Source organism: Paenibacillus sp. LjRoot153 (assembly GCF_964253085.1).
Taxonomy (GTDB): domain Bacteria; phylum Bacillota; class Bacilli; order Paenibacillales; family NBRC-103111; genus Paenibacillus_E.
The window spans coordinates 4,899,175-5,821,920 of record NZ_CAXUQH020000001.1 but is presented as its reverse complement, the minus strand read 5'-3'; the positions used below and the strand labels follow the sequence as shown (position 1 = coordinate 5,821,920).

General features: G+C 44.7%; 763 protein-coding genes, 2 tRNA genes, 1 other RNA gene, 7 pseudogenes, 1 riboswitch and 1 other annotated feature (2 of these 775 cut by a window edge). Of the genes and pseudogenes, 640 read left to right on the top strand and 133 right to left on the bottom strand.

Annotation, left to right across the window (positions count from 1 at the left end; genetic code table 11):
- Positions 1-696: the end of an MMPL family transporter gene (locus ACSQ8P_RS25080; RefSeq protein WP_436237677.1), read on the top strand. 1,530 nt of this gene lie to the left of the window's left edge; only the last 696 of its 2,226 coding nucleotides appear in the window; the start codon falls outside the window, past its left edge; it ends in the stop codon at positions 694-696.
- Between the two features lie 47 nt (positions 697-743).
- Here the strand turns inward: ACSQ8P_RS25080 and ACSQ8P_RS25075 are convergent, their stop codons facing one another.
- From ACSQ8P_RS25075 to ACSQ8P_RS25065, 3 genes are all read right to left on the bottom strand, one after another.
- Complete coding sequence (locus ACSQ8P_RS25075; RefSeq protein ID WP_436239598.1) at positions 744-1,391, bottom strand: nitroreductase family protein; 648 nt, start codon at positions 1,389-1,391, stop codon at positions 744-746.
- Between the two features lie 154 nt (positions 1,392-1,545).
- Positions 1,546-2,724 carry an MFS transporter gene (locus ACSQ8P_RS25070; RefSeq protein ID WP_436237676.1) on the bottom strand — a complete coding sequence of 393 codons (1,179 nt, stop codon included), beginning with the start codon at positions 2,722-2,724 and terminating at the stop codon, positions 1,546-1,548.
- A gap of 20 nt (positions 2,725-2,744) precedes the next feature.
- Positions 2,745-4,079 (bottom strand): multi antimicrobial extrusion protein MatE, encoded by a 1,335-nt coding sequence (locus ACSQ8P_RS25065; protein ID WP_436237675.1) that lies wholly within the window; start codon positions 4,077-4,079, stop codon positions 2,745-2,747.
- Between the two features lie 170 nt (positions 4,080-4,249).
- Between ACSQ8P_RS25065 and ACSQ8P_RS25060 the strand changes: the two genes are divergently transcribed.
- From ACSQ8P_RS25060 to pfkA, 4 genes are read left to right on the top strand one after another with little or no spacing between them, the layout of a single operon-like run.
- Positions 4,250-4,564, top strand: a complete 315-nt coding sequence (locus tag ACSQ8P_RS25060; RefSeq protein ID WP_173116444.1) for a hypothetical protein — start codon at positions 4,250-4,252, stop codon at positions 4,562-4,564.
- Between the two features lie 28 nt (positions 4,565-4,592).
- A complete protein-coding gene (locus ACSQ8P_RS25055; RefSeq protein WP_436237674.1) occupies positions 4,593-5,225 on the top strand; it encodes a hypothetical protein in 633 nt (210 codons plus the stop codon).
- Positions 5,226-5,268: 43 nt separating this feature from the next.
- On the top strand, positions 5,269-6,294 hold the full coding sequence (locus ACSQ8P_RS25050; protein ID WP_436239597.1) for a tetraprenyl-beta-curcumene synthase family protein: 1,026 nt from the start codon (positions 5,269-5,271) through the stop codon (positions 6,292-6,294).
- Positions 6,295-6,331: 37 nt separating this feature from the next.
- Entirely contained in the window at positions 6,332-7,300 is a 969-nt protein-coding gene (pfkA, locus tag ACSQ8P_RS25045) for a 6-phosphofructokinase (RefSeq protein ID WP_057310643.1), read from the top strand.
- Between the two features lie 78 nt (positions 7,301-7,378).
- Here pfkA and ACSQ8P_RS25040 read toward each other — a convergent pair whose 3' ends face one another.
- Positions 7,379-7,639, bottom strand: coding sequence for a hypothetical protein (locus ACSQ8P_RS25040; protein WP_436237673.1), 261 nt, complete (start codon positions 7,637-7,639; stop codon positions 7,379-7,381).
- Between ACSQ8P_RS25040 and serS the strand changes: the two genes are divergently transcribed.
- Positions 7,601-8,881, top strand: coding sequence for a serine--tRNA ligase (gene serS, locus ACSQ8P_RS25035; protein WP_436237672.1), 1,281 nt, complete (start codon positions 7,601-7,603; stop codon positions 8,879-8,881). The two genes, ACSQ8P_RS25040 and serS, sit on opposite strands and share 39 nt — an antisense overlap.
- 491 nt (positions 8,882-9,372) lie before the next feature.
- Here the strand turns inward: serS and ACSQ8P_RS25030 are convergent, their stop codons facing one another.
- The 7 genes from ACSQ8P_RS25030 to ACSQ8P_RS25000 all read right to left on the bottom strand — a co-directional run bounded on the left by ACSQ8P_RS25030 (position 9,373) and on the right by ACSQ8P_RS25000 (position 14,778).
- Positions 9,373-10,329 carry a D-2-hydroxyacid dehydrogenase gene (locus tag ACSQ8P_RS25030; protein ID WP_436237671.1) on the bottom strand — a complete coding sequence of 319 codons (957 nt, stop codon included), beginning with the start codon at positions 10,327-10,329 and terminating at the stop codon, positions 9,373-9,375.
- Positions 10,330-10,464: 135 nt separating this feature from the next.
- Entirely contained in the window at positions 10,465-11,658 is a 1,194-nt protein-coding gene (locus ACSQ8P_RS25025; RefSeq protein WP_436237670.1) for a putative glycoside hydrolase, read from the bottom strand.
- A gap of 184 nt (positions 11,659-11,842) precedes the next feature.
- Positions 11,843-12,067: a Sec-independent protein translocase subunit TatA/TatB gene (locus ACSQ8P_RS25020; protein ID WP_436237669.1), complete on the bottom strand. Its 225-nt coding sequence runs from the start codon at positions 12,065-12,067 to the stop codon at positions 11,843-11,845.
- A gap of 124 nt (positions 12,068-12,191) precedes the next feature.
- Positions 12,192-12,386: a hypothetical protein gene (locus ACSQ8P_RS25015; RefSeq protein ID WP_056616326.1), complete on the bottom strand. Its 195-nt coding sequence runs from the start codon at positions 12,384-12,386 to the stop codon at positions 12,192-12,194.
- Between the two features lie 130 nt (positions 12,387-12,516).
- Positions 12,517-13,338: a YitT family protein gene (locus ACSQ8P_RS25010; protein WP_436237668.1), complete on the bottom strand. Its 822-nt coding sequence runs from the start codon at positions 13,336-13,338 to the stop codon at positions 12,517-12,519.
- A gap of 149 nt (positions 13,339-13,487) precedes the next feature.
- Positions 13,488-14,165 (bottom strand): DUF4247 domain-containing protein, encoded by a 678-nt coding sequence (locus ACSQ8P_RS25005; RefSeq protein WP_436237667.1) that lies wholly within the window; start codon positions 14,163-14,165, stop codon positions 13,488-13,490.
- A 79-nt stretch (positions 14,166-14,244) separates the two neighbouring features.
- A complete protein-coding gene (locus ACSQ8P_RS25000; RefSeq protein WP_436237666.1) occupies positions 14,245-14,778 on the bottom strand; it encodes a DUF4178 domain-containing protein in 534 nt (177 codons plus the stop codon).
- 286 nt (positions 14,779-15,064) lie between these two features.
- Between ACSQ8P_RS25000 and ACSQ8P_RS24995 the strand changes: the two genes are divergently transcribed.
- Positions 15,065-16,684: a DEAD/DEAH box helicase gene (locus ACSQ8P_RS24995; protein WP_436237665.1), complete on the top strand. Its 1,620-nt coding sequence runs from the start codon at positions 15,065-15,067 to the stop codon at positions 16,682-16,684.
- Between the two features lie 61 nt (positions 16,685-16,745).
- On the opposite strand, the gene ACSQ8P_RS24990 is transcribed toward ACSQ8P_RS24995, so the two are convergent.
- Positions 16,746-16,832, bottom strand: a complete 87-nt coding sequence (locus ACSQ8P_RS24990) for a YjcZ family sporulation protein (protein ID WP_223192586.1) — start codon at positions 16,830-16,832, stop codon at positions 16,746-16,748.
- A gap of 203 nt (positions 16,833-17,035) precedes the next feature.
- Between ACSQ8P_RS24990 and ACSQ8P_RS24985 the strand changes: the two genes are divergently transcribed.
- Together ACSQ8P_RS24985 and ssrS are read left to right on the top strand one after the other, a co-directional pair.
- Complete coding sequence (locus tag ACSQ8P_RS24985; RefSeq protein WP_436237664.1) at positions 17,036-17,872, top strand: YesL family protein; 837 nt, start codon at positions 17,036-17,038, stop codon at positions 17,870-17,872.
- Positions 17,873-17,921: 49 nt separating this feature from the next.
- A non-coding RNA gene (ssrS, locus tag ACSQ8P_RS24980) (6S RNA) lies at positions 17,922-18,103 on the top strand.
- A gap of 503 nt (positions 18,104-18,606) precedes the next feature.
- Here ssrS and xylB read toward each other — a convergent pair.
- A complete protein-coding gene (xylB, locus tag ACSQ8P_RS24975; protein ID WP_436237663.1) occupies positions 18,607-20,142 on the bottom strand; it encodes a xylulokinase in 1,536 nt (511 codons plus the stop codon).
- A 433-nt stretch (positions 20,143-20,575) separates the two neighbouring features.
- Here xylB and ACSQ8P_RS24970 point away from each other — a divergent pair, with 433 nt between their 5' ends.
- Both ACSQ8P_RS24970 and ACSQ8P_RS24965 read left to right on the top strand, forming a co-directional pair.
- The gene (locus ACSQ8P_RS24970) at positions 20,576-21,910 is read left to right on the top strand and encodes an Nramp family divalent metal transporter (RefSeq protein ID WP_436237662.1); all 1,335 of its coding nucleotides are present in this window, start codon (positions 20,576-20,578) and stop codon (positions 21,908-21,910) included.
- Between the two features lie 147 nt (positions 21,911-22,057).
- The gene (locus tag ACSQ8P_RS24965) at positions 22,058-22,447 is read left to right on the top strand and encodes a DUF1499 domain-containing protein (RefSeq protein ID WP_056616306.1); all 390 of its coding nucleotides are present in this window, start codon (positions 22,058-22,060) and stop codon (positions 22,445-22,447) included.
- 48 nt (positions 22,448-22,495) lie between these two features.
- On the opposite strand, the gene tpx is transcribed toward ACSQ8P_RS24965, so the two are convergent.
- Positions 22,496-23,014: a thiol peroxidase gene (gene tpx / locus ACSQ8P_RS24960; RefSeq protein ID WP_056616303.1), complete on the bottom strand. Its 519-nt coding sequence runs from the start codon at positions 23,012-23,014 to the stop codon at positions 22,496-22,498.
- Between the two features lie 158 nt (positions 23,015-23,172).
- Here tpx and ACSQ8P_RS24955 point away from each other — a divergent pair, with 158 nt between their 5' ends.
- Positions 23,173-24,057, top strand: coding sequence for a LysR family transcriptional regulator (locus ACSQ8P_RS24955; protein ID WP_436237661.1), 885 nt, complete (start codon positions 23,173-23,175; stop codon positions 24,055-24,057).
- Between the two features lie 52 nt (positions 24,058-24,109).
- Here ACSQ8P_RS24955 and ACSQ8P_RS24950 read toward each other — a convergent pair whose 3' ends face one another.
- Positions 24,110-24,799: a zinc metallopeptidase gene (locus ACSQ8P_RS24950; protein ID WP_236285814.1), complete on the bottom strand. Its 690-nt coding sequence runs from the start codon at positions 24,797-24,799 to the stop codon at positions 24,110-24,112.
- Positions 24,800-24,821: 22 nt separating this feature from the next.
- Positions 24,822-25,262, bottom strand: coding sequence for a MerR family transcriptional regulator (locus ACSQ8P_RS24945; RefSeq protein WP_436237660.1), 441 nt, complete (start codon positions 25,260-25,262; stop codon positions 24,822-24,824).
- Between the two features lie 304 nt (positions 25,263-25,566).
- Here ACSQ8P_RS24945 and ACSQ8P_RS24940 point away from each other — a divergent pair, with 304 nt between their 5' ends.
- The 3 genes from ACSQ8P_RS24940 to ACSQ8P_RS24930 are packed head-to-tail and all read left to right on the top strand — an operon-like array spanning position 25,567 to position 28,859.
- Positions 25,567-26,952, top strand: coding sequence for an ammonium transporter (locus ACSQ8P_RS24940; protein WP_436237659.1), 1,386 nt, complete (start codon positions 25,567-25,569; stop codon positions 26,950-26,952).
- Positions 26,953-26,991: 39 nt separating this feature from the next.
- Positions 26,992-28,074: a DUF294 nucleotidyltransferase-like domain-containing protein gene (locus tag ACSQ8P_RS24935; protein ID WP_436237658.1), complete on the top strand. Its 1,083-nt coding sequence runs from the start codon at positions 26,992-26,994 to the stop codon at positions 28,072-28,074.
- 50 nt (positions 28,075-28,124) lie between these two features.
- The gene (locus ACSQ8P_RS24930; protein WP_436237657.1) at positions 28,125-28,859 is read left to right on the top strand and encodes an exonuclease domain-containing protein; all 735 of its coding nucleotides are present in this window, start codon (positions 28,125-28,127) and stop codon (positions 28,857-28,859) included.
- On the opposite strand, the gene ACSQ8P_RS24925 is transcribed toward ACSQ8P_RS24930, so the two are convergent.
- Entirely contained in the window at positions 28,853-29,281 is a 429-nt protein-coding gene (locus ACSQ8P_RS24925; protein WP_436237656.1) for a Mov34/MPN/PAD-1 family protein, read from the bottom strand. The two genes, ACSQ8P_RS24930 and ACSQ8P_RS24925, sit on opposite strands and share 7 nt — an antisense overlap.
- A 43-nt stretch (positions 29,282-29,324) precedes the next feature.
- Positions 29,325-30,635, bottom strand: a complete 1,311-nt coding sequence (locus ACSQ8P_RS24920; protein ID WP_436237655.1) for an MFS transporter — start codon at positions 30,633-30,635, stop codon at positions 29,325-29,327.
- Between the two features lie 129 nt (positions 30,636-30,764).
- Here ACSQ8P_RS24920 and ACSQ8P_RS24915 point away from each other — a divergent pair, with 129 nt between their 5' ends.
- Positions 30,765-31,301, top strand: a complete 537-nt coding sequence (locus ACSQ8P_RS24915) for a TlpA family protein disulfide reductase (RefSeq protein WP_436237654.1) — start codon at positions 30,765-30,767, stop codon at positions 31,299-31,301.
- A gap of 61 nt (positions 31,302-31,362) precedes the next feature.
- On the opposite strand, the gene cimA is transcribed toward ACSQ8P_RS24915, so the two are convergent.
- Positions 31,363-32,982, bottom strand: a complete 1,620-nt coding sequence (gene cimA / locus ACSQ8P_RS24910) for a citramalate synthase (protein WP_436237653.1) — start codon at positions 32,980-32,982, stop codon at positions 31,363-31,365.
- A 237-nt stretch (positions 32,983-33,219) separates the two neighbouring features.
- On the opposite strand from cimA, the gene ACSQ8P_RS24905 reads away from it, so the two are divergent.
- The 7 genes from ACSQ8P_RS24905 (at position 33,220) to ACSQ8P_RS24875 (ending at position 42,570) form a co-directional block, all read left to right on the top strand.
- Positions 33,220-34,521, top strand: coding sequence for a DNA polymerase IV (locus ACSQ8P_RS24905; protein ID WP_436237652.1), 1,302 nt, complete (start codon positions 33,220-33,222; stop codon positions 34,519-34,521).
- Positions 34,522-34,526: 5 nt separating this feature from the next.
- Positions 34,527-35,030: a molybdopterin-guanine dinucleotide biosynthesis protein B gene (gene mobB / locus ACSQ8P_RS24900; protein ID WP_436237651.1), complete on the top strand. Its 504-nt coding sequence runs from the start codon at positions 34,527-34,529 to the stop codon at positions 35,028-35,030.
- Between the two features lie 67 nt (positions 35,031-35,097).
- Positions 35,098-35,331 (top strand): ferredoxin, encoded by a 234-nt coding sequence (locus ACSQ8P_RS24895; protein ID WP_028556576.1) that lies wholly within the window; start codon positions 35,098-35,100, stop codon positions 35,329-35,331.
- 169 nt (positions 35,332-35,500) lie between these two features.
- Entirely contained in the window at positions 35,501-37,354 is a 1,854-nt protein-coding gene (locus tag ACSQ8P_RS24890) for a CHASE2 domain-containing protein (RefSeq protein ID WP_436237650.1), read from the top strand.
- A gap of 27 nt (positions 37,355-37,381) precedes the next feature.
- Positions 37,382-39,244 carry a FecR family protein gene (locus ACSQ8P_RS24885; protein WP_436239596.1) on the top strand — a complete coding sequence of 621 codons (1,863 nt, stop codon included), beginning with the start codon at positions 37,382-37,384 and terminating at the stop codon, positions 39,242-39,244.
- 34 nt (positions 39,245-39,278) lie between these two features.
- Complete coding sequence (locus ACSQ8P_RS24880) at positions 39,279-40,901, top strand: stalk domain-containing protein (protein ID WP_436237649.1); 1,623 nt, start codon at positions 39,279-39,281, stop codon at positions 40,899-40,901.
- 130 nt (positions 40,902-41,031) lie between these two features.
- Positions 41,032-42,570: a L,D-transpeptidase family protein gene (locus tag ACSQ8P_RS24875; RefSeq protein WP_436237648.1), complete on the top strand. Its 1,539-nt coding sequence runs from the start codon at positions 41,032-41,034 to the stop codon at positions 42,568-42,570.
- Between the two features lie 150 nt (positions 42,571-42,720).
- On the opposite strand, the gene ACSQ8P_RS24870 is transcribed toward ACSQ8P_RS24875, so the two are convergent.
- Positions 42,721-42,873 (bottom strand): hypothetical protein, encoded by a 153-nt coding sequence (locus ACSQ8P_RS24870; RefSeq protein WP_436237647.1) that lies wholly within the window; start codon positions 42,871-42,873, stop codon positions 42,721-42,723.
- 348 nt (positions 42,874-43,221) lie between these two features.
- Here ACSQ8P_RS24870 and ACSQ8P_RS24865 point away from each other — a divergent pair, with 348 nt between their 5' ends.
- From ACSQ8P_RS24865 to ACSQ8P_RS24830, 8 genes are all read left to right on the top strand, one after another.
- Positions 43,222-44,577 carry an ABC transporter substrate-binding protein gene (locus ACSQ8P_RS24865; RefSeq protein ID WP_436237646.1) on the top strand — a complete coding sequence of 452 codons (1,356 nt, stop codon included), beginning with the start codon at positions 43,222-43,224 and terminating at the stop codon, positions 44,575-44,577.
- Between the two features lie 88 nt (positions 44,578-44,665).
- Positions 44,666-45,571: a carbohydrate ABC transporter permease gene (locus ACSQ8P_RS24860; protein WP_436237645.1), complete on the top strand. Its 906-nt coding sequence runs from the start codon at positions 44,666-44,668 to the stop codon at positions 45,569-45,571.
- A gap of 41 nt (positions 45,572-45,612) precedes the next feature.
- Complete coding sequence (locus ACSQ8P_RS24855; RefSeq protein WP_236285801.1) at positions 45,613-46,452, top strand: carbohydrate ABC transporter permease; 840 nt, start codon at positions 45,613-45,615, stop codon at positions 46,450-46,452.
- A 146-nt stretch (positions 46,453-46,598) separates the two neighbouring features.
- Positions 46,599-48,017 carry a PTS transporter subunit EIIC gene (locus tag ACSQ8P_RS24850; protein ID WP_436239595.1) on the top strand — a complete coding sequence of 473 codons (1,419 nt, stop codon included), beginning with the start codon at positions 46,599-46,601 and terminating at the stop codon, positions 48,015-48,017.
- A gap of 39 nt (positions 48,018-48,056) precedes the next feature.
- Positions 48,057-48,890, top strand: a complete 834-nt coding sequence (locus ACSQ8P_RS24845; RefSeq protein ID WP_436237644.1) for a PRD domain-containing protein — start codon at positions 48,057-48,059, stop codon at positions 48,888-48,890.
- Positions 48,891-49,047: 157 nt separating this feature from the next.
- Positions 49,048-50,145 (top strand): quinone-dependent dihydroorotate dehydrogenase, encoded by a 1,098-nt coding sequence (locus ACSQ8P_RS24840; RefSeq protein ID WP_436237643.1) that lies wholly within the window; start codon positions 49,048-49,050, stop codon positions 50,143-50,145.
- Positions 50,146-50,171: 26 nt separating this feature from the next.
- Entirely contained in the window at positions 50,172-50,969 is a 798-nt protein-coding gene (locus ACSQ8P_RS24835) for a GTP pyrophosphokinase (RefSeq protein ID WP_173116513.1), read from the top strand.
- 3 nt (positions 50,970-50,972) lie between these two features.
- The gene (locus ACSQ8P_RS24830) at positions 50,973-51,392 is read left to right on the top strand and encodes a DUF309 domain-containing protein (RefSeq protein ID WP_436237642.1); all 420 of its coding nucleotides are present in this window, start codon (positions 50,973-50,975) and stop codon (positions 51,390-51,392) included.
- Between the two features lie 66 nt (positions 51,393-51,458).
- Here the strand turns inward: ACSQ8P_RS24830 and ACSQ8P_RS24825 are convergent, their stop codons facing one another.
- Positions 51,459-51,968 carry a thioredoxin family protein gene (locus tag ACSQ8P_RS24825; RefSeq protein ID WP_436237641.1) on the bottom strand — a complete coding sequence of 170 codons (510 nt, stop codon included), beginning with the start codon at positions 51,966-51,968 and terminating at the stop codon, positions 51,459-51,461.
- A 195-nt stretch (positions 51,969-52,163) separates the two neighbouring features.
- Between ACSQ8P_RS24825 and ACSQ8P_RS24820 the strand changes: the two genes are divergently transcribed.
- From ACSQ8P_RS24820 to ACSQ8P_RS24790, 7 genes are all read left to right on the top strand, one after another.
- Positions 52,164-53,675 carry an RsmB/NOP family class I SAM-dependent RNA methyltransferase gene (locus ACSQ8P_RS24820; RefSeq protein WP_436237640.1) on the top strand — a complete coding sequence of 504 codons (1,512 nt, stop codon included), beginning with the start codon at positions 52,164-52,166 and terminating at the stop codon, positions 53,673-53,675.
- Positions 53,676-53,681: 6 nt separating this feature from the next.
- On the top strand, positions 53,682-54,434 hold the full coding sequence (locus ACSQ8P_RS24815) for a pseudouridine synthase (RefSeq protein WP_436237639.1): 753 nt from the start codon (positions 53,682-53,684) through the stop codon (positions 54,432-54,434).
- A gap of 202 nt (positions 54,435-54,636) precedes the next feature.
- Positions 54,637-55,863, top strand: coding sequence for an S-layer homology domain-containing protein (locus ACSQ8P_RS24810; RefSeq protein WP_436237638.1), 1,227 nt, complete (start codon positions 54,637-54,639; stop codon positions 55,861-55,863).
- Between the two features lie 60 nt (positions 55,864-55,923).
- A complete protein-coding gene (locus tag ACSQ8P_RS24805) occupies positions 55,924-62,601 on the top strand; it encodes a PKD domain-containing protein (protein WP_436237637.1) in 6,678 nt (2,225 codons plus the stop codon).
- Positions 62,602-62,707: 106 nt separating this feature from the next.
- Positions 62,708-63,508 (top strand): Cof-type HAD-IIB family hydrolase, encoded by an 801-nt coding sequence (locus ACSQ8P_RS24800; protein ID WP_436237636.1) that lies wholly within the window; start codon positions 62,708-62,710, stop codon positions 63,506-63,508.
- A gap of 120 nt (positions 63,509-63,628) precedes the next feature.
- Positions 63,629-65,467: a hypothetical protein gene (locus tag ACSQ8P_RS24795; RefSeq protein ID WP_436237635.1), complete on the top strand. Its 1,839-nt coding sequence runs from the start codon at positions 63,629-63,631 to the stop codon at positions 65,465-65,467.
- Positions 65,467-66,906: a glycosyltransferase gene (locus tag ACSQ8P_RS24790; protein ID WP_436237634.1), complete on the top strand. Its 1,440-nt coding sequence runs from the start codon at positions 65,467-65,469 to the stop codon at positions 66,904-66,906. Before ACSQ8P_RS24795 ends, ACSQ8P_RS24790 begins: the two co-directional genes overlap by 1 nt.
- Positions 66,907-66,966: 60 nt before the next feature.
- Here the strand turns inward: ACSQ8P_RS24790 and ACSQ8P_RS24785 are convergent, their stop codons facing one another.
- Positions 66,967-67,056, bottom strand: a complete 90-nt coding sequence (locus ACSQ8P_RS24785; RefSeq protein WP_414813255.1) for a YjcZ family sporulation protein — start codon at positions 67,054-67,056, stop codon at positions 66,967-66,969.
- Between the two features lie 148 nt (positions 67,057-67,204).
- Between ACSQ8P_RS24785 and ACSQ8P_RS24780 the strand changes: the two genes are divergently transcribed.
- Positions 67,205-68,290 carry a hypothetical protein gene (locus ACSQ8P_RS24780; RefSeq protein WP_436237633.1) on the top strand — a complete coding sequence of 362 codons (1,086 nt, stop codon included), beginning with the start codon at positions 67,205-67,207 and terminating at the stop codon, positions 68,288-68,290.
- Between the two features lie 78 nt (positions 68,291-68,368).
- Here the strand turns inward: ACSQ8P_RS24780 and ACSQ8P_RS24775 are convergent, their stop codons facing one another.
- Positions 68,369-68,998 carry a nitroreductase family protein gene (locus ACSQ8P_RS24775; protein ID WP_436237632.1) on the bottom strand — a complete coding sequence of 210 codons (630 nt, stop codon included), beginning with the start codon at positions 68,996-68,998 and terminating at the stop codon, positions 68,369-68,371.
- A 212-nt stretch (positions 68,999-69,210) separates the two neighbouring features.
- On the opposite strand from ACSQ8P_RS24775, the gene ACSQ8P_RS24770 reads away from it, so the two are divergent.
- The 9 genes from ACSQ8P_RS24770 (at position 69,211) to ACSQ8P_RS24730 (ending at position 79,855) form a co-directional block, all read left to right on the top strand.
- A complete protein-coding gene (locus ACSQ8P_RS24770) occupies positions 69,211-69,495 on the top strand; it encodes a hypothetical protein (RefSeq protein ID WP_436237631.1) in 285 nt (94 codons plus the stop codon).
- Positions 69,496-69,563: 68 nt separating this feature from the next.
- Positions 69,564-70,037, top strand: coding sequence for a 6-carboxytetrahydropterin synthase QueD (queD, locus tag ACSQ8P_RS24765; protein WP_056616183.1), 474 nt, complete (start codon positions 69,564-69,566; stop codon positions 70,035-70,037).
- On the top strand, positions 70,037-70,717 hold the full coding sequence (locus tag ACSQ8P_RS24760) for a 7-carboxy-7-deazaguanine synthase QueE (protein ID WP_436237630.1): 681 nt from the start codon (positions 70,037-70,039) through the stop codon (positions 70,715-70,717). Before queD ends, ACSQ8P_RS24760 begins: the two co-directional genes overlap by 1 nt.
- Positions 70,718-70,781: 64 nt before the next feature.
- Positions 70,782-71,477: a 7-cyano-7-deazaguanine synthase QueC gene (gene queC, locus ACSQ8P_RS24755; protein ID WP_436237629.1), complete on the top strand. Its 696-nt coding sequence runs from the start codon at positions 70,782-70,784 to the stop codon at positions 71,475-71,477.
- A 34-nt stretch (positions 71,478-71,511) separates the two neighbouring features.
- The gene (locus ACSQ8P_RS24750; protein WP_436237628.1) at positions 71,512-72,189 is read left to right on the top strand and encodes a response regulator transcription factor; all 678 of its coding nucleotides are present in this window, start codon (positions 71,512-71,514) and stop codon (positions 72,187-72,189) included.
- A complete protein-coding gene (locus ACSQ8P_RS24745) occupies positions 72,186-73,577 on the top strand; it encodes a sensor histidine kinase (protein WP_436237627.1) in 1,392 nt (463 codons plus the stop codon). Before ACSQ8P_RS24750 ends, ACSQ8P_RS24745 begins: the two co-directional genes overlap by 4 nt.
- Before the next feature lie 108 nt (positions 73,578-73,685).
- Complete coding sequence (locus tag ACSQ8P_RS24740; RefSeq protein WP_436237626.1) at positions 73,686-76,799, top strand: efflux RND transporter permease subunit; 3,114 nt, start codon at positions 73,686-73,688, stop codon at positions 76,797-76,799.
- Between the two features lie 12 nt (positions 76,800-76,811).
- Positions 76,812-78,110, top strand: coding sequence for an efflux RND transporter periplasmic adaptor subunit (locus tag ACSQ8P_RS24735; protein ID WP_436237625.1), 1,299 nt, complete (start codon positions 76,812-76,814; stop codon positions 78,108-78,110).
- A gap of 35 nt (positions 78,111-78,145) precedes the next feature.
- Positions 78,146-79,855, top strand: a complete 1,710-nt coding sequence (locus tag ACSQ8P_RS24730) for a hypothetical protein (protein ID WP_436237624.1) — start codon at positions 78,146-78,148, stop codon at positions 79,853-79,855.
- Between the two features lie 82 nt (positions 79,856-79,937).
- On the opposite strand, the gene ACSQ8P_RS24725 is transcribed toward ACSQ8P_RS24730, so the two are convergent.
- The gene (locus ACSQ8P_RS24725) at positions 79,938-80,846 is read right to left on the bottom strand and encodes an AraC family transcriptional regulator (protein ID WP_436237623.1); all 909 of its coding nucleotides are present in this window, start codon (positions 80,844-80,846) and stop codon (positions 79,938-79,940) included.
- Between the two features lie 151 nt (positions 80,847-80,997).
- Between ACSQ8P_RS24725 and ACSQ8P_RS24720 the strand changes: the two genes are divergently transcribed.
- From ACSQ8P_RS24720 to ACSQ8P_RS24710, 3 genes are all read left to right on the top strand, one after another.
- Positions 80,998-81,840: a sugar phosphate isomerase/epimerase family protein gene (locus tag ACSQ8P_RS24720; RefSeq protein ID WP_436237622.1), complete on the top strand. Its 843-nt coding sequence runs from the start codon at positions 80,998-81,000 to the stop codon at positions 81,838-81,840.
- A 2-nt stretch (positions 81,841-81,842) separates the two neighbouring features.
- Positions 81,843-82,862, top strand: a complete 1,020-nt coding sequence (locus ACSQ8P_RS24715; protein WP_436237621.1) for a Gfo/Idh/MocA family protein — start codon at positions 81,843-81,845, stop codon at positions 82,860-82,862.
- 165 nt (positions 82,863-83,027) lie between these two features.
- A complete protein-coding gene (locus tag ACSQ8P_RS24710; protein ID WP_436237620.1) occupies positions 83,028-84,410 on the top strand; it encodes an MATE family efflux transporter in 1,383 nt (460 codons plus the stop codon).
- Between the two features lie 164 nt (positions 84,411-84,574).
- Here ACSQ8P_RS24710 and ACSQ8P_RS24705 read toward each other — a convergent pair whose 3' ends face one another.
- From ACSQ8P_RS24705 to ACSQ8P_RS24695, 3 genes are all read right to left on the bottom strand, one after another.
- A complete protein-coding gene (locus ACSQ8P_RS24705) occupies positions 84,575-85,336 on the bottom strand; it encodes a MerR family transcriptional regulator (protein ID WP_436237619.1) in 762 nt (253 codons plus the stop codon).
- 49 nt (positions 85,337-85,385) lie between these two features.
- Positions 85,386-86,729 (bottom strand): amino acid permease, encoded by a 1,344-nt coding sequence (locus tag ACSQ8P_RS24700; RefSeq protein WP_436237618.1) that lies wholly within the window; start codon positions 86,727-86,729, stop codon positions 85,386-85,388.
- A gap of 76 nt (positions 86,730-86,805) precedes the next feature.
- The gene (locus ACSQ8P_RS24695) at positions 86,806-87,105 is read right to left on the bottom strand and encodes a Rieske (2Fe-2S) protein (protein ID WP_436237617.1); all 300 of its coding nucleotides are present in this window, start codon (positions 87,103-87,105) and stop codon (positions 86,806-86,808) included.
- Between the two features lie 104 nt (positions 87,106-87,209).
- On the opposite strand from ACSQ8P_RS24695, the gene ACSQ8P_RS24690 reads away from it, so the two are divergent.
- The 9 genes from ACSQ8P_RS24690 (at position 87,210) to ACSQ8P_RS24650 (ending at position 99,773) form a co-directional block, all read left to right on the top strand.
- Entirely contained in the window at positions 87,210-88,301 is a 1,092-nt protein-coding gene (locus ACSQ8P_RS24690; protein WP_436237616.1) for a threonine aldolase family protein, read from the top strand.
- 382 nt (positions 88,302-88,683) lie between these two features.
- Positions 88,684-90,324 (top strand): family 16 glycoside hydrolase, encoded by a 1,641-nt coding sequence (locus tag ACSQ8P_RS24685; RefSeq protein WP_436237615.1) that lies wholly within the window; start codon positions 88,684-88,686, stop codon positions 90,322-90,324.
- A 609-nt stretch (positions 90,325-90,933) separates the two neighbouring features.
- Complete coding sequence (locus tag ACSQ8P_RS24680; protein ID WP_436237614.1) at positions 90,934-92,250, top strand: ABC transporter substrate-binding protein; 1,317 nt, start codon at positions 90,934-90,936, stop codon at positions 92,248-92,250.
- 85 nt (positions 92,251-92,335) lie between these two features.
- Positions 92,336-93,256: a carbohydrate ABC transporter permease gene (locus ACSQ8P_RS24675; protein WP_436237613.1), complete on the top strand. Its 921-nt coding sequence runs from the start codon at positions 92,336-92,338 to the stop codon at positions 93,254-93,256.
- 12 nt (positions 93,257-93,268) lie between these two features.
- Complete coding sequence (locus ACSQ8P_RS24670) at positions 93,269-94,081, top strand: carbohydrate ABC transporter permease (protein WP_436237612.1); 813 nt, start codon at positions 93,269-93,271, stop codon at positions 94,079-94,081.
- Positions 94,082-94,135: 54 nt separating this feature from the next.
- Positions 94,136-95,977 carry a sensor histidine kinase gene (locus ACSQ8P_RS24665; protein WP_436237611.1) on the top strand — a complete coding sequence of 614 codons (1,842 nt, stop codon included), beginning with the start codon at positions 94,136-94,138 and terminating at the stop codon, positions 95,975-95,977.
- A 26-nt stretch (positions 95,978-96,003) separates the two neighbouring features.
- Positions 96,004-97,572, top strand: a complete 1,569-nt coding sequence (locus ACSQ8P_RS24660) for a response regulator transcription factor (protein WP_436237610.1) — start codon at positions 96,004-96,006, stop codon at positions 97,570-97,572.
- 78 nt (positions 97,573-97,650) lie between these two features.
- On the top strand, positions 97,651-98,961 hold the full coding sequence (locus ACSQ8P_RS24655) for an ABC transporter substrate-binding protein (protein WP_436237609.1): 1,311 nt from the start codon (positions 97,651-97,653) through the stop codon (positions 98,959-98,961).
- Between the two features lie 122 nt (positions 98,962-99,083).
- Positions 99,084-99,773 carry a metal-dependent hydrolase gene (locus ACSQ8P_RS24650; protein WP_436237608.1) on the top strand — a complete coding sequence of 230 codons (690 nt, stop codon included), beginning with the start codon at positions 99,084-99,086 and terminating at the stop codon, positions 99,771-99,773.
- 29 nt (positions 99,774-99,802) lie between these two features.
- Here ACSQ8P_RS24650 and ACSQ8P_RS24645 read toward each other — a convergent pair whose 3' ends face one another.
- Complete coding sequence (locus tag ACSQ8P_RS24645) at positions 99,803-100,165, bottom strand: helix-turn-helix domain-containing protein (protein ID WP_436237607.1); 363 nt, start codon at positions 100,163-100,165, stop codon at positions 99,803-99,805.
- Positions 100,166-100,650: 485 nt separating this feature from the next.
- Between ACSQ8P_RS24645 and ACSQ8P_RS24640 the strand changes: the two genes are divergently transcribed.
- Positions 100,651-108,987, top strand: a complete 8,337-nt coding sequence (locus ACSQ8P_RS24640; protein WP_436237606.1) for a GH36-type glycosyl hydrolase domain-containing protein — start codon at positions 100,651-100,653, stop codon at positions 108,985-108,987.
- A 252-nt stretch (positions 108,988-109,239) separates the two neighbouring features.
- Positions 109,240-109,458, top strand: coding sequence for a helix-turn-helix domain-containing protein (locus ACSQ8P_RS24635; protein WP_436237605.1), 219 nt, complete (start codon positions 109,240-109,242; stop codon positions 109,456-109,458).
- 97 nt (positions 109,459-109,555) lie between these two features.
- Here the strand turns inward: ACSQ8P_RS24635 and ACSQ8P_RS24630 are convergent, their stop codons facing one another.
- Together ACSQ8P_RS24630 and ACSQ8P_RS24625 are read right to left on the bottom strand one after the other, a co-directional pair.
- Positions 109,556-109,786: a cold-shock protein gene (locus ACSQ8P_RS24630; RefSeq protein WP_436237604.1), complete on the bottom strand. Its 231-nt coding sequence runs from the start codon at positions 109,784-109,786 to the stop codon at positions 109,556-109,558.
- Between the two features lie 65 nt (positions 109,787-109,851).
- Positions 109,852-110,052, bottom strand: a complete 201-nt coding sequence (locus ACSQ8P_RS24625) for a cold-shock protein (RefSeq protein ID WP_056625586.1) — start codon at positions 110,050-110,052, stop codon at positions 109,852-109,854.
- A gap of 320 nt (positions 110,053-110,372) precedes the next feature.
- Between ACSQ8P_RS24625 and ACSQ8P_RS24620 the strand changes: the two genes are divergently transcribed.
- The 3 genes from ACSQ8P_RS24620 to ACSQ8P_RS24610 all read left to right on the top strand — a co-directional run bounded on the left by ACSQ8P_RS24620 (position 110,373) and on the right by ACSQ8P_RS24610 (position 113,245).
- Complete coding sequence (locus ACSQ8P_RS24620) at positions 110,373-111,443, top strand: fatty acid desaturase (protein ID WP_436237603.1); 1,071 nt, start codon at positions 110,373-110,375, stop codon at positions 111,441-111,443.
- A gap of 69 nt (positions 111,444-111,512) precedes the next feature.
- On the top strand, positions 111,513-112,649 hold the full coding sequence (locus tag ACSQ8P_RS24615) for a histidine kinase (protein WP_436237602.1): 1,137 nt from the start codon (positions 111,513-111,515) through the stop codon (positions 112,647-112,649).
- Entirely contained in the window at positions 112,646-113,245 is a 600-nt protein-coding gene (locus ACSQ8P_RS24610) for a response regulator (protein ID WP_436237601.1), read from the top strand. The genes ACSQ8P_RS24615 and ACSQ8P_RS24610 overlap by 4 nt, the downstream gene beginning before the upstream one ends.
- A 105-nt stretch (positions 113,246-113,350) precedes the next feature.
- Here ACSQ8P_RS24610 and ACSQ8P_RS24605 read toward each other — a convergent pair whose 3' ends face one another.
- From ACSQ8P_RS24605 to ACSQ8P_RS24595, 3 genes are all read right to left on the bottom strand, one after another.
- Positions 113,351-114,742: an ABC transporter substrate-binding protein gene (locus tag ACSQ8P_RS24605; protein WP_436237600.1), complete on the bottom strand. Its 1,392-nt coding sequence runs from the start codon at positions 114,740-114,742 to the stop codon at positions 113,351-113,353.
- An 88-nt stretch (positions 114,743-114,830) separates the two neighbouring features.
- Entirely contained in the window at positions 114,831-115,652 is an 822-nt protein-coding gene (locus ACSQ8P_RS24600) for a carbohydrate ABC transporter permease (RefSeq protein WP_436237599.1), read from the bottom strand.
- Positions 115,649-116,608 (bottom strand): carbohydrate ABC transporter permease, encoded by a 960-nt coding sequence (locus ACSQ8P_RS24595; RefSeq protein ID WP_436237598.1) that lies wholly within the window; start codon positions 116,606-116,608, stop codon positions 115,649-115,651. The genes ACSQ8P_RS24600 and ACSQ8P_RS24595 overlap by 4 nt, the downstream gene beginning before the upstream one ends.
- A 278-nt stretch (positions 116,609-116,886) precedes the next feature.
- On the opposite strand from ACSQ8P_RS24595, the gene ACSQ8P_RS24590 reads away from it, so the two are divergent.
- From ACSQ8P_RS24590 to ACSQ8P_RS24450, 29 genes are all read left to right on the top strand, one after another.
- Entirely contained in the window at positions 116,887-117,369 is a 483-nt protein-coding gene (locus ACSQ8P_RS24590; protein ID WP_436237597.1) for a DUF2975 domain-containing protein, read from the top strand.
- Positions 117,370-117,378: 9 nt separating this feature from the next.
- The gene (locus tag ACSQ8P_RS24585) at positions 117,379-117,594 is read left to right on the top strand and encodes a helix-turn-helix domain-containing protein (RefSeq protein ID WP_436237596.1); all 216 of its coding nucleotides are present in this window, start codon (positions 117,379-117,381) and stop codon (positions 117,592-117,594) included.
- Between the two features lie 19 nt (positions 117,595-117,613).
- Entirely contained in the window at positions 117,614-118,861 is a 1,248-nt protein-coding gene (locus tag ACSQ8P_RS24580; protein ID WP_436237595.1) for a DUF4153 domain-containing protein, read from the top strand.
- A 452-nt stretch (positions 118,862-119,313) separates the two neighbouring features.
- Positions 119,314-122,421 carry an efflux RND transporter permease subunit gene (locus tag ACSQ8P_RS24575; protein ID WP_436237594.1) on the top strand — a complete coding sequence of 1,036 codons (3,108 nt, stop codon included), beginning with the start codon at positions 119,314-119,316 and terminating at the stop codon, positions 122,419-122,421.
- 32 nt (positions 122,422-122,453) lie between these two features.
- Entirely contained in the window at positions 122,454-123,707 is a 1,254-nt protein-coding gene (locus ACSQ8P_RS24570) for an efflux RND transporter periplasmic adaptor subunit (RefSeq protein ID WP_436237593.1), read from the top strand.
- 27 nt (positions 123,708-123,734) lie between these two features.
- A complete protein-coding gene (locus ACSQ8P_RS24565) occupies positions 123,735-125,486 on the top strand; it encodes a hypothetical protein (RefSeq protein ID WP_436237592.1) in 1,752 nt (583 codons plus the stop codon).
- Positions 125,487-125,754: 268 nt separating this feature from the next.
- Complete coding sequence (locus tag ACSQ8P_RS24560) at positions 125,755-127,551, top strand: cache domain-containing sensor histidine kinase (RefSeq protein WP_436237591.1); 1,797 nt, start codon at positions 125,755-125,757, stop codon at positions 127,549-127,551.
- The gene (locus ACSQ8P_RS24555; protein WP_436237590.1) at positions 127,548-129,104 is read left to right on the top strand and encodes a response regulator transcription factor; all 1,557 of its coding nucleotides are present in this window, start codon (positions 127,548-127,550) and stop codon (positions 129,102-129,104) included. Before ACSQ8P_RS24560 ends, ACSQ8P_RS24555 begins: the two co-directional genes overlap by 4 nt.
- 170 nt (positions 129,105-129,274) lie before the next feature.
- Positions 129,275-131,140: a 3D-(3,5/4)-trihydroxycyclohexane-1,2-dione acylhydrolase (decyclizing) gene (gene iolD, locus ACSQ8P_RS24550; RefSeq protein ID WP_436237589.1), complete on the top strand. Its 1,866-nt coding sequence runs from the start codon at positions 129,275-129,277 to the stop codon at positions 131,138-131,140.
- Positions 131,141-131,161: 21 nt separating this feature from the next.
- Positions 131,162-132,070: a myo-inosose-2 dehydratase gene (gene iolE, locus ACSQ8P_RS24545; protein WP_436237588.1), complete on the top strand. Its 909-nt coding sequence runs from the start codon at positions 131,162-131,164 to the stop codon at positions 132,068-132,070.
- Between the two features lie 7 nt (positions 132,071-132,077).
- Positions 132,078-133,088, top strand: a complete 1,011-nt coding sequence (iolC, locus tag ACSQ8P_RS24540) for a 5-dehydro-2-deoxygluconokinase (RefSeq protein ID WP_436237587.1) — start codon at positions 132,078-132,080, stop codon at positions 133,086-133,088.
- Positions 133,089-133,119: 31 nt separating this feature from the next.
- On the top strand, positions 133,120-134,565 hold the full coding sequence (locus ACSQ8P_RS24535) for a CoA-acylating methylmalonate-semialdehyde dehydrogenase (RefSeq protein ID WP_436237586.1): 1,446 nt from the start codon (positions 133,120-133,122) through the stop codon (positions 134,563-134,565).
- Positions 134,566-134,597: 32 nt separating this feature from the next.
- Positions 134,598-135,476 (top strand): class II fructose-1,6-bisphosphate aldolase, encoded by an 879-nt coding sequence (gene fba, locus ACSQ8P_RS24530; protein ID WP_436237585.1) that lies wholly within the window; start codon positions 134,598-134,600, stop codon positions 135,474-135,476.
- Positions 135,473-136,513 (top strand): inositol 2-dehydrogenase, encoded by a 1,041-nt coding sequence (gene iolG, locus ACSQ8P_RS24525; RefSeq protein WP_436237584.1) that lies wholly within the window; start codon positions 135,473-135,475, stop codon positions 136,511-136,513. Before fba ends, iolG begins: the two co-directional genes overlap by 4 nt.
- Before the next feature lie 21 nt (positions 136,514-136,534).
- Positions 136,535-137,353: a 5-deoxy-glucuronate isomerase gene (gene iolB, locus ACSQ8P_RS24520; RefSeq protein ID WP_436237583.1), complete on the top strand. Its 819-nt coding sequence runs from the start codon at positions 136,535-136,537 to the stop codon at positions 137,351-137,353.
- A 75-nt stretch (positions 137,354-137,428) separates the two neighbouring features.
- Positions 137,429-138,442: a LacI family DNA-binding transcriptional regulator gene (locus ACSQ8P_RS24515; RefSeq protein ID WP_436237582.1), complete on the top strand. Its 1,014-nt coding sequence runs from the start codon at positions 137,429-137,431 to the stop codon at positions 138,440-138,442.
- Positions 138,443-138,720: 278 nt separating this feature from the next.
- Positions 138,721-141,117, top strand: a complete 2,397-nt coding sequence (locus ACSQ8P_RS24510; RefSeq protein ID WP_436237581.1) for a glycoside hydrolase family 95 protein — start codon at positions 138,721-138,723, stop codon at positions 141,115-141,117.
- 278 nt (positions 141,118-141,395) lie between these two features.
- Complete coding sequence (locus tag ACSQ8P_RS24505; RefSeq protein ID WP_436239594.1) at positions 141,396-142,325, top strand: ABC transporter permease; 930 nt, start codon at positions 141,396-141,398, stop codon at positions 142,323-142,325.
- 45 nt (positions 142,326-142,370) lie between these two features.
- Complete coding sequence (locus ACSQ8P_RS24500; protein ID WP_436237580.1) at positions 142,371-143,243, top strand: carbohydrate ABC transporter permease; 873 nt, start codon at positions 142,371-142,373, stop codon at positions 143,241-143,243.
- A gap of 59 nt (positions 143,244-143,302) precedes the next feature.
- Complete coding sequence (locus tag ACSQ8P_RS24495) at positions 143,303-144,982, top strand: extracellular solute-binding protein (protein WP_436237579.1); 1,680 nt, start codon at positions 143,303-143,305, stop codon at positions 144,980-144,982.
- A 120-nt stretch (positions 144,983-145,102) separates the two neighbouring features.
- Complete coding sequence (locus ACSQ8P_RS24490) at positions 145,103-146,182, top strand: Gfo/Idh/MocA family protein (RefSeq protein WP_436237578.1); 1,080 nt, start codon at positions 145,103-145,105, stop codon at positions 146,180-146,182.
- 25 nt (positions 146,183-146,207) lie between these two features.
- The gene (locus ACSQ8P_RS24485; protein WP_436239593.1) at positions 146,208-147,227 is read left to right on the top strand and encodes a Gfo/Idh/MocA family protein; all 1,020 of its coding nucleotides are present in this window, start codon (positions 146,208-146,210) and stop codon (positions 147,225-147,227) included.
- Positions 147,228-147,331: 104 nt separating this feature from the next.
- Positions 147,332-148,279 (top strand): sugar phosphate isomerase/epimerase family protein, encoded by a 948-nt coding sequence (locus ACSQ8P_RS24480; RefSeq protein WP_436237577.1) that lies wholly within the window; start codon positions 147,332-147,334, stop codon positions 148,277-148,279.
- Positions 148,280-148,288: 9 nt separating this feature from the next.
- Positions 148,289-150,028, top strand: a complete 1,740-nt coding sequence (locus ACSQ8P_RS24475; RefSeq protein WP_436237576.1) for a hypothetical protein — start codon at positions 148,289-148,291, stop codon at positions 150,026-150,028.
- 14 nt (positions 150,029-150,042) lie between these two features.
- Positions 150,043-152,283 (top strand): glycoside hydrolase family 88/105 protein, encoded by a 2,241-nt coding sequence (locus tag ACSQ8P_RS24470; protein ID WP_436237575.1) that lies wholly within the window; start codon positions 150,043-150,045, stop codon positions 152,281-152,283.
- A gap of 35 nt (positions 152,284-152,318) precedes the next feature.
- Positions 152,319-153,041 (top strand): MgtC/SapB family protein, encoded by a 723-nt coding sequence (locus tag ACSQ8P_RS24465; RefSeq protein WP_436237574.1) that lies wholly within the window; start codon positions 152,319-152,321, stop codon positions 153,039-153,041.
- A gap of 556 nt (positions 153,042-153,597) precedes the next feature.
- Positions 153,598-154,245: a chromate transporter gene (locus ACSQ8P_RS24460; protein ID WP_436237573.1), complete on the top strand. Its 648-nt coding sequence runs from the start codon at positions 153,598-153,600 to the stop codon at positions 154,243-154,245.
- A 17-nt stretch (positions 154,246-154,262) separates the two neighbouring features.
- The gene (locus tag ACSQ8P_RS24455; protein ID WP_436237572.1) at positions 154,263-154,802 is read left to right on the top strand and encodes a chromate transporter; all 540 of its coding nucleotides are present in this window, start codon (positions 154,263-154,265) and stop codon (positions 154,800-154,802) included.
- 41 nt (positions 154,803-154,843) lie between these two features.
- Complete coding sequence (locus ACSQ8P_RS24450) at positions 154,844-155,818, top strand: formylglycine-generating enzyme family protein (RefSeq protein ID WP_436237571.1); 975 nt, start codon at positions 154,844-154,846, stop codon at positions 155,816-155,818.
- A 182-nt stretch (positions 155,819-156,000) separates the two neighbouring features.
- Here ACSQ8P_RS24450 and modB read toward each other — a convergent pair whose 3' ends face one another.
- On the bottom strand, positions 156,001-156,678 hold the full coding sequence (gene modB, locus ACSQ8P_RS24445; RefSeq protein ID WP_436237570.1) for a molybdate ABC transporter permease subunit: 678 nt from the start codon (positions 156,676-156,678) through the stop codon (positions 156,001-156,003).
- A 2-nt stretch (positions 156,679-156,680) separates the two neighbouring features.
- Positions 156,681-157,469 carry a molybdate ABC transporter substrate-binding protein gene (modA, locus tag ACSQ8P_RS24440; RefSeq protein ID WP_436237569.1) on the bottom strand — a complete coding sequence of 263 codons (789 nt, stop codon included), beginning with the start codon at positions 157,467-157,469 and terminating at the stop codon, positions 156,681-156,683.
- Between the two features lie 165 nt (positions 157,470-157,634).
- Here modA and ACSQ8P_RS24435 point away from each other — a divergent pair, with 165 nt between their 5' ends.
- Positions 157,635-158,591: a substrate-binding domain-containing protein gene (locus ACSQ8P_RS24435; RefSeq protein WP_436237568.1), complete on the top strand. Its 957-nt coding sequence runs from the start codon at positions 157,635-157,637 to the stop codon at positions 158,589-158,591.
- 12 nt (positions 158,592-158,603) lie between these two features.
- Positions 158,604-158,879, top strand: a complete 276-nt coding sequence (locus ACSQ8P_RS24430; protein WP_436237567.1) for a transporter suffix domain-containing protein — start codon at positions 158,604-158,606, stop codon at positions 158,877-158,879.
- Positions 158,880-158,929: 50 nt separating this feature from the next.
- Here the strand turns inward: ACSQ8P_RS24430 and ACSQ8P_RS24425 are convergent, their stop codons facing one another.
- A complete protein-coding gene (locus ACSQ8P_RS24425) occupies positions 158,930-159,829 on the bottom strand; it encodes a LysR family transcriptional regulator (RefSeq protein WP_436237566.1) in 900 nt (299 codons plus the stop codon).
- A gap of 251 nt (positions 159,830-160,080) precedes the next feature.
- Here ACSQ8P_RS24425 and ACSQ8P_RS24420 point away from each other — a divergent pair, with 251 nt between their 5' ends.
- The 12 genes from ACSQ8P_RS24420 to ACSQ8P_RS24365 all read left to right on the top strand — a co-directional run bounded on the left by ACSQ8P_RS24420 (position 160,081) and on the right by ACSQ8P_RS24365 (position 172,699).
- Positions 160,081-161,412, top strand: a complete 1,332-nt coding sequence (locus ACSQ8P_RS24420) for an LLM class flavin-dependent oxidoreductase (protein WP_436237565.1) — start codon at positions 160,081-160,083, stop codon at positions 161,410-161,412.
- A 13-nt stretch (positions 161,413-161,425) separates the two neighbouring features.
- Positions 161,426-162,757 carry an LLM class flavin-dependent oxidoreductase gene (locus ACSQ8P_RS24415; protein ID WP_436237564.1) on the top strand — a complete coding sequence of 444 codons (1,332 nt, stop codon included), beginning with the start codon at positions 161,426-161,428 and terminating at the stop codon, positions 162,755-162,757.
- Between the two features lie 19 nt (positions 162,758-162,776).
- A complete protein-coding gene (locus ACSQ8P_RS24410) occupies positions 162,777-164,420 on the top strand; it encodes an ABC transporter substrate-binding protein (RefSeq protein ID WP_436237563.1) in 1,644 nt (547 codons plus the stop codon).
- 21 nt (positions 164,421-164,441) lie between these two features.
- Positions 164,442-165,365 carry an ABC transporter permease gene (locus ACSQ8P_RS24405; RefSeq protein ID WP_436237562.1) on the top strand — a complete coding sequence of 308 codons (924 nt, stop codon included), beginning with the start codon at positions 164,442-164,444 and terminating at the stop codon, positions 165,363-165,365.
- 21 nt (positions 165,366-165,386) lie between these two features.
- Positions 165,387-166,283, top strand: coding sequence for an ABC transporter permease (locus ACSQ8P_RS24400; RefSeq protein ID WP_436237561.1), 897 nt, complete (start codon positions 165,387-165,389; stop codon positions 166,281-166,283).
- 3 nt (positions 166,284-166,286) lie between these two features.
- Positions 166,287-168,323, top strand: coding sequence for an ABC transporter ATP-binding protein (locus ACSQ8P_RS24395; protein WP_436237560.1), 2,037 nt, complete (start codon positions 166,287-166,289; stop codon positions 168,321-168,323).
- Positions 168,324-168,366: 43 nt separating this feature from the next.
- Positions 168,367-169,176 (top strand): CoA transferase subunit A, encoded by an 810-nt coding sequence (locus ACSQ8P_RS24390; protein ID WP_436237559.1) that lies wholly within the window; start codon positions 168,367-168,369, stop codon positions 169,174-169,176.
- A gap of 16 nt (positions 169,177-169,192) precedes the next feature.
- Entirely contained in the window at positions 169,193-169,978 is a 786-nt protein-coding gene (locus tag ACSQ8P_RS24385) for a CoA-transferase (RefSeq protein WP_436237558.1), read from the top strand.
- Between the two features lie 14 nt (positions 169,979-169,992).
- On the top strand, positions 169,993-170,580 hold the full coding sequence (locus tag ACSQ8P_RS24380) for a hypothetical protein (protein WP_436237557.1): 588 nt from the start codon (positions 169,993-169,995) through the stop codon (positions 170,578-170,580).
- A 48-nt stretch (positions 170,581-170,628) separates the two neighbouring features.
- Positions 170,629-171,798 carry a CaiB/BaiF CoA transferase family protein gene (locus ACSQ8P_RS24375; protein WP_436237556.1) on the top strand — a complete coding sequence of 390 codons (1,170 nt, stop codon included), beginning with the start codon at positions 170,629-170,631 and terminating at the stop codon, positions 171,796-171,798.
- A gap of 3 nt (positions 171,799-171,801) precedes the next feature.
- The gene (locus tag ACSQ8P_RS24370; protein WP_436237555.1) at positions 171,802-172,275 is read left to right on the top strand and encodes a DinB family protein; all 474 of its coding nucleotides are present in this window, start codon (positions 171,802-171,804) and stop codon (positions 172,273-172,275) included.
- Positions 172,276-172,402: 127 nt separating this feature from the next.
- Positions 172,403-172,699, top strand: coding sequence for a DUF6509 family protein (locus tag ACSQ8P_RS24365; RefSeq protein WP_436237554.1), 297 nt, complete (start codon positions 172,403-172,405; stop codon positions 172,697-172,699).
- A gap of 576 nt (positions 172,700-173,275) precedes the next feature.
- Here ACSQ8P_RS24365 and ACSQ8P_RS24360 read toward each other — a convergent pair.
- Positions 173,276-174,217, bottom strand: coding sequence for an aldo/keto reductase family protein (locus ACSQ8P_RS24360; protein WP_436237553.1), 942 nt, complete (start codon positions 174,215-174,217; stop codon positions 173,276-173,278).
- 145 nt (positions 174,218-174,362) lie between these two features.
- On the bottom strand, positions 174,363-175,499 hold the full coding sequence (locus ACSQ8P_RS24355; protein WP_436237552.1) for a GGDEF domain-containing protein: 1,137 nt from the start codon (positions 175,497-175,499) through the stop codon (positions 174,363-174,365).
- Between the two features lie 173 nt (positions 175,500-175,672).
- Here ACSQ8P_RS24355 and ACSQ8P_RS24350 point away from each other — a divergent pair, with 173 nt between their 5' ends.
- From ACSQ8P_RS24350 to ACSQ8P_RS24330, 5 genes are read left to right on the top strand one after another with little or no spacing between them, the layout of a single operon-like run.
- Complete coding sequence (locus ACSQ8P_RS24350) at positions 175,673-176,836, top strand: glycosyltransferase family 4 protein (protein ID WP_436237551.1); 1,164 nt, start codon at positions 175,673-175,675, stop codon at positions 176,834-176,836.
- A gap of 26 nt (positions 176,837-176,862) precedes the next feature.
- Positions 176,863-178,140 (top strand): metallophosphoesterase family protein, encoded by a 1,278-nt coding sequence (locus tag ACSQ8P_RS24345; protein WP_436237550.1) that lies wholly within the window; start codon positions 176,863-176,865, stop codon positions 178,138-178,140.
- On the top strand, positions 178,137-181,358 hold the full coding sequence (locus ACSQ8P_RS24340; protein ID WP_436237549.1) for an AAA family ATPase: 3,222 nt from the start codon (positions 178,137-178,139) through the stop codon (positions 181,356-181,358). The genes ACSQ8P_RS24345 and ACSQ8P_RS24340 overlap by 4 nt, the downstream gene beginning before the upstream one ends.
- 26 nt (positions 181,359-181,384) lie before the next feature.
- Positions 181,385-181,660, top strand: a complete 276-nt coding sequence (locus ACSQ8P_RS24335; protein WP_436237548.1) for a hypothetical protein — start codon at positions 181,385-181,387, stop codon at positions 181,658-181,660.
- 28 nt (positions 181,661-181,688) lie between these two features.
- Positions 181,689-182,126 (top strand): hypothetical protein, encoded by a 438-nt coding sequence (locus ACSQ8P_RS24330; protein ID WP_436237547.1) that lies wholly within the window; start codon positions 181,689-181,691, stop codon positions 182,124-182,126.
- Here the strand turns inward: ACSQ8P_RS24330 and ACSQ8P_RS24325 are convergent.
- Positions 182,058-183,098 (bottom strand): YkvI family membrane protein, encoded by a 1,041-nt coding sequence (locus ACSQ8P_RS24325; protein ID WP_436237546.1) that lies wholly within the window; start codon positions 183,096-183,098, stop codon positions 182,058-182,060. The genes ACSQ8P_RS24330 and ACSQ8P_RS24325 overlap by 69 nt on opposite strands.
- Before the next feature lie 144 nt (positions 183,099-183,242).
- Here ACSQ8P_RS24325 and ACSQ8P_RS24320 point away from each other — a divergent pair, with 144 nt between their 5' ends.
- Positions 183,243-183,878, top strand: a complete 636-nt coding sequence (locus ACSQ8P_RS24320; protein ID WP_436237545.1) for a DedA family protein — start codon at positions 183,243-183,245, stop codon at positions 183,876-183,878.
- A gap of 55 nt (positions 183,879-183,933) precedes the next feature.
- On the opposite strand, the gene ACSQ8P_RS24315 is transcribed toward ACSQ8P_RS24320, so the two are convergent.
- The gene (locus ACSQ8P_RS24315; RefSeq protein WP_436237544.1) at positions 183,934-184,650 is read right to left on the bottom strand and encodes a DUF4309 domain-containing protein; all 717 of its coding nucleotides are present in this window, start codon (positions 184,648-184,650) and stop codon (positions 183,934-183,936) included.
- A gap of 265 nt (positions 184,651-184,915) precedes the next feature.
- Here ACSQ8P_RS24315 and ACSQ8P_RS24310 point away from each other — a divergent pair, with 265 nt between their 5' ends.
- Positions 184,916-185,485 (top strand): xanthine phosphoribosyltransferase, encoded by a 570-nt coding sequence (locus ACSQ8P_RS24310; RefSeq protein ID WP_436237543.1) that lies wholly within the window; start codon positions 184,916-184,918, stop codon positions 185,483-185,485.
- An 80-nt stretch (positions 185,486-185,565) separates the two neighbouring features.
- Positions 185,566-185,892, top strand: a complete 327-nt coding sequence (locus tag ACSQ8P_RS24305; protein ID WP_056615938.1) for a hypothetical protein — start codon at positions 185,566-185,568, stop codon at positions 185,890-185,892.
- Positions 185,893-185,965: 73 nt separating this feature from the next.
- Here ACSQ8P_RS24305 and ACSQ8P_RS24300 read toward each other — a convergent pair whose 3' ends face one another.
- The gene (locus ACSQ8P_RS24300) at positions 185,966-186,283 is read right to left on the bottom strand and encodes a hypothetical protein (protein ID WP_436237542.1); all 318 of its coding nucleotides are present in this window, start codon (positions 186,281-186,283) and stop codon (positions 185,966-185,968) included.
- A 172-nt stretch (positions 186,284-186,455) separates the two neighbouring features.
- On the opposite strand from ACSQ8P_RS24300, the gene ACSQ8P_RS24295 reads away from it, so the two are divergent.
- Entirely contained in the window at positions 186,456-186,719 is a 264-nt protein-coding gene (locus ACSQ8P_RS24295; protein WP_056615932.1) for a hypothetical protein, read from the top strand.
- 37 nt (positions 186,720-186,756) lie between these two features.
- On the top strand, positions 186,757-187,485 hold the full coding sequence (locus ACSQ8P_RS24290) for an adenosylcobinamide amidohydrolase (protein WP_436237541.1): 729 nt from the start codon (positions 186,757-186,759) through the stop codon (positions 187,483-187,485).
- Between the two features lie 316 nt (positions 187,486-187,801).
- On the opposite strand, the gene ACSQ8P_RS24285 is transcribed toward ACSQ8P_RS24290, so the two are convergent.
- Entirely contained in the window at positions 187,802-187,987 is a 186-nt protein-coding gene (locus tag ACSQ8P_RS24285; protein ID WP_436237540.1) for a hypothetical protein, read from the bottom strand.
- Positions 187,988-188,098: 111 nt separating this feature from the next.
- On the opposite strand from ACSQ8P_RS24285, the gene ACSQ8P_RS24280 reads away from it, so the two are divergent.
- Together ACSQ8P_RS24280 and ACSQ8P_RS24275 are read left to right on the top strand one after the other, a co-directional pair.
- Positions 188,099-188,182, top strand: a tRNA-Leu gene (locus tag ACSQ8P_RS24280).
- 139 nt (positions 188,183-188,321) lie between these two features.
- On the top strand, positions 188,322-188,975 hold the full coding sequence (locus tag ACSQ8P_RS24275) for a Bax inhibitor-1/YccA family protein (RefSeq protein ID WP_056615922.1): 654 nt from the start codon (positions 188,322-188,324) through the stop codon (positions 188,973-188,975).
- A gap of 89 nt (positions 188,976-189,064) precedes the next feature.
- Here the strand turns inward: ACSQ8P_RS24275 and ACSQ8P_RS24270 are convergent, their stop codons facing one another.
- The gene (locus ACSQ8P_RS24270; RefSeq protein WP_436237539.1) at positions 189,065-189,289 is read right to left on the bottom strand and encodes a hypothetical protein; all 225 of its coding nucleotides are present in this window, start codon (positions 189,287-189,289) and stop codon (positions 189,065-189,067) included.
- Positions 189,290-189,456: 167 nt separating this feature from the next.
- On the opposite strand from ACSQ8P_RS24270, the gene ACSQ8P_RS24265 reads away from it, so the two are divergent.
- Both ACSQ8P_RS24265 and ACSQ8P_RS24260 read left to right on the top strand, forming a co-directional pair.
- The gene (locus tag ACSQ8P_RS24265; protein ID WP_068669834.1) at positions 189,457-189,738 is read left to right on the top strand and encodes a hypothetical protein; all 282 of its coding nucleotides are present in this window, start codon (positions 189,457-189,459) and stop codon (positions 189,736-189,738) included.
- Between the two features lie 91 nt (positions 189,739-189,829).
- Positions 189,830-190,021 carry a YqzE family protein gene (locus tag ACSQ8P_RS24260; protein ID WP_436237538.1) on the top strand — a complete coding sequence of 64 codons (192 nt, stop codon included), beginning with the start codon at positions 189,830-189,832 and terminating at the stop codon, positions 190,019-190,021.
- Positions 190,022-190,123: 102 nt separating this feature from the next.
- Here ACSQ8P_RS24260 and ACSQ8P_RS24255 read toward each other — a convergent pair whose 3' ends face one another.
- The 3 genes from ACSQ8P_RS24255 to ACSQ8P_RS24245 all read right to left on the bottom strand — a co-directional run bounded on the left by ACSQ8P_RS24255 (position 190,124) and on the right by ACSQ8P_RS24245 (position 193,988).
- Positions 190,124-191,068: a hypothetical protein gene (locus ACSQ8P_RS24255; protein ID WP_436237537.1), complete on the bottom strand. Its 945-nt coding sequence runs from the start codon at positions 191,066-191,068 to the stop codon at positions 190,124-190,126.
- A 116-nt stretch (positions 191,069-191,184) separates the two neighbouring features.
- A complete protein-coding gene (locus ACSQ8P_RS24250) occupies positions 191,185-192,201 on the bottom strand; it encodes a YqhG family protein (RefSeq protein ID WP_436237536.1) in 1,017 nt (338 codons plus the stop codon).
- Positions 192,198-193,988: a DEAD/DEAH box helicase gene (locus ACSQ8P_RS24245; protein WP_236290807.1), complete on the bottom strand. Its 1,791-nt coding sequence runs from the start codon at positions 193,986-193,988 to the stop codon at positions 192,198-192,200. The genes ACSQ8P_RS24250 and ACSQ8P_RS24245 overlap by 4 nt, the downstream gene beginning before the upstream one ends.
- A gap of 215 nt (positions 193,989-194,203) precedes the next feature.
- On the opposite strand from ACSQ8P_RS24245, the gene ACSQ8P_RS24240 reads away from it, so the two are divergent.
- Complete coding sequence (locus ACSQ8P_RS24240; RefSeq protein ID WP_436237535.1) at positions 194,204-195,043, top strand: lipoate--protein ligase family protein; 840 nt, start codon at positions 194,204-194,206, stop codon at positions 195,041-195,043.
- Positions 195,025-195,213 carry a hypothetical protein gene (locus ACSQ8P_RS24235; RefSeq protein ID WP_436237534.1) on the top strand — a complete coding sequence of 63 codons (189 nt, stop codon included), beginning with the start codon at positions 195,025-195,027 and terminating at the stop codon, positions 195,211-195,213. The genes ACSQ8P_RS24240 and ACSQ8P_RS24235 overlap by 19 nt, the downstream gene beginning before the upstream one ends.
- Positions 195,214-195,359: 146 nt before the next feature.
- On the opposite strand, the gene ACSQ8P_RS24230 is transcribed toward ACSQ8P_RS24235, so the two are convergent.
- The 4 genes from ACSQ8P_RS24230 to dat form a co-directional block, all read right to left on the bottom strand.
- On the bottom strand, positions 195,360-196,154 hold the full coding sequence (locus tag ACSQ8P_RS24230) for an ABC transporter ATP-binding protein (RefSeq protein ID WP_436237533.1): 795 nt from the start codon (positions 196,152-196,154) through the stop codon (positions 195,360-195,362).
- Entirely contained in the window at positions 196,154-197,068 is a 915-nt protein-coding gene (locus ACSQ8P_RS24225; protein WP_436237532.1) for an ABC transporter permease, read from the bottom strand. Before ACSQ8P_RS24225 ends, ACSQ8P_RS24230 begins: the two co-directional genes overlap by 1 nt.
- Positions 197,069-197,137: 69 nt before the next feature.
- Entirely contained in the window at positions 197,138-198,190 is a 1,053-nt protein-coding gene (locus ACSQ8P_RS24220; RefSeq protein ID WP_436237531.1) for an ABC transporter substrate-binding protein, read from the bottom strand.
- Between the two features lie 314 nt (positions 198,191-198,504).
- Positions 198,505-199,335, bottom strand: a complete 831-nt coding sequence (gene dat / locus ACSQ8P_RS24215) for a D-amino-acid transaminase (protein WP_436237530.1) — start codon at positions 199,333-199,335, stop codon at positions 198,505-198,507.
- A 279-nt stretch (positions 199,336-199,614) separates the two neighbouring features.
- Between dat and ACSQ8P_RS24210 the strand changes: the two genes are divergently transcribed.
- Positions 199,615-202,254 (top strand): adenosylcobalamin-dependent ribonucleoside-diphosphate reductase, encoded by a 2,640-nt coding sequence (locus ACSQ8P_RS24210; RefSeq protein ID WP_436237529.1) that lies wholly within the window; start codon positions 199,615-199,617, stop codon positions 202,252-202,254.
- A gap of 128 nt (positions 202,255-202,382) precedes the next feature.
- On the opposite strand, the gene ACSQ8P_RS24205 is transcribed toward ACSQ8P_RS24210, so the two are convergent.
- Together ACSQ8P_RS24205 and ACSQ8P_RS24200 are read right to left on the bottom strand one after the other, a co-directional pair.
- Positions 202,383-202,757: a restriction endonuclease gene (locus ACSQ8P_RS24205; RefSeq protein WP_436239592.1), complete on the bottom strand. Its 375-nt coding sequence runs from the start codon at positions 202,755-202,757 to the stop codon at positions 202,383-202,385.
- Positions 202,758-202,824: 67 nt separating this feature from the next.
- The gene (locus ACSQ8P_RS24200; RefSeq protein ID WP_436237528.1) at positions 202,825-203,016 is read right to left on the bottom strand and encodes a hypothetical protein; all 192 of its coding nucleotides are present in this window, start codon (positions 203,014-203,016) and stop codon (positions 202,825-202,827) included.
- A 136-nt stretch (positions 203,017-203,152) separates the two neighbouring features.
- Here ACSQ8P_RS24200 and ACSQ8P_RS24195 point away from each other — a divergent pair, with 136 nt between their 5' ends.
- From ACSQ8P_RS24195 to ACSQ8P_RS24180, 4 genes are all read left to right on the top strand, one after another.
- The gene (locus tag ACSQ8P_RS24195) at positions 203,153-204,232 is read left to right on the top strand and encodes a stalk domain-containing protein (RefSeq protein ID WP_436237527.1); all 1,080 of its coding nucleotides are present in this window, start codon (positions 203,153-203,155) and stop codon (positions 204,230-204,232) included.
- A 49-nt stretch (positions 204,233-204,281) separates the two neighbouring features.
- Entirely contained in the window at positions 204,282-206,180 is a 1,899-nt protein-coding gene (locus ACSQ8P_RS24190) for a leucine-rich repeat domain-containing protein (RefSeq protein WP_436237526.1), read from the top strand.
- A gap of 309 nt (positions 206,181-206,489) precedes the next feature.
- Positions 206,490-207,494 carry a hypothetical protein gene (locus ACSQ8P_RS24185; RefSeq protein ID WP_436237525.1) on the top strand — a complete coding sequence of 335 codons (1,005 nt, stop codon included), beginning with the start codon at positions 206,490-206,492 and terminating at the stop codon, positions 207,492-207,494.
- Between the two features lie 421 nt (positions 207,495-207,915).
- Positions 207,916-208,218: a hypothetical protein gene (locus ACSQ8P_RS24180; protein WP_436237524.1), complete on the top strand. Its 303-nt coding sequence runs from the start codon at positions 207,916-207,918 to the stop codon at positions 208,216-208,218.
- A gap of 73 nt (positions 208,219-208,291) precedes the next feature.
- Here the strand turns inward: ACSQ8P_RS24180 and ACSQ8P_RS24175 are convergent, their stop codons facing one another.
- Together ACSQ8P_RS24175 and ACSQ8P_RS24170 are read right to left on the bottom strand one after the other, a co-directional pair.
- On the bottom strand, positions 208,292-208,555 hold the full coding sequence (locus ACSQ8P_RS24175) for an AraC family ligand binding domain-containing protein (RefSeq protein WP_436237523.1): 264 nt from the start codon (positions 208,553-208,555) through the stop codon (positions 208,292-208,294).
- Between the two features lie 33 nt (positions 208,556-208,588).
- Complete coding sequence (locus tag ACSQ8P_RS24170; protein ID WP_436237522.1) at positions 208,589-208,858, bottom strand: hypothetical protein; 270 nt, start codon at positions 208,856-208,858, stop codon at positions 208,589-208,591.
- Between the two features lie 474 nt (positions 208,859-209,332).
- Here ACSQ8P_RS24170 and ACSQ8P_RS24165 point away from each other — a divergent pair, with 474 nt between their 5' ends.
- Entirely contained in the window at positions 209,333-212,611 is a 3,279-nt protein-coding gene (locus ACSQ8P_RS24165) for an endo-1,4-beta-xylanase (protein WP_436237521.1), read from the top strand.
- 393 nt (positions 212,612-213,004) lie between these two features.
- On the opposite strand, the gene ACSQ8P_RS24160 is transcribed toward ACSQ8P_RS24165, so the two are convergent.
- Complete coding sequence (locus ACSQ8P_RS24160; RefSeq protein ID WP_436237520.1) at positions 213,005-214,264, bottom strand: molybdopterin-dependent oxidoreductase; 1,260 nt, start codon at positions 214,262-214,264, stop codon at positions 213,005-213,007.
- Positions 214,265-214,557: 293 nt separating this feature from the next.
- On the opposite strand from ACSQ8P_RS24160, the gene ACSQ8P_RS24155 reads away from it, so the two are divergent.
- The 25 genes and pseudogenes from ACSQ8P_RS24155 (at position 214,558) to ACSQ8P_RS24035 (ending at position 253,146) form a co-directional block, all read left to right on the top strand.
- Positions 214,558-215,871, top strand: a complete 1,314-nt coding sequence (locus ACSQ8P_RS24155; RefSeq protein ID WP_436237519.1) for an ABC transporter substrate-binding protein — start codon at positions 214,558-214,560, stop codon at positions 215,869-215,871.
- 69 nt (positions 215,872-215,940) lie between these two features.
- A complete protein-coding gene (locus ACSQ8P_RS24150) occupies positions 215,941-217,944 on the top strand; it encodes a hypothetical protein (RefSeq protein ID WP_436237518.1) in 2,004 nt (667 codons plus the stop codon).
- Between the two features lie 40 nt (positions 217,945-217,984).
- On the top strand, positions 217,985-220,051 hold the full coding sequence (locus tag ACSQ8P_RS24145) for an alpha-glucuronidase family glycosyl hydrolase (protein ID WP_436237517.1): 2,067 nt from the start codon (positions 217,985-217,987) through the stop codon (positions 220,049-220,051).
- A 181-nt stretch (positions 220,052-220,232) separates the two neighbouring features.
- Positions 220,233-221,192 (top strand): carbohydrate ABC transporter permease, encoded by a 960-nt coding sequence (locus ACSQ8P_RS24140; protein WP_436237516.1) that lies wholly within the window; start codon positions 220,233-220,235, stop codon positions 221,190-221,192.
- Positions 221,189-222,031, top strand: a complete 843-nt coding sequence (locus ACSQ8P_RS24135; protein ID WP_436237515.1) for a carbohydrate ABC transporter permease — start codon at positions 221,189-221,191, stop codon at positions 222,029-222,031. Before ACSQ8P_RS24140 ends, ACSQ8P_RS24135 begins: the two co-directional genes overlap by 4 nt.
- 100 nt (positions 222,032-222,131) lie before the next feature.
- Entirely contained in the window at positions 222,132-223,868 is a 1,737-nt protein-coding gene (locus ACSQ8P_RS24130; protein WP_436237514.1) for a sensor histidine kinase, read from the top strand.
- Between the two features lie 191 nt (positions 223,869-224,059).
- Positions 224,060-225,679: a response regulator transcription factor gene (locus ACSQ8P_RS24125; RefSeq protein ID WP_436237513.1), complete on the top strand. Its 1,620-nt coding sequence runs from the start codon at positions 224,060-224,062 to the stop codon at positions 225,677-225,679.
- 166 nt (positions 225,680-225,845) lie between these two features.
- Positions 225,846-226,922 carry a Gfo/Idh/MocA family protein gene (locus tag ACSQ8P_RS24120; protein WP_436237512.1) on the top strand — a complete coding sequence of 359 codons (1,077 nt, stop codon included), beginning with the start codon at positions 225,846-225,848 and terminating at the stop codon, positions 226,920-226,922.
- Positions 226,923-227,465: 543 nt separating this feature from the next.
- Positions 227,466-232,589, top strand: a complete 5,124-nt coding sequence (locus ACSQ8P_RS24115; protein WP_436237511.1) for a hypothetical protein — start codon at positions 227,466-227,468, stop codon at positions 232,587-232,589.
- 75 nt (positions 232,590-232,664) lie between these two features.
- Positions 232,665-234,404: an S-layer homology domain-containing protein gene (locus ACSQ8P_RS24110; protein ID WP_436237510.1), complete on the top strand. Its 1,740-nt coding sequence runs from the start codon at positions 232,665-232,667 to the stop codon at positions 234,402-234,404.
- A 102-nt stretch (positions 234,405-234,506) separates the two neighbouring features.
- Positions 234,507-234,842 carry a hypothetical protein gene (locus ACSQ8P_RS24105; protein WP_436237509.1) on the top strand — a complete coding sequence of 112 codons (336 nt, stop codon included), beginning with the start codon at positions 234,507-234,509 and terminating at the stop codon, positions 234,840-234,842.
- 13 nt (positions 234,843-234,855) lie between these two features.
- Positions 234,856-235,692, top strand: a complete 837-nt coding sequence (locus tag ACSQ8P_RS24100; protein WP_436237508.1) for an AraC family transcriptional regulator — start codon at positions 234,856-234,858, stop codon at positions 235,690-235,692.
- A 300-nt stretch (positions 235,693-235,992) separates the two neighbouring features.
- Entirely contained in the window at positions 235,993-236,937 is a 945-nt protein-coding gene (locus ACSQ8P_RS24095; RefSeq protein WP_436237507.1) for an ABC transporter permease, read from the top strand.
- Between the two features lie 13 nt (positions 236,938-236,950).
- The gene (locus tag ACSQ8P_RS24090) at positions 236,951-237,823 is read left to right on the top strand and encodes a carbohydrate ABC transporter permease (protein WP_436237506.1); all 873 of its coding nucleotides are present in this window, start codon (positions 236,951-236,953) and stop codon (positions 237,821-237,823) included.
- Between the two features lie 68 nt (positions 237,824-237,891).
- Entirely contained in the window at positions 237,892-239,496 is a 1,605-nt protein-coding gene (locus ACSQ8P_RS24085; RefSeq protein WP_436237505.1) for an extracellular solute-binding protein, read from the top strand.
- Positions 239,497-239,677: 181 nt separating this feature from the next.
- Positions 239,678-240,067, top strand: a pseudogene (locus tag ACSQ8P_RS24080) (glucuronoxylanase); the annotation flags it as partial.
- A pseudogene (locus tag ACSQ8P_RS24075) lies at positions 240,050-240,403 on the top strand (carbohydrate-binding protein); the annotation flags it as partial. The pseudogenes ACSQ8P_RS24080 and ACSQ8P_RS24075, both read left to right, overlap by 18 nt.
- Before the next feature lie 81 nt (positions 240,404-240,484).
- A pseudogene (locus ACSQ8P_RS24070) lies at positions 240,485-241,345 on the top strand (carbohydrate-binding protein); the annotation flags it as partial.
- 507 nt (positions 241,346-241,852) lie between these two features.
- Complete coding sequence (locus ACSQ8P_RS24065) at positions 241,853-242,194, top strand: dockerin type I domain-containing protein (RefSeq protein WP_436239591.1); 342 nt, start codon at positions 241,853-241,855, stop codon at positions 242,192-242,194.
- 36 nt (positions 242,195-242,230) lie between these two features.
- Positions 242,231-242,377 carry an aspartyl-phosphate phosphatase Spo0E family protein gene (locus tag ACSQ8P_RS24060; RefSeq protein WP_436237504.1) on the top strand — a complete coding sequence of 49 codons (147 nt, stop codon included), beginning with the start codon at positions 242,231-242,233 and terminating at the stop codon, positions 242,375-242,377.
- A gap of 331 nt (positions 242,378-242,708) precedes the next feature.
- The gene (locus ACSQ8P_RS24055; protein WP_436237503.1) at positions 242,709-244,370 is read left to right on the top strand and encodes a response regulator; all 1,662 of its coding nucleotides are present in this window, start codon (positions 242,709-242,711) and stop codon (positions 244,368-244,370) included.
- Between the two features lie 402 nt (positions 244,371-244,772).
- Positions 244,773-248,009, top strand: a complete 3,237-nt coding sequence (locus ACSQ8P_RS24050; protein ID WP_436237502.1) for a family 43 glycosylhydrolase — start codon at positions 244,773-244,775, stop codon at positions 248,007-248,009.
- A gap of 441 nt (positions 248,010-248,450) precedes the next feature.
- The gene (locus ACSQ8P_RS24045) at positions 248,451-251,930 is read left to right on the top strand and encodes a carbohydrate-binding protein (RefSeq protein ID WP_436237501.1); all 3,480 of its coding nucleotides are present in this window, start codon (positions 248,451-248,453) and stop codon (positions 251,928-251,930) included.
- A gap of 89 nt (positions 251,931-252,019) precedes the next feature.
- On the top strand, positions 252,020-252,247 hold the full coding sequence (locus tag ACSQ8P_RS24040) for a hypothetical protein (protein WP_436237500.1): 228 nt from the start codon (positions 252,020-252,022) through the stop codon (positions 252,245-252,247).
- A gap of 5 nt (positions 252,248-252,252) precedes the next feature.
- Positions 252,253-253,146: a LamG-like jellyroll fold domain-containing protein gene (locus ACSQ8P_RS24035; protein ID WP_436237499.1), complete on the top strand. Its 894-nt coding sequence runs from the start codon at positions 252,253-252,255 to the stop codon at positions 253,144-253,146.
- A 108-nt stretch (positions 253,147-253,254) separates the two neighbouring features.
- Here ACSQ8P_RS24035 and ACSQ8P_RS24030 read toward each other — a convergent pair whose 3' ends face one another.
- On the bottom strand, positions 253,255-254,277 hold the full coding sequence (locus ACSQ8P_RS24030) for an S-layer homology domain-containing protein (RefSeq protein ID WP_436237498.1): 1,023 nt from the start codon (positions 254,275-254,277) through the stop codon (positions 253,255-253,257).
- A gap of 768 nt (positions 254,278-255,045) precedes the next feature.
- Between ACSQ8P_RS24030 and ACSQ8P_RS24025 the strand changes: the two genes are divergently transcribed.
- Positions 255,046-255,417, top strand: a complete 372-nt coding sequence (locus ACSQ8P_RS24025; RefSeq protein ID WP_436237497.1) for a copper amine oxidase N-terminal domain-containing protein — start codon at positions 255,046-255,048, stop codon at positions 255,415-255,417.
- A gap of 174 nt (positions 255,418-255,591) precedes the next feature.
- On the opposite strand, the gene ACSQ8P_RS24020 is transcribed toward ACSQ8P_RS24025, so the two are convergent.
- Positions 255,592-256,614 (bottom strand): LacI family DNA-binding transcriptional regulator, encoded by a 1,023-nt coding sequence (locus tag ACSQ8P_RS24020; protein WP_436237496.1) that lies wholly within the window; start codon positions 256,612-256,614, stop codon positions 255,592-255,594.
- Between the two features lie 175 nt (positions 256,615-256,789).
- On the opposite strand from ACSQ8P_RS24020, the gene ACSQ8P_RS24015 reads away from it, so the two are divergent.
- The 8 genes from ACSQ8P_RS24015 (at position 256,790) to ACSQ8P_RS23980 (ending at position 268,023) form a co-directional block, all read left to right on the top strand.
- Complete coding sequence (locus ACSQ8P_RS24015; RefSeq protein ID WP_436237495.1) at positions 256,790-258,130, top strand: sugar ABC transporter substrate-binding protein; 1,341 nt, start codon at positions 256,790-256,792, stop codon at positions 258,128-258,130.
- A gap of 22 nt (positions 258,131-258,152) precedes the next feature.
- The gene (locus tag ACSQ8P_RS24010; RefSeq protein ID WP_436237494.1) at positions 258,153-259,466 is read left to right on the top strand and encodes a carbohydrate ABC transporter permease; all 1,314 of its coding nucleotides are present in this window, start codon (positions 258,153-258,155) and stop codon (positions 259,464-259,466) included.
- Complete coding sequence (locus ACSQ8P_RS24005) at positions 259,463-260,287, top strand: sugar ABC transporter permease (RefSeq protein ID WP_436237493.1); 825 nt, start codon at positions 259,463-259,465, stop codon at positions 260,285-260,287. Before ACSQ8P_RS24010 ends, ACSQ8P_RS24005 begins: the two co-directional genes overlap by 4 nt.
- A 28-nt stretch (positions 260,288-260,315) precedes the next feature.
- Positions 260,316-262,103, top strand: coding sequence for a glycoside hydrolase family 13 protein (locus tag ACSQ8P_RS24000; protein ID WP_436237492.1), 1,788 nt, complete (start codon positions 260,316-260,318; stop codon positions 262,101-262,103).
- Between the two features lie 92 nt (positions 262,104-262,195).
- Positions 262,196-262,999 (top strand): aminoglycoside N(3)-acetyltransferase, encoded by an 804-nt coding sequence (locus ACSQ8P_RS23995; RefSeq protein WP_436237491.1) that lies wholly within the window; start codon positions 262,196-262,198, stop codon positions 262,997-262,999.
- Positions 263,000-263,328: 329 nt separating this feature from the next.
- On the top strand, positions 263,329-264,144 hold the full coding sequence (locus ACSQ8P_RS23990; RefSeq protein ID WP_436237490.1) for a nucleotidyltransferase domain-containing protein: 816 nt from the start codon (positions 263,329-263,331) through the stop codon (positions 264,142-264,144).
- Positions 264,145-264,217: 73 nt separating this feature from the next.
- Entirely contained in the window at positions 264,218-265,564 is a 1,347-nt protein-coding gene (locus ACSQ8P_RS23985; RefSeq protein WP_436237489.1) for an ABC transporter substrate-binding protein, read from the top strand.
- Positions 265,565-265,734: 170 nt separating this feature from the next.
- Positions 265,735-268,023: a glycosyl hydrolase family 95 catalytic domain-containing protein gene (locus ACSQ8P_RS23980; protein ID WP_436237488.1), complete on the top strand. Its 2,289-nt coding sequence runs from the start codon at positions 265,735-265,737 to the stop codon at positions 268,021-268,023.
- Positions 268,024-268,089: 66 nt separating this feature from the next.
- Here the strand turns inward: ACSQ8P_RS23980 and ACSQ8P_RS23975 are convergent, their stop codons facing one another.
- Together ACSQ8P_RS23975 and ACSQ8P_RS23970 are read right to left on the bottom strand one after the other, a co-directional pair.
- Positions 268,090-270,780 carry a family 78 glycoside hydrolase catalytic domain gene (locus tag ACSQ8P_RS23975; RefSeq protein WP_436237487.1) on the bottom strand — a complete coding sequence of 897 codons (2,691 nt, stop codon included), beginning with the start codon at positions 270,778-270,780 and terminating at the stop codon, positions 268,090-268,092.
- The gene (locus ACSQ8P_RS23970) at positions 270,767-271,792 is read right to left on the bottom strand and encodes a family 43 glycosylhydrolase (RefSeq protein ID WP_436237486.1); all 1,026 of its coding nucleotides are present in this window, start codon (positions 271,790-271,792) and stop codon (positions 270,767-270,769) included. Before ACSQ8P_RS23970 ends, ACSQ8P_RS23975 begins: the two co-directional genes overlap by 14 nt.
- A gap of 238 nt (positions 271,793-272,030) precedes the next feature.
- On the opposite strand from ACSQ8P_RS23970, the gene ACSQ8P_RS23965 reads away from it, so the two are divergent.
- The 64 genes from ACSQ8P_RS23965 (at position 272,031) to ACSQ8P_RS23650 (ending at position 381,716) form a co-directional block, all read left to right on the top strand.
- Entirely contained in the window at positions 272,031-273,179 is a 1,149-nt protein-coding gene (locus ACSQ8P_RS23965; RefSeq protein ID WP_436239590.1) for an iron-containing alcohol dehydrogenase, read from the top strand.
- A gap of 77 nt (positions 273,180-273,256) precedes the next feature.
- Positions 273,257-274,561: a four-carbon acid sugar kinase family protein gene (locus ACSQ8P_RS23960; RefSeq protein ID WP_436237485.1), complete on the top strand. Its 1,305-nt coding sequence runs from the start codon at positions 273,257-273,259 to the stop codon at positions 274,559-274,561.
- On the top strand, positions 274,558-275,568 hold the full coding sequence (gene pdxA / locus ACSQ8P_RS23955) for a 4-hydroxythreonine-4-phosphate dehydrogenase PdxA (protein WP_436237484.1): 1,011 nt from the start codon (positions 274,558-274,560) through the stop codon (positions 275,566-275,568). The genes ACSQ8P_RS23960 and pdxA overlap by 4 nt, the downstream gene beginning before the upstream one ends.
- Before the next feature lie 49 nt (positions 275,569-275,617).
- A complete protein-coding gene (gene dapA / locus ACSQ8P_RS23950; RefSeq protein WP_436237483.1) occupies positions 275,618-276,511 on the top strand; it encodes a 4-hydroxy-tetrahydrodipicolinate synthase in 894 nt (297 codons plus the stop codon).
- A gap of 22 nt (positions 276,512-276,533) precedes the next feature.
- Entirely contained in the window at positions 276,534-277,472 is a 939-nt protein-coding gene (locus ACSQ8P_RS23945) for a dihydrodipicolinate synthase family protein (RefSeq protein ID WP_436237482.1), read from the top strand.
- Positions 277,473-277,493: 21 nt separating this feature from the next.
- Positions 277,494-278,132 carry an SGNH/GDSL hydrolase family protein gene (locus tag ACSQ8P_RS23940; protein WP_436237481.1) on the top strand — a complete coding sequence of 213 codons (639 nt, stop codon included), beginning with the start codon at positions 277,494-277,496 and terminating at the stop codon, positions 278,130-278,132.
- Between the two features lie 204 nt (positions 278,133-278,336).
- Complete coding sequence (locus ACSQ8P_RS23935) at positions 278,337-281,018, top strand: family 78 glycoside hydrolase catalytic domain (protein ID WP_436237480.1); 2,682 nt, start codon at positions 278,337-278,339, stop codon at positions 281,016-281,018.
- Entirely contained in the window at positions 281,015-282,319 is a 1,305-nt protein-coding gene (locus ACSQ8P_RS23930; RefSeq protein WP_436237479.1) for an alpha-L-fucosidase, read from the top strand. The genes ACSQ8P_RS23935 and ACSQ8P_RS23930 overlap by 4 nt, the downstream gene beginning before the upstream one ends.
- A gap of 29 nt (positions 282,320-282,348) precedes the next feature.
- Complete coding sequence (locus ACSQ8P_RS23925; protein WP_436237478.1) at positions 282,349-285,060, top strand: hypothetical protein; 2,712 nt, start codon at positions 282,349-282,351, stop codon at positions 285,058-285,060.
- Between the two features lie 26 nt (positions 285,061-285,086).
- Entirely contained in the window at positions 285,087-287,471 is a 2,385-nt protein-coding gene (locus tag ACSQ8P_RS23920) for a glycoside hydrolase family 95 protein (RefSeq protein WP_436237477.1), read from the top strand.
- On the top strand, positions 287,458-288,441 hold the full coding sequence (locus ACSQ8P_RS23915) for a sialidase family protein (RefSeq protein ID WP_436237476.1): 984 nt from the start codon (positions 287,458-287,460) through the stop codon (positions 288,439-288,441). The genes ACSQ8P_RS23920 and ACSQ8P_RS23915 overlap by 14 nt, the downstream gene beginning before the upstream one ends.
- A gap of 110 nt (positions 288,442-288,551) precedes the next feature.
- The gene (locus ACSQ8P_RS23910) at positions 288,552-290,708 is read left to right on the top strand and encodes an MGH1-like glycoside hydrolase domain-containing protein (protein WP_436237475.1); all 2,157 of its coding nucleotides are present in this window, start codon (positions 288,552-288,554) and stop codon (positions 290,706-290,708) included.
- Positions 290,709-290,742: 34 nt separating this feature from the next.
- On the top strand, positions 290,743-291,807 hold the full coding sequence (locus ACSQ8P_RS23905; protein ID WP_436237474.1) for a sialidase family protein: 1,065 nt from the start codon (positions 290,743-290,745) through the stop codon (positions 291,805-291,807).
- A 24-nt stretch (positions 291,808-291,831) separates the two neighbouring features.
- A complete protein-coding gene (locus tag ACSQ8P_RS23900; RefSeq protein ID WP_436237473.1) occupies positions 291,832-292,722 on the top strand; it encodes a helix-turn-helix domain-containing protein in 891 nt (296 codons plus the stop codon).
- A gap of 68 nt (positions 292,723-292,790) precedes the next feature.
- Positions 292,791-293,813 (top strand): dienelactone hydrolase family protein, encoded by a 1,023-nt coding sequence (locus tag ACSQ8P_RS23895; protein WP_436237472.1) that lies wholly within the window; start codon positions 292,791-292,793, stop codon positions 293,811-293,813.
- A 112-nt stretch (positions 293,814-293,925) separates the two neighbouring features.
- Entirely contained in the window at positions 293,926-295,047 is a 1,122-nt protein-coding gene (locus tag ACSQ8P_RS23890; protein WP_436237471.1) for an ABC transporter ATP-binding protein, read from the top strand.
- Positions 295,048-295,062: 15 nt separating this feature from the next.
- A complete protein-coding gene (locus ACSQ8P_RS23885) occupies positions 295,063-298,029 on the top strand; it encodes an extracellular solute-binding protein (RefSeq protein WP_436237470.1) in 2,967 nt (988 codons plus the stop codon).
- Positions 298,016-298,990 carry a carbohydrate ABC transporter permease gene (locus ACSQ8P_RS23880; protein ID WP_436237469.1) on the top strand — a complete coding sequence of 325 codons (975 nt, stop codon included), beginning with the start codon at positions 298,016-298,018 and terminating at the stop codon, positions 298,988-298,990. The genes ACSQ8P_RS23885 and ACSQ8P_RS23880 overlap by 14 nt, the downstream gene beginning before the upstream one ends.
- Positions 298,991-299,890, top strand: coding sequence for a carbohydrate ABC transporter permease (locus ACSQ8P_RS23875; protein WP_436237468.1), 900 nt, complete (start codon positions 298,991-298,993; stop codon positions 299,888-299,890).
- A 32-nt stretch (positions 299,891-299,922) separates the two neighbouring features.
- Positions 299,923-301,356: a DUF5060 domain-containing protein gene (locus tag ACSQ8P_RS23870; protein WP_436237467.1), complete on the top strand. Its 1,434-nt coding sequence runs from the start codon at positions 299,923-299,925 to the stop codon at positions 301,354-301,356.
- A 3-nt stretch (positions 301,357-301,359) separates the two neighbouring features.
- Complete coding sequence (locus ACSQ8P_RS23865) at positions 301,360-302,838, top strand: DUF5605 domain-containing protein (RefSeq protein WP_436237466.1); 1,479 nt, start codon at positions 301,360-301,362, stop codon at positions 302,836-302,838.
- Positions 302,839-302,853: 15 nt separating this feature from the next.
- On the top strand, positions 302,854-305,220 hold the full coding sequence (locus ACSQ8P_RS23860; RefSeq protein WP_436237465.1) for a glycoside hydrolase family 95 protein: 2,367 nt from the start codon (positions 302,854-302,856) through the stop codon (positions 305,218-305,220).
- Positions 305,221-305,468: 248 nt separating this feature from the next.
- Positions 305,469-306,566: a Gfo/Idh/MocA family protein gene (locus ACSQ8P_RS23855; RefSeq protein ID WP_436237464.1), complete on the top strand. Its 1,098-nt coding sequence runs from the start codon at positions 305,469-305,471 to the stop codon at positions 306,564-306,566.
- The gene (locus ACSQ8P_RS23850) at positions 306,563-307,411 is read left to right on the top strand and encodes a sugar phosphate isomerase/epimerase family protein (protein ID WP_436237463.1); all 849 of its coding nucleotides are present in this window, start codon (positions 306,563-306,565) and stop codon (positions 307,409-307,411) included. Before ACSQ8P_RS23855 ends, ACSQ8P_RS23850 begins: the two co-directional genes overlap by 4 nt.
- Before the next feature lie 9 nt (positions 307,412-307,420).
- On the top strand, positions 307,421-309,070 hold the full coding sequence (locus ACSQ8P_RS23845) for a hypothetical protein (RefSeq protein WP_436237462.1): 1,650 nt from the start codon (positions 307,421-307,423) through the stop codon (positions 309,068-309,070).
- Positions 309,033-312,191: a glycosyl hydrolase 2 galactose-binding domain-containing protein gene (locus ACSQ8P_RS23840; protein WP_436237461.1), complete on the top strand. Its 3,159-nt coding sequence runs from the start codon at positions 309,033-309,035 to the stop codon at positions 312,189-312,191. The genes ACSQ8P_RS23845 and ACSQ8P_RS23840 overlap by 38 nt, the downstream gene beginning before the upstream one ends.
- On the top strand, positions 312,146-314,224 hold the full coding sequence (locus ACSQ8P_RS23835; RefSeq protein WP_436237460.1) for a hypothetical protein: 2,079 nt from the start codon (positions 312,146-312,148) through the stop codon (positions 314,222-314,224). Before ACSQ8P_RS23840 ends, ACSQ8P_RS23835 begins: the two co-directional genes overlap by 46 nt.
- Positions 314,225-314,248: 24 nt before the next feature.
- Positions 314,249-317,401 carry a glycoside hydrolase family 2 TIM barrel-domain containing protein gene (locus tag ACSQ8P_RS23830; RefSeq protein WP_436237459.1) on the top strand — a complete coding sequence of 1,051 codons (3,153 nt, stop codon included), beginning with the start codon at positions 314,249-314,251 and terminating at the stop codon, positions 317,399-317,401.
- Positions 317,398-319,437, top strand: a complete 2,040-nt coding sequence (locus tag ACSQ8P_RS23825; protein ID WP_436237458.1) for a beta-galactosidase — start codon at positions 317,398-317,400, stop codon at positions 319,435-319,437. The genes ACSQ8P_RS23830 and ACSQ8P_RS23825 overlap by 4 nt, the downstream gene beginning before the upstream one ends.
- A gap of 57 nt (positions 319,438-319,494) precedes the next feature.
- Positions 319,495-322,584, top strand: a complete 3,090-nt coding sequence (locus ACSQ8P_RS23820) for a glycosyl hydrolase (RefSeq protein ID WP_436237457.1) — start codon at positions 319,495-319,497, stop codon at positions 322,582-322,584.
- A 32-nt stretch (positions 322,585-322,616) separates the two neighbouring features.
- Complete coding sequence (locus ACSQ8P_RS23815) at positions 322,617-324,737, top strand: YIP1 family protein (protein ID WP_436237456.1); 2,121 nt, start codon at positions 322,617-322,619, stop codon at positions 324,735-324,737.
- Positions 324,734-327,013, top strand: a complete 2,280-nt coding sequence (locus ACSQ8P_RS23810) for a DUF5696 domain-containing protein (protein ID WP_436237455.1) — start codon at positions 324,734-324,736, stop codon at positions 327,011-327,013. The genes ACSQ8P_RS23815 and ACSQ8P_RS23810 overlap by 4 nt, the downstream gene beginning before the upstream one ends.
- Positions 327,010-327,876 carry a carbohydrate ABC transporter permease gene (locus ACSQ8P_RS23805; RefSeq protein ID WP_436237454.1) on the top strand — a complete coding sequence of 289 codons (867 nt, stop codon included), beginning with the start codon at positions 327,010-327,012 and terminating at the stop codon, positions 327,874-327,876. The genes ACSQ8P_RS23810 and ACSQ8P_RS23805 overlap by 4 nt, the downstream gene beginning before the upstream one ends.
- Before the next feature lie 35 nt (positions 327,877-327,911).
- The gene (locus tag ACSQ8P_RS23800; RefSeq protein WP_436237453.1) at positions 327,912-328,868 is read left to right on the top strand and encodes a carbohydrate ABC transporter permease; all 957 of its coding nucleotides are present in this window, start codon (positions 327,912-327,914) and stop codon (positions 328,866-328,868) included.
- A gap of 29 nt (positions 328,869-328,897) precedes the next feature.
- Positions 328,898-329,596, top strand: a complete 699-nt coding sequence (locus ACSQ8P_RS23795) for a hypothetical protein (protein ID WP_436237452.1) — start codon at positions 328,898-328,900, stop codon at positions 329,594-329,596.
- Between the two features lie 42 nt (positions 329,597-329,638).
- A complete protein-coding gene (locus ACSQ8P_RS23790) occupies positions 329,639-330,376 on the top strand; it encodes a hypothetical protein (RefSeq protein WP_436237451.1) in 738 nt (245 codons plus the stop codon).
- A gap of 29 nt (positions 330,377-330,405) precedes the next feature.
- On the top strand, positions 330,406-331,137 hold the full coding sequence (locus ACSQ8P_RS23785) for a hypothetical protein (RefSeq protein ID WP_436237450.1): 732 nt from the start codon (positions 330,406-330,408) through the stop codon (positions 331,135-331,137).
- Positions 331,138-331,347: 210 nt separating this feature from the next.
- Entirely contained in the window at positions 331,348-332,364 is a 1,017-nt protein-coding gene (locus ACSQ8P_RS23780; RefSeq protein ID WP_436237449.1) for a hypothetical protein, read from the top strand.
- A 56-nt stretch (positions 332,365-332,420) separates the two neighbouring features.
- The gene (locus ACSQ8P_RS23775; protein ID WP_436237448.1) at positions 332,421-333,764 is read left to right on the top strand and encodes an ABC transporter substrate-binding protein; all 1,344 of its coding nucleotides are present in this window, start codon (positions 332,421-332,423) and stop codon (positions 333,762-333,764) included.
- 185 nt (positions 333,765-333,949) lie between these two features.
- Positions 333,950-335,308, top strand: coding sequence for an S-layer homology domain-containing protein (locus tag ACSQ8P_RS23770; protein WP_436237447.1), 1,359 nt, complete (start codon positions 333,950-333,952; stop codon positions 335,306-335,308).
- A 99-nt stretch (positions 335,309-335,407) separates the two neighbouring features.
- A complete protein-coding gene (locus tag ACSQ8P_RS23765) occupies positions 335,408-336,109 on the top strand; it encodes an ABC transporter ATP-binding protein (RefSeq protein ID WP_436237446.1) in 702 nt (233 codons plus the stop codon).
- On the top strand, positions 336,099-337,133 hold the full coding sequence (locus ACSQ8P_RS23760) for an efflux RND transporter periplasmic adaptor subunit (RefSeq protein ID WP_436237445.1): 1,035 nt from the start codon (positions 336,099-336,101) through the stop codon (positions 337,131-337,133). Before ACSQ8P_RS23765 ends, ACSQ8P_RS23760 begins: the two co-directional genes overlap by 11 nt.
- Before the next feature lie 12 nt (positions 337,134-337,145).
- The gene (locus ACSQ8P_RS23755; RefSeq protein ID WP_436237444.1) at positions 337,146-340,046 is read left to right on the top strand and encodes an ABC transporter permease; all 2,901 of its coding nucleotides are present in this window, start codon (positions 337,146-337,148) and stop codon (positions 340,044-340,046) included.
- A 1-nt stretch (position 340,047) separates the two neighbouring features.
- A complete protein-coding gene (locus tag ACSQ8P_RS23750) occupies positions 340,048-340,932 on the top strand; it encodes an ABC transporter ATP-binding protein (RefSeq protein WP_436237443.1) in 885 nt (294 codons plus the stop codon).
- A 192-nt stretch (positions 340,933-341,124) separates the two neighbouring features.
- Positions 341,125-344,268, top strand: a complete 3,144-nt coding sequence (locus ACSQ8P_RS23745) for an S-layer homology domain-containing protein (RefSeq protein WP_436237442.1) — start codon at positions 341,125-341,127, stop codon at positions 344,266-344,268.
- A gap of 211 nt (positions 344,269-344,479) precedes the next feature.
- The gene (locus tag ACSQ8P_RS23740; RefSeq protein ID WP_436237441.1) at positions 344,480-345,766 is read left to right on the top strand and encodes a Gfo/Idh/MocA family oxidoreductase; all 1,287 of its coding nucleotides are present in this window, start codon (positions 344,480-344,482) and stop codon (positions 345,764-345,766) included.
- Between the two features lie 30 nt (positions 345,767-345,796).
- Positions 345,797-347,788 (top strand): alpha/beta hydrolase family protein, encoded by a 1,992-nt coding sequence (locus ACSQ8P_RS23735; RefSeq protein WP_436237440.1) that lies wholly within the window; start codon positions 345,797-345,799, stop codon positions 347,786-347,788.
- Between the two features lie 153 nt (positions 347,789-347,941).
- Positions 347,942-349,252 carry an ABC transporter substrate-binding protein gene (locus tag ACSQ8P_RS23730; RefSeq protein ID WP_436237439.1) on the top strand — a complete coding sequence of 437 codons (1,311 nt, stop codon included), beginning with the start codon at positions 347,942-347,944 and terminating at the stop codon, positions 349,250-349,252.
- A gap of 71 nt (positions 349,253-349,323) precedes the next feature.
- Complete coding sequence (locus ACSQ8P_RS23725) at positions 349,324-353,187, top strand: hypothetical protein (RefSeq protein ID WP_436237438.1); 3,864 nt, start codon at positions 349,324-349,326, stop codon at positions 353,185-353,187.
- A gap of 341 nt (positions 353,188-353,528) precedes the next feature.
- Positions 353,529-355,919, top strand: a complete 2,391-nt coding sequence (locus tag ACSQ8P_RS23720) for a hypothetical protein (protein ID WP_436237437.1) — start codon at positions 353,529-353,531, stop codon at positions 355,917-355,919.
- Between the two features lie 60 nt (positions 355,920-355,979).
- Positions 355,980-360,875, top strand: a complete 4,896-nt coding sequence (locus ACSQ8P_RS23715; RefSeq protein WP_436237436.1) for a pectinesterase family protein — start codon at positions 355,980-355,982, stop codon at positions 360,873-360,875.
- A gap of 15 nt (positions 360,876-360,890) precedes the next feature.
- A complete protein-coding gene (locus ACSQ8P_RS23710) occupies positions 360,891-362,138 on the top strand; it encodes an OmpL47-type beta-barrel domain-containing protein (protein WP_436237435.1) in 1,248 nt (415 codons plus the stop codon).
- 162 nt (positions 362,139-362,300) lie between these two features.
- Complete coding sequence (locus tag ACSQ8P_RS23705) at positions 362,301-365,360, top strand: glycoside hydrolase family 2 TIM barrel-domain containing protein (protein ID WP_436237434.1); 3,060 nt, start codon at positions 362,301-362,303, stop codon at positions 365,358-365,360.
- Positions 365,361-365,376: 16 nt separating this feature from the next.
- Positions 365,377-367,983, top strand: coding sequence for a family 78 glycoside hydrolase catalytic domain (locus ACSQ8P_RS23700; protein ID WP_436237433.1), 2,607 nt, complete (start codon positions 365,377-365,379; stop codon positions 367,981-367,983).
- A gap of 118 nt (positions 367,984-368,101) precedes the next feature.
- Positions 368,102-369,907 carry a cache domain-containing sensor histidine kinase gene (locus ACSQ8P_RS23695; RefSeq protein WP_436237432.1) on the top strand — a complete coding sequence of 602 codons (1,806 nt, stop codon included), beginning with the start codon at positions 368,102-368,104 and terminating at the stop codon, positions 369,905-369,907.
- A 112-nt stretch (positions 369,908-370,019) separates the two neighbouring features.
- Entirely contained in the window at positions 370,020-371,381 is a 1,362-nt protein-coding gene (locus ACSQ8P_RS23690) for an ABC transporter substrate-binding protein (protein WP_436237431.1), read from the top strand.
- Between the two features lie 78 nt (positions 371,382-371,459).
- Positions 371,460-372,329, top strand: a complete 870-nt coding sequence (locus ACSQ8P_RS23685; protein WP_436237430.1) for a carbohydrate ABC transporter permease — start codon at positions 371,460-371,462, stop codon at positions 372,327-372,329.
- The gene (locus tag ACSQ8P_RS23680) at positions 372,329-373,147 is read left to right on the top strand and encodes a carbohydrate ABC transporter permease (RefSeq protein ID WP_436237429.1); all 819 of its coding nucleotides are present in this window, start codon (positions 372,329-372,331) and stop codon (positions 373,145-373,147) included. The genes ACSQ8P_RS23685 and ACSQ8P_RS23680 overlap by 1 nt, the downstream gene beginning before the upstream one ends.
- Positions 373,148-373,184: 37 nt before the next feature.
- Positions 373,185-374,750: a response regulator transcription factor gene (locus tag ACSQ8P_RS23675; RefSeq protein ID WP_436237428.1), complete on the top strand. Its 1,566-nt coding sequence runs from the start codon at positions 373,185-373,187 to the stop codon at positions 374,748-374,750.
- A gap of 15 nt (positions 374,751-374,765) precedes the next feature.
- Positions 374,766-376,490 (top strand): hypothetical protein, encoded by a 1,725-nt coding sequence (locus tag ACSQ8P_RS23670; RefSeq protein ID WP_436237427.1) that lies wholly within the window; start codon positions 374,766-374,768, stop codon positions 376,488-376,490.
- A 49-nt stretch (positions 376,491-376,539) separates the two neighbouring features.
- Positions 376,540-377,226 (top strand): aspartate/glutamate racemase family protein, encoded by a 687-nt coding sequence (locus ACSQ8P_RS23665; protein WP_436237426.1) that lies wholly within the window; start codon positions 376,540-376,542, stop codon positions 377,224-377,226.
- A 35-nt stretch (positions 377,227-377,261) separates the two neighbouring features.
- Positions 377,262-378,521 carry a ribulose-bisphosphate carboxylase large subunit family protein gene (locus ACSQ8P_RS23660; protein ID WP_436237425.1) on the top strand — a complete coding sequence of 420 codons (1,260 nt, stop codon included), beginning with the start codon at positions 377,262-377,264 and terminating at the stop codon, positions 378,519-378,521.
- A 6-nt stretch (positions 378,522-378,527) separates the two neighbouring features.
- Complete coding sequence (locus tag ACSQ8P_RS23655) at positions 378,528-379,994, top strand: four-carbon acid sugar kinase family protein (RefSeq protein ID WP_436237424.1); 1,467 nt, start codon at positions 378,528-378,530, stop codon at positions 379,992-379,994.
- 558 nt (positions 379,995-380,552) lie between these two features.
- Entirely contained in the window at positions 380,553-381,716 is a 1,164-nt protein-coding gene (locus tag ACSQ8P_RS23650; protein WP_436237423.1) for a DUF4317 domain-containing protein, read from the top strand.
- A 237-nt stretch (positions 381,717-381,953) separates the two neighbouring features.
- Here the strand turns inward: ACSQ8P_RS23650 and ACSQ8P_RS23645 are convergent, their stop codons facing one another.
- Positions 381,954-382,613, bottom strand: coding sequence for a TetR/AcrR family transcriptional regulator (locus ACSQ8P_RS23645; RefSeq protein ID WP_436237422.1), 660 nt, complete (start codon positions 382,611-382,613; stop codon positions 381,954-381,956).
- A gap of 368 nt (positions 382,614-382,981) precedes the next feature.
- Between ACSQ8P_RS23645 and ACSQ8P_RS23640 the strand changes: the two genes are divergently transcribed.
- From ACSQ8P_RS23640 to ACSQ8P_RS23630, 3 genes are all read left to right on the top strand, one after another.
- Positions 382,982-384,139: an SMP-30/gluconolactonase/LRE family protein gene (locus tag ACSQ8P_RS23640; protein WP_436237421.1), complete on the top strand. Its 1,158-nt coding sequence runs from the start codon at positions 382,982-382,984 to the stop codon at positions 384,137-384,139.
- Between the two features lie 305 nt (positions 384,140-384,444).
- Complete coding sequence (locus ACSQ8P_RS23635; RefSeq protein ID WP_436237420.1) at positions 384,445-384,825, top strand: cupin domain-containing protein; 381 nt, start codon at positions 384,445-384,447, stop codon at positions 384,823-384,825.
- Between the two features lie 13 nt (positions 384,826-384,838).
- The gene (locus tag ACSQ8P_RS23630; RefSeq protein ID WP_436237419.1) at positions 384,839-385,891 is read left to right on the top strand and encodes a Gfo/Idh/MocA family protein; all 1,053 of its coding nucleotides are present in this window, start codon (positions 384,839-384,841) and stop codon (positions 385,889-385,891) included.
- A gap of 17 nt (positions 385,892-385,908) precedes the next feature.
- Here ACSQ8P_RS23630 and ACSQ8P_RS23625 read toward each other — a convergent pair whose 3' ends face one another.
- Positions 385,909-386,718, bottom strand: coding sequence for a helix-turn-helix transcriptional regulator (locus tag ACSQ8P_RS23625; RefSeq protein WP_436237418.1), 810 nt, complete (start codon positions 386,716-386,718; stop codon positions 385,909-385,911).
- 168 nt (positions 386,719-386,886) lie between these two features.
- On the opposite strand from ACSQ8P_RS23625, the gene ACSQ8P_RS23620 reads away from it, so the two are divergent.
- From ACSQ8P_RS23620 to ACSQ8P_RS23560, 13 genes are all read left to right on the top strand, one after another.
- Positions 386,887-389,163 carry a helix-turn-helix domain-containing protein gene (locus tag ACSQ8P_RS23620; RefSeq protein ID WP_436237417.1) on the top strand — a complete coding sequence of 759 codons (2,277 nt, stop codon included), beginning with the start codon at positions 386,887-386,889 and terminating at the stop codon, positions 389,161-389,163.
- A 398-nt stretch (positions 389,164-389,561) separates the two neighbouring features.
- Positions 389,562-390,419 carry an ABC transporter permease gene (locus ACSQ8P_RS23615; RefSeq protein ID WP_436239589.1) on the top strand — a complete coding sequence of 286 codons (858 nt, stop codon included), beginning with the start codon at positions 389,562-389,564 and terminating at the stop codon, positions 390,417-390,419.
- Between the two features lie 30 nt (positions 390,420-390,449).
- Entirely contained in the window at positions 390,450-391,322 is an 873-nt protein-coding gene (locus ACSQ8P_RS23610) for a carbohydrate ABC transporter permease (RefSeq protein ID WP_436237416.1), read from the top strand.
- A 56-nt stretch (positions 391,323-391,378) separates the two neighbouring features.
- On the top strand, positions 391,379-392,875 hold the full coding sequence (locus tag ACSQ8P_RS23605) for an extracellular solute-binding protein (protein ID WP_436237415.1): 1,497 nt from the start codon (positions 391,379-391,381) through the stop codon (positions 392,873-392,875).
- Between the two features lie 24 nt (positions 392,876-392,899).
- Positions 392,900-395,431, top strand: coding sequence for a glycosyl hydrolase family 95 catalytic domain-containing protein (locus tag ACSQ8P_RS23600; protein ID WP_436237414.1), 2,532 nt, complete (start codon positions 392,900-392,902; stop codon positions 395,429-395,431).
- Between the two features lie 55 nt (positions 395,432-395,486).
- Entirely contained in the window at positions 395,487-395,870 is a 384-nt protein-coding gene (locus ACSQ8P_RS23595) for a cupin domain-containing protein (RefSeq protein ID WP_436237413.1), read from the top strand.
- An 11-nt stretch (positions 395,871-395,881) separates the two neighbouring features.
- Positions 395,882-396,862, top strand: a complete 981-nt coding sequence (locus ACSQ8P_RS23590; RefSeq protein ID WP_436237412.1) for a Gfo/Idh/MocA family protein — start codon at positions 395,882-395,884, stop codon at positions 396,860-396,862.
- A 242-nt stretch (positions 396,863-397,104) separates the two neighbouring features.
- Positions 397,105-399,483: a helix-turn-helix domain-containing protein gene (locus tag ACSQ8P_RS23585; RefSeq protein WP_436237411.1), complete on the top strand. Its 2,379-nt coding sequence runs from the start codon at positions 397,105-397,107 to the stop codon at positions 399,481-399,483.
- 203 nt (positions 399,484-399,686) lie between these two features.
- Entirely contained in the window at positions 399,687-401,318 is a 1,632-nt protein-coding gene (locus tag ACSQ8P_RS23580; protein WP_436237410.1) for an extracellular solute-binding protein, read from the top strand.
- 129 nt (positions 401,319-401,447) lie between these two features.
- A complete protein-coding gene (locus ACSQ8P_RS23575) occupies positions 401,448-402,362 on the top strand; it encodes an ABC transporter permease (RefSeq protein ID WP_436239588.1) in 915 nt (304 codons plus the stop codon).
- An 11-nt stretch (positions 402,363-402,373) separates the two neighbouring features.
- Positions 402,374-403,255, top strand: coding sequence for a carbohydrate ABC transporter permease (locus ACSQ8P_RS23570; protein WP_436237409.1), 882 nt, complete (start codon positions 402,374-402,376; stop codon positions 403,253-403,255).
- A gap of 16 nt (positions 403,256-403,271) precedes the next feature.
- Positions 403,272-404,288 (top strand): zinc-binding alcohol dehydrogenase family protein, encoded by a 1,017-nt coding sequence (locus tag ACSQ8P_RS23565; RefSeq protein WP_436237408.1) that lies wholly within the window; start codon positions 403,272-403,274, stop codon positions 404,286-404,288.
- Positions 404,289-404,309: 21 nt separating this feature from the next.
- A complete protein-coding gene (locus tag ACSQ8P_RS23560; RefSeq protein WP_436237407.1) occupies positions 404,310-405,461 on the top strand; it encodes a glycoside hydrolase family 88 protein in 1,152 nt (383 codons plus the stop codon).
- Positions 405,462-405,636: 175 nt separating this feature from the next.
- Here the strand turns inward: ACSQ8P_RS23560 and ACSQ8P_RS23555 are convergent, their stop codons facing one another.
- A complete protein-coding gene (locus ACSQ8P_RS23555; protein ID WP_436237406.1) occupies positions 405,637-407,073 on the bottom strand; it encodes a PLP-dependent aminotransferase family protein in 1,437 nt (478 codons plus the stop codon).
- A 240-nt stretch (positions 407,074-407,313) separates the two neighbouring features.
- On the opposite strand from ACSQ8P_RS23555, the gene ACSQ8P_RS23550 reads away from it, so the two are divergent.
- Positions 407,314-407,448, top strand: a complete 135-nt coding sequence (locus ACSQ8P_RS23550; RefSeq protein WP_436237405.1) for a hypothetical protein — start codon at positions 407,314-407,316, stop codon at positions 407,446-407,448.
- A 316-nt stretch (positions 407,449-407,764) separates the two neighbouring features.
- Here the strand turns inward: ACSQ8P_RS23550 and ACSQ8P_RS23545 are convergent, their stop codons facing one another.
- Both ACSQ8P_RS23545 and ACSQ8P_RS23540 read right to left on the bottom strand, forming a co-directional pair.
- Entirely contained in the window at positions 407,765-407,983 is a 219-nt protein-coding gene (locus tag ACSQ8P_RS23545) for a hypothetical protein (protein WP_436237404.1), read from the bottom strand.
- A gap of 131 nt (positions 407,984-408,114) precedes the next feature.
- Positions 408,115-408,894, bottom strand: coding sequence for an AraC family transcriptional regulator (locus tag ACSQ8P_RS23540; protein ID WP_436239587.1), 780 nt, complete (start codon positions 408,892-408,894; stop codon positions 408,115-408,117).
- Between the two features lie 257 nt (positions 408,895-409,151).
- Here ACSQ8P_RS23540 and ACSQ8P_RS23535 point away from each other — a divergent pair, with 257 nt between their 5' ends.
- From ACSQ8P_RS23535 to ACSQ8P_RS23470, 14 genes are all read left to right on the top strand, one after another.
- Positions 409,152-410,258, top strand: a complete 1,107-nt coding sequence (locus tag ACSQ8P_RS23535; protein WP_436237403.1) for a fatty acid desaturase — start codon at positions 409,152-409,154, stop codon at positions 410,256-410,258.
- Positions 410,245-410,568, top strand: coding sequence for a MocE family 2Fe-2S type ferredoxin (locus ACSQ8P_RS23530; protein ID WP_436237402.1), 324 nt, complete (start codon positions 410,245-410,247; stop codon positions 410,566-410,568). The genes ACSQ8P_RS23535 and ACSQ8P_RS23530 overlap by 14 nt, the downstream gene beginning before the upstream one ends.
- Before the next feature lie 276 nt (positions 410,569-410,844).
- Entirely contained in the window at positions 410,845-411,051 is a 207-nt protein-coding gene (locus tag ACSQ8P_RS23525; protein WP_436237401.1) for a hypothetical protein, read from the top strand.
- Between the two features lie 285 nt (positions 411,052-411,336).
- Entirely contained in the window at positions 411,337-413,643 is a 2,307-nt protein-coding gene (locus ACSQ8P_RS23520) for a helix-turn-helix transcriptional regulator (RefSeq protein WP_436237400.1), read from the top strand.
- Between the two features lie 198 nt (positions 413,644-413,841).
- Positions 413,842-414,756: an ABC transporter permease gene (locus tag ACSQ8P_RS23515; RefSeq protein ID WP_436237399.1), complete on the top strand. Its 915-nt coding sequence runs from the start codon at positions 413,842-413,844 to the stop codon at positions 414,754-414,756.
- A 14-nt stretch (positions 414,757-414,770) separates the two neighbouring features.
- Entirely contained in the window at positions 414,771-415,661 is an 891-nt protein-coding gene (locus ACSQ8P_RS23510; RefSeq protein ID WP_436237398.1) for a carbohydrate ABC transporter permease, read from the top strand.
- Positions 415,662-415,752: 91 nt separating this feature from the next.
- Positions 415,753-417,267: an ABC transporter substrate-binding protein gene (locus tag ACSQ8P_RS23505; RefSeq protein ID WP_436237397.1), complete on the top strand. Its 1,515-nt coding sequence runs from the start codon at positions 415,753-415,755 to the stop codon at positions 417,265-417,267.
- A 105-nt stretch (positions 417,268-417,372) separates the two neighbouring features.
- Positions 417,373-419,241, top strand: coding sequence for a heparinase II/III domain-containing protein (locus ACSQ8P_RS23500; protein ID WP_436237396.1), 1,869 nt, complete (start codon positions 417,373-417,375; stop codon positions 419,239-419,241).
- Positions 419,242-419,270: 29 nt separating this feature from the next.
- Positions 419,271-423,977, top strand: a complete 4,707-nt coding sequence (locus ACSQ8P_RS23495; RefSeq protein ID WP_436237395.1) for an FIMAH domain-containing protein — start codon at positions 419,271-419,273, stop codon at positions 423,975-423,977.
- A gap of 219 nt (positions 423,978-424,196) precedes the next feature.
- Positions 424,197-425,174, top strand: coding sequence for a Gfo/Idh/MocA family protein (locus tag ACSQ8P_RS23490; protein ID WP_436237394.1), 978 nt, complete (start codon positions 424,197-424,199; stop codon positions 425,172-425,174).
- Between the two features lie 22 nt (positions 425,175-425,196).
- Positions 425,197-426,111 (top strand): aldo/keto reductase, encoded by a 915-nt coding sequence (locus tag ACSQ8P_RS23485; RefSeq protein WP_436237393.1) that lies wholly within the window; start codon positions 425,197-425,199, stop codon positions 426,109-426,111.
- 24 nt (positions 426,112-426,135) lie between these two features.
- Positions 426,136-427,257 carry a glycoside hydrolase family 88 protein gene (locus ACSQ8P_RS23480; RefSeq protein WP_436237392.1) on the top strand — a complete coding sequence of 374 codons (1,122 nt, stop codon included), beginning with the start codon at positions 426,136-426,138 and terminating at the stop codon, positions 427,255-427,257.
- A gap of 13 nt (positions 427,258-427,270) precedes the next feature.
- A complete protein-coding gene (locus ACSQ8P_RS23475; protein WP_436237391.1) occupies positions 427,271-428,698 on the top strand; it encodes a hypothetical protein in 1,428 nt (475 codons plus the stop codon).
- 118 nt (positions 428,699-428,816) lie between these two features.
- Positions 428,817-430,748 (top strand): hypothetical protein, encoded by a 1,932-nt coding sequence (locus ACSQ8P_RS23470; RefSeq protein ID WP_436237390.1) that lies wholly within the window; start codon positions 428,817-428,819, stop codon positions 430,746-430,748.
- A 207-nt stretch (positions 430,749-430,955) separates the two neighbouring features.
- On the opposite strand, the gene ACSQ8P_RS23465 is transcribed toward ACSQ8P_RS23470, so the two are convergent.
- The 8 genes from ACSQ8P_RS23465 to ACSQ8P_RS23430 all read right to left on the bottom strand — a co-directional run bounded on the left by ACSQ8P_RS23465 (position 430,956) and on the right by ACSQ8P_RS23430 (position 438,278).
- On the bottom strand, positions 430,956-432,143 hold the full coding sequence (locus ACSQ8P_RS23465; protein ID WP_436237389.1) for a helix-turn-helix domain-containing protein: 1,188 nt from the start codon (positions 432,141-432,143) through the stop codon (positions 430,956-430,958).
- Between the two features lie 202 nt (positions 432,144-432,345).
- Entirely contained in the window at positions 432,346-433,560 is a 1,215-nt protein-coding gene (fdhA, locus tag ACSQ8P_RS23460; RefSeq protein WP_436237388.1) for a formaldehyde dehydrogenase, glutathione-independent, read from the bottom strand.
- Between the two features lie 15 nt (positions 433,561-433,575).
- On the bottom strand, positions 433,576-434,427 hold the full coding sequence (locus ACSQ8P_RS23455) for a sugar phosphate isomerase/epimerase family protein (protein ID WP_436237387.1): 852 nt from the start codon (positions 434,425-434,427) through the stop codon (positions 433,576-433,578).
- Between the two features lie 141 nt (positions 434,428-434,568).
- Positions 434,569-435,057, bottom strand: coding sequence for a hypothetical protein (locus ACSQ8P_RS23450; protein ID WP_436237386.1), 489 nt, complete (start codon positions 435,055-435,057; stop codon positions 434,569-434,571).
- Positions 435,057-435,842: a hypothetical protein gene (locus tag ACSQ8P_RS23445; RefSeq protein WP_056625869.1), complete on the bottom strand. Its 786-nt coding sequence runs from the start codon at positions 435,840-435,842 to the stop codon at positions 435,057-435,059. The genes ACSQ8P_RS23450 and ACSQ8P_RS23445 overlap by 1 nt, the downstream gene beginning before the upstream one ends.
- Positions 435,843-436,010: 168 nt before the next feature.
- On the bottom strand, positions 436,011-436,778 hold the full coding sequence (locus ACSQ8P_RS23440; protein ID WP_436237385.1) for an ABC transporter permease: 768 nt from the start codon (positions 436,776-436,778) through the stop codon (positions 436,011-436,013).
- Entirely contained in the window at positions 436,779-437,540 is a 762-nt protein-coding gene (locus tag ACSQ8P_RS23435) for an ABC transporter ATP-binding protein (RefSeq protein ID WP_436237384.1), read from the bottom strand. It abuts the gene before it with no gap.
- Between the two features lie 12 nt (positions 437,541-437,552).
- Positions 437,553-438,278 (bottom strand): pentapeptide repeat-containing protein, encoded by a 726-nt coding sequence (locus ACSQ8P_RS23430; protein ID WP_436237383.1) that lies wholly within the window; start codon positions 438,276-438,278, stop codon positions 437,553-437,555.
- Positions 438,279-438,692: 414 nt separating this feature from the next.
- Between ACSQ8P_RS23430 and ACSQ8P_RS23425 the strand changes: the two genes are divergently transcribed.
- The 41 genes from ACSQ8P_RS23425 (at position 438,693) to ACSQ8P_RS23225 (ending at position 502,067) form a co-directional block, all read left to right on the top strand.
- Complete coding sequence (locus tag ACSQ8P_RS23425) at positions 438,693-438,905, top strand: small, acid-soluble spore protein, alpha/beta type (RefSeq protein WP_436237382.1); 213 nt, start codon at positions 438,693-438,695, stop codon at positions 438,903-438,905.
- 262 nt (positions 438,906-439,167) lie between these two features.
- Positions 439,168-440,370 carry a multidrug effflux MFS transporter gene (locus tag ACSQ8P_RS23420; RefSeq protein WP_436237381.1) on the top strand — a complete coding sequence of 401 codons (1,203 nt, stop codon included), beginning with the start codon at positions 439,168-439,170 and terminating at the stop codon, positions 440,368-440,370.
- Between the two features lie 308 nt (positions 440,371-440,678).
- Positions 440,679-446,357, top strand: a complete 5,679-nt coding sequence (locus ACSQ8P_RS23415; protein ID WP_436237380.1) for a family 43 glycosylhydrolase — start codon at positions 440,679-440,681, stop codon at positions 446,355-446,357.
- A gap of 30 nt (positions 446,358-446,387) precedes the next feature.
- Positions 446,388-447,440 (top strand): S-layer homology domain-containing protein, encoded by a 1,053-nt coding sequence (locus tag ACSQ8P_RS23410; protein WP_436237379.1) that lies wholly within the window; start codon positions 446,388-446,390, stop codon positions 447,438-447,440.
- 615 nt (positions 447,441-448,055) lie between these two features.
- Positions 448,056-450,857, top strand: a complete 2,802-nt coding sequence (locus ACSQ8P_RS23405) for a family 43 glycosylhydrolase (RefSeq protein WP_436237378.1) — start codon at positions 448,056-448,058, stop codon at positions 450,855-450,857.
- 187 nt (positions 450,858-451,044) lie between these two features.
- Positions 451,045-452,076, top strand: coding sequence for an ABC transporter substrate-binding protein (locus tag ACSQ8P_RS23400; RefSeq protein ID WP_436237377.1), 1,032 nt, complete (start codon positions 451,045-451,047; stop codon positions 452,074-452,076).
- 106 nt (positions 452,077-452,182) lie between these two features.
- Positions 452,183-453,703 carry a sugar ABC transporter ATP-binding protein gene (locus tag ACSQ8P_RS23395; RefSeq protein WP_436237376.1) on the top strand — a complete coding sequence of 507 codons (1,521 nt, stop codon included), beginning with the start codon at positions 452,183-452,185 and terminating at the stop codon, positions 453,701-453,703.
- On the top strand, positions 453,690-454,730 hold the full coding sequence (locus ACSQ8P_RS23390; protein WP_436237375.1) for an ABC transporter permease: 1,041 nt from the start codon (positions 453,690-453,692) through the stop codon (positions 454,728-454,730). The genes ACSQ8P_RS23395 and ACSQ8P_RS23390 overlap by 14 nt, the downstream gene beginning before the upstream one ends.
- Positions 454,714-455,742: a galactofuranose ABC transporter, permease protein YjfF gene (yjfF, locus tag ACSQ8P_RS23385; protein ID WP_436237374.1), complete on the top strand. Its 1,029-nt coding sequence runs from the start codon at positions 454,714-454,716 to the stop codon at positions 455,740-455,742. Before ACSQ8P_RS23390 ends, yjfF begins: the two co-directional genes overlap by 17 nt.
- 51 nt (positions 455,743-455,793) lie before the next feature.
- Positions 455,794-457,581, top strand: a complete 1,788-nt coding sequence (locus ACSQ8P_RS23380) for a cache domain-containing sensor histidine kinase (protein WP_436237373.1) — start codon at positions 455,794-455,796, stop codon at positions 457,579-457,581.
- An 11-nt stretch (positions 457,582-457,592) separates the two neighbouring features.
- The gene (locus tag ACSQ8P_RS23375) at positions 457,593-458,795 is read left to right on the top strand and encodes a response regulator transcription factor (protein WP_436237372.1); all 1,203 of its coding nucleotides are present in this window, start codon (positions 457,593-457,595) and stop codon (positions 458,793-458,795) included.
- 4 nt (positions 458,796-458,799) lie between these two features.
- Entirely contained in the window at positions 458,800-460,698 is a 1,899-nt protein-coding gene (locus ACSQ8P_RS23370) for a substrate-binding domain-containing protein (RefSeq protein WP_436237371.1), read from the top strand.
- Between the two features lie 189 nt (positions 460,699-460,887).
- Positions 460,888-461,478 (top strand): TlpA family protein disulfide reductase, encoded by a 591-nt coding sequence (locus ACSQ8P_RS23365; protein ID WP_436237370.1) that lies wholly within the window; start codon positions 460,888-460,890, stop codon positions 461,476-461,478.
- 114 nt (positions 461,479-461,592) lie between these two features.
- A complete protein-coding gene (locus ACSQ8P_RS23360; protein WP_436237369.1) occupies positions 461,593-465,750 on the top strand; it encodes a family 16 glycoside hydrolase in 4,158 nt (1,385 codons plus the stop codon).
- Positions 465,751-466,009: 259 nt separating this feature from the next.
- Positions 466,010-470,239, top strand: a complete 4,230-nt coding sequence (locus ACSQ8P_RS23355; RefSeq protein WP_436237368.1) for a PA14 domain-containing protein — start codon at positions 466,010-466,012, stop codon at positions 470,237-470,239.
- A gap of 281 nt (positions 470,240-470,520) precedes the next feature.
- A complete protein-coding gene (locus ACSQ8P_RS23350) occupies positions 470,521-472,251 on the top strand; it encodes a sensor histidine kinase (protein WP_436237367.1) in 1,731 nt (576 codons plus the stop codon).
- Positions 472,251-473,036 (top strand): response regulator transcription factor, encoded by a 786-nt coding sequence (locus ACSQ8P_RS23345; RefSeq protein ID WP_436237366.1) that lies wholly within the window; start codon positions 472,251-472,253, stop codon positions 473,034-473,036. Before ACSQ8P_RS23350 ends, ACSQ8P_RS23345 begins: the two co-directional genes overlap by 1 nt.
- A 173-nt stretch (positions 473,037-473,209) precedes the next feature.
- Positions 473,210-474,877: an extracellular solute-binding protein gene (locus ACSQ8P_RS23340; RefSeq protein WP_436237365.1), complete on the top strand. Its 1,668-nt coding sequence runs from the start codon at positions 473,210-473,212 to the stop codon at positions 474,875-474,877.
- Positions 474,878-474,962: 85 nt separating this feature from the next.
- Complete coding sequence (locus ACSQ8P_RS23335; RefSeq protein WP_436237364.1) at positions 474,963-475,853, top strand: ABC transporter permease; 891 nt, start codon at positions 474,963-474,965, stop codon at positions 475,851-475,853.
- Positions 475,854-475,871: 18 nt separating this feature from the next.
- Positions 475,872-476,759, top strand: coding sequence for a carbohydrate ABC transporter permease (locus ACSQ8P_RS23330; RefSeq protein ID WP_436237363.1), 888 nt, complete (start codon positions 475,872-475,874; stop codon positions 476,757-476,759).
- A 36-nt stretch (positions 476,760-476,795) separates the two neighbouring features.
- Positions 476,796-477,605 carry an endonuclease/exonuclease/phosphatase family protein gene (locus ACSQ8P_RS23325; protein WP_436237362.1) on the top strand — a complete coding sequence of 270 codons (810 nt, stop codon included), beginning with the start codon at positions 476,796-476,798 and terminating at the stop codon, positions 477,603-477,605.
- On the top strand, positions 477,602-478,885 hold the full coding sequence (locus tag ACSQ8P_RS23320) for a CehA/McbA family metallohydrolase (RefSeq protein WP_436237361.1): 1,284 nt from the start codon (positions 477,602-477,604) through the stop codon (positions 478,883-478,885). The genes ACSQ8P_RS23325 and ACSQ8P_RS23320 overlap by 4 nt, the downstream gene beginning before the upstream one ends.
- Positions 478,886-478,998: 113 nt before the next feature.
- On the top strand, positions 478,999-479,877 hold the full coding sequence (gene iolE, locus ACSQ8P_RS23315) for a myo-inosose-2 dehydratase (protein WP_436237360.1): 879 nt from the start codon (positions 478,999-479,001) through the stop codon (positions 479,875-479,877).
- Between the two features lie 103 nt (positions 479,878-479,980).
- Positions 479,981-480,913 carry an aldo/keto reductase gene (locus ACSQ8P_RS23310; RefSeq protein ID WP_436237359.1) on the top strand — a complete coding sequence of 311 codons (933 nt, stop codon included), beginning with the start codon at positions 479,981-479,983 and terminating at the stop codon, positions 480,911-480,913.
- A gap of 59 nt (positions 480,914-480,972) precedes the next feature.
- Positions 480,973-481,440: a hypothetical protein gene (locus tag ACSQ8P_RS23305; protein ID WP_436237358.1), complete on the top strand. Its 468-nt coding sequence runs from the start codon at positions 480,973-480,975 to the stop codon at positions 481,438-481,440.
- The gene (locus ACSQ8P_RS23300; protein WP_436237357.1) at positions 481,437-482,438 is read left to right on the top strand and encodes a CehA/McbA family metallohydrolase; all 1,002 of its coding nucleotides are present in this window, start codon (positions 481,437-481,439) and stop codon (positions 482,436-482,438) included. The genes ACSQ8P_RS23305 and ACSQ8P_RS23300 overlap by 4 nt, the downstream gene beginning before the upstream one ends.
- An 11-nt stretch (positions 482,439-482,449) precedes the next feature.
- Positions 482,450-483,223, top strand: a complete 774-nt coding sequence (locus ACSQ8P_RS23295; protein ID WP_436237356.1) for an MgtC/SapB family protein — start codon at positions 482,450-482,452, stop codon at positions 483,221-483,223.
- Between the two features lie 298 nt (positions 483,224-483,521).
- A complete protein-coding gene (locus tag ACSQ8P_RS23290; protein WP_436237355.1) occupies positions 483,522-484,382 on the top strand; it encodes a DUF421 domain-containing protein in 861 nt (286 codons plus the stop codon).
- A gap of 274 nt (positions 484,383-484,656) precedes the next feature.
- Positions 484,657-486,219 carry a histidine ammonia-lyase gene (hutH, locus tag ACSQ8P_RS23285; RefSeq protein WP_436239586.1) on the top strand — a complete coding sequence of 521 codons (1,563 nt, stop codon included), beginning with the start codon at positions 484,657-484,659 and terminating at the stop codon, positions 486,217-486,219.
- A gap of 31 nt (positions 486,220-486,250) precedes the next feature.
- A complete protein-coding gene (hutU, locus tag ACSQ8P_RS23280) occupies positions 486,251-487,927 on the top strand; it encodes a urocanate hydratase (protein ID WP_436237354.1) in 1,677 nt (558 codons plus the stop codon).
- A 15-nt stretch (positions 487,928-487,942) separates the two neighbouring features.
- Positions 487,943-489,250 (top strand): imidazolonepropionase, encoded by a 1,308-nt coding sequence (gene hutI / locus ACSQ8P_RS23275; protein ID WP_436237353.1) that lies wholly within the window; start codon positions 487,943-487,945, stop codon positions 489,248-489,250.
- Positions 489,247-490,215 (top strand): formimidoylglutamase, encoded by a 969-nt coding sequence (gene hutG / locus ACSQ8P_RS23270; RefSeq protein WP_436237352.1) that lies wholly within the window; start codon positions 489,247-489,249, stop codon positions 490,213-490,215. The genes hutI and hutG overlap by 4 nt, the downstream gene beginning before the upstream one ends.
- 202 nt (positions 490,216-490,417) lie before the next feature.
- Entirely contained in the window at positions 490,418-491,392 is a 975-nt protein-coding gene (locus ACSQ8P_RS23265) for an ABC transporter permease (RefSeq protein WP_436237351.1), read from the top strand.
- A complete protein-coding gene (locus tag ACSQ8P_RS23260) occupies positions 491,386-492,249 on the top strand; it encodes a carbohydrate ABC transporter permease (protein ID WP_436237350.1) in 864 nt (287 codons plus the stop codon). Before ACSQ8P_RS23265 ends, ACSQ8P_RS23260 begins: the two co-directional genes overlap by 7 nt.
- 113 nt (positions 492,250-492,362) lie before the next feature.
- Positions 492,363-493,901, top strand: a complete 1,539-nt coding sequence (locus ACSQ8P_RS23255; protein WP_436237349.1) for an extracellular solute-binding protein — start codon at positions 492,363-492,365, stop codon at positions 493,899-493,901.
- An 89-nt stretch (positions 493,902-493,990) separates the two neighbouring features.
- Positions 493,991-495,823: an FAD-dependent oxidoreductase gene (locus tag ACSQ8P_RS23250; protein WP_436237348.1), complete on the top strand. Its 1,833-nt coding sequence runs from the start codon at positions 493,991-493,993 to the stop codon at positions 495,821-495,823.
- 39 nt (positions 495,824-495,862) lie between these two features.
- Entirely contained in the window at positions 495,863-497,398 is a 1,536-nt protein-coding gene (locus tag ACSQ8P_RS23245) for a tannase/feruloyl esterase family alpha/beta hydrolase (RefSeq protein ID WP_436237347.1), read from the top strand.
- A gap of 27 nt (positions 497,399-497,425) precedes the next feature.
- Positions 497,426-498,985, top strand: coding sequence for a response regulator transcription factor (locus tag ACSQ8P_RS23240; protein ID WP_436237346.1), 1,560 nt, complete (start codon positions 497,426-497,428; stop codon positions 498,983-498,985).
- Between the two features lie 32 nt (positions 498,986-499,017).
- Positions 499,018-500,760, top strand: coding sequence for a sensor histidine kinase (locus ACSQ8P_RS23235; protein ID WP_436237345.1), 1,743 nt, complete (start codon positions 499,018-499,020; stop codon positions 500,758-500,760).
- Positions 500,761-500,880: 120 nt separating this feature from the next.
- Positions 500,881-501,048 carry a hypothetical protein gene (locus tag ACSQ8P_RS23230; RefSeq protein WP_436237344.1) on the top strand — a complete coding sequence of 56 codons (168 nt, stop codon included), beginning with the start codon at positions 500,881-500,883 and terminating at the stop codon, positions 501,046-501,048.
- A gap of 101 nt (positions 501,049-501,149) precedes the next feature.
- Positions 501,150-502,067, top strand: coding sequence for an aldo/keto reductase (locus ACSQ8P_RS23225; RefSeq protein ID WP_436239585.1), 918 nt, complete (start codon positions 501,150-501,152; stop codon positions 502,065-502,067).
- 243 nt (positions 502,068-502,310) lie between these two features.
- Here the strand turns inward: ACSQ8P_RS23225 and ACSQ8P_RS23220 are convergent, their stop codons facing one another.
- Positions 502,311-503,237: a hypothetical protein gene (locus ACSQ8P_RS23220; protein ID WP_436237343.1), complete on the bottom strand. Its 927-nt coding sequence runs from the start codon at positions 503,235-503,237 to the stop codon at positions 502,311-502,313.
- Positions 503,238-503,384: 147 nt separating this feature from the next.
- Between ACSQ8P_RS23220 and ACSQ8P_RS23215 the strand changes: the two genes are divergently transcribed.
- The 30 genes and pseudogenes from ACSQ8P_RS23215 (at position 503,385) to ACSQ8P_RS23070 (ending at position 546,852) form a co-directional block, all read left to right on the top strand.
- Positions 503,385-504,353, top strand: coding sequence for a hypothetical protein (locus tag ACSQ8P_RS23215; protein WP_436237342.1), 969 nt, complete (start codon positions 503,385-503,387; stop codon positions 504,351-504,353).
- 70 nt (positions 504,354-504,423) lie between these two features.
- Positions 504,424-506,178, top strand: coding sequence for a sensor histidine kinase (locus tag ACSQ8P_RS23210; protein WP_436237341.1), 1,755 nt, complete (start codon positions 504,424-504,426; stop codon positions 506,176-506,178).
- A 71-nt stretch (positions 506,179-506,249) separates the two neighbouring features.
- A complete protein-coding gene (locus ACSQ8P_RS23205; protein WP_056615159.1) occupies positions 506,250-506,459 on the top strand; it encodes an alpha/beta-type small acid-soluble spore protein in 210 nt (69 codons plus the stop codon).
- Positions 506,460-506,601: 142 nt separating this feature from the next.
- A complete protein-coding gene (locus ACSQ8P_RS23200; protein WP_436237340.1) occupies positions 506,602-507,369 on the top strand; it encodes a sugar phosphate isomerase/epimerase family protein in 768 nt (255 codons plus the stop codon).
- A 165-nt stretch (positions 507,370-507,534) separates the two neighbouring features.
- Positions 507,535-507,981 carry a chemotaxis protein CheX gene (locus tag ACSQ8P_RS23195; RefSeq protein ID WP_436237339.1) on the top strand — a complete coding sequence of 149 codons (447 nt, stop codon included), beginning with the start codon at positions 507,535-507,537 and terminating at the stop codon, positions 507,979-507,981.
- 18 nt (positions 507,982-507,999) lie between these two features.
- On the top strand, positions 508,000-508,356 hold the full coding sequence (locus ACSQ8P_RS23190; protein WP_436237338.1) for a response regulator: 357 nt from the start codon (positions 508,000-508,002) through the stop codon (positions 508,354-508,356).
- A gap of 336 nt (positions 508,357-508,692) precedes the next feature.
- The gene (locus ACSQ8P_RS23185; RefSeq protein ID WP_436237337.1) at positions 508,693-509,097 is read left to right on the top strand and encodes a hypothetical protein; all 405 of its coding nucleotides are present in this window, start codon (positions 508,693-508,695) and stop codon (positions 509,095-509,097) included.
- 23 nt (positions 509,098-509,120) lie between these two features.
- On the top strand, positions 509,121-510,692 hold the full coding sequence (locus tag ACSQ8P_RS23180; protein ID WP_436237336.1) for a methyl-accepting chemotaxis protein: 1,572 nt from the start codon (positions 509,121-509,123) through the stop codon (positions 510,690-510,692).
- A 16-nt stretch (positions 510,693-510,708) separates the two neighbouring features.
- Positions 510,709-511,152: a chemotaxis protein CheW gene (locus tag ACSQ8P_RS23175; RefSeq protein WP_436237335.1), complete on the top strand. Its 444-nt coding sequence runs from the start codon at positions 510,709-510,711 to the stop codon at positions 511,150-511,152.
- Entirely contained in the window at positions 511,145-513,637 is a 2,493-nt protein-coding gene (locus ACSQ8P_RS23170; RefSeq protein ID WP_436237334.1) for a chemotaxis protein CheW, read from the top strand. The genes ACSQ8P_RS23175 and ACSQ8P_RS23170 overlap by 8 nt, the downstream gene beginning before the upstream one ends.
- 16 nt (positions 513,638-513,653) lie before the next feature.
- On the top strand, positions 513,654-515,822 hold the full coding sequence (locus ACSQ8P_RS23165; RefSeq protein ID WP_436237333.1) for an EAL domain-containing protein: 2,169 nt from the start codon (positions 513,654-513,656) through the stop codon (positions 515,820-515,822).
- Positions 515,823-516,241: 419 nt separating this feature from the next.
- Positions 516,242-518,497 carry a right-handed parallel beta-helix repeat-containing protein gene (locus ACSQ8P_RS23160; protein WP_436237332.1) on the top strand — a complete coding sequence of 752 codons (2,256 nt, stop codon included), beginning with the start codon at positions 516,242-516,244 and terminating at the stop codon, positions 518,495-518,497.
- Positions 518,498-518,668: 171 nt separating this feature from the next.
- The gene (locus tag ACSQ8P_RS23155) at positions 518,669-524,038 is read left to right on the top strand and encodes a carboxypeptidase regulatory-like domain-containing protein (RefSeq protein WP_436237331.1); all 5,370 of its coding nucleotides are present in this window, start codon (positions 518,669-518,671) and stop codon (positions 524,036-524,038) included.
- 187 nt (positions 524,039-524,225) lie between these two features.
- Positions 524,226-525,185 (top strand): carbohydrate ABC transporter permease, encoded by a 960-nt coding sequence (locus ACSQ8P_RS23150; RefSeq protein WP_436237330.1) that lies wholly within the window; start codon positions 524,226-524,228, stop codon positions 525,183-525,185.
- Positions 525,185-526,021, top strand: a complete 837-nt coding sequence (locus ACSQ8P_RS23145) for a carbohydrate ABC transporter permease (protein ID WP_171629844.1) — start codon at positions 525,185-525,187, stop codon at positions 526,019-526,021. The genes ACSQ8P_RS23150 and ACSQ8P_RS23145 overlap by 1 nt, the downstream gene beginning before the upstream one ends.
- 86 nt (positions 526,022-526,107) lie before the next feature.
- On the top strand, positions 526,108-527,811 hold the full coding sequence (locus ACSQ8P_RS23140; RefSeq protein WP_436237329.1) for a cache domain-containing sensor histidine kinase: 1,704 nt from the start codon (positions 526,108-526,110) through the stop codon (positions 527,809-527,811).
- 31 nt (positions 527,812-527,842) lie between these two features.
- A complete protein-coding gene (locus ACSQ8P_RS23135; protein ID WP_436237328.1) occupies positions 527,843-529,399 on the top strand; it encodes a response regulator transcription factor in 1,557 nt (518 codons plus the stop codon).
- Positions 529,400-529,521: 122 nt separating this feature from the next.
- Positions 529,522-530,841 (top strand): ABC transporter substrate-binding protein, encoded by a 1,320-nt coding sequence (locus tag ACSQ8P_RS23130; protein WP_436237327.1) that lies wholly within the window; start codon positions 529,522-529,524, stop codon positions 530,839-530,841.
- A 74-nt stretch (positions 530,842-530,915) separates the two neighbouring features.
- Positions 530,916-533,006, top strand: coding sequence for a glycosyl hydrolase 115 family protein (locus tag ACSQ8P_RS23125; protein WP_436237326.1), 2,091 nt, complete (start codon positions 530,916-530,918; stop codon positions 533,004-533,006).
- Between the two features lie 68 nt (positions 533,007-533,074).
- Complete coding sequence (locus ACSQ8P_RS23120; RefSeq protein ID WP_436237325.1) at positions 533,075-533,632, top strand: GNAT family N-acetyltransferase; 558 nt, start codon at positions 533,075-533,077, stop codon at positions 533,630-533,632.
- A 159-nt stretch (positions 533,633-533,791) separates the two neighbouring features.
- A complete protein-coding gene (locus ACSQ8P_RS23115; RefSeq protein ID WP_436237324.1) occupies positions 533,792-533,941 on the top strand; it encodes a hypothetical protein in 150 nt (49 codons plus the stop codon).
- A 660-nt stretch (positions 533,942-534,601) separates the two neighbouring features.
- A pseudogene (locus ACSQ8P_RS23110) lies at positions 534,602-535,252 on the top strand (family 16 glycoside hydrolase); the annotation flags it as partial.
- 117 nt (positions 535,253-535,369) lie between these two features.
- A pseudogene (locus ACSQ8P_RS23105) lies at positions 535,370-536,545 on the top strand (right-handed parallel beta-helix repeat-containing protein); the annotation flags it as partial.
- 235 nt (positions 536,546-536,780) lie between these two features.
- Positions 536,781-537,794, top strand: a complete 1,014-nt coding sequence (locus ACSQ8P_RS23100) for a glycoside hydrolase family protein (RefSeq protein WP_436237323.1) — start codon at positions 536,781-536,783, stop codon at positions 537,792-537,794.
- Positions 537,795-537,982: 188 nt separating this feature from the next.
- A complete protein-coding gene (locus ACSQ8P_RS23095) occupies positions 537,983-540,271 on the top strand; it encodes a chondroitinase-B domain-containing protein (protein ID WP_436237322.1) in 2,289 nt (762 codons plus the stop codon).
- 177 nt (positions 540,272-540,448) lie between these two features.
- A complete protein-coding gene (locus ACSQ8P_RS23090) occupies positions 540,449-543,160 on the top strand; it encodes a MerR family transcriptional regulator (protein WP_436237321.1) in 2,712 nt (903 codons plus the stop codon).
- A 245-nt stretch (positions 543,161-543,405) separates the two neighbouring features.
- A complete protein-coding gene (locus ACSQ8P_RS23085; protein WP_436237320.1) occupies positions 543,406-544,137 on the top strand; it encodes an MOSC domain-containing protein in 732 nt (243 codons plus the stop codon).
- A 52-nt stretch (positions 544,138-544,189) separates the two neighbouring features.
- A complete protein-coding gene (locus ACSQ8P_RS23080; RefSeq protein ID WP_436237319.1) occupies positions 544,190-544,945 on the top strand; it encodes an IclR family transcriptional regulator in 756 nt (251 codons plus the stop codon).
- Between the two features lie 175 nt (positions 544,946-545,120).
- Complete coding sequence (locus ACSQ8P_RS23075; RefSeq protein ID WP_436237318.1) at positions 545,121-545,894, top strand: SDR family NAD(P)-dependent oxidoreductase; 774 nt, start codon at positions 545,121-545,123, stop codon at positions 545,892-545,894.
- Positions 545,895-545,940: 46 nt separating this feature from the next.
- Entirely contained in the window at positions 545,941-546,852 is a 912-nt protein-coding gene (locus tag ACSQ8P_RS23070) for a fumarylacetoacetate hydrolase family protein (RefSeq protein WP_436237317.1), read from the top strand.
- Positions 546,853-547,182: 330 nt separating this feature from the next.
- Here ACSQ8P_RS23070 and ACSQ8P_RS23065 read toward each other — a convergent pair whose 3' ends face one another.
- Positions 547,183-547,566 (bottom strand): helix-turn-helix domain-containing protein, encoded by a 384-nt coding sequence (locus ACSQ8P_RS23065; protein WP_436237316.1) that lies wholly within the window; start codon positions 547,564-547,566, stop codon positions 547,183-547,185.
- A 497-nt stretch (positions 547,567-548,063) separates the two neighbouring features.
- Here ACSQ8P_RS23065 and ACSQ8P_RS23060 point away from each other — a divergent pair, with 497 nt between their 5' ends.
- The 7 genes from ACSQ8P_RS23060 to ACSQ8P_RS23030 all read left to right on the top strand — a co-directional run bounded on the left by ACSQ8P_RS23060 (position 548,064) and on the right by ACSQ8P_RS23030 (position 555,765).
- Positions 548,064-549,416: a hypothetical protein gene (locus ACSQ8P_RS23060; protein ID WP_436237315.1), complete on the top strand. Its 1,353-nt coding sequence runs from the start codon at positions 548,064-548,066 to the stop codon at positions 549,414-549,416.
- A 161-nt stretch (positions 549,417-549,577) separates the two neighbouring features.
- Positions 549,578-550,594 (top strand): NAD-dependent epimerase/dehydratase family protein, encoded by a 1,017-nt coding sequence (locus ACSQ8P_RS23055; protein WP_436237314.1) that lies wholly within the window; start codon positions 549,578-549,580, stop codon positions 550,592-550,594.
- 2 nt (positions 550,595-550,596) lie between these two features.
- A complete protein-coding gene (locus tag ACSQ8P_RS23050; protein WP_436237313.1) occupies positions 550,597-551,667 on the top strand; it encodes a dihydrodipicolinate synthase family protein in 1,071 nt (356 codons plus the stop codon).
- Between the two features lie 73 nt (positions 551,668-551,740).
- Positions 551,741-552,538, top strand: a complete 798-nt coding sequence (locus ACSQ8P_RS23045; protein WP_436237312.1) for a polysaccharide deacetylase family protein — start codon at positions 551,741-551,743, stop codon at positions 552,536-552,538.
- A gap of 127 nt (positions 552,539-552,665) precedes the next feature.
- The gene (locus ACSQ8P_RS23040; RefSeq protein WP_436237311.1) at positions 552,666-552,836 is read left to right on the top strand and encodes a Spo0E family sporulation regulatory protein-aspartic acid phosphatase; all 171 of its coding nucleotides are present in this window, start codon (positions 552,666-552,668) and stop codon (positions 552,834-552,836) included.
- 254 nt (positions 552,837-553,090) lie between these two features.
- A complete protein-coding gene (locus tag ACSQ8P_RS23035; protein ID WP_436237310.1) occupies positions 553,091-553,723 on the top strand; it encodes an SGNH/GDSL hydrolase family protein in 633 nt (210 codons plus the stop codon).
- 173 nt (positions 553,724-553,896) lie between these two features.
- Positions 553,897-555,765 carry a heparinase II/III domain-containing protein gene (locus tag ACSQ8P_RS23030; RefSeq protein ID WP_436237309.1) on the top strand — a complete coding sequence of 623 codons (1,869 nt, stop codon included), beginning with the start codon at positions 553,897-553,899 and terminating at the stop codon, positions 555,763-555,765.
- A 337-nt stretch (positions 555,766-556,102) separates the two neighbouring features.
- Here the strand turns inward: ACSQ8P_RS23030 and ACSQ8P_RS23025 are convergent, their stop codons facing one another.
- Positions 556,103-556,933: a helix-turn-helix domain-containing protein gene (locus ACSQ8P_RS23025; RefSeq protein ID WP_436237308.1), complete on the bottom strand. Its 831-nt coding sequence runs from the start codon at positions 556,931-556,933 to the stop codon at positions 556,103-556,105.
- A gap of 82 nt (positions 556,934-557,015) precedes the next feature.
- Positions 557,016-557,780, bottom strand: a complete 765-nt coding sequence (locus ACSQ8P_RS23020; RefSeq protein WP_436237307.1) for a phytanoyl-CoA dioxygenase family protein — start codon at positions 557,778-557,780, stop codon at positions 557,016-557,018.
- Positions 557,781-558,045: 265 nt separating this feature from the next.
- Between ACSQ8P_RS23020 and ACSQ8P_RS23015 the strand changes: the two genes are divergently transcribed.
- The 6 genes from ACSQ8P_RS23015 (at position 558,046) to ACSQ8P_RS22990 (ending at position 564,363) form a co-directional block, all read left to right on the top strand.
- Positions 558,046-559,692, top strand: a complete 1,647-nt coding sequence (locus tag ACSQ8P_RS23015) for a putative bifunctional diguanylate cyclase/phosphodiesterase (RefSeq protein ID WP_436237306.1) — start codon at positions 558,046-558,048, stop codon at positions 559,690-559,692.
- 107 nt (positions 559,693-559,799) lie between these two features.
- Positions 559,800-560,768, top strand: coding sequence for a quinone oxidoreductase family protein (locus ACSQ8P_RS23010; RefSeq protein WP_436237305.1), 969 nt, complete (start codon positions 559,800-559,802; stop codon positions 560,766-560,768).
- A gap of 130 nt (positions 560,769-560,898) precedes the next feature.
- Complete coding sequence (locus tag ACSQ8P_RS23005) at positions 560,899-561,963, top strand: Gfo/Idh/MocA family protein (RefSeq protein WP_436237304.1); 1,065 nt, start codon at positions 560,899-560,901, stop codon at positions 561,961-561,963.
- Between the two features lie 32 nt (positions 561,964-561,995).
- Positions 561,996-562,856 (top strand): sugar phosphate isomerase/epimerase family protein, encoded by an 861-nt coding sequence (locus ACSQ8P_RS23000; RefSeq protein ID WP_436237303.1) that lies wholly within the window; start codon positions 561,996-561,998, stop codon positions 562,854-562,856.
- A 32-nt stretch (positions 562,857-562,888) separates the two neighbouring features.
- A complete protein-coding gene (locus ACSQ8P_RS22995) occupies positions 562,889-563,761 on the top strand; it encodes a sugar phosphate isomerase/epimerase family protein (protein ID WP_436237302.1) in 873 nt (290 codons plus the stop codon).
- 302 nt (positions 563,762-564,063) lie between these two features.
- Positions 564,064-564,363: a hypothetical protein gene (locus tag ACSQ8P_RS22990; RefSeq protein WP_436237301.1), complete on the top strand. Its 300-nt coding sequence runs from the start codon at positions 564,064-564,066 to the stop codon at positions 564,361-564,363.
- A 482-nt stretch (positions 564,364-564,845) separates the two neighbouring features.
- Here the strand turns inward: ACSQ8P_RS22990 and ACSQ8P_RS22985 are convergent, their stop codons facing one another.
- Positions 564,846-565,682 carry an AraC family transcriptional regulator gene (locus tag ACSQ8P_RS22985; protein ID WP_436237300.1) on the bottom strand — a complete coding sequence of 279 codons (837 nt, stop codon included), beginning with the start codon at positions 565,680-565,682 and terminating at the stop codon, positions 564,846-564,848.
- Positions 565,683-565,813: 131 nt separating this feature from the next.
- Between ACSQ8P_RS22985 and ACSQ8P_RS22980 the strand changes: the two genes are divergently transcribed.
- The 25 genes from ACSQ8P_RS22980 (at position 565,814) to ACSQ8P_RS22860 (ending at position 597,598) form a co-directional block, all read left to right on the top strand.
- Positions 565,814-568,960, top strand: a complete 3,147-nt coding sequence (locus tag ACSQ8P_RS22980; protein WP_436237299.1) for a glycoside hydrolase family 2 TIM barrel-domain containing protein — start codon at positions 565,814-565,816, stop codon at positions 568,958-568,960.
- Positions 568,961-569,144: 184 nt separating this feature from the next.
- Entirely contained in the window at positions 569,145-570,026 is an 882-nt protein-coding gene (locus tag ACSQ8P_RS22975) for an NAD(P)-dependent oxidoreductase (protein WP_436237298.1), read from the top strand.
- A gap of 30 nt (positions 570,027-570,056) precedes the next feature.
- A complete protein-coding gene (locus ACSQ8P_RS22970; protein ID WP_436237297.1) occupies positions 570,057-571,202 on the top strand; it encodes a glycerate kinase in 1,146 nt (381 codons plus the stop codon).
- Positions 571,203-571,205: 3 nt separating this feature from the next.
- A complete protein-coding gene (locus ACSQ8P_RS22965; RefSeq protein ID WP_436237296.1) occupies positions 571,206-571,427 on the top strand; it encodes a DNA-binding protein in 222 nt (73 codons plus the stop codon).
- Positions 571,428-571,499: 72 nt separating this feature from the next.
- On the top strand, positions 571,500-573,581 hold the full coding sequence (locus ACSQ8P_RS22960; RefSeq protein ID WP_436237295.1) for a right-handed parallel beta-helix repeat-containing protein: 2,082 nt from the start codon (positions 571,500-571,502) through the stop codon (positions 573,579-573,581).
- Positions 573,582-573,613: 32 nt separating this feature from the next.
- Positions 573,614-575,950 carry a helix-turn-helix domain-containing protein gene (locus ACSQ8P_RS22955; protein WP_436237294.1) on the top strand — a complete coding sequence of 779 codons (2,337 nt, stop codon included), beginning with the start codon at positions 573,614-573,616 and terminating at the stop codon, positions 575,948-575,950.
- Positions 575,951-576,141: 191 nt separating this feature from the next.
- Positions 576,142-577,086, top strand: a complete 945-nt coding sequence (locus ACSQ8P_RS22950; RefSeq protein WP_436237293.1) for an ABC transporter permease — start codon at positions 576,142-576,144, stop codon at positions 577,084-577,086.
- Positions 577,087-577,109: 23 nt separating this feature from the next.
- Positions 577,110-578,009 carry a carbohydrate ABC transporter permease gene (locus ACSQ8P_RS22945; protein ID WP_436237292.1) on the top strand — a complete coding sequence of 300 codons (900 nt, stop codon included), beginning with the start codon at positions 577,110-577,112 and terminating at the stop codon, positions 578,007-578,009.
- 78 nt (positions 578,010-578,087) lie between these two features.
- Positions 578,088-579,638 carry an ABC transporter substrate-binding protein gene (locus tag ACSQ8P_RS22940; protein WP_436237291.1) on the top strand — a complete coding sequence of 517 codons (1,551 nt, stop codon included), beginning with the start codon at positions 578,088-578,090 and terminating at the stop codon, positions 579,636-579,638.
- Between the two features lie 191 nt (positions 579,639-579,829).
- Positions 579,830-580,351 (top strand): hypothetical protein, encoded by a 522-nt coding sequence (locus tag ACSQ8P_RS22935; protein ID WP_436237290.1) that lies wholly within the window; start codon positions 579,830-579,832, stop codon positions 580,349-580,351.
- A gap of 235 nt (positions 580,352-580,586) precedes the next feature.
- Complete coding sequence (locus ACSQ8P_RS22930) at positions 580,587-581,501, top strand: DMT family transporter (protein ID WP_436237289.1); 915 nt, start codon at positions 580,587-580,589, stop codon at positions 581,499-581,501.
- 139 nt (positions 581,502-581,640) lie between these two features.
- Positions 581,641-582,285 (top strand): chromate transporter, encoded by a 645-nt coding sequence (locus ACSQ8P_RS22925; protein ID WP_436237288.1) that lies wholly within the window; start codon positions 581,641-581,643, stop codon positions 582,283-582,285.
- 16 nt (positions 582,286-582,301) lie between these two features.
- Complete coding sequence (locus ACSQ8P_RS22920; protein ID WP_436237287.1) at positions 582,302-582,844, top strand: chromate transporter; 543 nt, start codon at positions 582,302-582,304, stop codon at positions 582,842-582,844.
- 202 nt (positions 582,845-583,046) lie between these two features.
- Positions 583,047-583,682, top strand: coding sequence for a helix-turn-helix transcriptional regulator (locus tag ACSQ8P_RS22915; RefSeq protein ID WP_436239584.1), 636 nt, complete (start codon positions 583,047-583,049; stop codon positions 583,680-583,682).
- Between the two features lie 16 nt (positions 583,683-583,698).
- Positions 583,699-584,502: a pyruvate, water dikinase regulatory protein gene (locus tag ACSQ8P_RS22910; RefSeq protein WP_436237286.1), complete on the top strand. Its 804-nt coding sequence runs from the start codon at positions 583,699-583,701 to the stop codon at positions 584,500-584,502.
- Between the two features lie 46 nt (positions 584,503-584,548).
- Positions 584,549-585,514: a class II fructose-bisphosphatase gene (gene glpX / locus ACSQ8P_RS22905; RefSeq protein WP_436237285.1), complete on the top strand. Its 966-nt coding sequence runs from the start codon at positions 584,549-584,551 to the stop codon at positions 585,512-585,514.
- A gap of 97 nt (positions 585,515-585,611) precedes the next feature.
- The gene (locus tag ACSQ8P_RS22900) at positions 585,612-586,277 is read left to right on the top strand and encodes a hypothetical protein (protein WP_436237284.1); all 666 of its coding nucleotides are present in this window, start codon (positions 585,612-585,614) and stop codon (positions 586,275-586,277) included.
- Between the two features lie 175 nt (positions 586,278-586,452).
- Positions 586,453-587,538, top strand: a complete 1,086-nt coding sequence (locus tag ACSQ8P_RS22895) for a Gfo/Idh/MocA family protein (protein ID WP_436237283.1) — start codon at positions 586,453-586,455, stop codon at positions 587,536-587,538.
- A 151-nt stretch (positions 587,539-587,689) separates the two neighbouring features.
- The gene (locus tag ACSQ8P_RS22890) at positions 587,690-588,472 is read left to right on the top strand and encodes an SDR family NAD(P)-dependent oxidoreductase (protein WP_436237282.1); all 783 of its coding nucleotides are present in this window, start codon (positions 587,690-587,692) and stop codon (positions 588,470-588,472) included.
- Between the two features lie 501 nt (positions 588,473-588,973).
- Positions 588,974-590,095: a glycoside hydrolase family 88 protein gene (locus ACSQ8P_RS22885; RefSeq protein WP_436237281.1), complete on the top strand. Its 1,122-nt coding sequence runs from the start codon at positions 588,974-588,976 to the stop codon at positions 590,093-590,095.
- The gene (locus ACSQ8P_RS22880; protein WP_436237280.1) at positions 590,088-591,248 is read left to right on the top strand and encodes a DUF2264 domain-containing protein; all 1,161 of its coding nucleotides are present in this window, start codon (positions 590,088-590,090) and stop codon (positions 591,246-591,248) included. The genes ACSQ8P_RS22885 and ACSQ8P_RS22880 overlap by 8 nt, the downstream gene beginning before the upstream one ends.
- Positions 591,249-591,455: 207 nt before the next feature.
- Positions 591,456-593,111: a PucR family transcriptional regulator gene (locus ACSQ8P_RS22875; RefSeq protein WP_436237279.1), complete on the top strand. Its 1,656-nt coding sequence runs from the start codon at positions 591,456-591,458 to the stop codon at positions 593,109-593,111.
- Between the two features lie 122 nt (positions 593,112-593,233).
- Positions 593,234-594,349, top strand: a complete 1,116-nt coding sequence (gene ald, locus ACSQ8P_RS22870; RefSeq protein WP_436237278.1) for an alanine dehydrogenase — start codon at positions 593,234-593,236, stop codon at positions 594,347-594,349.
- Between the two features lie 618 nt (positions 594,350-594,967).
- Positions 594,968-596,614, top strand: a complete 1,647-nt coding sequence (locus ACSQ8P_RS22865) for a hypothetical protein (RefSeq protein WP_436237277.1) — start codon at positions 594,968-594,970, stop codon at positions 596,612-596,614.
- A 24-nt stretch (positions 596,615-596,638) separates the two neighbouring features.
- Positions 596,639-597,598 carry an acetylxylan esterase gene (locus tag ACSQ8P_RS22860; RefSeq protein WP_436237276.1) on the top strand — a complete coding sequence of 320 codons (960 nt, stop codon included), beginning with the start codon at positions 596,639-596,641 and terminating at the stop codon, positions 597,596-597,598.
- A 17-nt stretch (positions 597,599-597,615) separates the two neighbouring features.
- Here the strand turns inward: ACSQ8P_RS22860 and ACSQ8P_RS22855 are convergent, their stop codons facing one another.
- Both ACSQ8P_RS22855 and ACSQ8P_RS22850 read right to left on the bottom strand, forming a co-directional pair.
- On the bottom strand, positions 597,616-598,527 hold the full coding sequence (locus ACSQ8P_RS22855) for a helix-turn-helix domain-containing protein (protein WP_436237275.1): 912 nt from the start codon (positions 598,525-598,527) through the stop codon (positions 597,616-597,618).
- 7 nt (positions 598,528-598,534) lie between these two features.
- Positions 598,535-598,741, bottom strand: a complete 207-nt coding sequence (locus ACSQ8P_RS22850) for a YrzA family protein (RefSeq protein WP_436237274.1) — start codon at positions 598,739-598,741, stop codon at positions 598,535-598,537.
- Positions 598,742-598,905: 164 nt separating this feature from the next.
- On the opposite strand from ACSQ8P_RS22850, the gene ACSQ8P_RS22845 reads away from it, so the two are divergent.
- The 5 genes from ACSQ8P_RS22845 (at position 598,906) to ACSQ8P_RS22825 (ending at position 606,432) form a co-directional block, all read left to right on the top strand.
- Entirely contained in the window at positions 598,906-600,678 is a 1,773-nt protein-coding gene (locus ACSQ8P_RS22845; protein ID WP_436237273.1) for an ABC transporter ATP-binding protein, read from the top strand.
- Positions 600,662-602,482: an ABC transporter ATP-binding protein gene (locus ACSQ8P_RS22840; RefSeq protein ID WP_436237272.1), complete on the top strand. Its 1,821-nt coding sequence runs from the start codon at positions 600,662-600,664 to the stop codon at positions 602,480-602,482. Before ACSQ8P_RS22845 ends, ACSQ8P_RS22840 begins: the two co-directional genes overlap by 17 nt.
- Before the next feature lie 86 nt (positions 602,483-602,568).
- A complete protein-coding gene (locus ACSQ8P_RS22835) occupies positions 602,569-604,785 on the top strand; it encodes a GDYXXLXY domain-containing protein (RefSeq protein WP_436237271.1) in 2,217 nt (738 codons plus the stop codon).
- Positions 604,786-604,826: 41 nt separating this feature from the next.
- The gene (locus tag ACSQ8P_RS22830; protein WP_436237270.1) at positions 604,827-605,693 is read left to right on the top strand and encodes an EamA family transporter; all 867 of its coding nucleotides are present in this window, start codon (positions 604,827-604,829) and stop codon (positions 605,691-605,693) included.
- A gap of 109 nt (positions 605,694-605,802) precedes the next feature.
- Positions 605,803-606,432: a hypothetical protein gene (locus ACSQ8P_RS22825; RefSeq protein WP_436237269.1), complete on the top strand. Its 630-nt coding sequence runs from the start codon at positions 605,803-605,805 to the stop codon at positions 606,430-606,432.
- Positions 606,433-606,772: 340 nt separating this feature from the next.
- Here the strand turns inward: ACSQ8P_RS22825 and ACSQ8P_RS22820 are convergent, their stop codons facing one another.
- The 4 genes from ACSQ8P_RS22820 to ACSQ8P_RS22805 all read right to left on the bottom strand — a co-directional run bounded on the left by ACSQ8P_RS22820 (position 606,773) and on the right by ACSQ8P_RS22805 (position 610,162).
- Entirely contained in the window at positions 606,773-608,011 is a 1,239-nt protein-coding gene (locus ACSQ8P_RS22820) for a threonine synthase (protein ID WP_436237268.1), read from the bottom strand.
- A 34-nt stretch (positions 608,012-608,045) separates the two neighbouring features.
- Entirely contained in the window at positions 608,046-608,792 is a 747-nt protein-coding gene (locus ACSQ8P_RS22815; protein WP_436237267.1) for a YheC/YheD family protein, read from the bottom strand.
- Positions 608,785-609,186, bottom strand: a complete 402-nt coding sequence (gene panD / locus ACSQ8P_RS22810; protein ID WP_436237266.1) for an aspartate 1-decarboxylase — start codon at positions 609,184-609,186, stop codon at positions 608,785-608,787. Before panD (ACSQ8P_RS22810) ends, ACSQ8P_RS22815 begins: the two co-directional genes overlap by 8 nt.
- A gap of 211 nt (positions 609,187-609,397) precedes the next feature.
- Complete coding sequence (locus tag ACSQ8P_RS22805) at positions 609,398-610,162, bottom strand: sulfite exporter TauE/SafE family protein (RefSeq protein ID WP_436237265.1); 765 nt, start codon at positions 610,160-610,162, stop codon at positions 609,398-609,400.
- A 186-nt stretch (positions 610,163-610,348) separates the two neighbouring features.
- Between ACSQ8P_RS22805 and ACSQ8P_RS22800 the strand changes: the two genes are divergently transcribed.
- Together ACSQ8P_RS22800 and ACSQ8P_RS22795 are read left to right on the top strand one after the other, a co-directional pair.
- Entirely contained in the window at positions 610,349-611,674 is a 1,326-nt protein-coding gene (locus tag ACSQ8P_RS22800) for an MFS transporter (RefSeq protein WP_436237264.1), read from the top strand.
- 81 nt (positions 611,675-611,755) lie between these two features.
- On the top strand, positions 611,756-612,199 hold the full coding sequence (locus ACSQ8P_RS22795) for a GNAT family N-acetyltransferase (RefSeq protein ID WP_436237263.1): 444 nt from the start codon (positions 611,756-611,758) through the stop codon (positions 612,197-612,199).
- Between the two features lie 79 nt (positions 612,200-612,278).
- Here ACSQ8P_RS22795 and ACSQ8P_RS22790 read toward each other — a convergent pair whose 3' ends face one another.
- Positions 612,279-613,175, bottom strand: a complete 897-nt coding sequence (locus ACSQ8P_RS22790; protein ID WP_436237262.1) for a helix-turn-helix domain-containing protein — start codon at positions 613,173-613,175, stop codon at positions 612,279-612,281.
- 146 nt (positions 613,176-613,321) lie between these two features.
- On the opposite strand from ACSQ8P_RS22790, the gene ACSQ8P_RS22785 reads away from it, so the two are divergent.
- The 18 genes from ACSQ8P_RS22785 (at position 613,322) to ACSQ8P_RS22700 (ending at position 632,979) form a co-directional block, all read left to right on the top strand.
- Positions 613,322-614,455, top strand: a complete 1,134-nt coding sequence (locus ACSQ8P_RS22785) for a Gfo/Idh/MocA family protein (protein ID WP_436237261.1) — start codon at positions 613,322-613,324, stop codon at positions 614,453-614,455.
- A gap of 41 nt (positions 614,456-614,496) precedes the next feature.
- Positions 614,497-616,167 carry a DUF4091 domain-containing protein gene (locus ACSQ8P_RS22780; RefSeq protein ID WP_436237260.1) on the top strand — a complete coding sequence of 557 codons (1,671 nt, stop codon included), beginning with the start codon at positions 614,497-614,499 and terminating at the stop codon, positions 616,165-616,167.
- Positions 616,168-616,332: 165 nt separating this feature from the next.
- Entirely contained in the window at positions 616,333-617,229 is an 897-nt protein-coding gene (locus ACSQ8P_RS22775) for a LysR substrate-binding domain-containing protein (RefSeq protein ID WP_436237259.1), read from the top strand.
- 137 nt (positions 617,230-617,366) lie between these two features.
- Complete coding sequence (locus ACSQ8P_RS22770) at positions 617,367-618,248, top strand: transporter substrate-binding domain-containing protein (protein ID WP_436237258.1); 882 nt, start codon at positions 617,367-617,369, stop codon at positions 618,246-618,248.
- A 40-nt stretch (positions 618,249-618,288) separates the two neighbouring features.
- The gene (locus ACSQ8P_RS22765; RefSeq protein ID WP_436237257.1) at positions 618,289-619,065 is read left to right on the top strand and encodes an amino acid ABC transporter permease; all 777 of its coding nucleotides are present in this window, start codon (positions 618,289-618,291) and stop codon (positions 619,063-619,065) included.
- Positions 619,062-619,772: an amino acid ABC transporter permease gene (locus ACSQ8P_RS22760; protein ID WP_436237256.1), complete on the top strand. Its 711-nt coding sequence runs from the start codon at positions 619,062-619,064 to the stop codon at positions 619,770-619,772. The genes ACSQ8P_RS22765 and ACSQ8P_RS22760 overlap by 4 nt, the downstream gene beginning before the upstream one ends.
- The gene (locus ACSQ8P_RS22755) at positions 619,769-620,521 is read left to right on the top strand and encodes an amino acid ABC transporter ATP-binding protein (protein ID WP_436237255.1); all 753 of its coding nucleotides are present in this window, start codon (positions 619,769-619,771) and stop codon (positions 620,519-620,521) included. The genes ACSQ8P_RS22760 and ACSQ8P_RS22755 overlap by 4 nt, the downstream gene beginning before the upstream one ends.
- Before the next feature lie 34 nt (positions 620,522-620,555).
- Complete coding sequence (locus ACSQ8P_RS22750; protein ID WP_436237254.1) at positions 620,556-621,566, top strand: LLM class flavin-dependent oxidoreductase; 1,011 nt, start codon at positions 620,556-620,558, stop codon at positions 621,564-621,566.
- 20 nt (positions 621,567-621,586) lie between these two features.
- The gene (locus tag ACSQ8P_RS22745; RefSeq protein WP_436237253.1) at positions 621,587-622,774 is read left to right on the top strand and encodes a M20 peptidase aminoacylase family protein; all 1,188 of its coding nucleotides are present in this window, start codon (positions 621,587-621,589) and stop codon (positions 622,772-622,774) included.
- Positions 622,771-623,247, top strand: a complete 477-nt coding sequence (locus tag ACSQ8P_RS22740; RefSeq protein ID WP_436237252.1) for a DinB family protein — start codon at positions 622,771-622,773, stop codon at positions 623,245-623,247. The genes ACSQ8P_RS22745 and ACSQ8P_RS22740 overlap by 4 nt, the downstream gene beginning before the upstream one ends.
- 13 nt (positions 623,248-623,260) lie before the next feature.
- Positions 623,261-623,791 carry a GNAT family N-acetyltransferase gene (locus ACSQ8P_RS22735; RefSeq protein ID WP_436237251.1) on the top strand — a complete coding sequence of 177 codons (531 nt, stop codon included), beginning with the start codon at positions 623,261-623,263 and terminating at the stop codon, positions 623,789-623,791.
- Positions 623,792-623,807: 16 nt separating this feature from the next.
- A complete protein-coding gene (locus ACSQ8P_RS22730; protein WP_436237250.1) occupies positions 623,808-625,130 on the top strand; it encodes an LLM class flavin-dependent oxidoreductase in 1,323 nt (440 codons plus the stop codon).
- A gap of 1,033 nt (positions 625,131-626,163) precedes the next feature.
- Positions 626,164-626,997, top strand: a complete 834-nt coding sequence (locus ACSQ8P_RS22725; protein WP_436237249.1) for an electron transfer flavoprotein subunit beta/FixA family protein — start codon at positions 626,164-626,166, stop codon at positions 626,995-626,997.
- A 28-nt stretch (positions 626,998-627,025) separates the two neighbouring features.
- Positions 627,026-628,165 carry an electron transfer flavoprotein subunit alpha/FixB family protein gene (locus tag ACSQ8P_RS22720; protein WP_436237248.1) on the top strand — a complete coding sequence of 380 codons (1,140 nt, stop codon included), beginning with the start codon at positions 627,026-627,028 and terminating at the stop codon, positions 628,163-628,165.
- The gene (locus ACSQ8P_RS22715) at positions 628,162-629,472 is read left to right on the top strand and encodes an FAD-dependent oxidoreductase (RefSeq protein WP_436237247.1); all 1,311 of its coding nucleotides are present in this window, start codon (positions 628,162-628,164) and stop codon (positions 629,470-629,472) included. The genes ACSQ8P_RS22720 and ACSQ8P_RS22715 overlap by 4 nt, the downstream gene beginning before the upstream one ends.
- Entirely contained in the window at positions 629,469-629,756 is a 288-nt protein-coding gene (locus tag ACSQ8P_RS22710) for a ferredoxin family protein (RefSeq protein ID WP_028554142.1), read from the top strand. Before ACSQ8P_RS22715 ends, ACSQ8P_RS22710 begins: the two co-directional genes overlap by 4 nt.
- A 156-nt stretch (positions 629,757-629,912) precedes the next feature.
- The gene (locus ACSQ8P_RS22705; protein WP_436237246.1) at positions 629,913-632,102 is read left to right on the top strand and encodes an alpha-galactosidase; all 2,190 of its coding nucleotides are present in this window, start codon (positions 629,913-629,915) and stop codon (positions 632,100-632,102) included.
- A 364-nt stretch (positions 632,103-632,466) separates the two neighbouring features.
- Positions 632,467-632,979: a DinB family protein gene (locus ACSQ8P_RS22700; protein WP_436237245.1), complete on the top strand. Its 513-nt coding sequence runs from the start codon at positions 632,467-632,469 to the stop codon at positions 632,977-632,979.
- 44 nt (positions 632,980-633,023) lie between these two features.
- On the opposite strand, the gene ACSQ8P_RS22695 is transcribed toward ACSQ8P_RS22700, so the two are convergent.
- Together ACSQ8P_RS22695 and ACSQ8P_RS22690 are read right to left on the bottom strand one after the other, a co-directional pair.
- Positions 633,024-633,251, bottom strand: coding sequence for a hypothetical protein (locus ACSQ8P_RS22695; RefSeq protein ID WP_028554145.1), 228 nt, complete (start codon positions 633,249-633,251; stop codon positions 633,024-633,026).
- A gap of 204 nt (positions 633,252-633,455) precedes the next feature.
- Complete coding sequence (locus tag ACSQ8P_RS22690; protein WP_436237244.1) at positions 633,456-634,211, bottom strand: AraC family transcriptional regulator; 756 nt, start codon at positions 634,209-634,211, stop codon at positions 633,456-633,458.
- A 171-nt stretch (positions 634,212-634,382) separates the two neighbouring features.
- On the opposite strand from ACSQ8P_RS22690, the gene ACSQ8P_RS22685 reads away from it, so the two are divergent.
- A complete protein-coding gene (locus tag ACSQ8P_RS22685; protein WP_436237243.1) occupies positions 634,383-635,153 on the top strand; it encodes a sugar phosphate isomerase/epimerase family protein in 771 nt (256 codons plus the stop codon).
- Between the two features lie 33 nt (positions 635,154-635,186).
- A complete protein-coding gene (locus tag ACSQ8P_RS22680) occupies positions 635,187-636,206 on the top strand; it encodes a Gfo/Idh/MocA family protein (RefSeq protein WP_436237242.1) in 1,020 nt (339 codons plus the stop codon).
- A 127-nt stretch (positions 636,207-636,333) separates the two neighbouring features.
- On the opposite strand, the gene ACSQ8P_RS22675 is transcribed toward ACSQ8P_RS22680, so the two are convergent.
- On the bottom strand, positions 636,334-638,448 hold the full coding sequence (locus tag ACSQ8P_RS22675) for a sulfatase-like hydrolase/transferase (RefSeq protein ID WP_436237241.1): 2,115 nt from the start codon (positions 638,446-638,448) through the stop codon (positions 636,334-636,336).
- A gap of 208 nt (positions 638,449-638,656) precedes the next feature.
- Here ACSQ8P_RS22675 and ACSQ8P_RS22670 point away from each other — a divergent pair, with 208 nt between their 5' ends.
- Entirely contained in the window at positions 638,657-639,523 is an 867-nt protein-coding gene (locus ACSQ8P_RS22670; protein ID WP_436239583.1) for a YitT family protein, read from the top strand.
- Here the strand turns inward: ACSQ8P_RS22670 and ACSQ8P_RS22665 are convergent.
- The gene (locus tag ACSQ8P_RS22665) at positions 639,520-640,230 is read right to left on the bottom strand and encodes a response regulator transcription factor (RefSeq protein WP_436237240.1); all 711 of its coding nucleotides are present in this window, start codon (positions 640,228-640,230) and stop codon (positions 639,520-639,522) included. The genes ACSQ8P_RS22670 and ACSQ8P_RS22665 overlap by 4 nt on opposite strands.
- 23 nt (positions 640,231-640,253) lie before the next feature.
- A complete protein-coding gene (locus ACSQ8P_RS22660; protein WP_436237239.1) occupies positions 640,254-641,603 on the bottom strand; it encodes a sensor histidine kinase in 1,350 nt (449 codons plus the stop codon).
- Between the two features lie 145 nt (positions 641,604-641,748).
- Between ACSQ8P_RS22660 and ACSQ8P_RS22655 the strand changes: the two genes are divergently transcribed.
- Positions 641,749-642,672: a CPBP family intramembrane glutamic endopeptidase gene (locus ACSQ8P_RS22655; RefSeq protein ID WP_436237238.1), complete on the top strand. Its 924-nt coding sequence runs from the start codon at positions 641,749-641,751 to the stop codon at positions 642,670-642,672.
- Between the two features lie 13 nt (positions 642,673-642,685).
- Complete coding sequence (locus ACSQ8P_RS22650; RefSeq protein WP_436237237.1) at positions 642,686-643,663, top strand: aldose 1-epimerase; 978 nt, start codon at positions 642,686-642,688, stop codon at positions 643,661-643,663.
- A 1-nt stretch (position 643,664) separates the two neighbouring features.
- On the opposite strand, the gene ACSQ8P_RS22645 is transcribed toward ACSQ8P_RS22650, so the two are convergent.
- A complete protein-coding gene (locus tag ACSQ8P_RS22645; RefSeq protein ID WP_436237236.1) occupies positions 643,665-644,045 on the bottom strand; it encodes a YmaF family protein in 381 nt (126 codons plus the stop codon).
- 57 nt (positions 644,046-644,102) lie between these two features.
- Positions 644,103-646,196: an LTA synthase family protein gene (locus tag ACSQ8P_RS22640; protein ID WP_436237235.1), complete on the bottom strand. Its 2,094-nt coding sequence runs from the start codon at positions 646,194-646,196 to the stop codon at positions 644,103-644,105.
- Between the two features lie 797 nt (positions 646,197-646,993).
- Between ACSQ8P_RS22640 and ACSQ8P_RS22635 the strand changes: the two genes are divergently transcribed.
- The 8 genes from ACSQ8P_RS22635 (at position 646,994) to ACSQ8P_RS22600 (ending at position 654,119) form a co-directional block, all read left to right on the top strand.
- On the top strand, positions 646,994-647,407 hold the full coding sequence (locus ACSQ8P_RS22635; protein ID WP_436237234.1) for a hypothetical protein: 414 nt from the start codon (positions 646,994-646,996) through the stop codon (positions 647,405-647,407).
- Positions 647,408-647,515: 108 nt separating this feature from the next.
- Positions 647,516-647,740: a membrane protein insertion efficiency factor YidD gene (gene yidD / locus ACSQ8P_RS22630; protein WP_436237233.1), complete on the top strand. Its 225-nt coding sequence runs from the start codon at positions 647,516-647,518 to the stop codon at positions 647,738-647,740.
- 408 nt (positions 647,741-648,148) lie between these two features.
- The gene (gene metG, locus ACSQ8P_RS22625; protein ID WP_436237232.1) at positions 648,149-650,149 is read left to right on the top strand and encodes a methionine--tRNA ligase; all 2,001 of its coding nucleotides are present in this window, start codon (positions 648,149-648,151) and stop codon (positions 650,147-650,149) included.
- Between the two features lie 54 nt (positions 650,150-650,203).
- The gene (locus tag ACSQ8P_RS22620) at positions 650,204-650,683 is read left to right on the top strand and encodes a hypothetical protein (RefSeq protein ID WP_436237231.1); all 480 of its coding nucleotides are present in this window, start codon (positions 650,204-650,206) and stop codon (positions 650,681-650,683) included.
- 172 nt (positions 650,684-650,855) lie between these two features.
- A complete protein-coding gene (locus ACSQ8P_RS22615) occupies positions 650,856-651,770 on the top strand; it encodes a metal ABC transporter substrate-binding protein (RefSeq protein ID WP_436237230.1) in 915 nt (304 codons plus the stop codon).
- Between the two features lie 39 nt (positions 651,771-651,809).
- The gene (locus ACSQ8P_RS22610; protein ID WP_436237229.1) at positions 651,810-652,589 is read left to right on the top strand and encodes a metal ABC transporter ATP-binding protein; all 780 of its coding nucleotides are present in this window, start codon (positions 651,810-651,812) and stop codon (positions 652,587-652,589) included.
- A 12-nt stretch (positions 652,590-652,601) separates the two neighbouring features.
- A complete protein-coding gene (locus ACSQ8P_RS22605) occupies positions 652,602-653,402 on the top strand; it encodes a metal ABC transporter permease (protein ID WP_056614758.1) in 801 nt (266 codons plus the stop codon).
- A gap of 3 nt (positions 653,403-653,405) precedes the next feature.
- Positions 653,406-654,119, top strand: a complete 714-nt coding sequence (locus ACSQ8P_RS22600; RefSeq protein ID WP_436237228.1) for a cytochrome c biogenesis CcdA family protein — start codon at positions 653,406-653,408, stop codon at positions 654,117-654,119.
- Positions 654,120-654,123: 4 nt separating this feature from the next.
- Here ACSQ8P_RS22600 and splB read toward each other — a convergent pair whose 3' ends face one another.
- A complete protein-coding gene (gene splB, locus ACSQ8P_RS22595) occupies positions 654,124-655,185 on the bottom strand; it encodes a spore photoproduct lyase (protein WP_436237227.1) in 1,062 nt (353 codons plus the stop codon).
- Positions 655,186-655,342: 157 nt separating this feature from the next.
- On the opposite strand from splB, the gene mntR reads away from it, so the two are divergent.
- Positions 655,343-655,768, top strand: coding sequence for a transcriptional regulator MntR (gene mntR, locus ACSQ8P_RS22590; protein WP_436239582.1), 426 nt, complete (start codon positions 655,343-655,345; stop codon positions 655,766-655,768).
- A gap of 117 nt (positions 655,769-655,885) precedes the next feature.
- Positions 655,886-656,863: a patatin-like phospholipase family protein gene (locus ACSQ8P_RS22585; protein ID WP_436237226.1), complete on the top strand. Its 978-nt coding sequence runs from the start codon at positions 655,886-655,888 to the stop codon at positions 656,861-656,863.
- Here the strand turns inward: ACSQ8P_RS22585 and ACSQ8P_RS22580 are convergent.
- Positions 656,860-657,117 carry a hypothetical protein gene (locus ACSQ8P_RS22580; RefSeq protein ID WP_436237225.1) on the bottom strand — a complete coding sequence of 86 codons (258 nt, stop codon included), beginning with the start codon at positions 657,115-657,117 and terminating at the stop codon, positions 656,860-656,862. The genes ACSQ8P_RS22585 and ACSQ8P_RS22580 overlap by 4 nt on opposite strands.
- Positions 657,114-658,004 carry a DUF1385 domain-containing protein gene (locus ACSQ8P_RS22575; protein ID WP_436239581.1) on the bottom strand — a complete coding sequence of 297 codons (891 nt, stop codon included), beginning with the start codon at positions 658,002-658,004 and terminating at the stop codon, positions 657,114-657,116. The genes ACSQ8P_RS22580 and ACSQ8P_RS22575 overlap by 4 nt, the downstream gene beginning before the upstream one ends.
- Before the next feature lie 199 nt (positions 658,005-658,203).
- Between ACSQ8P_RS22575 and ACSQ8P_RS22570 the strand changes: the two genes are divergently transcribed.
- The 5 genes from ACSQ8P_RS22570 to ACSQ8P_RS22550 all read left to right on the top strand — a co-directional run bounded on the left by ACSQ8P_RS22570 (position 658,204) and on the right by ACSQ8P_RS22550 (position 662,375).
- Positions 658,204-658,695, top strand: coding sequence for a YqhR family membrane protein (locus ACSQ8P_RS22570; protein WP_436237224.1), 492 nt, complete (start codon positions 658,204-658,206; stop codon positions 658,693-658,695).
- 79 nt (positions 658,696-658,774) lie between these two features.
- Positions 658,775-659,206 carry a type II 3-dehydroquinate dehydratase gene (gene aroQ / locus ACSQ8P_RS22565; protein ID WP_436237223.1) on the top strand — a complete coding sequence of 144 codons (432 nt, stop codon included), beginning with the start codon at positions 658,775-658,777 and terminating at the stop codon, positions 659,204-659,206.
- Positions 659,207-659,224: 18 nt separating this feature from the next.
- Positions 659,225-660,298, top strand: coding sequence for a M24 family metallopeptidase (locus ACSQ8P_RS22560; protein ID WP_436237222.1), 1,074 nt, complete (start codon positions 659,225-659,227; stop codon positions 660,296-660,298).
- Positions 660,299-660,313: 15 nt separating this feature from the next.
- The gene (gene efp / locus ACSQ8P_RS22555; protein WP_056614735.1) at positions 660,314-660,877 is read left to right on the top strand and encodes an elongation factor P; all 564 of its coding nucleotides are present in this window, start codon (positions 660,314-660,316) and stop codon (positions 660,875-660,877) included.
- A 241-nt stretch (positions 660,878-661,118) separates the two neighbouring features.
- The gene (locus ACSQ8P_RS22550) at positions 661,119-662,375 is read left to right on the top strand and encodes an aspartate kinase (protein ID WP_436237221.1); all 1,257 of its coding nucleotides are present in this window, start codon (positions 661,119-661,121) and stop codon (positions 662,373-662,375) included.
- Between the two features lie 10 nt (positions 662,376-662,385).
- On the opposite strand, the gene ACSQ8P_RS22545 is transcribed toward ACSQ8P_RS22550, so the two are convergent.
- From ACSQ8P_RS22545 to ACSQ8P_RS22535, 3 genes are all read right to left on the bottom strand, one after another.
- Complete coding sequence (locus tag ACSQ8P_RS22545) at positions 662,386-662,850, bottom strand: DUF441 domain-containing protein (RefSeq protein WP_436237220.1); 465 nt, start codon at positions 662,848-662,850, stop codon at positions 662,386-662,388.
- A 77-nt stretch (positions 662,851-662,927) separates the two neighbouring features.
- Positions 662,928-663,647, bottom strand: a complete 720-nt coding sequence (locus ACSQ8P_RS22540) for a 2-phosphosulfolactate phosphatase (RefSeq protein ID WP_436237219.1) — start codon at positions 663,645-663,647, stop codon at positions 662,928-662,930.
- Between the two features lie 101 nt (positions 663,648-663,748).
- Positions 663,749-664,546: a phosphosulfolactate synthase gene (locus ACSQ8P_RS22535; protein ID WP_436237218.1), complete on the bottom strand. Its 798-nt coding sequence runs from the start codon at positions 664,544-664,546 to the stop codon at positions 663,749-663,751.
- Positions 664,547-664,751: 205 nt separating this feature from the next.
- Between ACSQ8P_RS22535 and ACSQ8P_RS22530 the strand changes: the two genes are divergently transcribed.
- From ACSQ8P_RS22530 to spo0A, 26 genes are all read left to right on the top strand, one after another.
- Positions 664,752-665,015 (top strand): YqhV family protein, encoded by a 264-nt coding sequence (locus tag ACSQ8P_RS22530; protein WP_436237217.1) that lies wholly within the window; start codon positions 664,752-664,754, stop codon positions 665,013-665,015.
- 70 nt (positions 665,016-665,085) lie between these two features.
- Entirely contained in the window at positions 665,086-666,054 is a 969-nt protein-coding gene (spoIIIAA, locus tag ACSQ8P_RS22525) for a stage III sporulation protein AA (RefSeq protein ID WP_436237216.1), read from the top strand.
- A 15-nt stretch (positions 666,055-666,069) separates the two neighbouring features.
- Complete coding sequence (gene spoIIIAB, locus ACSQ8P_RS22520) at positions 666,070-666,594, top strand: stage III sporulation protein SpoIIIAB (protein ID WP_436237215.1); 525 nt, start codon at positions 666,070-666,072, stop codon at positions 666,592-666,594.
- Between the two features lie 57 nt (positions 666,595-666,651).
- Positions 666,652-666,855, top strand: a complete 204-nt coding sequence (spoIIIAC, locus tag ACSQ8P_RS22515) for a stage III sporulation protein AC (protein ID WP_056614718.1) — start codon at positions 666,652-666,654, stop codon at positions 666,853-666,855.
- A 9-nt stretch (positions 666,856-666,864) separates the two neighbouring features.
- Positions 666,865-667,254: a stage III sporulation protein AD gene (gene spoIIIAD, locus ACSQ8P_RS22510; protein WP_056614713.1), complete on the top strand. Its 390-nt coding sequence runs from the start codon at positions 666,865-666,867 to the stop codon at positions 667,252-667,254.
- Between the two features lie 25 nt (positions 667,255-667,279).
- Complete coding sequence (gene spoIIIAE / locus ACSQ8P_RS22505; protein ID WP_436237214.1) at positions 667,280-668,479, top strand: stage III sporulation protein AE; 1,200 nt, start codon at positions 667,280-667,282, stop codon at positions 668,477-668,479.
- Between the two features lie 13 nt (positions 668,480-668,492).
- Positions 668,493-669,236, top strand: a complete 744-nt coding sequence (gene spoIIIAF / locus ACSQ8P_RS22500; RefSeq protein ID WP_436237213.1) for a stage III sporulation protein AF — start codon at positions 668,493-668,495, stop codon at positions 669,234-669,236.
- 4 nt (positions 669,237-669,240) lie between these two features.
- Positions 669,241-669,882 carry a stage III sporulation protein AG gene (spoIIIAG, locus tag ACSQ8P_RS22495; protein ID WP_436237212.1) on the top strand — a complete coding sequence of 214 codons (642 nt, stop codon included), beginning with the start codon at positions 669,241-669,243 and terminating at the stop codon, positions 669,880-669,882.
- A 39-nt stretch (positions 669,883-669,921) separates the two neighbouring features.
- The gene (locus ACSQ8P_RS22490) at positions 669,922-670,659 is read left to right on the top strand and encodes a SpoIIIAH-like family protein (RefSeq protein ID WP_436237211.1); all 738 of its coding nucleotides are present in this window, start codon (positions 669,922-669,924) and stop codon (positions 670,657-670,659) included.
- A 156-nt stretch (positions 670,660-670,815) separates the two neighbouring features.
- A complete protein-coding gene (accB, locus tag ACSQ8P_RS22485) occupies positions 670,816-671,313 on the top strand; it encodes an acetyl-CoA carboxylase biotin carboxyl carrier protein (protein ID WP_436237210.1) in 498 nt (165 codons plus the stop codon).
- 66 nt (positions 671,314-671,379) lie between these two features.
- Positions 671,380-672,738, top strand: coding sequence for an acetyl-CoA carboxylase biotin carboxylase subunit (gene accC, locus ACSQ8P_RS22480; protein WP_436237209.1), 1,359 nt, complete (start codon positions 671,380-671,382; stop codon positions 672,736-672,738).
- Positions 672,739-672,898: 160 nt separating this feature from the next.
- Complete coding sequence (locus tag ACSQ8P_RS22475; protein WP_436237208.1) at positions 672,899-673,312, top strand: Asp23/Gls24 family envelope stress response protein; 414 nt, start codon at positions 672,899-672,901, stop codon at positions 673,310-673,312.
- Between the two features lie 85 nt (positions 673,313-673,397).
- Entirely contained in the window at positions 673,398-673,958 is a 561-nt protein-coding gene (amaP, locus tag ACSQ8P_RS22470; RefSeq protein ID WP_436237207.1) for an alkaline shock response membrane anchor protein AmaP, read from the top strand.
- Positions 673,959-673,972: 14 nt separating this feature from the next.
- A complete protein-coding gene (locus ACSQ8P_RS22465) occupies positions 673,973-674,200 on the top strand; it encodes a DUF2273 domain-containing protein (RefSeq protein WP_436237206.1) in 228 nt (75 codons plus the stop codon).
- A gap of 119 nt (positions 674,201-674,319) precedes the next feature.
- On the top strand, positions 674,320-674,781 hold the full coding sequence (gene nusB / locus ACSQ8P_RS22460; protein ID WP_436237205.1) for a transcription antitermination factor NusB: 462 nt from the start codon (positions 674,320-674,322) through the stop codon (positions 674,779-674,781).
- 68 nt (positions 674,782-674,849) lie between these two features.
- A complete protein-coding gene (gene folD, locus ACSQ8P_RS22455) occupies positions 674,850-675,716 on the top strand; it encodes a bifunctional methylenetetrahydrofolate dehydrogenase/methenyltetrahydrofolate cyclohydrolase FolD (RefSeq protein ID WP_436237204.1) in 867 nt (288 codons plus the stop codon).
- Positions 675,717-675,723: 7 nt separating this feature from the next.
- A complete protein-coding gene (gene xseA, locus ACSQ8P_RS22450; RefSeq protein WP_436237203.1) occupies positions 675,724-677,094 on the top strand; it encodes an exodeoxyribonuclease VII large subunit in 1,371 nt (456 codons plus the stop codon).
- Positions 677,081-677,332 carry an exodeoxyribonuclease VII small subunit gene (gene xseB / locus ACSQ8P_RS22445; protein WP_436237202.1) on the top strand — a complete coding sequence of 84 codons (252 nt, stop codon included), beginning with the start codon at positions 677,081-677,083 and terminating at the stop codon, positions 677,330-677,332. The genes xseA and xseB overlap by 14 nt, the downstream gene beginning before the upstream one ends.
- Before the next feature lies 1 nt (position 677,333).
- A complete protein-coding gene (locus ACSQ8P_RS22440) occupies positions 677,334-678,242 on the top strand; it encodes a polyprenyl synthetase family protein (protein WP_436237201.1) in 909 nt (302 codons plus the stop codon).
- A gap of 224 nt (positions 678,243-678,466) precedes the next feature.
- Positions 678,467-680,359: a 1-deoxy-D-xylulose-5-phosphate synthase gene (gene dxs, locus ACSQ8P_RS22435; RefSeq protein ID WP_436237200.1), complete on the top strand. Its 1,893-nt coding sequence runs from the start codon at positions 678,467-678,469 to the stop codon at positions 680,357-680,359.
- A 33-nt stretch (positions 680,360-680,392) separates the two neighbouring features.
- The gene (locus ACSQ8P_RS22430; RefSeq protein ID WP_436237199.1) at positions 680,393-681,223 is read left to right on the top strand and encodes a TlyA family RNA methyltransferase; all 831 of its coding nucleotides are present in this window, start codon (positions 680,393-680,395) and stop codon (positions 681,221-681,223) included.
- 103 nt (positions 681,224-681,326) lie between these two features.
- Positions 681,327-681,779 (top strand): hypothetical protein, encoded by a 453-nt coding sequence (locus ACSQ8P_RS22425; RefSeq protein ID WP_436237198.1) that lies wholly within the window; start codon positions 681,327-681,329, stop codon positions 681,777-681,779.
- A gap of 2 nt (positions 681,780-681,781) precedes the next feature.
- A complete protein-coding gene (gene ahrC, locus ACSQ8P_RS22420; RefSeq protein WP_056614653.1) occupies positions 681,782-682,231 on the top strand; it encodes a transcriptional regulator AhrC/ArgR in 450 nt (149 codons plus the stop codon).
- A 15-nt stretch (positions 682,232-682,246) separates the two neighbouring features.
- Positions 682,247-683,974 (top strand): DNA repair protein RecN, encoded by a 1,728-nt coding sequence (gene recN, locus ACSQ8P_RS22415; protein ID WP_436237197.1) that lies wholly within the window; start codon positions 682,247-682,249, stop codon positions 683,972-683,974.
- Between the two features lie 118 nt (positions 683,975-684,092).
- Positions 684,093-685,433, top strand: coding sequence for a SpoIVB peptidase (gene spoIVB / locus ACSQ8P_RS22410; RefSeq protein WP_056614646.1), 1,341 nt, complete (start codon positions 684,093-684,095; stop codon positions 685,431-685,433).
- Between the two features lie 235 nt (positions 685,434-685,668).
- A complete protein-coding gene (spo0A, locus tag ACSQ8P_RS22405) occupies positions 685,669-686,466 on the top strand; it encodes a sporulation transcription factor Spo0A (RefSeq protein ID WP_436237196.1) in 798 nt (265 codons plus the stop codon).
- 152 nt (positions 686,467-686,618) lie between these two features.
- On the opposite strand, the gene ACSQ8P_RS22400 is transcribed toward spo0A, so the two are convergent.
- Entirely contained in the window at positions 686,619-686,711 is a 93-nt protein-coding gene (locus ACSQ8P_RS22400; protein WP_082595420.1) for a YjcZ family sporulation protein, read from the bottom strand.
- Positions 686,712-686,958: 247 nt separating this feature from the next.
- Between ACSQ8P_RS22400 and ACSQ8P_RS22395 the strand changes: the two genes are divergently transcribed.
- The 3 genes from ACSQ8P_RS22395 to ACSQ8P_RS22385 all read left to right on the top strand — a co-directional run bounded on the left by ACSQ8P_RS22395 (position 686,959) and on the right by ACSQ8P_RS22385 (position 688,883).
- Complete coding sequence (locus tag ACSQ8P_RS22395; protein ID WP_436237195.1) at positions 686,959-688,059, top strand: MBL fold metallo-hydrolase; 1,101 nt, start codon at positions 686,959-686,961, stop codon at positions 688,057-688,059.
- Positions 688,060-688,144: 85 nt separating this feature from the next.
- Positions 688,145-688,570 (top strand): hypothetical protein, encoded by a 426-nt coding sequence (locus tag ACSQ8P_RS22390; RefSeq protein ID WP_436237194.1) that lies wholly within the window; start codon positions 688,145-688,147, stop codon positions 688,568-688,570.
- Between the two features lie 82 nt (positions 688,571-688,652).
- Complete coding sequence (locus ACSQ8P_RS22385) at positions 688,653-688,883, top strand: hypothetical protein (protein WP_436237193.1); 231 nt, start codon at positions 688,653-688,655, stop codon at positions 688,881-688,883.
- A 65-nt stretch (positions 688,884-688,948) separates the two neighbouring features.
- On the opposite strand, the gene ACSQ8P_RS22380 is transcribed toward ACSQ8P_RS22385, so the two are convergent.
- Positions 688,949-689,215, bottom strand: coding sequence for a hypothetical protein (locus ACSQ8P_RS22380; RefSeq protein WP_057312184.1), 267 nt, complete (start codon positions 689,213-689,215; stop codon positions 688,949-688,951).
- A 144-nt stretch (positions 689,216-689,359) separates the two neighbouring features.
- On the opposite strand from ACSQ8P_RS22380, the gene ACSQ8P_RS22375 reads away from it, so the two are divergent.
- A complete protein-coding gene (locus ACSQ8P_RS22375; RefSeq protein ID WP_436237192.1) occupies positions 689,360-689,611 on the top strand; it encodes a hypothetical protein in 252 nt (83 codons plus the stop codon).
- A gap of 309 nt (positions 689,612-689,920) precedes the next feature.
- Entirely contained in the window at positions 689,921-690,100 is a 180-nt protein-coding gene (locus tag ACSQ8P_RS22370; protein WP_436237191.1) for a hypothetical protein, read from the top strand.
- 61 nt (positions 690,101-690,161) lie between these two features.
- Here the strand turns inward: ACSQ8P_RS22370 and ACSQ8P_RS22365 are convergent, their stop codons facing one another.
- On the bottom strand, positions 690,162-690,347 hold the full coding sequence (locus ACSQ8P_RS22365) for a hypothetical protein (RefSeq protein ID WP_145655418.1): 186 nt from the start codon (positions 690,345-690,347) through the stop codon (positions 690,162-690,164).
- A 133-nt stretch (positions 690,348-690,480) separates the two neighbouring features.
- Here ACSQ8P_RS22365 and steA point away from each other — a divergent pair, with 133 nt between their 5' ends.
- Positions 690,481-691,632 (top strand): putative cytokinetic ring protein SteA, encoded by a 1,152-nt coding sequence (steA, locus tag ACSQ8P_RS22360; protein WP_436237190.1) that lies wholly within the window; start codon positions 690,481-690,483, stop codon positions 691,630-691,632.
- 39 nt (positions 691,633-691,671) lie between these two features.
- On the opposite strand, the gene ACSQ8P_RS22355 is transcribed toward steA, so the two are convergent.
- On the bottom strand, positions 691,672-691,935 hold the full coding sequence (locus tag ACSQ8P_RS22355) for a DUF2627 domain-containing protein (RefSeq protein WP_436237189.1): 264 nt from the start codon (positions 691,933-691,935) through the stop codon (positions 691,672-691,674).
- Between the two features lie 287 nt (positions 691,936-692,222).
- Here ACSQ8P_RS22355 and lpdA point away from each other — a divergent pair, with 287 nt between their 5' ends.
- The 4 genes from lpdA (at position 692,223) to ACSQ8P_RS22335 (ending at position 697,226) form a co-directional block, all read left to right on the top strand.
- The gene (gene lpdA / locus ACSQ8P_RS22350; protein ID WP_436237188.1) at positions 692,223-693,647 is read left to right on the top strand and encodes a dihydrolipoyl dehydrogenase; all 1,425 of its coding nucleotides are present in this window, start codon (positions 692,223-692,225) and stop codon (positions 693,645-693,647) included.
- 108 nt (positions 693,648-693,755) lie between these two features.
- Entirely contained in the window at positions 693,756-694,766 is a 1,011-nt protein-coding gene (locus tag ACSQ8P_RS22345; protein WP_436237187.1) for a thiamine pyrophosphate-dependent dehydrogenase E1 component subunit alpha, read from the top strand.
- Positions 694,767-694,768: 2 nt separating this feature from the next.
- Entirely contained in the window at positions 694,769-695,749 is a 981-nt protein-coding gene (locus tag ACSQ8P_RS22340; RefSeq protein WP_436237186.1) for an alpha-ketoacid dehydrogenase subunit beta, read from the top strand.
- A 139-nt stretch (positions 695,750-695,888) separates the two neighbouring features.
- Positions 695,889-697,226 carry a dihydrolipoamide acetyltransferase family protein gene (locus tag ACSQ8P_RS22335; RefSeq protein WP_436237185.1) on the top strand — a complete coding sequence of 446 codons (1,338 nt, stop codon included), beginning with the start codon at positions 695,889-695,891 and terminating at the stop codon, positions 697,224-697,226.
- Positions 697,227-697,230: 4 nt separating this feature from the next.
- Here the strand turns inward: ACSQ8P_RS22335 and prli42 are convergent, their stop codons facing one another.
- Positions 697,231-697,335, bottom strand: a complete 105-nt coding sequence (gene prli42 / locus ACSQ8P_RS22330; RefSeq protein ID WP_436237184.1) for a stressosome-associated protein Prli42 — start codon at positions 697,333-697,335, stop codon at positions 697,231-697,233.
- A 72-nt stretch (positions 697,336-697,407) separates the two neighbouring features.
- On the opposite strand from prli42, the gene ACSQ8P_RS22325 reads away from it, so the two are divergent.
- Positions 697,408-698,538 (top strand): M20/M25/M40 family metallo-hydrolase, encoded by a 1,131-nt coding sequence (locus ACSQ8P_RS22325; protein WP_436237183.1) that lies wholly within the window; start codon positions 697,408-697,410, stop codon positions 698,536-698,538.
- 185 nt (positions 698,539-698,723) lie between these two features.
- On the opposite strand, the pseudogene mciZ reads toward ACSQ8P_RS22325, so the two are convergent.
- A pseudogene (mciZ, locus tag ACSQ8P_RS22320) lies at positions 698,724-698,798 on the bottom strand (Z-ring formation inhibitor MciZ); the annotation flags it as partial.
- Positions 698,799-698,892: 94 nt separating this feature from the next.
- Between mciZ and ACSQ8P_RS22315 the strand changes: the two are divergent.
- From ACSQ8P_RS22315 to sigF, 17 genes are all read left to right on the top strand, one after another.
- The gene (locus ACSQ8P_RS22315; protein ID WP_436237182.1) at positions 698,893-699,447 is read left to right on the top strand and encodes an NUDIX domain-containing protein; all 555 of its coding nucleotides are present in this window, start codon (positions 698,893-698,895) and stop codon (positions 699,445-699,447) included.
- Complete coding sequence (locus tag ACSQ8P_RS22310; protein ID WP_436237181.1) at positions 699,448-700,629, top strand: endonuclease Q family protein; 1,182 nt, start codon at positions 699,448-699,450, stop codon at positions 700,627-700,629.
- 61 nt (positions 700,630-700,690) lie between these two features.
- Positions 700,691-701,332 (top strand): stage II sporulation protein M, encoded by a 642-nt coding sequence (gene spoIIM, locus ACSQ8P_RS22305; RefSeq protein ID WP_436237180.1) that lies wholly within the window; start codon positions 700,691-700,693, stop codon positions 701,330-701,332.
- Positions 701,333-701,437: 105 nt separating this feature from the next.
- Complete coding sequence (gene fur, locus ACSQ8P_RS22300) at positions 701,438-701,908, top strand: ferric iron uptake transcriptional regulator (RefSeq protein ID WP_436237179.1); 471 nt, start codon at positions 701,438-701,440, stop codon at positions 701,906-701,908.
- A gap of 181 nt (positions 701,909-702,089) precedes the next feature.
- Complete coding sequence (gene ald / locus ACSQ8P_RS22295; RefSeq protein ID WP_436237178.1) at positions 702,090-703,220, top strand: alanine dehydrogenase; 1,131 nt, start codon at positions 702,090-702,092, stop codon at positions 703,218-703,220.
- A gap of 59 nt (positions 703,221-703,279) precedes the next feature.
- On the top strand, positions 703,280-703,516 hold the full coding sequence (locus ACSQ8P_RS22290) for a DUF4227 family protein (protein WP_436237177.1): 237 nt from the start codon (positions 703,280-703,282) through the stop codon (positions 703,514-703,516).
- 86 nt (positions 703,517-703,602) lie between these two features.
- The gene (gene xerD, locus ACSQ8P_RS22285; protein WP_436237176.1) at positions 703,603-704,499 is read left to right on the top strand and encodes a site-specific tyrosine recombinase XerD; all 897 of its coding nucleotides are present in this window, start codon (positions 703,603-703,605) and stop codon (positions 704,497-704,499) included.
- Between the two features lie 124 nt (positions 704,500-704,623).
- Positions 704,624-705,799: a phosphopentomutase gene (gene deoB, locus ACSQ8P_RS22280; protein ID WP_436237175.1), complete on the top strand. Its 1,176-nt coding sequence runs from the start codon at positions 704,624-704,626 to the stop codon at positions 705,797-705,799.
- 35 nt (positions 705,800-705,834) lie between these two features.
- On the top strand, positions 705,835-706,662 hold the full coding sequence (locus ACSQ8P_RS22275) for a purine-nucleoside phosphorylase (RefSeq protein WP_436237174.1): 828 nt from the start codon (positions 705,835-705,837) through the stop codon (positions 706,660-706,662).
- An 18-nt stretch (positions 706,663-706,680) separates the two neighbouring features.
- Complete coding sequence (locus ACSQ8P_RS22270; RefSeq protein ID WP_436237173.1) at positions 706,681-707,535, top strand: purine-nucleoside phosphorylase; 855 nt, start codon at positions 706,681-706,683, stop codon at positions 707,533-707,535.
- Positions 707,536-707,790: 255 nt separating this feature from the next.
- A complete protein-coding gene (locus ACSQ8P_RS22265) occupies positions 707,791-708,138 on the top strand; it encodes a hypothetical protein (RefSeq protein ID WP_436237172.1) in 348 nt (115 codons plus the stop codon).
- A gap of 147 nt (positions 708,139-708,285) precedes the next feature.
- Complete coding sequence (locus ACSQ8P_RS22260) at positions 708,286-708,669, top strand: cupredoxin domain-containing protein (RefSeq protein ID WP_056614567.1); 384 nt, start codon at positions 708,286-708,288, stop codon at positions 708,667-708,669.
- A gap of 133 nt (positions 708,670-708,802) precedes the next feature.
- Complete coding sequence (locus ACSQ8P_RS22255; protein ID WP_436237171.1) at positions 708,803-710,104, top strand: pyrimidine-nucleoside phosphorylase; 1,302 nt, start codon at positions 708,803-708,805, stop codon at positions 710,102-710,104.
- 170 nt (positions 710,105-710,274) lie between these two features.
- On the top strand, positions 710,275-711,450 hold the full coding sequence (locus ACSQ8P_RS22250) for a D-alanyl-D-alanine carboxypeptidase family protein (protein WP_436237170.1): 1,176 nt from the start codon (positions 710,275-710,277) through the stop codon (positions 711,448-711,450).
- A gap of 141 nt (positions 711,451-711,591) precedes the next feature.
- Entirely contained in the window at positions 711,592-711,945 is a 354-nt protein-coding gene (gene spoIIAA, locus ACSQ8P_RS22245) for an anti-sigma F factor antagonist (RefSeq protein ID WP_082595419.1), read from the top strand.
- Positions 711,942-712,388 carry an anti-sigma F factor gene (gene spoIIAB / locus ACSQ8P_RS22240; RefSeq protein WP_057312135.1) on the top strand — a complete coding sequence of 149 codons (447 nt, stop codon included), beginning with the start codon at positions 711,942-711,944 and terminating at the stop codon, positions 712,386-712,388. The genes spoIIAA and spoIIAB overlap by 4 nt, the downstream gene beginning before the upstream one ends.
- 11 nt (positions 712,389-712,399) lie before the next feature.
- Positions 712,400-713,155: an RNA polymerase sporulation sigma factor SigF gene (sigF, locus tag ACSQ8P_RS22235; RefSeq protein WP_028554229.1), complete on the top strand. Its 756-nt coding sequence runs from the start codon at positions 712,400-712,402 to the stop codon at positions 713,153-713,155.
- Positions 713,156-713,302: 147 nt separating this feature from the next.
- Here the strand turns inward: sigF and ACSQ8P_RS22230 are convergent, their stop codons facing one another.
- Positions 713,303-713,512, bottom strand: coding sequence for a DUF378 domain-containing protein (locus ACSQ8P_RS22230; RefSeq protein ID WP_082593381.1), 210 nt, complete (start codon positions 713,510-713,512; stop codon positions 713,303-713,305).
- A 191-nt stretch (positions 713,513-713,703) separates the two neighbouring features.
- Between ACSQ8P_RS22230 and ACSQ8P_RS22225 the strand changes: the two genes are divergently transcribed.
- The 15 genes from ACSQ8P_RS22225 to ytfJ all read left to right on the top strand — a co-directional run bounded on the left by ACSQ8P_RS22225 (position 713,704) and on the right by ytfJ (position 727,974).
- On the top strand, positions 713,704-714,336 hold the full coding sequence (locus ACSQ8P_RS22225) for a stage V sporulation protein AA (protein WP_436237169.1): 633 nt from the start codon (positions 713,704-713,706) through the stop codon (positions 714,334-714,336).
- A complete protein-coding gene (locus tag ACSQ8P_RS22220; protein ID WP_436237168.1) occupies positions 714,333-714,755 on the top strand; it encodes a stage V sporulation protein AB in 423 nt (140 codons plus the stop codon). Before ACSQ8P_RS22225 ends, ACSQ8P_RS22220 begins: the two co-directional genes overlap by 4 nt.
- A 24-nt stretch (positions 714,756-714,779) precedes the next feature.
- Positions 714,780-716,423, top strand: a complete 1,644-nt coding sequence (locus ACSQ8P_RS22215) for a spore germination protein (protein ID WP_436237167.1) — start codon at positions 714,780-714,782, stop codon at positions 716,421-716,423.
- Positions 716,424-716,582: 159 nt separating this feature from the next.
- Complete coding sequence (gene lysA, locus ACSQ8P_RS22210) at positions 716,583-717,914, top strand: diaminopimelate decarboxylase (RefSeq protein ID WP_436237166.1); 1,332 nt, start codon at positions 716,583-716,585, stop codon at positions 717,912-717,914.
- A 117-nt stretch (positions 717,915-718,031) separates the two neighbouring features.
- Complete coding sequence (locus ACSQ8P_RS22205) at positions 718,032-718,463, top strand: peptidylprolyl isomerase (RefSeq protein ID WP_056614545.1); 432 nt, start codon at positions 718,032-718,034, stop codon at positions 718,461-718,463.
- Between the two features lie 633 nt (positions 718,464-719,096).
- Positions 719,097-720,281, top strand: a complete 1,185-nt coding sequence (locus ACSQ8P_RS22200; RefSeq protein ID WP_436237165.1) for a hypothetical protein — start codon at positions 719,097-719,099, stop codon at positions 720,279-720,281.
- Between the two features lie 166 nt (positions 720,282-720,447).
- A riboswitch (FMN riboswitch) is annotated at positions 720,448-720,627 on the top strand.
- A 233-nt stretch (positions 720,628-720,860) separates the two neighbouring features.
- Positions 720,861-721,970 (top strand): bifunctional diaminohydroxyphosphoribosylaminopyrimidine deaminase/5-amino-6-(5-phosphoribosylamino)uracil reductase RibD, encoded by a 1,110-nt coding sequence (gene ribD, locus ACSQ8P_RS22195; protein WP_436237164.1) that lies wholly within the window; start codon positions 720,861-720,863, stop codon positions 721,968-721,970.
- A gap of 16 nt (positions 721,971-721,986) precedes the next feature.
- The gene (ribE, locus tag ACSQ8P_RS22190) at positions 721,987-722,658 is read left to right on the top strand and encodes a riboflavin synthase (protein WP_436237163.1); all 672 of its coding nucleotides are present in this window, start codon (positions 721,987-721,989) and stop codon (positions 722,656-722,658) included.
- Positions 722,659-722,674: 16 nt separating this feature from the next.
- Positions 722,675-723,904, top strand: coding sequence for a bifunctional 3,4-dihydroxy-2-butanone-4-phosphate synthase/GTP cyclohydrolase II (locus tag ACSQ8P_RS22185; RefSeq protein WP_436237162.1), 1,230 nt, complete (start codon positions 722,675-722,677; stop codon positions 723,902-723,904).
- Between the two features lie 65 nt (positions 723,905-723,969).
- Entirely contained in the window at positions 723,970-724,440 is a 471-nt protein-coding gene (gene ribH, locus ACSQ8P_RS22180) for a 6,7-dimethyl-8-ribityllumazine synthase (protein ID WP_057312121.1), read from the top strand.
- Entirely contained in the window at positions 724,440-725,081 is a 642-nt protein-coding gene (locus ACSQ8P_RS22175) for a site-2 protease family protein (RefSeq protein WP_436237161.1), read from the top strand. Before ribH ends, ACSQ8P_RS22175 begins: the two co-directional genes overlap by 1 nt.
- A gap of 16 nt (positions 725,082-725,097) precedes the next feature.
- Positions 725,098-725,889 carry a segregation and condensation protein A gene (locus tag ACSQ8P_RS22170; protein ID WP_056614526.1) on the top strand — a complete coding sequence of 264 codons (792 nt, stop codon included), beginning with the start codon at positions 725,098-725,100 and terminating at the stop codon, positions 725,887-725,889.
- On the top strand, positions 725,873-726,478 hold the full coding sequence (gene scpB, locus ACSQ8P_RS22165) for an SMC-Scp complex subunit ScpB (RefSeq protein ID WP_436239580.1): 606 nt from the start codon (positions 725,873-725,875) through the stop codon (positions 726,476-726,478). The genes ACSQ8P_RS22170 and scpB overlap by 17 nt, the downstream gene beginning before the upstream one ends.
- Positions 726,479-726,650: 172 nt before the next feature.
- A complete protein-coding gene (locus ACSQ8P_RS22160) occupies positions 726,651-727,352 on the top strand; it encodes a DUF2953 domain-containing protein (protein WP_436237160.1) in 702 nt (233 codons plus the stop codon).
- A 127-nt stretch (positions 727,353-727,479) separates the two neighbouring features.
- On the top strand, positions 727,480-727,974 hold the full coding sequence (gene ytfJ / locus ACSQ8P_RS22155) for a GerW family sporulation protein (protein WP_436237159.1): 495 nt from the start codon (positions 727,480-727,482) through the stop codon (positions 727,972-727,974).
- 52 nt (positions 727,975-728,026) lie between these two features.
- Here the strand turns inward: ytfJ and ACSQ8P_RS22150 are convergent, their stop codons facing one another.
- The gene (locus ACSQ8P_RS22150; protein WP_436237158.1) at positions 728,027-728,638 is read right to left on the bottom strand and encodes a TetR/AcrR family transcriptional regulator; all 612 of its coding nucleotides are present in this window, start codon (positions 728,636-728,638) and stop codon (positions 728,027-728,029) included.
- 186 nt (positions 728,639-728,824) lie between these two features.
- Here ACSQ8P_RS22150 and ACSQ8P_RS22145 point away from each other — a divergent pair, with 186 nt between their 5' ends.
- The 10 genes from ACSQ8P_RS22145 (at position 728,825) to ACSQ8P_RS22100 (ending at position 739,257) form a co-directional block, all read left to right on the top strand.
- Entirely contained in the window at positions 728,825-729,583 is a 759-nt protein-coding gene (locus ACSQ8P_RS22145; RefSeq protein WP_436237157.1) for an SDR family oxidoreductase, read from the top strand.
- Between the two features lie 213 nt (positions 729,584-729,796).
- Positions 729,797-730,990: a D-alanyl-D-alanine carboxypeptidase family protein gene (locus tag ACSQ8P_RS22140; RefSeq protein ID WP_436237156.1), complete on the top strand. Its 1,194-nt coding sequence runs from the start codon at positions 729,797-729,799 to the stop codon at positions 730,988-730,990.
- 40 nt (positions 730,991-731,030) lie between these two features.
- Positions 731,031-731,630, top strand: coding sequence for a nucleoside recognition domain-containing protein (locus ACSQ8P_RS22135; RefSeq protein WP_436237155.1), 600 nt, complete (start codon positions 731,031-731,033; stop codon positions 731,628-731,630).
- Between the two features lie 6 nt (positions 731,631-731,636).
- Positions 731,637-732,170: a spore maturation protein gene (locus tag ACSQ8P_RS22130; RefSeq protein ID WP_436237154.1), complete on the top strand. Its 534-nt coding sequence runs from the start codon at positions 731,637-731,639 to the stop codon at positions 732,168-732,170.
- 122 nt (positions 732,171-732,292) lie between these two features.
- A complete protein-coding gene (locus tag ACSQ8P_RS22125) occupies positions 732,293-733,039 on the top strand; it encodes a pseudouridine synthase (RefSeq protein ID WP_056614495.1) in 747 nt (248 codons plus the stop codon).
- A gap of 82 nt (positions 733,040-733,121) precedes the next feature.
- Entirely contained in the window at positions 733,122-733,655 is a 534-nt protein-coding gene (locus tag ACSQ8P_RS22120; RefSeq protein ID WP_436237153.1) for a redoxin domain-containing protein, read from the top strand.
- Between the two features lie 42 nt (positions 733,656-733,697).
- Entirely contained in the window at positions 733,698-735,359 is a 1,662-nt protein-coding gene (gene resB, locus ACSQ8P_RS22115; RefSeq protein ID WP_436237152.1) for a cytochrome c biogenesis protein ResB, read from the top strand.
- A complete protein-coding gene (ccsA, locus tag ACSQ8P_RS22110) occupies positions 735,356-736,615 on the top strand; it encodes a cytochrome c biogenesis protein CcsA (protein ID WP_436237151.1) in 1,260 nt (419 codons plus the stop codon). The genes resB and ccsA overlap by 4 nt, the downstream gene beginning before the upstream one ends.
- 38 nt (positions 736,616-736,653) lie before the next feature.
- On the top strand, positions 736,654-737,367 hold the full coding sequence (locus ACSQ8P_RS22105) for a response regulator transcription factor (RefSeq protein WP_057312096.1): 714 nt from the start codon (positions 736,654-736,656) through the stop codon (positions 737,365-737,367).
- Positions 737,368-739,257, top strand: a complete 1,890-nt coding sequence (locus ACSQ8P_RS22100; protein ID WP_436237150.1) for an ATP-binding protein — start codon at positions 737,368-737,370, stop codon at positions 739,255-739,257.
- Between the two features lie 123 nt (positions 739,258-739,380).
- On the opposite strand, the gene serA is transcribed toward ACSQ8P_RS22100, so the two are convergent.
- On the bottom strand, positions 739,381-740,961 hold the full coding sequence (gene serA, locus ACSQ8P_RS22095) for a phosphoglycerate dehydrogenase (protein ID WP_436237149.1): 1,581 nt from the start codon (positions 740,959-740,961) through the stop codon (positions 739,381-739,383).
- 71 nt (positions 740,962-741,032) lie between these two features.
- Positions 741,033-741,265 (bottom strand) — a binding site (T-box leader).
- 238 nt (positions 741,266-741,503) lie between these two features.
- On the opposite strand from serA, the gene ACSQ8P_RS22090 reads away from it, so the two are divergent.
- Positions 741,504-741,827, top strand: coding sequence for a rhodanese-like domain-containing protein (locus ACSQ8P_RS22090; protein ID WP_436237148.1), 324 nt, complete (start codon positions 741,504-741,506; stop codon positions 741,825-741,827).
- Between the two features lie 61 nt (positions 741,828-741,888).
- On the opposite strand, the gene ACSQ8P_RS22085 is transcribed toward ACSQ8P_RS22090, so the two are convergent.
- Positions 741,889-742,812 carry a hypothetical protein gene (locus ACSQ8P_RS22085; protein ID WP_436237147.1) on the bottom strand — a complete coding sequence of 308 codons (924 nt, stop codon included), beginning with the start codon at positions 742,810-742,812 and terminating at the stop codon, positions 741,889-741,891.
- Between the two features lie 91 nt (positions 742,813-742,903).
- Between ACSQ8P_RS22085 and ACSQ8P_RS22080 the strand changes: the two genes are divergently transcribed.
- Both ACSQ8P_RS22080 and ACSQ8P_RS22075 read left to right on the top strand, forming a co-directional pair.
- Positions 742,904-743,512 carry a CPBP family intramembrane glutamic endopeptidase gene (locus tag ACSQ8P_RS22080; protein WP_436237146.1) on the top strand — a complete coding sequence of 203 codons (609 nt, stop codon included), beginning with the start codon at positions 742,904-742,906 and terminating at the stop codon, positions 743,510-743,512.
- Complete coding sequence (locus ACSQ8P_RS22075; RefSeq protein ID WP_436237145.1) at positions 743,509-743,715, top strand: hypothetical protein; 207 nt, start codon at positions 743,509-743,511, stop codon at positions 743,713-743,715. Before ACSQ8P_RS22080 ends, ACSQ8P_RS22075 begins: the two co-directional genes overlap by 4 nt.
- Positions 743,716-743,779: 64 nt before the next feature.
- Here ACSQ8P_RS22075 and ACSQ8P_RS22070 read toward each other — a convergent pair whose 3' ends face one another.
- Positions 743,780-744,631: a polysaccharide deacetylase family protein gene (locus tag ACSQ8P_RS22070; RefSeq protein ID WP_436237144.1), complete on the bottom strand. Its 852-nt coding sequence runs from the start codon at positions 744,629-744,631 to the stop codon at positions 743,780-743,782.
- Between the two features lie 174 nt (positions 744,632-744,805).
- Between ACSQ8P_RS22070 and ACSQ8P_RS22065 the strand changes: the two genes are divergently transcribed.
- The 61 genes from ACSQ8P_RS22065 to ACSQ8P_RS21765 all read left to right on the top strand — a co-directional run bounded on the left by ACSQ8P_RS22065 (position 744,806) and on the right by ACSQ8P_RS21765 (position 793,906).
- Entirely contained in the window at positions 744,806-745,117 is a 312-nt protein-coding gene (locus tag ACSQ8P_RS22065) for a hypothetical protein (RefSeq protein WP_436237143.1), read from the top strand.
- A gap of 248 nt (positions 745,118-745,365) precedes the next feature.
- Positions 745,366-745,971 (top strand): genetic competence negative regulator, encoded by a 606-nt coding sequence (locus ACSQ8P_RS22060; protein WP_057312084.1) that lies wholly within the window; start codon positions 745,366-745,368, stop codon positions 745,969-745,971.
- A 181-nt stretch (positions 745,972-746,152) separates the two neighbouring features.
- Positions 746,153-746,848 carry a glutamic-type intramembrane protease PrsW gene (gene prsW, locus ACSQ8P_RS22055; protein ID WP_436237142.1) on the top strand — a complete coding sequence of 232 codons (696 nt, stop codon included), beginning with the start codon at positions 746,153-746,155 and terminating at the stop codon, positions 746,846-746,848.
- A 70-nt stretch (positions 746,849-746,918) separates the two neighbouring features.
- A complete protein-coding gene (locus ACSQ8P_RS22050) occupies positions 746,919-747,077 on the top strand; it encodes a hypothetical protein (protein WP_436237141.1) in 159 nt (52 codons plus the stop codon).
- A gap of 161 nt (positions 747,078-747,238) precedes the next feature.
- Positions 747,239-748,609 (top strand): germination protein YpeB, encoded by a 1,371-nt coding sequence (gene ypeB, locus ACSQ8P_RS22045; protein ID WP_436237140.1) that lies wholly within the window; start codon positions 747,239-747,241, stop codon positions 748,607-748,609.
- An 88-nt stretch (positions 748,610-748,697) separates the two neighbouring features.
- A complete protein-coding gene (locus ACSQ8P_RS22040) occupies positions 748,698-749,360 on the top strand; it encodes a flagellar brake protein (RefSeq protein ID WP_436237139.1) in 663 nt (220 codons plus the stop codon).
- Positions 749,361-749,426: 66 nt separating this feature from the next.
- Positions 749,427-749,651 (top strand): hypothetical protein, encoded by a 225-nt coding sequence (locus ACSQ8P_RS22035; protein ID WP_436237138.1) that lies wholly within the window; start codon positions 749,427-749,429, stop codon positions 749,649-749,651.
- Between the two features lie 139 nt (positions 749,652-749,790).
- Positions 749,791-750,474, top strand: a complete 684-nt coding sequence (cmk, locus tag ACSQ8P_RS22030) for a (d)CMP kinase (protein ID WP_436237137.1) — start codon at positions 749,791-749,793, stop codon at positions 750,472-750,474.
- Positions 750,475-750,476: 2 nt separating this feature from the next.
- On the top strand, positions 750,477-751,058 hold the full coding sequence (locus ACSQ8P_RS22025; protein WP_436237136.1) for a lysophospholipid acyltransferase family protein: 582 nt from the start codon (positions 750,477-750,479) through the stop codon (positions 751,056-751,058).
- Between the two features lie 150 nt (positions 751,059-751,208).
- Positions 751,209-752,522, top strand: a complete 1,314-nt coding sequence (rpsA, locus tag ACSQ8P_RS22020) for a 30S ribosomal protein S1 (RefSeq protein ID WP_436237135.1) — start codon at positions 751,209-751,211, stop codon at positions 752,520-752,522.
- A 29-nt stretch (positions 752,523-752,551) separates the two neighbouring features.
- Positions 752,552-753,610, top strand: a complete 1,059-nt coding sequence (fni, locus tag ACSQ8P_RS22015; RefSeq protein ID WP_436237134.1) for a type 2 isopentenyl-diphosphate Delta-isomerase — start codon at positions 752,552-752,554, stop codon at positions 753,608-753,610.
- A gap of 131 nt (positions 753,611-753,741) precedes the next feature.
- Entirely contained in the window at positions 753,742-754,362 is a 621-nt protein-coding gene (locus tag ACSQ8P_RS22010) for a YphA family membrane protein (RefSeq protein WP_436237133.1), read from the top strand.
- 11 nt (positions 754,363-754,373) lie between these two features.
- Entirely contained in the window at positions 754,374-755,279 is a 906-nt protein-coding gene (locus ACSQ8P_RS22005; RefSeq protein WP_436239579.1) for a YIEGIA family protein, read from the top strand.
- A gap of 7 nt (positions 755,280-755,286) precedes the next feature.
- Positions 755,287-755,466: a capping complex subunit for YIEGIA gene (locus ACSQ8P_RS22000; protein ID WP_436237132.1), complete on the top strand. Its 180-nt coding sequence runs from the start codon at positions 755,287-755,289 to the stop codon at positions 755,464-755,466.
- A 129-nt stretch (positions 755,467-755,595) separates the two neighbouring features.
- Positions 755,596-756,921, top strand: coding sequence for a ribosome biogenesis GTPase Der (gene der, locus ACSQ8P_RS21995; RefSeq protein ID WP_436237131.1), 1,326 nt, complete (start codon positions 755,596-755,598; stop codon positions 756,919-756,921).
- A gap of 22 nt (positions 756,922-756,943) precedes the next feature.
- Positions 756,944-757,537, top strand: coding sequence for a glycerol-3-phosphate 1-O-acyltransferase PlsY (plsY, locus tag ACSQ8P_RS21990; RefSeq protein ID WP_436237130.1), 594 nt, complete (start codon positions 756,944-756,946; stop codon positions 757,535-757,537).
- A 31-nt stretch (positions 757,538-757,568) separates the two neighbouring features.
- The gene (locus ACSQ8P_RS21985; RefSeq protein ID WP_436237129.1) at positions 757,569-758,594 is read left to right on the top strand and encodes an NAD(P)H-dependent glycerol-3-phosphate dehydrogenase; all 1,026 of its coding nucleotides are present in this window, start codon (positions 757,569-757,571) and stop codon (positions 758,592-758,594) included.
- A gap of 228 nt (positions 758,595-758,822) precedes the next feature.
- Positions 758,823-759,089, top strand: a complete 267-nt coding sequence (locus ACSQ8P_RS21980) for a stage VI sporulation protein F (RefSeq protein WP_436239578.1) — start codon at positions 758,823-758,825, stop codon at positions 759,087-759,089.
- 98 nt (positions 759,090-759,187) lie between these two features.
- Complete coding sequence (locus tag ACSQ8P_RS21975) at positions 759,188-759,367, top strand: DUF2768 family protein (RefSeq protein ID WP_436237128.1); 180 nt, start codon at positions 759,188-759,190, stop codon at positions 759,365-759,367.
- A 21-nt stretch (positions 759,368-759,388) separates the two neighbouring features.
- Entirely contained in the window at positions 759,389-759,682 is a 294-nt protein-coding gene (locus ACSQ8P_RS21970; protein WP_436237127.1) for a 2Fe-2S iron-sulfur cluster-binding protein, read from the top strand.
- A gap of 26 nt (positions 759,683-759,708) precedes the next feature.
- Positions 759,709-760,299 (top strand): nucleotidyltransferase domain-containing protein, encoded by a 591-nt coding sequence (locus ACSQ8P_RS21965; protein ID WP_436237126.1) that lies wholly within the window; start codon positions 759,709-759,711, stop codon positions 760,297-760,299.
- A gap of 5 nt (positions 760,300-760,304) precedes the next feature.
- Entirely contained in the window at positions 760,305-760,652 is a 348-nt protein-coding gene (locus ACSQ8P_RS21960; protein WP_436237125.1) for a 2Fe-2S iron-sulfur cluster-binding protein, read from the top strand.
- A gap of 22 nt (positions 760,653-760,674) precedes the next feature.
- Positions 760,675-761,418, top strand: coding sequence for a hypothetical protein (locus tag ACSQ8P_RS21955; protein WP_436237124.1), 744 nt, complete (start codon positions 760,675-760,677; stop codon positions 761,416-761,418).
- Between the two features lie 249 nt (positions 761,419-761,667).
- On the top strand, positions 761,668-763,146 hold the full coding sequence (gene spoIVA, locus ACSQ8P_RS21950) for a stage IV sporulation protein A (RefSeq protein ID WP_056614411.1): 1,479 nt from the start codon (positions 761,668-761,670) through the stop codon (positions 763,144-763,146).
- Between the two features lie 247 nt (positions 763,147-763,393).
- Positions 763,394-763,666, top strand: a complete 273-nt coding sequence (locus tag ACSQ8P_RS21945) for an HU family DNA-binding protein (RefSeq protein WP_056614405.1) — start codon at positions 763,394-763,396, stop codon at positions 763,664-763,666.
- A gap of 161 nt (positions 763,667-763,827) precedes the next feature.
- Positions 763,828-763,901: transfer RNA gene (locus ACSQ8P_RS21940), tRNA-Pro, on the top strand.
- Between the two features lie 106 nt (positions 763,902-764,007).
- Positions 764,008-764,934 (top strand): phosphatase PAP2 family protein, encoded by a 927-nt coding sequence (locus tag ACSQ8P_RS21935; protein WP_436237123.1) that lies wholly within the window; start codon positions 764,008-764,010, stop codon positions 764,932-764,934.
- A gap of 70 nt (positions 764,935-765,004) precedes the next feature.
- The gene (mtrB, locus tag ACSQ8P_RS21930) at positions 765,005-765,259 is read left to right on the top strand and encodes a trp RNA-binding attenuation protein MtrB (RefSeq protein WP_436237122.1); all 255 of its coding nucleotides are present in this window, start codon (positions 765,005-765,007) and stop codon (positions 765,257-765,259) included.
- A 122-nt stretch (positions 765,260-765,381) separates the two neighbouring features.
- Positions 765,382-765,915, top strand: a complete 534-nt coding sequence (locus ACSQ8P_RS21925; RefSeq protein WP_436237121.1) for a hypothetical protein — start codon at positions 765,382-765,384, stop codon at positions 765,913-765,915.
- Between the two features lie 150 nt (positions 765,916-766,065).
- A complete protein-coding gene (locus ACSQ8P_RS21920; protein ID WP_436237120.1) occupies positions 766,066-766,881 on the top strand; it encodes a heptaprenyl diphosphate synthase component 1 in 816 nt (271 codons plus the stop codon).
- Between the two features lie 13 nt (positions 766,882-766,894).
- Entirely contained in the window at positions 766,895-767,650 is a 756-nt protein-coding gene (locus ACSQ8P_RS21915) for a demethylmenaquinone methyltransferase (RefSeq protein ID WP_436237119.1), read from the top strand.
- A 7-nt stretch (positions 767,651-767,657) separates the two neighbouring features.
- Positions 767,658-768,533, top strand: coding sequence for a UbiA-like polyprenyltransferase (locus ACSQ8P_RS21910; protein ID WP_436237118.1), 876 nt, complete (start codon positions 767,658-767,660; stop codon positions 768,531-768,533).
- Positions 768,530-769,144, top strand: a complete 615-nt coding sequence (locus ACSQ8P_RS21905) for a UbiX family flavin prenyltransferase (RefSeq protein WP_436237117.1) — start codon at positions 768,530-768,532, stop codon at positions 769,142-769,144. Before ACSQ8P_RS21910 ends, ACSQ8P_RS21905 begins: the two co-directional genes overlap by 4 nt.
- The gene (locus ACSQ8P_RS21900) at positions 769,125-769,988 is read left to right on the top strand and encodes a menaquinone biosynthetic enzyme MqnA/MqnD family protein (RefSeq protein WP_436237116.1); all 864 of its coding nucleotides are present in this window, start codon (positions 769,125-769,127) and stop codon (positions 769,986-769,988) included. Before ACSQ8P_RS21905 ends, ACSQ8P_RS21900 begins: the two co-directional genes overlap by 20 nt.
- Positions 769,985-770,962: a polyprenyl synthetase family protein gene (locus tag ACSQ8P_RS21895; protein WP_436237115.1), complete on the top strand. Its 978-nt coding sequence runs from the start codon at positions 769,985-769,987 to the stop codon at positions 770,960-770,962. The genes ACSQ8P_RS21900 and ACSQ8P_RS21895 overlap by 4 nt, the downstream gene beginning before the upstream one ends.
- A gap of 106 nt (positions 770,963-771,068) precedes the next feature.
- Positions 771,069-771,512, top strand: a complete 444-nt coding sequence (ndk, locus tag ACSQ8P_RS21890) for a nucleoside-diphosphate kinase (protein WP_436237114.1) — start codon at positions 771,069-771,071, stop codon at positions 771,510-771,512.
- Between the two features lie 122 nt (positions 771,513-771,634).
- Positions 771,635-772,417, top strand: coding sequence for a CheR family methyltransferase (locus tag ACSQ8P_RS21885; protein WP_436237113.1), 783 nt, complete (start codon positions 771,635-771,637; stop codon positions 772,415-772,417).
- A 92-nt stretch (positions 772,418-772,509) separates the two neighbouring features.
- Entirely contained in the window at positions 772,510-772,674 is a 165-nt protein-coding gene (locus tag ACSQ8P_RS21880; RefSeq protein WP_164483568.1) for a hypothetical protein, read from the top strand.
- Positions 772,675-772,940: 266 nt separating this feature from the next.
- Entirely contained in the window at positions 772,941-774,104 is a 1,164-nt protein-coding gene (gene aroC / locus ACSQ8P_RS21875; RefSeq protein ID WP_436237112.1) for a chorismate synthase, read from the top strand.
- A gap of 1 nt (position 774,105) precedes the next feature.
- The gene (gene aroB, locus ACSQ8P_RS21870) at positions 774,106-775,200 is read left to right on the top strand and encodes a 3-dehydroquinate synthase (RefSeq protein ID WP_436237111.1); all 1,095 of its coding nucleotides are present in this window, start codon (positions 774,106-774,108) and stop codon (positions 775,198-775,200) included.
- A 3-nt stretch (positions 775,201-775,203) separates the two neighbouring features.
- Entirely contained in the window at positions 775,204-775,590 is a 387-nt protein-coding gene (gene aroH / locus ACSQ8P_RS21865; protein WP_436237110.1) for a chorismate mutase, read from the top strand.
- A 292-nt stretch (positions 775,591-775,882) separates the two neighbouring features.
- The gene (trpE, locus tag ACSQ8P_RS21860) at positions 775,883-777,430 is read left to right on the top strand and encodes an anthranilate synthase component I (protein WP_436237109.1); all 1,548 of its coding nucleotides are present in this window, start codon (positions 775,883-775,885) and stop codon (positions 777,428-777,430) included.
- A 21-nt stretch (positions 777,431-777,451) separates the two neighbouring features.
- Positions 777,452-778,492, top strand: a complete 1,041-nt coding sequence (gene trpD, locus ACSQ8P_RS21855; protein ID WP_436237108.1) for an anthranilate phosphoribosyltransferase — start codon at positions 777,452-777,454, stop codon at positions 778,490-778,492.
- Complete coding sequence (gene trpC, locus ACSQ8P_RS21850; protein ID WP_436237107.1) at positions 778,482-779,276, top strand: indole-3-glycerol phosphate synthase TrpC; 795 nt, start codon at positions 778,482-778,484, stop codon at positions 779,274-779,276. The genes trpD and trpC overlap by 11 nt, the downstream gene beginning before the upstream one ends.
- Positions 779,277-779,301: 25 nt before the next feature.
- Entirely contained in the window at positions 779,302-780,000 is a 699-nt protein-coding gene (locus ACSQ8P_RS21845; RefSeq protein ID WP_436237106.1) for a phosphoribosylanthranilate isomerase, read from the top strand.
- Positions 779,997-781,190, top strand: a complete 1,194-nt coding sequence (trpB, locus tag ACSQ8P_RS21840; RefSeq protein WP_436237105.1) for a tryptophan synthase subunit beta — start codon at positions 779,997-779,999, stop codon at positions 781,188-781,190. Before ACSQ8P_RS21845 ends, trpB begins: the two co-directional genes overlap by 4 nt.
- A 3-nt stretch (positions 781,191-781,193) precedes the next feature.
- Positions 781,194-782,009, top strand: coding sequence for a tryptophan synthase subunit alpha (gene trpA / locus ACSQ8P_RS21835; RefSeq protein ID WP_436237104.1), 816 nt, complete (start codon positions 781,194-781,196; stop codon positions 782,007-782,009).
- Positions 782,010-782,025: 16 nt separating this feature from the next.
- Positions 782,026-783,126, top strand: a complete 1,101-nt coding sequence (gene hisC / locus ACSQ8P_RS21830; RefSeq protein ID WP_436237103.1) for a histidinol-phosphate transaminase — start codon at positions 782,026-782,028, stop codon at positions 783,124-783,126.
- Positions 783,127-783,153: 27 nt separating this feature from the next.
- Positions 783,154-784,242 (top strand): prephenate dehydrogenase, encoded by a 1,089-nt coding sequence (locus ACSQ8P_RS21825; protein ID WP_436237102.1) that lies wholly within the window; start codon positions 783,154-783,156, stop codon positions 784,240-784,242.
- A gap of 180 nt (positions 784,243-784,422) precedes the next feature.
- Positions 784,423-785,283: a polysaccharide deacetylase family protein gene (locus ACSQ8P_RS21820; RefSeq protein WP_436237101.1), complete on the top strand. Its 861-nt coding sequence runs from the start codon at positions 784,423-784,425 to the stop codon at positions 785,281-785,283.
- Positions 785,284-785,689: 406 nt separating this feature from the next.
- A complete protein-coding gene (locus tag ACSQ8P_RS21815; RefSeq protein WP_436237100.1) occupies positions 785,690-786,271 on the top strand; it encodes an RNA polymerase sigma factor in 582 nt (193 codons plus the stop codon).
- A gap of 6 nt (positions 786,272-786,277) precedes the next feature.
- On the top strand, positions 786,278-786,907 hold the full coding sequence (locus ACSQ8P_RS21810; protein WP_436237099.1) for an anti-sigma factor family protein: 630 nt from the start codon (positions 786,278-786,280) through the stop codon (positions 786,905-786,907).
- Between the two features lie 46 nt (positions 786,908-786,953).
- Positions 786,954-787,568: a histidine phosphatase family protein gene (locus tag ACSQ8P_RS21805; RefSeq protein ID WP_436237098.1), complete on the top strand. Its 615-nt coding sequence runs from the start codon at positions 786,954-786,956 to the stop codon at positions 787,566-787,568.
- A gap of 103 nt (positions 787,569-787,671) precedes the next feature.
- Positions 787,672-788,793 (top strand): hypothetical protein, encoded by a 1,122-nt coding sequence (locus tag ACSQ8P_RS21800; RefSeq protein ID WP_436237097.1) that lies wholly within the window; start codon positions 787,672-787,674, stop codon positions 788,791-788,793.
- Between the two features lie 178 nt (positions 788,794-788,971).
- Entirely contained in the window at positions 788,972-789,160 is a 189-nt protein-coding gene (locus tag ACSQ8P_RS21795; RefSeq protein ID WP_056616951.1) for an IDEAL domain-containing protein, read from the top strand.
- 204 nt (positions 789,161-789,364) lie between these two features.
- Positions 789,365-789,796 (top strand): DUF2487 family protein, encoded by a 432-nt coding sequence (locus tag ACSQ8P_RS21790; protein WP_436237096.1) that lies wholly within the window; start codon positions 789,365-789,367, stop codon positions 789,794-789,796.
- Positions 789,797-790,077: 281 nt separating this feature from the next.
- Positions 790,078-790,623 carry a ubiquinol-cytochrome c reductase iron-sulfur subunit gene (locus tag ACSQ8P_RS21785; protein ID WP_056614289.1) on the top strand — a complete coding sequence of 182 codons (546 nt, stop codon included), beginning with the start codon at positions 790,078-790,080 and terminating at the stop codon, positions 790,621-790,623.
- Between the two features lie 17 nt (positions 790,624-790,640).
- Positions 790,641-791,312: a menaquinol-cytochrome c reductase cytochrome b subunit gene (gene qcrB / locus ACSQ8P_RS21780; RefSeq protein ID WP_028554311.1), complete on the top strand. Its 672-nt coding sequence runs from the start codon at positions 790,641-790,643 to the stop codon at positions 791,310-791,312.
- A gap of 20 nt (positions 791,313-791,332) precedes the next feature.
- Positions 791,333-792,223 (top strand): c-type cytochrome, encoded by an 891-nt coding sequence (locus ACSQ8P_RS21775; RefSeq protein ID WP_056614286.1) that lies wholly within the window; start codon positions 791,333-791,335, stop codon positions 792,221-792,223.
- A gap of 90 nt (positions 792,224-792,313) precedes the next feature.
- Positions 792,314-792,973, top strand: coding sequence for a DUF1405 domain-containing protein (locus tag ACSQ8P_RS21770; protein ID WP_436237095.1), 660 nt, complete (start codon positions 792,314-792,316; stop codon positions 792,971-792,973).
- Between the two features lie 54 nt (positions 792,974-793,027).
- The gene (locus tag ACSQ8P_RS21765) at positions 793,028-793,906 is read left to right on the top strand and encodes a sporulation protein YpjB (protein WP_436237094.1); all 879 of its coding nucleotides are present in this window, start codon (positions 793,028-793,030) and stop codon (positions 793,904-793,906) included.
- 66 nt (positions 793,907-793,972) lie between these two features.
- On the opposite strand, the gene ACSQ8P_RS21760 is transcribed toward ACSQ8P_RS21765, so the two are convergent.
- Positions 793,973-794,845 carry a YitT family protein gene (locus ACSQ8P_RS21760; protein WP_436237093.1) on the bottom strand — a complete coding sequence of 291 codons (873 nt, stop codon included), beginning with the start codon at positions 794,843-794,845 and terminating at the stop codon, positions 793,973-793,975.
- Between the two features lie 118 nt (positions 794,846-794,963).
- Here ACSQ8P_RS21760 and ACSQ8P_RS21755 point away from each other — a divergent pair, with 118 nt between their 5' ends.
- The 14 genes from ACSQ8P_RS21755 (at position 794,964) to ACSQ8P_RS21690 (ending at position 808,472) form a co-directional block, all read left to right on the top strand.
- Positions 794,964-795,302, top strand: a complete 339-nt coding sequence (locus ACSQ8P_RS21755) for a nucleotide pyrophosphohydrolase (protein WP_056616948.1) — start codon at positions 794,964-794,966, stop codon at positions 795,300-795,302.
- A gap of 64 nt (positions 795,303-795,366) precedes the next feature.
- Positions 795,367-795,891 carry a tetratricopeptide repeat protein gene (locus ACSQ8P_RS21750; RefSeq protein WP_436237092.1) on the top strand — a complete coding sequence of 175 codons (525 nt, stop codon included), beginning with the start codon at positions 795,367-795,369 and terminating at the stop codon, positions 795,889-795,891.
- Positions 795,892-795,907: 16 nt separating this feature from the next.
- Positions 795,908-796,711: a 4-hydroxy-tetrahydrodipicolinate reductase gene (gene dapB / locus ACSQ8P_RS21745; RefSeq protein ID WP_436237091.1), complete on the top strand. Its 804-nt coding sequence runs from the start codon at positions 795,908-795,910 to the stop codon at positions 796,709-796,711.
- Positions 796,712-796,736: 25 nt separating this feature from the next.
- Positions 796,737-797,156 carry a methylglyoxal synthase gene (locus ACSQ8P_RS21740; RefSeq protein WP_436237090.1) on the top strand — a complete coding sequence of 140 codons (420 nt, stop codon included), beginning with the start codon at positions 796,737-796,739 and terminating at the stop codon, positions 797,154-797,156.
- A gap of 1 nt (position 797,157) precedes the next feature.
- Positions 797,158-797,850, top strand: coding sequence for a bacillithiol biosynthesis deacetylase BshB1 (gene bshB1 / locus ACSQ8P_RS21735; protein ID WP_436237089.1), 693 nt, complete (start codon positions 797,158-797,160; stop codon positions 797,848-797,850).
- A 19-nt stretch (positions 797,851-797,869) separates the two neighbouring features.
- On the top strand, positions 797,870-799,042 hold the full coding sequence (gene bshA / locus ACSQ8P_RS21730; RefSeq protein ID WP_056614263.1) for an N-acetyl-alpha-D-glucosaminyl L-malate synthase BshA: 1,173 nt from the start codon (positions 797,870-797,872) through the stop codon (positions 799,040-799,042).
- A gap of 24 nt (positions 799,043-799,066) precedes the next feature.
- A complete protein-coding gene (locus ACSQ8P_RS21725; protein ID WP_436237088.1) occupies positions 799,067-800,356 on the top strand; it encodes a CCA tRNA nucleotidyltransferase in 1,290 nt (429 codons plus the stop codon).
- Between the two features lie 505 nt (positions 800,357-800,861).
- Entirely contained in the window at positions 800,862-801,830 is a 969-nt protein-coding gene (locus ACSQ8P_RS21720) for a biotin--[acetyl-CoA-carboxylase] ligase (protein ID WP_436237087.1), read from the top strand.
- A 246-nt stretch (positions 801,831-802,076) separates the two neighbouring features.
- Complete coding sequence (gene panB / locus ACSQ8P_RS21715; RefSeq protein WP_436237086.1) at positions 802,077-802,931, top strand: 3-methyl-2-oxobutanoate hydroxymethyltransferase; 855 nt, start codon at positions 802,077-802,079, stop codon at positions 802,929-802,931.
- 24 nt (positions 802,932-802,955) lie between these two features.
- Positions 802,956-803,825, top strand: coding sequence for a pantoate--beta-alanine ligase (gene panC, locus ACSQ8P_RS21710; RefSeq protein ID WP_436239577.1), 870 nt, complete (start codon positions 802,956-802,958; stop codon positions 803,823-803,825).
- A 6-nt stretch (positions 803,826-803,831) separates the two neighbouring features.
- Positions 803,832-804,215: an aspartate 1-decarboxylase gene (gene panD / locus ACSQ8P_RS21705; RefSeq protein ID WP_056614256.1), complete on the top strand. Its 384-nt coding sequence runs from the start codon at positions 803,832-803,834 to the stop codon at positions 804,213-804,215.
- An 87-nt stretch (positions 804,216-804,302) separates the two neighbouring features.
- A complete protein-coding gene (locus ACSQ8P_RS21700) occupies positions 804,303-804,899 on the top strand; it encodes a tetratricopeptide repeat protein (protein WP_436237085.1) in 597 nt (198 codons plus the stop codon).
- Positions 804,900-804,989: 90 nt separating this feature from the next.
- Positions 804,990-807,848 (top strand): ATP-dependent DNA helicase DinG, encoded by a 2,859-nt coding sequence (dinG, locus tag ACSQ8P_RS21695; RefSeq protein ID WP_436237084.1) that lies wholly within the window; start codon positions 804,990-804,992, stop codon positions 807,846-807,848.
- A 3-nt stretch (positions 807,849-807,851) separates the two neighbouring features.
- Complete coding sequence (locus ACSQ8P_RS21690) at positions 807,852-808,472, top strand: redox-sensing transcriptional repressor Rex (protein WP_056614246.1); 621 nt, start codon at positions 807,852-807,854, stop codon at positions 808,470-808,472.
- 54 nt (positions 808,473-808,526) lie between these two features.
- On the opposite strand, the gene ACSQ8P_RS21685 is transcribed toward ACSQ8P_RS21690, so the two are convergent.
- Positions 808,527-809,528 carry an anion permease gene (locus ACSQ8P_RS21685; RefSeq protein ID WP_436237083.1) on the bottom strand — a complete coding sequence of 334 codons (1,002 nt, stop codon included), beginning with the start codon at positions 809,526-809,528 and terminating at the stop codon, positions 808,527-808,529.
- 59 nt (positions 809,529-809,587) lie between these two features.
- A complete protein-coding gene (locus tag ACSQ8P_RS21680) occupies positions 809,588-810,214 on the bottom strand; it encodes a DUF47 domain-containing protein (RefSeq protein WP_436237082.1) in 627 nt (208 codons plus the stop codon).
- A 258-nt stretch (positions 810,215-810,472) separates the two neighbouring features.
- Here ACSQ8P_RS21680 and ACSQ8P_RS21675 point away from each other — a divergent pair, with 258 nt between their 5' ends.
- The 8 genes from ACSQ8P_RS21675 to ACSQ8P_RS21640 all read left to right on the top strand — a co-directional run bounded on the left by ACSQ8P_RS21675 (position 810,473) and on the right by ACSQ8P_RS21640 (position 818,827).
- On the top strand, positions 810,473-811,768 hold the full coding sequence (locus ACSQ8P_RS21675) for an amidohydrolase (RefSeq protein WP_436237081.1): 1,296 nt from the start codon (positions 810,473-810,475) through the stop codon (positions 811,766-811,768).
- Between the two features lie 43 nt (positions 811,769-811,811).
- Positions 811,812-812,300 (top strand): cell wall elongation regulator TseB-like domain-containing protein, encoded by a 489-nt coding sequence (locus ACSQ8P_RS21670; RefSeq protein ID WP_436237080.1) that lies wholly within the window; start codon positions 811,812-811,814, stop codon positions 812,298-812,300.
- Positions 812,301-812,443: 143 nt separating this feature from the next.
- Positions 812,444-812,980 (top strand): hypothetical protein, encoded by a 537-nt coding sequence (locus ACSQ8P_RS21665; protein ID WP_436237079.1) that lies wholly within the window; start codon positions 812,444-812,446, stop codon positions 812,978-812,980.
- Positions 812,973-814,478, top strand: a complete 1,506-nt coding sequence (locus ACSQ8P_RS21660) for an AAA family ATPase (RefSeq protein ID WP_436237078.1) — start codon at positions 812,973-812,975, stop codon at positions 814,476-814,478. The genes ACSQ8P_RS21665 and ACSQ8P_RS21660 overlap by 8 nt, the downstream gene beginning before the upstream one ends.
- 182 nt (positions 814,479-814,660) lie before the next feature.
- A complete protein-coding gene (locus ACSQ8P_RS21655) occupies positions 814,661-815,533 on the top strand; it encodes a 3-hydroxyacyl-CoA dehydrogenase family protein (protein WP_436237077.1) in 873 nt (290 codons plus the stop codon).
- The gene (locus tag ACSQ8P_RS21650) at positions 815,530-816,738 is read left to right on the top strand and encodes an acetate kinase (protein WP_436237076.1); all 1,209 of its coding nucleotides are present in this window, start codon (positions 815,530-815,532) and stop codon (positions 816,736-816,738) included. The genes ACSQ8P_RS21655 and ACSQ8P_RS21650 overlap by 4 nt, the downstream gene beginning before the upstream one ends.
- 65 nt (positions 816,739-816,803) lie before the next feature.
- Positions 816,804-818,099, top strand: a complete 1,296-nt coding sequence (gene asnS, locus ACSQ8P_RS21645; RefSeq protein WP_436239576.1) for an asparagine--tRNA ligase — start codon at positions 816,804-816,806, stop codon at positions 818,097-818,099.
- Positions 818,100-818,137: 38 nt separating this feature from the next.
- Positions 818,138-818,827: a DnaD domain protein gene (locus ACSQ8P_RS21640; RefSeq protein WP_436237075.1), complete on the top strand. Its 690-nt coding sequence runs from the start codon at positions 818,138-818,140 to the stop codon at positions 818,825-818,827.
- 150 nt (positions 818,828-818,977) lie between these two features.
- Here ACSQ8P_RS21640 and mtnB read toward each other — a convergent pair whose 3' ends face one another.
- From mtnB to ACSQ8P_RS21600, 8 genes are all read right to left on the bottom strand, one after another.
- Complete coding sequence (gene mtnB / locus ACSQ8P_RS21635) at positions 818,978-819,613, bottom strand: methylthioribulose 1-phosphate dehydratase (protein ID WP_436237074.1); 636 nt, start codon at positions 819,611-819,613, stop codon at positions 818,978-818,980.
- Positions 819,610-820,272, bottom strand: a complete 663-nt coding sequence (locus tag ACSQ8P_RS21630) for a 2-hydroxy-3-keto-5-methylthiopentenyl-1-phosphate phosphatase (RefSeq protein WP_436237073.1) — start codon at positions 820,270-820,272, stop codon at positions 819,610-819,612. The genes mtnB and ACSQ8P_RS21630 overlap by 4 nt, the downstream gene beginning before the upstream one ends.
- Positions 820,269-821,537, bottom strand: a complete 1,269-nt coding sequence (locus ACSQ8P_RS21625) for a 2,3-diketo-5-methylthiopentyl-1-phosphate enolase (protein WP_436237072.1) — start codon at positions 821,535-821,537, stop codon at positions 820,269-820,271. Before ACSQ8P_RS21625 ends, ACSQ8P_RS21630 begins: the two co-directional genes overlap by 4 nt.
- Positions 821,538-821,597: 60 nt before the next feature.
- Positions 821,598-822,467 carry a pyrroline-5-carboxylate reductase gene (gene proC, locus ACSQ8P_RS21620; RefSeq protein WP_436237071.1) on the bottom strand — a complete coding sequence of 290 codons (870 nt, stop codon included), beginning with the start codon at positions 822,465-822,467 and terminating at the stop codon, positions 821,598-821,600.
- A 22-nt stretch (positions 822,468-822,489) separates the two neighbouring features.
- Positions 822,490-823,737, bottom strand: a complete 1,248-nt coding sequence (locus ACSQ8P_RS21615; RefSeq protein ID WP_436237070.1) for a glutamate-5-semialdehyde dehydrogenase — start codon at positions 823,735-823,737, stop codon at positions 822,490-822,492.
- 11 nt (positions 823,738-823,748) lie between these two features.
- Positions 823,749-825,452, bottom strand: a complete 1,704-nt coding sequence (locus ACSQ8P_RS21610) for a proline--tRNA ligase (RefSeq protein ID WP_436237069.1) — start codon at positions 825,450-825,452, stop codon at positions 823,749-823,751.
- 40 nt (positions 825,453-825,492) lie between these two features.
- Entirely contained in the window at positions 825,493-826,593 is a 1,101-nt protein-coding gene (gene proB, locus ACSQ8P_RS21605) for a glutamate 5-kinase (protein WP_436237068.1), read from the bottom strand.
- Between the two features lie 373 nt (positions 826,594-826,966).
- Positions 826,967-828,166: a pyridoxal phosphate-dependent aminotransferase gene (locus ACSQ8P_RS21600; protein ID WP_436237067.1), complete on the bottom strand. Its 1,200-nt coding sequence runs from the start codon at positions 828,164-828,166 to the stop codon at positions 826,967-826,969.
- Between the two features lie 149 nt (positions 828,167-828,315).
- On the opposite strand from ACSQ8P_RS21600, the gene ACSQ8P_RS21595 reads away from it, so the two are divergent.
- The 3 genes from ACSQ8P_RS21595 to ACSQ8P_RS21585 all read left to right on the top strand — a co-directional run bounded on the left by ACSQ8P_RS21595 (position 828,316) and on the right by ACSQ8P_RS21585 (position 831,472).
- A complete protein-coding gene (locus ACSQ8P_RS21595) occupies positions 828,316-828,852 on the top strand; it encodes a DUF1572 family protein (RefSeq protein WP_436237066.1) in 537 nt (178 codons plus the stop codon).
- Between the two features lie 95 nt (positions 828,853-828,947).
- Positions 828,948-829,745 carry a carbon-nitrogen family hydrolase gene (locus ACSQ8P_RS21590; RefSeq protein ID WP_436237065.1) on the top strand — a complete coding sequence of 266 codons (798 nt, stop codon included), beginning with the start codon at positions 828,948-828,950 and terminating at the stop codon, positions 829,743-829,745.
- 344 nt (positions 829,746-830,089) lie between these two features.
- The gene (locus ACSQ8P_RS21585) at positions 830,090-831,472 is read left to right on the top strand and encodes a glycine--tRNA ligase (RefSeq protein WP_173110287.1); all 1,383 of its coding nucleotides are present in this window, start codon (positions 830,090-830,092) and stop codon (positions 831,470-831,472) included.
- Between the two features lie 64 nt (positions 831,473-831,536).
- Here ACSQ8P_RS21585 and ACSQ8P_RS21580 read toward each other — a convergent pair whose 3' ends face one another.
- Positions 831,537-832,028 (bottom strand): cysteine dioxygenase, encoded by a 492-nt coding sequence (locus tag ACSQ8P_RS21580; RefSeq protein WP_436237064.1) that lies wholly within the window; start codon positions 832,026-832,028, stop codon positions 831,537-831,539.
- 502 nt (positions 832,029-832,530) lie between these two features.
- On the opposite strand from ACSQ8P_RS21580, the gene ACSQ8P_RS21575 reads away from it, so the two are divergent.
- The 17 genes and pseudogenes from ACSQ8P_RS21575 to ACSQ8P_RS21495 all read left to right on the top strand — a co-directional run bounded on the left by ACSQ8P_RS21575 (position 832,531) and on the right by ACSQ8P_RS21495 (position 852,678).
- Positions 832,531-833,376 carry a LuxR C-terminal-related transcriptional regulator gene (locus tag ACSQ8P_RS21575; RefSeq protein ID WP_436237063.1) on the top strand — a complete coding sequence of 282 codons (846 nt, stop codon included), beginning with the start codon at positions 832,531-832,533 and terminating at the stop codon, positions 833,374-833,376.
- Positions 833,377-834,063: 687 nt separating this feature from the next.
- On the top strand, positions 834,064-835,053 hold the full coding sequence (locus ACSQ8P_RS21570) for a VanW family protein (protein WP_436237062.1): 990 nt from the start codon (positions 834,064-834,066) through the stop codon (positions 835,051-835,053).
- Positions 835,054-835,110: 57 nt separating this feature from the next.
- The gene (locus ACSQ8P_RS21565; RefSeq protein ID WP_436237061.1) at positions 835,111-836,841 is read left to right on the top strand and encodes a GspE/PulE family protein; all 1,731 of its coding nucleotides are present in this window, start codon (positions 835,111-835,113) and stop codon (positions 836,839-836,841) included.
- 30 nt (positions 836,842-836,871) lie between these two features.
- Positions 836,872-838,095 (top strand): type II secretion system F family protein, encoded by a 1,224-nt coding sequence (locus ACSQ8P_RS21560; RefSeq protein ID WP_436237060.1) that lies wholly within the window; start codon positions 836,872-836,874, stop codon positions 838,093-838,095.
- A 35-nt stretch (positions 838,096-838,130) separates the two neighbouring features.
- Positions 838,131-838,814, top strand: a complete 684-nt coding sequence (locus ACSQ8P_RS21555; RefSeq protein WP_436237059.1) for a prepilin-type N-terminal cleavage/methylation domain-containing protein — start codon at positions 838,131-838,133, stop codon at positions 838,812-838,814.
- A 71-nt stretch (positions 838,815-838,885) separates the two neighbouring features.
- Positions 838,886-839,884, top strand: a complete 999-nt coding sequence (gene pilM, locus ACSQ8P_RS21550) for a type IV pilus biogenesis protein PilM (RefSeq protein WP_436237058.1) — start codon at positions 838,886-838,888, stop codon at positions 839,882-839,884.
- A 5-nt stretch (positions 839,885-839,889) separates the two neighbouring features.
- Positions 839,890-840,501, top strand: a complete 612-nt coding sequence (locus ACSQ8P_RS21545; RefSeq protein WP_436237057.1) for a hypothetical protein — start codon at positions 839,890-839,892, stop codon at positions 840,499-840,501.
- A gap of 14 nt (positions 840,502-840,515) precedes the next feature.
- Positions 840,516-841,214: a hypothetical protein gene (locus tag ACSQ8P_RS21540; RefSeq protein WP_436237056.1), complete on the top strand. Its 699-nt coding sequence runs from the start codon at positions 840,516-840,518 to the stop codon at positions 841,212-841,214.
- 30 nt (positions 841,215-841,244) lie between these two features.
- Entirely contained in the window at positions 841,245-842,315 is a 1,071-nt protein-coding gene (locus ACSQ8P_RS21535) for a type IV pilus twitching motility protein PilT (RefSeq protein ID WP_436237055.1), read from the top strand.
- Positions 842,316-843,515 carry an S-layer homology domain-containing protein gene (locus tag ACSQ8P_RS21530; protein WP_436237054.1) on the top strand — a complete coding sequence of 400 codons (1,200 nt, stop codon included), beginning with the start codon at positions 842,316-842,318 and terminating at the stop codon, positions 843,513-843,515.
- Positions 843,516-843,531: 16 nt separating this feature from the next.
- Positions 843,532-845,910 carry a vWA domain-containing protein gene (locus ACSQ8P_RS21525; RefSeq protein ID WP_436237053.1) on the top strand — a complete coding sequence of 793 codons (2,379 nt, stop codon included), beginning with the start codon at positions 843,532-843,534 and terminating at the stop codon, positions 845,908-845,910.
- Positions 845,911-845,947: 37 nt separating this feature from the next.
- The gene (locus ACSQ8P_RS21520) at positions 845,948-846,478 is read left to right on the top strand and encodes a type IV pilus modification PilV family protein (protein ID WP_436237052.1); all 531 of its coding nucleotides are present in this window, start codon (positions 845,948-845,950) and stop codon (positions 846,476-846,478) included.
- Between the two features lie 6 nt (positions 846,479-846,484).
- Entirely contained in the window at positions 846,485-847,024 is a 540-nt protein-coding gene (locus ACSQ8P_RS21515) for a PulJ/GspJ family protein (protein ID WP_436237051.1), read from the top strand.
- A gap of 26 nt (positions 847,025-847,050) precedes the next feature.
- Positions 847,051-848,940 carry a hypothetical protein gene (locus ACSQ8P_RS21510; protein WP_436237050.1) on the top strand — a complete coding sequence of 630 codons (1,890 nt, stop codon included), beginning with the start codon at positions 847,051-847,053 and terminating at the stop codon, positions 848,938-848,940.
- A 35-nt stretch (positions 848,941-848,975) separates the two neighbouring features.
- Positions 848,976-849,326, top strand: a pseudogene (locus ACSQ8P_RS21505) (response regulator); the annotation flags it as partial.
- A gap of 1,279 nt (positions 849,327-850,605) precedes the next feature.
- On the top strand, positions 850,606-851,385 hold the full coding sequence (locus ACSQ8P_RS21500) for a prepilin peptidase (RefSeq protein WP_436237049.1): 780 nt from the start codon (positions 850,606-850,608) through the stop codon (positions 851,383-851,385).
- 33 nt (positions 851,386-851,418) lie between these two features.
- Entirely contained in the window at positions 851,419-852,678 is a 1,260-nt protein-coding gene (locus tag ACSQ8P_RS21495; RefSeq protein WP_436237048.1) for a methyl-accepting chemotaxis protein, read from the top strand.
- Here ACSQ8P_RS21495 and ACSQ8P_RS21490 read toward each other — a convergent pair.
- The 4 genes from ACSQ8P_RS21490 to ACSQ8P_RS21475 all read right to left on the bottom strand — a co-directional run bounded on the left by ACSQ8P_RS21490 (position 852,660) and on the right by ACSQ8P_RS21475 (position 857,123).
- Positions 852,660-852,971, bottom strand: a complete 312-nt coding sequence (locus tag ACSQ8P_RS21490; RefSeq protein WP_436237047.1) for a DUF5658 family protein — start codon at positions 852,969-852,971, stop codon at positions 852,660-852,662. The genes ACSQ8P_RS21495 and ACSQ8P_RS21490 overlap by 19 nt on opposite strands.
- 33 nt (positions 852,972-853,004) lie before the next feature.
- Positions 853,005-853,898 (bottom strand): LysR family transcriptional regulator, encoded by an 894-nt coding sequence (locus tag ACSQ8P_RS21485; RefSeq protein WP_436237046.1) that lies wholly within the window; start codon positions 853,896-853,898, stop codon positions 853,005-853,007.
- Between the two features lie 148 nt (positions 853,899-854,046).
- Positions 854,047-856,092: a Fe(3+)-hydroxamate ABC transporter permease FhuB gene (gene fhuB / locus ACSQ8P_RS21480; protein WP_436237045.1), complete on the bottom strand. Its 2,046-nt coding sequence runs from the start codon at positions 856,090-856,092 to the stop codon at positions 854,047-854,049.
- 11 nt (positions 856,093-856,103) lie between these two features.
- The gene (locus ACSQ8P_RS21475; protein ID WP_436237044.1) at positions 856,104-857,123 is read right to left on the bottom strand and encodes an ABC transporter substrate-binding protein; all 1,020 of its coding nucleotides are present in this window, start codon (positions 857,121-857,123) and stop codon (positions 856,104-856,106) included.
- A gap of 238 nt (positions 857,124-857,361) precedes the next feature.
- Here ACSQ8P_RS21475 and leuC point away from each other — a divergent pair, with 238 nt between their 5' ends.
- From leuC to gyrA, 17 genes are all read left to right on the top strand, one after another.
- Positions 857,362-858,783, top strand: a complete 1,422-nt coding sequence (leuC, locus tag ACSQ8P_RS21470; protein WP_436237043.1) for a 3-isopropylmalate dehydratase large subunit — start codon at positions 857,362-857,364, stop codon at positions 858,781-858,783.
- 69 nt (positions 858,784-858,852) lie between these two features.
- Positions 858,853-859,458 carry a 3-isopropylmalate dehydratase small subunit gene (leuD, locus tag ACSQ8P_RS21465; protein WP_436237042.1) on the top strand — a complete coding sequence of 202 codons (606 nt, stop codon included), beginning with the start codon at positions 858,853-858,855 and terminating at the stop codon, positions 859,456-859,458.
- A gap of 282 nt (positions 859,459-859,740) precedes the next feature.
- On the top strand, positions 859,741-861,174 hold the full coding sequence (locus ACSQ8P_RS21460) for an N-acetylmuramoyl-L-alanine amidase (protein ID WP_436237041.1): 1,434 nt from the start codon (positions 859,741-859,743) through the stop codon (positions 861,172-861,174).
- Between the two features lie 68 nt (positions 861,175-861,242).
- On the top strand, positions 861,243-861,827 hold the full coding sequence (locus tag ACSQ8P_RS21455) for a GerMN domain-containing protein (protein WP_436237040.1): 585 nt from the start codon (positions 861,243-861,245) through the stop codon (positions 861,825-861,827).
- A gap of 30 nt (positions 861,828-861,857) precedes the next feature.
- Complete coding sequence (locus ACSQ8P_RS21450) at positions 861,858-864,587, top strand: S-layer homology domain-containing protein (RefSeq protein WP_436237039.1); 2,730 nt, start codon at positions 861,858-861,860, stop codon at positions 864,585-864,587.
- Positions 864,588-864,782: 195 nt separating this feature from the next.
- Positions 864,783-865,454 carry an endonuclease III gene (gene nth / locus ACSQ8P_RS21445; RefSeq protein WP_436237038.1) on the top strand — a complete coding sequence of 224 codons (672 nt, stop codon included), beginning with the start codon at positions 864,783-864,785 and terminating at the stop codon, positions 865,452-865,454.
- Between the two features lie 25 nt (positions 865,455-865,479).
- Positions 865,480-865,755: a hypothetical protein gene (locus ACSQ8P_RS21440; protein ID WP_028554377.1), complete on the top strand. Its 276-nt coding sequence runs from the start codon at positions 865,480-865,482 to the stop codon at positions 865,753-865,755.
- An 85-nt stretch (positions 865,756-865,840) separates the two neighbouring features.
- Entirely contained in the window at positions 865,841-869,554 is a 3,714-nt protein-coding gene (locus ACSQ8P_RS21435; RefSeq protein WP_436237037.1) for a dynamin family protein, read from the top strand.
- 263 nt (positions 869,555-869,817) lie between these two features.
- On the top strand, positions 869,818-871,668 hold the full coding sequence (locus ACSQ8P_RS21430; RefSeq protein ID WP_436237036.1) for an ABC transporter ATP-binding protein: 1,851 nt from the start codon (positions 869,818-869,820) through the stop codon (positions 871,666-871,668).
- Positions 871,665-873,512: an ABC transporter ATP-binding protein gene (locus tag ACSQ8P_RS21425; RefSeq protein ID WP_436237035.1), complete on the top strand. Its 1,848-nt coding sequence runs from the start codon at positions 871,665-871,667 to the stop codon at positions 873,510-873,512. The genes ACSQ8P_RS21430 and ACSQ8P_RS21425 overlap by 4 nt, the downstream gene beginning before the upstream one ends.
- A 579-nt stretch (positions 873,513-874,091) precedes the next feature.
- Positions 874,092-874,388, top strand: coding sequence for a transposase (locus tag ACSQ8P_RS21420; RefSeq protein ID WP_436233768.1), 297 nt, complete (start codon positions 874,092-874,094; stop codon positions 874,386-874,388).
- On the top strand, positions 874,385-875,260 hold the full coding sequence (locus ACSQ8P_RS21415) for an IS3 family transposase (protein WP_436239439.1): 876 nt from the start codon (positions 874,385-874,387) through the stop codon (positions 875,258-875,260). The genes ACSQ8P_RS21420 and ACSQ8P_RS21415 overlap by 4 nt, the downstream gene beginning before the upstream one ends.
- Positions 875,261-875,863: 603 nt before the next feature.
- Entirely contained in the window at positions 875,864-876,679 is an 816-nt protein-coding gene (locus ACSQ8P_RS21410; RefSeq protein WP_436237034.1) for a GDSL-type esterase/lipase family protein, read from the top strand.
- A gap of 14 nt (positions 876,680-876,693) precedes the next feature.
- The gene (locus tag ACSQ8P_RS21405) at positions 876,694-877,656 is read left to right on the top strand and encodes an ABC transporter ATP-binding protein (RefSeq protein WP_436237033.1); all 963 of its coding nucleotides are present in this window, start codon (positions 876,694-876,696) and stop codon (positions 877,654-877,656) included.
- 15 nt (positions 877,657-877,671) lie between these two features.
- Positions 877,672-878,664, top strand: a complete 993-nt coding sequence (locus tag ACSQ8P_RS21400; protein WP_436239575.1) for an ABC transporter permease subunit — start codon at positions 877,672-877,674, stop codon at positions 878,662-878,664.
- Positions 878,665-878,691: 27 nt separating this feature from the next.
- Positions 878,692-880,665 (top strand): DNA topoisomerase IV subunit B, encoded by a 1,974-nt coding sequence (gene parE / locus ACSQ8P_RS21395; RefSeq protein WP_436237032.1) that lies wholly within the window; start codon positions 878,692-878,694, stop codon positions 880,663-880,665.
- Between the two features lie 24 nt (positions 880,666-880,689).
- Positions 880,690-883,131 (top strand): DNA gyrase subunit A, encoded by a 2,442-nt coding sequence (gene gyrA, locus ACSQ8P_RS21390; RefSeq protein ID WP_436237031.1) that lies wholly within the window; start codon positions 880,690-880,692, stop codon positions 883,129-883,131.
- Here gyrA and ACSQ8P_RS21385 read toward each other — a convergent pair.
- On the bottom strand, positions 883,122-883,289 hold the full coding sequence (locus tag ACSQ8P_RS21385) for a hypothetical protein (RefSeq protein ID WP_171628731.1): 168 nt from the start codon (positions 883,287-883,289) through the stop codon (positions 883,122-883,124). The two genes, gyrA and ACSQ8P_RS21385, sit on opposite strands and share 10 nt — an antisense overlap.
- A gap of 331 nt (positions 883,290-883,620) precedes the next feature.
- Between ACSQ8P_RS21385 and ACSQ8P_RS21380 the strand changes: the two genes are divergently transcribed.
- Positions 883,621-884,025, top strand: coding sequence for a MarR family winged helix-turn-helix transcriptional regulator (locus ACSQ8P_RS21380; protein ID WP_056621812.1), 405 nt, complete (start codon positions 883,621-883,623; stop codon positions 884,023-884,025).
- A gap of 21 nt (positions 884,026-884,046) precedes the next feature.
- Here the strand turns inward: ACSQ8P_RS21380 and ACSQ8P_RS21375 are convergent, their stop codons facing one another.
- Genes ACSQ8P_RS21375 through ACSQ8P_RS21365 form a run of 3 tightly spaced genes read right to left on the bottom strand, consistent with a single transcriptional unit; the run spans position 884,047 to position 886,803 of the window.
- Positions 884,047-884,757, bottom strand: coding sequence for an RluA family pseudouridine synthase (locus ACSQ8P_RS21375; protein ID WP_436237030.1), 711 nt, complete (start codon positions 884,755-884,757; stop codon positions 884,047-884,049).
- A 3-nt stretch (positions 884,758-884,760) separates the two neighbouring features.
- Positions 884,761-885,627 (bottom strand): class I SAM-dependent methyltransferase, encoded by an 867-nt coding sequence (locus ACSQ8P_RS21370; RefSeq protein WP_056620772.1) that lies wholly within the window; start codon positions 885,625-885,627, stop codon positions 884,761-884,763.
- A gap of 54 nt (positions 885,628-885,681) precedes the next feature.
- On the bottom strand, positions 885,682-886,803 hold the full coding sequence (locus ACSQ8P_RS21365; RefSeq protein ID WP_436237029.1) for a peptidylprolyl isomerase: 1,122 nt from the start codon (positions 886,801-886,803) through the stop codon (positions 885,682-885,684).
- A 182-nt stretch (positions 886,804-886,985) separates the two neighbouring features.
- Between ACSQ8P_RS21365 and glgB the strand changes: the two genes are divergently transcribed.
- The 5 genes from glgB to cls all read left to right on the top strand — a co-directional run bounded on the left by glgB (position 886,986) and on the right by cls (position 894,246).
- Positions 886,986-888,992 (top strand): 1,4-alpha-glucan branching protein GlgB, encoded by a 2,007-nt coding sequence (glgB, locus tag ACSQ8P_RS21360; protein WP_436237028.1) that lies wholly within the window; start codon positions 886,986-886,988, stop codon positions 888,990-888,992.
- Positions 888,935-890,083, top strand: coding sequence for a glucose-1-phosphate adenylyltransferase (locus tag ACSQ8P_RS21355; protein WP_436237027.1), 1,149 nt, complete (start codon positions 888,935-888,937; stop codon positions 890,081-890,083). The genes glgB and ACSQ8P_RS21355 overlap by 58 nt, the downstream gene beginning before the upstream one ends.
- Positions 890,084-890,089: 6 nt before the next feature.
- On the top strand, positions 890,090-891,199 hold the full coding sequence (gene glgD / locus ACSQ8P_RS21350) for a glucose-1-phosphate adenylyltransferase subunit GlgD (RefSeq protein WP_436237026.1): 1,110 nt from the start codon (positions 890,090-890,092) through the stop codon (positions 891,197-891,199).
- 45 nt (positions 891,200-891,244) lie between these two features.
- Positions 891,245-892,675, top strand: coding sequence for a glycogen synthase GlgA (gene glgA, locus ACSQ8P_RS21345; RefSeq protein WP_436237025.1), 1,431 nt, complete (start codon positions 891,245-891,247; stop codon positions 892,673-892,675).
- A 110-nt stretch (positions 892,676-892,785) separates the two neighbouring features.
- Complete coding sequence (gene cls, locus ACSQ8P_RS21340; RefSeq protein ID WP_436237024.1) at positions 892,786-894,246, top strand: cardiolipin synthase; 1,461 nt, start codon at positions 892,786-892,788, stop codon at positions 894,244-894,246.
- An 80-nt stretch (positions 894,247-894,326) separates the two neighbouring features.
- Here the strand turns inward: cls and ACSQ8P_RS21335 are convergent, their stop codons facing one another.
- Positions 894,327-895,727, bottom strand: a complete 1,401-nt coding sequence (locus tag ACSQ8P_RS21335) for a DUF4832 domain-containing protein (protein ID WP_436237023.1) — start codon at positions 895,725-895,727, stop codon at positions 894,327-894,329.
- A 252-nt stretch (positions 895,728-895,979) separates the two neighbouring features.
- Here ACSQ8P_RS21335 and ACSQ8P_RS21330 point away from each other — a divergent pair, with 252 nt between their 5' ends.
- Genes ACSQ8P_RS21330 through ACSQ8P_RS21300 form a run of 7 tightly spaced genes read left to right on the top strand, consistent with a single transcriptional unit; the run spans position 895,980 to position 906,846 of the window.
- Entirely contained in the window at positions 895,980-898,172 is a 2,193-nt protein-coding gene (locus ACSQ8P_RS21330; RefSeq protein WP_436237022.1) for an NAD-dependent epimerase/dehydratase family protein, read from the top strand.
- Positions 898,165-899,076 (top strand): hypothetical protein, encoded by a 912-nt coding sequence (locus tag ACSQ8P_RS21325; RefSeq protein ID WP_436237021.1) that lies wholly within the window; start codon positions 898,165-898,167, stop codon positions 899,074-899,076. The genes ACSQ8P_RS21330 and ACSQ8P_RS21325 overlap by 8 nt, the downstream gene beginning before the upstream one ends.
- Positions 899,069-900,889 (top strand): DUF2194 domain-containing protein, encoded by a 1,821-nt coding sequence (locus ACSQ8P_RS21320; protein WP_436237020.1) that lies wholly within the window; start codon positions 899,069-899,071, stop codon positions 900,887-900,889. The genes ACSQ8P_RS21325 and ACSQ8P_RS21320 overlap by 8 nt, the downstream gene beginning before the upstream one ends.
- Entirely contained in the window at positions 900,886-902,328 is a 1,443-nt protein-coding gene (gene pelF, locus ACSQ8P_RS21315) for a GT4 family glycosyltransferase PelF (RefSeq protein WP_436237019.1), read from the top strand. Before ACSQ8P_RS21320 ends, pelF begins: the two co-directional genes overlap by 4 nt.
- On the top strand, positions 902,316-905,429 hold the full coding sequence (pelG, locus tag ACSQ8P_RS21310) for an exopolysaccharide Pel transporter PelG (RefSeq protein WP_436237018.1): 3,114 nt from the start codon (positions 902,316-902,318) through the stop codon (positions 905,427-905,429). Before pelF ends, pelG begins: the two co-directional genes overlap by 13 nt.
- A gap of 2 nt (positions 905,430-905,431) precedes the next feature.
- Positions 905,432-906,139 carry a polyphosphate polymerase domain-containing protein gene (locus ACSQ8P_RS21305; RefSeq protein WP_436237017.1) on the top strand — a complete coding sequence of 236 codons (708 nt, stop codon included), beginning with the start codon at positions 905,432-905,434 and terminating at the stop codon, positions 906,137-906,139.
- A 26-nt stretch (positions 906,140-906,165) separates the two neighbouring features.
- Positions 906,166-906,846 carry a DUF4956 domain-containing protein gene (locus ACSQ8P_RS21300; protein ID WP_436237016.1) on the top strand — a complete coding sequence of 227 codons (681 nt, stop codon included), beginning with the start codon at positions 906,166-906,168 and terminating at the stop codon, positions 906,844-906,846.
- A 13-nt stretch (positions 906,847-906,859) separates the two neighbouring features.
- On the opposite strand, the gene ACSQ8P_RS21295 is transcribed toward ACSQ8P_RS21300, so the two are convergent.
- The 3 genes from ACSQ8P_RS21295 to ACSQ8P_RS21285 all read right to left on the bottom strand — a co-directional run bounded on the left by ACSQ8P_RS21295 (position 906,860) and on the right by ACSQ8P_RS21285 (position 908,767).
- Positions 906,860-907,846 carry a copper amine oxidase N-terminal domain-containing protein gene (locus tag ACSQ8P_RS21295; RefSeq protein WP_436237015.1) on the bottom strand — a complete coding sequence of 329 codons (987 nt, stop codon included), beginning with the start codon at positions 907,844-907,846 and terminating at the stop codon, positions 906,860-906,862.
- A 161-nt stretch (positions 907,847-908,007) separates the two neighbouring features.
- Positions 908,008-908,433 carry a VOC family protein gene (locus tag ACSQ8P_RS21290; protein WP_436237014.1) on the bottom strand — a complete coding sequence of 142 codons (426 nt, stop codon included), beginning with the start codon at positions 908,431-908,433 and terminating at the stop codon, positions 908,008-908,010.
- Between the two features lie 76 nt (positions 908,434-908,509).
- Positions 908,510-908,767, bottom strand: a complete 258-nt coding sequence (locus ACSQ8P_RS21285) for a MarR family transcriptional regulator (protein ID WP_436237013.1) — start codon at positions 908,765-908,767, stop codon at positions 908,510-908,512.
- A gap of 103 nt (positions 908,768-908,870) precedes the next feature.
- Between ACSQ8P_RS21285 and ACSQ8P_RS21280 the strand changes: the two genes are divergently transcribed.
- The 12 genes from ACSQ8P_RS21280 (at position 908,871) to ACSQ8P_RS21225 (ending at position 921,967) form a co-directional block, all read left to right on the top strand.
- Positions 908,871-909,737 (top strand): NADP-dependent oxidoreductase, encoded by an 867-nt coding sequence (locus tag ACSQ8P_RS21280; RefSeq protein ID WP_436237012.1) that lies wholly within the window; start codon positions 908,871-908,873, stop codon positions 909,735-909,737.
- 174 nt (positions 909,738-909,911) lie between these two features.
- Positions 909,912-910,910, top strand: a complete 999-nt coding sequence (locus tag ACSQ8P_RS21275; RefSeq protein WP_436237011.1) for a sugar ABC transporter substrate-binding protein — start codon at positions 909,912-909,914, stop codon at positions 910,908-910,910.
- Positions 910,891-912,330, top strand: a complete 1,440-nt coding sequence (locus tag ACSQ8P_RS21270) for a sensor histidine kinase (protein WP_436237010.1) — start codon at positions 910,891-910,893, stop codon at positions 912,328-912,330. The genes ACSQ8P_RS21275 and ACSQ8P_RS21270 overlap by 20 nt, the downstream gene beginning before the upstream one ends.
- Positions 912,327-913,901 carry a response regulator gene (locus ACSQ8P_RS21265; protein WP_436237009.1) on the top strand — a complete coding sequence of 525 codons (1,575 nt, stop codon included), beginning with the start codon at positions 912,327-912,329 and terminating at the stop codon, positions 913,899-913,901. The genes ACSQ8P_RS21270 and ACSQ8P_RS21265 overlap by 4 nt, the downstream gene beginning before the upstream one ends.
- Before the next feature lie 94 nt (positions 913,902-913,995).
- Positions 913,996-915,072 (top strand): D-xylose ABC transporter substrate-binding protein, encoded by a 1,077-nt coding sequence (gene xylF, locus ACSQ8P_RS21260; RefSeq protein ID WP_436237008.1) that lies wholly within the window; start codon positions 913,996-913,998, stop codon positions 915,070-915,072.
- Positions 915,073-915,184: 112 nt separating this feature from the next.
- Positions 915,185-916,285 (top strand): sugar ABC transporter substrate-binding protein, encoded by a 1,101-nt coding sequence (locus tag ACSQ8P_RS21255; RefSeq protein ID WP_436237007.1) that lies wholly within the window; start codon positions 915,185-915,187, stop codon positions 916,283-916,285.
- Positions 916,286-916,378: 93 nt separating this feature from the next.
- A complete protein-coding gene (locus tag ACSQ8P_RS21250; RefSeq protein ID WP_436237006.1) occupies positions 916,379-917,899 on the top strand; it encodes an ATP-binding cassette domain-containing protein in 1,521 nt (506 codons plus the stop codon).
- Between the two features lie 11 nt (positions 917,900-917,910).
- A complete protein-coding gene (locus ACSQ8P_RS21245; protein ID WP_436237005.1) occupies positions 917,911-919,086 on the top strand; it encodes a sugar ABC transporter permease in 1,176 nt (391 codons plus the stop codon).
- A 5-nt stretch (positions 919,087-919,091) separates the two neighbouring features.
- Complete coding sequence (locus ACSQ8P_RS21240; protein ID WP_436237004.1) at positions 919,092-919,730, top strand: hypothetical protein; 639 nt, start codon at positions 919,092-919,094, stop codon at positions 919,728-919,730.
- 147 nt (positions 919,731-919,877) lie between these two features.
- Complete coding sequence (locus tag ACSQ8P_RS21235) at positions 919,878-920,561, top strand: DUF7002 family protein (protein ID WP_436237003.1); 684 nt, start codon at positions 919,878-919,880, stop codon at positions 920,559-920,561.
- Between the two features lie 98 nt (positions 920,562-920,659).
- Entirely contained in the window at positions 920,660-921,472 is an 813-nt protein-coding gene (gene speD / locus ACSQ8P_RS21230) for an adenosylmethionine decarboxylase (protein ID WP_436237002.1), read from the top strand.
- A 183-nt stretch (positions 921,473-921,655) separates the two neighbouring features.
- Positions 921,656-921,967 (top strand): hypothetical protein, encoded by a 312-nt coding sequence (locus ACSQ8P_RS21225; RefSeq protein WP_436237001.1) that lies wholly within the window; start codon positions 921,656-921,658, stop codon positions 921,965-921,967.
- Positions 921,968-922,032: 65 nt separating this feature from the next.
- Here the strand turns inward: ACSQ8P_RS21225 and ACSQ8P_RS21220 are convergent, their stop codons facing one another.
- Positions 922,033-922,746, bottom strand: partial view of a serine hydrolase domain-containing protein gene (locus ACSQ8P_RS21220; RefSeq protein ID WP_436237000.1) — the 3' portion only. It continues 237 nt past the right edge of the window; the window shows 714 of its 951 coding nt (coding positions 238-951); its start codon lies beyond the right edge, outside the window; its stop codon occupies positions 922,033-922,035.

Sequence of the window (922,746 nt, the reverse complement as noted above, 5' to 3'; positions counted from 1 at the left end):
CCGTACGACTTGGATATCATCAATCGCATTCCTGAGATTCGAAGTACATTGGAACAGAAGCTAATTGAAGCGGGGATAGCGAACCCGCAGGTGTGGGTTGGAGGAGAGACTGCCACCCAATTTGACACCAAAACCGTTGTAGAGCGGGATACGAAAATTGTTATCCCTGTGGTTATCACCGTTATCGCGATCCTCTTACTCGTGTATTTACGTTCCATTGTTGCAACCGTCTATCTGATTGCAACGGTACTGCTTTCCTATTACTCTGCACTAGGTGCTGGGTGGCTAATATTGCACTATTTCATGGATACAGCAGCAATCCAAGGATTAATTCCGCTGTATGCATTCGTATTCCTTGTAGCGTTAGGTGAGGATTATAATATTTTCATGATTTCGAGTATTTGGCAGGCAAAGGATCGATTGAAACTAAAGGATGCGATTCGTTTAGGTGTAAGCTCAACAAGCAGTGTTATCACATCGGCAGGTTTGATTCTAGCAGGCACTTTTGCAGTATTAGCCTCGCTGCCGATTCAAGTACTTGTGCAATTCGGTGTCATTTGTGCCATCGGTGTTATATTAGATACCTTCATCGTAAGGCCGTTCCTTGTCCCGTCCATCACCATGCTGCTTGGAGATGCGGTGTTCTGGCCAAGTGAAGTGAAGCGGACGCGACTCGCGTCTGGTTCTAAGAATTAAGTATGGAAAAAGGAGCTATCCGCAATCGCGGACAGCTCCTTCTACTTTTAGTCGATGATTTCAAGAATATCGTCAATTTCTTTACGCGCCATTTTACCAGGTTTATCCTTCGGATAGCCAAGGGAAATGACCATGTTAATTTGGTACTCTGCTGGAATCTCCAGGTAAGCTCGAATTTGATCCTGTGCTAACAGCACAGGGCCTGTCATAGGGCAAGTAGCGAGCCCTCTAGCATGCGCAGCAAGCATAAGGTTCTGCGAAGCTAGGCAAGAGCTCTTGATGCCTTCTTCGGCCCAAACATGATCATCGACCAATTGAATCGGGTCAAAGATGCGATCACGGAATTTGGATTCATAAGGTGTCGCCAAGCAAATGATGAGAACAGGGGCGTCCGAGAAGGCCGTTGCATAAGGTCCGAAGGATCTTACCAGCATGCGTGCTTCTCTAGATAGCCCTTTCTCCTCGGCAGCCGCGGCACGTAGATGCAACTGGTCCCAAGTCAATTGCTCGATATGTTTGATCTTCTCTGTATTTCGAATGGCGATAAATTTCCATGTTTGTGAGTTCGTATCACTGGGAGCATAACGAGCACAGTCGATGATTTCGCGAATATCTTCAACTGCGACTGTTTGCTCGGTAAAGTTGCGAATGCTGCGTCGATCAAGAACGATGGTTTTGAAATCTTCATACATCATAATAAATGTGTACCTACCTTTGCTGCTCATAATGTTCATCTTGGTTTATTACTTGGTACTAAGACTATATCCTTATTATAGGGGAGATCTACAAGGAGTACAACTGCCGTTACTCCCAATATGCTCAAACTATAAGGAAATAACGATTCTCTTATCATCGACTAGGAAGAGCTTCCTCATTCTTTTGAAACAAATACGTGCACAGAAAGCCTATGGCAGACGTTGTGGATAAGCACGCTGCAATGAGATAAACGGTACTTCCGCCAGCTTCGTTATAGATCCATCCACCAGCCGTGCCGCTTATCAAACCAGCTATACTAGACCAGGCCACAGCGAATATGGCTTGACCTGAAGAGCGGTACTCATCCGGAATAATTTGACTCAAATAACGATTCGCGGTAAAAAGGAAAACACCGAAAGTTAAGCTATGGAGAAGCTGAATGCCGATGATCCAAATTGGATCTTGGATGAAACTCATCATGACGAAGCGGAAAGCGTAAATCACACCAGCAAAGGCAAGTAAGGGCAATTCCTTGAAGCGATGCCCATGCTTGCTCAGAAAGAAAAAGACAGGAATTTCACTGAGTGCTGATGTCATCCACGCGTAACCGATGAGTGAATCTGAGGCGCCGAGCTGACGCATATACAGGGCTAAGAAGCCATCATTAAACCGATGTGAAACCGACATGATGATCACAAGTATAAGGAACCAGATGAATTTTTTGGAACGGATAATGTTCACCATGCCGCCAAAGGCCATTTTTTTGCCGCCTGAACGTGTATCTTTCAGCAGAAAAAGAATGATTAATGTACAGCCTATCGTTATAAAAAGCAAGAGAGGTGTAAGTCCCGTTCCATATGCTCGTAAGATTAGACCGAAGCCTCCAGCTGAAAGTGCGAAGCCAATGGAGCCATAGACGCGGAAGGAAGCATAGCTTTTCCCACTAGATCGAATATGCAGCATGACTTGACTGTCATTTAAGGAGTTCACTGGCTGTTGGAAGAAGAAAAACGCTGCCAAACAGACGTAGAGCAGGGAAAACCAGCCTGCGGTAGATACTAAGACGGCAGTGACGAGCTGACCGAGGATCAGAATAATCATGATCTTTTTTACCGTTTGAAATCGGTCGCTCAGAAATCCCCACAACAGGTTGGTTGCAATGCCGATCAGTGGTCCAATGGCGTAGAGCAAGCCGATTTGGATCTTAGAATAGCCTTTATAATCGAAATAAAGCGGGAAAAAAGTCACAACAATCCCCATCGTCATAAAAAAAGAAAAAGTAAACATTTTGAGCAATCGATCATTTCTATCAATCGCATTTGAATTTGACAAGCGTAATCATCACCATTTCGTTACATATTTTCTTGAGGTTGATTAGGTTGTTGCACATCATTAGTTCGTTTGAGCACATAGATGACGACAAGCAGTTCTGCCAACATGCCCACTGATTGTGCCAGCGCCCCAATCATCCCATTCCAGTCTGGAACCGTTGCAATGGCAACGAATAAAGTGAATACCGTTATAGTAGCATTCGCAGATTGCGAGAAAACCATGATTTTTGTTTGGCCGCGCAGCATAATAATTCCATTCATATAATCAAGCCATGGGAATACAATCGTCATGATCATGAAAATTCGCATTGCACTCAGACTGGCTTGCCGCAGCTCCGCATTTACACCCATGACATGAGTCATAAACCAAGGACCGATCGGTGTATAAGCCAGTATGGCTATTAGTGTTCCTGGAATGAAGCTGAGCAGGAGAATGAATTTTTTGACTCGCGCAGCATCTTTACGATAGAAATTCAAGACGATTTGATGTATGTATGAGAAGAAACTCATCACTAACTGAGTTAAGGATCCAGCGATCGCAAAGGACGAGATGGCTAGATGGATATGTGTTGTTTTGCCTAACATGGCATTAATAGATGGTCCAATAATGACTGCGATAACTGATGAATATAATAGCGGCTTATAAAAACTGAAAATTTGCTGCTTCGTCTCAATCGGATGATTAGGCGCTTTCTCCGGAATAACATGCTTGAGTAAGCTTGTACCCTCCCAAATTGCAACAGCTGCTTCAATGACCATGCCAACAAGGAAGATTATGGCACCCACTTTACCGCTAGAGACGTTATCCGTTGTAATGAAATATAAAGATAAGAAATACATCGCGATAATCCGTACGCCCATGCCGATGGTGAGCCATTTGGTACGCATATTGAAAATGATAATCCCGTGAAATAAACAACGCAGACCAGAGAAGATGCTTACGTACATGAGGATACGGTAAACACTTAATGTAGCAGCAAGCATTTCACGTTCTACGCCGAAAAAATAAAGAAACACCCATTCTCCAACCGGTGTATAACAGAGAATGAGACCAAGCAGGATGATACAGGCAAAGACATATGAGCTGACAACGCCCATGGCGCGGAACGAAACCCGATCCCTGACGAGTGCAGAGCAGGCTTGTCGTAGCAATACAACGGGTCTTTCAGTCAGTCCTAGTAGACTTAGGGGGATGGCATAGCTGGCGATGACGAGCTCGGGATTATCAGCCCTTGCCAATGTGCTATTAATAATAACATGCGAGAGGGTTACAAGCGTTGCAGAAAGTCCGAGGGGGAGGAAAAAGGAGATGAGCTGTTTCCATGTGATGGTTTCCTTTAGTGACTTAGCATTCATCCAAATCGCACTCCTTCGCGTTTTGCAAAACATTTCTTAAGTATATCAGAAAATGAATTCAGGATAACATACAATTTTAACTGGAAACCGAAGGTTTGAAGTGATACATTTAAAGGTAGAATGTTTCTTGAACATGACTGACAGCTTTGCCTGCAAGGAGGTACATAGGAATGAACAGCTATTTTCAGTATGATGAGAGACTCGGCATTGAGATTCCCGTTTTGGAATTGGAGTGGGATATGTATGATGCTGCAGTTCGCATAAATCTTTTATTACAGTGGGAACAAATTCGAGGCGTTATTCCGGATCGTATCATGAAATTGGAAGCACAAATCATTGAAAAGCAAAATAAACTCGATAAGGAAGACGATTTTGTAACCTCCTGCCGTTTGAATTCCGATATTGCTGACTTGGCTTCAATCATAAATGATCTTCATCTCTGGTTTCGAACTAATCAGGATTTGGAATCAAAAACCCACCATTAATGGTTGTCAATGAAGGGAGAATGACTGCATGCATAGCAATAAGGATGGGAATAACTGGCTAGGAACGATAGCGAAACCACTTCTGGAACATCTCCCTGCGCTTTATCCAATTGAAGAGTGGGACGTTGCGATGGATGCACGGATCGAAGAACTCTCTACGGCGTTGATTACGGAAGGAAGTCCTGAACAGCAGCCCTATGGGTTAGCCATTAAAGCAGGCCTGTTTCTTCTAAATGAAAGCCTGGATAAATCTCATGATATATCGCAGGAAATTACGAATCCAACCGGAAGTTACTGGCATGCCCTTATGCATCGGATGGAAGGCGACTATAGTAATGCGAAATACTGGTTTAACGATGTTGGTCATCATCCTATCTTTTCTAATCTAATCCAATGTGTAAGAGATAATCTATCGCTCAAAGACTTCATGGAATTGGAAAATGAAGCTCTTCGACATAAGCTTGAAGTACTTGTAACATCGCCAGTTTGGAATCCATATGTATTTATTGATGTGATTGAAATTCAGGTATCGCTTGTTCAGAATCCTACAGTTGATAGTTGGTTACGCCAAATACAGCGATCTGAAATGCAATTGTTACTTCAATTCTGCTATGAACAAAGTTGTGGAGGAAGTTTACTTGAAGCAATTGGACAAAAGTAGATTAAGAAGCCATGCGAAGGTACCGCAGGGGCCCATCCGATTAATGATCAGTGTATATCGTTATATTTTACCCGGTGTCAATGAGCAATTGATCTTCTGGAAAAGTAAAGCGGCGAATATTCCCGATGAAGAGCTTCGTACCCAAGCGCTAGCAAGCATTGCAACGAAGCAGTTCCATTGTCAAGGAGGAGCTGTGTATGCAGCTGCTCATTTATCGATGCGCCATGTGCTTATTCCACTTATCGTTGCATTCCAGTCGATCAGTGACTACTTGGATAATTTATGTGATCGAAGTACGTCGCTTGATCCTAAGGATTTTCGGCAATTGCATCAATCCATGCTAGATGCGGTTGATCCTGCGAAGCCTCTGCATGACTACTATGCGTTCAGAGATGAGAAAGAAGACGGCGGCTATTTAAGAGATCTTGTTCAGCAATGCCAGACTTCGATTAGCCAGATGCCATCGTACTTGAAAGTGGCTGATCAGGTAAAAGAGTTTGTTGGCTTATACTGTGATTTACAGGTGTACAAGCATATTCGTAAGGATTTACGCGAGCCACAGCTGCATCAATGGTGGGATTATTACCACCATAAGTATAGCCAGATCGATTGGAATGAGTTTGCGGCTGCAACGGGCTCAACCTTGGGTATGTTTATGTTATTTTTAGCTGCGTGTGATCCGATACTGACGGACAAGCAGGTGGAATCCATTCGGGAAGCTTATTTTCCTTATGTGTGTGGACTTCATATCTTACTCGATTATTTAATTGATCAAGAAGAAGATATTGAAGGTGGAGACCTGAATTTCTGTACCTACTACGATTCGTTAGATACAACCGTAGAGCGTATCGCTTTCATTGTCCAAGAGGCGAGAAGTAAAATTTTGTTCTTGGAACATCCGAGATTTCATCGTATGATAATCGAAGGTTTGCTTGCTCTTTATTTATCTGACCCTAAGGTCAACAGTCAACACCAAGTGAAGAAAATCTCAAAGCGTCTGATGAAAAACAGTCCTTTAACCAGGCTTTTTTTCTGGATAAATAGCATGTACATCCGTACGACATCATGAATGTCATTCACAAGAATTATGAAGGAGGAAATTTAACATGTCAGCAGTAAAATCAATTGCCGTTTTAACCAGTGGAGGAGATTCTCAGGGGATGAATGCAGCAGTTCGAGCGGTTGTTCGAAGTGCATTATACCATGGGCTCGAAGTGTATGCCGTTCAGCGCGGGTATCAAGGTCTTATTAACGATGATATCCGTAAAATGGATTTGCGCAGCGTAGGTGACATCATTCAACGTGGAGGAACGATTCTCCAAACGGCTCGTTGTAAAGAATTTATGACTCCTGAAGGACAACAAATCGGTGCAGACAACTTGCGGAAACGCGGGATTGACGGCTTAGTTGTTATTGGTGGAGATGGTTCCTATCAAGGAGCGAACAAGCTTAGCAAGCTGGGTATCAAAACGATGGGCCTACCGGGCACGATCGACAATGACATCCCATTCACTGATTTTACAATTGGATTCGATACAGCTGTTAGTATCGTCGTAGATGCGATTAATAAGCTGCGGGATACGATGACATCTCATGAACGTTCATCAGTTGTCGAGGTTATGGGACGTCATTGTGGTGAAATTGCCTTGTATGCGGGACTTGCCAGCGGTGCTGAAACCATTATTGTGCCAGAGGTGGATGTGGATGTTACAGAGGTAGCTAATCGGATGAAGGATAACTTCAACCATGGCAAGCGTCACAGTATTATCCTTGTTGCTGAAGGAGCAGGAACTGGTGAAGGAATTGCGAAGCAGATCACAGAAACCAACGGGATTGAACCTCGTGTGACCGTTCTTGGTCATATTCAACGCGGTGGTGCGCCAACGCATAATGACCGTATTTTGGCAAGTCGTCTAGGTGATTTTGCTGTTCGCAAACTGATGGAGGGTGATTCTTCCAAAGCTTGCGGTATTATCAAAGGTGAGCTTGTGGCAACGGATATCGATCTTGTTGTGAACACGAAACGTACCTTTAACATGGAGCTTTATGAATTGGCTAGTCGGTTGTCCCAGTAAGCCTGATTTTGTGAATAGATGTTGATCTTCATTTGCATTTCGGCTATAATAGCGAACAACGTATAAATCGACATCATGTCAATGAAGAGCTTCCAACTCGGAGACGTTCATGATCGGAAGGATGTAAGGTCCTTCTCTAAATAAACCGGCACCGCCCGTTATCGCGGAACCAAGCGGATGATGACCATTCATGTCATCATCAAGTTGGGTGGCACCGCGAGCAGAACGCTCCTCGTCCCAATCGGACTGAGGGCGTTTTTTGTCTTTTTCACATATACGAAGAGGAAGCGGTGACGGAACATGCTGGATATCAAATGGATTCGAAATAACCCAGATCACGTAAAAGCAGCAGCTATTCTAAAAGGTGTAGAATGCCACGTTGAGGAAGTGCTCGTAGTCGATGAGAAGAAAAGGGAATTGCTGGGCCAAGTCGATCTGCTGCGAGCAGATCGCAATCGTGCTTCGGAGCAAATAGCGTCACTAATGACGCAGAGGAAGACCGCTGAGGCAGAAAGCTTGAAGGATCAAGTTCGCGGCTGGAATCAGCGATTGTCGACTCTGGAAGAGGAATTAGCGGTGTGTGAACAAAGGTTCAAGGAGCTCATGCTGAAGATACCGAATATAGCCTCGCCGGATACACCAATAGGTGCGAGCGATCAAGAGAACATTGAGGTGAAGGTCGTTGGCGATAAGCCAACTTTTGAATTCGAGATGAGAGATCACCTTCAGCTTGGTGAAGCACTAAATATGATCGATGTTGCTAGAGGAGTTAAGATTGCAGGCAGCCGCAATTATTATCTCAAAGGAATGGGACTTTATTTGCACAGGGCTGTCCAACAACTAGCCGTAGACCTGTTAACGGATCGTGGCTTCACCGTCATGGATGTGCCGCTCATGGTGCGGGAGGAAACTCTGCTGAATGCGGCTTTCTTTCCAACAGGTAAAGATCAAACGTATGAGCTTCCTGAGGACAACACATGGTTAGTCGGTACTTCGGAAGGCCCATTAGTTTCGTACTATGCGGGAGAGATCGTCGATTTATCGGAGGGACCAATTCAGTTAGCAGCCGTGTCGAATTGCTTCCGGAAAGAAACGGGCTCAGCGGGAAGAGATGTCAGGGGCTTATATCGTGTCCATCAATTCGCGAAGGTTGAGCAAGTGATCCTCTGTGAAAATAATACGGATGAAGCAGATCGCATGCTGCAGTTGATCACACAAAATGCTGAAGATTTACTCGCATGTCTAGAATTACCTTATCGTGTTGTAGCGGTGTGTTCGGGGGACATGGGGGCTAAAAACTACAAACAATTCGACATTGAAACATGGATGCCTAGCCGAGGGGCATACGGCGAAACGCATTCGTCGTCGAGCCTGCTGGATTTCCAAGCTAGACGCAGTAATTTGCGCTATCGGGATCAGGAAGGTGTGTTACGCTATTGCTACACACTGAATAATACAGCTGTTGCATCGCCGCGGATCCTTATTCCATTGCTTGAAAATCACCAACAGGCAGATGGCTCGATTTATATCCCCCCTGCGTTGCGACCGTATATGCGAGGACTGGAAGCCATTAGCGTTTAATAATAGAAAGCCCCTTATCCTAAGTGTTTCAATAGGATAAGGGGCTTTTTGTTGGAAGCGGCGTTTTGGAATTGACTAAGAAGCGAAGGATTAGTGACTTAGGGACGTAGGAGTTTCCGAGGTCACCAACTCCTAAGTTCCCAAGTTCCCAAGTTCCCAAGTTCCCAAGTTCCCAAGTTCCCAAGTTCCCAAGTTCCCAAGTTCCCAAGTTCCTAAGTTCCTAAGTTCCTAAGTTCCTAAGTTCCCAGCTCCCCAACTCCCCAACTCCCCAACTTATAGGTTAACGGACATAGGTGACGCTATTTGGTCTAAATATGACGGTTTAAAACTCTAACGGCCACGGCTGATGCTATTCAGCTAAATATGATCTTTATTTGAGTGAATTGCCACAATACGGTCCATCATGTCCGTTAGATCAACAAAATCCCTAGTTGTGTAGAAATAACGATCATCGTGTCCGTTAGAGTTTGCAGGTGCCACCGCCTTACGACTTAATAACCTTCAGCCAAGTCTACAACATTGATCATATCTCCGCCATCCAGCATCGCGCGCAAATTGTGATAGAAAATGGTGGATACGCGATCCGTATAATGTTCAGATGATCCAGCAATATGAGGGGTTAGGATGACATTCTTCATGACCCAAAGTGGGGAAGTAGCAGGTAGTGGCTCTTGCTCAAAAACATCTAAGGCTGCACCGGCTAGTTTGCCTTCCTGTAAGGCTTGAATCAAAGCAATTTCATCCAGCACATCTCCGCGAGCTAAATTAATGAAAAAAGCGCTCGGCTTCATAAGCGCTAGATGCTCTTTACGTAAGAATCCCCGCGTTTTCACTGTACTTGGAAGCAGAACGACGATGAAATCACTTTGGGACAGCAGCAACTGAAGACCATCCTCACCGTGAACGGTTGTATCGAAAGCGGCTTGTGGTATCCCTGAACGATTCAGGCCGATGACCGACATATCAAACGCTTTGGCCTTGCGAGCAACCGCTTCGCCGATGGCCCCAGCCCCGATAATGCCTATCGTCTTGCCGTGCAGCTCTCCAAAGCGGACTTGATTGTCCCACACATGCTGCTGTTGGTTATCATGAAGTAAATTAGCTTTCCGAACCCATTGCAGCATGAGACTCAGCGCAAATTCACTCATTTGAATGGTGTGAACACCTCTAGCATTCGTGACAATCACTTGACGTTGATCGAGTTCCGCAAGAGGCAGTTTATCAACGCCTGCGGATAAGGTTTGCACCCATTTCAACTTCTGGGCTCGACTGACGATGTCTGGGTGTAATCGACCTGCTGAGATGATCACATCAGCATCAGGGAGCATATCACCTGCATCCTTAGAAGAGGAAAACCAATGAAACTGGATGCGCTCCTTCAAGTCTTTAGGCATTTGCTCTTGCATAGAAGTTAAATTCATGCCTGTTATAGCTACTATTTTCAGCATATCATCACATCCTTTTTGATTATCGAAATGAATACTACAATGATATATGAAATGGAAACCGAAAGTAAACACGGACCGCATGCAAAATACCCCGGGAGCATACTTATGCTCTCAGGGTACTGATAAATTTGACTTTTAATAGCTTACATTAGCCGTATAGTTATTGTTGGCATTCCACAATAAATACTCATTAATTCCGTTGTCTTTCAAGGCTCGAATCTGCTCATCTAACTCATGCTTGCCGTATTTAATATAGCCTGGAACCCAAGAAGCAGTAAAGTCTTGTATCCAAGGGCGGATAACAGGCTTCCAGCCTTTCTGATCAATGGCTTCAAGCTTTTTATTGGTATCCTTGGAAGCACCATTAATTGTGGCATACGGTGCAGCATCAGGTACTTTGGATCCGAACCAACCCGTGCTGTAATGGCTTGGATAAATCATTGGAGCAATGACATCGACATTCTGTGAGATTTTCTCGAAATCTTGACCGATACCTTCGGCAGCCGGAACAGACGCTGCATAACCGAAAATGTCGACAGAGACGCGAACGCCAAGAGGTGATAATTGCTCTCTCGCATATTTTACGAAAGAGGAGACAGCATCAATCCGTGAACGCTCATCTTTGGTATATTTGAGAATGTCTGCTCGTTTCTCGAAGCCTTCTGGGAAGCGGACATAATCGAACTGAATTTCTTTGAAGCCTGCTTTGACAGCTTCTTTGGCAACGGCAATGTTGTAGTCCCACACTTCTTTGTTGTATGGATTAACGAAGCTGTCAGGCGGGTTCTTGCCATTCCCCCACAGTGTGCCATCTGGATTAATGAAGGATAATTCCGGTTTCTTCTTGGCAAGAACCGTGTCTTTGAATACGACGATACGGGCAATGGGATAAATGTTATGTTCTTGTAACGTTGTCATGAGTCCTGGCATATTGCTAATAATTTTCTGAGTTGTTCCCATCGCATCGAGCTCGGCATTCCCAGTTTCCCAAGTAATGTAGCCCCAGTCATCTTTCACATCGATAACCATCGAATTTAAATCGGTATCATCAAGTAATTTTACAAGCGTATTGAGTCGAGAGCCGCCAGCACTGTGAGCAGTGGAGTAGATCCCTTTAACGACAGGGGCATCTTTCTGTGGATCTACTTTGTTGATAGGTGCGAGTGGATCCGTTACTTCCGTAGGTGATGTAGGCGTTACTGGTTGAACGATAGCAACAGCGTTCTTCGCATCTAGCGAAGCCTGCACAAGCTGTTCAAAGCTTGCTTCGGGGTTTGCGGCCGTAACATTACCCCAAATGAGGGCAAGTGAGGCGAGTAATATTTCCATGATGAATAAGTCCACTCCAATCCTTGTTTCTAGCTTTCATTATAAGCCAAGCGGGAAACTACGCACAGAGGAAATTTGTAGGCTTTTGTAGAAGCTTGTATGAGTAATTTGGCACATGAGGTATACAGTCCTTAAGTAGGAATAAACAAAAACACCTAGAAGCTTGGCCTCCAGGTGCTTGGACTTACTTATTTGATTCACTCTTCGATACTTCAGGGTTAATTTCTTTCCGTGCAATCGTAGGTTGATCATCCGTTGATGAGTTGCTGCCGTTTCCATTTGTTGCATCTTTGAACTCGCGGAACATTTTGCCAAAACCTCGACCAAGCTCAGGCAGTTTATTAGGCCCAAATAAAAGCAGGGCAACGATCGCAATTAGAATGATGTGCCAAGGAGATAAAGCTCCCATTCCAGACACCTCCAGTAATATTTATGTTAGCTCTATTATATCATGGACTTATCATAACCCATATAGCCTATTTATTACAATTTTAATAACACGATGCGTAAAATAGCTGCAAAAAAAGACACCCTCAATGGTACAGGGTGTCCTTATGATGTTCCGAAATGCTAAATTGAATAATTTCCATGACATCTTCCGCTGCGAGTGCCTCTATACCGAACCGTAGCACGATCTCGGATTCCAACTCATTGCTGGTTAAAGAGGGATACAACTCGGGCGTTAATTTCATTACAATCCTGGATAATTTGACTGTCTCCACAAGCATCACCCTTCCAATCAGAAGATTAGAATAAGAACTACGCCTGAACCTACCATCGATGAAAACCAGAACTATATGAAATTATATTCATTATAACACAATTCAAAAGGGAATAAAGGGGCAGGTGGCTTATTTCTCACTTGGGCTTTCGGAATTCCCCAACAACACCGACAGTTTCCACAATATTCACGAACGCTTTCGGGTCAATCTCCTTAATAATTCGCTTTAATTCCACGAGTTCATATCGTGTCGTAACCGTCATCAACATATCATGCTGCTGCTTCGTATAGGCACCTTCCGTTTTAATAAGGGTAACACCTCTGGGGATCATAAGCAGCTTATTAATAATGGCATCCTTATGTTTAGTAACAATGAACGCGGTTACTTTAATATGACGGATATGTATCATATCGACAGTTTTTCCGCTAATGAAAATAGCTAACATTGAGAACAATGCAAGGTCCCAATTATCTTTGAAATAGCCGAGTGCGACGATAACAATACCATTCATCGAGGATAAAATGGTGCCAAGAGGGAAGTCATATTTCCGGGTTAAAATCAGGCCGACAATGTCAAACCCGCCGCTGGATCCGCCGATGCGAAGCGTGATTCCGCTACCGATACCAATAAGGACGCCGCCAAAAACAGCACCTAACATGGAATCATTGGCAACGAAGCTGGTCGGAATAATTTGCATCATCCAAGTGGTTAAAACGACAGATGCAACGCTGATCATGATGAAACGTTTACCAATGGATACGAGTCCCCAAATCATGAGTGGCATGTTAAACAATAAGTAAAGAAATCCGATATTATAATCTGTAAAATAACCTATAATCATGGCAATACCCGAAACCCCACCGCTAAGGAGTTGATGGGGGATGAGAAACATATTGAAGCCAACTGCGACAAGCAGTGCGCCAACTAGAATGATTAGAACATCTAGCGCCTTTTTCAAAACAAATCACCTCTAAAATAGTATGCAGCATATTGCAAGTATAATTCATTCTTATAAAACTGCAATCATTATTTAGACAGTGGACAATTAATTCGAAATGCATAAAAAAAGCTGCGTCCAAAAGATGGAGAGCAGCTTGAAATTGGAAATTATCGGCGCTTGAAGGAGCCTGTTTTCTTAGTGGTACTTGGCTTACTTGTTGTTGGCTTTGTTACTTTATTAGGAGTCGAACCATCATTCTTACGTGTTGTTGAGGAGCTTCCAGAGCTAGGATTTGCTGCACCACTTGTGAAACCACCCGTTCGATCGGACGTAGTGGGCTTCGTTTCCTTGGTGGACCCTGTAGTTGGTGTTGTTGCCTTGTAATTCGGCGTCTTTGTGTAGCCGCGGTAGTCATAAGAAGATCCTCTATTGTTATTCCAGCCGCCACCGAATATAGATTGAAGCAGCGAGGCGGTTAAATAGCCTTGTAAGAAGGAGGAATCATAATGGCTCTTGGCATATTCAATACTATCGAGCTGTACTAATGTATTTTTATTATCACTTGGATCTTTCTGGATATTGATAACCTTGTCCTTATACACAAGGAACATCTGATCGTCAGATTCCTTACTCTTCTCTTTAGGCGTTTCTTTGGCAGCCAGTTCATTCGCAACTGTTGGTACATTCTTGCCTTCAACAGCGTAAACTTTGGACATCGTGGTTCCCTTGCCATCTACGCTTACTAACGGGTATTCATCCTTGATATAACGTCCGGCATCTGCACCACATGCGGTAAGAAGAGCGATTATTACTATGAAGGAAAGCCATGAAGTCCATCTCTTCATTTTCTGGTAGTCCTCCTTTCAGGGTGTTTCCGAAACATGCTTCCATGATAACATAGCTTCGTCGTCATCAGTGTCGATTTCAAAAATTTCTCAAAAATTTAATTTGATTGCCAGGTGTGCGCTCGCCTTCTAGGGCAACAAATTTGCCATCCTGCCATTGAAGGAAAAAGAAGCGCTGGTCAGGTCCGAAATATCGCCAGAAGATGATATCATCGCCGCTGCGGAAATCAGTGTTGCCTTCTGTCCGTGAGACGTCATTGCGATGAAATTCCAAATCGAAAGTGACATCTCCATCTAACTCTAATCGAGTAGGCACATCATTGGGGTCATCTAGTGCTCCTTCAATAAAGCTGCATAAGAAGCAATCATAGGTTCTCCCTTTTTCCACAATCAAGCACTGAATATTTTTACCGCTTTGTAGATAATAAGCATAGCGATGTGGAGCAAATCCACGGTCAAAATAAACGACTTTACCGGAGATTACATATTCCTCTAAGTCTACATTTACAATATCGCCAACACGCGCATCTTCAAGTGGATTGCCGACGGCTGCTGTTGTAGGTGGTTGCTTCTGACTGCGAAGAATGTTGCTAACACGCTTAAATAGGGACATAAGAAACTCTCCTCTGTACGATTCCGTTTTATTGTTCTCCCCTTTAATACGAGTTACTTATTCATTCGGTTTCGTTCGAATCGTTAAAAGTAGCCACTGGCAATGTGGGTATCACCTGTGCTATAATATTTTAGATGTTCTTAAGGGCGGCCAGTTGGATCATGGAAGATGACGAATCGAAAGTGTATTCCACCAAGAAACTATAGAGACGGATAGGAAGTCGTACTTAAGGGTAAAAAAGATACAAGGCATTAGCCTGCCCTGTACAAAAGGAGATTGAATTTATTTGAAAACATTTCAGGAGTTTGGTTTAGACGCATCGGTATTACGCGCGATTACAGAGATGGGCTTTGAAGAGTCCACACCAATTCAAGAGAAAACAATACCATTGGCCATGGAAGGCCGTGATTTGATCGGGCAAGCACAAACAGGTACTGGGAAAACGGCAGCGTTTGGTATTCCACTAGTTAATAAAATCAATGTAAAAGAAGAGCGCATTTCGGCTTTAATCATGTGTCCAACACGGGAACTTGCCATTCAGGTTGCGGAAGAGATTGAAAAACTCGGTCGTTTCAAAGGCATTCGTTCTTTGCCAATTTACGGTGGACAGGATATCGTGAAACAAATCCGCGCTTTGAAAAAGAAACCACAAATTATTATCGGAACGCCAGGACGTCTTCTAGACCATATTAACCGCAAAACGATCAAGCTTGATGATGTTCAAACGGTTATTTTGGATGAAGCTGATGAAATGCTTGATATGGGCTTCATGGATGATATTCAATCTATTCTTAAACTAGTTCCAGCAGAACGTCACACGATGTTGTTCTCTGCAACTATGCCGACGAACATTCAGAAATTGGCTCAACAATTCCTTACAAATCCAGAGCACGTTTCGGTAATCCCGAAACAAGTGAGCGCTCCTTTGATCGAGCAAGCTTACATTGAATTGCATGAAAAACAAAAGTTTGAGGCGCTTAGCCGTTTGATCGACATGGAAGCACCAGACCTAGCAATTATCTTCGGACGCACAAAGCGTCGGGTAGATGAGTTGGCAGAAGCTCTTCAAAAAAGAGGTTATGCTGCTGAGGGACTTCATGGTGACTTATCCCAAAATCAACGTGATAACGTAATGAGAAAATTCCGTGATGGTAGTATTGATGTTCTTGTAGCAACTGACGTTGCTGCACGTGGGCTAGATGTATCTGGTGTTACTCATGTTATCAACTTTGACCTTCCGCAAGATCCAGAGAGCTACGTTCACCGTATCGGCCGTACAGGTCGTGCAGGTAAAGAAGGTACTGCTTGGACTTTCGTGACGCCACGAGAAATCGATCACCTTCACTTTATTGAGAAGGTTACACGCCATAAAATCAACAAAAAACCTTTGCCAAGCGTAGCAGAAGCGGTAGAAGGTAAGCAAAAAATGACAGCTGAGCGTATTTTGGATATGCTTCAAAAAGAAGAGCATTCCGAATTTAAAGGCCTAGCTATTCAAATGCTTGAGCAATACGATTCCGTTAACTTGCTTGCAGCAGCGATGAAGCTTCTTACAGGTGACAAGAAAGATCTAAATATCGAATTGACACCAGAAGATCCGATTCGTGCAAGAAAGAAAAAATTCGATGTTCGCAGCTCAGGTAGACGTGTTGGCGGTGGATACGGTTCAGGATCAGGTTCAAGCGATCGTCGTCAAGGTGGCGGCGGTTATGGTGGATCAGGTTCAGGCAATTCCTCAAGTGGTGGCTCACGTTACCCACGTAAGGATAGCAGAGACTACGGTTCAAACAGAGAAGGCGGAAGCAGCTCAACTTCGAGAAATCGTGAATACGGAAGCAATAACTCCGGAAATCGTGATCGTTCCAGAGCGCCGCGCAAAAGTGAAGATACACTTGTAAATAAATAAGTTACAGCACTAAAAAGGCGGAGATCCTAAGGATCTCCGCCTTTTTCAAGTTGTATATGGTTTAAATTACAAATGAGCTAGTGATGATAACTAACAAAATGAAAAGCACCAAAATAGCACCTGCGGATGTTCCAACTGCATGAGACATAGTATCAACCTCCTGAATAATGATTGGTGGTACGATTAGACAATACTATATTATGTAAAAGAACCTATAACGACTAGACAGCTACCTATATCATGAAAAATAGGCTATAATTAAGAACATATACAAAAAAGACATGCTATCGTCATGTCAGCAGTTAACAACGTAGAAAGTTTCCAGATGGAAACGCTAAGGAGGAAGCAGTTTTGGAGTTTAAGGGAGTTATGGGAGGACTGTACAGAATATCGGAGTGGATTATGCGGTTATCCGTTATCAATTTGCTTTGGATGCTTTGTTCGATTCCGGTATTCTTTTTCCTCTTTATGGGGTTAGTGAGTCAAACGCCGGACGCTTTGAAAGCTACGCTGCCGATTCTTGCAATTTTGGCACCGTTTACTTTATTTCCTGCGACAACAGCTATGTTTGCGGTTGCTAGGAAATGGGTGACTGGAGAAGAAGATGTTCCGTTGTTAAAAACATTTTTCCGTGGATACAAAGAAAACTATTTGCAAAGTATGCTTGGCGGTATATTCTTTGTACTAATCTTCGTTATTATTGCTGTGAACTATTTCTTCTATTTGAAGCAAGGCAGCTCGTTGAAAGTACTAGCCGTTCTTTTTATTGCTTTCACCGTGATCATGATTATTGCTTTGTTTAATTTCTTCTCCATTATCGTTCATTTGCACATGAAGATTTTTCAAATTGTTAAAAATTCAATTTTAATTACAATTGGCAATCCCATCAATTCGATTGTTTTGCTCATTTGTAATGGTGTTATTGTTTATATTTGTTTAACGAAGTTCAATTTCTTCTTAGTTGTGTTCTTTATGGGTGCTATTGTAGCTACGTTTTCCTTCTGGCAGTTTAACCGAAGCTTTACGAAGCTTCAGACGAAACAACAGGAGCTGGAAGAGAAGGAACAGCAGCGACTTGCTGAAGCCGCAGCGGCTGAAGAAGGAAATGATGATACGAGTGAACGAGTAGATAATGATTCTACGATTAGCTTGCATAAAAAAGATGAGAATGACAAGACTAGAGATTAATCCTACCAGTTGATTATCAGCGAGGTTGGATCTATAATAAGAAAACAGAAGAAATCTGCGATGCTCGTAACGGTTTTAAGTTGTTTTAAACCAATGACTGTTTCTAGGGAGACCTATATTGAAGTGTGGCTGACATGCCCTCGAAAGGGGACCTCAAATACACGTCTGCGGACACCCACCTGCGAGAGCGGGTTTGAAGCACCAAAACCGGACGGCATAGGCGGGTTTCTTCGAATAAAAAAGAGGTTGAACAGGGATATGCCCTGCTCAACCTTTTTTTTATTGTTTCGGGAGGAGGGGGAAAGCTGGACCAGGGGGCTGAATCCGGAGCCGAACTCGTCGAGCACGACCCCGAACTCCACCCCCGTACCTTGAACTCGAACCCGGACCAGACTCCTACCCCAAACCCCGAACCCGTCTCTCAATCTGTCCAATGGATAAATCCAGGGAAAAGCCCGTTAAACAAGTTAAATTATCGATTTGATTGGATAATTCCATTCAAATTTTCGGTTATTCAATATTTTAGGCCTGAATCAAGCGGCTCTACTGGATTTATCCAATGTAGGGAGCAAAAGTGAGTGGCTTGATAGGAAATGACATGAAAATAGCTCGCTACTCACATAAAAAAAGACCACCCGAGGGTGGTTTATTGGATATAAAGATTGATGCAATCACTTGCTCAGCATCATTTTGATACTCGTTCAAGCTAAACGAGTCCGTCCAAGGAGGGCGGCTTAGTTGATTGTATCTGCTAAATCAGTCAATTGATGGAACGTGCTTTGTAATGTAGGGTAAAGGCTGCGATACACTTTATAGTACGCTTCATATTTAAGTTGGTTAGCTGGATTAGGTTCTACGCGATCTGTGACTTCAATCCAATCTTCGCATAATTTCGTGATATCGACTTGGAGTACACCGGAGGCAGCCATGATTGCTGCGCCATAAGCAGGGCCATCGGTTGAATTGACCGTCACGACTGGAATTCCGAAGATATCTGCGATCATTTGACGCCAGAAAGGACTTCTAGCTCCGCCCCCGTTAACACGAAGCTCCGTAACTTCGATCCCGGATTCACGAATCAATTCCATGGAATCTCGAAGACCAAAGGTGATACCTTCGAGTACAGCACGGGTTAAATGCGCTTTCTCGTGTCTTAGATTAAGTCCGATGAAGGCACCGCGTGCTTTCGGATCAGGATGTGGTGTACGTTCCCCAGATAAATAAGGAAGGAACAATAAACCTTCACTTCCAAGTGGCGCTGTAGCAGCTGCTGCTGTCAGTATTTCGTACACATCTTTGCCTTCTTGTTCAGCGCGAGCAAGCTCTTCACTGGCAAAGTGATTACGCCACCACTGGAATGAGCCGCCAGCCGCGAGCATAACACCCATGCGGTGCCACTTGCCTGGCACGCCGTGACAGAAGGAATGAAGCCGATACGCTTCATCCACTTGGTAGGTGTCGTCGTGAACGAAGACGACACCGGAAGTGCCGAGCGCCACCGAGGCGATGCCTTGGCGGACGACGCCAACCCCAACGGCGCCGCAAGCTTGGTCACCGCCGCCGACAACGATCGGCGTGCCTGGGGCTAAGCCGGTGAGCGCCGCTGCCTCAGGCAGCAGGTGCCCGGCAATGTCGCCGGACTCATAGAGCGGCGGCAGCCACTCGAGCGGGATCTCTAACCGCTCCGCAACGGTTTGAGACCAGCTGCGATTGGCTACATCGAGCAGCAGCGTGCCGCTGGCGTCGGCCATGTCCATGCCGAATGCACCCGTCAGGCGCAGCCTGACGTAGTCCTTCGGCAGCAGCAGATGCCGAACGCGGGCGTAGTGCTCTGGCTCATGCTGCCGGAGCCAAAGGAGCTTGGGCGCGGTGAAGCCGGTCAGCGCCCGATTGCCTGTGAGGCGGCCGAGCTCAGCTTCGCCGACGGTCGCCTCGATGTAAGCGCACTGCTCCGCGGTGCGCTGATCACACCAGAGCAGCGCAGGCCGGATGACCTGCTGCGCCTCGTCGAGAAAGACTGACCCGTGCATTTGGCCGGAGAAGCCAACTCCTGCTACAGCATCACCCGAAACCCCAGTGCTAGCCAAGAGCCCTTGTATGCCTGCAACGGTGGCATTCCACCAATCTTCAGGATGCTGCTCAGCCCAACCTGGATGTGGTTGTTGCAGTGGATATTGGGCAGAATGTGAGCCGATAACCGTACCGGCTTCATCCACTAGAATGCATTTAATGGCAGAAGTACCTAAATCTAAACCCATAAAAAAAGTCATGAGATCACCCTTTATAATAAATTATGGTTATTGCTTCGATATTCTTTGTTTGTTTATTGAATATACAAAGATAACTTATTCAATGTATTCGCCCATGCTTTCGAATATCCTTCTTTTTCACTCGATTATTCCTATGAATTTTTGCTGAGAGGGGCATGCTTATGAGAAACCACTTTACTAAGCCATGCAAGGATGAGTGATCGCTAATTTATTTACGTGGTCGGTCGATTCATCCTCGAAGTACTTTAATAGATGCTTTCTGATAAAGGTGGTAAAACTTGTCTTAAAATTTTCCCTAGGGAAAAATAATTTCAGTGGAACATAATTGTTTACCTGTAGCATAAGATGAGGTTATGTAGTATACTACATATAAAAGTTTCCCTTGAACAACATTATTGGTCTTGTGAAAGAAGGGTTAGTTATGGATTTTGCGATGAAAAAACCGGATCAGGAACAGAGTGGATGGCGTAAAGATTCCTCCGCGCCAAGTCTACCTGAAGTTCATCATAGTATGAAAGTACCTAAGAAAGCTGGCTTTTTCCGAAAGCTACTAGCCTTCGTGGGACCTGGCTATCTTGTAGCTGTCGGCTACATGGATCCAGGAAACTGGGCGACAGATTTGGCTGGCGGTTCCCAATTTGGATATACACTGCTTTCGGTCATTTTAATTTCTAATCTAATGGCTATTCTCTTGCAGGCTTTATCTGGTCGATTAGGTATCGTGACAGGTCGAGATTTGGCGCAAGCGTGCCGTGATCATTATAGTAAACCCGTTTCTTATGTGCTTTGGTTTCTATGTGAGCTTGCGATTGCTGCTTGTGATCTAGCTGAAGTCATTGGTGCCGCGATTGCTTTGCAGTTACTGTTCGGGTTGCCGCTCATATATGGTGTGATTCTGACGGCATTAGATGTTATTCTGGTGCTTATGCTGCAGAAACGAGGCTTTCGCTATATTGAAGCGATGGTAATTAGCTTAATTGCACTTATTATGGTGTGCTTTATTATGGAGCTTATATTCTCCCAACCTGAATTTGCAGCTGTAGCTGCAGGCTTCATTCCAACAACTGAAATTGTAACGAATCCAGCCATGTTATATATTGCCCTAGGAATTCTAGGTGCGACGGTCATGCCACATAATTTATATTTGCACTCATCCATCGTTCAGACGCGTAAAATTGAACCTACGATTGAAGCTAAACGCGAAGCGATCAAATTCTCGACCATTGACACCACGGTTGCCTTAATGCTAGCTCTTTTCGTAAACGCGGCAATTCTCATTCTTTCGGCTGCAGCTTTTCATTCAGCGGGGAAAGAGGTTGCGGAAATTCAAGATGCCTATCATCTCCTTGGACCCATGTTAGGTACAGGTGCAGCAAGTATATTGTTCGCCGTTGCACTCTTAGCATCCGGTCAGAACTCAACGCTTACCGGTACACTTGCCGGACAGATCGTCATGGAAGGTTTTCTGAACATTCGGTTAACACCTTGGCTGCGCCGATTGATCACTCGGTTAATTGCGATCATACCTGCGGTCATCGTGATCGGTATCTATGGGGAAAGCGGAGCAACGGATTTGCTCATTCTCAGTCAGGTTATTTTGTCCTTGCAATTATCCTTTGCTGTGATCCCGCTAGTTACCTTTACTTCAGATCGTAAAAAAATGGGTGAGCTCGTGATCCCGAAATGGATGGCGGTATTGAGTTGGTTTGTAGCCATTTTAATCGCAGGATTAAACGCTTATCTGCTATATAGTACATTTTTGGGATAATGGAATCGATTCTAAGATCAAATCGGGGGAGAAATCTCTCGATTTTTTATTTACCTCTTTTTCTAAAGCCTAATCAATGGTATTATAGAGAATAGTGTTGAAATGGCAAGTGGTCTACATGCACTTCATTGAAGGGGGAAAGGGCTTTTGCTAAAGAGAACTTTAATCGGATTAGTACGTAGTCATGAAACGACAGGGGAAAAAGCTAGAGATCCTTTACTTAAAACTAGATATTTTAAGCTGCCGAAGGAGCAAGTTTGGGAAGAGGTAACGGCTGTACTGAAGAAAACACCAGGTTACAAGCTATTACATGAGGTCCCGAATGTAGGAGAAATCCTTGCTGAGCGCAAAACGGTTACTGGTAGAACACAAGACGTAACATTGACCTTATTTGCCATTAATCCTGTGAAAACGGCTGTTGATATCTATTCAGCTTCACGTGGTTCTATGGGGGATCTTGGATCCAATTATCGTACGATCTTAGATATTTATAAACAATTAGACCGTAAGCTTGCTTCATATAAAATTGATGGATAATAAAAACAGCAGGGAAGCTAGGCCTCCTTGCTGTTTTATTTGTGTGTATTAAACTAATTTTTTAACAGCTTCTACAGCTGCTTCATAGTTCGGGTGAGCTGTCATTTCGCCAAGGTACTCAACGTATTGAACAGTGTCATTAGCGTCGATAACGAAAATAGCGCGCATATCCAATTGAATTTCTTTGATCAATACGCCGTAAGCTTCGCCAAAGGATTTAGTTTTGTAATCGGATAATGTGATCACTTTGTCGATGCCTGCAGCGCCACACCAGCGAGCTTGTGCGAAAGGAAGATCAACGCTGATTGTAAGAACAGCAACATTGTCGCCTAGGCCAGCTGCTTCTTCATTGAAACGACGTGTTTGTGCATCACAAACGCCTGTATCTAAGGAAGGAACTACAGAGATCAATTTCACTTTACCTGCGTAATCAGCAAGTGAGACCTGCGTCATCAAATCTTTGTTAACTTTGAAATCAGGTGCTTTGTCACCTACTTTAATTTCGGGTCCTACCAAAGTGATTGGATTGCTTTTCAGGGTAGCAACACCAGTACGTTCTTGTGCCATTGAATGATTTCCTCCTTTATTATCCATGCTAAATAACAACTCACTTATTATAAGCTTTTTGCAGATAAGTTGTCCAATCGTTGCTATCGAGCTATAATCGGAGTCAAAGAACGAGTTTTGTTTCTTCATCAAGTAGTTAAGTCGGGGGATTTACTCACGTGGAATTAAGACAATTGCAATATTTTGTGAAGGTTGCTAGGAAGCAGCACGTGACACAGGCGGCGGAAGAGCTGCATGTAGCGCAGTCTGCGGTTAGTCGGCAAATTCATTTGCTGGAAGAGGAACTCGGCGTTGATTTATTTGTTCAAAAGGGGCGTAATTTACATTTGACCTCTGTGGGGCATTTATTTCTAAGCCGAGTTGAAGGTATTCTTACGGATTTAGAACGTGCGGTGGGTGAAATCCATGAGTTTCTTGATCCGGAAGCTGGCGAGATTCGTATTGGTTTTCCCCATAGTTTGGTCATCAATTTACTACCTGCTGTTGTTGCAGCATTTAAAAAAAATCATCCGAATGTGAAGTTTAGACTGCGTCAAGGTACATACACATCGTTAATTCGTGATGTTTCGAGGGGGGAGATTGATCTCGCGTTTATTTCACCCTTTCCTGAATCCCACGAGCACGTGACAGGTGAGATTTTATTGACAGAAGAGCTGTATGCTATCATCCCTTCTAATCATATTCTGGCAGACTATACGTCAATTCGGCTTGAGCAGTTGAAGAATGAACCTTTTGTTATGTTTAGTGAGGAATATACGCTTCGTACGATCGTGATGGATGCTTGTCAGAAGGCAGGCTTTGTACCTAAGATTGAGTTCGAAGGTGAAGAGACGGATACGATTCGTGGTCTTGTTGCCGCGGGTATGGGTGTCAGCTTACTTCCAGCGATGGCTTTATTGGAAAGTGGGCAAACACAGCCAGTCAAGATACGAGTTACAGATCCTCATGTTACTAGAACGGTTGGTTTAATTTGTCGCAAGGATGTGAAGCTGCCTTTGGTGGCTGAAGTGTTTCGGCGATTCTTATATGATTATTTTAAATGAGAAAAGCTCTCCGTACAGGTCTAGAAGCACCTGAATGGGAGAGCTTTTGTGTTTAATCGTCGTTGTTGCGACCATTGAAAATCATAATGTACTTCAGAAGCTCAAGCACAGAGATTAATGCGGCTGCCACGTAGGTTAATGCGGCAGCATTCAAAACCTTAGCTACGCCACGTTCTTCTTCATTAGAGATGAAGCCTTGTGCCACCATTTCATTGCGTGCTCGGTTGCTGGCATTAAATTCAACCGGTAACGTAACTAATTGAAAAGCTACGGCTACGGCGAAGAAGATAATGCCGATTTCTAGTAACCAAGGGATACTCTGAAAAAAGAAACCCGCAAGGATGAGTATAGGTGCCACGCCGGAAGCAAAGTTAACAACAGGGAACATCTTGTGTCTAGCGACGAGCATAGGGTAATGTACTTGATGCTGGATAGCGTGACCCACTTCGTGACAAGCAACAGATACAGCTGAGATGGAACTCTGGAAGTAGACGGGCTCCGACAAACGTACGGTTCGAGCCATTGGATCGTAGTGGTCTGTTAATGTTCCAGGCACAGCTTCGACAGGAACATCGTAAAGACCGTTAGCATCTAACATTCGTCTTGCGGCTTCGGCCCCAGTCATGCGTGAGTAGACAGGTACGCCCGACCATTTGTTAAAGGTTCCTCGCACTCGGAATGAAGCCCACATGGAAAGGCCGAATGCAATAATAATTAGAAAATCCATCGGGTGAAAAAACATAGGGCATTCCTCCGTATTTCAATTATGAGAACGGATTTTTACCTAGAAGGACAATAAGTGCTTCGATACAAGCGGCGGTTGGTTGTGTCAGAATATGATACAGCTTTTTCAATTGCTTAGGCTTCAATTGCTGAACAAGTGGGCTAAGCTCTTTGGCTTCCTTCATTAATTGTTCTAGATGCAATTGAAGGGATGTAAGCTTATCTGTCACTGTATCGTCGGAGGTCACTTTACTCCATTGTTTTAAGTTTACTTTGATTTCCTCTAAGGTATATTTCTCGTTCTTCATTGATTCAATACGCCTTAGTCGATGCAAAGTTTCATCACTGTACAGACGGTAGTTCGTATCGGATCTTCTTTCAGGTTCGATTAAGCTCAGCTTGGTGTAGTAATCAATGGTACGAGGGCTGACATCAGCAAGCTTGGCGAGCTCTCCGATTTTATAAAGCTTCTCATTCCCCATGCTAAATTCACCTCTACTCCAATGGTTTGAATTTCTTTCTTCTATATAAACATGATAACTGATAATAAACCGTACAGTCAAACGTGATGCTTCGAAAAGCTGACATTGAATATTGGTGTAAAAAAGATAATTTGTGAACAGCTAAGAGCCGAAACACGAATTATGCCTGTTTGATGTTAGGTTATTTTTCGCTTTTTTCAATATTTTAACGAAAATCCTATTGTCAAACCCAATTAACCTGTATATAATGACATTAAGAGTTTCATTACATGTTACTTAATCTAACATTAAAGGAAGTGGTCGTATGGTTAAGAAGTTGTTGTTAGCTTTCGGCGTTATGTCATTACTGTTCCCTACACTCGCATTTGCAGCGGATGAGGCGACAGCACCACAACTACAGAGCGCAATTGATGCAGTATGGGTAATGTTAGCAGCAATCTTAGTCATTTTCATGCAAGCTGGTTTTGCACTTTTAGAAGCGGGGTCAACTAGAATGAAAAATGCCGGTCACGTAGCCGGTAAAACGATTTTAACTTTCGGAATATGTGCCATTGCATTCTGGGCCGTAGGATTTGGTTTCGCCTTCGGTGATGGAAATGCATTCTTCGGAGAAACGGGCTTCTTCGTAACAGGTTTAGAAGATCAAGCTGCTGCAGCATTCGGATCTCTTTCCTTCTCCGATGTGCCAATCGGTATCAAATTCTTGTTCCAACTAGCATTCGCTGGTGTATCCCTTGCGATCGCATGGGGCGGTTTTGCGGAAAGAGCGAAACTTCCGGTTTACTTCATTTTCGGTATTCTTTACACAGTTATTATCTATCCAATCGTAGCGCACTGGGTATGGGGCGGCGGCTGGTTGAGCAAATTGGGTATGCAAGATTTCGCGGGTTCAACTGTTGTTCATTTACAAGGTGCGACTGCAGCGTTAGTAGCAACCATCTTGCTTAAACCACGTATTGGCAAATATAATAAAGATAAAACCCCTAACTTGATTCCAGGTCATAACCAAGTATTGTCTGTTCTTGGTGTAATCATCCTATGGATCGGTTGGTTCGGTTTCAACCCAGGTAGTACGCTTAGTGCAATGGGTGACGGATTCTTCGGTTATATCGCATTGACAACGAATATGGCTGCTGCAGCGGGTGCTGTTGCTGCATTGATTATCTCTTGGATGTACTTCGGTAAAGCGGATATTCCTAGCATGTTGAATGGTGTTCTGGCTGCGCTTGTTGCGATCACTGCAGCATGTGCGTTCGTAGACGCTTGGGCTGCAATCGTGATTGGTGCAGTAGCGGGTATCGTAACATTCTTCACCGCACAATGGTTCGAAAGAGCTGGAATCGATGATCCAATCTATGCTTTCTCTGTACACGGTATCGCTGGTATCTGGGGTACACTTTCCACTGGTTTGTTCGCAACACCTGAGCTTTCAGCGAAGGTTGGTATCGGTGGTGCAGGTTTATTCTACGGTGGTGGTTTCCACCAATTAGGAATTCAAGCACTTGGTCTTGCTGGGGCACTAGCATTCGTACTTGTTCTTTCCTTCATTATCCTAGGTATTCTTAAAGCTACAATTGGTCTTCGTGTTACTGAAGAAGAAGAAATCATTGGTCTGGATCTTTCCGAGCATGGTTCATACGGATATCCTGAACAAATGAAAAAAGCAGCTCAAAACGGCATGTCCGTTTAATAACACATATACTTTCTACTAGAGCAAAGGGGATGCAACATGAATCATCTCTCAATGGAACGGATCCTGGAACGCATTTATCAGTCGGAGCAATTCGAAGAGATGCGAATAACCAGAGATCAGGTGCATGAGATGTTTCGGGAGCATCTCCTTTTTTCCTATACATCTGAATTGGGACAGCAAATCAATCAAGTGCATGATGCGTTGATTCAAAGAACGACACAGATTGCTGAACATTTACTTGAAGATGAAGGTTACGGAAAGCCACCTGTTGCGTATGCTTTTATCTTATTGGGCAGTGGTGGCAGGAGAGAACAGACGCTGTGGAGTGATCAGGATAACGGACTCATTTATGGAGATAGTGAAACGCATACGCAAGATGAATTAGATTGTTATTTTGATAAGCTTGCCTCGTATATCATTCGCGGTTTGGATGTATTGGGTTATCCCCCTTGTGAAGGGAATGTCATATCCAGCAATCCGCAATGGCGTAAGTCGCTGCAAGGATATACGGAGATGATGGTTGGCTGGTTTATGGAACCGGATTGGGAAAATGTGCGATACCTGCTCATTTTGGCGGATATGCGTTGTATTTATGGTTCAGAGGCATTGGTAGGGAAGTTGAAACAATCGTTTCTTGACTATGTTCAGGAACATCCGGGACTCTTGAAATATTTGTTGTCAAACACATTGCATCACAAAATTTCGTTAGGTATATTTAGTCACTTAATTACAGAACGCTACGGCGAGGATGCTGGTGGATTTGATATCAAATATGGCGCTTATATTCCGATTGTAAATGGGATTCGGCTGCTTGCTATTCAAGCTGGAATTACAGCCACTTCTACGATTGAACGAATTAAGCAGTTAAATGTGAAGGGGATTGTATCCGAGCAGCTAGCCAAGGATTGGGAAATGGCTTTTTCCATCGCATTAAAGCTAAGAGATAGTACACCGTTCCAGTTAGATGGAGAGAAATATACGACTAGAGGTAAACTTACGGCAGATCAACTTAACAAAGAGATTCGCGTGCAATTAAAGCAATGTCTACGTACGGGAATTCAGTTGCAGAAGTATGTTGGTAAATCCATAGGATCACACATAGAGAGAGAAAAAGGTTAAATATATCGGAATCGGAAATCACGTTTCAATGGGTAGGGAGAGTGAATCACGTGAAGGATATGCGTCCGGCAGGTCGTATGTGGCATTTATATAAGATGGGTGGATTAACTCCAGCTTTAACTTCGATGTTTGATGCACAAAGTGCGCAGCAAATGGCCTTTATTCGGTCGATGTTGAAAGAGCAACGGAAGGATTCTTTGTTTGAAATTCCTCTGCACGCGATGGAAATCGTGGTGTTTGATCTTGAAACGACGGGCTTCTCTCCTTATAATGGAGACGAAATTATCTCATTCGGCGCTGTCTCTGTTATTGGTGGTGAAGTGCAGACGCAAGATACCTTTTATAAAATGGTGAACCCAAAACGTAAAATTCCAGATGAAATCGTAAAGTTAACGGGTATTACGAACGAAATGGCTAGCGATGCACCTGATCTAATCGGTGTATTAAGTGATTTTTTAGAATTTGTACAGCAGAAAATTTTAGTCGCTCATGCCATTGGTCATGATAAAAGTTTTTTGAACTCAGCCCTGTGGCGTACGTCAAAAGTAAGCTTATCTCATCGTGTTTTAGATATTATGATGATAGCGAAATGGCTCATGCCCAAGCGGAAAAATCTAGGTTTAGACTCTCTTCTACATGCTTATGACATCCCGATTACAGTGAGACATCATGCTCTTGAGGATGCATTGATGACAGCGCAATTATGGTCCAGATTTATGGAAGAAATAAGAGCAAGAGATGTAGACACACTAGGTGATTTATATGCTTTATTAAGCCATCATTGACCGATGACAAACGAAAGTTTGTGATATGCGGTAGTGGTGGTTTTTTTTAGGGAATAGACCTGGAGGTCGGGATTCTCCTCGTGTTGCAGGGAAAGGATCCAGTAGGTTGGAATGGTGTGCCAGAGTGTTAAGAGGTCCTCGGCAGAGGGTATTGGTGCGGCAGTAGGGTGTGAATGAAAAATCCCGACGATCGTACTACGTATATCCGTTAGGTAGGGAAGCATATCGATGGGATTGATGGTGAATTGCCGTGTTGGATGTGCCGCGTAATTTCGAAGAGGGATAAATGAGTGGATGTGCAGCTCATCTGACGGTGAGAAAGAAGCCTCCCTAATAAGGAGGCCACATGCTTCATTGGGGAGTGAGTGCCTACTATGAGCGACCATTTCGTCATATAATTGTCTAGATAAATGGATGCTCACTTGCACTCCCTCCCTCACACTGCTTGGACATGAGGTTAGTATATCATGTTTGTTCTTTCAATTCTGCTTTGGGTTTAATGAAGAAAAACACCAAAGCTAACATTATAAGTGATAATGAGGCCACCGTGATGAAGAGTGTCTTATGTGAGATGCTCATGAGCCAACCGAATAGTGGAGGACCGAAGGCGACCCCAATAAATCGTAAGCTATTATAGAGGGAAGTAATCATCCCGCGTTGCTCGCGCTCTACCGATCCGGTAATGAGCGTGTTTAGGCATGGGAGCAGCAGTCCAGTCCCGATCCCACTGAGCGATAATAAGCCTATGAAGACATACAGGTTCCCATTTAGGAATGTAGCCAAGGTAAGGGATACAACCATGGTCATAAGCCCGATATTCATGAGCCAGCGCATGAGTTTGCCATTTTGTTTGATTTTCGCCCCTGTGGTATAAGAGGTAATAACGAGGCAGAGCAAAGGGATCGCAAGGATAAGACCTTTCTGTACGCCTTCAATGCTGTAGGGCTTTTCTTCTAAAATCTGTGAGAGGTAGAAAAGTACGCCGAATAAGATGAATAAGGTGATCGAACCAGCTATGAAGGCGGGTATTAGCCAATGGCCTTTACTTTTCATGATGGTTTTGATTTGCTTTAAATAGAGCTTGAGTGGTTCGGCTTCTTTCTCTTTGGCAGGCTCTTTGATCATGAAAATAACAGCGAGCAGAGCGAGTAAACAAAAAAGTGGAAAAGCAAAAAAAGGCGCAAACCAAATAATTAGCGCTAAAAGAGAACCTAGAATGGGACTCACAACCTTGCCGATTCCGTTGGAGGCTTCGATGAGTCCGAGGGCTTTGCTGGCTGTGGGACCCTTGTAAATATCGCCAACAAGAGCCATGGCAATAGAGGCTGTACCCGCGGCTCCAAGGCCTTGTATAGCTCGAGAAGCTATAAGTATAGGATAGGAGTTCCAGACGGCTCCAAGCCCTGCTAGGACCCCGGCAGCTCCGTATACGATAAGCGAGGGGATGATAACACCCTTACGTGTGAAGCGATCAGATAAATAACCGGATATCGGAATGATGAGGCCTGCTGTCAGTGAAAATAAGGTGATGATGAGTGAACTTTGAAAGCGCGAGATATTCATTTTATCTTGCAAATCTGGCAGAATCGGGACAAGCATGGAATTGCCAAGGACAAGCACCAACGGGATGGAGGCAAGTGCGAGGTATTGCCAAACACTTCCTTTCTCGCTCGTGTCCGTCTTTTTAGTATTGGAGGCGTCATCTTCTTCATGCTCGTAAATTCTTATTGTATTGAGCGGGGCTTTGCCTCTCGTTTTCGCTGCAGCTTGTTTCATTTCAGCGGTTCCTTTCATCGCAAAGAGTAGGTTTACTTTTCCCTAATAAGATAAAAGCATACTTAAGGATCATGATGTTGGAATTTTCGCTAATTTGGAGATAATATAGAGGGAGTGGAGGTTGATACTGTGAAGAAGAATCTCATCGTGATCGCTTTCGTCGTTCTATTGGCGGGCTTTGCGATATATCAGAATGTACGGAATGAAGATAAACAAACCCTCATGCCAAGCGAGCAAGCGGCAAAGGTGAATTTCTTAGCGCCTTCGTTTACATTACAAGGGTTGGATGGGAAGGACTATTCCGTTGGCGGGCCTCGTGAAAAGCCGATGTTTGTGAACTTCTGGGCATCCTGGTGTGGGCCTTGTGAGGAAGAAGCGCCTGATCTGGTGAATTTGTATAAAAAATATGAGGGGAAATTTGATCTTTATGCGGTGAATGTAACGCCTGGGGATAAAATGGACAATATTAAAAAATTCGTGGACACCTATCAGTATCCGTTCCCCGTGTTGCTCGATAAACAAGGGACGAATGCTGATACCTATAACGTTATTGCTATTCCTACAAGCTTTCTTATTGATAAAAATGGCGTGATCAGGGAAATCATTCATGTGCTTTCCCCGAAGGAGCTCGACAAGAAGATGGCGAGTCTTCTGAAGGAAGATTGAGTTAATACTAAAAAAGCTGCAAGAGAGCATTTCATGCTCTTGCAGCTTTTTTATATAAGGATCAATGATTCACTAAGCCTAAACGTTCTTGTTGCTCTTTGTTAGCTGGCTCCACGCGTTGTCTGCTGATGAGGGCATAACGTAAGCTGTCAACAAGTGCATACCAACTAGCTTCAATAATATTACTAGATACACCGAGTGTGTTCCATGTGGTGTTAAAATCTGTGGATTCCATGAGCACGCGAACCTTACCGGCTGTTGCATCTTTCTCGTCCAGTACACGTACTTTATAATCTGAAAGATGAACATTCTTTATGTCTGGATAGTATTGAATGAGAGCTTTACGTAAGGCATTATCAAGTGCATTGACAGGACCATTACCTTCAGCCGCGGTGTAGATTGTTTCGCCATGTACTTTCACCTTGACGATAGCTTCTGAGACAACAGAATGATTGGCTGTTTTCTCAACGAGCATCTTAAATGATTCTAAGGTGAAAATTTCTTCAAGACCTTCAAAAGCCTCACGCAACAGGAGTTCAAGCGTAGCATCCGCACCTTCGAATTGATAGCCTTGGTGTTCCATGTCTTTAATTTTCTCGATGATCTCTTTGGTCTTCTGATGCTCTTTATTGAAATCTAAGTTAAGTTCTTGTGCCTTGACCAGTACGTTGCTTTGACCGGCTAGCTCGGAAACAAGCACGCGTTGTTTATTTCCTACATACTCAGGTTTCGTATGCTCGTACGTGCTGGCATCCTTGAGAATGGCGGAAACGTGAATGCCTCCTTTGTGTGCGAAAGCCGCATTGCCAACATAAGGCTGGTTAACAGGCATATGCATGTTGGCGATTTCACTGATATATCTCGAAACGGACGTAAGTGACTTCAATTGATCATAAGAGATAACATCATAATCCAGTTTCAATTGTAAGTTAGGGATAATCGAGCTTAGGTTAGCATTTCCGCAACGCTCCCCATAGCCGTTAATAGTTCCTTGGACTTGTCTAGCGCCAGCTTGTACGGCAGCTAAAGAGTTCGCAACGCCTAGTTCACAATCATTGTGGGCGTGTATGCCTACTGGTGTAGAGACGTGTTGCGTAACTGTTGTTACGATCGCTGTGATTTCATTAGGTAAGGATCCGCCATTCGTATCACAAAGCGTAATCCAATCAGCTCCAGCGTCTTGAGCCTTTTTAATTGTTTGCAGCGCATATTCTGGATTATTCTTGTAGCCATCGAAGAAATGCTCGGCATCATAAATGACTTCCATTCCGCTGCTTTTCAAAAAGAGAACGGAGTCATAAATCATGTTCAAGTTCTCTTCAAGCGTTGTTTGAATAGCTGTCGTTACGTGGAAGTCCCATGACTTACCGAAAATCGTGGCGACTTGTGCGCCGGATTCTACAAGTCTATTTAGGTTAATGTCATCTGAAGCAAGCGAATCTTTCCGTCTTGTGCTTCCGAATGCGGTGATTTTGGCATTCGTGAAAGTCATCGTGCGTGCCCGCTCAAAGAATTCAATGTCTTTGCTGTTGCTGCCCGGCCATCCGCCTTCAATATAATGAACCCCGAGCTCATCGAGCTTACGGGCAATTTTGATTTTATCCTCAACGGATAGGGAGATACCTTCTCCTTGGGTTCCGTCTCGTAGGGTGGTGTCGAAGATTTTGACTGATGTTGGCATGGGTTCCTCCTTCAAAAGCTAGCAAAGTGACTTCGGTGAAATTGATGTGAGTAGTTTCGCTTGCTTTAAAGCGCTAATGTATAATTTACGATTATAACATAAATGTACAGGTAAAGACATCATAACGTAAAATCGCGTCTGCTTGAATGATTATTTTTTTGACATCTCAGGTTGGTTATGTTTCACTCGAGAAGACGGCTCTGAAATCTGATTCAATCATACTGGGAGGTAATGAATATGGTGTCCGTAGAGCATCATTATCCCAAGCAAGGCAGAGTCATTTTACATATTGACATGAATGCATTCTATTGTTCGGTTCATGAAGCCGTAGAGCCTGACTTATATAAGGGGAAGCCTCTTGCTGTTGCTGGGAGTGTGGAGCTGCGTAAGGGGATCGTCGTTACTTCATCATATGCAGCGCGCAAGCTGGGGATCAAGACGGGCATGCAAGTTAGGCAAGCGTTGAAAATATGTCCAGATCTCATTTTAATCAAACCTGACTTCGATCTCTATCGAAATTTCTCGAGGCGATTTATGCAGATAGTCTATGGATATTCACCGATGGTAGAATCTATGTCAATTGATGAATGTTTTGTAGATATTACAGGTTCCAAGCAATTTGGAACGCCACTTGACATCGCAAATAGTATCCAAAGTAGAATTATGCAAGAGTTGAAATTACCATGTTCCATTGGTGTCGCACCGAATAAGCTGCTAGCTAAAATGGGATCTGATATGAAGAAGCCTAATGGGATTACGGTGTTGCGACTTCGTGATGTGCCGACCGTATTCTGGGATAAACCGTGTCAGTATTTATATGGAATTGGGAAAAAAACAGCGGAGAAGCTTACAAGGCTTGGTATCCTAACCTTAGGGCAGTTGGCTATTGCTGATGAAGCGCTGTTAAGTAAGCACTTCGGAGTCATGGGTGCGCACTTGAAGCGCTCAGCCAACGGGATTGATCCCTCAGTTGTGAATCCAGAGCAAGAGCAGAGCAAGTCCATTGGCCACACGACGACTTTGCCGCGTGATTATACGGATCGTATCGAAATCCATCGTGTCCTGCTTAATTTAGCGGATCAAGTAGCGAGGAGGCTTCGTAAGCAGGAGCTCATGACTTCGACGATTCAGATTACGATCCGAGATCCTGAGATGAGGACGATTACGAGATCACTTACCTTGCCAACGCCGACTGAGCATATGGATGATATTTATCGAACCTCCTGTCAGCTATATGATCATCAATGGGAAGACGGAAATCCCGTTCGACTACTCGGAATCACGCTGCAGAATCTGATTGCCAAGGAAGAATCCTATGTACAACTAGATTTATTCGATTACGAGAAACAGCCTCGCAGGGAAAACCTAAATCGAGTCATGGATGGTCTACGTGATAAATTTGGAGAAGGTGTAATTCTTACAGCAGGGATGATGAGTGACGACCCATCTTCCTTAATTCGAAATCACAAAGTAAGAGGGACGTCCTTGCAAATGGATCATTTGCGAAATAATCCTCTTCATAAAGATACAGGAGAGTGATGAATATGGCTCATTGTTTGGGCTTCGCGGGATTTTCCAATAGTGGGAAAACAACGTTGGCAGCTAAGCTTATTGTTGAAATGAAACATCGCGGCCATCGAATTGCGGTAATGAAACATGATGCCCATGGACATTATAAAGAAGCGAAAGGGGCTGACTCCACCGTTTTTGTTGAGACAGGTGCCGATGTTGTGGTTACACTTTCTCCGAATGCCATACACGTCTATGAGAAGAAGGAAACACCGAGTCTGGAAGAACAATTAGTAGCATATGCCCATCTTGATTATATTTTTATTGAAGGGTTCAAGAGGGAAAAGCATCCAAAGATTGGGGTTTATCGTACAATAGAACAAAGAGAATTACTTAAAGGATTGGCGCCAAGCCTAATTGCAGTTGCGACAGATCTATCTAATCTAGAAGATGATTTCGCAATTCCACAGTTCAATTTGAATGATATCCGTGGAATTGCAGACTTTATTGAGCAGTATTTCATGAATTGTCAATTTTAAGGTTTGAACTTTGTCCGTATTTATATTATATTTTACAATGAGGATAATTAGAGGAGGAGTAGAAAACATGGCAAAGTATACATTTGTTGATAAAGATACGTGCATCGCTTGCGGCGCTTGCGGAGCTACAGCTCCAGATATCTATGATTACGATGATGAAGGTTTGGCAGAAGTAATTTTTGATGGTGATGGAAACAAAGGGGTTACTGAAATTCCTGAGGATCTATTTGATGATCTACAAGATGCTCAAGATGGCTGCCCAACAGACTCCATTAAAGTTGCGGATTCACCTTTTAGCTAATCATAATTAAAGAATCATTTTGTGGGAAAATCACGAAATGTCGAAAGAGCTCGTTTCCTGAGAAGGAACGGGCTCTTTTTTTGATGAATTAATGTGAAATTTGTAACAATTTATTGCCAATTTGTAGATAGCATCTTACAATGAAGCTAGTAAACTCGGGGAGGATTATATGGGTAAGAAGAAATGGATTAAGACTTTAGTAGTAGGACTCTTATTAATGGTATTTTCGACATATTTCTACACAGTGAACTCTAGCGGTTTATTTTACTTTGTCGAGGGTCCTCTCCAGGATATTTTGCGTGGCGCAAAGTCGGTGGATGAGCGACAGCCGGATGATCGGATCAAGATTGTTAAAATTGATGAAAAATCACTTTCTGCCATCGGGAAGTTTCCATGGGATCGAAGTACATATGCGCAAGTCATTGAGAAGTTAGAGCAATCAGGTGCAGCTGCTATTGGGATAGACGTTGTGCTTGCTGAGCCATCGAAGAACCCCGCAGACGATAAAGCATTAGCTGATGTACTAGCGAAGTATTCTAATATTATTTTGCCTGTACAAATTAATTATCCCTCCAAACAACAGTCAGCAGGCGAACTAGTTCCTGAGAGAATTGATTATCCCTCCTCAACCCTAACGACCAAAAGAGATCAAATGGCCCATATCAATGTATTTGTTGATAAAGATGGCAAAGCACGTAAACTGCCCGTCGGTTTGCCTGATGAGAAAGGTGCTTACATACCCGCATTCAGTGTCGCTCTAGCGAATTTAGTTCTGGATGAAAATGAAAAAGTAAAGCGTGATGGGGCAATCGGAGAATGGAAGCGCGGGAATGAAGTCATACCAACGAACGATAGAAATCAAGTGACAACTGAATTCTTCACACAGCCTAGACAAAAGGTTGATGCGACAACAGGTTATGAATTGCTCTCCTTTGTTGATGTACTTAATAGTACCAAAGCACTGCCCCTCAAGGGTAGCATTGTGCTTGTGGGTCCATTTGTGACAGCTATGCAGGATGAATACCCTACACCGATCTCCTCGGTCAAGATGTTCGGGATTGAAATCCATGCCAATATGATTCAAACCTTGTTAGAGAGCGTGTTCTTTAAAGATGTATCGAAATCAGCGGGGATCGCAATTATTTTGCTTATATCATTGTTGGCTATCTTTTTATTTGAAAAGTTCAGTGGGAAGACTGCACTGTTCATTTTCATAGGGATCTTCGTAGTTTATGGTCTTGTATGGTTAGGATTCTATAGTATCGGTTCTACGTTCTTACCGTTGGTGTATCCACAATTTGCGCTAGTAACGATCTATGTATGGTCATTAGTCAGCCATTATTTAGAAGAACGAAAAGAACGGAATCGGGTTACTGGTATTTTCGGTCGATTCGTTTCCAAAACCGTTGTGGACGAGCTATTACAGTCGGGTGAAGATGTGAAACTTGGCGGAAGCCGTAAAGACATTTCATTAATTTTTGTTGATATTCGCGGATTTACACCGATGTCGGAACGTCTAGAGCCTGAGCAGGTGATTCAGGTGTTAAATGAATATCTAGATGTCTGTACGAAAGCCATCTTTAAGTTCAATGGTACGTTAGATAAATTCATTGGTGATGGCGTTATGGCGATGTTTGGCGCACCGATTGAATATGAGAATCACCCTGAAATGGCCGTGCGTGCTGCGATCGAGATGAAGTCTCAAGCAGATATTCTCGAGCAGAAATTGATTAAGAACTATGGTATTGGTGTGAAATTCGGATTAGGTATTAATAGTGGTCCTGCGGTTGTTGGTAACATCGGCTCTGAGGATCTGAGGTTGGATTATACAGCCATTGGAGATACCGTTAACTTATCAGCACGACTAGAATCTAATGCCAAACCAGGGCAAATTTTGATCAGTGAACAGACGTATGAGCGTGTCAAAGGACTATTTGAGATCGAGTCGATTGGTGAAATCAAAGTAAAAGGGAAAGAAAAACCGGTTGCTGTGTATGAAGTTATTGGACATTTACATAAATAGAGTTGCTGGGAGGCATGCGGAGTGGGAATGACAAAGAAATCATTTATATCCATGTTATTAAGTTTTAGCTTAGTGTTTAGTTTGGTGTCTGTGCTGTTGGTGAAACCAGTAGATGCGAAAACGGTCCGGGTTGCCATTATTTCAGCATTGTCTGGAGACGTCACGATTAAAAAAGGTGGCGGTTCTAAAACGTATGATGCATATGAGAGTATGAGCTTAAATCAAGGGGATACCGTTTATACAGGGGACAGCTCCTCGGTAACACTTAACTTAGCAAGTGGTGATGCGGATGTCACATTAGGGGACAATGCTGAACTTAACGTATCAGATCTCAACTCTTCGAATGGAAATAAGAAATCCAAGCTGAAAGTTTGGGCGGGTTCCATGTGGGTCAAAGTTAAATCATTGGCCGGTGCAGATGATGAATTTGAGGTTGAAACGCCAACGGCGGTAATGGGTGTACGTGGAACGCAATTCTTTGTTTCCGTCGATCCTGTTTCTGGTAAAACCAAAATGGCTGTAGGTTCAGGCAGAGTTTCCGCTTCGACTGTAACAACGGATTCAGATGACAATCAAAAGACGACGATTACTTATGTGAACCCAACGCAAGAAATTTCCTTGGATTCAAGAGATGAAACCACTGATCTAGACTTGAAGGTGGAATTCTTCGATTTAGAAGATTTTATTAAAAATGCTTCACCAGAAATTATTAAAGAGTTAATTCTAAACAAAGCAGAGATTGATAAAGAAAACGATGAATTTATCGAGAAAAAGCAGAAGGAAATTGCAGCTGGTACGCTTACGAATGATCAAACTTCTTTGAGTATTAAAAGTCAAACTGACCTCGATAAAGTAAAACAAAACTTAGAAAATTTGATCGGTAACATCGCGAAGCAAGCGATTGCGGACAAGAAGTTAGATCAAAAAACGGTAGACGCGATTATTGCTGATGCCAATAAAAAAATTGATTCAGCTGATAAAAAGCTAGATTTAACTAAAGTGAAGCCGCTTGATAAAACTGCGGGTGTTGATCCAGAACTAGAGAAAAAGAAGCAAGAAGAGCTTAAGAAGCTTGAAGAAGCAAAGTTGAAGAGTAAGCTTGAGAAGGAAAAGGCAGAAGATGCTGCAAAACAAAAGCTTGCTGATGCTTTGAAAAAGTTAGAGGATGAAAAGAAAAAGATTGCCGAAGAGAAGTTAGCTGCTGAAGCGAAGGCGAAAGCCGAGGCTGAAGCGAAATTGAAGGCGGGGATGACGGAGCAAGAGAAGCGGGAATATGATGCAGTTGCTGAGCCGAAGAAGGATTCCCCAGCTGATAACTCAGGCACAGGAAGTGGTTCGGATTCGGATACAAATCCAACTCCAGCTCCAACGCCTACTGTTACTTTGAGTAAAGAAACTATTTTGGCACCGCTAACGCTTAGTAATGAAGGTGGGTCAAGTGCAACTCCAATTTCTCCTTATTATTATTTAAATGTAAATTTAGCTAACTTTATCGAAACCTATAATAATGATATCTATGCTGTTGAAATTCATTTACTATACGGTGCTAATACGCGTTATTATGACGATTCTCAACTAATTAACAAAGACATTTTCTTCACAGCAGCAGAAAGCGAAACGAGCGCAGATAATATCAAGGCATATGAGTTGAATCAGAGTAGTGAAGACATAAATGAACTCATTTATGCTGTAACTAAATTTGGCAATGTGAAAAACATTTCTGTCTCTGGGCCTACGAAACTTGTAAGTATCCCGATGGTGACATTTGGAAGTGATACGATTCGTGTAGGTAAAATTGTGATCGTTCGTAAGAACGGCACGACCGTTGAGAAAATAGTTAACATGGCTGATATTGCGCCGTTAAGCGTTGTAGGACCGTCGAATGATTAAGAATAATGTTCACTAGATAAAAAAGGAGATCCCAATGAAACCATTACAACAGATATTTGTTTCAAGTATAATCGTTGCAACATTGCTTGGTGGATCATCGGCTTGGGCCGCTAGCTTAGATGCGGACGGTTTGAAGTCAAGCGCTGGGCAAATTCTATCAGACGTGTCGACCCTTGCCGGGATTGGTGAATTCGAAGATATAGACGGCCCTGCCTTACAGGCAGCCTTCCGTGCACCAGGAAGCGTTGTACAGCTTGCAGACGGTAGTATCCTTATTGCGGATACACGTAATCACGTTATTCGTAAAGTAACCGGTGGTCAAGTGACCACATTTGCAGGACCTGCTCTTACAGTTTTGAAAAATGCACAAGGCTTCCCGACTGGAGGTCTTCTTGATGGGAAAGCTTCAGAAGCTTTCTTTAATGAGCCAACAGGACTAGCGCTTGATGCAAAAGGGAACGTCTATGTTGCGGATGCCGGAAATAATGCAATTCGCAAGATTGATGTGACTGGGATGGTTTCGACAATTGCAGGAAACGGTGTGCCAGGAAATAAAGATGGCAAGGGAGCAGACGCAAGCTTCAATCATCCGAGTGATATTGCGGTTGGTGCTGACGGCACCGTCTATGTGGCTGATTCACTCAATCATGTTATTCGTAAAATCGCTGCAGATGGTAGCGTTACGACGCTCTCTGCGCCTGTTACACGTGTTATTCAGGTTCGTCCAGGTGAAGCTTCATTCGCGGGGGAATATCACGATGGCAGCCTTTCTACGGCGACATTTAATGAGCCTTCTGGACTTGCTTTGGATGGCAAAGGGAATCTCTACGTCAGTGATACTGGGAATCAGCGTATCCGTTATATTGATCTCTCATCAAGGATTGTATCGACAATCGCTGGTTCTACACCAACGGTTGGGACTTCGGCGATCTATGGAAAGAATGAGTTATATGCAGCAGGTGATTTTGCAGATGGAGAAGCTTTGAAAGCGAAGTTTGACTTCCCGAAGGGTCTGTCTGTGACCTCAGAGGGTGGTCTTCTCATCGCGGATAGCTTGAATCATTCAGTTCGATACCTGTTGAATGGCCAAGTTACTACGCTAACAGGTACGCTTCAAACGGGGGAAGCGGACGGCGTTGAACAATCTGCAGCGTTTTATAATCCTTCGGATGTATGGGTAACGACACAAGGTAATCTGGTTGTAGCGGATGCATCCAATAACAAAATCCGAAAAATTACGCCGTATCAATTGCCAGAGACTGTTTCGAATGATGGACAAGTGAAGGTAGTTAACGGTAATAAGCTCATTTCCTTTGATGCTCAACCTGAAATTCAAGATGGGCGTACTATGGTGCCAGTTCGTGCGATTAGTGAAACGTTTGGGTATAAGGTGACTTATGTTGAACGGGCTGGTAAATCAATTGTACAGCTCTCCAAAGGCGATTTGACGGTAGAGTTAACCATTGGTGAAACGGGGATCATTCGTAAGCAAACTGGTCTGCCAGATTTGAAAGTAGATACAGATGTAGCGCCTTATGTGAAGCAAGATCGTACTTATGTGCCTATTCGCTTCTTCGCGGAACAGATTGGATTGGATGTGCAGTGGCAGGCGGCGGTTCAAACTGCAATTTTACGTGTGAAAACTTTTATTAAATAGACTTGTTGTTAGAAAAGGTTTGGAAAGGGGATTCCCTGACCAAGCCTTTTTCTCATTTGGACTTCAGCTTTGTGCCTCGATTGCCGATAAAAACGGAGAATAGTGGAAATCGGACTGGGGGCAAGAAAGCTTGAAGCCGAATAATCGAAACGATCAATTGACGAAATTCTTCCAACATAATCCGATCGAGGATCCTCAGTATCTCAAGAAATATGTCAAAGAGCATCCAGATCATAAAATGGCTTGGTATTTACTAGGCAGAGAGTATACGGCTCAAGGGAAAGCTGGTAAAGCGGCATACTGCTTTGCACAGGCTGGAGAAATATATGAAGCTTTTGAGCAGCAAAAAATAGTGTTGGATGAGCCGCTACCCCCAAGCAAGGAGGAATCGAGGCAAATCAAAGAAGGGGCAGTAGCTGTAGATCGTCAAGCCCAGGCACGTGGAAGACGGAAATGGCTAGCATATTTTGTGATGTTCGTTTTACTGGCGCTACCTGCGGGAATAGATCTAGCTAAATCGAATGGGATGGAGCGTGTGGCGGTTGCGACAGAGCAGCCTGTGGTGGGTAGCAAGGTTGCATCACTTTCAGAAATTCAAGTGGATAATCCCGGATTAAAGCTGTATTTCTCTAATGGGGATTGGGGGAAGAAGCTGCAACAGATTTTACAACCCCCTGTCAGAGGAACGGGAGAATCTTTGATCATGGATGCGCCTCCAAGTAAGGATGGCCAATGGAAAGAATGGCATCGGTCGGTTAGTCCCTTGCTTAGCGTGGAACATTCAGGAGCGGGTGGAAATCAAGCTGTGCTAAAGTATTATCAGGCACAAATTTGCTCCTGTCAGGTGGTAGATAGCTCAAAGCTAGTGCTGGTCATTCGTGCTTGGATGCATGATCGTGAGGAAGCTATTGTTTTGCAAAGTGCAATTCAGGCTTATCAAATAAAGACGGGTGGTTTACCGGATAAGCCACAACAATTGACGATGCCGTATCCAGATAATCTGTTGCCAGGACTGACACCGCAAATGAAAGAGTCTTTTCCTGCTGCCTTGCAAAATGTGGCTGAGCTTTCGAGTGGGAAGGCAGCTCAAGTGCCTAACCAAACAGGAGGTGCTGCTGGAGAGCAACCTCCGAAAACGATTGAAGAGAAGGCTCTAGCAGCGAGTAGTTCGCAGCCTGTTGCCTCGCCAGATCCATTTATAGAGCCGCTAAGGATTATTATTGATACTGAACAGCATCAGCTGGCTGTTGTGAGTGGGGATTTCATCTTGAGGCGTTATCCAGTAGGGCTAGGTGGAATTAAAACGCCGCAAGGTGATTTTATGATCAGTGAGAAAGTACGAAATCCGAATGGCAGATCGAATGGTGAGTTCGGCAGCCGCGGGATGACTTTGTCTAATTCGCTTTATGCCATACATGGGACGAATAAACCAAAGAGCATAGGTAAGGATGAGTCTCATGGATGTATTCGTATGCTGCAGCAGGATGTGGAAGAATTGTATAACATGGTTCCTGGGCAAACGAAGGTGACGATTGGCAAGGGTGTGTTACCTATTTCTGAGGGAGCTGAAGGAATAGGCGCTGGTCGTGGAATTCCTCAGCAAGCGATCAGTTTGCCACTAGAGACGAAGGATAATAATCCAAATAAGGTATATAAATGGCTGGATTGAAAAAGGAGGTGCAAGTTTGAAACTTGCCTCTCCTTTTTGGGTTATCACGCATTGAATTGATGTATGTAGCTATTGCAAGTTTTCTTCTTGACAATCATTGAGAAAGCGATTACAATTCGAAATGTGAAGTTTTCAATCACTTTAACGAATTCATTTGTTTAAAATGAGCAGTAAAGTCATGAGCAATATGACAACTAAGAAAATCGATCCTGTCCAGTAAATCGCTTTCATATTTACTTCGTTTTTCTGTCTGCGCGAAGCGGTTACTGGTTTGCGTTTGGCCATAAGAATCACCTTTTCCATTAGGATTAAACGAGATGATTCTATCATATCATAAGAATGCACATTCAACGAATAAGAAAAATGAGCGTTTTGAAAAAGAGTATTGACGTTCATGTCATTTTATTGTAAGATTTAATCACACGGAATACCTAAAACAATTGAATATGTCAGTTTTAATAACATGTTACCGCGAGGGCATTAGTTATTAGAAGAAATGCAAGTCTTCTTCTATAACTATGCCCTTTTTATTTTGCCAAATTTTGAAGCATGAAAGGGGTTGATCGTGCAAACTAAAACGAAATATTACTATCGGGTACACGCTTCACCAATAAATAATTAGATGAATTAAAAAAGGGAGAAGATGATCACATGAACATGAAAAAATGGTCAACAATTGGTTTGGCAACGTCAATGGCACTCGTAGCTGCAGGTTGCGGTAAATCCACGCCAGTAGAAACAACAAAACCAGCAGCATCTGTAGCTCCAACAGCGGCAGCTTCCGCAGCTCCTACTGCAGCAGCTTCAACTAAACTTACTGGTGATTTTGAAATCCAATACTTTGTTGGCGGATACGGCGACAAATGGTGGAAAAAAGTTATTGCTGATTTCCAAGCGAAAAACCCTGATTTGAAAATTAAAGAAAGTGCGGGACCAAAAATCAACGAGCAAATGAAACCCCGTTGGATCGCTGGTAACCCACCTGATTTCGTATACATCGATGGACCTGAGTTGTTCGACCGCCAAATGGTTACAGACGGACAACTGGAAGATTTGACTGACTGGATCAAAGACGCTAAAAACGTTGATGGCGAGAAAATCATTGATTTGCTTGCTCAAAAGCCTCAACTATTTGATGGTAAAACGTACAACATTCCTTTCGTAATGAGCTCATGGGGAATTTTCTATGATAAAGCTCTTTTCAAAGACAAAGGTTGGGCTGAGCCGAAAGACTTCGAAGAGTTCTTGGCTGTAAGTGAGAAAATTAAAGGTGCTGGCATCAATCCATTCATCCACACTGGTAAATATCCGTACTACATCAACGGTGGCGTATTGTTTCCAGCGATCGTATCTGCGAACAACAATGACTACAAATTGCTGCAAGATATGTCCACAAACAATCTTGAGGCTTGGAAAAATCCTGCAATCATCAAAGGTCTAAACAAAATCGTTCAAATGCGTGATAAAGGCTACATCGACAAAGCATCCGTACAAATCAACCACACGGATTCCCAATCCTTGTTCCTACAACACAAAGACGCATTCATCCCGAACGGTCTATGGTTACCAAACGAAATGGCGAAAGACGTTCCAGGTGGCTTTGACTTCGGTTTCATTCCATCCATTACACAAGATAAAGGTGGAAAAGTTGTTGCTAACACGTCCACAGCTACTTTTGGTATCGCGAAAAAAGCGAAAAATAAAGATGCTGCAAAAGCATTTATGCAATTCGTATTCTCCAAAACACAAGCTTCCCAATGGGCTGAGCTAAGTGGTGCTCCTTCCAACGTTAAAGGTGATATTTCTTCTTCCAAAGCTCCTAACTTCGTTAAGGACGCTGCGAAATTCTTGTCTTCCCCTGACACTGTCGTAGTACCAACTGTTTCCTTTGCTGCTGACGTAGATAAAGCTATGCAAGATGCAACAGTTGCCTTGACAATCGGAACAATTACACCTGAACAATGGGTGACTCGTGTATCCGATGTTGTTGCGAAACAAAAGAAATAGGAACTGAATGAAGCAGTGCGGAGAACAACAAAGGCATAGCTGCCTAAGGCGTTCTCCGCCATTTTAATGATAGGACGGTGACGATAGAATGAAGACCAACGGGAAAAAGCTGAAACGGAATTTATTCATCGCTTCATTCATCATTCCGACTTTTCTATTCTTCTGCGTATTTACGATATATCCCGTTATACAGGCGTTACAGAAGTCTTTCTATGATTGGTCAGGAATGTCTGAAAATAGCGAGTTCATTGGTTTTGATAACTTCGTTGAACTTTTCAAAGATCCGATTGTACTTAGAGCCATTGGAAATGACTACTTTCTCGTAGTCGGTAAAGTGATTGGGATTATGTTTCTGGCGACTTTTTTCGCCGTAGCGTTAACAAGATTTAACCTGAAGGGTTCTGGTTTCTTCCGAGCCATCTTCTTTATCCCGAATGTCATTTCAGTCGTTGTTATCGGCGTACTTTGGAATTTCATTTACAATCCGCAAATCGGTTTCTTGAATGCTTTCTTGTCTCTCTTTACGGAAACGAAAGTTGATATTACTTGGCTAGGATTTCCTCAGCACACGATCTGGATGCTTCTACCCCCTACAATTTGGGCAGGTATCGGCTTCTACATGATCCTAATGATTGCTGCAATCGTGAATATTCCTGCTTCTTATTATGAGGCAGCTAATATAGACGGAGCCGGTCAATGGTCGCAATTCCGCCATATCACCATGCCGCTCATCTGGGAGCAGATTAAGGTTTCCATCGTTAACATCGTTATTACTACACTCAACGGATCCTTCGTTATTGTTCAGCTCATGACCAATGGCGGGCAGCCCGATAATACGACGCAAGTTATGGGTTCTTATCTGTATCGGATGGCTTTTCAACAGTATCATTTCGGTTATGGAGCAGCCATTGGTGTCATGATTCTGATCGTGTCACTTATCACAACACTGATCTTGCAACGTATCATGCGCCAAGAAACCATCGAAATGCACTAAAGTCATCATAGACAAAGATACTGAGGGAGGGAAACCATCGTATGGCTATCAAAAATCCATTAGCGAAAATGTTAGTTTGGATCATTCTAATCATATGGAGTGTAGCCGTGCTTTATCCACTGGTGTGGACATTGCTCGATGCGCTCAAAAATAATGAACAATTTTTCTTAAATGCCCCATGGGCATTGCCTAAATTCCCATTACTTTGGTCGAACTTCTCGTATGTGTGGAGTAAATATAACTTTAGTACATACTTCCTGAACTCCATTGTGGTGACGGTAGGAAGTACGCTACTGGGTATGATCCTTGCAGCGATGACGGCTTATATCCTGGCAAGATACGATTTTAAAGGGAACAAAGTTCTTCTAACGATCTATATCTCTTCGATGATGATTCCGTTTGCGCTTGCTTTGATCCCATTGTTCTTCTTGTTGAATGATTTGCACCTCATCAATACTTGGTTGGGGCTAATCCTCGTCTACGCGGCACTCAATTTACCATTCGGGATCTTCTTGCTTGTTGGGTTTTACAAATCGCTGCCGAAAGAAATTGAAGAAGCTGCGATTATTGATGGAACTTCTCACTATGGCACGTTCTTCCGGGTTATGTTACCATTGTCACAGCCAGGTCTGATTACGGTTATGATTACAAACATGCTGAATAACTGGAATGAGTACTTCCTAGGGGTTGTTCTAACGAATGAGCCTACCAAGTACACGCTTCCGATTGGTTTGGCTGTTATGCAAGCTGAGATGCAATATCGTGTAGAATGGGGTCCATTATTCGCAGGATTGCTGATCACAACATTGCCAACTTTAATCGTATATATGATATATCAACGCCAGATTGCAAGTGGGATTACGGCAGGAGCTGTGAAATAACGGTATATGGCAATGCATAGAAAAAACACCTTAACCTAGAGGAATTTATCCTTTCGGGGGGGTGTTCTTTCTACTATAATGGGGATAGGTAAAAGCAAACAAGGAACGGCCAAACTTGTGGGCTATAGGTGAATCTGATGAGTGTAATGTATGCGTTTCAGAAGATGGGGAGATCACTGATGATCCCTATTGCGGTGCTGCCGGCAGCATCCATTCTTCTTCGAATTGGTAAAATGTCTTTTAATGATCCATTCCTTGTTCATGTGGCTCAAATTTTCGAGCTCGGTGGTAGTGCGATTTTTGATAATTTGCCTCTCATTTTCGCAATAGGAATTGCGATTGGATTAACTTCAGGAGATGGCATTGCTGCCTTAGCGGCTGCCGTTGGATATTTGGTTTTTGATAACGTCCTTAAACATTTTCAAATCGTTTCAGGCAGCTCAGAGCCATTGGATACTGGCGTGCTCGGTGGGATGATGGTGGGGATGCTTTCTGCCACTTTCTTCAATCGATTCAGTCATATTCAGTTACCTAAGTCGCTTGGATTCTTCGGCGGTAAACGGTTTGTTCCACTCTTGACATCCCTAGTTATGGTTTTCCTTGGTGTATTGGTTGGGGTCATCTGGCCTCCTGTGCAGCGAGGGATAAGTGAAATCGGATTATGGATTGTTGATAACGGGAACATTGGGGTTTTCATATACGGCGTAATGAATCGCTTGCTCATTCCTACAGGTCTTCATCATGTCATTAATAATATCGCTTGGTTTCAAATAGGGGATTTCGTTACGCCAGCAGGCAAAATGGTACATGGGGATATTTCACGCTTCTTCGCGGGTGATCCGACAGCAGGCATGTTTATGACAGGTTTCTATCCCGTTATTATGTTTGGCTTGCCAGCAGCCGCTCTTGCTGTCGTGAGAAGCTCATCTTCCTCTACTAGGAAATTTGTAGCTCCAGTCATGTTAACTGCTGCGCTGACAAGTTTTCTTACAGGTATTACAGAGCCAATCGAATTTGCGTTTATGTTCGTAGCTCCTGGTCTTTATGTGATTCATTCAGTACTTACGGGCTTCTCGATGCTCATTATGAATATGCTTCAAGTGAAAATGGGTTTTGGTTTCTCTGCAGGCTTTATTGATTTCGTGCTGAATTGGCACTTGGCTACGAATCCATATTGGATATTACTTATTGGAGTCGTCTACTTCATTTTATATTTTATAACTTTCCGAGCTTATCTACATTTCTTTCCGATGAAAGTATCAAATAAGGATGAGATTGAGCAAAGTGTTGAGATAGAAGCTGCTGATGAAAAACCATCTCTGATAGATCGGCCAACACGTATTCTCAACCAAATTGGCGGAGCTTCTAATATTATTTCCATCGATGCTTGTATTACACGACTTCGGCTTCTCGTTAAAGAAGAGGGACTTGTGAAAGATAGCGAGCTTAAGGAATTAGGTGCTATTGGTGTCATTCGGTTAGGAAAAGGCAATGTTCACGTTGTTTTTGGGACAGAGTCGGAACAAATTCGTGAAAGCATTAAACCTTTGCTAGGTACAAAATGAGAAATAATCAGGACAAGCCTAAGAACGCGGAGGTGTCTTATGATTGATCGGACGATCATACATGTTCTATCCCATAACGTGGTGATGGCGCATTTAAGCTCAGGGAAAAATTCCATCGCATTTGGTAAGGGGATCGGATTCAAGAAAACACCAGGTATGATGATTAATGAAGCAGAAATTACACAAGAGTTCCTGTTGCATACATCAGAAGTACTGAAAAACTATGAACAAATCCTAAATGCAGTCGATGTTAAAATCATCGGGATAACCGAAGAAGTCATTGCCTATGCTCAAAGCATGCTGGAAGGCGATTTCTCAGAAACGATCCATGCTTCACTTGTAGATCATATTAACTTTGCGGTTGAGCGGCAGAAGCGCGGAATCTTCATTACGAATCCATTTGCCTATGAAATTGGATACATGTACCCTGAGGAATATAAGGTTGCTAAGAAATCTGTTGAATTCTTGAATGAACATCTAGATGTGAAATTACCTGAGGATGAGGTTGCATTCTTGACGATGCATTTCAACAGTGCGCGTAAGAAAGAGCAAGCATCTGATTCTCTTGCGGTTGTTAGAGTGGTCTCACAAACGATCGAATCTGCGAAGGAACTTGGCTTTAATTTCGATGATTCGTTCTCAACACTTCGGTTTATCAGTCATTTAAAAGGTGTAATTGAACGGGTTAAGCAAAAGAAAACTCTTCAAAACTCACTCCTTTCCAAAATTAAAGAAGAATACGGCGACACGTACGTGAAGGCAAAGGTTTTATCGTTAATGTTAAGTGATTCACTGCAATTAGAAGTGCCTGACGATGAGACGGGATACTTAACGATGCATTTGGAGCGCTTGCTGCAACGTACAGAAGTATAGGTGAAAATAAATAAGTTAGAGCATTCCCTTGCAACCTTTGTGGAGCAGGGATTTTTTGTCTGAATACGAGGTTTAAGATCTCAAGTGGATTGCATATTTCTACATTGTCAGCTAAACTGACTGTTAGAGTACTTAGAGAGAACGGAGTGCATAGGACATGCTGTATAAGAAATTAGCCAAGCCCGTTTTGTTCCGAATGGATCCGGAAAAGGCGCATCATTTAATCATTGACGGCCTCAGTGCTGTTGGGAATTTACCTGGGAGCAAGCAATTGCTTAAATCCATGTATGGGGTCCCAGAATCCCCGCAATTAACACAGGAGTTATGGGGATTGCACTTCGGTAACCCAGTTGGCCTTGCTGCAGGGCTAGATAAGAACGCGAAAGCGGTCAAAGGATTTTCACAAATGGGGTTTGGATTTATGGAAGTCGGTACGATTACTCCAAAACCACAACCAGGTAATGAGCTCCCTCGTTTGTTCCGTCTTCCTGAAGACAAAGCACTCATTAACCGCATGGGATTCAATAATGTAGGCACAGCTGAGATGGCACACAACCTAGAGAAAACAGGGAAACATGTGATTCCAGTTGCTGTAAACATAGGGAAAAATAAATTAACACCAAACGAGCAGGCCGAAGAGGATTATCGTGCTTGTATTGGAGCGTTATATACATATGGAGATTTCTTTGTTGTTAACATAAGCTCACCAAACACACCTGATTTGCGTAATTTACAACATGGCGATGAATTGAAACGCTTGTTGTCTACGGTTCGGGATGAAATGCAAGTGCAGCATAAGAAGCATGGTGGTGCCGCGAAACCGGTTCTTGTCAAAATTGCACCAGATCTAACGGATGATGAGCTTGTTCTTACTGTACAAATCATTAAGGAAAGCGGAGTATCTGGGATTATCGCAACGAATACCACGCTAAGCAGAGAAGGCTTAAGACATGCTAATCGCGAGCAAGCTGGCGGGTTAAGCGGATTGCCATTAACGAAGCGCTCAACAGATGTTATTCGACGTGTGTATCAATTAACAGATGGCAAGCTGCCGATTATTGGGGCTGGCGGGATTTTCACCGCGCAAGATGCTTATGACAAAATCCGGGCTGGAGCAAGTCTTGTTGAAGTTTATACCGCATTAATTTATGAGGGACCAGGTCTACTTGGGCGTATAAATAAAGGGCTTCAAGAACTGTTAAAGAAAGATGGTTTCACACATATTTCCCAGGCAATAGGCGTAGATTCGCACTAACTTCATTCAGAATGGAGGATACATGGATGGATGGACGAGACTGGAAGAAGTTTCTACTGCCTTATGAACAAGCGGTAGAGGAATTGAAAGTAAAGTTCAAAACATTACGTGGCGAACTTAAAAGTCGTGAAGAGTACGCACCGATTGAATTTGTAACAGGACGTGTCAAAAAAATATCAAGCGTGTTAGAGAAAGCGAAGCGTTTGAGCGTACCGATGGATCAGTTAGAGTCAGGCATTGAAGATATCGCTGGCATTCGCATCATGTGCCAATTCGTAGAAGATACCGAAGTGCTTGCTGAACTTATCCGCAGCAGACAAGATATGAGTGTTGTGTATGAGAAGGATTACATTACAAATAAAAAGCCGAGCGGATACCGAAGTTTTCATATTATTATCGAATATCCCGTTCAAACTGCTCTCGGTATGAAGAAAATATTAGCAGAAGTGCAGATTCGGACCCTGGCAATGAACTTCTGGGCGACGATTGAGCATTCCTTGAATTATAAATATAAAGAGCAGTTACCTGATGTGGTTCGGGCGCGGTTAAGTAAAGCGGCGGAAGCGGCTTATCTACTAGATCAGGAAATGTCGAGTATTCGTGGTGAGATTATGGCTTCTCAACGGATGTTTGAGGATAACTCCAATCTAGTCAACCGTGTGCTTAGCAACATCCAAGAACTATATTTCTACCATCGTGTACGAGAAGCCGCTCAATTTCAATTACGGTTCAATGAGATTTGGGAAACAGAAGAAGGACTTAGTGATTTATCTGCCGATATTGAGGCTGCCATTTCGAGAGCCAAAAAAGGAGAAAATAACTAATCCATGAGCGAATATGACCGATTGTATGTCGCTTTTCTGTATTATTTTAACGATCAGCGGGATTATTTCGAATGTCATGAAGTGATGGAGGAGCTTTGGCTGGAGGAAGGCCGAAATCCGTTATACCAAGGTCTGCTGCAAATTGCAGTAGGCCTTTATCATCATTTAAATGGCAATCCGAGCGGTTCTATTAAACTTTTTAGTGCGGGGTTAGACAAGCTGGCACCTTATCCTGAACATACGTTAGGCATTGATCTAGGTTTATTGGTGAAGGATAGTAAGGTTTATCTGGGGAAGCTGTTGAGGTTGAAAGAGGAGCCGTTTCTTCCCTATGATTTGGATATTATGATTCTGGATGAAGAGCTTGAGGATCTTCTGGAAGATTTGAGATTGGATCCACCGGTCGGCAGTGAGCATGAGTGAAATGAGAAAGGACTTCTCACCATTGGGTGAAGAAGTCCTTTTGTAGGTTTGCATTAATTAATGACATTAACCTTTATACTTATTAAAAAAGGCTTTGAATACTTCTGGGGTATTGCCAGCTGTAGATCCAGCTTCTGGAACTCCGCCAACAATGCGATCTACTTCTACACCATTTTTGTAATAAACTAAGGTAGGTGTGGATTCAATCTTGTACTTGTTCCAACCATCTTTGAACTCTTCCAAATTGAATTGCTTTACATCAAGATTAAGCTCTTTCTGTATGGGAACTAGAACCGGTGTTGTCACTTTGCAATGAGGGCAAGTTGACGCATAATAGTATTGGAAGAATGATTCTTTGTTCTTCAATTTGGTATCTAAATCCGCAGGTAAAATTAAGTTCTGGTAGTTCGGATCGTTTAACTGTTTCACAGTCTCTGGATTGAGCTTGGAAGCGGCAACACCATAGGGATTACCAGCATTGGCTTTGTCCGAAGACTTGGTAGATTGCTGATTTACAAAGTATAAACCACCGAATAGAATAACAACTATGCCTAAATAAATAAGCAACTTCTTCATGTATGCACCTCTTTATAATGTGTACTTTCTACTATCTTCTATAAAAAGTATAGCATATCCTGTCCAAAATCGGAATATTATTGGCTGTTTCGTGACAAGTCAGCTATAATACCGTTACACCGATACATGTAAAGAAGAAACTGCCTGATCATTAGGGATTTTATAGGGATTTTATATAGAAAGCGAAGATGTCGAATGGCGAAGCAGCTACCGCCCCTTTTTAGGGAGAAGATGATTGATTTACTGGGTGAAAAGGAGTTTGAGCAGTTTCTTGCTTCTTATGAGGAGCCGAGAGTGTATGGATTAAGAGTAAACACAGGAAAAGTGGAGCGCTCTGAATTTTTGGAGAAGAGTCCATTTCATCTGACGGCTATACCATGGGTACCTGAGGGGTTTTATTATGAAGAAGGGGAACGTCCAGGTAAACATCCGTATTACCATGCTGGACTTTACTACATCCAAGAGCCGAGTGCGATGGCACCGGTGGAGCTGCTTGGTGTAAAACCAGGGGAGCGGGTTCTGGATTTGTGCGCAGCCCCAGGTGGGAAATCGACGCAAATCGCCGCGAAGCTGCAAGGTGAAGGTGTGTTAGTTGTTAACGATATCCATTCAGATCGGGTCAAAGCTTTGGTTAAAAATTTAGAGCTGCTCGGCGTGCGAAATGCCGTTGTTTTGAATGAAAAACCAGAGCGGATGTTGACTGCTTTCCAAGGGTATTTTGATAAAATTTTGATTGATGCGCCTTGTTCAGGTGAAGGAATGTTTCGCAAGGAAGAAGAAATGATGGGACAATGGGAGCGCCATTCTGTCCAGGAATTTGCTGCGATGCAGCGAGAATTGTTGGCGCAAGCTGCGGTGATGCTGGCTCCTGGAGGCAGGATAGTATACTCGACTTGTACGTTCTCGCCAGAAGAGAATGAGGCGCAGATTGCGGAGTTTTTGGACAAGCATCCTGCGTTTGATGTTGTGCCGATTGAAGGATTTAGTCCTGGGCGGCCGGATTGGCTGAGAGAACCGTGGTGTGAGGCTGAGGTGTATAGTTCCAAAGCAAAAGATGCTGTGGCAGGGACGGCGAGGTTGTGGCCGCATAAGTTGCGGGGTGAGGGGCATTTTTTGGCGGTTTTGGGTAGTGTTGGGGATGGTGGGAGTGCGAGTGCAAGTGCGGGGGCTGCCGACTTTGTGGCGGCAGCGGGGAAGCGTAGCGGCCGTCCCGCGCTACGCGGGAAGGGCCGTGCTGAGGCACCGCCTAGCACGGGGGTGAGCTTGGAGCCGCTGGAGGCGTTCTCCGGTGAGCTGCTGCGCAGCGAGCCTTTCGCCCTTAGGCGGCTTGTCTGTTACGGCGACCACGCGTATGCGTCGCCGGCGGGCTTGCCTGAGCTGCACGGACTAAAAGTCGTGCGGCCGGGCTGGTACATCGGCGCGCTGCACCGCGGCCGATTCGAACCGTCCCATGCGCTAGCCATGGGACTGCGTTTGCGCGAGGCCAAGCGAGCGCTGAGCTTGGCTTCGAGCGACGAGCGAGCCCTTCGGTACCTGAAGGGCGAGACGCTCGAAGTCGCGGAGAGCGAGATACTCCGCGATCCGGAAGAGACCAAGGCAGCCAAAGGCTACTGCCTGGTCTGCATTGACGACCATCCCGTCGGCTGGGGCAAATGGCTCGACGGGATGCTGAAGAACGAATATCCGCCCGGCTGGAGGTGGACCTAAAAGGTCATGAAACAAACTCAACGACTCGATAAAATACTCGCCCATGTGGGCGTTGGTACACGTTCTGAACTTAAGCGCCTTGCCAAAGAAGGCGCAATTTACGTCAACGGTGTGAAGGTCAAGGACAGCGGAATGCAGGTGAACCCCGATAAGGACACCATTACCGTGAATGGAGAAGTCGTCACTTACCGCGAGTTTGTTTATCTTATGATGAACAAACCGCAAGGGGTTGTCTCGGCAACCGAAGATAATCGGGATCGTACGGTTGTGGATCTTTTGGACGAAGAATATGCTCCGTTCGAGGTGTTTCCTGTAGGCCGTTTGGACAAGGATACAGAGGGCTTCCTTTTGCTCACAAATGATGGCAAACTGGCCCATAACCTGCTCTCACCTCGTAAGCACGTTCCGAAAACCTACTACGCCAAAGTTGAGTGGGAGGTTAACGATGCGGATCGAGAAGCTTTTAGTCAAGGTGTAACCTTAGATGATGGCTATGAGACGTTGCCAGGTGATTTGAAAATATTACAGACCGGAAATGAAGCCGCGGGAATCCCTTCTGAAATTGAACTAACGATTATGGAAGGGAAATTCCACCAGGTGAAACGAATGTTCCAAGCCGTTGGTAAGCAAGTAGTTTTTCTGAAAAGAATTTCAATGGGTCCGCTGGTCCTAGATCCTGATTTGGCCTTAGGCCAAGTCAGAGAATTGAGTGTTGAAGAGCTCTCTTCTTTACGAAATGCCAACGAGAATCAAAATTAACTATACAAAAATACTATAATATGGTATTTTCTTGATAGTGAAATTTATTTGTGCGGAAGAACCGCCTAGTTATTGCTGATTTTTAGCAATGCTAGGCGGTTTTGCTGTTTTAGTGGAAATATGTCGAAAATAGGTAGACATTTACAATTGTGAAATGAGATACTACCAATAATTGGGTATATACAAACAGGGGGAGTTCAATTTGAAAAAATCATTAATTCTGCTTTCAGCTTTATTTTTATTTACTGCTTGTCAATCCTCGACCTCAGCCGCAGATTCACCAATACCAACTCCGAGCCCGGTCACTGCGATAAAATTAAAGGACGTTTCTGATCACTGGGCCATGTCTGCTATAGAAGGCGCTGTGAAAAAAGGTTATGTTGACGGATACGAGGACTCCACATTTAAACCTGAAAATAATGTTTCTCGTGCTGAGTTTATCAAAATGGTCATAACAGCGATAAAGGAACGTGTAATAAGTGTTTCAACAGGAGCGGATTGGTCTACACCCTATATTGCTGCTGCCATAAACAAAGGTATTCTTAGAGAATCGGATTTCTCGATAGATAAATTAAATGAACCGATTACTCGGTTAGAAATGTCGCGTATTTCATTGCGGGCTACTGATGTGACTTTACAGAACAAAGCGATTCAAATAGATAATGATTCTATCATGTATAACTCTGCTAAAACGGGATTAATTCAAGGTTTGTCTGGTGGAGAATTGGCACCTGAGGCTAGTACAACGCGTGCTCAGTCTGTGACGATTATCGAACGTATTCTGACCGTTAATAACGGTGGTACTTTACAGACGGATAAATTTGCAATTGGACAAGCAGAGTTATCTTTAAAGAATACGAATATATTTTCAATGATTTCAGCATTTAGTGGTAAACAGAATAGCGATGAACACTTTGGTCTAACTCCTTATAATCCTGGAAAACTTATTATGGAAACACCTGATGGGAAGTATAAAGCGCAAGTAGATCAAATTATTGCAGTAGATATGGATAATCCTAATGATCCTAATAGATCAGTGGTTGGGGATATAAGTCAAATGAAATGGTTAGCCCCCGGAGTTCGTTCAAAATTTATGGTTTCTGATTTAAAAAATTATTACATGATCGTTATTAAATCCCATTTGGAGTTCAATAAGGATACATCTTTATATGCCAAAGACACTACTCCGTTCATAGCATTCTACGGATTTAGAAGCCCTGATAGTACAGCCCTTAAGAGTGGTACGTTGAATACTTTAGGTGAGGTATATATCAACAACATTGGTGATGTAAGTATGTTCGTGATACCTAAGTCCGGGTACACTACAGATGGGGGTATTCAGATAAATATCTCCGCCCCTGCTATTCCACCTCAACAAAACTACGGTAGAACTATCGTGGATATCACTTCACCTACGAAAACAAACTAGGTGGTGATTCCATTGAGACTATCAAAGTATAGGAAGAGCAATAAGATTTTTAGTATTATCATGTTAGGTCTTTTACTATTTGAATTACTACCATCTCAATATTTAGGAGAATGGCGTAGTAAAGCATTCGCCGCACCTCCGGTAAATAGTATGACGGCTCCAATTGATTATAACGGGACGGGTGCGGATGCTAATGGTAAGCATTACTCGAAATATGATTATATGTCTGGAGCTAAGGTTGATATAACAGTACCCTCAGGGAAAACAATTAAAAGGATTTTTCATGATGGTGATGATGTCACACCTCCCTCGGCAATTGGAGTCAATAATTATAAGGGACCTTTAAATGATATTCATGCCATTGGGTCTGCAGTTCCTGTAGTCTCAAGAAATAACGCTTTAGGGACACAGGGGTATTATGCATGGTTTAGGTACATTCCGACCGACCCACACAAATATAATTGGTATGCAGATGTTAAAGATGGAGACGGCGCTACATACCGAATAAATTGTGGACCCTCGTTGGGCACATCTGATGGTATTCATTATCAAACAATCAGTGCCCCTACGGAATCCGTAAACGGTCATTCGTTACCAACCGTTCCATACTGCGCATCTAACGAAAGTGCTTTCGTAGCACAAGGTGTCGACAATCTAGGATTAGACTCAATTATAGAACAATCCTATAAGAGTACTTTAGATAACTCTTCAATTCCTTATGCTGCAGTAGTTCCGGACGTTTCTTCGGGTGCTGCGGTAGTTAATGAGCTTGTTGGCATTCCAGGACCAACTGGTCCAGGTAAGGCGAGGGCGGAGACAATAGATGTCGTTAGGGTAAAATCAGATTCTTCTGACGCCAGTAAGTTTAGGGTTATTTATAACCAGAGGTTTACTGATTTTGTACCACCCTTTGACTCTCAACAAACTCCAGATCCTGGGACCGGAGCAATGGTTAAGGTATGGTTCGCAGCATTTATAGTCGATGTACAAGGATCTACATACGAGTATAAGTCAACAGTCGACGTAGAGTACGAAACCCCCGCAGGAGCAGCTAACCTAGTAGCTGGTTCCATTAGTAGCCCTTCTTGCGTACAAGTTAATACCTCTACAGCCTTCACATTTACTATAAGCAACACAGGTGGCACTAACATAACAACTCCATTTAATGTGAAAGTCTTAAGTGATGGTTCAACTTTCCAGACATTTAATTACTCTGGACTAAATGCTGGTCAACAAAAAACCGAAACATTCAGCAAGTCCTTCACAGGAACTTCCCCATACGGAGTCTCTATCGTCATTGATTCTATAACAGATGAGACGAACACCTCCGACAATAACAAATCAATTACAATCACTCCCCAATCTACCTGCTCCATATCCCCTTCTACAGAAGTAATTACAGCCAATTTTAAAATCGAAAAACCCTCAATTGAGTTCGGGAGTTACAACGGTGTTATAGCCGATGGTATTACCGTTACTGGTGGCAATGGTTGTGGAATTCAACAGGTTGCATATACGGTGTCACAAAATGGAAACTCAAAGGTCTATTCAAATACAGGTGCTTTTTCATTCAATGTTGGTGGCTTACCACCAAACCCTGGTTGGATGACAATCGGATCAGTCAGTGTCTCACTTAAAGTCACGTCCACGTGTGGTGGAGAAGCTATTGCAGGGCCAAAAACTTTCCAAGTTGTTTCGCCAGCATCTTGCTCACCATCTAATAACCCGCCAGTGGTACATGTGGGCTGGTTCCAAGCATACGACGGCGCAAGCTTTTCGCCAGAAAGTATGTTTGCTGTAGATGAACGCGTTTGGCTGAGAGTCATCCAAAAGCCAGCGATTTATCCAGGAGATCATGACGAACCATATGATCCTGATGGAGATCCTTACTTTCTTACATGGGATTTCCGTGGGAGCTCGAGTTCATGGGTACGACAACTCGAAACCGATTACGATTTATGGGATCACGAACCTAACGGATGGACGTACAATTTCAATGCAAACGTTCTTGGTAATCACAGTATCAAGGTAACAGCAACGGATAAATGTGGTAATCAGTCACAAACTTCGGCAAGTATGAGCGTTGTGCCTCCGAACCCAGTCCCTATTATCACATTACCGCCAAAAGTAGTGGAAGGTAGATCCTATACGTCAGATATTAGCTGTACCAATAGTTACAGTCCGTATAAATCTAGGACAATATCAAATTGTGACTGGCACGGGACTAAGCTGCCTATTTATCCAGCTTTCGGTGATTACGACATTCAACTGGACGTAACAGATAGCGCTGGATTGCGGTCCCTTTACACAGCACATTCTAATTTGAGCGTCTTAGAAGACTTTCCACCTGTCGCACGATTAGACTATAACGATATCGGGATTAGAAATGTTCCTATTTCTTTCCATGACAAGTCCTTCAGCCCAGATAATGACCCAATATCGGAACACACGATTTCTTTAGCTTGCGACAAAAATAATAACGGATCTTTAGCAGATGAAACACTAATTACGATCACTCCTGATGGAAGTGGGAACTTTACATACACACCTACCCAAGTAGCGAAGACTTGTAATGTTCACATTCATCTAAAAGAAGGTCTTGGTCTAAAGAAATCAACGGACAAAGATTTTTCATTCGAAGTGGTCAACCAAATACCCGAAGTTGATTTCTCAGCTTTTGGTGTTCAACCTGAACCCGCTAATATAACGTCAGTTACGCCAACAGCTAATACATTGGTTAATTCAGCAACATGGACAGCCTCTTCTCCAACAAGCGTTTCAGCACCAAAACTGTATAATTATAATGCAGGCGATAACTCAATTAGTACGAGGAATGTAACGAATTACGAGCCGTACAAATCAATTACTAGTTCAAATGTGGTAACAAAATGGTTTAGCACATTCAAAAGTTATTGTCGTGATTGTGGTAATACAGGTAATTTGAATGGTTATTATGCTAATTTTAACAAAGAAAACAGAATTGCCAAGCACCTGTGGAAATCAGAACAAAATAGCGAAGCCATCTACTTTTATAATGAAGACAATCCTCAAATTGCCTATGGATCGACGTATAATCCCGCGCCGGAATTTTCCAACAATGGCGGTTGGGGGGAGGAAGTAATACCAAGATTAATTTATTCTCCTTCTAGCATGACGCAATTTAATTCGGATATGATATTTCAAAGACAAGGAGGTTATAACTCATATTGGCAAAATAGTACTTATAATGAGTATGTAACCAGAATCACAGACATTTTGAATTTTACCAAGAACGGGATGAATCAGACGGTAAGTCCCGCATATACGGGTACCAAAACATTAACATGTGGGTCTGCGTGGTCTGATTCTCTAACTTGTCCACCACCAGAACCAACTACATATCCATCCATGTTTACTGGCCCGAATCCTAAAGTTACAGATGGGGTTCTCATGGACTCGCTAAATTGGGGTTATGATTGGGACGGCTATGTTGTTCAGCGTGGAACCACTCAGTTTAGCTCGACTTTCAATAAGGATTCGAGTGGTAACGTCTACAAGAATAAGTGTTACTGGGGCTATTATGATAATTACTCACAATCGTGTACCCTAGTAAAGTATAACAGTAGTGGAGTTGTGATATGGGAATATAGTAATCCCATCGCAAATTTTATGCAAAACATCATTATAGAATACATATCCGATAATGATTCTAAAATTGTTATTAGATATGGTGCCAAAAAATATGTTTTAAATGCAAATACGGGTGCTGTTTTGCTAGATCTAGTAGGTGGTGGGAATGCTGCCGATCCCCATAACAATTTAATTTACTACTTAGGTGTTTTTAATAATCGTATTGCTTATATCAAACAGACGGTAGAGAGCGGTTATTATACCACTGTTGGCAAGAATGGATTATGGGATTTGATGTTCTATGATCTCGGAACGGGTCAAACTACGACGATAGATCGAGTGAAAACATACGGATATTTAATCAATTATTGGCCAGATGATGGCGACATCCAGTATAGAAGTCCTATTCCAAAAGCTACAATATCCGCAGACGGGAAATTAATTATAGGTAGCGGTGAAACGAACATATTGGTTTACGATATGAGTACAGGTTCAAAAGAAGTGGATATTCCAACAGGATTGAGTTTTTCTAATTACTCCGATTCAGGCAATGGAACTTCAACGATGGGTATAAAAAGCATTAATTTGACAGAAGATGGCACAATAAAAGCTGTGTATCAAGGATATTCGGATTTCGGCGGTAGTCAGAGTAGGCGAGAATGGATATTATCTGTAAAAACAGATGTAAACAACACGACTGGAAATAGTAGTTATGGTTTCCTCTCCAACAATGATGCTAGCTTTTATAATGGTGATATCAGCGTTAAAACCAAATTTAATCTTAGTACGTATAGTGATAGCGTCACAGCAGGCATCGGTTTTAGAGTGCAAAATAACAAAAACATGTACAGAGTAGAAATGACGCCGAATCTCATCAAGTTGACCAAAATTGTTAATGGTATTTCATCTACTATTATGAGTAAAAATTATAATTCAAAGCTCGGGGAGTACACAGATATTAGAGCCAAAGTAAGAGCAAATCACATTATTGTCTATGCAGCTGGAATTCCGATCATCGATGTTTATGATAATACATTTGTGACTGCTGGATCTTATGGTCTTTACTCAGAATCCCCGTATGTAGAGTTTCAAGGGTTTAATGCTATGATTTACGAGAGTAGTGATACAGCAGTTGCCAATCAAGCCATTGTTAATATGCCAATTACCTATAGCACAAGTTATCTTGATCCTGAGAACGATCCTGCTATTCCTAATCTAGCAACATGGAAATTTACGAATATGGAGCCAAAAAAATTTCTTAATGCAGGGGATGGTGCTTCCGATCCTATAGGAACTAACAGCTATAATGGCGTCATTATTCAAAACCCAAGTCCTAGTATTTCGAAGGTAGGCGTATTCAAGGTTGAATTCGAAGAACCAGATGATCCTGCGCCAGCTGGATTCAAATATCCATCGCCTGTCTTTGCCATGTTTCAAAAAATGTCCGATCCTGCCACCCATTCAATCCTTGTTCATAGAAGACCAATAGAACAATTCACGATTGCTGAGAATCCAGATCATACGATTCAATGGACGGAGACAGGCTATGACCCTGATCGCTGGCTTAGCGCGGCAAACTATTCAACAGAAGCGACAGGGAAAAACTATCAGAGCACTAGAGGTATTTTTAACAACAGGTACAGCTATACAACGCCAAGTGGCGTTACCCAATTAGGAAAGCTCACGCGTCCTACTGAAACAGGGCTATATACCGTCAGAGCTGCCGTGGCTGATGAATACGGAGCTTGGTCCGACTGGGTTGAACAAACGATCAATATTACGATTCCATTGCCAAATCAACCACCTGCAGCAGTACTCACATTCCCAGATGGGACGCAAGCAAGTCCTAGTTATGTGAATACGTTACAGCCTACGATTACTTGGAATCAGACAGATCCAGATGCAGGCACAACCTTTGCAGCTTTCCAAGTGATAATCAAAGAAGTATCAGGCAATATCGTGATGGACAGTGGTATCAAACCTCAAGGAACTTCTGCAACTATGCAGGAATGGGTGACATCACAAGCGCTAGCTCAGGGACAAAAGTACCAAGTTCAAGTAAGGGTTTTCGATGGAATTGCTTGGTCAGCATGGTCGAATATAGGGTGGCTTATTACAAACCGTCAACCAACAGCAATAATGTTGGATCCTAGCGGCACACAAGCTTCTCCATCACGATTTAGTACATTGCGGCCAACGCTGAAATGGAATCAAACAGATCCCGATCCAGGTACTACGTTTACGTACTTTCAAATTCAAGTCACGAATGATGCCAACGATACAATGATTGCAGACTCAGGCCAGTATTATCAAGGCTCGTCGTCATTAATCGGCAGTTGGACAGTAAACACAGATCTACCGGCTGGGCAAAAATTGAGAGTTCGTGTTAGGGTGTTCGATGGCGTTATCTGGTCAGACTATTCACCACAAACTTGGTTATTTATCAATCTACCTCCTGTTGCTAATTTCGATTGGACTCCTATGCCTGTATGGGAGGGGGATGAGGTGCGGAGCACCAATACTTCGACTGATCCTGATGGCGATGTGCTTACATACTTATGGACCGTTCAGGGGCCAGACGGGGTTACTAAAGCTTTTACAACTACAAATTTTACTCAAAAATTCACTGAGCCTGGTAATTACAAAGTTACACTCACCGCTACGGATGGTTTTCTTACATCGACGGTAGTCAAAACGATTAACGCGATGCCTTTGACCATAAAGTCTGTTGTGACTTATACGGATAATTGGTTGGTTTTGCATAATCAAAAGGGGCACCAAACACTAGTAAATCCTAAGCAATTTTATTCTGGGGAAATATTTATTGTGAAAAGTCGGAGCGCAGCCACCTCGGTTGACGAGGTCATCGCTTGGATCGACACGATTGGTTTGAATGGTCAGACCTTATATGTTTCTGAAAAGCTAACACCACTGATCAGTGACTCTACCATGTTTAGTGGCGAATTATTTAATAGTCAATTCCAATCACTAACGGAGGGACTACCTCGAGGTGCACAGACAATTCATTTTCAGATTAGGTACAGTAATGGTGTTGTCAAAAAGGAAAATATTCCCATCGAAATCATTGGGAATGCTCAGCAATCGGTTGGTGTTCATCGGGTGCAATAACGAATAATAGATCTTGGAAAGTCAGTGTTGTTATTGTAAAATCGGTGAACTGAATTTGCTCCTATGGTACAATTAGTCGATAAGAAAAGAGCGAGGAGAGAATACCTTGAACTATCGATTAATTGCACTAGATGTAGATGGGACACTGCTTAACGATCATCACGAATTAACGGATCGAACGATTGAAACTATACAAGAGGTTCATGATCAAGGCTGTCATATTGTACTTTGTACGGGGAGAGCGCCGGCAAGTACGTTGCCGATCCTAGAGCAATTGGGCTTGGAAGGAACGATGATCACTCATAATGGAGCGGTAACCGTTCATGCCGATGAGCGAGGACAGTCGTTGGTGAATGAGTTTTCTTTTGAAATTAGCGAAATTGAAAGTATGTTGGCTTATGCTCGCCGTGAAGGGATTCACTTCGATGTGTGCACAGCATTCAATATGTATATCGAACGTGTCGGTGAATATGAAAAGATGATGTACCAAAAGTTTCTCATCAATCCTAAACTTGTTACGTCTGTTTCAGAGCTCGGCGTGCCGATCGTTAAGTTCACGCTTTTTGCTCAACCGGAGGTGTTGGACCGTGTTCAACTGGAGTGGGAAGATCAGAAGCTTTATGGTAATTTGAGGATGATTCGCAGTGGTGATTTGTTCATTGATGTGATGAATCCGACTGCCAATAAGGGGAACGCTTTGAAGGCATTGGCAGCTACTTTAGAGATTGAAGCCCAAGAAATAATGGCAATTGGCAACTACTTTAATGATCTGGAAATGATGGATTTTGCTGGTTTGGGGATTGCCGTTGAGAATTCACCGAATGATGTGAAAGAGGCTGCAGATGCCGTGACATCTTCCAATAATAATGAAGGCGTACATGAAGCCATTCGGAAGTATTGTTTTTAAATAGAAATCGGTCAAAAACCTCGTTTTTTGAGGTTTTTTGTCGTTTTAGGGGTTTTTAGTACAAATTTCCTATGATAGAATGAGAGAAAGACTAATAGATGATGGTGGTGTGAGATGGGAATGAAGAAACAAAGTAAACTCTATTCGAAGAAGGAAAAGACTGCCGCGGTTATCCTTAGTACTGCTCTACTATCAGTGCCATTTTTGTTGGATGCTTCACCTGTTACCTATGCTACGAACTCGCCAAAGCCAGATCCAGTACTAATAGATAAACTTGGAGATACTATTGTTCCATTAGTAGGGCAAACAGACCTACTTGATCTGAATTCGATTTATGGAACGGATCCTTATGATTATTATTCACAATTTACTATTTATAGTGATGAGCCTGAAGTTGCTGATACTGAAATAGGGTACGAGTATGAAGGGCTTTTAAAAATTAAACCTATCGCCCCAGGAACTGCTACATTTACAGTGCATTATTTTTCTGACGGCGTAGAATTCGAAGATACATTTCAAGTGACGATAGATTCAACGATTTCATCTGAGAAAAAATTTGATATTGTTGATGCTGTGAAAAAAATATCTTCCTTCCCTGTTGAGTACTCGTCACAGGATGATGTGAAGGCTCTTCTAGATAAGATTGGTAAAGCGATACCTTCAGGGACAAAATGGGGAAATCATGCACCTAGTTTAGTCGAAGAAATAGATGATATAACAATAGGACTAGGACATGAACCATACACACTGGGGGATTTAAATCAATTATTTTCTGATATAGATGGTGATGATATTTCGACAACACTTGTTTGGACGTCTACTGAACAGGAAGGTCCAGTTGTAAGTGCATATAACCAGAGTGAAGGCGGATCAAACTGGAAGCTGTATCCTTATTATTCAGGTACAAGTACATTTCGAGTAGTCGCTCGGGACGGACTTGGTGGTGTGACTGAATCGGAGCCATTTACGGTTACCGTTCCAGTTAATGAAGCACCAGTATTTAATTCGGAGTTAAAACCTAGCAGAATTGCTGAGTTCTTATCCGGAGAGGGACACATTCTCAACCTATCTTCAACGTCAGAATTGGATTTGAATGAACTTTTCTACGATACCACAGATCATGACCTTGAATATGAGGCAGATGTGCAATATTATGTATCGGGCGACAGTACGGCAAGAACGACACATGTCTCTTTACCTGATAGTACTTTGACAATTGGGGATGTTAAACCTTTACTTGGAGCAGGTATGGTAATGAATCCAGTTACCATTACGAATTTAAAGGCTAAAGAAACTGAGGATATTTCCACAGAGCAGGCTGTTAATATTGAGATAAATCTTTATCCTCTGAATGAGTCTATACCTGAAGAAATTAACTTGTTCCCATCGAATGCTGCTGGTCTAAGTAGCCTAACAATAAATCCTGAAACGCAAAATTGGATTGATGATAGTGAGAGCATTATAGATGTATCTACGACTGTGCCTAATCCATCGCCTACTAATTCATCGATAGTTTATTATTCGGAGATTTCCGAAAATATTACATTTGTTGCTGGTACTCAAACAGATGAATCGACGAGAGTGAAAGTTTATTCAGCTTATAATGAGAACAGTGATATCGTTTGGTATCAAAACGATCTTATGTTCAATGTAATTGACCGACCGGCACCAAATGGTACTTCGCAATCCATCGATCTTACTAAATTGCTAGGGTATCAAGGTAATGAAGAATATTGGGCGAATTTCACGACTCATTTCAACGAGTATGTTAGCTTTCCTACGGTTGCTGATGTGACGTATGGGTATGTGATGCATACCGGTTCGTATATTGTGACAGTGGACAACTTCGCTCCTGAAGGAGCTGCGACTAGCCTTTTGTTAACAATTTCGCCCCCAGATGCAGATAGTGAACAGAGCGGCGGCAGCAGTGTCTTCACAATTCCGTTCATTAAACCATAATGTTAGCAATTAACCACATCATCACCCTTATCCAATCCAAAAAACTCCAAGAAGCCGAAGCGGAGCTCTTCCAAGCCATCCGCCAGAAACCCTTGGAAGCGCAGCTCTGGGTAATGCTGGGTGAGACGTTGCTCCTACAAAAGCAAGCTGGCGCCGCGAAGCGGGTCTTTGACCGCGCTTGGTTGCTGGATCCGCAGGCCAAGTGGGTTAATCACATCTACAAAGCGATGCAGAAGGTACCTCAAGGTGAGTCGCGCCCCGATATCAAAGATCTCTTGTATGTTCCCAAGGTCACGGTGACCGCGGCGATTTTATCACATAATGAAGCTGCGAATATTGCGAAGTGTATCATTGCCCTGCAAGGGGCAGTGGATGAAATCCTGCTTGTGGATTCGTCGACGGATGATACTCGCAAGATAGCTGTGCAGTACCCGAAGGTAAGGGTTGTCCCGATCGTGTGGGAAGACAACTTTGGGGCCGCGCGTAATATCGGTCTACAGCATGTCCAAACGGATTGGGTCATATGGATCGATGCCGATGAGGTGTTGATTCCGGAGGATGTCAACGCGATTCGCGAGGCTGCCAGCGTTTTTAACCATCTTGACCTCGTACCTGCCTTGCATGTCTGGCATTTAAACAAGGTGAAGAGTACAGTTCAGCATGATTTCTCTCAAGTACGGATGTTCCCTGCAAAAAGAGGACTTCGCTACTATGGACGTATCCATGAACAAATAGGCACGGATAAAGGGATTTATCAGCTGGATACATATCGGCGAGCCGTTAAGATCAGATTGGATCATCATGGCTATGAACCAGCTGTCCTACAAAGCAAGGGAAAGCTCGAACGTAATTTGCGTTTACTTAAGCTAATGATCGAAGAAGAGCCTGATAATCCAGGTCACTGGTTATTCTACGGTCGTGAATCGCTCGGACTAGGTCTTGAGGAGCAAGCATTCACTGCCTTAACTGAAGCGGAACATTTAGGCATCCAAACGCCACTATTTGGCCGTATGCCTGAGATCTACCGGCTCCTAATACAAATCATGCTGCAGCGCAAAAATTATTCCGAAGCAGAAGCCTACTGCCACAAAGCGTTGGCTCAGACGCCTGATTTCCCTGACGCGCATTATTTGCTCGCGCAAGTACGAATGAGGCAGGCGGATGAGCTGCTGCGATTAGCGGAGGCGAGCATTAAGCAATCGGTGACTAGCTTGCCTAATTACCGCGGCAGTGTTAGCGCTGATTACCACATTGGCGAGTGGAAGGCAGCGACGTCGCTCGGCGAGTTAGCCATGCGTTCGGGGAAACTTGCGAGGGCGAAGCAGATTTTCTCCCAGCACAAGGATAAACCAGGTGCAACGGAGATACTATCAGCTAAACTGAATGCCATTGAAACAGAGCGGAAACGGCTTAATCAGGCCGAGCATCAACCCAAATGAGAAAGACGACCACCAAGCCTCAATGAGCTGGTGATCGTCTTTTTGTTTTTACATCAACTATTAAATAACGAATGCGCTAGTGATGATAACAAGAAGGATAAAAAGAACCAAAACCGCAGCTGATGATGTACCTACTCCTGACATGGACATTCCCTCCTTTCGTGGTGAGTGTTATAAGATAAGATATGTAAGTTGGGGCACAAGTGTATAGACGTTTACCCTGATTACTCATATTTTGGTCGATAATGGGCATGCTACAGAAGAATGACACAAGATCTGTAGAGGAGGCGAGTAAGTCGTGGCCGATATTATGCTAAGACCCGACCTGAAAACAGCAGGCGGCGAAGTCTGCGATATTATGTACAATGGGGAGTTTGTCGGTACGTTAACGCTAGTCTACAGGGAATCGGATCGTCTCAAAGGCGCGATTCATCTGGAGCAGCAATCCATCACGATTGTGAATAAGCAAGCGGTCTATGATTTTGCTCAGTCCTATATTCAGGATGTGATTGATGCGCTTGGAATCACCCAGTGTGAAGTTACGGTTAGCTATAGTGATTATGATTTTGTCATTGTGACGGAGCATGCGGTTCTGCCATCAACGTTTCAGGAGGATTTTATCGGAAGTGTAGATCTCCTGCATGATGATGAACTGGACTATTCGTGGTTAAGAGAAGATATTAGTTTGGATGATCGGGAGTCAGAACTGCCTTTAGAGCAGCAAGACATGTTAGAGGAGCGCATGCAAGAAAAGGGCTACGAACTCGTTATTGTTAACGAAAATAGGAGCAGTGTTGAGTATCATGTGTATGACAAGGAGGCAGACTTGATCGCTGAAGCAGTCTTGCACATTTATGGATCCGAGGTGATCGGGGATATTACCTGGAAATTTGATCCTTTTGATGAAGAGATGGACATTGTCACTGAACTTATGGTGGCAGATTTCAATGAAGAACAAACAGATTCGTTCGTGTTCCATATGATCTTTAATGGGGAGACCGTTGATACGGTGGAACTAACGCATATTGATATGCTCGATTTGGTGGATGACATACAATCTGAAGATGATATGTGGATACCAACAAGTGACGACTATTCCATTGTTCTGGTCAGAGATGATTTGGATACGTTATCTTATGAGATTTACCAACAATCTTATGGTGGCTTACCGATCGGAACCGCGACGGTGGATATTAGCTCTCGGCAACTCACAGGATTTATTGATTTTCGTGAACCAGGGGATTCGAATGATCGAGAATTGATTGCCACCTTATTATTAGACGAGCTAGATAAAGAGAAGGAATACGAAACCTTTAATTTATCAATGCTTTATCGGAATAAGCTGATCGACGAAATTATGTTTGAAACCGAACAATTTCACTAAGTGATGCGTGCAAAAAAAAGGCATGTTCTCTCATCCTAACATGAGAGGCATGCCTTTTCCTACATAATTTATTTGTTATTAGAATGAGTTAGATACTGTGATTTGATCTAATGAAAAGCGACCAGCCGCGCGTGCAGGCGTAGCAGCCAAACCAACGCTGATCAACATAACAGGTACATAACGTGCCGGAACGTTGAAAGCTTCTACGAATTTACCAGCATCATAACCACCCATTGGGCAAGTGTCATAGCCTAGTGCTTTCGCTGCAAGCATCAAGTTCATTGCTGCCAAGGAACCATTACGGATTGCTTCATCGCGAGCAACTTGTGGGTATTGGTACGCACCTTCGATTTGTGCAACTAGCGTATCCATCACAGCTTGTGGAATGAAACCGCCAGCAACCGCTGGACCGAAAACAGCTTGCGCATTTTTGTTCGCTTCAAGATCACCAAGAACGGCGATAACAACGGAGCTTTCAACAATTTGTTTTTGACCGTAAGCGATTGGAAGCAATTTCTCTTTTTGTGCTTGGTCGTCGATAACAAGAAGTTTCCAATGTTGCAGATTCCAAGAAGAGGGTGCCAAGGAAGCGGAAGTTAAAATTTGTTCAAGATCAGCTTTTGGCAACGTGTGCCCAGCTTGGTATTGCTTAACGGAATGGCGGTCTTCGATTACTTTCAAAACTTCATTTTGTACTTGTGTGCTCATTACGGATCCCTCCAAGGATTAGAATTAGTTCTGTATAGTGTTGTTCAGTCACCCAAAAGCATGCGAGTAAATGTCTGGAAATCGATTGATGAACTGTAAACAACTTTGTAACAATTTACTGTAATCATAAATGTTATAGTTGTGATTGTCAAGAGAGTCTTTCCCGTTGTCGTAAAATGTTGGATAATGGAAAAAGAAAGGGGTTGTTCCTCTTGAAATTAACACAAAAAGAGTTGAATCACCTTGTTTTTTTGAGCGAAGTCGTATTGACGGGGAGAAAGAAGAGCCTCATGGATGAAACCCTGCAATGCTTACTGTATATTGTGAAGTCACTTGAAGAAGTAGAACTTCCTGATTCTGTTGCCCGCCAGATTGAGCGGCTGACTGCTTTAATAGAAGCAGACTTGCGTGATGAGAATGAACGCATGCAAGAGATCCGCGGACACTTAGATTGGATGCAAAAGAAGGAGCGAAATTCTTCCATGCCACCCTCGTAAGGTGACAATCTGTCTATTTATGATATAATGTAGAGTACTGTTTTTTTTGAATATATGAGGTGATAATAATGAGCTATGAAATCCCAAGAAATGTGCAAGAGTTGGGGCGTGACATCCAAGAGAACCAATTGAAATATCACCATAAATCCGTTTTGATTTCCAAAGAATTTACGTTTGACAGTGCGCATCATCTGCATTGTTATGAGGGAAAATGTAAAAGTCTACATGGCCATACTTATAAGCTGCAAGTAATTATGCGGGGCAAAGTGGATAGCCGAGGGATCGCAATTGATTTTGGAGATATCAAACGAATTACGAAAGAACGTGTGATTGATCGCTTGGATCATCGTTATCTGAACGACGTATTGCCGCCGATGAACACGACGGCTGAGAATATGGTGGTTTGGATCTATGAAGAAATTCATCAAGCATTGCTTGATGAGAAGCTGTATCCAGCCATTTCTTTGGACGAGATTCGCCTATGGGAAACGCCGACTAGTTATGCAGCCATCACACGCTCGATGATGGAGGAGGATCTGTAATGCGAGATATCCGCATCCCCATGGTCGAGATCTTCGAGACGGTTGAAGGGGAGGGAACCCGTGCCGGGTTCCCGACGATCTTCGTCCGTCTTTTTGGTTGCAACCTGCGCTGCACATGGTGTGACACCACGTACAGCTACCCGCCGGCGGAAGCCGAGAACGTCATGACCATTGCTGAAATTATCAGCAAGGTCCAGACGTTCCGCTCCCGACATATTTGCCTCACGGGCGGTGAGCCGCTTCTATACGGCGACAAGTCACTCGCGCTGATCGAAGCACTTGCCGAGCTGGAGCAGGTCGATGACCTGCACATCGAGACGAACGGTGCGATTGACCTAGCGCCATTTATCTCGCAAGTCACATCACCGAAGGTACGCTATGTGATGGACTTCAAGCTGCCTGATTCCGGTGAAATGGATCAGATGATTTACAGCAATTTCGAGCTGCTGCGCGAGCAGGATGAGCTGAAATTCGTGATCGGAAGCGATCTCGATTTCCAAACAGCAGTCAGCGTACTTCAGAAGTATCCAACCAAGGCACTGCCGATGTTCAGTCCCGTGTGGGAAACGATGCCGCCGCGCAAGCTGGTAGACCTGATGCTGGCCGAGGGGTTATCAAAAGTGAAACTGAACATGCAGTTGCATAAGATAATTTGGGACCCAGCGATGCGAGGCGTCTAGCTAGCAGGCATTGTACACGACGTGTGCAGTGCCATTTTCAAATTCTAATAAAGAGGTGCTAAGCATGAGTGAAAACACAAAAAGAGCCGTTATTATTCTTAGCGGCGGTTTAGATAGTACGACATGTATGGGACTAGCGAAGGAAGCAGGCTATGATTTGTTTCCGATTTCTTTTGACTATGGACAGCGTCATAAGATTGAAATCGAGAATGCCAAGCAAGTTGCTGAGCATTATGGGGTTGCAGCACGTCACAAAATCATCAAATTGGATTTCCTACGAGATTTCGGTGGTAGTGCGCTCACGGATGATTCGATAGATGTTCCGAATGTGATGGAGGGGGCAGAAGTTGAAGAAATCCCTGTAACTTATGTACCTGGACGCAATCTTTTATTTCTTTCCATTGCAACCTCTTACGCAGAAGTAACAGGCTCTCAGGCAATATACATCGGTGTGAATGCGCTAGATTACAGCGGTTACCCGGATTGTCGACCTGAATTCATCCACAAAGTTGAAGAGGTTATAGCACTAGCTACAAAGGTTGGAGTCGAAGGCAAGGGAATTACGATTGAAACACCTCTGATTTCCTGGACGAAAGCGAAGATCGTAGAAGAAGGTTTGAAAATCGGTGTTCCTTATGAGCTGACAACATCATGCTACAATGGTAAAGCAGAAGCTTGTGGCGAATGTGACAGCTGTCGGTTGCGTTTGAAAGGCTTCGAAGAAGCAGGCTCAAAGGATCCGATCGCATATTTAACGTAGGTAGCTGCAGGGGCTCTAGAAAGGCGGTGCATGCATGACTCGTATTATGGTTGTTGATGATGACGCAGATATCAGAGAGTTGATTCGCGTTTATTTGGCAGGGGAAGGCCTAACGGTTGTGCAAGCCAGCGATGGGCGGGAGGCACTTAGCCTCATGGAATCAACGCCAGCTGAATTAGTTGTGCTGGATGTCATGATGCCTTTGATGGATGGCTGGGAGCTGTGCCGCGAATTGCGGAAGAATTACCCGGAACTCCCCTTGCTTATGGTAACCGCGAAAAGCGAATCTGTACATAAAGTGAAAGGCTTCCAGCTCGGTACCGACGATTATTTAGTAAAGCCATTTGATCCGGTAGAATTGGTCATGAGAGTCAAGGCACTTCTCAAGCGATACCGAATTCATTCTTCTCAAGTAATCTTTATCGGGGGGATGACCATTGATCGCACAACGTATGAAGTACGCTATCAAGATCAGCGGATTACGCTGCCATTGAAGGAATTTGAGCTTCTCTATAAATTCGCAAGTCACACCGGGCAAATCTTCACGCGAACGCAGCTTATTGAACAGATCTGGGGGATGGATTATGAAGGCGATGAACGCACGGTTGATGTCCATATCAAACGTTTGCGGGAACGCTTTGAGCCCTACTCCGAAGGCTTTCAAATTACAACCATTCGTGGTTTAGGGTATAGGCTTGAGGTGAAGGTATGATCAAATCGCTTTATTTGCGTGTGGTTTTAACCTTTCTAGCGATCGTAGTGGCGAGTGTGCTTGTGGCTTTTCCTTTGGCCATGTACTTTTTTACCAATATGATTTCGACACAATTTCAATCCGAGATGTTAGCCGTTGGACGTCAAATTGTCACGTTAAGCAATGAAGTGCAGCCGAAGAACCTGTATTCCTTTGTAGCTGGGAGCAATCGACTGAACGAAAATTATTTGTTCACATTATTTGACTCCAATGGTGAACCGTTAGGGCAAATTCCTAATGTAAAAGGGAGGCCGCGCATTCAATCTTCCGAGGTTGCTGACGTTTTGAAGGGGCATATTTATAAAAGTCTGGATTTGAGTGCACCTTTACGTGGAATTAACTCGATTAAAGTCGGCGTGCCGCTGATCGTTGGTGATCAGAGCTACGCGTTATTCATACATACGAATATCACAGATGCTGCACGCAGACAACTCCAGACCTTGATCGTATCTGTTCTTGCCATCGTCCTGATCGTGGGGAGCATACTTATTCTCATCGCTTCGCGATATTTAGTGAATCCTTTGAAGAAGCTGACCCTAGCGACAGAGAAGCTGGCTCGAGGCAATTTTAATGTCAATGTGAATGTGAATAATAAGGACGAATTAGGCAAACTCGCAGAGAGCTTCAACCATATGGCTGGAGAGCTTAAGCAGCTGGAACAGATGCGTCAGGATTTTGTCTCAAATGTTTCACATGAGATTCAATCCCCACTGACCTCGATCCGCGGCTTTTCCAAGGCTCTAAGGGGGGCGGATATCGCTGAAGTTGATCGGGTCAAGTACTTGGAGATCATTGAACGTGAGAGTGAACGTCTGTCTCGTCTAAGTGAAAACTTACTGAAACTGGCTTCGTTGGAATCGGAGCATCACCCGTTTCATCCTACGATCTATGATTTGGACGAGCAGTTGCGTCGTATTGTTGTTTTCTATGAACCTCAATGGTCAATGAAAGAGCTGGATATGGATTTGGCCCTGCCACGTGTGAAAATCTTTGCAGATAGCGATCAATTAAGTCAAGTGTGGATAAATGTGATTGGCAATGCAATCAAATTCACATCAACTGGTGGACATATTTATATCAAGCTTGTTCCACTGCGAGACCGGGTTCAAATATGGATCCAAGATAATGGGATCGGAATTCCCATCGATGAACAAGTTCGTATTTTTGACCGTTTCTATAAGGTGGACCAAGCCAGACAGCGCGATAGCGGGAGTGGTCTTGGGCTTGCAATTGTGAGAAAAATCATTGATATGCACGATGGATCGATTGAGGTTCAAAGTGAGGTAGGCAAAGGCACGTTATTTCTTATTGTATTACCTACGACCCATTCGCCAACTAAAAAGAGTTGAACAAAGAAACTTGGGAGTGTTCACCAAGTTTTTTTGTTTTGTTCATATTGAGTTCATATTGAACCTGTATTCTTTATCTCACAATCATTAGTTGAGGGGAGTACAGGAATGAATCGACTCACACATTTTTCGATGAAAAACGTTTCCGCGTTATTCATCATCATGATCATGCTTTTCGTAGGCGGTTTGTATTCAGCGACACAGCTGAAGGAAGAGAACATGCCGAACGTTTCCTTCCCTGTTGTGGCCGTTACAACGACCTACACAGGTGCACCTAAGGACGTTATGGATGAAATTACGGTACCTATCGAGAAGAAGCTGGCGAATCTAGAAGATTTAGATTCCATGCAGTCTACTTCCAGCGATAATTTCTCCATGATTATTATTATGTTCAAGCAAAATGTCGATATCGACAAAAAGAAGCAAGCTGTACAGGATGCCTTGTCAACCGTTTCGTTACCAGCTACAGCAGCTGCGCCTAAAGCTTCAACCTTCGGTGCGGCATCCTTTCCTTCGAATTATTTAGTCGCATATGCGAATGAAGGAATCAGCCAAACAGAGCTTGATAAATCGTTCAAAGATACGATTAAACCAGGTCTTGAAGGTATTAAAGGGATCGACCATATAGACATTATCGGTGCTAGAGACACCTCACTCGATATTGAGCTAGATGCAGCGGCTCTAGATGTCTATGGTTTGTCACCAGGCATGGTGAGTAATGCCATTAATACCGCCGCGACGAAAACGCCTATCGGTTCTGTTGAAATCGATGGTAATAGTAAAATGACCCGAGTTACCGGCAATTTATCCAGTTTGTTTGATCTCCAAAAGGTAGAGATTACTACACCTCAAGGCGCCATTGTTACCTTGGATCAAGTCTCCAAAATAAAAGCGATTAGTGAATCTGATTTTAATGGTCGATTAGATGGTAAGCCAGCGATTGGGATGATTTTATATAAAGCTGGCAGTGCGAACGCGGTTGAATTCTCCGAAGCCATTGAGAAGAACATCAAGGGATGGGAAAAAACGTTACCGAACATCAAGTTCAAAAGCACTTATGACAGTGCTGATCAAATTAAAGAATCGATCTCAGGGCTTGTCCGTGAAGGAATTGTTGGTGCTGTCTTAGCATCGTTAATGATTCTAGTGTTCTTACGGAATGTTCGTATGACACTCATCGTGCTCGTCTCGATTCCACTCTCCATTTTGATCACATTATTATTAATGTCGACTTTAGATCTCACGCTCAATACGATGACACTAGGCGGTATATTTATCGCGGTTGGACGGGTCGTCGACGACTCGATTGTAGTTATTGAAAACATTTATGCTTCCTTGGAAAAAGCGCAGGAACGTAAAGAATCCGTTATTGCTTTAGCAACGAAACAAGTTTCGATGGCGATTACGTCGTCTACATTGGCTACCGTTGGGGTATTTGCTCCACTTGCTTTGGTAACTGGGGTTGTAGGTGGTTTCTTCCGACCTTTCGCATTAACGATTGCTTGTGCACTTCTTTCATCCTTAATCGTCGCTTTAACGGTTATTCCGATGCTTTCGAAATTACTTGTGTTGCGCAGTAAACCAGGTAAGGTTCAGCATGATGAATCTGCGCCTACGAAACTGACAATGTTTTATGAAAAAGCGCTCACGTGGAGCTTGAAAAATAAAATTAAAACGCTGCTAGTCGCTTTAGTTATGCTCGTTGGGACGATGGCTGGAACGATTCCGTTCTTATCGGTTTCCTTTTTACCTGCCTCAGCTGCATCACATATCATGTATTTCCAATTAAAATTGCCGTATTCTACTTCATTTGATGCGACAGATAGCAAAACGAAAGAAATCGAAACGGTCTTGTTAGACCTGAAGGATTCAAAAGGCGAGCCCGTCTTTAAATTTGTTGAAGCACTTGTTGGTTACGCAGGTAATGATGATGAGCAAACCCCTTATGCGTCCCAAATTTTCCTTGAAGTCAATGAGAATGTGGATCCTGTAAAAGTGCAAGAGCAAACGACCGCTTATATTTTATCGGAGCTGCCGGCTGGTTCTGAAGTAGAGCCTAAATCCATGGAAGGTGATTTCGGGGTATCAAGTACAGACTTTGCCTACACGCTCCAAGGTGATGATCAGCTTCAATTAGAGAAAGCCGCTAGAATGGTGAAAGAGAAATTGAACACATTCCCTGAGCTTGCCGAAGTTGAAGACAATTTGAGTGATGCCAAAACAGAAATTGAAATTGCTGTTGATCAGAAAATGGCTAGAGCCTATGGCTTAAGCGCTGCTTCTGTACGGGATGCGGCACGCACATGGATTCAAAAGCAAAATCTAGGCGATATGAAATTCGATAATATTGTATATACAACAACTGTTTCATTGGATAAAACGGACAAAGATTCCCTTGAGAAGCTGGGCAATATTCCGTTAACGGCTCAGAATGGCTCGACCATTCTCTTGAAGGAAGTTGCCAAAATCAATGAAACGAAAGGCGCTGCCTCTCTTGCAAGGGAGGAACAAGCACAACTCGTGAAGGTTTCGGCTAAAATTAATTCCGATAATAAAACAGCAGTAAGTGCGAAGCTGAGTAAGGCTCTGAAGGAGCTTGAGCTTCCAGAGGGTGTTACACCGAAAATTACAGGCGTATCCGAGGATGTTAACGAAAGCTTTACTCAGTTGTTCGTAGCGATGGCCGCTGCTATTTTCGTAGTCTACTTAATCATGGTATTGGCATTCGGAAATGCAAGTGCACCGTTTGCGATTCTGTTCTCACTTCCTCTAGCTGTCATTGGCGGGCTCTTAGGTCTCGTTATTGCAAGAGAGCCTTTAACGGTAACTTCTATGATTGGGTTCCTCATGTTGATTGGTATCGTCGTTACGAATGCGATTGTATTGATCGACCGTGCACAACAGCTGCGCGAAGAGGGTTATACCGTTCGTCATGCGCTTATTGAAGCAGGGAAAATCAGACTTCGTCCTATTATCATGACAGCCGGGGCAACCATTATGGCGTTAGTGCCATTAGCGCTCGGGATCTCTGCTGAAGGCGGATTGATCGGTAAAGGTCTTGGGGTTGTTGTTATCGGTGGATTGATTACTTCAACACTCTTGACGCTAGTCGTTGTACCTATTATTTATGAGTTGATTGAAAGTATGAAAAACCGCATTAGCAACATGTTTAATCGGAAAAAAGGTAAAGAAAAAATGACAACGAGTTCGTTAGAGGTATAAGGAGGCACATCGATGATTAACGAAGGTTCACGAAGAGGGCATAGCAAATATCGCTGGATGGGGGTCATCACGCTGTTAACTGCAGCGACGGTGTTGGCAACAGCCTGCTCTGCACCAGGAGCTAAGGATGCGGCAACCGTACAGTTAACGCCTAAAGCGGTCAAAACGGAAGCGATCAAGCTTCAAAAGATAAGTAATCCGATTGAACAGGTTGCAGATGTTGTTGCCGGAACAACGCTCGATGTGATGGCGAAAGCGAATGGTGAAGTTACGGAGGTTCTGAAGAAACGAGGCGAATATGTGACGAAAGGCGATGTCCTCTTCGTTATCGATAATAAAGACGCCTTATCTGCTAAACGGAAGAGTGAGCTTCAAGTGAAGAGTGCACAAGATTCCTTGCAGCAAGCTAGAGATAACAAAGTGAATACTCGGAAAGATTTGGCTGATAACTTAGCTCGTACACAAACGGCTTTGAATAACGCACAGCAAGATTACAACAAAATTAGAAATGATTTTGAAGCTGGTGTTGCGGTACAGCGCCAGGTAGATCAAGTTAAACAAGCGTTGGATAATGCTCAAATGGGCTTAGATGCCGCTCAAAATAAGCTATCTGCCTTCGATAATACAGATTCCATCTCAAGCATTGAAACGCAAGCGGAGTCCGCACGTCTATCATTGGAGGACGCTACTCGCTCTTTGGAGAATTTCGAAGTGAAAGCTCCTGGCAGCGGTATTCTAACAGATTTCAACGTCGTGGTTGGTCAAACAGCATCTGCAGCGGCGGGAAAGGTTGGTCAAGTTCAACAGATCGATCCTATCAAAATTAAAACAGAGCTGTCTGAAACGAACTACCAACTTGTGAAAAACAAGAAGGAGCTCGTGTACTACAACCCGAATACGCCTGATAAGAAAGGGACAGCTAAGATTAGCTACTTAGCGCCAATCATTAGTGCTGCATCTAAAACCTATACGCTGGAATTAGAAATTCCGAATCCAGATCGTACGATTCAACCAGGAGGACGTTATCTAGTCCAATTGACAACGGAGACAGAGGAGAAAGTTGCTGTCGTGCCTACACTTAGTGTCATTCGTGAAGAATCTGATACCTTCGTATTCGTTCAACAAGGTGACCAATATATGAAACGGAAAGTGAAGCTTGGACGCATTAACGGCGAGTTCCAAGAAGTATTGGAAGGCGTGAAGGAAGGCGAGCAGCTGGTCGTCACGGGGCAGAACACATTGAAAGACGGTCAAAAGGTGACAAGCCCAGCAGCATCCGCACAACCAACTACATCACCAGCTGCCAAATAACATCATTGAAATTCATACCAAGGGAGACGTTATAGATGAAAAAAAGACCATGGAAATCCAGTCTAACAGCCATTATGCTGGGAGCAATGATTGTTCAAGGAGGTACCGCAGCGTGGGCTGCGGAGCCTTTCACGCCAACTGTTGTCGCACCAACTGTGAATTATGGTTTAACGAAGGATATTCGCGCTGCTATCAAAAGCGTAGCTGAAACACCGACAGCGACTGGCTCACAGCTTGCTGTGACAGTTCGCTTATACAATGGTGGCACAGCGCAAAATCGCGTGCCAGAGCATGAGCTTCGCGTGCAAACATCGAGCGGGATCTCTTACACGCTGAAACCAAGCGCAAGTAATAAAGCTTCCTTGCAACCGAAAGAAATTACGGAGCTTGTTTATTTCGCAGCCATTGATTCCAAGGAAATTGGCAAGATTGAAGGGATTTCCTTCGTGAACGTTGATTTATATTCATATCCAAAGATAGAGACTACGCTGCTTTCAATGCCAACGAATCAAGTATGGTATGGTGGTACAGGCAATGCAGCGCTGGAAAGCATCGCTAGTGTACAATGGGGGCAAGATTTTGTTATTTCAGGTGTGAATTCAGGACTTACGTATAAGACTGTTGAATCTTCCATTCAGAATACAGAAACAGGTCGAGTAGCGGTTGTGACAGTCCTTGTAAACAATCCAGGAGCAGGTCGTGAAACGGTACCCGCTTTCCGTGTGGATGCACAATCAGAGTCGAAGAATTATGAAGGAAAACGAACAGAAGTCGCGCCAGTCGTCTTGGCTGCAGGAGAAAATACTTACATCCATTACGCGATCCCGGTTGAGAGCGGAGTGACGTTAACGAACATCGTCGTGCTATCGACAGATACATTTGTCCCGAAAGATGGCGGTCAGCCATCAGAATTGGCAACAGCTAAACTTGCTATCAACTGGCCGGTAGATGGGGCGAGTGTAGCAGCCGCCGAGTATAAGATTGGTCAACCCATTCCTTTCCATGCACAAGCCAAAGTGATTGATAAGTCTACGGAAGTATCCTTAATGGAACTTCATTTGCATGAGAACCCAGGTGAAGGGTACAAGACGGCAGTTGCGAAATTCAAATTAACGAACACAAGCACAACACCAACCGCAACACCAGCATTCTTGACGGAGCTAACAAGTAAGCTAGGAGCCTCCTACCAAGGTGTTCGTCAAACGAATGTGACTAGCATGATGAATCCTGGACTCAGCTATGTGGTCAGCTATTCCTATATTGTTCCACAATCCGAAGATAGTGAAAGCTTTGCTTTGAAAATATTAGATGCACAGGCTGCAGCTCCTTATACGACGACGATTGCTGCCCTGCAAACGGATCTACAAAAGGAAACTACGGATAATATTATTTCCTTGTATCCGATTGATGTGACGTTTAAAGACATCACCGTTAATATGCAATATGCAATGGGGACATACAGCTATAAGATAAAATTGGATCTAAGTATTACACAGGCTCCAAATGTCGTGGTTGATAACAATTTCTCCAAATTAAGATTTGAGATCGTTGATAGCTTAGGACGTGTCGTAGGTTCTAAAGACGCATCTTTTAATGGGCCTAATAAGTTAATTAGTGGCAGTCAAATCATCGACGCTACAGGTGCCAATTTGGATCAATTTAGCTCCCCATTCACGATTAATGTCTATGAAGCCATTGATACGCCAACGGGAATCGCTAAGCGTTTAATTAAAGTAATGAAATAATTGCACATGCATTGTACAGAAAAAGCAGCCTGCTGGTAGAGTCATCTACTGGCAGGCTACTTTCTTTTGTAAGTTATTTTGTTTAATTCTGTACTCTGGCTTTCACGGATTTCGCATAATCAGAGGGTGACATGCCGACGGTTTTCTTAAAATCCCTAGAAAAATAATGAATGCTTGTATAGCCTAATAAGCTCGCAATTTCTGTTATGTTGTAAGGTCCTTCACGCATATAGGTTTTGGCTTGCTCGATTTTGAGTAGTTTGAAAGCTTCCATAATCCCCATTCCCTTCTGGGATTGAAAGAGCTCCTTCATTCGACTTTTACCAAGGTGGAAGGTTTGGCAAAGGTCATCAAGGGTAAAGGAATCAGCAAGATGATCACTCAAATAGGTCATAATCTGACCGACTAGCCCAACCTCAGCTTTTTCCTTTTGCAACGAGGATTGTTTCCATTTCTGAGCTTCCTGAACGCTTCCACGAGCTGTTAGTTTACGGATGAGGGTGATGAAGAGGATCTCTAAATAAGCTTTGATGAGCTGCTCACTTGCAAACGACGCCTCTTCGTTTCTTTCTAACAAATGAACGGAAGGAGAGTCGAAGGGAGGGAGGAACGCATGAAATCCCTCTTGCGTAATAATCGAAAGTATATTGCGTTCACGATCGCCTAATGATACGACTTTATTAGCTAGCTGGGACATTGCCTCCGAATGGCAGGCGAAGGCGATGACGATGAGGTTCGGCGGTTTATGGTCATGTCTGACGTGAACGGTATGGAACTCTTCGGGCTTGTGGAAGATCATATTCCCCTGATGGAGGGTATGGATGACATCATCGGCGCGAACTTCCACTTCACCCTTGTCCACGTAGAGTATTTCCCAAAAGTCATGCTGTTCACCGTCGAAAACAAAGCCTTTGGCATATTCAAAATAGTGAAAGGAAATGAGTGCTTCGATCGAAAGTGATTCCTGTAAATAAATTCTTGGGAAATCCATGCTGTCCGTCCTCTCTAGGGGATTTTCTTCCCGATTACAGCCTATTCTACCACAATCAATTTAGCTAAAGTGCAAATAATTCGGCTTAATAGATAAATCCAATGTGACATCACTCTTTTATAATAAAGGAAAGAAGCGGAGGGGATTAACAATGAAAAAAGGGATTAATATTTGGTCATTTCCAGGCTCCATGAGCGTGAAAGATTGCATTACAACTGCGAAAAAAGCCGGATTTGACGGCATTGAGTTAGCTTTGAACGAAACAGGTGAGCTAAGTCTGGAAAGCACGGAAAGTGAAGTGCGTGTGTACCGCAAGCATGCTGACGAAACAGGGATTGAGGTAAGCAGCTTAGCAACAGGCTTATTCTGGTCCTATTCCTTGACAAGCAGTGCCCCGCAAACGCGTCAGAAAGCGAAGGACATTGTGAAGAAGCAGCTTGAGCACGCCGCGGCACTTGGTGTTGATACGATTTTGGTCGTACCTGGTGCGGTAGGTGTTGATTTCATCCCTGATTCTGAAGTGGTTCCGTATGACCAAGCCTATGATTACTCCCTTGAAGCCATACAAGAGCTTTCGAAGGTTGCCGAGTCATTGAAGGTTTCGATTGGGATTGAAAATGTGTGGAACAAATTCTTATTATCCCCACTTGAAATGCGGGATTTCATTGATAAAGTCAATTCGCCTTATGTAGGCGCGTATTTCGATGTAGGGAATGTGATTTTCTCTGGGTATCCGGAGCACTGGATTTCTATTTTGAGCCATCGTATCAAAAAAGTGCATTTCAAGGATTATCGCCGCGCAGCTGGCGGTTTACATGGTTTCGTTGACCTGCTTGCAGGCGATGTGAATTATCCAGAAGTGATGAAAGCCCTTCAAACCATCGGCTATGAAGATTATGTGATCGCAGAAATGATCCCTGGCTATACGCATCACGGTGAGCAGATTGTTTACAACACATCAGGCGCTATGGATGCTATTCTGGGGAGGAAGTAATCATGCTAAGAATCGGACTAGTTGGACTAGGCTTCATGGGAAGAACACACTTGGAGAATTATGTACGCTTGGAAGCAGAAGGTGTTGCCATTAAAGTTGTCGCGTTATGTGATATTGACCCGGTGAAACTAGAAGGCAACGCGGTTGCTGGAAATATTGATACAGGTGATTCGGCGATCGATTTCAACCTTTATGCGAAATATACAAGTGTGTCCGAGATGATTGAGAAAGAACAGTTGGATTACGTGGATCTTGCTCTCCCGACATACCTTCACCGTGATATTACGATAGAATGTCTAAATAAAGGTCTACACGTGTTGTGTGAGAAGCCAATGGCTTCGAATCCGCAAGAGTGTGCAGAGATGATTGAAGCTGCTGAAGCGAATGGTAAACAGTTGATGATTGGACAGTGTCTACGCTTTTGGCCAGCCTATGTGTACTTGAAAGAAGCTGTTGAGAATGGGACTTACGGCAAAGTAACAAGCGGATATTTCTACCGCGGCGGCGCTACACCCACTTGGGGACCATGGCTCATCGATAAAGAGAAGAGTGGCGGCGCTTTACTCGATATGCATGTTCATGATATTGATATGGTTAATTGGCTGTTCGGAAAACCTGAATCTGTTTCCTGCTTAGCACGAAATGTAGTTCCAGGCAGCGGCTATGATGTCGTGTCTACGAATTATTTGTACGGGGATGGCAAAGTTATCAATGCGCAAGCCGATTGGACACTGGAAGGTGATTATGGCTTTGACATGCAGTACCGCGTCAATTTCGAGAAAGCGAACATTATTTTTGGCGCGAGCGGCCTAAAAGTGAACCTGAATGATGCGCCTGGGTTCAGCCCGGAGCTGTCACCAGAGATGGGCTATTACTTGGAGCTGAAATATTTCGTGGAGACGCTTCTCGCAGGGGAGTCGGTCACAACGGCAACGCCTGCTAGTACACGGGAAACAATTGAAATTGCTGTGGCTGAGATGGCATCGGCTGACAAGCAAGGGGCTTGGGTCGAAGTGAAGTAAAGGACAGTGAAAAACCTTGGAAATCGTTCCTGATTTCTAAGGTTTTTTGGTTATGCTTGAAGCAACCATTTCCGAGCAAGTCGGTGTGTTAATTATTTTCATTTGACTGCAATCGCTTTCGTATTCTATGCTAATTGCATTTGCAATAACTAGAGGTGAAGACGAATGAAAGACATAGATTCAACAGCATCGTGGCAAAAGCTCCGTCTATTCGCAGTCACTTGGCCGATTTTTATTGACTCTGTTTTACGAATGATGTTAGGTACTGCGGATGTCTTCATGTTAAGCCGAATTTCGGATGAAGTAACGGGAGCCGTGGGTTTAGCGAATGAAATCATCGTGTTCTGTATTCTGATGTTTGGTTTTGTGGGTATCGGGACGAGTGTGGCTGTTGCTCAGCATCTGGGAGCAGGCAAGGTGAAGGAAGCGAGTCGGATTTCTGCATTAGCGATTACGATTAATTTGATTTTCGGCATTATGGTGAGTATCGCGTTAGTTGTGTTTGGTGAGCCGTTAATGCATGTGATGCATTTAGATCCTCAGCAAATTGCGATTGCCAAGAAATACTTAACGATCATCTCCGCATTTATTTGGATTGAAGCGTTGTCGTATGCGATATCTTCGGTATTACGCTCCAATGGTCAGACCCGAGACGTGATGTTCGTTACCTTGGGGGTTAATGTGATTCACATTGTGGGTAACAGTCTCCTGATTTTCGGGAATTTGGGATTCCCTGAATGGGGGGTTACAGGGGCGGCTGTTTCAACGGTTGTAAGTCGACTTCTAGGACTCATTGTTCTTGTGGTCATCTTGTACCGTCGCTTACAGGTTCCTATTCTTCTCAAGCATTATGTGAGCTTCAAGTCTAAGATTGTGAAGCAAATTCTTAGCATTGGGTTACCATCCGCTGGAGAGCATGTTTCATGGCAGTCCCAATATTTGATGATTTTCAGCTTTATTAATATTATCGGGGCCACAGCGCTAAGTGCGCATGTGTACGTGATGAATGTGACCAATTATTTCATGGCCCTGGGGATGGCAATTGGCATGGGGACGGAAATTATTATTGGGCACATGGTGGGTGCCGGAGCTTTCCAGGCGGCTTATCATAAATTGATTCGAAGCTTGAAAATTACTTTTGTTCTGACATTCGTCATCGTGGGCATTACGTCGATTTTCCGTAAAGAACTGCTCGGGCTATTTACTGATAATCCCGATATCATTGCTATGGGATCGACAATTCTACTTCTTTCTATCATTCTGGAACCTGGTAGAACGTTTAACTTGGTTGTTATTAATTCATTACGTGCTGCTGGAGATGCTAGATTCCCGGTCATGATGGGGGTTGTCTCCATGTGGGGAATTGCTGTCCCATTAGCCTACTATCTCGGAATTCATCTAGAGATGGGCCTACTCGGTGTATGGGTTGCTTTTACAGTTGATGAGTGGGTGAGAGGTTTGCTGATGTATCTGCGTTGGCGAAGCCGTGTATGGCAAAGTAAATCACTAGTTAAACCAAGTGGCGAAGCAATGGTCACTTCAGCTTAATCTTAAATGAAGAAGCCTAAAACTCTCGTTAAGAGAGTTCTAGGCTTCTTTCGTATTATGAAAAAGATGACATGAAGGTTGTGGCTGGCTGGCGGCTGGTAATCATACTATATTCAGTTTCTTGTAAAAGAATTGGATGTTTGCAGGGAATCATAGAAAACGTGCTAGTGTCCCCCTGTATAGATGTGGATCGCATCTCTTAGAAACTCTGCCGTACCTGGTTGCTTCACATCATAATAGGCTTTGAATCGTTCATCATCCACATACATTTGAGCAAGCCCTGCATGTGCTTCTTTACTGTACTCACTCCAATAAGACATAAGCCATTGTTTGTGCAAAGCAGCCGCTTTTTGTGCAAGCTCACTAGCGGGATCACCTAACTTGAAAGCCTCCGCTAAAGTTTCGGTTACTTCCTCCGCCAAGCGAGTAACCTCTTCGTGCTGTTCCTGCGTCATATTTTGAAGCTTCTGATTGCTCTTATTCACTTTATCATCGCCGTATTTCTCACGAATCTCTTTCCCATATTTCTTCTCGTTATCATCGATTAGCTTTTGTTTGAAGCCTTCAAATTTCTCTTTATTCGACATGGTAAGTCTCCCTTCTTTGGAAGCAATGGTATTTTCAACATTGGCAATGAGGATATCCAATTGCCTCCGCTTGTCGAGGAGCTGCTCTCGATGGTCCATCAGTGCACGGGTTCCGTCATAAGTAGGGGACGACATGATGTCTTTGATTTGCTCCAGAGGGATGCCCATCTCTCGATAAAATAAAATCTGCTGCAGTCGATCCACCTCATTTTGCCCATAAATGCGATATCCCGATGAGTTGATTCTTGCCGGCTTAAGAAGTTCAATCTCATCATAATAGCGTAGTGTACGGGTGCTGATTCTAGCCAACTTCCCTAAGTGCTGTACCGTGTATTCCATCTGCTCACCTCCTGACAACTTAACTGTAAAGCTTTACGTAGCGTAAATGTCAATACCTTTTTTTGAAATTGTTTGTCCAGGTAAAGTGAACGATGAAGGTGATGATTCCAATCAGCACGATGAATAACAGACTAACGAAGAAGCCAGGACGCGTAGTAGGGTGAAAAGCAGCCCCAGAAATGGCGATAAGAATGAGTAGCATCCCCGCCCATCGTTTGAACATTTTAGCAGGCGTATGAACTAATAATCGTCCTGAAGACAGCAAAATCAATAACCAGATGAAAAGCAAGGTGAGACCCGCTGCCGTTGACATAACCGTGTATAGTTCATCGGGTAGAACCAAGGAAAGAATAACAGCGGCAGCCATTCCACCGGAAGTTAAGGCAAGAGCAGGGTAAGGAATCTGCCTCTTTCCACTTGTGGTACGGGTGAACATCAATGGCGCGTCATGATCCTTCGCAATGGCGACGAGAATGGAGGTAACGGCGAATAAGGAAGCCACCATCGTAGAGAAAGCAGCAATAATGAGGATCGCATTGAACACATGCGGAACATAAGGCAATGGGTAGCTTTCCAAGCTGACCTGGAAGGGGCTTTTTTGGTCATGAAGAGCGTGCAAGGGTAACAGCGTTAAGACTAGGAAGAGCGAGACCATGTAGAGGATAGCTAAAAGGAGGATCATGACGGAGCCTGCTTGATGAGCTTCGCTCGATTTCATTAGACGCATGGCGAAAAGCCCCATCATTTCCGTGCCGCCGAAGGCGTAGAACGCATAGATGAAGGATGACCAAGAGCCCTTGAGTCCTGAGGGCAGAAAGGTGTCTTTTGAAATAGGGAATGAGAGCGGGTGAAGACCTCCTGAGATCCATCCGAGTACCGCGGCACCGGCAAGGAGGAGAAATATCAACAGCGCAGATACTTTGATGAGTGCGAAAATATGCTCCGAACGCTCGAAGGCTTGGGCACCAAGCAAGATGACACCTACGCCAAGACTGGCATAGAGGAAGGCGAACAACCACATGGGTACCGTAGGAAACCAGAATCGCGTAAATAGGGAGAGAGCCGCTAATTGACTCCCCATAATCATCAACTGGGAGCCCCAGTAAGTCCAACCGCTGCTAAAGCCGGCCCAGTGTCCATAAGCTAATTTGGCATAGGAGCGGAAGGAGCCTTGCTGGGGATGCTCTCCCGCCATTTGAAGCAAAGCGTCAAGAACGAAATACGTGCCTAATGCAGCTAAAATGAATAAGACGAGCATGGAAGCGCCGCCCATGGTTAGGCCGATACCGACGCCTAGAAAGTAGCCAGTTCCGAGCGTGCAGGCGACGCCGAGCAGGGATAGCTGCCACCACGCCATCGTGCTGTTCTTCGTTGGGGTTGCTTTTGTGGACATGCCGCCTCCTAAGCTGTATACGAGAAATTGACAACAACAGCCCATAGTATAGCTTGTCCATTGGTAAAATATACAGTTAGGACAGGTCCATCAGCGCGAATAGAAGACCTTCTTTTTCGATGACATCAAAGGGTTGAAGCCTTGCATTAGGGACATTGTGGCAGCGGCCTGTGTGCACTTCAAAGGTCCAGCCATGCAGCGGACATTCCAGTCCGCCATTCTCAAGTTCTACCGCATAACCGGCGTGCGGGCATCGACTGGAGAGCAACGTGTAGACACCATCCGCCTCCGTGAGGAAGAAACGCTTGCCATTCACTTTCACTTCGGTGGGGTTTGCAGTAAACTGATCCTTAGAACCAATCAGGATTTCATTCATGGAGTTGCTCCTTTTCACAAGGGATATCTTCATTAGTTTCATTATAATCCAAACGACAGCAAAGATCTCTAAGCATATGGTAAAAACAAAGGAGCACGATCCACATGAGTACATTATCTTCATTAGCAGCTGCCTTTCGCCAAACCTCTTATCCAGTGGGTGGGCACGGCCGCAGAAATATTCAAATTTTAAAAGATGTCATAGACGGGCTAGATGGCAAGCTTGAGAGTGATATTTATGGAACAGGCGAAAGTATAGAGGGCTTTCAGGCGGAGATGGCAGCATATCTTGGCAAAGAAAAGGCTGTGTTCTTTCCCAGCGGGACGATGGCACAGCAGATTGCCCTGCGAATTTGGTGTGATGAGAAGAGAATCCGCAAGGTCGCGTATCATCCTTTAAGCCATTTGGAAATCCATGAAGAGGATGGCTTGAAAGAGCTGCACCAGATTGAATCGATTTTACTTGGGGAGAAGGATCGCTTGATTCATTTGGATGAGATTCTTGAGCTAAAAGAAGAAATCGCGTGTCTCTTGATTGAGCTGCCACAGAGAGAAATTGGTGGAGTGCTGCCGCCATTCGAGGAGCTTGTTGCGATTTCGGCACATTGTCGTGCCCATGGAATCAAGCTGCATCTAGATGGTGCCAGATTGTATGAGGTGCTGCCATATTATCAGAAGTCTGCGGCAGAGGTGTGTGCGCTTTTCGATAGTGTCTATATCTCGTTCTATAAGGGAATCGGCGGGTTAGCTGGGGCTATTCTGGCAGGTGATGAGGCGTTTACGACGAAATCGAAGGTGTGGAAAAGGCGGCATGGCGGCGATTTGATCTCTCTATATCCGTATTACTTCAGCGCGAGCTATTATTTCAAGCAACGTGAGCCGAAGATGGGTCAGTACTATGAGGAAGCGCTGGAGTTTGCTTCGCTGTATAATAGTTGTCATCTCGTGACTACCTTGCCGCAGGTACCAGTGACGAATATGTTCCACGTCCATATCGCGATGCCGAAAGAGAAGCTCGAGCCAATCCTAGTCGGGTTGTATGCGGAGACAAGCGTAGGGTTGATCCATTATCTGCGAGAATCAAACGAGGGGATTTGTTCGTTCGAAGTAAGTATTGGTGATGCTTTCGCGCAAATTCCGAAGGATCTGCTGAAGTTGACGTTTGAGCGGTTGGACGCGGGCTTGCGAGAAGGATAGCGAGCAGAGCTGCCTAAAGTGAAATTAAATAGCGCATGGATGTTCCGCTCAGTTTGGATGCGGAACATCCATGCGCTATTTGGCGATTTTCAGGGAAATCGTAAGATGTGGAGTGACGTTCCTGCTAAAAAGCTGAAAATAGCAATCGTAACTTTGTACTCCACCAGGGAGGGCCTCAGCCTATGAATAGGTTTAAATCGTAACATTAATCACCTTAGTTCGTCAGATTGTGGGTGTTGATGCTCGTGAAGAATCGGTATACTTCAAAAAGTAAGCCCTTACATTTCGTTGATGGATCACATGGTCAGAAGGAGGGACACCGTGCAAAGACCGCGAGGTAATCAAAAGGTCGTTATTACTTACACTATTGGAGGGAATTGAAATGTTCAAAAAGAGCGTAGCTTTGATACTTAGTCTGGCTTGTATCATGATGATATTTGGCGTACTCCCAGCTTTCGCTGCAAATGGGCCGATTACATGGGGCTCTTCAGTCACCATTACGAATATCAATACGTTTACAGATGCGGGAACGGATGCACGCGGCATTAGTCCAGGTACCTTCGGCTCGGAATACCCGCGTATGATCAAGCTTGCTAATGGTAACTGGCTAGCGGTTGCAGCCATTTATGATAATAACGGCTATACCAAAGTATCCTGGGGTGGTACGCGATTACAGGTATTTCTCAGCACAGATAATTGTCGTACGTGGTCTTTAGCGGCGACACTATGGGAAGATGGGCGTGATCTTGATAACGGACAATTCGCGCAGCTGGCGAATGGCGATATTTTGCTCGCGATGCGCTCGGTGCGTTGGCAGGAGTCTTATCAGTTAAAAGTGTACAAAAGTACGAACGGCGGTTCAAATTGGAGCTATCTAAGCACGATCGATGAGAAAACAGGTGCTCCTGGTACACTGGGCAATCCCGATAAGGGCGTGTATGAGCCACATATGCAAATTTTAAGCGATGGCACGCTGGCTGTCATGTATGCGAACGAAAAGCACGTAACGGAGAGTCCATCGTATAGTCAAATTATTTCGGAGAAGCTTTCGACGAACGGCGGCGCAAGCTGGGGAAGTGAGATTTATGTTGCTTGGGACCCGAGCAATGCAGCAGCACGCCCAGGAATGCCCGTTTGGCAAAAAATGAACAACGGCCAGTATATCGTGACTTTTGAGGTATGTGGTACGCAAAGCTGTAATGTGTTCACAAAGAAAAGCAGTGATGGCAAAACATGGGCAAGCGGTATAGGGACGCAAGTACCAAGTCAGCAAGGGGGACCTTATCTGCTTTCTCTCACAGACGGGAGGATCTTACTGACCTCCAATGCCAATGTACTTTCCATCTCCAATGACTACGGGAATTCGTGGTATACGAATGATACCACAGCATTCGGCAACTCCTTCTGGTCTGCGATGTATCAAACGGCTTCGAACGAAATTGCTTTCGTCGATTCGGTTAACCGAACTGGCGGTGGTCATAATGTGCAGGTGAAGTTTGGCACGTTGATGAGCACGTATTCGAATGATTTTGCAGCCAATGATACGGGTTGGGCTCGATATGGCGGAACTTGGACGATTAGCGGAGGTACCTACAATGTAACTTCAGCGAGTGGAGATAAATCGATACTTACTCCTTATCCGTCTAAACAAAACTATACCCTTGAAGGAGATATCAAGCTCAACAACGCGGGGCAGGGCAGTCTTATTTTTAATGTGACAAATCCAGCAACGGGGACGGACAGTTTGAAAGGGTATGGCGCGGGCATTGATTCGGCTGGGCAAGTGTGGTTAGGTCGATTTAACAATAACTGGACGCAGCTTGGTCTTGTTAATACAACGATTAACACGAACACCTGGTATCACATGAAGGTTGTAGTCAATGAGGGGAATATAAAGGTGTACGTAGGCGATATGGCAACTCCGAAAATTAACTTTACGGATACGACGTTTGTAAACGGCACGATTGGTGTACGTGGTGGCTTTGGAAATAGTGTGAGTTTTGACAACATTTCGGTTAACTAGCTCGCACGTAAATAATCTAAATTGACAAAGAGCCTTCGGGCTCTTTTTTTGTGTAAACAGGATGCGAAGGGAGCTGTGGTGTGTTGTTGTTTTTGTGGATAATTACGCTCCTCTGTTTGCGGATGAATGATTATTGCAGATGTGGGAAAGTGGCCTAGGATGTGATCAATGGTTGAATTGACGTTGCCCTTGAGTAGATAGAGTTTGTTAGAGCTGATGTGGGGGGAGGAGATGATGAGTTGATGGGAGTAGTAGTTGAAGTAGCCAGTTATAACAGTAGCTCCGACGAAATAACTGGATTTCCTGTATCTAATTTGTTTATTTTGGGGCTCACTTGCTGAATAAATGGATTTCCTCCAGTTAATTTCTTCGAAATTCACGTGTTTGAGTAGTTCAGTGGACGATTTACCCCTCCAATCGTAACATCGTCACCTTTTAACCTAAACGCAGTCTGATGATTTCTTACGTTTGTTCCCTAAAGTTGACGGTTTTATCGGTTTAGACGTGGAGCAATTCCATGTAAAGTTAGAACCAAGGAAAGCCCTTACATCCGAGTGAAAGGGCTTTCGCATCTAACATAAACCGAATGAGAGAGGGTTGTTCATCACAATGAAAAAGAAATTCACTAGCTTACTTACCGCAAGTATTGCGCTTGCTATGGTAGCGACAGGCTGCTCGAGCACAAAAGAAAGCGATACCAAAACTGCAGCTGCCACGGCAGCACAGACTGCGAAAGCCGCAGAAACAACCAAATCAGCGAGTCCGGTAGAGATCACCTTCTGGAATATGTTCGGCGGTGGCGAAGGCGATTTCGTGGATCAAATTGTCAAAGGGTATAACGATTCTCAAAAGGAAGTCATCGTGAAACAGCTGCGCCTAGAATCCAATGAATACTATGCGAAGCTAAGCACGGCACTTTCTTCATCCAAAGGACCGGACGTTGCAGTAGCTCACGTGGATCGGATATCTCCTTTCGTCAAAGCGAAGCAAATTTTGCCGATTGACGGTCTTGCTAGTAAAGTGGGCTTTGATATGAAACAAGTTTCAGATTCCAATATCAAAAGCGTAAGCTATGATGGAAAGCCATACGCTGTTCCGTTAGATACACATTTCCATATGTTCTACTACAACAAGGATCTACTCAAGAAAGCCGAGCTGCTGAATGACGATGGAACGCCGAAATTGGGAGATTTGACGCCAGATGGTTTTAAGAAAACATTAGCGCAAATTCAAGCGAAAGTACCTGGTGTGCAGGCGTTAGCCGTGAATACACCTTATTTCCAAGAGCCATTCCTGAATTTGTATTATGAAGCAGGTGGCGATATCTTGAATGGGGATATGACGAAATCCGCGATCAACAATGAGAAAGCGTTAAGTGTCCTTAAGTTTTATATGGATCTATACAAAAACAAATACAGTGATATCAATGATAAAACGCCTTGGGATTCCTTCCACAGTGGGAAAGCTGCACTATGGTTCGGAGGCGTGTGGGAAGCGGGACTCTTGTTAAACGATAAAGCTTTGAATATTGGCGCGATGCCGCTGCCTGCGATCTTCGGCAGTCAAACGCACTGGGGAAGCTCCCACCTGCTCGTCGTTCCATCTTATGTAACAACAGAGAAGCAAGAAGCTTCAGCGAAATTCATGAAGTACTTCTCTGAGGTAGGTGGCAAAACGTGGGGTCAAGCCGGACACGTACCTTCTAACAGCGCAGTAACGACAAGCGATGAGTACAAAAAGCTGCCATACCGTAATTTCTTTGTCGAAGCTCAGAAAACGGTGAAATTTGCTCCGAAAACAGATAAATACACGACGATCATTACAACGGTGTCGGAGTCTCTGCAAAACATTCTATTCGGTAAGCAATCTCCTGAAGATGGCTTGAAAAACATGGATAAGCAAATCAATGATATTTTGACCAATTAATTTTACTAAATCGGGTGAAGCTTCCGTGAAAGCGAGCGGCGGCTCCACCCGCTCTTATACAGAAAAGAAACAAGGAGAAGAGCCAATGGAGACTAAAGTGAGTGAGCGTGATCGGACATGGGTCCTCCGCGAACGTAAACCGTTACGAATAGCTTTGGAAATGAAGGCATTGCTGTATCTGCTGCCGTTTCTGATCCCTTTTGCCATCTTCTATTTGTGGCCGGTGGGGCGAGGCGCCTGGATGAGTTTGCACGTTTGGGGCATTCAGGGGATGCAGAAGTATGTTGGTTTTGCGAATTATAAGAAGATTTTCAGTGATTCGGATTTTTATCTGTATGTGTGGCACTCGATTTACTTTGTTATCATCTGTACACCGACAATTATCGTACTTGGCCTTATCTTAGCACTGCTGATTAATCAGAATCTCCGCTTCCGAACGCTCATCCGTTCCATGTTTTTCCTGCCTTATGTACTGTCCGTCTCGGTCATCAGTTTCATATGGCTCCGACTTTTCGACTCGAAGTATGGCCCGATTAACGCATTCTTGAAACTCATTGGTTTACCTGGTGACATTCACTGGCTGACGGATAAACATTTCGCTTGGTGGGCCATTACCCTAACAACCGATTGGTGGTCAGTAGGCTTCGTCATGGTACTATTCCTGGCTGGCTTGCAAGAAATTCCAACGGATCATTATGAAGCTGCGAAAATAGATGGCGCTGGCGCTTGGAAGCAATTCATTCATATTACGCTCCCAGGTTTGTCGAGAGTCATGCAAATACAAGTTTTCTATCAAATCATCTCGTGTTTAAAGCTGTTTGGTCAAGTTCAGATTATGACAGGCGGAGGTCCAGGGGACTCCACGAATACAATGATTCGCTACATTTATGTCACAGGGTTCAAAAAGGATATGTTCGGGCTTGCTTCGGCTCAGTCCATCGTATTCTGCGTCATCATGCTGCTCCTCGCAGTGGTACAGTTCAAATTAACAGACAGAAAAGATTGACGGAGGTTGAACATGAAAGGTATCGCAATTAACATCATCGCGGTGATGCTGGCCCTCTTATTTATGTTTCCACTGATTTGGATGCTGATTGTATCTCTGAAACCGGATGGCGTAAATGTCTTCTCACTGAGTGACTGGGTGAATATCTCGGATTTACATCTGCATAATTATACGAAGGTGATCAAAGATTCGCAGATTCTGCGATGGACGTGGAACAGCGCAGTTATCGGTGTACTGACGACTATCATTTCGCTCATATTCAGCTCCTTAGCGGCTTTCTCCTTCTCTAAGCTGCCTTTCAAGTCTAGAGGTTTGTTCTATATGGTCATTGTATCTGGGTTGTTAATTCCCACGGAAGCAATTCTGATTCCACTTTACGAAACGACGCTGCATCTGAAGCTGATTGATAATATGTGGGCAATCATTCTGCCAGGACTTACGAATCCAATTGGCATTCTACTTTTAAAACAGTTTATGGACGGTGTCCCGAAGGATTATATCGAGGCAGCACAAATCGACGGTTGTAGAAATTTTGGTTTATGGTATCGGATTTGTTTGCCGCTTACGAGATCTGCCATGTTCTCTGTCGGGATTTTCTACTTTATTTTATCGTGGAACAATTTCTTGTGGCCGTATCTTTCCATTACTTCGCAAGAGAACATGATCTTATCAGCAGGACTACCGACTTTTTTGTCGAATAATACGATGTCCTTAAATCTGATCATGGCAGCAAGTGCAATTGCGGCAATTCCAACGATTCTGGTATTTGCTGTCCTGCAGCGTCAAATTGTGCAAGGGGTGGCAATGTCAGGGATTAAAGGTTAATAGGCTTATATCTCTATCAGTTCGATTCTCTTCCCAGAAAGGGTTGCTACAACGATGACCCAAGCATCAGATGTTGAGACGCGACAACGCCACAAACGAATTCCTTCATGGATGTATACATGGACGAGCAGCATTCGCTATAAGTGGATGCTGTTGCTGTTCCTTTTTTCGCTAACGCCCCTGCTTGCCTTGGGGTTTATTTCGTATTCAATATCGAAGTCAACGATCAACAATAAAGTAACGGAATACTCGGAACAGCTCTTGAAGCAGACCGCGGAGAATATCGATACTAGACTTGGCATCTACAAAGATATGATGATGCAGGTCGTCAACAACAACGAAATTGTCACGATGCTACGGACTTTGGATCGCACAGATCCGGCTCAATATGATCTAGATAGTCTATCCCTGACTACGAAGCTATCGACCATTATTGCGATTAATCAGGATATACAGTCGATTTCGTTCCTTTCACCGGGGCATTTTATCAAAGGGATTTATAGATGGAACGATCGGTCTATCGAGAAGGTATCCCCATTCCTGCAAACCTTGGAGGATGGGAGCAATTTTCGGTGGTTTTCCACGCGGCTGGGGACTTATGTAGATAGTCTAAACACGCAAAATGTTCACGTCTTCTCACTGGCCAAGCAAATATATAAAATGTCGGACGATAGTCCTGTTGGAATCATTGCCGTACTGGACATTCGCGAAGATGTGCTGAAAGAAATTGGTGCTCGAACAACGAAGAGTAATATGGATATTGAAAGCTTTGTTGTTGATGGCACGGGGCACATCATCTCTTACCCGGACAGTCGCGTTTTGGGGAAAAGTGTGAAAGAAGTGCTGGGCGAAGATGGCTTCACAGAAATGTTTCGTGGGGCCGCAGACGAATCCGTTTTTCCATTGAAATATCAAGGCGAAAGATTGATTGTGAATTATAAAAAGCTGCACACAAACGACTGGATCGTTGTCAATGTCATCTCGGAGGCTTCCCTCTACAAAGATTCTAATCGGTTGCTGCAAATTATACTGGTGATCGCTTTCATTTGTATCTTATTCTCTATATTGACGGCAATATTGTTGGCAAATTCGATCTCTAAGCCGATTCTGAAAATGATTCGACTGATGCGGCAAGTCATGTCAGGTGACCTGACCGTACGATTCAAAGCGAAGCGTCGCAACGATGAATTCGATATTTTGGGCGAAAACTTTAATTACATGGTTACTCGGATTGATGGTCTCTTGGAGACTGTGTATGAAGAACAGAATCATAAACGCGTAGCGGAATTGAAGGCTTTGCAAGCGCAAATTAATCCGCATTTCCTGTATAATACACTGGATATTATTAAGTGGACGGCGCTCCTGCAGAAAGCCAACCATGCGGCTGAAATGGTCAGTCTTCTATCCCGATTGTTGCGGATTAGCTTGGGCAAAGGCGAAGAGACGGTTACCATTGAAGAAGAAATCGAGCATGTGCAGTGCTATCTGGGTATTCAAAAATTCCGATTCAACTTTAATATCGAGACGTTTGTTCATCTGGACGAGGAAGTGCGTACGTACCGTACGCCGAAGCTGATCCTACAACCCATTGTGGAGAATGCCATACTTCATGCTTTTACGGATAGAGAAACAGGCGAAATTCATATTCGGTGCGGCGTTCATCCGGAGGGTGGCGTACGCTTCGAGGTAGAGGATAATGGGCGTGGCATGGATGCAAGCCTTGTTCAAAGCCTTAATCGACATGAGGCTCCATCCGTTGATAAAGTAAGCGGGATTGGCTTGGCCAATGTAGATGAACGTATTAAACTCATTTGTGGAAAGGCTTATGGCTTAGACATTCAAAGTGAACCAGGAGCAGGTACACACATTCGTATCAGACTTCCAGAAATGAAGTAGGTGAAGACATGTTTCGAGTTGTGATTGTGGAAGATGAATATATCGTGAGGTTCGGAATTCGCTCGATGATTGATTGGGATAAGCTTGGTTTATCAGTGAATGGTGAAGCAGCGAATGGGCAAGAAGCGTTGGCGCTAATCCGCGAGAATCCACCTGATATTCTCATCACTGATATCAAAATGCCCGTTATGGATGGCATCACGTTAATTACGGAAGTACGTAAAAGTTATCCTCATATGAAAATAGTCATTCTTAGCAATTTGGAGGATTTCCAATATGCGAAGGAGGCGATTCGCAATGGGGTTTCCGAATATATGATCAAATCAGATTTAATGCCTCGTGACCTTGAGGAGACGCTACTGCGAGTGAGGGATTCGATCCTTGTGGCGTCACCAGGTAATGAGCAGAAGCATTCGGTAAGTGAAATTGAGCCTCTTGTCAAAGAAAAACGGATGCTGGAGCTCCTTGAAGAAATGGACCCCGCTCGCAGTAGGCAAATCGTAGATAGCTTGAGGCTCTCTGACGTTAAGCTTCCCTTGTATGTGCTTCACATCGTGAAGAATGAGTGGGCGCAGGGTGTTGAGGAAGGGCAAGCCTTGATACGCAAAGCGATTGCTGAGGTGATGACGACTTCCTCCGAGGATGCTTATGAGGCTTTCCCAGATCGGCAAGGGGAAATGAACGTGCTTCTTTTTGCAAGGAAAATGACTGCCGAGGGCTTGGCTGAGATGAAGACTTGGATACAGTCTGTCATTCACTATCTCAAGGATCATTGTGCAATGTCGTGTACAATAGGTGTTAGTATGAGTACGTTCAATTGGTCAGGGCTGCAACAAGCCTACGAGCAAGCGAAAGCCGCAGCGAAATATAAAATGTTCATTGGCCGCGAGCGAGCCATTCTGTATGGTGTTGATTATGTCCCCTTACCAAGTCAGCTGGCAGATAATATTAAAGTGAGCACAACGCATATCCATTCGATGGTGTATGCTTTTCAAATGAAAGAGCTGCAAGCTTATTTGGAAGATATTTTCGAACAGCTTACAGCACGTAAAGATTATGATCTCGTGGAAATTATTTCCCTGGAACTGCTAATCCTGCTCACGACACTATGGTCGGAGGTGGCCAGTGATCAGCAAAGCATCCTCCAATTAAAGAAGCAGTATTATGAGCAATTATCCAAATTAGAGACGATCCAGATGAGTAAAGCTTGGTTCCTGCAAGCTTTTGAGGAACTTGTTCGGCATATGATCGGTGTGTATAATAGTGATCGCAACGGTATTATTAAGGCAGCGCAATATATTGGGCAGTACTATCAACAAGAGATTTCACTGCAATCCATCAGCAGTCTAGTGCACTTAAGTAAGAACTATTTTGCCAACCTGTTCAAAAAGGAAATGGGTGAAAGTTTTCTGGAGTATTTGACGCGGATTCGTATCGAGAAAGCCATGACCTTATTAACAAGTGAGCTCAAGACAGCGGATATTGGCCATTTGGTAGGAATTCCTGATCCGAAATATTTCTCGAAAGTATTTAAGAAAATAACAGGTCTTTCCCCGTCGGAATATCGTGTTCGAGCAAAAGAAGACAACTCATAAAAGTCTTCTTACACTTGATTGCAAACGCTTACCGAGGAGCTGTTCATTGTTAGGCATGAGGGGGAAGGGGGGATCGGATTGTTAGATAGAAAAAAGATCAATCGAAGTATTGGAATCGGATGTATAGTTACGCTCACTTTCATGCTTACAGGATGCTCAATTCTGTCCAATACGCATAAGCAAGTACCTGAGAACAAGAAAATCGTGGCAGCAGGCGCAGCATCACCCGTTGAAATTTCGTTCTGGAATCCATTCGGCGGTGGTGAAGGGGAGTTCGTGGAGCGTATTGTTCAAAATTTCAATACGTCGCAGAGTGCCGTGTACGTGAAGCAGCTTCGATTGGAATCTAACGAATATTATGTGAAATTGAGCACAGCTCTTTCTTCAGGGAAAGGTCCGGATGTGGCTGTTGCTCATGTTGATCGAATGTCACCATTCGTAAAGGCCAAGCAAATTATGCCATTGGACGAGTTGGCGAGTGAGGTTGGATTTGATTTCAAGAACTTAGAGGAGAGCAATGTACGAAGTGTGAGCTTCACGAACAAGCCATACGCGCTGCCATTAGACACGCATTTTCACATGTTATATTACAATAAGGCTATTTTGAAAAAAGCGGGCTTGTTGAATGAGGATGAAACGCCAAAGCTAGCCATCTCAACGCCGGAGGCATTTATTCAAATGCTGAAACAAATTCAAGCTAAAGTACCGAATGTTGAGCCCTTTGCCGTGAACACGCCTTATTTCCAAGAGCCATTCCTCAATATGTATTATCAAGCGGGCGGTGAATTATTGGATAATAGCAAGGCGAAAGTTAACATCGATAATGACAAATCGCTTCGTGTATTGAAATTTTATCAACAGATCTATGCAAGTAAGCTCTCCGATGTGAATGATAAGACCCCGTGGGATACCTTTCATAATGGCAAAGCTGCGCTTTGGATGGGCGGTGTTTGGGAGGCAGGCTATCATTTAGGTGAATCCTCCCTTCCGGTGGGGATCATGCCTCTTCCAGCCTTATTTGGCAGTTCGAAGCAGTGGGGGAGTTCGCATACACTCGTCATTCCTACTTACGTAACGAAGGACAAACAACTTGCTGCGATGACATTCATGTCCTATTTCTCAAAGGAAGGTTCCATGCTATGGGGCCAAGCCGGACATGTGCCTGCTAATCGAGCCGTACTTCAAAGTCAAGAATATTTGCAATTGCCTTATCGGAAGCTTTTCATTGAGGCGCAGCATCATGTTAAATTTGCGCCACAAACGGATAAATATGCGACGATGTTTACTACTCTGTCAGAAGATCTTCAAAGCATTGTGATGGGAGGATTGGATCCAGAGGAAGGGCTCGCACAACTAGAGAAAAAAATGAACAGTGTGTTGGCCAATTAGGCTGTATAAATGTCCCCTTTCGGAACTATCTGGGAGGGGATATTTGTTTCATTTGGAAGAATTTTAAGTTGCGAAAACGCCTATGATAAAATGAACATATAAACGCAAAGGAGCTGAAATAAGTGAACATTATTTTCCATGGACAAAGCTGTGTCGAAATTCAATTGAAGCAACACACCTTGATTATCGACCCTTTCTTAACCGGTAATCCGCAAGCAACGGTCAAAGCGGACGACATCAAGGCAGATTACATCCTTGTTACCCATGGACATGGGGATCATGTTGGGGACACGTTATCCATTGCAGCTCGCAACGATGCAACCGTTATTGCTCCTAATGATCTGGCCAGATATTTAGGCTTCGAGGGGGCAAAAACTCACGGGATGGGAATCGGTGGGGCTTTCGAGTTTCCTTTTGGCAAGGTGAAATTGACGTTAGCGTTACACGATTCCTCCTATAATCCCCCAGGCACGAAGGAGAACATTTATACAGGCATGGCGAGTGGATTCTTGCTTAGAGTAGAAGGGAAAACGATCTATCACGCAGGGGATACGGGGCTATTTAAAGATATGAAGCTGATCGGCAAAATGAACGATATTGATCTGGCCTTTCTGCCGATTGGGGATAACTACACGATGGGACCGGATGATGCCGTGATTGCTGCGGAATATTTGAAAGCCAAAACCGTTGTCCCAATGCACTATAATACGTTCCCGGTGATTGAACAAGATCCGAACGCATTTGTCGCAAGCCTGAAAGAGGAAGGCATCAAAGGCTTAGTAATGACACCAGGGCAAGAAATAACGCTGTAATCAAGTGAATGGAGCCATCATGATGCGGGTTAACTTTCGGTGCTTTTGTTCGATTGACGCTCTTTCCAGAAGAGGACGGTGAGCATGCGCTCCACCCATTCTTTATCTTCAGGCGTTAAAATAAAACCATCGAACATAAGCTCATTTTCACGAAGGAACCGCCGTAAGTTAACAGGATCGCTTTGGAATTGTTGGTTCGTTTGTGAGGATTCGAGATAACCGGCAATGTCCATCAGCTCCGAGTAAGACGTGTTAAGCCCCTCGGATAATTTCATTAAGACGTCGGGAGAAGGAATTCCGCGGTTTCCATTCTCGAGCTGTGAGATGTAGGCAGCGGACACACCAGAGCGATCAGCTAGCTCGCGGATTGTGAAGCCTTTCATTTTGCGCATATCTCGTAATTTATCGTAAAAGTACATACCTGCTCATCCTCACTCCATAAAGTAAACATTAGTAAATGATTTAATACTAACAGTTTACTAAAGTAATTACAATCGTTATGTTATCAATGTTAATAGAAAATAAAGTGCGTTAGTGGAAATTAGAGTTCTTTAGCAAATGTTCACTTTTGTGAACGTTTGTTTTTTTTTATCACATTCGTTCTAAAGGAAGTATTGCCGGCCTCAAAAAGAGACGAATACATTTGAATTGCTCAGTCCCATGACTTCTTTTTAATCATGTTGTCATGTATTTTAGAGCTTTGTACCTCAACCACAAAGGTGATTTCTGACAACACCGGATCCCTTTGGAGTATGAAAATTCGACTTCACAAATTAAATCATGCAAAACTGGGAATAATTTGATTGTCCCGGAATCCTTCGTTTTACCGGACGACAGTACGATTTGAAATTGTTAATAACTGATCTCCGGAGGTCCCATGGCTTATAATACTGAAAACCTTTGTCAAAGAGCGCGAGAACTTGCATTGCAGTATACGCCAAATGATGTGCGAAACCATCAAAAGAACATACTGAATCGATTCGATGAAGACATAGTGAGATTAAGGGAATTTGTACTCTCATTGCAAAACAGTTCAGCAAATTGTGTATTACCAGCGGAAGAATGGCTGCTCGATAATGCTGAATTTATTGAGGAACAGGCATTAGAGGTGAAAACTAATTTTTCCAAGTGCTCCTTTGATTACTTACCGCGCCTTCAAAAAAACGGCATATTGCGCATCCAATCTCTTTGCGAAGATTATTTGGAGCAGGTTGACGGAGTGTTGGATGAGGAAACCATTGTTTCCTATATGAACGCTTATCAAGAAGTTTCTGCATTGACGCTTGCCGAGACCTGTTCTATCTCGCTCATCCTTCGTGTGAGCTTGATTGGAAGGCTATCCGAAACGATGTCACTTGTACGGGATCGCCGAGAGGTTTGCATGGAAGTTGAAAGGTTACTTTCACGGATAGAGCCTTCCAGGTTAAATACGGAAGCGATCAACGCAGAATTGGAAGCAGCCGGGCAGACTGTTCCGCTATCTGGGCCATGGATCGTCCATCTGATTAGTCACCTGCGCGAGTGGGCAGAGGATTCCGCATCCGTGCGCGAATGGTTGATATGCAAATTGGAGAACGGTTCAGATGACCTCGATCGCATCGTATCTTACGAGCATCGGCTTCAGTCAGCGTTTCAGGTAAGGGCAGGCAATTTGATTAGCAGTTTACGCAAAAATGAGCGTCTGGATTGGAATACCCTGTTCGAGCGGATTAGCTTACTTGATCAGAAGCTTCGTCAAGAAAGTACGGGTGTCTATTCTCTTCTTGATTCTTATAGCAGGAATGAGATTCTTAAACGTGTTGAAGGATTAGCACACCGTATGCGTGTGCCAGAAAACTTGATCGCAAGTACAGCGGTAGCTCTCGCGAAGGAAGAGAAAGAACGAGTGGGCGAGGAACGTGAGAAGGTAGATGACTTACCACGACCGACGTTTGCGGCTTACTTTTTATTTGAACCGACTGGAATCAAGAAGTTAGAGCTTTCATTGCGAACATGCAGCCAGCCCCGTCAAGTACGGGGAACCGGTATTTTACAGCGAGCAACCAGCACTTATTTTGCTTTGCTTATCGGGTTGTTCGCAGTTGCACTTATTGTCTCTGCCGCTTGGATTGGCGGTGGACGTGGCTTTACGCCAGCAGGGTGGGCAATCGTTTTGCTTATGCTTTCCTTTCCTGTAAGTGAATGGGTCATCACATGGCTTCATTTTGGCATTGAGCGCTTTTTCCACCCCCGGCCTTTGCTGCGTTATGATTTTTCCAACGGTGTGCCTTCGGATGCAACCACGATGGTCGTCATTCCTGCCATCTGGTCTACGCCTGAGGAAGTGGAGGAGCTTGCGGATCGTCTGGAAATCCATTATTTGGCCAATCGGGATCCAAACATCCATTACGCCCTTTTAGGGGATTTTACCGATGCTCCAGAGGAAACACTTTCGGAAGACGAAGCGCTCGTTGCCTTCACCAAAGAAAGAATCCGGACACTAAACCAGAGGTATGCTGGCTCAGGTGGAGCGAACTTTCATTTTTTCCAGCGCCGCAGACAGTGGAATCCCGCTGAGGAAGCATACATGGGCTGGGAACGCAAACGTGGAAAATTGGTGGAATTTGTCGAGCTGCTTAAAGGAAGCAAGGAGACGAGTTACGACACTATGATAGGAGATACGGTTGATCTCCCGCTAATTCGCTACATTATAACATTGGATGCGGATACACAGCTTCCGATGGGGAGCGCTCAGAGGATGATCGGTACGTTGCATCTTCCTTATAACAGACCGCGCTTAAATAAAGCGCGAACCCGGGTCGTTGAAGGGTATGGCGTGCTGCAGCCGAGAATTGGAACTAGCCACGAGTCCGCCATGCGGTCACGGCTTGCTTACTTTTGTTCGGAGCCGGGATTGGATCCATATGCGTTTGCTGCCTCAGATCCTTATCAGGACGCAATGGAGCAGGGGATTTTTACGGGAAAAGGTATTTTCGATGTAGATGTATTTGCGGAAGTTTTATGCGAACGTATTCCTGAAAATACGGTGCTTAGCCACGATTTGCTCGAAGGAGGGTTTCTGCGGGCAGCTCTACTATCGGACGTTGAACTGATCGATGACCACCCGTCTAAGTTTCTCGCTTATCAGAAGCGTATGCACAGATGGGTACGAGGAGATTGGCAGCTGCTCTGCTGGCTTTTCCCCCGTGTTTGCGACCGTCGGGGAACGTTAAGACCCGTCGATCTGTCCGCTATTACGCGCTGGCAAATGATCGACAACTTGCGCCGCAGCCTATTACCGATTTCTTATCTGGTGCTCTTGGCACTTGGTTTAACTGTTCTGCCTGGATCCCCGGAGCGTTGGTTTGTTATCATTCTCGCAACCATGCTTTTGCCGATTATCCGACAACTTTTTCTCACTAAGACAGCTGTTCGGCATCCCCGGAGGGTGTTGTCTACGGCTATACATGTCTTAATGAATATCTTGACCTTACCGTTTCAAAGCGCGGTTCTGCTCGATGCGATCGGTAAAACCTTATACAGACTGTCGATCAGCAAACGCCGGATGCTTGAATGGACCAGTTCTTCTCATATTGAACGAATCAATAGGGGAAACCAATACACGTTGCTGCTTGGCGTACGCGGCGGATATGGATTGATTATCCTCATTGCAGTAGCTGCAGCTATGTGGCAGGAGCCGAGACTAAGATGGATGGGCTTCACGCTTAGTTTGATTTGGGCTTTAGCTCCACTCGCTGTCCGCTGGCTGGACCAGCCAGTTGCACGCGAAGAGCTGCTTCTCACTTCTGTGGAAGAGGAAGAATTGCGGGTGTTGGCCAAACAAATATGGGCGTTTTATGAGGATTATGCCGGTCCTAAAGAAAACTTTCTGCCACCAGATAATGTGCAAATTGACCCTCCAAACGGAGTTGCGCATCGTACTTCGCCGACCAATATCGGTTTTTTGCTAACCGCTGCTCTAGCCGCGAGGGATTTCGGGTTTATCGATACTCCGGAGCTAGTGGAGCGTGTAGAGCGTACGGTCGGGACCATCGAACGCTTAGACAAATGGAACGGACATCTTTATAACTGGTATGATACCCTCTCACTAGGTGTACTGCAGCCAGCCTATGTCTCAACCGTGGACTCGGGTAATTTTGTGGCCAGTTTGATGACGGTCAAACAAGGGTTGGCGCATTGGCTAAAGACCGACTTCACCACGAGCAAGCAGCCAAATCAGACAATATTCGGAAGAGATGAGGGCCTGAATGTTGAGTTTGCCGTCGAGCTCGATCAAATGAATCCTGGAGAAATGACTCTAATCGGGATGGGAGAGCAACATTCTGACAAGGTGACGGAAGACAAATACACGTCGACTCAAGCGACTTCTATGGATTGGATGGAGGTCGGCTACAATCTGATCGCCCGTCTCGAGACATTGATTACGGAGACCGATTTCAGGCCGCTTTATGACCATAAAGCCAAATTATTCGTTCTAGGGTACCATGCGGCATCCGGCGAGCGGGATAACATTCTCTATGACCTGTTAGCTTCCGAAGCCAGACAGACAAGCTTTGTTGCGATTGCACTAGGGCAGGTATCTGTGTCCCACTGGCTGGCGCTCGGCCGGACGGTAAAAAGGCAAGGGGACCAGACTACCTTGGTTTCATGGTCCGGGACGATGTTTGAATACTTGATGCCATGGCTGATTATGCGTACTTATCGGAACACCATCTGGGACAGTACCTATCGAGGCGTTGTGAAGCGGCAAATCGAATACGCACGTGAACGAGGTGTTCCCTTCGGTATCTCGGAGTCCGGTTATTACGCGTTTGATTATCAGATGAATTACCAATACCGGGCTTTCGGAGTTCCTGGCCTCGGTTTCAAACGCGGACTTGAGCAAGATTTGGTTCTGGCGCCTTATGCAACGGTCATGGCCCTTCCATTCGCGATGCGTGAAGGTTTGAAGGATTTACTCCGAATGGAGAAACTCGGGGCGCGCGGACAATATGGTTTTTACGAGGCCATTGACTTTACCCCCGGGCGAATGCCTGAAGGTGAGACTTGCAAGATTATCCGCAGTTTTATGGCGCATCACCAAGGAATGAGCTTGTTGACGCTTGCCAATGTACTGCTGCCTAGTAAAATGTATGATCACTTTCATCGCGATAAACGTGTACAGGCGGCGGAACTATTATTACAAGAACGGATTCCTTCACGGGATTCCATTATAAATCGTGAATTATCTGGACAGTCGCGGATCGAAAAACCGAAACCAGCACAGATTGCCCCACTGCGGGAATATGTCTCTGCCGATACTTCGGTTCCAGAAGTGAATGTACATTCGAACGGAGCGTTCACGACGGTGATCTCCAATAGCGGCAGCGGATTCATCCGGTTCGAAGGCATGGATGTAACACGCTGGCGGGAAGATCCAGTGACGGACCAGTGGGGAAGCTATATATATATTCGGGATGTGGCAACTGATAAGGTGTGGTCTCCGTCCTTCCAACCTTGCCGCGTGCGGTCGGACAAGCAGCGGGCGCAGTTCTCGCAAGAGCGATCCACTTTCCTGTGTGAGGAAGACAATATACATGCGACTCTTGAAATCAGCGTTTCGCCCGAAGTGAACGCGGAAGTACGTCGGTTAACGCTTTCCAATACGGGGGGGGAAGCACGGATCATCGAGGTGACGACGTTTCTCGAAATCGCGTTAGCGCCACATGAGGCGGATAAAGCGCATCCGGCATTCACTAAATTATTTGTTGAAACGCAATTTAATGCTGATGCGGAATGCCTGCTTGCCCGCAAACGTCCCCGGGACGGCGGAGAGAAATCCGTGTGGGCGTTCCATACGTTAACAACCGGTGGCCGGCCTCTCGGACCTGTGGAATTTGAAACAGACCGGGCTCGATTTATTGGCAGGGGATACACATTATCCAGACCCGTGGGAATCGAAACCCGACTTGGCAGCACCGTTGGCTCTGTGGCCGATCCTGCATTTATCATGCGACGTCGTTTAACCATCCTGCCTGGTGAGCATGTCCACCTAACTGCTGTTACAGGCGTAGCAGAGTCGAAGGAGCAAGCGATCGACATCGTTCATCAGTTGTCCCAGGAACAACAAATCGAGAGGACATTTCAACTTGCTTGGACGAGGAGTCAAATTGAATTACAGCATTTACATATAACCTCTACCGATTTGGCTGTTTTTCAATTGCTAGCGGGTCGTACGCTGTATACGGCTCCTCTGCGGCCTGAGCGTGAGAGCAGTATTGCTGTTAACCAAAAGGGACAACAGGGACTCTGGGCGTATGGCGTTTCTGGTGATCGACCCATTGTGATTATACGGATCGCAGATACGATGAATCTATCTTTTATTAACAAGCTTCTCATCGGATATGAGTATTTACGCCATAACAGGTTATTTATAGATCTTGTCATTTTGAACGAATCGATAGAGGGGTATCAGCAGGATTTACAGGAAGCTCTTCGGCGTATGTTGGAGAAAATTGTTGGACGACACGGCTCAGAGCAAGGGGGCGTACACATCCTGCCCGCCTCTCATTTATCAGATGGCGATAAGTCTTTGTTATTCGCGGTATCCCGTATTGTACTACGAGCAGATGGCCCCAGTCTGAAGGCGCAGTTAAAAGTATCAGTACCGAGCCGCACATCTGATAAGCCGCTACCGATAACCGCCCCACCGAACCGCTTTGTTCCTGCTATGGCAGTCGAAACGAATGATCTCCTTTTCTTCAACGGTTGGGGAGGCTTCACACCAGATGGCCGGGAGTACCACATCATTCTGAAAAACGGCAACTACCTGCCGGCACCATGGATTAACGTGATGGCCAATTCGAAATTCGGCTGTTTGACATCGGAACTGTACACAGGGTATTCATGGTGGCGCAACAGTCGCGAATGTAAATTAACCCCCTGGTCGAACGATCCCGCAATCGACCAACCAGGGGAAGTATGCTACTTACGGGACGAGGATAGCGGAGAATATTGGACGCTGGCCCCGGCCCGCACGAACGTTACCTCCACATATAAGGTGGTGTATGGTCGTGGGTATACGCGTTATCATCATGAAAGTCATGGTCTTCAACAAGAAATGACCGTTTTTGTGCCGCTGGATGATCCTGTCAAAGTGATTAAATTACGACTGCAAAACACGACGTCCGAGCAGCGGAGATTATCCGTCACTTATTATGCAGAATGGGTGCTTGGCGTGCACCGAGAAGGGAACGCTTCTTACATCGTCACGGAATGGGATCCGGTGAATGCCGTGCTTACGGCACGCAACACGTACCAAGAAAATTTCCGGGATGCGACCGCTTTTCTAACGATTCATCCGCAAATGGGAGAATCGGTAGAATCGACGAAAGGAAGCAATCAGACAGCCACTGTGACTCCGAATATGGAAATGACTTGTACAGGGGATCGCTTGGAATTTATAGGCCGCAACGGGACTTTTGAAAATCCTGCTGCCATGAACCGACTTCACTTGTCAGGCGCAACCGGTCCAACGTACGAAGGGTGTGGAGCGGTGCAAAGCAAATTGGTAATTGAGCCTAACGCTGAACTGACCGTCTACATCCTGCTTGGCTGTGAGGATTCCAGTGAATCCGTCGCTCAGCTTACACACAAGTATCGTCAAACCCATGTTTGCGAGCAGGCATTCGAGGATGTGATAAAGTTTTGGGACGGTGCAATGAGTACGATTACGGTTTCGACACCATGCCCTGAGATGGACGTCATGCTGAACAACTGGCTGCTTTACCAGACGCTTTCCTGCCGGATGTGGGCGCGTTCCGCTTTTTATCAAGCGGGCGGGGCTTACGGTTTCCGCGATCAATTGCAGGATTCACTGGCTTTACTCCATTGTCGTCCCGACCTCACTCGCGAGCAAATTCTTCTACACGCTGCCCATCAGTATGAAGAAGGCGATGTCCAACATTGGTGGCATGAAGAGACGCACCGCGGTATTCGCACCCGCTTTTCCGATGATTTGTTGTGGCTTCCTTATGCCGTGGTCAGATACATTGAACATACCGAAGACGAGAGCCTATTAAACGAGACCGTTCCGTTTCTTCGCAGTGAACCTCTAAGTGAAGAGGAGCATGAACGTTATGAGCCGACCGTATTGTCCGAGCAAAGTGGTACGATCCTAGAACATTGCCTACGTGCGCTTGATCGCGGTTTACGTTTTGGCGAGCATGGGCTGCCGCTGATCGGTATCGGGGATTGGAACGACGGAATGAGCCGTATAGGAGCTGAAGGGCGTGGCGAAAGCGTATGGCTCGGCTGGTTCTTAGGTGAAGTTTTGCGAGGAATGGCTGATTTGTGCGAACATCGCAGTGACCATGAACGTGCAGAAAATTATTTGCGTATAAAGGAGAAGCTTGCGGATTCAATCAATGAAAAGGGATGGGACGGTCAGTGGTACAGACGGGCATTTACCGATAGTGGACAATGGCTCGGTTCCATCCATAATGCGGAGTGTCGCATTGATGCTATCGCTCAGTCATGGTCCGTCATTTCCGGCATGGCGCCGCCAGACAAAGCTTTGCAGGCTATGCGTTCATTCGATCGTGAGCTTGTGGATCGAAACTTGTCGGTAGCACATATTCTGTATCCGCCGTTTGACCAAACGGATCCAAGTCCAGGTTACATTCAGGGTTATCCTCCTGGTATCCGCGAGAACGGAGGCCAATACACACACGGCGTCCTCTGGAGCATCATTGCTTGGTGCGGGCTTGGGGACGGGGACAAAGCGTTTGAGTTGTTCCACATGTTGAACCCGATCATGCATACGAAGACGTCTGCTGAAGTGCGAAAATATGTCGGTGAACCATATGTTATGTCTGCCGACGTGTATACAGAGGAGCCTCATAAAGGCCATGCCGGCTGGACTTGGTATACAGGCGCATCAGGATGGATGTATCAAGCAGGCGTTGAATGGATTATCGGCCTGCGCCGCCGAGGAGAACGATTGTTCATCCGTCCATGTATGCCAAGTGAATGGCCGGAGTTTTCTGCCAACTACCGTTTCGGGAACGCAGAGTACCGAATCACCGTCAAGAATCCGTCACACAAGTCCAGCGGACAAACGATGCTATCGATCGATGGACTGGAAGTCGACTTTGCCGAGTACGCCACGGAGGATGGTCCTTTCGTCCGATTGCGTGACGATAGTCAAATCCACCATGTAGTGCTGACGCTTTAGGTAAATATGTACAGGGGTCCAGTCAACGTGATAACGACATGTTGGCTGGACCTTATTTACTGCTAAACACGGAATAAAGTGATTTGTTCAAGGGAATATAAACTTTATTTTCCTTGATTAACGGACCTATAAAATAATGGATGCTTGTGCATTTGATCACTATTGTAAACTTTTATTGTTGCATTAGTGAACGTGCACAAGGTATACTTCAAATAGGACGAAGTGAGGATGGGGGACTGACATTCAACGCCGATGCATATTCAAATTAAAGCCAAAACAGATGCATTCATTAAGGCAAGGGTCATGAAAGGCTACTCGCAACGAGAGCTAGCGCGGCACTCAGGTGTGAGCCATGCGTACATAAGTTTACTGGAACGGTCGATTAAATCAGTGGGTCCATCAACAGCGAAGCGATTAAGCGAAGTGCTGGAGATGGAGTTGGAAGAGCTTTTTCATATCCACATAGCTTGAAAATAAGAAAACCGATGCCCCTAACTTTGGGAGCATCGGTTTTGCTGTGTATTGAAAAGGGGTGATATTGAAAAGGGGTGATATGAACGTTCTATGACTAGGAGATCAGTCTGCCTTTATGAAGAGACTTCAAATTTTTATTGGAGTTAGAAATGATAGGGAGCATTTTCAAGCTGCTAATCATTGGAGAAAGGCATTGGTGGCAAGTTGGTACGTATTCAAAGGAAAAATTGTCCCGAATCCAACCCTTACAATCTTCATTATTACATGCCCAGACTTTCGTGTCTTCCTGAATGAGATCCTCAATCGATTTTCTTCGAAAATACATGGTCTACACTCCTCCTTCTAATAAAAAACTGCCCTTAACTCGTGTTAAGGACAGTTCATTGTGATTTACAGTTTTACAACATTCTCGGCTTGAGGACCACGGTTGCCTTGAGCAACATTAAATTCTACGCGTTGTCCTTCGTCCAATGATTTGAAGCCATCTCCTTGAATTGCGGAGAAATGAACGAATACGTCATTTCCGCCTTCCATTTCAATAAATCCAAAACCTTTCTCTGCGTTAAACCATTTCACTGTTCCTGTTTCCATAATATAATTACCTCCAAATTGTTATTAACATGCTTTTTTAAACAAAAAAAATCACACATTGAAAAAGGTACCATTACACAAATGATCACTTTTTCAATATGTGAGTTTATGTCAAAGCCGTTTATACAACAATCATAGCACACAAAAGTTTGATAAGCAAATTAATAATGGTTATTCCTTTCCTATATGACATATGTCATACCGTCTACATGATGTTTATGACTGCAACGAATTGAAAGCGATATCTATAATGAAGATAGGAAACGACAACTGATATTCGCTAACATGTCCTGCGCACCATATCGAGGAGGAACTATACGATGACACAATCCACACTAACAAACTTAAAAAAACAGGTTGCCCCTTATGAAATATCAAATACGAGGGCTAGTATCAAACAGCTAATTAACACCTTAGGACCTTTATTCCTTCTATGGTTTGCTGCGTATCTAAGCCTATCTCTATCCTATTGGATCACACTACCGATTACGATCATCGCATCCGGTTTCGTGATACGAACTTTTATCATTTTCCATGATTGTTGTCATCAATCGTTCTTCAAAAGCCGTAGAGCAAACGAAATCATCGGTACGATTACGGGTATCCTTACACTATTTCCCTATCAGCAATGGAAGAATAGTCATTCTATCCATCATGCAACGAGCAGCAACCTCGAGAAACGTGGAGTAGGTGATATGTGGGTACTTACCGTCGACGAATATGCGGCGTCTTCCCTATGGGTTCGAATTGCTTATCGGTTATATCGGAATCCATTTATTATGTTCGGACTGGGTCCTATCTTTTTGTTCCTATTTACGAACCGCTTTAATACGAAAGGTGCAAGACGTAAGGAAAGAATCAGTACGTATATGACAAATGTCTCTATCCTTGCTTTATATGGGGGACTGATCTGGATAATTGGATGGCAGTCGTTTGTTCTGATTCAAGCTCCAATTATGTTCGTAGCTGGCTTGATGGGAATCTGGCTTTTTTATGTGCAACATCAGTTCGAAGACTCCTACTTCGAGAATGAGGATGAGTGGAGTTATGTGAAAGCCGCGGTAGATGGAAGCTCCTATTATAAGCTGCCAAAGCTATTGCAATGGATTACTGGCAACATTGGGTTTCATCATGTCCATCATTTGAGTCCGAAAGTGCCAAATTATAATTTGGAAAAGGCTCATAATGCTACGCCTCCGCTTCAAAAAGCAACGACCATTACAATCGGCACCAGTTTGAAGTCGCTACGTTTCCGTCTATGGGATGAGCGTAACAAAACGTTTGTCGGTTATAAAAATATGAAACAGGTGCACCTTAAGGAAGATGAGCATGATCCTTTGGCTAACAAATTAAAAGTAAAAGTCCGTAAATCGAGCTTACAAGGGCAATAAATACATCGTTTCATGTTTGTGCTAAAATAAAATTAAATCTATGTTGAAGAAAAAGAGGCTAAACGGACTATGCAAAAGTGGTATCAAATTTTTCACAAAAACACCGGTCTTAGTCCGTATGTGTGGGTTGTCTTCTATATCCTCCCTTTTTATTTCATATTTCGTTCTTCTACCACATATCAAATTGTATTAGGCACAATCATGATTATGGTTTTCTTTAGTTGCTATGTGCTGTCCTTCGTATCTAAAGGATGGATTGTGTACTTTTGGACTAGTGTACAAATCATTATATCGATTACCATGGCTATCGTATTCAGTTATGTGTACTTCTCTCTGTTTTTAGCATTTTTTATTGGCACCATGAAAAGTCGGGCAGGATTTATTACGTTGTACTGCATTCATCTAGTAACGACGATTGTCACGATTAACTATGGATTGGTATCCCAAAATCCTGTGTATTTTACGCAATTGCCTTTTATCATCATTAGTGTAATTGCCGTTATTCTCATTCCAGTCACCACGTTTAACCGAAATAGGAGTGAAAAACTCCAGGGGCAGCTAGAGGATGCAAATAAGCGAATTTCCGAGTTGGTAAAGCTAGAAGAGCGTCAAAGAATCGCCCGCGACTTACACGATACACTTGGTCAAAAGCTCTCATTAATTGGTTTGAAGAGTGATTTGGCTGGGAAATTAATTAGCAAAAATCCAACGCAAGCACAAATCGAAATCAATGATGTTCGTCAGACAGCTAGAATAGCGTTAAAGGAAGTTCGGGAAATCGTAACGCAAATGCGCGGAACGAGACTAGTGGAAGAGATGTTTCGAATCAAACAGATTTTGAAGGCTGCAGAGATCGAGCTCGTTCTGGAGGGAGATCCGAAGTTAACCAACACGTCCCTGATCAATGAGAATGTGTTGAGCATGTGTTTGAAGGAATCGATTACGAATATTATCAAACATAGTAGTGCTACTACGTGTTCGATCTCCATTGAGCCATCACCAAGCGATCTCGTTATCAAGGTCGGGGACAATGGGATTGGCATGACGAAAGAATGTCTTGTGTTACTTGGAAATGGATTACGGGGCATGAAAGAGCGACTTGAGTTTGTCAACGGTTGTATGGAAATCGTCTCAGACAATGGAACCATGATTGTTATCAAAGTGCCGAATGCTATCATACCACCAGAAAGGGAGGTGCGGATATGATCCGAATTGTGATTGCCGAGGACCAACGAATGCTGTTGGGCGCACTTGCATCCTTACTTGATTTGGAAGAGGATATGCAGGTCGTTGGTAAAGCTAGCAATGGCGAAGACGCTGTTAAGCTGGTTAAACTGCATAAGCCAGATATTTGTGTCATGGATATCGAGATGCCAATAATGAGCGGTTTAGATGCGGCGGAGGAACTAAAGGGTTTGGGTTGCAAAGTCATTATATTGACCACATTTGCCCGTTACGGGTATTTTGAAAGGGCCGTGAAGGCTGGTGCCAACGGTTATTTGTTGAAAGATAGCCCAAGCGAGGAACTGGCTACCTCGATTCGGAGTGTGATGGCAGGCAGGCGTATCTATGCCTCAGAGCTGGTAGATGAGACTTATAATGAAGAAAATCCTTTGACCGAGAGGGAAAAGGAAGTACTAAATCTGATCGCCGACGGTAAAAATACGAAGGAAATCGCTGATCACATGTTCATAACAAGAGGCACTGTTCGCAACTACATTTCCGTTATTCTCGATAAGCTCAATGTCAGCAACCGAATTGAGGCTATTATGCGTTTCAAAGAGAAGGGATGGTTCAAATGACAGGCCTCAAAAAGGTAAAAGAGATACCCATAGACGGGACACTTTGAAAAAAAGGTGTTCTGCCTATGGGTATCTTGCATTAGCGAACATTATTTCCTGGATTATCTATTTCACTGTTTTGTTATAAGCACCAATTTTCTCTGTAATACTCTTAGCTGCATTATCCAGCGCCTCTTTTGGCGCTTTTTTGCCAGTCAAAGCCTCTTCGATCGCTGTTTCGACGATTTGACGCGCTTCTGGGAAAACGCCCATTACGGCACCTTGGGTTGCGGTGTTCGCTTTCGTTTTGTGTAATTGATCGATGGCCGTTTGGAATTGCGGGTATTTCGCAAGGTTATCTTTGAGAATTTGTTCATCATACGCTTTCTTTGTAATTGGGAAATAGCCTGTGTTCACGTTCCACCATGCTTGCGTTTGCGGTGTAGTTAGAAATTTAATGAATTCCCAAGCCCCCTGTTGCTCGGCTTCTGACTTGTTATTCAAGATGTAAAGACTCGCGCCACCAACGACAACACCGCCGTCTTTGGCATCGGATGGCTTAGGAAGCGGGCCTGTACCTACTTGGAATTTGCCTTCAGCGCCGCTTACAATACCGCGAAGTGAGGCTGTCGAATCTAATGTCATCGCGATTTGGCCAGCTAAGAAAGCTTTTTTCGTGTCATCTGTTTTACGGCCAAGGTTGGCGGACGTTTTGCTGTCGACCATTTCTTTCCACCAGGTTAGTGTTTTGACGCCGGCTTCGTTGTTGACCATGGATTCCGTTGCTGATGCGGTACGACCATTCCCATTATTGAGGTATTCAACACCTTGGTTAGCAAAGAATTGCTCCATAAACCAGCCGTAGATGGCAAAGGAAGAGCCGGATTTCCCATCTTTACTAAGCGCCCCAGCAGCTTTCGTGATTTCTTCGTACGTAGTCGGTGGTTTCTCTGGGTCGAGTCCTGCGGCTTTGAACATATCTTTGTTGTAATATAGGATCGGGTTAGAGGTGTTGAAAGGCATGGAATTCAGTTTGCCATCGACTTTATAATAATTCAGAATGTTCTCTTCGAGCTGGGAAAGATCGAATTTATCGGCATCGACATACTTTTGTACGGGCGTGATGGCTTTGGAATCAATCATGAAGCGGGAGCCGATTTCGTAAACTTGAATGAGGGAAGGGCCGCTTTTGGTATCCATCGATGCTTTCATTTTGTTGATACTTTCATCATAAGTACCTTGGAATACAGCTTCAACTTGTACATTCTTCTGTGAGCTATTAAAATCTGCCACTAATTTATCAACAGCTTTGCCAAGCTCTCCACTCATAGAGTGCCACCAGATCACTTTAACGGGTTCTGTTGGTTTTTTGACATCCGCTGCAGCCGTACTTGCCGCCGGTTTGCTTTCTGCCGTACTCCCTGAAGTCGTTGTTTCAGCCTTGCCGCAAGCACTAGTTAACAGCACCATAATTGCAGTCATAGCAAGGATGGAGCTTTTCGTTTGCAAAGTTTTCATAGTTTTCGTTTCTCTCCCTTATCTCTTTTCTTTAATATATGGAAATCTGATTCAGCGAATTGCTGAACAGAACAACCATCTAGATGGATTAACCTTTCACAGCACCAGCCGTAAGTCCGCGTACGAGCTGCTTTAAACCGAGGACGAGCAATAAGAGGGATGGCAGCAAGACGATGCTTACACCTGCCAGAACCAAATTCCATACGGTCAACTCTTCGAATTGCAGCATCGCGATGCCAATTTGCACGGTTCTCATGGCTTCGCTGTTCGTGATGAGCAGCGGCCATAGATACATGTTCCATGCATTTAAAAAGGCATACACAGCTAGCGTTGCCAAGGCCGGACGTCCTAGTGGAAGCACGATTCGCAGGAACATGCGAAAGTGTCCGCATCCATCGATGCGAGCCGCTTCGAACAGCTCTTTGGGCAGCTGTAAGAAGAATTGCCGCAGGAGGAAGGTTCCAAAGGCCGTCGCCAGGAACGGAACGGTTAGCCCCTGCATGCTATCGAGCCAGTCCCATTTTTTAACCGTCAAATAGTTGGGAATAATGGTGACCTCCCAGGGAATCATCATGGTAGCCATGAAGAGAGCAAAGATGAAGGCTTTGCCTATGAAGCGAATATTGGTAAAGGCATAGGCGGCCATGCTCGATGTAATCAGCTGTCCCAGCGTAATAAGGATAGATACAAGTAGACTATTGGTAACAAATGTAGTGATGGGCACAAGCTTGAACACGGCGATGATACTACCCAGATAAAAGCTGCCAGGCAAGAAGTGAGGCGGATAGGCGGAAGCTTCCTCGGGCGTCATCAAGGCAGATGAGAATGTATAGAAGATGGGATAAAGAACAAGTGCAGCGCAGATAATCAATAGGATGTAGACAAAAGTTTGTTGCAAACGAGTGGTCACTGATAGTGCACCTTCCTTTCAAACACTTTAAACTGAATGACCGTGAAAATAAGGATGATGGTGAAAAGGACAAGTGCTTGCGCGCTGCCTGTTCCGAACCGGAAGTTAATAAAAGCATCCTGATACAAGGAGTAGACAAGTACATCCGTGGAGTTGACTGGTCCCCCTTTGGTCAGAATATGAATTTGTCCAAAAGACTGAAAAGCGCCGATGATGGACACGATCGTGACGAAGAATACCGTTGGTGAAAGTAAGGGCAGGACGATTTGCACAAAGGTACGAATGGGGCCAGATCCATCGATTTTGGCGCTGTCATAGATTTCATCCGGAACTCCTTGTAAACCGCTCAACAGGACAATATAGGTGAAGCCGAGGTTCATCCAGACCGTCATCAGGGAAACAGAAAGCAGTGCCCATCTCGGGTCAGTCAGCCATGCCACAGGCTCTAAACCGACTAACTGCAGTAAGTAATTCAACATGCCGACACTCGGGTGAAACAGCATCATCCAGATCACGGCTGAAGTTCCGACAGATAGAACAACTGGTAGTGAAAAAATGAATTGGAAAATTCGCATACCTTTGAGCTGATTGTGCGTAAATGCGGCGAGCAGGAGTGCAATTACGATAACTGTAGGTACTGTTAGCAGTGTAAATAGGCCTGTAACGCCTAAGCTCTGATAGAATCGTTCAGAAGTGAATATCGCGGTGAAATTATCGAGTCCAACGAAGGACGCAACTCTGCCTCGCGGATCAGTTTCGTGTAAACTGAGATAAAAGGTTTGCATCAGAGGATAAAACAAAAAGATGGCAAATAGCAAAAGAGATGGAAACAAAAAGATATAACCAAGGATCGTCTCCGCCAAGCTCTGGCTGAGCGTTACTTTGCGTGGATGCGCTGCTTTTACAGTAGTTTGTGATTTTCTTACTTGGGGTAAATCTCTTTCTATTGCATTCATTTCAAGCTCCTCCATGAACATTATTAAACAAACACGCTCGTTACTAGACTAACGCTTGTTTATTTGACCAATGTCAAATTCAAGTGAAGGTTTTGTATATTTCTAGAAATCTTTACAAAATCCATAGAATTATTTACTGGTTTTTTTATGTCCGAAGTATTTGAGTGGTGTACATTTAACAACAATAATAAGCTGAAAATCATTATTTATTTATTGCAAAACGATAAATTATGTGATAAATTCAAATCAAAATTAAATGATAAGTGAGGGGCTTTTTTATGGAACGTGGATCAACACTCTTTTTAAAGATAGCTGTTATTCTTATGGGAATCCCCGTGCTTGCTTTGTGTATATTTGCAGTGCCTGAGATCGCGAATTTTGCAGTAGAATTATATCCAGATCATTCGTATTTGAAATATCTCTTTATGATTGATTTGTATGCATCGGCGATACCTTTTTACATTGCTCTGTACCAAACCTTTAAACTTCTAGGCTATATTGACAAGAATAAAGCTTTCTCGGAATTATCTGTAAGTGTCTTAAAGAAAATTAAACTCTGTGCAATCACGATCAGCGGCTTGTATGTGTTAGGGATGCCACTATTTTATCTCCTTGCGGAGAGAGACGATGCCCCAGGTATCATAGTCATTGGCATGGTCATGATTTTTGCTTCTATGGTGATTGCTGTTTTTGCTGCTGTTCTCCAAAAGCTTTTAAAAGAGGCTATTGATATAAAATCTGAAAATGATTTGACGGTCTGAGGTGATAACATGGCGATAATTATTAATATTGATGTGATGTTGGCGAAGAGAAAAATGAGCGTAACAGAGCTTGCAGAGAAGGTTGGAATTACAATGGCTAACCTATCTATATTGAAAAATGGAAAGGCAAAAGCAATTCGATTATCAACGTTAGAGGCGATTTGTAAAGCTTTAGATTGTCAGCCTGGTGATATTTTAGAATACCGAGAGGAAAGTCTGCCTTAATTGGGGGGGAGGAATAACTATGAACAGTACCAATCTGATTATTGACAATATCGCGAACCCCCAAGAGCTGGAGAGAATGTTTAGAGAAGAACCCGAGGCATTTAAAAAGTCATTCACATACGCGTGGGAACAGAACCCTGATTCACAGGTACTTGGCGTGTGGTATCAAAGGTTGTATTTCAAGGAAAAGATACCTACCGAGAAAGCTTCCTTGTTTCAGAAAGATTTCATTTCCATGGGCATTTTAGCCATTTTGGCCGGGACCATTACAAGAATCCTTTTTCATTTTGCCGATGATAATACGATAGCCCCAATTAATATTGTGTTTGCCATACTTCTCTTAATCGCTATGTATTTTGTAACCAATAATGTCCCGAATAAAAAGATTCTTTACACCCTTGCATCGTCTTTCCTCATCTCCGGGGTATTTCTGAATCTGTTGCCAGTAGAGTGGACTGACAGTATTATTCTGGCATATATACACCTTCCCATATTCTTATGGGTAGTCGTTGGGCTTGCATTCACAGGAAATGAGTATGGCAGAGGCAGCGCACGATTAGCCTATCTTAAATTTAATGGAGAACTCGCTATACTCTACGCCTGCATGGCCATTAGCGGAATGCTGTTAACAGGTTTAACTATGCAGCTATTTAAATTTGTAGGCATGGATATATCTGAATTTTACTTTGAAAATGTCGTTATATTTGGTGCTGCCGCGCTCTCACTTGTGGCTGTATACCTCGTATCTAGAAACCTTAAGCTTGCCAAAAATATAGCCCCCTATATTGCCAAAATTTTTAGTCCGCTTGTTCTGGTAACCTTATTGGTTTATCTCATAACGGTTGTTGTGGTCGGAAAAAATCCATTCTTGGATCGAGATTTTCTCCTGTCTTTTAACGGAGTACTTCTTGCTGTATTGGCCGTCACCATATTCTCTATTACCGAAAGCGGCAAAGACGAGAAGAAGAACATTTCGGATTATATTAATTTTGCCCTCATTGTCCTTGCTCTGATCATTGACAGTGTGGCTTTATCCGCTATTGTGTTCAGGCTTTCTTCATACGGGATATCCCCTAACAGACTGGCAGTTCTAGGCGTAAACATCCTAATTTGGGCTAATCTCATTTGGATTATGCTCTCCTATCTGCGATTTCTACAAAACAAAACCGGACCGTTGGCTATCCAAGATACCGTTACGAAGTATTTGCCAGTCTACGGACTGTGGGCAGCATTCGTTTCCTTTACGTTTCCTTTATTTTTTAATTGATGCAACTGAAGAATTGAATATGGCACTGAGATGGCAATGATGATTGCGATAGCGATGGGTCAGTCTATACCAGTGAACATCACAACCGCCTTCGCCACCAGTTGGAGGTGCTTGTTCATATCCATATAGTTTGAAAATCAGAAAACCGATGCCCTCGTATTTTGGGGAACATCGGTTTTGTTTTGTTGGAAAACACCTGTCTAGAGAAGAACATATATGCTTTTTTTCACATGAAGTCACAAGCGTTTTAGCTGTTCGTATTACCAAAATATGACTAGAATATGACTTTACTCACCTGTTTTTATCAAAATGAAAAGCTATAATAAATCCTGATCAAGAAAACATGGAATTGTCAATTTTAGTATATTTATTGTTAATTAATTCCAAGTTATGATGAATGAGTGAGTAGTAAGAATGTAAGGATTAAAGCTGGTGATAGGGGAGAAGTGAGAATGTCCAAGTTAACTGAGTTTTCAATGAAAAATGTGGCAGCGATTTTCATCGTCATGCTGCTGTTGGTCGTAGGAGGAACATATTCTACAACCACACTGAAGGTAGAAAGTATGCCAGATATTACATTTCCGGTTGTCATTATTAGCACTACATATGTAGCGCCTCCGAAGGATGTTCTTGATGAAATCACTAAGCCACTAGAGAAGGCTGTTGCAGGGTTGGATGGACTCAAAACCCTAAGCTCCGGATCACAGGACAATTACTCACAGATTATCCTGGAGTTAGACCAAGATAAGAAGCCTGAAGATGTTAAGAAAGATGTGGAGAGCTTGATTTCTAATGTTAAGCTGCCTCAAGGCTCTGAGAAGCCCAAAGTATTAACTGCAGGCTTTGCTTCTGATCCTGTCTATTATTTGGCGGTTTACGGTGAGGCAGGGATGAACCAAACTGAGCTGGATAAAGCCTACAAAGATACGATTCTTCCCGGCTTCAATGGGCTCAAGGGAATCGATCATGTAGACTCTGTTGGTAATCAGGATGCTGTACTTACCATTAAACTTGATGCGCCTGCGATAAATAATTATGGACTAACACCATCAGAAGTTTCAAGTTTGATCAAAGCCTCATTGGTGTCTAGCCCGGCAGGTACGGTAGATTTCAATGGAAACACGCAGATGGTTCGAGTCAAAGGTGAACTGGATACGATATATAACTTGGATAATTTGAAAATCACAACAAAAACAGGCGATACACTTCTTCTCAAACAAATTGCCAAAGTTGAAGCTATCAGTGAGTCTAAGTTCATTGCAAGATTAGATGAGCTACCAGCCATCGGCGTACTGCTTTACAAAACGAAAGCTGCGAATGCAGTAGAATTTGCTGATAGTGCTGACAAACTCATGACAGACTGGGGCCAAACGCTGCCTGGCGTGAAATTCCACAAAATCTACAATTCTGCCAACGATATTAAAGATTCCATCCACGGAATGGTGCAAGAAGGCGGATTAGGCGCAGTACTTGCTTCATTAATGATCTTGCTTTTCCTTCGCAATGCACGTATGACGATCATCGTACTCGTGTCGATTCCTCTCTCAATTCTTGTTACGTTACTATTTATGGGTCCTCTAGGTATTTCCCTAAACATCATGACATTAGGTGGAATGGCCATTGCAGTCGGGCGAGTCGTGGATGACAGTATCGTCGTTATTGAGAATATCTATAGTCAGCTGCAAAAAGCTCAAGATCGTAATGAATCTGTTATTAAATTAGCAACGAAACAGGTTTCAAGCGCGATTACTTCCTCAACAATTACAACAGTGGGTGTATTTGGACCCATTGGATTCGTAAGTGGGGTAGTTGGTGAAGTATTCCGTCCTTTTGCTATAACACTTGTCGTTGCTTTAATGTCCTCATTAATAGTTGCATTAACCGTAATTCCAATGTTGGCGAAGATTATGGTGCTTAAAAGCAAGAAACTTGCAAGTCACGATGAAAATCACGTGGGGCCAATGGGAGTGAAATATAAGAAAGCGCTCGTATGGTCGTTGAATAATCGTATCAAAACTTTATTGATGGCTGCCGTTGCCCTTGTTATCTCGATCTTCATTACAGTGCCAAATTTAGCGGTGGCTTTTATGCCGAATAGTGAAGCTGTAAAACAAGGTGTTATTGAGATTAAAATGCCGCGAGAAACATCCATTGAGATGATGAATGAGATGTCCAAAGAACTTGAAAAAGATTTAAAATTACACACAGACAAAGCAGGCAAACCTGCATTCAAGTACATTGAATCACTTGTTGGATATAACCAAAGCAGTGATCGATATGCGTATCGAGCAATGATGTTCTTCGAGCTAACAGCTGAAACCGATGCGACTGAAGGTGTCAAAAAGTATAAGGAAGATATGTTGAAACTGATGCCACAAGGATCAGATGTGAATATACAATTGTTTACTGGAGGGCCTCCTACCTCAACTGGAGCTGATTTCTCATACTCTCTTAAAGGGGATGACCAGCTTTATCTGAAGCAAGCATCACAATTGGTTAAAGATAAAATGAAGGAATTCCCTGAGCTGAATGACATTAAAGACAGCTTGAGTGATTCCAAAACCGAAGTCGAGATTATCGTAAATCAGAACAAAGCACGATTGTATGGACTTTCAAGTGCTCAAATTTTGCAATCTGTCAACGCCTGGATAGCAGAAGAGAAGCTGGGAGATTTGAAATTTAATAACATTACTTATGCGACTAAAGTTATGTTGAATCCAGTGTACAAAAACTCTGTGGATAAACTGGGTACTTTTTTAATCAAGACGCCTACTGGTCAAACGATACAGTTAAATGAAGTAGCTCGAGTTGAACAGATTGAAGCACCAAATAGCATTAGTCGTGAAGATCAAGAACAAATCGTTAGTGTAAGAGCAAAAATTGATGCCACGGATAAAGGCGGCGTCAGCAAGAAAGTTACGGAAGAACTGGCCAAGTTAGAACTGCCTTCTGGCGTCACTCGTGAAGTGAAGGGTGTATCCGACGATATTCAAAAAAGCTTCATGCAAATGTTTATGGCTATCATTGCTTCCATCTTCATTGTTTACATCGTCATGGTTATTGCCTTTGGTAACGCTAGGGCGCCGCTTGCCATTCTGTTTTCACTGCCGCTAGCAGCTATTGGGGGTCTCTTAGGACTACTAATTACGGGCGAATCGATCAATGTAACGTCACTCATCGGCTTCCTCATGCTGATCGGTATCGTTGTAACAAATGCGATTGTACTCGTAGACCGCGTGCAGCAGCTAAGAGAGCAAGATTATTCGATTCGTGACGCACTAATTGAAGCCGGAATTACGAGGTTAAGACCTATTATCATGACGGCAGGTGCAACTATACTTGCACTAATGCCCTTAGGACTTGGATTATCCAAAGGAACGATCATTTCCAAAGGTTTAGCAGTTGTCGTTATCGGCGGTCTTACGACTTCAACGCTACTAACGCTCGTAATCGTGCCAATTATGTATGAGATCCTATTTAAGAAAAGAGAAGGCGGCTTCTTCAAGAGAAAACGAAAGCCGAATTCCATTCAATCAGAGCAAGTAGCATCTGCACGTTAATCATCTATATCGGGGAAAAGGGGAAAATGAATATGAAACGTCAGTTGTTTATGATAAAACAGAGTACCAAGATATTCGGTGTCCTCGCGCTTAGCGCGGCGATTGCCGTAGGATGTTCCGCATCACCAGCAGTAAGCCCTGCAGCAACAACAGCTGCCCAGCAAGGGGTTAAAGTAGTGAAAACGGCAAAAATCACGAAACAAAAGATTGGTGAACCAGTAGAACAAGTGGGTGATGTCGTATCATCCATTCAATTAGATATTATCGCCAAGTCTGGTGGTGAAGTCATTGAAATCCTGAAAAAACGTGGAGATATCGTTGAGAAGGGCGAAGTGCTTTTTCGATTGGATCCGACGGATGTGCTGATACAAAAGGATTTGAATGCAGTAAGTATCAAAGGAGCACAGGCTGGACTTACAGCGGCTAAGCAAAATACATCAAATGGTATCGAGGATGCCAAAGACCGTGTTTCTAAGATGGAGACCGCGGTTAGTGACCTAGAGAAAGCTTACAGCAGGGTTCACAATGAATACGATCTAGGAACAGCAACGAAATCCGATTTAGAACAGATAGAAACGAAGGTAAACAATTCTAAAAAAGATTTGGCCAGCGAACGTAGATCGCTGAAAACCATGCAAGAGACGAATTCGCTGGCACAAGCGGAGTCCAGTTTGGAATCTGCGCAAGTAAATGCCAAGAATATCGAGAGGTCCCTTAGCAATCTTGAAGTAAAAGCTCCAGCTTCTGGTGTGCTGACGGATCTCAATGTTACGGTCGGTCAGACCCTAGCGCCAGGTGGTCGCGTAGGGGAAGTTCAACAGACAAACCCAGTTAAAATCAAATCCCAACTTAGCGAAGAGTCGGCTAACCTTGTAAGAGGTAAGAGTGAATTGACTTTCTACATTCCTGGCGTAACGACGAAAGCCGGAGCCAAAGTAACATACTTATCGGATGTCATTAATGGACAATCCAAAGCTTATGATCTGGAATTGGAGGTTCCGAATCCGGATGGCAAGCTGAAACCAGGATCTAAGGCACAAGTGGAACTAACCAAAGATGATGAACAAAACGTACCTGTCATTCCAAGCCTTAGCATCGTTCGTGAAGGCGGAAATAACTTTGTCTATGTCGTAATTGGCGAAACAGTACAAAAGCGTAAACTTGAACTTGGTCGATTGAATGAGACGAATCAGGAAGTTATTTCTGGGGTCAAAGAAGGAGAGATTCTAGTAATCTCCGGGCAACATCAACTGAAAGATCAAGACACGGTCAAAGTGAGTAACTAACCTAATATTTTGGAGGAGGAGAAATAAGTGAAAAAGACGATAAAGAGATCCCTGGCTACTCTTGTACTATCAGCTGCATTTTTAACTATAGCTTCTTTACCTGCATGGGCTGCGGATGGTCAGAACTTGGCAGCAGCAACGGCAGTAAATACGAATGTAAGCTATACACTTTCGGATAAGATTGAAGTTGAAATCAAAAGCATCCTCAATGAGCACGAATCGGATTCAACGAAGCTAGGTGCCGTCATTCGAATGAGAAATACGAGTGATAAAATCACGCGTGTACCTGACTTTGAATTACGGGTTCTGATGGCAGATGGCATCGAATATACACTGCAGCCTAGTGCCAAAAACCCAAAATCTATTCAACCCAAGAGTCAGTTGGAACTCAGCTACTTGTCGATCGTTGAACGGAGTGACGATGTTGCTCTAACGAGCCTCAACTTTATAGATGTGGATATGGAAGTGTATCCGAAGGAAGAAACGACACTGCTTTCGATACCTGTTGACGCTGGTATCGTATGGAACGGCAGTGACAGTATAATAACGAATTCATCGGCTATTCTTAAATGGGGAGAAGCATTTACTTTACCTTCTTTGCGCTCGACCCTTGGATTCATTCCTGTAGACATTCATAAGGAAATTACAGCCAAAGGCGTTTCCACGGTTGTTCAAATTCAAGTTGTAAATCCAACCAAAGAACGTCAGACCGTACCTAACTTTGGGATCGATGGGAAGACAGAAAGTAACGTTTATTCCGGTAGTCGTGCTGAAACTTCGGTTATCCTAGATCCAGGTGAGAAGAAATATATCCATATCGTCATTCCAACAGATCTGGATACGGAATTCACCAGCTTGAATGTAGTGACACCAGAGAGTTTTGCCGTTGCGACGGGAGATGGTAAGTTTCACGATGACACTTATCGGGTTGGACGTGTCAATATTCTTCTCCCAACAGGAGCTGCAACGCAGGGAGTCATCCCTGCCCCAGAATATGTCTTAGGTACACCAGTTAAACTGGATTCTACGAATAAATTCGTTCCGTCTAATGTCGATGTTTCTTTGGTTGAGTTACATGTAACAAGTAATGAAGACGATGGTTTTAATACGGCCGTGGCAAAGTTTAAATTGACGAACAATAGTGACCGTCCGATCCCAATTCCGGCGATCCAAACGGAGCTTGTTAGTAAAGATGGTTATGCCTATGGAGGAAAAAGACAGGTAGCTGCGGCACTAAGTGTTGTTCCTAAAGCCTCCTATGTCGTTAGTTATTCGTATGCACTTCCAGCTTCGGAGACGGGTGAAGGTCTTAAAATGAACCTCTATAGCCAACAAGCGAATGGAGAAACAACATATAAATCACTTCTTGCAACGGCAAAGGTACCTGTTCAAAAGAACGACCCAACGAGCAAAATTCTAAACGTGTACCCCTATGCAATTACCATCAAAGATTGGACAATTTCAGCTATTTACCAAGCTACAATGTCCTATGATTATAAACTGAAGCTGGATCTGGACATTAAACCTGATAAGCAAGTAACAGTGGATAAGTTTAATAGTATGCTCTCATTCGAATTATTTGATAATGTTGGAAATCCAGTGGGAAAATCAGTTGAAGCATTGTCAGGTGAAGGCCGTTTGTACAATGGTACAAACACGATAGATTTAAATGCGAGATCCAACCAACTTGATTTCCCGATTCAGGTCAAAGTATTTGAGACTTTCACGAACGAATATGGTGAATCCGTTAAGCGGTTGTTGACCACTTTCAAGCAATAGTTAGATTAATAAAAGACCGGTGTCCCCTTAACTTGGGAACATCGGTTTTTTCTTTGTTTTGGTTCTGAAATTAAAAAAATAGCGAGAAACCGATTATTGTTGTTATAATATCGTTTAAGACTCGGTCATTTATGAGAAAAACTTCTATCGAAGTACTTCGAGGATGTGCGACCGCGTTTTAAATGTTATTTTTATCGCCAATAAGAATTTGTTCACCCGAGTACTGGAAACTTAGAAATTCTTATGTGGTAAACAAAGGGGTAATGAGATGCTATCCTGGATTCGAAATGTATTGATGATTAATCGCAGCTTCAGGGTGAAACTTACTCTCAGTTTATCCATCATTATTTTATTGGCATTTTGCTTGACCGGATATTTAACGTATCGTTACAACTTAACGTTGTTCGAGGAAGAGATCAGTAAGCAATTTTCCAGCACGAACGAAGAAGCGTTAGCGAAGCTGGACCTTAAGGTGCAGGAAGTTGTTCGTATTTCGCAAACTGTTGTATTTAATCCATCCATTGAAAAAGTGATTTCACGCATTAATCTGAGCGAGGACTCTGATGCTTTTAATCGCTATTATGATAAGAAGCAAATCGAAGATCAGATTTACCAACTCAAATCGGATGCTCCCTATATTACGGGGATGTATCTATATGACTTAAATGGGAATCCTTCGTATTTTAGCTATACGACTTCTGCCATTAATGTACCTGATGAGAACGTATTCAAGGTGATTCGTTCCAAAATTAGCGACACCTCTGGCGACCTTGTCTGGATTAGCCTACCGATGGCCTCCTCTATTGAGCCTAGCGGTTATAGAAATACAATTATTGTGGCAAGGTTTATGAAAAATAGTAGTTTGACGACCTACGGAGTTCTCGTCATGGCTTTTGACGAATCCTTCTTCTCAGGCTCACTTAAGGAGCTGACGAAGGCAGGTCAGGGCCAGGTCTACTTATTTAATAAAAATAGAGAACTGTTATTTACCAACTCGCCTGTTCATTTAGATCAATTAGCTCTCCTTCAAAATATGAATCGAACGCAATTAATGGAGCATCATTTGTATGTGGAGGGAGAATCTGAAGTAACTAACTTTAAGTTAGTTAGTGGGACATCGCTAACAGAGATTCAATCCAGAAGCCGAGATTTATTTAAGATGATTGTTTACTCTGGTTTGGTTAGTATCCTGCTTGCTAGTGTTCTAATTGTACTTTCCACAGGGAATTTACTCCGTCCGCTCAAGGATTTAATGCTAGGACTCCGCAAGGTGAGGTCAGGTGATTTCGATGCACGAATCGAAATACGTACCCATGACGAGTTAGCTTATATGGGAGAAAGCTTTAATGCAATGGCCGAACAAGTCGGACGGCTAATTAAGGAAGTATACCTAACGCAATTAAGTGAGAAAGAGGCTGAGCTTAAAGCTTTACAAGCGCAATTGAATCCTCATTTCCTGCACAACATGTTCAATGAAATATATTGGAAGCTTTATTTGCAAGATGAAACCGAGACGGCCGCCTTGATCGCTGCCATTTCGGAGATGCTCAAATATTCCTTGATGCCTGTTCGAACGCTGACGACGGTAAAGGAAGAATTCCAGCAGATCCGTAACTATTTGAAGATACAGAAGGAACTGTTTGAGACGGATTTGGAAACCATCATTCAAGTGGATGAGGATGTGATGGACGTTCAGGTGATGCGTTCGCTGCTCCAACCGTTAGTTGAAAATGTATTCATGCATGCTTTTCGCAATATGGTTTCACAGAAAGTATTGATCCTCAAGGCAAGCAGCCGCGATGGATTTCTAGAGATTGATGTGACGGATAATGGGTGTGGCATGGATGAAGAGGCTATTTCACAAATCTTGGGAGTTCAGGGTTCTTCCTTGCCTTATCGTACGGATGGACGTGAGAGTCTAGGGGTACGGAGTGTTGTGAGAAGGATTGAGTTGGTGTATGGTCCGCCGTTCCGAATGGAAATAACAAGTCTTGTAGGAAGCGGAACCACCATGCGTCTTATTCTGCCTCTTCTAACGAATGATGAAAGGAGATCACTAGAATGAGAAGCGGAAGAGTTCTGATTGTCGAAGATCAGTTGAATTTTAGAAAAGGGCTAGTTAAGATGCTGCAGGGTGGTGATCTGGGTTGGCAAGTGGTCGGCGAGGCGGGCAATGGCCAGGATGCCTTGATGATGCTTGATGAGCTTCAGCCTGATCTAGTTCTAACGGATATCCGAATGCCCATCATGGATGGAATCGAATTCGTTGGACATCTGCGTAAGAATTATCCCGAAATGATTGTGATCATTCTGACAGGATACAAAAATTTCGAGTATGCCCAAGCTGCTGTGCGGCTAGGAGCCTTAGATATTTTGATTAAGCCGTGCACGGAAGAGGATGTACGTCAGATCATGAACAAAGCGTCCGAACGGTTTTATGAGAAGTATGCGCATCAGCAGAAACAACACTTGCAAATGCAGCTGCAACAAGATCAAGATCTTCGTGCGGTATTGCTGGACCTTCCTTATGAAATGAGCACGTTAGCAGACGTGAATCGTGTTCTGGCGGGTAAAGAATTGTGGCTGTTGCACTTGAATAATGAAGATTTGGCGAATAAATCGAATGGTAAACGGGATGTGAGCTTGCTGCAATTTGCTTTTTCCAATATTGTCGAGGAGCTGGTGAAGGGAGCAGGGCTGGAAGCGCGGCTCGTATTAGTGGAGCATGATACCTTTTTATTAGTAACGGAATTTCATCAGCTAGACGAAAGTCTGCAAAGCAGCATTCCTACGGCCTCCTTTGAATACTTGAAAATTCACACAGGTATGGTTTCTATGGGTCTCGCGCCTTCCGCCATTGATTTGGCTCAATTGTATGTGTTAACGAAAGAGGCCGTCTCAGATCCCATTAAACTCCCTGCCATCACAGGTGGTGAGGCGGGATCCGGTATTCTGCTTTCGCAACATCAAGCACGGGTTAGAGAAATGGAAGTTGGGCTCATGTCAGCCATTCTAGTTGGTCAAGAGGATAGCTTACACGTGTTATTGAATCGGGTTCTAGAGGAGCTGAGTCTCGCATCGCCAGAGGAGATGAGAATTGGCGCGTTGTCGCTTTCTATTGCAATGCACGGAACGATTCAGAAGCAATTTGATCCGGCAGATCTTCCTGCCTTAGCAAGGCTTCCAAACGAGATGCCACAGAACAATTGGACCTCGAAGGAGGTGCTGGATTGGGCAGCTGAGCAAGTGAAGTATTTTCTGCTCCAATTTAATCAATGGCAGGCCTCCAAAAGTGATAATGTGGTCGAGCGAGCCATTAAATATATCGAGGAGCACTACAATGAGGAGTGTCGTTTGACAGATGTTGCGACGCATATTCATTTAAACCCAAGCTATTTCAGTGTCGTTTTCAAAAAGGCTACAGGGGAAAGCTTCACGCGCTTTGTTACCCGTGTCCGTATGGATAAGGCGGCTTTACTTCTTCGAAATACCGATATGAAAATATTCGAAATAGCTTGTGCCATAGGGTTTGACGAACCGAATTATTTTACGAATGTATTCAAGCAGCAATTTCAGATGTCACCTAAGGAGTATAGGAGTAGTAAGTTAACGCCATAAATGGCCGATTTACAGGGGATGTATGTGAGACGTTTCAGATTGAAAAAAAAAGTATTGCTAGTAAAATAAAAATACAGTATGATCAAATTAAGCGCTTAACCCGTACCGAAGGGTTGGCGTTTAAGTTTAAAAGATTAAGCGCTTAACCTCTGAATGGAAGGGAGATTTACATGCGTACAATTCGACTTACAATGGCACAAGCACTACTTCGCTTTCTAGACCAACAGTACATTTCCGTCGATGGACAGGAAACAAAATTCGTTCGAGGTGTCATGGGGATATTTGGACATGGCAATGTAACTGGGATTGGAGAAGCGTTGGAGTACAGCGCAGGTGACCTTACGTATATACAAGGCAAAAATGAGCAGGGGATGGTCCATGCTGCAACCGCTTACGCTAAGCAGAAGAACCGTCAACAAATCTATGCCTGCACAACCTCGATTGGTCCAGGCGCACTAAATATGGTAACAGCTGCGGCCACTGCGACCGTCAACCGCATTCCGGTTCTGCTGCTCCCGGGGGATAATTTTGCTTCGAGACAGCCGGATCCAGTCTTGCAGCAGCTTGAGATTACTAGCGATTACACAATTTCTGCAACGGACCCTTTCAAGTCCGTGAGCAAATACTGGGATCGGATCGTTCGTCCCGAACAGTTAATGATTGCTGCTACCCAAGCGATGCGGGTATTAACGGATCCTGCGGAAACAGGAGCGGTAACCTTAGCGCTCCCCCAAGATGTGCAGGCTGAAGCCTACGACTATCCGGAAGCCTTTTTCGAGAAGAAGATTCATTATATCGATCGTCGTCCAGCGACTAAGGAAGCGATAGATCGAGCTGTTGCATTACTCCTAGGAAAGAAGCGTCCGTTACTAATTGCTGGCGGCGGCGTTCTCTATGCGGAAGCAACGAAGGAGCTAGCGGAGTTCGCAGAAACGTTCGGCATTCCAGTTGCAGAAACGCAAGCAGGCAAAAGCTCGATGCCTTGGAACCATCCGCTGCATGTCGGCGCGATTGGCGTGACAGGAGCACTTGCTGCGAACAAGCTAGCGAAACAAGCGGATTTGATTATCGGTGTGGGCACGCGGTATTCCGACTTTACCACAGCCTCCAAATCGGCGTTTGCAAATGACAATGTGGCATTCATCAACATCAATATCAGCGGGTTCGATTCATCGAAGTTAGGCGGTATTTCGATTACAGCTGATGCGAAGGAAGCACTAAACGTGCTGCGTGAAACGTTGACATCCAGTGAGTATACGAGCAGCTACGAGACAGGTTACATAGCAGCATTGAAAGACGAATGGGATCGTGAAGTGGACCGTTTATATCAGGCAGAGTGTGCTGAAGGTTTTGCGCAGACGAACGCACTCGGTGTTATCAACGAAACAATTGATTCCTCTTCCGTTGTCGTCTGCGCTGCGGGAAGTTTACCTGGTGATTTACACCGTTTATGGCGTTCAACAGAGCCCAAAACGTACCATATGGAATACGGTTTCTCTTGTATGGGATATGAAGTAAGCGGTGCCTTCGGTGCAGCTTTGGCAGAACCGGGGCGTGAGGTTTATGCGATAGTCGGTGATGGCAGTTACTTAATGCTTCACTCGGAATTAGTGACGAGCTTGCAAGAGGGTCAGAAATTCACGATTCTGCTGTTCGATAATCATGGCTTCCAATGCATTCATAATTTGCAGCGCAGTCAAGGAAGCGAAGGCTTCGGGAATGAATTCCGTTACCGGGAAGCGGGTACGCGTAAGCTGACAGGAAGCTATATGCCGATTGACTTCGCGGCACATGCTCGCAGCTTGGGAGCGAAGTCATACAAAGCGACCAATCCAGAAGAGCTTAGGGCAGCGCTGCTGCAAGCGAAAGCAGAGACGGTGACGACCTTGATTGAAATTCCAGTCGTACCTGGAACGAACACGGGCGGCTATGAGTCCTGGTGGCAGGTTGGCGTACCCGAGGTTTCTGAGAGTGCCAAAGTGTTAGCAGCCCATGAAGAGATGAAGAAAAACATACAAGCGGCTAAACCCATTTAACGAAGAAGAGGTGACCTAACGATGGAAGAACTACCGTTTAAGCTAGGCATACATCCGATTAACTGGGTGGGAGAGGACGTCAAGGAACATGGCGCTGACACCACATTTGAACAGATAGTAGATGAGATTCAGAAGCTAGGATTGGCCGGGACGGAGATGGGGCGCAAATATCCAACTGATATCAACGTGCTCAAGAAAGAACTAGCGGACCGAGGCATCAGTCTCGTATCCCAATGGAAATCAGTCTTGTTCTCAGATCCTGCTTATAGAGAAGCTGAACTGGAAGCCTACCGTAAGCATGCGCAATTTCTGAAAGAGATGGGCAGCACGGTTATTTCTACGGCGGAAGTTGGAGGCTCACTCCATTTTGACCCGCGTCGTACGCCGAACGAGAAAGAAGTTATTCGCCTCGATGAAGCAGGCTGGCAGAGCTTAGCGGAAGGACTGAACCGTGCTGGTGCGATTGCGCAGGAATATGGTCTGAAGCTGACCTATCACCATCACGGTGGAACCGTGGTGGAATCACCGGAAGAGATCGATCGACTGATGGAGCTAACCGATCCTTCCTTGGTCTACCTGCTGTTTGATACAGGACACACCTACTACGGTGGTGGAGATCCGTTGACTGTATTGCGCAAACATTACAACCGAATTGCTTATATCCATTTGAAAGATATTCGTCAAGCCGTACTTGATGAAGCACGCGCAGAGCAAGTTGATTTCGTAACGTGTATCCGCAAAGGTGTGTTTACCGTACCAGGGGATGGCTGCCTTGATTTTGCACCGATTTTCAAAGAATTATTGGCTCGTGAATATACAGGATGGGCGATGCTCGAAGGCGAGCAAGACCCTGCAACTCATAATGCTTATGAATATGCGAAAAACGCACTGAACTACATCCATTCGCTAATAATCAAAGAAAGCAGGTAATCCGACCATGACCTATGTGACGTTCCCAGAATCGAAAGAGCTTGATTTTGTAGCCATCGGCAGATTATGTATCGATTTAAACGCGAACGAAATTCATCGTCCAATGGAAGAGACGATGACATTCACGAAATATGTTGGCGGTTCGCCAGCGAATATTACGATCGGCATGTCCCGATTAGGGATGAAGACAGCTTTTGTCGGCAAAATCGCGAATGATCAAATGGGCCGATTCATTGCTACCTATCTAGAGCGTAACGCGATTGATACAAGTAATGTTGTAACAGATCGTACGGGAGCTGTGACAGGGTTGGCTTTTACAGAAATCAAAAGCCCGACAGATTGCAGCATCCTGATGTATCGCGATAATGTAGCTGATTTGAAACTGACCCCGGATGAAGTTCAGGAATCTTTGATCGCAGGAGCGAAAGTATTGCTGATTTCCGGTACGGCTCTTGCTCAAAGTCCATCACGTGAAGCGGTGTTTCAAGCACTGAATTATGCGAAGAAGCATGGGGCAGTCATCGTATTTGATCTGGACTATCGTCCATACACATGGACATCTCCTGAAGAGACGGCTGTGTACTATAATCTAGCTGCTGAGAAATGCGATATCATTCTGGGTACGCGCGAAGAGTTCGATATGATGGAGAAATTTGAGCATAATCCGGAAAAGGATGACCATATCACGGCTGCCAAATGGTTCGACTATTCAGCCAAAATTGTCATTATCAAGCATGGTAAAGAAGGTTCTATCGCGTATACACCTGATGGTGTTGGTCATCGCGCAAAGAGCTTCCCAGCGAAGGTAGTGAAGACATTCGGAGCGGGAGATTCTTATGCAGCTGGCTTTATCTATGGTGTTATGCAAGGTTGGACGCTGGAGAAAAGTATGGAGTACGGAAGCGCTGCTGCTTGTATCGTAATTTCCAGTCATAGCTGTTCGGATGCTATGCCAACTGCTGCTGCAGTGGATGATTATATTGAACGTTGCAATCGCGGAGAAATCACAGCCTCATAATGACTTATCAACCTAAAGGAGCGAAATCGATATGACACATACATTGAAAAACTGGATTGGCGGCGAATGGGTCGCATCATCCGCAACACAAACGGAGCCTGTTTATAATCCTGCAACGGAAGAGATTCTTGCGTATATTCCAATTTCGACAAAAGAAGAAGTAGATCAAGCGGTTCGTAATTCGCAAGAAGCATTTCAATCATGGAGCCGTACACCTGTACCGAAGAGAGCAAGAGTCTTATTCAAATACCAACAGCTTCTCGTTGATCATTGGGAAGAGCTGGCTCGCATCGTGACGAAAGAAAACGGCAAAAGCTACTCCGAAGCTTATGGTGAAGTACTTCGCGGTATCGAATGTGTGGAGTTCGCCGCTGGTGCACCTACACTTATGATGGGTAAACAGCTTCCGGATATTGCTTCCAATCTTGAGTCTGGTATGTACCGTTACCCAATCGGCGTTATTGGTGGCATCACACCATTTAACTTCCCGATGATGGTGCCTTGCTGGATGTTCCCACTTGCGATCGCATGCGGTAATACGTTCGTATTGAAGCCATCGGAGCGTACGCCTCACTTGGCTAATCGCCTTGCCGAATTGTTCCACGAAGCTGGATTACCAGCGGGTGTGCTGAACATCGTTCATGGGGCGCATGATGTGGTGAATGGTCTTCTTGAGCATAAAGACATTAAAGCTATTTCGTTCGTTGGTTCCCAACCAGTTGCAGAGTATGTTTACAAAACAGCTGCAGCAAACGGGAAACGCGTTCAAGCACTTGCCGGCGCGAAAAATCACTCTATCGTCATGCCTGATGCGAACTTATCCATTGCCGTGAAGGAAATCACGAACGCAGCATTCGGTTCTGCGGGCGAGCGTTGTATGGCATGCTCCGTTGTAGTAGCCGTAGGGGATGTTGCGGATACGCTAGTTAGCAAGCTGCTTGAAGCGGCGGATAACATTACGATTGGTAACGGAAATGATGAAGGTGTGTTCTTAGGTCCAGTCATTCGTGGCGGACATAAAGAACGTACATTGAAATATATTGAAATCGGTGAAAATGAAGGGGCCATTATGGTTCGCGATGGTCGTAAAGACGCTGCGGCTGGGCAAGCTGGCTACTTCGTAGGACCGACGATCTTCGATCAAGTACAATGCGAGATGAAAATTTGGGAAGACGAAATTTTTGCTCCTGTGCTTTCCATCGTTCGTGTTGAAACACTGGAAGAAGCGATTGAGCTTTCCAACCGTTCCGAATTTGCGAATGGGGCATGCCTCTTTACCCAAGATGGCAGCAACGTTCGCCAATTCCGTGAAACGATTGATGCTGGGATGCTTGGGGTTAATCTTGGTGTACCTGCGCCGATGGCTTTCTTCCCTTTCTCAGGCTGGAAAAAATCTTTCTACGGCGATTTGCACGCCAACGGTACAGATGGCGTGGAATTCTATACGCGTAAAAAGATGGTAACCGCTCGCTGGTAACAGCGAGTTTCTTCCAGAAAGGAGAGAAGTTCATGGCACTCGTCTCAATGAAAGACATGCTGCAGACGGCATTAGAAGGTAAATATGCTGTTGGGCAATTTAATTTGAATAATCTTGAATTTACACAGGCGATCTTACAAGCGGCCCAACTCGAACAAGCACCTGTGATTCTGGGTGTTAGTGAGGCTTACATCCCCTATATGGGAGGACTTCCCTGCATCGCAGGCATGGTGAAAGCATTGATCGAGCATTATGGCATTACAGTACCAGTTGCCCTTCATTTGGACCATGGCAGCTCATACGAAGTATGTATCAAAGCGATCCACGCTGGATTTACTTCGGTGATGATCGATGCTTCCCATCATTCGCTCCAACATAATATCGAAGTTACGCGTCAAGTGACGCAAGCTGCGCATGTGCTTGGTGTTTCGGTGGAGTCAGAGCTAGGTCGAATCACAGGACGTGAAGATGATTTGGTTGTTGATGATGCAGATGGGATGTATGCGGTGGCTGAGGACTGCATGAAGATGGTTCAGGAAACAGGCATAGATTGCTTAGCGCCTGCGCTTGGATCGGTCCATGGTCCTTATCGTGGACAGCCAAAGCTTGGTTTTGACCGGATGGCTGAAATCAGAGATCTGACAGGATTGCCGCTCGTGCTTCATGGGGGAAGCGGTCTGCCAGATGACGAAATTCGTCAAGCGATTGCGTGCGGTACAGCTAAAATTAACGTGAATACAGATAATCAGATCGCTTGTACAGCGACGATTCGTACCTTTTTGAATGATCATCCGGATGCCTATGATCCTAGGAATTATTTAATTCCTGCTCGGGAAGCCATTATCGCATCGGTGAGATCCAAGATTCAACTATTCGGCAGTTCAGGTAAAGCGGGAGGTAATGTAGGATGAAGAAGATTAGAATCGGAATTATCGGCGCTGGCCGTATTGGTAAAATCCACGCGGACAATTTATTGCGGAACCCGCAAGTTGAGATTGTGGCGGTAAGTGATCTGTTTGCGGGTCCTGAGCTAGAAGCATGGGCAGCAGAACGCAACATCGCTATTGTGACAAAGGATAGTAACGAACTTATTCATCATTCTGACATTGATGCTATTTTCATTTGTTCTTCCACAGATACACACGTTCCGTTGATTGGGCAAGCTGCGCGTGCAGGTAAACATATTTTCTGTGAAAAACCTATCTCGATGGATATCACGAAAACAGAATCAGCGATTGATGAAGTGAAAAAAGCAGGCGTGAAGCTGCAAATTGGCTTTAATCGTCGATTTGACCATAATTTCAAGCGCGTTCAAGAAGTCGTGCAAGGCGGGGGGATCGGTGATCCTCATATCATTAAAATCACTTCCCGTGACCCTAATCCTCCTCATATTGATTATGTCAAAGTTTCAGGCGGCATCTTCATGGATATGATGATTCATGATTTTGATATGGCTCGCTTCGTATCGGGCAGCGAGGTTGAAGAAGTGTATGCGGTTGGGAATGTGCTGATCAACCCGGACTTTGCCCAGCACGGCGATGTGGATACAGCGGTTGTGACGCTGCGATTCGCAAATGGTGCGCTTGGAGTGATTGATAACAGCCGTCAAGCTGTATATGGCTATGACCAGCGTGTTGAAGTGTTTGGCTCCAAGGGCAGTGTCGTCGTTGCGAATGATCATCCGAATACAGCTGTGATTTCTACGGCAGACGCGATTGTGAGTGATAAGCCTCTGCATTTCTTCCTTGAGCGATATCAAGCAGCCTACATTGAAGAGACGCAAATGTTTATTGATGCGATTTTGCATGATAAGTGTGTACCTGTTAGTGGGGATGATGGCGTTCAAGCTGAACGGATTGCGCTAGCTGCGAAATTATCTTCTCGTTTGGGGAGACCTGTGAAAGTAAGCGAAGCTTTGGAATTGCTTAAGCAAACATCAGTCGTTTAAAGGAAAGAGGGAGACGCTACGATGTCCAAATTAATTGTAACACCTGCTTCTTCTCCGAATGAGGAAGGCAGCCTATTACAAGTAACGCCGGAATCGGCAGGTTGGCAGTATGTTGGATTCGAAGTTGTCCAGCTTGCAGAAGGAGAAACCTTAAGACGTGAAACCGCGGATCAAGAGGTTTGCCTTGTACTGTTGAGCGGCAGAGCTGATGTTCAAACGAAGGAAGAACAATGGCAGGGGATTGGTCAGCGCATGAGCGTGTTTGAGCAAATTCCACCGTATTCCGTTTATGTGACTAGCAACGATAGCTATGAAGTGACGGCGTTAACCTCCTTACAGCTCGCTGTTTGCTCAGCTCCTGGCGCTGGGAACCATCGTTCACGCTTGATTGCTCCTACGCAAGTAGGCGTTGAAACGCGAGGGTATGGGAATATCGAGCGTTACATTCATAATATTTTACCAGAGAGCGAGCCAGCGGATAGTTTGCTTGTGGTCGAAGTATTTACACCGAACGGCCATTGGTCCAGTTATCCGCCGCACAAGCATGATCGTGATGCCCTTCCCGATGAATCCTTTTTGGAAGAAACGTATTATTTCCGCGTCCAGCCTGAGCGAGGTTTCGCGATTCAACGGGTATACACGGATGATCGATCACTTGATGAGACGTTAATTGTTAAGAACGGCGAAGCCGTGCTAGTTCCGCGTGGTTATCATCCTGTATCAGCGCCTCCGGGCTATGATGTGTATTATTTGAATGTCATGGCAGGACCTACGCGGACATGGAAATTTCATAATGACCCCGACCATGCCTGGATCATGACGAAGCCGAGCGAGTCGTAAGGCGGTTGCAAGTTCGCAGAAGCCCCGTCATAATGGGGGAATAACTGTATTCTTCGAGAAAAATGGGGTAGTAGAATGAAGGCAACCATTTACGATGTGGCGAGAGAAGCCGGTGTATCCATTGCAGCGGTTTCGCAAGTCATGAACGGTAAAGGGAAAATAAGTGAAGAGCGGCGCACTGAAATTCTGAAAGTGATGGAAAAGCTCAATTATCAGCCGAGTGTCATCGCATCGGCGCTGACGGGGAAGAAGACATATACATTAGGCCTGCTTGTCCCTGATATCTCCAATCCTTTTTTTGCAGAAATTGCAAGAGCAGTTGAGGACCAAGGTCATAATTTGGGATACAGTCTCGTCATCTGCAGCACGGATAATAAAGATGAACGTGTAGAGAGATACTTGTCCTTACTCCAGCAAAAAAGTGTGGATGGTATGATTATCGGGACCGGGATGGATAATAAGGAAATGCTTACACCACTGATGGAGCGTTCGATTCCCGTAGTCATGATCGCACGGGAGATGCCGGATTTGGCTGTACATACCGTTGTTGTTGACGATTTCGTTGGTGGCACGTTATCTGCTAAGCATCTCTTGGAGCTTGGTCATACTAGGATGGCGATCCTTGCCGAACACACCAAGGTTACGAGTAGTCGTGAACGGGTAAAAGGTTTCGTGACCACGCTTGCGGAAGCGGGTATCGGGCTCCCCGAAGCGAGGGTTCGTAATTGTAGTTATACCGTAGAAGACGGCAAACGCGAAGCGATTGAACTACTTGAAAAGCCTGAAGCCGAGAGGCCGACTGCACTTTTCTGCTGTAATGATATGCTCGCGATTGGTGCTTTGCAGGCTGCAAAACAATTAAAACTGCGTGTTCCTGAAGATATTTCCGTGATCGGTTTCGATAATACGATTCTAGCTTCTGTAACGGATCCACCGCTAACAACAATTGCACAGCCGATTGAGCCGATGGGCAAGCAAGTTGTCGATCTGCTTATTCTAGAGTTGAAGAAGAAGTCACAAGCCAAGCAACGCATTGTTATGCGTCCAGAACTCATCATCAGGCAATCCACAGCAGCTCCGGCAAAGTGATCGTATAAGGAAGCGAAGACTGCTTTCCCTTAGGGGGAGGCAGTTTTTAGTGTGCCGGGCATGGCGATTAACTAGGAAATAATTTGAAGGCGATCAAAGTTGTCGCTAATTCCCCATCATGAAAATAGCTTAATATTGTGCTAATACATCGTATTTATATACATATCCATTCACATTTCTTCATTTTACAATTGGTAGGTAAATCATATATTTAATAAGGTGAAAATACCGATGATTCAAACTAGGAACAGTAAATGTAATTGAAGGGTTGAGGAGAAATGAGGCTTTTATTTCAAAGTCCTGCTAAGGAATGGACTGAAGCGCTGCCAATTGGCAACGGTCGAATGGGTGCCATGATTTTCGGTGGAATCGAAGTAGAAAAAATTCAATTAAACGAAGATACGCTCTGGTCGGGTGGGCCTAAAAATTGTAATAACCCTCGTGCCAAGGAAGTGCTGCCGGAGGTGCGCCGTCTCTTGGCGGAAGGTAGATATGCGGATGCTGACCGAATGTGTAAGGAGATGTTAGGGCCGTACACGCAATCCTATTTGCCGTTTGGCGATCTCACACTTGTATTTGAGCATGGGGATATCGCGCATTCGTATAAACGAGAGCTGGATTTGCAGGAAGGGGTATCTCGCGTGGAGTACCAGATTGGTAATGTTTTGTACACGCGAGAGCTGTTTGCTTCTAATCCCAGTCAGGTTATTGCTGTTCGTCTGCAGTCCAGCCAAGCTGGATCGCTACATTTTACCGCACGTCTAGATAGCCTATTGCGTGTTAGTATGGTCCATGAGAACGGTCAATGGATCATTCGTGGGAAGGCACCGGTGCAGGTGGCGCCAAGCTATTATCATGTTGACCAACCGATTGTATACGAAGATCAAGAGGACGGAGAGGCGATGTCTTTCGTAGGTCGACTCGCGATTGTTTTGGAAGACGGTTACATGCATGCAGACCAAGCAGGTTTGCATGTTCGAGGAGCCACAAGTGTGACGCTTTACTTCAGTGCGGCAACAAGCTTTAATGGCTTTAATCGCTCCCCGGGCAGAGAAGGTAAGGATCCACTAGCGATCACAGAAACATACCTGGCAGAGGCGATGCAGTATTCTTATACGGAGCTTCGAGATAGTCATGTCAACGACTATCGCAGCTTGTTTGATAGAGTCAACATTCAACTTGGGAAGACGATCAGCCCTGCAGATATGCCGACAGACCAACGGATTTCTGAGTTTGGGGCTCAGGATCCGGGCTTAGTAGAACTATTATTTCAGTATGGCCGATATTTGATGATCGCCAGCTCACGCGAGGGGACACAGCCCGCTAACCTGCAAGGCATTTGGAATAAGGAGACAAGACCGCCGTGGAGCAGCAATTATACATTGAACATCAATACGGAGATGAACTATTGGCTCGCAGAAACCTGCAACCTACCTGAATGCCATCAACCGCTGCTCGATTTTATTGGGAATTTATCGGTTAACGGGAGGAGTACCGCAGAGATCAATTACGGTGTCCGTGGATGGACAGCGCATCACAACTCAGACATTTGGGCTCAGAGCGCACCCGTAGGCGATTTTGGACATGGCGACCCGGTTTGGGCATACTGGCCAATGGGCGGTGTTTGGCTTTGTCAGCATCTCTGGGAGCATTACGCCTTTGGCAGAGACAAGGCGTATCTAAATGAGAAAGCATATCCAATCATGAAAGAAGCCGCTCTGTTTTGTTTGGATTGGCTCATTGAGGATCAGGAAGGATATCTCGTCACAGCCCCTTCCACGTCGCCGGAACATAAATTTATTAGTAGTGACGGTGAGAAAGCAGCTGTAAGCGTAGCTTCGACGATGGACTTATCATTGATCTGGGATTTGTTTACGAATTGCCTCGAGGCTGCTGAAGTACTGCTTGTCGATGAGGATTTCAGATCCGAGCTCACTATGGCGAGAAGTAAGCTATTCCCGCTGAAAATTGGACAGTACGGCCAACTTCAGGAATGGTATAGCGATTTCGAGGAGGAGGACATGAATCACCGTCACGTCTCACATTTGTTCGGAGTATATCCTGGACGCCAAATTAATGGAGAGGTTACGCCCGATTTGTTTGCGGCGGCACGAACATCATTAAATAGACGCGGAGACGAGGGGACGGGCTGGAGTCTCGGTTGGAAAGTAGGCTTATGGGCCCGTTTCCAAGATGGTAATCGCGCGGAGCGGCTTATCTATAACATGTTGCAGCTCGTGAAGCCGGACAAGTGGAAATCACAGAGGGGCGGCGTTTATGCCAATTTGTTTGGTGCGCACCCGCCATTTCAAATCGATGGCAATTTTGCTGCTACAGCTGGCATATCGGAATTGTTGCTGCAGTCTCATAAAGGGTTTCTCCACTTGCTGCCAGCGCTTCCCGAAACGTGGATTTCCGGTTCTATTAACGGGTTGCGGGCGCGTGGAGGGTTCACGGTCAATTTACGCTGGGACAGCGGCAGTCTTAGCGAAGCGATGATCGATTCTTTGAACGGCGAACCGTGTACGATTTATTCTCGAATACCGGTACTGGTGTTGGATGAGGAGGGCCGACAAGTTACTTTTTATTCATTGGAACACTCAGGTTGCATTTCGTTCACAACATTTGCTGGATCTAGGTACAAGATCGTACCGCAATCGGGTTCCAACGATTGAGAATAATTGCAATTATTGAAGCAGTTTGTCTGAGGTTTACTTGCTTGAGGCAAAGGCGAACTCCCCCTATGAGGTATGGGGGAAGTTCGCCTTTTGTGCGCTTGTCAGCCATCGTAAAAGCTGCTTTATCAGCTAGTAATGACCCAATGAATTTATAGTTTCTTCTATAATATTTTAAGGGTTTTTCCTATAAAAACTTATATCATAGGGTTATAAGATTAAAGTAAAGGAGTGAAGCAAACATGAATGGGAATATTATTAAAACTCCTAACATCCAGATGACTCAAAGTGAGTTAAATGCCTTGCGACTAAAACGACGAAGAAGACTGAAACAGAACATTCCTTTGTTTATCATGCTGGTTCCTGTTGTTGCTTACTATATTTTATTCAAATATTGGCCTATGGGCGGACTTGTTATCGCTTTCAAGAATTATAACTTTGCAGATGGTATTTTAGGAAGTCCTTGGGTGGGACTGAAAAATTTTCATGTGTTATTCTCTAGTTCAAATACGCTACAAATTATTTGGAATACATTTTGGTTAAGTTTTCTGAGCTTGGTATTTGGATTTCCGACGCCGATCTTTCTAGCTATTTTATTAAATGAAGTGAGACGTTCGTGGTTTAAAAGATGGGTACAAACGATCATCTACTTACCGCATTTCTTCTCATGGGTTATTGTTTCCGGAATCGTATTGTCTCTGTTCGCAACGGATTATGGTTCAATTAATAAGGTGCTCGCCCTTTTTGGAATTGAACCGATTACTTTCCTGTATGAGTCCAAATCTTGGCTAGCCATTTTTGTTGGATCAGGAATTTGGAAGGAAATGGGTTTCAGCACCATCATTTATCTAGCAGCGCTTACGACCATTGATCCATCTCTATACGAATCTGCAGCTATGGATGGAGCTACGAAATGGCGGCAAATGTGGCACGTAACAATCCCAGGCATTCGTCACACGATTATCTTATTACTCATCTTAGCAATGGGTAAGATTATGGAAGTAGGCTTTGATCAAGTCTACAACTTACAGAACGCTGGAGTTTCGGAAGTGTCTGAAGTCATAAGTACTTATATTTATAAAATTGGCTTGGGCAATGCACAGTTTAGTTTAACAACAGCGATGGGATTTTTTGAATCCATCATTAGTTGCAGTCTTGTACTTATAGCTAATCGGATCGCTAAGAAATACGATCAAGCACTCTTCTAGCATCCTGTATACATCGAGTTCAACATCCGTGGAAGGAGGATTTGTATGAAAGCGACAAACGGAGAAAAAATATTTTATGCCATCAATTATTTAGTTCTCGGATTAATCGCCTTAACTTGTATTCTGCCATTTATTCATCTCATCGCTCTATCTCTAAGTGAGCGATCTGCTGTTGAATCTGGTCATGTCTTCTTCTGGCCTGTGGGTTTAGAGTTCACAGCCTATAAAGTTTTCTTCATCGCCAGCCCTGCTTGGAGTGCTTTTAAAAATAGTGTGATTATCACGGTGATTGGTGTGGTGTTAAGTTTATTGGGCACCATACTAGCTGCTTATCCGTTGTCTAGATCCTATCTGATTGGAAGACGCTATCTAGTTCTAGGTATGGTGTTCACCATGCTCTTCTCGGGTGGATTGATTCCCACATATCTCGTGATTAAGAACATGCACCTTATTGACTCCTATTGGGCTTTATGGCTTTCTGGATTCATCAGCACCTACAACATGCTTCTTATGAAAAGTTATTTCGAGAACATTCCCTATGAAGTACAGGAAGCTGCGCGAATTGATGGCTGTAATGATACTTCACTTCTTATTCGAATCATCTTACCGCTCTCACTTCCCATGCTCGCTACGCTTGCGTTATTCTATGGGATTGGTTTCTGGAATTCGTTTATGAACGTGCTCATGTACATCAATAAAAGTGAGATGTTGAACTTAACTGTAGTTGTACAAGGGATGCTGCAGAAAAATGATTTATTGAACTCCCCTTCCCTCAATTTGGAGGAACAGCAAACGGTTGCGACAGAGATGGTGAAATCCGTAGGGGTTGTTGTCATGGTTGTACCGATGCTGTTAGTATATCCATTCTTGCAAAAGTATTTTGTCAAGGGAGTTATGTTAGGATCAGTTAAAGGTTAACAACGAAGGTAATCCCGTTTAACAAAACGATAATATAATCTTGTAGGGGGAACGTGCATATGGAAAACAAGAAACTATGGCTTGGAATGACGGTAGGGGTTGTAGCTTTAGGGGCAACATTAGCGGGCTGCAGCAGTGACAAGAAAGAAGAAGCAACAACAAAGTCAGCAGAAGCAACTAAGTCTGCCGCAGTAACGCCAGCAAAACGTGGAGATGTTACAGTTTCCATGTACGATCGCGGTGGCGTTCCGGCATCGGAAGGCACCTATGAAGAAAATCGCTGGACCAAGTTTATTAACCAAAAGGGACCAGCCAATGTAAAATTCGTTCCAATTCTTCGCAGCGACTCTACGAAAAAATTAAACGTCCTGTTTGCTTCCGGTTCCGCTCCGGATATTGTCAACGAGTATAATACACCGTTCAGAGGCAGTTTGTATGACCAAAAACAATTGATGCCGATCGACAACATTTTGCAATATATGCCTGAATATCAAAAGCTATTAGAGAAGTATCCTCAGCTGAAGAAAGCAGGAACAAAACCAGATGGCAAGATTTACGAAATTGGTAAGGTAAAAGAAGCGACTCCAGCGCATATTCTTTATATTCGTACCGATTGGTTGAAAAAGTTGAATTTGCAAATGCCGACAACAACGGATGAACTATATAACGTGGCGAAAGCGTTTGTTGATCAAGACCCGGATGGTAATGGTAAGAAAGATACGTACGGCATGAACATGAGTACGTATTCAGAGCAAGCAATTAATGAAATTTTCGGTGAGAGTTCTTCAAAGACATTGCTGGCATGGGATATTAAGGACGGCAAAGTTGTTCGTGCATGGGACAAAGAATTTGCTTCCCTGACATTCAAGAAGAAACTTTATGATGGCGGAATTATCGACAAAGACTACATTAACGATAAAGATGGCAATAAAGCGAAACAGGATTTCCTTAACGGAAAGATCGGGATTTATGTTCAGTTCTCTGGCAGCGTAGGTGGTCTTGACTTACCTACATTGAAGAAAAATGTACCTGGTGTTGAAATTACACCATTAGGTTATCCGAAATCACCATTGGGAACATTTACTGGCGCGATCGATAACCCAGTTCAAATGACAACTGTTGTAAACGCGAAAGCGAAGGATCCTGAAGCAGTTGGCCGCTATCTTGACTTTATGATGCAGACCGACAATGCTCGGAAAACGATTTACGGGGATGAAGGAGTCCACTGGAAGAAAGCTGCAAACGGCTGTCCTCAAGTTATTGATGCAGATAAGTCCAAAAATGAAGTTGCTTACGCATTAGACTATTCCATGTTCTACTCAGCAGGCATAGACAAATGTAACTATACGTTGAGTGGGCTTAGCAACCCAGATGTGCTGCCTGATCAAAAAATCAACATGGAAATGTATAAAGTGATCCAAGGTATTTACTTCGATCCATCAAGAGAATATCCGGGAATCACACTAGGGGATCATATGCCAGTGTATCCAGCAGATCTTCAAGTTATCAATACAACAATTTTGAAAGAAAAAGATGATCTTTTCGTTAAAGCCATCCTTAGCGGTGCTAAGTACACGCCAGAACAAGCGATTAAAGATGCACAAGCAGCTTGGGATAAAGCAGACGGCAAGAAACTCGAAGAATTCATGAATAAATGGTATGCAGAAAATAAAAACACAGCGTTCTTGGCTAAGGATGCTATGGCCATCATCAAACAACAAATGGAGTTTGTGAAGTAATCGTTTCTTAGAAGAGCTGGATTTCGATGGGGAGTGCCTGCACGCTGAGGTATCTCATCGATGTCCAGCATCTTCTTTAAATACGTAGATATAAGCGTTACATCATGGGAGGAACTAACAGTGAACAAAGTGAAAGTAGCCATCATCGGTTGTGGCGGCATTGCAACGGGGAAGCATTTACCCAGCTTGAGCAAAATTGAGCAAGTCGAAATTATCGGATTCTTTGATATTTTTCCGGCAAGTGCACATAAGGCAGCTGAGAAATTTGGTGCTCCTGGAGCCAGAGTTTATGATGATTACCGCGAATTACTCGCAGATCCAACAATTGATGTCGTTCACATTTGTACACCGAATGATACACATGCGGAAATATCGATTGCTGCACTGGAAGCAGGCAAGCATGTGATGTGTGAGAAACCGATGGCCAAAACATCCTCAGATGCACGCCGTATGGTTGAAGCAGCGAAACGAACAGGTAAGAAATTAACAATTGGTTATAACAATCGCTTCCGCGCTGATAGCCAACATTTGAAACGAGTTATTGAAGATGGGGATTTGGGCGAGATTTATTTTGCAAAAGCACATGCTGTTCGCAGACGTGGTGTTCCCACTTGGGGTGTTTTTTTGGATGAAGAGAAACAAGGCGGCGGGCCGCTGATTGATATTGGTACGCATGCGCTCGATTTAACGCTTTGGTTAATGAATAACTATGAACCTAAGGTGGTGCTGGGCACCGCTTATCATAAACTTTCACGTAAGGAAAATGCAGCAAATTCTTGGGGTCCGTGGGATCCAGAGAAGTTCAAGGTTGAGGATTCAGCTTTTGCTATGATCGTCATGAAGAATGGCGCAACCATTATGGTGGAAGCGAGCTGGGCACTTAATACCCTCGATACCAAAGAAGCGAAAACTACGCTTTGCGGTACGGAAGGCGGAGCCGATATGCAAGATGGTTTGCGTATTAATGGTGAAAAGCATAGCCGCCTCTATGTGAACCAAATGCAGTTCGAAGCGAAAGGCGCGGATTTCTACGAAGGTAAGAAAGAGACGATGCAGGATAAAGAAATCCGCTTATGGATTAATGCCATTATCAACGATACAGAGCCAGTCGTAACACCAGAACAATCCTGTGTCGTGTCTGAGATTCTTGAAGCGATTTATGAATCGAATCGAACAGGGAAAGCAGTCTATTTTGACTAATACATCAGAAAAGAGACAGGGAACTATGATTAAAGTAGCGATGTTGAGCTTCTGGCACGTCCATGCCAAAGATTATGCACGTCTAGCTGCCGAACACACGGATACCGAAATTGTTGCTGTATGGGATGAAATCCAGGAGCGAGGCCAAGAAAAGGCTGAGGAACTAGGTGTTCCCTTTTACGGAAATTTGGAAGAACTTCTGAGAAATTCTGAGATTGACGCTGTCATTGTGGGTACTCCAACAAATCGGCATCATGAGGTCATTATCGCAGCTGCCAGAGCAGGTAAGCACATTTTTACGGAAAAAGTTGTTGCTACGACCACCAAAGAATGCAAAGAAATACTTGCCGTGGTAGAGGAAACCGGGGTCAAGCTAACCGTGTCCTTACCGCGTCTTTATATGGGCTTCGCACAAGCAGCGTTAACTTGTATCCGCGAAGGTCTTCTAGGCGATATAACGACTGTACGCATTCGACTTGCACATAATGGTGCGCTGCGAACAGAGAAACATCCAGACGGTGCACTTCCATCCCATTTCTTCAACTTGGAGCAATGCGGTGGGGGAGCGCTGATGGACCTAGGGTGTCATCCGATGTACTTAGCTCGATTGTTTCTGGGATTACCGGAAAGCGTTAGTGCAAGCTTTGGCTATATCACCAATCGTGAAGTCGAAGATAGTGCCGTAGTCACATTGCGTTATCCAAGTGGTGCGCTGGGCATTGTTGAAGCTGGATTTGTTAACAGCTATTCGCAATTTGATCTGGAGATTCAAGGAACAGAAGGTAATCTTATGTATGCCCGAACGGATGATAAATTACGCATCCGAAGCTCCAAAATGTCAGGTGAAGCCGCAACAGGGTGGCAAGAAGTGACTGAATTACCTAAATTGCCGTCTGCCTTCGAGCAATGGGTATCCCATATTCAGCATGGAACAACAGCAACAGAGAACATTGAGCTTGCCTTTGATTTGACCCGTTTAATGGAAGCATCGACCTTATCAGCACGTTACGGTGCTGTTATGAAGCTGATTGACCTTTCAGAATAAAACAGTTTCCCCAAGGAAAGGCCAGAGCATCCCCTTCATCGAAGTAAGGGAATTCTGACCTTTCTTTCATACTTATACACGAAGAACATTTAGGAGGAAGAGACATGATCGATAAAGGGGATTATTCTTTTTCAACCTGTTGGAACATTAAGCAGCACACAGTAGGACGTGGCATGATTGAGGAAATAAAAGAGCTGGGCTTTCGCAATGTCGAGCTTAACTATAACGTCACAGAAGAAATGATGACAACGATTGAACCCATGATTGAAACGGGCGAAATCGGCGTCTCCAGCGTACACAACGTGTTCCCTTTTATCAATGATAAGGATTATGATACGGATTCCGTCATGCTGGGCTTCGATGATGAAGCGAAGCGTAAGCGATCCGTGGAATTACTAATTCGTTCTATGGAATATGCCAATCGGTATGGGGCCAAAGCTGTGGTCGTACATCCAGGTGAAGTGCCTTTTGACTATAATATTGATGTAGATTTAAAAAAGCTTTATCGAGATCACGGCAAGGAATCACCGGAGTATCAGAAATTATGGAGTGTCATGATCGAAAGACGGGATCGGTTAAGTCCTCTGTATACGCAAAGAATTCAAGAAAGTTTGGAGATTGTAAGCGAGCATGCTGCCAAAAAAGGCTGGAATGTCGCGATCGGTATTGAAACTCGCTCCAGATCGTATCAGATGCCTTCCTTGATGGAAGCTAAGACGATCTGCGAAAACCTGGCAGGCAGCCCTGTGTATTTATGGTACGATATCGGCCATGCGATGATGATGGACCGAATGGGCTTATACGATAATCTCAAAGAACTGCAAGAAGTGAAGAAATATATTTATGGTGTACACATTCATGAAACGCTGGAACTTGCCGATCACTGGTGTCCTTATGTTCACAGCAAGGATTTGCACTATTTCGATCATTTCCTTGAAGCCATTGATTATGCGAAAGTGAAAGTCTACGAGCTGAAAGCTCTGTGTAAACCGAATGAAATTCATGAGAGTCACAACTTTATCACCAGTAAAATTACAGCTATGAAAGGGTAGGTGACCTACGTGGACGCTATTTATAATCGTTTAGTAACCCTGAATGATGAACTGACGGAAGCTACGTTGTTACAGCAGATTCTTGATCCTCAATCCAAATATTACGGAGGCATTCAGGACGAAACGGGCATTGCCCGAGCTAACCACATGAGTACGCCGCGTATGATAGCGGGTTGGGCGTCAGCCTTGGTTAATCCAGATTCTCGCTACTATCAGGATAGCTTTTTATTGAATGCATTGGATAAAGCGGTCGCGTTTATGCTGAACAGACAACATGCGGACGGTACCGTTTCATTGGGCTCAACCAATTATAATTCTCCCCCAGATACGGCGTTCGTAGTCGGTGGCGTAACACAGATGTACCAGCTGCTTAACAAGCACGATTGGGCTGAACTTGAGCCTGTGACAGCTAAGCTGAAGATCTTCCTGGAACGAACGATACCAGCCATGTTGACTGGCGGTTGTCACACACCGAATCATCGTTGGGTCATTACCGCAGCTCTTTCGTTGTTACATGAGATTTTTCCACAGCCTGAGCTTTTGGCACGAGCGGAAGACTGGTTGGCTGAAGGCTTGGATATCACCGAAGATGGAGAATGGACCGAGCGCAGCAACGGGATCTACAACGCTGTAAGCGATATCGCACTTTATCATACCGGTCGTTTGATGAACCGACCTGAACTTATCGAATGTGTACGAAGTAATCTTCGTATGATGATGTACTTGATTCACCCGTCCGGCGAAGTGGTAACGGATTACTCTGGACGTCAGGATTTCGGTCAGATCGCTACGATGGCGAACTACTTTCCGATTTACCGCTTAATGGCGGCGTATGATCAGGATCCGAACTTTGCTGCAATGGCCGATTATGCAGGATCTTTCATAACGGGCTTCCACGAAGGTGTGAATAACCATCCTCTGATGAATATGCTTGTGTACCCAGAGGCAGATATTTCTCAGTTGGAAAGAGCGCCGCTTCTTAATCGCTATGTGAAAGTGTTTAATGCACAGCATCCGATGAAGGAACATTTGCAGCAAATTGATGAGGTTGGTCATCATATGCACATTCAGCATAGCAGCATGCATCTCTCTTTCGGAGCTCCGTTGGTTCGGATCCGTGAATTGGATCAAAGTGTAACGATTATGTCGCAGACGCCTTCCTTCTTCTCGCTGCGCCATGGGAAAGCGAGGCTCCTTGGTGTCAAACTTGCTACATCGTTCTCACCAGGTATTGTGAAGTTCACGAATCTGGCAGCGAGCGAAGGCGGTTATAAGTTGGATACGGTGTTGGAAAAAGGCTACAACGGGCCGATCCCGCGTCATTTGCTGCCTGCTGGGACGGAAGGTTCGACACTCAGCCCGTGGTATTTGCTTCCGCATCAGCATCGGCCGATGACCCATCTACAAACGCTAGGACTGCAAGCAGAAATTACTTCAGGTGATTCGGAATGGACGATCCGAGTGGTGTCAGACGAGCGTGAGGATGTGTTCACGCAAGTGACCTTCATTTTTGGAAATGAAGGTGTGGTGAGTGGCGATGATTTGCTCGCAGGTGAAGAAGGCAAGTCCTTCCTGCGAAGCGGTTCTATGAAGTACGAAGCAGAGGGAGATGTTATTGAAATTTCTTCCGGCGCCTTTGAACATATCCTGCCTAGCGTTCGTGAAGATCAACATCCATCAGGATGCCAATATGTCCATGTCAACTTGGTTACACCTTATGATCGGACATTCAAGATCCGTCTACTGTAGAAAGGAAGTTCGTTATGACGACCTATTTCAATGAACAAGAGAGTATACAAACCCGTTTAGGGAATGACAATAAACAAACATTGAAAGTGCTTGCTGATCGTTATATTGGTGCGAATCCACCTGTACCATTCGCGTTTCGAGCATTCAGTCGAGCAGGCGTTTTGCAAAATGAAAAAGGGATGTTTGATCTCGATTTAGGCCGTAGATTTCCTGAGGCAAAACCTGGTCAGTTCTCCTATGCTTATGCTTTAGTTTGGAGTGATGGCGAACGTAATCTGGATGTATTGCTGGGCTGTTTGGGACCTATTCAGTTTTATTTCAACGATGAGCTGACTTATCGATCAACGGTCATTGACGAGATCAAGCCGGATGCCACTGTGAAGTTAAATCTGGATTTCGTGAAAGGTTGGAATCGTCTTTTTATTAAAGCGAAGCATACAGCTGCCGGTTTCGGCTGCTTATTCGGTTCCGATGAGGCGAAGGTACGCATTCTGAACGTGCTAGCTCCGTTTGCAGAACGCAAAGGACAAGCGGGTTGGGTGTTTTCCGCTCCAATGGACAACGATATTTTCGAGGGGCGCTCATTACCGGATGCCATATCCTCAGAAAAGAACAATGGCTTGAGTTGGCTGCCCATTCGTGAATGGGATGAGAGTGAGCTCTCACTGCCTGCCTGCGAGCGAATATTTGGGAGACAGCCTGGCAAACAGGCTTATGCTTGGACCCAGTTGAACAATGTAAGGCGAGGCCGAGAAACCTGTCTGTTCAAGGGCTATGCGGCTGGAGCGCTGACCGTATGGTTGGATGGCAAGCAAGTACTGGAGCTTACAGAGGAAGGCAACTTTCAGGTCGAAGTGCTGCTTTCTTATGGTCAACATCAACTTCTCGTTCGAAGTGTTTGTGGAAATAATACTTGGGGGTTCACGCTTGAGGCTTTTATCGGTGAAGAGGTTGTCCCACTCTGTTTACCGAAGCAGATTCATGGCGCTGCAGGCCCTTGGATGTATCTTGGCCCTCTGTCTGCCAGCATTTCCTTATCTTACGAGGATTTGGTACAGACGGATCGTGTGTACACGATCGATGTGAATTCCGAGAAGAAAACCTATTGGCGCTTAGATTGTCCTGACACATGGATTCGCCCTTATTATGAGAACGCCATGCTGAGCAATAAATGGACAGTTGGCAATGTGACGAATTATGCACGTTGGGATTATCCGCTCGGCGTTACGATTTATGGGCTCCTGCAAACAGGCCGCTTATTAGAGCGATCGGACATTACCCAGTATGCGCTGGACCATGTTCAAAGCTGTACAGACATGTTCTCGTATTCCCTATGGGATCGTGAGCAGTATGGGTTCCCAGCGATCAATCAACAATTGGTTATGATGAAAATGCTGGATAACTGCGGTTCCTTTGGCTCCGCGATGTTGGAAGCGTATCAGGAAGATGAGGATCAGGGCTTCATGGCCATTGCGAATCGAATCGCAAATTTCATCTTCCACGGGTTGGAACGCAAGGAAGACGGTGCATTTTATCGGATATGTCAGGATGAATATTCGGAAAATACGATGTGGGCAGATGATCTCTACATGAGCACACCGTTTCTGTGCCGTTATGCACGGATCACTGGTGTAACTGAAGCACTCGATGAAGCAGCAAAGCAATTTCTGCTATTCCGCAAGTACTTGTATATGCCGGAAGAACGCATTATGTCGCATGTATTTGATTTTAAATATGGCATGCCGACGGGAATCCCTTGGGGGCGTGGGAATGGTTGGACACTCTTTTCGTTAACAGAGGTGTTGGAAGCATTGCCAGCTTCACATGAAGCACGACCGGCGCTTGTGGATTTCTTTAATGACCTGTGCGGGGGATATGCCGATCTTCAAGCAGATAGCGGTCTATGGCATCAGGTGTTAAACGATACAGATGCGTATGAGGAAGCTTCGTGTACAGCGATGTTCGCCTATTCATTTGCACGTGGTGTTCGCTTTGGTTGGCTCAAAGAGCCGCAACGGTTCATTGAAGCAGCATTGAAAGCGTGGGATGGTCTGACACGTATTGCAATCGATGCGCAAGGGAATGTGCATGGTGTATGCAGTGGCTCGAGATATGCGTTTACGGCTGACTATTATAAAAAAGATCTGCTTACCGTTAAAAATGACAATCATGGCGTTGGCATTATGATGCTTGCTGGTTCGGAAGTCGTGAAGTTGAACCAATGGCTGGCAGATCCGCTTGAGGTTAAGCAATGATAGCTGCCGCCGATAGTGTGTGGCAAATTAGCCATATGGATTTAATTATTCGGATGGTGTTAGCGGTCATTCTTGGCGGTTTGATCGGTCTTGAAAGGGAATGGAACAATCATGCGGCAGGTTTTCGAACGCATATTCTAGTTTGTTTGGGCTCGGCGACCATCATGCTGTTGTCGGAGTATGGCTTCTCTGACTTTGTCAATGAAGCCAATGTCCGCATCGATCCCTCTCGGTTAGCTGCCCAGGTTGTCAGCGGCATTGGCTTTCTAGGCGCTGGCGCCATTTTGCGAAACGGTAATGTTATTAAAGGATTGACGACCGCTGCTTCCGTCTGGCTGGTTGCAGCCATCGGTTTAAGCGTCGGGGCAGGCTTTATTACCGGAGCGCTGGTCTGTACCTTTTTAGTCCTCATCAGTCTGTATGTCTTGAATAAGTTAGAGAAGCATATCATCAGACACCGACGTACTCATGAAGTCGAAATTATGATTAATGAGCATCCTGGATTCCTCAGCTCGCTAACCGCTCGCTTCGGGGAACAGGGCATACAGGTGATTCATCTCAAGATGATGCCAGAGAATTCTCCTTCTCCAATAGTAGCGAAAGGAAATGGCGGGGAAAGCCCGGTCATGCACTTGGTTTTTAGCTTACGATGTCCAAAACATGAGAAACTAATTGCGGCCTATGAGCAAATATGCGCGTTGGATATCGTCGTCAGCATGGAAGCCTCCAACTTCGTCTTTCATAAACAAGTGGCTTAGGGACGTGGAGACCTTGGATGCAAGATCCGTTTCTTATCGAAGGCGCTGCAGGGACCTTCCATCTTCTCTGGACAAATGGCTGTGGCAGGTGAAGGGTGATAAGTGATAAATGATAAGTGACAGGTGAAGCCAAGAGATGGATATCCATCTCTTGGCTATTTGTGCTTTTACAGGGTAAATGTACAGCGACTCAAACTACTAATATTTACTACATCACCGCTGATCATACTAGGACTTCGCGAGAAGCTGCATTAGTCCGATAATTCTGAATTAAAACAAAGATTACTAGTAATAAAAAGCCAATAGTCTGATTCTGCTGAACTATTTAGCCATTTTTCTTACGTGAGTGTTATTTGTCTAGCGCTCTCCCATTATAAAAACTTAAAATCATATTGAATTAAACTAAGTGAAACGATCGGATTAAAGGAATTAATTTCGTGACTATACTAGTGAACATTTTTCAAGTAAGCCCGAATCTCTAAATTGTTTATTCCAATTTGGAGTTAAGTGGGGTATAATTAAGATACCATACAAATGGGCTAGAGGGGGAATCCATATGCGAAATCATCAATTACATCTTTGTTTGGATATATTCTGGACATTTCTCAAGATCGGACCTTCCACGTTTGGCGGGGGATATGCAATGATTCCTGTCATTGAGAGGGAAGTGGTAGAAAAGCGAGAATGGATCAAACAAGACGAGATATCCAATATCGTATCGATAGCAGGCTCTGCGCCTGGCGGGATCGGCGTAAATGCATCGGCATTTATTGGCTATCGTTTGGCGGGTATACCTGGTGCAGCGGCAGCCGTCATCGGCATTGCTTTACCAACATTTCTAATTGCCTTAACACTAAGCATTTTCTTGATTTTCATGCAGGCAGATCCGAAAGTCGTGGCCGCATTCAAAGGCATTCATGGAGCAATCATTGGTCTCATCGTATTAGCGGCATACAATATGGCACGTTCGGCTATTTTTGATAAAACTACGTTAGTTACGGCAATTGGCACTGTAGCGATTCTGTTGCTGCTTCCAATCAATCCGCTTTTCATAATTCTCATCGGTTTGTTTATTGGATTTGTTTTTGTCAAAGTGAAAGAAACGTTTGGCTTCCAAATTAGCTTGGAAAAAGGCAAAGAACCTGTACACACATCCTACAATGGGTACACCTACTACGATTATTATATCGCGGATGGGATATGAGAAAGGTGGGGATGTAGATGTTGTTATGGGAGCTGTTTATTACTTTTTTGAAAATAGGATTCATGTCATTCGGCGGCGGCTATGCGATGATTCCGATCATTCAACATGAGGTAGAGCAGCATGAATGGATGACGACAGAGCATTTTGCTCAGAGTGTGGCTGTGGCAGGGATGGCGCCTGGGCCGATTGCAACGAATACAGCAACAATAATTGGCTATAAAGCAGATGGCATTCTCGGTGCTATTATTTCAACGATTGGCATTGTATTGCCGTCGCTGGTTATTGTCCTTATCATTTCTTCTTTCTTTTATAAAATAGTTCAAAGTAGAGCGGTGCATATCACTTTTTATGGGTTGAGACCGATTGTAACAGGATTAATCGTCTATGCGGCCATCCATTTTGGCTTCTCAGACCGTACACAGCAACTATTTTCGTGGCAGGTTTTATTTACTATTGGAATCGCGGCGGGTGTGTTTATTGTTGTACATAAGTACAAATGGCATCCACTTGCAACCATTGTATTGTCGGCTCTCGTCGGAATTGCTATATTTAGTTAATAGCAGACAACTGATAGTACGAAAATGAGAGGACGACAGTTATGGATACGAATAATAAAACTTGCTGTTCTGCCAGCCGTGCGTCATCCGATCAACCATCGGTACATCCGGAAGTGTTAGTTTCAGTTGAGATACCAATGGCAGCCGGTCCAATTGGCAAAGAAGGTATGGTATTAATCCCTGGAGGGAAATTTCTAATGGGAACGGATGACCGCGAGGGATTCCCGGCGGATGGCGAAGGTCCTGTACGTGAGATTAATTTAAAACCCTTCTACATAGACACTTGTGCGGTAACGAATGCTGATTTCAAGCAATTTGTTGATGCGACGAATTACAAAACAGAGGCCGAATCCTTTGGCTGGTCATTTGTTTTTCACTTGTTTGTGTCCGAAGCAACAGCAGCACGTGTGCAGAATAAAGTACAGCAGACCCCATGGTGGTGGGTGGTTGAGGGGGCAGATTGGTTGCATCCCGAGGGGCCCGATTCCCATGTCGAAGATCGCTGGGATCACCCGGCTATCCATGTTTCATGGAGCGATGCGATGGCCTATTGCAAATGGGCAGGCAAACGTCTACCAACAGAAGCCGAATGGGAATATGCTGCTCGAGGTGGGCTAGCCCAGAAGCGTTATCCTTGGGGAGACGAGCTTAAGCCAGGCGGACGGCATATGTGTAACATTTGGCAAGGAAAGTTTCCTGACAAAAACAATCAAAGTGACGGCTACGCAGGCACTGCGCCCGTCAAAGCGTTCGAGCCCAATGCATACGGCTTGTATAACGTGGCAGGCAACGTGTGGGAGTGGTGCTCTGATTGGTTTAGCCCGAATTACCATGTGAAGGGCAAAAGGGACAACCCTGTCGGCCCTCCATCTGGAGACACACGAGTACTTCGTGGCGGCTCATACCTGTGCCACCGTTCATATTGCAATCGCTATCGTGTTGCGGCACGCAGTAAAAATACACCAGACAGCTCAACCGGCAACATCGGGTTTCGATGCGCGGCGGATGCGAAGTAGTTGAAATGAAAAGCCACCTTTTCCATTAGGGAATAGGTGGCTTTTTGTCGTATGTGTGGTGGCGACAGATGATCTGTGAAAAATAAATCTAATTTCCTGGGAAATCAAGTGAAGTTTGATTCAGATGGATAAAGCCTGTAGTGATGATTTTCATCACTACAGGCTTTGAAATCCGACATGTGTCACGCCTCATTCCGCCCCCTCCGATTCGCCAGCAGCAAGAAGCCGAACGAAATGGCAATGATCGCGCCTGCCCAGCACCAAGCGAGCGTGTGATTACCCGCCTCAACCGCGATGTAGATGGCGGTTGGCAAGGTTTGGGTGCGATGCGGAATATTGCCCGCGATCATCAGAGTGGCACCGAATTCACCGAGTCCTCGCGCAAAGCCGAGGATGTAGGCCGAGCGGACTGAGCGCCACGCAAGTGGCAGGGTGATGTACCACAGCACCTGCCACTCGTTAGCTCCAGCGGATCGCGCGGCGTTCTCTAGATCCGCTTTGACCGAAGCGAAGCCGGTCTTCATCGTTTGATATACGAGGGGGAAAGCGACAACGATCGAAGCGATCACGGCCGCCCCCCAAGTGAAAATAATCGATTGATGGAACAGAGTGTCCATCACAGTGCCGATCCAGCTTTTCTTGCCGAGCATCACGAGCAAGATAAATCCAACTACCGTTGGCGGCAGTACCAGCGGCAGCATAAAGGCCGTCTCGACCAAGGATTTCCCGCGGAAGCTCCGCCGAGTCATTTGCCATGCCGCATATCCGCCAAGCAACAGAACGAAGACACTAGCGACCAATGCGACTTTCAAAGATAGCATAATTGGTGAAGCAAACTCACTCCATGTGATGTTGTCCATAGCTATTGGGGAATCGTGAAGCCGAACTTCACGAATACGTCCTGTGCTTCTTTACTTTTCAAATAGGTGTAAAATTCGGTTGCTTCTTTGCTATGTTTGCTCGCTTTGACAATCCCAGCAGGATATTCGATCGGTTTGTATGATTGGGGATCGACCGTGAGGGCAATTTTCACCTTCGTAGACGTTAACGCGTCTGTTTTATACACGAAGCCTGCCTCAGCATTACCTGACTCTACATAGGTGAGGACTTGACGGACATCTTTGCCTTGCACGATTTTGGCTTGCAGCGGGTCCCAGAGCTTCGCGTTCGTTAAGGCTTCTTTGGCATAGCTGCCAGCAGGAACGGTTTGAGGTTCGCCAACAGCAATATGTGTGACGCTAGCAGAAGAGAGACCTTCAAGCTTTTGCACATTCAATTTGCTATCTACGGGTACGATGACCACCAAGCCATTGAGCAGCAAATTGCTTTGCTGTGAAGCATCGATCAACGATTTATCGACGAGCTCTTTCATGTTTTTGCTAGCTGCAGATAGGAAGACATCAGCTGGAGCGCCTTGTTCGATTTGCTGCTGCAGGGCGCCGGAGGCACCGAAATTATACTGAAGCTTAATGTGCGTATGTTTCTTCTCGAAGCTGGTTTGAATTTCTTTCATGGCATCCGTTAAGCTTGCTGCCGCTGAAATGGTTAGTTCGACATTGGACTGTTCCACTAGCTTGGAGCATCCTGTTACTACGGTACAAACGACAATTAGAAGAAATAATATAGAACGGAACATAACATTTTTTAGCATAGTAACCCCTCCGCAAGTAAATGTCTATCTATTTAAATATAAATAGTATGGTTTAGATATAAATGATTATAGTTGAACAACGTTGATACGTAAATAACTAAAGTTTGAATTACCTAGCTCCTGCGCTTATGATAGAAGGAGACATCGACCCCCTGGAGGAAAATGATGACAAGCGACATATCCTATACGACGGAAGACATCTCCAAACTTTTGAAAATCTCCAAGCTAACGGTTTATGATTTGATCAAAAAAGGGGATCTCCCGGCCTATCGAGTTGGCAAGCAAATGCGTGTAGATGCAGCAGATCTTGAAGCCTATAAAATGCGTGCCAAAAGTGGTCGAGGGCATGAGATTAAGACCGAGCCTATGGAAACCGTTCCAATTCAGCAACATGTCACAATAAAGAACGTATCCCAACCTTCGGTAGTCATTACAGGGCAGGATGTTAGTTTAGATATTTTGGCGAAACATTTGGAGAGAAAAGCCCCGCAGATCAGACCGCTCCGCTCCTACGTAGGCAGCTTGGACAGCTTAATTGCGATGTATAAAGGTGAATCAGACATTGTCAGTACGCATTTATTAGACGGTGACACCGGTGAATATAACATTCCCTATATACGGAAATTACTGATCGGATCTTCTTATGTCGTCATAAATCTTGTCTCTCGGTCTGCAGGCTTATATGTTCAAAAGGGGAACCCCAAGCAACTTCGCGGCTGGGCGGATCTCCAGCAACCCCATCTACTGCTTGCAAATCGTGAGAAGGGCTCTGGGGCACGCGTTCTCTTAGATGAACAGCTCAGGCTTCACGGCATTCCGTGGCAACAGATACAAGGGTACGATCAGGAAGAATCCAACCATATGGGTGTCGCGGGCAAAGTGGCACTTGGTGAAGCCGACTTCGGCGTAGGGATAGAGAAAGCGGCTTATATGGTCGGGGGGGTTGAATTCATCCCACTGATTAGGGAGCGCGTTGATCTTGTCATGCTCAAGAAACCGGATAATCTGGCATGGATTGAAGCTGCTAAACAAGTGTTGCAGTCAGAAGCATTCCATCATGAACTGCGTCCGATTCAGGGCTATGATCTCTCGCAAACAGGACAGGTTTTATTTGAAACATAAGGGGGACATGACGTGGCCAAAAAACTAGGCATCAGCTTGTTAATTCTGTCGACAATCGCTTTTTTAAGTGCTTTTACGATACCATTTTTCATACATACGGGAGGCGGTATGGCCAAGTGGATTGCGGGGCTTCTAATTTTCAGTGAGGTTACCTTCTGGACGGGCGGCATTTTATTAGGCAAAGAGGTTGCCAAGAAATATAGAAGCTACCTCAACCCGAAAAACTGGAAACGAAAGAATGTGCCAGACAATCCAGATCAGGTTTCCATCAAACAAGACGACAAATGAAAAAGCAGTATTCCTAACTCAGGAATACTGCTTTTTTTGTATCTCGATCCTCAAGAGGCTGAAGATATCGGGCTTTTTAGCTCCTTACGGAAAATCTTGACGAGACTCTCTGTCGCTAAGCTGAAGGTGCTGGCATTCATTTTGCGCAGTAAGCCTGTAACTAAACCGGAATCCAAATCATCAATCGCTTTAAGTACAGTGCCTTGAGGAGTAGGCGTTGCTGAAATGACAGGAACAACCGCAATGCCGAAATCGGCTTGTACATAGTATTTGAGCGCAGCCATATTGCCGATCTCCATGCCGGAGTAGGGGCTGCCGCCATTTTCGAGCAAGGCATTTTCTAGCTTTTGACGATAAGGGCATTGCGAGTTTGTGATAAGTAAGTGTTCATGCTGTAAATCCCTTAAACGAATAGATGATTTCGAAGCTAACGAATGGGTTTCTGGGACGAGCAGTGCGAGTCTTTCGATGAAAAGAGGCTCGAAGGAATGGTCTAATCCCGTATTAGGCGTCGAGCAAATAGCCATATCAATGCTTCCCTCATGGAGCATCTGGCCAAGTACTGTCGTGTTGCCAATGTGAATGCTGATCTTCACTTTGGGATGCTGACGCAGGAAGGGACCAAGCAGCTGTGGCAGTCGATAGCTAGCTGTGGGTTCCATGACCCCGAGACGAATGATCCCTGCATCCCCTTTGACGAGTTCATCCATAGAAGCTTGCAGATAATCATAATCCTTCAGCAACAGATCGGCATTCTGATGAAACAATCTGCCAGCCTCCGTTAGCGTCAGCTTTTTCCCACGTTCTAAAAGCTTAACCCCCAGATCACTTTCGAGCTTCTGTATATGCATGGTTACGGTCGATTGGCCGTATTGCAGCTCCTCGGCCGCACGCTGAAAACTACCGAGCCTGATAATGGTTTGAAAGGTTTTGATATTGCGAATATCCATAGGAACACCTGTCCTCTCCTAAGATTTGGTTCATGATTTGTGAAGTATACCATCGGATTTTTCAATTTTACAAAGTCTTACAACTATCATAACATGAATTCTAATTAATCCAAGTGGTTTACTTGTATATTCATAAAAAATGAATCAAGCGTTCATCTTTTTGAATTGTACAACAGAAAGATCCTGTTTTATGATAAATACCATTAAGTGCATCGGAATAATCAAATATAATTTATAGGAGGCTGATTCAAATGGCAAAGACAAAGAAAATTAAACTAGGTGCAATGATTCATGGTGTAGGCGGAGGATGGGAAGATTGGAAACATCCTGATGCAATCACGGATGCAAGCACGAATTTTCAATTTTATAAACATCAAGCCCAAACAGCGGAAGCGGGGAAATTTGATTTTGCGTTCATCGCAGATAGTGTTCATATCACTGAAAAATCAAGTCCCCATTACTTGAATCGTTTCGAACCGCTCACGATTCTATCCGCACTTGCAGCCGTCACGAAACGGATCGGACTTGTTGCGACAGTAACCGTCAGCTATAGCGAGCCTTTCACAGTGGCTAGGCAATTCGCTTCACTGGACTTGATCAGCAAAGGGCGCGCGGGTTGGAACGTAGTCACTTCTTGGTTATCGGGCAGTGCGAACAATTATAGCAAGGATGAGCATCCCCCGCATGAGAAGCGTTATCGTATTGCGCAAGAGCATGTGGATGTGGTGAAAGGCTTATGGGATTCATGGGAAGATGATGCATTCACGCGGAATAAAGAGACTGGTCAGTTTTTTAACCCGGCGAAGCTGCATACCTTGAATCACAAAGGTGAGTTCTTCTCCGTACAGGGTACACTGAACATTGCCCGTTCGAAGCAAGGGCAGCCTGTCATTTTCCAGGCAGGAACTTCCGAGGATGGCCGTAATTTTGCTTCCAAAAATGCAGATGCCATCTTCGTTGGACATGAGAATATCGAGGAAGCCAAGGCGTATTATGCGGATATTAAACGCAGAGTCGTTTCCTTCGGTCGCAACGCTGATGATGTTTCGATCCTTCCTGGCATTCGACCAATCATTGGCCGCACGGAAGAAGAAGCTGAGCGAAAGTACCTCGAAACGGTCAATCTCGTATCCATCGACAAAGCGATTATTGCGTTGGGTCGACCCTTCAATGATTTTGATTTTAGTGTATACCCGTTGGATGAACCTTTCCCAGATCTTGGAGATTTGGGGGCTAACAGCCAACAAGGCGGCTCAGCGAAGATCAAGCGATTAGCGAAAGAACACAATTTGACATTGCGACAAGTGGCTCTACGTTTTGCAACACCAAAAGGGAATTTCGTGGGCACACCGGAGAAGATCGCTGATACGATTCAGCAATGGGTGGAAGAAGGAGCGTCTGACGGATTCATTATTGGTGTGGGGATACCGGGAGCATTGCAGGATTTCGTGGAATTGGTTGTGCCGATTTTACAAGAACGCGGCTTATATCGAACGGAATATGAACATGACACACTGCGTGGTCATTTAGGTTTGGAAGTACCGATTAACCGGAATAGCAAAGCCAAAGTGCTGAACTCATAAGGAGGAGAAACACATGTCCAAACAAAGAAAACTTAAACTAGGTGCCACAATTACAGGTGTAGGTACTTCTAAATATACATGGCGAAATCCAGAAATACCGGGGGATGCCAGTGTTGATTTTGATTATTATGCCGGGCAAGCGTTGCAAGCAGAGGAAGGCAAATTTGATTTTGTTTTTATCGTCGATAGCACCTATATTACGGAGAAATCAGCTCCTCATTATTTAAACAGGCTGGAGCCTCTAACAGTTCTATCAGCACTCGGAGCCGTTACCTCGAAGATTGGTCTGGTGGGGACGCTAACTGCGTCTTTCACGCAACCATTCACTGTGGCAAGACAGTTTGCTTCACTGGATCACATTAGTAGCGGGCGAGCAGGATGGAACGTTGTGACGACGGGGCTTGAAGGTGCAGCTCGTAATTATAGCAGGGATGAGCACTATGCCCATGATGAGCGTTATCGGATCGCAGAGGAGCATTTGGAGGTTGTACGTGGTCTATGGGACTCTTGGGAAGATGACGCATTCACGCGAGATAAATCAACCGGTCAGTTCTTTGATCCCAGCAAGCTGCATGCGTTGAATCATAAAGGCAAGCATTTCTCCGTGCAGGGGCCATTGAACATTGCCCGTTCGCAGCAAGGTCAGCCTGTGATTTTCCAAGCTGGCGGGTCGGACGATGGTCGCAATTTAGCGGCGAAGAGTGCGAATGCGATATTCACAGGACACGAATCAATCAAGGAAGCAAAAGCATTTTATCAAGATATTAAAGCGCGTGCGGCTAGTTATGGCAGGGCGAGCGAGGAAATCCTCGTGTTCCCAGGCATCAGTCCAATCATTGGACGGACGGCAGAAGAAGCAGAGAGCAAATATCAGGCAATTGCAGGGTTAGTGACGTTGGAGGATGCGCTTGATCAGCTGGGTCGTCCATTCACTTACCACGATTTCAAACAGTATCCGTTGGATGAGCCATTCCCGGATCTTGGTGATCTTGGCAGCAACAGCTACCGTAGTTCAACAGATCGGATTAAGCGAATTGCCAAGGAAGAAAATTTGACCCTTCGTCAAACGGCACTGCGATTTGCAACGCCAAGAAGCAGCTTCGTCGGTACGCCTGAGCAGATCGCAGATACTGTTCAACAATGGTTTGAAGAAGGCGCAGCCGACGGTTTTATTATTCATACGGGCATACCTAGTGTGCTTAAGGATTTCGTTGAGCTGGTTGTACCCATCCTTCAGGAGCGCGGCATTTATCGGGAAGAGTACGAAAGTGATACGTTACGAGGCAATTTAGGGCTTGAAATCCCAGTAAACCGCTATACCAAACAGAGAATAGCTCAAGCATAAGCTTAGAGGGAGAAATGATATGAAAAAGAGAATCGGATCCATTATTGGCGGTTTACTTATTAGTACTTTGATCGTAACAGGCTGTGGGGAAGCCTCGAAGAATGGAGGATCCAAGGACGGTGCATCACAAGAAGCAGGTACGGTGACGCCAGGCGGTGAGCTTGTGTGGGCGCTCGCAGGTACGGTGACATCAGACAGCTTAGACGCGCATAAAGCGGGCTTCGCTCCAACGACTAGAGTCATGCGCTCTATTTATGACAGCTTAGTTGTGGAGCTTCCTGATCACACGATTAAGCCGTGGTTAGCGACAGATTGGGAGCTTTCCTCGGATAAGAAGAGCTATACGTTCCACCTGCGCAAGGATGTGAAATTCCATGATGGCACGCCGTTTAATGCGGAGGCTGTGAAATTTAACTTTGATCGGATTATCGATCCAGCGACCAAAGCGTCCATCGCATTGAACGAGCTTGGCTCGTATCAGTCAACGGAAGTCATCGATGAATTCACCGTCAAGGTGAATTTTAAGTCGACCTTCGCGCCGTTCCTGAGCAATGCAGCCAAAGTCGATTTGGGCTTCGTCTCTCCGACAGCTGTGAAGAAGTATGGCGATGCATTCCCGCAAAACCCAGTAGGCACGGGACCTTTTAAGCTGAAGAAAATCACACCTAGCTCACAAGTTGAACTTGAGAAAAATCCGGACTACAACTGGGGCCCTTCCAATGCGAAGCATCAAGGCCCTGCGTACTTAGATAAATTAACAGTGAAATATGTAGAAGAAGAAGCAACGCGCGTCAGCGTTCTGCAAAGTAAGCAGGTACAGGTAGCGGACATTATTCCTCCGCAGAATCTCGTGGCTTTGAAGGCGGATCGTAATTTTAACGTACAGGAAACAGAGCTTTTGCAAGCCAACTATACACTCTATTTAAATATTCAGAGGGCGCCTTGGAATGATCTGAAAATACGACAAGCGTTCCGCTCGGCGCTGGATATCGACTCGGCCGTGAAGACGATTTACTTAGGCACCTCGAAGCAAGGCTGGTCGCCGCTTTCTCCACAGCAGTTTGCCTATTCACCGACTAGGGAGAATGCCTACAAGGTAGATGCAGCCAAGTCCAATCAAACGCTGGAAGAAGCGGGTTGGATCAAGGGTACGGATGGCTACCGTTCCAAGGACGGTAAACGACTCACAGTTGAAGTCATTGATACACAAGGAAATCGCGAGAAGCGGCTTGATTTGATTGCGATATTCACCCAGCAGTTGAAACAAGTAGGGATCGAGCTGAAAGTCATTTCTTTGCCTACTGGTACATACACAGATCGCCGCAATAAAGGTGATTATGACCTGATCGCGGGCAGCCAATTCTCAGGGGATCCAGATGTGCTCAGACAACTTTACTCTACCAAAGGTCCTTCTAAGACAAATAATATTGCGAAAACGAATGATCCTAAATTAGATGAGTTTTTGGAGCAAGGCTACTTGGAAACAGACCCTGAGAAACGGAAAACGATTTATCAAAACGCACAAGAATACATTATTGATAATGTCTACGGGATTCCAGCCTATGTGTTTAACTATTCTGTTGCTTCCACGAAAGAAGTGAAGGGGATTACGTTCGATTCGCCAGCATGGCCTGTGTTCTATGATGCTTGGATTCAAAAATAAGATCACGAGGGGGAGTCACGGATGGTGAAGTATATCTTGAACAGGCTCATCGTCTCCATTCCAGTCATTCTAGGTTCGTTGACGCTTGTTTTCTTAATCATTCACTGGCTTCCCGGTGATCCGGCCCAGATGATTGCAGGTGAGGACGCCTCACCTGAGCGCATCGACTATTTAAGAAAGCAATTTGGCTTAGATCAGCCGCTTTGGCAGCAATATGCCGTGTATTTATGGAAAAGTATTCGGGGAGATTTCGGGCATTCCTTCGCTAACAGTCAACCTGTTATAGATCGGCTACTGGCTCAACTGCCCGCAACGCTTTCTCTAGCCTTATTGAGCACTATTTTTGCCATCATCGTCGGGTTCATTCTAGGCGTGCTATCAGCTGTGTATAAGAATCGGGTGTTGGACTATATCGTGCGTGTCATTAGCTTGTTAGGCGTCTCCATGCCCAAGTTTTGGCTCGGCATTCTGCTTATCCTCGTCTTTTCGGTGCATCTACAGCTCTTGCCCGCGATTGGGAATGGCAGCTTCAAACAGTTGATTCTACCGTCGTTCGCTTTAGGGGTGACAGGCGCTGGGATGCTAACCCGGATGGTGCGAAATAGCGTGCTGGAAGTCATTCATGAACCCTTTGTCCTGACACTGCGAGCGAAGGGGTTGTCCGAAAAAATCGTGCTCTATAAGCACGTGCTGCGGAATGCTTTGCTGCCTGCGGTTACGATTCTTGGTTTGTTAGTTGGGGAGATGCTCTCTGGAGCTGTTGTGACCGAGACTGTCTTTTCTAGGCAAGGCTTAGGAAAATTAGTGGTAGACGCGATCAATCAGAAAGATATTCCGGTGATTCAGGCGGCGATTCTGATTACAGGACTTTTTAATATTTTGGTCAACTTGATGGTGGATGTGTCCTATTCCTATGTGGATCCGCGTGTTCGTAAGTCAGGATAACTATGAAGGGAGTTGACTCTCATGCTGTTCAACACGGTAACAACAGAAAGGCTGCTGCGGAAGAGACAGGAGCTGTTAAGCTTCCGAATTCGGCTAAAAAAGCTTAACTTATCCAAGGCATTGCTAAGTCTGTCTCTATTTATTTTAGCTTTTCTGGTTTTGTGTGCCATCGTTCCTTCTTGGATTGCTCCTTACTCGCCAACGGAGATGCTGACGGATCAACTCTTGAAATCGCCAAGCTTTTCGCATCCGCTTGGTACGGATCAATTCGGTCGTGACGTGTGGACTCTCGTCATCTATGGCAGCAGGCAGTCACTCATTATGGGGGTCGTTTCCGTCGTGATTGGCGGCTGCATTGGAACATTATTCGGACTTATCGCGGGGTATTGGGGCGGAACTGTCGATTCCTTGTTTATGCGTTTCAATGATATTTTGATGACAATACCGGGGATTCTACTGGCGATAGCCATTTCGGTTGCTCTTGGTCCTAGTTTCTTCAACGTGATATTGGCCATTAGTGTGGCTACGATACCTGGAAAAGCAAGAGTTGTGCGCAGCCAAGTGATCTCTATTCGCAATCGGCCATTCATTGATGCTGCGCGTGCGGTGGGGACTTCACATCTCGAGATCATGATCCGTCATATTTTGCCGAATTGCTTCTCTCCGCTGCTCGTCATGATGACGATCGGTGTAGGGAGCTCCATTCTAGTAGGTACAGGTCTAAGTTTCCTTGGACTGGGCGTGGTGAAAGAGATTCCGGATTGGGGCTATATGCTGTCCCAAGGACGCAGCTATATGACGGTAGCTTGGTGGGTAGCTACGTTCCCAGGGCTGGCTATTACCTTGCTGGTCATTGTGGTTAATCTCATTGGTGACGAAATTCGTGATCGCATGGATCCAAAGAAATCGAGGGCTTAGCGAATGAAACCATTACTCGAAATAGATGCATTGTCAGTTGATTTTCAAACAGCCAGCGGTTCACTCAATGCGATCAACAATATTAGTCTAACCATCGGAACTGGCGAAATTGTGTGTTTGGTTGGGGAGTCAGGGAGTGGAAAGACGATTACCTCTTTGTCGATTATGCGTCTTATTAACTATGATGGCGGCTATATTTCACATGGCGATATCAAGCTCGATGGGCAAAGTTTAGTGGGACTGTCACAGAAGGAAATCAGTGATCTGCGTGGGAAGAAAATCGCGATGATTTTCCAAGAGCCGATGACGGCGCTAGATCCCATCTTCACAATTGGAAGCCAAATCATCGAAGTCATTGTTCGTCATGAGCGAATTTCGAAGCTGGGAGCTAAGGAAAAGGCGATATCCTTACTGCGCAGAGTGGGCATACCAGAACCGGAAATTCGGATGGGGCAATATCCGTATGAGCTTTCAGGAGGCATGCGTCAAAGGGCAATGATCGCCATGGCACTAGCTTGCGGACCTGAGCTGCTCATCGCTGATGAACCTACAACCGCGTTGGATGTTACGATTCAAGCGCAAATCTTGAGTTTGCTGCGTGAGCTGAAAGATGAATTCCAGATGTCGATTCTATTGATTACCCATGATCTCGGTATTGCCGCTGAAATGGCGGACCGCGTCGTGGTTATGTATGCGGGTAAGGTTGTTGAGCAATCGCCTGTGCATCAGTTATTCGAAAATCCAGCCCATCCCTATACACAGGGGCTTCTTCATTCCATTGTCACACTGGATAATGTGCGTGGCTTGAAGCTGTATACGATCAAAGGCACGATTCCCAGCTTGTCCAATTTGCCGACAGGCTGCCGTTTCCATCCACGTTGCCCCTATGCAACGGATCGCTGTTTAAGTGAAGATCCACCTCTGCAGGAACTTCACGGCCGTGAGGTCGCGTGTTGGAATGCGGAGCGGATTGATCATTTGGCAGCCGAGTTTTTCGGGGATGCGGTAACGACCGCTCCTACCGAGCTGCATGTCAACGATGGGCTTCGTGATGATGCATGGGCGCTGGGGACTGAGCCGCCTTTGCTCCAAGTGAAGAACGTGAAGAAATATTTCCCGATTCGACAAGGTTGGTTTGGTCGTGGCCGCACCTCCATTAAGGCGGTGGATGATGTTTCCTTTGATATTCGCAAAGGGGAAACTTTCGGCCTTGTTGGAGAATCGGGATGCGGTAAATCCACGCTAGGTCGTGTACTTCTTCAGCTGGAGAAAGCGACAGCGGGCAGTATTCATTTTGAAGGCAGAGATCTCATTCAATCAGGCTCACAAGGGTGGAAGGAAACACGACGGGACATGCAAATCGTGTTTCAGGATCCGTATGGCTCCATTAATCCTCGCTGGAAAGTGGGAGATATTATCGGTGAACCCTTCTGGGTGCACGAGTCTTTACGTGGGTCCGCCAAAAGAGCCAAAGTGGAGTCCGTTATGGAGCTCGTGGGATTGAATCCGTCCTGGTACGATCGGTTGCCGCATGAATTCTCAGGCGGACAGCGCCAACGGATTGGGATTGCTCGTGCCATTGCGCTGAATCCCAAGTTTATCTTAGCTGATGAAGCAGTTTCCGCCTTAGACGTTTCAGTCCAATCACAGATTGTAAATCTGATGCAAGACATACAGCAACGCATGAATTTAACGTATTTGTTCATCGCACATGGCCTTAATATTGTTCGCTATATTTCGGATCGTATAGGCGTCATGTACTTAGGTAAGCTAGTTGAAATTGCACCAACTGATGAGCTGTTTAGGCATCCTGCACATCACTACACGAAGGCGCTTCTGTCTGCCATTCCAGTGCCAGATCCCAAACGTAAGCGAAGCTTCGTGCCATTGGAAGGCGAAATGCCATCGCCAGCAAGACCGCCATCAGGCTGCCGCTTTCATACGCGCTGCCCAGCTGCGACGGCACTATGCCGTGAAGTTGTTCCTGAATTAGCGCCGATTGCACCCGGTCATTATGCGGCTTGTCATTATCCATTGTAAGTGATGGAGGTTGAACAACCTCTTGAAAGAAGGAGTGAAGGATGTGCCATCCAAATTAATATCCATCCAAGAAGCGGTTGCACAAATCCCGGATGGTACGAAGCTTGCTGTAAGCGGCAATATGGAGATGTCTCCGATGTCCCTCATTCGTGAAATCATCCGCGCTAAGAGGCGCGAATTATATCTTGTTTGTACGGGTGCTGCGGCAGTGAATGCTGATCTCCTGATCGGAGCTGGCGTAGTCACAACCGTTGAATTCTCACAGATTTCGATGGGGGAGTACGGGTTTGGACTAAACTTCCGGCGCAAATTCGAGCAAGGTGCAATTGTCGGATTGGAGCATGCTTGTCCAACACTAACTGCAGCAATTGGGGCTGGTGCTTCAGGCATACCCTTCACGCCAGTGCGAGGGCTGCTCGGGACGGATTATATGCAAATTAGACCCGATTTTCAAGAGATCAAGAATCCGTACAATGCGGAGGAGAACATTGCCATCGTGCCGGCGATTCGACCAGACGTAGCGATTTTTCATGGCTACAAGGCAGATACACTCGGTAATGTTATTGCTCACCCAGCGCAGAACAATCGACTGCTCGCGCAAGCTTCCGTGAAGGCATTTGTTTCGGTGGAGGAGATCGTGTCCCCTGAGGAGTTGCTTAGTGAATCTAACCATGGCGTAGCGTTCATCCCATCGCTGTTTCTCAACGGTGTCATTCATGCACCAGGTGGTGCTTTACCTACGGCTTGTCCAGGTTACTATGAGGTAGATGATGAGGCAATTTCCATTTATATGGAAGCTTCTAGAGCAGATGCTTCTTTTGAGATGTATGTGAAGAGCTTCATTAACACGTAGTGAAGGGAGGTACCGTATGAGTCGTATGGAGCAGGATGGGTTGTCTTCCTATTCCATGGAGGAAGCCATGATTTGTTATTTGGCTAGAGAGCTGCGCAATCACGAGGTTATTGGAGTCGGGAATAACTCACCTATCCCTGCTGCGGCTGCATTACTTGCCAAAGCGATGCATGCGAAGCAAGCCTCCGTTTATATTCTCGGGCAGTGTGATTGGCCTTTTCAAGGAACGCGAGAATTCTTTGATCTCATGCAGCGGGGCGGTATGGATGTGTTCTTTCTGAGCGGTGCTCAAATCGACAGCTACGGACGTATCAATCTGCATGCGATCGGCGATTATGGAAAGCCGAAAGTGAGACTTCCTGGAGGAGCGGGCTCAGGGGTTGTGTATTTTACATGCAAACGCATTTTCCTATTTAAAACGGACCATGGACTCAAAGGGTTCCCTGAAACGCTCGATTTCGTCACATCGACACCTTCATCGGGGAAAGGCGTTTATCATCAAAACGGATTAGTTGGTGTGTATACACCCCTAGGCGTAATGAAACCGATCGGACCTGAGCGCAGATTAAGATTAGCTGCAACCGTTCCAGGCGTGAAGCCAGCAGAGGTACAGGGGAGGACTGGTTTTGATCTAGGTTTGAACAACGATGATGATACATCGATTCCAAGCCTCGACCCCCCTTCAACTATCGAGCTAGCAACACTTCGTTATGGGGTAAGTCATGAATTGAGACGCATATATCCATTGTTTGCGAAGCAACACTTCGGTGCTTATATAAAAAGTGCAGTAGTTCAATCATAGAAAGAGGGATGGCCATGAGTGCGAACCAAGCGTTTCATCAGTTGGAAGCGAATATTTCAGGTATCTTAGCTAGTCATCAGGATTATCGGACAATCATTGATCAAGTGCGGCCGCATTTGCAGGAATTGCTGACCAATGAGCAGTTGCTTCCTGCGAGCTTGCATGCGCCGCTGCCGAATAAATATGCGCAGTATTTGCTGTATAGGCCGGAGAATGAGTCATTCGCCGTCATCGCATTCGTCTGGGGAGCGGGACAAGTTGCCCCAGTTCACGACCATTTGGTTTGGGGGCTAGTTGGCGTTTACCGCGGGTCAATTGTGGAGAAACGCTATCGTCGTGAAGATCATGGCGAATCTGCCGAGCCACGCTACACAGTTCGTGAGGTTTCGGAGGTCACAGCTACCCAAGGTGATATCTCTTTTGTGTACCCACCGGATTATGATATCCATGGTGTTGCGAATCCATTTGATGAGGCAGCCATTACAATTCATATTTATGGGACGGATATTGGGAAACAGCCTAGGCATATCCATGACGTGGCCACTGGGAACGCTCGAGATGTGATTACGAAGCATGATAATATAAGTCCAGTTTTTAACTAATGATCTGGAATCATCTCTTACTACCAAACAAAGAGGAGCGAAGCGCATATGAGCAAGAACAATCACGGCCCTCTTGCAGGCATCAAAGTCATTGAATTTGGTCAAATAGCGGCAGGTCCCTTCGCGGGAATGTTGTTCGCTGATCTGGGCGCGGATGTGGTCAAGGTTGAGCGGCCTGATGTGGGGGACAGTATGCGAGAATGGCCGCCATTTATCACGAACGAAGAAGGAGAGAGCTATAGCTCCAATTTCAGTTCGTTGAATCGAAATAAACGCAGCATAGCTATTGATTTTAAAGCGCCTGCGGACTTAGAGCGGTTACGCGAACTATGTGCGCATGCCGATGTCATTGTCGAAAACTATCGTCCAGGTGTACTGGCGAAATTCGGGCTTAACTATGAGCGATTAGTGGAAGTGAATCCGAAGCTCGTGTATTGTTCCATTTCTGGCTACGGGCAAAAGGGTGCTTACGCACAAAAAGGCGCCTTCGATGTGACCATTCAAGCGATTAGCGGATTGATGAGTGTGACGGGTGAAGAGGATGGCGCACCTGTCAAATGCGGGGTTCCTGTGGCTGATTTCGTGGCAGGCCTCTATGGTGCCTATACGGTCGTTGCGGCGATTCATCTAGCTTCGCGAAGCGGGAAAGGCAGCTACATTGATTGCTCCATGTTAGCTAGTGTGCTAGGCATATCCGCTTTGCAGACTAGCGAGTATTACGGCAATGGCGTGGCGCCCAAGCGGTTGGGCAGCGCCCATCCACGCAATGCGCCGTACCAAGGTTATCATGGCAGTGATAAGCCATTCGTTATTGCAGCTGGCAACGAGAAACTGTGGCGAGAGGTAGTGGATGCCGTGGAGCTGCCAGCGCTAGCTGACGATCCGCGTTTTCAGAATCAGACGCTGCGCGCGAAGCATCAGAAGGAACTGGCATTGCTTCTGCAGGAAGCATTTAGCCTGAAAACCGCTGCAGAATGGCTCGACATTTTTGATGGACGAGGTGTCCCGTGTGCGCCGATCAATACGTTTGAGGACATTTTGCATGATCCTGTGGTGAAGGAAAGTGGTTTGATTCACGAGCTAGCGCTCCCGAATCATACGCAAACTACGACCGTAGGCTATCCAGTTAAACTAACAGACTACGAGTTTCAGATTTATCGTAAGCCGCCTCTCAAAGGTGAGCACACGGAAGAAATTTTTCAAGAATGGGGTGTTTAGATCGTGAGTGAGACAACAAGACTTCATATTGATATTTACCTTGCGACTTCGGAATTAATTAAACAACGCGTTAGCCAACTTTCACGTGAACATCTGGAATGGAAGCCTGCACCTGAGAAGTGGAGCATCAAAGAAGTCGTAGCTCATCTCGTGGATGCCAGCTTCGTTCACGCCATCCGCATTCGTAAAATTGTTGCAGAAAATGGCAAAGAGTTTCTCTTATATGATCAGGATGCATGGGTTGCGAGCTCGCGAGCGAACCAGACGGAGCTGAGTGACATTCTACTTGCGTTTGATGCCATACTTGCCTATAATGCGCTGTTCTACGGGCGTTTGACAGATGAGCAGTGGGAACGTAAGGGGAATAACAACGGCAAAGAAATCTCCATCGCTGATTTGTTTCAAGGTTTTATTCGTCATGTGCAAACGCATTTGCTGCAAATTGGGCGTAACTTGGATGCTTTAGGTGTGAAGTAAAGGCAGGCATATAACTTGTGGAATACCGATAGGGGCATTTTCATTTTGGAGCAACATGGAGCTGCCTTTTTTCTTTTGCACGTATTTCGGTTATACTAACAGGTGCAGAAGAGAAAGGGGCGGTACTATGTTTACGATTACAACCTACACAGTGGAATTGGTTAGAGATCCTTTTAAGATTTTGACGGGGCAACGTTATGAATTTATCATCGATATCGAAGTTGAAGAGGATGATGAGCTATATTCCGAGAGCGGCCTATATATCCGAGCGATCTACAATGTGACCGAAGAAACATCAGCACTTATGAAATACGAGTTGTACGAGAAAACGACCGAGCTTTATCTGGATTTCGACTTAGAGGACGATGAAGTCGCCGTCGTGGAAGCGTTCTGTAAGGAGCATTACTCGGAAGGTAATGAATAAGGATGCGGGAAGAGGAGCGTAGTTGCTTCTCTTTTTTTTGTCGACAGACTATCGACCATTACAAAGCATATAGAACGTAACACGTAGCATCTAGCACGCAGCACCCATCGACCACCACTTACCGACAAACCATCACTCATCAACCGCAATCCGCAGACGGCAAACCACAAACCACAGATCGCAAAATCGCAAATCGCAGACCATCTACTAAATGCTACGTGAGTACGGTAAGAGTTAGGTTTTAACTAGTTGAGTGCTCTATAAAAATAGCTGTATTTTCTACAGTTAATTTTGTAGGATTACCCATTTATTCCGGATTAGTTGGAATTTCTACAGTTATTTCCAGGTGTTTTCATGGATTTGAGCAAATTGGGTGGAAATAACTACATATTTTCCATTTAAATCAAATTTCAAAGGTTATTTGATTAGAATAGCTGTATATTTTCCAGTTATTTCATATTTTCGTGTAAAAACCAACCAAACCAACCAAATCAACCAATCCAACAGCACAAAAAAAACCTGCACAACGGCAGGTTTCTCATTACACGCCTATTTCAAAAGTAGCTGTAGCCTCACTTACCCTTGAAGAATAGTTTCAATGCTACTAAGCACATCATCCGTCAAACGAATGCCGCTTGCGTTGCAATTCTCAACGACTTGCTCCGGTCGGCTCGCACCGACAAGGGCGCTGGATACGTTGTTTTGACGCAGAATCCAAGCGATCGCCAGTTGGGATACCTTAATGCCAAGTTCATCCGCAATACTGGACAGTTGGGCTACTTTATGTAAAGAAGCTTCGTTCAGCTGCTTTTCATCCCAGTTTTTGCTGCTAGCCCGGCTATCGGCGGCGATTGGCTGCCCTGCACGGTATTTGCCAGTCAGGAGGCCCTGAGCAAGAGGTGAGAATACCACTTGACCGAAGCCTTTCGTTTCGCCGAGCGGAATGATATCTTTTTCAATGTAACGATTGAACATATTGTACACGGGCTGATTCACGATTAGCTTATCGAGTAATAACTTATCAGCAAGCGCATATGCCTCCACAATTTGAGCCGGCGTCCACTCACTAACACCAATGTAAAGCACTTTTCCTTGTGTTACTAGGTCATCCAGAGCGCGCAACGTTTCTTCCAACGGTGTTTCAGTGTCAAAACGGTGACAATAATAAATGTCAATGTAGTCCGCATTCAAGCGTCTTAGGCTGGCTTCAGCTTGTTCTCTAATATGCTTACGGGAGAGTCCACGATCGTTAGGACCTTCGCCCATTTTACCAAAAACTTTCGTCGCTAGAACGAAGGAATCCCGAGGATATGCGGATAGGACTTTACCCATAACTTGCTCGGCTTCACCGCGTTCATACACATTGGCTGTATCGAAAAAGTTAACTCCCAGATCATAAGCTTGCTCAATGGAACGCACTGCAGGGTCTTCCCCTACATAGCCGCCATAGGTAAGCCAACTGCCTAGACTGATTTCACTTACTTTCAGACCGCTATTACCAAGTTTCCGATATTGCATGCTTTTCATCGTCTCCTACTCTACCATGTAATTTGTACGGAATTGTCTGCACACTTCTATTATAAAGCATGGAGAGCGAAGACATAAGAACTGAAAAGCAAGTGAGTTACTTACCTCCAGGTGCGGTACTTAACATCTTAGCGAATTAGGCGAACTTCACAACCTTGTTCTTTCCTGTTGTTTTGGCGCGATACATGGCTTCATCAGCTTGTTTAATAAGATCTTCCGCACTCAAACCGTTTTTGTATTTGCTGTACCCGATACTCGCGGTTACGATTGTTTCTTTCTCAATGCGGCTGCGGATTCGCTCAGCGAACGCATCCATTTTCACGCGGGGATCGGATACCAAGATAACCATTTCTTCACCGCCGTAACGGCCGGCAATCCCACATTCTTCGGCTTCATCCTTCATGATTTGCGCAACCTGCTTGAGCACATTATCACCCATTTGGTGTCCTTGTGTATCGTTTAATTTTTTGAAATTATCGATATCGCTGAACAAAATGTAGACAGGCAAGTGGCGCTGCACGTGCTGTGTAACGCGGTTGTAGAAAAACTTGCGATTATAGAGTCGAGTCAGACCGTCTGTAATCGATGAATTGTAGATGGCTTGCATGAGCTCAACGACACGTTCAAATAGAATCATAAACAAGAGAAAGTAATAGATGACGGGCAGGAGATTGACAGCTAAGATAAGCACATGCTGTGCATTATCATACACATACGTATTAAGAAGCTGAGACGTCTGAAAGAAGAAGTAAATCGTCAAAGCCAGTTGATATTTCATTTGTTGACCGATGTAGGGTGGAATCATATAGAAGCAGAGAAAGATGAGCACGAATACATACAACTCAAGTCCAATATCCTGCAGTAGACGAACTTGATGCTCTGTCCCGCTGTATATATTTGGAACAATGTAGTGTAGCGTAGAAACGACAAATCCCATGACGATTAAGCCGTAGAAAAATATATATTGCTTGCGGTTCGTGCGATTATATAATTGATAAATTCCCATATTTATAAGTACAAATGAAATAATTTTGAGCATGATCTGTGAGTAAGCAGCGATGCTCGAGTTGATATCGCTAAACATGAAATATATTTGAAGCAAATAATGGATACCGACGAAAATGAGCGATATCGTCATGGACATATACGCTTTTTTGCGTCGGTCTAGAAACAAACGCAGTGAGATCACGAACATGAGCGCAACCATGACAACGATCATGGCATGGGATAGAAACGAAGCTAATTCACCGAAAAGTAGATCCATGATGTCCATGAGTTCCTCCAAGTTGGTCTATTTTTCCACAGAAGTAGACTCTATTATAAAGGAAAAAGCAGATCAGGGATAGAACATTTGTGCTGTTGAGGTCGTGTTCTCTTTTCTATTCGTCCGACACAAGTTACAATAGGAATTGGTAAGCTCAAGGATTTGGGAGAGGGGCTCATGCAATGAACATATTGCAAGCATTGTTTTTCCCCCCGGAACAACCGGGTGGGGTATCATCCATGGTTCCCTATATTTTGGACCGATTTAATAAAAAAGGTTGGGAAATGGAACTGTTTTCGCTGCCTAAGCGTATTCGCGGCAAGGGAACCGAGGACGTGTCATTCGCTACGTTTGATTGGCGGAAGTATGCCGGAAACCCAATTATCGATAAATACATTCAAACCTATAAAGATTATGTATGGTGGACAAAGCTCAGAATTTCTAAGAAATTTGATATTATACATGCCCATCATCCGATTGCTGCACTGGTTATGAAACAAATTTATCCAGATACACCTGTCATTTTGACCATTCACTCCAGTTTTGAGCGAGAGCTTATTTTAAATGGGCGCATTGCTGAGAATGGCGTGGAGCATCAATTTCTAACCCAGATTTATGGGGAGTTAGAAGCGAAGGTAGATCAAATTATTACGGTTTCAAATTCGTTTAAACAGTACATGGCTGAATATGTGCAGGACAGTGAACGCATTGGCGTCATTCCAAATGGTTTTGATGAGAAACGATTCCGTCCGATTTCACATGAAAATCAAGTCACGCAATTTATTACGGTCTGTCGCTTAGTTCCCGCGAAAGGCTTGGATACATTGCTTATTGCTTGCGGCGAGTTGAAGAAACGCGGACATCCTTTTGTTCTGCATATTATTGGCGATGGTCCTAGCCGTGAGGAACTTGAGAAATTAGCCATCGAACATAATATCTATGAAGATACAATTTTTTATGGGTATATGCTCCACCCGGAAGAGTTCATGCCATTCTTCGATGTGTTTGTTCTGCCATCTCGTGCCGAGGCTTTCGGGTCTGTATTCGCAGAAGCAGCGCTGTGCTGGTTAGCTTTGATCGGTACGAATGTTGGTGGGATCGCAGAGCAAATTGAGCATGGTCACAATGGATTGCTTGTACCTGTCGGGGATGCGATGGCATTGAGCCATGCCTTGGAGAAAGTCGTCATAGATCCTAGCTTCCGATATAATTTAGCACGAGCAGCTTGGGAAAAGGCGAAAAAAACCTACTCATTGAATCGTGTGCTCCGTCAATTGAAAAGTGTGTATGAACGCTATCAAGTAACCGAGCAAAAAGGTCATGACGAAGAAGGTCAACAGGAATAAAGTTCATAAAGGAAGGCGTTAGAGCCATGAAACGACTACGGTTTATACATGCTGCCGATTTGCACTTAGATAGCCCATTTAAAGGCATGTCGGCGCTTCCTGAACGGGTTCGAGAGCGAGTTCGAGAATCGACGTTCGACGCGTTGAAGGAGCTTGTGGCGCTTGCGATACAAGAACAAGTGGATTTTGTATTAATTAGCGGGGATGTCTATGACGTATCGGATCGCTCACTGCGGGCACAAATTCGGTTTCAAAAAGCAGTGGAACATTTGGCGACTGAAGGCATTCCTGCTTATATTATACATGGTAATCATGACCCCGAGGATGGACGTGCCGCAAAGTTGGTTTGGCCGGCAGACGTTCATTTTTTTGCGTCTGAGCATGTGGAGACCTTACAGGTTATGAAGGAAGATCGCGGCATAATCGCCGAGATTCATGGGATATCCTATGGGAGCTCAGCGGTAACTGAGAATCTTGCTTTGAGATTTAAAAGAGGACAAGCACAAGTGTGTCAGATTGGACTCTTGCATACGAATGTCGATGGAGATCCCCATCATGATAATTATGCGCCTTGCAGCAAGCAGGATTTAATCGATGCAGGCATGCATTACTGGGCACTCGGACATGTACATACAAGACAGGTAATGAATTTACAGCCAGCGATCGTGTATCCAGGCAACATCCAAGGCAGAAGTATTCGGGAAACCGGGCCTCGCGGCTGTTATCTCGTAGACATGGATGATAATGGACGGGCCGAGCTTATTTTCCATGCCTTAGACACGGTTCGTTGGTATCAAGAAACACTATCTGTGACCTCAATTCCATCGGAGCAAGTACTGAAAGATCGCTTAGGTGAGCTATTGGATCGGCTTCGCCACGACGCTAATGGCAGAGATGGGATTGTCCGCATCGTATTGGAAGGACGCAGTGAATTGCATGAACGGGTGCGCAAAGGGCGTGCCTTACAGGAATTGATGGATGAATTAAGGGAAGACGAAGTGGAGCGGGGCAGCTTTGTGTGGATCGAATCGATCGAGGATCGAACAGCTAGCGAGCTTGATCTGGCAGTCGTTCTGGAAGAGAAGAGCTTCTTAGGCGATCTGTTAAGGTATGCCGCGGCGTTGCAAAGTGATGAGGAATCTCTGGATAACTTTGCAAGCGAGGCACTTGCAGCGCTGCAGGGGATGCCTCAATCCGCTGGGAATCCAGCTGCAGCAACGCCTGAACAGCTGCGCGAATGGCTGCGTTCAGCGGAAGTACTTGTTGCGGATCTACTTACCGCGGATGGAGGGGGACCTGGATGAGAATTATAGCCATCCAAGTCGATGGATTTGGCAGCTTGCGTGATCGTCAGCTGCATACGGATAGTAATTTGGCCGTTTTCTACGGCGCCAACGAAGCGGGCAAGAGCACGCTCATGGGCTTCGTCCGAGCGGTGCTGTTCGGCTTTCCGACGCGAACCAATCGGTCGGAACGTTACGAGCCGCTGGGCGGCGGCGCCCACGGGGGAGCCCTAACCCTGCTCGATGAGCAGGGTCAGCGCATACGCGTCGAGCGCTACGACGCGCCCGCCATAGGCGGCAAACGAGCCTCTGCGGGGCTCGTCAAGGTCACGCTCGCCGATGGCACCACCGGCGGCGAAGAGCTGCTGAACACGCTGCTAGGCGGCCTCTCGGCCGACCTCTATCGCAGCTTGTTCGCTTTTGGTTTAACAGAGCTGCAGGAGCTTCGCACCCTGCAGACAGATGAGCTCAGCGGCTATCTATATAGCGCTGGGCTCGGTGTAAGCGGCTCGGCCATCATGGAGGCCGAGCGCAAGCTGACGGCGCAGGCCGACGGCCTGTACAGACCCCGCGGACGCAATCAGGAGATGAACCGTCTCCTGAAGGAGCTCGAGGGTCTGGAGCAGTCGCTGCGCCGCAGCCGTGATGGAGCAGCCGACTACGATCGGCTGCAAGAAGAGCGCCGCGCCGCGGAGGTGCGCGCTGCTGCCCTCGAGGGGCAGCAGGAGGCACTGCGCGCGGAGCTGCACAAGCTCAGCCTGGCCGGCAAGGCGCGCAGCGGCTGGCTCCGCTTGCGGCAGATCGGCCGCGAGCTGGAGGGCCTGCCAGCGCGGCCGGGCTTCCCGGAGCAGGCCACGGCAAGGCTGGAGGCGCTCGAGGCCGAGCAGGAGCGCCTCCAAGCGGAGCGCGACAAGCTGCTGCTGCGCGTGCAGAGCTTGCGCAGAGATATGGATGCGCTCCTGCTGGAGCCGAAGGTACTCGCGCACCAAATCGAGCTGAACCACTTGCTGGAGCAAGCGGCTAGCTATGAGGAGCATAAGCGCCAGATTGAGCAGCTTCAGGTTGAGGTTGCACACCAACGCACCCAAGTAGATAGGCTGCTATCCAATTTGGATGTGCAATGGGATGAGACCGATGTCGCTTCATTCGCTGTGACGATCTCACTTCGTGAACAAGTACGAACTTATAAAGAGCAATTCCGTCATCGAGCAGAACTTGATCTGCGCATCCAGGCAGAGTTAGAGAGTTTACATACGCAGGTTGTTCGTGGACAAGAGCAGGTTGGTCTTCTTGAAGCGGCATGCAAAGGATTACAAGCAAGCGCGGAGTCGCTTGACTCCGATCCATTTATTTTATTACAGAAATTGTCTTCGGATTATGCGCGTTGGCAGTTAGTAACAAGTCAATTTACACATCTTCAAGAACGACAAGCAGAACAAAATATATACCTCCAGGGTCTTGAAGATGCGACAAAAGCAAGTAGAGATGCTGCGCGTGCATTTCGTCAACGTATGATGATAGCAGCAGGCGTTCTAGCACTTGTTACTCCGTTATTTATCGGGTGGCAGGGAAATTGGCTCGCAGCCGCATGTATTTTCCTTATTTTCGCAGGAGTGACTTGCTATATTTGGCTTACAGGTCGTCAAGTGGAAGGGAGTAGAGCGTCTCGCACCATGCCCTCCTCCATTGTCCAAGATCATCGTTTGGAGCAGGAACTGGGGCAGCTAGAACGCCGCATTCAGGAGCAGCTACGCCATTTTGAACAAGTGCACTTTCAACAATCAAACCTTCAAGAAGCGGCTGCTGCTACTGAATTTAACAAGTATGGATCTTATCGAATTTCTAATGTATCGATTCAAGAGCTTCAGCCGCATCTGGATGCTTGGTTCCGTGAGGTAGATCAAGGTAAGCATGTACATAGTGAGCAGCTCCGTAAGCTCGAGAAATTAAGGGATGCACGAGAAAATTTGCAGCTGCTTCAGCAGCAAGTTGAGCAGCGTATCCGTTATGCAGAAGAAGTCAAAACGGAAAGTCTTCAGATACGCACTGCCTGGGAGGAATGGTTGCACAGTCTAGGGGTAGGCTCTCATCTATCGACAGATGCCTTGCTAGAAACGATTCAGGTCATCGAGTTGGCACAAGATGGGCTGCGTCAACTTCACAAAATGACTTCCAAGCTAGACATGTTAACCGAAAACGTTCATACCTTTGAAGAAACAGTACATAAACTTCTTGAATTGCCTCCTTCCAACCAAGATTATTTGTTTGCATTGAAGCGATGGAAAGAAGATGAGCAGCAGCAGCACGTACGTATCGCGGAACACAGGCAAACTGAACAACTGATCGTAGAGACGGAGCAAGCACTTCTACTAACTCAGCAACATATGGATCGGACACAAGCTCGACTTCATCAACTCTTACAGGAAGCAACTGCGCAAGATGGTGAGCACCTGCGAATTTTGGAACGAGAACAGCTGGAACGCAAGAAGCTTGAAGATGAAAGCCGAGTACTTGAAGCCTCCTTTGAATCGTTAGTAAGCCGTTCATTAATGGCAAGCTTTATGAAGCTGATGGAATCACAAGGAGAAGAAGATCTCGCTCTTCTGGCTACTTCGCTGCAACAGGAGCTGTCGGAGACGATCACGCAAACGAATGAGCATAGAGAGATCATTGGCAAACTTACAGGGCAGATAGAGAAGCTGGAGCAGGGTGCGGAAGCGGCAAATCTGCGACTGCAGGCGGAAGGTATTCGAACGACGTTATCTCAGCAAGTGAATCAATATGCGGTGGCTTCGTTCGCTGCGCTTTTATTGAAGAAGGCACGTGATCTTTACGAAAAAGATCGTCAGCCAGGCGTGCTTCTGCGTGCTTCTACGTATTTCGCAATGATGACGAATGGGGCATTCGAAGCTGTAAAAGCCCCCTTTGGCGAACAACGATTACTAGCAGTAAGAGCCAATGGACAACAAGTTGACACGAATCAACTTAGCCGTGGGACAGCCGAGCAATTGTATTTATCCATGCGTTTTGCGCTTGTTGAAGAGTATGGCGGCAAAGCTATTTTACCGCTGGTTTTGGACGATATTCTCGTGAATTTCGATGAGGAACGGATGGAAAGTTGTTTACGTGTCCTCGCTGATTTGAGTCAGCGTCATCAGGTGCTGTTATTTACATGTCATGGCCATGTGCGCGATGCGGCAGCACGTGTAATTCCTGGTCACCTTTATATTCACTTATAGAAAGCATAGAATAGGAGGCTTGGAACGTGGAAGGAAACGAGAAGAGGAAAGATCATCGCGAAATTTCCTATCAAGTCGGATGGAAAAAAGGGAAGATTCAGTGGAATGAGGGAGCCTCTGACACGCTTCGAGCTCATAAGGGAGAACTAGAGGATGGGGAGACGGAAAGGAAGCGTCTGCAGTTGATTTGGTTTCCTGCGATGAAGCTTCCTCCTGTGATAATCCTTCCCTTGCTTTATGCGCTTCCAGTCATTAGCTTTGTCTGTACGTTAAGTCTCATCTACGGCTTGCGTCAGCACTAGCCTAGGAAGACGAAAGGAGAGCCCGCGAATGAATTTGTTTTTAGCTATTCTAGGTGCGGTGGTCGGTCTGTTTGTGACGGGTGCCGGCATCTATACGGCATGGACGGTGCACCAGCTCTGGCGTCAGCAAGCTGCCTCGCCGAGAGCCATTGGCCAAGCCCAGATTGCAGTTACCTATTTCTCCAGATGGACGATCATCGATTACGCTGTCGTTGGTTTATTTATTATAGGACTTTTATTAATGATTGCAGAGCTTGTGGCAGTTGGTCGAGATCATACTGAAATCGCAAATTTCCATTGGGCTTACTTGCTTACAGGTATTATCCTTTCTACGATGGGTATGCTGCTATTGTTCATACGTTTGATTGTTGTACTCAGCTTCCCGCCAGGGAATACGCTACAACGTACTTCTGCGGTTACGCCAGATCATCAACACGAGCCAAACGACACTAACCACGCCAAATAGCGGGTATAAAGCGGTTAATAGCGTTTTAAAACCGATGTGGCTGACGGCGTAACTAAGAAGTAAAATGGCGATAAGCAGCAATTTGGGAGGTATCTTGATTCGTTGCTGGAGCTGCATGGATAAGCCATAGGCATCACCAATAAAGGTCGTGAAGATTTCGCCGTAAATAACGAGCAAATAAGCGACTTGAGGGAAATAACCGAGTTTCGTCATGATATTTCCCATCGGAATTTCAAATTGAGCGATGCCTGGCATTTGTGCGGAAAGGGCATAATGAGCAGCTAACAGAAGCAGTCCAATGCCTGCTCCGCCAATCAGCCCGCCCCAATAGAGCACAGAGCGATCGCGAATGGAGCCTCCCATTGGTACGAGCACTGCTTGTGCCATGGCCAAATTAAATGCCGTGTATAGAAATGGTGCAAACCAAACGCGTACAAGTGAATCATCGCTAGAGATTCGCAGCCAATTGCCTGACGCGGGTGAATGCCAGGTGTACACGACAATGACGAAGCTGAAGAGCAGCATAATCGGGACAACAATGGAGTTAACGGTCATAATAGCTTTGATTCCACGTGTTAGAATGACATAAGAGAGTACGAGCGTGACCAGAAGCCCTGTCGTGTAGGAGAGATGGAGCTGCTCTTCAAAAACCGTGCCTGCACCTGCTAACATAACGGTTGTAATGCCAAAAAGAACAACCATCATAAACAAGCTGATCCATTTCCCGATTTTTTCTCCAAAAAGAACTTTATTCAAATCCTCATAGGATTCTGCTTTCATTTCATGTGCCATAAGCATAAGTTGTATGCCAATCCATATGAACAACACGGTAGATAAAGCAATCGTTAAAGTTGCCAGCGAGCCATAGCGAGTGAAAAATTGAAGAATTTCTTGCCCGGAAGCAAAGCCAGCCCCAACGACAGTTCCAATGTAGGTGAAGGCGACACGGACAATCTGTGCACGATTTCGCATATATTGCCTCGCTTTCTTTCGTTTGATATAGTACAAGGTATGTTTGTACATAAGCTTGCATGACTGTTACTTAGGGCAAGCCCTGCTTAAGTCTGATTGCGCAGCTACGAGGCAGTTGAAGTTAAACTCAGGAGAGTGTAGGTTGTGAAGGAATTCCTGTTTGATTTTATTAGCCAATATGGCTACGTTGCCTTATATCTATTGTTGTCTGCTGGGATGCTTGGCGTTCCAATTCCTGATGAGACCTTAATGGTCTTCATTGGCTCTTTGACCGCTTGGGGAGGCCCTTTTGACTTCGGCCCAACACTAGCCGTTATTTATGCAGGGACAATGACGGGCATGACAGTTAGTTATTTCATCGGTCATCGTGTAGGTAAACCGTTTCTGAATCGGTATGGCAAATGGGTGAAGCTGACACCGAGCCGAATCGAGAGGGCGGAAGGCTGGTTTAAGAAATACGGTCTGTGGACGGTTTTCTTCGGATATTTCGTACCTGGCGTTCGTCATTTCACTTGTTATTTGTCTGGCGTTAGCGGTGTGAAGTTTTATAAGTATATTTTGTATGCGGGAACCGGGGCGCTGCTCTGGTGTACAACCTTTGTGACGTTGGGCCGATTTATCGGCAATAATTTTGAAAGTTTCTTACATTTGTTTCATACCTATATGGGTATTTCATTATTCATATTGGTCATACTAGCTGCTATTGGGGTATTGATCTACCTTCGTTTTCGCAACCATCACGTTGTTGTACTGAAACGAAAGCCGAAAAAAAGACCATGAAATTCAACCTTTAAGGCTGAATTCATGGTCTTTTGTTTTAATGATTGTGTAGGAATTAAGAGTTTGCAAAAAGCTTAATGGATTGGATCGTATTGTCATGCGGGTCAATATCGATTTTGAGCAAGGTACCTTGCGCTTTATAAGACAGCACATAGGTGGAGTTCGTATCAGGCTTGCCTAGGATGGCGATTGCATCCTGTTGACTTTGTCCTAAGCGTAAGCCGTGCAATCCTGGGTCAATATCAACCGAATGTACATCGACGAATTCAAGCGTTCCTTTGCTATTGAAACCAACCGAAAAGTCCGTGAAATCATAAACCTCAATGTTGTCTTCTTCCATGACAAATTGCTTCTTCACTTTCCCAAAACGTTCCAGTACTGCAGCTTTTGGAGTGCCAAGTTTTAATCCCATCAGGGTCGGCTTTTCTTGCTGATAAGCATCCTCAGCTTTAACCTTCGGCTTAGCGGTCGGCTTCGGACTTGTGAAAACTTGCGATGGGGAAGTATCGCCTTGATCTACTTTGGTAATACCAGCCACTTGAGCTTCATGCTTAATGCTTTCGTCTACCGCAGGTGTTGCCGTCGGGGTTGCGACGATAATCGGAGGCGACGATTCCTGGTGTACCTGTGAAGGTACATACGTTGTTGTTACGTCTATGGTAGCCTTTGGAGCAGGAGCAGATGATTCTTGGCATCCAGTCACCAAGAATGATGCAATTGCAACAGGCATACAGCCTACAAGGATGGGTCTAATTAGGTTGTTCATTGCCATCTTTCCTTTCCTCCGAGGAGTAGTTGAGTGAAAAATATTAGTAAGATTAATGATACTGTTTTATCGAAGGTTTTCAATGCATCTTCGTGCCCAAATGTGAGCAATTCTAGAACGAATTCCATTTGAATGAAATCCTCATATATATATAGACACCGTAGAAGACCAAAAAGTTTCAGTGTTTTTTGTTATTTTCTAAATGGACTTGAAAGAGGCGGGAGCAATATGGTAACTTACTCATAATAGACAGCTATAGGGGGCCGATTTCATGGAGTTATTAAAACAGCGGATCTTAGAGGTCGGCGTCGTTGCTTCTGATCAAGTACTTAAACTTGATGTCATTTTGAATCACCAGGTAGATCCTGTACTCATCATGGAGATGGGGAAAGAATTTGCAAGATTGTTTAGAGAAACAAAGCCAGACAAAGTGTTGACTGTGGAATCTTCCGGTATTCCTATTGCGTACACGACGGCTTTGCAACTTGGAGTGCCAATGGTATTTGCTCGTCGCAAAAAGACGTTGACGATGGATCAAGATACGTATAGTGAACGTGTTCCTTCTTTTACCAAAGGAATTGTTACTGATATTATGGTATCGTCACATTTGCTTCAAAAAGGGGAGCGTATCCTATTGATTGATGATTTTATCGCCAATGGGGATGCAGCACGCGGCTTAATTCGCATTGTGGAAAAAGCAGAAGCAGAGCTTGTCGGTGTCGGTATTGTTGTTGAGAAATCCTTTCAAAATGGCGGTAAATCCATTCGTGAACGTGGTATTCGCGTAGAGTCACTCGCTCGTATTGCTTCACTAGCTAATGGGCAGATCACTTTTGACTGATTTTACATGATGACAATGACTTCCCTGAAACGGATTTATCCTTTATAATGATTACAAGGTAAGAGAGGAGGCTGACATCTATGGGTATCGAAAATGGTTCCATTGACTATTTTATGACAAAGCTAGGGGAAGCAAAGACTCACTTTGAACGTGCGCTTGATTGTAAACATACAGAGTTTGATGACCTGTATCCGTATATGATTGAACACCCTCAATTTTTCTGGTATAAGCGCTATGTAGCCTGGTCCGAGTTGTTAACAATCGTGAAGCTTTGTACGGAGCTAACAATCGAGTGGGAGCAGCAGTTCTCTGTTGCACAATCGGATTATATTAAGAAACGTGTGATGTCAAGCAAAGTCCTTGATTTCTGGTTTGAAACGAATGATTCGAAAGAGCATGTTAGTTAATAAACCATATATGACAAAAGGCCAATGAATTCCGTAGGGATTCTTGGCCTTTTTATGTTTTGCAAGTGGAGAGCTAGATGCCATTTTCTAACACGTTCATGGTTTCGATATGCCTTTTGGTCTGCTCAGAACCAAGTCGGTGCAGCGTACGATACACCTCGGTTAAATAGTAATCATATTCCTGATTCGTTTCATTGGAGTAATAAACTTTCCAGGGGAGCCAGGAAGTCCCGTAGCTGCCTTGAGACGAATTGTCGGTTTCCTCAAAAAGCTCCTGAAGCTTGGCGATATCATCTTCTGTTGCTGATATTTCAAATTCATAATCGAGTGCTGTGCTATCTTCGAGTACTTCTCCCGTGCCTACATTGATGTAGTACGTTCTCTTTTCCATTGAAATGTCCCCCTTACGGTAGGCATGAGTTAGCCATTGCCTTATCTTGTGCCTCGTCCTCGTTAAGTTAACCGAAGATGAATGGATTTATGTAAAGTTTCACCGAATCGCAAATTGGTGTATGCTATCTACGTACATATTTTTTCAATACTTACGATGGAGGGTTAAATAGATGATTACTGAAGAACAATTGGATCAATATCGCGTAGATAGCACACTACTGCGTGTCATTAGAGATGTCAGCCCTGCGAACGATGTTCGCGGCATTGTTGTGGCTTGGGATGATGAGACGGTTCTTATTCGCAAAAAAAACCGAAGAGTCGTCAAGCTTGCCCGCGGTTACGTGTATCAGCCCTATGAGAACGAAAGGCCGCCAGCGTTCATGTTGCCTCAGGAAACGATAGCGCCGGATGATCTGTCCGATGATGCAGAGTGAGGGAGATCTCAAGAGAAGCATAATAACGGGTGTGAGTATGAAGCAGGTGCATTCGCCACACGGACGGTATATGCAGGTTACAAGTGAAAATCCCTTGCGAACATTGAATTCTTCTCCGTGGGGTGGTGGATTTGGTCACCATCGGGTTTTGATGAATCGACAAGTGGATAAGACGTATAACGAGACCGACCCGCTGGTGGAGATGGAGGCTTTCATTACTCGAGAAGGTATGGATCCGAAAGATACGGCTGGTATGCTTACCGCGGCGTGGGTCAAGGATGTTGGATTTAGCGAATTGGCTTGGCCTCCAGAGGAAGAGCGTGGGGTGCAGCCTATAGACGCGGTAAATGAGGACGAATCACTTCGTGTTGCCGCATGGGTGACCGTCGGACTGGGAAATAAAGCACGAGCAGGTGCCATACTGCCAGCTACCTCGCTCTACCCAGGTACGATTAACACAATAGTTGTTATCGAGGGAAGCTTGACCGACGCTGCGATGGTGAATGCGGTTATTACCGCCACCGAAGCCAAAGCAGCCGCTCTTCAGTCTTTGAACATCACCATTAATGGGCAAATCGCAACAGGCACGTCGACAGATGCTGTGTTGATTGCGGCAACGGGCAGAGGAACGACATACCGCTATGCAGGTACTGCGACGACGCTGGGGTACTTGATTGGCAGAACGGTTCATGAAGCTATCCTAGCTTCTGGACAGTTATATGAGCTTGAAATGAGCAGGCGCGCTGCGGCGCATTCGCAGGGGTAACGTGCGTGAAACACGCTTACAGCTGCGGAATAGGCAGAATCGCCTGCGCTTGGCGCTGTAACGGTGAAAAGCACGCTTACAGTAGCGAAAGGAGCAGAATCGCCTGCGCCTCCGCGCGCTAAAGGGCTAAACACGGATGAATGCGTGCAAAAGTGCAACCTTTAGGATCGAGTTGGTGCGAAATTGATGAGTCCTGGAGTGTCGAATAACCATGTCACCGAAGCCCGAAGCACGTTTCGCTTTTAAAAAAATGCAAAGAGGGCCCCAGCCATATTGATGGCTTTAGGAACCCTCCTCGTTTGTGCAATATGCTTATCTACGTTCTGCGGAACACGCCGTAGGCGAGGCCTGCAGCAAGCGCGTCGATTTCAGAGATTTCGCCATCGTCATCCTCGCTTTTGAAGTTTGGATCATGAACGATCGCTTGTGCTTCACCCTCGGTTAAATGACGCTGATTGCCTGTATATTTCGGCTCTAATGCTTTGATTTCTTCTTTATCCATAGATCATACCTCCTTTGGGATTAGGGTTAGGAAGTGGTCACCGAATTATACCTAAGAAGCAAAAGTTCATTGACGAGCTTTTGCATCACATGGTATATTAATTTTGTAAACGCGATCATGGCGGAATTGGCAGACGCGCACGGTTCAGGTCCGTGTGGGCTTACCCCCGTGGAGGTTCGAGTCCTCTTGATCGCATCAATGAAACACCCTTTTCTGGCTCTCAGAAAAGGGTGTTTTGATGTCCAACCGCCCCCCTGTAGCGGTTTTCATGAATTACAGGTATAATACATAGGATAGATTGTACATTTCTTTATTTCTAAAGGAGCTGAATTTGATGGATAGAACCGTTACGATTACACAATCCGGCAGCTTTGCACATGTGCTTCAAACGTTTGCCATTTCCCTATTGGTTTCATTTCTTGGAACATTGATCGGAGCGATGGTTGTACCGCCATCCATGGTTATGCTTTTCGTCATTGCAGAGGTCGCGATGCTGGTAGCAGCTATCGTGATTCGTATTCGCGGCAAAAATATCGGCTACGGCTTTCTCTACGCATTTACAGCCATTTCGGGGGTAACGCTATATCCGGTCATCATGGCGTACGGCGGTCAACTGGGGGCTAGCGTGGTGTCGGGTGCTTTTTTTGCAACGGCAGCGATTTTTGGATCATTGGCCTTCTATGCTCACCGCTCCCAACGTGACTTTAGCTTCTTAGGTGGATTCTTATTTGCAGGAACGATTGGACTTGTACTAATGAGTGTGCTCGGTATGTTCTTACACTTTGGATCCATGATGAATTTGGTATGGTCCATGGTGGGGATTCTGATCTTCAGTGGCTGGGTGCTCTATGATGTAGCTCAGTATCGTAACGGTGTTGCAGCGGAAGCCGTTCCGCTTGCCGCATTGAATATTTATCTTGATTTTATTAACTTGTTCCTTTACATTTTGCGATTCATCGCTTCTATCGCGGGAATCAACAGAAACTAAACATCGGGTCAACATTCGATGGAAAAAAGCACGATGGCTCCGAACCACGGGAAAGTGGGGGAGTGCATCGTGCTTTTTTTGCTGTCTGGCTAGGCTTTGCCTGGCAGCTTTTTCGTATGAAAAAAAGGAATATCTCCTCGAAAACTCCGATTGATTTCCAGCAGGGTATAGATTAACTGGGTTAAATCTGTATGGTTCATTCGAATTACTAATGGTACTAAATCCCGATCTGACTTAATTCGGATCTCGAGTTTAAGATTGACTTCATCCATATAAATGTCAAGCTGCTCGGTAGCAAGCATTAGTTCCCACATTCAAACCAACACCTCTTTCTCTCTCTAGTTACTCTAGCTTATGTTCGTTGGACGAGTTTAGAAGCAAATGTAACGATCAGGCGATAGGCTTTTTAGGGAAATAAGCACGATTTCAGCTCTTGCCTCATACAATTTAATGATCCTAATTGAAAGAGGTGAGAAAACCTATGGCAACTTGTAGCACATGGATGTATAAAGGGATTTCGCCTTCCGTATTCAGAGCACTACAGCAGGTGGGTAGGAGGCAGGGGTTTGCTATTCCGAACACAGCATCAGGCAAATTTACGATTTCAGTCGTCAGCATGAATGTTGGCTTCCAATATGCCTGGGATACGAATGCTCAAACTTTGCTGTTGCAATGTGATAATAAGCCAATGCTGTTAGGCTGCGGTACGATTAAATCCTTTGCTGATAAAATTATTGCGGAGAGCGGCGGAAAACCAGGGTGAATGCCAGTGAGTAAGCGGCCTGCCACCTGTCTTCGTGTAGTTTAAAGCCCTGTTGCTCTGGTTACAATAAGGGTAAAAGGCAGGTGGGCGTATGGCAAAAAGCGATGATCTTGTGAAGTACATAACCCAACAAGTCGTTACCTATATCGACACGCCGAAGGAAGTTCGTCAACAAGCCAAAGCGTCGATGAAGGAACAACGTGAGGGTTGGCAAACGCGTTGGTTTGGGATGCTTCCATTAGCGACGCGGATGCTGTTCGGGCGGTCGAAGTCGAGAAAATGAGTGTGGTAAAATGTGCGAAAAATGGCTGGTCACTTGTAGAATCTTCTACTTGTGATCAGCCACTTTTTATTGTGAACCAGATAACAGCTTGGTTCTCTCTGACTATGGATAAATCTTCCCAAGCTCTAACGAAGCATCCAATTGCACATATCGAGGACCATCGTGCTCGAGTATAAGATAGTTATCCCCATATATCCATTGTTGATAACCTAAAACAGTTAACGGCATCGTCACCTGATCATCATACAGCTTTGTGACGTAGGTCAAATCTCCTTGCTGCTCCAGGGCAATCTGGAGCTCAGGCAAGGATGTCACCGGCAGCGGTGTGCCTGTAATCCATGGCAAACGCTCGTAAGGATCAAAAGGGGGGCGTACCAGGGTTTGAGCTGTACCATGCGATAAATCGGAGGAGACACTCAGATCATACGCCATACGTGGTGTTGGATCCTCTGTCAGCGGAAGCAATTCCCCTGATTTGGCGTCGAGATAATAGGTCTCGTCATCCAGCACGATTTTCCAAACAGAAGTAAGGGTATCCATATATAAGCGGTCTTCAATGATCGTTTCATTTTGCACAAAATCGTCGTAAAGGGTTGTAGAAGGAATGAGTTCTTGTTGTATCAAAGAGCGATACAACGTAGCTAAACTAAATAGCGGAGACTTGCCTGTCCCATATTCGGTCAAACGGAAACCGCCAGAATCGGTGGCATGCACAATCATGTAGCCCACTTCATGACCTTGATCGGTGAGGATGACGACCCAGCCATGGGTGCCAGGTCCAAGTGGATAGCTGTTCCAACGTGCGTGCATCCAGTTTTCAAAACCATCTTCCTTCGCAAGCGTCGATTGCCATTTACTGATCGTTGAATCGAATGATGATGTACTCGTCAAGTCCGATGTTGAGGCTGCTGCTTTATTAGGTTCCTTCACTTGCGCCTGAGTAGGGCTTGTCCCGCCTAAGTTGTCAACAGCTGAAGTGTGTAAGGGCATGAAGCCAATACTGCACAAAATAATACAAGTGGCTGTCCAAGTGGTCCACGACTTCATCTTCGTTCACCTGCCTCTCGCTAACCTCTTAGTGTATGTGACTATTGTAATGCGTATGCCTTAAAAAGAATGTTAGAACCTGTTGCGGGTTATTTGCGAGGTTTTAGCGACTAGCGTCAGTTTCTGGATGCGATTCGACTCGCATTTAAGTGAAATAGTCCGCCATTAATGACGGATACAGCGATCCGTGGCTTATGCTGCCAATCGATCTCTTCCAAACGATTCCGACATTGAATTTCAATTTCATCTCTTTTGTCAGGTTCTGCTGCCAATAAAAGCCCGTTGTAATAGCTCTCCACACGATCGATTTCACTGCGATGCCGGGCATTCGCTTCATCGGCCCAGCGGTGGTCGTAGGTGCTGACTTTGCGCTCGAGTGTCATCTCCAAGGCATTGATTGCTTTGGGGATTGAAATCGTGTCCGGTAAAATGTGACTATTCGCAGGGAGCTTCGGCGACAGACTTTTCGTAAGCATTTGCTTATGAAAATGCTCGCGAATTTCACCGGTGCCCAGCTGAATCGCAAGGGAATGAATTTCTGTCCGCTTACGGTCACAGAGAAGCTCAACCTTGTAGTTCACACAAAGCCACGTATTGTAGACGAGGGAAGCATGATACGTCGCCCCCGTCGGGAAGGGCTCTTCGAATAAATGAATGAAGCGTCCACGCTCGCGAACGATACCGAAGATCTGGTCAAGTCGCCTGCTGCCGAAGGTGACATCATCTTGTGGAACGCGTGTCGTGATGGTCGTTGGAACGAACCCGAAATAACGGCCGAGTATACTGTCCGGCGCACTACCTGCTGCCGCACTACCTGTTGAAGCAACAGCGCCGCCTGTACCTGGTGGCCCGTAGCCAGTGTACGGAGGACTTTGGACAGCGGTCACGGCCGCGGGTTTAGGCTTTGTTTCGAGTTTCATTTGCTCCGGATCGAACACGAATTTATAAGTCATCGTTTCCGCAGCAGCACCAGTTCGCTCAATGAAGCTCCAATAGTAAGGCCGGCCCGTCATTTCCCGATCTGCATCGGGAGAGAGCTTAACCGTCACAGAGGCAGGGGTTTTCTCTAGAATCGTACAGTCGTAGGCTTCTAGAAAACGCATCACGAACGAGTGAATGTTTCGTTTATTCATGGACCCACCTCCACACCTTGGGAACCGCCTACAGCATCAAGGATGTCCTGGAACTTGGCGCCATATTGCGGATTTTGTTCAATCTCTTCTCTTACTTCGCTGATGGAATGTCCGAGTTCATCGATTTTACGACGAATTTCCTCGCCAGAACCAGCTTCCATTACCATGCGGAACAGGGATGTCTCAAGCGAGCCTCGTTTCTCGATTTTCTCCAGAATCGTATCCAGCTGACCAATAACTAATTCGAACATATTGATCTTCTCGTGTAAGAGCGAGAGGATATGTTCTTCAATGGTATTCCTTGTGGATAAGTTGTAAATGTTCACATCATGCGTTTGCCCAAGGCGATGGACCCTGCCGATCCGTTGTTCCACGCGCATAGGGTTCCAAGGCAGATCGAAGTTGATCATGTTGTGGCAAAATTGGAGATTAATGCCCTCGCCACCGGCCTCGGTGGCTATAAGAACTTGTACCCGATTTCGGAACAAATCCATCATCCAGTCTTTTTTGCCGCGATTCATGCCGCCGCGATAAGGGACTGCCGTAATCTTATGTTCCTTGAGATAGTTCAACAAATACTCTTGCGATGCCCGATACTCCGTGAAAATAATGACTTTATCATTGATGTCTTGGATGAGTCGCATCGTGGTTTCCGCTTTGCTATTGGACTTAATGCTCCGAATAAGCTCGACGAGCTCCCATATTTTGGGCCGTACAGGCGAGTCCTCAGCTGTCTTTTTAAATAAATTTACTAGCGTAATAAAAACAGCGTCTCGCGAACTGCACACCTCACGCTGGAGCGTAATCATAGAAAGCATGGAGCTGAGGTCGCCGCCACTTTCGGAATAGCGTGTTCGTACGAAATTCGTAACCCCATCATAGAGGGCTTGCTCATCATCCGAGAGCGTGAGAGGGATATTTCGCACAATCCGCTTCGTATAGTGAACACCTCCGTCTCCCCGACGGTTGCGGATCATCACCTTAGAAAGCTCCTGCTGCAGCTGAATCTCATTCTTCGGCGTACGCTTGCCAACTACGAAGTTGCTCTTGAAACTGTTCTGCCCGCCAAGCTGACCTGGCTTCAGCAGCGTAATCAGGTTGTAGAGCTCTTTGAGATCGTTCTGCACAGGCGTAGCTGTGAGGAGCAGGCAGTATTTTTTACGCAGCTCGTTGACGAAGGTGTAGTTGGTCGTTTTCTTATTTTTCAGCTTGTGCGCTTCATCGACGATGAGCATATCGTATTCAAGGCCCATCACAATCTCGCGATGCGGATCTCTTTTTGCCGTATCCATGGAGGCCACAATAATATCCGCTTGCTGCCACATGTAGGCTTTCTTATGTGCAACGGCAGGGATGCCGAATTTGGTATTCAATTCCCGAACCCATTGAAGGACTAGGGAAGCGGGTACAAGGATAAGCGTTTTGCGGACAAGCCCGCGGATCATGTATTCTTTTAAAATTAAACCAGCTTCAATCGTCTTCCCAAGTCCAACCTCATCGGCCAAAATCGCCCGTCCACGCATCTCGTTGAGCACTCGTTTCGCTGTATCAATCTGATGCGCCATAGGTTCTAGCGTCCCTAGGTGCGCAAGGCATTGCATATCATCAAACGTAGAAATAAGCCCCGATTCTTCCGATTCGTAGGCAAGCTGATATAAGGTCCAGTCATCCCAAGGACCTCCTCCACGTACACGATTGTCCAGCTCGGTAAACCAGTCCCTCTCAAAATGCATATCCAGCTGTTTATGAATGGGGCGAATGTTCTCTTGCTGATCATGTTGACGCATGGCAGTGCCCTCCTAAACGTTCTGATTCTACGCTGATCCTCGTAAATGTCGAATACTTGTTAGTATGTCCAGAGAAGAATCTTTCATAACTTTTCCCATGTAAGAGTTTTACTAGGTGATGCTCTAACAGTTCGAACGCTGAACTTGAATATGTTATGATAGAGGTTAGTTTTGGGAAAAGGTGACGTTGTTACAAGAAAGGAAGATGAATCTAGATGACAGCTTGGCGATTTATACATACAGGAGATCGTTCTCCTGCTGAAAATATGGCATTAGATGAAGCGATACTTACTGCTCACAGTGAAGGGAAGGTTCCGCCAACGGTGCGTTTCTACGGATGGAATCCTGCGACGCTATCTATTGGTTATTTTCAAAAGGCGGCAGAAGTGGACCAGGAAGCGGTAGCGAACGAGGGAATTGGCTTTGTGAGACGCCCCACTGGCGGAAGAGCTGTGCTGCACGATAAAGAGCTGACGTATAGCATCATCGTGGCTGAGGATTATCCAGGCATTCCCCGCAATGTGACGGAAGCTTATCGTGTGTTGAGTGAGGGGTTATTGCAAGGTTTTCGTTCGTTAGGCCTAGCAGCAGAAATGGTGCAGCTGGCGAGCGATGAGGAAAAAGAGAAATACGCCTCCGCTGGTTCTGCGGCATGCTTCGATTCACCTTCGTGGTACGAGCTGGTTGTGGAAGGTCGCAAAGTCGCTGGCAGCGCGCAGGTTCGGCAGAAAAACGTCGTATTGCAGCATGGCTCGATTTTGCTCGACATGGATACAGATCAATTATTTCGGATGCTGCGCTTCTCGAATGAGAAGGTGGCAGATCGCATGAAACAAAGCTTTTTGAAGAAAGCGGTGGCCATTAATGAATTACTGCGTGCGCAAGGCAAAGCGGAAGTTACTCTAGGCAAAGTTGAGGAAGCATTCCGACGTGAAATCGCGCTAGGCCTTGGTGTTGAACTCGTCGAGTCGTCATTGACGGACTATGAGGTTGAACTTACGGAGCGATTAGTGAAAGAGAAATATGGCACGGATGAGTGGAATTTACGGCGTTAATTGTTGAGAAAGGTTGGCCAGGTAGAAATGCCTTGGCACGATGGCAACGCAGAATAAATGGATTTTATGTAGCTAAATTAGATGAAATGGCTGACATTTTAGGAGTAAATGGATTTAGTACAGGTAATATCAGCCAATCTTGGCTACTTGGTCAAAACTCGCTGGATTAGCTGTGCATTTTCCAGTTATTCCAGAAATTTACCGAAAATCATCTAATTTAGCTGGAGTTTTTCCAGTTAGCTGTTTCATCCGTATTCATTCAAATAAAAAGGACAGCCCTCAAGTAGAATCTACTCGAAGGACTGTCCTTCTTTAATTAACCAAGTACTACGCGGTCATCTGCTAGCTTATTGCCGCTGATGTGCTCAAACTCACCAAGCAGCTGCGCTACCGTGAGGTTTTTCTTCCGTTCTTCGTTCACATCTAGAATGATGCGGCCTTTATCCATCATTATCAGGCGATTGCCGAGACGAATCGCTTGCTCCATATTGTGCGTGACCATGAGTGTGGTCAGCTTCATTTCGCGCACGATTTCCTCGGTCAATCGTGTGATGAGTTCAGCCCGCGCGGGATCGAGCGCGGCTGTGTGCTCATCCAGCAGCAGAATCTGCGGCTTGGTGAACGTTGCCATCAGCAAGCTGAGGGCTTGACGCTCTCCGCCGGAGAGAAGACCGACCTTCGCGCGCAGACGTCCTTCCAGGCCGATGCCGAGGCGCTGCAGCTGTTCCAGGAACAGCGCGCGCTTACGCGCGTTGGTGCCGAAGCTGAGCCCGCGCTTCTTGCCGCGGGCATACGCCATGGCGAGATTCTCCTCGATGGTCATTCGAGGAGCCGTCCCCGCCATGGGATCTTGAAAGACGCGGCCGATCCAGCGGCTGCGCTCGTATTCTGGCAGATGGTGGATAACCTCACCATCGATGCGCACTTCTCCGGCATCCGGCGTCATGACGCCGGAGATGATGTTCATCAGCGTCGATTTACCGGCGCCGTTACTGCCGATGACCGTGACGAAGTCACCGGGCTTCAGGGTTAAGTTAATCCCGATGAGCGCAATTTTCTCATCGGCAGAACCAGGATTAAAGAGCTTGGAAACTTGCGAGAGCTGCAGCATTAACGCTCACCTCCTTTGTTCATTTGCAGAGCAAGCTCGAGGAGCTCGGCGGAGCGCTTCTTCGCATTCGCTTTTTGTTTAACCGCTCGTTGCACGGATGGCAGAACGAGCGCGATAATAACGATAATCGCGGTAATTAACTTCAAGTCGGATGCTTTCAGCCACTCGACTCGAAGTGCCAATGCGACAACAATTCTGTATACGATGGAACCGAGTACAGCAGCTAATGTCGCTTGGAAAACCGAACGAGCGCCAAATATCGCTTCCCCAATAATAACGGAAGCTAGTCCGACAACGATCATCCCGATACCCATAGAGATGTCGGCAAAGCCTGATTGTTGAGCGATAAGAGCACCGGATAGCGCCACTAACCCGTTCGATAAGCTCAAACCAAGAATCGTTGTTTGGTCCGTATTTGCACCGAAGCTGCGAATCATGCGTGCGTTGTCCCCCGTTGCTCGGAGCGAAAGACCGAGATCGGTATGCAGGAACGCATCAAGCAGCAATTTGAACACAATCACAATGATGAGAACAACCACAATAGGCGACATAGAAGTAAACAAGGTGTCTACGCCAAGAAGAGAAATGTTCGGCTTGCCCATGATGCGCATATTAATCGAATAGAGGGCAATCATCATGAGAATCCCAGACAGAAGCCCGTTAATCTTACCTTTTGTATGCAGCAATCCTGTACATGCACCAGCCACAAGTCCACCTGCAAAAGCGGCTAAACAAGCAAGAAGTGGTGAGTAGCCATTTGCGATCAGAATCGCAGCAATGGCACCACCAGTTGTAAAACTCCCGTCTACTGTTAGATCGGGGAAATCAAGAATACGAAACGTAATATAAACACCTAGCGCCATCAAGGCATAGAGAAGACCTAGCTCGACGGCACCAGTCATTGAATCCATCATTATTATTCCCCCTTACTTTGAAAAAAGAGGTGAACGAAAGTGACGTTCACCCCTTTAGTTTCTTTCTTGTTACTGAATAATGTTTTTCTCTTTATCTTTTACTGCGGCTTTCATCGCATCCGTTACTTCGATGCCTTGTGCTTTAGCTGCTTTTAGGTTTAGGATAAGATCCATTTTGTCTGGAACCGTTACTTTCATGTCAGCTGGTTTCTTACCATTCTTGAGAATGTCGACAGCCATTTGACCTACTTGGTAGCCATGATCATAGTATTTGAAGCCAACTGTTGCGAAAGCTCCTTTTTCAACGGTATCACGGTCACTGGAGAAGAAAGGAATTTTCTTGTCATTGGCAATTTGAATAATACCATCCACGCCGCTAACCACAGTGTTATCAAGTGTAATCAAGAAAGCATCTACGCGCCCAACAAGGGATTGCGCAGCTTGTTTTACTTCAGAAGTATTTGTAACTGGCGCTTTAACAAGCTTGATGCCGTGCTTCGTTAAAGATTCTTCCGCATTTTTAGCCATAATAACCGCATTTGGTTCACCTTCATTGAGGACAAGGCCAACCGTCTTCACTTTCGGCATGTTAGCTGCAACGAAATCCATTAATTGGGCAACTGCCATTGGATTCGTATCAGATGCGCCAGAGACATTGCCGCCTGGCTTGTCCACATTGGTTACGATTTTAGCTGCAAGAGGGTCTGTAACAGCTGCGAAAAGAATCGGAGCCTTCTTCACTTGCTGTACGACTGCTTGTGCAGATGGCGTAGCAATACCAAGTACAAGATCGTTGTCAGCGGAAGCAATTTTTTGAGCAATGGATAAGTTATTGGGTTGATCGCCTTGTGCGTTATTGAAGTCAACTTTCAAGTTCGTACCTTCTACGATGCCCGCATCTTTAAGTGCTGCTAGGAATCCTTGGCGTGTTGCATCTAAAGATGGATGTTCAACAATTTGTGAAATCGCGATCTTGTAAGTCTTGGATGCGGCTGCTGTAGCTGCCGGAGTAGTTGAGGCTGCGCCACCTGCTGCAGGTGTTGGCTCAGCTTTTTGACCACAACCTGCGACTAACATAATAGCTGCTGATAATACGATGGATGTGAGTGCTTTCTTTTTCAACAAAATTACCCCTCTCTAAGTTCCCAGATGTTGCTTGGACGCATTGCTCTCCCACCACTTTAACGCTTTCGTTCAGCAAAGCGTGAGAGGCGAGGTGTCCAAGTACTTTTATAATTAACCATAGTTTAATTGGCTCATGGGGTTTCCGTCAATTGTTTTATCCGAATTTGTGATTTATTTGTAAAGATTTGTCGGGAGGGGAATGACGAGTTGCGAATGAAGGGAGGAGGCTTGTACGCAATAAGGAGGACAGCCTTAGAAGCCTAATGAGATGACTAAGGCTGCCCTTGTAATGTTGCGGATAGTGGAAGTTTTTAGTTAAGAAAGGTTCGTTCAAATTCAGCTTGAAGTTTCTGTGTTGTTGGACCAGGTGAACCAGAACCGATCGATTGGCCGTCTATTTGAAGGATTGGTGTAATTTCTACCGTCGTGCCTGTGATGAAAGCTTCATCCGCCTGTAGAAGTTGTTCCGTTGTGAAAGATTCTTCCTTGACTGGTAGTTGTAAGGCATGCGCAATTCGGAGTACGACAGCACGTGTAATACCATGCAGAATTAAATGATTGGCAGGATGCGTGTAGAGTACTTGATCTTTCACTATCATCAGATTCGATGCGCTGCATTCGGTGACCGTTCCTTCTCGATGAAGCACGACTTCTTGTACACCATGATCAAGTGCAGCTTGCTTCGCTAGGACATTTGGCAGCAAATTTAGAGTCTTGAGATCGCACCGTAACCAGCGAATATCAGGTTGTGTAACGGCTTTGATGCCATTCTGAATGGTGGCTAAAGGACGCTTGACCTCAGTACAATAGGCTAGTAAAACCGGCTCAGCCTGCGTCGGGAAAGGATGCGCGCGAGGAGCCTCTCCACGAGTGATTTGCAAATAAACCGTGCCTTCGATGAGGTTGTTATGATGAATGAGCTTGTTTAATATAGATAGGATTTCTTCACTCGTATGCGGTAAGGGAAGGCGTACTTCACTAGCTGTTCGTTCGAGTCGCTGCATATGTGCGGGGCCTTCATAAATCTGTCCATTGTAGACGCGAAACACTTCATAAATACCATCACCAAAGTAATAGCCGCGATCATCAGGTGAGATTTGAATGTCTTGTTTATGTACGAATTCATTTTTATAAAAATACATGTGGGTGCACTCCTTAGGAATAAAATAATTATGGAACATATGTTCTAAATAATGCCCTGATGTGGTATCCTACTTATAGGTTAACAAAGGATGAGAGACGCGTCAAAAGCTAGTATATTCGTGACTAGAGTGAATTTGGTTCTTTTGCCAATGGTACATCCATATGTTGTGTAGTATAATAATTTGGCACTACCATATATTGAGAAATAAGGGCTACTAACTCTTGTAGCGACTATCTTAAATGCAGCTGAATATGTAGTCTATTGGGAGGCTTATGGCATGGGGAATGTTTATGAGAGCAAGAAGTTAACGGGATTAAGTGAGAAAATCTTTTTGGATCGCTACGCACTTAAGAACGCAGATACGAGTCATGCTAAGGTGGGGGATACTGTCCTCGTTTTGACCAAGGATGATCCTAAATTCCCAGCTAAAGAGGTTGGCGAAATTATTAGTCGTGAAGGAAATACCGTGAAAGTTCGAACGCGCAGTGGGGAAACCGTGGAATCTGCAGTTGAGAAGCTAACGTTAAATATGGAGAAAACACCGGAAGAAATGTGGGATCGCTTGGCAGGCGCGATGGCTTCGGTTGAGAAGACAGCGGAGAAGCGTCAGGAATGGACGGAGAAGTTCAGATATATTCTGAACGATTGGAAGCTTGTACCTGGGGGCCGTATTGCAGCAGGCGCGGATGCGAGTGATGAATTGACTTTGTTCAATTGCTACGTTATTCCTTCACCGAAGGATAGTCGCGGTGGGATTATGAACACGTTGACCGAAATGACGGAAATTATGTCACGCGGTGGTGGCGTTGGGATCAATCTGTCTTCGCTTCGTCCAAGACGTTCTGTGGTGAAAGGTGTAAATGGATCGTCCAGCGGTGCTGTCTCTTGGGGCGGATTATTTAGTTATACGACAGGATTGATCGAGCAAGGTGGCAGCCGTCGTGGGGCGTTAATGCTGATGATTAATGATTGGCATCCGGATTTGGAGGATTTCATTACAGTAAAGTCCACCATGGGGCAGATTACGAACGCTAACTTATCCGTGTGTGTCAGCAATGGCTTCATGAAAGCAGTGAAGGAAGATTTGGAGTGGGAACTGGTGTTCCCGGATACGACAGATCCAGAGTACAATGAGCTATGGGATGGTAACTTAGATGCGTGGAAGAAATTAGGCAAGGCGGTTAAGCCTTATCGCACGGTTCGCGCGCGTGATGTTTGGCATTCGATTATTGAGTCGGCATGGAAATCCGCTGAGCCTGGCGTAGTTTTCTTGGAATATTACAATCAGATGTCCAATAGCTGGTACTTTAATCCAATCATTTGTACGAATCCATGTGGGGAACAGGGGCTTCCGGCTTGGGGTGTTTGTAATTTATCAGCGATCAATCTATCGAAGTTCTATGATGCAGAGAAGCACGACGTCGATTGGAAAGAGCTTGCTACCGTCGTGCGCTATTCAACGCGTTTTCTGGATAATGTCATTGACAAAACACCGTATCATTTTGAAGAAAATCGGGTGAATCAGCAAAATGAGCGCCGGGTAGGACTAGGTACGATGGGTCTGGCGGAGCTTATGATTCTTTTGAAAATACGGTACGGCAGCCCTGAATCACTCGAGTTCTTGGACAAGATTTATGGGTTCATGGCGAGGGAAGCGTATCTAGCTTCATCTGAGATTGCAGGCGAGAAGGGATCCTTCCAAGCCTTTATCGAGGATAAATTTATGGAAAGCGGCTTTATGCGCAAAATGACAGAGGTATATCCTGAGGTTGGAGCGGCCATTCATCAGAATGGTATGCGTAACGTGACAGTAATTACCCAAGCACCTACGGGAAGTACCGGGACGATGGTTGGCACATCGACAGGGATCGAACCCTACTTCGCATTCGAGTACTATCGTCAAAGTCGCCTAGGCTTCGATAAACAGTATGTGCCGATTGCGCAGAATTGGAAAGACGCGAATCCAGATCAAGATCTGCCGGATTATTTCGTTACCTCAATGAGCTTGTCCGCTGAGGACCATATTCGCGCACAAGCAGCCATTCAGACGTGGGTGGATAGCTCGATTTCGAAGACAGCTAACTGTCCAGCTGATTTCACGGTTGAAGAAACGAAACGACTCTATGAATTGGCCTATGATCTGGGTTGTAAAGGCGTGACGATCTACCGTGATGGCAGCCGTGATGTACAGGTACTGAGTACGAGCTCGGATAAGAAGGAAGAAGTGAAAGTTGAGGCTCAGCCGGATGTAGCTCCAGTGGCTGTCGCAGCAGAGGCTGTTGTGGAGAAGGAAAGTTTTGCTGCCATTTCTGGAAAACTTGCAGTGAACGTGGATGCCAAGACGGAACAAGTCTTCGATAAGCAATACAAACGCCGTCCGCAAATCTTGCGTGGCGCTACCTATAAAGTGAATACCCCATTCGGTATGGCGTATATTACCATCAATGATATGAATGGAACACCAAGTGAGATTTTCCTTAACGTAGGTAAAGCGGGATCAGACGTGTTCGCAATGTCCGAAGCACTCGGCCGTGTGTGCTCCTTGTTCTTGCGTTATGGCGATCACGGTGACAAAGTGAAGCTGCTCGTGAAGCACTTGAAGGGCATTGGCGGCTCCGGTGCCATTGGCTTCGGCAACAATCGCGTCGAGTCGATCGCAGACGCGGTTGCCAAAGCGCTCGAGCAGCACGACGAAGTGATGAGCGAGCCTGACGACGCGCGGAACTACGTGACCGCGACCAGCGAGGTGCTTGAGGCAGCGCCTGCGGCTGGCGCTGCAGGTCTTGGCGGGCACGCAGCTCCGAGCGCGACGAATGTCGCGGCGATGGACCTGTGCACGTCGTGCGGTTCCGCTTCGCTGGTGAACAGCGAAGGGTGTAAGAATTGCGTCAACTGCGGATATAGCAGATGTAATTGATGAAAACTCCAGGGCGGGGGCCCTGGAGTTGTTTTTTTTTTTTTTTATAATTTTCTTTTATTTATTTATATATTTATTTATTTAATTAATTTTTTTTATAAAATAAAACAGGCATGATATTATTTGTTTCACGCTGGTTTCAAATCGCTATCCTTGTTATTATTGCTGAGAGTAGAATGTTCTAGTCCATGGGCTTGCTTTTGCAAATAAATCGACCAGTAATGTACAAGCTGGACTCCGTCTATTAGTTCCACGCCGACTTCTTGCGCATACTTCTGTGCGTTGGAAGTGAATCCGCTTGTTGTGATAACTAGGCCTCCATTTGCATTCTGTTTTACCACTTGAGAATGGATAATTGCAATGGGATCAAACGCAACATCGTCCTTTTTGCATTTCGTTTGAACAAGAAAAAGGCCATCACCTCTTTGATGCTCGACATCTACGCCATAATCACCAGAAGTTCGGGTAACAAATGTTGTCCCTCCGTATACCCCCTCTAGTATTTCAGCTACAAAATACTCAAATTCGTATGGAATATTATTAATAAAATTGCTAGAGTAGCTTTGTTTACTAAGCGTCTTCTTCTTCTTTTTTAAAACGGAAATACAATCCCATGGCTAAAGTTTTGTACATCTGCTGATTGGTTTTTAAATACGCGGTAGAAAGTGAACGAATTGTTGAGAGTTCCTTCTCTTTTAGATAGTACTTGTACAATCCTAACCCTAAGAAGATAATAGTTACAATAGATAGAAAAATTTCCATTAGTCCAACTCCTTGGATTGTTTTCTATCTAGTTATTTCCACATTAAAATCAAATTAGACAATGTAATTAGAAATGGAGAATCAGTTTATTTCTCAAAGGCATTGATTAGTAGATAATATGGAGGTCAGTACAACGATGAAAAATAAGATAATTACATCGCTAATCGTATCGACATGTTTAATGATTCCCACCTTATCAAAGGCTGAGGGAAAATTAATTGAGGACTCAAATCTTGAAGTTGCTATTAAAAATAAGCTAATGGTCACTGAACTATCTAAAGAGAATATACGTGATTTGGAATATCTATTAATCTATAGGAATAATAACATAAAATCCTTAAAGGGACTGGAGAATGCCACCAGTCTAGGTCAATTCTTAGTACAGTACAATCAAATCTCTGATCTTAAGCCTTTGGCAAATTTAAAAAATGTTTGGTTTTTAAGTTTGAATCATAATGAAATTAGTGATATATCACCAATTTCCAATCTTAAGAGGCTCAGCAGTTTAGGCTTGGATTTTAACAACATTGTAGACATTAGCGCTTTAAAGGGATTAAGGCTCGGAAGCTTGTCACTAGAAAGTAATCCTTATTTAAAAGATATTTCCCCATTAACTCAGGTCCAAAATATCCACAAACTTGATTTGGCTAACACTTCTATTACTGATCTTACACCATTAGTAAATCAGCCTATCAATTCATTAAATATTTGTGATACAGAAATAACTGATTTAACCCCATTAGAAAAGATACTGAGTTTAAAAACTTTATACATTAAGAATTTACCTTTAAATAATCGAGCAGATGAAGTAATAAACCACTTAAAAGCAAGAGGTGTAGAAATTGTTGTTCCAGAAGATTTGATGTCAAAAAGTAATATTGAAGTAAATGGTAAAATTCAAACCTTTGAAGTTGAGCCAACGCTGTCTTACGATCGAACTATGGTACCTATGCGAAGTATTTTTGAATTATTAGGTGCAACAGTAGTCTGGGACGACTCAAGCCATAAAGTAACTGCGAATATTGGTAAAAACTTGATTGAATTTTCTATTGGATCAAGAAAAGTTACTGTTAATAAGGAAGACATGTTTTTTGAAGTTAAACCACAATTGTATCAAAACACAACGATGGTGCCGCTTCGATTCATAACAGAAACTTTAGGAGCTACCTTGGATTGGGACGATGCAACTTCTACAATTAATATTAAAACCAATTAAGGTATGGACCTAGAAGATGACTTTTCTAATTAAATAGGAGGTTTACTAAGTGAGAAAGTTATACTTGTTGAGTGTTGTAATCCTAAGTCTTATTTGTACTTCTGTTCTTATTGTTCCTTTTAGTGCGGTTGCAAAAGTGAGTAATGTTGTAACTATTGAAGATCAAGCTCTTGAAAAGGTTATTCGTAAACAACTTAAAAAAGACGATTCTCCATTAACCCAAGATGACATGGATCAGTTGATTACATTAGGGCCTACAACTTGGCAAGGAATTACTAATTTAAGTGGATTGGAGCACGCAACAAATTTAAGGAATTTATTCTTGGCAGTAAATGAAATCAAAGATATTAGTCCATTATTGGACTTGAAAAATCTTAGAGTATTAACGCTAAGATACAACCAATTGAGTAATATGGAATTATTAGGGAGAATGAAGCAACTAGAAGTTTTGGATTTAGCTGCGAGCAATATTACAGATATTAGTTTCCTTAAAGGAGCTTCACAACTAAAAGAATTAAATTTAAGTGATAATCTAATTTCTGATCTTTCACCTCTAAAAGATTTCAAACAATTAGAACGCTTTACTGCCTATGATAATCAAATTAGCGATATTTCCCCATTGTCGGAACTTCATTCTTTAAAATATGTTGTCCTTAAGGATAATCAGATTGAGGATATAACTCCTTTAAGAAATCTACTAAATTTGAGCTACTTGGGTATTCAAGATAATATGATAAAAGATATTAACTCGTTAAATGGGCTTACTCATTTAGGTGGCTTAGAACTGTCGAACAATCCGATTAAAGATTTGGCTGCAATAAAACAACTCACAAATCTTGCGAATCTAAATTTAGGATCACAACATTTAAAAGATATTAGTTTTCTTGAGAATCTGACTAATCTTTATAGGCTCGATCTAACTAATAACCAAATTTCTGATATACATGTTCTACAAAAGCTTAAGAAACTCCGAACTCTGATTTTATCATCAAATGAAATCTCAGACCTTTCACCATTATATGGTTCAGATGTACTAGATACACTTTATCTAGAAAACAACAAAATTTCAGATATTACACCACTCAGTGATTTGAAAAAAATATGGTTTCTAAATCTAAGTCATAACCCAATTATTAATTTAGATCCATTAACTAAAATGCCTAAATTGTATTCGCTTTATTTAAATAATAATGGAATAAACTCAATTGAGTTTTTAGGGAGTCTTCCACAACTATCTTCACTCTCCTTAAATGATAATAGGATCACCAGTCTCAAAGGAATTGAAGGTCAAACTAAACTATCATCGTTGGAACTACGAAATAATCGGATAACTGATTTGTTGCCGTTAGAAAAAGTTAATAAATTACAATCACTATATTTGGATGGAAATGGTATTTCTAATCTGTCAGTGTTGTCCTCACAAACGGACCTGAGAAGGGTATCTCTTATTAATAATAATTTATCGGATATTTCAGTTTTAGATAATCAAAGCAATCTTTGGGAAATATATTTAGCTAATAATCCTGTCAGAGAAGATTCTTTGAATTGGTTAATAGCAAGACAAGCTGGCGGTGTGGTTACTTCGTATGGTGATCACATATTTGTTTCGATAGATGGGTTACTTCAAGATTATTCAACTGAAGAAGATCCTCAAAATATTAAGGGGTCCATATATGTTCCAATGAGGAAAATATTCGAGGCGCTACATGCAAAAGTAACATGGGAAAATGATACTCGTACTATTGTTGCGACTAAATCAGATTTGTCTTTAAAACTTCAGGTTGGTTCTAAAAAGGTGGAAATTAATGGAGCAGTAAAAGAGCTAGATACAGAAGTTCAAATAATCAACGGAAGCACATTTGTCCCAATTAGGCTCGTCAGTGAAGCATTAGGCGCTGAGGTCAAATGGGATGCCTCGAACAAGACAGTCATAATATCAACAAAATAATAACAATAATAAAGGAAATGTTTAGGATCAATGATTGTTTCTAATGATATGCCTATGTAGAATTATTTCTAAATAATTTTTCCTAATGAATACTGCTACAAACCGCTAATTTTGCCGCGGTCCGCTTCTAATTTTAAACATTTCTGAAACAACTATAACGGAGCGCCGCGGGTTTGCGGGCTCCGTTTACTAATTAATTCTGGAATTTCACATTTTATATTTAATATTATTCATTTATATTTTCTCTTATTTTTTATGTATTTTTACTATGAGTTTCCCTGAATTATTATAGAAAGGTAGTGATTTCCTATGGGGCAACGAGCTAACTTAGTTATTGTACAGCAAGATGGTTACGATCTTTATTACAATCATTGGTGTGCAAATACGCTACCTAGTGATCTATTTTGGGGTCCAGAACATGCAATTTCATTTATCCAGGCTCAAAAGAAAGTTGATCAGACAGATTGGTTAGATGATATATGGGCCGAAGGTGGAGCTGTCATTGATGAAGCTAAAAAATTACTGTTATTTTACGGCGGCGAAGATATGCAATCTAATATCCCATATAGAAGGCTATTCTTAGAGTTAATGCAGAGGGTTTGGGGAGATTGGGAAATCCACTGGGCACATGAAGGTATTGTTGATCTTGCAGAATTCGTTGGCGTCTCGAGAGATAAAGTTCTTTCTGGTAAAGATGATGATTTAGCTAATGTAAACTTAAGACCTCCAGGTGCAATGGATTGGATTGATACTATTGGTAGCATAAAATTTGAAGATGAAGAAACACTAATTTTCCCTCTAGACGGGGGTATCGAAGGATATTTGCTTCATGGACCGGAGCTCTTGCAAAACTGTAATAAATCTTTCGGTTATAAACAATTTCATATGGAAGAATGGGCATCAGACTTTCCTTCTTCCGGATTTCATATAGACATAAAAAATAAGCAGATCGAAATATGGTATGCAGATGTTTTTTCAAATATCGTTCAACGACTTCAAGAGAAATGGCAGGATTGGAAGGTAATCGACAACTTTGATCGATATGAAGCACAAATTGAAATTTTAAGAGGTAGACTGCAGTTTCAAACTGAAGAGAGTAGTAAAATATTGTCGGAAATTAAAGCATCGCTTCTACGGTCACCTACAAATCCGTTGGAATCTCTTTCTACGTTAGTTACAAGATTACAGAAAGATGGTAAAGAAGTAAAAGTCAGCCCCTATGCCTATATGCATGAAAATTACAGCATGCCAAAAACTGTCCGTGAAGACATCATTCGATACGCTATTTCTATATTCGAGAACAATGAAAAATGAAGTAAAATATGTAATACTAAAAGTCGTTTGGCATGAATGCATATTTATGCATACGTGGTAAAAAAGTAAAAATATTTTTTCTAACGAATTCTGCAACAAATACTCATCATCGCCGCAGAGTTCTATAAATTCTAAACAATTCTGAAACAACAAAAACGGAGCGCCGCGGGTTTGCGGGCTCCGTTTTCTAATTAATTATGGAATATCACATTTTTTTTTTTTTTTTTTTTTTTTTTTTTTTTTTTTTTTGTGAAATTCCAGAAACAATTAGAATTGTTGTAGAAAAGCTTAGACGTTTTGTTTCAGAATTACTTAGACGGAATATTTATACAATCAAATGAATGAATATACAAAAAGAAGCAGACATCTGATGAATTCTCAGTTGTCTGCTTCTTTTTTTGAAGGGTTGTAGTAGTAATCCATGAAGAATAAACAATTAATAATTAACCCTAGCATTATAGAGGATGAGTCATTAGAAGGATTTATTGTTAGACTGTCTTATCTAAATGGATATCATGATTTCGATAGTCCAAATAAATTTCAGTATCAATTTAAAACTTATATATCTGATGGTTTTCTGGATTCTGCTGTCTATGTTCTGAATGTTAATTTTATAATACAAGCGCTTGAAATAATGATGAAGAATCATCAAGAGCAATGGGCGAGCTTTTATTTCAAACCCTGGACTTTTTTTCAACCACACAAGTGTCAGTTCATTGTATAAAGATAATAATTCTTCCGAGATGCCGATATGGGATATGAATGGAAAGGGAAGCTCAACATCATTCCCTTTAATATTATAGAACTGAAAAATTAATGGCAAAGATTTTCATCGGGTTGTTCGCATCCGTAGTTGCGCTCCGCCGGCTGCTTTTCGGAATACAAATGAGATCGCCCTGATTGACTTCATAATATTCGCCATTCACTTTGTAAAAGGCTTTCCCGCTTGAGAAATAGGATAAATCAATAAAGGTCGTTGTTGCATCTTCGATAATCCAGTTCGGAGTAGAGCGCCTGTTAAGGAAATATTCTATTTGCGGATTGATTTCCTTGTAGTCCATAAAAATCTTCATTTTTGGTTACTACTTGATTATCTAGAATTGGAGACCTCCAAAAAGAGCAGACGTGAGCATTTGGAGGACGGTACGGTTCTGCTTGATCAGCGTGGAAATGATCGAGCGGATACGAGCAAACTGTTGCGCACCAGCCAACGTACGAAAAGCGCCGGATATTTTCGTTTTGACCTCACCATCCGAATATCGCATTCTCCGTGATTCCTTGACATTCCCGAAGGAGTTGGGCGTTGCACAGCGCATGACCAAACGAAATGGGGTCTTGATGAAAGTAAGGCCAACAGAAATCATGAACCAGGCTCTAAGTTGTAACCGCTTTCGAAAAAAATACAAATGATCTATTATCCATCCATGGAGCTAATTGTAAGGTTTGTATATCATATTATCAATAGTCAATACAGAGTGGCAGAGATAAGAAGATAGTCTACACCGTCGGTGACAAACAGCTGAGCTGCATTCAACTGTTAAGGCTGTAGAAGGTCGAGACCTTGTATTCGCTTTCATGAAAACGATTTCAAAATCTGCCAACCAACATTAGAGGGAGGTGTTTATATTGATCGTCAAGCCACGTACGACGTAACCCAAGGGACAAGTGCTCAGTAAGAAACGGAGGCATATTTGATGGTCAATTCATCAAAAAATCCAAAATCTTTAACAAAAACAACATTTTTATCGGTAAAGTTGTAAAAAATTCCGAAATCTAAAAATTGGGCGACTCTAAAACGAGATTTTAGAGGTTGCCTTAAGAAAAGGAGTAAAACGAAGATGAACCGTGAAAAAGCCTTAATCAACGTCTCCCGCATCCTCGTAGTCATCATGCTGTTCTCTTTATTCGCGTTTGCCCCCGTCCCAGCCGCTGCGGCCGGAGGCGAACTGACACATGAACTGAACGACCTCATTGCACAAGCCGAAGCTTTAAAAGCCGGCAACGAGGAATTCCCGCTCCAGATTAGCCAGACCGACGTTGGATCCGATGTGAACAAAGCTTTCCCTTGGGTGTACGCTGACGAACTTAAAGATCTTAATAACGCGCTTGAGTTCGCGCGCAATGCGCTCACTCCCGCCGGCGAAGCCATAGCCAGCCTTGAAAACGCAATAGTGAGTTTCACTGGAAAGATCAAAGCGGACGGTTCAAATCCCTATTTCCGTCTTGATCCGGGTCCTGGTAAAATACCTGTAAAAATTACCGCGCCCACCAATGTCTGGGCCTCAAGAACCCCGCTTGACAACCGTGTCCCCGCCGACTTTGCTGGTGGTACATTCAAAATGATTCCGTATCCTTTTGCAGATTCCCAAGGCAAGGCTGATGTGCTCCAGATCAATTACGTCCATAACGGAAAGACCACCTTCGGAGGAATGACTCTTCAATCTCCGTTGTCGCCGAGTGTAGATGTCCCCGCAGGCTCAACTATTGAGTTTGATGTGTTCTATCCCAAGAGCGCGCAGGGAAAATTCATGAGGTGGAGAATCAGGAATGCCGGCTCTGACATCGATACTTACCTCAGGGAATATGATTACAACAACCTTAACCCCGACTGGATTGGCAGCTACAACGGTGAAACTTGGTTGTTAAAGCATCACAGCATTACCGCCACAACAGGCACTTCCTCGAACTTCATTCTTGAGCTCCATGGCGAGAATGGGCGTCCCGCAGAAACTGGTATGCTTCTTGTCGCCAACATCAAAATAACCGCACCGGACCCTAACGGCGTTGCGCTTCCGAACGTTGTCAACAAGGAAAACCAGAGTGTCGTAACGCCTTTAAAGAATGTTTACAACAAGCAAAATGGCACGTTCATGGTCGGTACGATTGGAACCGGAGCAGTAACCGGAACCAGAGCCAATCACTATGAAATCTTTGTCGACGGCAACAATCTCAAGGCCGATGGAACGCATCCCCGCGGCCCAAGCTGGCTGAAAAGCGTTACTGGTGAGGCGCTGAGCGGCGCAACCACCACCCCTGGTATAGGTGAATACAGTTTCCCGACCAGCTCTTATCAAGCGATCAGGGATTCCGGAACTCCTGGACAGTATAAGTCTCACGCCCATGTTTTGGCATGGTACAACCAGGCCCCTGCATGGATGAGACAGATGATTCCCGCGACCCTTTCATTGGGATATAATGGAACAACCGATTACTACGGATTGGGCAACGGCGTTACAACCACGGTTAAGGTAGACAAAGAAATGGCAAGAAGAGTGCAGTTTAACCACACAATGTATGTGATGCGGCACTTCCTGACCACAGACACGAAGTATGGCTCAAGTGTATCCCGCGGAGTAATCCCCATCAATTCATGGGACGTACTCAACGAAGAGGTCCACGAAAGCCGACACAGCGAAACCATCCCCGCGGATCCGAACAGCTGGAGACAGACACTCAAAAACACCAACTGGCTTTCTGCAATGTCGGATGATCTAATTGGCGGCGACATCTCCGAGCATTACATTTACTTACTCTTCAAAAACGCGCACATCGCGGCCCCTAACGCCAAGATGGCGGCGGCATACAAAGCCAACTACGCTAACCTTCCCGAGTACATGAAGCTCGACGGACACGACAACGTTGGCAGCATTAACGCATATATCGTTAACGATCCTCCGAAACTGACCTATAACGATTACGACATTTCTAATCGCACCAAAGCGAGGACTGTATACAACATGGTTCGCGCACTGAACACCGCATGGCTCTCCGATCCGCTGTATGACGGAAGACCACTTATCGAAGACATCGGTATCCAGGGACACGATTCGATTGGAAAGACCCTTGCAAGCGATAACCAATATGCCATGGCCCTCTATGCTTCTCTCATTGACGAAGGCCTTCTTTCCGGTATTGCCTACTCAGAACTTGACCTTAAGATGCCGACTAACACTCCAGGCGGCGGCGCGGTCGCTCCCGCAGTGCTCAATGTCAGACAGTCTGACGCCCTTGGTTATGAGTACGCACTGATGTACAAACTGTTCAATAGGTTCGCCCCTTACATCGATCACATCATCAGCTGGGGCGTAGCCGGTTCAGGATGGCAGGGAAGCTATGTGCTGTTTGACAGTCAGAGCAATGCCAATGCCGGCTACTATGGCGCCGTGAATCCGGACAGATTCGTTCTTGGACATTCATACCTGGATGATTTCTTTGCAGGCGAATACGAGAAACTTCAGAGCAGCTATGCAATTGACCTTGGCGATCTTGGAATCTATACACCCGGTAATGGAGAAGCCAAATCGCTTACAGCAACAATCGCAGCTAACAACAGTGTGACACCTGGAAGTACTTTCACAGCAGCTGTTAGCCTGGATAGCGTGACACAAAGCGTGTACGCACAGGATATCACGCTAAGCTATGATTCCAGCGTATTCGATTATGTCAGTGCAGCGGGTGCAACCAGTAATATTCAGGTTCTTAGCGAAGATACTGCTACCCCTGGAAAAGTGAGAATCATTTCCGTTAATATCGGAGGGGTAGCCGGAACTAGCACACCTGTTTTGAATATAACCTTTAAGGTAAAGTCCGGTGTTCAGAATACAACTGGAACCATTGCAGTCTCTCAAGCGAAGACTGGCGGTCCTGATGGAACCGTAACAACTGCGGCAATGAGCAGCAAGACTATATCCGTTGGTGCTATTCAACTGGATAGAACTGCTTTGAATGCAGCAATTACGAGTGCACAATCACTGTACAACGCGGCTATTGTAGGTGCTCGACCTGGCCAATATCCGCAAGCAGCTAAAGACACACTCCTTGAAGCAATTAACACCGCAATTGCTGTAAGAGACAATGCAAGCGCAACTCAAGCCCAAGTTGACAGTGCTCTCGCAGCACTCAACACCTCCATTGATACATTTAAAGCAACAGCTAATAAGTCTGCAGACATAAACGGAGATGGCGACACCAACGTAGGTGACCTCGCGATTGTAGCTTATCACTATGGCAAGAACTCCACTAGCGCAGATTGGGCAAAAGCTAAGGTTGCTGATATGAACGTCGATAACAAAATTGATATCTGGGATCTTGCGTATGTCGCAACCACCATCAATTAATTCGTTAGTTATACCCTATCCGTAAAATAGCAAGCCCAATTACAAAAAAACTGCCGTAATGACAGCCTTTAATCCAAATGCATGTGGGGCAAATTATTGAATTCTCAAGGTAAGAAAAGGAATTAGTCTAAGTCATCTGCCTTTCTTCGAATGGGAGGTTAGTTAGTGAGGATAGAAAATGGCTCACTAACTTATGGAGGCCACTGAAGGACTTGTAGTATTGGGACATCGTGAAAGAATTCGGATTGTATTAAGATATAGAAGCATTAAATAAAAAAGTGAGATCCCAGAATATTAGGAGATCTCACTTTTTTGTATGAGTTTGTGAAGAAACATAAAAGTACCTCTGGTATTATTGCGTGTTTGCATAAAATTATCTTGGTTCCTAAAAGCTTACATAGGTGGAACCCATATCCAGGCATCCTTGGCATAGCCGCGCTTCTCCCAGTAACCGATATGATCAGTGTCAATAAGCTCGATTCTGTTCAGCCATTTCACTGACTTGTAAGCGTACATTTGCGGCACCACCAACCGGACTGGGCCTCCCATTTCTCGGGGAATTGGCTTGCCGTCCAGCAGAAGCACGATCATCACGTCCTCCATCCAGGTCTGTTCTATTGTGATGTTGTCTGTATATTCGCCGTCAGCTGAATAAAACTTCACGAGCTTCACTCCATCCTTGACACCAACTTGCTCTAACAGTTGGTTCAGGGGAATGCCTTCCCAAGTGCAGCTGTTGACCGACCAGCCTGTGACACAGTGAAAATCGCTGATCTGCACTTGGCGGGGGAAAGCCAGGACTTCGGTCCAGTTCCATTGAAAAGGCCGATTCACTAAACCGTCGACAGTAAACGTCCAGTTATTTGGATCGAACTTAGGTATGTCAGTCACGGTATAGATTCTGAAGTTGCCCTTCGCCCCACCTCCCTTTGGAGGCAGCGAATCTGGCAAGGGTGTTAGCTTCAGAAAACCCGCAGACATGGACTCCGCTTCCTGAAGTGAGGGGAGGTTTGAGTCACCGACTACGGAGGTCAGCCAACGGGTAAACGGGGGCACGGCGGCAGCCGCCATAATCGCCCCCACCCCCACCTTGATGAAGGATCTCCGGGATATATGGCGGAATACCCTTCCTGTTGATGGTTCGTAGGAGCCGAGATCCATGACCTTCAAAGGTTTGTTCGGGGGGGCAGTCTCATTCCGAGCATCATCCCTGCCCGCCTTTATTAGCCAACGGCTTCGTGTGAATGAGTGGTATAGAGCGTACGGAATACCAAACCACGTCAGCAAATCATGAACTAGTAACGCTGTGTTGTTCCAGGCCGGAGGAAACGACCGGTACCTCCATAAGATAATGCCAGACCCGATCCAGCCTGCCAACAGTACAAGTACTACCACGAGGTTACCTTGCTGGGCTCTGCGGCCAGACAACTGGCGGAGATGTTTTAAGATGGACGGTAGGTAGAGGATGACAACCGCCAAGGATACCAGCCCAACTGCGATGTGCAGTTGCTTCACCCAAACCCGGCCTTCTCCTAACAAAGCCCGCATGGGCGGTATATAAAGCAAAATACCACTTACTGCCAGAAACAGCGAAATCCAAGCATTAGCAGAATGTAGCTTGCGAAGCTTCTTGCCCAATCCACCCTTTTTCACACCAATTCCCCCTTGTTGCATTTAATACCTAATTGAATCCGCTTTCTATTACCATTATAAGTATATTTTATCGAAAGTTGATAGCATTATAATTTGATATAAATTATCACTTATTGATAGCTTCTGACCCTATGTATGCACCAGATCATTGCTTTTTAGGTTATGTTTCTGCTGTATGCATAATCGGTCTTTTTTATAATAAATCGTGGATCATCCATATATCAATCTAATTACTGAGTTGTTAATATTGTAATAGAAATAAAAATTATACATGAAATACAGGAGGGGTAACAATGTTTAAATGGAAACGTTCTCTAGCTGTTTTGGCTACAACAACCGCATTGGTTGGATCGCTGGCTGCTTGTGGTGTTAGCGACAAAGGAGCAACAAGCACTATAGCGCCAACTGCTGCACCGACGACAAAGGCATCCACCGAGCCGGTTAAGCTTCGCATTATGTGGTGGGGTGCTCAGAACCGTCATGACGCAACATTGAAAGCACTTGAATTGTACACCAAAAACAACCCGAACGTAACATTCGAACCTGAATACTCAGGTATGGACGGATATCTGGACAAATTGTCCACTCAAGCGGCTGCCAACAACGCGCCGGATATCGTACAGCTTGATCCGGGCTGGACTCCCGATTGGGCTGCACGCAAGCAATTGGCTGAATTGACTCCAGCTGTGGATGTAAGCAAATTCGATGGGAAGCTGATGGCAGGCGGGCAATCCGGTGGTAAACAATACGCTATTCCCCTTGGCTCTGTTGCTTTTGGTATGATCTACGATAAGGCGGCGATGGATAAGCTAAGCATCAAGAATCCCGCAAATGGCTGGAACTGGGACGATTTCTTTGCTCTAGCCAAGGAATCCAAAGCCAAACTACCTAGTGGAACTTATTTCACCAAGGATTACGGCGGCAATTACTTCGTGTACTCCGCTTATCAGTATGCTAAAGGAAAAGGTGCGGTAGTCTCCCCTGACGGCAAATTTAATGTGGATCAAGCCACTTACCTTGAATGGACTAAAAAATTCGAAGAACTGCGTAAGGAAGGACTTGTTCCTCCGGCTGACGTAAACGCCTCTGACAAAGAAAATGATCCTAAATTGGACCTGATGGTTTCAGGGAAAATTCTGGTGCGTTATGCCTTCTCTAATGGCTATGGTACGTATGATAGCTTGAAAAAAGGCGCTTATGCCTTGGTTACTATGCCTCGCGTCTCCGCTCCAGGCGGCTGGCTGAAGCCATCCATGTACTTGGCTGTTAGTGCAAGCTCCAAGAAGCAGGAAGAAGCCAAGAAGTTTGTAAATTGGTTCGTCAATGATGCTGAAGCAGCTAAAATTTTGGGAACAGTACGTGGATTGCCTGCAAACAAAGACATTTCCGCCCTTCTGCAAGCTAGCTTTAGTGATGCAGACAAAGTCGGTTTAGACCTGCTTCGCGCAACAGAGAAAGACGGCCAAACTTGGGATTCAACAAGCGGCTGGACCAACTTTATTGACAAGGATTGGACGTTGGTTGGCGATCAACTTACCTTTGGCAAAATCACCCCGCAACAAGCTTTTGATCAGTTGAAATCTGCATCGAAGTCTTACGAAAAGTAGTCAATGCTAGATGCCCTGGAACAAAATATGTTCCGGGGTATCTTTTAATTTTTTGAAGTTTATGGGAGAGTGCAACCAAAGAAAATGGAGGGTATCATGGAAAGACTGATACTAACAGCAAGAAGTAAATTAGGGAAAACAACCGATTATTCCGAACTGCAGGATCATGGTTTGATCGCATCGTTAGATATAACAGGCGGATGCGGTAGGCCCAAAGATCCATTTCAGGCAAAGATTTCGGTAAGCAATGAAGGCAGCGTTGCATGGTCGGGGGTCATCCACGTGGAATTGCCTTTTGTGAAAAAAAAACCTCGCTATTTCCTGCCCGCATTCATGTATGGCAGGAACCGTGGGGAAGCTCCCCTGAACGTGCCCAAAGAGTTTCCGAGATTGAGGGACGGAAATCCGCCCCGTCCAGCTTCACCTTGGTGGATGGTAAGAAGTGACCGGCTATCTCATCCTGTTGCATTTGTATATGACAACGGAAAAATATATGGACTTTGTGCCAGCCCTTATTTTATCAATAAACAAGGAATCAAGCAGCAGTGGAAGCCTGACAACGAAGGGGAATTTTATCAGTACGGCGGCTATACTTGTTCCCTTTCCAAAGGAACTGTCGGTTACACACTCGGTTATGAGAATGCGCCGTGGTTATTCATTAAGGCAACACTTGTAAAAAATCGGGCACCTCTTGAAGAGAATTGCTTTGAGCTGGCGGCAGGGGAATCTGTGACGTTTACATTGGAGCTATATGAATATGCGGCAGAATCAGAATTGGGTATCAATACTGCTATTCAAGAGGTCTATTATCGCTATCATCAACGCCCGAGAAAAGCCAGCGATCCGAGAACAACAGTATCAGATTTATCAAAAGCAATTTATCAGTATGCATGGCTTCCGGCAGACAGGAGCTATTCGGGCTTTGTTATTGAAGACAAAGACAACGGTGGATATCGATACAATAAAATATTTTCTCTCACTTGGACAAATGGATTGTCAGTAGCAGTACCAGTCTTGATGGCAGCCCTGCGGCTCGAAGATGAATCCATGCGAAATCAGGCTCTCTCATGTATCACAAATATGGTTGAGCAATCCCTGAACCCTGCTACGGGGCTTCCCTTTGCAACTTATGACAATAACAATTGGTCAAACAACGGATGGTGGTTTGACGGAATGCATACACCAGGGCATACATCTTACCTGATTGGGCAAGCCATGTATTATATTTTGAAGGCTTATGAGTATGAAAAACGTTTTAAGCAATGCCTCCATGACGATTGGCTGGATTTTGTAACGAAGGTTCTAGTAAAAATGGAGGGAACAAAAAATACAGATGACGAATACCCTTACATTCTTTCGGAATTAACAGGCGCTGGCATAGAATATGATGCTTTCTGCGGAACGTGGTGCATGGCGGCAATGGCTTATAGAAGCTGGCTGACTGGCGACAAGACATATCTTGAAAGCTTGCGGAAAAGTGAAAGACATTATTATGAAACCTATGTAAAACGGATGGAATGCTACGGGGCTCCCCTCGATGCAGACAAGGCAATAGACTCGGAGGGGATTCTAGCATATATAAAGGCTCTTCGATACCTGCATGCTCTTACAGGAGATAAGCTATATTTGGAGCATATGAGGGATGCAATAGACTACGAATTCACCTTCAAGTTCTGTTATAATTCGCCAGTAAAAGTAGCGCCTCTGAGCAAAATTGGCTGGTCAAGCTGTGGGGGCAGTGTCACCTCTACTGCGAATCCGCATATCCATCCTATGTCCAGCAACATTGTTGATGAACTGCTGTACTTCGTGGAGAACACTAACGATCATTATGTTCGTGATCGGATGATAGATACTGTCGAATGGGGATGTCAGACCTATAATCGGTACGATATAGAATTTGATTATGGGAAAAAGGGTTGGATGTCAGAGCGATTCTGTCATTCTGAAGGGCTGGTAACGGAGACATATAGCGATGGTTCGCCGGCTAGTACATGGTTTTGCCTAATGCCCTGGGCCAGTGGATGTATTATAGAAAGTCTTTCAGGTGACCTTTGGGATTACAAGCGCTGAGATAATAATGAAGGCAAAAATGAGGAGGATTTATTTATTCATGGGCACATTATCTAACTTTCAAGCCGGCAGCGGCTATCAAGCATGGCTGGGATACCGCCAGTTGGTTTCAGGTGAACGCTACAATCAATATGCGCAATTTAACCGAATTGCAGTCACGGAAAAAAATGAGGTTATCCAAACCGCAGTGTCTGAATTAACCCGGGGTTTGGAGGGCATTTTGGGCGTACAGCCGGAAATTGTGGACTATGGGAGACATGTTATTGCACTTGGAACATTTGGCAACCATCCTCTTGTAGATCGTGTATTAGGAGCAGAGAAAATTGCATTGGTCGGATCGGAAGGCTATGTCATCAAATCTGATAAAGAATACGCTTGTATTGCTGTTGGCGCATCTTCCGCTAAAGGCGTGCTATACGGCACATTTCACCTGCTACGTCTATTAAGCACAGGCTCCTCTGTAGATGAAATAGATATTGTCGAAAATCCTATCAATATGCTAAGGATGATCAACCAGTGGGATAATATGGATGGCAGTGTAGAACGGGGTTATGCTGGCGAATCGATCTTTTTCAAGGACAATCTGATTACCGAAGATTTGGACAGGATTCGGGATTACGCAAGAATGCTTGCATCCACAGGGCTGAATGCAATTGTGATCAATAATGTGAATGTTCATAAAGTAGAAAGCAAGCTTATTACAGAATTTTTGCCTGAAGTGGCTAAATTAGCTGCCATTTTCCGTAAATACGCAATCCAGCTCTTCCTATCCGTCAATTATGCCAGCCCTATCGAAATCGGCGGTCTAAAGACTGCGGATCCCCTTGACTCGGAAGTCCGCCAATGGTGGAAGGAAAAAACTGCCGAAGTATATGCGGCTATCCCAGATTTCGGCGGTTATTTGGTTAAAGCGGATTCGGAAAACCGTCCAGGGCCGTTTACTTATGGCCGTGATCATGCTGACGGCTCCAACATGCTGGCTGAAGCATTGAAGCCTTTTGGCGGTATCGTGATTTGGCGTTGCTTTGTGTATGATTGCAAGCAAGACTGGCGCGACAGAAAGACCGACCGTGCACGAGCAGCCTACGATCACTTCAAACCCTTGGACGGCCGATTTATGGAAAACGTCATTTTGCAGATCAAAAACGGTCCTATGGACTTCCAAGTCAGGGAGCCTATTTCTCCACTACTTGGAGCCATGTCGTCCACAAATCAGGTACTCGAATTCCAAATTGCCCAGGAGTATACAGGACAGCAACGCCACGTATTTTATTTGATCCCACACTGGAAGGAAATCCTGGACTTTGAAACTTACACCAAAGGTGAAGGCTCCACCATCAAGCGGATTGCCAGTGGTACCGTTCATGGTAACCAGTTGGCAGGTATTGCTGCTGTTTCCAATATCGGCAATGACATTAACTGGACAGGCCATTTGCTAGCGCAAGCCAACTTATACGGCTATGGAAGACTGGTTTGGAATCCAGACATGACTTCTGAGGATATTGCTGATGATTGGATCAAACTAACTTTCGGTGATAATGAAAACATCATCAGGGTTATCAAGAACGTACTATTAAATTCGCCAGCCATTTATGAGTCTTATACGGCACCGCTCGGCGTAGGTTTTATGGTTACTCCCCATACTCACTATGGCCCTGATGTTGACGGATACGAATACTCCAAATGGGGGACTTATCATTATGCCGATTGGCAAGGAATCGGAGTTGATCGGACAGTGGCAACGGGGACGGGATATACATCCCAGTACAACACACCTAATTTCGAGCGATATGAATCCCTCGCAGATTGCCCGGATGAACTTCTGTTGTTCTTCCATCATGTTCCCTATACCCATGTCCTTCATTCTGGCAAAACCGTTATTCAACATATTTATGATACCCATTTCGAAGGTGTAGAAAAGGCTCAGCAGCTAGTAACACTTTGGTATAGTCTTGCTGGAACCATGGATGAGGTTCTGCATAAGCAAGTCGCTAAGCGTATTGAAGAGCAAGCGGAGCATGCCAAAGAATGGAGGGACCGGATCAATACGTATTTCTACAGAAAAAGCGGGATTGCCGACCAAGCAGGACGGTTGATTCATGCCTGAAAAAGTTACAATCTTTTAATTTTTACTAACTAAAACGAGGAAGCGGCCTGGCTAGCTTCTTCTTTTTTTCGTTATAATTTATAATAATTCGATGATTTGCCTACTTTAGCCTGAGAAGCGCGACTTATATAATTAAATTATAAAAATACCTACTATAAGGAAAGTACAGAGGTGATCACACTTGAACAATTCTACTATCTTTGCTCCAAGCGGCGCAGAAGTGAAAAAGAAGCGCAGGTTTTTCAGCAGATGGGATGCCCCGTTTGCGGGCTATTTATTTATTTCTCCATGGTTAATCGGATTCTTTGGGCTGACGGCATATCCCATGTTGTTATCACTGTATTATTCGCTTACCGACTATACTTTGCTGGAACCAATCAAATGGATTGGTCTTAGGAACTATTTCCGCATATTTACAGATGATCCGAGATTTACCCAATCTGTTAGCGTAACATTTCAATATGTGTTGGCATCAGTTCCGTTGAAACTGGTCGCAGCTTTACTGGTGGCAACTCTCTTGAATAAAGCAATGAGAGGGATTTCATTTTACCGCACTGCGGTTTATTTTCCCTCCCTCATTGGCGGAAGCATTGCTGTATCTATTTTGTGGCGTAATATATTCGGTGTTGACGGAATATTCAACGAAATTCTTTCCATTTTCGGTATTGTAGGAAAAGGCTGGATCACGAATCCAGGATCTGCGTTATGGACGCTAATTCTCCTGACGGTCTGGCAATTCGGTTCAGCCATGGTTATCTTCCTTGCAGGATTAAAGCAAATTCCGAACGATCTTTATGAAGCGTCTTCTGTAGATGGCGCGAACAAAGTCTTACAGTTTTTCAAGATTACGCTGCCAATGCTTTCACCAATTATTTACTTTAACTTGATAATGGGTGTAATCAACTCATTCCAAATGTTTACATCGGCTTTCGTTATTACCAATGGCGGACCGATGAATTCTACGTATGTATACGCACTATACCTATATGAGAGGGCCTTCAGCCGCTATGAATTAGGATATGCTTCCGCATTGGCCTGGATCATGCTGATCATGATTGTCATAGTTGCGGCTATTATTGCGGGCACCTCTAAGTATTGGGTCTTCTACGAAACGGACACAGGAGGAAAGAAACGGAAATGACTATAAAATGGAATTCTACTATCCGCCATACCCTCATGATCGTGTTCAGTATTGTAATGGTTTATCCCTTGATCTGGTGGGTCGGCGCATCGCTGAAATCGAATGCAGAACTTGGTTCTCCTGGAATTTTCCCTTCCGTACCGAAATGGAGCAACTATACGGATGGATGGCATGCTATTCCCGGACGCACCTTCACCGACTTTTATTTGAACACCTTCAGTCTTGAAGCAATGGTTCTGATTGCAACGCTGTTTTCAACAACCTTGGTCGCATTCGGCTTTGCACGTCTGGATTTCCCGTTAAAGAACCTCTGGTTTTCCATTCTTATGATGACCTTGATGATGCCTGCACAAGTATTGATTATTCCTCAGTATGCTATGTTCCACCAACTGGGCTGGGTAAACACCTATCTCCCTTTTGTTGTTCCCCACTTGGTAGCCAGTGGCGCGGGCGGAAGTTTCTTTGTCTTCCTGCTGATTCAGTTTATCCGGGGTATCCCGAAGGATCTTGATGAGTCTGCCAAGATTGATGGTTGTTCATGGTTCGGAATATTTTGGCGAGTGGTTCTGCCACTGACCCAGCCTGCTATCGTAACGATTATGATCTTCTGCTTCTTGTGGAACTGGGATGACTTCCTTGGTCACCTGCTGTACCTGAACTCAGTTGATAAGTACACCGTAGGTTTGGCGTTGCGTATGATCAACGACGCACAGTCCGCCCAAGAATGGGGACAATTACTGGCAATGTCTCTGGTTTCCATACTCCCTGCCACTATCGTATTTACGTTTCTGCAACGATATTTCGTGGAGGGCATTGCGACATCAGGGATTAAGGGTTAAGATGAATTTGAATAAGCAACTTGAAAACGGTAAAGAGACGGATTTCCTTCGTAGCTTTACCGTTTTCTTTAACATAAAGCCAAGTAAGGAGATGCCCCGAATGACGAATCTTTTTAAGAAATTTCGAATTGAAAGCTTATTTTTCCGCAGCTTTTTTGTTCTCATCGTTGTAGTTCTCGCCTGTATTGTTTGGACGAGCTACAATATTTCCTCCAAAGCACTGGTGAAGAACACCTCCCACTATCAACAGCAATTAATGGATGAACTAAATAATGAAATTTCGACACGACTTACAATGATTGAGCAGATTTCCTTGTCCACCTCTCGTGACAACGAATTGATTAGACTTCTTTGGAATAGTCAGGATGAATTTGACCGGCACCAGAAAGCCGATAATGTTCAGAATGCGATGGCAAACCTGACATATTCCATTCCTCTTATACAAGGTATCGATCTGTATATGGAACGTCCTTTCCTGAAAGAGCAAAATAGCTACATTCAATTCTGGGATATAAAGGATTTAAATAGGCAAGGGTGGGACAAGTATTTGGACAAAAATGATTTCGCTTGGACAGGAGAGTATGAAATCCCCAGCTTACAGGGGGATGTTCCAGTTCTCAGCTTTGGGCGAAAAATTTTATTTAATAATACTTTTTTGGGCGTCGTTGTTATTCATGTGAAAGCTAAAGAAATCCGGTCCCTGTTATCTGGCCGTTCAAGCGATTCCAATCGAATCATGACAGACAGTAATGGACAGGAATTCTTGGAAGTCGGAGAAACGTGGAAGCAGTTGGATGTGAGCCAATGGGTGAATATGAAAACCGAGCAGTCCGGCTATGTTCATATTCACGGAAATTCCAAAATGGAAGATTCACTCTTGGTGTATTCGAAGTTGGCCAATTCCAATTGGACACTAGTTGAAATGACACCCTGGAACCAGATTACAGCCAGCAGCATCCATTTAGCAGAGGTTATTGGTATCATTGGTGTTGCCGCCGTCCTGCTGTTGTTAATACTTACACTCTATTTAAGTAGACAATTTACAAAGCCCATACATATGTTGGTAACTGCCATGAGTTCCTATTCCATCGGGGGTAAAAATTTGGAATTACCAGGAGATTATCAGAACGAGTTTGGCTATTTATTTGCTGGTTACCGCAAGCAAAATGAGCGGATTGAGGAATTATACTTGTCTTTACAACGTCGATATGAGCAGCAGCGCAAAGCTGAAATTGAAGCGCTTCAGGCAAATATTAACCCACACTTTCTCTACAACATGCTGGACCAGTTGAACTGGATGGCTATTGATGCCGGACATGACGAGCTAAGTCAGATTCTGGAACTGATGGGACGAATGTTTCGGATCGGCCTATCAAACGGAGATAGTTTCATTACGATTGAGCGTGAATTGGAGCATATCGAATGCTATCTGGAAATCCAACAACTCCGTTGGGGCGAAGGCCTTAATTATTTCATTGATGTGCCTAGAGATGTCATGGGTCTGTATATCCCCAAGCTGACATTGCAGCCCTTCGTGGAAAATTCTATCGTGCATGGGTTTAACACAAGGCAATTCGGTTATGTCCATATCCAGATGAACCGTAAGGATAATTTGCTTCAAATCATAATCGATGATGACGGCATCGGTCTCCAGCAAGTGGTGGAAAATAAGAAGAAACGCCATACCGGTGGTTACGGCGTACGCAATGTTAGGGAAAGAATTGCTGGTTATTTCCACGAGATCTACGGCGTTGAACTGTCCGAACGAGAAGAAGGTGGAACCCGAGTTGAAATATTTCTTCCATTGTTGACGGAACCGCCTATCAATGAATATTGAGGGATGAAATGCACACAGGGATGGAATCGTGATATTTTATAATAAATTGTGGATGATTCCTATTTAAACTTTGTTTAAAGGTAGTTAATATTAATTTTATAGCAGTCAAGGATTTATTTGTTCCAGGCATACGTATTAGGCTTATCACTCTTGAATGCTGATATTTGTAATAGCTAAAGGAGGACAATTTGGTGTGGAAGATAGCCATTATAGACGATGAACGCCAAGTACTTCAAGGAATGAAGCGTAACATTCCTTGGGAGGAATTAGAAACGAAGTTGGTTGGGGAAGCATCGAACGGCATCGACGGGCTAAATATGATCAGGACTACACAGCCGGATATTGTTATAACAGACATATATATGCCCCTAATGAACGGCCTGGACATGATTGAACAATTAAGAAAAGAAGAATTCCTCGGAAAAATTATCATTTTGAGTGGTTATTCCGATTTTGAGCATGCCAGACAGGCCCTGAGGCATAACGTCAGTGATTATGTGTCCAAGCCTATTAGCGTGCCGACGTTGAAGATGATCCTAAACAAGGTTATCCATGAGTTGATGGATGAGGAAGAAAAGCGGATGAAGCAAGGAGAGCTAGAGCACAAGCTGATGTTGTACGAGCCATTTATTGAGAAGGAATGGGTGCGGTCAGCTGCAGTAGGCACATTGGACAATGCTAACCAAAATGGGGGAATTCTGCCTCAACCTTACCGCTTCTGGTCCTATACTAACCATGCAGTGCTCGGGATCGAGCTAATCCGCGATGAGCGAGTCCGCAAATTTTCAGTATCAGACTGGAACCTATTTCGATTCGCAGTGAGTAATATCGTTTACGAACTGGCGCGCAGGGTATTTCCTACCGTTGAGTATACAGAGCTTCACAGCACGCGAGCCGTATTGATTATCCATCCAGAAGCAGATAACAATGAACACACCCAAAAGGCCCTTGAAGTCTTGGGCATCCAGATCATTGAAAGCGTTGCAAGCTATCTGAAATTGATGAGCCGTGTCGGAAGCGGTAGCATCAAGTCCGACTGGACCAAAATTCCAGATTCAACAGAGGAAGCATTCCGAGCCATCGATTTGAGACAACTACGCCCAGCCCCATCCTTTGAGTTTTTTGTTTATCAGGGAGAAGTGGCGACCGAGAAGGAGCAAGTAGCCCTGTTTCCAGTAAAATTCTCATACGAACTGGCCAATGCCATGAAGGCTGTTCAGGAAACAAAGGCGCAGCAGCTGGTTGCCGATTATATCAGAGAACTGGAGAGCCATGTGGGGATAGACTCTGAATATGTTCAGATGCTGGGAAGTGAATTATGGGGAATTATTTCATACTGTCTTTATGAAGCGGGACATGTGCTGGATGATCTCTTCACGAATGACCAGATTGTCAAGGAGATCAAGGGCTTAATTCAGCCAGATCAGCTGCAGAAGTGGCTATCAGAGAAAATCTCCATTATCTGCGACAGTAGACAATGGAAGGGCAGCAGCAAACACCGTCAGGTCGTTGATTTCATTACGCACTACATTCACGAGCATTATGCGGAGGATTTAACGTTGGCCGTACTGTCGGATAAAGTGTTTATTTCACGGAATCACCTGTCTATCATTTTCAAAAATATGACCGGTGAAACTTTCAACACCTACCTGACCCGTGTCAGGATCGAAAAAGCCCGGGAACTGCTTTTGGAACGGAACATGCTGGTCTATGAGGTTGCAGAGAGCGTCGGATACAAAAACTTCCCTTATTTCAGCCTACTTTTCAAAAAAATGACCGGAATGAACCCGACAGACCTCATTAAAATGTGACTCCTCTGCCGCAGATGCCCTTCTCGAAGTCTATGCCAGTTTTCGGTAACGCTTTCAATTGGTTACCCTGGTAAACAACACTGCCGAGAAGGGCCTGCTTTGTCCATGCACACGTGTTCCGTCTTTTTTTGGGGGGCGAATTAAAATCATTTAGGGGGAAAGTCAAATGGGAGTGAGAATCAGTATTATCGGTGGAGCTGGCTTTCGAGCGCAGTACTTTTTACGGATCGCCCAAGCGTTACCGGAACGGTTTCAAATCAGCAGCATGGTCGTGAGGGATTCAACCAAAGCGAAAGCGATGGAAGAAAAATGGAGGGTTCCAGCCTACAAATCATTGGAAGCACTTTTAAAGCACGACCAACCGGATTTCTTCGTGCTGTGTGTAAGTGGCTCTCAGAGTATGGACTATTTGTTCAAGTTAGCGGAGGTAGGGATACCGGTTTTGCTAGAAACGCCGCCTGCACCAGATATGCAGGGACTAGAACTTCTACACGACAAACTGACATTGACTGGTGCCCGGGTGCAGGTGGCCGAGCAATACCAATTTCATCCAGTTCAGGAAGCTCGGTTGGCCATGATCCGTTCGGGAAAACTCGGAGTTGTTTCGGAAACGACGGTTTCCATTTCCCAACTGTACCATGCCGTCAGCTTGATCCGCCGGATTCTGGGGATCACATTTGAGGAGGTTAAGATCAAAGCCATGCGTTTCGAATCCAAATGGGTCAGCGGTCCGACCCGGAGTGGTCCACCATCAGAAGACAGGATGATTCCCATGCAAAGGGATCTAGCGTGGCTGGATTTCGGAGACAGGCTGGGGATATATGACTTTACCAAAGACCAGCATCGATCATGGATTCGTTCCAACCATCTTTCCATAAGGGGAGAGCGAGGAGAAATTTTCGATAATCGGATTCTGATTCAGCAGGAAAACACGGTTCCATTGCAAATGGATTTGAAGCGAATTAACCGAGGGGAGTATGAAAATGCGGAAGGCTATTTCCTTCAAGGAATTCTTTGCGGGGAACAATGGCTGTACCGGAACCCGTTTGCTCCAGCCAGGCTGTATGACGATGAAATTGCCATCGCCAGCTGTCTGGCGAAGATGGCCGAATATATTAACGGCGGCCCAGAATTTTACAGTTTGGCGGAGGCTTCCCAGGACCACTATTTGGGTATGATGATCGAGAAGGCGATAATGACGGGTGAGACAGTAACCACTTCCAAACCGTATTGGGCGGGCTAAATAATGCGGACTATTCACCTCAGAAAGCAATAAAACAGTTTCATTTAGAAGTCAAAAAATCGCATTTGCTGTCGGAAAAAACGGCGGAATCCGTAGGTTGTATGCATTTTCGGTCTATTTTATAACAATTCGTGGATCATTCATATATATAACTTACTTGCGAGTTGGTACTATAGTAACAGGTAGGACACATTATAAATGAAATACAAGAGGGGGAACATTGGCTACATTAATTGCATTGGTTGGATCGCTGGCTGGTGGTGGCAGAGGCGATAAAGAACCCGCTTCCTGTAAATCGCCTTCTACCGCACCATCAGCATCCAGCGAATCATTGTGAGATGTGAGAACATCCTAACCATGCATGCAGTGATAAGCGTAGACTCGAAGGAGAGGAGAATTATTGCGATAACAACAAGCTCGCGGTATAAAACTCTTCGCAGTACTAGCGCTGTTATTTCGTTACCTGATGGCATCAATGATTTGTACGGAACATATCTCATTGCTATGAAAGCGTATACAATTCGACAAGGAGGAACATGTAAAATGAATATAAATAACTGGCGAAAGACGCTTTCAATTAATTTGGTTAGCGCCCTGATGTTATCCGCCATTGCCCCTATGGTGGTTTCCACCTCGGTTCATGCAGCGGTTAGTGCTGCTCCAGTAACAGCTAACTGGTACACGCAATATCAGACGATGGATGGTTTAGGTGCCGCCTATGCATACACGGATTCCGTCCAGATGATGCAGCTAGCTTCAGCTGGCTATCAGGACACCGTAAGGCATCTGCTGAATCTGACATTCAGCGAAAAAGACGGAACTGGACACGACATTGTACGTGTGATCATCGGCGATAACGGCGGCCTCACCACCGCTAACGCGACAGCAACTAGCCCAGGTTTCAACCCTGTTACAGGCTTACCTGCAGATGTCACAAAACCCGGCTTTGATATCCAGGGAAATCCCATTCCCATGAGGGGGACAGCCGGTCAGTACGGATATAAAATTGAAGCAAGTGACCGTTTCTACGACGGCAATACCGATAGTATTTGGCCTAACGAGCCGTTACATGACCCAGGTACGCTGGTGCCCGTAGAGGGTTTCGTATGGGATTACCCATCTTGGAATCAACCGCTTGCAAATGACGATGGAGGCCCAACCAATCTCTTGAGTGCACCCGGGCAAGATCCTGTAGTGATCAAAAATACGCCACGGACCAGAAAAGAGCTGTTCGACTACGATCAGGTATGGACGATGCTTCAGGCTATGCAGTATGGCGTGAAGCAATTCTATGCCTGCACGTGGACCGTACCTTACTGGATGAGTAATACGTCGAACAATACGCCTAACAAAATCATTCGCGGGGACGTAGCTACAATCGACGGTAAGCCAGTAAAAATTTACTACCAGGCTTATGCCGATTATCTCGTCAATTATATCCGAGGCATGTGGGAGCAGTGGGGTATTCCCATTACCGATATCAATCCCTTTAATGAGGTTGACCTTGCAGGCGGAACCGCTGCATATGTGCAAGAGCTTATTGACAGCTACATCGGTCCTACCCTGAAAAAATCTATGCAGCCAGGCGGTGCGCTCTACGATATTAAGAATCCAACTGGTAAGATTATTGATTTTATACCGGAGCTAGCTGCTGTAGATGGTACCAACCTCAGTGCATCTCTAAGCAGAGGCGGAACGGTATTTTCTGAAACCGACCCAGGTAATGCATCAGATAAAAATCCGTATCTCGACACGTTTACCACTCACTTGTATGGTACAGTCGGTATTGGAACGGATGAAACGAAGCTGTACCATACGGGTGACTTTTCCCAAAGTCCGTTGGATTATACAAAGGATGGATCCAAGTATCCGGAGTATCTGACAAGGTATAAACTCTGGCAGGCTGAGTTCATGAATCAGGATACCGGTGACGGATCAGCTGGTGCTTATACGCAGCGTTACGGCAATCAGAACATTAATGACGCCGTGCGTTGGTCCAACCTGCTAACTAATATGTTCACCAGCAATCCAGGATTCAACGGCTTCGTATGGTGGAGTATGTGGGATAACAACGGTGCAGACGGCTCTGATTTGATTCGCTTTGTAAATAACAATTCACAGCAGAAGGCAGGACATACCAGTACGCTGACTGGCGAATACCGTTTGTTTAAACGCTTTTACGGCTATGGCCATTTCTCCCGCTTTATAAAGCCCGGCGACGTACGTTTTGATGTAACACGTGCACCTGTAACTGATATCAATGTGGTCGGTTTCAAGAACCCAATGAATAATGATTTCGCGATGACAGTCTCCAACGCCAAAAATGATGACAGCATCCAGCCCTTGGAATTCACGCTGAAGGACTTCCCTGCAGGTACCACGAGTGTAACCGTGTTCCGTACCTCAGGCAGCGAGAATCAGAAGAAGCTGGCAACGATACCTGTAAATAATGGCAAGTTCGTTATCGACATCCCATCGGCTAGCATCGTTACCATTGTACCGTCACAAGGCACTTTTGCCACTTATAACGGTCTTGATGGCGAACGCGATATTTTCTCCTCCCTTGAAGCGGAAGCAAATGACAACAGCGTACCTGGTAACGCAGCAGGAGTTGCCGGTCGTGACAACGAGGCTGTCACCTTGGGTGATGGTACATACCTCGCTTACAAAAACCTTAACTTTGCGGATGGTTCCGCTAACGGCGGTGTGGTCCGCAGACACTTGTTAAATCTGACGGCACAGACGAAGTCAGCAAAAGGCGGCAATCTTCAAGCCTATGTCCTGCCGGTAGGAACACCTGTGAGCAGCACAGCTGATATCTTATCCAAAGGTACACAGGTAGCTGATATCTATGTGCCTGCCAATGATAGATACGGTAAATATCAGGACATGGTAGACACGGGCGACTTAAGCGCATATGGCCATAAGGATCTCTACATCGTAACTAACGGTTCAATTACCGTTGACCGCTTCCTATTTGGAGCCAATGACTCCGACTGGAGTACGGCAGCGAACAACTCGACGGTGTCCATTCCGGGCAACATTCTGCTCAATGGCGATTTTGATACGACAACTGCCTCCAATACAAACAATTGGTCTGGGGGTCGTTACAATAAGGGAACATTTGAACAATCCGTCACAGGACCTGCTTTAACAGCGGATAACATTCAGAGCTATTCGGGCCTTTCCCGTTATCTGAAAAACAATTCTACATCAAAGGTGGCTGGTTCTGGTAAGATTGCCAACCGTATCAATGCCCAAGACCAATATGATGGATTGTGGCAGGATGTCACTAGTAAGTTGACCAAGGGTGAAAAGTACAACTTCAAAGGGTACTTTCTTGCCATGAAGAGTCGTCCGGAGAGCTATGACATAGCTGCCGAGAACCCGGGTGACGTGGAAGTCGCACTGGTCTATTACGACAGCACCGGAAATCAGCTGGGCATGACCCGAATCAATGGACGTGACATGCCTGAACCTTATGCAGCTCGTGAAGCCGGAGATCCTGCTTACTGGAACGCCAGTGGCCAACTTGTTGGTCGCATCCTTGAGGGAGGACCAGTCAGTTTAACTTCCTTCCAGCCTGTAGATGTAAAGGTGGCTGACTGGCATGAGACACCTAACCAACCATTCACTTATAATGAACCAGCTGGTACTGCCAAGGTTGTTTTGGCAATGTATGCGAAGGATTCCAACATCCTTTATGCAGATCAGCTTTCGTTAACACCTGAAGTGATACCATCGTATAATATTTTCATCGATGGCGCACAACCAGCAAATTTTGATGCCACTACGACGGATTATGCTTATACAGTAACAAGTAATGCCATCCCAAAAGTAACGGCGTCTACAAATGATAAAGATGTAAAAGTAAGTATTTCGCAGGCTGACAGTAATGTAGGTACAGCTGTTGTACGTTTTATTAAAGGCCAAACTGTTATCAAGACGTACAAAGTAGCATTCAGCACAAGTGAGGTCATTAACTTTGCGAGCGGGCTTCCGGCAGGTTGGGAGGTAGTCAATCCGACAGTGAATGCTGTAACCTATAATGCAGCAGGAAGTGCAACGGTTACCACAACCAAATCGGATACCGATTACCCGAATAGCCATAATATGCTGCAATTCCCGGGTTCGGCAAATGGCAACTGGACACTTACAGCGAAGATTAGCGTGAATAAAGCCCTCAGTGATGCTAGTTTCACTGATAATACACAAGTAGGATTTGGTATCAGCAAACCTTCAAGCGGTGAGTTCTTTAGAATCAATGCAATAAGAGTTGGTACAAGTATAAAAGTTAATAGTTCGGGTAATTCAGGCACGACGCCAAATTCAAATACAACAGGTCAAACGAGCTTGAGTGGCACAGACTATTATCTCCGCATTGTGAAGAGTGGAAACGATGCACAAGGGTATTTTTCCACGAATGGTGGTTCAACTTGGACGATTATGAGTAGTAAACCAGGTGTTACTGTTCCGACAACCTTTACTCCTGATTTCTTCAAGGATGCAAAAGTACAATTATATGCAACAAACTTAAGTGCTACAGCAGATCTGCAAGCGACTTTCACTAATGTGACCTTAGTGAAGACATTGGCGGAAACTGGAGATGCCGACGCAGACCAGCTTGCTGTAGAACAAGCGGCAGATCTAATTGGCAACACGATTACGGTTCCGAATGCAACAGGTGATGACGCAGAATCATTGAAAACCAAAGCAGTAGCATTACTGGCTAACAACGCTACGCTAACTTCACTTGGAGTTACCAGTACTATTTCCTATGAGAATGGTCAATATGTACTGAGTATTATTAAAGGAAACGCAAGTATAAGTGTCAATTCACTTTCCATCATCGGTCAGGCAGGGTTTTCGGCGACATTAACGGGTATAAGTAATGTTATTCCAGGCCAGTCATTTAATGTGAACTACGGTTTGGTAAACGTAACACAAAGCGTATATGCGCAGGATATAACCGTAAACTATAATGCCTCCCAGCTCGAGCTTCAAGGCATTCAATCCTTGAAGACCGGAGTTACCGTCGCTGACAGTCATGTTGTGGCACCGGGTCATGTCCGTGTTTTGACTTACTCTCAAGGTGTGGCAAATGCGGTGTACGGAAGTGAGGAACTTCTTCAGCTTCAGTTTAAGGCACTTCCTTCGTCCAGTACGGTCACTAGTTCCGTATACCTGACAGATGTTAAAGTATCCGATGACAACGGAACGGTCTCGACCGTGAATAGCGGCTCCACGTATAACGTTACCATAGCCGCAAACATAATCGATAAAACTGCTTTAAATAGTACTATTGAAACGGCAGTCGCAAGCCTTAATGATTCCACGGAAGGTAATCTGTGGGGACAATATCCAAACGGCGCCAAAGCGGTCTTGCAGTCGGTAGTAAGCGATGCACAAACGATGGCGTTGAATGCCTCAGCTACGCAAGATCAGGTAAACCAGGCGGTCTCGCAGCTTAGCAGTGCGCTGCAAGCATTTAATAGTTCGATTCATACTCAAGCTACAATCGGTGATTTGGGACTCCTGGCTAAACATTACAATAAAACCTCCGATTCACCGGACTGGAGCATCTCTAAGCGTTACGATAATAATCATAACGGGCGGATTGATATCTCCGACTTTGCGTACATCGCAAGACTTATCCTAAATTACTAAAGCAAGCAATGATTTCCGGAAGAAGGTAACTATTTACCTTCTTTCCGGTATTTTGGCGGAGAGGATGAAGAAGGTATGCTTAGAAGACAAGGTTTGATGGGTAGAGTTCTTGCAATCATGTTCTTATACACAATTTGTATGCTTCCCCTATCACCTGCACATGCTGAAGGTTCACCCCAATTTATATTAACAACAACCTCCGATTCGACTACTGTTGGTAGTGAACTGAAGGTTAGTATCAAAGGATTGCAACTGAATGATTTATATGCCTATGAGCTAAACCTTACTTATGATTCGACAAAGCTTCAATTTATGTCTGCCGTAAGCGATGTATCCGGAGGCTTTACAGTCCCCCCTATCATTAAAGGCAATCAGCTTCAGCTCGCGCGTACAAGCATAGGGGCTAATCGTGGATTAGATGGGGATAGTAGCCTATATACACTTACCTTTACAGGACTAACAGCTGGAACAGCCGACATCATGCTTGACAAAATTATCTTAGTGGATTCCCAATTGAATTCTTTCGAGGCAGTTGGTGGCGCTCAGAAAAGCATTAGCGTTGTGAATAGCGGTAACGGTAACGGTAACGGTAACGGTAACGGTAATGGTAATGGTAATGGTAATGGTAATGGTAATGGTAATGGTAATGGTAATGGTAACGGTAACGGTAACGGTAATGGTAATGGTAATGGTAACTCAAACTCAAGCGGTAATACCGATCCTATCACTGAACCGATAAAGATTACGGACGATGGTCAAGGCAAAAAAACCGTAGAGCTTCCGACTACTGCCAATAAAGTGAATATAGCGGTGAATCGGATTGGTACGGATCCCCAGACCCGTCTAGAGATCAAGAAGGAGAATCTTAGTGTGGAGCTTCCTCCCGAGGTATTGCTTCAGCTAAGAGGAAATTTATCCGAGGAACAATTAAATAAAAGTAAGCTCGTATTCACTATGAATCCGCTGTCTATCAGTGAAGCCGACACTCTGATAGACCTGGGCAAGCAATCCCAGAACGTTGGTTTAAAATCGTCTGGCAACGTATACGAATTCAGTTTGCAATTAATCACAGGTGACAATCAGATCACTTCCTTGACAACTTTCACAAAGCCAATCACTTTGCGATTAAAAGTAGATCCTTCCTTAAATGCCAAGTTGATCTCCATTTATTACATAGCGGATGACGGAACGCTTGAGTTTATAGGGGGGACCTACGCAAACGGTGAAGTTTCAGCTGACATCTATCATTTTAGTAAATATGCAGCCTTAGAATATACGAAAACGTTTGAGGATGTTCCAAATGTTCATTGGGCGAAGAATGTTATTACCGAACTTGCTGCTAAACATATTTTATCTGGAACAAGCAACTCGGATTTTGAGCCAGAGCGGAAGGTTACTCGGGCTGAATTCACGGCCCTACTGGTGAGAGCTCTTCATTTAACTGACAAAGGAAACATCCATTTCTCGGATGTATCGGTATCGGACTGGTTCTATCCTGAGGTTTCCATTGCGGTAAAGTCAGGAATTGTAGAAGGAAAGAGCGAAACAGCCTTCGCGCCTCAGGCATCGATTACACGAGAAGAAATGGTCGCCATGCTCATGCGGGCTTATGGAATGCAGCACAGTGATGCTGCCATGCATTCGGGATCTGCTTTTGATGACGAGAACGCTGTATCACCGTGGGCCGTGACTTATGTTAGAAACGCGAGAGCTTTGCATCTTATCGAGGGTCGAGAGGGTAATTTATTTATACCTCAAGGGGTCGGAACTAGAGCGGAGGCCTCTCAGGTTATTTATAATTTCTTGGGGCTGTAAAGTTGTAACTCTCGAGAGCCATGGCGAGAGCCTTGGCTCTTTATTTCTATCTTAATCCTAGTATCTGCGGCTGTTGTAGATGGAACCAATTATAATGTCGAAATGAAGATACCGTTTAAAAACGATCACCCCGCAAAACGGTACTCAGATTCGGTTTTGGCGACATTAACAGGTACTGGCAGTGTTACTCCAGGCCAGTCCTTTAACGTGAACTATGGTTTGGCAAGCGTCCAGTCATTAAAGACAGGCTTTGCCGTTGTTGATAGACATGAAGTCGCGCCAGGCAAAGTGCGTATTCTAGCCTATTCTCAAGGTCAGGAGAATACGGTGAGCGGAAGCGGCGACCTACTTCAGTTACAGTTTAAGTCACTTCCTTCATCCAGTACGGTTATATACAGTCGGATCCAAGGCTGGGTTACAAGCAGCCATCAACGATGAAAGGATAATTTCTATGGAATATGTCGAAATTAATCCTCAAATTGAATTATTCATTAATAGACACTCCACACCCAATTGGATTATTGAAGATGCGACAACAGATTTTTACGATTTAACATATATTTTCAAAGGAAGGGCTTACTACTGCATTAATGGTATTGTGTATGAAGTAAATCAAGGAGATCTCCTGTGTATCCCTAAGGGCAGTCGCCGAAGTGCAACCACTGACTCTGCAAATCTAATGACCAGTTATGCGCTAAATATTCAACTCTATGATATGGAAGGCAAAGATGTTAATCTGCCGTTTCCATTAATATCTCATATCGGTGAGCCCGAAGAATTACATTCATTGTACAATGAATTAACATTTGAATGGTTAAAGAAAAATAAAGGTCATGAATTGAAAGCACGCGCATTGTTGCTTATGATCCTTCATTACTATTTCAAGGCTTTGTACTTTAAAGACAAAAATGTGAACATAGACAAACGAATACAGAGATCCATTAGATACATTTTAAGCAACTTGCAAAATCAAATAGAAGTTGAGGAGCTAGCATCCCTTGCTGGCTTGACCACTGCGTATTTTGGAACTCTTTTTAAGAAATACATGGGTGCATCCGTTAAGGAATATATTAACAGAATGAAAATCAATAATGCTGAGAATATTCTTCTTAGCGGTGAGTTTACCGTACAGGAAGCAGCTTATAAATGCGGCTTTGAAGATATTTATTATTTCAGCAAGTTATTCAAAAAAATAAAAGGTTTTCCGCCATCCAGAATTTTGATAGAGAATAGTAGGTCTGATCGACAGGAATTTGAAACCCTGAGCAATAGGATAGTAATAGTCTGAACAAAATATAGTGTTGTTCTAACATGACGAGAACCTCTAATTCTCGATTATTCGGAGGTTCTTTTTTTTGTTGTCACAGTTATGAGCGAATTAAAATGTTATCCATAATTTATACAAACGATATATAGTTTGTCCATGGATTTTGAAAACGCTTAAATTTACAATTTAAGTATAAAAAGAAAGAATCATAGTAGCCTACGAGAGCTTAAATTTGGATTGATTTCCTAAGCATTTGAAGCGAGCAACATTATGTTGAAAAATACACATAGGTGAGTACACCAAATGGAGAGGAACGATGTAATGAAAACAGAAGCTAGCACTACAACCTCCATTCTTGCAGTCAAAGGAGGTGGCGTTGCCTATTTGAAAAGACAGTGGTCACTATACGCAATGATAGTCGTACCAATAGCATTTTTCATCATTTTTAGGTATATTCCGATGGCTGGCGTTATGGTTGCTTTCAAAGATTACAACATATTTAAAGGGGTTTGGGCCAGTCCATGGGTAGGGTTAGCAGTCTTTAAGGAAATCTTCGCCATGCCCGAATTTTATAAGGCACTTCGAAACACTTTGATGTTGAACGTACTCGGATTGCTTACCTTTCCGGTTCCCATTATGTTAGCACTTCTTCTAAATGAACTTCGGGTGCAATGGTACAAGAGGGTTAGCCAGACATTGATGTATTTGCCCCATTTTATTTCGTGGGTCATCGTAGGGGGGATGGCCATCGAGTTGCTATCAACCAATAATGGTTCGATTAATCATATGTTGATGGCGATAGGTGCTTCACCCATCCCATTCTTGGAAAAACCGGCGCTATGGATTGCAACTTATGTTGGGGCAGGGGTTTGGCGCAATGCCGGTTGGGGAACGATTCTTTATTTAGCAGCGCTTACAGGAATCAATAAGGAATTGTATGAAGCGGTAGAAGTAGATGGTGCAACCCGAATGCGCAAGATCTGGCATATTACTTTACCAGGCATTAAACCGACCATTGTCGTCTTGTTCATTCTTCAGATCGGAAATATGGCCAATATCAGCTTCGAGCAACCTTATGTTCTGAAGAACTCATATGTGATGGATTACGCTCAAGTAATCAGCACTTATGTATATTCTGTAGGGATTCAATCCGCAAGATTTGCACTTGCAACTGCTGTCGGTTTGTTCCAGTCAGTAGTCGGATTAATTCTTCTTCTGTCGGCAGAGTTCATTTCGAGAAAAATCAATAATCAGGGCATTTTTTAATGGGGGTACATATATGATTCAAAATCCGGCTGAGAAAATAGGCAATACGGTTATTATGCTTCTACTGGGCATCTTTTGTTTGTTCTGTGTGGTGCCCATGATCCATATTTTCTCGTTATCGCTCAGTGGTAATCGGGCAATCATGTCCGGCGAAGTGACATTATGGCCGATAGATTTAAATTTCGAACCGTATAAGAACGTATTTGGTGATCTAAGCATGATCCGCTCGCTATTCTTTACGATCTGGCTTGTTGTCATTTACACAATTGTGAGCTTGATCGCCACAATCCTAGCTGCATATCCACTTAGCCGGCGGAATTTTAAGGGGAAGAACATCCTGTTCGCTCTGATCATCATAACCATGTTCTTTAATCCAGGGATTATACCAAACTACTTGTTGATTAAAGAGCTTCATATGTTGAATAGCGTATGGTCGCTGGTCTTACCTCTGCTCATCAACGCATTCTTGTTAATTATCCTGAAAACATCGTTCACACAGCTCCCAGTTGAACTAGAAGATTCTGCCTGGATGGACGGATGTGGTCATTTCCGCTATTTGATGCGAATAGTGCTACCGTTGTCATTACCAATTCTAGCGACATTGGCTTTGTATTCTGCGGTCGATCGATGGAACATGTTTCAGGATGCGCTGTTCTATATTAACGACGCACACCTATATCCCATTCAACAAAAGCTATATGAGATCGTGATTAACAGCCAGGTGAACGATGCCACAGCCCAGGAAGGATTTGGAGGTTCTTCTCCAGTGCCAGAGAGCTTGCAGGCGGCAAGCATCATGTTCGCAACTGTGCCAATTTTACTCGTATACCCTTGGCTCCAACGTTATTTTATCTCTGGCATGCTTGTAGGTGCAGTTAAAGGCTGATAGCTGTCTCGACCGTTTCAAGCGGTTGAATTCACTATACACTTAATAGATTAAAGGGAGGATTACGCATGCGAGTAAAATTTCGCAAAACCATTAACGTAGCAATGGCAGTTTTAGCGACGTCTGCTATCGCGCTTGCAGGCTGCAGCAACTCACAAAACAGCCCAAGTAACTCAGCTACTCCGGGAAGTTCAACAGGTGCGAGCGAGACCCCGAAAGGTCCACCGATCAATTTGACGGTTGAGCTGTTTGATCGAAGTAATGCACCAGCAGGCGCTCCGCCAATCACTGACAATTTCATGACGCAGTATGTTCAGAAAAACTTTGGAGATCCGAACAATATTACGATCAAGTTTGTCACCATCCCTCGCTCCGAGGAAGTCAAGAAGCTGAATGTATTAATGGCTTCTGGAACTGCGCCCGATCTCGTCTTTACGTACGACAAGCCAACTGTTCAAAGTTATGTGCAAAGCGGTGGAATTGCGGATCTTGGGCCAGCGATTGATAAATACGGACCTCAGTTGAAGAAAGTGCTTGCTCCAACACTGAAGGACGGCGTTTTTAACGGCAAGCAATTTACGATTCCAGCGTTACGGGTCATCCAATCGCAAACGACAAGTATCATCCGTAAAGATTGGTTGGATAAATTAAATCTGCCTTTGCCGACGACGACGGATGAATGGTATCAAACATTGAAAGCGTTTAAGGAGAAGGATCCAGGTAATACAGGCGGAAAAGTCATTCCATTTACGTTGATAGATATGTTCCATATTAAACCGCTGACCAACTCGTTCTGGGATTGGAATAAGATTACCGAAGAGGATTTGTTCGCTGATCCAGACGGGTGGACATTGCCTGGTAACAAGGAAGCTTTCAAGTTTCTAAACAAACTATACAACGAAGGCCTACTCGATAAAGACTTCCCGCTTGCGGCAGACTTCAGTCAGACATTCAACAAGCAAGTCGTAGGCGGTCTTGCAGGGTCTGCCACACCGAACACAAACGATCCTATTTACAGTGGATACTATGCAAACCTGAAGAAAAACAATCCTGAAGCTGTTCTCGCGACGATTGATCCGTTCAAAGCGTCGAACGGCAAGTACCCTAAGCCGATGTATTCTCCTAGCGGTGTTTATCTGATGGTTCCAGCAGCAAGTAAAAACGTTGATTCGGTTATCAAATATTTGAACTGGATGGCGGAACCGAAGAATCTTATCGCGCTGCAATTCGGACAAGAGGGCGTTTCTTACAAAACAGGGGACGACGGCATTCCATTTGCTTTGACAACGCCTGAAGCCAATCAGATTCTCTTTAATAATCAAGATTACGCCATGATTATGAATGGTAAATACGTGAGCACGGACACACCAGAAAAGAACATGGCAGCCAATGCGACCGACCCGCAATTTAAAGACTTCACCATCAGCAGTATTAAGACGGGTGCACGTGACGGGTATACAGGCCCGCGCGTGGACATTCCGATTCAGGCGGAAATTAAGTACTCGCAGATTCTGAATGACAAGGTCAAGCAGATGCTTGCAAAAATTATTACTGCCAAGTCTAACGAAGTCGACAGTATCTATGATCAGCAACTTAAGGAATGGAAGGATGCTGGAGGCGAAGCCGTTATGAAAGAAAGAAGACAGGCGTATCAACAATCCTACAAGAAATAATTCTATATTGTCTAAGAAACTCGGTTCTCTCTCAATGGGGGAACCGAGTTTCATTCTCCTTTTAAGAAAATAGAAGGGAATCCAAAAATTTAAAGGTTTTAAATAAAATAATCCATGTAATTACAATCTTTATTTTATTAAAATCTTATTGAGAGCGATTTCAATTAAGGAGATGAAAACAATGGTCCCACGGATTAAAAAATCAGTTAGCGTACTCTTGGCATGTGTAACTGCGATGCCGTTATTCTTTGTACCTGCTTTGACTGAGGTTTCAGCGGCGTCATCACCAAACGACGTAATCGTTGATTTATCGGCAGAAAAGCAAGTAATTCGCGGTTTTGGAGGCATGAACCACCCTGCATGGATTGGAGATTTAACACCAACTCAAAGAGAAACAGCTTTTGGTAACGAAGAGAATCAGTTGGGCTTTTCTGTTTTGAGAATTTTTATAGACCCAGATAAAAACAACTGGAAAAGAGAATTGGAAACTGCAAAAAAAGCGATAGAACACGGAGCAATCGTGTTTGCCTCACCTTGGAACCCTCCAAGTGAGATGCTCGAAACTTTCAGTCTTGGTAGTAACTCGGGCAGCGGCACCACTTATGAAGCTGAGACGGGGACAACATTGACCAGCTCCGCAGTGGATAGTACAAATTCGGGCTATAGCAGTACCGGATATGTCGACTTTCAAGCTTCATCTAATGCGGCTGTTCAGTGGAATAACATTATGATAGGCAGTACAGGGACTAAAAATATAAGAGTTCGGTATGCGCTGCAGGATGGGCCAAACAATCTGGATGTATATGTTAATGGGACGAAAGTGCTTAGCAATGTGGCCTTTGCAGCAACCGGCAGTTGGACAACTTGGGGGGAAACATCAATCCAGGTATCCATGAAGAACGGAACCAATACTTTAAAACTAGTAACTACTGGTACTGAAGGCCCGAATATTGATAATATCAACGTTTCCCCATATGTAGAGGATTCAACATCAAAACGGCTTAAATACGATATGTACGATGAATATGCGCAGTACCTGAACGAATTCGATTCATATATGAAGAGCAACGGTGTGAATCTGTATGCGATTTCTGTTCAAAATGAGCCTGATTATGCTCATGATTGGACATGGTGGAGCCCAGATGAAATGCTTCGGTTTATGAAAGAAAATGCTGGATCCATAAATAATAGGGTTATAGCACCAGAGTCATTTTCCTATGTAAAACGAATGTCAGACCCAATATTGAACGATTCGAAGGCTCTTGCAAATATGGATATTCTCGGTGCCCACACGTATGGCACTAATTATAAAGATTTCCCTTACCCACTTTTCGAACAAAAGGGAGCGGGAAAAGAATTGTGGATGACAGAAGTATACTATCCGAATAGTGAGAGCGATTCGGCAGATCGCTGGCCCGAGGCATTGGGTGTTGCAGAGCATATGTATAATGCCATGGTAGAAGGGAATTTTCAAACATATGTATGGTGGTACATCCGCAGGCAATATGGTCCCATGAAAGAGGACGGCACGATAAGCAAACGTGGATACATGATGGCACATTACTCGAAATTTATTCGTCCTGGCTACGTAAGGGTTGAAGCTACCAAAAATCCCGAACCGCAGATTTATACATCTGCTTATAAGGGTGACAATAAGGCGGTTATTGTCGCAGTTAATAAAGGTAATACAGCAGTGAGTCAAAAGTTTGTTTTGCAGAACGAGTCAGCATCGAAAGTAGCTTCATGGGTAACGGACAGTAGCAAGAATCTTGCAGTAGGAGCGTCCATCAATGTGTCGAACAGTTCATTTACAGCCGAACTACCTGCCCAAAGCGTTACAACCTTTGTAGCCGATGTTAATACGGGCAACCTAATACCTACAGTTGCACTCACAGCAGACAGCAGTGTGAAGCCTGGGAGCAGCTTTACATTAGCTGTCAGTTTGAACAACGTGGAACAACTTGTTTATGCCGAAGATATTACCTTGACCTATGATACCAATAAATTTGAATATGTAAGTTCGGCGGGGGCAAACAACAACATCGAGATCGTTGGGGAGGACAAGACAACTGCTGGACAAGTTAGACTCATTGTCGCCAATATCGGAGGGATAACGGGAGCGAGCACACTGGCTCTAAATCTGAACTTTAAGGTAAAGGGTGGTGTTCAAAATACGATCGGAGCGATTGAAGCATTCAAGGCAGACCTTGCTGATTCTGATGGAGTCTTAATTCAGGCGGCTCTTGGTAGAAAGAGTATTTCAATCAGCAGTTTGGAAGTGGGTGTAGATAAGACAGCATTGACAACAGCCATTACGAATGCACAAACCCTCTATGACGCAGCAGTAGTCGGCACAATGCCTGGTCAATACCAGCAGGCAGCCAAAGATACATTAAGCGCTGCGATCAATACAGCAAAATCTGTCATAGACAACCCAAGTGCGACACAGTCCCAGGTTGATAGTAGTGTAACAACACTGGGTGGTGCAGTAGATATCTTCAAGGCAGCAGTTATGAAGTCTGCAGATCTCAATAAAGACGGAAGCATCGATGTAGGTGACCTTGCAATTGCAGCATACTATTACGGTAAGGATTCTACCGCCACTGGCTGGGCAACAGCTAGGATTGCAGATATGAACAACGATAGTAAGATCGATATTATTGACATTGCGTATGTTGCAAACAATATACTTGAATAAGATGGAGAAAACTACCGTTCCTTCATTATCAAAGAGGTGGATAAAGTGTTAGAGATCGAAATTGCGATCGAGTCCAAAAGGAATGAGCTCAATTATGCTGGGAAAAGTGAAGATCTTTGTTCAGATGCGATGCTGAGATTGTCACAAGAATTAGATGATCTTATTATCGAATTATTGGTGTGACCAAACAATAACTCATTATTTTCTGAACAAATTGAGGATTTTTCACAAATAGGTTAACCAGAATGATCTGGTTAACCTTTTCATGAGTTATTAGTTCGGACTACGAAAATTCGATATAATTACAAAATATCCATAGTTTGTTCATTAAAATTTGGAGTGTAGACTGATAGAATAGTAAATAAGAGAACTGTTGCAAAACATTGAAAGCGTTTTATATTTAAGGGTCAGTATTCACAAGGGGAAATGATACTACAGTGTTGACATCAGCAACAAGCCGCAATCAAGTAAATTAGTCGCCCTTCTCATTCAAATGGAAAAAAGGTGAGACGAAATGAAAAAGGTCATGCTAGTTGATGATGAAATTCTGATTCGGGAAACGATACGAGATAACACGCAATGGGAACAAGAGGGCTTTATTTATTGCGGAGACGCCCCCGATGGGGAAATGGCACTGACTTTAATCGAGCAATTACGTCCGGACATCGTCATTACTGACATTATGATGCCCTTTATGAACGGTCTGGATTTAAGCGCAATCGTCCGAGAACGGAATCCGGAAGTGAAAATCATCATTTTGACGGGACATGAGGATTTCGGTTATGCAAGAACAGCATTGCGGATGGGGGTCCACGATTACTGTCTGAAGCCAATCTGTCCCTCAGATCTCATCCAGCTACTACGTTCCACAAGCGAATTGATCGATAAGGAGCGCGAAATAAAGGCTAGCATTGACAAGTTGAGGCAAAGTGAAATGGAGAAAACGGAAATTTCGCGAGAGAAATTGCTCAATGATCTGTGCAGCGGTTTTGTTACAACGGTCGAAGCTATTCAACTCGGTACGTCGTTGTCGCTAGATTTGCAAGCGAGGTATTATGTTGTCGTCATCTCAGAAGTTCGTACTTTTGAAGACAAGCCATTATCAGATCTCGATGTAGTGAGTCAAATAGAGAATGATTTGCTTAGTAAATTTCAACAAGTGCTCGATCATAAGGAATTGTTACATTTCAAGCGAAGCCGTACCGAGATCTGCTGGCTGATCAAAGGAGAGACACTGGAACAAATCAAGAATGAGCTGGTAATATTCAAGGAAATACTAAATATGAATACCGAGCAGGTCCCCGCTACCTCGATTTCAATCGCTTTGGGTATCGGCAACGTACAGGAGCGACTTATGAATATTCACCTCTCCTTTCTGGAAGCCGTTGAGGATATGCACTGGCGGCGACTGTCAAGCCAAAACCGGGTCACACTGTGGGAATCGATCTCAGGCCCTATGGAGCAGTACGTCTTCTTGGACCGTACTTTGTTTGTAAATTTCTTGAAAATTGGATCCTCTTCACAATTGTCATCGTTTATTGAGGGGTATGCCTCGGCATTGAGCGGAATTGACTGGTCCACAGCTCCAATCGGCTATTACATTCTTAACGATTTAACTTTGGAGGTTTTCCGTTCGGCTAAGGACATGTACCGGCATTGGGATTCGCCTGAAGAAACGCTCCAGCAGTTACAGCAAATTCTTAAAACGGTCCGTTCCACTGATGAGGCTGTCCAATATTTGACCATCCTTACGAATCAATTCTGGTCATGGCGTTCTCAGACTAACGACAGATATGGTGAAATGCTCAGAAGTGTCAAGGAATATATACATGCTAATTACAATAATGACACCTTTTCACTTCAAGATGCTGCGGAGTATGTCAAGGTGAGTTCCAGCCATCTAAGCAAAGTTTTCAGTCAGGAAACAGGTCGTACATTTATTGAGTATTTGACGCATTATCGCATACGTAAAGCGATGGAGTTATTTAAGACGACATCGTTCAAATCGTTTGAAATTGCATTTCTCGTTGGCTATAACGACTCTCATTATTTCTCAACTCTGTTTAAACGAATAACGGGGATGACTACCACGGAATTTAAGAAAAATGGGAATTTAGACAACGCCCTCTTAGTCATGGAGCGTGGTGATGCTAGTGAACAGATTATCATGCGATAAATATGACTAATCCTGTCTACGCAACCTCATGAACCTAAACGAATGTACTCATTTTGCTTGAAAATAGTAAGGACACTTGCGGAATCAAATTCCACCAGTGTCCTTTAATTTTTGCAATTCAATAACAATTTTAGTTCAACAGAAGCTAAGTGTTCTTTCAGTGTGCCATTTATACGCCTACCTAAAAAAAGTAAACTTTTAAAAAAAGAAATTACATCGTGATTTTAATTTGACACAGTTATAATAAAGGAAATATTAACCAGGGAGGAGAGAGAGGCTTATAGCTAAATTTTAAAGCGCTATCAATTTCTGCTTTCGAAATCATGGGAATTCAAGTCATTCGTCCAAATGGTTAAAAACTAACTTTTAAATTTGAGCCAGAATGGGAGGAAATTCAAATCCATGTATAAAAAAATGTTTGCATTCTTATTAGTTTTTACATTAGTAGTAAGTTGTTTACCAGGTAACAACACGACACACGCAGCAGAGAGTACTGCTAAAAATCCAATTATTTGGGCAGATGTACCGGATGTTGATGTCATTAGGGTAAACGATACTTATTATATGACCAGCACTACGATGCACGTGAATCCTGGAGTACCAATTATGAAGTCTAAGGATCTCGTAAATTGGGAAATCGTCAATTATGTTTACGATATCCTAGCTGCTAATAACAAGCAAACGCTTTCAAATGGACAGAACATATACGGACAGGGCTCATGGGCAAGCAGCATTAGATACAATAACGGCAAGTTTTATGTGGTGTTTGCTTCCAATGATATCGGTAAGACCTATATTTTCCAGACTACGGACATAGAAAAAGGTCAGTGGGAAAAGTATGAACTAGCTGGTGGCGTTTATCATGACATGTCCTTGCTGTTTGATGATGACGGACGTGTATATATGGTTTATGGAAATGGAACGATTAAAATAATTGAGCTTACAGACGATGCCACAGCAATCAAAGCAGGTGGAATGAATAAAACAATCATTCAAAATGCAAGTGCTCCAGGAGGCTCTGGCGGTCTTGGGGCTGAAGGCTCTCATATTTATAAAATTAATGGTAAATATTATATTTTCAACATTTCATGGCCTACAGGGAGTATTCGTACTGAATTAGTACACAGAGCTGATACGATAGATGGCACATACGAAGGGAAAATTGCTTTAAGATCCGGTAGTAATTCTAACAGTGCCGGTGTAGCGCAAGGGGGAGTTGTTCAGTCCCCTGATGGGAATTGGTATGGCGTGTTGTTCCAAGATTATGGCTCAGTCGGTCGTATTCCTTACATTGTACCGATGACTTGGAGTCAGGATGGATGGCCTGTATTCGGTGATGTCAATGATACGGGGATTCCAGCGGCACTTTCGAAGTCCTGGGTTTCATCAGATAATTTCGATCAGAGAACAGAAAAGGTCGCAGCTTATCACACAGCAGTAGCGAGTGGTGAGAATGACGATAATGGATCGAACCTCTCACTAGTATGGCAATGGAACCATAATCCCGATAATAGGTTCTGGTCTTTAACTGATCGCCCCGGGTATCTGAGACTTAAGACAGGACAAACGAGCACTGATATTTTAAATGCAAGAAACTCTCTTACACAGAGAACCTTCGGGCCGGAAAGTTCAGGAACGATTGCTTTGGATGTTAGCAATATGAAAGACGGGGATTATGCTGGAATTGCTGCATTTCAAAAAAACTATGGATATGTTGGCGTCAAAATGTCTGGCAATACGAAATCTGTCATCATGGTGAATGGCAGTTCAGGATCGCCAGTGGAATTAGCAAGTATCCCTCTAAATCAAAATACTGTCTACTTAAGGACTGAACTCGATTTTAAGAATAGGACAGATAAAGCTTATTTCTATTTCAGTCTTGATGGTCAACGTTGGGCTTCTATAGGAAATACACTCCAAATGTCGTATACACTCCCGCATTTTATGGGTTACCGGTTTGCATTATTTAACTTCGCAACAAAAACAACAGGCGGTTATGTTGATTTTGATTATTTTAAATTAGATGACAAGTTGTCGGGATCAAATTTCGATACGAATCTAAAATCGCTTCAAGTGAATGGCGTACAACTTAGTGGATTCAATTCAAGTGTATATACTTACTCCGTAGATCTTCCTGCAGGTTCAGCACCTCCGCAAGTTACAGCTGCTTCAAATGACTCTGACGCAAATGTCACGATTACACAAGCAATGGCTCTACCAGGAAAGGCTACAGTGACTGTAAGCAAGGATGGTCTGCAGGCAGTCTATACCATTAATTTTAATACGCCAACCATCGTGACCATTGAGGCGGAAACGGCCGCAGAAAACTCAGCAAATGCTTATGTACAAGGTATCGCAAATGGCCATACATGGACGCTTATTGACGGACAAACCACGAAAGCAATGTTATTTGGTCCGGATGATGGCACTTCTGTTACACCAGGGACTGATGCTGCAAGCCTTGCTGCAGGTTCCAGACTTAATTACAAAATTAACATTCCAACCACTGGAAGCTACAATGTTTGGTTACTTACGAAGAGTCATAGTTTTCAAACGGACTCTATCCACATCGGATTGGATAATCAGTACAAATTTACTTCCAATGGTATTCAGAATGTGAGTAACAGCCAGTTTAAATGGGTTAATCTCAGTAATGGCGGTACGCTTGTGACAGGCGGCACAACATTAAATATTTCCGCTGGCGAGCACGAACTCAACTTATGGGGAAGGGAGTCAGGTTTAATTATTGACCGAATCTATTTAACCACAAGTAATTCAGCCACAGATCCTGTTTGGCCGACTATTGAGCCGAAAGTACCTACAGCTGCGATTACAGCAGACAGCAGTGTAAAGCCTAGTAGCAGTTTTAATGTGGCACTTAACCTTAACAACCTGATACAAACGGCTTATGCTCAGGACATTACCCTTTCCTATGATTCCAACGTTTTTGATTACGTAAGTGCGGCAGGCTCCAATGAGAACATTGTGATTGCTGGCGAGGATAAAGCAACCAGCGGAACAGTTAGACTCATTTCTGCCAATATCGGAGGGATAACGGGAGGCAGCACGCCAATTTTGAATCTTACTTTTAAGGTGAAATCTGGTGTTCATGATACGACTGGAACGATTGCAGTTACCCAGGCTAAGCTGGCTGATCCGGATGGAATAGTCGTTCAAGCAGCTCTAAGCAGTAAGAGCATTTTAATCAGCAGTATTGAAGTTGTCGTAGATAAAAATACGTTGATAACGGCCATAACGAATGCCCAAAGTTTGTATGATTCAGCAATCGTCGGCACTCAGTCTGGTCAATACCCGCAGTCGGCCAAAGATGCGCTCGGCGCTGCTATAAACGCAGCCAAAGCTGTAAAAGACAGCACAAGTGCGACGCAGTCACAAGTTGACGGTGCTGTAACTGCACTAAGCAACGCTGTAGATATCTTTAAAGCAGCTGTTACGAAGTCCGCAGACATCAACAATGATGGAAGTATCGATGTAGGTGATCTTGCAATGGTTACTTACCATTACGGTAAGGATGCTTCAAGCACAGACTGGGCAGCAGCTAAGAAAGCTGATATGAACAGTGATAATACAATCGATATTACGGATCTTGCGTTTGTTGCATCCAAAATACTTCAATAGGTCATTACGCTAACAAAAACTGAATGCTAGTAAGCTCTATTCCTAAACATGTAATTTCATTATGGGATAGAGCTTTCCCAAAAAAAATAATCAATTAGCTCGCCTTATTCGCCTAAAATTACTCATTTTTTACATTTACTTCATGGAAATTTCCACCTAAAATTTCAACTTTTAAAAAAAGAAATTACATCGTGATTTCCTAATCGCAAAGTTATAATTAAATCAGTTTAAAGGACATACGTAGTCATGAGAGATATTTCGGTACCAAGAAGCAGATAAGGACAGGGAAATTATTCTGTGTCAGTGTCGGTGAAAGCGCTTTACTTTTGTGATGTAGATGGAGTGAAAGGAGGTGTCTAGGTAAAAGCGAGTTGTAGAGTGCAATAAGAAATGTGATGTCTAACGTAACAAAAATCATTTCATGATGGTGGAGGTTGTTCTATGAAAAAGTGGAAGAAAATACTTGGGGTGTCAATGGCTCTAACTGTTGCCCTCACATCAAGCCCAGTAATTACAGAGAGGGTTGAGGCTGCGACGACTACGGTCACGCCAGCAATCGCCAAAACACCTGGCAACGCTAATCCGCTATTTACGCAAAAGTTTGGTGCTGATCCGTATGCCATGGTATATAACGGCAGAGTCTATGTTTACATGACCAATGATGTATTTGAATACAATGCAGACGGGACCATTAAGGATAACGGATATAGTAAGATTAATAAGATTACGGTTGTTTCATCTGACGATATGATCAACTGGACAGACCACGGTGAAATACCTGTAGCTGGTGCGCAAGGTGCGGCCAAATGGGCAAGTAATTCCTGGGCTCCAGCAGCCGCACATAAAACGATAGATGGTAAGGAGAAATTTTTCCTTTACTTTGCAGATAGTGCAAACGGAATAGGCGTGCTCTCAGCGGACAGTCCGATCGGTCCATTTACAGATCCAATTGGCAAAGCGCTAGTGAATAGAAACACTCCAGGAGCTAGTGACGTTACATGGCTGTTTGATCCAGCAGTGCTGGTTGATGATGATGGAAGCGGGTATATTTATTTTGGAGGCGGTGTACCGACTGGTAAGGAGGCTGACCCTGGGACAGCACGTGTGGCAAAGCTAGGAGCCGATATGATTAGTTTGGATCTGACAGCAAGTGGCGGAACACTAGGACGTATCAATCCGCCTTGGTTGTTTGAAGACTCAGGGATCCATAAATACAATGGAAAATACTATTATTCCTATTGTACAAATTTCTCAAGCGGACATCCATCGGATATTCCAACCGGAACGATTGCTTATATGGTGAGTGATAATCCAATGGGTCCATTTACGTATGTTAAAACCATACTGCCTAATCCAGCGAGCTTTTTCGGTGTCGGAGGCAACAATCACCATGCCGTCTTTGAATTCAACAACCAATGGTATATCGTCTACCATGCTCAGACCCTTGCGAAAGCATTAGCTGAAAGTGGGACGGTACCTCAAATGGGGGGGCAACCACACGGATACCGCAACGCACACATCAATAAGGTAAATATGGATGCTAACGGAGTCATTCAAAATATTACTGGAGATTACAAAGGTGTCCCGCAGTTGAAAAACTTCAATCCATATACTAGGGTTGAGGCTGAAACCATCGGTTGGAATGGAGGCATATCCACGGAAACCACCACCGAACCTGGCGGAATGGTAAGTAGTGTAAATCTGGCTGTGAGCAACATTAGTGATGGAGACTGGACAGCCGTTTCCAAAGTCGACTTCGGTGATGTTGGAGCAGGAATCTTTAAGGCTAATGTTGCAAACGGTTCGGCTGGTGGCACGATCGAACTCCGTCTTGACAGTGCCGACGGTGCCTTGATTGGGACACTTCCGATTTCCAACACAGGCGGAGACAGCGTTTGGAAAACAGAAACAACAAATGTTACAGGTGCTGCGGGTATCCATGATGTTTATATGGTATACAGGGGGGCATCAGCAGGTAATCTCTTTAAGGTGGATTCTTGGCAGTTCGAGCAAAAGAGCGCTGCTCATGAACTAGCTGCTATTAATGCATCGATCGATAAACAAAAGATTGATATTGTTTCCGGAACGAACCAGGCAACTATGAAGGTTACAGCCGTATACTCCGATGGAACCAGTGAAGATGTGACTGCTCAAGCAACTACAACATCATCGCCAAGCGGCATTGTTAGTGTCAGCAACGGAGTAGTAACAGGTACTGGGTATGGTACGGCAACCATCAACGTAAGCTATGGCGGTAAAACAGATACACTCAATCTACAAGTAAAAGACTTGAACAGTGAGCTGACGGTGAAGAAGATAACCGTTGATAATGCTTCTTTCGCACTGGATGCTGGCAGAACCGCCACATTTAAAATAACAGCAGAGTATATGGATGGACATACGGAGGATGTAACGAAATCAGTAACTTATACGAATTTGAGTCCTGCCGTTGCAGATGTTGCAAACGGTACAATTTCAGCCAAAACCAGTGGAACAAGCAATGTTACTGTAAGTTATAAAGGAACAATAGGTGACGCAGTAACAACGCAAATTAATGTAAGTGTCAATACGCCTGCAGTAGTTGCCATCGAAGCAGAAACTGCAGCAGTAAACACAGTTAATGCTTACGTATATGGCACCATAAACGGACATACTTGGTCGCTGGTTGACGGACAGTCAACGAAAGCCATGTTATTTGGCCCAGACGATGCTACGGCAATAACGTCAGGCACAGATGCGGCCAGCCTCGCTGCTGGTTCTAGGCTTAATTATAAGATTAACTTTCCAGCTTCGGGAACCTACAATGTTTGGTTACTTGCCAAGAGTCGAAATTTCCAAACCGACTCCATCCACGTAGGATTGGATAATTCATATAAATTCACTTCCAATGGCATTCAGAATGTGAGTAATAGTCAATTTAGATGGGTTAATCTCAGTAATGGCGGTACAGCAGTGACAGGCGGTACGACGATAAATGTTTCCGCTGGCGAGCATGTATTAAATTTGTGGGGAAGGGAATCTGGTTTAATTATAGACCGGATCTTGTTAACCACAAGCAATGCAACCACTGATCCAATCTGGCCTGAACAAAAAGTACCTACTGCTGCAATTTCGGCGGACAGCAGTGTGAAGCCAGGTAGCAGCTTCACAGTTGCCGTTAATCTAGACAACTTGGCCCAAAGTGTTTATGCCCATGACATCACATTGTCTTATGATGCCAACGTATTTGACTATGTTAGTGCGACAGGTGCAAACAACAATATCCAGATCGTTAAAGAGGATAAGTCGACGGCTGGAAAAGTAAGACTTATTGCCGCTAATATTGGAGGGGTTACTGGAGCAAACACTCCGGTCTTAAATGTGAACTTCAAGGTTAAGGCTGGTGTTCATGATACGACGGGAGCGATTGCAACTACCCAGGCTAACTTCGGCGTAGGTCCAGAAGGAACCGTGATTCAGGGAGCTCTAGGCAGTAAGAACATTGCGGTAGGCAGCGTGGAAATTGTTGTAGATAAGTCCGCATTGACAGCTGCGATTACGAATGCACAAAGCCTGTTTGACACTGTTGTTGTTGGAACACAAACGGGTCAATATCCGCAGGCTGCGAAAGATGCGTTTGGCGTTGCCATTAACGCAGCAAAAGCTGTAAATGACAATGCAAGTGCAACACAGTCTCAGGTTGACAGTGCCGTAACAGCACTGGGCGGTGCAGTGGAAATCTTCAAGGCTGCGGTGATGAAGTCTGCAGACATGAATAATGACGGAAGCATCAATGTGGGAGATTTGGCGATGGTTGCTTACCATTATGGCAAGGATTCAACAAGCGCAGATTGGGCAACTGCTAAAGCTGCGGATGTGAATGCTGATAATAAGATCGACATTCTGGATATTGCGTTTGTTGCAACTAAGATACTTGAATAATTGAAGTAATAACTAGTTGAAATGAGAGTTCTGCCCTCTCTCGATAATCGGGATAGGGCAGAACTCGAATAAACAGTTATTTTAAAGGCGTGTCACCTGCCGTGAAAGCCGCAACCGATACAAATCTCAAACTCTGGTACAAGTTTGATGAGGCAAGTGGGACTACAGTGCAGGATGCTTCAGGCAACGGTTTCAATGGTACATACATCAACGCAATTACTAGAGATACCGGTGTGGACGGTAAAAGCTATGTTATGGCAGGAGGGGCCTCCAATTCAACGACAGCGTCTTATGTGAAAATTCCTAATGGTTTTTAAACGGGATGGGCAATATTACAATCGCAGTATGGGTAAAATGGAGTGGCGGCAGTTCCAAGCAATGGCTATACGCCCTTGGAGTCGATTCAACCAAGTATGAGTTTCTAACCCCAAAATTATGGAGCGGGAAACTGCAATCAGCAATTAATAACGAAACGGGCGTTTGGAAGCATGTAGTAACGACAATTGATTCGGCGACTAAAACAAGTGTCCTATATTTGGACGGAGTTGCCGTGGCAACAAATAAAAATGTAACAGCCGGACCTTCAGAATTGTATGATGCAACTAAGGATTATTCAGGATACATAGGGAAGTCCTTCTACGCTGATCCATACTATGCAGGCCAAGTGGACGATTTTAGGATTTATTCCACGGCATTGGCTCCTGATAAAGTATATGAATTGTGTAATGCTTCCATAGATGCCTCGCAACTTGTAACAGAGGCCAAATCGCATTTAAGCATTGGTAAGAACATCGTTTCAAGTGATATAAATCTGCCAAGCAATTACAATGGAACGACAATTACTTGGAATTCCAGCAACACAGCATACCTCGGAAATGATGGTAAGGTAGATGCTTGCGGCGCAGCTATTAATGCAGCAAAAGCTATAAAGGACAACGTAAATGCCACCCAGATTCAAGTTGACAATGCGGTAGAAACGCTGGGCAGTGCTGAAGTTATTTTCAAAGCGGCGGTCATTAAGGTCGTTTCTGCAGATCTGAACAAGAATGGAAGCCTCGATGTAGGTGATCTTGCAATTGGTGCTTACCATTATGGCAAGGACTCAACAAGTGCAGGTTGGGCAACAGCGAAGATAGCCGATATGAATGGAGATAATATAATTGATATTATTGATATTATTGATATTGCATACATTGCCTCCATGATCTTCGAGTAGTTGAACAAATAAGCCGCTCCCTAGGAGTGGCTTTATTTGCAATTTATCCCTTCTTCTTATTTCAAAAAAGCTTCCCTTCCCACAGCAACTAGCTAGAAAGGAAGCTTTTTAATTCAACTCTGTTAAGAGCCTTTTCAGAACGACAACGGATTCAGCTCGACTGGCATGCTCCTTCGGAGCAAATTCACTTTCTGTTCTGCCGTTCATCAAGCCAGATTCGACCGCAAGTGCTACTGCTTTTTTAGCCCAGTCGTTGATTGATGACTCGTCGCTGAATTTGATGGACTCTTTGACGGTCATATCTTCAATATTAGATCCTGTTGCATGTGCTTTAGCTCTCAATAGCATAGCTGTCATTTCCTCGCGAGTGATATTTTGCTCCGGCGCAAACGCGTCATCCGCTATGCCGTTGATAAGTCCGGCAGCATAAGCCTTTTTCACGCTGTTCTCAAACCAGGAGCCAGATGCTACATCGGCAAAAGGATAATTCTCCGTATCATCCTTTAGGTCTAGTGCCTTAGAGAGCAGTGTTGCAAATTGAGCTCTTGTTACATTCATATTAGGCGCAAAATGATTATCGTCCATACCTTCTACGATTTTTTTATCTACCATCTGCATAATATCAGATTTAGCCCAATGGCCTGCAAGGTCGCCAAAAACTTTAATGAAATTTGTAGATGCGTTTGGCGAAAATGTTTTGCTGTCCAAACTCGAATCTACTATTTTAATGTTTGTCCAATTAATAATTGTCGTTCCTGCTTTTTTGGCCTTGAAAGTGATGGTGCCGATGTCTACGTTGCCCATCTCACCAGTCACTTTACCAACTTTCGTATGAGCAAAAGTAATTTCATTGTTTTTCAGTATGGGTGGAACGGAGAATCCAGTAATTGCTGTGGTGGCTTTTACAACTTCGACATTGTTAGCATCGATGCCAAGCTTTACTTCGTATGCAAATAAATCCTGGATATTTTGTCCTCTCAACGTAACTGTAAATTCGCCATTTTCTGCTTCGGTAACGGGTTCAGTCATCTCGAATTTGGCGTTGTCCGCAGCGTTTGCAGGGGCTGCTGCAGCCAAAGTTAAACACATATTGCAAATTAGAGTTGTTAGAATCAGTTTACGTTTAAGCATGTATACCATCCTCTCGAATTTGACGAGGGAGGGATTCTCCCTCCCGTACCACGGATATGTACCACAAACCCTATAAAAACCAAATTATTAGACTACAACAACGTAAGCGTTTTCTTAGTGTGATTCTATTATAATCCTGCGTCATAACTAGAATCGATACAGTTTCTGTTTCAAAAATAATAAATTTTTATTCGTTATTTTGAGTGATGATAAAATAACAATACTTTCAAAGGAAATATTCAACTTAAATTGAAATAGGGGACTTGAGCAGGAAGATTTGAAAATTTCTGTGCTATTTAGCCGGTTACCTTAGTATCGAAATTTGTGACTATGGCGAGAGTAGATCTTGATTCTGTTTAGATACTTTTACCTTGTTTCGTGTTCACAACCTCAAGAGTTTAAAAACGAAGCCACGCGGTTTTGCAGGCTCCGTTTTCTAATTGAATATGAAATATCACAGGTGTGAAATTACAGAATTAATTGGAATTGTTGCAGAAAAGCTTAGTAGTAGACGTTTTGTTTCAGAATTACTTAGATGTGGTTTTATACAATTAAATGAATAAATATACAAAAAAGAAGCAGGTATCTGATGAATTTTCAGTGTCTGCTTTTTTTTTGAAGGGTAGTAGTAATCCATGAAGAAGATCACAAACGGATCTGAGAAGGGTATCACTTATTAATAATGATCTATCGGATATTTCAATTTTAGAAAGTCAAAGCAATCTTTGGGAAATATATCTAGCTAATAATCCTATCAGCAAAGATTCTTTGAATTGGTTAAAAGCAAGACAAGTTGGTGGCGTGGTTACTTCTTATGGTGATCACATATATGTAGCGATAGATGGTAAAATTCAAGAATATTCGACTGAAGAAGATCCTCAAAATATTAAAGGGTCAATATATGTTCCTATGAGGAAAATATTCGAGGCATTACATGCAAAAGTAACATGGGAGAATGATACTCGTTCTGTTATTGCAGCTAAATCAGATTTGTCATTTCGGGTAGGTTCTAATGAAGTGGAAATTAATGGAGAAGTGAAGGAATTAGATACAGAAGTTCAAATAATAAACGGAAGTACATTTGTCCCTATTAGACTTGTCAGTGAAGCATTAGGCGCTGAAGTCAAATATTATTTCTAAATATTTTTTCTAACGAATTCTGCAACAACAAAAACGGAGCACCGCGGGTTTGCGGGCTCCGTTTTCTAATTATTTATGGAATATCACAATTTTTTTTTTTTATTTGTGTTACCGCCCGCTGTAAGTGTCCTTGACATAGGATCCAAGATCAATAGGTATTCAAAGCGTTTTTACTTATGTTAACTGTCTACGGGTCGATTCACGAATAATCAAACTAGGTTCAATTGATCTGGTTTCCACGGGTTTATGAGGATCGGCAATCCGTTGAGTCAGCATGGTCCCCGCGGTGACACCCAGCTCGAAAGTGTCCAGATCGAGGCAAGTGAGTGGTGGAGTTGTATAGGGTGCAAGCGGGTAATTGTCGAACGTAACAATTCCGATCTCATCTGGTACAGACAGCCCATGCTCACGTATGGCCTTTAATACACCGAAGGCGGTGTAATTGTTAATGCAAACAACCGCATCAGGCGGGGAGGCTAGTGCCAGCAGTTCCTGCATCAGGCGGTAGCCGTTCTCTTCGTTAGCGAAACCCGTCTTAAGGTGGTCGTTGTGGATCGTTTTACCGAATCGTTGAAGCGTGCGCTTCACTCCTTCGTATCGGTTTTTGAAGAGGGGACTATGCATCTCACCGCCAATAAAGGCGAAGTTGCTGTATCCCTGTTGTAACAGATGTTCGGTGATCATCCCGGCGCCCTGCATATTATCGATATCTACCCAACTCACCGAATCGACACCTGCTAAACCACCCAGTGATACGAAAGGGAATCGCAAATCATTCAATTGCTGAGCTAGCGACGCGGTTAGAATCGTGTTATCCATAATGAGACCGTCTACTTTTTTATTCAAAACGAGTCGTTCCAGAAAGTTATTTTCGCTCTGGGCATGAGAATTGCAGATGGTTAATTCATAATTTAGTGTGCCAATCACATTTTCTATCCCACCGATAATGGTATAAAAGAAATGGTTCAAGAAATCATGTTTCCGTGACATATCAATCAGCACGCCGATATTGAAGCTGCTTTGTTTAGCCAATTGGGTTGCAATACTGCTCGGGATGTAATTCATTTGTTTCATGATATCCCTAATTTTAATTTTGGTTGCTTCCGGTATCGTTGGAGAGTCGTTCAGTACTTTCGATACGGTAGATTTCGCGACATTGGCAGCTTTGGCAATATCATTAATTGTAATTTTACTCATAGTTCCCCCAACGCTCAAAAAAATAGTTTGATTTACGAAAACGAATATGTTATTTTAAATCTAGGAAACCGGTTTCCTAGAGGTTCGTTGCTTATTTTTCTCTACACTATAGCACATCAATAATCAGAATGGTATTGTCGCTTTTCATCCGATTATAGAAGGGGTTATGCTGCGTATGAAGAAGAAAATGTTAGGTCTGCTAACTGCCACGCTAGTTGCGAGTTCACTCACAGGATGTTCATCAGGAGCGGGTGATAATCCATCAAGTACTGCTTCCATGAAACCTGCCAATGAGGCAGCCAAGCAGCCTGAAGGAACAGATAAGGGTAAAAATGATAACGCTGCCAATACGAATGCTAATATCAAACCTGAACCAGGTGCCTCTCTGCTTGTATGGGAGGATGGTGCTGAAGTTGCTTTTGTTAAAGAATTGGCTGCTGCTTTCAAACAACAATATAATGTCGATGTGAAAGTGGAGTCTGTCGCTGCACCTGATCAAGCAGGAAGGCTTGCGAATGATGGACCGGCAGGACTTGCTGCGGACGTGGTGATGTTCGCTCATGATAAGCTTGGGAATGCAGTAACGGCTGGCCTGTTGCTGCCCAATGATACGTTCCAAAAGGAAACGGAAGCGGTCATGGCCAAAACAACGATCGATGCCTCCTCTTTTAATGGGAAGCTTTACGGGTATCCAAAATCAGTAGAAACGTACGCCCTCTTTTACAATAAAGACCTAGTTAAAGATTTGCCGAAGACATGGGATGATATTATAGCTTTTTCTAAAACGTACAATGATCAAGCCAAGAAAAAATACGGCATCATGTGGGAAACGAAGATTACGTATTACAACTACATTTTCCTGGCATCGTTCGGCGGTTATATGTTCGGCAAAAATGGAACGGATGCAGGCGATATCGGTCTGAATAGCGATGCAGCTGTGGAAGGCGTGAAATATTACCAAAGCTTGCATGATATTCTTCCAGTTAAGGTAGAGGATTTGAGTTATGATGTGAAAACGCAGTTGTTTCAAGACGGCAAACTAGCCTATAACATTGACGGACCATGGTCAATCGGTTCATTTAAAAATAAAGTCAACTTCGGGGTCATGCCGCTGCCTGATTTCCCAGGTGGGAAAAAAGCCATATCGTTTTCAGGCGTACGCTCCTACTATGTGAATTCCTATACGAAATACCCAAAGGCGGCGAAGCTGTTCGCCCAATTCATTACCAACAAGGACAATGCTATAAAGAATTTTAAAGCAACGGGAATTCTACCCGCAAATGCTGAAGCAGCCAAGGATCCCATCATTGCGAATGATCCGCTGTTAGGTGGATTTATCAAGCAGTTCGCGCAATCACAGCCCATGCCAACACTTCCTCAAACGGCCAATGTATGGACACCGATGGAAGGGGCTTTTACGGCCATTTGGAACGATCACGCTGATGTACGCAAGAAGTTGGATGAAGCGGTGAAAACGATAAAAGAACAAATCGCATCAGCTCCGGCCCAAAAATAAAAAGGAAAGAAGCGCAATCGACATGCAGAATAAGTACACCGGCAAAGCCGTATGGCTCTCCATCTTCTTCATGGGTTTCGGACAATGGTACAACAAGCAATTGTTCAAAGGATTTCTATTGTTTATCTTTGGCCTTGCGGGAGTCGTATTCATCGTTTCCCAAGGATTCGGGCGCATTGTTGGGTTAATCACACTTGGAGATACCCCGCGTTCCATCGTTAAATCGGGGGATGTATACACGCCGGTTGCAGGAGATCATTCGGTATTTCTTATGGTGGAGGGACTCATTTCTTTGCTAGGTGTGATGTTCATTCTACTTGTGTATGTCCTGAATGTGCGTGATGCGTATAAGGTGGCTGGATTGCGAGAGAGGGGGACTCAGCCCCACTCTTTCGCTCAGACGCTTCAGCATATCCGGTATCGGCATTTTCCTTATCTCATTCTCGCCATTCCTGCCATTTTCGTTGTTTTCCTGAATGTGATGCCACTTATCTTTAGTATTTTGATTGCCTTTACCAATTACGCCGCCCCGGTACTGCCACCGGCCAACCTTTTGGACTGGGTAGGATTTCGCATATTCCAAAATCTGCTCACACTCAAGACATGGAGTAGAACCTTTTATGGTGTACTGACTTGGACGGTGATATGGGCTGTTTTAGCCACGATAACGACCTACGTAGCAGGCACATTGGTAGCGGTTCTGGTTGCGCAGAAGGATGTCCGTCTAAAGAAAATGTGGCGAACGCTGCTCATTGTTCCTTTCGCGATTCCTAATTTGGTTTCATTGCTTGTTTTTCGCAACTTGCTCAACAGCGAATTCGGTCCAATTAACCAGTACTTAAGATGGTTTGGACTGCAAGGATTACCTTGGTTGACAGACCCTTTTTGGGCTAAGGTAACCGTGCTTAGCGTGAATTTATGGCTGGGTATGCCCTTAATCATGGTACTTGTCTCGGGTATTTTGACGACGATTCCAAGGGATTTATATGAGTCAGCGGAAGTAGATGGCGCCAGAGCTTGGGATAAATTTAGGCAAATCACACTGCCCATGGTCATGTTTTCTGCGGCTCCGGTACTCATTATGCAATTTGCCTCCAACATTAATAATTTCAACGTTATCTTCATGCTCACAGATGGCAATCCGCTTATATCCAACTACCAATATGCAGGAGCGACGGATCTGCTTGTGACATGGCTGTATAAGCTGACGCTAACGAACAACCAATACAACTTCGCTTCGGTGATTGGGCTAATTATTTTCGTTTTGGTCGCTGGAATTTCTATTTATCAGTATCGCAAAACGCAATCCTACAAGGAGGATGACATCATTCAATGAAAATTCGCCTCGTGGTAACCTATTTGATTCTAACCGTTCTTTCATTGGCGAGCGTGTATCCTGCTTTGTGGATTGTGATGTCTTCCTTGAAATCAGGCAACAGCTTATACAGTGAAACCTTCATTCCACATTCGCTCACACTTGATCATTACAGAGACTTGTTTACAAGTCAGATACACCGTTACCCAATATGGTTTATGAACACGCTGAAAGTAGCCTTCTTCTCTACGTTATTTGGAAGCCTGCTGACCATGCTTGGTTCTTACGCCTTGGCCCGTTTCCGGTTTCCCGGCAGGAAGCAGGGGTTAATACTGCTGCTTATCCTGAATATGTTTCCCGGGTTTATGGCGATGATTTCCATCTTCATCCTGTTGTCTCAAATCAAATTGTTGAATAATCACTGGGCGCTCATTTTGGTATACAGCTCGGGTGCGTTCGTCATGAATATGTTCGTGGCAAAAGGGTTTTATGATACGATTCCGCGCAGCTTGGAGGAAGCGGCTTTAATCGATGGGGCAACGCATAGCATCGTATTCTGGAAAATTATTTTTCCCTTATCCAGACCTATGCTGACTTACATTAGCCTTGTTATTTTCTCAGGGGCCTGGGTCGATTTCATTTTTGCTCGGCTTATTCTAAGATCACAAGAAAAAATTACATTAGCTGTAGGGCTCTATGAAATGGTCAGCCAAAAGAACTCAACGGAATTTACGATGTTTGCGGCTGGGGCCGTACTCTTGGCAGTCCCGATTATTATTCTATACTTTTGGCTGCAGCGATACTTAATAGACGGTCTTACGGTCGGTGCATCCAAAGGATAAGTCATGCTAACTAGAAGGAGATTACGGAATGCTCGAGTCTATTTATCATACAAGCGAAGCTCCTTATGCTTTTGCCATAAATCAAACCCACCTGAAGGTCCGTATTCGGATGAAGAAAAATGCGTCACTCTCCTGCAGTATCGTACATGCGGATCGTTACCATTCGCCGGGAACAGAACTGCCGCAGGAGCTGGAGAAAGTTGGTTTTACCCGACATTTTGACTACTATGAAACGATGGTAGAGCTTCCCAAGCGGAGGCTGCGGTATTTGTTTATGGTTCGAACACGAGAAGGAAATGATGTTTGGTACGGAGAACGTGGAGCTTCCATGCACCGAACGGAGGCAGGTTACTTCCAGTTTTCCTATATTTGTGATGCGGATATTCCTCAGGTTCCATCGTGGTTGCCTGAAGCTATTGTCTATCAAATATTTCCAGACCGATTTCACAATGGAGATCCGGCTAACGACCCAATAGGTACTCAGCCCTGGACGCAAGAGGCTAAACCGGAAAGCAACTCTCTATTTGGGGGGGATATCCAGGGTATCATCGAGAAACTGCCTTATTTGGCTGAGCTCGGCGTGAATACGATTTATCTTACACCGATTTTCAAATCGCCTTCGAATCACAAATATGATATATCGGATTATTACAAGATTGATCCATCTTTCGGAGATATAGGACTATTGAAACTGCTGAAATGGACAGCTAAGCAGCAAGGGATGCGTCTGATTCTGGATGCTGTATTTAACCACTCAGGAGACCAATTTTTCGCATTTCGCGATGTGTTGAAAAGGGGTGATGCTTCACCGTACAAGGACTGGTACCATGTTCATAGTTTTCCTATTGTCCAGAAGCCGATACCGAACTATGAAACATTCTCTCATGCTGAATCTACCATGCCGAAGCTGAATACATCCAATCCGGAGCTTGTCGATTACTTGTTGAAGGTGGCACGCTACTGGATAGAAGAGGTCGGGATTGACGGTTGGCGGCTTGATGTGGCGAATGAAGTTGATCAACAATTTTGGCGTCGGCTACGGACAGAAGTGAAGGGCATTAGTAGTGATCTTGCTTTAATTGGCGAAATTATGCACCAAGCTGGACCTTGGCTGCGTGGGGATCAGTTTGATAGTGTGATGAACTATCTGTTTCGTGAAGCTGTACTTGATTTCTTTGCCCGCCAAACGGTAGGTGCGACCTGTTTTCTGGAGGAAATCGTTCAAATTCAGATGAATTACACGGATCAGGCGAATTCAGCTATGCTTCAACTGCTGGGGAGCCATGATACTGAACGGTTTCTCACCGCCTGTATGAAGGGGGGATGGGGTTGGAATAAAACAGAAACGGCAGTTGCTCGGATGAAACTGGCAGTTTGTTTTCAATTCACTTATCTTGGGATGCCGATGATCTATTATGGTGATGAGGTTGGAATGACGGGTGAAACCGATCCGGATTGCCGGAAACCAATGATCTGGGAGAGCTCAGCGCAGAACGGAGAGATGCTGAATTTATATCGCAAACTCATAGCGATTCGCAAGCGTTACGTCGCACTCACACGCGGCAGCTTTCGACTATGGTTCGTTGATGAAGCACGCAACGCGTTTGGCTTTCTGCGCGAGTATGACAGTGAACGCGTCGCGGTCATCATCCATCATTCCCCGAATCCGCAGGAATTGGTGGTTACAGTTCCATGGACAGCCTCAAATAATCAGGTTACGGATGTTCTTAATGAAGTAGATTACGCTGTCAGCGAATCGGATAGACGTTTGACTGTGCAGCTTCCGGCATTTGGTTGTGCAATTTTGACGAACTAGATATTAAAATATATAAGACTCGTACACCTAGTACCCATAAGTCTGGACAATTTATTTTGCAAAATATCACGAACGAGGTGGAGAGAATAAAAATGACTGAAAAAATAGAAACCAGAGTGATATTAACTAAAGACGATTTAATCACACAGTTTAAAAACTGCGGTTTAACAGAAGGGCAGACCATATTTGTTCATACTTCGTTAAATAGTCTGGGATATGTTGTAGGAGGCGCTGAAACGTTAATAACCTTACTCCTAGAAATAGTGGGAGTAGAAGGAACTTTAATGATGCCGTCTCAAACGTGGAAAAATCTTGATCCATCAATTGGAGTTCATGGGGAAATACCACAAGAATGGTGGCCTATAATTCGTGAAAATTGGCCTGCATATGATAAAGAAATTACCCCCGCAATTGGAATGGGTATCGTAGCTGAAATGTTTAGAAAGTGGCCAGGAGTAAAAAGGACAGATCACCCGGCGAGGTCAATAGCAGTAGTAGGAAAACATGCTGAATATATTACAAAAGAACATGATTTAAGCAATATTTTTGGTGAAAACTCTCCAATAGATAAATTATATGAATTAGATGGATATGTATTATTAATTGGAGTCGGATATGATAAAAATACATCGCTACATTTAGCTGAGACTAGAGCAAACTTTCCTACTAAAAGATTTATTGATGAAAGTAGTGCGATAATCAAAGATGGAAAGAGAGAGTGGGTTACTTACACTACTCAAGCAGTAGATGACGTAGATTTTGTAAAGTTAGGAAATGGATATGATAAAGAAAAAAATATCAAGATTCATAAAGTTGGGAATGCTGATGTAAGATTTATGAAGCAAAAACCGTTAGTCGACTGGGCAGTTGAATGGATGGAGAAAAATAGAGTATAGCACGACTCTAAAGCGTTAAGGGGGCGAATATGAGAAGGAAAAGTGTGGGCAGTGCAAACCATCATTTTCGGGTTGTTCGGAGGTATTATACATTAATTCGAGGTATCATCATTTCGATGATACTTTTTTTATTTCCATAAAAGCAAAGCGCGAGTTATTTTCGAAATAGACCTAATGAACTATTCATGATATTCTTTTTGTGGGTATTTTTGGAAACAATTCAGCTTTTGTCATTTTCCACCTATAGATATGTCATGAATACCACCCAATCTAACAACGAAAATGATGTAAGGTAAGAATAACCAATCTTTTTGGGGAGGTGTTTCTCCATGACTGAGCAAGTACAGAAAAGTGAAATCAGAGATCATCACAAGAAAGCAATTACCTATCTAGTGAATCGGATTGGGCAGGATTCCGAGTACTTGGCTGTGATTATTGCTGGCTCTGTGGCTAAAGGAATCGCACGCGAGGATTCAGATATTGATTGTTATTTGGTTGTGAATGATGAGACTTTCCAGGACCGAAAACAGCGGGATCATTTGTTTTATTATGCAGAAGAGGGTTGTGACTACAAGGGTGGTTATTATGACGGGAAAATTATCAATTATGATTTCCTGAAAGCGGCGGCAGAAAAGGGGAGTGAGCCGACTCGTGCCTCATTTGAAGGAGCCTATGTCGCCTTTTCTCGAATACCCAACTTGGATGAGCTTGTTAGTCGTATTTCCGTATATCCGGAAGATAGTCGGGAGAGAAACTTCAAGGACTTTTTTGCTCAAGTGGAGTTGTATGGGGGATATTTTGCCGATCGAGCGTTAGTATTGAACAACACATATTTATTATCGCATGCTGTTAGTCAAGTTGCGTTATTTGCAGGACGATTAATTCTTACTTATAACCGAATACTCTTCCCATGCCATAAATCAATGATGAATACGTTGGAAAGGGTACAGGACAAACCAGTATCTTACTTGGAATTGCAAGATGCGATGCTGACTATGCCGAACAAGGAAACGATAAGCGCATTCATCGAGTGCATTCGTTCCTTCCATGATTGGGGAATAACACCGCATGAATCTGTCAGCCGCTTTATCGTAAACAACGAATGGAATTGGTTAGATGGTGAGCCTCCCATCAGTGATCGTTAATACATAATAGGATACTTGTAAGCGATGTCATTAAATTAGTTTGTAAGTGATTTATAAGAGGATGGTAAAAGCAATGAGAAGAACGAGAACAGTGCTAAGCGTATCAGCGGCATGTCTGATTACTTTATCTGTCGCGGGATGCGGTAATAGTATGAGTAATACAGACAGGTCGCCAACTGCGGCAAGTGGTACACCCGTACTAGTTAAAGCGAAAAGTCCCGTTACACTTACTTTTGTAATCGCCAACACAGTAGATGCAACTCCTTTCAATAAAATCTTTAAATCGTATGAAGCCAAATCGGGCAATAAAGTTGAACTGCAAGCTTTGCCTGGCGGGGATTTTGATAATATGATTAAGACACGATTCTCAACGGGCGATTTTCCTGATCTCTTTCTCATGCAACCGGGCACTAAGCAATACGTGAAGCTAAGAGCGGAAGAAACACTTCGCGAATGGTCCGGCGATGCTGACGTTTGGAAGCGAATCATTCCATCAATGAAAGAGTCACAGACAACGGCATCCGGCAAAATCTTTGGCGTACCTTTCGGCGCAACCGGTATGTACGGTGTGTTCTACAACAAAGATGTGTTTAAAGATGTCGGTGTTGAGCCCCCGAAAAACTATGCAGATTTGTTAACGATCGCTAAGAAGATTAAAGGGGCAGGTGTAACTCCTTTTTATGAAGGTGTAAAAGATGGCTGGCCTGCTCAAATTTTTTATCTCACAGGGTGGGTAACCAATGTTGACCCCGTCGTCAAAGATGAGGGTATTAAGAAATTAGAGACGAATGAATTGAAGCTTACTAACATTCCAGAAATGAAAGATTTATTTGAGAAACATAAAGAATTGAAGGACCTCGGCTTATATCAAGAAAATGTACTTGCCGGTACCTATGAAGACATGCAGAATAAATTAGGCGAAGGGAAAGTCGCCATGTCATTCATGCTCGATGGCTTAATTCCACAGCTAGAGAAGAAATTTGGCAAGTCATTTGTAACAGATCACATCGGCTTCTTTCCTTTCCCCTCGGCAACGGATGTAGGGACAGCGATGATTACGCCTCCGAACCAATTAATGGTTCCGGTGAAAGCAAAGCATGCGGCAGAAGCAGTTGACCTTATTAAATTTATGATCTCACCTGAGATGGTGAACGTGTACTACCAAATACAGCCCAGTATTCCAATCTTTGTTGATGCGAAGAGTGAACTTTATCCCGCGCAGCAGACAGTAAAAAACATGATCGATGCCGGGAAGGCAAAGATCAATGTGCAAAACCGTCTGACGCCAACATTTGCAGATTTCCAAAAATTACTGCAAAATTTCTTCATCAGCGGCGATGTGGATAAGACGATACAAGAACTCTCTGCGAACTATGAGAAAGACGGTAAATCCAAATTGCTCCCAGGATTTGAAAAGTAGGGAATTCATTAGGCCTGAACTTCGTTTCGGTCGCCAACAATTTCATTAGAGAGGAGAATTCTTCATGAAAAAGTTAACAAATGACTCTGTCCCCCTATGCCTCTTTATTACAGATCTTGTGGAGCTGACAGAGATACATGACGAAGTACTGCGGGAGGTGGACCGAATTCATGGATAAAATTTGGTTTCAGCAGCCGGCTTCCGAGTGGAACGAAGCACTGCCAATTGGGAACGGCAGGCTCGGAGGTATGGTTTTTGGCAAGGCTGCCAAGGAAAAGATTCAACTGAACGAGGATTCGGTCTGGTATGGAGGACCGAAGGAACGCAACAATCCGGATGCTCTTGAGCATCTTCCGCAAATTCGCCAATGGATTACGGAAGGGCGAATTCGCGATGCCGAGCAGCTTGCGGTGATGGCACTTTCCGGCGTCCCAGAGGGGCAGCGCCATTATATGCCGCTTGCCGATTTGACGATGGCCTTCGATGGGCACTCCGGAGTGATCGAAGAGTACCACCGTGAACTTGACTTAAGTACGGGGATAGCCTCCGTAACCTACCAGACGGGCGGTATTCGTTATCAACGCGAGATGCTGTCCAGTCACGTCGATCAGGTATTGACGGTTCGGCTAGAAGCAGATACGCCCGGCGCATTATCCTTGACCGCCCGTCTTATGCGGGGCGAGAAAAACAAGTATGCGGAACAAATTGGCAAGCTGTCCGATCACGCTATTGCGATTCGCGGCAATTGCGGCGGCGGCGGCTCCGAATTTTGTGCAGTGCTGCACGCGGAAGCTCATGGAGGTGTCGTCCGTGTGATCGGCGAGCATTTGATTATTGATCAAGCTGACAGTGTGACACTTTACTTGGCGGCAGCGACCTCATTTCGTTACGATGATCCGAAGGCGCAATGCGTAAGACAGGTGGAGGAAGCATCTGGGAAAACGTACGCGCAGTTGAAAGTTGATCATCTAGAAGACTTCGGACGTCTGTATGACCGAGTTTCATTCAAGCTGCAATCCGGAGTGGGAGAGGCAGTTGATTTACCGACGGACAAGAGGTTGGAGCGAATTCGGGAAGGCAGCGAAGATTTCGGGATCATTCCGCTCTATTTTCAATATGGCCGGTATTTGCTCATTTCCAGCAGCCGCCCTGGCTCCTTGCCCGCCAATTTACAGGGGATATGGAATGATAAAATAGAGCCGCCATGGGACAGCAAATATACGATAAATATAAATGCACAGATGAACTATTGGCCAGCAGAAACGTGTAATTTGTCGGAGTGCCACGAGCCGTTGTTCGATCTTATTGAACGAATGCGGGAGCGCGGAAGGAAAACTGCGCAAACCATGTATGGCTGCAGAGGGTTCGTCGCACATCACAATACAGATATTTGGGGAGATACCGCACCGCAGGACATCTATATCCCAGCAACGTACTGGCCGATGGGAGCAGCATGGCTGTGTTTGCACCTGTGGGAGCATTTCGAATTTAGCGGCGACCTCGAATTCTTACAGCGCGCTTATGAAACGATGAAAGAATCGGCGTTATTCTTCCTCGACTACTTAATGGAAACGCCGGACGGCAAGCTGGTGACCTGTCCATCTGCTTCTCCGGAAAATACCTACGTGATGCCGGGTGGGGAAAGAGGCTGTCTCACGATGGGACCGTCAATGGATAATCAAATTCTACATGCTTTATTCTCAGCTTGTATTCGGGCAAGCGAATTGTTGGAAACAGAAGATTCCCTGCGGGAAGAATGGATATATGTCCGCAGCCGGCTTCCAGAACCGAAAATCGGCCGTTACGGTCAACTTCAAGAATGGCTGGAGGACTACGAAGAGAAGAAGGCTGGGCATCGGCATATCTCTCATTTGTTCGCCCTTCATCCTGGCAATCAAGTGACTGTCAGGGGGACACCTGATCTGGCTGAGGCTGCGCGCAAAACACTGGAGCGCCGACTTGCGAACGGAGGCGGGCATACTGGTTGGAGTCGAGCGTGGATCATTAATTTCTGGGCTCGTTTGGAAGACGGCGAAGCAGCCTACGAGAACATCATGGCGTTGTTAAGCAAATCGACGCTGCCGAACCTGCTGGATAACCACCCGCCGTTTCAAATTGACGGCAACTTCGGGGGAACTGCCGGCATCGTGGAAATGCTGCTGCAAAGTCATACGGGTGAGCTTCACTTGCTGCCGGCGCTGCCGGTGGCATGGTCTGACGGAGAAGTGAAGGGATTAAGGGCACGTGGGGGCTTTGAGGTAGATATCAAGTGGAAGAGCGGAAAACTCGAAAGTGCAGCGGTACGTTCGCTGCTTGGAGGTATTTGTCGTCTTAGGACCAGTGACGAAGTTCGTATAGTTGGGGTTGAACCCTTGAAAGATGTATCGATAAACGATCAAGTGGTCGTGTTTAACACAAATTCAGGTATGGCTTATGAGATTGAGTCGATCCATCCATAAATGCGTATAGAAAAAGAGCTGCTCACCATGTAGTAATACATGTGACGACAGCTCTTTTTTGTTGGACTAACTTCGCTCAGAGGGTAGGTCTGCGACTTCGCTTACAAATTGGTAATGTCCTGAAGTAACGCGAAGTACGGCATATCCAGCTTCATAACCGATGATTTCGATGCCTGAGGCTGCTTCAATCCTTGAACCGTTTTCTGTAATCATATCCATGGCAAATGCAGGGACATAGACATCAGCCGTACAGTTTGCAGGAATACTCACGTTTAACGCCAACTGAGTTTGATTATAGCGTTTCCATTCAACACCCATAGATCCGACAGGCAACCGGTGCTCAACCTTGACTTCATCCAAGCCACCAGGTATCGACGGTTTAATCGTCAACTTAAAGCTTTGGAAATCGGGGTCATATCGATAATCGATTCCGGCTAAGCCGGCGTAAAACCATTCTTCCAAATGACCGAGCATAAAATGGTTTTGTGATTTGCCGACAGTTGGACCGTCCCAGGCTTCCGTTAATGTCGTTGCGCCATGTACGATTTGATAGCCGTAGCTTGGATGATCCGTTTGTCGAGTCATTTTGTAAATGATGTCCGAACGGCCATTCTGCGCGAGGGCAAGCAGCACATAACGATGCCCCACATCACCAGCAGTTGTATGATAACCATGTAGACGTATGTCTTCGATTAAATGAGTGAGTACGGTTTCCTTAAAGGGATCATCCACAAGTCCAAATGAAAGCGGCATGGCGTTGGAGGTTTGACTGCCAGTGGCATATCGGGAAGTTTCCCGGTTGTAAAATGCGTTATTAAACGCCGATTTGATCTTATCCCGTAAGTTAATGTAGTTGATGACGTCCTGCTTGTTGTTTAACAAGTTTGCTATTTGCACAAAAACATCAACGATATGATAATACATGGCTGTTTCCGTGTGGGGGACAGGTGTGTTTTGGGCGAAACCAGGTCCATTTTCCCCAACATCATACCAATCTCCAAGCCCTTGATGGACGATTAAATGATCGGAGCTCTCCGTCACATAATCGATGTACACTTTCATACCGTCGTAATGCTCGGTTAAGATCCGAGTATTGCCGTACAGTCGAAACAGGTTCCAGCCTGTCAACACGTACGCACCACCCCAAGAAACAGAATCACGGAAGCAGCGCCATTTATCGGAAAATACAACATATTCAGGTGCCGTCGTCGGCACCATTCCGTTCGGCAGTTGGGTATCTCTGATATCTTCCATTACTTTCGTTAACAAGGCTTCTACCTGATAATTGAATGCCACAGAGGGACCCATCAAATGGATTTGCTCCAACCATCCGAGCTTTTCTCGATGCGGACAATCCGTAAAAAGACTTTTCATATTGCTCAGAATCGCTTGATTAATCATTTCGTGCGTCCGGTTCAACATAACATCCGAGCATTCGAAATGACCTGATAATCCCGTATCTGGATAGATCATTTGTCCCTCCAAGCGGATCAGTGAAGGAATCTCTGAGAGGGGAGTGGACGAATCGACAGGAATAGCGCCTTCGATTTGTACATAACGAAAACCGTAATAGCTGAAACGAGGCGACCAGATTTCCTCTCCCTCTCCATTTAGGATATAGGAAAACCTGTAAGGGGATCCAGTCCACTTTTGATTGGCGGTACCGTCTTCCTTCAACAGTTCTGCCGGAGATAGAGTTACCTTAGAATCCTTCTGACCCCTGATTGATATTTCAACCCATCCTGCAAAGTTTTGCCCGAAATCCGCCACGTATACGCCTGGACTAGGTTGCGTTATGCTCAATGGTTTAAAGGACTGCATTACTTTCATTGGAGAAAGTGCTTCCGATTTAAGCTTCCCAAGAGGAGGAACAACTTCGGCTGCGTATCTCCAATCATCGCTTTCCGTGTAACCGGGCAGATCCCAACCCGATTGATTACGGCGAGCATCATAGTCCTCACCCCCATAGATGCATGAAAAGGTGATAGGTCCTTCTGCGATACGCCAGTCCTGATTACTGGTTATTGCAACCGTTGAACCGTCGGTATAGGTGATTTCAAGCTGTACCAAGCATTTGGGGGTACCGAAGGAACGTTTGAATTTCGTGTAACGGCCACCCGTGACATTGAAAAATCCATTACCGAGCATAACACCAACCGCATTGGTGCCTGTATTCATTAAATCCGTCACATCGTAGACGTTGTATAGGCAGGTATTGTCAAAGTTTGTCCACCCCGGTGTTAGCACATGATCGCTGACTTTGTTTCCGTTTAAGCGAAGCTCGTATTGTCCCAAACCGCAGATGTAAGCTCTTGCTCTTCTCACCCTTTTCACTAGTTTGAATTCATATCGGAACAGCGGAAGCGCCATACGTTTGAGCGACTCTCCAATAGGTTCTCCAATCCAGCGAGCTGCCCAATCAGACTCATGAATAAGTCCCATTTCCCAAAACGAAGCCGGGCTTTCTTCCATCTGATCGTCTTGATTCCAAAATTGAAGCTTCCAATAATAGCGAATGCGAGATTGAAGCGGAGGACCTTCATATAAAATATGCACGTTTTTCCTGCTTGCTATTTTACTGCTGTCCCATACGATGTGCTGCACATTTTCTTCAGCGGTTGACACTGTGATCCGGTAGGCAGTTTGCATTTGCGAGCGAGTAAGACTGGATTTGTAACTCCAGCTGAAAGCAGGGCGTGTCACATCGATCCCGATTGGACATCTTTTTCCTTCCACAAACATTTCATCCAGTTGCATGGGTAGGGTCTCCTTTGAAAACATCATGCGAGGCAGCCACACTGATCGTACGGAACTCTTTTCCCCAGTTTTTTGTCGCATCACCTTCCTTATAAGGTCGGCAGGAGCAATAGAAGTGATAAAGCACGCCATGATGCGTAATGATAGACGGCTTATGCGCAAAAATAGAGTCAATCGTTCCTTCTTCGCCTACGCGAATGATCGGCTCCGGATATTTATCCCAGTGTAAAAGATCTTTCGATAAGGCAATTCCTTCTTGTGCTTGCTTGTAATTATAGCCAAAGAAATACATGATCCATTGATCTTTATCCTGTAAAACACAAGGGTCGCTAACAAAACCGGAGTCCCATCTTTCCGGAGAGACACGTAGAATCGGGTTATGCTCGTATCGCTGCCACGCGATGAGGTCAGTTGAGAAAGCAACTCCCGTTTGTTCGAGCCATTTGCCCTTATTCGTGTTTTTGGCATTATAAAACAAGTAGAACGTACCTTCATGTTCAACAAGGCATTCCTTGTATAAACCGCCTTTTTCCCAATCTGCGCCTTCTTCCGGGGTTAGAATGGGATCAACGTATCTGTGCCACTCCAGTAGTTGTTCATCTTCCGACCATGCGATTCCGATTTTCGCCGAACCTTCTTCGTACCCGAAATTAGGGTAGGCGTGATAGAGCAGCCAGTATTTGTTGTTCCATTTCTTAAGCACGGGAGGAGCATCGATACTATTTTCCTTCAAAATCCATGTACCTGCTATATTTTTCGAGTCCCAGACTGAACCTTCATTTCGCCGTAAAATGACACTAAGGTGCTCCCAGTTTAACAGGTCTTTGCTGGTGGCCAAGGCTGTTTGATAACCCGTACCGTCAAATCCTACGTACATCATGTAAAACTTATCATTATGTTGAAAGACGAAGGGGCAATCAACGGCACGTTCATCAAAGTGCCCGGGGATGCCGGATCCGATAAGCACCGGTTTACCCAATTTATAAGGCGTTACATAGGGCTCAATATTCATGGTTTTCAATCTCCTTATCGGTTTGTAGAACTTGCGACAGATGCCACATATTGTAAGATTACTATCACACCTATTCCTACTGAGGGGGGGATTGAATCCGATATATAGGTCGATTGCATCTTCAAACTACAGCTGCATTGACATCGAATGTAAGCGGGCGTAGGATGAGGGAAAATTGTGGAAATTTTGTTCGGAAGGGGGGACTCCTGTGAAAGACGGTTATGCATCCAATCCGTTCATGTTTCAGACGTCCGGCAGCATTGTCGTCGGTCGTAATGTCATCGACCAGTTGATTCCGCGCATCAAGTTGCTCGGCGAATTTCGGCACGCTGTGATCGTAACACAACCTTCGATCATAAAGATGGGGGTAATTGAACAAATTCTAGGAGAGCTAAAACAAGCCGGTATATCCAGTCGTTGTATAACGGAGGTGAAACCGGAACCGACGGTAGACAATATTCGCTCCGTATTCAGTAGCATTTCTGCCGAACCTGTAGATTTACTGATTGGTATAGGAGGGGGAAGTGTTCTCGACGCTGCAAAAATATTTTCCGTTTTGCTGACGAATCCAGTTGACGTGCAGAGTCTGATTGGGACCGATCTTGTTTCGCAATCTGGCATTCCGATGGTTCTTGTACCGACGACTTCTGGGACAGGTTCGGAAGTAACGCCGAATGCCATTGTAAGCGTTCCGGAAGAAGAGTTAAAAGTTGGCATTATCAGCAGGCACTTGCTGCCCAAGCTGGTCCTCATTGACCCTGTTTTGACGATAAGCTTACCGAAATCGATCACGGCTGCAACGGGAATGGATGCGTTTACGCATGCCTTGGAATCGTATATATCTAACAAGGCTAATCCGATAAGCGATATGTTTGCCTTGGAATCAATCCGCTTGATTGCAGAAAGTCTGGTTCTTGCTTATCATAACGGTTCGGATCTTGAAGCGAGGGGGAAAATGCTGCTCGGGTCCATGTACGGCGGTATGGCGTTGAGCGCAGCCGGCACAGCGGCCGTTCATGCGCTTGCATATCCACTCGGAGGCAAGTTCAATATTTCGCACGGAGTTGCCAATTCGATGCTGCTGCCTCATGTTATGGCCTTTAATCAGGATGCCATAGCAGATCGGCTTAGAAATGTTGCTGGGGCCATGGGTCTGCACGTTGGGAAGATGGGAAGGACGGAGTCCTCCGATATGGTGATCAAGCAGATTTTCGAATGGACTTCAGAGATGTGTATCCCGCAAAACTTGCGCGAATTTGGCATTTCGGAAGGAGATGTGGATGACCTGGCGATCGCTGCATCCAAGGTTACCAGGCTTTTAACTAATAATCCGAAGCCGATGGACTTGGCGTCGATTAAAACAGTGTATCGGAAACTGTTCCCTTGATAAAGAGAGTGTGTCTGCCTGGTTAGGCGTGTTCGAAGCACGTGTTACTAATCAAATCGCTAAGGAGGTTACCGCAATTGAAAGTTGCCGTTATTGCCGATGATCTTACGGGAGCGGGGGATACAGGCGTACAGTTTGCCAAGCACGGGCTGCATGTAACTGTACTTTTACAGTTCAATGCGGGAATGGAAGCGGTGTCAGAGCAGGATGTGCTTGTGCTGGATACCGACAGCCGATCCCTGAATGCCGAAGCCGCTTACCAGAAAGCTGTTGAGGCATCGAGGTGCGCTCAAGCTTTCGAAGCGGATGTTGTGTTCAAAAAAATTGATTCCACCTTGCGTGGAAATCTGGGGTCGGAAATGGATGCCGTTTACGACACCTATCGTCCCGATTTCGTAGTCATCGCTCCTGCTTATCCCGAAGCTGGACGTCTGGTTCGCGAGGGCAGATTGTATGTTCATGGAACGCCGCTGCATGAAACCGAGTTCGCAAGCGATCCGAAAACACCGATTACCGAATCCTTTATCCCAGAATTATTGCGTCATCAGACGAAGCAACCTGTCGAGGTCATCCCTTCCGAGATATTAGCGGAGGGGAGAAGCGCGTTGGAGCTCGTATTGCAAAATTGTCTATCCCGAGGTATTTGTTATTTGCTTGTAGATTCTGACAATGATGATGATTTGAAATGTATCGTTTCCCTGTTCGGGGAGACATCGTATTCGGTTGTTTGGGTTGGTTCAGCAGGTTTGGCACAACAACTGGCAGTTCAATATGAATCCTTAGCGCAGCCATCGCCAAAGAAATTAAATCATCCAAACTGTCCGATACTTGCTGTGATTGGCAGTGTCAGTTCTCGGTCACGCCGTCAATTGGACGTCCTTCTTAGCCAACCGAATGTGCGGGGCATCCGGATGGAGGCTTATCGCCTCGTATCTGGTAAAGTCGAAACAGAGCACGAATTGGTGAGTGTAGTGGAAGAAGCAGCACAGGCCATAAATGCAAACTTTCATACAGTGTTATATTCGTCTGGTGACGTGGAAGCTATACGACTCGCCCAGAATACCGGCGCCCTAAATGGCATGTCTGCACAAGAAGTTAGCGATACGATATCTCGTGCTTTGGGAGAATCCGTGTTCCGTTTGATGAATCGCAGCAGGATTGGAGGCGTCATATTGACCGGTGGCGATACAGCAAGACAAGTATGTTCATTTCTGCAAGTAAACGAATTTCGAGTGCTTGACGAGGTGGAAAGCGGTGTGCCGATTGGATGCCTTGTTTCAGATGAACATCTTCCTGCCGTAACCAAAGCAGGGGGATTCGGATCTGACCAAGTACTGCTGCGAGCGTTGGAATTGTTGAATGGAGGATTGAGTACGAAATGAAACCAATAATAGGAATCACAATGGGCGATGCATCAGGCATCGGGCCTGAAGTCATTGTGAAAGCGCTGCACCATTCTCAAGTATACGAACGCTGCCGTCCGCTAGTGATTGGAGACCCGGTCATGTTAGAACGTGCACTTCAAATCGTGAAAGGTACAGCTTCCATTCATATCATATCGAGTCCTCAGCACGGGCGTTACGAATACGGCAGCATTGATTGTTTGGATTTGCGCATGCTCGGTCCTGACCTTTCATTCGGTAAAGTATCCGCCGAAGCGGGACACGCTGCTTACGTGTTTGTTGAGAAAGCAGTGGAATTGGCTTTAGCTAGGCAAATTGACGCCATATGCACCGCCCCTTTAAATAAAGAGGCTCTGCATAAGGGAGGCCATCTTTATCCGGGTCATACGGAAATATTAGCCGGACTCACACATACCGAAGATTATAGCATGATGCTCACAGCTCCAAAGCTGAAGGTCATACATTTAACCACACATGTCGGACTGATTCAGGCCATTGAGTTGATCAATCCGGAGCGGACGTACAAGGTAATCAAGCTGGCATATGAAACGTTACAGAGGGCTGGAAACGACAAACCTCGTATTGCTGTTTGCGGGATTAATCCGCATGCGGGAGAGAATGGTCTATTCGGTAATGGAGAGGAAGAACAAAAACTGATTCCTGGTATCAGATTAGCAGCTGAAGAAGGTATTAACGTTACCGGTCCTTATCCAGCTGATACGCTGTTTTATCGAGCTGTAAAGGGGGACTTTGACATTGTGGTCGCTTGTTATCATGACCAAGGACATATACCGATCAAAGTGCTTGGTATTGAAGCCGGCGTGAACATCACGATCGGTTTGAATGGAGGAATCATTCGCACCTCTGTCGATCATGGGACAGCCTTCGATATTGCAGGTAGAGGAATAGCGGATGAAAGAAGTATGTTGGCCGCGATCCACGCTGCGGTTGAGCTTGCTCCTAAACCGATAGATAACCTTTCCTGAGGCAGATAATGTAGCAATTTAAAATCCGTTCCATACAAGGAGAGTTACGATGTTAAAGCCAGCAGGCATTATCCCCGCTATGATTACGCCTTTTGATGACAATCAAAACATCAACGAATCGGCATTGCGTCTATTCGTTCGCAGGTTCATCACCGCTAACGTCCATGGTCTGTTTTGCCTCGGTACCAATGGAGAGTTCTTTACGCTGACAATGGAGGAAAAGCTACGAGTTGCCGAAATTGTCATCGAGGAAGCTCAGGGACGCGTTCCAATTTATGTAGGCGCAGGGTGCGTAGGAACGCAGGAAACGGCTCAGTTAGCTGCACGTCTTGAACAAATGGGCGCCGACGCTTTATCCATCATTACACCGTATTTTTTAACATTTACACAGCAAGAGTTGATTGGACATTTCCGAACAGTTGCGGAAGCGACGAAACTGCCTATTCTCCTGTATAACATTCCGGCGCGAACCGGCAATACCCTCTTACCCAAGACGGTCATGGAGTTAAGCAAAGTACCTAACATTGTCGGTATTAAGGACAGCAGCGGAAGCTTTGATAACATCTTGCAAGTTCTGGAGCAGTGTGATCCGGATTTCGCCGTACTGGCAGGGACAGACTCACTCATATTGCCGACATTGATGGCAGGCGGTCATGGGGCTATCGCAGCTACGGCCAACGTATTCCCGGAAGTCGTCAGGTCCATTTACGATTTATGGCTGCAAGGGAAACCAGAAGAAGCCGAATTGTCACAGCGTAAGCTGCGCGCGTTGCGCAGTGCATTCTCGATGGGAACACTGCCTTCCGTGTTGAAGGAGGTTTTGAACATGCTCGGTTTGCCTGCGGGAGACCCTCGACTGCCGGTTCAACCTCTCTCTCCGACTGCTAAAGCGGAGCTGAAAATCGTGATGGATCCATATGTGAGCGCAGGCGTCATTAAATGATCAGGAAGAGGTGTTGTTGATAATGGAAGTTAACATTCCGAACGGCGTATGGCCAACGATGCTAACCCCTTTCACGAATTCCAAAGAAGTGGACTTTGAAGCATTAGGGGAGCTGGTCGAATGGTACATTGAACAAGGTGTTCACGGCCTATTTGCGGTCTGTCAATCGAGTGAAATGTTCTACTTAACTTTAGAGGAGAGAGTGAGGATCGCACAGTTCGTCAAGGAAAAGTCAAATGGCCGTGTACCTGTCATCGCTTCTGGCCATATATCAGACGGATTCGAAGAGCAAGTGATTGAGCTTCAGCGGATGGCTGACACCGGGGTTGATGCTGTCGTGCTGGTTAGCAATCGATTTGCCGGTCCGGAAGAATCGGACGAGGTATGGTTGAACCGTGCAGAACAGCTGCTCAATCGAGTGCCAGATGTGCTGTTTGGTATTTACGAATGCCCTTATCCGTATAAAAGGCTGATGAGCCCGAAACTGCTTAAATGGTGTGCGGATACAGGCAGGTTTGGATTTCTCAAGGACACGAGCTGCGATATTAAACAGATTGCTGAGAAGATCGATGCTGTAAAAGGAAGTCCGTTGAAAATATTCAATGCGAATTCCGCTACCTTACTAGCATCGTTACGTTTAGGGGTGGCCGGCTTTAGCGGCGTGATGGCCAATTTTCACCCTGACTTGTATGTGCGTCTTTCGGAGTGCGGGGACTTTCAGTCTGAAACCGCAGAAATGATTCAGGCATTTATCGGACCTGCGTCATTAATCGAACTTCAGATGTATCCTGTTAATGCGAAATATCATCTGCAAAGATTAGGTTTATCCCTAGCGATGCACTGCCGCACCAGAGATGCAGGTGCTTTCAGAGAAAACCAAAAATCGGAAGTGAAGCAGCTCGATGGGCTGTATCAACTATTTAAGCAGCAGTTACTGACAAAACAAAATGTAACGGTTTGATCAAAAAAAGGAGATGCTACAGTGCCATTTAAAACGAAGGACAAAATCGTATTTATAGGTGACAGCATAACGGACAAAGGCAGAAAAAAAGACCCCTTAAAACTAGGCTCTGGCTATGTTCGGCTGCTGCATGATTATCTCACAGCGTTATACCCTAAGTTGTCGTTAAAGATAATCAATGAAGGCGTATCAGGAAACCGAGTGATTGATTTAGAAAAAAGATGGAGAATGGATGTCTTGGATCATCAGCCACAGTGGATTTCAGTTTCTATCGGGATCAATGATGTTTGGCGGCAGTTGGATTCGCCAGATGCGGAGCAAGTATACCCTGACAAGTTCGAAGCCGTGTATCGCAGCCTATTAGAGCAAACGAAACAATTACCTAATTGTCGTGTGATCCTCATGCAGCCTACAGTCATCAAGGAGTATCCTGATTCTACAGGAACCCGTTTACTTAAGCCTTATGTTGATATTGTCAATCGACTGACAGAAGAGTTCAATGGCGTCCTTGTGCCGACACATGAAGCCTTTCTGAATTTCTTGCAATGTGAAACAGGCCAGGATTTAACGACGGACGGCGTTCATATGAACACGCTTGGGGATATGTTGATGGCTACAACTTGGCTGAAGGCGGTTACTGGTATTCCTAATAGGAATTAGTGCAAACGATTATTCAAATTTCAGACTGCATGCCATTCATCATGGTTGCAGTCTTTTTTATGACATTCTTCAAGAAAACCGCGGTGAGGTGGAGGGCGTCGCCTATAAAATAGGTGAATTCGCCCTATAACCGAAAGTTCAATTTTAGATACACTTGACTCAAGTATCCCGGTGAAGGGAATCTGTCCATAGGAGATGAGGTTTTTGAAAGTTTCTGATCTGAAAACGGAATACTCCGAAAATCCGTTAGGCATAGTAACGACCGTTCCACGTTTAAGTTGGATCCTGAAATCGGAAGAATACTTTCAGTTTCAATCGGCGTTCCAAGTATTGGTTGCATCCAGTATGGAGCTTTTGAATAAAAATAAAGGTGATTTGTGGGACAGCGGTAAGGTTAAGTCGGATCAATCGATCCATGTCGCTTACGGAGGAAAACCTTTAGAAGCAAGACGGGTTTATTATTGGCAGGTCAGGGTGTGGGATAAAAACGATATAGTGTCTGACTGGAGCGGCCCAGCTCACTGGTCGATGGGTCCTTTCAATAAGAACGAATGGCAAGCACGTTGGGTTGGCAGAACAAAACCGCAGCATTCGGAGCTTTTACCCTCTCCCTATCTGAGGAAAACATTTCAAATTGATAAGCCGGTACATCAGGCTTTCATTTATGCAAGCGCATTAGGTCTGTACGAATTGCATATCAATGGTGAAAGGGTAGGCAGAGATTATTTTGCCCCCGGATGGACGGATTACAAGATCAGAGTACAAGTTCAGACCTACGATGTAACATCGTATCTGGGTAACGGAACTATGACTCTAGGTGCAATCCTAGGTACTGGATGGTACGCCGGCAACGTAGGTATGTTTGGCCCAAACAGATATGGCGATAATCCCTATTTACTCCTTGAACTGCATATCGAATATGAAGACGGTTCCTCTCAAATCGTTGTGACCGACGAGTCATGGAAGACAATGGCAGGTCCAATCTTGTATTCGGATTTACTTAAAGGCGAAAGCTTTGATGCTCGTTTGGAGCCAAAGGGATGGAGCTTGCCAGGCTTTGACGATGATGCGTGGGAGTCCCCTAGTATCTTAGAAAGATATGAAGGGGTTCTGACCGCACAAGTAGATCCTCCTGTTCAAGTCATGAAGGAGCTGCTGCCGGTCAGCATGAAGAAAACATCGCGCGGATCTTACCTGTTTGATATGGGACAAAATATGGTCGGCTGGGCGCGTCTTCAGATCGAAGATGGACAAGAGGGTCAACTCGTTACCGTCAGCTGCGCAGAAATGTTGAATGAAGACAATACCTTATACACGATAAACCTTCGTGAAGCCGTTCAGCAGGAGACCTACATCTTGAGAGGCGATAGAGTAGAATGTTTGGAGCCTCATTTTACTTTTCATGGTTTCAGATATGTGGAAGTAACGGGATTGACGAGTTCGCCGACGCTTCAAACAGTCATTGGCAGAGTGGTGCATTCGGCAACACCGCAAACAGGTTGGTTAGAAACTTCAAACGTCATGTTGAATAAGCTTCTAAGCAATATCGAGTGGGGGCAACGCGGTAATTTTCTCAGCGTGCCGACGGACTGCCCGCAGCGTGATGAACGGCTTGGATGGACGGGTGACGCACAAATCTTTGCTCGGACAGCCAGTTACAATATGGATGTCGGACGCTTTTTCAATAAGTATATGATCGATGTTATCGATGCTCAGCGTCCTTCAGGAGCTTTTCCTGATGTCGCGCCGGATTCCGGATGGGAAGAGTTTAAGATCAACCAAACGGAATTGAACTGGCATGCTCCGGATAACGGCGGTTGGGGCGATGCAGGGGTTATTATTCCTTGGACCGTTTACCAGGTTTATGGCGATCTCAGAAATTTGGAAGATTGTTATCCGGCGATGGTCAGATGGGTGAATTATTTACAAGCGAACACGGTGAACTTGATTCGACCGGGTTATTCGAATTATGGCGATTGGCTGTCTATCCATGCGGATACGCCAAAGGACGTGCTTGATACCGCTTACTTTGCATACAGTACCTCAGTGCTTTCCAAATCAGCGAAGGCGCTCGGCCATGAAGAAGATGCCCGTAAATACACGGATTTGTTTGACAGGATCAAACAAGCATTTTCAGAAGCATTTGTGGATCAGTCAGGACGAATCAAAGGTGACACCCAGACCGTTTACGTGCTTGCCCTTAAGATGAACCTGCTGACAGATGAGCAACGCAAACTTGCGGTTCACTATTTGGCGGAAAATATTCAGCTCCACGGCAATCATTTAACAACAGGATTTCTCGGTGTTGGGTATCTGCTTCCCGCATTAACCGAAGGGGGAAGAGAAGATCTTGCTTACACTTTACTCAATCAAGACACGTTCCCTTCCTGGCTTTATTCCATCAAACATGGAGCTACGACAATCTGGGAACGATGGGATGCCTGGACTGAAACGGATGGATTCCAAAATCCGGGTATGAATTCGTTTAATCACTACTCATTGGGTTCAGTCGGTGAGTGGATGTATCAGCATATTTTGGGGATCAACTCCGATGAGGACAGACCGGGATACAAGCATATCGTGATCCATCCCCGTCCTGGCGGCGAGCTCCGTTTTGCTAAAGGTGAATTTCATTCTGTCTATGGCAGGATTGGCGTAGAGTGGACATGGGAACGGTCTTTGTTCGTTATGAAAGTCCAAATTCCTGTGAACACAACTGCCACGATCTATGTGCCGGGTACCGTCCTGAATAAGGAAGGGCACGTAACAAATGGACTGCAAGAAATAGGAACATCAACCAATCAATCCGTTTACAGCGCCGGTTCAGGAAGCTATACATTCATTTCCCGGTGGACGGTTATTCCGAACAAAGGAGAGAGACGATGACATTTGAAGTTGAGAAAACCACAGGAAACAGTGAATGGTTCACCCATGACCGTTTCGGCATGTTTATCCATTGGGGATTATATTCATTAGCAGCTAGACATGAATGGCTGCAATCCCGCGAAAAATTGAGCGGGGAACAGTACAGTAATAAATATTTCAAACGATTTGATCCGGATTTATACGATCCCGAGCTTTGGGCTCAGCTCGCATCCGATGCGGGGATGAAGTACTTCGTGACGACAACAAAGCATCATGAGGGCTTTTGCTTATGGGACAGTAAGCTTACCGATTATAAAGCAACGAATTCTCCCGCAGGGCGTGATGTGCTAAGACCTATGGTAGATGCTTTTCGTAAACGTAATATGAAGGTAGGTTTATATTATTCCTTGCTCGACTGGCATCATCCTCATTATACGGTTGATCCTAAACATCCACTTCGTTTTGATCCCAATCATATCGCTGGGAATAACCAACTAGACTTCACTAACTACCGAAACTATTTGTATGGACAAACGAAGGAATTGCTGACGGATTTCGGTCAAGTAGATCTGTTATTTTATGACTTTTCGTTCCCAGAAGAAAACGGTTTGGCGGGCAAAGGCAAGGACGATTGGGGCAGTGAAGAGCTGGTCAAAATGATCCGCACCTTACAGCCGAACATTTTATTGAACGACCGCTTGCAGGTGGGAGGGGATATCACAACCCCTGAACAATATATGCCGACCAAATGGGTACAGGTAAACGGAAAGCGTGTCGTTTGGGAAACTTGTCACACTTTTAGCGGTTCGTGGGGCTATCACCGGGAAGAAGAGTCATGGAAGAGTGTCGATTTGCTGATCAAAATGATGATTGATACTGTCAGCAAGGGTGGCAATCTATTATTGAATGTCGGCCCAACTGGACGCGGTGAATTCGATGAGCGTGCCATAGATCGGTTGAAGGGAATGGGTGAATGGATGAAGCGGCACAACCGCTCCATCTACGGATGCACACAAGCACCGGAAACATTCGTTTGCCCCGACGATTGTCGGTTAACTTACAATCCGGAATTGAATCGCATGTACGTACATGTATATAGTTGGCCGTTCAAAAATATCCATCTTCACGGCTTCGCTGGAAAAGTAGAGTATGCACAATTCTTAAACGATGCGTCCGAAATCAGATTTAAGCAAGGTTTTGTTCCGAGCGGCATTGAAAACGGAGCTTTCAAAGAAGGTCGAGATGAGCATACCGTGACGCTATCGCTGCCTGTCAAGAAACCGAATGTGACCGTTCCGGTCATCGAACTATTTTTGAAATAAACGAATCGAATGGAGGTTGGATCAAAACGATGAAAACTGTTACCCTTGGATACGCGCCCAATCCTGCCCCGCGGGTTGAAAATGGCATAAGGTTGCTAAAACAAGCGCTGCTGGATTGTGGCTATGAGGTAAATGCGGAAGAAGTGTCCTGGACGTGGGACAGCTACCGGTCCGTACAGGGAAGAAAAATCTTTGTGGGAAACCGCAAAGAATCTGATTTGCTGCAGCAGCTGGAAGAACGAGACGTCCTGCTGTATCACACACAAGCTCCGGAAGGAGAAGGATTTTACATAGCTACTTGCCCTGGAAATCTGGCATCCGTTTCCGGAGGCAGCGATTCTGGCGTACTCTATGGCTGTCTGGAGCTTGCTGGGCGTGTCCGCGCCGAGGGTTTTTTGCCTGAAGATATCGCCTATGGAGACGCTCCACGTTTTTCACTGAGAGGACCGGCGATCGGATTGCAGAAAACAACCGTCGAACCGCCTCGCCAAACGTATGAATATCCGATTACCCCAACACGCTTCCCTTGGTTTTACGACCGGACATTGTGGCAGGAATTTCTAGATATGCTGCTGGAACAGAGGTGCAATATCGTCTATTTGTGGTCTGGGCATCCCTTTTCCTCTTTAGTGAAATTGGCGGATTACCCGGAGGCGCTTGAAGTTACAGAAGAAGAGTTCGCGCTGAACGTTGAAACGTTCAGCTGGGTGGCACAAGAAGCGGATCGTCGAGGCATATGGCTCGTATTGAAGTTTTACAACATTCATATTCCGCTGCCATTTGCAGAGAAGCACGGATTGAAGCTGCATCAACCGAAACCACTTCCGTTAACCAGTGATTACTATAAAAAGTCGATTGCCTCCTTTGTACGTTCATTCCCTAACGTGGGGTTGATGGTCTGCCTTGGGGAAGCGCTGCAAGGACAAATATACGGAGTGGAATGGTTTAACGAAACGATTCTAGCGGGCTTGCTGGAAGGGCTTAAGGATTCAAATGTGAAGGAAAAGCCGCCAATCATTCTGAGATCCCATGCGATTGAACCGCAAAAGGTCATTGAGGCGGCGCTGCCTCTATATCCCAATTTGTATACCGAGGCCAAATATAACGGAGAATCATTGACCACGTATACACCACGAGGCAAATGGCTGGACATTCACAACCGTCTCGGCTCACTAAAGACGATTCATATCGTGAATGTACATATTCTTGCTAACCTAGAGCCTTTTCGTTACGGGGCACCTTCGTTTATCCAAAAATGCATGCAGGCCGCCAAATATCGGCTGAAAGCGAACGGGCTTCATCTGTATCCGTTGTTTTTCTGGGATTGGCCGTTTTCCCCGGATTTGGCTGAGCCAAGACTTAAACAACTGGATCGCGATTGGATATGGTTCGCAGCTTGGTTCCGTTACGCTTGGAATCCGGACCGCGATCCGGCCGCAGAACGGAATCACTGGATCGATGTGCTTGGCCAAAGGTTCGGCAGTCCAGAAGCAGGTGAAGCGATATTGGATGCGTACGAAGCGTCCGGCGAATGTGCGCCCAAATTGCTGCGGCGTTTCGGCATTACCGAAGGCAATCGTCAAACGATGAGCCTGGGAATGACGATGAGTCAATTGACGAATCCGGATCGGCACATGCCGTGGCCTGATTTATGGGAATCCCAATCTCCTCAGGGGGAAAGGCTGGAGGACTATGTGATCCGCGAGTTGAAAGGCGAACCGCACGTCGGAGAAACGCCTCCGGAAATTATCGCAGATGTCAGTCGGCATGCGGCAGACGCGGTGCATGCGATCGAGAAGGCGCGCAAATTGGTGAAACGAAACTGGGATGAATTTGATCGCTTATTCGATGACATGCAGGCCATTCGTCTCATGGTCAATGTGTTTGTGCATAAAGTTCAAGCGGCATTGCTCATTTTGACTTACAAAGGCAGGGCTCAAGGGGAGTATTTCACACAGTTGGCATTGTTGGAAGAGGCCGCTGGGCATCTTGAGAGCTCCTTGAAAAGCTACCGCGCATTGACGTCTTTGACGGAAAAGACCTATTTATTCGCCAACAGTATGCAAACACCGCAGCGGAAAGTACCGATTCGAAACGGTCTTGAATACAAGCATTGGACGGCCTGTTTGCCAGTTTACGAGTTAGAGTTGGAACATTTTCAGTTCCATCTTAATGAGTTAAAGTCAGGTACATTGCCTGAGGCGCTGAAGAATATGAAAGATCCCATTGTTCCATACGGAGAGGTACCGTTCACTTTACTGTCCGGAAACGCGGAAACATACCGAGTTGAGAAGGAAGCGCAAGTGTTTGTGGATGGGGATATTCACATCGTCGGATGTGCGGAGGAACTCGATGGTTTGACCGGTATCCGATTCAGCCAAATGGAAGCGGGTCTAAGCGGAGTAACGATCGATATTGAATTGAATCACCCCTCCAAAGTGTTAATTGGCTATTTCAATTCGAAAGATGAGCAGTGGCTTCAAGTCCCGAGCTTGGAAGAGAATACACATGCAGATGACTTGGGCGGATATGCGCCAGTATTGCAAAAAGGATTACGTCTGTATGCGTATCCATCTGTCAATGTTCATACGTTTCGATATGAAGCAGGGCGGCATTCGCTTGATTTGGGCAAGGGAGCTTACTTGATTTTGGGCGTCATACCTGCTAATCACGAAATTCGACCAAGAAATGTCGAGCACAAAAATGATGGCATCAACACGCTGGATTGGCTGTACGAGTAAGCAAGCGACAGATGGGGAGAGAGTCTATGACTGATAAGAAATCCACGCTCTGGTATGCCCATCCGGCCAAGAATTGGTTTGAAGCGCTTCCCATTGGCAACGGCCGGTTTGGAGGGATGGTGTATGGCGGTACAAACAGAGAGCATATTCAATTAAACGAAGACACACTTTGGTCGGGGGAACCCCGAGAAACAGTCCGCTATGATGCGGAGCGGTATCTCGGACCCGTGCGTGAATTGATATTTTCGAAGAAATATGCGGAAGCCGAGCAGATGATCGAGCAGTACATGGGAGGTCCGGATATTGAATCCTTCCTACCGCTTGGGGATTTGGAGCTTATCTACGATGAAGAGGGCGAAATTTCGGATTATTGCAGGGAATTGGATCTCGAAGCAGGTGTTGTAAGGGTTCGTTACAATCAAAATGGCGCTGTTTACACGCGTGAAGTGTTCGTATCCGCTGTTGATCAAGTGATGGCGATCCGTTTAAATAGCGAGAGGAAATCCAGTTTTACCGCCACTCTTCAAAGTCCACTGCAGTTTTCCGTCCGCAAAACAGGTGTAGACCGGATAACGCTTACTGGCCGCTGCCCGTATCATGTTTTGCCTAACACAGTCAAATCCGTTGAACCTGTTCGCTATGCCGAGGGGAAAGGCATAGGATTTGAAATCCACCTTCAAGCGAAGGCAGAATGCGGTAAAGTGGAAGTCAGCGGTGGGCGCATTCACGTAAGCGGGAAAGGGGCGGTAACCTTACTGCTGACCGCTGCTACAAGCTATAACGGTTTCGAAAAAGATCCGGCTGTTCTAGGCAGAAATCCAACAGACATGTGTGCGGCAGCGCTTTCGAATGCCATTCGGCTGGGTTACGATCATGTGAAAGAGCGGCATATGAGTGATTACGCCGCACTGTTCAACAGAGTTTCAATTGACATTGGCGGTAGAGGTGAAGACAAAAGCATTCTACCTACGGATGTCCGCATCCAGGCAGTCAAAAATGGATCTGATGATCCTGGTCTAGCTGCGTTGTTCTTTCAGTACGGGAGATATTTGCTGATATCAAGCTCTCGTCCCGGTACACAGCCTGCCAATTTGCAGGGCATTTGGAATGACAAAACTCAACCTCCTTGGTGCAGCAGCTGGACGACAAACATTAATATTGAAATGAACTATTGGCCTGCGGAAGTGGGCAATCTTGCGGAATGCCACCGACCGATGTTTGATTTGATTGAAGATTTACGAATTACAGGCCGGAAAGTAGCCAGTGTCCATTACCGAAGCAGGGGGTGGACCGCACATCACAACATCGATTTGTGGCGTACCGCGACGCCTGTCGGCGGCTCGCCAAGTTGGGCCTTTTGGCCGATGGCCGGCGCTTGGTTATGCCAACATATATGGGAGCATTACGCGTTTAGCCAGGATGAACAATTTCTCAAACAAGCGTATCCTGCATTGAAAGAGGCGGCGCTGTTTTGTTTGGATTGGCTTATCGAGGATCCTGACGGATATTTGGTTACTTGCCCATCCACTTCCCCTGAAAATTTTTTCATTACCCCTGAGGGGAAGCCAAGCAGTGTAACCAAAGGAACGACGATGGATTTGGCGTTGATCAAAAGTTTGTTTGCCCACTGTATAGAAGCTAGCCTCATTCTAAACCAAGATGACACATTTAGGGGTCAACTGGAAACGGCATTGAGCCAGTTACCACCGTTCCGTATTGGGAAATACGGTCAGCTGCAGGAATGGGACGAAGACTTCGAGGAGTTAGAACCGGGCCACCGACACATTGGGCATTTAGTTGCTCTTCATCCGTTGGACCTAGTGACACGTCATGGACAGCCCGAACTTTTTGAAGCCTGCAAAAAAACACTCGAACGCCGTCTTGCTCACGGCGGAGCGCACACGGGCTGGAGCTGCGCTTGGACGGTTAACTTTTGGGCACGGCTAGGAAACCCAATAGACGCCAATAGATTTTTAAATGACTTGCTGGCAGGTCTGCACCCCAACATGATGAATGCTCACCGGCATCCGAAGGTGAAGATGAATATTTTTCAAATTGACGGTAATTTTGCCGGCTTGTCAGGCATTGCGGAAATGCTGCTGCAGAGTCACGCTGGAATGATCCAACTTCTGCCAACCTTACCGCCTGAGTGGGAGCGCGGAAGCTTGAAGGGATTGAGAGCTCGTGGCGGATTTGAAATCGATATGGACTGGAACGATGGTAAACTTACACGTGCCTGGATCAGGTCGATTGCCGGAAAGAAGTGCCGGTTATTGAGCGCTCAGCCGGTTCAAGTTCACCTGAATGGACAACTCATTTGTTCAACAGGAGTCGAATCCATATTTGAGACTGACGTGGGATTCTGTTACGAAATTGTTCCTGTATCGGAGGTTGGAGATGAAATACGTTAACACCATGAAGGAATTTATTTTTGAGGATGATAGACCGTTCCTTAGCTGTCACGCATCCACATTGGAATTGCTGCCGAGCGGCGAAGTTATAGCCGCATGGTTTGGCGGAACACGTGAGAAAGCCGGAGATGTTGCTATTTGGCTATCACGGAGGGGAGTCACGGGGTGGACGCCGCCCCTTAAAGTAGCGGATCAAGCGGATATTCCGCATTGGAATCCCGTCCTTTTCCGTACCAATGACGGTAATCTATTTCTTTATTACAAAGTCGGAACCACGATTGCCGAATGGGAAACGATGGTTATTCGCTCAACGGACGATGGACACACATGGACGTCTCCGCTTCCCTTGGTTAAGGGGGATAAGGGAGGAAGGGGTCCTGTCAAAAACAAGCCTATAGTTCTGTATGACGGTACGATAGCAGCTCCTGCCTCATTGGAACCAGCCTGGGATGTATTCGTTGACCTCTCGAGCGACGGAGGCGAGACCTGGACTCGCAGTGAAATCGTTCCATTGGACCGCAGCGTAATGAAAGGCTCAGGCATTATCCAGCCTTCCTTATGGGAATCTACCCCTGGAAATGTGCACATGTTCACTCGAAGCAGCGAAGGGCATATATATCGCAGCGACTCAAAGGACGGGGGGAAATCGTGGTGTACAGCATATCCCACTGATTTACCCAACAATAACAGCGGAATCGATCTGGTGAAGCTGGATAACGGCACAATCGCGCTTATTTATAATCCCACACGTCCGGAAGAAGGGAAGAAAAAGGGGCCGAGAACGCCGCTTGTCATTCGACTTTCGCATGACAACGGAATTACTTGGGAAAATGAATTTCTGTTAGATGAAGGAGAAAAGCAATATTCCTACCCTGCTATTGTTGCAGGTGGACTAAACCTATATGTGACCTATACCTGGAAGCGCGAACGCATTGCCTTCTGGAAAATAACGCTTTCCGATTTAGCATGATTGACCTATAGATTGAGACGATAACCACCATTCAAGTATCAAATGAATTCGGTATAATAATTATGGTAATATTATACACCCATAAGTATATGTGGGATGGGAGGTCATCCATGCCAGCTGGCAGCCGATTGGACGAAACATTGCGCGCGGGAAAAAAAGCACTTCGCACGCTCCCCGGTGTACTCTTGCTCGGTTCGACCGGAGCGCGGTTGTGGGCCGATTATTTGGATCCCGTACCTGGTTTTTCTGGAAGGTTCGATTTTATTCACAAAGTGAATATTCCTTTGTTGTTTAAGATAACGAACAATTTGGCAGAAAGCTTAGAGCCATGTCAGACGGAATGGTTTCCAAGTCACTTGCTCATGGCCTATACAGGTAACCGTCTTTCATTGGAAGAACGCAAATTCATAACTTGGAATGATTGTGCGGTTTCGTGTCAAACTTGGACCAATCTCAGCAATGAGGAGCTAATCCTTCGTATGGAGACCTATGGCGATTCATTCTCAGAGCGCATAGAGAATTATCTGTATGGATCGTTCAATATCGAGCATTACAGCTTTAACGTCTCAGGTGCTATTGCCGTAAGTGATCCCACTATATTCGAAGAGCTACGGTTGAAACCAGGTGAAACCAAAGCAATTATTGTCGCTGCAGCATTCGGAATTTCCGGTCAGGATGAGATCGCCTTGCTGAAGGAACGGGCATCGAGCTATGCGGAAAGCGGTTACACAGTTGATCAACTCGTAGTAAATCAGAGTAATGAGTATCAAATCTGGTTTGAGAAAACACCTACATTCGCCAGCAGTGACCCTGTGTTAAACAAGACTTGGACCTATCGTTGGTTTCTGCTGCGGCACAATTTGGCCGATCCGCAGTACGGTCACTTGTTCTATCCATTGTTTTACGAGGGAAGATCTCATAAAAAAAGTAAAAAGCCTTTTAGTAAGGGCGGATGGGAGTTCAGCAAGCTAATTAATCTGTCCGTTCCTTTACATATTATGGATGCTAGATGGTATCACGATCCAGTATATAGTGAGGGTCCGCTTCGAAACATGAAGAGCGCTCCCGGCGAAGACGGTATGTTTAGCTGCTTGACGGTAGATTCCATCCTGCATTCCTTTGCCAACTTCTCTTGCTGGGCCGCATATAAGCTCTTTCTCGTGCATCGAAATACCGAAATGATAACTGATCTACTGCCTGCCATGAAATCGAATATTTCCGCATGGAAACGTGTGAACGGTAATGATCAGGATCATTTGATGATCGAACACAAACATACACGGACGGGAAAAGAATATCAGCCAAGTTATTGGTATTTTCACCAATTTCCGAAGAATCCGAAGGACAAAGCTACCTATACCCATCTTAAGAGGGTGGATCGCGCTGTTTATCACTACTTGAACACGCTAGGCGTTGCTAAGCTTTGCGAGGCAACGGGCGATCCGGAAGCGAAAGAATTTTTTTGGCAAGCTGAAGAAATCAAGCAGGATATACTTGGGAAAATGTGGAATGAAGATACAAAGTTCTTCTATGATCTACATTATCAAACAGATGAAAAGGCGTTTGTCAAAAATATTGTCGGGATCTATCCCGGGTGGGCAGAAATCCTGGATGATCAATTCAATGGGATGATCGAGCATCTGTTCAATGAACAGGAATTTCGTACGAAATGCCCGTTCCCGTCTGTTTCCGCCGATTGCCCTGCCTATTCGCAAGAAGGCGGTTGGATGGGACACTTTGTCAAAGGTCGGAACGGCTGCGTTTGGGACGGTCCAACCTGGCCATATACCAATTCGATCGCGCTTGATGCGCTTGCCAAGGAAAGCAAGCGGAGAAATCATCAATTTGATCGTCAATTTGCCTACTATCTCCGCGAGTATTCGTTTCTCCATTTTATGCAACGAGATTTAAACCAACCCGGTCTTGTTGAGCATTACAACAGCGCAACGGGTGAACCTTTAAGTGACGAACAGGAATATAATCATTCGTACTATATCGATTTGTTAATTTCACATGTGGCAGGATTATCGATTGAAAAAGAGGGGATTGTTCTGGATCCTCTGAATGTGGAATTAGATTATTTTTGTCTGGATCACGTAAAGGTAGCGGGCATGGATATACGGATCTCCTATCGGAAACCCAATGTGTCAGCGGATTCTGCCAACATTGAACAAGGCTACCGTTTATATGTAAACGACAAACTTATTTTCTCCAATCCAACGCTTTGTCGAACAGAGTTAACTTGGGAAGAAATGACCATATCGTAAATTGTACTACCATAGTGACGAGGAGTGTATTCTATTGAAACGTTTCAACGGAGTTATTGTTCAGTCGGAAACGGATCCGCAATTACGGGAAGCATACCTTCCTATTCCGTATCCGAATGACAACCATGCCGCTAATTTACTGGAACTAGACAATGGTGATCTTCTCTGTGTCTGGTTTTCGGGCAGTGGGGAAGGCAATCCCGATACCAACGTGTTGATGTCAAGATTACCTGCCGGATCCAATGTATGGACTTCTCCTGTACAGCTGTCAGGTGATATCGAACGATCCGAACAAAATCCGATCCTTCATCAGGCACCTGATGGAAAACTTTGGCTGTTCCATACGTCCAACGAGCCCCACAATCAAAAAACATCGAGGATTGTTTACCGCATTTCGGATGACCAAGGCTATACATGGGGTCCAACTGAAGTCTTATTTGATGGTTTGGGCATATTTCTAAGGCATCCTCTGCTCGTGCTCGCAAATGGCGATTGGCTGCTTCCAACGTATTATTGTAAACTTGACGGGCATTACAGCGTTGTGCAAATCAGCTCGGATCAAGGGAAAACATGGAAGGAATACGAAGTGCAGGGCAGCACGCACCGGGTTCAAATGAATGTTGTTGAACGAAATGATGGTACGCTTTATGCCATGTTTAGAAGCCGCCAGGCGGACCGCATTTATACAAGTATCTCTCAAGATAACGGGAGAAATTGGACGGTTCCAGTCAAGAGTGAATTGCCCAACAATAATTCCTCGATGCAGTTCATTAAGCTGCATAACGGGCATCTGGCCTTGATATATAACAATTCCTCCATGGAACGGGACCAATTCAGGTGGGTTCAAAGGAAGGGCGAATTCCGCAAAAAACCGCTTCGTACACCACTTACCTTAGCCATTTCGGAAGACGAAGGAAAAACATGGCCATACTACAGAAATATACAGATGGCGGATTTGGAATACAAAGAAAGTGAGATCGGGTATTCCTATCCCTCGATTATCTCCACGCGTGATGGCAAGATACATATTGCTTTTTCTTATTTACGCAAAGGAATCAAACATGTTTGTCTAACGGAAGAATGGGTGAGTGAGGGTTAATATCATACGTCGGAGGTGATGGTCATGAATGGTAGAATTGGACATTTAAGCGGAGATATGTTTTTTGACGGTAAGATGAATATTTTCATAAATCGCGAATTGGAATCGTTTACAACTACCCAACATACCCATGATTTTGTTGAAATCAGTTATGTAGGGGAAGGAAGCGGTTATCATTACATAGAAGATCAAGTGATTCCCATTAAACAGGGAGATCTGTTTGTGATTCCGATTGGAACATCACATGTGTTTCGGCCGTCCTCTCCGACGCAGGATAAAATGCTCGTCATTTATAACTGTATTTTTAGAGTAGAGTTATTAGAAAACTGGATGCATTTGCTTCAGGAAGAATGCCTGACCTACAATTCCATCACACTCCCCTGCAAGTGCCCCGAGCGCTGGCTGCATTTCCAAGATAAACATGATACGTTTTCAACGATTGTTAACGCGATGTATCGAGAATATTTGAAACGAAGCAATGGCTTTGAGACTATTTTGACAGCATTACTGATTCAAATGTTGGTGATGCTGCAGCGTTTTGAATTGAAAAATGAAACGGAAGCGGTTCCTTTTCGGATGCTAGAGGAAGTTGTTCATTTCATCAAAGCCCATTACACCGACAACCTTACGGTTCAGCATGTGGCGGATTACTTTTTTTTAAGTGCCAGCCATTTTCAACGGTTGTTTAAAAAATCAACGGGCTTATCATTCACGCAATACTTACAGAACGTGCGTATTCAAAAATGCTGTGAACTACTGAAGTCATCAGATATTCCGATCTACCAAATTGCCAATCAGGTCGGTTATCAGGACATGAAATTTTTCCATGCGTTATTTCGTAAAAAAACGGGGGTAACCCCTCGACAATATCGACAAAACTTCCAAGAATTTGAAGATAAAGCATTAACATATTAATAGTTTTAGGGCTGACCATCGCAATGGAGCAGCTTTTTTTTTTATTTATTAAATGGGAGGGATATGGAATGTTAAATCCGGATGATTATTTAGAACAGTTATACAGCGATTTGAATAAAACGTCTAGTCATGCTCGAATACAACCATGGAGAGATCGAAAAGAGGATGTGCGGACAAAACTGCTTGCAAGTTTGGGGGATTTCCCCAGAGGGTCAAGTGAATTGAACCCTGTTGTAGGCGAGAGGATCGATAAAGGGGATCATTATTTAGAGCGTGTCATCTACACAACAGATGTAACCCTTCAGATAGCTGCCTTCGTGCTGATTCCGAAAGGGCTCACGGGCAGGGCTCCAGCCGTAATTGCTTGGCACGGACACGGATATGGGAGCAGGGAAATTGTCGGATTACGGCCAGACGGAACCACGGATGAAGATCCTCCCGGCATTCATCAACATTTTGCACTGAATCTTGTAAGAAGAGGGATGATTGTCATAGCGCCGGAAATCATTGGGTTTGGTGATCGTAGGCTGACGGTTGACAAGGGGAAGGATCCTAAGAGAAACAGTTCCTGTGTAGCGCTAACATCTCGCTTGCTGCTTTATGGTAAAACCTTAGCCGGGCTGAGGATTTATGAAGCAATAAGATCGGTAGATTATGCATTAACCCGTACGGATATTGATCCTCATCGGATCGGATGTATGGGTTTTTCTGGAGGCGGCCTGATAGCTTCGCTTTCTTCCGCTTTGGACGAACGCATTCAGGCTACTGTTATTTGTGCGTTTACAAGCACGTTTAGCGGAAGCTTATTAGCCATGAATCATTGCATTGACAATTACATGCCTTCGATTCTTCCTTTTGCGGAGCTTCCGGAACTTATTGGATTGATCGCACCGAGGGCACTATTTATCGAATCAGGCATGGAGGACCCGCTATTCCCAGTTGCTTCCGTTCAGGAAGCTGTGGTCAAACTTAAGGAGATTTATCATTCCGAAGGATTCGCTCCGAATTTAGAAGTTGATCTTTTTCCTGGGAAACATGAAGTATCTGGGAGACTGTCCTACGATTGGTTAGCCGCGCAGTTGAAAGCATGATTCACCTATAGAGTAAGCCATCATCACCTATAAGTGAAAAAGTTGATGGATGTATAATGAACTGAAACCGTTATCATCGGGATGATTGAAACAGACTATAGGAGGTGCCACAATGGGGCGCATTCTTTTGAATCACGTAGAAAAACGTTATGGCAAAGATGGCGGATATGCAGTTAAAGATTTCCATTTGGAAATACACGACGGAGAATTTCTTGTCATGGTAGGTCCGTCTGGCTGCGGGAAATCAACAACACTCAGGATGATTGCTGGCTTAGAGGATATCACATCAGGAGAACTTTATATCGGAGACCAGCTGGTCAATGATTTGCCGCCGAAGGATCGGGATATTGCAATGGTATTTCAAAATTACGCCTTATACCCGAACATGAGCGTGTACGAAAATATCGCATTCGGTTTACGCTTGCGAAAGATGCCCAAACATGAGATCGACCAAGCGGTCAAAAAATCATCAAGAATACTGGAAATTGAGCCGTTTCTCGATAGGAAGCCTAAGCAGCTCTCTGGCGGTCAGCGTCAACGCGTAGCTTTAGGCAGAGCCATTGTCCGTGATCCCCAGGTTTTTTTAATGGATGAGCCTCTATCAAATTTGGATGCAAAACTGAGAGTTCAAATGAGAACAGAGATCATTAAGCTTCATAAACAGCTCGGCGTAACAATGGTTTACGTGACGCATGATCAAGTAGAAGCAATGACCATGGGACATCGCATCGTTGTCATGAAAGACGGCGTTATTCAGCAGGTAGATACACCTCAACAGATTTACAATAATCCGAGAAATATGTTCGTCGCTGGATTTATCGGTACGCCGCCGATCAATCTAATTGAAGGGAAAATTATAGAAGGTGCGAACGGCAAATTAGAGTTTCATACCAATCGATATTATTTGGAAATCCCCTCACAGCAGTCGAGTATTTTAAAACAGAAAAACAAATTAAATAGATCCGTTTTTTTAGGAATTCGATGTGAGAATATTCATGTAAATCATACATCGACAGATGCTGGCCAGCATGCACAAATTAGCGGGGTACAAAAGATTAATGAATTGATGGGGGCAGATATGTATCTGTATATGGACATTGGTGCGCCTAATCTCCTAATCGTTCGAACTCGTGCCGATCACAATTTCGAAGAAAATGAGAAGCTTGTTCTATCTCTTGATATGCAGAAAGTACTATTTTTCGATAAAGATTCAAAGGAAAATCTGATGTATTAAATAGACAGCGGAGGGATGAAGTTGAAGGTTTTTTTTCGAGCCCGGGTATGGATTTCAACGATGCTGGCGCTCTTCTGTATGCTCAGTCAAACGCTTCCCAGTTTAGCGGATACAAGTCTTTCATTGGGAACAGAATCAAAGACAACGAATATTGAAGAGCAAACGAATTCATCCAAGCAGCTGGACCCTTCTTATTCAGAGAAGTTGGAACAGTGGAAGAAGGAGGGCGCTTCGATCGATCATAATGGGGAATTGACTATCTCCGGGTCGAAACTCGTCAACCAGTCAGCTAACGCTAATATTTCTACAGGGACCTATAATGGAAAAAATGACGTTTTAATCTGGAGCGCCTCAAGGGATGAATGGATTGAATATGAGGTGGATGTGGCGCAAGGCGGATTGTATACCATTGACATGACCTATAATCCTTTCGTTGGTACGAAATATCGAAAGCCGATTGCGCTGAATCTGACCGTTGATGGTTCAAGTCCATATTTGGAATCGAAATCAGTAGAGTTATACAGACATTGGAAGGATAAGTTTCCGATTCGTCAAGACGACAAAGGCGATGAGATTCGTCCATCGGCGGATGACAAATCCGGCTGGTTATCTTGGGAACTTCGCGATTTGTCAGGCGGATATGTGGATCCGCTGACTTGGTATTTGAAACCAGGTAAGCACAGAATCCGGTTGGCAGGCAGCGATCCATTTGCGCTCGAATCCATAACGTTAAAAGCGCCGCATCAAACAGCCGACTATAAAACTGTGAAAGGCGAATGGCCAACAGGTACGCCTCCAGTAAAGTCGGACCCGATCGCGATTGAAGCAGAACAGATGCAATGGAAGAACGATTCATCTATTTCACTGGCATATGATAACGATATTGCGACAACACCCAGTGTACGCGGACATATTACTTACAATGTAATAGACGGTGCACGGTGGTCTTCGAATAATCAAGAGATAAGTTGGAACTTTGACGTTCCGGAATCCGGATACTACAAAATTGCAATGCGCGCTGAACAGTCTTTTGTATCTAACCGCTCGTCATTCCGGCAGATCATGATAAACGGCAAAGTGCCGTTTGCTGAACTGAAAGCATATCGATTTATGTACGCATCCGGCTGGAAAAGCATTACATTGTCCGATGAGCAGAACACGCCATACGAATTTTACTTGGAAAAAGGAAGTAATACGATTTCCATGCGTACCACTTGGGCTCCATTGAGTTCGATTTCATCAAGTTTGGATCATACCATCGGTGAATTGTCTAAGTTATCTGCTGATCTAAGAACATTAACAGGCGGTGTTGACGACAAAAACCGTACATGGGATTTCAAGCAAGACCTTCCCACTTTTATCGAACAACTACAAGGTGTACATGATGATTTGAACGGGGTACGTGAACGGATGGCAGCTATCAATGGTCGTGCGGATGCCATAACGCAAGCACTTGTCACCGTGCAGAAGGATATGGAAGACTTGCTGAAAAATCCGGATGAAATTCCCTATAATGCAAGCATTCTGAACAGGCTGCAAGGCAGGGTGGCTGAACAAATCAAACAGCTTACCTATCAACCCCTTCAGTTGGATCGCATATATGTCGTGCCCGCTGAACAGCCTCTCCCGAAGATGTTACCGACTTTGTATGAAAAATGGGAAGGTGCTATTATCAATTTCATCGATTCCTTTAAATCAAAAAGAAAAACAAATAAGGATGAGATGGTGCTTGACGTCTGGATGCTGCGAGGAAGAGATTACGTTAACATGCTGCAAGGATTGGCAGATGAAATGTTTACCCCCAAAACTGGCATTAAAGTTAGGGTCAATCTGCTAAAAGATGAGAAGCTGCTTGTTATGATGAATGCAGCAGGAATTGCGCCTGACGTTGCGCTAGGCTTGCAGCAGTCAATTCCGTTCGATTACGCGATTCGGGGCGGCGTCTATAATCTGAAGCAATTTCCGGATTTCGATGAGTATGCTAAGCAATTTTCTCCAGGTACGTGGCCAGCTTTTTATTATAATGGCGGTTATTACGCGGTGCCGGAAACTCAAGAGTTCCGGGTCATGTACTATCGGAAAGATATTTTACAAAGACTAGACTTGAAAGTACCTGACACATGGGACGATCTTTACAAGATGCTCCCTGTACTGCAGCAGAACGGAATGAACTTCACGCCGGTTAACGACCACGGTATATTCCTGCAGATGCATGGGTTAGAGTACTATTTGCAAGATGGGTCGAAGACGGGACTAACTTCGGAGAAAAGCTTCAATGCGTTCAAACAATGGACCGAACTACAAAACAAATATGCCATTGACCAACAGATGGATAGCTTTTACCAGCACTTTAGAGAAGGATCGTATCCCCTCGGTATAGCTGATTTAAATACGTATTTGCAACTAAATGTAGCAGCTCCTGAACTGAATGGTTTGTGGGGAGTAGCTCCGGTTCCCGGTGAACGTCAGGAGGATGGAACGGTAGCTCGCTGGATGGGCGGAAACATGTACTCTTCGATGATTATGAAAAACGCTAAACATCCGAACGAAAGCTGGGAGTTTTTGAAATGGTGGACTTCGGCGGACGTACAGAGCAGGTTCGGTACTGATTTGGAAACACTCAACGGTGTTACATTTCGATGGTTTACTTCCAATATGGAAGCGTTCACGCAGCTTCCGTGGAAGGAAGATGATCTGCAATCGATTTTGGAACAGTGGAGATGGTACAGGGAAGTTCCGAACGTGCCAGGCGGCAGCTATTTAATGGAGCGCGAAATGAAAAATGCATGGAACCGAACTGTGATTGACGGGATGAACTACAGGACTTCGCTTGAACTGTCTGCGAAAGAATTGGACCGCGAAGTTCAACGTAAATTACAAGAATTCAATTTTGTTGACCAAAATGGAAAAATGGTACGTTCATTGGACTTGCCAGTTATTACAAAGCCGTGGGAAGGGGTGGATAAGTATGTTAAAAAGTGAGCCGATTACGCTTCCTAAATCGTATGCGTCCACAAAACGAGTGAAGAAAAGAGATCGTACCCTGCTGCAAACAATTTGGTCATACCGTGTATCCTATTTGTTTATAGCGCCATTTATGATCTGTTTCATTCTTTTTATCTTCCTTCCAGTGCTTTCTGCGATCGTACTCAGTTTTACGTATTACAATTCCATTGAACCTCCCCGATTCGTCGGATGGGACAATTTCCGTTACATGGTGTCGCAGGATTTGATTCTGCTTAAATACGCGCTGCCTAATACCATAACATTTGCATTACTTGTAGGACCGGGTGGATATATGGCCGCTTTCTTATTAGCGTGGTTGATTTCGATCTTACCCGGCATCTATCGTAAATGGTTTACGCTCGCCATGTATACGCCTTCCTTGGCGGGCACGATTGCAATTGGTATTATTTGGGTCCCCATGTTATCCAGTGATCGAATAGGGTATTTAAATAGTGTTCTACTGAAATTCGGGATCATCCCCGAACCGATCTTGTGGGCTACAAGTAAAGAACATTTGATGATCTCAATGGTCTTTGTCACGTTGTGGAAAAGTATGGGAATCGGCTTCTTAGCTATGCTGGCCGGTATTCTGAATGTCAATCCGGAGCTTTACGAAGCAGGTAGGATAGATGGCATTCGAAGCAGGCTGGAAGAAATCTGGTACATTACCATCCCTTCCACGAAGCCCCAAATGTTGTTCGGAGCTGTTATGGCAATTGTCGGCGCGATTCAATCCGGAGAAATAGGTCAGACGCTTTCGGGGATGAATCCAACGCCGCAATATTCGGGTCATGTTCTCTTGACACACATGCATGACTATGGATACACCCGTTTTGAGCTCGGTTACTCGACGGCGTTATCCGTACTTCTCCTTATTTTTATTTACTTTGCCAATAAGCTATGTGAGAGGCTGTTTGGCACGAAGGAGGGCGAGTAAATGAACGTCGCTGGAACTCTTCGAAAATTCAATTCATGGCGTCAGCGCAAACGGCTGCGCAGATTCAGTCCCATGGAAAAAATATCGATTTTTATTCTTATATTGATGAGTATTTTTTTACTGCTGCCTCTGATCTATATATTTAATCATGCTTTTAAACCCTATGAGGAATTGTTCATTTATCCGCCGAATATCTTCGTGAGGCATCCTACTATTCAAAGCTTTTTAGAATTAGCATCAATCACGAAGGGGACGGCGGTCCCGATCACGCGGTACTTATTTAACAGTGTAATTGCCACAACACTAGGCGTTGTAGCCATCGTAATTGCAAGTGCAATGTGCGCGTATCCGATATCCAAGCATAAGTTTCCAGGACACAAGTTTATATTCGCGACGATTCTGTTAACCCTGCTGTTCGTTCCTGAAACAGTTTCGATCCCGAGATATTTGATCATCAGCCAATTGGGCATATTTAATACCTATTGGGCGCATGTTCTTCCGCTTGTAGCGGTACCGACAGGTGTCTTTCTAATGAAGCAGTTCATTGATCAACTTCCGGATGAATTACTCGATTCCGCTAGGATGGATGGAGCCAAAGAGTTTACACTTTTTTTAAGAATTGTCATTCCTGTCGTTATGCCTGCGATCATGACGGTTAGTATCATTGCATTTAACTCGACATGGCTTAGCACAGAAGCATCGGAAAATTTTATTCAAGATGAGGAATTGAAAACATTTCAGTTCTATGTACAAACCTTAACTTCCGGCTTGGCGAATAGTGTGTCAAGGCAAGGTGCTGCTGCAGCTGCTGCAATGATTCTGTTTCTGCCGAACTTCATCATGTTTTTAACCTTCCAAAGTAAGGTCATTGCGACAATGGCGCATTCCGGCATCAAGTAAGTAACATAACGGATGAGGGGGATAACGTAACGATGGGCTTTCAACATAATGAGCAAGTCGTAGAGAAATGGGGACGGTTTGAGTTAACGTTACAAGGACCGTCGGATGGAAATCCATTCAAAGAGGTTCAGTTAACCGCCCGATTTCAATACAAAAACTACATTGTTCAACCAGATGGCTTTTACGATGGAAACGGTACGTACCGGATCCGCTTCATGCCTGACAGAGTCGGTGTCTGGACTTATGTTACGCACTGCAATCACAGTGATCTTGATGGTCAACACGGCGAATTCGTGTGTGTGGAGGCTTCACGTGAAAACCATGGACCTGTAAGGGTAAAGGATCAGTATGTGTTCGCTTATGAGGACGGTAAGCCGTATATGCCGTTCGGCACTACTTGCTATCACTGGACCCATCACGGAGATGAGCGGCTTGAGGAGCTTACACTCGAATCCTTGAAAGAATCTCCGTTTAATAAAGTACGGATGTGTCTTTTGCCAACGAGAGATATGAAAGCACCTCTTCGATTGGTTTTCGATGGTTCGTGTCCGGAAGATGTGGATAAAACGCGGTTTAATCCTGATTTTTTCAACCATTTTGAAAAGCGGATCGCCGATTTGATGGATCTCGGCATAGAAGCTGATCTGGTCTTATTTCATCCTTATGATAAAGGGTTTTGGGGCGTCGATAACATGGACGCAGTATCCGATACTTTTTACTTACGCTACGTGATCGCGCGACTCTCCTCTTTTCGAAATGTATGGTGGTCGCTTTGCAATGAGTACGATTTTAACACATTCAAAACGGTTGAGGACTGGGATCGACTGATCCAATTCGTACAGCATCATGACCCCTATCAACATCTACGTTCGATCCATAACGGAACGAAGATGTACAAATCCTCCTGGGTGTACGATTTTTCAAAACCCTGGATCACGCATCAAAGCATACAGCACTGGGATGCAGAGCTTACGACAAGCTGGCGGGAAGCAAACGCAAAACCGGTCGTCATTGACGAAATATCTTATGAAGGAAACAGCTCCAGACGTTGGGGAAATATTTCAGGTGAGGAAATGACCCACCGGTTTTGGGAAGCCATGTCTCGAGGCGGGTTTGTCGGGCATGGGGAATCGTTTATCGACAAGGAGACAAGGGCCTGGATTTCTTCCGGGGGAAAATTGTATGGAGAGAGTACAAAGAGAATCGCTTTTTTGCGTAAATTGATGGAGGAAGGTCCTTCAGATTGGATAAAAGCTTGGCAGCGAGGAGATTATGGGCTTCAATATTTCGGCCATCATCAACATGCTTATACCTACGTTGAGCTTTCGGACAATGCCTCCTACCGTCTAGAGATCATCGATACTTGGGACATGACCATAACGCCGGTTAAAGGCACGTTTTGCGGACGAACCAAGGTTGACCTCCCCGGAAAACCTAATCTTGCATTGCGAATTTGGAAGCTTTGAACCATGAATGGGAAGGAGGAGGTCTCTCTGAAAGTAATCAAAGAAGTGGAGCGTTGGGGTGTGTTTGAATTGACGCTCGAAGGTCCCACCCATGGAAACCCGTTCACAGACATACGTCTCTGCGCCGTTTTTAAGAAAGAACTAACCTATGCGGAAGCTGAAGGATTTTACGACGGTCACGGGAACTATCGGATCCGGTTTATGCCTGAAGAAGAAGGTGTGTGGACGTATTCAACGTCAAGCAATTGTTCGATTCTGGATGGGATAACAGGAGAGTTCGCGTGTACCATGCCAACATCAGGAAAACACGGACCGGTTCGGGTGAATGGTGCTGTTCATTTTCAATACGCGGATGGAAAGCGATTCACTCCGATTGGCACAACTTCTTATGGGTGGCATATGCAAAGCGAGGAGCTTCAGGAGCAAACGCTGCTTACGCTGCAGCATTCGCCATTTAACAAAATCCGCATGAGCGTGTTTCCGAAAAACGATGAGTTTCGTGATGCAGAGCCAAATAACTACCCGTTTGAAGGTACGCCAGAACGAGGATTCGATTATAGCCGTCTTCGTCCGGAATATTTTTCTCATTTGGAGAAAAGGGTGAAGGATTTAGCTGAAATCGGCGTACAAGCGGAGCTCATTTTGTGGCATCCATATGACAATGGCCGTTGGGGCTTCGATGAAATGTCTCCGGATGAGGATGACCGTTATCTGCGATATGTCATCGCACGGCTTGGGGCACAACACAATGTGTGGTGGTCACTCGCTAATGACTATGATTTCATGACACATAAAAATAATGAGAATTGGAAGCACCTATTTCGACTTGTTCAGGAATGCGATTATGGAAGACATTTACGCTCCATTCATAATGGTCGAGTTTGCTACGATTTTGGCGTCCCGTGGGTGACTCATGCAAGTATCAAATCCACGGACGTAAGAGTTGCATCGGAATGCACCAAACAATTCGGAAAGCCGGTTATCATCGATGAATGTGGATTTGAAGGAAATCTGGATACAAGTTGGGGCAGTTTGACGCCTGAAGAGTTAGTTTGCCGAATGTGGGAAGGGAATTGTCGTGGAGGCTATGTGACACACGGAGAAACGTATTTGAATGCGGAGCATGTACTCTGGCTGTCTCATGGAGGGGAACTACAAGGACGAAGTGTTCGAAGAATCGAGTTTATGCGCGAAATACTAGAAAAAGCACCTCCTCATATGACATACAGCAGCGATCGACTTGATGCTGCAACGTTGGAGGTGAGGGGTGAATATTATTTACAGTACTTTGGCCCACATCGATTTGCATATCGCGAATTTTCACTGCCGGATGGTAAATATGAAGTAGATCTGATCGATACATGGAACATGACCATCACACCTCTTAGCGGGACATTTGAAGGTCGATTCCGAATCGATTTGCCTGCAAAGCTTTATTACGCGCTGCGTATTCGCAAGATGACCGAATCGTCTTATAAATAGCTTCATAAGGGAGAGATGTCATTGGAAAAATTTCGGAAATCAACGGGTGCTTCAAAGCTATGGTATGAAAAACCGGCAAAAACATGGAATGATGCATTGCCTATTGGAAATGGGCGTCTGGGTGCGATGGTATTCGGGAAAGTGAATCAAGAACGGCTGCAGCTGAACGAAGACTCCGTTTGGTACGGCGGACCGGTTAACGGAGATAATCCTGACGGTCGAAAATATTTTCCGGAAGTACGCCGTTTGTTATTAAAAGGGAAACAAATAGAAGCAGAAGAACTGGCACAAATGGGACTCATGTCCAATCCCAAGTCCTTGCGTCCGTATCAGCCGTTAGGTGATTTGCACTTCTATCACGACGGGGAGAAAAAGATGATTTCCAATTATTATAGGGATCTGGACATTGAGCAGGGTATCGCCCATGTAAACTATTGTCTAAACGATGTTTTACATGAAAGGGAATTGTTCAGCAGTGCGGTCGATCAGGTGTTGGTGCTCAGGATCACCTGCAATCGACCTGCAACCTTGAATCTCCGAATGCATTTGAGTCGCAGACCTTTTGACGAAGGTACGCATAGAATCGACAACGATACTTTGGTGATGAGTGGTGAAAGCGGGAAAAACGGAGTGACATACTGCACGGCAGTGAAAGCCGTACCGGAAGGCGGAACGGTGGAAGTAATCGGTGATTTCCTCACTGTTCAACAGGCGGAAGCTGTTACCATTTATCTTTCGGCAGCAACAACCTTCCGTCATGAGGACCCACAAGCCGAGTGTATTCAACAGTTGGTTCATGCGGCAAGTAAGGGATACGAACGGGTCAAACAGGATCACATTTCGGATCATACTTCCAAATTTGGTCGTCTAAAGCTGGAGTTAGGACGTCCTAAAGATGCAAGTGAAATCGAAGTACTGCCAACTGATGTCAGACTTCAACGATACAAAGACGGTGGCGAAGATCCGGGGCTTATTTCTCTGTTTTTCCAATATGGCCGTTATTTGCTTATGGCTAGTTCCCGCCCAGGTTCAAATCCTGCGAATTTACAGGGCATATGGAATGAAAGTTTTACACCGCCATGGGAATCAAAATACACAATCAATATTAACACGGAGATGAATTACTGGCCTGCGGAAGTTTGTAATTTGTCCGAATGCCATGAGCCGTTGTTTGATTTGATCGATCGTATGCGGCCACATGGTAGAAAAACAGCGCAGAAGGTATACGGTTGTAATGGATTCGTCGCTCACCATAATACCGATATGTGGGGATCCACGCAAATTGAAGGGAATCATATTCCAGGTTCCATTTGGCCAATGGGTGCCGCTTGGTTATCCCTGCATCTCTGGGAGCATTACCGGTTCGGCTTGGATGAACAATTTCTTCGTGAACGGGCGTATCCGGTGATGAAGGAAGCGGCTGAATTCTTCCTGGACTATTTATTTGAAGACGAAAAGGGGCGTCTCGTTACCGGGCCTTCCACTTCTCCTGAAAATAAATTTATCGGTCCTGACGGAAGCGTAGGATGTCTGAGTATAGGTCCTTCGATGGATACCCAAATCATCTATACATTGCTCAGTTCGTGTGTGGAAGCTGCGGGCATACTTGAAACGGACGAGACGATTCGGCAGAAATGGGAACTTACGCTACGCAAGCTGCCGCAGCCGCAAATCGGCAAGCACGGACAGCTGCAGGAGTGGGTGGAGGATTGGAATGAAGTTCATCCAGGTCATCGCCACATATCTCATTTATTCGCGCTCCATCCAGGAGAAATCATTCATCCAAGGCATACGCCGGAGTGGGCGCAAGCGGCCAAACGGACACTGGAGCGCCGGTTGGAGAATGGGGGCGGACAAACAGGATGGAGCCGAGCTTGGATCATTAATTTTTTTGCTCGTTTGGAGGATGGGGAACAATCCTATGAGCATCTTCGCTTACTGCTTTCACTCTCGACACTGCCGAATTTATTTGACAATCATCCGCCGTTTCAGATTGATGGGAATTTCGGTGCTACAGCGGGAATTGCCGAGATGCTCCTGCAATCGCACCGTGGGGAGATTGCGCTGCTACCGTCATTGCCAAAGGCTTGGCAGCGCGGTAGAATCAGTGGTTTTCGCGCCCGTGGCGGCTTCGAGATTGAGATGGAGTGGGAGGATGGCGAACTAACCCACTGCGTCATTAAAGCGACGAAAAACCAATTATGCACAGTAACGTGCAGACGTCCGCAATCGGCTCTTATTGTGGAAACGGATGGAAAACCGGTTGAAACCATTACCTCGGAGTTTCTAACAAAGTTTAATGCGGTTGCAGGGAAGACATACTTGCTGATTGCGGAGAAGCAAAGCAAAGCGCAAATAGGGAAATTGGTTCGTCATTCATGATTTTAAACGCAGTTGCACAGTTGAGGTTCCATCCAATTATTAAAATGAGTAGACCACCTTACGCATAGCGTTCGGTGGTTTTTTCCTGCCTACACCTGCGCCACTGTGTTATTTATCATGGAATCATAGGATGATATTTGGCGAGCAAACGATCCTATCGATGTGGTTGAATGCTCCCTAAAAAAAGCATGAACAGCCTATAAATGTTTTTTCGTTGTGATGTAATGTAGTAATTAAGAGGTGATACCATGGAATTCATTAGACCAGAGGATTATTTGCCAAGAAAGCAGCATATTCCGGACTTGAAGAAATACGGAATCGGCTTGATCGGCTGCGGTACCATAGCGAATACAGCGCATTTGCCCGCCTATCGTAAATATGGCTTGCATATTGCGGCTGTCTGCGACGTCAATGAGGAAGCGGCTCGCATGACGGCGCAAAAATTTGATATTCCGTATTGGACGACTGATGTTAATGAATTATTGCAAAATGATGAAGTTGGTCTCATAGATTTAGCGATCCATCCAGAACCAAGACTTGAAGTGCTGAAACTGATCGGCAAGGCTCCTCGGCCTGTGCTATGCCAAAAGCCATTAGCCCTGAATTTAGAGCACGCACAAGTGCTTAGTCAAGAAGTAAACCGACTTGGTATCGTACTAGGCGTGAACCAGCAGGCTCGTTGGGCTCCGGCTCACAAAGCGCTGAAAATGGTTCTTGAGCAGGATCTCATCGGTGAAGTATACAGCATTCACCATGAAATGCGTTCGTTTCAAGATCAAGCCGGTAAGTGGTGGACGAAAATGAAAAATTTCAATATTGTCGATCACGGTGTCCACTATGTGGATTTATGCCGATATTTCAACCCTAACCCGGAAGAAGAGTGGTCTCGGGTACACTGCACAACAGCTCAATTGAAGCAGCAAAACGCGATTGACCCGCTGATCTATTCAGCTAATGTCGAGTTTGGTCCAAAAGGGGGACGAAACCCACTCATGGCTTCGCTGCTTTTTAACAATATTGCCAAAGCAAACCGTTCTCATAGCAACACATGGTGGATTGACGGGACGGAAGGGAGCCTTTGGTGTACGCAAGAAACGCTCTATATGGCGCTAAATAAGCACAAAAATGTTGTGCATGAGATTAAGCTGAAAGGAACCTGGTTCCCGGACGCCTTTGCAGGCTCCATGCTTGCATTCATGACTGCCATAGAGGAAGGTAAGCGTCCACCGGTTACTCCGGAAGATAACTTACAAACGGTTGCTATGACAACATCCATGGTTATTTCCAGTCAAGAAGGCTGTGTAGTGGAAAGAAGTGACGTGTTGAAAGGAAGCGATGGATCATGAACAAACTCGGTTTTATGAGTTATATATACCTAGGCTGGAGCGCGGAAGCAATCGCCGAAGACGCTTGCAAACATGGGTTTACTTATGTACAAATCGATCCCAAGCAGGCTATGCAGGTTATGGATGATGAACCATTTTCACTGAGACGTGCTGAAAAAATTCGAGCTATCTTTGAGAAAAAAGGAATTTCCATCGTAGGGTTGTCGGGATATACCAATCTACTGAATCCAAACCTTCAGAAACGGGAAGCTAAGCAAAAACAGCTTGAGAAGATGATCGACCTATGTTCGGCTTATGGAACACGGTATATTGCGACGGAAACGGGAAGTCTTCACCCTACGAATGCTTGGCGTGATTTTGAAGGTAATCGGACACCTGAAGCCTGGGATGAGCTGCTGAAAATTATTGACCTTTTACGGAATAGGGCAGTGAAGAAAGATGCTGTCTTACTCATCGAAGGATTTGCGCTTAATGTGCTGGCGAGTCCTGAGCAGGGTGTCCGATTGATGGAACAGCTCGGGACCGAAGGGTTGGCGCTCATTATGGATCCTTTCAATTATTTGACGCAAGAAGATTTGAGCCGACAGGAAGCGGCTATGTCGAATATTTTTGACTGCATTGCTCCCTATTCTCCGATTGCACATGCCAAAGACACGCTTTACCATGAAGGCGTATTTACGACTCCTCGGGTAGGGACGGGGCAAGCGGACTGGCATGTGTATGCAGCGTTGCTTGCCACTCGATTGCCGGATGTCCCGTTGATTCTGGAGCATGCAAAGCCAGAAGAAGTAGCGGAATGTTTGGATATAATCCGCAAATCCTTTGAGAGCGCAGTTAGGACGTGAAGAATGTCTATGACGCATAAACCGAAATTAGGAATACAGGGTCCTGTTGTTGCATGGCAGGATTCGTGGGCAGGAGATGCTTCTGAGCATATAATGAGGACTGGAACGGGGAGTGTCTGTCCGTCTCAAGATCCAAAGCCTGAGCCTGATCAATTTCTTCAAGCCCTAAAAGAGCTAGATGCGGACTTTTATGTTCATCATGTGATTCCAGAAATGAAAGGGTATTCAGAACTCTTGACGGATATCGCGGAGGCGGGATTAGACATCTGCCTCGGCAATGAATACGGAAATATAAACGGGCCCTGGACGGAAGGAACGAACCGGTACGACCTGCCCGATAAGGAGATTGTGCAGGCTGCAAGTTCGGGACGGTGTATCGGGCTCCTATATGATGAACCTGAGCATTTACAAATAAACGCCGGACAATATCGGCATGACGGCTGGTTTCCACATTGGGGCAGCACGGATGACAGGAATTTGGGAGAGTCGCGCGCCAAGGTTGAGCGGTCGGTTCAGTCACATGTCCAGCATGTACAGAACGTCTTAGAGCAAGGCGGAGCATCCCGCACATCCATGCCGTTGATAGCGGAGCATGTATTTCCAACTATGTTTCATACGTTTGCCAGAGCGGGGATGGACATTTGCCCTAAGATCATGAAGGAATCGTTTCAATCCTTGCAGCTGTCCACCGCGTTGGGAGCGGCTAAACAATATGGCAGAGCGCTATGGATATGTGCTGATTTGTGGGGGCCGGATACGGGAGAGTGGTTCACCCGTTTTCAAGGATTCCCTGGCCATTCTCCGCAGGAATTCGCGTCAGCATTAAGGTTGGGCTACTTGATGGGACCCTCCCATATGTTCGTTGAAAATATCGATGTCTTGATGAGACATAGCCATTTGGGTTTTGAAACAACCGAATTCGGTGATGTATGGAAAGAGTTCGTTCATAAATTCATACCTGTACATACATTGTCTTGGCACCATTCACAAGTAAATCCGGATATCGTAATCATTCATTCAGATGACAGCAATTACGGTCAAAACGAAAGATTGTTCGGCAATCGGACACTCACTGATTTGGGCGGTTCCCAGAGCGTGTTTCACATCTGGCATTTACTAAGCCGAGGAGCAATACCTGCTCACGGCAGCTGCATGCATATCCCAGGCTACGACTTTCCGAGACACGAATTGAAAAGTAAAGTAGCATACGAACAATTTCCATTAGAACAAGGGTATGTTTCCAGCGATGGAAGCAGGGTTCATCCGTTATTTTATCCTGTTCGAAATGTGATTGTCTTTGACGAACAAGTGAGCGCAGAGCAGCTGGGAAGTCCGAAGTTGATTATGGTGGGAGGCTCGTCTCTCTCCATCGAAACATTGCTGGCGGTAGTCAAAAGAGCTGAAAATGGAGGCGTCGTTGTGATCGCCGAATGGCTTTTGCCATCTGATTGTCCGGCAGAACTAAGAAAGAGCGGGAAAATGGGCTTCGGAACATGGAACGTCACGAACAATTTTTTAGATGAACGCATACAAGAGATCGTTGAACCCTTTTTGGGTGAAGAACGCTGCTGGATACAGCGCTTTGGAACGACGGAAGTAAGAATGTATCCTAAGGACAAGAATGGGTACACACTCGATTTTGAAATCGCAGCTGTATGAGTTGAATCTAAGCGGTATGGGTTCCGCAGAAGGGGAGATAAGTTTGGAGCCAATCAAACATCAGGATCCGTTTGCGGAGATTGCGTTCCGCGAACATCCCGGAAATAAAGACGGATTGCGGGAGATTCCTCCCGTGGCTTATGAGAAAAAATATTTCACGCCGGGTACGGAAAAAGCGAAGAACGTTGATGTTCTCTCCTATGAGGAACAAATCGCGAATTTCAATGAGGGTTTGAAGCTGCTGCGTGAGAAGTACAGCCCTTTTATGAGAAATTTGGCTCCATCCTCCACAATGAAACGCAAACGGCAATTATGTAAGGAATTTCAATTTCGGTATCAAGCAACGGAGGATACTAATTTTACGAATGTGCTGGAAGGGACTGGGGATTGGGAAAATGTGATGGTTCCTGATTTCCGCGGGCCGACGGGTGAAAACGGTAAATGGACGGGTTTTTACCGCAGTGAGTTTTCCTATTCAGCCGTTCCTGAAGGGAAGAGAGTCTACCTTGTATTCAAAGGGGTTGACTATAAAGCGACCGTATATCTCAATCATAAGTGTATAGGCAGCCATGAGGGGCTCTTTGCACCTTTTGAATTCGACGTGACGGACTTGTTGCAGGACCTTAACACTCTGGTGGTTGAAGTGGTAAACGACTATCCGATGATGGGGGTAGGCGGCACGAAGCTGGACGGAGATAAAATGTATGCAGCAACTGGGCCCGGATGGGATGATTCATCCAGCGGATGGAGCCATTGTCCGTCAGGTGCCGGTATATATAACTCTGTGTATTTGGAAGAGCGGTCAATGCTATTTATTCAGGACATTTTTGTTCGGCCGAACATCGATGACAGCTTTGTGGAAGTATGGATTGATGTCGTTAATACGACGAATAAGCTTAATGAAAACTTCGAATTGATTCTTGAGATCATACCCAAAAATTTTATCGGTGAAGGATTAGGGCCGATCTCTTTTCAAGCTGCTTACGCAGGTCCGGGTCTTAATTACTACCGCTACAAGGTAGATTTTCCGTCATTCTGGATGTGGGAACCGGAAACACCATTTTTATATATGGCTCGAGTACAAATAAAGAACAGTACAGAATGCTTGGATACCCAAGACCGTACCTTCGGGATGCGCAAATTTCATATGGACGAAACGGACACACCAAAAGGAACGTTGTATCTCAATAACCAACCGATTATTTTGAGAGGCGCCAATGAAATGGGGCACTTACAGCAATGTGTCATGAACAACGATTTCGAACAGCTTATGAATGATATTTTGATCGCAAAGTATGCTCATTTGAACTTTTACCGCATTACACAGCGTCCTGTTCAGGAAGAAATATATGACTATTTCGATATGCTTGGCATGATGCATCAATGTGATCTTCCAACGTTTGGATTTATCCGCCGCAATCAATTTGTGGAGGGGGTCCGACAAGCAGCGGAAATGGAGAGACTGATCCGCAGTCACCCATCGTCGGTCATGGTTTCATTGATTAATGAACCTTCCCGAACGGAGAAAAGGCGTAAAGGCCACCGTCATTTGCACCGGAACGAACTGGAAGCATTTTTCGTTGCCGCTAGACAGGCAATTTTCATTGAAAATCCGGATCGTGTAGTCAAGAACGCGGACGGGGATTACAATCCTCCCACCCATGAAGGACTGCCCGATTTTCATTGTTATAACATGTGGTATACGAATAATACGATATCTGTCGGTAAAATGTATAAAGGTTTCCTTCCTTCGATTCGGACGGGATGGAAAGCCGGATGTGGAGAATATGGCACGGAAGGGTTAGATCATGTCCAATTAATGATGAACCGTTACCCGAGAGAATGGCTTCCCTCCTCAGAGAAGGAGCATTGGCTGCCAAATAAAATCACTGGAGCTCAAACCTATGGTCTGCATGGGGATTGGTTTGCTGAACAGTCTACGATGCAAGAATGGGTGGATGCGAGTCAGAAGCACCAATGTCTGGCAACGAAGCTGATGACAGACGCATGGCGAAGAAGGGCCGATTTGGTGGTTTCAACCGCCATTCATCTGCTCATTGACGCATGGCCTGCAGGCTGGATGAAAGCCCTCGTTGGTGTCGATCGTATTCCAAAACCAGCCTACTTCACCTATAAGGAATGTTTGGAACCGGTACGGATCCATCTAAGGTGCGACCGTTGGAAGGTGTATGAAGGGGAAACGCTGGAAATCGAAGCCTGGTTATTGAATGATACAGCGAAAGATTATGACCGGTGCCGGTTCATTGCTACGCTTCGGGACGATATGCGGGATTACGGCAATTACGAAATGACAGGCTCTGTGCCTATGGCGATTTCCAAGTATGCAGGAACAATAAGTTTTTCAGTACCTTCGGTACCAGATCGGAAGAACTTGTTTTTGGACGTCGTATTGCTGGATGAAAACGGGGAATTAATCAATCAGGAAAGATTTACCTTTGAGGCGTTTGCAAAACCGAAAAATCCGAATTCGCAGCAGATTGCTTATCTAGATGCCGAATCCGAACTGATTTGCTCCCTGCTAAACATAGAAGGCAAATCGTATGTCGGAGATACACAGCAAGAGGGTTCGCTTATTGTTTCTTCCAAAGCAGCATTTCATCGTCACCAGGCATCCATCCTTGAGAAGGTCCGACATGGAGCCACTGCCGTTTTGCTGCTGCGCGGTCCGGACAGTGAACCTTGGGAGATTGAAAACACGCAAGTTCGAACACATAAATTACGCGGATTGTACACGTTAGCCGTTCAAACCGAGAATCCGCATTTGCAGTGGATGAAAGTGGACGATTTCTCTTATTTTTATCATTTGACGAACGACAGGATCGATGGACTAACTAACTGTTATTTGCAAGGAGAAGGTTTCGATCCAATTGCTTTCGCCTATGAGTCTCATGGTGAACCGAACGGCAAACAAAAGCTGCCCGTAATTGGAGTGAAATCGCTTGGTAAAGGGCATATTTACTTTGTTTGTTTGCCGCTTACAGGTAGAGTCGGTTTCAACCCTACACTGGATCGATTCTTGATTTCCATATTAAACGAGAGAGGAGGGGACGACACATGTATACCATTGTTAGCCGAGATAAGCACAAACGGGCAGCCATAAAGGGTACGCCTAAAGGCATTCAGCTTATTTTGCAAAATAAAGGTGAACAGTCCCCTCATTTCTCTGGATATTTGAATGAGATGCTAAGCTTTTCTACTGGAAGACCGTGGCGTTCAGATTTTGTAGGGTTAGTGGGTGTACAAATCACTGCCGGACCCGACTTGATTCGGTTTCGCGGAACATTGAAAGCGTTAACTTTCACGATGGAGTTAGCCTTCGATGAGCATCATTTATTGAAAATGAATGTGACTTGGGAAAATCAGACGCATGTGATCCTGCGTGATGTCGCGATAGGACTTCAATTCACACTGCCAAAGATGAGCAATGAAATGATGACAATTCCTCATATCATTTACAACAACAATCCTTCAGCAGATCCGAGCCGAGTTGTTCCACGACTTGGATTAGGTAAGGATAAAGGTTTGATATGCGAGGAACATCGATTACCGATCCCTTGTGTGAATGTGGCGTGGAATGAAGCTGCAGAAGCTCGCTTTTTCTCTTTATTTTCGGTACCTACGTACAAGGAAACAGGGGATGGAGTTGTGCACTACGGTTCACTTGGAGCGATTCAAGAGGAACAGAGAACGCTTCTGGCTGCCATGAGCGGTGTTCTGATGTTTAATGGTGAGAAAGACATGAATTATGTCGGTAAAAACAAAACGGCACCTTACCACGGCGGTTATTTGGACTTCATTTCCGGGTTTTCATTAACGAAAGAATACGCGCTTGATTGGGGATCTGTCGCTCATCCTGGTCATGGTTTCCGCGAAATTGTTCGCAAAGGCTTGGAGCTGTATGCGCCAAAAGGGGCAAATCCGCACTCGATCGAAGAGATAATCCAGCTGAAGAAGAATGCTATGGACGATAGATGGAGGACAAATACACTTGGTGCCGCGGGTTATGTAAAATTTACGGATTCGAATGAGTTCGGTAACGTCTCCAAACGTCCGCTGCACTATATGTACGGGTGGACAGGACAATGCTTGAAGCTGGCATGGTGCGACGCCAAGATAGGGTTCATGCACAAAGAGGAAGACCGAATCTCACGTTGTGAGCAGGCCACCCATTTTTATTTGCGCGGAAGCCGGACTGAGATTCCCGGAATAAGACACAGTTCATACCGACTAGGAGATGGGCAATGGGATGACTTCAACTGGAATAAGCAGACTGTCGTCTCCAGCCGAGCTCTCGGGGAAAGCATAGCCGATTTGGCGGAAATCATCCTTCTGTTCCGGGAAATGGGCAGGGAAGTGCCGGATTCCTGGGTGGAGGCTCTTGAAGAATCGAGTGATTTCTTCCTTACCGCCGCCCTGCCGTCAGGTATTTATCCGGCAGCCTGGCTGCCCGATGGCCATTCGGCGGAAGACACGGTTACAGCAGCAGGGCTGCCTTGCCTGATTGCTGTCGTGAAGGCTTACCGGGTTACAGGTAAAATCAAGTATTTGAATGCAGCTGAAGAGATGATGCAGCGTTATTACGAGCAGCACGTCATGACATTTGAACGACCATTTGCTCGTTCTACGCTTGATGCGAGCTGCGAGGATAAGGAAGCTGGCATGTACTTCTTTCTGGCCGCTTATGAATTGTATGTCATAACCAATCATGAGCGTTACTGTGAATGGGCCGAAATATCGGCGGATTGGCTGCTTACTTTTGTTTATATGTGGAACCCGGTGTTTGATCGGGGATCACAGTTCAGGAACATGGAATTTACTGCCACAGGCTGGCCTGGAGTAAGTGTACAAAATCATCATCTTGACGTTTTTTTTCCTACCTTCGAATTTTGGCATTTCGGTCAGTTAACCGGGAAAACGAAATATGAGCAATTAGGACGAATGGTGTTCAATGCAATCGGACAGGGAATATGTACGAAGCCAGGAGAATGGAATTTTACCATTGTTGGTGAACAAGGAGAAGGGTTTTTCCAAACCTACTGGCATCATAGGGGACATAGCAACAAATGGAACCCATCCTGGGTGACTGCGCTTGTCCTGCACAATGGCTTGCGGTTCCAAGATGTGGGGCAATGATAAGGAAGAATGGGGGACAATCACGTGATAGATAGAGCTATTCCAGATTGGGAAAATCTAGAGATTCTTGGGCGGAATACAGAGCCTCCGCATGCGGGATTCATTCCGTATGACGATATGGAGTCAGCGCTCGACAATGAACGGGCTGCGTCGCCCTTTTACCAATCATTAAACGGCAATTGGAAATTTTATTACGCAGAGAGCCCTTCTCAGGCTCCTGAACGATTTTACGATTCGTCCTTCTCGGCAAATGACTGGGATACGATTCCTGTGCCGAGCAATTGGCAAATGCAGGGATATGGCCATCCGCATTACTCCAGCAGCTACTATCCTTTTCCGATCGACCCGCCTTATGTGCCGAATGATAATCCCGTTGGGTGCTACCGCAGAAGTTTTATGATTCCGGACTCAGGGGATGACCGGCAAGTATTTCTTGTCTTCGAAGGAGTCGATTCCGCCTTTCATGTTTGGGTGAACGGACAATTCGTGGGGTATGGACAGGGTAGTCACATGCATTCGGAGTTTCGAGTCACCTCACTGATTCAGCCGGGGGAAAACATAGTTGCCGTCCAGGTATACCAATGGAGTGACGGCAGTTATTTGGAGGATCAGGACAAGTGGCGGTTGAGCGGCATCTTTAGAGATGATTATGTCAAAACAACCCCTCATGTCCATATCCGTGATCTAAAGGTGCAAACCCGTTTTTGTGAAAATCTCAAAGATGCCGTGATCGCTCTGCAACTTAACCTTAAAAACTATTCGGACTTAGATTCCGGTAAACATACATTACGTATTTCGATTTTAAACGAAGCCCGACAATCCGTTAACAAAGAAACCGTATGTTCTTCTTTATTGCTGAAAGCGAATGAGGAGAACGTGCTTCATTTAGAAATTGCTGTAACAGCTCCATATAAATGGACGGCAGAGGAACCTAATTTATACACACTTTCTTTGAAGTTGGAGGATGAGCAGGGGAATCTATTGGAGGCAGGGAGTGTGGCTGTAGGATTTCGAGACATCGTTATCCGGGAAGGACAGCTTTACATCAATGGTAAGACGGTGATCTTGAAAGGGGTTAATCGCAACGAATTTCATCCTGAATCCGGATTTGCCATTCCCTATGAATCCATGATCGAAGATATACGTTTGATGAAACAACACAATATGAACGCGGTTCGCTCATCCCATTATCCAAACGATACACGTTGGCTAGATCTTTGCGATCGTTACGGGCTCTATGTGATCGATGAAGCGGATCTGGAAACACACGGCTGCCATTTTATCGATAACGAGAGCCATTTGGCTGAGGACCCTCAGTGGAAAAAGCCGTTTCTCGATCGTGCCATACGGATGGTGGAAAGAGATAAAAATCATCCATCCATTATCATTTGGTCGCTTGGAAACGAATCGGGCTACGGCCCCAATCATGATGCCATGGCCGAATGGGTGCGTCAAGCTGATCCCACACGCCCCATTCATTATGAACGAGCGAAGGATGCTGCGGTTGTCGATATTGTCAGCTGCATGTATCCTTCCTTGGATGCTTTGATCGAAGAAGGCGAAAAAACAGATCCCCGACCTTTTCTGATGTGCGAATTCGCTCATGCTATGGGCAATTCCGTCGGTAATTTGAAGGAGTATTGGGATGCCATATACAAATACCCGCGCTTGATGGGTGGTCTGATCTGGGAGTGGGCAGATCTAGGGATCCGACAAAAGCTTGATACAGGGGAAGAGTGGTACGCTTACGGCGGAGATTTCAATGATCAACCGAACAGCGGGCATTTCTGTATAGACGGATTATTATTTCCTGACAGGAAAATAAAGGCTTCACTCATTGAGTTTAAAAAGGTGATTGAACCGGTGAAAGTAGAGCCAGTAGATGTGGCTGCAGGAGTCGTGAACATTCAAAATCGCTATGACTTTATGTCCCTGGAACATCTTGCCGGCTCATGGACCATCTTGTACGATGGCGAAATCGTGGAACAAGGAGAGCTGCCTGAACTTGATGTTCCGGCGCGAGGAGAGGCTACTGTCTTTATCCCCTGGAAAACAGTGTTCGAACAATTAAATGGCGAGTACTGGCTCCATATCCGGTTTACTTTGCGGGAAGCTTCACATTGGTCGCCGCAAGGGCATGAAATTGCTTGGGCCGATCTGCCGATTCCCGTCACACGGCAAGCCATATCTTCCATTAAGTTGGACGCGATGCCCAGCTTACATGCTACAGAAACAGAGAAAGTCCTTCAACTTAAAGGCAATGATTTTACCATGGAATGGAATAAGGCCCGCGGTGAATTATCCGTTTTTGAATATAACGGTATTCCGCTTATAACTACCGGACCCCACATACATATTTGGCGGGCAATGATTGATAACGATTCCCGTCAGTCGAAAGAGTGGAAGAAAGCGGGATTTGATCAATTACAACACCGCGTAGCCGATATGTCGATTCAGCTCCAAAACCATGCCGCGCAAATCACGGTGAAGTCGACGCTTGGCGCGGCTGGTCTGGGTAACTGTTTCACAACTTGGATGACCTATACGATCTATGGATCTGGAGATGTCATCATCCACACCCGAATTGTACCGCGGGAAGGACTTCCTCCACTTCCGCGATTGGGACTGCAGATGGCTATGCCTGATGGTTTTGATCAATTTAAGTGGTTTGGTCTAGGCCCGCACGAGTGTTACATTGACCGAAAAGAGAGTGGGCGTCTTGGTGTTTACAGCGGAAGCGTAGAGGAACAGTTCGTCCCGTATATTAAGCCGCAGGAAAACGGCAATAAAGTGGATGTACGTTGGGCGGCAGTCACGAACTCGCTGGGAACGGGGTTATTTATTGGCGGATTGCCGAAGCTGGATGTCAGTGTGAGTCATTATTCCACGGACAATTTGAGCAAAGCGAAGCATACTTTTGATTTAGTCCGACTGAACGAAACGATTGTGAACTTGGATTGCAGGCAAGCTCCGATTGGCAATCATAGCTGTGGGGAAGTTCCACCGCTAGATACGTATCTACTTCATCCTGTGGAGACGGAGTTCTCAGTCCGACTTAAGCCTTTTTCAACAAGAGATCGGTCTCCAATGAAAATGAGTAAACAACAACCTGAGCCCTTTCAAGCGGAAGCCACTGAGCAATCTATGCGGATTTCGAAACTGGAGGTAAGCCTATGATCAGCCGCAAGTTCCCTAAAATAGTATTCGGCGGTGATTATAATCCCGAACAGTTTCCGAAGGAAATATGGGAGGAAGATATGCGGCTGTTTCAATTAGCCGGTATCGACATCGCAACGCTCAATGTTTTTTCTTGGTCCTTGAATCAGCCGGATGAAGAGACTTACCGATTCGATTGGTTGGATGAAGTGATGGATATGCTGCATGCAAATGGCGTTCAAGTATGCATGGGAACAAGTACGGCTGCACATCCAGCTTGGATGGCGAGGAAATATCCGGATGTTCTGACCGTGACCTCTGATGGAAAAAAAAGAAGTTACGGCAGACGACATAATTCTTGTCCGAACAGCCCGACCTTCCGTCATTTTGCCGGAATCATGGCACGGAAGCTGGCCGAAAGATACAAAAATCATCCGGCTTTGCTACTCTGGCACGTAAACAATGAAATTGGTAATCGCTGCTACTGCAATAATTGCGAGAAAGCGTTTCGAGATTGGTTGAAAAAACGTTACGGCACCTTGGAGCAGTTAAATCAAGCATGGTATACCCGCTTCTGGGGCCATACATTTTATGATTGGGATGAAATTGTACTCCCCAGCGCGTTAAGTGAAGGTTTGTCAGGAGGAAATTCCGATCAAACGGCTTTTCAAGGCATTACGCTCGATTATTACCGATTTAACTCCGATAGCTGGCTAGATTGTTATCTGATCGAATACCATGCCATCAAAGCTGAAATACCCGATGCGATTGTAACGACTAATTTCCAAGGAAACGGGACTTACAAGCCGCTGGATTATTTCAAATGGGCGCCCCACTTAGACATTGCGGCGCTGGACATCTATACCGAGAACCATACTCCGGAAAGCTATATGGCATTCCGATACGATCTCATGCGCGGCCTGAAAGACGGCGCTCCCTTCATGTTAATGGAGCAAAGTCCTAGTGTGATTAACTGGAAAACCGTGAATCCCGTCAAACGCCCAGATGTCATGCGGCTCAGAAGTTATCAAGCGGTTGCCCGTGGTGCGGAGTCCATTATGTTCTTTCAATTACGGCGCTCTCTTGGCGCGTATGAGAAATTCCATGGAGCTGTCATTGATCACGCGGGTCACGAGAATACGCGAGTCTTCAAGGAGTGTGCGGAGCTCGGAAAGGAATTACAGCAAATAGGCGATCGTCTGCTGGACTCTCGAGTAAAGAGCAGAATTGGCATCCTGTTTGATTGGGAGAATTGGTGGGCTGTTGAACTTGGTGGTGGACCATCCGCTCATATCAAGTACTTAGATCAAATTCAAAAATATTATGATGCGTTTTATGAGAATCATATTCAAGTCGATTTCATCCATGTAGATACGGATTTAAGTCAATACGATTTGGTACTGGCCCCTTTGCTCTATATGGTAAAACCTGGGTACGCACAAAAGCTGAAACATTTTGTTGAGAATGGCGGGACATTTGTGACCTCGTTTTACAGCGGGATTGTGAACGAAATCGATTTGGTTACACCCGGTGGTTATCCAGGGGAGCTCCGTAAGCTTCTGGGCATCTGGGTAGAAGAAATCGATCCTCTTTTTCCGGACCAAAGAAATGGTATGGTCATGAAACAGGAGTTTGGACAGCTTCAAGCATCGTATGAATGCGGTTTAGTATGCGAAATTGTTCATCTGGAAGGAGCGGAATCGTTAGCAGAATTCGACCGTGATTTCTACCGTGGATCACCGTGCGTGACCTTTCATCACTTCGGTAAGGGCGAGGCATGGTATGCAGCTACAGACCCAAGTCGAGAATTTATGCAGCAATGGATCAAGGCTTTATGCGAACGGAAAGGAATTTCCCAATTGTACGACGCACCGCCGGGAGTTGAGGTTACGCAGCGCGAGAAAGACGGAGATCGCTTTACTTTTATAATGAACCACACCGAACAAAATCAAAAAATGAATGTAGGCAGCAGTGTGCAGAAGGAGCTGCTGAGCGATCTAAGGATCAGCGGTGAGATTGAGCTAGAGCCCAAGAGTATCCTGATCCTGCAGGCGTAAAATGACTAGTAGATGACCATGGTACAGAGGTGGTTTCAGAGAAGGAGGCGGATGCCGATGGAAGTAAGCGAACAGTTACGCCAAAAATTCGACCATCCATCGGTCGAATACAGGTCGGTGCCATTCTGGGCTTGGAATGATGAATTGCAAGAAGATGAGCTGGTCCGCCAAGTAAATCAGATGAAGGAACAGGGAATGGGCGGATTTTTCATCCATTCCCGCGATGGATTGGAAACCGTTTACATGGGTCGCGAGTGGATGGCACTCACCCGGAAGACCGTGGAAACAGCCGATGATCTCGGCATGCAGGTGTGGTTGTACGACGAGGACCGCTGGCCATCCGGATTTGCCGGCGGTCTTGTGCAGGACAGAGGCGGGGACGCTTTCCGTGCTAAAGGTCTGACATTGGAGGTATGCGGGCAGATTGGTTCGCACGATTTGACAGACAGTGTGGCGCTGTTTAAGGCCGTCATCGACGAAAGAAACTTGGTTCGCTGCGAAAGACTGCATGATGGCGAATATATCGCGTTGAATGAGGATGAAGTCTTACTGGTCTTTCGCGTAGAAATTTCTGAGCGCAGTGCTTGGTTCAACAACGAAGCGCCGCCTGACAACTTGAATCCGGAGACGGTGCAGGCTTTTATTGACATCACTTATGAAGCCTACAAGAAAGAGGTAGGGGACCATTTTGGCAAAACCATTCGCGGCGTATTCACGGATGAACCTAGCGTGCACGACAGCCACTGCAAGTTCACTGCTGGCCGCGGTTGGCTCCCGTGGAGCCTAACATTTCCTGACTTTTTTCGAGAAAGACGGGGTTATGATCTCTTGGATGTAATCCCCTACATGTACTTCAATGGTGAGTATTCCTCGCAAGCGCGTCATGATTACTGGTGGACGCTTACCGAACGGTTCAGCGAGTCGTACTCCAAGCAGCTAGGTGAATGGTGCGAGAATAACGGTATCGACTTCACCGGCCATTTTCTATGGGAAAATAATATGGGTACTGCCACCCGCGTTTGTGGAGCCATTATGCCTAACTACAGGTATCAGCAGGTTCCGGGAATCGATATGTTAAACGAGCAGACGAACGAATACATCACGGTTAAGCAATGCACAAGCGTAGCGAATCAATACGGCAGAAAATTCGTTCTCTCCGAAACGTATGGATGCACCGGTTGGGCGTTCACCTTCGAGGGACAAAAATGGGTGGGAGATTTTCAATATGTGCTCGGTGTCAATATGAGGTCGCAGCATTTGGCGCTTTATTCGATCAAAGGGTGCAGGAAGAGGGATTATCCCCCCGTGTTTAACTACAATACGAGCTGGTGGAAATACAATCATGTTATGGAGAATTATTTTGCCAGATTGGCTTCAGTTTTGACGGAAGGCAGGCCAATTCGCGATGTGCTTGTCCTGCATCCTTCTTCCACCGCTTGGAGTATGGTTGGGACAGGTCCGTACGGCTTCCCTGCTCGCGGGAAAGATAGAGATGTCTCCGCAACGAATACATTTGGTCATGAATTTAACGCTTTTCTCGGCAAATTACTCTGGGCGCACTATGATTTCGATCTCGGCGATGAGACGATTTTGGCGGAAACAGGGGAAATACACGATGATAACCTAGCTGTGAATCTAGTGAACTATCGTATCGTCGTCATTCCGGTTATACGGACGATGTTAAGCAGCACCTTTCGTCTTCTGTCAGCGTTCCTGGAGGCAGGGGGAAAAGTGATTGCCGTCGGATCACCTCCGACGATGATCGAGGGCAGACAATCAGATCTGCTCTCTCAACTATACGATCATAAGAATATGACCGTCGTAGATGACGTTGAAGATACAATTACGGCGCTAGAGGGCATTCTGCCACGGCGAGTCAGCTTGACGAACAGGCATTCGAAAGAAGCGCCTGAAATGTTATATATGTTAAGGGACATTGGCGAGTGCCGAGCCTTGTTTGTCGTGAATAACGACCGTGCAGACACACATCGAATAACCATTCGCATGGAAGGCGAAGGATGTGTGGAAGAATGGCATCCGCTGACAGGTGAGGTTAAGGATGTAGAAGTCGTCATTCGTAATGGGTACGCTCATTTCGAGGCTGTGTTTGGTCCGGCAGATTCCAAGCTGTTCATCATGAATACAACGAAATCGGAAGTTGTTCTAATAACGGAAGAGTCTCGGTGCAGGGCGGATGAGACTTCCTCGACGGTTCTTGAGCTTGGACCGATTTGCCGTTTTACACGAACGATGCCTAACGTATTGACGCTGGACACCTGCTCATATCGATTAAGGAATGGCGGTTGGTCGGAAGAAACCGGTGTATGGCAAGCTCAAAGGGCAATTCGTGAAGCTTTAGATATGAGACAAATTTATTATAACGGCCTTGAGCAAAGGTACAAATGGATTGATGATCCTCATCCGCAGAACGGGACATCGGCAGCATTCCGATTCACCTTTCAAGTGTCGATCGTGCCAAGTCATGATGTATATCTCGTTGTAGAATCTGCTGCTTATTACGCTATTTCGCTCAATGGTGAAACGGTTTCCAATCTTCCTGCAGGCTGGTTTCTCGATCGAACGTTTGATAAGGTGCTTCTTCCTCGACTGAAGCAAGGTGAGAATGAGCTGATTTTATCCTGTAAGTACCATAACCGTATGGAAGTGGAGGATTTGTACCTGATCGGTCATTTCGGTGTTGATGCCGACAGGACCGTTGTGGCAGAACCTGAAAGGTTGATTTTCGGTGACTGGTGCACGCAAGGATATTCTCATTATTGCGGCAGCATAATCTACCATTTCGATGTCACCTTGGATAAACATTCGATGACACGGACGATGTTGGAGCTTGGTGAGTACTCCGCGGTAACGATTGAAGTTCGGGCAAACGGGCAAACGGCGGGGCACGTGCCTTGGCGGGCTGCCAACCGAATTGATTTGACGGCGTTTCTCAACGAGGGAGACAACCAAATCGATATTGAAGTGATGGGAAGCCCGCGCAACATGCTCGGCCCATTTCATCAAATGTCCGGTGAAACATCGACGACCAATTGGGCCTCTTTCCGCAAAGAAGGCGACGGTTACACACCGGAATACAAGCTGCATTCATACGGTTTGTTTAGCCAGATCAAGCTGTACCGTATCTGATGGAATGAAGAGACAGAAATGGAGGTTTGAGCATGAAAATAAGATGCCACAGGTGGAGGCTATTCCTATCCTTGATCATCTTGTGCACTGCGCTGTTGCCAACAACTACGCACGCCGAAGTGAAATATTCAACCTATACGAAGGATAGTTACAACAATCAAATATGGCTTCAACCGGCCTACTTTCCGCTCGATGTGATCGGAGAGGATTTATATACAACGGATCCTAAGCAACCTACCGTTAAAATCTCCTCACCGCTTCGTAATCCGAAAGACATCTTTATTGATGCGAAGAACGAAGTCTACGTTGTTGATACAGGGAACAACCGGATCGTTCATCTAACGGAAACAGGAAAACTGATTCGGTATTTGACGCTACAGGAAAGTCCGTTCAATAAGCCAGAAGGCATATTTGTCACCAAGGAAGGCGATATCTACATTGCAGACACGGGAAACAAAAGAGTTGTTAAGCTGGACAAAAACGGAAAGCTGCTAACGGAATTCAAACGCCCGGAATCTAAATACATCCCGGCGACATTCGTCTACGATCCAGCCAAAGTGATGGTAGATGAAAGAGGATTCCTGTATATCGTGGTGCATGGCGGTTACGAAGGGATCGTCCTGCTTGATCCGAAGGGCAAGTTTCAGGGCTTTTTCGGAGCAAACAAAACGGCACTTTCTCCGCTAGATGCTCTAAAGCGTATGTTGTACACCAAAAAAATGTATGCCAATGAAATTGCAAAGAGACCAGAGACGATTAACAGTGTTGCTACGGATAAAAATGGCTATATCTATACGGTCACCGGCGGTATGGCCAAAAGCGACCAGTTAAAGAAATTAAATATTAAAGGGAACAATTTACTTCGCAGCGGCAATAAAAATTTCGGGGAAGTCGTTCCCGGCGTTGAGCCGATTGGAACGGTAACCTCAGGTCCGCAGCTGATTGATGTGGCCGTTGACCAAAGCGGCAACATGATCGTAGTGGATCAACAATTCAAATATATCAGTCATTATGATGCTTCGGGCCACTTGTTGTACTTTTGGGGCGGCGCTTCAGCAGTCGGATCGTCTCAAGTAGGCCTCTTGAAAAGTCCTGTTGCGCTTGATGTGAACAGCAGGAATGAATTATACGTATTGGACGATCAGGAGAATATCGTTCAAGTATTTCGCTTATCGGAATTTGGTCAAAAGGTAGATCAAGCGAACCAACAGACGCTTGCAGGTTTATATCAGGATAGTGAAAAATCTTGGCAGGAAGTCCTTCGAATGAATTCGCAATTTACGCCGGCCATCATGGGCTTAGCCCAGGCGGCATTTACAAAGGAACAGTATGCTGATGCATTAAAACTATTTAAAGAGGCAGGAAACCAAGAGGGGTACTCGGACGCCTTTTGGCAAATAAGAATGAAATGGCTGCAACAGAACTTTTCTTGGATTGCGAGCTTACTCTTTTTCAGTGGACTTTTATACGTGTTGCTTAGTAAATGGACCTTTACAACCAGTCTTCGAGATAAATGGCGCAATAGGCAGCGGATTCAAACTAGCTTTCTTATGAATTTTAAGCATGTATTTTACATGATGAAACATCCGATTGATGGTTTTATCGCGATAAGGTATGAAGGTAAAGGAAGCTATTTGAGTGCGATTATCATCTTAGCTTGCGTATATGCGTCTCTAGTGATCAAGCGGCTTGTCACCAGTTTTTCATTTAACGCTTCGACTCATGTTGATATTTACTCGATATTTACACAGTTTTTCACAGTATGGATTGCGTGGGTCATTTCGAATTATCTCGTTAGCTCCATTTATCGAGGAGAGGGAAGATTTAGAGATATTTTTATCGCCAGCGCGTATGCCCTCATACCGTACATCATTATTGGCATACCCATTGCCTTTATTTCGAACGTTATGACCACGTCAGAATCCACTATTTATCATTATGTAGAACAAGGGATGATTGTATGGATCGGGTTTTTGATCTTTTGGAAAATCCAATGGATTCATAATTACAGTGTAGGAGAAACCCTGTTAAATGTCCTGTTTACCCTTTGTACCATGCTGGTTATTGGCGTTCTCCTCTTTCTTACAGCAGGACTGACCAATGATTTGGCATCGTTAATCTTTGAAATGTATCAGGAGGCGATCTTGAGATGATAGGGATAATCAAACGTGGTAAAACCGCAGCAGTCATAAGCATCCTGCTCTTGGTCGCCATTTATTTGGCAGTTACGAATATCAAAGTAACGTTCAAAGCTACGGAAAATCGCGTTATTGTGCCGGCGGAGACGGGAACTAGTGCTTCTGCGGTGAGTAGCGCCGTTTCACAATTGCCTAAAGAGAGTGACTTTAAACAAGTTGCCGAAACCGATCTATTGCGTTTAAAAATGGATGAAAAAACCGGTCATTTTATTGTGGAAGATAAACGGAATGCAAATGTTTACCGATCTTTTCCAAATCCAGAATCGTGGGATAAGGAAAAAATTTCAGAGACCTGGAAAAAGCATTTGGCCTCACCGTTGATGGTACAATACGTCGATTTCTCGAAAAATATCCTGCAAGCGAAGGAAACAAACTTGGCAGCGGATGGGGGACGAGTCAAAGAGGTAAAGATAATTCCCGGCGGGTTCTCATTGGTGTATGAACTGCCTGCAACCGGATTCACGATCCCGATTGAGGTGAAAATTGAAAACGATTATGTGGAGACGAAGATTATACGCGAAGGCGTGAAGGAAGCGATCATGGGTCTCGTGTGGGTCAGGTTGTTTCCATTCTTCGGTGCCGAATATACGGCTGCTGGGCAGGATGGTTATCTATTCATACCAGACGGCGCTGGAGCATTGGTGAGGTTTAAGGATAATCAACTTAACGTCAATAAAATATACGACGAAGCAGTTTACGGTCAAGATAACACATTCGCAGGACTTAGTAATAACCGCAACAAAATTGTGATGCCGGTATTCGGTATGAAGACGGGTTCCAAAGGTTTTGTGGCCATCGTTCACGACGGAGATGAATACGCCAACATCGTTGCAGCCCCAGCAGGTGTTCTAAGCAACTATAACTGGGTGACGAGTCAGATGAATTTCCGATCTAGCTTCCTGCAGTTTACAACGCGAAATACGAATGTCCCCGATTCATGGGGGTTTATTGATTACAACCGAGATGAAGTGTTCGGCAGTGATCGAATTGTGCGATATTACCTGTTAGACAGCCAAAAATCAGATTATGTGGGCATGGCTCAAACCTACCGGCAATATCTGATGAAAGAAAAGGGAGCGAAGCCCGTCGCTGTCAAAAATCCAAATATACCGATGCATGTAAACTTTATCGGAGCGGATCAGGAAGACGGCTTGGTTACGTCGCGATATCTCAATTTGACCACCACGGACGATGCTACGCATATGGTCAATACGTTGCTTGAGAAAGGCATAACCAATATGTCTCTTACCTTTAAGGGGTGGCAAAAGGGGGGCTACAGCGCCTTTGGGAAAACGTTTCCGGTTGATTCCCGTCTCGGCGGGGATAAAGGAATGAAAACATTTATCGACAATGCCCACAGTCACGGTTTACCAGTGTATCTGGAGGCTGAATATGCATTGAACAACACGGGGGCATCGGGTTTCGATGAGAAATATAATGCCATCGTAAATTTGGCTGGGCGCAATCAATCGGTGAGTACGTTGTTTAACAGAGAGCAAACGCCAGCGGTAAGCTATAAATTTGCAGAAGAAATGGTTAAGAAAGACTTGACTAATTATAAAACCATGGGTGTCGACGGAATTACAGTCAATATAATCGGTCAAAGACTGTTCAGTGACTATAATTCGGGATTCGGTTCGACCAGAGATGATGCTCGGGATGTTCAGGAGCAAATTTTAAAAATGATCAAAGATTCATTAGGCGGCGTACAAGGGAAATCTGCCAATTTGTATGCTCTGCCACATATGAATTATATTCAGTCGCTGGTATATGATCATTCTTACGATTTATTTACGGATGAGGCAGTTCCCTTCGTTCAGATTGCTACGCATGGACTAGTCGCTTATTCTTCGGAATATGTGAATAACCGGCAAGAGGATGTACACGACTTTTTGCGTGATATTGAATATGGTGCTGAGCCATCTTTTGTATTCACACAGGCGGAGTCGAAAAAATATGTGAATTCGTTCGGTATACGGTACTACAACACTTATTTTCCCTACTGGGAGACATTCGCTGTGGAGCAGTATAAGCGATACAATGAGGCTCTCGGAAACGTACAGGATCAATTTATTGCTAATCACAAGACCCTAGCTCCAAATGTAAAGGAAACAACCTATGAGAATGGTACTCGGATTATCGTGAACTATAATTTGGAGCCCTACCGCAGCGGGGATCTTGATGTACCTGCACAAAACTTCGTTGTGTTTCGAGGAGGGGAAAAACGTTGAAACGAAAGTTCAGATTAAATTCATCCCTTGTCGAATATTTGGAAGGCGCGATCTTTATTGCTCCTTGGTTTATTGGCTTTCTCATTTTCATGGCGTTCCCAATTGGCTTTTCCTTGTATATGAGCTTTCAAAAAGTGACGATAACGGCAACGAAAACGACTACTGAGTATATTGCTTGGACAAATTACCGGTATATTCTTTTCGAGAACGGACAATTGTTGTACAACGATTTATTGCCGTTTCTCCGGCAAGCCTTGTTTATGATCCCGATCATCGTCCTATTCGCTTTGATGATTGCCATCATTCTGAATCAAAAATTTGCAGGTCGAACGTTTTTCCGCGCGATATTCTTTCTTCCCGTCATCTTGGCAACAGGTCAAGTTGTTGCAGAATTCCTGACGCAAGGCGAGGGTGACTTGGGCTTTATGTCCAAGTACAACGTGTCCGGCCTCATTACTGCTAATTTATCGTCAACATGGTCCGGGCCGCTCATTAAGATTCTCGACTCGTTTGTGTTAATTCTCTGGTATTCAGGGGTACAGATCCTGATCTTCCTCGGAGGCAGGCAGACGATATCTAATTCGGCTTATGAAGCAGCTCGAATAGACGGTGCGGGTCCGTGGGAGACGTTTTGGAAAATTACGCTTCCAGCGATGACACCATTTATTTTTCTAAATCTGATCTACACGGTCGTCGACTTGTTTACGTTCCCGACAAATCCGATATTAGGAAAAGTGAGAGAAAGTGAATATGGGTCGTACAGCGCGTTGATATGGATTTATTTCTTGATCATTAGCTTTTTCCTGGCAATTATTTTCATCATTTTCAACAGAGTAACAAAGTCACAAAGAGAGACGGTTTAACAGATAACCCAAAAAACTTAGGCAGGGGTGAGGCTATGATCGGATTAAAAATCAAGAAAGAACATTCACAATCATTTCTGCTTTGGTTAAATAAAGCCCGCTACACGATCATTGGTAGAGAAGCTGATAAAGGATTGCTGTTTAAATTTTTTATCTATTTGATCTTGCTGGATACGGCTTATATTTATCTAAAGCCTATCCTTCACATGATCACCACGATGGTCAAAGACGCGGATGACCTACTAGATCCTTCTGTTAACTGGTTTCCGCGAACACTTTATCTTGGAAATCTTCAGGAAGCTTGGGATTGGTTGAAATATCCCAAAGCTTTCAGCATCAGCTTGACGCTCTCTCTATCTGTGGCTATCTTGCAAACGTTGTCCTGTGCAGTGACCGGATATGCCTTCGCAAGATTGAAAGTCCCTTTTAAGGGATTGATGTTTTTCCTTTTGCTGCTGACATTTATTGTGCCGATGCAAGTAACTATCCTGCCGAACATCATTTATGCGAGAGAATTGGGGCTTCTAAATACGATTTACCCAATAATTGTTCCCGCATTTTTCGGTCTTGGCTTAAAGGGAGCGCTATTCGTCATCATTTATCGTCAATTTTTCTCAACACAACCGAAGGAATTGGAGGAAGCAGCCAGAATTGACGGCGCCAATGTGTTTAAGATCTTTTACAAGGTTATGATGCCGCTCGCCAAGCCTGCCATTCTGGTTGTATTTTTGTTTTCCTTTGTTTGGACCTGGAATGATTTCTATTTACCGAGCATGTATTTGTCAGATATCGAAACCGCGCCGCTGTCCATGGGTATTTCACGCATAGCCTCAGCACTCCGGCAGCAAGCCGAACAATACGGGCCTTCCGTTAATGATGAAGCGATTAGAATGGCTACCACATTCATGATGATCATTCCGCCGATGCTTCTGTATACGTTTACGCAGCGCTGGTTCGTAGAAGGTGTAGAAAGAACTGGATTAGTGGAATAGGGTCATGTGAGAATTGGAGGAGAACGGAAATGAAACGGTTTCTTGCACTTTGCATCACTACCGGAGTTGTGGTTTCTTTGATGGCATGTTCATCGACGGAAACAGTCACTGCACCTACAAATGCGAATAAATTGCTTTATGTTAAAAAGAACGAAGGCACCAACGATCCTGTTATCATGAGTCATTTGAAGAAACTGGGCTATCAAGTTATGGATACAACGGACAGCGTCTTTAAAGTGGATGCAGCGAAAGGCTATGGCGTGGTATTTATCAGCGATTCTGTCAACTCCTCGAAGTTAGATGCTCAGTTGAAGACTTCCACTGTACCTGTTGTCTATGCCAAAACACAGTCGATTAGCGTTGCCGGTATGACGGGAATTCTGGATTATGGACAACTGAATGATGTGAAAACCGTGCAAATGAAAGACAGTAAACATCCACTTGCAGCCGGATTGAAGGATCAGGTAACGGTTTATAACAACACTGGTAATATGGGGTACGCCATTCCAGGGAAAGAAGCGGTCATTATAGCGACGGCTCAAGGCGACGATAAGAAAGCCGTCATTTTCGGTTATGAAAAGGGAACGAAAAATATAAATAATGAGCTCATTCCGGCTCGTCAGGTGTTTTTCTATTTACCGTCCGGGCAAGAAATGAATCAGACGGATGACGGATGGAAGCTTTTCGACGCCTCGATCCAATGGGCTGCGCAAAATGGGAAAAAGTAATTTTAAGCGTTTACTACTATTTGAGTAAAGGGGATTTGATTCATGAAACGTATACTGAACATGATGACCGTTTTACTGCTGTTTACGGTGCTGATGGCTTGTACAGCTACACCGGTCCAATTGGATGGCGTTACCAATCAACCTACAGCTCAGAGCAAGACACAAAGTAATGGGAAAAAAGTTCTTTTTGTTGGAAGAGACAGCGGCGGGGATGCGATTGTGACCAAACGGCTAAAAGAAATACTTGGGTATGAAGTCACAATAATCACAGACAAAGAAGTAAGTCCCGAGAAAGCAAAGGGGTATACGCTAATTTATGTAAGCGAATCCGTCAATTCCGGTAAAATTCGAGATAATTTCTTAAAAACTGGGGTACCCGTTATTTATGCCGAGCCGCAATCAACTTCGGATACAGGCATGACGGTTAACGAGGGATACGGGAAATTGGATGCAGGAAACGTGGCAAAAACGATTCAAATGAAAGACAGTAAGCATCAACTTGCAGCTGGGTTGCAGAATCTGGTGGATGTCTATAAAGCTGATGGGAAAATGGGCTACGCTACCCCGGGTGCCGAAGCTATCGTTGTGGCTACGGTTCCGAATAACGAGGAAAAAGCAACTATTTTCGCTTATGAGAAGGGCGTGAAAAACGCAAAGGGTGATCCTGTACTCGTACGCGAAGTGTTTTTCTATTTGTTCAATGGTGAAGAGATAAACCAAACCGACGATGGCTGGAAGCTCTTTGATGCTGCAATTAAATGGGCAGCAGGTAATAAATAAGTAGCTTTGACTTATAGGGAGGAGATTTCATGAAGCGATTATTGAGCCTGCTCATCATTATTGCCTTAACTCTGATTTTCGCTACAGCATGCACAGCAACAACTCAGGTAAATCCTGATGCGAGTCAGGGGGGGAATGCTCCTAAGCTGTCCGGAAAAGTCAAGAAGGCACTTTTTGTAGGCAGGGAGAGCGGTGGTGATGGAATTTCAATTAAGCATCTGAAAGCACTTGGATTCGAGGTCTCAGTGATTACAGATAAAGAACTTACAGCCGCCGAAGCATTGAAATATTCTTTGGTATTTGTCAGCTCAACGGTAAACTCCGGCCGAGTTAGCAACAAATTGATAGCTTCTCCGATTCCCGTCATTTATGCTGAATCTCAAAATATAGGTGATGTGGCTTTGTCGGGTAAAGAAACGGATACGGATAACGGTGATTTCACCGGGAAGACGATAACGATCAAAAACTCCGAACATCCGATGGCAGCCGGGCTAAAAGGCAATGTGGATATTTATAATCTGGACGGGAAGATCGGTTTTGTTTTGCCAAGTAAGGAGGCTGTCATTGTTGCGTCAGCTCCTGATGATGACCAAAGAGCCGTTATTTGCGCGTTTGAGAAAGGTATGAAAAACTTGAATAACGAGCCTGTACCGGCACGCCAAGTATACTTTTATTTGGTAAGCGGAGAAGAAATAAACCAAACCGACGATGGCTGGAAGCTCTTCGATGCAGCCGTAAAATGGGCGATCGGCAGCAAGTGATCCTTCATTTATTAAGATAAATTGATTAGGCCTCTCCGCTTCGGATGGCCTTTTTTTGTTTTCAACAAACGGAAAGATGCAACAAACAACCTATAAAATAGAACTCCTCCCCTAATGTAAGCGCATTTAGTTCGTAATAAAGTAATGATATAAAGGAGTGCCAAACGTGTCTGCTGGGAATTAATCAACAATTGAGGGGGAATTAGTTCAATGAAACGTTTTCTCGTACTGCTTATTATCGCTTTGATGACGATAACCATGATCGCCTGCTCTTCATCGGAAACAAAACCGGAGACGAGTGTCTCGCCTAAAGTTACCGAATCCGCAGCAACTGTAATATCGCCAGTTCCTACGTTAACTACAGTGCCTACGGAATCACCTAATGTTTCTTCACCTACTCCAAGTGCTTCTACAGTTGTTTCTGCAACGGTTGCACCTACGGAATCTTCTACAGCTACTGTGACTCCTGCATCTACTGATTCAACCAAAGCTTCTGCAACGACTGTACCTAAGGATTCTCCTAAGGCAATCGTGTCGTCAGAACCGGCTTCTGCTAAGCCCGAGACGAAACCCGAGCCAACTCCTCAACCTGACATTTCACCAAAAGGTAAAAAAGTACTCTTTGTCGGACGGGAACAAGTTCCTGTTCCTGCGGAAGATGTTGTTATGGCTGATCGTTTGAAGGGCATGGGCTTCGTTGTTACGAGGCTTGGTGATAAAGATTTCACTGCCGATGAAACCAAAGGGTATGATTTGCTCTATTTCAGTCAAACAGTAAACTCTAAGTTTCTGAAAGATGGCGTCATGAAAGATATTGCAATTCCAACTGTCTATGTGAAAAGCCACGGCATGTTCTATCTAGGCTTGTCATCGCTCGAGGAAGGAGCCACGGTTAAAAATATTAAATCGATTGAAATCGTAGACAGCAAACATAAGGTAGCTGGCGGATTATCGGGCACCATTGATGTGTATAAAGAAGCTGGAAACGGTTATGGGGTTAGCTATGGTGTCGTTGGCAAGGAAGCGAAAGTGATTGCAAAGATCCCAGGAGATTCGTCGAAGGCTGCGCTCTTTTATTACGATAAAGGCTCGAAAGCTGATAACGGTTACACGGTTAAAGCGCGGGTGTCTTTCTACTATTGGAGCAACGGCATGCAGGATAATTCCACGAATGAAGGGTGGAAGCTTTGGGATAATATCGTCCTATGGACTTTGCAAAATGGCTAATGGATATTGAAGCATTCAGCTTGAGCAATTATTCTTCGAAGGAGTTGCTTATAACCATGAAAAAATATGCAAAGAGCACCTTTGTAATCGTATCCTTGCTCACACTTTTAACTGGCTGTGAAAGCAGTCTAGATTCAGGTGCTGTCGCTACTGCGAATAAACCAGTGAACTCAAATCCAGAGAATGAATTGTTTATTTACACGGTCTGGCCTTCCTTTTATGCAAAAGAAGAAAATTTCGACAAACAGATCGGTCAATTTCTGAAAAAGAAGTTTCCAGATTTGACGATTAAGCATGTGCATTGGGATAATCCGGGCAGACAGTATCAGGACTTGATTGCGGCGGGCACCATACCGGACATTATCCTCGATAATACCCGAATGAACGCGCAAAGATACATTATTGATAATGACCTTCAATACGATATCAGCGATTTGATCAAGAAGTACAACTTCGATACGAACCAATTGAATCCGGCTCATATGGCCCAAATGAGAAATATGACACCCGATGGGAAAATTTATGGTCTACCATTCAACAATAATGATTTTGTACTCTTTTATAATAAGGACATTTTTGACAAATTCGGCGTTGATTATCCGAAGGATGGTATGACTTATGATGAAGCTTACGAAATGGCTAAAAGGCTGACCCGCGTGGAGGGCGAAATCACGTATAAAGGATTTTCTCAAAATCCAGGTCATTACATGAACTACAATCAGCTTTCACTCTCGCCGCTTAGTCTAGCGGAAGACAAGGCGAGCTTGAACACGCCGGAATGGAAAAAGGCCGTGGATAACTTAAGACGTTTCTATGATATTCCGGCCAATCAATTTGACACTGTTGAAACTTTCGCAACGAAAGGGAATATCGCTATGGCTGTGGCGACAGTGGACCATATCGTTTCGTTTCATGAGCAAAACAAAAACTTGAACTTCGACGTTGTTTCGGTCCCTTCTTTTAGCGATGTTCCAGATACGAGGTATCAACCGAACCTTTACGCTATGTATATCTCGAAACAATCCACAAAAAAGGATAAAGCTTTTCAAGTCATGGCTGCTATTCTCTCTGAAGAACATCAAGTCGATTTGGCAAAAGAAGGCGTCATTGTACCGTTGGAAACCAAAGCAGTCCAGGAAGTATTCGGACAAAACTTGCTGCAAATGAAAGGGAAGAACACGAAGGCTATTTTCCACGGCAAAACAGCTATGCCACCTGCAGCGCGTGCAACAGGCCTAACTTATATCGATGTCCCGATGCAGAATGTGTTCGATCCTTTGATTTTTAAAGAGTCCAAAGATTCGGTTACGGCACTGCGCATGATAGAAGAACAATCGACAAAAGCAATTGAAACGAAAAAGGCTGAAAAATCTGCTGTTGATAAAGCTGCTAAGAAATAATCAACCACTTAAAGACCTATAAACATGAGTAAAAGCCCCTATAATAGATTCATAAATTCATATTAAGGTAAGGATAGTGTTTTAATGTCTTTGTAAGGGAGGTGTAACTCTTCTCGGCGATTGTTTTACTTTTTTACTGACACATGCTTGTTTCTTTGAGAATCTAACATTAAAAGGAGATCTCTATGAAAAAACTTATATCATCGTTATTAATCGTTTTTCTATTATCTTTCTCTTTGCTTCCATTGGCTTTTGCAGAAGGTACGGATTCAGCTTCCGCAAAATCAGCAGATGATTTTACAGATTTGAAGGATCTTCCACAAGATGTAAAAGACAAATTTAATTCGCTGATCCAAAGCGGCGTGTTTAATGGATTAACGGACGATACATTCGGTTTGGATGCCCAAATGAATCGTGCGCAGTTCGCCAAAGTCGCTGGCATCATTTTTAAATTGACAATTGATGAAACGCTTACAAGCTCTAGTTTTACAGATGTTCGCTCTGATGATCCAGCAAATTCCTATGCACTTCCCTATATTGAGGCGCTGAAGAAGGCAGGACTAACAAACGGATATGACGCAGAGGGGAAAACGTACAAACCGTCTGGTGCAGTGTCCAGACAAGAACTCGCGGCGTTCCTGATCAGGGGTTTAGGCTTAGAGGAAGATGCTAAAAACGTAACACCAGTCTCAGATAGTTCCGTAGACGCTTGGGCGAAAGGTTATGTCGCGCTTGCGCTCGAAAAGAATCTGATGACAAACCAAGAGGACGGTACGTTTGGCGGTTCGAAATCTGCTACTCGTAAAATGTTAGCGCTCGCAAGCTATGAAGCGAAGAATTTGATTGATGCAGATGGAACTGCTGTTGAGCCGGGGACGCCGGCAACGGATACACCAGCTGCACCTACTGGTGAAATCTCCGCTCAAGGTAAAAGAGTGCTATATGTAGGAAGGGATGCATCCAGTATCCCTGCAGAGGATGTTTTTGTTCAAGATCGTTTGAGGGCGCTTGGTTTTAGAGTTACCAATATTGTCGATAGAAAATTCACAGTTGAAAAAACGGAAGGATATGATTTGCTCTATATCAGCAATACGTTGAATTCCAAGTATCTGAAAGGTGGAATTTTAAAAGATATTGCGATTCCAACCGTTTATGCCAAAAACCACGGCATGTACTATCTCGGCCTTTCATCACAAGAGGAAAATACGAATGAATTTAACCTCAAATCAATCACCATTGCAGACCCTAAATTAAAAGCTGCAGCTGGATTCTCCGGCGATGTACAAGTGTATACAGAATCTAACCCTAAATATGCAATAGGTTACGGTCTTCCGGGCAAGGAAGCAGTTAAGGTTGCCACCATTCCTGGCAAAAGCAATGAAGCAACCATGTACTATTATAATAAGGGTTCCCACTCCGATAGCGGGTATGAAGTAAAAGCACGTCTTTCGTTCTACTTTCAGACGGGTAATTATGAAAAAATGACTGATGACGCATGGAAGCTTCTAGATGCACTCGTTTTATGGACGTTGCAAAACGGATAATCTCATATGTTTAAACTCCAGTTTTCGGGCTGGAGTTTTTTTCTAAACCATATAAACGTTTTATGGCCTAACCTGTACTTATAGGAGTGTGAAAATTCCGTGATCATTGAACAACAACGACAAAATACCGAAGATCTTATAAAAACAGAGGGCATAACCAGGGTATTCGGACGCGGCTCTACCGCCGTTCACGCACTGAAAGGAGCCGATTTGGCGATCGCGCCACATCAATTAGTTGCTCTCAAAGGCCGGTCTGGTTCCGGTAAAACGACGTTAATGAATATGCTGGGTGCGCTTGACAGACCAACAGAAGGCAAAGTGTACTTTCAAAATAACGAAATCAGTGGATTTTCAGAAAAGAAACGCAATGAATTGAGACGTGTACATATGGGATTGATATTCCAATCCTTTGCGCTGATTCCCCTGATGACGGCTTACGAGAATGTGGAGTTCGGATTACGAATTGCGGGCATTCCGTCCGTACATTATAAGGAATATACGGAAAGGGCGCTTGATTTCGTTGGGTTGAAAACGAGAATGAAGCATCGACCTTATGAGTTGTCAGGCGGAGAGCAGCAGCGCGTAGCGATAGCCAGAGCGATTGCTCACAAGCCTTCATTGATTCTGGCAGACGAGCCGACAGCAGAACTGGACAGTAAGATGGGCCTGCAGGTGATGAAAGTATTCAAAGATTTGGTTCAACAGGAGGGGATGACCATCATAATGACGACTCATGATCCCTCAATCATGCGCGTTGCCGATCATGTATACACATTGGAGGATGGTCAAATTGTCAAATAAGATTAGCAAAGTACTTTTTCCGATGTTAGGCGTATGTTGTTTGGCAGGAACCTTGGCAGGATGCTCTTTGCTCCCAATTGAAGAACCAGAATTGAAACCGCCGCTTGTTCAACCTCTCACGGAATCATTAACACTTTTTGAAGCGAAGAAAGCTAATATAGCTAAGCAAATTACGGGAGTTGCGACGTTTGCATCCGATCAAATGGATTACTTATTTTACAAAGAATCCAGCGGTAGATTGACGTCATTCAATGTGAAATTGGGAGACAAAGTCCATGCAGGCGATGTCGTTGCTTCAACAGAGACGGGCGATTTGAAAATGAAAATTCGTCTGCAGGAAATAGCGATCGAAAAGATCAAAATTTCAACGGCACAAGAATTAGCCGGTAAGAGTGGCGATGATCCTGCGGTTCGTTTGAAAATGCTGGATTATGAAAGCGCCCAGATCCAGTTAAAGTCGCTGCAAAGCCAATTGGAGAGAACGACGCTCGTTGCAACGGTCGACGGCATCATAACTTACATTGAACCGATGAAACTGGGCGATCAAGTATCGGCTTACAAACAGCTAGTGACGATCTCAGACCCCAAAAGTATGAAGCTTGTGTATACAGCCTCCAGTCAGAATGATTTGGTCGGCGTAGAAATCAACATGGATGTCAATGTCAAAATAAAAGACAAGTCTTATGTAGGGAAAGTTGTTCAAACGCCAATGACCGCTCCGATTAGCGATAATAAAACGGTTCAAGATAAAAATTCAAAGTCTCTTTTTATTAACGTTCCGGGACTTCCGGCAGAAGTGTCGATCGGTTCCCAAGCAGATATCACCATTGTGACGGAACAGAGAGAGAATGTGCTGGTTATTCCTAGATCGGGGCTTCGAAGCTACATGGGGCGTGACTATGTACAGGTCATGGAAGGTGAAAGCAGGAAAGAAATTGATGTAGAGAAAGGGATTGTCGCAGCAAGAGAAGTGGAAATACGCAAAGGTATAACTGAGGGGCAGAAGATTATTCTAAATAATTAGGAGGTTAAGAAATTGGCATTATTTATCATGATCTTGCGCAAAATGATCAATAATAAATGGCTGGAGCTTAGCCTGCTATTCGGATTGGTGTTATCTGTAGCTCTTGCAAGTACAATGCCGATATACACGAATGCTATCTTGCAAAGATTATTGATTAAAGAGCTGCAGCAATTGCAAACCACCAGCAGTCAGTATCCCGGCATCTACTGGTTGTCAGCAACTGTGGCGCCTGAAGATCAGCAAAAGAACGAAAAGATCTCTGAAACCGATGTATTTCTGAACAAAGCAAGCAATAACTTCGGTATCCCTGTTCAGCAGCTTGTTCGTGAAAGATCAACACAGCGATATGGTCTTACTCCGGCTGAACCAGACAAAGTCGATATTAACAGACAGCGATCGGCGGATCTCTCTGCCATTGATGGCATGGAGGAACACCTGCGGTTGTTAGACGGACGGCTACCGGAGAAAGAAGCGGTGAATGGGGTGTATGAAGCGCTTGTTGTAAAGGAAGCTTTGACAGAGCTCGGCATGGTGCTTAACACCGTGTTTACGATTCAAGATGAGAAACTGAAACAACCCGTTTACATTAAGCCTGTAGGTGTATTTGATCGTAAGGATTACGAGGATTTATTCTGGTATAACATCCCAAGCAGCTATAAGAACAGCTTTCTGATCGATTTTGATTTATTTGAAAAAGAATTCACAGCAGGCAGCAAGCTTAATCTTCAGTCTAGTTATTGGTACTTGGCCCTTGATTACAGCAAAATGTCGTTGGAATCCACGAACACTTTCATTGATGCCCATCGTACAATCACGACCCATATGGATCAACGATATGAAACTCATAATATGAATGCGCCAGCCTTACAAACGCTTGGTGCCTATTATGTGAAAGAAACCAATCTAAGGCTCATGCTCTGGTCGTTGAATGTGCCTGTTATGCTTATGCTCGCCTTTTACTTATATATGGTTGCAAACTTGATTACGGAACGTCAGAAAACGGAGATCGCTGTATTACGCAGTCGTGGTGCCAGTCGATTGCAAATCATTCTCAGTTATGTTGTGGAGGGATTAGTCCTTGGTACGATTGCGTTCTTGATTGGACCGTATTTTGGCGCTCTTTTGACAAAAATATTAGGGGCTTCCAGCGGATTTCTTGAATTCGTACAGAGGGCCAAGCTTGAAGTTGAAGTGAATCGGGATGCTTTCCTATATGGGTTGATTGCTGTCGCAAGCTCACTTGTGATGACGTTGATTCCGGTATTCCTTGCCATGCGAGTTACGATTGTTGGGCAAAAACAGCAGTCGGCTAGACAGGAGAAAAAGTCTTTTTGGCATACTTATTTCATCGATGTCGTGTTGATTGGGGTAGCCCTTTACGGCTTGAATAATTATAAAACACGAATAAAAGAGCTGCTGTCGCTCGGTTTAAAATCCGGCGATTTGAAGGTTGATCCACTGCTATTTCTCATTCCCGCACTGTTTATATTGGGGATGGGTCTGCTCATTCTTCGAATCTATCCATGGTTTATGCGATTGGTATTTCAGGTTGGCAGACGATGGTGGCCTCCTTCTCTATACAGCACATTTATACAAGTCAGCCGTTCAACCATCCAATATCAATTTATTATGGTTTTTCTAATTATCACCATTGCCACAGGCTTATTCAGCGCCAGTGCAACCCGAACTATCAACAAGAATACTGCTGATAAAATCCTTTATTCCGCTGGTGCCGATATTACGATGCAAATCCGTTGGGAAAATGACGCCCCTCCTGCTATTTTAACCGGTTTAATGGAAGAGTCGGAAGAGGAGAAGTCCGATTCCGAGGCGGGATCCGAAGCTCCAGTAAAGACCCAGTATACGGAGCCCTCATTCTTACCATTTACACAGCTAAATGGTGTAGAGCAAGCCGCAAAGGTGTTTAATAAAAAGGATGCGACTTATTTGCGAGGTAAGACAACAGAACAGATTCAGCTTATGGGAATCGAAAGCAAACAATTTGGTGAAACTGCTTGGCTGCGAGATCGATTACTTGACCATCATCTCAATGACTATTTAAACTTGATCGCTCGCAACCCTTCTGCTGTTCTAATATCGAAATCAATGGCTGAAGAATATAGCCTGAAAGCCGGCGACACCATAACTTTAGGCTGGGATGGAGTGGAAGGAGCCCAATTTACTGTGTATGGTGTAATTGATTATTGGCCGTCTTGGAATCCAAATCCAGGGGTTAATGATACGGTAACAACCACGACAAAGACGGGCTCCACCACGAAAATTAAAAAACCAAAGCTTGTGATCGGCCAACTACCGTATATTCAAAACAATCTGGCACTAGAGCCCTATGAGGTTTGGCTGAAGCTAAAGCCAGGGGCAAGCAGCCAAACGGTTTATCAAGCCATCGTTGATCACGGCTATGAGATCGAATCTTTGAGAGATGCCAACCAGGAACAGATCAAGTCGATCAAAGATCCTTTCCAAATGGCCATTAATGGTGTGATGACGCTTGGGTTTCTGATTTCGGTTTTCATTTGTTTTTTTGGGTTCTTGTTATATTGGGTGCTATCCTTATTCGCACGGACGCTGCAGTTTGGCATTTTAAGAGCGATGGGCATTTCCTTATACCAGTTAATATGGATGCTTGCTGGCGAGCAAATCTTGGTTTCGGGTGCTGCAATCTTTATTGGCATTCTGACAGGTAACGTAGCGAGTCATTTGTTCGTTCCTTTATTTGAGTTATCGTTCGATCCGAAAACGCAGGTTCCGCCATTCGAAGTTACCTTTGACCCTCGTGATCAAGTCCGGCTGTACTGGATTGTCACGGTGATGATCTCGATAGGGTTGGGTGTGCTCGGATCTTTCGTATCCCGAATTCGCATTCATCAAGCGGTTAAACTGGGGGAGGACTAATATGATTCATTGTGAAAATTTGGTTAAAATTTATAAAATGGCTGATTTGGAGGTAGTTGCTTTACAAGGTTTAGATTTGCACGTAGAGGCCGGTGAATTAATGGCGATTATCGGCAACAGCGGAAGCGGCAAATCAACCTTGTTGAATATGCTTGGGGGGCTTGATCGCCCCTCCGCAGGCAAATTAAGTGTGAATGGTAAAGATTTATTAAGCATGTCAGAGAAAGACATTGTGAGTTACAAACGAGAGACTGTTGGATTCGTATGGCAGAACAATGCGCGGAATTTAATTCCTTATTTGACCGCACAGGAAAATGTGGAATTGCCCATTTTACTACAGGGCAAGCGCAAGCAAGAACGAGCTAAGGAACTTCTGGAAGCCGTAGGCCTTAGCCACCGGCTAAAAAACAAATTGAATCAGCTTTCGGGCGGTGAACAGCAGCGGGTTGCTATCGCGATAGCATTGGCAAACCATCCGAAGCTTTTGCTTGCAGATGAGCCAACCGGCTCCGTCGATACGAACATGGCCAACCAAATTCTTGATTTGTTCCGGCATTTAACCCGGAGTCTAGGACTGACAATCGTTATTGTCACGCACGATCCGATGATTGCCAAAAAAGTGGATCGTGTAGTTGCCATTCGAGACGGGAAAACGTCTTCGGAAATCTTGAGGCGTAAATCATTCGACCAAGAACTGCTGGATTCGGAAAGCGGGTTCGAAGAGCAGGAAGAAGAGTCCCATGTCGAATATGCCGTGTTAGACCAAGCAGGTCGGCTGCAAATTCCTCCGGGTTACTTAGATTCTATCGGGGTGAAGAACACGAATAAGGTTCAGGTAACGTTGGAAGAGGGAAGAATCGTCCTTCTACCTCCAGCAGCAGGATGAAATAAACAACCTATAAAGATGCATAAACGCCCCTATGGAAAGTTCTCATTTTTGCCATATAGTAAGGTTATGCTAGTAAATTTGAGAGGGGAGAGTGGGTTGATGTGTCCAGAGATAATTCAGTGTTTTACCAAAAATGTAAGCGTTTTAGTTTTGTGAGAGGATTTACTTATCGGGAGGTGCACGTATCAAATGAATAAACAACTTGCACTATTCTTATCGCTTTTACTCTTCTGCTATTGCTTAACGCCATTGGCTTATGCAGAAGAAGCCTCATCGCAAAACGCAAAAACAACAGCGACGCCATCTACAGCGACTACACCTGCGACCTCGACTACAACGACAGCTCCTTCAGCGACAGTTACTTCTGATACGTATCTGGCTGACCAGCTCGCAGACTTGAAAAGCAGCACGAAGGATGACAAGAAAAAGATTACTTCTTTGTTGAAAATCGAAGCGATCGAAACAGCATCGGCAGATTCTTTTGGTGCTAACCAACAGATTACTCGCGCACAAGTAGCGAAAGCGGTTGCTATTATTTTAGGATTGCGTATTGATAATACGCATACTACATCGAGTTTCTCTGACGTTAAATCGGATGATCTTGCACGTGTTTATATCGAGGCTTTGAAGAACTCAGGTCTAACCTACGATGCGGGAGATAAGTTTCTACCAACCGGGCAAATGTCCCGCCAAGAACTTGCCAAGCTGCTGCTCAAAGGACTTGGATTGGATGAAAAGGTGAAGCAAGCGACTCCTACCAAGGATGAAACGGTAGACAATACATACAAGAGCTACGTTGCCTACGCGGTTCAGCAAAAATTGATGACGAACCAGGTTGATGGCAAATTCGGCGGAAACGTTCCTGTTACAAAAAAAGAGTTTGCTCTAATTGCTTATGCGGCCTTGCAACTGCACTTAACAACAGCGAAGCCTGAAAAAGCTTCCATTGCCGAATTAAAAGTGATTGGTAAAAATAAAATGACCGTAAGACTGAATCGAGATGTCGATATTAATAAGGCGGTTCTGACTGTTACGAAAGAAGGAGCTTTAGATTCCGATAATAAGCCCGTGATATTTACTGGAGGCACCGACTGGACTGATGACAATACGACTGCAAAACTCGATATGGACGATCCATTCACATTCGGTACTTATCTAGTTACACTATCTGGTGTTGATGTCTCAGATGGGGAAATAAACTTTTCTCCAGATAATGAACGGGTAACCAAACTGGAGATCGTAACTGCGACTGAAAAACTTTCAAAATCCAAAACGCTTATTGAGTATAAAGCTACGAATCAATATGGCGAGAAGATGCTATTATCAGCAAGCAATGCGAATATCATCGTTTCTGGACAAAAGAAAGTCACGCCGGCCGTATTTTCGAGCAACAGTATTATCGGTCTCGATTTGAGCGATATAGCTTCAGATAGCACAATAACCGTTGTAATACTCGAAAGGAGCGGTTATACATCCGTTAGTAAAACGTTTACTGTTGGAGATCCTCCGTTAGTGAAGAAAATCGATTTGGGTGATACGAAAAACAATTTGAAACTCCCTATTGGACAATTATCTTTTAAAGCTGGAGAGAAAGCTTACCTATCTTTCAAAGCATTTGACCAGTATGGAAATCGTATCATTGATCCCCTTTATTTGAATATGGGAATCGGCAGGTCCTTTACCGGAGCTTTTGGAAATGTGCTTAGAAATGAAGGGATAAATGATTTCATCGATTTTGAGAACGATGGATATCCTGAATTGCAATTGATAGCTTATCCGAATTTGGACAGTGATAAGGAAGTGATCGTCACATTATTCTGTGAAGGTCAGAAGGTCTCCCAGACAATTACTATAAAGACGCCGAAGACGCCTAGTACGATCAAGATCGGTCCATTAACCAATCCCATGACGGAAGGCGACACGAATATCTCAATTAATTTGAAAGTCGTCGATTCAGCTAATTATGAGTTGACTGCGACCGAAAGAGCAGATCTCCTAACGACAGGTAAAATTATGATTTACGCCTCAGGAGGGCTCGTATTAGCTAATCCGGTAATTAATTCTACGGGATCAATTATCGTTCAACAGGCAACGGGGGCAGGTCCAGCGTCTATTAATGTGCGAATTAATGGGCTCGATCAAACGATATCATTTCCAATCAATATCATGGCTGCCCGCAAGCCCGATTCCATTAAGGTTGATCTTAATAGCTCTGCTCCGAACGTTTTGGCGCTTAATGGGATAAACCCTAAGTTTTCAAGTAGTGGAGCAACGACGACGACGGCCAAAGCGCAATTCATTATTTACGATCAGACAGGTACAGAATACAAAACGAACAGAACCGATTATAAGGTACAATTGAAACTCGAGAAAATCAGCGGTGATACGGGGGCGATTATAAATACTACTGGAGCTGTATCGCTTTCAGATGCGAGTCCGACGGCACTAAAAGGGGTTGGGGAGATAAGCACAACAGGCATCACATTCAACCCATCAAAAACCCTGTCGGGGAGTTACAAATTGACAGCTTCGGTTGTTCAAGTAGACTCGGGTGGGCAAGCTCTGGAGACTTTGAGCACCGATTCGGTAACGGTTGACGTCAAGAACATAACAAATGCGAACTTGACCTACTCTGTTGAAATGTCTAGCAGCGGCGATCTCTTCGCGATTCAAAGAACGCTATACGACAACGCAGTAGCCGCCACTGTTACGGATATAACGTACTTAATGACTGACTATTCGATGTTTACCCAAACCGCTGTTATTAAAGTTAAAGATGGATCAAGTGTAGATGCCTTTTCCATTACTCCAAAGGCGGTTACTTCTGATAACCCAAAAGTTATCGGTGCCAGAGGAAATAAAATTATTGGTCTCGATACTGGTAAAACCAACTTGACGGTTTGGTATGATTCTCCGCTTGGAGGAATACAGAAGCTCACAATAGCAAAAGGGGCCAATGCGGATACACTTATTATTACTGAGATAAAGACAAATGGCACGCCAACTACGATTACAGGTGATCCGTTGACTAAGCTGAACGGTAAGTACATCTGGGATTCCAGCCTATTGGGCAAATTACAGTCCACTACGAATTATGGTACTGTTAATCTGCATACAGCTACTTATTTACTTGGTTTTGCAGGGGTTCAGGCTTTCATCAGCGACCAAGTTTATGCTGACGGTACGACGACTGCTCAGCAGGATTCGATCACTGTCAATCCCGATTTTACTTTAACATACACCCAAAAAGGAAGCGCAAGCAACATGAAGCAATTTACCATTTATGTCGTTGCAGGAACGTATTCCAAATCGTTTGTAGTGAATCTGCAATAATCTTAACTTGTTCATAAGGAAGTCCCTGTCGGTTAATTCGGCAGGGACTTCTTTTACATGGGACATAAGAAATAATGGCTTAGTGACGCGTATTATCATACTGCTCCAACACACTCCTTCGACAGGATTGACCTATAATCAAGATCGTATTTACTAATTCTTTGACCAACGCATCTTTGTATACTTAACCTAAGATTGGAGGGCGAAAACTTTGGCAAGAAAAAGATATGTCATCTGCGGCGTTAGTACAAGAGCGAACGGTATGTTCATCAAGCACATGCTGGAAACCTTTCAGTCGCATTGTGAAATTGTTGGATTGCTTGATGCAGACCCCGGACGTTTTACGAATTGTTTCAAGAAGTTCCCGAAGTTGAACGGATTGCCGGTTTACCAGCCCGATCAATTCGAACAAATGATCCTGGAAACGAGCCCGGATGTCGTTATTGTTGCAGGCGCGGACCATACCCACGCGGATTACATTGTAAAAGGATTGGAACACCATCTTGATGTCATTTCGGAAAAACCGATGGTTACTAATGGGGCGGATTGCAAGCGTGTGCTTGATGCGCAGAACAATAGCAGGGGAAAGCTGTTCGTGACATTTAATTACCGCTACGCTCCGATTCATACGAGAATTAAGGAACTGATTCTTGAAGGCAGAGTCGGGAGGGTTACTTCGATCGATTTAAATTGGTATCTCGATACCTATCATGGTGCCAGTTATTTTAAAAGATGGAATCGTAAAAGAGACAATTCCGGCGGATTATCGGTACATAAAAGCACCCACCATATTGATCTTGTCAATTGGTGGATTGATCAAAAGCCCGTGGAGGCTTTTGCCTACGGAGCATTGAATTATTTCGGTCCAGAGGGCGAGCTCAACCCACGCAAAGAAGATGGCAGGTATTGCGGTACATGCCAAGTCAAACAGAATTGCGCTTATTTCATGCGATGGTCTACTCGGAGCAAAGAGGTTGTGCCTGAAGACGATCATTTGACGAATATGGTTTTTGAACCAGGCAGTAACATAGGCTACCGTGCGGATAGCTGTATATTCGATTCGGACATCGATATTGAGGATACTTACGTTGCAGCCATTAAGTATAACAAAGGTGCAATGATGAGTTATTCCGTTAACTTTTCGCTGCCATATGAAGGATATCGACTGGCTATTAACGGGACAAAGGGGAGAATCGAAACGCAAGAAGTCCTCTCCAAGCGGTCAACGAATCAGGTATCTGAACAAACCATTGATTATTTTCCACTGTTTGGCGGGAAAGAAACGATCCATGTGGTACCTCGTCCAGGCGGGCATGGAGGCGGGGATCCTCTCATTTTGGAAGACCTGTTCTTAGGAGCAGATCCGCTCCGTCCCTATGAGATTATGGCAGGAGCGGAAGCAGGAGCTGCTTCTGTGTTGACAGGTGAAGCCATATGGAAGTCCGTACAAACAGGCATGCCTGTACGCATTGCCGACCTGTTAGTTTCATCGAATTAAGTAGTAAGAAATAAGGGGGAACTTAATGCTGTGTATGAGAAATTAGAGAATGTGGGAATCGCCCATTTTGATGTAAAAAGCCAGCTCCCTCGCTGGGTTTACGAATCCGCAATGAGGGCAGCAGAGAAGGGTGTAGAGGCGCGCTCGGCCATCAAGAATAAGACAGAACTTAAGCTGAGGCAGCAAGATATCCGTATTGGTCTTGAACGCTGCATCGGCGGTATGCCTCCCTCGGATACTCCGTTAAATCCGAGAGTTACTGGAACAGTAATAGGGAACGGCTTCCGTGTTGAAAAGATCATTTTCGAACCAAGGCCACATGTCTATGCGACTGCTAATTTATATATACCCGATGGGGTAACAGACCCTCGTGGAGCAGTGCTTCTTCTATGTGGTCATCGCGAACAAGCTAAACATTGTGACGAATATCAAACGGTTTGCCATTATATGGTTCATTCCGGACTAATCGTCATGTCGTTAGATCCGGTCGGTCAGGGAGAGAGGTTCGGATTTTATGATCCTGAAACGAAACTGGCTCCGATGACCAGCGTTACCGAGCATGAAAATGTCGGGCGGCAGTGTATGCCGTTAGGGGATAGCTTAGCCCGTTACATGCTTCATGACGCCGTAAGGGCGATTGATTATTTATGCACCCGGCCAGAGGTTGATCCGAAACGTATAGGTGTGACAGGTCATTCAGGCGGCGGAACGCAGACTTCGCTGGTTATGATGTACGATCATCGTATTGCCGCAGCAGCGCCAGGCGGGTTTATAATGAACCGACATTACTTTCTGCTGACTGGCAAAGCCCAGGATGCTGAACAGAAATGGCCTGGTTTCTCAGCACTCGGATTTGACCATGAAGACATTGTTTTGGCGATGGCACCAAAGCCTGTTCGAATTCTTGCTACGACGTATGACTCCGTCCCTATAGAAGGACCAAGACATACTGTAGCTATAAACCGAAGATTTTGGGAGATGTACGGCAAAAGTGAAGATCTTGACATTTTCGAAGATGAAAATGTTCATCGATTTACGATTCCCTTAGCACGTGCGGCGGCACAGTTTTTCTCCAAGCATTTGCTTGGACGCACTGCTGAAAATGTTACTGAAGAAATTAAGTTGATCCCTGCTCAGCAGCTATGGTGCACACAAAGCGGGCAGGTCATCGGCGAGCTTACGCATGCTCAAAGTACGCATGTTGAGAATAGGGGCCGGTTAGCGATATTTGAGCAATCACGTCAGGCATTGAAGGAGGACGAGCGCAAAAAGCAAGCGATCGAATGGCTTCGAAAACGTGTATTTTCGGGAAGAGAGCAATGTGACCTGAACCCGCGTCCTTCCGGCGGAGGAGAGATAGCGAATATGTGGATAATTCGTAAAATCTGGTGGAGCCAGACAGGATTATTAAACCATGGTTTGCAATTTTTCGATTCAAAGCTTGCGGGTGCTAAACTTCCTGTTACCATCGCCATTTGGGATGGCGGATCAAACCAGCTTCAACAGCATGCCAAGTGGATTGAAGAAACGACCGCTTCCGGCCGGCTGGCGATGGTACTCAATCCAACTGGGATTGGGCCGCTTCTTCCGCATCTGAATTCTCCGACGGATAAACCGTTCAAACGATTCGGGATGATGGACAGATATACCGACGAATTGATGTGGTTGGGCGATAGCATGGCCGCACTGCGAACTTATGATGTGTTGCGAGCTGTGGAGCTTGCTTGTGAATCTGCCAATATCGATCCTTCGGACATTCGATTATATGGAAACGGACGATATGCGATTTACGCCGGATTGGCTGCTTTACTTGATGAACGGGTCCGCCAGGTTAGCATGGAAAACCGAATGCCTAGTATCTCCGATTGGATTAAGGAACCTTTTTACGATGAATCGGATTCCTTAAGCTTTATTTTACCCCAAATGCTTCGATATTTTGATCTTCCTGATATGGATAGATGGCTTGCCGAGGCTGGCAAACTTTGTGATTCTACACTTGTTGGAAGTGATGTTGTGAATTGAGGGGGAGATGAGCAGCTCCTTTGACGCAGAAGTTGAAAGTATGATGAGCCTATATATATGAAATACCACCCAATGAAAGCGTTACAATTTTCTATTAAAGTAAGATTATTGAAAGTTACACGAAAGCACAACTTTAAGGAGGTTCAAAGAAGTATGAAAAAGTATCTTAAAGCATCCTTGTTGATCGTGACAGCAATATCCGTGATTGCTGGCTGTGAATCACAACCTACAGCACAACAAACTCCGAGCGGAGACACTGCAAAAAAAGCACCGGATAACGAAATTTTCATTTATACGGTATACCCAGCTTTCTACGCCAAAGAAGAAAATTACGAGAAGCAAATCGGGCAGTATCTGAAGAAAAAGTTTCCAGATCTCTCCTTTAAACATGTTCACTGGGATAATCCGGGCAGACAGTATAAGGATTTGATTGCAGCTGGTACGATACCAGACATTATCATCGAGAACTCGAGCGGAAATTTTGAAAAGAGCATAATTAAGAATGATCTACAATACGATATGACTGACTTGATCAAAAAATATAATTTTGACACCACCAAATTAAATCCAGCCGCCATGGCGAAAATGAAAAATAAGACGCCGGAAGGAAAAATATACGGGTTGCCATATCAATTAAGCGATTTCGTGCTTTTCTACAACAAGGATATATTTGATAAATTCGGAGTTGATTATCCCAAAGATGGCATGACTTATGATGAAGTTTACGAATTGGCTAAAAAACTGACTCGTGTAGAAGGCGAAAATACGTATAAGGGCTATCAGCAGCATCCCGGTTTGTATATGACGTATAATCAACTCGGGTTATCACCGTTCAGTTTGACGGAGGACAAGGCCGTACTGGCAACAGATGGATGGAAGAAGGAAGTTGACAACCTAAGACGCTTCTACGAAATTCCAGCCAATCAATTTACTTCCGTGGATGATTTCCCTAAAGGGAAAATGGCGATGAGTGTGCACGTTTCCGAAAAAATCGTGCAGTGGTATGAGCAAAATAAAAACCTGAATTTTGATATCGCCGCTATGCCGTCTTTCTCCGATGCTCCTAATACGAAAGCGCAGCCGAATATGTATGCGGCGTTTATTACTCAGCAATCCACGAAGAAGGATCAGGCGTTCCAGGTTATTCAATACATGCTTTCCGAAGAAATGCAGGTTAATTTAGCCAAAGAAGGCATTATCGGCTCGCTGCAGACCCCAGCAGTTCAAGAAGCGTTTGGAAAAAACCTGCCTCAAATGCAGGGTAAACACGTTAAGTCGATCTTCTACGGTCAAAATGCGATGCCTCCAGCAGCACGTGCGAGTGGCTTAACCTATGTTGATGTGCCGCTCCATAATGTATTCTCTCCTTTGATTTTTGGAGAATCCAAAGATTCGATGACCGCGCTGCGGATGATCGAAGAACAAACAACCAAAGGTATTCTAACAGAGAAAGCTAGCAAATAAATGAAGATCGTTGAAACTCCAGTTTGAGGACTGGAGTTTTTTCTCGAAGATACGAGGAGGAAGAAGAACGAATGAATGTATCTCAATTGCAACAAAAATTTGCGCAGGCAGATCCGCGTTTCGGACCGGTCCCCTTCTGGTGGTGGAGTGCGGAAGAAGTAACGCCGGAACGGATTCGCTGGCAGATGAAAAAGTTTTGCGAGGGAGGGCTGCGAAACATCGGCATTATTAATTTGGCACCGACAGGACCGCAGTACGGATCGGTGAGCGATCTTCCGGTGTATGCTAGTGAAGACTGGTGGTGCATGTTCGAGGTAGCTTTGCGTGAAGCGGAGCGATTGGGTATGTTCCTGTGGTTTTACGATCAAATTGGATTCTCCGGATCCAACATGCCGTCGCGTATCGTTACGGAGCAGCCGGATATGGCTGGATATCAATTATGTCGTTTCACCCATGGAGAGGAGATGCCCAAATTATCGGAAGTCCTGTACGAGACCAATGAGTATGTTTATGCTGCAGTACGTCAAGGCTTCAATTGGCTCGACCCTCATGCAACGGGACAATTACTTAACCGAATTCACGGTGAAATGGAGCGACGTTTCCCGAATGATCTCGGCAAGACGATAGCGGGAAGCTTTCAGGATGAACTTCCCCCGCTTCCACTGTGGACACCTGAGTTGACGTCTCGTTACAAGGAAAGATATAAGGAAGATTTAACGCCTCTGTTACCCGCATTGTTCGATCAACTACCTGGACATGAACAAGTGCGTCGCCGAGTATACCGTCTTGCTGCTGAACTTGCCGAACAATCCTTCTTTATTCCACTCGGCGAATGGCACCGAGAGCGTGGAATGCTTATTTGCTGTGATCAGGCAGGTCCAGCGAGAAGAGCCGATCCGCATGGGGCACAGCGGCTTTATTTGGATTATTTCAGGACACATCGATGGTATAACGCTTCGGGAAGCGACATGGATGGTGAGATTAAGCCGCATTCGTCAATGACGCATTTGCATGGCGGTTCACGCGTATTCTTAGAAGCCTTCCATTCCAGTGGTTGGGGAGGAACATTGGAAGAAACCATGCATTGGTTGATTCCCTGGTTTCAAGCGGGAGTAACGGTCTATAGTCCCCACGCTGTATATTATAGTACCCGAGGCGGTTGGTGGGAGTGGGCTCCGCCCGATACCGGATGGCGTCAGCCTTATTTCGAGCATTATCCGGTTTTTGCCGATACAATCAGCCGTGTTTGTTATTTATTGAGCGAGGGTACACATGTCTGCGATGTAGCTGTGCATTATCCGTCTTATGCCATATGCGGACACTTGTCTTTGTCGGATGGGAAACCCAATGAACATCCGATGGGTGTATCGAACCGTGATCCAAACCCTTATGTAGCCCATATCCAAAACGTCTATAAGAAATTAACAGGCAGCTGGAGCCGCAGAGATCATAAGCAGCCAGGTGCGCTAAGAAAAGCACAAATGGATTTCGATATTGCCGATGATAGCGCCTTGCAGAAAGCTTCATCAGAAAATGGCAAACTTAAAATCGCGGATGAGCGGTTTTCTGTTTTACTTTTATGCGGAACAACCGTCATGGACGAGGAAGCACGCATACGAACCGAAGCTTGGTTGGACAAAGGCGGTTTCGTGATTGCTGTAGCTGTACCCGAAGATGAGCAGGATCTGACTGGCGCTATCTATGTTGATTCAGCAGAAGATGCTGTTGCACTCGTGGAAACCCGTATTCCAAAAAGGGTTGTGGGTCCGGGTGAATCCTTGCATCGTAAAATCAACGATGCCGATATCTTCTTACTGCTCCCGGAGAACGGCGCTTTGTTAAGCATGCATCAACCTGCTTGTCCGGATACCGTTCTACCTGAGACTGCCGTTTACCGATTAAAGACGGATCACGAGCCCCAGCTATGGGATCCGGTCAACGGATCTATGGAGTCGATTCCGTATAAACGGGAAGGCGAATGGGTTGAAGTGCACGCACCATACATTTCATGGCCTGCTGCATTGATCATATGCGCAAAGACGACAGCAGCTGTTGCGACTACGATAAGTACGCCTGAAAACTCCCCAGTTCGTCCTTTTCCTGCACGAATTGGTCCACTGAAAACGCGTGGGAGCCGTTTAGAGCTACCATCCAACGATTGGCGTATTCAAGTGGAGCCAACTTTGGACAATCGATATGGAGACTTTGATTTGCATGGCGAAAATAACGGACTTCTGTCAATCGAACGCCGCATGATGAATGTGCGCATAGAGAAGGAAGAGACAGAGGGGGAGCAGGCTGATTGGCATAAACCGGGGTTAGATGAATCCAATTGGCTGCCGAGACTATGGAGCGAATCCGCTTATTGGCAGGTTTGCTATGGAGAAGTGTACGACGAACTTCATTCCGTTCAAAAAGTGTACAGTAATGTGTTTGGCGATCTATCCATGCGTTCTTGGGCAGGTAGGATGGGGCGGGTTCCTCGACGATTTCTGAATCTAGGTGTATTGAAAAAAAGAGAGTATGTTTGGGCAAAGACATGTGTGATCGCGCCATCGAATGGACGCTATTGGATTCGATCGGAAAGTAACTCCAACATCACGGGACGTATGAATGGAACGGAGATTATTTGGAGCGGGGGACCTGAGGAGCAGACAGCATGGATTGAATTGCAGGAAGGGAGTAACGAGCTGCTTCTAAGGGCTCAAGCTATTGGTAACGGTGTCATAAGGGCAAGCATTGAAGTTAACACGATCGCACGTCAGCCGCTTCCGAAATGGCTATTTTCCCAGAATCCTAACTTACAATCCAGTTTGATGAATCACATCGAAAGCAGGCATGATCAACCCTTTAAGCGGGTTCGAATCGTGTTTGCCGCTCGAGGGAGAGCCATGCTTTATGTGAACGGCGTCAATGTGACAGAGCACGGGGATTTCAATCCTTATATCAGGCAAGGCCAGGAAGAAGTCGATGTTACGGCTCTGTGGCAATTTGGCAGGAATGAAATCAGAGTTGCTTTGCCCGAAGGGAAAGGGGAAGTGTTTGTAGATGGCGTCATCGAACTGCAGAATGGTGAATCTGTCTCTTTCTTTACTGGGGAACATTGGTCCGACGAACAAGGAGGTGTTCCGGGTATCCATCATTTCTCTGTTCTCCAATTTGCTGAAACGGAGTCACTATGGATTTCACCGAGGCCTCATCCGCTTCCGATGGTAGGCTGGCTTATGCCTGAATCTGTACCCGAGCAGTTACCGCTTTCTTTCTCTTTGGATTCCTCAAGCCATGGAAGACCCGTTTGGCTGCGTTTTCCACTGCCCGTAGGAGCGAATAGAATGCGGATCGAATGCGTAGGGGAGAAGCGTGTCTGGATTAACGGGACTGAAGTTGAAGCAAACGGAAGCCATATAGCGTTCAAGGCACAGCAAGCTGGAGCCTTGGCAGCAGTTAGAATAAAACCCGACGGACCATTTACAGAAGCTGCTGTTCTTTTAGCGCCAATCCGCTTCGAGACTGAGCCTGTGCAAGGGACTTTAGGTGATTGGCGAACTTCGCTTTGTCTGCCACATCATAGCGGAGCAGTGGAGTATGAAACGGATATTGAGACTTCAGCTCTCGTCGATGCCGAGCTTGATTTGGGACATGTCAGAGGGACCGCAGAAGTTTGGGTGGACGGCGTGCCATTAGGCGTACGGCTATGGAGGCCATATCGGTTCAAACTGCCAATCCAGCCTGCTGGCAAACATCGGCTGAGGATCAGAGTGACTAACACACTCGGTACACACTACGAAATCGGAAAGCCAACAAGTCTGGTAGGTGGAAATCCTGACATAACCTACTGGAACCGAGAGCGGAGCGAGGAAGAAATAGGTTGGCAGGAATGGTTCCCTACCGGGGGATTATATGGGCCTGTAGAGATCAGCTTAGCAGACGAATAAGCCAGATTGATTTGGGAATTTGAAGATGAATGGGTGAAGACGATAAAGCCGGTATTTCGTAAGTTAACGTGTACCGGCTTTTTTGTAAAAGAGTAAACAACCTATAATCATGGAATTAATGCCCTATGAAGATGGATTTATTTTAGTATACATTTTAGACAAAACATCGAGAAAATTGCCATTGGAATCATTCATTTACATGAAAATGCAAGCGCTACCAAAATTGCTGTCGAGAAAGGGGGAATCATTGGAATTCATCATTGGAATTCATAGAGTTATCGTGCAACTCAATTTGAAGGTTTAACAAAAACCTATTTTTTCACATTCGGAGGTGTATAAATTTGCATAATCAGTTACAACGAATCCTTTGCTTCACATTGTTATTGATCGTGTCTGCAGGAGGCGGACTGCCGGGGTACACCGTTCCTACAGTTGCAGCAGACTCAGTAGTTGCTCCAACAACTTTATTGGACAAAGATTTCTCGAACGCGGTAGAAGGACAATCGGCATCACAGCTTGGGTTCGATTATTCCACACTTCCTTCTGGCGCCACGAGCAGCGCAGTCGTTGAGGTTGAGCCCGTAACCAGCCAAAAAGCGATGCATCTTAAGGTAAACGGTGCAGGTACTAGTCAGTTCTTGATTAATAAAACGTTCAGCGAATCCAAAAACGGTACCGTTACAGCAGAGATAACTTTTCTACAGCCAGGCACTTCCAAAGCCAAAGATCAACTTATTTACCTCACGAATGGGGCAGGCACCAAATCGCTGGTCATTGCGGGATTGGATGCTTCGAAAGGTGTGGTTTACTGGCCTGATACAGCGCCAGTCGATCTGAAAACAGCCTATCAATTAAATACCTGGCACACCATTAAAGTTGAACTTAATACATTGACGAAGCGATTTAACATGTGGTTTGACGGGACGCTTATTTCTGCCAGGAAAAATACAAACGATGCCATCGATGTAAAAAAAATATCCATCGGCACCCCGGCAGGCAATGGCGAGCTTTATGTACGAAGCATTAAAGTAACGCATACGGCCCCGAATTATTTACCGGCAAAGCCTAAAATCGCTTATTGGGTTGGGCGGGATAAATCCATTGCGATGTGGATAGAATCGGATGCTTGGGCTTCTAAGTATAGCATTAAAATAAAGGAGAAAGCGGAAGATCCATGGTATACGACAGCCACTTACACGTCAATTCCAACGACAATTCCTCCTTTTGCATCTCCTTCAGCAAGTAAAGTATGGGATCCTGTGACCAATACGGCTGTTGCCTTAACCAATGGTAAGACGTACATCGTAGGTGTAGCCGTTATTACGAGAGATGAAACAGCAAAAATAGATTATGAGGGTGAGATTGCCGAATTTACGGCCACCCCCTATGCGGTTACGCCGATCGAAACGCCTGACAACAACGTGATTGGTACCGTTACGGCATACAACAACTATAACGCGAATCGGTGGTCGATCAATTCCGGACTTCGTGTGGGTGATGAGCCTTTTGCAGATCGAACGGCTGCCCTCAAGATAACCGCTCTTCCCGAAACATACAGCAACATGGACTGGATCAAAACACATGCAGACACCATGAAATATACGGGAGCTGCAACGGGGATGCAGATTGCTACTTTCCCTGTTCGCGATAGAGCTTCGGTTTTCGTGGCCATGGACCAAAGGGAAGCACCGCCAGAATGGCTATCGTCTTCATCAGGATGGATAGATACCGGCGATGCCATACAATTAGCAGACACAGCACTGACGTATTCATTTAAAATTTACGAAAAGAAATTTGCCTCCGGTGAAACGGTTACCATGGGTCTCAATCAGGCAACCGATTATAATGCAGGCAAAAACGCAGGTTACTTCGTAATGGCTGAGCGGGTTCCGACCGGATTGAAAGCGGATCCATTTGTAAATTGGACGAATACTTCCACTTACACATTGCACGGTTCTTTAGAAGAAGCTGGTGTAACTTTGGCAGTCTATAACAATCAAACGCTTGTTCATGAAAGCGTGATTGAGCAAACGGAATTTTCTTTGGATGTTGCGCTGACCACTGGCGTTAATAACATTGAACTAATCGCAAGAAGAGCTGGCAGTTCTTACTCAGATCACATTTCCGGCGTTGTTCATCTGGATTCGGATGCCCCCGATCTTCAAATGAATGTTCCACCTGCAACTGTCAAAGACTTTCTGTTCAATGTGCAAGGAATTGTTGATGAGGAATCGCAAATAACGATCAAGAACAATGGAACATCGGTTGCAGATTTCGTCTACACGCCAAGTAACACACCCTTTTCCTATCCAGTACAGTTGGCAGAAGGATTGAACCAGATTGAGATTTCCGCAATGGATGTTGCCGGTAATGAGAGTAAGAAAAGTTTCGCTATCGAATACACGTTCTGGGCCGGAAAGCCTGAATTTTACAATTTAAACGAAATTCAGATGACAACGTTAGTTTCATCAACAGATATGATTGCGCAGAAGCAAATCACAAATGCAACACAGAATCCGAAGCAAATTACCTTGTTTGTCGTGCTGCTTGACTCGAACAAGAAAATGGTGGATTTTTCGACACTAATTGAAGTATTGGGTTCTGGGGAAACGAAAACGTTGAGCACTGGTTTTTTACTTCCTACAAACGTGAGCGGCTACAGTTTAAAAGCATTTATATGGGACAGCTTGGATGGGATGAAGCCATTATCGGATGAATCGATCATTCAATAACGTACGGAGCATCGCGGTTAAGCAAGCTTTGTAAAAGCAAAACTCTAAGGAGGTTAAAACATGAAGAAAGCCCTAAGCATAGGGATGTGCCTTTTGCTTGGATTAAACGTATTCCCGCTCATCATACATGCTGAAACTTCAACGACAGCTCCATCGGCACAATCAACATCGGTACTCACGAATCCGACCGGGTTAACGGCTGTATCAGGCGATAATCGCGTTGATTTATCTTGGAATTCAGTATCAGGAGCTATTTCGTACAAAGTAAAACGGAGTTTGGTAAACGGTGGACCTTATGAAACAATCTCAAGCAATATTTCAAATATATCCTTTACGGATACTTCAGTAATGAACGGCACGGTATACTATTATGTCGTAACAGCAGTCGGTTCAACTCTAGAGAGTATGATCTCGAATCAGACTAAAGCTCTTCCGTATATTTCGATTCCAGGAGCACCTGCGGTGCCTGCGGATTTTTCAGCCACAGCAAACGACGGAAGTGTAGAATTATCGTGGTCGTCAGTGCCGGGAACGAGCTCTTACACGATAAAAAGAAGTGAGACGAGCGGCGGAGCCTATACGATTGTAAATAGTAATCAAACTTCAACGACATACAGGGATTCATCCGTTACAAACGGAAAGCAATATTATTATGTCGTTTCTGCTGTCAATACGAATGGTGAGAGTCAAAATACGGAGGAAATTATTGTAGCGCCAGCTAGAGTTATTACGGTAGCACAGGATGGAAGCGGTGATTTCACCAACATTACGGATGCGCTGGCAACTATACCTCTTAACAATAATGCTCGTACTGTCATTTATGTGAAAAAGGGGACCTACCGGGAAAGATCAATCGTAACTGCTCCTTTTGTAAGCCTTGTAGGGGCTGGGCAGGATGAGACGAAAATTGTTTACGACCTTTCAAACGCAGATATGCCTAACCAAGCTGTCAATGGCGCAACGGTAGCTGTAAGCGGCGACAATTTTACTGCTGCTAATCTGACGATAGAAAATGATTCCAAGCCGAGCGATGGTCAGGCATTGGCCTTATCCGTTAATGCGGACAAAGCTGTGTTTGAGAACGTTAAGCTTGTCGGTTATCAGGATACATTGTACGCGGGTATCCGGACAGCTAGTCCAAGACTTGGAAGACAGTATTATCACAATAGTGAGATAAGGGGACGTACAGACTTTATTTATGGTCCAGCCAGCGCAGCCGTCTTCGATCATGTCGATGCGGTCAGTATCAATACAGGGGACTCGGGCGGTTATGTAACGGCTGCTGCAACAAAAAATGAAACCGATCCTGGCCTTGTTTTCATTAATTCAAGGCTGTTGAGAGACAGCTCCACAAATGGCCTTCACTATCTAGGCCGTCCGTGGCAGGATAAACCGTCGACGCGTTACATTAACACCTGGATGGATAGTCATATCCATACGGAAGGCTGGACACCTATGCAAGTTCCGCCGTACTTCTACGGCGAGTATAACAGCAGTGGTCCGGGTGCAAGTCCAAAAACTCGGGTCATGGGAACTCAAATGACAGCCGAGGAAGCCAGCGCGCTGACAATTCCACGTATGTTTGACGGATGGGATCCGAGTAAAACAGTGATTATTCCCAAGTTGTTCCCCTCCATTACACCTGCAGTTGCTCCTGCGCTGCCGGACGGACTTAACGGTGCTTATACGAAACCGGTTGTCATTTATATGGAAGAAGACGGTGGACTTCCGGAAGAAAATCGGGTTGAGTATCGCATAAACGGTGGAAATTGGACGGCATATATGGCAGAATTCGAAGTCGGTCAACCCGGTAAGAATCTGATCGAATATCGTTATGTTGACAAAGCAGGTAATGCAAGTGCAGTTAAACATGTAAGCGTTGAAATCGATCCAACAGCTGCAACCAGAGTACCGGCTTTCCCCGGGGCTGAAGGAGCGGCCATGTATGCCAAAGGTGGCCGTGGAGGACAGGTTTATGAAGTAACGAACCTATTGGATTATGACATGACGAAGGGCGAAGCCGCAATACCGGGATCTTTGCGCGACGCCGTGAGCACGGGAAATCGGACGGTTGTGTTTCGAATATCCGGTACAATTAACCTAAAGAGAGGATTGGATATTACGTCCGGGAATCTGACGATTGCAGGACAAACAGCACCGGGAGACGGTATTGCGATTAGCGGATATATGGTCAAGTTTGGAAATAACGATGTAGGAACAGATTTGATTATCCGCTATCTTCGTTTTCGAAATGGCATTAACGTGTTAAGTGACTCGGCTGATATTACGGGCAACAATATTATCGTCGATCACTGCTCCTTCAGCTGGAGCTCAGATGAGACGTTCACTGTGAAAAATCGTAAAAACTTTACAGTCCAGTGGAGCATCATTAGTGATAGCTTGAATCAGTCGATTCACGGTAAGGGAGCACATGGTTACGGAGGAATATGGGGAGGAACGAATGCGACCTATCATCATAATCTGATTGTCAATCATAACAGCAGAAACCCGCGTTTTGACCGGCAAACCGATCCGGACAATTATCCGACGAAAATAGACTATCGGAATAATGTTGTTTATAACTGGGGGGCTAACTCTGCGTACGGCGGCGAGCAGGCAACGGGCATCAACATGATTAACAATTACTACAAACCGGGCCCAAGTACGTTCGATAACGTTAGAAATCGGATTGTCGCTCCATCCGGTGCAAGCTTTAGCGGTACCTGGTATATTGACGGCAACTTCATTGAAGGCGCAGCCGATGTTTCGGCAAATAACTGGGTGACGAACAGTAATGGTTCATGGAAAGCCATCAATCCAGAAGGACCTTTGCTCCGCAAGTATGAGCCAATGGTGATACCTGACGCAGCGGATCCTATCGGTGGTCCCGTTACAACTGACACTGCACAAGTCGCCTATGAGAAGGTACTGCAAGACGCTGGCGCCTCATTGCCTAAACGGGATTCGTTGGATGCTCGTATTCTGAATGATGTCAGAAATGGATCCGGCAGAATTACCAATACGATCCAAAGCGATGGAGGACTGCCTGAATTATATTCGGCATCTGCTCCGCAGGACAACGATCACGACGGGATACCGGATGCTTGGGAAACAGCCAATGCACTAAATCCGAATGATCAATCAGATGGAAAAGGAATCGCAGGCAATGGGTACACCTATTTGGAAAACTATATCAATTCCCTGGTGGTTTCGGTTTCCGATAATCCGGCAATTACGACAACAAGCCCTTTGCACCAAGCATCGTTTGAAGTTGGATCTCCGATTTTGATAACTGCCGATGCAGCGGATAATGAGGGAATTGCTAAAGTAAAGTTTTATTCCGGTGATCAGGAGCTTGGTGAAGACCTTACAGCGCCATTTTCCTTCAACTGGGAAAAAGCCCCGAAAGGCGAGCATTACATTTACTCAAAAGCCATAGACAACGCAGGTTATATGACATTATCCGCAGTAAGCATAATTTATGTAAATGGACCTGACAACGTTGCTCCTTGGACATCACAAGATATTGGCTCTATAGCAATTGAAGGGAGCGCTAGCTTGGATGGAATGACATACACAGTGAAAGGTTCCGGTGAAGTGAGAAACGGTTCGGATTCTTTCCATTATGTGTACCAGCCAGTTCACGGAAACTTTGAGATGCTCGCCTATGTCAACTTTGATTCCGAAATTGATGATGCGGCTAAAGCTGGTTTGATGATACGCGGCAGTTTAGCTGCTAATTCACCCGCTGCAGCTGTTGTCTTAGCACCGGAATCGGATGAAACTATTGATACGAGCGGAAGGAAAGCTCTCTTTATGAATCGTACCAATACGGGTGGGAGCTATCGCACAAATAGTGTGACATCAAGCACGCTCAAAGCACCTTTCTGGTTAAAAATTGTAAGAAATGAAAATGTTGTTTCTGGTTTTGTGTCTACGGACAAAAATAGTTGGGCGCTGGTAGACTCTGCAGATGTCACATTACCGGATGAAGTCTTCGTCGGAATGGCAGTTGACGCAGGGAAAGCAACAAGCAATTCTGATTATTTAACGGCCGCAACATTCTCAGATGTGAGTTTTCATCGATCTGCCGGATTTACCATTAATAACCCGGTTAGTGAAACAGTTAATATACCTGTCTACACCGTAGAAGGAACCATGATTGATGGTGCCAAATTGACGATAACGAATAATGGCTCAACTGTCGTAGACGCTGTAAATACAGATGCCGGAACGGAATTTGAGCACAAGATTCAGCTTATCGATGGTGTAAACATCATTACAATCTCAGCAAGTAGCGACACGCTGGGTGATGTAATAAATACCAAAACAATCACGGTAACTTACAACAAATCCGCTGTAGACATAACAAGTGAAATACCTGCGATGGTTAACGCTTCTAACTTTAACTTATTGGCAAGCGTAAGCAGAAACGCCAGTGTTACGGTCAAAATGAATGGAACTACGGTGCTGGATCAAGCTGCTCAACCGGCAAACGAACCGTTTAACGTTCCGTTAATTTTAAAGGAGGGTCCGAACGAAATTGTCATTTATGCCGTTGATGAGTATGGAATAGATGCGACAAATACGTACGCAATAACCTATGTTCAAGATTGGGGCAGCGGACTGTTTGCTTTCTCCGGATTGGCATTTCATGATTTGAGCGGAAACGCGCTTACTGGTTTAGAAGGTTCGCAGGATACGATGGTGACTGTGAACATCCATAACAATTCCAAAGTAGCCCAAAACGGTGTATTTGTCATCGCGCTTTATGATCCACTAGACCGGAAGGTAAAATACGCTTTCGTCAAACAGCTGGTTCCCGGAGAAGGGGATAAACAGATCAAAGCGATTGTGAATATGCCAAAGGATGTCACTGGTTACAAAGTAAAGGTGTATGCACTTAACAAAATATCCGATAGCACGCCAATTTCCAACACCATCATAAGTCCTTAAAAGGGGGGGAAACGATTGAGAAGATGGTCAAGAATCATACTGTCGCTCCTATTGTGCTTCGGAATGATGGCTCCGCTCGCGATGGCTTCATCTTTGACGGTAAGCGCATCGTTTGACAACATCACCCGAATCGCAACGATTTCAGGCCAATTAGGCTCTGAGGAAGGGCGCATCATAAGTGTTCAAGTAAGAAACCCGTTGAATCAACTCGATTATTTGAATCAAGGCATTAGCGGTCCAGGCGGAACTTATCAGTTTACTTATAAAATCAGTCAAGAAGTTACGGGAACGTATCAAGTAACCGTTGGCGGCCAGAATGCCGACTCGCTCGCTACTGCCACATTTACGGTTGAACCGTCCATCGTGGAGCTTGAGTCAAAAGTGTCGCCTGAGCAGCCTGACGGCCAAGATGGTTGGTACGTGCATCCTGTGACAGTTAGCATCGAAGCTATGAACGGCTTGCCTGAGAACAACGTGATCCAATACCGTATCAATCAAGGGCAGTGGAAAACATACACTTCTGAAATTCTTGTGAACACGGATGGAACCCATACGATTGAGTACAAAAGTGTTGATCCACAAGGAATTCCCGGAAAAGTAAAATCAACGATCATTAAATTGGATTCTAAAGCACCGGTTACCACAGCAAAAGCAAGCCCGATTGATGGAATGAACGGTTGGTATAAGTCGAACCCGACAGTGAACCTCACGGCATCGGATAACATTTCCGTTGCACAAACAGTATATCGTATCGATGGTTCTGAGTGGTCTTCTTACTCTCAGCCGGTTACACTGTCCGTATATGGCGTCCATACGCTTGAGTACAAGAGTACGGATCAAGCAGGAAATGAAGAAGCCGTAAAATCATTGTCGCTGAAATTAGATAATGTTGCTCCACAACTAAGTGTCTCGTTGGATAAAACTACGTTATGGCCTGCGAATAAAAAGTTGGTTTCCGTTACAGCCAATGTTTATGCATGGGATGAGATATCCCAAATCAGCAGCATCGTACTGACCTCAATAACAAGCAATGAGAAGCTACAGAATGACGATATTCAGGATGCGCGTTACGGCATGTTCGATACGTCCTTTAGTCTTCGAGCAGAGAGAAATGGGGGAGGCTCTGGGAGGGTTTATACCATAACGTACACGGCTACAGATCTGGCAGGGAATAAAACAATCGCAACAGCAATAATTAAAGTGCCTCACGACCAAGGACACACTAGCGATGAACCTTTAACGGAAAGCGAGAATGGAAATTAGTCATCATGTACTGGAAGGCTGCCGGATAATGAGGCAGCCTTTCTTCCGTTGATGTCGACTTGTTTATAACGGATTTAATAACATAAGAGGTCGGATTTCTGAATGTTCATGCTCCCTAGTCGTCGACTATGCTAAATAGGATTGATGATGGAGGCGAATAACATGAAGCCTGGAGAACATGTTCCGGATTGGCAAAATCTAAGTGTTTTAGAGCGAAATACAGAGCATCCGCATGCGCATTTGATACCGTTTGGCGATTGGGCTTATGCCCTGGCTAATGAAAGAGAACGTTCACCGTATGTTCAATCGTTGAATGGCGAATGGGATTTTCAATATGAGCAATCACCGTCTGAGGTGTCTGCTGATTTCTTTTCGGATAACTTCGATTCGAGTGGTTGGAATACGATACCAGTTCCATCTAATTGGCAATTGCATGGGTATGGGAGCCCCCATTACAGCAGCTGCCCGTATCCTTTCCCGATCGATCCACCTTATGTGCCTAATCAAAATCCGGTTGGTTGCTATAGGAGCCATTTTCAGATTAAAGAGGAATGGAAGAATCGACGCATCCATATTGTTTTTGAAGGGGTGGATGCTGCGTTCCATCTTTGGATAAATGGACAATTTGTAGGCTACAGCCAAGGGAGCCATTTTCCTTCTGAGTTTCATGTAAGCCCTTACTTACAGCAGGGGCAGAATCTGATTGCCGTTCAAGTGTATCAATGGTGTGATGGTAGCTATCTTGAAAGCCAGGATAAATGGCGCATGAGCGGGATATTTCGCGATGTGTATTTACTTGCTTCTCCCCCTGTGTCTGTGAGAGACGCAAGAGTTCGGACTCATCTGGATGAGCGATATGCGAAAGCTAGCTTAGAGGTTCAAGTTGATTTTGCAGGAGTAAAGGATCTTTCTTTCGTGTCTGGTTCCTTTCTCTTAAGAGTCACTTTGTTGGATGCGGATCATCACATCGTTAGTGATCGCTACCATACGGTGAAGCAGGAGGAATCTGTGGTGGAACTGGTAGACGAGGTGTCATCTCCTCTGCTATGGACGGCGGAATCGCCTTATTTATATACGCTATTATTAACGATGTACGATGGTGAGCATCACATACTGGAGGTTAAAAGGCTTGGAATCGGCTTCAGGGAAATTAGGATCGAAGAAGGACGGCTTCTCGTTAACGGCTCCCCGATCATTATTAAAGGCGTCAATCGTAACGAGTTTCATCCTGATCTTGGTTATGTGACAACGCTGGAAACAATGATACACGACATTACGTTAATGAAGCAGCACAACATTAATTCAGTAAGATTATCGCACTATCCGAATGATTCAAGATGGTTAGAGCTGTGTGATCGCTTTGGACTATATGTCATCGATGAAACAGATCTTGAAACGCATGGATTTCATTTCTATGGGAATGAAGGACAATTGGCCCAACTGTCGCAGTGGGAAGAAGCATTTGTTCAACGAGCGAAGCGAATGGTAGAAAGAGATAAAAATCATCCGTCCATCCTTATATGGTCGCTTGGTAATGAGTCCGGTTACGGTAGGAATCACGATGCGATGGCGGCGTGGATTAGAGAGGCTGATCCGACTCGCCCGATCCATTATGAACGCGCTTACGATGCACCTATTGTTGATATTGTCAGTTCCATGTACCCTTCGGTGGAAACAGTCATTCAAGAAGGAAGTAAAGAAGATGATCGCCCCTATTTAATGTGCGAATTCGGTCATGCGATGGGCAATTCCGTTGGGAACTTGCAAGAGTATTGGGATGCGATCTATACGTATCCTCGTCTGCTTGGCGGTTTGATTTGGGAATGGGCGGATCAAGGAATTAGACAGAGCGCTGGAACGGATGAATCTTGGTATGCCTATGGTGGCGATTTCGGCGAAGAGCCGCATAGCGGGCATTTTTGCCTGGATGGGTTACTTTTTCCAGATCGGTCGATCAAAGCTTCCTTGCTAGAGTATAAGAAGGCGATTGAACCTGTGAAGATTGAGGTCATTGAGGCACTGCTTGGAAAGTTGCGGATACAGAATCGTTATGATGTTCTGTCACTATCCCATTTGAAGGGGGAGTGGAGATTGCTACGGGACGGTATTGTTGTGGATGAGGGAGACCTTAAGCCGCTGCATACGCCTGCTGGACAGTTCCAAGATGTGGTCATCCCCTTGGACGCCAGCAAGTTGAGTCTCACGGGTGAATATTGGTTTCACTTGCGATTTGTACTAAGGGATGCCGTTATATGGGCTGAAAAAGGGCATGAAATTGCCTGGGCGGATATTCCAGTGGCAACTGTTACGGAGGCGCCTGATACAGAGAATGCCCTCCAGAAGGCAAGCCCTTTGACGATCCGAGAAAGTAATAGTGCTATTACAATAATTGGCCAGGATTTCTCAATGCACTTCAACAAAAATCTTGGCGCGCTGACTGCATGGGTATATAAAGGCGTTCCCTTGCTAACGGAAGGTCCCAAGCTCAATCTATGGCGGGCCCCGGTGGATAACGATGTCCATCTCGCCAAAACGTGGATCAAAGCCGGATACAACCGGCTAGTCTCCGATGTGCGAGAGATTATGGTTGAGGGGACAGAAGTGGGAGGCTGTCAGATCACGATAAAGTCCAGCGTCGGCGCACGCGGTGAGAAAATAGCTTTGGATTCGCAAATCATCTATGCAATTGCTGCCGAAGGTGAAGTGACTTTGGACGTGCACATTGTACCCAGAGCGGAATTGCCTTCGCTTCCTAGGTTCGGGGTGAAAATCAGTATGCCAGACAGCTTTAACCAACTTGTCTGGTTTGGCCGAGGTCCTCATGAGTGCTATTCGGACCGCAAGGAGAGCGGTAAACTGGGGATTTACAGAGGAACGGTTCAAGAACAGTTCGTTCCTTATATTAAGCCGCAGGAGAATGGGAACAAGTCGGAGGTACGCTGGTCATCCCTGACGAATCAGCAAGGAATAGGGCTTCTATTCACCGGTCAGCCGATATTTGATACGAGCGTTCATCATTATACGACGGACGATTTGACTGCAGCAAAGCATGTCCATCAACTGACCAAAGTCGATCAAACGATTGTTAATTTGGATGCCCGCCAATCTGGATTAGGTAATCATAGCTGTGGCTATGCGCCTACGCTAGACACGTACTTGATTCATGCTGAGCCGATGCGATTTGTCATACGCTTGAAACCTATCTCAGATTCAACAGCATAAATTGGAGGGATACCTAATGACGATACAAGTTGTAGCCTGTAAAACCGAATATAGGATAAACCCGATTGGCCTTGATGTTTTGAAGCCCCGATTTTTCTGGCAATTGCACTCTGATAACAAGGGGGTCGTGCAGAGCGCTTATCAGATTATGGTTGCTTCTTCTCGTGATAAGCTTGAGCGTGAACAAGCGGATATGTGGGATAGCGGTAAAGTGAGTTCAAATGATTCAACGCAGGTACCATATGACGGTAAACCGCTTCAAACTGAAGGGGAATATTACTGGAAAGTGCGCATCTGGGACGGCGTGGGTGATCAATCTGCCTGGAGTGAAAAGGCATATTGGACGATGGGAATTTTATCGCGAGGCGAGTGGAAAGCGCAGTGGATCGGCCGCAAAGCCGAACCTGAGGTCCATATGCAGCCCTCTCCATTTTTACGTAAACCGTTTGAGATTAAAAAGAAGGTGCGGCGAGCTATTGCTTACGCGACAGCATTAGGTGTTTATGATTTGTATCTGAATGGAGAGCGGATTAGTGATCGATTTGCCCCAGGATGGACGGACTATAATACACGCGTACAAGTGCAGGCTGTAGATATCACAGAAGGCGTAGAGATTGGAGATCATGCGTTTGGCGTGATCTTGGGAGATGGCTGGTATGCGGGAACCGTAGGATTCCTCGGCAATAAGGTTTACGGAGAAAGACCCTTTTTCCTTATGCAGGTTAGTATAGATTATGAGGATGGAACGAAAGAAAACGTCATCACGGATAGCTCGTGGAAAACGAAAAAAGGTCCCATTCAATATTCTGACATGATCAAAGGGGAAACTTACGATGCCCGAGAGGAATTAACAGGATGGCATTTCCACGGTTATGATGATTCGTCCTGGGAAGCACCGGATGTTCGTTCCGGCTATAACGGTCTACTTGTAGCTGAAGTAGAACCGCCGATCCGCATTACACAAACAAGAAGGCCGGTCAGCGTGAAGAAGACAGAAGCTGGTACTTACATTTATGATATGGGTCAAAATATGGTGGGCTGGACAGAAGTAAAGGTTCAGGGTGAGCGTGGGACACGGATTACGTTAAGCCATGCGGAAATGCTGAATCCTGATGGCACATTGTATGTGGATAACTTGCGCGAAGCCTGCCAGCAGGATCACTATATCCTGAAAGGGGAAGGACAAGAGAGCTATGAGCCTCACTTTACGTTTCACGGCTTTCGTTATGTCGAGCTGACGGGTTATCCTAGTGAGCCCGATCTGGAAACGATCGTAGGCAAAGTCGTTCATTCCGATATGCCTGTCACGGGGCAGCTTGAGACTTCCGATGTGATGGTGAATCAACTTTATTCCAACATTACATGGGGGCAGCGCGGCAACTTCTTGTCAGTGCCGACGGACTGCCCGCAGCGGGATGAGCGGCTTGGCTGGACCGGAGATGCGCAAATTTTTGCGCGCACAGCCGCTTATAATATGGATGTATCTCGATTTTTCAGTAAATATGTTTGGGATATGGTGGATTGCCAGCAGCCTTCGGGTGCTTTTACAGATGTTGCCCCGGACGCAGGGTGGATTCGGCACAAAAACTGGAACACGAGGTTGAACTGGTTCGCCCCGGACAACTCCGGTTGGGGAGACGCCGGCGTCATCATTCCATGGACGAACTATGTGATGTATGGGGATGTACGCATCCTCGAAACGCATTACGAAGCTATGGTAAAATGGGTTCGCTATTTAAAAAACACGACGAATGAGCTGGTTCGTCCGGGTTATGCCAATTACGCCGATTGGCTGTCGATTGGAGCTGACACGCCGAACGAAGTGTTGGCGACCGCTTATTTTGCCTACAGTACGAAGTTACTTGCACGCATTGCTGATGTATTGGGGAAACCAGAGGATGCAATTGAGTATGAAGCTTTATTCAGCGATATCGCTGCAGCGTTTCGCAAGGCGTTCGTCGCCATCGATGGGCGGATTCAAGGTGATACTCAAACGGTTTACGTCCTAGCGCTGCAATTTGGACTCCTAACGGAAGAACAGCGGAAACAAGCACAGCATCATCTTGTCGCGGACATTCATGAGCGTGGAGATCGATTGTCGACAGGATTTCTCGGCGTTGGCTACCTATTGCCGGCGCTGACGGACAATGGATGCTTGGATGTTGCCTATAAATTGCTGAAGCAAGAAGCATTCCCTTCTTGGATGTACTCGATCAAGCATGGAGCAACCACAATCTGGGAGCGTTGGGATGGATGGACAGAGGAGCAAGGTTTCCAAACGCCTTCAATGAATTCATTTAATCACTATTCCCTTGGCTCTGTCGGAGAGTGGATGTTCCGGTATATGGCTGGTATTGAAGCAGATCCTAAGGCGCCTGGCTTTCAACATGTGATCATAAGTCCGAAGCCGGGTGGGGGCTTGAGTTGGGTGAAGGCAAGCTATGAATCGCTGTATGGCCGTATTGCGGTAGCATGGAGTCAAACGAAGGAAGGCGATTTCCGTCTCGAAGTGGAGGTTCCTGCCAATACGACGGCAACCATTTATTTACCAGATCTGGCGGCATCCGTACACAAGGTCGGATCAGGAAGTTATGTGTTTGAAAGCGTTTCTATGCTAAACTAAAGGCAGGTTCTTTTGAAACATACCGGAATCGGATAGAGGGTGAAGCGTACATGCTGCCTTCTAACCGGTTTCGGTTGTTTTCGCATAGAAAGAGAGGCGGGTCAACAGGATGCGTTGGATGGAAAGCATTAAGAAAAAGCTAGAGGCTCTATTTCCGAGATTTCGTACGATGCTATTATTGAGTTATTTTATTATCATTCTCATCTGCATCTCATTGATAGGTACCGCTTCATTTTATATTTCCTACAATTCCATGGCAGAACGAGTGGAAACTGCTAGCGCTCAAATTGTCAGGCAGATCGAGTTTAACATGGATAACGATTTTCATAATAAACGAAATCTACTACTCGCTCCTTATTACAACCAGGAATATATTGACAACATTAATGCATACCCGACAATGGACAGCCAGAATAAATTTCTGTTTCGCCAGAAACTTGGTGATTTATTTTCGAAAAGCTTTAACATTACGCCGATTCCGGATTTCATCCGATTTCAAATTTATTATAGCAATGGAGAGCTGCTCAATTCGTCGGACAACACCTCTTTCGGTAACGCAAGTCAGGTGCTGAACGCCGAATGGTTTCGACAAACGATTGCGAAGGATGGGTTAGTTAACTTCTTCAGCTCCCCGCCAGTAAGTGGTCAGGATGAGGGGAAAACCGCTTTCTCCACCTCGATGCTCATTCGCGATTTTTCCAATCCGATCGGGTTTATCGTCGTGCGCGCTGATTACAATTTCGGTCTATTTAAAGGAATGGGACAGCGTGCGGATTTGACGGCAAACAGCCGGTTTCTCATTTTGAATGATAGTAATAATCCAATATTCGACTCTTCGGATGGACTTGCAACCGACATCGATGTACAAACATTAGCCCAGATCAAAGGGGCCAGCGGAAAGTTCTGGACGGGTAACGGTGATAAGACCATGCTTGTTTCGTACACGCGTTCCCAATATTCCAACTGGAAAACCGTCTTAATTATGCCGAAAAAAGAAATTTTTGCTTCTCTTAATCAAATCAAAACAACAGCAATCTGGACGGCTTTGATCGCCTTTTTCGTTTCTGGGATCTTATCGCTGCTGTTCGGACGGAGTATTACCAATCCGATTCTTAATCTCTACAAAACCGTTAACCATATTAAACGTGGCGATTTCTCCGTCAGGGTGGATATGAAGCGCAAAGATGAAATCGGGCGAATTGCCATGAATTTCAACGCCATGCAGGATGAGCTGCAGAAGCAGATAGAAACAAAGTATGTGTATCAAATTAAGCTGCAGCAGATGGAATTGGCGATGCTCTACTCTCAGATTAACCCGCATTTCTTATACAACACGCTGGATAGTATTAAAGCGATGGCCGACTATCATGCTGTGGAGGAAATTGGCCAAATGGCGCAGTCCTTAGCTGATATGTTTCGTTATAATACCAAAAATACAGATGAAATCGTCACACTACAGGAAGAACTCGTACAAATTGATGCTTATCTCATCATCCAGAGCATTCGATTTGATGGCAAAATCGAGTATCGCTTAGAAATTGAAGAAGATCTTTACAATTATCCGATGTTAAAAATGACACTCCAACCATTAGTTGAAAATGCGGTTTTCCACGGGATCGAACGCAAAAGAGGCAAAGGCACGATTCACCTCCGTGCATGGAAGGAAGAGGAATGGGTATATATCCAAGTTAACGATGATGGCGTCGGTATCTCGGAGAAGAGGCTGGATCAAATCCTTACGTCGCTCAGACAACCGCTCTATCAGGAGGAGTACAAGTTGTCTGCCGCAAGCGGTGGCATTGGCGTCCAGAACGTATACGCGAGGTATACGATTCGTTACGGTGAGCAGTTTCAATTCAGTATTGAAAGCAGAAAAGGGGTAGGGACAGCGGTAACCTTGAAGTTAGCCTCCCAATTGAGCTAATAACATGATGTAGGAATATTCAACATAGAAAGTCGTTATCGTGCATGGGCCATAAGTAAGCGTTTGCAATATAATTGATCCTGTAAGCAATATTAAAGGAGGGGTACAGAAAATGAGGAATATGAAAACGGTAACACTATCAGCGTCCATTGCGGCAATTATGGCATTAACGGCTTGCGGGAGCGAGGGCACTAACTCCAGCAGCTCAACGCCTGCTGCAGCGACGCCTGGTGCATCAACGGCTGCAACCACACCGGCTCCAACCAAAAAAGACCCAGTAACACTTACGTTTGCGATCTCCAATACGGTTGACGCCACACCTTTTAATAAAATTTTCAAAGAGTTTGAAGCAAAGACAGGCAATAAGGTCGAATTACAGGCGCTGCCTGGCGGAGATTTTGATAACATGATGAAAACTCGCTTTTCCACAGGCGACTTCCCGGATCTATTCCTCATGCAGCCTGGACCAAAGCAGTACGTCAAGCTGAGAGCCTCCGAGACGCTTCGCGAATGGTCGGGAGATAAAGCGGTATGGGATCGCATTATTCCGACGATGAAAGACTTTCAGGCGGATGCGAATAAGAAAATTTATGGTGTTCCTTTCGGTGCCACAGGCATGATGGGCATTTATTATAACAAGGATGTTTTTGCTAAAGCGGGCGTTCAGCCTCCGAAAAACTATACGGATATGATCGAGAGTGCGAAGAAAATCAAGGCAGCAGGGGTTACACCTTTTTATGAAGGGGTCAAAGATGGTTGGCCACCGCAAGTGTTCTACTTCACAGGTTGGGTCTCGAATGTAGATCCGGCAATCGGGGATGCAGGTGTTCAAAATTTAGAGAAGAATGCGCTCAAACTGGCTGATATTCCGGCATTGAAAGATTTATTCACTAAACAAAAAGAGTTGAAGGATCTGGGACTGCTGCAATCTAATCCGCTCGCGGGTACATTCGATGAGCTGCAGAATCTAATGGGCGAAGGCAAAGTCGGCATGGCGTTTATGCTGGACGGCATTATTCCGCAATTAGAAAAGAAATTCGGGAAAGATTTCGTGACCAATAAAATCGGCTTCTTCCCATTCCCTTCCGCTACTGATGCAGGAACAGCCTTGATTACACCACCCAATCAGTTAATGATTCCAAGCAAAGCGAAAAATGCGGATGTGGCAGCTGAATTGGTGAAATTCATGATTTCACCTGAGATGGTTGACCTCTACTACCAAACAAGCCCAGGAATCCCTATTTTCCAAAGTGCTAAGAGCAGCTTGTACCCCGTACAGCAAACTGTGAAAGATTTGATTGACGCAAATAAAGCAAAAATCAATGTACAGAATCGTCTGACGCCAACTTTCGCTGATTTCCAAAAAACACTGCAAACGTTCTTCATTGACGGAGATGTCGACAAAGCCCTGAAAGAATTCTCTGCGAACTATGAAAAAGACGGAAAAGCCAAGTTGCTTGATGGATTTAAGTAAGCTGTTAGAACCCAAATCTATCCGGTCGGAACACAGCTTCTGGCCGGAACATTTCATAGCCGAAGGAGGGGAGACGAGATGGGAAAAATGAAATATCCGCTGTATTTTTCATTCCCGGCCCTCGCCGTTTTTCTATTGTTTTTCATTACCCCAACTTTGATTGGGTTTTACTACAGCTTTACGGATTGGAATATTAATGCGGACCAGATTCGCTTTAATGGCTTGGAGAACTATATCGAGCTTTTCAAAGAACCTCGTTTGAAAACGGCTTTGATCAATACGCTCATTTTTGCGGCGGTCGTGACCTTGATGCAAAATTTACTAGGCTTAGGATTAGCCTTAATCTTGAATGAAGCACTTAAACTGCGAAATCTGCTGCGCATGATCTTTTTTATGCCTTACGTGATTGCGCCGATTGTTATAGGATATATTTTTCGTGCGATCTATCATCCTGAGCATGGCATAATGAACACAATGCTAGACAAAGTAGGGCTTCATTTCATGGTACATGATTGGTTGAACGATCCTAAGTATGCCTTGATCTCCATTATTGTCACTGATCTTTGGCGGGTTGCAGGCTTCTCGATGGTTGTCTATTTGGCCGGATTGCAATTCATTCCAAAGGATCTGATCGAGAGTTCATCCATGGATGGTGCGCAATATTGGCAGCGATTCCGTTCTATTATATTCCCTCTATTAGCTCCTGCCTTAACTGTGAATGTACTCCTTTCTATGATTGGTTCCATGAAGGTATTTGAAATGGTAATGGTACTGACAGAAGGAGGACCGGGTTACACCACAGAAGTATTTTACACGTATATCCGCGGTATGTTCAGCACGGGGTTATTCGGCTATGCGACGGCGGTTAACGTGGTGTTATTCATCCTTGTCACCATTATTGGCGTTCCTGTACTGATGGCGATGAAGAAGCGAGAGGTCGAGATGTAATGAGAAAAAAGTGGACACTCTGGATACTGGAAATCGTCGCGGTATGCTTGGCCTGCCTGATTCTGATTCCCTTTCTAATGATTGTGATCAACTCCTTTAAAGGAATTCGAGAATCAGCGCTATTCGGGTTATCCCTTCCTTCCGAATGGCAGTTTACCAATTATAAGGAAGTTTTTCATCAGGCTAACATTCTCCGGGGATTCAAAAATAGTATTCTGATTTCAGGTTTAGTTGTCGTCTGTGTGAATGTATTTGCCTCCATGGCTGCTTTTATCATTCAACGAAGAGATAACCGATTTTTACAAGGGGCTTATTACACCTTTATTATGGGACTTATTGTTCCGGTGTCCATCGTGCCTACGATTAAGCTGCTTGGAGATCTTCATATTCGTGGTACTTATTTCAGTCTGATTATGTATTACACGGCCGTGCTGTTGCCATTTGCAGTGTTTCTGCTCGTGGGCTTCATGAAATCGATCCCGAGAGAATTAGATGAAGCGGCTTTGCTGGAAGGCTGTGGGTATTTCCGGTTATACTGGCAAATCATTTTACCGTTGCTGCTAACCGTGCTCGTGACCGTCTCCATTGTCGTGATGGTTTCGGTTTGGAACGATTTTTTCGGTCCGTTCTATCTGATGACAGACAGCACGAAATGGACGATTGTTCTGCAAATTTTTAATTTCGTCACGATGTACAGCACGAATTGGGGCGTTGTGTTTGCCTTCATGGTGATTGTGATCTCACCCATTCTGCTCATTTACTTACTGCTGCAAAGATATATTATTGACGGTCTGACGGCGGGTTCCATGAAAGGCTAATGCAATCCAAATCTGAAGCTTGGAGGAGGTACAGGAAATGCGAAGAGTCATGATTGTTGACGATGAAAAGTGGATACGCAGAGGATTGATTCAGTCCATTTCCTGGAACGAATGGGGCTTAGAGCTTGTAGGCGAAGCAAGTGATGGGGCAGAAGGATATGAAATGGCCCTCATTAAAAAGCCAGATCTACTCTTCCTCGATATGCGTATGCCGGGTCTCGACGGGAAACAGCTGCTTGCCATGCTGAGCCAAGAGGTGCCGGATCTGTTAACGATCGTCATTAGTGGGTATTCGGATTTCGAGTATACAAAGGAAGCCATTCGCCATAAAGCTTTTGACTACCTGCTGAAGCCGGTAAAAAAAGATGAGCTTGCTGCGGTGGTAGAAAAGGCGCTCCTTGAGCTGGATCGACGCGAAGCAGAGAAGCTTAAGACGTCACGTGTCCAAGGAGAGGATTGGTTGAGGCAGCTTTTGCAAGGGGGGGAAAGGAAGGAATCTTTCGTTCCGTCCAGCTGGCAGACTGGTGAATATGCGTTGCTTGTTGGCCGCACGGACACCTTTCATGAATATTGTGATCTAGCATGTCTGCTGCCGGCTATTCATGAGCAATTAAACCGAATGAAGCCATTCCTTTTCGGGGGGCACTGGGAATATGAGCTTATGACGCTTCAGGAAGGCAGCCGTGAAATGATCATTGCCATTAGGGGAGCCGTGCTAGATACCAAAGATTTTAGTAAACTGCACGCGACTTTGCAAAATGCCTTGAAACAGGTAGGGAGCGTGAGCTTCAGCTTTGGTTTGAGCATGGGAAAGCTGGAGATTGCCATGCTGGAGGAGGCTTACAACGAAGCAAGAAAAGCTTTATCAAGCAAACCTTTGGCGATCGTAAGCACCTTGCTTTTTGCAGAGAAGACTGGTATGCACTTATCTGGGAATTATCCGCAGGATAAAGAAAATTCGTTCTTATGGGTGCTCCAATCAGGAAATACGCAGGATGTGGAGCAAGAGTTTGAACGATTGTTCGCGTCATTCGTAAGTGACTCTACGACAGTAGGGCATTTGCAGTGGTGCGCGGATCTGCTTCTTCATGCGATAGAGAAGCAGCTTCAGGCAAAGGATGTACGTGTTGAAGATATCTGTGGTAAAAATACGCTGATGTATTCCGAATTGATTCACCAACGCAATGATTTGAGCACTGTGAAGAAGCTATTTCGCGAGGATCTGCTTCCCGCCGTGCTTAGCTTTTACAGCCATTCCGGTGAAAAACAAGGGGAAAAGGTTGTAGGCGAGTTGAAAAAATGGATGGAAAGTAATTACGACCAATCCTTTTCCTTGCATCAAATTGCCAGCAGCTATTATTTAAATCCTGATTATTTAAGTCGTATTTTCAAAAAGGTGACAGGGAAGAATTTTGTTGACTATTTAACCGATATCCGCATGCATAAAGCCAAAGAACTGATGAATAAATCAAAATATAAAAATTATGAAGTCGCGCAAAAGGTTGGCTATGAGGATTACCGATATTTTAGCCAGATTTTCAAACGAAAAGTCGGCATGACCATCGGTGAATACCGCAAAGTCATCGGACAGGCGGACCACTAAGGAGAGAAACATGTGATGTCAAAACATTTAATTCCCGATACGCTTATGCTCGAAGAACGTGCGGCTCATGCCATCAATGCCATGATTGGCATGGCGGATCGCGACCATAACTATATCCCGTTTTTTGCTGCGGATCTGATGCATAAACCTGCCTTCATGACGCACGGTGATTGGGACTATGGTTCATCTCATGGACGAATGATTGACGGCTTAATTCTTGCCCGCCATATGTCCGGAGAAGAGTTTGGCAAAGAGGTTGAGGAGCGCTACCGGGCAAACCTGCTCTCGTTCTTCAAAGAAGATGGGATGAGCTACAGACAGATCAATCCAACACGTGACTGGGAGCCGAATGCGAACCTGATTGATCAACGGGCGGTTATTTTATCTCTCACGACATGGTACATGGAATCCGGGGATCCGAAGGTTAAAGAAGCGGCAGACCGCCACGTGGCGGCACTTAAGCGAATCGCGATCAAAGAGCGCGATATTTGGTATTATCCAGCATCGGAATACAAAGAAACCGGTTGGCCTTCGAGTAATGCGATACAACTGCGTTTGGCGCCTGATCCCGCAGCTTTCTGCGGTCGCTTGGTCATGCCTCTATTGAAATATCATGAGCTGACAGGCAATCCAGATGCCTTTGAACTTTGCCAATTCTTCACAGCACTTATTACGGAGCGCAGCGGCGTATTCAATCAAGACGGCAGCTTTAATGATGCACTTGCTTATCGGAGTGGGCATTTCCATACGCGAATCGGCACACTTGATGCTATCGCAAGATTCGGTGTTTTCACGGGCGATGCAGCAATGCTAGCTTGGGTCAAAAAAAGCTACGACTGGGCGCTGACCAAATGTACGAACTTTGGCTGGACGCCAGGTGATCTGCACGAACAAGCCTATGAGCATGAAACGTGCTCTTTGGTCGATTTGATTGCAACAGGGATTACTTTGGCAAGCAGCGGATATGTGGAATATTGGGGAACTGTGGAACGTTTTTTGCGCAATCATCTGGCGGAATCGCAGCTGCTGGATTTGGATTGGGTGGAAGAATCTGACGACAAGTCAGATGACATTCCTGCGAACAAAAGCTTCTATAAAGTAGCGGAGCGCACACGGGGCTCTTTTGCCGGTTACTCGGCACCAAACGATTTCGTTTGTGATGTGAATGAGGGGCGCGGTCATACGAACGATTTACAAATTTGCTGCCTGGGCTCGGGAACACGAGGTCTCTTCATGGGCTGGAGTCACACGATCACCGAGAAGAAAGGAACGATCAGCGTTAATTTCCTTTTAAACCGCGGCTCTAAATGGCTGGACGTCAGCTCTTACTTGCCACATGAAGGCAAGGTAGTGCTCGATATTCATACGGATATTTCTCGTCTGCAGATTCGAATTCCAGAGTGGGCAGGCTTTACGAAAATCAAGTATGTACGTGAACGTAATGGTGAAGTGATCGAAGGCAAAGGAAGTGAGGCGAGCAGCTGGGTCAACAAGCATTTTCTCTTACTTGGCTCCGCAGTCGCAGGTGAGAAAATTACGATTACCTTCCCATTAAGTTTCCGTAGAACACTGGAGAATGCGGTGGGGCAAACCTTCGAGACGGAATGGCGCGGTGATGATGTTGTAAACATTACGCCAAAAGGCACGAAGAAGCCTTTGTACAGCGGGCGTCAAGTTTTTGATCAGTCTCCTATGCGTGAAGGGGAGTATCGTCGACTAAATAAGGAATTTGTATGGTAATTCTTAAGATACTTAGCTTCTCATCCGGGAGGCTCTAAGGAGGATTTCGATGTCAATGCAAACCGTTGTTGCGATTTATACAGGTCAGGGTCTTGCCGATCCTTTGAAAAAGGTGTTTCAAGAGCTGCTGCCCCAGGTACGGCTTGTGAATATTATCGATGATAGCCTCATCGGTGATGTCGTGCGTGCAGGGCACATTCCAGAGGTCGTGAGTCGTCATTTAGTTCAGTACTACCGGCATGCAGAAGAGCTTGGGGCGGATGTCATTCTCAATACCTGCTCTTCCGTTGGTGATGTGGCGGATGAAGCTCGTGAGCGAATCGGTGTGCCGATTGTACGAATCGATGAGTGGATGGCTGATAAGGCAGTAGCTAGCTATTCGCGGATTGGGGTATTGGCGACATTACCATCCACATTGGAACCGACATTGCGATTAGTTAGCCGTAAGGCAGATGAAGCAGGAAGACAGGTGCAGCTTGTGAGCGGACTCGCTGAAGGCGCTTTTGACGCTTTGATCAGCGGCAAGCCTGAAGAGCATGACCGTTTATTGCTGGAAACGGCGAAGAGGGTTGCGGAAACTGCCGATGTGTTAGTTTTGGCGCAAGGCTCAATGGCACGTATGGAGGAAAAGCTGGCGGAGGCGACAGGGAAGCCTGTGCTTTCATCGCCGAGATCAGGTGTTGAGCAAGTGAAGGCCATTCTAGAGGCAGCTAGAGATGTGAAAAAAGGATCCTAACACGAATTTAGAACGCAGAAGGAGGAGCGGATAGGATGAAGCAAGATCGTGTAACAGCTGTTTATTTGGTCGAGACGGCATATTCGTTGGAACAGGCTGCCGCTTCTATCGCAGGAGAGCAGTCAACAGGAACGTTCACGGCTGTTCCCGGAGAGACTGATGCGCTAAAAAAACGACATGGCGCTATCCTAGAGAGCATTGAACCTTTAGAAGAGACGGATATGCCGTCCCTTCCAGGGGCAAAGAAACCGCCGAATCATGACGGCAAGTATCGACGTGGGCGAGTGACGGTGTCGTTTCCCTTGCATAATTTTGGACCTTCCATTCCCAATTTAATGTCTGCTGTTGCTGGCAATTTATATGAATTACAGGAATTGTCTGGACTCCGATTGCTGGATTTGCAGCTGCCTGATGCATTTGCAGAGCGCTATCCTGGTCCGAAGTTTGGCGTAGAAGGAACTCGAAAGCTGACAGGGGTATACAATAGGCCAATACTTGGGACGATTGTGAAGCCCAGTGTAGGTTTATCGATGGAGGAATTATCAGCCTTGGTGGAAAAGCTGGCGAGAGCAGGGATGGATTTCATCAAAGATGATGAATTAAATGCGAATCCCCCTTATGCTCCTTTGGCGGGTAAAGTAGAGGCTGTCATGGCGGCGGTTGAACGGGCTGCGGATGCGACCGGCAAGAAGTTGATGTATGCCTTTAACATCACAGGAGATTACGATGAATTGCGCCGAAATCATGATTTGGTTGTTAAAGCGGGCGGCACATGTGTGATGGTCAGTATCCTCAGTATCGGGTTATCGGGTCTTACGCATTTGAACCAATACAGTGAGGTTCCCATCCATGGGCATCGCAATCAATGGGGGATGTTGACGCGTTCGCCACTGCTTGGCGTTGAATTTACGGCTTATCAGAAGCTTTGCCGTTTGGCTGGGGCGGATCATCTGCATGTTAATGGATTAAACAGTAAATTTTACGAGGATAACGAGTCTGTGGTTCGCTCTATTGCAGCTTGTTCGGAGCCGCTGCTCGGCGGTTATAACACGATGCCTGTTGTTTCCTCAGCCCAGTGGGCAGGGACAGCGCCGGCTACTTATACGGCAACGGGGACGGTTGACGTGATGCATTTGGCCGGAGGTGGCATGTTGGCTCATCCCGATGGCCCTGCAGCAGGCTTTGAGAGCATGAAACTTGGCTGGGAGGCAGCGGTTCAGGGAATACCTTTGGACATTTATGCGGCTCAGCATCCTTCTTTGCAAAAGGCAATTGAGAAATACGGGAAGGGTTGAAAACAGATGGACGATATCCCTGCACAAGGTGGGCGCGAACTTGCCGATCGTCAAGTCACTAGGCGACCTCTCTGTTACTATGGTGATGACTTTACAGGCTCAACGGATGTGCTGGAATCATTATTTCAGGCGGGGCTTCAAACCGTCCTATTTCTGGACCCTCCTGAGCCTGAATTGCTGCAGGCGCGTTTTCAAGACGTTGACTGTTTTGGCGTGGCTGGCGTGGGACGCTCTTTAACGCCTGAAGAGATGGAGAGGGAGCTGCGCCCGATCTTTACGATGTTAAAAGCGGCTGGAGCTGCAGTTGTGCACTATAAAATATGCTCAACCTTCGACTCCTCAGCTAGTATGGGTTCTATCGGCAAAGCGGCGGAAATCGGGCGAGAGGTGTTTGGAGGCAGATATATTCCACTGCTTGTGGGAGTCCCTTATCTAGGCCGATATACAGTTTTCGGCAACCATTTTGCAGCTGGCGGAGCGGGACGCGCTGTGCATCGGCTAGATCGTCATCCGACGATGGCCAAGCACCCGGTTACGCCGATGGCGGAAGCTGATCTTCGTCAGCATTTAGAGAAGCAAACCACGCTGAAAACCTCTTTGCTTGATATTTTGGCGCTCGAAGGCTCGGATGCTGAGGTGCGCGAGCGATTAGAGTCGGTTATTCGTCAGGAACACCCCGACCTGCTTCTTTTTGACGTCTTGGATAAAGAACGGTTAGAAACGGCAGGCAGAATGATTTGGGAGGAAGCACAATCGCATGACGGGTTATTTGTCATTGGATCGTCTGGTATTGAATATGCGCTTGGTGAAGTTTGGCGCAAAGAAGCGGGTACAACTGCGGGCGGATTGGCCGAAGTAGAATTGGAGATGATGGCAGTCTCGGAGGTATCGCCATCGCCACTATTAGTCATTTCAGGCAGTTGTTCGCCGGTTACTGAAGGGCAGATTCAACATGCGCTGAGGGCCGGATTTGTAGGCATTCGGGCTCCTGTGGATGAGCTGATACTAGCTGAAACTCAAGAGGTTGCTAGAGCTGCTCTGAAACAAGAGGCACAGCAATGGCTGGCAAGCGGGAAAAGTGTCATTATCTACACGGCAACGGGGCCAAACGATGAAAGCATAGCGTATACTCGTAAGGTGCTGGCAGCTCAGGAAATGAAATCAACAGACAGTAGCCGTCTGTTGGGCATGGCTCTTGGCTCTCTCACGAAAGAACTAGTCCAGCAGCTTGGAATTTCACGTCTTTTAATTGCAGGTGGAGACACTTCGGGGTATGTGACGAGGGAGCTTGGGATCTATGCTTTAGAATGTCTGTCTGTTTTGGATCCAGGCGGACCGCTCTGTCGTGCATATTCTAATGACCCGCAGTTTGACGGTCTGGAGCTTGTACTCAAGGGCGGGCAGGTTGGCGGTGTGAATTTTTTTGAGAAAGTTGCTGGTTATAAAGGAGTAAAGGCCCAAAGGAGAAAATGACCTTTGGGCTTTTTTCAATGAGCATTTTTATTTATTATATTTGAAACTGCGTCTTTTCCCTTTTTAAGATTACGAACTGCCATGATAATTTTTGCACCTTTGCACTTAATATAGTCGATGCTTCAAGTCCAAGCCCACTGTTTGCGCCTGTAATTAATATTATTTTCCCTAGTATATAGAAAGTTTCTAAATGGCTGGATAGCCGAATCCCTGATAGTTGTAGTAAGAATGAGGATAAGTTCGAACTCAAATCCACAAACAAGGAATTTGTCCTAGAGGACCATGAAACTAAGAATGTCAAATGGATCTTCCTGCTTTAAACCGAATATAGATTCTCAAAATTGTTGAGAAATCTATAATTATGAATTAATATACAGGAAGTACTTCATCCAAGTTTAGTTTGACGCGTAATAAAGGGAAGTAATGGTGTAAGCCCTTCTTATGAAGGGCTTTTGTTTTGACGTGAACGCTAAGGAAGGCAGATCATCCGTTACATTTTTTTGTACTAAAGTATTTCTAGTAAGGCTATTTCACTTCGTAGGAGTTGACTGTCGGATCATGATAAAGAAAGAAATCGCGCATATTCGCAAGCACTTTAGATTAGATAACGAAATGCTTAAAATTCACGATATTTTTAACGTGTATATCATGAAGGAAAGCAACGAGATCTACCATTATGAGCGCCAACCGTTCGCCCTAGTGGATAGGGAGAAGCAGGAATTATATATGGCTAATTTCAAAAAACTGCTGACCGGCGAATTAGATCAGAAGATGTACGAGTTAAAGTTTCAGGAGGAGGCGGATCAGCCTTCACAGGTGCTTCTCCATCAAGGTTTGGTGACCGGTAATGCGGAAGAATGGCAAGATCTGATGCTTTTGTTGGTAGAGAAAATGTTGGTGGATACCAAATACGAGCAGGATACAGTGATCACTTTCGTTCGCGGACAATATTCGCGGCCGACCAAGAGTAGGAACGAAGATGCCATGGAGAGCGAAAAGAACGAGATGTTCGCGAATCTATTCATTCTGTGCAGCGTGAATTCTACGGAACAACAGAAGAAAACACTCATGTTTGACTATGTGGAGAGAGAATTTAAGTATAATGTCTTCGTAGATCCCATCATCAAATTGAACACGCCGGAACAAGGTTTTTTCTACCCTAGTGTGACGGACAACTATTCCGACGTGAATCGCATTCTGTATTGCTCGGGGAGAGCGAATGAACCGAACTGGCATTTCATCGAGCAAGTCTTAAATGCCGAGAAGACCGTGACGGCGTTAGAAGAAAGAGCCATTTTTGAAGACATCGTGAAAGAAGTGGTGGGTGATCAACTGGATGCCGCTACGATCGCTCATGTGTACGAGGAAATTCATCGGGTCATCGAGTCCAACGAGGAGGAGGAGCCTCCAAAGCTGGATTATAAAGATGTTGAACGCATGTTGTCGACGAGTGGCGTGGAAAACGTGACGATGGAAAAGGTGGAACGAGCATTCCAAAATGTCATCGACGACAAAAACTATGAAATCAAAGCGAGCAGTGTTCTTCCGAAGTTTACATCGAAATCGATTAAGATTGATACGAAGGTAGCCACGATTACGGTCAGTCCGCAAGATTTAAAGTACGTGAGACAGGTGAGTTATCAAGGAAAACGATGTATTTTGATTGAAGTTGATGAAGACGTCGTGATCGAAGGATTTACGCTCAATACGGAGACGTTGTAGAGTGGGGAACGTTTACGCCTACGGCGCAAAATTCTAATTAATTCTGAAACAACAAAAACGGAGCACCGCGAGTTTGCGGGCTCCGTTTTATAATTATTAATGATGCATCACTCTTATACAGCAGTTCGAGAATCCGTGAGGATGGTAAATAAATAGGAAGACGCTACAAGATCGCTGAATGAGCCCGGACCAATGACCGGCATCCGTTCCCATGCTTTTTCGAGTTGGCTTCCCTTTTTAGGTGTTATGATATGGCAACAACGAACTGACAATTAAAGACAACGTCTGCCTGTATACCGTATGGGCCGACTGTACATCTCCCAAATGTCCACCAAAGTACAGATGAATAACGCCGTGGAGCGAGGCCCAAAAGATACGTATAACGGATTCCGTGTCATACTGGTCGGGAATCAGCCCTTTTTCTTGCGCATTGCTAATTACAGTCAATAATTGCCGCATGGCAGTTACGGTACCATGCATACTTTCCTCGTCCGGCTTGAAATCTGAGAAAGCTCCTCCGAACATCAGCTTATAATAACTGGAGTAACGCTGCCCAAATTGCCAAAAGGATTCTCCAAAGTTCAGCATTTGCTGTGCCGGATCAGCAGCATGTGGCGTCCTCTCGAATTCATTAGCGAGCAGCTTACAACCGTCCAGATACAACTGCTGAGCCAAGCCCTCTTTATTGACAAATAAACTATAAATGATTTTCGTCGAGCAACCCATTTTCTGCGAAACTTTACGCACAGTAACGGCTTCCGGCCCCTCTTCTTGCAAGAGAGTTGCCGCAGCATCAACTACGAGCTTACGGAGATTTTCGGTATTTTGCAAGCGAGCTTCTTGGTAGGTTTTCAATACGCGTGAGTTCGCATTGGAGGAGATATCTTGACCGTTCATAATCATCACCTTCGGTTATCGTTTTTGCATCAGGAAACAAATTTACAGACTCTCTTGCAAGGAATTCTATCGAGTTGTTAAGTAGTTGTCAATGAGACGTAAGATGTTCAAGGATGTACAAAGAGCATATTGACTTTCTAGAAAAGGCGGGATACAATCAAACCATTCGGAAACACTGTTACCATAGTGCGATGATTTTTATCTTTCTGGAGTATTAGGAGATATTCGCGCTCAATTGGTAACGTTGTTACTATATTATAACATAGCATTCAAGAGGGGAGTAGCGCTTTGAAGATTCAAGGTAAATCGGCTTGGTAAAATCGTTGTCCAAATCTAAATCTCGCGAAAATGACAAAGGAGAGACATAAATGCCTAATACACAAGTTCGCTCAGTTAAATCTACTGAAGGCGTGAATCGTCCGAAACGCTCACTACGTGCTGGGACATGGGTCCTATCGCTGCTCGCGGTGCTCGTTCTAGGATTACTCGTTTTCTTGTTCTTGCCTTCACCCATCGAACCGACAAAATGGTCCGCGCCAACGGCTCCTTCTTTTGAGGAAGAGGGTCCATGGAAACAAAACAACAAACTTAGCTCGGCTCAGCTTGTAACTGATGCTCCTCAATTCCCGGAATTCATTTCATTCGATAAAGAAGGCCAACTATACACGGGAGATTCCAATGGGGTAATTTACAAGGTTCCTTTAGATGCAAAGGGGAACCCGCAAAAGGCACAAGTGTTTGCAGATACCAAAGGAACGCCTAATGGACTCATTTTCGATGCCAATGGTAATTTGATCGTTACTGATGTTAAGAAGGGACTGCTATCTATAAACCCTTCCGGGAGCATAGAGGTATTGGCCAATCAAGTGGACGGCAATCCGATCTACTTAGCTAACGAGCTTGATATTGCCAAGGACGGTGTAATTTATTTCTCTGATACCTCGAACTATGGCAGCGTGACCTTCAAAGAAATTGCCGAGAACAAGCCGCATGGACGTTTGCTGAAGTACGATCCAATGACTAAGCAGACTTCTGTCCTGTTAGAAGGACTCTATTTTGCAAACGGGGTAGCCTTGTCTGCGGATGAAGATTTTGTGCTTGTGGCGGAATCGTATCATTATCAGTTGACCAGATACTGGCTCAAGGGTCCAAAGAAAGGGACATCTGATATTTTTGTGGATAATCTCGCGGGCTTTCCAGATAACATTACGCGTGATGAGCAAGGTCATTTCTGGGTCGGTATCTTCACGACGCGCATTCCTTTTGTAGATCAGATGCATAGCAGCCCTTGGTTAGCCAGTACCATGGCCAAATTGCCGGAGTCACTACTTAGTGGCGCAAGTGCACCCGTGAAGCATGGGCTTGCTGTGGAGCTCAGCTCGCAGGGAGAACTTATCGGAAGCTGGCATGATCCGGAAGGCAAACTATATGGCGTAACGACGGCTGCAAGCCATAATGGATATTTATATATAGGAACGGCACCTGGAGGCAGTCTTGGTGTTCATCGTGTACTTTTAACAAAATAAGGTCGGAATCCGGGAGGTAAATGTAATACCGCAAGTGGTTCGAGATGAAGGTATTGATCCGAAGATAACTAAATGCTAATGAATACTGAAAACAACAAAAACGGAGATCCGCGGGTTTGCGGGCTCCGTTTTCTAATTATTTATGGAATATCACAGATTAAATGTTTCAAAAAATCAAGTAATACGTTCATATCGATTTTTGATAAATCAAATCGTCTTTTTACATTTACATTCCAGTTTGTCAAGCCTATGATTAATTTATCAAAATGTTTAACACAACTCATGTTTAAAAGGAGTTTTAATTTATGAAAAAAACAGATTTTATCGAAAACAAGTCACAAGCGTATGAGACTCGACAAAATTGCCATGGTGGGACTGGTCCTTTTCAACTAAAGGATATTATTCAAACGGTTGCAGCGAGCGATAGGCAGTACATTAAATTCATTCATGATGATATAATCCCGCCAGATTCTACCTTCGGCTATCACCAACATAACAGCGATGCTCCCATGGAAGAGTGGTATTATTGCATTTCTGGCCACGGAATCATGGAGCTTGATGGTAACCAATACGAGATGTCGGCCGGCGACATAAGCGTCTGCCGTGCAACCGGCAGTCACGGTCTTATTAATAACGGTCCAGAGGATTTAAGAATTATCGTGATATATGCTTCTGCAATAAAATAACGGGGGGATAAGCTTGAGCAACAGAAAACTTAAAGTAGGTGTTGTCGGATTAACTGTGGGAGCAAGTCATGTTAAAGACTACGCTAGCAGCGACACCGTTAAAGAAATTGTACTGTGCGACGTTGATGAATCAAGACTGAAAGAGATCGGCGATAAATATAACATTTCAAAAAAATATACGGATTTCGATAAGATGCTGAAAGAGGAAAATTTGGATGCGATTAGCATCGCAGTTCCTAATTTTTTGCATATGAGACTTTCCATTCAGGCGATGGAAGCGGGTGTGCATGTGCTGTGTGAAAAACCCATGGCAAGAAATGCGGAAGAGGGGAGGAAAATGCTAGAGGCCTCTCAAAAGTACAACAAGAAGTTAATGATCAACTTCAATCAGCGTTTTCTACACGAATGCCAAACGTTAAAATCCGTGATCGACGAAGGCAAGCTCGGCGATATCTATTATGTGCGGACCTTGTGGCAACGGAGACGAGGGGTGCCATGGTGGTATCCGCTTTCATCTGGAAAAGAAGTATGCGGTGGTGGAGCTCTCATTGATCTTGGCGTCCATGTGCTTGACCGTGCTATGTGGTTTTGCGGGGATCCAGATCCGGAATGGGTACTAGGGAACACGTTTTGCAAGGTCTCCAAGGACGAGGCTGCGCGCAAAGGCATTCAGAATTTCGAACTTGAAGACATGGGTGTAGCTATGTTTCGTATGACTAACGGGGTTATGCTTGAATTGGAAGCATCCTGGGCCAGCAATCGAGAGAACGAGATGATTACAACACGAATTTATGGTTCCAAGGGTGGTGCGGTTCTGCAAAGAGTAGTTGGAGCTGAGAATGCTACAGGCAATAAAGTGTTTTTGGAAATCGGTGGGGAAGTCCATAACATTCCTTTAGAAGATATGAAGATTTCTAAGATGCCGAACGTTCGGCAAGCGTTTCTAGATGCCATTATTAATGATGAAGAGGTACCGTGCACACCTCAACAAGGACTTAAGATTACTCAAATGTTAGATATGGTTTACTTGAGCGCTGAAAATGGCACGCCGGTCAAATTCGAATGATTGATTGATGCAGCAATTCAATTACGAAATCTGCTTGGAGACATTCCTGTTTTTGCTTGAAAAAAACGAGAAAAATTATAGATATCCGAAAAACCGCAACTGCTCGCAATGTCCGTGATACTGAGAGTAGACATGCGTAACAGAGTCTTGGCAGTTTCCAATCTGCAGCGCTGCAGATAGGCGTAGGGCGTAACACCGCGTTCCTGTTTAAAAATGCGAATAAAATGATCTGTCGTAAGAGAAAAGTTCTGGGCAAGTTCGCTCATATCATATTGCTGCTGAGGGTGTTGTTGAAACATACGGCATAGCTCATCAATTTTTATTGTATATGCTCCGGTTGATGTTGGCGTTATATGTTGATATTCCGTAATAAGTGCTTGCAGCCATACTTCCATTTGCGTCAAGTTATTTCTCTCTTCGGCTAAACGAAAGCGATTGAAAAGCTCAAGTACAAAATGATATTGATCAAAATGACGATGCTCAGGCAAGTCACACAAGATATCCGGATTTTGCAATGTAAAATCTATATAACGTACATCGAGACTGGTATGTTCACTTTGATAGGCGTCGACCTCATTCTGATAATTGATAAAAAAAACATCACCGATGCTTAATTTGTAGCAGTTCTTGCCTAGCATGATTTGACCTTCTCCACCCCAAATACTCCACAAAGTAAACCCTGGATGACAACCGACGGGAACATGCCATTTCCATTCTGGAACGCAGTGTTTCCCGTTATGCATTGATAGGATCTCCATATAATCACTCCGGTTAATAGTTGTCGATTTTTCATAAAATATTGTTTCATTTATATCCCAAATAGTCAAGTCAAATGCTGGATTGGATTGATAAGCAGCACTGTCTCATCATCCCATCCTTCTTCGGCACAGCGTTAACCGCGATAAACGCGGTTTTTTTGTTTTATTGCAGGGGAAGACACTAGTTATATAGAAGATTCTTACAATGTGAATGTTATTTCGAAAAGGGGGATGATCATGAGAAGGACAAGTTACTTCGTAAAGCTGCTCTTCTTCAACATCGTACTGGTCATCATTGCTGTTTCGTTTCTCGGTTACATTGCCTATTATAAAACATCCGGCTTAATGAACGAGAAGATCGATAAAATAAATGCACAGCTTCTCCTTCAGACGCAGCTTCAGTTGGAAAATTCGTTGCAATCCGTTGAAAGCGCCATCATCCAATTTACTTTGCTTCCGAGCTTCACAAGTATATTGAACGATAATCTTACGATGAACAGCTATGACAATTATGTAAAAGTTAAAAATATGGTAGGAGAGATTAGCTCTCTATATTCGCATTCCTCGATTATCAACAGTTTGGAAATTATTAATTTGGAAAAAGGGTGGGTTTTACGAAATGGCGGGGTACTCCCGATAACCGAGGTATACAACGATGAAGAAATGAATCAGCTTAGGCAAGTCGCCTCAGGTTCAACATGGAGTAAAACGACTGATTCTGATTTTTTCCAGTACACATTGAGGGTGCCCTTTTCAGCATTTGACCGATTCCAGGGAATCGTAAGAACAAAAATTTCGAGCATCGATTCGTTTCGTGAGTTGATGGCGAACAAAGACTTAGGTCAAATGACGATGATTGACGACAAGGGCAGCGTGATTCGGAACATAACGCAGTATGACCTTCGCGATCAAGATGTGAACCAGATTGCCCAAATGACTCAATCGCAAGTGAAGCAAGTCCCTCAAGGTAATTTCTTAACCAGGATCAATGGATCCAAATATTCGTTCACTTTTCGACATTCAGAGAAATACAAATGGACCTATTTATCGATGGTATCAACCCTAGAGGCCGAGCAAAACTCCCGGTTTATTGGCCTGTTTATTTTTATCACAGGTTTTGTTGTGATTAGTGTATTTTTCGTGTTTTCCTTTTACGGTACTAGAAAACTATACTCTCCTATCAAACGGCTGTACCATATGGTCGCGTTCAACTCTTCAGACAAATTGAATGTCCAGTCGCAAAGCAATGAAATGGATTATATAAATAATCGAATGCATGCTTTTTTTCAGGACAGCCAGAAGCTCAGAGGCCAGTTACATATTCAAAAGAATCAGCTGAACGATTTTTTTGCATATAAATTGTTTCAAGGTGAAGTGAGGCCTCAGGAAATTGAAAGTAACCTCGGTTCTGATGCGGACTGGAATCATTTTTGTGTGCTCACGGTGCAGATCGACACATTAACAGATACCGGTTATATGGATACGGACCGCGATCTTTTATTATTTGCAGTAAAAAATATGCTTGGCGAAACCGCCTCGGAATTGTTAGTCCTGAATCCGGTCATTATGAATCATATGCAAGTCGTTCTGCTCGGCGCTGAGTATCAAAATATTGACACTTTCAAGGAGGAACTTTATTTACTGTCTCGTTCTATCCAACAGGTTGTCAAACAGTATTTGCGTCTTCAAGTAAGCATTGGGATCAGCCGTCCGTTCCACCAGCCGGTAGATGCTTCTACTGCATATGGTGAGGCAACGGATGCGTTAAAATCAAGGTTTACCCAGGGCAGGGAAGCCATCCTGTATGCTTCCGATTTTGATGTGAACGATTCGGGCAACACCGGTAAATACCCCGGATTTATGGTGAAAGAATTAATCGATGCGATCAAATTCGCTGACGTTGAGCAAGCTAAGCGAGCTCTTCATAATATCCTTGCGGAAATGTGTTCGGGTCAATATGGCTATCGGTATTGTTCCATGTATATTTTTCTGTTGCTGATGGATTTAATCAAGATTTCGCATCAATCAGATGAAATGTTCATCTCTTTGTTTAAAGAAAAACCGATTTTTCAGAAACTAGATCAGCTGTTGCAGACTTCCGTCCAAGAATTGGAGACTTGGATATACGGTCATGTCGTAGAACCGACCTTAGAGGAAATGTTGGCTCGCAGCGAATCCCAACAGAAGAATATCATTAAAACATTGATTCAGATCATTCATGATGAATACCATTCCGAGTTGACGTTGGAGGCCTGCGCTTCGCGTCTTCATTATAACCCGAACTATTTGGGGCAAATTTTTCGAAAAGAAATGGGAAGCAGCTTTAGCGATTATTTATCCCATTATAGGTTAAATATGGCGAGAAGACTGTTGGCGGAGACCGATGATCAAATTCAGGAGATCGCTGAAAAACTGAGATTCAGTAATTCACAAAATTTTATTCGTTATTTTAAGAAGATGGAAGGCATTACACCTAAACAGTACCGAGATAATTTGGTGAAGCATAAAGAATAAAGCAGCTTGGACAGCGCAGGCCGACCGCTCTTGAAAGAGCGAGTGGCATGCGCGTTTTTTTTGATATGAGGGGGCTCCCCCAAAAGTAATCGGATTTAACTTCGAAGGCAGTCGTCACTTTTGGGGGGACTTTTTGGGTAATCATTTCGTTACTGTGCTCGAGATTATCCGCGAAAACCGGGGAAACCGAATGATCAGTAGAGTACTGAGGTGCGGATTATTTACAATCTGCCTCCCCTTCTAGTACCTTTAGCCTTATCAAACACGAGATGGGAGGAATCATATTGAAAGCGTTGACAGAAGTAGCAGAGAATAATCACCATCCTAACGTCGCCCTGACGGAAGGGATTTGGGACAAGTTTTTAAAGGAAGTAAAAAGGGACTATTGGTTATATCTCATGCTGCTGCCGGGCGTAATTTATTTTCTGATTTTCCGTTATCTTCCGATGTGGGGACTGGTGATTGCGTTTCAGAACTATATGCCGTTCCTTGGAATCTCCAAAAGCGAGTGGGTGGGCTTCGCTCATTTTCATGCTTTATTCAGTAGCCCCGATTTCTGGATGCTGCTGCGAAATACGGCGATCCTAGCGGCGTACAACATTTTTCTGTTTTTTCCGTTGCCTATCATTATTGCGTTAATGCTCAATGAAGTCCGGCATGAAGTGTTCAAAAAGTTTGTCGTTTTGCTGGTTTACGTTCCGCATTTTCTTTCGTGGGTTATCGTTGTTAGCTTTTTCTATTTTTTCTTTACGATCGAGAACGGTATTGTTAATGAGATCTTGCAGTCGCTCGGATTCCAGAAAGTACATTTTCTGGATAGCACTCGTTGGTTTAGACCGATGGTCACCTTGGAAGTCATATGGAAAGAGACGGGATGGGGAACGATTATCTTTATGGCGGCGCTGGCTGGCGTCAATCCTCAGCTTTATGAGGCGGCCCGTATGGATGGGGCGAACCGCTGGCGGCAGCTTTATCACATTACACTGCCTTCGATTCGAAGCACTATCGTCATCCTGTTGATTCTGCGGCTGGGATCGTTTCTCGATACCGGCTTCGAACAAATCTATTTGATGCTGAATACGCTCAACCGAGAAGTCGGGGAGGTGTTCGACACCTACGTATACACGGTGGGGATCTTAGGCGGCCAATTCGGCTTCAGTGCGGCGGTTGGCATGTTCAAGTCAGTGATCGGACTTGTTTTGGTTTTGCTCACAAACCGGCTTGCCAAAAAATTCGGGGAAGAAGGCATTTACTAAGCTTACAGGAGAGGAGGTGAGGGCATAGTTATGTACAGATCATGGGGCAGTAAGCTGTTTGATAGCGTTAATTATTTTCTTTTATTTTTGATGGCCGTGATTACTGTCGTTCCGTTTCTGCTCAACGTGACCGGCTCGTTCGCAGCTCCCAAGGAAGCTCTCCAGAAAAGCTTTGTGATCATCCCAGAGACGTTTTCACTCGCCGCTTACCGGTACATTTTCAGCACGAATACGATTCCGCACTCGTTATGGGTCACGATTTTCATCACAGTTGCTGGAACGGCCATTAACATTGTGCTTACCGCTTTGATGGCGTTTCCTTTGGCCAATAAACGGCTAAGGATACGCAGGCCGGTCATGCTGATGGTCATTTTCTCCATGCTGTTCAGCGGAGGTATGATTCCGACCTATTTGGTCGTGAAAAATCTAGGATTGCTCGACACTTATGGGGCACTACTGCTTCCCGGGGCCATTAGTGCCTTTTATCTGATCATTTTGAAAAACTTTTTCGCTCAGCTGCCGGATGAACTGGAGGATTCGGCCCGAATCGACGGCGCTAGCGATCCACAGATCTTGTTCATGATCGTGATTCCGCTGTCGATGCCGGCGATTGCGACATTAACACTGTTTTATGCAGTCGGACATTGGAATCAATTTCTAAACGCTCTTCTCTATATTAATGATGCAAGCAAGTTCCCGATCCAGGTATGGCTGCGTCAAATCGTCCTTTTGTCACAAACCGGCATAGGTGATTCCGCCAACAACTTCGAGGGGGTGATTCCGCCGGGGAAAACGATCCAAATGGGTGTAACAGTCGTATCCACAGTTCCCATCCTGCTTGTATATCCTTTCTTGCAACGGCATTTTGCTAAAGGCGTGCTGCTCGGGTCCGTAAAAGAGTAGGAAACACGGCTCGGGAGCGGAAAACCATTTCAATACAAATATGGAGGTTATGCTTTATGAATAAAGGGATTAAGAGAATAGCACCTGCGGTGTCGTTACTGCTTATCGCGGCTTTGACTGGATGTTCCGGAAGCAGTAATCCATCTGCAGCGGGCAGTACGGATTCGTCAGCTCCTTTTCGAATCAAAATGATGAGCCAATTTGAAACGGCAGAGCCCCCGACAGCGGACAACCCCATTGTGAAATACATCGAACAGCAGACGAATACGAAGCTCGATATCACATGGGTGCTGAACTCCAATTATACAGATAAATTGAATGTATCGATGGCATCCGGGGACCTGCCGCAAGCGATGCTTGTCGTCAATCCGCAGGATACGGTCATCGTAAGCGCTGCACAGAGCGGATTCTTCTGGGATGTCGAGCCCTATTTGAAGGACTATCCGAACCTAAGCAAACTAGATAAAGATACACTGAACAATACCCGGATCAACGGAAAAATATATGGTCTTTATCGGGGCCGTTACCCGGAAAGGATCGTCATGTATTACCGGAAAGATTGGCTGGATAAAGCAGGGGTTAAAGAGCTGCCTAAAACCGTGGATGATTATTATAATGTGCTAAAAGCATTTACGTTGAATGACCCGGATGGAAACGGGAAGAAGGACACATGGGGCATCACTGAAAATAAAGATTTGGGCACCTATACGTTTCCGCTCCTGTTCGGCGCGCCGTATGGCTGGGGGTATATCAATAACCAGATGGTTCCCGATTTCATGACCAAAGAATATGTGGACTATTTGAAATTCATGAAAAAGCTATACGACGAGAAGATCCTCAATCAGGACTTTGCCACAGTGCCGGGCGCAAAAGTATCGGAGGATTGGACCAACGGGAAAATCGGCATCCGAGGAAACATCGTCGAAGCTTACCGCGGCGAAACGTTCGTCGGCCTTGGCAAGACGCTGCCGGGCGCAGACGTTCACTTCATTCCGGCGCTAGTATCCACGATCGGTCAAAAGCGGGTTGCCAAGGGCAGCGGGTACCTGGGCATGTATATGTTTCCGAAGTCGAGCGTCAAGACGGAAGTGGATTTGAAGAAGATTTTGAGCTTCTTTGACAAGATGGCCGACGACAAGTTAGTGAAAACGGTCCTGCTCGGTATTGATGGGGTTCATTACAAGGATGAGAACGGCGTACAGAAGATTTTGGACGACACCAAATACAATAAGGAAGTCGTGCCGATCCAACACCTCGCCATGCGTTCGGTCCTGATCAACAACGGAACGCCGCTTGCGAAAGAGGCGATGGATGCACTTGCGGAAATCAAGCAGTACGGCGTTGCGGACGCATCGTATGGACTCATCCTAAGCGATGATAGTAAGAAAAAGCTGTCGACGAATAAGAAAATCATCGACGACGCGAAAATCAAGTTCATCATGGGCGTCATCGACGAAGCGGGCTGGGGCAAAGAGCTTGAGAAATGGAAGCAGTCGGGCGGCGCCGACGTTATCAAGGAATATACCGAGCTGTACAACAAATACAAGAAATAACAGACTTGGAGCGTGAATTCAGGTATGAATTATCGAGAGCTTGTGTCTCGCGGAGATTTGCACTACGAACACACTGTCAAAAGAAGTGAAGGCGGACTTCCGATCGGAAACGGAAAAATGGGAAGCCTTCTTTGGACATCCCCGTCGGCTGTGAAATTGCAGGTGAATCGCGTCGATGTGTATGCCAATGACCGCTCCACGAACAGCTTCAATCAAAGGCATCTGGATTACGGCTACGCCTGCGGTTTCGTCGACATCGATTTTGTGGATTACGGGGAAGACGTGTTTCAGGACGGAACGGTTCGCCAGCATTTAAGTTTATACGATGCGACGGCCTCTATCCACGGTAATGGAGTTGCTCTCGAAGCGATTGCTTATGACCACAGCGATGTGTATGCCTTTAAGGTCGAGGATGGAAGGAAAAGCCCGCAAGGCATCAACATCAGGTTGAAGATGCTCCGGCAAGCGGAAGTCGCGACGAAGAGTCATACGGCGGTTTCCAAACTCATCATGCACAAAGACGTGATGATCTTGAAGCAGGAATTCAGGGAGGGCAGCTATTACTGCTCATCGGCGGTCGCGGTCGGAATCTCCGGCTGCGACGGGATCATCCGGATGAACGATGAACTTGGCGGAAGGGCGCCTGTCACCGATTTTAGAGTGAGTAAAGTACTCGGGCAGCCGAATGAGACGGAAATGCGCCTATGCATCAAACCGGGTACGGGAAGCTTCGAAATCTACATCGCAAGCAGCGCCACCTTTGATGAAACAGTGGACGTCACCGCGTTGGCAGTAAATCAATTGGAAGCAGCAAGAAAAGCGGGCTATGAGCGCTTGCTGATGGAGCATAAGCTTTGGTGGAACGAGTTTTGGCAAAAATCATTCATTCGCTTAAGCAGCAATGACGGCAGCGCCGAATTGGTGGAGAAGCATTATACGTACTATGTGTATCTGATGGCGTCAAATTCCCGAGGCGGAAAATTTGCTCCCAACTTCGGCGGCATGCTGCTGAGCCCGCGCGGGGACTCCAGACACTGGGGAGCCATGCAGTGGTGGAGCAACCTCAGGTTATATTACAATGCGGTTCTGGCAACAGGACACTATGAGTTGATGCAGCCTTATTTCGACATGTATTCGGGTATGTACGATTCGTGCGCCAAAGCGGCGGAGCAGCAGTGGGGCAGCAAGGGGATCTATATTCCCGAAACTGTATGGTTTAACGGTGTGGATGAGCTGCCCGAAGATATTGCCTCCGAGATGAGAGAGCTTTACTTGCTTCATAAGCCTTGGGAGGAACGCTCCGAAAGATTCAAGAAATACGCACATAAAAAGCATCCGCATGAGAGCCGTTGGAACTGGAAGGGACACGAATCATGGGTAGACGGGGATCTGGTCTATTCCGATAAGAGCTGGGGCCCTTACGGATCCACGACCCATATGTTTTGGAACATAGCGGGCATCGCCTATCATTATTGGAATTATTATGAATTCACCAAAGACAGGGCATGGCTGGAGGATCGGGCATACCCGATGATCAAAGGGGCAGCGGAATTCCTGCGCAATTATCCGCACTTGCGAAAAGAGGATGATGGCAAATACCATATGCTGGGCACGATTAGCGGTGAGAAGTATATCGGGGGCAAAGATACGATTCAAGTGATGTCTTCGCTTCACGGGATCATGCCTGTGCTGCTGAAGGCCGCCCATATATTGGGTGTGGATCAAGACATGTGGCCGGTGTGGGATGAGTTTTATCGCAACCTGGCTCCGCTCCCACGAAGCGATCATCCGGAGGCTGTCTTTAGAACAAAAGATGATGAAGAGCCTGTTTGGGTTGGTGCGATCGGGCGGGTGCTTGACGATCGGAGGGAAATCGCTAACGATCCGATGCGGGATTTTATTCTCTGTTCCTTAGAGACCGCGAGCGAAAATCCGGATTTGTTCCAAACAGGCAAATCCACCCTTGCCTTTCAACAGAATATGCTGGGAGGTGACTGGAGCAAGGCTGTGTCCGAAATGTCGTCCGTTGCCGTCATGCTAGCTGGTATGGGAGTGGCCGAAGGCTTTAAACAAGCTGTCGTGGCGCAGCTGGAATGTGTGAATGCCGATCGTGAATATTGCTACTATGCAGATACGGGGAAAATCAAATATTACGATAATCGGCTGACGGTACGGGAGGGCGTCAACGCCATCAGCGCACAGAGGCTCGGAAATGTGGCGTACGCCTTGCAGGTTGCACTCTGTCAAAGTGGGCCCGGCACCCCCGGCAAAGAGCCGGTCATTAACGTGTTCCCCACTGTCCCTGATGGGTGGGATGTGGAATTCTCGCTTTGGAGTCACGGAGGTTTTAAAGTTACGTCTGAGATCCGAAAAGGCGTTATTGTTTCGTTAAGCATTAAATCCACACTTGGCGGTATTTGCAGACTGCGCAACCCTTGGGGGGAACGGCAAGTGTCCGTGGTGCAGGGAGACCGTGAAGTTAAGAGTTTGAGCGGTTCCTTGTTTGAGTTTGCGACCGGTGCAGGCGATTCGTTCGTCTTTGCCGTCACAGAGTGAGCATTTATCGAGAATCCTAAAAGAACGAATCATATTTCATAAGGAGTGGTTTCAAATGAAAACTTATCGATTGCAGCAGCTCGCCGATGTTATGGAAGGACATATTTTGAAAGACATCATGCCGGGGGATTACATTTCTTACGGTGGACTTGCCTTCGAGAAGCCCGGAGCACGCGCTCATACGAACGATGGGCCGGGCGGCATCGACTATCATGTGCATGAAGATTGCGAAGCTTTCCTGATCATGCAGGGCAAGGGCGAGGTTGAAATCAAAGAACAAGCAGGTTCAATCATGCATCCCGTTAAGACGGGAGATGTCGTCATTATTGAGCCGGGAGAGGATCATCATCTCATTTCTAGCGTGGAAGATCCTATCGTCGTCGTCTGGTGTCATGCCGGACCGTCACGAAACAAAAATCAATTTAATGTAGAGAAGTGAGGATGAGCAGCATGAAGGCAGTTCTAGTTGGTTTAGGGAACTTCGGTTTAGGGTGGTACAAGAGATTAAGACGTCATCCGGGTGTGCAGACGGTATGTGTTGTTGAAGCAAACGTTCAACTGCGGGAAACGATTGATCCGGAAACTCCGTTTTATTTATCTTTGGAAGAAGCGATTATCAGCGAGCGCCCCGATTTCGTCATTAATGTTACGCCTCCTCACATTCACACTACGATTAACGAGATCGCGTTCTCGCATGGCCTGCCGGTGCTCTGCGAGAAGCCGATTTCGAACGATATTATGGACGCGCAATATATTGTCGGTCAGGCTGAACTGAAAAACATTCCGTTCATGATTTCCGAGAATTACCGTTTCTTCGCTCCGGTGCTCAAGGCGAAGGAGCTTTTAGACAGCGGTGTCATCGGACATTTGTCATCGGTACACATTGAATTCGACCGCTATCATGTCGTACCCGTTCCTTATTTCGGTCGGCTGGCAAACGGACTGCTGGAAGATGTAACGATTCATCATTTCGATATGATCCGTTATTTTACTGGTCAGGAAGCCGTGAAAGTGTTCGCCATGAACAGCAATCCGCCTGGAAGCTGGACGGAGACGACGACGATTCACCTTAGCGCTTGGATGGAGCTTGACGGCGGGACGGTCGTGGATTATCACGGCAACATGATGGCCAAGGGAAAACTAACCGAATGGTACGGCGATTGGCGTTTCGAAGGTGCGGAAGGTGCGATTGTGGTAACGAGCAACCGAGTGCAGCTTATGAAGGAAGGAAAAGCCGATGAAGTGTACACCTTCGACGGGGTAGGTAACGTACTGTCGGTCGATGAATTTCTAGCCGCTTTGAAGGAGAAGCGGGAGCCTAGACCAAGTGGAAGAGATTATTTGAAATCGCAAAGCTTGGTGCATGCTGCAGCTGTATCTTCGAGAACAGGCAAAATGCTTTCGGTGGAAGAAGCACTGAATGAGGTGTAACCATATCCTGTATTTGTATGATTTGGTGACAGTTTTTATAGTTTAAACAAGCAAGGATGCCCCTAAAGGCATCCTTGCTTGTTTATGTGCGCCTTGATTGGATAGTGAAGAGTTAATAAGGAAGGGGCTATGCTTGCTGTTCATTTAGAAGTATAATTTGTATGTTTATACGAACTATATAATTTAAAACTCTCGCTAACGATGAGAATTTGTGTGCCAACTAGGTGTGGGAGGGAATTTGTTTGTTGTTTCGGAGACTTGGGTTTAATCGGCATAGCATTGTTTTGAGCTGGTTTTTATCGTATGCAGCAGTGTTGCTGCTCCCGATTGTCATGAGTATTTTCGTTTATAATCAATCCAAGCAAACGTTAGAGAATGAAATTCATCAAGCGAATAATGCGCTTCTGAAGCAGGTAGAGGAATCGATGGACTATCAGCTGAAGAACATGCAGCGATTGAATTTCGAGTTGTCTTGGAACCTAAAAATTCAGGAGCTGCTGTACTCCGGTAAGAGGCAGCTTTTTCCGATGGAGAATCCTTATGATGTCTATCAAATTACACAAGATTTAAAATTATATCAGTCCTCGTATCCTTTTGTGGACGAATTCTATATTTATATCGCGTCGGATCATGAGGTTCTTATGCCCAGCGTGAAAAGAGAAGATAAAGTGGCCTTTCAACTACTGCATGAGGATGGCATATTCACTTACGATCAATGGCTTTCTATGTTGAACGAGTACAGCCCTCAACGTTTCATTGCGTTAAATCGCAAAGTAGAAGGGGGACGGACGGAAAAAACGGTAGCTTTGGTAAGCAGTTATCCCAATGTGGCCAAGAAGTCTATTGCGACTAATGTCATTATGATTGACCAGTCCAGGATCCTCGAATCCGTCAAAAATATTCAGCTTTTTAATCAAGGCAATGTACTCATCTTGAACAAAGAAAATCAGGTACTTGTTTCTAATGAATCGATTCCGCTGCCTACAGACTTTCCTTACGATAAAATGACTGGATCCTCAGGTCTATTCTACTTTATGAACGGTGGGGAAAAATATGAAGTCTTCTATCAGCAAACGGATCAATCGGAAATGAAGTTCATTACTGTCGTACCAAGCCGCCTCTATTGGGTAAAAGCAGAGCAAGTACGCATATTGACATACACCAGCATTGCGATCAGTTTCTTTGCCGGACTGGTACTGACCCTAATTCTGTTAATAAAAAATTATAGTCCAATCCGCAGGTTAACGCGCACTTTCGCAGGTAAAAGAGGAGTGCCTGACGGTAAAATGAATAATGAGCTGAAGTTCATTCAACAGGCGATTGATCGGACTTTTGACGAAATGGATAAAATGGCGAACCGAAAGCAGCATGAACATGATATCCTTAGGTCTCACTTCTTATCACGGCTGTTAAAAGGCAGAGTCAATCCGTATATTACGGTAGACGATTCACTAGCTGCCTTTAATTTGAAGTTCGATACGGATCAATTTGCCGTTCTGCTTTTCAGCTTGGAGGAACAGGAAAGCGTGTCGTTCTTCGAATTCATCCAAGGCAAGGATATGGCGGAAAAACGCAAGTTGTTGTATTTCATTATTGCAAATGTCGTTGATGAGATATCGAATCAAATCGATTACGGTTATGTAACAGAAGTGGAAGATATGATGGCCTGTTTAATCAATGTAAAGGAACGAGCATCGGAGGAGCAAATGCAGGAGTTGATGCGAATCGCCTCCGAGGCTCAAAACTTTTTACAGATGAACTACAAAATTCCGTTGACTGTCTCCATTAGCCGTGTACACCATTCGATAGCGGGCATTTCGCAAGCTTATGCGGAAGCGCTGGATACACTGGAATATAAACTCGTTGTAGGAAGCAAGGGTATTATTTCTTACGAGGATATGGCTTTGAATACGCCTAAAGAATCGGGAGCCGGCTATGAATATCCACTTCAAGTTGAGCAGCAACTGATCAATAATGTAAAAGTGGGCGATTTCGATAAGGCCAAGCAAACGTTGGATGAAATTATAAACAATAATGTATATAACCAAGTGATTGCTCTTCCTTTAGCCAAATGTCTCATGTTTGATCTGGTCAGCACGATGATGAAAGCGGTCAAGGAAATTGGCGGCATCCAGAATAGTCTGATGGAGGCAAATCCGAATTGGATGGAGGATCTTACTCAGTGCAGTACTATTCAAACGATGCATCAACAAATTATCGTCATTCTAAAGCAAGTTTGTGATCATGCGGATCAGGTGAGACAAAAGAACATACAGCACACACGGCAGGGAACTCTTCGTTCGTTAATCGAGAACATATGCGAGTTTATTCAATCCCATTATGGAGATAATGATTTAAATATTACGATGATCGGTGATCATTTTGATATGAAGGCAGCTTATTTATCTAAATTGTTTAAAGAACAGACAGGGGAAGGTTTGCTGGATTATATCAATAAGATAAGGATCGACAGGGCGAAACTAGCTCTAAAGCAAGCGGATAGCCAAATTGTTGATGTGGCTGAAGCTGTCGGATACAGCCATGTGAATACTTTTATTCGAACTTTCAAAAAATACGAGGGGATTACCCCAGGTAAATTCAAGGAAATGTGCGAATCATAAGCTGCCTATAGGGTGGCTTTTTCATTTTATATGCGCAATTGGAAGTTTTGTTTATCATTTTGTCGAAATGGTTGATCGGTTTTCGCAATTCTGGTTATTCAAATGCAGAAATGGAAGATATTAAACCGCAGCGGACTATCCTACAATAATTAACGTAGCGTTCTTAGCGCTTCACAAAATGCAAACAACTAGGGGGAAACAATGTGTCGAAAACAAAACGTGTAGCTTCCGTTCTATTAGTAAGCGCTGTGTTAAGCAGCACGATTACGGCTTGCTCCAGCTCAAATCCCAAGGATCCTTTATCTGGACAATCCACTCAGAAGGATGGCGCAACGACAAGTACAACATATCCGATTCAAACCGACAAAAAGCTAAGTTATTGGGCGGAAATACCAAGCACGTTGGTAGGCGTCAAGCCGAACTTCGCTGAAGTTCCATTTGTTCAGGAATGGCAAAAGCAAACCGGCGTTAAGCTGAATTTCAGCTCTCCGGTCGCGAACCAAGCCAAAGAAGGACTCAATGTTATGTTAGCTTCAGGAGATTTGCCGGATTTGATCGAGTATAACTGGATGCAGTTTCCCGGCGGGCCTGAGAAAGCAATTAATGATGGTTACATTCTCAAACTGAACGATCTGATTGATAAGTATGCGCCTAATTTGAAGAAGTATTTAAAGGAACATCCTGAAGTAGATAAAATGGTGAAAACCGATTCGGGCAGCTATTATGGGTTCCCGTTCCTCCGCGGGGATGATTTCCTTCGCGTCTACCAAGGGCCGGTTATCCGCCAGGATTGGTTGGATGAACTTGGGCTTCAAGCTCCGACAACGATTGATGAATGGCATGATGTCTTGAAAGCATTTAAGGAGAAAAAGGGGGCAACAGCTCCGCTTTCCTTCCAAAGTCTCCCTAGGGCGTTCGAGCAAATCTATAACGGCGCTTTTATCGGTGCCTTCGGCATTCACCGTCTCTTCTATTTAGATAACAACCAAGTGAAGTTTGGTCCTGCTCAGCCAGAGTACAAGCAGTTCATGGCTACGTTCCGTCAGTGGTACCAGGAAGGTTTGTTAGATAAGAACATTGCATCGACGGACGGTAAAAATATAGATGCTAATTTAGCTTCGGGTGCGACGGGAGCCACGGTCGGCAACGCAGGCGGTGGGATTGGCAAGTGGATGCCTCTTCTGACAGTAAAGAACCCGAAAGCAAACCTTGTCGGCGTTCAGTATCCGGTTTTGAAAAAAGGCGATACGCCTAAATTTGGCCAAAAAGATTATCCTTATTCATTCCAAGGAATGGTTGCCATCTCAGCAGGCTCCCAAAATGCCGAACTTGCCGTGAGAATGCTTGACTACGGATACTCCGAGCAGGGGCACATGCTGTTCAACTTCGGTACTCCGGGTGTAAGCTACAACTTGGACAACGGGTATCCGAAATATACCGATATCTTGTTTAAAAATCCGGATAAGTTAGCACCGTCGCAAGCGTTCTCGTTGTATACCAAAGCGAACTACTTCGGGCCATTCGTTCAAGATAAGCGATACATCGAGCAGTATTATACAATTCCTCAGCAGAAAGACGCGGTTACTGTCTGGCAGAAAACGGATGCTGACAAATATACGCTTCCGCCAATTACGGCAACCCCGGAAGAAAGCACCGAGTTGGCCAAAATTATGACGGATATAAACACATTAGTCGATGAAATGACGCTCAAAATTATTCTAGGAAGCGATTCTGTGGACAATTTCGACAAGTATATGGAAAAAATGAAGGGGTTGAAGTTGGAACGAGCGCTTCAAATCCAACAAGCGGCATTAGAGCGCTATAACAAACGCTAAAAAACACATTATGTTGGAGGGCCGGAGAAGCAGATTCCGCCGGCCTCCAGCAAGTATCATCAGCGGAACGGGGATGAATAGATGGACAAAGTGCTGCGAACGAGAACGAAAGCGTACCAACAGACAAAGATGACCTTTAGGATGAGAACGGCCAAAGATTTTGCTCAAAACAAATACCTTTACTTCATGATGATTCCGGTCATCGCGTTTTATCTTATCTTTCACTATGGGCCCATGTACGGCGCGATCATTGCTTTTAAAGAATATTCCCCAATGAAAGGGATCGTGGGGAGTCCTTGGGTAGGGTTTGATCATTTCATGTCGTTCTTTAATTCCTATTATTTTTGGAGAATCCTGAAAAACACCGTAGTCATCAGCTGTTATTCTTTACTTTTTGAATTTCCAGCTCCGATTATATTAGCTATTCTCATTAACGAAATTCGTCACAAATCATTTCGCCGCGTTGCCCAATCCGTGACCTACATGCCTTATTTTATTTCCCTCGTTGTCATTTGTGGCATGGTGAAGGATTTTACGAATAGCGGCGGGATTTTGAATTCTTGGTTTACGATGATGTTTGGCGGAGATGGGCAAGCGCTGCTGCAAAAGCCGGAATGGTTTCGACCGCTCTATATTTTATCTGAAATATGGCAAAAAATGGGATGGGAATCGATTATATACATTGCCGCACTCATGGGAATCGACCAAGAGCAGTACGAAGCGGCTCGTATGGACGGGGCCGGACGATGGAGGCAGATCTGGAACATTACGATTCCGGGCATTTTGCCGACGATTATGATCATGTTCATTCTTCGTATGGGGAACATGCTCAACGTAGGCTTTGAGAAAATCATTTTATTATATAATCCAGCAACCTACGATACTGCAGACGTTATTTCCTCCTTTGTATACCGAAAAGGATTACTGGAATTCGGTTGGAGCTATAGCTCTGCGGTCGGTCTGTTCAACTCGCTCATTAATCTTATTCTGCTGCTGTCGGCGAACAAACTCAGTAAAAAATTCAGCCAAAGCAGCCTTTGGTAGGTGACATATTTATGATGCAGCAACGAAGTTTAAGTGAAAAATCCTTTGATGTATTTGTATATATCGGCTTGATTCTACTTATGGCCATTACTCTGTATCCGCTCCTTTATGTTGCATTTGCTTCTGTGAGCGACGCTAATAACTTTTTAACACATAAGGGCCTTCTCTGGAGACCCCTTGGATTTAATCTGGAGTCGTATAAAAGCGTGCTTACTAACCCGGGCATTCTGACCGGCTACAAAAATACGCTGTTTATCCTTGTTGTCGGAGTCAGCATTAATGTGTTGATGACGGCTTTGGGAGCCTATGTGCTCTCTCGCAAAAATGTCATGTGGAATAAGGCATTTCTTATTTTTATTGTCTTTACGATGTTTTTTAACGGTGGCTTAATACCGTTATATCTGATTGTCAAAAATGTAGGTTTGGTTAACTCATTATGGGCTACGATCATTCCGTTTGCGATGAATACGTTTAACCTTATTATCATGCGCACTTCGTTTATGGCGATCCCTGAAACATTGGAAGAATCGGCCAAAATTGATGGAGCTAATCATTTCACTATCTTATTCCGTCTGATTCTTCCTTTGTCCATGCCTGTAATCGCCGTGATGATTCTTTATTATTCGGTTGAAAAGTGGAATGGATGGTTTTACGCTTCAATTTTCTTGAAAGATAGAGATTTATTTCCGCTTCAAGTCATACTTCGGGAAATTCTCATCTCCAATTCTACGGATTCGATGTCTGCCGGTGCTTCGGCAGGGGATAAAATGCAAATCGGAGAAACGATTAAATACGCGACGATCATGGTAGCAACCTTGCCTGTTCTATGTATTTATCCTTTCCTGCAGAAATATTTTGTTAAAGGCGTCATGGTTGGAGCGTTAAAAGGCTGATAAGGAGTGATTGGGAATGAAAACGATCGTATGTGAGGAACCGAACCGGTTAGTGATGACGGAAACGGAAAGACCAGTCCTGCGGGACGGTGAGGCGCTAGTTAAAATCAAGAGAATCGGGATTTGCGGCACGGATCTCCATGCTTATAAAGGAAATCAGCCCTATTTCACTTACCCAAGAATTCTAGGACATGAGTTATCGGGTGAGATCGTTGAGATCCAAGACAAGGATACGGATTTGACATGTGGGGATCTGGTCACCGTTATGCCTTATCGGTATTGTGGAACTTGTGTTGCTTGCCGGCAAGGGAAGACGAATTGCTGCACCAGCCTAAACGTTCTGGGTGTACATGAGGATGGAGGGATGCGCGAATATATGGCCGTTCCAACGAACTTGCTGCTTAAAGCGGACGGTCTAACGCCGGAGCAAGCCGCCATTGTTGAATGCCTTTGTATCGGAGCTCATGCCGTGCGCAGAGTATGCATAGTACCAGGCGAATTCGTGCTCGTCATCGGTGCTGGACCTATCGGGCTCGGTGTTATGAAATTCGCTAAATTAGCGGGAGCGAAAGTGATTGCTCTCGATATCAATGAGGATCGGCTTGACTATTGCAAGCAATGGGTCCCGGCAGATTACGTTGTCAACGCGAAGAACGATCCTGCGGCGAAAATGAAGGAAATTACGCAAGGCGAATTTCCGACGGTAGTTTTGGATGCTACCGGCAATGCAGCATCGATGGAACAAGCTGCCCAATATGTCGCCCATACGGGCCGTCTAATCTATGTGGGGCTTGTCAAATCCAGAATTTCATTCGACGATCCGGATTTCCATAAGCGCGAATTAAGCATTCTCAGCAGCCGCAATGCCACTCGTGAAGATTTCGAATATGTCATGGAAAGTATTCGTAGCGGCAATATCGATACGGATCCCTTTATTACACACCGTGTGGACTTGGATCACATGATCGACACGTACGAGACTTGGTTGAAGCCGGAGTCCGGGGTTATCAAAGCGATGGTTCAATTAGATTAATAACGTGCAGGGGGAGCCTATATGCAGCAAATTTTAAAAGAAAATTTGAGTTTCGACATTGACAAGCTTTGGAGCGATTTGCAAACGAAAGTAGATCGCATGATCGTGCAAATTGGGGATAAAAGCCCGCATGTAGCCCGAGGCGACGGGATTTACGACCATAATCCGACCGATGCATGGACATCGGGCTTCTGGCCCGGCATGTTGTGGATTATGTACGATATGACCGGTAAAGAGCATTACAAGGAAGCGGCATGGCATTGGGACCGGACCATTGAAGAGCATTTCGTGAAACCGTCGAATTTGTACCATGACGTAGGGTTTCAGTTTTTGCCGACCGCCGTCATTAAATATATGCTGACTGGCGATGCCGATGCCAGACGGATCGGTCTTGAGGCGGCTAATTTTTTAGCAGGACGGTTTAATATCGCAGGCAACTTCATTAGAGCTTGGAACACGATTCCAGGCGCATGGCATGAAGGGAATACCGGATGGGCGATTATTGACTGCATGATGAACCTTCCGCTGCTTTTCTGGGCATCCGAAGAGTTGAAGGATCCACGGTTTAAACATATCGCCATGGCTCATGCCGAAACGGCGTTGCAACATTTTATCCGCGAAGACGGTTCTTCCTGCCATATTTGCTGCTTTGATCCGGAAACGGGCGAATTTATCCGTGAAATTGGCGGTCAAGGCTACGCGGCAGGATCGGCTTGGAGTCGGGGAACTGGCTGGGCGTTGTACGGATTTTCCGCCATGTATCGCATTACAGGCCAAATTCGCTTCTTGGAAGCGGCGAAGAGGGTGGCTCACTTCTTTATGGCCAACTTGGAAGAAGACAATATCCCTTTATGGGATTTCCGCGTAGATGACCGGGAGGAGGCACCACGTGACACATCCGCTGCAGCACTTGCGGCTTCCGGGCTAATCGATATTTCTAAACATGTGCCTGCAGCTCAATCCAAACTGTATATAAATAAGGCTAAGGAGATCCTGCGGTCCCTGACACATAATTATTCCACTTGGGATCAGCCAGACCATCAAGCAATTTTGCTTCAAGGCACAGGGCACAAACCGCTAGGGGCCAATATTAACGTATCGTTGATTTATGGAGATTATTATTACATTGAAGCGATAGCTAAATTGAGAGGCTGGAATAAGCACATATTTTAATTGCGAAAGGGAAGAAACATGAGGGTTTCTTTTGACGTTCAACAATCGTTTTTTTATCGTTGACAGTTAAAAAATCTAACACTACGATATTGGTTGGACGGATTACTTTGAACAGGTTTGAAATAAAAAATAACCCTATTCTCATTTGAGGATGGGGCTATTCATTATTATATCTTCATTCAATCAGCCCACGCAGTGCCTCAGCAAATCTGGATATCCCCAATGCAATCTCCTCTGACTTCGCCCTTGCGAATGTAAATCGCACATATCCCGAATCGGAACCATAAACACTCCCAGGTACCATTACGATTCCTTTCTTAATGGATTCTTCTAACAATATACCGTCCGGAATACTCGGAATCAATTTACACCAAAAATGAATGCCTCCTGCCGGCACCACGTACTCGATTAGACCTGAAAGTTCCTTTTCTAAAGATTCGATGAGTAAATCACGTTTAAATTGAAGCTGAATGCGCAAACGCTCCAAATGAGGACCAAAATAATCTGACTGTAAAAATTGTCCCGCAACTTGCTGTGGAATGATGCTTAATCCAAAATCCATCTGTTGCCTAGCATCGGCTAGCCGTTCCACAATGGAACGAGGTGCTACCATCCATCCTATACGTAAGCCTGAAGCTGCTATCTTGGAGAATGAGCCAATATACAGAACAGAACCCGTCGTATCCATGGATTTGAGCGACAAAGGAGGGATTCCATCATAGGAGGTTAAGCTATATGGATCGTCTTCCACAACAGGAAGTCCCAATTCACTAATGATATCAAGAAGACGTTTGCGTCTTTCTTCACTTAGTAGCGCTCCAGTTGGGTTCTGATAATTCGGATTCAAGAACACCATCTTAATACGGTGTTTTTTGTATAAAGTGCGAATATCTTCTGGCTGTACACCATGCTTATCGACGGGTAGGCGGAACAAGCGAAGGCCAGCTGATTGAAACATGGGCAGCGAATAGCAGTAGGAAGGATCTTCTATGGCAACTGCGTCACCTGGAGACAGAAGACATTGTGTAATTAAAAATAACGATTGCTGAGAGCCCGATGTGACAAGAATGGAGGATTCAGTTGTCCGTATTCCGCGGTAATTGTTTAGATAATCGACTAAAGCCTCTCTTAATGGCATTGAACCTTGAGGGTTATCGTAACCCAAATAGGACGTATATGCGTTTTTACTCATTAGTGCAGCGATTTCATCTGTGGGAGCTAGATCAGCCGATAGTTCACCGCTCGCAAAATCGATCAGTGATGGATTTTGCGCTAGCGCTTCGCGGATTCTCCGTAAAAAGGGCAGGTTTGGTAGAAAGCTTCCTCCTTCGGCAAACCGACTCCAGTTTGGAGTATGTTTCGGAGTGGCCCCCCATTTGGATGTACTTACCCGAGTTCCGCTACCAGTACGGCTTTCGATAATCCCCATGGATCGCAGTTCCGCGAATGCTGAAATAACGGTGCTGCGGTTCACATCAAATTGTTCAGCAAGTTTCCGTTCGGAGGGCAGCAAACTGCCCGGAGGAAACTCCCCATAAGAAATTCTTTGCTCGAGATGGTCGGCAATTTGCTCGTATAGAGCTTTTTTATGATTGCGCTCAGGCTTCCACATCTTAAAATCCCCTTGAATATTAAATCAAACCAGACAAATTTTACATTTATAATACCACTTTTCTACGAAAAAAAACCGATGTTTTCGACTTTATCAGTTAGCATTCTGTGAACATGGTTTGCATCATTAGTGGATGGCATAAAAACTGATGAATTGGTTGGTTACATTCGTCCTCTTCAAATTTATGATAGTTATTAATATTACGCTTGTAGTTATAAACTGTGGGAAGGAGATGGACCAATGACAGCTTTGATATCTTTTATTATGCTTTGTATTGCGTTTGTATCAAGTCCTTTGATTCTTGCAATAGGTGGGGCTCGTCTTATCCGTGAAGATGAACGTGAAAATGAACTAAAAAAGGCCAGAATAATATGATAATAAGGAAAAAAAGGAGAGAATAAGAATGAACAATTCACATAGAAACAATTACGAGCAGAGAATGGATGGACTTCTTTCCTTAACAATTATATTCTTTCTTTCAATTTTTTCAGGGGTCTTTTACTTTCTAATAAACGAATTTGTATTGAAGTAAGTTATTTTTGAGAGTCCGTTATGAAAAAATAAGAATTTGAGCAGGGGGGGAACTCTGCTCTATTTATTTTGTTCTTTATTTCTGCCTAAAAAAATAAAGAACCTTAGTACAGTGACTTACTGAACTAAGGTTCCTTGTCCCAAATTTTCATTTGTCCTATCACATAACAAATTTAACAATATAAACGATTAAAGCTAACAATCCTAAAGGGATGATAATAGCGTAATAAAGAGAAAGATTAACGAATATGCTTTTTGTTTGGCGATCATATCCCGGATTACCTTCTTTATTTTTATTAGAGTGTCCGATTGCTATTGTTGCTACTCCACCGGTAATTAAAATAGCGGCAAAAATAATATAGTAAAGATATAAGGACATATATGTTTCACTCCTTTATGTTTTTCAGAACCATAGTACCAGTTCTTCAATGTCATGTAACCATCCAATCAGTAATCGATATATCCATCCAATTAAGATGTTATTTATGGAAGCATTTTATCCGTAATCACCTAATCTAATTTTCGCCATTCGCTCGGCGAACTTCCAATAATTTTCTTGAAAACCCTGGTGAAGTGCTGACTTGTTTTAAATCCAAGCTCCAGAGAAGTTTCTGTTACGGAAATTCCCGACTTTAACAACATGCAAGCTCGTTCCATACGTATACGATCCAAGTAAGAGGAAGGAGATTGACCGTAGATTTCATGAAACAGTTTGAAGTAATGGGACTCGCTTACTCCGACGTCTTTCGCCATGTCTGCAACCGCAAATCGCTGCTCAGGAGATTGAACAATATGTTGAACAGAACGAATAATCACTTCTTTGAATTCGGGCTCCATCATCTTTTTAGATACGGGTTGCAGTATTCTTAGTATGATGTCCAGCAATTGATAACGGGCGAATAACATTGTATCCTGACTATCTGATGTGATCGTTGTTTTAAGGCGAGCCAATTGCTCATGAGTACTGGGATCTGCATGAAATGATCGAGGAAGCTGGCGAAGACGAGAGATGACTATTTCTCGCTCCTCTATGCTCAGACGGAACCAATTGGGGTCGTTCTCAGGATCGTTCAGAATAATCCACCATATTTGGCTCGGCTCCATATAACCGTATCTTGCTTTGTGGAGCTCGCCAGGTCGCGTATAGAACCATTGTCCCGCGCTAATCGGATAGAGCGCTCCATCCACTTCCCAGGTAACGCTGCCGTTCTGTACGTAGACGAATTCGTATTCTTGATCATGTTGGTGCATTTGGATTTGATAGGCTTCTGCATATTTCTGGTGACCGATTTGATGCTATTCTGGAATGAGTCTTGGGAATGTTGAATTTATATTTTCAGGCAAAGGTGCAGATTCTGGAGGATAAACCCATCGAGATAACAACGCGGAGCGTTTACTGGACATGTTCTTAACAACCTCCTGTACAAAATACTCTGATGTATCCAATCCTATTTAATACGATCTGGGAAGTCAAGTATTCTGAGAGCGTTTACAATATAGCTATGAGTATTTGATTCACATCATTAACTTGTCAGGAGTGATTGGGAATGAACGAGACTCTGCAACGAGATTACAGTATTCTAGGACCAGAACGTCAAAAAGCGATAGATAAAGGGCTTGTATCTGCGGAGTGGTATCAGTGTCCAGTACCACGCAAACGGATGAAAGAGCTCATGGCTCGAAGGAACGGTCCAGCTCTTCGGGACATCTTACTTTGGATCGCATTGCTGGCTGTTATGGGGCGGATCGCCTATTGGACCTGGGGAACATGGTGGGCGATTCCCGCATTTGCCATCTATGGCGTCATCTATTCAGTATCTGCTGTATCGAGATGGCACGAATACAGCCACGGGACACCGTTTCGAACAGGATGGGTTAACGAGGCCATTTATCAGTTTTGCGCATTGCTAATCTTAGAACCAGCGACGTATTTTCGTTGGACGCATACCCGACACCATACAGATACGATTATTGTAGGCAGCGATCCCGAAATTATGGAACCACGTCCACCGATGATTCGTCGTCTCTTACGAACCTTTTTCCGTGTGACACATTTTCATCAGCTTGTTACGAGGCTGTTCAGACAGTCGTTCGGCAAATTGAATGCGATGGAGTTGGAATTGATACCGGAAAGTCAGCAGCGTAAGCTATTTTGGGAAGCGCGACTGTTTCTGCTGTTTTACGGTGGCGTGATTGCGTTAAGCTTTTATCTCGGAAATATATTGCCTCTCTTGTTTGTGGGTTTGCCCGCATTTTACGGATTTTATTTCAATACACTGCTTGTATCTACACAACACATGGGACTTTACGAAGACATGACCGATCATCGGTTATGTGCTCGAACATTCTACACGAACCCATTCCTGCGTTTTTTGTATTTAAATATGAATTACCATATGGAGCACCATATGTTTCCTATGGTTCCCTATTATAATTTGCCTAAGCTGCATGCGGAAATCAAGCAAGACTGCCCGGCAGCCGCCTCGAGCTTCCCTTCAGCCGTTCGCGAGACCTTTATCGCTCTCTGGCGCGAGAGGAAGGATTCAACTTATATCGTCCCTAGATACCGCGAGTTTGCTGAAAAGAAGATGCACAACCAAGCTTTTAATCACCCGGAAGTTTCAAAAGGGGGTGCACCTTATGTTTCGCTCTGAACAATGGATCCCGGTATGCGCTGCTGAGGACATTGACGAAGAAGATGTCATTCGATTTGATTACGGTGAGCGAACGTACGCGATTTATCGTTCAGATGACGGTGAATATTTCGCTACTGAAGGTTTTTGCACACATGGGAAGGTTCATTTGTCCGGTGGGCTGGTAATTGGAAAGACGATCGAATGCCCGAAGCATAATGGACGCTTCGATTATACGACAGGTCAAGCAAAACGTGTTCCGGTTTGTGTGAATTTGAAAACCTATTTATTAAAAATGGAGTCTGGGTACGTGTACATCAATATCGAATAAACAAAAGGGAGAAGCAGAGTTATCAAAAATAATTGCTAAAGATTTTGCATATTGCGTGAAGGGGCTATTTCGTGTTCTTTTTTTCAACGAAGTTGTCGTTACGATCGGTCAAGGTTATTTTAAAGTGCGCTAATTATAATTCTATAATCTTAACATTTCATCAATTTTGACAACTAAATGGTGGTATAATTCACGAAAGTAGCTCCTATCAACCAAGTGGGTGAAGTAACTTCGACGTTAAAGTAAAAAACAAGAACATCGAGGACGTGAAGCATCATGAAACTGTATACGATTGAGTTAACTGTCAGGGGTATTGTTCACGGCTTTACCGTGAGAGCTAGAAACAAGATCGAAGCGGTCGCCGCTGGGTTCTCCAAGCTTAGAGGTTGGCGAGAAAAGGACGAGGTCGACGAGATCCGGATCATCGAAGATAACGGAAATCCGAAAGCTACTGCAGAGGATTACAAAAGCAATTACAATTAAACTAAAACAGATCAGCGCAGGCATAAGTCAGAAAGTTAATCAAGATGATAAGTCGCAGGTACAAGTCTTAGAACTTGTATTTTTTTTATTTTTCAGTCATTAATTTGGAAAAAATATAGTGTTTTTCAATATTTACAGTAGCAATTCACTTGAATTAGACTTAATAATAGGATGGGCACGTATGTAAATGCTTAAAATATTTCAAATACATTAATATTCTTATTAAAAATTTTATAATGATTTACGCCTAGTCGATACAGAGCTTCCTAGAAAAGGTGGGCCTAAATGAATATTATTCGTTTATACAAATCAAGAAAATACTTGCTAAAGCTGTTGCTTTCGATCACGGTGCTCATGGTTGTGTTTCTATCTGTCAGCACGACGCTTCTGTTCTACAACTCTGATAAAGCGATGTTGCAAATGCAGCAGCAAGCGGATTTAAAGGTGCTTTCGCAAATCAAATACAATATTGACTATATGCATGATACGGTTAAAAACATTGCGGTTTCCACCTTTTTTGACCCTGATGTCATCTATCTGTCAAATATTAATGTGATGAATATGGGCGAACTTGCACAGAAATTAAACAGGTTGGAGAAAACGGTATCAAACTCATCTTTTTTGCAAAATATAACGATCTATAATGCCAAAACAAGTTGTTATTATTCAACTTTGAGCAGTTTGAATTGCCAGGATGACGGTATGAATGGTGTCATTGATCAGTTTATCCATTCGCATAAGAATATACCCGTTCTTACCTTTGTTCCTTTATATTCGGATAAAATGCCATTTCCATCTTTGGCGATGTTCATGTATGACAATGCCTCTGAGAGTAAGCTGGTCGTTACAATCAAGCCGTCCTGGTTGTTTGATAACTTAGCGAATATGAATAAAACGTCTGAAGGAATTGGCGGTTCTATTTTTATTACAGATAAATCAGGCATCCCACTTATGGCTGGGCAGCAGGATAATATTGCTTCTACAGAGACAATAGAATCCATCATCCGAGAAAAAGTTAGCGCTGGCATAACACAGGACTATCTCGTACACGGCTCGGGAGATGCTAAGGCCATTCTAAGCTTTATGTCATCCAGCAAAAGCGATTGGGTCATTGCGAGTGATCAGCCTTACAAAATTGTATGGGGCAAACTAAGCAAAATGCGAGTGATTTCTTTTGCGATCATCATTGTATTCTTAATTCTATCTATCGCAGGTTCGCTGTTGATCGCTTACCGCTTGTATCGTCCAATTGAAAATTTATTAACTCAAGTGACGGGGATCCGCCGGAAAGAGACGGGCGACAAGTCCGAATTGGATGAGTTGAAAGTCATATCGACTGCTTATCAAGATGCGATGCATCAATTAGTGAAGCATGAATCAGAGGAGCATACGAACAGGGATGCGCAGAAGACTTACGCGTTGCGGAGACTGATTTCCGATGCGAGTCTGCCTACCCAGGAAGAAATGCAACAAGTTAATTGGGATATGGATTTTAATCAAGGGCTGCGTGTTTGTGTACTGCTGATTGATGATTTTGCTGGATTTGAATCGAAAACGAGTGATGGCGAGAAGAGAATGTATAAATTTGCGATCGCAAATATTACCAAGGAGCTTATTTCGAAAAGTGTTAACTGCGAAGTTGTCCCAATGGGCTATGATCACTTTGTCTTACTCATTAGTGATGGAAACATGTTTCATACTGAGGGCACGACAACCGTGACACACACGTTAAAAGAGCTGCAGCAAACTATTCTTCAATACTACAGTCTCTCGATTACGGTTTCAATTGGAGAAGAAGTTGACCGTTATCAGCAAATTTCACAGCAATACGGCCATGTGTTGGATAATGCTAACTACCGAATGATTTTCGGTAAAGGTACTGTCATTACACCGGATCTCGTGAGACACAATAATGATAATATTACGTTCCAATTTCCCATTGATGCAGAGAAGAAAATAACCGAAGCCATAAAGTCTGGACATGAGAAAGATTTTCAGGAACATTTGGATCAATTGTTCCAACATATGAAAGTTATGCATTATAACAATATCATGTATGCCATTCTTCACTTGCTTGCGTTGGTGGAAAATATCGTGCGTGAAATGAACAGTCGAACCGTAAGACAAGTCAGCTTGGACTTTAAACGACATGTTCAGATCACCATGAAGCAAGAAACGTTAGAGCCTATATATCACGTATTCCTTGACATATTCAAAGCCATTCAGAAGCAGCGAACGCAAGATGTCAAAGAACAATCGAATCAAATATTAACGGATACTATTAAAGAAATGATTGAAGAGCAGTATAAGGATTTGAATCTAAGCATGCAAAGCATCGCATCTGCCATGAAACTATCTTCGGCCCATGTAAGCAAGCAATTCAGACTGCATGAATCGGTGTCCATTAGTGAGTATATTAATGATGTTCGCTTGGGCAAAGCACTCCAATTGCTTGAAACCAAAGATTACAGCATCACGCGTATCATGGAAATGGTCGGCTATAACAATGAGAGCTACTTCTTCAAGCTATTCAAAAAGAAATTCGGGATTACGCCGAAAGAATATCGCTTTAAAACAGTTGTTCAAGAGTAGGCTTTATAGGGCTCTCTGGGTACGGAAGTACCTAGAAGCTTTTCTTTTTGCCCTTTTTAGTTGAAAATACAGTGTTTTAGCGATTGTGCGGGACGAAAGTGGAGTGTTTTTTGATTATTACAGTAGTTATTTGTGCGGTTTTCCCCCAATAATAAGGGCATATGACAGAGGTTGAACACATCACAAGGGGGGAGACAAATGCTGAAAAGGGAGTGGAAGCACTTCAGACGAAATCAGGAATTGTTCTTTATGTCATTACCGGCAATCCTGTATAAATTGATTTTCAATTATTTGCCTATGCTCGGTCTCGTTATTGCATTTAAACAATATCGATACGATTTGGGGATATGGGGAAGTGAATGGATCGGGTTAAAAAACTTTGAATTCTTTTTTAAATCCGACAACGCTTTCACAGTCACACGCAACACGATACTTTATAACATGAGTTTTATCTTACTAACTTTAGTGTTTGCCTTAACATTTGCTATTTTGTTAAATGAAATCCCGCGAAAATGGATTAAGCTTCACCAGACGACCTTGTTTCTACCTTATTTCTTATCTTGGGTTGTTGTCGGGTATATCGTCTTCGGGTTTCTGGATCATAAAAACGGGTTCATGAACGTCATACTTCAGTCACTTGGTGATCAACCCATTAAATGGTATGAACAAGCAAAGTACTGGCCGTTTATTATCATTCTGACACAAATATGGAAAGGCGTAGGCTTCTCAACACTGATCTACTATGCTGGTATTCTTTCCATTGACTCCAGTTATTATGAAGCTGCCAAAATTGACGGCGCTTCCAAATGGCAAATGATTCGCAAGATTACAATACCGCTCCTGACACCGCTTATCGTGATTTTACTAATCGTTGCTATCGGTAATATTTTCCGCGCTGACTTCGGATTGTTCTACTTTATTCCGAACGACACAAGCTTCCTTTATAATGCAACCGATGTCATCGATACGTTTGTATACCGGTCGCTGCGAGTTGTAGGAGATGTCGGAATGTCTACCGCAATCGGACTCTATCAGTCTGTTGTTGGATTCATACTTGTGCTGTTGTCCAACTGGATTATCAAAAAAATTAACTCAGACAATGCGCTTTGGTAAGGAGGTAAGTATGCATGCAAACGGAAAGCAACAAAGTGAACTGGACAGGCAATTTTATTAATGTGTTATTCTGCATATTGTCTTTGGCACTTATAGTACCCCTTGTTCTGGTCATATCCATTTCGTTTACGGATGAAAAATCGCTTCTAACAGATGGCTATCATTTATTTCCGAAGGTTTACAGCACGAAAGCTTATGAAATTATCCTGAATGCACCTGATGCGCTGATTCGTGCCTATGGGGTTACTGTATTCGTAACCATTGTAGGGACAATTGTTGGTTTGCTCTTCACAACTTTGACAGCTTATACGATGTCGCGACGCGATTATCGCTACCGCAAAATCATGACGCTTTACGTATTCTTTACAACGTTATTCGGTGGCGGACTAGTCCCGTTCTACATTCTGATATCGCAGTATTTGCACTTAAAGGATACCATTTGGGCGCTGATCGTTCCGTACTTGCTGAGCCCGTTCTTTGTTCTCGTTATGAAAGGTTTCTTGGATAAGCTTCCACTCGAAATTTTCGAGTCGGCGAAAATCGACGGTGCGAATGAGTGGCGCATATTTTTCACGATGGTGCTTCCATTATCCATTCCAGCACTTGTCACGATTGGTCTGTTCATTTCATTCCAATATTGGAACGACTGGTGGCTTGGCTTATTGTTTATCGATAACCAGAAGCTGATTCCTCTTCAATTGCTGCTTTATCGCGTTATGAGCACCATTGAATTTTTATCGAACAACCTCGCAACGGTGAATGTCGACTTTAATCTAGCGGACTTCCCGAGCTTATCGGCAAGAATGGCCATGGCTGTGCTTGCAGCGGGACCGATGATGTTTATTTTCCCGATGTTCCAAAGATTTTTCATAAGCGGCCTCACAGTGGGCTCCATCAAAGGTTAGGTAAGTCATTCGCTATCAAACTGCAGCGCCTCAATAAGCTGCTGCAGTTGATATATAGGCAACATATCAAATTATCGCAGGGGGTAATTGTATGAAAAAGGAAATGTTTAAGGTGTTAACGGGCGTAGTGAGTATTGCTGTTCTATTGTCAGCATGCGGCAGCAAAGGATCCGAAAGCACTTCTACTGCAAGTCCAGCGGCTAGTGCGGCTGCAACTACCAAGGTAGAGCAACTAGCGCCAGTAGAATTGATTTGGAATTACCCATTAAGCGCGATTCCGCAAGATATGGCAAGTGTGCAGGAAGCTGTCAATAAAATCACGAAGGCGAAAATCAATGCAACAGTTAAATTACAACCACAAACATTTGCTGACTATGTTCAAAAAATGAATACAACGACTGCTTCTGGTGAGAACTACGACATCGCTTGGGTATCTAACTGGAACTGGGACTATGTAACCAACCAATCTAAAGGTGCTTTCATTCCACTTGATGATTTGATGGCAAAATATGCGCCAACATTGGGTAAATCCATGCCGCAGTTCGTGTGGGATGCTACAAAAATCGGTGGCAAAGTGTATGGTATTCCAAACTATCAAACCGTAACAAACAAACAAGGCTTTTTAATCCAAAAGAAATATGCGGATAAATACAATCTAGACGTTAACTCCATCAAAAAGATTGAAGATCTTGAGCCGTTCTTGGCAAAAGTAAAAGCAGGCGAGTCCAAAGACGTTGTTCCGTTCTTGATGGATCGTGTAGGTAGATTTGGTAATATGTTCCGCGGTTACGGATTAGAATCAATTGCTAGCGTAATTGGTGTTGATCTGAAAAATCCAGACAAAGTTATTAATCTGTATGATACGCCTCAATACGCACAATATTTAGATTTGGCGAAAAGCTGGCACGATAAAGGCTATATCAACGATAGTGCCGCTACATTGAAAAACAAAGCGGACATTGAGAAAACAGGTAACGCAGTTGTTCAAGTTCACAATGTATTGAAGCCAGGCGTTGAAACTCAGTTTAAGACTGCAAACGGTGGAAATGATGTAATTGCAATTCCGACAACTGAAGTATGGGCAGGAACTGGTTCTATTATTACAACTATGCAAGCGATTAGCAAAACGTCCAAAAACCCAGAGCGCGCAATGATGTTCATTAATTTGCTGAACACGGACAAAGAGCTGTATAACACAATCAGCTTCGGCGTTGAAGGTAAGCACTATACGAAAAATGCAGATAACACGATCAAAATTAACAAAGAAGCGGGTTACGTTCCAAACGCAAGTTGGGTATTCGGTAACACGTTCAACGGTTTGTTAGTTGAAGGTACAGATCCTAACGTTGTAGCTAATACGCAAAAAGAAAACGAAACAGCTAAACCATCACCGCTTATGGGCTTCAAGTTTGCGAATACAGCAGTTACAGCGGAAATTGCTAACATTGCGACTGTACTTGACCAATACAGACCAGGTCTTGAAACAGGTACTATGGCAGCAAGCGACAAACTGAAAGAATTCCAAGACAAGTTGAAAGCAGCTGGTGTTGACAAAGTCATCGCAGAAGCGCAGAAACAACTTGATGAGTGGAAAAAAACGAAGTAATTAAAAGCTTTAAAAAGTGAAAATCATGCTTACAGCGATAGAAGTGAAGAGCTTGCTGCTGTAAGCATGATTTTAGTTTTGGAGATGAGTAAGGGGTGGGAAATAATGTTATCAACGTTAACACTTCGGCAATTGAAGAATGCTTTGGAACAAACGAAGCCTGAAACCACTGCGCTTTTTCCTGAAATCACTTCATCTGAGCGATGGACGCGAATTCGAAGCGATGAACAGTACAAGGAGTTTTGGGAGAAGCTTGAAAACGAAGCGGTTTGCTTAACCGAGCAGCCCCTATGTTCGCCGCCGTTTTCCGATTTTCTTTTATTTGGCGAAACGGGTGATAGAGCAACTTATCAAACGAAACGAACTCAGCTTTTTTCAGGGTTGCACGTTTTCGGTCTTCTGGCGATGACAGATGAGCGTCCTGAATGGAAGAAAGGGCTAGAAAATACAATTTGGGCTATTTGCAATGAATATACGTGGGTACTACCCGCACATGTTGGTTTGTATGTGAATGAATATCCGAACGGCATTTGGGATCAACCGCTCGCACCTCGCGAAACAGTGGATTTGGATGCGGCTGTATCCGGCTTTGCGCTAGCCGAAATCTTGCATAAGGTTGGACCGCGATTGCACCCTTGGGTAGTTGAGCGCGCGAAAGCGGAAATTGAGCGTCGAATTTTCCAAGTCTATTTTAATGATCCGACTCCGCAGAACTGGGAGTTGAAGACGAATAACTGGCCTGCCGTTTGCGCATCCAGCATCGGTGCAGCGGCTATTTATTTGATTGACGACAGCGAGAAGCTTGGCGGCATGCTCTGGCGTGTCATACATGTATTGCGCCAATACTTATCAGGCTTTGATGAGCAAGGAGCGACGCCAGAAGGACCTGTTTACTGGTCATTCGGATTCTCGCACCTCGTTTATTTTGCAGAATTGCTGAAAGAGCGAACAGGCGGACAAATTAGGCTGCTTGATGAGCAAAAAGTCGGGAAGATTGCTCAATTCCCGCAATTCTGCTTACTGACAAGCGGAAAGGTTGTTAATTTCTCGGATGCCCCGGATGAAGCTCGTTTTCATACTGGGTTGATGCAGCGGCTGTGTGAATACTTCCCATCCTTGCAACTTCCACCAGAAGAATATCGGATGAACGTCATTCCGGTTTCATGGCTGGAAGCGACGCGATTGATGCTTTGGTCACCAGATCGGCAGGATAGTGAAGTGTTGCAGTCTTCGGAGCAGCAAGATCGCGTTCTGGAGAGGGTTTTCACTGGAAACCAGTGGGTCATTTCCAAGGTGCTTCAGCCGGATGGACGAATTGCAGCTTTTGCAGCAAAAGGAGGATACAACGAAGAGCCGCATAACCATAACGATTTGGGGCACTTTATCCTGCATGTTGACGGAGTAAACGTGCTTGCAGATGTAGGAATCGGTGTCTATACGAAGCAATATTTTCAGCCAGAGCATCGCTACGAAACGATTCATGCAGGCTCGCATGGGCATTCCCTGCCCATTGTTGACGGCCATCGTCAAGGTTTCGGAAAGCAGTACAAGTCACAGTTACTGCAGCATGAAATAACGGACGATGAGGTACGCTTCGAACTCGATTTGACCGAAGCCTACACTTGTCCGACCTTGCAATCGCTTACGCGTGAGTTTCTGTGGCGTCGCCCAAGCGATGAGGCCTCTCAGCTGATCATTAGGGATAAGGCGGCATTTCGTGAAATGCCATCGGCTTTCCAAGAAGTGTTCATCTGCGGTGTTGAACCGAAGCAGATCGAAATGGGCCGGATCGCGATCGGTACGGTGGAGATGCACTTTAGCCCGACCGATTGGTTAATCGAGGTAGAAGAAGTAACGGCGGTTTCTCATTATTTGGTAGAAAGTAAGTACTATCGAATGATGTTAAATCGCACAAGCGTTAGTACAGTCATGGAGAGTCATTTCCGGTTTGAAGTTACGAATCAACGTGGGTAGCGTTTATACATTTGATGGGAGGTATTAGAATGCTACAAACAAGTGCCAATAAGACATACAAATGGATTGCCCTGGTTTTAGCGTTGCTAGTGATTTGCACACCAGTTTTATCGATTCCTTCCACAACTTTTGCATCGACGGCAGTAAGCTACTACGTTGATGATACGAATGGTAATGATGCTAATAACGGTTTGACTATTGGAGCCGCATTCAAGACCATCCAGGCTGCGGCATCTGTGGCTCAATCAGGAGATACTGTCTATGTACGTGCAGGTGTATACAGAGAAAAGGTTTCTCCAGCTAACTCCGGTGTTACTATTAAAAACTACAATAATGAAAGTGTAACTGTATCAGGTGCTGACTTGCTTACAGGTTGGTCATTGGATACTACATTGGCTACGGGGAAAAAGATCTATGTAGCAGATATGAACTGGGATATGTATAATGGCGCCGGAAATATTATTTTTGCTAATGAAGTCCTGATGAAGGAAGCATCATTTCCGGATATTGCCGTTTCACAGCTATTGGACAGAACAAAATATAATACGGTGAAAACATTCACTTTTGGGTCACCCTCTACGCTTGTTGACTCACCAGGATTAGGTTCTAAATTTCCTGCGGGTACATTGAATAGCGGAGCAATGCTTTGGGTTCGAACTGGAAATGGTTATGCGAGCTATACAGCAGCCATAACAGGAAATACGACAACTCCAAGCCCGGCGCTCACGATTAACTGGCCGATCCTATCTACAGGTTACAATCCTGACAATACTTCCTATTATTTTATTTCAAGAAATAAGGCTGTATTGGATGCTGAAACAGAATGGTACAAGGATGTAGCGAATGGTAAAGTTTATTTCATTGCGCCTGGCAATGTAGATCCTAGCACAATGACGGTTGAAGGTAGAAAAAGAGACTATGCATTTGACTTAACAGGAAAGTCCAATATGACCATCGAAGGAATTAAGATTAGAGCAGCAAATCTTAATTTTACAGACTCCAGTTATAATATGGTGAAAAAAACGGTGGTAGATGCGGTTGACTATAACTTACCTGTTGGAGTGACTGACCTTAATGGGTTAACTCTCGGTTTGAATTTGAGCGGCCATCACAATACGATTCGGGACAGCGAAATTAAAAATATGTACGGTCCCGGTATTCTAGTTGATGGACATGATAATAGTATCATTAACAATTACATTCATAATGTCGATTTCTTACATAGTTATGCTGATGCTGTAAAACTAAATGGATATAACCATCTTGTCAGTCATAATACTCTTACGATGTCAGGCCGTGGGCTTGTAGGCGGCTCTTTTTCCAGATCTGTGGTTCAATATAACGATATAAGCCAAGGTATGAAGCTATCTAAAGATGGTGGCGCATTCTATGTTGTAAATGTGGATATGGAAAACACGGAAGTACACCATAACGTAGTACATGATATCATTGGTGCCGGAGGGTCCCACGGTATTTATCCGGATAACTCGGTACATAACGTTATTTTTTATGACAACATTACTTATAATACAAGTGCTAATGGCATGCTGATCAATGTTCCTAATGAATATCAATTGTTTTATAACAATTCAATCCAAGGTCCTATAGGCCAGTTCTGCAATAACTTTGATGTCTGTGATTCACTAGGGTCGAAATTTACAAATAACATAGTAAGTGGTGCATTTGGGGGCGGAGCAAATAATAATGATATGACGAAAGACAAAAATATCATTAGTGCTGGTACTACACATTGGACGGCTCCTTATAGTGTAACTAATCCAACGCCAACACTTCCATCAGCGTATACCTTGAAGAGTACTTCTACAGGCTTAGATCAAGGTGTAGTAATTCCAGGAATAACGGATGGTTATGTGGGAAATAAACCTGAAATAGGTGCAGTAGAAACTGGAGCAGCTCCATGGAAAGTAGGGCATGACTTTGCCGATCCTCCTAATCCTACTTTTTATCTAAATCCTAATATTCCATATAAAAACCAATTGAAAAATGCGGGCTTTGAAAGAGGCAATTTTGAAGAATGGTCAATTACTGCAGGAACTCCGTCCATTTTTAAAGGAAATGCATGGGATTATAAAGCGTCAAGCATGGTTAGATTTCAGAATCATGCTGTTCGGCTTAAAGCTGGAGACACCATACAACAGACGGTAAATGGTCTTAAACCTAATACGACCTATACAGTAAATGCTTGGGGAATCATACAGGGAACGGTATTTCAAGCAGAAGACTATCATGCTAGCTCAGGAACATTTGGCCAAACCCCTTTCAGAGGAGAAAACTGTCTTTGTGGTAACACGGCAGGCGCATGGGTTAAATATAACAGTATCGACTTTGGAACAAGTTTATACAACAGCATCAACTTCGGTGCAGTAAGCAGAGTAACCGGCGGTAAGATCGATGTTAAACTTGATCTTCCTACAAACCCGTCGATTGCCACTTATACGATAAATTCAACGAGTGACGTCATCAACAATGGCGCTTGGAATTACAATAAAACAGATACACCGATAACAACATCAGTTTCAGGGGTACACGATGTTTATTTGGTATTCTCCAATGCAAACGAAATCTACCTGGATAACTTCAGATTATCCAATACGACTGCTAATGTGGATCAAGCGATAGTTGGAGTTAAAGATTTTGGAGGTACGGAGACGACTACAACGATAACGGATAAGACGTTCAACAGCACAACAAGGGCGAAGAGCATTGAGTTTACTACTGGACCTACGAATACAAGCGCTACCATATATGCAAGTAAGGCAACCGGCAATTACTTTGCTTTTGTAGATGGTTTCGGGGTGGCTGAGAAAGTTCCAGTTCCGGCTCCATTCTCTGGTTCTTATAATGGAACAGCAGCTAATTTCACATGGCCAGTTGTTTCGAATGCTGTAAGCTACGATGTGTACCGTTCAGACATTAAAGATGGACCTTATACGACGATTGTGTGCAGTGAGGTAACAACACTTTCTTGTAGTGATTCAACAATTGTTGAGCTTGGAAAATCCTATTATTATATCATGAAGTCCCATTCATCTACTGGTGCATTGAGCGCGAATTCTGTAGAAGTCACCATTTATGTTCCTTATAAGCTATCGACAGACCCGTTCCAGACGATGCAGCCATTTGATAGTTTTGAGAATGGATTGAGTAATTGGGTGTCAATGCCTGGTAAAGGTACGCCATCGCTCAGCACAGCACAAGTTCATTCCGGTACAAGCAGTTACATCATTAATGAAGATATGGATACCATTTATCAAACCTACGATACGCCATTTAACAAGGTAGTCTCCATGTGGTTCTATGACACCGCTTCAGCAACTACCATGCAGAACGTAGCTTTTGTCGACGATAGTGTTACCGTACGGGGTATCGGGGTCAATACGCCCACTTCAGCAACGAAATACGTATATCGTACCGGCGGTACTCACATGGCTACAGGTGTAACTAGAACAACCGGATGGCATGAATTCAAGTGGGACTATACATCTGGCACCAAAGTGGATATGTACATCGACAATGTTAAGATTGCTTCTCTAACAGGGGCTGCGAACTTTAATCGTATAGTCATTGGCGATCAGTGGTCAGGGAATACGGTTACGGCGTATTACGATGATATTTCCATTATGGATCTCCCAGCAGCACCGACGCAGAGTCATATCGAAGCTGGAAACGGAAAGCTTACCTTGAATTGGAGCAGCACTTCCGGAGCGATCGGATATAAAGTCAAATATGGAACAGAAAGCGGCGTTTACACGTCAACGGTTGATGCAGGCCATGTTTCCAGCACGACTATAGCGGGCCTTCAAAATGGAACCACGTATTATTTCGCAATCATTGCCTACAACTCAGCGGGACAAAGTCGTAATTCCAATGAAGTAATGGGAACGCCAGATGGCACGCCACCGTCAACACAAGCTGATTTGGATGGATCGAAAGGCACAGAAGACTGGTTTACTTCGGATGTGACGATAACGCTTCAATCTCAAGATGATAATGTCGGGGTAGCGTCCACGGAATATGCATTGAACGTAATGCAAAGCGTTTACGGCTTGCAATCAACTAATGGATTCGTGCCGTATACCTCTCCGCTCTTACTTAACGATGGTATCTATGAGCTGCAGTATCGGTCGATAGATCGCGCTGGAAATGTTGAAGCGTCCAAGACGATTACAGTGAATGTAGATAAAGCAGCACCAACAATGGTAATTACCATGAATGGGAGTCCTCTAGTGGGCGGTGCTGCTTTCTTAGACAGCCAATTGTTAACCCTGCTCGTTCAATCGGAAGATCAATTGTCTGGATTAGCCGCACAAACCATTCTCATAGATGGCGTCGTGGCATCCACGGATCAACATACATTGAACTGGGCAGGTCAACTAGGTATCCATTTCATTCAAGCAGTTGCGACGGATCAGGCTGGCAATGTGACGATATCCGAGATTAACGTTAAAGTTGCGGCCAACGAAAGTTCGATGCAGGAATTGATGGAAAGATTTATGGCCACTGGGGAAGTAGACGGGTCGTTGGAAGCGCAAATCACAAACAAATTCAGTCAGTCTCTTGAGCAATACAGCAAAGGACATATGGATCAAGCGATTAAGCATATGCAAGATGTTCTGAAGGTTCTTGAAAAAGTGAAACCTGATGAGATTTCAGCTTATGTAAAGCAAGTTTTGACTACTGATGCGAAGGCTATAATCGCAGCTTGGTCCAGATAATAACTTATGCACACATGTTATGAATATGGCAGCAGAATGCAAACCGGATAGGAGTCGGAACTCCTATCCGGTTTTTGCATTTTGACCAAAAGCACAGTGTTTTCCGAATTGTATGCATAAAAAGTAGAGTGTTTTTCATTAATTACAGTAGTTGATGAGCTTCATAAAGATGATAATGAAGGCATCTTATACGTATATTTTTTGAGGAGGGGAGACCGTATGGAGCAAAAACGGCTTCGGGTCTTTTGTATAGGCTTGAACAATCACTGGCTTTCACATTGGGTTTCTCGCCCAGATGTTCAGGTTGCCGGAGTTAGCAACAGATATGGGGAAGCGACTGAGCATTGTGCCGATCTGCCTCAGTTCGAGGATATACGCGGCGCGCTTCGCTTGCTAAAGCCTGATCTAGTCACGATGGTGACGCCTCCTTCTGCCAAAACTTGTATGGAGACAATCCGAACAGTACTGGATAGCGGATGCGATATATATCTTGAGAAATTCAGACCGCAGTCCTGGGAAGACGGGGCGACTATGGTTTCGCTCTCCCGTTCGACAGGCAGACAAATCGCCATCGGAGAATCGTACAGATTCGATAAATATGTTGAGCAAACGAAGCAAGTCATACTAAGCGGCAGGCTCGGCAATTTGGAACAAATCGTATGGCGATGCCAAAGGCCGAGTATTCGTGCAGGTTGGATGAATGGGTATGAGCACGTGATGTTGGAGGATTTAACCTACCATCATCTCGGTGTGATTCATTACCTGATCGGCGCCGAACAATTTAAGCAAGTCTTTGCGACTTCCATGCTTCTATCTTGGTCAATTGAGCAATCACCTTCGGTTGTATCTCTCCTTGCACAGAGTAACGAAGGACTAAACTTGAATTATTACGCTTCATGGGCAGCGCACGGCGCGGCAACATCATGGCTTGGCGAATTCCAACTTGACGGGTCGGAGGGAAGTTTGCAATTGCGCAGCGATGGCCTGGTCTTCATCAACCGTGACGGGGAAGAAGAGAAGATCGCACCAGATGATACCTATGGCTTTGAATTGCGTGAGGGCATTGTGAATGAATTTATAAATGCATGTAAACAAGGACGAAAGTCTGACTTAGATATTTCATCGTTTCAACCCGTTATTCGGATGATTCAAGCATCGTTGGAATCAGTGCGGACAGGGAATAAGGTCGATATTTAGCAGTGTACTTTTTCATGAAGGGATGAAGATCCAAGTGGAATATACGATTCTAGGAAAAACAGGATTTCGAGTTTCAAAAATTGGTTTGGGCGGCGCTCCGCTCGGCGGTGACTTTGGCGAGACAACGGATGAGGTTGTGACGAGTGTCATTGACGCTGCCTTGGATTTGGGCATTAATTTTATCGATACAGCTCCGTTATATGGCAGAGGAGAAAGCGAACGCAGAATCGGACAGGCGCTGAAAGGGAAGCGCGATCAAGTCATTTTGGCCACGAAGGCTGTGATGAGAGGTACGCCATATTCGTATGAGAACACCATTCAATCCGTAGAAGAAAGCTTACAAAGACTTCAGACGGATTATATCGATCTCATTCAGCTCCATGAATTGGAGCAAACGAGCTACGAACAAGCGGTGAACGAGACGATTCCAGCTTTTCTAAAGCTGAAGGAACAGGGCAAGGTAAGAGCCATCGGCGTTAACGCGGGGAAGCTTGAATTATTGATACCGTTTCTCAAGGAGGATTTGGTCGATACCATCCAGACCTATGCGAAGTATACGTTGGTTGATTATACAGCCAAAGATGAACTGCTTCCGCTCGCTAAGGAAAAAAATATCGGCGTCATTCATGGCAGTCCGCTGGCTATGGGTATATTGGCGGATCAACCTGCCCCCTTTTTACAACAAAATCATACCTTGCTTGAAGAATCGAACCGAAGGATGGAGCAGCTGCAATTTCTGCGAAAAACCGAGCCGAAAGGTCTTGTAGAGCCGGCGATGCGCTTTAGCTTAACTTGTCCGGAAATTGCGATTACGTTAACGGGAACGACTTCGATCCGTTCGTTGCAGGCGAATACAAACTATTGTGACGGTGTTGGATTGTCGGATCAGGAACTTGAGAAAGTATTTGCGCTGTTCCCTGGACAGCGATTGTTATAGCAGATTATGTGGGAGGAAAAGAACATGACAACAGGCGTCGTTAATGAAGCATGGGCCCAGGAAGTGTGGGGAAAGATCGTTGCGAAAGTTGAACGAACAAGCAAACGGATCGGAGATTCATTTCCATATGCCTCCGTGAATGGCACCTATAACTCGGAATCGAATGATTGGTGGACCAATGGATTTTGGCCAGGTTTGCTGTGGCTGATCTACAAAGAAAACGAACATACAGATTTTCGTGATATCGCGGTGTCGGTTGAGAACCAGATGGACGAAACGCTGTTAGGGTACGAAAAGCTTCATCATGACGTCGGCTTTATGTGGAGTTTGACGTCTGTGGCGCAATATAAGCTGCTAGGCACGGAAGCTTCCAAAATCCGCGGGCTGATGGCAGCGAGCCATCTTGCGGGCCGTTTCAATCTTAAAGGCCAATTCATTCGCGCATGGAACGGTGAGAATCAACAAGGATGGGCAATTATCGATTGCCTCCTGAATTTGCCTCTGCTCTACTGGGCGAGTGAAACTACTAATGATCCGCGCTTCCGTCATATCGCAGTGGCACATGCAGATACCGTGCTTCGTGAGTTTATCCGACCTGACGGTTCCTCGCACCATATCGTCATCTTCGATCCTGAGACAGGCGAGCGAATTGAAGCTAGAGGCGGACAAGGATACTCGCCGGATTCGGCTTGGGCTCGCGGCACGTCATGGGCGCTGTACGGTATGGCGCTCAGCTACAAATATACGGGGCATCAAAGATATTTGGATGCGGCCAAGCGCGTCGCGCATTTTTATATCGCCAATATGCCGGCAGACGCTGCACCATATTGGGATTTTCGAGCACCGGTTGAGCCGGAAACGGCCTATGATACATCAGCAGCGGCCTGTGCAGCCACTGGATTGTTAGAAATCAGTCGTGCTGTTCCTGAATCGGAGGCACATATGTACAGTGAGGCAGCGAAGCGTATTTTGTTGGTACTCACAGAGCAATACACCTCTTGGGGTGAAGACGATGAGGGCATTTTGACAATGGCAACTGCAAATTTTCCGAAAAGAGCCTATGTTAATGTTCCGATTATATATGGCGATTACTATTATGCCGAAGCGATAGCCAAGCTGCGTGGACGTACAGAGCTGTTCTGGTAAGGAGGAACATGACATGAAACCGAACATTCATGCACTCGGCAATTGGCTGATGTCTTGGGTTCAGAAAGACGGAGCCATTCATGGCTTTCATAATCATTCCGTGTGGGGATCCAATCCATATCGGTGGGCGGATTTTACAAGTGGGCACAGCACATGGGCAAGTCCATTGATGGCTGCTCTAAGCCGAATAGTAGCAGAAGAGCATAGCACGAGATTAAAAGAACATGTCCTTCAGATGATTGAGTTTCAAACGACTCGATTTCAAGAGGATGGGCAGTACAAACATATCGGATTTCAGGTCGGGGAGATGCTCAATCAAGGTTTAATTCATAACATGATGCCGAACGTCGCTTTGGGATTGACGGCACTTCATGGCCGCTCGTGGCTGCCCTTGGAATCCATGGCAAACATTCGGCAGTCGATGCTTCGCAATCTGCAGGCTTGCGACGAAATCTATCCGTTCAAAAAAACAAGAAACATCAGCAATCAAGAATATTGCCGTCTGTGGGGAAAGTTGTTGTATCAGCATTTGTTTCCTGATTCGCCTTGGCGAAATGGGATCCAAGACGATTTGAACTTTATGATCGAAAACTTTCATATAAAAGGCATTCCGGATTTGGACTGTGAAGCCACATTCCGCTATTTAGGTGATACGAGCATGGTTGAGCCCGCGGAATACTATGGATTAATGATCGCTCCGTTGGTGTTGGCTTATGAAATGTTCAACAAACCTGAATATCTGCATCACGCTGGCAATCTATGCCGACATTTGGCCCGGTCAGCCTGGATCGATCGGAATGAGCAGAAACGTATGCATCGCATGTGGCTGCGTCGAGGATCCGAGTGGACCAAAATGAACGGACCGATGCTCATAGCTGGAATGGGCATGTCCTTATACGGTGTCGCTCGCTTTTTAGAGCATAAGTGGGATGAAGAGTTGGCGTATTTCTTGACGGAATGTGACGCAACTTATGCTTCCTATCAGTCGCCAAGAGGTTATTTTGCATCAGCAACCGGTTGGCAAAATGAAGCTGATATTTCACCTAGCTCGGCTTGGCATGCGCATGATTTTTATTATTTGCTGCATCGCCACGGACTCGGAGCGAATATGAGCTCGAATCTGTTGGTGCCTCATCAGCGCATATCCGTGTTACTGGGAGATCAGTGTATATGGGTCGAAGAAGGTGAACATTGGGCCATTAATGATTATTACTGGCAGGATGTCCATAAGCTGATCGGCCGCAAGGACGAAGCTATATTTGGGCGAGATACCGGCTGGGTAGGTGGAGAGCGTGCGCTTCCTAACCATTTTTTGTTTCCGAACCAGCCTGTATTTGTCAAAACCGACGATGGCATCTATTTAAAAGCCGATGAGCGGACAGCTCAAAACATAGATATTACCAGCATTGCTGAACTGCCCTACTTGGGCTTGTGGGAATAAGAACGAATCAAGCATCTATGGAACATATTGGGGAGGATTATTGCAATGAATCTGCTTACTTTTGTTCAAAACGGCAAATACCGACTTGGTATTAACATAGATCAAAGGAGTGATAACCGTGTCAACGCCTAACTCGGATCAAGCGATTCCACGTATTGCCGCTAAGCGTCAAGTGGTTCCGCCGCACTGGGCACTAACGGAACGACTGCTGATCGATCAATTGAATAAAGCTGCTTTTGAATTTGTGGAACGCTATACGCGGCCGGACGGCACATTAATTTGGCGAGAAGATTGGCCAGGGATGGATGGCTCGGACGATCCATATGAAGGATTTATGAATCTGGCGCTGCTCTATATGCTCGGCGGAAGCAGTGAGTTACATGGTCTTGCGCGTAAAATCTGGGAAGGGATTACGTGGCAGTGGACGGAATACGGTCAAATTCACCGTGAGTTTGATGCTTATTATGATTGGATGCATCATGGAGAGGGATATTTGTTCACGTACTTCCTTGGACTTGCGGGACCAGTTACGTTAAAGGATCGCCAACGAGCTGTTCGATTCGCTGGGATGTACACGGGCGAAGACAAAGAGGCGCTCAATTACGACAAGGAGCACAAGCTGATCCGTTCGGCTATTTCAGGGAGCACGGGGCCGCGCTTCGAGCTGACGGAAGAAGATTGGAGCACGCACCGTGGCATTTTGGATGATTATTTGGCGCCGTACGAAGATATTCCAGGCGTGGATTTTGCTAGCGGCAAATGTGCATGGTCGAACGATGAGGTGTATGCGAACATTATCCGCATGATGAATGAACGCATGACGCGCGGCGATGTACCGTTGAACCTCAACGCGACGGGGCTGGTGACCAACGCATTCCTTCATACTGGCGAAGAGAAATATCGCAACTGGGTGCTGGATTATTTGGCTGCTTGGCAGGAACGAACGAAGCAAAACGGTGGCATCATTCCGGATAATGTCGGATTGACCGGCGAAATCGGTGAATATAACGACGGCAAATGGTGGGGGGGCTATTACGGCTGGCGCTGGCCGCATGGGTTCATGACGATCATTGAGCCATTAACGAATGCTTGCATGAATGCTGCGCTGCTAACAGGCGATATGAAGATGCTTGATTTGGCACGTCAACAATTGGATGAGAACTGGGCGCTGCGTGAGGAGCAGGACGGCGAGGTTCGCGTTCCGTATAAACGTTTTGACGCTGGCTGGACGGATTATCGGAAAGCGGCACCGCAATACCCTGTCTATTTGTGGACGATGTCGATGGCGGACGAAGATTTGGAACGTATTGACCGTATACCGAAAGACCATAACTGGAATCAGGTGATCATTCCGAAGCTCTCCGGCACAGACAAGAAAACGAAGAGAAATACGAAGCATTACATCGGTAATACACAGCCTTGGTTCCAATTTATTCGCGGGCTTAATCCAGATTATCCGCAGAAGATTCTCGATGCGAACGTTGACTTGGTCGCGCAGCAGTTGGACAAAATGCGTTCTGAAGCGGGCAATCCATATAACTGGGCGAATCAATTCAGCGATGATGATTTTTCCAGCATTCACATATGGCAAGAAATGTGCCCGATCTACATGGAAAGTCTCGTCCAATTGACGTTAGGCGGTCCTATGCATATTTCGCACGGCGGCTTGCAGCATGCGAGAGTGAGATACTATGATGCGGATGCGAAACGTCCAGGTCTGCCTGAATCGGTCGCTGCGTTAGTATCAGATCTTACATCACAATCTGTATCGTTAGAACTCGTAAATACAAGTCAGTTCGACAACCGCTCTGTCATCATTCAGGCAGGGACATTCGGGGAACATCAATTTAAAGAGGTTTACTTCGTAGAAGCGGTAAATGCAAGCATGGAGATGACAGCGGTTAACCATAAATGGCTGCAAGTCGATCTTCCTGCAGGGACAGGTGTTTCATTGCTTTTGATTATGAACCGATATGTAAATGCCCCATCCTATGATATGCCTTGGGCAGATCGCGAAAAAGACGTCCTGCTAGAAGGTAGAAAGCCATAATCTAGACGTGCGAAAGGAGACTGCAATTGCAGAGACATCTTTACTTTTCTCAGTTGAAAGTTGGAATGGAAGAAATCTTTCGCACCGCAAGATTAAAGCCGGACATGGCGGCAAGTTATATCTATTATCACGATCAAATGCAGGAAGAGCGGCCAGAGAGCTTCAATAAGACTATAAGGAAAAAGCGAGGCGTAGAGCCTCGCTTTTTTATTTGCCGAGAAGCTCGGATGAAGTCACTCTCTGCTTATTCCGATATTGCGACGGTGTGACACCCGTTATTTTCTTAAACACTTTCGAGAAATGGTTTTGATAGTCAAAGCCGACGGCGACAGCAATTGCATGGATTGACTTTCGAGAAGCTGTCAGAAGTCTCTTGCTCTCGGTAATTCGAATTTCATTCAAATTATCACTAAATGATAGTCCCGTTTCGAGATTGATCTTATTCGATATATAAGAAGGATGCTTGCCGAATTTATCAGCGACTTCATTCAATGTGATTTTTTCGAAAAAGTGCATATGCATATAGTGAATGATATCTCTCACTAATGAGGTGTATTGCGGATTGGCAAATTGTTTGATGGCCGCGGTGAATTGTAGAATCATTTCTTTCAGAAGCAGTACAATTTCAGCTCTTGAGCTTAAATCCTCTGCCTGAACGATTAATTTGTAGGCAAGCGTTCTGGCAAACTCATTTTCTACACCGCTTTCCACCGCAATTTGGCATACGATCGCACAGGTGGAGATGAAATGATTTTTGGCTGATCGAAGAACATCTCCGCTAGCAAGCTCGAAACGGTTGACGCCTTCTTGGAAGCTGGACATGGCGTCCAAATGACTTTGAACAATGGAGGCATCGCCTGTCTGCATTTTTTCTTTTAACCGTTTGTATTCCTCAAGCGTAATGTGAACAGGTTCTTGCTCGTAATAGAGATTGACAAGAGAAATCTCTGGAATGACGTGAAATGATGGGGTATTCGTGATGGTGTATGTTACGGGACGCGGTATTCCACTTACTTCTTTGACGAACAGCCAATAAAATAATCGGCCCAGATATTCAAGTTCTTTTCTATTTTTGGAAGGGATCAGCTTATCGTAAGTGCTTTCAGGGGACGTAAGCCCAATAGGTCCTAGTAGGAGGATAAACTTCTCGCTCTCTATTCGAATCGTCAGGACATGAAACAAACATGAATCAGGAGTCCAAAATGTAAAGAATGGATGATCAACACGGGACATTTCACCCATCATCTCTTTCAACATTAACGGTGCGTTGGCGTGCAGCTTTTGCCTATCCGGGTGGATACATGCGAACAGAAGCTGCCCATCCTGATCAGCTCCAAGGATATCAATCCCATGCAAATAATGAAAGCATTGTGCTTTCTCCTCAACGGACCTCATGCATATCCTCCATAAACTTGCTCAGATAACTCCCATATTACATTTGTTCAAATGACAATTCAATGTGCAGCTCAATTCAGAACACACCGCCTCAAATAGGAAGTAGATTCAGCAGAGCTATTGCAACCTGCCTTTCCAGAAAATACAAAAAAACAAAGTAGGTAGTTTCTATAACCTACCTACTTTGTTCCTTGGGGATAAACTATTTAACAAGGCCATGTGGATCAATAACAAATTTACGTGAAACGCCACGATCAAAATCTTGATAGGCCTTCGGAGCATCATTTAATGAAATAAGGGTTGCATTTACAGCTTTTGCAATTTGTGCTCTGCCACTAAGAATAGCCATCATCAAATCTCTATGGTATTTCATGACGGGTGTCTGGCCTGTAACGAAGGTATGTGATTTTGCCCAACCGAGCCCAAAACGAATTTTGAGTGTACCAATTTTGGAATCTTCGTCAATCGCACCTGGATCTCCAGTCACATAAAGTCCTGGAATTCCCAAGCTTCCTCCCGCGCGTGTCACTTCCATAATGGAATTCAACACGGTAGCTGGCGCTTCACCGTGAGATTTCCCATGTCCATGAGCTTCAAAACCTACGCAGTCAATCGCTGAATCCACTTCAGGAATGCCTAATATTTGATCGATTTGTCCAGCAAGGTCACCATTCTCACTTAGATTAACGGTTTCGCAACCAAAACTTTTCGCTTGAGCAAGTCGCTCCGCATTTAAATCGCCAACAATAACAACGGCTGCCCCCAATAACTGAGCAGAGTGAGCGGCAGCAAGACCTACTGGACCTGCACCTGCAACATAAACCGTTGAACCTGGACGAACTCCAGCGCTAATAGCACCATGATAACCAGTTGGGAAAATATCAGAAAGCATCGTTAAATCAAGAATTTTTTCCATCGCTTGTTCTTTATTCGGAAACTTTAATAATTGAAAATCTGCATATGGCACCATCACATATTCAGATTGCCCTCCGACCCAACCTCCCATATCGACATAGCCATATGCGGAGCCAGGGCGATCCGGATTAACGTTTAGACATACATTGGTATTACGTTCTTTACAGCTCCGACAACGACCGCATGCGATATTGAAAGGGACGGAGACGAGATCTCCTTTTTTGATAAATTCCACATCACGTCCAACTTCAATAACCTCGCCAGTAATTTCATGACCTAAAATGAGGCCTGATGGTGCGGTTGTTCTACCTCTAACCATGTGCTGGTCGCTGCCGCAAATATTCGTAGTAATGACTTTAAGGATGACGCCATGCTCACATTTACGTCCTACATTCAATGGATTTACGCCTGGGCCATCTTTAAGCACTAAATCAGGATAATCCGTATTTCTAACCTCTACACTACCTGGTTTACTATAGACAACAGCTCTATTTCCCGACATTTTCGTTACCTCCCATTATCGAATGATCGTGCTCCAAAGTTCTCTTACTACATGTTGTAAATACAGAGATTGCTGCCAGCGATCACTAATTTCTTGATTCCTTCCGCTTGACTCATTGGATGTAATTGCATAGGGAGGTGGACCTAATTCAATAACGACCGGAAATACATCACTTCTGTTAGCTTGCTGCATCCAATGTTTCATCCCCGATCCCCACCATTTAACAAAATGGGAGAACATGGGGTGACTTTTTTCCTCACCAGGGTCAATCTGTATTTGTTCTCCGTTGGATATCCTCGTATGTATGCTAGAAGTGTTCGAAAGTAGTGCATGGAGTAACTCGTCCGCTTTTTGAGAAACGGTATGCATTTCCCCGGCGACGATGTAATGAGAAAAGTCGATGGTTAAAGGCAGAGACTCTAGTTCCCTAACGTATTCAACGGTACGCATCAAATCTTGAATAATCGTTCCCCTATGTGTTTCAATGAAAACAGGTATGCCCGCATCCCTGGATAGTTGCTGTATGCCCTTCAAGAGTTCAATGGCAGATTGCCCCGTCAGAAACGGCTGCATGACTTGTGCATTAATAAAATCAATACCGCCAAAGGCTTTTGCTCTTTCAAGGAAAACAGCCATATCTTCATAGGAGGTAGGGTAAGCGTTTACACTAAATGACAAGTCATGCTTGGCTAAAAGATGCTTCCAATAATCAGCTTTTTCAGGTGAAGGAAGGAATCCATTAACGCCGTCAAAACCACTCGTAGCGATTAAGGCTATTTTCTCTTCGTCCGTTGGTACGTTTCCTTTAAAGATATTCAAATTACCCATCGCCCACCAGGACATTTGAACATCTAATTGATTATTCATGTTTCCACCTCTCATCTCGATATCATGAAATGGTAATCCAATACATATTCTTTAGTTTAAGTTTAATTCATTAAAGGATGAAGTATGAATCTTGCTTATTTATCATGTAATCCTGCTATTTTAAAAACAAAGGTGGTTGAATCATGAATTTAACTCGAGTTGCGTAGTTTGCATTCGTGTTTTGGCAACTCCTAGTGCCAAGTTCCCCCACAGAGTCTGCTCCACAAACTGAGATTGCTCATTTGTACATTGGACAATTAATATAACTTCACCTTTTTTCGTCTTCGCAGTTCTGATCTTTTTTCGTTTAATTAAATTTTTTGTAAAATCGTATAAAAAACCGATCGTAAAACCGCTAGCTGCTCCAATTAGCCCCCAGAATACGGGACCCCAGTAGAGAACAAATCCTCTAGATACCCCAATCGTCCCGCCCATCATGGCAAGTATAAGTCCAATATCGACTAACGAGGTTCCGTCTGTACCGTGCATTGTATCAATCAGTTTCATATCGATTGAACGATTATCAAGTGGAACAGCGTAGATATTGACGACCTCATTTTCTTTAAGTTTACTTATAGCAAGCTCTACATAGTGTGAATGCTGAAATGTAGAGAAGAATTGTATGCCCATTAGATTTTTTCTCCTTTCTGTAAAACAAAGTTCGGCGATTGATATTCTCTTTTCAAGAAATCGGCTTGTTCACAATCAAACAATTTGTTTAGCTCTACGGCATTTGAGTAGGAATCATACAAACCAAAGAAATAAATCGATGGGAAGTAAAGGAACCACTGAGCTCCCATAATTTCTCTTGATTTAGGAAAGTTCCCTAGAAAAAAATAATGAAATCCTTCAATCATGTTGGAATGAATAACAATAAACATGGTCATTAAAAGTGTTAAAGAAGCTCCTAAGATCCGATGAATATACAGTTGCCCGAGACTTGGGATTGTCATCGACCAAACCAATGCAAGCCATGGCTTTTTCTTGTCCAAATAGTTCATCTCGAAAGGGCTCACCGAGAAGCTTGGATATCTGGCATTTTCCCTTTTCGCCAGCAGGTGGAGCTTATTTCCATCGACAGTAGTTCGGTAGCTATCCCAAATTGCAAACAAATAAACGGGAATATAGAGGTATATGTACTTTTCGTTTAATACAGCCTTTGCTTGGGCAAAATCGCCGTTAAACGAGTGCATCATGGCTGTATTAAGTTGGGTTAATTGGTTGATATAAAATTCCCAAAAAAACAATGCAAAGCCAGTGATAAATTTGTGTACTAAGAGGTGACCGAATCCAGGGAACGCAACTGACCATAAAGCAATTATCAGAGGATTTCGTTGATGAAGTTGGATTGTACCGAACGAAGTAACATTGGCTAGATAATAACGATTTCTATATTTGTTACGGAAGTTATTCATTTTTTGACCTCTATCCACGAATATCAGTTTGCATATATAATTTGTACAATTGTTACAGTTTATACTTGATCTCGAGCCCGATTAGGTCTGTTTTCTATTTTAAAATGAGTCGTAAGGCAAAATAAAAAAGCACCACTTAGGTGCTTCAGCTTTAAGCGTAATATTTTTTTAAACCCGATTTTTATAAACCCTCATGGCAAAGAAATAGGCAACCAACAAAATCCCGACGCACCACGCAAGAGCGACCCATATCTCATTGCCTACCGGTTGATTTGCCAGTAGTGCACGGATGGCGTTCACGATCGAGGTTACCGGCTGGTTTTCGGCAAAGGCGCGAACGACCGATGGCATCGACTCGGTTGGCACAAACGCCGAACTGATAAATGGCAGGAAGATAAGTGGATAGGAAAATGCGCTTGCACCTTCAATCGTTTTTGCGGACAGTCCGGCAATCGCCGCGACCCAAGTTAAGGCCAGTGTAAACAACGCGAGTATGCCTACTACGGCAAGCCAAGGCAGTATCCCCGCGGACGAACGAAAACCCATAATCAACGCTACAAGAATGATGACGATTAGTGATATGGCGTTGGACACCAGAGAGGTCAGCACATGTCCCCAAAGCAAGGCGGAACGTGAAATCGGCATGGTGTGAAACCGCTCGAATATGCCTCGCTGCTTATCCATAAACAGGCGGTAAGACGTATAGGCTATGCCGCTTGCGATCGCCATAAGCAGTATGCCTGGCAACAGGTAATTCACATAGTTATCCGTTCCAGTTTGAATGGCGCCGCCTAACACATAGACGAACAGCAGCATCATGGCAATTGGCGTGATGCAGACCGTGATGATGGTGTCCAAACTGCGGAAAATATGGCGCATGGAACGTCCAAGCATAACGCTAATATCGGTGAAAAAATGATTTTTTGCCGTTTCCATTTACTTCGCCTCCTTTTTGCCGACGATGGAGAGGAAGATGTCCTCTAATGACGGCTGTTTTTCAACATATTCCACCTTTGCGGTTGGGAACAGCTTTTTTAGATCCGCGAGTGTGCCGCTGGCGATAATCCTACCCTCATGCAGAATGGCAATTCGGTCGGCAAGCTGTTCAGCTTCCTCCAAATACTGCGTGGTTAAGAGCACCGTCGTGCCGCCGCTCGCCAGCTCCTTAACAATCTTCCAAACCTCGATGCGCGCCTCGGGATCAAGCCCAGTCGTCGGCTCGTCGAGGAAAATGATCTGCGGATTACCCACAAGGCTCAAGGCGATGTCTAGCCTGCGACGCATACCACCCGAATACGTAGACGCCCTACGGTCGGCGGCGTCTGTCAAGTCGAAGCGTTTAAGCAAGTCGTCCGCAACCTGACGCGGATTCTTGAGGTATCGCAGCTTCGCAATCATGATCAGATTTTCTCGTCCGGTCAAAATTTCGTCCACCGCGGCAAATTGCCCTGTCAGAGAGATTGCCTGCCGCACATGATCGGGTTTTGACGCAACATCGAATCCGTTAACGATGGCCGTTCCGCTGTCTTGTTTAAGCAGCGTGGTGAGGATTTTGACAACCGTTGTCTTGCCAGCACCGTTGGAGCCGAGCAGGGCGAAAATACTACCTTTTTCAACCTCGAAATCCACGCCCTTTAAGACTTGATGCTGCTTGTAGGACTTTTGCAGACCAATCACTTTAATTGAAGTATTTTGCATATGAATCCCCCCTTAAATTAAGGTAACCTTTGACAGATCGACTTCCATGCCCTTAAGAGAGGCATAAGTCAACTTATCCATCATCGCTCCGTCAAAGCTGACCTTTTTAATAACGCGATAATATTTCTTAGTCAACGTAAAACCTGAAAGAAAAGACACATTTCTGAGTGTTGCTCCCTTGAACGAAACTCCGGTTAATGCCGCTTTGTCAAACTTAACACCGATAAAAGTCAATCCGTCAAAACACAACCCACTCAAATCAGAGTAACTGAAGTTAACCCCATCGAATATACAACCTTCAAAAGTCGTTTTTCTAAGATCGGTCGTCATTAACTTCACGTCTGTCAGTCTTACATCTGTGAATTTGACACCGTCAAGCCCCGATCTGCTGAAATTGGTTCTTACGAGGATCGCCTTATTGAAGCTTGCATTTGTCAGGTCAAGCGCGGAGAAGCTGGAGTCCGTCAGATTCGCGCTGTCAAAATTGGCTTCACGTACGTCGCTGCCCTTAAACGAACTGCCGGTCAAATCTGCGCCAGCAAAGTCGGAACCGTGCAATGCGCTGCCATTAAACTGTCCTTTATGGGCCCTAACGCCTGCAAAGTCGCTTTTCGCAAGGTTGCTCCCGCTAAAGTTTGTCACTACTTGCCTTTCCAGCGAGCGGGAGAGGTTGGCGATCTCGAGGATCGTTTGTTCGATGTTGCCGTTGTTCAAATGGTTCGTTAATTTCGGATTCATATCATCAAATCTCCTTTAAATAAATTTTTTAGTACGCGCTTCGAATATTCCCAATTGTTTTTGTTGCGTATGTCCGTTTAGCAGGTCGGATGTAATTTTGTTCTCGCTCATGTAATCAATTTACTTCTTTATAATACGACACACTACTATGACTGTCAAGGTAGTATTTTAAATAAAATACTTTGTTTGTTAAATTATATTCATAACGATATCTAACGGATTCATTCTCTATTTTCGTACTTTTTCAGCAAGTATAAAGAACATAAATATACCGATGCTCACTCCGACTTATATATCGGTGTAGGCATCGGTATAAATGTAAATGGATGAAAAGCAAAAAAAATTTAACGCATGCATAATATTCTTTAAACTCCGCATGATAATAACACACCAAGAAAAGGAGTGAATAACATTATGGCTAACAACACATTGGCAGTTCCACAAGCAAAAGCAGCAATGGATCAACTGAAGTTTGAGGTAGCACAAGAGTTAGGGATTCAGCTGCAAGCATACAATGGAAACCTCGCATCACGCGATGCTGGCTCCATTGGTGGCAACATTACTAAGCGGTTAGTGCAAATCGCAGAACAACAACTTTCTGGATCGGCAGGAAGCTTCAGACGCTAAGTTGAAGGTAATTGCAGGCAATCTCAAAAGACTACAAGCACCTATTCCTCCTTGGGTGAATGCAGTCTTTTTTAATTTATCTTGGTATAACCTTTCAAGATCTCAGCGCGTGCCGATAAGCAATCGGTACGCGCTATTTGAGTTTTGGTAAAGCCATTTGAATGATTTAACTGTTGTCAAAAACAATACAGTTATGTTATGGTGTAACCAAATACAGATAAGATTCCCGGATATGGAAGGAAGAATAGGAGAACCTCATACGATGACCAACAAGAACAAACAGCATGCCGTTCGCTTAGCGCTGCTGCTAGGTTTATTTTCGACACTCGGGCCATTTACCATTGATATGTATTTACCGGCCTTTCCTCAGATTGTGGAGCAATTCGATACGACAGCTTCCCTCGTCCAGCTCAGCTTAACCGCCTGTTTACTGGGACTTGGTGTCGGCCAAATGGTCATGGGTTCGCTCAGCGACGTCTACGGCAGGCGCAAGCCACTGCTCATTTCCATGGCTCTCTATGTTGTGGCATCAATAGCTTGCGCGATTGCTCCGAGTATATGGCTGCTAATCCTTGCACGGCTTGTGCAGGGGTTTGTTGCGTCGGCGGGCATTGTCATTTCCCGGGCAATTGCACGCGACATGTATAGCGGCCACGAGCTTACCAAATTTTTCTCGATGCTTTTGCTTGTCGGGAACTTGGGCCCGCTTGTGGCACCAGTGACGGGAAGCGGTGTACTAGCGATCACCAGCTGGGTTGGCGTCTTTATCGCATTGGCGCTATTTGGGACCTTCCTTCTTGCCATGACAAAATGGAGACTCAAAGAAACGCTGCCTGTCGAGCGCCGCAGTCCTAGCAATTTTGCGCAGCAACTACGAAACTATGGATCGCTTTTACGCGACCGCTCATTTGCAGGCTATATGCTCGCGCAAGGGGTTATGATCGCGGGGGTCTTCGCTTACGTTTCTGGTACACCTTTTATTTATCAAAATATTTACGGGGTTTCCCCTACGGTATTTGCACTGTTGTTCGGATCCAACGGCATCACCTTGATAATCGGTTCTCAGTTGGTTGGTCGGATGGCTCACCGTGTATCGGAGCAGTTCTTCCTGCTGTTTGGTCTATGGCTTGCTGGCGCTGCCAGCATCACTGTCTTATTGGTGGCTATTTTTCACGGCCCGTTGTACGCACTCGTGATTCCGCTCGTTTTCTTTGTAGGGTCCATCGGCATTACATCCACGGCAGCTTTTCCGCTTGCGATGGAGAGCCAGGCGCATATGGCGGGCAGTGCGGCTGCGTTGATGGGCGTCATTCCCTTTTTGCTCGGTGCGGTCGTTTCTCCGCTTGTTGGCATCGCCGGGGAACATACAGCTGTTCCACTGGGGGTCATTATTTTAACAACTAGCGCTGCAGCGATGCTGTCTTACTTCCTTTTAGTAAAAAAAGGATCGAAAGAGGCGGCTTGAGGGATACCCAAATGAGAGGTTGCATGTATCCAAGATCTAAGGAAAGTTGAACAAACAGATAGTTCTAAACAATTCTAAACAATCAAAAACGGAGCGCCGCGGGTTTGCGGGCTCCGTTTTTGAATTAATATGGAATATTAATAGTTGCACTTTAGCCCAACCACAGAATTAGATGGTTGGGCTCTTTTTTTGCGAATTGTCGGAAAAGTATAAAGGAATGCCAAATAATCTAAATACATGGAAGTGTTCATCGGTCAAAATAAAGATAAGCATTAATGACATTGTTGATTTTAGAGGGAGGAAATCGTTTGAAATGTGTAATGGCTTTTCATCGCAAACAGATTCGACAAGCTTGGGCGTATATGCTGATTTTATGTATGACAGTTTCGTTGTTGCCTGCTGCGTCCGTAACAGCAGCAGTGGGTGATCCATTGCCTGTGTTTAGGGAGGATTTCAATGATGGACTAGCAGACGGTTGGACAACTTATGGGTCTGAAAATGCAGGGAATAGAGGGTCTTGGACAGTCAATGCAGCGAATCAGTATAGAACGACTGGAGCCCCAGGCTCCAAAACTGTGTTTCAGAATACCAATTTTAAAGATTTAGTTTATGAAGCGGATCTCCAGGTATCCGGTATCAATTCAGATCAATCAGGGCTGCTATTTCGGGTCACTGGAGCTACGGGTGATGTGGCAGACGGATATAATGGCTACTTTGCTGCATTGCGTGTAGATAAAAAGATTATGCTCTCCAGGGTTGTAGGCGCGGGCGGCAATGAGTATAAACAATTGCAAGAAGTATCTTATCCTTATGCAAGCGGTCATATGAAAGTAGTCGCGGTAGGCAATCACATTCAAGTGTTTGTCGATGATATGATAACGCCGAAGATTGACTTTGTTGATAATGACGGCAAACAAATTACTTCTTCCGGCGCAATTGGTCTTCGAACGTGGTGGGGGACAACGAACTTTGATAATCTCGAGGTCAAAGAGTATGCGACCACAGAGACAGCTGCTCCGGTGTTCGATATACCTGCTGGTGTTTACAACAGTGAGCAGCATGTTGCACTCACAACGCCAAGCGCAGGGGCAACGATCCGATATACGCTTGATGGCACACTGCCGAATGCAACTTCTCCAATCTATACGTCACCTATCGTGGTGACATCGGATGTGATTATGAAAGCTTATGCGGAAAAAGCAGGTGAAATGGTCTCGAGCGTGGTGACGTCCTCTTATATTATTGCGGATAGTACGCCAGCGTTTACCGATGACTTTAACGATGGCGATGCACAAGGCTGGACGAATTATTTGGGCCAAACGGGCGGTGTCACAACGTCATGGTCCGTAACGCAAAGCGTTTATAACTATGTGGCTGTTAATCCAAGAGGAGCAAAATCCGTCGTGGAAGGGGTCTATCAAGATTTTGTATTTGAAGTCGATATGAACCCGCAGGATGCCGTATCTTCCAATAGCGGTGTGGTTTTCCGAGCAACGGCGCCAGCTGATGGTGTGGATAAAATAAATGCGTATTACGCAGGAATGAATGCTGCTGGAAAGCTTCAAATTGGTAAGATGAGCGCTGCGGGAACGAATGGCGCGTGGACAGAGATTGTCTCAACGGTTGTAAGCGGCGTCAAGCCGAACGACTACAATCATCTGAAAGTGATTGCAATTGGCACGCATTTTTACATTTACGTGAATGAGATGTTAGCCTACGATTTTACAGATGCAACGTACTTGGCGGGCGCAGTTGGGCTGAGAGCATGGAACAATGATCTAGCTGTCTCTTATGACAATGTTTCATTGAAGCAATTAGCACATGTAGTCCTGCCTGTTGCAGCACCGGTTATTAATCCGAATTCGGGGACTTTCCCTAGTTCGCAAATCGTCACGATGTCGAGCTCGACAGTCGGTGCCGACATTCACTACACGACCGATGGCAGCACACCTACAGCGGCGTCACCTGTCTTTAACGGTCCTCTCACTTTGACAGCAACAACGACAGTGAAAGCGATTGCAACAAAAAATGGCATGCTCGATTCCGCGGTTCAGAGTGCGACGTTCACGTTAGTCAGTCACACATTCTCGGATGATTTTAACGATGACAATGCGAATGGCTGGACGACTTATCAAGGAACATGGAATGTTGCGAGCAAATCTTATCAAATAACGGATAAAGGTCCTGGCTTTAAGTCCGTTGCTAATGGCACTTCTTTCGCTAACTTTGAATACGAAGCTGACATTATGTTGAAAAATGGTGTGAATAACGATAATGCAGGCTTAATTTTCCGAGTTACGAATCCGAGCAATGGCGGAGATAACCTACAAGGCTATTATGCGGGACTAACCTCAAATGGGCGTGTGCAGTTGGGGAGACTGAATAACAACTGGAAAGAACTTGCTTCCATTATTTACCCTGTCACACAAAATACAGTCTATCGTATGAAGGTGAAGGCGGTAGGCAGCCATATCGATATCTATATCAATGACGAGCATATCGTAAGTGCTGTAGATACGACCTATACAACTGGGGCAATCGGTGTCAGAGCACATTATGTTGCCACAAGCTATGACAATATTAGTGTCAAAGACTTAGGCGAAGTTCAGATGCCGACGTACGACTGGTCTTGGGTACAAGGCGCAGTTTTCGTGCCTACGAACGTCGTGAATCAGATTCAGCAATGGGACGAATACGATCATGATATTAACGATCGCGAATTAGGCTATGCAGAAATGTACGGCATCAATTTTGTACGGGTATTTGTACATAACTTGTTGTGGGAAGACGATAGCGTGAAGTTGTTAGCAAATCTGGAAGATTTCTTACAGCTTGCCGACAAACATGGCATCAAAGTGGAACTTGCCTTTTTCGATGATTGTTGGGGCGACTATCCTGAAATGGGACCTCAACAAGCACCAAGATACGGAGCGCATAACAGCCGTTGGGTAGAAGGTCCCGGTGATGCAGTTAAATCCAACTATGCAGCGAATAAAGATGCATTGAAAGCGTATGTGCAGGGAATTGTCAATGCGCATAAAGATGATTCGCGAATTGCTTTCTGGAACATTTATAATGAGCCGAGCAATGGCGAGAGCGGACTTATGGATCAAATCACGAAGCAGATCATGAATGATGCACGTATTTGGATCAAAGAGATCGATACCAATCATCCGGTATCCTCAACAGGTGGCCAATTTAGCGGTGATGCTACGTCAGACTTTATTACATGGCATCCATATGAGTCCGATTACCCGACACCTTACGGGGTCAGCAAGGGAATTCTTGCGGATGAAGCGATGAACAGATCGACGCAAACGGTTCCAGGCATTGTGGAACACTACGGTCAGAAAGAGATCGGTTTCGTTATGTGGGAATTCGGTATCGGCCGAGATAACACGCGCTTCCCTTGGGGATCGGATACGAATCCATTGACTTCTGAGCCGACTATGCCTTTCCATGGAATTACCTATCCAGACGGACATCCATGGGATGTGAACGACATTAAGGCATTAACAGGAACAGCTTTCGATACGCTGCCTGTTTTCAACGTGAGCTACTACAAGGACGATACCTTTACAACGTTAGCTAAAACATCGTTCACACCGAAAATTGATTTCGATCTTGGGAATGAGAAGGGAACAGGTTCGCCAGACCCAACCGTAGGCATTGGTGAGGATCACTTCTCCACGCGATGGATGGGATCGGTGCAGCCGACGAATTCAGGGACGCATACGATTTACGTGGATAGCGATAACGTTGCTAAAGTGTGGATTGGCGAAACATTGGTCGTTAACAAAACAAGCAGCATAAGAAAGGAAACATACGGTACGATCGCATTAACAGCTGGAGAAAAGTACCCGGTGAAAGTCGAGTATGTTCACGCAAGCGGTGATGCCAGTTTACATGTCAAATGGTCACATACCAATCTAACCAAGCAAGCAGTAACCCCTATTTATGCGGGGAAAAGCGTAGCCTCTGTTTCATTAGATGTTCAAGCATTGACGGTAAAAGTGGATGAAACGAAAAAGCTGACGGCGACGATTTCACCCGTAGATGCTTCCAACCAGCTGCTTACGTGGAGTTCCAGCCACACAGGTACTGTGCAAGTTGATACGAGTGGTAATGTGAAAGGGATCAACAAAGGAACTGCGACGATTACAGTCACGGCAGCTGGTGGGAAAACAGCTTCTGCTGTAATCACGGTGACGAATAGCGGCAAGTTCAAGAACCCGATCGTGCCTGTCTCAAGCGGGGCTGGTTCGGCAGATCCGAGCGTAGTTTTCAAGGATGGCTACTATTATTATGTTAAATCGGACAATGATGCTTCGATTCAGGTCGTGAAAGCGAAACGTCTTCAGGATATCGGAATCGAGCCTCGTGTTACGGTCTATACGCCGCCTAGCGGACAAATGTATTCCAAAGGATTATGGGCGCCTGAAATTCAGAGCATCAATGGCAAGTGGTACATTTATTTTGCAGCGGATGACGGCAACAACAATAATCACCGCATGTATGTGCTAGAAAGCGATACGGATGACGCTCAAGGCAGCTATACGTTGAAAGGTAAGATTGCCGATGCCTCAGACAAATGGGCCATTGATGGCACTGTGTTAGTGAAAAGCGACAATTCCATGTATTTCGTATGGTCTGGTTGGGAAGGCGATACGAATGTGAGTCAAAAGATTTACATCGCGCCGATGAGCGATCCATGGACGATCAGTGGACCTCGCGTACTGTTATCTTCACCTGATCAAGCTTGGGAGCTTGATGGCACGCCGACTATCAATGAGGGTCCGGAAATTTTGATGAAGGACGATAAAATCTTTATCGTATATTCGGCAAGCGGCAGTTGGACAGACAATTACAACTTAGGCATGTTGACGAATACCGATGGAAATGTCCTTAATCCAGCTTCTTGGACGAAATCAGGTTCCGTATTCAGCAAATCCGCGGGAGCATTCGGTCCGGGACATAACTCATTTACGAAGTCTCCGGATGGTTTGGAGGATTGGATTGTGTATCACGCCGATCTTAAATCTGGCGGCAGTTGGGGAAATCGTTCCGTTCGCGCTCAGAAGTTTACTTGGAATCCAGATGGCACGCCAAACTTCGGCACGCCGGCCGCTTATGGGGCATTGATTCAGGAGCCTTCAGGTACACCGTCAATCTCCATGTACAGCTATGAAGCGGAGGATGCCATTCTTGGAGGTACTGTGAGAATTAACAATTCCGACGAGGCTTCAGGCGGTAAAGTGGCTGGTCATGTGGACACGGCTGGAAGCGACTATATCTCATTTCATGTGAACGTTGAAGAAGCGGGCACTTACCAAATGACGGTCATGGCTGCAAATGGAACCGGAGGCACGGTTATTGCTCAGCAAGATGTTTCCGTTAACGATGGAGCCAATCAAGTCATTGATTACAAACAATACGGATGGGGACGTTACAATCCATCTGCTATCACGATAACCTTGAATCAAGGTTTGAATACGATCAAGTTAACGAAAAAGACGAATTTTGCCGAGATCGACAGACTAATTCTTAAGCTTCTACAGCCATCGAGTCCAGTGGGATACAAAGCTGAGCTATTGGCGGACATTGCTGCTGCTCAAACGAAGCATGATCAAGCTATTGAAAGTGGACGTAATGGTTCCTATGCGGCAGGGGCCAAAGCGGCGCTGCAGGCAGCCATTGATCAAGCTGCGCATGTCGCTGGCAATAACGCATCAACAGAGGGGCAATTGATTGCTGCGATCGCTAATCTGGCAGAGGCCGTTACTGCTTTTGAAGCGAAGAAGATCAATACGAATATTGGCGCAGGTGCTGGTGTTACAATCGGGGATTTAGCTATTGTGGCGGCTTCTTATGGCAAGCAGCAAGGTGATGCGGACTGGGATGCAGATGCAGCGAAAGCAGATATTAATAAGGATAACAAAGTAGATATCGAAGATCTTTCCATTGTTGCTAGTGAAATTATGCAATAAGAATGATTGAAAGGGAGGAAGCATATCGACATGACATTTCATAAATGGTTTGTAGGTTGTCTAATGTTAATTACCACGACAAGTGCTGTACTACCTAGTGCATTCGCGGCAACCGAAACGGCAACGCCGTCTTACACGCTTACAATTTCAAACCCAAGTCCTTCCAAAGGTGAGAAGGTAGAAGTGGTCATCAAGGGACATGAGTTAAAGGATCTTTATGCATATGAATTGAATGTGGACTTTGACCCATCACTTCTTACTTTGAAAACTGCTACGACGCAAATTCCCGGATTCTCTGTACCTTATATAGTGAAGGATAACCACATACAACTGGCACATACGCGGGTTGGGAAAGTGGATGGGGACAGTGGCGATCAAACGTTGTATACATTGGTGTTCGAGGCGATTGGTCAAGGGAAAGCTGAAATGATTCTTAATAAAGTGAAATCAGTCGATTCGCACCTTGCGAGTACCAATCAGCAGGTAGATGAAAAGGCAGAATTCCGAATTGACGGCTCGCTACCGTTTGATGATTTAGGTGAATTCAGCTGGGCGGAAGAAGCGATAACCTTCTTAGCGGGAAAAGGCATTGTAAACGGTACTGGCGATCGTATATTTAGTCCAGATCTCCCTGTTTCACGTGCAGACTATGTTGTGCTTTTGATGAGAGCGTTAAATCTGAAGGGAGCTGCGGAAGCATACTTTATGGATGTAGAACAGGGGAAATACTACGAGGAGGCCATCAACACGGCAAGGGATTTGGGGATCGTCGAAGGGGATGAGAACAATTTCTTCCATCCACAAGCTTCTGTTACCAGAGAAGACATGATGGTACTTACCGAACGGGCGCTGGCTAAAGTTACGAAACTTGCGAGTCATCAAGATGCAGCAGCCTTGCAACCATTCAACGATGTCTCAGATATCTCAGATTATGCGTTAGACAGTGTATCCACACTGGTAAAATTGGGGCTCGTTCATGGTTACGGGGAAGGAATTCATCCGAAAGATTCTACAAATCGTGCGCAAGCAGCGATGCTGATTTATAACATTTTGAAGACGCCAGACTTATTGCAAAAGAAATAATACAGAGAAGGCTTTCAGGGGGACGCAACCTGGAGGCCTTTTTTTCGGGGGAAGCGAGGCTTAACCCTTACTTAACAGGGCGTGATGAGGTGAGACGTGTTGGTTGCGAGTAGGGTTAGGGTGAGTGGAGAGAGAGAAGTAGAAGTAGAAGTAGAAGTAGAAGTAGTGTGGTCAGTAGAGTAGCAGGCTTTTCAAATAAATAAAATATACAGCTAATTTTACCGATTTACCTGAGATTTAGTGAATAGATGGAAAAAGTACAGCTAATTTGAGGAAGATTGGAGGTTTGGTAGATTTTAGCGGAAATTAACTGGAGGAAATCCATCTATTGCTCCCAAATGGAGAGAATCAGCAAAAATAACTACATAAACATTTAAATATCATTCCGTGCACCGATCCCGAGTCACCACCAACATCCGCACGCCAAAAGTAAAGGAAGAAAATCGAACAAAAGATCGGGATATTACAAATCTAAATTTGGAGAAATATGCTAAGTTTAAAGCAAGCTTTTAGTAAGGTAGAAGGAGGAATAGATAGGAAAATTAGGAATCCAATCGATTGTCTTATTAGCATGTAACGGTAGAATTGAATTCGAGAACGTAGGAGGAGCAACAAATGAAAAAAGCAGTCATCGGCATACTCATGGCCTGCATCCTTGTCACAGGCACAGTAAACTTACCTTTGAACGTTCGTGCCGCAGATCCAACTTCGGATGGTCATGGATTGATGGGAGATTTCTATAAATGTGAGAAAAATCCGAATGATCGTCAAGATATTACGGTGTTTAACTTCGATAACTTTAGAGGAGAAAGAGCTGTTGCTAATCTAAATGGGGATTCGTTTACAAGTATTTTCAACCAATTGTCGGGAACACCCGATTATAATACAGCACGGTTTACAGGCACCATTGTTCCTAAATATTCAGAGGACTACACCTTCCATATGGTTGGTGATGATGGTTTCCGATTATGGATTAACGGCGAGAAAATTATTGACTTCTGGCAACAAACGTGGGAAATCCCGCAAGACAGTGTTGCCATTTCGTTAGAAGCAGGCAAGCATTATGATATCAAGGTTGAATATCTACAAGGTTGGGGCGGTTCCTGGCTGCGCATGGAATGGGAAAGTGCTAGCCAACAACGAGAAGTCGTGCCAGAATCAGCGCTGTATCTGCCATCCGATCATATCCTTCCCTCGAAAAAAGAGGAATTGACGGCAGAAATACAAAAGATTGATTATTTAACGGACAACTTTGCAGGTGATGTAACCCCAGGTGCTTTAAACGACCTTGAAGCAACGAAGGTTACTGCCGAAACAACGCTTAACACTATTGATGCCCAAGCTATGACGGATGATGAAAAGGTGGCGCTGCTCTCGCAAACGATCCAAAACGTATCCGTTGCCAGATCCGCTTTTATGAAAGAAATGGGCGTCACAAGCAAGGCGGTGTTTAACAAGTTTAACAACCCGCTTTATCAAGGGCAGGACCCTTTCGTCACGTATCATGACGGTTATTATTATTTCGTATCTTCGAGCAACTTGGATTCCAATAATAAAGTGTATGTGTCCAAATCGCGCACACTGACCGATCAAGGTGAAAAGGTGCTTGTATTTGATTCACTGGGGACACAAACGCGTATTTTTGCACCTGAAATCTTCTTCTTTAATGGTAAATGGTACATCTATTATTGTGCGGATCGGCAGGATTACGGCTATCAACATATGGCAACAGTATTGGAATCTACCACTTCGGATCCGCAAGGCCCATTCGTAGATAAAGGGGCTATTTATGCAGGTGAAAATGGTGTCTATAAGCAAGCGAATGACTTTACGGTTTTTGAGCATCAAGGTCAATTGTATGCCGTGTGGGGGACGTTAGGCGCGGGTGAACCGATTGGACCCGCTATCGCTCCGATGGATAATCCGTATACGATTTCAGTAGATCGCTCTTTCTTACCAGGAGGAGGCGGGGAAGGTCCTCGCGTGTTACAAAAAGACGGCAAAGTATTTATCACCATGTCAGAAGGTGATTACGCGTCCAATGGCTATCGGTTGTCCTATTTTATGAATACCGATGGGAATATATTGAATCCGAGTTCTTGGTCTCGCACGAATGATGTTTTCGTAGCAACAAATGAAGTATCGGGCCCTGCTAGAGCAGGATTTGTGAAGTCCGCTGACGGTACGGAAGATTGGATGATTTATCATTCACGCGTGTATAAAGATACAGGACGCAACTGGTGGCGTGAAGTTAATATTAAGAAATTCGATTGGAATCCAGATGGAACACCTAACTTTGGTCAGCCGGTTTCACCCAATGAATGGCAAAGCCTGCCTTCAGGCGACCCCGGTCAAGGGGATATGTATCAAGCCGAAAATGCGGTTCTTTACGGTGATATTACCTCGGACAATGCGCATACCAATTATCAAGGAACAGGTTATATTCATTTGCCGACAACCGGAGCTGAAGCTAGCTTCGTCGTGCAGGCCCAGGAAGCTGGCGATTATATCGTTGGTACACGTTATGCCTATGGGGTACAAGTGAATGGGGAATCCACGAATAACCCGACAACGCAATTACCAGGTAGAGCCAAAATCAACGTCTACGTCAATGGCATATTTGCAAAATCAATTTCCCCTGATAAAACAGCCATTAGTTGGGACGAATGGTTTACCGATTCGCAGCGATTGCATCTGCAAGCAGGTGAAAACGTCATCAGTTATCGCATTGATAATCGTTCAATTGGTAATGTGAATTTGGACTATCTCACGATGTATAGGGCAGATATACCGAATGTCATCGATACGAATCAAGTAGCGGGGACCTTGTCTGGTACTACGGTCATTCAAGCTGGTCAACAATTTGAAATGAATTATGGTTTGACTCATGTTTCGAATAAAGCAGAAGATGCGGTCTACGCTCAGGATCTGTTCATTAACTATGATGCGAATAAACTTGATCTTGAATCGGCCGTATCCAAGAAGGAAGGTCTCGTTGTTCTTGGCTTTAAAAAGGTCGCCCCAGGGCAAGCGCATATCCTGCTGGCAAGTCTTGGCGCAGGGAATACCGTAACCACAGATGGTGATTTGCTAACGCTGCATTGGAAAGCGCTTCAAGTGACGGATAATGCGAGCATAACCATTTCTCCAGCGAAAATTGCCAATTCAAAGGGCGTGGAGACGGTATTGGCACCTGTCGCGTTCAACTTGCAAGTGACAGGTGGGGGAACTCCAAGCTCGCCGGATGTAAACGCAGATGGCAAAGTGAGTATTGGCGATCTTGGTATTCTAGCCTTCAGCTATGGCATTTCCTCATCCAGTCCGGATTGGGCTGGGGTACAGAAGTTAGATTTGAACCATGATGGTGTCATCGATATTGTCGATCTGGCGGCATTAGCAAGAGCTATTATCCAATAACATGGAATAGGTTTAGCGTGTTAAAGAGAGAGGTAGATCCATGGGATCTGCCTCTCTTGGCATTTATGTCTCCCTTTTCAGTGGGTATGACGGAATAATGCAAAAAATGACTTTTGCGTGTAAAGACGCTTACACCGCATAAAGCTACAATTACATTGTAAGCATTTAATTAGAGGAGGAAACACAAATGGTGCAAAAAAAGAGATTCATGGGGGCCCTAGTGGCAGCAACGGTTTTAGCTACATTGGTTTCAGGATGCGGAACAAAAACAGAAACAACTTCAGCGACGAAAGCGCCAGATACTGCGAAAACTACGGAAGCGCCTGCAAAAGCAGCTGACAGCAAGCTAGTCATCGGTTTCTCACAAATTGGTGCGGAAAGCGGCTGGCGCGGTGCGGAAACACAATCCATTCAAGATACAGCTAAGGCTGATCCGACGATTGACTTGAAGTTCTCCGATGCACAACAGAAACAAGAGAACCAAATCAAAGCAATTCGTTCATTCATCGCTCAAAAAGTTGATGTCATTGCTATGGCTCCTGTTGTTGAAACAGGTTGGGAAGCTGTTCTAAAAGAAGCAAAAGACGCTAAAATTCCAGTTATTCTAGTTGACCGTGGTATCGATAAGAAAAACGAAGATTTGTACACAAGCTTCATTGGTTCTGATTTCATCACGGAAGGTCAGAATGCAGCTAAAGCGTTGGCTGAGCACATGGGTGACAAAGGGAACGTGGTTGAGCTTGAAGGAACAGTTGGCGCGAGCGCAGCGAATGATCGTAAAAAAGGCTTTGACGATGAAATGAAAAAACATCCAAACATTAAAATCGTAAAATCCCAAAGCGGTGATTTCAACCGTGCAACAGGTAAACAAGTGATGGAAGCAATTCTTAAATCGCCAGAAGGCAATGACATTCAAGGCGTATACGCACATAACGATGACATGGCGCTAGGCGCGATTCAAGCGATCGAAGAAGCGGGCAAAAAGCCAGGTACAGATGTGAAAATCGTATCCATCGACGGGATTAAAGAAGCATTCGAAGCAATTAAAGCGGGCAAATTGAATACAGTTGTTGAATGTAATCCATTGTTAGGACCACAACTGTATCAAGCGGCGAAAGACTTGAAAGCAGGCAAAACTGTACCGAAATGGATTAAATCCAATGAAGACGTATTCTCAGGCCAAAAAGCAATCGATGCGCTTCCAAATCGTAAATACTAATTTAATCATTTGATAAGATACAGGAGTCATAGAGAGAAAACGAAATCAAGAGCGGGTTCTATGCTCTTGATTTCGTTTCATAAATCGATAGAGGAGCGAGTGCCATATGCAAGAACATCCCTTATTAGTGATGAGCGGAGTCAGTAAATTTTTTCCTGGTGTCAAAGCTTTAACGAATGTGGATTTTCAGCTTCGAAGAGGAGAAATTCATGCATTGATGGGACAAAATGGCGCAGGAAAATCCACCTTGATTAAAGTTTTGACAGGTGTCTATGAGATGGATAAAGGCACGGTCATCCTTAACGGACAGAACGTACGCATTAAGTCACCGAAAGATGCGCAAGCATTGGGGATTAGCACGGTTTATCAGGAAGTGAACCTATGTCCCAATATCTCGGTTGCTGAGAACTTATTTATCGGTCGGCAGCCACTCAAGCAAGGAGGGATGATCGATTGGGGAGTTATGAATCGCAAATCGGAGGAACTGCTGGAACGACTTAGCATTCAAATCGATGTAACAAAGCCATTAGCGGAATTCTCCATCGCGCTTCAACAAATGATCGCGATTGCACGTGCGGTCGATATTTCATCTGGATTGCTTATTCTAGATGAACCGACATCGAGTCTCGATCAACAGGAGGTCAAAGAGTTATTCCGAATTATGCGAAAACTGAAAGATGAAGGCATGGCGATCGTCTTCGTCACCCATTTCATGGATCAAGTTTATGAGGTATCTGATCGGATTACCGTTCTTCGAAATGGTGAACTTGTTGGGGAGTATCCAACAGAAGAACTTCCTAGAATGCAGTTGATTTCCAAAATGATTGGCCGAGAGTGGAAAGAGGAAGAGAACAAGAGCAAAGTAGTCGGCATGAAGAAAAGCGAAGTATGGGTTTCGGCGAGTCAATTGGGCCGAAAGGGTTCTATCAATCCTTTCGATTTAACGTTGCGTAAAGGTGAAATTCTGGGGCTCGCGGGGCTGCTTGGTTCAGGGCGGACAGAAATGGCTAAGCTGATTTTTGGTATCGATAAGGCGGATGAGGGAGCTTTATCCATTGGCAATGAACAGATTAGAGCGATGTTTCCCATGAAAGCGATTGAACATGGGTTCGCCTTTTGCCCAGAGGAACGTAAGGTTGAAGGGATTGTCGGTGAGTTGACGGTCCGTGAAAATATTGTTCTCGCCTTGCAAGCCAAACGCGGATTGTTCAAGCCGTTATCACTGCGTAAACAGCAGGAGATTGCCAACCACTATACGGATCTGCTGCATATTAAAGCGTCCAGTATGGAACAACGCATTGATCAACTGAGTGGGGGGAATCAACAGAAAGCCATTCTAGCTCGTTGGTTAGCTACGAATCCGAAGCTGCTTATCTTGGATGAACCGACACGGGGCATCGATATCGGCTCCAAAGCGGAAATTCGTAAACTAATTTTGTCGCTGGCAACGGAAGGCATGACGATACTGATGATCACATCGGAATGGGAAGAGATTATTGGGTGCTGTGATCGTGTCATGGTACTGCGGGATCGCGACATTATAGGCGAGTTGACGGGTGAAGAGATTACGGAGCAACGTATTATGCATATGATCGCAGAAGGAGGAAGCAGAGATGAAGCCATTTAACACCCTATATGAGAATTTGGCACAAAAGAAGTTATTATGGCCCTCTGTCGGCATTATTTTAATCTTGATCTTCAATGCTTTTTTTACACCGGGGTTTTTCAATATTCGCATGCAAGATGGTCACTTATTTGGGAGTCTCATTGATATTCTGAATCGTGGAACACCGATATTAATTATTGCGCTGGGGATGACGCTTGTCATTGCCATGGAAGGAATCGACATTTCCGTAGGCTCCGTGCTGGCCATTTCTGCTTCTTTGGCTGCTTTTCTCATGCAAAAGCACGTTCCGTTTGTTTTCGCCCTAGGAGCAGGCTTAGCGATTGGTGCCCTTTGCGGTTTCTGGAACGGCATACTGGTCGCAAAGTTGAAGATACAACCAATGATTGCGACACTGATACTTTTGACAGTAGGTCGTGGTATTGCGCAGCTCATCTCTGGAGGTCAAATTATTACGATTTCCAACAAAGCCTATCGGTTTGTTGGCGGCGGCTATTTGCTAGGCATACCTTTCTCAGTCGTCATTGCAGCTTTTATTTTCCTAGCTCTCTATTTTGTCACACGGAAGACTGCATTTGGTCTGTTTTTGGAATCGGTTGGCTCCAATCGTGTATCCAGTGAGTTTACGGGGATTCATGCTAGCCGAATCATGTTGACGGTTTATATTATTTGTGGATTTTGCGCGGGGCTTGCTGGCATAATCGTTTCCTCTAATATTACGGGAGCCGATTCCAACAATGCAGGTCTGTGGTTCGAGCTAGACGCTATTCTGGCTGTAGTCATTGGGGGAACCTCGATGCGTGGAGGACGTTTTTACTTAGGAGGCACGGTCTTAGGGGCACTCTTTATTCAAACAATGACCACCACCATCTATACACTAGGTGTTCCCTCGGAATCCGTTATGGTCGTAAAGGCTGTCGTTATTATTCTAGTAAGCTTGGTTCAATCCGAAGTGTTAACTTTGAAATTGAACAGTCTATTCCATAGAAAAAGTGAAAAGAAGGTGCTTGTTAATGAAACTACGATTTAGAATTACATCGGCTAACATCACCATTCTAGCGACGATTGTCTTATTCCTCTCGCTGTACGCTGCGGGTTCAGCGATGTTTGATAGCTTTTTTTCTATGCAAGTCTTTCTGAATTTATTTGTAGATAATGCCTTTCTTATCATTGTAGCTACGGGCATGGCATTCGTCATTATTACAGGTGGAATTGATTTATCGGTTGCCTCCTTAATTGCTTTAATCAGTGTTATTTCTGCCGTGATGCTGCGAGCAGGTATTCATCCTTTTGTCGTGATGCCAACCGTGCTGGTGCTTGGAACAGGATTTGGTTACGTTCAAGGGTATCTGATCTGCCGTTTTAACATCCATCCTTGGATCGTTACGTTAGGCGGCATGTTTTTGGCGCGCGGTACGTGCTTTTTGATAAGTCCTGAAAGTATTGTCATCGACAATCCGATCTATAGCGCAATTTCGAACTTCCGAATTCCAATGCCAGGCAGCGGCTCCATCTCGGTTGGAGTTGTTATCGCCTTAGTTACGGTAGCAGCAGCTATCTACGTGTCCAAATTCACTGCGTTTGGCCGCAATGTCTATGCGATTGGCGGCAATGAACGGTCCGCTGAATTAATGGGTCTGCCCGTGTATGCAACGAAAATGGCTGTGTATACGATCAGTGGTTTTTGCTCCGCAATAAGCGGTATCGTGTTTACCTTCTATATGCTTTCTGGGTATGGCTTGCATTTGATGGGCGGAGAGATGGATGCGATTGCGGCTTGCGTTATTGGCGGCATTTTGCTAACCGGAGGATTCGGTTATTTAGTTGGCCCTATGCTTGGGGTTTTAAGCGCAGGGGTTATTCAAACGATCATTATGTTCCAAGGCTCGCTAAGTTCGTGGTGGACGAAAATCGTGATCGGTTTCCTTCTGTTTGCTTTTATCGCTTTACAGCGTGTCATTGTTGCTAGAAGGGAAAGGAACCGCAATCCTGCAACGAGCAAAAAGTTGGAAAAGCGAATCCAAAATGCGGTTGAGATATGATAGTATAAGAAGAACTGGAAAGAGAGGAAGATACGACAGAGGAGGATCGGGGTGAGTGTACTCATTCGTTACTGGCAGGATCGCAGCATCCGATTTAAGCTGAATAGTATCTTTCTAATCATCATTCTCATTTCGATTCTTGCGTTAAGTCTATGGGGGAGCAGGGCCTACAGCACTTACTCTGAAAATCAAGCAGATGCGAATACGCTGCAAATGATTCATCAGGTTGAAAGTAATGTCGATCTCTATATCCGTCACCTAGAAGATGTGCTCTCCTATATTAGTGAGGATGCATCTTCCAGTCAGTTTTTGAGAATGGCTACGGTTTCAGGACCATCAACTGGAGACAATTCACAGATTACGAAAATGATGACGATGTATGCAATGAGAAATAAGGAAGTAACCGGAATCATGCTCGTTAATCAGAACGGGTCCTATGTTTCCTATGAAATGAATCGGATCACACGAGACTCGCTAACCGAAGAAGATTGGTATCAAGACGCGATTAAAGACCCAGGCGAAACGTTGATTATTAGTAATCCCATTGGGCGTAACGTTGCCACCTCACAGAACTACAGTTCCTATGACGTATTATCGTTAGTACACGCTGTGCAGGATCCGCAAAGTCATGAAATCCTTGGTGTCGTTCTAATGGATCTACGCATGGATATGCTGAAATCGATATTTGAGAATCTCAAACTAGGTAAGTCTGGATTTATGTACATCCTAGATTACAAAGACCAAATTTTGTATGCGCCAACGAACAATATTGTATATCGAATTCAAAGCGATATGCTGCATAATGGCGAGCAAGGAAGCTTTACTCAGACAATTAAAGATCAGCAATATCGTATTCTGTATAACGACTCTACTACGAATAATTGGAAGTTTATCGGTGTCATTCCGAATGATGATTATGAGAAGGTTGTAAAGGATATTCAACTGTATACCCTGATTGTAACCATTATTACAATGGTACTGGCTGTCTTCCTATCCACGTATTTTACAGGGACTCTCATTCGACCTATACGCAAGTTGATGAGTTTAATGACCAATGTCAAGAATGGGGAATTAAATCAGCGTTTCGTTCCAAAAAGTAAAGACGAGATTGGCCAATTAGGAAACAGCTTCAATCATATGCTGGAGGAAATTAACAATTTAATCAATCTTGTTTATGTGGAACAGAAGAAAAAGCGGGAAGCAGAGCTGCAGGTGCTGCAAGCGCAAATTAAACCGCATTTTCTCTACAATACGCTGGATACGATTCAATGGATGGCGCAAGAATACGAAGCTGACGATATTATTGAAATTATTGGGGCGCTAACGAATTTATTCCGGATTGGCTTGAATAAAGGCTATGAGTGGATTCCGATTCGAGATGAAGTGAAGCACGCCGAAAGTTATATGATTATTCAGATGTCACGTTATATGGATAAGCTGGATATTCAATTTGATATTTCGGAAGAGTTGTACCGATACTTTGTTCTGAAACTCATTCTGCAGCCATTAATTGAAAATGCTATCTATCACGGTATTAAAGCCCGAACAGGGAAAGGTACGATCAGCATTAGTGCGGAGAGGCATTTGGATATAATCTATTTCCGTATCCAGGATGATGGGGCAGGTATTCCGTCAGAGAAATTGGAAGAGCTTAATCAGATTTTACGCGGTGAGAAGCAGCGTTCAGATCAGTATGGAATCGGTTTGTTCAACGTGAATGAGCGGATACAGCTCACCTACGGTATGACCTATGGCCTTCAAATTTTTAGTGAACTTGGCAAAGGGACAACCATTGAAGTGAGGCATCCTTTGATACAAGTTGTTAAAAAAACAGGATGAGGTGACAACGGATGTTGAAACTGATGATTGCAGACGATGAGCCTCGCATTCGCAATGGTCTATGTAAAGCGCTGCCATGGGGAGATATGGGTATTGAGGTCGTGGCTGAAGCTGAGAATGGCCGACAGGCTCTTGAAATAGCGGCTACCATACGCCCTGATCTCATGTTTGTCGATATTAATATGCCTATTCTGGGTGGACTGGAGCTTATTGAACTATTGCAAAATGAGGTTCCCGGTTGCCTAGTCATTGTGATATCGGGGCATGATGAATTTTCTTATGCCCAGCAGGCGGTTCGACTGAATGTCTTCGATTATTTGCTGAAGCCTGTTCAGAAATCAGAACTTCAAGCCGTTGTAAGCAAAGCAGCAGAGGTATTAAACAAGGATCGCATTCAGCAAAGATACACACAGTGGATGAACCATAAATTTGAAGACAAAGCCGTGACGATGCGTGAAGATTTTTTGCGTAGTTGGATTACAGAAAGACTGACCCAGGATCAGTTTGAAGAGGATCATGCGTTCTATCAGCTGCATTTCCAAGGACCCATCAGTCTACTTCTGGTAAAGTCTCTGGGCAAAATGACGATCAATGCGCCTGCGAAGACATGGGATCCGCAGCTGCTTGAGTTTGCAATCAAAAATGTTTTAACTGAAATGCTTCCTGCGGCTCCAATATCTGCGGTTCTCAGCGTCGAACATGGATTTATTGCTGCGATCTCGCAAGTGTCCGACCTGACAAGTCTGCATGGGAAGTATGAAGAGTTTGAACACTCGGTGCAGCAATATTTGGGTGTCAGCATGCTTCTCACACATGTTGTTACCGAACAGCTGGAGGAGGTTCCTTCACTTTATCATGAGTTGAAGAACAGCCTCAGCAAGGAAAATACATTGACACCGATCGTTATGATGACGAAGAAATATTTAGAAACCTATTACTACAGAGAAGATTTATCTTTGTCTGAGGTTGCCGAGCAGATGAATGTGAATGCGACATATTTAAGCAAATTGTTAAAAAGGGATCTCGGCAAGTCATTTATCGATTGTCTAACCGATATCCGAATCAAAAAAGCGATTCAGTATTTGAATGACCCTACATCTAAAATGTATGAGATTTCTAGGCGAGTGGGTTATCAATCACAGCATTATTTCAGTCATACTTTTAAAAAAGTGATGGGTGTATCGCCATTGGAATATAGAAAACGTGGGGAATAGACATATGAATGTGAACTCACAGAGGCGTCTATTTGGATATGGCTTAATGGGAGTGATGGCGCTTACAGCCATCATTTTAGCCGTTTTTGGTGTTGTTAGTTTAAAGTCGGATAAGGCCGACAAGGATTTCCTAATTGGGATTAGCCAGCCGAACTTAAATGAATCCAGGCAGATTGCTATGTACAATGAAATTCGCAATGAGGCCGAGAAGCATAAGAATGTCAGACTTATTTTTACGGATGCCGCTGAGAATAGTGAAAAGCAAATCAATGATGTGCAAAAACTATTACACTATGGGATTGATCTTCTCATCATCTCATTAAATGATTCGGAGAAGCTAACCCCTATCGTCAAAGAGGCCTATAAGAATATGCCTGTAATCGTACTTGGCCGAGGCGTCACGGGATATGATTATTCGATGTTCATTGGCTCTGATAATTTAGCCATAGGTAAGAAGTCAGGCAAGTTGGCTGCTGATTTATTAGGAAATACATACTCGAAGATTGTAGAGATTAAAGGAGCGATAGGCTCCTCTTCCGTGGAGGAAACAAGTCTCGGCTTTAGTGCCTATCTGGATCGGACCCCAGCGCTACATATTACTAAAGTCATTGATGGCAATTGGCGGCGTGATCAGGCGGAGGATGAATTAAAACGAACATTAACTGCGGAGCCAGATATCAAGCTTGTATTTGCTCACAGTGATGCCATGGCGCTTGGTGCGTATCGTGCAGTGGAATCGCTAGGATTACATGATGTGAAAATCATTGGAATCGATGGACTCGAGACGATGAACGGTGGTTACGATCTGGTCAAGCGAGGTACACTCAGCGGTACGGTAACAAGTCCAACTGGCGGGAAAGAGTCGATTCAGTATGCCTTCGATATTCTGAATCAAGAAAAGGTCATACCGAAGAAGATCATTTTACGCAGTCATGTGATTACAAATGATAACGCTTACCCCGGCAATGAGGCAAGTGCCCAATTGGAAAGCCTCTCAAAAGATCGTTCTGGGGCCAGCTCGAAAAAAATTAAGCTTGGCGTCGCCGTTGTTGGTTCCGAAAGCAGTTGGCGTGCAGCGAATACGGAATCGATTATGACCACTGCAAGCAAAGATCCTGCCATCGAATTGCTCATCCAGAATGCTGAAGGAAATCAAGAAAGACAAATAGCAATCATTCGCAGCTTTATTAAGACGAAGGTGGATGTGATCGCATTTACGCCGTTTGTTGAGTCAGGCTGGGATGAGGTTTTGGCCGAGGCCAAAGCTGCGGGCATTCCGATTATATTGACGGATCGCAAGGTGAAAGTCGAGGATGATTCCTTATGGACTACGTTCATAGGTTCTGACTTTGTTGAAGAAGGACGCCGCGCTGCACGTTGGCTTGTCGAGAATAAGAAAAATGTGAGCGGAGTCACGACAATTGCAGAACTGCAAGGTACATCGGGATCTGCCCCAGCGATTGAACGAAGACAAGGCTTTGAGGAGGTGCTGTCTCAGCAAGCCAACTTTCACATCATCGCATCGGAAGTAGGCGATTTTACGTATGCAAGTGGCCAGCGATTGATGTCGAAGATCATTGCTGCAGGTCATGTGCCTCAGTATGTGTTTGCTCACAATGATGATATGGCGCTGGGCGCAATCAAGGCTATTGAACAGGCGGGGATGAAGCCAGGCAAAGATATCGGCGTGATTTCCGTGGATGCCACGAAGCTTGCTTTTCAGGCTATGACTGCTGGCAAGCTGAACATGTCTGTGGAATGCAATCCGCTCTTGGGACCGCAAATTATTAAGGCGGCCAAGGAGCTTGCGGCAGGGAAAGAAATTCCGGTCAATATTATCACAGCTGAAGGGATCTTCGCGCAAGAAACAGCCAAACGGGATGTTACGACACGGAAGTATTAAAGAAAACAGGCTGACAAGTCTAGTAATGGGTCACTTTTGAGCCCGTTTACTAGACTTGTTTTTCATTCTATGGAGCTGTCCAAACTTTTATCAGAATCACGTACATTATATCTGTATTGTGTAAAGACGGCTATTTTCGAGATAACTATAATGTTAGTAACGGAAGGGGAGCTGGACATGTATATGTATATGAAAAAAAACACCATATTGCTTTGCGGCATTATTCTACTAAGTTGTCTGCCCTTGTACTTACTGATCTCTCATAAGAGCACGGATCCCATTGTGAGTGAGGGAGAGAGGCTTGATGTCCATAAACTGGAAAGCATCGTGAATTTGGCGAGTTCGCGCGGAAAAGCTGGACTGGGTGATGTTAAAGCGCCAACATTTACACTGAAAACGTTAGACGGCTCCTATGCTACGATTGGCGGTAAGCGGGATAAACCACTCGTCGTTCATTTCTGGGCGAGTTGGTGTGAAGCATGCTCCGTAGAAGTGCCAACGTTAAGGAAGCTTCATGAGCAATATAAGAATCAAGTGGATTTTGTAGGGATTAATGTGGCGACAGAAGAGAAATTGGAAAATATTCAAAAGTTTGTGCTGACGAATCATATTTCCTATCCGGTACTTCTAGATGAGCATAAGCATGCAGCAGATCTCTATGAACTCCACGCGCTGCCGACCGTGTTCCTAATAGATACGAATGGATACATTGTGGATACCTTTCATATGGTTGACCCGCTTGAGCTAGAAGAGAAAGTTGAACGTTTAGCTAAGCGTTAAATAACAAATATGGTGAACCTGATACCCCGTGCAGGAGGAGTGATAAGCGTAGCAAGAAGCGGTAATAACGAAAGCTCTGAAATGAATTTATAAAGGAAAAGAGGTGTCACGGAGATGAAAATAAAGACGTTTATCGTCCAATTATTAGTTATTGCCCTGTATATGACCGTTATTTCGCCATACCCTCCTGCCAAAGCGGCTGAGGTGGATCCACTGCCAGGCTACTTTGCTGATCATTTCGATAAAGTAATGATTGATGGCAAATGGGATGTAATTGAAGGACCTTGGACGATTGATGCAGGAAAGCTGACTGTGACTAAAGGGCAAGGATTTAAGGCCATATCGAGTGAAGTGCAGTCAATTGGCGATGTGACCATAGAGAGCGATATCAGCTTGGCTGATAGAACTGGTGATGCGGGTGTCTTGTTCAGAACGATCAGTGCGACGCCAGGGGCAGACAATGTAAAGGGATATTACGCAGGGATTAGCGCAACGGGAACAGGTGTCGTGACGCTTGGACGAATGAATAATAGCTGGACTGAGCTCAAACGAGCTTCTGTCACGATTAATCCGAATACGAGTTACCATCTGAAAGTATCTGCTGTAGGCGATCTAATCAACGTCTATGTGAACGATGTCTTAGTACTTACGCAGTCCGACAGTACCTACACATCGGGTAACATTGGTGTAAGGATGTACAACTCCCTGCCGACTTACGATAATCTCGTAGTTAAATCTACCGAGGGAACCACGTTATTCGAAGATACTTTCGAAACGCAGGCAGAGCAAAGCCTTGGTCAGTGGAATCAAATTGATGGCAGCTGGAAGCTGCAAGCTGGTACGATTACAGTGAATAGCGGCGATGGCTATAAAGCGCTTGTCAAAGATACGGAATTTGAGGATATGACCCTCGAAACCGATATTAAGCAGCCTAGCGGAACAGGAACGGGCGATGCGGGTTTGCTTTTCAAAACGCAAAGTGCTGCACCTGGCGCGGACAACGTCCGTGGCTATTATGCGGGATTAAGCAATAATGGTACCGTTATTCTAGGACGAATGAACAACAATTGGCAAGCACTGAAAACAGTGAAAGCGCTGCCGAGCATTGATGCGAACCGCTCTTACCACTTGAAAGTTGTTACCTATCAGAATCGAATCAAAGTGTATGTCAATGATACACAAAAGCCAATTATTGACTATACCGATGACAGCGCGGATAAGTACACCAAGGGTGGCATCGGTTTGAGAAGTTATCGTTCCGTACCGCAGTTCGATAACTACATCGCAAGTGAATATGTTGTGCCTGACCAATCCTTTGTCGCGCCTGTAGCGAATAAAAGTCCGTTAATGCAAACGCCATTTACTCCGCTTCCACTAGGTTCCATAGAGGCGAAAGGCTGGCTGCTCAAGCAACTTGAGCTGCAGCGTGACAATGCTACGGGCTATTCAGAGGATTTGTATAGTGAGCTTGGCACCAACGCGGCTTGGCTTGGCGGCACAGCGCCGGACTCCGATTGGGAGCGTCCAGTCTACTACTTGAAAGGGCTTGTTCCCTTGGCCTATACGTTGAAAGATAAGGATCTCATTGCGAAATCACAGAAATGGATCGAAGCGATTCTGGCCAGTCAGCATGCGGATGGCTCTTTCGGACCTGAGAGCAGTGATGATTGGTGGCCTCGCATGGTCGCGCTTTATGTCATGAAAGACTATTATGAAGCGACCAATGATGCGCGTGTGCTTCCGTTCATGACGAAATATTTTCATTATCAAGTGGCTCAATTGCCTGACCGACCGTTAAGAGATTGGGGTAAAATACGCGTTGGCGATAATATTGACACGGTGCTCTGGTTATATAACCGGACGGAAGATGCCTTCCTGCTCCAATTAGCAGATACACTAGCTGATCAAGGTTATCCGATTTCGGATATTTATGCAAAAGATGAATTCCAGAACTTCGGTAATGATTTCCAGCCGACTCATGCCGTCAATGTAAATGAAGCGATTAAAATGCCAACCATCTACTATCAAAGATCGCATGATGAACAAGATCGTGATGCTTTCCAAAAGGGCGTAAGCAATTTGGCTAAGCATGAACAAATCACGGGCATGCAATCCGGTACCGAGATGTTGGCAGGTATCGGAGCCACGCAAGGTGTGGAACTGTGTGCCATCACAGAACGGATGCAAAGTAACGAAGAAGCAGCGATGATTCTAGGTGATCCGCATATTGGCGATGCGCTTGAGAAAATTGCCTTCAATTCCTTGCCTGGCGCTATGGATAAAGAGCTGAAGAACCATCAGTATTATTCCTTGCCGAATCAGGTCGAGAGCAACATAGCGGATCATGGTTATAAACAGAATTATGAGAACGGGACGATGCCTTCTCCAACATCGGGTTTTCCTTGCTGCCGATTTAATATGCATATGGGCTGGCCGTATTTTGTGAAAAATATGTGGGGCGCCACACCTGATGGTGGTCTCGGTATTATCGCGTATGGACCAAACCGAGTTTCAACCAAAATCAAAAATGCGAACGTCATCATTGATGAAACGACAAATTATCCATTCGAGGAGCAAGTCGGATTCGATGTGACAACGTCGGAAGCTGTAAGCTTCCCGCTCAAGTTAAGGATTCCAGCATGGGCGGATCAACCAACCGTAACGGTCAATGGTCAAGCTCAGCAAGGGGTTCTGGCTGGCGAATATATGACGATTGATAGAACTTGGACGACAGGTGATCGTGTGGTATTGACCGTGCCAATGAAATTGAAAACAACAACTTGGGTGAACAATTCGGTTGGGATTGAACGCGGCCCGCTTGTGTTCTCCCTGCAAATTCAAGAAAATTGGCAGGTTCAATCTAATCCGATTGGAGCCATTCCAGGCTTTGATGCAGGAGCACTTGGCTACAGCCAGTATCGTGTAGTATCGAGCAGTCCATGGAACTACGGATTAGTAATTGATCGTGCACATCCGGAGGATTCTATCGAAGTCGTGAAAGGTGATATGCCTGAGAATCCTTTCATCCAAGCAACGAGTCCGGTTAAATTAATTGCGAAGGCGAAGAAAATTCCAACATGGGGGAAATCTGCGAACAACGTCGAAGCGACTGAACCTCCTGTAGGGCCGATCTTATCGACAGAGCCGACTGAGAATATTACATTGGTTCCTTATGGCGCAGAGAATTTAAGGGTTACCTATTTCCCAGAGGTGACGGAACAAGCAGAAGATGCCGTGACCATGAAATATGAAGCTGAGCAAGCCCAAATTGGACATGCGAAAATCAATACAAATAATAATCGGGCGTCGGGTGGCGGCTATGTCGGAGAGATTGACTATCCAGATAGCTATGTCCTTTTCAACTCGGTTCAAGTTCCTGCTGCTGGGAAATATAACATGGATATTTGGTTTGCCAATGGCAGTGATTATCAGGCGGCTACGGGTAAAGTTCTCGTTAACGGCGAAGAGCAGTTCATCAAGCTTCAGGGCACACAAAACTGGGGACGCTTCATGGCAATTCCACTTACGGTGGACCTCCAAGAGGGAACGAACACCATCAAGTTTATGAAAAGCGAGGGCTTCTATGAGCTGGACTATGTGGTTGTTCGACCGTTGGAAGTGAAAGCACCTGAACCTACTTTGCCTGCTATCGCTAGCTTGTCGGGACCTGGTGCAGTTCAAGCCAATCAAACCTTCGATTTAGAGATGGGAATTTCGAATGTTACACAAAGTGTATATGCACAGGATGTGACCGTGAGTTATGATCCTAGCCAAGTGGAATACATAGGTGCAGAGGCTTTGAAAGAGGGGTTTGCATTGATTGGCGAATCGGAGTCGACAGGTCAAGTGCGCTTCCTTATGGCAAAAGTAGGTAATGTAGACATGGCTGGTACTATACTCAAGCTAACATGGAAAGCCAAGTCTATTCCTTACACAGCTTACACCGTTTTTTCCTTAGCGAACGTTATCATTGCGGATCAACATGGGACAGAAACAACGTTAGATGCCGTCGGTCACACGATGAAGCTGACTGTTGCTATAGACCACGTGGACCCAGTAGACAATACCGATACAACCGGTCCTACACCTTTACTTGGTGATCTCAACAACGATGGCAAATATTCCAACGATGATTTAGATATATTAGCTGAGTTCTATGGCGCATTGTCCAATAGTGCATCGTGGGAGCAACTGAAAAATCTAGATTTCAATCATGATGGTCAAATTGATCTTGTCGATCTTGCTGCCATGGCGCAAATGATTTCGCAGTAAAGTAAAGAGCATTGGAATCCCACATAATCTCGATACGACTTGTATCGTTATATGTGGGATTTTTGTATAAAAAAGCTTATTAATGTAAATACAGGGACAGCTGTATTTTTCTATAATAAAGAGGCTCTAACGTTGATAAACAAAGGAAGGAGGTAGCGCGAGGAGACTGAATATGCCAACATGAATCATTACATAGCTAGGAAAGGCCTCCCCAAATTTGATACGTTATGCATCTAAAATAAGAGAGGTTGGTTCAAGCATGAAGGTCAAAGACGTGCAGAAAATGTTTTTAATGCTTGTCATGGTAGTGAGTTTGTGTCTTCCTTCCCTATCGATTTCACATCACGTTCAGGCTGCAGAAGCTGAAACACACGGCTTGAAAGGTGACTATTATACGAGCTCAGGCTCACCTAGCTTTAATTTTGGAACATTAAAAGCGACCACGGTTGACGCTAACCTGGATTTTAGCTCCCTGGAAACAGCTTTGAAGCTGATGACAGGGCAAAGTGATAATGTGAATGTGAGATGGACGGGATCAATTGTTCCTGCCTATTCTGAAAATTATACATTCTCCATCATTGGCGACAATGGATTCCGCCTATGGGTGAATAACCAACTTGTGCTTGATCATTGGGTCAATGATTGGGATAAAGAGCAAACAGGTACGCCGATTGCTTTGGTTGCAGGCCAGAAAGTTGATTTCAAGCTCGAATACTTCGAGGCAACGGGCGGATCAAATCTGCATGTGAGATGGTCGAGTCCATCACTTGCCAAACAAGCGATTCCGACGGAAGCGTTGTTCACGCCAGCTGGTTATAAATCCGCAGGCCGCATCTCCGAGGATGGAACGAAGGCAGAGATCAACTTCGATAACGCCTTATCCGCTCTGCCTGCAGGCGGTTTCGGCACGCATCTGAAGGTCGATGTCGCTGGAACGAATTGGCCAATTGCTAATGCGTCGCTACAGGCAGGTAATAACAGTGTTCTCGTACTCACATTTGAGAATCCGATTTACTCCAAGGATGTTTCGCAGGTTGGGATTAGCTATGACGGAAATGGCGGCCTACTTAATGGAGACGGAAGAACAGTTGGCGCCTTCTCCAAATTTTTGAAAAATGACTCGACGTATCAAATCATGACGCCATGGGCGGAACAATTGGATCCAGCTAACGTGTTGCCTGAGTATCCAAGACCACAGCTGGCCCGTGATCAATGGATGAATCTCAATGGTGAATGGGAGTTCCAGGCTGCTAAAGCTAGTGATGCTCTTCCGACGGGTCAAACTTTAAAAGAGAAGATTCTCGTCCCGTTTGCGTCAGAGTCGATTCTTTCCGGCATTCACCGCACAGAAAGCCTGATGTGGTATAAGCGATCCTTTACGATTCCCGACAGCTGGAGCGGTCAACGTGTGAAGTTGAACTTCGGGGCCGTTGATTATTTGGCCACTGTCTATGTCAATGGACAGCTTGCAGGCAGTCACAAAGGTGGATTCACGGCATTTAGCTTGGATATCACAGATCAATTGAAGACAGGACAAAATGAATTGATCGTGAAAGTGCTCGACAACACGGATACAGGGGAAGATCAAGCGGTAGGGAAGCAAACCGTGAAGAAGCTTGGTGGCATTTGGTATACGTCAAGCTCTGGCATCTGGCAAACGGTTTGGATGGAGCCTGTTGCCGCAGCTCATATTGACAAGCTAGATATGGTTCCAGATATCACGAATCAAGTGTTGAAGCTGAAAGTGGCTGCTTCCGGTGTGCAAGGTGAAACCGTAGAAGCGATTGCCAGCGCCAACGGGCAGGTTGTCGGCACAGCGACGGGAGCTCCAGGTACGGAGATTTCGATTCCTGTTCCGAATGCGAGACTTTGGTCTCCTGACGATCCGTTCCTCTATGATTTAAAAGTGACGATAAAGAACGGGGCGCAATCCGTTGACCAAGTAAATAGTTATTTTGGGATGAGAGAAATCAAGACAGGGTTGGTTGATGGTGTCATGCGAACACTGTTGAATGGTAAATCCATTTTTATGATGGGTCCCCTAGATCAAGGGTACTACCCAGATGGAATTTACACCGCTCCTACCGAAGAAGCTCTACAATTTGACTTGGCAACGATTAAACGTATCGGCATGAACACTGTACGCAAGCATATCAAAATCGAGCCGGCACGCTGGTATTATTGGGCAGATAAAATGGGCTTGCTCGTATGGCAGGATATGCCTAGCTTAGAGGATCGACAAGGGAATAAGGGAAGCGATATATCACAAGCGGCCAAAACACAATGGTTAAAAGAATATAAGGAAATGGTCGACCAGCTTCAAAGCACGCCTTCCATCGTGACTTGGACGGTGTTTAACGAGGGCTGGGGGGAATTCGATCAAGGCGGCCCATTGTCCAAAGATGCCGTACATACAGTGAAAAGCTGGGATTCCACACGCCTTATTAACGGCAGCAGCGGTTGGTGGGATACAGGTGTAGGCGACCTGAACGACGCGCATAGTTATCCAGCGCCGGCTTCACCTACGCTTTCAGCGAATAGAGCATCCGTCATTGGTGAGTACGGGGGACTTGGTTTGCACGTGAAAGGGCATGAATGGACGCCGCTTACCTTCTCTTATCAATTAATGAACAGCAAACAGGAAATAACGGATAAATATATTGGGTTTATTGATTCCCTTAAGCAGCAGAAGGCGAATGGTCTGAACGCAGCGATCTATACGCAAATTACAGATGTGGAGTATGAAATTAATGGACTACTTACGTACGATCGTAAAGTAGAAAAGCTTGATTTTGACCGAATCGCCAAAGCGCACCGAGACCTGATCGGCACAGCGAATAAAGCTGATTTGAATGCGCAGCTTGCCGTAGAAGAAAGCTTCCTTGGCGCCATTCACATTGGATCACAACCAGGTGCGTATCCACAAGCTGCCGTTAATCAGTTTAAGTCAACACTGAATGCGGCTAAAGCGGTTAATCAAGACGCAAACGCAACGGTAAGTCAGATTCAAGAGGCATTGGATAGCTTGGTAGCTGCACATAAGCAAATCCTATCCACCGTACATGCACCCATTCCTAACGGTTTAACAACAGATTCATTTGATTCCGCAACGCTGGCACCTGGTTGGACGATTTTCCGTCCGGATAGCAGTAAATGGAGTCTGACAGCTAACCCTGGAAGCATCCGATTGCAATCTTTGGCTGGAGATATGTTCGGGAACTCCAATGCAAGTAAGAACGTATTTCTGCAAAACGCACCTGCTGGAGATTTCGTGATAACCACCAAAATCACAGGTTCGGTGAATAAGAATTATGAGCAAGGCGGTTTGCTCGTTTGGCAGGATGAAGATAACTATGTTCGTATAGGTCATGTGTGGGATACCACGGGTGCTACTGGGAAAAATTTAGAAAGCGCATTTGAGAAAAATGCGGTGTATACCAAAGCTGCGAATGTCGCTAAGCATCCTGGCACTGATTCGGTGTACTTGATGATATCGAAAGTAGGTAACGTCTACACGACATCCTTCTGGAATGGCACCGCATGGCAGCAAGCGGCTGATCCGATGACAGTCAATTTGTCGAATGTCAAAGTGGGATTCTATGCGATGTCAGCTACAGATGGTACATCTATCCCGGTGGATTTTGATTATTTCTCGGTGGGCACAGTTCTGAATGAGCCGACCTTCACCTTTACAGGTCCAGCTGTCGTTTCCAGCGGGCAGCCATTTAACGTAACATTAAGTCTTGACTCGGTTACGGAAGCTGTTTACGCGGAAGATCTGACCGTGACGTATGATCCAACACAACTCGAATTTGTCTCAGTGGAAGAACTGCATGCAGGTGTTACTGTTGTGGATAAAGCCGTGACACCAGGCAAAGTCAGGTTGATTATTGCCAATATCGGTGCAGCCGATGTGAATGGCGCGATGCTTAAGTTGAATTGGAAGGGCAAATCGCTGACAAGTACCGCGAATGCGACAGTTCTACTTTCTAGTGCTGTGCTTGCGAATGGCGCTGGTCAAGAAAAGTCATTGAACCAATCCAGCTTCGCTGTTCAAATTACGGGATTAGTCAATAAAGCAGCATTGAATGAGCTGATTTCACAAGCACAAAGCAAACATGATGTGGCTGTTGAAGGAGGCTATGTGGGTCAATATCCGAATGGCTCCAAAGCCACGCTTCAAGCAGCAATTAATGAAGCTAAGGCTGTAGCTGAAGATGCTGGCGCAACGACAGAGCAAGTCGCTCAAGCAGTTGATGCGCTTCAGTCTGCGTTGAATCAATTCTTAGCCAGTGTACATACCGCAACGCCTGGTGACATCAATACCGATGGCAGATTCTCCGTCGGTGATTTGGCCCAAGTTGCTGCGGCATACGGTAAAACGTCGGCTGATACCGATTGGGAGCAATACAAGCAAATGGACGTCAACGGTGATCATATCGTTGATATTGAGGATTTGGCGGCAGTAGCGCAGTTGATTTTGCAGTGATGTAGCATTGAAGTGGGGACGGAGCTAAGCGGCGTGGTGCCGCTTGGCTCCTTTTTTGTAACGAGGCCAAATCGCCGCTTGGTATTCACGATGAAAAGAGGATCTCTCGCCACATAAGTGGCTTTGGGGACACCTCTTTTTGCTGTAGCCAACAGGTAATTGACCAACGGTTCCATCAGCATAGCCCGTCTCAGATTCTTGCGACAAACGGTTGTTAGCGCTTTATTTGTTTTGTATACTAGGCAATACTAGAATAAATAACTTCAAAGCGAGGCTGAATCATGACAAGATGGAAGAAATTTGGATTACCACCGAAGCCGCATTCGTTAAAGTCTCGACTCATCATAATTCTGTTTATTAGCTCGCTTGCGCCTTTAATTCTGATTGGAAGCATTTCTTATTTCTCAATGTATGCCATTCTGCAAAATAAGGCGGAGGGCGGTGCCCTTAGTAATTTGCATCAAGTCAGGATCATGTTGGAAGATACCATTGGCCAGTTGAATCATACCTCACAGCAGCTAGCCTTTGACGGAAGAGTGGGCAAAAGCCTTGAAACTTATTTGTCAGCGGATATCTATGAGAAGAAGAGATTGAACGACGAGATCAGAAGTGAATTAGGTTTGATTCATTTTACGAACCCTACACTGGGATTGATGTTTTACTATTTTGAAAAAGACAATCAGGCTTTATTTGAAAATTTTAGTGTGAGTGACAATTATGATCTTAAAAAACTGCCTGTCCTCATTCAATTCGATAAACTTACGTATATGGGACCGCATGTCTCTTTAAATCCAATTGACGGCAATCAAGTGCTATCGATTCTGCGTAAAGTGGAGCTGCCGGATCGTGATGATGTGTATGTTTATATTGAAACGAATTTTAAATTGGCGGAAAGCATCCTCAAAGACAATGACCAATTTGGCGGCAACTTGGTGCATCTGATTCTCGATAATCACGGTAAAATTGTATATAGCGAGAATTCTGTGGATTTCCCAGTTGGTATGCAATATGATGCTAACGATTCGAATAAGGACATCACAGGTAAATATCGCATGTTCGAGGAAGAGAGTAACCAAACATGGAAAGTTATGTCTGCAGTTCCCAATTCGGTCTATAATCTCGAAGTATATAGATGGATGAAACAATTTGTGTTTTTTGCCATTTTAACGTTAATAGCGAGTTTCTTTATTGCTTGGCTAATTTGGAGAACGGTCTATCGGCCGCTTAACCTGCTCAGTACGGATATTCGCAATGTAAAAAGCAATAATGAGGTATCTCCTAGAAGACAATCGCAGATTTTAGAGTTTTCTGTGATCTACAGAGAGTTTGCTGAAATGAGAAGTCGTATTTTTGAACTTATTAGTGAGGTTGAGCAGAAAGAACAGAGTAAAGCCTTTCTTGAGGTTGAGAAACTAATGACCCAAATCAATCCACATTTTATTCATAATACACTGGATACAATTCGATGGCTGGCTCGTGCCAATGGGCAAAAGGATATTGATCGATTGGTATCTACATTGAATAAAGTGCTCTACTATAATCTTGGTAAAGGCGGACCGGCACGGATTAAAGATGAAATTGAGGCACTGAAAAATTATGTCGAGCTGCAAGGGATCCGCTATAATTTCCATTTTGATGTGAAGATCCACGCGGATTCTGAAGCACTTGAATTGGCAGTTCCCCGATTTATTCTTCAGCCGCTAGTAGAGAATGCGTTATATCATGGCTTAGGTGACAACGGTGTGATTGAAGTGAGTGTAATTGAGGATGGCTTCTCCCACGTCATTATTGAAGTGAAAGATAATGGCGATGGCATGACAGAGGAAGATATCGCACAACTGATGAGTGAAAACACGGTAGAGAAAAAGAAGGTAGGCATGGGCATTGGGCTGCAATATGTGTATCGCATGGTAAAGTTCCAATTTGGACCTGCGGCAAGTTTCCATATTGAAAGTACAATGGGTGCAGGGACGACGATCGTTCTTCGTCTTCCAATAGGAGGAGTTTGTTGATGATAAAAGTTATGGTTGTAGACGATGATCATTTGGTACGTAAAGGTTTCATATCAATGATGCCTTGGCGTAAGCATAAATTAGAAGTCGTAGGCGAAGCTGGGAATGGTAAAAAGGCATTGGAGTTTCTTGAGAACAATCAAGTTGATTTATTAATCACAGATTTAGCAATGCCTGTTATGTCAGGTATTGACTTAATGAGGTCTGTAAAAGAGAAATATAAGGATATCAGCATGGTTGTTTTGACGTTCCATCAGGATTTCGAACTTATTCAGGAAGCGCTTCGTTTGGGAGCGCTGGATTACATAACGAAGGTCGAGCTTGAACATGAGCACATGGATGAGGTTCTTAGACGAATTGTGAACAAGATGGAAGAGCAAAAAATGCGATCAAGGGACACCCATGTACAGCATCTTCATGTGACTACTCTTACGGAAGAAGACGAGGGACCCTACTCACCAGAAGTGAAAGCAAGTGTATGGAAAGCCGTAGATATTATTCACTCTGAGTTTCAACATGATCTATTATTACCGGATATTGCAAAAAGGGTGAATATGAGCCGCAGCTATTTCAGCCGCTGTTTTCGGGATGTCGCGGGGAAAACGTTTAACGATTTTATCCGTGAAGTACGGGTGAATCACGCGAAAGCCATGCTAACCCAAACAAATAAATCCATTGGGTGGATCGCTACACAAGCTGGATATCCCAATGAAAAATATTTTAGCAAGGTATTCCGGGAGTTAACGGGGATCCTGCCCGGTGAGTTTCGCAAGAACCAGCAATAAGTAGAGGAGGACAGGTCACAAATCGTCTCCTATAAAGTGCACTTTCGTCTACTGGACGTTCGAAATTGCCGATTACGAGACGATATGCTCCTAAACAAAAGACAGAAATGGACCCGAATGCTTTTCATTTTCTTTAAGATGTAAGTGTAGGGTAATTAAAGAGGAGGGGCATTATGAAGAATAAAAAAGCTCTAATTTCTATGATGGCAATCGCTGTTCTGATGACAGCATGTTCAAGCAACAACACAGGGACTAGCAAGGATGGCGGACAATCGTCTGCGAATTCCAACGTTAAAGTGGACCCTTTCAAGATGCCGAACCCGATAGAAGTTACCACTTTCAAAAGTTTAAGCCCTGGAGCTAAGTTGCCAGCTGGTGATACGGTAGAAAGCAACCAGTATATGAAATATATTTCACAAAAAACGAATATTAACTTTAAAATTCTCTGGTATGCCGCTCCTCAGGATCATGAGCAAAAAATGAAGCTGGCTATCGCAAGTAACGACTTACCTGACGTTATGCTGGTGAACGAGCAAATCTTCCTGGCGTTAGCTGAGGCAGGCCAAATTGAAGATATGAGCAAAGTATATGAGAAATATGCTTCTCCATTGGCTAAAGAATTGTATGGTTCAACGAACAATAAAGCGCTGGAGAAAGCGACATACAAGGGTAAATTAATGGGTATTCCGAATATTAGCGTACAAGCGGATGCTGCAAGTATGGTGTGGGTACGCAAGGATTGGATGGATAAATTGGGACTGCAACCGCCGAAATCGGTTGACGATGTAACCGCGATTGCCAAAGCTTTCGTCGAGAAAGATCCAGACGGAAATGGTAAAGCGGATACAATGGGAATCGCTGGGTTTGAAAAATCACTTGCTGTTAATGGGAAAGCGCAACGTGGAGATTTCAAAGCTGTTTTCCAAGCGTTTGGTGCGTATCCATCCGGTGGTGTCGAGGGTGTTTCCAACTGGATTAAAGATAGCTCAGGCAAGATTGTCTATGCTTCGATCACACCAGAAACGAAACAAGCGCTCAGTAAGCTGCGCGATATGTATGCCGCTGGCGCGATTGATAAGGAATTTGTTCTTCGTAAAGATCCGAACGAGAATATCGTTTCTGGTAAGTCGGGTATTTTCTTTGGACCATGGTGGTCCGGCGGCTTGGCCGCTGACACGATGAAGCTCAATCCAAAGGCTGATTTCGTACCGTATTTGATCCCGGATGCTAAAGGCACAGTGAATACAATGATGGTGCCTGTGAGTACACAGTTTATCGTTGTGAAGAAAGGGATGAAAAACCCGGAAGCCGCAATGATCTACGCGAACACATTTATCAATGCGCAGCGTAAAGTGGACCCAGATGCTTTGAAGCTTGATTTCTCAGTAAGTGCAGAACACTGGCCGATCGGGAATGCGACGTTCGATTTTGCAGATGCGGTAGAAAGAAAGTCAGATATGTTGAAAAAGGCGATGGGCGGGCAAACCAAGCCTGAAGAGCTGAGTCCAGAAATGAAAGAAATGTTTGATAAAGCAACGCGCGATAAAGCGAATCCTAAAGCGGATTTGAAAGATTGGTCTGGCTATTACGGCTACACGGCTCCTGCTGAGTTATTGAAACAAAACATGAATAAAGTGTATAGCGAATTTACAGCTAATACGAAAACGATGGAAAGAAAATGGGCCAATCTGCAAAAGTTGGAGAAAGAAACATTCTTCGGCATTGTAATGGGCGAGAAGCCGTTAGAAGCCTTTGATAAGTTTGTAACTGATTGGAAGGCTCAAGGCGGAGATGAAATTACGAAAGAAGTAACAGATGAACTGAGCAAATCCAAAAAGTAAATGTGTAATGACCAAGAGCGCACCACCTAACCGATTGGTGGTGCGCTTTTTGTACAATCATGATTGGAACAGAGGTGAATCGCTAATGAATATTAGATCGTTTTACAAACATTACCATCTGATGCTTTTGCCGGGCATTGTGCTTCTCATTATTTTCCAGCTTATTCCGATGTTCGGAATCGCCATTGCGTTCCAAAATTTCAAGATCGGATTGGGCATCTGGGACTCCCCTTGGATTGGGCTCGAAAATTTCACGTACATGTTTGAGTTAGAAGACAGCAAAACGATCTTCTTTAATACCGTATTTATTGCGGTCTGTAAAATTATTGCTCATTTGATCGTTCCACTCACATTTGCGATATTGCTTAATGAGGTTCGATTTCATATTTTCAAAAGATGGGTACAGACGGTTGTATACCTTCCACATTTTATTTCTTGGGTTATCTTAGCCGGTGTCGTGATGGATATGTTGTCCTTGGATGGCATCATCAACAGTGCGTTGAAAATGTTTGGTTTCGAACCGATCATGTTTTTGGCTAAAAACAGTTGGTTTCCTACCATTGTGGTTAGTTCAGATATTTGGAAAGAATTTGGATTCGCTGCCATCATTTATTTAGCTGCCTTAGCTGGCATTAATCCTTCGCTTTACGAAGCGGCTGAAATGGATGGCGCTAATCGATTGAAGCAGTTATGGTATGTTACTTTGCCAAGTTTGGTCCCTACCGTCGTGTTGTTGGCTACCTTAAGCATTGGTAATATTTTGAATGCAGGTTTTGATCAAATTTTCAACTTGTATAATCCGCTTGTTTACCAATCAGGCGACATTATTGATACGTATGTCTACCGGGTTGGACTCGTGCAAGCACAATATGGTTTAGCAACCGCTGTCGGTCTATTGAAATCGCTGATCGGTTTCATACTCATCATCATCTCTTACAAAATTGCTTATAAATACGCCAATTACAGAATTTTCTAATGAAGCAGGTGAATACTCATGGTACGAAATAAAACAATTTCCGCTCAGGTAGCCGAAGCCATTCTCATCTTAGTTATGCTTCTCATCTCGTTCATGTCGCTTGCACCTGTTGTACATGTATTCTCTGTCTCGTTTAGCGATAACGCTGCAGCGGCAGGCGGCTTAGTCAAGTTTTGGCCCGTTGGATTTACTTTGGAATCCTATCGCAAAATTTTGGAAGAGCCACACTTTTTCAATGCCTTTCTAGTCTCTGTCAAACGGGTATTGCTTGGCGGTGGTATTAACTTCATATTGACTGTTATGATGGCTTACCCCTTGTCAAGAAGTAACAAAGAATTCCCGCATCGAACCATCTATATGTGGTTTATGTTATTCACGATGTTATTTACCGGCGGGATTATTCCTTTATATTTAACAATTAAATCCCTTGGGATGTTCAATACGATCTGGGCACTCGTGCTGCCAGGTGCAGTACCCGTGTTTAACGTGATCTTGTTAATGAACTTCTTCCGAAACTTGCCGAAGGAGCTCAGCGAAGCGGGGTACATGGATGGAGCAGGCCCTTGGTACATGATGATTCGCGTGTATCTACCACTATCATTGCCGGCTATGGCGACCGTTACGTTATTCAGTATTGTTGGTCATTGGAATGCTTTCTTTGACGGGATGATTTTTATGCGCAGCGCGGAATATTATCCACTGCAAACCTATATTCAGCAGCTTGTTGTGAGTCAGAACGCCATGTTGGAGCTTGATTCGTCCAAATTGGAATTATTAATGAAAGTCTCGGATAAAACACTCAATGCAGCCAAGATCGTCGTATCTATGGTGCCGATTCTAATAATTTATCCATTCCTGCAAAAATACTTTATTCATGGCATTATGCTAGGATCTGTCAAAGAATAGTTGAAAAAGAGGTGCAGTGAGATGACATGGAAGGTCATGACTTTCAATTTACGATACAACGAGCCGAAGGATGGGGACAATGCATGGCCTTTTCGCGTTAAGCGTGTTTCTCAAACCATCCAAGCACACGATCCTATTCTTTTCGGCACACAAGAAGGTTATTATGACATGCTGACGGAGCTTCATGAAGAGCTGCCAGCCTACAATTGGATTGGCACAGGTCGGTTTGGCGAGCATGAGGATGAGCATAATGCTATTTTCTTTAAGAAAGATCAACTTGAAGTTCTTGAAGAGGGCCATTTCTGGCTATCGGATACACCAGAAGTTGCCGCAACGAAATGCTGGGACAGCATGTTCCCAAGAATGTGTACCTGGGTTCGATTCAGAGACAAGAGCAGCAATAAAGCATTTGTTGTCTACAATACGCATTTGGACCACCGCAGCCAGGAAGCAAGAGAAAACGGCATAAAGGTTATTTGGGATTACATTATAACGCATCAAGCTAACCAACCCTTACCAGTTATTCTGATGGGAGACATGAATAGTCATCCGAGCAATCCTACTATCCGATATTTGAGCGGGGAGTCAAAGGAAGAAGGACCGCAAGGTTGGTTGAAAGACGCTTATTCGCTACTTGAAGGACCTATTGGTCGAACTGCGCACGATTTCAATGGTGGAGCAGATGAAGAGCCGATTGACTATATATTCGTATCGCCTGAGGTAGAACTGTTGGAAACGATCGTCGATAGAAGGCAAATTGGAGGGGGCTACCCTTCCGATCATTACCCCATTATTGCAGCTGTGCGTCTATCCATTAACAGCGTCAATCAAGGAGATAAACGATGAAACCTGAAGAAAGAAATCGTTCAGTTTTGACAATTACGCGCGAAATTGCCCATACGGAGCAAAGCGCTTATATCGAAGTACCTTTTGAGATGCCTGAGCATGTTGAGGAGATAGTCGTATCGTATACGATTGAAACGCACGGTGCGCAGAAAGCTATCATTGACTTGGGGCTGAGGGACGCAGGGCGAGTGAGAGGCTGGAGTGGAGGCGCACGCAAAAAGTTTCAAGTCGGACTGGAAAAAGCTACGCCGGGCTATATGTCAGGCGGCTTAACGCCTGGCAATTGGGCCGTATTGCATAACGCCTACAAGGTGCCGAGCGAAGGTTGTTCGGTTCACGTTACTATCGAATTTCGGTTGAAAACGCCTCGTTGGCTAAAGGGAGATCTGCATACACATAGCGTGAACAGTGACGGTACGTTTACGCTAGAGGAAAACGCAGCAATCATGGAAGAACTTGGTTGCGATTTTATCGCTATGACCGATCACAATACCATTAGCCAGAACCTGACTTATCCACGAAATACGAATGTTCTCATGATTCCAGGCATGGAGTTCACAACGAACTTCGGACATAGTAATTTCCTAGGTGTAATTGATCCCATTCTTGATTTTCGAGTAAAAGGGCAGCAAGACGTCGAGGCTAAGATCACCGAAGCACGCGCAAATGGCGCCAAAATCGTCATCAATCACCCGCACTGTGAATTTTGCCCATGGGAATGGGATTTCAATGTCGATCATGATTGGGTTGAAGTGTGGAATGGGCCGTTTGCAGATCGAAATGCGAGAGCATTGCAATGGTGGCATGATCAACTCGTCTCCGGCAGAAGACTTGTTGCCGTTGGCGGCAGTGATACACATCGCCGAGATCCCTATGTGAAGCATGCCATGCCTTGTACATGGGTGTACGCTTCTGAGAAAACCGTGGATGGCATTTTGAGTGCGATTGATCTGGGTCATGTTTGCATTACGTATGCGCCGGAAGGACCTTTTGTACAGCTAAATTACGGTAGTTATATGGTTGGAGACGTTGTTCCAGCTGGGGAGTCAAACGAAGTGGTTTCTTTCCAAGCAGAGGATCTTAAAATCGGGGATACGGTGAAATTAATTAGTAATCGGGGTTTGGAGAAGGAAGTTAAAGTGTCTGCGGATGGCGTTCTTGCAATTCAATGCGACGCGCAAGGCACTACATTTGTACGTGCAGAGGTCTGGCGGCATTTCCAAGAAGTCAACATGACGTTGATGGCTGCGTTAACGAACCCTATTTATTTTGATAAGTAAGGAATATATAGGAAATTAGACAGATGAATATCGGTGAAGGAGTTCAGAAGATGGTGCAGCCTTTTGAGTTGCATACGCTTCGCATTTGTTAGGACGTTTAGGAGGTTATTGAAGTGAAGGTTCAATACGGTATTTCCGCCATCAATTGGGTGAATGAAGACATCAAAGAATATGGAAACCACTACACCGCCGAGCAAGTACTGACCGAAATGGCCAGTCTCGGATTCGAAGGCACGGAATATTGCCGCAAATTTCCGCGTGATATTGACGCGCTTAAGCAGCTATTAGCAAGTAAAGAAATGGTTCTCACTTCACAGTGGAGATCGGTTCACTTCAGTGATCCGACTCGACATGAGGAGGAGATGGAGGCGTTTCGTGCGCACGCAGACTTTCTGAAAGCTATGGGATGCAAGCACGTCGTGACATGCGAATCTAGTAATAAGACTGAGGATCTGGCTAATAACAAGATCCATATCACTCCCTTAACGGATGCGCAGTGGGGACATATGGTAGAAGGCTTACATAAAGCAGGCCAGTACTGCAATGACAATGGCATGAAGCTTGTATATCATTTCCATGGTGAAACGGTCGTTGAAACCAGCGAAGAAATTGCTCGATTAATGGAAATGACCGACTCTGCGTTAATACATTTGTTGTATGATACCGGTCACGCTTACTATGGAGGCTGCGATCCGCTGTATATTTTGCAAACGTACTATGATCGCATCGCTTACATCCATTTGAAAGACGTACGTGAACATGTGTTGGAACAGCATCTCAAAGACGGATACCGTTTCCGTGAAGGTGTGCGAAGAGGCGTATTTACAGTCCCTGGGGATGGTTGTATTGACTTTGAACCTATCTTTGAAGAGTTGCAGGAACGTGATTACGAAGGATGGATCATTGTTGAGGCTGAACAAAATCCGGAAATTGCGAACCCCTTATTTTACGCTGAAAAAGCAAGGAACTACTTAAAAACATTAACCGAATAATTGGCACAACATGCCCCTGGCGCTTCATGAATCCAGGGGCTCTGTTTCAATTAGTTGATCCAAGCGAAATCAAGAATCGAAACCGATGAAGGAGTATATAACAATGAAACAATTATCCATTTCCGGCTTTTCGTCGACATGTTCACAAATGATTCTGGGTTCTGATTATTTCCAGCCTTCGATACAACAACAAGTCGACACCCTGCTTGATGCTTATGTTGATGTTGGCGGCAATGTGGTAGATACTGCGCATGGCTATCGAGCTGGCGAAAGTGAGAAAGCCATCGGTCTTTGGATGAAAGCGAGAGGCAATCGCGATCGGATACATATCCTGACGAAGGGAGCGCATCATGATGCCAACGGACCACGGGTGAATGCGGAAGCAATTACAAGTGACCTAACCGATAGTTTACAGAGATTACAAACCGATTATATCGATTTCTATGCCTTGCATCGCGACGATCCCGAAGTTGCTGTAGAACCTATCATTGATATCTTGAATGAACATATCCATGCTGGGAAAATCCGTGCGATAGGCGCTTCCAATTGGACGCATCAGCGAATCCAGTCAGCTAATGAATATGCTGCGCGAAACGGATTAATTGGCTTTACCTTTAGCAGCACGAATTTAAGCTTAGCTGAGCCCAATATGCCTCGCTGGCCAGGTTGTGTTTCAGCAGATGAAGCAACGTGCGCATGGCATCAGCAGACTAACACGCCGCTATTTTCTTGGTCATCGTTGGCTGCCGGTTTCTTGACGGGGCGCTTCACTCCAGACAATCGCGATAACGAAGAGATAGTTCGTGTCTATTACAACGAACTAAATTGGCAACGACTGGATCGTGCCAAACAATCGGCGGAACACAAAGGGGTAACATTAGCTCAAATTTCATTAGCTTATGTAACGAATCAACCATTTCCGACTTGTGCCATTGTTGCTGCCCATTCCTTAGAGGAACTGTATGCGAATCGTGCAGCCGTAGATATCGTGTTATCCGCACAAGAAGTACGTTGGCTGGAAAGTGGCAAAAGGTAAGGGAAAGGGGATTCGCTCCCGAACTAACCGAGAAAAACAGTTTGGAGGGGAACAAAATTGTGAAGACACTTTTTTCTGCTGATGGCGTTGTAACGCCAAGCTGCTCGAAAAGCCACATCACTTACACCTTGCATCTCCATGCTGCTGTAGATGAATTGATTGTGGATTTTGCCTATGAGCCTAAGACGTTGGAAGATGAGATGAAAGCTAAAGCGCTGATCAATGAAGGTCTTCAACGCTATATGCTTCCGGAACATGTAGAAGCAAGTCAGCGTAACTGGAGGTCATATTTGCCTTTACAGAATTTACTTACGCTTTCCTTTGATGATGAAAATGGCTTTCGCGGAGCTGGGCATCGGCACGACTCCGTTCAACGGCTTAAAATATCTAGAGAAGAAGCCTCTCCAGGATTGATACCGGGACAACTTCCACGGGGGCAGTTCCGAGTGACGATAAGTCTTCATTGCGTTGTATCTGAGCAAGTCCGTTACAGTTTGCGAATTGCAGAAGGGGGGCAAGGTGAATGAGTCACTGGCAACCCTATGAGCTTCATACGCATACCTTTCATAGTGATGGGAAACAGTCTCTCCTTGACTTAGCAGAGGCTGCTAAGTCGCTTGGATTTGCCGGCTTCGCATTAACCGACCACAATACAATGACAGGCCTCTCTGAACGTAATCAAGTTGAGGATCACATTGGAATTGATATTATTCAAGGACTGGAATGGACGACTTTTTTTGGCCATATGGTTACGCTGGGAATTCGTGACTATGTGGATTGGCGGCAGTTAAGTCCTTTTCATATTTCCCGGGGTATTGAAGGAGTCCATCGCCAAGGTGGTGTTGTTGGAATTGCTCATCCCTTCCGTGTTGGAAGCCCCATGTGCACTGGTTGTTTTTGGGAGTTTGAAATTTCCGATTGGGATGAGGTTGACTATATCGAGGTTTGGTCAGGTTTGTTTCCTTCCATTCAAAAGAATAATAGTCGGGCATTTGCGCTATGGACTGATTTACTTAATCGCGGGATTAGGATCTCCGCCACAAGCGGAAGGGATTGGCATGTCAAAGATCCAGTGAAAGAACCCGTGTGTGCAACGTATCTGCATATGGACCAGGATGAAGGGGCGGAATTCGGTGTAATCAATGCACTGCGTAACGGATCGATCGCGGTCTCCATGGGGCCGCTTCCTCATCTAGTCATTCGTAACTTGGAAGGGCAGTCGAATGTTGGAATCGGTGGAACGGTAAGCAGAAAAGCGAATGCGTCCAACCAATATGAGATCGTGATTGGAGTCGATTTTGCTGCAAGGGATGGACATTGGGAGTTAATGAACACCTCCGTTACGATGCGATTGAACAGCAACAAGGGTGACATTGCCGTGTGTGAACTGTCGAAAATAGATCAGGAAAAAGTGCTCTCACTTGACTTGGATGGCGTTAGTTGGATGAGAGTTGAAATGTTTGGGACGTTCCATCAGGTTTATACCATGATTGGATTTACGAACCCGATTTATTTCAATGATTGAGGGAGGAAGGGATGACAATGGCTCACATTTCCAATGTTTGGTATATTTCTCACTTAGACCTATTGATCCGGATGTTAGTTGCTACGATACTAGGTGGATTGATTGGGTTAGAACGGGAATGGAGTAACCATGCTGCTGGGTTTCGAACGCATATTCTCGTTTGTTTAGGTTCTACCACGATCATGTTGCTGTCCATTTATGGATTTTCGGAATTCGTCAATGAATCGAATGTGCGTGCTGATCCAGCCAGACTAGCAGCTCAGGTCATCAGTGGTATTGGCTTTCTTGGAGCAGGAGCCATTTTACGGAACGGATCGGTAGTCAGCGGACTCACCACCGCTGCTTCCGTGTGGGTTGTTGCTGCTGTTGGACTATGCGTCGGAGCAGGATTTTTCTTCGTCGCTGTGTTGTGTACCTTCTTGGCTTTAGTTAGTTTGCTCCTATTGAACAAATGGGAGAAACACTTGCTAAGAAACCGTCGTGTCCATGAGATTACCGTTAAGGTACTGGATCATCCAGGTGTTCTCGCTAAGATCGCATCCGCGTTAGGGGATCAAGGTATTCAAATCATGAAGATGAAAATGATTCCTGATGTTGAGATAACGGGAAATAGCCTCGAGAAGCCAACGATGCAGCTCTGTTTCACGATGAAGGCACCGGAGAAAGGTAAGCTCCTTGCCGCACTAGATGAAATTCATCGGTCCGAGTATGTGTTGTCAGCTGATTCACCTTGGTTGGAAGGACTTCAAATCAAACAAGCGATAAAAACGGTGAGTATGCCGTAACACATGTGATTCTAATTAGGAAACAACAAAAACGGAGTACCGTGAGTTCACGGGCTCTGTTTTTGTTTGTAGGCTTTATTAAATATGAGCCGAACGTTGGTTTCTCATTGATTAATACGCAGCCTATTTGGCCAAGATTGAGGCTGCTTCGCAGCCCTTTTTGCATTCATTTAACATAAATGAAGCGAATCGCTACATGCATCAATTTGGGGTATTTTCCATTTTATTGTATAAATTTCATCGTATCTACAAACAATTGAATACAATTGGCATTTTGATTTATCAGAGGAGGATTATCGTGTTAGATTGGGTTGAAATAGTTTTACGCACATTTTTATCAATTGTGGTGCTTTTCCTTATGACCAAGCTGTTGGGTAAAAGGCAAGTGACCCAGCTTTCCTTCTTCGAATACATAACTGGGATTTCCATTGGTAATCTCGCGGCGTATATATCGTTGGACACGGATACGACATGGTATCTAGGGTTGGTCGCTATAGGGGTATGGGTGACTTGTACGTTAGGCATAGAATTTCTGCAGCTAAAAAGTAAAAAAATGCGGGATTTCATTGATAGCAAAGGGACAATTCTCATTAGAGATGGCAAAGTCATGGAAGATAATTTAAAGAAAGAACGCCTAACAACGGATGAACTCATGGAGCAACTGCGCAAAAGGTCGGTATTTAAAGTGGCCGATGTGGAATTTGCCATTATGGAACCTAGCGGAGAAATTAATGTCCTCTTAACGCGCGAGAATCAACCGCTGACGCCCAAACATTTAGGCATTCAGGTTGCGCCCGAGAAAGAGCCACAGGCAGTGATCATGGATGGTGTAATTATGGACGAACCTTTGGCTACCCTAGGTTTTAGCCGGGCATGGTTGAATACCGAGTTAGTAAAAATAGGTGTCACGGTCGAAAATGTATTTCTAGGTCAAGTGGATTCCTACGGTCAATTGTTTGTGGATTTGTATGACGACAAGATTACAGTACCTGTGCCACAGGAAAAAGCAACGCTATTTGCAACGTTAAAACAATGCGAAGGCGATTTAATGTTGTATGGATTGTCCACAAATAATAAAAAGGCTAAGGAAATGTACGAGCAATGCTCGAAGCAAATGGAGGAAATCATTGCACAATTGAAGCCGATCCTTAAGCGGTGATGCGAAATTCGACAAGACATACGGCGACAACTGGGCTTTCAGCCATCTTGACAGCTCGCGAAGAAGCGTGTGAAAATAAGATTAGGTAGGATTAGGCAAAAACATAATAAACGATAAAGTGGTGATCGCGATGAAGGATCGGCTGGAGCTTGATACCGGACAATCGCATACAACCCTCTTTTTTAAAAAAGGGACCGTATGGAAGTTAACAACTTCCGTACGGTCCCTTTCTTTTGGTAAAGCGAGAAAGGAAGGAGTCTGAGTTGACATGGCGATGGTATACAAACAGCAGGAAAGCAGCCTAGAAGCGACCCCAGTGTTATTAAACGGGGAGCAATTGATACCTGAGTTAGTCGCGGCGGTTGTTTATGATCATGTGCCGGTCGGACTGGATGAACAGGCGCTCCAGCGTGTGATTGCGTGCCGCAACATGGTGGAGGAACTGGTCGCAGCTGGTAAAGTGGTCTACGGAGTAACGACAGGGTTCGGAAAATTTAGCGACGTGTCTATTTCACCGCAAGACGCTGTTCAACTGCAGATGAACCTGATCCGCAGCCATGCTTGCGCTGTCGGTAGACCGCTGCCGGAACCGACGGTTCGCGCATTGATGCTGCTGCGCGCAAACGCGCTGGCCAAAGGACATTCTGGCATCCGCCCGGAAACGCTGCAGCTGTTGATCGATTGCATCAACTGTGGCGTACACCCGGTCGTGCCTGAACAAGGCTCACTTGGCGCTAGCGGAGACTTGGCTCCGCTGTCTCATGTGGCCCTAGTGCTGATGGGCGAGGGCGAGGCTTTTTATCAAGGTGAACGCTTGCCGGGTGAGAAAGCGCTCGCAAATGCAGGGCTCAAACCGATTAGCTTGCAGGCCAAAGAGGGGCTAGCCCTGATTAACGGCACGCAGATTATGACGTCCATCGGTACGTTGGCGCTTATTAAATCACAACGACTTGCGAAAATCGCCGATGTAATCGCATCACTGACGGTTGAATGCTTGCGCGGCATTCCGGATGCTTTTGCAGATGAGGTGCAACAGGTTCGCCCTTATCCTGAACAAATCGGCGTAGCGAAGAACCTGTGTAGCCTGCTGAAAGGCAGCAAGTTGACGACACGACAAGGCGAGCTTCGCGTACAGGACGCTTACTCACTGCGCTGCTTGCCACAAGTACATGGCGCGACACGCCAAGTTCTTGCCTATGTGCAGGATAAGATTGCCATTGAAATGAACTCGGCGACCGACAATCCGTTGTTGTTTGTGGATAAAGGTCTTGTCATCTCCGGCGGTAATTTCCATGGGCAGCCGATCGCGTTCGCCATGGATTTTCTGAAAATCGGCATGAGCGAGCTCGCTAACATTTCGGAACGTCGCACCGAACGGCTGGTTAATCCAGCACTATCCGGGGGACTGCCTGCTTTTTTAAGCCATAACCCAGGGGTGTGTTCCGGCATGATGATCACGCAATATGTTAGTGCATCTATGGTTTCGGAAAATAAAGTGCTCGCCCATCCGTCAAGTGTAGACTCGATACCTTCTTCGGCGAATCAAGAGGACCATGTGTCTATGGGAACAACAGCAGCGCGGTACGCCGCGCAGGTCATCGACAACGTGTCCAAGGTGCTGGCGATCGAGTTGATTTGTGCAGCTGAAGCTGCTGATTTTGTAGGATCAGAGGGACTTGCTCCGGCGACTCGGGTTCTGTACGATAAGCTGCGGGCGCTCGTTCCCCCCGTTGTGGAGGACCGATCGACTTCCCGTGATATCGAAAACGTGGCGACGGCTTTGCTGGAAGGCGAGTGGTTGCAAGCGGTTGAGGTAGTGACTGGAACGCTATTTTGACTAAAAAGAGTAACTTAGAAGGAGATCACTTATGACGAATTCTAATCCTCCGAAAAGAGTAATTCGCGCCCCTCGCGGCACAGAGCTATCCTGCAAAGGCTGGGTACAGGAAGCTGCTATGCGCATGCTGATGAACAATCTTGACCCGGAAGTTGCAGAACGACCGGAAGAACTCGTCGTCTACGGCGGTATTGGCAAAGCGGCTCGCAACTGGCCTTCCTTCGATGCCATCGTCCGCGAATTGCAGCGCTTGGAAAGCGATGAAACGCTGCTCATACAATCTGGCAAGCCGGTCGGCGTTTTCAGAACCCATGAACGTGCACCGCGTGTGCTGCTCTCTAACTCTGTACTTGTGCCCAAATGGGCGAATTGGGAGCATTTTCGTAAGCTAGAGCAAAAGGGGCTGATGATGTACGGGCAAATGACTGCGGGCAGCTGGATTTACATCGGGACACAGGGAATTCTGCAAGGTACGTATGAAACCTTTGCCGAAGCGGCTCGCCAGCATACAGGAGGTTCGCTCAAAGGTACATTGACATTAACCGCAGGCCTTGGCGGCATGGGCGGTGCTCAACCGTTAGCCGTCACCATGAATGAGGGCGTCGTCATTGCAGTCGAAGTTGACCGAACGCGCATTGAGCGCAGAATTCAAACTCGTTACTGTGATGTGCTGGCTGAAACACTGGATGAAGCGTTGATGTTGGCAAGTAAAGCTATGGAAGAGAATAAAGCGCTAGCCATTGGTTTGCTGGGTAACGCAGCAGATATATATCCCGAATTCGTGCGTCGCGGCATCAAGCCACATTTCGTCACGGACCAAACATCGGCTCATGATCCGCTGATCGGCTATATCCCAGTTGGCTTTACGTTGGTCGAAGCAGCGCTACTTCGTGAGAAGGATCCTGAGCTATACGTAAAGCTTTCGAAGAACAGTATGGCGACCCATGTGCAAGCGATGCTTGACCTTAAGGAAATGGGCTCTGTCGTGTTCGATTATGGCAATAATATTCGTCAGGTCGCCTTCGACCAAGGGATTGCCAATGCTTTCGATTTTCCCGGCTTCGTTCCAGCTTATATCCGACCGCTTTTTTGTGAGGGTAAAGGACCTTTCCGCTGGGTAGCGCTCTCAGGCGATCCGGAGGACATTTGCAAAACAGACGAACTAGTGATGAAGTTATTTCCAGATAATGATCGCCTGCACCGCTGGATTACGATGGCAAGTGAGCGAGTCGCGTTCCAAGGTCTCCCGGCGCGTATTTGCTGGCTCGGTTATGGGGAGCGTGAGAAATTCGGTCTGGCATTGAACGACATGGTGAGAAATGGCGAGTTGAAAGCACCGATTGTGATCGGTCGCGATCATTTAGATTGTGGCTCTGTAGCTTCGCCAAATCGTGAAACGGAAGCGATGAAAGACGGTTCTGATGCGGTAGGCGACTGGGCGATCCTGAATGCGCTGATCAACACGTCAGCAGGGGCATCTTGGGTTTCTATCCATCATGGCGGTGGCGTAGGCATGGGCTATTCGCTGCACGCAGGGATGGTGATCGTAGCGGACGGGACGGATGCGGCAGATGAGCGTCTCCGAAGTGTGCTGACTTCTGACCCCGGTATGGGGGTTATCCGCCATGTGGATGCGGGCTACGTCGAAGCGATTGAGACAGCGGAAAAGCACGGCATCCGCATCCCCATGCGTGAGCAGGGACAGTAAAGAAGGAGTGAGGAGATGAAACGGATTGATTTGCTCGTTACGGGGATTGGCTGTTTGGTTACCCCTCCTGGGAATGTACCGCGGTGTGGACAACAAATGAAGGAAGTCCATGTAATCACGGACGCAGCGGTAGCCATTCGCGAGGGAAGAATTGTCTCATTTGGCCCAGCTAAAGAAGTTCTGGATCTCCTTGCTGATGTAGAAATTGCAGAAACCATTGACGTTGGTGGTCGTATGGTTACACCTGGGCTGGTCGATCCGCACACCCATCTCGTTCATGGCGGTTCACGTGAGCATGAGCTGGCGCTAAAGCGGTCCGATGTCTCCTATCTGGACATTTTAGCGCAGGGAGGAGGGATACTTAATACGGTGCAAAATACACGCGCAGCCAGCGAGCAGGAACTCTATGATAAGGCGCGTCGAAGTTTGAACGAGATGCTGTTGAATGGTGTCACGACGGTTGAGGCGAAAAGCGGCTACGGTCTCACCTTGGAAGATGAATTGAAGCAACTCCGTGTGGCAAAACGTTTGAACGATACTCACCCAGTCGAAATTGTTTCGACATTTATGGGGGCACATGCGGTCCCGCTGGCGTATAAAGGTTGTGCCGAGGAATATGTAGACTTTATCGTCAATGAAATGGTTCCCAAGGTGGCTGAAGAGGAGCTTGCGGAGTTTTGCGATGTGTTTTGTGAAAAAGGTGTTTTTTCCATTGAGCAGTCGCGCCGAATTCTGCTGAAAGGAAAGGAGTTCGGTTTGCTTCCGAAAATACACGCAGACGAAATAAAACCGCTTGGCGGGGCGGAACTGGCGGGCGAAATCGGTGCGATATCCGCTGAACATTTGCTGGCTGCGACCGATAAAGGCTTCGCTGCAATGGCGGAACATCGCGTGATTCCAGTGCTCTTACCGGGCACTTCGTTCAACCTAGGCCTGGCCAAACATGCGCGTGCACGAGACATGATCGACACCTATGAGCTGCCGGTGGCTCTAGCAACGGACTATAATCCAGGCTCCTGTCCGACCGAGTCGATCCAGCTCATCATGATGCTGGCGTCTCTGAATTTGAAAATGACACCGGAGGAGATTCTGACTGCGTGCACGATCAACGCGGCGAATGCGCTGGGACGAGGGAGAGATATCGGTTCGATCGCAGTGGGGAAGCGTGCGGATTTAACCATATTTGATGCGCCAAATCTCGCTTATCTGCCGTATCATTTCGGGATTAACCATACATTTGGTGTCATCAAAAACGGAAGCGTGATCGTATGGAACCGTACCATCGTGACGAAAGAAGCAGGTAAGGAGGAGGCTGCGCTATGAGCCATGAGATTCCCTTTCTCAAACCGCCTGATCAAGCTGCGTTCAGAGATCACTTGGAAACCAAGGTTGCCCATTGGATTCGCCAGTGGGACGGTCATGAGCCATTGCTTGCAGGGATCATCGGCATCCCGCTGTCGAAACCGTCGATCTCGCATTCAGGTGCTTCGACAACGCCGGCGGCGGTGCGCACGGCGTTCAAGTCATTTACTACCTACTCGATGGAGTATGGTGTTGACCTGCAAGACTTAGCCGTTCGCGACCTCGGCGATATCCACATGCATGTGACGGATATCGCGGAATGTCACCGCCGCATCGAGGAAAGCTTGCGTGCGCTTTATAACGCTCAGCCGGATTTAATTCCGATCATCTTCGGCGGCGATCATTCGACGAGCTGCCCGTCGATCAAAGCCTTTGTTGACCGTCATCCTGGTCAGAAAGTGGGTATCCTTCATTTTGATGCGCACCATGATGTCCGTAATTTTGAGGACGGTGGCGTCACCAACGGAACGCCGTTCCGCGGCATCCTCGAGTCTGGTGTGGTGCAGGGACATCACATCGTACAAATCGGTATTCGAGACTTCATGAATTCCAAGCCGTATCATGACTACGTGAAGAATAAAGGCGTACATGTGTTTACATCACGTGATATACGTCGGATGGGCATGGATGCGGTGCTTGATCAGGCGCTTCAACTTGCCGGGGAAGACACGAATGTACTGTATGTAAGTTTCGACGTGGATGTGATCGACCAGGCTTATGCACCTGGATGCCCGGCGATTGGTACCGGCGGGATGAATCCGTGGGATGCGCTGGATGCCCTCTATCGACTCGGATCACTGCCGCAGGTGCAGGGTCTGGACTTCGTTTGCATCGATCCGACCGTCGATGTGCGTAATGTGACCTCGCGTCTAGCAGTGCAGTTCATGCTCAGCTTCTTGGCTGGGCTTGCTGCACGCTCACAATAAAATGCTTGAATGAATCGCCGCTAGCTCCTTGTTGTTGGAGCTGGCGGCGTTTGCTTTGTGTAGCAGGAGCAGAGCCTTACAAAGCCGGTGCAAAAATTCGAACATTTTCGCAGGATTACTGTATATTTTCCGAAGAAAGCGCTTGCTATACTGATATCAATCCGTTACGAAGCGATGAATTAAACGAAGAAGAGGTGTTCTCATGGATAAGCAGATAACGGTTCAGAAGCGGGTGCCTGAGGTCGGGAGCAGGGCAAAGGAGTCGAAGCTAAAGCTAAAAATCATACAGGTTTGGGGTTTTCGCGCATTTTATCTGATGCTCTTGCCAGGTGTGATCTATTACATTGTGTTCAAATATATGCCCATGTACGGAATCATTATTGCATTCAAGGATTTCCAAATGCTGGATGGCATCGTCGGGAGTCACTGGGCGGACCCCTGGTATAAACATTTCCAGCAATTTTTTAACTCCCCATATTTCGGACAGCTGATGATTAACACCATATTGATCAGCGTATATAAGCTGGTTTTCGGGATTGCTCCACCCATTATCATGGCCTTACTGCTCAATGAATGCAGGCTGCGGTGGTTCAAAACGATTGTACAAACGATGACCTATATGCCGCATTTCTTATCGTGGGTTATTATCTATGGCATACTTAACACCCTCTTGTCCCAAAGCTCTGGTATCGTCAACCGTTGGCTTGTTGAAGGAGGTGGCCAATCAATTGGATTCATGACTTCAATCGATCATTTCAGAACGATTCTGGTCGCTTCAGAAGTATGGAAGGATCTGGGCTGGGGCGCTATCATTTACCTAGCTGCGATGGCCTCGATCGACCCAACCTTGTATGAGGCAGTCCGCGTGGATGGTGGCAGTCGACTTCGCATGATGTGGCATATTACACTGCCTGGCATTCGGAATGTTATCGTGCTTTTGCTGATACTGAAGCTAGGTCATATTATGGATGCCGGATTCGATCAGATTTATATCCTTTATAACATTCAAGTCTATCAAGTAGCTGATATTTTGGATACTTGGGTATTCCGTACAGGACTTCAACAGCTCAACTTCAGTTTGGCTGCAGCTGTCGGCTTGTTTAAATCAATCATTGGCTTAGTGCTTGTGCTCGGATCCAATCAATTATCGAAGAAGTGGGGGGAGAGCGCATGGTAAGAAGCTGGGAAGATCGCATCCTCAATACAATCGTTATTTTCATTCTCGGCCTTACTTCCTTAGCAGCGATCCTTCCACTGATGTATGTGCTATCCGTTTCCATCACGCCATTTTCCGAAGTGCTGAAGCACGGAGGTTTTATCTTACTCCCGAAATCGATCACATTCCATGCGTATCATGAACTATTTACCACAACGAACATCCCGAGGGCCTTTTGGATCACGATCTTCATTACCGTTGTCGGAACCGTAGTGAATCTAGTGTTGACGTCGCTGATGGCTTACCCGCTTAGCCGTCGCAATCTCCCAGGAAGAGGATTTTTCCTTCTTATGATTGTGTTCACGATGCTATTCAGCGGAGGCTTAATTCCGACTTATTTAATTGTAAAAAATTTAGGATTGCTTAATTCCGTCTGGTCGATGATTTTGCCGAATGCGATATGGAGCTTTAATGTGCTTATTATGAAAAGTTTTTTCGAGAACATTCCTGAAGAGTTGTTTGAATCGGCCCGTATGGACGGTGCCAAGGAATTTCGAATTCTATGGCAAATTGTACTGCCACTTGCCGTGCCGTCCATGCTTACAGTCGGGCTGTTCTACATGGTTGGACATTGGAACGAGTTCTTCCAAGCGATTATGTACGTGACTGACCGTAACTTATATCCCTTACAAGTCGTTATTCGCGAAGTTCTCATGATGACACAGCTGCCGTTATTGGAAAATGCCGAGAATGTGCTGCCTACCGAAACGATGCAAATGGCTGCTGTCATTACCGCGAGTTTGCCGATCATTCTCGTGTATCCTTTTATTCAAAAACATTTTACAAAAGGAATGCTTCTAGGCGCTGTCAAAGGTTGATCCCGCAAGGCCGAAGGAAAGTGAGGGGTGCAGATGAACCTGAAAACCTTTGGTCGCGGTAACAATATAGTTCCAAAAAAATGTATACTATACTAGAGGAAGAAGGGGTTTCTATGAAAAAGATTGTATATGCTCCGATGCTGGCAATGACGTTAACAGGAGCTATGTTGATTGCTGGTTGTGGAGGTTCGCCTGCGGTCGAGAAAGCTTCGGAGAAGCCGGCAGCTAGCACGCCAGCAGCCAATGCAAAGCCAGTAAAGCTGGACATCATTGAAACGGGAACCGGGCTTCCAACCCCAGATCAGGATATCATTAAGCAGGAACTGGATAAAGCGTTACATACAGAAATTAACCTGACCGTTTATGCATCTCCCGATGATTACAAGAATCAGTTGAATGTGCGCATGGCATCAGCAAATTTCCCGGATTTATTTGCAGTAGACCGAGTACAGTTAAAGCAATTATCGGACCAAGGCCTTCTTCTTGATTTGACGCCATATTTAGATAAACTAAAGCCAGCGAAAGATTTCATCGGTGAGGCTAGCTTTAAACAAGGGATGATGAATGGCAAAACATTAGCCATAGCCAAAGCACCAACGGCTTCCAAAACGTCGTTCTGGATTCGGAAAGATTGGCTTGATAAACTAAATCTAAAAGTTCCTACCACACTAGAAGAAATGCTCGAAGTTGCGAAAGCGTTTACGGAGAAAGATCCAGATGGCAATGGGAAGAAAGATACATTCGGCATCACAGGAGCGAAACTAAACGCGTTCAACACGTTCTTCGGTGCTTATGGCGTGGGTCTTATGGACGGCAGTCAAGTTCCAGCCATCTATGTGAAAGATAATAAAGTGGTCAATTCCCTCTATGCGCCAGGTATGAAGGATGCGCTTGCTTCTATTAAAAATATGGTTGCTGCAGGTGTGGTTGATCCAGAACTCATGGCAACCTCGCAAACACAGGCTATGCAAAAGGCGATCAAAGGACAAGCGGGTATTTTTTACACAGCTTGGTCGGATATGACAACTGCTCAGAACGTTGAACAGATGAAAGCCATCAATCCCAACGTCAACTGGGTGCAAATTGATGCGTTGCAAGGTCCAGGCGGCAAATTCACAGCATCTTGGGATATAGGCAATCCCGCAGGATTGTATGCGCTTCCAAAGTCATTGGAGAAATCCCCTGAAAAGCTCCAGAAGGTATTCGACTTGTTGAACTATGTATCCTCGAAGGACGGATCGAAGTTAGTGCAATACGGTGTAAAAGGAAAACATTTTAATCTCGAAGGGGAAAAAGTGGTTCCGACGGATTTGATGGCCAAAGAAGGTGCCTATTTCTGGCTCTACCAATTTACGGGCCGTCCTGAGATGGAATATTTGTCCGTGAAATTTGCTCCACAAATTAAGTTAATTGATTTTGCCAATAAACAGCCACGCCTTCAAGCGGTGAACGGATTTATTGATTTCCCAAGTGGCTATAACGCAGCTGATGCGAATCGGTATGTGGAAGAGGAGTTCTCGAAATTCATCTATGGGAAACGACCTCTCACTGAATATGATAGCTTCCTGAAAACATTGGAAAGTTCCATGAATTACAAAGCATTCTTAGAAGCATCTGAGAAAAAAGTGAAAGAGCTCGGATACGTGAAGTAGGTAGAAAAAGGTTGAAAAGGGATGAAGAGGCTTCTGGCTTCATCTCTTTCTGTCATTCTAAATAAAACGGATCGTGGGGGAGAATAGCAATGATGAGTGGAGATAGCAAGAAACAACAGGTTCATACAGATATCCTGGTTGCCGGAGGCGGCATTTCGGGTGTTGTAGCTGCCATTGCGGCTGCGAGGAACGGTGCTAAGGTTACGCTTTGTCAGGATCGCTCGGTTCTGGGAGGCAATGCCTCTTCCGAGATCCGTATGCATATTGTCGGGGCGGCACATTCCAAACGGGGAACGGCATTAGAAACTGAAGCAAGAGAAGGCGGCATCCTGGAAGAAATTCTTCTGGAGTGCGCCGTTCGCAATCCACAGCGAAGCGCTTCGATGCTGGATCTCCTCTTATATGAGAAGTGCAGAGCAGAACCGAACCTGTCACTGATGTTGAATACGGCCATTATAGGTGTACGAATGGACGGTAATCGCATAGTATCAGCATGGGCAACGAGGGAAAGCACGGAACATAGCTTCGAAATAAGTGCGAATATTTTCATGGATTGTACGGGAGACGGACGTCTCGGCAAAGAAGCAGGAGCGCAATTCACAACAGGACGTGAGTCTTCTGAGCAATATGGAGAGTCTTTCGCTGGTGCAGTAGCCGATACGTATCGTCTCGGTTCTTCACTGTTATTTACGGCTCGAAATATGGGTAAACCGATGGCATTCATACCTCCTGTATGGGCGAAGCGCTATTCGGAAGAAGATTTGAAATACCGCAGTCATGCGTCATGGGAATACGGTTATTGGTGGGTAGAGTTTGGCGGACTATTGGATACGATCTCCGATAACGAATTCATTCGTGACGAACTGCTGGCCATTATGATGGGCGTGTGGGATCATATCAAAAATAGTGGTCATCATCCAGAGTCTGAGAACTGGGCACTTGATTGGTTCGGCTTCGTGCCTGGCAAGCGGGAGTCTCGACGATTCATTGGTCAACATGTGTTGACGCAAAGGGATCTGGAAGAGTCGGTTCATTTCGAAGATGTCATCGCGTATGGGGGGTGGCCCATGGATACACATCCACCGCAGGGGATTGAGGCCAAAGAAATTGATCCCTGCCATCAACCACATACAAACCATGTATATGGCATACCTGTAAGGTCATTGATCAGCGCTAATGTGGAGAATTTGATGTTTGTTGGACGCAATATATCTGCTACACATATTGCTTTTTCAAGCACGAGAGTTATGGCTACCTGTGGTGTAATGGGGCAAGGTGCGGGAACATTTGCCGCTTTGGCCATTCAAGAAGGTTTTTCACTTGAGATGGCGTATAAGAATCAAGAATTGATTCGGAAAACGCAACAACGGCTTATCGGGCAGGATGCGTTTCTTCCTGGTATTCCCGCTAGCGATAACTTGTCTAGCCAAGCGACAGTTCGAGCTTCTACCGAACAACCTCAAGGCCGAGCATCGAATGTAATAGATGGCTATACCCGAGCGATGCATGGCACAAACGGTGTTAGGCTGGACCTCGTCGTTCCTGGTTCCCACAGGTGGATGTCACATCCTGATGATCAAGCACCATGGATTGAGTTAACATGGGAAACACCGGTTGCCATCAGCGAGATCACCATCGTGCTTGATACAGGCATGCACCGGAGACTAACCCTGACACAAGAGGATCAGTTGCATAAGAAAAATGAATGGGGACCACAGCCGGAAACGTTGAAGGATTTCCGAGTCATTGCTTATACGGCGAATCAAGCCGAGGATGCTCGTCAAGTGATGATGATTCAGGATAATTACCAACGGCAAGTAACAAGCCATGTAGGGTTAGAGCAAGTAAATAGGCTACGCTTGGAAGTCTTAAGCACGAATGGATTGGATCATGCTAGAGTATTTGAAATCAGATGTCATTGAAGTAAATAGGGTGGATATCTCTAGGAGGAGGACGGCGTCTTGGGAGGAATATTTGAAAATGTTGACATATCAGGTTGTACGATTACGGATGTTCAAATGGTGCCAGAAGGAAGTCTCACCTTAGAAGACGGAAGAATCTTTACGGACTTACCAGCATTTTGTCGAGTTTCCCTCGAGCTGAAGCCAACCTCGCAGTCTAACATTCGGGTGGAGCTTTGGCTGCCACAAGATTGGAATGGCAGATTCCTCGGCACGGGCAATGGAGGTAGTGCAAGTTATATTAGCTACAATCCACTTGCACTTGGCGTGCGGCGAGGATATGCGACAGCAAATACGGATATGGGCACTTCGCCAAATGCCTTCGAGGCGATTGGACATCCGGAACGATGGGTGGATTTCGGTTATCGTGCCACACACGAGATGACGGTAGCGGCGAAAGTACTCATCCAATTATATTACAAAAGATCAGCCAGCTACGCTTATTTCATGGGTTGTTCAACGGGTGGACAACAAGCGTTAATGGAAGCTCAGCGCTATCCGTCTGATTATCACGGCATCATCGCTGGGGCGCCAGCCAATAATCGCACTCACTTGCATACTGGATTTTTGTGGAATTTCAAAGCAACGAACCAAGGAACAGACACGCATTTTTCAAAAGAACAAATTGCATTCATAACTCGCAAAGTAGTCGAACATGGACGGGGGAAGGATAGCGGTGCTCTCCATGGTGATAATTTCTTAACCGACCCAAGGGTTCTGCAATTCGACCCAGAGACGTTGGCTGCTTCACAGGATGACGTTGACGGGGTTGGCCTCACCGATAAACAGATATCCGCATTGAAGCTGATTTATGCGGGTCCAACTAATCCAAGAACAGGCGAACGTATTTATACGCCACTTCCATATGGGAGTGAGGATTGTGGGGGAGGGTTGGATCTTCAACAAGATCCAGAACAGTTACCATCATCGCTGTTATATCCATTTCATTGGGTGTTTGGGGCGGATTTCGATTATTCGACATTTGATTTTGATCGGGATTTGGATACGTTGAATGAGCGATTGGCGCCGATTCTTAATGCGAATAATCCCGATGTCAGCGAGATGAAAGCTTTAGGAGGGAAAATCTTGTTGTACACTGGCATGGCGGATCCGCTTGTTCCATATCAAGATGCACTCCACTACTATGAGCGAGTGATTGAACATCAGGGCGGCCTTGATCAAACCCAGGATTTCTTCCGGTTATTCCTAGTGCCAGGAATGGGCCATTGCGGAGGTGGACCGGGGTTGAATGAGATAGGTTTCAGAGGCGTTTCAAGTTTACCAGTAGATAGCGAGCATGACATTTTAGCCGCAATGGTTGAATGGGTTGAGCATGGAAAAGCGCCGGATACACTTATCGCAACCGCGTTTATAGATGGTTTTGCTCCGAATGGCGTTAGCTTCCAAAGACCTATTTATCCATATCCGAAGCTTCCCAAATACATTTCAGGAGATCCTAATTTGCCAGCTAGCTATCAAGGTGTGGAACATCCTCGAGGCGGAGTTCTTATTCCAGCGGAAAAATACCTCGTTTAAATGATTTCAATGACAGGTGGTTGCTAGATGCATAATACACCGATAAGGGTTTTGATCGTAGATGATGAACTGCCGTTAAGGCAGGAGCTCAGATCCATGCCTTGGCATTTGTTTGGAGCCGAATTGGTTGGAGAAGCAGAGAATGGCGAAGAGGCTTTACTGCTTTGTGAGGAACTGAAGCCGGATCTCGTCATCACGGATATCATTATGCCGATTATGGACGGGATGGAGCTATTGCGGCAGGCAAAGCAAAGATTCCCATGCATTCAGTTCGTGTTGCTAACGTCACATAGTGACTTTCAGTACGCACAACAAGCACTCAAGCTTGGGGCTTTGGAATATGTTCTTAAGCTTACCTTCGAAGAAGAAGAAATGAAGGCAGCGGTGGACAAGGCTAGAGCAGCCATAAGACGAGAAAGTGATCTTCAAAGCTACGAGCGCGAACGGAAGCGTCGGGATATTTCTCAGCTTTTGAACACGATTGCGATGGGGGAAGCTGATCAGGTTACAGGGTTATCGCAGCTATGGGAGGCTTGGAGTCGTGCAACTCCCTATTATCCTGTAAGACTTTACATCGAAGTGAAGGAGGGAGATCGGTTCCATCTGCTGCATGAGCTTAAGATACAGTTAGAGCGATTGGAAAGAGAATCTTCCAATTTCTATTGGTCCCCGATTGGTGATCAAGACATTGCGCTAGTATTCTGCAATCTTCATTCTGCCTTGGAAGCCTGTACACAAGCGGAGCAAGTCATGCGAGGGGTTCACCAGGCGTTGGAGATGCAGTTAACGGATTCCTACGGTGGATTTCGTTTATTGGCGGTGACAGGTGGATGCGTTAGAGAGCCTCAGGATTTATTTTCTTCTTTGCGCTCAAGTGTTATCACTGAAGCGATGAAATTTTATGACAGCTCACTAACCTCATTAACCGCGGACAAGGCAGCATCGGGACTTGCAGGGCCAGAGGATTCGCCAGATGCAGAACAAATCATCAGCAAGTGGATAGACGTGGCGAAAGATAAGGAGAAGCTAATCGTATTTTTTCAAGAAACCCTAAGGTCATGGGCGATTGCAAGCCGGTTCGAGCCAGAGAAGTTGAAAGCGTTCATCCTACGAATACGTGAGAAAGTTATCACTGTTCATTCTTTGCTTAGGTCAAGTGAATATGAGGCATTTACCGTTCAACTTCAGGGAGCTCCGACGTTTGTTCAATTGTTGCATGTATTAGTAAGGGAGCAAGAATCAGGGGCAAGTGGGATCCGGAAGATCAGAAATGATGTGCAGCTTGCTCAGAAAATCATCGTCACGCGACTTTCGGAGGCGATTACGCTGACATCCATTTCCGAGGAAGTGGGCCTGAGCTCGTCCTATTTTAGCCGACTATTTCGTGAAGAAACCGGAGAATCTTTCAATGATTATGTCACTAGAATGCGAATAGAGAAAGCGATGGAACTTCTTCAGACAACACAGTTGAAAGTGTATGAAGTGGCAGAACGTGTAGGCATTCCTAGCTACCGTTATTTCTCCCAGCTGTTTCGCAATTGGACGGGCGTAGCGCCAAACGAATATAAGAGGGCTGATTTTAAATGAAAAAGCTGATGTCGTGGTTTGGTGGCCAGAGTATGCTTGCAAAACACTTTCTATTTCTGTCAGTGGGGACGCTGCTACTACTGGGTGGGCTTACCTGGATTAATTTACGGGAAGCAGAGGATTTGTTTCGGAAGCAGGTGGTTTCTGACGCACAAATCATTATTGACCGAACAAATCTCTATATGAATGCGTACTTGGACAACGTGCAGAACATCCTCATGCTGATTTCCACACGGGAGGATTTACTAACCGAAGCTAAGGAACATGAAGCGACAGAGATCCTTCGCAAATATGCAAGTATGAACAGCACCCTGTATCGATCCATGTATTTAGTTCGTGAGGATGGCAAGGTGATGTCCAGTTCTCAAACGACTTTTGAGATTATTGGAAACCCACATATCCAGAAGCTGCTTGAGCAAGCCAAGCAAACACAGGGGATGTTTATTACAGAGCCATACCAATCTCCGATGTCAGGCAAAACAGTGGCGTTCACGATGCCTCTAAGATCCGCATCAACGAGTTCATTTATAGGGATGGCGGTTGTTGAAATCGACCTCGTTCAATTAACCAATTTGTTGTCTCAGTTTATGAATACCAAAAATCAAACATTCTCCATCATAACGAATAAACGAAATGTCGTACAAGCATTTGAGGGTACACTGCCGAGTTCTTATCGCATGCTGCCGTACAATATTTCTGTTTTTCCGCCAGAACTGGATACTGCATTTATTGATGAGATGTCGGAGCTTTCACTAGGTGTGTCTGATATAGAGGGTCCGCAAGGGAACATGGTGGCCGTAAAATCGGGCATGAATAAGCTGGGCTGGTATTTCATTGCCTTCTATAAAGATAGTTTCTTTTATCAACATATTCGAAGTCTTCATACGAACTTTACTACAGCCGGCATATTTTGGATTTTTATCGTACTATCCAGTACGTATATGATAAGTCGTTATGTGACCCACCCCGTACGCACATTGGTTGCTAAGATGGACCGCGTACGTGATATGGAAGTGCTTCACAGCATTTCGGGGAGCGGCAAAGATGAGATTGGGCGCTTGGTTCTTAGTTATAACGCGATGATGGAGCGGATTCATCATCTGCTGCAGGAGACACGGGAATCGGAACGTCGGAAAAAACAATTTGAGTTAAAAATGCTGCAAAGTCAAATTGCCCCGCACTTTCTATATAACACGCTTGCCTGCATTAGCAGTTTGGCTAAGCAGCACAAAATTGATGAAGTCCGGGAAACCATTAAGGCGTTAGTAGGGTTGCTTTCATTTAGCTTTGATAAAAGTACGGAGTTTGTCACCTTAGCGGATGAACTGGAAGGATTGCGCATGTATGCGTACATCCAGAAGGTGAGATACGGGGATAAATTCACGATGACGATAGATGCGGAGCCGGTAACGCTTCATATAACGATGCTGAAGCTGACCTTGCAACCTCTTGTGGAAAATGCCATCTTCCATGGGTTGGTTCCGCTCAAGCGGACAGGAACAATCCGTATTCGAACAAAGTGCGTCAAGCATAAACTCATTATTACCATAAGGGATACAGGGCTCGGCATGGATTCGGAGCAGCTTAACAATTTATTTACAGAGAGACATAAAGCACCTAGCAAGCATCGCTTTACCGGAATTGGGATCATGAACGTTCATGAGCGGATTGTTTTGTATTTTGGACAAGAGTATGGGCTATCGATCTTCAGCTTACCTGAGGCAGGAACGTTAATCCGAATTGAGATGCCGGCATCCCTGCATGCAGCGAAATAAAACTAGTAGTCAATACTGACAACCTACATACTTGACGGGCTGAATCGGAAAGATACCGTTCTCATTATACCCGGCGGCGGGTATAAAGGCTGCAGCTCCTCAGAAGGAGAAGGTGTAGCGATGAAATTTCTGGAGGCCGGCATGTCGGCCATCGTGCTGACGTATACGACTCGCATGAGACCAAGCATGCAACCGGTACAGAAGCAGCCGATACGTGATCTTTCCCGCGCGATGATCATCATCTCATTGGCAGAGTTCGGGCGAATGACGGCGAATAACCTGCAATGAACTGCGATTCTTGAATATGAGTTGGCAATGTGTGACAATGAGAGAGGTAACTCAGGAGCACGTAGTAAGCGATGCAGTTTTGAAGGAGGATTTATTTTATGATAAAAACGATGAAGCTTGGAACCAGTCCCTTAGAAGTTCCGGTTATTGCAGTAGGCTGTATGAGAATTAACTCGCTGGACAAGCTTGAGGCTGAACGCTTCGTCCAAGGGGCGATGGATATCGGAGCTAATTTCTTCGACCATGCGGATATATACGGTGGCGGTACTTGTGAGGAAATTTTCGCGGATGCGATCCATATGAACGCTAATGTACGAGAGAAGATCATTCTACAATCCAAATGTGGGATTCGGAAAGGGATGTTCGACTTTTCCAAAGAACATATTTTGGAATCCGTTGACAACATATTGAAAAGGCTCAAAACGGAATACTTAGATATTCTGCTTCTGCATCGCCCAGATGCTTTAGTAGAGCCTGAAGAAGTCGCTGAAGCGTTTGATCTACTGGAAAGCTCGGGGAAAGTCAGACATTTCGGTGTTTCCAATCAGACGCCTCTGCAAATTCAATTACTGAAGAAATCGGTCAAGCAGCCGCTTGTAGCGAATCAATTGCAATTAAGTATTACGAATGCAACGATGATTTCGAATGGTATCAATGTCAATATGCTGAATGATTCCGCAGTTGACCGTGATGGCGGCATTCTTGATTTCTGCCGATTGAACGATATCACGATTCAGCCATGGTCGCCTTTCCAATATGGATTCTTTGAAGGTGTATTCCTTGATAACGAGAAGTTCCCAGAGTTGAACCTGAAGATTGATGAAATCGCGGCGAAGTATGAAGTATCCAATACGACGATCGCGATTGCGTGGATTTTACGCCATCCAGCGCGTATGCAGCCGGTTACGGGGACAATGAATGTCAATCGATTACTCGATTGCGCGAAGGCTGGCGATATTCAGTTGACTCGTCAAGAATGGTATGAAATTTATCGTGCGGCAGGAAATGTTCTTCCATAGTGTCTAGAGTTCGAATAGAAGCGTTCACTCCGAAGGAGTGGGCGTTTTTTTGTCAACTAAGAATTTATATGTATCACATAGTAAGTCGATTATAACTCTTCATAAGGAGAAGAGTTAGTCGATGAAACCAACTAACTCGAATCGACAGTTGAAATCAAATCATATAATAAACAAACGAAAATGACTATTGTAAACAAATAACGACCATCGTTTCTCCTTGTGGGAAAGATGGTCGTTATATGTTTATCTCACTTGATTGGAAATCGTATCCAGTATTATTTGGACATAGGCATCAATACTGAACCATCGCGTATCTATGGTAACAGGGACTTTATTTTCTACCATTTCAATAGCTTCTCTTGGATGCAGCAGATCATATCTGGGGCTGTACATTTCGGTGAACGGTGGCAAATCCTCTCGTCCCTTAGGTGCGATGGGTGTAGCGCCTAGCAGTTGAGCTTCATAGAGCGCCAAGGTGAGGCTGCCGCCTATCGTGACGGAAACCGCAGCAGTTGCCTTAGACAATAACTGATAATACTCAGCATGCGGCAGCCTGCCTACTTCAATGCCTAATTCTCTCCACATGGCTACAGGATAGTGGGACAACGGTGTTACAGGCGAGGCTATAACCACGCGATAACCTAACTCCATAAATTCAAAAGCCAAACGGACTGAGAGATAAGGTTGATAGAATTCATTCATTCGGCCTGGGAAGACGATTAGTTTCTCCCGCTCATCAGAAGGCTTAATTCCATTCAAGGTGGCATTCACATAGTCATGATCGTAAGGAAAACCCGCAGCGATAATTTCGACTTGGGAACCGGGAGGCAGGCAGCGTTTGCCCCAAGGCACCATGCTGGGATTCGTATAGAAAATAGCTTTCAACGAAGGATGATGAAAAATCCATAATGACTCTAAGTCTAAGACATTAGTGAAAGGATTCCAGACGTCATGTTCTTGAATATAAAGATGCTGGGGAACAGGATCAGCTTCTTTGATCATATCAAATAGGGTGAAGCGTGTTATTAGAACGGGATGTTCGGGGTCCTTTGGCAATTCCGGAGTAAAAGTATACGGGACTCCCGCGGAATCAAGCCCTTTTTTTAAACCACTGAGATAATTCGGATACCACGCTGTTTGATCATTTTCGTCTACAAGTACATGTAACATGATAAGTAAGCCTCCATGGGGACTATGAATTAACTTCATATGCAAAATATATCATATTTTCTTGTGGATATCATGCCTATCAACTTATGTGATATGGTTAAGTATAGATTATGAATAGACAAGGACGGTGAAAAAATAATGGCTTCTATGGACGAGAGAATCTTCTTAGAATCTGGCAAGGTTCGTGACGGTATTCCGCATGTAAGAGAAGTTATTTACGTAGGTCGGAATGGTCAGAAAGTTGAGCGGATTCAAGTAGATATCAATGGTGCTATGACTAGCTTTATTTATAAACCACTCACGAATTATCCCAATATAGGAAAAGAAGTATGGTTGCAAGAGAATTTGCACTTCCGAATTCCCGAGGTACATATCCCCCAAATCCTCTACTATTCTCAGGCGCTTGAGCCGGAGAAGGAATGGATGGTTTTCGAAGATCTAGGTGAGCTGGAACATAACTTCAGCGGGGAAATGATGCTAAAAACGTCGGAGTTCATACCCTATTGGCATCTCTTGCCGACATCGCTTCTACCTGAAGAATTTGAGGGTCACTCTCCGAGAATTAATGAAATTCAAAGCTTTATTTTGTCGAAGGATGTGCAAGTGAGGCAAATATTCAAGACTTTAGGATTTCTTGATGACCACATCACTTACTTTTATGAGGATATTCTACGCCAGGATCAACTTGAATTGGAAACTGTCATTTCACACGGTGATTTGTATCCGTTAAACATCGCTGAAGTAAATCATACAATCTTCATTTTCGATTGGGAGTACGTACATACGAATAGCGTATTCTGGGATCTGTATTCGTTGATGGACATTACGAGCCCGCAATACAAGCGCTTGGTCATTACGCAGGAATCACGTCTAGCAATTCTTGATAGATACATCTCCGTTCGCGAGAACCTTCAATCTCCAACACATTCGAACTTCATTGATAATTATCACAAATACAGTGCGTTGTATTCGGTGTGGCTGTTGCTTTTAATCGAAGAGGATATCGCTCAAGAAAGATTTGAAAAATCTGCCCTTTTACGGCAGTACAAGGAAACGCTTGAGATTCTGAAGAGCGTTTTCGAGTATCTAAAATACACCAAAGGACAATTTTTTTAAAAAAACTGCAAAATTCGACAAAATTGCTTTATAATAAGGATATAAAACGCTGTTGAGGGAGATCGTAAGCATGTTTTCATCACTAGACAAGTTCCCATTAAAAACGATATTAATTTTCTTAATCGCCATATTAAGTATGAATTTAACGTATTTTCAACATTCGAAGATTCTTCTGAATAACCAGCAAAAAGAGAAAATAAATCTTGTGACCTCTACGATTTCAACCGAGCTAGATAAACAGAGTGAAGTAGAAGCAACCTATGATGAAATGCTTGGTCATGATCTCAGAACAGCTTCGATCGCTATCCTGAAGTCGTTACATCCTGACTTTCACCAAGTGACGAATGATCAGCTTGTCGATTTGGCGAAGCAATTGAATTTAGATGGGATTACGTTATTTGAAAGACGAGATGATGACTTTATTGGGGTTAGATCTTCAGATCCCAAAGAAATCAATGCAAGCTCGAAAACGTGGGGAATCGTATATTCAGCGCATTTACAGTTAACGGATCGTAAAAGTGTAGATGTAGGCACAGGGTTAACTCTCGACAATTATTGGAGCGGACCTATTGATACAGCCTCGACGGATGAAGCCAACATCAGAAAATGGGGAGAATATTATGATGGCACCACCAATTATATAATTAATCCGTATTTGAATGTGTCAAGTAGTCTGCAGCGTTATCGTGAAAAAGTAGGTGTAGATGTTAGCATCCAAGAGCTACTTGAAAATAACAAAGGAAATTTAATCGAGATTAGCGTCCTAAATCCGGAAAAGATCTTCGATAAAACGCCAACACCTAATAATAGAGCCAACTGGTATTCAGAGCGACTCGTCTTAAACGGTACATATAACTATAGAGATAGCATTGAAGAGAGTAAAATTAAGGAAGCGTTGGCCAAAAACAGTACCGTTTTTTACAACGTCAATTTGAATGGGACGAACATTCTGAAAAGCTTTACACCGATGGTCACATCAAATCTGAAGTATAAGCGTGATGACTTACCCAAAGTGGTCATGGTTGCAACCGATTACACGCAAATCGAAAAAACATTACATCAGCAGTTTCGTGAAGTTTTTATATTCATGAGCATTGTCACGCTTCTAGTTTGTTTTGTTATTATCATTCTGTATTCGATTACCCGGAAGAAAAATGAAGGAGCTGTGAAAACAGTTCAAGATGTTTATCTGGAGAACATTAATTCAATTGTTCAGTCGATCAAAGAACAGCGTCATGATATTATCAACCATATTACGACCATCTCCTGGATGATTAAATTGAAGAAATATGAAAGTCTTCAAGATTATATAGACCCTTTAATCCAAGAAGCGAAAATGATGGATAACAAAATTAAAGCAGTTGAAATTAATATTCCAGCATTAAGCGGAATTATCCAAGCCAAGTTGGCACAATCCGAAGTGCACAACATTGACATGCAGGTTGATTTTAAAAATATGGAAAATTTACAACTCACGACGATAAAGACCACTGACTTAGTCCGTATATTAAGTAATTTAATCGATAATGCGTTTGACGCGACGATTGAGCTGCCTGTCACTGAAAGGAAAATCAATGTGGAAGGCATCGTTCAAGCCAACCAACTCACGATTCAGGTGCAGAATTCTTGTAATCCCGTTAGTTCTGACATTCACGCGAGAATATTTGAATCAGGCTTTTCGACCAAAAAAGGCAAGAACAATAAAGGACTTGGGCTTCATATCATCAAGCAGTTAATTGAACGCTATAAAGGAAGAATTGATTTCACAACGCAAGAGGCTGGAGTTATGTTCTCCATCGTCATTCCACTAAAACATGAAAAATAAAATTTTGAATGTATAAGATTTCCTTACACTCCACATCCTAAGTGTACACCACGAGAAGGAGTGATTTACGAATGGCTAATAACAATACATTGCTAGTTCCACAGGCCAAAGCCGCTTTAAATCAATTGAAGTATGAAGTTGCTCAAGAATTAGGGATTGCCTTGCAACCAAATGGTTATAATGGAAATCTTCTTACACGCGACGCAGGTTCAATCGGTGGTACAATCACAAAGAGATTAGTGCAAATTGCTGAACAACAGCTGCAAGGCTTCAAACGCTAGACCATTGGTTAAAGGTACAAGTATTAAGAAGACTACAATCACTCTTCCTACTCGGGTGACTGGAGTCTTTTTTTTCTTTACAAATCTAATTGTTTAGGGAATTATGTAACATGAGACTAAGTCAAAGTGAGAGGAAGCAACGATGATTTTACCGGGGATTGTATCCGTCACATTTCGTGAAAGATCAGAAGTGGAAATACTTGAATTAAGCAGCAATTGTGGGTTAAAAGCAATTGAATGGTCGGAGAACGCGCATGTTCATCCGGGGGATGAGCTTGGCGCACACAATCTGTACACAAGAACAATTGATTCCGGCATGCAGGTAGCCGCCTATGGTTCTTATTTTCGATTGCTTGCGAACCAACAACCTGAGGAAGTTTTTCAAGAGAGTCTGATGGCTGCGAAAGCTTTGCATGCCCCGCTCATTCGCATATGGGCAGGAACATTACCCTCTTCGGCAGCAACGTCTGAATATCGTACTCGTCTTGCAAAAGAAGCTAAACTGATTGCTGAGATGGCTGCAGCAGAAGGTATAAAAGTTGCACTTGAGTGGCATAGAGGGACTTTAACGGATACGAATCAATCGTCTATGCTGCTGCTAGAGGAGGCGAATCATTCCAATCTGTATTGCTTATGGCAGCCAACACCGGAGCTTTCCATGAAAGAACGTTGTGAAGGACTGCATGAATTAGCGGCGCGTAAGAAGCTGTTAAACCTTCACACTTATTATTGGGAAGGAGATATTCGCAGACCATTTTCAGAGGGGATTCACGAGTGGGCTCGATACTTGAAACAGATCGATAGCCGTGAGGATCGCTACATGCTAATGGAGTTTGTAAAGGATAACACCTTTGAACAATTTAGATCAGATGCCGCAGCATTACAGCAATTATTAAATGATTTGTCATAGAGACTTACACCAATAAACGGAGCAGCGCGAAAGCGAGCTCCGTTTATTTTTATTCACATACATCTTTAACAATTAGGAGTGTAGTTACCTAACAATTATAGGCTAAAGTGAGTGTATTGAACGTAGTCATAACCGGTCACATACAATGGGATAGGGGAGAGAAGCATGACTCAGAACTTGCAAAATTTATTACTCGATAGTGTACGAGTTTCAATTGGCAACATGCTACCACAATCATTAGATCAAACCGAAGTTAGTACAAGCAATGAACCGATCCGTAAGGATGAAATTGGCGTATCCATCAATTTCACGAATAGTGAGTATTGTATGATTTTAGACGGGCAGCGAGTCGTATTTAGCCGAATGAGTGAAGCGATATTTGGGATGTATATGGAAGGTGAGATGCTAGATAGCTGTGTGAGTGAAATTGCCAACATTATTGCGGGCAGAACCACGACGATCCTAGGTGAACAAGGTGTTGCACTGGATATTACGCCGCCGTCTTTATTGGAGGATAATTACCATTTTGACGATCAGGCTAATAAGCTGATGTTGCCCATATCCATTCAGACGGTTGGGGATATCCGTGTAGTTTTACTGAAAGAGTATTGATAAGAGGAGTGATTGATCGTGGCAAAAATTTTAATCGTTGATGATGCAGCTTTCATGCGTATGATGCTGAAGGATATTTTGACCAAAGGCGGACATGAAGTCGTTGGTGAAGCGGAAAATGGATTGGTCGCTATCCAGAAGTACCAGGAGCTTAAACCGGATATTGTAACGATGGATATCACGATGCCTGAGATGGAAGGCGTAGAAGCTGTTAAGGAAATTAAGAAAAAAGATGCGAATGCCAAAATTGTAATGTGCTCAGCAATGGGGCAGCAAGGCATGGTCGTACAAGCGATTCAGGCTGGAGCCAAGGATTTCATTGTCAAACCATTTCAAGGTGATCGTGTTTTGGACGCCATACGCAGAGCTATATAATACATATAGAAGAACGCTCATCCTTCGCTGATCAAGCACAAGGATGAGCGTTTTTTGTTAAGTTTTATGGGAGGACATTCAATATGTTTAGGTTAAAAGACTTATATTTGTAAGGAAAGTTATAGGTCTAAAGACTAAATTTTGCGAAGGGACGCTTACAAATTAGGACATTTTTCGTCATGATTACCCATGATTCTCACAAAACATTAGCTAATTATTAGCAAAAAACATGTTTATCTAAAATCCTCGACAGAAGTTTCACAACAATTAATCGGTAAGATACATATATAAAGAAGTTAACAAACTTTGTTATGGAATTGCGAGGGACCTACAACAATGAATCTAATTGACTACTACCGCGAGCAATTTCTCGAATTAAAATCACAATTCGAGCCTAATTGGGAGGAGGATCCATTTTATCAATTTGGATTTCGATGGAACGCATTTACGACGAATAGGTATAAAGAATTTTTCCAGTTGACTCAAATCCAAGGTGAACCACTCTACTTAATGTATGCGATTGAACTTCCAGAGAAATACAAAAACACGAATATAAGTGAAGTTGTTAAGAGTGCATCTTCTTCCTACGAGCTTACCATGTATTACTTCTCGGAAAAAATTCTTTTAACTTCTTGTGTCTCGATAGATAATTTACAACAAACCTCGTTAGGTTTTTTAAATCAAGCACGTGGGGAAATCATTGATCTTGTGTTCTCAGCTATTCAATTAAAAGATATATAACCAACAATTAGGGGGATTTAGTAATGAAGGCAACAATTAGAATGAAATTATTAGCAGGATTTATCCTTGTACTCGCACTAACGTTCACTGTAGGGCTAGTTGCTATACTGAGTATGAATTCCATTCAGAAATCAGCTGTAAATGTTCAGGGAAATTGGCTGCCTAGTATTCTCAAAATTGATCAAATCAAAACTGATTTTTTTGAAGTCAGAGTGGCTTATCATCAAATAATTCTTGAATCAGACCCAGATAAAATTGCGGGTGCTCAAGCTACCATTCAACAAAACAAAGAAAATACGTTAAAAGAAATGAAAATGTATGCGGAACTCGTAAACTCAGGAGAAGAGAAGAAGATATATGATGATATTTTGGCTTCAATGACAACTTACATGAACCAAGCAGACAAGATAATTGAGCTAGCAAGCAAGAATGAAGATAAGATGGCTTATGATGCGATCACGCAAGTAAGACCAGTTCGTACACAAACAACAGATTTATTCGAGAAGTGGATCCACTATAACGAGGTTGGCGCCAAAGCAGAAGTGGATACGGCTGTATCCGAAAATAAATCGGGCACATTGCTCATTATTTTACTCGGTGCATTCGCGATTTTGATCGGAATTAGTGTGGCTCTTTATATGTCAGGCAGTATTTCGAAAACAGTTCAATCCCTTCTATCGGTCGTCACGAAAGCATCCGAAGGTGACCTAAGAGAGAAAGCAACTTCGAAAACAAAAGACGAGCTTGGCGCTTTGGCCAACGCCTTTAATGATATGCTAGAAAATCTCCGTGTTCTCATCAGTAAAACCGTATCTTCCTCACAAAATGTGGCAGCTGCCGCAGAAGAAATTTCTGCAACGACAGAGCAAATCGCCAAAGGAAGCATGCATCAAGCGGAATCAACTCAAACCGTAAACAGCTTATTTAAGGAACTTTCACTTGCGATTGATTCTGTTGCTCAAAATGCTGAGGTGGTTGCGGAACTGTCTGAACAGACTAGAAATGGCGCCAAAGATGGCGGAATCGCTGTACAAGCTTCTATTACTTCTATGGGGAATGTATCGAAACAAATGTCTCTGCTTGAGCAAGATGCACAGAAGATTGGCCAAATTATTGAGGTCATTGATGATATTGCAGACCAAACCAATTTATTAGCACTAAACGCTGCGATCGAAGCGGCAAGAGCAGGGGAGCAGGGCAGAGGCTTCGCGGTGGTAGCGGAAGAGGTTAGGAAATTAGCTGAACGCAGTGGTGAAGCGACGAAACAAATTGCCATCATTATTAAAGGCATGCAAACGAATACGGATTTGAGTGTCAAAGCTGTCTCAGAAGCAGCTGATCTATCGGAACGTACAGGTATTCAGTTTGATAATATCGTTCGCATGGTCGCGAATACGGCACAGCAAGTGACAGAAATCGCTGCCGCTAGCGAGCAACAATCCGCTCAATCGGAAGAAGTTCTGAGCTTTATTCAAAATATTGCTTCTGTTAGCCAAGAGTCTGCGGCTGCTGCCGAGGAAACGGCAAGCTCCTCCCAATCGTTAGCTTCCTTAGCAGATGATTTGAATCAATCCGTTTCGAATTTCAAAGTGTGAGAGGGCAGGGTTGCACATGACAACGACGGTCACTCCTTTATATGTTGAAGGTCAGATTGGGCAAGAGCACTATGCCTTTTCTATCGCGTATATTCAAGAAATCATTAAGATGCATGAAATTACTGTTTTGCCAGGAAATAAGAAAAATTTGCGTGGGGTCATCAATTTGCGCGGCATTATTATCCCCATCTATTGTTTACGCTCCATGCTGCAAATGAGTCCTGTCATGGATACGAAACATACACGCATCATGATTGTTCATCTAGCTGGTAAAACACTAGGGCTTGTGGTGGACTGTGTAAGTAGAGTGATCGGTTTTACGGAAGTCAAACCTGTTTCAGAGGAATTTGGTCAACAAGGCAGCATCTATCTGCAAGCCATCGGTGAAATTGAAGGCAGTTTTGTTGGGATATTGGATATTGGTGAGCTGTTTCTCCAGGAGGTAAGAGGCAATGAGTGATTTTCAAATGGAAGTATATATGGGTGTGTTTCTGGATGAATTGAGTGAACAGCTTCTTCTCTTGGATAAAAGTCTATTGGAGCTTGAGGAGAATGGCTCTAAGCCGGAAACGATTCAAACCATTTTTCGTATCGCTCATACGCTCAAAGGCTCAGCCGCTGCTATGGGGTTTGACAAGCTGAAAGAGATGATGCATAAATTGGAAAATATTTTTGATCATCTTCGCAATAATCGGATTCAAGTGAACACAGAACTGATGAATGTGTTGTTCCAAAGTATTGATTATATGAAGCAGCAACGAGAGCTCTTCCTGAAAGGGAATTATGAAGAGCAAGCAGTGGAGCATCTCATTGCAGTTCTTGAGCAGCTATCTCACGGGAATCGAGTTCCTCTGGATACTACAGCACCAGTGGCTGTACAATTAGCAGCGGCTGAGCCTGATCTCCTATCTATTCGCATCTTAATTGAGCCAGGTTCTGTGATGAAGGCAGTCCGAGCGGTGCTCGTGCTTCGTGAGCTTCAAGAAATGGGCGATGTGTTATCGACACAGCCGAGCTTCCATGCGTCGAGTTCTGATGAAGATCTGAAGGCTCCAATTCATTTTCTTGTTTCAACGAACCAAGCTTGCAAGGAGATCCAAGAGAGAATCAATCAAATTTCGCAACTGTCCGAAGTGATTGTAGGGCCATATAATAGCCAGCTTGTGGATCAAGGAAGCGAATCTAGGCAGCCTTCTCCTTCGACTTCAACACCGAATGGTGAGAATAAATCAGCTAAACCAGCACCAGCAGTTGTGAAAGAAGCCGCAGCAGTTTCTCACACTGTACGTGTGGATGTTCAGCGTTTGGAGCATTTAATTAACTTAGTTGGGGAATTGCTTATTGATAATACACGGCTCGTTGAGGTTAAGAAGCGGTTGCAAGACAAATATAAACAAGATTCCGATATTCATTTACTCGAAGATATTACCCACCATTTAGGCAAAATCGTCAGTAATATGCGTGATGGTATGATGAAGACCCGGATGATACCCATTGAGCAGCTTTTTAGCAGATTTCCCCGCTTAATCAGAGACTTGTCTCAAACAGCCAATAAAGAGATTGCATTGACGATCGAAGGGAAAGAAACGGAACTTGATCGCACATTGATTGAAGAAATCAGTGATCCGCTGATTCACATCCTCCGTAATGCGGCAGATCACGGGTTGGAAACGCCTGATCAGCGGGAAGCAGCAGGCAAGCCAAGAAAAGGGCATATCCGGATGAAGGCTGCACATGAAGAGAACTCCATCGTGATTACGGTCACAGACGATGGCCGTGGCATAGATTCGGAACGTATCCGCAAGAAAGCAGTCGATAAGGGGTTTATTTCGGAAGAAGAATCTCTGCATATGACGGAGAAGGAAATGATTAAGCTTATTTTCCACTCGGGTATGTCAACGGCTGAGCAAGTAACGGAGTTGTCTGGCAGAGGCGTTGGGATGGATATTGTCCGTTCGCATATTGAGAAGTTGAATGGGCTCATTGACATCGAGACGGTAATTGGTAAAGGAACCACGATTACATTGAAATTGCCTTTAACTTTAGCCATTATTCGCTCGCTTCTTGTTCGTCAAGGTCAGCGGACAATAGCGGTACCTCTATCAAACATCATTGAAATTTTCAGATACAACGAGCAGGAGATTCAATTGCTTCATGGTCAAGAGATATGTCATGTACGAGGTGAAATCCTGCCTTTACTGCGGTTGAATACCTTGCTTTCTCCTGGGGACAGCGTGAACGAAGAGGCATCTAAGAGCAAGAAGTCGATACTGATGATCGGGATGGCAGAGAAACGCATTTGTCTCGTCGTGGACCAATTAATTGCGAACCAAGAAATCGTAATTAAATCCTTGGATGATATTGTTGGCCACATTCCGTATATTGCGGGAACTACTATTCTTGGAGATGGATTGGTTGCCCTCATTCTAGACGTGAACGCAATGATGCAGAAATCATCTTCCGGACATGTTCGCTTCGGCATGAAGGATCGCGCGAATAAAGGTAAACATAACACGAAGCGAGAGCTGGTCACTGTTTGTTTCGATGCGGAATGGTACGGCTTCCATCTTGAACATGTGCAAGAAATTTTGGCGATGCCATCTTTGACGAAGATTGCTGGGACTGACCCTAACGTGCTGGGCATCATGAATATTAGAGAAGAATTGCTGATGGTTTATGATTTGCGCAGCAGTATGGGATTGTCAACACAATCCAGTTCTGCGAAATCTCGTGTTCTCATTGTGCGAGATGATGAACAATCCATTGGTATTGCTGTGGATTCCGTAACCGAAATTGTAACAGTGTTTGAGCACGATACCAATGAAGAGATTGTTCAAAGCAAAGCCTCGCTTTCTACGATTCGGAGTATTTATAAGAAAGAGGATCGGCTTATCCAAGTTTTCGATCGAGAGCAGCTGCTCTCGCAGTTGAAGATGAATACTTAAGAATTAGGTGACAAGTATGAGAACATTCCGTGTCCTAATTGTCGATGACTCCATCGTAATGCGAAATATGATTGCAAAGCTATTTGATCAAGATCCGCAATTTTCGGTGGTGGGATTCGCGGTTAATGGTGCTAATGCATTGGACAAAATCGTAGAACTACAGCCAGATCTGGTCACACTCGACATCGAGATGCCGGAGATGGATGGTTTAACGGCTTTGAATCAAATTATGACGTTTCATCCGGTACCGGTTATTATGCTGAGCAGTTACACGGAAGAAGGCTCGAATGCGGCGATGAAAGCTCTTGAGTACGGTGCGATGGACTTTTTTCAAAAGGAAACTCTTTTTCAGAAAACACGCAATGCGCTAACGGAAGAAGAATTTCTGTTAAGGTGCAAAACGGCCATGAATAAAAAGTTATTCCTACGTGATGAGACCAACCTACTCGGGAAGGAACAATCCGTCAAAAGTCACATCGAAATGCTCACCTTTTTACTAAAAATGGAAGAGGATCTGCTTCAATTCCAAGATGAGCTTCGTCAGAAGATTAGGCAGCAAAACGGACTGTTAAAGAAATTTCGAAAAGAACAGAATGAATTCATTTATAGCACATGGCAGGGTTCTTTGTTCGATCGACTTGGGATCAAGGAGACACAGACAATTGGAAAAGATCTGCATGCCATTTTCCCAAAATATATGGCAGATCACATGGTGCCCTACTATGAATCGGCTTGGTCCATGGAAAAGGTTGTCGATTTCGAAACGGAATGGCATGGCTATTATTTCTTAACGGTGCTTCGACCGATCAAAAACAATGGCGTCATTCGTGAGGTCATCTCATTAACTGTCGATATTACGGAGTCGCGGACTATGGAGGAGCGAATTCGTTATTTGGTCCATCATGATCCCTTAACAGGCCTTCCTAATCGACAGGTATTAACGAAATGGATTGAAGATGCCATTGGAAGGAAGGAGCGCTTCGCCGTTGTATTCGTAAATCTAGACCAGTTCAAGTTGGCCAATGAAACGTTAGGGCATGATGTTGGTGATCGCATTCTTCAGGTCATCGCGCGGAGGTTGAAGAATAGCTTTATGACTCAAAATCTGCATGTCTTTCGAGTTGGCAGTGATGAATTTATTGGACTCGTGAAGCATAAATCGAAGGATGAGCTGGATGTATACACACAAAGCATTGTTCAAAGTATCAATCAGCCGATTCGGATTCAGGAGCATGAAATTTACATTTCTCCCTCCATTGGGATTAGTCAGTATCCAGAAGATGACCAAGATCCTGAAACGCTTGTTCGTTTTGCAGATATCGCGATGGACTACGCAAAGGAGCTCGGCGGTAATCAAGTTCAGTATTTCAGCCCTCACATATATGCCAAAATAGAACGGCGAATTAAACTGGAAAAGCATTTGCGTAAAGCACTGGAGAAGAACGAATTTATCCTGATGTACCAACCTCAGGTCAACGTGAAAGAAAATAAAATCGTCGGTTTTGAAAGTTTAATCCGTTGGGATAGCCCACAGCTTGGGCTGGTTTCACCCTTGGAATTTATTCCGATTGCGGAAGAAACCGGTCTTATTTATCCCATTGGCAAATGGGTGTTCGAGGAGGCTTGTGCTCAGAATAAGCACTGGCAGACGCAAGGATTACCGAAGGTGTCCATCGCTGTGAATTTATCATCGAAGCAGTTCTACGATAGATCACTTTGTGAGCAAATCTCCAGAATCCTGCAAGCTACGGGACTCGAACCTAAGTACTTGGAGTTGGAGATTACAGAAAGTATGACGATGGATGTTCCAGTTGCACTAGCGACATTAAATAGCTTTAAGAATATGGGTGTGCAGATTGCCATGGATGACTTTGGGACAGGCTATAGCTCGTTGAGTTACTTGAAAGAATTTCCTATTCATCATCTGAAAATTGACCAATCTTTCGTGAAGGATATATCGGTGAACCCGACGCATGCAGCCATAGTTAATACGATCATTGCCTTGGCTCGCAATCTGAAAATTAATGTGATTGCAGAAGGGGTAGAGAATGAGGAAGATTTGCGCCTGCTGCAAGATTTTCATTGCGATACGGTTCAAGGTTACTTATACAGTCGACCCGTTGAGGCAAGCCAAGTGCCTGAGATTTTTGCAAGGTTTGGATGTAGATCTTTGGAAAGCCGATAATATGGATTGGAATGTTCCTATTTACATAGTTGAAATTCTGTTAGTGAATGCCTAGTGGCATTCGCTTTTTTTATGATATGAAACAGTGGACAAGTGTTATCGTTTTAGGGATTTCTGTCCATGTTGTGATTGTGAAGCGACACTCATCTCATTTGCATGCGCTTCTCATCTAATTCCTAAGAAAATGAAAGAAAATTGTTCATTTCCCCCCTATGTTCTCCCCCGATTGTCAACTATACTGAACTCAAAATTGAATGCGCCGGCAAAAAACAACAAGACAACATTTTTCTAGCGAGATGTCGAGCTGTGATTATAGGAGGGATGATTAAAAAATTGGTAAGTCAGGGTGCACAAAGCAAGTAAGTCGTTTTATTTTTGGATGATAGTTAAGCGCTTACAATAAAGAGGAGGCTTGGATCATGGGATTATTTTTGAGAAAAGGTAAGAGCTTAGGTGCTCTCTTCGTTACCATTATGATGTTGTTCTCACTGATGATAGTACTTGTACCGGTAACCGTATTTGCTGCAAATACGACTTATTATGTCGACGCTGTTAACGGCAGTGATTCGAACAATGGCACAAGCACTGCAACAGCGTGGAAAACGCTGACGAAAGTGAATAGCACAACGTTTCAGCCTGGTGATCACATTTTATTTGAGGCCGGTAATACCTGGGTGGGTCAATTATATCCGAAAGGATCAGGTGCCTCAGGCAATCCAATCGTCATTGATCAGTACGGCACAGGAGCCAAGCCAAAGTTTCAAGGCCAAGGTGCGGTTAAGGCTACCGTGTATTTGTATAATCAGCAATATTGGGAAATTCACAACCTAGACATTAGTAACCAAACAACGGGTTCCGTAGGTGATCTTCGAGGTGTACATATTACAGGAGCAGATATTGGAACGCTCAATTACTTCCGTTTAGATGGGCTCAATGTTCATGATGTGAGTGGTGAAGTCAATTGGATTGGCGGCGATGTGGCCGATAATGCAACAGGCATCACTTTCCAGACGGGGTGGGATCGTTCCAAGCGAACTGGCGGCATTGTATTCGATATGTCCTCAAATGTCCTAGCTCCTGCAGCAGCAACCATAAAGAGCAAATTCAACGATGTGGTTATTTCCAGTAGTTCCATTAAGGATACTTCCTTTGGAGGGATCATTTTCAAACAGTATACGGGCGATGGGAAAGATAATAACGGAAATCCGGCTGTTTCAGTAGGTTGGGGTGTTCGGAGCTCAGCTTCGGATACGAATTGGTATCCTTTTACGAATATCACGATCAAGAATAATTTCATTAGCCAAGCGAACACGATTTATGGATGTAATGGTATTTATTTGACGGATACCAAAGGCGCGTTAATCGAGAGTAACGTAGTTGCTGCAGCGGGCACTTCGGGGATTGAAACGTATTATGCCGATGATGTCGTGATTCAGAAAAATGAAACTTATGGTGTGGTTAAAAAAGCAGGGGGTGCCGACTATAACGGCATCGATACGGACAAAGGAACGACGAAACAGGTCGTCCAATACAACTACATTCATGGCAATGGGGATGGAATTCTGCTGTGTCAATTCAGCTTCGGTGACTCCATCATCCGGTATAATGTGATTACAGGAAATTCGAGATATCAAATTTATCTCCATTCCGATTCGGCAGCAACCTCACAAATTTATAATAATACGATCTACAATACGAATAGTACGTATTTGATTTATGGCTATGGCACTTATATAAATGCCAGCTACAGTATAAGAAATAACATCTTGGATTCGACGCAGAGTTCAGCTGTATTAACAACAGGCGGAGGTATTGTCTACAATACGAATAGTTACTATGGGACTGGATTAACTGTCCCAACGGGAGATGCGAATCCGAAAACAGGTGATCCGAAATTGGTGAGTCCAGGAACTGGCGGTACGGGAACAGAAGCGAGCGGACCTGCTATGAGCGCATTAGGAGGCTATATGCTTCAAACCAGCTCGCCACTCATTAACCAAGGTGTGACCATCTCATCAAATGGCGGCGTTGATTTCTGGGGAGACACGTTATACACAGGCGCTGCCGATATTGGTGCAGACGAAACGCAGGTTACAGGGGGAAGTACTGGCCCCACTTACTTAGTGAACGATACATTCGATGCCGTGACTACTGGCAGTGCCCCAACAGGCTGGACAATTGCTAATGGTACGAGTCCAAACGCGATTACGGTGCAAGCTGTGCCAAGTGCAACCGATAAGAGCGTACAGCTCAGCAAACCGACGGCATCAGGGAAAACCACGATGTCCAAATCGTTTGGTGCCACAAGCGGTACGGTGACCATCGAAGCACGGGTTAAACGAAGCGAAACAACGTCTTGGTGGTGCTTGCCGTACATCTATGACAGTACTGGTGTCATTGCTGAGTCAATCGCCATGGATACAGGGAATATTAAGGCGAACGTTAATGGGACATGGACGACCATTCAAGCCTTTACGGCGAATACCTGGTATGACTTGAAAGTTGTTTTGGATACGAATACCGATAAATTTGATTTCTATGTCAATGGCACGTTGAAACTGTCCCAGGCAACAATGAGAGCGGCTGTTTCCAATGTGTTCAAGATCGAATTCTATGCGGATAACTCGCAAACAGGTACGACAAATGTTGATAATGTGAAAGTTTATACGCCGTAACGATATGGTTTCAAGAAATCCCGAATTGCTGGAGACAGTGATTTGGGATTTTTTGTGTGAAGTGAAGCAGAATGCTTGGAATAGTGAAAGAGAATCGTTCATTTACCTACTGGTTTTGAGCGGGAAATCGACCTTATAATATGGCATATTGAAATTAAGAGGAGGTCACACATGTTGCTTCAGCCAAAAAGATTGAAATGGTCATCCTTGATCCTCGCCATTGTACTCGTGTTTGGAATAGTAAGTTCTCTTCTTCCGGTATCACGCGTTCAGGCATCACCAGTCACGGGGATGACCTACTATGTAGATGCGACAGGAGGTAATGATTCGCATACAGGTACGAGTGAAGGCACAGCATGGCAAACGTTAGGAAAAGTAAACGCTACCATTTTTCAACCTGGTGATCGGATTTTGTTAAAGTCAGGTGAAGTTTGGGAAGGTCAGTTATGGCCCAAGGGCTCGGGTAGCTCAGGCATTCCGATTATCATTGATCAATATGGCAGCGGGAGTAAGCCTGTCATTCAAGGGAAAGGCTTGGTAGAAGATGCGGTACGTTTATTCAATCAGGAGTATTGGGAGATTCATCATTTAGATGTTTCCAATGCTAAGCCAGCAACAGCAACACCAGGTGAGAACCTTGGTGATTACAGGGGCATTCATATCTCTGGTGATAATAGTACAACATTGGATTATTTCCGTATCGTAGCTGTCGATGTTCATGATGTAACGGGGCAAATTAACTGGATTAGCGGTACACAGCCAGTTCCACCTCAGCCGGGTATTCGTTTCAAGACAGGCTGGGACGGCTCCAAAAAAACTGGAGGCATCGTATTCGACACAACAGTGCCGAATATATTTAGTCCACCTAGTCAAGCGACTGTAATAAATGATGTAGTCGTGGAACAATCCACAATTACGAATACGTCTTTTGCCGGTATTACTTTTAAGCAATACACAGGGGATGGGAAGGATGCGGATGGGAATACCATTGCAGTATCGACGGGCTGGGGTGAGCGAGCCAATGGGACCGATCCGAAATTTACACCGCATACCAATATTATTATTAGAGACAATTATATAACGCAAAAAGATACGGCATACGGCTGTAATGCTATGTATTTGACAGATATAAGAGGCGGTCTTGTTGAAAATAATGTCGTCTATAAGGCAGGAACATCAGGGATTGAAATGTACTATGCAGATGATATCGTCGTGCAGCACAATGAGGTTTATGAGACAACGCAAAAAGCCGGCGGAGCCGATTCCAATGGGATCGATCCGGATAAAGGGACGACAAAAATAGTCATTCAATATAACTATATTCATGATAATGGGGATGGCATTCTCATTTGCCAATTTGTATTCGGCGATACCGTGATTCGTAATAATGTGATTAAAAGCAACACCAGATATCCCATTTATCTGCATTCGGATAAGAAGGCGATAGCTGAGGTGTATAACAATACCATTTATAATGATAAAAGTAATTATTTGATCTATGGCTATGGCACATCTTTAGACGCAACTTACAACATTCGTAATAATAATCTGTACACGACACGTGCAGGTGCGACAATCACAACAAGTGGAACTACGTTCTACGAGAATAACAATTATTTTGGTACCGGGTTAATGATTCCTACCAGTGATACCAAGGCTCTACAAGTAGATCCTAAATTTGTTAGCACGGTGACAGGCCCCTCTGGAACCATCGAAACAGGCCCTAGATTAGATTCAGCGCTGGGTTTTCGTTCAAAGTCAGGTTCAGCGATGATCAATGCCGGACTTGGGATGTCTAATAACGGCTCGAAAGACTATGCGGGTAAAACACTGTATAACGGGCTCCCGGATATCGGGGCATTTGAATATTACACAGAAGCAGATAGCACAACAGAGTCTGTGAACGGAAAAGTAAAGGATGGCTCTGGCAAAGCAGTTGCTGGAGCGAAGGTATCCATGGTTATCAATACGGTGAGTTATTCAGCAACCACTGATGCAAAAGGCTCGTTCGTGATAGCGGATGTACCCTTAGCTACAGGGGTGGAGCTTAAAGCTGAAAAGACGGGTTATACGACAACGACCTCGACAATCGCGATTCAACCACCGAATATGACGACACTGGATATTGTCATTACGTCCACAAGTCCTTATGGCAGTCTACGCGGAAGCATTTTGGATGAGAAGATGTCCGCTCTTGAGGGAGTTTCTGCCAAAGTCATGTATGAGGGTGAGGAAATTGTTAGTGGAACAACCGATAGTACGGGTACTTTGCAATTAGGTCAGGTGCCGATCGGCGAGAATTACACAATTATGCTTTCGAAAGCAGGATACTTTACTGTTTCCAAAGGTAATGTCACCATTACCCCGGAGAGTCTCACGGATATTGGCAAAGTCTTACTCTCGAGCAAACAACCGCAAGTGCTTTACAATCATACATTTAATAACCTTTCGACAGGAGCATTGAGCTCGGGAAATAATTTAACAATCAGCACCAGTGGCGGGAGTGTTGAGGTTGCTGAGGTCCCTAGTGTGTCAGATAAAAGTGTCCTCTTAACGAGAAGCAGCAACTCGGGAAGCACGAGTCTTTCTCAAACTTTTGCTACACCACTAACGGGGATTGTCACCATTGAAGCCGATTTGAAAAGAAAAGACACGTATGCCAGTGGGAATAACTGGATCAGCTTACCCTATGTGTATGGTAGTACGAATCTAACGAATCCTGGCATTAGTTTTGCTTTTGATAAAGGCACGATGAAGGGATATAAAGGTACAACGTCGACTGATTTTATGAAGTATGTTGTAGGCCAATGGTATAACATGCGTATGGTGATCGACATGGCTGCACAAAATTTCGATCTATACATCGATGGTCAAAAGATAGTAGACCATGCCGCATACCGAATCGCCATGGCGGATATTAAAAAGATCGATTTCTATGCGAATAGCTCCAATTATGGCAGTGTTTATGTCGATAATATCCGGGTTTCGCAAGGGATTGGTTATTCTAAGACAGACACTACACTTGCAGATTTATCCAGTGATGCCGGGACATTAATACGTCTGGATGGTACACATTACGCGATGCAAGTACCGAGTAATGTGGAGAGTGTGAATCTGACACCTGTAGCCAGTAGTCCTAATGTAAAATCAATTCTTGTAAACGGCGTATCTGTGGTAAGTGGTAATAGCTCTGATTTCGTTACTTTAACTGGAGATGACACAGACATTCCAGTTGTTGTAACAGCAGAAGATAATCTGACAACGGCCACATATACGGTTTCGATTCATCGGATCTCGGCTCAAGTCGATGCATCTTTACATGGACTACTTGTTAATGGTGGAACATTATCACCTGATTTTGATCAGGACATAACGCAATATCAAGTCAATGTTCCCTATGACATTCGTGACATTACACTTGTTCCGACAGCAGGTAACAGCCAAGCGGATATCACGATCAATGGAAAAACGGTATTAAGTGGTGCAACGTCAGAAGCAATTCCATTAGTTGAAGGACAAAATCAAATTGTCGTTTATGTAGTTTCATCTGATGGAACTGCTAACGAAACGTATGAAATTGCCGTTCATAGGGCCAATAGTCCTTATGGTCAAATAGCAGGAACTGTCATGGATCAAAGCAACCATCTCGTATATGGTGCTCATGTAACACTTACGAAGCTTGGCGAGTCAAGAACTACGATAACAGATGCTTCCGGTAAATTTACCTTCTCTGACGTGGTACCTGATACAGAATTTACAATCACAGCACAAAAAGCAGGCTATGACGAAGCGACGATGGGTAATGTCACGGTGACGGTTGGACAGACTACGTCAGTGAACCCATTGTTCTTGCAAGCACACGGAGCCATAGCATCTTTAACAGGTGCCGCAGAAGCGACACCGGGACAATTGATGCAATCTACGTTCCAAATTAACAATGTGTCGAGCAGTGTGTACTCGGCCGTGTATTCGGTTGACCTCATAGTAGATTTCGATTCAACAAAGCTGCAGTGGATATCTACACTTCCCAGCTCATCTCAATTCCACATTATACAAGGTGATCAAACAGCTGAGGGATCACTTATAATAAAAGTGTTGATGGCGGATGTCAATCAAGCTATCCTGCCTGATACGGATCTCTTCGTTGTAAATTGGAAGGTTAAAGACATAGCTCCCTCAGGTGAAACAGTGGTCAGATTAACGAAATCAGACTTAATGAATGGTCGGGGAGATCTATTTCAAGCGACGACTTCAGAGCATGCGTTTGAAATCAAACGAGAAGTGATTGTAGATCCAGATCCAACACCAGATCCAACACCAGATCCAACACCAGATCCTGATCCGACACCGACACCAACACCAGATCCAGATCCTGTGACTGAGCCAGACACGGGACAGAATACGACGAAAGACCCGTCCCAACTTTTGCTAGAGTCGAACGACCAAGGAACTGCTATGATTACGAAGGCTAACTTAGAAAGCGCTATTCAATCAACACAAGATGATCCAAATGGCAAAAAAGTGATCGTTGTTAACTTGAAATCCAACTCGTCGTCCTTAGAACAATTTGGCCTGCTGCTACCAGCAGAGCTGTTGAAGGCGAATGAGCACGCATTTGAACTTAAGCTTCAATCGGAGTTGGGCACTATTGTTATCTCTGATCAAATGCTGAATGGTCTCGACATTCTAGGCGACATGGTGGAAATTCGCTTAAAGAAAGCTAACACGATCGGGAATCATCCTGTTTACGACGTGCAGCTGCTTGCCAATGGAGAGTCGATTGCGTGGCATAATCCTGAAGCACCAGTCACGATTCGCATTCCTTATGTACCTTCACAAGAAGAACAGCAGAATCTTAATCACATCGTAGTATTTTACGTCGATCCACAAGGACAGATGATACCTGTACCTAATGGACATTATGACGTACAGGCAGGTCAAGTCATCTTTACAACCAAACATTTTAGTCAGTATGCAATCATGTTTAAGAGTCCAACTTTCACTGATCTAGCTTCTGTGAAATGGGCACAAGCGTCAATTGAAACACTTTCGGCCAAGGGAGTTATTGAAGGCAGAAATGTACACGAGTTCGACCCACAAAGCAGCATTACACGAGCAGATTTCATTGTTCTATTAATGCGAGCACTGGATCTTCCAACGCGTACAACGGATGCCTTCACGGATGTTGCCAGCGGTAACTATTATTTCAATGCGCTTACCAATGCCAAGGCATATGGCATTACAACGGGTACAGGAAATAACCTTTTTGAACCAATTAAACAAATCAGTCGTGAGGAAACGATGGTACTGACTGCAAGAGCGCTTCAAGTAAGTAAGCAGCTTCCTAGTAGTCCAAGTTCAATAGCGGCAAAACTAGACTATAAAGATGCTTCCGACATTTCTGACTTTGCCATAGGTAGTATTGCAGCCCTTACTGCCGAAGGCTTTGTTCAAGGTGATGAAACAGGCATTCATCCGAAGCAGGTGCTCTCCCGCGCACAAGCGGCTGTTCTGATTCATCGGATTGTAGTGAATAATTAATCGTATAAAGGCAAGACCCAGAGTGACAATTGCTCTGGGTCTTCTTTACATGTTAATTTTTTTACTGTGAAATAGTGAAAGAACTTCATTCGATGCGCAATGTAACTAACATGAGATGCCTTTTATAATAAAACTATAAGATAACAAGCGAATCACGTAGCGCTTTGAACAGGGAGTGGAATGATTAATGGAAAGCACCGTGCTGCAAACAGACCGTTTGCTTGCAAAACCGAAGAAAAAGAAAATCCCGTTTCTGAGCCGATGGGAATCTCCCGTGGCCGGTTACCTCTTTTTATCCCCGTGGCTGATTGGTTTTTTCCTGTTAACACTAGGGCCAATCCTGATGTCCTTGTATTACTCGTTTACGGATTATTCCTTGCTGGACGCACCACATTGGCTTGGCACACAAAACTACAAGCATATCGTGATGGAGGATGATACCTTCCGCGAGTCCATCAAAGTAACCTTGCTATTCGTCGTATTCTCCGTACCACTGAAACTCGTTACAGCCCTGTTGGTGGCGATGCTGCTGAATAAGAAAATCAGAGGGATCTCCTTCTATCGGACGATGATCTACTTCCCCTCACTGATCGGGACGAGTATCGCAGTGTCGATTCTATGGAAAAATATTTTCAGCAAAGACGGCTTTATTAACCAAGCCTTAGCGCTTGTCGGCATTCAAGGTAAGTCATGGATTGCTGACCCCGACACGGCATTAGGGACACTAGTGCTTCTAATTGCGTGGCAATTTGGATCGGCGATGATTATTTTCCTTGCAGGACTTAAACAAATCCCAACGGATTTGTATGAAGCCTCCTCCGTAGATGGCGCTAGTAAGGTAAGACAATTTTTCACGATCACGCTGCCGATGTTGTCTCCGATCATTTTGTTCAACTTTGTGCAATCAACGATTAATTCCTTCCAGATGTTTACGCAGGCGTTTATCATCACCAATGGGGGACCTGTGAATTCAACGTACGTATATGTCATGTACTTGTATGAGCGAGCTTTCTCGAAGTTTCAAATGGGCTATGCCTCCGCGCTAGCTTGGATTCTACTGGTCATTATTGCAGCGGTAACAGCGCTTATTTTCGCAACCTCTAAATACTGGGTTTACTATGAGACGCAAGGAGGGAAGGGGAAATGATGGCAAGACGCCAAGGTTTGACCCATCTTTTATTACTAATTTCAAGCATCATTATGATGTATCCCGTTTTTTGGTGGCTAGGAGCTTCGCTCAAAACGAATGATGAGATGCGCTCACCGAATTTATTTCCCGAAACATTCCGCTGGGCTAACTACACCGAAGGCTGGGTCTCGGTTCCTAATTATGACTTCAGCGTATTCTATATCAATAACTTTCAGTTAATTATTGGCGTATTGTTCACTAGTATCGTATCTTGCTCCCTTGTTGCCTTTGCTTTTGCTCGCCTGGATTTCCCTCTTCGTAAGTTGTGGTTCGGCATTCTGCTTGTGACGTTAATGCTTCCAACGCAAGTCACGATCGTACCTCAGTATGTGTTATTCAGTAAATTTGATTGGATTAATACGTATTTACCCTTCTATGTCCCTCATTTGCTTGCAGGCGGTGTAGGAGGTCCCTTCTTCATCTATTTGCTTGTGCAATTTATTCGTTCCATACCGAAAGAGTTGGATGAGTCTGCGAAAATAGATGGTTGTTCTTGGTTCGGTATTTACTGGCGCATTATTATTCCGTTGACCAAGCCTGCGCTGGTTACTGTCGCTATTTATTGTTTCCTTTGGAACTGGGATGATTTCTTTGGTCAATTATTGTATATCAATTCCGTTGATAAATACACGGTTAACTTAGCATTGAAGCTGTTCATTGATTCTGCGGGGACGGTGCCGTGGGGGCAAATGTTAGCTATGTCTTTAGTCTCTGTTATGCCTGCCGTGATCATTTTCTTCATAGCTCAGAAGCATTTCGTCGAAGGTATTGCTTCGGGTGCTTTAAAAGGATAAGCTTAGGAATGACTAGGAAAGCTGCTGCATTTGCCGCGGCTTTCTTTGCATAAGAGCTTAGTTTGAATCATACGGAGGGCAGACACATGCTGCAAAATCCATTCAAAACGTATCGCATTATCGCGGTTTATTTCTTCAGCTCAGCCGTCATTATAGCCATGTTGATCGGCATTGTGATTGCCGTTAGTTATTCGGGGACTTCGAGCGAAATTGCTTCCAATACTTCCTTTTATCAACAACGTTTGCTGAATGAATTGAGCAAAAAGATGAGCACAAGCTTAATTGGTATTGAGCAGACTTCGGGTACCTCGGCCAAGAATGTCGATCTTCTTTACGGCCGATTACGAGATAAGGACGCGTATGAGCGCCTTCAAATCGAGACAGACCTACAGAGTCAATTGAACTATCTGGTCTTCGGCACGCCGATTCTGCAATCGATCCATGTCTATTCGGATTACCCATTTACGTCGGATACCCAAGGTCCTGTTACGTTCTTTCAGATGTCGCAATTAGACAAGGAAGCATGGTATCCGAGTATTCTTGAAACGGATAGCGCTTGGCTTGGCGAGCACAAAATTATGTCCAATGGACGTGAAGAATCGGTGATAAGTTTCGCCCGTAAGGTCATCAATAATAGTAACCAGTATTACAGCTTAATGGTTTTTAATATTAAAGTATCGAGCATTAGACATCTGATTTCAACGGAAGACGATACGACCAATATGGCGTTACTTGATGCAGCAGGCAGATTGATTACGCATTCTGGCAACAGCAGCAAATTGCAGCAAGCGACACTTACATTGAAGGGGGAGATGGATAAGCCAAGCGGTTCCTTACGTGTGGAGGATGATTTCTTCGTTTGGGCCAAATCACCGGATTCCCAGTGGACACTCTTCGAGGCAAGCTCTTGGAGTGAAATGACCAAAGGCAGTAAAAGCATGGCGAAGCTCTTCCTCCTTCTCGGGGCTACTTCGATTGTGCTCGTGCTGTTACTTACCTTATTCTTATCCCGCCGATTTATGAGACCGATGAATCAATTGATTCGAGCCATGGGACAGTATTCACCTGGGGAAGATCAAGGATTACCTACCGATTATAAGAATGAATTTGGTAAATTATTTCATGGGTATCGAAAGCTGACACAACGGATCGAGGACCTCTATGAATCGTTGCGAGAACAACATGTGCAGCAGCGGGCGGCAGAGCTGAAATCGTTGCAAATGATGATCAATCCACATTTTCTATATAATACGCTTGATCAGATTAACTGGACGGCGATCGAGGCGGGGCAGAATAAGATCAGCTCTATGCTCGCGCAAGTAGCGAGTATGTTTCGCTTAGCTCTATCTAATACGAATAGTCTGGTGGCTGTAACAGAGGAAGTCGCGCATATTGAACACTATTTGAAATTTCAGCAGGTGCGTTGGGAAGATAAAATGTCGTATCGAATCAAAGTGGATGAAAGCTGTAAGAACACACTGATGCCGAAGATTTTTCTGCAGCCGTTCGTAGAAAATGCTTTTATGCATGGCTTTCATGGCGCGTCCGAAGCTGAGATAGGTATAGACATCTACCGAGATGAGAACAACCTATATGTAACCATTACGGATAATGGCAAAGGGCTCAGTGATAATTGGCAGAACAAGCCTAGGAAGCGCGGAGGCTATGGACTTCGTAATGTGAAGGAAAGACTGGATGCCTTATTCGGCAATCAATATAGCTTACAACTGAGTAATCGAGAGCAAGGCGGCGTTCAAGTTGACATTCGATTCCTACTATCAGACCAATAACCATATTCACAACATAAGGGAGTAAACGACTATGTGGAAAATAGCCATAGTGGATGATGATTTTCAGGTTTTACGAGGTTTGCGACATATCATTCCTTGGGCTGAGCTGGATGCAGAATTCGCGGGAGAGGCAATTGACGGAGAAAGTGGATTAGAATTAATCCGTGAAGTGGAGCCTGATATCGTTATTACGGATTTATATATGCCTGGCATTAGCGGTATTGAAATGATCGAGAAACTGCGGGTGGAAGGCTTTCAGGGCAGATTTATTATTCATAGCGGATATACCGACTTTGAGTATGCTAGACAAGCAATTCGATTAGATGTCGACGATTATTTGAATAAACCAATCACGATCGAACAGATTCGTGAAGTCTTGTTTCGGACGATTGGACAATTAGAAGATTTCTATCTGGAAAAAATGGAGAAAAAGCGGCTTATTGGTTTTGTTCAAAACTATGAGAAACAAATGGCAGATGAGCAGCTTGCTGCTCTGCTTAATGGTACGCTTCAGCCTAATGCGGCTGACATGAAGATCCCCAATGTCGAAGCGTACTGGACAGACTATGATCAGCAGGTAGTCGTGCTTGAACTGGTGAAGACAGACCGAATTACCGATATCTCGGTGGCGGATTGGCATTTATTTCGCTTCGCCATGTCCAATATCACGAAGGAGCTGACCCAGCAGGAATGGCCGGAATCAGCGTTTATTTGGCTATTCGGGCCGTATTCAGCACTTGTTTTACATATTCCTCGGGGCGAAGCAGATGAGCAATCTCTTGAAAGATCTGCACGCTTTATGGAGACATTAACAAGCAGCATGCTGCGGTATTTGGGCTTAACGGTGAAAGCTGCCCTAGGTGAACGCATAAGTAAATGGGAAGATTTGAAAAAGTCAGCAGACGTTGCTTTCGAATCGTTGCAAGCATTTGAACAAGGACAAGGTGCGATGGATCTGGTTCGTTACCTTTCCCAGTCTTTGCAGGAAAGCAGTGAGGAAGAGTTATGGTCGCATATTCAGCGGTTCATTAATCGGCAAGAGGCGTCGGCCAAAGGCGGAGACCCCAAGCTATTCTATCGTGTCTTAGCTACGGAAATTTGGACGCTGCTGCAATACGCAGCACAGCAAGCTGACATGTCGATCACCCCTGCGGATGAGAATGAGTTGGTTACGTCAACGGATACGATTATTCATCGTGCGGATGTGGAGAGCTACCTGCAAGCGAAGGTGAAGAGCATAGGATTGAAGCGACAGCCAAGCATTAACCAGAAGCATAAAGGGGCAGTCGATTTCATGCTCGGTTACATTCATGAGCATTATGCGAAAGACATTACGATGGATGAGTTGGCGGGACAGTTATTTATCTCGAAAAATTATTTGAATCAGTTATTTAAAAAGGTGACAGGGGAAACCTTTATGAACTATGTCATACGTGTCAGACTTGAGAAAGCGAAGGCTCTTCTCTTAGAAGGGAATTTGTTGATTTATGAAGTCTCTGAGCAGGTTGGATATCAAAATGTGCCATATTTCAGCACGTTATTCAAGAAATATTGCGGAATTAACCCAAGTGATTTGCTGAAAAAGTAGATTTGCTCCCCACTTGTTTCAAAAACTGAAAGAAATCAGTTCGATCCTCTCCTATACCGTTCAGGCTTTCAGCGATACGATAAGTGTGTGAGATCGACATATGCGAGAGGGGTAATTATACAATGAAGAAAAAATTAATGACTGCTGCACTATCACTTGTTGTCATGGCATCCGTATCAGCTTGTGGATCCAAAACAGAGGAAGCTCCAGCGAAAGCTTCGGTTCAACCATCAGCGGCTGCAACACCAAAGGCGGAACCTGCTGCGCCTGTTAAACTCCGTATTGCTTGGTGGGGCGCACAAGAACGTCACGATGCGACACAGAAGGCACTTACGCAGTATACAGCCTTACATCCGAATGTTACTTTTGAAAGCGAATTCTCGGGTTGGGATGGCTACTTCGATAAGCTCGGCGTTCAGTTCGCAGCGAAAAATGCCCCTGATATTATCCAAATGGACGCTGCTTACTTGAATGAGTATGTTGGACGTAATTTGGTCGCTGATCTAGCAAGCATTAATGTAGCGGATATGGACAAAGCCCTTATTGAATCAGGTAAAGTGAATGGCAAGCTCTTCGCAATGCCGTTAGGAACTGCCGCACTTGGCATGGCTTACGATAAAACGGTGATTGAAAAATTAGGTTTAAAGGCACCAGCTTGGGACTGGACGTGGGATGACTATTATAAATTCGGTCAAGATGCCAAAGCCAAACTAGGGAAAGATAAATATGTTTTCGTCGATCAAAGCTCAGATTTAGTTGACTATACAGCTTATCAGCTTAGCCAAGGCAAAGGGCAGTCTTTTACAGATAACAAGCTCTCCATCGATAAAGATACTTGGATTAAATACATGAACAAGCAAACTGAAATGCGTAAAGCTGGCATCGTTACGCCTGCTGACATTACGGTCACAGACAAGGAACTTGATCCGAAAATGGATAGTGTGGTCAATGGAACAGCGCTTGCTCGTCACATTTTCTCTAACCAAGTAGGCGCCATCAATGGTCTTAAACCAGATGCTTTTGGGTTTACAACACTTCCGAAAGCAGCACAAACGGGTGGTTGGTTAAAACCAGGGATGTTCTGGAGTGTAAACGCAGGCTCCAAGCAACAAGATGAAGCAAAGAAGTTCGTCGATTGGTTCATTAACGACCAAGAAGCAGGGAAAACATTATCCTTAACACGTGGTATTCCAGGAAATGCGAAAATCGTAACTACTCTTGCTCCGAATTTCAGCGCATCCGACAAAACATCCGTTGATTTTATTAACAAAGTAGGACCGGCAGCACAGAAATTCGTCGCTGAACCGCAAGGCTGGGGTAACTTCAAGAAAGACTACAAAACGATCGTAGAGAAAGTCATGTTCGACAAAGCAACTGCTGATCAAGCTTACGAAGAATTGATGAAAAAAGCTAAAGAGTATGATACAGCAGTAAAAAAATAATAGATGGCATAGAATCATGGCGTTGTCGCTTCTTAGGACGCGCCATGATTTTTTCCTTCGATAGGGGTGTAGACATGGGTTTTAATGTGAATAGTAAATCTACGTTACGGCTGGAGGGGCGGGTTGCCATTTGTCAGCCAGATCATTTGGCAACGCCGGTTCGTCATGCCTTGGATATGCTGACAAGAGATATCAGGCACGTGCTTGGTACGGAGCCCATTTATGTAAATAAGCCATCCGACGCTGAGATCGTCATTCGTTATGCGTCTGAGCGTGATGGCTGTGCCGTGCATCCAGAAGCTTTCGCTCTACGATATACGCACGATGGAGAGAAGTCGCAGCTACATATCGTTGCAAATGATCACTTGGGACTCGTTTACGGTATCTTGCATGTGAGTGAAACGGTTTTAGGAATTCATCCATTCTGGTATTGGATGGATCAGCCGATTCAGACATGCACGTCGATCGATGTGACTGGCGAGCCGTTGGATTCACCAGTTGCTACAGTTAGATTTAGAGGGTGGTTCGTCAACGATGAGGTATGTCTCATTGGATGGAAAGAGGCTTACCCACCTTCGCTTGAAGTATGGTTGCCGGTGTTTGAAGCGCTGCTTCGCTGCGGTGGAAATATGGTGATTCCGGGGACGGATCTACCGAAGACAGGCATTCATTTGGAGCTAGCAGCAGAAATGGGGTTGTGGATTACCCATCACCATGCGGAGCCTTTGGGCGCAGAAATGTTCCTCAGAGCTTATACAGGGAGATCAGCCAGCTATAAAGAGGCTCCAGAATTATTTGAAAAGCTATGGCTGGAAGCCATTGAGAAGCAAAAGGATCAAAATATTCTGTGGGTACTCTCCTTCAGAGGTCAGGGGGATAAGCCTTTTTGGGAGAATGATCCATCCTTTGATACACCAACAAAGCGTGGGGAAATGATTTCCCGTGTCATTTATCGCCAATACGAGATGATTAAGGAAGCCGTTGATAACCCCGTTTATTGTGTAGCGTTATATGGAGAAATTGCCGAGCTGTACAAAGGCGGGTATATCGAATTGCCTCCTGATGTGATCAAGATTTGGGCCGATAACGGGTATGGCAAAATGGTTTCGCGCCGGCATGGGAATTTGAATTTGCGGATGCCAGCGCTGCCTTCTGCGGAAGATGGTGGTCAGCATGGTATCTATTACCACGTGACCTTCCACGATCTTCAAGCATCGAATCATTTGACAATGTTCCAAGGCTCGGCTGCCTTTGTGAAGGAGGAAGTGGAAAGCGCTTTTGAAGCGGGGTGTACCGATTATCTCCTGCTGAATTGCGGGAATATTCGTCAGCACGTGTATATGCTTGATATTATTCGTGCGTTATGGCTTCAAGGAACGATGGATACGAAGACTCATTTACATACGTTTGTTAGTCGCTATTATCCAAGTCATCAGGAAGAAATAGTCGAATTGTATCGCACCTATACAGATGCCTCCATTGCTTATGGGCCTCATGCTGATGATTTGGCTGGGGACGAGTTTTATCATCATCCCGCGAGAAGATTAATAGGGCATTGGCTGCAAGGGCGCACAAGTGAAGCGGACCGCGGGTTGCTGTGGGCGACGGGAGAAGTAAGTTTCGATGAGCAAATAGCGTGGTTCGAGCAGCGAGGCGAAGCGGGGCATGCTACTTGGTCGAAATGGGTTCAGCAATGCGAGGCGCTGCTCAACAAACTGGATGGAGATGACAAGCAGCGAGTTCTTGACCACTTGTGGTTGCCAGGCGTCATTCACCAGACGGGTTCGGAAGGCTTGCTCTGGCTATGCCGTTCCTATACGGCTGCTCGCAGTGAGCAGTATGCGCAAGCTTTCGTATTTGCTTCGGAGTCGATGTGGTGCTATGACAAAGGCTTGCAAGCACTTCGCTTGGCAGAACAAGGCAAATGGGCGGATTTCTATCGTGCCGATTGGCTAACGAACATCGCAAATACCGTTAATAATGTAGATACACTGCGCCGATTCCTGCGCATGCAGGGGGATAGTCCAGACTTTTTCCACTGGTACAAAGAATACCTCATGCCAGAAACGGAGAAATATATTTACTTGGAAAACACACATCGGAATCCACTTTCGGATGATGAGCTTGCTATACAACTGCAGCACTATTTTCATAAACAAAAATAGCTTAATTTGAACCATTCTTTATTCCGACGTATAATAACAGGACTTCTAGATAAAGGATGATGGAATTCATGAAAGACAACGATGGAAGAGTCTATATCCGATTTCTGGATGTAAGTGACACAGAGGATATGCTGAACCTCATACTGCGTAATCGTGAATTATTCGAGGGCGTATGTCCTAAGCGCAATGAATCATTTTATACAAGCGAAGTCCAAGCGAAGAGCATTGAAAACAGTATCAAACAAAAGGAAGAAGATAAACGATATGCTTTTGGCATATTTCTAAAAGAAACACACGAACTCATTGGTGATATATCGCTTTTTGAGGTGCAACGTGGGCCGCACCAGAAGTGCATACTCGGCTATAGCATGGACCAAGCGCATAATGGAAAAGGGTACATGACAGAAGCGATTCAACTTATCATGAAATTTGCATTTGAAGAAGTAGGCTTACTGCGTGTAGAAGCAGGTGTCATGCCGCGTAATGTGGGGTCGATGCGTGTTTTGGAAAAAGCGGGCTTCCAGCAAGAAGGACTGGCTCGCAAGTTGTTGGAAATTAATGGCGTGCGTGAAGATCATGTGATGTTCGCTATGCTGGCTGAGGATTATTTGGATGGTTCGAAATGATGATGATCATACTTGAAATTTAAAGTGGTAGCTCTAGACTAATTCTTAGGTCTGGAGCTATCTTTTTTACCACAATATGAGGAGCTGGCGGGGCCTTTTCAAGTATTTGCTGTAAAAGAAGGAACGAATGCACTGATCGAAGTATTTTCATCTGATGTATTGTCTTCAGCCAACGCCTTAGGGGCAGCAAATAATGGCGCTGACCGACATCTACCTACCATGATGATACTGCCGGAAAAAGGTCGATGGCGTTTACTTCCCTATGTTCACGGTCGATTGCTGCATTCTATCGTGGTCGATGTAAAGTAATGTTGGCTGAGGATCGCAGATCCACGACGAATTAGGAAGTTGTTGCGAGGCAGTGGAACGGTTTTGTTTATTTATTGCGAGTATGCAGTGGGCGATGGATGTTGTTGGAGTGTGAGATGCGCACCTAGATGAATTAAAGCTGGCTAACGGACACATCAGTCCTTATTTGCTCCAAACCAGTGGTTTTGATATCCTAACGGACACAAACGCCGCTATTCACTAGAATTTTGCTTGTTTCGTGTTTTCTGGTGCAAATAACAGCAGTTGTGTCCGTTAGATTCGGAGAAGACTCTTTCCGATCCAAATAGCGTTTTTCTTGTCCGTTAGAAGATGGAAGAATCTGAATAAGAGATGTAAACCGTTATACTCATAGTGACGAAGGTCTATGTAAAACCTAACTAAAACGCACCTTCAAAGCAACTCTCCAACCTCAAAACAAACCAAATGATTATCATCTGAGCTAGGGATTATTCCTGGTTAAAGAGACCTATTTTTATAATGAAAAGTTAATTTATGTAAAAATGATTATTGCTGCACCTGGTAATCACTGGATATAGTCGGATAGTGACTTGGATACAGGCTAGTTCCTCTTTGAAGCCGGGAGAAATAGGGATGAGGGGGTGTCTGATTAACGGCTTAGCATCACTTTAACGTGGCAGTATGAAAAAAATGTTAACGTGTTCATTAAGCAAGAAATCACTTGAAGGAGGAAATTCAATAATGAAAAAGCTTAAACCTGCGCATACCCTAACAGCACTAGTAACATCCTCGCTGATTGCTGGCGTGTTGGTCATTCCATCTGTCTTTGCAGCAAATCTACTTAGCGACAATTTCAATGATGGGGATGCAAGCGGCTGGTCGGCGCAGAATGGCACATGGACGGTGGTGCAAGACAATGGCTCTTATGTGTATCGCCAAACCAGTTCAAATGAAGGACGTACATCAGCGGGTAATGCTTCTTGGACGGATTACGCTGTTGAATCCAAAGTCAAAATTGATAATTGGAATGGAACCAATCGAGCGTATGTAGCGGGGCGGTATCAAGATGGAAACAACTTCTATGCGGCATCTTTGTATAACAGCAATGGAGGGAAGCTTGAAATTCGCAAAAAAGTAAGCGGTTCCACAACGACACTGGCAACTTTGGATTATCCACTTACAGTAGGAACTTGGTATACCGTCAAGTTAGAACTTGCTGGATCGACAATTCGTCTGTATGTGAATGGCACCTTACAGCTTACAGCAACAGATACGAGCCTAAGCTCAGGTGGTATTGGTTTAGTTGGCTATAAAGCGGCGGTAAGCTTTGATGATATCCTTGTTTCGGATAGCGCTGGTTCGACAACGCCCCCTTCACCGACGCAATCGCCGTCACCATCACCATCAACTTCTCCGTCGCCATCTCCATCACCTACGCCTCCTCCAACGGCGGGCGCGGTCTATGTGGATCCGAATGGTTCAGATAGCAATCCTGGGACATTGGCAAGCCCAACGACATTGAGTTCAGCGCTCACGAAGGTAGCTGCCGGCGGTGTCATATATTTACGTGGTGGAACGTATAGCTACAACAGTCAACTTACAATTGATCGTACGAATAACGGGACTGCGAGCGCGATTAAGCAAATCCTGCCTTATGGATCAGAGAAGCCTGTCTTAGATTTCTCCTCACAGAGCTATAATGTAGCAGATGTATCCCTTAATGCAAGAGGATTACAAGTAAATGGCAGTTACTGGACGATTAAGGGGCTCGAGATTAAGGGAGCCGCTGATAATGGTGTATACGTAGCAGGTAATAACAATCGTCTGGAGAATTTGGATGTCCACGATAATCGGGATACAGGCGTTCAGCTTGGTCGATATGCTTCAACGGCTACTCGTAGTGAGTGGCCAGCAAACAATAACATTGTGAACGTGTACTCGCATGACAATTTCGATCCCGATAACGGAGAAGATGCGGATGGATTTGCTGCTAAGCTGACCACGGGACCTGGCAATGTCTTTGATGGTTGTATTTCGTCTTACAACACGGATGATGGTTGGGATTTGTATACCAAATCAGATACGGGTCCGATCGATCCGATCACGATTAAGAACAGCGTGGCACATCATAACGGTCAAACGTCATCAGGGAACTCGACAAGCAGCAGTGACGGGAACGGCTACAAATTAGGCGGGGAACAAATAGCAGTCAACCATGTTGTGATCAATTCCGTAGCCTATCTCAATAAAAAGCATGGATTTACGTTTAACAGTAACCCTGGTTCCATTTCGCTCACGAATAATACATCATTTAGTAATGGTGAAGGCAATTTTACTTTTGACACCGGCACACATACGTTCACGAATAACTTGTCTTACAAAGGAACTTCGAGTGACAAGACGAGCGGAACTGATGTAGCTAGCTCGAATGTTTGGTGGAAAAGCGGTAAGAGTACCAATGCTGCAGGCCTCCTAGCGAGTGATGCAGATTTCGTAAGTCTAACGCCAACGCTCACACGGAATGCCGATGGTTCTCCGAATTTAGGCAACTTCTTGAAGCTTGCCACCGGCAGTGATTTGATAGGCGCGGGAACACCTAGCGGAACTAATATTGGCCGGAATTAATCTGAAACAACAGCAGTTAAATTGCTGAAATGGTTAGGGGCTTACAGAATTAGAAGCGAAATTCATGAACAAGAACCGTCTGGGTGGATTGATGACCTAGACGGTTCTTTGTGCAATAAGCAGTTCCCCATCATAAAAAAAGACATAGTGGTGTAAATATGGACAATGACAATGGGGAACAAGGGAAGTATCATCAAGTCGAACGTATCTTGATCAAAAGAAGGAGAGTGGTGCTATGCTTCACAAATTTCTGCCTGCACCTGTGAACGGAGGCTTCCAAATGGATGACTATTGGGTCTGGTGCGGATCCGCCGTTAAAGGCGAAGATGGCAAATTCCACATGTTTGCCTCGAGGTGGCCGAAGTCACTTCCAATGCATCCAGGTTGGCTTGTCCAGTCGGAGATTGTTCGTGCTGTTGCTGATCAGCCCGAAGGGCCCTATTCATTTCAAGAGGTAGTTCTGCCTGCACGAGGTGCCGAATATTGGGACGGTCGCAGTACTCATAATCCGCATATTGTTAAGCATAAAGACAAGTATTTATTGTTTTATATGGGGTCAACGCATCCCTTTTCTGATCCAATTGCTGGAGATGGATATGGTCTCCAAGATCCACGATGTATCGTAGCTCGAGCGAACAAGCGCATTGGATTAGCGGTATCGAACAGCATAGATGGACCGTGGGTGAGACGGGATGTTCCTATTTTATCTACAAGGCCAGGGAAATTCGACAGCTTCTTAACGTCCAATCCTGCACCCTGTGTAGAGGAAGACGGTTCTGTGTTATTGATTTATAAAGCTAGACAATATGAAGGGCACGAGCATGGGAAAATGACGTTTGGTGTTGCGCGTGCGTCACATTACGAGGGCCCTTATCAGGTGATGAGTGAAAATCCGCTATTTCCGCCTGACGTTCATTTGGAAGACCCTTTCATTTGGCGAACAGAGGACGGTTATGAAATGATTGCTAAAGATATGGACGGGAATTTGTGTGGTGAAAAGTATGGTGGTGTACACGCGTCTTCGACGGATGGCTTGAAGTGGCATATTCATCCAACACTCGCCTATTCCAGAAACGTGAGTTGGGATAACGGGGTCACACGAACAATGGGCAATTTGGAACGACCTTTTCTATTCTTTCAGGAGGGCAAACCGACGCATCTATTTGCAGCTACATCGGATGGTACCAAGGGCTTCCATGATGCCTCACAGACTTGGAATATGGTAATTCCGATAGCCATTAATGAATAACAACGTAATGAGGGGATATAGTTTCGATTTTGAAGATGAATTCACGATTGTGATGATGCTTATTTTCCGGGATTTGTATTAGATTGGAGGAGAGTGCAAGCGCTCAATACGAATGGAAGGAGTTCAAAGTTTAGAGAGGATGATTAATTGTTTCAAAATGGAAATCAAAATCTAGGGAGGATGTATTTATGGGGAAAAGTAAAAAAGTAGGTATTGTTATGCTATTAATTAGTTTGTTTCTTACCATGATTCCTTTCGCTGGTTATGCGGCAGACGCGAAATTCACGGTCGCGGCATCTGGGGTGACGGCAAGTAGCGATGATGGGAACGTGCCGGCCAATACAGTGGATGGAAGCTTAACGACACGTTGGTCTGCTAGCGGAGATGGGCAGTGGATTAAATATGATCTGGGCTCCGTGAAAAAAGTATCTTTCATTAAAATCGCTTTTATTAGTGGGGATACGAGAACCTCGAATTTTGATATTCAAACGTCTACAGACAATATTACTTTTACAACGGTTCAGGCTAACGTGACGAGCAGCTTAAATACAAGCCTGCAGACCTTTGATTTTCCCGACGTAGACCCAGCTCGTTATGTGCGGATTGTCGGACATGGCAACTCTGTGAACTTATGGAATAGTTATACGGAGGTAGAAATTTACGGCGACACTTCTGCAAGCGCTTCCGCAGACGCGAAGTTCTCTATCGCTGGAGCTTCCGTAACTGCAAGTGCGGATGATGGCAATGTGCCTGCAAACACAGTGGATGGCAACTTAACCACTCGCTGGTCTGCTAGCGGCAACGGACAATGGATTAAGTATGATTTAGGCTCGAACGTCAGGGTTGCCTTTATCAAAGTCGCTTTTATAAGCGGAGATACGAGAACCTCCACGTTCGATATTCAAACATCCACGGATAATGTAAATTTCACGACGGTTCAGGCCAACGTGACGAGTAGTTTAAATACAAGTTTACAAACGTTCGACTTCCCAGATGTAGCGTCAGCCCGTTATGTGCGAATTGTTGGGCACGGCAACTCCGTTAACTTATGGAACAGTTATACCGAGGTAGAAATTTATGGTGATGTCCCAGTGATTCCGGGTGTTTCTGTTTCCACATCCGCACAGTTAACAACCGCCTTAAGCAATGCAAGCGCAGGAACGACGATCGTGCTAGCCAATGGGACTTACTCGCAAACAGGACCTTTTGTCTTGAGTAACAAAAATGGTACTGCGAGCAGCCCAATCACGATCAAGGCAGCTAATTCAGGTCAGGCAATCATTTCTGGCGGTGCCTCACTTCAAATTCAAAATTCGTCTAATGTCGTTATTGAGGGATTGAAATTCACAAATTTAGGTAATACAGCCCTTCTTTTAGATGGTTCCAATAACATTCGTGTGACCAGAAATCTATTCGCTCTACAAGCAACAGGCGGAACCCTCATCTGGCTGCAGGTAAGTGGCGTCAATAGTCATCACAATCGAATTGACCATAACGACTTTGGTCCGAAGAGTGACACAGATCCGCTTATTGCCTATCAAGGTGACGGTAACGGAAACATTTCTCAGTATGACGTCATTGAATATAATTATTTCCATGATGTAGGTCCATGGGTCGCCAATGGCAAAGAAACGATACGACTTGGTTTATCAGGAATCTCCTTGTCCAATGGGTATAATACGATCCAGTACAATCTGTTTGAGAACTGCGATGGCGAACCAGAAATCGTTTCAGTGAAAAGCAGTAATAATACGGTTCGCTATAATACCTTCAAGACATCCAAGGGTGGACTCACCTCAAGACATGGGCATAACAACTCCTTTTATGGAAATTATTTCCTAGGTGATGGCGTAGAATCGGAACAAGCAGGAATCCGCATTTATGGCAACGATCATAAGATCTACAACAATTACATGGAGAATCTGACGGCTAACGCTATTATTCTTGATAACGGCAGCTATGATGGTGGTACGGGTGGATATCCTTCAAATCCATCAGCGGATGACTTGAAAGAACAATGGAAAATTTACCGAGCGCAAGTCGTCAACAATACGATTGTAAATAGTACGACGGGAATTATTGTTGGTTCTACTAAAACATATGCGCCTCAAGACAGTAGAGTGGCTAATAATATCGTCAGAAATACCACGGGTACCTTGTATAATGAAGTTGGGACCACCAACACGGTATTCGAGGGGAACATAGGATACGGCAGCACAGTAAGCAATAATGGTTCGAGAACCGCAGCCCAAATTTGGGGAACAAATCCGTTGTTCACAACGGTAAATGGGGTGCAAAAGTTGTCTTCAACTAGTCCGGCGATAAACGCTGCAGTAGGGAGTTATGCGTATGTGACAGAGGATATGGATGGGGAAGCACGTTCCACTACTGACATTGGAGCAGACGAACGGTCTACAAGCACATCCTTTGGGAAACATCCACTGGTCGTAACAGAGGTTGGACCCAATGCGCCATAAGTAAGGCGTTTTGTAAAATAATTCTATTTTTTATTTCGAGGCTGTCCCTATGGGGGCAGCCTCTTTGCGATGCTAACTATTTCACGCATTTATTGTCATTTGTATAGGGTCATGAATAACATGTTATAGATGCCTAAGCCTACGGGATATAAGAAGAAAGGATATGATCGTTAACAAATGAAAAGGACATATAAGGTCAATGAGATCGCACGTTCTATTAGAAAAACGCAAGCGACTGTCGTGGAATGGTCCAAACAATTTGCTGAATTTCTTCCGACCACCACTGTTGGAGGAAGCTTGAGATATACGGAAGAAGCTCTCGAGGTCTTTCGAGTGATTGCAAAAATGAGAGAAGCGAATAAGTCACTTAAGATGATAAACGAACAATTACAGGAAATGAGCCAGAAAGGAATTCGTACGTCTAATGGTGAAGAGAACCTTGTCTCTCCTTCACCTGCGAGTGTTTCGGAATTGAACTTGCCACTTGTAGAACAAAAAGCGAATTCGCTTGTAAGCAATGAAATCTTGGAATTACGTAACTTGATACAGATTTTAACGCAAAAAATAGATGCCAATAAAACGCCGAGGCGTACAAACGAACAAGTAGATGATAGTCCAATGGTTGGTATATCTTCAATTTCAAGTGGTAGACAAGTAGCGCCAACTAAAAATTACGTCAACGTTCTGTTCGATGAGCTTTCGAATGAAGTCGCGGAGCTTCGAAATATTGTTCTTACATTTATGGAAAAGATGATCGAAGTTACGAAGGATGCTAATCAAGATGACCGGTTTACAAACATGGCTGACTCATTAAATCTTCAATTTAATGGCATTTCCGATGAAGTAGCAGAACTGCGTAATATCATCAAGATTTTTACTTACAAAGTTGCTGAGGTGATTGAACAAGATGACAGCAGCGAAGTTGCGGCTAATGTTGATGTATTAAACATACAATATAAGAGTGTTTCTGATCAGGTTAATGAATTGCAGCATGTGCTCTATAGCGTTCAACCTAAGCAGTTAGAAACTCTGGAGCACGATCTCAAATCTGGCATGCTTACAGCGACAAAAGAGCTGCAGAAGCTGCAGGAGCAGCAAGAACAGCAACTTGAAAAATACACGAAATTAGAAGGAGAAATCCAGGATGTCTCTACCTTTCAGCCCAAGATGACTGAAGCTCTGGAGCAAAATCTCAGGGGTGAAATGCTTGCTTCGACAAGTGAGTTGCAAAAGCAACTTCATGAAAGTGTCTCGAAGTTGAAACAAGAGCTCCAGGAGCTCAGTAGCGTTCAGCCCAAGATGACAGAAGCTCTGGAACAAAGTCTAAGGGGAGAAATGCTTGCTTCGACAAGTGAGCTGCACAAGCAACTTCATGAAAGTGTCTCGAAGTTGGAACAAGAGCTCGAGGAGCTTAGTACCGTTCAGTCCAAGATGTCAGAAGCTCTGAAGCAAAATCTCAGAGGTGAAATCCTTACTTCGACAAGTGAGTTGCATAAGCAACTTCATGAAAATGTCTCGAAGTTGGAACAAGAGCTTGAGGAGCTTAGTACCATTCAGTCCAAGATGACAGAAGCTCTGAAGCAAAATCTCAGAGGCGAAATCCTTACTTCGACAAGTGAGTTGCATAAGCAACTTCATGAAAATGTCTCAAAGTTGGAACAAGAGCTCGAGGAGCTTAGTACCGTTCAGTCCAAGATGACAGAAGCTCTGAAGCAAAACCTCAGAGGTGAAATCCTTACTTCGACAAGTGAGTTACAAAAGCAACTTCATGAAAATGTCTCGAAGTTGGAACAAGAGCTCCAAGAGCTCAGTACCTCTCAGCCCAAGATAACAGAAGCTCTGGAACAAAATCTAAAGGGTGAAATCCTTACTTCGACAAGTGAGTTGCACAAGCAACTTTATGAAAATGTCTCGAAGTTGGAACAAGAGCTCGAGGAGCTTAGTACCGTTCAGTCCAAGATGACAGAAGCTCTGAAGCAAAATCTCAAAGGTGAAATGCTTGCTTCGACAAGTGAGTTACAAAAGCAACTTCATGAAAGTGTCTCGAAGTTGGAACAAGACCTCCAAGAGCTCAGTGTTGTTCAGCCCAAAATGACAGAAGCTCTGGAACAAAATCTCAAGGGTGAAATCCTTACTTCGACAAGTGAGTTACAAAAGCAACTTCATGAAAGTGTCTCGAAGTTGGAACAAGAGCTCCAAGAGCTCAGTACCTCTCAGCCCAAGATAACAGAAGCTCTGGAACAAAATCTCAAGGGTGAAATGCTTGCTTCGACAAGTGAGTTACAAAAGCAACTTCATGAAAGTGTCTCGAAGTTGGAACAAGAGCTCCAAGAGCTCAGTACCTCTCAGCCCAAGATAACAGAAGCTCTGGAACAAAATCTCAAGGGTGAAATGCTTGCTTCGACAAGTGAGTTACAAAAGCAACTTCATGAAAGTGTCTCGAAGTTGGAACAAGAGCTCCAAGAGCTTAGTGCCGTTCAGCCCAAAATGACAGAAGCCCTGGAGCAAAGTCTCAGGGGTGAAATGCAGGCAACGACAAGTGAGTTAAAGAACCAACTTCATGAAAGTATCTCGAAGATGGAGCAAGAACTCCATACCATTCCACCCAAGATTACAGAAGTTTTGGAGCAAAATCTCAGGAATGAAATGCATGCAGTTACCTATGAATTGCGAAAGCAGCATAAGGAAAGTATCACAGAATTAGAGCAAGAAATGCGTAATAATTACGCGATCAATACTCAGAAATTAAATGATCTAATAGATGAAGCAGTTAACAAGCAAGTTGTTTCAAATGAAGAATTACAAAACAATCGATTCGACAATATATCGATACAATTGTCTTCCCAACAACGTTTGCTTGATAAGCTTGCCAAATTTTTAGGTATTTAAGTGCTGAAGGCAACGAAACGCCACACGAACTGTGTGGCGTTCTTTCACATGCAGACGCTAACTGCATATTTGAGCCAAAAGGATGCACTTTCGCACAAATTTATTTATGTTCAGCCATTATTCCCGAAAATAAGTGTACTTGAGCATCTTTGACCATTTACGCTAAAGTAGAACTAGTAGAAGATCATTTCGCCTAGCCCTGTAGAGTGCGAAATGGTAAAATGATTGCGTGGTAGAATATAAAAATGATGGAGGAACTACCTGTGCAAGTGACCATTGGTAAAATAAGTGAAATCAATAGATACCCGATTAAGTCATTCGCAGGTGAGCGATTGACATCTTGCCAGATTGAAGCCTATGGGATGCTAGGGGATCGGTTTGGGACCTTTTATGATGAATCCAAATCGGGCTGGTGGCGATATTTTACGGGACGAAATATGCCTAATATGTTAACCTATCAAGCAAGTTATCATGATGGGGATATCCGTATAACAGCTGCTGATGGGCGAATATTCGGATGGGATAAGGAACTATTGAAAGAAATGCAAAGTCAAACGAAGACTCCCCTTACAATGTCACGATTAATGGAGGCGCACCCGGAGCATCCACAGCTGCTTTCCGTTGATGGTGCCAGCATTCTTCTTATTACAGATTCTAGCTTAAGAAAACTCGAGAGCCTGCACGGCAAGGACTTGGATCAACGTAGATTCCGTGGCAATTTCGTGGTCGCGTTAGATGGCGATAAATGCACCGAAGCGGAGTGGATAGGTCGACAGATTGCTATAGGCGAAGTACAATTGCAGGTAGACAGCTACTGTGAGCGATGTGCGATGATTACGATCGACCCCGATACGCAGGAGAAGGATTCTTCACTACTCAAAAAAGTAAACGAAGGCTTTAACCTGCAGTTTGGTGTCTATGCTTCTGTCGTTAAAACTGGTCAAATTCGATTAGGTGATTCGGTCAAGTTACTGTAATTCAGCATCAGTTGGAACGGTTATGGACAGTCCAGTTAAGTGAGGTATACGCATGGAAAGAAAATATTGGGTTCCAGCACTGGAAAGAGCACAAGATGTTCTTCAGTTAGTAGCGGATCAGCCTTCTAAACTTAGGTTGATGGATTTAAGCGGTGCAACGGGGATTAATAAGAGCACGATGTTTTCGCTTTTACATACGATGGAGACGTTGAATTGGGTCGTCAGAGAAAAAGGGGATACCTATGTGCTCGGCTCCTTTTTCGGTGTCATTGGCAACGCCTATTTTGCTGGCATGTCGCTAGTGAAGTTATTTGAGGAGAAAGTTGCTCGTTCCGTGGAGCGACTCGGCGAAACCTTTCAGTTGGCTAGATTAGAGAAAGGTGAGCTCGTGTATTTGGCCAAAAAAGAAGCGCCAGCGCAAGTTCGTCTCATCTCTGAGCCTGGCATGCGTTTGCTTGCATACGCGACGGCCATGGGGAAGGTATTGCTGTCTGCTTTGGAGGATTCGCAGGTACTCGCCTTGTACGAAGAAGGCAGCTATCAAGCTTTTACTCCCAATACAGTTCGAAGCGGAGAAGAACTGCTGGAACAGCTTCGAATCGTAAGAAAGCAAGGCTACGCTGTGGATCAAGAAGAAATCGTGCTCGGCTTCTGCTGTTTGGCCATGCCGATTGTCGATCGGAGCGGGAAGTGGATAGCGGCGGTTAGTTGCTCGATGCCAGTTCATCAATGGACCCATAAACAAGATCTGGCGAAGGAAGAGATTCAGCTCCTCGCACATGCGTTATCGGCAACTGTGCCGCTGTAGCTACAAGATGAAGTTCAGATTTTACTAATTGCATAATGGTATAAACCAGTTAACATCCGGGCATCGGGTTGTATCTGGTTTATTTTGCGTTGACGCAATTGATATCGGATGATAGACTTAGTTTATATTATTTATAAAACTAAGTTTATTATAATAAACTACGAGGTGAAACCAAATGAGATTACAACATAAAGTAATCCTGATTACAGGTGCTGGATCAGGCATCGGGCGAAGCACAGCGCTTCTTTTTGCCCAAGAAGGAGCACATGTGATCGTCAATGATTTGGATGCGGTCAAAGGTGAGGAAACTGCTTCCGAAATTCGAGCTAACGGTGGAGAGGCGCTCTTCCTGCAAGCTGATGTGACGGATCCTGATTCGGTCAAAACAATGGTAGACCGAGCAATCGAAGCATGTGGACGAATTGATGTACTTTTTAATAATGCGGGAATAAGCGGTGTTGGTGCTCTGCATGAGTTAGAACCGGAGCAATGGGATCGCGTCATTCGTGTCAATATTCGCGGAGTATTCCTGCCGTCCAAATATGTCATCCCCCATATGATGGAGAGACGCAATGGGTCCATTATCAACATGTCCTCCTGTATTGCAGAGATTGGATTAGCGAGACGCGCATCCTATGCAGCTACCAAAGGTGCTGTGCTGGCATTGACGAAATCCATGCAGGTCGATTATGCTCCCTACCAAATTCGGGTGAATGCCCTGTTGCCTGGCACGATTTTAACACCTTTTGTTGAGAATTATTTGAAAACCTCTTATGATGATCCTGAGGCTGCCATTGCCGCTCTGAAAAGTAGACAACTTAGCAATGAACTCGGAACGCCAGAAGATGTAGCGCAAGCTGCCTTATTCCTAGCATCCGATGATTCCAAATTCATGATGGGCTCTCCCTTGTATGTTGATGGTGGCGTTGTGTTCGGTAAGAATGCGTAAATAAAGGACCCAATTTCCAATTATTCGAAAAGAGAGGATGTTAACTTTGAAACTAGTCACAATTGATCATTCCGGTAGTAATCATCTTGGTGTGAAGTTAGACAACAATGTATTTGATATAACAGAGGCATTGAAAGCGTTCCCGGAGGAAGGGATTCCAACGGATGTCATGTCCGTCATTGCGAACTCTGAAGCTGTAATTCCTCAGCTTGAACGTTATATTGCAAGAGTTCTTGAAGGGGCAGCAGGCGAGGGAAATCCATACCTTCTGGATGAATCGCAAGTGAACTACGGTCCGTGTGTCACCAATCCGGGTAAAATCATCTGCGTTGGCTTGAACTATCGCAAGCACGCCGAAGAAACGAATGCCGCAATTCCGCAGTATCCAATTTTGTTTAACAAGTTCAATAATACGATTGCCTCACCTGGCGATGATATTCCGCTTCCGAATCGTGTCACGAGTCAGGTTGACTATGAAGCTGAGCTTGTAATCGTCATTGGAAAACAGGCGAAATATGTGTCCAAGGAGCAGGCATTAAGCCATGTATTTGGATATTGCAATGTGAATGATTTATCTGCGCGTGATCTGCAAATGCGTACACAACAATGGCTGTTGGGGAAATCCTGCGACAAATTCAGTCCGCTTGGTCCGTATTTGGTAACGGCTGATGAAGTCGGTGATCCGAATCAGTTGACTATTACTTGCACGGTGAATGGTGAGACGAGACAGAATTCTCATACATCGGATATGATTTTCCACTGTGATGAAATCGTCAGCTATATTTCCCAGCATATGACGTTGTCGCCTGGTGATATTATTTTGACAGGAACGCCTGAAGGGGTTGTGCTCGGTAAGCCTGTAGATCAACGTGTTTATTTGAAGCATGGCGATGTGGTTACGATTGAAATTGAAAAATTAGGTGCGTTGACGAATCGTATGGTGGATGAGCACGTATAGCTGATTTCGTAGATCGCATTATAGTGAGAGAAAGAGACAGCCTGCGGGTTGTCTTTTTTCGTTCTTATTCATTGTTGTCATTAAGACCCCAAGCCCGAACCCAACCTCCTCATTGGATTTATACAGTGTTATTCTAAATTCGGGAGATGAAATGGCTGATTCATTGGATTTATCCAGTAGATGCTCCGGAAATCGGACTATTTAAGCTTAATTCCGATACATCAGTGAATTTATCCAATCAAAGTTGATTTTTCGAGGTGAAAAACGAGATTATACTGTAATTTTCCAGTGGGAAGCGAGATAAAAGCGTTCTCAAACATACCATTCGCTTCATAAGTAACTTGCAACCGTTTGCGTGATACTTTTCTTCGGGTCGAGCAGTAATTGCTCGGCTCTTCGTATTTTGATAAACAGGACATATTGGGAAAATGAGGTATGCATGACGCCTTTAAAAAAGCTCGCGAATCCACTATAGCTCATCAGACACAGCTTGGCTGCTTCTTCTGCTGTAATTGTTAGAGCGCTATCTTCATTAATCGTGACTAGGAGCTGGCGAAATGCGGCCATCTTCTTCGTATCTTCACCGGAATCTTCGGTACATGTAGGGGAAAGGCGTGTTCGCTGATAGCGTAACAACCATCGAATCAACTTAAATATCGAGGACGTTACAGCAAGTTTGAAACCGAAAGCTTTCGATTGGTACTCCGCGTACATCACCTCAATCAGGGAGTGGAGGTTTATCGTGTCCTGATCGCCTGAAAATACTTACGCAATATATGAAGCTCGGCCGGTGTTTTTCACGACCGGGCTTTTTGCGTTAGTCCGATATTATCGAACTTTATCGAGGGTTTCTGTCCTAAAAGGACCCATAGTCCGATTCTGCCGAACTAATTACCGATTTTCCTCGTGTGAGGGTTGTTTGGGTCGAATTAGTTGGGCTAATTAGTATTAAATTAGTTTTATGATGAGGACAGTGAGAATAATTCGGCAATTTCTGGCTAATCGGTACCGTGGAGCTAATTCAAACTGAGCATGTCGAAAAAATCGGATAACTCGCTCAAATCGATTAACAGATGCAAGGTAAGGCCAATTGAAGCGTGTAAGTCGATTATTTCAACATATTCCGATTTAAAGACAGAATAACGATTTGTCTTTTATTCGTCAACAGGGGTATACTTGATCATATTGATGATGCAAAGGAGCCGTCACACATGGATATTCCGAATCGAATTGCCATTGGGATATTAGGGCCAGAGGCTCTGGTGAATAAAGTCTTGAGTGTGATTGCGACGTCCTTCCCCTCCTTCGAGCCAATCGCGCGCACATGTTCGGCAGAAACGGCGTCTGAGATGGCTGAACAGCTGCTCCAAGAAGTTGAAGTGCTGCTAGTAACTGGACCGACACTCTATCGACGAGTCAAAGAGCACGTTCTTACACATTTACCAGTGCATATGATCCCGTTGACCGACACCGGGCTATTTAGTGCTTTATATCGGTTGCGCAGTAAGCCGCAGCTTCATGCGATAGATAGCATATTTAGTATTGATTCTTTTACATCCTCTACGTTAAGCAGGCATGTCAAAGAGATTGGTGAAACGCCTGCTAGCTTCCTAATCTATGATGGTGTGCCATACCCGCAAGTGGAGACGATGATGCAATTCCACGTGGAAGCGTTCCGCAGGGGGGCGACGAGAGCAGCGATGACCACAGATATTCAGGTCGCTGACGCTCTTAATAAGCAGGGTATTCCCTGTGAATGGATTACACCGACCGATCAGAACATTACGGTGGCATTGGAACGTGCCCTTCTCTCCACGGAAACTCGTCGTAGTAAAGAAGCGCAAATCCTAGTAGGCATGATCAATGTGGACGAATTCGGCAAAAAACTGCAGCAGCAAAGTACAGAGCATGATATTCAGCGCTTCAAGCTGGAAGTTCACAGAAAACTGATCGACTATGTGGAGTCTTTGGATGGGTATTTAACACATCTTGGCGCTGATGAGTATTTGTTTTTTACGACTCGGGGGATTTTCGAACGCGAGACGGTTGGCTATAAATCGGTCCCACTCGCTCGGGAAGTTTGGAAATCACTGGGGCTGTCTCTTAGTATGGGGATCGGCTTCGGTCGCAGTGCGAATGAAGCGGGTACGCATGCTCGCCTTGCACTGCGCAGATGCAAAGAAGCCGGAGGCAATACCTGCTTCATTGTGCGGGAGGACAAGACATTAATTGGCCCACTGGAGATGGCTGACCCACTTAGCAGGGATTTGTCGATGACAGATCCTGAGCTGCTAAAGAGTGCAGAAGATGCTGGGATGACATCGACGTATTTGAGTCGCCTTATGACGACAGTGGCACGAACGAGCAAGCTAGATTACGAAGTGCACGAGTTAGCGAGTATCCTTGGGGTAACAGTCAGAAGTACACATCGGCTCCTGCTGCAATGGATGGATCACAACTTGATTTCGAGTGTTGGCTATGTCAAGGTGCCGAAAGGGAGACCGAAACAAACGTTCCGACTTCACTTTCTAGAGAATTTAGCTGCTGATCCCAGCAGAGTCTAAGCCGGAGAAAATGAACCGTTCCAATGTTGGCTTCAGCCGCAAGGAACGGTTTTTTCTTTTTCATTTAAAGACAATATAAAGATTTGTCTTTTATGTTTGTGAGTCCGTATACTACAGTCAGGAAGCGTAAATATAGATCATGATGTGAGGAGATTGCGAGAATGAGAACATTAGAAGATTTGGATAAAGTCATGTCAACACCTTCACCTGCCCTAATCCAGTTTATGCAGGAATTAGAGGGAGATATTATGCTGCTTGGTGTCGGTGGGAAAATGGGACCGAGTTTAGCTAGACTAGCGATGAATGCCATCCGGGCAGCAGGTGTGGATAAAAAGGTGTATGGCGTTTCGAGATTCTCCGAAAGTGGTTTGCAGGAAGAACTACAATCCTTCGGGGTAGAAACGATTGCCTGCGACCTATTAAATGATGAAGCTCTTCATTCATTGCCAGATGTTCCAAATGTGATTTACATGGCTGGAACCAAATTCGGAACAACGGGTAAGGAGCATTTTACTTGGGTGATGAATGCCTACCTGCCAGGTCGAGTTGCTGAGAAATTTAGTAAATCCCGTATCGTCGTATTCTCAACTGGCAATGTGTATCCGTTCACACCGGTAACGTATGGCGGGGCTCACGAAGCCATTAGTCCAGCTCCAATCGGGGAATACGGTCAGTCCTGTCTAGGCCGCGAGCGGATGTTCGAGCATTATAGTCACAAGAATGGAACGCCAGTCTTGATCTATCGGTTGAATTATGCCATTGACTTGCGTTATGGTGTTCTGTTGGAAATTGCTAAATCCTTGAAGGAAGGTCGCGCTATCGATCTTTCCATGGGGCATTTCAATTGTATATGGCAAGGGGATGCGAATGAAATTGCGATCCGCTCCCTGTTGGCCACGCAAAGTCCAGCTAATTTCCTGAATGTGACAGGACCAGAGACAGTATCTGTTAAATATGCAGCACAGCAGCTTGGGCAAAGGCTTGGCATTGAGCCGATTTTCAAAGGTCAAGAGTCGGAAACAGCGTTACTTAGTAACGCGGCGAAGAGCATGCAGTTATTTGGATACCCGCGAGTTTCACTTCTACAAATGTTGGATTGGGTAGCGGAGTGGATCGAGCATGGTGGCAGTATGATTAATAAACCTACTCATTTTCAAGAGCGAGAGGGGAAATTCTAACTATGACGCAACGTAGGGAATTAAGTAAAGAGCAACGAATCGCGTTGCATGATGGGTTGGTTATTCCTGCACATCCACTTGCCTTAACCGCAGATCGTCAACTGGATGAGCAAAGTCAACGGGCTTTGACTCGTTACTATATGGCTTCGGGTTCAGGTGGTATTGCAGTTGGTGTACATTCCACACAGTTTGAAATCCGCGATCCGAAATACAATTTGTATGAGAAAGTGCTGCGAATGGCTTCTGAAGAAGTGGACCGTGCAGGGCTCACACGACCATTTATCAAGGTTGCCGGGATTTGTGGTCCTACCGAACAAGCGGAGCAAGAGACAGATATTGCAATCTCCCTAGGCTATGATGCTGCCTTATTATCTATGGGGGGCTTGAGCGGCTGGACAGAAGCGCAAATTCTGGAGCGGACGGCACGGATTGCCGAGAAAATGCCAGTCATTGGCTTTTATCTTCAGCCATCGGTTGGCGGTAAGGTGTACAGCTTCGATTTCTGGAAGCAATTCGCGAACATTCCTGGCATTATCGCCATCAAAATGGCCCCATTCAATCGCTATCAAACGATTGATGTCGTGCGTGCCGTCTGCTATTCGGAGCGCCGCGATGAGATTGCTCTGTACACAGGGAATGATGATAACATTATTAATGATCTTCTAACTGTTTATAAATTCCAAGTCGAGGGTAAGAACATAGAGAAAAGAATTGTTGGCGGTTTACTTGGACATTGGGCAGTCTGGACGCGGAAGGCAGTGGAACTGTTAGATGAAGTGAAAAAGGTGAGAATGAACCCTACACTAGCGTCGGAATGGCTTTCCCGTAATATTGAAGTAACCGAAGCGAATGCCGCATTCTTCGATCCCGCCAATGGCTTCGCTGGGTGTATACCGGGTATTCATGAAGTGCTTCGTCGACAAGGGTTGATGAAGGGAACTTGGTGTTTGAATCCGCATGAAGAATTGTCCCCAGGGCAATCGGAAGAAATCGACCGCATGTACAGTGACTATCCACATCTGAATGATGATGCTTTTGTGAAATCGAATCTCTCGAATTGGTTAGCCGAGTAAGGAAATGATAGCCCATTAGAGAAGATTCTGTTACATTGAAAGAATGTAATAGTCATATTCTGGGGGGATTTCTATGCGCATTCGATTAGATCGGTTTCCACAAGGTGTCACCAAAGCTTTAACGCTAAGTTACGATGATGGCAAGGTGCATGATCGCAGGCTTGTGCGTATAATGAATGACTACGGGCTTAAAGGAACGTTTCATTTGAACAGTAGTTTCTTGGGGAAAGAAGGCTACATTGAGGCATCCGAAGTCGCATCCTTATTCGAAGGTCATGAGGTATCTGCTCATACCATTGATCATCCTTTTTTGGAGCAATCGCCGATGGATCAAATTGTTCGCGAAATTTCACAAGATCGCGAAACGTTAGAATCGTTAGTTGGCTATCCTGTGCGTGGTATGAGCTACCCCTTTGGATCTTACTCTGATCAAGTCATTCAGGCGCTTCCTACATTAGGTATTGAGTATGCGAGGACAGTTGCTAGCCATGGCGGTTTTCAAATGCCCAAAGATTTCTTGCAATGGCACCCATCTTGTCATCATAAGAACATGCTCGAGCTTGCGGATTCGTTCGTACAATTAGAACAAAGATTTTCACGCATGGCGCTATTCTATGTGTGGGGACACAGTTATGAGTTTGAGAACGATAACAACTGGGAGATCATTGAGCAGTTTGGTGAGAAAGTAAAGGGCCGATCCGACATTTGGTTTGCAACGAACGCTGAAATTGTGGCCTATATGAAAGCGCTTGACAACCTGCGGTTCTCTGCCAATTGTCAGATCATCCATAATCCTTCGGCCACTACAGTGTGGCTCAGCGTTGAAGGAGAAATATTGGAAATTCCAGCAGGGCAATTGGTCAAAATTTAGAAATTATCTGAAAATTTCGTAAATTTGTATAATTTGCTAATAGTTTCTTAACAATATTCAATTATGATAAAGGTAACAAAACATGTGAGTTATCCACAATAGGAATTTCAAAATCGGAGGGATCAATATGGGACATCGATATGAGTTGGAAGAGAAGATTGAGGCATTACGCAATGAACTGAATCTTGCTAGTCAAACATACGGCCTATTGTCTGAAACGGTATTGAAACTTTCTATCGAGCTGGATGAACTGTTGAATACCTATTATCAGTTTCTTTTTCTCCGAACCATCGCATAAGTAGGTTGACCGAGTTCACACTTGCGGGTGTGCATCTCGGTTTTTTTTGTTTTTAAGATCTTAGACATGACATCCTCGAGCAATGCTCCCTGTCCAATTTTGTCATCATTTAAACGCATGCAAGTAAATTGGTGATCGCTCATTTTGTCGATATTAGTTGTACACTCGAACCCTAGTACATGGTATAATTTGTGAGGAAATTATTTGTATGTAAGAAGAAACAGGCGTGGTAAATCAAAGGAGGGTTCGTTCGAATGGCAGTATGGTTGGAGCAAGGAGATATTGTACTATTTCAAGGGGATAGTATTACGGATGCTGGACGCATTCGTGACAATGGCAATGATTTAGGCAGAGGCTACGCACTTATGACAGCTGCTCAATTTTCAGCGAAATATCCAGAGAAACAAGTTAAATTCTTAAACCGCGGGATATCTGGCAATCGTGTGCCTGATCTTCAGGGGCGGTGGCAAGAAGATTGTTTGGACTTGAAACCTAATCTCGTTTCGATTTATATTGGCATCAATGATACATGGCGAAGATTTGATCGCAATGACGGGACTTCGACAGAACAGTTCAAAGAGGGATATCGTCAACTTTTGGATCGAACGGCTAGCACAGGAGCGAAGCTTCTTCTTATCGAGCCTTTTGTACTACCCGTGCCGGAAGATCGTAAGCTGTGGAGAGAAGATTTGGATCCGAAGATTACCGCTGTGCGTGAATTAGCGAGAGAGTTCGGCGCGCGTTTATTATGTTTAGATGGGTTATTTGCACAAGCGTCAACACAAGCTGACAGCGCTTTCTGGGCACCGGATGGCGTACATCCATCACCTGCTGGACATGCATTAATCGCAAATGCATGGCTGAAGGCAGTCGGGGCAGCAGAGTAATTTGATATGGTTTGGTGAAGAAAGCTTCCGCTTGTTGCGTGAGGCTTTTTTTCTTGGGAGAGAAGAGGTCAATTTTTGACGTATAGAGGTAAAGATAATAGCTAGTTCGCTATAATCGTTTACGCTTATAGTTAAAGGTAAACGTGAACGTATGTGAATAGGGAGGTAGAACTATGAATAGTCGTTATGTATTAGAAGCTTTGCTAGAAGCTGAAAACGATCATGAAAGTTTGTTTCACGAAGCTTTACAAGTGGTCGAATCGCCTATTAGGCATTCGGAGAGTTCTCTACTCACTTCTGTCTATAACGAGGTTTCACCATTGGTCAAGGAGTTTGGGAGCACGCCAATCGCTGCATTACCTTTTAGAGAGTGGGATTTGTATCGTTCGAAGGGAACGCGAATTGAATTCGAAGCGCTCTATTTCGATCGTCGTCGACGGTTAGCAGCTTTGGTCGTGGCCGCGCTGAAGGATGGGATTGAACCATATTTGTCTGCATTGGAAGATACGATTTGGGCAATTTGTGATGAATATACGTGGTGTCTGCCTGCACATTTGATGAATCATGATGCTGCCGCAGAGGGAGAAGAATATAAACATATTGATTTATTTGCTTCAGAAACGGCACATGCGCTAAGTGAGACCTGCCATATATTTCGAGCTCAGTTAAACGAACTCGTTGTGAGAAGGGTGCAGCGTGAAATTATGGCACGGGTTCTCGAGCCTTATGTGACACTCAAGCGAGCCTACTGGTGGGAAACTTGCGACATTAATTGGTCCGCTGTTTGTGCGGGGAATATTGGTATGACGGCAATTTACCTCATTCAGGATTCGAAAGTGCTCATGCCTGTCATTGTAAGAGTTCTCGCATCGATGGATTGCTTTCTTGAGGGGTTTTCGGAAGAAGGAGCCTGTTTGGAAGGCTTGGGTTACTGGTACTATGGTTTCGGTTATTACGTGTACTTCAGTGAACTTCTGAAGCAGCGTACGGGTGGCAAAGTGGATATTCTTCAATCGAGTGCCAAAGCCCGCAGAGTTGCACAATTCCCACAAAGCTGTTTCCTGCAAGGTAACCATATTGCCAATTTCTCCGATTGCTTACGGAACAATGGCATTCAAATTGGAATCTTTAGCCGTTTGTGCGAGCAGTTTGCTGAGATAAGGATCCCAACTTTGGACAATCAGCCAGCAACGATTGATCATTGTGGTCGCTTCGCTAGTGCCGTACGGAACGTGGTGTGGTTGAATGAAGATCTGCTTCGTGAACGTGAAGAAATGCCGTTGCAAACAGATTTCTTGCCAGAAGCACAATGGATGGTGAGCCGAGCGAAGGTGGGCAGCAAGCTCGTTAGCTTTGCAGGTAAAGGCGGGCATAACGATGAGCCCCATAATCATAATGACATCGGACACTTCATATGGATCGTGGACGGGGTCAGGTGGTTTGAAGATTTGGGAGCGGGTTTATATACAAAGCAATATTTCGGTGAGGAGCGGTATTCCATCCTCTGTAACAGCTCTGCGGGACATAGCGTTCCGATCATCAACGGCAAACATCAGGAAGCGGGCATCCACCATCGTGCGCAGGTACTTGCAGCGGAATGTACGGACGCTAGGGACTGGTTCAAGCTTGAACTGAGTCAAGCCTATGCTGTGCCAACACTGGAGAAGCTTGAGCGCAGTTTCGAGTTTGATAAACTGCGAGGCAAGCTGACGATCTCGGATTCCTTTGAGTTCCGTGAGTCAGGTGCTTCCGTAACGGAACGCTTCGTTACACAGCGCAAGCCAGTCATCGTGCAGGAAGGTGAAATTCGGTTGGAGCTTGGTTTGGGTGAAGATGTGGGGAACGCTCAGGCACAGGAATTAAGAGGAATAGGTGAACATCAATTAATGATACGCTATGATGCGAAACAGTTGAAGGCTTCGATTCAATCCGTGGAACATCAGAATCACGAGGGCGGGACAGAACTGGTTTATTTAATTGATCTATCTGCGGCTGAGGTGGGGGATCAGGTGAGCATAGGGGTTACGTTGGAACTGGAGTAGAGTAGAGCGGTTTCATCCCCGAGTTCCTCGGGGTGGCCACATTGCAGAAATGCTGTAAAAGTTACAGCTAATTTATCCACTGTTAGTAGAAAATAACATTTAACTGGAGAACCTACAGCTATATTTCGGGTTTTAGCTGCAAATGCAGTGATCAGCCCGAATTAGCTGTAGGTTTTCCAGTTATTTCTAATAATCAGGCGGAATCGACGGATTTAGCTGTAGTTTTTCCATCTATCCATCAAAACCACAAGGACGCGACGGACCTTGTTTACTAATTGATTTATCTGCGGCTGAGGTGGGAGATTAGGTGAGCATTATGGTTACGTTGGAGCTAATCCTAATCGTTCAACCACAGCCCAAATTGCTGCCGATACTGCAGCGGGGTTAAGCCGGTTTTGATTTTGAACATTCGGGAGAAATAGTTCGCATTCTCGACGCCAAGTTCATAAGAAATTTGAGAAATGGGCTTCACGCTAGTAGCGAGGAGCTTTTTGGCTTGTTCAATTTTGATGCTGTGTACGAAATGAAGCGGCGCCTGTCCGGTTTGTTTAATAAACAATTTGCGCAAATGGGAATCACTCAGCTGAACTAGTTCGGCCAGCTCCTTAATTTCAGGCATTAGTTGCGGATGCGCATGTAAATAATGAATGATCGTATGAATCCGCTTGTCCAAGTATGAATAACTGGAACTCCCCTCCGTCACGCCTCCATTACGTAGCAGCTCATACATAATTCGCAGCAGGGAAGACTGCTGCAACAGATGAACATAAGCCGTCGTATCAAGCTCAGGAGTAAGCATTTCGTGAACAATACGTTCAACTGTTGTAGCCTCATCCTCAAATAAATTAGGAAGATTCAAAAGCTGTACCCAACTGCGATTGCTGACTAAGGAGATTTCGGCATCGAAGTTAATGCTCGTTAGCAGTAACTCATCCGAAATGGCGTGAAAGCTGATCGAGCTATTGGCCGGGAGAATGATGATTTGGCCTTCTTTACACCGAAAGGAAGCTTGATCAATCTCAAGTTGGAAGCTTCCCTTATGCACAAACCACATCACACAGTGCCGTAACTTGCGCTCTTTGGCCTGCCATCGATAATCTAACTGATACTGTGTAATATGCAGAAATCGAATTTCTAACGCTTCGATCATCATCTGAAAAGAATTCAATGTCCATCCCTCCGCACCACGGATCTCATCTGTTCCTATTATTCTATCATGCCTGGATGCAGAGGTGGCAACGATTTCCTATCTAATCCTGAGGCACGACACCCTTAATATTTTCGTTTCGTTTTAATCGATCCTCACCGTTCACAAGGTAGGTACGAATGCGTGAGGTGTCGCCGCCCCACTCGTCGATTTTGAACTTGACCTCAGGCGTAGTATAGCGAACCGAAAAGGCTACACGCGGTATATTCGACTTGTTATTTTCAGAACCATGGAAGGTAGCTTCATTGAAAAAGGCAATCTGACCGGGAGACATCTCGAGATCTATAGCTAACGATTCATCGATCGACTCCGCCGGCAGTCCTTGCTCGAAAGCACTTTGAGTAGTTCCAGTTGAAACATGCTCGACGATCGATTTGTGTGTGCCAGGAATCACACGAAGACAACCATTTTCACGAATCGACCAGCCTAAGCTCACCCATGCTGTCGCATTGATTGCAGGCTCCATCGGCCAATAATTGATATCCTGGTGCCAAGGGATGAATTTCTCATTATTAGGCTCTTTGTACCAGAAATGCATGGCCCACAACACCAAGTCATCTCCGAGAATCTGCTTCATCGCGTAAACGATACTTGGATGCGTAGCTAGCGTATAGGCCCAATGATGCCGCTGATGCCAGGCGGACAGATTCATTTTGGTAGGACCTGGTTCAAATTTATTCTGTTCGATGACCTCAAAGAAACGGTTATAGTACATATCCGATTCCTCAAGCGTTAGTCCCTGCATAGGTCCGCTATAGCCTTCGTTTACATATTGGGTGAGTGAGAATGGATTCCCTTTTGTTATCATTCGTGTAACCTCCCGTATTTGCTAGCTTTTATTACTTGCATAAGGTAATTGTAAGCTTCTCAGCGCTTTCAAATAAGGAGGTAAAACGATTATGATTAGCACAAAACGATTGTTTTAGTGGTAACTATACATGTCGCTATTTTGGAAAATATGTAGATTGTTGAACTACTTAGGAAGGGATTAGCGAGAACGATGTCGAATTGATAGTACAATCGGCCTATAGTGGGCGAAAAGCTTAGGTTATTCGGATAAAGGAGTCCTACGGATGACAATTCCTGCAACGACAACATTGGATTTGAATTTACTGCAAATGATGCTGGATGATATTGAAGACTCTATTTACATTATGAAAGTGACAGGTGCGGAGATCACGTATTATTACGTTAACAATGCCGCAACGAAATTTAGTGGGATCACGATGGATCAAATGGGAACATCTTTTTTTGAATCGAATTCGAGCCAAATGGCAAATTACTTATATCAAAAATATGCCAGAGTAGTCGATGAACGTCGGACGATTCGATACGAGGATGGCGTTAAATTACCTAACGGGACTATAAGCGGCGAGAGCATTTTAACGCCTATTTTGGACGAGCATGGGAACGCTAGTTTTATATTTTCAGTGACTCGAGATATAACAGAGCGCAAACAGCATGAGAATACCCTGTACAATTATGCTTATCAAGATGATCTTTCTAATCTGTTTAATCGTAGATATTTACTCGAGCATGTGTTGAATCCCCCCACGATTTACTTAATGGATTTGGACAATTTCAAAAATATTAATGATACCTTCGGCCATCAGGCTGGCGACTCGGTGCTTGTTGAAGTCGCTTGTCGGCTGATAGAGGTATTTGGTGATAGCCGTTATTCACTGGTTCGCTTAGGTGGTGATGAATTCGTAGTCGTGGATTCAGTACCCTCCACTCAAATTAAAGAGACGGCGGATCAATTAAGCGGACTTTTCAATGAACCATTTCGCGTAGATGAACATGCAGTGAAGGTTAATGTGGGTATCGGGATTGCAGAGCGAAAGCATGATGAAACGATTCAAGATCTGCTAAAGCAAGCTGATATTGCTTTGTACACAGCGAAAGGAACAGGTCGCAAACGCTATCATTTGTACGAAGCGTCTTCTAAATACGATCATGTAGAAAATTTTATCCATGAGTTAGCCCTCTCGCAAGCGATGGATAAGGACGAACTTCTTTTGCATTATCAGCTAATTTATAATCCAGCCTCAGCAATGGCTATTGGTGCGGAAGCGCTCCTAAGATGGCATAGCGAGAATGGCGGGTACATACAGCCGTGCGGCTTTATTCCAATCGCAGAGAAAACAGGGCTTATCGTGCCGATCGGCTATTGGGTTATTCGTCAAGCCTGCAAGGATTGGCATCAGTTGAAGGATATTTACGGTCCGATGTTCAAAATATCTGTCAATATCTCACGCATCCAACTCAATGAATTGAATTTTGTTGCCCAGGTCTTGCAAATTTTGCAAGAGGAGGGTGTAGAGCCAACTTCCATGGAACTTGAAATTACGGAAAGTACGACATTGCACTGTCTGCAAGAAGTACAACTCATTCTAGGTAGGCTGCGAATGGCAGGGTTTACCATTGCCTTGGATGATTTTGGAACGGGATATTCATCGCTAAGTATGCTGACGCAGCTGCCAATTGATAAGCTAAAGATCGACCGTATTTTCATCGCTGATGGCAATGTACCATTGATTGCGGCTATTCTAGCGATGGCGAAAGCATTGAATTTACAGGTTGTCGCGGAAGGTATTGAAACAAGTGATCATTTCCATATGCTCGCCGACATGCAGTGCTGGGGGATTCAGGGTTATTACATCAATAAACCCATGCCATATACGGAGTTACCTACTCACCATGTGTTAATAAGTCTTTAATTTTTAAAGTGTCTCCATTCGCTGAAGAGCGTTTGGTGGCACTTTTTTTGGTTCTGCAATCGGGTATGTTAAAATAACAACGGTTAATTACGCGTGGGAGGTCACTTATGAAAGCATTAATCTTTGAACAATTCGGTGGTCCCGAAGTTCTCCTATATAAAGAGATTCCAGATCCTATCGTAGACGGGGAGCAACTTCTAGTGCGGACGAAAGCGATAGGTCTTAATTTCGCAGACGTCTATCGTCGCAAAGGGAATTATCATTTGGCAGGGAAACCTCCGTATATTCTTGGGTATGAAGGGGCTGGGATCGTCGAGTGGGTGCCTGAGCACGTCCAACATATTCAAATCGGGGACCGGATCGCCTTTGCCGATGTTCCCTTTGCGAATGCGGAGCTAGTCGCTGTTCCTGTTGATCGCGCGATTCCGCTGCCCGCAGACGTCACATTTGAGCATGCGGCGGGCCTGCTTCTGCAAGGCATGACTGCGCATTACTTAGTGAACGACAGCTATCGTGTTCAGGCTGGGGATGAAGTCCTCATCCATGCCGCTGCAGGCGGTGTGGGTCAGCTTTTGATCCAATTGTGCAAAAGTAAAGGTGCAAGAGTGATCGGACTAACCTCGTCCGAAGCTAAAAAGCATGTCGCGCTAGAAGCTGGAGCTGATGAGGTCATCCTATATTCCGCGGACTGGGTCCAAGAAGTGTTACAGTGGTCTTATGAAAAAGAAGGTGTCCTGGCAGCTTATGATTCGGTAGGCTCCACCTTAATGGACAGCTTTGCCGCGGTCCGAACCAAGGGAACCGTCATTTTCTATGGCATGGCAGGTGGCGACCCAGCACCCGTGGATCCAAGAATGCTGATGGATACATCCAAAACCTTAACTGGCGGAGACCTCTGGAATCACGTAACTAGCTTGGAGAATCGAATCCAGCGAGCCCATGATTTGTTTGGAGCACTTCGTGAGGGAAGCTTGAGAATGGATACAATGACGACGTTCTTCCTGAAGGACGGCGCTGAGGCCCATAGATTACTCGAGAGTAGACAGAGTACAGGTAAAATTTTGTTAATACCATAAGCGAACAGCGGTAAATCTTTGGGGGATTTTGAACATATAGTCCATGGAGATGCTCATCCTAGTTATTCTCGCTATGTCCAAAGCATGTTAACTTTAAGGAGTAGTTATTTAAAGGAGGCTGGAATGTGCGATGAGCGTAAACAAATTGAGAATTGGTGTTATCGGTGCAGGTTCAATTTCAGATTTGCACTTTGCGTCATATACGAAATCAGAGGATGCTGTCATTGTCGCTGTCTGTGACCTTAATCGTGAACGAGCTGCCGCGAAAGCGGATAAATATGACATTGCGAACATTTATACAGATTATAACGAGCTTTTGGCGAACCCGGAGATTGATGCGGTCAGTATTTGTACATGGAACAATACGCACGCTGAGATCAGTATTGCTGCTCTTCATGCTGGCAAGCATGTTTTGGTAGAGAAGCCGCTATGCAAAACGGTAGAAGAAGCGCAGCGCATTCAAGACGCGGTTCGTGAAACAGGGAAGATTCTTCAAGTTGGATTTGTGCGAAGATATGATACGAATGCTCAGCTTGTGAAGCATTTTATAGATAATGGTCAATTAGGTGAGATCTATTATGCCAAAGCCTCTTGCCTTCGTCGATTAGGTAATCCAGGCGGTTGGTTCTCGGATGTTGAGCGCTCAGGCGGCGGGCCGCTGATTGATATTGGCGTTCATGTCATTGATGTGTGCTGGTACTTAATGGGCAGACCGAAGCCAGTTGCGGTGAGCGGACATACGTATAATAAGTTGGGCAATCGGAAAAATGTGAAAAACTTGTCCTTCTATAAAGCAGCCGATTATGATGCGGAACGCAATACGGTTGAGGATTTGGCGAATGTGTTGATTCGTTTTGAAAATGGGGCATCCCTTATGGTGGACGTTAGTTTCACGCTGCATGCTAAGAAGGATGAAATCGCTGTCAAGCTGTATGGTGACAAAGGCGGCGTTGAGCTTGAACCTGAGATTGTGTTCGTAACGGAAATTCTGGATACGATTACGAATGTAACGCCTCAAATCAATAACAAATCGATCGATATCAACAGCGCTTTTCAAAATGAAATCAACCATTTCGTTTCCTGCTGTCAAACAGGCCAATCACCGATTAGCCCGGTTGAAGATGGTCTTGAAATGATGAAAATCCTTTGCGGCATTTATGAATCGGCAGCGAAGGGTCAAGAAATCAGATTATAGCCCGAAAGAATCGGAGCATAGGAGGAGCACATATGAAGTTAGGGGTTAGCACATATAGCTTGTATCAGGCCTTAAAGTCTGGCGAAATGTCGATCATGGACGTCATCGATTGGATTGCGGATCAGGGAGGTGAACACGTCGAGATTGTACCATTGGGGTATGATTTACCGGGTAACTTTGCGCTTGCGGATGCGATTCGCGAGAAAGCACTGGCTCGAGGTATTGCTATTTCCAATTATGCCATCGGCGCTAATTTCCTAACAGAGACTGAGGAACAGTATCAGCAGGAAATCGAGCGTGTGAAGGGCGAGGTCGTTCTTGCTGCAAGATTGGGTGTTACCAAAATGCGGCATGATGTTGCTCGAAGTGAGGACCTTTCGATTCGCAATTTCAACGCCAACTTGGATCGGTTAGCGGAAGCTTGTCGTCAAATTGCTGACTACGCGAACCAATTTGGGATTGTGACCAGTGTTGAGAATCACGGTTTCTTCGTACAGCATAGTGAACGTGTTCAAGCCCTGATTCATGCTGTTGATCGTGCGAATTTCCGGACAACATTGGATGTAGGAAATTTTGTCTGTGTAGACGAGGATTCCGTTGCTGCTGTGACGAATAATCTTCCTTATGCCTCTATTGTCCATGTGAAGGATTTCTACATTCGTCCTTCCAATCAGAATCCAGGAGAAGGCTGGTTCAAGTCATCGTACGGCACTTATTTGCGTGGAGCGATTGTAGGGCAAGGTGATTTGAATATGCGTGAAATTCTGCGTGTGGTCAAAAGCTCAGGCTACGATGGTTACATATCCCTGGAATTTGAGGGGATGGAAGAGTGTAAGCGAGGCACATTGATCGGATTACAAAATATCCGGAGAATTTGGGACGAAATTAACTAACGCTAAGCTCGCGATAAGGAGTGTTTGAAGACATGATAATCAATCCAATCGGTATTATGGTAGATAGTTTGCGTCTTGGACTACGAGACGGATTAAAGAAGTCGAAAGAGTTAGGAGCAGACGGCGTCCAAATTTATGCGGTTTCTGGGGAGATGGATCCTGCTAATTTAACAGCGGGAGCACGTAAGGAGTTACGTGACTACATCGCGTCATTAGATCTTCAAATCTCAGCACTTTGCGGCGATCTAGGTGGACATGGTTTCCAAGATCAGACCGTGAATGCAGCGAAAATCGAGAAATCCAAGCGTATTCTTGATCTTGCGGTTGAACTAGGTTCGTCCGTCGTAACGACGCATATTGGTGTTGTGCCAGAAGATCGGAATGATCCCATTTATCATACGATGCTGCAAGCTTGTGAAGAGCTTGGTGTGTATGCAAGCAGTTTAGGGGCATATTTCGCAGTAGAAACAGGACCGGAAACGTCGGCACATTTGAAAAGTTTCCTAGATAACTTATCCACCAAAGGTGTCTCCGTTAACTTTGACCCAGCGAATATGGTGATGGTAACTGGCGATGATCCCGTTCAAGGTGTCTACACGCTGAAGGACTATATCGTTCACACCCATGTGAAGGACGGCATTCGATTACGTCAAGCGGATCCGCGTGAAGTTTACGGTTCACTAGGCTATAAGCCGATGACACACGAGAACATTGCTGAGGCGGCGACATCCGGAGATACGTACCGCGAGCTAGCGCTAGGTGAAGGCCATGTTGATTTCGGACGCTACTTTGGGGCCTTGCAAGAAATTGGCTACAAGGGGTACCTAACAATCGAGCGCGAAGTTGGCGATCAGCCAGAGAAAGATATTGCAAGCGCGATTGCTTTCATTCAAAAGTATAAATAGTAGTTGGAAGTTGGAAACCCTCGCCGTTGGCGGGGGTTTTTGTGTAGGAAATGCCGGTGCGGGACATCCTTCCATACGCAATGAGCGAGCTTAGAGAACGTCGCGGGAATGCTGAATATGAATTAGACAACAGTGAGTGCTTATTTGTCTAACATACAGGATATGCACAAGGATAAGGCAGCGTAGCGTGCTTATTTCTTTCATATACGGCTAGGATACCCATCAACCAATATTTACAAAATGGGCTTCTTAATCTTCCAAAATAAGAGTAAAATAAAGGACAAGAGGAGGATTGATCTTTGATGAGTACACTGAAGAGTTTCACGGATTCGGAACAGCAGATTTCGTTGGAGTTACGAGATGATCATTTAACAGTGCTTCGTTTCCACGGTGAAACATCCATTTACCCTTTCAAAAATATTTCACTAGCCTCTGAACCCATACCCGAGTATCCCCTTAATCGCGTTGCCCTATCTGTTATTGATTTCAACACAGGTGTAACCGATTTCAAATTTTCGTCGAATTTACTAGACTTTGAGATTTTCGTCCAAAAGCTGCTCGAAGCGCATCGTGAATTCATTCCTAATCATTCAATTTCATAAGCCATTGTTTGTAAAACCGCTGCGGCGGTTTTTTTGTGCTTGAGGTGGAAGGTGCGGATTAGCATGGCTAGGAGGGGAGTTCAAATCAGCTAAGACTAGTGAGCATTTTGAGCACAGAGCAGGATCTTGCAAAAATCAGATAGTGGCTAGGGGACATTGGCAACATCAGACCGTATTCTATGCCTGCTGCACATAGCTCGCCCCGGCGCAACTATGCATTATTACTAGTTTTAAGATAAATAGGCTTTCAGACACAATAACTGGAAAACATCCATCTAATTTCACGTGAATGATCGACTAATTTCGAATACATGTAAAAAGTACAGTTAATTTCAGGCTTTTGCGTCAAATTGGAAAGAATCCAGAGATATAGCTGTGTGATTTCCATTTAAATTCCAAAATGAGGTGAAACAAGCGGTAATAGATGGAGTTTTTCCAGTTATTTGGTGCAGCAGTGTGAGATTGCTCAAATTCAGCTTAGTTTATTTGATATACGGATGCCTGAATACATCCGGCGTCTGTCCAACGGCTTTACGGAAGGTCGAAATGAAATGCGAGGCATCGAGAAAGCCTGTGGCCTCTGCGATTTGCTTCACTGTCAGATCAGGCTGCGCGATCAGCATTTCTTTGGACTTCTGCAGGCGCAGCTGCAGCAGGTATTGGTACGGCGAGAGTCCGAATGCGCGGCGAAATAAGGTATTCACATGCTGCGCAGAGACGCCAAGCTGGATGGCCATCCAGCTAAGTCCCACGTGAGCAGCGCCGAAGCTTTGCTCCAGCTCGAGTAGCAGCGGCAGAAGCCGCTCATGACTTTGCGAGAAGGAGGCGCTCTTGTTGATAATGCCGTGCTTCTTAAGCAGCGTCAGGAATTGATAGATCTCCAAGGAACCGTTGGTGCCGGTGAAGTCGTGACTATCGCGATATTTATGATAGTAATACTCATGAATACTAGCAAGCGGCGTGTCGGTCCCCCAGCTAATTGGTGTAGAAAGCGGGATTTCCAAGGCATGCACAATAGAGGCAGCTAATGCACCATCAAAAGTTAAATACCAAGTCGACCAAGGTGTGTCTGGCACTTGATAAGCATGAGGGACGCCGCTAGCGAGCAGCATGCCTTGCCGTTCACTCAGCTTGACGGGGCCGCTGTCTAGAATAATCTCGCCACTGCCGGAGATCGTTTGCAGCCAATGAAAACAAGGATAACCCTCTTCGCGTTCATAGTATTGCTGTTCGCGCTCATAACCGATCGTCTCGAGAATGAGAGGGAGCTTGCGATCGGTTTCCGTAATGACAAAAAACTTTCTATAATCAATCGCCAAGGAATAACCATCTCTTTCATTTTTTAATATATCATGCGTTGTTTCTTATATTTTAAATGAAATAGTTGTCTTGTACAATAAGGGGGTAATGTAAATTCTTATCCAATAACGTAAAGTGAGGAAAATCATCCATGGCGAATAAATTTGTATACACAGCTCCTGAAAACGGTTACCCCGAATGGAATAATAATCCCCATATATATCAATTGAATCGCTTGGAAGCACATGCCACACTGATGCCTTATCATTCTGAAGCGGAAGCGCTGGCTGGCGTACGCGAAGCATCGCAATTTTATCAAAACCTAAATGGCACATGGAAATTCCATTTTGCTGAAAACGCGCAGGGACGTCCACAGGATTTCTACAAAACTGATTTTGACACCAATAATTGGGCGGATATACCAGTGCCATCACATTGGCAGCTGCAAGGCTTTGATTTCCCGCAGTATACGAACATTATTTATCCATGGGTAGGACATGAGGATCTAAAGCCTCCATTTGCCCCAGTGAAGTATAACCCTGTTGGCTCTTATGTGCGCAGCTTTTCGATTCCTGAGGGTTGGAACGGTCAGCCTGTGTATCTAAGCTTTCAAGGTGTGGAGTCGGCCTTCTATGTATGGGTGAATGGTGATCTGGTTGGCTTTAGCCAAGATTCGTTTACACCTGCGGATTTTGATATTACGCCTTATTTGATCGATGGTGAGAACAAGCTCGCGGTAGAAGTCTATCGTTGGAGCGATGCAAGCTGGTTAGAAGATCAGGATTTCTGGCGGTTGAGCGGGATTTTCCGCGATGTGTATATGTACACGACCCCTACGGCACATATTGCTGATTTCAAGGTAAATACGAATTTGGATGCGGCTTGCGAGGATGCTGAGCTGCACATTCAAGCTACGATCACCAACTATGATTTGCAAAGCCAAGGTGTACATCATGTGGAAGCGATGCTATACGATGGCGAGCAGCAAGCCCTTTGGGAGGAGCCGCTTCGTGTAGGTATTCAAACAAGCGACATTGCGAAACAAGCCGTGGAATTCTCTGCTCATATGGATCGACCAGCCAAATGGAGTGCTGAAAGTCCATATTTGTATACACTCGTTCTTCGTTTATGGAATGAAGAGGGGGCGCTCATAGAGACAGAAAGTTGTAAGGTAGGTTTCCGCAAGTTTGAGATTGAAGATGGTTTGATGAAAATCAACGGCGAAGTCATTGTCTTCAAAGGTGTGAATCGCCATGAATTTGACCGTGATCGCGGACGTTCCGTCGATGCGGAAAGTATGATTGCCGATATTTTGCTCATGAAACAATATAATATCAACGCTGTACGGACTTCGCATTACCCGAATAATCCGCTGTGGTATGAGCTTTGTGATCAATACGGTTTATATGTCATTGATGAAACGAATTTAGAAACGCATGGTTCCTGGACGTATGGGCAGGAGGAATTGGGTGAAACGGTGCCTGGAAGCCGACCGGAATGGACAGGTGCTGTACTTGATCGAGCGAACTCGATGCTGCAAAGAGACAAGAATCATCCTTCTATTGTGATCTGGTCGCTTGGCAATGAGTCCTCAGGCGGGGACAATTTCTTGAAAATGCATGATTTCTTGCGTGAAGCTGATCCTTCCCGTGTTGTTCACTACGAAGGTGTCTTCCATTGGCGGGAATCCGACAAAGCGTCAGATATTGAAAGTCAAATGTATTCCAAAATTGAAAAGATCGAAGAATACGCGAAAAACAAACCTAAGAAGCCGTTTATTCTTTGTGAGTACAGTCACGCCATGGGGAACTCTTGCGGTAATCTATCTAAATATTGGGAGCTGTTTGATCAATATCCTGTCTTACAGGGCGGATTCATTTGGGATTGGATCGATCAATCCATTCGGACTACGACGCCAGATGGCGTCACGTATCAAGCATATGGCGGCGATTTTGGTGATGCGCCAAATGATGGCAACTTCTGTGGCAATGGCTTGATCTTCGCCGATCGTTCGGTTTCACCGAAGCTGTACGAAGTGAAGAAGTGCTACCAGAATGTGAAGTTCGAAGCGGTGGATGTGGTTAAGGGACAAATCAAGGTAACCAATCAATTCTTGTTCACAAACTTAAATGAATATGATTGGACTTGGACGATTGCACGCAATGGCGTTGTGGAAAGCCAGCAGTTCAGTGGATCTTATTCGGTTGCACCAGGTGAGACAACTACGATTGAGCTGGAACTTGACGCTGTGGAAAGTCATTTCCCTAACGATGAATTCGTGTTAACGCTGAGCTTGGTCTTGAGAGACGATACGTTATGGGGAGTTAAGGGACATGAAATCGCATGGGAGCAGTTTATTCTTCCTGCGGTGAATTCAGCGGCTAATGCACGCAACTGGGAAGCGGAAAAAGAATCTGCGGCTGCGCTCTCTACGGAGACTGCTGTTCAAGTCACTAATACAGCTGATAGTATCAGCTTGAAAGGAGAGCGTTTTGCACTTCGGGTTGACACGGTAACTGGCGATATCACTTCCTATCTGTTCGACGGAGTCGAGTTATTCCAAACAGGTCCAGTACCTAACTTCTGGCGTGCCTATACCGATAACGACCGTGGGAACCAGCACCACATTCGCTGTGCACCTTGGCAAGAAGCGGGCAGCGGGCGTAAACTCCTTTCCGTGAACGCGAAGTCACTGGATGCAGGACGCGCTGAGGTTCGGGTGCGTTTTGAACTGGCAACACAGCCTGCTTCCGAAGTTCAGCTTGTTTACACAGTGTCCGCAAGCGGTGAAGTGGAAGTTGGTATGCAACTAACGCCAGGTGACAAATTGCCGGAAATTCCTGAAGTTGGCGTCATGTTCGAACTCGATGCTGCCTTCGAGAATTTAACATGGTACGGCCGCGGGCCGCACGAGAATCACTGGGATCGTAATAGCGGCGCAAAGCTTGCGCTTCATAACGGAACAGTCGAGGAGCAATTCGTTCCGTATTTGCGTCCACAGGAATGCGGCAATAAGACGGATGTTCGCTGGGCGACCTTAACGAATGCGGCTGGGCAAGGACTACGCATTGCGGGCTTACCATCCGTTGAGCTCAATGCATTGCCGTACTCGCCTTCCGAGCTGGAGGCGCATGATCACCCGTATAAGCTGCCTGCGAGTGATAAAGTTGTGGTACGTGTGAATTACAAGCAGATGGGCGTTGGCGGTGACGATAGCTGGGGAGCAAGAACACATCCCGAGTTTACGTTATTCGCGAACCGTACGTATGCGTATGCGTTCACTTTCCAAGGTATCTAATAGAGATGAGAAAAGCCGTTCCAAGGGTGGTTTCACCTGTGGAACGGCTTTTTGCTTCGTTCATGAGTGTCCGCGCGCACCTTCATGATGGCGAGGAAGTACGTTTGACCAGAAGAGGAGAGGGTGATAAGTTTAAATGGAGATAAAATCGACATCTAGGTACCGAGGAAAGGTGGACATATATATGACAGAACATACAGCAAAACCAATCATAGGACTCATTGGAACAGGCGTGATGGGTAAAAGCATGGCAGGACATTTTATTCATGCGGGATATGAGGTTCATGTGTATACACGTACGAAAGCAAAGGCACAGGAGCTAGTGGAAAAAGGGGCAAAATGGCAAGATACGCCCGGCGCATTAGCGCAGAAGTGTCAGGTTATTATGACCATGGTTGGATTTCCAAGCGATGTCGAAGACCTATATTTTGGGCAAAATGGCATCCTTGCTATGGCGGAGCCAGGTAGCTTCCTGATTGATTTGACGACGTCGAGCCCGTCTCTGGCCAAACGGATTTATGAGGAAGCGCTGACGCGTCAGCTATTCTCCTTGGATGCTCCTGTTTCTGGTGGCGATATCGGGGCAAGAGAAGCGCGATTGTCCATTATGGTCGGTGGTGCCCGTGATGTGTTCGAGCAGATGCTCCCTATTTTCCAAAAGATCGGCACGAATATCGTCCATCAAGGTGAGGCGGGAGCGGGGCAACATACGAAGATGTGCAATCAAATTGCGATTGCAAGCAACATGATGGGGGTCGTTGAAGCGCTTGTCTATGCGAAGAAAGCAGGGCTTAATCCGACAACAGTGCTGCAAAGCATTGAAACAGGTGCCGCGGGCAGCTGGTCCTTAAGTAATTTGGGGCCACGAATGATTGCGGATAATTTTGCGCCAGGCTTCTATGTGAAACATTTTATTAAGGATATGAAGATTGCTCTGCAATCGGCCGAAGAAATGAAAGTAGAGCTTCCAGGGTTGAAGCTTGCCAAATCACTCTATGAACAATTAGCTGCGATGGGTGAAGAGGATAGTGGTACCCAAGCCTTGTATAAATTAATTAATAAATAAGAGTGAGCTGTTCGACCTGGAGGTTGACATATGAAAATCGTGATTGCACCTGACTCGTTTAAAGGCAGCCTTAGTTCAGAAGAAGCGGCTAAGGCGATAAGAGACGGGATTCTGCGAGCTATGCCAGCAGCAGAAACTGTCCTCATCCCAATGGCAGACGGGGGAGAGGGGACCGTAGATAGCCTTGTACAGGCGACGCAGGGTAGTAAGATCTCTGTCCCCGTGCAAGGTCCGCTGCAAGAGGAAGTAACGGGCATGTACGGAGTTCTCGGGGATGGCGTCACGTGCGTGATTGAAATGGCGTCAGCTTCCGGACTCGTGCTAATTCCAACGGAACACCGAAACCCGATGCTGGCAACAACCTACGGTACCGGTCAGTTAATTCGCCATGCGCTTGATCACGGATATCGTTCCTTCATTCTTGCGCTTGGCGGCAGCGCAACGAACGATGGTGGAAGCGGTATGCTTCAAGCGTTGGGCTTACGGCTCCTAGACGCTGAAGGGAGTGAGATTGGAGCAGGGGGACAAGCGCTGTCTCACCTTATACATATTGATGCCTCGAAGTGGGATGAGCGAATTAGTGAATCGCAGTTTATCATTGCTTCAGATGTCACGAATCCATTCATTGGTCCGCAAGGAGCATCGTATGTCTTTGGACCGCAGAAAGGTGCGACGCCTGAGATGGTTAAAGCGCTCGATGGAGCGCTCACCCACTGGGCAGATTTGATGGCAGCGCATACGGGGATTGCTGTGCATCATCTGCCAGGAGCTGGCGCAGCGGGCGGGCTTGGCGGTGCATTTCAAGCTTTCTTCCCTGCAAGCACGAAGCGAGGGATCGACGTGGTGATCGAGCTGACCAAGTTAAATGAGCATCTGCAGGATGCCCATCTCGTCATCACTGGCGAAGGGCAGTCGGATGCCCAGACCGCTTCTGGCAAAGCACCGATGGGGATTGCACAGGCTGCAGCGAAGCTTGGCGTACCCGTTATCGTTTTATCAGGATCCGTCGGGCAGGGGATTGAGAAGCTTTATGAATATGGCATGACGAGTATTCACAGCATAGTGAACGGTCCGATGACGCTTCAGGAGGCGATGAGTCGCACACCTGAGCTTTTAGCGCAGAAGGCGGAGCAAGTCATGCGTACTTTTTTGGCTGGGCGAAAGAAGGAGGTATAGATCATGTCAACGAATAAACAAGATGAACAACAATGGGTACTACCCAAAGGTGTAGCAAGTCCAGCAAGGCGAGCTTTAGCAGGAGCAGGTATTACGAAACTCCACGATTTCACCCAAATTACAGAGGTAGAACTTATGAAGCTGCATGGTATGGGCCCTAAGGCTAGGGACTTGATTCGAGTCGAGCTAGCTGCGAATGGCTTATCTTTTAAACCAGGCTCTTAGCGAATGAAAGAGGTATACCGACAGGCTCCTAGTCATAAATAAGGTTATTATGATGTGTAAAGGAGTAAGCTCATGACAATGGCAACCCAATTGTATGTAGCGACAACTGGGAACGATGATCACGATGGGAGTAAAGAAACGCCATTCTTAACAATAACCAAAGCACAGATGACAGTCCGAAATATCATCCAAAAAGGGATGAAACACGATGTCATCGTATTTGTGTTCAGTGGTACGTATTATTTAGGAGATACATGGAAATTGGATGAGCGCGATTCAGGCAGAAATGGCTGCTGTGTTAGCTATCGTAATGTGCCAGGAGAAGAAGTTAATATCGTCGGTGGAAGGCAAGTTACGAACTGGGAACCTTATAGTTCTGACTTGTGGCGGGCATGGATAGGGGCTGGGTGCAGCTTCCATACGCTATATGCGGATGGCGAACGCATGGCTAAAGCACGGTTGCCAGCAACGGGGTACTTTCAAGTAGATGGCGAGCCTGAATCGGCTTGCCGAGAAGGCATTTACTATCGGGAAGGAGACATTCCTGAAGGAAGTGACCTTTCTCAAGCTCAGGTATTCATTTGGCCAGGGAAAGGGGAATGGAACTGGTTTTCAGAGCTGCGATCCGTGAAACATCATGTTTCTGAGGCTAGATATGTGGCATTTAAGCAACCCTCAATTTGGGAAATAGGCGAAGGCTCAAGATATTTTATGCAAGGCTCACTCGATTTTCTTCAAGCACCAGGTCAATTCCATTTGGATGAAAAGGATGGCTGGCTCTACTACAAGCCGAGAAAGGGTTCGCCGTTGCAACAAGAGATTATCGTACCAACGGTCACAAGGCTGATTGAGATGAAAGGCAACGATCAAGATGAGCCTATTCAGCATCTTCATTTTCATGGACTCCAATTCTCCTGCACAGACTTCTGGTCGGTTTATCAAATGATTCAGGAAGACGAGGGCTTGAGTAATGTAGAGAGGGATGAGCACCGTGAAGGATTGGTATACATGCAGAATGCAGCGGATATCGAAATCTCGCAGTGTCAACTAATCAACTCGGGAAACTGCGGTATATTTTTGGATCATCAAACGCGAAACATTCGGATTAGTGGCAATCTTATCGAACATTTGGGGTATATGGGGATCTGTGCCTCTGGCTATTCACCGCTCCAAGGCTCATTTACTTCTGCAGCGGGCTCTTACACGAATAAAGAGCATCGGATAACGAATAACGTAATTCGCTATGGCGGTGAGCTGATCGGGCATGGCTGCGGGATACTATTGTATCAAAGTGGAGATAACGAAATCACTCATAATCTGATTTCACATATGCCGCGCTACGGCCTCTCGTTGAAAGGCTTACGTCACAAGGTCATGCCAGCAAGCATTTACGGCATACCGGTAACGTGGGAGAATCACTGGGATTTCTTGCATACACGGAATAATTACATCGCTTATAACGATATTTCGAATGTGATGATCGACAGTCAGGATGGCGGTATGATTGAATCCTGGGGTGTTGGGACGCAGAATACGATTCATGGGAACCGCTTACACGACAGTGGAATTCATTTTTCTTTCGGGTTTGGCATTTATTTGGATGATGCTTCAGACTACTTTGTAGTGACCCAGAATGTGTTGACACACCTGTATCGTACAGGGGAGGGGAAGCTCTGGATGCTCATTTTTTCCAAAGGCATTGGCAACCTCATTCAAGGAAATTTGCTTGTATCAAATCCCGATGCAATTGCTGCTATTGGCACACAAGAGATGGCAGGCGAAGACAATAAAGAGGTCACGGTGAAAGGGAACATTATTTATAATTCAGGTTACCTCTACTATTTCGTCAATTGGCGGGACGATAAGTTTGCCGAAGCGGATTGTAATCTCTATTGGTTGGATCGGACCCAGAGCGTTTGTCAGATCGCCGGGAAGTTACCCTTGCCATCGTCAGGCACAGATCTGTTAGGTCGGGATGTTTATGACTGGCAGGCGTGGCGCTCCTTACTGGATGGGAAATTCGATGCACATTCGCTCATAGCAGATCCGCAATTGATGCAATTGCCAGACGGGAAGATTCGCCTTAAGATAACGTCACCTGCTTATGCGCTTGGTTGGATTGACATCGATGATAAACAAATAGGGCCACAGTAAATTCGTCATAATGAGAAGGGGGCTTGGTACATATGAAAGGATTTGGCTTCTATAAATCCAAGAAATATTTGCAGCGTGTACTAAGCTCGATCATGTTATCGATGGTTATTGTCCTATTAGCTTCCTCCTTTGCCAATACGTATCTGTTGGAGAAATCGGTAAAACGGATTCAGGAGGACTCGAATCTCAAAATTCTCACTCAAATGCAATACAATTTCTCCTATATGAACGAAATCATCACGCATTTATCTTATTTTGTCTTAAAAGATAACTTACTCATTCCGTTGATGTTCGATGAAACCTTGCCCAAGATGGACTTAATCCGCAGCTACCAACGCATGTCCAGTATCATGGACAGTTCCTCATTCTTACATTCCATGGTCGTTTATAATCATACGCAAAATGAGATTTACGGGACAACCAGCGATTTTCTTTTAGACGGTGGGGTTACAAAAAAGAAAATTTCGGATTGGCTGCTCGATCCCGCCCACCAGCACGAAACATCCCGGCTCATCCCAGTGAGCCTTGAACACGAGGATGGACAGATCGATGCGTTCGCCTTTGTTGTAACGGACTCATTAAAACCTTTCTCACGCGGTGAATCTGCTATTGTTCTGTATATTAAGTCCGATTGGGTCTTCGACAGCTTGAAGAAAATGAACGATACGGGCAGCCGATCGCAAGGTGATATTCTGATGGCGGATCAGGAAGGACGCTTATACTCCTCGCGCTTTATGGATGAATACGCGCGTACTTCGACGCAGGACACCATACATAGCTACATTATGAATCATAAGCTAGCAACGAACGAACCTTCTGGATTCGTCATTGGGAATGTTGAAGGTGAGAAAAGCATGATTACTTATATGGCAGATCCGATTCCGAATTGGACGATTTTGTATGTACAGTCGTATGACCAATTGATGGTGGAAGTCACTCAGACTCGCGTGAAATCACTGTTGGTTTCTGGTGTTCTACTCCTGATCGCTATTGGGATTTCGATCTGGTTGTCTTATAAATTGTATCACCCGATCGAAGTTATGCTGCACCGAATTCGCTTCCAGCACCCGCGCGATGGACACACAAGGCGAACAGAAGGTGATGAGCTGCATGCCATGAGTGAAAATTATCTGGAGTTGTCCCATACGCTGCAGGAAATCAGCTCAGAGCACATCGTCAATAAATATTACATCCGTAAATTTATGACAGACGGTCAGTTGTTCTCTTATCACGATATGGTTAGTCTGATTGAAAAGCATCGATTGAACATTGCCTACCCATCCGAAATCCTTGTTTGCGTGCTTCGCTTAGATCATTTCCAATCGTATGCAAGTAACACGGCCCTTGCGATGAAGAAAATGCATAGCTTTGCTATCACAAATATTGCGCAGGAAATGATGTCCAAGACCTATCCATGTGAAGCCGTGGAGGTATGGGGAGATCATGTCATCCTCATTGTATCGCGGAATGATAACGGGGCAACAAGTAGCATGGATAGGATTGTACCCATCTTAGGGGACATCCAGCAAACGATTGAAACGTATTACGATTTGAGTCTATCGTGTGGGCTCAGTGACCCGATTTCACAGCTTACTCAGCTGTCATCTGGTTATACGCAAGCCTTGCAGAACAGCTTGTATACCCTTATTTTTGGTTACAAGTCGATCATCACAAGTGAAATGGTCAAAGAAAACAACGCCAATAAGCGAGTGTCGATCCCAGAAGCCATCGAACGGAAACTATCCGAGAGCTTGAAAAAGGGCTTAATGACAGAAGCGGGCATTGAGCTGGAGAAAGCGTTCTCCCTTTTTGCCACCTTTCATTATCATGATATTCACCGTGCTGTAACGAATTTAACATGGGTGATCAAGTATACCGTTGTTGAAATTATGGAAAATCGCTTAATGAAGATGAGCTTCAACGTGGATTATATTCATCACATTCCACAGGAGAAGGAAACGTTAGAAGAAATGTACGTGGCGTTATTGGCCTTATGTTCACAAATTTGTGAGGGTCAGAAGCCGTCTAATGTGGAACGGAATGACATGATCTTGGAAACAGTCAAAGAACTTATTCATCAGAAATACGCAGATATTAATCTGAGCCAACAATCTATTGCTTCGACGGTCAGGCTCTCTTCCGCTTACTTGGGGAAACTGTTTAAAGACAGCTACCAACTTACGCTTACGGAGTACATCAACGAAATTCGGTTGAAGCATGCACAGCAGCTGCTTGAGAATGGGGATCATTCGGTCTTAGATATTATGGAAAAATGCGGATATGCGAATCCGAGTTACTTTTTCCGTCTTTTCAAAGCTAAATTCGGAAGTACGCCGAAGGAATACCGCATGAAGAAATCAATTTCATAACACGGGAAATGTGTAATCCTTAACCGCCACTTCTTCCACCACTGGGTGCATGGATGGCGGTTTTGTGCGTTCCGATGCTAAACAGATAGTAATTCGAATATTGTACACATGCTTTCTACATGTTTTCGAACATCGTACGCTATGTAAACGCTTCATCCTGTGGCAAGATATGAATATGGAGGAGGAGCACAATGACGAAATCACATCCCATCAAAAAACGATGGCTCATACAGGAGCTCAAACACTTACGGAAAAATCGAGAGCTGCTGTTGCTTGCGATACCAGGCATTTTGTTCGAATTGGTCATTAAGTATTTACCTATGATCGGACTCATCTTGGCCTTCAAATATTTCAGGTATGATCAAGGAATTCTGGGGAGCAAATGGGTAGGCTTCAAAAATTTCGAATTTATTTTTAAATCACAAGATGCCTTACGTATCATCCGAAACACCCTCTTGTACAATATGACATATATCCTGCTTGGCACATTGGCAGCGCTAGTCTTATCCATTTTGTTATATGAAGTGAGTGGTCGCATGGTGAAAGTGTATCAAACCACCTTATTTCTTCCGTATTTCATTTCGCTTGTATTGGTAGGTTACATTACGTATGGCTTCCTGGAACATAAAAGTGGTTACCTCAATAGCTTACTGCTCACTATCGGGTTTTCTCCACACAAATGGTACTTGGAAACAACGCCATGGCTATTTATTTTGCCTGTGGTGGCTGTATGGAAAAGTGTCGGCTTCTCAACATTGATCTACTACGCTGGGATTGTCGGCATTAACACCGAATATTACGAGGCGGCGAAACTAGATGGCGCATCACGTGTTCAAATGATTTTTCGAATTACATTACCGCTCATGAAGCCATTGATCATCATAGTGTTTATTCTAGGCTTAGGCAATATTTTCCGGGGCGATTTTGGATTGCATTATTTTGTGCCAAACAATGTAGGAGCCAACTTGGCGACAACAGATGTCATTGATACGTATGTGTACCGAGCTCTTTCGAAGCTTGGCGATATCAATTCGGGAGCAGCTGTAGGCTTTCTGCAATCAGTTGTAGGGTTAATTACCATTGTGTCAGCCAATGCTGCGGTTCGCCGATTGGATAAAGATAACGCATTATTTTAATGGGGGAGGGGCCTAGGAGTTTTATGGAACTTGCACGAACAAAACCAGTGAAACCGGTATCGATATGGTATATCCATGTGTTCTTTACGCTCATTTGTCTATTGATGATCATCCCCTTTGTGCTCGTTATTGCGGTGTCGCTGACTTCGGAGAATAGTTTAATTCAATTCGGTTATCGTTTCATTCCCAAAGAGCTCAGCTTGGAAGCGTACCGAATCGTATTGAAATCACCGGAAATTTGGCTGAAATCATATGGGGTTACGATTGTCATTACGATTGCGGGGACCGTGTTATCCCTGTTACTAACGACACTGACAGCTTATCCGATGTCGCGACGTGATTTTCGCTATCATCGACCGCTTACGTTCTACATCTTCTTCACCTTATTGTTCAATGGAGGCACCATTCCGTTCTATATCCTCATGACACAGTACCTCCATTTGAAAAACTCCATTCTTGCGCTCATCATTCCGCTGCTCATGAGTCCGTTCAATATTATCATTATGAAAAGCTATCTCGATAAAATTTCGATGGAAATTATTGAATCCGCCAAGATTGACGGTTCTAGTGAGCTTCGCGTTTTTTATCGCATTATTGTGCCGCTGTCTACACCGGCGCTAGCGACACTTGGCTTGTTCATATCTTTTGCCTATTGGAATGATTGGTTTAATGCCTTATTGTTCATCGATGATAACAAATATGTGCCGCTTCAGTTACTGCTTGTACGCATTTTATCGCAAATTGAATTTCTAGCGAATTCGCCTCTGGCCGAGACGGCAAGTAAATTACAGTTTGCGAACTTCCCAACATTATCCGTCAGGATGGCGATGGCTTTGGTCGCGGGCGGACCGATGATGATCCTGTTTCCTTTTTTCCAGAAGTACTTTGTGAAGGGGATTACGGTAGGTTCACTCAAAAGCTGAGAGGAGGTGAGGGGGCGTTTGTAAGAAAGATTTGATGTTCTGATGATACAAGGGGTATTTAATTTGGAGGTGTGAAGGTTGATAAAAGGAAAAAAAATGTACCTGAGCAGTGCAGCCATTATGCTTCTGAGTATGTCCGTGTTATCGGGATGCAAGACCGACACGACAAGTGAAACGTCATCTCCGTCGGCAACAACACCTGCAGCATCGACTAGCGCGACGCCTGCCACACCTGCACCAAGCACGCTGCCTGAAGTTAAATTGACATTCTATTATCCAAGTAATCCACCAGGTAAAGATCAGGCTCTCGTAAATGAGGAAGTCAATAAGTATGTGAAGAGTAAAATCAATGCTACGGTTGACTTGAAACCGCTCTCCTTTGATGAGTATGATCCGAAGCTGAATACCATCATGGCTTCCGGTGAAGCTTTCGATGTGGCATGGGGATCGAAATATTGGCTGCTAAGCTATCAGCCGAACATCGATAAAGGTGCGCTCTTAGAGCTAACCGATGCGATGATTAGCAAAAATGCGGCTCAAGCTCGGAAGAACATTCCCGATAAATTCTGGCCGGATATGAAAGCGACGGATGGTAAAGTGTACGGCTTCCCGGTGTATCAAATCGCAGCCAAAACGAAAAGTCTCGTCATTCAGAAACAATTTGTTGATAAATATAAATTGGATGTTAGTTCGATTAAGACCTATAAAGACCTCGAGCCTTTCTTGAAAACGATCAAGGATAATGAAAAGGATGTTATTCCTTTTGGGATGGCTCAGAATTCATGGGGCCTCTATACAGACCCAAATCTGGTTGCCGCAGATGGTCTTGCGGTTGCCTACAAAAAGGATGACAAAACGTACGCATCCATTACGAAAATTCAGCAGCTGCAGAACAAGAAGGACTTCTTCACGACGATGCACAAATGGTCACAAGCAGGCTATATCAATGAGGATGCCCCGCTAGTGAAAAACATGACAGATCTCAAGAAAAAAGGGAAAGTAGCTGTCAGTCTTGAGTTTACAACCAAACCAGGCGGCGAAGTGGATGAAATGGCGAATAATGGAAACAATGCTGTCGTGTATGTACCGATATCAGACTCTTACTTTACGGGTGTGGCGAGCGCTATGCAGGTTATTTCCAAAACGTCTAAAAATCCAGAACGCGCCCTCATGTTTATCAATCTGCTTAACACAGATAAAGTGTTATACAATCTAATTTCGAACGGTGTGGAAGGCAAGCACTATACGAAGAAGGATGATAAATATATTGAACCGATCAAGGACTCCGGCTATGCGCCGAATGTAGATTGGGTGTTCGGAAACCAATTTAATGCTTACTTGAAAGGTGCACAAACGCCAGACGTATGGGACAAAACGATTAAATTGAATGAAAGCGCCATGGTCCCTGTTTCCTATGGCTTTGATGTGAACAGAGACACCATCAAATCTGAGGTTGCCAACGTAACTGCCGTCGATAACGAGTTCCAAGTCGCACTTGAAACCGGTGCTGTAGATCCTGCGGATCAGCTGCAGAAATACATCGACAAGCTGAAAGCAGCTGGTCAAGATAAGATTGATGCGGAAACGACGAAGCAATGGCAAGCTTTCTTGAAAGCGAAAGGTTTGTAAGAAGTGTTACGCAAGAAGCCGTTCCTTGGGGTTATTTGACCCTTTGGGACGGCTTTTGCTTCTCTCCATCATATTAGGCCAAGCTCTCGAATATAGATGAGTAAACGAGGAGACAAAGTCAGCTACCTTTTCAAAGTAAAAAGGATAGCTGTTTTTGTTTATATGCATATACTAATCATACAAAAGCAGGAATGAAAGAGGTGATCTTGGTGGGAACACGGCTATTATCGGAACAGCTTGTGAAAACTCGCTTTCCCCATTTAAGGTATATCCGAATTCACACTTCAGATAAATACAAGGCAACGATTTATGCATGGACAGAGGATTTGCAATTAACGAAGCAGGATGCGCTCCATGTGGAAAAGTATGCAAACGCTTACTTGTACCCGTATGTGGTATTTCAAGTAAAATCGTATTGCGCAGTGCGAGCAGATAAAGTGCCATTACTGCAAGAGGTGCCTGTCGATATTGTTCAAACGGCACTACGCACGAACTTAAATCAATATGGTATTCTAGCCGCGATCAATCGGCAATTTCCTTACGGACGTTTGCGATTTAAGCATTATGATGTCATCAATAGCATGATTCATTTTGATTTTGATGCGCTTAAACGAATGGGGGAGCATGAGAAGGAAATCATGCTGCGCTTTTTGCACGAAATGATACCCCTCGGATGTTTTTGTGAGGTTCGCTTTCTGGATGAGGACGTATAGACTTAATGAATCATACCGTAGTCGCGGATACTGCTATCTACCTTTACCTGGATGTCCAGGTTCGGATAGTCGGTATCCCAATTTAAATTTTCCCGAATTATTGGACAAGCATCAAATATAATACTTGCCAATACCATGCTTTAGTAGGTATCTTTTTCCAAGGGACTATAAGAGTCTACTGAAGCGGTCCCATCTAAGAAAATCATCACGTCAACCTAAAGGAGCTACGCATGCTATGCTGAAACGATCCCCGTATCTATTATTAATTCTCGCAACTTGCATTTGGGGAGGGAACTTTGTCGCAGGTAAGGCACTCGTCTTACATATTCCTCCCGTCACATTGGCAGCAGGTCGATGGAGTATTGCCTTTTTATGTTTACTCCCCTTTTATGGGAAAACGGCTTGGCGGCTTAAACATGAATTTCTAGCGAGTTGGAAAATGGTACTGTTCCTTTCCCTGACAGGTGTAGCGGGATTTAACTCACTAACGTATGTCGCTGTCCAATACACGGGCTCTATCAATGCGTCATTAATGAATTCGGCGACACCTATTTTCGTTGTCCTCATCACCTGGGCTATTATGAGAGAAAGACTTGCTTGGTGGGCGCTGCCCGGAATTGGTGTATCCATCCTAGGTGTGTGCTGGATCATAAGTCAGGGGGAATTGTCTGCACTTCTCCGGTTATCCGTTAATAAAGGGGATTGGTTCATGCTGATTGCCGTCTTATGCTGGGCTTTATATTCCGTGGGCATGAAAAAGATGGCTGGTCGCTTTCCTGCAAGCCCATTTTTACTGGTGCAAGTGACCGTTGCGCTTGTAGTATTGATTCCAATTTCGTCCATGGAGTGGATCATCAAGGCACCTGATGTCTCGTGGAGTCCCGCTTTGGTGAGCGGGTTACTATATGTGGGAATCTTCGCGTCCATAATAGCTTTCCTGAGCTGGAATAAAGCGATAGAGCTTGCGGGTCCGCAGCGTTGTGCAGGATTTCTCAACTTCATACCTTTGTTTAGCGCGATCTTCGCAACCACCTTTACGGGGGAATCGTTACAGCTATATCATCTGTTGGGAGCCTTCTCCATCGTGTTAGGCGTGTATTTGACGAATAGGGCTATGAAGAAGCAAGTTCGCCTCTTATTATCAAAATGAATCAAACTTTATGCGGGAATAGCAGGAAATTGGGTGAATGTCCCAGATTATAAGCATATTTCCGAAAAGATATTACGATTATTGATTGGATTTCTCCTCTGCTTTAGTTCAAAATAGAATTAAGTAGAGGGGGATCGAAATGACAGGAAACATGCTAAGCAAGTTGATCTGCATTTTTTGGACATTCCTACGTATTAGCCCGCTCACTTTTGGTGGTGGCTATGCGATGCTCCCAGCCATTCACCGAGAAGTTGTCATAATGAAGAATTGGATATCAGATGCGGAAATGTCAGAGCTTCTGGCCATCTCCGGTGCTGCTCCAGGTGGGGTTGGTGTCAATGTTTCGGCTTTGGTCGGTTACCGTCTAGCAGGAATTGCTGGAGCCTTTGCTGCCGTCATCGGGATTACGCTTCCGACCTTCCTGATCGTCCTCATGTTAAGTGTGCTGTACGCTTGGCTTGAACATTACCCTAAAATGCAAGCCCTCATGGAGGGGATCCATGCTGCGATTATCGGTCTTATTGCGGCTGCAGCGTACAAAATGGCGAAATCATCGATCTTCGATCGTCTTACTCTTTTTATAGCAGCAGGAACTGTGATTGTCATGCTCGTCGTTCGAGTATCACCGCTCGTGTTGATCGCACTCGGCGTAGTGGTTGGTCTCATGGCAACCTACCTCAAGAACAAATGGGGCAGGAAAAATACTCTTTCTCATACTGAACTACCTGCATCGACAAGCACTGACAACAAGACCGCTGAATGGTATATGGCGGATGGGATTTAAGAGATGAGGTGCTTCGATGCTATTCCAACTATTTCTCACTTTTCTCCAAATAGGACTCGTATCTTTTGGCGGCGGCTATGCCATGATTCCAGTCATCCAGTTTGAAGTTGAGCAGCATCAATGGCTGACATTGGACGAATTTCATCATGTGATTGCATTGGCTGGCACAAGCCCCGGTCCCATTGCTACGAATAGTGCCACATTAATTGGCTATGAGACAGCGGGTATCCCAGGGGCTATCCTGGCGACATTAGGCATGGTACTGCCGTCTTTAGTTGTCATCATCCTCGTGGCGACCTTCTTATTTCGTTGGCACTCCCATCAGTGGTTTAAATCCTCCTTTTACGGAATCAAGCCTGTTGTGACAGGTTTTATCATCTATGCGGCGCTGCATTTTGGCCAATCAACCTTCGGAACCGTACAGACAGGGGTAACGTGGAGACAAGTCGCAACGCTTCTCATTGCAGGCGGCGCTTTTATGGCGATCGTCAAATATAAGCTGCACCCGATTATTGTAATTGTTGGCGCAGGCATCTTGGGAATCGTTTTTTTCTTGTAAAATGGGTACCAATTAGAAACTCCTTTCAACCATTTTGGTGGGAATGGAGTTTTTATTTTGCCTATTTTCATGAAATGAGTGATAAATATTTCTTTTATAGGCAATAAACATCTTTATATTTCGAATATTTGTTATATAATGTACAATATATAACAAATAGAACATACTATATAACGGTATTTCATCGCTTTAGGAGGGAAACATCATCGAACTTACAGCTCGCCAGTTAGAAATAATAGATCTCGTCGGCAAATATGCGCCAATTGCTGGGGAACGCATCGCTGAGCTGCTGGGAGTTAGTCGACCGACCATTCGATCTGATTTAGCGGTCTTAGTGATGTTGAGGCATATCGATGCCAAGCCAAAGGTGGGCTATTTTCTCGGAACAGCAGCACACGACGTCCATACACCAAGCAAGTTGATCGAGTCCGTAAAGGTGAAGGACGTGATGGGCATTCCCGTACTGCTTCGGGAAACGGTAACCGTTAGTGATGCCGTTGTTGCCCTTTTTCTCGAAAATGTGGGGAGTTTGATGATTGTTAATCAGGAGGGTGTTCTAGCTGGCGTTGTTTCACGAAAGGATTTACTAAAGGTTACGTTAGGACATGCAACGGCAACGGCTATGCCAGTCTCGCTAGTGATGACCAGACAACCGAACATTATTACGGTAAAGCCTGAAGATAGCGTGCTGGAAGCAGCTCGGAAGATGATTCATCATGAAGTTGACAGCTTACCCGTCGTTAAAGCAGTCGAAGGCAGGGATGGGCTGGAAGTTGTAGGCCGAATTACGAAAACAACAATGACCAAATTGCTGCTGGATGTAGCGCTAGGTACGTAAATCAGGGGGAATTTACATGGGAGAGAAGCTGCATACCATTTTCGTATGTTCGGATTCGGTAGGAGAAACAGCAAATACGGTTGTTCAAGCAACGATTCGGCAGTTTAATGCAAGTCAGGTTGTCGTTAAGCGACATGGTTCCATTCGAACAGAAGATGAAGTACGTTCGATCGTAGAAGAAGCCTCACGACTGAAGGGATTTATCGCCTACACGCTTGTGTTGCCTGAACTAAGAGAAATGATGCGGCAGGAAGCCATCCGATTGAACGTGAATGCCATCGATATTATGGGTCCTATGATGCAAGCCTTTATTGACACGTTTAAGGATTCGCCCAAACGTAAAGTCGGGCTGCTCTATCAGCTAGATGAACAGTATTATCAACGGGTGGAAGCGGTAGAATTTACAGTCAATAGTGACGATGGCAAGGATCCTAGTGCGATGAAGCAGGCACATATCGTACTGCTGGGACCGTCACGAACTTCCAAGACACCGCTTAGCATATATTTGGCGCACAAAGGTTTTAAGGTGTCTAATTATCCTTTAGTTCCAGAGGTTAAACCGCCTAACATTTTATCCGAGTTAGACCCGAAGAAGTTAGTCGGACTAACGATGAGCGTGGATAAGTTGATTGGCATTCGTACGGAACGATTGAAAGCCGTAGGTCTTCCTTTTGGAGCCAAATATGCCACGAAAGAACGTGTAGAGGAAGAATTAGCTTTTGCCATGAAACTATATCGTGAATTGGGTTGTTCGGTTATAGATGTGAGCGAGAAAGCGATTGAGGAAACAGCTGGCTTAATTTTGGCGGAAAGATCATAACGCATCAGACAACGAATCAAACCAATTTCGAGAGGGTGGATCGCTTATGCACAGAGACTTATCGTTGGAGATTGTACGGGTAACGGAGGCCGCAGCCATTGCATCATCTAGCTGGACAGGGAAAGGGAATAAGCACGATGCGGATGGAGCTGCAACCTCCGCGATGCGTGAATATTTTAGCGCCGTTCCTTTTCGGGGGACCGTTGTCATTGGTGAAGGGGAAATGGATGAAGCGCCTATGCTTTACATTGGTGAAGAGGTAGGCAGTGGTGTTGGACCTGAATTTGATGTGGCCGTTGATCCCTTAGAGGGAACCGATATTGTTGCAAGCGGTAGGAATAATGCGCTATCCGTTGTGGCTATCGCTGAGAAGGGCAATCTCCTCCATGCCCCGGATATGTATATGGCGAAGCTGGCGGTTGGGCCGCGATTGGCTGGTAAGCTTAGTCTCGAAGATCCGCTTGAGGTAACCATTCAGAAAGCGGCAAGCCTACTGCACAAGGAAATCTCAGAACTGACCGTCTCCATCCTAGATCGAAATCGACATGCTGAGCACATCATGATTTTGCGTAGATTAGGGGTCAAAATTTATTTGTTAAGCGACGGCGATGTGGCAGGCGCGATGGCGGTGGCTTTTCCAGAAACAGGCATTGATCTGCATGTAGGTTCAGGGGGAGCTCCCGAAGGTGTCCTTGCAGCAGCAGCTCTGCGTTGTATGGGAGGCGAACTGCAAGGGCGTTTGCTGCCTGAGAATGAAGAAGAACACCTTCGTTGTCTAGCCATGGGGATTTCGGATCCATCGAGAGTGCTAAGTATGCGGGACCTAGTGGGCGATTCCGATATTATTTTCGCAGCAACTGGAGTCACATCAGGCGATTTTTTAAATGGTGTCAAATATGGCTGGGGCGGTCGTGCGCAAACCCATTCGGTTGTGATGAGAGCACAGACGCAGACCGTGCGTTTTATCCAATGTGTTCACCAGTTGCATGAAGAGCAACGCGGGAGCGCCTAATTCTCAAGAACATTTAAACTAAGAATATAATGCTATACATGTGCCAAGTTCCCCTCCGCATATACTTGTGTTGAGAAGATGCGAAAAGAGGGATAACATGAGCTTGTCTTCAATTGATTTTCTTTCCGTCGTCCGCAGTTGTATACCTGAGGAGGCCGAGATTGTCGTGCTGAAGCAGGAGGGAGATCCCGCGGCGATTCTTTACGCCGATGTGGATGGTGATGGTTTTCCAGAAATCACAGCCCTATATAGATATTTAGACCATCAATATTTGTTTTCCTTGAAAGAGTATTCCGGCAATTGGTTTCCTATCGGGTCGGCATCTACAGGAAGGGATCTTGCTGTTAAAGATTTTGCTGCAGCTCCTGTCTCACGCAAAGAAGGCTGGGATGTCCTTATCGGTTGGGAGCGAGCAAATGAACCCCTTGCTGAGCTGGATATTATTCAATGGACGCAGTCAGGTTTTCAGCGTGTAATTCCACCAGGCACGACCTACTCACATTTGGAAATTGAAGATATGCCGACGCGGAATGGGCCAGATGGTCTTTGTGAAATTGCCCTGTGGACGCAGGAACAAGGTCAAGCGTACCGTGTAGAAACGTATCTCTGGGAACCATACCGGCTTGTGCCGACAAGTGATGTGCATGCGTATTATTTCCAAAAAGTTGCTCGCTACTATGAGAATTTAACGCAGGAACAACCGAATGAGCAGCTGTATCGAAGCTATTTGGAGGATGCTCAGAAGCGGGCAGGCGGCAGCTAGGATAGTGAATATAAAGCCAGGGGAAATATTCCTCTGGCTTTTTTGTGTCGTAATTTCTGAGTATAATTGTCCGAATGTTAGACTAAAAATAAGCATTTTCATGTGCTACATTTAAGAAAGTTGTCTATATATCATATATTTGCATGCAAGGAAAAAACCTACTGGAGGTCTTCACATGTCACGTAAGTATCGAATTGGTATTATTGGTTGCGGTGGAATTGCGAATGGTAAGCATTTGCCTAGTTTGAGTAAGCTGTCCAATGTTGAATTAGTCGCATTTTGTGACATCATTCAAGAGAGTGCAGCAACTGCTGCAGCGAAATATGGGATTGAAGGCGCGCTAGTTTGCGAAGATTATAAAGAAGTTCTGCAAGATGCTACGATTGATATCGTGCATGTATTAACACCGAACATTTCACATGCGGAAATTTCAATTGCTGCCCTTGAAGCTGGCAAGCATGTTATGTGTGAGAAACCGATGGCGAAAACAGCTGAAGATGCGAAACGTATGGTTGAAACAGCGAAACGCACTGGCAAAAAGCTGACCATTGGCTATAACAACCGTTTCCGCCCAGATAGTCAGCATTTGAAAAATGTATGTGCTGATGGCGAGCTTGGTCACATTTATTTTGCTAAAGCACATGCCATTCGTCGTCGTGCTGTACCGACATGGGGTGTATTCCTTGATGAAGAGAAACAAGGTGGCGGTCCGTTAATCGATATCGGTACGCATGCCCTAGATCTTACACTTTGGATGATGGACAACTACAAGCCGAAGGTCGTATTAGGTACGTCCTACCATGAATTGTCCCAAACGGAAAACGCTGCTAACGCATGGGGGCCGTGGGATCCAAGTAAATTTACCGTTGAGGATTCCGCTTTCGGGATGATCGTAATGGAGAATGGCGCAACCATTATTCTTGAATCCAGCTGGGCTTTAAACACACTTGAGGTAGACGAAGCGAAATGCTCGTTGAGCGGTACTGAAGGTGGAGCCGATATGAAAGGAGGACTTCGCATCAATGGTGAGAAGCACAGCCGTCTATACACAACTGAGGTTGATTTAAAAGCAGGCGGAGTTGCTTTCTACGATGGCAAAACCGAAAGCGCTGCTGATGTGGAAATGCGCACTTGGATCAATGCGATTGATCAAGATATTGATCCAGTTGTTACGCCTGAGCAGGCTTATGTTGTATCGCAAATTCTTGAAGCCATCTATGAGTCCGCTCGTACGGGCAAAGCTGTTTACTTAAACCAATAGAAATGGTAAAGGAAAACCATGAGGATGATAAGTCCTGATGGTTTTTTCTTTGCTGTTGATTCGGAAGAGATTTGAAAAAAGTCGCTGTGATGGCGTATGCTTATCTTTAGGTTGCCATTATTCTGTTATTGAGGGAAAGGAAGCGAACTATATGCAATTGGGCTTGCAAAATAAGGTGGCATTAATCACAGGTGGTAGCAAAGGGATTGGACTCGCTACCGCAATTTCTTTGTCCCGCGAAGGTGCGAAAGTGGCTATTCTTGCGCGAAATCTAGAGCAGCTTCAGGAAGCTGCGATTCAAATTGGCAATCTAACCGAGGGCGAAGTTCTCACGATTCAAGGGGATGTGACATCAGAAGCCGATTGTCAGCGAGCAATCGAAGAGACGGTCCAGCGTTTTGGCGGATTACATATTCTTGTGAATAATGCAGGGACTTCCGCAGCTGCACCGTTTGAACAAGTTGGTTCGGCCGTGTGGCGCCAAGATTTGGAGTTGAAATTATTTGGGGCTATTCATTGCTCGCAATTTGCGATACCACATATGCGTGAAGCAGGAGGCGGCTCGATCGTGAATATTACGACATCTGCAGCCAAGACACCTCCGGCCTCTTCGCTCCCGACATCGGTTAGCAGAGCCGCTGGTTTGGCATTAACGAATGCGATGAGCAAAGATTTGGGTTCAGCACAGATTCGGGTCAATACCGTATGTATTGGAACAATTCGTAGTGACCAAATCGAAAAGGTTTGGAAAAAAGTTGCGCCTGACCTAACTTGGGAGGAGTTCGCAAGCGATCCGCGACACGATATTCCATTAGGCCGTATTGGTAATGCGGAGGAAGCGGCGAATGTGATTACCTTTTTAGCATCGGATGCGGCTTCCTACGTAACAGGGACCTCTGTGAATATTGATGGTGGAAAAGGTGCAGCCTTATAGAAGTTCAAAAAGAACAAAGCCTATGTCTCTCCGCTAACGGAAAGCCATAGGCTTTGTTCTTCTTCTATGTTTTTTAGGGCATGGTGCTAGGATTAAATTCTACGTTTCTTTCTTAGATACCAGACGATCTCAGAGATAGCGTCCCGGATTGAAGTGTTTTGGTGAAAAGCGAATGTCATTGTCATAAGCAAGAAACCTCCCTAATCCTGAAAGAATGTCATGCATGAATAGTATTACGTAAGAAAATCGACGTTGGTTCTATTTTTTTTTAGTGGGCTAAGCCTATTTTAAGAAATAAATCAGATCAATGATTCACTTCAAGCATCGGCAGTATTTTTGGATCAACGCTCTTGTCCAAAAAGGACGTGAATGTCGTTAATTTTACTTGACAGGTTAAACGTTTCAATTTAATCTAAATATGAGTGTTAAACGTTTAACAAACTCGTGAAGTTGAAGCGGGTAATGAGCAACCAATAACAAGGGATACGGAGTGATTCTATCATGTGGAAACAAGCTATTGAGGATGCTTTGCAGAAGACGAAAGTGAATATTGAGCGTTTTGGGGATCAATTCCCTCATGTTAGTGAGAACGACATTTATCATTTGAATCCGAATACCGATTGGACGGACGGCTTCTGGTCAGGGATATTGTGGCTGAGCTACCAGTATAGCGGAGACAAAGTATTCCAAGAGGCTGCACAGAAAACAGTAGCGAGCTTTAAACAAAGACTTGAGAATCATGTTGGATTGGATCATCATGATATTGGCTTCCTTTATTCCCTTTCTTCGAAAGCACAGTGGATTCTTGAGAAGGATGAGAACGCGAAGCAACTTACCCTGCAAGCTGCTGATGTATTGATGAAGCGTTGGAGACCGAAAGGCCAATACATTCAAGCATGGGGACCAGAAGGTGACGAGCATAATGGCGGGCGGATCATTATCGACTGTCTATTAAACCTACCATTACTTTACTGGGCATATGAACAAACTGGAGATACGAAATATAAAGAAGTAGCGATCATCCATGCGGATTTGTCACGCCGTTACTTGGTGCGCGGTGATGATTCCTCCTATCACACTTTCTACTTCGATCAAGAAACAGGGGAACCGCTGCGCGGTGGAACGCATCAAGGCTATCAAGATGGATCTACGTGGACAAGAGGACAAGCGTGGGGGATTTACGGGTTTGCGCTTTCTTACCACTATACGAAAAATCCGCTCTACTTAGAGACAGCCAAACGTTTAGCGCGTTATTTCTTCGAGCGTTTGCCAGAGGATGACGTTGTATACTGGGATTTCAATGCACCAGTAAATGCGGAAACCAAACGGGATAGTTCTGCTTCTGCGATTGCTTCTGCAGGGGCTCTAGAGATTCTTGAGCACTTGGCAGCAGATGATCCAGATCGAGCGTATTTGGAAAATGGCGTGCAACGTTCGATGGCTGGACTAGTGAAGTCCTACGCTACAATTGGCAAGCCGGATGCACAAGGATTCCTTGAGCGCGGTTCCTACAGTGTTCGCAGCGGCGCTGCACCGGATGATTATGTCATTTGGGGAGACTACTATTATTTAGAGGCTCTGCTTCGTCTAGAAAAAGGATTTAAGGGGTATTGGTATGAGTAATTCACATTCGACCGGAGGAACGGATCGCGCTTATTGGGTTCAAACGATGCTTCGCATCGCGGAGCCTGTTCTCCGGGCGCTCGCAACTAGAGAACTTCGTGCCACAATGCCAGTTGAATGTAAAAAAGAAGAACAGCGCGCGTTTACGCATCTCGAAGCGTTCGGTCGGACGCTCGTCGGGATGGCACCTTGGTTAGAGACACCAGCGGTAGATCCAGAGGAAGAACAGCTTCGATTAGCTTACGGTAAGCTAGCACGAGAGGCAATGGATGCGGCAACGGATCCGGAATCACCGGATTTCTTGAACTTCGCGCAGGGAATGCAGCCGATCGTGGATACCGCTTTCTTAGCGCATGCCATTTTGCGTGCACCGAATACGCTGTGGCATAGCTTGGACGCTCGCGTTCAAAAGAATCTCGCTGCCGCGATGAAAACCTCACGGACTCGCAAGCCAGGCTTTAATAACTGGCTGCTTTTTGCAGCGATGACAGAAACCACGCTTGGTGTCATGGGCGAGGACTGGGATCACATGCGTGTTGATTTCGCGCTGAAGCAGCATGAACAGTGGTATCTAGGCGATGGTATGTACGGTGATGGCGTAGATTATCATGCAGATTATTACAACAGCTTCGTTATTCAGCCGATGATGGTGGATATTATCGAGCATGTGCATGCGTATTATGAGGATTGGGGTAAAATGCGTGAGAATATCCTGAAGCGCGCGCAGCGTTATGCGGCCGTTCAGGAGCGTATGATTTCTCCAGAAGGTACGTTCCCAGCGATCGGGCGTTCGTTGGCTTACCGCTTCGGTGCCTTCCAAGCGCTGGCGCAGACATCTCAGCGGCGCGAGTTGCCTGTTGGCGTTCAACCGGCTCAAGTACGCGGAGCTTTAACAGCTGTCATTCGTAAATTGATTGAAGCACCAGGCACCTTCGATGAAAGTGGTTGGTTGCGAATTGGTCTTTGCGGACACCAACCTGAGCTAGGTGAGCCTTATATCTCTACAGGGAGCTTATACTTGTGCTCTACGGTCTTTCTACCTCTTGGCTTGGTAGCGAATGATGAGTTCTGGCAAGGTGCGGATGTACCATGGACCTCACAGCAGGTTTGGTCAGGTCAGACGGTTGCTATAGATAAAGCTATATATGAATAGGGAAGTGGAGGGCTGTCGCGTTGCGGCAGTCTTTTTTTTCTTTTCACTTTTCACTTGGGATACACGCCTAATTTCGTGTACACTTTAGTCAAGGCATATGCAGTGTATCGCACTTCATTATAGTATCCACAAATACTATGAAGGAAAGATTGTGGATAACTTTTGGCGATTTGTAATTCGAGAACGAGAAGAGAGAAGTGACTTTACATGCATCAAAACTATCAATTAACCGTTGAAGAGGTATTAGCACGCCCATCTTTTCAACATGCGTATATCGCGGCTGGCAAAATGGGTTTAGGTCGGTTGGTCCGCTGGGTTCACATTATCGAAGTGATTCAGTTTGAACAACTGCTGCAAGGTGGCGAGATGATCCTAACCACTGGTGCCGCCTTCAAGAACGATACGAAATCGTTCATGACCTATCTAGAGCAACTAATCCATAGAAACGTAACCTGTCTCTGTATCGAGATGGGACACTATATAAGTTCAGTTCCCCAAGAGTGGATGGATGCGGCCGAAGCTCACGATTTCCCCCTCATTATTTTCCCAGAAGCCGTTCGATTTATTGATATTACACAGGATATTCATGCTCATATTATTAATCAGCATCATAAGGCACTTCAGGATCTGGAGAAAATATCGCGCGAATTCCATCGTATGACCTTGTCTTCCCAAGGTGTTACGCATGTGCTTGCTTTATTGCAAAGCAGCACCAAAGGTCAAGTCATCTATGTGCCAGTCGATGCTCAACCGAAATTCAATCCACCGCTTGGGAAACGGGAGTCAGCGAACTGGCTGGCTTTCCTAGCAAGCCGTAGTATGGAAAGTGGGAATGACGGCACAGGTGCTGGGTTGTATTTTGAAGACATAGAGGGTCATTCTGTTATCGTTCAGCCTGTCGGGGCTATGGGCAAAACCTGGGCACACATCCTGCTCGTGCTTGATCGCAAACCGCAGGAATATGAGTATTTAATTCTAGATTCAGCCTCCCTGTCAATTGCGCAGGATTTGTTGCGGAAACGATACATGGAAGAACGTAAATTGTATTCGCAAACTTTGTGGGTGGATGATCTGCTTCATATGCGTATTCAAGAGGTGGAGCAGATCAAGGAGCTGATTGGTGCCGAATTTAAACGTCTGAACACGCTAACTTATCAGGTCCTCTTGATCGAATTTGAGCAGGAGCAAGAAGAAGGTCTTGCTGCAGAAGATGACGGGATCGAATCTGCGGGTTTGCATTTGTCACTTGCGGCTAGATCGATTTTTGAGGGGCAGTTATTTCATCCCTTAATCACGTTGAAACATAACAGACTTGTTGTTCTCGCCTTCGATAAGGCTCCTAAAAAGCCAGCGAAGGAGCGCTTACAGCATGCGCTTGAGTCGCTTCAAGGGATGAAAGATCACGCGGGGATTCGGTTTAAGATCGGCATTGGACAGCCTAATCAAAGTTTTTTGAACGCGTATCGCAGCTATCAAGAGGCGCTTCAAGCGTTGTCATTAGCCGTCACGCTGCAGCAGAAGAATGTCATGTTTTATGACGAGTTAGGCGTATTTGAACTGTTATTTCATATCGCGGACAAAGGAATTCTGGCGTCATTCGTCCGTTCCTATCTCGGGCCGATAATTGATCACGATAGCCTTAAGGGCAGCGAGCTGCTGCGAACGCTTAAAGTATATCTCGACCATGATGGGTCGAAGCAAATCGCTGCGCAGCAGCTTTTTATCGTGAGACAATCTCTCTATTATCGATTGGACCAAATTGAAGAGTTGCTGGGCGCTGATTATATGCTCCCTGAGAAAAGATTGGCGTTGCAAGTAGGGATCAGGGCGTATCAGCTTCTGCATCCCGAGAAAAAAATGTGAAAAGAACAGTGGTCAATTTTTGACAAAATGTCTAATGGCATATGCCAGATTCTCTCTTATACTTGGAGACAAGTAGAGAGCGATCCTTTTGTTAGGGGGTCCTCAAGAGAGGTTGATGGGGCATGATTATTGGCGTTCCTAAGGAAATTAAAAATAATGAGTTTCGCGTTGGCATGACACCGAGCTCAGTACTTTCATACAAACATGCAGGACATGAAGTACGAATTGAGACATTGGCAGGGGACGGCATTGGCTTCACTGACGAGGATTATGTGGCTGCAGGCGCAACGATCGTTGCAACCCCTGCGGAGGTATGGTCATCGGATATGGTCGTTAAAGTGAAAGAGCCACTGCCTGAGGAGTATGGTTACTTTCATGATGGATTGATATTGTACACGTATCTGCATCTTGCGCCTGAAGCTGAATTGACGCATGCCTTAGTTAGTCAAAATGTAACAGCCATCGCCTATGAAACGATCCAACTCGACAACGGAAGCTTGCCGCTTCTAACGCCGATGAGCGAAGTTGCTGGACGTATGTCCGTGCAAATCGGTGCTCATTTTCTAGAGAAGGCTCATGGCGGTAAAGGTATACTGCTAGGTGGAGTCCCAGGCGTCGAACCAGGTAAAGTAGCAGTGATCGGTGGTGGCATCGTCGGGGCTAACGCAGCAAAAATGGCCATTGGCCTCGGTGCTGATGTGACAATCATTGATTTGAATGCTGACCGGCTGCGTCAATTGGATGATCAATTTCAGGGCCGTTTGAAAACAATGATGTCCAATCCGTATAACATCACAGAAGTCGTACGCCGCTCGGATCTCGTTATTGGCGCAGTCCTCATTCCTGGCGCTCGCGCACCTCGGCTCGTTACCGAGGAGATGGTAAAAGCGATGAGTCCAGGTAGTGTGATCATCGACGTTGCCATTGATCAGGGTGGATCGATCGAGACCATCGATCGCATTACGACCCATGATCAGCCAACCTATGTAAAGCATGGGGTTATCCATTATGCCGTAGCTAATATGCCTGGAGCCGTAGCCCGCACATCGACAGTGGCATTGACGAATGTTACAACCAGCTATGGTCTTCAAATCGCAGGCAAAGGCTTCGCGCGTGCAGCGCTCGATAACCAGGCCATCGCCAAGGGGATTAACGTGGCACAGGGTCATGTCACTTATCGAGCCGTCGCTGAGGCTCATGGCTATACGTACACGGATATTTATACGCTGATTCGATAGAACAAGATTGGGGTGCCTCCGCAGGATTGCGGAGGTTCTTTTTTGTTGGGCAGGTGAAGCGTACGGTACGGTACCGTATCGTCAAATTGGGGTTGATGATGGAAGAGACGACAAGCTGTCCTGGTGTACGAGATGGTGGGATGCTTTAAACTAGCCTTGTACGTCTGCGGATTGATATAGATGGATTTTGTACAGTTAATTCTTGGTAAATTCCGTTGAAATACCAATTAGATGGATTTCCTGTAGTTAATATCAGGAGAGTTGGCCGAATTGAGGAAAAGTGGGACATTTAACTACATTTTTTACATCTAAATTGATTTTTTGGGGGAATTTCATCAAAATAATTGTACAATTTCCAGTTAATCCGATTCCACAAGCTCAGGAGTTCCTGTCACCTGTGTAAGCAACCCAACCCAACCCAACCCAACCCAACCCAACCCAACCCAATCCAACCCAATCATTCCCCACTTGTAATCCCCCATCCCACAAATTCGCATTGACGCTACATTTATTAACATATAAAATTGGTGAAGTGAAACGTTTCAATTGGAGAATTTGCCTTTAAATTTGATACTAAAACAAATGAGCTTCACATGTGCTTCAATAGGAGATGACAAATTGACTACGATACAGCAACGCCAAGACGAAATTATTGCGAACATTGCCCATGCAGCCTATAAACAGCCTGTTCTGAGCAATGGTTTTCTTTTCGAAGGGGATGTGCGTGACAATTTCTATTACGCATCGTATCTTTTCGCTGCTTCTGTGGATCCAGCCATCGCATTTGAAGGCGATCGCAAAGAGGCGAAGGATAAAGCAGAAGGTGTTTTCCTTCACTTACTTGCTATCCAAGATCAAGATCCAACTAGCGCTACCTACGGTCATTGGCCTCTTAATTTAAGACCAACGCCGCAAGAGGCGTCCAAGAATACATTGCCAGTCGAGCTCATGGGGAGCTTGATGGTTTATTTTGCTCAGCGATACCAGGAGCAGTTGAGTGAAGCCCTCCGCGTGGCTTTTGATAAAACGCTTCGACATATTTACGACAGCAACTTTTATCGGAAACCGCTAACAAGTTATGGGCATCACGAAGCGAAATATACAGCTGCGAAGCTGATTTTCGGACAACGCTTTGAAGATGCGGCTTTAGTCCAAGATGGCTACGAAAGTCTGCAATTGACACTTAAACGAGTCACTGCCAATGGGATGACGGAATACGGTGGACTGCCATGGTTCTGGCATTGGGTGCAAGCTTTCACCTGTACGTGGCAGTTGATTCAAGATACAGAAATTCGAAGCGAGCTAGCTCGCATGCTGGACTATTTATGGAGCGAACGTGCGACGTTCTACCTGGGTGGCGCCTGGGCAGGTCCACACGCGCGGATTTGGCCGCATGACATGCCTAAGGATACGAATGTGCTGCATGATTATGTGCAATACGGGGACTTCAAGCTGCCGGCTCACATGCCAAGAACCGAATATGCGGGATTTCTTGCGTATGAAGCGCCAGCACAAAGCATTCAAACTGCCTTGCATCGGTCATCAGTACCCGTCGAAATTAAACGACAAATTCCTAAACAAATTGGTCAAGCTCAGCACGAAAATGATCATCTACACAGTTATGTTTACTTCACAGAAAGCTTTGCAATGGGCGGCATGTGGGAACGAATTCGGGAGTTCGATAACGAACAACATCGCTGGGACATTGCGTTCCCGCTAGATCACGTACAAGGTGTGAATCATGCCTACTTTTTCCATCCGGAACTAGAGCAGCCAGAAGGAGATTTGCGCCATCAGAGCGAATACACAGAAGTGCTTTTTCATAAGCATGTAATTATGGCTTCCTATGCCATACCAGATGAACAGCCTGGCTACATCAAAGGGTGCTTGCCGCTAGGTGAATGGATGGAGTCGCCAAATGGACTTTTTGGACGGGTAGGTAACGCTTTAATGGCTGTATACATCCAGCAACCGTATCATCGTGAGGTTCTGGAGGATCGTTGTTTTGTAACTAGTCGTGGTAGAACGAATGCAGTCGTCGTCGAATGCGTTGATCAAGCAACTGCAAAGTCACTAGGCATTAGCGACGTTCACCATTTTGCAGAAATGATGAAAGACAAGCAACCTACATACGGTGCAAATAACACGATTACATATACTTCCTTGTCTAATCAAACGTTGTTGTTAAGCGGCGATCCAACGAAGGAAATCCGTAAACTTATTGATGGTGAAGTCATAGATTTTACTTCCTATACGGTCGCTTAAATTCATAGAAATGAGGATGGACACATGCCAGCAATCGATTATCCATTAGAAAAGCTTCAAACGTACGAAGGACGAAATCCAAGACCCGAAGATTTTGATACGTACTGGGAGCGTGCAATCGCTGAAATGAAGGCGGTAGATCCCCAAATCGAGCTTCGCCCAAGTGAATTTCAAGTACCGTATGCGGACTGCTTTGATCTGTATTTCACAGGTGTTAAGGGTGCTCGCATTTACGCGAAATATATTCGTCCGAAGAACGTAACCGAACCGCATCCAGCGATTGTTCAGTTCCATGGGTACTCCGGTAATTCTGGTGATTGGAACGATAAGCTTTCTTATGCAGCGCTTGGCTATTCCTTCTTCTCTATGGATTGTCGTGGTCAAGGTGGATTCTCTGAGGATGTTGGCGGAACCAAAGGGACGACCCTAAGAGGACACATCGTACGTGGATTGGACGATCACCCGGATCAGCTCTTATTCCGTGATATTTTCTTAGATACCGCACAACTTGCTGGGATTGCGATGAGTATGCCAGAAGTTGACCCTGCACGTGTAGGTGCAATGGGAGGTTCGCAAGGTGGTGCTTTAACGATTGCATGTGCAGCACTTGAACCACGCATTAAGAAATTAGCACCCGTCTATCCTTTCCTAAGTGACTATAAGCGTGTATGGGAGATGGATTTGGCGAAGGATGCCTACCAAGAGTTGAAGGACTTCTTCCGTCGTCATGACCCACAGCACAAACGTGAGGAAGAATATTTCACGAAATTGGGCTACATTGATATTCAAAACCTAGCTAATCGTATTCAAGGTGATGTGATGATGGCCGTAGGTCTCATGGACACAGTATGCCCGCCGTCTACCCAATTTGCTGCTTACAATAAAATTACTGCGAACAAAAAATTAGAAATCTTCCCGGATTTCGGTCATGAAGGACTACCAGGTTTCAGTGATTTGACTTTCCAATTTATGTTGGATCTTTAACAAATTAAAAACCACTCTCATTCAATTGATGCGAGTGGTTTTTTGCGCTCAGCCTGCTGCTGACGATATTGTCTCGGTGTGACACCGATCATTTTCTTGAAAAGCTGATTAAAGAATTTCATATCTTGATACCCAACAAGTGCAGCGATATCGCTGATTTTATCGGAGGACTCGCGTAAATACTGACAACACGCTTCCAACCGTGCATGCTGCACATACGTTGTGAAGCTCATGCCTGTGAGCTTTTTCAATTGTCGTTGGAGCTGGCGTTCACTCAAGGAAAGCTGTGCAGCCGCCTCGACAAGCGTGATCGGACTGCTGCAATTCATACGAATATAAGCTAACAAGTTTTCTATACTTTTCTTACTAGTGTGAGGAACCAAAGAATCCGGATCAAACTTCGCGCGATGCATATAGACGAACAATTGCTCAACACAGGCTTGCATGACAGTAATAAATCCAGTGCGCCTAGCCTTATATTCGAAATGTAATCGCTCAAAGAGAGGTTGGAATTCTCCATTTTGTTCATGAAATGAAAGGAATTCTACACCGCCTTTAGAATCGACTGCTTTTTGAAAAAAAAGTGGAATTTCTTGCTCTCCCATTGTCGCTGCATGCTGTAGTAACTGGTCCATCCATGCCTGTGTAAAAATACAGTTATACACGATGAGCGGGTTACTCTGATTCGTTGATGCAGGACGAAACACATGGGATATGCCAACAGGCAGGTAGAAGAGGTCCCCTTTGGTAACTTGCATGCTTACATTTTCAATATAATGGGAACCTCTGCCTTCCGCCACATAGCTGATTTCAATGAAATCATGTGTATGCTGCTGCAAATCGAAGGATTCATGAACGCGATTCACATATAGAGGCAGTTCCGGAACGAAATATAAGCGGCCAGTCGTTTCCATTATGCTGCGCTTCATCGTCATACTATTTCACTTTGAAATGAACAACAGCGCTATACAGCATTTTACCGGCATTCGGGTCGAATACGATGTTATGCTGGATGGCATATACATCGAGCATCAGCGCCTTGTTATTGTCGATTTGATCATTAATTTTCTTTTCCAGTGTTTTTAAATCATAAGCTTGAAAAAACTCAATTTTATTTTCGATACGATCTAAAATAAAGTCCATGATCCTGCGCCTCCTTTGGTTCTATGTAAATTTATGACGACTTCTCTTATTATAACGTCAATATCTGATATAGGAAGTAGATCTGAATAGGCGTATACTGGGAAATGCATGGATCGGACGTTTTTAATACATAGGGAAAGACTTACAAGCGAGTCAAAATTGTAATGGGAAGTGATGTCGTTTTGAAGCCTACACGGTTATTGGTTGATTTCTTGCTAAAGAATTGGCCGGTGTATGTCATTGCCGCACTCTTGATTTCGGTAGGAAATATTATTCACTCGTACTATCCCAAACTGCTAGGCATGTTTACGGACCAGCTCCAGAAGGGTGGACTCAGTAAAAGTTTAATTGCAAAGTACAGCGTGCAGCTACTCGTAATTGGTGTGGCCTTTGGTGTATTGTGCGCGATTGGACAGTACATGATTATGCGAAGCGGTCGGCGCTTCGAGTTCGAAACGAGAAATCGGTTATTTGATCATTTTACTAGGCTTGGAGCAACTTTTTATTCTCAAAATGGTGTCGGTAAGCTACTGAGTTATGTAATGAATGATGTGACAGTAATTCGAGAGTCCATCTCTTTGGGTATCAACCAGATTGTGAACTCAGTCATATTAATTGCAGCTGCGATTGTTTCGATGCTATTTAGCTCCATTCCGCTCTATGTCATTCTGATCTGTATCGTGCCCTTATTACTCATTCCTGTGTTATCCGCTAAGTTTCAGCCAGTCATCAAACAGCGTTCATTACAAGTTCAGGAAGCATTAGGAACGATGACGGAGTCAGCCGAAGAGCAATTTGGAGGCATCCGTGTTGCAAAGAAATTCGCGGTAGAACCGATCATGATTGGCCGATTTAGTGAGACGGTCGATCGGATTCGTGACAATCAGCTTCGGTTAGTACGGCTTTCCTCGTTATTTGAAGCGTTAATTCCGTTTCTGGGTGCGGTATCGCTCATTATTGCGATTGCCTTCGGGGGCTATTTGACGATTCATGGGCGTATTACGATTGGGCATTTCGTTGAATTAACGTTGTATATTCGAATGATGGTGAATCCACTACAGCAAATTGGCCGTGTAATTAATGCCTTACAGCGCTCACGAGCTTCCTTAGAACGAGTCAATGAGCTGTTGGCGAAGGAATCAGAAATTAAACAAAATGAGCTTGCTCAGCCTACGCATCTTGATCAGGAAGAGATTCGCATTGAGCATCTGTCATTTGCTTATCCGGATGATGAGGATGAAGTGCTCCATGATATTTCACTGACCATTGAACCCGGGAAATCGATCGGAATCATTGGCAAAACAGGAAGCGGGAAGTCCACGTTGATGAAAATCATGCTGCGTATCTACGATCCGCCGGAAGGCACGGTATGGATCGGAGATAGCGATATCCGTGATGTGACACTTGAAAGTCTGCGAAATCAAATCGCTTACGTGCCGCAAGAGGGCTTTTTGTTCAGTACATCAATTCGGGATAATATTGCCTTCTTCAAAAGGGAATCCTCTATAGAACAAGTGGAACGTGCTGCCAATAAAGCACAAATTTTGTCCAGCATCGTGTCATTTCCAGAAAAGTTTGAGACGAAGCTAGGTGAACGCGGGGTAACCTTGTCGGGTGGTCAGCGTCAGCGAACGAGCTTAGCAAGAGGAATTATTAAAGATTCACCCTTGATGATTCTAGATGACAGCGTCAGCGCGGTAGATTCGGTAACTGAAAAGCATATTATTGATGCGATTAGGAAAGAACGATCGAATAAGACGACGATCTGGATTGCACATCGGATCTCTGCTCTTAAGCACACCGATGAAATCATCGTGCTGCATGAAGGAAGAATTGTTCAGCGAGGCACACATCATCAACTGCTTGCACAAGATGGCTTGTATGCGGAGCTGTATGCCATTCAAGAAGGAGGTAACGACGATGTTCAAGCGGAATAAACTTCCACAAGACAATAGTCAATCGAAAGCTTCCTTTCGTTCGTTAGCTGTTTACGCCAAACCGCACAAGCTCACATTTGCAGCTGTTGTCATTTGTGCCTTGTTAGGAATCGCGGCTGATTTATTTCAGCCCTATTTGGTCAAAATTGCGATAGACGATAATCTCATGATCGGCAAAAATGATTTCAGCGCACTGATCATGATCTGCTTGCTGTACGGGGTATTATCCATCTCTAGCATGTTTTTCAGTTACTTACAAAATAATCTGCTGCAATTCGCCGGTCAAAGCATTGTAGCTAAAATTCGGAAGGATTTATTTCAACATATTTTCAGGCAATCGATGTCCTACTATGATAAAACGCCGAGCGGAAGCCTGATCACGCATGTGTCTAGCGATACGGAAACCTTGAATCAGTTTTTCACTCAAGTGCTCCTAAGTTTAGTTCGTGACAGCATGACATTGATTTTCATTATCGTGCTCATGTATCATTTGGATCCGATGCTAACCTTGTATAGTATGATCGTCATTCCCATCATCGTTCTCATCGCGGTGGGTTTCCGTCAATATATGCGCAAAACGTATCAGCTATCACGATCCAAGTTATCCCAAATGGTAGCGTTCACAGCTGAAAACTTATCAGGTATGCACCTTATTCAAGCTTTCCATCAAGAGAAGGAGCAGATGAGTCGCTTTACGGATAAGAACACAGGTTATTTCCGAGCAAACCTAAGAGAGATCCGAACAAGTGTGTTATTTAACCGTTCTTTTGACATTTTGGGGAACTTATCGATAGCATTTATTACATGGGTTGGCGGTATTGCCGTCTTCGATAAAGCGATTGAATTTGGCGTACTTTACGCATTCATTACGTATATTAGACAGTTTTTTCAGCCTATCAATAACATCACGCAGCAATGGAATACACTGCAATCCACACAAGTATCCATGAGTCGGATTTGGAACATTTTCTCGGCGCAACCGGAAGTAAGAGACAAAGAGGCATCCGAATTGATTCCGCTGGTCAATGTCAAGGGTGACATTCAGTTCGATCATGTCCACTTCGGGTATCAGAAGGACACTGCCGTCATTGAAGATTTGGACTTACATATCGCTCCAGGCGAAATGATTGGGGTTGTAGGTACTACAGGTGCGGGCAAAAGCTCCTTGATCAGCCTGCTCTGCCGCTTCTATGATGTGCAGGGAGGCGCCATCCGAATAGATGGCATTGATATTAGGGACATCTCACAGACGGATCTCCATCGAACGATTGGCTTGGTCCAGCAAGAGCCTTATTTATATGCGGGCAGCATTTTTGAAAATGTTAGGATGTTCGATCCCGCGATTTCACGAGAGACCGTCATTGAAGCATGTAAATTGGTCGGTGCGGATACGCTCATTTCACGGATGAAAGACGGGTATGACTCACGTATTTCAGAGAGAGGCAGCGGGTTATCGGCAGGTGAACGGCAATTGATATCTTTTGCGCGGATCATCGTATTCCAGCCCAAAGTTCTCATCTTAGATGAGGCTACAGCTAATTTGGATTCACAAACCGAACAGCTCATTCAAACAGCCTTGAACATTGTTGCAGAAGGAAGAACGTCCATCGTGATCGCACATCGGATATCAACAATTATGCATGCTGACCGTATTATCGTCATGAGTCATGGGGAAATTGTTGAAGAAGGCACACACAACGCGTTGCTTGCACGTCAAGGCATCTATGAACAACTGGTGCATCATTCACAAGGAAGTCATGCCCAAGAGAATGAAGCTGACGGTCGTATTTCTTCTATAGGCTAATGATCAGGTACTAGGAATAGATAGTACTTCTCAAATCGGGGATCTCCTGTAGAATTAGAAGCATAGTAAGAGAGGAGATGAGCAGCATGAAATCCAACAAAATCATGGTCCAACTTGGTTATGTATTGGGGGCTAGTGCTCTTTTAACTGCTATTGGTTACTTCTTTGCTTCAAACTGGGAGAAGTTGAACCGATTTGAGAAATTTATTCCTATATTTGTACTTATATTAGGGTTTTACGGGTTATCCGTTTGGCTTTCCCGCCAGGTTGGAAGAGAGTTTTTAAGTAAGCTAAGCTTGTTTGCCAGTTGTATTTCTTTCGGAGTTGGGGTTGGGTTGATTGGTCAAACCTACAACTCGCATGCAGACAGTTACAGCTTGTTTCTCGTATGGTTTCTGCCAGCTGTTCTGTATGCGCTCCTAACAAGGTGGCAGCCCTACTATGTACTGAGCTATATTCTTGGCCATCTTGCTTATGGATTGTTCTTCTTTCCCAAATGGGGCAGTTATTCCGAAGCCGAGGGAGCTACAATCGCGATCTGGTTAGGTCTTGCGATCGTGAATGGTACCTTGTTCGTACTGTTTGAGAAGGGCCGAGTTCATGCCCCATTCCTCAAATGGGTGACCTTTCAAGCGACAATTTGTATATTCATTATCATGTCAGTGTCCCATACGTTTGAGAATTATGGCATTTGGATGAACCTCCCGCTCATTGCGGTGTTGGCAGTAGCTATCCTGTATGCGCATCGGACACAGAGTAAAGTCTATCTGCTGTTCGCAGGGCTTTGGATTTCAGCCGCGATCACAACGAAGTATGTTGAATTGATTATTGAGTACCATAATGAACTCTTCTTTATTGTGAGCTTGTTGTTCGTGATCGTGTTTATCGGTGCGAATGTGATGTTTATGAACTATGTGCGGGCGTGGAAGCCATCTTCTGAGAATAGTGAAGCGGGAACAGATGTGGAAACAACGACGGAAACCAAAGGCGACGGGGACTTCACTAAGTGGATCGTACGTGTACTTACGATTTCCGTGATTATCATCGGTTCACTGTTAGGAAGTTTCACGCTGATTGGGCTCGTGACTGTCGTGCTAGGGTTTGATGAGCCTGCTCATATTTTAATCGGATATGGCTTTCTAGCTGTGATTGGGATGTTAGTGGCGCGAAAATTCAATGTATTAGCTCGCTTTACCATTTTGATTAGCGGACTCATGTTGGGTACTGGCGCAGCAGTCGGTACAGAACAATCGTTGATGCTGCTCATTTATCTAGCCTTAACACTTGTGGCTTTTGTATTTTTACAGGGATTGATTACACGGATCCTCTTCTTCCTAGCTTCAATGATTATCTTGGCATTTGTCTTATTTGATTGGATCAATAGTGGCGTTGCCGTGCTAAGTATTCTTGCGGGTTTGCTCTTCCTGCTTTTCGCTGGTGGTCAGGTGATTCGTGCATCAGCATTCAGAGAGCCCGTCCTTTATAGCAGCTTTCCAGCCTTCTTGCTTTCACTGTTTGCTTTAACCTTTATAACGGAGTCAGGGTGGTACTATGCCACGAACGTGCTGTTCTTCGTACTCGTTCTAGCGGCAATTCTGATAAGCCGACAGCTTCAAGTCAAATGGCTGTTTACATGGTCAATGGGTTTCTGGATCGCGTTTCTCGTGTACAAATATTACGATTTGGCTTGGAAGCTCCTGCATAAATCCATCAGCTTTGCGTTAATCGGTATTCTGATTATAGGGATCACGGTGTGGATAGAGAAAAAGCAAGGGCTCGAACCAGACGATTTTTCGCAAACCCAACTTGGGCTTGGATCGAATCGTTGGATCATCGCTGTATTAGTCTTACTTCAAGTTGCGGCTATGTCTTTGCAGATTGGCAAGAGCGAGTATCTCCTCAGTCATGGGAAGCTGATCAAGTTGCAGCTGCAGCCGTTAGACCCGCGTTCCTTGATTCAAGGGGACTATGTTCGTCTACGCTACACCATTTCAGAGCCTCCAATCTATCAAGACAACTTAGAAGAACGGACTTCCAAAGGGAAAATAGCCGTTGTTCTAGGTCCAAGCGGAGCTTCAACTGTATATGAGTTCCGCAGGGAGTACAAGGTTGGAGAACAACTTGCAGCTGATGAAGTCCGCTTGAATGGTGAAAGAGAGGGCTATGAAGGAATTAAGTATGGGATCGAGAATTTCTTTATCCCAGAAGGCACCGGGCGAACGTATGAACAGAATGCCAAGTTTGCTGAGGTCAAAGTATCCGCAAGTGGGGATGCGATATTAGTACGATTAACAGAGAAATAAGTCCGTATTTTTAGACAAGAAAGAATGAGGTAACGAACATCATGTGGCTGTTATTTTCCGTCCTCGCGGCACTATGCTTTGGGCTGCGAGGAATTTTATATCATTGGTCGAGTCAGCAATCGCTGAATCGAAATGTACTGCTCTGTGGCACCTTTGCGATGGGGGCGGTCGTGAGTTTAGCATGCGCCCTAATGTGGCAGTCGAAGTGGGAAGTATCAGCGCTTATCGGGATTCAAATGGGCTTGTTCTCCTTCGGAGCCAATGCCAGCATGTTCAAAGGATTCGCAGTAGGCAAGGCTTCCTTAGTTGCCATTTTGACAGGATTACCATCGGTTGTGGTTGTACTATTTGCATATGTCCTGTGGGGTGAACGGCTGAACTTGCTTCAGCTGTTTGCTTTTGTTGTTATTGTCATTGGCATTTTATTCGTCAGGTATTCCAATGATATTACATTGAAAAATTTGCAAGGTGCGGGTTGGGGTGTGATCGCGCTCCTCTTATTTGCGGCCAATGACTTGTCCAGTAAATGGACAACCCTTGTTCATGCTTCGTTATTTCCGACCTTGTTCTTTATGTTTGCAACAGGCACGATCTGCTTCGCTATCTGGTGGGGGAAAGATAAGAACAAGGGTGCTGCACAGCAAGAAGCGCAAAGTACTTGGACAGAACGCAAGACGTTCGTATTTGGTATGGGTGTTGGCATTACGAATGTCATGGGAATGATTCTTATCATTCATGGATTTGCAAATGGAATAACTGGATTGGTTTCGGCGGTTGTCGCTCTGAATGTTCTGATCGTACTGTTGTATACGCGATTTGTTTTGAAGGACAAATTCTCGAAATTGGAACAATCTGGCCTTGCAATTGCGATGGCTGGCATTCTAATGATGAAGCTAGTTGCCTCTTGAAATTACATTTTGTCATGTAAATTACAACATATACTTTCTGATCTGACGTAAATGCGTTACAATAGGAATATTCGTGCCATTAAGAATGATTCAGGAGGCTATAACGACAATGACAGACAAAGATATCGAAACACAAGCAACTGAAGAGATTGAACATGATCCAGAGCGTGATCAGGCCCAAGTCATTATTACATGGTTCCAACATATCCAAGAAGTTGTGAAAGAACAATTCCCTGAGTATGAAGTCGATGGGCAAATTGGCAATAACCCAACCTACGGTCCGATGTTTGCTTTTACACTCAAAAAAGACGAGAAGTCCACAGCATGCGGATTTTTCTTGAATGAAATTATGCGTAATTTCCAAACGAATCCAAATGCAGGACTGTGGATGTCCTCATTCTTCGTTGATTTGCTGAGAAGCGAAGAGAGTCACCTGCTTCCGAATCCGCCTCAATCCGAAGATGAAGCTAAAGAACTGTTGGACAAGCATATTGTTCCTTATTGTGCGGCAGCCGTTCGTGAAGAGTTCCCTGAACAGAAGATCTACGTAGATCTTGAGCTTCATGAGGAGCATGGCCCGGTACTTGAAGCTGGATTTGTTGCTGTCGAAGAAGGCAATAATACGTGTGCACTTCCGCTCCAATACTTAATGACGTTATATTTATTGAATCGTGACCCAGCAGAACCGTTGATTCAAGCCATGTACCGTTTGTATGAGGAAAATAATTTAGGTCAATAAGATAGCAACGATTCATGCGTGAAGCACACGCCGCTAGCTCCTGTTTGTAGGAGTTGGCGGCGTTTTTATTTTTTTAGGAGGTAGGATGCGACGATGCTCGGGTACACTTATTTGCCATATAGCCGAGATGAGCTTGAGAAAAAGCCGAGTTTCTGCCAAAGAAATCTATATGAATGGATAGGCCGATTCGGCAATGCGCTAGGAGCCGGGTTGCACGAGTTACCAGTTTATGAGCGGGAGATTATGAGTCGAAAAATTCGACTATCTCCGGCCAAAGAGAGGCAAAAGGCGGTGAGATCGTCGAAATTATCGACGATCTCACCGCCCTCAAACACAGCTATTAGTTCCGATAGATCATAAAGTCATCATAGGTCCGAATGATGGGAATAGCCGCACTTGCCCCAAGCTTTGCATATTTCATCGCATGTGAAGTGTTGAATAGTACCACAGAGTCCGTGGGGCGAAGCCAGCCTTTGTCACTAAGGGCAAGCATCGCTGCCCAAGTCGCCGCGCCTTCGGGAGAAGAGGAAATGCCTTCCGAGCCTAAGCTATGTGTGGCTTGCGCAATTTGCTCTTTGGACACCGCAACGGCAGTTCCGCCGCTTTGCTTGACAATCGACAGAAGCAGTTCCAAATCCGGCGGATTCGGAACACGCATCCCGGTTGGGTTGGGGATTATTCTGTCACCAACAGGCAAAGCCGTGTTACTTTCAATCGTTGGTGCTACATCCAACGATCTCTTCAAACCATCCACAATAGGCTGACAGCCTTCCTCTTGTACACATACGAATCTAGGCATGTCGTAATCAATGAAGCCTAATTCCTTCAACTCTAAGAATGCTTTCCACATGCCAATAATGCCCGAACCGCCGCCTGTGGGATAGATGATCACATCAGGGAACGTCCAGCCCAACTGCTCCGCGAGTTCAAGGCCCATCGTTTTTTTGCCTTCTACACGGCCAGGCTCTTTCAATGTACCGACATTCACCCAGCCTTGCTCCGTGCGGCCTGACTCAATGATCGCGGCGGCATCATGAATAAAGCCATCGACTAGCACAGTCGTTGCTCCATACATTGGGCATTCATCGACAATGAGTGAGGGACAGTCCATAGGGATGAAAACAAACGCTTGAATGCCGGCTCTTCCTGCATATGCGGCTAATGCGCTTGCTGCATTCCCGTTGGACGGGACTGCAGCTTTCGTTGCACCGGCTTGTTTCAATAAAGAAACTGCCACAGAAAACCCGCGTGATTTAAAGCTGCCTGTTGGATTTTGTTCCTCTCGTTTGATCCACAGGCGTTTGAGCGATAGCTTGCTCTCCCAGTCTGGCATTCGCAGCAGAGGCGTCCAGCCTTCACCAAGGGAAACGATATGGGCTGGATCGTGAATGGGGAGCAGATCGTAATATCTCCACATGGAAGGATAACGTTGTTGTAGTGAGGCTTTCGTGAAAGTTCGTGCAACGTACGCGAGATCATAGTCAACCAATAAAGTGCCGCCGCATACGCATTTCATGTCTTGATAGCGGAAGGGCAGCCTTACAGAACATCGTGAGCAATGCAGCTCCCATTGTTTCATTTCTGGGCCTCCTCAGCGTCTCTAGCAGGAACGATCATGGTTGCTTCCTGCGCGCATGAAATGATTTGATTTTATGGAAGGCAGATTTATTAGGCAGCTTCAGGAATAACTCGAGCATAGGGGCGAAGTTCACTTCGATAATCCAAACATGTCCTTGCTTATCAAAGGCCATATCAATGCCCATCGTTTTCACCCAGCGATAGGAAGGACCTAGCTGATTAGCTGATCGTAGTGCAACTGCATGCAGTTCAGCGAGGAGCTCAGAAGTCTGCATGTTCTTAAGCTCAGAGCTATGGATAGCATTCTCTACAGTAACTACACGGCCCCCGCTTCTGCGAATATTCGTGACAATAAAACCTTTGCCGGCCACCTTCGCGAGCATCCCAGTCACTTGCCAACTAGCATTCGTGTGCCGTTGAACCATTACTCTCATATCAAAAGGACGTCCATTCTTGGTTGCTAGATGGATACGTTGTTGGACGATGTAGTTTTTGCTGGCTTTCTTCTTTACAAATGCATTGATCTCATCTAGATCCGTATACGTTCGGTGTTTGGCTCCATCTTGGACCTCATAGGAAGAACTCCCCACGGATTTGACCATAATGACGCCTTTCCCGCCATAACTGCCTGTCGGTTTAAGAATGATTTGACTATATTTGGTCAGCATGCGCGAGAAACTGCTCACACTCAACCAATCCGTTTCTGGCAAAAAAGCTTGAAGTTTTTTTGACTTGCGCAGTAGTTTATATTTCGTCCATTTACTTGTTGATAGATTACTCATAGGATTTCGCTTCTTGCCTTTGAATAACGAGATCATGTTCCTCTACTTGAAGGAGCTGGTTATGTTCATCAACGAAGACAACCTGCGGCTTGAGTACGCGGATTTCCTCTTCATTCATTAGTCCCATACTAAGAATAATCACAAGGTCTCCTGGGGAGAAGAGGTGGGCAGGCGGACCGTTCAATCCGATTTTGCCGCAGCCTTCTGGGGCGGGAATCGCGTACGTTTTCCAGCGGGTGGCATTGCGCAGACTAGTAACTTGAACCATTTCATACGGATGGATATTCGCCTTGCGCATCAGTAACCCATCAATGGTAATACTGCCTACATAATCCAAATCGGCTTCCGTTACAGTCGCACGATGTATCTTCCCTTTACACATTAGTCGCTGCATGTGCAGTAGCGCTCCTTTATGATCACATGTTGTTCTTCACAAGGTATGAGTGAGACTAGTATCACGGTGTAGGTTAGTGCCTATTTGTATGGAAAAATGGGCACTGCATGGCAGGAAATAATCCTGTTATTTCCCGGGCAACCGCAGAATCCGACAGGGGGAATCGCCCCCTTTAGACAAAAAAAAGCAGAGCCTAGGCTCTGCTTCAACTTTAAATTAATTTAAGACCGCTAATTAATACTAAGGTGGCAATAATCGTACGAAGTACAGTTGTAGGTGCTTTCGTTGCGAGCATACTGCCGAGGAGTACGCCAGGGATCGAACCGATCAGAAGATTAAAGACAAGTGTATAGTTCACATTCCCCATACTTGCATGTAGAATACCTGCAGTCGAGGAGAGAAGAAAGGCATGCGCGATATCCGTGCCCACGAGCTGTGCTGGAATCATTCGGAAAAAGTAGAGCATGGCAATGGCATATAAGGAGCCTGAACCAATGGACGTTAGTCCAACAATGAAGCCAAGAACTGCGCCAATCGTAATCGTCAACCAGCGCTTCTCTTCTAAAGATTGGAGCTGCCAACGATTTTCTTTCAGGCGATGCCCGAAGAATACCTTGAACAGCGTTGCGAAAGCTACCAGAATCAACACATAACCGAGTGCGTGCTTGATGATCACTTCTTGATTATCGAAGAAAGAATCGAATAATTTCAGGAATACGACGGCAAGTACAACACCTGGAATACTGCCTAGGGCAAGCATTTTAACAAGCTTAAAGTCGATTGTTTTCTGCCGCCAATGCTGGACCGTACCGAAAAGCTTCGTAATCGAATTATAAAGAAGATCTGTTCCTACAGCAATGGAAGGATGAATACCAATTAAAATTAATATGGGAGTCAGCAAGGATGCGCCGCCAACACCTGTCATTCCGACCAGAAATCCAACAATTACACCCATTAGAATAATACTCAAAGTCATGTTGTCATGTCCTCTTTTCATTACCCACTAAACACATTGGATTAATTTTAGTCCCGCGAATGGTATTTGTAAAGAGAAATTTTCTAAGCTCGTCTCTTTATCCCGAGTAAATAGCTTGCTATTCTTCAATTCTGGAATCAGTTACAATAATTAGATGTGACAAAGTCAGCTTGGGGAGGATAAATCATGCGTAATCGAACTACCGTGATGGTCAGTATCGTACTGGCCATGTTAGTCGCGTCTATGGACACGACAATTGCCAATACAACGATGCCGATCATTGTGAATGACATTGGTGGAAACAGCCTATATGCCTGGGCATTTACCTCTTATATGGTGCTATCTACTGTTCTTGCCCCTTTAGCGGGGCGTTTATCGGATTTATTTGGGCGCAAACGCATATATGCCGCGGGTATTTTGTTATTTCTTGGGGGATCAGTTCTCTGCGGATTAGCAGACAGTATGGTGCAGCTTATTATATTTCGGGCTATTCAAGGAATTGGTGCAGGCGTGATGATGCCATTCCCATCTATTATTGCTGGGGATATCTACCCTGTGGAACAGAGAGGGAAGGTTCAGGCCTTTTTCACGGGCATGTGGGGATTATCGGCGATTTTAGCTCCTACATTAGGTGCGTTTTTTGTAACCTATTTGAACTGGCGCTGGATTTTCTTTGTGAATGTTCCTATTTGTCTTATCGCGTTACTAGCTTTACTTCCTTATAAAGAAGTGTATCAACCGAAGAAAGCGGTGATCGACTATTGGGGTGCACTTTTGTTTGCCGCAGGGATTTCGTCCTTACTTCTAATAACAGTAGTGCATTCTTATACATACATCTATGGTGCCGTTGGTGTGGTCCTGCTTGTCGGTTTTTTTCTCTATGAAAAAGGGCATGCCGCCCCAATTGTTCCCTTGAATTTGATGCGTAATCGGCCCGTGGCTTTAATGATAGGCGGCTCATTTCTCAGCTGCGCTGCGCTATTCGGAACATCCAGTTTTATTCCCTTATTTTTGCAAAATCAAGGGCAATCGCTATTTGTAAGTGGAATTGCCCTGCTCGGCACTTCTATCGGGTGGATGGTTGTCGCAATCCCGAGCGGGAAATGGGTGATACGCTTCGGCTATAAGCCGTTGCTGCTAACGGGGAACGCTTTACTTGTGGTTACAGCAGTTTTGCTTTTCTTCATCCGTGAAGGCACCTCATTTTGGTATGTATTCAGCACGCTAACGATGTTAGGCCTGTCGTTTGGACTTCTCTTTACGGTATCAACAATCGGCGCTCAACAGTTAGTCGAGGCTCATCAGAAGGGGATTTCGACTTCATTGCAGCTATTCGCGCGTAATATCGGAACAGCGGTCAGCGTGACGGTGATGGGCTCGATTGTTACAAAATCTAACGACTTTTATTCGGGGATTCATGGGATGTTCGTTTACGGGCTAATCGCTAGCGTTTTGGCTTTTGCTGTGCCATTAGCGATACGTGCTGTGAGGAAAGAGGCTTTGTCAGGATAGAGAGCATCCCAATAGTCACAAGTTGACAGCATGCCCAAGTTAGTAGATTATGGGTAGATAAACGACTAAAGAAAGAAGTGAATGCACGTGTTATTGAATGTGAAGTCTCGTCTTCATGAGGGTGAAATCCAACAATTACTTGGTTACAGCGTGTTTCCAGATCCAGATTCGCTACAAGAAGCCCTCAGCCAATATGAAAATAATGAAAATACATGGTTATTTGCCTATGAGTCGGAAGGCTTACCCGTTGGAATTATCGGCTTTGAGCTGAATGAGAAGCAGGAAATGACACTTCGCCATCTCGCCGTTGAACCTGAGAGCAGAGGGGAAGGCTTCGGACGCGGAATGCTGCTTGAAATTATTGATGATATGCAGCCAGTTCGCATTTCGGTGGAAACTGATGAAGAGGCCGTGCAATTTTATCGCAATGTCGGATTCGTGATTCGCAGTCTTGGTGAGAAATATCCGGGCGTAGAGCGTTTCCTGTGCACGTATGAGGTCGAGGAAGAAGACGAAGAAGAGTAAAGATAGGTGAGCTGAGTGAGAAATCCCGAGGAACTGCTAGTTGCAGCTTCTCGGGATTTTTTTTTAGGAAGATAAGTGCTTACATGCGGGATTTAACTGTCCTTGCATACTCAGATGGACTCATTAGCGTTGCTTTCTTAAAAGCCTTGGAGAAATAGTGGACAGAGCTGAAACCCAGCTGCCTGGCAATCTCAGTGAAATTATACGTTTCTTCGCGAATAAGGATTTTGGCCTGATCGATTTTCAATTTGGCAAAGTACTCCATGAGCGTATAGTTCGTATGTTTTTTGAAAAGATCCTTGAGCTGTGTCTTGCCGACACAGAACACTTGGCTGATTTCGTTTAAAGTAAGATGAGCATCGATATGCTCTTCCATGTAGCTCATGACTTTGCTAGTCAAATCATGGACAGACTTCTCCTTAGCAATCGTAGAGAGTGGTGTATCGACTTCCATTAGAGCAGATTTCCGTAGCAGACGCACTAAGAGAATTTCTAGATAGCTTTGAATCATTTGTTCACTGCCTACAGGCGCATCCAGTCTGCGAACTAGGGGATGACTGAATGGGAATTCGAAGGCTTGTTGTCCTTCTCGTACGATTTGGGCAAGGAGATTGCGTTCCTCATCTTCTAAATGCAGTACCTTTTGCTCGAAAAATTGCATAGCTTTCGAATGACAGTCGAACGTCATGACGATCAAATTGGGAGCTTTTCCTTTGGTCGCATAGAAGCTATGAAATTCATTGGGTTTATGAAAAATAATGGACCCCTGCTTGAGTAAGTAACGATTCTCATCCGCATGAACTTCCACTTCGCCGCGATCGACATAGAGAAATTCCCAGAAGTCATGCTTCTCCCCATTGAACGAGTAATCCTTACCAAACTCGAAGTAATGCATGGTAATGACTTTATGGATAACGATACTCATCTTCAAATGTGTCCGCTGATACTCGGTCGTGTTCGTTTCGCTAATCGTCATGGGTGTCACTCCTGATCTTTCGATGCAATGCTTATAGGTCTATCATAACACAGCAGAAATAACAAAAAAATCGGCTTTCAAGACAAAGAAAAACGCCAGTTCATCTTTTATAATCAAGGTATCGCAAAGTTCGAGGGGGAGCTAGCATGAAGATAGGTGTAATTGGGTATGGGAATAGGATTGAGCATGTGATTAAAGAAGTATTGAAGGCAGATGCGGACTGCCGAATTGAAGCAATTGTTGATGTACGTAAAGATCAGATTAAAGCCAAGTTACTTGCGCAAGGGTGGGATCACATTAAGTACTATGATACACCGGAACAAATGCTGGAGACGGAGCAGCTAGATGGGGCTATGATTGGCACTCGCTGTAATTTGCATACAACTATGGGGTTGAAAGTGTTACAACATGATCTACCTCTTTATATCGAAAAGCCAGTAGCTACTAACTATGAAGATCTACTTCGTTTGAAACAAGGTTACGAGGCATCTAAGTCGCCTGTCGTGGTATCCTTCCCATTACGAGTAACCTCCCTCGTGGAATTGGTTAAGGAAATCATTCAATCGGGTAAAATCGGCACGGTTGAACATGTCCAAGCGATTAATAATGTGCCGTATGGCCGCGTTTATTTTCAAAGCTGGTACCGAAACGAGGAAGAAACAGGTGGGCTATTTCTCCAAAAAGCAACACACGATCTTGACTATATTCAAGCTGTACTAGGGCAGAGACCGATAACTGTCTGTGCGATGACATCGAAGCAAATATTTAAGGGAAATAAAACCGCTGGACTCAAATGTGTGGATTGTGAAGATAATCGTACTTGCTTGGAGAGCACCGTTGGAACTGCAGAAGAGCTAGATCCAACTTGGCAATATTGCTGTTATGCTAAAGATACAGGGAATGAAGATTCAGGAAGTGCACTGTTCCGTTATGAAAGCGGTATGCATATGTCATACTCGCAAAACTTCTTTATTCGAAAAGGTGCAGCTGCACGTGGAGCGCGCTTTATGGGGTACAAAGGTACGGTAGATTTTGACTTCTACACTGGCCAAGTTAAGGTGCATATGCATCATACGGCGCGTGTGGAGACCTATGAGCTCGCAGCTGGAAGTAATCATTTCGGCGGTGATGAGAAGTTGGCTCGGAATTTTGCGGCGATTATGAAGGGAACGGCGGATTCTGTTTCGACGCTTGATGATGGTTTAATGAGTGCTCTGATGTGTATGAAAGCGCAGGAGTCTGCTCAAACAGGGACTTTCCAACCCTTAAAATGGGAATAAGGATCCAGTTCGAACTTTCTATAATTGGAGGCATGTAACAGATGGAGAAAAAGGTGACTTTTCAAACCAAAAGCTTGAGCTCATTATCCAAAGTTTTTGCAGATGAAGCTCCACTAGAAGCAGCCTATACGCATGCATCGGCTCTCAAAGGTGAAAGCTTCGCTTTCCAAATTGCCTATACCTCAGATCAGCTATTGAAAAACATTGGCGTAGAAGTTACTTCGACACTAGGCCTTCCATTTACAATTCGTGCTGTAGGTCTCGTTCCTTCTGAAATGCCTTGCTATGCAGACCATGATCCACACGTTATTCGGACGACGCCGGGGTTGTATCCCGACCCCTTGTATCCCCTTGAGGATTCAACGGTAACCGCACTTTCTGGCCAATGGAGATCCGTCTGGATCCACGTTGAATTGGATTCATCCGTTCTTGCGGGCACGTATAACTTGCATGTAGGCTTCATTTCGCAAGAAGGGGAGAAACTAAGTGAAGAAGTGCTGGAACTCACCGTACTCGCAGCAACTCTTCCGAAGCAAAAGCTTATCCATACGGAATGGTTTCATACGGATTGTCTTGCGACACATTACAACATTCCAGTATTCAGTGAAGAGCACTGGTCGCGCATAGGGCAGTTTCTAGAAACTGCGGTTAAACATGGAATCAACATGATTCTGACGCCGATCTTTACCCCACCGCTAGATACCGTAGTAGGGGGAGAGCGCCCAACCGTACAGTTAATTGATGTAAGTGTTGATGATGGTAAGATCGATGGCAGCACGACGTATGCTTTTGGGTTTACAAAGCTAGAGCGTTGGGTAGCACTTTGTCAGGACAAAGGTGTTGAGTACTTTGAATTCTCGCATCTGTTCACCCAATGGGGGGCTAAACATACGCCGAAGATTGTGGCTAGTATTGGCGGGGTAGAGCAACGGATTTTCGGTTGGGAAACAGATGCCGCCGGGGAAGACTACGCTCATTTCCTCGGGCAGCTCATACCAGAACTTGATCGCGTCATCCATCGACTTGGCATCGCGTCCTGCAGTTATTTTCATGTGTCGGATGAGCCTACCCAAGCCAACTTGGATACGTATAAAAAGGCGAGTGATCTCGTTCAGAAACTCCTTCCTTCCAATTACCCGATTATCGATGCGCTGACGGAGATCTCCTTCTACGAGCAGGGGATTGTTCAGAAGCCGATTCCATCGAACGATCATATCGAGCCTTTCCTCAAGGCAGGTGTCCCTGATTTATGGACCTATTACTGCTGTGTACAGTACAAAGAAGTGTCGAACCGTTTCTTTAACATGCCGTCTGCACGGAATAGGATCATTGGCTTGCAGTTGTACAAGTTTGGCATCCAAGGGTTTCTGCATTGGGGATACAACTTCTATTACTCCCAGTATTCTGTTAAACCGTTGGATCCATTCAAAGTGACGGATGCGTTGCACGCGTTTCCTTCAGGAGACAGCTTTCTTGTATATCCAGGCGAAGCGGGACCAATTGAGTCGATTCGGTTGGAAGTATTCCATGAAGCACTGCAGGATTTACGAGCTTTACAATTGCTCGAGACGTTGATCGGTAAGGCGCGAACAGTTGCCTTGATTGAAGAAGGTTTGACAGAACCGCTCACATTCTCCGTCTATCCGCGCAGCACAGAATGGATGCTCGAAGTGCGAGAGCGGATCAATCAGACGATTGCAGCATACAGTTGAATAGGTTTGAAACTTGAAAAGCTGCTCCCAGTAATAAAGGGAGATCAGCTTTTTTTGGTATTGACACATTATGGGTGTTGATCTATAGTTATACCAATGTTAAAACCTAGTTAGTTAATCGGAATAATAAGATTAATAAAAGTGTTAGTTCAAGGGGGGCTCACATTGAACATTGAGAATATCGAAGCCTTCGTCTATGTCATTCATTATGGCAGCTTTAACAAAGCGGCGGAAGTGCTTTTTTTATCCCAGCCATCTGTCACAGCACGCATACAATCCCTAGAGCGTGAGCTGGATTGTCGACTTTTCGAGCGGATCGGGAAACAGATTTCGTTGACGGATGATGGGAAGAAGTTTTTGCCATATGCCCAGCAGCTCTTGCAAACTTTTCAGAAAAGTAAAATTCAATTGAAGCAGAAACGTACATTGCCAAACGAGTTACGCGTAGGTTGTACCGTATCCGTTTCGAACTATATCATCCCAACAATTATCTCAAAGCTTAAGATGAAATACCCAGATGTGAACTATAAGCTGACTACGTCTTCGTCAGAAGACATCATTAACAAGGTGCTGAATCGGGAGCTTGATTTCGGTTTTGTTCGGAATATTACTCACCCGAATCTATTATCAGCCAAAGCCTATGAAGATCCCATTCGTCTATATGTTTACGAAGGCCATCCCTTTATAGAGAACGATGCCATTTCTATAGATGATATAAGTGAATATCCCCTTGTTTTTTTTGAATGCGGATCTCTCGATTGGATGCGAATACACCGACTGTTTGCGAGTATGAAGCAACCACCGAACATTGAGTTTCAAACTGATACGCTGGAGACGGCGAAAAAATTAGTCCTCGGACGTGTTGGAATTGCGTTTCTGCCGAGTCTATGTGTAGAACAGGAAGTCAAGGAAGGGAAGCTGTTTCCGATTCAGTTCCCGGAAATAGCAGGCATTTCCCTGCAAACCAACATGATTGTGTTGAATGGGGAGAACACCTTATTTTTCAATAGTGCCTTAGATTTATGTAAAGGAATCGCACTTTCGATTCGGGATACGATTTAACTACTTGATATGCATATAGAAAAACTCTATTATCCAGTTCTTGAACTTGATGATAAATTAAAGGCATAGCAATAATTCATACAAAACAAGTAGGAATTATAAGAATTAATAAAACGGATAATTCGGAGGGGTTCACGATGAAACAATTCACAACACTTACGGTAACAACATTAGCATTAGCTTTGGTAGCGGCAGGCTGCGGTGCGAAAAGCGAGACAACGAATGCTTCTCCTAAAGCTGCTGCTGATGCATCAAAAGCGCCAGTAGCCACTGCGGCTGCAACGGCTGCACCTGTGAAAGTAAAGAAAATCATCGTTGGCACAGGGACACAATTCCCGAACGTAGCCTTTCTGGATAAGGACGGAAAACTAACAGGATACGATATTGAATTGGTGAAAGAGATTGATAAGCGGTTGCCCGAATATGAGTTCGAGTTTAAAACGATGGACTTCGCCAACTTGCTGCTTAGCTTAGAAACGAACAAAATTGATTTTGTTGCACATGAAATTGAGAAGAACAAAGAGCGTGAGCAGAAATATTTGTTCAATAACGAGCCCTATGCGTATTGGAAAACCAAAGTCATTGTAGCCAAAGATAACACGACTGTGAAAACGATCGATGATTTGAAAGGCAAGAAAGCATTAACGACGGCTACAAGTGCAGAGGCAACTTTGCTGGAGAACTATAACAAAGCCAATGATAATGCGATCAAAATCGTTTATCAAAGCGGAGCAGCCAACGATTTGGTTACCCAGCTTACAACAGGACGTGTTGATGGAGCGCTTGGAGCGGATTTCTTGCTTCCACTCGTAGATCCGCAAAGTAAATTGAAAACAGTCGGACCGATCATTGAAGAAGCTGAAGTACGTTTCCTATTCCGCAAAAATGATAAAGACGGACAAGAGCTTGCGGACAAAATTGACGTGGCTTTAAAAGCTGTCAAAGCAGACGGTACGCTCTCGAAGTTGAGTACACAGTGGTTGGGCGGAGACTTTACGAAGAAAGATGATGTGAAATAACTAAGCATTCCATGACTCTAAGAAAGGTGAGATCGCCATTATGGCAAACCAATTCGATATCACCTATGTATTTGATTTTCTGCCGAAATTACTGAATTACATCCATATCAGTTTATTCATAGTTGCTTGTTCGATGGTGCTCGGGGTCATCTTCGGATTTCTTATTGCCTTGCCCCGGCTCTATCAAATACCGATTGTGCAAAGGTTTTCCCAGATCTATGTCTCCTTTTTCCGAGGGACACCAATTCTGATTCAGTTGTTTCTGATCTATTATGGTCTTCCTGAACTGCTCAAAGCAATCCATGTAGATGTCTCCAAAGCGCCAGTGCTTTCATTCGTTATTCTGACATTTGCTTTACACTCGGGTGCTTATATTTCTGAGGTAATCCGTGCAGCGGTCAAAGCCGTAGACAAAGGGCAAGTGGAAGCTGCCTATTCCGTAGGTATGACTGGCTACCAGGCCTTTACCCGTATTATTATGCCGCAGGCACTTGCGATTTCGCTGCCCAACTTTACGAACCTGCTTATTGCCAATTTGAAGGATACCTCATTGGCATTCTCGCTAGGTGCGATGGAATTAATGGGAAAAGCTCAGACTCTTGGAGCGGCCACACAGCATTTTATGGAAACGTACATTTCCTTATCCATCATCTATTTCGTCATCTGCTTTGGACTAGAAAAGCTGTTTATGTACATGGAGAAACGCTTGCTCCAGCACGAGCAACCGCTTGTGACGGAAGAACGTGAGCCGTTGTCGCGCAGGTGGTTCAAAGGTATCTGGTCCTCGCAGCCGGATAAAGGAGGCTTCCAAGCATGAGTATCGATCCTGGATTCATATGGACGGCCTTTGTTCAATTGCTTTCTGCACTGCCTACTACACTGATAATTACAGTAGTTTCTGTCTTTTTTGGATTTCTAATTGGTGCATCTGTAGCACTAATCCGACTATACCGCGTGCCTTATATTCATTATATCGCAACAGCTTATGTGACGTTTGTTCGCGGTACACCGATGCTTATGCATCTGCTGCTTATCTATTTCGGATTGCCGATGATCATCGATTCGATTGCGGTTACTTTCGGTTGGAGTTTCCGTTCCGTGTCCATACCCATGATCGGCTTTGCTTTTCTCTCTTTTTCCATCACCGCCGGTGCTTACCTTTCGGAGGTAGTCAGATCGGGAATCGTGGCGATTAATCGGGGGCAAATGGAAGCCGCCTATTCGATCGGGATGACGACGACACAGGCACTTCGTCGCATTATTTTGCCACAAGCTCTAGCCGTAAGTTTACCGAACTTATCCAATACTTTGATTGGCATGCTGCACGGTTCTACACTGGCTTTTACCGTATCTGTGGTGGAAATCAACGCCAAAGCACAAATTGTCGCAACGACAAATTGGAAATTTTTCGAAGCTTATATTGCAGCAGCCTTGCTGTTCTGGGGGATCACTTTCTTGATTGAACGAGCCACGGGCTTACTAGAGAAACGAATCAATCTGTATAACCGAGGTGGCGTGTCATGATCCAACTAACGAATATCACCAAATCGTTTGGTAAAAACGAAGTGCTGAAAGGGATCAACCTTACCGTGCAAAAAGGAGAAGTCGTCTGTATCCTTGGCCCCAGCGGTTCAGGGAAAACAACGCTGCTCCGTTGCTTGAACTATTTGGAAAAGCCGAATCTCGGCGAAGTGACGATCGGGGATTTCACCGTGAATTGCAAGCGTCTCAGCAAGGGAGAGATTCATGCGCTCAGGCAAAAAACAGCTATGGTGTTCCAACATTACAATCTATTCAAACATAAAACAGTAATCGAAAACGTCATGGAAGGCCTTATGATTGTCCAAAAGCAATCGAAGGAGAAGGCAAGAGAGACCAGCGTAAAAGTGCTGGAGAAAGTCGGACTGGGAAGCAAGTTAGATGCGTATCCAAGTCAACTATCGGGCGGACAGCAGCAACGTGTAGGTATTGCCCGCGCGCTGGCTCTGAATCCTGAAGTCATTCTATTCGATGAACCGACATCCGCACTCGATCCTGAACTTGTTGGTGAAGTACTTGACGTGATCCAGAAGATTGCTAAGGAAGGTATCACGATGATTATCGTCACTCATGAAATGGGTTTTGCTCGAGAAGTGGCTAATCATGTGGTCTTTATGGATGAAGGTGTCATTGTGGAGGAAGGCAACCCGAGGGATATTTTCGGCAATGCCAAAGAAGAACGCACGAAACAATTTCTGAAGCGCATTACGCCCGAATGGAGTTACAACATATAGCACCAAGCCAGTTACGGAAACGGAGTGTATGAACATGGGGATTAAATTAAGCATTTTAGATCAAAGCGTCGTCTTTCCAGGCGAAACCGCCTATGATGCTTTTCAGCATACGATTGAGCTTGTGCAGAAGGCGGAGTCGCTCTCTTATAACCGATTCTGGGTATCTGAGCATCACGATTCCGAGCAAGTAGCGGGTTCTTCACCCGAAGTATTAATTTCTCATTTACTGGCCAAAACAGAGCGCATTCGCATTGGCTCCGGTGGCATCATGCTGCAGCACTACAGCCCCTATAAGGTGGCTGAGAACTTCAATGTGTTAGCTTCTCTAGCTCCAGGTAGGGTAGATCTCGGCATTGGCCGTGCTCCAGGCGGCTTACCTCGTTCAACGAAAGCTTTGCAACAAGGAATTACCGAAGCAGCTACTTTGACGGAGAAGTTAGAGGATTTACAACAATTTGTGACAAATCAATTGCATGATGAGCATCCCTTGAAGGGCTTGAAAGTCTCGCCAATACCTACTGTGCCTGTGGATATTTATATCCTCGGCGCTAGTGCAGCGAGCGCACAATCGGCTGCTGAGGCTGGTTTACCTTATGTTTTTGCCCAATTCATTAATGGGGATCATGCAATTGCTGAAGCGGCTTTTGAAGCGTATCATCAACATTTTAATACGGAAAAAGGCACACAACCCAAGCTTCTCTTAGCACTCTCACTTATCGTAGCAGATACAGAAGAAGAAGCTAACGAGCTTGCAGGTGAATACAAGAATGTCAAAATTCATTTGGAAAATGGCAAGACTTTAACGGTCGGAACGCTTGAGCAAGCAGAGGAATATGGTCGCCAAACGCAGGCCAAATTTACCGTTGAAGAGAAGCAGGCGGAAATTACGAAGGGTACGAAAGAGACTGTACGTCAAAAATTGTTCGAGATCCAACAAAAATATAACATCGATGAATTTATCGTAACGACATCCGTGAAAGATTTTAGCAAACGCCTGCGTTCATTTGAACTGCTGAGTGAAGCATTCGCGGAACTGTTGGTGTAAGTTCGAAGGAGGCATGTGAGATGAGTTCAACAACTTTCCAGCAGACGTCACCGGATTGGGCTCAGAAGCTGGTGGAAATCCGACGACATTTACATCAGCATCCTGAATTGTCGCATGAGGAAATACAAACAACAGCTGCGATTACTAGCTGGCTCACTGAAGCGGGGATACGTATTGCAGATTTCCAGCTGAAAACGGGTCTAATTGCAGAGGTAGGCGGCTTACAGGAAGGGCCAATTATTGCCATACGGGCAGATATCGATGCCTTGCCGATTCAAGAAGATACAGGGCTTCCCTATGCGTCGCAGGTAGCAGGGAAGATGCATGCTTGCGGGCATGATTTTCATACGGCAGCAGTCCTTGGCGCAGCCTTCTTGCTTAAGCAGCAGGAGAGTGAGCTGAGGGGAACGGTTCGATTTATTTTTCAACCAGCTGAGGAGAAGGCGCAGGGGGCGGAGCAGGTTATAAGCAGCGGCGCACTTGAAGGTGTTCGTGCGATTTATGGCATGCACAACAAACCTGATCTTCCTGTCGGGACGATAGGGATCAAAGATGGGCCTCTGATGGCGGCGGCAGACGGATTCGTAATCGAAGTCGAAGGACTTGGCACACATGCAGCTGTCCCAGAAGCGGGGATAGATCCGATTGTAACGGGAGCGCATATCATCACCGCGCTTCAATCTATCGTTAGCCGTAATGTTAGTTCATTGCAAAGTGCAGTAATTAGTGTGACACGCATCCATAGCGGAACTGCTTGGAATGTGATTCCTGATAAAGCCATTCTAGATGGCACACTGCGTACATTTGAAGAGAATGTCCGAACACTGATTATCAAGCGAATGGAGCAGGTTGTACACGGTGTAGCCGCTGCTTATGGGACGAAAGCTTCAGTTCGATGGATCAAAGGACCGCCATCTGTGTTCAATGATAAGCAATTAACTCTGTTGGCAAAAGATGCTGCTGAGCAAGTAGGTTTGGATGTCATTACACCTGTACCGTCACCAGCGGGCGAGGATTTTGCATTTTATCAGAAGAAAACTCCCGGTGTCTTCCTATTTATGGGCACATCGGGGCCGCAAGAGTGGCATCATCCTGCATTTGATATCGATGAACGAGCTTTGCCGATTAGTGCGCGATATTTTGCTATTTTAGCTCAAAAAGCCTTAGAAGACCTATCATCCGACATTCCATTGGAGGTATCCATATGAGTATAACAATTCCTAATTTATCAGCTTATTTGCATACCCATCAACAACTTCAGGAAGCTATCCAGGGACTGAACGAAGAGCAATTGGTTTGGAAGCCAGCACAAGATAAATGGAGTGTAACGGAGGTGCTGTCTCATTTGGCCGATCATAACATTGTCGTATCCTTCCGAATCCGCGCTATCATTTCTGGTGCATCGGCAATTTTGCCAGCTTTTGATCAAGATCCATGGGTCAGCAGCGCCAAAGCCAATGAAGGCTTAGCTTCCGATATTTTAGTTTTATTTCAGTCATTATTAGTATATAACCATGAGCTTTTTGGACGATTATCACCCGATGATTGGGAGAAAACAGGCGTTAATTTCAAAGGACAAACACTTACACTAAAAGATGTTGTTAACTCCTTTATCGCACATGTGCAGGTTCATTTAGCACAAATTGCACGAATCAAGAATGCGTTGGAAGCGCACGTATAGGGAGGGATTCGATATGGCGGATGTAAAAGACGTTCACATTCGGGAAGCCAATGACGGTGACCGCGAGGCGATTCGAAGAGTTCTGGAAGATGCCTATGGCCAATATCGGGATGTGCTGCCTCCAGAAGGCTGGGATCAATATAAAGAAAATATTATCGCATCTGTGGATAGTAGTAAGCCCATCGCGCGGATTATTGCACTAATTGACGATGAAATTGTTGGTAGCTCTCAATTGTTTCTATCCTCCGAAGCCGCTTACGGCGCGCCAGAGCTTGAGATTGAGTCACCTATCCTTCGTTTACTAGCGGTTTCACCAAGTGCCAGAGGCAAGGGAATCGCTACCGCATTGATTAAAGAAAATGTGAGACGCGCTGCCGAGTTAGGTGCAGCCACACTTCATTTGCACACCTCGGATATGATGGAATCGGCTGTGAAGCTCTATGAACGTTTGGGTTTCGAACGCGCTTATGACAAGGATATTCAAAAAGGTGAAATACTCGTGAAAAGCTATCGGCTGCATATACAGACCGCAGCGATATTGTGAAAGGACGGAGATAATCATGGCTAAACAAAAACAAATCAAATTAGGTGCCATCATTCATGGCGTAGGTGGTCATGTGTCAGGCTGGAGACACCCTGAAGCGATTACGGATGCTAGTGTGAATTTTGGTTTTTATAAACAGCAAGCACAGAAAGCCGAATCCGGTAAATTCGATCTTGTTTTTATCGCGGATGGCTTATATATTACGGAAAAATCGATCCCGCATTTCCTTAATCGGTTCGAGCCGATTACCATTCTATCAGCGTTAGCATCGGTCACCTCGCACATTGGACTGGTAGGGACGTTATCGACATCCTACAGTGAGCCTTTCACCGTGGCCCGGCAATTTGCTTCCATTGATTTGATCAGTGATGGACGTTCTGGTTGGAACGTTGTTACCTCTCCGCTAGAAGGTTCAGCGAAAAACTATAGCAAAGCGGAGCACCCGTCTCATCCAGAGCGCTATCGGATCGCCAATGAGTACTTAGAAGTGACACGCGGGCTATGGGATTCGTGGGAAGATGATGCTTTTGTTCGTGATAAAGAGAGTGGTGTGTTTTTTGACCCAAGTAAGCTTCACACATTGAACCACAAAGGTGAATATTTCTCCGTCCAAGGGCCGTTGAATATCGCTCGTTCAAGACAAGGACAGCCGGTTATATTCCAGGCAGGGGCTTCAGAGGATGGCCGAGCGTTTGCAGCGAAAGTGGCGGATGCGATTTTTGCAGGACATGAGTCGATTGACGAAGCGAAAGCCTATTATGCGGATATCAAAAAGAGAGCTGCCTCCGAAGGCCGTAATCCGGATGAAGTAGTAATTCTACCGGGCATAGCCCCGATAATCGGACTTACAGAAGAAGAAGCTGAGCGCAAATATCAAGAAGTCGCGAACCTCGTTACCATTGATAAAGCGTTGGATTACCTAGGCCGATTCTTCGAGCATCACGATTTCTCTCAATATCCGTTAGATGAACCTTTCCCTGAGCTAGGTGATTTCGGGAGCAATAGCTTCCGCAGCGGAACAGACAAAATTAAGCAAACAGCAAAAGAGAAGAACCTAACGCTGCGCCAAGTCGCTTTAAATGTGGCTACGCCTCGAAACGAATTCACTGGCACCCCAGAATATGTGGCTGATCGCGTGCAAGCGTGGTTCGAAGAAAATGCCGCAGATGGTTTTATCATCGCCGCTGCCTTACCAAAAGGCTTGGATGACTTCGTCGATCACGTTGTGCCAATCCTGCAGGAGCGCGGATTGTACAGAATCGAGTATGAAGCAGATACGCTTCGCGGGAATCTCGGTATACCAGTTCCGGCGAATCGATATACGAAGGTGAATGTGTAGCTGTACGTTGGCCAATAGGTATCTGTAAGACTGTTCACATGGCTGAAAAGGCCAGTGGGCAGTTTTTTAGTATAAATAACCTATTCAAAACGCAGCAGATAACTTTATAACTCTAACCGTACATTCCATTCAATTCCTTCTCGATCGACATGCGTGAATCAATTGGCCAATCCACTTAAACTAGTCAATACACTCAAACCCTAAATTCACTCAATTTACAACTCACTTTAATCACAATTCACCTGATTCACTCAATCTACCCCAATCCAAGCACGCCAAGCACACCAAGTACACCAAGTACACCATGCACGCCACCCACCGCAAGTACACCAAGTACCCCAAGTACCCCAAGTACCGCAAGTACCCCAAGTACCCTTGTACTCCAAGTACCCCAAGTACCCCACGCACTCCACTCAACCTAGCTAAATTCATGCAATCCTGTAGACTCACCCCACGGTGCTCCACCCTAACTATCGAGAAAACAATTTTCTGAGGTATCTACAATAAATAAATGGAGTTAGAAGCTTTCTTAAGAGAGAACAATATATATCTTTCCGATCTAGAGGGTGAGAGTGAGCTAGATTTTCAATGAAAATATAATTACTAGGTGTTCTTTGCGAGTTATTCAAATTTCTTTCATGACACTTGTAGATACCACAGAAAAAGCTTTTTATTGAAATAGTCAGTCGAATGGCCTCATGCTGATTGTGACGAACTATCCATTAGTGTGCTAAATAGTAGTTCTTTCGGGTTTGTTTGACTCCTGTAGATACCACAGAAAATGCCTTTCAGTGAAATAGTCATTCGAACGTGAGCATGTATCTGAATTTTTCAATATTTTAGTCAAGTTCCGTACCTTCGCGCATATACTGTGTTAGATTCTTATCTTTATGCTTGTTCGAAAGCCTCTATAATGCTCTGAAAGCGATTACCCATCGACATTTACGTGACAAAATTCACAATGATGACAGGCTCCCAGGCCAGTTGTCAAAACATGCAAGCCAGTTCCTCGCAGAAATAGGAGGGTGCAGAGATGCTGCATATTGTCGTCTGTATTAAACAAGTTCCGGACTCTAGAGAAATTCGCATTGATCCCAAGAATAATACGCTCATTCGTCAAGGTGTTCCCAGCATTGTGAATTTCTATGATATGCATGGTTTGGAAGAGGCACTGCGCATTAAGGATGAGCAAGGTGCGCGCATTACCGTTGTCACTATGGGACCGCCACCAGCAGAAAAAGGACTTAAGGAATGTATTTCTTTAGGCGCCGATGATGCCGTATTGGTGACGGATCGTGGTTTTGCAGGAGCGGATACTCTAGCTACCTCGTATGTTGTTGCTCGAACAATTCGCAAAATTGCGGAAACGTGGGGGCCGGTGGATATTGTTTTTTGCGGAAAACAAACATTAGATGGTGATACCGGACAAGTTGGCCCAGGTGTAGCCTGTCGATTGGATTTGGAACAACTTACCTATGTCAACAAAGTGGTTAAAGTGGATGAAGAAAACCGTAAAGTACGTGTTCACCGACTGCTGGAGGATGGCATTGAAGTTGTTGAGACAAGCATGCCAGTACTGATCACCGCGCTGAAAGAGCTGAATAAAGTGAGACGGGCTTCTTTGCCGGGCATGATTCGAGCGGCTAGATATAAACCTACCGTATGGACGACGGCTGATTTTCCAGATCTGGAGAGGGCAAAGATTGGACTCAAAGGCTCTCCGACAATTGTAGCCAAAACGTGGGTACCGGAGATTAAAGCGGTGAAAACGCAAATGATCACTTTCGATAGTCCAGAAACTGGCGCAGCTCAGCTAGCCGACAAGTTATTGACGAAGGACATGCAAACCCTATTAGACTGGGCTTAATAGATAGTTTGGAACGGAGGATGACACGATGGCAAGAGAAACGGAACAGATTGATCCGACGATGCCGGACTGGTCGGCATATCGTGGGGTTTTGATCGTTGTTGAGCAGCGCGAGGGCATCGCGAAAAAGGTGTCCTGGCAGCTGCTAGGCGAAGGCAAAAAGCTAGCAGCAAAGCTGGAAGCGCCGCTCATGGCGCTCGTCATCGGCGAGAATGTCACACATCTCGCTGATGAAGCCGTGCATTACGGCGCGGACCGGGTTTACCTCTGCGAAGCCGCGGAGCTTCGCAATTACAGGACCCGGCCATACAGCCGGGTCTGTCTGAAGCTGATCGAGGATGCGAAGCCCGAGATCGTGCTGTTCGGCGCGACGGCGACAGGTCGCGACTTAGCAGGTGCAATTGCGACGCACCTTCCAACGGGGCTGACGGCCGACACGACGCAGCTCGATGTGGAGCCGCCGCCATCGCGCCTTCTGCTGGCCAGCCGGCCAGCTTTCTCTGAGAAGATGATGGCCACCATCCTCTGCAAGCAGTACCGGCCGCAAATGGCGACAGCGCGCGCCGGCGTGTTTCAGGCGCTGCCGAAGGACGCGGAGCGCCAAGGCGAGATCATCCGTATCGAAGCCACGATGCGCGAGGACGAGATTGACGCGCAGGTGCTCGACTTCCTGCGCGAAACAGGGAAGCTGAATCTCGAGGACTGCGAGATTATCGTTGCTGGGGGCCGAGGACTTGGCGGGCCCGATGCTTTCAAGCTGCTCGCCGAACTAGCGGATGCGCTCGGAGGAGTCGTTGGCGCGTCCCGCGCTGCCGTGGATGCGGGCTGGATCAGCCACGAGCATCAGGTGGGGCAGACGGGTGCTACGGTGCGGCCGAAGCTCTATTTCGCCATCGGCATCTCTGGCGCCGTGCAGCATACGGTCGGTATGAGCCATGCCGATGTTGTCGTCGCCATCAACAAAGATGAGAAAGCGCCTATTTTCCAATTTGCCCATTATGGTCTTGTAGGGGATTTATTCAAAATTGTTCCTGCGATTACAGAGGAATTCAGGAAACGTCGTACGCTTTTTGGCATTCACCCCTCATCAGTGGTTGATGCCTCGATTTCCACAACACAGACGCTGACAGAGGCGACCTTCGCGCGAGAAAGGAGTGAAGCGAAATGAATGAAAAATTCGACGCCATCGTCGTTGGCGGTGGTCCTGCTGGAGCAGCTGCAGCGTTAACAATGGCACGAGCTGGTTTATCGGTTGTACTGCTCGAAAGAGGCGAATTTCCAGGGGCCAAGAATATATTTGGCGGTGTCCTCTATCGAAAGCAAATTGAGGAGCTTGTCCCTGAGTTTTGGACGGAGAAGAACTTTCCGATGGAGCGCTACATTGTTGAACAGCGGATCTGGATGATGGGCAAAGAGTCGATGGTCACGTTCGGACATCGTAATGAGGCCTACAAGGAGCCCTTTAATTGCTTCACTGGCCTGCGGGTCAAATTCGATCAATGGTTCGCTGAAAAAGCCGTCGCAGCAGGTGCGATCCCGATTTACGAAACCGTGGCACTAGACGTTATTCGAGAAGGTAACAAGGTTGTTGGCGTGCGCACCGACCGAGATGATGGCGATTTATATGCGGACGTTGTCGTCATTGCCGATGGCGTTAATTCCTTGCTCGGCAAAGCCATGGGAATTCATAAGGAATGGATGCCGGATGAGGTGTCTTTAGCTGTTAAAGAGGTCATTGCACTGCCACGTGAGAAGATTGAGGACCGCTTTGGGCTTGAGGGAGATGAAGGTGTCACCATCGAATTTATGGGCGAAACCTCGCTCGGTATGGCGGGCATGGGCTTTCTATACACGAATAAAGAAACGATCTCGTTAGGGGTCGGTGTAATGGTGAACCATTTGCGGGATAAAAAGGTGAAGCCATACGCTGTGCTTGAAGCGGTTAAACAGCATCCGATGATTCGAAAGTTGATTCAAGGCGGAGAGACCAAGGAATATTCAGGTCACCTTATTCCAGAAGGGGGCTTTCATTCAATCCCACCCCTATCTGGTGATGGCTGGTGTGTCTGCGGTGATGCCGCACAGTTGATTAATTTTGTCCACCGGGAGGGGACGAATCTCGCGATGACCTCGGGCCGATTGGCCGGGGAAGCCATTATCGAAGCGAAAGCACGCGGGGATTTTTCAGCCCCAACGATGCATCTTTACGATAATAAAATCCGAGAATCTTTTGTACACAAGGATCTACAAAAGTACAAAGGGATGCACCAATTTTTGAAAGAACAGGATCCTGAATTATTATTCGATCGACTGCCACGTGCCGTGAATGAAGCGGCTTATAATATGTTCCTCGTAGATGGAATTACGAAAGCTGAGAAGCAAAAAATGGCCATGAAGCTCATCAAAAATGCCGCAGGCGGTACGGTAAACTTGATGAAGCTAGGCTATAAGGGATGGAGGGCGATGAACGGATGAGCCAAAGTGATATTTCAGATAAACTGTTTACCATTCGTTACAAATGCGATGATAAATCCCATCTGGTGATTAAAGACAAACAAACCTGCTTGAATTGTGTGACGAAGGACTGCAATTATTTCTGTCCTTCCGATGTGTATGAGTGGGAAAAGAAGCTTAAGATCACGACGGTTGCATTTGAAAATTGTATTGAATGTGGTACGTGCCGCATTGCGTGTCCTTCATACAACATCGATTGGGTGTATCCGAAGGGTGGACATGGGATGACGTATAAGTACGGCTAAATGTGGCGTGTGGATGAAGATAGAGCGGAGACCGGTTAGGGGTCTTGGCTCTATCTTTTTTTTGTCGAAAAACGACATTTCTCCATATGTTGGTGTAGTTTCTCCATAGTTTTGTTTGTTTCAGGACACGATAATAGAAGATAGGAGGGATTTATAATGACAATTTCTTTTGAACCTGTACAAGGTATATTCCATTTGCAAAATAAACATATGAGCTATGTGATTCAGCTTATTAATGGTACCTATCCAGCCCATGTGTACTGGGGCCGCTCTATACGATCTGGTCAACTCGGTACGGTGATTCAATATAAGGAAAGAGCTTCATTTAGCCCGAATCCGGTCAAGGAAAATAAAACGATCTCATTTGATACACTCCCACAGGAATACCCTGCTTATGGGACAAGCGATTTCCGTGAACCGGCGTATCAAGTGGCGCTTCCGAATGGCTCAACGATCACTGAGCTTATCTATGATAAGCATCGGATCGTGCAAGGGAAACCTGCGTTAGAGGGTTTACCCTCAACCTATGTAGAAGCAGATCATGAAGCTGAAACGTTAGAAATTGAGCTTGTTGACAAAGTAGCAGGTTTGCGAGCTATTCTGTCCTATTCAGTTTTCGCTGATCATGGCGCAATCACTCGTTCTGTTCGTTTCGTAAACGAGGGTACAGCTGATCTCAAGCTGCTCCGTGCGTTAAGTATGAGTGTGGATTATTCCCATGCGGACTGGGATCTGTTACAGCTCTCTGGCAGTTGGGCGCGTGAGCGTCATATTGAAAGAAGAGCGCTTGCTCCTGGAAAATTGACCGTCGAAAGCCGACGTGGATCAAGCAGCCATTCCCATAACCCGTTTGTCGCTTTACTAGCCAAAGATGCCAATGAAGACTACGGGGATGTGTATGGTTTTAACCTCGTGTACAGCGGAAATTTCGCCGCGCACGCCGAAGTCGATCCTTTTGCTACTGCGCGTGTCTCCATAGGAATCAATCCCTTTGATTTCAGCTGGCTGCTAGAGCCGGGGCAAAGTTTCCAAACGCCAGAGGCTGTTATGGTGTATTCCAATGAGGGTATTGGCGAAATGTCCAGAACATACCACCGTTTATACCGTACGCGACTTTGCCGCGGTGAGTTCCGTGATCGTGTACGACCTGTCCTAGTCAACAACTGGGAAGCGACGTATTTCGATTTTAACGCTGATAAAATTGAGAGCATTGCTCGTGCCGGCAAAGAGCTGGGTATTGAGCTATTCGTATTGGATGATGGTTGGTTCGGCAAAAGAAATGACGATACGACTTCACTTGGGGACTGGGTTGTCGATAAGGCGAAACTCCCTGGTGGACTTGAAGATTTGGTAGAACGAGTGAACAAGCTGGGATTGGAATTCGGTTTATGGTTTGAGCCTGAAATGGTATCGCCAGAGAGTGATTTGTATCGAAAGCATCCAGATTGGTGCCTGCATGTACCGGATCGTCGACGTACGGAAGGTCGTGGGCAGCTGATTCTTGATTTTTCCCGCGAAGATGTTTGTGATGGCGTGATGGCCATGCTGCGTAACATTTTAAGTAGTGCTCCAATCACTTATGTCAAATGGGATATGAATCGGAACATGACCGAAATTGGCTCCGCCGCTTTGCCGCCTGAACGTCAAAGAGAGACGGCACATCGATACATGCTTGGCTTGTATCGCGTAATGGAAACCATTACGACCGAATATCCACACATCTTGTTTGAAAGCTGTTCCGGCGGCGGTGGCCGTTTCGATCCGGGTATTCTGTATTACATGCCGCAAACGTGGACGAGCGATAATACGGATGCCGTATGCCGTTTGAAAATCCAATATGGGACGAGCATCGTGTACCCTGTTAGTTCCATGGGATCGCATGTTTCAGCTGTGCCTAATCATCAAGTGCATCGCATCACTTCTTTGGAAACCCGCGGTCATGTGGCAATGTCAGGTAACTTCGGCTATGAGCTTGATCTGACGAAGTTCACGGAAGAAGAGAAGGAGCTCGTCAAACGTCAAGTTGCCGACTACAAACAACTTCGACCGCTTGTTCAATTTGGCGATATGTATCGCCTGTTGAGCCCGTTCGAGGGGAATGACACAGCGTGGATGATTGTCTCCGAGGACAAGACACAAGCAATGGTCGTGTTCATCCGAGTGCTTGCTGAACCTTATGCGCCGTTGAAGACGTTGCGCTTAAAGGGACTTAACCCTGCCTTCGATTATCAAATCGAAGGCTCGGAAGGGCTATTCCCCGGCGACCATCTGTTATACGCCGGTATATCTGTCGCCGGGTTGCATGGCGACTTCCAGAGCAAAATCTGGCTGCTGAACGCTAAGTAGCAGCAGATATAAAACCCCTATTTCCCGTTTATGGGAAATAGGGGTTTTATTCATTATGAGTGTTGTTGGAAGCACTCTTCGGTGAAATTTATTTTCTGTGATTTCTACAACAACTTTAAAGCTTCAAGGTAACCTTGTAGGGGTGAGAAGAGGGTAGAGAGATGACGAGTGAAGATGGTGAAGAGTAGTCGTGGGAGATCAAGGTTCTTATAGATACCACAGATAATCGTATTAGCGAATAAGCGTGATCGGAATGAACTTGATTCTGCTCAACTTACACTTGAAGTGGATTCATTTTTCTGGAAATTTGCGATATGATAGATGAATTCATACCATCATTTAAGTGAAGGGAGACAATGCTAACATGCTGCAACGACCAAGTCATGACGAATATTCATCCTACTATACGGGGTACATCGGGTTGGTGCCCGAAGGGGACTATGTATCCATTTTGAACAGTCAAGAGAAGGCGCTCGTATCGCTATTTGCACAGTTAACGGAGGATCAAGCTTTATCACGCTATGCACCTGATAAGTGGAGTCTGAAGGAAGTACTGGCTCATATCACGGATACAGAGCGTATTATGAGTTATAGATTACTGCGTATAGCTCGCGGAGATACGACAGATTTACCTGGCTTTGATCAAGATATATTCATAGCGAATGCGTCGTTCGATGAAGTGGCTTTAACGGATCTGGTGAAGGATTTCCAAGCAGTGCGACAAGCTACGTTGGCACTGTTGCCTTCAATCACTGAAACGGCGTGGACACGTTTTGGGACAGCGAATACGTTCGCAATTTCTGCCAGAGCCATTGCCTATGTGATCGCAGGTCATGCTCAGCATCATCTTAACATCGCTGAGCAGAAGTACTTATAGCAAAGAAAAAGCCTGAAATCCAGAAGTGGATTTCAGGCTTTTTTTTAGTAAAGCGAAAGTGCCAGCGAATCTCGTTCATTCAAGGAATGAAGAATCGCTTCGCACCCGACAATCTCGATGCTAATGATTGAATCCAGACATTTCTTGAGTGTTGCTCTTCCTTTGGTAACCTTGGCCTCAAGTGCTGACTTCAGTAAATTGAACTTCTTTTTATTTTTCTCATCGGAGTATACGGGTACAGGTTTGTTATGAATCGTTATAAACATTTTCATGAGTTCCACCATCCTAAGAATTGGATATAGTACTAGCATATCGGATTATTATTAATAGAACCTTAAAATAGTTTTACAATTTTAAGACAAATAAGAGATTGCTATGTATTTTCGTATATAGATAATACGATTTAGCGGCTGAAAATGTTTCATACAATGGCCAGGAATATTGAATATTGTGTGAATTTAATCAAATGAATCATGTTAGGTGTGCTGCATGTTTTGTCGATAGGCTTTAGGTGATGTAGCGAAACGTTGTTTAAATGCACGATGAAAGTAAGGGTAAGAGCCGAAACCACAGCTAAGAGCAATTTGTTCTAAGGACATGGAGCTATCATGCATACGCTCGACCGCGCTGGATAGGCGCACTTCTGTCGCATATTGGATCATTGTTTTACCGAAATATTCTTTGAACAAATGAACTGCTCGGGAGATGCTTAGTCCTACATGGTCTGCCACATCTTCAATTTTGAACGCTGCTGTAGCATGTGCCTCTATAAATCGTTTCATGCGAGTGCCTGTGAAAGGGCGACCCTGCACCGTTTCTGTTGCCGCACGTTCAAGATAAAGGCATAAGGCTTGAAGCAAATATCCGCTTAGCTCGGGATTCTCTTCCTCCATTCTGCGTTTCTCCAGGCTTAATTGCCGCCACAGTGAGATCATTCTGGGGTCGAGGTCAATGCGCATACAGGTTGGTCTATTGTTACGCTTCCACCAGGCATCAATCCAGTCACCTTTACAAAATAGGTAGTAGTCTCCGCTGGCTATTTTACTGTCATTGTGCGAGAGCTCATTCTCAATACGCAGTTCATAGGGATCCCCTGGCTTAAAGAGGAGTAAGTGGCCAGCTTCTATTGTGATCATTCGTCCGTCGACAAGCGCTTCACAAGTTCCTTCTGTTTGTAATCGAAAAAGATAAGATTGGAGCCCAGATTTGGTACTCACATAAAACGGGTCCATATGAAATGAATACCCACAAGTTAATAGTTCAGCTTTCATGTAATTTCGCCTTTCGTAGCCAAATAAGAGATGTTTTAATTATATCGTGAATGGTCATAATAGGCTAATCTCGCTTATACTAAGGCCAAGGTTACTATTTTCGATTTCACTTATGAGAAAAGAGGAGAACAAATGGGACGTTTAGGAATTGGACTTCAATTGTACACATTGAGAGATGATATGGCACGTGATATGGAAGGTACACTTCGCCATGTTGCGAAGTTAGGATATGAGGGTGTTGAGTTTGCTGGCTATTATGACATGCCTGCAGATAAGCTTAAAGGGTTGCTCGATGAGCTTGGATTGAAAGCTTTCGGAAGCCACATTAGCTTGCAAAGATTCCGTGATAATTTCCAAGGTGAGATCGATTATTTGAAAACAATCGGTGCTACATATGCCATTTGTCCTTATGTTGGTGCTGAAGAGCGCGAGTCCGTTGATCAATGGAAAGCCCTAATTGCTGAGTGCCAGTCATTAGCAGTTAAGACCCAAGAACAAGGTCTACAATTCCTATATCACAACCACGACTTCGAATTCCATTACAAAGTGGAAGATGAGTTCGTTTTCGACGCGATGTATGCGAACAATGATGCAATTAAAGTCGAAATGGACGTATGTTGGGTACAATTCGCAGGGCAAGATCCACTAGCGTACATTGCCAAATATGCAGGACGTCTTCCTTTGGTGCATTTCAAAGATTTCACGAAGAACGCTGAAGGTAAACTAGTTACTTTGGAGCTAGGCTTAGGCGATGTTCCTCTTGATAAAGTAATTGTTGCTGCTGAGCAAGCAGGTGTCGAATGGCTTGTTGTGGAACAAGATCACTGCCAGAAAGCACCTTTAACTAGTATTGAAAACAGCTTCAATTGGGTCAAAGAGCATTATTTAAACGTTCATAACTAATTCATTCTTATAATTCGAAGGAGCATTCATCACATGAGTAAAATTAAAGTAGCCGTCATTGGCTGTGGATCCATTTCCAAACATAGACATATCCCAGAATACGCTTCAAATTCAAATGTTGAACTAGTAGCATTCGTTGATCCAATCATCGAAAGAGCTGAGCACTACGCACAGCTGCATGGCGGTAAAGCGTACAGCAACTATGTTGACATGTTGAAAGCAGAAAAAGTTGACGCAGTTAGCGTATGTACACCTAACTACCTTCACGCTGAAATCTCTATTGCCGCGGCTAATGCCGGTGCGCATGTGCTTGTAGAGAAGCCAATGGCTACAACAGCTGCTGAATCCGAGGCGATGATCGAAGCTGCGAAGAAAAATGGCGTGTTCTTGATGGTTGGCCACAACCAACGTCTAATGCCTCCGCATGTGAAAGCCAAAGAAATCTTGGAAACAGGTAAGCTTGGAAAGGTTCTTACATTCCGTACATCCTTCGGTCATCCAGGTCCTGAGGGTTGGAGTGTTGATGGTCGTGAGAGCTGGTTCTTCCGCAAGGAAGAAGCAATTATGGGCGCAATGGGCGATTTAGGCGTACACAAGTCTGATCTTATCCGTTGGTTGCTTGATGACGAAGTAGCTCAAGTAGCTGCGTTCGTTGGTACGCTTCACAAAGATGGAACAGACGTCGATGATAATGCAACTTGCTTGCTACGCATGAAAAGCGGTGCAACAGGCTCACTAGTAGCGAGCTGGACGTACTACAAAGGTCAAGATAACTCCACAGTTCTATGGTGTGAGAATGGCGTTATCAAAATCGATACTGACCCTAACGATCAAGTGATCGTTGAGCTTCGTAATGGTTCGGTTGAGCGTTACAAAGTGGGTCAAGTAGCAACGAATGAGAAACAAACATCCAGTGGTGTTGTCGACGAGTTCGTTACTAGTATTCTAGATAACAAACCACCTCGCATTTCTGGCGAAGAGGGCTACCAAGCGTTGAAAGTAATTCTTGCAGCGTTCGAATCCGAAGCTACTGGTAAAATCATTAATCTCTAAGTTATAGAGTTAAATATTGAAGAAGCTCATCCCATATGGGGTGAGCTTCTTCTTGTTTATGACGGCAAATTGGAATGAAAAAGCCCCCAATCCTCAAGATGAGAACTAGGGGCTAGGAACATGCTTCTTAACGTCCGCCGATATCAATGGAAACGGAGTTAGACTTGCCTACAATCGTTTCTTTGGAGTCTTTGACTTGTACTTGGATGTCCCAAAGGCCTGTTTTGAGTAGAGCCCCTTCAACCAACGCAGTAGCGGTGTGCTCATCTTTCCAAGTCGTCGGTATCGCTTTACCATTCAAAGTTACGTAACCTAGAGGTGGAAGATTATTACCGGTAACCGTAATTGTTAAACTCGTGCGACCCGAAATATCTTGCGAGTCCGCTTCTACTTTATCTAAAGTAATTGGTCCGAAACCAAGGATATATTTAGGATCAATGATCGGTGTTAAATAGTTTTTGTAAGCGTGACGATCTCCGAAAAGGATGTCATATTGTAAGGTTTCGTAATTTTTCAAATCTTCTTCTTTAATATTCATTTCAGCAAAGTGATCCTTTGGCGGGATAACAGGATACTTTTTAGCCAATTCCGTTAGGAAATTTGTATAATAATTACCTTGCTGCTTCGATAATTCGATTAAATAAGGGCCTAAGAATGAAGGGCTAATATTCAAATTGTCCTTACGTTGTGTATCGAAATTATTCCATACGACCAACGGGACACTGTACATTTTTTTCAAGAAATCAGGATCATCTTTACCGCTAATATACTTCGTGTCAATATATGTTGCATAATCATCACCAAGTGCTGGCAGGTGATCGCCCCAGAAAGCGATAATCGTAGGCTCGCCTTTTTTCTCGTAGTATTCCACTAATTCCTTCAACATATTATCAGACCCATTAATACCTTGGGCAAGCGTTTCAAGCATCCCAACCGAAGAAGCGGAGAAGTTGCCTGTTACATTAAAGGTGTTTTTTGGGAATTTGCCAGGGTAGAAATGAAAATGATTTTCCATCGTGTTCGCAAACACGAAATCAGAGCCTGCGCTTTGCTCAGTTGCATGAATAATGTTAGCAGCAACCTCGCTATCCGCGATATAAGGACCGGAATACGTCGGTTTAAAATACTCAATCGGAATATATTTGGAAAAGCCGAAATCTTGATATATTTTATTACTATTAAAGTACCAATTATAAAAAGGGCTAATAGCAGTCGAGGTGTAACCCTGACGCGCATAAATACTTGCTAATGAATCGACTTCATTTGAAATATATTGATTATAGGCAATGGAGCCTTGTGGCAAGAAACGCATGGAGTTTCCAGTAAGTACTTCGAATTCCACATTGGCTGTCCCACCGCCATATTGCGGTGAAAGCATCGTTCCACTCGTTCCGGTCTTCTGCAGTTTATGGAAGAAAGGAATCGGATCTCTGTCGAACTTAGCGCCAGGGATAATGGTCGGATCCCAGAAAGCTTCGCTTAAAATGACAATAACGTTCGGTTTGATTGGTGTTGTTGAATCACCAGCTTTAACCGGTGGCGTCGGTGATGCATTTACGATGGCTTCAACAGCTTTATCATCATAACCTTCACGATGATCAGAAAACATGGCTTTGGTATTCAAAACGGTGGCAAGCGCATACCCGTTTGTTTTGGTGTTCTGTACTTGATTCCAAACAGCTGCTTCGATGCCAAACCACTTCTGAACAGGCAATGGTAGGTCCATATAGACAGCTAAGAACATAACTAAACCAATTCCAGCAAGAATTCCACGTTCTTTTAAAGCTACTTTTTTAATAAACATGGTTGTACGGTAGAGGATGAAGTAACTGCCAACAAGGAACAGGAGAATGACAGACAAGACATTAAATGTCAAAATGTTGGATAAATACTTCACCATATCGGAGGCTTCGCCTGCTACAACTAAATCCCATGGAGTTAAAGGCACGCCTAGTATTTTGAGCTTTACGCCGCTAATGAGGGCCAAGATAATGAGGAAACCGGCAATCACCCAATACGCGATTCGAGTTCGCCCAATGATGGCAACGAATAACAATAGAAGGCTTACAACGATCCATTCGTTGTAAAGAAGCTCCAGAACATGCTTGTAGCTCCAAGACATCATTTCAATGTAGTTCCCGCGGCTCAATATTTCCATGATCAAAACAGGGATTAGTGCAAGAAGTAAAAGTGGCAGTCTTGGCCGAATTACTAATAACAATCGTTCAATGTGTTGTTTCATAAATTCTCCTGTACAAATATAAGTTAAAAGTCCTTGAACACCTGATATTATATCATGCATTTCGACATTATTCGATGGTATCTCTATGAAAAATAGATAGTTTGCAGGAAAATGATGGCTATATCAAGAATACTTATAAAGAGGAGATAAGTTAGGAGGGGACTCGCGTATGGCAAAAGAACAAATGCGACTAAAGAGAGAAGCAGTTATGCAACTTCAACATCGGAAAATGACAAAAAGTGCGTTTTTTCGTCGTGGATTGTTCTTATTCATTGGTGCCGTTTTAATGTCAGTTGGATTAGAAATTTTTTTAGTGCCTAATCGAATTATTGATGGGGGAATCACGGGGATTTCGATCATTTTATCTTATTTGACGCAAGGGCCGATCGGTGTGTTCTTGTTCTTATTAAATATTCCTTTCCTATTCATCGGTTATAAATTGATTGGTAAAACCTTCGCCTTATCTACGCTCTTTGCCATTCTTGTCATGTCAGCAGGTACAGCCTTGCTTCATCCAGTGAAGGAACTTACGAACGATCCGTTGTTAGCCGCGGTATTCGGCGGGATTATTCTTGGCATTGGTGTGGGGATGGTAATCCGTTTCGGGGGATCACTGGATGGTACAGAAATCGTTGCGATTCTCGTTTCGAAAAAAATTCCTTTCTCGGTCGGCGAAATCGTTATGTTTTTCAACTTATTCATTCTTGGAAGTGCAGGGTTTGTCTATACATGGGACCGTGCAATGTACTCGTTAATAGCTTATTTCATTGCTTATAAAATGATTGATGTCACCATTGAAGGGTTCGATGAGTCGAAGTCTGTGTGGATTATTAGTGACAACTTTAGAGAAATTGGCGAAGCGATTCTGGATCGTTTAGGACGCGGCGTCACTTATTTGGAAGGCGAAGGCGGTTTCTCTGGTGATAACAAGAAAGTCATCTTTTGTGTGATTACACGTTTGGAAGAAGCCAAGTTGAAATCCATCGTGGATGGACTTGACCCTAAAGCATTTCTTGCAGTTGGTAATATCCACGATGTCAAAGGCGGAAGATTTAAGAAAAGAGATATCCACTAGTCGGATTTCTCCTTCTCGATTTCTTTATCCCTATGTGTAGAACCTCGCTCAAAAAAACCCAAATTTCTTAGCTGCTGAGCAGCATCCTTGCTGCTCGGGCTTCCGAGCTTTTTCAAAATATGACCCACATGAATTTTTACTGTTCGCAATGAAATGAAGAAACGATTTGCAATTTCCGTCTGCGTATGACCTTGATCGATCATATCAAGAACTTGAAGTTCGGTTGGGGTGATGAGATCCCGCACTTCTTTGATCTTGAATTGCTGCTCCAACCGTTTGAGTCTGCGGAATTCCTCGCGCATCTGTTCAGAAACAGCTGCATTAATAGCGGACTGGCGCGCATGAGCCGCGCGAATAATGCCTGGGAGCTCCTCGAAACGAGATTTAATTTGATAATCGATTGCTCCTGCTTGGAAGGAACGGAAAATGAAATCCTTTTCCTCCATCGAAGTTAACATGATGACTTTGGCGCCCCAAGATAAAAAGGCTTGCTCCGCTAGTCCTATGCCCGCTGGTTCATTTTGAAGCATAATATCCATAAGTACGACATCAGCAGAAGGTGTGGCTTGACCAAATAATGCTTGAGCATCTTCTGCTGTAGATCGGCTCTCCACGACAGTCATATCTCCTTGACGATTCAAATAATCCGTCAGACCGCGCAGCCAATCCAGATCATCTTCCACGATGAGTATGCGAATTGAATCCATTCCGATACTTCCTCTCTACAATTCTAACGCTGTCCTGGAAATGTCAAATATACACTTGTACCTTTACCGGGTTCACTGCTAATTTCCAAACTACCACCGTGTTTTTTCATGACGCTATAGCAATAAGCAAGGCCGAGACCAAAGTTATTCCGGTTGCCACTTTTTGTAGTGTAGAAAGGTTCTACAGCTTGCTTGAGGACTGATTTCTCCATTCCCATGCCTGTATCTTTAATTTCAAGTACAATATTTTTTTTGCTTGAAAAAGCTTTAATTGACAGCTCACCGCCGCTGCTCATCGCTTCAATGGCATTCATCAGGATGTTTGTTAACGTTTCCGCGACTTGAATCTGATCCAGCCTAAGTTCGAGCTGATCTGGAAGCTCTACTTGTATTTGAATGGTGCCACAGTAAACTTCAAGAGGGGTTAAGACATCTTGAATTAACTGACGTACGTCAACCTGTGAAGTACGAAGTGGCAATTCTTGCGTTTGTTCATGTACACGGCTAATCATGTCCTGAATATGCCTGGAGGCGTTCATCACCACATGAATGTCTCTGATTAGCTCTGTTTGCCCCGTGTCAGCTGCGTGCTGGTTCATCTTTTCCAGAAATAAACGCATTTTTCCTACATCATTTTTGATTGCATGATTAAGAATGGCTGTACCGGATGTAATAGCACGGAGCGTGGAATCCAGCTTGCGTCGTTCAATGAGCAGCCGGATCCCGAGAAACCCGTATTTGAAAAACGTAAATACAAAGAAAGGAACCACAAAGGCCAAAATCCATACATGATAGATCCATAATCGATAGAAACCGAAGCTGGGCATGACATAATTGAGCACGCCAACACAAAGTATAGGCGGGAGCAGTGCAAGGCATGTGAACAAATGTGTCCGTTTCATAGCTGGAAGATGCTCTTTTTTGAGAGCAATCAGTATGGAACCGATGATGATGTATGGGAAAGCCCAGGTCGCGACTACCCGGAAGTCAATGGGCATTTCTTCAGTATATCCTGGCAATAAGATCAGACAAGCAATTGGCGGTACTAGCAATACAAGCGGTAACCAAGTTCGCAGGAGAGGCTTCTGCCAAGTGGAATGATAGGCTAAAGATAGCATTGCGAAAGCATATGGTAAGCCATAGTAGGAAAGCAAGGAGCAGATGCCCATAACACGATAAAACAATGAACTCAGTGATGGATTTGGTGATGTTAACTGAAAATATGGGATGATATCCGATGATATGACAGCTGCTAAGGCCCCAGATCCACCAGTAAAAGCAACTGCGCTCATCCAGCGCATGGTACGTGAACCGGGATCTACAATAAGTAGTCCTGATGCGATAAACCAAAGTGCAAAAAGGACAAAAAGCATGTGTTCCCCCTCAATCAAGTCAATATATAGTCTTATTGTGGCATGACGTAATCGTTTGCACAAGAGTTTCCTTTCTAACATATGGGAGGATTTGGGCATGAGTTCTCGAATTGTTGGTATACGAAAGGAGTGAACCGATATCGAAGTGAAGAAGAGAAGATCATTTCCAATCCTCCAGATTGTGGGTAAAGTACTGCTAACACTCATTTTCATCATCGTCATTACGGTCATTTTATCCATAGCTGCAGCTGTCCTTGCCGTGAGAATTAACCCTGATCTTATCGTAAGTATGGAGGCTGTCACTAGTAATCCCTTTTTTATTAAAGCGTCATTATGGGCACAGATTGTAGGTTTCATAAGTGGTGTTTGGTTGGGTTTTTATTTATTTGAGCGGAAAAAGGGATGGAAACTAGGTTTTCATTGGACAAGATTCGGCCGTCGGTTTGGAGAAGGCTTCCTATGGGGGGGCGCGCTGATAACCCTTAGCAGCTTAGGGATATGGTTATTCGGAGGCATCCATTTTGTTCAGGTGGAATGGAATGTATCGAAGGGATATGCGATAGGAGGGAGTTTTCTTCTCTTTATCGGAGTAGCAATCAATGAAGAGCTATTTGCGCGCGGGTATTTACAAGGTCTTGTGAAAAATCGCTACGGGCCGAAAATAGCTGTAGGGGTGTCGACGATTGTTTTCGCCTTACTGCATAGCTTTAATCCTGGGATGTGGACTACTGTGTTGCCGTTTATCAATATCCTTTTGGCTGGCCTTTTGATGGGGCTATGCCGTGAAATTACTGGTAGTCTATGGATGCCCATAGGACTTCATCTGGCGTGGAATTTTATGCAGGGGTGTCTATTCGGCTTTGATGTTTCAGGGATTCCGATGTCATCACTTATTACGACAGAAACGAGAGGTTCCATGATAATTTCTGGCGGGGATTTTGGGGCAGAGGGAAGTTTAATTACGTGCGTTATTCTTGTACTTGGTATCATAATGATTTATAACTATAATCAAACACGAAATCGTTCTAAACAAACAACACAAGTCATTAGCAACAATAACAATCATTGAGGGGGATTAATCTTTGAACCAATATGAAGTCATACATAGTGAATGGGAAGGGGAGTCGACGCTCAAACTCGTCGACCATCAAGCAGATGCCGTGGCCGAAATTATTCCGGCCGTCGGACTGCACCTGTTCCGCTTCGATGTGCGGAACCACAGCTACATCGCGAAGCCCGATGCCTTGTCGGAGCTTCGCGTCAATTCCTCGCGCTACGGCGTGCCCATTCTGTTCCCGCCGGGGCGTGTAAAAGAAGCGGCCTTCACCTTCGGTGGCCGCGAATACCGGCTCCCGGCGAATCGGGAGCCAGATCACGCCCACGGCCAGCTGCGCGAGCGGCCGTGGAAGGTCGTTGCCAGCGGCGCGGACGCAGCTGGCGGGGCTTATGTCTCCGCGGAGTTTGATATCGCGGAGACACCGGACATGCTGGCGTATTTCCCACACGCCGCATGCTTCCGCTTTACGTACCGTCTGCAGGACGGTACGCTGTCGCTCAGCGGTGAAATCGCCAACCGAGGCGGCAATACCATGCCGCTGTCGCTTGGCTTTCACCCGTACTTCGCGTTCGCGGAGGGCGAAGCGGACCGCGTGCGGGTAACCATTCCCGCGGTGGCAGAATGGCCGCTGTCCGCGGGTGGGTTTGCGGCAGGGGAGCCTGTGCCGACAGCGCTCACTGCGGCCTTACAGGAGGGCGCGAATGTCTCGTCGCTGCCAGGATATCCTGGCGGGTCACAGATGCTGAGCATCGCGCCTGGGTCACAGATATGCGAGATTGCATACGAAGCTCGCAACACGAAACTTATCTTTGAGATGGGAGACAAATTCCCAATTCATGTTCTATTCACAGCGCCATGGACAAACGCAGTTTCACTTGAACCTTATACAAGTATCATGAACGTGTTCAATGAATCATATCTGTCAGAAATCTCAGGCGCACAAAGCTTGGAGGAAGGTGCGACCTTTACCTTCAACTGGGCGATCCATGTTGAAACGAAGTAAGCTACCAGGGTTCATATCCAAAACCTATTGACGAATAACCTTGATAAGCATGTTGATGGAGCTGTACAATACTCCCTTCCATTTGAGCGGATTTAACAAGCGCACCTCGTCTTCCGGTGTTATACAGATTTAGATCCACAACACCTTGGAGTAAATGAATATGGGCTCCGTTCGCTACTGCAATTGGCGGACCGGTAACGCCATAAAAAGTGTGATAATGACCATACTTAATCCCAGAAATACCTTGGTATTGATGGACATGCTGGTCATAAGAAGTACCGTTCACATTGAAAGTGTACAGTCGCAAAAGATGATGATGCCCTAATTCTTCCGAAGTTACCGTTGTGAAGAAATGTACATGAGCTGGTGGAATGCTCCTCATCACACAAAAGCCCCCTATGAGTAGGATATGCTTCATCCTATTCGTAGGGGGCTTTTGTCATGACGAAGGCAATGTATAAAGATTGGATTGACCGATTTTCATCTTTTTATCATCATATACACGTACTTCAACTTGTTGCGACTTACCTAGTTCAATTACAGGATTAGATGCAATATCAACATAAAGCGTATCTTTTCCATCGAAATTAGACTTAACTTCCTGCCCATCAATATACACATTACAGGAGGAGAAAAATGGTGAACCTGTTACTTTAACTTTTTTGTCTTCTACCGTGACTTTTGAAATGATAGGATCACCATATCCTAACGTATACGTAGGTTGAACGATCGTTTCTTTGTAGCCTTTAGCTTCATAGCCGTATCTGCCCCCGAAGAGATTATCATACTGCAGCTTCTCATAACCAGCGAGATCGCTCTCCTGAATGTTATATCTCGACCACATGTCTTGCGGAGGAATGACAGGTATTTTTTTTGATAAATCATATAAATAATCCGTATAGTAACTTCCCTTTACCCCTGCCAAATGCAGTAGCATCGGCCCCAAAAAAGAAGGACTTGAAGTTAGATTCAGCTTCTCTTGTTCAGCAGGTACGAAGTTATTCCAAATCACAAAAGGGGTGTAATGTGTCTTCGTATACAGATCAGGGTCATCAGGAAGCACATATTTGGCATCGCGATATACTTTATAATCTTCCTCAAAGAAAGGGAAATGGTCCCCGAAAAATAAAATAATCGTCGGTTCTGACTTTTTCGAATAATAATCAACGAGAGATTGCAGAGCCTGATCCGTAGCTGTAATACCTTGTGCATAAGTTTCTAAAATACTTTTCGACTCTGCCGAAATATCACCAGTAACCTGAATCGTATTTTTACTGAATTTATCAGGAGGGTAAGGATGATGATTTTCCATCGTATTAGCAAAAATGAAATCAGGCCCAGCGCTTTTTTCTGTTTCCTCAATAATTTTGTTCACAACGGCATGATCCGCATAGTTGGGTCCTGAGAAATCATTTGGGAAATATTCACTTGAAATAAACCGCGAAAAACCGAAATGCTTATATACTTTTCTGCTATCAAAGAAATAACTGAAGAATGGATTAATTGCTGTCGCTGTGTAGCCTTGTCTAGTCGTAATGCTCGCCAAGGAATCTACACCGTGATTCATATATTCGATATAAGGAATTATCTTATCAGGCGATTTTCCAAAAAAACGCATGGAGTTCCCAGATAAAACCTCAAATTCAACATTTGCTGTACTACCCCCGAATTGAGGAGATAACATCTTACCGCTTGTGAATTTTTTCTGCAACTCATGCAAATGTGGAATAGGATCGCGGCTAAAAGTTACATTTTTCATCGTCGTCGGATCGAAAAAGGACTCCCCAAGTAAAACGATAATATTTGGTTTTTTATCATTAGCAGCTGGTTTATCAGGAATTTGGTCTAAAAGTGTAGTAATTGCATTCTTACTATAACCATCTGGCTTCGCGACATTTAGAAAGTTAAGCATCTGAACAGTGGAGTATAAATAACCATTTTCATCGTAAGTAATCGTTTGATCCCAAGGGACCGTGTAAACCCCATATAGTTTTGTAAAGGAAAGGGGCTTATCTGCATACAGACTGGTCGCCATTACAACAGCGATTACACCGTAAACACAGCGTTCGATCCAGTGAAACTTCATTTTGCGATTACGTAAAATGAGATGAAACAGACAAGCCACAATAACTATAAACAGCAATGTATAGCCTACAATACGATTAGTAAAATATTCGCTCAAAAACTTCCTGTACTCCATAAGTTGATTATTAAAATAAAGATCCCATGGATAATAAGGTGAGCCAATCGCCTTTAATTTACTGCCGCTAATCGCTCCAAGTGGCAGCAATATGGCACAAAGGAGCCAAAACGACATCCGTGAACGACCAGTAATAGCGATAAGAAACAAATACATAGCTCCAACAACGAAATAAGCAAGCACCATGGCTAAAGGATACGTTGTCATCCAATGATGAAACTCCTTGTAAGTGCCCCTCTCTAGAAATTCAACCATACACATTAATACAAAAGGAAGTATCATAATCATTGCGCGAGTAGGCAGCTGCTTTAGTGCCTTAAGTAAAGTAGTCATTCGTAAAACTCCTATTTATCAGCTTATAAAAACCCGACTCTCCGCATGGAGATGCCGGGCATAAATTAACTTTAGATCAGGTATCATTGGATCCTTCAGAACTAATCTATTCTAAAGCTTGTAAAAACTACGTGACCAATATCTTTTCCGTCCTCAAAATAGGTATTGAACAAGTCGTCAAAATCAAAATGTAAGCCCAATGCTTGCTTGTCCAGCTACAATAATCACTTCAGCTCCATTCAACATTATAACCCAAAGATGATAATTGTCACCATGAAACGCAAACCGAAACTCGATTTTAATACACGAACAGATCCCAAAATCGAATAGATAACAACCCACGACTCCACGACCCATAACCCATAGCCCTACAACGACGCACCCAGGTTATTACCACAACATTGAGGGGGGGATCCCGCCAAAATCTGCATTCTGTGCTATCTACAAGTCGTGGAGGATTCTAATGTTCTTTGACTTGTACATATCACAGAATTTGTCGTGTTGCGAATATAGCCCTAAGTTAGCGGTTTTGTAATTGGGAAATATTATGTAAAAACATTTGCGCACGAACGTTTGTTTGGTATAATAGTCATGGAACATAGGTTCTCGTGAGAGGTGATTAGGATATGAATACTAAATCAATTGCTAGTGATGCGTCATCTTCTGTAACAGAAGAGGCGTATTGAGGATTTTCTTATGAACTTGCGTTGGTCTAATGGATTCATTGTCCTCGATGTGATCACCATGAAGCTTTTCAAATTCATTCCCGCAGATTGTTGGAGTGCAAAGAGTGTAGAATGCAAATTTCGATAACCGCGGGCACAATTATGCATAAATCGAAACTTTCCTTGTTAACCTGGTTCAAAGCTATCCAGCTTGTGTTTACAAGCGGTATTGAAGTTACTGCGTACAAATTATCAGAGATTCTCCATATTAATTATAGAAGTGCTAAGCTGCTGCTTGATAAAATTTGTTTTGCAATTAAAGTTGAGGAAAGTAGATTACATGCCTTGCGTAAAATGAAAGCTATTCGTTCTGAATCAACCAAATCAAAGTTTCCCATGACGAATATCATCGAAAATTGGTGTGATCCGTTTGATCTCAAGACATATATAGAAGTCAAATTATCCAAACTTACTCAGCAATCGTTGATGAAAACCTTTGTGTCCATTCATTTATATTCAAGATTCCTGAAGTGTTTTCAGTTATGATTGAGTTGAAGGCTGTAATCTGAGCAAGTATTGTATTTGACGGGATTCTTATTTTCAGTCAAGATGGTAGTGATAGTTACAACTTTTCGAAGAATTAGGAGAATACTGATGAAAAGGGTTGTTCAAGCCCCCATCCGTTTTTATCGGAAGTTTATTTCGCCGCTAAAGCCCCCAACATGCCGATTCTATCCAACTTGTTCGCAATATGCGTTAGAAGCGATTGAGGTTCATGGACCTATGAAAGGTTCCTGGTTATCTGTGAAACGGATTTGCAAATGCCATCCTTTTCACCCTGGTGGTGTGGACCACGTGCCTGCAAAGAGGGGAAATTAATATAGTGAATCTGTTGGCTTGACATGAGGCTGTTTTTTTCGATATATTGTGCTTAAAGATGCTAAATATTGTTTATTTCGATGAACGGATAAGTACAATCAGATGCCTATGAACAGAGAGCCGGGGCAGGTGAAAGCCGGTATAGGAGAATGTTTGGAATATGGTCCCGGAGAATAGACCTTCGAGCTACTCAGCATAAGAGTGTATAGCAAGTGCTTACACAAACTTTGCCAGAGAGTAAGCTGGTCTCGTGTCCCAGCGTTAATGGGCAAGTCGTAATAGACTTACTGAGCCCCGAGCTTGTGAAAGGCGGGGGAACCTGGGTGGTACCGCGTGAGTTCAACTCTCGTCCCAAGATGGATGAGGGTTTTTTGTGTTTTCTACTAACCGCTAATGGAGGAACGAATAATGTCCGAACAATCAAAAACATTTTATATTACCACGCCGATCTACTATCCAAGTGATAAGCTGCATATTGGTCATGCGTATTCGACTGTTGCTGGAGATGCTATGGCGCGGTACAAAAGGTTACGGGGTTATGATGTTAGGTATTTAACAGGAACAGATGAACATGGACAGAAAATTGAACGTAAGGCGCAAGAAAAAGGAACAACGCCACAAGCATTTGTGGATAATATCGTTTCTGGGATTAAAGATCTTTGGGCGAAACTGGACATTTCTTATGATGATTTTATTCGTACGACGGAAGATCGACATAAGGATGCGGTTGCTAAAATTTTTCAGCGTTTACTGGATCAAGGAGATATTTATTTAGGCGAATATGAAGGTTGGTACTGTATTCCGGATGAATCTTTTTTCCTGGAGAGTAAGTTAGTCGATGGGAAATGTCCTGATTGTGGGCGTCCAGTGGAGAAGATGAAGGAGCAAACGTATTTCTTCCGGATGAGCAAGTATGCGGATAGACTCGTCCAGTACTATGAAGAAAATCCTGATTTCATCCAGCCAGAATCGCGTAAGAATGAGATGTTGAATAACTTCATTAAACCAGGTTTAGAAGATCTAGCTGTATCGAGAACGACTTTTGACTGGGGAATTAAAGTTCCTGGAGATCCTAAGCATGTCATTTATGTTTGGATTGATGCGCTTTCCAATTATATTACAGCCCTTGGTTACGGCTCTGATGATGAGACGATATTCAAAACGTATTGGCCGGCAGATGTGCATTTAATGAGTAAGGAAATTGTACGTTTCCATACGATTTATTGGCCGATTATGTTAATGGCGCTTGATTTGCCATTGCCGAAAAAGGTGTTTGCACACGGATGGCTGCTTATGAAGGATGGCAAAATGTCCAAGTCCAAGGGCAATGTTGTAGATCCTGTTACTCTTATTGATCGTTATGGTTTGGATGCTCTTCGTTATTACCTCATGCGCGAAGTGCCATTCGGAGCAGACGGTACGTTCACACCAGAGAGCTTTGTTGAACGTGTAAATCATGATTTAGCTAATGACTTGGGGAACTTATTGAACCGTACGATCGTGATGATCGATAAGTATTTTGCTGGTCATATTCCTGCCTATATTCCTGGTGCTACTGAATTTGACGAAAGTCTGTTGGAGACGGTTCGTACAACTGTTGCTAAATATGAGGAATCAATGGAGAAAATGGAGTTCTCCATCGCACTATCCGCGGTGTGGCAGTTGATTAGCCGTACGAATAAATATATCGACGAAACACAGCCATGGTCGATGGTGAAGGATGAGGTCAAGCGAGATACGCTAGGCTCAGTCATGTACGTGCTGGCGGAATCTCAGCGCATCTCGTCTGTTCTTCTTCGTCCTTTCTTGACGAAGACACCAGAATTGATCTGGGAGCAGCTAGGGCTAGCAGCGGAAGATTTACCACGCTTGACTGCGTGGGAGAGCGTGCAGTCCTTCGGCCAACTCCCTACTGGCACCAAGGTGCAAAAGGGAGAGCCTATGTTCCCTAGACTCGACGTAGCGGCAGAAGTAGCCTACATCGTCGAGGCAATGGGTGGCGGTGCTTCGGTGAGCGCCGATGAACCAAAGGCAGCAGCGCCAGTATCCGCTGCAATTACTTCTGTGCCAACGCCGGAGCCCAAAGAAGAAATCGGTATCGACGATTTCGGCAAAGTGGAGCTGCGCGTGGCACAAGTGATTTCGGCGGAGCCTGTGAAAGGCGCCGACAAGCTTCTCAAGCTGCAGCTCGACCTCGGCTATGAGCAGCGTCAGGTCGTTTCGGGCATCGCGAAGTTCTACACGCCCGATGATCTTGTTGGACGCAAAGTCATTTGCGTCACGAACTTGAAGCCTGCCAAGCTCCGCGGCGAGCTGTCTCAAGGTATGATTCTCGCCGCTTCACATGGCGATCAGCTTACATTAGCGACCGTTCCGGATTCGATGCCAAACGGTGCGATAGTGAAATAATAGCCTCATCACGAAAGGCCTTTCCCAGATTTTCTGGGAGGGGTCTTTTGATTTTTGAGAGTAGTGATGAGGGTATTTTTGATAACAAAGGGCAAGCTAAAGGAAACTAACCACGGAGTGAATGAGATGCTTATTTGGCGTATAGGAAAAGGGTTAACTATAGCGATATTAATCATCACTTTGACAGCTTGTTCGTTGTTCGGTGGAGGCGGGAAGAAAAAGGAAGAAGCAAAAAAAGATGCTGAAGCAAAAACTCAAGAAAGTGTCATTGATCAAGAATTAAAGAAACAGTATCAGATGTTCAATGAAGTGATTAAATACCAAAAAGAACAAGATGCGAAACTTATTAAAGAATCAGAAGAGCGTTATAAAAAGCTAAAAGAAGAATCAGACAAACCAATAAAAGGCAGCAGCGAGGAAAAACAGAAAGCCAAAGAGGCTAAAATTGGGCAAGAGGGATCCGACGATTCGGGTTCTGGTGATTCTGGAGATTCCAGTAATTCAAGTGATTCTGAAACTTCTGAAGAGGAGTAAGTTCTGAGGAATACGGAGAAAAACCACTGGTAGAGTAGAAATGGCCATGCTGTGAACAATGCAGCTGGCTTTTTTGACTTTCCTCCCGAGATATATTGACTTCAATAAACCCACCTCGTATAATCAAAACGTTAATAAAAAAAATTACGATTTAGAGTGGGTGTTTATTCAAATGACAAGACATGCAAAGCGTTTTATCTACATAGCTTTATTGATGATAGTTGCTTGCTGCATTGCGGGCTGTGGAAGCTCGAAAGCGGGATTAGTAGAGGGAAAAGTAAATGTTGTAACTAGTTTTTATCCCTTGTATGATTTCACGAAACAAATTGGCGGCGATTATGTAAATGTGATTAATCTTGTCCCGACTGGTGTGGAGCCGCATGACTGGTCTCCAAAAAGCAGGGATATCAAAAATATGTCAGGTTCTCAAGTATTCGTATATCAAGGCGCAGGCTTTGAAGGCTGGGTTAAAGATTTTCTAGGAAGTCTATCAAGTAAATCGACAGTGCGTGTCGTAGAAGCAAGTCAAGGGGCTAATTTGATCACAACGGATGAAAATAAAAAAGAATTTGATCCTCATGCTTGGCTAAGCCCGTTAAATGCACAAAAAATGGCTAATAATATTAAAACGGCTTTAATTGAAGCGGATCCAGCCCATAAGGATGCATATGAGCAAAACTATCAAAAGTATAATGCTAAATTAACGGAGTTAGACGCTAGATACAAAAAAGAACTTGCTAATACTACAAAAAAAGAAATTGCAGTATCTCATCATGCTTTTGCATATCTATGTAGAGACTACGGCTTGACTCAAATGTCCATCATGGGCTTATCACCGGATGCAGAGCCAACAGCGCAAGATCTCAAACAAATCAACGCCTTTATTAGAAACCATCAGCTCAAATACATTTTCTTTGAGGAACTTGTCTCGGATAAGCTCGCAAAGACGCTAGCTAAGGATGCAAAGGTGGACACCCTAGTACTTAATCCACTAGAGGGACTTACCAAAGAGCAGATTGATGCAGGTGAAGATTATATTTCGATTATGGACAAAAATTTGAAAAACCTAGTCCTCGCGTTACAATAAAGGGAGTAGGACCATTCTTAGTTAGTCAGGGGTAATCAGATGGAAACTAGTAATAAAATGTTGTGCCATCAGAAAATCGTTTCAATCGATCAGATTTCATTTTCATATGAAAATAAGGCAGTGATAAACAATCTCCAGTTTGATGTGTTTGAGCGCGATTTTGTTGGTGTGATTGGTTCCAACGGCGCTGGTAAAACGACGCTTCTGAAAATGTTAGTTGGTTTATTGAAACCAACTAATGGAGAAATCCGATTATTTGATCGTCCATTGAATCAATTTAAAGACTGGGAGCGTATCGGGTATGTGCCACAGAAGAATGCCTTCAATCCTTTATTTCCAGCAACAGTGAGGGAAGTTGTGCTTTCTGGCATGTATACCAAAAAAAACGTATATCGCCGACTCTCCAAAGCTGATTTGCAAAAAGCAGAAGATGCGATGCTGGCGATGCGCATAGAAGATTTGGCCGATCGGCGTATTGGCCAGCTCTCGGGAGGCCAACAGCAACGAGCTTTCTTAGCTCGTGCGATTGTGAACAATCCAGAGCTGCTCATCCTAGATGAGCCTACGGTAGGTATTGATGCCGAAACGCAGATTGGTTTCTTCCGAATGATCAAGCATATGCATCAGCATCATCATATGACCTTCATTATGGTTTCCCATGATATGGAGATGATTCAGTCTTATCTTGGAACAGAGCCACAGCAAGTAAGTGGCGGCATCAAGTTTTATGTGAAGCATACCCATGATCCCGAGGATTGCCGTGAGACGAATCTAACACATTCACTCGGCCAGATTCGAGAGATGATCGGAGTTCAGTAAGGAGCGGGCGTTTTGGACATATTTACAGAGTACTTTTTTCAACGTGCATTAATAGGTGGATTATTGATTGGGCTTACTGCGCCATTAATGGGCGTTTTTCTTGTTCTAAGACGTCTATCTATGATAGGGGACACGCTAGCACATGTTTCGATCGCTGGCGTAGCACTCGGTTTTTTGATTAATGTGTACCCACTAGGCGTAGGACTTGTATTTGCCTTACTGGCCTCATTTGCTATAGAACGATTGCGTAAGGCATATAAAACCTACGCTGAGCTTTCCATTGCCATTATCATGTCAGGCGGCGTCGCATTGGCAACGTTACTTTTTACCCTTGGCAAAGGGTTTAATATGAATGTAATGAGCTACTTGTTCGGCAGCATTTATACATTGGATTCCACGGATCTATGGGTGGTTTTAGTTGTGTGTGTGCTAGTTATCGGTGTAATTGCTTTTCATTTTAAAGAGTTTTTCTTGATGTTCTTTGACGAGGATGCAGCGAGTGTAAGTGGACTTCCTTTGAAATTTTATAATATGATGATTACGATGTTGACGGCACTTGTCATTTCGGTTGCTATCAAAATTGTAGGTGCCTTATTAGTTTCTTCGTTGTTAACAATACCTGTCGCATGCAGCTTATTAATTGCACGTAGTTTCAAACATTCCGTTTTCTTAGCGATTTTATTCTCGGAAATTGCTGTCATCGTTGGTCTTGTTGTAGCTGGAATTTGGGATCTGGCACCAGGAGGGACGGTTGTACTGAGCCTCATCGCTATTTTAATTGGGATTATTTTAAAAAGAGGATTGAGGATATAAGTCATGGATTCAGTTAATATATGGATCGCCCTCTGGGCGGGTATAGCATCTTTCATTTCACCTTGTTGTTTGCCTTTATATCCTTCGTTCTTATCCTACATAACAGGCATTTCGGTCAGTGAACTTAAGTCAGGGAGAACAACGGTACAAGTTAGGCGTCAAACCATGCTCCACACTTTAAGTTTTATCGTGGGCTTCTCCATCATTTTTTACGCATTAGGACTAACAGCTGGCTTTGTCGGCAGCTTCTTTATTGACTATCGTGACTTGCTTCGTCAAATCGCTGCACTTTTAATATTTGTAATGGGACTATTTTTACTCGGAATATTTCAACCGCAATGGTTAATGAAAGAACGTAAACTGTCCATTAAATTTCGGCCAGCCGGTTATATTGGTTCAGTCTTTGTCGGTATGGGTTTTGCAGCGGGGTGGTCACCCTGTGTTGGGCCTATTCTTTCAGCCATACTTGCGTTGGCAGCAACAGAACCTGGGACCTGGTTTCAACTAACCACTTCATATTCGCTTGGGTTTGCAATCCCTTTCTTCGCCCTTTCCTTTTTCATTGGTTCAACCAAATGGATTCTACGCTATTCCAACCTGCTTATGAAAATTGGCGGAGGCTTGATGATCGTAATCGCCATTTTACTTTATACAGGTAAAATGACGCAAATCACCCTTTGGTTGAACTCGATTACACCAGATTTCTTGAAATTTTAAAAATTCAAGTAAAATATTCAATCTTCGCTTGAGGGAATTTTTCGAAAATTTGTTCCGTGATAAATTCCCTCAACGCGGTAGATTGTTCATCTTTGTAAACATATTTGCCTTTCCCATATTTACCCCATTTGTATTTTCTTTTTTCTTCGTCCATTTCTAGCTTTGTTTTGGGATAGCGCTTCTCAATAATATTTTTGGCTGTTTTCGTGAAACGATGTTGAATCATTTCGAAGGTGAGATCGTGTGTGGCTTCTGCTGGTAGTGTGCTGTAGAGCTTTTCAAGCAGCGTTGCATAGCCTTCCTCCCAGCCCTCGTGCCAAATAATTGGCGCTACAATGAAGCCGAGAGGATAGCCAGCTTTGGCTACTTTGCCCGCCGCTTCGATCCGCTCATGAAATCGAGATGTGCCTGGCTCGAAATTTTTGATCACATAATCCGCATTCACACTAAACCGAAAACGAGTATGTTTGTTATGTTTGGCATCTAATAAAGGCTCCACATGATGGTACTTGGTGACAAATCGCAGACGGCCGTGCTCTTGTTCACCCATAAACTCGATTAACTGTTTGAGCGAGCCAGAGATGTGCTCAAGCCCTACTGGATCGGAAGTACACGCGGCTTCGAAACGTGTGATTTCAGGCTCTCGTTCCTCTATATAGCTCTTAGCCGCCCCGAGGATATCGTCGATGTTTACATAGACACGAAGGTATGGCTTCGCACCCATCGTAGTTTGCAAATAGCAATAATGACAATGTCCCATGCAGCCTGTTGCGATCGGTATCGCATATTCGGCGGATGGCTTAGACGTCTCGAATTTTAATGTTTTTCGTATACCAACGACTAAGGTTCGCTTGGCAATCCGATATTTATCAAGTTCGGTTTCACCAGGCAAATCGCGGATTTGGTTATGAGAGGTCGTCATATGAATCTCAAGGCCTTCTTGCTCAGCCCATTTATAAATCTGCTTTCCTTTGGGATAATTCAGGGCATCTGGTTCAAAATAAACAAGCTCTGGCACGAAAATCGCCGTGCTGGGCTGCGGCCTTGTAAGTAACTCAGTAGACATGAGGGCCTCCTTTACAAATGGGAATGACAATCTATTATTTTAGTGTTCCAGAGAGTAGCACTTTGAAATCATGGGAGATTTGACCGCATCTGGGTAGATGGATTATGATAGGAAAGCAGTATGGCTTGAAATTCGCACAGCAGGGGGAAATATAGCAATGGCTACGCCAAGTATGGAAGATTATTTGGAGAGAATATACAAGCTTATCGATGAGAAAGGTTACGCTCGTGTTTCCGACATTGCTGAAGGGCTTGAAGTGCACCCCTCCTCCGTGACTAAAATGATTCAAAAATTAGATAAAGATAATTATTTAATCTATGAAAAATATCGAGGTCTCATCCTTACGCCCAAAGGAAAGAAAATGGGCAAACGTTTGATGGATCGTCATGAGCTTTTGGAAAATTTTCTAACGACAATTGGTGTCCATGAGGACAATATATATAAGGATGTCGAAGGCATAGAGCATCATTTAAGTTGGGATTCGATTACGTGCATAGAAACCTTATTGGAATACTTTCGAAGAGATCCCAGTCGAGCAGATGAACTTATGAATGTTCGTAAAGAATTAGAGGCAGACAATTAGGCAGAGACCGTTTACGGTACTCTGTCTTTTTCTTTTTTTTGTGGGAATAGAAACAAACTGCTCTCGCATACATACCTAAGAAGCCCTACGAAATAGAGCTATGGGAGGATGCAGGGTATGAAGATTAATGGCGTGTTTGAAGGTGGGGGCGTCAAAGGGATTGCCTTGGCTGGCGGTGTGAGCGCAGCCATTGAACAAGGGTATACCTTCCATAATGTCGCAGGTACAAGCTCTGGTTCGATTGTAGCTGCTTTGTTGGCCGCTGGCTATTCGGGGGAAGAAATGAGGGAGTTGATCCTTAGAGCGCCTTTCAAGTCATTTATGCAACGTTCTCCCATATTCAATACGAAGATCATAGGACCCGCGGCACGCTTGTTGCTCAAAAAAGGACTTTATTCCGGGGAAGCTTTGGAAGATTGGGTCAATAAACAACTAACGGCGAAAGGAATTCGTACGTTTGGTGATCTTCAGCCAAATCAGCTCCGCATTATTGCTTCAGATATTACACAGGGCAAGCTATTGGTTCTGCCTAATGATATAGCCCAATACGGCATCGAGCCTGGCAAGCTTTCGGTTGCCAAAGCGGTGAGGATGAGCACGAGCATCCCATATTTCTTCGATCCTGTTAGAATCCGGCGTAATATAAAAAGCTCTGAGAAGGCTAAGCCTTTCTCAGAGCAGTTTAATTATATCGTGGATGGCGGCTTGTTAAGCAACTTCCCACTTTGGGTGTTTGACAATGAGATGCCGCGTGCTAAGCTCATTCCTGTTATTGGCTTCCAACTCGTTGGAAAGAGTGATACCCCAACACATACGATCCGAGGACCTATTACGATGCTAGAAGCACTCTTTAGCACAATGCTAAGTGCCCATGATGAACGCTACATTGAACAGAAGAATCGCTTTCGAACCGTTAAAATTCCTACGCTAGGCGTTGGGAATACACAATTCACTATCTCCAAGGAATTAAGCATGTCGCTGTATGAGTCGGGCTACTTGGCGGCCAAAGCGTACTTCAAAAGTTGGTCAGCCAGCACCTATGAAGAAAATTATGAGAAATATGTGATGCGACCTCCACATAAATCCTTGACTTAGTGATATTTCGGGAAATCATCTTTATCGGAATCTTTCGTACCGTTGATGACGCGGAATTTCGCGTTCTTCGTTTTACCTTTTTCAGCTCCACGAGGAATGGAAGGTTTCTTCCAACGGGAAGGTGGGAATTTGTACAGTAGAAAAATGACCCCAAGCACAAAAATAGGAATGAGAAAAAATCTAAAATTAGCGAGCAAGCCTATTGCAATCAAAACGCCTATGGCAATTTCAATCGGAGAAAACTTTCTTCTCATGCCCGTCCCTCCATAATTCGTTTTTCCGCTTCTAGCATGCGGTTAAAAGATGCAATGGACACCTCGACTTGACTGTCTTCAGGTTCTTTGGTTGTAAGCAATTGAAGCCAAAGACCAGGATAACCTAAATAACGAAGTACAGGTACTTCACGAAGGGAATTCGTAAAACGTAATACCTCATAAGAAACACCGATAACCAATGGTAACAAAATTAAACGCTGCACAATACGTTCGACTAATCCGTCGTAGTGAAGGAACGAATAGATCACAACACCGATTAATACGGTGAAAACGATAAAGCTGCTGCCACAACGGTAATGAAGTGTGTTGAACTTTTGAACATTGCTTACCGTTAATTCCATACCTGCTTCATAAGCGCTGATCACTTTATGCTCTGCGCCGTGATATTGAAACAATCTCCGAATCATAGGTGTAAGAGAGATGAAGTAAATATACCCCACTAGCAAAATGATTTTGATTACACCTTCTATAAGATTATGAAGAATCTGATTGCTAAATACATTTTGAAACAAAAACTGTTCAATAATAGCTGGAACTAAAGTGAAAATGAATTTCCCGAATAAAAATGAAAGGACACCGACGAAAGCGACACCTAAAACCATGGAAATACTTGAAAAAATGCCGTTTTTCTCTTCTTTCTTCGTCGTGTCAGCCTCACCTTCTTGCTCGGCGAATGACTCGGCGGAGAAATTCAGATGCTGTGCACCTTTGGCACTGGACTCGATAATTCCTACAATTCCTCGAACAAAAGGAATTTTCTTAAGTGCTTGAACCCACGGAATCACTTTCTTTGGTACTTCCAAAAAATCAAGGGAACCGTCTTTTTTGCGCACAGCAGTTACATGCACATTTCTTCCTGCGAACATGACGCCCTCGATGACGGCTTGTCCTCCGTATATACTGTTTTGTTCTGCCACAAGATTCACCTTCTCATCTTTCTCGAATTCAGTTACTCACTTTCTTATTGTAACGGATTCAGGTGTTGAATGCTACCGATAGCGACAGAACATACTATGATTGCCAATGAAAAGACAAGCCTTATCGGTAGAGAAAGGATGATTGCAGATGACAAGTGCGCATACCGCGAAGAAAAAACAGACGAATCGCTGGGTATTTGTGCTATATATCGGTTTTTTTGCCGGGCTAATATGGGGCGCCCTCAAAATCGTCGAGAATTACTTTAAGTTCACAACCATTGGAATTGGTTTTCTGGTTGAGCCTTTTTTCAAACATGATTTTTTTAATACTTGGATGGGACTATTTTTGGGGTGGATCATGTTTGCTTTATTCTCGATTTTTGCTGCATTCATCTACATGGTCACCATGTGGAAGCTGCGCAGTCCTTTTTGGGGGATAGGCTATGGCGCACTATGGTGGGCGATCATTTACCTCATTATAGGGCCAATTACGGGGATGGTGTATTGGATCACAGAGCTAGAGCTCAATACGATCATCAGTGATGCTTGTTTATTCCTCGTATGGGGGATGTTTATTGGGTACTCTATTGCCATTGAATATACAAGCGCAAGAACGACACAGGCTATACCCAAGACATGAAAGTTATGGTAAAATATCAAAGGTTAATTAGCAGTAAGCAGCTAGTTGCCTATGACGATTGTTGCGGGAGGATTTTGAATTGAAAAGGGTTCTAGTTTTGAATGGTCCGAATTTGAATATGCTTGGCATACGTGAACCCGGTGTATATGGAACCGTCACACTTTCTTCCATCATTGAAGGTTTGCAAGAGCTTGGAACCGAGCTTTCGCTCGAATTGGAGAGCTTCCAATCTAACCATGAAGGCAAGATTATTGACAAAATTCACGAAGCGTATGGTAAGAAGGATGGCATACTTATTAATCCTGGTGCCTTCACCCATTATAGTTATGCGATTCGTGATGCACTATCTACGGTCCAATTGCCAACGGTAGAGGTTCATATTTCGAATATTCATAAACGTGAAGAATTTCGTCATCATTCGGTCATTGCACCCGTCGTAATTGGGCAAATTTGTGGATTTGGCGCAGATAGCTATGCGCTTGGTTTACGAGCTTTACTACCCCATCTGTAAGAAGGAATGGTGATTTGGATGCAGGAGAAACGTATTGAACGTCTTCGCGAGGCTATGCAACAGCAGGAATTACCGGCACTACTCATCACGAACGCATATAACCGTACATATGTATCTGGTTTCACTGGTTCATCTGGCTATGTACTTATTACGTTAGACCGTGCCATTTTATTAACAGATTTCCGTTATATGACACAAGCGCCGCAACAAGCTAAATTGTTTGAAGTGGTAGAACATAAAGCCAAGGCGATTGAGTCCGTAAGAGAGCTCTTGCAGCAGCAAGGTATCACGAAGCTTGGATTCGAGCAAAGCGACGTGTCTTATGGTGATTTTCTCAACTATCAACAGGGCCTTCCGGGCATTGAATTCGTACCAACTTCACGTCTTGTTGAATTGATTCGTATGGTGAAAGATGAAGCTGAATTGCAAGTGATGCAGGAAGCGGCTGATTTGGCCGATCAAACCTTCTCACACATCCTTAATTTCATTAAACCGGGTGTCAAAGAGTTAGATATCGCACTAGAAATTGAAGTGTTTATTCGTAAAAACGGAGGCACCTCGACATCTTTCGAGACTATCGTAGCTTCTGGTGAGCGTTCGGCTTTGCCGCATGGTAAAGCAAGTGATCGTGTTCTCCAATTAAACGAATTTGTCAAATTGGATTTTGGAGCGTATTATAAAGGTTATTGCTCTGATATCACTAGAACAGTTATGCTAGGAAAGCCAACAGACAAGCATAAAGAAATTTATGATATTGTATTGGAAGCACAGTTGAATTGTTTGGCAAACCTGAAACCAGGCATTACGGGCAGAGAAGGCGATGCGTTCGCACGCGATGTCATCGTGAAGCGCGGCTATGGCGATTATTTCGGTCACGGGACCGGACATGGGCTGGGGATGGAAGTACACGAATCTCCTCGCGTGTCGAAAACCGAAGATATGATTTTAACTCCTGGTATGGTTGTTACTGTTGAGCCTGGTATTTATCTCCCTGATTTTGGCGGAGTTCGAATTGAGGATGACGTAGTAATTACTGAGACCGGCATTAAAATACTTACACATTCTACCAAAGATTTTCTTATCATTGACTAGCGGAGGGATTTACAAGTGATATCAGTAAACGATTTTAAAACAGGTCTGACAATTGAAGTTGAACATGATATTTTTACAGTTCTAGATTTCCAACACGTTAAACCAGGTAAAGGTGCTGCATTTGTGCGCTCCAAGCTGAAAAACCTACGCAACGGTAACACCGTTGAGCGTACTTTCCGTGCGGGTGAGAACGTTGGACGTGCTCACATCGAGAACCGTGAAATGCAATACTTGTACGCAGCTGGCGACGAGTATACGTTCATGGATACAGAGACTTACGATCAGATTTCCCTTGCCCATGAACAATTGAAATGGGAATTGAACTTCCTGAAAGAAAACATGAACATCAAGATTATGAGCTATCAAGGTGAAATTCTAGGGATTAACCTTCCTAAGAGCGTTGATTTGAAAGTTATCGAAACGGATGCAAGCGTCAAAGGAAACACAGCACAAGGTGCTTTGAAAAATGCGAAAGTGGAAACAGGTCTTAATGTGATGGTGCCACTGTTCATCAACGAGGGCGATGTTCTTTCCGTTGATACAGATGACGGTAAATACCTTTCCCGCGCTAGCAACTAATAAGATAAGCCTTTCGGACTTGTAGAAGTTCGAAAGGCTTTTTTTCACCACATAAGAATTTATAAGTTTCCGGTACTTGGAATAACAAATTCTTATTGGCGATAAAAACAACCTCTAAACGCGGTCGCTCCTCCTCGAAGTATCTCGATAGAAGTTTTTCTCATTTCTTACCACAGTCCGCCAATTGTATGCTATAATATTGAATTGTTATGCACAAGTATGCGTTAGGAGTGGGTCAGCTTTGTCTCTTATAGTGATGAAATTTGGCGGTAGCTCTGTCGGTGATGCGGAGCGAATGAAACGAGTTGCAAAAAGAATCGTGGAGCGTAAACAAGCTGGACACAGCTGTGTTGTTGTCGTTTCTGCGATGGGTGATACAACGGATGATTTAATCGACTTGTCCAAGCAAATTTACGATGGAGCCCCACCGGCTCGTGAAATGGATATGTTGTTGACGACGGGCGAGCAAGTTTCCGTAGCGCTTTTATCGATGGCCATACATAATCTTGGTGAACAAGCGGTTTCGTACACCGGGTGGCAAAGTGGCATTTATACGGAGCCTGTACATGGTAAAGCTAGAATTACGGATATTCAACCTCATCGTGTCCTAAGCGCGATTGAACAAGGAAATGTCGTCATCGTGGCTGGTTTCCAAGGGATGACCGAAGCTGGTGAGATTACAACTTTGGGCCGCGGCGGCTCCGATACAACAGCAGTAGCACTTGCAGCAGCGATCAAAGCGGATCTTTGCGAAATTTATACCGATGTTGATGGTATCTACTCAACGGATCCTCGAATTGTGAAAGTAGCTAGAAAGCTTGCTGAAATTTCCTATGATGAAATGTTGGAGCTTGCCAACCTTGGAGCGGCAGTCCTCCATCCTCGTGCAGTTGAGTATGCGAAAAATTACAACGTGACCCTCGTGGTACGTTCAAGCTTTAATTACAATGAAGGCACCAATGTGAAGGAGGAAGCAGTGATGGAGCAAGGAATCGTCGTTCGTGGCATCGCATATGACAAAAATGTAGCAAGAATTAGTATTCTGGGTGTTCCTGAGAAACCAGGTCAGCTTGCGAAAGTTTTCCTAGCACTTGCTGAAGTGCAAATTGACGTGGACATTATCGTTCAAAGCGGTGTGATTAACGGATCTGCGGATTTCTCTTTCACAACGACGTTGGCTGATCGTGAGAAAGCGCTAGATGTCATTGAACAAATACGCGCTGAAGTTGGTTTCCGTGAAGTGACCTCCGAAGTTGATCTTGTTAAAGTTTCGATCGTTGGTGCTGGTATGGTTAGTTCCCCAGGTGTTGCAGCTACGATGTTCAAAGTCATTTCTGATCTTGGCATTACAATCTCGTTGGTAAGTACTTCAGAGATTAAAATGTCTTGTGTTATTGACAATACGAACTTAACTGATGTGATCCGTGCCCTTCACACAGCATACGGCCTAGACACAGCGGAGCAAGCCTTCGTTGGTGGACCAGAAGATCGCAGATAACTTGGAAATCTTAATGGAGTTTGTCCGCAATGAAGTAAGCAAGCTTCAATAGAAATGCCGTTATGCCGGCTGCCATTAATGGTCCTACCGGAATGCCGCGCATAAATAAGATGCCAAATATAGAACCAAGGACAAGACCCACAATTAATTGTGGGTCTACTTTTAGTAACTCCAACCCTTTTCCATTCATGTAGGTGGCAATCGCTCCGCCCACGAGGGCAATGATGCCAGGCCATGTTGTGAAGACGGAGAGGATATCTTTCATCGAAATACGGTCACTTGCAAATGGAATCAAAACGCCGATTGTCAGGAACAGTAAGCCAAGCTCCAGACCTCTACGCTCCATGGTAGGGAAATAGCGATCGAGACCAATTAACTTAATGGCAAGTAAAAGACAAGCCGCAGTAGTAATGATCGGTGAACGTCCTATGAGTCCAATTATAATTAGAATAACTAAGAGTATATCCCCATTCATATACATAACCCCTCGTCCTCATCGTCGTCATTTTAGTTTATGAAAGGGGCTTGTATTTAGAACGCATGGAAAGGGGACTAGCGCTGAAAAGGAACCATCTGATCGTGTTCCAGAACGGGAACGCAATCCGTTATATTAGCTTTGGCACAAAGTTCGACATCCGCGAGGAAGCCGGACTTTTTCATTTTTTTACCGTTGCTGCAAGCGAGTATGGTCTCGAATAAGTGATCCTTAGCTTCGAGATAGCAACCGCGCATCGCTAGGCCAAAGTCATTCGTTACCATGTGCTGTTCGCCAAGTAAAGCCGCGATTTCATCTAGGATGAGGCCGGCACAGAGGCCGTCCTCTAAAGAAAATACATCTTGCGTACCTGCACAGACGATCACCGTATCCCTTTTCAGATCAATTGCTACCACAGCAGTAGCTTTAGCATTCATAATGGCTCCCGCAAGCACACGATCGGCTTTTATTGCTTTTTGGATCCCTCTTGTGCCATTGGTGGTCGTCATGAGGATGCGTTTGCCTTGAACTGCTTCGCGCGTGAACTCGAGTGGTGAATTGCCAAAATCAAAGCCAGGAATTTTTTTGCAATAGCGCTCTCCACCAAGTAAATCGCCATCTCTCGCCAATTCCTTCGCTTTATTAACCGTATCAACAGGGACTACTCCCTTGCTGCCATTCATCAATGCGGTGATGATTGTGCTGGTTGCACGTAAAACATCAACGACAATGACGGTTTTATGGAGAAACTCGTCACTTCTTGCTTCGCCGATGTTGGCGATCACCTCGATATGCATGTGCCAATCCTTTCTGGAAATATAGAATTTATAGGTTTCACCTAATAAATCGGCTATATTTTAGATAAACGAATTCGTCCTAAGAAGGACTGTGTAGCCGTTTATTTCATACCTAAGGACATCGTGTCAGAACGGAGTCCTCTCCTCAAAGCTTCTAATGCAATGACTTCATCTGGGGAAATATTGCCCAAGTGAATGTCGGGACCGAGGGAGTTAATTAGGTGCACCTGTTGGGTTTTTAGCGGCGCTTCCCACAAGAGTTTATTCCCTGAAATGGAAGCAAGTACACTGTGCAGTTCCTCATCTTTACATTTCCCTTCCCCATCGAAAATGCCAACACCCATGCCAGATTCACGTGCTTCAATCGTGACAAGGGAAGCACCTAATTCCGAATCGATTAAGAACGTATCAATTAATTCGGCTAATTCTATGGAGGAGCCCCATCCTTTTTTTCCATACTCCGTAACGACTTCTAACCCTTCATCTAAACCTCTGGCAATTAGCTTATTCCGTATTCTACGATCCATTTGAATGGTACCATCGGATATTTCAACGCCATTAAAGCCGAGCGCAAGTATCATGTCAAAAAATGAATCTACCGCATTCTGGGTTACAGCCACTTCCAGAAAAGTACCTCCCGGGTAAATGAGAATGTTATTCTCTTTGGCTAGGCTTATTTTGCTTCTTAGCACGGATTGCGGATAAAGCGGTGAAGTGCCGAATCCAAGTTTGATCATATCCACATGGCTACTAGAGGTTTGGAGCAAATCCTGAAAGGCAAGCATGCCAAGCCCCTTATCCATCACCATCGTTTTCCCCAACGTTCTTGGTTTCATCTGCCTTTGTCCTGTAGGATCGGCTAGAACGGGGTTCCATTTTAATTGAGAGGTCACTTCCATCAGTATTTCTCCTCACTGTCCTTCGAAGGATCAATTATGTGTACAGCATATGCATGAGCACAAATGGAGGTGCCCAGCATGCCTAAAATGAGACGAGCTCGCATAAGGTAGGGAAAAGCATATGCTTCCGAAGCGATTTTTAACGCAGCCATACTCCGCTTCGCTTGCAGGGGCTAATCAAAACTTTTAGGAGGTGTAGTTGTTGATGAACAAGATCGTAATTACGATGGCTTCCTTGCGGTTGATGTCAGGGAGTGTTGAAATTATTGCAGCTATTCTCATGCTCAGACTAGCGACGATAGAGAAGGCGTTGTTGGTGAATTCAGCTCTAGCACTAGTAGGCCCTCTAGTACTATTAACTACGACAACGATTGGATTAGTAGGCATAGCTGAAAAGCTCTCATATGGGAAGATGTTGTGGATCATAGCTGGGGTCAGTTGTCTGTTTATTGGGATTATTAAAAAGTAATCGGTCATATTTCTTTCTAGTAAGCATAGAAATGAATATAGAAGACTGGACAACTTGGAGGGCTCTCCCGATGCTAGCGAGTATTTCACACTTGTTGCCGCAGAACATCCGATTCATGCTAAGCGAGCTTCCACCGAACGTACAAGCTAGTGTGGAAGAAATCAGGGTGAGAGAGTCACGTCCCCTTGAAATTAGTTGGGCGGACCGATATGCCTTCATCAGCGAGCGTGGTCATATGATCACGCAGGAAGAATTGGCTTACAAACCATCTAGGCAAGATTGTCTAACACTGCTTGAGATCCTTACGAATCATTCGTTGTACACGTTTGAAGAAGAACTGCGGAGAGGCTATATCACCGTTTCGGGCGGTCATCGAGTTGGACTTGCTGGGCGTACGATCCTTGACCAAGGTCAAGTGAAGCAAATTCGCGATGTGAGCTCCTTTAACATTCGGATCGCGCGCGAAATTCAAGGTGTGGGTCAGGAGATTTTACCCTATCTGGTTGATCAGAGTATGGGAAACATTCATCATACCTTGATCATCTCACCGCCGCAGCAAGGGAAGACCACCTTAATTCGTGATTTGGCCAGACTGATTAGCCGAGGCGAGTGGGGGGCTAGGAATAGCTCTCTATCCGGCAAAAAAGTAGGCATCGTAGATGAACGCTCCGAATTGGCAGCTTGTGTCAAAGGGGTGCCGAGATTCGACTTAGGACCGCGCACAGATGTGTTAGATGGTTGTCCGAAGGCAGAGGGGATGATGATGATGATTCGTTCCTTATCACCTGAGGTCCTCATCGTGGATGAAATTGGTCGAGGTGAGGATGCGGATGCGATTCATGAAGCTATTCACACGGGGATTCGTGTTCTAGCGACAGCACATGGCGCAAGCTACGAAGATGTCCGTAGACGACCAGTTCTTAGGGAGTTGATAGAGGCAGGTGTTTTTACGAAATATGTGATCCTGCAGCGAAGAAAAGGTGCTTCTGCTTCCTTTCGGATCCTGGATCAACAAGGTAAGGCAATGGGAGATGGATGACGAACGCAAAGGACGATGATGATGCTGAAATTCGTTGGAGGGGTTCTGATCTTCGGTGCAGCGTCGATGTATGGCTTTCTGCAGGCTGCTCACTATGTAAGACGACCCAAGCAAATTCGTATACTTATTGGGGCACTTGGCCGAATGGAGACGGAAATTGCTTATGCGCTTACGCCGCTTCCAGAAGCTTTTGCTTCATTAAGCAAGCAAGTTGCTGATCCGCTTTCGACCTTATTTCGTTTAATGTCAGAACGGTTGCTCGGAAGCAATGGTGAATCGACTAAGGATCTATGGCAAATGACAGTCAAAGAAGTCTGGGCAAGAACCTCTATGCGGCAAGCTGAGCAAGAAGTGATTCTTGGGCTTGGACCTGTACTGGGGCTTTCGGATCGAAATGACCAAATCAAACACTTACGACTTGCGATTAGCCAACTACAATCGGAAGAAACGGATGCCAGAGATGAGCAGCAGCGCTACGAGAAAATGTGGAAAAGCCTAGGTGTCCTAATCGGAGCGTTAGTCGTGATTTTAATGTATTAGTGGGGATGATTTATCCGTGCATGACAAGTTCCTTGAAGGCGGAGTGAGGTGCCAGAAATGAATGTAGATGTGAACGCCATTTTCCAAATCGCCGGCATCGGAATCATTATCGCGATGATTCATTCGGTGCTGAAGCAGATGGGGAAAGAGGATATGGCACACTGGGTCACGGTCATAGGCTTCGTGGTCGTGCTTTTTATGGTCGTCAGTATGCTGGATAACTTGTTCAAAGAAATTAAAACTATTTTCCTATTCCAATGAGGTGGTCTGATGGAAATCATCCAAATCGTAGGATTAGGACTCATCGTCACGATCTTGACGCTCATTATCAAGGAACAGAAGCCGATGTTCGCCTTTTTATTAGCTGCTTTTACAGGCATAGTCATTTTCTTGTTTTTAATAGGCAAAATTTCTTCGGTTATTCAAGTCCTTGAGGACTTAGCGGTGAAGTCGAATGTGAACCTCGTTTTCCTCAAAACGATTTTGAAAATTATAGGCGTTGCTTACATTGCCGAGTTTGGCGCACAGATCGTTCGAGATGCTGGGCAAGATTCCATTGCTTCCAAAATCGAGCTGTCGGGTAAAGTGCTCATTATGGTTATGGCGATTCCAATCATTACGGTCATCATCGAAACCGTGGTTAAACTGCTCCCTGCTTAGTAGATTCACCTAAGGAGTGACACGCATGCACCTACTTTATTCGCACCAGAAGCTGAACAACCGGTGGATCTTATTATTTATTTTAACGATGGGCCTGTGGCTCGGCTTATCGGGTTCCTTAACTGCCGAATCGCCTACAGATATCATCATCCAAGAACAAGCGAATCGCTTGAATACAGAGCCGGTTGAGCAATATTGGGATAAGCTGATGAAGGAATATGGAGGGTATTTCCCTGAGAGCAAGCCTCCGACCTTCATGGAACTTCTCATTGGGACCAAGGGCATCAGCATGAAGAGTATCTTTAAAGGACTTCTGAGCTATATTTTTCATGAGATTATCATCAATGGCAAGTTATTGGCTTCCATTGTTGTTTTGACCGTCTTTAGCATGATTCTGGAGACGCTGCAAAGCTCTTTTGAACGAAACACGGTAAGCAAGCTAGGCTACACGATCACTTATATGGTATTGATCATCATTGCCATCAATAGCTTCAGCGTTGCGATCGGGTATGCCAAGACAGCCATTTCGTCCATGATTCAATTCATGTTCGCCATCATGCCCTTGTTACTAACTTTATTAGCATCCATGGGAAATGTAACTTCAGTAGCCATCCTTCATCCTCTGATTGTATTCATGATCCACTCAGTGGGAACGGCGATATATGTGTTTGTTTTTCCGCTTTTGTTTTTCTCGGCAGTGCTGCACATCGTTAGCTCACTCAGCGACAAGTTTAAGGTTACACAATTAGCAAATCTGCTGCGCACCGTCAGTTTAAGTATGCTGGGCGTGTTCGTAACGGTCTTTCTTGGTGTCATTTCTATTCAAGGTACGGCGGGTGCGGTTAGAGATGGTGTAGCGATTCGAACAGCAAAGTACATTACAGGGAATTTCGTGCCAGTTGTAGGGCGACTGTTCTCGGACGCAACGGAAACTGTAATAGGGGCATCTCTACTTGTCAAAAATGCAATAGGACTCGTTGGTGTTGTCATCCTCGTGCTCTTGTGCGCGTTTCCCGCGATCAAAATCTTAACACTAGCTTTTATCTACAACTTATCCGCAGCCCTGATGCAGCCTTTAGGAGATAGCCCGATCATCGCTTGTTTACAGACGATTGGTAAAAGCTTAATTTATGTTTTTGCAGCGCTAGCGGCAGTAAGCTTAATGTTTTTTCTTGCCCTGACCATCATGATCACAATTAGCAATGTCTCCGTCATGATGAGGTGAAAGGAGCTAGGCGATGGATTGGTTAGCAGGATGGCTGAAAACCGTCATTATGGTCATTATGCTCGCGACGTTTGTTGATCTTCTGCTCCCCAGCAATACGATGCAGCGGTATGTGAAGACGGTTTTGAGTCTATTTATTCTACTTACACTGCTCACCCCTGTGCTTCAGCTGTTCCAGAAGGATTGGGATATGGATCAGCTGCTTAGTCGAGCGGAGAAGGAGCAGAATGAGAAAACAATGCTTGCAGGCGGTTTTGGAAATCAAACACAAATGAAGTCATTGGCAGCCATTACGAACGATGCTAATAAGATTCAAGATGCAGAACAGAAGAAAACGCAACATATCGTTCAAACGCAATTAGCCGGATTGATTAAAGAGGACTTGCAGAAACAAACGGAATGGTCAGTTCAGGAGGTACAAGTTCAAGTACAAGTAGACAATAATGGGAAACCCAGCATTACCAGTGTGAAGGTGACCCTTGATGATATAGAAACGAAGAAGCAACCGACAACCAAGAGTAACAGCATTGCTGCGATGGAGCCTGTCAAGCCCGTAGATCCGATCAAAATTGGGTCTGCCGCGAAAGTGCAAGATCGTCAGACTAATGCGCAAGGAGACTTGCAGTCAACCCCTAAAGCGTTGCCTAGCGAGCAAGAAAAGGATCGACTTAAGCAAGATATTTCACGGAATTGGTTAGTAGATCCTGCCAAAATCGAGATCGAAACCTTACAAAGCAAAGGATGGATGGCGAGGTGAATGGATGGGAACATTGCTGCAATGGATGGAGCACAAATTCGGCGGCGGACCAGGTGGACCTAAACGTAAAAATACGTTGCTTTGGGTTATCATGGTTGGGCTTTTAGGAGCTGCGCTAATGATCATCAACGCATTTATACATGTCAAAGATCTGGATCCCATCAACACAGGCAGAGCGTCTCCACCAGTGGAAAGTAAAGAAACCTTTGCAGGAAGTTCATCAAAGGAAAACGCAAGCTTTCATGATTATGAACAAGCTTATGGCGACCAACTGAAAAGCATCCTGCAGCAAATTGTCGGTGTTGGGGAAGTGGAAGTGCTCGTTACCATTGAATCAACGGAAGAAATGACCGTTGACAAAAACTATAACGATAATCAGACCATGACAACAGAACGCGATAATGGTGGCGCAACACGCAACATATCCCAGGTAACGCGAAGCGGTGAAGTCGTTATTTATCAAGTATCAGGTGACCAGAAGCCGCTTGTGCTCAAATACATTAAACCCAAAATTAGAGGTGTCATTGTTGTTGCGAAAGGTGCAGAAAATCTCACGGTGAAGAAGATGATCATGGAAGCCGTTGAGCGAGGAATGGACGTTCAAGCAAGTAAAATTTCGATTTTACCGCGCAAAACAGGAAATTAATTCAGGGAAATATCTAACTATTCTAAGGAGGAATAAACAATGAATGCAAAAAGACAAACAATTTGGCTCGTATCGATGCTTAGCTTGATGGTGGTGCTTTCCGCGTATTATCTATTCACTGAGGACGTCAATAAGCTGGATCTAGCATCGTCAGATGCCATCACGCAATCGCAAGAAGTGAAGATTGATATGACACAAGTGGATCCAGTTACTGGTGCAAAAACGGATGTGAAAGCTACAACTGGAACAGGTACACAATCCGACACGAAAGCGACAACGCCGCAAACTTCTACAAAAACAGACGCTAAAGCGACGACGACGCAAGATAGCTCCAAAACTACGACAAAAGATGCAACTAAACCAACAACTTCTAAAACAGATGACCAAGTGTTGAAACAAGTAGAAGAACAAGCGAAAACGACATCTGCTAACGATTACTTCACAAATGAGCAAGTGAAACAAAATAATTACTTCAGCAAAGTTTCCACAGATCTGATGACGATCATTTTGGATACGAAGAAAACGCCTGAAGCGGTAGCAAAAGCAACAAACGATTTGTCAGCATTGTCAGATCTGCAAGATAAAATTGAAAATCTACAAGATCTTCTGATTCAAGATTTCCCACAAGCAGTTATTAATCAAGATGGAAACAAATGGAAAGTTACGGTTCAAGCCGATAAATTGGAGAAAAGCCAAGGTGTTTCCATTGTTGACATGGTTGTAAAAGAACTGGGAGCTATGCCAGAAAATATCAAGATCCAATACGTACGTCCGTAGGGATTCTAGTGAAGTTTTCGCTTCACAAATGGGTAGTGGAAAGGGTCCGGATAAACTGGACTCTTTCCATTTCGTGCGTTTATGGGTATAATACATACGTTGCGGCTATGAAAACGCATTTTTTAAGGTTCACCAACGTCTAAAGGAGTGACTTGAATGTTTAAATTGAGTGAAATCAAAGAGTTAATTAAACTCGTAGATCAATCCTCTTTACAAGAACTTGAAATTGAAAATGAAGGTGCACGCCTTTCTATTCGTAAACCGAATAAAGTGGAGCCTATGTATGTATCCGCTCCAGTTCAACACACATATGCACCGATTGGTCAACCTAACTACACAAATACAGCGCCTGCAGCAGCTGCTCTTGAAGTACCAGTAACTGCTAACGGACAAGCCAAGCAAGAGGATTCATCTTTACATAAGATCGTATCTCCGATGGTAGGGACATTCTATCAATCCGCTTCTCCAGGATCAGCGCCATTCGTAAGCGTTGGCTCTAAAGTAACTGACAAGAGTGTTGTTTGTATTGTGGAAGCTATGAAATTAATGAATGAAATAGAAGCTGAAGTAAAAGGCGAGATCGTTGAAATTCTCGTTGAGAACGGACAGCTAGTTGAGTACGGACAACCTTTATTTTTGGTTAGACCGGAATAGTTGCGTTTGCAAGCTTATGCTGACAGCGCAAGCTTTTCGCACGAAGAGCTCTTAGGAGGGCAAATCATGAAATTTAATAAAATTCTTATTGCGAACCGCGGAGAAATTGCAGTTCGTATTATCCGAGCATGCCGTGAACTTGGCATCTATACGGTTGCTGTGTACTCGGAAGCAGATCGAGAAGCACTACACGTTCGTTTGGCTGATGAGGCTTATTGCATTGGGCCAACAGCGTCCAAAGACAGCTATTTGAACTTCACTAACTTGATGAGCGTTGCAACGTTAACGGAATGCGATGCAATTCATCCTGGATATGGATTCCTCGCTGAAAATGCTGACTTCGCAGAAATTTGTGAGAGCTGCAATATCACTTTCATCGGTCCTTCACCAGACGCAATCTCCCGAATGGGTGATAAAGCGGTTGCTAAGCAAACGATGAAGGAAGCGAGAGTTCCAATTATCCCAGGTTCTGATGGCTTGGTTGAGGATATTGATGATGCTGTGGTTATTGCACGCGATATCGGGTATCCGATTATTATTAAAGCGACAGCAGGCGGTGGCGGTAAAGGAATCCGTATTGCAGAGAACGAGGAAACGCTTGTTCAACAAATTACGGCAGCTCAACAAGAAGCACAGAATGCCTTCGGTAATGCAGGGATCTACTTGGAGAAGTATTTAACTGGCATGAAGCATGTTGAGATTCAAATCCTTGCTGATAAACACGGCAATGTCGTTCACTTAGGTGAACGTGATTGCTCTGTACAGCGTCGTAGACAAAAGCTTGTTGAAGAAGCGCCTTGTCCGATTCTTACGGAGGAAACGCGTAAAGCTATGGGTCAGGCAGCCGTGCGTGCAGCGAAAGCCGTGAATTATTCCGGAGCAGGAACATTGGAATTCTTGTTAGGTCCAGATGGTAATTTTTACTTTATGGAAATGAATACACGAATCCAAGTTGAACACCCTGTTACCGAAATGATTACCGGGATCGATATTATTCAAGAAATGATTCGCGTTGCTGAAGGGAATCCGTTGTCTTTCAAACAAGAGGACGTACGAATCAATGGATGGGCAATCGAATGCCGCGTCAATGCCGAAGATCCGAATCGGAACTTCATGCCATCTCCAGGACAAGTGAAATTTTATTTGCCGCCAGGTGGATTCGGTGTTCGCGTGGATAGCGCGGTGTATCCTGGGTATTCGATCCCGCCACACTATGATTCCATGATCGCGAAACTTATCGTTTGGGGAAGTACACGTGAAGAAGCTATTAACCGTATGAAAAGGGCTCTCAATGAGTTCGCGGTGGACGGTGTAAACACGACGATTCCTTTTCATTTGAAGCTGCTTGAACACAAGAAATTTATCAAGGGTGACCACGATATTAAATTCTTAGAAGAACACGACGTGAATGATCCAGAATCGTAGACAAACATTTGTCATATTTTTACCGAAATGTTATACTAATAAATTAAGATGGCTTATCCCATTTATATTTTTAAGAGTATGATGCAAGTTTGCAACATCAACACAAGTTTAAGCTTTACAAGCCAGTTTGGCTGGCGCAAAACTTTTAGGAGGTGCCACAATGAGCACAATCGCTCCGGATTACGTCAAGACAGACATGGGCAGCATCCAGATTGCCCCCGAGGTTATCGAAATCATTGCCGGATTGGCAACGGTGGAAGTGCAAGGTGTAGCGGGGATGAGTGGCGGATTAGCTGGCGGCATTGCTGAATTACTTGGACGCAAGAATTTGTCCAAAGGCGTAAAGGTAGAGGTCGGACAACGTGAAGCTGCCATTGACGTCTCCATCATTATCGAGTATGGAAACCGTATTCCAGAAGTTGCAAGTGATATTCAGAACAATGTGAAGATGGCAATCGAATCAATGACAGGTTTAAATGTTGTTGAGGTTAACGTTCATATTCATGATGTTCACTTTAAGCAGGCGGATAAACCGATTGAAGAAGAACCAGCGGCTGCCCATCGTGTGAAATAGGCGGTAAAGCTGAGCCATATGGATCAATTGAAACCCCCTACAGGTTGCAGGGGGTTTCCTCTAACTTAGGAAGGGGACAAGCGTAGTGGGTAAAATTGTGGACAGGCTCTTGCTACTATTCTATAGCCTGATTATTTTCGTCGCATCGATCTTTGTATTGTTCACAGCATCTAGCTGGATCCCACTCGATCAAGCAAGTCAAACGCTTAGCCATTTCTATTACGAGAAGAGTTACGCTTATCCGGGCATTATCATTAGTTTGATTATGCTGCTGATTTCCGTGCGATTCCTGATCGTAACGCTTCGTCGCGGACGTTCCCAGGCGCCATCGATTGATCAACGTACCGATTTTGGGGATATTCGAATTTCCATCGAGACTGTTGAGAATCTTTCGCTGAAAGCAGCGGGTCGCACGAAAGGTGCCAAAGATCTGCGTGCGCGAGTTAGAGTGAATCAATCCGGGTTAGAAATAACTATTAGAACCATTGTAGATGGGGAAAGCTCGATTCCGGAACTGACTGAAGACATGCAAGGTACAGTGAAAAGTTACATAGAAGAAATTACCGGTATTCCTGTAGCTTCCGTAACCGTATTCGTAGCGAACATCGTGCAATCTGCCCCAACGTTTAAAAGCCGAGTCGAATAGAGGTGAATCCACATATGTGGAATGAACTATGGGAATTCCATAGGGGCAAAGTAATCGGAGTGACAGCGGGTATATTCTTCGGTTTTATTTATTTGTTTTTTGGTTTCTGGGATATGTTGATCTTTGGATTTATCGTTCTTGTTGGTTTTTATATTGGAAATAAGCTGGATCGCAAAGAAAGTTTCATCATGCTGGAAGACATTTGGCGCTATCTCACACAAAAATGGAGAATGTTTCGCTAAAATCCCTGGTTCAACCATGGATTTTTTTGTTTGGATTGGATCCAATTTGACGTATACTAGGAGAAAGAGTTTTTAGGAGAAGGTCGCTTTGCAAGAGCAAAGCGCTTAGGAGGAACAGAATGAAACGCAGAATTGCACGTGAAATTGCTATACAAAGCTTATACCAAATCCAAATGAATGAGGCTACTCCTCAGGAGGCTGTTCAAGTCGCGATTCATGAAGCTGAACATGATAATGAATCGCAGTTGGATTTCTCCGGAGATAAGATAGATCCAGTCTACATTATTGAACTTGTTGAAGGGACTTACAAGAACAAAGTAAGCATTGACGAGTTATTGGAGGAGTATTTGAAGGGGTGGGCGATGGACAGACTGTCTCGCATCGATCGGGAAATTCTGCGATTAGGTGCGTATGAGATGTTGTATCGCGACGATGTTCCACCGAAAGTTGTTGTTAATGAAGCCATTGATTTGGCCAAGCATTACGGCACTGAAGAATCGGGGAAATTCGTAAATGGCGTGTTGGGGAAAATGATTAAAGAAATAGACGAACTGAAAGAAAAAGTTCTGCGTACTCTTTGAGATCATCAAGGTAACTAACTTTCTACTTTTCATATAGGTATGGCTTAAATGGCTAAGGGGGAAATAACATGTCAGCACAAGTAATTAATGGGAAAGAACTCGTGAGCTCGATTCGTGAGGAAATCAGATCTGACGCAGCGGCACTTACAGCACAGGGAAACCAACCAGGTCTTGTTGTTGTTATTGTTGGTGATGATCCAGCTTCACAAGTATATGTAAGAAACAAAGCGAAAGCTTGCGATGATGTAGGCATCTATTCCGAAGTACACCGCCTACCTGAGCAGACGACACAAGAAGAATTAATTGCACTCATCCATGGTTTTAACAACAATAATCGAATTAACGGCATACTTGTTCAATCACCATTGCCAAAGCATATCAATGAAGAAGCAGTTGTTGATGAAATTGATCCAGCGAAAGATGTAGATTGTTTCCATCCGATAAATGTAGGAAACCTGATGATTGGTAAAGATGGCATGAAGCCTTGTACTCCGCACGGTGTTATTGAAATCCTTAAGCGAACTGGAGTTGAAATTGCAGGTAAGCATGCAGTAGTTGTAGGTAGAAGTAACATTGTTGGTAAACCGATGGCTATGTTGTTGTTGCGTGAGCATGCAACGGTAACTGTGGTTCATTCCCGCACGCCGAACATGGAAGAGATGACCAAACAAGCAGATATTCTTGTTGTAGCTGTAGGGAAAGCGCATTTGATCAAAGCGAATCACGTTAAACCAGGTGCAGTGGTAATTGATGTTGGGATGAATCGTCCTGCAGACGGCAAATTAACCGGTGATGTTGATTTTGAAGCCGTGAAAGAGATTGCAAGTTCCATAACACCTGTTCCAGGTTGTGTTGGCCCAATGACGATTACGATGCTGCTTCGCAATACAGTTGATGCGGCTAGCCGTGCAGCTAAAGCGAATGTGAGCGTATAGTCACCTTATGGCGAGAAATGAGACCAAGATTTTATCCGTTAAAGATTTAAACCGTTACATTAAGCTATTGCTGGAAGGAGATTCACGTCTCCAAGATGTGTGGGTGCGAGGCGAAATTTCGAATTTCACACATCACTCCAGCGGTCATATGTATTTTACATTGAAGGATGCGGATGGTCGGCTGAAAAGCATTATGTTTGCTTCGCATAATCAGAAGCTGGGATTTATCCCGAAAGAAGGCACGAAAGTCATTGCTCGCGGGAATATTTCAGTTTATGAGCGAGACGGCGCCTATCAGTTCTATGTGACGGCGATGCAGCCTGATGGCATCGGCAGCTTGTATTTGGCCTTCGAGCAACTGAAAAAGAAGCTCGAAGCTGAAGGGTTATTCTCGCCAGAGCGCAAGAAACCGATTCCTCGGTTTCCACGCGCCATTGGCGTGATCACATCCCCGACGGGGGCCGCCATTCGTGATGTCATCATCACGTTGCAGCGGCGCTTCCCGTCGATTCCGATCTTGCTGTACCCTGTCCTCGTACAGGGTACGCAGGCGGCGCCTTCGATCGTGAAGGCGATCGAAGCCATGAACCGGCTCGGTGAAGCCGACGTGCTCATCGTGGGCCGCGGCGGCGGCTCACTGGAAGAGCTGTGGGCCTTCAACGAGGAGATCGTTGCGCGGGCGATTAGCGCCTCCGCGATCCCCATCATCTCGGCCGTCGGCCACGAGACGGACTTCACGATCGCCGACTTCGTCGCCGATCTCCGAGCGCCGACGCCTACGGCGGCGGCAGAGCTCGCGGTGCCGCACCACCTCGAGCTGAAGCAGCAGCTATCGCAGCAGGCGCAGCGCCTGCATTACGGGCTGCTGCAGCAGCTGCGCCGCAAGCAGGAACGGCTCGAGCGCGCGAAGCGCTCGCCGTTCCTGACGAACCCCCGCAGGCAGCTGCTTATGCAGCCTGCGGAGCGACTCGACCGGCTTGCGGAGCAGCTCGGTTACCGCATGCGGCAGCGCCTCACGGAGCTGGCGCAGCGTCGATTGAGGCTGGAGCGTCGCTTGTCCAGCTTCAATCCGACTGAGCAGGCCGTGATGGCGAGACGACGTTTGGACACGTCCAAACGTCAGATGCTCACGGCTATGCAAACCCTCCTGCGCTCGAAGAAGCAGGAGTGGCAGTCCAGTGTCCGTCATCTGGACGCCCTTAGCCCGCTGAAAGTTATGCAGCGGGGGTACAGTCTTGCTTATGACGAACAAGAAAAGCAACTTGTGAGATCGATAACGCAAGTAAACATCGGTGATCGATTATCCATACGTCTTAAGGACGGTAAAATACAATGTCAAGTTTCGGGGATGGAGGCGAACATTGATGTCAACAAGTGAAACGGAAGTAAGTTTTGAAATGGCAATCGAGCAGCTAGAGCGTATCGTAAGTCAGTTGGAGAGCGGCGACGTTCCCTTAGAGAAAGCAATTGAACTGTATCAAGAAGGTGTAAGACTCTCCCATTTATGCGGCGTTAAGCTGGAGCAAGTGGAGAAGAAAATTGAGATGCTGGTTGAAGGGGAAGCTGGGGTAACAAGGAAGCCTTTCCAGCCTGTCTTGGAAGATAAGGGGAATTAGTTTGAATAACACGACGTCTACTATTCATACATACATCGCTTCCCATGCTGAATTGGTTGAAGCTGCATTGCGTCAATCATTGCCAACTGCCTGGGAGGTACCAGCTTCTTTACGTGAGTCTATGGACTACTCCTTGATGGCAGGCGGTAAACGACTGCGTCCTATTATGGTTCTAGCTGCTGCAGAGTCGCTTGGGGGCTCCCTTGAATCTGCTATGCCTGTTGCGCTAGCCATCGAATTGGTTCATACCTATTCCTTAGTCCATGATGATCTGCCAGCGATGGATAATGATGATTATCGGAGAGGCAAGTTAACGAATCACAAAGTTTATGGTGAGGCAATGGCTATTCTTGCTGGCGATGCGCTGCTTACGCACGCCTTCTTCTGCGTTACGCAATCACACAAAAGATTTGGTGTTCCTGCTGAACGCGTGCTAGCCATTACCGAAGAGCTTGCCGTGCTGGCAGGTGCTCGTGGCATGGTTGGCGGCCAAGCAGCGGATATGTTAGGAGAACAAGGTTTAACCAAGTTGGAAGAGCTTACTTATATTCATACACACAAAACGAGTGATCTTATTGTGTTCTCATTGCGTGCTGGCGGGCATATTGCTGGGGCATCTGAAACGCAATTGGAAGCGCTCAGTGAATTTGGACACGCACTTGGACTTGCTTTTCAAATTCAAGATGATATTTTGGATATTATCGGAGATGAAGCGAAACTAGGTAAGCCTGTGAAGAGCGATGAGAAGCAGCAGAAGGTGACATTCCCTTATTTTATCGGCATGGAAGCTTCTGAGCAGAAAGTGCAAGAGCTGACGAGTCAAGCGAAAGAGGCATTAATTCGATCCAACATACCGAACCCTGAACGGTTGCTGCAGATCGCAGATTACCTGATGAAACGGGATCATTAAACATAAATATACAAATTGTATGCCATACCGGAAGGTAGTTTTTCCACATTAGAAATACGTTTTCACTTCACGAAAACATCTTCTAATTGGCGATGAAACCTACCTATAAACGCGGTCGCTCATCATTGAGTTGCCTCGATAGAGGTTTAATCACACGAATTACCCAATAATATGATATAATGGTGAAATCTTAGTATTTTCACATTGAAAGTGAGGAAACAAGCGTGCTGCTCGAACAAATCAATCGGCCTGCAGATTTGAAGCGGTTATCCTTGACGGAGCTCGAAGAATTGGCAGGAGAAATCCGTCAATTTCTTATTGAGAAGCTTTCCGTTACTGGTGGACATCTAGCCCCGAACTTAGGCGTGGTTGAACTCACGATAGCTTTACACACCATGTTTCACAGCCCGTATGATAAACTGATTTTTGATGTGGGTCACCAGGCGTATGTACACAAAATTTTGACTGGACGTAAAGACAAGTTCGATACATTACGCAAGTACAAAGGGCTCTGCGGGTTTATTAAGCGTTCCGAGAGCGAGCATGATGTCTGGGAAGCAGGACATAGTAGTACTTCCCTGTCAGCTGCCATGGGTATGGCAATGGCGCGTGATCTCAAGGGCGAGCATAATAAGGTTGTTGCTATCATTGGTGATGGTGCGCTTACAGGCGGCATGGCATTAGAAGCCATGAATCATATTGGTCACGAGAAGAAGAATATTACGGTCATTCTGAATGACAATGAAATGTCGATTGCGCCCAACGTAGGGGCTCTTCATAATTATTTAAGCAAAATTCGTTCGGACCGTCATTATTTGAAAGCTAAAGAGGAAGTCGAATATTTACTGAAGAAAATTCCTGCCATCGGTGGAACGCTGGCCAAAACAGCGGAGAAGCTGAAGGATAGTCTTAAATATTTTGTTTTGAATGGCGTATGGTTTGAAGAACTAGGCTTTACTTATATTGGTCCTGTGGATGGACATAACTTACAAGTGTTGATGGATACGTTGAAACAGGCTGAGAAGGTTGCTGGCCCTGTGCTGATTCATGTCGTTACGACCAAGGGGAAAGGTTACAAACCCGCGGAGAACGATTCCCATACTTGGCATGGCTTAGGGCCCTACAAAATGGAGTCAGGTCAAGTTCTTAAGTCTTCTGGACCGCCCATGTATACACAAGTTTTCGGAGATACGTTAATTGAGCTTGGTGAGAAGGACTCTCGTGTGGTTGCCGTTACGCCTGCAATGCCAGGTGGATCTGGATTATTGAAATTTGCGAAGCAATTTCCGAGTCGAATGATTGATGTTGGTATTGCGGAGCAGCATGCGGCTACATTATGTGCAGGACTCGCGAGTGAAGGTTTGAAGCCAGTATTCGCCGTATATTCAACGTTCTTGCAGCGTGCGTATGATCAAGTAGTTCACGATATTTGTCGTCCTAAATTAAATGTAACCTTCGCAATCGATCGTTCTGGCTTCGTTGGTCCGGATGGCGAAACACATCAAGGGGTTTATGATATTTCATTTTTGCGAACAATTCCTAACATGGTCTTAATGATGCCAAAGGATGAGAAGGAATTGCGTGATATGATGCAAACGGCTCTTGAATATAATGATGGTCCGATTGCGTATCGTTATCCGCGTATTAATGGCACTGGTGCTCCTATTGATGAGGCTCCAAAGGCAATTCCACTCGGTACTTGGGAAACTGTACGTGAGGGTGATTATGCTGCAGTTCTTGCTGTTGGACCGATGGTTCAAGTTGCAGAGGAAGCAGCCGCTCAGCTGGCTCAAGAAGGTATTGAACTTCGTGTTGTGAACGCGAGATTTATTAAACCGTTGGATGAAGCTTATTTGCTGCAACTAGCGAAGGAATCGATGCCAGTGATCACGATGGAAGAAGGTTCAATCCAAGGTGGTTACGGAAGCGCGGTATTGGAATTCTACGCAGAGAAGCGGATTGTTGGTTTGCAGGTTGAATTGATGGGGATTCAAGACTACTTCGTAGAGCATGGCAGTGTGCCTGAACAACGCGAAGAGGTTGGGTTAACTGCCCACCACTTGATTACCGAAGTGAAGAAGCTAGTACCTCGTAAGGTCCTACGAGCGAAGGTCTAGTAACCGATTTTGAATAGGAGCAACACATTATATATGTCCTCGGATAAAGAAAGATTAGACTTATTGCTACTTGAGCAAGGATATTTTGAAAGCAGAGAAAAGGCAAAGGCCGCCATTATGGCAGGCCTTGTTTTTGCGGATGAAGAGCCAGCTGATAAAGCCGGAATGAAGATCAGTCGGAAAGCCGTACTGAAAGTAAAAGGCGCACTGCATCCTTACGTGAGTCGTGGCGGATTAAAGCTGGAGAAGGCGTTAAAGCATTTCGAAATCGACTTACACGATGCAGTTATGCTGGACATTGGGGCTTCCACGGGCGGCTTCACAGATTGTGCGCTGCAAAATGGTGCGGCCTCCGTGTATGCTGTCGATGTTGGCTACAATCAATTGGATTGGTCGCTGCGCAATGATGAGCGTGTACACGTCATGGAGCGAACGAATTTCCGTTACACGAAATTGGAGGATTTGAACGGTCCGAGGCCTACCTTTGCCAGTATTGACGTTTCGTTCATTTCACTTCGTATTATCCTGCCACCACTTAAGGAAATCCTAGGGGATCAGGGACATGTTGTTGCTTTGATTAAACCGCAATTCGAAGCAGGTCGAGAGAAAGTTGGCAAGTCGGGAGTTGTGCGAGACACGGATGTGCACATTGACGTGTTGACAACGGTTCTTTCATTTGCTGAGGAGCTCGGATTTCGCTTGAGGGGACTCACTTACTCGCCAATAACCGGTGGTGAAGGGAACATTGAATTCCTTGCGTACTGGTCGAGCAACGAGACGGAAGCGTCGCTTGCAGCACCATCTTCGATCAAAGCTCTCATTGCCGAGACTGTTAAAGAGTCTCAGAAATTACACGGAAAATAAACTCATCTTTGAGAACGCCTTTTGCGGCCCTGAGATGGGTTTTTTCACTTAACAGAAAGGATTCTCCTGTCGGATTCGCGAATACTATGGCGAGGTGAAGGACATGGAACAAGGCGATGTAAGAGTCATTTTGTTAATCCTGATCGTTGTTGTTTGTCTAGTCATTTGGCGATTTCAAAAGTGGCTGGGAGGTTCAACTCAAGGAAGAGGTCGAATTCCAAGGCAGGTAAATATTCCTCAGGACGATGTTGTTGATCTGCTTGAAGCTGCTGGTTTTGATGTGCTTGCTGGCAAGACCAAAATTCCAATTACCATGACAATTGGCGAGAGAGATCAGCTGGAAAGCCGCTTATTTATCGATTATTTTGTGCAAAAGGAAGATCATGTTTATCTTGTGAAAGTGGCGAAAGAACGTAAACCACTGGAGATGACAGGGAGCGCTGTGCGTGATATGCTGCTGCCCTACACCCTCATTTATCCTGAGGCACAGGGTATCCTTTACGTTGATATGACCGTTAGCAAAATCAAAAAAATCACTTTTCACATAGAGGTGTAAGGATGAAGGGTCAAAGGCATGTAAAAATTAGAGAAATTATTACAAACCATGAGATTGAAACACAGGATGAATTAGTTGAAGCGCTGCGCGCGGCAGGATTTCATGTAACTCAGGCAACAGTTTCGAGGGACATCAAGGAACTCCATCTCATTAAAGTTCCGCTGGATGATGGCAGATATAAGTATTCCATGCCGGCAGATCAGCGCTTTAATCCCATGCAGCGGCTTCGTCGGGCGTTAAGTGACCATTTTGTCAGCATTGATTATACGGATAATTTGGTTGTTATGAAATGCTTGCCAGGCACCGCGAATACGATTTGCGCTTTAATAGATAATTTGGAGTGGAATGGCGTCATGGGAACCATCTGTGGAGATGATACGATTCTTGTCATTTGCCGCGGGAAAGAGAATAGCGTAACTTTTGTAAATGAAGTCATGTCCTTATTATCATAAAATCAGGAGGCGTTCATGCTTACAGAGCTTTCAATTCGTAATTTAGCTGTCATTGAACATGTACATATTCGGTTTAAAGCAGGTTTTCACGTCCTTACAGGGGAAACTGGCGCTGGGAAATCGATCATCATAGATGCGTTAACACTGATTGTCGGTGGTAGAGGTTCTTCGGAATTAGTACGTTATGGTGCTGATAAAGCAGAGATTGAAGCCATGTTTGACTTACCTGCTTCTCATCCAGTTTGGCATACGCTTACAGAGTTGGGGATTGAATCTGATGCTTCCGAGCACCTCATTATTCGACGTGAAATTACGGCGACAGGCAAAAGTTCGAGTCGGATTAATGGTCAGCTTGTGAATATGACGATGTTGCGCAAGACGGGAGAATGGCTCGTTAATATTCATGGTCAACATGAGCATCAATCACTGCTTCATGTGGACGAGCATATTCATTCCCTGGATTTATTCGGGGATGCTGAGATTGAGTCGGCGAAGATGACGTATCAAGCTAGCTATGATCAGTATATGAAGCTCCAAAAAGAGCTGAACGATCTTCAAGAAACGAGCAAGCAAGCGCTTCAAATGTTAGACCTTTATCGGTTCCAAATTGAAGAGATATCATCAGCCAAGCTGAAATTAGGCGAAGATGAGACCTTAGCTGAGGAGAAGCGCAAGTTAGCTAATGCGGAGAAGCTTTATCAAAGCTCATCCGAAGCTTATGATTTTCTCTATGCCACAAACCGAGGACTCGATGCTGCTGGTAAAGCAGTATCACGTCTTCAGGATATTGTGCAGCTAGATCCGACGAATTTGGGCCCGATTCTTGAACAGGCGCAATCAGCCTTTTACCAGTTGGAAGATGCAGCTTATCAAATCAGAGACTATCGCGACAGCATTGAATTCAATTCATCTCGTTTAGATTTTATTGAACAAAGATTAGATACCATCACGTCTCTCCGCCGAAAATATGGGGAGAATATTAAAGAGATTCTAAGCTATTTAGAGAAGATCAAAAATGAAGTTGATACGATTGAAAATAAAGATGAAATTATTCGTAAATTAGAAGAAAAGCTTCTACTTGCTGAGAAGCAAGTTGGTGTGCATGCGCTAGACCTATCTAATCTGCGTAAAGGTATAGCAAGTGATCTCTCTGCCCAAATTGAACATGAGTTGCGTGATCTTCAAATGGAACGGACACAGTTCCGAGTTCAGATTGCTCATATAATCGATGACCGCGGCGTAGAGGTGGATGGAAATAAGGTGCGCTTTAACAGACAAGGCATTGATCAAGTTGAGTTTCTCATGGCACCTAACCCAGGAGAACCACTGCGTGGATTAAGTAAAATTGCCTCAGGTGGAGAGCTCTCCCGTATTATGCTCGCAATGAAAGCTATTTTTGCACGGATTGACCAAATTCCAGTGCTCGTATTCGATGAAGTTGATACGGGGGTTAGCGGACGAGCTGCACAAGCGATAGCTGAGAAAATGTCTGTTCTTTCGCAAAGCTGTCAAGTCTTCTCCATTACTCATTTGCCTCAGGTTGCAAGTTTCGCAGATGTTCATTTCTATATACGGAAAGAAGTGGATCAAGAGCGGACGTTCACGCGTGTTCAAGATATGCCAGATGCTGGCCGAATTGAAGAGCTGGCGAGGATGCTTGGCGGTGTAGAAGTGACAGAAACAACGCTTCATCATGCTGGAGAAATGCTTACCATGGCAAAAAATAAGAAAGCAAGGGTATGAAAGTATAGATAGTCATCATTTACAGTTATAAAAGAAGGGGACTGGGGTTAACTTATAGGTACGCAATTGACGAGGTTATTCGTCAGGGCTCAAGGAATTTTGAAGGAGCGTGTTGATAGTGCAATCCAACAAAAGAAAAAGATTGTTCGGACTCTTGCTCGTCTTCTTCGTTTGCTTGGTCAGTATGTCCCCGCCTTTTCAGAGCTTTGCCTCCTTTCCACAAGAACTCCGCTTGTTCAGCGGACAAGGGAAGCAGCTTCAGTTAACGATGCCGGTCAGTGCCCAGGTTACGGTCAAGGATACGGATATTGTGAAGGTAAACGGCAACGCCAAGCACTCATTTCAAGTTAATTTGAACGAACCTATCTCTCTGCAATCCGATCATTCTGGGCAAACGGAAATGAAGCTCAAGCTGTTTGGAGCTATTCCGATCAAGACTGTCAAAGTGAATGTCGTACCTGATTTAAAAGTAATCCCAGGGGGCCAGACAATCGGTGTGAAAATTAAGTCTGCCGGTATTTTGGTTGTAGGTCACCATTTGGTGACTGTTGCCTCTGAACAAAAAGTTTCACCTGGGGAAGAAGCGAAAATTCAAGTTGGTGATTTAATTACCAAAATCAATGGCAAGGATTCTAAGGATGTTAGTAAGGTCGCAGAGCTGGTGGCCAAATCAGGCGAAAGCAAAAATCCCCTTGTTCTGCAAATTTTGAGAAACAATCAAGAACTTGTTGTGAAGCTGCAGCCCGTGTATGACGTTGTAGATAAGTCTTATCGCTTGGGTCTGTACATTCGCGACTCAGCGGCAGGGGTGGGGACGTTAACCTTCTATGCACCAGATCAAGGCGTCTACGGGGCTCTTGGGCATGTCATAACGGATATGGATACCCAGACACCCATTATTGTAGGCGATGGTGACATTGTCTATTCGAATGTGACGTCGATTTCTAAAAGCCATAATGGGGATCCTGGTGAAAAGCATGCTACGCTTTACAAGGACAGCAAGGTGATTGGTAATATTGAACGGAATACGGCTTTCGGGATTTTTGGGAAAATGTATGGAGCACCTGATCACAGCTTAGATAAAGAAGCGATTCCTGTTGCTTTTGCTGAAGAAGTGAAGGAAGGGCCAGCGCAAATCTATACAGTGCTTGAAGGTCAGAAAGTAGAAAAATTCGATATCCAAGTGGTTCATGTATCCAAACAAGACGTTCCAGGTACGAAAGGCATGGTTATCAAAATCACGGACCCACGTTTATTAGATAAAACAGGTGGTATTGTGCAGGGTATGAGCGGCTCTCCAATTATTCAAAATGGTAAATTGATCGGAGCGGTCACGCATGTATTCGTGAATGATCCAACTAGCGGTTATGGCTGCTTTATCGAATGGATGCTTCAGGACTCTGGAATCATCCTCCGGCCGACATCTGGGAACACGGACAAAGAACTAAAGGTGAGTTAATAGCCTTTAGTTCTTTATTTCTTTTTAACTTAATTGTAAGGACTTATATCGAGTTTAGTGACTTCATGTCGAAAAATGTTGGAAATAGAAGATAAATATTATATTATATAAGAAACTCAAACAAAAGAAAAGAAAAATAATATTCGACAGAAGGATTTTAAAAAGAGCTGTCGAATAGCTTTACATAAGAGAGAAAAATACCAACTTGTTTTAGTAGCTAAAGGAGGAAATTCAGTTGCAAAAAATTCAGGTATTACTTGCAGACGATAACCGAGAATTCACCCATTTATTATCAGAGTTCATTGGTGAGCAAGAGGATATGGAAATTATGGGTGTTGCCTACAATGGTAACGAGGTCCTTCGTTTTCTGGAGCAACAGCGTGAGCTGCCCGATGTTCTCATCTTAGATATTATTATGCCTCATTTGGATGGACTTGGGGTTCTGGAAAAAATGCGAGAGATGAATCTTCCTTCTCAGCCCAAAATCATTATGCTTACAGCCTTCGGTCAAGAAAATATTACACAAAAAGCCGTACAGCTTGGCGCTTCTTATTACATATTAAAACCATTTGACATGGAAACCCTTACGAATCGTATTCGCCAGCTTGCGGGGAATTCCTCATCAACAACTACTACATCGTCAACACCTCGTGCGAACGTTGTGCACATGCCAAAAGGCAAAAATTTGGATGCCAATATCACGAGTATTATTCATGAAATCGGTGTACCTGCGCATATTAAAGGCTATCAATATTTACGTGAAGCCATTACGATGGTTTACAACAATATTGAAATCCTAGGTGCCATCACCAAAACACTATATCCAGCAATTGCTGAGAAATACAAAACGACGCCGAGCCGCGTCGAACGCGCCATCCGTCACGCGATTGAAGTCGCATGGACGCGCGGCAACATCGACAGCATCTCCTTCATTTTCGGATACACGATTAATATCTCGAAATCTAAGCCTACGAACAGCGAATTTATCGCGATGGTTGCTGACAAGCTCAGAATCGAGCATAAAGTTTCTTGAGAGGGTTAGAAGCTTTGTAATAATATATAAGATCAAGATCAAGGACGCTCTAATTAGAGCGTTCTTTTTCGTTTTTTTAAGTTGCATGATTGAGATGGGAAGCAGAAAAACTACCTAGACAGTCTAGGTAGTCCTTCTGTATTAGTTTTGAATTACCAAACAAATGCGCTAGTGATAATAACCAATAAGATGAAAAGTACCAAGACTGCTGCTGCAGAAGTACCATACCCAGTTCCACAACTCATTCGAATCAACCTCCAATGGATATTTGGTTTGTGTTTCGAGATAGCTTATGACTATTTCTGAGGAATGTTTGGGCGAAACGACTGATTGTGCTAATGTCCCTGTCCCTTGAAATAAATTTGGAGATGGGGAAGGCGGACGATATGAAAACTTGGAACCAATGGATATGTTGTTACGTTATTACATCGTAGCTTATTCTTATTAACCTGAGATCGTGTAAGCGGAATTAGAAGTATGGAGGCAACGAGTATGTTACTAACGTTAGTAATCATTGTGATTTTGATTGGTGTGTATGTCCTTTTTATGAATCTGTATCCGGTATTCGGTCGAAGACCTTCTGAAGTTGATATTCGAAAGTTTGGTCAGTCTCCACAATATGCGCAAAACAAGTTCGAAAATCCAGTCCCAGCGATGTTGAACATGAGCTTCAGGACTACGCTAGGGATTTTGCGTGATATGATCAAAGGAAGCCCGCACCGACGTCCCAAGTCCCCGTTACCGATGGAGAAGCCACAGTTTAGCGTGAATGGTGATACAAGTGTCACCTGGTTCGGTCACTCGGCTAGTTTGCTGACCATCGATGGGAAAGCCTTGCTTCTTGATCCGATGTTTGGAAGAACACCTTCGCCATTTCCATGGGTAGGAAAAAACAGATACAGCGGCGGAATCCCATTTGAGATTGCGGAGCTCCCGCTGATTGATGCCGTCATTTTATCTCATGATCATTATGATCATTTGGATTATGGTTCGATTATGAAAATAAAACACAAAGTGAAACGTTTTTTTGTCCCACTAGGTGTAGGAGCTCATTTAATCCGCTGGGGAGTTCCAGCTGCCAATATTGAGGAGCATGATTGGTGGGAGGAGTTGTCGTTCGAAGGGCTGAAGCTGGCTTGTACGCCTGCCAATCATTTCTCCGGACGCAGTACGAATGATCGCGGTGCGACCTTATGGTGCTCTTGGGTGATCAAAGGAGAGAAGACTAGTATATTCTTCAGCGGCGACAGCGGGTATACGCCTCATTTTAAGCAAATTGGGGATAAATATGGACCTTTCGATCTTACCTTGATGGAATGTGGGCAATATGATGAGCGTTGGGCGGATATTCACTTAATGCCGGAAGAAACCGTTCAAGCACATTTGGATGTGAGAGGGAAGATTATGCTGCCGATCCACTGGGGGGCCTTTACCTTAGCCATCCATGCATGGAATGATCCTGTGACCCGCGCCGCGAAGGCTGCTATGACCAGAGGGGTTAAGATGGTCACTCCACCTATCGGACAAACCATTATCTTGAAGGACTCCGATGTGCAGTCTTATCCGAAAGCGAATTGGTGGGTACAGTCATAGTTCGAACTGAACTAGCTACTAGGGATTGCACATGGTATTATGGTTAGGTTAATAGTCAGATGTGAGCAGGAGAGAAGAAGAGTCTATGTCAGAACAAAAAAGTGTGCGAAAATTTCATTTTCTAGCAGTTGTGCTGGGAATAGCTATTGATAATATCGGGACGATGTTATCGTCAGGGGTGATTGGCAGTTTATACTTTGCTAACCGCCCGATGGAAAATCACGATGTAAATGCCATTTATTCAAATGCAGCTCTCTTACTTTTATTTCTGGTCGTTGGCTTGTTCTGGACGTTCCTAGGCAGTTACTTCACAGCGAAGGTAGCCAAACGAGGAGAACTATTCAACGCAGCGATCATTGGGGTTATAGGTGCAGGGATTGGGTTTGATTCGATATTAACGCAGGATATGATCCCGCTTTGGTATGAATTAATTGGCTTAGTAGCCATCGTACCGGTATCTCTCTTAGGTGGATATCTTGCATTGAAGAGGAAGAAGACATCCCAGTCATGAGCACCTGATAGGAACATTTGACAAGGTATTCTAAGGTGTTCTACCGAATCTAGTGGGTGAATTGTGCTTAGGAGGTGAATGTATGCCTAAGTTCGCGAATGAGAGTGAGGAAGCGACGGCATTTCTACGAAATCAGACAGGCAGCAGTCAGTTGGTGTGCTATACGTATATTGATGCAGAGAATAGTTCGGACAGTTTTTTTATTGTGAAGACCAGTAATAAGGTCATTCAAGTATCTTTTGCGGAGATTACGTATGATCCGAGAAATTACCAGAGCTTATTAGAGGGGCTCTATCGTGTTATCTACGAATAATTCATGTATAACATGGAAAACCCCCTAGCCAATGAGGCTAAGGGGTTTCCTTGTGTTCATGTCAACTACTTAATGAACGTTAAAGCTTGATCAGCGATGGAGTGCTTATAGCGATCAAGGCAATTGCACAGGTAATCTTTGCGGCAAATTGGACAAGGTTCTTTCATCAAACGGTTCAAATCCGTTACGCGGCCGATGCCAGTTTCGGCATCTCTTTCAAAGAAAAGACGGCATTTGTTGCGGTCTTTCAAGGAAACAACAACCTCGAATAGTCCGTTCTTTTTATTATCACTTACTATTGTTGCATCAACTACTTGCGGATCGTAGGCCAAATGTATTTCCTCCTAAGAGTTTGCTCAGCTAAACATTCTACATCGCAAATTCATAAATTAACATGCTTTTCTCTTTGTTTGCTCAGTTGCATTAGTATATTATATAAATAAAAAAGATTTTATTCAATAGGAGGTCATCTTGACATGATTATGGACTATTGTGAACAGGAAATTTCGGAAGGTCAGACATTCATTCACATCGGTTTGCAGTTCGAGGATGAGCCTGATTCTTTATATGTAGCAGAGCTTGAAGTTGACGAACAAGGGGTTGTGAAGCATTGGCAGTTATTCTTTAATGGGTTTGATTGCAAATATAACTTTCGCCCAACGGAGAAAGAAGAAATGATTCATTACGCAGCTCAACAAGGGATTTCCATTCGAGAAGAGCAAGAATGAGAAAAGGAATTATCGCCATAATCAGTATGGTTCAAATTCCTTGATTTGTGTTTATTCTGTTGTTTGTTTTGAAGTTCTATTCGTGTTGGTGTTGTTCTGGTTACTGGATTTGTACCGTACCAGTGCAATCGCTGCATCATAGGATCCAACTTGCCTTCACGTATATGACGTTGACGCAATTTTTGAGCTTGTGATCGGGACATCGTAATTCCTCTTTTCTATTATAGTGTGAGAGTATACTTCTATTGTAACAGGTGATGAGGAAGAGGCAATGGAAAGTTTAGTTGATAATGAAAAAGGGTGGACGATATGCGCATTCAAATCCAATTAGCGATAGATGGCGAAACGAAGAAAACGGATGTGCTCGAAATTGCCGAGCATAAGCTTGGTGAGATGACAGACGAAGAGATCGAGCAAGCGATCGAAGTGAAAATTCGAACGTGGGTGGATCGGATGGTTCAAGTGGAATGGGAAGTTATAGACGAGTAGGTCATAAAACGGCTCCGCAGGGATCTACCCCACGGAGCATCAGCGTACAACCTATGTATGATTAGTGAACAATGGTGCCAACTCCGGTCTTCTGTAAAGCATGTTCCCAGCTTGGATAGTAATACAGGGCGTTTTTCATAAGATCAGGATGCAGCTTCTTCACATTTTTTTTGGCTAGCGATTCCCCTGTGCTGTGAAGCTGTACAATTTGGCCTAACACTTCGTCTGCACTCATGTTTAGCTCCATAGATGTCCTCTCCTTTCTATACGAATATTAACCAATGCTTGCCATCCAAAGCTTAAAATATACATAGAATTTTGTGGGATCGGGTAAATTAGGTAGGCCATGAGACGACGTTAGGAAAGCTAGGTGTCTAACCATGAATTGGTCATCTTTATCTTTATTTGCCGCGAAGCCTAACTTAATTTGCAAAGGGAAAATAGTTAAGAGAACAGGTTCATTTGAACCGTTTGAGCAGTTTCCAACCGGTCGTATACTCGTGCTGTCGCAGAGTGATATCGAGGAAGAACAGGCACAAGAACTGTTGGATCGTAGAGTGAAAGCGATCGTACATTGTGGGCAAGCCATGAGTGGTGTGTTCCCAACGGAAGGTCCGCTATTACTTTTGCAGCAGCATATCCCAATTATTGAAGTGGATGCGATTCATGCTGAAATCTTTCTGCACGAAGCAGAAATGCTCATCTATCAAGATAGGATCCATGTAGGCGATCAGTCTGTTTCTTGTAAGCCATTTACGCGAGAAGACTGGCTGCTCGCACAACGGACTGCAAATGAGCAGGCAAGTGAACGATGTGAGTCCTTTATTGAACACACGTTGGCATTTGCTATGCGAGAAAAGCATGCTGTCAGAGAGTCTTTGCCCAGCTTGCCGCTGCGCACGCAATTCACGGATAAGCACATTTTGGTCGTGTCCGATGGGAAAGGATACAAAAAGGATCTGCAAGCCGCTAGTGGATTTATAACGGCTTTTAAGCCGATATTACTTGGCGTTGGCGCAGGGGCGGATGCGCTGTTAGCAAATGGCTATCAACCTGATGTCGTCGTGGGTGATGCGGATCAAATTTCGAATCGCGTGTGGAAAAGTGGTGCAGAAATCATTGTTCACACCTACCCGAACCCACAGGGAAACCTTGATAATTGTTCGCCTGCTGGTGAGTATCAGCATGTCTTGCCCTGTATAGGTAACAGTGAGGATGCCGCTTTATTGTTAGCCTATGAAAAAGGCGGAGAATGGCTGATTACCGTCGGTGTACAATCGTATATGGGTGATTTTATGGCGAAAGGTGTAGCAGATATGGGGAGTGCCCTTCTTGTGCGCATGAAGGTTGGAACTCGTCTAATAGATATTAAAAGTTTACAAGCGTTAACACATCAACCAGCGCAATGGCGGAAAGAAGCACTTTCCACCGTCGGTCTGTCAGTTGTTTTCATTGGTTTGAGTTTGTTCCAGCTGCACTGGATACTTAGGCGTGCGAGCCATGTCGTATGGAAGCTTGTTGGAGTAGAATGAGGGCATTACGAAAAAAAAGGACCGGACGCATTGTCCGGTCTATTTGTTGCGTTTTGGTTTGAATCGGGGAGCCAAATAATTCCGCTTGCGATCTCTGAAAAAGGTCCATCCACCAATAAAGGCAACACCGATCAGAAATAATACTAAGCCTAGAATGAATTTACCCCATAACATACCGCTATTAGCAACTGTATCAAATTGTGCGAAAAAGGCATCTTTCATTGCGAGAAAGCCATAAGTAGCGGTTATTCCAGGAATAACGAGAAGTAGAATGGCAATAAAACGATAAAAGGGTGCTTTCATAGTAACTCCTTACCTGACATGAAACATGTTTTTTCTAACATCATAACCCGAAACCGCTAGCGTGTCTAATTCCCCACTTAAGAATTTATAAGTTTCCGGTGCTCGGAAAAACAAATTCTTATTGGCGATAAAAACAACATTTAAAACGCGGTCGCTCAACCTCGAATTGCTTCGATAGAAGTTTTTCTCACAAATAAGACTATGACTTCGATCCCAAAAAAGGGTAATATAATAGAGACGCACGTATACATATAACAAGTAATTGTTTCATAGGAGGCTAAACATGCATGAGTGAACATAGATATGATGTAGTAGTATTAGGTGGAGGAATCGGTGGCTATACCGCTGCTATTAGGGCTGCACAGTTAGGTAAAACGGTGGCTATTGTGGAACGGGATAAAATGGGTGGTACTTGTTTACATCAAGGCTGTATACCGAGTAAAGCCTTGCTGCGGAGTGCAGAAGTGTATGCCGCGATGAAGCATAGCGAGGATTATGGCATCACAGCTCAATCAGTCTCGTTGAATTTTGAACAAGTGTTAGGACGTAAGCAACGAATTGTCGATCAACTGCATCAAGGTCTTCAATTTTTGATGAAAAAGAATAAGATTACAATTCACCATGGAAATGGACGAATTATCGGACCTTCGATTTTCTCGCCACGCAGCGGTGCTGTTTCAGTTGAGAAAGAGGATGGGGATATCGAAACTCTTCTTTCGAGCAATCTCATCATTGCAACGGGGTCTAGACCTCGCAGCTTGCCAGGTTTAGAAATCGACGGTACTAACATCATCACAAGTGAAGATGCTTTAAGGATGGAGAGTCTGCCGAAGTCAATCATTATTGTTGGCGGTGGCGTCATTGGTGTTGAATGGGCTTCAATGTTACACGATTTTGGCGTGGAGGTAACGATCGTAGAAGTCGATAAGCGTTTGGTCAGCTTAGAAGACGAAGATGTTTCCAAAGAATTAGAACGCTTATTCAAGAAACGTGGGATTAAGCTGGAGACGGGCACGAAGTTGCTGCCGGAGTCTGTGAAAGTGGCAGATGGCGTAGTTACGTTGCAAGTGGACAAGCAAGGTGAAGTACATGAACTATCCGCGGAACGAGTTCTTGTTTCGGTTGGCCGTGTTGCGAATGTAGAAGCGATGGGGCTTGAGAATACCGATGTCAAAATTGATAAAGGCGTCATTCGCGTCAATCGCTATATGCAAACGACAGAATCCCACATCTACGCGGTTGGTGATGTAATCGGTGGACTCATGCTGGCGCATATGGCAGGTCACGAGGGAATTGTGGCAGCTGAACATATTGCCGGGCATCAGCCAGATGAACTTCAGACGCACCTTGTATCCAAATGTACATATACAAGACCTGAGATTGCCAGTGTTGGTTGGACCCAGCAGCAGGCAATTGAGCAAGGTCGCCAAGTGAAAGTTGGCAAATTTAGTTTCAAGGGAATAGGGAAAGCTCTAGTTTATGGGGATTCAGATGGTTTTGTGAAAGTAATTGCAGATAAAGACACGAATGATATTCTTGGTGTTCATATGATCGGCCCCCAAGTAACCAACAGTATTACAGAAGCAGCGCTAGCCCAAGTGTTGAATGCAACGCCTTGGGAAGTTGGACAGACCATCCATCCGCATCCAACACTTTCGGAAGCTTTGGGTGAAGCGATGCTAGCTGTGGATGGCATTGCAATTAGCGGATAAAAATTGTAATCATAAACGTTTGCGTTTATAATATGCTTATAGAGTCAAGTACTAGGACCAGGTATTAAGTTTTAGAAGCCATTCAATCTCACTAAGGAGGCAAACTCCATGTCCATTGGTCAGTTATATAAGCACAGAAGTTTAGGTTTATCCGATGATGAAGCACTACGTATGTATACGGTCATGAGCCTTGCAACTAAATTCGATGAGCGCGCCTTCATGCTGCAACGCGCAGGTAAAATTCCGTTTCACGTATCAGGAATGGGACAATATGCCGGACAAGTTGGCATGGCATTCGCGATGCAGTCTCAGAAGGACTATTTCTTGCCCTATTACCGCGATTATGCGTTCGTTTTATCGGTTGGAATGACGGTCAAGGATCTCATGCTCGCCATTTTCTGTAAAGCGGAAGATGTGAATAGCGGCGGCAGACAAATGGCAGGTCATTTCGGTGATCGTAAAAATCATATTGTAACGGCATCTTCTCCAGTTACTACGCAAGTTCCGCATGCAGCGGGTATTGCTTTGGCGGCGAAAATGAAAAAACAGGATTTCGTTACGTTCGTTTCATTCGGAGAAGGTTCCAGCAATCAAGGGGATTTCCATGAGGGCTGTAATTTCGCAGGTGTACATAAACTGCCGGTTATCTTCGTTTGTGAAAATAATCAGTACGCGATTTCTGTCCCTCTCCATAAGCAGGTGGCAGGCAAAATCGCGGATCGTGCGATTGGATACGGCTTCCCAGGCGTTCAAGTCGATGGTACCGATGTCTTGGAAATGTACCGCGTAACGAAAGAAGCAAGAGAAAGAGCCATTCGTGGAGAAGGTCCAACATTGATCGAGATGATGTGCTATCGCATTATGCCGCATTCCACCTCGGATGACGATATGCTGTACCGTACAAAGGAAGAAGTCGAAGAGAATCGTAAGAAGGATGGCATCTTGAAATTCAAGGAGTATCTCATTGCTTGTGAGCTGTGGAGTGAAGAGAAAGATCTGGAGCTTCAAGAACGCCAAAAGCAAGAAGTCAATGAAGCTACGAAGTATGCTGATCTTGCCCCTTATCCGAAGCCGGAAGATACGCTTCTTCATGTTTATGCGGAAGGAGATGGCAAATAGAGATGGCTGTTATAACGTATTTGGAAGCAATCCGTTCTGCAATGCAGGAGGAAATGCAGCAAGACGACAACGTATTCGTCCTAGGTGAAGATGTAGGGAAAGGCGGCGTCCTCAACACGACGAAAGGGCTTCGCGATCAATTTGGTGAAGAGCGCGTGTTGGACACGCCACTTGCAGAATCGGCAATCGTTGGTGTTGCCATCGGCGCAGCGATGTATGGAATGAAGCCGATCGCTGAAATTCAATTTGCCGATTTTATTTTCCCGGCAACGAATCAAATCTTGAGCGAAGCTGCAAAAATTCGCTATCGTTCGAATAATGACTGGAGCTGCCCGATTGTCATTCGTGCTCCTTATGGCGCAACAGGCGCTGGTGCTTTGTACCATTCACAATGTCCAGAATCGGTGTTCTTCGGTACGCCAGGACTGAAAATCGTAGCACCATCGAATCCGTATGATGCTAAAGGGCTGCTGAAAGCGGCTATTCGCGATGGCGATCCTGTGCTTTATTTTGAACATAAGAAGTGTTACTTGGCTTTATCGGCCGAAGTTCCGGAAGAAGACTACATCGTACCTATCGGCAAAGCTGACGTGAAGCGTCAAGGAACGGATATTACCGTCATCGCCTATGGCATGGTTGTCAACTATGTGCTTCAAGCTGCAGAGGAGCTAGCCAAGGAAGGGATCTCGGCACATGTCCTTGATCTGCGTACCTTGCAGCCGCTCGATCGTGATGCGATCTTAGAAGCCGCTAGAAAAACTGGCAAAGTACTCATTACCCATGAGGACAACAAGACCGGTGGTGTCGGCGCAGAAGTATCCGCGATTATCGCGGAAGAAATGCTATTTGAGTTAGATGCACCAATCGCAAGATTATGCGGCCCTGATGTGCCAGCAGTTGCCAGTAATCCTCCGATGGAGAAGTTTTTCCTTCTGAATGCTGATAAGTTGAAGGATGCTATGCGTCAGCTTGCTTTATTCTAGAATATAAGAGTATAAGTTTCACTTTATACAATGCTTATATTTCTCCATAAACGCTCCCGTCCTAGAAGGACGGCGTAGCCGTTTATTTTGGATCTTTGTTCTTATTCGTTGATCTTTTCCGAAATTAGGAGGAACTTGTATGAACCAAACCGGCCGCCTCACCGAGGTCACTGTTCCGCATTTGGCGGAAAGTCTCGTTTCGGCTACAATCGGCAAATGGCTGAAAAAGCCAGGCGATTATATTGAACAATATGACGTTCTTTGTGAGCTTTTCACAGAGAAAGTAAATACAGAAATGCCTAGTCCTATTGAAGGCACACTGATCAAAATTATTGTCGGCGACGGTGAAACGGCTGCGGTTGGCGAAGCGATTTGTGTCATTGAGGAGCCAGCGGGCTCCTCAGCGGCAGCTTCAGCAGCCCCTGTTACTGTCGCGGATACAGCTGTTGTTTCCGAAGACGCGGATCAAAGCATGCGTGGCCGCTTCTCCCCAGCGGTCCACAGACTTGCCCAAGATAACCGTGTGGATTTGTCACGCGTAGCAGGGACAGGCCTTGGCGGACGTATCACTCGCAAGGATGTTGAGACCTTCATCGCATCAGGTGGAGCTAACGCGGCACCTGCGGCTGTTCAAGCGGTGCCAGCACCAATAGCAGCAGCCGTTGCACCAGTCGCTGCAGAAGAGCCAGCAAGCCAACCTGTTCGCAGCTCGGGTATCCATTTATCAGCGAGTCCACAAACGCCGCTGATCGAAGCAGAAGGCCACAACCTGGACGCACAAAATGAGCATTTCATTGATGTAACGCCAATGCGTAATGCGATTGCTACGAAGATGCGCCAAAGCGTCACCGAAATTCCACACGCTTGGACCATGATTGAAGTGGATGTAACGAATCTAGTTGTTTTGCGGAACAAGGTGAAGGACGAATTCATGCGCCGCGAGGGCATCAACTTGACTTACCTAGCGTTTATGCTGAAAGCTGTCGTCAACGCGATTAAAGATTATCCGATTATAAACTCTGTGTGGGCTGTAGATAAAATTATCGTGAAACGCGATATTAATATTTCCTTGTCCGTTGGTACGGAAGATTCCGTTATGACGCCGGTGATCAAGAAAGCAGATCAAAAGAATATTGCAGGTCTTGCTAGGGAGATTGATGAGTTGACGAAGAAAACGCGTGCGGGGAAATTAGCTCTCACGGATATGGTTGGCGGTACATTTACCGTTAATAATACAGGCTCCTTCGGTTCGATTCTGTCATATCCAATCATTAACTACCCGCAAGCGGCGATTGTGACGTTTGAATCGATCGTGAAGAAGCCTGTCGTCATTCAAGATATGATAGCGGTGCGTTCCATGGTTAACCTTTGTTTATCGCTCGATCACAGAATTCTTGATGGTGTGATCTGTGGAAGGTTCCTACAAAGAGTGAAAGAAAATTTAGAAAGCTACAACGCGGATACTAAAATTTACTAATTGCTTATGATGTGAAAAATAATCCGGCTGTAAACAATAAACTGGATAACAACATAACGATTAGCATAATGTAAATAACGAATTTAAACCATTTCTTATTCTGTAGCACGGGATTCACTCCTTTTTCGTCCAAGCTTGTACCGTTTTATTGTAACTCAAAGTGTGTATCGGAGGAAAGTACATGATTCAACAAGATCGTTTAATCCAAGAATTCATTTCCCTCGTTCAAGTGGATAGTGAAACTAGGTTTGAGCAAGACATCTGTGTGGTACTCAAAGAAAAATTCAGCAAGTATGGCTTGAATGTCGTCGAGGATGCGTCGATGTCCAAGAGCGGACACGGTGCAGGTAACTTGATCTGCACATTGGAAGCGACAGACAGCAACTCGGCGATCCCTACCATTTTCTTTACATCGCATATGGATACGGTTGCTCCAGGAAATGGCATTAAGCCGCAAATCGGTGAGGATGGGTATATTCGCTCTGATGGAACAACGATTCTTGGCAGCGATGATAAAGCAGGTATTGCTGCCATGCTCGAAGGGATTCAAGTTTTGAAAGAACAAAACATCCCGCATGGTCGTATTCAGTTCGTAATTACCGCGGGTGAAGAGAGTGGTTTGAAAGGTGCTCGGGCCATGGAACGCAGCAGCATGGAAGCAGAATATGGCTTCGCTTTAGATTCCAATGGTAACCTTGGCGCTATTGCAACTGCTGCACCTGGACGTGCAGAGATTGAAATCATTTTCCATGGCAAAACCGCACATGCTGGTGTGAATCCGGAAGATGGAATCTCGGCCATCCAAGTGGCAAGTAAAGCTGTCTCGCGCATGTCATTGGGTAGAATTGATAATGAAACGACGGCGAATATTGGCAGCTTTTCTGGCGTAGGCCCGCTGAACGTGGTATGCGACAAAGTGAAGATGGAAGCTGAAGCTCGCAGTATTGTTCAGTATAAATTGGAAGCACAGATTGAAGCGATGAAACAGGCTTGTGAATCCGCTGCTGCGGAAGCTGGCACGACCTGCGAATTCCATGCAGATATCGTGTACGCTTCCTATATGCACGACGATTCGGCGCCGATTGTGCAACTAACATCTCGCGCGATGAGCACGATAGGGTTAACTGCAAGTACCTTCCACTCAGGTGGCGGTAGTGACGCGAATGTTTTCAACGGGATGGGAATTCCTACTGTGAATTTGGCTGTCGGTTATTTAGACATCCATACGGTCAAAGAACGCATTGCGATCCGTGATCTCGTCAAAACAGCTGAACTCGTAGTGGCGCTAGTGAAAGAAGCTGCTAAGGTTTAGATCCAGAACAATAAAAAACCGATTCGTCCGCCAACTGGCGCGGCTAATCGGTTTTCGTTTTGTTTAATTCATGAATGGATGATTCGAAGTTTATGTGAATGTCCTTGTGAGGAAGGCTTCTGAGATATGTTCAATGCTGCTAAATAATCAACCAATGATAGCTTCGGATCGACTTGCTGAAGTATTTGTTGCAGCTGATATCTGATCTCCCAGGCTTTACCTACAAGTCGAATTTGATTGGCACTCACATAGCTCTTCATATCACAGACCCTCTTTTCAGGAAAATATTTGATATAATGAACGATATGCATGATGTGGACAAGTTAGACCAATTAACGAGGATGAGGTGCTCTAATGACAGACCATAAGAAATTTGAAGAAGTGACAATCAGCAGTGAAATGATTTTCAAGGGTAAAATCATTTCACTGCAAGTAGATCAAGTAAGGTTACCAAATGGAGGAACAGCTTCTCGTGAGATCGTGAAGCATCCAGGTGCAGTAGCGGTTATCCCGCTCCTAGGGGATAAAATGATCGTCGTAGAGCAGTACCGTAAGCCGCTAGAGAAGAGTCAGGTGGAAATCCCTGCAGGTAAGCTCGACAGCGGTGAGGAGCCGTTGAGAGCGGCCTTGCGTGAGCTTGAGGAAGAGACAGGTTATAAGACAGATAACATTCGATTGGTAAGTTCATTCTCCACGTCGCCTGGGTTTGCAGATGAGATTATCCATCTATACATAGCGGAAGATTTAGTAAAGGGTACAGCAAACCTCGATGAGGACGAATTCCTTGATTGTGAAGCGATCACATTAGAACAAGCTCAGCAGTATATGCGTGAGGGTCGTATCAGTGACGCCAAAACAATAATGGCAGTTTATGCTTGGCAGCTATACAAGTTGACGGGTCAGATCTAAATGTTGAAGGATTACTATGTGGATCTGCATATTCATATTGGCCGGACTGAGAAAGGTCAGGCTGTCAAAATTAGCGCAGCGAATAATCTCACTTTTTTCAATATTGCTCATGAAGCTGCGAACCGTAAAGGGATGGAGATGATCTCTATCATCGATACGCACTCTCCGTCAGTCCAAGAGGAGATTATGATGTATCTGGATAAGGGAGACATGGCAGAGCTCGAAGGTGGGGGAATTCGGTATCGGGATACGTCCATCATCCTGGGGAGTGAAATTGAAGTGAGAGACCCTGGGATGGGACCAGCGCATGTATTGGCTTATATGCCAAACCTCCAAGTGATGCAGGAGTTTACGGGATGGATGAGCCGGCATATGAAAAATGTGGAGCTTAGTTCTCAGCGCATCTATGTGCCTGCTCGCGTGCTTCAGGAAGAGGTGCTGGGCAGGGGAGGCATCCTAATTCCTGCGCATATCTTCACGCCGCACAAAAGCGTGTTCGGCAGCGCTACAAGCTGCATGAACGATTTGCTTGATGTGAAGCAAATACCAGCAGTTGAACTTGGGCTAAGCGCGGATTCGGAGATGGCTGGCTACATCTCACAATTGGATGATTTCACGTATGTAACGAATTCAGACGCCCATTCCTTGGCGAAAATAGGTCGCGAATACAACCAAATGAGACTTGCTGCTCCAACCTTCGAGGAGCTGGTCAGAGCACTTCGCCGCGAAGAAGGACGAGGTGTCACAGCCAACTATGGTTTGAATTCGCGTTTAGGCAAGTATCATCGAACCTATTGCAGCGTATGTGAAGCTGTATTGGGCGATGGCGAAACAGCTGTGGAACGCTGCGTGAATTGCGGCAGTGCCAAAATTGTTCGCGGTGTCATGGATCGAATAATGGCGATTGCGGATCGGGAGAAGTTTTATCTGCCAGCGCATCGTCCGCCGTACCATTTTCAAGTCCCCTTAGAGTACATCCCAGGATTGGGCCCGAAAAAGCTGGAACAATTGCTAAGCCAGTTCGGAACGGAGATGCAGGTCTTACACCAAGCAACTCCCGAGGAGTTAGCTAGCGTCGTTGGGGACGACATTGCTGCGTACATTGTGAGTGCTCGTGAAGGGACCTTAACGCTTGAAGTTGGTGGCGGAGGAAAGTATGGCAAAGTGAAAAATCATTCATAGTTTTACCTTTTCACTCATAAGCTTGTCTTTGTAGAGGTTATACAAGGAGGGAGTGGCGAGTGTGAATAGGAACTTAACGATGAAACAATATATGAAGGATAATTTGCCGTTATTTATATTCGTCTCTGTGCTCTTTGTTATAGGCGTTGTTTTCGGTGCCGTCATGGTTAATGCTCTTTCCTTGGAACAGAGGACCGAAATGACCCGCCATTTGGGCAGTTTTTTTCATGAAATTAACGAAGGCATCGAAATTGACAGCCAACAATCGTTTAGTCAAGCATTCGGTATGCATATGAAGTGGATCTTGTTAATCTGGTTATTCGGCTTGTCGATAATAGGTTTGCCGCTGATCTTAGTATTGGATTTTCTAAAAGGTGTACTTATTGGCTTCACGGTCGGATACCTCGTAGGTCAAATGTCGTGGAAAGGGATGCTTTTTGCGCTTGTGGCCGTTGTTCCCCAAAATTTAATCGTAATACCGGCGATTCTTTTCTGCAGCGTTGCTGCGATGTCATTCTCGCTGTATATGATAAAGCATAGAATTATGAGTCGCAGTGGTAACATTTACCAACCTTTCATGAGATATACAACGATCACCTTAGTTATGGGAGGCCTCCTTTTAGCAGCTGCATTATTAGAAGGTTACTTCTCCCAATACATGATGAAATGGGTAACCCCAATGCTGGTGGGGGTTTATGGGTAATGAAATGAATTGTGATTGTGTTTGACTTTGTCAGCAAGCTCCCCCTATAATGAAAAGAGTGGCTAAAAATGGGCTAGGATGCCCACCTTTCTGAGGGGGAGGCATATGGAAGCAAGGATCGAGAAAATTAAACAACAACTACAATCTCAGGGGTACAAGCTTACACCTCAACGGGAAGCGACTGTTCGCGTTCTACTGGAGAATGAACAAGATCATCTTAGTGCAGAAGATGTGTTTATGCTTGTGAAAGATAAAGCGCCAGAGATCGGGCTAGCAACAGTGTACCGTACGTTAGAACTTCTGAGCGAACTGCATGTCTTGGAGAAAATGAATTTTGGCGACGGTGTAGCTCGTTACGATTTACGTGACGATAACTCACGACACCATCATCATCACTTAATTTGCGTGCAATGCGGAGCCGTAGATGAAATCATGGAAGATTGGCTCGGACCATTCGAAGAACGGTTAGAAGTAGAATTTCATTTTCAAGTCTTAGATCATCGCCTTGATTTCCAAGGCATTTGCTACCGCTGTACCGAACGAGGGAAACCGGACTCATTGGAGAAATCCCACTAACAGCTGCCGCAAGGAAGCTGTTCAACTTATGAAAATGCCTGTATGCGTGAATTGCATACAGGCATTTTTGTGTTTAAATCATATGATAAATAGTAGCTAAGCGCTAGCTTACTGTCACATAATTGGCAAGGGAGTCGGGGTACATTATAGACGAATGAACCGAAGGAAGAAGGTGGCGAGAATGTCGAAACCATGCTTAGTCGTTGGCGTTCCTAAAGAAATCAAGAACAATGAGAATCGTGTTGCTTTGACCCCAGGCGGTGCAGGGATGCTCCAGATATCCGGTCATCGTGTGTTGGTCGAAGCGGGAGCAGGCATCGGCAGTGGATTTTCGGATGAGGATTATAAGCAAGAAGGCGCTACGATTATTGCACATGCAGCTGATGTGTGGGCGCAGAGTGATATGATCATGAAAGTGAAGGAGCCGTTGCCTGCGGAATATGGCTACTTCAAAGAAGGTCAGATTCTATTTACTTATTTGCACTTAGCTGCGGCTGGTGATCTGGCAGCTCAGTTATTGGAGAAGAAAGTAACAGGTATCGCCTACGAGACGATTCAACTGCCGAATGGTTCCCTGCCATTACTAACACCGATGAGCGAGGTAGCGGGGCGAATGTCTGTACAAATAGGAGCGCATTACCTCGAGAAATTTTATGGCGGCCGCGGCATTCTGCTTGGCGGTGTCCCAGGTGTTCCACCGGCAGATGTCATTATTCTAGGCGGAGGGATTGTAGGCACGAACGCTGCCAAAATGGCACTAGGGCTAGGTGCTAATGTCGTGATTATTGAACGAAGTGCAGATCGGATGAGAGCCTTGGATGACATTTTCGGAGGACATCTCCGTACATTGATGTCCAATCCGTATAATATTGCTAGCGCAGTCCAAAAGGCAGATCTGCTCATTGGTGCAGTGCTCATCCCAGGGGCAAGAGCACCGCGATTAGTGACAGCGGCGATGGTTCAAAGCATGAAGCCAGGAGCCGTCATTGTGGATGTTGCTGTCGATCAAGGGGGATCCATCGAAACGATTGATCGTGTAACCACTCATAGTGATCCGACCTATGAGAAGTTTGGTGTTCTGCATTACGCTGTAGCTAACATGCCAGGAGCCGTTCCTCGGACATCAACGCTTGCATTGACGAATGTCACCTTGCCTTATGCGTTGGAGTTGGCTAATAAAGGCTTCACACAAGCTTCAGCAGAGAACTACACGTTGCAGCTAGGTGTTAATACGTACAAAGGCAGTGTCACCCATCCAGCGGTAGCTGAAGCGCTGGGCAAGCCTTATACTAAATTGATAGAACTGTCATAATCGTAGTCCGGGCCTCATATTCTGTTCCTAAGACATGGGATTGACATGGGGGACGGGCTATGATATTTTCCTATCGGAAATTAATTGTTCGCTTACAGTATATTTTGGTTTTTGTGGCGCTAACGGTCATTTTATATCAAGTTTTGCTAGCCGTATCCGGCTGGATTCAGCCTGTGAACAAGTACAAAGCGCCAACGGGCAAATCCGTTAAGGTATTCGGACAAAGCGAGCATGTTTCCTTTGACTCGAGTTCGATGAGTGAGCGATTGCGTTTGTTTTATTGGTACGGTGAGTAAATCGAAAAATAGAGGAATCTCTCTTGTCATCGTGGAATGCTATAGAATGGAAATTATAGCAAGTAAACGAGGGAGAGACTGACATAATGACGAGTGAGCTACAATCCTTCATCCAATTTCTGACGACTGAACGAGGACTTTCACGGAATACACTCGAATCCTACGAAAGGGATCTCCTTCAATTTGTTACTTATCTTGAGATGCAGGGTGTTACAAGCTGGAGAGACACAGGGAAAGTGCATCTTGGGAGTTATCTATCACAATTAAAATCGCTCGGACGAGCTTCTGCGACCTTATCACGAATACGCGTTTCATTACGCTCCTTTTTTCAATACATGGTGAAAGAACGGCTCCTTGATTCCGATCCTTCCGTTTTCATCGAGGTTCCTAAGTTGGAGAAGAGGATTCCTAAGATTCTAAGCATTCTCGAGGTTGAAAAGCTGCTTGAGGCGCCTCAATCTGAGCAGGTGAATGGTGCGCGGGATAAAGCCATGCTTGAATTGCTCTACGCTACAGGGATTCGTGTATCTGAACTCGTCGCTTTAAATATGGCCGATGTCAATTTAGAGATGGGCTTCATTCGGTGTATTGGCAAAGCAGAGAAGGAGCGGATGATACCGCTTAGCGGTATTGCCATTCGGATCGTTGATACCTATATTCAGCAGTATCGCATAAAACTGCTCAAAAGATCGGTAGACGAGGAAGCACTTTTCATCGGACACTTAGGTACTCGGATGACGAGACAAGGGTTCTGGAAAATTATGAAACGATATGCGTCGGAGACGAAAATTACGAACGAAATTACGCCTCATACGTTAAGACATTCCTTCGCTGCACATTTAATCGAAAACGGTGCTGATTTGCGATCTGTACAGGAAATGCTTGGACATTCGGACATTTCATCAACACAACTATATGTGCAAGTCACGAAGATCAAAATGAAGGATGTCTATAATCGAGCACACCCTAGAGCTCATTTATGATTGTGTAATAGAGAGACAGCGGCACTTCCAACCGGAATTGCTGCTGTTTTGCATTCACGGGTTGGAAGTGGGATAATGAAGGGTGGATATCATTACTATTAGGAATTGATTTGGAGGGACATCGGTGCGCTTTGAACGAATTAGTTTGATCGTATTAGATAGCGTAGGCATCGGAGAATTGCCGGATGCTGATCAGTTTGGCGACCTTGGAGCACATACACTTGGTCATATAGCAGAGAAAGTAAGCGGCTTCGCGCTGCCCCATTTGCAGCAAATGGGATTAGGAAATATCGCAGATATTCAGGGAATCCCTCCGGTATCGTCGCCAGAAGGTTATTATGGCAAAATGGCAGAGGTTTCCGTTGGCAAAGATACGATGACAGGTCACTGGGAATTGATGGGACTACGTATTTCTACACCATTTAAAGTATTCCCAGACGGTTTTCCTGAAGCCTTGATCTCGCAATTTGAGCAAGAGACAGGTCGGAAGGTGATTGGAAATAAACCGGCTTCGGGTACTGAGATTTTAGATGAGCTTGGCGAAGAGCAAATGAAAACGGGAGCATGGATTGTCTACACGTCAGCAGATAGTGTGTTCCAATTGGCTGCACATGAAGACATCATTCCGTTAGACGAGCTGTATCGCGCTTGCGAGATTGCCCGAAGATTAACCATGCAAGATGAATTTGCCGTCGGTCGTGTAATAGCAAGACCTTATCTTGGAACGCCAGGCGCGTTTAAACGAACACCCAACCGACACGATTATGCGGTCAAGCCACCAGAGGCTACCGTTATGAATCAACTGAAGGATGCGGGATGGGATGTCATTGCCATCGGCAAAATTAATGATATCTTTGATGGAGAAGGGGTCACGAAAGCGACCTCAACGAAAAGCAATTTGGATGGCATTCAGAAAACGATTGATGTGCTCGGAACCTCATTTAGGGGCCTAGCTTTTACCAATCTAGTCGATTTCGATTCCTTGTATGGTCATCGACGTGATCCTGAAGGCTACGGTAAGGCTTTAGAGGAATTTGATGCCTATGTACCACAGCTGAAAGGGACACTCGGGACGAAGGATCTGCTTATCTTGACCGCGGATCATGGGAACGACCCTGTGCATGCGGGGACGGATCATACACGCGAGTATGTACCCATTTTACTGTATAGCCCTAGTTTCCAATCGCCGGTTTCCTTGGGAATTCGGGGAACCTTTGCTGATTTGGGCGCTACGATCGCTGATAACTTTGGCGTAGAACCAACAAAGAATGGTGAGAGCTTTCTGCATCTATTGAAATAAAGTCGAGTTACATTAATTTGAGGAGGCATGATGACATGTCAAGTACATCCATGATTCAAGAAATTCAAGAAGCAGCAGCATTTATTAAAAAAGAAACAAATATTACGCCACAAATTGGTCTTATTCTCGGTTCAGGTCTTGGCGTTCTTGCGGATTTGATTGAGCAGCCCATTGTAATCGACTACTCCCGTATCCCGCATTTCCCAGTCTCAACCGTTGAAGGACATGCTGGAGAGCTAGTTGTAGGTTCCATCAAAGGAAAGCAAGTCCTCATGATGAAAGGGCGCTTTCATGCTTATGAAGGCTATGGCGCTGAAACGGTTTCTTTCCCTGTACGTGTAATGAAAGAGCTTGGTGTACAAACCTTGATCGTTACGAATGCTGCGGGCGGGATCAATGAATCCTATCAAGTTGGCGATCTCATGGTCATTAGCGATCATTTGAATATGACGTTCCGCAATCCATTAATTGGACCGAATGATTCAGCTTTAGGTGTTCGCTTTCCGGATATGTCAGAGGCTTACAGCAAGCGTCTACGTAAGTTGGCGCACGATGTTGCTGCTACGCAAGATTTTAAACTACAAGAAGGTGTGTATGTGGGGCTGCTTGGACCTAACTATGAAACACCTGCTGAAATTCGCATGTTCCGCACATTGGGTGGAGACTCGGTTGGGATGTCAACGGTTCCAGAGGTAATCGTCGCTCGTCATGCGGGCATCGAAGTATTGGGCTTCTCTTGTATTTCCAACATGGCATCGGGTATATTAGATCAACCGTTATCCCATGCAGAAGTGATGGAGACGACGGAGAAGGTTAAACCTAAATTTTTGAAGCTAGTCCTAGGTATTATTGAGGCGCTCTAAGCAGAAAAGGAGAACAACATGACATTGACTTACATTCAACAAATTAATGAGGCTGCAGACTTCATCCAATCGCGTTTAGGCGGCGTGTCACCATCAATTGGACTCGTTCTAGGTTCAGGACTAGGTGATATGGCGAATCAGGTTGAGCAGCCAATCGTTATCGAATATAGTGAGGTTCCACATTTTCCTGTATCAACGGTGGAGGGCCATGAAGGTCGCTTTGTGGTAGGTAACTTGGAAGGCAAGCAAGTTATCGTGATGCAAGGCCGTTTTCATTATTATGAAGGCTACGATATGAAAAAAGTGGTGTTCCCCGTTTACGTGATGAAAGCAATCGGGGTACAGACCGTTGTAATGACAAACGCGGCGGGAGGAATGAATCGCTCATTCCAAGCTGGTGATTTGATGTTGATTCGTGATCATATTAATATGACAGGGGATAACCCGCTGATTGGGCCGAACCATGGTGAACTTGGTGTTCGTTTCCCTGATATGTCAGAAGCCTATAATCGTGACTATCGCAGTCTTGCGCGTGAGTTGGCAACATCTGTTGTTGGAGAGGACGGCGTTCCACTCCAACTGCAAGAAGGCGTGTATGCAGGCATTACAGGTCCTACCTATTGCACGCCAGCAGAGTTGACGATGCTAGCACGTATCGGCGGCGATGCGATCGGTATGTCTACAGTAGGTGAAGTGATAGCTGCGCGTCATGCAGGGCTTAAAGTACTAGGTATTTCATGTATTACGGATATGGCTATTGGTGAGGAGCTTGAACCCTTGACGCATGAACAGGTTGTGGCAGTCGCGAATCGAACGAAGCCTAAATTTATTGCCTTAGTGAAAGCATTTGTTCGCGAAGTTCAATTGGGATAAATTGGATTGGGAAAAATCATGATTTTTTGTGGAATTGAGCATCTTAAGACCTATCCTTCGTATAGGGCACATGGTAGAATATAGTTAATTAGGACTATATTCGAAAGTAATCTGCCTAAGAGAGATTACCTATTCCATAGAAGGATGTGTTGGAGCATGTCAGTTCCTCAGCAACTCATGGTGGCCAATTGCCCGCGCTGCGGGAAAGTGTTTCAAAGAAATTTACGCAACCAATGCATGGATTGCAGCACGAGTATGAACGATCAATTAAAAGATTGTTTCGATTATCTGCGTAGAAATTACCGTTCATCCAATGAGCAGGTGTGTGCTGCTACAGGTGTTTCAAATATTCAATTACAAATTTGGATGAAAGAAGGCAAGTTACATCTTTCTGATTATCCTAATTTGAGTTATCAGTGTGCTTCCTGTGCGGAACCAATTCGTGAACATAAGCTGTGTGTAAGTTGCAGCACCCGCATCACTCGTGATATTAGAAAGCTTTCAGAGAGCGGAACTGTACAGCAGCGTATTAAGCAACTTGAATCGAAACCTCAAGGTAACGCGAGTGGCTTCAAAATTAGTGATCGTTGGAATCGCGTGTAATTTGCTCTAGAATGGGTAATAGTAAGATGGAGTTCAGTTCACAATTCTGTCACGAAATAGTCAAATTTTTGCCACGGACTAGATATGGGATTATTCTCTGATGTTAGGTAGAATAGATGAAGTGAACACACGATGAGGGGGATATGCATGCAAAAGTGGATTTTCTTTGTACTATTTATACTTGCGGGCGCATTGGGGCTGGGAGTCCTCTTTCAAGATATTTCTGATCGCCAAGAGGCACAGGAAGCCGAGGCTGCCGCTGGTAAAATGCAACAGCTGAAATTAGTTGCTTCAAACTGGCAGTTTGATACGCCAGAGTACACGATCAAAAAAGGTGAGCCTACGAAAGTATCTTTATCTTTAAAAGAAGGCGTACATGCGGTTGAAATTGTTGGGTTGGATATTAAACTCGACAAGGAAAATCCTTCGAAGGAAATTACCTTTGATAAACCAGGTACATATGAAATTGATTGTGTTCTTCCTTGCGGCGAAGGACATGCCAAAATGAAATCAAAACTAATTGTTCAATAATCTTCATAGATGACAGATAAGAGGGGGCTTATTAGCTCCCTTTTTTCATTTTCCTAATTGTGATGTAAGATGGTAGCTAAAGCGGATGCTTACGATGTCAGTTTTCTGGCGAAAACTTTAAGGAGGTAATATCATGAGAATGGTTGATTTAATACATAAGAAACGTGTTGGTGAAGCGTTAAGTGAACAGGAAATTACGTTTATCATCAATGAATATACCGCGGGGAGTATTCCTGATTATCAAATGTCCGCTTTCTTGATGGCGACCTTTCTAAACGGAATGACAGATGAAGAAACGTCGTTTCTTACTCTCGCGATGGCAGGATCCGGTGAAATGATTGATTTATCAGCGATTGCTGGTGTGAAAGTGGATAAACATTCGACGGGAGGCGTGGGGGATAAAGTAAGCCTCATCGTAGGTCCTGTTGTCGCATCGCTTGGAATACCTGTTGCTAAGATGTCAGGCAGAGGCTTAGGGCATACAGGTGGCACGTTAGATAAATTGGAGTCCATTCCGGGTTTTCAAATTGAGTTGTCGAAGGAAGCCTTCATCGAAGCGGTTAATACGAATAAAATTGCCATTGTCGGTCAGAGTGGCAATTTGGCTCCTGCGGATAAAAAAATCTATGCCTTGCGCGATGTGACGGCAACGGTGGATTCGATCCCATTGATCGCCAGCTCCATCATGAGTAAGAAAATTGCTTCTGGCGCTGAAGCGATTGTATTGGATGTGAAAATCGGCTCCGGAGCCTTTATGAAAACGGTCGAGGATGCAAGAGTACTTGCTCGTACAATGGTCGATATCGGAACACGACTTAATCGGAAAACAATTGCAATGATTACCGATATGGACCAACCGCTTGGCCGTGAAATCGGAAATGCGAACGAAATACGTGAATCCATCGAAGTGCTGCGCGGAACAGGTGACAAGGAGCTAACGGAAGTTGCGATTTCTGTTGCGGCTTATATGTCAGTCCTAGGAAAGGTTTTTAATACCTTTGAGGAGGCACAGGAGGCTGTTCGTGACATCATCACCAAGGGGAAGGCGTTAGATACGTTTAAACGCTTTATCGCCAGCCAAGGCGGTGACTCGCGTGTTGTTGATCAGCCTGAGCTATTGCCAACGGCCGCTTATCATATCGAGGTTAACTCACAACAAGCGGGCTTCATTAATGAGATTCAAGCGGAAACTATCGGAATCGCAGCGATGGTGCTTGGCGCGGGACGAGCGAAGAAGGAAGACTTGATTGATTATGCGGTAGGACTGACGTTAAATAAGAAAATAGGGGATGCCATTCAGATCGGGGAATCCATTTGTACCATCCATGCGAATCGACAAGATGTGACTGAGGTTGAAGCCATGATTCTCAATGCTTATAAGATCACGTCAACTCAGCCTGCACCTAAGCAATTAATTTATGATGTAATCGAATAGTAGATATAGTGAGCAAGCACTTTCCTAACGGAAGGTGCTTTTTTCGTTCTGGCTTATTTTCATCGCCATGGAATAATTTACAGGGAATTCGTCAACACTGATTAGCAGTCATTCATGCTGCAAAATGCCAAAACTTTCACTTCATACATCACAGGAGGGGTACAATTGCTATGCGAAAAAAAGGGCTAATCAGTTTTATTTGTTTTGGGCTAAGTATGATGCTGGTCCTGCCAGCAGTTTATGCGGCGGAAACCAAAGTACAGCCAGTGGATCTTACACCGAATGCGCTATCTGCGGTTCTCATGGATGCGGATACTGGCACGGTGATTGCGGAGAAAAATAAGGATGCCAAACTTCCGCCAGCAAGTATTACGAAAATCATGACCATGTTATTGATAATGGAAGCGGTCGACAAGGGCACCATCAAAATGGATGAAAAAGTCAGCGTTAGTGAATATGCGGCTTCCATGGGCGGCTCACAGATCTTTTTAGAGCCTGGCGAACAAATGTCTGTTCAAGAAATGCTGAAGGGCATCGCAATGGCTTCCGGAAATGATGCTTCTGTTGCTATGGCTGAGAAAATTGCGGGTTCGGAAGAGAATTTTGTTGCCATGATGAATGAGCGAGCAGGTCAACTCGGGATGAAGAACACCCATTTCTCTAACTGTAATGGACTTCCTGTGGCGAATCACTACACAACGGCAAATGATATTGCGATTATGTCGCGCGAGCTTCTGAAGCACGAAGAGATTACGAATTTTACTGGTGCCTACCAAGATTATTTACGCAAAGATTCACCTAAGCCTTTCTGGCTTGTAAATACAAATAAGTTAGTACGTTTTTATAGCGGAGCCGATGGATTGAAAACGGGCTATACCAGTGAAGCCAAATTCTGTTTGTCAGCTACTGCTAAACGAGATAATTTACGGGTTGTGGCTGTTGTACTTGGTGAACCTAATACCAAAACGCGTAACGCTGAAGTATCGAAGTTATTTGATTATGCTTTTGCGCAATATATGAACTACCCATTGTTCAAAACAGGTGATAGTTTGGGAAGTTTTACGATAAATAAAGGCCAAGTATCGACGGTACCGTTAGTTGCAAAGCAAAATTATAGCATTTTAATGAAAAAAGGGACTGACACGGCAAATATCCGACATGAATTGCAGCTTGATCCAAGCTTGAGAGCTCCTGTGAGCGAAGGTCAACCGATTGGTAAAATCATGGTCTACAATGGGGATAATGTCTTAGCAGAATACCCTTTAGAGTCTCCTCAAGCCGTTGATAAAGCCTCATGGTGGAAGCTGTTTAAGCGGACGACGTCAGAGTTATTTACCACGGATTAATGGCGGAAAACAGCGAATAGAAGATGCTACGATCGTATATTTTGCCTACTTTTAGCGGTTTTCTTCTAGTTTTGTCGGGGGGCAGGAAATGCCAACTCAGTTGTAGAAACTAGTGTTCATGACCTGAAGGGAGTGAACATATTGGGCATGCAAATTGAGTTTGAGCAAGGCAGAAGAGCGCTGATTGTTAGATTGAAGGGTGAACTTGACCATCATGCAGCGGATAGTGTAAAGGCGAGGATGGAGGATGCGATTGCGAAGGAGCAGACGCACCACCTCATTCTTAGCTTGAAGGACCTCTCCTTCATGGATAGCTCAGGTCTAGGCGTCATTCTTGGCCGTTATAAGCAAATCACGAGCAAAGGCGGTAAAATGGTCGTCTGTGACGTATCACCAGCCGTATATCGATTGTTCGAGCTTTCGGGGATGTTTAAGATCGTTTCGATTCAAGATAACGAACGTAATGCAATGTCCAGTTTGGAGGTTGCTTTATGAGTGAACGTAACTTTATGACCCTGCAATTTGCCAGCCGATCTGAGAATGAAGCTTTTGCTCGTGTGGCCGTGGCCGCATTCGTTTCGCAGTTAGATCCAACATTAGATGAGTTGACGGATATCAAAACGGTTGTTTCAGAAGCCGTAACGAATTCGATTATACATGGTTATAACAATAATAAGGATGGTGTCATTACCATTTCAGCTGAAATTGATGATGACACGATTCGTTTAACGATTGAGGATAAGGGTGAAGGTATTGCTGATTTAGAGCAAGCGAAGGAGCCCTTGTACACGTCTAAACCAGAGCTCGAACGTTCTGGGATGGGCTTTACAATTATGGAAAATTTCATGGACGAAGTGGAAGTTGTGACGGCCGTCGGAATCGGAACGAAAATAAACATGTTGAAGCGAATTGAATCTAAAAAAGCTTTATACAATTAGGGGTAGGATCTATGGATGTTGATCTGAAGCATGCTTCTCATAGTTATTTAGACGATTCGGAAGTCAAACGGTTAATCGCCCTCAGCCAATCCGGAGATGGACTCGCTAGAGAAACACTTGTCAGCTGCAATATCCGTTTGGTGTGGTCCGTGGTTCAGCGCTTTTTGAACCGTGGTTACGAAGCCGAAGACTTGTTCCAGATCGGGTGCATTGGACTGCTTAAGTCCGTGGACAAATTCGATCTATCGTATGATGTAAAATTCTCAACCTATGCAGTCCCGATGATAATCGGGGAAATCCAGCGGTTTCTGCGGGATGATGGCACATTAAAGGTAAGCCGCTCTCTGAAGGAGCTTGCGAACAAAATTCGCAAGACGAAGGATGAGCTTTCGAAGCGCTTGGGGAGGCTTCCTACGATCAAAGAGGTTGCCGAGGAGCTTATGATTACGCCGGAGGAGGTTGTATTCGCTCAAGAGGCGAATAAACCACTCTCGTCGATTCATGAGACCGTGTTCGAGAACGATGGAGACCCTATCACGCTTATGGACCAAATTTCGGATGAATCCGGAGAGAAATGGTTCGAGAAGCTAGCCTTGAATGAGGCGATTGGGACGCTCTCGGAGCGAGAAAGACTTATTGTTTATCTCCGCTATTTCCGTGATCAGACTCAGTCGGAGGTTGCAAGTAGACTAGGCATATCTCAGGTGCAGGTATCGCGCTTGGAGAAAAAGATTCTGCAATCGATCAAAGATCAAATTGCACAATAATTGTCCTATACTTCACCACGCTATGGAAAAAAACCGTGCTCCTTCTTGGAGGACGGTTTTTCAGCGTATATACGTATAGCCGCTAATTTCCCATGAGTAAATATCAGGGGTGATGAGCGGCTTGTTCCTTATACACCGAACTCTTTCCTAGCGTACCGAATAACGGTCAACAGCATAAAATCTGACGCAGTATATCCCGCATAAACCTACGAGGGAATATACGATACGACTTAACCCTGAAGATTCACGATGTGAATCTCCCCCAAGTAGAGCAGAAACTAAATCCCATTCGAAAAGCCCAACTAGAAGCCAATTCAGCGCACCAATGATGACTAGTGTTAACGCGAATTTTGCCATGTTATCACCTTCTTTATATGGAATAAGTAATCGTATTCCCTATTTAACATGCCTTGCCATATCCGACTTTATGCATGGAGAATTTACCAAATCTCGAATGGATTACGCAAAGGAAGGATTTTGCATACTATTTCTATACATGGATGACTGCAGGCAGAATTGACATTGTTAAGCTCTGAGAGGGGTGAACCATGGTTCAGATAGTTAGTAAATATTTATACATTCGTTTGCGCCGCAAAGCGCGCGTTCGCAAAGGTCAGATTGTGAGACTGCACCATATTGCACAGCTATTTGTGGAGCCTGAATATGAACAAGCTCTGAACGAATTGATTATTCATCAACCCCAGCAAGAGGATGGGAATCGCGTGCTCATTGACATGCTATTAATCATTCGTAAAGTGAAGAAACGGTTTCCCGAGCTGCAAGTTGAACATTTTGGAGAACCACACGTGCTGTTAGAGATATACACCGATAATAAGAAAGCAAATCCGCTTCTCATCGGGATCGTTTGGTTGCTTTTATTTATTGGCTCAGGGCTGGCGATCATGAATTTCCATGCAGACGTGTCCATGTTAGCCGTACATCAGCGTATTTATGAATTGATGACGGGTAAAAAGGTGGATCATCCGCTAATTTTGCAAATTCCCTATTCAATTGGTATCGGAGCAGGGATGGTACTTTTCTTTAACCATCTGTTTAAGAAGAAATTCAATGAAGAGCCGAGCCCATTGGAAGTTGAAATGTTTATGTATCAAGAAAATATTAATCATTATGTAATCACAGAAGAATACTCGAAAATCAATGAAGAAGGGGATTCGAAGTGATTACGCTGTTCGGGGAAGCTTTCCTAGCCGCTTTTATCGGATTAGCTGGGGGCATTGCAGTTGGGAGCGGCATGGTTGCCTTTCTAGTGGTCTTGGATATCATCCCTAGGTTAGCCCAAATCACGAAATCATTTTCGAAAATTCACGCTTATGAAGCAGCGGTTGTACTCGGCTCACTCATGTTTACTTGGGTGGATTTCAGTGATCTGCATATGCATTTATTCCCAATGGGTGCAGCATTATTTGGCCTATTTGCAGGTTGCTTTGTAGGCTTGCTAGCCGCAGCACTGACTGAAATCGTCAATGTGCTGCCGATTTTGGCTAAACGAGTAGGAATGGATTCCTATCGAATTGGGTTATTAATGGCCATGATTTTTGGTAAGGTTATTGGCTCCTTGTTTGAATGGTTAATTTATTAACGGGCGGAGGAAGGTGGCGCACCAATGAAATTTATAGTTAAAAATGGTCAACGTAGTGACGATGAGAACTTGCAAGAATTACAGGACGAAGAGAAACAAGGTAATCATGAACATAATCAAGAAGAAAAGTTAGCTGTCGATGAGGAAGGGAATTTATCGACCTATAATCCCATCACGAATATGACACCGAAAGAGAAAGCACTCAAGATCCAAGAGGATATTCCGAAAAGTCTTCGAGAAGTACAGCGCGTATTGGAAGAAAGGGTCGGTTTGAATCGGAGTTTTGATCTTGTGATGAGAGAGATGGTGTTTGGCGCTAAACGCGTTGGCATCTTTTACTGCAACGGGTTCGCGAAAGATACCGTGTTGACGGATATCATCACTCGACTGACCTATGCAGATAGTGAAGCGGTGGCCCACCATACTTTGGAAACGTTTATTGAGAAACTAATTCCGCATATTCAAGTGAAGCATTATACGAAAATGTCTGAGATTGTTGGACAAGTGTTAATGGGTGGGACCGCCTTCTTTATCGAGGGAGTAACGACAGCCATTGCGGTTGATGCGAAAAGCTTCCCTGTTAGATCTATTGCAGAACCAGATTTAGAACGTGTCGTTAGAGGTTCACGCGATGGTTTTGTAGAAACGCTGTTAGTGAATGTTACCCTGGTTCGACGCCGCATTCGTGATGAGCGTTTTAAACTAGAAATCATGCAAATTGGCAAACGGACGAAGACGGATGTCTGTATCGGATATATTAATGATATTGCGGATGCGGCACTTGTCCAAGATATTAAAGACAAGATGAAACAAGTAGAGATTGATGGTCTGCCCTTAGGTGAAAAGCAACTAGAGGAAATTATTGTAAATAAGGGTTGGAATCCATATCCCATGGTTCGCTATTCGGAGCGGCCGGACGTGGTCTCTGCACATCTACTAGAAGGTCATGTTTGTGTGTTTGTGGATACCTCTCCAAGCGTCATGATCTTGCCGACGACCTTTTTCCATCATGTGCAGCACGCTGAGGAATATCGCAATACACCTTTTATTGGCACCTATTTAAGGTGGGTCCGCTTCGCTGGCATTATGATGTCGATCTTTTTGCTGCCACTTTGGTATCTGATGGTGATGGAGCCTTCCTTAAAGCCAGCGGGTCTAGAATTTCTTGGCCCGCAGAAGGAAGGTACCTTACCGCTCCTCCTTCAATTCTTGATTGCGGATATAGGAATCGATCTGATGCGGATGGCAGCGGTACATACGCCTTCACCACTTGCAACTGCGATGGGATTGGTGGCAGCGATTTTGGTCGGAGACATTGCCGTTAAGACAGGACTCTTCATTAACGAAGTTATCCTATACCTTGCGCTGGCGTCGATCGGGATGTTCGCTACGCCAAGTTATGAATTAGGTTTAGCGAATCGAATCGTGCGGCTAGCGTTATTAATAATCGTTTCCATTTTTGGAGTTCCTGGGTTTGTGATTGGCTCCACATTATGGCTTATTATGCTGGCTGCGAAGAAATCCTATGATGCCCCCTATATGTGGCCGTTTATCCCGTTTAATGCCAAGAGCTTTTTCGCGATTTTGCTTCGTCGTCCAGTACTAGCAAGCAAAACAAGGCTTAGTATTACGAAACCAATTGATGGTACCCGTCAACCCAAATCATAGCGTAAAAATGGGCTGGAATCTTCCTGCCCTTTTTTGTTTGTTCTAGGCGCATGTATTGTCAAATACGCATTCACTATGGTACTTTTATTAGTATGTATGCGACCTCTTTAGCGGAATTTGGCATAGGGAAGGTTCAAGTAGAGAGGGGAAAATATAGCTATGTATTTACATGGTACCAGTAGAATAAATGACCAAGGCCACCTCGAAATTGGCGGTGTTGATACGACAAAGTTGGTTGCCGAATACGGCACGCCTCTCTATGTTTTTGACGAGACACTCGTACGTCAGCGTTGTCGTGAATTCGTTGAAGCTTTCGGGGCATCGGGGCTGAAGTTTCAAGTAGCCTATGCAAGTAAAGCGTTTTGCGTAATGGCCATGTGCCGAATTGTCGAGGAAGAAGACATGTCGTTGGACGTTGTATCGGATGGCGAACTGTACACAGCACTTCAAGCGGGATTCCCTGCTGAACGCATTCACTTCCATGGGAATAACAAAACCATTTCTGAGATAGAAATGGCCATTGATGCCAAAATTGGATGCTTCGTCGTGGATAACTTTATCGAATTGCAAATGTTAAATGCGATAGCAGCGGAAAAACGCCAAAAGGTGAAAATTTTACTGCGGATTACGCCAGGTGTGGAGGCGCATACGCATGAATATATATCGACAGGTCAAACAGATTCCAAATTCGGCTTCGATTTGGGGAATGGTTCTGCATTCCGTGCGATTCAGGAAGCTTCGCAGCTTTCCAATCTTGATCTTTTGGGTATACATTCGCATATTGGTTCACAAATTTTTGAAGTCGAAGGCTTCCGAATCGCGGCTGAGAAAATGGCCGAATTTGCCATTCATGTTCGGACTGAATTAGATGTCACGTTCAAAGTGATTAACCTAGGCGGTGGCTTCGGCATTCGTTACGTAAGTGAAGATACGCCACTTCCAGTCGCTGTATATGTGAAGGCAATTACAGATGCGATCAAAACGAATTTCGGCAGCAACGGTTATCCGCTTCCTGAAATTTGGGTTGAACCAGGCAGAAGCATCGTTGGCGATGCAGGGACTACGCTTTACACAGTCGGTACAACGAAGGATATTCCCGGCGTACGTAAGTATGTGGCTGTGGACGGCGGTATGACAGATAATCCGCGTCCTGCACTGTACGAAGCCGTATACGAAGCGGGCCTTGCGAATCGCGCTGCAGAGCTGCCAGCTGAAGTTGTTTCCATTGCCGGCAAATGCTGTGAAAGCGGCGATATGCTGATCTGGGATGTGAATCTGCCGAAGGTGGCAGCGGGTGATATTTTGGCGGTGTCGAGTACTGGAGCTTACAATTACTCGATGGCTAGCAACTATAACCGTATTCGCAGACCGGGTGTTGTTTTCGTCAAAGACGGTCAAAGTGACCTTGTCGTGAAACGTGAAACTTTTGATCAAATCGTAGGGAATGACGTAATTCCAGCGAGAATGAAACAAGTAAGCAAGACGGTATAATGGCATCATGAAAACAGCAGGAGGCCCCAGAGTTACGCAGGGTTCCTCCTGCTGTTTGTGTAATGCAGTCATTCATAGTAGAATAAGATATTATTTCCTAAAGGAGTGAACCACATAATGGCCAAACAAGCAAAAATTCAACTAGCAGGTGGCGGAGAGGTTGTTATCGATCTTTTTGAGAAAGATGCACCGAACACAGTCGCTAACTTTGAAAAACTAGCAAACTCTGGTTTCTACAACGGACTTGTTTTTCACCGCGTAATCCCAGGATTCGTAGCACAAGGTGGTTGCCCAACTGGAACAGGAACTGGTGGCCCTGGCTACCAAATCAACTGTGAAATCAACCCGAACAAACATGAGCGCGGCTCCCTAGCAATGGCGCATGCTGGTCGTAACACAGGCGGAAGCCAATTCTACATCGCTTACCAACCGCAACCACATTTGGATGGCGGACACACAGTGTTCGGTAAAGTATCCAAAGGTATGGAGCTTGTTGATGCATTCAAAGGCAAAGACAAAATGGAAAAAGTAGAAGTTGTAGAAGTATAATTGCTGTAATGCGAACTGCTCAGACTTAGGTCTGGGCAGTTTTTGTGTTTGTGCGTAATGCGAGGGGCTGATTAGCCAAATAGATGGATTTTCTGTAGTTAATTACTTGGATTACTAGATGAAAAATAAACTAGATGGATTTCCTGTAGTTAATTTCAGGCATTTTCAGCGAAATGAGAGAATGGAGGAGAATTAACTACATATTATCCATTTAAGTGAAAAATTTGATGGAATTCTTCAGGATTAGCTGTATATTTTTCAGGTAAATTGAGATATGTAGAAAGTGGACTCTGCACCTTAGACCGTTCGAAACCTCAAAACCCCAAAACCTTAGCTACTCAGCAAACCAACACCTCATCAACATCTCAACAACTTAGGACCATCTCAGTACTCCAGCAGCAAGCCATTTCCTCAGAACTTAGGGTTATTCAGCCCCTCAACAACAAGCCCCCCAGCACCTCCTCCAACGCAAATAAACCCAATCCAACTCTGCCAATGTTACTCCGGCTCGATAAGTGGTTGAATGAGACATGAATCATGGGAATTCGCGTGTAATATCTAGTCAAGCAGAACCTATCTGAACACGGATACGTCAAACATAAAAAGGGAATACGTAAGAAAGGTGATGTCCTTTTGAAAAGGAATGGGTTGAGGTATTTAGGAGCAGGTATAGGGATTGTTATGCTATGTTTATTAACTTTGGCAGGTAGAGAACGTCCAAAGTTCCCGGTTCACAACTCACAAAATGTGGCATTGATCTTGGATGTAGACGCAGCTAATCCGTCCTCAGAAACGGTGAGGCGACCTTTGCTTGATCAGCTTAGAATAGAGCTTAACCAATTACATGAACCTATTCGTGATATGACCGATTGGCTTCAAACACGGGTCGTGCCATACGATTCCGAAAAAGAGCCTTTAAACGTCATCCAGACAGATCTGGATAAAGATGGTGTTTCGAATGAATGGGTATCTGTGTTGGTTGAGGATATTCTAGATAACCAAACAGGCGTGGTACAGGCACGAAAGTCATATGGGGTTGTTATTGATTTTAAGGAAGGCCAATTCACACTCCAAAGTTTGAATTTTTCATCCGAAAATAACGGCCGAACAAAGGTAATGACCATTAATGACCTTACAGGTGATAGCAAACCTGAGATCGTTTGGGTTTCTACAAACAGTGGAGCGCACACCAATTTTTCCTCATATGCTGTGTCTTCATGGTTAGGCGGAACACTTGAAACATACGTAGGAACAGCTGTGATAGCCAGTGTATCCAAAGCGGAAATTCGAGAGAGGAAGCTAGAGCTGTCAGGTGGGTTAATCGGTTCTGTTGGAGCCGGACCATGGCAGAAGGAATTCAGGGAGTCGTATGCTATTGTTGAAAATAAGCTAAAGAGGACGGGGCGAGTCTATGTGCAATCACCTACACCGTATCACCGACTGATAAGCGGAATGTGGGCTGAATCGCACGGATACCGGGAGCAAGCGTTACGTGATTATTCAGAAGCCGTCGAGATGCAAGCTACGTCTTACCAAGATTATGCTTTTATTTTTGAAGGCGAGTGGGTACAGGGTGGAATAAATCCCGATAAGGAAGCTGAATTCGACCGTACGATCAAACGTTTCTCACAACTACGGAAGGAACTTTTAACAGAGGTGTCCAGAGGTGTTGACCCTCAAAACGCTTGCTTATCGGCAAAGAAGAAAGCTGGTTTCGACAAGGTTTGGTTGACATACCTGAATGCACCTGCTGGCTATGCGAATCCTCATTGGGAAGAAGGAACGATTTGTTCGGATATAGCGTTGTTAGAACTATGAATTCATGGTGAAATCAAGAACGGTGATCCCCAAAGCCATTAATTCCGACAAGTTTTATCAGAAAAAATGAAAAAAGACCTTGCAATTTTCATGTGTGAGTGATAAATTTTTGTGTAATAAAGAAATTAGTAGCTAAGGTTTAGTTATTAATCTCTTATATAGTATGCAAAACCTTCGGGGCGTGGTGAAATTCCACACCGGCGGTGATTCGTATCATGTACATGTACATGGTTGCGATCAGTCCGTGACCCGTTGTGAAGCTAGCGGTACCTGACAACAGCTTCGCTACGGTTGACCTGGTGGAATTCCGGGACCGACAGTATAGTCTGGATGGGAGAAGGAAAATGCGAATGCCAATTCGCTAGCATGCTTGTTCATTTTTTTCACATTAAAATAAATTCGGCAGGTCTGTCCAAAGTGGCTACTTCGTCGGTATTGTTTGATTTGATCAAAAATGTGACAAGCGTAATAGCTGAAGTTTATTCGTGTTATCTAAACAATCTCTGGCCCCCATCCGTAAGCGGAAGGGGCTTTTTTGCATTAGAATCTAGGATTGGATTAAGAAGGCGGTGAACATCCATGCAGCTGTTGAACGATGAAACCTATATGAGACTTGCGCTTCAGATGGCGGAGAGTGCACTCGGACAAACGGGAATTAATCCTGTAGTTGGCTGTGTTCTTGTCAAAGAGGGCCGCATTGTCGGCATGGGTGCACATCTGAAACGCGGAGAGGGTCATGCAGAGGTCCTGGCGTTGCGCATGGCGGGCGATGAAGCAAAAGGAAGTACAGCTTATGTGACCTTGGAGCCCTGCAGTCATTATGGCAAAACACCACCGTGCAGCGACCGCCTCATCAAAGCTGGTGTGACTCGTGTAGTTGTTGCTACGACGGATCCGAATCCGCTTGTGGCTGGGACGGGAATCGCAAAGCTACGCGCGCATGGATTGGAAGTGAGTGTAGGCTTGCTAAGTGAAGAATCCGCGAAGCTGAACGAGGCTTTCAACAAATTCATCGTCTCGCGTATGCCTTTTGTGACTATGAAGACTGCGAGCACTCTTGATGGCCGCATCGCTTCCAAAACTGGCGACAGCAAGTGGATTACATCCGCGGAGTCGCGAGCTTTTGTTCACACCCTGCGCCATCGGCATCAGGGCATCCTCGTCGGCGTCCAGACGATCATCGCCGACGACCCGCAGCTGAGCACGCGCGGCGACGTACCGGCTGTGCAGCCGGTACGCATCATCGCGGACTCGCAGCTGCGAGTCCCGCTCGGCGCCCGCGTGCTCACCGAGCAGGATCGTCAGCCGACGATCCTGCTCGCGAGCGCACAGGCGCCCGCAGAGCGGCGTGCCGCGCTGGAAGCGCGCGGCATCACGGTCCTCACCTGCGGCGACGGCCCGCAGGTGGACCTGACGCTCGCCATGCAGCAGCTCGGCGAGCGAGAGATCGGATCCATCCTCCTCGAGGGTGGAGGCCGCTTGAACGGCGCCATGCTGGAGCGGCGCCTGATTGATAAGCTGGTGCTGATGTTTGCGCCGAAAATTATCGGCGGGGGCCAGGCAGCACCTGTGAACATCCACTTCGACGGCTACGCGAAGATGGATGACGCCATTACGCTCGACCGAATGCGTGTCGAGCAATTCGGACCGGATGTTTGTATCACCGGTTATCCGTTGTATAAGAGCTAGAGGATGGAGGAGTGGCATGTTTACCGGCATTGTAGAAGAAATCGGCCACATGCGCCGCATTCATAGTGGAGGGCAAGCCATGGTGTTGACCATTGGCGCCAAAAAAATACTGGAAGATGTCCATTTAGGTGACAGTATTGCCGTTAATGGCGTGTGTCTCACAGTCATTTCGTATGATAGTGATTCCTTCTCCGTTGATGTGATGCCTGAAACGTATCGGAAAACGAATCTTCGGAAGCTTCAATCCGGCACACGTGTGAATTTGGAGCGGGCGATGGCTGCGAATGGCCGATTTGGCGGACATATTGTCCAAGGTCATGTGGATGCCACAGCAACGATCCTTTCCCGCATACCCGAAGAGAATGCAGTTGTTTACCGGTTCGCACCGGAGAATCCGCATATTTTCCGCTACATCATTCCTGGCGGATCCATCACGATTGATGGTATAAGTTTAACGGTTGTAGATGTCACAGAAAACGATGTTTCCGTTTCGATTATCCCGCATACCCTTGCGCAAACTGTTCTCCACGACAAAAAAGCCGGAGATACAGTCAACATTGAATGCGATGTTCTTGGCAAATATATGGAACGACTGCTCAAATTTGGTCCTTCTGAGACTGCTGTTCACGGAGAGCCTAAGAAAAGTAAGCTGACCGCAAGCTTTTTAGCAGATAATGGCTTTATGTAAGTTAGGAGAGGTGCATATGACACAACCCATTCGATTTAATAAGATTGAAGAAGCTCTTGAAGATCTGAAATTAGGTAAAGTAATTATTGCGGTAGATGATGAGGATCGGGAAAACGAAGGTGATTTTATCGCGCTTGCTGATAAAACAACTCCTGAAGTGATCAACTTCATGATTAAAGAAGGGCGTGGCCTTGTCTGCGCACCGATCACCGAAGAGAGAGCCAAGGAACTTGATTTGCCGCCTATGGTGGTACGGAACACCGATTATCACGGCACAGCCTTCACAGTTTCCGTTGATCATACCGATACAAGTACAGGGATTTCTGCTCATGAGCGTTCCAGAACAATTCAAGGCTTAATCGATCCGTCGACGAAGCCGCAGGATTTCCGCAGACCAGGTCACATTTTCCCTTTGATCGCAAAAAAAGGCGGTGTACTTCGCAGAGCAGGCCATACAGAAGCAACGATCGATTTAGCTATTCTTTGTGACTCATATCCAGCTGGCGTTATTTGTGAAGTCATTAAAGAAGATGGCACGATGGCTCGTGTGCCCGACCTGATGGAGATTGCCGCGAAGCATGAACTTTGCATCATTACGATTCAAGACCTTATCCAGTATCGCAATCAACAAGAAAAGTTGGTGAAGCGCGAGGTTGAGGTGGATCTGCCAACGGATTTCGGTACGTTCAAAGCGATTGCTTATACGAATCAATTGGATGACAAGGAACACGTAGCCTTAGTTAAGGGGACAATTGATCCTTCCAAACCTACCTTGGTGCGTGTCCATTCCGAGTGTTTGACAGGTGATGTGTTTCATTCTCATCGTTGTGATTGCGGTCCACAGCTGGATGCTGCACTAAAACAGATTGATGAAGAGGGCAATGGTGTATTATTATATATGCGACAGGAAGGTCGCGGCATCGGTTTAATCAATAAATTGAAGGCATATGTCCTCCAAGAGCAGGGATTAGACACCGTAGAAGCGAATATTAAGCTTGGATTTGCTCCAGATCTTCGTGATTATGGCATTGGTGCTCAAATTCTCAAAGATCTTGGCATCTCAAAACTTCGTTTATTAACGAATAATCCACGTAAAATCAAAGGCTTAGAAGGCTATGGTCTTGAAGTGGAAGAACGCGTTCCGATTCAAATGGAGAGTAAGAAAGATAACCTTTCTTATTTGCAAACCAAGCAACAGAAGCTAGGCCACATGCTTGAATTCAAAGACGTAGGCAAGGGCATTTAATTTTTTAGTGTGAATTAGTGTAGATCACATTCCAATACGCTTCAACAGAAAGGGAGATTCTTACCATGGCAACGATTTATGAAGGACATTTAATTTCGCAAAATTTAAAATACGGGATCGTCGTAGGACGGTTCAATGAGTTTATTACTTCCAAACTACTGGGCGGCGCACAAGACGCGCTTAAACGTCACGGTGTGGATGAAAGTGAAATTGACATCGCTTGGGTTCCAGGCGCATTTGAACTTCCTCTTATCGCGCAAAAAATGGCGGAGAGCGGCAAGTATGATGCTGTCATTACCCTTGGTGCTGTGATTCGCGGATCAACTCCGCATTTTGATTATGTGTGCAGCGAAGTGGCCAAAGGTGTTTCGGCAATTAACTTGAAAACGGGAATTCCTACAATCTTTGGTGTATTAACAACAGACTCCATTGAGCAAGCCGTTGAACGCGCAGGTACGAAAGCAGGCAATAAAGGCTGGGAAGCTGCCGTAACTGCGATTGAAATGGCGAATTTAACGAAGCAATTCTCTTCCTAATGCTGGCTTATTATCATTTAGAAACACTGCTGCCGCGGCTGTTTGCTTTCCTAATCGCTATGACCCTGCATGATACAGCGCATGCTGGGGTCGCTTGGCTGCTTGGAGATCGAACAGCTCGTGATGGCAAACGATTTTCGCTTAACCCCTTGGCGCATCTAGACGTCTTGGGGTTGGCGATGATCGTCTTTGGGCCTTACGGCTGGTCGAAGAAAATACCGGTCGATCCGGAACGTTTTCCCAAGAATAAAAAACTATCACATACATTTGTCTATCTAGCTGGGCCTTTCACGAATCTTATGCTTGTTCTGTTTTTTTGGTGGCTATACTTTTACTTACCTGCACTTCTTGGTGCAGCAACTGAATCGCTCGTCGTGGAACAATGGCGTGTTTATTTGCAATATTGTGTTATCGTTAACTTAATGATTGGACTCATTCATTTGTTACCGCTCTATCCGCTTGATGGATGGTATATATGGAGAGGACTTGTTTCAACTCCGCAACAGCGATGGCTGGACAGACAAGAGATGAAAGCACTTATTCTTGTAATCGTTTTAATGGTCACCCCGATTGGACAATGGGCGCTCAGCGGAATTTATCCATACGCCGTACAGGTAATCATGCATCTTTATTCACTATGACAAGGGGAAGAACGACATGAAAGTTACATATAAGTTGGAAGCATTTGAAGGCCCCCTTGATCTATTGCTTCATTTGATTGATAAAAATGAACTCGACATTTACAATATTCCGATCAAAGAAATTACAGATCAATATCTTGGGTATGTACAAGCAATGCAGGAGTTGGAGTTAGATATTACGAGTGAGTTTCTAGTTATGGCTGCTACTCTGCTCTCCATCAAAAGCAAGATGCTCTTACCTAAGCCGCCTGTCATTGAATTTGACGAATATTTTGATGATATGGATGATTCGTTAGACCCGCGCGCCGAGCTCGTTGCGAAGCTGATTGAATATCGGAAATATAAATCGATTGCTGATATGCTTCGTGACAAAGAGGTGGAGCGCAGCCTCGTTTACACGCGTGAACCCGAGGATTTAACGCCGTATCTGCCGGATCTTCAAGAGAACCCGGTGGAAGGGTTAGATGTTGCTGATTTACTGATTGCTTTTCAGCGTACGCTGCGCAAGTTGGCGAACAGGAACGTCGTTGCTAGGATCAGACGGGATGAGATTTCGGTTAAGGATCGCATTCGTGAGGTTGTTGATTTGCTTAAAATAAAAGGTGGTAAGCTGTTATTTTCCAAGCTATTCGATTATGAGATGACACGCGAAGAAATTGTCGTTACCTTTCTAGCTATCCTTGAGTTGATGAAAATGAAGAAAATCACTTGCTACCAAAATCAGCTTTTTGAAGATATCGTCATTCAAGCCAAAGAGGAGGGAACAGACCTTGACACTCAACTTCCAACAGATGAAATCGATTATTGAAGGACTTCTCTTCGCCTCTGGCGACGAAGGACTAGATCTCAAGCAACTTGCTGAAGTGATGGAACTTGATGCCTATGTGATTAAAGATCTGCTGAAAGATATGCGAACAGATTTCAAACGTAAAGGGCGCGGCGTTCAAATAGTAGAGGTTGCAGGTGGATACCAGCTCACTACATTGGCTGAGCATGCTCCGTATTTTGAAAGGCTTGCTTATACGCCATCACGTTCCTCACTCTCTCAAGCTGCTCTTGAGACGTTATCCATCGTTGCATATAAACAACCTATTACACGCGTTGAGATCGAAGAGATCCGCGGCGTGAAGTGTGATCGAGCGCTTGCTACATTAACAGGTAAGGACTTGATTACAGAGGTCGGACGTGCAGATGCAGTGGGTAGACCAATCTTATATGGAACGTCCAAACAATTCTTAGAATATTTTGGTTTAAGCTCGATTCAAGAATTGCCAGACTCTGCTAACTTCCAAGGTAATTTTGATTTGGAAGAAGAAACACGCATGCTATTCGATCGCTTAAACGGGGACCAGAAACAATTGACCCTGGACGATGTGAGTGACGAACAGTCAGATTAGGGAATGTCAGGTTAAAGCTTATCCATACATGCATTTCATTTCCTTTTAGAGGTCATACTAACTCCACCTGCGAGAATTCATCTTGCACGTGGAGTTTTTTTTATAGCGAAATGTATCGCATCTGTCGATGAAGGACGGTGTCATCTTTATTTTGACTAAGGAGGCGTAAGTGTTGCTGTGGATTGGATTGGCCGTCTTGTTTGTCATCATTGCCATTATCGTTGTGCTAAGCAGCTTTATGCGCGGTGAGTTTTATTTCTCCCGGGTAAAAGATAATGATACGCTTTCCGTGGAGATGCGAGGGTTGTTTGGGCTCGTTCGATATCGTTATGTCATCCCGATCATTCAATTCAAAGGTTTCACCCAAGGGATATTAATTAAGTCAGAAAAAGTGACCCAACATAACGCAAAGCTGAAAGATGAGACGCGAGATCATATTACCAAAGAAAAAGTCATCGCCTTTTACAGGGAAGCCAAAGATATCCTTATACATACGCTGAATTTATATGGCTGGATGAAGCAAACTTTGGCTAAAGTGGAGTGCACAGAGTTGAAATGGATAACACGTGTAGGGCTAGGCGATGCGCCAGAAACAGCAATTACGACAGGCGCTGTGTGGGGGATTAAATCATCGCTGCTCGGTTTCACGATTCGATATGTGAAGCTAATTGCGAAGCCGCGCGTAGATGTTATACCGCAATATAATGAAAAGCAATTTGCAACGGAGTTTCGATTTGCTGGTCGAATACGGGTATGGTTTGTTGTGATAGCTGGCATACGATTGTTGTATCGAGCTGCTAAAATCAAAGGAGGTATTCGAAGCTGGATCCAACTCGCATTGAAGGCGAGAGCTAAATTTAAACCAGCATCGTGAGTTTTACATAACCCCATTTCAAAAGGGGCATTCTAGAACTGAACCATGATTATTCTTTAGAGCTCTTGATGCTTGAGCTTTCGATGCCAGAAACGTATGGTGAAAAACGCGAAGGAGGAATATGAAGATGTCTGAACACCCGATTCAAGGCCTCATGAAAGTCGCCATGGAAAATATAAAAGAAATGGTCGACGTAAACACAATTGTCGGTGACCCGGTTGAAACGCCAGACGGTAGTGTTATTATGCCGATCTCCAAAGTCGGATTTGGTTTCGCCGCAGGCGGTAGCGAGTTTGTGACAGACTCAGAGATCGAAATCGAAGGCGGGGCAATGAACCGAGGCGATGCGCTTAATGCTAAAGTAGCTCTACCCTTCGGTGGAGGTAGCGGCGGCGGGGTATCGATTACGCCAATTGCTTTCCTTGTTGTTGGTAAGAATGGCGTGAAGGTCGTACCGTTAGATAATCAAACGCATATTCTGGAGCGCCTAATTGATTCTGCGCCGCAGGTCGTGGACAAGATTCAGAGTATGATCAAAGGCATGTCAGCGAAGTCGCCAGCAACAACAACTGGTGCGAATACTAGTGTCACCAATATTGAGAATCAGAATTTTATTGTGTAGTCTCTTGTCATTATGAGCTGTCCTTTGAGGACAGCTTTTTTCTATGGGCATTTCAATCGTGAGAGCTTCTTACGACCGTTTTGGCAGAGGTGGGACGCCAGTTAATCAGTTTGATCAGTTGATCCTGCATATAGGAAGGTGAATATTTGAATTCACTTTCAATCCAGTGAAAAATAAGGCCAAGCAAGGCGTGAATCGAATAAATGCTCAGCAATTCTTGATCTATTTCGTTATCTTGATCAGGGTAGAATAGTTCTTCTTGTGTTATCTTTTTTAAGGCACTAAACATGGTTTCCTTCAGCTTGGGAAGTACGTCACTTTTCATTAGTGTGGTATAAATAGCGGAATTCTGAAAAAAGTGATCAAATATCATAACTGATTTAGCAGGTAGTTCTTGAATACGAAATACTTCAACATGTTCATACGGCGCACGGAAGGATTGAAGTAATTGCCCAGTTAAATTGGAAATAATATCATCAAGCAAATCTTCCTTACTCTCATAATTGGCATAGAATGTCCCTCGATTATAGTTGGCGAATTCTACAATTTCCGTTATCGAAATGGAAGTAAAGGGCTTTTGTGACATCAGAGCCAGCAGGGATTCTCGTAGAGCGATTTTACTTCGAACGATTCTTCGATCCGTTTTTTTAGTGATTTCTGACATTTATGTTCATTCCTTTTTGTCGATAGTGAACAAAATCAATCATTTTGTACGTTAGCTAACAAACAAGCGTTTTTTACTGATTGTACCACGCCTGATACTCTATTATACTCCAAGTGAAAGAAGTTCTATATGCACAATTCAGTGATATATTCGCACAAAAATACATGACATTTGGAGGAATTACACATGAAGCTTTCTGGAAAAGTGGCTATCGTTACAGGGGCAGCGTCAGGTATGGGTAAAGCAATCGCAGAGTTGTTTGCAGCAGAAGGAGCTAAAGTTGTCGTTTCGGATCTTCGGGTTGAGACGGCGCAAACGGTTGTTGCTGGCATTGAAGCAAAAGGTGGCGCAGCGATTGCTGTTGCAGCGAATGTTGCGAAAGAAGAAGATGTAGCACAAATGATAGATACGGCAGTTAAGGAATACGGTACCGTTGACATTCTAATAAATAACGCTGGTATTATGGACAACTTTGTCCCCGCAGGAGATCTAACGGACGAGCTGTGGGAACGGGTTTTTGCAATTAATACAACGGGTGTCATGCGAACAACTCGGAAAGTCCTTCCGATTTTTACAGAGAGAAAAAGCGGTGTCATCGTAAACATTGCTTCCGCTGGTGGATTAAATGGATCCAGAGCGGGTGCGGCGTATACGGCATCCAAACATGCGGTAGTTGGATTCACGAAAAACGTCGGTTTTCAATACGCGAATCTTGGCATCCGCTGTAATGCAATTGCACCTGGCGGTGTGAGCACGAACATCGGAACAACGATTACGGCCCCAAATCCTTTTGGTATGGAAAGAGCGATGATTGGAATGGGCTTAAATCCAAGAGCAGGCGAGCCGGAGGAAGTTGCGAAGGTTGCTTTGTTCTTGGCTTCCGATGATGCGAGCTTTGTTAACGGGACTGTGGTTACAGCAGATGCGGGCTGGACAGCCTACTAAGCGCAAACTTAATTAATATAAAGGTGAAGACTCCAATCACTTCATTTGAAGGCTGATCCATAAGTAGATTTTCTACTTCTGGACGGCCTTTTTGCTTTGGGTAGTTTTCAGGACATATCCCTCGTCCACTCGCATATACTTGTACAAAGTTTCATCAGTGGATTCAATCAAGAAAATGTACAAGTTCGCTCGTGTAGGAGGATAACTCAACCAATGAAAACCAAACGCCAGTTCATCATCATTTGCTGTGCCTTGATTGGATTGTTAATTGCGCCATGGACTTATGTAGAAGCCGCGCCGCCAAGCATTCATACCAATGCAGTCGGTGCTTCGCTCGTTGATGTGGAGTCAGGACGTGTGCTTTATAGCGAAAAAGGGGACACGCCTATGCGTATAGCTAGCTTGACCAAAATTATGACTGCTATCATTGCGATTGAACAAGGCAACCTCACAAGCATGGTCAAAGTCAGCAAGAATGCCTTCGGCAAAGAAGGGTCTTCGATCTACTTGAAGCTGGGGGAAGAAATGCGGCTTCATGATATGCTGTATGGACTCATGATGCGCTCCGGCAATGACGCGGCTACTGCGATTGCAGAGCATATTGGTGGAAGCGTCGAGGGGTTCGTCTATTTGATGAACGAGAAAGCGAAAATCCTGGGGATGGATCATTCCCATTTCACGAATCCATCTGGGCTCGATGAAGGTGAAGGTCATCGTTCAAGTCCGAATGATATGGCTAAGCTCACAGCTTATGCGCTCAAAAATAGTGTTTTTGCTGACATTGTATCTACAAAGCTGAAAAAAGTACCCAATCCGAATGAAGCCTGGGATTATTCGTGGCTCAACAAAAATAAGATGCTTTCCATGTTCGAAGGTGCAGATGGGGTGAAAACGGGTTATACCAAGCTTGCGAAGCGTTGCTTAGTATCTTCAGCTACACGGAACGGCCAGCAGCTTGTCGTCGTTACCTTGAATGACGGCGATGACTGGGCGGACCACGCTAAGCTGCTCCAATATGGCTTCAATAATTTCCCGCTGCAGACCCTGGTGAAAAAAGGCGATGCGATTGAAGGCACCCCTTGGGTGGCGAGCCGAACATTCAAGTATCCACTTGCAGAAGGTGAATTCGCAAGCATAACACACCAAGTTACCTTGGTAGATCCAATGGCGACTGAGTATCGGTTAGCTGAACGTGGTGCACTCCGAATTTCCTTGAATAATAAGCTGATACAGACGATACCGATCTATGATCCTGCCAACCCACTGCTGCAAGTACCAGAGAAAGCGACATTCTCATTTCAATCGAGCAGTCCTTATAAGGAGACATTGCTGACAAAGTATAGTTATATCTGCAGAATGCTAGTACAGGGCCTATTCAATATTTCAGGCTCCATATGGGCGGATTAAGGTGAAAGACGTAAAGCCAAGTTGTAAGGAGTGCTGACCTATGGTGAATTGGATATGGCTATTTTTTATCGTCGTTGGTTTCCTCGTCGCGGCAATCAATGGGGATGTAGAATCCGTTACACAAGCGGCATTTGATGGGGCGAAAAATGGTGTAACCGTATGTTTTGGATTAATTAGTGTATTGGTATTCTGGATGGGAATGATGCGGATTGCCGAAGATGCAGGTATTTTACACAAGTTGGCAAGACTGCTTCAGCCTGCAGTACGCTTCCTATTTCCAAGTATTCCAAAGAATCATCCAGCACTTGGCTATATCATGTCGAACATGAGTGCTAACATCCTAGGCTTAGGCAATGCAGCCACCCCGATGGGGATTAAAGCGATGCAGGAACTTCAGAAGCTTAATCCTAACAAAGATGAGGCTAGTACAGCGATGTGCACACTGCTTGCGCTCAATACGTCAAGTATCACCTTAATCCCGACAACACTTATTGCAATAAGGATGAATTTCAATTCTATGAACCCGGCAGAAATCGTAGGTACAACACTCATTGCGACGATCATCTCAACAACGGCGGCCATTTTCGTGGATCGATGGTATCGCAGATCGCGCTCACCTATCCCTCCGCTGAAAGGATGAACCGGCATGTACGCACTCGTTTCACTTATTTCGGCATGGGCAATCCCGATCATGATTGTGTTCATTCCACTTTACGCTGCTTATCGCAAAGTTCCTGTTTATGAGTCATTTGTAGAGGGGGCTAAAGATGGCTTCGACACAGCGATCAAAATTATTCCCCACCTCGTCGGGATGATGGTTGCGATTTCTGTATTTCGTGCATCTGGTGCGATGGACATGCTGATTGGCTGGATGCGGCCTTTTTTCGAAAGTATTGGCGTGCCTACAGAAGTGCTGCCGTTAGCTATTTTGCGGCCAATCACAGGAGCGGGTTCTTTAGCTTTTACCACAGATTTAATCGAGCAATTTGGTCCGGATTCCATGATTGGGCGGATTGCGTCAACGGTGCAAGGGAGCACGGATACAACGTTATATGTGATAACGGTTTATTTTGGCGCGATTGGCATTCGGAAAGCGGGCTATGCGCTCAAAGTGGGATTAATTTCGGATGCTGTTGGCTTTATCGCTTCTCTTATTATTTGTTTTTTAGTGTTTTCATAGATGGCGGATACGACATGAAGCCTGAATAGCCATCATTCTGTCACCTTCTGTCAGTTATTGTGGGTTGCCGCTTGAGATTTGTGGTTAAGTCCGTTATCATTAGCTTGAGGTGAAAGCGGATAATGGAAAGACTGCAAAAGGTATTAGCCGAAGCTGGGATCGCATCCCGCCGGAAATGTGAAGAAATCATTACAGCGGGACGCGTGCAAGTGAACGGTGAAGTCGTCACAACGCTGGGTGTGAAAGTGAATACAGCCGAAGATGAAATTAGGGTTGATGGACGTGCAATAGGTCAACAGAAGAAGATCTATGTCATTTTAAATAAGCCCAAAGGTGTTATTACGAGTGCAACGGATCCTGAAGGCCGTAAGGTCGTCACTGACTTCTTGCCAGGGATTAGAGAACGTGTATATCCGGTCGGTCGACTGGATTATGATACGGAAGGCCTGCTCATTCTAACGAATGACGGAGAGTTTGCACATCTGCTTACACATCCGAAGCATCATGTACCGAAGACATACCAAGCGACTGTCAAAGGAGTGCCGCACGGCACGTTATTAGATAAGCTCAAAATGGGCATACAGTTAGAAGACGGCATGACCGCACCTGCTGAGGTCGAGTACGCAGATGTGAATATGGAGAAGAATGAGTCCGTCATTCAAATCACAATCTATGAAGGAAGAAACCGCCAAGTTAGACGGATGTTCGAGGCGATTTCGTTCCCAGTAATCAAATTAAAGCGGATTAAATTCGGTCCCATCTTCTTAACGGGCCTGGCAAGAGCGAAGTATCGCCACTTGACGCCCAAAGAAGTTGAAGAGCTTAGGAACGAAGCTCTAAGGACACATAACGTTCAAAAAGGCCAATAAGAATTGGCCTTCTTTTCGTTATAATAAGGGTATAATTCGATAGGCCAGAACTAACATTGTCGAAAAAGCGAAGGTGATTAACGTGGGTCGTAATAAGAAGTGGGTACAGATTGGGATCTTTGCAATCGTGCTCATTATTGGTGTGTTTACGATTATTACAAATTTGTCTGCTTCTGCAAGTAAGAAGTACCCGCAGCAAGGGGAGAAAGCGACTAACTTCTCCTTGGTTGGATTAGATGGTCAAACGCACGAACTTTCTGATTATAAAGGGAAGGTTGTGCTCGTGAATTTCTGGGGCACGTTTTGTCCACCATGTAAAGAAGAAATGCCTGATCTCCAGAAGCAATACGATAAGTGGAAGAGCCAAGGTGTAGTCTTCTTAGAAGTGAATGTGGACAAGAATAAAGTAACGGTCCAGGGCTTTATGGAGCAATACAAATTAAATATGCCAGTGCTGCTGGATGCCAATGAAGTTGTTCGTAAATTATATGGTGTTATGGACTATCCAACAACCTTTTTCATAGGGGCAGATGGCAAAATCGCAGTGAAGAAAATTGGCCAAATGGAAGAGTCTTTTATTGATGAGACGATCTCTAGCTTGGTTAGTAAATCGTAACTTATAAGTCGTACACATGTTCAACGTTTTTAGGAGGTCATCATGTTCTACAATACCAAATGCGATTGCGGACATCAGAACCCCACAGGCACCACCCTGTGTGAATCCTGCGGCAATCCGCTGATCGATATCGATGGCAGAGACATTCTGGAAATGCGCTATGATGGTATGGCCAGACGTTCTCAGAAATCAAATCCTTCACTGCTCGATAAAGTCTGGAATTTCTTCTCCTCAGTCAAGATAGCCGTATGGATCATTTTCATCACCACGTTGGCTTCGGCTGTAGGTACTATTTTCCCGCAAGAGAATACATTTTTGGATATGGATCCATCTCAATATTACAGCGAAAACTACGGAACACTAGGGAATATTTATCATGCTCTTGGTTTTTCTCATACCTTCAGCTCATGGTGGTTTATCACGTTACTATTCATGATCGGTACTTCGCTTGTCATTTGCAGTCTGGATCGTGTCCTTCCCCTATATAGGGCGTTGTCCAAGCAGCAAATACGCAAACATATCAATTTTCTGACTAGGCAAAATGTCACACTTGTTACCGATTTGCCTGTTGGAACAGATGAAATCGCTTGGACGAACAAGCTGGGGACACTTTTGCGTAAAAAGAATTACCGCGTACATACCGATGGCTCGGCACTTCTTGCCGAAAAATATCGCTTTAGCCGCTGGGGTCCCTATATCAATCATATTGGACTCATTATCTTCTTAATCGGTGTGCTAATGCGCGGGATTCCCGGCTGGCATATGGATCAATACATGGGTATCCTAGAAGGCGAAACCAAGCCAATCCCACATACGTCGTATTACATCAAGAATGAGAAATTTACACTCACGTTGTACGATGAACAAGATCTTCCTGAAAGCATCAAAGCGAAAGGACAGATTGTTCCGAAGACGTATGAAACGCAAGCTGTACTGTATCATTGTACCGCGAATTGCGAGGATGGGGCAGAGGAGCCAGTACTAGAAGAAGTTCATAAGGCCAACATCATTGTGAATCATCCATTGGATTACAAGGGTTTGCAAGCGTATCAGTTTGATTATAAAGCAACACCATTGCTGATCTCGGTTAAGCCAACACTTAGCAATCCAACTACGGGTGAGACCTATGGCAGCTTTGATCTACCGATGAATAATCCGAAGGATTCCTATCAAGTAGGGCCTTATAAGCTTAGGTTGAAAGGCTTTTTTCCAGATTTTGGACTTGAGAAGGGTCAACCAATCTCAAAATCGAATGAGCCGAAGGCACCAGCCTTTATTTTTAGCATTACTGGACCAGGGCTAGCTGAAAAAGGAGAACCTTATCTGTATTTCCCAAGGCAAATTGATAAGGAAACGTTCTCGCAAGATACCATTAATGGCGCAATTAGTCAGAAGCTGAAGATTGCGGTTGGCTCCATGGAAGGCGTTCAATTTGCCAATTATACGACATACTTGAATATTCGTGTGGATAAAGCGATGCCCTATATTTGGGTTGGCTCTGCGATCTTTATGATCGGTGTCATTATGGGCTTCTACTGGCAGCATCGACGCATATGGATTCGAATTGATGAGGGCAAGTTGACTCTCGGCGGTCATACGAATAAGAACTGGTTTGGACTTCGTAATGAAGTTGCCGCAGCCCTGAGTAAGAATGATCTGGATGTTTTACCGAAAACATTAGCAAATGGAGGAAACCAGGGGTGAATGTAAACTCTGTCAGCAGTACCTTTCTACTCATCGCTTTTTTTGTATATTTGCTCGCTTTCTTCCTGTTTGTTCTTTCGATTACGGGTAAAAGATGGAGCAACCGGAAGCCGGAGGACCACACGAGGCAATGGGGTTTCGTCGCTTTTATTACATCGGTTGTCGGGTTCGCTTGTCATGTGACGTTTTTCTTCACTCGATGGGCTGAAGGGGATCATATCCCTACCTCTAATATGTACGAATTTATGACGTTCTTAGGGATGATGATCATGTGTGCCTTCTTGATCGTGTATCTCATCTATCGGACACCTGTCCTAGGCGTCTTTGCACTACCGATTGGCTTTATCATCATTGCCTATGCTTCAGTTTTCCCAAGTGAGGTACAGCCATTGATTCCTGCGCTGCAAAGTTACTGGCTGAAAATCCACGTGACTACTGCGGCTACAGGAGAAGCCTTCTTTGCCGTTGGTTTTGCCGGTGGATTAATGTATCTGCTCCGAGCCGTTGACTATACAGGGACGACGAAGAGCGATAAGAAGGAACAAAGAGGTGTTGAGCTTACCTTATTTTTTATCCTCATGCTCGTGGCATTTATTGCGTCGATTTTTACATTCAATGGATCGGGTTACAAAGCTGTATTCTCCAAAGATGTTATTGTGACGAACGCTCAAGGTGTGCAAGAAACGAACCAGACTACGGAAACCTATGTATTGCCTCCTATTGTACAACCGTATGATACGAAAGTAGTCGAGATGAAGTCATTCCTAGGAATGTCTGAGCCATTATTCACGGCACCATCTTGGATGGAGGGGGCAAGTGCAGGTCGTAAATTAAACACGGTCATTTGGTCTATTCTTGGCGGTTTAATCCTGTATGGACTAGCGCGTCTAGTTGCTCGTAAACCTTTGGGCGCAGCGATTGGTCCGATTGTGAAAGGAATGGATGCGGAAGATCTGGATGAAATCAGTTATCGAGCTATTGCGATTGGCTATCCAATCTTTACACTGGGAGCACTCATCTTCGCCATGATTTGGGCTCAGGAAGCATGGGGCCGTTTCTGGGGATGGGATCCGAAGGAAGTATGGGCATTGATTACATGGTTATTCTATGCGGTATTCCTGCATCTTCGTCTTTCAAAAGGTTGGCAAGGTAAGAAATCCGCGTGGTTAACTGTAATTGGATTTATCGTCGTTATGTTTACATTAGTAGGTGTGAACTTAGTTATAGCAGGACTGCATTCCTATGCAGGTGTTTAAATTCAAGTACGTACATTAATAGAGGATGTGACGCTAAAATGGAATTGAAGCCAAGTATACTCGTTGTTGATGATGAAGAACGTATTCGCCGATTGCTCCGCATGTATTTAGAGAAGGAAGGTTATTTAATCGAAGAAGCAGAAGACGGTGAATCCGCATTGCGGATGGCTACCGAAACCGATTTCGATCTTATCTTGCTTGATGTGATGCTGCCTGGCATCGATGGTATTGAAGTCTGTGCACGTCTTCGTCAAGTAAAGTCCACACCAGTCATCATGTTGACAGCGAAGGGTGAAGAGACGAACCGTGTGAGCGGATTTGAAGTGGGGGCGGATGACTATGTGGTCAAACCGTTCTCACCTCGTGAAGTGATTTATCGTGTGAAAGCGATCCTTCGTCGCTCTTCAGCGACTGCGTATTTATCCAAAGATGCAAGTTCCAGCAATAATATCGTATTCCCGAACTTGATTATCGAGCATGACGCACATCGCGTGACAGCTGGTGGTCAGGAAGTTGCCCTAACGCCGAAGGAGTATGAATTGCTTCATTATTTGGCTGTTTCTCCAGATAAGGTTTTCTCTCGTGAAGAGCTTCTTAAGGATGTTTGGAACTATGAATTTTTCGGTGACTTGCGCACCGTTGATACGCATGTAAAGCGACTTCGTGAAAAATTAAACAAAGTATCCCCGGATGCTGCAGCGATGATTACGACGGTATGGGGTGTAGGCTACAAGCTAGAGGTGCCTAAATAAGTGTTTATTTTCAGAAGTGTCGTAGGTAAACTGTGGTTAACAATTATAGGCCTAGTTGGGGTTGTCTTGCTCATACTGGGCTTTTTCCTTGTCAATTATATGGAAAATTATTTCTCGCAAGCAACGGATCAGACGAAAAACATGAAGACAATGGCTGTTAAATTTTCCGAAGAAGCTACACAGCATATGTACAATGAGCAATTTTACGAATTAAGCAATGAACTGCTAAGTTTTCAAGATTCGCGCATGCTCGTCATTTCGACGGAAATGAAAGAAATGGTTATTCCCAACACGCAAGGTAGTGAATTGATTAACTTTCATGTGTCTGATTTTTACACGGCAGATGAGCTTAAGCCCGTCTTTGCTGGTCAAACCATTGATAAGCAAGTGAATAAAGCAGGTACTGGGAGATTTAAATCAGGTACTGAATATCTCGTCGTGGCGGTTCCACTCTACAATATGGAAGGTGGGATTGTTGGTGCCACCTTGCTGTATCAGTCTTTGCAATCTTTAGAAGCAACACAATCCTATATGTTAAGATTGTTTGTTTATGTTTCGATCGTTGGTTTTCTTATGACGACCTTCTTTGCCTTCTTCTTGTTCTCGAGAATCACAAGACCGCTGCAACAGCTGAAGAAAGCGGCTGATTTCATCACGTTAGGGGAATATGGCACGCGAGTGCCGATTCTCTCTAAAGATGAGATTGGTGAGCTAGCCAAAACATTTAATCATATGGGTGAGAAGATGCAAGAGAGCATCCATGCGCTCAGTCAAGAGAAAGAGCACTTATCGAGTATCCTGCGAAGTATGACCGATGCAGTTATTACCTTAGATGTGAATGGATCCGTGATGTTGAGTAACCCGCAAGGGGAAAAAATTATTCAAGAGTGGGGCGCAATCGAGTGGTCGGAGGATGAGGGGAAACCGCGACGATTCCTTCAGCCAGATACATCGCTTGGCGATTGGGGTCTCATGAGTTTTAGCAACCCATCCTCAGCGAGTCCTATACCAGTTCCGTTAATTCCACTATTTGAAGCGGTTGTCGATGAGTCAGAAGAGGCCGCTACAAAGCTTCATGTGCAAAATGGCGTGTGGTCCGTGGCGATGACGCCACTCTACTCCCGAGATCAAGTGCGCGGCGCTGTGGCCGTTCTCCGTGATGTGACGGAGGAGGAACGTCTCGATAAGCTGCGCAAAGATTTCGTGGCGAACGTCTCGCATGAGCTGCGTACGCCGATCTCGATGCTGCAGGGCTACAGTGAAGCCCTGCTTGACGATATTCCCTCCACGCCTGAGGAACGCGTGGAGCTGGTGCAGGTCATTCACGACGAGTCGCTCCGCATGGGGCGCCTCGTCCGTGATCTTCTCGATCTGGCGCGGATGGAAGCCGGCCATCTCGAGCTTTCCTTCAGGGAGGTCGAAATCGACTCCCTGGTGAGGCGCATGCACCGCAAATTCGCGGTGCTGGCCAAAGAGCGCGGCATCGCGCTAAGCGTGACGTTGGCGGAAGAGCCGCTCATCCTGCAGCGTGCGGATGAGGATCGCTTGGAGCAGGTGCTGACGAACCTGCTCGACAATGCGTTCCGCCATACGCCTGCAGGGGCGCGTATCGCCTTGAAGGCGGAGGCGTGCCTCTCCAAGGATCGGCCAGCAATTCGTATCGAGATCGCCGATGAGGGGCAGGGGATTCCTTCCGAGGATCTGCCGTTCATCTTTGAACGCTTCTACAAGGCGGACAAGGCGCGAACTCGTGGATCCTCCGGGGGAACAGGTCTGGGTCTCGCGATTGTCAAAAATATTATTGATTCCCATCAAGGCACTGTAACGGTACAAAGTACATGGGGGCAAGGCAGCACATTTACGATCTGCTTGCCCTGCGAACATAAATAAACAGAAAATTGTGCGAATTTCGACACAAGGAAAAAGGCGAATGCTGAATTGACACTCAGCATTCGCCTTTATTTGTAGAATATTCAGATAAAATCTTGTTGTTCGTGAAACAATTTGTGCTTATTACAGCGTAAGTGCGCGAACATTTACGATTTCATCTTGTTTTGTAAGCTCAGCCAATACCTCAGCAGGAGCTGTTTTATCAATTGTCAGTACCATGATTGCGGAACCGCCAATCACTTTACGTCCAACCTGCATAGTTGCAATATTGACTTGATTGCTTCCAAGTAGTGTTCCAACACGTCCGATAATACCTGGTTTGTCGTTGTGGGAGATTAACAACAAGTTACCCTCAGCTGCGAAGTCAACTGGATATTGATCGATACGAACAATGCGCTCGCCAAAGCCAGCTAGTAATGTTCCAGCAAGTGTTTTTTCCTCTTGTTTCGTCTTAACCGTCACTGTAACGAGGTTAGTGAAGCTATTTGATGCATTTGATGTTTGCACAACGATGTTAACACCGCGTGATTTAGCCAAATGCATTGCATTAATGATATTGATGGATTCCAATTGATTTTGGAAAATACCTTTTACAATGTAACGTGTTAATGGGCTTGTATCAACATCCATTAAGTCACCTGCATAGTTAACCACGATTTCAGATACAGCACCTTGAGCGATTTGTCCAAGGACAGAACCGATTTTTTCACCAAGACTGAAGTATGGTTGTAGTTTATTTAATACATCCGCAGGAACTGGAGGCATATTGACAGCATTCTTAAATGGCTCATTACGAAGAATATGAAGAACTTCCTCGGAAACATCGATTGCTACATTTTCTTGTGCTTCGATCGTCGATGCACCAAGATGAGGAGTTACAATCACTTTCGGATTCGATAGGAAAGGGTGATCCTTCGTTGGAGGCTCGACTTCAAATACGTCGAAAGCTGCACCAGCAACGATACCTTGATCAATTGCTTCAACCAACGCTAATTCATCAATAATACCACCGCGGGCACAGTTGATGATGCGAATGCCTGGTTTCATTAATTCAAATTGTGGTTTCGCGATCAAGTGACGCGTTTCTGGTGTAAGTGGCGTATGAACAGTAATGAAATCTGCTTTTGCTGCGATTTCGTTTACTGAACCTAGCTTAACACCCATTTTCTCAGCACGATCTTCAGTCAAGAATGGATCATAGCCGATAACTTCCATGCCAAATACTTTCGCGCGTTTCGCAACTTCACTACCGATGCGTCCCATACCGAGAATACCTAGTGTTTTGTTGCGAAGCTCAACGCCGATGAATTTACGATCCCATTCTCCGCCAACTGTTTTTTTGTACGCTTGTGGAATCATACGAGCTGTTGCCATCATCATGGCGAAAGTAAGCTCACATGTGGCAATTGTGTTACCGTCAGGTGCATTAATAACGATAATCCCGCGTTTTGTTGCTGCTTCCAAATCAATATTGTCGACACCAACACCTGCGCGGCCAATCACTTTAAGCTTGGTACCGGCATTCATGATTTTCTCTGTTACTTTTGTTTGGCTACGAACTAAGAGGGCATCGTACTCACCAATAATGGCAATGAGTTCGTCTTCGGATAGACCAGATTGCTTAACCACTTCAACATCAGCTGCATCATAAAGCATTTGAATTCCCATGTCACTAATTGGATCGGATACTAGAACTTTGAACATAATTCGGTTCCTCCTTAGATTTGAACATAAAAAAACTCCCAGCCCTCGGATACAGACAGTTAGCCTGTAGCCAAAGGGACGAGAGATTGCTTTCGTGGTACCACCCTAGTTCGCTGCCCATTCGCATGGGTAGCCTCATTTGGTCTTGCGACCTGGAACAGTAACGTGTTCCTAACCCGATTGCATCTACTATCGTTCAATGCAATAACTCTGGAGTGCTCCGCAATTTGTTCGCTACCGATTCTCACCTACCACCGGTTCTCTGAAAGCTACTTTATTTGCTTGGCTCCGTCAACGCTGTACTGTGATATAGAATTTTTAATAGATTACCATGCGTTCGAAATCGTGTCAATACATGTCGAACGATTTTCACTTTTACGTCATAAATGTTCGGATTGACAGTCATTCAGAAGCTTTTCGTCTATTTTATAGCAAGAATGTTCAGAATGCAACGAAATTTTGCTTATATTTGAGCCCTATTTTCAGGTATGGTACAGTGAATGTTAGGATCATACCTATAGAAAGCAGGAGTGTGTAACCAAATGGAAATTAATCGCATTTATCCGCAAATTTTTCTCCAAGCTGTCGACCAGAAAACACTAGGAAATAGTGTCATCATTGATGTAAGAGAACCCCATGAATGGGAGTACTATCATATGGAGGAAGCCAAATTAATTCCTATGCAGCAAATTCCGCTCCGCATGGGTGAGCTTCCTGATGATGAAGACATTTACATCGTTTGTGCACATGGGATGCGGAGCCTACGTGTAGCTGAATATTTAAAAGAAAACGGTTTTGAGCGCGTCATTAATGTAGATGGGGGAATGGCCGCCATCGGTATGTTCCGCGGCTTCCAATACGATTAAAAGAAAAAAGCTGATGACTTCGTCCATGTGATGTTATGGACCAAATCTTCAGCTTTTATTCTTAATTTACATCTGAGAAAAATGGTAATTGAGGCAGTGTTTCATTGGAATACCATTTTGCTTTACCTTTGACAAAGTCACCAGTGCGAACGGCATTCGTGCTAAGTAATAATTCCATGGTTTGATTCACATCATTCACATTTAATTTCTTGGCTTGGCCGGATGCGATAAATTCATCAATCCTTATTGTTAAATCCTGTGGATAAAAAGGCGAAAATGCTTTGTTTTTCAATAATTTAGCTGTGATATATACGTTCTTCACGTTGAGATTCATGGCGCGCCACTGATCGAGATTAGCCGTATTGTTAGGATCGAAATATTCAATGTCCGGATCCATCGTGCCATTCCAGACAAGAATGGAGTCGAAGTAATTTTTCTGAGCGGTTAAGGCTTGTGTTTTGGCTTCAAGGAAGTACGCATCATTCTTAATGGCATCAAGCAGCTGTGAATGACTTTGTGCATTTGCTTTAGATTGATAATTACTCAATGTGTCGGCGAAAAGCTTGAGGCTTTTCAGATAACCTTGGTGAGATTGTACGAGCAATGGAGAAGAGGCAGGCATGCTTTTACTTTGAAGCGTATTGTATTTGTCAGCTGCAATTTTACTCAGCTCTTTCAGAACTGCGGAAGCATCCACGGTGGCGTTATCCATTTCAATTTGACTCAATAATTCAAACCATTTATTCTGAAATTCCCTAAAGGGTAAAAAGATGGTATGGTAATATGACACTAGCACTTGTTGGTCATAAGCGCCTATTTCGGGTACTGATGACGCTTGATCAGCGTGCAATATTTTATCATATTTTAAATCGGATTTCGTTTGTCCTAATCGCAAGCCATAGAAAAAAGCGCCAAGGATACAGACAAGCATAAAGATAAACATGAGGGCAAATAAATAATCAGTGCGGGTAAGACGCTTTTCCATAAATCAAGCTCCTTGTTGTCTCTTATATTTATTTTAGTATAGGTCAATCAGCATGAAAAAGGAATAATATAAGGAAATGAGGCTGCTTCCTTTGAAAAAATTCGACTTTAAAAACCTTCGTATTGGGAAAGTTGATATCAATGAACTGAATGACAAGACTTTATTGCTGAATCTTTACATTACACAACTGCTTACGCTTATTATCGGAATTATCATCCTATTATTTCAGAGTAATTCGAAGATTCTTTCGGCGCTTTCGTTTCAAGGTGGTTGGCGAGTCATCATTTGGGGATGTTTATTTGCTGTAGTTGTACTTGGTGTTGACCTGCTTATTTCACGCTGGGTACCTAAAGAAGTATCCGATGATGGTGGCATTAATCAGATGATTTTCGGAAATAGGGCCCTTTGGCATATTGCACTTATTTCATTCATCGTTTCCGTCTGTGAAGAGGTCCTATTCCGTGGTGCGATTCAACATGCCTGGGGGCCTTACTGGACTAGTATTTTATTTGCCGCAATCCATGTTCGCTATCTGCAGCATTGGCTCATGACAGGGATGGTTTTTTGTATCAGCTATGGCTTAGGTTGGATTTACCTTCATACGGGAAGCCTATGGACACCAATAATTGCTCACTTTATGATTGATATGGTGATGGGTTGCATACTTCGGTTTAGCAAGGAGGAAGAACAAGGTTCATGAGTGTTGGAGAAAGAGTAGCTCCGCGGTCGAATCCTGGCGTGGAAGAGAAACAGGAGGATGATACCTATTTACCGCCGCGTAGAGCCGTACACCCTTCAGAGCAAGGCAAATGGACGAATCTTTTTTATATGTCATTACTGTGGTTATTTATCGCTTTGGTTGTGAGTTTAACTGTTTGGGGGATTAAGTATTCTTCGTTATGAAAAATAAAATGAGCCATACGCTACCAAGAAACATTCGAGGTAGCGTATGGCTCTTATTTCATTCCTATCTCATTTCTAGCTCAATGGCGTTTGGATCAACGAATGTATAGCCTTTCTCCTCGAGCTTCGTAAGAAGTGTATCGAGTGCACTAACTGTCCAAGGGAGCTCATGCATGAGGATATTGCTGCCATTATGAAGCTGCTGCATGACATTCTCAATGACTTTATTGGAATCATTATTTTTATTCGTCATGTCCCAGTCTAATGAACCATTCGACCATGTCATATAAAGCATTTTGTTATTTTTAACTTTCGCTTTCAAATAATCATTACCTGAGCCAAATGGAGGACGGAAAAATTGCGGGGTCTGACCCGTAATTTCTTTCACAATTTGTTGAACATCATCGACTTGTTTATCAATCTTCTCATTGGGCATGTCTTTCAAGTTGTCATGATCCCAAGCGTGATTGCCAATGATATTTCCACTTTCGTGAACAAGCTTTACGAGCTCAGGCTTCTGCTTAATGCGATAACCGTTCATGAAGCAGATGGCCTTTGCCTTATGTTTGTTCAAAATATCAATGAGAGATTGATTCATCGCTTGCTCCTTGGGACCATCATCAAAGGTTAATAAAATGACTTTTTTATTACCATTGGGGTCGTTCGGCACGATATCATAGTTTTTGTTCATATGATAGGTCTTTTGTACTGTTTCTTGAACGGGAACAGTTGGTGTTGGTACAGGTGTGGGTGTAGGAGCCGCGGTAGGTGTTGGAGATGCACTCGGGCTTGTTGACACTTGAACAACTGGTGCCACGCTCGCAGTCGCAGCAGGACTTGTTTCGGTTTGATTTGCACTGCAGGCAGCCATTAGAAGCATGACTGTTAGGAATAGTGTGCTTGCTTTCTTTTTCATGATTTGTCTTCTCCTCAGATCCTTACATGGTGGTCATCCCTTATAGTACCACAATTAAGATCACATTTCGCAGATGTCAATTCTCCTATGTTTTCCTTCTTCTGTTGCGTATGCCCACTTCTAAACTCGCACAACCTAGAAAGGATTCATACTACAATCATGGAGGGAGATCCAATGAAATTAGGAACATTTATGCTCGGTGGCATTGCAGGGGCTGCTGCTGTCATTTATCTCAATCGTAAAAGTAAATCCATGCTTTTCTCAGCTTTTAGCTCATCTAGTCAATCAATGGGCAATGTCATGGATAAGGCGAAAGATACGTTCACAAACAAATCTTTTGGAGAATCTACAGCCCGAAATTTCTCCTCGACGAGTACAAATGGCTTAAACCAAGTGGAGAAAATTGTAAAAGAAGACCCGAGTTTGAAGGCAACTGTCAATGAAATCCTGCAAGATAATAAAATAAGCAGCGCAACAATTCAATAAAGATAAGCTCGCAGCACAGTCTGGCATACCCACAGGGCCGGCTGTGCTTTTTCTTTTTATACATAACTTAAGCGTGCAATTACAATGATTTAGTGTTAACATGATAGGTGAAAACAATAGATGGATGCATGTCCATTTATTTAATAGTGGTTCACCTTTTTGTTTTTCTAACATATTCTGATTGAAATAAGGTGACCATGCTTTCGATGCAAGCTTTCCAGTTGGAGAGCTCAAAGGAGGATCCTATCATGAAAATAGAACGCTTAAGTCAGGATAAGATACGGATTTTCCTAACATTCGATGACTTAACTGAACGTGGAATTCAAAAAGACGACATGTGGAGAGAAATTCCGAAAGTGCACGAATTGTTTAGTGAGATGATGGATCAAGCCTATTCGGAGCTCGGATTTGACCCGTCCGGTCCGCTTGCTGTTGAGGTATTCGCCCTCCCAGCGCAAGGGATGGTTGTTATCGTAACTAGAGGTAAGCTTGATTTGTATGCGAGTTCTGATGCATATGATGATCACGAAGCTGAAGAAGTGTACGAAATGGAAGTAACGCTTGAACAAAGCGATCTAATCTCCTATGCATTCCGTGATTTTGAAGATCTGCTGCGTGTATCCAAAGTAATTAATCCCCTTCTGATGGAAGGCGGTACCCTGTATTCGTATAAAGGGAAATATATTTTACAGCTAGAACCTGTAGATCTTGAAGAAACCAAGTATCAAGCGCTAATCGCTGTCTTATCTGAGTTCGGTGAAGCTTCTTCAGTAACTTTGGCTGTTCTTGAGGAATACGGGAAAACGATCATTGCAGATGATGCCGTTAAGGTGCTCTGCCGCCATTTCAAATAATCAGGACTCAGGTCTTGATGCAAGAGAATGAAACAAGCATCTCCCAAAAACAACCGTTTTTGAGGATGCTTGTTTTGTTTTCCATAATACGCAACCAAGGTCGTTGTGTTACACGTAGAAATGTGTAGACAGAACGACTATAATAGAGGTATGTATTTTAAAATAAGAGGGGAGCTGGAACATGCATATCGTGCCTATTTTATTGGCAGCCATAGCGCCAGGTCTCTCATTGCTCGCCTACTTTTATCTGAAGGATCGGTACGAAACAGAACCTATCCATCTAGTGATACGGATGTTTCTCTTCGGCGTACTACTGGTCTATCCGACGATGGTTCTGCAGAACGCATTTATCCAGGAGTTCGGAAATGGCACGATAATGACATCCTTTTTTCTCTCAGGAGGCATTGAAGAGTTTCTGAAGTGGTTGTTACTGTATCACTTGATTTTCCGACATGAAGCCTTCGACGAGCCCTACGACGGGATTGTATATGCAGTGGCTGTAAGTCTCGGCTTTGCAACCTTGGAGAATATTATTTACGCATTCTTGCACACTTCTTCTTTCTCGGCATTGATGCTTCGGGCGCTTTTACCTGTATCGGGACACGCATTATTTGGTGTTATGATGGGGTATTACATGGGCAAGGCCAAATTCGTTCCTCATAAGCAAACTAGGTATCTATGGATATCGCTTTTGCTTCCAATTGCTTGGCACGGAGCATTTGATTATATTTTGCTCATTTTCAAAAACAGCTGGATTTGGATTATGATTCCACTTATGACTTTTCTATGGTTACGGTCGATATGGCGTGTAGATCGTGCTAACGCACACTCTCCCTTACGCGTTGTGACTGTGGATGAGAAGATTAAAATGGGATGATTTGGGTCATAATGACTGTATATTTGTTGATCTCCATTACATGGAATGGGGCAAGGCCGGGAGGGTATACATGTCATTAACGACGCGCGTGAAAGTGAAGATCCGATGTCGATTATGTGGTGAGAAGTTCGTATTGCGAGGTAAAAAGGAAAAAGACAAGATTGAAACTGGATTTCGGCAATGCATATGCAGTAATGAGAACGATTTTGAAATAGAAACCGAAAGCTAGCAAAAGGCCATTCTTCTGAATAGGCCTTTTTTTGCATGTACAACTAGTAAAACACCTCCGTCCGTAATGGGAAACGTGGGGGTTATTTGTGTCATTCTTGTATAAACCTGCCTCCACGCGTAAAAACTAAGCGCAAGATTGGGTATGAAAGGAGCAGTTCTGTGTATAAAAGATTAAGTATCGTCATGTTTCCATTTCTATTGCTGGCATTGATTGGAGCTTCTGTGTGGGGGTATTTAGAGCACCAAGAAAAGAATACGATTTTAATTAAAGCGGAGAATCAGTATCAACGCGCGTTTCATGATCTGTCTTTTCACATGGATAAGTTACATACGGAGTTAGGCAACACGTTGGCGGTGAATGAAACTTCGGAGCCATCCTATCGGAAAGGTTTGGTTAATGTTTGGCGATTAACAAGTCAAGCGCAAAGTGACATCACACAATTGCCTTTAATGCTGCTGCCTTTTAACAAAACGGAAGATTTTCTAGCGAACATGGCTAATTTCTCCTATCGCATGTCCGTTCGCGATATGACGAAGCAGCCTTTAACAGAAGCGGAAATGAAAACATTAAACACCTTGTATGCACATTCTGCTGATATAACTAAAGACATTCGTGGTGTGCAAGATAAAGTAATTGCAAATAATTTAAGATGGATGGATGTGGAGACTGCCCTCGCATCTGAGAACGAAATGCATGATAATGCGATTATTGATGGCTTTAAGATTGTGGATAAGCAAGTCGGTGGTTATGATGAGTTGAATTGGGGGACAGGCAGCTTAAATGTGTTCTCCAAAAATGATGTCAAAATGCTGACTGGCAACGACATGACGGCAGATCAAATTAAAAAGAAAGCTATTGATTTCCTTGGCGTTAAAGATTCAAGTGGCATTAAAGTTGTCGAGAACGGTGGAAGTGCACCTGAGTTTCAAAGTTATAGTGTTGTTATTCCAAGCAGTGATGCTTCGAAAACGGATACGCAAATGGATTTCACCAAAAAAGGTGGTCACCTGATCTATTTTATGAAGTCACGTGATGTTCCGGCTGCGAAATTTAATCTTCGTCAAGCTAGAGATGTAGCGAATGAATTTTTGGATCAGCATGAGTACAAGGATTTAAGTGCAATTAGTTATGATCAATATCAGAATACGGCGACCATTCTGTTCGCGAAGAAAGAAAATAATGTCACGATATATCCTGAACAAGTTACTGTCAAAGTTGCTTTAGATAACCTTGAAGTAACTGGGCTGCAAGCAACCAATTATATATATTCACAAAAGCAGCGCACGATTGGCCAACCGAAAATTACGGTAGATCAAGCCCGTAAGCAGCTGAGTTCTAAAATGAAAGTGACGGGTGAAGCTCTTGCGATTATCAAAAATGATTTGGACGAAGAAGTACTATGTCATGAATTTATTGGTACACTGAACAACAATATCTATCGTATTTATGTAAATGCAGATGTGGGCATGGAAGAGAAAATAGAGACCATTCGTCAGGATCAAGCGGAAGCTGCAAAAGGAAAATCATAGTAGGAAGAGGCAGGATATCATCCTGCTTCTTTTTTTTCTATCTAAATGGTGAGGTCATGGTATAATTGAAGCATATTACTTCGCGGAGGTGCGGGAATTGCTTCCTAAGGTCAACCAGATTTTACATATGCAAATGAACAGTATTGACGAAGAAGAGTCCAAGATCGAATATAAGTCTAGAATTGCGGATGTGACAGAAAGCGCGATCATCATTGAAGTCCCTTTGAATGAAAAGACGGGACGATTGAAAAAACTTTACCAAGGTGATGAGATTAGTGCTCATTTCCTAGGTCAAGGCGGTGTGAAACACTATTTCACAACGGAGGTTGTTGCTTTTACGGAGGATGTCATTCGCTTGATCGAACTGAGACTTCCAGAGTTAAGCGCGATTACACAAATTCAACGCAGAAATTTCCTTCGGGTTTTAGCAGAATTAGAAATCGCCGTAAAGCTGAACGACCAGATCCAATTTATTGGATTAACCGATGATGTTGGCGGTGGAGGTATTTCATTTATTTGTGATGGTCATATTCCGATTGGCTTAAATGCGATAATCTCATGTTGGGTACTTGCGCCATTCAAGAATGGCACTATCGAACATATTCCGTTTACGGGTGAAGTTGTACGCGTGAAAGCTACAGAGACGGGTAAACAGTTAGTTATGATCCGATTCGCAGAGATCGCGGACAGAGAGCGGCAGAAACTGATTCGTTTCTGCTTTGAGAGACAGATGGATTTTCGTAAACGCTAGGGATTGAGAGCTAAACACTAAGGGTATACTGCTATGCATATTGGATGCTAGCGGGAGTGTGATCTCATGTCGAAGGAGCAAGAGAGAGAATCATATGAACAGTTATTTTTGCGCTTTTCTGCAAAAGTAGAGAAGGTCATTATTAGAGCTGTGATTTTCGTTGTTATTTTGCTAGTTTGTGTACAAGCTTTGCTTCAAAATGCATATATTCGCAAGCATTTCACACGCGTTGAGCCACTCGAGGGGCAGCCTTATATTGTCCCAGAACAGCCTCTAAGAGAACGCTCATAAGCGCATGAAATCAATGTGGGATAGAGCCCAAGTTTTGCATATGACCATGTTGTGTGGTATAATTTCTATTAATTAGCAGGCAAGTGCCTGCTTTTTTGTTCGTAAGGTACTGTGAAGTATTGTTAGGAGGAACAGCAGCTTGGATAAGTTCAATATTGCCATAGATGGTCCTGCTGGAGCCGGTAAAAGCACCATTGCACGGCTAGTTGCCGGTGCACTTGGTTTTATTTACGTGGATACAGGAGCCATGTATCGAGCAGTAACGTGGAAAGTACAGCAAGAAGGGCTGCTACCTGAGCAAGAAACAGAAGTGGCTGCGTTAGCCAATCGTATGCAGATTGAGCTCATCCCTGGAGACGAAGGGCAACAGGTCATTGTAGATGGTGTAGATGTGACGAAAGCGATTCGTTCAACGGACGTAACGACACATGTTTCGCAAATTGCCAGCTATGGCGCTGTACGTCATTTGTTAGTTGCGTTGCAGAAGCAAATGACTGTTTCCAAAGGCGTAGTCATGGACGGCCGTGACATTGGTACGCATGTCATGCCAGATGCAGAGATCAAGGTTTTCTTAACTGCGAGTGTGAAGGAACGTGCTGAGCGCCGATTCAAGGAGTTAGAAAGCAGTGGTACGAATACACTGACTCTTTCCGAGTTGGAGCAGGATATTGCACGTCGCGATCAATTCGATGAGGCAAGGGAAATTTCACCACTGCGTAGGGCGCATGATGCCGTGTTGATGGACAGTACGTCAATGACGATTGAAGAAGTTGTGGGCGAAATTCTTGGGCTTTGCAAGGACAAAGTCGGAGGTGGCAAATAAAGATGCTATATCGCATCGGAAGAGCCTTATTTCGATTTATTTTCACCGTATTTTTCCGAATGCGTGCTATCGGAATGGAAAATGTTCCAACACAAGGGGCAGTTGTTTTGTGTGGTAATCATACTAGCTTCTTGGACCCACCATTCTTAGGTTCACCATTGCGCCGCAAGGTGCATTTCATGGCCAAGGCGGAGCTGTTTGATATACCAGTACTTGGGTCTATCATATCTAAAGTAGGCGCATTCCCAGTTAAACGCGGGGGCGTTAGCAGAGAGTCGATTCGACTTGCTGTGCAACTGTTGCGTGACGGTAATATGCTTGGTGTTTTTCCAGAAGGATCAAGAAGTAATGCGGGTGGAATGGGGAAAAAAGGTGCTGCTAGTCTTGCCTTGAAGTCAGGCGCGGCAGTTGTTCCGGTAGCTATCGTAGGAACCTACTCACTTTTCCGTCGTATGACGATCGTTTATGGAACACCACTTGATATGAGTGCCTATGCAGGCGCTAGCTCGGAGGATCTGGAGCAGGCGACGGAAGCAATTATGAAAGAAATTCGCCGACTACATACACTTACTAGTAAAGCATAAGCAGAAATGTATGGAATTGAAAGCTTGGAATTATACTAACCATAAAGTGATTTGAACTTATTATTGTGTTTGAAACAGAGTAGGAGCTTGACTGCTGCTTTGTGACTTATAAATTATTTTTGTTGGTTGTAAATAGAGGAGGCTAATCTCATGTCAGATGAAGTAAAAGTTGAAGATCAATCACAGGAAGCTCAAGAAACGGCCGTTTCACAAGCAGAAGCAGAGCATGCGCTTAACAATGTTGCTGTGTTGAAGAAAGGCGCTACAGTTAAAGGCAAAATCGTTAAAGTAGACGCTGATCAAGCTTTCGTGGATATCGGTTACAAATACGATGGTGTCATCCCAGTTCGTGAGCTTTCTTCCGTAAGCTTGAATGATGCTGCGCAAGCAGTTGAGCTTGGTCAAGAAGTAGAATTGAAGATTGTTTCCATCAACGATGCGAAAGAAACATTGGTATTGTCCAAACGCGTTGTAGACAACGAGAAAGCTTGGGAAACACTGCAAGGACAACTTGAGAGCAAAGAAATTATCGAAGCAGCTGTTGCTGAGGTTGTTAAAGGCGGTTTAGTTGTTGATATTGGTGTGCGTGGTTTCGTACCTGCTTCCATGGTTGAGCGTCAATTCGTTGAAGATTTCTCTTCTTACAAAGGCCGCACATTGCGTCTTCGTGTGAAAGAAATCGATCGCGAGAAAAACAAAGTGATCCTTTCCCAAAAAGATATTTTGGATGAAGAGTTCGAAACGAACAAGAAGAAAATCATCGAAGGTCTTCAAGTTGGTCAAGTACTAGATGGTACTGTACAACGCTTGACACAATTCGGTGCATTTGTTGATATCGGTGGTATTGATGGACTTGTTCATATTTCTGAGCTAGCTTGGCAGCATGTTGAACAAGCATCTGATGTTGTTAAAGAAGGAGACAAAGTTAAGGTGCAAATCCTTAAATTGGATCCATCCAATGACAAAATCAGCTTGAGCATCAAAGCTACTCAAGATGGCCCTTGGTCAAATGTTGAGCGTGATTTCAAAGCTGGTGATATCGTAACAGGTACGGTTAAACGTCTTGCGGCTTTCGGCGCATTCGTTGAAGTGGCACCAGGTGTTGAGGGTCTTGTACACATTTCCCAAATCGCACACCGTCACATCGGTACTCCGCATGAAGTGTTGAAAGAAGGCCAAGAAGTACAAGTGAAAATCTTGGAAATCAATCTGGCTGAGAAACGCGTTAGCTTAAGCATTAAAGATACAGAAGATGCTCCTGAAGCACCTGCTGGTGCTGCGGCTCCGTCATCAGTTGGCAAACCAGAAAGAGAAAGACAACCGCGCGGCGATCGTGACCGTGGTAACAGCGCTAGTCACCAAAAAGAAATTGCTGGTAACGAAAACGTATCCCTAAGCAATCAAGGTTTGTCCATGACACTTGGTGAGCGTTTTGGGGATAAACTGGCTAAATTTAAAAAATAAATAGATCCAATTTCTAGGAGGGTACAGAAATGCGCATCTCACGCAAAATGGAACATGTCCATTACGCGCTGGAGCTTGGTCAAACCCGTCAGCAAGGGTTGGCGGATATCAAGCTTGTGCATAACTGTCTTCCTGAGACTTCGACGGATCATATTGCTTTAACAACAACAATCGGCGATCTCACTATGAGTTCGCCGATTTTAATTAATGCAATGACCGGCGGCGCTCATGAGACAGAGAGCATTAATCGCGAATTGGCTATTCTCGCCAGGGAGAAAGGCTTGCCCATGGCTGTTGGCTCCCAAATGTCAGCTATTAAGAATAGCGAAGTAGCATCTAGCTATGAAGTGGTGCGACGCGAGAATCCGAATGGTATCATTTTCGCTAATTTGGGGAGCGAAGCCACAACGGAACAAGCGTTACGTGCGGTAGAGATGATAGAAGCGAATGCGCTTCAAATCCATTTGAACGTTATGCAAGAACTGATTATGCCAGAAGGTGATCGCAGCTTCGTAGGCATGCTTGGACGCATTGAAAGCATTGTTCGTCACACGCCTGTACCGGTAATTGTGAAAGAGGTAGGCTTTGGCATTTCGCGTGATAATGCGAAGCAGCTTAGAGATGTCGGCGTTCAAGTTCTCGATGTGGGAGGCTCAGGCGGCACGAATTTTGCAGCTATTGAAAATGCGAGACGACCTGCTGCATTAGATTGGCTTAATGATTGGGGTACACCTACAAGTATGACTTTATTAGAAGCCCTATCTGTTTATCCATGGGGTTCTATTATTGCGTCAGGCGGTATTACAAATGCATTAGAAGCGGCTAAAGTACTTACTTTAGGCGCATCAGCAGTGGGCATGGCAGGCGCATTTCTTAAGGTATTGCGTGTAGATGGTGTAGATGCACTTCACGCTTATGCAGAAGAGCTGCACCAAGGACTCATCTTAATTATGACGGCGTTAGGCGCTAATTCGATTCAAGCCCTTACTGGGTGTCCAGTAGTTATCGTTGGAGACACTGCAGAATGGTGTCGAACAAGAGGCATTGACTTAACTTCATACGCAGAGCGAAGTAATCAGAGTAAATAATCAAAATATTGCCATACTAAGGATCAGGCAGATCTCCCTTATTACTTGTTTGAGGGGGAGCCTGAAGATCCGCAAGCAAATTGATGGCGGTGAATGTCATCGATAGCAACGTAGGCTAGGGTGGTTTGATTATGAATGCCGGTTATCTGTCGCTTATTCTCCTTTGCATCACGTTGATCTTGTTCGCCAGCGGTTGGAAGGAACTGTACATCCGAAGTATATCGCATAAAGGCATGCTTCTTTTTTTTGTCTCTTGGTTGATCGGATCGAGAGTAAACGTGACGATACAACATATACATGTCCAGCTTGTCTATGTTGTTGTACTAACGATTGCCTTTAGTATTCTTTATGTCACACAAGGCTTTATACATAAGCTACATCTGCTTTCCATAGGACTTCTGATCGGTTCACTCCACTTTCTGTTCCAACAACTGTTAGAAATGGACCCTATTCTCATTATTCGTAACTCAGAATGGCAGACTGCTCTGTTGATTGCCGTTGTGGCTGTAGTGGTTCAGCGCAATGCTTGGGAGCAAATTGCAGCCATTTCGATCGGATATCTGATCGGGGATATGTATCAAGCTGGTATTCATAAAGTAGATGGCTTTCATCAGCTGGGTATGGCTACTTTCCAAGATCAATGGTGGCTGTCTATCTTTACAGCAAGAACAATAACGATTGTAGTACAAGCTGCATATAGTGGTTGCCGAACCGTCGTAAGAAGCTGGTTAGACCGCAAGGGGGGCAGTTGAAGGCGATGGATATGGCTTGGTTACATACACATCGGTATACCATTGGGATTGTCGTTGGTGTTATTTTTGGTATTTTGTCGCGGATGAATATGCTGCGAACAGATTATCGGCAATATCCAACGTATCCGCATGGCAAAATCATTCATATCTCACTTGGCGTGATAGCCGCAGGACTTGGAGCGGTTGCTGTTCCTGCACTGTTGGAGAAAAACTACACAGCAGTCACGTTTCTTTCTTTAGCCGCACAACAATTTAGAGATGTGCGCAATATGGAAAGACAGAGCTTAACGAAAGTGGACGAGTTAGAACTTGTACCCCGAGGAGCGGCCTATATCGAAGGGATTGCGATGGTATTCGAAGGTCGTAATTATTTGGTCATTATGACAGCGTTTTTGGCCTCCTTATTTAGTATATTAGGTGCTTGGTACTGGGGGATAGCGGCTGGGGTAATCTCAATATGGCTTGCTAATTTTTTTAAATCGGGCAGTAAATTAGGGGACATCGCTGATATTGAACCCGTTGATATTCATATGGATGGGCCTGATGTCTCTGTGGGTTCTATTTATATCATGAATGTAGGGCTTATGGATACGCGTGAAAAAATAATGAAATACGGTCAAGGCTTTCTAATTAAGCCAAAAAATCGTAATGCACGTGTAACGATTTCTCATGTTGGCCAGCGGCAAGCCATTATGTATGATATGTCCACTTTATTTGGCGTTTATCGAGATGAGGGAGAGCCTTCCTTACGACCAATGGCTAAATTGGACCTGGACTCAGGAACGATAGGTTTGCTCTTGCTTTTGCAGGAAGATGACAAAGAGAAAACATTCACTGCCCTTCATCGCGTACCTGTTCTTGAAAGTGCTGTGCGCATGCCTTCTGAAGCTGGAGTAAATAAAAAGAAGGAGGGGTAATGCCCTTATGTCGCAAATTCTCGCGATCGTGACATTGACGAAAGACCGTATTGCTGGCGGTGCTCCCATCTTTGTGGTTGAAGGCGAAGAGGAGATGCAGAGAACGGCATTTTCTTTGGAAAAAATGTTAGACGCGAATGCCCATGATTTGAAAAATGGTACAATGATTCTGGTGAAACATTCCTGATAATCCGGTGAAAAAGCGCATATTTAATGGAAGTCTCAAAAGAGATTAGCCAAGGCGGCTCTTTTTTGTTATGATGTAAGTTGCGTAATTTTCCATGTCTGATCATGGAATCCGAAGGAGAGATGTAAATTGGCTAGACCCGTACTTGCAATTGTAGGCCGACCTAATGTCGGAAAATCTACCATTTTTAATCGAATCGTAGGCGATCGTATGGCGATCGTAGAAGATAAACCAGGTGTCACGCGAGATCGTTTATATGGTGTTGGTGAATGGCTTAATACATCGTTTAGTGTCATTGATACTGGCGGTATTGAAATTGACGGCGAAGACGCAATTCTGAAATCTGTTCGTGTACAAGCTGAGCTTGCCATTGAAGAAGCGGATGTCATTGTGTTCATGGTCGACGCGAAGGCGGGCGTAACTCCGTCGGACGAGGAAGTAGCGCAGCTATTATTCCGTTCCAAGAAACCTGTTGTCTTGGCCGTAAATAAAGTGGATAATTTGGCACGTCAAGATGATATTTATGAATTCTATTCCCTTGGTTTCGGTGATCCTGTTGGGATATCTGGTTCGCACGGAATCGGGATTGGCGATCTACTTGAGGTTGTTTGTAATTTATTCCCTGATAAAACAGATGATGAGTATGGCGAAGAAGTTGTTAAATTTGCATTGATTGGTCGCCCGAACGTTGGGAAATCGTCGATGACGAACGCGATTCTTGGTGAAGAGCGTGTTATTGTGAGCGACGTTGCTGGTACAACGCGTGATGCTATTGATACTCCTTTTGAGCGTGATGGACAGAAGTTCGTTATCATTGATACCGCAGGTATGCGTAAGCGTGGCAAAGTTTACGAGAACACTGAGAAATACAGTGTTATGCGTGCAATGAAAGCCATTGAGCGAGCAGATGTGGTATTAGTTGTGATCGACGGACAAGAAGGTATCATTGACCAAGATAAGCACATTGCGGGATATGCGCATGAAGCAGGAAAAGCGATTGTCATTGTCGTAAATAAATGGGACATCGTTGAGAAAGATGATAAGACGATGCAACATTTCACGACGACAATTCGCGATCATTTCTTGTTCTTGAGTTATGCACCTATTGTGTTTGTATCCGCGAAAACAACTCAGCGCCTTCATAAATTGCTGCCTGTCATCGTACAAGTAGCTGAGAATCATGCTTTGCGTGTACAAACGCATCTTCTGAATGACGTTGTTTCCGATGCGGTTGCTTACAATCCGCCGCCAACGGACAAAGGGAAGCGTCTGCGGATTAACTATGTGACGCAAGTTGCCGTTAAACCGCCTGTGTTCGTTCTCTTCGTAAATGAGCCAGAGCTTATGCATTTCTCATACGAACGTTATTTGGATAACAAAATCCGTGCTGCTTTCGGCTTTGAAGGAACACCCATTCGCATCTTGAGCCGTAGAAAAACTTCGGACAAAGAATAGGAGATGTTGTACATTGCTTTCGATGATAACAATTGTAGTGGGCTATTTACTAGGATCCATCAGCTTTAGTTATTTATTCGGAAAATGGTTTAAGGGAATTGATATCCGCAAGCACGGCAGTGGGAACGCAGGGGCAACGAATACGCTCCGCGTTCTGGGGAAGGGGCCAGCAATCCTCGTCCTGCTGCTGGATGCCTTAAAAGGCGTCGTAGCTGTCTTACTGGGGGTCTGGGCTGCTCCTGGATCTGATGATATCTGGATTTCTGTTTTGTGTGGGTTAGCAGCCATTGTAGGGCATAATTGGCCTGTGTTTTTCGGCTTCCGCGGTGGTAAAGGAATTGCGACCACCATTGGAGTCATGGCAACACTTTGTTTTGTCCCTACCTTGATCGCAGGCTTAACAGCCATCGTCATCATTGCTATCACACGATTCGTATCGCTTGGCTCCCTTATTCTTACAGCACTCTTACCTTTTCTTATTTGGGGGATGGACCGGCCGCTACCTGTTTTGTGGATAAGCATTTTGCTATGTGCTTTTGCCTTTTTGCGTCATCGGACGAATATTGTGAAACTTATTCAAGGAAAAGAAAACAAGCTGGGCCAGAAAAGAGCCTAACGAAAAACAACTACACGTAGGAGGGGAAACCATGACACAAAAAGTATCGGTCCTTGTAGCTGGAAGTTGGGGGACGGCACTCGCCTCCGTATTGGCGGATAATGGGAAAGAAGTCCTTCTATGGTCTCGTAACGAAGAACAAGTAGTGGAAATTAATGAAAAGCACACGAACAGCCGTTTTCTCAAAGAAGTATCGCTTTCTCCTTCGATCATAGCGACCCATTCTCTGCAAGAAGCCGTACAAGATGCGGATGCGATCATTATGGTGGTCCCATCTTCAGGCATGCGTGAGGTTGCTTCACGAATTCGACCATTTTTGAAGAAAGACACGCTCATCATTCATGCGACTAAGGGCTTTGAAACAGGGACACTCAAGCGTATGACAGAGGTGCTCGCGGACGAGCTCCCAGAGATGGATCCGAAGCGATTTGTAGTTCTCTCGGGACCGAGTCATGCGGAAGAAGTCATTTGCAAAATGCCGACAACCGTAGTCGTCGCTGCCGAGGATTTACAAGCTGCTGAGGCTGCGCAAGACCTGCTCATTACGCGATATTTCCGTGTGTATACGAATCCGGATGTAACAGGTGTTGAGGTAGGTGGAGCGCTGAAGAATATCATTGGACTTGGTGCAGGGCTAACCGATGGTTTGGATTTCGGTGATAATGCGAAAGCAGCACTCGTTACTAGAGGGCTCGCAGAAATCACGCGACTAGGTACTGCAATGGGGGCGAACCCTCTTACCTTTGCAGGTTTAGCTGGAATTGGTGATTTGATCGCAACCTGTACAAGTAAACATAGTAGAAATTGGCGGGCAGGTAACAAATTGGCCAAAGGGATTCCATTAGAAGATGTGCTCAAAGAGATGGGAATGGTTGTAGAAGGCGTGAAAACGACGAAAGCAGCCTATGACCTAGCCAAACGCTATGAGGTCACTATGCCGATTACGAATGAATTACATAATGTTTTATTTGAAGGGAAATCTCCACAGCTTGCAGCTGGTGATCTTATGGGACGTGTACGTACGCACGAAATGGAAGAATTACCGATGACAAGGTGAGAATAACTTCTATCGTAGTCAATCGAGGATGTGCGACCGCGTTTTAGTGGTTGTTTTTATCGCCAATTATCAAGACGTTTTCGGAACCGAAAACTTATACTTTCTAATGTGGTAAACAAAAGGTTGGAGATAGCCTACACCAGATCTTCTCCGCACTCATACTATACCCTATCAGCAGTTCTCATCAGCTTAGGGTATAGGAGGCGGGCACAATTGGCGAATAAAGATATGTCGAAGGACGTATTGAGTGTGGTCAAGAAGAAGACGGGCAAATCCGTTACATCTAAAGATATCGAAAAAATTGCAAGCGGTGTGAAACCTTCTACGATGCAGAGTGAGGTTCAATTAAGAGCTCTCATCAAACAGGTTTCTGGATTAGTTAATGTTAAGGTATCAGAAGAAACGATTAATGATATCGTGCAAGCCGTTAAAAGCAGTAAACTTGATACCAATAATATGCAGCAATTAATGAGCATGATGATGGGTAAGAAATGAGAAGCATGAAGGGGTTCAACCCCTTTATGCTTTTTTCTCTTTTTGTGCTATACTTACATGTGTTTCATTTTCACGATTTTACATAAGGAGTTTATCATATGTCACCTTTAGACAAAATGTGGGCCTCATTTGTAGCCATGGGACTGATGGTTGTTGCGTCATTTCTGATCTCATATGCACGTACAAGAACATCTGGTGTATGGCGCGGCGTGTTATCTTTGATTGCTTTTTTAATGTTTATTCCAATCTTACTTTTTATGTTATCTTCTTTGTTTTAACCGACCGGAGGGGAAATCATCATGTTAGAACTGAAAACACGCAAAACGCAGATAAAACTAACACCAGAACCGGGATTAACCATTCTGGATCATGCCTTGAAGGCAGATGTGGATTGGGGATTTTCCTGTACGCGAGGAACCTGCGCAAGGTGTCGCTGCTACGTGGCAGAAGGTCGCGAGCTGCTTGCTGAGGCATCAGAAGCGGAAGAAGATCGACTAGAGCCAGATGAGCTTGCACAAGGCTACCGTCTAGCCTGTCAATGTGTAGTAAAACAAGAAGGAACGATTTCTGTTACGCACAAGCCTTATTTTTAAAAAAATACTGCCTGAAAGGTGTGGGCATGATGAAACTGCTGGAGCCACTACTCCCGTCGATTTCGACTATTCATACTCGGTTACAGCAAGCCCATAGCGTACATTGGCTGATTGGCGGAAGTTGTGGCTTACTCATGCATAACGTCGATATAGGAAGAACTCCTAGAGATTTGGATATTTATATAGATCTTAAGGATGTTCACACGGTACATAAGTTGCTGCAGCCTTACGCGATTGATAACCCGGAATTTAGTGAAACACCCATATATGCTTCGATGCTAAGTCATTATCGTATTGATGGTCATGCCGTAGAGGTTGTTGGTGATTTTAAAGTAAAAGCACTGGGATCCTTGTATCAAGTTGAAGTTAATTACTTGCTTGAGAACTATTATTGTCCTGCCTCCATTGAAGCAGGGGAGGTTCCAGTGATGCCGTTAGCGCATGAGTTTCTATTTAATGTCCTTCGAGATCGGCCTGATCGCTATGAACCGATTCTCCGAACGATGCAAGATCATCCTGACAAACATATGCAAACTTTGAGTGATTTGATGAACCGCAATCAGTGGGGTCATGAATTTCATGTAAAGATGAACGAATTGCTAGATTGGAACCGGTGACGATTATGAGTGTGTTTGATGTTCATTTTTGGCCAGATAATAAAAATATTAAAGTAAGAGCAGGCACAACATTGTTGGATGCTGGTAATAAAGCCAAAGTCCATATTCGAACACGTTGCGGAGCAAAGGCCGCTTGTTTAATGTGTAAAGTAAAGGTAGGCGACCAAAGTGGTCTAGCACCTTTGAATACGAATGAACGGTTGAAGCTTGGCTCCCTAGTAGATGAGGGGGTTCGTCTTGCATGCCAAGCACGAGTAACAGGTACTGTGGAAGTAAACATTCCGGAGGATCCCTTAAAGGCCGCAATTCGAGCTCAACTAGCTAGACAAGCGGAGGACGATGACTTCATTTAGACAAGATAGGATGGTTGAATTGTTGAAAGTAAAACGAAAAGGAACCCAAGGTAGAAGCTTGCTTCTGGCACTTATCTTGGTTATTTTGCTTACTGGCTGCGCGTACCCACAAGAACTACGGAAAGAGAATCTAATTAATCCTGCAGAATTTATTACCGTTGTTCAACAAGCTGTAGATACCTATCATGAGAAAACAGGTGTACTTCCCATTAAAAATAGCGAGATGACGACGCCACTCTACGAGAAGTATGTGATCGATTTTCCTAAACTAAAAAAGACGAATTTGCTGAGTACGGTACCCGCGAACGCGTTTGAAAGCGGTGGTGTGTTCATCTATGTACTCGTTAATGCTGAATCGAAGCCTGTGGTGAAGCTAATGGACCTATCCGCCTATCAAAGTGTGGAAGATGTTCAGAAGAAAGTGAATGATTACATAGCGAAGCACGGAGGCAACATGCCACAGGGGATTTCGCAGAATGACGCATTTGCGTATGTTGATTTCAAGTTGATAGGGATGAAAGAACCTGAAATCAAATCTGTCTATAATCGAAAAAATGCCATTACATACATTCTGAACAAGCAATCGGGGGAAGTATCCATTGATTATGCGATGGATATCAACACGTTCATTCAGAATAATGCTTTAGGCAGCTCTTTAAAGCCGGATCAAGATCTAAGACAGATTCTCGTAGATAAATCCTATTTCGTGCCGATTCGGAGCGTTTCATATGCTTGGAAAGATAATCAACCTATGCCACAGAATTGAATTTGAGTTAACCTCTTACCCATGAGTAAGAGGTTTTTTTGTCTTTATAGAATAAGCGCAACCGACTGATCATATATTCTTTCGAAAGCCGTATGTGCTTCATAAAATATGAGCGAAAAAAAGTTGGAACGCATCTATCATATTTCTATCGAAAGTACATATATTTTTACTAGTCCAAATGAATGTACGAGTAGTCAATTGTTACCGTCACTAGCGTCAGTTGACGACCAAACTGTAGGAGGGATTCTCTTGGAGAAAGTGGATATCTTTAAGGACATTGCAGAACGAACGGGAGGGGACATTTACCTGGGGGTTGTCGGCGCAGTCCGGACAGGGAAATCAACCTTTATTAAGCGTTTTGTGGAATCTGTAGTGCTTCCGAACATTCAAAGCGAAGCGGATAGGATCCGGGCTACCGATGAACTCCCGCAGAGCGCTGCTGGCCGCACGATTATGACAACGGAGCCGAAATTCGTACCGAATACGGCGGTTCAAATTTCTGTGGCCGAGGGGTTGAACGTAAACGTTCGCCTGGTTGATTGTGTTGGATATGCAGTCGATGGCGCCAAAGGCTATGAAGACGAGAACGGACCTCGGATGATCAATACACCATGGTTCGATGAGCCGATTCCTTTCCAAGAAGCGGCTGAGATCGGAACACGGAAAGTCATTCAAGAACACTCCACATTGGGTGTTGTGGTTACGACGGATGGCACGATTTCGGATATTCCGCGCTCTTCCTATGTACTGGCAGAGGAAAGAGTAATTAATGAACTCAAAGAGGTCGGGAAACCGTTCATTGTGATCATTAACTCGCAGAAGCCAAACAGTGAGCCTGCACTTGAGCTGCGTAGCGAGCTGCAAAGCCGCTATGATGTTCCAGTTGTAACAATGAGTGTAGCTAGCGCTGGGGAAGAAGAAATGGTCTCCGTGCTTCGTGAGGTCCTGTATGAGTTCCCGGTTCATGAAGTGAATGTGAACTTGCCTAGCTGGGTTATGGTTCTAGATGAGAATCATTGGCTGCGGACACAGTTCGAAGCATCCGTTCGCGATACAGTACAGGATATCAGACGCTTACGTGATGTGGATCGTGTTGTCAGTCAATTTGCTGAATATGAGTTTATCGATAAGGCAGCATTGGCAGGGCTGAATATGGGGCAAGGTGTAGCGGAAATTGATCTCTTTGCACCAGATGAACTTTATGATCGCATTCTCGTCGAGGTCGTTGGTGTTGAAATTCGCGGGAAGGATCATCTTCTCCAGCTTATGCAGGATTTCACACATGCGAAGAGGGAGTATGATCAATTCGCTGAGGCTCTTGAAATGGTCAAAACAACCGGTTATGGGATAGCGCCTCCTACACTTGCTGAGATGGCGTTAGATGAGCCCGAGTTAATCCGTCAAGGCTCTAGATTCGGCGTACGTCTAAGAGCTACCGCGCCTTCCATCCATATGATTCGTGTAGATGTAGAATCCGAATTCTCACCGATCATCGGAACTGAGAAGCAAAGTGAAGAGCTTGTACGCTATCTCATGCAGGATTTTGAGGATAATCCACTGAAGATTTGGGAGTCTGATATCTTCGGAAGATCACTGCATTCGATTGTTCGAGAAGGCATACAAGGCAAGCTTGCCCAAATGCCTGACAATGCGAGATACAAACTTCAAGAAACGCTTGGACGTATCATCAATGAAGGCTCTGGTGGCTTGATCGCCATTATTTTGTAGGAAAATGTGGACAAAAAACACTCGAAAGGGTGTTTTTTGTCGTTTAATAGCGGAAAGACCCACATAAAATGGAAATAGATACTTGAAATTGCTCCCTGAGTGTATTACTATGAATTTATTCGTCTGCTTTCAAAGTTCATTTTGCTTAGAAAATCAACGATTTTTCAGAAGTTTATGTATAATTTCTAGGAAAACGGTGAAAACAGGAAGTAACGGTAGTGAGAAATTTTGGGGGGAGGTGAATGGCATGAATAAATCTGAATTGATCAACAAAGTTGCGGAAACATCTGAGCTTTCCAAGAAAGACGCAACGAAAGCAGTAGATGCTGTTTTTGATGCAATTTCTGAAGCATTGCAAGGTGGAGATAAAGTGCAATTGGTTGGATTTGGTAACTTCGAAGTTCGTGAACGTTCTGCTCGTAAAGGACGTAATCCACAGACTGGTGGAGAAATTGATATTCCAGCAAGCAAAATCCCAGCTTTCAAACCTGGTAAAGCACTTAAAGATGGCATTCAATAATTTGTATTTATACATAGGATTGAACGTTACATAATTATAAAGCCGTGGCCGCTAAATGCGGGTAACGGCTTTATTTGTTTTGGCTGAAAATGGCTTTACAATTTGAAATTCTCCTACTATACTAACAAAAGTGAATGCGTTATTTTTGGCTGTAAACGTAACGGGGTATGGCGCAGCCTGGTAGCGCGCACCCTTGGGGTGGGTGAGGTCGCACGTTCGAATCGTGTTACTCCGATTATGACTGAGACATCGGTGTTCGATGTCTTTTTCTATTGCCAATAAACGAAGCGAGTTTAAAGTTCATGTGTTTGAATCTCTTGGATTACGTAGGGGGTACAGGGTTGACTAGGTTGAAGTTGAATGAGCTAATTAAGTCACAGGATTGGACAATGTTCGGTATTATTGCTTCTATTTTCTTGATTTGGCGAATTGGTACGGTTGGTAACTGGAGTACAGAATGTTGGATATTACTGTGTATCTGTTTATTAGGCGTGCGGAAGGATCAGATTGATGTAGATTGGAAACGCTTTTTTCTGTTTGGTATTCCACTATTAGGTGTTTTTTATTATTTTTATGGGACAGGCAACGGATTTTGGTGGAAAATTGCGAACTGGATGTTTGAAAATAATCGCCACCCTTGGCGCTGGGATAGCTATATGAACGCGATCCCGTTGAATTCGGGGGGATGGGCAAGGTGGATCTCAACGCCATTTTTGGATAGAGCAATGGTGTGGGTGTACAACTATGGCTTTGTGCTTTCGCTATGGATTTGTATTGTTCGCAGCTTCTGGACACGTAGTATCAAAAAAATGTTGTCTTACGCGCTTTCTGGGCATATGCTGCAATTTCCGCTTATTTTACCTTTTTATAATCTGATTCTGCTTCACGAAGTTTGGTATGTAAATAAGCAACCTGATTTACTACATCGTGTTTTTGCGGATGAAAACTCCTTATTAGTAGCAGTTATGAATTGCTTTCCTAGTATGCATACGTCCATTTCGTTTGCAATGCTGTTACTTGCGCTGCGTGAGAAGGATCGAATTTTCAAATATATGATGGTTACGTATTGCTCCGCGATTATTTTTTCTACTTTGTATTTGCAAATACATTGGGTGATTGATGTGATCGCAGGCATGATATTCGCCTATGGAACCGTTAAATTGACGGATCTTCTTATTCGCATAGGGTCAACTCATGCTTTGCCAGCGAAGTTCAAACAATTTTATCGGAAACGCGCTACATCAACGTCTACTGAATTAACTATGTAGGACATGTTGACTTCCGGTTACTTTTTTTGGCATCATTAGGTAAGGGATGAAGGTTAGGGAAGAACGGAGGATGGATATGGAACAATCGAATAAACCAGATCAGTCAAACTCGAACGGTAACGAGTATTTCGTAATTAAAGCGAAAGATAATGGTGTTCATGTGATTGGATTAACACGTGGACAAGACACACGTTTTCATCATACAGAGAAGCTAGACAAGGGTGAAGTAATGATTGCTCAGTTCACGGAGCATACTTCCGCGGTTAAAGTAAGAGGCAAAGCTTTGATTATGACCAAGTTTGGCACGATTGATACAGAAGAATAAGAGATTATTGACAAAAGCAGGCATAGCCTGCTTTTTTTCTATGTACAATGGTGTATAGGACTTGTTTCTGTGGATAACCTGTCGGTTATTTGGCTCCTGCATATGCTTAGGAGGTGTTGTTTGTGAAATGGTCAATGCGTATTGTGATCACACTAGGTATTTCGGTTGTTGTTGCGATTAGTCTATCCATGTTACCAAAGATGGATCTTTCTTCAGGCTTAGGATCTGCTTACACGTGGTCCAATAATCGAGGGGGACAGCTTACAGAAAATAACTTGGCCGATCTTTTAGTTCAAATTCCACTACAGCTGCGAATTCGGAAAGTGGAACTGAGTACATCACGATTGTCACTTGATTTAAGCTTACCCAAAAATGCAGAGACGATTGCGGTATATCGTGATTTGTATACAATTGCACAGACGATGCTTGTAAATACCAAAAATGTCGATCAGGTGTGGGTACGTATTATAGACTATTCAGGCGCGGCCGATACAACCTCAACTCAGCTTGTCTTGGCTATGGTTGCCCAGCGTGAATTTGGCAAAGATATGGAGAAGAAGCCGACGGAGCTTAGTTTAATTCAATTGGAGCAAGAGCTTCAGAATCGATTTCGCATCACGTATACCTCGAAATGGCAACAAAAGTATCCCCTATAATTTATTGTGCTTCTATTAACGTGTTATGCTATAATAATTTGGATTGAGACATCGAGTTTCATAAAATGATATTTGGCATACGGTTACGGAGGCTTTTGCATGAATTCTTATCGGATCCCTGAGATCGCTAAACAGTACACGGAGTATGATATGATCCAAATTCACACAGACTTGCCCGATTTTCCCGAGTTGCGCACACGTCTGTTGTTTGCATTCTTGAATGAAAATAACAAACTAAGCTCATTGAGTGAATTATTTACTGTAGCAACTGCACTTGTCCAGCTAGGACTTGATACTCATGATCTAGTGACTGCCTCCAATGAAGTCAAGGAGAAGAAGGCATCAAGGTCCAGGCAGTTAAAAGTGCTTGCAGGAGACTACTTTAGTGCGAGATTTTATCATCTCCTAGCTAAAACGGGGCAGATCGATATGATTAAGCAGCTTTCAAATGCGATCTGTGAAGTCAATCGCCTAAAGATGAGCAGCTATACAAAAATGAAACAGCTGAAACTGACGGCAGAAGATTACATTCACCTTACGGTGGAAATAAAATCTCAGCTTTTTTTGTCTTTTTCAGAAGTCATGTATGGGGCAAACAAACAAGCATGGCCTGAAATTTTGAGAGGCTTTGTAAGATGTGAACTGTTGTTCTCAGAAATTTTTCGGATGGAAACAATTTCTAAATTCAGGGGCAGTTGGGGATATTGGCATATTAGCCAGAACGGCACACGAGAAGAGCGGAAGCTAGTACAAGGTGATGAGGTAGATACGATGAAGGTTCGTACACTTCTGCATAAATACAATATATCTTCACAATTGTATCAATTGCTTAACACTCAAACAAAGCAATTGCAGGACTTTGTTAAAAAGCTTGAATCGGATATGCTACAAAGTGAACTCTTTCACATGGGAGAGCCCTTTTTACGATTTGCTGGGGAGCATCCTAAAGTGTTAGAAGAAATTTAAGGGGACCTGGGGAATGAGTGTAAGCAATACGAATAGCGAAAATAAAAAAGCGAAAAGTAAAGAAGAATTTGTACATGGTGTTTTTGAAAGTATCGCACCTAAATATGACTTGATGAATAATATCATTAGTTTTAATCGGCATAAAGCATGGCGTAAATTTGCAATGAAGAAGATGAATGTACAACCTGGGGCAACGGCAATAGATTTATGCTGTGGAACTTGTGACTGGACAATTAGTCTTGCTCAAGCGAGTAAAACAGGGAAAATGGTCGGATTGGATTTTAGCCAAAATATGTTGGATATTGGTGCAGAGAAAATAAATCAATTGCACTTAGATCAGCAGGTCGAGCTCATACAAGGAAATGCGATGAGTCTTCCGTTTGACGACAATACGTTTGACTTTGCTACAATCGGGTTTGCTTTGCGTAATGTTCCCGATCTTGAACAGGTCATTCGTGAAATGCGACGTGTCGTTAAGCCCGGAGGACTAGTTGTGTCTTTGGAGCTATCCAAACCAACATGGCAGCCATTTAAGTCCATATATTATGTTTATTTCAGACATATCATGCCTTTCCTAGGTAAATTGATTGTTAAGAAATATGAGCAATATAAGTGGTTACCGGAATCATTAATTTCATTTCCAGATCATAAGCAACTCGCGGCCATCTTCTCGAAGAATGGTTTAGATCACGTACAAGCCCATCCACTCTTTGGTGGTGTGGCGGCGTTACATGTAGGGACTAAAGGTAATACGAAATCAGGAGTGTAATTCGCATATGTTTACTAAATTAAAGATTTTTCTCGAAATGATTAAATTCGAACACAGTGTGTTTGCTTTGCCTTTTGCTTTCATGGGGGCAATTCTTGGTTCCGTTGTATGGCAAGGACAATTACCTAGCTGGGGACAGATCGGTTGGATTACTTTAGCCATGGTGGGGGCAAGAACTGCCGCGATGGCATTGAATCGTGTAATTGATCAAGCCATTGATAAGCGTAATCCAAGAACGGAGAATCGAGCCATTCCTGCTGGGCTAATTTCAATACCACAAGTTATTCTCTATATCATCATCTCGTTTGCTGTTCTTTTTTGGGCAACCTATCATTTAAGTGCATTGTCCATGAAGCTTCTACCCATTGCTGTATTCTTTCTTGTGATTTATTCCTATACCAAAAGGTTCACCTGGACATGCCATTTTGTACTTGGCTTGACGTTGGGGCTCGCTCCGCTTGGTGGTTGGATTGCGGTTACAGGTCAATTTACATGGTCGTCGATCATCTTTTTCCTAACGGTTGCTTGCTGGAGTGCTGGTTTCGATCTCATTTATGCTTGCCAGGATGCCGAGTTTGATCGAGAAGAAGGGTTGCATTCATTGCCAAGTCGATTTGGCATTAAAGCAGCACTACTAACAGCACGTGTACTGCATGTCTTAACTGCAATCGGATTAGTCTCCTTATTTTTTATCACACATCTAAGTTGGCTGTATTTGGTGGGGCTAGTTATTGCTTATATATTGCTGTTTAAAGAACATAGGCTTGTTACACCGCAGGATTTGTCCAAATTAAACACGGCGTTCTTCACGATGAATGGGGTATTGAGTTTAGTTATGTTCACATTCACATTACTTGATGTCCTTGTGAGTAAGCATTCATGAGCAACGGAAACTGGGTTATTGGAATTTCGGGTGCGAGTGGAGCCATCTACGGCGTACGATTATGTGAAGTGTTGTTGGATCTTGGTTTAGATGTGCATCTAATTATTACGGATGCGGGATGGCGTGTTCTACAGGATGAACATGACTGGAGTGCAACAAAACGTGTAGAGGTACTTGAGAAGCACTTCGGGGGACGAGCTGGCTCGTATGAATATCATCCCGTAGGGAATATTGGTGCGACCGTGGCAAGTGGTTCTTTTCGAACCAAAGGGATGGTTGTTATTCCATGCTCGATGGGTACGTTATCTGGCATTGCCCATGGTTCGTCCGATAACTTGCTTGAGCGTACCGCGGACGTCATGTTGAAAGAAGGAAGAAAATTAATTCTGGTGCCAAGGGAAACACCTTTGCATGCTATACATTTAGAAAATATGCTTACCCTAACAAGAATGGGTGTGCGAATGATACCGGCTATGCCAGCCTTCTATAATCGTCCGCGCTCAATCGATGAGATGGTTGACTTTTTGGTAGGTAAAGTAATGGATAGCATGGAGATTGATCATTCCTTGTACCGCAGATGGGGGGATATTGATGAGCAACCTAGACCCTAAAATCCGAATAGGTCGAATCAATTATACAAATGTGTGGCCGATCTATTATTATTTTCCTGAGCTGATGAATAGTTCAGAAGTCGATATTATTGAACAGGTACCCACATCTCTCAATAAAGCCATGTCTGAAGGCCAAATTGATATGGGACCTATTTCTTCTTTTTCATATGGTCAATTTTTTGAGGATTATATGCTTTTCCCGGATCTATCCGTTAGCTCCTATGGTGAGGTCAATTCGATTCTACTTTTCCATGACAAACCTTTGCGAGAAATCGTGAACGGGAAAATCATTCTTCCGACGACGTCTGCGACTTCCGTTAATTTACTAAAAATTATTCTGGAGAAATTCTATAATGGTAAACCGACGTACGAATATGCGAAGCCAAATCTAGATCAAATGATGGAGGAAGCAGATGCTGCCCTTCTCATTGGGGATGATGCCATTAAGGAAAGCTGGCGGAATCAAAAGTATATGATTACGGACCTTGGTCAAGAGTGGGCCAAATGGACGGGGAAATGGATGACGTTCGCTGTCTGGGCAATCCGCAAGGAAACGATTCGTGCCTACCCAGAGCTCGTATCTACTATTTTCGATGCATTTAAGGCAAGTAAGGAAAAAGCTCATCGCGAGCCGAAGTATATGATCGAAGAGGCGCAAGCCACTGTGGGTGGCACTTCCGACTATTGGCATCATTATTTTCATACATTGTGTTATGATTTCGCAGCTGAGCAGTGGGAAGGACTTAATTCGTACTATCAGTACTGTTACGAGCTTGGTTTCTTACCGAAGCCAGTTCAGATTGGCATTTGGGAAGATAATAAAGTGGCACGGGTGACCGAATGAAAAATTTGTTGGATATATATGCTAGAAAAAGAAGAGATATTTCAGCGATTGAGAAAGAGCTGGAAGAGAGTGTAAATAACGATCACTCTTTACTAAGAGAAACTTCGATTCATTTACTTAAAGCTGGAGGAAAACGGATTAGACCTGTGTTCGTTCTTCTCTCTGGTGAATTTGGCAATTATGAACTTCAAACGATGAAAAACGTAGCAGTGCCATTAGAGCTTATTCACATGGCTTCACTTGTTCATGATGACGTCATTGACGATGCGAACACTAGACGTGGTCAATTGACTGTTCGCTCCAAATGGGATAACCGCATTGCGATGTTTACAGGGGATTATATTTTTGCAAGAGCGCTAGGTGTGATTACTCAGATTACAGATCCGAGAGTTCATCAGATCATGTCAAAAGCAATTGTTGAAATGTCCATTGGAGAAATGGAGCAAATTCGTTTTTTCTTTAATTCCGAGCAAACGATACGTGACTATTTACTTCGCATTCGTCGCAAAACTGCGTTATTAATAGCAATCTCGTGCCAATTAGGTGCGATGGCTTCAGGGGCTCCAGACTGGTTAAGCACTAAGTTGTATAATTTTGGATATAATGTAGGTATGGCCTTCCAAATTAGGGATGATATTCTGGATTTAACAGGAACCGAGAAACAGATCGGGAAACCACCTGGTAGTGATGTCAAGCAAGGGAATATTACGTTGCCCGTGATCCTGTCCCTGCAAGATCCAGCTTTAAAGCCAATGATATTGACAGAACTTGATCGAATACATAAACTGGATGGACAAACGGGTATTAGTCGATTCTTAGAAATGATTCGAGGCAGTGCTGGCATTAAGGAAGCCGATCGACTTTCCCAGGTATATATTGATAAAGCGATTTCGTCATTAGACAAACTGCCGGATAATCAAGCGAAGAAAGATCTCATCGAAATCGCTCATTTTATCGGGAATCGATCTTATTAACGAATACGTGAAGTGGACGCTTACGAAGTCAGTTTTCTGACGAAAACTTAAGTGGATGCTTTCGATGTCAGTTTTCTGGCGAAAACTTTAAGGAGGTAGTCTTTCAATGGAAAAAACATTTCTCATGGTTAAACCAGATGGTGTACAACGGGGTCTTGTCGGCGAGATTGTAAAACGGTTTGAACAGAAAGGTTTCCAGTTGATTGGCAGCAAGTTGACGGTCATTTCCCGAGAACAAGCCGAGATACACTATGCAGAGCATAAAGGGAAGGAATTTTTCGAAAGACTTGTGAATTTCATCACATCAGGACCTGTATTTGCCATGGTATGGCATGGTGATCAAGTAATCACATTGTCGCGAACCATGATTGGCAAAACGAATTCACTGGAAGCCGCACCAGGAACCATTCGCGGAGATTATGCCGTACATACGAATCTCAATCTGATTCATGGGTCTGATTCACCCGAAAGTGCCGAGCGTGAAATTAATAACTTTTTTCAGCCTAACGAAATTTTCACGTATTCAAAAAACATACAAGAATGGATCTAATCTTCTGGAGCAAAGAATCTGTTATCTGAAACGATACAGGTTCTTTTGTTTTTTTATGAAGGAATTTGGTAAATCCACACAGAATGTATCATGGTACATAATGATCAAGGTGGGTGGACAGCATGGAGGATCAAGATTTTTTGTTGTTTATTAAAAAAATTAAGGAACACACGTCCATTGATCTTGCGTTGTATAAGGAAGCGCAAATGAAGAGACGATTAACTACCTTGCGGATGAAGCGGGGTTACAATACGTTTATTTCTTTTTTTGAAGCGATGATGAAGGACAAGGAACTATTCTATGAGTTTTTGGATCGGATGACGATCAATGTTTCTGAGTTTTGGAGAAACCCGAACCGTTGGGAGCTTGTGGAACAGAAGTTTGTACCAGAGATGCTTAAGCGCAATCGACGGTTGAAGATTTGGAGTGCAGCTTGCTCCACAGGCGAAGAGCCATATACGCTGGCTATGATTTTGGCTGAACAAGGGGCGTTGGGGGAGACGAGTCTTCACGCGACGGATATCGATGATGGTGCCTTGGAGAAAGCGCGTAAAGGCATGTACTTGGATCGTTCCGTGCGTGATGTGCCAGCTAATTATGTGAAGAAGTATTTTAAGCAAGATGGCCTTATGTATCATGTATCGGATGAACTCAAAAAGTCGGTGAAATTTCAGAAGCAAAACTTGCTTGTTGATACTTTTGATAGCGGTTACGATCTTATCGTTTGCCGCAATGTCATTATTTATTTCACAGAAGAAGCGAAGCATGTGCTGTACCAGAAGTTTGCCAAAGCTCTTAAACCAGGTGGCCTGCTTTTCGTTGGCTCGACAGAACAGATTTTTTCCCCTGGTCAATATGATCTAGAAGCGGCTGAAACGTTCTTTTATCGGAAAAAAGGAGTATAAGAACTTCCTTATTTTCCAATACTAAGATGTAGCAGTTCAAAGTGGGGCAAACGCCAAGCTTTGAACAATGCATACACGCTTAGGGGGCTATCATGGATAAACGCAAGGTGATTACCGCTTATCGCAGGGGAATGATTTCCATTCAAGAATGTGCTCAAATTTTAGGAGTTGATTCCTCACAAATTACGGGTCTTATGAATGATCCTCAGCTTTGTGAGCCTCCGAGGGTCGTCCAGAAGCAACCTATGCACGGGTAAAACTAGTTCCTGTCTAGATGATGACACGCTTACGCGGAAGGGTTTGTCCCTGACCTGTGAAGCGTGTTTTTGCATTTGTGTTGTTGCCAAACCTGAGTAGCTATACTATAATGACAACAGATAATCGCGCGTCAAAGCGCTAAAGTGCTTGGTGCTGCAACGTTTTTACCGTGGCACATGAAGTAAGTAGGCTCGGTTTTTCCATACTATTATGTTTATATACGGAGTTCGATGTTCTTCGTAAAATTCTTAGGGGGTAACGGATTGTGAGATATTTAACAGCAGGTGAAACGCATGGCCCGCAGCTCACTGCGATTATTGAAGGGTTTCCAAGTAATGTAAACCTTAACTTTGAAGATTTAAACCATCAATTACATAGACGTCAAAAAGGCTATGGTCGTGGTCGTCGGATGCAAATTGAGAAAGATACAGCTACCATTGCTGGTGGCGTTCGTCATGGTAAAACAACAGGTGCGCCAATCGCATTGGTCGTCGTGAATAATGACTGGAAACATTGGACTTCAGTTATGGGGATTGAGCCCGTTGAAGAAGATAACGAAGGCAAACGCCGTGTGAACCGTCCTCGTCCTGGACATGCCGATTTAAACGGTGGCCTCAAATATAATCAAAAAGATTTGCGTAATATTTTGGAAAGATCAAGTGCTCGTGAAACAACGATGCGTGTAGCCACTGGCGCTGTTGCTCGTCAATTGCTAGCAGAGTTCGGGATCAAAGTAGCTGGACAAGTTATTCGCATTGGGGATGTCGAAGTAGAGCGTCAAGAGCTTCCTGTTGATGAGCTCATTCGTATTACAGAAGAATCGCCAGTACGTGTAGTTGATAAAGAAGCAGAAGCGAAGATGATCGCTGCAATCGATGCTGCCAAAGAAGATGGCGATACATTGGGTGGTATTGTGGAAGTGATTATTGAAGGTGTACCAGTAGGCCTTGGTAGTCATGTACAGTGGGACCGCAAATTGGATGGTAAAATTGCACAAGCCGTTCTTTCGATTCAAGCCTTCAAAGGTGTAGAATTCGGAATCGGTTTTGAAGCTGCTGAGCGCAGAGGCTCGAACGTACATGATGAAATCCTTTACACAGAGGAAACTGGCTTTAGACGTAGAACGAATCGTGCAGGTGGATTCGAAGGCGGAATGACAACAGGCGAGCAAATCATCGTTCGCGGAGTAATGAAGCCAATCTCGACGTTGTACAAGCCTTTGCAAAGTGTAGATATCGATACGAAAGAAGTATTTACAGCCCAAGTGGAGCGTTCCGATACTTGTGCAGTGCCAGCAGCAGGCGTGATCATGGAGAATGTCATCGCTTGGGAAGTGGCTAATGCGTTCTTAGATAAATTCGGTGGAGACTCCATTGAAGAAATTCGTGCGAACCTTGCGAATTTCCTTAAGCAAGTGGAGAACTACTAAGATGAGAGAACTTACCGTAGAGCTTGGAGAACGTTCTTATCCCATTTATATTGGCCAAGGCATTCTTACCAATATCTCGGCACTGTTCGATCGCGCGAAGCTCAGCCGCAAGTCGCCGCTGCTCATCGTCACCGACGAATCGGTGGCGGCACTGCACTTGGAGCGCGTCCTGACGCTGCTCCGTGACGGCGGCTTCGCCGCGACAGCCTGCGTCGTGCCCGCAGGCGAAACATCCAAATCCCTCGCGCAGCTCGAGGGAATCGTAACCGCTGCCCTCCAGGCGGGCCTTGATCGCAATTCTGCGATCATAGCCCTCGGAGGAGGCGTAGTCGGCGATCTCGCCGGCTTCGCTGCGGCGAGCTTCATGCGCGGGATCCGCTTCGTGCAGATCCCGACGACCATCCTTGCCCACGACAGTTCTGTCGGCGGCAAGGTAGCGGTCAATCACCCGATGGCGAAGAACATCATCGGGGCGTTTCACCAGCCGGAGCTAGTCCTTTTCGACATCGACTTGCTCTTGACGTTGCCGGAGCGCGAGGTGAAGGCAGGGCTCTCTGAGGTGATTAAGCATGGCTTGATCTGGGATGCCGCATTTACACAGTGGTGCGATGAAAACGCAGACAAGCTGTTAGGGTTAGATCCAGAAGCGTTAAGTTATGCGCTATACATAGGTTGTCAGGTGAAAGCCATCGTCGTATCGCAGGACGAGCGCGAGAATGATCTCCGTGCGATACTAAACCTCGGACATACAATTGGTCACGCATTGGAAGCCGTAGCGGGCTACGGAGAGCTGCTGCACGGGGAGGCCATTGCCATTGGGATGGTCGGCGCTGCAAAGCTCGCACAGCAGTTTGGCTACAGCGAGGACATCCATACAGTGACCAAAGGTTTATTTGTGAAATACGGATTGCCGGTGAGCATACCGGCACATTTAGATACAGATCGCATTATGAGTGCTATGATGCATGATAAGAAATTCAAAGAAGGTACGATGGTGTATATCATCCCGACCGAAATTGGTAAAGTCGAGATCCGTAAGGATGTTACTTCACAGCAAGTCAGAGAGATTGTTGACCTTCTAAAAGGGGAGAAATAACCGATGTACTTAAGGGGAATTCGCGGCGCGACAACGGTTGAACAGAATGATGCAGATGAAATTTTAAAAGCAACGAGTGAGCTCTTGCAAGCAATTGTAGAAGCTAATGATTTCCTTCCAGAAGATATTGGATCGGTTTTCATTACAGTTACGGAAGATATTACGGCAACGTTTCCAGCAAGAGCGATTCGTACACTCATTGGCTGGGAGCTAGTTCCACTAATGTGCTCCTTGGAAGTACCAGTTGAGAATTCATTGCCCAAATGTATTCGTTTGATGGTTCAGGTTAACACTACCAAAACCCAAGCGGAGATTAACCATGTGTACTTGAAAGAAGCGAAAGCACTTCGTCCTGATATTGTTAAATTGACAAATGAAGCTACCCGGTAGTATAGTGAACTTAGATGAGTTTAGGTTAGTAGAGCAGAGTTTAGTCGAGTAGAGCAGAGCCGAGTTGAGATGAGAAAAAGTAAAGCAGCAGCTATATGACCATTGGATCGTTCCCAGAGGGGGATCGTCTATTTGTTCATACCCAGCCCTCATTTTCTTTTTTTCACATTCATCCTGATCGTCTACTGAAACTAAAGTCAACCTCTACCCCTGGTAGAGGTTTTTTTGTATTCGAATAGAGTTTTGAGCGCCGCTGCGGTGAGTAGCTCACAAGCTGAGAGGGGATGTTTCCATGTATACACCTGAATTGCAAGAAGTCATTCGTTTGTCCAAAGATTATAATCTTATCCCAGTGGTGCGTCATTTACTAGCTGATACCGAGACGCCAATACGTGTGTTCCAACATTTATATCAAGAGCCTCGTGCCTTTCTATTAGAAAGCGTAGAAGGAGGAGTGAAATGGGCGCGTTATTCCTTCTTAGGCAGCGATCCTTTCTTGATGATCACGGCGAAGCATGGAAAAACAACGGTCGAAACTGGGTCCGAGAAAAAAATCACGGATGAGAAGCCGATCGAAGTGTTGAAGGCTTACCTACGTTCCTACTCCAGTCCTCAGCTTGCAGACCTTCCTCGCTTTACGGGTGGTGCGGTTGGATTCTTCGGATATGATTTATTGCAATACTATGAGAAACTACCGGCTCATCAGATTGATGACTTACAAATGAATGATATTCAATTCATGTTTTGCGATCAGGTCATCGTGTTTGATCATTTCAAACAACAGATCAAAGTGATTGCGAACTTACATGTTCCCCAATTCGCAACGGATGCGGATATCGCGAAAGCTTATCAAGCAACTTGTGAGAAAATCGATGCCACGATTGAGAAAATTAAACGGCCTCTTAGTTCCGACACGATGACGCACAATCCAATCGTGTCAGAACCAGATTTGGGTGAAATTCGCTCGAATATTACGAAAGAAAAGTACATTGCCAATGTGAACAAAGCCAAAGAATACATTCGCGCCGGCGATATTTTTCAAGTCGTGCTCTCGCAGCGTTTTGAAATGGAAACAACGGTTTCTCCCTTACAGGTGTATCGTGTGCTTCGAACAATGAATCCATCTCCTTATATGTATGTGCTGAAAATGGACGACGAGGTGATCGTGGGCACGTCTCCAGAGCTGTTAGTACGAGTTGAGGAAGAAAAAGTAGAGACGCGGCCGATTGCTGGAACAAGACCTAGAGGAAAAACACCAGAGGAAGATCACGCACTTGAGTTGGAGTTGCTTGCCGACGAGAAAGAACGTGCAGAGCATTTGATGTTGGTTGATTTAGGCCGAAATGATATTGGGCGTGTCTCCGAATTTGGAACGGTCAAATGTGATACATTTATGGATATTGAACGCTATTCACATGTGATGCATATCGTTTCAAATGTGTCTGGTAAAATTGCGAAGGATAAAGATTTCTTCGATGCTTTCCTTTCCTGTATGCCTGCAGGTACGGTGTCTGGAGCACCGAAGCTGAGAGCGATGGGAATTATTGCTGAACTGGAGCCAGAGTCTCGCGGATCTTACGCGGGTGCAATTGGTTATCTAGGATTTTCAGGGAATTTGGACACTTGTATTACGATCCGGACGATTGTGTTCAAAAAAGGTAAGGCCTATGTGCAAGCAGGAGCAGGAATCGTTTGGGATTCTGTACCTGAGAGTGAATATCAAGAAACCGTGAACAAAGCGACGGCTTTGCTGAAATCAATTCGTATGGCAGAAGCCATGTTCAGTCCTGAGCCTAGACCTGTTAGCGATATTAACAAAGATTATTTTGTTAACTCATAGAAGGAAGGGGCATGGAAGAACATGAGTGGAACCATTTCGATACAGCAAGCTCTTGGTAAAGTAATCAGTGGCAATCATTTATCCCGGGAAGAAGCGCGTAGTGTCATGTCTGAGATCATGGATGGAGCTGCCTCACCTGCGCAAATCGGAAGTTTGTTGACGGCGCTTCGTATCAAAGGGGAAACCTTTGAAGAGATTACAGGGTTTGCGGAGACGATGCGAAGCAAAGCTGTGCAAGTGAAAGTACATCAAAGTGATCTCCTCGATACCTGTGGAACGGGTGGAGACGGTGCAGACACGTTCAATATCTCAACTACAGCAGCCATTGTAGCATCAGCAGGCGGTATCCGAGTTGCGAAGCATGGCAATAGAGCGATGTCGAGTAAAAGTGGTAGTGCGGATGTCCTTGAAGCTCTTGGCGTTAAGATTACACTGAGCGGAGAGCAAGCTGCCAAATGTCTTGAGCGTACTGGTATTTGCTTTATGTTCGCGCAAGCCTACCATCAATCGATGAAGCATGTTGCAGCACCTCGCAAAGAACTCGGATTTAGAACGGTTTTCAATTTGCTTGGACCACTAACGAATCCTGCTGGAGCAGATCGCCAAGTCCTTGGGGTTTTCGATAGAACCAAGACAGAGATGTTAGCGCAATCGCTGCAAGCACTCGGTCTGAAGCGTGCACTTGTTGTGGCTAGCGAAGATGGCTTGGATGAATTCAGTATCTCCGCACCTACGAAGGTGACAGAGTTGAAATCAGATATCATCACGACCTATACCATTACGCCAGATGACCTAGGACTTCGTGCACATAGTATCAAAGATGTAGCCGGTGGAGATGCTTCGCTAAACGCTGAAATCATTCGTCATATTTTTGCAGGTGAAAAAGGGCCCTATCGGGACATCGTACTTGCGAATGCCGCTGCTTGCTTCTATGTAACCGGACTTGTAGGCACACTTCAACAAGGTGTTAAATTTGCAGCGGAAGTAATTGATTCGGGACGTGCAGAGCAGAAATTGAATGATTTAATCCAATACACAGGAGAACTATGCCATGTTTCTTGATAAAATTGTAGCTACGAAGCGCGTTGAAGTAGAGGCGATGAGCCAATTTTCGATCGCGGAGGCTGAAAAGTTAATTTCTCAGCTTCCGCCTTGTTTAGGCTTTGAACGTGCATTAACGCTGGGGAAAAAGCGGTCCATGGGGTTAATCGCTGAAGTGAAGAAAGCATCGCCATCCAAAGGATTAATTCGCGCTGATTTCGAACCTGTTGGATTGGCCCAGGCTTATGAGCGTGCAGGCGCCGATTGTATTTCGGTATTAACCGATGTTTCGTATTTTCAAGGAAGTAATGACTATTTGAAGGCTGTGCGTAAAGCGGTGAATGTTCCGTTGTTACGCAAGGATTTCACCATTGACCCGAAACAAATCTATGAAGCAAGATTACTGGGAGCAGATGCCATTCTACTTATTGCAGCGATTTTGACAACAGAGCAAATGAAGCAATATTTGACCCTAGCCAAGGACCTTGGCTTAGATGCGCTCGTCGAGGTACATGATCGTGAAGAGTTGGAGCGCGCTCTGGAGCTGGATACTCAATTGATAGGTGTAAATAATCGAAATTTAAAAACCTTCGTAACCGATCTAGGTACAACGGAAGAATTAATAAGCTTTATGCCAAAGGGTAAAACTGTCGTGAGTGAAAGTGGTATTTCTACGGTAGAAGATATGGCCTATGTTGAGAAAGTAGGGGCACAAGCTGTACTCATCGGAGAGCATTTCATGCGTCAACCCGTCGTTGAACAAGCGGTTCATCAGTTGATGGGTGAGCTGGCCAACAAGGCATAGTTAAAGGTAGAAAGAGGCGGATTTGATGACTGTGGGAACGATTCCAACGGTAAAAATTTGTGGACTTCAAAGCGTTGAAGTGTTAAAATCAATCGTACATTTGCCGATAGCACATATCGGCTTTGTTTTTGCACCAAGCAAGCGACAGGTCACGCCGGAGAAGGCTGCTGAGCTGATTGCTTACTTAAAGTCTGAAGAGGTGAATGGTCAGACAGTTCCACGTTCAGTTGGGGTATTTGTCAATCCAACGAAGGAGCAGTTGATCGAAATTTTAGCTGCAGCTCCTTTGGATATTGTGCAACTTCATAGTCAGGAAACACCAGCTTTCTGTGGATGGGTTCGTGAACATTTTGGTGTACAGGTATTTAAATCCGTTTCCATCTCCAAAACAGAAGATTCCATGCCTTCTCTAGCCGAGGTAGCTGAGCAACTAGATCCGTATATCGGGTATGTTGATGCTATCTTATTAGACACTTTTGACCCCGTATATGGAGGCGGTTCTGGGACAACTTTTGCCTGGGATTGTATACCTGTTTATCAAGAGTGGGCACGTACTGCTGGCATTCAATTGTTAGTAGCTGGCGGACTCCGACATGATAACGTAGATCAATTAGTAGATGCTTATGCTCCTGATGGCGTTGATGTATCGAGCGGCGTGGAGACAGATGGAGTGAAAGATATTGCGAAAATAACCGCGTTTGTGGAAAGGGTGACCCGTAAGTGACACAAGTACCTGATCAGCATGGTAGATTTGGCAAGTTCGGTGGCCGTTATGTGCCCGAGACATTAATGAATGCCTTACATGAGCTTGAAGAAGCTTATGCGAAATATAAAGATGATCCTGAATTTATTGCTGAAGTTCGTTATTTGCAGAAGCAGTATTCCGGTAGACCTACTCCGCTTTATTATGCAGAGCGCTTAACCGAGCTTCTTGGCGGAGCGAAGATTTATTTGAAACGTGAAGATTTAAATCATACAGGCGCACATAAAATTAATAACACCATCGGACAGGCAGTACTAGCGAAACGGATGGGGAAAAAGAAGATAATCGCGGAAACTGGGGCAGGTCAGCATGGTGTTGCTTCAGCTACTGTCGCGGCTTTAATGGGCTTTGAATGTAAAGTATTCATGGGTGAAGAAGACACGAAGCGTCAGCAATTGAATGTGTTTCGCATGAAATTGTTAGGTTCGGAAGTCATTCCTGTTACTTCAGGAACGCGCACATTGAAAGATGCTTGTAACGAAACATTGCGTTACTGGGTAAGTAACGTTCAAGATACTTACTATATTCTTGGATCCGTAACTGGACCCCATCCTTATCCGATGATGGTTCGTGATTTCCAGCGCGTGATCGGGGATGAGTCCCGTGAGCAAATCTTGGAAACAGAAGGCAGATTGCCAGATGCAGTCGTTGCTTGTGTTGGCGGAGGCAGTAACGCAATGGGTATTTTCTATCCATTCGTTGAAGACGCTTCAGTGAAATTGATTGGTGTCGAGGCGGCAGGACGCGGCGTTAACACGGAGGAGCATGCAGCAACGATGACCAAAGGAACACCAGGTGTATTCCAAGGATCACTCAGCTACTTGCTTCAGGACGAGTATGGTCAAGTTTTGCCAGCGCATTCGATCTCAGCCGGTCTGGACTACCCAGGAATCGGTCCTGAACATGCGTACCTCAAAGATGCTGAACGTGCCACTTATTATCCAATAACGGATCAAGAAGCACTTGATGCACTTCAATTGTTGAGTCGCACAGAAGGTATCATTCCTGCATTAGAGAGCGCACATGCCATTGCACATACGCTTAAATTAGCACCGACAATGTCGAAGGACCAAATCATTATCGTGAGCTTGTCAGGCCGCGGCGATAAAGATGTGGAATCCATTATTAGTTATCTTGGCGAGGGGGTATAGGCGATGAACCGTATTGACAGTCGTTTTGCAGAACTCAAAGCGCGCGGTGAAACCGCAATGATCCCTTTTCTAACGATTGGTGACCCTTCGATTGAGGCGTCCTTGGAGCTAATTCTAGAAATGGAACGCGCAGGTGCGGATTTAATCGAGCTTGGTGTACCTTACTCGGATCCCCTCGCAGATGGACCCGTTATTCAGCGCTCCTCTGAGCGCGCTTTGAAACGGAAAATTTCTATTTTTGATGTTATCGATGTAGCTAAACAGGCAAGGAATCGCGGATCACAGCTGCCATTCATTCTTTTTACTTATTATAATCCGGTTCTCCAAATTGGTTTGGAGCGCATTTTCAAAGTGATGCAGGAGAATGAAATCAGTGGCATCATTATTCCAGATCTTCCATTGGAAGAAGATAGTGAGACAAGAGGAATTGCTGAGAAATATGGCGTTCATTTGATTCCTTTAGTTGCACCAACATCGAATGAACGTGTGCAACGTATTGCTGCGAGTGCACGCGGTTTCGTTTATTGTGTATCTTCCCTTGGAGTAACAGGCGAGCGTGCTGAATTTTTTGGCGGCATTGAAGATTTCCTTACAACCGTTCGTGAAGCCGCGTCTGTTCCCATTGTTGTGGGCTTCGGCATATCTTCACGTGAGCAGGTTGAACGCTTTGAGAAGCTGTGTGATGGCGTTGTTGTAGGGAGTGCGATTGTTCGCACGATCGAGAACGCATTACCACATTTCGAAAAGGATGCTGCTCATCCGGAAGGTCTTAAACAATTAGGTAACTTTGTAGGTCAATTAAAACGTTCGAACCACTAATTGATGAGGTGACTTCATGAAACCGAAACAAACCATTATACATTTGCCAGTCTACCAACCAGGTAAGCCTATTGAGGAAGTGAAGCGTGAGCTTGGCCTAACTGAAGTGATTAAGCTTGCTTCCAATGAAAACCCATTTGGGTCATCTCCACATGTGAAGGCTGCAATTGAAGCAGAAATAGCTAATATTAGTCTATATCCAGATGGAGGCGCCGTACAATTAACTGAAGCTGTAGCAGCTTCATTAGGCGTCCAGACGAATCAAATTATTTTTGGCGCAGGCTCAGATGAAGTTATCCTTATGCTAGCACGTGCTTTTCTAGTGCCAGGAGATGAGTCCGTCATGGCTTCACACACATTCCCGCAATACAAACACAATTGTGAAATTGAGGGTGCGGTTTCCATTGAGGTTCCATTGAAGGATGGTACGCATGATTTGGATGCCATGGCTGCTGCCATTACTGATCGTACAAAAATTGTTTGGATCTGTAATCCGAACAACCCAACAGGGACGATGAATACAGATGCGGAAATTAAAGCTTTCTTAGCTAAAGTTCCTGCACATACGATTGTTGTTCTTGATGAAGCTTATTGCGAGTACAACACAACAGGTGAGTTCCCAGATAGCATTGAGCTTATTGGTCAATACAAGAATGTGATCTCCCTGCGTACCTTCTCCAAAATCTATGGGCTTGCTTCACTTCGAATTGGTTATGGTATTGGGCATCCAGATGTCATTCGTTCGATTAATCAAGTGCGTGAGCCCTTCAATACGACTCGCTTCGCACAAGCTGCTGCACTTGCGGCAATTAAAGATCAAGATTTCATCGCAAGCTGTCGTGAAGCAAATACATCTGGTTTAAACTACTTAGAAGAACAGTTCAAACAACTTGGGCTGCAATCGTTCCCAGCACATGGAAACTTTATTATGGTGGACGTAGCTCGTCCAGCGGCAGACGTATTCAACGGTTTATTGCGTCGAGGGCTAATCGTTCGTGGTGGTCATATGTTGGGCTTCCCAACATCACTGCGTGTCACAATTGGTTCAAGTGAGCAAAATGCAAAATTCATCGCGGCTCTTACGGAAGTTCTTGCAGAGGTTCCAGTTCTAGTCTAATTCAGAAGATAAAGGTTGATTCTTGTCATGACGAAAATAGCAATATTCGGAGTAGGTCTGATTGGTGGATCTCTTGCCTTATGTTATAAAGGAAAACCAGACTTTACCGTTGTCGGTCATTCGCCCAATCCGAACTCCGTCCAAAAGCTGCTGAAACGGAATGTTGTCGACTATGCAACTACCGATATGGCAGAAGCGGTGGATGGGGCTGATTATATCTTCCTGTGTGTGCCCGTGGGTAACTTGGAGGAATATGTTCAGAAGTTGATGAAGCTGCCTTTGAAACAAGGCTGTATCATTACGGATGTGGGCAGTACGAAAGCTTCAATCACAGAAAGTGCAGCAGCGCACTTGAAGGAAGGCTACTATTTTATCGGTGGTCATCCGATGGCTGGCTCTGAGCGGCACGGAGTGGAAGCTGCTTCGTCGCACCTGTATGAGAATGCTTTCTATGTATTAACTCCAGCAAAAGATACACCTCAGGCTGAAGTGGATCGTCTGACAAGTCTTCTTAGTCATACTAAAGCGCAAATCGTGCAAGTCGATGCTCGTGAACATGATGACATTGTCGGTGCTATCAGCCATTTACCGCATATTATCGCTGTCGCACTTGTAAATCAAGTAAGAAGCTATAATGAGAGTAATCCCTTGTATCAAAACTTGGCAGCAGGCGGTTTTCGAGATATTACTCGGATTGCCTCAAGCGAACCGACGATATGGCGTGATATTCTAGTTAACAATCGTGAAGTTTTACTTAAGCTGCTCAAGGATTGGAATGATGAGATTTCTCGTTTCGTTCAGCTGATTGAGCAAAGCAATGGTGAGGGGATTGCGGAGCAGTTCCGTATTGCTGGAGAATTCCGCAGCAAGTTACCGGAACGTCGTAAGGGTGTTCTAACTTCACTATATGATATTTACGTGGATGTACCCGATCACCCGGGTATCATAGGTTCCATTACATCGCTGCTTGGAAATGCTCGAATCAATTTGAGTAATATTCAAATTATCGAGAGCCGAGAAGATGTACCAGGGGTTCTCCGATTGTCTTTCCGTAACCAAGAGGAAGCGGATCGCGCTTCGGAGTTGTTAGGCAAAGAATATGCAGTGCACGCATAAATTTTGAATAATTTTTATCATTTCTGGACTTTCATTGTGTTGGCATTCGCCATCGCAGAGGAAGTCCTTTTGTTATATTTATGTTACGGATTCACAGGTCTAAAGGCTCATGTTATAATGGGTCTTATTATTTATTTATACACTATTTATTGTTATGGGGCGGTTGATCTGAAGTACCGAATGTTCATCGTAAGCATCCTAACGGTCATGATTGTCTTGCTTAATTTTTCACCCATTTTAGTAAGTGCGAAAGATGTGTATTATTCCAATGAGGTTGCCGTTCTTGTCTATCACCACATTGACGAACTTGAACAGAGCTCTGTCACAATCACGCCGAGGCTGTTTGAGCGGCAGTTAGTATCGTTACAACGGAAAGGGTTCCATTTCATTACCTTGGACCAATTTAAGGATTTCAAAACCAAAGGAAAGCCAATACCGGATAATGCGTTGCTTGTCACATTTGATGATGGGTACGAAAGCTTCTATACATACGCATATCCAATTCTAAAGAAGCTTCAAATCCCTGCTGTAAATTTCGTCATTACGAAAGATTTGGATGATCCCAAAAGGCCGAAGCTGGTGTCCTTATCCAAAGATGAGATTAAACAGATGCGTAGTGAAAACCCTAATATTGAATTCCAAGGGCACTCCGATGAGCTTCATGCAATGAAAGATGGAAAGCCTATGTTATCCAATAAGGTTATTCTAGATGGAAAGCTAGAAACCGAGGTTGAGTTTAAGAGTCGGGTTATTCAGGATACTCGCAAATGTATTTCCAAACTCAAGGAGCTGAATGCTTCAAAAAATGTGGATTCTTATGCTTACCCGTATGGTAGCTACGATGATACGACGATTTCATACTTGCAAGAAGCAGGAATCCAATACGCTTTTACAACGAAAGCCGGTATTGCTTCAGAATGGACGGATCCGATGCAAATACCGCGAATCAACGGAGGAAGTCCTTTTGTTCGTCCGCATTCCATTAGCAATTTGATCAAGCAGGCTAAGAGAGAACAATCACAATTAGCCAGCTCAAAATGATTCATGGTAAACGTTTTCAAAAAAGTGTTGACAGAATGAAACCGTATACATATAATAAAAGTACAGTATGGTTTCTCTCCACTCCTATCCGATAATCGCACCATAAGTGCAACCGCCGATTCGGCGGTTTTTTTTTGTCTTTTTGTCTTTATTTAAATACATATAAAAGGAATGCGATTTTATGTCGATAGTAGAGTAATGCTTGAAATATGAACTTTATCCAACAATTTGTCGAATCTAGCAGGAATCTCGTCATGAATCGAGAATAGATAAGAGGCTTATTATTTGCCAAATTTCGCACTCACATTTTTTTTACTAATACAACGCAACTTTTCACTCCAACACAAGTAAAACATGTATGAACAGTTGGAGTGGTACCCGGAATCGCGAGGAGGGTCGCCACGTAATGACCGATTCCCAATTGATCAGAGAAATCAAGGATGGAAATGTTCAGCTGTATAACGAGCTTATGCGTCGTTACGAGCGTAAAATCCTTGCCTTTATTTTTCACATGCTGAAGAGCACACAAATGGAAGCTATCGCGGAAGATTTGTGTAATGAAACTTTTTATAAAGCGTACCGCAGTTTGCATTCTTTCCGTGAGATCGAGGCATCTTTTTCGACGTGGTTATACACGATTGCCCGTAATACCGTATTGAGTGAGCTGCGCAAAAATAAAAGTGTCCAGGTATCGTTGGAGCAAAGCGGTCTTACACCGCATGCTTCTTTTGATGCGATGCCAGAGCAGGCCATGTTGAGGAACGAAAAGGTGTCCATGGTTCGCGAAGCGATTAATAGCTTGCCAGAAAAGCAAAGATCAGCTTTAATTCTACGTGAATATGATCAGATGGATTATCAGGAAATTGCCAACATTTTAGGACAAACCGTCAGCTCGGTGAAATCGCTCCTATTTAGAGCGAGAGCATCAGTCAAATTGCATCTGGATCCTTATTTCAGTGAACCGATATTCGAAGAATCGAAGGGATGACTAGCGATGAAGTGTAGTGAGATCCAGGAATTATTTGGAGTCTATTGGGATTTACCGAATGATGACCTGCGTCGTACAGCAGTGGATAAGCATTTAGAAACATGCGACTCCTGTAAAGAAGAATTTCAAATATGGGAAGAGAGCATGATTCTTATCCGTACTGCAGCAACTGACGAGGAACTAACGGACTTTGAGCCTATAGTCTCCACAAAAGTAATGAGCCGTATCTACGAGGATGAATCATGGCGAATTCCAGTTTCAGAACGAATGTATTCGATTTCCTATAAATTAAGAAGAAATTTAACAGCGGTTATTGCGTTTTGTCTAGCTCTTTTTGTGTTTAGCTTTTTATTTGCCATCGTATATGATGGTTCCCCACAGTCAACAATGGCTTCCGCGGACAATTCACTATACGACCTTGAAGCACCTCAAGCCCTAAAAATTAGCGGTACAGAATCTTTGAACGGACATAAGTTAGGTGATGCAGTAGCTAGTTTGAATCCAAGTTTCATGGAACCATTGCGCTTTCATGTTGGACCGATCCATTCGTACCCCCATTACTTATTAGTTGTATCTCTTCTCGGCCTAGTTGCAACCATTATTATCATGAATTGGTTATCAAGAACGAAAACTTAATGCTCCTGGTGGAGCATTTTGCATTTCTAGCGATGGAGGTTTAAACATGACAACTATAGGGTTCATACGCCACGGAAGCACAGAGTGGAATCGATTAGGCAAGCTGCAGGGACAGCTGGATACAGATTTAACGGACGAAGGCAGAGAGCAAGCTAGATTACTGGGGCTGCGTTTATCTCAGGAAAGTTGGGATGGCATCGTTAGCAGTGATCTAAAGCGAGCGAATGAAACCGCACATATTATCTCTACTCTATCCGGCATCCCTCTATTGCGTACAGATAAACGCTTAAGAGAGCGTAAATACGGGTTGGTCGAAGGAACTACTGTCGCTGAACGTGAAGAGCGCTGGGGAGCCGATTGGAAGCTTCAGGATTTGGGTCAGGAGTCGGACAGCGAGCTTTGGGCAAGATGGATAGAGCTTGAAACGGAGATTTTGAATCAGCACCCTAGTAAGAAGATCTTACTCATCTCGCATGGTGGTTTTATTGTTCAGATACTTCGTGTTTTGAAATTGAATCAAGAGGAGTTCCTGCAGAATACATCATTGACCTTGTTGTTGCGACAAAGAGATCAATGGGAGCTTCAGTTGTATAATTGTTTAACCCACTTGCAAACGACCGCGGAACCAACCAATGGTTTAAAAGTAAACATGACTCGATAGAGTCATGTTTTTTTTGTTTGTCACGGAATATTTTCGGGAAAAAATCCCATAATGGTTACTAGAAACATCGGAGTAGAAAGCTCAGCCAGATGGGAGATGTAGGATGGAAATGAACCTAGCGGATATGCTCAGCTATGCCGATATCCATGAATTAGGCCGAATTGCACATACCTACGAGTGTGAGTGCAATGGTCATTCTAAGAATGAGTTGATTCAATCGATCCTGAGTACGGCCATGCGCAAAGACATATTCGAAAAACACATTCAAAGTCTTAGTTTGGAAAACATTCGCTTCCTCAATTCCTTACTCTCCGACCCTCGCAATGCGTTTAGTATGGAAGAACTCATCGCTAGAGTTGGGCAGTCGCGCTTTCAGAAGGAAGAGTCATCAGAAGGTTGGAATCCAAGGGATATGATCCTGAAATTCAAGAAATTAGGTTGGTTGTTTAACGGGTACTCTCAACAAACCAAATACCTTTTTCATGTTCCAGCCGATTTAAAGCGAAAATTTAGTGATGTACTAGCGAAACAATTCAAGCAAGATTTGGTGAAAACGGAAGAACCATCGGTCTATCGTGATGAACAATTACTTCTAGTTGACGACATATTTCATTTCTTAACCGCAGTTGCCCAGCAAGAAATGCCATTAACAGCAGAAGGGTTTATGTACAAAAGACAGCTTGGGCAGCTCCTCAGTATTTTATCTGTTCAAGAGGGGTTGGTAGCAAAGGGGACATGGCGATTCGGTTACGGGCGTATGTTTAAGGAATACCCGAATCGATTTTCACTTATCTATGACTATTGCTATTACCACCAATTCATCAGCGAACATGACCTGGTGCTTCGCATTACAGAAGCAGGTAAAGCGCGTTTACTGGAAGGGAAGAAAGAAACAGTTACGGATGTGTATTCGTTTTGGCTAAGGCTTTACAAAAATCCTATTCCCAATCTACAAAGTATATCGGTTTGGCTGGATCGACTTTGTGATCAATGGGTGACGATGGCTTCGATTGTAGAGTTGTTTAGTAAATTAGTTAAACCATTTTACTATGACGGTTCAGAATCTATTGTTGAGCAGCGAATCATTCAAATGATGATGCACTTGGGCCTGATCCGGATAGGTGAAGATCACACGTATGGGGCTGTTATTCAGGTCACCAAGCTAGGCTCCAAAGTGATTCGAGGAATCAGTATTGCAGAGGAAGACAAAGTGGTACTCTTCTGAAATCTAGGTATTAACACATTCCCGTTCAAACGGGCTTTTGAATGAAGCGTAGTATTAGCTAGTGAATATGATGTAATAGGAGCATAACAACGGGTTGGCGTACACCAAAATGCAGACACATATTTTTGCGAAAAAGAAGCTCCTGACAAACCGCGGACAACATTTGGAGGTAGGTCTCATGGGAAAAATGAATGTATCTAACGATGCGCTGCTGGCACTTTTCGCGGAAATGATTTGGGATAATGCCTTACGCAAATATAGAGAAGAAAATCTTTATAAGGAAATTGATAGCGCTCTTGCTAAAGGAGATCAGACATCCTTTTTGGCGCTAACGTCTGAATTAAGGATTTTACAATCACTAGGGTAATCATTAGCTGCGCATGAGAAAGTAAACATGAAGACATGAGGATTCCAATCCCATGTCTTTTTGTTTGTGGTTTACAAGTTTAAATGGACGGCGGAATACTTGATTGACAGCTAAGAGAGGACGGATTAAAGTACTTAAAGTACAAGTTGAGCTTGCGCTACATAGCGGATGTTCTTTTGGTAAATGATAGGGAGGCGCTACACCTTGAAGTTTAATGAGATTGTTGCACAAGAATGGACGGAATTGAAACCCTACTTGGATACGTGTCTTCTTCCTGTGACGGGGCTGACAGGGGATGAAGATCCAATGCAAGTGACTACCGTGTTGGAGCGGCTCCGTGATGTCATGGAAGTTATCGAGATTCCTTACAAGGGCAGAGTTGTCACTTATCCAGCTCTTCATTACATAGCAGATACGGATGCAAGTGAGCAAGTGGATCGCATCGTACATCAATTGAAGAAAAGCGGGTTTCGTTACATAATCGTGTTAACCTTGCATTCGGAAGCAATACACTGGAAATCCGCTGAAACAGATTTGTTGATCATTGTCGATAAAGAGCAATGGGTGCAGCAATCAGAGGCAATTAGATCAGGTATTTCCAAACAAGTACAGCAACTATGGTACCCTGTTGAGTAACTTTGGTGATGTCGTGTATTAATGGAAAAAAAATGTGCAAGATAAGGGTAGTAATGGATGAATGTGGCTTGCAAAAAGTTGTGACAATTTCGTTAAAATTTGTCCGAAAGCGAAGATTTCAATCCAATAAAAGGAGTTATGAATTCTTGACGACCTAGTAGACGTAGGCTATTATTAGAAATGTCCTAGTTATGTAGTGTAATGTCGAACGACACGTGATAGAGGTAGCTGGTGTCCGAGAGGGTTCGGACTTCGGCCAATGTAGGAGGGTAGACCTGAGAATGAGTGATCATAACAATCACAATGAAGAACAGCATGGGAAGAAACCCGGGACCAAACGCGAAATGTCTCGTCGACAATTTCTTTCTTATACCCTTGGTGGCGCTGGTGGATTCATGGGAGCCGGGATTATCATACCGATGATTCGGTTTGCCGTTGATCCAGTCCTTCAGCCAAAAGCAGCATCGGATTGGGTTAAAGTTGTCGAAGAAAGTAAAATTACGAATGTTCCACAAGCGTTTACGTTCCAAGTCCATCAGGTAGATGGCTGGTACGAAAGTGATGCTGAACTCGTAGCATGGATTTCCAAAGACAGTAAAGGTGCTCTGTTCGCGTTAAATCCAACGTGTAAGCACTTAGGTTGTACCGTCAACTGGAACGATAACCCTGCTTACAAAGATCAGTATTTCTGTCCATGTCACGGTGCGCACTATACGCAAGACGGCAAAAACCTTGCAGTAGCACCTAAACCGCTAGACGAATACACAACAAAAGTAGAGAATGGTTTCGTGTATGTTGGACAACTGCATGCTAACACTAGAGTATAAGGGGGCGTCACGATCAGATGTTTAAAAACGTATACAACTGGATTGACGAACGTCTTGATATTACGCCTATGTGGAGGGATGTAGCGGATCACGAGGTGCCAGAACACGTTAACCCTGCTCATCATTTTTCCGCATTCGTCTATTGTTTTGGCGGATTGACGTTTTTCATCACAGTAATTCAAATTTTGTCAGGTATGTTCCTTACCATGTATTACACACCTGATATTATCAATGCGTATGCAAGTGTTGATTACTTACAACATAAAGTAGCTTTCGGTGTTATCGTAAGAGGTATGCACCACTGGGGAGCTAGTTTAGTTATCGTAATGATGTTCTTACATACCCTGCGCGTGTTCTTCACAGGATCTTACAAAGCTCCACGTGAAATGAACTGGGTAGTAGGCATGCTCATTTTCTTCGTTATGTTAGGTCTTGGTTTTACGGGATACCTGCTTCCATGGGATAACAAAGCTTACTTTGCAACACAAGTAGGTATGAAAATTGCAGCATCGGTACCATTCGCTGGTCCGTACATCGAAACATTGCTGCAAGGCGGAAGCATTGTTGGTGCACAAACACTAACACGGTTCTTTGCTATTCATGTGTTCTTCCTGCCTGGCGTTCTGCTCGCTTTGCTTGCCGGACACTTCTTCATGATTCGCAAACAAGGTATTTCCGGACCGCTATAATTTAGGGAGGGGCGAATAGCGTGGCGCATGGTCATAAGTCTGATGAAAAAATCGTTTACGTAGGGGATTCCCGCGTAATTAAGAAAACGCAAGAACAACGACTCATTCCTAGAGATTACTCTGCTTACCCAGGTAAATCTGAAGCCTTCATTCCAAACTTCTTGTTGAAAGAGTGGATGGTTGGTGTCGTTGTCTTGGTCGGTATGCTAGTTTTAGTAATGTCCGACCCAGCTCCGTTAGGTTATCCTGCGGATCCGAAGAACACAGCATTTATTCCGATGCCTGACTGGTACTTCTTGTTCATGTATCAATTGCTGAAGTATCCATACACATCGGGTGATTACGTAGTTCTTGGAGCGGTTGTAGTACCAGGTTTACTATTTGGTGGTTTATTGCTAGCTCCATTCTTGGATACTGGTAAAGAACGTCGCTTCTATAGAAGACCAATTGCTTCAAGCCTTATGATTTTATCTTTGATTGCTTGTACATACCTAACGTACACATCTTGGTCACATTACCAAGTAGAGCTTAAAGAGAAAAACATCATTCCAGAGCACATCAAGCGTGAAGAAGAAATGCACGCGAACAAAGGTGGCGCAGCTGGTGAAGGTGCGAAGAAAGAAACGAAAAAAGCAGCTGCAATTGTTGCTGCAGATGATCCAGGTGCTGCGATTTATGCGAAAGCAACTTGCTTAGCATGTCATGGTGCACAGCTTAAAGGAATGCCAGCTTCTGGTGTACCAGCTTTGTTAGGTGTAGGCGATGGACACACGAAAGATGACATTATGGGCATTATCAAAAATGGTAAAGGCAACATGCCTGCCATGTATAAGCCTAATATCGATAAAGGCTTAACTGATGCCGATATTGATAAATTAGCTGAGTGGTTATCCAAACAAAAAACTCAATAAAAGTAGAACCTGGTCGCGAAAGTGATCAGGTTTTTTTTGAAAATTTTAGACTGTCTGGGTATCAAACTTGATTCTAAAGGAGGAGCCTAAATGTCCGTCTCCTATTTCTGGAGCAGAGACTTCTTGCTAAGTAAGAGAATGCTTTGGTTGCTATTTATTAGCAATTTGCTAGGAACCGTTTATGGCTATGAGTGGTACTGGATTCAGATGGTAGATACGATTGCAGAAAGTCCGATATGGTATGTGTTTTTTGTACCGGATAGCCCGACAGCCAGTTTGTTTTTCACTCTTTCAGTTGGATACTTGATCTTGGATAAATCTTCAGTCAAACAGGCGAGTAAGCTTTATAGGGCTGTACGCGGCTTTATTGAAGCATTCGGACTTATCACTTCATTTAAGTATGGGATATGGGCAGTTACGATGATATGGGCAGGTGCTTGGCACGGATCAACTGTTGGTTGGGATGGATGGATGTTAACAGCATCTCACTTGGCAATGGCTGTGGAAGCGCTGTTATTTGTTCGGTGGTTTTCATTCGGACTTCCTGCCATTGTACTTGTAGCGATCTGGACGTTTTGGAACGATTTTATGGATTATGAAAGAGGAGTCTTTCCAAGGTTACAGCGCGAGCTTCACCCCTATTTGGGGACGATTCAATTCTTCACTATTTGTTTGAGTATTATAGGAATCTGGATCGCTATTACATCACTTATGGTTAGAGAGAAAAGAATGTTGAAAGCAAATACTTAATGGTCTAAAGTGGGACGAACCTCCATATGATGATGGTGAAGGAGGGGATGTCCCATGTTTTCCGATAGAACGATAAGAGGGATAGCGGTGACTTTCTTACTCGGTCTTGTTCTTAGTTTACTTGCAGCTTGCGGTACCACCCCACATAAAGTCGGACAAGCAAGTAAACCTATAGACCCAGCACAAGTAGAACGGATTTCGTTTTTAAATCAGATTGCCGAAGAGATGTATACCCTAACGATGTCCGGACAGGTTGCTGAGGCCAGAAATAAGTTGATTCAATTATCCGATCAAATCCCAAAAATTTCATTCGAAGGAATTACGTCCATTGAGGGATTGAATGCTTTGACGGAAACAGTGACGGATGCCAAACGTGTTTATAATGCGGTTAATTACTCGCCAGCAGACGGACAAGTTGCCGTTGCCAAAATTCGACTAGCAACTGATGCACTCTCACATAAGAACCAGCCGATGTGGCTTCAATACTATAAGGTTCTGCAAAATGATAGTCAATTGCTAAGTCAGCAAGTAAAGGCGAATAAGCAGCAAGAAGCGATAGAGGAATTTGGTAGGCTGTCCCAGCATATCGCCATTATTCATCCTTCACTGATCATTAGCCGTGATCCATCATCCGTTGAGAAGTTAGATTCGTTAATCGTCTTCCTTCGAACAAATGTGAATACGAAACCTATGCCTTTAAGACCACTAGAAGCTGGAATCGTAAATTTGAACCAAGTGCTAGATGAAATCTTTATGAAACATAAAGATGCGCTCGCTTATGTGCCTCTTACGGATCCGTATCATCCCATCATCTGGTCACTCAGTATAGGTGTTATTATCATAGGTGTTTTATCGTATGTAGGTTGGCAAATGTACCAATCTGGACGACATATTGTTCCCGTTAGGCAAACAAAGGAAAGTGAAAATAGATAAAAAAGTGGATTAAGCAAGCTCAGATGGGCTGTTTAATCCACTTTTTTTACATTGACGGTAAACCTCTCAATTTGTCTTAAAACCCTCACCAATGACCTCATGGACATCTCCAACGATGATGAAGGCACGTGGATCAACGGCATGAATTAACTCTCTTAATTGCCTTGTCTCATGCCGGTAAACGACACAATAGACGACTTCCTTCGTGTTACCTGAATAAGCACCACGCGCAGGGAAAAGCGTTACTCCGCGATCTAGCACTTTGGTGATGGACTCTGCTAGGACACCTGGCTGTTCACTGATTATCGTAAATGCTTTTGCTGCATAAGCGCCCTCTGATATGTAATCAATAATCCGAGATGTGACGAATACCGCTACAAGTGAATAGAGCACTTTTTCTTTGGGGAGATAAATGAAAGAAGAGCCAATGACGACGACATCAATAATAAGGATGACTTGTCCGACACTCCAGCCTCTTTTTTTATGACCAATGCGAGCTAGTATATCAGAACCGCCTGTTGTTCCACCGAATCGGAATACAAGCCCAAGACCCGTGCCTAGCGTAATCCCAGCATAAAGGGTTGCTAGAAAGTAGTCTTGTGTGGTGTGAAAGGGCACTAACCAACCCATATGGATTAGCCATTCCATGACCCACAGAAAGAACGAGAGGCAAATGACGCCGAAGATTGTATACAGCATGGGACCCTTACCAAAATTACGCCAACCTAAGTAAAATAAAGGAATATTAAACACGAGGGTGGAGATGGATGGAGGGACATCAAGCACGTATTTGAGTAAAAGGGATATACCCGTTAATCCGCCTTCCATGAGCTCATTCGATATGACAAAATAATGCAATCCAAACGCATAAATCGCAGTTCCAATCCCAATTCCCAACACATTGAGAAATTGATCTGCGAACCTTTCTTTAAATACCATGTGAATTCCTCCATGCCTAATATGCTTGCCTTGTCTAACAAAAAATTTGTCAACTTTTCTCGTTTAGTTTAACATAAGGAGGATAACCTTTGTGAAGAGGATAGAAAGAAGGATGCCAATGTCAGAACGTACACTTAAAGACCTGCAACAAGAGGTTGATACTTATATTTCCCAGTTCAAGGAAGGATATTTCAGTCCTCTTTCTATGCTGGCTAGAATGTCTGAAGAAGTTGGTGAATTAGCACGTGAGGTGAATCATTCTTACGGTGAAAAACCGAAAAAAAGTACAGAAGCGGACAATTCAATCGAATTGGAGCTTGGTGATATTTTATTCATTACGATCTGCTTTGCGAATTCACTTGGCATTGATCTGACCGAAGCGCATGATAAAATCATGCACAAATTCAATACCCGGGATGCAGGGCGTTGGACTAAAATTAACACCGAAACGAATTGACCTTCATAAACTAAACCATCCCCATGAATCGGGAATACCGCTATTGGCAAAGGAGGATGGGCAGATGAATGGAGAAAATCAAATACAAAAAGCATACGAATCCATACTGGGGCATGATTTTGAAAAGGCCATTGAATGGTTTGAAAAAGCGATTGCTGAAGAACCAAACAATGCTGCCTATCACTACAAACTTTCCATTACTTTCGCAAGAAGTAATAAGCTAATTAAAGCCGTGGAGCATGCATCAAGAGCGATCGAACTAGATCCATCGAACGAGGTATATCGTTTTCATTTGCAAGTGTTGAATGCACGTGAGCTTGTTGAACAAGCCAGAAGGCAGCTTACGAATCAGTCTGCTCATGCGGAGCGCGCTATTTTTCTGCTGAAAGAAGCGATTGTGCTTGATCCACTAGCCATTGAAGCGTATCTTATTCTAGCTGAAGCCTTCGCGTTGCGAAAGGATTATACCAGAGCTTATCAAACCGTTATGGAGGCAGTCCGTCTAGAGCCGCATCACGAGCTTGCTAAGCAACATGCCACGATTTATAAGAGCAAGATGAATTCAGAGATGGGCCCGAAACATAAATAAAGGAGATCATCACAATATGGAGCGTAGAATACGAGTAGCAGTTATCGGAGCAAGTGGAAGAATGGGGCGGGAGGTCGTCAAGACCGTTCTGCGTGAGACTGATATGGAGTTAGTAGCAGGAGTAAGTCGTACCTCCGGCCCCATTGATCTGGGAAGAATGGTTGGTATGGATGAATGCGGGATTCTCATGGGTAACGACATTGAAAAGGTCCTAATTGAATCCAAACCTGATGTGTTAGTTGATTTTACAGGACCGCAAACGGCGGTTTCACATACAAATCTTGCGATTCGCCTAGGGATTCGTCCCGTGATGGGAACGACGGGTTTCACCCCTCAGGCTATTGCTGAATTGGACATGCTATGTCGAGATAGCCAAATTGGCGGATTAATTGCACCGAATTTCTCCATCGGGGCAATTCTAATGATGAGGTTCGCTGCCCAAGCTTCAAAATATTTCCCGCATTTGGAAATTATCGAATATCATGGTGACCAAAAGCTAGATGCACCTTCCGGTACAGCGGTGAAAACTGCTGAGCTTATTTCAGAAGTTCGTGAAGAAATTAAGCAAGGTAATCCGAAAGAAGAAGAAACAATTGAAGGTTCTCGCGGTGGGTATTACAATGGATTCAGAATACATAGTGTGCGTCTACCAGGTGTATTCGCTCAACAGGAAGTTATTATGGCCGAACAAGGTCAAGCGCTTAAAATTCGCCATGACTCTTATGATCGTGCAGCCTATATGCCAGGTGTAGCGATAGCGGTTCGTAAAGTTATGACCTATACCGGAATGATTTATGGTTTTGAGCATTTTATAGATTAGAGACCCCTAGGAGAGTGGAAGTCAGATGTTAAGCATCGCACTTATTGCCCATGATCGGAAAAAAGATGAGATGGTGAATTTCGTTACGGCCTATGAGCATGTTTTCGAGGGTCACAAACTATATGCAACTGGCACGACAGGCACGCGAATAATGGCTAATACGAATTTAAATATTCATCGATTTATGTCAGGGCCACTTGGTGGAGATCAGCAGATTGGGGCGTTGGTTGCGGAAAATGAGATGGATTTGATCATCTTCTTGCGTGATCCATTGATGGCTCAACCGCACGAGCCTGATATTATCGCATTGCTTCGTTTATGTGATGTGCAGGGGATTCCATGCGCTACGAACATTGCGACAGCAGAGCTGCTTGTAAGAGCGTTGGATCGTGGGGATTTTGCGTGGAGAGAACTCGTACATAAATATAAGCCAGGTATTGAGTAATATGAGTGAACAATTAGATATTCTTATATTTGGTGCACATGCAGACGACGCTGAAATTGGGATGGGAGCGACCATTGCCAAGCATACGCAGCGTGGACTTCGAGTTGGGCTTTGTGAGCTGACCTATGCCGAAATGTCTTCAAATGGTACGGTTGAAACTAGACTAGAAGAAGCAGCGGAAGCAGCGAAAATTCTTGGAGTAGCAGCCCGTACGAATCTGGGATTACCAGATCGAGGATTATTTGTCACGGCAGATCATATCGAACGTATTACACAAGAAATCAGGAAGTTTCGTCCGCGAGTCGTGTTCGCGCCGTATTGGCAGGATCGTCACCCCGATCATATTGCATGTTCCATGCTGGTACAGGAAGCTGTTTTTAATGCGAAGCTGCGTAAATATTTGCCAGACACAGAAGCTGTGAATGTGGAGCAACTCTTTTTTTATTTTATAAATGATGTGTATGAAGCTGACGTGATTGTAAATGTAACAGATACTTATGATGAAAAAATGGCGGCACTGCGTGCGTACCGGTCACAATTTGTAACGGGTACGGGCACCGTTGCGACGCCACTCAATCAAGGTTATGTCGAACGTGTAGAAGCTCGTGATCGACTCATGGGTCAAAAGCGTCAACTGACGTACGCGGAAGGGTTCGTTTCGAAACTCCCTTTGGTGATAGAACATTTTGATTGATCGGAAAGAGGTGTGAGAGATGAAAGACAAATTAAAGATTGGTATTACGTGTTATCCGACACTAGGGGGATCAGGTGTAGTAGCGACTGAGCTTGGAAAGCTGCTAGCTGAAAAAGGACACGAGGTTCACTTTATTACACATAGCATGCCGTTTCGATTAGGCAAATTTCATAAAAATATTTATTATCATGAAGTGGAAGTTAGTCAATATTACGTCTTCCGTTATCCGCCATATGATCTATCGCTCGCTAGCAAGTTAGCTCAGGTTGCCAAAATGGAAGAGTTAGATTTGCTCCATGTGCATTATGCGATTCCGCATGCCGTTTGTGCATTGCTTGCGAAGCAAATGGTGGGTTCGAATCTCAAGGTTGTGACTACACTGCACGGAACAGATATTACTGTGTTGGGGCAGGATCAATCGATTTCGGATCTTATCCGATATGCCATCAATGAGAGTGACGCTGTAACGGCGGTTTCCAAGGATCTCATCAAAGAAACACGGGAATTGCTGGCCATTGATCGTGATATTGATTTGACTTATAACTTTGTAGATAAACGGGTGTATTACCCGCGAGATATATCGAAGCTCAGAGGCGAATTCGCGCGACCGGATGAGAAAATCCTAATCCATATTTCCAATTTCCGACCTGTGAAACGCGTGCAGGATGTTGTGGATATTTTTGCAAAGGTTAGCAAAGAAGTGCCGTCCAGACTATTATTTGTAGGGGAAGGCCCGGATTTGTCGAAAATGATTTCGAAGGTGAAGGAGCTAGGACTCTCGGATAAAGTAACGTTCTGCGGTAAACAGGATGATGTAGCTCAAGTCATTTCGCTTGCAGACGTGATGTTGCTTCCTTCTGAGAAAGAAAGCTTTGGACTTGTCGCGCTAGAAGCGATGGCTTGTGGCGTGCCAACAATTGGATCAAATGCCGGTGGAATTCCTGAGCTGATTACACATGGTGAAACCGGATTTTTAGCTGAAGTTGGAGATACGGAGCAAATGGCCAGCTATGCAATTAATCTTTTGAAAAATCAAGTAATGTATGAACAAATGGCACAGAATTGTTTGAATCGTGCGCGATATACGTTCTGTAACGATATTACGACGGTTCAGTACGAGGAGATTTACTACCGCGTGTTAGGACGGGAACTTCCTGAATCACATCGCATTTCAGCATCTTCGTGTCAATAAGGATGCTAACTGGATAGGAGAATTATGTTGGATGCAGGTAAGGGAATGAATGATCCAGGTGCTTCGGAGGTATTGACGAGGCTCATGGAAGCTGGTTATGAGGCCTATTATGTCGGTGGCTGTGTACGTGATGCGGTACTAGAACGTCCCATCAAAGACATTGATATTGCCACCTCTGCGTTGCCAGAGCAGGTTATTCAAATTTTTCAGCGGACCGTGCCAACGGGGCTCCAACATGGCACGGTCACTGTTCTGATTGCACAAGGAACCTATGAGGTAACGACCTTCCGTAAGGAGGCAGCGTACGAAGGTTTTCGTCGTCCTGCCTCTGTTGCCTATATTTCGGATTTAACTGAGGATTTACAGCGAAGGGATTTCACGATGAACGCGATGGCTATGGATGTAGCTGGCGTTATGCAGGATCCTTATGGTGGACAAGCGGATTTGGCCGCTGGTGTACTCCGCTGCGTTGGGATTGCGGAAGAACGATTTGGCGAAGATGCGTTGCGCATGCTTCGCTGCATCCGTTTCGCTTCGACTTACGATTTAGAGATCGAGGCGAGCACTTGGCAGGCTCTGCTGGCGAATGCGCCATTGCTGCGCCATATCGCCATGGAGCGCGTGCGCAGCGAGCTGCAGCGCATGGTGGAAGGCCCAGCTCCTGCGCGGGCTGTGCGGCTACTGCTGGCGAGCGGCCTCCTGGCCTACCTCAAAAAGCAGCTGCCGCTGCCTTTTGAGGCTTGGCTCGCCTGGGATTACGCGCTGGACGTTGTCAGCGCGCTGGAGGGGCAGCATGACCGCTGGGCCATGCTGCTCATGCTCCTGGAGGTGCCAGCGGACGTAGTCCGCGCGGCGCTCCAGGATCTGACCTTCTCCCGCGCCGATGGCGCAGCGGTCGCGGAAGTGCTTGCCCTGTGCGACGCTGTTGCCGCGCAGGCCCAGGTGGATGACCCGGCTCCGCTGGAGCGGGTCTGGAAGCTTGGCGCGGTGCGCCGCGGCGAAGCCGCAGCCCGCGCGCTATTGCGGCTGCTGCGCGAGCTGCCGCAGGTGGAGGGGAAGCGCGGCGGATTGGCGCGCTTCTTGGCCCAGACAGCGCCGGAGCTGCTGCGGCGCGGGGAGGATTGGCTGAAGGAGGTTCCCTGCTTCAGCCTGAAGGAACTCGCCATATCCGGCCAGGATGTGGAGGCGGCCCTCGATCGGCAGCCGGGCCCATGGATGGGCAAGCTGCTGCAGGATCTGCTCGAGCGAGCGGCTCTCGGGGAAATCCCGAATGAGCGCGAAGCTCTGATTCACGCCGCGCAGGCTGCGAAGTAGCAGCGCTGTGCGGTTTTTCTTTTGAATGGCGGCTATAGAAGTCATTGCATGTATTCATGAAATCGAATAACTGTAAAAACTACATTTATATTTCCTGATTTCTTCTTAGAATTGCATTTAACTTGAAAATCTCCAGTTAAATAATGCCTTCCATGTGAATAATGGAGAATTGGTCATAAATAAATACATATAATCCAGCTAATCACGATTTCGTCGCTTTTTTACTCAAAATACCTACATGAAATCCAGTTATTTGAAAAAGTTGGTGGTCGCGAGGCAGCTAGTTAGTTGAGTTGGAGGTAGCTTGTACGATGAAGTAGTTAGTAAGTTGAGTTAGAGGTAGCTTGTACGAGGTAGTAGTTAGTAAGATGAGTTAGAGGTATCTTGTACTATGAAGTAGAGTTAGAATTAACCTGCATTTTGAACTAGCTGTTAAATTGAATCAGAAATCAAGCGCTCCTATGCGCTACTATAGATAAAACTATAAGATTGCGAGTGAAATCGTATGAATGAACGAATTTTAGAGCTTTTTGAGCAAGCTCCCGAAACATATGTATCCGGAGCGGAAATAAGTCGACGGATAGGTGTGAGTCGAACGGCAATATGGAAGCACATTGAGGAACTTCGTGCGGAGGGATATGCGTTCGAAGCAGCTCCACGCAAAGGGTATCGTCTGATAAGTAAGCCTGTGAAGTGGCAGGTCAGCAAGTTGATGAATGGGATGAAAACGAAGGTGCTTGGTCAAAAAGTACATATTTATGATGAAGTCGACTCGACCCAAACGATTGCGCATAAGCTCGTCGCTTCTGGGGCTCCTGAAGGCACGATTGTGCTTGCGGAAAGGCAGACGGCAGGGAGAGGCCGAATGGGGCGCAGCTGGCATTCTCCTTCGGGTAAAGGGATCTGGTTGAGTCTTATTCTGACACCGCGTATTCCTGTATATTTCATGCCGCAGCTAACCTTGCTTAGTGCGGTTGCCCTTTGTCGTGCCATTCAAAAAGTATGCCAAGTTGAAATTGGCATCAAATGGCCTAATGATCTTCTTATACATGGGAAGAAGGTTAGTGGTATTTTGCTGGAAAGCAGTGGCGAGGATGAGCGCCTGAAGTATGTGATCGCAGGGATTGGCATCAGCGTTAATTTGTTAAAAGAGGATTATCCGGAAGAGCTGCGCTCGATTGCAACTTCTTTGGCCATTGAGTCCGGCGGCGAGGTTTCACGTGAGGGATTAGTGCAAGCTTTTCTATTGGAATTCGAGGACATGTATGCCCTTTATCTAGAAAAAGGGTTCGCGCCAATTCGTTTACTTTGGGAGGCTTTAAGTGTCACCCTGAAGAGACCGATTCGGACATCAACACCAACAGGTTTTATTGAGGGGATCGCAGATTCGTTGGATGATACAGGTGCTTTGACGGTGATAACCCCCAATGGTGAACGGGTTAAAATTTATTCCGGAGACATTGAACTGAAGTAGTGGGAGATAAAGGGTATCCTCCAGAAGCAAGCTTTGGTATAATAGAAGCATAAGGCGGTATCCTTATAGGAACTGCACTTGTAAATTGATCTTGCATTTGAACTGAAATAACTGAAACAAAGATGTTGGATTCTGCTCTGAGCCTTATAGGACCGAGACAGAGGGATCATTGATTCTTTCTGCATGCGCTCCTTTTAGCTCTTAGCTAAAAGGTTTTTTATTTTATATGAGGAAGCTGGGATTACTGTGGAACAACGTAAAGCGCTAACGACAGCAAAGATGAGAAAAATGAAGCAAGACGGCGTACCGATTACGATGGTAACGGCCTACGATTATCCTTCAGCACGTTTGTCGGAAGAAGCGGGTATTGATGTCATTCTAGTAGGAGATTCGCTAGGGAATGTCGTGCTAGGCTATGATTCTACACTGCCAGTTACACTGGATGATATGGTTTATCATACACGTGCAGCTGTGCGAGGAGCCGCGAATACGTTTGTCGTCGCTGATATGCCTTTCTTAACGTACCACGGCAGCTTGGATGCAACTTTACAAGGTGTTGGGCGTTTGATGCGTGAAGGAGGCGCTAAGGCGGTTAAATTAGAAGGTGGGGCAGAGATCGCAGCCACCGTCAAAGCGATTACGGATGCAGGAGTTCCCGTCATTGGCCACTTGGGGTTAACACCGCAGTCGGTTCACCAACTTGGAGGCTTCCGTGTACAAGGGCGCAGCTCGGAGCAAGCGAAGAAGCTGTTGAGTGATGCCAAAGCAATTGAAGAAGCAGGTGCGTTCGCGGTTGTTCTGGAACTGGTAACGGATGAATTAGCGGCATGGATCACGAAGCAGCTATCAATTCCCACAATTGGCATAGGTTCTGGTGTGCATTGTGATGGGCAAGTGCTCGTCTATCATGATTTGCTGCAGTATGGTTCTGACAGTGCTCCCAGAAAGTTTGTTAAAGCCTATGCAAATATCGGGGAAACTATCCGTGCAGGGATTGGCGAATATGTGAAAGAAGTGAAGGCGCGGACGTTCCCAGCGCAAGAAAATACATTTCATATGGACAACGATGTTGTTCAATATCTCTACGGCGATAAGGAGTGATTGGCCATGGCAGCGATCCACACAATGGAAGTGGTTCAGACAATTGCCGATTTAAGAGCTCGTATTAAGGCATATCGTCGCAAGAACGATCAGTCGGTTGGTTTCGTACCAACGATGGGCTTTTTACATGAAGGACATGCGAGTCTTCTCCAAAAAGCACGTTCTCAAAGTGGATTAGTTGTATTAAGCATTTTTGTGAATCCGTTGCAGTTTGGTCCTGGTGAAGACTTTGAACGATATCCGCGTAATACAGAGCAAGATTTGGCGGTAGCTGAGGTGGCAGGTGTGGATATTGTATTCATGCCATCCGTTGACGAAATGTACCCATCACCAACCCGAACGACTGTGAGTGTATCGGAAGTTACCACGAGATTATGTGGGGCTTCACGACCTGGTCATTTTGATGGTGTGGCTACGGTTGTTAGTAAGCTGTTCCATATGGTTCAGCCGGACCAAGCATTTTTTGGTTTGAAGGATGCCCAACAAGTGGCTGTGATTGAGCAGATGGTTCATGATTTAAATATACCCGTTGAAATCGTGCCTTGCCCAACCCTGCGTGAGAACGATGGCTTGGCGATGAGCTCGCGTAATGTATATCTATCAACAGAGGAGCGGCAGCAGGCGCTGGTATTGTCACAGTCTTTACGGCAAGCGAAGGCATTCATCCATAGCAAGTCAGCATCCTCTTTTACATCACAAGAGTTAGAAATCTTAGTTCGCGATCATATCCAAACGGCGCCATTAGCCGTTATTGATTACGTTGAAGTATTGTCCTACCCAACTTTAGAGCCTTTTGAACATAGCCATTCTATTACTACTCTTATTATTGCGCTGGCTGTGAAGTTTGGGAAAACACGTTTAATTGATAATCTTATTCTACAAGTCAGGAAGTGACGTCTTATGTTTCGCACAATGATGAAAGCAAAGATTCACCGCGCCACGGTTACAGAGGCGAATTTAAACTATATCGGCAGTATCACGATCGATGAGGATTTGATTGATCTCGTTGATATGCTGCCAAATGAGAAAGTGCAAATCGTGAATAACAACAACGGTGCACGTCTGGAGACGTATATTATTCCTGGGCCACGCGGCACAGGTGTGGTGTGTCTGAATGGCGCGGCAGCGAGACTCGTTCAAACAGGTGATACCATTATTATTGTTTCCTATGCCATGATGAGCGACGAAGAAGCGAAAAAGCATCATCCAACGATTGCCATTATGGGAGCAAACAACACCGTTGCCCAGTTGCTGAAGGAAGAAGAACATTCAACCGTCCTCTAAGCAGGCAGACTTACCATGCCATGCATGAAAACGTCTTTGTTTACAAAGAATGAGGGTAAGCTTTCGAAGCAAAGGTGGGGATGCCAAATGTTTAAGCATTTATTTTCCACAATGAATGAGGTTTTGGAAGAAATCCAAAAGGAATATCCGAACAGCGATGTGGAGAAAAAGGCCGAACTTGACGAACAATTGCAAGTGTTGAAGACGATGAGTGATGAATTCATCGAGGCGTGGCTGCTTTTTGAGGAGAAGCTGGGAAAGTTTTATGGGGCGGCGCCGATCAGCAGTACTCAAACCTTACATGACGAACTGATGGAGCTCGACATGTCCGGCAAACAAACAGAAGAATTCATGCGCGGACAAGGGTATTATAAGTTGTTCATGTATGATCAAGCGATCAAAGAATTCGAGATACTGATTCAGCGTCAGCCGGATTTCTTATTAGCGCGAGTGTATTTAGCGATGGGGCATTTGCGAAAAGGGGAGTTTGGCGATGCGTATCAGCACTTCAAATTCCTGCTGCCATTGACGGAAAATTCAAAGATGAAAGCTATTTCTTATAACGCCATGGGTTGTATTCAAGTGCAAAATCAGAACCTAGAGAAGGCTTTTGAATATTTTCAAAAAGCGTATCATACCGACCCCTCTTGCATGGAGCCACTAATCAATCTCGATGAGTCCTAACCCGAAACGGTAAAACAAGGTATTCCCTTTTCCTAATCAGATTTGGTATGCTAGGAGAAGTGTAGGACGAAGGGATTGAAGATAGACGTTATGAAATTTGCAGTTTTGGATTTTGAAACGACAGGAAGTCAGCCTGGGGACGAAATTATACAGGTTGGACTCGTCATCATAGAACAATTTGAAATTACAGACAGGTATACTTCTCTGGTGAATCCAGGGATTAGTATACCTTCTTCGATTACAACTTTAACAGGGATTACCAATGAGATGGTTGTGGATGCGCCGTCACTCGATCAAGTCATGTCAGACATGTTTCCTCTCTTGTTTGATTGTGTGCTTGTAGCGCATCAAGCGGCATTTGACTTGTCATTCCTGCAGCGAGGACTTACGAGAACGGGATATCCGCCCTTTTCGGGGCGCGTCCTTGACACCATGGATATGCTGCGTATCCTATTTCCGTCCATCTCGAGTCTACAGCTTAGTATGGTGGCGGCGTTGTTTGGGATTGACCATGAAAGACCACACCAAGCAGATAGTGACGCAGAAGTTACCGCATTGATTTGGATACACTGTTTAGATCGTTTACTGGGGTTGCCACTTTTAACAATACAACGATTGAACCATATTTTCGAAAACGGTAACACGGATTTAGGCTGGTTCCTTGACGAAATTTGTTTATATAAAGAATCAGTAACAAGTGTCGATATGGATACAAATCGTTACTTCCGTCAATTTACACTGAATGTGACGGATTGGGGCGATGAAGATGAGCTGCGAACGGAGTTTGAGGTCACAGAAGCGTTAGGCGCTTCTTTTCAAGCGTTTCAGCAAGGATTGAAATCTGCGCTCCAACAACGATTTGAGGTATATGAGGATCGTGAATCCCAGGATCAAATGATTCTGGAAGTGGAGAAGTCTCTCGAGGCAGATCAGCATTTGATGATCGAAGCGGGAACAGGCACGGGCAAATCTCTGGGGTACTTAATTCCTTCGATCTACTACGGTTTGAAATATGAGAAGAAGGTAGTCGTTTCGACACATACGATTAATTTGCAGGAGCAGCTGCGTGAACGGGATATCCCATTATTAAAAGAAATTTTTCCTGTGCCCTTCAGAGCAGCAGTTCTCAAGGGAAGAAGCCACTATCTGTGCCTTCGCAAGTTTGAGACGAAGCTCACAACACGAGATTACGAAAATGGCAGGGAAGACCCGATAACGGCCGCGCAAATGGTTGTCTGGCTAAGTGAAACCGAACATGGGGATGAGGAAGAATTGCACTTTGGCAACAAAGGTGCCCAATTCTGGTACTCGGTTGCGAGTGATACGGACTCCTGTTTAAACCGCATGTGCCCTTGGTATAAGAAGTGCTTCTACCACAGAGCGCGTAATGATGCCAACACGGCTGATGTGATCATCACGAACCATTCCCTCCTCTTTACAGATATGAAGGCTGAGAACCGTCTTCTACCGTCTTACAAGCACCTTGTGATTGATGAAGCACATCACTTTGAAGAAGTGGCAAGCAAGCACCTCGGGATCGAGCTGCATGCATCTGCTTTCTACCATTCCTTATTGTGGCTGTATAAGGATAATCGAAGCGGTCAGCTTCCGATGCTTCGTTTCCGATTACAGAAATCGGATGAGGCAGGGGAGCGCGCAGCGGCTTGGAGCCAAACGATTGATGGTCTATTCCCAAAAATCATATCGATCAAAGAGGACTGGGAACGTTTAAGTGAAGCCCTGTACGAATTGGTTTCCTCTAGAAGTGATCCTTCGCAATCGGAAACTTCGCAATATGTGCTGCGTTTGAAGCCTGATACACTGCCTGCTAATTGGCGTGAGCTTTTGATCATGGAGGATAACATTTATTTAAATGCGAATGAACTCTTGCGAACTTTGGATAAATTGTTGAATGAGTTAAAGGAACAGCAGGATGGGCTTGGTGTTCAAGGGTTAGTGACCGATCTGAATGGTACCGTGAAAGAACTATATGCACATCGTGATGCGCTTCATTTCTTTATGAAAATGGCAGATGAGGGGTATGTCTACTGGGTCGAAGCCGGCACGTATGCGAAAGCCAAATCAGTCCAGTTGAACTCAGTACCAACAGACGTGAGCGGGTTGCTGCAGCAGCATTTTTTTGAAACGAAAGACAGTATTATTCTGACCTCCGCAACGCTTTCGGTGAATAAATCGTTTCAATACTCGGCGGAGCAACTAGGATTAGCCATTCCAGAGGACGAAGAGACAGGTAAGCTCAAAACGGTTCAGTTGCCATCTCCTTTTAACTATCGTGAGCAAGCTTTGGTCGTCATTCCACGTGATTTCCCAACGATTAAGGGAGCGGGTGACCCTGTTTTTATCGAAGCACTGATCAACTCTCTGAGTGATGTGGCACAGGTGACGAAGGGGCGTATGCTGGTACTTTGTACATCGAATCGGATGTTGAAGCTCGTGCATGCAGGCATGAAGGAGAAGCTGAGTCCGCATGGCATCACAGTGCTTGGACAGGGTGTAGACAGTGGCAATCGGAGTAAGTTGACCCGGATGTTCCAAGATAACAAAATGTGCGTGCTGCTGGGTACTAGCTCGTTCTGGGAAGGTGTGGATATTCCCGGGGATGCTCTTAGCTGTTTAGCCATCATCCGTCTACCCTTCCAGCCGCCTAATCATCCACTGGTCGAAGCCAAGTGTGAAAATATCAAGAAGCGGAATGAAAATCCGTTCATGAAATTTTCTGTCCCACAAGCTGTCATTCGCTTTAAGCAGGGGTTTGGTCGACTTGTTCGTAGAGCGTCAGACAAAGGGATCGTTATTATCTATGACACACGAGTTATTGAAACGTATTATGGCAAGCATTTCCTCTACTCGTTGCCTGGTCCGAAGATCGAGCATATGACATGTGAACAAATGTTACCGAGGATCGAGCAGTGGATGGGGGGAGCCTAAGACGTGAAAACACAAAAAATTTCGGAAGCTGTTGTCCGCAGATTACCTATCTATTTACGTTATCTAAACGAGTTGCAAATGAACAATGTTTCCACGGTTTCTTCTCAGGATTTAGGTCAAAAGTTAGATCTGAATCCTGCTCAAATTAGGAAGGATTTAGCTTATTTTGGCGAGTTTGGCAAAAAAGGAATCGGCTATGATATCAATTATTTGATCGAGAAGATTCGCCAGATTCTTAAATTAGATCGACATATTCAAGTTGCGCTCGTTGGCGCAGGAAACTTAGGCAGAGCACTTTGCAATTATAATACGTACCTACGAAATGATATGAAAATTGTGGCTTTATTCGATGCTATGCCATCTAAGACAGGCGAAGTGATTAATAACTTAGTTGTGCTCCCCATGGATAAAATGAAGTCGGTTATGTCTGAGCTTGGCGTGCGGATCGGTATTATAACCGTTCCCGCGGCCGAAGCACAGAATGTAGCGAATGAATTCGTAGCTTGTGGCATTGAAGCGATCTTAAACTTTGCTCCCGTCATCATTAAAGTACCTCCAGATGTTCGAGTGCATTATGCGGATTTCACGACAGAGCTTCAGAGCTTGGCCTATTATCTCGATTAGCATGAAAAAGGCACGACCCGCGCAGCTTCAGCGGGTCGTGCCTTTGATTGTTTATTACATAATTAAACGGAATATCGCAAAGTACAGCGTATACGCAAGAACCATTGAGATTGGAATGGTAATAATCCAAGTGATTAACATGCGACCTACTGTACCCCATTGTACTTCATGGAAACGCATGACACTGCCTGTCCCGATGATCGCTGAGGAAATGACATGTGTTGTAGATAATGGTTTACCGATGAAGGTTGAGATTTGAATGACGATTGAAGATGTTAAATCGGCAGCAAAACCGTTAATCGGTTCAATTTTAACAATTTTACCTGAGACCGTTTTAATGATGCGCCATCCGCCAATTGATGTTCCAAGACCCATCGCGAGGGCTGCAGCAATCTTTACCCAAATCGGCACATTCAAATCATCTTGTACACCGGCAGCAACGAGACCAAATACGATAATCCCCATCGCTTTTTGCGCATCGTTACCACCGTGGGAGTACGAAAGTAATCCGGCAGAAATGATTTGAAGCGTACGAAATCCACGATTTAGCTTGGACCGGGAGGTATTCCCTGACCAAAGCACGATGTATTTGATCAATACCATGATGAGATAACCTAGAACGAAAGCGATAATTGGTGATAAAATGAGAATGATAATAATTTGTGTGAAACCACTCCAGTTTACGCCATTGAAGCCTGCTCCCGCGATTACCGCACCAGCTAAGGCACCAAGCAACGTGTGGGAGGACGAAGATGGAATTGACAAGTACCAGGTAAGCAGGTTCCATATGATTGCCGCGAGTAAGGCAGCAATAACAATCTCAACACCATTCTCGATCTTAGCGGGATTGGCAATACTTCCACCTACTGTTTTGGCTACCTCAGAAGAAACCATGGCGCCAACGAAATTAAGTGAAGCAGCCATAAATATAGCGACTCGAGGACTTAATGCTCGGGTAGAAATTGAAGTCGCAATCGCATTAGCTGTATCGTGGAATCCGTTGATGAAGTCGAATAGCAGGGCTAGTGCAACGATTATGATCAAATAAGTTAACATGAATTCCTCCTAGCGTTTTCCAATCGGAAAACTATCTTCGTACACCAGGACATCTCGTCTTAGGAGTAACGAAGTACTACACTGTCTAGAATGTTAGCCACATCTTCGCAAGCATCGGTTGTTTCTTCCAAACGCTCGTAAATTTCTTTGAGTTTAAAATCTTCGTACACGTCTTTACGTGTTATAAAAATTTGACGGATCCCTTCGCGCATCAAGCGATCTCCATCATTCTCAAGCTTATTTATAGCAACGGTGTGCTCCGGAATTTGCATATACTTTTTCTTTGCTAAAAGCTTAAAAGCATCTAACATATGTTGACAGGAATCTACAATCACACCTGAGAAATCTTTCATGTAGGAATCCGTATGAGAAACATTCAAATAGTCGAAACGAGCAATCGTAGCTTCAATACCATCGGTAACATCATCGACCTTGGACGCTAGAATCATAATATCTTCTCGATCAATCGGCGTGATAAATACTTTGTTTAATCCTCTGAAGATGTCATGTGTGATGGAGTCTCCTGCATGTTCAAGATCATGAATCGCTTTAACATACTCAATTGGGGGTTTATCACCCATCATTGCCGTGCGAAACAGTTGAGCTGTTTGCAAAGCGTTCTCTGCAGCACGAATAAGAAGTTGCAAGAAATCGACTTCGTTCTTTCTGGTGAATAACGTTGTCATAGAATCCTCCTAATTTTTACTATATGTACAAGTTTTTGAACGAATTTGTGAATTGAAAATGACCAAATTGTAGAAAAAACTCACAATGTTTAAAGTATCATATTCATTGGGGCTAAAGCAACGAAAATTCCGTGACAATTTACAATTTCTCAACATCATAGGAATCGTACGCTGCTTCCTTGATTTTACAAGCTTGAAGATGTAAAGTTTATGGAGCAGTAGCTGTTTATAGAATGAGCATAGAGAGGGTTTTTTACTATGAAAAAAACAATAATTTTAAATGGTAATTTTATTTCTAATAAGGAAGACAAAACATCTATAAAAGGCTGTATGGTTATCGAAGCCAGTCAAATTACATACATCGGGGCAGAAGTCCCCGAACCAATAGAGAATTATGATGAAGTGATTGACGGAACGAATAAGCTGTATATGCCAGGCCTAGTGAATACACATGGACATGCTGCGATGTCATTGCTTCGCGGTTATGGTGACGACCTTGCGCTGCAAGTATGGTTAGAGGAAAAAATGTGGCCGATGGAAGGGAAATTCACTTCGCAGGATGTCAAATGGGGAACGCGGTTGTCGATCCTTGAAATGATCAAAGGCGGCACAACGACATTTGTCGATATGTACGACCATATGAATGAAGTTGCCTTGGCGGTTGAAGAGTCGGGTATGCGCGGCGTTTTGACCCGCGGTGTGATCGGATTATGTCCGCCAGATGTTCAAACAGCTAAACTGATTGAAGCAACTGAATTCGCAAAAAACTGGCACGGTAAGGCGGATGGCAGAATTACAACGATGATGTCGCCGCACGCACCTTACACATGTCCGCCAGATTATATCGAGCGTATCGTACAAGCAGCACATGATCTTAATCTTCCAATCCACACGCATATGTCGGAAACACGACGTGAAGTCGAAGGCAATGTCGAACAGTATGGCGCTAGACCTGTGGCTCACTTGGAAAAGCTAGGCGTGTTCACTCGGCCAACGCTTGTTGCGCATGGCGTCCATTTAAATGATGAAGAAATAGCCATTCTCAAACAATATGATGTACGTGTGTCCCACAATCCGGGCAGCAATCTCAAGCTTGCGAGTGGTGTTGCCCGACTACCTGAATTATTGCGTGCTGGCGTTAAAGTTTCCTTAGGGACGGATGGAGCGGCATCCAACAACAATTTGGACATGTTCGAGGAAATGCGATTGGCTGCACTTATCCATAAAGGAGTAACTGGTGATCCATTAGCAATCCCTGCGAAGGAAGCCTTGTTGCTTGGAACTCGAATGGGGGCAGAATCCATTTGGCTGGAGGATGTTGGTTTACTTGAGCCCGGCATGAAAGCAGACTTCATCGCACTGGATATCGATCAACCCCATTTCCTTCCGAAGACGGACTTCGTTTCCCACATTGTGTACTCCGCTTGTGCGAAAGATGTCGTTGATGTGTGCGTTGATGGCAAGTGGATCGTCCGTAAAGGTGAATGCCTAACATTAGATGAAGAGAAAATTAAACGTGAATTTGAACTATGCTTTGATCGACTAAAAGGCTAATGCGTAGGCAAAGTAAGTGGTTTTGGGGAGGTGCGCGGCTCTTATGAATGCGAAGCGATCTATCACACTTGGCGTTTTCATAGTAGCAACGCTGGGTGTTGTGCTTAGCCGATTCTACCTGAATGTGCAGAACGAACACTGGGATGAGAAGCGTGCAGCTGTTGAAAAAGCCTATGTCGGCAGTATGATGACAAAGGCATCAAAGGTAGATTTTTTCTACGGAGATGAACCGTTTCAGATTGTATATGGGGAGAATAAGCTTGGACAGCGTTTAATTGCTTGGGTATCTGCTGAAGATGTTCATACGGAAATGGCGGAGGAAGCTTTTACAGAAGAGCAAGTCCGCGCTGCTGTATTGAAAAAGGCGCCGAACAGTCAGATTGAGCGCGCTATACCAGGCAAATTAGGAAATGACTATGTCTGGGAAGTATTTTATAAGACGAAGGATGATAGAGGTACGCAGTATTTCTATGATTACTATAGATTCAAAGATGGTACATACTTGGATACTTACCGGCTCAGCCTTCAATAAGAAGGTTGAGTTTTTTTGTATGAAAGATGACTCTCGTGTTTCCACTGTTTACATAAGGCATAGAGTATGTATGTGGTGATATACTTATCGTATTGCTTCAGAGGCATACAAATATATCATTACAGAAAGGTGGACGCCAATCTATGAAGATGAAGCTGCGCGTTTTACCTGTTATTTTGAGCGTAATTATTTCGGCTGGTGTACTTTTTGGAGGATGGTTCGCCTATACAAGCTTTGCGATGGAAAATCCATTATCACATATAATCAGTACTGCACCGGGTGTAGCAAATTCAACTATGAAGCTTTCTTCCAATCAAGTGGATGTTGAGTTAACTTTGAAGCCAGAGGCTAATTTACGACAAGTTGTTGAATTAATTAACAAGGAAGGCGCATCAATCATCGGGAAGCGCTCTGTAAATATAACAATCAAGAATCAATCCTCGGATAAGCTGGATCAGTTGTGGTCCAAAGCGTTATTTGAGGTAGCACAAGCGATGGAAACGAAGCATTATGCGGATATTCCAACAACTTTACAGAAATATGCAAATGGTGTGCCTAATACGAACGTAGACAGCGAAATGGATGAGCACAATGTTTACATTCGATTAACAGATGGTGATGCGACAAAATTTATCATGATGCCAAGAATCTCCCAGATTGGAGTGTGGCCGAATGAGTAAAATATATAAAGAAATTGGGATTGGATTTATTCCTGTTCTTCTGGTGTTCTTAGCTTATCAAGGTGTGAACGTGATTCCAATTTTATTCGTGACTGCTCTTGGTGGCTCGTTATTCTATATGATGAAAACCCGCGGCGGTATCGGAGCTGCTGCAGGCGGTGGAGATCGGAAAAGCAAAAATCGGACCCCTTCTTTCCTCACATTTGATGAAATTGGCGGACAAGATCGGGCGAAGAAAGAATTAATGGAAGCACTTGATTTCTTGATTAAACACGAGGAAATTAAGAAGTTAGGCATTCGTCCGCTTAAAGGATTGCTATTGACAGGGCCTCCAGGTACGGGGAAAACATTAATGGCTAAAGCGGCAGCGCATTATACGAATTCTGTTTATATGGCTGCTTCAGGCAGTGAATTTGTTGAGATGTATGTAGGTGTCGGAGCAAGCCGTGTACGTGATTTATTTAAGGAAGCAAGAGCTCGTGCGGTCAAAGAAGGCAAGGATAATGCTATTATTTTTATTGATGAGATTGATGTTATTGGTGGAAAACGTGATGGTGGTCAACAGCGTGAGTATGATCAGACCTTGAATCAATTGTTGACGGAGATGGATGGGATTCATACAAATGATGCGCCGCGCATTCTCATTATTGCCGCGACGAATCGAAAAGAAATGCTTGATAGTGCTTTGCTGCGGCCTGGACGTTTTGACCGCCATATTGAGGTTGATTTGCCAGATAAAAAGGGTCGCTTAGCTATTCTGCAAATCCATGCAAAAAACAAACCGTTAGCTGAAGGTGTTACTTTGGAGCAAACGGCTGATCAAACCTTTGGCTTCTCAGGCGCGCAGCTCGAGGGTGTGCTGAATGAAGCAGCTATTTACGCGATGCGTGAAGATAAACCAGCGATTGAACAGACACATTTGGCTTCGGCGATTGATAAGGTTATGATGGGTGAACGAACAGATAAAGAAACGGCGAATGATGAGAAAGAACGTGTGGCTTATCATGAATTAGGCCATGCTATTATTGCAGAACTTGTTCGTCCAGGATCCGTTTCCCAGGTCACAGTAAGTCCGCGTGGGAAAGCGCTGGGGTATGTACGTCATAATCCGCCGCAGGATCATTATTTATATACGAAAGATTATATCGAAGATCAGATCATGATTGCTCTTGGTGGAGCTGCTGCGGAAGAAATGATTTACGGCGGACGCAGTACCGGATCTCGCAACGATTTCGAACAATCGCTTTCCATGGTTCGTAACATGATGGATGCAGGACTTACCAGCTTAGGTATTATTGATCGTGAGATGGTGACGAAGGAACAGTTGATGAAAGAAAATGCTGCCATCCTGGATGCGTTAATGCTGCGTACAAAGAAAATGTTAGATGAGCAACGAGGTGTCTTTGAGCATTCGTTCGCCATTCTGATGAAGGACGAAGTACTTTCTGGTGATACTTTTCGTACATTATTTGACGCTTCTGTGTCACAAAGTGCATAATAATGACCGTTGGCCAATTAGGTCAGCGGTTCTTGGCTTTACTACACGTATGAATGATACATATACTTATAATGAGTGTTCAAAAAATTCGATGTTCAGCACCGGAAGTTCCGGCTGAATTCAATATTAGATGTCGAATACAATAGAGTAAGGCAGAAGTTCGGATGAAGGAGAAACAAGCTATGATGTTTAGAACAATAGGTGTAATTGGCGGAGGGACGATGGGACAGGGCATTTCCGAAATGCTGGCCGCTCGTGGTCTTGATGTCATACTTGCTGAGAAAACAACAGAAAAGCTAGACCGCGCCATTGAGCTAATTACGGTCAGTTTAGATAAGCAAATTGAGCGTTGGGCTTTGACGGAAGCAGAGAAGAAGTCCATCCTTTCGAAAATCAAACGAGCCAACTCGATTCAGGATATGGCTTCCTGCGAGCTCGTGATTGAAACGATTTCAGAAGATTTGAATGCGAAAAAGCATGTCTTTTTCCAGCTCAATCAAATTTGTTCCCCTCAAATTATATTAGCAACGAATACTTCTACGTTAAGTGTAACGGAGATTGCAGCGATCACGACGCATCCAGAGCGTGTCATTGGCTTACATTTTCTACATCCCGTAGCGAAAGTGAATCTTGTTGAAATCGTGCGGGCTATGAAAACGTCGGATGAGACGTATAATCTTACACGCCAATTCGTTGACGATGTACTCACGAAAAAGAGTATTAAAGTGAATGAATCGCCGGGATATATTACAACAAGATTAATCTGCACTCTCATTAATGAGGCGCTTCACACCTTATCCGAAGGTGTCGCTTCTGCAGAAGATATCGATCAAGCGATGCGTATAGGCTATGATTTCAAGCATGGTCCACTTGAGATGTGTGATCGATTCGGGCTGGATGCTGTATTGGCTGCCCTGGAAGGGATGTTCCGTGAATACGGAGATATCAAATATCGTCCATCGTATTTGCTGAAGCAAATGGTTCGTGCGGGGCATCTTGGCGCTAAGACGGGAGAAGGTTTCTTCCGTTACGACAAGGATGGTGACCGGCTATGAATATTCTCGTGATTAATGCCGGCAGTTCTTCAGTAAAATATCAGCTCTATGATATGGAAAATGCGAATGTGCTTGCCAAGGGTAGAGTAGAGCGCATTGGGATGGACACCGCTATCCTGATGCACGAACCAGCGGGTAAACCCGAATTTCACAAGGTGGATGAAATTCTAGAGCATACAACGGCCATTCGCAGAGTGCTAGATGTTCTTGTTCATCCGGAGCATGGCGTGCTGACCGCCATCTCACAGATTGATGCCGTTGGCCACCGTGTCGTTCACGGCGGCGAATCCTTCAAGAGCTCCGTCCTCGTCACGGACGAGGTGAAGAAGGAGATCCGGCGTCTCTTCGATTTGGCGCCGCTGCATAATCCAGCGCATATGCTGGGCATCTCGGCGGTGGATGTGAACATGCCTGGCGTGCCGCAGGCTGTCGTCTTCGACACCGCCTTCCATCAGACGATGCCGGCGAAGGCCTATCTGTATCCGGTGCCGATGGCACTCTACCGGAAGCACAAGGTGCGACGCTACGGCTTCCACGGTACGTCGCACAAGTACGTGAGCGAGCGTGCCGCTGCCTTCCTAGGACGCCCGCTGGAGCAGTTGAAGCTCATTACCTGTCACATAGGTAATGGCGCTTCCTGCACCGCTGTATGGGGCGGCCAGTCGGTTGACACGAGCATGGGGATGACCCCGCTCGAAGGTCTGATGATGGGCACGCGCAGCGGCGATCTCGATCCTGCCATCGTGCCCTATGTGATGGGCAAGGAGGATTTGACGATCGGCGAGGTAAGCTCCATGCTGAATAAGCATAGCGGCCTGCAGGCGATCTCGGGGATCTCCAGCGATATGCGGGAGATCGTGGAAGCGGTGGAAGCGGGCGATAAGAACGCAATCCTGGCTTTTGAAATGTATGGGTATCGGCTGCGCAAATACATCGGGGCTTACGCCGCAGCGATGAATGGCGTCGATGCGATTGTGTTTACGGCGGGTGTAGGCGAGAATTCCGCGCTGCTGCGTAAAGCGGTATGCGAGAGTTTGAGCTTCCTTGGGGTTGATTTTGATGAGGAAGCGAACCTGCTAGGAAGAGGCATAGAAAAGCGAATAACGAGGCTCGGTTCAAAGGTTGAAGCGCTTGTTATTCCAACGAATGAAGAATGGGTCATCGCACAGGATACTTATAGTCTGGTGCAATCGCAGACCAGCTGATTCTTTCGTGGAAATCCTGAAATAGTGTACAATAGAAATAATCTTCAGTTCTAGGGAGGAAGGATATCCAAATGAAAAGTACAATAGGTGAAGTCAAACATCATGTCGGCGAGTCAGTTACCATAGGCTGTTGGCTAAACAAGAAACGCTCAAGTGGTAAAATTCAGTTTTTGCAGCTTCGTGACGGTTCGGGATATATACAAGGTGTTGTAGTTAAAAGTGAAGTGAGTGAAGAGGTGTGGGAAGCAGCTTCTAAGCTAACTCAAGAGAGCTCCTTATACATAACGGGAAAAGTAAAGGAAGACACACGCTCTAAAGGCGGTTTCGAGCTCGACGTGACTGGCGTAGAAATTATTCAAATCACTGAAGAGTATCCGATTACACCGAAAGAGCATGGCGTGGATTTCCTAATGGACAATCGTCACCTGTGGATTCGGAGCCCGCGTCAGCGTGCGGTTCTTGTCATTCGGGCAGAAATTATCAAAGCGGTTCAAGCGTTCTTCAATGACAGAGGGTTTCATTTGGTGGATCCACCAATCTTGACACCATCCTCTTGTGAAGGCACGACCAACTTGTTCCACACGAAATACTTCGATGAAGATGCGTTTCTGACGCAAAGCGGACAGCTTTACATGGAAGCAGCAGCGATGGCGCTAGGCCGCGTATATTCCTTCGGTCCAACCTTCCGTGCGGAGAAATCGAAGACACGCAGACACCTCATCGAGTTCTGGATGATCGAGCCAGAGATGGCTTTCGTGGATCACATCGAAAACCTGGAGGTACAGGAGCAATTCGTATCGCATATCGTGCAAACGGTGCTGCAGAATTGCCAAGCTGAGCTTGAAACGTTGGAGCGGGATACTTCCAAGCTGGAGAAAATTAAAGGCAGCTTCCCGCGTATCACCTACGATGAGGCTGTCGACTATTTGCAAAAGAATGGGCATGAATTCGCATGGGGAGAAGATTTCGGAGCTCCTCATGAGACAGCGATTGCAGCTCAATACGAAACGCCAGTATTTATTACCCACTGGCCAACGGAGATTAAGGCTTTTTATATGAAACCAGATCCAAGTCGTCCGGAAGTCGTGCTGTGTGCCGATATGATCGCGCCAGAGGGCTATGGTGAAATTATCGGGGGAAGTCAACGGATTGATGACCCTGAATTAATGGAGCAGCGTTTCAAGGAGCACGAGCTTTCTCAAGAGGCGTATCAGTGGTACTTGGATCTTCGTAAATACGGTACTGTGCCTCATTCCGGCTTTGGTTTAGGCTTAGAACGTACAGTAGCTTGGATTTGCGGTTTGGATCATGTGCGTGAAACCATCCCATTCCCACGTTTGTTATACCGTCTATACCCTTAAGTAGTGGCATTGTCCATGGGGAGAAAGGGGAAAGACATATGAGTACGCAATCAAATACACAGATGAAGGTCGAAGCGATCCTGATGAATAGCTTTATGGAGGGGAGTGTCGCGGTACCGAGTCTATTGCTCAAGCATTATCGTGCACTACTTTTGAGTGAAGTTGATGTTATGACACTTATCCATTTCATTTCCTTTGTTGAAAAGGATAGGAATACGTTCCCGACGCTGGATGAAATCCAGGAGCGGATGTCGGCTTCACCAGATGTCGTTATTGCCAGTGTGCAAAAGCTGATTCGGGAGCAGTTTATCGCGATCGATGAGGATACGCACGAAACAACAGGGTTCCGAAGTGAGCAGTATAACCTGACGCCGCTTTATAAGAAATTAGCGAAACGCGTGGCGGAGCAGCAGCTGAAAGAGTTAGCGGAGTCGGCGGCGGTCCTTAGACAAGCACCAAGCGATGACAGTGTGAAGAACATTTATACAACGATCGAAAATGAATTCGCTAGACCACTAACGCCAATGGAGCTGGAAACGATCAGTAATTGGTTGGACAAAGATATGTACAAAGAAGAGCTGATCATGACAGCTTTGAAGGAAGCCGTGTTTGCCGGGAAAGTCCATTTCCGGTATATTGATCGGATTTTGCTGGATTGGAGTCGCAATCGCGTCTCGACAGTTGATCAGGCCAAAGAGTATTCGCAGCGGTTTAGACAGTCGCGATAATGGAAAACGCCCATTTTCACTCCGAAAGGGAGAGGAAATGGGCGTTTTTATTATTGTACCGAGTTAGCTGGAGAAACCAGCAATAACTCGGCCAAAAGCGGCCTGATGCACCATAAGTCGAAAAAATCGACTTACACGCAAGAATCACGCTTACTTGTTCATTACATGCAAGCGGTACACATATTCGAATAAGAATTCGAATGCTTCAAGGTGACGCTTCGCTTCAAAAGCATTCGCGCCCCAGGCGTAGATCCCGTGCTTACGAAGCACGATTCCTGGAATACGAGGTACGATCGCACCTTCAACAAGCTCAGCAATACGCGGAATTTCCGCATAGTTTGGCAGAATTGGGATTTCGATTTGTGCTTCTTCATCCCAAATGTTGAATGCTTTGATCAACTCAACGCCATCAACTGGAATGCTCCCACGTTCGCCATACAACTCGGATGCTAAGTTATTGTAAATCGTGTGCACGTGGAAGATAGCGCCAGCGCCTGTTAACCGGTAAATCTCACTATGGATCAATGTTTCGGCAGATGGCTTAAGGCTAGTAGCTTCCGTCGGCAAACCTTTCTCATTGACGAGAAGGAAATCCTCGGGAGTTTGGACGGATTTATCTCTACCGCTAGACGTAATAGCGAAGGTGAAAGCATTTGGTTCAAAGCCGCCAACACGAACAGATAAGTTGCCACTTGTTGCAGGAAACCATCCGCGCGCCGCTAAATTTGCTTTGATGTCTCGCAATTCAGCGAAGGCACGCTGTTTTTCTTCTAGTAAAATACTCATTTGACGGGTTCAGCCTCCAATTGCTTAATGATATCGAAGAACGTTTCGAAGGGGTGGTACGCATAGCCAAGTTGATCGCAACGCTCAATGAGATGGGATCTGGCAAAAATCGTATCCACTAGCTTAGCGCCTTCAAAATCGGTGATGCTGTCTCCGATAATAATTCGCTCATACCGCTCTGGATCGTAGGAACGAATGATGCTTGTTTTGCACATACCACAATCTGTTTGACAGTGAGCATCACACGGATTTGGCCATAGGATCTCGATGGTTTCCCCTTCGAACGAGCTGGCATTGCAATAAATATGATCCTCAGGAATCGCAAACGCACGAAGTAGTGGATAAATAAAGAAATCAATACCTCCGCTAGTGATCAAAAGGGTAACTCCTTGCTCCTTGCAATAAGCAACAAACGCTTCAAAACCATCCCGGATAGTTGCATTGTTGATGGCATATTCCACAATCTCCGATTTACGTGAGGTAGGCAGGAGGGCAAACATGGCCCCAACACCTTCGCGAATGGATATTTGCTGTGTCACAATTTGCTCGACGATGCCTTCCCAACCTTCAGGATTGAAATGCTTCATAATCGCTACAATGTTATCGTTAACGGTGATCGTACCGTCAAAGTCACAAAAGATAATGCGTTCCTTGCTCATTCTCTAATCCCCCATGTGTCAATAGCTGATTGTAGCTCTGGATGTGTTAGGGCGTATTCGCGTAATGTTTTGCCTTGTAAAGTCGCATCAATCGCTTGGCGGAATGCTTGTCCTCCCGCGATCGTTCCCATCGGGTGACCGTGGATACCACCTCCGGCGTTCACGATAACATCCTGTCCGAAATCACGCAAAATGAACGGAACTAGACCTGGATGGATACCCGCGGAAGGAACAGGAAAGCTTGATGCTAATTTTAATTCTACATCAGACGGCGCCTGATACGTGTAATCTTTACGTAAATCCTGCGTTAGCAACACGTGCTTAATGGCCAAATTCTCTTCCTTCGGCATCACAACGGAGCCATATGGGGAAGGGAATAGCACCAAATCAGCGCCAGCAAGACGCATTAACTTGCCCAGTAGGACAGAAGGAGAGATGCCGTAGTGCGGTGACGGATAAGTTGCTCCAGCCAAGGCAGGATGTGCCATAATCGGAATGTTGATGTCCGGATCTGAGCTTAACTCATGTAGAACATCGAAGCCGTACGCCAACACGTTAAAAAGCAAAGCATTGGCGCCCGCTGCAATGGCTTTCTTGGCTTGTGAAGCAAGTTTGGAGGTTGAACCTGTCAAATTAACCGCATAGAGCAGCTTTTGACCCGTTTCCTTCGTGGCTTGCTCAGCTGCTTCGAGACAAATAGCAATGCGTTTCTCCATTGGCGTTAATGGATTTTCGAATAAAATCTCGTCATCCTTGATCAGATCGACGCCACCAGCGGCTTGCAAGTAAAATTGTTCACGCAGCGCCGGCAATTCATACCCAACAACGGATTTGAAGATACTCATGAGCAGCGGACGGTCATGCACGCCAAGCAGATCACGAACACCTTGCATGCCGAATTTCGGACCAGGGAACCCAGCGAGGAAATCAGAAGAGAAAGCAAGGTTGATCAGCTTTATTTTGCCATCCATAGACAGCTTGCCGAACACCGTCACTAACAGAGCAGGGATATCCCGGCTATAGTTCACATCTGGATAAGCGATGGTGATATCCGCATAACGTCCCGAAATAGGTTCACCAGTCCCAGGCTCGTGGACTTCAACGGAAACGACCTTACCCAAATGCTTCTCCATGGAAGCTTTCTGAGCCTCAGGTAGTTCCGTCCAACTGCCAACTGTAAGACCAACTGCGATGCTGGTTGCTTTTTTATGAAAATCGGCTTTCTCATCGAAACTCCGATAGGTTGCTAAACAATATGAACTCATAACGAACCTTCACCTGCTTTAACTAGAATTCAAACTAACATATAGACGGGAGAAAATAGATTAGACCGATTTGCCTACAGGACTGTTCGCCGCGATTTGCTCGCCCATTTCCTTCGTACGAGCGGCGCAATGCAGTACAGCTTGATGGATAGCTTCGTCGAACTGATAGCGATCCAAAGCTTCAATAGCAGCATGCGTAGCTCCGTTAGGAGACGTCACTTTACGGCGTAAATCAGCAGGGTGTTCCTTCGTATTTTGTACCATGTGCGCTGCGCCTAGCACCGTTTGAAGCGTTAATTGATTCGCATCTTCTGCGGTTAGTCCGCCTTCGATTCCCGCTTTAATCATCGCTTCCATGAGGTAATACACATAGGCAGGACCGCTCCCCGATATGCCTGTAAGGATTTCAAGCTTGTTTTCTTCTACAATCGTGACAGTTCCAACCGCTTCAAACATTTGGATGGCAAGCTGCTTGAATGTATCATTAACCTTAGACGAGAAGCTCATTCCTGTTGCGCCTAATCCGATGGTGGAGGATGTATTTGGCATCGTACGAACGATTGGTAAGTTGGACTGCAGAAGTCTTTCAGCTTTTTCGATGGAAAGGCCTGCAATTACGGAAATTAACAGCTGACGCTCGCTCAAAAGAGGCTGAAGCTCTGCAAAAGAAGATTCCACATCTTTAGGCTTCATACAGAGAACAACAACGTCGGCTTCTTGAATAATTGTATTTTTCGTCGCTTGATCTGAAGTTGCTTGAACGCCATATTCCGAGCATAAAAATGCCAAGCGATCCTGATTGGAGCGATTCATCATATAAACGTTTTGCGGATTCGCGACTTTCGTCTGAATAAGGCCGCGGACGATGGCTTCAGCCATGGAGCCTGCGCCTACAAAAGCAATTTTAGTTTGCGATAACATGATTGACATTCGCTGTTCCTCCCCCTAAGATTTATTCGCGTATTTGTCCGCTTCCGTAGACGCGGTATTTGGTTGAAGTTAAAGCAGGCAGCCCCATAGGACCACGAGCATGAAGCTTCTGTGTGGAGATGCCGATCTCGGCTCCGAATCCAAACTCAAAGCCATCTGTAAAGCGCGTCGATGCATTATGATAGACAGCAGCAGCATCTACTTCTTGCAGGAATTTCTCTGCATTGGCAGCATCTTCCGTTACGATACACTCCGAGTGCATCGTGCCGTAGTTACGAATGTGAGCTAACGCCTCATCTAGATTCTTAACAACTTTGATGTTTAAAATATAATCTCCGTACTCCGTTCCCCAAGCAGCTTGTTCAGCAACCACCATGCTAGGTACTAAAGCTCTTGAACGCTCGTCACCCCGCAGCTCAACATGAACGCCTTGGAATGCTTCAGCAATCGCTGCTAAATGCTTCTCCGCAATGGCTTCGTGTACAAGCAAAGTCTCCATACTATTACAAACAGAAGGACGTTGCGCCTTCGCATTAATCCCGATTCGAATTGCCATATCGAGCTGTGCACTTTGATCTATAAAAGTATGACACACCCCTGCACCTGTTTCAATGACTGGGACGGACGCGTTATTGACAACATTTTGAATAAGTGAGTGTCCACCACGTGGAATTAGCACGTCGATGAGGCCATTCAGCTTCAGCATTTCATCGACGGAGCTGCGATCAGCGCTAAGGATTAATTGCAGGGCATCAGCCGGCAGTTCAGAACGCTCTAAGGCTGTATGCAGCACCTCCACAATTTTCTCATTGGAAAATAGAGCAGAGGATCCACCACGGAGCACAACCGCGTTGCCAGTTTTAAGACATAAGCCTGCAGCATCAACCGTTACGTTCGGTCTTGCTTCATAAATAATTCCGATGACGCCTAGAGGTACACGGATTTTGCGAATCCGCAATCCATTCGGACGGTCAAAGGACTCCAACGTATCCCCAATCGGATCAGGCAGCTCTGCGATTTGACGAAGGCCTTCGGCCATCGCCGCAATGCGCGTTTCGTTTAACGCCAATCGGTCTAGCAGAGAAGCGCTAGTGCCCAGCTCTTTGCCACGCTGCAAATCCTTGCTATTGGCTTCAATGATCGCTTGTTGCTCCGTAATTAAGGCGTCTGCCATCAGCAACAAGGCTGTATTCTTTTGCTCAGTTGTAAGATTGCCCATTGCTTGGGCAGCTTGCTTAGCAAGCTTGGATTTATTAATAACTTCACTCATGGGAGGACCTCCTAGTTGAAAAAGGATTGGCAATGTGTTAACAATTGTTCCACGTTAAGCTCATAGGAAGAACCGCTGCGTCGTTCTTTACATTCGACAATGCGTTCGTTCGATTTTTTACCGACTGTTAGTCGTAATGGGAAGCCGAGTAAATCGGCATCATTAAATTTCACGCCTGGACGTTCCTCGCGATCATCCCAAAGGACGGAGTAGCCTGCGCGAGTTAAGGATTGATACAGCTCTTCCGATAAAGTCATTTGAGCTTCATCAGCAACGTGAACAGTTAGAAGATGAATTGCATAAGGGGCGATCGTGTTAGGCCAGATAATGCCTCGCTCATCCTGATGCTGTTCAATGATGGCAGCCAACACGCGGGATACGCCGATCCCATAGCAACCCATAATCATCGACTCGGAGAGCCCATTCTCATCGGTGAAAGAAGCGCCTAGGGACTCACTATATTTGGTGCCGAGCTTAAATACGTGCCCAACTTCAATGCCTTTTGCAAAAGCGAGTTCATGCCCGCAGTGGATACAGCTTTCACCTTGACCGACATTGCGAACGTCTGCATAGGTGATGTCAGTCAGATCACGCTGAACATCTACGTTCTGAAGATGATAGTCCGCTTCATTGGCGCCAACAACCGCGTTGTTTAAGCCTCTAATTGATGTGTCTGCAATTCGTTTAACGGTCGTTAGACCAATTGGTCCAATAAAACCGGCTATCGAACCAAGCGCAGTGATTTCAGCTTCGGGAAGCTTGGTGATTTCATCTACACCGAGAACGTGCTTCAGCTTGATTTCATTGAGTTCCAGATCGCCACGTACGAGCACGATCACAGGCTTGCCTTGTGCTTGAACAGCGACTGATTTAATAATTTGTTGTGGTTCAATGTGAAGGAACTGGCTTAATTGTTTGATGCTCGTTACGCCAGGTGTATGAACTTTCGTTGGCTGTGCATGGGGCACGTCAATAGATGATGTATCTTTATTGGCAATGATCCCAGAGGCTTTCTCTAAATTAGCCGCATACTGACAGGAAGGACAATGCACGATCGTATCCTCTCCGACATCCGCTAAGGCCATGAATTCATGCGTATCTGTACCGCCGATTGCACCGGAATCCGCTTCAACAGCACGGAACTGTAGACCGCAGCGTGTGAAAATATTGACATAAGCGTCAAACATCGCTTGATAACTGGCATCGAGCTCGCTCGCTGAGCGATCGAAGGAGTAGGCATCCTTCATTAAAAACTCACGCCCACGCAAAAGGCCGAATCTTGGCCTGCGTTCATCGCGATATTTCGTTTGGATTTGATATAACGTGACAGGTAACTTTTTATAAGAATGAATCTCATCTTTGACGAGTGTGGTAATAACTTCCTCATGTGTCGCGCCTAAAGCAAACTCACGGCCGTTGCGGTCTTGGAGTCGCATTAATTCAGGTCCGTAGACATCCCAACGACCAGAGGCTTTCCATAATTCGGCAGGATGGAGGGCAGGCATGAGCATTTCTTGCGCACCTGCGCGGTCCATTTCTTCCCGAACGATGGTTTGAATATGTTGCAGGGCCTTGAGACCCAAGGGTAAGTAGGAATAAATACCGCTGGACAGCTGACGAATGAGTCCTGCTCGCAGCATGAGTCGGTGACTAGCCGCTTCGGCATCTCCCGGTACATCTCGTAATGTTGGATTAAGTAATCGTTGTTGTCTCATTAGTAAGGGAGAACCTCGCTTTCTATAGGTGGATTCACGTTTAGGTCAAAGGCACCCATTCATCGCGGTGAATGACTTCGATGCGCGACACTTCGACGCGTTTCTGGACTTCGTCGGTAGATAGGCCTGCCGCGGCTTGCACTTGCCAAGCCGCATAATTGACAACGCCGCGGCCCAGCAGCGCGCCTTCACTGCAGATCACCTCGACAACGTCGCCGGGGTGGAAGTCGCCAACCGCTGCCGTGATGCCAGCGGGGAGCAGGCTCTTCCCACCGTTGATCAGGGCTGCTTTCGCCCCTTGATCAACGATGATTTGCCCTTGGGGCAGCGAGTGAAAGCCGACCCACTGCTTCTTGACCGGCAGATTGTTCAGTGCCGTGTCAAAGTACGTTCCCTTGCCGGTACCGGCAACGGCAAGGTTCAGATCACCCTCCTCAAGTACGCGCCCGATGAAGACTGGCACGCCCCCGCGCATCGCGATGCGGGCGGCCTCGACCTTGGAGCGCATGCCGCCGGTGCCGACCGCGCTCCCAGAGCCTCCAGCGAAGCTGAACAACTCATCGCTGATGGCGTCTACGCGTTCGATGCGCTGTGCGTTCGCGTTCTTACGAGGATCGTCCGTGTACAGGCCGTCCATATCCGTAATGATGATCAATTTGTTCGCTTTGACCAAATTGCCCACTAGCGCCGACAACGTATCATTGTCGCCGAATTTCAGTTCATCCACCGAGACGGTGTCGTTCTCGTTAATAATCGGGACGACGCCGCGCTGCAGGAGCTCGTCAATCGTCATCATCGCGTTCTGCACGCGCTTGCGGTTGGAGAAGTCGTACCGGGTAAGCAGAATTTGCGCCACGCTTACGCCGTGGGAAGCAAATGCTTCATGGTACGCCTGCATTAAGAGCGCTTGGCCGACGGCTGCGGCGGCCTGCTTCTCATGCAGCACCTTGGGCCGTGTGCGGTAGCCAAGGGAAGTGAAGCCTGCGGCTACTGCGCCTGATGTCACGAGCAGCACTTGGCTGCCGCTGCGCTGCAATTGCGCTAGTTCGGCCGCAAAAAAGCGTATTTTATCCGGATTCAAGCCACCCGTATCAGAAGTTAACGAGGAGCTGCCGATCTTGACGACGATTCGCTGAGTCATTTTCATCCCATCCTTCGGTTTCCAACTATGTAGATACAAAAAAGACTCCCGCCCTTAAAACATAAGGACGAAAGTCTGTTGCTTCCGCGGTACCACCTTAGATTAGCGCATGTCAAATAGAAAGCGCTCAACTCTAGATTCCCTGTATAACAGTAGGGCTCTGTTCAACTCATCGTTGACGGTTCAGGGGCGGGTTCGGATTCGGTTCACGGCAAGCTCTCTCAGTCGGTGGAGCTTACTCCCTGGTTACGTGCGGCACGATTCGTACTATTCCCATCATAACGTTGCTGTTTGGAATTTTAATTCTATCTAGAATAGCATGGTACGCGAGACTTTGTAAAGTAGAAAAAGGCCAGATTCCCGCATTACTTCCTTAAAAAAGATTCAACTTCCCAATCCGCTGTACAGCTTCTGCCAAGCGCTCCTCCGAAGAAAGGAGGCCAAGTCGGACATAGCCCTCACCATGCGTACCGAAGCCAACTCCTGGAGCCACGACAACTTTAGCCTCTTCCAAAAGAAGATCAGCTAGGCTCTGGGACGAATGTCCCTTTGGCACTGGCAACCAAGAGAAGAACGAACCTTGGGATGGCTTAGCGTTCCAGCCGATGCTTGTAAGTGCTGTATACAGCGCATTACGACGAGATTCATATACATCACGCAGTTCAGTTACGCAGTCTTGTGAGGCAGTTAATGCTGTAGCAGCCGCTGCTTGAATACCGCCAAACAAAGAGCAATAGTAGTGATCCTGCATCAAGTTAATGAGGCGAATCACTTCTTTGTTTCCAAGGGCAAAGCCAACACGCCAGCCGGCCATATTGTATGTTTTGGACAAGGTATAGAACTCGATGCCTACTTCCTTGGCACCAGGCGTTTGAAGGAAGGAGATCGGCTTCTGACCATCAAAGCCAATTGCCCCATAGGCGAAATCACTGGCTACAACGACACCGTTTTTCTCGGCGAATGCAACGGTTTCTTCATAGAAAGAAGCGGGAGCCGTCGCACCTGTCGGGTTGTTCGGATAATTAATGAACATCAGCTTGGCGCGGTCTAAGTCAGACTGCTTTAACTGCGAATAGTCAGGCAGGAAGTTATTTTCTTCACGTAGCGGCATGAATGCCATTTCGGCACCTGCCAGCGCGACACCTGACCAATAATCAGGATAGCCAGGATCAGGAACAAGGCAGACATCACCGGGATTCAATAAGCATTGAGCGATTTCAATGAGACCTGTTTTACCACCGAAAAGAATAGCAACTTCTGTATCAGGATCCAAATCCACGTTGTGATCCTCTTTATAACGCTGTGCAATTGCTTGTTTCAGAAATGGAAAACCACTGAATGGCGGATATTTATGATACAACGGATTTGCAGAAGCTTCCTGAATGGAAGCTACAATATGCGGAGGCGTAGGGCGGTCTGGATTCCCTTGGCCCAAATTAATAACGTCATGGCCAGCTGCGATCTGGGCATTAGCTTTGCCAACAAGTGTTGCGAAGAATTGTGTCGGTAGACCTTTCATGCGTTCAGCAGGCTGTATTGTAAAGCGAGAAGTTGTTGATGGACTGTTGGTCACGGCTTAATTCACACTCCGGAGGTCGGGATTTTAAACTATACCCTAAATGTAACATGATTAAACTTTTTTTCATAGTCGATGAAGATAATCGATTGTACTTCATTTTGACATTGTCATATGATGAAAGCAAAGATAGGCGAAGGAGATGAATGAGGATTACAGATCAAGCTTATGTAGCGGATGTTTTTCTGCAGGAATCGATACGTGCTTTTCAAAGTATGAAGAAGTTGGGGGATAAAGCGTTTGCCCAGACAAATGAGGTCTTTTTTTATCAGAGATTAGATGAAGCGTCGAATTCCCTAGAAGTGATCATTAAGCATATGCATGGGAATATGTTGTCCCGTTGGACCGATTTTTTAACCTCGGATGGAGAAAAAGAATGGCGAGATCGCGATGGCGAGTTTGAAGGGGATCGTCTTTCCCGAGAAGAATTGCTTGCCCTTTGGGAAGATGGCTGGCAAGTGTTATTCGCAACACTTCGCTCACTGTCATCTGAGGATGTGCTGTCGCTTGTACGTATTCGAGGTGAAAGTCATACTGTATTGCAGGCAATTCAACGTCAGGTTTCTCATTATGGGTATCATGTTGGGCAAATTGTTCTGTTGTGTAAGCATTGGTCTTCTCAGGATTGGCAGACGCTCAGTATCGCTAAAGGTCATTCTAAGCTATTTAAACCTACGTTGTAGTTTAGTTTGATTTGGACCGCTAGTTGAGTTAGGCGCACATTTCGACTAGTATGTACACATACGTATTTTTCTTGATCTGGAAGGAGTATTTTGACATGTCTTCACAATTACTTAATGTTGCTCTCATTCAAATGGATATTACAATCGGGAATCCGGATGCGAATTTCACTCATTTAGAGAAGTTGCTTTTGGAAGCCGTTGAAGCGGTACAGAAGCCAGACGTCATCATTTTTCCTGAGATGTGGAATACTGGCTATGCACTAACTGAAATTCATCAACTTGCTGATGTGAATGGGGAACGGACGAAAGCGTTTTTGAGCAGTTTTGCTCGAACTCATCACGTGAACATTATTGGAGGATCGATTGCAGATAAGAAAGATGATCGTGTGCTGAACACGATTTATGCATGGGATCGTGAAGGTAACGAGATCGCAGAGTATTCCAAAATCCATCTATTCCGACTCATGGATGAGGAGAAATTTTTGCACAGTGGTGAGCAACTTGGCTTGTTTGATCTTGAAGGGGTTCCAGCTGGGGCGATGATTTGTTATGATATTCGTTTTCCAGAGCTGTCACGTAAATTGGCTTTAGACGGAGCACGAATTTTATTCGTGCCTGCAGAATGGCCGCATCCACGTCTGCACCACTGGCGTACGCTTCTTATGGCACGCGCCATTGAAAATCAAATGTATGTAGTTTCTTGCAATCGTGTTGGGACGAGCGGTACGACGAATTTCTTCGGTCACTCGATGGTTATCGACCCTTGGGGCGAGGTGCTTGTTGAAGGTGACGAGAGCGAAGCGATCCTCCGAGCGACGATTGATTTAGAAGAAGTCGTGCGAGTACGTGGTAAAATCCCTGTTTTTGAAGATCGTCGCCCCCATTTGTATTAGGGAGATTGATTTTTGCAACGATATTCTGTAAACTAAGACCAATTGAATCATCAATTATGGCTGTGAAGGATGAATAGTACTTGAAGGACTTCATGTTCAGCGAGCTGGGGATGGTGAAAGCCCAGAATGAAGGTCAAGGAAACGGCTATCCGGAGCCTATACGATAAAGGGGATACATGCTCATTTAGGTGTATCAACTAGGGTGGAACCGCGGGTGCTAAAGCTCTCGTCCCTAGGCATTATTTGATGCCTTTGGATGTTGAGCTTTTTTGATGTCTGCTCATGTCCAAACGGTTGTCATCGGGCGAAGTCCCACTAACTAGAGCTTAAGGAGCGATTGAACAATGAGTGTAACGATGGAGCAAGTTGTCGCGTTAGCGAAGCACAGAGGATTTGTTTTTCCAGGTTCAGAAATTTATGGCGGTTTGGCAAATACGTGGGATTACGGTCCATTAGGCGTTGAACTGAAGAACAACATTAAACGCGCATGGTGGAAAAAATTCATTCAAGAATCCCCGTATAACGTAGGATTAGACGCAGCCATCTTGATGAACCCGCAAGCATGGGTGGCATCTGGTCACGTAGGAAACTTCAACGATCCGATGATCGATTGCAAAAGCTGTAAAGCCCGTCACCGCGCGGATAAATTGATCGAAAACAAGCTGGCTGAGAAGGATATCGAAATCATTGTTGATGGTATGACGTTCGATGACATGATGAAGCTGATTGTGGAACACAATATTGTATGTCCAGATTGCGGAAGCAAGGATTTCACAGATATTCGTCAGTTCAACCTGATGTTCAAAACGTTCCAAGGCGTAACAGAAGCAAGCTCTAACGTTGTTTATCTTCGCCCTGAAACAGCGCAAGGGATCTTCGTAAACTTCAAAAACGCACAACGTACGATGCGTAAAAAGCTGCCATTTGGTATCGGTCAAATCGGAAAAAGCTTCCGTAATGAAATCACGCCAGGTAACTTTACGTTCCGTACACGTGAATTCGAACAAATGGAGCTTGAGTTCTTCTGTAAGCCAGGTGAAGATTTGAAATGGTTCGAGTACTGGAGAAGCTTCTGCCATAACTGGTTGCTTTCCCTGGGTGCCAAAGCTGATAATCTTCGTCTTCGTGATCATAATGACGATGAGTTGTCTCATTATAGTAATGCAACAACGGATATCGAATACAAATTCCCGTTTGGTTGGGGCGAGCTATGGGGTATCGCGGATCGTACGGACTACGATTTGAAACAGCACATGGCGCATTCAGGAGAAGATTTCAACTATATTGATCAAGAAACGAATGAGCGTTATGTTCCTTATTGCATCGAGCCTTCCCTTGGGGCAGATCGTGTGACGTTGGCGCTTCTAATTGATGCGTTCGAAGAACAAAAGCTTGAGGGTGACGACAGCCGTACGGTTCTTCACTTCCACCCAGCATTGGCACCAATGAAAGCAGCGATTTTCCCACTTTCCAAGAAATTGAGTGAAGGTGCACAGGCTGTATTCGCAGATCTTGCAAAGCACTTCATGGTCGATTACGATGATACAGGTTCGATTGGTAAAAGATACCGTCGTCACGATGAGATCGGTACGCCATTCTGTATCACATACGATTTCGAGTCCGAGACAGATGGTCAAGTAACGGTTCGCGATCGTGATACGATGGAACAAACACGTATGCCAATTTCCGAGTTGAAAGCCTTTATCGAAAATGCACTTCAATTCTAATCTTGGCTAATAGAAAACCCCTTGTAAGCACGTCTACTGACGCTAGCTTACAAGGGGTTTTTCGTTAGATTACATAGTCTAAGACTTCACTGTAGGGTAAGTAACGTCGAACTTCACGCAGCGGCGGTGTATAGACATGGATCGAAATGGCGGGTTCATGAAATGGATTGCTTAACTGGTGAATTTGCTCGGCTGGGGCAGTGAAATATTCCCCCGCTTGGATGAAGTCATCCTTAAGAGCAACCGGATATCCATCAGTATCTAAAGCGAAGGTTGAATTCACTAAGGATCCTGAAACTAGATAAGCAGCGCCTATGGACAAGCCGTGGTTATGAATCGCTGTAGCACGTGACGCGGGAATGTGAATGACGATAACTTCCAGAAAAGGTGAACTGAACACCACGTTTCTGCCATAGGGTAGTTGATTGGGCTCAGTCTTGAAATCAGATATGGAAATTAGATTTCGCTCTATCGATTGAAGCGCCTCTTTCAACTGTTCTATGGTTGGTGTGTGCAACTTACAGAATGTCTGTTCAATTGCTCTGATGAGTGTCATTGGCATCTCACCTCCTAGGCATTCTTGCCTCTTTATCAAAATTAATTTGGGAATGGATAAGTTTTTTTTATATAATATGCCTTTGGTTCCGAAAGGGTTAGGGATAATTGATACAATTTTTGAGTGGGTATTAACAGCGACATTCACTGGTGATAGAGAGTAAGACGAATTTCTTAGCGAATTACAGGGATCCTTCTAAAACAGGCCACTAGTTTCGTATATATCCTACGAATGGCACATGCCAGAAATCCTTATTCATGGAGTTAACTATGCAAACGCTGTCTTTTTGTAGTGCAAGTATACTATCTTCTTAGAATTACTACCTTTGCACTATTTCAAGCATTCGATTTGAGCCTTATAGTTAGTGTCACATGCGCGAAAAATACATAATTTTGTAAAGGTTGTGAAGCTAGGGCGACGGTATACGACAAAAATTTTAAATTCTACTCACAGCATGGATGCTATTTATTTCAAGGTTACATAGGGATAGGGAGTGGGATTGATGAAAGGATTAGCTGAAGAGACGCAAATGCATGAATTCACAGAGAGAGTGGGCATCTCACAAGCGGAGATAGCCAAGCTACACGAGAAATCATTTCTTAATGGCGTTCAAAGAGATTCGACACGCGTGAGGTTTCGCGTGCAAGGTAAGATGATGGAACGGCTACTAGCTAAAAACCAAGTACTCATGGATGTCATCCTTCGGCAAGCACATCTGAAGACGAACACCTTCTACTTTCCTAATTTATTGATGGTAACGGATAATCATGGGGTCATTTTAACGATTAATGGGGACGAACGATCGATCCTGCAAGCCGCGAATTTGAACAATATCGGAATTGGATCTTCGTTATCCCTATCAAGTGCGGGGACGAATGCGGTTTCAGCAGCCATTGATCTTCAGCGCCCTGTTTGGATAAGTGGTGAGGATCATTATCTGGATACGATGCACAACTGGGTGACGATGTGCGTTCCGATACAAACAGCTGACAATCAGATCATGGGTTACTTAGTTTTGACTGCCTTTCAGTACATTTCAGCACCATTTATGTATCCATGTATCAAATCAATTGCACTTCTGCTTGAATATGAGCTCAGAAAGACAGAATTGCAAAGTAAAACATGGTTTGTCGAGGAAATGCTGGAAGAACGATTGAAAGCTTTCAAGCTGACGCTGCGTGAGAAGGAAGTCGCGACGTATTGGCTGCTCGATTACGATTATAAGCAAATTGGCAAGGTCTTGGGGATTAGTGAGAATACTGTGCGTGTCTATGTAACGAAGATCAATCGCAAGTTGAAAGTCAATTCCAAAGCATCATTGATTCTTAGTGTTCTTGGCGCCATCTAATGTTGAAAGTATCAAGTCATACATATGCATTACATAAGTAATATAGTTTATACATATTGACGTAGTAAGCTGAAAAATTGTTCAATTTTGTAGAAAAAAAGCTTCAATCTCACACGATGTTTGTGGGGATTGGGGCTTTTTTTGCATGCTCATCGATAGGAGCGACTATCTTCATGACAGAATCAGCAGTGAAAAGGTAAGTGCGGTTCGAATAAACTCGGGTTTTCTTTGAGGAACAGGCTAAAAAATCCCTTACATGCTTTGGAATGGCCACATTTTGCCTAAAAGTAGAATCGAATGTTCGCCTAGGAATATACGAGGAAGACCCATTTTTTAAGCAATTTGCTGAAAAAGCGCGTTCGATCAGATACATATGCAAGTGATATATAGAAGCAATGAAATTTGAAAGGTCAATAGGCGCTTCGAAAGAACTACATGAAACCGCTTCCTAAGTACGACTTCGTTCATGAAGTCCCGACTTGAGCCCCCTGCCGATCCCCCCAATTAGATTGAATTCCCTATAAAATAGCGTCAGAGTGGCTAACGTGGCTTAAGAATTATAGTTCATGCATTAGGTCATTTGAATTAATAAATATGTATGATTTGCTCTACAGAAATTACCGTCTATATTTGAGGCATCCCACCGAAACGGGAGGGAAAATGTCGAGCTTTGAGGGACGGTTGGCTATGAGACAAAGAAGAAGGGCCTTGATCCTGCAGCCTATTAAATGGATTCTTCTTCTAGGCGTCGTCGGTTCTGGAAGTGTATATGGATTATCGGCGGCAGGGTTCATTGAGTGGAATTCAGAGCACAAACTAGAAAGCTTGATGTTCTGGAAAGACACGGATCATGCTTCAACGAAAGGAACTGCTCTTGCAGCTAGCGTGGACAAAGAAAATGCGAAGCCATCGGTTAAACCGGCATCAACGGCAACGGCAACGGCTTCGGCATCGCCGACATCTGTTCCTGCAAGTACTCCTTTAAGTACACCAGCAGCAACATCAGCGGACAAGACTTCAACATCTGGTATGCAAGTCATATCGCAAGCACAGAGTATTGTCGCTGTAAGTGCGAATGAGAAGGGATGGCTGGAGCAGGCGGGATTGATCAAGATTGAACCAGGGAAGCTATTCTCTTATCAAGCTTGGTTGACCGAGATCAGTAAAGGCAAAGTACCTGAGAAGAAGGCAGATGAGTTATCGCATGTAGCATCCTTATTGTATGAAGCTGCACTGCGTGCCGGGATGCAAGTTGGTGAGCGCTATACGCATCAAGACAATCCCGCCTATGCACCTGCTGGTTTTGATGTTGATTTTCAAGGTGAACAGAAAGATTTAACTTTCAATAATTCATTAGGTGTTCCGATTACAGTAGGCGTGATTTACAACGGTGAAACGCCTGTCGTTACGTTCAATGGGAAGCCGAAAGCGGAATGGAAAGCTCCGAAAATTACGGTTAGTAAAGAAGTATTCGCACCAGAGAGCATTGTACTTACAGATTTTACACTGGCCGGTCAAGGTGATAAACGTAGTGAAGGTCAATCAGGACTTCTAGTCAAGGTGTTCGCAGATGAGAAGAATGATGGCAAGAACGAGTTGATATATAAAGATTACTACGCACCGCATCCAATTGTCATTGCGAAGGCGCCAACGGCGGAAGAGCTTAAATCACCGTAAATCATGTAATTGCACAGATCCGTCACGTACTCTATTAACAGAAGGGAGGACCCCCCAATGCGCATAGGTGAATTATTTGTAATGAACGGACTCATCACAGAGGATCAGCTTGAACAAGGGCTGAAGCAGCAAGTGCACACGAGGAAGAAGATCGGTGAGATTCTCATCGATAAAGGGTTGATCACAGAAAGACAACTGGTTGAAGTGCTGGAATTTCAGTTAGGGTTTCCGGTTGTTAATATGTTTGAGACACAGCTTGATATGCAAACGGTTCAGCTCATTCCAGAAACGCTTGCTCGCAAGCACTGTGTGATCCCGATTGAACGTAAGAATGGCAAAATCAAAGTTGCCATGGTTGATCCGTTGAACTATGGGGCCATTGAAGAAATTCGAATGGCGACGAACATGAGTGTGCAGCCAGTCATTGCGATTCGGTCTGAGGTCGAACAAGCCATTACGAAAAATTATGGGATGAAAGAATCAGTCGATGAACTGATGGTCGACTTGGATAAAATCGAGATCAAAGATGAGGAAACCGAAGCGAATGATCAAGGATCACCGATCGTAAAGCTGGTCAACCAAATCATTCAATCCGCTGTGCAACAGAGGGCGTCCGACATTCATGTTGATCCTCAAGAGAAACAGCTGATCGTGAAGTATCGCATCGATGGTGTGCTTCGAACGGAGAAAGCGCTGCCGAAGCATATGCAAGGCGTGTTGACGGCGAGATTGAAAATCATAGCAAAGTTGAACATCGCGGAAAGACGACTTCCTCAGGATGGTCGAATCCAGATGCAGGTGGATAACCGTCGGATTGATATACGGGTTTCGACATTGCCGACAGTTCATGGTGAAAGTATCGTTCTTCGGATCCTAGATCAATCGGCAGGTGTTAAAAAAATCGCCGAATTGGGACTAAGTGATGCGAATTTGGTGAAATTCGACAAAATGATTCAGAAGCCGAATGGGATCTTGTTGATCTCGGGACCTACGGGAAGTGGGAAAACATCAACACTTTATTCAGCCCTGGGACAATTAAATGGGGATGATGTCAAAATCATTACGGTTGAGGATCCAGTTGAGTATCGCATGAATGGTGTAACGCAAGTACAGGTGAACTCGCAGATTGGGCTAACTTTCGCTTCTGGTTTACGATCCATTCTCAGGCAAGATCCGAACATTGTCATGGTCGGTGAGGTCCGGGATGCAGAGACAGCTGAAATTGCGGTACGTGCATCCCTTACTGGTCACTTGGTGTTAAGTACCATCCATACGAACAGTGCAGTTAGTACGATTAGCCGACTTGTCGATATGGGAATTGATTCCTATCTCATTGCTTCCTCGCTCTCCTGTATCGTGGCACAGCGATTAGTACGACGCGTTTGTCGTGAATGTGCTGCACAGGTACCTGCCAGAGAGGATGAAATGAAGCTGCTAGAAACGCATGGGCTGTTAAGTGGCAATGAACAACAACTGGCTGGAACTGGAACAGGTGTCGTGATACCGATGACTTCGCCGAAAGCCATGGATAAACCGGTTATGGTAACGAGGGGCAAAGGCTGCGGAACATGCAATAAAACAGGTTACAGAGGTCGTATCGCCGTGCATGAGCTGTTAGTTGTCGATGAACCGCTGCGCAGCCTAATTGTGCAGAATCGACCGGTTAGCGAGTTGGAGCAGCATTTGATGAAAAATGGTTTTAAAAATATGCTCTACGACGGCTTGCTCAAGATCCGCCAAGGACATACCACAATCGAAGAAGTGTTGAAAGCCGTGGCAGACGAATAGCAGCTGATCTAAAGAAGGCTATGAATGGGGGTGAACTTTAACTTGGCGAACTTTACGTATGAAGCCGTCAATGAAAGCGGTAAGAAGCTGAAAGGGATGGTGAAAGCGCAGAACAAACAGCTGGCGATTACGGAGTTGCGAGGACGCGGGATTACGATTCGCAGCATCCAAGAGCAGCGGAAGACAACGATGGATCTGGAGATTCATATCGGAAGGGCAGTCAAGCTAGAAGACTTCGTCATCTTCTGCCGGCAATTCGCTACGTTGATCCGAGCCGGGATACAAATTGACCAAGCTGTTTCGATTTTGGAAGATCAATCGACCTCCAAATATTTGAAAGCGGCCTTAGGTGATATTTCAGAGCAAATCAGAAGCGGGCACCCCTTATCAAAAGGGATGGGCGAACATCCGAAAGTGTTTCCCGATATGTTCGTTAATATGATGGCTTCAGGTGAAACCGGTGGTAATTTGGACGAAGTCCTGGAGCGGATGGCAGAGCATTACGAGAAAGAGCATAAAACGGTTCAGAAGGTGAAATCAGCCATGACGTACCCGATTGTTGTTCTGGTCATCGCCATCGTCGTCGTCATCTTCCTGCTCTTGAAAATTGTCCCAACCTTTGCGGATATGTTTCTAGAGCAAGGCTCAGAGTTGCCGCTTATTACCAAATTTGTCATGAGTTCAAGTGATGCGATCGTCCATTATTGGTGGATGTTCTTGGCTGGCGTGATTGGAATCATAGTCCTGTATCGGAGCTTTGCTTCGAGTGAGGAAGGGAAGTACTGGATCGATACGATCAAGTTTAAGATACCGGTATTTGGTATTATTCTCAAAAAAGCTGCGGTTGCTCGCATGACGCGTACGATGTCCTCGCTATTCGTAAGTGCGGTGCCTGTCTTACAGGCACTGGATGTAACGGCGAAAGTAGTTGGCAATCGGGTGATTGCCAAGGTCCTCCGAGATGCGAAAGACAGTTTGCAGCAAGGTAAAATGCTATCGGAGCCGATTCAGAAAAGTGGCATTTTCCCCAAGATGGTCGTGCAGATGCTGATCATTGGAGAGGAAACAGGTCAAGTTGATAATATGCTAGCGAAGATCGCTGATTTCTTTGAAGCGGATGTCGATCAGAGCGTAGACCGACTAAAGGCGGTGATTGAACCACTTATGCTGCTATTTATCTCCAGCATTGTTGGTGTGATTGTAGCAGCGATCATGAGTCCAATGTTCAAAATGTACGATAATTTCCTAGGATAACTACCGACCGGCTTGAAAGGAGGTGATAGACAAACATGTCGGCGGTTTTACTAGCATTACAACATAATGTAATACCAGTTTGGCAAGAGCAAGTACATAACCAAAATAAACCTAGAGGTGGGAATGAAATGAACGCATTGGCATTGGAAAACAATCAAAAAGAAGGATTTAAAGCTCCTAAAATGTCTTTCCGCGAGGCAATGAAAAATGAAAAAGGTTTGACGCTCATCGAGTTGCTAGCTGTTATCGTAATTATCGCGATTATTGCAGCTATCGCTATTCCTTCAATCGGTTCGATTCTAGAGAAAACAAGAATTAATGCGCATCGTTCAAACGCACACATGGCGATTGACGCTGCACGACTTTATGTATCGAATGAAGGCGTTACTTTGGCAGGAACTAGTACAACGTTTGTGTTAACTTTAACCGATCTGAATACAAGTGGCTATTTAGAAAATATTCCTAAAGACCCATCCAATAAGCCTAATACTTACGATGCAGGAACTGCAACAACAGCGGCTACCGCAACTACTCCTAGAGGAACTGGTAGTATGGCAGATTCATATGTATTAGTTGCAAAAGATGCTAACAACAATTTCACTTACTCCGTAACGCTAAAAGGCGGCACTCAAAAGTATTTGGACGCGACTTTAGAATCTAACATTGAACTTGCAGGATATGTTGTAGAATCCGGTACTCCAACTGCACCTACTCCATAGTAAGTCCACCAAGCGCGCCGCTTAGCGGCGCGCCCCTTATCCCTTATGCATAACCGAGAGGAGTCACCGCAATGTTCGCAAAGAAAACGAGCAAGTATACATACGGCATGCAAATTTCGGATACAGAAGCGAAGCTGGTTGAAATTATGAACGTGAATGGCCAGGTTACCCTGACACAGCGTCATTCCATTGCGCTGGATAGAGGCAGTATTAAACACGGAAAATTCGTGGACGAAGATTCGGTCATTGCGCGTATCTCAACCCTAGTGAAGCAAATTGGGTTACAAGGTGCACATATCAATGTGACGGTGCCACTATCCAATGTGGTACTCCGTAAATCCGTTTTTTCGGCCTTAAAAGATAAAGCATTACGTAACATGATCGACGTTGAATTACATGGGGGACAGCAATTGCCTTTCAAAAATCCGGTGTTTGATTTTGTTCGACTAGGAGCCCCAAAAGATGAAGCTGCAGCTACTTCGGAAGGTGTTGTGAAATCCTCCAAGTCGTCGGCACAAGAGGAAGTTCTCATCTTTGCGACACCTGGCGAGGTGGTTGAAAGCTATGCACACGTCGTCAAGCAATCAGGGTTAGTGCCAGTAGCCGTTGATTTGGCACCGCTAGCTCTTCATCGTATGTTGGTACGTCATAGCAAATTAACTGGCTCCGCGATGAAGGAACGATTCATGCTGCTGCATGTCGAGCCAGATCATGCGGATGTAAGCATATTCGTGGATGGCATTCCTGTATTTTTCCGTTCCATTCAAATTAATACGAGTTTCTTCTTAGATACAGGGACGGATCAGCTTGCTGCTTATGCGCGTAATCTATCCATGGAACTTGGTCGAGTTTTGAATTATTTCCAATATACCGTGTCCACAGATCAAAAGCATGTCGAGCTTGTTTATTTGGTTGGCGATCATGAATGGATTACTACACTCCCTGAGCATCTTGAAAGTGCCTTTACAGGAGAAATCACATCGTTTCCATTGCCAGCCATTCTGAAAGATGAAGATACGACATGTCAAGCATACGCGGTTCCAGTTGGACTGGCGATGAAAGGAGCTTAAGGACGATGAGTGCAGGCGTACAGAAGCTACAGTCCATCGAAATTAACTTGCTGCAAATGCGGCACGAAGAACAAACTGGACCCAGTCCATTACTACGATATGTCTTTATGACGGCCATTGTACTGGCCGTAGGTGGCATGGGATGGATGTATACAAGCGCTAAGTCAGAATTAAAAAAGACGAACAAGGCATTAGAGCAAGTGAACCTTCAAATTAAAGAAAGTCAAGCGAAAATTGCTGGCTCTCCAACTGCGGGGGCAGTTGCCGATTTCATAGCATTGCCGAAACAACTCATCGCAAGTAAGCCTTTAGCGACAGATGTATTGGATAAACTTTCTGCCCTAATGCCTCTTACTTCAAATTTAACCTCTCTCTCCTTCGGAGAAGGTAACAAGCTCAAGGTGACAGGTAATTTTGCTACAAGCGAAGATATCATTACATTCATGCAAGCGACGAAAGCATCAAGCTCATTTACATTAATTTCTAGCAGTGGGATGAACAAAGTGGTATCGGCGCAAGAAGATAAAAATGCAGCGGTAGTTACCGATCTACCTTTGCCTGTTATACAAGCGACTTTCGAAATTCAATACAAGTCCGATGCCAACAAGAAAGGTTGATCGAACGTATGAGCATGCTCAGCAGTAAAAGAAATCAAATCATCGTCGCTTTCATCCTGGCATTGGCGCTGGTAATGGTGTATATCAATTTCATTTCACCTCTGCAAAGTGAAAAGGAAACCAAAACGAGTCTTCTGATACAGAAAAAACAAGAGTTAGATGCCTTAAACAAAAGAGCTGCAGGCGGTGGTGCAGTTGGTGCTGCGGAGCAAGTCAGTCTCTCCAGAACGCGAGTTCGTGTCCCAGAATCACCAGATGTAGAAGGACTCATACGTGAGGTTCGGATGTTAGAGGTTATCACGAAAATGCCAGTAGCTAGCTATAACTTTGAAATAGGCAAGGCAGCAGATGTTACGCTCAAAGCGCCTGTTAGCCCATCGGCCGCGAATGGGAGTACAACACCAGCTCCTGCTGCACAATCAATGCTATCACTAGCCATTCCAATCAAGCTCAACACGACAGCTAAAGGAGATTATCAACAGATCCACCGTTTTCTAGACGAACTGCAAACGACGAATCGTTTGATGCAGGTGGATAAGTTGACATTTGCGGTGAAAGGCGGGGCACCTGTGAAGTTAAACGCGCTCAAAAGAGAAATTACAGTGAATGTTTCCTTAGTTTCGTATTATGCGCCTGGTTTACAGAAGTTTTTCAAGAATCCGCTTCCTGTTCCTTATACGAAGCCTGCTGGTAAGTCTAATCCAGTCTATTAATAAAACCATGTACATACAGGAGGAAATACGATGAGTATGAGTTCACCAACGACGTCTGACACCTTATCACTGAAAGATCTGCTGCGTGTTTCTTACGAATCGAAGGCTTCTGACTTGCACATTAATGCAACGACAGAGCCACTTATGCGGCTACATGGGAAGTTGATGAAGGTGGTTGATTCCGTTCTTTCTCCTGATGATACTCATCGGATGGCGAAAGAAATCTTAACGAAGGAACAATATGAAACGTTGTCTAAAAAGGGGGAAGTTGACTTTTCGTTCGAGCTGCCAGGTCTTTCTCGTTATCGGGGCAATGTATTTAAGCAAAAACGACATATAAATATGGTTTTTCGTGTCTTGTCGACGACAGTGCCCTCCCTTTTTAGTTTAAATTTGCCTGATTTGGTTCAGGAATTTGCACGTAAGCATCAAGGTCTGGTTCTAGTAACAGGTCCTACAGGTAGCGGCAAGTCAACGACGCTTGCTTCCATTATCGATTTCATTAATGAAACTCAGAAGAAACATATTATTACGTTGGAAGATCCGATCGAGTATATTCATCCAAGTAAAAATTGTCTAGTGGCACAACGTGAAATTGGTATTGATACCTTAACGTTCTCAAACGGGTTGCGTGCTGCATTACGTCAAGATCCTGATGTCATTCTAGTTGGTGAGATGCGGGATTTGGAAACGATTAAGACAGCCATTACGGCTGCGGAAACAGGTCACCTTGTCCTCGCGACACTTCATACCCCGGATGCTCCTCAAACCGTCGATCGGATTATCGATGTTTTTCCAACAGAGCAACAAAGACAAATTCGCGTACAACTTGCATCTGTACTCATCAGTGTCTTATCCCAACGATTAGTACCGCGTATGGATGGACGAGGAAGGGCAATGGCGCTGGAAATATTAATTAATACACCGGCTGTAGCCAACTTAATTCGGCAAGAGAAGATTTATCAAATCAAATCGGTCATTCAAACGAATCGTCAAATCGGTATGCAAACGATGGTTTCCAGCTTGAAACAATTAGTAGAGGAAGGCATTATCCACCGTGATGCGATCAAAGAATATGAGATGACCTTAGGAGAAGATTAAATGAAAACCAATAAACATGCGCTCGTAACTGCACTACTTGTCTTATCCATTCTGTCACCAAGCGCCGTTCTTGCGAGCGAAGCTGCAGTCAATACGGCAGTTAGTGTGCAAGCGAGTAATCCATTTGCAGTATTGAAAGGGCTCGATAATGAAGCTCGTAGCCAACAATACGATAATATGAAGCTTTCACCAGCAGGTTGGCAGGTCGGCATGATTATTTCCAAAGAACCTTATGCTGTTGTTACAAATGTAGATACTTCTGGCGCACATGTGAAAATATGGACGGGAGCTATCGCGCGTGATTACAATGATTTACTCGTGTTCTGGGATGAAATCGGCGTAGATGTGTCTGGTAAACTTGATTTCCATGCCACTGACGTCGAAGAGACGACACGTTTGTACTTTGAAAGCGCCTCCCAAGAGTCCTATCGAGTCAAAGCATACCTAGGCAAAGTACCTTGGGCTAACATCCCTACGGATGCAGAGGCAGCTCGAGATGGCAGTACAAAGGTATCATCGAATGGCTTAATTAACGTATATGGTATCGTTTTTCAGGATCCTGATCGCGCCATTGCACCAACTCTTGGTTCGGTTAAGAAATTACCAGACATGCCAGATACCGTGCCAACGCTGCGTACATGGAAACAAACGGCCATAAGCGCGATTCCAAGTGATGCACTAACCCACTGGGCAAAAGATGACATCCTTGATCTTATGCAGAAATCGATTATCGATGGGTACGAAGATCACACGATACGTCCGAATCGTACGCTTTCGAAGGCAGAATTTGTAACACTTGTTGTTAAAGCACTAGGGATTGAAACGGTTCAAACACCTGTAAAAGGCTACGAGGACATGGGTAAACATTGGTCAACTAGCATGGTTGCTTCTGCGCAAGCCATGGGATTGCTGGATTTGAAACCAGTAGATTTGAACTTTTCTCCGGATTTACCCATTACACGTATTGAAATGGTTGGTCTCGTTGATCGCATTTTACAAAAGTATGCCGTTAAGGGTGGAGCGGGCACTGGTGAATTCACGGATATCGGAAGTTTAACAGACGGAAATAAAGCATCACTTCAGAATGTGATACATGCAGGTATAGTCGGCGGTTATGAAGATGGTTCGTTCAGACCGCAAGGGTCACTCACTCGTGCTGAAGCTTTCAAGGTCATCTCGAGAATCATTCATTTGGTGTAGAAAGGAGTTCGTAACTATGCATTGGTATCAAAAAGCGAAAAAGAAAAGTGCAATCTTGTTAACTGGAATGTTGCTCACGACTATGCTTCCTGTCTTCGTTGGAACGAATACCGTTTATGGGACTGAGGTAGACAATGGTTGCTTAGCTATTAGCGGTGTGGGAAATGTACCCGTAACAAGTGTTGAACGCAATCAGTTGGTTACTATTAATTACACGCTAGACCCGAGTGGCACACATACAGTAACGCAAACACGGGATGCGGTTGATATTGCTTTTGTAGCGGACGTATCTGGAAGTATGGCCTTCCATATGGACAAAGATAATAGCAGAACGCCTATTCGTCTAGATATTCTGAAGAGTGCTTCAGCAACATTAACTAATAAATTTAAAACCGTAAACATGGGTGATCGCTTAGGACTTATAAAATTTAGCTCTGATGCTACAAAAGTGTATGATTTGTCAACGGAATATGAGAAAGTACAGACCGAAATTGACAAACTTAAAGCTGATGGTTCTACCAATATTGACGATGGTCTTGAGAAGGCGAAGACGATGTTAACGGCGAGTGGAACGAAGCCCGTGAAACAAATTATTTTGCTAACAGACGGCAAAGCAACGGTTTGGACGGATGAGAACGATAGGAATAAACAAAAAAGCGGAGAAACAAGTGCTGCAAATGCTGCAAGAGCCGATGCTGATGTACTAGCAGGTCTTGGTATCAAAGTGTATACGATTGCGTTGGCTACAGCTGGTTCCGATGAAATTGATCTAGATTTGTTGCAATATATTGCAACAAAGACGGGTGGAATGGCTTACGAAGCGAGCTCTGCGAGCCAACTCTCAGCAATTTTTGATAACATTGCCAAAACCATTGAAGCGCCAGCTCAACTCAAAACGGTAACGCTTCGTCAACCCATTCCAGCGGGGTTCATCTTAGCACCTGGTGAGAATGCTACGAACGTAAAATATGAAGCTGCAACACATGAAGTTGTGGTCAACGTAGGGGACATTAATTTTCCTTTTGACCAGGATAAGATCGATCTCTCCATTAAATTAATTCCAGATACAGCAGCAGGTGACTATCCACTGCAAGATGCTAAGGTGACTTATAAGGATGCATGTAATGCTAATCGACAGTTCAATATTAATTTTGGTACGCAGATATCTGTAAGTGTTCGTGTGGTTGATAAATATGGCAATGTGTATATCGGGAATAGTCAAGGAGAGCTTCAACGTTTACGAGCTAGTGATAAACAAAAGCAATGGACGATCAATAATAAGAAGGTAGCCATCTCGGATATCCGTTTTATTGATACAGAAGTCCATTCTATTGTTCGCATTAGTTACAAGGATGGTACGACAGAACAATTTGATTTGAAGCCAACAGCACCAGCAACCTATGAACTCGTTGATGGGAATGGGAAGCCGATTAATGAAAATGGTTGGCATATGGGTCCAGGGAAACTTCGGTCGGTGTCGGGCTCAAGCACACAACTGCCGAGCACAACCGTTTATGCTAATGATGATTTCCAAGGGGCTTATGTTGCAGGTTATGAGATCTCTGTTGATAACGGCAGCTGGCAATCACAAACAACTAGTGGTGTGGTTATTCCTGATGGTAATGGTGTGAATTTCATGACGCGTGCATTCACGAATGCGATTAGTGGCAGTGCTGCGATTCCGATTGCTGGGGCAGTCGCAACCGGTAATGTTTCCTTAGATAGCACAGGGCCTATGATTAGCTGGAGCCATAATATTGTTAATCCAACGGATGATGGCATCATTTATATCACGGCAACCGATAATCTAAGTCCAGTAACAAGTGTGAGAGTCTGGTTCGATAATAAATCGTATTCCATTTCTTCGAGCTCATCGAAAATGACTAAGAATGGTAATACCTATGCGTTTCGATTAAGCGATGTGACAGGTTTCGATACGGTGGAGAAGCGCCAAGGCTGGCATCAAATTCAATTCGAAGCGACTTCCATCGGAGGGACAACTTCAACAGCACAAGCGCCTGAATATTTCGTTATAAATCCAGGTCCAACAGCTACGCTCAAAGGCATGAATTATAATGCTGGTGATATTTCAGATAAACCGGTAAGTGTTGCTGTGGTAGATGAGAAGTATCCTGTCACTGATCGTACTTTCGGCAGTCACGTAGAGCATGGCTTCACGTTGAAAAATATGTATTACGTGATTAAACAAACATCGGCGATGCCAGAAGCAAGTGAATGGAAGCCACTGGCTTCGAAGCGCTTAACGGTGACAACCAAAACGAACACGACATCCGGAACGTATTATGTGTTCTTAAAACTAGTCGACAGTTCGAATGTTGAAATGGTGCAACAACCACTGATGGTTAAATTCGATACCGAGCAAAATAACAACTAGACTGGCGAAATCGGTGAGGTAGTGAGGAGGACTTACGGTGCGCCGCAATGAACGTCGGAAGCAAGTTCACCTTAATGAAGACGGTATGTCACTCGTGGAAATCTTGATTGCTGTGACGATTATGTCAATTATCAGCGTCACGTTGATGGGCTATTTCACCTCAGCTGTTGATAAATCTGCGCAAGAGAGCCGCAAAATTATCGGTGCCAACTTAGCTCGATTGAAAGCAGCTGAGCTGCGGGATTATTTCAAGAATGGGTATGATAGCGCCATCCTGTCCCAGCTGGCAAGCAGTCCCAAGTTTTCGGGTGACTTATCGAGTAATGGATCTGAGTTAATGAAAGGTAGATTGGACTCAACGGAGATCAATGGCACCACGTATCGATATTTGGTTGAACTTGATAAGAGCTATTCTCGCTGGGAAGCTTCGGATCCGTTTCGCAATGATTCGGACGACTATTTGGCCCAAATGTTCGTTACCGTGTATTGGTCGAATGAAGATTCTCTAGATGCACCTTCAGTAAAAGCATCAACGACACTCGATACGTATCTTATCAAAAGGTGGTAACGCCACATGCAGCGCAATGAGAAAGGGATGACCATGATTGAGCTACTGGCTGCTTTGCTGATCTTCGGCATGGTAGCCTCCATCCTGTACTCTTTTATGCTAATGGGCGTGTCGATGTATAAACGAGTCACGATGGAAACCCAGATGCGTAATCAAGGAGACGGGTTATACAGTCAGATTATTTCGGAGTTGAAAGAAGCGATCTACGTTCAAGATGAAGGGACGGATAAGAAGATCATTCGTTATGCGAAAAAGAATGATGACCCGAACATTTATATTGATCTCTATGAAATGGAAGTCATACCGAATCCAACTGGCGGAGGAAAAATCGAAATTAGGGAAGCTGGAACGAATGTTGTTAAACGTGTTTTCCAATTGGGAAGCAATTTTACCATTCAAAAAGGCAGCTTAAGTGAAGCGAGTCAAAATCATGATCGTGTTCAAGTAACGCTTGAGTATGCCAGAATTAATGCGAATCAGTTTAAGTTAGCAGACAACCCGAAGCTGGTCATTAATTCGCAAATCCCACTATTCCGTAATGAATAAATGTAACGGATTGGAGGAGGCATGTATTGAACTCTAGGAAAGAAGGCTATAATGGCCTCCAGTCGAGGAAACAGAACGAGGAAGGCTCAGCGCTAGTCATTGCTTTACTTGCTGTTGTTTTAATGACCATGATGGGTCTTATCCTCATGAGTGTACTTCGTGGAGGCGCTATTCAAGCAGCCACAACTGAGTCAAAAGTTCAAGCGGAGGCGATCGCACAGAAGGGGCTGGATGATACACTTGCCCAAATCCGCAGAGCCGTTGCCAATGGTGAAACGATTGGGGGAACAAACTATCGGAATCGCGTTCGCAATGTAGAGAATCAACTGGTGTTGATGCTTCCATTTATTGATAAGCATGTAGGTGATTCTCATCATTCAAATGATAAGAACGGGGAAGTCATAGAAGCGAAGAAAGGGACTTATCAAGTCGATATTGTTCTTGCAGAGCCCACGAATCCAGAATCACCGACGAAAAAGCCTTTGGCAATCCCTGACGCTCCGTACGTTCGCAAATTCACGATAACTTCTCGAGGTATGATGGCGGGCACTCCGACTACCATTGTTACGAAAGAGATGACCGTTTATGTGAGTACGATTAACCCCGTGTTTCGATATCCGGTCTCATCGGGAGGTGATTTGGTACTTAATGGTACACCTTCGATTAAAGGAGATATCTATGTAGCCAAACATTTGTATGTTCGGGATGAGGCTTTATTTACAGGCACAACCAGCGGTACAAATCGAAGTAAATATGGGATTCAAACAGGACGGCCTGAGATTCGCGGTTTCATTCGAGTCGACGGAGACAGCGATACTATAGCGCCAGGGAAGTTCAATTTTACCCGATCGGATGGATTAACTGAATTTCCGCCGCTCACGCAAACAAGTGAATTTGTGCAACCCGACTATTTTAGACCGCAATATTTTCCGTTAGAAGATCCAACCCTAGATGCTGACGTTGAAGTAGATGTAGAAGGGTTTGTCACTAGTAAAACACAGATTGATTTAGCAGCCAAGTTAGCAGCTTTAGGTGGGTATTCAGCCCCGGATCCAGCAATTATTGAATTACCGCCATTGTTTCAAGATTTGACAATGAGTAAGCTGTTCAACGATCAATGGGTAACTGTTGATGGTGAGGTAAATGTATTTGATGAAGCATCAGTCACGAATGAGGCCGACCTGTTCATTAATAATGGTGTGCTTACCATGGCGAATGACGCATCGAAACTCAAACTGAAGAATGGTTCCCTTTATGTGAAGTCACCGGATCCTAATTTAGTAGCGGCGGATCTCCGAGGCGAACTTTCGGTGGAACCAGGGAAATTCTTAGCCATTGATGGCAATGTGACATTGAATAATGGATTTCGTTTTCCAAATGGCACGATGTATATCAAAGGTGATCTGAAGATCATTGGAAATGTATGGTTGCAAGGTACCGTGTATGTACAGGGTAACGTTGAGTTAAAGCAGATGACCTCTATTAATAAAAACACGGAGGAGACTCCAGACCCTTCCTTAACACCGCTTATTGTTGTCGCCTCTGGGGAGATCGTTCTGGGAAATAGCACAAATACGGATGATGAGAATGTTCGCGCTTTCTTCTACACGAAGCAAGGAATTCGCTTATATGGAGTCATTTCGAAGATGAGGCTGACTGGCGGTATACATGGCGGTTCAGGAGGTGTAGAACTTAATGCAGTGAGAGGTGAACTGACTACAGGTGGAAGCTCCGTTTCTAAGTATCAAGGTAGTGCACCCTGGAGTAGAGAAGTACCTGAAGTGCAATTGGACAATTCAAAACCATCTAGGCTTCAGATTTTTTATGATGATAATCTCTATGATCAACCGCCAGACGGCATTCCTACGACAGACAATTTCAACGTGTTTGTGAAAAACGTAAAATACATCAAGTAACTACAGATTAACCATTCTGGAAGGAGGTACCTTCAATGTCATTCCAAATCCTAGTCGTTGACGATACAAAATTTATGCGGAAAATGTTGACTGATATTTTGAAGCAATACGGTCATGAGGTGGTTGGAGAAGCAGAGAATGGTAGACAGGCCGTACAGAAGTATGAGGAACTTCAGCCAGATATTGTTCTGATGGATATTACGATGCCCGAAATGGACGGAATTGAAGCGATGAAGGAAATTCGTAAACTCAATCCATCTGCAGTTGTTCTCATTTGTTCGGCCATGAGTCAGCAGGATCTCATCTCAGATGCATTGAAAGCTGGGGCAAATGGCTATGTGATGAAACCTTTTAAACCCAATCGCGTGAATGAAATTGTTCGAAAATATGGTGTTCCCCGTGTAATAGGCCATCTAATACCGCAAGAAATGCAGCGCACGGAAGCTGTTGCCGTAGAAATTGAGGTTGTAGAGGCGACCGTTGAGAAAGAGGAATTGGAATTGCAGGCTAACTTAGCCGAAGGTGCAACCGTCCCAGTAGAAAATTTACATGCCGTTGATCAAGGTTATGCAGAGCCGAAGGAGTTGCTTCTTACGAAGCAAGATCAGGAAATGATGAATGAAGTCTCATCGAGCAGCGTTTCCAACCAAGAGATAGTAAGTAAGCTGGTTCATGAGGAAGAGCAGGTTCTTGAAGTCGTTGAACTCCAACAAAGTAGTATAGAAACGGAGTCTGTACCAGAACCAGAATCGGTAGCAGAACCACAACCAGAACCAGAATCCCAAATCAAGAATTATGCCGCGGAGGAAAGGAAAGTTGCAGCAAAACCTGCTCAGGTTGTCAATGCACTGGAAGTTTTACTCGCGTTTGCCGAGGTTGAGGAATCTAAAGTTGCTCAGGTATCATCGGATCCCATACAAATGCATGAGACGCCTGAACAATCACAGACGACTGAAGAAGAGGATCGACTCTTGGAAATGGAGAGGCTTGCCGCTGTGATGCAGGGTGATCTAGAGCAGGAATGGCAGCTGGAGCAACAGCAAAAGAAAGAAGAAAACTTTATTGCGTACGAGGCCCCTTCAATAACGGATAACTACCCTGTCGCAGAGCAAGCTGTCGAATCAATTATTGAAGATACAGATTCGAGGTCAATTGAACTTAGCATAGATGACCTTAATGAGATAACTATGGAGATGGAAACATTAGACTCTGCTTATGAAGTGAAAGATCCTGTCATAGAAGTTCCAGATTCAAAAGAGGAAGTTCCCGTAAGTACACCTTCAAAATCTCAGGAAGCGACTGACGTGAATAAAGTTGGCTTTAAAGCTGTGAATGGCGGCAAGATCATTAATTTATTCAGGGGGAATGGACCAATGAAAAATTTCACAAGCAGTGTTATGTGTAATTGGAGCGAGGATTTGAACGGAGAGATGACGCAATATCTAGTCGTTTGTACAGAAGCTGAGAATAAAATCGAAATTGATATGACAACAGCAGGTGGGCAAAAACAATCCCTTACGGTTACGATTGAAAGCTTTAATCAATTAGCTGCCTGGCTGCAGGTTCAATTGGGGACTGCACCCGTGAGCAATCGTGAATATGCCAAGAAAGCAGATTTCTAAAGTAAGGTTTTAAGAAGGTTAGACATCTAGAGGGGGTTAGGCAATGGGGTGGGAAGCATGGAGTTACACAATTCTATTGTTCATAGTGGGTGCGTTATTTGGTTCATTCTTTAATGTCGTGGGGCTTCGGGTACCCAAAGGTGTATCCGTCGTTGCCCCGCGATCTAGCTGCGGAAGTTGTGGGCGCCAGCTTAACGCGATTGATTTAATTCCGATCTTGGGATGGTTTATCCGAAGAGGGAAATGTCACACATGCGGTTCACCAATATCCCCTGTGTATATCGTTGGAGAGTTAGCAGGAGGTGTCCTATTTGCCTCTCTTCCCTTTTTGGTCAGCGTAAATGAACTATGGATTGCTTATCCACTTGTATCTGTGCTTCTCATCCTGACAGTGAGTGATTTGGCTTATATGCTCCTGCCCAACAAAATCATTTATCCAGCCATGCTGTTATTTGCGGGAATGCGATTGTTCGTTCATCCTCTGCCAATTTGGCATTATGCGTTGGGATTCGTAATTGGAGGGGGTACATTGCTCGCTGTATCTCTCGTCGCAACTTGGATGGGGAAGCCGGCTATGGGCTTTGGAGATATTCGATTGATGGCTTTAGTAGGACTCGTCATGGGAATCAAGCTCGTGCTGTTATGCATTTTTCTGTCGGCGCTGCTCGGCAGCGTCATCGGTGTGGCTCTAATCGCCTCAGGTAAACTGGATCGGCGTTCACCAATTCCTTATGGTCCTTTCATCGCTGTCGCTGGTTTCATCTGTTTTTGTTTCGGAGACCCATTGATGACGTGGTATATGGACCTCATCGTATGGCAGTAAAACTACATTTTGTAAAAGAGAGGTCGTACTCCTATGAACTGGTTTCTAGCTCAATCGTTTCGTGCTAAGCTGCAGCTCGGATATTATACTGTTGTTGCCTTCTACACCGTTATTATCCTTATTCTTATGTTAACGGCAGATGTTTCTATCCTTTTTGCTTTATCTTCGTCACTTATCCTAATGGTGTTTAGCTTTCCTTATGTACGCTTCTTGGAAAAGGCGTTAACAGAGCCCATTGATAATGTAACTCGTGTCGCGATGAATATTGCCAAAGGAGACTTCACACAAACCGTGGATGCTTCCTCCAAGGATGCGCTAGGCGATATGGGGCGATCTTTTAATGCCATGATCGTGAAATTGAAGGAGTTACTAAATGAAACGGCTTCGATTTCGAAGCATGTAGCAGACTCAAGTCGTGATATTTACCATAAAAACGAAGGTATTAACACGATGATTGTTGAAGCAACAGGCTCGGTCACTTCACTAGCTGAGGGAGCTAATGAGATTTCATCTGGTGTTTTTAAAAGCTTTTCCGTCGTAAAGGAAATCGAAACCAAAATCACGGATTATGTGGATTCCACACATGAGATGAATAATCGATGCGGTCAAACGCTCGATCTCGTAAAAAAAGGAATGAGAGCGGTAGAAAGTCAATCCGAGAGTGTTTCTCATATCGTGCTTGCGACAAGTAATGTATCGGGGACGATTGATGATCTAGTAAAGGAAGCGGCTGGTATTTCCTCCATTACACGCACAATTTCTGAAATTGCTGAACAAACCAACTTGCTGTCCTTAAATGCTTCCATTGAAGCAGCGCGTGCAGGCGAGCATGGAAGAGGGTTCTCAGTTGTTGCTCAAGAAGTTCGCAAGCTAGCTGAAGAGTCATCTAAATCGGCCAAGAGCGTATTTCATATGGTACACAACATTGAGAATAGTATAAAAATGGCCCAGAAAAATATTCAGATCAATGAGGAAATTGCTCGCAGGCAGACAGAGTCCATAGAAGCAACGGAAAAAATATTCGGTGAGATGGTTGAAAGTATTCAATTCATTACGCAGCGTATGAGTGAGTTTACGGGAGAAAGTCAGAAGATGCTGAATGCAGCCCAGTTCATTACAGGCACCATGGAAAATATTTCAGCGATTACCCAGCAATCGGCTGCTGGTACAGAGCAGGTATCTACTTCGATGGTACAACAAACGCGTTCCGTCAAGGCTGTTGTTATTCAGTCTGAGCAAATGCTTCGAATGGTAACCCAATTGCAGCGCACGATTCAGATATTCAAGCTTTGAGAGAATGAAGCTGAGATCCAGTAAGCGTGCAAGAGGAGAATCCCCAAATAAATGACGGTAGAGAGGCGGAACAAGTTGTTGATGAGCAGTCGTTTGCCTACTTTTGCTGCAATAAAGAAGAGCGAAAGGGGGAGAATGATTTTAATGCCATAGAAGGCAATGTAGCTATGTTCGTATAGGAAAGCCATAATCGGATTGGCTTCACCAATTAATTGCAACCGGAGACCCATGTCCGTTAGTCCTGCATCCATTAAGCTAGCAATACATAGGAAAATAATTAAATTTCGACTCAAAGGGACCACTCCTTTTGGCATTGGGAGGTTATGCTAACAAATCGTTTGCATAACCTCTTTCATTGTGGAGATAAATGCTTCAGCAGCTTTAGAAATATAGCGACCTTTGCGATAAGCAATAACAAGCTTGCGCGTTGGTCTGCCCTCTAAGGCAACGTTTACGGGAGAAAGCTCATGTAAGCTTCTTTTCGAAATCAAGTAGGGTACGAAAGCGATCCCCATCCCAGCAGCAACAAGCGATTGCACGGTTTCCATATTACTCGATTCAAAGACAATATTCGGTGTGAATCCAGCTTCCTGGCACAGATCAAGGGTCAGTTTTCGGAAACCTTGTCCTTTCTTCAAAGCGATGAATGCTTCCTTTTCCAATTGAGATATTCGTATGGGTTCCTTGCTGGATGCTAATGGATGCAGCGGCGGAACGGCAAGGATGATTTCTTCTTCTAATAAAGTCTCATATACGAGAGATTCTTCACGTAAAGGCAAGGATAGAAGAGAAATATCGGTTTGACCATTCACCGTTAAGGTTTCCAGGTTGGATGAAGTTTCTTCGACGAGCGAAATTTCAATATCTGGATAAGCTGCTTGAAAGACAGGCACCACGAAAGGTAAAATAGTTGAGCCTGTAATTGGCATACTGCCGATCACTAGGCGGCCTTTCTTCATTTGAGAAATGTCTTCCATTTCTTTTTTGAGCCCCTCGATCATATCGAGAATTTTCTGTGACTTCTCTACAAAGAGGGAACCCGCGTGGGTCAGCTCAACTGAATTCGTACTGCGTTGAAATAATAGAACACCGAGTTCCTTTTCTAGCTTAGACAATTGCTGGCTTAATGAAGGTTGGGCAATATGTAACTTCTCCGCTGCACGTGAGAAATTCCGTTCTATGGCGATCTGGATGGCATACTGTAATTGACGTAATTCCATGCGAAGAAGTGTCTCCTTTATAGATGTCTTGAAGGTTATCATATCAAGCTTTTTGGGGTGAAACAAGGTGAACATAGGAATAAATAACCATAAAGGGCAATGACGACTGGTTTCATCCAGTTTCATTGCCGTTTATGGTTATTTATCGCTATTTGCGAACTGTGCTTCTATACATAAGGAATAATAGATACGGAGCGCCAATGATAGCTACAACGATACCAGAGGGAATCTCCTTGGGTATGAGAATCGTTTTACCAATGATATCAGCACCTGTAAGCAATATAGCGCCTAGAATGGCCGAAAGGACAACAGACTTCTGGTGATGTTGCCCCAAGAATAGACGCACCGCATGGGGAGCGAGTAAACCGATGAAACTAACGGTGCCGACACAAGCAACGGCAATTGCAGCAACAAACACACCAATTATTGCTGAGATAAGTCTTGTTTTCTGTAACTTAAGGCCTAGTCCAAGAGACACGTGGTCACCGAAGGCCAACAGATCTACACGTCGACCTAGCAGCCATGCACTTGGGAGTAAAATAACTGTCGTGATCAGGAGTTGGATGCATTCTTTCCATCCTCTAGAGTAAGTACTGCCAGCTAGCCAAGTAAGTGCAGGAGCAGCACCTAGCTTCGATTGAATGACAAGAAATTGGATGATAGCCGAGCCAAGTGCCGAAACGGCGATCCCGATGAGAATGAGAACGACGGGATTCAGCCCCTTTTTCCAAGCCAAGGCATACACGCTTCCAGCAGAGAGGAGCGCGCCTATGATGGCGCCAACGGGCACCCAAGTACCGGGAGCAGATGGCCAAATGGTTAGGACCAACAAGGCGCCCATCCCAGCTCCGGAGGTAACACCTACAACGGAAGGATCCGCAAGTGGGTTCCGAACAGCGCCTTGCATCATCGAGCCTGCGACAGCTAAGGAGGCACCGGCGAGAGCAGCAACGAGAATGCGAGGAAGACGCAAGCTCAGAATAACATTGCGAGCCATCTCCTCGCCATGGCCGGTTATTACGGCGATAACTTCAGCAAAGGGGATACGCAGGGCTCCGGCAGTTAATCCGTAGAGCAACATGAAAATTAAAGCAGCGCTAGATACGAAAACTAAAATGGGATACGGAATTTTAGTGCCGACATAACCGACACTCATCGAGCTGCTTTCAGCTGAAGATTTCATTCTGGAGCCACGAATCGCAAGCCAGATTAACCATGGAGCACCAAGTAAAGCGGTAACGGAACCCGCGGGTAGCTCTCCGAGTGTACTTCGAAACATTTTGGCAACCATATCCGCACTAAGTAAAACGACAGCTCCCCATAGGGCACTGCCTGGTATCAATAGTCGATGACGTTGTAAGCCTATTAATCGGACTAGATGAGGTGCGATTAGGCCGATAAAACCTATAGGTCCTACTACGCTTACTGTAACGCCGGCAAGTAGAATGGCAGAGGCAAGGGCCACTATCCGAACCATATTTACATTTTCACCTAGTGAAATAGCAGTTTCTTCATTTAATGCAAGCATATCTAGCTTTTGGCTGAAAAGGAAGGCAACGACAAGTCCAATGCATATCCAAGGGAGCGCATATTGGACACCTTGCCAATCGTTCTGTCCTAACGCGCCTGATCCCCACATGAACAAGCCATTTGTTTCATTCTCATACATAATTTGCAGACCACTTGTGAAGGCGGAAAGAACAAGCGTTACGATCATTCCGGCAAGTGCCATTCGAAGTGGTGAACTTTTGCGACCACCCGACATGAAGTAGGCCATCAAAGCAGCTCCGCAAGCACCGATTAGCGCTAGAAGTAAGGAATGATCAGACTTCAGTGCCGGGAAAAATACCGCCGCCAAAACGATTATGAAATATGCGCCTGCGTTCAAGCCAAGTGTTGAAGCGGAGGCGAGGGGATTGCGGGTAACCGTTTGTAGCAGTGCTCCTGCTACAGCAAGGGCAGCACCTGCAAGCATACCTATGACAGCGCGCGGCATGCGAAGCCCCCGCACCATATGATGGTCGGGGGTATCTTGTGGAGATATCAAAGCTTGTATGACCGTATGAACAGTAATATTGGCTTCTCCTTGTGTCAAATTGAGAAAAAGGAGAAGGCAGAGTGCAAGCAGTCCGCCTCCGAACACAAGAAGTGATTTCCACTCGATATTAGCGAAACGGTTAGTTTTCGATTTCATCGCAGCTTGGATCATTTGGTCAATGCAGAAGCAGCAAGCTCAGCAAAAACTTTAGCTGATAATGGACCACCGAAAGTCCATGTGTTGCCTGGGAGTTTGAAAGTTTTGTTTTCTTTAACAAAAGCAAGGCCTTTCCAAACGGCATTATCTTTTAATTGTTTTTCAAATACATTATCCGTGTCTTGAACGATATAGAAGAAGTTCGCATTTTGAACAGCAGGTAACGCTTCTACAGAAGCAGTAGAGAATCCATATAACTCAAATTTGCTGGATTTGAATACATTTTTCAAGCCAATGCGTTGCAAAATTTGAACGACCATGGAGTTGTCGGTGAACATGCGAAGATCTGCATTGTTTTGGTTACTGAACGCCTGCGTTAAAGCGAACTCCGCTCCCTCTTTTTTCGCAGCTGCTAGTTTCGCTTTCGTATCCACGAACGCTTTATCAAGATCAGCTAGGACTTTGTCTCCTTCAGCTTTCTTGCCAGTGACATCAGCAATTGTCTTGAATGTAGTTAGCATACCTTCATATTGATCGCCTTTTCCTTCAGCTGGGTAGGATTCAAATACGATCGTTGGGGCGATTTTGGAAAGCGCCTCATAATTTTTGCTTGAACGCAAAGTGCTTGTAATAATAAGATCTGGCTTCAATCCTGTAATTGTCTCTAAGTTAGGCTCTTGGCGTGTACCCACATCAACAACGGAGGCATCTAGTGCTGGTTTCACGTTGACCCATGTGTTGTACCCCTTCGTATCAGCTTGACCAACAGGTTGAATTCCCAGAGCAAGTACATCCTCGGTATAAGCCCATTCTAATGTAACAATGCGCTTCGGTGTACCTTTAATCGTAGTTGTTCCTAGTGGATGCGTAATAGTTTTCACTGCATCTGCTGCAGGTGTAGCAACTGCTGAAGCTGCAGGCTGAACTGATGAAGCTGGACTAGGTGTAGAAGTGGTAGTTCCACAAGCTGCTGTGATGAAAAGTAACATGAGTGAAAGCGTAAAAGTAACTGGTTTAATAAAGTTTCGCACAATAATTCCCCCTAAGTTTATGTATTCATATGATTGGTGAATCGATGGCCAATTCGATATCGCTAAGAGAATGATAATCATTATCAATTATAATGTCAACTGTTATCTATTTTATAGGAATAATCTATCAAGCTTATAGTTATTATATCTTGGAACTATGACGCGATCCGTGCTAAAGTACTATATGAGGGTAAGACATTAGCAAACTAATGCGGATAATGACAAGAGGTGACTGGGTATGAGTAAAAAGACAATGTTCGAGAAGATTTGGGATAATCACGTTATTAACCAGGAAGACGGCAAGCCTAGCGTTATTTATATTGATTTGCATCTAGTACATGAAGTAACTTCACCGCAAGCTTTCGAAGGACTTCGCATGTCCGGTCGTAAAGTTCGTCGTCCTGACTTAACTTTCGCAACAATGGACCACAACGTGCCAACGAAGGACCGTTTCAATATTACTGATCCGATTTCGAAGCAACAAATCGATACACTTTCACAAAACTGCCGTGACTTCGGCGTTACACTTTTTGACTTGGACAGCCTAGATCAAGGTGTTGTTCACGTTATGGGACCTGAACTTGGTCTTACACACCCAGGCAAGACAATCGTATGTGGCGATAGCCATACTTCAACACACGGCGCATTCGGCGCACTTGCTTTCGGTATCGGTACAAGTGAAGTTGAGCATGTTATGGCAACGCAAACTTTGCAACAATCGAGAGCGAAATCCCTTGAAGTTCGTATCAACGGCAGCTTGAAGCCAGGCGTAACGGCAAAAGATTTGATCCTAGGTGTTATTGCGAAATACGGAACTGATTTTGCTACTGGTTATGTTATTGAATATACGGGCGAAGCGATTCGTGATCTTTCCATGGAAGAGCGTATGACCGTTTGTAACATGTCCATTGAAGGTGGAGCTCGTGCTGGTCTAATTGCTCCTGATGCGACAACATTTAACTATCTGCGTGGTCGTGAGTATGTGCCTCAAGGTGCTGATTTCGACGCAGCTGTTGCAGAATGGTCCAATCTTGTAACAGACGAAGGCGCTACGTATGACTGGGTATTGGAATTTGATGCAGACACATTGATTCCGCAAGTAACCTGGGGTACGAGCCCTGGTATGGGAACAAGCGTGACTTCCTTAGTTCCGGATCCACAGAGCTTCGAAACAGAGAATGAACGTAAAGCTGCTGAAAAAGCACTTGAATATATGGATTTAACACCAGGAACACCGATGACAGAACTGAAGGTGGATTATGTCTTTATCGGTTCTTGTACAAATGGACGTATTGAAGATCTTCGTGCAGCAGCTAAGATTGCACAAGGTTATACAGTAGATCCAAGCGTAACAGCAATCGTAGTTCCAGGTTCCGGTCGCGTGAAAATTCAAGCAGAGAAAGAAGGTTTGGATAAAATCTTCTCCGATGCTGGATTCGAATGGCGCGATGCCGGCTGCAGTATGTGTTTGGCGATGAACCCAGACGTACTTCAACCAGGACAACGTTGTGCATCCACATCCAACCGTAACTTTGAAGGTCGTCAAGGCCGCGGCGGACGTACGCATCTTGTATCCCCAGCAATGGCTGTTGCTGCAGCGATCAAAGGTCATTTCTATGACGTTCGTGATTGGGAAATCAAAGAATACCAACAAGCTTAATTTCGGCTAAATAAAGCAATGTTTAAGATGCTAGTTTTGCTATAGCAAAACTTTAAGGAGAATGAGAACATGGAAGCTTTCAAACAACATACAGGTCTTGTAGGCCCTGTTGATCGTGTAAACGTCGATACAGATGCAATTATCCCTAAACAATTTCTTAAACGAATTGAGCGTTCTGGCTTCGGACAATTCCTTTTCTTCGAGTGGAGATGGGATGAAGCAGGTAACGTAATCGAGAATTTCCCATTGAATCAAGATCGTTTTCAAGGAGCTTCCGTTCTGATTTCCAGAGCGAACTTCGGTTGCGGATCATCCCGTGAGCACGCGCCTTGGGCAATTCAAGATTTCGGATTCCGCGTTATCATCGCGCCTTCCTATGCAGACATTTTCTACAACAACTGTTTCAAAAACAGCATTCTGCCAATCAAATTGTCGGAAGAGCAAGTTGAAGATCTGTTCCAACGTACTGCGAAGCACGAAGGATACAAATTGAATGTTGATCTAGAAAATAAAAAGCTGACTGATGAGTACGGTCTTGAAATCCAATTTGATTTGGATGAGCACCGCCGTCAATTCTTGCTGCAAGGCTTGGATGACATTGGATTGACACTTCAACATGAAGCGAAAATCACAGCATATGAGCAAGCTCACCAAAAACGTTTAGCTTACAAATAAGCGATTACCAGAAGACGTATCCCTTCGTGGGGTACGTCTTTTTTGTTTTTATTTTTCAAATTTCACTTATAAATCTTGCAACTTTTGGCAATTTGCTTCGTCTAATAGATTACTAGAATGTCGAAGTAAAGGAGGTTGCGCTGTCAGGTATAGGTTAATTTTGCTATAATATAAAGGAAGCTGATAGTTTCATAGAATTAGTTGAATGGTTGCGTCCCCACATCCCCCAATTCCGACATTACATAGAGGTGAATGATGAAATTACCTGCATTTTGTTTGTTTTTGCTCGCATGTCTGTTGCTGCTGCCAACTACCGCCCTTGGAGCTGAAGCGCCAAAGCCGATTAAGCTTTATATGAATGAGAAGCAGCTTGAAGTCCAAGGTGTTCAGCCGCGAATTGTGAATGATAATACGATTGTTCCCGTTCGAATTATAGTCGAACAAATCGGTGCTCAAGTAAGCTGGGACGAGGCCACAAGCAAGGTAACTATCGTGAAAGACAAAATCAATATCCAGCTCGTGATTAACAATGTTACAGCACTCATTAATGGTAAAAAAGAAACATTAGAAGTAGGACCAAAGATCGAAAATGGCTCAACAATGCTACCGCTGCGTTTCATCGGCGAGGTATTGGGTATTGAATTTAAGTGGGATGGCGCTACTTCATCCGTACATATGTTCAAAGCTATTGAATCGGATTCTAAACCAGTTACGGGTCCTGTTGAAGTTGTAGTTCCTGACGGCGGTACAGCAAATCCAGAGACCAAACCTCCAGAAACGAAGCCTTCTACCGGGACAGGCACAGGAAGCGGCACAGGCACAGGCACAATCACGCCAGACCCATCGGTTCATGTGATTACTTCTATTTTACTTACAGAAACAGACTTTACAGTCATTGCAAAGGATGGGACCCTAAGTCCGAAGGTGTTAACTTTATCGAATCCTTCACGTCTAGTATTTGATTTCCCTAATACTACATTGGATGATTCCCTGCAGAAGCTGCTTGTTAAAAATTCCGGAGAATTGCCCTCCAAGCAGCCGCTAGTGTCCAAAGTACGATTTTCTAATTTCAACGATAATCCAGCTACGGTGAGAATTATTCTAGATTTGAACGCGCCAACGGAGTATCAAACGATAACGACTAAGCTTCCTAATCAATGGAAGGCTTCGATAGGTGAGAGGAAATTAACTGTTATCATCGATGCTGGTCACGGTGACAACGATCCTGGTGCTCTTTCCATTACGGGTAAGCACGAGAAGGAATTTACACTTGCTACAGCGAAGAAGGTAGAGGCACTGTTAGCGAAGGATAAGCGGATGCATGTTCTGATGACCCGTTCTGATGATACTTTTATTCCATTAGATGATCGTGTTTCTTTTGCCAATGATATTTCAGCAGACCTCTTTTTATCGATCCACGGAAATAGTGCCAAAGCAACTGTATCAGGAACGGAAACATACTATAACAGGCCAGAGAGCTTAGATTTCGCCAACGTGATTCATAAGTACGCTGTTCCTGCTACTGGGTTTGCTGATCGAAAGGTTCGTCAAGCAGATTTTCGCGTAATCACCAAAACTAGTATGCCTGCAGTCTTGCTTGAAGTTGGTTATTTGTCCAATAAAAATGATGAATCCGCGATGTATAAAGAGGCATTTCAGGACAAATTAGCTGCTTCACTTGTTGCCGCTATTAAGGAGTATTTGAACCTTAAGTAAGCATGTAGACCATCAAGCGGATCAAAATAGGCTAGCCTGTCTAGGCATAACGCTAAGGAGTGAATAAGATGAACAAAACAAGTCGCCTAGTTCAAGGAGCACTCCTTGTAAGTGCCATCACATTGTCTATTACGGCCTGTGGCCAGAAAAGTCAATTATCGGGGGCCGCTACTACGGCACCGCAAGCAACTTCTACACCAATTGCCACAACTACCGCACAAACAATCACGCCGAAGCCTACAGTTGCTCCTAAGAAGCAGTTGCAGGTAAAAGCCTATTACAGTGACCAAGATGAAATGAAGCTCGTTGAAAAAGTGGTCACCTTGAGTGTGGAGAAGGATTCTGATGCGTATGAGGCTGCGCTAAAAGCACTTCAGAAAAGCGATGATCCGAAGGCCATTCCCTTATTCGATGATTTGAAATTCACAAGTGTGAAATTCGATACTGTCAAAGGTGAAATGAAGCTGGATCTTACATTCGGTCCCAAAACGCAATTAGGTGCTCCTGGGGAAGAGTTATTCCTGCAAGCACTGAAGAAGACGATTTTTCAATTTCCAGAAGTAAAAACATTGTATGTACTTAAAGACGGTAAACAAGTAGATAGTTTAATGGGACATTTGGAGCTTCCTTACCCAATTAAACGTCCTAACTAAATAGGAACTGAAGAGGAGTTAACTTTGATTATGAAAAATAAGAAATTGGCGAGTGCTATCGTAAGCTCATTGATCATCACAAGTCTAGCAGGCACGCCAGTCCTTGCAGCACCCGTGAATAATTCAACAACTTCAACGACAGCTTCTAATGCGAATGTTCGTCTATCTTTTACCGATGTAAGTAGTGACTACTGGGGAATTCGCCACATTTCCAAGCTTGCTTTAGAAGGAGTTATTGAGGGAGTAGGAGATGGGATCTATTCACCGGAAACCTCGGTAACACAACAAGATGTATTAATTATGGCTACCCGCATGATGGGTCTGCAATCGGATGTAGATACGTTGGCTACTGAAACCGTATTTCCCGATTTCATGCTAGTGGATAAATATGCACGGAGCTATGTGGCGGTCGCGCTGCAAAAGGGCTTAATTACTACGGAACAAGAAAAATTGAGAAGCCAAGGTTCGAAAACTGTTGGCAACTGGGGACAACAAAAGGCGACGAGAGAATGGGTAGCTGAAGTCGTTATTCGCGCCATTGGAAAAGCTTCTCTTGCACAAAGCTTTTCGAGCCAGGCAACATCATTCTCGGATAATACGCAGATCAGCAGCAGTGCATTAGGATTCATTAATGCGGCAGTAGCTTTGAAAATCGTAGATGGGTTCGAGGATGGTTCTTTTCAACCAAAAGGCGCAGTAACTCGTGCGCAAATGGCGGCTTTCCTAAGTCGTTCTCAAAAGGATTCGATTACATTGCCAGAGCGTGCTAAGAAGGGTTATTTGACAAGCTTAACAAGCGGCAGCATTGGTCTTATGGATAAAGACGGAAATACAAGCACATATAAGATTTCGCCTAATACCGTTTTTTTCGGAAACAAAAATGATCTTGCTATTTCATCAAAAGAATTGCAAGAAACATATGAAATATCGATTGTTCAAGTAAACGGTACAGCTTATTATGTAGAAATTCTAAGTGATGAGCTGCACATGGACATACATGAAGGTCAGTTGTTGAAACTTAACTTGACCACGATGAAAGCGACTCTAGATGATTATGAAAGCTACGATTTAGCGTCGGATGTTGCTGTGACAGATATCGATGGGCGAGGACTTAGCTTAGGTGAGATCGTTGCGGGCAGCACGATTCAAATTCGTAAAAGTCAATTAGTGGACAGCGACAAATATACATCTATCGTTGTTAAACAAATTCCGGTGAACAAAACAGCGGTCGGAGATATTCAGACGTTGAATAAAGACGCTATGCAATTGACGTTACTTGAGTCCGCTTCAGGTGAGCCAGATACTTTTGGTTTCTCTAGTAATTTAGTTGCGACACTTGCAGACAACACGTTAATTAGTGTGGATGCGATACATGTTGGTGATACGGTTGAATACACGGTTAAGAATAGTGAAATTGTTAAGATTATCGTTAAAAAGCAAGCGGATGTTGGTACGAGTGTAGAAGGAACGTTCAAACAATTTACGGACGATCATTCGACGATTTTGATTAATAAAACATCTGGTAAGACAGTCGATGCCTTTGAATTGAATAATAATGCTAACGTTGTTATTAATGGTTTAGCGAACGCAAGTATTTATGATCTGGCTGCTGGTGACCAGTTAAAGCTAGACGTGTTGAATAATAAAGTTTCAACGATTACAGTTATAAATCGATCGATTGAAAATTTATATTTTGCCAAAATCATTGATTATAAGGACTCATCTAAAATTTTAACGGTTACAGATAATGCTGGAATCCCAAATGCCTATATTTTAAATGATGGTATCTCGATCAATTTTAATGGCAGCAAACTCCCGTTTAGCTCTTTTAATAGTATTTTTACTGCTGGTAAATATGTAGATGTTCTTGTTTCTAATAAAAAAGTGTTGAGTATTCAAATGTCCTCTCAATTGGATGGCGTGTTAACGCAATTGAATTTACAAACCAACGATGTAACGTTAAAAACGGATAGTGGGCAAAGCTTAACGTTTAAACTGAACTTTACACCCATTGTTGAAGTTGCGAATAAGCCGAACAGTACGCTTTCTGATTTGAAAGTGGGAGATAAGGTAAGTCTTCTGCTTAGCTATGATCAAACGACAGTAACTAAAATAGTCACAACGAATACGACAGTATATAAAACCCTTCTAACAAATGCGAATTTGAAACAAGCCACAGTTATGGATGGCACGAATACGAATTATACCATCGCATTAGATGGTATTTCCCTTGTGAAAGCCGATGGTACTAGTGCCGTGTTCGCAGATTTGGCGATTGACGACTATGTGAAATTGACATTCAAAGGGCTCGCGATCACGAAAGCAGAGTTAATAACACCGATTCGTGGTAAAGTAACAGCTGTAAATGCAGCAGGCACGAGCTTGACTGTTCAAGATTTTACAGGTAAAAGTCAAGTCATTAATGCAGGTAGCAATTACAGTGTGAAACTGGGCAGTGGTGTGGACTTGAGCTTCTCCTCCATTAAAGTGGGGGATCGTGTTCAATTGATGAAGGATATCAATGATAAATTGCTTATCCAAGTAGCTGTAGCTTCTAAACGTGAGTTTGATCAATATAGCCCTACGTTGAACCAATTGTACTTGAAAGCTAATAGTGCAGGCGATCGGACTACGTACAATTTGTTCCCAAGAGCCTACTTTCATAACGGTTCCACTATTGTACCGCTAACCTCCTATGTATCTGGTGATCAATTGAATCTGTATATCCTAGACGATAAAATTGTTGAGATTGAAAAATAGATATTTGAACAAATGTTAAGGGAAAACCGTCTATATTTGAGAAGCCAATCTTCTCTTACAGACGGTTTTTTGCTAATTTTCAAAAAAAAATGTTTATTTTTTAGAAAATGTTCGCATTTTGACGCTTTCAAGGATTGATTCTGACCTAACAATTCGCTAAACTGGAGAATATTACGACCCTAAGGAAGATCAGCTATGACGCAGAAGACAGTAAGACATATTCTGGATACAATCGGTGAGCTATATCCGGATGCGTATTGTGAGTTGAACCACAGTAATCCATTTGAATTAACGATTGCTGTATTGCTATCAGCTCAGTGTACGGATGAAACCGTGAATAAGGTTACTAAAGACTTGTTTGCGAAGTACAAATGTCCTGAAGATTACTTAGCCGTTCCATTAGAGGAATTGGAGCAAGACATTCGTCGGATTGGACTATTTCGTAACAAGGCTAGTCATATTCATAAGCTGTGTCAAATGCTACTGGACAAGTTCGGTGGTGAAATTCCTGAGAAGCATGAGCAGTTGGTTGAATTACCAGGTGTCGGACGTAAGACGGCAAATGTCGTTGTATCGAACGCTTTCGGCGTGCCGGCGATTGCGGTTGACACGCATGTGGAACGAGTCTCTAAGCGATTAGGACTTGTAGGCTGGGATGATTCCGTGCTGGAAGTTGAAAAGAAGTTAATGAAGAAAGTTCCTCGAGACGAATGGACGCAAACACATCATCGACTCATTTTCTTTGGTCGATATCACTGTAAGGCACAGAACCCCAATTGCAGCTTCTGTCCATTATTGGACAACTGCCGCGAGGGGAAGAAGCGTATGAAACCACAGCCAACTAGGAAAACTATTACAAACAAATGAAATGCTGACAAAGGATGGGATTGAAATGAAATGCATCGCCGTATATACCAATAGCTTCGAATTGTTCTCCGATATTTATGAGCAAGTGATCAACACACCACTAGCCGATAATGAGGAAAAAGTCATTGAAGGTGTAACTGTCAGTGAATCCGGTGAGGTTCCTCAGAATTACATAGACAAAATGAAAACAAAATCCGAGGTTGTTGTGATGAAAGTGAAGGATTCGGATATTACGATTCTTCAACATCGTGACGTTTTTGAAATTTTCCTACCGGAAAAAGAAAAAATCGCCCTCACGTAAGTCCAAAATCTCCCTTTGGGAGATTTTTTTTCTGTATAGCTGAGAGGTATCTAATGAACGAACTATAGAGGAGCGGAATGAACGAATGACGCAATTAGTAGCTGGAAGCATCACGGTCATGCCGGATGCACTTAAGAAAATGCAGCAAGTGCTTGGGCATGCAGGTGATAGCGATAATGCCACGAAAATGGGGCAATTGCTGGACAAGCTCGATAGTGGACGGATGAATATTGCGTTCTGCGGGCATTTCTCTGCTGGAAAATCAACCCTTATTAATCAGCTGTGCGGCCAAGCCTTGTTACCATCAAGTCCGATTCCAACGAGTGCTAATATTGTTAGTATTCGTAATGGGCAACCTGGTGCGCATGTGACGCATCGTAGCCATGAAGGGAAGGTCAACCCACAAGGGAAGACCACGACAATTCCACTCAGCGAGTTAGAGGCCTATTGTGTGAATGGAACGGATATCGAAACCGTTGAAATTACTTATCCTATTCCATTTCTCGGTGATGATACAGCCTTGTTGGATACACCGGGTATTGATTCTACAGATGATGCGCATCATCAATCTACCGAATCAGCTTTACATTTAGCTGATGTGGTGTTCTATGTCATGGACTATAACCATGTGCAATCCGAAGTGAATTTAGCGTTCACGAAGAAAATGAAAGAGTGGGGGAAACCGCTCTATCTTGTTATTAATATGATTGATAAACATAAGGATTGGGAACTTCCTTTCGAGCAGTATCAAAGTGGAACGAAGCAAGCTTTCTTAAACTGGGGCATTGAGCCTGATGATTTGTTGTTTGTGACGATGAAGGAACCAACTCATCCGCATAATGAGTACGCTAAGCTGCAGTGGCTGCTGAGCCGTCTTATTGAGCGCGGAGATTCCTTGCGAAGCTATAGCATTGATGCATCTGCACGCTATTTGGCGGCAGAACACAGCAAATGGTTGGCGGAGCAACATGAACCGCAGAAAGCGGAATTACTGGAATCGATAAACGAGGAAGGTGATGTTGAGGACGTTCAATTGCTGGCTGTCACAAAGCAAGATGAGCTGACCGCATTGAATAGCTTGCCAGAAACTTTGACGACAGTACTACGCAAGGATGTTGGCGCGATCATTGAAAATGCCAATATTACACCGGCATTAACCCGTGATTACGCACATGCCTATCTGGAGAGCCGTAAGCCAGGATTTAAGGTTGGATTTTTCTCGCGCGCAGCACAGACCGCTGCAGAGCAAGAGAAACGGCTGACAGCGTTTCAGGCCGATTTGGGAGAGCAAGTAGAAGCACAGCTGGATTGGCATTTGCGAGATGCGCTGAAAAAGGCAGCTCACGAGCAAGGTCAACATGATGCTGCGTTAATTGCACAGATTGAAGCGTTAAAGGTTGAAGTCACTGGCGCTTTAATCGGGTCTCAGGTGAATACTGGAGCGACGTTTGGCGGTGAGTATACGCTGAACTACATGAAGCAGCTAGCTGGCGAGCTGAAGCTGCAGTACCGCAAACTGGCGTTTGCGGTAATTGACATCATCGCGGACTCGGTCCGCGATAGCTCACGTGCAGCCGCCGCTGCGCTAGCGGCTGAGCTGCAAGCCCTAAGCGGTCGGCTGAGCGCCTGCCGCGAGCTCGCCCGCCTCGAGGAAGCCGAGGCGGCGGCAGAGACCCAGCTGCTGCGCATGGCCAGCTGGGAAAGACCTTCTGCGCCGGGGCTGCCGGATGCGCAGCAGTTCACGGCCATGGAGGAGCCGGCAGCAGCCCCGCTGAGTGGGGCTAACCTGCACGTGACCTCCATGGGGATGATCCTGCAAGCCGCGTCATCCGTAGCGTCGGCGGCTGCAGGCACGGACTCGGCTGGCCCGGTAGCGGCAGCCGTTCCCGCAGCGCCGTCATCCGTGTTCACCGCGGGTGAACATGGCAAGCGCATGGAGCGCAAGGCCGCCGACTTGCAGGCGGCCTCAAGTCTCATCGACGGACTGCCGTCAATGCGGTCGCTCGCGCGCTCCATGCGCGAGAAAGCGGACCGTCTGCGGCAGCGGACGTTTACGATTGCGCTGTTCGGTGCGTTCAGCGCGGGCAAATCTTCGTTCGCCAATGCGTTGATTGGTGAACGGGTGTTGCCGGTGTCGCCGAATCCGACGACGGCGGCGATCAACAAGATCATGCCGCCGACGGAAGGTTGGCCGCATGGCACGGCTAAGGTCAAGATGAAGAAGGCAGACGCCATCTTGGAAGATGTGCTGTACTCGCTTCAAATTCTTGGCGTAGAGGCGACGGATATGGCTAGCGCTTTGAAGCGGATTAGTCAGCTTTCACCTGCTGACGTAACAGCCAAAGGGAAACCGCATTTCTCTTTCCTGAAAGCTGTTGAAAAAGGATGGGAAGCGGCCTCAAATCATTTGGGGACTGAGCTCCGAATCACGAAAGATGAATTCTCCGGATATGTGGCGGAAGAGCACAAGTCCTGCTTTGTAGAATTTATTGAATTATATTATTCCAATCCACTGACGGATCAAGGTATCATTTTCGTGGATACACCAGGGGCAGATTCCATTAACGCCCGCCATACAGGTGTCGCTTTTAACTATATTAAAAATGCAGATGCCATCCTATTCGTCACTTATTATAATCATGCTTTTTCCCAAGCAGATCGTGAGTTTCTACTTCAGCTAGGCCGCGTGAAGGATAGCTTTGAAATGGATAAAATGTTTTTCATCGTGAATGCAGCTGATTTGGCGGCAAGCTCGGAGGAGCTGGCAGGCGTTGTTAAGCATGTGGAAACGAATCTGGTGCAGCATGGCATTCGTCACCCACGTATTTATCCGATATCCAGTTACTTGGCGGCGGAAGGCAAAATCAATGGCAACGAAAGCTTAGTCGTACAATCAGGCATTCAACCATTCGAACAGCAATTCGTTCAGTTTACTTTGAATGAGCTCAGTGATGTGGCTATTCATTCGGCTAATTTGGAGCTGCATCGAGCAATTGGCACTATGCAGAAGTGGTTGGAGCGAGCACAATCGGGCGAGGAAGAGCGTAGACTGCAGCTCATTATGCTGGACGAGTCGGAGCAACAGGGCTTAGATCTGCTTGATGACACACGATATGATGCTGAGCTGAAGGAATTGAAAAAAGAAATTCAAGAGTTGATGTATTACGTCAAACAACGAACGATGTATCGGTTTGGCGAGCTCTATAATTTCGCGTTCAATCCTTCTACGTTCCGTGATGAGGCTAAAGATCCGAAAGTTGCCATTCAATTCGCATGGAATGAACTGTTGCGTATGATTGGGCATGATTTATCCCAAGAAGTACTTGCCACTACTCTGCGTGTAGAGAATCGCATGAATCTCATCAGCACCAAACGGATGAATCGCTGGGGTGAGGAACTGAGCTTGCTGCTAGAAGGCTTTGAGAAAGCTTCGTATGAGTCCAATACATTCAACACGCCTGAGGTAACGACGAAGCTTGAAGCATCGGAGGTAAGCTTGAAGTTGCTCCAAAGTTATTTCAAGAATGCGAAGCAATTTTTTGAAGGTGATGGGAAAAGTAAGCTAAAAGCTGAATTGGAGAATCGGATCAATGCGCCGGTTGTTGCTTTTATTGAGGGTCAAACGCTAGAGCTTGAACAAGCGTATGGCATCCAATTAGAGAATTGGTTAGTTGCTCAGAAATTGATTATGGAACAGCAGGTCAAAGAGCACGCTGAAGGGCTGCGCGATGCCCTGCAAATGAAGATTGATTTGGATGAACTCATATCCAAACAGCATCAGTTAAAGGCATTTGTTTAGCCGATTTTCAAAAGGGGGACTAGGTTCTGTGGAACTTAGTTGCCCCTTTTTTTGGATTGCTCATGTAAGGGCTTACATTAGCGGTTATCCCGATGATTTAAAAGAATAGGGGGGATTACTACACGTTTTTGTGAATTTATGCCTATTTAAGCGTTTAAATCCGAGTATCCTCGAATTGCTCACATATAGTGATGGTGTTAAGATTCATAAAGTGTTCACACTTAACATGTGTATCAAATCTATCCTTTTAAGGAGGGCCCAAAGTGGATGTATTCAGGCAACTGAAGCCATATTTTTGGCCAGAGAAAAAACTGTTTTTTGGAGCTATTGCATGTCTTGCAATCGCTACCGCACTCGGCTTGGTGTATCCTAATTTACTTCGCTATCTAATCGACGAAGTCATCACCGAGAAGCAATTTGACCTGGTGCCGCGCTTGGCACTAATCGTTGTGTTAGTCGTTTCTATGAAAGGGATGTTTCAGTTCTTACATGGTTTGTGCGGGGGTCGCTTAGGAAACCGTGTTGCCTACCACTTACGGAATGCACTTTACAACAAGCTTCAATACTTGTCATTCCAGTATTATGATCAAGCAAGAACTGGCGATCTGATGTCGAGATTGACTGCGGATTTGGAAGCGATTCGACAATTTATTGGTTTCGGCTTCGCGCAACTCTTAAATGTGATGTTAATGCTCGTTTTTGGGATGGCCATGATGTTCTCCATCAGTTGGAAGCTCGCATTACTTACGATGATTACGATGCCTTTCCTGGCCTTTACAGCAGTTCGCTTTGAAGGTAAAATTCACCCTGCTTTCCGGATGGTGCGTCAATCCCTAAGTACGATGACAACGGCTGTACAAGAGAATATTACGGGTGTACGCACAGTTAAATCCTTTGCACGGGAACCCCATGAGATTGATAAGTTTGCAACTCGCAACGAAGATTACAAGTCCATGAACATTGGTTCGTCAGGGATTTGGGCGAAGTATTTTCCAATCATGGAAATTCTAGCGAACTTGAGCGTCGTTATTTTGCTTGGGGCTGGCGGCTATATGGTCATTAACGAAACGATTTCACTTGGTGAATTGGTAGCCTGCTTTAGTCTCATTTGGTACATAATTGGGCCGATGTGGGGCTTAGGTTTCCACATAAATAACTTTACGCAGACCAAAGCTTCAGGAGAGAAAATTCTCGAAGTTCTACATCATTATATGCATGTTAAAGACAGCGAGAATGCCGCAGCCTTGACCAAAGTTGATGGACATATACGCTTTGACCATGTGACTTTCGCATATCCCGAAAAACAACCGGCTCTCTATGATTTTACCTTGGATGCGCCTCCAGGCTCTGTTATTGGACTCTTAGGCAGCACAGGCTCAGGGAAGACAACCGTGATTTCGCTGTTAATGCGAGCTTATAATGTGAAAGAAGGCAAGGTTATGCTGGATGGGAAGGACATTCGTTCCTTGCAGCTTGAAAGTTACCGCAGCCAAATTTCAACGGTGTTCCAAGAAACGTTCCTATTTTCCTCCACCATTCTCAACAACATTGCTTACGGTCGCAAGGATGTGACGATGGACGAGATTATCCGAGCAGCTAAGCTTGCGAAAGCGCATGACTTCATTTCAGAGCTGCCAGAGGGCTATAACACGCTAGTTGGTGAGCGAGGACTTGGACTTTCCGGCGGTCAGAAGCAGCGAATTGCGATTGCGAGAGCCTTGATCAAAGATCCGAAAATTCTCGTGTTAGACGATGCTACGAGTGCGGTGGATATGGAAACTGAGCATGAGATTCAAGCAGGCTTTGGCGAAGTTATGGCAGGTCGTACGACGTTTATCATCGCGCACCGGATCTCCTCTTTGAAGCATGCAGATGAAATCATTGTGCTTGATAAAGGACGAATTATTCAAAGAGGGACACACCAAGAGCTTTTACAGCAAGATGGCTTATACCGTCAAACGTATGACATTCAGTATGCGGACGGACCGCAAAGCCAAACTGCACAGAACCAAGCAGCGGTTACCCGTGAAGAGGGGACTTCTGCAGACTCAGTAGATTCCGAATTGAATCCAATAACCCATGCCTCTAATCCAGAAAGAAGGTTGGCAAATTGAGTACTCCATCAAAACAAGCTGATGCAGCTTCAACCAATCCAGATTCACAAACAGGGCATCGCTTCGTTTATCAAGATGATGAACTGATCGAAAAGCCTTTTGACTGGGGCCAATTAAAACGCTTGTTTAGTTACATGAAGCCTTATCGCAAACAAATGCTGCCGATTATTATTATCATGATGCTTTTAGGCGCGATTACGAAATTGACAGTTCCACTGCTCATCAGTAAAGCGATTGACAATGCTATTATTCCTAAAGATACGAACTTACTTATTCTTATTGTTGGTATCATGTTCAGCGTATATTTAATTCAATGGCTAGCCAATACATTTCGTATCAAATATACGAATATGATCGGACAACGAGTTATTTATGATCTTCGTCATGACCTTTTCAGTCATATTCAGAAGCTCTCATTCCGATTCTTTGATACAAGACCTGCGGGGTCTGTGCTCGTTCGTGTAACGAACTATGTCAATTCGTTGCAAGATTTATTTACGAACGGTGTCGTCAACTTATTGATCGATGTTGTACAACTGGTCGGAATCATTATTATTTTGTTGACATTTAATTTTAAATTAGGTGCTTCGATCATTGTTACAGTTCCGATTATGTTTATGATATCGACGAAGCTTCGGACCAAAATTCGCCGCTCTTGGCAGGACGTAACGATGAAGCAATCCCGTTTAAATGCCCATTTGAATGAGTGTATTCAAGGGATTCGTGTCACACAGGCATATACGCAAGAGAAAGAGAACATTCAGTTTTTCTCGAAAATGAATATGACCAATCGCTTGTCGTGGAACCGCGCTTCCATGTTGAATCAATCATTTGGTCCTCTAATCGAAATAACGGGTGCAATTGGTTATTGTATTTTGTTCTGGTTAGGGGCGCATTTAATTCAAACGGAAGAAATCTCCGTTGGTTTACTAGTTATGTTTGCGACTTATATTGGGTACTTTTGGGAGCCTATTACGCGATTAGGTCAGATGTACTCGCAGCTATTAATTGCGATGGCTTCTGCAGAGCGTATATTTGAATTCATCGATGAGAAGCCTACTGTTTCTGAAATCGAGGGTGCCAAGGATTTGCCTCATGTACAAGGAAATGTAAAGTTCAAAGATCTCGTGTTTGAGTATGAGCCTGGACGTCCTGCGCTGAATCGGATCAATTTGGAAGTAACTGCGGGGCAATCTATCGCATTAGTTGGTCATACAGGTTCAGGCAAAAGTACGATCATGAACTTACTTTGTCGGTTCTATGACCCGAATGAGGGCGTTGTCGAAGTCGATGGTCACGACATCCGTCAAGTTACGATTCAAAGTCTTCGTTCCCAAATTGGTGTTGTGCTCCAAGATACCTTTATTTTCTCGGGCACGATCCGAGACAACATTCGCTTTGGTCGGTTAAATGCGACAGATGATGAGATTGAGCAGGTTGCGAAGGCAGTCCATGCGCACGACTTTATTGTACAGCTGCCAAATGGGTACGATACAGAAGTGCAAGAGCGCGGTAACATCCTGTCGATGGGGCAGCGTCAATTGATTTCCTTTGCACGAGCGTTACTTGCTAATCCACGTGTACTCATTCTGGATGAAGCAACAGCAAGTATTGATACAGATACGGAGCTCAAAATCCAAGAGGCACTTAAGACACTTCTAGCAGGTCGTACGTCCTTTATCGTGGCACATCGCTTATCAACGATTCGTAATGCGGACAAAATCGTCGTGCTTGATCACGGTCGCATGATGGAAATTGGCAATCATGATGAGCTTATGAAGGAACAGAAAATCTACTATGGCTTGATCCAAGCCCAGTATAAATTTTTGCAGGATGCTGTATAGGCATGAAATGAAAAAGGGGAGCTGCTTAGCCACTTGAATTGTGGTTGGGCAGCTTTTTTATGATTTGTGAAGGGATTTCACTGTGGTCATTGAGAATGCTTATCACTTAAAATGAGTTCAACGACTTATTCAACCTGGTGGTTCAAACGAGGTAATGGAAGACTTAGAGATGAAGAAAGATCGCTATACAGAGCTCGATAGACTGTGGTTTAAGCTGCGAGAACTAGACTGCCTTGATAAGAAGAATTGGCGGCTCCACTTGAATATATGGAGTATCATGTACTTATGATTTCGATTAGCACCAAGGTGAAAATCGTTGTGGATGGTAAGATTTACAATTCCAGGTCAACTATTGGCTTTGAAAATTGTCCCTTTTGCAGCACCTATGGATCATTATTGGACGGACATGTATCGCAGGAAATATCAGTATTAATTTACTGTATTTGAGTGCTATCCATTGATAGGATAATCGAGCTCCAGGGACACATTAGCTGGAAAACTGCACTTAGAATAAAAAGTGGACGTCTCTTAGTGTAGAAGTAATAATAAGCTTAACAATTAACTAAGAGGTGTCTCTCCATGAGCGAATCAAGACAACGATATAATGAAACTTTTAAACGTGAAGCTGTAAAGTATGTGCAAGAGCAGACTAAATCCTTAGAGCATATCGCGGACGAGTTGAATGTTAATCCTGGTACTCTTCGAAATTGGCTGGGGAAATACCGTGAGTTTGATCATGAGCCTGTGAACAAAGTGGAAAACCTCCGCGAGCAGTCTCAACTCATTGATGATCAGAAACGGGAAATCGAAGATCTCAAGGAAGAGATCGCAATTCTAAAAAAGGCCATGCACATCTTCAGCAAAGAAAGGAACTGAGATTTCAGTTTATTGAAGATCACCGCTCTGAGTTTCGATTGGAGAAGATGTGCAACGTTTTAAAAGTGTCCAAGAGCGGATATTACAAATGGAAAACAGCTGACGTCTCTGAGCAGTGCAAGCGTAAAGAGGAACTAACAGATCGTATTAAATACTATTTTCAACTGAAGCATGAAATCTATGGCAGCCCACGTATACACAAAGAACTTCTAAAGGAAGGCTTGTGCGTATCGGAACGGACGGTCGGCCTTATTATGCGTGAACAAGGGTTACGCTCCTGCATGGCACGTAAATTCAGAGTGCAAACAACGGATTCTAACCACGACCAGCCGATTGCGCCCAATCTCCTTCAGCAAGATTTTGCTGCAACGAAGCCAAATGAAAAATGGGTAGCAGATATTACTTACATTCCATGCCGTCAAGGAAAGCTCTACCTTGCAAGCATATTAGATCTTTACACAAAGCAAATTGTTGGATGGAAACTGTGTGACCGAATGACAACGGATCTCGTCTTAGATGCACTTAAGAAGGCTTATAGCGTGAAGAAGCCTAGAGAAGACCTGATTCACCATTCCGACCGAGGTTCTCAATATGCGTCCAAAGAGTACCGCAAACAGCTCGAAAACTACGGGATAACACCAAGTATGAGTCGAAAAGGAAACTGTTATGACAATGCCTGTATTGAGGCATTTCATAGCATTTTGAAGCGTGAATTCATCTATAGCAACCCAAAATTCAAGACCAAACAAGAAGCTCAGCAGAAGCTGTATCGGTATCTTGAGTTCTTTTACAACAGGACAAGGTCGAATAGCACAATTGGTTACATGTCACCTGAGCAATTTGAGCAGCTATACTACCAGCAGGTCGCATAACTTAGTGACGTCCACTTTCTTGACAGAAGAGCAAACATATATCTAATTTTGGGTGTATCGTCGAAAAAATACGAATAGCTGTATAAAATACAGTTATTTACAGGATTATGTATCAAACAGGATGAAACCAAGTGGAATAGCTGTACTATTTCCATCTAAATTCCAAAATGAGGTGAAATAGGCGAAAATAGATGGAGTTTTTCCAGCTATTTGGTGGTAGCGGAGATAGATACAGCTACTTGTACTATTCTGAACTCTATCCATGCCATCATGCACGTGAAATAGTCCCTATGTGATTTTGAAACCAGTCACCAACCGCCACTTAACCAGCAACTAATAGCCACTGTACTCAACAAGCCACCACCAGCCCTCGTGCTTAGCCAGCCACCATCAGCCATCCAGTAACACAACAAGTCACCCAAAAAGTGGTATGTAGCATGTTGTAAGTCGATAATATCGACTTACACGATGAATTAGAATTGTAAACATACTGCAATCACATCCCGTAAACTCGAGACTAATCTGTACAATGTTTGCAAAATTTGACGAGAAGCTATACTCTTAAATTGGAAATATGCCAATTATTCGCAGGAGGGGACAGCATTGAAATCATCTCGCTTCATCTGGGGTGCCATTGGTTTAACCGCGTCAATTTCTACGATTGTTTTCGCTGTTGGCTTTGCTTACGCGGCGAATCAAATATGGTTTCCCAAAGCATCTGGAGATTTGCAACTCGCTACTCCAGCACCTACGAAACCATCGATTATTGAAAGCAGCAGCAAGCTGCAAATTGTGGCGCTGGGGGATTCTCTGACAGCTGGAACTGGCGACAATACTGGCAAAGGCTACGTCGGACGTGTCCGCGAAAAGCTGGAGAAGGCAAGCGGTAAACCGGTCTTTGTCCTTAATAACCTCGCTATTCCTGGCTACAAAAGCGATCAACTTCTTGCTGATTTAGCATTGAAAAAAACTCAAGATGCGCTAGCGCAAGCCGATATCATTTTGCTTACGATCGGTGGAAATGATATTTTTGCAGGAGGGGATGGGCTTTTTAAAGGAGATAACCAGACTGAATTTAATCCTGAGGCTGCAGAGAAACGAGTAGACCCAGCACTAGCCAAAATGGAAAAGATCATCTCGACTATTGATCAAGCGAACCCGAAAGCAACGCTATTATATATCGGTTTATATCACCCTTTTCTGGATCTCGATCCATCGAGACAGGGTTCCTTAACCGTACAACGCTGGAATAACGGTGTGTTTAAACTTACGAATCAATATCCTCAGATGCTCATTGTTCCTACCTACGACCTATTCGAGCAAAATTTGATCAAATATTTATCTTCTGCAGATCATTTTCATCCCAATGGGGATGGTTATGAACGAATTGCTGACCGGATTGTCCAAATTTTAAAATAGGGAGGCATGGAAGAATGGCTATAGCAGCAACGCCTAAAATCGTTTTATCTGTCAATAATCTTAAAAAAAGCATCAAAAACAAAGAAATCATCAAAGGCATTTCCTTTGATGTGTATGCTGGCGAAATTTTTGGTTTCCTTGGGCCTAATGGTTCAGGCAAAACAACGACAATTCGCATGCTGGTGGATTTGATCCGTCCTACGGAAGGGACCATACACATTTGTGGGTTTGACGTTCATAAAGAGCATGACGAAGCGATGAGAAAAGTGGGCTGTATCGTTGAAAATCCAGAGCTTTATTCCTATCTGACAGGTTGGGAAAATCTCGAGCATTTTGCCCGCATGCTTCCTGATGTCGATGAGAATCGGATTAGAGAAGTCGTGGAAATTGTTTCGATGGATGGGCGCATACATGATAAAGTACGTACCTATTCACTCGGGATGCGCCAGCGCTTAGGCATTGCTCAAGCTTTATTAGGGCGACCAAGTCTTTTGATTTTGGACGAGCCTACAAATGGACTGGACCCACAAGGTATCAAAGAAATGAGGGAGTTTATTCAACGATTAGCTGCAGATGGACTTAGTTTATTCGTCTCCAGCCACTTGCTCAGCGAACTTCAGCAAATGTGTCATCGCGTAGCCATTATTAGTCATGGCGAAGTAATTCAAGTTGGTGCTGTAGATGAACTCATTGCTCAAGGCGGCAGGGTGGTATGGACGGTTTCTCCAGGTGAACAAGCGCTGCGCGTACTGCAATCTTCTGAGTTCGTGTTTGCAGCCATCGCAGTAGATACGGATAACCTAACTAACTTACCAACAACGGTTATGCAGGTTTCAACACAAATGAATCAAGAAGACATTCCTAAGTTAAGTCAACTCCTTATCGAACAAGGAATTAGCTTGTATGCAGTAGAAATTAAAAATCCAACACTCGAAGATTTGTTCTTGCGTTTAACCGAAGGGGAACGAATCGAGTAGGAGAAGGTGAATGAATTGACAGGACTCTATGCTTTAGTTAAAAATGAAATGATCAAAATGATTAAGAAAAAGCGATTTTATGTCATTCTACTTATTCTTCTTGCTTTAATTCCCATGTTCACTTATGCTCAAATGCGAGTTGCTCAACATACACAGAAGCAATTTGGTACTTCAGATTGGAAGGCGGATCAGCGGCAAAAAGTGACTGACTGGGAAAAACGCCTTAGCTCAGCACGAACACCAGATGAGTGGAAGCAGCAGCTCCGTGTTCAAATTCAAATTGCAAACTATTATCTTGATCAAGATGTGAATCCAAGTTCGCCGAATGCGGTTACATTTACACGTGAATTTGTGAAAAATGCTGTTGGTTTATTTATTCCGTTGATTATCATGGTCATTTCAGCAGATATCGTATCATCCGAGCATTCTACGGGGACTATTAAATTATTGTTGACAAGACCGGTCAGGCGTTGGAAAATCCTATTGAGTAAATTAATTACCGTTGTCTTCTTCACCTCACTGACTGTTTTGTCGACGGGATTGATCTGTTACTTGATTTCTGGCGTTGTGTTTGGCTACAACGGGTGGAACATGCCAATCTTCACTGGCATACAGTTGACTGGAGCAGATGTCGATTTTAGTCGTGTTCGCGCTGTGGATCAATGGTTCTTTCTCTTGATGGAATTCGGCTTAGTATGGTTTACAGCAATCGTTGTAGCGATCATGTCGCTCATGCTTTCTGTACTAATTCGATCAACCGCAGCAGGTATGGGGGTCATGCTTGCCGTACTAATATCAGGAACCATTTTATCGAACATGGTTTCCTCGTGGGAAACGGCTAAATATTTGTTTATGGTCAATTTGGACCTGACGAAGTATTTAACCGGAGGGATCCCACCTATTCAAGGTATGGATTTAGGGTTCTCGCTTAGTGTTCTAAGCGTATGGACAGTAGTCGCGCTTATCGTCTCGTTTACGGTATTTTCGCGCAAAGATATTTTAAATTAGAGATTAAAGAGATAAAGGAGGGCTCCAATGGCTGAGCAGCTAGAATTTGCGAAAGGGAAAGCCCCGACACCTGTGACGGATTACGAGGCAGACGATATTCAAGTTCTGGAAGGGCTTGTTGCTGTTCGTAAAAGACCAGGGATGTATATTGGCAGCACCAGTTCTTCAGGTCTTCATCATCTGATCTGGGAAATCGTAGATAATGCAGTCGATGAGCATCTGGCAAAGCATTGTTCCAAAATTAATGTCACGATACATAAAGATCAGTCGGTTACCGTACAAGATAATGGCCGCGGTATTCCTACAGGTATGCATAAGACAGGTGTTCCAACGCCTCAAGTCGTATTTACCATCCTCCATGCAGGTGGTAAATTCGGTGGTTCAGGCTATAAGAAATCAGGAGGCCTGCATGGCGTTGGCGCATCTGTAACGAATGCGCTATCCGAATGGTTGGAAGTAGAAATTAATCGCGATGGCAAAGTGCATAAGATGCGCTTTGAATATTGGGTTGATGATAAAGGCATGGAACATGTTGGTGAACCGGTCACGGGACTTGAAGTTATCGGCAACACCAATCGCACAGGGACGAAAGTAACATTTAAACCAGATAAACGAGTCTTCCAAGGTGGAACGACCATCAATTACGATACGCTAGCTGAGCGTTTGCAGGAAATTGCATTCCTCAATTCCGGTCTTCAAGTCAACCTGAAGGACGAACGCACAGATAAAGTGGATTCGTTCCAGTATGAAGGCGGAGCAAGCCAGTTTGTCGCCTTCCTGAATGAAGAGAAGACCGTGCTTCATCCTGTTATTCATTTTGCCTCAGAGAAGGACGAAATTGAAGTTGAAGTCGCTCTGCAATACAATGATGGCTATACAGAGACGATTGCGTCATTCGTTAACTCAATTCCTACACGAGGCGGGGGAACCCATGAGACAGGTTTTAAGACAGCATACACGCGAGTGATGAATGAATATGCCCGTAAAGGGGGCATTCTCAAGGAAAAGGATAAAAACCTTGATGGGACAGATCTCAGAGAAGGTATGATGGTCGTCATTAATATCAAAATGGGCGATGTCGAATTCGTAGGTCAAACCAAGGACCAACTAGGAAGTGCTATTGCACGGAGTGCGGTGGACGCGGTTGTATCCGATAAAATGACGGTTTTTCTGGAAGAAAATCCTCAAATCGCGCAAATGATGCTGAAGAAAGCTGTGCAAGCATCAAGAGCGAGAGAAGCAGCGCGTAAGGCACGTGAAGAGATTCGCAGCGGCAAGAAAGGGAAGAGCGAGAGCTCGAACCTGAATGGGAAGCTTACACCAGCGCAATCGAAGGATTTGCAACGGAATGAGCTATTCATCGTGGAAGGTGACTCCGCTGGTGGATCGGCGAAGCAAGGGCGTGATTCGAAGCATCAAGCAATTTTGCCGCTCAAAGGCAAGCCGATGAATCCAGAGAAAGCCAAGCTCCTTGATATTTTGAAAAATGAAGAATATAAAGCCATTATCGCAGCGATCGGAGCTGGAGTAGGTTCTGAGTTCGAAGCAGAAGAGACGAATTACGGCAAAATTATTCTCATGACGGATGCCGATACGGATGGCGCGCACATTCAAGTTCTTCTTTTAACCTTCTTTTACCGTTATATGAAGCCATTGATTGATGCTGGCAAAGTGTATATTGCTCAGCCGCCCCTGTATAAAGTGACGAGAAAAGGTAAAAATGGTGGTCATAAATACGCTTGGACGGACGATCAACTCCAAGTTGTGGTCAAAGAGCTCGGTAAAAATACGGAACTTCAACGCTATAAAGGATTAGGCGAGATGAATCCGGATCAGTTATGGGAAACGACGATGAATCCGGAAAGCCGAACGCTGCTCCAAGTGCAGATTGAAGATGCCGCCAAAGCAGAACGACGTGTGACAACCTTAATGGGTGATAAAGTAGATCCACGTAAGAGATGGATTATAGAAAACGTTGATTTTACTGAATATGTTGAGTAGACCAAAAAGAGTGGTGACGAGAAAGTGAGTATCATAGAAGAGTTTTTGCCAGCCTTTCTGGAGGAGATCGTAGGGGATCGCTTCGGTCGGTATTCCAAATATATTATTCAAGATCGCGCAATACCTGACGTGAGAGACGGCTTGAAGCCTGTTCAACGTCGTGTCTTGTACGCCATGTATGATTCTGGCAATACGCCAGATAAGCCTTACCGGAAATCAGCCAAAACCGTAGGGGATGTTATGGGTAACTATCATCCGCATGGTGATGCGTCGATTTATGATGGTATGGTTCGTATGGCGCAGCCATGGAAAATGGGACATACACTCGTAGATGGACATGGAAACTGGGGTTCCTTAGACGATGATCCACCTGCAGCAATGCGTTATACGGAAGCACGGTTGTCAGAAATCGCAATGGAATTGCTGCGCGATATTGAGAAGCGCACGGTCATGTTCAAAGATAACTTCGATAATTCAACCAAAGAACCCGTTGTACTACCTGCTCGTTATCCAAATTTGCTTGTTAATGGCGTAAGCGGGATCTCTGCAGGCTTTGCAACGGAAATTCCGCCACATAACCTGCGGGAAATCATCGACGCTTGTACGGCTATGATCGATAAACCTGAGATTACGGTTGATGAATTAATGTCCATTGTCAAAGGCCCGGATTTCCCAACTTCAGGGATCATTATGGGCGAAGAAGGCATTCGTGACGCCTACCGGACGGGTAAAGGTCGCATCTATATCCGTTCCAAAACCGCGATCGAAGAAATGCGCGGCGGCAGACAGCAAATTGTGATTACAGAAATTCCCTATCAAGTGGTTAAATCTCGGTTAGTGACGGCGATGGAGAATATCCGGCTGGAGAAAAAAATCGAGGGAATCGCGGAAGTACGGGATGAAAGCGGCCGGAATGGGCTTCGTATCGTGATCGAGCTCAAAAAGGAAGCGGATGCACAAGGGATTTTGGCTTATTTGCTGAAGAAAACAGATCTGCAGGTAACCTATAACTTCAACATGGTTGCGATTGTGAATAAAGCACCTCGTCAGCTCGGAATCCGCGAGATTCTTGAAGCGTACATTGAGCATCAAAAAGAGGTTGTTACGTTCCGCTCGCAATACGAGTTGGAGAAAGCGGAGGATCGGGCACATGTCCTCGAAGGGCTTGTGAAAGCACTGAATATTTTGGATGAGGTCATTGCAACGATTAAAGCATCGAAAAATCGGCAGGATGCCCAAAATAATCTCGTAGAGAAGTTTCATTTTTCGGAACGACAAGCTGACGCCATTCTCGTCCTGCAATTATACCGTTTAACGAATTTGGAAATAACAACGCTGGAGAAGGAATTGAAAGATGTTGAGAAAACGATTGCGTACTTGCGAGGGATCCTCGGCAGTTTGAAGAAACTTCTAGGCGTTATTAAAGATGAGATGGGCGAGATTCGCAAGAAATATGGGATCGATCGCCGCTCAGAGATTCAGGGAGAAGTCGAAGAACTGAAAGTCAATCTAGAAGTTCTTGTAACGGCGGAAGATGTGCTTGTCACCTTGTCCAATGAAGGATATTTGAAGCGTACAAGCAAACTATCCTTCACACGTTCGGGTGGGGAGCTTGAGAATACAGGCATGAAGGAAGGCGATTACCTTCGTTTCTTGCTGGATGTGAATACGATCGAGAGCTTGCTGATCTTCACGAAGAAGGGGCAATATTACTTATTACCTGTCCATCAAATTCCAGAGTACAAGTGGAAAGAAAATGGTACAGCGATCGTAAATGTCATCCCGATTGCGAAGGAAGATCGCATCGTGAATGTTATTCCTGTGAAGGGCTTCGAGGATCCGACGAAGTCACTCGTGTTCGTTACACGGAAAGGTCAAGTTAAACGGACAGAGCTTAAGGAATACATGACGAACCGCTCTAATGCGATTGTTGCGTGTAAGCTTGGCGAGCAAGATGAAGTGCTGCATGTTCATCTGAGTGACAATACGAAGGAAATTCTTCTCGTCACGAAGCAAGGCATGAGCATCCGATTCCGTGAGGAAGAAGTAAACCCGATGGGCCGTGCGGCCGCAGGTGTACGCGGCATCCAGCTCAAGGAAGATGATGAAGTCGTGTCAGCTGAGTGGATCTATGGGGATGAAGGGGAAGTACTGGTGATCTCGGACCTCGGGTATGCGAAGCGATCTCTCGTTGTAGACTATCCAATTCAAGGTCGCGGCGGGAAGGGGATTATTACCTTCGAATTCAAAGAAGGTAAGCGTGTCAGACCTAACGGTTCAGCCTTAATCCGGACATTTATTGTGAAAATGGATTACTTGATTACGGCTGTAATGAGTAATGGCGAGAAGCTGCGCTTCTCAACGGAAACAGCTCCGTTAGAAGATCGCAAAGCCCAAGGGAAATCACTCATTCCAGTGACCAAAACAGAATCGATTGTCGAGATATTGCGCTTTCCTCAATCGTAACTAACCGTTGGGGGATCCAGTCTTTCAATCAATGCAAAAGCTAACTCTAATAAGACCCACAGGGGCATCGGTTCATCTAATCGATCCAGCCACTGTGGGTCTTTTAGCATGCCGGCTTCCAGCGCTTTTTTGCCTAGCTCCACTTTCCAAGCTTCCAATCCAATCACTCCTTGAAAGTAAGTTAACAGCCTTGCAGATCAAGTTTCTCCGAAAGTATAGGGATTCGCTGTTGTTTACAAGGGTGCATGACACCTTCGATCAGTATATGTAAGTACTGGGCAACTTGTTAAAAGAAGTCGATTCGCTTGTCATTCTACACAAGACTAGACAAACTATGTGAAGGCTCGACAACAGGTATCAGCAAACCACAGCATGTCTATGAATCTCGCAATTTTTGTAAGAAAATATTAATGGCATTAATCTTTAAAGTAGAGAAAAGGCATGCTATACTTGCTGTAAATAGGTGAAAATGGAAGCGAGTTGATGAGGATGTATTCCGATGAATTCGGAAAGCTATGGCTAAAATTATCGAAGGAATTGAAAAATCAGATGGAGGTAGGCTTAGCCCCTACGATTACGGAAGGACAACTGAATGTGCTTGAATTGCTCCTAGTCCACGAACGTATGAAGCCTTCGGATTTAATCGAGTATTTATCCACGACACCTGCTGCCGTTACGACCTTATTAGACCGGATGGAAAAAGCGGAGTTGATTACCCGTGTGCGAGATGAGAAGGATCGCCGAATTGTCTGGATCCACGTCACGGATAAAGGAAAAGCGGAATGCGAGAGAGGCCGTGGAATCCGTGAAGAACTGTTGGATTCGTACCTGAATCGCGTTTCCGCTCATAATCAGAAATTGCTTATTTATTTATTGGGCAAGGTTGCGAATTAAATAAGGGAGTGCTTCTTTCCCTCATAGCTCGGGAATGGTGAATTCGTTCCAAGGACGCTGCACCGGCGGCAGCGACCGGAAATGCATGTCCTCTTTGAGCACTGGATGCTCAAAGGCAAGTGCCGTCGCCCACAGCGCGAGCTGTTGGCCCGGTTTATTGACAGCGCTGCCGTAGCGCTGGTCCCCGTACAGCGTGCAGCCAATGGCAGCCAGCTGCACGCGGATCTGATGCGGCCGCCCGGTGTGCAGCTTGATCTGGATCAAGCTGAGCCCGTCTTGGCTGCCGAGCAGCTTATAGTCCAGCACCGCCTCTTTGGCGTCCTGCTGGCTTGCCTTGACCACGCTGACGGTATTCGTCCGCGTATCCTTCCACAGCCAGTGACGCAGCGTAGCGGCCGGCTGGGAGGGTTTACCGTGCACGACAGCGACGTACGTCTTGTCGAGCTGCCTAGTTCTTACCGCGTCAGATAGTCGGGACGCGGCTTTTGACGTTTTGGCGAAGACCATCACGCCGCCAACAGGACGATCCAAGCGATGAACAAGCCCGAGGTAGACATTGCCGGGCTTATTGTACCGCTCCTTGAGATCCGCCTTCAAGGCGTTCAGCAAGTCAAGATCACGCGACTCGTCTTCCTGCGTAGGCATGTTGACGGGCTTCTCAACCACGAGAATGTGGTTGTCTTCGAAGAGAATCGGTATTTGCGATGCACCGTAATCATCCTTAAATGCCACCGATTACGCCTCCCAGCGTCCCAGAATACCGCAAGGGAGCATAAGGCCGGAGTGGGTGATCGGGAGGCCGATTTCACCGCTGGAGATCGTTCCGCCATGCTTGTCTTTCATCGCCATTGTCAAAATATTCTGAAGCACAGTCGCCGAGATGCCTGTCGTATAGGAATTGATTAACAGGAACAACGGATTGTCCGTCAAAATGGATTGGCAAGTCTGGATGAACGGGAAGAGGTCATCCTCCAATTTCCAGGTCTCACCGTTAGGTCCACGACCGTAGGAAGGAGGATCCATAATGATGGCATCGTATTTGCTGCCGCGGCGTTGTTCTCTCTGTACGAATTTGAAAACATCATCCGTAATGAATCGAACAGGTCTGGAACCCATTCCGCTTAGGTGCAAATTCTCCTTCGCCCATTGAACGACCCCTTTAGAAGCATCCACATGGCATACTTCCGCGCCAGCATGAGCACAGGCAAGTGTTGCCCCGCCAGTGTAAGCGAAGAGGTTGAGCACCTTGATAGGACGACCAGCACCCTTGATCTTGTCCATCATCCATTTCCAATTGACCGCTTGCTCAGGGAACAGACCCGTATGCTTAAAGCTAGTTGGCTTAATATAAAAGGTCAGTTTCTGATCGTACGTGATCGTCCAGCGCTCAGGGAGCTCTGCGTTCTGCTGCCATTGGCCGCCGCCACTGGAACTGCGGTGATAATGAGCATCAGCTTGACGCCAAGCTGGCGTTTCTTTCTGTAGAGGCCAAATAATTTGTGGGTCGGGTCTGCGAAGTACAATCGTACCCCAACGTTCAAGCTTTTCGCCGCCGCCCGTATCGAGCAGCTCATAATCGACCCAATCTTTTGCATAAAACATGTTGTAATCCATCCTTCAACTTGTAAACTTTTCTAAACATCCATTGTACACCATTTATTGACCTAAATCGATCTTTTCAATCAGACCAGGCAGCTCTTTTTCCGAAAATTGTTGGTACTGCGCTTGTTCAAGGGAGGCTCGCAGTGATTCTTTCACTGATGCAAGTGGTTTAACAGAGCGAGAATCGACTTTGATTACGTGGTAGCCAAACTCGGTTTCAACAGGATCACCAATCGTTCCAACAGCTTGTGAGATCGCTGCGTTTTTGAATCCTTCAACCCACTGGCTCACATCAGCATCAGCGTAAAGACCGCCATTATCCTTTGAACCTGGATCGTCGGAATATTGCTTAGCAAGAGCTGTGAAGTCACCGCCATTTTTCAACTTCAGCTGAACGTCCTTGGCAAGTGTAAGAGCTTCTTCTTTTGTACGAACGGCTTTACCATCTGAGCCAGTTAGTCCGATCAAAATATGACGTACAGAAGCGATCGTAAACGCATCTTTATTCGCAGCAAGTGCTGCATCATACTGCGCTTTCAACTGTGCATCCGTAACACTAGATTTCAAGTAATTTGTCGCAGTCATACTGCCAACAAGATAATACTGGAGATCAATTTCAGTCACATTTGCATTTTTCAAGTCGGCTTTAAATTTATCTTCGCCAAATTGCTGTTTCCAAGCAGCAACCTGCACAGCGGCACTATTCTTAGCAGCTTCTTGGTCAGCATCTGACGCGCGGCTATAGAAAATGCGGTTTGTCACTAATTCCTTGAGAACACTTGTCTGATAGTCCACATTGTCCTTGGAGCTTGCATGAGCACTATTAAATAAAGCTTTGAGGTTAAAGAACGAATCGAAATCTCGTTTCGTCACTGTTCCGCCTTTGTAAGTTGCAACGATTTGATTCGGATTGCTTCCGACCCAAATTGTACTTGTCGCGTCATCCCACGTGACTTTCTTGCCAAGGGAGTCGCTCATAAAGCGCAGGGGTACATAGGTATCCCCTTCATAAATGAACCCTTTGGCGTCCGTTGGCGTTTTTTCGACGCCATCAAACATATACGTCAGATTACGGAAAGCTACTTCGATTTGTGTGCTAGCTGCAAAAGCTACGGTTCCACTTAAAATAGAGCCAATGGTTAAACCTACGATAAGTCCTTTTACTTTGTCTTTCATTATGAGTGATCCACCTTTCATTTCTTATCCTAGCAATAATTCACCAAAGGTTGGGAGATTTCCTTTTTTTTATTCGTTTCGAATTGAAGGAATTCATTACCTGTTTGTTGTATTTGTAGAGGTAGAGACGATTTGTTACACGCATCTTAGAACAAAGACATGTAGAAATAAGGGGGGATAATGTGGGAGCAAATGTTGGAATACCCAGCTCCGAGGATTTGTTTCTGCTTCATGAAGGATCCCTATTCCACAGTTATCGTATCTTAGGGGCACATGTTAGCAAAGAAAAAGGACATGAAGGTGTTCGTTTCGCCGTTTGGGCACCGCATGCGAGAACCGTGTTTGTACTTGGAGATTTCAATGATTGGCAATCCGGCGAGCACAAGATGGAAAAGATTAGTTCATTAGGTCTCTGGATGATCTTTATTCCTGAAGCACGTGAAGGCGACTATTACAAGTTCGAAATTCATAGTCAGACAGGGCAGATTTTGTTAAAAGCTGATCCCTATGCCTTCTATTCTGAGTTAAGGCCAGGTACGGCATCGAGGGTTGTTGATTTGGAGGGGTATGATTGGCAGGATCAAGCCTGGCAGCAGCAGAAGAAAGAAATCCCCGCTTATAACAAACCGCTTTCCATTTATGAAGTGCACTTAGGTACTTGGCGTAAGAAAGATCGCACGAGCGAAGAGCTGTACACGTACGAACAATTAACGAGTGAATTGGTGGATTATGCGGTTCAAATGGGTTATACGCATATTGAAGTCATGCCGCTGGCAGAGCATCCCTTCGATCGTTCTTGGGGTTACCAAGCAACTGGGTACTTTTCGGTTACTAGTCGTCACGGTGCTCCGAAGGATTTCATGCGATTCGTTGATCGGTGTCATCAACAAGGTATTGGTGTCATTATGGACTGGGTACCCGGACATTTCTGCAAGGACAGTCATGGCCTCCGCCAGTTTGATGGAAAGCCTCTGTATGAATATGAAGACCCTCGCAAAGCGGAGAAACTCGAGTGGGGGACACTTACCTTCGATTTCGGTAGACCGGAGGTACAGAGCTTCTTAATCTCAAATGCCTTATTTTGGATGGACATGTATCATATGGATGGGATCAGAGTGGACGCAGTTGCTTCCATGCTGCATCTTAATTTCGGCAGATGGGATGAGACTCCGATCCGTAATCAGCACGGAGGAGATGAGAATCTGGAGGCCGTTGCGTTCATTCGCAAGCTGAATCAAGTTGTATTCTCCTATTATCCAGACGCGCTGATGATGGCGGAAGACTCGACGGACTGGCCGCTTGTTACGGCGCCTGTGCACGAAGGTGGACTAGGGTTTAACTACAAGTGGAACATGGGCTGGATGAACGATATGCTGAAGTATATGAAGCTGGATCCCATCCACCGCAGGTATAATCACAAGCTGATTACCTTCTCATTCATGTATGCATGGAGCGAAAATTATGTACTCCCCTTGTCACATGACGAGGTCGTGCATGGTAAGCGTTCACTCCTGCATAAGATGCCAGGAGACTATTGGCAGAAATTTGCTAATCTGCGGGTATTATATGGTTATATGTCGGGGCATCCAGGGAAAAAGCTGCTCTTCATGGGTAGTGAATTCGGTCAATTCGACGAATGGAAGGATCTCGAAGAGCTGGATTGGTTTCTATTAGACGGCTACGAGAAGCATGAGCAGATGCATCATTACGTGAAGTCGCTCAATCGCTTTTATTTGAACGAACCGGCCCTGTGGCAGCTGGATCATGATCCAGAAGGCTTTGCATGGATTAATCCCTATGACGAGAGCCAAAGTGTTGTCACTTATATGCGAAAAGGGAAATCGCCGGAGGATGAACTTATTCTTGTGTGTAATTTCACACCTGTTGTTCATCCGGATTATCGGATCGGCGTTCCGAAATTAGGTCAGTATGAGGTTGTATTTAATAGCGACGCTACAGAATTTGGCGGTTCCGGACAAGGGAATACGCTGCCGATCACAAGTAAAGCAAGTTCCATGCATGGTAGGCCCTACAGTTTATCGCTATGTATTCCGCCGCTTGCGGCTGTCTATATCAAGTGTGTGAGTGAATTCCAATCAGAGATTGATGAAGGTGAAGGGGGAAATCAAATATGCGCAGTAAAGAATGTGTTGCTATGCTCCTCGCTGGAGGAGAAGGGCGAAGATTAGGCGTACTGACGAACAATTTAGCTAAGCCAGCTGTACACTTTGGCGGCAAATATCGCATCATTGATTTTACTCTCAGCAATTGTACGAATTCCGGGATTGATACCGTTGGTGTTCTCACACAGTATCAACCTCTCGTGCTTAATACGTACATTGGTATTGGAAGCTCTTGGGATCTTGACCGCAAGTATGGCGGTGTAACCGTACTGCCACCGTTCATGGAGCAAAAAGGCGGCGATTGGTACAAAGGAACTGCAAACGCGATTTATCGCAATATCGGCTTTATCGAGCAATATGATCCAGAATACGTCTTGGTCATCTCGGGTGACCATATTTATAAAATGGATTACGATCTCATGCTTTCTTATCACAAAGAGAAAAAAGCGGACGCAACAATCGCAGTTATCGAAGTGAAATGGGAAGAAACAAGCCGATTCGGTATCATGAGCGTAAATGAGAAGCAAGAGATTACGGAATTCGCTGAAAAGCCGAAGGAAGCAAACTCCAACTTGGCTTCAATGGGGATTTACATTTTTAACTGGAAAGCATTGAAATCATATTTGCTTGAAGATGAGGCGAATCCGGAGTCCAGTAAGGACTTTGGGAAAGATATCATTCCGATGATGCTGAAGGATGAAGCGAGAATGTTCGCTTATCCGTTCGAAGGCTATTGGAAGGACGTCGGAACAATTGATAGCCTATGGGAAGCCAATATGGATCTTTTAGATGACAATAATGAACTTAACTTAAATGATAAAGACTGGCGTGTGTATTCTCAGAATCCTTACCAACCTGCGCAATACGTAGCGCCTACGGCAAATATTAAACGTTCTCTGGTGAATGAGGGCTGTGCGATTTTTGGAGATGTCGATCATTCCGTTCTCTTTTTCGGTGTTCAAGTTGGCGAAGGCAGTCAAATTAAGGATTCAGTTATTATGCCGAATGCCAAGATTGGTAATAACGTAACGATTATCAAAGCCATTATTGGTGAGAATACGGTCGTTGAAGATGGTGCGATTGTCGACGGCAATGGGGAAATTGTGCTTATTGGCGGTAACGAACGGGTAACAGGCTACGCTAATCAGAAGGGATGATGTCAGATGAAACACGTGATGGGAGTCATTAATTTAGTCAATGAACCGGATGATTTGGAGGAACTGACTTATTTCCGCTGCCCGGCATCTGTGCCTTTCGGTGGTCGTTATCGGTTAATCGATTTTGCACTTTCCAATATGGTGAATTCAGGAATTGATAATGTGGCTGTTTTCACACAGCACAAATATCGTTCGCTCATGGATCATCTAGGGTCTGGAAAAGAATGGGATTTGGATCGTAAGCGTGGGGGACTTTTCGTCCTACCTTCCGTACTAGATGAACCGACAGGAATCTCACGTGGTGATTTGTATCAATTCTATAGCCATCGTGACTATTTCTACCGCGGTAAAGAAGAGTTCGTGATTATTTCCCGCAGTCACATGGTGTGCAATCTGGATCTACGGGATGCGGTACGTTATCACGAAGATATGCAAGCGGATATCACAGTGATTTATAAGCAAACGGATGAAGAGGTTCATGGGAAATTCCGCCGCATGGCGGTGAAAGACACAGGTCAAGTAACCTTGATGGAAGATCATACCGGCCGCTTGCGGACGAACAACATCTCTATGGAAATGTATATCATGAGCAAGGCGTTGCTCTTGGATATGGTGGAATCCTGCTTAGCGCAAGGTTATGATCATTTGGTTCGTGATGGTATTATGAAAAATATTGATAAGCTGAGTGTGTATGGCTATAAGTTTGAAGGGCATTTGGGCATTGTGAATTCCATTCAAGGCTACTACAAGCATAGCATGCAGCTGTTGAACCCAGCGATATGGCGTGAACTCTTCTTCCAGAAGAACCTTATCTTTACGAAGGTTAAGGATGAGCCGCCTGCGAAATATTTCGATTCCGCTGCAACCAAAAATGCGCTTATCGCCAACGGGTGCCAGATTGAAGGGAAAGTAGAGAACAGCATTCTGTTCCGTGGTGTGAAGATCCGTAAAGGCGCTTACGTGAAAAACAGTATCATCCTGCAAAATTGCGAGATTGAGGAAAACGTGATTATCGAGAATGCCATTCTGGATAAGGACGTCTTCATTAGCCGCGGCCGCGTATTAACCGGTGACAATAAAGCACCATTCATTGCAGCGAAAACCAAAGTGATCTAATCGCAGGTTAGCTCCGTGTACCACCAAAGTTGGAGGAGTGGCAAGATGAAAATACTGTTCGCGGCTTCGGAGGCCGTGCCTTTTATAAAGACAGGCGGATTAGCGGATGTGATCGGCTCCTTACCTAAGGAGCTGACGCGTCAGGGACTTGATGTACGTGTTATTTTGCCGAAATACGGTGATATCCCGGTTAAGTTTAAAGATCTGATGTCACATGTGACAACCTTTGATGTGCAGTTGGGCTGGCGCAAGCAATATATCGGAATTGATATGTTGGTGCATGAAGGGGTTACCTTTTATTTCGTCGATAATGAGTTTTATTACAAGCGTTCTGGTATTTATGGCTTTGGGGATGAGGCGGAGCGATTTGGCTTCTTCTGTCGAGGTGTCATTGAGGCCCTGCCTTATCTGGATTTCCAACCGGATGTGATTCATTGTCACGATTGGCAAGCAGGTATGATTCCTGTTTTGCTAAAGGCTCATTATCAGCATTTGCCTTTCTTTAGTGAGATCAAGACGATGACGACCGTCCATAACTTGAAATATCAAGGCGTATATGATCAACAAGTGTTCAAGGATTTGTTCGGCTTGTCGGATGACCATTTCTCAGGAACAGCGCTAGAGCTTCACGGTGGCGCAAGCTTCCTGAAAGGTGGATTGTTGTATTCGGATCAGATCACAACGGTTAGTCAGACGTATGCAGAGGAGATTCAAACTCCGTATTACGGTGAATTCCTGGACAGCCTGTTGCGTCACCGCAAAGATCAATTAACGGGCATCGTGAACGGGATTGACTACGACGTCTTCGACCCCATGACGGACAAGAATCTGGTTGTGAATTACCGCGATTCTTTACCGAAGAAAACGCAGAATAAACTGGCGCTTCAGGAGCGTCTAGGACTTCCTGTGAATGGTGATATCCCGATGATTGTACTGGTAACTCGTCTTGTACAACAGAAGGGTCTAGATCTGATTCAGCACGTGCTTCGTGAAATCCTAGCCTTGGACATACAGCTTGTCGTTCTTGGAACTGGCGAGCCTGTCTATGAGCAAATGTTTCGGAACGCTGCAATTACACATCCGACTAAGGTGTCGGCGCACATTTATTTTGATGAAGCGCTAGCCCACCAGTTCTACGCTGCGTCTGATCTCTTCTTAATGCCATCACAATTCGAGCCATGTGGCATCGGGCAGTTGATTGCGCTGCGCTATCGATCCGTACCGATCGTTCGTGAAACAGGCGGTCTGAAGGATACGGTGCAGCCGTACAATGAGTTTACAGGGGAAGGCACAGGGTTCTCCTTCACGCATTACAATGCCCATGATATGCTTCATATCATCAGGCGCGCGGTTTTCTTTTATAAGAATGATCGTGACAGTTGGATGAAGATTCAACACAATATGAAAAAAGGTGACTTTAGCTGGCGCAAATCTGCTCAGCAATATATCACGCTTTACACGGAAATGACCTCTTAATAAATGGAAGAAAGCCTCTTTATTCGAAAGAATGAGGGGGCTTTTTTCGTTATTTAGAAAATTAAGGTATAATAGGTGCAGATGAGTAGAGAGGGTTGGAGTGGTAACCAATGGGCGTGGATTGGATTTCTCATGTATTGACCGTGTTGTTCGTCGTAAATATATTATTGGCGCTCACCGTGGTGTTCTTAGAGCGACGTAATGTGGCTGCTACATGGTCTTGGTTAATGGTTCTGCTATTCATTCCTATTCTAGGCTTTCTATTGTACGTGATGTTGGGCCAAAACTTGAGCCGCCGAAAGCTGTATAAATGGAATAAGCGCATGCAGGAACGGATGCAGACAGTGATTGCTGAGCAGAGGCAGCAGCTCATGCAGGGGACTTTTCCCTATATCGATCCGATGGTTATGGAGTATCGTTATTTAATTTACTTGAATGTAGCTACGAATGATTCATTTTTGTCACAGGATAATGATGTGCACATTTTCACGGATGGGGTCGAGAAGTTTAATGATTTAATTAGCCGAATGGAGGCTGCCGAGCACCATATCCACATGCAATATTATATTGTGAAAAACGACACTTTGGGTCAGCGGATCATGGAAGTGCTCACACGCAAAGCGAAGCAAGGAGTAACTGTTCGTTTTTTATATGATGATATCGGCTCACGAACATTGAAGGATTCGTTTTTCAAGGATTTTCAGCAGGCAGGTGGAAAAAAAGCGGCATTCTTTCCATCACGTATTCCTTTTCTTAATTATCGTGTTAACTATCGCAATCATCGCAAACTCGTAATTATTGACGGGCAGATCGGCTACATTGGCGGATTCAATATTGGCAATGAGTACCTGGGCCTGAATCCGAAATTTGGTTACTGGCGGGATACACATCTTCGATTGACGGGCAGCGTCGTGCGAGCGTTGCAATCTAGGTTCGTACTGGATTGGAACCTTGCTTCGGCAGAAACATTGGAGGTAGACACGACTTATTTCCCAGCAATCTTGGAGAATGGCGTGCAAGGTAAAGTCCCGATGCAAATTGTCGCAAGTGGCCCTAATGAAACTTGGCCGCATTTTGTATATACCTTTCTTAAGCTGATTCATTTGGCCAAAAGCCGAATTTTGCTGCAAACGCCATATTTTATTCCCGAAGAAAGTATGCTGAATGCCTTACGAATTGCGGCTCTCTCGGGGATTGATGTAAGAATTATGATACCTGAGAAGGCTGATCATTTATTCGTTCATTGGGCTTCATTGTATTATGTGGGTGAACTGCTGCGCGCAGGCGTGAAATGCTATTTGTATGATTACGGCTTTCTTCATGCCAAAACGATTATCGTAGACGGTAAAGTGGCCTCAGTCGGTACTGCGAATTTCGATATTCGCAGCTTGCGGCTTAATTTTGAGACGAATGCGCTGATGTTTCATGAGGAGACAGCAGCGAAGCTGGAAGACACCTTCTGGAAGGACATGGAGGGATGTATGGAGTTGACGCTGGAGGAATATGAAAAGCGCTCGCTACGTATTCGGTTTCTGGAGTCGATTTCGAAATTAATTTCTCCGATTTTGTAGAATAGATCGTTATAAGGGAAGGCCCATGCTAATAAGCATGGGCCTTTTCTATGTGCGTGTAGCTTCGTTCACCGAAACTATTAATTCGTTACTTTAACGGCACCAAGTGTATAGCTACCATCATTTCGTCTACCGTCATTGGCAAAATCCACTTCTGGTTTGCCCGTCTGTGGGTTGAGAATAGAAGCAGTGAGGGTGTAGTTACCTGGCGGCAGGTTCGTCGGGATCAACAACGTGTCAGATACCTCGTTAGAGCCAGGAAGCCACTCACGAATATCCAAATTGGTACGATTGCGGGATACAACTTCACCTTGAGCATTCGTCAGTGAAAGCTCAAAAGGCCAAGTAAAGTAAAAGGGTGCTACGCCTCTATTGATTATGCTAAGTTTGACATGCAGTGACTTACCAGCACGGATCTCCCTTTCGTGGGACTCTTTGGCGATCACAAACCGATATCCAATCGTTTTCAGTAAACGGTCAATATTCGGTTGAAACCGACCGCCGAGAGGTTCTTGAGTAGGGGCATTGGGACCAAGCCAACTCACATGCGTTAGCTTGGATTGTAATAGGGTTTCCTCGATATGAGCGTCATTTACATAATTTCCATCAGACGAAAACTCTCCACCGCTTGGCGCCGATTTCCAGAAATCCGGCATGGCCGGTTGATCATTTTGAGTGAGCCAAGACTTATAGCCATGGGTATACCATGTGAGGAATTCGTCAATCGTTTCGTTGTGTGAACCGAAAGTGTCATTAAATAAACCAAGCCCATTGTTCAAAGCAATTTCATGAGGTCTTCTCATCAGCAATCGTTTTTGTTTGAAATATCGCAAATAATGTTCTACATATTGATCGGTAACAACTTCTTTAGGAAATTCGATCGGCGAGTTTCCGTCATTCTTGGTATGCCACTCGCCCCAATGTCCTACACTGCCCAGCGCAATAAAGGCGATTTGAGGATCATTATTGTAGCGGTTACCCAATGTTCGAATCAGACGTTCGTGATTTTCGATAAGAACAAGATCATTATAATCGGGACTAAATCCCTTCCCGTAGTCCGTATCGTACCAAACCCCTTTTTCGCTGGTTTCTTTGTATAACCAGTCAGGTATATCTTTATGTGGTATATCACTAGGAGTATCGAGAATCACTCGGAGTATAAGAGATACGCCATTTGCTTTCCACGAAGCAAAGTTGAATTTGTTCTCAATGGCATCAAAGTCATACTTCCCCTTTTCAGGTTCAAGTTCGGCCCATGTTAAATTGGCGTAAGCAAGCCGAAAGGGTTGCTTCGCTTCATTATATCTTGCATCAGTGACTAAGCCCATGTACGGGTTGTTCAGAACTTGATCCGTCTCAGCGGGATAATAAGAAATTCGATTTACAATTTCAGTTGCCATAAGTTTCTTGTAGCCTAATTCGCCCATTATCCCAAAAATAAGTATAAAAGCAATAAGTGCGTGAGGACGACGGAAATTCATGAGATATACCTCCTTCAAGATCTATCTTTGAAATATTATCAGACAGGTTCTGTTGTTACAAGATTGAGATTGGCAGCGTATGTGAATATCTATCGAAAATAGTTCTAAAGAACTAAGAAGATGTCGAATCCTTAAACATTTCACTATTAAATAGTGAAAAAATATGCTATAAGTACTATATTGATGCTTTCTCATTGAACTGAAATAAAGATAAATAGCAAGCATAAATATTCTATCCTGGAGGAACTCAGTATGAAGGTGTTAATTACAGGAGGATATGGATTTATTGGGTCTTTTGTTGCAGAACGCTTCTATAAAGAAGGTTATGAAGTTTATATCATAGATAATATGTCTGCTGGTAATAAGCAATATGTGGACTTTAAACATAAGGGCTATGTATTATCAGTGGAGGATCGTAAATGCGAGGAGATCTTTCGGAGCAACCGATTTGATACTGTCGTTCATCTCGCGGCTCAAGTGAGTGTGAAGACATCGGTTGAAGACCCGAGACTGGATTCGAAGTCCAATGTCCTCGGTTTGTCTAACATGCTTTCATTATCTCAGAAGTATAATGTTCATAAGTTTATTTTCGCTTCTTCTGCTGCTGTTTATGGAAACAATGAAGAAATCCCTCTACCTGAAACTGCTGTCTGTGATCCCATTTCTCCTTATGGTATTAATAAATGGATCGGTGAAACGTATTGCAGTAAATGGAAGGAATTATACGGTTTGGAAACGCTTTGCTTTCGTTTTTCTAACGTATATGGGCCACGCCAAGGCAGTGTCGGCGAGGGCGGTGTTATTTCCATATTTATGGAAAGAGCGATAAGCGGAACGGAACTCGTTGTTTATGGAGATGGCGGGCAACAAAGGGACTTCATCTACGTAGAAGATGTGGCAGACGCTATTTATCGTTCGTCTTATTCCAGCTTGAGCGGCGTCTATAATTTATCCACGAATACAGAAAATTCAATTAACGAACTGATTAGTGCTTTGCAAGGCTTGCATGGAACGGTGGCGCTCAAGCACTTAGACCAGCGTCAAGGGGATATATATTGTTCCAAGCTGGACAATAGACGTATAGCTAACGATTTAGACTGGGTGCCCAAGTATTCTTTTCAGCAGGGACTTGCGAAGACGTACGATTGGTTCATTCAGACGCATAAGTTGAAAGAACAGTTACAGGTCAAGACAAAGCAACAAAGTTCTCCTTCAAGACTGGGCAAAGTCATCCGTATGCTATTACCTTATGCAGAGAATGCGCTGGCCTTTGGATTTACAGCATGGATCAGCCTGCTGCTCAGAGACAACTTATCTGATTTTATCGATATCAAAATTATTTATATAATTTTGCTTGGTATCCTTTATGGAAACAGGCAATCCATGCTTGCTGTTGGAATGTCAACTGCTCTTTATATTTTTGATCAACTCAGTATGGGTCGGGAATTGCTTTCTTTATTTTACGAACCTGACTTCTTCTTTCATATTGCCATCTATTTGTTTATAGGATTAGTCGTCGGATATGCCGTAGAACGGAAAAACACGATGTTTGAATCGAAGAAGCAAGAGCTCTTAACGATGTCAGAGAAACATGAGTTCTTAACGGAGGTATATAAGGAGACTCGTCAGGTTAAAGAGGAGCTTCAGCAGCAAATAATGAACAACGGAGACAGCTTTGGAAAAATTTATTCTGTTATCAAAGAGCTGGAAAGTCTGGAGCCGGAAAAAATCTTTACTTCAACAGTTAGTGTCGTGGAATCCGTCATGAAATCGCAGACGGTTACGATCTATACGGTTAATAAATACGGCAGCTATCTTCGTCTCTTAGCTAGGTCGAGCGGCACTCAATTTGATGCGAGCAAATCAATGAAAGTGGAGGAGTTTCCTTATATCCAGAAGCTCCTTCATGAGAAGAAGCTTTTTGTTAACAAAGATTTAAATGGGGGCATCCCCCTTCTTGCCGCTCCTGTCTACAATCATGGCAAAGTCGTTGCTGTCATTTCTGTTTATACAATGAAGTTCGATCATTTTACGTTGTATCATCAAAATCTTTTCAAGATTATGGTGGATCTAATATCTTCTTCCCTATCAAGGGCACTTTCGTATGTGGAAGCTACGGCCATTCAGAGATATATGGATGGAACTCCAGTATTAAAACCGGAGGTTTTTGCCGATATTTTAGCTAGTAAACAAATGGCTAATGCGAAGCATGGCGTCGAGTACGTGCTGCTTACGCCAATCGAATCATTTGAGGTTTCGGATATAACGCCACAGAAGATTTCAAAATTCTTGCGGGAAACGGATTATTTGGGCATGAGCATGGACGGAAAACTTCTCGTGCTTCTCTCCAATTCCAGTCATCAGGAAGCAGCTTTCGTCTTAAACCGTTTTGAGCAAAATGACATATTTATGCGAATGGTAGATGAGGAGTTTAGCTATGCTTGAGTGGGTACTACTTGTTTACATCGCACTGTGCATAGCATGCATCGGCTTCCGACATCGACATGACAAGAACGAAGCTTGGGTTCGTATTGTACTTGCTGTCGGATTTCCTGTAGTCGGATTTCTCCTGCCTGCCTTTCGCTCCAAGCGTTGGCATAAACGTAATGATGCACGTCATGAACGAGCTAGGCAGGAGTTGTTCGTCGATATACTTGTCGAAAAATCCAATCAACCTGATGTTGTAAGCAAATTGGAAACGGAAAAGGAAATGAATGTAGTCCCACTAGAGGAAGCACTGCTTGTCAACGATATATCCACGAGACGCAGGGTGATGATTGATTTGCTGAAACAGGATTCTTTGGACTATTTGGAAGTTCTTCAGATGGCTGTCAGCAACGAAGACACGGAAACTTCGCATTATGCAGTTAGCGCGATTATGGAAATGAAGCGCAAAATAACGCTTAACCTGCAAGAACTGGCTGTTAAGTTCGAGGAAAATAAGGGGGACGCTCATGTTCTGCTTTCTTACTCCGAGATATTAAAGTCCTATTTGCGTAGTGGTTTTCTTGATGAGCGTACAAGAATTAAGTATTGTTACACTTACACGAACGTGTTGAAATTATTAATTGAACAATCACCGGACTTAGCGGAAGCCTATGTTGACAAGATTAATACTGATCTTGGTTTGGAAGAGTATGCGGAAGCGGAACAAACGGCGTTGCTGTATTTAAAACAATTTCCGTTGCATGAGGATGCCTATCTCAGTTTAATGAAAGTATACTTTACGATGCGTGCAATCGAGCAATTGAAGTCGACGCTGATACAATTAAGAAAATCTCCCATACGATTATCGAATCAGGCTTTAACTATCGTGAGGTTTTGGTCAGAGGAGCAGGCGGATGAATAAAATCGGACTCAAACGTAACGTCTATATCATTCTTATTGGAATTTTGTTCCTGGCTATCGCAGTGCAAGTTACAAATTCTAAATACATTCTTCAGTTCAACCGCAACAGTACAGCGAACGGTAACTTGAAAGGGTTAAAAATGGCCATCGCGCAAGTGCAGCCCTCTGGTAAACCTTATTGCGTTGTATTCGATAGCACGGAAGATTTCAGTGAGAAACTTAAGAACCAAACAGAGCGCGTGTTGGGCTATATGAAAAAGCCGGTAAAGATGTTCGATGTCCGAGGCGGAGCATTCCAGGTAAGTGAATGCCAGGTTGTCGTATCGACAGTAGAGGACTTGGGGCTGATCGGCAATCTCGAACAACTGATCCAATATATAGAAAAAGGGGGATATGTATTTCAAGAGACGACTACAACGAAGGGAGATGCATTTTATCGGCTTTATCGCAAGATGGGCATTGTGAATGCAGGTAATCTCCGTAATGCACAGGGCATTCATCTGACGTCTAATGTATTGATAGGTGAGGAGAATCTACGGATTAACGGTCAATTCATGATGAATTCAATCATGGAGGTTGAACTTGACGAGAAGAGCAGGGTTTTGGCAAAAACCGCGGATGGCGCGCCTCTTCTATGGGATTATCAATTCGGGCAAGGCAAGTTCATGGTATTTAACGGAACGATGCTGCAGGAGAAGTTGAATCGGGGATTGATTGCCGGAGCCCTCAGTATGCTGGAGCCTGTGTTTGTTTATCCGATCTTTAATTCAAAGATTGTCTATCTCGATGACTTTCCAGCGCCGATTCCTACAGAAATATATCCCATCATTTATAATGAATATCACAAAACGACGTCCTCTTTCTTTAAAGATATTTGGTGGCCGGATATGTTGTCGTTAGCGAAAAAGAGTGATGTCAAATATACAGCTGTTCTGATTGAATCCTATCAGGATAGAGTCAAGCCGCCTTTTGAATTCACGGTAGATAAAGATTTAAAGGGGCTCATCTCGTATGGACGTGAGGTACTAAAGAGTGGCGGAGAGATCGGACTGCATGGGTATAATCATCAAGCCTTAACGACAAGTCAAGAAGTCGCAGATGAGTTCGAATATAAGCCATGGGGCAATATCGATGATATGGCGAAAGCTACCGCGGAAGCTGTAGATTTCGCCAAAAATGCTTTTCCCAGTTATAACATGGTATCCTATGTCCCTCCGTCTAATGTGCTTAGTCCGGAGGGAAGAGAGGCTCTCAAAAAGTACTGGCCGACGCTTGCGGTTATCTCTTCTTTATACCCTGAGGACGATAAAAACATGGCTTATGTACAGGAGTACTCCATAGCGCATGACGGAATATTGGAAATGCCCCGTGTGACTTCCGATTATACGGAAGATAATTACCAAAGGTGGATAACGGCTAGCGCCATAACGGCACACGGGATATTTTCTCATTTTATCCACCCTGATGACTTGATTTCAGAGGATCGCAGCGGTGGCTTGACTTGGGAACAGATGTACAAAAATATTTCCGATAGGTTTGAACGCATCCATCAAGCCTACCCATGGCTAAGGGCGATGACGTCAGCAGAAGCTGCCTTTGATATGGAGCAAGAACTTGCGAGTCAGGTAACTTTAAGTATGGAAGGGAATGTGATGTACGGTAAGATTACATCGTTCCACGACCGAGCCTTCTTTATCGCAAGGATGGAAAATAAAATAGGTAAGCTTCATGGCTGCAAGGTAGAAAAAATCGATACCAATACGTATTTAATCACAGTTACTAAAAATGAATTTGATATTGAATTGGGTGGATGAAGAATATGCGCATCTGTATCATCGCCGAAGGCTCCTACCCTTACGTGACAGGAGGGGTTTCAAGTTGGATTCATTCCTTGATTACGAATATACCGGAGCACGAATTTGTCATATTTACCATCGGAGCCTTCGAAAAGCAGCGAGGGCAATTTAAATATAAGCTGCCCTCTAATGTAGTCGAGGTGAAAGAAATATTTCTTGATGCGTATATGCGTGAATCAGGTGAATGGGGTCATCGGTTTCGTTTGACAGCCAGCCAGCAGGAGTCGTTTCAATCCTTACTTGGTGGGAAAGGTCATGTGGAATGGGGAGAAATCTTCCATTTACTTCGAACGAAACAGTTTCGTGTTGCCGCTGATTTCCTTATGAGTAAGGACTATTTTGATTTGTTGGTGGAACTATGTAAGGAGCGGTATCCTCAAATTCCATTCACGGAAATGTTTTGGACGGTACGTTCCATGGTGCTTCCTTTGTTTTTATCCATTCGTCATGAAATTCCAAAAGCCGACCTATATCACAGTGTCTCCACGGGTTATGCAGGTGTGATTGGTGCGCTGGCTAAGCATCTTTACAATAAACCCTTCTTGGTAACTGAGCACGGAATCTACTCTCGTGAGCGTGAAGAGGAAATTATTAAAGCTGGCTGGGTGAAGGGTTATTTTAAAGACTTGTGGATTGAATACTTTTACCGACTCTCCGAGTGCGCTTACGGCAGCGCAGATGAGGTTATTACTTTATTTAATCGAAACCGTGAAATTGAAATTGAACTGGGCTGCAGCCCAGAGAAAATTAAAATAATTCCAAATGGCGTCAATCTTGCAGACTATGAAGAAGTGGTACAAGAGAAATATCCAGAAGATTCCATTGTGCGCATAGGCGCTATTGTACGTGTGGTACCGATCAAAGATATCAAGACGATGATTCAAAGTTTTGCGCTTGTGAAGCGGGAAGTGCCGCACGCAGAGTTATTTATAATGGGACCTTCCGAAGAAGATGAGGAATACCTATTAGAGTGTCAGCAACTCGTAGATACCTTGCAAGTGGAAGGCGTCATTTTTACAGGGGAAGTACGAATAAAAGAATATTTAGGTCGAATTGATATATTAGTGCTGTCTAGTGTAAGTGAAGGAATGCCGTTGGCAATTCTGGAAGGAATGGCTAGCGCTAAGCCATTTGTCGCCACTGATGTGGGAAGTTGTCGAGAGCTGCTTCACGGCAGGGAAGACGATATTGGCCCTTGCGGTATTATCGTTCCCGTGATGCATTATGACCAGATGGCCACAGCGCTCATCAAGCTCTGCAAAAATAAGAAACTGCGGGAAGAGATGGGGAGAAACGGATTGGAGCGGGCTGGAAAGTATTACACGAGGAAGCAATTTATTGAAGGGTATCAAAGTTTGTATAACTCATATCAGGAGGTGAGTACGTGGCGGGGATAGGATTCGAGCTGAGGAGACTATTCGGCGGGCAGGGACTACTAAATAGCTTTAGAGCTTATGCCTATTCATCCATGACAACGGTGGGGCCGATGATCCTGTGTATGAGTACGATTGTATTTATGCAGAGATTCATGATAGCCGCAGATTCACCTTACTTGGAACGACAGCTTTTTCTAGCTACAGTTGTATACTGTTTTATTTTCTCTGTACTCATTACAGGTGGGTTATCTATGATCGTGACCAGGTACATTTCGGATATGATTTATCTCAAAAAGTATGAGCATCTCCTTTCATCCTACTATGGAGCGATTGCAGTAGCCTTGCCGGTAGCTTCGCTCGTTGCTTGGTTATTTTTACGAAAAGTGACGGTAGGATTCGGTTATAAAGCAGCTGCCTATTTGTTCTTCACTGAGTTAATTGTCATTTGGTTGCAATCGGTACATTTATCAGCATTGAAGGATTACAAAAGAATTGTTCGCAATTTTTGTTATGGTGTTTTCATTGCCATAACGGGCTCGTGGCTGCTTTTGAAGTATACGCCTTATAAAAGTGCCACAGCTGTTCTTACCATGATGGATATCGGATTTATGATCATCGTGCTGTTGACCGCCTACCATTTTGAACAGAAGTTTCCACGGAAATCAAGTCGAGTTTATTTTGATTTTTTCGCTTATTTCCGTAAATATCCATCCTTATTCTTTATCGGCACTTTTTTTTATTCTGGCGTTTATGTACACAGCTTCGTCTATTGGTTCAGTCCTTATAATGAACATATCGGAGGGCGCTATGTGATTTCTCCCTTCTACGATCTACCAGTCTTCTATGCGTACTTAACTGTGGTACCTACGCTTGTCACGTTTGTTGTATCTGTGGAGACATCTTTTTATGATAAATTCCGCGGGTACTATGATAAAATTTTGAATGGAGGAACGCTGCAGGAGATATCTCGTGCCAAATGGGACATGCAGCGAACTTTGATGCAGGAGGTCAGTTTTATGATGGAAGTGCAGCTGCTGTTTACTGTCGTTTCACTTGCTTTAGGCATTAAGTTGCTGCCAATGCTCGGTTTTTCAATAACACAGCTCTACACGTTTAACATTCTCGTCTTAGGATACTTTGTGTTCATCATGTCCTTTATTATTATGCTCATTATGCTGTATTTCGACGATCGGAGAGGTGTTCTTGTTGTCAGCAGTTTGTTTGTGGTATTGAATGCAGGATTCACGTACTGGTCAATGAACGCAGAATATCATGGTCTAGGCATTTTCATGGCAGCCTTCGTCACACTGCTTTGTGCTTTAGCCCGTCTCATTATGTATGTAAGAAATATCGATTACTACACATTTTGTGCACAACCGATTACAGTTCAAAAGAAGTTGTCATTCTGGCGCCGCATTAGAGCCAAATCTACTGTTACTGCGCTGTTGGTTACAGCTGCGGTCTTCCTTGCAGCCTGTTCCGATGAACAGTCTAAAGAAACTACCGTTGGAGGGAAGTCAACACTCCCTGACGCGGTTCCGATCACTGCCAACGATAAGCTGGTAGAAGATAAGCGAATTTACCAACAAGATAATGATACATCGGTGGATGCGATGTATTTGACGATATTGCCGGATAAAGCTAACGCAGAGAATCCGCTTAGCTGGTACGCGATGAATCGGATCCAAAGCCGGATGGATGAGGGCGATCTGAAAGTCATCTTGCAGGAAGGCGCACCTGACGGCAGCGGACCGAAATCCGGTATGTTCGGATACGGGACATCGGGAAGCAATGGGAAAGTCAGCTTGCGCGGGAATACAACTCGTTATGCAGCCCAACGTTCCTATAAAATCCGCTTGGACGATCAAGCAGGTCTATGGCATGATCAGCGAACGCTCAACCTGAATAAGCACATTTTTGATTTCTCGAGGCTTCGTAACAAATTGAGTTTTGACTTTTTCGAAACGCTTCCTAATATTACAAGCCTTCGGACTCAATTCATTCATCTTTATGTGAAGGATTTATCCGAAGGGAATGGGGCGGGAAAAGATTTTGAGGACTACGGTTTATTTACACATATTGAACAGCCGAATGAAAAATTTTTGAAAAGTCATTGGTTGGACCCGAACGGACAATTGTACAAAGCGGTCAATTTCGAATTCTTTCGGTATCTGGAAGATATGAAATCCATGTCGGATCCTGCCTACAATAAAGCGGCATTTGAAACGCATTTGGAAATTGACGGATATGAGGATCATGACAAGCTATTGGCTATGCTCGAAGATGTGAACAATATGGCCATACCTATTGACGAAGTATTCGGCAAGCATTTCGATCTCGACAATTACCTGACATTTCTTGCAGCTAACATCTTGATGGATAACGTAGACACGGATGTGCACAATTTTTTCCTATACTCCCCTTTAAATTCTAACAAATGGTACTTCCTTCCATGGGATTATGATGGAGGATGGGAATGGGGGGTTCAAGGTGGTGTGGAAAACGTCAATCCATACCGTGAAGGAATCAGTACATATTGGGGGAATGTGCTTCACAACCGATTTTTCCGAAGCGAAAAAAACGCTCAACTGTTGAAAGATAAAATCGATGAGCTTTACACAAAGATTAACAATGAAACGGTTACCAAACATTTGCAAGCTTATCGTGGGGTCGTCGAACCATACATTTCAAAGGTGCCGGATATCAACTTCCTGCCGATTCAACTGAACAAACTGGATGATGAGTTCAAAAGAATCGCAGGAGTTCCACTCCGCTCCCTGGAGCGGTTTAACGAGGATCTGGAGAAGCCGAAGCCATTTTTTATGGGGGAATTAGGCCACGAGAATGGAAAGTATCGTTTTGTATGGGATACATCTTTTGATTTACAAGGAGATGACCTGACCTATGAATGGACACTCGCGACAGACCCTGCATGTACACAAATTGTAGAACAACAAAAAAATTTAAAGAGTACGAGCGTAGAATTAAACAGCTTGAGACCAGGTGAATATTACTGGAAAGTTACGGTTCAGGATGGGAAGGGACATCATCAAATCGCATTTGATGAATACGAAGTGGATGGCAAATCGTACTACGGAATCAGAGCCATAAAGGTGGAGTAAACGTGCAATTTCTCGGAAAAAAACTGCGCCATGAGCTGAAATACTATATTCACCCTTACGAATACGTTACACTGCGACAGCGTCTTGCTGCGATGCTTCAGTTGGATGGTAATTCCGATGACAAGGAAGGATACGGTATCCGCAGCTTATATTTCGACGGTCCGCAGAATCATTCACTTTATGATAAAGTGAATGGCATCTTCGGACGGCAAAAGTTCCGCATTCGCATTTATAATGGCGGTGACAGGACGATTAAGCTGGAGAGAAAAAGCAAATACGGCGATTATGTATGCAAAGAGGCTGCTCAACTGAGCAGAGTCGAATATGATCGGTTATTAAATGGGGACTTTTCTTTTTTATTAGAGCATAACCATCTGCTGTTAAAGGATTTCTACAGAGCGTTGCAATGCGGGTACCAACCGGCAGCTATTGTTGATTATATACGGGAAGCCTATGTGTATGAGTTAGGCGATGTTCGTATCACATTTGATAAAGTGTTGTCTGCAGGGATTAATTCACACGATTTGTTCGACCCTCATCTGGCCCTGACGGAAGCTCTCGATTCAACCAAGACGATTATGGAGATCAAGTATAATGACTTTCTTCCGGAAGCGATTCGACTCATCGTCATGCCAGATGCGCATAATCGCTCCAGTATTTCAAAGTATGTTATCTGCCGAGAGGTGGGCTATCGGCATTTTAGACCATAACCGTTCAAAGGGAAAGGGGAGACAAGATGGGAGATTCACTTAATTTTCAGGATGTCGTCAAAAAAAGCATTCTTCATTTTGAGGCATTTCGCAATATTTCATATATCGATATATTGATTGGGCTTGCAGTTTCATTCGGAATCGGTATGTTCATTTATTATATTTATCGTAAAACATTTCGTGGCGTCGTCTATAGCTATAACTACAACGTTACTTTTGTCCTGATGAGTATGATAACGACATTGATCATCATGACCATCAGCACAAACATCGTTTTATCGCTTGGCATGGTCGGAGCACTCAGCATTGTACGTTTCCGAACAGCGGTGAAAGATCCGCTGGATATCGTGTACATGTTCTGGGCGATTTCGGTGGGTATTGCGACTGGGGCGAAATTATACCCCGTCTCACTGCTCGGCTCACTCGCTATAGGGGCGGCTCTATTATTCTTGTCTAGGCGTAAAATAAGAGAACAGCCCTACCTATTAATTATTCGTCATACAGACGATGCCATAGGTGAGCTGCGTATAAGGTTAAGACAAATGAATTATCAGGTAAAATCGAAGACGGTCCGTAAAAATTTCACAGAGTTGACCTTGGAGATGCGTTTACGAGATGATAACACGGCTTTTGTAAATGAGTTTTCTCGAATCGAAGGCGTTCAGGATGTATCCCTAATCAACTATACGGGTGACTACGCCCAATAACGGTGGAGCATCGCTACTTGCTAATAATTTGAATGGTGCGAGTAGCATCCTCCCAAATGACGGTTGCTCCCAGTGCTTCTCCAACGAAGCGAAGCGGTACGAACGTTCTATCTTGAAAGAGGATAGGCATCGCATCAAGCTGTATGTTCTTACCATTCAATTGAGCTGTCTCGCTATGTAGCGTTAGCTTGACCGTCTGTTTACCTTTGGTTGCGGTCACTGTCTGTGTCTCCGCATTCCAGTCAACCTTCGATTGCAAGGCTTCAAATATGGATCGCATCGGAACGAAAGTGAAGCCATCTATAATCTGAGGCTGTTGTGTGAAAAAACGCTCTTTGCCATCGATGATGAGGCGAGGGGCGTTTGTTTTATTGTGGATGCCCAAAATACCAATATGCGGCGAAGCGCAGAATGCATCTCCAGCTGGTGAGACCGCGCAAGCAAACTGGGGGTCCTCCATTTGCAACATTAGTTTATAGCGCAAATTCCCGTCGTTGTCCAGTGAATACCAACCACCACTATTATCATGAAAATATATATGTTCAGCCGCATCAAATTGAAGTGTACTAGGACGAATTTGAATGGATGCTGGAAGGGCGTAGGTCCAGATCGATTTCTGATCTTTGAAGAGGCTCAAACTGTTTTCGGTTACTTTTAAATCTGGTGAAATCTGCGTAGTAAGGGGATCGGGTAGCTTGGTGTTTGGCTTAACTGGCACACGCTCGCCGTTAGGGAGGATCGATTTCCACTGATTGTTGGATTGATAATAGGCTGTGCCTTCATTTGTAACAAAAAGCTTTTGAGGATCTGCATCATGCAATCGCCATGGGATATCAAATTGATCTGCACCATGAAAGATGGCATTTATAGGCTCCGCATTTGGAGCTATTTGTGAATGGAATTGCAATAATTCTATTTCTTGATCCTGATTTTCCGCAGTGGAATCAGCCCCTAGCAGAATAAGGACAGATAGGAAAGTAAGTATGGGAATCCAGCGCATATGCTCATCCTTTCACTAGTGGTAGTAACGTGCTGATACGTAAAGAACACTGTTACTAATCATACCAAGATTTATAATAAAATTAAATCATATTATAGTTTCGCACAACAAGAAGCCGCTGGAGGGAACCAGCGGCTTCTTGCTGAAACAGATCGGAGAAATTAGAAACTTTCACCACTATCAAGGTTGAACTGCCAGAGAATGCCAAACTTGTCCTCGACTTGACCATATAATTTACTCCAGTCGGTCGCTTGAAGCTCCATGGCAATTTTTCCGCCTTCTTTAAGCTTATGGAAAGCATTTTGGATTTCTTCGGCGTTTGAGCTAACGTAAGAAAGACTGATGTTGTTACCTACAATGTATGGCATACCTGGGAACACATCGGAGAACATGAGCGGGCTTCCGTTAATATCCAGACGGGTGTGCATAACGCCATTTTTGGCTTCTTCAGGAAGCGGATAGTCAGGGTGTGCTGGCATATCGCCAAATGTAATGATTTTTGGAGTGGGCAGATTAAATACTTCTGCATAGAAGGTTACAACTTCACGAGTGTTTCCTTGGAAATTTAAATAAGCATTAATTGACATTACCATTCTCCTCTAATTGTGAAATTGGGACAATCTCCTATATTCTACCACTGGTTACATGGAAAATCCACCAGCCCTATAAGCTGAATAACAAGGATTGGAGTTGACTTCTGCCTTCGGCGGATAATGATTGGAGTACTTGTTCTGAGGCTTGGCTCATTGCGGCACGAGCTTTCGCAATCAGAGGAGGTGCTTCATCCGTTAACTGGAGAAAGGTTGCTCGACGGTCATCAGGATCCGTCGTGCGATGAATGAGGGACTCTTGTACAAGTGCGTCAACGAATTGGGTGACAGTGCGCGCTTTGATCCCTAATTTGGTCGCGAGATCTGACATTCGTATACGGCCTTCTTCTTCAATTGCAATGAGTACTCGTACGTGCGGCCCCGTTAAAAAAAGCAGGGATACCCAGTAAATTGGTGAGGCAGATGTTCTGCAAGTGGAGCAGATCGCTATTCCACAGCCACAAGCGGGAGAAGTGCTTGTTCGCATATATGCCGCTGGTGTTCTACCTGTGGATTGGAAAATACGCCGAGGATTGTTCCCGATGCCGGTTCAATTTCCACATATTCCGGGAACGGCGTTTGCTGGTGTGGTCGAGGCAGTTGGAGAAGGGGTTTCCACCTGGCAGATTGGAGATTCTGTATTTGGTCGCAGTACGAAAGGAACCTACGCGGCGTATACGACTGCGCCCCAGGACGCGATTGCAGGTAAGCCAGCTTCGATATCTTACGAAGAAGCTGCAGCATTGTCAGGCGGAGCCACAACTGCGTGGCGTGCCATTGTTTCGGAAGGCAAAGTGCAGCCGAACGAGCGTGTTCTGATTCACGGCGCCGCTGGAGGCGTTGGCATGTTCGCGGTACAGTTTGCGAAATGGGTCGGTGCAGAAGTCATTGGTACAGCAGGACCGTCGAATGTGTCCTATGTGGCATCATTAGGGGCAGACAAGGTGATTGATTATTCGTCTGAACGATTCGAAGAGATCGTACAGGATGTCGATTTCGTACTTGATACGGTGAGTGGTGACACACTCGCACGTACATGGTCTGTTATGAAGCAAGGAGGCAGATTGGCTTCGATCGCGGGCCAACCACCGCTGGAGAAAGCTAAGCAGCACGGCATCACCTTAATTCGTCCTGGCATCGCCACGAATGAAGATTTGACTGCCATTGCTGAGCTAATCGAAGCGGGCAAGCTTACCATCCACATCGAGCAAAGCTTTGCGATGGAAGATGTGCGTCAAGCACATGAGAAGAGCCAGACAGGGCACGGTCGCGGTCGGATTGTGCTGCGGATGACCGCTTAAGCAGCTGTTCATGCAAGGCGAAACAAGTACAGTTCGTTATCCGTACTGTGCTTGCAGATTGCACATATCCTACATCCAGCAATGTAATTGTTGCTGGATTTTATTTTGATTCTATTCGTATCCCCGAAATCATGATAGAATTACTGCAAATTGGAAGAGTTTGTGGGTGAAAGTATGAAAAAATTGATTTTGATTGCGATCATTGCTAGCAGTTTTGTTACGCTGTCATTTTCTTTCTACTATATGCTCAAGATTTATCAGAGTGATTTGAGTATGTCTACTGCAGGGGAACCCATGGTGCATGAGCATGCCGAACGCATCGTGATTATCTCCCAGGAGCAAGGTAGCTTTATGATGAATGCCATACAAAAAGGCGCACGTGAGGCTGCAGACGAACATCATATCCAAATTGATTTCTGGGGTGTTTATCGTTCGAACTTGGAAGGGTTAATTAAGCAGATTGATATTGCAATCGCTTCCAAAGCGAGCGGGATCGTCGTAGAAGGCGTGGATCATCCGGATTTTGACATCATGGTGAAGAAGGCGACTGAGAAAGGGATACCGATCATTACGATTAATTCCGATGCTCCGAGCAGCTTGCGCAAGTCATATATCGGTTCCGATCATTATCAAGAAGGGATTATTATGGGGGAGTACATTGCGACCCAGTTGAATGGAAAAGGCGTAGTCGGTGTTATTAAGAACCTGTCCTCACCATCAACGGATGATCTGCGATTGAAAGGTCTGAACGAAGTTTTTAAAAAATACGACGGGCTGAAGGCCGTTATTGCAGCTAATGATCCTGAAATGTCGCAACCGAAGATGCAAACGAATGATATTTTGAATCACTATCCGAATGTGACCGCCTTTATCGGACTGACGTCAGAATCTGGAGAGAGTATCGTTCAAGCGGTGCATTCGCGCTCGCGAACCAAAGAATATCCGATTTTCCAATTCGATGACTCCCCGCAAACCATGATGCTTATTAAAAATGGGCAGGTGAAAGCTGGGCTTTCGCAGCATTATGAAGACATGGGGATTCTAAGTGTTAATTTGATGAAACGTTGGTTAGATGCTGCACAGCTGCCACTCGAGAACAGCTACTTCACGCCTATTAGCGTGGTGACTTCAACTGGAGAAGAGGAGAAAGCGCTTGAAAACCATTCGAAGTAAAATGATGATGCTGTCGATCTTAATCTGGGTAATTATGGCGATTATTTGGCTCTCCACGAGCATTTATAATCAACGAACCGTAGAAAAGTATAATGAGATACTGCAGCGTTATATGCAAATGAATCAAGCCTCGCAATTAAGCCAGCAATCTTTAACCACTTTGAATAAATATCGGATGTCACCTACATTAGAGAGCTTGAATCAATATGTCTCAGATAACAGCAGTCTACTTCGAACAAAGACAGAGATGGGCTGGTTACGAAATACAAGCAACAATATGCTGCTCGGCAATTTACAGAACATGCTGGAAAGTCAGGCTGAGGCGATGGATTTAGCTGTTCGTTTTCAAAAAGATAATGATGAAGAAAATGCAGCTAAGCAATTTGACGAGGCATCCAACATTTCCAAATATATTTCAGAAACGACGCTAACGTTACTTAGCGGTGAGCAGAACACCTATGATGCCTTTTACAGAAAAATAATAAAACGAAGTGAAAATATAAAGAAAATGGGACTCTGGACGTTAGCGCTGGTTTCTTTGCTGCTCTTGCTGTTTTCCTATCGATTTGTCGATAGTGTAACTCAGCCATTGCTGAAATTAACGCTTTCTGCGCGAGAATTGTCACGGGGGAATTTTAAAAATCCCATTGATTTAGGTAATAACGACGAAATGGCCTTTCTGGCTAAAACGCTGGACAGCATGCGCTTGAAGATCGGACATTTTATCGATGATATCCAAAGTAAAGCCCAATTGGAATATGATCTACATCGACATAAGCTGATGCTGAAGGAAAGTGAGCTGAAGAGCTTACAGAGTCAGATTAATCCCCATTTTCTTTTCAATACCTTAAATATGTTGTCGAAGGAAGCTTATTTGGCAGGAGCGGGAAAAACAAGCGAATTAATTAGCTCTGTTGCCGGTATGCTTAGATATAATCTCCGTAAGCTGGATAGCCGAGTGTCATTAAAGGATGAACTGGAAGTGCTTGAGGAGTATTTAACGATTCAGAAGGCTCGCTTTGGTGATCGGTTGCAAGTCGTACGTGAAATTGACGAGGATGCATTGGGAATTGAGCTTCCTATCCTTATTTTGCAACCGCTTGCAGAAAATGCGTTTATTTATGCGATTGAACCAGCTGAAGAAGGTGGCACGCTTACGATCCGAGTAAAACAGGAAGAGAAACACATCCTTGTTCAAGTACAGGATACAGGACAAGGCATGGATGAAGAGCAGTTAAATCGATTATTATCACAAACCGAAAATTCCATATATAAAGGCCATTCTACTGGGATAGGCATATGGAATGTGATTCATCGCTTACAGCTATTTTATGGGGTTGAAGAGATCATAGAGATAGAATCCCATTTAGGAGCTGGCACTTGTATAACATTGAAACTGCCGAGGGGGCAAGTCGTATGATTCGTATGTTAATCGTAGATGATGAACCAATTGAGCGGACTGCATTGCAACGAATTATAGAAGAAGGTTCTCCAGACGTAGAGGTCGTAGGCCAAGCAGCGAATGGTAGAGAAGCCATTGAAGCAGCAGAGCGGTTACAACCAGACCTGATCACGATGGATATTAAGATGCCAGGCATTAATGGACTTCAAGCGATAGAGAAGATAAGGGAGTCGAATAAAGCAGTTAAGTTTATAGTAGTCACTGCATTTGACACATTTGAATTTGCACAACAAGCAATTAAATTAGGCGTTTATGACTATATGTTGAAACCAAGCCGAATTTCTGTCGTGCTGGAGACGATTGGCCGGGTAGCCAATGAGATTAAAATGATTCAACAGGAGTTGGCGAATAGAAGCTTAGAGCAAACACGGCTGCAGAAGATGACGCCTCTGGTGGAGGCGGATATTGTGGAGCAGCTACTATTTGATTATGTGCAATCGGCATCACTTACTGAAATGATCGATCTTGTCGGCTTGCCAACTGGGCGAGACGGCTTCGTGATGACCTTGCAATTCTCTCATGTTTCGGCGGAAGATGCGCAGTTGCGGGATTTCGATGATGTGTATCTGCAATTAAATGAACTCCCCCTGGATGTGTCCAATCCGATCTGGCTAGGGAAAATGTCAGGCAATCAAGTACCTGCCCTTGTTTTTATGGACGGTGAATTTTCCTATCGCGCACAGGCGATAAGTGTAGCGAAGAAATGGATCCAAGCCATGGATGTGAAGAGTGGATTTCGTCTTTTTATTGGAATAGGCGGCGTATGTAAGGACGTGCGGGATATGCGCCAATCCTATCATGAAGCTTTGTTGGCTTCGATGGATAACACGCTGCCTGCTCGTTATTGTTTGTATGAGAATCTGACGCAGGATGATATTCAGGCGATTGGCGCTCGTACCCTTGAGATGGAAAAGAGCGTACTCGAAGAGATTAGACGCGGAAATCTAGATGCAGCAGGAGATCAGATTGCCAAAATGATTGATGTCTTCGAAGGCGCCCAGCAAGGCGTTGGGATGTCGCAGCAGCGAATTTTTGAAGTGTTAATTGTTGTAACCCGCATGTTACAGGAAATGGGGATGGATGTTCATACACCTTATTTTCCTTATTCAACGACAAGCTATATGCAACTGAAAGCGGAATCCCGCTTGTTAATTCATAATTTAGTTCAGGTTGGAGAAGTCGTCGAAACAGATTTACTCCAAACGATGAAGCTATATATCCAGAAGCATGCTCATGAGGAATTATCCTTGGAGCGGATTGCCGCTACGGTTGATCGGAATCCTTTCTATGTCAGCAAGCTGTTTAAAGAGCATTTCGGCATGAATTATATTGACTTTCTTACGGAATATCGAATCGAAACTGCCAAGCAATTGATGCAGGAAACGGATAAAAGTCTCAAAGAAATTACATTTGAAGTCGGATATAACGATCCGAATTATTTCAGCCGAGTGTTTAAAAAGCTAGTTGGACATTCGCCGACTGATTATCGGAAGATGTTGATTCGACCAACCAACAAAAAGCACAGCTGAGTAAATGCTTAAGAAACCAGTTTTCTGATGAAAACTTTAAGGAGGGTTTGCGCTGAAACATGTCAGAACGAGTACTGAAGTGGTTGGCATCACCATGATCATGGCCTTCGTGCTATCGGCTTGCTCGTTCATCGGAACGAGTAGTAGGCCAACGGATAATACTAGTCCGCAAATCGATAATAAACCAAGCCCCAATCGGATCGTCCAAACGGATAATGAAGTGGTCGTTGGGTTATCGATCGATACGTTGCTGGAAGAACGGTGGCAGAAGGACCGTGACTTGTTCAAGGCTGCTGTAGAAAAGCTAGGTGCGCGTATTGAGGTTCAAGCCGCGAATGGCGACGATGCCTTACAGCTAGCGCAAGCGGAGAACTTAATTTCGCGCGGCGTAGATGTGCTTGTCGTTGTGCCGCACAACGCAGAAGTATCCGCAGCAATTGTGGAGAAGGCACACAAATCGGGCATCAAAGTTATTTCGTATGACCGTTTGATCGTGGGCTCGGATGTCGATTTATATATCTCCTTCGATAATGAGAAAGCTGGCGAATTGCAAGCTAAAGCGATCGTGAAGAAGGCTCCCAAGGGGAACTATGTCTTAATCGAAGGCGCGGATACAGACAACAATGCGCATATGTTCAAGAAAGGCCAAATGAACATCCTAAAACCTCTCGTTGAGAAAGGTGACATCAACATTGTATTTGATCAAGCTACGAAGGAGTGGAAGCCAGCTAATGCGTTGGCGAACATGGAGCGAGCTTTGATTGCGAATCAGAATAAAGTCGATGCGGTAGTTGCCGCGAATGACGCTACAGCAGGTGGAGTGATTCAAGCCTTAACCGCCCAGAAGATGGCAGGACGTATTCCCGTTTCGGGGCAGGATGCTGAGCTTGCAGCTGCGCAGCGAATCGTCGAAGGTACGCAGACAATGACCGTGTATAAGCCCATAAAGAAGCTAGCAGAAACCGCTGCAGAGCTTGCTGTGAAGATGGCGAAGGGCGAAAATGTCCATGCTGATAAAAAAGTAAACAATAAGAAAATTGATGTACCATCCATTTTGCTAGAACCCATTGCCGTCGAACGGTCGAATATGGATGCCACAATCATAGCGGATGGTTTCCACCTGAGAGAAGATGTTTATAAAAATGTGAATCAAGGGCAAATGACAAAATAGTATAGCATTGTTAAAAAAAGTGCTAATTTAAAGCGGTTACATTGGAAAATCCCGGTGATATACTCAGTTTGTAGTTGGCGCACAGCCAAAACAATTGAGAGGGGTATTACAAATGAAACGAAGTGTGAAAGCGATTTCTTTAATGGTAGTGGTTATGTTTCTAGCCGTTATGGTTGCAGCATGTGGGAACTCCAGCAGCTCGAAAGTAAGCGTTGGAATTGTATTGCCTACCAAAGACGAGCCAAGATGGGTTCAAGATGAGCAACGCTTCAAAGACGCTTTGAAAGGTTCGAAATATACAACGGAAATCTTATTCAGCCAAGGCTCTTCAGCGAAAGAAAAAGAAAACGTTGACGCTTTGATTGCAAAAGGAATTAAAGTGTTAATCATTTGTCCGCAAGACGGTGATGCAGCAGCAGCTGCTGTAGAATCAGCTAAAAAAGCTGGTATTCAAGTCATCTCTTACGACCGTTTGATTACGAAAACAGATGCTGTTAACTACTACGTGACTTTCGACAGTATTGCTGTGGGTAAAGCACAAGCACAGTACTTAGTTGATAAAGCTAAAAAAGGTCAACCATTGTACCTGTATGCAGGTGCTGCATCTGACAATAATGCTTTCTTGTTCTTCGAAGGTGCATGGCAAGTACTTCAACCGAAAATTGCCGATGGCACATTCAAAATTGCTAACTCCAGTGAGGCTGCTGCTTTGAAAGGAACTGCCAAATTAACTCGTGAGCAAATGAGTAAAATTATCGGTCAAGTCACGACGAACTGGGATGCTAACGAAGCGAAAAATAAAGCACAAACACATTTGACAGCTGCTGCAGCAGATATGAAAGGCGATGTTGCGATTCTAGCTCCAAATGATGGAACAGCTCGATCCATTGCGGATGTATTCGCATCAGATAAAGCGGTTACAAAGTTCCTAGTTACAGGTCAAGATGCTGAGAAAGCTTCCATTCAATATGTAATCGATGGTAAACAATCCATGACAGTGTTCAAAGATGTTCGTACACTGGTTAAAGATGCGATGGGAATGGCTGTAGCGATCCTCGACGGTAAAACACCTGAAACAACTGGATCTTACAACAATGGAAAAATTGATGTCAAAGCGAAACAAACGAATGTCATCGTTGTTGATAAAGCAAATGTTAAATCTGCACTCGTGGATTCGGCTTACTACCAAGCATCCGATTTCAAAGGCTTGTAGGTGTAAGATCACATAGCTTGGAAGGGATAGTGATAGATACGTCTATCACTATTCCTCTATTCCAGGAGTCGGTTGGCTAAGGAGCGTTAGAAGATGAATAAATATATCTTAGAAATGAATAACATTTCCAAAGAATTCACGGGTGTGAAAGCACTTGCGAACGTTAATTTTAAAGTGAATACAGGCGAAATTCATTGTTTGGTAGGTGAAAATGGCGCTGGCAAGTCGACCTTGATGAAGGTGCTTAGCGGTGTATACCCACATGGTACATACTCGGGAGATATTGTTTTCGATGGCAAGGTTCAGCAATTCTCGAAGATCAGCGACAGTGTAAAGACAGGCATCGCCATTATTTATCAAGAGTTAGCGTTATTCCCCGACCTCACGGTGTATGAGAACATTTATGCTGGCAACGAAGTGAGAAAAGGCATGATGGTCGATTGGAATCAAACGATTCGCCAAGCCAAAGACATGCTTCAGAAGGTGAAGCTGGATGTGAACCCTGAAGTACTCGTGAAGGATTTGGGTGTTGGGAAGCAACAGCTCGTTGAAATTGCCAAAGCCTTAAGCAAGGATGTGAAGCTGCTCATTCTGGATGAGCCGACAGCTGCACTTAATGAGAAAGAAAGCGAGAACTTGCTCGATCTGCTGCGAGAACTCAAAAAGCAAGGCATTACGAGCATTATGATTTCGCATAAGCTCAAAGAAGTGACGGCGATTGCCGATCAACTCACTGTTTTACGAGATGGTAGAACGATTTGTACATTGGATGCTGCAAAAGGTGAGATTTCGGAAAGTGTCATCATCCAAAACATGGTAGGTCGTGAGATCGACGATATTTATCCGAAAAGAATGACAAAGTCATTCGGTTCGAACATTCTCGAGATTCAAAACTGGACGGCTTATGATCCACAGTTGGGTCGAGACGTCGTGAAAGATGTGAATTTGCATATTAAAAAGGGTGAGATTGTCGGCATTGCTGGTTTGATGGGCTCCGGTCGAACAGAGCTGGCGCAAAGTATATTTGGGAATCCCAAAGCGTATAAGCTACGCGGAGACCTCCTTATGGAAGGTGTTAAACAAACATTCGGCCATCCGAAGGATGCCATTAAGGCAGGCATTGCATATGTAACGGAAGATCGCAAAGGGGACGGATTGTTCCTCATCCAAGATATTAAGCAAAACATTGCGGTTGCCAACCTGCATGAGATTTCTGAAAACGGTGTCATTAATCATAATGAAGAAGTGAAAATTTCTAACCATTACAAGCAGTCATTAAATATTAAAGCACCTTCCGTGGAACAAATTGTTGGTAATTTGAGCGGGGGAAATCAACAGAAAGTATCACTCGGCAAATGGTTATTTGTGAATCCGAGCCTGCTCATCTTAGATGAACCTACTCGCGGCATTGACGTCGGGGCCAAATATGAAATTTATACGATTATGAACAAGCTGATCAGTGAAGGAATGAGCATTATCATGATCTCATCGGAGCTTAGTGAAGTCTTGGGCATGAGTGACCGTGTTTATGTCATGGCCGAAGGTAAAATGAAAGGCGAGCTATCCATAGAGGATGCGGATCAAGAAATAATTATGAAGCTTGCGACGCAATAGGAGGAAGACCCGTGCAATTTTATAGTGAAGCGAAATCGCTAATTAAAGTGAATATTCGAGAATATGGGATGTACATTGCCCTATTCATCATCATGTTGACGTTCTCGATCATGACAGATGGGTTGTTCATGTCATCGCGAAATATAAGTAATCTGATTGACGCAACGGGATATATTGCGGTTCTAGCCGTCGGTATGACACTTGTCATTGTCATCCGACATATTGATTTATCCGTTGGATTTGCGGCAGGGTTTCTAGGCGCCATTGCTGCTGTACTCCTCTCACAAGCGGGAGTTCCCTTCTATTTCACGATTCCAATCATTCTCGCGCTTGGTATCATCGTTGGGTTATTCAATGGGTTATTGGTCGCACGTTTCGGTATTCCGTCCTTTGTGGCTTCGCTTGCGGGCATGCTGATTTTCAGAGGCGCACTGCTGCGCGTAACGGAGAAAACGGGCACGATTATTGTGAAAGATGAGTATTTCAATGCGATCGGGAACGGCTTCATCCCCGCGATTACGAAGGTAGGGGGATTAAATCTGCTCTCCTTAATTTTGGGAGCGGTCATGATCGTTCTTTACATTTATAGTGAATTTTCAAAGCGAAATAACAAGCTGAAATACAATTTCGAAGTTGTTTCTGCCAACATTTTCACTGTGAAGGTTATTTTCGTCTCGGCGATCATCGCGTATATTACCTGGATTCTAGCCGGGTATAACGGCTTTTCCTGGACTGTCATCGTGGTCATGATTGTGGTTGCAGTGTACCACTTCTTGACGACTTCAACTGTATTAGGCAGACACATTTATGCCGTCGGCAGTAATCCAGAGGCAGCAAATTTGAGCGGGATTAGCGTGAAAAAGATCACGTATATCGTATTCGGATCGATGGGTATGCTATCCGCACTTTCGGGGATCCTTTTTACTGCGCGTTTGCAATCTGCAACAACGACTGCAGGAACATTATTCGAGCTTGATGCGATCGCTGCGGCATATGTTGGCGGTGTTTCCGCAGCAGGCGGAGTTGGTAAAGTGACGGGTTCCATTATCGGCGCGATTGTAATGGCATCCTTATCAAGTGGGATGAATCTCATGGGAATTGGTATTTCGTATCAATACATGATTCGTGGTGCGGTATTGGCCATCGCGGTTATATTTGATGTTGTTACGAGAAAGAAGAGAGCTTAATTGACATGAGTATCCATACACCTCAAGGTCTTATGATTAGGCTTGATGTGCCGACTAGCTTTGGTCTTATGGCGAGATTGTATCCAGACATTAGGCCAGAGCAAATTCTAGAAACGACGGAAAACATTAGCTTGATGTCCGCGGCATTAGGTTTCGTAACAGGGTTATTTTGTTTCTTCCTTCAGTTAAGCCCTGAGCGAATAGGCGTATTCACTTTGTTTGCCATGCTCGCCGGGATCTATTTCAACGCCAGTGGCTTCATCTTCTATCCTTTCGTACAAGTGGCAGCTGCTTTCAAACGTGTATATGTGTTCTTTCTACCTACGATTCTCGCAATCATAATTGGCTACATGCTGACTGGCTGGCAAGGCGTAATCGCCTATTTATTAACAAGATGTGTGGCTGCATGCGTATCGACAATTGTCGGAATGGGATTAGCCAAACAATCTTTAGAGAAATTAGGCGTTGCGTACACCACGATTGATAGGAATTTTTTCAATGCTTATCGCTATCATGCTATTCAGGTAGGAAAAACGATGGATTTGGAGCTATCCTTCCAGGAGCTGGATGAAGCTTCCTGGCGAGAAGCGTACTTAGATTACGTACAAAACAATCCTCAGGAGCTACAGCGCTTCAGCGCATAAAAAGCAGTCCTGCCTCATTGGAGGTACGGACTGTTTTTGCGTGTTTGCTTAAGCTGTAAGTGCTGATAAGATAGACATGATATCTTATTCTTTTGAGAAAAATAAGAAATCAACTCAAAAGGTCATCTCAATAGACGGAGCTAAACAATGACAGATACACTTATAGCTGATATCACCAAATCTAAAGGTAGAAAATTCCTCTACCATTTCACGCGAGTAAGTAACTTACCGGCGATAGCTTATTTGGATACCTTGTTATCCAGTGGTCAGATGAATCCCCATTCTACGGGCGAGCGCCGATCAGAACCTGAAAAACTAAAGTATATAGATTTTACAGTGACGATCAATGCTCATCTTAGGATTCCGGACATGATGATAGATCCTACAACCACACAGGAACAATTTCGCGCAGGGTTAGATCAGCATGTATTCTTTTGGCCAACCTTGAGGGATTGCCAGAAAATGATGGATACCTACACGCGAAGGGAGCCGGAGGCAGGGTTTGCTGTTTTGAAATTAGATGCGATTAAGATAATGACCAACCATTATACATCGACGAAGTTATCCAAATACGATTCAGGTAGCTCACCGCGGTTTCCAGCGAACTGTTCCTATAAGAAGAGTGAGGCTATGTTTCTACCTTTGCAAGATTTCAAGCGCGTATCCAATCGAGTTGTACCTACACAAGCATCTGAAATAAAAGAGGTACTCATTGCAGATAGGGTTCAGGATGTGTCGAACTATTTACTGGCGATTTATATAGAAGATGATCAAACTGTACCTGATAGTTGGCGAATGCTTGCAAGGCCTTGGCAAGATTTGAGAGCTTGAATGAAGCATGATTTATAGCATAACATGGATAAAAACGCCACCTACATACCATCCTAAGATTAGCTGTTTAAGGCATGACACTTAGGGGGAGAACACTTTTGAAACTAACGTCGGAGCAGATGATAACTCTGCATGGCTTTAATAATTTAACCAAATCGCTAAGCTTTAACATGTATGATATCTGCTTCACCAAAACCAGAGAAGATCGCGAAGCCTACATCGCTTATATAGACAAGCAATACAATGCGGAGCGTTTGACCGCGCTATTGAAGACCGTTGCTGACATTATCGGGGCGCATGTGTTGAATGTCGCTAAGCAGGATTATGTTCCACAGGGAGCTAGCGTTACCATGCTGGTGTCTGAAGGACCTATCGAACAAGAGCCGAGCGAATCGTTCGAAGAGTCGCCAGGGCCGCTGCCTAATGCAGTCGTCATGCATCTCAATACGAGTCACATCACGGTGCATACGTATCCTGAATATCACCCAGACGAAGGCATTAGCACCTTCAGAGCAGATATTGATGTTTCAACGTGTGGAGAAATATCGCCGCTAAAAGCGTTGAACTTTCTGATTCGCTCATTTGATAATGACATTTTGACGATGGATTACAGAGTCAGAGGGTTCACGCGTGATATTAGCGGGCACAAGCTGTTCATTGATCACGAGATCAGCTCTATTCAAAATTATATTCCGATGGAAATTCAAGATTTATATCAGATGATTGATGTGAATGTGTATCAAGAGAATATTTTCCATACCAAATGCAAGCTTCGCGAGTTTGATCTGAACAACTATTTGTTCGGCTACACGAAGGATACGCTTAGCAAGGAAGAGCAGCTGGAAATTGAGAAAAGCGTCAAATGGGAGATGGATGAGATCTTCTATGGGAAAAATATGATATTTTCTTGAGGATTCCTGAGGGTTAAAAGGGTTTGGAACAGTGAAATGCTGCTCCGGAACCCTTTTTTCATGTTCTGCGAATATTGTCAAAAAAAGGCGAAATTGTTCTCGCAATTATGTTAAAATAAATCGAATTAGAAGAGTTGCATCTGTCATTACATACTTTATTAAATTGAATTCGGGGTTAAGATCATGAATCGGAAGAAGATGTTGTGGACATTAATTGTGTCGCAGATTGTGTACGTCCTATTTGTACTTGTTTGGCTGTTTATTGCGGGCATGTCCGTCATGATGTTTGATGCCCCAGAGGCAATCAGCGATGTGACAACTTGGCTCATTTTTATCGCTATTTTGTTGTACCCAGCTGGACTTCTAGCAGCATTGATTGGCGGATGGGTTACCTTTTCGCGTCGGCGATACAGGGCTTCCTTAATCTGGAATTGCATCCCTCTTCTCTGGATATTGCCTTTAGGTGGATTCTTAGCTTTTGCTAATTTCTCGTAACAGTATGAATAAAAAGTTGGACGAAACAAGCTTGTCACGAAGGTGACAGGCTTTTTTTGCATACTCTAATCTAGCTCCACTAGATAAGGTGCAACAGACTTTCGGAACACATGGAGAGGAATTTTGCTCTTTTTGCGCTGGTCATTGGTCAATACAACAACGGTTTCAATACGAGGTAGGATATAAATGCACTGGCCTCCGAATCCATACGCGTTAAAGTAATTTAGCGACGGAATAGAGGAATCGTTATCCGTACTATCAGGGTAAATGTCTGTCCACCAATGCCAGCCATAACTGCCGCGACGAGGAGCCTCCGCACGTATCGCTGGTTGTGTGGAACGCATGACAAGCTCTTGGGAAATAAGCTGCGAGTTTCCCCATCTCCCTTGCTGGAGATAGAGTTGACCAAACTTGAGCATATCTATGGGGCGAAGTGACAATCCGAAGCCCCCTGTATGGATACCTTGCGGATCCTGTTCCCACGTATACGACTCAATGCCAAGTGGCTCGAATATAGATAACTCAGCAAAACGAGCAACTGACATGCCTGTTGCTTGTACCAAGATCGCAGATAATAATTGGGAGCCGCCAGAGTTATAAGACATTTTCGTACCTGGTAGATCGGATAAAGGTTGATCCAACACGAAATTTACCCAGTCCGTTGTTCTTGTCATGCGAGGAAACGAATTCTGTCCACCAAATTCTGTCCAATCGAAACCGGATGTCATCGTTAATAAATGTAGCAGTGTTATTTCTCTCTTATGTGATGATATATCATT

Coding starts and splice junctions, on each gene's coding strand:
- ACSQ8P_RS25075 (WP_436239598.1), bottom strand. CDS start 1,391: ATGATGTATGAAGATTTCAAAACCATCGTTCTTGATCGACGCAGCATT.
- ACSQ8P_RS25065 (WP_436237675.1), bottom strand. CDS start 4,079: ATGAATGCTAAGTCACTAAAGGAAACCATCACATGGAAACAGCTCATC.
- ACSQ8P_RS25060 (WP_173116444.1), top strand. CDS start 4,250: ATGAACAGCTATTTTCAGTATGATGAGAGACTCGGCATTGAGATTCCC.
- ACSQ8P_RS25055 (WP_436237674.1), top strand. CDS start 4,593: ATGCATAGCAATAAGGATGGGAATAACTGGCTAGGAACGATAGCGAAA.
- ACSQ8P_RS25050 (WP_436239597.1), top strand. CDS start 5,269: ATGATCAGTGTATATCGTTATATTTTACCCGGTGTCAATGAGCAATTG.
- pfkA (WP_057310643.1), top strand. CDS start 6,332: ATGTCAGCAGTAAAATCAATTGCCGTTTTAACCAGTGGAGGAGATTCT.
- serS (WP_436237672.1), top strand. CDS start 7,601: ATGCTGGATATCAAATGGATTCGAAATAACCCAGATCACGTAAAAGCA.
- ACSQ8P_RS25030 (WP_436237671.1), bottom strand. CDS start 10,329: ATGCTGAAAATAGTAGCTATAACAGGCATGAATTTAACTTCTATGCAA.
- ACSQ8P_RS25025 (WP_436237670.1), bottom strand. CDS start 11,658: ATGGAAATATTACTCGCCTCACTTGCCCTCATTTGGGGTAATGTTACG.
- ACSQ8P_RS25020 (WP_436237669.1), bottom strand. CDS start 12,067: ATGGGAGCTTTATCTCCTTGGCACATCATTCTAATTGCGATCGTTGCC.
- ACSQ8P_RS25015 (WP_056616326.1), bottom strand. CDS start 12,386: ATGCTTGTGGAGACAGTCAAATTATCCAGGATTGTAATGAAATTAACG.
- ACSQ8P_RS25005 (WP_436237667.1), bottom strand. CDS start 14,165: ATGAAGAGATGGACTTCATGGCTTTCCTTCATAGTAATAATCGCTCTT.
- ACSQ8P_RS25000 (WP_436237666.1), bottom strand. CDS start 14,778: ATGTCCCTATTTAAGCGTGTTAGCAACATTCTTCGCAGTCAGAAGCAA.
- ACSQ8P_RS24990 (WP_223192586.1), bottom strand. CDS start 16,832: ATGTCTCATGCAGTTGGAACATCCGCAGGTGCTATTTTGGTGCTTTTC.
- xylB (WP_436237663.1), bottom strand. CDS start 20,142: ATGACTTTTTTTATGGGTTTAGATTTAGGTACTTCTGCCATTAAATGC.
- ACSQ8P_RS24970 (WP_436237662.1), top strand. CDS start 20,576: ATGAAAAAACCGGATCAGGAACAGAGTGGATGGCGTAAAGATTCCTCC.
- tpx (WP_056616303.1), bottom strand. CDS start 23,014: ATGGCACAAGAACGTACTGGTGTTGCTACCCTGAAAAGCAATCCAATC.
- ACSQ8P_RS24950 (WP_236285814.1), bottom strand. CDS start 24,799: ATGTTTTTTCACCCGATGGATTTTCTAATTATTATTGCATTCGGCCTT.
- ACSQ8P_RS24945 (WP_436237660.1), bottom strand. CDS start 25,262: ATGGGGAATGAGAAGCTTTATAAAATCGGAGAGCTCGCCAAGCTTGCT.
- ACSQ8P_RS24940 (WP_436237659.1), top strand. CDS start 25,567: ATGGTTAAGAAGTTGTTGTTAGCTTTCGGCGTTATGTCATTACTGTTC.
- ACSQ8P_RS24935 (WP_436237658.1), top strand. CDS start 26,992: ATGAATCATCTCTCAATGGAACGGATCCTGGAACGCATTTATCAGTCG.
- ACSQ8P_RS24920 (WP_436237655.1), bottom strand. CDS start 30,635: ATGAAACAAGCTGCAGCGAAAACGAGAGGCAAAGCCCCGCTCAATACA.
- cimA (WP_436237653.1), bottom strand. CDS start 32,982: ATGCCAACATCAGTCAAAATCTTCGACACCACCCTACGAGACGGAACC.
- ACSQ8P_RS24905 (WP_436237652.1), top strand. CDS start 33,220: ATGGTGTCCGTAGAGCATCATTATCCCAAGCAAGGCAGAGTCATTTTA.
- mobB (WP_436237651.1), top strand. CDS start 34,527: ATGGCTCATTGTTTGGGCTTCGCGGGATTTTCCAATAGTGGGAAAACA.
- ACSQ8P_RS24895 (WP_028556576.1), top strand. CDS start 35,098: ATGGCAAAGTATACATTTGTTGATAAAGATACGTGCATCGCTTGCGGC.
- ACSQ8P_RS24890 (WP_436237650.1), top strand. CDS start 35,501: ATGGGTAAGAAGAAATGGATTAAGACTTTAGTAGTAGGACTCTTATTA.
- ACSQ8P_RS24885 (WP_436239596.1), top strand. CDS start 37,382: ATGACAAAGAAATCATTTATATCCATGTTATTAAGTTTTAGCTTAGTG.
- ACSQ8P_RS24880 (WP_436237649.1), top strand. CDS start 39,279: ATGAAACCATTACAACAGATATTTGTTTCAAGTATAATCGTTGCAACA.
- ACSQ8P_RS24870 (WP_436237647.1), bottom strand. CDS start 42,873: ATGGAAAAGGTGATTCTTATGGCCAAACGCAAACCAGTAACCGCTTCG.
- ACSQ8P_RS24865 (WP_436237646.1), top strand. CDS start 43,222: ATGAACATGAAAAAATGGTCAACAATTGGTTTGGCAACGTCAATGGCA.
- ACSQ8P_RS24860 (WP_436237645.1), top strand. CDS start 44,666: ATGAAGACCAACGGGAAAAAGCTGAAACGGAATTTATTCATCGCTTCA.
- ACSQ8P_RS24855 (WP_236285801.1), top strand. CDS start 45,613: ATGGCTATCAAAAATCCATTAGCGAAAATGTTAGTTTGGATCATTCTA.
- ACSQ8P_RS24850 (WP_436239595.1), top strand. CDS start 46,599: ATGTATGCGTTTCAGAAGATGGGGAGATCACTGATGATCCCTATTGCG.
- ACSQ8P_RS24845 (WP_436237644.1), top strand. CDS start 48,057: ATGATTGATCGGACGATCATACATGTTCTATCCCATAACGTGGTGATG.
- ACSQ8P_RS24840 (WP_436237643.1), top strand. CDS start 49,048: ATGCTGTATAAGAAATTAGCCAAGCCCGTTTTGTTCCGAATGGATCCG.
- ACSQ8P_RS24835 (WP_173116513.1), top strand. CDS start 50,172: ATGGATGGACGAGACTGGAAGAAGTTTCTACTGCCTTATGAACAAGCG.
- ACSQ8P_RS24830 (WP_436237642.1), top strand. CDS start 50,973: ATGAGCGAATATGACCGATTGTATGTCGCTTTTCTGTATTATTTTAAC.
- ACSQ8P_RS24825 (WP_436237641.1), bottom strand. CDS start 51,968: ATGAAGAAGTTGCTTATTTATTTAGGCATAGTTGTTATTCTATTCGGT.
- ACSQ8P_RS24820 (WP_436237640.1), top strand. CDS start 52,164: ATGGCGAAGCAGCTACCGCCCCTTTTTAGGGAGAAGATGATTGATTTA.
- ACSQ8P_RS24815 (WP_436237639.1), top strand. CDS start 53,682: ATGAAACAAACTCAACGACTCGATAAAATACTCGCCCATGTGGGCGTT.
- ACSQ8P_RS24805 (WP_436237637.1), top strand. CDS start 55,924: ATGTTAGGTCTTTTACTATTTGAATTACTACCATCTCAATATTTAGGA.
- ACSQ8P_RS24795 (WP_436237635.1), top strand. CDS start 63,629: ATGAAGAAACAAAGTAAACTCTATTCGAAGAAGGAAAAGACTGCCGCG.
- ACSQ8P_RS24790 (WP_436237634.1), top strand. CDS start 65,467: ATGTTAGCAATTAACCACATCATCACCCTTATCCAATCCAAAAAACTC.
- ACSQ8P_RS24785 (WP_414813255.1), bottom strand. CDS start 67,056: ATGTCCATGTCAGGAGTAGGTACATCATCAGCTGCGGTTTTGGTTCTT.
- ACSQ8P_RS24775 (WP_436237632.1), bottom strand. CDS start 68,998: ATGAGCACACAAGTACAAAATGAAGTTTTGAAAGTAATCGAAGACCGC.
- queD (WP_056616183.1), top strand. CDS start 69,564: ATGAGCTATGAAATCCCAAGAAATGTGCAAGAGTTGGGGCGTGACATC.
- ACSQ8P_RS24760 (WP_436237630.1), top strand. CDS start 70,037: ATGCGAGATATCCGCATCCCCATGGTCGAGATCTTCGAGACGGTTGAA.
- queC (WP_436237629.1), top strand. CDS start 70,782: ATGAGTGAAAACACAAAAAGAGCCGTTATTATTCTTAGCGGCGGTTTA.
- ACSQ8P_RS24750 (WP_436237628.1), top strand. CDS start 71,512: ATGACTCGTATTATGGTTGTTGATGATGACGCAGATATCAGAGAGTTG.
- ACSQ8P_RS24745 (WP_436237627.1), top strand. CDS start 72,186: ATGATCAAATCGCTTTATTTGCGTGTGGTTTTAACCTTTCTAGCGATC.
- ACSQ8P_RS24740 (WP_436237626.1), top strand. CDS start 73,686: ATGAATCGACTCACACATTTTTCGATGAAAAACGTTTCCGCGTTATTC.
- ACSQ8P_RS24735 (WP_436237625.1), top strand. CDS start 76,812: ATGATTAACGAAGGTTCACGAAGAGGGCATAGCAAATATCGCTGGATG.
- ACSQ8P_RS24730 (WP_436237624.1), top strand. CDS start 78,146: ATGAAAAAAAGACCATGGAAATCCAGTCTAACAGCCATTATGCTGGGA.
- ACSQ8P_RS24725 (WP_436237623.1), bottom strand. CDS start 80,846: ATGGATTTCCCAAGAATTTATTTACAGGAATCACTTTCGATCGAAGCA.
- ACSQ8P_RS24720 (WP_436237622.1), top strand. CDS start 80,998: ATGAAAAAAGGGATTAATATTTGGTCATTTCCAGGCTCCATGAGCGTG.
- ACSQ8P_RS24715 (WP_436237621.1), top strand. CDS start 81,843: ATGCTAAGAATCGGACTAGTTGGACTAGGCTTCATGGGAAGAACACAC.
- ACSQ8P_RS24710 (WP_436237620.1), top strand. CDS start 83,028: ATGAAAGACATAGATTCAACAGCATCGTGGCAAAAGCTCCGTCTATTC.
- ACSQ8P_RS24705 (WP_436237619.1), bottom strand. CDS start 85,336: ATGGAATACACGGTACAGCACTTAGGGAAGTTGGCTAGAATCAGCACC.
- ACSQ8P_RS24700 (WP_436237618.1), bottom strand. CDS start 86,729: ATGTCCACAAAAGCAACCCCAACGAAGAACAGCACGATGGCGTGGTGG.
- ACSQ8P_RS24695 (WP_436237617.1), bottom strand. CDS start 87,105: ATGAATGAAATCCTGATTGGTTCTAAGGATCAGTTTACTGCAAACCCC.
- ACSQ8P_RS24690 (WP_436237616.1), top strand. CDS start 87,210: ATGAGTACATTATCTTCATTAGCAGCTGCCTTTCGCCAAACCTCTTAT.
- ACSQ8P_RS24685 (WP_436237615.1), top strand. CDS start 88,684: ATGTTCAAAAAGAGCGTAGCTTTGATACTTAGTCTGGCTTGTATCATG.
- ACSQ8P_RS24680 (WP_436237614.1), top strand. CDS start 90,934: ATGAAAAAGAAATTCACTAGCTTACTTACCGCAAGTATTGCGCTTGCT.
- ACSQ8P_RS24675 (WP_436237613.1), top strand. CDS start 92,336: ATGGAGACTAAAGTGAGTGAGCGTGATCGGACATGGGTCCTCCGCGAA.
- ACSQ8P_RS24670 (WP_436237612.1), top strand. CDS start 93,269: ATGAAAGGTATCGCAATTAACATCATCGCGGTGATGCTGGCCCTCTTA.
- ACSQ8P_RS24665 (WP_436237611.1), top strand. CDS start 94,136: ATGACCCAAGCATCAGATGTTGAGACGCGACAACGCCACAAACGAATT.
- ACSQ8P_RS24645 (WP_436237607.1), bottom strand. CDS start 100,165: ATGCGCAAAATGAAAGGCTTCACAATCCGCGAGCTAGCTGATCGCTCT.
- ACSQ8P_RS24640 (WP_436237606.1), top strand. CDS start 100,651: ATGGCTTATAATACTGAAAACCTTTGTCAAAGAGCGCGAGAACTTGCA.
- ACSQ8P_RS24635 (WP_436237605.1), top strand. CDS start 109,240: ATGCATATTCAAATTAAAGCCAAAACAGATGCATTCATTAAGGCAAGG.
- ACSQ8P_RS24630 (WP_436237604.1), bottom strand. CDS start 109,786: ATGTATTTTCGAAGAAAATCGATTGAGGATCTCATTCAGGAAGACACG.
- ACSQ8P_RS24625 (WP_056625586.1), bottom strand. CDS start 110,052: ATGGAAACAGGAACAGTGAAATGGTTTAACGCAGAGAAAGGTTTTGGA.
- ACSQ8P_RS24620 (WP_436237603.1), top strand. CDS start 110,373: ATGACACAATCCACACTAACAAACTTAAAAAAACAGGTTGCCCCTTAT.
- ACSQ8P_RS24615 (WP_436237602.1), top strand. CDS start 111,513: ATGCAAAAGTGGTATCAAATTTTTCACAAAAACACCGGTCTTAGTCCG.
- ACSQ8P_RS24610 (WP_436237601.1), top strand. CDS start 112,646: ATGATCCGAATTGTGATTGCCGAGGACCAACGAATGCTGTTGGGCGCA.
- ACSQ8P_RS24605 (WP_436237600.1), bottom strand. CDS start 114,742: ATGAAAACTTTGCAAACGAAAAGCTCCATCCTTGCTATGACTGCAATT.
- ACSQ8P_RS24595 (WP_436237598.1), bottom strand. CDS start 116,608: ATGAATGCAATAGAAAGAGATTTACCCCAAGTAAGAAAATCACAAACT.
- ACSQ8P_RS24590 (WP_436237597.1), top strand. CDS start 116,887: ATGGAACGTGGATCAACACTCTTTTTAAAGATAGCTGTTATTCTTATG.
- ACSQ8P_RS24585 (WP_436237596.1), top strand. CDS start 117,379: ATGGCGATAATTATTAATATTGATGTGATGTTGGCGAAGAGAAAAATG.
- ACSQ8P_RS24580 (WP_436237595.1), top strand. CDS start 117,614: ATGAACAGTACCAATCTGATTATTGACAATATCGCGAACCCCCAAGAG.
- ACSQ8P_RS24575 (WP_436237594.1), top strand. CDS start 119,314: ATGTCCAAGTTAACTGAGTTTTCAATGAAAAATGTGGCAGCGATTTTC.
- ACSQ8P_RS24570 (WP_436237593.1), top strand. CDS start 122,454: ATGAAACGTCAGTTGTTTATGATAAAACAGAGTACCAAGATATTCGGT.
- ACSQ8P_RS24560 (WP_436237591.1), top strand. CDS start 125,755: ATGCTATCCTGGATTCGAAATGTATTGATGATTAATCGCAGCTTCAGG.
- ACSQ8P_RS24555 (WP_436237590.1), top strand. CDS start 127,548: ATGAGAAGCGGAAGAGTTCTGATTGTCGAAGATCAGTTGAATTTTAGA.
- iolD (WP_436237589.1), top strand. CDS start 129,275: ATGCGTACAATTCGACTTACAATGGCACAAGCACTACTTCGCTTTCTA.
- iolE (WP_436237588.1), top strand. CDS start 131,162: ATGGAAGAACTACCGTTTAAGCTAGGCATACATCCGATTAACTGGGTG.
- iolC (WP_436237587.1), top strand. CDS start 132,078: ATGACCTATGTGACGTTCCCAGAATCGAAAGAGCTTGATTTTGTAGCC.
- ACSQ8P_RS24535 (WP_436237586.1), top strand. CDS start 133,120: ATGACACATACATTGAAAAACTGGATTGGCGGCGAATGGGTCGCATCA.
- fba (WP_436237585.1), top strand. CDS start 134,598: ATGGCACTCGTCTCAATGAAAGACATGCTGCAGACGGCATTAGAAGGT.
- iolG (WP_436237584.1), top strand. CDS start 135,473: ATGAAGAAGATTAGAATCGGAATTATCGGCGCTGGCCGTATTGGTAAA.
- iolB (WP_436237583.1), top strand. CDS start 136,535: ATGTCCAAATTAATTGTAACACCTGCTTCTTCTCCGAATGAGGAAGGC.
- ACSQ8P_RS24515 (WP_436237582.1), top strand. CDS start 137,429: ATGAAGGCAACCATTTACGATGTGGCGAGAGAAGCCGGTGTATCCATT.
- ACSQ8P_RS24510 (WP_436237581.1), top strand. CDS start 138,721: ATGAGGCTTTTATTTCAAAGTCCTGCTAAGGAATGGACTGAAGCGCTG.
- ACSQ8P_RS24505 (WP_436239594.1), top strand. CDS start 141,396: ATGACTCAAAGTGAGTTAAATGCCTTGCGACTAAAACGACGAAGAAGA.
- ACSQ8P_RS24500 (WP_436237580.1), top strand. CDS start 142,371: ATGAAAGCGACAAACGGAGAAAAAATATTTTATGCCATCAATTATTTA.
- ACSQ8P_RS24495 (WP_436237579.1), top strand. CDS start 143,303: ATGGAAAACAAGAAACTATGGCTTGGAATGACGGTAGGGGTTGTAGCT.
- ACSQ8P_RS24485 (WP_436239593.1), top strand. CDS start 146,208: ATGATTAAAGTAGCGATGTTGAGCTTCTGGCACGTCCATGCCAAAGAT.
- ACSQ8P_RS24480 (WP_436237577.1), top strand. CDS start 147,332: ATGATCGATAAAGGGGATTATTCTTTTTCAACCTGTTGGAACATTAAG.
- ACSQ8P_RS24470 (WP_436237575.1), top strand. CDS start 150,043: ATGACGACCTATTTCAATGAACAAGAGAGTATACAAACCCGTTTAGGG.
- ACSQ8P_RS24465 (WP_436237574.1), top strand. CDS start 152,319: ATGGATTTAATTATTCGGATGGTGTTAGCGGTCATTCTTGGCGGTTTG.
- ACSQ8P_RS24460 (WP_436237573.1), top strand. CDS start 153,598: ATGCGAAATCATCAATTACATCTTTGTTTGGATATATTCTGGACATTT.
- ACSQ8P_RS24455 (WP_436237572.1), top strand. CDS start 154,263: ATGTTGTTATGGGAGCTGTTTATTACTTTTTTGAAAATAGGATTCATG.
- ACSQ8P_RS24450 (WP_436237571.1), top strand. CDS start 154,844: ATGGATACGAATAATAAAACTTGCTGTTCTGCCAGCCGTGCGTCATCC.
- modB (WP_436237570.1), bottom strand. CDS start 156,678: ATGGACAACATCACATGGAGTGAGTTTGCTTCACCAATTATGCTATCT.
- modA (WP_436237569.1), bottom strand. CDS start 157,469: ATGCTAAAAAATGTTATGTTCCGTTCTATATTATTTCTTCTAATTGTC.
- ACSQ8P_RS24435 (WP_436237568.1), top strand. CDS start 157,635: ATGACAAGCGACATATCCTATACGACGGAAGACATCTCCAAACTTTTG.
- ACSQ8P_RS24425 (WP_436237566.1), bottom strand. CDS start 159,829: ATGGATATTCGCAATATCAAAACCTTTCAAACCATTATCAGGCTCGGT.
- ACSQ8P_RS24420 (WP_436237565.1), top strand. CDS start 160,081: ATGGCAAAGACAAAGAAAATTAAACTAGGTGCAATGATTCATGGTGTA.
- ACSQ8P_RS24415 (WP_436237564.1), top strand. CDS start 161,426: ATGTCCAAACAAAGAAAACTTAAACTAGGTGCCACAATTACAGGTGTA.
- ACSQ8P_RS24410 (WP_436237563.1), top strand. CDS start 162,777: ATGAAAAAGAGAATCGGATCCATTATTGGCGGTTTACTTATTAGTACT.
- ACSQ8P_RS24405 (WP_436237562.1), top strand. CDS start 164,442: ATGGTGAAGTATATCTTGAACAGGCTCATCGTCTCCATTCCAGTCATT.
- ACSQ8P_RS24400 (WP_436237561.1), top strand. CDS start 165,387: ATGCTGTTCAACACGGTAACAACAGAAAGGCTGCTGCGGAAGAGACAG.
- ACSQ8P_RS24395 (WP_436237560.1), top strand. CDS start 166,287: ATGAAACCATTACTCGAAATAGATGCATTGTCAGTTGATTTTCAAACA.
- ACSQ8P_RS24385 (WP_436237558.1), top strand. CDS start 169,193: ATGAGTCGTATGGAGCAGGATGGGTTGTCTTCCTATTCCATGGAGGAA.
- ACSQ8P_RS24380 (WP_436237557.1), top strand. CDS start 169,993: ATGAGTGCGAACCAAGCGTTTCATCAGTTGGAAGCGAATATTTCAGGT.
- ACSQ8P_RS24375 (WP_436237556.1), top strand. CDS start 170,629: ATGAGCAAGAACAATCACGGCCCTCTTGCAGGCATCAAAGTCATTGAA.
- ACSQ8P_RS24365 (WP_436237554.1), top strand. CDS start 172,403: ATGTTTACGATTACAACCTACACAGTGGAATTGGTTAGAGATCCTTTT.
- ACSQ8P_RS24360 (WP_436237553.1), bottom strand. CDS start 174,217: ATGCAATATCGGAAACTTGGTAATAGCGGTCTGAAAGTAAGTGAAATC.
- ACSQ8P_RS24355 (WP_436237552.1), bottom strand. CDS start 175,499: ATGGACATCATGGATCTACTTTTCGGTGAATTAGCTTCGTTTCTATCC.
- ACSQ8P_RS24350 (WP_436237551.1), top strand. CDS start 175,673: ATGAACATATTGCAAGCATTGTTTTTCCCCCCGGAACAACCGGGTGGG.
- ACSQ8P_RS24345 (WP_436237550.1), top strand. CDS start 176,863: ATGAAACGACTACGGTTTATACATGCTGCCGATTTGCACTTAGATAGC.
- ACSQ8P_RS24340 (WP_436237549.1), top strand. CDS start 178,137: ATGAGAATTATAGCCATCCAAGTCGATGGATTTGGCAGCTTGCGTGAT.
- ACSQ8P_RS24330 (WP_436237547.1), top strand. CDS start 181,689: ATGAATTTGTTTTTAGCTATTCTAGGTGCGGTGGTCGGTCTGTTTGTG.
- ACSQ8P_RS24325 (WP_436237546.1), bottom strand. CDS start 183,098: ATGCGAAATCGTGCACAGATTGTCCGTGTCGCCTTCACCTACATTGGA.
- ACSQ8P_RS24315 (WP_436237544.1), bottom strand. CDS start 184,650: ATGGCAATGAACAACCTAATTAGACCCATCCTTGTAGGCTGTATGCCT.
- ACSQ8P_RS24310 (WP_436237543.1), top strand. CDS start 184,916: ATGGAGTTATTAAAACAGCGGATCTTAGAGGTCGGCGTCGTTGCTTCT.
- ACSQ8P_RS24305 (WP_056615938.1), top strand. CDS start 185,566: ATGGGTATCGAAAATGGTTCCATTGACTATTTTATGACAAAGCTAGGG.
- ACSQ8P_RS24300 (WP_436237542.1), bottom strand. CDS start 186,283: ATGGAAAAGAGAACGTACTACATCAATGTAGGCACGGGAGAAGTACTC.
- ACSQ8P_RS24295 (WP_056615932.1), top strand. CDS start 186,456: ATGATTACTGAAGAACAATTGGATCAATATCGCGTAGATAGCACACTA.
- ACSQ8P_RS24290 (WP_436237541.1), top strand. CDS start 186,757: ATGAAGCAGGTGCATTCGCCACACGGACGGTATATGCAGGTTACAAGT.
- ACSQ8P_RS24285 (WP_436237540.1), bottom strand. CDS start 187,987: ATGGATAAAGAAGAAATCAAAGCATTAGAGCCGAAATATACAGGCAAT.
- ACSQ8P_RS24275 (WP_056615922.1), top strand. CDS start 188,322: ATGGATAGAACCGTTACGATTACACAATCCGGCAGCTTTGCACATGTG.
- ACSQ8P_RS24270 (WP_436237539.1), bottom strand. CDS start 189,289: ATGTGGGAACTAATGCTTGCTACCGAGCAGCTTGACATTTATATGGAT.
- ACSQ8P_RS24265 (WP_068669834.1), top strand. CDS start 189,457: ATGGCAACTTGTAGCACATGGATGTATAAAGGGATTTCGCCTTCCGTA.
- ACSQ8P_RS24260 (WP_436237538.1), top strand. CDS start 189,830: ATGGCAAAAAGCGATGATCTTGTGAAGTACATAACCCAACAAGTCGTT.
- ACSQ8P_RS24255 (WP_436237537.1), bottom strand. CDS start 191,068: ATGAAGTCGTGGACCACTTGGACAGCCACTTGTATTATTTTGTGCAGT.
- ACSQ8P_RS24250 (WP_436237536.1), bottom strand. CDS start 192,201: ATGAATAAACGAAACATTCACTCGTTCGTGATGCGTTTTCTAGAAGCC.
- ACSQ8P_RS24245 (WP_236290807.1), bottom strand. CDS start 193,988: ATGCGTCAACATGATCAGCAAGAGAACATTCGCCCCATTCATAAACAG.
- ACSQ8P_RS24240 (WP_436237535.1), top strand. CDS start 194,204: ATGACAGCTTGGCGATTTATACATACAGGAGATCGTTCTCCTGCTGAA.
- ACSQ8P_RS24230 (WP_436237533.1), bottom strand. CDS start 196,154: ATGCTGCAGCTCTCGCAAGTTTCCAAGCTCTTTAATCCTGGTTCTGCC.
- ACSQ8P_RS24225 (WP_436237532.1), bottom strand. CDS start 197,068: ATGATGGATTCAATGACTGGTGCCGTCGAGCTAGGTCTTCTCTATGCC.
- dat (WP_436237530.1), bottom strand. CDS start 199,335: ATGTATTTTTATAAAAATGAATTCGTACATAAACAAGACATTCAAATC.
- ACSQ8P_RS24210 (WP_436237529.1), top strand. CDS start 199,615: ATGGGGAATGTTTATGAGAGCAAGAAGTTAACGGGATTAAGTGAGAAA.
- ACSQ8P_RS24200 (WP_436237528.1), bottom strand. CDS start 203,016: ATGGAAATTTTTCTATCTATTGTAACTATTATCTTCTTAGGGTTAGGA.
- ACSQ8P_RS24195 (WP_436237527.1), top strand. CDS start 203,153: ATGAAAAATAAGATAATTACATCGCTAATCGTATCGACATGTTTAATG.
- ACSQ8P_RS24185 (WP_436237525.1), top strand. CDS start 206,490: ATGGGGCAACGAGCTAACTTAGTTATTGTACAGCAAGATGGTTACGAT.
- ACSQ8P_RS24180 (WP_436237524.1), top strand. CDS start 207,916: ATGAAGAATAAACAATTAATAATTAACCCTAGCATTATAGAGGATGAG.
- ACSQ8P_RS24175 (WP_436237523.1), bottom strand. CDS start 208,555: ATGGACTACAAGGAAATCAATCCGCAAATAGAATATTTCCTTAACAGG.
- ACSQ8P_RS24170 (WP_436237522.1), bottom strand. CDS start 208,858: ATGATTTCTGTTGGCCTTACTTTCATCAAGACCCCATTTCGTTTGGTC.
- ACSQ8P_RS24165 (WP_436237521.1), top strand. CDS start 209,333: ATGAACCGTGAAAAAGCCTTAATCAACGTCTCCCGCATCCTCGTAGTC.
- ACSQ8P_RS24155 (WP_436237519.1), top strand. CDS start 214,558: ATGTTTAAATGGAAACGTTCTCTAGCTGTTTTGGCTACAACAACCGCA.
- ACSQ8P_RS24145 (WP_436237517.1), top strand. CDS start 217,985: ATGGGCACATTATCTAACTTTCAAGCCGGCAGCGGCTATCAAGCATGG.
- ACSQ8P_RS24135 (WP_436237515.1), top strand. CDS start 221,189: ATGACTATAAAATGGAATTCTACTATCCGCCATACCCTCATGATCGTG.
- ACSQ8P_RS24130 (WP_436237514.1), top strand. CDS start 222,132: ATGACGAATCTTTTTAAGAAATTTCGAATTGAAAGCTTATTTTTCCGC.
- ACSQ8P_RS24120 (WP_436237512.1), top strand. CDS start 225,846: ATGGGAGTGAGAATCAGTATTATCGGTGGAGCTGGCTTTCGAGCGCAG.
- ACSQ8P_RS24115 (WP_436237511.1), top strand. CDS start 227,466: ATGAATATAAATAACTGGCGAAAGACGCTTTCAATTAATTTGGTTAGC.
- ACSQ8P_RS24110 (WP_436237510.1), top strand. CDS start 232,665: ATGCTTAGAAGACAAGGTTTGATGGGTAGAGTTCTTGCAATCATGTTC.
- ACSQ8P_RS24105 (WP_436237509.1), top strand. CDS start 234,507: ATGAAGATACCGTTTAAAAACGATCACCCCGCAAAACGGTACTCAGAT.
- ACSQ8P_RS24100 (WP_436237508.1), top strand. CDS start 234,856: ATGGAATATGTCGAAATTAATCCTCAAATTGAATTATTCATTAATAGA.
- ACSQ8P_RS24095 (WP_436237507.1), top strand. CDS start 235,993: ATGAAAACAGAAGCTAGCACTACAACCTCCATTCTTGCAGTCAAAGGA.
- ACSQ8P_RS24090 (WP_436237506.1), top strand. CDS start 236,951: ATGATTCAAAATCCGGCTGAGAAAATAGGCAATACGGTTATTATGCTT.
- ACSQ8P_RS24085 (WP_436237505.1), top strand. CDS start 237,892: ATGCGAGTAAAATTTCGCAAAACCATTAACGTAGCAATGGCAGTTTTA.
- ACSQ8P_RS24065 (WP_436239591.1), top strand. CDS start 241,853: ATGCCTGGTCAATACCAGCAGGCAGCCAAAGATACATTAAGCGCTGCG.
- ACSQ8P_RS24055 (WP_436237503.1), top strand. CDS start 242,709: ATGAAAAAGGTCATGCTAGTTGATGATGAAATTCTGATTCGGGAAACG.
- ACSQ8P_RS24050 (WP_436237502.1), top strand. CDS start 244,773: ATGTATAAAAAAATGTTTGCATTCTTATTAGTTTTTACATTAGTAGTA.
- ACSQ8P_RS24045 (WP_436237501.1), top strand. CDS start 248,451: ATGAAAAAGTGGAAGAAAATACTTGGGGTGTCAATGGCTCTAACTGTT.
- ACSQ8P_RS24035 (WP_436237499.1), top strand. CDS start 252,253: ATGGGCAATATTACAATCGCAGTATGGGTAAAATGGAGTGGCGGCAGT.
- ACSQ8P_RS24030 (WP_436237498.1), bottom strand. CDS start 254,277: ATGCTTAAACGTAAACTGATTCTAACAACTCTAATTTGCAATATGTGT.
- ACSQ8P_RS24020 (WP_436237496.1), bottom strand. CDS start 256,614: ATGAGTAAAATTACAATTAATGATATTGCCAAAGCTGCCAATGTCGCG.
- ACSQ8P_RS24015 (WP_436237495.1), top strand. CDS start 256,790: ATGAAGAAGAAAATGTTAGGTCTGCTAACTGCCACGCTAGTTGCGAGT.
- ACSQ8P_RS24010 (WP_436237494.1), top strand. CDS start 258,153: ATGCAGAATAAGTACACCGGCAAAGCCGTATGGCTCTCCATCTTCTTC.
- ACSQ8P_RS24005 (WP_436237493.1), top strand. CDS start 259,463: ATGAAAATTCGCCTCGTGGTAACCTATTTGATTCTAACCGTTCTTTCA.
- ACSQ8P_RS24000 (WP_436237492.1), top strand. CDS start 260,316: ATGCTCGAGTCTATTTATCATACAAGCGAAGCTCCTTATGCTTTTGCC.
- ACSQ8P_RS23995 (WP_436237491.1), top strand. CDS start 262,196: ATGACTGAAAAAATAGAAACCAGAGTGATATTAACTAAAGACGATTTA.
- ACSQ8P_RS23990 (WP_436237490.1), top strand. CDS start 263,329: ATGACTGAGCAAGTACAGAAAAGTGAAATCAGAGATCATCACAAGAAA.
- ACSQ8P_RS23985 (WP_436237489.1), top strand. CDS start 264,218: ATGAGAAGAACGAGAACAGTGCTAAGCGTATCAGCGGCATGTCTGATT.
- ACSQ8P_RS23980 (WP_436237488.1), top strand. CDS start 265,735: ATGGATAAAATTTGGTTTCAGCAGCCGGCTTCCGAGTGGAACGAAGCA.
- ACSQ8P_RS23975 (WP_436237487.1), bottom strand. CDS start 270,780: ATGCAACTGGATGAAATGTTTGTGGAAGGAAAAAGATGTCCAATCGGG.
- ACSQ8P_RS23970 (WP_436237486.1), bottom strand. CDS start 271,792: ATGAATATTGAGCCCTATGTAACGCCTTATAAATTGGGTAAACCGGTG.
- ACSQ8P_RS23965 (WP_436239590.1), top strand. CDS start 272,031: ATGTTTCAGACGTCCGGCAGCATTGTCGTCGGTCGTAATGTCATCGAC.
- pdxA (WP_436237484.1), top strand. CDS start 274,558: ATGAAACCAATAATAGGAATCACAATGGGCGATGCATCAGGCATCGGG.
- dapA (WP_436237483.1), top strand. CDS start 275,618: ATGTTAAAGCCAGCAGGCATTATCCCCGCTATGATTACGCCTTTTGAT.
- ACSQ8P_RS23945 (WP_436237482.1), top strand. CDS start 276,534: ATGGAAGTTAACATTCCGAACGGCGTATGGCCAACGATGCTAACCCCT.
- ACSQ8P_RS23930 (WP_436237479.1), top strand. CDS start 281,015: ATGACATTTGAAGTTGAGAAAACCACAGGAAACAGTGAATGGTTCACC.
- ACSQ8P_RS23925 (WP_436237478.1), top strand. CDS start 282,349: ATGAAAACTGTTACCCTTGGATACGCGCCCAATCCTGCCCCGCGGGTT.
- ACSQ8P_RS23920 (WP_436237477.1), top strand. CDS start 285,087: ATGACTGATAAGAAATCCACGCTCTGGTATGCCCATCCGGCCAAGAAT.
- ACSQ8P_RS23915 (WP_436237476.1), top strand. CDS start 287,458: ATGAAATACGTTAACACCATGAAGGAATTTATTTTTGAGGATGATAGA.
- ACSQ8P_RS23910 (WP_436237475.1), top strand. CDS start 288,552: ATGCCAGCTGGCAGCCGATTGGACGAAACATTGCGCGCGGGAAAAAAA.
- ACSQ8P_RS23900 (WP_436237473.1), top strand. CDS start 291,832: ATGAATGGTAGAATTGGACATTTAAGCGGAGATATGTTTTTTGACGGT.
- ACSQ8P_RS23895 (WP_436237472.1), top strand. CDS start 292,791: ATGTTAAATCCGGATGATTATTTAGAACAGTTATACAGCGATTTGAAT.
- ACSQ8P_RS23890 (WP_436237471.1), top strand. CDS start 293,926: ATGGGGCGCATTCTTTTGAATCACGTAGAAAAACGTTATGGCAAAGAT.
- ACSQ8P_RS23885 (WP_436237470.1), top strand. CDS start 295,063: ATGAAGTTGAAGGTTTTTTTTCGAGCCCGGGTATGGATTTCAACGATG.
- ACSQ8P_RS23880 (WP_436237469.1), top strand. CDS start 298,016: ATGTTAAAAAGTGAGCCGATTACGCTTCCTAAATCGTATGCGTCCACA.
- ACSQ8P_RS23875 (WP_436237468.1), top strand. CDS start 298,991: ATGAACGTCGCTGGAACTCTTCGAAAATTCAATTCATGGCGTCAGCGC.
- ACSQ8P_RS23870 (WP_436237467.1), top strand. CDS start 299,923: ATGGGCTTTCAACATAATGAGCAAGTCGTAGAGAAATGGGGACGGTTT.
- ACSQ8P_RS23865 (WP_436237466.1), top strand. CDS start 301,360: ATGAATGGGAAGGAGGAGGTCTCTCTGAAAGTAATCAAAGAAGTGGAG.
- ACSQ8P_RS23860 (WP_436237465.1), top strand. CDS start 302,854: ATGTCATTGGAAAAATTTCGGAAATCAACGGGTGCTTCAAAGCTATGG.
- ACSQ8P_RS23855 (WP_436237464.1), top strand. CDS start 305,469: ATGGAATTCATTAGACCAGAGGATTATTTGCCAAGAAAGCAGCATATT.
- ACSQ8P_RS23850 (WP_436237463.1), top strand. CDS start 306,563: ATGAACAAACTCGGTTTTATGAGTTATATATACCTAGGCTGGAGCGCG.
- ACSQ8P_RS23845 (WP_436237462.1), top strand. CDS start 307,421: ATGACGCATAAACCGAAATTAGGAATACAGGGTCCTGTTGTTGCATGG.
- ACSQ8P_RS23840 (WP_436237461.1), top strand. CDS start 309,033: ATGGGTACACACTCGATTTTGAAATCGCAGCTGTATGAGTTGAATCTA.
- ACSQ8P_RS23835 (WP_436237460.1), top strand. CDS start 312,146: ATGTATACCATTGTTAGCCGAGATAAGCACAAACGGGCAGCCATAAAG.
- ACSQ8P_RS23825 (WP_436237458.1), top strand. CDS start 317,398: ATGATCAGCCGCAAGTTCCCTAAAATAGTATTCGGCGGTGATTATAAT.
- ACSQ8P_RS23820 (WP_436237457.1), top strand. CDS start 319,495: ATGGAAGTAAGCGAACAGTTACGCCAAAAATTCGACCATCCATCGGTC.
- ACSQ8P_RS23815 (WP_436237456.1), top strand. CDS start 322,617: ATGAAAATAAGATGCCACAGGTGGAGGCTATTCCTATCCTTGATCATC.
- ACSQ8P_RS23810 (WP_436237455.1), top strand. CDS start 324,734: ATGATAGGGATAATCAAACGTGGTAAAACCGCAGCAGTCATAAGCATC.
- ACSQ8P_RS23800 (WP_436237453.1), top strand. CDS start 327,912: ATGATCGGATTAAAAATCAAGAAAGAACATTCACAATCATTTCTGCTT.
- ACSQ8P_RS23795 (WP_436237452.1), top strand. CDS start 328,898: ATGAAACGGTTTCTTGCACTTTGCATCACTACCGGAGTTGTGGTTTCT.
- ACSQ8P_RS23790 (WP_436237451.1), top strand. CDS start 329,639: ATGAAACGTATACTGAACATGATGACCGTTTTACTGCTGTTTACGGTG.
- ACSQ8P_RS23785 (WP_436237450.1), top strand. CDS start 330,406: ATGAAGCGATTATTGAGCCTGCTCATCATTATTGCCTTAACTCTGATT.
- ACSQ8P_RS23780 (WP_436237449.1), top strand. CDS start 331,348: ATGAAACGTTTTCTCGTACTGCTTATTATCGCTTTGATGACGATAACC.
- ACSQ8P_RS23775 (WP_436237448.1), top strand. CDS start 332,421: ATGAAAAAATATGCAAAGAGCACCTTTGTAATCGTATCCTTGCTCACA.
- ACSQ8P_RS23770 (WP_436237447.1), top strand. CDS start 333,950: ATGAAAAAACTTATATCATCGTTATTAATCGTTTTTCTATTATCTTTC.
- ACSQ8P_RS23750 (WP_436237443.1), top strand. CDS start 340,048: ATGATTCATTGTGAAAATTTGGTTAAAATTTATAAAATGGCTGATTTG.
- ACSQ8P_RS23745 (WP_436237442.1), top strand. CDS start 341,125: ATGAATAAACAACTTGCACTATTCTTATCGCTTTTACTCTTCTGCTAT.
- ACSQ8P_RS23730 (WP_436237439.1), top strand. CDS start 347,942: ATGAAAAAGTATCTTAAAGCATCCTTGTTGATCGTGACAGCAATATCC.
- ACSQ8P_RS23725 (WP_436237438.1), top strand. CDS start 349,324: ATGAATGTATCTCAATTGCAACAAAAATTTGCGCAGGCAGATCCGCGT.
- ACSQ8P_RS23715 (WP_436237436.1), top strand. CDS start 355,980: ATGAAGAAAGCCCTAAGCATAGGGATGTGCCTTTTGCTTGGATTAAAC.
- ACSQ8P_RS23705 (WP_436237434.1), top strand. CDS start 362,301: ATGAAGCCTGGAGAACATGTTCCGGATTGGCAAAATCTAAGTGTTTTA.
- ACSQ8P_RS23700 (WP_436237433.1), top strand. CDS start 365,377: ATGACGATACAAGTTGTAGCCTGTAAAACCGAATATAGGATAAACCCG.
- ACSQ8P_RS23695 (WP_436237432.1), top strand. CDS start 368,102: ATGGAAAGCATTAAGAAAAAGCTAGAGGCTCTATTTCCGAGATTTCGT.
- ACSQ8P_RS23690 (WP_436237431.1), top strand. CDS start 370,020: ATGAGGAATATGAAAACGGTAACACTATCAGCGTCCATTGCGGCAATT.
- ACSQ8P_RS23685 (WP_436237430.1), top strand. CDS start 371,460: ATGGGAAAAATGAAATATCCGCTGTATTTTTCATTCCCGGCCCTCGCC.
- ACSQ8P_RS23680 (WP_436237429.1), top strand. CDS start 372,329: ATGAGAAAAAAGTGGACACTCTGGATACTGGAAATCGTCGCGGTATGC.
- ACSQ8P_RS23675 (WP_436237428.1), top strand. CDS start 373,185: ATGCGAAGAGTCATGATTGTTGACGATGAAAAGTGGATACGCAGAGGA.
- ACSQ8P_RS23670 (WP_436237427.1), top strand. CDS start 374,766: ATGTCAAAACATTTAATTCCCGATACGCTTATGCTCGAAGAACGTGCG.
- ACSQ8P_RS23665 (WP_436237426.1), top strand. CDS start 376,540: ATGTCAATGCAAACCGTTGTTGCGATTTATACAGGTCAGGGTCTTGCC.
- ACSQ8P_RS23660 (WP_436237425.1), top strand. CDS start 377,262: ATGAAGCAAGATCGTGTAACAGCTGTTTATTTGGTCGAGACGGCATAT.
- ACSQ8P_RS23655 (WP_436237424.1), top strand. CDS start 378,528: ATGGACGATATCCCTGCACAAGGTGGGCGCGAACTTGCCGATCGTCAA.
- ACSQ8P_RS23650 (WP_436237423.1), top strand. CDS start 380,553: ATGATAAAGAAAGAAATCGCGCATATTCGCAAGCACTTTAGATTAGAT.
- ACSQ8P_RS23645 (WP_436237422.1), bottom strand. CDS start 382,613: ATGAACGGTCAAGATATCTCCTCCAATGCGAACTCACGCGTATTGAAA.
- ACSQ8P_RS23640 (WP_436237421.1), top strand. CDS start 382,982: ATGCCTAATACACAAGTTCGCTCAGTTAAATCTACTGAAGGCGTGAAT.
- ACSQ8P_RS23635 (WP_436237420.1), top strand. CDS start 384,445: ATGAAAAAAACAGATTTTATCGAAAACAAGTCACAAGCGTATGAGACT.
- ACSQ8P_RS23620 (WP_436237417.1), top strand. CDS start 386,887: ATGAGAAGGACAAGTTACTTCGTAAAGCTGCTCTTCTTCAACATCGTA.
- ACSQ8P_RS23615 (WP_436239589.1), top strand. CDS start 389,562: ATGCTGCTGCCGGGCGTAATTTATTTTCTGATTTTCCGTTATCTTCCG.
- ACSQ8P_RS23610 (WP_436237416.1), top strand. CDS start 390,450: ATGTACAGATCATGGGGCAGTAAGCTGTTTGATAGCGTTAATTATTTT.
- ACSQ8P_RS23605 (WP_436237415.1), top strand. CDS start 391,379: ATGAATAAAGGGATTAAGAGAATAGCACCTGCGGTGTCGTTACTGCTT.
- ACSQ8P_RS23600 (WP_436237414.1), top strand. CDS start 392,900: ATGAATTATCGAGAGCTTGTGTCTCGCGGAGATTTGCACTACGAACAC.
- ACSQ8P_RS23595 (WP_436237413.1), top strand. CDS start 395,487: ATGAAAACTTATCGATTGCAGCAGCTCGCCGATGTTATGGAAGGACAT.
- ACSQ8P_RS23590 (WP_436237412.1), top strand. CDS start 395,882: ATGAAGGCAGTTCTAGTTGGTTTAGGGAACTTCGGTTTAGGGTGGTAC.
- ACSQ8P_RS23575 (WP_436239588.1), top strand. CDS start 401,448: ATGACCTTTAGGATGAGAACGGCCAAAGATTTTGCTCAAAACAAATAC.
- ACSQ8P_RS23570 (WP_436237409.1), top strand. CDS start 402,374: ATGATGCAGCAACGAAGTTTAAGTGAAAAATCCTTTGATGTATTTGTA.
- ACSQ8P_RS23565 (WP_436237408.1), top strand. CDS start 403,272: ATGAAAACGATCGTATGTGAGGAACCGAACCGGTTAGTGATGACGGAA.
- ACSQ8P_RS23560 (WP_436237407.1), top strand. CDS start 404,310: ATGCAGCAAATTTTAAAAGAAAATTTGAGTTTCGACATTGACAAGCTT.
- ACSQ8P_RS23555 (WP_436237406.1), bottom strand. CDS start 407,073: ATGTGGAAGCCTGAGCGCAATCATAAAAAAGCTCTATACGAGCAAATT.
- ACSQ8P_RS23550 (WP_436237405.1), top strand. CDS start 407,314: ATGACAGCTTTGATATCTTTTATTATGCTTTGTATTGCGTTTGTATCA.
- ACSQ8P_RS23545 (WP_436237404.1), bottom strand. CDS start 407,983: ATGTCCTTATATCTTTACTATATTATTTTTGCCGCTATTTTAATTACC.
- ACSQ8P_RS23535 (WP_436237403.1), top strand. CDS start 409,152: ATGAACGAGACTCTGCAACGAGATTACAGTATTCTAGGACCAGAACGT.
- ACSQ8P_RS23530 (WP_436237402.1), top strand. CDS start 410,245: ATGTTTCGCTCTGAACAATGGATCCCGGTATGCGCTGCTGAGGACATT.
- ACSQ8P_RS23525 (WP_436237401.1), top strand. CDS start 410,845: ATGAAACTGTATACGATTGAGTTAACTGTCAGGGGTATTGTTCACGGC.
- ACSQ8P_RS23520 (WP_436237400.1), top strand. CDS start 411,337: ATGAATATTATTCGTTTATACAAATCAAGAAAATACTTGCTAAAGCTG.
- ACSQ8P_RS23515 (WP_436237399.1), top strand. CDS start 413,842: ATGCTGAAAAGGGAGTGGAAGCACTTCAGACGAAATCAGGAATTGTTC.
- ACSQ8P_RS23510 (WP_436237398.1), top strand. CDS start 414,771: ATGCAAACGGAAAGCAACAAAGTGAACTGGACAGGCAATTTTATTAAT.
- ACSQ8P_RS23505 (WP_436237397.1), top strand. CDS start 415,753: ATGAAAAAGGAAATGTTTAAGGTGTTAACGGGCGTAGTGAGTATTGCT.
- ACSQ8P_RS23500 (WP_436237396.1), top strand. CDS start 417,373: ATGTTATCAACGTTAACACTTCGGCAATTGAAGAATGCTTTGGAACAA.
- ACSQ8P_RS23495 (WP_436237395.1), top strand. CDS start 419,271: ATGCTACAAACAAGTGCCAATAAGACATACAAATGGATTGCCCTGGTT.
- ACSQ8P_RS23490 (WP_436237394.1), top strand. CDS start 424,197: ATGGAGCAAAAACGGCTTCGGGTCTTTTGTATAGGCTTGAACAATCAC.
- ACSQ8P_RS23485 (WP_436237393.1), top strand. CDS start 425,197: ATGAAGATCCAAGTGGAATATACGATTCTAGGAAAAACAGGATTTCGA.
- ACSQ8P_RS23480 (WP_436237392.1), top strand. CDS start 426,136: ATGACAACAGGCGTCGTTAATGAAGCATGGGCCCAGGAAGTGTGGGGA.
- ACSQ8P_RS23475 (WP_436237391.1), top strand. CDS start 427,271: ATGAAACCGAACATTCATGCACTCGGCAATTGGCTGATGTCTTGGGTT.
- ACSQ8P_RS23465 (WP_436237389.1), bottom strand. CDS start 432,143: ATGAGGTCCGTTGAGGAGAAAGCACAATGCTTTCATTATTTGCATGGG.
- fdhA (WP_436237388.1), bottom strand. CDS start 433,560: ATGTCGGGAAATAGAGCTGTTGTCTATAGTAAACCAGGTAGTGTAGAG.
- ACSQ8P_RS23455 (WP_436237387.1), bottom strand. CDS start 434,427: ATGAATAATCAATTAGATGTTCAAATGTCCTGGTGGGCGATGGGTAAT.
- ACSQ8P_RS23450 (WP_436237386.1), bottom strand. CDS start 435,057: ATGGGCATACAATTCTTCTCTACATTTCAGCATTCACACTATGTAGAG.
- ACSQ8P_RS23445 (WP_056625869.1), bottom strand. CDS start 435,842: ATGAATAACTTCCGTAACAAATATAGAAATCGTTATTATCTAGCCAAT.
- ACSQ8P_RS23440 (WP_436237385.1), bottom strand. CDS start 436,778: ATGGAAACGGCAAAAAATCATTTTTTCACCGATATTAGCGTTATGCTT.
- ACSQ8P_RS23435 (WP_436237384.1), bottom strand. CDS start 437,540: ATGCAAAATACTTCAATTAAAGTGATTGGTCTGCAAAAGTCCTACAAG.
- ACSQ8P_RS23430 (WP_436237383.1), bottom strand. CDS start 438,278: ATGAATCCGAAATTAACGAACCATTTGAACAACGGCAACATCGAACAA.
- ACSQ8P_RS23425 (WP_436237382.1), top strand. CDS start 438,693: ATGGCTAACAACACATTGGCAGTTCCACAAGCAAAAGCAGCAATGGAT.
- ACSQ8P_RS23420 (WP_436237381.1), top strand. CDS start 439,168: ATGACCAACAAGAACAAACAGCATGCCGTTCGCTTAGCGCTGCTGCTA.
- ACSQ8P_RS23410 (WP_436237379.1), top strand. CDS start 446,388: ATGACATTTCATAAATGGTTTGTAGGTTGTCTAATGTTAATTACCACG.
- ACSQ8P_RS23405 (WP_436237378.1), top strand. CDS start 448,056: ATGAAAAAAGCAGTCATCGGCATACTCATGGCCTGCATCCTTGTCACA.
- ACSQ8P_RS23400 (WP_436237377.1), top strand. CDS start 451,045: ATGGTGCAAAAAAAGAGATTCATGGGGGCCCTAGTGGCAGCAACGGTT.
- ACSQ8P_RS23395 (WP_436237376.1), top strand. CDS start 452,183: ATGCAAGAACATCCCTTATTAGTGATGAGCGGAGTCAGTAAATTTTTT.
- ACSQ8P_RS23390 (WP_436237375.1), top strand. CDS start 453,690: ATGAAGCCATTTAACACCCTATATGAGAATTTGGCACAAAAGAAGTTA.
- yjfF (WP_436237374.1), top strand. CDS start 454,714: ATGAAACTACGATTTAGAATTACATCGGCTAACATCACCATTCTAGCG.
- ACSQ8P_RS23375 (WP_436237372.1), top strand. CDS start 457,593: ATGTTGAAACTGATGATTGCAGACGATGAGCCTCGCATTCGCAATGGT.
- ACSQ8P_RS23370 (WP_436237371.1), top strand. CDS start 458,800: ATGAATGTGAACTCACAGAGGCGTCTATTTGGATATGGCTTAATGGGA.
- ACSQ8P_RS23365 (WP_436237370.1), top strand. CDS start 460,888: ATGAAAAAAAACACCATATTGCTTTGCGGCATTATTCTACTAAGTTGT.
- ACSQ8P_RS23360 (WP_436237369.1), top strand. CDS start 461,593: ATGAAAATAAAGACGTTTATCGTCCAATTATTAGTTATTGCCCTGTAT.
- ACSQ8P_RS23355 (WP_436237368.1), top strand. CDS start 466,010: ATGAAGGTCAAAGACGTGCAGAAAATGTTTTTAATGCTTGTCATGGTA.
- ACSQ8P_RS23350 (WP_436237367.1), top strand. CDS start 470,521: ATGACAAGATGGAAGAAATTTGGATTACCACCGAAGCCGCATTCGTTA.
- ACSQ8P_RS23345 (WP_436237366.1), top strand. CDS start 472,251: ATGATAAAAGTTATGGTTGTAGACGATGATCATTTGGTACGTAAAGGT.
- ACSQ8P_RS23340 (WP_436237365.1), top strand. CDS start 473,210: ATGAAGAATAAAAAAGCTCTAATTTCTATGATGGCAATCGCTGTTCTG.
- ACSQ8P_RS23335 (WP_436237364.1), top strand. CDS start 474,963: ATGAATATTAGATCGTTTTACAAACATTACCATCTGATGCTTTTGCCG.
- ACSQ8P_RS23330 (WP_436237363.1), top strand. CDS start 475,872: ATGGTACGAAATAAAACAATTTCCGCTCAGGTAGCCGAAGCCATTCTC.
- ACSQ8P_RS23325 (WP_436237362.1), top strand. CDS start 476,796: ATGACTTTCAATTTACGATACAACGAGCCGAAGGATGGGGACAATGCA.
- ACSQ8P_RS23320 (WP_436237361.1), top strand. CDS start 477,602: ATGAAACCTGAAGAAAGAAATCGTTCAGTTTTGACAATTACGCGCGAA.
- ACSQ8P_RS23310 (WP_436237359.1), top strand. CDS start 479,981: ATGAAACAATTATCCATTTCCGGCTTTTCGTCGACATGTTCACAAATG.
- ACSQ8P_RS23300 (WP_436237357.1), top strand. CDS start 481,437: ATGAGTCACTGGCAACCCTATGAGCTTCATACGCATACCTTTCATAGT.
- ACSQ8P_RS23295 (WP_436237356.1), top strand. CDS start 482,450: ATGACAATGGCTCACATTTCCAATGTTTGGTATATTTCTCACTTAGAC.
- hutH (WP_436239586.1), top strand. CDS start 484,657: ATGGTATACAAACAGCAGGAAAGCAGCCTAGAAGCGACCCCAGTGTTA.
- hutU (WP_436237354.1), top strand. CDS start 486,251: ATGACGAATTCTAATCCTCCGAAAAGAGTAATTCGCGCCCCTCGCGGC.
- hutI (WP_436237353.1), top strand. CDS start 487,943: ATGAAACGGATTGATTTGCTCGTTACGGGGATTGGCTGTTTGGTTACC.
- hutG (WP_436237352.1), top strand. CDS start 489,247: ATGAGCCATGAGATTCCCTTTCTCAAACCGCCTGATCAAGCTGCGTTC.
- ACSQ8P_RS23265 (WP_436237351.1), top strand. CDS start 490,418: ATGGATAAGCAGATAACGGTTCAGAAGCGGGTGCCTGAGGTCGGGAGC.
- ACSQ8P_RS23260 (WP_436237350.1), top strand. CDS start 491,386: ATGGTAAGAAGCTGGGAAGATCGCATCCTCAATACAATCGTTATTTTC.
- ACSQ8P_RS23255 (WP_436237349.1), top strand. CDS start 492,363: ATGAAAAAGATTGTATATGCTCCGATGCTGGCAATGACGTTAACAGGA.
- ACSQ8P_RS23250 (WP_436237348.1), top strand. CDS start 493,991: ATGATGAGTGGAGATAGCAAGAAACAACAGGTTCATACAGATATCCTG.
- ACSQ8P_RS23240 (WP_436237346.1), top strand. CDS start 497,426: ATGCATAATACACCGATAAGGGTTTTGATCGTAGATGATGAACTGCCG.
- ACSQ8P_RS23235 (WP_436237345.1), top strand. CDS start 499,018: ATGCTTGCAAAACACTTTCTATTTCTGTCAGTGGGGACGCTGCTACTA.
- ACSQ8P_RS23230 (WP_436237344.1), top strand. CDS start 500,881: ATGAAATTTCTGGAGGCCGGCATGTCGGCCATCGTGCTGACGTATACG.
- ACSQ8P_RS23220 (WP_436237343.1), bottom strand. CDS start 503,237: ATGTTACATGTACTTGTAGACGAAAATGATCAAACAGCGTGGTATCCG.
- ACSQ8P_RS23215 (WP_436237342.1), top strand. CDS start 503,385: ATGGACGAGAGAATCTTCTTAGAATCTGGCAAGGTTCGTGACGGTATT.
- ACSQ8P_RS23210 (WP_436237341.1), top strand. CDS start 504,424: ATGTTTTCATCACTAGACAAGTTCCCATTAAAAACGATATTAATTTTC.
- ACSQ8P_RS23205 (WP_056615159.1), top strand. CDS start 506,250: ATGGCTAATAACAATACATTGCTAGTTCCACAGGCCAAAGCCGCTTTA.
- ACSQ8P_RS23200 (WP_436237340.1), top strand. CDS start 506,602: ATGATTTTACCGGGGATTGTATCCGTCACATTTCGTGAAAGATCAGAA.
- ACSQ8P_RS23195 (WP_436237339.1), top strand. CDS start 507,535: ATGACTCAGAACTTGCAAAATTTATTACTCGATAGTGTACGAGTTTCA.
- ACSQ8P_RS23185 (WP_436237337.1), top strand. CDS start 508,693: ATGAATCTAATTGACTACTACCGCGAGCAATTTCTCGAATTAAAATCA.
- ACSQ8P_RS23180 (WP_436237336.1), top strand. CDS start 509,121: ATGAAGGCAACAATTAGAATGAAATTATTAGCAGGATTTATCCTTGTA.
- ACSQ8P_RS23175 (WP_436237335.1), top strand. CDS start 510,709: ATGACAACGACGGTCACTCCTTTATATGTTGAAGGTCAGATTGGGCAA.
- ACSQ8P_RS23170 (WP_436237334.1), top strand. CDS start 511,145: ATGAGTGATTTTCAAATGGAAGTATATATGGGTGTGTTTCTGGATGAA.
- ACSQ8P_RS23165 (WP_436237333.1), top strand. CDS start 513,654: ATGAGAACATTCCGTGTCCTAATTGTCGATGACTCCATCGTAATGCGA.
- ACSQ8P_RS23160 (WP_436237332.1), top strand. CDS start 516,242: ATGGGATTATTTTTGAGAAAAGGTAAGAGCTTAGGTGCTCTCTTCGTT.
- ACSQ8P_RS23155 (WP_436237331.1), top strand. CDS start 518,669: ATGTTGCTTCAGCCAAAAAGATTGAAATGGTCATCCTTGATCCTCGCC.
- ACSQ8P_RS23150 (WP_436237330.1), top strand. CDS start 524,226: ATGGAAAGCACCGTGCTGCAAACAGACCGTTTGCTTGCAAAACCGAAG.
- ACSQ8P_RS23145 (WP_171629844.1), top strand. CDS start 525,185: ATGGCAAGACGCCAAGGTTTGACCCATCTTTTATTACTAATTTCAAGC.
- ACSQ8P_RS23140 (WP_436237329.1), top strand. CDS start 526,108: ATGCTGCAAAATCCATTCAAAACGTATCGCATTATCGCGGTTTATTTC.
- ACSQ8P_RS23135 (WP_436237328.1), top strand. CDS start 527,843: ATGTGGAAAATAGCCATAGTGGATGATGATTTTCAGGTTTTACGAGGT.
- ACSQ8P_RS23130 (WP_436237327.1), top strand. CDS start 529,522: ATGAAGAAAAAATTAATGACTGCTGCACTATCACTTGTTGTCATGGCA.
- ACSQ8P_RS23125 (WP_436237326.1), top strand. CDS start 530,916: ATGGGTTTTAATGTGAATAGTAAATCTACGTTACGGCTGGAGGGGCGG.
- ACSQ8P_RS23120 (WP_436237325.1), top strand. CDS start 533,075: ATGAAAGACAACGATGGAAGAGTCTATATCCGATTTCTGGATGTAAGT.
- ACSQ8P_RS23100 (WP_436237323.1), top strand. CDS start 536,781: ATGCTTCACAAATTTCTGCCTGCACCTGTGAACGGAGGCTTCCAAATG.
- ACSQ8P_RS23095 (WP_436237322.1), top strand. CDS start 537,983: ATGGGGAAAAGTAAAAAAGTAGGTATTGTTATGCTATTAATTAGTTTG.
- ACSQ8P_RS23090 (WP_436237321.1), top strand. CDS start 540,449: ATGAAAAGGACATATAAGGTCAATGAGATCGCACGTTCTATTAGAAAA.
- ACSQ8P_RS23085 (WP_436237320.1), top strand. CDS start 543,406: ATGATGGAGGAACTACCTGTGCAAGTGACCATTGGTAAAATAAGTGAA.
- ACSQ8P_RS23080 (WP_436237319.1), top strand. CDS start 544,190: ATGGAAAGAAAATATTGGGTTCCAGCACTGGAAAGAGCACAAGATGTT.
- ACSQ8P_RS23075 (WP_436237318.1), top strand. CDS start 545,121: ATGAGATTACAACATAAAGTAATCCTGATTACAGGTGCTGGATCAGGC.
- ACSQ8P_RS23065 (WP_436237316.1), bottom strand. CDS start 547,566: ATGTACGCGGAGTACCAATCGAAAGCTTTCGGTTTCAAACTTGCTGTA.
- ACSQ8P_RS23060 (WP_436237315.1), top strand. CDS start 548,064: ATGGATATTCCGAATCGAATTGCCATTGGGATATTAGGGCCAGAGGCT.
- ACSQ8P_RS23055 (WP_436237314.1), top strand. CDS start 549,578: ATGAGAACATTAGAAGATTTGGATAAAGTCATGTCAACACCTTCACCT.
- ACSQ8P_RS23050 (WP_436237313.1), top strand. CDS start 550,597: ATGACGCAACGTAGGGAATTAAGTAAAGAGCAACGAATCGCGTTGCAT.
- ACSQ8P_RS23045 (WP_436237312.1), top strand. CDS start 551,741: ATGCGCATTCGATTAGATCGGTTTCCACAAGGTGTCACCAAAGCTTTA.
- ACSQ8P_RS23040 (WP_436237311.1), top strand. CDS start 552,666: ATGGGACATCGATATGAGTTGGAAGAGAAGATTGAGGCATTACGCAAT.
- ACSQ8P_RS23035 (WP_436237310.1), top strand. CDS start 553,091: ATGGCAGTATGGTTGGAGCAAGGAGATATTGTACTATTTCAAGGGGAT.
- ACSQ8P_RS23030 (WP_436237309.1), top strand. CDS start 553,897: ATGAATAGTCGTTATGTATTAGAAGCTTTGCTAGAAGCTGAAAACGAT.
- ACSQ8P_RS23020 (WP_436237307.1), bottom strand. CDS start 557,780: ATGATAACAAAAGGGAATCCATTCTCACTCACCCAATATGTAAACGAA.
- ACSQ8P_RS23015 (WP_436237306.1), top strand. CDS start 558,046: ATGACAATTCCTGCAACGACAACATTGGATTTGAATTTACTGCAAATG.
- ACSQ8P_RS23010 (WP_436237305.1), top strand. CDS start 559,800: ATGAAAGCATTAATCTTTGAACAATTCGGTGGTCCCGAAGTTCTCCTA.
- ACSQ8P_RS23005 (WP_436237304.1), top strand. CDS start 560,899: ATGAGCGTAAACAAATTGAGAATTGGTGTTATCGGTGCAGGTTCAATT.
- ACSQ8P_RS23000 (WP_436237303.1), top strand. CDS start 561,996: ATGAAGTTAGGGGTTAGCACATATAGCTTGTATCAGGCCTTAAAGTCT.
- ACSQ8P_RS22995 (WP_436237302.1), top strand. CDS start 562,889: ATGATAATCAATCCAATCGGTATTATGGTAGATAGTTTGCGTCTTGGA.
- ACSQ8P_RS22990 (WP_436237301.1), top strand. CDS start 564,064: ATGAGTACACTGAAGAGTTTCACGGATTCGGAACAGCAGATTTCGTTG.
- ACSQ8P_RS22980 (WP_436237299.1), top strand. CDS start 565,814: ATGGCGAATAAATTTGTATACACAGCTCCTGAAAACGGTTACCCCGAA.
- ACSQ8P_RS22975 (WP_436237298.1), top strand. CDS start 569,145: ATGACAGAACATACAGCAAAACCAATCATAGGACTCATTGGAACAGGC.
- ACSQ8P_RS22970 (WP_436237297.1), top strand. CDS start 570,057: ATGAAAATCGTGATTGCACCTGACTCGTTTAAAGGCAGCCTTAGTTCA.
- ACSQ8P_RS22965 (WP_436237296.1), top strand. CDS start 571,206: ATGTCAACGAATAAACAAGATGAACAACAATGGGTACTACCCAAAGGT.
- ACSQ8P_RS22960 (WP_436237295.1), top strand. CDS start 571,500: ATGACAATGGCAACCCAATTGTATGTAGCGACAACTGGGAACGATGAT.
- ACSQ8P_RS22955 (WP_436237294.1), top strand. CDS start 573,614: ATGAAAGGATTTGGCTTCTATAAATCCAAGAAATATTTGCAGCGTGTA.
- ACSQ8P_RS22950 (WP_436237293.1), top strand. CDS start 576,142: ATGACGAAATCACATCCCATCAAAAAACGATGGCTCATACAGGAGCTC.
- ACSQ8P_RS22945 (WP_436237292.1), top strand. CDS start 577,110: ATGGAACTTGCACGAACAAAACCAGTGAAACCGGTATCGATATGGTAT.
- ACSQ8P_RS22935 (WP_436237290.1), top strand. CDS start 579,830: ATGAAAGAGGTGATCTTGGTGGGAACACGGCTATTATCGGAACAGCTT.
- ACSQ8P_RS22930 (WP_436237289.1), top strand. CDS start 580,587: ATGCTGAAACGATCCCCGTATCTATTATTAATTCTCGCAACTTGCATT.
- ACSQ8P_RS22925 (WP_436237288.1), top strand. CDS start 581,641: ATGACAGGAAACATGCTAAGCAAGTTGATCTGCATTTTTTGGACATTC.
- ACSQ8P_RS22920 (WP_436237287.1), top strand. CDS start 582,302: ATGCTATTCCAACTATTTCTCACTTTTCTCCAAATAGGACTCGTATCT.
- ACSQ8P_RS22910 (WP_436237286.1), top strand. CDS start 583,699: ATGGGAGAGAAGCTGCATACCATTTTCGTATGTTCGGATTCGGTAGGA.
- glpX (WP_436237285.1), top strand. CDS start 584,549: ATGCACAGAGACTTATCGTTGGAGATTGTACGGGTAACGGAGGCCGCA.
- ACSQ8P_RS22900 (WP_436237284.1), top strand. CDS start 585,612: ATGAGCTTGTCTTCAATTGATTTTCTTTCCGTCGTCCGCAGTTGTATA.
- ACSQ8P_RS22895 (WP_436237283.1), top strand. CDS start 586,453: ATGTCACGTAAGTATCGAATTGGTATTATTGGTTGCGGTGGAATTGCG.
- ACSQ8P_RS22890 (WP_436237282.1), top strand. CDS start 587,690: ATGCAATTGGGCTTGCAAAATAAGGTGGCATTAATCACAGGTGGTAGC.
- ACSQ8P_RS22885 (WP_436237281.1), top strand. CDS start 588,974: ATGTGGAAACAAGCTATTGAGGATGCTTTGCAGAAGACGAAAGTGAAT.
- ACSQ8P_RS22880 (WP_436237280.1), top strand. CDS start 590,088: ATGAGTAATTCACATTCGACCGGAGGAACGGATCGCGCTTATTGGGTT.
- ACSQ8P_RS22875 (WP_436237279.1), top strand. CDS start 591,456: ATGCATCAAAACTATCAATTAACCGTTGAAGAGGTATTAGCACGCCCA.
- ald (WP_436237278.1), top strand. CDS start 593,234: ATGATTATTGGCGTTCCTAAGGAAATTAAAAATAATGAGTTTCGCGTT.
- ACSQ8P_RS22860 (WP_436237276.1), top strand. CDS start 596,639: ATGCCAGCAATCGATTATCCATTAGAAAAGCTTCAAACGTACGAAGGA.
- ACSQ8P_RS22855 (WP_436237275.1), bottom strand. CDS start 598,527: ATGAAGCGCAGCATAATGGAAACGACTGGCCGCTTATATTTCGTTCCG.
- ACSQ8P_RS22850 (WP_436237274.1), bottom strand. CDS start 598,741: ATGGACTTTATTTTAGATCGTATCGAAAATAAAATTGAGTTTTTTCAA.
- ACSQ8P_RS22845 (WP_436237273.1), top strand. CDS start 598,906: ATGGGAAGTGATGTCGTTTTGAAGCCTACACGGTTATTGGTTGATTTC.
- ACSQ8P_RS22840 (WP_436237272.1), top strand. CDS start 600,662: ATGTTCAAGCGGAATAAACTTCCACAAGACAATAGTCAATCGAAAGCT.
- ACSQ8P_RS22835 (WP_436237271.1), top strand. CDS start 602,569: ATGAAATCCAACAAAATCATGGTCCAACTTGGTTATGTATTGGGGGCT.
- ACSQ8P_RS22830 (WP_436237270.1), top strand. CDS start 604,827: ATGTGGCTGTTATTTTCCGTCCTCGCGGCACTATGCTTTGGGCTGCGA.
- ACSQ8P_RS22825 (WP_436237269.1), top strand. CDS start 605,803: ATGACAGACAAAGATATCGAAACACAAGCAACTGAAGAGATTGAACAT.
- ACSQ8P_RS22820 (WP_436237268.1), bottom strand. CDS start 608,011: ATGAAACAATGGGAGCTGCATTGCTCACGATGTTCTGTAAGGCTGCCC.
- ACSQ8P_RS22815 (WP_436237267.1), bottom strand. CDS start 608,792: ATGAGTAATCTATCAACAAGTAAATGGACGAAATATAAACTACTGCGC.
- panD (WP_436237266.1), bottom strand. CDS start 609,186: ATGCAGCGACTAATGTGTAAAGGGAAGATACATCGTGCGACTGTAACG.
- ACSQ8P_RS22805 (WP_436237265.1), bottom strand. CDS start 610,162: ATGACTTTGAGTATTATTCTAATGGGTGTAATTGTTGGATTTCTGGTC.
- ACSQ8P_RS22800 (WP_436237264.1), top strand. CDS start 610,349: ATGCGTAATCGAACTACCGTGATGGTCAGTATCGTACTGGCCATGTTA.
- ACSQ8P_RS22795 (WP_436237263.1), top strand. CDS start 611,756: ATGCACGTGTTATTGAATGTGAAGTCTCGTCTTCATGAGGGTGAAATC.
- ACSQ8P_RS22790 (WP_436237262.1), bottom strand. CDS start 613,175: ATGACGATTAGCGAAACGAACACGACCGAGTATCAGCGGACACATTTG.
- ACSQ8P_RS22785 (WP_436237261.1), top strand. CDS start 613,322: ATGAAGATAGGTGTAATTGGGTATGGGAATAGGATTGAGCATGTGATT.
- ACSQ8P_RS22780 (WP_436237260.1), top strand. CDS start 614,497: ATGGAGAAAAAGGTGACTTTTCAAACCAAAAGCTTGAGCTCATTATCC.
- ACSQ8P_RS22770 (WP_436237258.1), top strand. CDS start 617,367: ATGAAACAATTCACAACACTTACGGTAACAACATTAGCATTAGCTTTG.
- ACSQ8P_RS22765 (WP_436237257.1), top strand. CDS start 618,289: ATGGCAAACCAATTCGATATCACCTATGTATTTGATTTTCTGCCGAAA.
- ACSQ8P_RS22760 (WP_436237256.1), top strand. CDS start 619,062: ATGAGTATCGATCCTGGATTCATATGGACGGCCTTTGTTCAATTGCTT.
- ACSQ8P_RS22755 (WP_436237255.1), top strand. CDS start 619,769: ATGATCCAACTAACGAATATCACCAAATCGTTTGGTAAAAACGAAGTG.
- ACSQ8P_RS22750 (WP_436237254.1), top strand. CDS start 620,556: ATGGGGATTAAATTAAGCATTTTAGATCAAAGCGTCGTCTTTCCAGGC.
- ACSQ8P_RS22745 (WP_436237253.1), top strand. CDS start 621,587: ATGAGTTCAACAACTTTCCAGCAGACGTCACCGGATTGGGCTCAGAAG.
- ACSQ8P_RS22740 (WP_436237252.1), top strand. CDS start 622,771: ATGAGTATAACAATTCCTAATTTATCAGCTTATTTGCATACCCATCAA.
- ACSQ8P_RS22735 (WP_436237251.1), top strand. CDS start 623,261: ATGGCGGATGTAAAAGACGTTCACATTCGGGAAGCCAATGACGGTGAC.
- ACSQ8P_RS22730 (WP_436237250.1), top strand. CDS start 623,808: ATGGCTAAACAAAAACAAATCAAATTAGGTGCCATCATTCATGGCGTA.
- ACSQ8P_RS22725 (WP_436237249.1), top strand. CDS start 626,164: ATGCTGCATATTGTCGTCTGTATTAAACAAGTTCCGGACTCTAGAGAA.
- ACSQ8P_RS22720 (WP_436237248.1), top strand. CDS start 627,026: ATGGCAAGAGAAACGGAACAGATTGATCCGACGATGCCGGACTGGTCG.
- ACSQ8P_RS22715 (WP_436237247.1), top strand. CDS start 628,162: ATGAATGAAAAATTCGACGCCATCGTCGTTGGCGGTGGTCCTGCTGGA.
- ACSQ8P_RS22710 (WP_028554142.1), top strand. CDS start 629,469: ATGAGCCAAAGTGATATTTCAGATAAACTGTTTACCATTCGTTACAAA.
- ACSQ8P_RS22705 (WP_436237246.1), top strand. CDS start 629,913: ATGACAATTTCTTTTGAACCTGTACAAGGTATATTCCATTTGCAAAAT.
- ACSQ8P_RS22700 (WP_436237245.1), top strand. CDS start 632,467: ATGCTGCAACGACCAAGTCATGACGAATATTCATCCTACTATACGGGG.
- ACSQ8P_RS22695 (WP_028554145.1), bottom strand. CDS start 633,251: ATGAAAATGTTTATAACGATTCATAACAAACCTGTACCCGTATACTCC.
- ACSQ8P_RS22690 (WP_436237244.1), bottom strand. CDS start 634,211: ATGGACCCGTTTTATGTGAGTACCAAATCTGGGCTCCAATCTTATCTT.
- ACSQ8P_RS22685 (WP_436237243.1), top strand. CDS start 634,383: ATGGGACGTTTAGGAATTGGACTTCAATTGTACACATTGAGAGATGAT.
- ACSQ8P_RS22680 (WP_436237242.1), top strand. CDS start 635,187: ATGAGTAAAATTAAAGTAGCCGTCATTGGCTGTGGATCCATTTCCAAA.
- ACSQ8P_RS22675 (WP_436237241.1), bottom strand. CDS start 638,448: ATGAAACAACACATTGAACGATTGTTATTAGTAATTCGGCCAAGACTG.
- ACSQ8P_RS22670 (WP_436239583.1), top strand. CDS start 638,657: ATGCAACTTCAACATCGGAAAATGACAAAAAGTGCGTTTTTTCGTCGT.
- ACSQ8P_RS22665 (WP_436237240.1), bottom strand. CDS start 640,230: ATGGATTCAATTCGCATACTCATCGTGGAAGATGATCTGGATTGGCTG.
- ACSQ8P_RS22660 (WP_436237239.1), bottom strand. CDS start 641,603: ATGCTTTTTGTCCTTTTTGCACTTTGGTTTATCGCATCAGGACTACTT.
- ACSQ8P_RS22645 (WP_436237236.1), bottom strand. CDS start 644,045: ATGAGGAGCATTCCACCAGCTCATGTACATTTCTTCACAACGGTAACT.
- ACSQ8P_RS22640 (WP_436237235.1), bottom strand. CDS start 646,196: ATGACTACTTTACTTAAGGCACTAAAGCAGCTGCCTACTCGCGCAATG.
- ACSQ8P_RS22635 (WP_436237234.1), top strand. CDS start 646,994: ATGCAAATTTCGATAACCGCGGGCACAATTATGCATAAATCGAAACTT.
- yidD (WP_436237233.1), top strand. CDS start 647,516: ATGAAAAGGGTTGTTCAAGCCCCCATCCGTTTTTATCGGAAGTTTATT.
- metG (WP_436237232.1), top strand. CDS start 648,149: ATGTCCGAACAATCAAAAACATTTTATATTACCACGCCGATCTACTAT.
- ACSQ8P_RS22615 (WP_436237230.1), top strand. CDS start 650,856: ATGACAAGACATGCAAAGCGTTTTATCTACATAGCTTTATTGATGATA.
- ACSQ8P_RS22610 (WP_436237229.1), top strand. CDS start 651,810: ATGGAAACTAGTAATAAAATGTTGTGCCATCAGAAAATCGTTTCAATC.
- ACSQ8P_RS22600 (WP_436237228.1), top strand. CDS start 653,406: ATGGATTCAGTTAATATATGGATCGCCCTCTGGGCGGGTATAGCATCT.
- splB (WP_436237227.1), bottom strand. CDS start 655,185: ATGTCTACTGAGTTACTTACAAGGCCGCAGCCCAGCACGGCGATTTTC.
- mntR (WP_436239582.1), top strand. CDS start 655,343: ATGGCTACGCCAAGTATGGAAGATTATTTGGAGAGAATATACAAGCTT.
- ACSQ8P_RS22585 (WP_436237226.1), top strand. CDS start 655,886: ATGAAGATTAATGGCGTGTTTGAAGGTGGGGGCGTCAAAGGGATTGCC.
- ACSQ8P_RS22580 (WP_436237225.1), bottom strand. CDS start 657,117: ATGAGAAGAAAGTTTTCTCCGATTGAAATTGCCATAGGCGTTTTGATT.
- ACSQ8P_RS22575 (WP_436239581.1), bottom strand. CDS start 658,004: ATGTTCGCAGGAAGAAATGTGCATGTAACTGCTGTGCGCAAAAAAGAC.
- ACSQ8P_RS22570 (WP_436237224.1), top strand. CDS start 658,204: ATGACAAGTGCGCATACCGCGAAGAAAAAACAGACGAATCGCTGGGTA.
- ACSQ8P_RS22560 (WP_436237222.1), top strand. CDS start 659,225: ATGCAGGAGAAACGTATTGAACGTCTTCGCGAGGCTATGCAACAGCAG.
- ACSQ8P_RS22545 (WP_436237220.1), bottom strand. CDS start 662,850: ATGAATGGGGATATACTCTTAGTTATTCTAATTATAATTGGACTCATA.
- ACSQ8P_RS22540 (WP_436237219.1), bottom strand. CDS start 663,647: ATGCATATCGAGGTGATCGCCAACATCGGCGAAGCAAGAAGTGACGAG.
- ACSQ8P_RS22535 (WP_436237218.1), bottom strand. CDS start 664,546: ATGGAAGTGACCTCTCAATTAAAATGGAACCCCGTTCTAGCCGATCCT.
- ACSQ8P_RS22530 (WP_436237217.1), top strand. CDS start 664,752: ATGAACAAGATCGTAATTACGATGGCTTCCTTGCGGTTGATGTCAGGG.
- spoIIIAA (WP_436237216.1), top strand. CDS start 665,086: ATGCTAGCGAGTATTTCACACTTGTTGCCGCAGAACATCCGATTCATG.
- spoIIIAB (WP_436237215.1), top strand. CDS start 666,070: ATGATGATGCTGAAATTCGTTGGAGGGGTTCTGATCTTCGGTGCAGCG.
- spoIIIAC (WP_056614718.1), top strand. CDS start 666,652: ATGAATGTAGATGTGAACGCCATTTTCCAAATCGCCGGCATCGGAATC.
- spoIIIAD (WP_056614713.1), top strand. CDS start 666,865: ATGGAAATCATCCAAATCGTAGGATTAGGACTCATCGTCACGATCTTG.
- spoIIIAE (WP_436237214.1), top strand. CDS start 667,280: ATGCACCTACTTTATTCGCACCAGAAGCTGAACAACCGGTGGATCTTA.
- spoIIIAF (WP_436237213.1), top strand. CDS start 668,493: ATGGATTGGTTAGCAGGATGGCTGAAAACCGTCATTATGGTCATTATG.
- spoIIIAG (WP_436237212.1), top strand. CDS start 669,241: ATGGGAACATTGCTGCAATGGATGGAGCACAAATTCGGCGGCGGACCA.
- ACSQ8P_RS22490 (WP_436237211.1), top strand. CDS start 669,922: ATGAATGCAAAAAGACAAACAATTTGGCTCGTATCGATGCTTAGCTTG.
- accB (WP_436237210.1), top strand. CDS start 670,816: ATGTTTAAATTGAGTGAAATCAAAGAGTTAATTAAACTCGTAGATCAA.
- accC (WP_436237209.1), top strand. CDS start 671,380: ATGAAATTTAATAAAATTCTTATTGCGAACCGCGGAGAAATTGCAGTT.
- ACSQ8P_RS22475 (WP_436237208.1), top strand. CDS start 672,899: ATGAGCACAATCGCTCCGGATTACGTCAAGACAGACATGGGCAGCATC.
- ACSQ8P_RS22465 (WP_436237206.1), top strand. CDS start 673,973: ATGTGGAATGAACTATGGGAATTCCATAGGGGCAAAGTAATCGGAGTG.
- nusB (WP_436237205.1), top strand. CDS start 674,320: ATGAAACGCAGAATTGCACGTGAAATTGCTATACAAAGCTTATACCAA.
- folD (WP_436237204.1), top strand. CDS start 674,850: ATGTCAGCACAAGTAATTAATGGGAAAGAACTCGTGAGCTCGATTCGT.
- xseA (WP_436237203.1), top strand. CDS start 675,724: ATGGCGAGAAATGAGACCAAGATTTTATCCGTTAAAGATTTAAACCGT.
- xseB (WP_436237202.1), top strand. CDS start 677,081: ATGTCAACAAGTGAAACGGAAGTAAGTTTTGAAATGGCAATCGAGCAG.
- ACSQ8P_RS22430 (WP_436237199.1), top strand. CDS start 680,393: ATGTCCTCGGATAAAGAAAGATTAGACTTATTGCTACTTGAGCAAGGA.
- ACSQ8P_RS22425 (WP_436237198.1), top strand. CDS start 681,327: ATGGAACAAGGCGATGTAAGAGTCATTTTGTTAATCCTGATCGTTGTT.
- ahrC (WP_056614653.1), top strand. CDS start 681,782: ATGAAGGGTCAAAGGCATGTAAAAATTAGAGAAATTATTACAAACCAT.
- recN (WP_436237197.1), top strand. CDS start 682,247: ATGCTTACAGAGCTTTCAATTCGTAATTTAGCTGTCATTGAACATGTA.
- ACSQ8P_RS22400 (WP_082595420.1), bottom strand. CDS start 686,711: ATGAGTTGTGGAACTGGGTATGGTACTTCTGCAGCAGCAGTCTTGGTA.
- ACSQ8P_RS22395 (WP_436237195.1), top strand. CDS start 686,959: ATGTTACTAACGTTAGTAATCATTGTGATTTTGATTGGTGTGTATGTC.
- ACSQ8P_RS22390 (WP_436237194.1), top strand. CDS start 688,145: ATGTCAGAACAAAAAAGTGTGCGAAAATTTCATTTTCTAGCAGTTGTG.
- ACSQ8P_RS22385 (WP_436237193.1), top strand. CDS start 688,653: ATGCCTAAGTTCGCGAATGAGAGTGAGGAAGCGACGGCATTTCTACGA.
- ACSQ8P_RS22375 (WP_436237192.1), top strand. CDS start 689,360: ATGATTATGGACTATTGTGAACAGGAAATTTCGGAAGGTCAGACATTC.
- ACSQ8P_RS22370 (WP_436237191.1), top strand. CDS start 689,921: ATGCGCATTCAAATCCAATTAGCGATAGATGGCGAAACGAAGAAAACG.
- ACSQ8P_RS22365 (WP_145655418.1), bottom strand. CDS start 690,347: ATGGAGCTAAACATGAGTGCAGACGAAGTGTTAGGCCAAATTGTACAG.
- steA (WP_436237190.1), top strand. CDS start 690,481: ATGAATTGGTCATCTTTATCTTTATTTGCCGCGAAGCCTAACTTAATT.
- ACSQ8P_RS22355 (WP_436237189.1), bottom strand. CDS start 691,935: ATGAAAGCACCCTTTTATCGTTTTATTGCCATTCTACTTCTCGTTATT.
- lpdA (WP_436237188.1), top strand. CDS start 692,223: ATGAGTGAACATAGATATGATGTAGTAGTATTAGGTGGAGGAATCGGT.
- ACSQ8P_RS22345 (WP_436237187.1), top strand. CDS start 693,756: ATGTCCATTGGTCAGTTATATAAGCACAGAAGTTTAGGTTTATCCGAT.
- ACSQ8P_RS22340 (WP_436237186.1), top strand. CDS start 694,769: ATGGCTGTTATAACGTATTTGGAAGCAATCCGTTCTGCAATGCAGGAG.
- ACSQ8P_RS22335 (WP_436237185.1), top strand. CDS start 695,889: ATGAACCAAACCGGCCGCCTCACCGAGGTCACTGTTCCGCATTTGGCG.
- ACSQ8P_RS22325 (WP_436237183.1), top strand. CDS start 697,408: ATGATTCAACAAGATCGTTTAATCCAAGAATTCATTTCCCTCGTTCAA.
- ACSQ8P_RS22315 (WP_436237182.1), top strand. CDS start 698,893: ATGACAGACCATAAGAAATTTGAAGAAGTGACAATCAGCAGTGAAATG.
- ACSQ8P_RS22310 (WP_436237181.1), top strand. CDS start 699,448: ATGTTGAAGGATTACTATGTGGATCTGCATATTCATATTGGCCGGACT.
- fur (WP_436237179.1), top strand. CDS start 701,438: ATGGAAGCAAGGATCGAGAAAATTAAACAACAACTACAATCTCAGGGG.
- ald (WP_436237178.1), top strand. CDS start 702,090: ATGTCGAAACCATGCTTAGTCGTTGGCGTTCCTAAAGAAATCAAGAAC.
- ACSQ8P_RS22290 (WP_436237177.1), top strand. CDS start 703,280: ATGATATTTTCCTATCGGAAATTAATTGTTCGCTTACAGTATATTTTG.
- xerD (WP_436237176.1), top strand. CDS start 703,603: ATGACGAGTGAGCTACAATCCTTCATCCAATTTCTGACGACTGAACGA.
- ACSQ8P_RS22275 (WP_436237174.1), top strand. CDS start 705,835: ATGTCAAGTACATCCATGATTCAAGAAATTCAAGAAGCAGCAGCATTT.
- ACSQ8P_RS22270 (WP_436237173.1), top strand. CDS start 706,681: ATGACATTGACTTACATTCAACAAATTAATGAGGCTGCAGACTTCATC.
- ACSQ8P_RS22265 (WP_436237172.1), top strand. CDS start 707,791: ATGAACGATCAATTAAAAGATTGTTTCGATTATCTGCGTAGAAATTAC.
- ACSQ8P_RS22260 (WP_056614567.1), top strand. CDS start 708,286: ATGCAAAAGTGGATTTTCTTTGTACTATTTATACTTGCGGGCGCATTG.
- ACSQ8P_RS22255 (WP_436237171.1), top strand. CDS start 708,803: ATGAGAATGGTTGATTTAATACATAAGAAACGTGTTGGTGAAGCGTTA.
- ACSQ8P_RS22250 (WP_436237170.1), top strand. CDS start 710,275: ATGCGAAAAAAAGGGCTAATCAGTTTTATTTGTTTTGGGCTAAGTATG.
- spoIIAB (WP_057312135.1), top strand. CDS start 711,942: ATGAGTGAACGTAACTTTATGACCCTGCAATTTGCCAGCCGATCTGAG.
- sigF (WP_028554229.1), top strand. CDS start 712,400: ATGGATGTTGATCTGAAGCATGCTTCTCATAGTTATTTAGACGATTCG.
- ACSQ8P_RS22230 (WP_082593381.1), bottom strand. CDS start 713,512: ATGGCAAAATTCGCGTTAACACTAGTCATCATTGGTGCGCTGAATTGG.
- ACSQ8P_RS22225 (WP_436237169.1), top strand. CDS start 713,704: ATGGTTCAGATAGTTAGTAAATATTTATACATTCGTTTGCGCCGCAAA.
- ACSQ8P_RS22215 (WP_436237167.1), top strand. CDS start 714,780: ATGAAATTTATAGTTAAAAATGGTCAACGTAGTGACGATGAGAACTTG.
- lysA (WP_436237166.1), top strand. CDS start 716,583: ATGTATTTACATGGTACCAGTAGAATAAATGACCAAGGCCACCTCGAA.
- ACSQ8P_RS22205 (WP_056614545.1), top strand. CDS start 718,032: ATGGCCAAACAAGCAAAAATTCAACTAGCAGGTGGCGGAGAGGTTGTT.
- ribD (WP_436237164.1), top strand. CDS start 720,861: ATGCAGCTGTTGAACGATGAAACCTATATGAGACTTGCGCTTCAGATG.
- ribE (WP_436237163.1), top strand. CDS start 721,987: ATGTTTACCGGCATTGTAGAAGAAATCGGCCACATGCGCCGCATTCAT.
- ACSQ8P_RS22185 (WP_436237162.1), top strand. CDS start 722,675: ATGACACAACCCATTCGATTTAATAAGATTGAAGAAGCTCTTGAAGAT.
- ribH (WP_057312121.1), top strand. CDS start 723,970: ATGGCAACGATTTATGAAGGACATTTAATTTCGCAAAATTTAAAATAC.
- ACSQ8P_RS22175 (WP_436237161.1), top strand. CDS start 724,440: ATGCTGGCTTATTATCATTTAGAAACACTGCTGCCGCGGCTGTTTGCT.
- ACSQ8P_RS22170 (WP_056614526.1), top strand. CDS start 725,098: ATGAAAGTTACATATAAGTTGGAAGCATTTGAAGGCCCCCTTGATCTA.
- scpB (WP_436239580.1), top strand. CDS start 725,873: ATGAAATCGATTATTGAAGGACTTCTCTTCGCCTCTGGCGACGAAGGA.
- ytfJ (WP_436237159.1), top strand. CDS start 727,480: ATGTCTGAACACCCGATTCAAGGCCTCATGAAAGTCGCCATGGAAAAT.
- ACSQ8P_RS22150 (WP_436237158.1), bottom strand. CDS start 728,638: ATGTCAGAAATCACTAAAAAAACGGATCGAAGAATCGTTCGAAGTAAA.
- ACSQ8P_RS22145 (WP_436237157.1), top strand. CDS start 728,825: ATGAAGCTTTCTGGAAAAGTGGCTATCGTTACAGGGGCAGCGTCAGGT.
- ACSQ8P_RS22140 (WP_436237156.1), top strand. CDS start 729,797: ATGAAAACCAAACGCCAGTTCATCATCATTTGCTGTGCCTTGATTGGA.
- ACSQ8P_RS22135 (WP_436237155.1), top strand. CDS start 731,031: ATGGTGAATTGGATATGGCTATTTTTTATCGTCGTTGGTTTCCTCGTC.
- ACSQ8P_RS22130 (WP_436237154.1), top strand. CDS start 731,637: ATGTACGCACTCGTTTCACTTATTTCGGCATGGGCAATCCCGATCATG.
- ACSQ8P_RS22125 (WP_056614495.1), top strand. CDS start 732,293: ATGGAAAGACTGCAAAAGGTATTAGCCGAAGCTGGGATCGCATCCCGC.
- resB (WP_436237152.1), top strand. CDS start 733,698: ATGTTCTACAATACCAAATGCGATTGCGGACATCAGAACCCCACAGGC.
- ACSQ8P_RS22105 (WP_057312096.1), top strand. CDS start 736,654: ATGGAATTGAAGCCAAGTATACTCGTTGTTGATGATGAAGAACGTATT.
- serA (WP_436237149.1), bottom strand. CDS start 740,961: ATGTTCAAAGTTCTAGTATCCGATCCAATTAGTGACATGGGAATTCAA.
- ACSQ8P_RS22090 (WP_436237148.1), top strand. CDS start 741,504: ATGGAAATTAATCGCATTTATCCGCAAATTTTTCTCCAAGCTGTCGAC.
- ACSQ8P_RS22085 (WP_436237147.1), bottom strand. CDS start 742,812: ATGGAAAAGCGTCTTACCCGCACTGATTATTTATTTGCCCTCATGTTT.
- ACSQ8P_RS22075 (WP_436237145.1), top strand. CDS start 743,509: ATGAGTGTTGGAGAAAGAGTAGCTCCGCGGTCGAATCCTGGCGTGGAA.
- ACSQ8P_RS22070 (WP_436237144.1), bottom strand. CDS start 744,631: ATGAAAAAGAAAGCAAGCACACTATTCCTAACAGTCATGCTTCTAATG.
- ACSQ8P_RS22065 (WP_436237143.1), top strand. CDS start 744,806: ATGAAATTAGGAACATTTATGCTCGGTGGCATTGCAGGGGCTGCTGCT.
- ACSQ8P_RS22060 (WP_057312084.1), top strand. CDS start 745,366: ATGAAAATAGAACGCTTAAGTCAGGATAAGATACGGATTTTCCTAACA.
- prsW (WP_436237142.1), top strand. CDS start 746,153: ATGCATATCGTGCCTATTTTATTGGCAGCCATAGCGCCAGGTCTCTCA.
- ACSQ8P_RS22050 (WP_436237141.1), top strand. CDS start 746,919: ATGTCATTAACGACGCGCGTGAAAGTGAAGATCCGATGTCGATTATGT.
- ACSQ8P_RS22035 (WP_436237138.1), top strand. CDS start 749,427: ATGTCGAAGGAGCAAGAGAGAGAATCATATGAACAGTTATTTTTGCGC.
- ACSQ8P_RS22025 (WP_436237136.1), top strand. CDS start 750,477: ATGCTATATCGCATCGGAAGAGCCTTATTTCGATTTATTTTCACCGTA.
- rpsA (WP_436237135.1), top strand. CDS start 751,209: ATGTCAGATGAAGTAAAAGTTGAAGATCAATCACAGGAAGCTCAAGAA.
- fni (WP_436237134.1), top strand. CDS start 752,552: ATGCGCATCTCACGCAAAATGGAACATGTCCATTACGCGCTGGAGCTT.
- ACSQ8P_RS22010 (WP_436237133.1), top strand. CDS start 753,742: ATGAATGCCGGTTATCTGTCGCTTATTCTCCTTTGCATCACGTTGATC.
- ACSQ8P_RS22005 (WP_436239579.1), top strand. CDS start 754,374: ATGGCTTGGTTACATACACATCGGTATACCATTGGGATTGTCGTTGGT.
- ACSQ8P_RS22000 (WP_436237132.1), top strand. CDS start 755,287: ATGTCGCAAATTCTCGCGATCGTGACATTGACGAAAGACCGTATTGCT.
- plsY (WP_436237130.1), top strand. CDS start 756,944: ATGATAACAATTGTAGTGGGCTATTTACTAGGATCCATCAGCTTTAGT.
- ACSQ8P_RS21985 (WP_436237129.1), top strand. CDS start 757,569: ATGACACAAAAAGTATCGGTCCTTGTAGCTGGAAGTTGGGGGACGGCA.
- ACSQ8P_RS21980 (WP_436239578.1), top strand. CDS start 758,823: ATGTCGAAGGACGTATTGAGTGTGGTCAAGAAGAAGACGGGCAAATCC.
- ACSQ8P_RS21975 (WP_436237128.1), top strand. CDS start 759,188: ATGTCACCTTTAGACAAAATGTGGGCCTCATTTGTAGCCATGGGACTG.
- ACSQ8P_RS21970 (WP_436237127.1), top strand. CDS start 759,389: ATGTTAGAACTGAAAACACGCAAAACGCAGATAAAACTAACACCAGAA.
- ACSQ8P_RS21965 (WP_436237126.1), top strand. CDS start 759,709: ATGATGAAACTGCTGGAGCCACTACTCCCGTCGATTTCGACTATTCAT.
- ACSQ8P_RS21960 (WP_436237125.1), top strand. CDS start 760,305: ATGAGTGTGTTTGATGTTCATTTTTGGCCAGATAATAAAAATATTAAA.
- ACSQ8P_RS21945 (WP_056614405.1), top strand. CDS start 763,394: ATGAATAAATCTGAATTGATCAACAAAGTTGCGGAAACATCTGAGCTT.
- mtrB (WP_436237122.1), top strand. CDS start 765,005: ATGGATATGGAACAATCGAATAAACCAGATCAGTCAAACTCGAACGGT.
- ACSQ8P_RS21920 (WP_436237120.1), top strand. CDS start 766,066: ATGATCCAAATTCACACAGACTTGCCCGATTTTCCCGAGTTGCGCACA.
- ACSQ8P_RS21915 (WP_436237119.1), top strand. CDS start 766,895: ATGAGTGTAAGCAATACGAATAGCGAAAATAAAAAAGCGAAAAGTAAA.
- ACSQ8P_RS21910 (WP_436237118.1), top strand. CDS start 767,658: ATGTTTACTAAATTAAAGATTTTTCTCGAAATGATTAAATTCGAACAC.
- ACSQ8P_RS21905 (WP_436237117.1), top strand. CDS start 768,530: ATGAGCAACGGAAACTGGGTTATTGGAATTTCGGGTGCGAGTGGAGCC.
- ACSQ8P_RS21900 (WP_436237116.1), top strand. CDS start 769,125: ATGAGCAACCTAGACCCTAAAATCCGAATAGGTCGAATCAATTATACA.
- ACSQ8P_RS21895 (WP_436237115.1), top strand. CDS start 769,985: ATGAAAAATTTGTTGGATATATATGCTAGAAAAAGAAGAGATATTTCA.
- ndk (WP_436237114.1), top strand. CDS start 771,069: ATGGAAAAAACATTTCTCATGGTTAAACCAGATGGTGTACAACGGGGT.
- ACSQ8P_RS21885 (WP_436237113.1), top strand. CDS start 771,635: ATGGAGGATCAAGATTTTTTGTTGTTTATTAAAAAAATTAAGGAACAC.
- ACSQ8P_RS21880 (WP_164483568.1), top strand. CDS start 772,510: ATGGATAAACGCAAGGTGATTACCGCTTATCGCAGGGGAATGATTTCC.
- aroB (WP_436237111.1), top strand. CDS start 774,106: ATGAGAGAACTTACCGTAGAGCTTGGAGAACGTTCTTATCCCATTTAT.
- aroH (WP_436237110.1), top strand. CDS start 775,204: ATGTACTTAAGGGGAATTCGCGGCGCGACAACGGTTGAACAGAATGAT.
- trpE (WP_436237109.1), top strand. CDS start 775,883: ATGTATACACCTGAATTGCAAGAAGTCATTCGTTTGTCCAAAGATTAT.
- trpD (WP_436237108.1), top strand. CDS start 777,452: ATGAGTGGAACCATTTCGATACAGCAAGCTCTTGGTAAAGTAATCAGT.
- trpC (WP_436237107.1), top strand. CDS start 778,482: ATGTTTCTTGATAAAATTGTAGCTACGAAGCGCGTTGAAGTAGAGGCG.
- ACSQ8P_RS21845 (WP_436237106.1), top strand. CDS start 779,302: ATGACTGTGGGAACGATTCCAACGGTAAAAATTTGTGGACTTCAAAGC.
- trpA (WP_436237104.1), top strand. CDS start 781,194: ATGAACCGTATTGACAGTCGTTTTGCAGAACTCAAAGCGCGCGGTGAA.
- hisC (WP_436237103.1), top strand. CDS start 782,026: ATGAAACCGAAACAAACCATTATACATTTGCCAGTCTACCAACCAGGT.
- ACSQ8P_RS21825 (WP_436237102.1), top strand. CDS start 783,154: ATGACGAAAATAGCAATATTCGGAGTAGGTCTGATTGGTGGATCTCTT.
- ACSQ8P_RS21820 (WP_436237101.1), top strand. CDS start 784,423: ATGTTCATCGTAAGCATCCTAACGGTCATGATTGTCTTGCTTAATTTT.
- ACSQ8P_RS21815 (WP_436237100.1), top strand. CDS start 785,690: ATGACCGATTCCCAATTGATCAGAGAAATCAAGGATGGAAATGTTCAG.
- ACSQ8P_RS21810 (WP_436237099.1), top strand. CDS start 786,278: ATGAAGTGTAGTGAGATCCAGGAATTATTTGGAGTCTATTGGGATTTA.
- ACSQ8P_RS21805 (WP_436237098.1), top strand. CDS start 786,954: ATGACAACTATAGGGTTCATACGCCACGGAAGCACAGAGTGGAATCGA.
- ACSQ8P_RS21800 (WP_436237097.1), top strand. CDS start 787,672: ATGGAAATGAACCTAGCGGATATGCTCAGCTATGCCGATATCCATGAA.
- ACSQ8P_RS21795 (WP_056616951.1), top strand. CDS start 788,972: ATGGGAAAAATGAATGTATCTAACGATGCGCTGCTGGCACTTTTCGCG.
- ACSQ8P_RS21785 (WP_056614289.1), top strand. CDS start 790,078: ATGAGTGATCATAACAATCACAATGAAGAACAGCATGGGAAGAAACCC.
- qcrB (WP_028554311.1), top strand. CDS start 790,641: ATGTTTAAAAACGTATACAACTGGATTGACGAACGTCTTGATATTACG.
- ACSQ8P_RS21770 (WP_436237095.1), top strand. CDS start 792,314: ATGTCCGTCTCCTATTTCTGGAGCAGAGACTTCTTGCTAAGTAAGAGA.
- ACSQ8P_RS21765 (WP_436237094.1), top strand. CDS start 793,028: ATGTTTTCCGATAGAACGATAAGAGGGATAGCGGTGACTTTCTTACTC.
- ACSQ8P_RS21760 (WP_436237093.1), bottom strand. CDS start 794,845: ATGGTATTTAAAGAAAGGTTCGCAGATCAATTTCTCAATGTGTTGGGA.
- ACSQ8P_RS21755 (WP_056616948.1), top strand. CDS start 794,964: ATGTCAGAACGTACACTTAAAGACCTGCAACAAGAGGTTGATACTTAT.
- ACSQ8P_RS21750 (WP_436237092.1), top strand. CDS start 795,367: ATGAATGGAGAAAATCAAATACAAAAAGCATACGAATCCATACTGGGG.
- dapB (WP_436237091.1), top strand. CDS start 795,908: ATGGAGCGTAGAATACGAGTAGCAGTTATCGGAGCAAGTGGAAGAATG.
- ACSQ8P_RS21740 (WP_436237090.1), top strand. CDS start 796,737: ATGTTAAGCATCGCACTTATTGCCCATGATCGGAAAAAAGATGAGATG.
- bshB1 (WP_436237089.1), top strand. CDS start 797,158: ATGAGTGAACAATTAGATATTCTTATATTTGGTGCACATGCAGACGAC.
- bshA (WP_056614263.1), top strand. CDS start 797,870: ATGAAAGACAAATTAAAGATTGGTATTACGTGTTATCCGACACTAGGG.
- ACSQ8P_RS21725 (WP_436237088.1), top strand. CDS start 799,067: ATGTTGGATGCAGGTAAGGGAATGAATGATCCAGGTGCTTCGGAGGTA.
- ACSQ8P_RS21720 (WP_436237087.1), top strand. CDS start 800,862: ATGAATGAACGAATTTTAGAGCTTTTTGAGCAAGCTCCCGAAACATAT.
- panC (WP_436239577.1), top strand. CDS start 802,956: ATGGAAGTGGTTCAGACAATTGCCGATTTAAGAGCTCGTATTAAGGCA.
- panD (WP_056614256.1), top strand. CDS start 803,832: ATGTTTCGCACAATGATGAAAGCAAAGATTCACCGCGCCACGGTTACA.
- ACSQ8P_RS21700 (WP_436237085.1), top strand. CDS start 804,303: ATGTTTAAGCATTTATTTTCCACAATGAATGAGGTTTTGGAAGAAATC.
- dinG (WP_436237084.1), top strand. CDS start 804,990: ATGAAATTTGCAGTTTTGGATTTTGAAACGACAGGAAGTCAGCCTGGG.
- ACSQ8P_RS21685 (WP_436237083.1), bottom strand. CDS start 809,528: ATGTTAACTTATTTGATCATAATCGTTGCACTAGCCCTGCTATTCGAC.
- ACSQ8P_RS21680 (WP_436237082.1), bottom strand. CDS start 810,214: ATGACAACGTTATTCACCAGAAAGAACGAAGTCGATTTCTTGCAACTT.
- ACSQ8P_RS21675 (WP_436237081.1), top strand. CDS start 810,473: ATGAAAAAAACAATAATTTTAAATGGTAATTTTATTTCTAATAAGGAA.
- ACSQ8P_RS21670 (WP_436237080.1), top strand. CDS start 811,812: ATGAATGCGAAGCGATCTATCACACTTGGCGTTTTCATAGTAGCAACG.
- ACSQ8P_RS21665 (WP_436237079.1), top strand. CDS start 812,444: ATGAAGATGAAGCTGCGCGTTTTACCTGTTATTTTGAGCGTAATTATT.
- ACSQ8P_RS21660 (WP_436237078.1), top strand. CDS start 812,973: ATGAGTAAAATATATAAAGAAATTGGGATTGGATTTATTCCTGTTCTT.
- ACSQ8P_RS21655 (WP_436237077.1), top strand. CDS start 814,661: ATGATGTTTAGAACAATAGGTGTAATTGGCGGAGGGACGATGGGACAG.
- ACSQ8P_RS21650 (WP_436237076.1), top strand. CDS start 815,530: ATGAATATTCTCGTGATTAATGCCGGCAGTTCTTCAGTAAAATATCAG.
- ACSQ8P_RS21640 (WP_436237075.1), top strand. CDS start 818,138: ATGAGTACGCAATCAAATACACAGATGAAGGTCGAAGCGATCCTGATG.
- mtnB (WP_436237074.1), bottom strand. CDS start 819,613: ATGAGTATTTTACTAGAAGAAAAACAGCGTGCCTTCGCTGAATTGCGA.
- ACSQ8P_RS21630 (WP_436237073.1), bottom strand. CDS start 820,272: ATGAGCAAGGAACGCATTATCTTTTGTGACTTTGACGGTACGATCACC.
- ACSQ8P_RS21625 (WP_436237072.1), bottom strand. CDS start 821,537: ATGAGTTCATATTGTTTAGCAACCTATCGGAGTTTCGATGAGAAAGCC.
- proC (WP_436237071.1), bottom strand. CDS start 822,467: ATGTCAATCATGTTATCGCAAACTAAAATTGCTTTTGTAGGCGCAGGC.
- ACSQ8P_RS21615 (WP_436237070.1), bottom strand. CDS start 823,737: ATGAGTGAAGTTATTAATAAATCCAAGCTTGCTAAGCAAGCTGCCCAA.
- ACSQ8P_RS21610 (WP_436237069.1), bottom strand. CDS start 825,452: ATGAGACAACAACGATTACTTAATCCAACATTACGAGATGTACCGGGA.
- proB (WP_436237068.1), bottom strand. CDS start 826,593: ATGACTCAGCGAATCGTCGTCAAGATCGGCAGCTCCTCGTTAACTTCT.
- ACSQ8P_RS21595 (WP_436237066.1), top strand. CDS start 828,316: ATGAGGATTACAGATCAAGCTTATGTAGCGGATGTTTTTCTGCAGGAA.
- ACSQ8P_RS21590 (WP_436237065.1), top strand. CDS start 828,948: ATGTCTTCACAATTACTTAATGTTGCTCTCATTCAAATGGATATTACA.
- ACSQ8P_RS21585 (WP_173110287.1), top strand. CDS start 830,090: ATGAGTGTAACGATGGAGCAAGTTGTCGCGTTAGCGAAGCACAGAGGA.
- ACSQ8P_RS21580 (WP_436237064.1), bottom strand. CDS start 832,028: ATGACACTCATCAGAGCAATTGAACAGACATTCTGTAAGTTGCACACA.
- ACSQ8P_RS21575 (WP_436237063.1), top strand. CDS start 832,531: ATGAAAGGATTAGCTGAAGAGACGCAAATGCATGAATTCACAGAGAGA.
- ACSQ8P_RS21570 (WP_436237062.1), top strand. CDS start 834,064: ATGAGACAAAGAAGAAGGGCCTTGATCCTGCAGCCTATTAAATGGATT.
- ACSQ8P_RS21565 (WP_436237061.1), top strand. CDS start 835,111: ATGCGCATAGGTGAATTATTTGTAATGAACGGACTCATCACAGAGGAT.
- ACSQ8P_RS21555 (WP_436237059.1), top strand. CDS start 838,131: ATGTCGGCGGTTTTACTAGCATTACAACATAATGTAATACCAGTTTGG.
- pilM (WP_436237058.1), top strand. CDS start 838,886: ATGTTCGCAAAGAAAACGAGCAAGTATACATACGGCATGCAAATTTCG.
- ACSQ8P_RS21545 (WP_436237057.1), top strand. CDS start 839,890: ATGAGTGCAGGCGTACAGAAGCTACAGTCCATCGAAATTAACTTGCTG.
- ACSQ8P_RS21540 (WP_436237056.1), top strand. CDS start 840,516: ATGCTCAGCAGTAAAAGAAATCAAATCATCGTCGCTTTCATCCTGGCA.
- ACSQ8P_RS21535 (WP_436237055.1), top strand. CDS start 841,245: ATGAGTATGAGTTCACCAACGACGTCTGACACCTTATCACTGAAAGAT.
- ACSQ8P_RS21530 (WP_436237054.1), top strand. CDS start 842,316: ATGAAAACCAATAAACATGCGCTCGTAACTGCACTACTTGTCTTATCC.
- ACSQ8P_RS21525 (WP_436237053.1), top strand. CDS start 843,532: ATGCATTGGTATCAAAAAGCGAAAAAGAAAAGTGCAATCTTGTTAACT.
- ACSQ8P_RS21515 (WP_436237051.1), top strand. CDS start 846,485: ATGCAGCGCAATGAGAAAGGGATGACCATGATTGAGCTACTGGCTGCT.
- ACSQ8P_RS21500 (WP_436237049.1), top strand. CDS start 850,606: ATGGGGTGGGAAGCATGGAGTTACACAATTCTATTGTTCATAGTGGGT.
- ACSQ8P_RS21495 (WP_436237048.1), top strand. CDS start 851,419: ATGAACTGGTTTCTAGCTCAATCGTTTCGTGCTAAGCTGCAGCTCGGA.
- ACSQ8P_RS21485 (WP_436237046.1), bottom strand. CDS start 853,898: ATGGAATTACGTCAATTACAGTATGCCATCCAGATCGCCATAGAACGG.
- fhuB (WP_436237045.1), bottom strand. CDS start 856,092: ATGAAATCGAAAACTAACCGTTTCGCTAATATCGAGTGGAAATCACTT.
- leuC (WP_436237043.1), top strand. CDS start 857,362: ATGAGTAAAAAGACAATGTTCGAGAAGATTTGGGATAATCACGTTATT.
- leuD (WP_436237042.1), top strand. CDS start 858,853: ATGGAAGCTTTCAAACAACATACAGGTCTTGTAGGCCCTGTTGATCGT.
- ACSQ8P_RS21455 (WP_436237040.1), top strand. CDS start 861,243: ATGAACAAAACAAGTCGCCTAGTTCAAGGAGCACTCCTTGTAAGTGCC.
- ACSQ8P_RS21450 (WP_436237039.1), top strand. CDS start 861,858: ATGAAAAATAAGAAATTGGCGAGTGCTATCGTAAGCTCATTGATCATC.
- nth (WP_436237038.1), top strand. CDS start 864,783: ATGACGCAGAAGACAGTAAGACATATTCTGGATACAATCGGTGAGCTA.
- ACSQ8P_RS21440 (WP_028554377.1), top strand. CDS start 865,480: ATGAAATGCATCGCCGTATATACCAATAGCTTCGAATTGTTCTCCGAT.
- ACSQ8P_RS21435 (WP_436237037.1), top strand. CDS start 865,841: ATGACGCAATTAGTAGCTGGAAGCATCACGGTCATGCCGGATGCACTT.
- ACSQ8P_RS21420 (WP_436233768.1), top strand. CDS start 874,092: ATGAGCGAATCAAGACAACGATATAATGAAACTTTTAAACGTGAAGCT.
- ACSQ8P_RS21405 (WP_436237033.1), top strand. CDS start 876,694: ATGGCTATAGCAGCAACGCCTAAAATCGTTTTATCTGTCAATAATCTT.
- parE (WP_436237032.1), top strand. CDS start 878,692: ATGGCTGAGCAGCTAGAATTTGCGAAAGGGAAAGCCCCGACACCTGTG.
- ACSQ8P_RS21380 (WP_056621812.1), top strand. CDS start 883,621: ATGTATTCCGATGAATTCGGAAAGCTATGGCTAAAATTATCGAAGGAA.
- ACSQ8P_RS21370 (WP_056620772.1), bottom strand. CDS start 885,627: ATGTTTTATGCAAAAGATTGGGTCGATTATGAGCTGCTCGATACGGGC.
- ACSQ8P_RS21365 (WP_436237029.1), bottom strand. CDS start 886,803: ATGAAAGACAAAGTAAAAGGACTTATCGTAGGTTTAACCATTGGCTCT.
- ACSQ8P_RS21355 (WP_436237027.1), top strand. CDS start 888,935: ATGCGCAGTAAAGAATGTGTTGCTATGCTCCTCGCTGGAGGAGAAGGG.
- glgD (WP_436237026.1), top strand. CDS start 890,090: ATGAAACACGTGATGGGAGTCATTAATTTAGTCAATGAACCGGATGAT.
- glgA (WP_436237025.1), top strand. CDS start 891,245: ATGAAAATACTGTTCGCGGCTTCGGAGGCCGTGCCTTTTATAAAGACA.
- cls (WP_436237024.1), top strand. CDS start 892,786: ATGGGCGTGGATTGGATTTCTCATGTATTGACCGTGTTGTTCGTCGTA.
- ACSQ8P_RS21335 (WP_436237023.1), bottom strand. CDS start 895,727: ATGAATTTCCGTCGTCCTCACGCACTTATTGCTTTTATACTTATTTTT.
- ACSQ8P_RS21330 (WP_436237022.1), top strand. CDS start 895,980: ATGAAGGTGTTAATTACAGGAGGATATGGATTTATTGGGTCTTTTGTT.
- ACSQ8P_RS21325 (WP_436237021.1), top strand. CDS start 898,165: ATGCTTGAGTGGGTACTACTTGTTTACATCGCACTGTGCATAGCATGC.
- ACSQ8P_RS21320 (WP_436237020.1), top strand. CDS start 899,069: ATGAATAAAATCGGACTCAAACGTAACGTCTATATCATTCTTATTGGA.
- pelF (WP_436237019.1), top strand. CDS start 900,886: ATGAAGAATATGCGCATCTGTATCATCGCCGAAGGCTCCTACCCTTAC.
- ACSQ8P_RS21300 (WP_436237016.1), top strand. CDS start 906,166: ATGGGAGATTCACTTAATTTTCAGGATGTCGTCAAAAAAAGCATTCTT.
- ACSQ8P_RS21295 (WP_436237015.1), bottom strand. CDS start 907,846: ATGCGCTGGATTCCCATACTTACTTTCCTATCTGTCCTTATTCTGCTA.
- ACSQ8P_RS21290 (WP_436237014.1), bottom strand. CDS start 908,433: ATGTCAATTAATGCTTATTTAAATTTCCAAGGAAACACTCGTGAAGTT.
- ACSQ8P_RS21285 (WP_436237013.1), bottom strand. CDS start 908,767: ATGTCAGATCTCGCGACCAAATTAGGGATCAAAGCGCGCACTGTCACC.
- ACSQ8P_RS21275 (WP_436237011.1), top strand. CDS start 909,912: ATGAAAAAATTGATTTTGATTGCGATCATTGCTAGCAGTTTTGTTACG.
- ACSQ8P_RS21265 (WP_436237009.1), top strand. CDS start 912,327: ATGATTCGTATGTTAATCGTAGATGATGAACCAATTGAGCGGACTGCA.
- xylF (WP_436237008.1), top strand. CDS start 913,996: ATGATCATGGCCTTCGTGCTATCGGCTTGCTCGTTCATCGGAACGAGT.
- ACSQ8P_RS21255 (WP_436237007.1), top strand. CDS start 915,185: ATGAAACGAAGTGTGAAAGCGATTTCTTTAATGGTAGTGGTTATGTTT.
- ACSQ8P_RS21250 (WP_436237006.1), top strand. CDS start 916,379: ATGAATAAATATATCTTAGAAATGAATAACATTTCCAAAGAATTCACG.
- ACSQ8P_RS21240 (WP_436237004.1), top strand. CDS start 919,092: ATGAGTATCCATACACCTCAAGGTCTTATGATTAGGCTTGATGTGCCG.
- ACSQ8P_RS21235 (WP_436237003.1), top strand. CDS start 919,878: ATGACAGATACACTTATAGCTGATATCACCAAATCTAAAGGTAGAAAA.
- ACSQ8P_RS21225 (WP_436237001.1), top strand. CDS start 921,656: ATGAATCGGAAGAAGATGTTGTGGACATTAATTGTGTCGCAGATTGTG.